We start from the raw sequence: 915,540 nt of genomic DNA on the forward strand, positions 1-915,540 counted from the left end.
CAACAAGAAGAAGCGGGGCGGCGCAGATCGCGCCCTGATCGCGTTGAGCGAATCCTACGAAGTTGCGTACTGGTCCAAGAAGTTCAAGGTCACGCCGGCGAAGCTCAAGGCCGCCGTCAAGAAGGTCGGGCATTCCGCCAAGAAGGTCGAGGCCTATTTCAAGGAGCAGCGGCACAAGGCCGCCGACCGCGCGCGGATCGCGATCAGCCAGCCCTACGAGGTCCGCTACTGGTCGAAGAAATTCAAGGTGACCCCTGCCCGGCTCAAGACCGCGGTCGCCGCAGTTGGACACTCCTCGAAGAAGGTGGAGGCCTATTTCGCGGCCAAGAAAAAAACCGCGAAGAAAAAGAAAACTGCAAAGAAGACCGTCAAGCGCAAGAAGGGTTAAGCGCTCTCGCAGATTCAATGAGCGGCGACGCAAGGCGACCGCCGCTCAAGTCTCCTTGTATCCCCTCAATTCGCCGCGAAGCAGTACAGCAGGCCGTCGCCGCCGGTGCTCTTCAGATCGGCCTGCGAGCAGCCGCCGTCGGGGCCGCGCGAGGGATGCGACGTGTTCCAGGATTTTGACGGCTCGTCGTCGCGCAGGCCCTTGCGGTCGAAATGCCCGACCATGGCGGCGCCTTGCGTGCTGCTCGTCCAGTTCTTGCAGGTGCGGTCCTCACCGGCCGCAAACGCAGTCCCGTCCGCCTGCGATCCCGTCAGCACGTCGTGGCGGTTCGGCGTGTCGCCGGCACCGTTGACGACGTCGCCCTTCTCGGACAGGGCGGTCTGCTTGGTGAGATTGTTGCCGGCGCTGTGCAGGTCGGCGACGTCCTTGGCGACCACGACGCCCTTCACATTCTTCCACGGTCCCTTGCCGATGCGATCGCGCGCGTTCACCGCGACCTGGCCGTCGGCGGCCTGGGTCGAGAGATAGGCGCGCCATGTCTTCGGCGCGCCGAAGCCCGCGGCCTGCGCCAGCGTCTGGCAATGATTATCGGCACCGGCGAGGCCGCCGAGATTGCCGCCATTGCCAATGCCGTTGCTGGTCAAGAAGAAGCTGGTGTCGGCAGTCTGCGCCTGTGCCGGCGGCGCAGCCGTGACGACAAATGCAAGACAGACCGGAACCGCGATGCACGCAATGACCTTCATCTTAATCCTCCCGATGGTTGTTTTGGTCCGCTGACATCAACCCGCAGCCCGTGCGGATATTCCGGCGCCGCGACGCGCCAATGAGCGCGCAAAACAAAAGCGCCGCGGTTGATGCCGCGGCGCCTTGTACTTGTCATATCGGGCGACCGATCAGTTGGTCTGCTGGATCGCCGAGAGTTCCCAGTTGCCGCCGCGCTGGCGCACGAAGGTCCAGACTTCGGTGATCTCCTCCGGCTGCTCGTTGCCGCCGACCATCCGGCCGGTGCCGCGCTCGAGCATGGTGTCGACCAGCGTGTAGCGCATCGCGACGGTGGCGTATTCGCTGTCGCCTTCGCGCCAGGCTTCGGCGAGGTCGCCCTGCAACAGCTTCACATTGGAAGTCTTGTTGGTGACGTTGCGCGCCTTGTTCTCCTCGAGATCCTTCGAGAAGTACGACACCATCTCCGGCGACGCGAGCGTGTGCAGCTTCGCAATGTCCTCGTTCGACCACGCGGCCTGGATCTCGCCGAGCAGCCGCTCAAACGTCTCATAGTCGGCCGGCGTGATCTCGACCGGTGCATTCGATCCGCCGCCGAGGCCAAAGCCAAAGCCCGAACGGGCGTTGCCCTGCGGGCCGGGGCCGACGTCGGGGCCGCCCGCGTACGCGGAGGCCGGCGTATTGCGGCGCTGCCACCACGACATCGCGAGCCGGACCACGAGCACGATCAAACCGATCTGCAGCAGGAGGCCGAGAATCGACGAGAGGCCGCCGAGACCCGAGAACAGGCCGCCGCCGAACAGCATGCCGAACAGGCCGGCGCCAAGGAAGCCCGCGGCCAGGCCGCCGAGCAGGCCACGGCCCATTCCGCCGCGGCCGAACAGGCCGCCGGAAGTCGCCGCCGCCGGCGACCCCATGTTCGGGCTGCCAGGCTGGCTGAAGGTACGGTTCATCGGCGCAACCGAGCCGGGCGCCGTGCTCGTCGAGGGCGGCGCGGAGAATGTCCGCGAGCCGCGCGAGCCGCCGCCGCCGACGCGAGCGTCAGCCGCCGAAACGGTCATCATCACAGGCAGCGCCAGCGCCATCGCGACGGCGATCGCCCGGACCATTCCACGCGTGCGTTGCGAGAAATTCATGTTGGTTTCCTCAAAGGATTCCCCGGCATGGGGAAACGCCCCTAACATGGGCAGGGCCTGATAAAAGTGAAGCGGGAAACGGGAACCGCGGCTGCGGCCCTCGGTCGCGGAGATGTGACACTATGGTCCTTGTGGACGCGACGGCGCGTCCTACCGCGAGATGGGGCTCAGGTTCAACCGCGACCGCACCGCAACATCGCCTCTCCCACGCGGGACACGAAGGCGCATCGAGGCTCGTCGCCTGGGTTGGCGCTTCTTATCTGACGCGTTTTCTTGACGCGAACCGGTGCCCACTTCGCTCGAAAGCGCGCTCTAATTCGCCGTCATGGTTTCCTTCACCGCGGCGACCAGCTGCGTCAGCGTGAACGGTTTGGGCAGGAACGCGAACTGCTGGTTCTCGGGCAGGCTCTTCTCGAAGGCGTCCTCGGCATAGCCTGAGACGAAGATGATCTTCAGCTCCGCATTGCGGCTGCGCATTTCCTTCAGCAGTGTCGGCCCGTCCATCTCCGGCATCACGACGTCGGACACGACGAGATCGACGGCGCCGTTGTTCTCCTCGAACGCCTCCAGCGCCTCGACGCCGTTGGCCGCCTCGATCACGCTGTAGCCGCGCGAGCGGAGACCGCGCGCATTCAGCGAGCGCAGGCCGTCCTCGTCCTCGACCAGCAGGATGGTGCCCTGCCCGGTGAGATCGGGCTTCGGCTTGGCGGCTTCGGCGGCGGCATCCTTGGCCGCGCCGTTGCCGGTCTGCGCCTCCGGGGCGACCTCCTGCTCCTGGCGATGCCGCGGCAAATAAATCCGGAACGTGGTGCCCCCGCCCGGCACGGAATCGACATAGACGAAGCCGCCGGTCTGCTTGACGATGCCGTAGACCGTCGACAGGCCGAGGCCGGTGCCCTTGCCGACTTCCTTGGTCGAGAAGAACGGCTCGAAGATCTTGTCGATGATCTCGGGCGGAATGCCGGTGCCGGTGTCCGAAATCTCGATCTTCACATAGTCCGCCGCCGGCATGCCCTTGTTGGCGAGCTGGGCGGCTTCCTCGGTCGGCACATTGGCGGTGCGGATGATCAGCTTGCCGCCGTCGGGCATCGCGTCGCGCGCGTTGACCGCAAGATTGACCACCACCTGCTCGAATTGCGAAACGTCGACCTTCACCGGCCACAGATCGCGGCCGTGCACGAGGTCGAGCTTGACCTTCTCGCCGATCAGCCGGCGCAGCAGCATGGTGAGGTCACTCAGCGCATCGCCGAGATCGAGCACCTGCGGCCGCAGCGTCTGGCGGCGCGAGAACGCAAGCAGCTGCCGCACCAGCGTCGCGGCGCGGGTGGCGTTCTGCTTGATCTGCATGATGTCCTGGAACGACGGGTCGGTCGGCTTGTGCGCGTTCAGCAGGAAGTCGTTGGCCATCATGATGGCCGACAGCACGTTGTTGAAGTCGTGCGCGATGCCGCCGGCGAGCTGGCCGACCATCTCCATCTTCTGCGACTGGTTGATCTGGTTTTCCAGCGCGCGTCGCTCGGTGGTCTCGAGCATGTAGACGATCGCGGTCTCGGCGTCGCGTTCGTCCTTCTCGACGGTCGTCACGAAGAACTGGGCAAAGCGCTCCTTGGCGCCGTCGAGCATCACTTCGACCGGCGCGATATCGCCCTGGCCCTCGGCGGCCTGGTTGATCGCGGCGATCAGGAGGCCGCGGTCGCGCGGATTGACCGCGCGGAAGATCGACTTGGCCGCGCCGCCCTCGCCGTTCAGCCCCTGCGCCAGCTTGGCATAGCGCGCATTGGCACCGACCACATTGCCGCCGCGGTCGACGGTCGCAATCGCCATCGGTGTATGGTCGAAGAAGCGCATGAAGCGCACCTCGGCGGCGCGCTCCGGATCGGAATGCTCGTCGCGGGCGCGGCTGATCACCAGCGTGCGCGAGGCGCCCGCCGCGCCGTCGGCGCCGAAGGCGAGCTTGTGATAGAGCCGCACCGGCACGGTCTTGCCGCCGCGCATGCGCAGGTCGATGTCGAACACCTCGGTCTTGACCTCGCCCGGCACCGCCGCAATCGAGGTCAACAGCGCCGCGCCGTCGCCCGAGACGATGTCGGTCAGCTTCAGGCCGCCCGAACCGATCTCGGCCAGATCGTAGTCCAGCCAGTTGGCCAGCGTGGCGTTGATATAAGCGATCTCGCCGGCCGGATTGACCGAGAAGAAGCCGCACGGCGCGTGGTCGAGATATTCGATCGCGTGCCGCAGCTCCTGGAACACGTCCTCCTGGTCCTCGCGATCACGGGTGACGTCGGCGATCGACCACACCGCATATCTCGCGTCGCGCTTGCCCTCGCCGAGCGGGCGCACCCTGAGCCGCAGCCAGCGGCCTTGTTCACCACCTTGCCCGGCCTCGTGGCCGGCGACCCGGACCTCCTCCTGCTGCCGCCTGCCCTCGCGCGCCGCCTTCAAGAGGCGGAACACCGCCTCGGAGACGTCGGGGTTGCCAATGAAGACGCGCTCGACGGGGCGGACGTCCTGCGGCCCGGCCGCGCCGGTCAGCCTCAGATAGGCGGCGTTGGAATAGACCACGTGGCCGCGGGAGTCGGTGACCACGAGCCCTTCCTGGGCCTGGTCGGCGATCCGCGCCATCACGGGGTCGTCGGTGGCGCGGTCGGAGAAGCGGATGATGCCGGCGGCAAGCGCGAACAGGGTGAACAGGCCGACGGTGGCGAGCAGCGCCAGCACGCCGAGGATATAGGGCTGCGCCTGGGTACGGCCGATGGTCATCAGCCAGACCGCCACCGCGACGATGCCGACGGCGATCAGGACCACCAGCAGGATGCTGCCGCTGCGCCGCGCTGGCCCGTGGGCCACGAACGGCTCAGTCGCGGGTGGATCGTTGCTATCGGCGGTCATCTGGAGAGACATGGCTCGTCTGCATCACGAGGCGCCCGGCCGGCCGCCTCGTCCCTGAGTGCCTGAATCGGACCCGAAAACGCAAGTCCATCAGGCGGCAATTTCGCAAGTTACGCGCATTTCAAGCGGTTTTCCGCCCCTTACTGTCGCAGGCCGGACAGGCCGCGCTTCAGCCGCATCACGTAGCCGATGATTTCGGCAACCGCGTGATAGTGCTCGACCGGGATCTCCTGGTCGATCTCGACGGTCGCATAGAGCGCCCGGGCCAGCGGCACGTTCTCCACGATCGGAATATCGTGCTCCTTGGCGATCTCCCTGATCTTGAAGGCGAGGTTGTCGACGCCCTTGGCGACGCAGAGCGGCGCCGACATGCTGCGGTCGTAGGCCAGCGCCACCGAATAGTGGGTCGGGTTGGTGATGATCACCGAGGCCTTGGGAACCTGGGCCATCATGCGCTTCTTGGCGCGCTGGACCCGCAACTGCTTGATCCTGCCCTTGACGTGCGGGTCGCCTTCCGACTGCTTGAACTCCTCCTTCATCTCCTGCAGCGACATCTTGTGACGCTCGTACCAGGTCCGGTACTGGAAGAAGTAGTCGGCGATCGCGACCGCAGCGAGGATGGCGACCACCGCCGCCATCAGATGCACTGTCATGCTGGTGATGGCGGGCAGCAGCTCGGCGGGATCGACCCGCAGGAATGCTTCCATCCGCAACCGCTCGGGCCACAGCACCACGACCATCACGGCGCCGAGCGCGATCAGCTTGAACAGGCCCTTCAGGAAATTCGCCACCGCCTGCTTGCCGAACAGCCGCTTGAAGCCGGCGGCCGGCGAGATCTTGGAGAATTTCGGCTTCAGCTGCTCGCCCGACCACACCAGTTGGTGCTGGATCATGTTGCCCGCGACCGCGGCCAGCGCCAGCATCAGGAACGGCACCCCGATCGCGGCGACCACGGCGTAGCCAAGCGTCTGGGTCAGTTGAAGCAGCCCGGCGCCGTCGGTGCGGATCATCCACGAATTGGCGATCAGGTTGCGCAGCGGCATCAAGATGCCGCCGCCGATCGAGCCCGAGAAGGTCGACAGCACCAGCGTGGCACCGGCGATCACGAACCAGGTGTTGACCTCCTGGCTTTTGACGACGTCGCCTTTCTCAAGGGCTTCATCGAGACGTTTTTGCGTAGGGTCTTCTGTTTTGTCTTCGGTATCGTCGCCCATCGCTCTCCCCTAGTTCATCGGAGCAAGCTGGCGCATGACGCCGTTGAAGTAGTCGAAATAGGTGTTCATCATCGCCGCGAGCACCACGCCGAAGATCAGGAAGCCGACCATGATCGAGAGCGGCACGCCGACGAAATAGACCTGCATCTGCGGCATCAGCCGCGCCAGCACGCCGAGCCCGATGTTGAAGACCAGGCCGAACACCAGGAACGGCGCCGAGAGCTGCAAGCCGATCTTGAAGGCGGCGGAGAACGCGGAGGTCGCAAGCGCGGCGACGTCGCCGGTCGGCATGATCTCGCCCGGCGAGAAGATGCGGTAGCTCTCGCTCAGCGCCGCGATGACGAGATAGTGGCTGTCGGTGGCGAACAGCAGGGTGAGGCCGAGGATGGTGAGGAAGTTGCCGACGATCTGGCCCTGCTGACCCTGGGTCGGGTCGACCGCGGTGACGAAGCCGAGGCCGAGCTGCTGCGCGATCACGGAGCCCGCGACATTGAGCGCCGACAGCGTCACCCGCGCGGTCGCGCCGAGCACGATGCCGATGATGAGTTCATGCACCATCAGGACGCCGAGCGAGGAGATCGACGTCAGGTCGACATGATAGGCGTTGCGATGCAGGGGGAGGATGATCAGCGTCAGCAGCAGCGCGATCGACAGCTTGACCCGTGCCGGGATGTTGCTCTCGCCGAAACCGGGCAGCAGCATCACCATCGCGCCCACGCGCGCAAAGACCAGCACGAAGATTGCGGCCAGCGCCGGCAGCAGGGAGACATCGATGCGCATGACCGCGGCATTAGTGCATCAACCGCCGATGATTCGCGACGAAATCCGCATCATGTGGCTGGCGAGCGAGTCGGCCATGAACGGTAATGCCAGCAGCAATGTGACGAAGATAGCGAGGATCTTCGGCACGAAGACCAGCGTCTGTTCCTGGATCTGGGTCAGCGCCTGGAACAGCGACACCACGACGCCGACCACGAGGCCGACCACCATGAGGGGCGACGACACGATCACGATGGTCCAGATCGCATCACGCGCGACGTCGAGGGTTTCAGGGCCGGTCATTGTTGTTCTCGCTTTCAGTTGTTTTCGTCATTCCGGGGCGCGAAGCGAACCCGGAATCTCGAGATCCCCCGATGTGCAATTGCACATCTGTGGCTCGATGCTTCGCATCGCCCCGGGATGACGTCGCAAGTGACATCAGATCGGCATCTTCATGATGTCTTCGTAGGCCTGGATGACGCGGTCGCGGACCGAGACCAGCGTCGACACCGCAACGTCGGTGTCGGCGACCGCCGTCACCACGTCCATCACATTCGCCTTGCCCGAGGCCATCGCCATGGTCTGCGCGTCGGATTTCTTGCCGGCCTCCAGCACGCTGCCGACGGAGTCCTTGAGCAGCGCGCTGAACGACGGGCCGGCGACGGCCTGCCCGCCCAGCCCGGCCTTCTCGGCGCCGCCGCGCTCCATCAATTTCGCGAGACTGGCGTAGGCGTTGGCGGCGACTGTCGGTGTGGCCATGATTTACGTTCCCTGTTCTTGTTGCGTCAGGACTTGAGGATGTCGAGCGTGCGCTGGATCATCCGCCGCGTCGCGCTGATGATGTTGAGATTCGCCTCGTAGGAGCGCTGGGCGTCGCGCATGTCGGTCATTTCGACCATCGGATTGACGTTCGGATATTTGACGTTGCCGGAGGCATCCGCCGCCGGATTGCCCGGTTCCTGCTTGATGCGGAACGACGACCGGTCCGGCCGGATCCGGCCGAGGGTCACGACCTGGGCGTCGAGCGAGCGGTCGAGCGCGGACGAGAAGGTCGGCACCTTGCGGCGATAGGGATCACCGCCCGCGGTCTGCGCCGTCGAATCGGCGTTGGCGATATTTTCCGAGATCACCCGCATCCGCCCGGCCTGCGCGCGCAGGCCTGAGGTCGCGATGCTCATCGAGCGGGTGAAATCGCTTGTTCCATCTGCCATGGGATCCTCCTGCCGCCGTCAGGTGTCAGCTTGTTTTGAGCATGATCTCCGCGCAAACGCCTTGCGTTTGTCGCGAGGGAAAACCGCTCCACACTTTTCCGGATCATGCTCTAGCCCTTGCCGATCGCGGTTTTCAGCAGATGCAGGCTTTTGCTGTAGAGCGAGGTGACCGCCGCGTAGTCCATCTGGTTGGCGGACACTTTCAGCATCTGGTCCTCGAGATTGACCGCGTTGCCGGCCGGACGGGTCTGGAAGCCGCTCTTGCCCCGGTCGTTGTCGAAGGTATCAGGCGCGCCGGCCGCCGCCAGATGGGTGCCGCTGGTCTGCATCATCGGCAGCGTCCCCACGCCGCCGCCGACCGTGGCGCCGCCGCGGTCGAACTTCGGCTCGACCAGGTCGCGCGGCCGGAAGTTCGGCGTGTCGGAATTGGAAATGTTCTCGGCAAGGACGCGCTGGCGCTCCTGGTGCCACTGCATCTTGCTGCGCAGCGCCGACAGGATCGGGAGATCGTTCATGGACATCGCCGCGGCTCCGTTAACCTCTTGGACAACCCTTGGGCTCCCGAGGTAGGCAGAATTTGCCCGGTGTATGGTTAACGGGCGGTTAAAATGTTGGACTGATCCGTGGAGAACGCCGCAACTGAGGCCTGAGAGCGCATTTTCGCCACGAATGCTGCGTTAACCAGCACGGACCAAGACAGCGTGGGGCGCTGAGAAGTCGTTTTGGGACAAGCGATTCTTGGTTTATTAATAGAACAGCCGGCTGCAAGCCGCTGGGAATTAAGAAATAAGGCGAATCTCGGGCGCGATTCGCTGCGCAAACCGCACCTGTCAATCCGCGCTCGTTGATGGCGAAAGCTGAGGAAGGCCACGATGGCCGGGGACTCCAATATGCAGGTCGTTACATTCGTCTTGGCATTCGTGGTCGTGCTGGCGCTGATCGGCGTCACCGCATGGCTCGTCCGCCGCTTCGCCGGAAACCGCCTCGGGGCCAACGCCAATCGGGGGCGGATGCCGCGGCTGGCGGTGATCGACGCTGCCGCGGTCGACGGCCGGCGCCGGCTGGTGCTGGTCCGCCGCGACAATATCGAACATCTGCTGATGATCGGCGGCCCCACCGATATCGTCGTCGAGCCGAACATCGTCCGCGCCATGCCCGGGCGTGATCAGATGTCGGCCCGCCCCGCGGTCGGCCCCGAAGCTGCGCTGCCGCGCGCCGCACCGCTTCCGGACGCGGCCTGGAACGAGAGCGAGGCCGCCCGCTCCGACACTTTCGAACTTCCCGAGCCCGAGCCGCCGCCACGTCAGGCGCGCCCCTCCTTCGCCGACGAGTTGCGCCGGCCCCCGTCGCCGGTCGCCGAGCGTCGCAGCGATCCGCTCACGGGCTTCACGCCCGAGCGTAGCGAGCCGCGGCCCGATCCGATGCCGCCGCGCCTGCCGCCGCGCTCCGAACCCGTGATCCCGCGTGTGCCGCGCGCGGCCGAACCGCCGAAGGCGCCGCCGCCGCTGCGCGCGCCCGCGGCCGAGCGCGCCGTCACGCCACCGCCTCCCCCCGCTCCGCCACCGGTCGCGACGCAGGCGCCTCCGGCCCAGCCGCCCGCATCGAATGCCGACGCCAATCTCGCCGAGATGGCGCAGCGGCTCGAAGCTGCGCTGCGCCGCCCGACCGGCCCAGGCGAGACCGTCGCGCCGCCGGTTGCGCCCGAGGCGCCGCCGGTGCGTGCGCCGCGCAGCGAGCCGCCCGCCGCGCCTGCCCAGCCGAAGAGCGGGTTCGAGAATCTCGAGGACGAGATGGCCTCGCTGCTCGGCCGACCACCGAAGTCTCCTTCGTGAGATCAGGGTCCGTCCCGCGTAGAGTTTTTTTCATCGCTGTCCTGATCGCCGCCGGGTCCTTCGCTGATCCGGCGATGGCGCAGGATATCAGCATCAATCTCGGCGGCGGCAATGGCGGCGTGACCGAGCGCGCGATCCAGCTGATCGCGCTGCTCACGGTGCTGTCGATCGCGCCGTCGATCCTGGTCATGATGACGTCGTTCACGCGCATCGTGGTCGTGCTCTCGCTGCTGCGCACCGCGCTCGGCACCGCCACCGCGCCGCCGAACTCGGTGATGATCGCGCTCGCGATGTTCCTCACCGCCTTCGTGATGGGGCCCGTGCTGCAGAAATCCTATGACGACGGCATCAAGCCGCTGGTCGCCAACCAGATCGGCGTCGAGGAGGCGTTGCAGCGCGCTTCGGTGCCGTTGCGCGGCTTCATGCAGAAGAACGTCCGCGAGAAGGATCTGAAGCTGTTCATGGACCTCTCCGGCGAACCGCCGCCGGCGACGCCCGATGAGATGTCGCTGCGCATCCTGGTGCCGGCCTTCATGATCTCCGAGCTGAAGCGCGCCTTCGAGATTGGCTTCCTGTTGTTCCTGCCGTTCCTGATCATCGACCTCGTGGTCGCCTCGGTCTTGATGTCGATGGGCATGATGATGCTGCCGCCGGTGGTGGTGTCGCTGCCGTTCAAGCTGATCTTCTTCGTGCTGGTCGACGGCTGGGCGCTGGTCACCGGCAGCCTGGTGCAGAGTTACGGGGGGTAGCCCCGCGAAACAATCATGGCCCGTCAGCTGGATCGGCCGTGCCGTTGCACTATCATGCGCGGCACCGCATCCAGGGAGCCGTGCCCGTGCAGCAGCCATTCGACCGCGCCGCAGAAGATCTCGGCAATTCCATCCATCTCGAGCATGTCAACGTGCAGGTGCCGGACCAGCGCCTTGCCACGCTGTTCTATGTCGCCGGCATCGGGCTGACCCGCGATCCCTATCTGATGGTCTCCGACAGCAACATGTGGGTGAACGCCGGCCGCAGCCAGTTTCATCTACCGACCGGCCGGCCACAGGTGCTGCGCGGCCACACTGGAATTGTGATCGCCGGACGGCAGGCCCTGCTGGCGCGGCTCGCCGCCGTTGCGCCCAAGCTCGAAGGCACCGCATTCAGCTATCGCGAGCGCAACGATCATGTCGAGGCGACCTGCCCCTGGGGCAACCGCCTGCGCTGCTTTGAGCCGGACGCCGAGCGGTTCGGGCGCATCGCGCTCGGCATGCCCTATGTCGAATTCGAGGTGCCGCGCGGCACCGCCGAGGCCATCAGCCGGTTCTATCCCGAGATCATGGGCATCCCCGCCAGCGTCGCGAACGGCGACGGCGTCGTCGCGCGCGCCAAGGTCGGCAAGAACCAGTATCTGCAATTCCGCGAGACCGATCAGGCGCAGGGTGAGTTCGACGGCCATCACGTCCAGATCTACATCACGGACTTCTCGGGTCCCCACAAGCGGCTGCGGGAGCGCAATCTGGTCTCCCGCGAGGACAATCAGTACCAGTACCGCTTCTGCGACATCGTCGATCCCGCCGATGGCCGGCATCTGTTCACCGTCGAGCACGAGGTGCGCAGCGCCACCCATCCGATGTATCTGAGGCCGCTGATCAACCGCAATCCGGCGCAGACCAACCGCACCTTCGCCAACGGCTACGATCAGGCGCCTTGGGCGATGGGACCGGATCAGTATGACGGGTGAGCGCACGCCTCCGCATCACGTCACCCTCCGCAATTTCAGCCACGAGACCACATGCTTCCCTCCCAGCGCCACCTCTTCGAGATTCCACGCGAGATCTGCTACCTGAACTCGGCGTCCTACAGCCCGCTGCCGCTGAAGACGCTGGACGCCGGCCGCGCGGCGGTCGAACGCAAGGGCCAGCCCTGGACCATCGATGCCGGATTTGCCGGCCGCCAGCATGAGCGCGCCCGCGCTGCGGCGGCGCGCCTGATCAATGCCGATGCAAATGATGTCGCCCTGATCCCCGCGATCAGCTACGGCGTCGCGACGGTCGCGAAGGCGCTGAGCATCCCGCGCGGCACCCGCGTCGTCGTGCTGGAGAACGATCACTCCTCGCCGGTGCTGGAATGGCACGCCCGCGCCGAGGCGCAGGGTTTCGTCGTCGACACCGTGCACCAGCCTGCCGACGGCGACTGGACGTCGGCAGTGCTCGCGACGATCGAGCGGTCAGGCGCGCTGCCGGTCGGCCTCGCCTCGATCTCATCGGTACACTGGTCGGACGGCGGCATGATCGATGTCGACAAGGTGCAGGCGGCGTTGCGGCGGCACGGTGCGATGTTCGTGATCGACGCGACGCAGAGCGCCGGTGTCGTGGCGATGGATGTGACAAGGCTCGATCCCGACGCCGTGATCTTTCCGACCTACAAATGGCTCATCGGCCCCTATGGTCGCGCCTTCCTCTACGTTGCAAAACGCCACCAGAACGGCGTGCCGCTGGAGCAGACCGCCGCCGGCCGCCGCAACGTGAACTCGGAGAACCCGGTCTATTTCGGCGATCTCGGCTATGTCGACAACGCCCGCCGCTACGACATGGGCGAACGCGATCATTTCATCACGCTGGAGATGGCGTCGATCGGCATGGAGATGATGGCGGACTGGGGCGCCGCTGCCGTCAGCGAGCGGCTCTCGATGCTCACCGAGCGGATTGCCGACGGTGTGCGCGACCTCGGGCTCGACGTGTTGCCGCGCAGCGTGCGCGCGCCGCATATCCTGAGCCTCGGCATGGCGGGCGGCATCCCGAAGGAATTGATCGCGCGGCTGGCCGCCGAGAACATCCACGTCGCGTTGCGGCTCGGCCGGATGCGGATCTCACCGCACGTCTTCAACGACGACGCCGATGTCGACCGCCTCGTCGCGGTGTTGACGAAGGCGCTGCGCGGTTAACTCCGCTTGCGCCCCAGCACAACGACGCTGACCAGTTCGATCGCCAGCGCGACGGCAACGCCGGCCGCGCCGATCACGAACAGCAGCGCATAATCGCCGCCGCTGTGCGCGAACAGATAGGACAGGCCGTACGCGCCGGCCGCCTGGAACAGCGCGAAGGTCGTGGTGGCCTGCGCCCAGGCAGAACGTTGGCTCGCGGCGGAATGCGGGATCAGCTCGTGGATGCGCCCGATCACGAGCGGCACGATACCGGGCGTGAACCCGCCGACAATGAGGCTCGACACGATCATTGCGGCCGGTGACGTCGTCACGGCGGGCAGCGCGACCGCAACCGCCTCGATCAGGAACGCCACGCGAAGCGCCGCGGCAAAGCCTGCGCGATCGGCGAGATGTCCTGACAGCAGCGGACCGACCACGGCGCCGATTCCATACAGCACCCAGTAATAGGAACCTGCCGCGATCCCCTGCCCGAGTCCGCGGGCCACGAAATCGACCAGGAACACCATATGCGGCACCAGCGCCAGCGCGTTGAGGCCATATTCCAGGCACAGCGCGATCAGCAGCGGTGAGCGCACGCCATGCGACGCAACGTGCTGTTCTGCGGCAGCATGCGCGGCAGGCGCCTCGGCCGGCCACGCCTTCCAGCTGATCAGGGTCAACGCCGCCGACAGGATTCCGAGCCCGTACCAGGCCTGCTTGACGCCCTGCTGCAGCAACAGCGGCACCAACGTGCCCGAGGCGGCTACGCCCAATCCGACGCCGGCGAAGATCACGCCGCCGATCAGGCCGCGCTTGCTCGGCGCGGTGTGCGGCAAAATCGCGGTCGCCGCCAGCACCATGATCACGCCGCCGCTGGCGCCGGCGAGGAAGCGGAAACCGAAGAACCAGATGAAGGAGACCGGCACCGCGCAGGCAAAGCAGGTGATCGCAGCCAGTGTCATCATACTGCGCAGCGCCCACACCGAGCCGATCCGCGCGCCGAGATCGCGGGCGATCAGCGCACCGGCGAGATAGCCGGCAAGATTGGCGGCACCGAGATAGACCGCTTCCGCCGGCGTGAACCATTTGGCCGCGATCAGCGCCGGGATCAGCGGCGTGTAGGCAAAGCGCGCCAGCCCGAGCCCGACCAGCGAGGCGCACAGCCCTGCGGCCGCGGACAGCCACAGCGGTCCGCCCGCATCGCGATGTGGTTCGGCGTGATGGCGCCTGTCGTGATCGACATTGGCAGACATGGACATCGCAGTAGGTCCTCCGGCCGTCGGTGAAAAATGATTAGTTGCGATCGCAGCAATCGTTCGTAGCGATCACACCCGCCTCTCCCGATCGGGAGAGGCGCCGGGTTCGATTTGCGCGAGGGGTCAGCGGGAAGCTGTCGCTACCGCAGCAGCAGCCGCGAGCTTCTTGCGATAGTCCAGCGCGGGCAGCCCGCCCCAGCCCCAATTGTCGGTATCGACTTCCTCGATGACGACGAAGGTCGATTCCATGGGCTTGCCGAGCACGTCGCGCAGCAATTCACTGGCGCCCTTGATCAGCGCGGCCTTCTGCTCCCGTGTCGTGGACGACGCGCCCGGCGCCGTCCCCTCACGCGTGACCTGGATGGTGACGATAGGCATGATACGCTCCCGCTCGCACCTTAATGCCCGGCGCTCTGGCCGCCGTCGACATGCAGGATCTCGCCGGTGACGAAGCCCGCGCCTTCCAGGAACAGCACGGCGTCGACGATGTCCTTCATCTCGCCCATCCGTCCGACCGGATGCTGCTTGGCGAGGAAGTCGTGGGTCTCAGGCGCGTGCATCGTGCTCTTGATCACGCCCGGCGCCACCGCGTTGACGCGGATGCCCCTGGCGGCATATTCGATCGCGAGCGACTTGGTCGCCGCATTCAGCCCGCCCTTGGTCAGCGAGGCCAGCACCGAGGGCACGTTGCTGTTGGCATGGTCGACCAGGCTGGTCGTGATCTGCACGATGTGGCCGGACCCTTGCTTCGCCATCTCCTTCGCCACGCGACGGGTGATGTAGAAGAAGCCGTTGAGGTTGGTCGCGAGCACCGACGCATAGTCCTGGTCGGTGTAGTCGGTGAACGGTTTTGCGACGAAGATGCCGGCATTGTTGACCAGCGTGTCGACGCGGCCGAAGCGCGCGAGCGCCTGCTTGACGACGCGGTCGGCAACCTCGGGATCGCCGATGTCGCCCGCGACCGCCAGCACATCGGCATCGGAGGACGGCCTGATGCTGCGGGAATTGGCGACGACGCGGTAGTTGCGGTCGCGATAGCCCCTGACGAGCGCTTCGCCGATTCCCTGCGACGCGCCGGTGATAATGGCAACCTTCTGCTCTGCACCCATGGTCTCTCTCCATCTGTTGGTGAGGCTGCAACAGCGCCGCCCCGATGGAGAGCAACCTAAATACGTTCAGTTTCCGCGCGAATGCCCGCTATTCGGCAGACACTCTTCCGCGGCGCGAACGACTGGCCTGGCTGGCTTCGCGCGACAACCGCTCGAAATAGCGTTTCAGCCGCGGCGTCGCGAAGTCAACGAAGGCGCGCACCTTCGGCACGTCGAAGCGGCCCTGCGGCGCCAAGAGATGCACCGGAAGCGGCGGATGCTCGTCGCTTGCGAGCAGGATCTGCAGCCGCCCGTCGCGGATTTCCTCGGCGATGTGATAGGAGAACAGCCGGGTGATGCCGTGCCCTTCGCTGGCCGAGGCGACCGCCGCGCGCACCGTGTTGACCACCAGCCGCGGCGTGAACTGCACCGCGCGCGCGACCTTCGACTTCGCGGCCGGCGGAAAACTCCAGGAGTCGAGCCCGAAATGCGTCATCGCGATGATCTGATGCTTCGCGAGATCGGCCGGCTCGCCGATCACCGGGTGCTGCGCGAGATAGCCCGGTGATGCCGCGACCACGCGGCGCACCTCGCCGAGCTTGATCGCGACGAAATTGGAATCGGCGAGATGGGCGATGCGCAGCGCGACGTCGATGCCCTCGTCGATCAGATTGACGGTGCGATCGAGCATCACCAGCCGGGCGACCACCGCGGGATGCTCGGTCATGAAGGCATCAAGCACCGGCCGCAGCACATCCTCGCCGACCACGACAGGCGCCGTGATCGTCAGCGTGCCGCGCGGCGCCGAGCGCTCGCCGCCGGCCGAGATGTCGGCCTCCTCAAGCTCAGAGAGGATGCGCCGGCACGCCGCCGCATAACGCTGCCCGGCATCGCTCAGCTTCAGCGATCGCGTGGTGCGATGAAGCAGCTCGGCACCGACATGATGCTCAAGGAACGAGATGGCACGGCTGACCGCCGCCGGCGAGCGCCGCAACTTCCGGCCGGCGCCCGCAAGGCTGCCCTCGTCGACCGCCGCGACGAAAACCTTCATGGCGTCGATGCGGTCCATAAGCTTTCCTCGGCTCGCGGCTGCCGCTACCCCTGCACATCATACTGCTTGCTGAGGTGATCGCCGATCTGCACCAGCATCGCGACGCATTCGGGGTAGCCGGGCCTGGCCACCGTGGCCTCGTCGGCGCTGGCACGGAATTCCCAGCTGTCGCCGTCGCGCAGCACGGAGATGTCGATGCCATCAGGGCAATCGGCATGCACCTTCAGCTCGGCCCGCGCCATCGCGATAAGTTCGGCTTCGGTCTTGCTCGGCTTGCTCATATGACGACGTCCTCCCGGCTGGCGACTTCCGCCATGGTTGCCGATTTGATGGGCGTCTGTCGAGGGGCGCTACTGTGACGCGCTGGCGCGGCGCTCGCCCTTGATCGCCGGCAGCGTGCTCATCGGCGCGACCTTCGCACTGTCTGGCACCGATCCGGTCGCGACCGGATCGGGCAGCGGCGCGCGGGCGGTGGCGTCGGGGAAGCGGACCTTCATCTCGCGGATGAAGCCGTCAAGCGTGTCGACGCTGGCGGCCATCCGCGCGATCTGGGCGAATTCCGCGCTCGAGGTCGCAACGGGTTTGCTGGCCGCGTCGAACGCCAGCCTGTCGGCATCACCGGACATCAGCGGCGCGTATTTCTCGCGGAACCGGGATAGCCCGATGGCGTCCTCGGCGAGCGCGTAACCGACCACGGCACGGATGATGTCAGCCTTCTCGCCCGGGTTGAGCGGGATGAAGTCGCGCCAGCGATCGCCGTAGTAGAGCTCGATCTGCTCGGACGCCTCGCGCCAGTGCCGCGACGCCCAATAGATGTCCGAGCGCAGCCGGATCGCCTCGCGGCCGGTGATGTTCGAGATGATGTCGAGCGCGAGGTCGTGCCGGCCGACGTCGCTCTGCGCGCGCGCCTCGAGCAGCAGCCGCTGCTGGCGCAATTCGCCGGAGAGGTCCGCGATCCGGGTCGAGCGCAGCGCGCCGATGGCGCGGTCGGGCTTGCGGTTCATCAGATAGACCATTGCAAGGCGCGCGGCGACCTGGGCGCGCGCCGCGCCTTCGAGACGCTTGTCGACCTGGTATTGCAGGAGGTCGGCGGCCTGGTCGAGCAGATCGACACCCACGAGACGGTCGGCGAGACGCCGGATCATCTCGTCGCCGCGGCGGCCGATCGGCGTCAGCTCGCGGTATTCGTAGAAGGTGCCGAGCGCATCGATCGGCGCCATCTCGTCGCCCTTGGGGCCGAGATAGAGCTGCACGAACAAGGCCGACGCGGCATCCTGCGCCAGCCGCGATTCCGGCGCGTTCGGCTGCAGCCGGGTCGCGGCACGCGTCACCGCGAAGGCGTCGGCATAGCGCGCGGTCTCGGCGTAGATCTTCGACAACACGTAGAGCGTCTTCAGCTCGATGGAGTCGCCGCGCCACAGCATCGACAACAGCTCGAGCTCCTTCAGCACATCGTCGCGCCCGATCTCGCCGCGCTTCTGCTTGAGCAGCGTCTCGAGCAGCCTGCCCTCGGCAGCGGCCTGACGGTCCGCCGAATTGGCGGCGAAGCGGTAGGCGTCAAGCGCGTCCTTCTCCTGGCCGAGCGCTTCGGCGAGCCGGCCGCGCAGCACCGCAACCGCGGGCTTGAGCTCATCGGGAACGCCGACCACGTCGAGATCGCTCTTGCGCCGCGCCGCGCCGGCATAGTCTTTGACCTCGAGCGAGGCCTTCATCGAGTCCAGGGTGACGATGCGCTGCAGGTCGGCAGGCAGCGTCGCGACGGCGAATTCGGCGTTCTTGAACTTCTCGCGCGCCTCGGCCCATTTGCCTTCGCGGGCAAAGGCGAGCCCCTTCCACAATTGGGAATCGTAGCCATTGCCGATCACGGGATTGGCAAGGTCCTTCAGCCCCTGCGCCGGATGCCCGATCAGGATGCTGGCGACCGCGTGCACCATCACCACAGGCGCCGTCTCGCTGCCGCGCTTGCTCTCGGACAGGATCAGATTGGTGACGCCATGCGCTTCGTAGTACATGCCGCGCGCCATGTAGAAATCGGCGAGATCGAGCCGTGCCTGCGGCAGTTGCTCGGCATTGGCGGCGCCGGCCGCCACGATCAGAGCGTCGAGCTGCTTGAGGAAAGTCTCCGACCGGTTCTTGCGCCACTCGTCCGGATCGAACAGCGGCTTCACCGCCGCGGTCGCGCGCTCCGCGGCGACGTCGGCCGACGACAGCGTCAACCCGCCGGGCCGGCCCAGCATCACCTTGTCGGCGCCAACCTCCGCCTTGACGTCGTCGGCGTTGGGATGGACCACGACGCCGTGGATCGATTCTAGCAGCGAGAGCTCGACGAAATCCTGCCGCTTGATGATGCCGCGGGTCGGCGGCGGCGCGGTCACCACCCAGAGCGTATCGCCGGCGTCGGGATCAACCAGTTTATGGAGCTGGCCGGGATTGGCGAGCGGCACGCTGACATTGGCGAGCGCGGGCTCCGAGATGTTGCGCACCACGCTGAGCGGCAGCGGCGGCTTCTGCACCCGGTCGGCAAAGGTCAGCGTCCAGCTCACGCCGCGCGAGCGGTCGTCGCTCTCGAGCGACGGCATCTGCGGCCGGTTGAGGCGGAAGCGCACCGCCTGCCCCTTCTCCAGCGCAATCCGGCTGACGTCTGATATCAGCGAGCCGGCCTTGGCGCGGATCGGATCGACATCGATCGCCTCAGGCGTGTCAAACACCATCCACACCGTGTCGGCGCGGCGGAACAGCGCCGCCGGCGTCGCGCCGGGGAATGCAAAGGTCACCCGCAGCCCGTCGCTGTCGCGCTGGGCATCGACCGCGGGCTTGCCACCGGCACGGGCATCAGTGGGCGGCGATGGTGCCGCGGCCGGCTTCGGCGCTTCCGTTGCCGGCGCGGCCGCGACGGCAGGCGCGGGCTTTGGCGCATCGCTCACCGGCGCCATGTTCGGTTCAGCCGCGGAAGGGGCGCTGCCTTCGCGCGGGGCCGGCGCAGCAGCGTTCTCGACGCCAACAGCCGGAGCAGCTGCGATCTTCGGCAGCTCGGAATTGGGCAGCTCCGATCTCGGCTGTTCCGTTTTGGCGGGCGCGGCTGCCGGCTGTTCGGTCGTGGCTTGCTCGGGCTTGACCGGCTCGGCTTGCGGCGGTTCGGATTTGACCGGCTCCGCCTTGGACTGCTCAGGCTTGGACTGCTCAGGCTTGGGCTGCTCAGGCTTGATCTCGATCTTGGCCTCTCGCGCGATGCTTTCCGACGTCACCGGCGCGATCGCCGCAGCGCCTTTGGCCTTGCCGCGCGGCGTGGGCAGCAGCGCGCTCAGCGCGGGCTTTGCCGCCGGCTGCTCGTTCTGCTGGAACGCGACATCGACGATGTAGTTCTTCTCGTCGCGAAACGAATGCACGTCGACATCGCCGATCAGAGTCACGTCGACCGCCGAGGTGTCGGTGTCGGCGCGCGCGCTGATCGACGCGACGTTCGGGGGTGCGGCGATCTTGGCATCGGCAAGGTCGAAGCTCAGCACCGAGTTGAAGGCCAGCGTCAGCTTCTGTTCGTTCAGCACCGAGGAGACGCTGACACCGTCGGGGACCTCGAACACGAAGCGGACGAAGGTGGGCTGCACCAGCGCGCGAACGCGCACCGGCGGCTTTTTCTTGGCGGCGTCGGCGGCTCGCTGCGCGCGCAGCAACCGCTCGGCGGCGCGGGCGCGCTCGGCAAGCTCGCGGATCACCTCCTGCGGCAGCGACGGCGGCGGCCCGGTCCAGCTGTCGGGCAGGAAGTCGATGAAGATGCGTTCGCCGGCGGTCATGGTGTTGATGGTGACGCGGCGCGCCAGCGACAGGCGGATCGCCGAACCGTCCGGATCGCGGCGCGCGGCGCCGACATAATCGGGCACCGCATCCGACAGTTTCTCGACCGGGATATCGACCGGACGCTTGAAGCGGATCACGATGATCGTGCCGGCGGCGGTGACCTCGGACTCGACATCCTCCTTCAGCTTCAGCACCAGCCGGGCAAAGCCGTTCGCGGCCGAGAATGCCGCCTCACCCGGCACCGGGTCTTCGGCGCGCGCAGCGGGCGAATATGTGAGGATTGTGAGAGCGAGGCCGGTGGCGAACAGGCACAGACGCGCAGTCCGCGCCCAGGCGCGGCCTAGCGACCATGTTCCAGCGGCAGCCGTTCGCGCCATCTCGAAACGTTTTCTCGGGACCCCAGCCATACCAGCGCGAAGCGCCCTCGCCCACGCGTCCCGATCTTGGATCGGGCGGCGTTAAGGAGCTGTTAACGTCAATGGATTGTTTCGGAGGGGGGCCAGCAAGGAGCGAGCAAGTCTATAGGCGGTTTCCGAGCTGGCTCCGCCCCGCGATGCTCTGCCCCCAATGAGGCCGCGAGGTATTTCAGACCATTCTCGAATGCGTTTGCGGTATGGTTAAAGAATGCTTGCCATCACATTGGCCCGGCTTACGGAAACTGGCGACTTGAGATGCCGCTCAAGACAGCAAGGTTCGGCATCAAGGATCACCTGAAGAGACTCGAGCAAGCCGCACCGGCGCTGGACGATGCCGATCCATCTTTCGTCGCAAGAGCCATCGCCGACCTCGCCGAGGCCCCGCCTGGCTCGCGGACGCAAGCCTGCCGGAAGCAAGCCCTGCGCTATCGCGACCCCTCAATTCGTCTTCGGTGCGAGGATCTTGCCTTCGATCTTGGGGAGATCGTCTGTTGAGGCCGACTTGTCGCCGCCGGCGCGGCGGGCGAGCTCGACGGTGAGCCGCTCGGCGGCCTCCGGCTGCATCAGGCCCAGAATGTCGGACATCTTGCGCGGCTGGATTTGCGAGGCGATCTGGTAGAGCACGTTCATTTCCAGGCGATCGAACACCTTGGCGGCGTCCTTCGGCTTCATGTTCTCATACATGGTGACGATGCCCTTGAAGCGGGCGGCCTCGGCTTCCGCCTTTGCCGCCGCATCGGCGTTCGACTTGGCGTCATTGGCCTTGGCCTCCTCGACCTTGGCCTCGATGCGCTTCTCGGCGGCCTTCAACAGGCCTTCGCGGATATCGACCTCACGCGCGCGCGTCTCGAGCTCCTGACGGCGCGCCTGCAACCGTTCCAGGATCGCGCGCTCCGACGCCGACACCGGCGCGGGCGCATCCAGATTGACCACCACGCCGTCGGGCTTGGACGGCTCCGCGGCCGGGGCGGCCGGTTTCGGCGCCTCGTCCTTCTTCTCTTCCTTGCCGTGCACCGATCCCGTGATGTCGCCGGGATCGCCTTTGATCTTGCTGTCAGCCACCGCCTTGCCGGCGCCGGGGAAATTGAAGTTCTGCTGCGCCCAAGAGGGGCCAGCCGGGCCAGCCGGCCGCGCCTCGTCAGCGAACACGTAACCGCCATCGAGCACGAGGCCCGCGACCTTCAGCACCATCAGGCCGAAGATCGCGACCAGCACCACTGGCATCACTCTGATGTCACGAAGCAACTTCATGCAGCGAGGCCGCCGGCCCTCCTGCGCTCGGTGAAGGCTTCAGCCGCCGCGGCAACCGCGCGGGCGGCGGAAACCCTGGGCGCCGGCGCCGCCGGTGCAACGGCGGGAGCCGGGGCGTACGCGGGCTCGGACGGCCGCGCGGCCTGCGCGATCTTGGACAGGCGGCGCACCACGCCATCGCCTTCGGCCAGCTGGGTCTTCAGAAGCGCCGACATCTGCGTCGCCGCATCGAGCCGGTTGCCGAGGTTCTCGTTGACGTCGCGCACCGCGTGCTTCAGCCCGCCGATCGCCCGCTCGGCGATCTCGGTCGCGGTGATCAATTCCGCGATCGTCGCCTTCAGCGAATGCTCGTCCGCCTTCAGCCGCTGCAGGCGCTTGTTGAGCAGCCAGCAATAGCCGATGGTCAGCATCAGCAGCACGGCCACCAGACTCTCGATCGCTAGTCCAAGCACATGACTCATGGTGCCTCCATCATCTTGGTCCGCTCATCCGCCTTCTCGAACATCGCGAAGGTGGTTTGGGGTTTGCGCAAATTCTTGGTGACGCGGATCGCGACGCGGTCGCCGACGCGGCCCATCCGCCCTTCCGTCAGCGTAACGTTGCCGCAGCGGACCGAGACCAGCGCGTCGGAGCGGATATCCAGCGGCAGCGTGTCGCCGACCTTGAGCTTCATCAGCTCCTTCAACGGGATGTCGGCCTCGTACAGCACCGCGTCGACCGAAATCTCGGCCTGCGCCACCTCGGTGGCGAAATGGCCTTCCCAGATCGGGTCGCGGCCGAACTTCTCGCCCATGAACATCTGCAACAGCACGTTGCGGATCGGTTCGATAGTGGCGTAGGGCAGCAGCAATTCGACGTTGCCGCCGCGGTCTTCCATGTCGATGCGCAGGCGCACCAGGATCGCGGCATTGGCCGGCCGGCTGATCGCGGCAAAGCGCGGATTGGTCTCGAGCCGGTCGATCGTGAAGGTCACCGGCGACAGCGGCCGGAACGCCTGCTCGGCATCCGACAGCACCACCTCGACCAGCCGCTTGACCAGGTTGGTCTCGATCGTGGTGTAGGGCCGGCCCTCGATCTTGAGCTGGGTCTGGCCGCGGCGGCCGCCGAGCAGCACGTCGATCATCGAATAGATCAGGTTGGAGTCGACCATGGCGAGGCCGAAATTCTCCCACTCCTCGGCCTTGAACACCGAGAGCACCGCCGGCAGCGGGATCGAGTTCATGTAGTCGCCGAAGCGCACCGAGGTGATGCGGTCGAGCGAAACCTCGACGTTGTCGGAGGTGAAATTGCGCAGACTGGTCGTCATCAACCGCACCAGGCGGTCGAACACGATTTCGAGCATCGGCAGACGCTCGTAGGACACCATCGCGGAATCGATGATGGCGCGGATGCCGGAGTGGTCGTCGAGGCTGACGTCGCCGACCGTGAAGCCGAGGAGATTGTCGATCTCCTCCTGCGACAGCACGCGCTCGCCATTGGTCTTGCCGCCGAAGTCGCGGCTGCCGTCCTCGACCATGGCGGCCCATTGCAGCGCCATGTTCTCGGTGAGCTCGTTCTTGGCAGCTTCCGCCGCGGCGGCCGCGGGATCCTCGGAATCGAGCGAGGCTTCCCACTGGGCCGCAATGGCGTCCTGGTCCATCTGGTCGTTGCCGGCCATGACTTTACATCCACCCCGTCACTGGATCACGACTTCCTTGAACAGCACTGCGTTCACCTGGTTGGGGGTAACCGCGAGATTGACCCGCTTGGTCAGCTCCTCCTTGAGGCGGAACAGGCCGGCCGAGCCGTTGAGATCGCTCGGGCGCAGCTCGCGCATATAGGTCTGGAACAGGTCGGTGACGCGCGGCAGCGCCGGCTTGATCGCCTCGGCCTGCTTCTCTTCCTTGACCTCGAGCACGAGCTTCAGCTTGAGATATTGCACCCGCTCGCCGGGCGCACCGACCAGATTGACCAGCATGTCCGGCACGTCGACGAAGCTCGGCGGCTTCGGCGGCGGCGCCTCGGCGTGCTGCTCCTCGCCATGGCCGCGCATGAAGACAAACCATCCGCCGGCGCCCGCGCCGAGCACGACGAGGAACCCTGCGACGGCAATGATCAGCTTGAGCTTGCCCTTCTTCGGAGCGGCCGCGCCCTCGCCGCTATCCGTCTTTTCCTCGTCCGCCATCGTCCGCTCGCTTCACTCTGAAGGATGCGAACGCGATTTGCCCCAGCTTTGGCCTGAAGACGCGATACAAATGCCGCCAGCGCACACGCGCCCCAATGAAGGCAACGCTACGGTCATAATGGTTAACGGAAGCTTAGGATTTACCATCCACTAGGAAAAAACTGCCGGGCAAACATGGTCAACAAGACCTTTCTGCCGCCCCGCGCACGACCCGGTCAAACATCTAAGATGTTCAAATACCTGAATATTTCGAGTTGGCACGGCTTTCGCTGAGAGGACGTCGTAACGAACGGGTTTGGGAGAACCCAATGGTTACCGACGGTCCGGCGTGAAGGTTTGGGAGAACCTCTGCATCGGATCACCTCACAGGGGAGAACCACCGATGCAGAATACGCTTCTGGTCGGACTATCGAAGCAGATGGTGCTGGAACGGCAGATGGATGTCGTCTCCAACAACATCGCCAACATGAACACCAACGGCTACAAGGCCGACCGGTCGCTGTTCCAGGAATATCTGTCCTCGAACGCGCATGAGGACAATTTCGCGTCCTCCGACCGCCGCGTCTCCTTCGTGCAGGACCGCGCGACCTTCCACGACTTCTCGCAGGGGCCGACCGAAGAGACCAAGAACCCGCTCGACGTCGCGATCGACGGCAACGCCTTCCTGGTGGTGCAGACCCCGGCCGGCGAGCGCTACACCCGCGAAGGCAATCTGCAGATCAACGGCCGCGGCCAGCTCGTCACCGCCTCGGGCTACCAGGTGCTCGGCAACGCCGGCCCGATCACGTTCCAGCAGACCGACCACGACGTCAACATCGGCGCCGACGGCAATATCACCGTGCAGGAGGGCACGTCCCGCCTCGACTCGGTGCGCGGCAAGCTGCGCCTGGTCTCGTTCGCGCAGGCCCAGCGCCTGCTCAAGGAAGGCTCCAACCTCTACGCGCCCGGCGAGGGCACGCAGCCGCTGCCCGACACCAAGGCGCAGCTCCGCCAGGGCTTCATCGAGAAGTCGAACGTCAATTCCGTCGTCGAGATGAGCCGCATGATCGAGATCACGCGGACCTACACCCAAATCGCCTCGCTGCTGCAACAGCAGAGCGACCTGCACAAATCGGCGATCGAGAAGCTCGCCGACGTGCCGAACTGATCCGGGGGATTGACCGATGCGCGCACTTTATACAGCAGCGACCGGAATGGCGGCACAGGAACTCAGCGTTCAGGTGATCTCCAACAACATCGCGAACCTGCGCACCACCGGCTACAAGAAGCAGCGCGCCGCGTTCCAGGACCTGATCTACGACCATGTGCGCCGGGTCGGCGCGCAGGCCTCCGACCAGAACACCATCATGCCGATGGGCATCGACCTGGGCGGCGGCGTCAAGACCGTCGGCACGCCGCGGATGATGACCCAGGGCACGCTGTCGCCGACCGGCAACGATCTCGACATCGCGATCCGCGGCGAAGGCTTCTTCAAGATCCTGATGCCGGACGGCACCTTCACCTACACCCGCGACGGTTCGTTCCAGATGGACAACCAGGGCCGCATCGTCAACGCGCAGGGCAATTTGTTGCAGCCGACCATCACGATCCCGCAGAACGCCTCCGGCCTCACCATCAATGCGCAGGGCCAGGTCTCGGTGACGCTGCCGGGCCAGACTGCATCGACCAATGTCGGCCAGATCGGCCTGACCCGCTTCATCAACAAGGCCGGACTGATGCCGATCGGCGACAATCTGTTCCAGGAAACGCCGGCCTCCGGCCAGCCGCAGGACGGCATCGCCAACACCGACGGCTATGGCGACATGCAGCAGAGCAACCTCGAGCAGGCCAATGTCGAGGTGGTCTCGGAAATCTCCGATCTGATCGCCGCGCAACGCGCCTATGAGATGAACTCGAAGGTGGTCTCCGCGGCCGACCAGATGATGCAGTCGACCTCCAACCTGTTCCGCTGAGGATGATGTCGATGATCGCCCGCTCACTCCTGATCGCAGCCGCGCTCCTCGCCGTCACCGTGGCACCAGCCGCCGCGCAAAGCCGCAGCGAGACCATCGCGGTGCCGACGCTGCGCGCCAGCATCACGGTCGCGGACGACATCGTGCGGGTCGGCGACCTCATCGACAATGCCGGCAGCGCCGGCAGCATCGCGATCTATCGCGCCCCTGACCTCGGCACCACAGGCACGCTGCCGGTCGCCCAGGTGCTGAACGTGCTGCGCAGCCACCAGGTGATCGGCGTCGACACCCGCGAGCTGAAGGAGATCACGGTCACGCGGCTGGCGCGCACCATCGACAACAAGGAAATCGAGCAGCAGGTGTCGCGCGCGCTCGAGGGCCGCCACGGCCTCGGCCGGGCCGGCAATATCGCGCTGACCTTCGACCGCGATCCCGGCGACATTCGCCTCGAGGCGACCAACACGGGCGCGATGCAGCCGATCGGCGTGCGCTACGACGCGCGCTCGACGCGTTTCGACGTGACCTTCGAGATCAGCAACGACGCCGGGACGGCGCCGTACAAGCTGCGCCTCACCGGCACCGCGATCGAGACCATCGACGCCGCCGTGCTGGTGCGCAATGTCGAGCGCGGCGAGCTGCTGAAGGCCTCCGACGTGCTGATCGAGCGCCGTCCGAAGGCCGAAATCGGCAACGACGCGGCGGTGCGCGACAGCACCATCGGCATGCAGGTCCGCCGCCAGCTCCGCGCCGGCCAGGCCCTGCGCGTCGCCGACCTGGTGAAGCCCGATCTGGTCACCCGCGACCAGAACGTCACGCTGATCTACCGCACCTCCGGTCTCTACCTCACGATCCGCGGCAAGGCGATCGACGGCGGCGCCGAGGGCGACGTGGTCAACGTGATGAATTTGCAGTCCAAGCGCGCCGTCTCCGGCGTCGTCACCGGCCGCGGCGAGGTCTCGATCTCGGTCGCAACCCCGCGCGCCGCGCCGACCGCCGATGCCACCGATCCAAATTCCGCCTCCGTCAAGCTGAGTTCAGTCGCACCAAACGCCGAGTAAAGTTCATGTCCCAGTACCGTATCAACCGCCTCGTCCTGGCCGGTGCGCTGTTCGCACTCGGAGCGATCGCCAGCGGTTGCTCGTCGATCGACCGTCTCTCCCAGATCGGTGAAAAGCCGAAGCTGACGGAGATCGAGAACCCGACGACGCAGCCTGGCTACAAGCCGGTGCAGATGCCGATGCCGAAGCCCGAGGTCGCTTCCTACAGCCCGAACTCGCTGTGGCGCAGCGGCTCCCGCGCCTTCTTCAAGGACCAGCGCGCCGCGCGCGTCGGCGACATCCTGACCGTCATGGTGAACATCACCGACAAGGCCGCGATCGCCAACGAAACCCAGCGTAGCCGCACCAACTCCGAAGACTCCGGGGTCACCAACTTCCTGGGCTCGCAGACCATCACGCAGCCGAACAAGATCCTGCCCGGCCGCATCCTGACCGCCGACTCCACGGCCTCGAGCGACGGCAAGGGCTCGGTCAACCGCCAGGAAGCGCTGCAGACCAACGTCGCCGCTGTCGTCACCCAGCTGCTGCCGAACGGCAACCTTGTGGTCGAAGGCAAGCAGGAGATCCGCGTCAACTACGAAATCCGCGAGCTGATCGTGGCCGGCATCGTGCGCCCGGAGGACATCCAGAGCGACAACACCATCGACTCCTCGAAGATCGCCCAGGCCCGCATCGCCTATGGCGGCCGCGGCCAGATCACTGATGTGCAGCAGCCGCGTTACGGTCAGCAGGTCCTCGACGTGCTGCTGCCCTTCTAACGGCATGATCCCGACCCGAAGGGCCGCGTGAGCGCAAAGTGGAAACCGGTTTTCGGAAAAGGATCGTGCCTAAGTAAGATTTTCACGAGCTCCCACATCTCGTCGCGAACCTAGGCGCGGCGCGGTGTACCGACACGGCCCTCGCTAGCTCCCCTGGCGAGGGCCGTGGCATTTTGTGACCGGTAGCGTGCGCTCGCGCGATCGGCGTGCACCAGTCGGATACCGCTTTCCGAAAGTCACGCGATCGCTTTCTCGGTTCGTTAACCGTCGCAGCAGCGCACAGTGGAAGTCCAGACGATTGCAACGTAGCTAGGCGACAACGCAGGGTTTTCTATTTGTATGACAGTCATGCAAAGAGACGGTCGGTATGCGGCGTGGTTCCGGACGCCGCGCGGCGAAGGCACCGGAATAGTCCAGCTCGCAAATGGCAGGATCTCAGGTGGCGACGCCATGTTCACCTATGGCGGTAGCTATCAGCTCGAGGATGACCGCTTCACCGCGATCCTGACGACGCACAGATATGCCGACGGCCCGTTCACCACGGTGTTCGGCTGCGACGAGGTCGAGGCACAGCTGACCGGCTCGTTCAACGGCAACCGGGCGGTGTGCTCGGGCACAGCCAAGCAGGCCCCCGGCGTGCTGTTCGAGGCCACACTGTTTCTGCAGCAGCACGAGCCGGAGCCCACCCCCGGCCCAAAAACCACGACAACACGCGCGGATGTCGCGAGACTGCCAAAACTCCCCGACCGCCGCACGACCGTCGTGACCAGGCGTTTCAGCTGACCCGTCCGCAATGTCGATGGCGTCTCCGCCCTATCAGGCGTAGCATTGGGCATGCGCGAAGCGCAGCCCGATCGATGCAGCCGGAAGGAGGACCGCATGTATGCCGCCATCCGTCACGCCAAGGCGAAGACTGGCAGCGCCGAAGAACTCGCGCGCCGGATCAAGGAAGGCGCTATTCCGATCATCAGCGACGTCGAAGGCTTCATGGCCTATTACGTGGTCTATGCCGGCGACGACACGGTCACCGCGATCAGCGTGTTCAACAATTACGCCGGCGCCGAGGAGGCCAACCGCCGCGCGCTGGCCTGGATCGATGACAATCTCGGTCCATTGCTGATCGGGCCGGCCACCGCTGTAGCGGGTCCAGTGATCGTGCACACCAAGGCGTAAGGGCCACGCCAGGCAGACTTCGCCCGGCAGAAGCTGCCCGCCGCGCGCCGTACGCGCATGGGAGCGCCGCGATCTCCTTGAAATCACTGGCGCGCCGGATGGCACGCCAATTGCTCCGCGCTTGCAGCATTGCAAACGGGGACAGCGCGCACAGATGACGTCGATCTCCGCCTTCGGATCGGTCGCGGCCGGCATGACGACCGGCACGTTGAAGAAACCGCTGACCGCCGACGCCACCGGATCGACGCAAGCCGCAAGCGGCAGTTCGCTCGACGACAGCGTCGAGCAGAAATTTCTCAAATTCGCGCAGATGAGTCCGATGGACCGCATGCGCGCCAACATCCTCAAGAGCATGGGCATGTCGGAGGAGGACCTCAAGAACATGACGCCGGATCAGCGCGCAGCGGTCGAGCAGAAGATCAAGGAGCTGATCGAGCAGTCGTTCCAGAAGAACGCCGGCAAGGCCGGCCAGGCCATCGACATCTCGGCGTAGAATGCTCGGTACCCGCTGCCCAGAGTTGTGCCGCGAGAACGACGGCTATGGCGGGGCGTCGGGCCGGTCGCTCAGCACAACGAACGCCTTGCCGTTAAAGTCGTACCGCGCGACCTCGCGCATACCGAGCCGCAGATGCGCCTTGAGCGAGCGCGGATTGTCGTCCCTGATGAAGAGGATCGCCTCACGGCCGGGAAAATTTGCCTGCAGCCTCGCGTACAACCCCTCCAGGACTCCAAGGCCGCGCGCGTCCTGCGAGATGCATACGGGACCATACACATAGGCATCTGGACGCCCCGGCCAGGCCTGCAGCATGGCCTGCACCGGCGGAGCCTCGTCAAATCCCTTCTCCGACGTGAGGAGCGCGCCGAGCAGCCTGCCCGCTTCGTCGGTCGCGATGACGATCGATTGCCCGCTTGCAATGCGCGTCTCGATCACATCGCGCGGCCATTGCCCGAGCAGCATGCCGCCCCGGTCACCGCTATTGGCCATCAGCAACGCGGAGACGGCTTCCGCGTCCGACGATGTGGCGAGCCTGGTCCTGATCATCTCAGCTCGATCGAGTCAGCGGGCAACGCACGATCACAACTCACGCCTTTTTCTTCGCGGCCGCGCGGGCACCCGCCGCCGCTTTCGCAGCTTTCTTGGCCGGCTTCTTCGATTTGGCCTGATTGAGTTCGATCGCGGCGCGGATCAGGGCCCTAAATGCGCGGTCGTTGATCTTGTCGCCCTCGAACAGGTCGATCGCGCGCCGCACATTGCCCTCGAAGCCGGTGTTGAACAGCTTGTCGGGGTCCGGCAGCTGCGCGCCGTACATGAAGGTCAGCTTCACCTTGCCCTTGTGCGCGTTGCCGACCGCGATGATTCCGTCACGCGACCACACCGGGCTGCCCATCCACTTCCACTCCTCGATGATGCCGGGATCGGCGGCGAGGATGCTCTTGCGCAGGCTGGCCAGCGTCTTGCCGCGCCAGTCGGTGAGATCCTCGATCATCCGGTCGATACGTTCCGATGCCGTCATGTCCGCCTCGTGTTCCTCAACTGCGTCATGCAATCATATTTGAGATGCCCGGGCATCACACTTGTGATGCCGAGGTCGGTCCCCGCCGCGGTGCCAGATAGGGCAGCGCGAACAGATACAGGCCGCTGAGCAGCATGAAGATCAGCGGAAACAGCGCGAGCAGACCGATCCACACGGCTTGCTGCTGCTGCACCATGGCGATGATGTTGATGATGACGGCGACCGTGAAGGCAATCGAAAGCCAGCGGTGAAGTTGCCTGATCCAGTTGTTCCAGTTCAATGTGACCTCCTGTTTGATGGGTGTTGTGCGGGCCTCACTCCGGCCGCGTCATCAGCTGATCGAGATTCTCCAGGAACTGCTTCCATCCGGCATGGGCGCCGCCATAGGCCTGCTTCTGATGCGGCTGGAAGCCGGACTGCTCGACGCGCAGATGGGTGCCCTTCGCCGTCGGCGTCAGCGTGAAGACCACCACACTCTCGAGATTGTAGGCGGCATCTTCGTGCGCGAAATTCCAGGTGTAGGACAGCGTCTTGTGCGGCTCGACGGCCAGCACCTTGCAGTCCAGCACGCCGCCCCACTCGCCGCGCAGATTGAAGCTGTGCCCGACCTCGGGCTTGAAGTCGTTCTTCATCAGCCACTCCTCGATCAGATGCGGTTGCGTCAGCGCGCGCCAGAGCTTTTCCGGCGCATGGGGAAATTCGCGCTCGACGATCGCGGAGCGCGTCTCAGCGGTGGTCTTGTTCATTGGTCCATCCTTTTGAGGAGATCTTCGAGGTGGTCGAACCGGTTCTGCCAGAAGCCCGCCATCTGGCTGGTCCAGTCGATCAGCGGCGCCAGTGCGCCGAGTTGCGCGCTGTAATGCGTCTGCCTGCCTTCATGGCGATCGCGCACCAGCCCGGCGTGTTTCAGCACGCCGAGATGTTTCGACACCGCCGGCTGCGAGATTTTCCCGCGGGCCGTCAGCGCGCCGACGGTCTGCTCGCCCTCGCGGCACAGGCGCTCGAAGATCGCCCGGCGGGTCGGGTCCGCAAGGGTTCGAAACAGCATGTCGTGGGCGTCAGGCATTTTGTGATCCATAACCTAATGGCTATGGATTAACTCATAATCGGTCAGTTATGGATATGTCAACGGGAAACTTGCGGGGTGCGATTGTGATGAGACTTGTCTCGTTAAGGCTTTTGCGGCTCCATTCCGAGCAATGATCGCTCCAGCCTTTCATAGCCCGCGGGTTATTCGCCGAAGCCGATTTGTCCGCTGGAGCAAGTCGGCCAGATCCGTCAAGCCTGCCGAATGCGGCCGCGCCAATTCGGCTCGGCCAACAACAGACCGTCCCGCAAATGCAAGGCCCAAGAGACTTTCGGACTACTCTTTTGGCGGCACCGTACGCAGATAGGCGACGATGGCATCGAGATCGGCAGCTGACACGGTGGCGTAGTAGTGGAAACCCATCGGCGGATTGAGCTTGCTGCCATCCTTGCTGACGCCCTGAGTGATGGCGCGTTTGATCTCGTCGTCGGTCCAGCCGCCAATGCCGTTCGTCTTGCTGGAGCTGATGTTCCTCGAAACCGATACACCCCAAGGTCCCGGAAACTTGCCGCCACCAGCGCCCAGCCTGGTTGCAAATTCTCGCCCTTGCGGCCCCATCGGCGTGTGGCACTCCATGCAGTGCGCGATCGTGGTGAGGTAGAACCCTTGCTGCACCTTGTCGCCCAACATCGCCTCGGTGTACGCGCTATCACCGCCCGGGGGGACGGGATGTCGTTGCACCATCCTGTAGATCGGGTCCGGCACCGCATTCTTGATCGGCTTGATCGTGCGCAGATAAGCGATCACCGCATCGAGATCGCGCTCGGTCATAATCTCGTAGAAGCCGCTTGGCATGATCATGGCGACCGGTGCGCCGTTGCGCTTGATGCCCTTGCGCAGGAGTTGCCTGAGCTCGGCGTCGGTGTAATTGCCGATGCCGGTTTCCTTGTCCTGCGTGATGTTCGAGGCGGTGACCTTGAAAGGTGGCTCGTCCCATGACGCGCCGCCGGAAAATGCCTTATCCGTGATCTCGCCCGATGGCCCCTTCGGCGTATGGCAGTTGCCACAGGTCAGGATGCCATTGACCAGATAATCACCCCGCGCGACCAGGTCCGATGCCGCGCTCACCGGGCTGATCAATATCGCACCGATAACGAGTGCTAACGATCCGCTGCGGATCATGACGATGCCTCCAATCAATTAAATATGTTGATCGAGCACTGATCGATTTCTGGATTCAAAATGTACGTCAGCGAAATGTGCGCGCCGCTGTCGACACTGCGAAAGCCGGCGCAAAAACTACGTATCTGGTGCGCTCGAAAATGCCGTGCGCGAATCGATGGTACGATCGCCAGCCTTCTTTTGGCAGGACCAATTGCCCGAGGGCCAGCTGCACGAAGCTATCAGATTTCACTGCGGTGAGAAGACGGGTCTTCGAATCAGAACGATGCGATGCGTTTCGATCCAGAAACACTTCCATCGTCACTCCGGGCTCGCCAACGGGTCCGTGCAGAGCGCGGCCCGATGACAGGCTCCGCGAGAACCCGGAATCCATCGGGCCGCACATCTCGCGGATGAATGGTTTCCGGACTAAGCTCGAGCCTGTCATCAAGCGTGCATCGCGCGAACCGCTGAAACTGTCCCGGAATGATGAGGGGATAGCGGCTGGCCCCTGCTACTGAGTTGCCCGACGGCGCAAGCCCCCGCAGCAAAAATATTTCGGTTTATCGGAACGATAATTTGATGTATGGTTCGCCCGTCTCACCCGATCGAGGGGCGCTTCGCGGTCGTCACGAACGCGGTGTGGGATGCGGTGGACGCCGAGCGTGGCACTGACGAGGACGCGCAAGGCGGACGGTGAAGTCGTGTGGTCCTGACGCCCTAGCGGCCGGTGTCCCCTTGTGAGACGCAATTGCGTCTTGCGAAGGCGGTGACAAACAAGCCCAGTCTCGCCGGGGAGAGCACGTATAAGCCGTAACCCATCGCGCAGGGAAAGCCGGATTGCTCCGGTTACACCTGTGGTCCTACCCCCGAGCTTTCATCCTTTGCTCGGGGCCCATGGGTGCGATCGGCACCCGGCTTTCCCTGCGCCCTCTGTTCGAAGAGGGCGGAACGAAGAGCAAAGCTCGGGCAAATCATGTCGCGAGAACGCGAAGTTGCGTCCCCACCCACACTGTCATCGCCCGGCTTGACCGGGCGATCCAGTACGCCGCGGCCCCTCGGCTCAAGCACTAGGTGGTGTGGACTCTAAGGATTCCCTTTTAGGAGCAAATCAGATTCAAGGCTGCTTTTGGGGAGGCCGCCTTGGGTGTGATGGACCGTTTGGTATTGAGCGACGCGGCGTGGGAGCGGATAGCGCCGCTGATCATAGGGCGCCCCGATCAGAAGGGCTCCACCGGGCGCGACAACCGGATGTTCGTGGAAGGTGTGCTGTGGATCGTGCGTACGGGGTCTCCCTGGCGCGATCTTCCGGAGGTGTTTGGGGACTGGAACAGCGTGTTCCGGCGCTTCAGTCGATGGAGCATCAAGGGTGTTTGGTGGCGGATCTTCGAGGCGATGTCCGATGATCCGGACTTCGAATATCTGATCGTCGATTCCACCATTGTTCGGGCGCATCAGCACGCCGCCGGCGCCAAAAAGGGGGGGCTGAAGATCAAGCGGAAGATCAAGCGATCGGCCGCTCGCGCGGCGGCCTGAGCACCAAGATACATATGGCCGTTCGAGGCTTGGGATGTCCGGTGCGGTTCACGCTTACCGCAGGTCAGAAGGGCGATGCACCGCAAGCCGCCGCATTGATCGAAGGCTTATCCGCCGAGGTCGTCATGGCCGATACGGCCTATGACGCCGATCACTTGCGCCAAGCCATCGCCGCCAAAGGCGCGCTCGCCGTGATCCCCAACAACCCGTCACGGGCGCTCAAATATCCACTCGACAAGCATTTCTATGCCCAGCGTCATCTCGTCGAATGCTGCTTCTCAAAGCTCAAGCAGTTCCGCCGCGTTGCAACCCGCTTCGAAAAGACCGCCCGAAATTACCTGGCCGTCGTCACTCTCGCAGCCATCGTCTTATGGATGCGATAAGTGTCCACACCACCTAGCGTCTCTGGAATACTGGATCGCCCGGTCAAGCCGGGCGATGACAGCGAACAAGCTGTTTGACAGGTTGAATCGAGAACCATCCTCATCGTCGTCCTGGCTCCCGTGCGCAATTGCGCGCTAGGCCAGGACGACAACGGTGTATGTCGCGCGACATGAGAGCCCGTTGCGATGGCGCTGCGCATGATTTACAACCATTGCGCGGATGCAGTCCTTGTTCACGGAGATCCTTGATGTGCCAACTCTGCGACGTCACTCTTCCCACCCAGACCTCACGGCGCCGCTTCCTCGCTGCCGCGGCGTGCACCGCAGCCAGCCTCGCCCTTGCGCCGCAGGTCTCCGCCAAGGAGACGAAACCGCCGCCGAAACCGCAGAACGTGCTGTCGCCGGACGCGGCGCTGGACCGGCTGGTGAAGGGCAATCTCCGTTATGTCGAGGGCGTCTCGCGGCGGCATGATTTCAAGCACGAGCGCGAGGCGCTGGCCGGCGGACAGAATCCGTTCGCCGGCGTCCTGAGCTGCGCGGACTCCCGCATCGCGCCGGAGTACGCCTTCGACACCGGCCGCGGCGATCTGTTCGTCTGCCGCGTCGCCGGCAATTTCGCCAGCGATGAGATGATCGCAAGCCTCGAATATGCGGCGGCGGTGCTCAACGTGCCGCTGTTCATGGTGCTGGGCCATGACGCCTGCGGGGCAGTCGACGCTACCATCAAGTCGCTGAAGGACAACACCACCCTGCCCGGCCATCTGCCTTCGCTGGTCAACGCGCTCGCGCCGGCCATAAAGGCGACCGAAGGCAAGCCCGGCGACCGGCTCGCCAACGCCATCACGCAGAACGTCATCGACAATGTCGCGAAGCTCAAATCGGCGACGCCGATCCTCAGCGCCGCGGTCGATCAGGGCAAGCTCAGGATCGTCGGCGCGGTCTATCGGCTGGCCGACGGCAAGGTCGAGCTGGTCACGGACGCGAAACGACCGGCGACGTGAACCTCGGCGTGGACTCCGGCCACTGAAACCATGCGAGCGGCATGGAGAGGTCGGATGTGGCACGGGCAGCGAAGGATTGGGCCCCGAAGGATTGGGCAGCGAAGGATCGGGTGCGGAAGGATTGCTTTGGTGCTGCTGCTGGCGGCCTCGTTCACCAGGCGCGCCGGCGCCGAACCCTGCAACACCGCGCCGAAGCGGGTCGAGATGGCCGCATCGCTCCGCCATGCCGCGGAGGACCGGCCGGTCAACATCACCTTCGCAACCAGGCCGATGGCGTGAAACTGCCTGCCGCCGTGATCGAGCAATACCCCGAGGAGATCACGATCATCCTGCAACACGAGTTCGATCGCCTGGTGGTGAAGGATGACGGCTTCGAGGTCGGGGTCTGGTTCAAGCGCAAATATGCGCGGCTGACCGTGCCGTTCGAGGCGGTCAGGGCCGTGTGGGACGGTTCGGTTCAGACATGTGCGAGCGGTCACCCCTAGGGAATGGCGACCATTCGACATGGCGAGCATGGCAAGTCAGGTGAACGTCGCTTCCACCTTGCCGAGCCCCTCGAGCTCCATCACGACCGCATCGCCGGCCTTCAGCCATATTGTCTTGACCAGGCTGCCGGTCAGCACGATCTGCCCGGCATGCAGGCCGCGGCCTTCGGCGGCGAGATGATTGGCGAGCCAGGCGAGCGCATTGTGGGGATGGCCGAGCACGTCGGCGCCGGTGCCGCGCCCCTCCTCCTTGCCGTTGAGGAGCGCGCGTCCGGTGACCTTGCGCAGATCGGGCACGGTGATGCGCGGCACCGCCTCGCCGAGCACGCAGCCGGCCGCGAAGAAGTCGTCGGCGATCAGCGTCGGCGCGCCCAGCGTCTCCCATTTGACGTAGCGGTCGTCGACGATCTCGATCGCCGGATAATAGGCCTCGATCGCCTCCGCGACCCATTCGGCGGTGAACGGCGCTTCGCCGGGAGCGAGACTGCGCGCGAGCCGCACCGCGATCTCGCACTCGACGCCGACATGGACGAAATCGGCCGCCGGCAGCTGCACGCCGCTGTCATGCACGACCTTCTCGAACACCCCGCCGCCGCAGGGATGCGGGATGTTGATGTATTCCTGCATCACCGCACTGGTGCAGCCGATCTTGTAGCCGACCAGGCTGCCGACCTGTTCCAGCAGCAAATCGTGCAGCGCGCGCTGCACCTCGTAGCCTTCGGCCTCGTCGCGCGGCACGACGTCCTTGGCGAGCGCCTTCAGCGGCGCGCGATTGCGGCGCGCGGCGGCGATCGCCTTTGCGGCCGCGACGACCCGGTCCATCTGCGCAGCCTCCCTGATGTTCTCGGCGGCGCCGTGGCGCCCCTGTCTGCTCACAGCAATTCAGCACTCGCCGACGCATCTGGCAAGCATGCTGGACGTGAGCTGCCGTCAGGCCTTGACCAAACCGAGCCTGATCAGGCTCTCGGCGGTCGCCACAATCATCTCCTCATTGCCGCGCGGGCGCCAGCCGAGCATGTTCTGCGCCTTGGCGCTGGTGGAACGCCGCACCTTGCCCAGCAGCGGCAGAGTGGCGCGGGCCAACGGGTTGCGCCGTGCGGCGAGCCGTATCAGCCAATCCGGCGCCTGGAACCGGGGCACACGCCGCGCCTTGCTGCCGAGTTTTTCGCGCAGCAGGCGGGCAACGGCAAGCACCGAGAGGGCCTCGCCGGCGACCGCCAGGAAGCGCTCGCCCCTGGCCTTGGGCGAGGTCATGGCGCGTAGATGCAGGTCGGCGACATCGCGCACGTCGACGAGCCCGAAATGGATCCGCGGCACCGCCGGCATCGCGCCGTCGAGCAGCGCCTTGATGATGCCGATCGACTCGGAGAAGTCGGGCCCCAGCGCCGGGCCGAACACCGCGGTGGGATTGACCACGGCAAGCTCGAGGCCATTGCCTTCGCGTGCGATGAAATCCCAGGCGGCGCGCTCGGCCAGCGTCTTCGATTTGGGATAGGCCTGCACGTCGCCGCCATCGAGATTGGACCAGACGGTCTCGTCGAACGGCGCCGTTTGCGGCGGATGGCCATAGCCGATCGCGGCGAACGACGATGTGATGACGACACGCTTGACGCCAGCCTCGCGCGCCGCGCGCAACACCCGCAACGTTCCTTCACGCGCCGGAACGATCAGCTCGTTCTCGTCCTCAGGCACGTGGGCGCCGAGCGGCGATGCGACATGGAGCACGTAATCGCAACCCCTGACCGCCTCGCGCCAGCCGTCGTCGCGCAAGAGATCTGCGGTGACGAAACCGACCTGGTCGGGCGTATCAGCACCGCCCTCGCGCAGCATCGCGATGACGTCCTTGCTGCGATCCGGATTGCGCAGCGTGGTGCGCACCGCGTGCCCGGCGGCAAGCAGCTGCAGAATCGTATGCGCGCCGATGAAGCCCGTTCCGCCCGTGACCAAAACCGTGCTCATGCCCTCGCCTCTCCATGGTTCAGCGGGTCCGGACGTCGCGCCGCCCACCCTGCACAGACCGCATCTGGTCACTATCTCTGTTCGGGCAAGTAGAATGAAAATCGAGACCGGTATGGAAAACAATACCAGCGATCTGTGTGACGGCAGTGACTGCGAGAGTTGCCCGACCGACCCCGCGTTGCTGCTCGAGTTCAAGCACGCGATCCACGCGCTCAGCGGCAAGTGGAAGCTCGAGATCCTGTTCACGCTGATGAATGGCGGCGTGCGGTTCGGCGCGCTGCGCCGCGCGCTCGCGCCGATCACCCAGCATATGCTGACCGCGCAGCTGCGCGAGCTCGAGCGCGACGGGCTGATCGCGCGCAAGGTGCTCATCGAGAAGCCGCTGCAGGTCGCCTACGAGCTGACGGATTCGGCCTGGAGCCTGACGCCGGCCTTCCGCGAATTGCTGGCGTGGTCGAAGATCTTCGTCGCCCGACGAAGCGCCGTAGCAGGCGAGACGCAGCTTGGAGTTGGAATTGGCTGAGTGAGGACCGATTGCATCGGCACCGGGACTCGGCCCCCTCTCCCGCTTGCGGGGGAGGGTTGGGGTGGGGGTATCACCACGAGTCGTATTGCGGAGAGAGCCCCCACCCGGATCGCATCTAACGATGCGATCCGACCTCCCCCGCAAGCGGGAGAGGTGGAGCCAGCGCGTGGCGCGGCCGCTTCACCAAACGGCCATCGCACTTCACCCCATGCCGAGCGCACGCCGGATCGCGATCTCGACCGGCGAGTAGGCGCCGTCGTCACGCTCGAGCCGGTATGGCTCGCCACTGCCGAGCGCCGGCTGGGCCATGAAGCGCGGCCTCGTTCCTCGATGCATCTGCGCGGCGTGCACGAGGAAGGGATGGCAGAGATAGACCGTCCCCGCCGCGCCCGTCGCGAGTGCGACCTCGCAATCGGCGCCCATCTCGTCGAGCACCATGCGCGCACGTCCTGCCTCGCCCGCCGGCGCAAGATAGCGCGCGATCGGCAGGTGCGATCCGACCCTGATCCGGGTCGGCGCGTCGGGCTCGCCGACATCGGAGAACAGGAACAGCATCAGCAGCGCCCGGCCGCGCGAGACGATGTTGACCCGCCAGGCGGAGAAGTCGCTGCGTTCGTTCGGGTCGCAATCGTCGCCGGGAAAACTGACATCGATATGCCAGCCGGCATCGCCGGGATCGTCCGGATGCGGAAACCGCACCGGAAAGGTCCCGATGTTGTGGCGCGGAGACCAGCGGCCGAGGCCGGCAATCTGGTCGAACGCCCGATACAGCACCGGCGTGTTGATCGCCTGCCGGAACGGTTCCTCGCCATAGCCGGGCAGCCGCACCACCGGATGCGTCCAGGTCGAGGGATCGTGCTCGCTGCACGGCAGGTCGCGCCACATGATGGCGCGTCCGGCATCGGCGAGTTCGCGGGGAAAGGCGTTGTCGATCCGGACAAAGCCCTGTTCGATGAATTGCTCAATCTGCGCGCCGTCAAGCGCACGCGCGTCGTCTCGATGAATCATGACTGTCTCTCAAACTGTCGCCAGCCATCGCTGCTCCGCGATGCGCGGAACCTGACCGGCTCATTCGGTTCACTGGAACCCGGCCAAGCAGATCTTGCCGGGGCGATCAGCGCTTCCTCGTGGAAGCGGGATCAACCCAGGAAGAAGACCGAGGCGATGTTGAGAGTACGTGTCATCATGGCGGCGCGAACCTACAACCGGTGCGCACCGGGATCAATCCGTGGCGATCAGCCGCCACTATTCGTCGCGATAGACCTTCTCGCGCTTCTCGTGGCGTTCCTGCGCCTCCACCGACAGCGTCGCGATCGGGCGGGCTTCGAGCCGCTTCAACGAGATCGGCTCGCCGGTCTCTTCGCAATAGCCGTAGGTGTTGTCTTCGATGCGCTGGAGCGCCGCGTCGATCTTGGAGATCAGCTTGCGCTGACGGTCGCGGGCACGAAGTTCGATCGCGCGGTCAGTTTCCGAGGACGCTCGGTCCGCGAGGTCGGGGTGATTGACGTTCTCTTCCTGCAACGTCTGCAGCGTGACCTTCGATTCGCGGAGGATCTCATCCTTCCAGGCCAGCAGCTTGGCGCGGAAATAATCGCGCTGCCGCTCATTCATGAAAGGCTCTTTTTCAGTCGGCCGGTAGTTCTTCAGCTTTTCCAAAGGCAGCCATGTCCCTGTCAGGCGGAGGGAACAAAACCCCTCCGCGCGGCGCCTTATATAGCCACGACATGTGACAGACAATATCTGCAACCAGGAAAGGCGGGCTGCCCCCAAGGCCTTGCACAGGCAAACTTATCCGCCCTGCCTGGGGGCCGCCCTGCGCCGTCTCTTGCGCCCTCTCCCGGCCCTTCAATAACCGACCGTGAAACGCCTGCGGATATGGGCCGGGCGCTCGATTTCGTCGGCGAGTGCAACTGCGAAATCCTCGAACGAGATCCAGCTTTTTCCGTCCGTGGCGGTCAGAAGCTGGTCGGTGCCGAGGCGGAACTTGCCGGTCCGCTCGCCCGCCACGAACAGGGCGGAAGGCGACAGAAAGGTCCAGTTCAGGTCCTTTTCCTGGCGCAGCAGGTCGAGGAACTCGGCCCCCTTCGAGGCTTCGGCCTTGTACTGGGCCGGGAAGTTCGGGGTGGTCACCAGGCGGACGCCGGGGGCCACTTCGAGGCTGCCGGCGCCGCCGACCACCAGATAGCGGCCGGTCCCGGACGCCTTGGCCGCCCCGATCAGCTTGGCGGGGTCGCTGACCGAGAAATGGACGGAACTGATCGCGGCATCGTGGCCGGCCCACAGCGCGGCCAGGGCGGCCTCGTCATTCACGTCACCCTTCTTGGCGGTGACACCGGGCAGATCGGCGATCTTCTCGGGGTTGCGGGCGATGGCGGTGACGGCGTGGCCGCGGCGGGCGAGTTCCGCCGTGATGCGCGACCCGGCCTGGCCGGACGCGCCGGCGATGGCGATCTTCATCTCAAGTCTCCGATTGATGGTTTCCAATGGTGACTAGATAGCGAAATGGATGTAGGTGTGAAGAAGGCACTCTTGTCTCACCTGATTACGCCGGAGTAACCCGATGAAAGCCGCCAGCCTGAAGCCGGACGCCTATGCCGCCAATTGCCCGACGCGCCAGATCCTCGACCGGGTCGGCGACAAATGGGCGGTGCTGATCCTGCTATTGCTGCGCAGCGAGCCGATGCGATTCAACCAGCTCCGCCGCGCCATCGAGGGCATCTCGCAGAAGATGCTGTCGCAAGTGCTGAAAAGCCTGGAGCGCGATGGGCTATTGCGCCGCCGTGCGATCGCCACCGTTCCGGTCACCGTGGAATATTCGATCACGCCGCTCGGATCGACGCTCGCCGAAGCGGTCGATCCGCTACGCGATTGGGCCGAACAGAATCTGAAGGAAGTGCTGGCCGCGCAACGCCGCTACGATACGCAGCGCAAGGCACTGGCGGCCTGAAGCACTGGCGGACTTGAGACGTCAGTTGCGCAAGACAGATGAGTTGATCGGGAGGAGCCTAGTACTGCCCGGCCTTGGCGAGCTCGACCTCGACGCGCAGCTCGATCTCGCCGAGCACGGCATCGAGGCCGGGATCGCCGGAGGATTCCTTCAGGTTCGCCGCCGCGCTGCGCAGCTGGCTCACGGTGGAGGGATCGAAATTGCCGGACAGCAGTCCGAGCTTGAGCGCGTCGAGCACGTCGAGCGCCCCCTTGCCGCGGGCCACCGAGCGCTTGCGGCGTTCGGTCGGGTCTTCGACGCCCTGCAGCGCGAGCAGCGCATCGAGGCTGGCGGCGGCCTTCGGTGCCGCGGTGGAGCGGACCTCCTCCTGCGCGGTCGTCGCGTCCGGCAGCGAGAAGCCGCTCGACGAGGTCCGCCGCGTGGAACTGGTCGACGTGCCAAGCGTGGTGCCGTTCGGTCCGTAGATGCGCATCGTGGTGATCCCGCAGGCCTGAATGCCGCGAGCATCGCCGTTTTATGGTTAACGCTGCGTAAACGACCCGGCAATTTCTGCCGCCACACGGCAGTTTCGCGCGCCCTGGCGAACCGGTGGCGAATGGCCATCCGACAATTTCTATAAATATATCAACACATTGCCCCGCCAAAGCGATGTGGCACGCCACTCGCATGGTTAATGGCGGATCGCCGTCATGGGAGTGTCGCGTGATCCGCGAGTTAGGTCTGAGGGGAGTTTGGGATGCCCGGCATCCGGATCGCACGTTTATTCGGGATGGCCTGCGCCGCGCTGCTGGCGCTGGCGGCGTCCGCCGGGCCTGTGGCCGCAACGTCGCGGATCAAGGATCTCGCCAATATCGAGGGCGTGCGCCAGAACCAGCTGATCGGCTACGGCCTCGTGGTCGGCCTCAACGGCACCGGCGACACGCTGAACAACATCCCCTTCACCAAGCAGTCGCTGCAGGCGATGCTCGAGCGCATGGGCGTCAACATCCGCGGCGCCACCATCCGCACCGGCAACGTCGCCGCCGTGATGGTGACCGGCAATCTGCCGGCGTTCGGCACCCAGGGCACGCGCATGGACGTCACCGTCTCCGCGCTCGGCGATGCCAAGAACCTGCAGGGCGGAACCCTGCTCGTCACCCCCCTGCTCGGCGCCGATGGCAATGTCTATGCGGTGGCACAGGGATCGGTCGCGGTCGCCGGCTTCGCGGCCGAAGGCGCCGCCGCCAGCGTCGTCCGGGGCGTGCCGACCGTCGGCCGGATCGCCAACGGCGCCATTATCGAGCGCGAGATCGAGTTCGCGCTCAATCGCCTGCCTAACGTGCGGCTCGCGCTGCGCAATGCCGACTTCACCACCGCCAAGCGGATTGCCGCCGCGGTCAACGACTATCTCGGCGTCAAGACCGCCGAGCCGATCGATCCCTCCACCGTGCAGCTTTCGATCCCGCCGGAGTTCAAGGGCAACGTCGTCGCCTTCCTGACCGAGATCGAGCAGTTGCAGGTCGATCCCGACCTCGCGGCCAAGATCGTGATCGACGAGCGCTCCGGCATCATCGTGATGGGCCGCGACGTACGGGTCGCCACCGTCGCCGTGGCGCAAGGCAATCTCACCGTCTCAATCTCCGAGAGCCCGCAAGTCAGCCAGCCCAATCCACTGTCGCGCGGCCGAACCGTGGTGACACCGCGCACCAGCGTCGGCGTCAGCGAGGATGGCAAGAAATTCGCGGTCGTCAGGGACGGCGTCTCGCTGCAGCAGCTCGTCGACGGCCTCAACGGCCTCGGCATCGGGCCACGCGACCTCATCAGCATCCTGCAGGCGATCAAGGCCGCCGGCGCGATCGAAGCAGATATCGAGTTGATGTGATGGCGAGCCTGATCAACAGCACCACGGGCAGCATGCCGAACAAGGCGCTGATGCCGATGTTCAACGGCCGCCCCGATCCCGTGCTGCAGGACGCGATGAAGAAGGTCTCGCCGCAGCAGATCACTAAGGCGAAGGCGACCGCGACCGATTTCGAATCGATGTTCCTCAATTCGATGTTCTCGCAGATGACGACTGGCCTGAAAGGCGACGGCCCGTACGGCGACACGGTCGGCACCGGCGCGTGGCGGTCGATGCTGACCGACGAATATTCGAAGAACTTCGCCAAGGCCGGCGGCGTCGGCATTTCCAACGAGGTGTTCCGCTCGCTGATCCTGCAGCAGGCGAACAAGAGCTGATACGGTCCCAAGGAGAAGCGCGATGAACCAGCGTCCACCGCAGCGGCCAGCGCCCGCCCCCGCCGCGCGTCCCGCGACGTCGACGCCTCCGGACGTCGCACGGCTCGCCAACGAGCTGACGGAAGTGATGAGCGGCCTGCTCGCCGTCATCGAGCAGGAGACCGAATTCGTCCGCGCCGGCAAAATCCGGGAAGGCATGCGGCTCGAGGCGCAGAAATCCGATCTGTCGCGGCGCTACATGCTCGCGGTGGAGCATCTGAAATCGATGCAGAAGATGCTGACACAGACCGACCCCGAACTGCTCGCGACGCTGCGGCGTCATCACGAGACGTTCCGCGCTATGCTGCAAGTCAACTTGACGGTGCTTGCGACTGCGCACGCCGTCTCCGAAGGGATCGTGCGCGGCGTCAATGCCGAGGTGCAGCGCCGCAACATTCCGAACACCTATACCGCAAGCGGACAGCGCGCCACGCCGGGCCCGCGCAACATGACGCCGATCGCGGTCAGCCGCACGCTGTGACGCGCGTGCTTGCAATTTAGCTCAATTCGACGCGGTCGCGGCAGCGCGGCATTCAGCGTGTTTTCTAACACCGTATTGAGAGGTTCCCCGTAGAGTTGCGGATCGTGAGGGGTTGGGATTTGACTCAAGCAAACTAGTGCCTGTGCACTACGAGGCTGCCATGAGTACAGATTTCAACATCAAGCCGGTGGGGGCACCGGTCGCGGCGCCGATGATCACTCCCGTGAGCGATGCGGCGCAGAAGGCGGTCAAGACCGAACTGCCGGCGAGCCAGAGCGTCACCGCTCCGGAGCCGAGCGTGCGCGTCACGATCGACCCCAACGCCGTCAACGCGTCGATTTCAAATCAGGCGCCGTCGGTCACCGACCAGGTCATCATCGACCGCGACGCGCGCGCCGTGGTCTACCAGGTGGTCGACAATCGCACCAACCTGGTGGTGAGGCAGTTTCCGGAAGAAGCCGTATTGCGACGCCGCGCCTATTTCCACGCGCTCGATCTCAGCAAGGATGCGCCGACGCGGGCGCGCGCGACCGACCGCCGCGCATAAGCGCAGACGAACGCCCCGTCAGGTCTGCTGGGTGGCGTAGGCCTTGTCGAGATAGGTCGATCCGGTCGCCGGGTCGGTGACGACATTGGCGATCAGCGCCGTCCCCTGCTGCACCAGCGAGAACTTGGTATCGCCGATCCTGAAGGCACCGTCCTTGATCAGCACGTCCTGGTACTTGCTGGTGCCATCGCTCTGATAGTGGACCTTGGCGCGGAAGCCATCGACGTTCGACACCGAGATGTTGAACGACTTGTTGTTGGCGTATTTGCCGCTCCAGCTGCCCTCATAGAGGTTCGGATCGACGGCCACATAGGGCGTCTTCGACGGCACCGTCAGGCCGGCGGCCTTGTAGTTGGCGGACAGGATGCTCAACACGTCGGCCATGCCGAGGGCTCCGCTGCCGGTCGATCAGCCGCGGCCCGACAGGCCGGCGGCGATGTTGCAGTTGATGTCGATCAGCGACTTCAGCTTCGCCGGGTCTGGATTCATCTGTATGTCGATGGTCTGCTTCATCACGAACACGCTGATGTTGGCAATGTTCTGACGCACCTCGAGCGGCTGCGGATTGTCGTCGCCCTCTGCCGCGCTGAGGAAGATCGACCACAGCCGGCGGTTGAACAGCAACGCGTGATCGAGCGCCTTGTCGAGCCCGTTCCAATTCGCCTGGACTTCCTGCAACTGCCGGGCCGCCTTCAGGAGCGCCTGCGCCTCGATTTCACGTGGGGACGCCGTCGTCGTGGACGTACGAGCGTAGGCCTGGGCTGCATTCGACATTCAATGACCTCGATGGGATGCGGATTTCTCGAGCCGCGGAGACGCAATTCTAGCGCCCGATATTTATGCATCGGCCGCCTTTAAATATGGTTAGCAGGCGTTACGAACTGCGTCGTTCTGACGGCATAGACAGATACCGTAATATCCCGGAGACAAAAGAAAACGGCGGGGTTTCCCCCGCCGTTCCCAGACTGCTTGTCGCGCTTAGCGGAGCAGCTGCAGCACGCTCTGCTGGCTCTGGTTGGCGAGCGCCAGCGCGGAGACCGCGATCGACTGGCGGGTCGACAGCGCCTGGCTGTTGGCCGCTTCCTCATTGGTGTCGGCCAGCGTCAGATTCGACGAACCGGTCTGCAGCACGTTGATCAGGTTCTTCGAGAAGTCCTGACGGATCTGCACGATCGACAGGTTCGAGCCCAGCGTCGAGGCTTCGCTGCGCAACGAGGAGCTCGCCGTGCCCAGCGCCGTCAGCACCTTGTTCGCCGAGTTGTTGTCGAGGAAGTCGGTGCCCGCGGTCAGCGAGTTCAGGCCGAGGCCGGCGGCATTGAAGGTGACGCCGGTGATGGCCAGCGTGGACTTGCCGGTCTCGTTGAAGGTCAGCTTCAGGCTGTCGCCGTTCAACAGGTTGATGCCGTTGAACGACGCGTCCTGCGCCGTGGTCGTGATCTGCGCGATGGTGTTGTTGTACTGCGTCACCAGGGCGGCGCGCGCCGACTGCGAGGCCGAGTCGGCAACCGGAGCCGTGCCGGCGGCGCTGAACGTCGCGGTGCCGCCGCCGGTGTTGGTGAAGGTCACCGCACCGATCGTCGAGGACGCCGCGTCATTGGTCGTGGAGATGACGAGCTTGTTGGAGCTGTCGAGCGTCGCCGTCAGGTTGCTGGCCGCCAGCGACGAGTTCAGCTGCGCGAGCGAGTTGCTGGCCCCGAAGGTGAAGGTGAAGGCGGGCTGGCCGGCCGACGCCGCGATCGACAGCACGTCGCCGCTCTTGATGGTGGTGCCGTCGACGAGGTTGGCGGAGGTGCCGCCGAGCGCCGCGGTGGAGGTGACCTGCGACCTGGTGGTGTAGCCCGTCGGGCTCTGCAGCACCTGGTTGGCGATCGACTTCGCGGTATCGACCAGCTTCTGCAGCGAGGTGATGCCGGTGTTGGCAGCCTGCAGCACCTGCACACCGTTGCCGATGCCGTCGAGCAGGTTGTTGATGTCGCTGGCACGGTTGTCGAGCGACTGCGCGGTGAAGAAGTTGGTCGGGTTGTCGAGCGCCGTATTGACCTTCTTGCCGGTGGCAAGACGGTTCTGCGTGGTGGAGAGCAGATCGGCGGTGGACTGGAGGGAGAGGAGGTTCTGACGAACGGAGGAGGAGAGAATGATATCGGACATTTTCATACCTTTCTGGTGTGAAACTGAGGAAAAGCCCGCGCCAATCCTTTCTGATCGGGCGGATGAGCCGATCCTGCGGTCAAGCCGCCAAGGAAAAAGAAATCTTCAACACGGCATTTGAGACGAATGCCGAAGAATAAAATTGTCGCTATTGGGCGAAGTTCGCTGCGAAAACTACTGAGACAATTGCCGATTCCGGACGAGCGGCAACACCCGCGCCCGCCCTTTGTTTACGAAGCATTAACCATCATGGGAAAGGATCGCTGTCGCATCGGCACCTAGCCGCATCGGCGGCTGCTAAGCAGTGCCGAACACAATTTCGTTCCGCTAGCGACGACATCGCGCGACTGCCGGCAAAGGAGAACGGTCATGGCCCTGAAGGTCGAACTGAAACCGAACGAGCGCATCATCGTCGGCAATTGCGTGATCACCAACACCGATCAGCGGGCCCGCCTCTTGATCGACGGCGACCGGATCCCGATCCTGCGCCAGAAGGATATCCTGACGCCCGAGACCGCAGACACGCCGGCGAAGCTGATCTATCTCGCCGTGCAGCTGATGTACCTGTCGCCGGACCCGATGGCGCACCACCCGACCTATTTCAGCCTGGTGCGCGACATCATCACCGCGATGCCGAGCGCCTGGCCGTTCATCGAAAGCGTCAACAATTTCATCCTCAACGGCGATCTCTATCACGCGCTGAAGGAATCCAAGAAACTGATCGCACATGAGGAGAAGCTGCTGGAAAGCGCGCGCAGTCAGCAAAACGCCAACCAGGACGACACCCGCAAGAGCGCGTAGAGCATGATCAGGAAAAGTGCGAAGCGGTTTTCCGAAAAGATCATGCTCAAACAAAGAGCTAAAGCGCGATGATGATTCATAATCTCATCGCGCTTTAGACATCCCCTCACCAGAAACGAAAAAAGGCCTCCACGAGGAGGCCTTTTGCTGTCCAATGGATGCGCGGCGGGCGATCAGCTGATCGGCAGATATTTCAACAGCGTGGTCTGATACAGCATCGATGTCGTCTGGTACGACGCCTGCAAGCTGGTCTGCAGCGCCAGGATCTTGGTCGCCACCTCGTCCTGATTGACGCCCTCGACCGAGTCCAGCATCGTTTCCGCCATGCCCTTGAGCTGGGTCTGGCGATCGGTGGCCGCCTTCGTTGCCGTCTGGGCGCCGGCGAATTCCGCCTGCACGTCCTGGATCTGCTGCTGACCGTTCTGCGGAGCGAGGTTCGCACTGACGCGCTGCGCCAGCGCCGTCACTTGCTGGCTCGCATTCGGATTGCTGGCATTGGTGGTGACAGCCGCATACACCGCGACGTTCTGCAGCAGATAGCGGAAGGCCTGCTCGTTGGCGCGCGCGCCATACTGCACGGTGATCGATTGATCGACCTGCGCGACGGCGGTGCCGCGCGCCGATCCCGGGCCGTTCTCGCCGGTGTACCAGTAGACGGTGTTAGCCGGCGTGCCCGCGACCAGGCTGGTCGCGGTGTCGAATGGCGGTCCGCCGACCCTGAGCGGCGCCGGCGTCGCGGTCGTATTGTTGGCGATGCCGAGCGCGCCGAGCGCTGCCGCATTGGAGCTCGATACCGAGAGGCTCTCACCGTCGGCGCCGTGTAGCGTGATCGCACCATTGCTGATGGTCGACGGGTTCTTGGTGCCGCTGATCTGGTCGATCTTGGCCATCAGCGTCTGCACGCTGTCGGTGACGTTGACCTGGTTGCCAGTGGCACCCGAGGCAACGAAGGTGATCGGGGTGCCGTTCACCGTGATGGTGTCACCGGCCGCGAAGCTCGTGGACAGCGAGTCGGTGCCGGCCGCGCCCGAAAGCGCCGTGGCACCGCTGATCGGCGCCGGCGGCGTATTGTGGTTGTTGACGGCGGCGCCCGAGACGGTCGCGACCGGATTGAAGAAATTGTTGGACGCCGCGACCGCGGAGGCCGCGACCAGCGAGGTGTCGCTCAACGTCTTGATCGACGAGGTCAGCGTCGACTGCAGGTTGGCCGTCGTCGCCGCAGTGTCGGCGCCGATCAGGAACGAGCCCGCGGGCGGCGGGTTCGTCGTCGTCGCCGTCAGCTCGATCGCATCGGTGGTGCCGTCGGGCAGCGTGAAGTTGAACTTGATCTTGTCGCCATCCTTCGGATTGACGGCGCCGAGATCGACCGAGGTCGCCTTCGGCGTGCCGGTCGGCTGCGTCACGGTGGCGCCGGTCAATGACGACTGCACCGACAGGAGCTTGAGGCCAAACGGCGAGCCGTCCTCGGCGACGCTTGTCACCGTCGTGGTCGCCGGGGGCGACGAGACGCTCAGCCGTCCCATCAGGTTGACGCCCTGATCGGCCTGCTTGCGCTCATTGATGAGCTGGGTGAGCCCGGCCTGGGTCGCCGTGCCCTTCAGCATGGTGTCGGCGGACACCGTGGCCGGCGTATCCATCGCGCGGCCCGAGAACAGATAGCGGTCGCCGGACTGGCTGTTCAGCATCGCGACCGCATTGGCGAAGGCCGCCTGCGCCGTGATCTGCCCCGAGGTCTGGCCGCTGTCGTTGAGGGTCAGCGTCGCCGTCGTCGCGGAGTTCTTCACCTGGGTGCCGACGTCGGACAACCCCTGCAAGGTGAGGTTGGCGACACTCAGGCGCGTGTTGAGGTTGGTGGCCGTATCAGAGAACGCATTGATGCCGCTGATCTGCGCGCGCAGGCTGAGCGCAAAGCCGCGATCGAGCCCCTGCCCCGCATAGGTCGTCGAGACCTTGCCGGTCGCAAGCTGCGTCGTCAGGTCATTGAGCTGATTGCGCAGGTTGAGGATCGTGGTGCCGATATAGGAAGTTCTGCCGCTTACGCCGTCGATCGACATGTTACCCTCACGTGAGCTGCAGCAGCGCGTCGTACATCTGCTTGATCGACGACATCACGCGCGCATTGGCGGAATAGGCGTTCTGCAGCGAAAGCAGATGCGCCATCTCCTCGTCCATGTTGACGCCGGAGGTCGAGTCCATCTTGGTCTGCAGCGTGTTCAGCACGACGTCCTGACCGTCGGCCAGTTGCTTGGCGGCGGTCGCCGACTCGCCCTGCTGGCTGATGAACTGCTTGGCAAAGTTCAGCAGCGTGCCGGTGAACGGCGCGCCCGTGGTGCCAAGGCCGGTTTGCGGCGAATAGCTGTACGAGGCGTTCGACAGCTGGTTCAGGATGAGGTTGGCGCGCGTGGTGTCGCCGGCCGGGGTCTGCGGATTGGTCGAATAGATGACCATGCGCGAGGGATCGCCGACCAGCGCGGTGTTGACGCTGATCCGCGCGGCAAGGCCGGTGGTCTGCGAGCCGTTCGCTGTGATCGCGCCGGTGTAGAGCCCGCCATTGTCGGTGAACAGCGGAAGCTGCGGATCGCCCGATGTCAGCGACGAGACGGTTGACGTGACCGACGCCGCGGTCACATCGGCCTTGTTGGCGGCGCCGTCGTCGAGTACGCGCAGCGTCGATCCGGACGGATTGGAGAACTGCAGGCCGGTTCCGCCGAGCGCCCCGTTGAGCTGCGACAGCACCGAGCTCATGCCGCCGGAGAAATCCACTCCCAGCACCTCGTCGTTCGGATCGACGGTCGCAGTATTGCTCAGCGGCAATACGCTCGGATCGTTGACGCGGATGATCGACAGATTGTGCGTCAGGCCGGTGGTGTTGTCCTTGTAGGAGACGTGGATGGTATTGCCGCTCTGCAGTCCCGAGAGGTCGAGGTCGAAGCCGGACTGCGCCCCCGCCGTCGCGGCAGTGCCCGCGGTCGTCTTGTCCGACAGCGCGCTCGACATCGCGGCGGCGAACTGGTCGATCTGCGTCTGGGCCTGCGCCAGCGTGTTGTCGCGCAGCTCGAGATAGGCGGCGATCTTGCCGGAGCGGATCGAGTTGGTCGACACCATGTCGTAGGTGCCGCCATGCGGGAACGTGATGGTGATGGTGCCGACGGTGCTCTTGGTCGGATCGGTATTGTACAGCGTGTTGGGCGTCATCGTGCCCTGGGCGTTGAAGCTGAGCGACGCCGCCTCGGTGCCGACCAGCTGCACGCCGGAATTGGTGAACACGGTCACCTGGTTCTGGCTGTTGGTGACGGTGCGGATGTCCATCAGCTGCGAAAGCTGCGTGACGTAGCGATCGCGCTGATCGAGCAAGGCCGCGGTCGACGCGTCGGCCGTGCCGCCGTTGGCCTGCAGCTGGACGTTGAGACGCGCGATCTGCTGCAGCGCATTGTTGGCGGTGTTGATGGAGTCGCTGATGCCGGCCTCGGCGTTGGCACGCAGCGTCTGGATGCCCTGCGAGGTCGCGTTGAGCTGCTGCGCCATCGATTGCGCGGCATTGACGACGCCGATGCGCGCCGATTGCGATTCCGGGCTGGTCGACAAGCCCTGGACCGCGGTCAGGAACTTGTTGTAGGCGTCCTCAATCGTGCCGGTGGAGTCGGGATTGCCGTACACGCCCTGCAGATTGGAAAGGAAGTCCGAGCGGACGTCGGCGTAGGCGGCTCCCGAGGTCTCGGTGCGCAGCTGGGTCTGCAGGAATTCGTCGAGCTGGCGGTTCACGCCGGTGATGAGGACGCTCGATCCGTACTGGCCGGTGGTGCCGGTAACCTGGTTGAGCGTCTTCCTGACGTAGCCGGGCGTCTCCGCGTTGGCGACGTTCGACGACACGAGCGAGAGCGAGGCCTGCGTGGCGCGCAGGCCCGACATCGCGGTGGAAAGGGCTTGGCCCAAACCCATGATCTGTACTCGCCTTTACTGCTTCACTCGTGCATCGTCGATGCGATCAGCGCACGACGTTCAGGAGATCCTGCACCATCGAATTGGTTGTCGTGATGACCTTGGTGTTTGCCGAATAGGCCTGCTGGGTCACGATCAGCTTGGTGAACTCGTCGGCAATATCGGTGTTCGAGCTTTCGAGCGACGAACCGACGATGGTGCTGCCGCCCTTGCCGAACAGCGCGCCACCGGACTCGTCAGTCGCCTCGAACGCACCGCCGTCGATGCGCTTGAGGAAGTTGGTGCCGTTGAAGGTCGCCACCGATATCTCGGCGAGGTCGATGTTGCGGCCGTTGGTGTAGTTGCCGACGATGCGGCCGTTAGTGGAAACGCTGACCGACTGCAACTGGCCGGCGGGAAAGCCGTCCTGCTGGATCTGGTTGACCTGGACGTTGCCGTTGGCATCCGCGAACTGGGTCACGCCGCCGGAGCCGAAATTGATCGCGGGGTTGCCGAGCGACACGCCGTTGACGACCGCATTGTTGAGCGTCACCGAGGAGATCGCCGGCGACATCTGGCCGTTCGAGGCGAAGGTGAAGTTGATGTTGGCGTTCTGCCAGGAGACCTGCGTGCCGGTCGCATTGGGATTGACCTGATAGAACAGGTTCCAGGTATCGGTATGCCCGGAGCCCAGCGAGGAGCTGTCAGTCTTGGCCCAGCGGAATTGCAGGTTCACCGGCGCACCCGACACGTCGTAGGCCGTGACCGCGCCGCCCGACACGGATTCGTTCAGGAAGGTCGAGTTGTCGTTGCCGACAACCTGGCCGGTGCCGACCGTTCCGCCGCCGCCGCGGTTCGCAACCGCCGAGCCGGTGAAGCCGAGCGCCGCGAAGGCAGCGGTGTTCGAGCTCGTTACGTTGAGGTCGGCCGCGGTGCCGGAGTGCATCGTGATCGAACCGTTGCTGGCGATCGTCGACGAGATCCCGGAGGCAGTGATGGTGTCGATCTTGTTGAGCAGCGTCCCGATCGTGTCGGTGATATTGAGCTGGTTGCCGGTGGCGCCCGAGGCGACAAAGGTCAGGACGGTGCCGTTGACCGTGATGGTGTCGCCCGCCACGAAATTGGAGGCGATCGAGTTGCTGGGCGCGGTACCGTTCAGCGTGGTGGCGAGCGTATTGGCGACCGACGGCGTCGCCTTGTTGTTTTGTGCGGTGCCAGTGACGGAGGAGTCGGTCGGGGGCGCGGCCGGCGTACCGATCACCAGCGGGTTGTGACCGGCACTGAACGCGCCCGGCCGCAGCAACTCGGAGCCGGGAACCGAGGTGTCGTGCGCGGTGGTCAGGGGGTAGGACGCAAGGTTGGCGCGATAGTCGATCTTGGTGGTCTGCTGCGCCGGCAGGAAGTCGTTCTTGAATTGCAGCACTTGCGGCGAGCTGCCCGCGGGGTTGCCCGTGGTCGGGTCGATCGGCACGCCCTCGAGATAATAGCCGGCGCCGTTGACCAGATAGCCGTCCTTGTTGAGCTGGAAATCGCCGCGGCGGGTGTAGCGGTCGACGCCGTCGAACACCGGCGCACCGTCTGTGAAGCTGCCGGGCTTTTGCACCGCAAAGAAGCCGTTGCCGTTGATCGCCATGAAGGTCGCGACCGATGCCGACTGCACGTCGCCCTGCACCGAGTTGGTCGAGCGGGACTGCGCGGTGACGCCGCCGGCGAGTTGCGCAGTTAGCGCGGTCTGCGGGACGAGGTCGAGGAACGAGGTATCGATGCGCTTGAAGGCCGTGGTCTGCGAGTTGGCGATGTTGCCGGAGATGTTTTCGAGCGCGTACGACCCTGCGCGCAAGCCACCGACCGCCGTCGTAAGAGCGCCGAAGATACCCATGACATGTTCTCCAATTCGATTCCCGGCGGCTGGCAATCACAAGAGTGGCCGCATCGGCCGAGCATGTCGCAAGGGTCGTGCCAGGAAACGAATCGTAACAAAATCATGCGCTTGAAAAAAAAGCCCCGGCCGTTTAACCGGGGCACAATTGCCGGGCAGGCAACAATTGCCGGGACGGAGCGCCGTTCCGACCGCGCTCTTTCATTCCTATTTTGACGCGTTTTCTTGACGCGAACCGGCACCCATCCCGCATCAAGTGCGGGACAGGCTTCGCTCGAAAACGCGATGGCCGTCAGGTCGCCGACGGCGCCGCCGGATGAAACACCAGCGCAAAACCGTCCATGCAGTAGCGCAGCCCGGTCGGCTTCGGGCCGTCGTCGAAGACGTGGCCGAGATGGCCGCCGCAGCGACGGCAATGCACCTCGGTGCGCGCCATCCCGAAGGTGCGGTCGGTCGTGGTGCCGACCGCATTCTCCAGCGGCTTCCAGAAGCTCGGCCAGCCGGTGCCGCTCTCATATTTGGTCTCGGACGAGAACAGCGGCAGGTCGCAGCCGGCGCAGGCGAAGGTGCCCTTGCGGTGCTCCTTGAGCAGCGGGCTCGATCCCGGCCGCTCGGTGCCTTCCTTGCGCAGGATCTCGTATTGCTGCGGCGTCAGCTGTGCACGCCATTCGGCGTCGGTCTTCTCGATCTCGAATTTCTCGGCGGCCTGCGCCGGCGAGGCGCGCAGCCAGCGGAAGGCGGCAAGGCCGAACAGGCCGGCGACGGAAGCAAGCAGGATACGGCGATCGATCATCAATCAGCTCCGTTTGCGGAGGGCCCAGGGTACGTGCCCACGGTTCGTTACCAGGTACGAACACCGCCCTCCGACGTTACATCCGCCCGTCGGAGATCTGCTCACTTTCTTGCGAGGCGGGAGGATGCGGCTCCTCGGCCGGCAGGGTTGCCGGTGGCGGCATTGGCCGCGCCACGGGCACCGGCGGACGGCGCGGCGCCGGCCCCCTGGTTCCCGCCTTGAAATTGGCCTCGGCCAGCCGCGCCTCGCGGAGGCGTTCCTTCGCACGTGCACCCTCGCGGTAGCGCGCCAGGACGCCCGCGGCGGACGAGGCTCCCCTCGCCCACAGGCCGATGAAATGACCGGCAACCCGGCCGGTGGTGCCGCCGGCCCAGACCAGCTCGAACGGCGAAAACAGCCGCCAGCGGTCGTCGCCCCACAGGATGCTGCGCGCAATCAACTGTCCGGCCAGCGCCGAGGTATTGAGCCCCTGCCGGCCAAAGCCGCTCGCCACCCACAGGCCTCTGCGCAACTGGCCGATCTGCGGCATGCCATGCACGGTGACGCCGACCGCGCCGCCGAACATCTCTGCGATCGGAACCTTGCCGAGCTGTGGAAACACCGTGGCGATGCGGCGCTGCACCGCCGCGCCAAGGCGCTGCGGCCGCGCGTTCCAGGTGGTTTCAGGACTGGCCCACAACAGACGATCGCCATCGACGATGCGAAAATGGTCGATACCGTCGCTGTCGGCGACCGAGCCGGAAAACGCGATCGTCTCTAAAAGCCGTTCCCCGAGCGGCTCGGTCAGCGCCGCGTAGCGCCACACCGGAAGCAGCGTGTCGGACAAGCGCTTCAGCGGCGCACCGAGATGGATATTGCCGGCGAGGACAATATGGTTGGCGCGCAGCCGCGCCGTCGGCGTCACGATGCGTTTGCGGATGCCGGAAAAATCGATGCTGACGACCGGCGTCTCCTCGAAGATCCGCACCCCCGCCCGGGTCGCCAGCGCGGCGAGGCCGTGCACATATTTGCGACCATCGATCTGGAACGCCTTCGGATAATAGATGCCGTGGAAATAGCGGCCGGTCTTCAGCACGCTGCGCACGCGGTCGACCTGCCAGCCTTCGACCTCGGTCGCAAAATCCACACCCAGCGTCTGCAGCCGGCTGATCAGCGCCTCGCCGACATCGACATTGGAAACCTCGAGCGCGCCATCGCTCGGGTTGATGCCCGGGATCAGATCCTCGGTTGCGGTGGCGCGGACATAGTCGGCGCCCTCTTTCGACAGCGCCCACAATTCGCGGGCATCGTCGAGGCCGACACGCTCGATCACATCTGATATCGGCAGGCCGAAGCCCGGCATCACGGTGCCGAGATGGTGGCCGGAGGCGTTCCAGCCGACCTGGCGGCCCTCGAGCACGGCAACGCTCGCGCCAAGCCGCGCCGCCTCGCGCGCCACCGTCAGGCCGGCCAGCCCCGCTCCGATCACGCAAATGTCGACGTCGAGGTCGAATGCCAGACGGTCGCGGAACGGCGATGCCGTCTCGTCCGGGCCGTCCGCCGCACTTGTGGAAGTCTCGCTCATGGCGTTTCTTACGAACCGCTGCGGCGCTTGTCACCTTGTCCGCGGCATGAGCCTGTAGAATTAATGCGACCAGACCGAATCGAGAATGGAAGTCCATGCGCCGTTTGCTGCTGCTGCGTCACGCCAAGACCGAAACCGACGCGCCTTCGGGGCAGGACCAGGACCGCCGTCTCGACGAGCGCGGCCACCGCGATGCGGCGGAGATCGGCGGCTGGATCGCCCGCCATCCACCCCTGCCCAACCTGGCGCTGGTGTCGCCGGCGGTCCGCACCACGCAGACCTGGGAGATCGTGCGCGAGGCGCTGAAGGGTGTTGGAGCTGCGCCGAAGGTCGAATTCGTGCCGGACCTCTACGGCGCCGATCCGGCACAGCTGCTGACCGCGATCCGGATGGCATCGGTCACCGATCCGAAGCGGCTGATGCTGATCGGCCATAACCCTGGCATGCACGAGCTCGCGCTGACGCTGACCGGCGGCGGCGACGAGGCCGCGAAGCGCGCGCTCAATGACAATCTGTCGACCTCGGGGCTCGCCGTCTTCGACTTCGCGACCGACGACTGGAACGACGTCTCGTTCCGGCGCGGCAAGCTTGTCCTGTTCGTCAGCCCTAAACTGTTGAAGCAGGCCTCGCGCGGCTGACGCGGGCGGACAGCGCCGCTCCGCCATGCTATATTGATGTCGGCGCGACAGGGGGACCGGTTCGCGGCGACACTACAAGCTGCTTCAAGAAAAAGAAGGCGCGCGTCCCGGCACAGGGACCAAACGGCTCCAGACCAATCGCGGACAGGAGGCGCAAATGTACAAGTCCATTCTCGTGCCGATCGACCTCTCCGATACCGATCTGGCGAAGCCAGCGATCGCAACTGCTGCGACGCTGTCGCAGACATGGAACGGCTCGGTGCGCCTGCTTAACGTGCTGCCGATGACGCCGGTGATGCTCGCCGAATATGTGCCGGCGGATTTCGACAGCCAGCAGCGCGAAACGTCGGAAGAGGCGCTCGCGATCGTTGCGCGCGAATCCGGCATTGCGCCCGAGCGCATCTCGGGCGTAGTCCGCCAGGGCGGCATCTATCATGAGATCCTCGAGGAGGCCGCGATCATGAAGGCCGACCTGATCGTGATGACCTCGCACCGCCCGGCGATGCGCACCTACTTCCTCGGCTCAAACGCCGGCCACGTGGTGCGCTACGCCAAATGCTCGGTGCTGGTGGTGCGGCATTAGTCCAACGCCGCACCACTGACGCCTCAACGGATCCGCACCAGCTCAAGGTTGAGGTCGCCGGCGACGGCGGGCTCGATCTGGCAGCGCGAGATTCCGATATCGCGCAGCGTCCGGTCATCGAGCTGGCGCAGGGTCTTGATCGCCTCGCGGCGCACCCAGTGGGTCGCGAGTGCATCGCCCCACGTTCGGAGCAATCGGAGCAATCCGCCCAGCATACTGGGCCGCGCGGGCGCCACGGCGGTTGAGGATAGCGTCGTCATTGTCATCTCCTTCGATGCCCCTACGGCAAGGCCATGCCGTTGACGCAAGTGCCATTTTGGCACCTGCACCGTCGTCACCTCGGATTGCTTGCGCGCTCCTCGGTACAATCAGGGGCTTGTTCCCTCTTAAATGATCCGGTACATTTCTCGGAGCAAGTAAAACATTGCTCTCGGTGCAATAATGTCGCGATTCGAGTACCTGAAACTGGCGGATACGGTGGCCGCCGAGATCGCGAGCGGCGCGCTCAAGGCGGGCGACCGCCTGCCGCCGCAACGCCATTTCGCCTATGACCGCAACATCGCCGTCTCGACCGCGAGCCGGGTCTACACCGAGCTGTTGCGGCGCGGGCTGGTGGTCGGCGAAGTCGGCCGTGGCACCTTCGTGTCCGGCGAGGCGCGGCGCGGCATCGCGGCCCCGACCGAGCCGCGCGGCGCCCGCATCGACCTCGAATTCAACTATCCGCTGCTGCCGCATCAGGCGACGATGATCGCCAAGAGCCTCGAAGGGCTCGAACGGCCCGAGGTGCTCGAGGGCGCACTGCGGCCGGCGACCAGCTTCGGCACGCGGGCGGCGCGGACCATTTCCGCGGAATTCCTCGCGCGCAAGAGCTGGATGCCGAACCCGGACCAGATCGTGTTTACCGCCAACGGCCGGCAATGCATCGCCGCCGCGCTCGCCGCCGTCGTGCCGCCGGGCGGACGCTGCGGCGTCGAGGCGCTGACCTATCCGTTCGTGAAGGGCATTGCCGCACGGCTCGGCATCGCACTGGTGCCGCTCGCGATGGACGAGCATGGCGTGCGCCCGGACGCCGTGCAGAAGGCGCACCGCGAGGCGCATTTGTCCGCGCTCTACATCCAGCCCACGATCCAGAACCCGCTCAGCATCACGATGCCGGCCGAGCGCCGGGCCGAGCTGCTGCGCGTGACGGAGAAGCTCGGCCTCGTCGTCATCGAGGACGGCGTCTACGGTTTCCTCGACGACCAGGTGCCGCTGGCCGCGCTCGCGCCCGACAGCTGCATCCTGCTCGACAGCCTCTCGAAGAAGGTGGCGCCGGGCCTCGCGCTCGGCTTCATCGTCTCGCCGCCGCGGCTGCGCGAGAGCATCATGGCCGCGGTGCGCTCCGGCGGCTGGACGGCGTCGGGCTACGCCTTCGCCGCCGGGCAGCGGCTGATGGCCGACGGCACCGCCGCCGAATTGTCACGGCTGAAGCGGATCGACGCCGGCCGCCGCCAGCAGCTGGCAGCGAAATATCTGGCCGCCTTCGAGATCCAGACCAACCCAAAATCCTATCACCTCTGGCTGACCCTGCCGCCGCATTGGCGCTCGCAGACGCTGGTCGCCGCCGCGGCGCGCCGCGACATCGCGCTGACGCCGTCGACGACCTTCGCCGCCACGCCGGGACACGCGCCCAATGCGGTACGGCTCGCGCTCGCCGCACCGCCGCTGGAGCAGCTCGAGCTCGGCCTGCGGACACTGGCAGGAATGCTCGGCGCGACCGAAGAGGATTTTGATTCGACGGAGTGAACGCGACGATGTCGCGGTTCATCACGCTTGATTGCGGGGTCGCTTCGGCAGCAGCGCATCGGGCAATCGATCGAAGCTGTAGCGCCGCGGCCGGTTGCGCGTGATGAAGCCGCCGACCTGCCAGGCGAACAGCGCGGCAAAGCCGACCAGGAACAGCGCGCCCATCCAGTTCGATGTCAGCAGCGCCATCAGCAGCAATCCGATCATTGCCACCCCAAGGCATGCCAGCATCGCCAGCGCGGCGGTGTAGGTCTTCGGCCCGAGACCTCCGACCAGCCTGGCGGTGCTGCCCGCGGCCTGCATCCGGCGATGCAGCTCGACGATGAAGGCGCGATACAGGTCTCCCTGCGGCGCGACCAGCGTCGCGGTCTGCCAGGTGGTCGAGAGGACCGCGATCCGCCCGCCTTTGGCATTGTCGATGTCGGCGCGAAATCGCTGCTGCTGCATCGAGACCGGGCGATACGACAGTTTCACGGCGGAGATGTCGGCGTAATCCCACACGCCAGACCTGCCGGCGATCCGCCACGCCAGCCCGTCCTCGGTCAGCTCGAACTGGTGCGCCGAGCCGACCAACGAGGCCTTATAGGCATAGCGCACGGCTGAGCCCTCGCCTGCCTCCGACCGGTCCTGCAACGTTGTTGGCAATCCGCCATTCCACCTGCTCAGCCACGTGCTAGCACTCTTTGCTTGAGCATGATCTTTTCGGAAAACCGGTTTCCACTTTTCCGGATCATGCTCTAGCTTGCGCAGCACGTCACGCCTATCCTACAAGCGAGCCATGCCCGAGACGACCTATTTTCCGCGTTACCTCATCCTCGGCGGCGCGATGATTTCAGGCGTGCTGCTGGCGCTTGCCGTGCATATGCTCGGCGCGCGTTACGGGCTCGATCTCGGCGGCCTGTGGCGCTCCGATACCCACGAGTTCATGCCGGCAGGTGCTGCGATTGCGTGGTGGCTGATCGCGAGCGTCGGGTTTTCGGGCGGCTACTTCACCGCCAACCTGATGCACAGCGCGGTGGCCGGCCAGATTCCGCAGCGGATGCGGCAATTCCTGATCGTCGTCGGCGTGCTTATGCTGGCCGGCGCCGGCCAGGCCGCGGCGGCGCCGAGCACAGTCTCGACCATTTCCGCCGTGCTGGCCGGCCTCGCCGCTCTGTGCCTCGGCGCCGTCATGGCGTTTTGCGGCGCCTATTTTGCTCTCCGCAAGAGCTAGGCGTCCTCGCCGTCGTTGATCAAGCCACCGATCGTTCCGGCAGCCTGCGCAGCAACATCTTGGCGACATCAGCCGCCGGCCGCGGCGGGCTGAACAGATAGCCCTGCGCCTGCGTGCAGCCTTCCTGCCGCAGCAGGTCGAACTGGGTATCGGTCTCGACGCCCTCGGCCGTGGTCACGATGCCGAGACTCTTGCCGAGGCCGGTGACCGCGCGCACGATCGCCATCGAGTCCTCGCGCGTCGCAAGGTCCGTCACGAAGGAACGGTCGATCTTGATCTTGTCGAACGGGAAGCTGCGCAGATAGCTCAGCGAGGAGTAGCCGGTGCCGAAATCGTCGAGTGAGATGCGGACGCCGAAGCCACGCAGCTCATGCAGCACCGCGAGCGTCGCCTCGCTGTTCTGCAACAGCACCGATTCGGTGATCTCGAGCTCAAGCCGGTCCGCAGACAGGTGAGACGCTTCCAGCGCCGCCTTCACCGACGACACCAGGTTCGGGTTCTTGAACTGCACCGGAGACAGGTTGACGGCGACCGCGATGTCCTTGGGCCAGCCTGCGGCATCGGCGCAGGCCTTGCGCAGCACGATGTCGCCAAGCGGGACAATCAGCCCGGTTTCCTCGGCGACAGGAATGAAATTGTTGGGCGCGATCAGGCCGCGCAGCGAATGGTTCCAGCGCGCCAGCGCCTCGAAGGCGACCACCTGTTCGCCCACGACATCGCGGATCGGTTGGTAATAGACCTCGAACTCGTCGCGCTCGAGCGCCAGCCGCAGGTCGCGCTCCAGCAGGCGGCGCGCCTGCGCGCGCGCGTCCATCCCGGTCTCGAAGAACCGGTAGGTGCCGCGGCCGTCGGCCTTGGCGCGGTACAGCGCCAGATCGGCCTTTTGCAACAGTTCATCGGGACCCTTGCCGTCTTCGGGTGCGAGCGAGATGCCGATGCTGACGCCGATCACGAGCTGATGGCCGCCGATCTCGTAGGGCGCGGCGATCCGCTCGACCACGAGACTTGCGAGCTGCGACACGACTGATGGTTCGCAGTTGCTGCAGAACTGCACGATGGCGAACTCGTCGCCGCCAAGCCGCGCCACGGTGTCATGCTCGGTCACGCATTCGCCGAGCCGCCGCGCGACCTCGCGCAGCAGCGCGTCGCCGATCGGATGCCCGAGCGTGTCGTTGATCTCCTTGAAATGATCGAGGTCGAGACAGAGCACGGCGAGCTGGTCGGAGCGCTTGGCCAATCTCGAGGCCTTCTCGAGCTGCTCGCGGAACAGCGTCCGGTTCGGCAGGTTGGTCAGCGCGTCATGCCGCGCCATGTGCGAGATCTGTTCCTGGGCCTGCTGCCATTCGGTGATGTCTTCGAAGGTTGCGACCCAGCCGCCGCCCTTCATCGGCTGGTCGACCACGCGGATCGCGCGATCATTGCGGCTCACGATCCGCGTCGCGCTGCGGCCGGCTTTTGCCTCGGCAACGAGAACATCGCAGAACTCCTCGGGATCGCCGTCCCACTCGCCGTTGGAATGCAGGTCCTGCAGGACGTCGATCAGCAGGCGTCCCTTGAGCGGCACGCGGTTGCGCCCCATGATCTCGCTGTAGCGCTCGTTGAACAGCATGATGCGGCCATCGGCATCGAACATGCACAGCCCCTGCGACATATTCTCGAGCGCGGTATCCAGCACCACTTTCTGCTTGTGAAGCTCGGTCTTGGCACGACGATCGAGGATGGAAGCGATCAGCGACAGGCCGAGGATGGCGAAGGCCGCAACCGCAGTCATGAACGAAAGCACGCGCGGCGAGACCGAAAGCCCGTCCGGAACGATCGTCGGATCCGGGACCAGGGTGACCGCACCCATCGCGGTGAAATGATGCGAGACGATCGCAACGGTCAGAAGGCCGGTCGCAGCCGCGGTGGTGCCGAGGCGTTCGCCACGCGTGGCGACGACGAGTGCGAGCGCGCCAAACAGGCTTCCGAATGCGATCGACGCGGCCACGATGCCGGGCGACCAGATGATCCGCGCAGGCAACTGCAGGCCCAGCATGCCGGTGTAATGCATCGCCGCGACACCTGCGCCGACGATCGCGCCACCAGCCGCCACCGTCCACCAGCGCTCGTCGAGCGTGGCGACGGCCAATCCGACGGCCAGGATCGCAACCGCAAGCACCAGCGACAGCAGCGTGATGGGAATGTTGTATCCGGCCTCGATGCCGGGATCGTACGCCAGCATGGCGACGAAATGGGTGGCCCAGATCCCGCAACCGCCCACCGCCGCATCAAGACCGATCCAGATCTCGCGGGCGCGGCCCTCTGCGGCGCGCGCACGGTGAAACAGGCTGATCGCGACGGCGCTGGCAAGCAGGCAGATCACTCCGCCAAGGACGACCAGCCGCCAGTCATGTTCCAAAGTGAGACAGGTCAAAACGCGATACATTATAGGCCCCATTTATGGACCTATAAAAACCAGCGCATTCGTGTACGAACGGTAACCGCACTGCAACAAGGTTCCACGCATGGTGAAAAAGCCTTGAACGCGGGGCATATCGTCAGGGAAAACGGCAATCCCGAGTTGCAATTCGTCTCAGCCGCGGAGCCCGGGCACCAGTTCAGCTCCGGTCTCGACCTTGAGTGACGAGCCGGCGAAATCGTTTCCGATTGGCTGGCAACGGCCGCCGAGATGCTTGGCGAGGAACGCTTCGGTGACGCCATAGAAGGCAAGCCGATTTTCCGGCCGCACAAAACCGTGCCCCTCGTCAGCGAATGTGACGTAGGTCACGGGTATTCCGCGCTGCTTGAGCGCATTGACCATCTGCTCGGACTCGGCAGCCACAACCCTGACATCGCGCAGGCCCTGCGCGATCAGGATCGGCTTGATGGCACGGTCGATGTGGGTCAACGGCGAACGTTCGACCAGGAACGCGCGGCCGGCTTCCGTGTCGGGATCGCCAAGCCGGTTTTTCCAGACACTGATCCACGGGCCCCAGTAGGGCGGGATCGTCGCCATGAAGGTGACGAGGTTGGAAATGCCGAACAGATCGACGATGCAGGCGAACACGTCGGGCGTCTTGGTCGCCGCCATCAATGCCGAATAGCCGCCATAGCTGCCGCCGAAGAAGCCGACGCGCTTCGGATCGGCGATACCTTGTGCGATCGCCCAATCGACCGCATCGATCAAATCGTCATGCATCTTGCCGCCCCATTCGTGGTCGGCGGCGGTGAGAAGGCTTTGCCGAAGCCGGTCGAGCCGCGGTAGTTGACTGCGAGCACCGCATAGCCCCGGCTGGCGAGCCATTGATGGACCGGGCTGAATCCCCAGCTGTCGCGATAATACGGCCCGCCATGGATCACGAGCACCAGCGGCACCCGGCCAGCCTCGGCCTCGACCGGCCGGGTCAGATAGCAGTTGAGGCGCAGCCCGTCGCGCGAGGGGATCACGACCGGCTCGAGCTTGCGCAGCGCAACGCCGTCGAGCGCGCGGCGCTGCGTGAACAGCTTGCGCACCTCACGCGTTCGGCGGTCAAGCAGCGCATATTCACCGCTCTCGGTGTCGCGCTCGAAATGGACCGTGCCCAGCTGGAGATCATCGCTGTTGCTGACAAAACTGATGTCGCCGGCGCCATAGCGGCCCAGATCGGCGAGGTCCCTGGCGACGCTTTGATCCACGGTGTGCCAGCGCATCCGGTCGGTGATCGCCAGCGCCGCCAATGGCCGGCGATTCTCGTCGAAGATCGCTCGCACGATGTCGGCATCATCATCGGCAGCAAGCAGTGTGGTCTGGCGCGTGGCCATGTCGAGGGCGAACAATGCCGCCTTGTCGCGGCCGCGTGAATCGATCAGATACAGCGTCTTGCCGTCGGCGCTGAAATCCAGCATCTGCGTCGTATCGGTGTCGGCGATCGGCACCGTCATAAAGGGCGCCCAGCTGCCGTCCGGACGGCGCTCGAACACCTCGGCCGAGCCGTCGGCGATCAGGCGCGATGCCAGGCGTAGCTGGAATGCGCTGTCGGTGATCAAGCCGACATAGTCGTGGTTCTCGTAGACGAGCTCGCTCGTGCCGGTCACGACGTTGGCGCGGTACAGGTCGAAGTAGCGCTTGTCGCGCTGGTTGTGCCGCAGCAGCATCTCCTCGGGGAATTTGCGGTCGGACTCCTGCAGGAAGGCTTTGACACCGGTCTCGGGCGTCAAGGGCACTATCTTCCCGTCGGTGATGTCGACGCTGGCGGCACGCCAGTTCTCGTCGCCGTCACGCTCGCGGAAGAACACCACATGGCGGTTGGTGTGTGCCCAGCGATAGCCGGCCGAGATGTTGCGGTCCGTGACGCGCGTGACCGGCCGCGCCGCCTTGAGATCGGAAAGCGGGGCGACCCAGAGATTGTTCACACCGTCGAGCGGCGCGACATAGGACAGCTGCGTCCCGTCCGGGCTGAGACGGACGTTGATGTAGTCGGGATTGTCGAAAAACACCCTCCGGGCGATCAATTCGGACGACTGGCCGCGCGCCGGGCCGATCAGTTTGACCAGCGGCAGCGAAGCGCCGAGCAAGGCGGCGCGGCGCAGCAAGAGGCGACGGTCGATTGACACAAGCATCTGATCGGACCCCGTCGTCGGCGGCCGCCGACGACGCAACGTTAGATGCAGGCGGGCGGCCGTGCAATCGCCGGTTCAATTATTGCCGCGCTTGTGAAGACGCGCCGATCCAGATCAGCGCGGCGGCCGTCAGCAACACGCCGACACAAATGACGAGCGCCGTATGCAGGCCGGCGATGAAGGCTGCGGACCGGCTGACCAGCGAGCCGAACAGCGCAACACCGAGCACGCTGCCGGTCTGCCGGGTCGCATTCAGCACCCCGGCCGCGACGCCGGCATGCTGCGGCTCGGCACTGCCGAGCAATGTCGATGTCAATGGCGGCACCAGCAGGCCGAGGCCGGCGCTCATCGCGAGCAGTTGCAGGCAGATCGCCGGGTAGCTGGTGCCGGGACCGATCAACAGCAGTCCGACACATCCGGCGGCCGAGGTCGCGGCGCCGAGCGCGATTGCCCGCGGCGCGCCGATCCGCTCCGCAACATGCGGCGCGATCAGGTTGGCGGGCAGCACGGCGCCGAGCATCGGCACGAACGCCAGACCGGTTGCGAACGCCGACAGGCCGTTGACCTGCTGGAAGTAGAGGCTGAGCACGAAGATCAGCCCGTAAAACGCGACGTTGACCAGGAGGCCGACCATCGAGGTCAACGCAAACATCCTGTGGCCGAACAGCGAGAGCGGCAGCATCGGCTGCGCCGCGCGAGCCTCACGCCAGACGAACAGCACGGAGAACACGGCGGCGAGAATAAAGCCTGCAACCACGAACGGGCTGCTCCAGCCAAGCGCGCCGCCCTCGATGAGCGCGCCGGCCAGCGTGCCGAGCGCGGCGATCGCTGCGAGCTGTCCCGGCAGATCGAGCCGGTGCTGCTGATGGCGGATGGTTTCGCCGGCAAAGCGCCAGGCGAGCCACAGCCCGGCCAGGCCGATCGGCAGGTTGACCAAGAAGATCGCCCGCCAGCCGACCAGTGTGATCAGCGCGCCGCCGACGAACGGGCCGGCGGTCAACGCAAGGCTCGCGCCCGCGGCCCAGACGGCGACCGCGCGTCCCCGCGCCTTGTCATCCGCATAGGCATGGCGGAGCAGCGCGAGCGAGTTCGGCACCAGGATGGCCGCGGCCAGTCCCTGCACGCAGCGCGCGACGATCAGCGTCACGGCGTCGGGCGCGATTGCGCAGGCAACCGACGACGCGGTGAAGATCGCAAAGCCCGCCATGAAGACGCGCTTGGCGCCGATCCGGTCGCCAAGCGCGCCCGCCGTCAGGATGAAGGCGGCAAAGGCGATGGTGTAGGCGCTGACCACCCATTGCAGCTCGGCGACGCCGCCGCCGAGCGAGCCGCCGATGGCATTGAGCGCCGTGTTGACGATGGTAACGTCGAGCTGCACGACGCCGTAACCGAGACTCATCGCGGCCAGCGTCAACGTTGCCGCAAGGCCGGTCGGCGCCCGATGGCAGGCTGCGCTCCCGTCCGGCATACGCCGAACGTTCAGGGATGTCTGCTGCATGGTCTTGTCCTCGCTCTGGCCAACCAATGCGAGAGATAGGCCTTCGTTTCGACGTAATACTTCGCCACCGATCGAAGTGTGCTGTCGTCATGCCGGCCGGCCCATGCGGCTGCGGCCATCTTGCGCGGCGTTTTGCCTCAATAGACCTACGGACCGGGTCTTGCGCGACTCATCCGGGCCCGCGCGGCGGTCTGCCGCCGGACCACGCAGATGTGCACGGCGACTTCACGCTTTGGTAAACGCCGCAGCCGCGCTCCGGCGTCCCCGTGCTGATGCATATCGTCTATTCGCTTCGCGCCGACTGCCCCGCGCCGGTGCCGAGACGGCGGCAAAATCGGCAAAAATGCCGATGAAATCGCCGGGAACGGCGGCAGAACGGCGGAACGTGCCGCATCTCCGCCGCAGCGGACGGATACAGGCGACTCACATTCCGCAGAGCGAGACCATATGTAGCCAATATGACAATGACGCTGAACGTGAGCCGAAGGTTGGCTTGTCAAGGGCTGCACAACGCATCGGTTTTGCCTTATGGGTCATCGCGTACGGTGCGTTTGCCCGTTACCCGTCGCTATCCGTGACCGGGTCCCACTGAAATTGTCCCTGCCGGGAGGATGAATGCTTCGGCTGCTGACCACGCTTGGGCGTGGCTTCAAGGAAAAGATCGGCTGGAAACGGCTCGGGATCGCTGCGAGCGTGCTCATCATCGCGTTCGCAATCACGACGCTGGTCCACACCCTGAAGGGCGTCGATACCGGTATCATCCTCACCGCGCTGACCGACATCGCACCGCACCGGATCGCGCTGGCGGCGCTCTGTGTGGTCGGGGCGTTCTGCACGCTGACCTTCTATGACTTCTTCGCGCTGCGCACGATCGGCAAGACCCACGTCCCTTACCGCATCGCAGCGCTATCGAGCTTCACGAGCTACACGATCGGCCACAACATCGGCGCCACCGTCTTTACCGGCGGCGCGATCCGCTTCCGGATCTATTCCGATTACGGCCTGTCCGCGATCGACGTCGCCAAGATCTGCTTTCTGTCGGGCCTGACGTTCTGGCTCGGCAATCTGTTCGTGCTCGGCTTCGGCATGGCCTGGCACCCCGCGGCGGCATCGGCAATGGACCTGCTGCCGCCGGCGATGAACCGCCTGATCGCGCTCGGCTGCCTCGCCGGCATCGGCGCCTATTTCGTCTGGCTCCTGACCGGCGAGAAGCGCCGAGAGCTCGGCCAGAACGGCTGGAAGGTGGTGCTGCCCTCCGCCAGGCTGACGCTGCTGCAGATCATCATCGGCGTCGTCGATCTCGGCTTCTGTGCGCTTGCGATGTACCTGTTGATGCCGACCGAGCCGCATATCGATTTCGTCTCGCTCGCCGTCGTGTTCATCCTGGCGACCCTGCTCGGCTTCGCCAGCCATGCCCCCGGCTCGATCGGCGTGTTCGACGCCGCAATGCTGGTGGCGCTGCCGGAGTTCAGCAAGGAACAATTGCTGGCGACGCTGGTGGTGTTCCGTATCCTCTATTTCCTGATTCCGTTCGGAATTTCGATCTCGATCATGGGCATGCGCGAGCTTTGGCTCAACGTGGTGAAGCCCTGGCAAGAACGAAAGCGACTGAGCCAAGCCTGCACGGCTTCGGCGACCGTGCGGCAACCGATCGAAAGCCGGCAGCAGCAGATCAGGCGGCTGAGACGGTAACAGCGACGTTATCGGCCCCAGGTCCCAGCTCTTCGATGCCGGTATTTCGATCCCCGCACCCGCTTCTCTTATTTTCGCCGTACCGCTCACGTCAAACCGCGCCATGATTGGCTCTTTGGTTCGATTTTGGTTTCGTGTGACGGTCTGCAGCGTGCTGCTCGGCAGCGCGCTGCTGGCGGTATTCGCATCAGTAGCGGACGCGCAGGACAGTCAGCTGCAGATCTCCTGGGAGGTCCGCAACCGCTTCCGTCTGTTCCGCGAGGAGCGCGACTTCCGCCTGCATGTCGAAAGCGGGCTTGGCCGCAGCGTGCTGGCCACGGAACAGGCGCTGGAACTGCAAAGCGATGGCCGCGGCTGGGCGCGCAACATGGTCAACCGGCTCTGCATCGACCTGCAGGGCCGTGTCAGCGAGCCCTGCACCCGCGACAACGTCAAGGAAAGCTACCTGACGCCGATCGATCACCCGATCGTGGTTCGCCTCACGGGCCCGGTTCCGGTCGGTGCGACCTGCGCCTGGTCGTTCGACGACGGCGACGGGCCGCAATCCTCGACCTTCGATTGCGCCGAGCCGGTCAATCTGCGCGTCCGTTACGGCCGCACCACGGTCGCGACCGTCGACGTCGCAAGCGGCGCGGACGCCAACCAGCGCCTGACGACGCATATCGCGGTGCGCGATCTGCTGATTGCGGGCCTTGGGGACAGTATCGCATCCGGCGAAGGCAATCCCGACCGCGCGATTGCGCTCTCCGACGAGGGCTTCTGCTTCCGCTCCTATCTCGGCGGCGCGCAGTATTACCGGCCGAGCCGCGCCGGCTACAAGGGCGGCCGCGCCTGCGAGGCGCCGGACACCCTGACCAACTGGCAGCGCCAGAGCGCGCTGTGGCTCAACTCAGCCTGTCACCGCTCGCTGTACAGCTACCAGACCCGCACTGCGCTCGGGCTTGCCGTGCAATATCCGCACATCGCGGTGACCTACCTGCCGCTGGCCTGCACCGGCGCCACCATCGCCGACGGCCTGCTCGGCTCGCAGCAGGCGCGGGAATGCCTGCCGACCAAGACCGCCAACACCTGCTCGGGCACCGTCAACGGCCAGATTGCGGAGCTGCGCACGGCGCTCGCGGCCGCCAAGCGCCGGCAGCCGGACCGCACGCTCGACCTCATCTTGCTCTCGGTCGGCGCCAACGACATCTATTTCTCGGGCCTCGTCGCCAACGTGATCGTCGACACCCCGACCGAGCGCACGCTGTTCAGCCGCGGCGGTTCGATGGCCAGTGTCGACGATGCCCGCTCCGCGCTGGCGCGCGATCTGCCTGCCGATTTTGCCAAGCTGCGCGATGCGCTGAAGCCTTTGGTCGGCGGCGACCTCTCGCATGTCGTCTACACCGCCTATGCCAATCCGGCGCTGGCCAATGGCGGCGCACCCTGCCCCGGCGGCCGCGCCGGCTTCGAGATCCATCCCTCGTTCAACGCCGATCCCAAGCGGCTCGCGTCGGTCTCGGGCTTCGTGCAGAACGAGTTCCTGCCGCAGCTCAAGGCGATCGCGCAGTGCCAGTCCGGCATCATCTGCCGCAATCCGCAGGCCGACCGCATGACCTTCGTCGACGCGCATCAGGATGCGTTTGCGAGCCATGGCTTCTGCGCGCGCGCGTCGACCGATCCGGAATTCGACCGCGACTGCTTCGCCGCCAACGGCGACAGCTTCGTGTCCGACATCGTCGCCGCGGCCAACCAGCCGCTCAAATGCGGCCGCAGCGCCGGCGAATATCGCGCCTATCTGCCGCGCGCGCGCTGGATCCGCGACGCCAATGACAGCTATTTCGCGGCGATGACCTATCCGCAAGGCCTGCCGTCCTCGATGCAGCCGACCGACATCCACGACGCGACATGGGGCATCTTGTCGGCGGTGTATGGCGGCGCTGTGCACCCGAGCGCAGAAGGCCATGCGGCGATGGCCGATGCCGCGGTCCCCGCGACCGCCACCGTGCTGCGATTGAACACCGTCGTGCCCGAGGTGACGTCCGAGCCGGTCGCACCGCTGCCGATTGCGCCGGAGCAGCGCTGAAGTCGTGAGCCGTTCCTGAAGTTGGCGAGCTTCAAGGATTCGGCGCAGAACTAAAATTCATTCAGTCGCAATTACTTACAGGCTCCGCGCAAACTGCGGACAAGGGCCGAGAACGATTGAATCAATTCAAGCGAGCATCCTGCCGATGCAACCCTGGATATCAACTTCCGCGCCCTGCCCCTATTCATTCGACACGCGCCCTGGTCGCCTTGCGAGCGACGTGCCGGACCAGATCGCGCACCACGCGCCGCCTTGATGGTCGGACGCCCCCTCGCTTTTGAGGCTGCACACGTATTGGACCCGATCGCCATCAACGTGTGCTTGCGCTTGACGTGCTGCGAGTGGTCAACTCGCTGATCAATACTCCCGTTTGGAGAAGCATGATGTTCAAGCAGATTGCGATAGTGGCAGGTTTGGCACTGGCACTATCCGCCGCAGCGGAGGCCCAGACACCGCGCAAGGGCGGTACCATTCGGATGACCGCGCCCTATGGCTCAAGTTTCACCAGCATGGACATCCATACGACGCAGCGCGCTCAGGACGAGATCTACGCCAAAGCCCTGCATCGGTCGCTCTACATCTGGAATTCCGCCGAAGGCAAGCCGGTGCTGGAACTGGCCAAGGAGGACATCGTCTCCGGCGGAGGTCTCGTTCATACCTTCAAGCTGCGCGACGACGCTTATTTCCACCATGGCCGCAGAATGACCGCCGATGACATCATCTGGAGCTACAATCGCATCATGGACGGCAGCAAGGCCTATCCCGGTGCGCGTTTTGTCCGCGTGATCGAGGGCGCCGCCGGGGTCGAGAATGGAACAGCCAAGGAGATCTCCGGCCTCAGGAAGATCGACGACTTCACCCTCGAAATGAAGCTGACCGAGAAGGTCGATCCGGGCTTCTACTTCTTCACCGCGCTGACCTCGATCTATCCCGCCGACGAGGCCGCGAAGGAGGGCTTCCTGCAAAAGCCGATCGGTCTCGGCCCATTCAAATTCGTCGAGCACGTGCCGGGATCGCGCATCGTGCTTGAGCGGTGGGAGAAATTCTACAAGCCCGGCAAGCCGTACGCCGACAAGCTCATCGTGTCGCTGATGGGCGAAGCCGCGGCACGCGATGTCGCCTTCCGCAACAAGGAAATCGACACCTCGGTGCTCGGGCCCGCGCAGTATGTCGCCTATCAGGCCGACCCCGATCTCAAGGGCACGATCGTCGAAGTCGCCGAAGTCTTCACTCGTTACATGGGGATGAATCCCGCATTCAAACCGTTCTCCGACAAGCGGGTCCGGCAGGCGATCAACCATGCGATCGATACCGATCTGATCATCAAGAAACTGGTCAAGGGCAAGGCCTATCGCGCCACGAGCTGGCTGCCCCTGACCTCGCCGTTCTACGACAAGGCCATGAAGCCCTACGCCTACGATCCCACGAAGGCAAAGCAGCTGCTCGCGGACGCAGGCTATCCCTCCGGCTTCGAATTCGAATGGACGACCAGCCAGAATGAAAGCTGGGGCCTGCCAATCGTCGAGGCCATTATCCCGATGCTGGACAAAGTCGGCATCAAGGTGAAGGTCAAGCAGGTCGAGACCGCGGTGTTGTCGGAAGTCATTCGCAAGGGCGACTTCCAGGCCTATATCTATTCCCAGTCGACCGGCCCGGATCCCCAGGCGGCCCTCAAATGCTTTCACTCGGCGACGCCGCAATCAGCCTGCAACTATATGAGCTTCAAGAACGCGGACTTCGACAGACTGATCGATGAGGCCGGGCAGACCGATGACGCCGCCAAGCGGGGCCAACTGCTGCAGAAGGCCAATGCGCTGCTCTATGACGAAGCGCCGGTCTGGTTCTTCAACTACAACAAGGCGGTCATGGCGGTGCAGCCGTGGCTCAACGGGATCCAGTTGAACGCCACCGAACTGACCCACCAGAACGTCGAAGACCTCTGGGTCGACGAGACCTCGCCCGCGAAGTGACATGTGCTCTCGCCCTCCCTCCATCGCAGCGACTGATGGAGGGAGGGAGGAAAACGTCCAATGCTCGCCTTCCTGATCCGTCGAATCCTGCAAACCATTCCGACCGTGCTGGCCGTCGTGCTGGTGATCTTTGTGCTGTTTAGCGTCGTTCCGGGCAGCATCGTATCGAGCATGGGCGATGACGGCAGAGGGCCGACGGACCCGCAGGTCGTGGAGCGCATGAAGAAGCAGCTCGGCCTCGACGATCCCGTCTACATCCGCTTCGGCTCCTATATCTCGAGGCTTGCAACAGGTGATTTCGGGACGTCGTTCCGGACCCGCGAGCCCGTCACGACCATGATCGCCAAACGGATGTGGCCGACACTGCAACTGATATTCGCAGCCATGACGTTTGCGATCGCGATCGGAGTGCCGCTCGGTTTCATCGCTGCACTGCGGCCAGGCGGCATCGTCGATACGGTCTCGATGGTCGTGGCGGTGTCCGGCCTCTCGATGGCGAAATTCTGGCTCGGGCTGCTGTTGATGTACCTGTTTGCGTTGAAGCTCGGCTGGCTGCCGAGTTTCGGCTATGGCGATGGCGGGCTCAAATATCTGATCCTGCCTGCCGTCACACTCGGCGTCTCGCCGATGGCGCTGCTGGCACGGACGACGCGCGCCGCGGTCCTCGAGATCATGACCGCGGATTTCGTGCGGACCGCGCGCTCGAAGGGCATGAGCGAGACCCGGGTGGTGAAATGGCATGTGTTGCGCAATGCGCTCGTGATCATTCTCACGACCATTGGCCTGCAATTCGGCGCGTTGATGGGACAGGCGGTCGTGGTCGAGAAATTGTTCTCCTGGCCCGGCATCGGCTCACTGCTCGTCGACAGTGTCCTGCAGCGCGATATTCCCACCGTCCAGGGCTCCATTCTCGTGGTGGTGCTGTTCTTTCTCGCGGTCAATACGTTGATCGACGTGGCCTATGCCGTGATCGATCCGAGGATTAGATACGCATGAGCGCCGGTCGGCTCTCTCACAGCTGCGCGCGATTGACCGTACCGCCTGTAGCGGCGGAGCGGCCGCGATGAAGCTCGGAACCAGTCTCATCATCGGCGGGGCGCTGTTTGCGCTTGCGGTCTTCGTCGGCCTGTTTGCGCCCTGGCTGGCGCATACCGATCCCGTCATGGATGCCAACCTCTTGAATGCGGAGGAGCCGCCGAGCTGGATCTGGTGGTTCGGCACCGACGCGCAGGGCCGCGACATCTACTCCCGCGTCCTGTACGGTGCGCGCATCTCGCTGACCGTCGGCATCGTCTCGCAGCTCGTCAACAGTGTGATCGGCGTGACGCTGGGCCTGACCGCCGGCTATTGGGGCGGCTGGTGGGACGACGTCGTCAACGGGCTGACCAATCTCATGCTCGCAATTCCCTCGCTGATCTTCGCGCTTGCCATCATGGCGGTGCTTGGACCCGGCCTGACCAGCCTCCTGATCGCGCTCGGGCTGACCAACTGGTCGTTCTCCTGCCGGATCGCACGGGCGTCGGTGCTGTCGCTCAAGAGCCAGGGCTATGTGCAGGCGGCGAAGGTGCTGGGCTACGGCGATTTGCGTATCATGATCACGCAGCTGCTGCCGAACATGCTCGGGCCGATCATTGTCATCAGCACGCTCGGCATGGGCGGCGCGATACTGGCCGAAGCCGCCCTTTCGTTCCTCGGCCTCGGAATCCGCCCGCCCTTTCCAAGCTGGGGCAGCATGCTGTCGGAGGCCCGCGACCAGATCACCACGGCGCCGTGGCTGTCGGTTTTCCCCGGCCTCGCCATCTTCCTGACGGTGCTCGGCCTGAATCTGCTCGGCGATGGCCTGCGTGACATTCTCGATCCACAGTCGCGGAGCCGGCGCACATGACGGGCCGTCCTCTGATCGAAGTCGAGAACCTGCGTATCGACCTCGACAACGGGTCCAGCCGGGTTGCGGCGGTCGAGGGCGTTTCATTCCGCATCGATCGTGGCGAGACATTCGGCCTGGTCGGCGAATCCGGCTGCGGCAAGAGCATCTCGGCGCTCGCCTTGATCGGTCTGTTGCGCCGGCCGCTTTCGATCGGCGCCGGCGCCATCCGATTTGAGGGCCGGGAGATCCAGGGGCTTCCGGCCGCCGAACAACGCGCGCTGCGCGGCAATCGCATCGCCATGATCTTCCAGGAGCCGATGACGGCGCTCAACCCGGTCTCGCCCGTTGGCCGGCAGATCGCGGAGATGTTCGTGCTGCACCAGGGCAAGAGCTGGCGCGAAGCCGACCAGCTGGCCGTCGAGGCGCTGGCGAGCGTCCGCGTCCCCGCCCCCGAGCGACGGGTGAAAGATTACCCGCACCAGCTTTCGGGCGGCATGCGTCAACGCGTGATGATCGCCATCGCGCTCGCCTGCGGGCCGGACCTGCTGATTGCCGACGAGCCGACCACCGCGCTTGATGTGACCGTGCAGGCGGAGATCATCGAGCTGATGCGGAATCTATGCGCCGAGAGAGGCACGGCGATCCTGATGATCAGCCACGATCTCGGCTTGGTCGCCAACCTCTGCCGCCGCGTCGCCGTCATGTATGCCGGCCGCATCGTCGAGGAGCGCGGCTCGGACGATGTCTTCCGCGCCTGCGCGCATCCCTATACGCAGGGCCTGGTCGACGCGTTGCCGCGGCTGGGCACGCGTGCCGCACTCGGCCGTAGCAGGCTCAAGGAGATCGCGGGCGTCGTCCCGGCGATTGCGGATTTCCCGGCGGGTTGCCGGTTCAATCCACGTTGCGCGCGAGCGACCGAGATTTGCCGGACCACCGCGCCAGAGATGACACTGCTCGGGGAAGACGGATTTGTCAGGTGCCATCACCATGCATGAACCTGCGCGCGGGTCCGGCGGCGATGTCATCCTCAGCGTGGAGGATCTCGCGGTCCATTTTCCGATCGGTGGCGGCTTCCAGGGCGGCGGCCGGAGGCTGCTGCGTGCCGTCGACGGCATCGATCTCGAACTGAAACGCGGTGAATGCCTCGGTCTCGTCGGCGAATCCGGCTGCGGCAAGTCAACCGTCGCGCTTTCGATACTTGGCCTGCTGCCGCCGACGCGCGGCCGCATCGTGCTGGACGGGCAGGTCGTGACCGGGCGGCAATCGATCGATCGAAAGGCATTGGCCCGCATCGTCCAGATCGTGTTTCAGGATCCCTACGCTTCGCTCAATCCCCGCCAGACCGTTCGTCGCACGCTCGAGGCCCCGCTGCGGCTGCATGGCGTGACGGCCAGAAGCGAGATCGACGGACGCGTCGAGGCAATGCTCAAACATGTGGGCCTGCGGCCCGAGCAGGCCGGCCGCTACCCACATGAGTTCTCGGGCGGCCAGCGTCAGCGCATCGGCATCGCTCGCGCGCTGATCCTCAATCCCAGGATCGTCATCTGTGACGAGCCGGTATCGGCGCTGGATGTCTCCATCCGCGCCCAGATCATCAATCTGCTGCTGGAGCTGAAGGAAACACTCGGTCTTTCATACGTCATGATCAGCCATGACCTCGGCGTCGTCGAGCACATGAGCGACCGGGTCGCCGTCATGTATCTCGGCCGCATCGTGGAGACCGGCGGCTGGCGCGAAATCTTCGAACGGCCGGCGCACCCGTACACGCAAACCCTTATCGCAGCGATTCCCGATCCGCTGCGCCGCGCGCCGCTTGGGACGACAAGGGGCGAGCCTCCCAGTCCGCTGAACCCGCCGGACGGATGTGCATTCAATCCGCGCTGTCACTATGCCGAGGCGATCTGCTGCCGCGAGCCTGGGCCATCGCTGGAAACGCGCCCCGATGGACACGCGGTCCGGTGTTGGCGAACTGACGAGATTGCCGGTCGGGCTTTCGCCGACCCTGCCCCAGCCTTCAATCGAGATATCTGAAGTTCTTTGGACCTAATTCAGACGTCAGCGCTCTCGCTCCAAGCGAATCCTTGGCGCGCACGGGAGCACAACTCAAACCAGGCTGAGAGAAGGCCTTACCGCTTCTTCAGCGGCTGCGGCGGTGGCGGCGGAGGCGGCTTCACCGCTACGGCTTGCGCCGGCAGATATTTGGCGACGATCGCGGGATCGAGCTGGGCGATCGCGGTATCCGGCAGCCGGGTCCAGACCTCGTCCTTGCCGAACAGCGAGATGCCGAGATAGCCGCGCATGGTTAGCGTCTGTCCATCGGCGCTCAGCGTCATCTTGGCCTTGTAGATCTTGCCGTCACGAGGATCGAGCACGTTGCCGTTCTCGTACTTCAGGCCATCGCGCTTCATGTCGCGGATAAAGGACAGACCAAGCCACGGCGCGTTCTTGCGGTCGTCAGTGCATTTCGAGCAGACCGGATTCGGCGGATCATCCGGATCGGAGAAAATCTTGGCGATCACGCCCTCGAAGATGCCGTTGTGGTCGATCACCAGGAACCAGCCGTCGGGCTTGCCGTCCACTAGCTTCTGCCAGAGGCCGGCCGCGGATGATGGGTCGGCCGCCTTGGCTGAAAGCGGAGCAGCTAGAGCGAAGGCTGCCGCGATCGCGAAGATCAGCCGAAATCTGGACAGCGCATTCCGCATCGTCATCACCTGATCAATCGACAACTCGAATAGAAGCAGACTACGGCCATTTCACGGAGGGTTCCAGTACCTGCACCGCGCAGGTCATGGCCGATGCCTCCGGCATTGGTCGCTATTGGAGTGGAATCAGTTCACTCCAAGCTTTTTCTGCAAACTCGATGACGAGGTTGTGTACTGGAACACCAGCCGCTTGTCCGGATACACGTAGCGGTGGGCCTTCTGCGCCATCAGCGCGCCCTCGTGGAAGCCGGAGAGAATCAACTTCAGCTTGCCCGGATAGGTGTTGATGTCGCCGATCGCGAAGATACCGGAAATATTGGTCTCGAACGCCGCGGTGTCGACCGGTACCAGATTGTTCTCCAGCGCCACGCCCCAGTTCGCGACCGGGCCGAGCTTCATGGTGAGCCCGAAGAACGGCAGCATCGTATCGCAGGCAATGGTCGAAAGCGCGTTGTCGTTGCCCTTCAACGCCGCGCCGGTGAGCTGGCCATTGGCGCCCTCGAGTCCCGTGACCTGACCGATCTTCAGATCCATCTTGCCGCCGGCGACCAGCGCGCGCATCTGCTCGACGCTGTGCGGCGCTGCGCGGAAATCATCGCGCCGGTGCAGCAGCGTGATGCGCTTGGCGATCGGATGCAGGTTGAGCGTCCAGTCGAGCGCGGAATCGCCGCCGCCGACGATCAGGATGTTCTTGTCGCGAAACTGCTCCATCTTGCGCACGGCATAGAACACCGACGTGCCTTCATAGGCCTCGATGCCGGGCACCGGCGGCCGCTTCGGCTGGAACGAACCGCCGCCGGCCGAGATCACCACGACCTTGCACTCGAACTCCTTGCCGGCGTCGGTCTTCACGCGGAACAGGGGATCGCCGATCTTCTCGATCGACTCCACCATCTCGTTGAGATGGAAGGTCGGGTTGAACGGCTTGATCTGCTCCAGCAACTGCTCGGTCAGGCCATGGCCGGTGACGAAGGGAATGCCGGGAATGTCGTAGATCGGCTTCTCCGGATAAAGCTCGGCGCACTGCCCGCCGATCTTGTCGAGGATGTCGACCAGATGCACCTTCATGTCGAGCAGGCCCAGTTCGAACACGGCGAACAGTCCGCAGGGACCCGCGCCAATAATCAGCACATCGGTTTTGATCACTTCGCTCATATCCGCTTCTTTTCAGTTGAAATCGGCCGGACGGCTTTCGCCTGCCCCAGCCAAGTATGGCCGGACCGGGACATGCATAATAGGGACAGCGGCTGGCGCGGCAACCCCTTGCCGAGCCTGCGCAACTCGGCTGTATGAGCGGAAACCGACGGAGATCCCCCTCGTGAACGCCCCTGTCCGCGCTGACGATGCGCCGCGCCTGGAAGACTTTCCCTACCGCCTGTCCGACAATGTGCGCTTTGCCGATCTCGACCCTAACGGGCACGTCAACAACGCCGTCTATGCAAGCTATTTTGAAACCGGCCGCGTCACGCTGGTGAAGGACCGCAGCATGGGGCTGATACCGGCGGGGCTTGGCTGGATCATGGTGCGCCTCGACATCCATTTCCGCGCCGAGCTGCACTGGCCGGGTCAGATCGAACTCGGGCTCGGTCTCGTCAAGTTCGGACGGACATCGACCACCTTCGATCAGGTGGTGTTTTCGGAAGGGAGATGCGTGGCGTCGGCGAAGGCGGTCACGGTGATGATCGATGAGGCCACGCGCAGGCCGACGCCGCTGCCGGCGGAGATCAAGGACAACTTCCGCCGCTGGGTCCGTCGCGGTGTGAACCCGGACGGCGAATAAGGGACCTTAAGCTTGCCGCTCCGGCGTCGACACGACCAATCCGTCGAGGTCGTCGGTTACCTTGATCTGGCAGGACAGCCGCGAGTTCGGACGCACGTCGAAGCCGAAATCCAGCATGTCCTCTTCCATCGGCGACGGCGCGCCGACCTTCTCGCGCCAGGCTTCATCGACATAGACATGGCAGGTTGCACAGGCGCAGGCGCCGCCGCATTCGGCTTCAATGCCGGGAATGGCGTTGCGGATCGCGCCTTCCATCACCGTCGCGCCGTTCTCGATATCAATGGAGCGTTTCTCTCCGGAATGGTCGATAAAGTGGATTTTGGCCATGATTGCTCGTGCTGCCGGAATGCGCCGGACGATGGTTGGAAAGGTCCCGGCAGTCGTATAACGGGTCGATCCGCACTGCGCTAGCGCGGAGACCGAAAACCTGCCGGCCGGCCCGGACGGGTGCTCAGGCCGCGGCGGCGGCCGTAGAAGGGCTAGGAACGGCGCAGGATCAGCTCGATCGCCGTGCGCGCCTCGGCGATCGCAGCCCCGAGCGCGGCCAGCGGCTGGGCCGGATCGGAACCGCCGGTCAGCGCGGTTTCGAGCTGGGCGGCAGCCTCGGCGACGCCGAATGCGCCGATCGCCCGCGCCGATCCTTTCAGGGTGTGGGCATGGGTCGCCGCCTCGGGCGGCAAGGCAGCCAGCTCGCCGAGGATCCGGGCGGACTGGGTCGAGAACATGGCCAGGACTTCCCGCTCCAGCCCCGGGTCGCCCAGCGTCATGCGCTGCAGGTGATCGAGGTCGATCGGCCCGTCGCCGGGCGCGAGCGGTGGCGATTGCGTCCATTCAACCCGTTCGAGATGAAGCGGCATGGCCTGTCCCTGTCGTCTCCGCCGGGCCTCGCCGGCGGCGCGTTGGCCAAGCCAATCACGAAACTGGTTAACGGATTGTTGTCGGGATGATCGGCAAAACCGCCCCATTCTGGACAATTTCCGGACACAATCGACGTCCTAACGCAGGAATTTCGAGTACCCATAAGGCCTTATGGCGCAAAGCTGTTAACGATGATTAAGAAAGTATTAATCGCAAGCATTTCATTCGCATCGCTCAGCCAATAGGATGTTTGCGGATGTAGCGGACAAGCCGCCGAGGGGGGCGCTTGCGCTCCGCTTGTGGGCACCGGCTTCGAGCTTGCGTGGGGACGATCGCAGGCTCGCCGACGCGTAAAATAGTGAGAGGGCTTGGACTGAACATGGCGAACACTCCCAAGAAGGTCAAAGATCCCACCGAAGTCGCGCTTTCTGCCATCCAGGAAGCCCTCAACATCAGCGAACAAAGCGCGGAGAACCGCAGCCCCCTCAACGAAGGCGCCGCGCCGCCGAATCTGCCGCCGCCTGCGCCCGATTTTTCAGCTGCATCATTCGATCAGCGTCCGAATTCCGATCGCCCGGCGTTCGAGCCGATCGAGGAGCCGCGCGCCCCGCGCCGCGCCGCCAACGATGATCGCGAGACCATCGGCCAGATGCTGCAGACGCTGCAGGGCGGCCGTTCCGCACGCAATGCCTTCACGCTGTTCTTCGTCTGCTCCGGCGCCTGGCTGCTCGGCGGCGCGATCCTGACCATCGCGTTCTGGCCCGCGCTGCAGGCTTCGATGGCCCAGGGCACCGGCGTGCTGGTGCTCGCCGGCCTCGCCGCGCTGTTCGCCGTGCCGATCCTCCTGTTCTACTATCTCGCCAGCCTCGCCGCGCACGGTCAGCGCATGCAGATGATCGCGCAATCGATGGCGCAGGTCGCAATGCGATTCTCCGAGCCGGAAAACGCCGCCGCCGATTCCATGGTGACGGTCGGTCAGGCGATCCGGCGCGAGGTCGCGGCGATGGGCGACGGCGTCGAGCGCGCGATCGCGCGCGCCGGCGAACTCGAGACGCTGGTTGCCAACGAGGTGGCGGCGCTGGAACGCGCCTATTCCGACAACGAAGTGCGCATCCGCGCGCTGCTGCAGGACATCGCCCACCAGCGCGACAATCTGGTCGGCCAGGCCGAGCAGGTGCGCAGCGCGATCTCCGGCGTGCAGATCGACCTGCGCCACGACATCGCGCTGATCTCGGACGCGATCGCCTCGCGCGTCGACGAGGTCGCCAAGAGCATCACCGGCGCGCTGGAAGAGCGCGGCCAGCACATCACGACGGCGCTGAGCCATGCCGGCGACAACATGATCCTCGCGCTCGGCGAGCGCGGCGGCGACCTGCTCGACCGCCTCGAGGAAGCCAGCGCCGAGACCACCCGCGCGGTGATGGACGCCTCCGAGCGGCTCACCACCAGCCTCAACTTCAAGACCGGCCACGTCCATGACGAGTTCGTCGATCTGGCCGATCGCGTCCACGAGATGCTGAACGAGCGCGTCGACCGCATCACCGGCGAGTTCGAGCAGCGTTCGTCTGCGATCGTCGACGGCATCTCCGACCGCACCGAAGAGGTCCACGATTCCCTGAAGAACTCCGCGGACTCGCTGCTGCTCGAGCTCGAGCTGCGCAGCAACGACCTCGTCAGCAAGATCGACGACGCCGGCAACCGCCTCGCCGGCCAGATCATGACGTCCGGTGACAAAGCGAGCGAGGCGCTCGACGTCACCGTCAATTCGCTGGTCGCCAAGGTGGTGGGCCAGACCGAGACCGCGCACGATTCGCTGTCGCTGCAGATGAGCGCGTTCGACGACCTGGTGAAGAACCACGGCAGCGAGCTCGCCGAGAAGTTCGCCCGCGACTCCGGCACGCTCGGCGCGCTGATCACCCGCCACATCTCGGAATTCGACCGCACGGTGAAGACCTTCGGCGGCGATATCGTCGAACGCATGGGCCAGCGCACCCAGGACATCGCCGACAGCCTGAAGACCTATGTCGACACCTTCGACCATCGCGTCACCACGAACAGCGGCGATATCACCGCCTCGCTCGACCAGCGCCTGCTGCAGTTCGAGACCACGCTCGGCAGCCGCGTCACCAATCTCGACGCCTCGCTGAACGACAAGCTGTCGTCGTTCGACTCCTCGCTCGCCAGCAGGATCGGCTCGTTCGACGGCCGCCTGCAATCGCTGGATGACACGATCGACGGCCGCATGAGGACGCTCGAAGTCACCTTCGAGAGCCGCGCCAAGTCGGTCACCGACACCATCGACGGCCATCTCGGCACGCTCGCGACGCAACTGACCGACGGCGCCACCCAGGCGATCCAGTCGATCGACTCGCGCCTCGGCCTGCTCACCACGACCCTGACCGAGGGCACGGTGCAGGCGATCGCTGCGGTCGACCACCGTATCAACGGCGTCACCGAGACCATCGACAACCACAGCAACCGGCTTGCCGACACCATCAACGGCCACAGCACCCGCCTCGCGGAGACCATCGACGGTCACAGCACTCGCCTCGTCGAGACCATCAGTGGTCACAGCTCGAACCTGACCGACACCATCACCGCGCGCTTCACCGATATCCGGCAGGGCATCGAGAGCCGCGTCGGCGTCATCGCCGGCGACATCGACACCCGCGTCGCGCAGTTCGAGGACCTGCTGGGCTCGCGCGTCGAGGCCGTCGCCGGCCGCATCGAGAGCAGCGGCCGCCAGGCGAGCGAGGACCTGATGTCCCGCGCCGAGCTGTTGTCGTCCAGCATCAAGTCCCATGTCGAGGACGCCGAGCGCTCGCTGACCAACCTCGTGGTCAACACCAGCGAGACGATCCAGACCGGCGCGCGCACCGCGCAGCAGGCGCTGCTCTCCGTGTCTTCGGACGTCGGCAACCAGCTCAAGCAGAGCTCGGCCGAGGTCGAGAGCGTGCTGACCGCCGTCGGCACCAGCGCCGCCAATTCGATCCTCACCAGTGCCCGCGACGCGCAGGTCTCGCTGGTCTCCGCCTCCGGCGACGTCGCCTCCCAGATCAAGGCGCTGTCGGAGGATGTCGAGCGCACGCTGCAGGCCGCCGGCAGCGCCACCGCAGCCTCGGTGCTGTCGGGCGCCCGCGACGCGCAGACCACGCTGGTCTCGGCCTCGGCCGAGGCCGCCAGCCAGGTCAAGTCGCTCGCCGCCGATGTCGAGCAGTCGCTGTCGATGTCCGGCTCTGCCGCCGCCGAAGCGATCATGACCGGTGCGCGCGAGGCCCAGACCACGCTGATCGCGACCTCGACCGACGTCACCGGCCAGGTGAAGTCGCTCGCCAGCGACGTCGAGCGCTCGCTCTCGATGGCGGGTTCCGCGACCGCGGAAGCCGTCGTCGCCTCCGCTCGCGAGGCCCAGAGCACGCTTGCCGGCGCGTCCACCGAAGCCGCCAATTTGGCCCGCACGCTCGCGGCCGACGTGCAGCACTCGCTCTCGACCGCCGGCACCGCGACCGCGGAAGCCGTCGTCGCCTCCGCCCGCGAGGCCCAGAGCACGCTTGCCGGTGCGTCCACCGACGCCACCAATCTGGTCCGCACCCTGTCGGCCGACATCGAGCGCTCGCTCTCGATGGCCGGTTCCGCGACCGCGGAAGCCGTCGTCGCCTCCGCCCGCGAGGCCCAGAGCACGCTTGCCGGTGCGTCCACCGAGGCCACCAATCTGGTCCGCACACTGGCGGCCGATATGGAACGCTCGCTGTCGATGGCCGGCTCCGCCACCGCGGAATCGATCACGTCAGGTGCGCGTGAAGCCCAGAGCATGCTGGTCAGCGCATCCGCCGAGTCTGCGACACAGGTGACGGCGCTTGCCGCCGACATCCAGCGCGCGCTGTCGATGGCCGGCAGCGGCACCGCCGAGGCGCTGACTGCCGGTGCCCGCGAGGCGCAGAACACCCTGGTCGCTGCGTCGACAGAAGCCGCCAACCACGTCAAGTCGCTGGCAGTCGATGTCGAGCGTGTGTTGACGTCGGTCGGCACCAACACCGCGCAGTCGATCCTCGGCAGCGCCCGCGACGCCCAGAACTCGTTCGTGGCAACGTCGAGCGAGGCCGCAAGCCAAATCCGCTCGATCTCCGCCGAGATCGAGCGCTCGCTGACCACGGCCGGTGCGGAGACCGCGCAGAGCGTCCTGGGCAGCGCCCGCGAGGCCCAGAGCTCGTTCGCGGCGATCTCCACCGAGGCGGCGACCCAGATCCGCGCGATCTCCGCCGAGATCGAGCGCTCGCTGACCACGGCCGGCGTGGAGACCGCGCAGACCGTGCTGGGCAGCGCCCGCGAGGCGCAGAGCTCGTTTGCGGCAACCTCGGCCGATGCCGCCGCCCAGATCCGCACGCTCTCGACCGATATCGAGCGCGCGCTGGGTGCGGTCACGGCCAAGACCACCGACAACATCCAGACCTCGGCGCAGAACGCGCAGGCCGCCCTGATCAACATGTCCAACGAGGTCTCGACCAAGGTCAAGACGACCTCCGCCGACATCGAGCGCTCGGTGCTGTCGGCTTCCAGCGCGTTCGGCTCGGCGATGACCGGCAAGACCGACGAGATCGTCACCTATGTGCAGCAGCAGACCGAGCGCCTGTCGCAGATCGTCGACGGCCGCCGCGGCTCGCTGGTCGAGGCGCTGACCGCCAAGACCACGCAGCTTGCGACCGACATGGATCGCGCCACTGCGGATGCGCTGAAGGCGATCGAAACCCGCGGCGTCGCCTTCTCGCAGTCGATGTCGGCGCACGGCAGCGATGTCGCGCGCAACATCACCTCGGCCGGCGACCAGGCGACCGGCGCGGTGGCGAAGTCGCTCAAGGAGCTCGAGCAGGCCTCGCGCGCGGCGATCGATCAGTCGCGCCAGGTCTCGATCTCGGCCGTCACCGAGATGCAGGAGACCAGCAAGATCCTGCGCACCGATACGGTCGCGCTGTTCGAGCGGCTGCGCGAGGGCAACATCCTGCTGCAGGAAGTGTTGACCGGCGCCCACGACAACCTCAACTCGCTGGAGCGCGCGCTGGTGACCCGCGTGGCCGACTTCGTGTCCGCCATGAACGACGTCACCTCGCGCAACGGCGTGGCGACCCAGACGCTGGAAGACCAGCTCACGGTGTTCAACAGCAAGACCGGCAAGGCGCTGGAAGATCTTGGCGCGCTGTCGAGCCAGTTCGAGACCCATGGCAAGGCGCTGATCGACGCGGCTGCCGTGGTCGAGCAGGCCAACCGCTCGACGACGGCCTCCGTCAGCGAGCGCAAGTCGGCGCTGGAATCGCTGGTCACCACCATCGACCTGCGCACCACCGATCTCGACCAGCGGCTGTCGCGCTTCACCGGGCTGCTCGATGAATCGCTTGCCGCGGCCGAGGAGCGCGCCCGCGACATCGCACGCGTGGTGGCGGAGACCGCAGGCGCCGGTTCGGCGGCGATCAGCAAGCAGTTCGAGGCGGTGCGCATGGCGGCCGAGAACGAGCGGCAGCAGACCGTCGACGCCATGAACGACCTGTACCAGCAGAGCAACGCCGAGACCGACGCGATGTTCAAGGACTCGACGGAGAAGTTCTCCGCGATGGTCACGGCGATGAAGCAGATGGCGAGCGAGATGCACAACGAGCTCGAGGCCACCCGCAACGAGCTGCGCCGCGGCGTGCTCGAGATGCCGCAGGAGGCCGCCGAGAACACCGCGCAGATGCGCAAGGTGATCGTCGACCAGATCGAGGCGCTGGCCGAGCTGAACCGCATCGTCGCCCATCACGGCCGCGGGCTCGACGTGGTCAGCACCAACCGCGCCAGCGTCCGCCACGAGGAGCCGGTGATGGCTGCCGCCGGCGGCCGCGGCGACGTCCGGATGCGCGACAATGGCAACAGCGCCGCGACGCTGCCGCCGCCCGATCTCGGCATGGCGAGTTCGCGCCGCACCGAGGCCCCGTCGGTCAGTCCGGCAGGCCCCAACAACAACAACAACAACAACAACAACAACGGCGACGGCTGGCTGTCCGACCTGCTCAACCGCAGCGACGCGCCGCCGCCGGCACAGCCGAGCCGCGACGCCCAGCGCCCGCGCCTGCAGCAGCAGCCGGCCGCCAATCCGCTGGAGTCGCTGTCGCTCGACATCGGCCGGCTGATGGACCGGACGCTTGCCGCCGAGATGTGGGATCGCTACCAGCGCGGCGAGAACAAGGCGTTCAGCAAGCGCCTCTACACGCCGGCGGGCCAGAAGGCCTTCGATGAGGTGGCCCGCAAGTACCGCGCCGACCGCGGCTTCAAGCAGACGGTCGACCGCTACATCGCGGAGTTCGAGCGGCTGCTCGACGAAGTCGCCCGCGAAGGCCGCGGCCAGCAAGAGCTGGCTGGCCACCTGACCTCGGAGACCGGGCTGGTCTACACCCTGCTCGCGCATGCGGCAGGACGGCTGGGGTAAGCGTTCAAACCAATCGCGGGACAAGAAACGGAGGCAGCGATGCCTCCGTTTTGCTTTTGACCGACGCAAGAATAGGATTGCGGGAGAACGAGAGCTCAACCCAAAGTCTTTAGCCCAACTCTTCAACCAAGGTCCTTCAAGTCCTCCGGAATCATCCTGGCAACCGCGCCAGAACACGGCTGAGAGGGTTCAGATGTTGCCATCGCATCGCGCACACCGGCACTCCATCGTCGCGTTGACGGTGCTCGGGACAATCGGGTTGGCCGCGGTTGCGATGGCGGATCCGATGGAGCCATCCAAAATCCGGACCATCAGAGTAACGCCCCAGTCGGCCGATGATCTTGGCGATCCATCGAAGGCGCTTCCAAAATCGAACCGCCTTCACGTGTTGACGGTACGGCCAAAGCTGCCTGACGAACAACGCGACGCTGCTGGCCGCGAGTTGTCAACAATACAGCAGACAAGCAAACCCGCGGCCGATGCGCATGTCGTTCGAACGATGCCCGTCAGGCTGGAGCCCCAGCAGCCCCGCAATACATTCGGCCGCGAATGGTCGGGGACACCGGGTCTCATCAACGGCGCATCCAATGCCCACCACATTCGCACGTTGACGATCCGCTCGGAGCGGACGGACATCAGTCCCGGCTATAACCGCTTCGTTCCTGAGGCAGGTGAACCGACACAGTCACCGCCCCGATGAAAGGTGCGCCCCTCGTCGGAACCGAGAGGAGACCCGCCTCGCCTACTGCCGCCGTCGCGGTCCGGGTGCTGCGGCCGGAGCCGGCGCGGGCTCGGGTGCGGCGTTGTTGCTGCCGCCGAAGATCACCCGGCTCGGGTTGCGGTCGAAATTGTTCACGGCGCGGCTGATGTCGGAGAGCGTGCGGCGGCCGTCGGTGATCAGGGCGGTGGAGCGCTTGTCGAGATCCTCGGCGAGTTCGCGGATCGACTTCACCATCAGGTTCAGCTCGCTGCCGCTGTTGCCGCCCGCGATCGCATTGAGGCCCAGCATCAGACTGTCGGCCTTGCCCATCACGCCGTCGACCTTGAGCATGACGTTGTCGATCTTCTCGGAATTGCGCGCCAGCGCCTGGGTGAAGACCTCGAGATTCTTCAGCGAATTCTTCACCGACTGCTGATTGTCGGCGACGATGCGGTTGACGTTTTGCAGGGTGGCGCGGATCGCCTCGGTGACGTCCTGCAGCGCATTGGGGTCGGCGGTCAGAACCGGGATGCCGTCCTCGTCGAGCGGCACCGGCGGAGCGGCCTCCTCGCCGCCCTTCAGTGAGATCGCGGCGACGCCGGTGAGGCCCTGGAATTCGAGACCGACCAGGGTGTCCTTGCGGAGCGGCGCGTTGTTCTCGATCATCGCCAGCGCGACCACGCGCCGCGGGTTGTCGAGCTTCACCGAGACCACTTCCCCTATCCGGATACCGTTAAAATTGACATTGCCGCCATTGCGCAGGCCCGATGCCGGCCCCTCGAAGATCACCCGCAGGGGGCTGCGCTGCTTGGTGGTGTGCAGGCTCTGGAACCACAGCACGAAGCCGAACGCGGCGGCGATCACCGCCAGCGTGAAAGCCCCGATCAAGACGTAGTTCGCCCGCGTTTCCATCAATCACTCCTGAGCTCTCGCGCAGTCAGCCTGCGCTCGAGCCCGTCGAATTCCCTGTTGGCGCATGATCTCGTCCGAAAACCGGTCTCCTTGCTTCGGGATCATGGGCTAGGCCACAACGGCACGGGCGCGCTTGCCGTTGAAATATTGCTGCAGCCATGGATGCTGCGATGCCTTCATGTCGGCGATCGATCCTGCAGCAATGATCTTACCGTTCCCTAACACGGCGATACGGTCGCACGCGGTGTAAAGACTGTCGAGGTCGTGGGTTACCATGAAAACGGTCAGCCCCAAAGTGCGCTGCAGGGTGCGCACCAGCTCGTCGAAATCGCCGGCGCCGATCGGATCGAGGCCCGACGTCGGCTCGTCGAGAAACACCAGTTCAGGATCGAGTGCGAGTGCACGCGCCAGCGCGACGCGTTTGATCATGCCGCCGGACAATTCCGACGGATAGCGATCGGCGACCTCGGGCTTCAGCCCGACCATCACCAGTTTCGCCACCATGATCTCGTCGAGCAGCCGCTGCGAGACGCGCAGATATTCGCGCGCCGGAAACTGGATGTTCTGGCGCACCGTAAGCGAAGAGAACAGCGCGCCTTGCTGGAACAAGATGCCCCAGCGCCGCTCGACGGCTCGGCGCTGCGCCGAACTCGCGGCATCGAGATCGACGCCGAACACTTCGATGCGGCCGGAGACCTTTGGCACCAGGCCAATGATGGTGCGCGTCAGCACCGATTTGCCGGCGCCCGACGGACCGACGAAGCCGAGGATCTCGCCGCGCTTGACGTCGAGGTCGAGGCCGTCGAGCACGCGCGTCTTGCCGAACTGCACCGTGATGTCGCGGACCCGGATGATGGCGTCGTCGTCCTGCTCGGCCATGATCACATCCCGATCGAGGCGAAGAAGATCGCGAACACGCCGTCCATCACGATCACGAAGAAGATCCCTTTCACCACCGAGGCGGTGGTGTGCTGACCGAGCGACTCCGCCGAGCCCTGCACCGCCAGCCCCTCGACGCAGGCGACGATGCCGATCACCGCCGCCATCACCGGCGCCTTGACCATGCCGACGATGAAATGGTCGATCGATATGGCATCACGAAGGCGGAGCAGGAAGGCTTCCGGATCGACGCCGCCATAGAGCCAGGCCACGAGGCCGCCGCCATAGAGCGCGGCCATCGCGCCGAGGAAGGCCAGGATCGGCAGTGCCAGCACCAGCGCCAGCATGCGCGGCAGGATCAATACCTCGATCGGATCGAAGCCCATGGTGCGCAGCGCGTCGATCTCCTCGCGCATCTTCATCGAGCCGAGCTCGGCGGTATAGGCCGAGCCGGAGCGGCCCGCGACCATGATCGCGACCAGCAGCACGCCGATCTCGCGCAGCACCAGCACGCCTAGCATGTCGACGACGAAGATGTCGGCGCCGAACCTGCGGAAATGGAAGATGCCCTGCTGCGAGATGATGCAGCCGATCAGGAAGGTGATCAGCACCACAATCGGCACCGCGCGCCAGCACACCTGCTCGAGGTGATGCACGGTCGAGGTCAGGCGGAAGCTGCGCGGATGGATCAGCACATTGCCGGCTGCGGCAATCACCGCACCGAGCATGTCGATGAGGCCGATGATGGTACCGCCGATGCCGGCCACGGTGCGCCCGATCTGCTCGAGCATGCCTGATATCGAGAGCGGGTCGCTCACGACCTTGGGCGCTGCGCCGACGCGGCGGACCTCGTCGACCAGGCTGGAATAGTTGGCGGAGAGGCCCGCGATCTCGGCTTCGGCGCTGGCGTTGCTGAGGCTGCGGCGCAGCCGCTCGATCAGCCAGGCGCCGAACGTGTCGAGGCTCGCGACCTGCGACACGTCGATGAAGATGTGCGGGCGGCTGCCGCGCAGCTTCTCGGCGTCGGAGACGATCCGCTCGAGCGCAGGGGCAAAGCGGGCGGTCCAGTTGCCCGCCGCGCACAACGCCAGTCCTTCGCCTTGGGCTATCCGCTCCAGTGTCGGGTCGCCGCTCACCTTTTGCCTACCCCTTGAAGCCGGCTGGCCGCCGCTCACGCAGATCTCCGGCGGCTTGCCGGATCGGCTTGTCGAATCTGCCACTAACCAGCCATAGTTGGTTGCGCGTCGCAAGCTACGGTTCAGGAAATAGTAGACTTTAAAATGACTTCCACCCCATCCCGAGCTATTTCCCTTAACGTGGGGATCGAGCGCTGGCCGATCGCCGGGACGTTTACGATCAGCCGCGGCGCCAAGACCGAGGCCGTCGTCGCGGTGGCCGAGGTGAGCCAGGGCGGCGTCATTGGCCGCGGCGAATGCGTGCCCTACCCGCGCTATGGCGAAACGCCTGAGGCGACGCTGCAAGCGATCCAGGCGATGCAGGAACCGCTCGCCGGCGGTATCGACCGGATTGCCCTGCAGGCCCGGATGCCATCAGGCGCTGCCCGCAATGCGCTGGATTGCGCGCTGGCGGACCTCGAGGCCAGGCTCAGCGGTCAGCGCATCTGGAACCTGCTCGGACGGCCGGCGCCGGAGCCCCGCACCACCGCCTATACGATCTCGCTCGGAACGCCGGAGGCGATGGCGGAAGCCACTGCCAAGGCCGCACACCGTGCGCTGCTCAAGATCAAGCTCGGCGGCGAAGGCGACGGCGCACGGATCGCCGCCGTGCGCAAAGCGGCGCCGGCATCCGAACTGATCGTCGACGCCAATGAAGCCTGGACCGACGATAACCTCGCCGCCAACCTCGCGGCCTGCGCCGATGCCGGCGTCACGCTGATCGAGCAGCCGCTGCCAGCGGGCAAGGACGAATCGCTGGCGCGGATCAAGCGCCCGGTTGCGGTCTGCGCCGACGAAAGCGTACATGACCGCGCTTCGCTTGCGGGCCTGCGCGGCCGCTATGACGCCGTCAACATCAAGCTCGACAAGACCGGCGGGCTGACCGAGGCGCTCGCGATGGCGGATGCCGCGAGCGCGCTCGGCTTCGAGATCATGATCGGCTGCATGGTCGCGACCTCGCTTGCGATGGCACCGGCGATGCTGATCGCGCAAGCCGCGCGCTTCGTCGATCTCGATGGCCCGCTGCTGCTGGCGAAGGACCGCGACAACGGGCTGCGCTACGAGGGCAGCCTGGTCTACCCGCCGGACGCCGCGCTCTGGGGCTAGAGCATGATCCGGAAAAGTGTGTAGCGGTTTTCCGAAAAGATCATGCTCAAATCAAAGAGCTAGAGCGGGATGACGATTCGAAGAAGAGTCATCCCGCTCTAGTGGACTAGTCGCTTCCGCGCGAACCACATCACGAGCCCGCCCAGAGCCGCCATCACAGCCATCATGTCGTAGACGCCGAGCCCGATGCGCGCATAGACCAATCCGCTGACGATCGCAGTCGTGCTCGCGACGATGCCGGCGCAAGCGGTGAGATAACCTTGTGCCCGCGCCATCACGTGAACCGGCACGTGATGCACCATCAGGCCCATGATGCCGACCTGGGTCAGACCGAAGCTCAGCCCGTGTCCGAGCTGGACCACCGCCAGCACCGCAAGCGGCGGGTCCTGCGCGGTGATCGCCCAGCGCGCCATGGCGCTGGCGGCCGCGATCATCACCAGCACCGCCGACGGCAGCGTGAAGCGCGGCGAGAGCGCAAACAGCACGATCTCGGCGATCACGCCGAGCACCCAGAGACAGGCGATGGTCAGGCCGCTGAACCCGGCCTGCTGCCAGGCGATCGATGCGAAGATGTAATAGGCGCCATGGCTGCCCTGGATCAGCGCCGAGGACACGATGATGGCGAGGAAGGTCGGATTGCGCAGCAGTTTTGGCGCGCCGGCCACGGGCGCCGCGGCGGCCGCGGGACGGCCGAGCGGTCGCAATGTCAGCCCGACCAGCGCCCCGAGCACGGTCACCGCCGTGATGATCCAGATCAGATCGACCTCCGCGACGTAGCGGAGCAAGAACCCGCTGACCAGCGCGCAGACCGCGAAGGCCGCCGAGCCCCAGAGCCGCAGCGGCCCGTAGCTGAGACCGAATTGCCTGACGCCGCGCAGCGCATAGGCGTCGGTCAGCGGCACCATCGGCGTCCAGACGCAGCAGGTCAGCGCATAGACCGCGAGCAGCACGAACGGCTGATGCTGGGTGCCGATCACGGCAAAGCCGCACACCGTGGCGAAGCCGGTGGCGATGATCGCGCCGCGCAGCATCTGGCGCCGTTCCGCCACTGCTGTGACCAGCGGCAGCACGGTGAAGCGCGTCACCGGCGGCACCGCCGTGATGATGCCGATCCAGGTGGCATCGATGCCGATCACCTTCAGCCACACCGTGAAAAACGGCAGGTGAACCCCGGTCATGCCGAACAGCGTGGCATAGAATGCCGCAAGGCTGACAGCGAATCGCCGCGATGCAAGCTTTGCTGCAATGGGGATTTGTGATTCGGAAGACATCAATTCAATTGCGATTCGCGCGATATCGTGATGATCGTTAGCGTAACGCGCAGTGATTTGCGCGAAGAGATTGTGATGGCCGAAGAAGCATTCGCCCTGTCGCCGATATCCGCCCGCGCGGCCCTGCCGAGCGAGGAGGACTATGCCGCGATCAGCGCGGCCTTCATGGAGACCTCGCGGGGCCGCTGGTTCCTCGGCGAATATGCCAAGCGCAACCGCAACGCCGACACAAGCATGGTGCTCGATGCGGTGGCGCGGATCGAGGAAAGCCTCAGCGCGCAGCGGCAGGCGGCCGCGGACGCCATCCGGGACGAGCAGCTGGCACAGGCGCTGGCCGCCCTGCGCGGCGCGATCGAGGCCGCGCAGGTCTCCGCCATCACAGCGCTCGACGGCGTCAGCTTCGAGCAAAACCTCGCGCCGGTGCGCAAGGGCGTGCGGGTGATCAGGGAAATCTCCTGGCGGCTGCGCGAGATCGGCAATGACGGCCGGATCTGCGACATCATCGATTCGCAGGCCAGCGCGATCGAGGCCGGCGCCGCTGAGGTTTCGATGGACGACGCCAAGGCCGTGCTGGATGCCGCCTTCGCGGCGCTGGCCCGCCGGCTCGGCGAGTTCGATCCGGACAAGGCGGCGCCCCCTGCGGCCGAACCTGATGTGGCCGAGGCTCCGGTTGCGGAACCGCCTGCGGCCGCGCCCTCACCGCCACAGGTGACCGAGAGCGCTGCCGCCGACGCCGCGGTTACCACGCCGCCAGCGCCGCCTCAGGAGGCCGCTGCAACGCCGCCCGCCGAAGCTGCGATGGCCGTCACGCCGCTGCCGAGCGAAGCCTGGATCACGGCCGAGACCGCGCTGGCCGAAGCAGAGGCCGCAGAGCTCGCCCGCGTCGCCAACGATGCGGCCGCCGACGCCCAGGACGAAGCGATGCTCGATCTCATCGCGATGGAAATGGGCGCGCCCGATCCGATCGACGAAGAGGCGATCGCCGAGGAAATGCGCGCCGCCGAGGAGATGCGCGTCGCCGAGGCGATGGCTGCCGAGCCCCAAATGGCTGAACCCGAAATGGCTGCACCATTGGCTCAGGCCGAGCTCGCGGCGGCGCCCGAGCCGAAGATCGAGGTCAGGGTCGAGCCGCCGCCGGTGGCCGCAGCGCCGGTTGCCGAAGCCCCGGTCGTGGCGCCGCCTCTCCCGCCCGCCGTTGAGGCTGCCGCCGAACCTGCAAGAGAGATCTCGCTTGGCTCGACCATCATCGCCAGCGGTCTCCTGAAAAGGCCAAGCGTCGCGGCCAACGATCCGCTCGCGCCTATCCGCCGCATGAGCCAGGCCGAGAGGATCGCGTTCTTTTCGTAAGCGCGGCGTATTCGCACCTCGTGCGCGAGCATTTTTCTCACATTGGTCACCCGCGAAGCGTGACCCAACTCACGTACCGCCGATGGCCATGGGTAGAGGTCACGGCTTCAGGTGTTGATTCGGGGCGTGGTCCACGTTGCAAATCGCGGAATTGGACCGCCGCTAACGATATAGACGCCCGCTGAGATCAGACCGATCGCCCCCCAGTCAAACGGTCCAGGCCATTCGCCGAGGACCGGAATTCCCAATAGCGCCGTCATGGCCGGGCAGAGCGCCGCGAAGGCGGCGCCGCTCGAGGCGCCGAGGATGCTGACGGCTCGTCCATAAAGAAGCAGGGAGATGATCGCGGTGAACACGCCCTGCACCACAGCCTGCAGCGCCACGTCGCCCCACGGTGCTGCCGCAAGTGTTGTTCCAGGCAACAACGTGAAGACAGGCAGATACAGGATCATGGCGCCGACGGCGGATATGGCCGCGGCATGCAATCCATCCAGACGAGCCTTTCGCAGAGCGACCGTGTAGCAGGCCCACGCCAGTGCGGCGCAGAGAAACAGCCCGTGACCGACATTCTGCAGCGATCCCAACTCACCGCCGGAGCCCCACGCGATGACGAGCACACCCGGCAGAATGAGGGCGAAGCCGATCTTCTTCACCGTCGTGAACACCTCCTTCAAGAGCGCCGCCGCAAGCAGCGCGACCATCAACGGCATCACACCCGGAAACAGAGCGCCCGCATGCGCTGCCGGAGCGAACAGAAGTCCGGAGTTGGCGAAAAAGACCGGCCCCGCGCCGCCAAGCACAATGGCCGCCAGTCCGAACCAGCCGAGACGATCGAATGCCAGTCCGTTCTTGACCAGGTAGGGCAACAGCAGCATCCCGGCGACGCCGAAGCGCAACGCCGCGATATCCCAGGGTGTGAGGCTGGTCCGAAGGCCAAGGCGCGCCACGACGATCCACCCCGACCAGATGCTGACGGCCGCGAGACCGCAAAGCGCACCTTGAAGGTATTGCCTGGCGTCGCGTTGGCTCGACATTGCCTGTGGTCACCTTGGACGCCGCAATGGTACATAACCTTTATAACGTGTATTATGGGTTATGATCGCATCGCAGGCAAGGTCGGGGATGACCGGACCAACCAACCCATTCGACTGGAGCGGAGGTCATCCCGCCCTGGACCTCGTCAACACGCTGGACGAGCGGCCCTCCGACGCACCGATCGAGACTCTGACCGCCTACGGCGCTTTGGTGAGTTTCACTGAGCTGGCCGGGCTTATCGAGCCTTCCGCGGCGAAGCGGTTGCGATCGCTCGGTGGGCCCGCTTGCACACGCGTCATACGGCGCGCTCGCGAATTGAGGGAACACCTGTACACAATCGTTGGCTCAATCCACGATGCGCTATCCGTTCCGCAGAACGATCTGGACGCGATTGCCGTGGAAGTCCGCCGGGCACACGCCGCCAGAGCGTTCACCGCAACCGGAGCATCAAGCGCCATCATATCCGGCTGGAGGTTGCCCACCTCCCCGGAGATACCCGTGCATGCCTGCGCCTTGGCGATAGAGGATCTGCTTCTATCCGCGGACCACAGCCGCATCCACAAGTGTGGCGCGGCCGACTGTGAAGTCTACTTTATAGATACCAGCAAGGCGCACCGGCGGCAGTGGTGCAGCATGAAGAACTGTGGCAACCGCGAGAAGCAGAGGCGCTGGCGCTCGGCGGCAGAATAGATTTCTGCGGAACGACACGGGAGAGAGCGATAAACCGTCCTCCCCCGCTCCTTCCAAGCCACGCTGGTCTCAGGCGACGAGCTTCGCGAACAGATCGGCGTCGACATTGCCGCCCGAGAGCACGATGACGACGTTCTTGCCCTTGACGTCGATCCGCCCGGCCAGGAGCGCGGCAAGCCCGACCGCGCCGCCGGGCTCGACCACGAGCTTCAGCTCGCGATAGGCAAAGGCCACCGCGGCGCCGACCTCATCATCGGAGACGCTGACGCCATTTGCGAGCAGCTTGCTGTTGATGGCGAAGGTCAGTTCGCCCGGCATCATCGCCATCAGCGCATCGCAGATGGTGCGCGCCGCGACCGGATGCGCCTCGCGATGCCCGACCTTGAGCGACAGCGCGTGATCGTCATAGCCCGCGGGCTCGGCGACGATCACCTGGGCCTGCGGATATTTCGCCTTCACCGCGGTGGCAACGCCGGCAATCAAGCCGCCGCCCGAGGCCGGCGCGACCACGATATCCGGCACAAGCCCGAGCGCCGCCATGTCCTCGGCGATCTCGCGGCCGGCGGTGCCCTGGCCTGCGATCACGAAGGGATCGTCATAGGGACGCACCAGGGTCGCGCCGCGCTTGCTGGCGATGCCGTTGGCGATCGCCTCGCGGTCGTCGCGATCGCGATCGTAGAGCACGACCTCGGCGCCATAGGATTTGGTCCGCTCGCGCTTGGTGAGCGGCGAGTCCGCGGGCATCACGATGGTCGCCTGCATGTTGAGAATCTTGGCCGCCGCGGCGACACCCTGGGCATGGTTGCCCGACGAGAACGCGACGACGCCGCCGCTGCGCTTGTCCTGCGGAATCGAGGCGAGCTTGTTGAAGGCGCCGCGGAACTTGAACGATCCGGTCCGCTGCAGCATTTCGGGCTTGAGGAAGACCTGGCTGCCGACGCGTTCGTTGAGAACGGGGAAGGTCAGGAGCGGCGTTCGCACCGCGAACGGCGCGACCACCCTTGCCGCGGCATCGATGTCCGCGGCAGCGACGGGTGGATTGAGAGTGGTGTCCGTCATCCACGATTTGTATCGCGGGGGGACGCGGCCCGGCAAGACGCTTTATAGCGTTTTCGAGCGAAGTCGGTACCGGTTCGCGTGAAGAAAACGCGTCAAAACAAAGACGCGTGAGATCGTTCAGCGTGACGTGGGATGGGGGCCGGCAGGACGGCGAAATGGTGCTCTTCGGCGCCGAATTCGAGCGCTTGCCCCTCGCCGTCGGGTGCCGCGGGGCGGACGTTCATGCAGCGGTCGATGAACACCCGGGCCGACGCCTGCCAGGTATGGAGCGCGGCGAAATCGACGCAGGCCTGGCGCGAGATGCCGAGCGCCTCCAGGCAGGCGTGGTGCAGATCGTCGTCGAGCACGCCAACCGGCGCCGCGCCGATCACGTCGCGGGGGCCGGTGACCGGAAAAGCGGCAACCGGCAGGCCGCTCGCCAGCGCCTCGAGCAGCACCAGGCCGAACGTGTCGGTCCGGCTCGGGAACACGAACACATCGGCGGCGGCGTAGATTTCCGCCAGTTCCTCGCCGTGGCGGGCGCCGAGGAAGACGGTTTCAGGGTATTTTCGCTCCAGCGCCGCCCGCGCCGGGCCGTCGCCGACCACGATCTTGGTGCCGGGCAGATCGAGATCGAGGAACGCCTCAAGATTCTTCTCCACTGCCACCCGGCCGACGCTGAGATAGACCGGCTGCGGCAGGCAGAGATCGACGTCGCGCGGATGGAAAAGCGCGGTATCGACGCCGCGCGACCACAGCACCACGTTGCGGAAGCCGCGTTGGCGCAGCTCGGCCGCCAAGGCCGAGGTCGCCGCCATCACCGCCCGGCTCGGCCTGTGGAACCAGCGCAGCGCACGCCACACCCAGGCTTCGGGGACAGGCGTCCGTGCCGAGACATATTCGGGGAAGCGGGTGTGGAAGCTCGTCGTGAACGGCAGGCCGCGCTTGCGGCAATAGCGGCGAACCGCAAGCCCGATCGGGCCTTCGGTCGCGATATGGATGCTGTCGGGCCTCGCCGCCTCGATCAGGCTGGCGACCTTGGCCTGATACGGCAGCGCCAGCCTGAGATCGCGATAGCTCGGCATCGCAAAGGTACGGAACTCGTCCGGCGTCAGGAAGCTCACCTCGACACCGAGCGATTTCGCCGCCTGCGCCATCATGGTCAGCGTGCGGACAACCCCGTTGACCTGGGGATGCCACGCATCGGTCGCGACCAGGATATGCGTCATGCAGCGCGTGCCGTCACTCGCGGAACCGGCGCAATCCGGCGCACCGGATCGGTCCAGGTGATGATCTCGAAATGGCCGTCTTCGTGCTCGGCGAGCGCGGTGCAACTCTCCACCCAGTCGCCGCAATTCATGTAGCGGATGCCGTGCTCGTCATGAATCGTCGCGTAGTGGATATGGCCGCAGATCACGCCGTCGCAGCCGTGGCGCCGCGCCTCGCCGGCAAGCGTCGCCTCGAACGCGCCGATATAGTTCACCGCCTTCTTGACCTTCAGCTTGGCCCATTGCGACAGCGACCAGTACGGCACGCCGAACATCTTGCGGAAGAAGTTGACGAAGCGATTCATCTGGATCGCGAAGTCGTAGGCCTTGTCGCCGAGATGGGCGAGCCAGCGCGCGTTCTGCACCACGAGATCGAAGATGTCGCCGTGGATCACGAGGTAGCGCTTGCCGTCGGCGCCGGTGTGAACGGTGTTCTCCACCACATCGATGCCGCCGAAATGCGTGCCGTAATATTTGCGCAGGAACTCGTCGTGGTTGCCCGGGACGTAGATCACCTTGGCGCCCTTGCGCGCCTTGCGCAGCATTTTCTGCACGAAATCGTTATGGGTCTGCGGCCAGTACCAGTTCGACTTCAGCGCCCAGCCGTCGACGATATCACCAACGAGGTAGATCGTGTCGGCATCGTGAGAGCGGAGGAAGTCCAGCAGGCGGTCTGCTTGCGAACCGCGGGCTCCGAGATGGACATCGGAGATAAACAAAGTGCGAAAGTGCCGCTCGGGACTTTCTTCACTCAAGGAGTCACTTCCCATGCCTGTGCACCTAACAGATTGCTGTGACAAGGCGATGACGACCCCCGTGACCCAAGGCCTCACTAACAGTTAACGAGAATCAGCAGCACGCCCCTTCCTTGCGGATAACAGCGGCGTGCGACAATCTGGCGACATGGACGGTCGCGGCTGTGCGGAACAGGCGGCGTGTTGCTCGCATATCGCGGTGGAACAAAGCGTGCAGTCGAAGAATCGATGAATGCGTGCCCGGATGAAGCGAAGCGCAATCCGGGGTCTTATATCCGCGGACGAGTTGGTCCCGGATTTCGCGGAGCCTGTCATCGGGCGCGCATTCGCGCGACCCGTTGGCTTCATCCGGGCTACGAAGCTACGAAGCCTCAGTAATATTTGTGGAAGTGATGCACCGGCCCGTGGCCGTGGCCGACGGCGAAGCGATCGGCGGCGGCGATGGCGTCCGTGATCCACGCCTTGGCGTTGCGCACCGCGCTCTCCATCGCCTCGCCCTTCGCGAGCCCCGCAGCGATCGCCGACGACAGCGAGCAGCCGGTGCCATGCGTGTTGGATGTGGCGATGCGCGGCGCCGCCAGTGCGATGCTGCGCTCGCCATCGATCAGATAGTCGATGCTCTCGGCGCCATGCCCGTGGCCGCCCTTGACCAGCACCGCGCGGCATCCCATCGCCAGCAATTGCCTGCCCTGCCGCGCGACGTCGGCCTCGCTCGACGCGATCGGCTCGTTCAACAGCGCCGCGGCTTCCGGCAGGTTCGGCGTGATCAGCGATGCCAGCGGAAACAGCATGGTCCTCAGCGCATCGACGGCCTCGGCCGCGAGCAGCCGATCGCCCGAGGTTGCGACCATCACCGGATCGAGCACAATGTGGCGCGGTGCCCAGCGCTTCAGCCCGTCGGCAATCGCAGCGATTGTCTCGGCCTGCGCCACCATGCCGATCTTGACCGCGCCGACGTCGAGGTCGGAGAACACAGCATCGATCTGGGCCGTGACGAACGCCGCAGGCACCGGATGGATGCCGCTGACGCCCCTGGTGTTCTGCGCGGTCAGCGCCGTGATCGCGGAGGCCCCGAAAACGCCGAGCGCGGCAAAGCTCTTGAGGTCGGCCTGGATGCCCGCCCCGCCCGAGGAATCCGAGCCGGCAATGGTGAGCGCGACCGGCGTCATCTCGCAGCACCGGCGGTTGATACGAATGAGACCGTTACGATCAAGACCATGGCCTGTCCTAGCCCGGCCGCCCATCGGCAGCAAGTTCGCCTGACTTTACCGCGAGTTGGCCTTGAGTTGGCCTTGCCTTGGCGGCCCGTTTTGGGCCTATAGTCGCGAAAATCCCCCGGAGACGACTTTGATGGTTCCTTTCTTCGTCCAGATCAAATGCAAGCTCGGCCAGTCCTACACCGTCGCCAACGCGCTGGCGGAAGCCGAGATTGCCTCCGAGATCTACTCCACCGCGGGCAATTACGATCTGCTGGTCAAGTTCTACGTCGACCACGACACCGACATCGGCCATTTCATCAACGAGAAGGTTCAGGTGATCCCGGGCATCCAGGACACCCTCACCATCATCACCTTCAAGGCGTTCGGCGCGAAGTAGACTTCGACTCCACTTTCGTCATGGCCGGGCAGATTCGCGAAGCGGGTCTTCCCGCTAAATCTCCCGGGCATGACCAAGCCAGGTGAAAGCGCCTGACGACATGGATCACGCTCTGAGCAAACCTCTCAGGAATCCTTCGCGGGCTTCTTCACCGGTTTCGGCGGTCCCTCGACCGGCGGCAGCGACTTGATGTATTCGGCGATTGCGTCGCGATCGTTCGGCGAGAGCTGCGAGGTGTTGCGGATCACGCGCACCATCGATCCGCCGGCGCTATCGCCGTCCGGCGTCTGCCCGCTCTCGAGGAAATAGGCGACATCCTTCGCGCTCCAGTCCGACAGCCCCCTCGGCGTGATGTTGGGCACCCAGCCCTCGCCCTCCGGATTCGGGCCGCCGGCGAAGCGTTGCGCGCTGATGATGCCGCCGAGGAAATTCCGCGGGCTGTGGCACTCGGCGCAATGGCCAAAGCTGTTGACGAGATAGGCGCCGCGATACCACTGCGCCGAACGGCTGGGGTCCGCGATGAACGGCTGGCCGTTCATGAACAGGAATTTCCAGACGCCGACATTGCGCCTGATGTTGAAGGGAAACGGCAAATCGTGATCGCGCACCTTGCCGGCAACCGGCGGCAAGGTCTTCAGATAGGCAAACAGGTCACGCACGTCATTGAGCTTGGCGTATTGATAGGACGTGTAGGGAAACGCCGGGAAATAGTGCGCCCCCGATGGCGAGGTGCCCTTCATCACCGCGGTGACGAAATCCGCCTCGCTCCAGCGGCCGATGCCGTCGTTCGGATCGGGCGAGATGTTCGGCGCATAGAAGGTACCGAACGGCGACGGTATCGCAAGCCCGCCACCGAGCCTGGTGCGGTCGTCCTGCTTCGGCACGGCGTGGCAGGAGGAACATCCCCCCGCATTGAACGTTGTGAGGCCGTTGGCCAGGTTGGGCTGGTAGGCGGGCAGCGCGCTTGCGGCAACGGTCGCGGGGATCGTCAGCCACCAGAACACGCCGAAGCCGATTAAGCCGGCCAGGACGGCCAGGAGAAGAATTCGTCGCAACATTCACCGATCCGTCATTGGTCGCTTCAGCCTCTCAACCAGTATGATGGCAACCCGTCGCACAAGCTCGCATCAAATTTGCCGCAGGCACGATCAATTTGGGAATAAATCCGAAAAGCCGCTGTTTGAAGACTGCAACCATCGTGTGACGTCAAAGGGGAGAGAACCATGTCCAACAAGACCTTGCTTGCCGCGCTGACGCTCGGCGCCGCCATCGCCCTCGCCGGCCCGGCCTTCGCCGAAAAGCTGACAGCGAAGCTGGACGGCAAGGCGGAAGTGCCGGCACCACCACTGCCGGCACCGGCACCGCCGATATCGACTACGACGCCGCGAGCAAGAAGCTCAGCTGGAAGCTGACCTATTCCGGTCTCTCGGGCCCCGCCACTGCCGCGCACTTCCACGGCCCCGCCGAGGCCGGCAAGAATGCCGGCGTCGCGGTCGCGATCCCGAACGCGACGTCGAGCCCGGTCGAAGGCAGCGCAACACTGACCGACGCGCAGGCCGCCGATCTCCTCGCGGGCAAGTACTATGTCAACGTCCACACCGCGGCCAACCCGGGCGGCGAGATCCGCGGCCAGGTCACCAAGTAGTCTCTGACGAAGCAACCACAACAAGAAGCGGCCGGCACAAAAAAGGGCGGACGCCTCAAAGCGTCCGCCCTTTTGATTGACCGAACGACGATCAGCCCTTCTTGAGGCGATAGGTCTCGTGGCAGCCGCCGCACTGCTTGAACAGCCCCGGCATCTCCGCCTTCAGTGTGTCGACATCCTTGACCTTGCCTTTGGTGTCGGCGACGACCTTGGTGAAGCTCGCAATGTGGGATTCGAATCCGGCCTTGTCTTCCCAGATCTTCGGCGAGGCGGAGTAGTCGCCCTCCGGCTTGAGGCCCTTGGTGCTCTCAGGGAACAGCGTCGGAAGCTTCTTGGCGGTGTCTTCGAACCTCGCCAGCGCGGCATCGACGGTTGCCTGGTCGTAGGGCTTCTCGCCCTTGATCATCGCGGCGATCGCGCCGGCGTTTTTGCCGGTTTCCTTCATCTGGGCCTGGGTCTTGTTGACCTGGTCCTGCTGGGCCACGACCGCACCCGCACTTAACGCAAGCACCGCAGCAACGACGACAATCCGCTTCATCGGCAAAACCCCTCAATCCTGCTCTGTCCCGGTCCGCGGTGTGCGGCCGGCCTGGTTTGCAAACACCGCAGGCGGAATCCTCATTCCGCCTGCGACAATTTATCAGAGATTATGCCGGCGCTGCGCCTCGCGGATCGCGATCCAGACCCGCTCCGGCGTGGCCGGCATGTCGATGTGGTCGATTCCGTATTCACGATGCAGCCCCTCGAGGATCGCGTTGACGACCGCCGGGCACGAGCCGATCGCGCCCGCCTCGCCTGCGCCCTTCACGCCAAGCGGGTTGGTCGTGCAGGGCACGTTATGGGTCTCGAACACGAAGGACGGACCGTCGGAGGCGCGCGGCAGCGCATAATCCATGAACGTGCCGGTGACGAGCTGACCGTCGGCCGGGCTGTAGACCGCCTGCTCCATCAGCGCCTGCCCGATGCCCTGCATCGCGCCGCCATGAACCTGTCCCGCAAGCATCAGCGGATTGAGCGTGACACCGAAATCGTCGACGATGACGTAGCTGACGATCTTGATGATGCCGGTGGCCGGATCGATCTCGACCTCGGCGAGATGCGTGCCGTTCGGATAGGTGCCGTCGGCGCTGGCGAACGTCGCGCTGGCGTTCATCTTCGAGGAATCGCCGCCGGGACGCCTGGCCAGATCGGCAAAGCTGACCGAGCGGTCGGTGCCGGCGATGCGGATGCGGCCATCAGCAATCTCGAGGTCGCCGGTGCCGGCTTCCAGCGCCTGTGCCGCGAGCTCCTTCAGCTTGTTGCCGAGGTCGTGCGTCGCCCGCTGCACGCTGACGCCGCCCGACGGGATCGATGCCGAGCCGCCGGTACCGAGGCCGGTCGCGATCTTGTCGGTGTCGCCCTGCAGCACGTGGACGCGCTCGGGCGGCACGCCGAACTGCTCGGCGACGATCTGCGCATAGGCGGTCTGGTGACCCTGCCCGCTCGACTGCGTGCCGATCAGGATCGAGATATCGCCATTGGGATCGAGCGCCACATTGGCGGTCTCCTCGCCCATGGTGCCGCAGACCTCGACATAGCTCGCCATGCCGATGCCCCGCACTAGGCCGTCCTTCTTAGCCGCCTTGGCGCGCTTCGGAAACTCCTTCCAGTTGGCAATCTCCATCGCGCGCTTCATGTGCGCGACGAAGTCGCCGGAGTCGTAGACCTTGCCGGTCGCGGTCGTGTAGGGCAGCGACTTCGGCGGAATGAAATTCTTCCGCCTGATGGCATCGGGCGTCATGCCGAGTTTTCGCGCGGCCGCATCGACCAGCCGCTCGATGACATAGGCGGCTTCCGGGCGGCCGGCGCCGCGATAGGCATCGACCGGTACCGTGTTGGTGAACACGGTGCGGACCCGGCAGTGAAAGGCCTGGATGTCATAGAGGCCCGGCAGCATGCCGGCGCCGCCATGCGGGATGTAGGGCGCAAAGGTCGAGAGATAGGCGCCCATGTCGCCCATCAGGTCGACATCCATGCCGAGGAATTTGCCGTCCTCGGCGAGCGCCATCTTCGCGGTGGTGAGATTGTCGCGGCCCTGCGCGTCGCCCATGAAATGGTCGGAGCGCTCGGCGGTCCATTTGATGGTCTTCTTGAGCTGGCGGGCGGCGACCGAGATCAGCGCATATTCGCGGTAGGGAAACAGTTTGGTGCCGAAGCCGCCGCCGACATCGGGGCAGATCACCCGCATGTTTTCCTTCGGCATCTTCAGGATCATGTCGCAGAGGATCTCGCGCAGGCGATGACTGCCCTGGCTGCCGATCGTCAGCGTCAGATGATCCTTCCTCGCGTCGTATTCGGCGACCGCGGCGCGCGTCTCCATGAAATTGGTGATGACGCGCGGATTGACGATGGTGATCTCGGCCACCGCATGCGCCTTGGCGAAAGCATCTTCCGCGGCCTTCTTGTCGCCGATCGAGACGTCGAACAGCACATTGCCGGGCTTGTCCGGCCACACCTGCGGCGCGCCCTTCTTCACCGCGTTGACGAGGCCAGCCACCGCCGGCAGCGGCGTCCATTTGACGTCGATCGCCTCGATCGCGTCACGCGCATGATCGACGGTATCGGCGACCACAAAGGCGATGGCGTCGCCGACATGGCGCACTTCGTCCTTCGCCAGGATCGGATAAGGCGGCGCGGTGAACGGATCGGTTTCGAGATTGAACAGGCACGGCAGGCCGCCGAGATCGGCGACATCGGCTGCGGTCAGGATCAGCGCCACGCCGGGCATGCCGCGGGCCTTGCCGGCATCGATCGTGTAGGTCGCGTGCGCATGCGGCGAGCGCAGCATCAGCGCATGCAATGCGGGAGACGGGGCGACGTCGTCGGTGTAGCGGCCCTTGCCGCGAATCAGAGCGTCATCCTCCTTGCGCCGCACACTTTGTCCGACGCCAAACTTGATGGGAGCTGCCATCGTCTCTCCAATTGCCTTGGTTGTTTGCATGCATATTGGCGTGGTTGTCCGCGAAGCGCAAACCGCTTTCCGCCGCACGCGGCGCGATCACACAACCGGCACCTATGCATTTGATTTGACAACGCAAAACCAGAGCGTTTTGGAGCGAAGCGGATACCGAGCCTCTCCACCGGAACGAGGCTCCAAACCAAGAGATGCAGAATCTCTCGCAACGGCCGTGGTGAAAACTTCTGATGATAGAGAATCCGACCTGACGGATCTCCTGGAGCAGCGGGGATAGAGACGACTGCCAAAGCAACCTGAACTTAACCGCGACAACAAGAGTTTCATCCAGATTGGGTTCTTCCGCACACTTGGTGCCGGTTGCAGGATTCACAAAAACTACACCAAAGAACCGGAAGAACCCCAGGTTGTGACCGCCGTCGCTGCAAGATTGTCGCGCGATATGCTAACGAGTTTGCCGCGTAATTGTAGTTTGGCATTTTGGTTGGGGACCGATGGCCGCTCGCAAATTGTCGCAAGGGCAGGCCCCCACGCGGATAGCGCGTCGGCGTTGGCACGAAGAGCGGTCGTTGCGGTGTGCCATCAGGTTGGCCCGCATGGGCTACTGGGAAGCGGAGAGTCCCGCCGCGACCGATTTCTGGGTATCGCCTGAGCTCGCCGCCTTCTACGAATTCGAGACGGCTGACGGCTTCGTCCCCATCGCCACGGTGCGCGAGCGCTATTTGCCTGAAAGCCGGAAGGTTCTGGAGGCGCATTACGCGGCCTGCTGGGCGGACGGGCGGCCCTATGCGGTGCAGACGACGCTCCTCAGACCCGATGGCCGCCTGCTCGACTGCGTGGTGCATGGCGAGCCAGAGTTCGACGCGCACGGTCAGGTCCGGCGCGTATCCGGCATTGTCCGCGACGTCACGGAGGAGACCTCCGCGCTGCGCCGATTGGCGGAGAGCGAGCAACGGCTGGCCGATTTCGTCAGCACCGCCTCGGACTGGTGCTGGGAGAGCGACGCCGCCCATCGGCTGCTGCCCTATCCCAAGTCGCTTGCCGGCAATGCGGCCTTCCAGACCGTTGCGAGTGGCGGGAGGGCGCGCTGGGAACTGGCTTACGCGCCCGAGGACGCAGAGGCCATGGCGCGGCACCGGGCCGACATGGAGGCCCACCGCCCTTTTCGCGACTTCACCTATACGCTGGTCGGCCAGGACGGGTCGCGCGTCAGCATCTGCACCAGCGGCAAGCCCATCTTCGCCGATGACGGCAGCTTTCTCGGCTATCGCGGCACGTCCAGCGACATCACCCAGCTCAGGGCGGCCAAGGCGCTGCTCGACCAGCGCACGCGGGCGCTGGAGGAAGCCCACCGGCTCGGCAAGATCGGCACCTGGAGCTACCGGCTGGACATCGGCCGCACGGTCTGGGCGCCCGAGCTCTACCAGCTTCTCGGCTTCGAGCCCGACGCGTTCGAGCCGACCAATGAGAACATGAGGCCCTATTTCCTGGACGGCGACGCCGACCGCTTCCGGGAGGTGCAGAAACGGGTCCTACGCAGCCGCAGGACCGAGGCCACCGACCTGCGCATGTTGCACGCGGACGGCACGGCCCGCGATCTTGCGGTGATCTGCAAGGCCGAGGTCGCCCACGACAAGGTCATCGGCATTATCGGCACCGTGCAGGACGTCACCGAGCGCAAGGAGGCCGAGCGCCAGCTCGAGCAGCTCGCCTACACCGACCCCTTGACCGGCCTTGCCAATCGCGCGCTGTTCAAGCGTCGGCTCGCCGACTTGATCGAGGGCTGTACCCTGGAAGGCCGCAGCGGCGCGCTGCTGCTCATCGACCTCGATCGCTTCAAGGAGGTCAACGACTCCCTCGGCCATGCCGCCGGCGACGAATTGCTGATCCGGGTGGCGGCTGTGCTGCGGCAGGACCTGGGGCCGCGCGCCTTCATCGCCCGGCTCGGCGGCGACGAATTCGCCGTGCTGGCGGAGGGATGCGGCATGTCCGACGCCGCGCTGACCGGGCTTGCCGATCGGCTCATCGGCAAGCTGTCCGGCCCCGTCGATCTCACCGAGGGCGAGGCCTTCGTCGGCGCCACCATCGGCATCACCCGCCTGCCGGAGCATGGCGCAGCGGCGGAGAGCGCCGTGCGCAATGCGGACCTCGCGCTGTACATGGCCAAGGAGGCCGGGCGCGGCCGGGCGCAACTGTTCGAGCCGGTCCATGCGCAGGCGGTCGATCAAAGGCTCGATCTCGGCCGGCATCTGCGCCGCGCCGTGGAGGCCGGCGCCCTCGAGGCCCATTATCAGCCGCAGGTGGATTTGGGGACCGGCCGCGTCACCGGCTTCGAGGCGCTGCTGCGCTGGACCCATCCCGAGCGCGGGCCAATCTCACCGGCGGAGTTCATCCCCATCGCCGAAAGCTCCGGGCTCATCGTCGATCTCGGCCTGTGGGTGCTGCGCGAGGCCTGCCGGCAGGGCCGCACCTGGCTGGATGCCGGGCTGCCGCCGCGCTCTGTCTCGGTCAATGTCTCGCCGGCGCAGATCTGGAACGTGGATTTCGAGACGGCAGTTTCGGCCGTGCTGGCGGAGACCGGCTTTCCGGCGGAGCTGCTCTGCCTGGAGCTCACCGAAAGCCTGTTCGTGGATCATACCGAGCAGCGGATCAGTCGCACGCTGACGGCGCTCTCCGGTCTCGGCATCCGGCTGGCGCTGGACGATTTCGGCTCGGGCTATTCCTCGCTCGGCTATCTGACGCGCCTGCCCTTCGACTGGCTGAAGGTGGACCGCGCCTTCGTCGATGGCATTTCCACCGCGCCGGAGAAGCGCAAACTGCTCGGCGGCATCATCGCTTTGTCGCACGGGCTGGGCATGAAGGTGGTCGCGGAGGGAGCCGAACTGCCGGCCGAACTGGACGTGCTCGGCGGGCTCGATTGCGACCTGGTGCAGGGCTTCGTCTTCTCCCCGCCCGTCGCCGCCGACAAGGCGCCGCTGGTGGCCGCCAGCATCGAGCGCGAGGCGTGCCGGATACAGCCAAAACGAAATCGCCTCTAGGCTATACGCGGCGCAGTGCGAACAGCCAGCCGCGGCCGAACAGCGTGAGGATCAGCAAGGCATAGACGAAGATGCCGACTGCAATCAGCAGCAGCAGGATCAGCTCGTCGCGAAGGATCTGCATCGGCGCGAACCATACATAGGCGAAATGCCAGGTCAGCCACAGCGCAAGCGCGAGCAGGAGGCCGCACAGCGCGAAGGTGCCGAACGAGCGGATCAGCGCGCGATCGAGCACGAGATAGCCGCGGCGGATCGCGAACATCAAAACGAGCAGCAGATTGACCCAGGCTCCGATCGCGGTCGCGAGCGCGAGCCCGACCTGCGCCAGCGTGCCGACCAGCGCGATCTTCAGCGCGACGTTGACCGCGACCCCGGTCAGCGCCGCCTTCACCGGCGTTGCGGTATCCTTGCGGGCATAGAAGGTCGCGACCGCGCTGCGGATCATCACGAACGGGATCAGCCCGACGGCATAGGCCGCGAGCGTGGCGCCGGCGCTTGCGGCATCGGCCTTCGAGAACGCGCCGCGAGCGAACATCGCGCGCATGATCGGATCGGCGACGGTCAGGAACGCCGCCACGAACGGCACCGAGAACAGCAGCGTGAAATCGAAGGCGCGGCGCTGCGCGGCCATGGCGCCGGCGTGGTCGTCGGCGGAAAGCCGCCGCGACATCTCCGGCAGCAGCACGGTGCCGATCGCGATCCCGATCACGCCGATCGGCAATTGGTTGAGGCGGTCGGCATAATACAGCGCCGACAGCGCGCCGGCCGGCAGGAAGGTCGCGATGATGGTGTCGGCGAACAGCGCAACCTGCGTTCCCATCGAGCCCAGCGTCGCCGGGCCCAGTGCGCGGAAGAAGGCGCGGACGTCCTCGTCGAGCCTCAAGGGCGCAAACCGCGGCAGGCCGCCATGGCGCGCGAGGTCGCCGGCGAGCAGGAAGTATTGCAGGAAGCCCGAGATCAGCACACCCCAGGCCGCGGCATGGCCGGCGCTCGGAAAGAACGCCGCCAGCGCCAGCGTCATCATCATGGCGAGGTTGAGGAAGATCGGCGCCGCGGCCGCGCTGGCGAAGCGATGCATCACGTTGAGCATGCCGCCGTAGAGCGTCACCATCGTGATCAGCAGCAGATAAGGAAAGGTGATCCGCGTCAGCTCGATCGCGAGCTTGCGCTGCGCCGCGTCCTCGGTGAAGCCCGGCGCGAGGATGCTCATCGCCTGCGGCATGAACGCCATCGCCACCACCAGCAGAATCACCTGCGAGGCAAACAGCAGCGTGAAGATGCGGTCGGCGAACAGCCGCGCCGAGGCTTCGCCGCGCTCGCCATGGACATGGGCATAGGCGGGCACGAAGGCGGCGTTGAAGGCGCCTTCGGCAAAGATCGCGCGGAAATGATTGGGCAGCCTGAGCGCCACGAAGAAGGCGTCGGCGACCGGCCCGGCACCGAGGATCGCCGCGAGCATGATGTCGCGCGCAAATCCGGTCACCCGCGATAGCAGGGTATAGCCGCCGACAGTGAAGATGCGCCCAAGCATCCGCTGCTTCTAGCGCATCATCACCCTAGGTCAAAATGACGTATTCAGGACGTTAACGATCTAGGCATGATCCAGCCCGAAAACCGGAAACCACTTTTCGGGATCATGCCTGTAGCGCGCTGCGCACAGCCGCGATGACGCGGTCCTGCGTCGCCTCGTCGAGATAGGGGTGCATCGGCAGGGCGATGACGTCCTTAGACAGGCGTTCGCTGACCGGCAGGCCGCCGTCCGCGACCGGGAAGTGGCTATAGGCCGTCTGCTGGTGGACCGACTTCGGATAGTAGATCATGGTCGGGACGCCCTGCGCCTTCAAGGCGGCCGCGAAGGCGTCGCGATCGATGCCGTTGGACAGACGGATGGTGTATTGCGCCCACACCGAGGTGCAGCCCGGAGCAAGCCGCGGCACCGCGACGAGGTTGCCGAGTGCACGCGTATAGCGTTCCGCCACCTTGTTGCGCGCCGCGATCTCGTCGTCGAAGATCTTCAGCTTCTCGAGCAGGATCGCCGCCTGCATGGTGTCGAGCCGCGCGGTGAGGCCGAGCCGCACGTTGTCGTACTTGTCCGAGCCCTGGCCGTGCACGCGGATGCTGCGCAGCGTGCGTGCGAGCTCCTCGTCGTCGGTGAAGATCGCGCCACCATCGCCGAAGCAGCCGAGCGGCTTGGCCGGGAAGAAGCTGGTGCCGGTCGCGAGCCCGAAGGTGCCGAGCTTGCGGTTCTTGTAGGTGGCGCCAAAGCCCTGCGCGGCGTCATCGAGCACGAACAGGCCCTCGGCCTCGGCGACCGCGGCGATCGCATCATGATCGGCGCTCTGGCCGAACAGATCGACCGGGATCACGGCAACCGGCTTCAGCCCGCGCGCCCGCGCCGTCGCGATGCCGCGCTTGAGCGAGTTGACGTCGATGTTGAAGGTCTCTTCGTCGACATCGACGAACACCGGCGTCGCGCCGGTCAGCGTCACGACCTCGCCGGTCGCGCAGAAGGTGAAGGTCGGGCACAGCACCGCATCGCCCGGCCCGACGTTCTTCGCCATCAACACCATCAGCAGCGCGTCGGTGCCGCTGGCGCAGCTCACCACGTGCTTGGCGCCGCTATAGTCCGCCAGTGCCTTCTCCAGTGCAGTCACTTCCGGTCCGTTGATGAACTGGCAATGATCAAGCACGCGCGCGACTGCGTCATCGATCGACTTGCCGAGCCGCTTGCGCTGCGCGGAGATGTCGATGAAGGGAATGGGCTCAAGCTGCAGGTGCTGGTTCATGGAGGCTCTTTGCAAATGTTGAATGATTGACGGTCAGCCGGCGATGCGGCGCGGCCCCTTGCGCATCGTCGAGGCCGCAGGCCGCGCGGGCGATTCGAGGCAGCGGATCGCGATCTCGAGGCTCGCTACGCCCTCGTCGCCGGACACCGCCGGCACCTTGCCGCTGCGCACGGCATCGAGGAAGGCGATCAGCTCGGCGCGCAACGGCTCGTCGTGACCGACCGGCAGATGACGCATCGAATAGCTGCCGTCCGGCTTGAAGCCGAAACATTCGGTGACCTGGCGCGTCAGCAGGTCGCCCATCACATATTTGCCGCGCGTCGCCACCGTCACGTTGCGCGCCTTGAACGGCGTCAGCCAGTTGGTGTTGATGTGGGCGAGCACGCCGGACGCGGTACGGAATTGCAGCAGCGCGATGTCCTCGCGCTCGGCGACCGCGCTCGAGAGCTGCGGCTGCACCTCGACGATGTCGGACTCGGTGAACCAGCGGATCAGGTCGATGTCGTGCACGGCCAGATCGATCACGACGCCGACATTGGACATCCGCGGCGGGAACGGGCCGACCCGGGTGATGCCGATCGACAGGATGTCCTCGCCCGAGATCGCCTGCTTGATCGCGGCGACCGCCGGATTGAAACGCTCGACATGGCCGACCATCAGCGTCACGCCGGCCTTCTCGGCGGCGGCAACGATCTCGCGCCCCTCCTCGACCGTGGACGCGACCGGCTTCTCGACCATGATATGGATGTTGCGCGCGATGCAGGCGAGCGCGATCTCGTGATGCAGATGGGTGGGCGCTGCGATCGTCACCGCATCGACGCCCTCGGCGAGCAGTTGATCGAGGCTTTCGAACGCACGGCAACCGACCAGATCGATGGCGCGCGTGCGGTGTTCGGGCAGCGGATCGACGATGCCGACCAGCATGACGCCGGGTAGTCCGGCCAGCACGCGGGCATGGTTGCTGCCCATCACGCCGGCGCCGATCACGCCGACGCGCAATACGCGGCCGATATCGGCCTTCGCGCCGGCTGCGGACACTTTTGCATTCATATCGTAGACCCCAAGTGACGTTCTGGCGGTTGTCCCGGGCTTCTCGCAGAGCCACCCCCGGCTCCCGCGGAATCAGGGCCCCTCTTCCCCATCTGCGCCTCCGGCGCAAATCACCCCGCTTCGTTGGCAGCCGCTATAGCACGGCGCCCCAAATGTGGCGAATGCCAACAACGAAATCCGGACACGTTTTGATTCAAAGAGTTACATCGTCCCGCGGCTCATGAATGGCGCGGGAACCGGCTCGCCCTCAGGTGCGCTGATAGTCGTCCTCGATGCGGATGATGTCGTCCTCGCCGAGATAGCTGCCGGTCTGCACCTCGATCAGCTCGAGCTGAATCTTGCCCGGGTTCTCCAGCCGGTGCACCGCGCCGATCGGGATGTAGATCGATTCGTTCTCGTGCACCGTCTTGATCAGCTCGTTGACGGTGACCTGCGCGGTGCCGCGCACCACGATCCAGTGCTCGGAGCGGTGATGGTGCTTTTGCAAGGAGAGCCGCCCGCCCGGCCGGACGATGATGCGCTTGACCTGGTGGCGGTCGCCATTGTCGACCGACTGATAGGAGCCCCAGGGGCGATGCACCTTGATGTGGTTCTCAGTCACCTCGGGCGCCGCGACCTTCAGCTTTGCGACCAGCCGCTTCAGCCCGTTGGCGTCCTTCTGGCGCGACACCAGCACGGCGTCCTGGGTCGCGACCACGACGAGGTCGTCGACGCCTTCGAGCGCGACCAGCGCCCGGTCGGTCGTGACGTTGCAGTTGCGGGAGTCCTCGAACACGGCAGTACCGCGCGCGGCATTGCCCAGGCTGTCCTTGTCGGACAGCTCCCAGACCTGGCGCCACGAGCCGATGTCGGACCAGCCGCACGCCACCGGCACCACCGCAGCATGCGATGTCTTCTCCATCACGGCATAGTCGATCGAGATCGCCTTCGCCGCACCGAAGGCCTGCGCATCGAGCTTGACGAAGCCGAGATCGCGCGCCGCCGATGCAACCGACAGCTCCACCGAGACAACGCTGTCGGCATCAACATTGCGATACTCGTCGAGCAGCACGCCGGCACGGAACATGAAGTTGCCGCTGTTCCAGAGATAGCCCGCATCGATATAGCCCGCCGCCGTCGCGGCATCCGGCTTCTCGACGAATTTCGCCACCGCGCGCACCTCGCCGGCGACCACCTCGCCCGGGCTGATGTAGCCGTATTCGGTGGCGGGCCGTTCCGGCTTGACGCCGAACGTCACGATGCGGCCGGCTTCCGCAGCAACCAGTCCGCCGCGGCACGCGGCGACAAAGGCCTGGGTATCCCGCACCAGATGGTCGGCGGCGAGCGCCAGCACGATCGCCTCGCCGTCACGGCTCTGCGCGAACACCGCACCGGCCGCAATGGCAGGGCCTGAGTCCCGGCGCATCGGCTCCAGCAGCACATCGGCCTCGCGGCCGATCTCGGCCAGCTGCTCCAGCACCATGAAGCGATAGGCCTCGTTGGTGATCACGATCGGCCGCTCGAACACGCTGGCGTCCGAGACCCGCAGCAGCGTCTCCTGGAAGGTCGAGCGAGCCCCGAACAGCGACAGGAACTGCTTCGGATGCACCTCGCGCGACGCCGGCCACAGCCGGGTGCCCGCGCCACCGCACATGATCAGGGGAATAATTCGTCGATCCATCGATGCCTCAAGTCCTGTCGTGTCCGTGGACGACACACTAACATTGCGCCCGGGCGGCCGCAGCGGACAGCCGTGTTACCTCGAAAGCACGATCCGAGGAGCATAACGTGCGCCCCCGCACGTCCGGTCGGATTTTACCTGTAATGGTAAACCCCGGCGGAGTGCCGTCCTTCCTGTTTCGGGCCTCTTTAGCCGCCCCGTCGAGCGGGCCGCAATAGGTTCCAGTACGGGTATTGCCAGATCGGTGCGGAAACCATACCAAGGCTGCGAATTTGGGCGCGCGAAAGCGTTTTGCGCAGTTTTTGAAACATTCTGAAAACCTGGCAGCGCGAACGGAAATGCGCCGAATCCTGCTTTCAACCGTCAAGATCCTGATCTCGGCTGCGCTGCTCTATTTCTCGCTGCGCAAGGTCAACCTGTATGACCTCGCCTCGCGCATCCAGGTCGAGAGCCTGGGCTGGCTCGGCCTCGCGATCGCGGCCACGTTCCTGCAGATCTTTCTCGGCGTGCTGCGCTGGCGGGAGATCGGCGTGGAGTGCGGCGCGCCGCTGGAGACCTCCCAGGCGATGCGCTTCAACGTGATCGGCACCTTCTTCAACCAGACACTGCCGTCCTCGATCGGCGGCGACGCGGTGCGGCTTTGGCTCGTCGCGCGCGCCGGCGCGGGCTGGCGCGCCGCCACCTATTCGATCTTCGTCGATCGCGCGGTCGGATTGATCGCGCTTGCCGTCGTGATCGCCGTCACCCTGCCCTGGAGCTATCGGCTGATCTCCGATCCCCACGGCTGGACGGCGTTGCTGCTGCTGGACCTCGCCGGATTGGCGGCCGGATTTGGCTTCCTGTTGATCGGCGTGTTGCCGTGGCCCTGGCTGGCGCGGTGGTGGGCGACGCATCACATCCATGCCTGCGCTGTGATCGCAAACCGGGTGCTGTTCAGCCGTGCGCATGGATTGAAGGTGGCAACCCTCTCGATTGCCATTCATGTGGTGACGGTCGTGATCGGCTGGTGCGTGGTGAAGTCGATCGCGGCCCCGGTCACCTTCGGAGAGATCTTCCAGCTGCTGCCGCCGGTGATGCTGATCACGATGATGCCGATCTCGATCGCAGGCTGGGGCGTGCGCGAGGCCACGATGGCGCTGGCCTTCGGCTATGCCGGATTGATCGCCAATGAGGGCGTCAACGTCTCGCTGTTGTTCGGCGCGGTGACGTTCGTGGTCGGAGTGTTCGGCGGCCTGGTATGGATCCTGAGCCCGGAAAAGGCCGCCAAGGGCGCCGCGCCGATCGAAGTCCCGGGATCGCAATAGCGAGTCCCGGGATCACAATAACCGGACCAGAATGAGCGCTTTCGAAATCCTCCTGTCGTTGATCGCAGCGGCTCTCGCCGCAGCGATCTCGGCCGTCCTGATCCAGGCGACGCGGCCACTGCTGCTGCGTGTGGCGCTCGCGAAACCAAATGCGCGCTCGTCGCACCGCATTCCGATCCCGCAGGGCGCCGGCATCGCGGTCACGGCAGCCACGCTGCTCGCGGGTGGCATCGTCATCGCCCTCACCGGATCGCCGGACCTGACTATTCCATTCACGGTGTTCGCGGCCTGCCTGTTCATCGCGGTGGTGGGTTTTGTCGACGACATCCGTTCCCTGCCCGTCGTCCCGCGGCTGTTGCTGCAGGCTGCCGCCGTCGCGGCCGTGGTGTTCTCGGCGCCTGATGATCTCAGGCTCGTTCCGGCCTGCCCGATCTGGCTCGAACGCGGGGCCCTGCTGATCGCCGGGCTCTGGTTCGTGAACCTCGTCAACTTCATGGACGGGCTCGACCTGATGACGGCGGCCGAGGCAGTGCCGATCACGCTGGCGGTCGCCCTGCTCGGCTGCTTTGGCCATGTCGGCGCGGCACCCGCGCTGATCGCGGCAGCGCTGTGCGGCGCGCTGCTCGGCTTCGCGCCGTTCAACCGGCCGGTCGCAAAGATATTCCTCGGCGATGTCGGCAGCCTGCCGATCGGCTTGCTCCTCGGCTGGTGCCTGCTCGAGCTTGCCCTGCACCAGCAATTCGCCGCCGCGCTGCTGCTGCCGCTGTACTATTTGACGGATGCGACGGTCACGCTGTTCCGCCGCATGGCGCGGCGCGAGCCATTCTGGGCCGCGCATCGCTCGCACTTCTATCAGCGCGCGACCGACAACGGATTCACGGTATGGCGCGTCGTCGGCGAGGTCTTCGTGCTCAACCTCGTGCTGGCGCTGCTCGCCTTCGCCTCGGTCGGCCTCAATTCCCTCCGCGCGGACATCGCCCTGCTGCTGGCCGGCGCGCTCGCCGTCGGCTGGCAGCTGCGCCGGTTCTCGCGACGGCTCTGATCGGTCAGATATCGGTCCGGCTCAGCGCGCGCCGCAGCCCCTCGTCGAGGCTGATCGGCTGCTGCCATCCGGTGCTCGCGACCTTGGAGAGATCGAGTTCGAGCGAGGCGAACAGGCTGTCATAGGCTTCCTTGCGGCCGCTGATCCCGAGCAACACCTTCAACAGCGGCTGCGGCAGCCAGAACAGGCGCGGCGAGGTTTGCGCCGCGCGGGCAAGGCGCTCGACGAACTCCCGCGTCGAGACCTGCTCGCGGTCAGCCACCAGGAACACGTCGAAATCACTTCCCGGTTGCAACAACCGATGCAGGATGAACGACGCCAGGTTTTCCGCCGACAGGAACGCGCGGCGATTCTTCACATAAGCGAGCGGGAGCGGCATGCGATTCATCACCGCGCGCTTGAGCAGGTCGAAATTTCCCTTCGCGCCGGCGCCGTAGATCAGCGGCGGCCTGATGACGGTGACCCGCATGCCGCTGCCCGGCACGATTTCCTTCAAGCCGACCTCGGCGGCCGCCTTCGAGTTTCCATAGAGGCCGCGCGGCGTCAGCACATCGTCCTCGCGATACGGCGGACGCCCGTAATTGCTGCGCCCATGCACCAGGATCGTGCTGACGAAGATGAAATCCCGCACGCCGGCAGCGGCCGCCGAACGCGCCAGATGCAGCGTGCCCTCGATGTTGACGTTGCGGTAGAGCTCGATCGCCTGTTCGTCGGACTGCTGGTGAACGCGGGCCGCAAGATGAACGACGGCGTCGACGCCATCGAGCGCGGCGCGCCAATCGGTGGCCGGGCTGAGCGAGCCGATCGCCACGTCGTTTGCATCCTGTGGCGGGGTCCGCACCGCGCGCCGCACCAACCAGCCGTTGCGCGCCAGCACTGGCACCACATGACGACCGACGAAGCCGCTCGCGCCCGTCACCAGAACCGTCCGCCGACCATCCTTCATGCCGTCCGCTCCGCATCGCGATTGGAGAGCAGCTCCCGAACCAGCGCAACATAGCTCGCCAGCGCCCGCTCGGGGCTGAAAGTCCGCGCGGTCGCGACGGCGCGCTCGGCCATCGCGGTGTCCTGCGATCGCGACGCCAGCCTGACGGCGTCGGCGAGTTGATCGGCCCGCTCGGGGGTCACGACCCAGCCCAGTCGGTTTTCGCTGACGGTGAGCGCAGCCTCCGCCTCGGGCTCGGAGACAAGGATGACAGGCCGTCCCGCCGCAAGCAAATTGTAGAACCGGCTCGGGACCGACACCCCGGCGACGTTCTTGCGATAGGGAATGAGCCAGACGTCCGCGCTGGAGAGCAGCGCATCGAGCTCGCCGTCGGCGACGCGGTCGACCAGCGTGACATTGGCGAGCCGCGATGCGGCCTGTAGGTCCTTCAGGCGCGCAAAGCCCATGCCCCAGCCCGAGAGCAGGAAATGGATGTCGGTCTCGTCCTGCAACAGCCGCGCGGCCTCGAACACGATGTCCGGATCGTGGGTGAAGCCGAGATTGCCGGACAGGCCGACGACGAAGCGGGCGGCGAACGCCTTGCGAAACGGATTGTCGGGACTGACGGGACGGTTGCCCGGCGTGAGCGTGGCCCAGTTCGGAATGAACCTGATCTTGTCCGGCGTCATGCCGCCGTACCGCAGCAACAGTTTTTCGGCGTCGCGGCCGATCACGATGACCGCGCTCAAGGCACGGAACATCAGCGCGTTGATCGCGCGCATCGCCCGTGCGACCAGCGAGGTCGGCCGCAGCAGCCCGGCCATCACCAGCACGTCGGGAAACAGGTCGTGCAGGATCAGCGCCGACCTTGCCCCCTTCAACCTTGCCGCGGCGGCAACCGCATAGGGCAGCGCGAAGGGTGCGGTCACGGTCAGCGCCACGTCGCCGCGCTGCAGCCGCGACAGCAGCGCAAAGAAGATCCGGCCGGTGAACAGCGCCTCGGCCAGCGCACGCTTGATCAGCGCGGCCTTTCCCGGCAGCCAGTTCCTGATCTCGACGACGACGGGGCGCCCCGGCGCGGACGCCTGCGCCGAGCCCGGCATGCCGGAGACGACCATCACCTCGGCCTCCTGCGCGATCCGCTCGGCGATCGCGGCCATGATCGCGGCGGTCGTGCTGTGGTCCGGCGGATAGTGCTGGCTGACGACGACGACTTTTCGAGAACTGCGCATCAATGGCTTTCGAAACGGTCTTGCCTCATCGTGCGCAGGACGGCGCGGTCAGGCGGCATTCGATCCGAACTCGGGCACGGCATCCTGAAGCACGGCGTGGATGGTCACGCGGTCATCTCTCTCGATCGCATCCTCCAGCGCCGCGAGCCACTTGCGCAGCGTCGCCATCGGGGGCTGGTTCGGCTTCGCCGCCATCACGCCGGCGACGCCGATCTCGAGCGTCGGCTCCTGGCTTGCGAACAGGATCTCGTTCAGCCGCTCGCCGGGACGGATGCCGCTGAACACGATCTCGACGTCGACGCCGGGCTGCAGGCCCGACAGACGGATCATCCGCTCGGCGAGATCGACGATCTTCACGGGCTGTCCCATGTTCAGCACATAGACCGAGACGTCGGGCCGCGCCGGCGTCACCGCGTGCGTCGCCGCGGTGATCACGAGATCGCAGGCCTCGCGGATCGTCATGAAGTAGCGAACCATGTCGGGATGGGTGACCGTGATCGGTCCGCCGGCCTCGATCTGCGCCTTGAACTTCGGCACCACCGACCCGTTGGACGCCAGCACGTTGCCGAACCGCACCGAGATCAACCGCATGTGCGCCTTGCCCTTCGCCTCGGTCATCAGGTCATGGTCCAGCGCTTGACAATACATCTCGGCAAAACGCTTGGTCAGGCCCAGCATCGACACCGGCTCGATCGCCTTGTCGGTCGAGATCATCACCATCGCGCTGGCGCCCGCGGCGCGCGCGGCGTCGGCCACGTTGACCGAACCGAAGATGTTGGTCTTGACCCCCTCGCTCCAGTCGCGCTCCAGGATCGGCACATGCTTGAGCGCCGCGGCATGGAACACGATGTCGGGCTTGAACTCGCTCATCAGGCGCGTGATGCGCTCGCGATCCCTGATGTCGGCGATCCGGCCCTCGATCTCGGCGCCGGTGTCGCGCGCCGACAGCGCCTCAGTCACCGCATAGAGCGCCGGCTCGGAATTCTCCACGACCAGGAGGCGCGCCGCGCCGAAGGTCGCGACCCGGTCGCAGATTTCCGCGCCGATCGAGCCGCCGCCGCCGGTCACGATCACGGATTTGCCTCGCACCAGCGCCTCGAGGCGCGCGTAGTCGATCTTCTGGCTCGGCCGCAGCAGCAGGTCCTCGACCGCGACATTGGTGAGCCGCGGCGCATCGCCGCCTTCCAGCGACGGCAGGCGGCTGACCATCAGGCCGAGCCGCTTGGCGCGCATCAGCACGCTCTCCGGATGCGCCTCCGGCTCGAACGCCGAGGGCATCATGACCACGCGCTTGATCGGCCGCTGGCGGGTCTCGAAGTCGCGAATCACGGCCTCGATGTCATCGACGCCGCCGACCACGGGAATGTTGCGGATCATCTGGCCGCGATCCGCGTTCGACGGCGAGAGCACGCCGACCGGCCAGAGCCGCTTGATGGCGCCGTTCTCGATGCCGCGCAGCACGACTTCCGCGTCGGCAGTGCGTCCGACCAGCAGCGCAGGCGCGGCATTGTCGGACCGGGCATGCAGGCGCGTGCGCGAATAGCGGAAATAACGATAACCGATGCGCAACGCGCTCAGCGCGAACACTTCAAGGAAGAAGAACAGGATGATCGTGACCCGGCCGAGGAACACCGGACTCTGCGAACTCGATCCCGTGAAGAAGTAGACATAGTCCAGCACGACCAGTGCCAGCGTCAGCACCGCCGCGACCCGCAGGATATTCACCGCGTCCGGCAGCGAGGTGAAGCGCCATTTCGCCGTGGTCAGGTTGGAGAAATAGCTGACCGCAACGCTGAACAGCACGAACCAGGGCAGAATGCGCAGCAGGTGCGGCAGCCGGTCGGTAAGGAGGCTGCCCTCGAAACGCAGATAAAAGCTCGCCAGCAACGCAAACGTCGTCGCGAGCGCGTCATGCGCCATAATCAGGAAGTTGCGCAGGGTGAATTGTGAAAGACGCGTCATCTAACAGACGGGTTGCCGGCAGCTGGGAGTTCGCGATGGGACATTGGCAGGCTGATAGCGTATCTGCACAGCCCTTGCCAGCGATCATGGACCGACGGGAGGTTCGGGTTCCATATCGGTCCCCAATCGCCCCTTCAACGCCATGCCGCCGGCTACCCCGACGCCCAGCACATACATCCAGCCTTCGTGAAAGTCGAAGATGTGTGAATTAAACAACGAAGTAAAAATATTCTGCACCACAACGAGGAGTCCAATCCAGTTGGCGAGACCGTCGCCGCGAAACAGCAAGAGATGCAACAGCCACATGGTGTAAAGTATGGCGACGCCCAGAATGCCCCACTGCACGGCGACGTTCAACGTTTGATTGTGAGGATTGCCGATCACCCCGCCGCTAGCCTGGGTCTCACCGCCGACCGCGACGCGCTCGAACAGGCCGCGCGTCGAGCCGGTGCCATGGCCGACGAGCGGGGCCTCGGCAAAGAACCCGAGCGACTTGCGCCAGAATTCCAGCCGCAAACCCATCGACGTCGGCTCGTTGCGCTCCATGTAGAGCTTGTAGTCACGCTGGAATGACTCGGCCGTCCAGCGCAATTGCGGCGACGCATACCACGCCACCACGGCCAACGCGGCGGTCGCGCAAGCGATCAGGATGATGCTGCGCCAGCGCAGATGGAGCAGCGCAAACACGGCAAACATGATCGGAACAGTCACCATCGCGGTCCGCGACACCACCACCAGCGCCATGTTGGCGAACAGGCTGAGCGCAATCGCGATCAGCAGCACGGCCGGCAGGACCCGTTTTTCGCGCAACAGCATGACGACCGGATAGGAGAGCCCGACCGCGCACAGCGTGAATTCCTGGCTCTGGTTGATGTAGTTCTTGACGAAGACTCCCTGCTCCCCGGGACCAGGCGCCCTCAGTGCAAGGCCGGGATAGGCGAACACCAGCCAGGACATCACCATCAACAGCGTGCAGGATATCACGAAGGCCACGAACACCCAGGTCCCGCGCGTCGAGCGCTGGAAATGATAGAGCAGCACCGGAAGCACCAGCAGCTTGGCCGTCGGCCCGACCGCGTAGAATCGCGCGCCCCATGCGGCGTCCGACCAGAGCGTGCCGACCAGCGCGAGGCAGAACAGCGCGATCGGCGCCACGCAGATCGGCCGCTTCAGCAGCGTCCAGAACGCCCTCAGATCGACCGTCGGCGCGATCGCGATCAAGAGCACCACGCCGAAGATGCCGACCAGCGAGGTCGACCACGGCATCGACAGCGCAATCAGCACCGCGACCACATCGGTCGCAGTGTGCCAGCGCGCCGGATCGCGCCAGGCCGGGCACGCCGCGGCGCCTGCCTGAGATGCCATGCTCGCGCTCACGCCTTGCCCTCACGGGCCCGGGCCACCAGCGACGTGGTGCTGTGGCCGGGCAGGATCCCGACCAGCACGACCTCGCCGCCGGCGGCTTCGACGATCTCGTGACCGACCACCTGCTCGCGGGTGTAGTCGCCACCCTTGACCAGCACGGTCGGCCGCACCTTCGTGATCAGATTGATCGGCGTGTCCTCCTCGAAGATTGCGACAAGGTCGACCGCTTCCAGCGCCGCCAGTACCTCGGCGCGGGCGCGCTCGTTCTGCACAGGACGCCCCTCGCCCTTCAGCCGCCTCACCGAAGCGTCGCTGTTCAGCCCGACGATCAGGCGGTCGCAGGTGCTGCGCGCGGCGGTCAGCACCTTGACGTGGCCGGGATGCAGGATGTCGAAACAGCCGTTGGTGAAGCCGATGCGCAGATCCTGTTTGCGCCATTCCTCGATATGCGCATCGATGTCGCCGCCGGCCGGCACGATCTTGTCCTCGGCCGCGAGCGAGGCGTGCGGCAGGATCCTTCGCCGCAATTCGGCGGACCTGACGATCGCGGTCCCGGTCTTGCCGACCGCGACCGCCGCCGCGGCACTGGCGATCCGCAGCGCGCCGTCCCAGTCGGCACCACCCGCCAGCGCCAGCGCCAACGCCGCCGCAACGGTATCACCGGCGCCTGAGACGTCGCGCACCTTGACCGGCAGCGCCGGCACATGGATCGAGCCGCCGTCCCGCGTCACCAGCGTCATGCCGCGCTCGCCCTGCGTCACCAGCATCGCCTCGCAATCCGCGAGATACATCGCATCGGGCGCGGCCTGGGCGATGCTGTCCTGGCTGTCGGCGCGGCTGCGGGTCGCCTCGGCAAATTCCTTCCGGTTCGGCGTCAGCACGGTGGCGCCGCGATAGATCGCGAGATTGGCGCTCTTGGGATCGACGATCACGCGCTTCTTGGCCTGGCGCGCAGCGTCGATCACGTTGCGGATCACGCGCGCGGTGAGCACGCCCTTGGCGTAGTCGGACAGCAGCACGATGTCGGCACGGGCAAGATGCGGCAGGATCGCGTCGATCAGCTGCTGCTCGATGGCGGGCGCCGCCGGCGCGGCGAGCTCCCAATCGGAGCGCAGCATGTGGGTCGAGAATTGTTCGGAAACAAAGCGCACCTTGCGCGTGGTCGGTCGCGCGGCGTCGCGCACCAACACGGTCTCGATGCCGGCCTCCTTCGCCAGCGCCTCACTCAACGCGGTGCCGGCGGCATCCTCGCCGATCAGGCCGACGAAGATGCAGCGCCCGCCGAGCGCGGCGATATTGCGCGCGACGTTGCCGGCGCCGCCGATATTGGTCTCGCTGCGCCTGACCGCGATCACCGGCGCCGGCGCCTCCGGCGAGATTCGCGACACTTCGCCGTACACGAACTCGTCGAGCATGAGGTCGCCGACGCAGAGCACGGTCTGACCGGACATCGCACGCGAGATCGCTTCAAAATCGAACATCTGTCACACTGATCCGCTTAGCGATAGCGATCTGGGCGGTCGAGAAAGCCCTTCACATAGGCCCCGACCGCGTCTTCCAACCGAGTAAAGCCGCCATTGTATCCGGCGCGCCCGAGACGATCGACAACGCTCTGGGTGAAGTACTGGTAGCTGCCGCGGATCTGCTCCGGCATGTCGACATACTGGATGTTCGGCTGCAGGCCGAGCGCGCCATAGGCCGAGACGATCAGGTCCTTGAAGCTGCGCGCTTCGCCGGTTCCGACATTGAACAGCCCGGAGACCCGCGGCGTCGCGATCAGCCACATCATCACCCGCACGACATCGTCGACATAGATGAAGTCGCGGCGTTGATCGCCATCGGCGATGCCCTCGCGATGCGACTTGAACAGCTGCACGACGCGGCCCGCCTTGATGTCGTCGAAGCGGCGCGCCAGCACGCTCATCATCGTACCCTTGTGATATTCATTCGGCCCGAACACGTTGAAGAACTTCAGCCCGGCCCATTGCGGCGGCAGCCGCTCGCCCTTCGCGACGCGCTCGGCGACCGCAAGATCGAACAGCTGCTTGCTCCAGCCGTACAGGTTCATCGGCCGCAGCCGCTTCAGCCCCTCGACCGACCCGTCGTCGTCGAACCCCCGCTCGCCGTCGCCATAGGTCGCGGCCGAAGAGGCATAGATAAACGGCGTGGCATTCGCGGTGCACCAGTCGAGCAGCCGCATCGAGAGCCGGAAATTGGTCTCGATCACCAGATCGCCGTCGGTCGCCGTGGTCTCAGAGATGGCGCCGAGATGGATGACAGCGTCCAGCCGCCGTCCCTTCAGCCAGTCGCCGAGTTCGGTCGGGGGAACGACGTCGGCAAGCTGACGCTTGGCCAGGTTCCGCCACTTGCCGTCGTGCCCGAGGATATCGCAGACCGCGACGTCGCTGCGCCCGGCGTCGTTCAACGCGGCCACGACGTTCGAGCCGATAAAACCGGCGCCCCCGGTTACCAGAAACATGATGAAATCCCGCCAGATTCCTTTGCAGCCGCCAGCTTTGCCCCACTCCGGCGCCACAGGCAACGACGGCTTTACCTCTAATCGCGAACCAGTTACCGACTTGGCCGCGTCCGACCCGGTCCTGGCCCTTTTAGAAATGAATATTGATTCAATATATGATATCGAAACACAGGATACGGAGGATAGCAGACCTATCCTGATCGTACCCTATGTTTGGATTGGGGATTTCGTGCGCGGCCACACCGTGGTCCGGGTTCTCCGCAAGCGCTGGCCCAATCGGCCGGTCGATCTGCTGACGTCAAGCCTGTGCGCCCCTTTGGTCGATTATATGCCGGGTGTCCGCGCCGGGCTCGTCTACGACCTGCCGCGCAGCCAGCTGGCCTTGGGCAAGCAGCGGGAACTCGCTGCCGAGCTTCGCTCCCGGAACTACGCCACCGCGCTGGTGATGCCGCGCACCTGGAAGTCGGCCATCGCGCCGGCGCTGGCCGGGATCCCGGAGCGGGTCGGCTTCTTTGGCGAGGCGCGATTCGGCCTGATCAACGCCATGCGCTGGGGCGAAAGGAAGCTGCCGCGCTTCATCGACAAGAACGCCGTGCTGGCGCTGCCCGACGGCGCGCCCCGCCCGGGCGAATGGCCTGTGCCGCAGCTCCGGGTTCCCGCCGACGAGATCGGACGCTGGCGGCAGGCCAACGGCCTCGGCACCGGTCCCGCCGTCGCACTCGGGCCCGGCTCGGTCGGCGCCTCAAAGCGCTGGACCTATTATCCGGAAGCCGCGCGGCTGTTCGCCGAGCGCGGCTTCGACGTCTGGGTGGTCGGCGGCCCCGGCGAGAAGGCGCTGGCGCAGGAGATCGCGGCCGCCGGCGGCGCGCGGGTCCGCGATCTCACCGGCACCGATCTGCGCAATGGCGTGCTGGCGATGGCCGCGGCCAATGTCGCCATCGCCAACGACTCCGGGCTGATGCACATCGCGGCCGCGATCGGCACGCCGACCATGGGCATCTTCGGCCCGACCGACCCCTATCTCTGGGCCCCGCTCAATGAGCTCGCCGCAACGGTGCGGCAGACCAGGAGCAAGCTCGCGTGCCAGCCATGTCAGCGCACGGTCTGCACCATGAACGACCATCGCTGCATGCGCGACATCGCAGCCGAAGAGGTCGTCGATATCGCGCAACGCGTGCTGGCTCAGATCAGCGTGCGATAGACCGCCGCGATTGCGCGCGCTTCCGCATCGAGGCTGAACTTATCCACAACTCGTTGGCGGGCCCGCGCCCCCATCGCCGCTGCCGACGCCGGATCGCGCATCAGCGGCTCGAGCGCGGCCACCAGCGCGTCGGCATCGCCGGTCGGCGTCAGCACGCCGGTCGTGCCATCGACGACGAACTCGGCAGCGCCCGCGCGCGCCGCGACCAGCGCCGCGCCTGCCGACATCGCCTCGATCAGGGTCAAACCAAAGCCTTCGTTGCGCGAGGTGAAGGCGTAGATCGTCAGCCGCTGGTACCAGCGCACGACATCCTCGATCGGCAATTCACCTGTGATGATGATGCGCGATTGCAGGCCGGCCGCCTCGATGCGCCGCTTCAACTCGCCGGCAAAGACCTGCTGCTCCGGCACCACGGCGCCGACGATGACGGCGGTGAAATCGGGATAGCGCGGCAGCAGTCTGCACATCGCCTCGACGAACACGTCGCTGCCCTTCTGCGCGCGCACCCGCCCGAAGCAGCCGATCGCATAGCGTCCCGGCAATCCGCTCTCGGCGAAGGCCGCCGCGCGATCGGCCGGCGGCGCATAGCTGATGGTATCGACGCCATGCATCACCACGGTCGCCTCGCGCTTCAGATACGACGCCGACAGCGGGCTGGTCGCGATGATCGCATCCATGTTGCGGATCAGCCAGCGCGTCAGCCAGGTGTGGTGACGTTGCGCGGCTGACGTGAACAGCAGTTTCAGCGGCCAGCCGAGCGCACGCAGCACGAGCCCTGCGATCATCTCGTCATTGCGCCGCGCATGCCAGATCAATGGCGACGCGCGCCGCCACAGCCGCATCAGATCGGCAAATCCCATCGCGTCGATGCCGTCGGGCCGATGCGAGCCGAGCCAAGCCGCGCGAAACATTTTGGCAAGCTTCGGCGCGACCATGCGGTTGGTCGCGGTGACACCGGAATAGCGTCGGTGCAGATTGGGCACGATGAGCTCGAGCTCGGGCGCAGGTGTGTTCTCGATCGGCACGCAAGTCTCCGTTTCGCGCCAGTTCCTATACGCAACATTAAGCATAGTGGCCAGTTCGGTTGGGTCGAAACCCCCTCTTCACCGCGCTCCCGCTAGCATCGCCGGCCAAAGATATCGGGAGAGCTCTATCCATGACCGTGCTCGTAACCGGCGGCGCCGGCTATATCGGAAGTCACATGGTCCATGCGCTGGTCGATGCCGGCGAGAGCGTCGTCGTGATCGACAATCTCTCCACCGGCTTCTCCGCGTTCCTGCCCGACGGCGTGCCGCTGTTCATCGGCGATGCCGGTGACGAGAACCTCGTCGAGGGCGTGATCGCCCAGCACGGCATCGACAGCATCATCCATTTCGCAGGCTCCGTGGTGGTGCCGGACTCGATGCGCGATCCGCTCGGCTACTACCGCAACAACACCATGACGACGCGCAGCCTGCTCAATGCCGCGGTGAAAGCCGGCGTCAACCGCTTCATCTTCTCCTCGACCGCGGCCGTCTACGGCAATCCGGACCAGGTGCCGGTGCCGGAGATCGCGCCGACCCGTCCGCTGTCGCCCTACGGCTCCTCGAAGCTGATGACCGAGATCATGCTACACGATGTCGCCTCTGCCCATGGCATGAGCTACGTCGTGCTGCGCTACTTCAACGTCGCCGGCGCCGACCCGAAAGGACGCGCCGGCCTCGCCACCGTCGGCGCCACCCATCTGCTCAAGATCGCGGTCGAGGCCGCGACCGGCCAGCGCGCCAAGATCGACGTGTTCGGCACCGACTATCCGACACAGGACGGCAGCTGCGTGCGCGACTTCATCCATGTCAGCGATCTCGTCGAAGCGCATCGCTCGGCGCTGTCCTATCTGCGCGCCGGCGGGCAATCGGTGACGCTGAATTGCGGTTATGGCCGCGGCTATTCCGTGCTCGAGACGATCGAGACGGTGCGCCGGGTCTCGATGCGCAATTTCGCCGTCGCCTACGCCGCGCGACGGCCCGGCGACATCATGACCATGGTGGCCGACACCACGAGGATCCGCTCGGCTCTCGACTGGACGCCGCGCTACGACGATCTCGAGACCATCGCAACCCATGCACTGGCCTGGGAGGAGAAGCTGTTCCGGGAGCGCGGCGGCCCCGCGCGACAGGCAGAATCGGCCTAAAAATCAAGCCGTTATCAAGCCGTTATTGGGCTTGAAAAAGCCCCGCCAAGCGGGCAATGAGGTCCCGCAACCTGACGGCCGGCACGGCCCGCCGTCAATGGACCGCGGATGGCTCAGTTTCCAAAGAAAATTACCGACGATCCCTACGGCGCGGCGGTCCTGATTCGCCGCCTGGTCATGGAACAAGGGATTACCTACTGGCGGCGCTATCTGACGGCGTTCGCCCTGATGGCCGTTGCGGCGGGCTCGACGGCGGGCGCCACCTATGTGCTCGGCCAGGTGATCAACCAGGCCTATGTCGACAAGAACATTCCCGGCATCGCGATGTTCGCCGGGATTACGGTCCTGCTGCTGTTCATCAAGGGCGTGGCGACCTACGGCCACATGGTGATCCTGACCAAGATCAGCAACGCCATCCTGGCGCAGAACCAGCGCCAATTGTTCGCCAAGCTGATGAGCGAAAGCATCGGCTTCTTCTCGCAGCGGCACTCGTCGGAATTCCTGGCGCGGCTGACGGCCGGCGCCAAGTCGATCACCGACGTGCTCAACATGCTGGTCAATGCGATCGGCCGCGACTTCCTGATGCTGATCAGCATGCTCGCCGTGATGGTCTGGCAGGACCCGCTGATGTCGTTCATCGGGCTCGTGGCGGTGCCGCCGGCGATGCTGATGCTGCGCAAGCTGGTGAAGCGGATCAAGGGCCTCGCCTACAACCAGTTCACCGGCACCGCCGACATCATGGAGACGATGCAGGAATCGCTGCAGGGCATCCGCACCGTGAAGGCGTTCACGCTGGAAGACACCATGCAGCAGCGGATCGACGAGAACATCGCGATCGTCGAGCGCAACGCCAACAAGATGGCGCGGGTCGCCAACCGCTCCAACCCGTTGATGGAGATGCTCGGCGGCTTCGCGGTCGCCGGCTGCCTCATGTACGGCGGCTATAGCGTGGTGGCGCTCGGCTCCACGCCGGGCCAGTTCTTCACCTTCCTGACCGCCTTCCTGATGGCGACCGAGCCGGCCAAGCGGCTGGCGCGGCTCAACATCGACCTCAACAGCCAGCTGGTCGGCGCGCGGATGCTGCTCGAGGTCGTCGACAGCCCGGCAAGCGAGCAGACCGACGACGACAAGCCGGCGCTGAAACTCTCCGACGCGCGGATCGAACTGCGCGACGTCAGCTTCGCCTATCGGCCCGGCGAGCCGGTGCTGAACCGCATGAGCTTCATGGCCGAGCCCGGCAAGGTCACCGCGCTGGTCGGCCCCTCCGGCGGCGGCAAGTCGACCGTGCTCGCGCTGCTGCTGCGCTTCTACGAGACGCAAGCGGGCGAGATCCTGATCGACGGACAGTCGATCTCGTCGGTGTCGCGCAGATCGCTGCGCCGGCAGACCGCCTATGTCGGCCAGGACGTCTATCTGTTCCGCGACACGATCCGCGCCAACATCGCCTTCGGCAAGCCTGATGCCAGCGAGGCCGAGATCATCGACGCCGCCAAGGCCGCCTGCGCGCACGACTTCATTATGAGCTTCCCGCTCGGCTACGACACGCCGGTCGGCGAGCACGGCACCCAGCTCTCCGGCGGCCAGCGCCAGCGCATCGCGGTCGCCCGCGCGCTGATCAAGAACGCGCCGATCATCCTGCTCGACGAGGCCACCGCCGCGCTCGATTCGGAGTCCGAGAAGCAGGTGCAGGAAGCGATCGAGCATCTCTGCCAGGGCCGCACCACGATCGTGATCGCGCACCGTCTGCACACCATCATGCATGCCGATGCGATCCTGGTGGTCGAGGGCGGCGAGATCGTCGAGCGCGGACGCCACGACGATCTGCTGCGCCGCGGCGGCCGCTACGCCTCGTTCTTCCGCCTGCAGCATCGTCACGACGTGATCGAGCTCGCGCCGGTCAGCGCAACCGGCTGAGGTTCATCTTCTTATCCCTTGGCCGCAAGACCTGCGCGCAGCACGCGCAGGACATTGCCGCCCATGACCTTGCGGATGTCGTCCTCGGAGAATCCGCTCGACATCAAGGCCTGGGTCACGGCGACGATCCCACTCGCATCGAATCCCGTGGTGGTCGAGCCGTCGAAATCCGAACCGAGGCCGACATGGTCGATCCCGACGAGGTCGCGGACATAGGCAATCGCCCGCGCGACATCCTTCGGATCGAGCGAGCAGACCGCCCCCTGCCAATAGCCGATGCCGATCACGCCGCCGGTCCGTGCGATAGCCCTGACTTCATCGTCGGTGAGGTTGCGGTTGACCTTGCAGGTCGCCTGCACGCCGCCATGGCTTGAGACCACCGGGCGCGTCGCCATCGCCAGCACGTCGGCGACGGCGGCGTGGCTCGCATGGGCGAGGTCGACGACCATTCCGAGCGCCTCCATCCGCTGCACGACCTGGCGGCCGAGCGGCGTCAGTCCGCCTTTGGCCAGGCCGTGCATCGAGCCAGCGACATCGTTGTCGAAGAAATGGGCGAGCCCGGCCATTCGGAACCCGGCGGCGTAGAGCACGTCGAGATTGCCGATGTTGCCCTCGAGGTTCTGCAGCCCCTCGATCGACAGCATGCCGCCCACCACCGTCACGCCGGTCTTGCGGTCGGCAAGCAGGCGATCGATGTCGGCCGGCGTCGTGATCAGGCGAAGCCGTCCGCCGGACTGCTCGGCGAAGCTCCGCAATTTCTCGGCATGCCACAGCGAGCGCTGCAGCAGTGAGAACCAGGTCCGCGGCGGTTGCAGATCGATGATGGCGAGGTTCGTGATCGTGTCGGTGTCGCCGCCATTGGCATTCTGGCCCTTCGGCGACTTGGTGACCGACGAGAACACCTGCAGGGCGTAGTGCCCCTCGATCAGACGCGGCAGGTCGATGTGGCCGCGATCGGATCGCGCGATCAGGTCGCGCTTCCACAGCAGGCTGTCCGCGTGCATGTCGGCGACGTCGAGCGTCGCCTGCAAGGCGCGGGCGGCGGGCGTGATCTCCAGCGCCACGCGCTGGACCTTGTTCTGCCCGCGGTCGATCCGTTCCGGGGTGACCGTGAAGAAGCGGACGGCGGCGGCGACCAGGGCCACAGCGATCAGCGCAACGCCGATTGAAAGCCATTTCCTCATGAACGTCCCCTTGAACTTCACTGCTCGCCCGTGGCGGGTGTGCTCGGCGGAAAGCTGGCCTCACATCTGCGCCTGGTGCAGCCGCAGCCCCTAGCCCCCAGCGCCGTAACCGCGTAAATACGGCCCGCGCTCCCTCCTTCAACCCTCCGGGACCCGTTCATGAACGCCGCCTCCACCGTCATTCCGCTTCCCCCGCAGCCCTCGCTTCCCGTCGTCGGCGAATCCGGCAGCTATCCGGTCCGCCGCATCTGGTGCGTCGGCCGCAACTATCTCGAGCATATCAGGGAGATGGGCAATGACGAGCGTGCGCCGCCGTTCTTCTTCGGCAAGCATGCCGACATGCTGGTGCCCGATGGCGCGACCATCCCCTATCCGCCGCTGACCAAGGACCTGCATCACGAGGTCGAGCTGGTGGTGGCGATGAAGAGCGGCGGGCTGAACATTCCCGCCGACAAGGCGCTCGAGCATGTCTACGGCTATGCGGTCGGCATCGACCTGACCCGCCGCGACCTGCAGATCGCCTCGCGCAAGAAGGAGCGGCCCTGGGAGATCGGCAAGTCGTTCGACTATTCCGCGCCCTGCTCCGCGATTCAGCCGGCCGCGAAGATCGGCCACCCGACCGCGGGCAAGATCTGGCTCACCGTCAACGGCAAGGAAGCGCAGAAGGGCGACCTCACCGAGCTGATCTGGAACGTGCCCGAGATCATCTGGCAGCTCTCGCAGCAGGTGAAGCTCGCCGCCGGCGACATCATCATGACCGGCACGCCGGCCGGCGTCTCGCAGCTGCAACCCGGCGACAAGCTCGAATGCGGTGTCGACGGTGTCGGCACGCTGAAGGTATCGATCGGCAAGCCGGAATAGGCCGACCGCAGAAGAGATGATGCAAAGCCCCGGACCTCGCAGTCCGGGGCTTTTTGCTGGGCGCGCTCAGCGCATCGTGCCGGGCATGCAAGGCGGCTCGGTGAAGGGCGCGGTTGCGAACGAACCGACGTTCGGCGCGCGCACGCAACCGGTGGACTTGCCGCTGACCGGTGTCGTTGCCTGAGCATGGGCGCGCCGCATTGCAGCATTGTTGCCGGCGGCGAACGCCTGAGCCGAGAACGCAGCTGCCGCAATCAGAGCAACCGTCACGATGGTCAATTTGGTCATTGGGTTTCTCCGCACGATGGATGAAGCCGACCAAGTTCGGCTCCTGTGACCAATGACCGTGACAGTTCGAAGAATATTTCCTCCGGCCCGATCACCGAACCGCGAGCGCGTCATCACGTTCGACGGATCGGGGAATATCGGAATGACAAGACGCGTCCGTCTATCAGAGCCGCGCACAACGTGGCGATGACTGTATGGAGGTTTTCATGATCGACTTCCGGCGACTTGGCCTGGCTGCAATTCTCTCCGCAGCCATGGCGACCGCTTCCTTCGCTGCGACGGTCGAGGCGCCCGGCGCATACGCGGCAAACGAAACCGCGACCAGGCCATGGTCAGCGCCGGTCGGCCATCGCCAGCCGCGCGCCGCAGACATTCCCGCCGCGACATCGGCATCGCAGCAGACCCTCGATCAGGAGGACGTGATCGTCGACCGCAAGATCAAGGGCATTTGCCGCGGCTGCTAGAGCAACAACGCCGCGGAACGCGACCGACGTTCGCGATCAGGACGTGCGGCGATACGGCACGTAGCGCGGGGTCCAGACCTTGGCGTGGATGCGCGCCTCGACCTGGTCGATCGGGATATCCTTGGCGAGCCCTTCCTTGTGCGCCTGCAGCGCCACCGCGAGCGCAACCGTCAGCGACACGTCGCGCAGCGCGCTGACCGGCGGCAGCAGATTGTGCTTCGGGTTGTTGCGGGCCGGCGAGACGCTAGCCAGCGCTTTCGCCGCGGCCATGAACATGCCGTCGCTGACCCTGACAGCGCCGACCGCGAGCGCGCCGACGCCGACGCCGGGGAAGATGTAGGAATTGTTGGTCTGGTCGACCTTGAAGCGGGCGCCGTCGCGCGTGATCGGCGGGAACGGGCTGCCGACACCGATCAGCGCCCGCCCCTCGGTCCACGCCTCGATATCGACCGGCGTCGCTTCCTCGCGCGAGGTCGGGTTGGACAGCGGGAAGATCACCGGCCGCGCGTTGCACTCGGCCATCGCGCGGACGATCGGCTCGGAGAACGCGCCGGCCTGACCGGACACGCCGATCAGCACGGTCGGCCTGGCGTTGCGCACGACGTCGAGCAGCGCGATCTTGTCGGGATGGCTGAGCTTCCAGCCGGTGATCGCTTGCTTGTCCTGGACGAAGGGAAGCTGGAACGGCGCGAGCCCGCTCATGCCCTCGAGCAGCAGGCCGTCGCGATCGACCATGAAGAAGCGCTTGGCCGCCTCGGTCTCCGACAGGCCGGCATCGACCATCGCGGCGCGGATCAGGCTGGCGATGCCGCAACCGGCCGAGCCCGCGCCGAGCACGGCGACGCGCTGCTCGGTCAGCGGCACGCCGGTGACGTTGATGGCGGAGAGCAAGGCGCCGGTCGCGACCGCCGCGGTGCCCTGGATGTCGTCGTTGAAGGTGAGGAGCCGGTCGCGATAGCGCTCGAGCATGCGCGTCGCGTTGTTCTTGGCGAAATCCTCCCACTGCAGCAGGACGCGCGGCCAGCGCTTGATCACCGCCGAGACGAAGGCCTCGATGAAGTCGTCATACTCCTGGCCGCGGACGCGCTCGTTGCGCCAGCCGATATAGAGCGGATCGGCCAGGCAGTCGGGATTGTCGGTGCCGACGTCGAGCAGGATCGGCAGCGTCGTTGCCGGATGCAGGCCGCCGCAGCCGGTGTAGAGCGACAGCTTGCCGATCGGGATGCCCATGCCGCCGGCGCCCTGGTCGCCGAGGCCAAGGATGCGCTCGCCGTCGGTCACCACGATCGCCTCGACATGATCGAAGCGCGGCTGCGCCAGGATGCGGTCGATGCGGTGCTTGTGCGGGATCGAGAGGAACAGCCCGCGCGGCTTGCGGAACAGCCGGCTGAACTGCTGACAGCCGGCGCCGACGGTCGGCGTGTAGACGATCGGCAGCAGCTCCTCGAGGTTCTCGACCAGCAGCGCGTAGAACAGCGTCTCGTTGGTGTCCTGCAATTCGCGCAGGAAAGCGTAGCGCTCGAGATCGTTCTCGAAGCCGCGCAGCGCCTGCAGCCGGCGCGAGACCTGTTCGTCCAATGTCGCAACATTGGGCGGCAGCAGGCCATGCAGGTCAAACGCCTCGCGCTCGGCCTCGGAGAACGCCGTGCCCTTGTTCAGCTGCGGATCGGCCAATAGCTCGTAGCCGCTCAGCGCAGTGGTCGCGAAAGCTCCTGACGTCTCGGACATGACAAGGTCCCCTCAGTGCGGAATGCCTGATGCGACTGTATCACTTCAGTGCAACGAATCGGAGAGCGAACGGCGTCGTGCTGCGCAAAGCGGAATGTTGGCCAAGGGGCGATGACAAGGGGCGATGAACGGTCGTCCGGGCTCCGGCAACGCATTCCGGCTACTCAAGCGGACCGAGATCAACATACGTTGGTATAACTTCCCTATTCCTTGTCATGACCTGTGCTGACGCTTGTACAATTGAGCGATGGAGAGAGATTTTTATGCTCCGGGCGACTGCAACGGATCCGCAAATAGCTCAGAACTTCTCTCTCCGGAGGCGCGACTAACAATAGCAATCCTCGTTCCACAGCGGGCGCGCGTTGTGTTCCGAATCTGTGATCAGGATCACTGCTCCGAGGCGTGAATCGCAAGACTGTCACGAATGCGGGTTCTTCGAGGAACACTGAAATGATCGTCAACATTCAGAAGCTTAATGGCCTGTGGCACCTCATCGTCGGATCGTGCAAGATCCGAACTCCGTTCCTGGAGACTCAGGACCGGGAGTCGGTCGTCGCCTACGCCCGGCGCGTCTACCCCGGCGCCAAGGTCTTCGAACGCGACTGATCCTGGCTGCGACGTCCCACAGCTCACGCCCCAGAAAGAGCCCCGGAGCGCGCTCCGGGGTTTTGTATTTGTAGGGCGGGTTAGCGAAGCGTAATCCGCCATGCTTCCGCACGACGCGGCGGATTACGCCTTCGGCACGATCACCGCAGCGCCGACACCACGATCAGGCCGAGGATCAGCGCGGTCACGGAATACTTTAGCGTGTAGTATACGTTCCGATTCCACTCCTTGACCTTGCGGCTGGCGAGATGGAGCTCGTAGAGCTTGCCGAACACCTTGTTCAGCGCGCCGACATGCTCGCCGTCGACGTTCTGGGTGGCCGACGCCTTGACGATGTTGTGGCTGACCCAGCGGTTCATCCTGGTCATGAAGCCGTACTTCATCGGGCGCTCGACGTCGCAGAACAGGATGATGCGGTTGACGTCGGTCTTGTTCTCGGCGCTGTGGATGAAGGTCTCGTCGAACATGAAGGCCTCGCCGTCGCGCCAGACGCATTCGACGCCGTCGACCAGGATGCGGCACTCGTTCGAGTTCGGCGTCACCAGGCCGAGGTGATAGCGCAGCGAGCCGGCGAAGGGATCGCGATGCGCCCCGAGCTTGCCGCCGGGCGGCAGCATCGCGAACATCGCGCCGTGCACGTTCGGGATCGAGTTCGACAGCTCCACCGTCTTCGGGCACAGCGTGCGCGCCGACGGCAGGAAGTCGTCGTACCATTTCAGATAGAAGCGCTTCCAGCCGCTCTTGAAGAAGGAATAGAAGCCCCAGTCGTTGTTCTTGGCGGCAGCGCGGATGAAACCCTCGTCGAACAGGCGGGTCGCCTCGTCGCGGATGGTCTCCCAATTGTCGGAGAGCTTCTTCAGCTCGGGAAACTGCTCGACCGGGATCACCGGCGTGTTTGCTACGGCCGAGCCCGCATACATCAGCACATTGTAGGGCGCGAGGTAGGTCGAGTGGTCGCCGAGCTGGCGGGCGAAGCGCAACCGCTGCTTGCCGCGGAAGTGAACGTAGAGCGTAGAGGCCACCAGCACGTAGAGAATGACGAGCTGCGGCGCGAAGAGCTGTCTCAACATGATCCGTCTATGATCGCAGCGCGCCGATGCTCTCCATGCACCGCCCCGTAGCAGCCTAGACCCTTGATGGGCGGCTTAGCCCCGGGCGGCGAAGCGCAACGCCGTCCGCGAAAACTCCCCTGTTTCATCCTGACTTGGCACTGCGGCGTGGGCCAGTGCCCTGCCGCGGTGCCGTCCCGGATGAGCCATGTAAGCGTACGCTCACCGAATGTGAAGCGCCGCCTCATTCGAAGGAGCAACCTTGTGGCAATAATCACACACATATAATTCGCCATTGACAAACTGATTAGATAATTACTAATAATGAGATGAACCGCCAGAAGAGCGCGGACATCCACAGGGAGGAATGATGAGACACGTTCTGGCGGCAGCCATTCTCGCGGCAATGACATCGGTCGCTCATGCCCAGGTTTCCGACGACGTCGTGCGCATCGGGGTGCTGACCGACTTGTCGAGCTGGGGACGCGACAATTCCGGCCCGGGCTCGGTCGAGGCGGCCAGGATGGCGGTGGAGGAGTTCGGCCCCACCGTGCTCGGCAAGCCGATCGAGATCATCTCGGCCGACCACCAGATGAAGACCGATGTCGGCGTGCAGGTCGTGCGCGGCTGGTTCGACAACGGCAAGGTCGACGCCGTCGTCGACATCCCGAATTCCGGCATTGCGATCGCCGTGCACAACATGGTGCGCGAGCGCAACAAGATCGCGCTGTTGTCCGGCCCCGGCGCGAGCTCGCTGACGGATGAATTGTGCAGCCCCAACACCGTGCACTTCACCTACGACACCTACGCGCTGTCGAAGGTGACGGCATCGGCGGTGATCGCGGAGGGCGGCAAGTCCTGGTACTTCATCACCGCGGACTATGCCTTTGGCCAGCAGCTCGAGAAGGACGCGACCCGCTTCATCAACGAGATGGGCGGCAAGGTGCTCGGCAGCGTCCGCCATCCGACCAACACCGCCGACTTCTCCTCCTTTGCGCTGCAGGCGCAGAGCTCGAAGGCCGACGTGGTGGCGTTCGCCAATGCCGGCCAGGACACCGACAATTCGATCAAGCAGTCAGGCGAGTTCGGCCTGGTGCAAGGCGGCCAGAAGCTGGTCGGCCTTTTGATGTTCGACACCGACGTGCATGCGATCGGGCTCAACGCCGCGCAGGGCACCTACATGACGACGGCGTCGTACTGGAACATGGACGAGAAGACCCGCGCATGGTCGAAGAAATTCTTCGCCCGCACCAACGTGATGCCGACCATGATTCAAACCGGCGTCTACGGCTCGGTGCTGCATTATCTCAAGGCGATCCAGGCCGCCGGCACCGACGATCCGCAAAAGGTGATGGCCAAGATGCGCGAGCTGCCGATCGAGGACACCTTCGTGCATGGCGGCAAGTTGCGCGAGGACGGCCGCGTCATCCGCGACATGTATCTGGCCAAGGTGAAGAAGCCCTCGGAATCCAAGGAGCCGTGGGACTATCTCGACATCATCAAGACGGTGAAGGGCGAGGACGCCTATCGTCCGGTCTCCGAGTCGAAGTGCCCGCTGCTCAAGAAATAGGATCGATCGCGTGGCCAACGAAGAAACTTATGAATGCGACGCGCTGGTCGTCGGCTCCGGCTGCGCCGGGCTGTCGGCGGCGGTCACAGCGGGCCATCACGGCCTGAAGGTTCTCGTCGTCGAGAAGGAGCCGCGGTTCGGCGGCACCACCGCGCGCTCCGGCGGCTGGCTTTGGATTCCCGGCACCTCGCTGGCGAAGGCGTGGGGCATCGAGGAGAGCCCCGATCAGGCCAGAACCTATCTGCGCCACGAGGCCGGCAACAGTTTTGACGCCGCCCGCGTCGATGCGTTCCTGACCGAAGGGCCGAAGGCGGTCGACTTCTTCACGACAGAAACCGCCGTGCGCTTCGACATGCCGCTGACGTTCCCGGACTATCATGCGGAAGCGCCCGGCGGCGCGCAGGGCGGCCGCTCGATGGTGACGCGCCCGTTCGACGGCCACGAGCTCGGCGACGCCCTCAAGGATCTCGGCAGCCCCCTGCCCGAGCTCACCGTGTTCGGCATGATGCTCGGCTCCGGCAAGGAGATCGTCCATTTCATGCGTGCGACGCGCTCGCTGGCCTCGGCGGCCTATGTCGCGAAGCGGCTGTCGAAACACGCGCTGGACGTGATGCGCAACGGCCGCGGCATGACGCTGACCAACGGCAATGCGCTCGCCGGCCGGCTGGCGAAATCCGCCCTCGACCTCAAGATCCCGCTCTGGCTCAATTCGCCGGTGCGCGAACTGATCGTCGAGAACGGTGTGGTGCGCGGCGCGATCGTGGTGCGCGAGGGCCGCACCATCCGCGTCAATGCGAAGCGCGGCGTGGTGCTCGCCTGCGGCGGCTTTCCGCATGACGTAGCGCGACGGCAGAAGATGTTTCCGCATGCGCCGACCGGAAAAGAACATTACTCGCCGGGACCAACAGGCAACACCGGTGACGGCCTGCGGCTTGCGGAATCCGCCGGCGGCCGCGTCGAGGATTCGCTGCCGAACGCGGCAGCCTGGGTGCCGGTCTCGGTCACGACGCGCAAGGACGGCTCAAAGGGCGTGATGCCGCACTTCATCGATCGCGCCAAGCCCGGCGTGATCGCGGTGATGCGCGACGGCAAGCGCTTTGCCAATGAAGGCAATTCTTACCATGACTTCGTGCAGGAGATGATCAAGGCGGCGAAGCCCGGCGAGGAGATCGCGGCGTTTCTGCTTTGCGATCACGCGACCTTGCGCAAATACGGCCTCGGCTGCGTGCCGCCGCGCCCGATGCCCACAGGCCATCATCTGAAGACCGGCTATCTCAAGCGCGGCACGACGCTGTCGGAGCTTGCCGCGCAGGCCGGCATCGACGCAAAGGCGCTTGAGGCAACCGTCGCGGCGTTCAACACGACCGCCGCCGAGGGACGCGATCCCGCCTTCGGCAAGGGCTCGCGCGCCTATAACCGATATCAAGGCGATGCGCTGCACGGGCCCAATCCCTGCATCGCGCCGATCCAGAACGGGCCGTTCTACGCCATCAAGATGGTGATCGGCGATCTCGGCACCTATGCCGGCATCCGGACCGACGCCAATGCCCGCGCGCTCGACGCCGACGGCCAGCCGATTGCGGGCCTCTATGCCGCCGGCAATGACATGGCGAGCATCATGGGCGGCAACTATCCCGGCGCCGGCATCACGCTCGGACCGGCGCTGACCTTCGGCTACATCGCCGGCAAGCACATCGCCGGCGCCGCGGCAGAACGCAGCGCGGCATGACATGAGTCCCGTCATCCTGAGGAGGCCGCAACGCGGCCGTCTCGAAGGATCGACGGCCCGACTGTGGCCGTGCATCCTTCGAGGCTCGCAAGGGCTCGCACCTCAGGATGACGGGGTGGGAACGGATATGACGCACAAAGACTTCCCGCGCGTCGACGTCTCGCGAACGGCGTGCTTTCCTGCTAACTGCGAAAGCGCGAGCGCGAACAGGGCCACATGACGAGAGAAAGCCGCGGCATACAGTCGATCGAGGTCGGCGGGGAATTGCTCCGCGCGCTCGCCCGCAGCGGCGAACCGATGATGCTGCGCGACCTCGCGCGCGAAGCCGGCATGCCGCCGGCCAAGGCGCATCCCTATCTGGTGAGCTTCTCTCGCATCGGCCTGATCGAGCAGGACGAGACCACCGGCCGTTACGAGATCGGGGCGCTGGCGCTCGAGCTCGGCCTGATCAGCCTGCGCCGGCTTTCCGCCGTGCGGATCGCGACGCCGCGGATCGCCGCGCTCGCCAACAGCATCAATCACGCGGTGTCGCTGTCGGTCTGGGGCACCCACGGCGCGACCGTGGTGCGGCTCGAGGAGCCAAGCCATCCCGTGCATATCGCGATGCGCGTCGGATCGGTGGTGGCGCTGCTGGAGACCGCGACCGGCCGCGCCTTCGCGGCCTTCATGCCGCCGAACGCCGTCAAGACGGCGCTCGAGAGCGGCCTCGATCGCCTCGGCGTCGGCTACAATCCGAAACGCGAGACCATCAGCGCCAAGACCACGGAGATGCTTGCCGAGGTTCAAAGCCGCGGACTCGCGCGCGCGATCGGCGATCCCCTGCCCGGCGTCAACGCCTTCGCCGCGCCGGTGTTCGATCACGCCGGCCACGTCGCGCTGGTGATCACGGCGATGGGCCCGGAGGGCACCTTCGACGCCGACTGGGACAGCGCGATCGCAGCCGCGCTGCGCGATTGTGCAGGCGACATCTCGCGGCAGCTCGGGCACGGCTCGGTGCGGGCATCGGGGTGATGCTGGGCCTTTTCCGACGTCATCCCCCGGTGCGCAATTGCGCACCCGAGAAATGACGGTGAGGTGAGCACGCTGGTCAGGCTCGAGGGTTGGGGAGAGGGGTGGCCCCGGGCGAGATATTTGATGATGACATCGCTCTCGCAAAATCGTTTGCAATGTCGCCGCAACGATACGGAGAGAGTTCATCGTGTGGCACCCCTCTCCCTAACCCTCTCCCGCAAGGGGAGAGGGAACCCTGCCGTCGGTGACTCCCTCACGCGCGCGTGCCACTGAGTTGCCCGACGGCGCAAGCCCCCGCAGCAAAAATATTTCGCTTTATCAGAAGTGCAACTCAGTGTTATAGATCTGCCCGTCTCACCCGATCGAGGGGCGCTTCGCGGTCGTCACGAACGCGGTGTGGGATGCGGTGGACGCGGAGCGCGCAGTCGACGAATGCGCATGAAGCGGACGGTGAAGTCGTGTGGTCCTGACGCCCTAGTGGCCGGTGTCCCCTTGTAAGACGCAATTGCGTCTTGCGAAGGCGGTGACAAACAAGCCAAGTCTCGCCGGGGAGAGCACGAAGTAAGCCGTAACCCATCGCGCAGGGAAAGCCGGATTGCTCCGGTTACACCTGTGGTCCTACCCCCGAGCTTACTACCCATTGCTCGGGGCCCATGGGTGCGATCGGCACCCGGCTTTCCCTGCGCCCTCTGTTCGAGAGAGGGCGAGACGAAGAGCAAAGCTCGGACAATTCATGTCGCGAGAATGCGGATGTTTGACTCACAGGCCGGGCCACACATTCACCGTCGTCCCGGCCTAGTGCGCAATTGCGCACGGGGGGCCGGGACCCATAACCACCGATGCTGCTTGTTATGCACCGCTCGAACGACGAGTCCCGTCCACTACATCTGCTGCGGCGTATGGGTCCCGGCCTTCGCCGGGACGACGGTGGAGTGTGCGGAGAAAGTCGCGCGACGAACGCGAAGCTGCATTCTCATCCACAACTGTCATCGCCCGGCTCGACCGGGCGATCCAGTACGCCGCGGCCTCTCGGCTCAAGCACCGACGCCTCTGGAATACTGGATCACCCGCATGCGCGGGTGATGACATCGAGTGCTCTGCTGTTTGAAATGTGAATCGAAACAATCAGGCGCGCAGCGCCTGCAGGCTCTTGAAGGTCAGGCGCTTGGGATCGCGGACGCCGGCGAGATAGAGCTTGCGGATGAAGGCAATGACGGTGTCGCGATCGCAATCGGTCAACGCGACCACGGCGTCGACCGCAATCTTCTGGGCTTCCATGGAACACGTCCTCCGCTGCAGCCTCGAACCCGGAAGCCTAGGCGCTGCCGGTTAATCCGGCATTAACCTCTGCCCACAATCGCCGATTCCGGCCCCCTCGCGTATACGCGAAACAACGCATGCGACGGCCTGTCCAACCACCGCAGCAAAAAGCCCCGGGCGATGCCGGGACTCTTCACGTGATCGACTGTGACGACCGCAGATCAGTAGCGGTAGTGATCCGACTTGAACGGGCCTTCCTGCTTGACGCCGATATAGTCAGCCTGGTCCTTGCGCAGCTCGGTCAGCTTGGCGCCGACCTTGGCGAGGTGCAGGCGGGCCACCTTCTCGTCGAGCGTCTTCGGCAGCACGTAGACCTTCTTCTCGTACTTGCCGCCCTTGTTGTTGGCGAACAGCTCGATCTGCGCCAGCGTCTGGTTAGTGAACGACGCCGACATCACGAAGGACGGGTGGCCCATTGCGTTGCCGAGGTTCACCAGACGTCCCTCGGAAAGCAGGATGATGCGGTGCTTGTCGGGGAATTCGATCTCGTCGACCTGCGGCTTGATGTTGTTCCACTTCAGATTACGCAGACCTGCGATCTGGATCTCGTTGTCGAAGTGACCGATGTTGCAGACGATGGCGCGATCCTTCATCGCGCGCATGTGCTCGATGGTGATGATGTCCTTGTTGCCGGTCGCGGTCACGAAGATGTCGGCGCGCGGCGCGGCCTCTTCCATGGTAACTACCTCGTAGCCTTCCATCGTCGCCTGCAGCGCGCAGATCGGATCGACCTCGGAGACCATGACGCGGCAGCCCGCCTGGCGCAGCGAAGCCGCCGAGCCCTTGCCGACGTCGCCGAAGCCCGCGACCATTGCGACCTTGCCCGACATCATCACGTCGGTGCCGCGGCGGATGCCGTCGACCAGCGATTCACGGCAGCCATAGAGGTTGTCGAACTTCGACTTGGTGACGCTGTCGTTGACGTTGATCGCGGGGAACAGCAGCTTGCCCGCCTTCTCCATCTCGTACAGACGGTGCACGCCCGTGGTGGTCTCTTCCGAGACGCCCTGGATGTTCTTGGCGATCTCGGCGAACCAGCCCTTCGGCTTCTCCTTCAGCAGGCGCTTGATCAGCGCGAAGAAGACTTCTTCTTCCTCGGAACCAGGCTTGTCGAGGAACGCGACGTCGCCCTGCTCGGCGCGCAGGCCGTGATGCACCAACATGGTGGCATCGCCGCCGTCATCGAGGATCATGTTGGGCGTGCCGCCGTCGTGCCAGTCGAACAGCTTTGCGGTGTAGTCCCAGTATTCGGTCAGCGTCTCGCCCTTGACCGCGAACACCGGAATGCCGGCCGCGGCGATCGCGGCCGCGGCGTGATCCTGCGTCGAGTAGATGTTGCAGGAGACCCAGCGGATGTCGGCGCCGAGCGCAGCCAGCGTCTCGATCAGGACCGCGGTCTGGATCGTCATGTGCAGGGAGCCGGCGATGCGTGCGCCCTTCAGCGGCTGCTTGGGGCCGTACTCCTCGCGGGTCGCGATCAGGCCGGGCATCTCGGTCTCGGCCAGCGAGATCTCCTTGCGGCCGAACTCGGCGAGCGCAATGTCCTTGACGATGTAGTCGGTGAAGCCGGGCTTCGTGGGGGCGTTCATGTCTGTTTCCTAATCGGTGAATCCAGCGTGTCAGTAACAAAGCGAGCCGAACGCCCTGCGGCGCGACCTTCTCCCTCTCCCCGTTCTTACGGGGAGAGGGCCGGGGTGAGGGGCTCCATCCGCTGGCTGAATCTGCGGAGAGTCCCCCTCACCCGCCACTTCGTGGCGACCTCTCCCCGCAAGCGGGGCGAGGTAAGAGCATCAGAGCGCGCGCTTCAGCGGCTCGACGAGATCGGTCTTCTCCCAGGAGAAGCCGCCCTCATTGTCCGGCGTGCGGCCGAAATGGCCGTAGGCCGAGGTGCGCGCGTAGATCGGACGGTTGAGGTCGAGATGGGTGCGGATGCCGCGCGGCGTCAGATCCATCGCCTTGGCCGCCGCCTTCTCGAGCTCGTCCTCCGAGACCTTACCGGTGCCGTGGGTGTCGATGTAGATCGACAGCGGACGCGCCACGCCGATCGCGTAGGCGAGCTGCAGCGTGCAGCGGTCGGCGAGACCGGCCGCGACGATGTTCTTGGCGACGTAGCGCGCGGCATAGGCCGCCGAGCGGTCGACCTTGGTCGGATCCTTGCCGGAGAACGCGCCGCCGCCATGCGGGGCCGCGCCGCCATAGGTGTCGACGATGATCTTGCGGCCGGTCAGGCCGGAGTCGCCGTCGGGACCGCCGATGAAGAACTTGCCGGTCGGATTGATGTGCCAGATCGTCTTGCCGTTGATCCATTCCTTCGGCAGCGCCTCGCGCACATAGGGCTCGACGATGTCGCGGATCTGGCTGGACGAGAGGTCCTCGACCAGATGCTGGTGCGAGACCACGATCTCGCGGACGCCGACCGGCTTGCCGTTCTCGTACTGCACGGTGACCTGGCTCTTGGAGTCCGGACCCAGCACCTTCTCCTTGCCGGAGTGGCGCGCTTCGGAGATCAGCCGCAGGATCTTGTGGGCGTAGAAGATCGGCGCCGGCATCAGGTCCGGCGTCTCGTTGGTGGCGTAACCGAACATGATGCCCTGGTCGCCGGCACCCTCTTCCTTAACCTCGCCCGGCTGCAGCGCGTCGACGCCCTGCGCGATGTCGGCCGACTGCGGATGCAGCAGGATCTCGATGTCGCAGGTCTTCCAGTGGAAGCCGTCCTGCTCGTAGCCGATGTCCTTGATCGCGTCGCGCACGACGCCCTCGATGTGTTCATTGGTGACCGAGCTCGGGCCGCGGGTTTCGCCGGCGATCACCACCTTGTTGGTGGTCGCGAGCGTTTCGCACGCCGCGCGGATCTGCCACGGGTCGATGCCTGCCTTCGGGCCCTCGCGATAGAACAGATCGACGATCTCATCCGAGATGCGATCGCAGACCTTGTCCGGATGGCCTTCCGAGACCGACTCGCTGGTGAAGAGATAAGACGCGCGCATCAAGCAAACCCCTTGTTTCGTCGAAGTCCGACGTTGGTTGGTGAATATGTCCCCGGAATGTCAGTCTCGTCGCCGCGAGATGACGTAGGATTCGTCGTAGAACCACAGCCCGTTGTGTTTGCGGAGAACTTCGCGCGTAGCCTCGAGAGCTCGTCCGTTTTCGGTCGTTTCGGTCAACCGCTCATCTTCGATCTGCGCGACATACACCGCCGCATTCCATGCTGCAAAGGCCGTCGAGGTTCCGATCGAACCGGTCACCTCATTGGGCAGCGCTTCCATATCATATCGGAAGATCGAACGGTTATCGGCGTAGGCGTTGAAGTTCAGCTCGCGACCGGCCGACCCCAACTCGTATTTCACCGCGCGCAGTATCTCATGACGGCTGACGGCGAAAGGATTTTCTCCGGGCCACACGGCTTGAATGATTTCAAGTCCGGGATCGCCGCCGTGGGAGTGGATTCCTATCAGCCGTCCGCCGCCGCGCAACGCGCGGGCCAGCGGCGCGATGATCCGCTTGGCGCGGAAATTCACCGAGGATTTGGCCCGATACGGCTGCGAGGCGATCACAAGATCGAAATTGGCCTCGGTGCGGCCAGCCCGGGGAATGATCGAATCAAGCAGGAAGCGGTGGTCGTCGCGGTACAGCACCAGCGCCACTGGACGCTCATAGACCGGCATCGCATTCCCGGGGCTGAGATTGGCCCGCCAATTCTGCTCGAGGAACGGGCCGAGTTCCGCGATCTGGGCCTCGAATTCACCCGAGGAGGCCCCGCGCAGCGCCACCTCGTGCCAGATCATGCTGGCGGCCGCCGTGGAGTTCTTGGGCGTCAGCCAGGGCGCCTCGGCGTAATACATGTTGGTGAACACGAAGACGCTGGCCGGGTGCTCGAACAGGCGGTCGGGGACCTTGTCCAGGGTGAGGCGGACGTCCTCCAGGCTCAGTTCCTTGCCGGCGACATAGAACGGCATATGTGGGAAGCGGCCATGCATGGCACGCAGGACCCGCGCCAGCACGGTGCCATCGCCCATCCCGGCATCGAACACCCGCAATGCCGGCGGCCGCGGGTGGATGGCGGCCAGTTCCAGCGAAACCCGGTCGGCGATCACCCGCTTCTCGCTGCAGGTGTGCACGAACAGCAGATAGCGCTGGCGGTTCTCGAAAAAGCGAAAATTGCCGCGCGGATCGCGCTTCTCCGGCGGAACCACCAGGCCGCGCGGCGGCGGCACGCCGCCCGGCGTCGAGGTCGCGATGAAGGCATTAATGCGGTCGAGCGTGTCGATGGTGATGCGCTTGCCCTCGCGCAGCCGGTGCACCAGCTTGCCGTCGTTGACGGCACGGCGGCCGAACGTCGTCTCCGCCATGTCGGAGCGCCGGCAGAAATCCGTGATCTGACTGAGGATTTCGTCGTTCTTCATGGGGCCTGGGGTGGGCGGCGGCGAGTGGGCAGAAAGTGGGCAGAGGTAATGTGTAGCGACGTCTTACCACCATTTTCCCACCAGTTGAACCCCCCTTTACTGCCCGATCACCAAACACGCATAGATCGCCTCGCCCTCGCCGATCGCCATGACGGCTTACCCGTGGATGACCGATGCGCCGCCTGCTCCTGATCCCCGCCTTCCTTGCCGCCCTGCTCTGGTCGGCGCCCTGCCTCGCCCAGACACGCGCGCAACTCGGCCCGCTCTGCACGACCGACACGACACCGGCCGACCAGATGATCGACGCCTGCAACAAGATCATCGCGCTGAAGGTGTTTTCTGGCGAGAAGCTCGCGACCATCTATTTCTGGCGCGCGGTCGGCTGGAACAAGAAGGGCAACTACGCGCAGGTGATCGCTGACGCCACCGAGGCGCTGCACCTCAAGCCGAGCACCGCCGTCTACAATCTGCGCGGCTCGGCCTATTACGACAAGGGCGAGTACGACATCGCGATCACCGACTTCAACGACGCGCTGCGCATGGGGCCGCCGAGCGGCATCATCTTTCACAACCGCGGCAACGCCTATCGCGGCAAGGGCGACTACGCCAAGGCGATCGCCGATTATGACGCCGCGATCAAGGCCGGCCCGAAGTCGGCCTTCTCCTACCAGAACCGCGGCTCCTCGAAGCAGGCGCTCGGCGATCTCGACGGCGCGCTCGCCGACATCAACGAGGCCGTCAGGCTCGATCCGTCGCTGCCGCAGCCGCTAATCAGCCGCGCCGTGATCTGGCGCGCCAAGGGCGACATCGCGCGCGCGATTGCGGACACGTCAGAAGCGATCCGGCTCGCGAAGGCGAAGGCGCCTGTCAACATCATGACGCCGCCGGGCAGTGTCTTGATCTCGGCCTATACCCAGCGCGGCCTCAGCTATGAGGCAAAGGGTGATGCCGCGCACGCCAAGGAAGACTACGCCTCGGTGCTCGAGGGCGTCGCGTCCGACGCCGGCAGCAAGGCCAACCAGGCCACCGCCAAGGTGCGGCTCGCGCTGCTCAAGGAGGCCGATGCGGCTCCGCGCAACGATGCAGCCCCCCGCAAGGCTGCGGCGGCGCCTGCCGCCGAGAGCAGCCCGACCGCGCCACCGGCAGGCTCCGTCACGGCACCGGCCCCGCCCGCCGCGCCGTCGCAGGCCGCAGCAACCAGCCGGCGCGTCGCGCTGGTGATCGGCAACGGCGCTTATGGACATGTGAAGGCGCTGCCCAATCCGCCCAACGATGCGCGTGCCATCGCCAAGAGCCTGCGCGAGATCGGCTTCACCGTCTCCGAGGGCCTCGATCTCGATCGCGACGCGATGCAGAAGACGATCCACGACTTCCTGCGCGAGGCGGCACGGTCGCAGATCGCCGTGGTCTACTACGCCGGTCATGGCGTGCAGGTCGATGGCCGCAACTATCTCGTGCCGGTCGATATCGAGTTCAAGGCGGGCGGCCGCATGACCGACGCGATGGTCGACATGGACACCATCATGGCCGGTCTCGACGATCAGATCCGCACCAACATCCTGATCCTCGATGCCTGCCGCAACAATCCGATGGCGCCGCAGGTGGCATCCGCAGGTCCGAGCCGCGGCATCGAGGCCGGCTCCGGCCTTGCCGCCCCCGCCTCGCTCGGCTCAGGCTCGACGCTCGGCGCCGGCACACTGATCGCGTTTGCGACCGCGCCGGGCCAGGTCGCGCTCGACGGCGAAGGCGCCAACAGCCCGTTCTCGGCGGCACTGTCGCGCCATGTCGGCACGCCCGGTCTCGAGGTGCAGCAGATGCTGACCCGCGTCCGCGCCGAGGTCGTCGCCGCGACCAAGGGCAAGCAGGTGCCGTGGTCGAACTCCTCGCTGCTCGGCGAAGTCTACCTGGCGGAGAGGTGACGGCACGCGTGAAAACCACCACCGAGGAGCGTCGGCGACCGGACGACCTACTCGTCTGTTCGCCGCGCCACGAACGTGCCACCCGGCTGATGAAAGATCATCTCGTCCGCGATCGTCCCGTCACCGCAAAACTCGACGAAGCCGGCCTGCCCGACAATGCGAAATCTCCTGCCCTGCTCGGGCGCGAGGCGATAGGCCGGCTGGTGGTCGGACTTCAACTCGAGCGCCCCCTCGCTATCCAGCGTGACGCGGTGCGTGATCGCACCCCACTTGAAGCTGCCGACGCACCGCGCACGGAACGCGGCGTCGGTGCATTCGCCGGCCGCAAGGCGCACGAACACGATATCCGCGACGGCCGGTTCGAGCGGCGCGGAGAGACTGACGATGGCGCCGTCGCGATTGGTCAGGAACGTGAGCGGAAGCGAGTCCGGCACGTAGCGGTCCTGCACCTCCGGCGTTTCGAACGTCTCAAAGTGACGGTGCCCCAATGTCGCAAACAGCCCGCGCCACGACCAGTGCAGCGCACCGTCCTGCTCCCTGATCGACATCACGCCGTAAGCAGGGTGCTCATAATCGCCGGAGTAGGCCGCAAGTTCGTGTGCCGGGTGGGTGCTGGCGTGGCGGCCCTTCTCCCGCACGCCCTTGTCGGCCTGGATCTGGTCAAGCGCTTCTTCACGCCGCTTGCGGAAACGCTCGCGCCATTCGATCGGCTCGCGGCCGCGCAGCCGGTCGATGATGTGCAAGGTCAGCGTCCACGGCACCTGATTGGGACTGCGGTTGGTGAAGACGGCAATGCCGATGCCAAAATCCGGCAGCAGCGTCATCTGGGTATTCCAGCCAATCCAGCCGCCGCCGTGCTCGACCAGCCGGTCGCCGCGGTAGCTGTTGCACTGGAAGCCAAGGCCGTAATGCGCCTGGCCGAACTCCGCATAGCCTGGCAGCGAATTGTAGACACGCGGCGCATGCAGCTCACCGATCAGCGGTGCCGGCAATATGCGCTCACCGTCGAACGCGCCCTGACCGAGATGCAGCCGCATCCAGTTCGCGAAATCCGCGACCGAGGTGGTCATCGCGCCGGACGCGGTGGTCGTGATCGGCAGACGGAACGCGGGCAGCCGCGTGTCCTCGTGCATCTTGTACGGCCGTGCCGGCTCGCTCGACGCTTCGAGATCATCAAGGTTGAAGCCGACATTCATGCCGAGCCGGTCGGTCAGCCGCGCGCGGATGAACGCCTGATAGCTCTGCCCGCTCAGGCGCTCGATCAAGAGGCCCGCAACATTGTAGCAGAGGTTGTTGTATTGAAAGGCGCTGCGGACATCGCGGCTCAACTCCAGATGCCGAATCAGGCCGAGCATGTCGGCCGGCGCGAGATCGCCGGGCTCGTGCACCCAGTCATGACGCGGCAGCCCGGTGTGATGACACAACAAATCGAGCACGGTGACGCGCTCCGTCGCCACCGGATCGCTCAGACGAAACTCGGGGATGTAGTCGCGCACCGGTTTGGCCCAATCGAGCCGCCCTTCATTGTGCAGCAGCGCGATCGCGGTCGCGGTGAAAGATTTGGTGATCGAGCAGATCGCGAACTGCGTCGCCGGCGTGACGGGCAAATTCGCCTCGACATCGCGCTGGCCGTAGGCGCATGCGAGCACGACCTTGTCGTCCTGCACCACGGCGAGCGCGGCGCCTGGCACCTTCCAGTCGGCCATGACATCGGAGGCCAGACGATCGAGTTCGGGGATAAAGGATGCAATTGGCGCACTGGGCGCGTCGGATGATTGGGGCATGAGGGCTTCTCGGCTTCAACAGCAACAGACGGCGCCTCACCAGGGTGAGGCGTGGCGGCGTTACGGCAACCCGGTCGTTCGACCGGCTCACCGTTCGTCAGTGCTGGCTAAGCTCGAAAGCGATCAACATCGAACAACTGTCCAGCCACACGAGCTCACGCGGGATGCGCCGTCATTCCGGGTGCCTCGAAGCCGCGAACCCGGAACGATGAGCGAAACCTACTTGCCCCACACCTCGTTGGCGACCTCGACGGCGAGCCGCAGCTTGGCCCACTGCTCTTCCTCGGAGAGGATGTTGCCCTCCTCGGTGGAGGCAAAGCCGCATTGCGGCGACAGCGCGAGCTGCTCGATCGGGGCAAACTTCGATGCCTCCTCCAGCCGCCGCTTGATGTCGTCCTTCTTCTCGAGCTCGCCGAATTTCGAGGTGATGACGCCGACCACCACGACCTTGTTGCCCTTGGGCAGGAAGCGCAGCGGCTCGAAGCCACCGGCACGGTCGGAATCATATTCGAGGAAATAGCCGTCGTAATTGGTGCCGGCGAGCATGGTCTCGGCGACCGGCTCGTAGCCTCCAGAGGAGATCCAGGTCGAACGGAAATTGCCGCGGCAGACATGCGTCGTGATCACCATGTCGGACGGACGATCGGCGATCGCGTAATTGATGACGCGGGCGTAGATCTCCTGCAGGCCGTCGGGATTGTCACCGCGGTCGCGCGACTTCTGCAGTTCCTCCTGCGAGCACAGATAGGCCCACACCGTGTCGTCGAATTGCAGGTAACGGCAGCCGGCGTCGTAGAACGCCTTGACCGCCTTGCGATAGGTCTTGCCGAGGTCCTGGTAGAATTCCTCGAGGTCCGGGTAGACCTCGTTCGAGATCAGCTTGCGGCCGCCGCGGAAATGCAGCACCGCCGGCGACGGGATTGTCATCTTCGGCGTGACATGCGCCTGGTCGGCGTACTTCTTCAGGAACCTGAAGTGATCGAGCATCGGGTGATGATCTGAGAAGTCGAGCTTGCCGATCACCCGGATGGCGTCGTGCCGGGTCTGCACGCCCGCGAACTGGATGCCCATGTCGGGGTGGAACAGCTCGCAACCAGTCAGATGGCTGAGGAAATCGAAGTGCCACCAGGAGCGGCGGAACTCGCCGTCGGTCGCAAGCTTCAGGCCGACCGAGGCCTGCTTGTGCACGACTTTCTCGATCTCCATGTCCTCGACCTTGCGCAGCTCGTCGGCCGAGATCTCGCCCTTCTCCAATCTGGCGCGGGCTTCCTTGATCTTTGGCGGCCGCAACAGGCTGCCGACCTCGTCGGCGCGAAACGGAGGCTTGGTTCGCTGCATGGTCAACTCCCGAACGTTTCTAATGTACCTTCTAATGTGCCTTGGCCCCGGAGACGCCGAGGTGGCGCTCGAGGACGGAGGGATCGGCTTTCAGCGCAGTGCTTGTGGCATCGTGCACGATCATGCCGCGTTCCAATATCACAACGCGGTCGGCGAGCCCGAGAATCTTTTGTGCATTCTGCTCGACGATGATCGAACAGATGCCGCCGGCCCGCGTGATGGTTCCGATCGCCTTTAACAATTCCTCAACGATGATCGGCGCGAGGCCTTCGGTCGGCTCGTCGAGCAGCAGCACTTTCGGGTTCAAGGTCAGCGCGCGGCCGATCGCCAGCATCTGCTGCTCGCCGCCCGACAGCTGGTTGCCGAAATTGCCGCGCCGCTCCTTCAGCCGCGGAAACATCTCGTACACCCGCTCGACCGTCCACGGCCCGGGCTGCGCCACCGCGGTCATGTTCTCTTCCACCGTCAGCGAGCGGAAAATGTTGCGCTCCTGCGGGACCCAGCCGATCCCGGCGCGGGCGCGCTGGTCGGGCCGCATCGCCGTGATGTCCCGGCCGGCGAGCGCGACGCTGCCGCCAAAGCGTCTGACGATGCCGACGATCGAATTGATCAGCGTGGTCTTGCCGGTGCCGTTGCGGCCAAGCAGCGCGAGCACCTGGCCCTCGGCGAGCGAAAGCGACATATCGGACAGCACCACCGCCTCGCCATATCCGGCGCGCAGGCCCTTGATGGAGAGCAGGTCAGGCATCGGCCGCCTCGCCGAGATAGACCGCCCTGACCTGCGGATCGCGCGCCACCTCGTCGGGCGCGCCCTCGGTGAGCAGGCCGCCATTGACCAGCACCGAGATGCGGTCGGCGAACGAGAACACGAGGTCCATGTCGTGCTCGATCAGCAGTACGGTGACGTCGCGCGGCAGTGCCACCACCGCCGCCAGGATATCGTGGCGCTCGCTCTCGGGCACGCCGGCCGCGGGCTCGTCGAGCAGCAGCACCCGCGGCTTCGCGGCGATGGCGACCGCGATCTCGAGCAGCCGCTGCTTGCCATAGGGCAATGTCGAGGTGAGCTCGGTCATCACGTCGAGCAGATGGAACCGCGACAATATCTCGGCGATCTCGGCGTTGACGTCTCTCCGCGTCCCCATCCGCCGCCACCAGTCGCCGCCGCGGCCCATTCGCTCAGAAACGGCGAGTCCGATGGTCTCGAGCGGGGTCAGGTCGGCATAGAGCTGGTTGATCTGGAAGGTGCGCGACAGTCCGCGCAGCACCCGCTTGTGCACGGAGAGGCCGGTGATGTCGCTGCCTTCGAGCAGGATGCGTCCGCCGTTCGGCGTCAGCACCCCGGTGAGCTGATTGATGACGGTGGTCTTGCCGGCGCCGTTCGGTCCGATCAGCGCGTGGCGGGCGCCCTGCATCACCTGCAGCGAGAGATCGCGGGTGACGCGAAGGCCGCCGAAGGATTTTTCCAGGCTGCGGGTCTCCAGCGCGATCGTCATGACGCATCGCTCTCCGGCACGGCGACGGCGGCTTTGCGGCCGGCGAACTGGCGGACGATCAGGTTCGGCACGAACAGCACCCAGCGGTGGATGCGCGCGCGGCCGACCAGCACGATCACGACCAGCACGAGGCCGATCCAGAACAGCCAGTATTGCGGGGTGATGGTCTGAAACAGCTCCTGCAGCATCTTGAACACGACGGCGCCGATCAGCCCGCCATAGAGATAGCCGGTGCCGCCGATCACGAGCACCAGCATCAGGTCGGCGGAGCGCTCGAAGGAAAACACGTCGAGCGAAGCGAGCGCCGTGGTCTGGGTGAACAGCGCGCCGGCGATGCCGGCATAGAACCCGGCGAGTGTATAGACCGCAATCAGGCGGCGGTTGACCGGCACGCCGATCGCGGCCGCGCGCAGCGGATTATTCCTGATCGCGCGCAGCGACAGGCCGAACGGCGAATGCACCACGCGGCGGGCAAACAGGAACAGGATGAACAGCACGATCAGCGAGTAGAAGAACCCGGTCTTGCCGAACATGTCGAAGGTGAACAGCCCGAGGATCGGCTGCATCTCGATGCCCTGCAGGCCGTCGGTGCCGCCGGTGATGTTGGAGAAGCGTTCGGCGAGCGCTTCCAGCAAGAGCGCGATGCCGAGCGTCACCATCAGCCGCGTCAGGTCGACGCCGCGGATGACCAGGAAGCTGGTCAGGAAGCCGAGCACGGCGGCCACAAGACCAGCGACAACAAGCGCAATGACGGGCTCGTTGATGATGCCGTGCAGCGCCAGCAAGCCGGCCGAATAGGCGCCGACGCCGAAGAAGGCCGCATGGCCCAGCGAGACGATGCCGGCGTAACCGAGGATCAGGTCGAGCGACAGCGCGAACAGGCCAAGCCGCACGATGTCGGTCATGATCAGGTAGCGCGACGGGAACAGGAAGGCGCAGGCGAGCGTCAGCACCCAGAACGCGACCTCGCCGATCCGCCAGCGCGCGCTGGCCATCGCGTGAGTGGAGACGTCGGACAGCGCGGTCATGCCAGCCTCACCGCGCCGCGGTGCGGCCGAACAGGCCGTTGGGACGCCAGAGCAGGATCACGATCATCACCGTGTAGATCACGAAGGGTCCGACCTTGGGCACGTAATATTTGCCGGCGACGTCGGCGATGCCGAGCAGCAGCGAAGCCAGGAACGGCCCGGTGATCGAGGAGGAGCCACCAACGGTCACGACGATCAGGAAGTAGATCATGAATTTCAGCGGGAAGTATGGATCGAGCCCGAGGATCTCCGCGCTCAGCGCGCCGCCAAGGCCGGCGAGGCCGCAGCCGAAGGCGAAGGTGAAGGCGAACACCTGCGGCACGTTGATACCGAGCCCGATCGCGGCGCGCGGATCGTCGACGGCGGCGCGCAGCCGGCTGCCGAACCGCGTCTTGGCGAGGATCAGCTGCAGCGCCAGCGTGAGCAGGCCGCAGATCACGACGATCATCAGCCGGTAGCGGCCGATGCCAACTCCGAACAGATCGATCTGGCCTTCCAGCGCCGCCGGCAGCTTGATGAAGACCCGCGACGATCCCATGATGTAGTCGACCGCGGCGACCGACATGAAGACGAGACCGATCGAGAACAGCACCTGATCGAGATGGCTGCGGGCATAGAGATGGCGGTACAGCGTGCGCTCCAGCGCGATGCCAATCACTGCGCTTCCGACAAAGGCGAGCGGCAGGCCTGCGAAGAACGGCCAGCCGGAATTGTTGACCAGCACGGCGCAGATATAGCCGCCGGCCATGGCGAAGGCGCCGTGCGCGAGATTGACGAAGTTCATCAACCCGAGCGTCACCGCCAGCCCGCAGGCGAGCACGAACAGCAACATGCCGTAGGCGACGCCGTCAAACAGATTGGTGAGGATAGAGGCCATCGGGTCAGCCTAGCCGAAAGAACGCCACCACGTCGCGCAGGTCGGATAGATCGTCATGGCCGGGCTCGTCCCGGCCATCCACGTCTTGCTCGCACGCCGGCAGGAAAGACGTGGATGCCCGGCACATCTGCGTGAAGACACGCTTCGCGTTTTTGCCGGGCATGACGGAGTACGGGCACGCGCTAGGAATGACGATAACGGCGTCACTTCTTCGTCTTGCCGGAATCCTTGACGGCCTCGAAGGTTGCGAACTCGACGTTGTAGAGCTCGCCGTCGACCTTCTCGACCTTGCGGATATAGATGTTCTGCACGATGTCGCGGGTTTCCGGATCGATCGAGATCGGGCCGCGCGGGCTCTCCCACTTCATGCCCTTCATCGCCTCGATCAGCTTGTCGCCGTCGGTTGCACCATTGGTCTTCTTCAGCGCCTCGTAGATCAGATGGATGCCGTCATAGCCGCTAACCGCCATGAAGCCCGGCCGGTTGCCGTATGCCTTCTTGTAGGCGGCGACGAAGTCCTTGTTCATCGCTGACGGATGGGCTGCCGAATAGAGATGCGCGGTCACCGCGCCGAGCGCGGCATCGCCCATATTGTTGAGCAGATCGTCGTCCATCACGTCGCCGGGGCCGATCACCTTGATGCCGCTCTTGTCGAGCCCGCGCTCGGCATATTGCTTCATGAAATTGCCGCCCTGCCCCGCCGGCACGAACACGAACATCGCGTCGGGCTTGGCATCCTTCATGCGCTGCAGGAACGGCGCGAAGTCAGGATTGGCGAGCGGGACCTTGACCTCTTCCACGACCTCGCCGCCGCCGGCGGTGAAGTGCTGCTTGAAGAAGGTCAGCGCGTCGTTGCCTGGCGCATAATCCGAGGTCAGCGTCGCAACCTTCTTGATTCCGTTCTTGACCGCCCAGTCGCCGATGATGGTGGAGGATTGCGCCAGCGTGAAGCTGGTGCGCACGATATAGGGCGAGCGCTCGGTGATAATGGAGGTGCCGGCCGCCATCACGACTTCCGGGATCTTCGCCTGCGTCGCCAGCGGCGCCGCGGCAAGCGCCGCGGGCGTCACGCCGAAGCCGGCGATGAAGCTGACCTTGTCGTTGACGATCAGCTCCTGCGCGAGCCGCTTGGTGTTGTCGGGCACCGCGGCGTCGTCCTTCAGGATGATCTCGATCTTCTTGCCGGCGACGGTGTCGCCCTTCTGCTGCATGTAGAGCTTGATCGCGTTATCGATCTGCTTGCCGGTCGACGCCTGGCCGCCGGTCATCGGCAGGATCAGGCCGATCTTGACCGCGTCGTCCGCCCGCGCCGGCGCGCTGGCGCACAATCCCGGAAGCACGGCCGAAGCGGCGCCCCACAGCAACAATTTGCGACGATTGAACATCGACGTCCCTCCCCCCTTCCATTCTTCTGCGTCGAGCCGAGTCCCCCGGCCCTTGCCCTACCTTAACCCAAGCATGTCACGGCCAAGGCGCAACGCGACAAGGCGTCTCCCCGTGCTCTCTGTCAATCGGACGATGGACGTGTGTCGCGCGGGGTGCGATCCGGCTCGCGGCCGAGACCAGTATCAGGATACCAAAGCCGCTCCCCTAAATTCAATGCCCGCGAGAACCGGTCTCGCGCGCACAAGGGCTTCGCGGGCTCGATTCATTTGTACGATCGTACAAACAAAGCCGCGATGTCAACAAACAAGCACAATTGCAGCCGAACGGTCGCGCCCGACATCATCATCCATAAAGACCAGGGCTGTATGCTGCCTCCCATGCCGATCGTCACGCGCCACATCCCTGTCCTGATTGCCCTCGCGCTCGCGGCCTGCGCGCTCGGGGGATGCAGCACCGTGAACCAAAAGCTCTCGTCCGGCATGGCCGACTACATTCCAGCCTGGGCCGGCGGCCTGCCCGCGGATGCGCCGCCGCGGCAGGGCACCCCGGAATACGACAAGTTCATGCAGGAGCGGGAACGCAAGCGCCAGATACCCGCGGCCGAGCGTGGCGACGACGCCAAGCCGGCCGCGACGACGCAGGACGCGCCCCACTGAGCCGATGCTCCGGTCGAGGGAGTCCTCTCTCCTGAGGATTTCGCGGCGGCCGTCGAGTTCGGCCACCACGTGAACCGCGGATCAGTCCACGAACACCACGGTCTTGCGGCCGTTGAGGATGACACGGTCGGCCAGATGGTAACGGATCGCGCGCGCCAGCACGCGGCGCTCGATATCGCGACCCTTGCGCACCAGATCCTCCGGCGTGTCGCGATGGCTGATGCGCTCGACGTCCTGGTCGATGATCGGCCCCTCGTCGAGATCGCTGGTGACGTAATGCGCCGTGGCGCCGATCAGCTTGACGCCGCGCTCATGCGCCTGGTGGTAGGGCTTGGCGCCCTTGAAGCCGGGCAGGAAGGAATGATGGATGTTGATGCAGCGGCCCGACAGCCGCGCCGACATCTCGTCGGACAGGATCTGCATGTAGCGGGCCAGCACCACGAGGTCGGTGTTGGTGTCCTGGGCCAGCTGCCACACCGCGTCTTCCTGCTGCCGCTTGGTCTCTTTGGTCACCGGCAGATGATGGAATGGGATGTCGCCGAAATCGAGCGAACCATAGCTCTCGCGCGGGTGGTTGGAGACAATCGCGGTCGGGATCATCTCGAGCTCGCCGGTGCGCCAGCGATAGAGGATGTCGACCAGGCAATGATCGGACTTGGACACCAGCAGCATCACCCGGCGGCGGCTGGCGCGATCGCGCATCTGCCATTCCATGCCGAAACGCTCGGCGATCGCGGCAAAGCCGGTCTGCAGCGCAGCCAGCTCCACCGCGAGATCGGCCGCGGTGAACACCACGCGCATGAAGAACTTGCCGGTCTCGATATCGTCGAACTGCTGGGCGTCCAGGATGTTCTGCCCATTATGCGCGAGGAAGGTCGAGACCGCCGAGACGATCCCCGGACGGTCCGGACAGGACAGGGTCAGAACGAATTGATGGTCGGGCATGCCAATTGACCAAAGCTTGAGCAGGTAGGTGGAATTTTCGGCCCTCGTCTACACCGCGGGCGGCCTTGCGCCAATCCCGGCGCGGGGGTCAAATCGAACAAATGACGACAATGTTGTTAGGGACCATCATGGCTGACCGGCTGAACGGCTACCGCATCCTGATCCTCGAGACCCGCGAGGAGGCGCAGTTTTCCCGCCTGCTCGCCGAACAGGGCGCCGACGTGCTGCAATGCCCGATGTTCACCATCCATGATGCGCCTGATCCGGCGCCGATCGAGGCCTGGATTCGCCGCGCCATCGAACGCCCGCTCGACGACGTCGTGCTGATGACCGGTGAGGGCCTGCGCCGCCTGATGAAGGTCGTGCGCCGGATCGGGGTCGAGGCGGAGTTTGTCGGCAGCCTCGGCAAAACGCGCAAATTCGCCCGCGGCCCCAAGCCCGGCCGCGCGCTGCGCGAGATCGCCCTGGAGCCGCAAATGACGACGGAGAAGCCGACCTCGGAAGGCGTCGCCGAGATGCTGGCAAAGCTCGACCTGACCGGCCATCGGCTCGGCCTGCAGCTTTATCCGGACAAGGACCACGCCACCCTGATCGGCGCGATCAAGGCACGTGGCGCCGAGATCGATACGGTGCTGCCCTATGTCTACGATGCGCAAGCCGCCGACACCAACATCGTCACCGCGATCGAAGAGATGGCGCAGGGCCGCATCGATGCGATCGCGCTGACCAATCTCGGCCAGGTCCGCCGCCTCGTCGAGGTGGCACGGGCGCGCGGTTGCGAGGACAGGTTACGCGACGGGCTCGCGCGTACCCCGATCGCTTCCGTCGGACCGGCGGTATCGGATGAACTCAAGTCCCAAGGCCTGCGCACCGACATCTACCCGGCCGAAGACGCCTTCTTCATGCGGCCGTTGATATCGGCAATGGCGGCAGCGCTTTCAAAAAATCCGCCGCGCGCGGCGGCGCGAAGCTAATCCACCTTGGCGCCGGCGAACTTGACCACCTTGCCCCATTTCTCGGTCTCGTCCGCCACCAGTCTGCCGAAGTCGGCAGCCGAGCCCGGCAGCATCATCGCGCCGAGCTCGGTGAACCGCGCCTTCGCCTTCGGATCGGCGAGGATTTCATTGACCGCCCTGTTGAGCTTGTCGACGATTTCGGGCGGCGTGTTCTTCGGCGCCGCGAGGCCGTACCAGGCGCTCGCCTCGTAGCCCGGCAGGAAGTCGGCGACCGGCGGCAGATCCGGAAGCACGTCCGAACGGGTCGTGCTGGTCACGGCAAGTCCGCGCAGCTTGCCGGATTTGACGTGCTCGGCACAGGTCGGAAGATTGTCGAACATCACCTGCATCACGCCGGAGAGCATGTCGGTTATCGCCGGCGCGCCACCCCGGTAGGGCACGTGCTGCATCTTGATGCCGGTGAGCATCTTGAACAGTTCGCCCGACATGTGGATCGTCGAACCGTTGCCTGACGACGCCATGTTGAGCTTGCCGGGATTGGCCTTTGCATAGGCGATCAATTCGGGAATCGACTTGATCGGCAGCGAGGGGTGCACCACCACAACGTTGGGAAAGCGAATGATGCCCGCGATCGGCTCCATCTCGCGCATGAAATCGAAGGGCAGTTTTTCGTAGAGCGTCGCGTTGATCGCATTTGCCGGCGCGACCAGCAGCAGCGTGTAGCCGTCGGGCGCCGCGCGCAGCGCCGCCTCCGTGGCGATGTTGGTGCCGCCGCCCGGCCGGTTCTCGATAATGAAGGATTGCCCGAGCTTTTCCGACAGCCACTGCCCCATCAGGCGCGCCGTGAGGTCTGCCGAACCGCCAGGAGTGTAGCCGATCACGAGGCGAACCGGCCGCGCCGGATAGGCCTGGGCACGCGCGTTGCCAAATGTGAGCGGAAGCGCAGCCGTACCGGCTGCAAGGTGCAGGAATTGGCGGCGCAGAATTTTCATGATGCCTCCTCCGACGCACTGGCGGCTCTTGCGGCCGCTCGGGTACGCGCATCCTATCCGCGGCGTCGCCAAGCCGACAGATATTCTCAGTCGGAGGGCGGGAGGATCACCGCGTCACTTCGTCTCGCGCAGGAAGGCCTGATAGGCGAGCTTGATGCCATCCTCGAGCGAGGTGGTGGCGCGCCAGCCGAGCTTGGCCAGACGGCTGACGTCGAGCAGCTTGCGCGGCGTGCCGTCCGGGCGCGAGGTGTCGAAGCCGATCTCGCCGCGATAGCCGACAGTGGCGGCAACGACGCGGGCGAACTCGGCGATGGTGATGTCCTCGCCGGTGCCGATATTGACCAGGTCCGGCGAGGAATAGGTCTTCATCAGATGGATGCAGGCGTCGGCGAGATCGTCGACATAGAGGAATTCGCGGCGCGGCGTGCCGGTGCCCCACACCACGACATTGCTGGCGCCCGAGACCTTGGCCTCGTGGAAGCGGCGGATCAGAGCGGCGACGACGTGGCTGTATTCGGGATGATAATTGTCGCCGGGACCGTAGAGATTGGTCGGCATCACGCTGATGAAATCTGAGCCATACTGGCTGCGATAGGCTTCGGCCATCTTGATCCCGGCGATCTTGGCGATGGCATAGGGCTCGTTGGTCGGCTCCAGCGGGCCGGTCAGCATCGAATCCTCGCGCAGCGGCTGCGGCGCCAGGCGCGGATAGATGCAGGACGAGCCGAAGAACATCAGCTTCTCGCATCCATTGGCATGGGCGGCCTGGAGCACATTGGTCGAGATCGCGAGATTGTCGTAGAGGAATTCGGCCCGCAGCGTGTTGTTGGCGACGATGCCGCCGACCTTGGCGGCGGCGAGGAACACGGCCTGCGGCCGCTTCGCGGCAAACCAGGCGCTCACCGCGGCCTGGTCGCGCAAATCGACCTCGCTGCGCGACACCGTCAGCAGATCGGCCTGTTCGCGCGCTAGCCGGCGCATCAGCGCCGAGCCGACCATGCCGCGATGGCCGGCAACGAAAACCGTCTTGCCCTTCAGTTCAAACGTGCTTGCCATTGCCCGCGTCCTGCCTGGCCTCAGCGAGATCGCTGGCGACCATCTCCTGCACCAGCCGCGCGAATGGCGTCTTCGGGGCCCAGCCGAGCTTGGCGCGTGCCTTGCTGGCGTCGCCGATCAGGAGATCGACCTCGGTCGGACGGAAATAGGTCGGGTCGATCTGCAACAGGGTCTTGCCCGACGCCTTGTCGACGCCGACCTCGTCGACGCCCTTGCCGCGCCATTCGATGCTGCGGCCGACCTCCGCAAACGCCAGTTCGACGAACTCGCGGACCGAGCGCGTCTCGCCGGTCGCGAGCACGAAATCATCAGGCCCGTCGGCCTGCAGGATTTTGTGCATGCCCTCGACATAGTCGCGGGCATGGCCCCAGTCGCGCTTGGCATCGAGATTGCCGAGATAGAGCTTGCTCTCGAGGCCGACCTCGATGCGGGCGACGGCGCGCGTGATCTTGCGCGTCACGAAGGTCTCGCCGCGGATCGGGCTCTCATGGTTGAACAGGATGCCGTTGCTGGCGAACATGCCATAGGCCTCACGGTAGTTCACCGTGATCCAGTAGCCGTAGAGCTTGGCGACGCCATAGGGCGAGCGCGGATAGAACGGCGTGGTCTCCTTCTGCGGCACCTCCTGCACGAGCCCGTAAAGCTCCGAGGTCGAGGCCTGGTAGAACCGCGTCTCCTTTTCCATGCCAAGGATGCGGATCGCCTCCAGCAGGCGCAGCACGCCGATGGCGTCCGCGTTCGCAGTATATTCCGGGCTCTCGAAGCTGACCTGGACGTGGCTCTGGGCGGCGAGGTTGTAGATCTCGGTCGGCCGGATCTGCTGCATCAGCCGAATCAGATTGGTCGAATCCGTCATGTCGCCGTAGTGCATCAGGAACGGCACGTTGCCGGCATGCGGGTCCTGGTAGAGATGGTCGACCCGCGCGGTGTTGAACGAGGACGACCGGCGCTTGATCCCGTGCACGGTGTAGCCGAGGCCAAGCAGATATTCGGCGAGATACGCGCCGTCCTGCCCGGTCACGCCGGTGATCAGCGCCACGCGCCGCTTTGAATCCTGAGCCGCCATGTCATCTCCAGAGAGCGCGAGACCGCGCGATCCCGACGAGGCCGGTCTGTAGCATCCGGCCTTCGCCAAGTCTAATGGCTTAATCGTGTGAAATCAGGACTTTAGAGCCTCCGAAAATTGCCAAATACGGCCCGATGCCCGTCACTCGCCGTAGTGGCGGAGCCGGTCGAGGTTGATGATGGTCACCCCGCCATATTCGAGCCGCAGCAGCCCCTCGCGCTCGAGTCGCTTCAGGCACTGGTTGGCATTCTGCCGCGAGATTCCCGACAGCGCCCCAATCTCCTCCTGGGTGATCTCCAGGTGCAGGGTGAGGTCGGGGTAGAGGATCGGGTTGAACAGCGAGGCGATCGAGCGCGCCAGCCGCGCCGTCGCATCCAGCGTGCGACCGTATTCGAGCAGCGCAATGAACTGGCCGAGCCGTTCGTTGAGCGATCCCACCAGGAAACGGTTGAACCCGACGCTGTTCTCGAACAGCCAGACGAAGGTCCGGCGATCCATCATCGCCAGCCGCGTGTCGCGCAGCGCGACCACGTCGTAGCGCCGCGGCTCGTTCTTGAGCACGGTGCCCTCGCCGAACCACGCGCCGGCGGTGAGGCCCGCGAAACTCGCCGCCTTGCCGCCGCGCGACACGATGCCCATGCGCGCGAGCCCGCTGACGATGCCGGTCCAGTACTGGAAATTGTCGCCGCGCATGAAGATGAATTCGTTGGCGCGGTAGGACTTCTCGGAAATGCCGGCGCGCGCGATTTCGATTTCTTGCTCGCTCAGTTCGCGCGACCAGGCCGCGATGCGCCCTAAGTAATCAGCAGCAATCATTCTAGCGACGGCATCCCACCCCAAGATACTGACACGATATTGCACTGCAGCAACGCCGTGTGCGAAGCCAGCAGCCCGACGCCTGGAATGCCAGCGAAAATTCCTGACCAATTGTCGGGCACATGACAATTCAACCTATCGCTTTCTCGTATTCAGAGCCACCTCGCGTAACGCCGCGCAGCACCTTGGTGGATCGCTGACGGCGGATGATGCGAGACCGGGCTTGCAGGCGGGTGCGGCGTTACCGCGCATGGCGCAGGCGATCGGGGCAATGCTCCCGAACGCCGGCATCATTAGTCGGATGGTCTCCCTTCGGCGGCCCATATAAGATCGGAGCGAAAGATCAAGAGCGCGCCAAAGCGCCTGTATCTGGAGGGAACAGGGTGTCTTACAGTCTCGAGGTGCGCGGGGTCTCATTGCGCTTTGGCGGCGTCCGCGCGCTGACCGAAGTGAGCTTCGGCGTGAATCAGGGCGAACTGTTCTCGATCATCGGCCCGAACGGCGCCGGCAAGACCTCGATCGTTAACTGCATTTCCGGCCGTTATAAGCCGACCGAAGGCCAGCTCTTTTATGGCGGCAAGGATATCACCGGCCTCACCCCGAACGCGCGGCCCCGCCTCGGCATCGGCCGGACCTTCCAGAATCTCGCGCTGTTCCACCACATGAGCGTGCTCGACAACATCATGGTCGGCCGCCATCACCTCTTGAAGAACAACTTCATCACCGGATCGCTGTACTGGCTGACCGGCGCGCGCCGCGAGGAGCTGGAGCACCGCCGCAAGGTCGAGGAGATCATCGACTTCCTCGACCTGCAATCGGTGCGCAAGGCGACCGCCGGCACCCTGCCCTACGGACTGCGCAAGCGCGTCGAGCTCGCCCGCGCGATGGCGCTGGAACCGCAACTGATCCTGCTCGACGAGCCGATGGCCGGCATGAATTTCGAAGAGAAGGAGGACATGGCGCGCTACATTGTCGATCTCAACGAAGAGTTCGGCATGACCGTGATGATGATCGAGCACGACATGGGCGTCGTGATGGACATCTCCCACCGCGTCATGGTGCTGGATTTCGGCCGCAAGATCGCCGAGGGCGATCCGGCCGCCGTGCTCGCCGATCCCCATGTCAAGCGCGCCTATCTCGGCGAAGAGGACGAGGCGCTGGTCGATCCCGACGACAAGCCGGCGGTGCGGGAGAGCGCGGCATGATGGACTATGCCGGACGCGCCGCGCAGGCCGACACCTATCCAAAGCTGCTGCGGCTGAACGCAAAAGAGCACGGCAACGAGATCGCGCTGCGCGAGAAGGATCTCGGGCTGTGGCGCGAATTCACCTGGAACGATTACCAGACGCGCACCCATGATTTCGCGCTCGGCATGGTCGAGCTCGGGCTCGGCCGCGGCGACGTGATCGGCATCATCGGCGACAACCGGCCGGACTGGGTCGCCGCCGAGATCGCCAGCCACGCCATCGGCGCGATGAGCCTCGGCCTCTATCGCGACGTGCTCGACGAGGAAGCCGCCTATCTGTTGAGCTACGGCGAAGCCAAGCTGGTGTTCGCCGAGGACGAGGAGCAGGTCGACAAGCTGCTCACGCTCGCCGACCGCGTGCCTCACCTCAAGCACATCGTCTATTCCGACCCGCGCGGCATGCGGAAATACGACGATCCGCGGCTGATGGAGGCGAGCAAGCTGGTTGCGCTCGGCCGCGACCGCGCGGCACGTGAGCCCGCTCTGTACGACAGGCTGGTCGACGAAACCAAAGGCGAGGACGTCGCGATCCTCTGCACGACCTCGGGCACGACGGCGAACCCAAAGCTCGCAATGCTCGCGGCGGGCCGCGTGCTGCGGCACTGCGCGACCTATCTCGCCTTCGACCCGAAGGGGCCGGACGACGAGTATGTCTCGGTGCTGCCGCTGCCCTGGATCATGGAGCAGGTGTACGTGCTCGGCAAAGGGCTGCTCTGCCGGATGAAGGTCAACTTCGTCGAAGAGCCCGACACCATGATGAACGACTTCCGCGAGATCGCACCGACCTTCGTGCTGTTCGCGCCGCGGGTATGGGAATCAATCGCGGCCGACGTCCGCGCCGGGGTGATGGACGCCTCGCCGTTCAAGCAGCGGCTCTACGATCTCGGCATGAAGACCGGGCTTGCCGCGCTCGCCGAGGGCAAGCATTCGGTGCTCGCCGACCAGATCCTGTTCCGCGCGCTGCGCGACCGGCTCGGCTTCACGCGGCTGCGCTCGGCGGCAACCGGTGGCGCCGCACTCGGACCGGATACTTTCAAGTTCTTCCAGGCGATGGGCGTGCCGCTGCGCACGCTCTACGGCCAGACCGAGCTGCTCGGCGCCTACACGCTGCACCCCGAAGGCAAGGTCGATCCCGATACCACCGGCATTCCGATGGCCGACAGCGTCGAGATCCGGGTCGACAACCCCGACGTCAACGGCGTCGGCGAGATCGTGGTGCGCCACCCCAACATGTTCCTCGGCTACTACAAGAATCCGGAAGCATCGGTCGCCGACATCAAGGACGGCTGGATGCATTCCGGCGATGCCGGCTACTACAACGACAACCAGCAGCTCGTCGTGATCGACCGCATCAAGGATCTCGCCGAGACCTCGCGCGGCGAGCGCTTCTCGCCGCAATATATCGAGAACAAGCTGAAATTCTCGCCCTATGTCGCCGAGGCCGTCGTGCTCGGCGCCGGCCGCGACGCGCTCGCCGCGATGATCTGCATCCGCTACTCGATCATCTCGAAATGGGCGGAGAAGAGCCGGCTCTCGTTCACGACCTATACCGACCTGTCCTCGCGTCCGGAGGTCTATGCGCTGCTGAGGAAAGAGGTCGAGACGGTCAACGCCACTCTGCCGCCGGCGCAGCGCATCTCGCGCTTTCTATTGCTCTACAAGGAGCTCGATGCCGACGACGGCGAGCTGACCCGCACCCGAAAAGTCCGCCGCGGCGTCATCAACGAGAAATACGCCGACATCATCGATGCGATCTACCGCGGCACGGCCAAAATCCCGGTCGATACCGTGATCCGCTTCCAGGACGGCACGACACAGCGCGTGCGCACCACGCTCGAGGTCGTCGATCTCGGCCGCGCCGTGACCGCGGAGGCCGCGGAATGAACTTTGGGCAATACAGTGAGATCGCAGTAACTGCGCCCTCTCCCCTTGTGGGAGAGGGCTACGCTCCCGGTAGACACAAACTCGCTTCGGTGAGGGGTTTTCTCTCCACGATCCCGATGCGGAGACAACCCCTCACCCGGCTTTTCGCGAAGCCATCCTCTCCCACAAGGGGAGAGGGTACTAGCGCCGCCGTCCGGAGCTACCACACCCCATGAACACCCAGTTCCTGATCCAGCTGATCGTCAACGGCCTCGTGGTCGGCACGCTTTATGGCGTGGTCGCGATGTCGTTCGTGCTGATCTACAAGGCGACGCAGGTTGTCAACTTCGCACAGGGCGAATTGCTGCTGGTCGGCGCCTGGGTGTGCTGGGCGCTGCTGACCAAGTACCAGGTGCCCTTCTGGGTCGGGATGCCGATCACGCTGGTGTTCATGTTCATCTTCGGCATCGCGATCCAGGTCGTGATCCTGCGGCCGATGATCGGCGAACCGATCATCTCCGTGATCATGGTGACGATCGGCCTCTCGACCGTGTTCCAGGCCGCGCTGAAATGGATCTTCGGTGTCAACCCGCAACCGTTCCCGCGGGTGTTCGAGAGCCAGTCGGTCAGCCTGTTCGGGCTGCAGATCCAGACCGTCTATCTCATGAGCCTCGTGGTCTCGCTCGCCATGATGGTCGGCATGGCCTGGTTCTTCCGCGCCTCCAAATACGGCCTTGCGATGCGCGCCACTGCCTTCAACCAGCAGGTCGCGCAGTCGCTCGGCATTTCCGTGAAGAACGTGTTCGCGATGGCGTGGGCGATTTCGGCTACCGTCTCGGCGGTTGCCGGGGTCGTGGTTGCGGTCGTGAACGGCGTGTCGTCCGGCCTCTCGGCCTATGGCATCAAGGTGTTTCCGGCCGCGATCCTGGGCGGACTCGACTCGGTCGGCGGCGCCGTGCTCGGCGGCATCATCATCGGGCTGCTGGAAAACGTCGCCCAGTATGTCGACAGCGAGTATCTGCACTGGGGCAATCTCTACGAAATCGCGCCGTTCTACGTCCTGATCATCATCCTGATGATCAAGCCCTATGGGCTGTTCGGCACCAAGGACATCGAGCGGGTCTGATCAATGGCAACAAGCACTCTCATTCCTTCGGGCGATTTCCGCACCAGCTACGCGGCCGACACCACGATCTTCCCGACCGCAACCAGCCGCAACTTCGCGATCGCCGGCATCCTGCTCGCCTGCCTTGCACCGATGGTGCTGACCAATTACTGGCTCAGCGTCTCGATCCAGATCGGCATCTTCGCGATCGCAGCCCTCGGCCTCAACGTCCTGGTCGGCTTCACCGGCCAGATCTCGATCGGCCACGCCGCGTTCTTCCTGTTCGGCGCCTTCACCTCGGCCTACATCTCCAACAATCTGCCGATCCCGGTGTTCTTCGCCATCCCCCTCGCCGGCGTGGTCACCGCGCTGGTCGGCCTGATCTTTGGCGTACCGGCGGCGCGGCTGAAGGGGCTCTATCTCGTCATCGCAACGCTTGCCGCGCAGTACATCCTGCTCGATTTCTTCTCGCGCGCCGACTGGTTCTCGGGCGGCTCGGTGCCGGCAAGCGCCAACCCGTTCTCGATCTTCGGCTACACGCTGCGCGGCGACCGGCAGTATTTCTACGTCGTGCTCGCCTACATGGTGATCAGCTACCTGCTGGTCACCAATCTGATGCGCACCCGCGACGGCCGCGCGCTGGTCGCGATCCGCGACCATTATCTCTCCGCCGAGATCATGGGCATCAACCTGACCAAGTACCGGACGCTGTCGTTCGGACTTGCCGCCTTCTTTGCCGGCATCGCCGGCGCGCTCTACGCGCATTATCAGCTGGTGGTCTCCCAGGAAGGTTTTGGCATCGAGCGCTCGGTGCTGTTCCTCGCCATGGTCATCATCGGCGGCACCGGCTCGGTGATGGGCACGCTGATGGGCACGGCCTTCGTGGTGCTGCTGCCTGAATCGATGGAATGGCTGAGCGCGTGGCTGAAGGGCGGCGCCATCGACAAGGCGCTGCAGCTCAACAACAACATCACCTTCCTGCGCGAGATCGCGATCGGCCTGATCATCATCGGCTTTTTGATGTTCGAGCCTGATGGCCTCGCGCATCGCTGGCGGCAGATCAAGGCCTACTGGAAGCTTTATCCGTTCTCACACTGACGCAAGGCACGGAACGCAACTCAAAATTCGGTTCAACGAATAAGCAGGAGGAAACCAAAATGACGATTAGATCTCTTTTGAGCTCGGTCTCCCTCGCGCTGCTGATCAGCAGCGCGGCCGCCACCGCGCAGGCCCAGATCGCCATCGGCCATCTGCAGGACCTCTCCGGCGGCACCTCCGATGTCGGCACGCCCTACGGCCAGGGCGTCGCCGATACCTTCGCCTGGGTCAACAAGAACGGCGGCGTCGGCGGCAAGCAGCTCAATGTCGACAGCAACGACTATGGCTACCAGGTGCCGCGCGCCATCGCGCTGTACAAGAAGTGGTCGGCGCCCGACGGCAAGGTCGCGGCGATCATGGGCTGGGGCACCGCCGATACCGAGGCCCTCACCGGCTTCCTCGCGCAGGACAAGATCCCCGACATCTCAGGCTCCTACGCCGCCGCACTGACCGATCCGGAAGGCACCAGCGGCAAGGCCAAGCCCGCACCGTACAATTTCTTCTACGGTCCGAGCTATTCGGACTCGATGCGCGCGATGCTGACCTGGGCCGCTGAGGACTGGAAGGCCAAGGGCAAGTCCGGCAAGCCGAAGTTCGTTCACATGGGCGCCAACCATCCCTATCCGAACGCGCCGAAGGCGGCCGGCGAGGCGCTCGCCACCGAGCTCGGCTTCGAGGTGCTGCCGCCGCTGGTGTTCGCGCTGTCGCCCGGCGACTACTCGGCGCAATGCCTGAGCCTGAAGAGCTCCGGCGCCAATTACGCCTATCTCGGCAACACGGCCGCCTCCAACATCTCGGTGCTGAAGGCCTGCAAGACCGCCGGCGTCGACGTCCAGTTCATGGGCAATGTCTGGGGCATGGACGAGAACGCCGCCAAGACCGCCGGCGATGCCGCCGACGGCGTCATCTTCCCGCTCCGCACCGCGGTGAGCTGGGGCGGCAACGCGCCCGGCATGAAGACGGTGATGGAGATCTCCAAGATGTCCGATCCCACCGGCAAGGTCTATCGCCCGGTGCACTACATCGCGGCGGTGTGCAGCGCGCTCTATCTGAAGGAAGCGCTCGACTGGGCCGCCAAGAATGGCGGCGCCACCGGCGAGAACGTCGCCAAGGGCTTCTACCAGAAGAAGGACTGGGTGCCGGCCGGGATGGAGGGGGTCTGCAACCCGTCGACCTGGACCGAGAAGGATCACCGCCCGACGACGAAGGTCGATCTCTATCGCTCGAAGGTGTCGGGCGCGACCGACGGCGACATCAACGACCTGATGGGCAAGGGCACGATCAAGCTCGAGAAGGTGAAGACCATCGAACTGCCGCGCAAGCCGGAATGGTTTGGGTGGTGACGTGGTGAGGCTGCCACCAGTGCAGCCTCTACAACAACCGTCATCCCCCCGCGAAGGCGGGGGATCCAGGTCGCCGCGCTCTCACGTTTTGATCGCCGGCGTCTCTGGAATACTGGGTCACCCGCCTTCGCGGGTGACGACAGTGGAGAGTGATCGAGACCATGAACGAAACCCTCGAAGCCACCCGCCCGGGGCCGACGGCAGTGCCACCGCCGCCGCTGCTCAGCGTCAACAACATCGAGGTCGTCTATGACGACGTCATCCTGGTGCTGCGCGGCCTCAGCCTCGAGGTGCCGAAGGGCGCGATCGTGGCGCTGCTCGGCGCCAATGGCGCGGGCAAGTCGACCACGCTGAAGGCGATCTCCGGCCTGCTCAAGACCGAGGACGGTGAGGTCACCCGCGGCGAGATCCTGTTCGAGGGCCAGCGCATCAACGGCATCGATCCGGACAAGATCGTCCGCCGCGGCATCTTCCAGGTGATGGAAGGCCGCCGCATCGTCGCCGACATGACGTCACTGGAGAATCTGCGGCTCGGCGCCTTCACCCGGCGCGACGGCGAGGTCTCGGCCGACATCGACATGGTGTTCAAATATTTCCCGCGCCTGAAGGAGCGCACCGGGCTTGCCGGCTATCTCTCCGGCGGCGAGCAGCAGATGCTCGCGATCGGCCGCGCGCTGATGGCGCGCCCGAAGATGATCCTGATGGACGAGCCGTCGATGGGGCTGTCACCGCTGCTCGTCAAGGAAGTGTTCGCGATCATCAAGGAGATCAACCGCGATCTCGGCGTCACGATCCTCTTGGTCGAGCAGAACGCGCGCGCCGCGCTTTCGGTCGCGAGCCACGGCTACATCATGGAACAGGGCAAGGTGGTGCTCGACGGCTCGGCCGACGAGCTGCGCGACAACGAGGACGTCAAGGAGTTCTACCTCGGAGGCGCCGGCGACCAGCGCAAGAGCTTCAAGAACCTGAAGAGCTTCAAGCGGCGCAAGCGCTGGCTGTGAGGCCATGGCGCGTTTTCTAGCGGAGTTGAGGACCAGTTGGCGTGCAGAAAACGCATCAGACCAGCAAGGGCGTTCTAGCTGAGCACCTGTTCCGCTTCGGTGACGGCGCAGAGCACATGGTAGAACGACGACGCCGGGATCGGCGCAATCAGCGACTTGCCGTCGCGGTCGAACTGGTCGTACCAGCCGCCGGCGACGGGATGGCTGAGATAGTGCCGTTCGAGCAGCACCAGCGCCGCGCGCGCCTCGTCCGCCGCGCCGGCTTCGCCCGACTCGGCCTGCGCGATCCAGGCCTTCGCCAGCTCGCTTTGCGGCCACAGCCGCCGTGTGTGGCGGCGGATGTTGCCCTCGGCGTCGCCCTCATCGATCAGGCAGCCAGTGGCCGCGTCGCGATAGCGCAGCGCCGAGGCCAGCAGTTCGCCGCGCGGACGCCCGGTCGGGCAGCCGGTGATGCGTTCAAATCCCTTCAGCAACCAGACCCATTCCGCGAGGTGCCCGGGCTCGACAGAGACCGGCGGGATCTTCGACCAGTCCTCCTCGAAATATTCGCCGAGGGTGCGCGTCTGCTTGTCGTAGAGGTTGGCGAGGAACAGCGCGAAGAACTCGCCGGCGCGGTTCTGGAACGACAAATCGTGGGTCGCGTCGAAGCACGCGATCATCGCCTCGAACAGGTGCATCTGCGGATTCTGCCGGCGCGGCATCGAGGGCGGCAAGCCTTCCTGGAAACCGCCATGGGGCGAGCGCAACTGGGTGTCGAGGAACGACAGCAGCGCGTCGATCTCGGCGCGGACCTGAGCGTCCTGGTCGAGGCCGTAGACGGTCGCGAGCGCCAGCAGCACGAAGGCGTGGCCATAGGTATCGCGCAGCGGCTCGTGCACGCCGCCGTCGGGCGTGAGGCTGTAGACGAAGCCCGGCCGGCCGTCCGGCGCCTTGGCCTTGGCCAGCAGGTATTCGAGCCCCTTCAGCGCAATCGCGCGGCCTTCCGGATACCAGCCCATCTGGGCCGCCTTGGCGTAGCAATAGATCTGGCGCGCCTGCACAAGCAGGCGGCGCGGCGCGGCGTGATCGGCTGTCCCATCCTGATGCAAACGGTCGACAAAGCCGCCGGTTGTGCTGTCCCAGCCGACCGTCGACCACAGCGGCAGGGCGTGGTCGATGATGCGGCGCTTCAACCTCGCGACGACATCGGCGGCCCCATCCGCCGCAACGCTCTCTGCCTCAGCCATCGTGCTCCCTGGAACCATCCCAATGTCAGCGGTCACCGTCTGATAGCACGCGCCAGCCGGCACGTAACCCTGCGCACATCTTCCCTCAAGGACCCGCCATGACCGACCATTACGACGCCCTTGAAACGCGCGATCCGGCCGAGCGCGAGGCCGCCCTGTTCGCCCGGCTGCCGGACGTGCTGCGCAAGGCGATGGCGGGGCCCGCCTATGCCAATCTGCTGAGGGGCACCGATCCCGCATCCATCACCGGCCGGGAAGCGCTGGCGGAGCTGCCGGTGCTGCGCAAGTCGGAATTGCCGGCCCTGCACAAGGCTGCCCCGCCCTTTGGCGGCTTCGTGGCCGACAAGCCGGGCTCATTCGCCCGCCTGTTCACCTCGCCCGGCCCGATCTTCGAGCCCGAGGGCCGCCAGGCAGACCCTTGGCGCGGCGCGCGGGCGCTGTTTGCGGCGGGCTTCCGCGAGGGCGATGTGGTGCTGAACACTTTCAGCTATCACCTCACGCCCGGCGGCTTCATCTTCGACGCCTCGGCGCGGGCGCTCGGCTGCGCGGTGATCCCGGCAGGCCCGGGCAATACCGAGCAGCAATTCGAGCTGATCGAAGCCTATCGCCCGGTCGGCTACAGCGGCACTCCGGACTTCCTGAAAATCCTGCTCGACGCCGCCGCAGCGGGCGGCCGCGACGTGTCCTCAATCAAGCGCGCGCTGGTGTCGGGCGCCGCATTTCCGAAGTCGTTGCAGGAGGAGATGAAGTCGCGCGGCGTCGAGGCCTACCAGGCCTTCGGCACGGCCGATCTCGGCCTGATCGCGTTCGAGACGCCGGCGCGCGAGGGGATGACAGTCAACGAGGAGCTGATCCTGGAGATCGTCAAGCCCGGCACCGGCGATCCGGTCGCACCGGGCGATGTCGGCGAGATCGTGGTGACCTCGCTCGATCCGCATCACCCCTGGATTCGGCTTGCGCTCGGCGACCTGACCGCGGCGCTGCCCGGCGCGAGCCCGTGCGGGCGCACCAATATGCGTATCAAGGGCTGGATAGGCCGCGCCGACCAGACCACCAAGGTCAAGGGCATGTTCGTGCGTCCCGAGCAGGTCGCGGAAATCGGCAAGCGCCACCCTGCGCTCGGACGGCTGCGCCTCGTCGTCACGCGCGCCGGCGAGGCCGACGCAATGACGCTGAAGGCCGAATGCACTTCGCCGCCCGCGTCGCTGCAGGACGAGGTTGCGGCAACACTGCGTGCCGTGACGAAACTCGGCGGCGCGGTCGAGCTGGTCAGCGCAGGCGCGCTGCCGAACGACGGCAAGGTGATTGCCGACGAGCGATAGTCCTTGAGGTCAGAGAAGCGCGAGCGCCCGGCCACCTTGGGCGTGATCCGTCTACATTGTCGCGCGCGGCATTGTGAACTATTGAGCTAGCCCATGCCGAGTGGAGACAGACGGATCATCACCTCATGAGCAGCGCTTCCGGAGATCAGCCGCGACGGCCGGCGGTTTTCTTCGATCGGGATGGCGTCCTGAACCAGGACATCGGATACCTGTTCGAGAGCCACAGGCTGATCTGGATCGACGGCGCGCGCGAGGCGGTGAAGGCCGTCAACGACACGGGCTATTTTGCGTTCGTCGTAACCAACCAGTCAGGCGTTGCAAGAGGCCTCTACGAAGAGGCGCATATCCAGGAGCTCCACGGCTGGATGGCCGCAGAGCTCGGCAAGATCGGCGCACATATCGACGCCTTCGAATACTGCCCGTTCCATCCTGAGGGGACGGTCGAGCGGTATCGGCAGGTCAGCCATCGCCGCAAGCCGTCGCCCGGCATGATCAATGACCTGCTGGCGCGTTTTCCGGTCGATGTCGAACGCAGCTTCCTGGTCGGCGATCAGCCGACCGATCTCGAGGCGGCGCGCGCGGCCGGCCTGAAGGGCTACCTGTTCTCAGGCTCCAATCTGGAGCTGTTCCTGAGGCCTCTGCTGCAGCGAAGCTGAGCCTCAGAACTTCCGAACCAGGTCGATCACCTCATCCTGCTGCTGGCGCGTGATCTCGGCGAAGATCGGCAGCGAGAGGATCTGGCCCTGGTCGCGGTGCGCGTTCGGGAATTGCTCCGGCCGATGGCCGAACCGCGCATAGGCCGGCAGGAGCGGCAGCGCGGTCGGGTAATTGATCGCAGTCTGCACGCCATTGGCGTTGAGATGGGCGGCAAGCGCGTCGCGGCGCGGATGCCTGATCGTGTAGAGGTGATAGACGTGACTGCGCGCCGGCGCGACCTCGGGCACCACGACGTCCTCGATCTGGTTGAGGCCGGCATCGTAGACCTCGGCAGCAGCCTGACGGGCCTCGGTCCACGCCTCGAGATGCGGCAGCTTGGCCGAAAGGATCGCGGCCTGCATGCCGTCGAGCCGGCTGTTGACGCCCTCGATATGGTGCTGGTGCTTCACCAGCCCGCCATGACGCGCGAGCATCGCCATCTGCTCGGCAAGCGCTGCGTCATTGGTCACGACGGCGCCTGCGTCGCCCATCGCGCCGAGATTCTTGCCAGGGTAGAATGAATAGGTCGCGGCCTCGCCGAACGTTCCGACCATGCGGCCCTTGTAGCGTGCCAGATGGGCCTGGGCGCAGTCCTCGATCACCCAGAGCTTGTGCTTCTGCGCGATCGCCATGATGGCGTCCATATCCGCGGGCTGACCGTACAGATGCACCGGGATGATGCCGACGGTGCGCGGCGTGATCGCGGCCTCGATCGCGGCCGGATTGATCGTGAACGTCGCTTCATCGGTGTCGCAGAACACGACGGTGGCGCCGGAATGGGTGATCATCGCCGCGGTCGATATCCACGAATGCGCCGTCGTGATCACCTCGTCGCCGGGCTTCACCGTTAGCGCCCGCATCGCGAGGTAAAGCGCATCGGTGCCGTTGGCGCAGGACACGCAATGGGCGACCTCGGCAGCAGCGGCGAACTCACGCTCGAAGCGGTCGACATAGCTGCCGCGAATAAAGGCGTTGTCGCGGATGACGCCGGCGATCGCCGCATCGATCTCGTCCTTGATGGACTGGTATTGCAGTTGCAGGTCGGCATACGGCACCGGCATCAGATATCCCCTATTGGCTCGCCAGCAGCCGGCGCGCCGGATTGCCGGCATAGGTGCCCGGCGTCGTGATGTCCTTGGTCACCACCGATCCGGCGCCGATGACAACGTCATCGGCGATCCGGACCGGCATGATCGTGGCATTGGAGCCGATCGACACCCGGTTGCCGATCACTGTCTCGCGCCACAGCTCCTTGCGTCCGCGCGCAGGGCCGCCGGTTGCGAACGTGTCGTTGACGAACATCACGCCGTGCCCGACGAAGCAGTCCTCGCCGATCGTGACGAGCTCGCAGACGAAGGCATGCGATTGCACGCGGGTGCGCGCTCCGACCACCACGCCTTTCTGGATTTCGGTGAAGGGACCGACGAAACAGTCGTCACCGAGCGTGCAGCCATAAAGGTTGCAGGGCTCGACGATCTTGACGCGTTCGCCGAACGCGACATCGCGCACGCTGGCCTGATGCACTTCCGGCCGGTTCACGAAACGACACCCAACCGGCTCAAGCGCGGCGTGAAGCGCAGCGCCACTTCCTCGCCGGTCTCGATCGACTCATAGAGGGCCGAGATCAGCTCCAGGCTCTTGCGCCCCTCGAGCCCGTCGACCAGCGCGGCGCGCTGGTTCTCCAGGCAATCGACCACATGGTGGTAGTAGGCCTGATGGCCGAAGCCGTACACGTTGGGCGGGTTGACCGAGAACTTCTCCACGACGTCCTTGTCCGACGGCAGCTCGTCGACAAAGCGCCAGTGCCGGATCTGGTTGACCGCAAAACCGGAAATCTCGACGGTGCCCTTCTCGCCCAGGATCGACAGCGAACCCTCGAGATCGGTCGGACGCGCCGCAGTGGTCGCCTCGATGATTCCGAGCGCGCCATTGCGGAACTTCAGCGTTGCGACAGCGGTGTCCTCGGTTTCGATCTTGGCCAGCGCCGTTGCCGCGCGGGCATGCACGCTCACCACATCGCCGAAGAACCACTCCAGCATATCGACATGGTGGCTCGCCTGATTGGTCAGCACGCCGCCGTCGTAAGCCCAGGTGCCGCGCCATTGGTCCTGATCGTAATAGGCCTGGTCTCGGCACCAGCGCACCCGGACCGTCCCCAGGATGAGCTTGCCGAAGCGGCCGGCATCAAGCGCCTCGCGCGCCTTGACCACCGGCACGTTGAACCGGTTCTGCTTGACGATGAACATCTTGACCCCGGCCTGGTCGCAGGCCCGGATCATGTCGTCGGCGTCCTGCAACCGCAGCGCCATCGGCTTCTCGACCACGACATGCTTGCCGGCCCTGGCGCAGGCGATCACATGCGCGGGATGCAGCCCGCTCGGCGTCAGCACAGCGACAGCGTCGATATCCTTGCGGCCTAAGAATTCGTCCGTGTCGTCATGGGCCGCAACCCCGAACTTCGCGGCAACCGCATCGGCGCGGGCACGAACCGGATCGCAGACTGCAACCAGGCTTGCTCCCTCGATGTGATTGCCACCCAGGAGATCGGAATGACGCTTGGCGATACGCCCGCACCCGAGCAGGCCAAATCTGATCATGCAACAGGCCCTGTCTTGTCTCGCGGCCGACCGTTGCAGCCAGCCGAACAGCCGAGGGAACAAGCGGCCTTGCAAGCCGCACGGTAACGTCCATTACCCAGAAAACTTGGGATTAGGCAAGGCGTATGGGTCGATCCAGCGGCGCGGCCCGCGGCGTCATGCTTCGAGCCTGCCATAACCGATAGGCCGCGAAATATGCGGGCCAAAAGCAGCAAACATCGATCTCACGCGCCCGACTTGTTGCAGCTCCAATAAATATCCAGTCCGCAATACCGCGGGATCGGCGAGGCAAGGAGTTGGGGACGCTTCCAGAGCTTAAATGGCCGTTCCTGATCGGCGTTCTCCGGGACCGCCTGAAAATTCGAGTATCCCGAGCAGATCTGCCGCAACGACCTGGCCGAGATGAATTCGGTCGCCGGCGCCAGCGAACCGTCCTGCGTTTTATCGTAGGCGGCGGTTTCACCGTCGCGGAAGGTCCCGCGATAGCCGCCTAGTTCACGCAGCATATAGCGAAGCGCGCGTTTCGGCTCGAGCACGAACTGCCGGTAGGAGTAGGCATAGTAGACCATGCCGACGAGGCGTCCGCCTGGCACCAGAAGCCGACGGCAGGCTGCGATTGCAGCGGCGAGGTTGCCGGTATGATGCAGACAACCGATCGCGACAACCGCGTCGAACGAATTGTCAGGAAGCGAATTGCTGAGAATGCTGCCCTGAACGGCCCTGCCGTTCAGCCCGCTCTGCTTGATCCGGTGATTGACCATCGTGACCGGATTCGCCGCGATATCGAGGCCGGTGAAGTCGGCGCCGCTCTCCGCGATCTTCTGCGAGACGCTGCCGTAACCGAGCCCGATCTCGAGCACGCGCTTGCCGCGCATTGCCTTCCAGTCGATGTATTTCTCGAGATACGGATAGAAGTGGAAATAATTCTCGTCGTAGCGCCGCAGCGACTCCATCGAGGAATCGGTGATCCCCCACGCGCGGGCTGCCGCCGAGCCGCACAGTTCGTCCCAGAACGCCGCATTGGCGGCGTCGATCGCCTGTTGAGTGTCAGTCATAGCGGCCCTTACCTGCTTCAGCCAAATAGTGTGTTTCGACGCATCCGACGCCGAATATCCGGTATTGCTCGTCCTGCCAACATCTGATTCGGCCCCGATTTCCGCTTCAATTTCGCTGTCGGCAGACCGACTGCGTGCCGCGAGCGGGCCAATCCCTTCAGCGCAGCGACAGTCGCAATTCAGCCGGAACGACCGGCGCGACGACCTCGGTCTCCGCTCTCGCCAGGGAACGTCTGAGGCGCTTCAGGAGCCGCCAGGCATCAACCAAACCCCGGCGGGCCTGGAAGGGCGTCCCGCTATCCCAACCGTTGGGCCTGGTATCCTCGCCGAAGAATCTCTTCCCACCAGGGCCTGTTGTTAAGGTACCAATATACCGTCTTCCTGATGCCGGCCTCAAAGCTCTCCTGCGGGCTCCAGCCGAGTTCTCGCTCGATCTTGGACGGGTCGATCGCGTAGCGGCGATCGTGACCGGGACGATCCCTGACTAACGAGATCAGGCGTTTGTGCGCGCCGGTCTCGGCCCCCCTGGCCTCATCGAGCAGCGTACAGAGCAGTTCCACGACCTCGAGATTGGTGCGTTCGCTCCTGCCGCCGATATTGTAGGTCTCCCCCACTTTCCCGTGGTGAAGAACGCGGATCAGCGCCTCCGCATGGTCCTCGACATACAGCCAGTCACGGATGTGCTGACCATCACCGTAAACAGGCAGCGCCTCGTCGGCCAATCCCCTGATGATCATGTGAGGGATCAGCTTCTCGGGAAATTGATAGGGTCCATAGTTGTTGGAACAATTTGTCACCAGGGTCGGCAGCTCGTAGGTCTCGCACCACGCACGCACGAGATGATCGGAAGCGGCCTTGCTGGCCGAATAAGGTGAATTTGGCGCATACGGGCTTGCTTCCACGAAATGGCCATCCGCACCCAGCGTGCCGAACACCTCGTCCGTCGAGACATGAACGAACCGGAACGCGTCGCGCTCCGCGGGCGCCAACGCCCGCCAGTAGCGCAAGGACTCCTGCAGCAGCGTGAAGGTACCCACAACATTGGTCTGGATGAAATCGCCGGGCGCGTCGATCGAGCGATCGACATGGCTTTCCGCAGCAAGATGCATCACGGCCTGAGGCCGGTAGTGATCGAACAGACTGCGCAAGCCCGGACTGTCGCAGATATCCGTTCTCGAGAGAGCATAGCGTTCGCTGCTTAACTCCGACGGAATTGAGTGAAGGCTGGACGCGTACGTCATCTTGTCAACATTGACGATCGAAGCGTCGGTGCAATTTAGCAAACGCCGAATAACGGCAGAGCCGATGAAGCCGGCTCCTCCGGTGACAAAGATCGTTGCTTTGCTAGGCACCACTGGCGTCGACCTCAGTGCGACCGCCTCGAATTGGCAAAGCTATCATAGATCGACAAAAGATACTCACCATAGCTGCTCTTCGCATTCCGCTCCGCAACGCTGCGAAAGGCGTCAAGGGAGATGTAGCCGAGCCTCAGCGCGATCTCTTCCGGACACGCGATCCGAAGGCCCTGGCGCTGCTCGAGGACCTGCACGAAATGACTGGCCTCGACCAGCGAGGCATGGGTCCCGGTGTCCAGCCACGCGAAGCCGCGCCCCAAAATCTCGACATGCAGCTCGCCGCGCTCCATGTAGGCGCGATTGACGTCGGTGATCTCGAGTTCGCCTCTCGTCGAGGGCTTGATGGAGGACGCAATCTCGAGCACGTCATTGTCGTAGAAGTACAGGCCCGTCACGGCGAGATTGGATTTCGGCAGACGTGGCTTTTCCTCGATCGAAATCGCCCGTCCATCCCCATCGAGTTGGACGACGCCGTAGTCCTGGGGACGCTTGGTGACATAACCAAAGATAGTCGCTCCCGAAGCTCGCGCGCTGGCGCGGTTCAATATCTCCGGCAACCCATGACCGAAGAACAAATTGTCGCCGAGGACCAGGGCGACGTTGTCCTTGCCGACGAAATCACGCCCGACAATGAAGGCATCAGCCAAGCCCCGAGGTTGGTCCTGGCTTGCGTATTCCAGCTTGAGGCCGAAGTCCGAGCCGTCACCCAGCAACCGGCGAAACAACGGCTGATCCTGGGGTGTGGAGATAATCAGAATCTCCCTGATGCCACTCAGCATCAAGGTCGAGAGCGGGTAATAGATCATGGGCTTGTCGAAAATCGGCAAGAGCTGCTTCGACACGACAATCGTCACCGGGTAAAGCCGAGACCCGGTACCACCAGCAAGAATGATACCCTTCATCCAATCCCGCCTGTGCAATTATCCGGACAGTCTACCAGAGGCCATCGGTTCGGCAAACGCGCGGCATGATTCCAGCGATCCGCATTGACACCATTGGGCAGGAACAATGGAATAAAATACAAGCATATTCTTGTCGTCTTATCGGCGCCGTGTCATGTCCCTAGGCCCAAGTCACTAGGCCCAGGACGGTGCCATCGTCTGGCGATCGTGGGGCCCAGTCGGCCTGGCGCGATGACCAGCAATGGAACAGTCCAAAACGTACAGCCCGATACGGCGGTGAGCGAGAATGAACGATCGGATCACTCAGCTGGAGCTTGGTTGGCCCCAGGCCAAACTTGCCCTGCTCGCCTATGCCCACATCGTGGTGTGTTGCGTTTCGCTCTACTTCATCACGGCCGTCGATACGTTTCCGGGTGTCACCGGCATCGACCAGGCACACGTGGCAGCTGCCATCCTGAATGTGCTGGCGTTCAGCCCCGTCGTCATCCTGTTCGCGATCGTACGCTTCAGCTTTGGCTATCTCGTCGGCTTCTACTTCTACATGATGATCCTGGGATATCTCTGGCTGATCGAATTTTCGCTGCTTGATTACGATCACCGCCTGGCGCTTGTCTCGATCGTGCTCTCGGGATTTGCATTCCTTGCCCCCGCGCTGTTCATCATCGCGCCTGTGCGGCAGGCCGTCGTCATGCCGGCACGCGCCTTTCACATGATGCCTTCCATCATCCTGATCGCCTCGGCCGCAATCGTCGGCATCGGCGCTCTCTACAACCTCAAGCTGGTCGATCTCTCCGAGATGTACAAATATCGCGCGGAGATCGAATTTCCCGGCTTCCTTCGATACGCAACCTCGATCGCCTCGAACGCCCTGTTGCCTTTCGCCTTCGCCTGCTTCGTCGTCAGCAAGCGGAACTGGCAGGCAGCGATCACTCTGGCCCTGATGGTTCTGTTCTATCCCATCATGCTGACCAAGATGGCGCTGTTCGCTCCGTTCTGGCTGCTGCTTCTCGCGCTCATCTGCAAGCTGGCCGAGGTGCGGCTTACGACGATCCTCTCGCTATTCCTGCCTGTCTCCGTCGGCGTTGTCCTGGTCTTCCTGGTCAAGACCGGCGTGATTCCGTTCAGACCCGGGATGGTCTATTTCGGCACCGTCAACAACAGGATGATCGCAATCCCGTCGCTCGCCCTCGAGGTCTACAACAACTACTTCTCAGCGCATCCGCTGACCCATTTCTGCCAGATCAACGTCGTGAAGCTCGTGGCTGCGTGCGCCTACGACGAGCCGATATGGGCCGTGATGGCCAAGGCCTACGACCTCGGCTCCTTCAATGCCTCGCTGTTCGCCACCGAGGGAATCGCCTCGGTCGGCCTCGTGCTCGCGCCGCTGTCCGCGCTCGGTTGCGGCCTGATCATCGCGCTTGGCAACCGCCTGTCGGCAGGCCTGCCCCCGCGATTTGTGCTGCTATCCGCCGGGGTCCTACCGCACGTTCTGCTCAATGTACCGCTTTCGACGGCCTTGCTGACCAACGGCACCGGTCTGCTTTTCCTGCTCTGGTACGTTACGCCGCGGTCGGCTTTCGAGCAGACGGCAGCGTCAACGACCGCAGTGGACGGACAGTTACAAGGCGCAAGCGCCAGCTAGCGCGCCGGCTTCGAACCCGTCTCACCCGAAAGGGCACCCGGTGGGCGGGATAGCCGGCGCCGCGACGAGATCGCCTGTGCGCGAATGATATCGCCTACGCGCGAATGATATTGTCTGCCGGCTCAGGGAACTTGCCGCGACAATCGACGAGCAGCGGCGCGTGCGCGCCGAGCAGCTGATAGTCGAACTTGTCGTGGTCGGTTGCCAGCAGGACGCAATCGAAGCGCCGCAGATTGGCCTCGGTGAGCGCGACACTCGACAGATCGAACGAATGCGCACGCATCTTCGGGAACGCGGGAACGTGCGGATCGCTGTAGGCGACGCTGGCGCCGAGATCGCGAAGCTTCTCCATCAGCAGCACGGAAGGCGACTCGCGAACGTCGTCGACGTTCTTCTTGTAGGCAATGCCGAGGACCAGGATCGAGCTGCCGCTGATCGACTTGTGCCTCTGATTGAGTGCCAGCGAGATCTTCGACACGACGTAATCCGGCATCGAGGAATTGATCTCTCCGGCGAGCTCGATGAAGCGCGTATGCATGCCGTATTCCCGCGCCTTCCAGGTCAGGTAGAACGGGTCGATCGGAATGCAGTGCCCGCCGATGCCGGGACCGGGATAGTACGGCACAAACCCGAACGGCTTGGTTGCTGCCGCGCGGATCACCTCGTGAATGTCGATCCCCATCTTGTCGGCGACCATCTTCATTTCGTTGACGAGGCCGATATTCACCGAACGATGGATGTTCTCCAGCAGCTTGGTCAGCTCGGCAGCCTGCGTCGAGCTCACCGGAACGACCTTGTCGATCACCTGACGATAGAGGGCGATGCCGGCATCGAGGCAAGCGGGCGTGCAGCCGCCGCAGACCTTCGGGATCGAGCGGGTCGAGAAGTTCTGGTTGCCGGGATCTTCGCGTTCCGGCGAGAACACCAGGAAAATATCGGTGCCGACGCTGAAGCCGCACTTTTCGATGCGCGGCTTCAGTTCCTCCTCGGTCGTGCCGGGATAGGTCGTGCTTTCGAGCGACAGCACCATCCCCTTGTGGAGATATGGCAGCAGCGATTCCGTGGTGTTCAGCACGAAGCTGAGATCGGGTTCGCGATATTTGTTGAGCGGGGTCGGAACGCACAGGATGAGGGCATCGACCTCTTTCGCCTGCGAGAAATCCGTGGTCGGCTCGAAGCCGAGCTCCGTCGCCCGCTTGATGCTCGCGCTCGAGATATGTTCGATATAGGACTGGCCGGCACGAAGCGCATCGACCTTGGTCTGGTCGATATCAAAGCCTATGACCTTGTAGCCCACCTCGCTGTAGCGAAGCATGAGCGGCAGGCCGACGTAGCCCAAGCCCACGATACCAATCCTGGCGGTCTTGCGGTCCAGCTTGTCGATCAGTTCGGAATTCATGTCTAACGTCCGTACGTGTGGTTGTGTTCAAAACAGCGTGCTGAATAAAATCCGCAAGGTAAGTCGCCTTTGGCGAGATGGTTGCATAGACGCCCCGTATCCGTCCGACAAGCCCAAAAGCGGTGGGCTGGCTTGGCTCGGCCACCCCGGCGACGGAGGCCCGGTTGCCGCCTGTCTTAATCAAGATCGCGTTCGTGCTGCCCATCTCACATTGCGGCGTCCGGCCGCCTGCAGCAGCAGATCGTAGTCGCGGCGAACGTTGCGCGCCCGTCCGTCATCGTGAAACTCAAGCGCAATCGCGAAGTTTGGCCATCACTAACTGGTCCGTCCACCTGCCGTCGATAAAACAAGCGCGGCGCATGGTCCCCTCGATCGTTAGCCCGGCCTTCTGATACGCCCTGATGGCCCTTTCGTTGTCTGCGAATACCCTGAGCCACACGCGTTGAAGATTTCGGTCCTTGAAGGCGAAATCGATCGCAAGCGCCACCGCCTCCGCTCCCGCGCCACGGCCGCGATCAACCTCCTGCCCGATACGGATCGTCAGCTCAGCGGTACGATGGATCGGATGAAGGTCGATCAGCTGCACTACGCCGATCAAGCGGAGGTCGGGAAGTGCGCGAATGGCGAAGACGATCTTGGCCGTTGAAGTGATGACCGATTTCAACCAATTCTCATGGGTGGTTTCGTGAACCGGGGAGAATGGAGCGTTGAAGCGCACCGTATCGGGATCGTTGATCCAGTGAAACAATTGGGGAGAGTCTTCGTTTCGAATTTCGGTAAGCGCGATGACCTGCCCTCTAATCATAGCTGCCTCCAGGTGATCCCGTTGCTGGCCGCCCGTCCCACATCAGATAGTCGATCACGGAGAGGCCCGGAATGAACGCCTCATGCGGGCCATACGGCTGCGGCGCGAAGCCCTGGCTGACCAGACGAACGCCATGCTGCTCGAACAATTCGTCCTGCTGGTACCCCGTGGCACCGCCGCCGGCGAGATAAGCATCCCCGCCGACCGCCTTGACGAGCGAGATGAGAAGCTCGGTCGCTTTGCCCGCATGCGGCAGTTCGGACTGCCGCACAAACCGCGTCGCAAGGCCGAGATGCTCCGCGATCACCTTGATGGCCGTGATGTTGAATGTTGCAAGGTTCGTTTCTTGTTGCTCGAACAGAGGCTGCAAGAGTGCCATCGCTTCACGAAATTGCGGGGCCTTGCCGTAGCTTGCCTGCAGCGTCGCAATCATCTTGCGGCGCCAGGGCCGGCCGTCATCGATCTCCGCGGCATTGAGCGGCGCCCCCAACGGCAGGCGATGGACAGGACACGTGGCCCAGCGCGCCTCGCCCTGGATAGCAATTCGCACCCTGTTCGACCACGATCCCATGCCCCCCGATCCTGAGCGCGGATAATCGACGGCATCGAGCAGCACGAACACATCGGCACGCCGGATCTTGTCAAAGTACCCGAGCCACGGAAAGAAGTTGGGTTGATGGATCGCAACGAGGCATCCCATCGTACTGCCTACCCGCTACAGCCGCGTATCGAAGAACGACTTGAGCCGCCGGAACCACCACAGCCCGGCCCAGAATGCAGCCGCGCCAACCACTGCCAGGTAGCAGATCATCCAGAAGCTCGGCATCGACCCGGCTACAGTTGCAGTGCGGTAGCACTCCGCGATGACATAGAAGGGGTTGAGCTGCACAACAGGCCGAATGAAATCCGGGTAGGACGAAAGCGGGTAGAAGATCGGAGAAGCGAACAGCAGCACGGTGAGCACATTCGGCAGCGCCAGAGCGGTATCCCGTACAAAGACGTTGAGCGCCCCCAGGAACAATCCCAGTCCCGACACGAACAGGATGTGCAGGGCTACGATCAGCGGCAGCGCCAGATAGCCTGGGCCCGGCATCTCGCCCGAAACCACCTGCAGTATGAGTACGATAGCGAGCGCGACGACCAGCGGCACCAACCCCATCAGCGCGCCCACCATCGGCAACAGCTCCGATTTGAAGGCGATATTCTTCACGACGCCCGCGTTTCCGACCACGGACGTCGTTGCCGCCGAAAGGCCTTCGCTGATCGCAAGCCACGGCCCGTAACCGCTCAGCAGCCAGATCACGAACGGCAACGACCCCGCACGTCCCGGCAACCGCCCCGGAAAAACGACGGTGAACACGAACGTGAAAATGCACATCAGCATCAGCGGCGACAGCACCGCCCATACCAATCCCAGCGCCGACCCCAGATAGCGGTCGCCCAACGTCATGCGGAAGAGATTACTCAGCATGCCGAAATCTCGCCGATCAAAACCTGCCAGCATCATGTCTTGACGTCCTCAAGGCGGCGCGCGCTGATCCGCGGAGGATAGAAGATCAGCGGCTGCCCACCTATTTGTCCTTCCTCGTCGACGACCTCCAGCACGCAGGAAATCGATTCCTTGTCGTCCCCGTGACCGACAAGCGCAACATCGAAGCGATAGAGATTGGCCCCCAGCACGAAAGGATCCATGTCGATGGTGACCGTGAACGGACCGGACGCGGGCAGCGCCATCCCCACCTCCGAAAGACGCCGCCGCCAGACCAAACGTCCGTCGACCCGTGTGAGAACAACCTCGAGATCTTGCACCGGCGGGGTCGAGTCGAGCCGCCCGCGCGCGACAATCGCCAACGGCACCAGGGCGAGCGCGGTCGCCCTGCGCGCCTCCCCGCGCTGAATGATTTCGACGGCATCGAGCTGAAGGGGGGCGGCCCGGTTCACCACGCTCCCTTGAAACTTGCGCATCAGCTCCGCCTCGTCCGCCTCACGCACGGCCGCCTCGTAGGCTTTGGTGACGACCTGCGGCGAACCGTCCATGACGAGCCGGCCGTCATCGAGCCAGAGGCATCGTGAGCACATTTCCACGATCGAGCCCAAACCGTGACTCACGACAATCACAATACGGCCACTGGCCGCAACTTCTTGCATACGCCGCGTCGCCTTGGCCGCAAAGAAGGCATCGCCGACCGAGAGCGTCTCGTCGATGACCAGAATGTCGGGATTGATGAACGCCCCCATCGAAAACGCGAGCCGGGCCTTCATCCCCGAAGAGTAGGTTCGCACCGGACGATCGATAAATTCACCAAGTTCGGCGAACGCGATGATTTCATCGGCGACGTCACTGGCCTGCTGCCGGCTACGGCCGTGCACGGCAGCGTCGAGGAAAATGTTGTCGCGGCCGGTCATGTCCTCGCGCAGCACCGCGCCTACGGTAAGCATCGCGTGCAGGTCGCCGTCGACCTCCACAGAGCCCGAGGTCGGCTCGGTCAGCCCCGCAATGATCGAAAGCAGCGTCGTCTTGCCGGCTCCGTTGCGGCCTATGATGCCGACGCGCTCGCCCTCCGCCACTTCAAAGCTGATCGAATCGAGCGCCTGCACATGACGCGTCGTGATCTCGCGCTTGCCGGTCCGCAGCGCCTCCATCAGCGACACGGATCCGCCGCCATGGTCGGCAAGCGCAAATACCTTGCTGACATCCCTCACCCGAATTGCCGCGCGCATCAACCAACCACCTTCCACTCGGCTGGCAGGCTAAATCCGCGCCCTTCCACCCCCTCGACGTCGAGCCCGAGTCCGTTGCCGTCGAGCCAACTGAATCCATCGAGAACAATTTTGACCACCGAATTGTGTGGATCCGGCATCACGAGGTGCAGGCTGATTTGGTAGCTGCCAGGCGCAAGTGGCAATGCCGGGATATCGACGCCGATCGCATAGCGCCCGGGATCCTCGCCAACGGGCGTGTGCCGACGCGTCATCAGCCCTGTCTCCCAGCCGTAGGCCGGCTGCAGGCGTTCGACCGCAACCACCATGCCGACCTCCGCCTGGGTGAGTATCTCGACCTCTGCCTCAAGCCTGAAATCCGTTCCCGTCATGATCGTGCGCGGGTAGACAGGCGCACCCGCGAATCGCGCAATTCCGTCGCGGTACGTCGACTTTGCCTGCTCGCCGTAGAGGTAGCGCCTGACGGCACGCTCGGCCGGCCCCGAAAAGACGACCTTGCCACGGTCCAGGACGTGCGCCGTTTCGCACAGGCGTACGATCGCAGACCAGTCGTGCGTCACGAGGACCCCGGACGCCCCGCCCGATACCCGTTCCCGCAACCGCCGCCAGCACTTCGACTGAAAGTGCTGATCGCCGACCGCCAGCACCTCATCGAGGAGATAGACCTCATACTGTCCGGCCGTCGCGGTCGAGAAATAGAGCCGCGCGCTCATCCCGGCCGAGTATGTGAGCACCGGATCATCGAATCGGTCTCCGAGTTCGGAGAAGTCGTGGATATCCGAGATCATCGCTGCACGCTCGCTCGGCGAAAATCCATGCACGGTCAACAGCCGGTCGGCATATTGTCGTCCCGTGAGCTCCGGATTGCCGACCAGACCGAGCTCATAGAGGCCCGACATCGCCCCGTGCACCGCGACCCGGCCGGTATCCGGCGCGTAGACGCCGCCGATGACCCGAAGCAGTGTGGATTTGCCGGCCCCATTGCGACCGAGCACGCCGAGGAACTCTCCCTTGGGCACATCGAAGCTGACGTCCTCAAGCGCCGTGAAGTGCGGAACGTCGCGTCCCAGCCCGAACGCGAGACGCCAGGCGCTTCCGCCGTCGACAAGCGCAAAGCTCTTGGAGACACCTTGGCAGGTGATGGCAACGGCCCGCGACATCATGCCTTGGCCCGCTGCCTACGCCGACAGATGTAACGCCATTCTGGCACAACTAGCATCCGCCTCTGGACAGCGAGCCAAGCGTGCCCTGCGACCAATCTGAGTGACCACGAATGCCGGACCACCCGAAAATCAGGCAAAGAACCAGCAATCGGTCGCTCAAATACTTTCAGGGTCAAAGTACGCATCATTTCATACGGGATATTCAGGCGCGCAAAATTGTTCTCGCCGAATCCGGTCCGTAGAACAACCCGATGCATTACGTATCTCTGGCCGTCGGATCGTTCATCGGATGTTCGGACGATCGTGTCTGGCTGTTATTTCGTCATACCAACGACCCATCGCGCTCGCGTAGCCGTCAATGGCTCTTTGCAGCCGAGCCCGCGGTGGCATGATCTCGGGAGTCCACCACTCCGGATGCGTAAGCACCTGCAGCCGCTCCTCCGTAGCCTCCTCAAGCACCGTCTTGAGACGCCGGTAGCGCCAGACGCCGTTGCTATCGGACACATAGCCATAACTCGCCTTAAGCGAGCGGCCGTATGCGTTGATCATGCCAGCGACGATATCATCCTCGAGTTCGGATTGATCAAGAATGCCGAACAGGTGAAAACTAATCGCCACTGGCGGCGAACCAAATTCGTCTGCGATCAAATCGCGTTCACGCGTTATTGCGTTCAACAACGCCTGTCCACGCAGCATCTCACCATAATATGTCGGGTCGAAATGCAACGCGATGTCGTGCCCCAGCGACTTTATGCGGCGTACGCATTCAGCAACGTCGGCCGACATCAGATTGTAGTAGAGACACCTCGGAAGCAGGAAATAGGTCGCCTTCACGCCCTCCTCAGCCTCGATCTCGGCAACCTTCGCAGCGCGATGCATCGATACGTCACAGTCGTGGCGCCAAAGAATCGTGCCGCTGGCACCGGCTGAGGGGAAATCAACGGCCCGATAGGACGATTTGGCAAGCCGAAGCAGTTGTCGATAACCTGCCTCAGTGAAGTCACCGAATTCCAATGAGTGCTGACGATCTGGCGACATCCGCGGTCAGTCCAATCCACTCTTTAGATGAACCGGTTGCCAAAAGAGCTTAAGACACGCTCCTTCAAGTCCGTCGCTCTGACAGTACCGTCCAGTTCCAAAATGCATCGGCCTCAGTAACCCATCCTCAACTGAAAACGTTCCGCGACGCCATCGATCATTCGATCCGGCGCCGCCATCGATGTCCAATGCCGAAGCGTTGGGGCAATTGGAGCGCATATTCTCTCTTAGAATCTACAATTTTGTCGCTTCGAGATACACCCCGAAGCGATGCCTATCACCTTTCCAACCGTATCGCTTGATTTGTGCGATCGAGAATCCCCTCAAAGCACCTTGAATCTCATAGTCACGGAAGTGATGGAAGTGAATTGCATCTCGATAGAGCTCGGCGCTTTCAGTCCAGATCAGGGTTGCCAGGTACAGCTTTCCGCCTGGCTTCAGGACACGCGCCGCTTCCGCAATTGCCGTATGGTAATCAAAAACGTGATCGAGGCTGGTCAGGAAAGACACGCAATCGAACGTGGCCTCAGCAAACGGAAGAAACTCGGCCATGCCAACAACGCGAAATTGCTCACTTCTGCCGAGCGATGGTTCGATCCCAAGATATTCGCAAGAGGGCGGGAACATGCGCCGGCTCAAATCCGGGCTATCGCAACCAATGTCCAGAACCAGCCCACGGGCGGTGGCGAGCAAGACGCGAGAGCGGAGCAAGTGGCGCTTGTACCAGGGATCGTCGAATGGCGTATTCAATTCGCCTCCGGCGTTCTTGACGGCGCACAAGTACAGATACTGATCAAAGGCGCTCTTTATCGAGCCGATCGACAGGGTCTCGATGTTCCGATCAGCGAAATGCCGAGCGGCCTGGGGCAAAAGAACAGGCAACCTATTGTCGATGGGAAACAATTCGCCCGAATTCGTGGACAGATCGACACCGTTGAAATGCAGTGGCAGGCCTGAGTCGGGCGAAATGAGCTTTCCACTGATTTGACCAAATTCTACAGCACAGGCGTGTTCTGCAGGATCATCAAGAACGGGCTCAAGAAGATCATCACTTTCGTCGACTTCGACGTCACGCCAGGAAGTTCGCAGCCAATCCATAGTCATTCAGCCTTCTCGAGATGGCACACGCGGGATATTCCGTCCTTGAGTCCAATCGTCGGCGACCCGAGCAGTTTCACCATTCGGTCGGTCGCGCCCACATAGTGGTCAGGTGACTTGTCGACAGGCTCAATCGCGACGCGATGATTCCATACGTTCGCAATTAGCTCCGCAATCTCCCGAAGTGACGCGATCTCCGGGCCAGCGACATTGATAGCACAAGACTCTTTGAGGTCCAGTGCCGCCATAGTCGCCCGCGCTGCATCGTCGACATAGATTGGGTTGAGGCGCGGACCACACGCCTCGGCAAGACGGATCGACTCTCCGCGCGCAATGGACCTGCTGATCCGCGCTATGAGAAAGTCTTCACTTTGCCCGGGGCCGTATATGAAGAAATATCTGAGGCGCGAGACAACAAGATGCGGCTCGAAACACTGCAACAACGTTTCGGCTGAAGCCTTCGCCTGGAGGTAGAAGCCAAGCTCGCTGGTCGGCCGAATTGGCGCATCCTCGGTCAGGGCCTGGGCGGATGGTCCATAGATTCCACCGGACGAAGCCAGGATGAATTGGCGGGCGCCATGGCTAACACCGTACTCCGCCAAACGAGCAGCTGCGGCGATCGACACCGCCGCTATGGCGCCCGTCTGACTGGGGAAATCCCTCCAGCCGCCTGCCTGCGCAAGGTGAATGATTGCATCGACCCCACCAACCTGTTGCAGGTCCGGCGAAAAATCGCCTGATAGATCAGCTTCCACAGTGCGCGCATTCGTGTCGCCAGCAAGCAGCGCGCCCGGCCTGATCAACGCCGTTACAGTAGCTCCCCTGCTTTGCAAGAGGCGCAGCAACCTTGAGCCCAGGAACCCGGCTGCGCCCGTCAGCAACACGTGGCTACCTGTCAAATCGATATTTGGCGAAGGCATTCGCTCTCACTCTAGCGTCGCGGGCGGGCGGCCGTGCTCGTGCAGGTGGTCATAAACCCGCTCATAGCGTTCAGCCAACACGTCTTTCGACCACCAGCGCATCGCGTGTGCACGGCTCACGGCGCCGATACGGGAACGTTCGCCTGGGTCGGTAACCAACCTTCGGAGCACCTCATAGATGGTTTCCTCCGACGCGTCGACGATTGGACACTCAGCAATGGCCCGGACGGCAGGCAGACCGCGGGCTTCGACCTTGTTTACCCGGCCAACGACGGGCCGACCGAGCATCATGCCTTCCCGCGCAGTCGCGCCGTAGCGGCCGTAGTTGAGCTGATCGACGATGATGTCGGCCTGGGCGAGCATCCAGCGGTTGTCGACGCTCGGCACGTCCTTGCGGAATAACAACCGAACCGGATGGCCCTCCGCCTTCAGTCTATCGATCGCGGCAACGACGGCCCCCGTTCCTTTGACGTTGACGCCTTGGCGGGTGCGCATTTCGTAATTGCCGACCGAATGATAGATCAGGATTTCACCGTCGGCCTTGGGCTCGCGCCACAACTCGGGCACAGGGACACTCTGCCCAAGCTCAGGACGCCAGAACTGGGGATCGATAGCAAAGGACAGCGGCTCACGAAAAACCGCGGCCGTATCACGAAAGTCGAGCGGTGGATCGGTCTCGATGCAGATGAGATCCGCCAATTGCACGACCTTCCAGCCCCAAGCAGACATGCGATGATTGGAACAGATCTCTGGCCGGTCGCGCCACGCGCATTTGGGGCACATGCCAGGGCTCCAGGCCTCGAAGCCCGTTTGCGTGATCAAGTCATGGCATCCGGTAATGCTGTAGGCGATCTTCGCGCCGCGCCGCTTCAAGTCCAACACATCCCAAGGGACGCGATCGTGATCCCTCGAGGTGTCATAGTTGTAGGGGAAGAAGGAAAGGGTCCCGACGCCGGCGAAATGAAACATGTCAAATCGTTCAGCCGCCTCCTGGAAGCGTTCACGCAAGACCTGTTGTTGTTTGTCGGCGTCCGTTTCGAACAGGTTCCAATCATGGCCGTGGAAATGCTGGGCGTATTCGGACTTCGGGTCAATGATTGCCATCGACACGGCGTCCCAGCCACGCTTGCGCAAGGAGTCGGCCAGAAAGTGGAAATTATAGTAGCTCGGATTGACGAAAAGAACCGAACGGCGGCGGGCAGCGGCAGGCTCCCCTTTGGGTACGAGAACGTCTTGGATCGGCTCCTCGCCAAAGGGCGGATTGTGCGTGGCCGGCTGCCCTGCGGCTTCAATCTGGTGCAGCGCCGTCAAGCTTTTAGGAAGGGCAAGGCCAACCGCGATCATCAGCCGACGGCGGCGAACGTCAGGATCGGCGTGTTCGGGCCGGAATCCAAAAGGCCAGGTCTTTACACCGTCAATTGCCTGATCAGATGCTATCAAATTTCTCCATACAAGCTCGTTGTCAGCTGTCGACGATGCGATCAGCTGACGAACTGCGAGGAAATCGTCCACTGTCCACCCATCGCGGCGAGACTGAAGGTCAGCGGATATGCACTCACCCAGTTTCCACTCGACGGCCGGATCGCGGGCCCATGCCCGCAACTCTGACTTGCTCGGTGCAAGCCCAACCAGATCTGGAGAAAGGTCAGCTCTAACTTGCAGAAAGTGTAATGAAGTCGATGCGCGGATCGGCAAAAGACGCAAACGGCGAGACTTGGTGCCGACCAGTCGGAACAAAACCGAAGCGTAATTCCCTGTCAACAATTTCACTGCTGCGAGGCGCCCGCGCAACGATTTCACATCCGCAACCGCGGATGCATCTCTGGCGTGAGAGGTGCTCATCCGTGCCTTGGCGCCTTGTTGCGCCTCAAGTTCAGCGATCCGTGCCTGTGCGGCAGTTAGTTCGTCACGCAGCACGTCGAGCTCCGCCTTTACTTCGGAAAGGCCCTCTCCCATGGAATCTTTCCATTCCTTGGCGCGGCGCATCACGGCGAAGGGATTAGCTGCTATCAACGACAAACTCACGACCTTTCGTGGTCCGACCACCCGATCGACCGGGAGCCCAGCGACCGCGCACGCGTTTCCGACCTTAGCTGGTCAGCCGACCACTCACGATCAAGTGGCTGATCGGCCCGGCCGCGAGGCTTCTTGCGTGAGACGAGCCGCCCGGCTTCAACATCGGAAGAGCGGTCGACGGCTTCAACGCGCGGCACGCAGACCTTCGAAACGACGCAGCTCTACATACATCTGGCCGACATTTTGTCATTGTTAAGATCGCGTTTGGGCGTTCTCGAGGACCAAGGAGGCTGCGAGACATCTCTCCCAACCCTGCCGGGATATCATCCGCAGTCCTCAACATGCGCGCGCAACGCGTATTCGACGTTGATCAGCGACCATATCAGCAGTCTGCGATTCTCCCGACCGTGGAGATGATCATCGACCAACTCCCTGATCGGCTTGGGATCGAGATAGCGATAGATCTTCGCCTGATCATCGAACAGGACGTTGCGGACGAAGTCGATGCTTTGGCCCTTGAACCAGCTTGCGTCAGGACCGGAGAAGCCCTGCTTCTCGCGTTCCACGACCTCCTGGGGGATATGGCGCAGCATCACATTCCGCAGCAGCATCTTGCCGTCATGAGCCTTCTGGAAGTATGCCGCCGTCTTCCTGCCCAGCTCGTTTTCGTCCAATGCCACGACTTCATCGAGCTTGCCGAGCTTCATCCGGACCGGCAGCTTCATGGCAAAGTCGACAAGATCGTTGTCGAGGAACGGAACGCGCGTCTCTAGCGAATGCGCCATTGAGAGCTTGTCTTCCATAGTCAACAAGCCATGGAGAAAGGTCTTGGCCTCCAGATAGAGCGAATGATTGACGTAATCCTCCGGGCGGGTCAGACGCTCGGCGTGCTGATTGAACATGTCCCTGAAGATATCGCGGGTCGAGACGCCCTGCACGTCGCCCCAGATCGGTGCGAAGACGCGCTTCAGCACAGTGTTCGGTACAAGCCGCTGCCAGTACTCGTAGTACTTGTCGATATATTCCTCGAAGCTCTGGTTCACGACCGCGCGGTAGTAGCGCCAGGGGTAGCCACCGAAGATCTCGTCGCCGCCTGTTCCCGCAAGGACGACCTTGTTGAACTTGCTGGCGAGCTGAGCGACGTAGTAGTTCGGATAGCTCTGTCCGACGCGCGGCTCTTCCAGATGCCAGGCCAGCTTGGGAAGAACGCGCTCCATGTCGCCCGATTTGAGCACCATTTCGTAGTGCTCGGTGCGAAACAGATACGACATCCGCTCCGAAGCCGCGCGCTCGTCGTAGTAAAGTTCGATGCCTGACACCGAGCTCAGGTCGAAACCGCAGGTGAACGTGCGCATGTAGCTCAGCGACTGCGCCGCAATCGCCGTGATCGTACCCGAGTCCATTCCGCCGGACAGATAAGCCCCGATGTCCACATCTGACACCAGTTGCCGCGTCACGGCCTGCTGGATCAGATGCTCAAGTTCATCCTGATAGTCCGCTTCAGACCGCGCCGTTTCCGGCTCCTGGAAATTGTAGTCCCAGTAGCGCGTCAGCTTCGGCTGCGTTCCAGCGCCTGCCTCGCTCGACACGCTGATATAGCAGCCCGCGGGAAGGATGCGGACGCCCTTGAGCAAGGTGCGGTCCGTGAAGAAATTCTGGAATGTGAAGTACTCCAGCAAGCCCTCGGAATCGAGCTGCGCGTTGAAGTTTGGAACGGCGCGAAACGCCTTCGATTCCGACGCGAACAGCAACTGGTTGCCACCCAACCAGTAGTACAGCGGCTTGATGCCGTAGCGATCCCTCGCAAGCGTAAGTCTGCGCTCCTTGCGGTCCCACAGCGCGAAGGCGAACATGCCGTTGAAACGCTGCAGGGCACCCAGTCCCCACGCTGCGATCGCCTGCAACAGGACCTCGGTATCGCTGCTGGACCTGAAGACATGTCCCTGGGCTTCGAGCTCGGCGCGAAGTTCCCGATAATTGTAGATTTCGCCATTGTAGGAAATCACAAACCGGCCATCCGCCGTTTGCATCGGCTGCGCGCCGGTCGGGCTCAGATCGATGATCGCCAGCCGGCGATGCCCGAGTCCGATCGAACCGTCAATCCATTGGCCTTCACCATCAGGGCCACGGTGGGCGATCGCCTGCGTCATCCCACGCAGAACATGCGAGGACACCGGCCGCCCATCGAGGTTAAGAATGCCCGCAACGCCGCACATCTCTAAATCCGTCCGATCCTGGACTGCAGGGCCTTACTCAATGCCGGCCTTGGCGCGCCGCCGCTCAAGGCCGGCCCGATGCTTCGATCGCCATTCGATCAGCATCTGCAGTCCCTCACGCAAATCGACTTCCGCGGTGAAGCCGATTTCCTCGGCCGCGCGCTTCGTGGAGCCGACCCGATTGCGCACGAAGGTCGCGTTGCTGCGCGGCGCGTACTTGATCGGCTGGTTCGACCCGGTCAGCTGCAACAGCATTTCCGCGAGTTCCTTGAGCGAGGTTCGCTCGCCGGTCCCGACATTGTAGTAGCGGGCAACCGTATCGGCCGACATCGCGCAGAGATTTGCCCGCGCGCAATCGAGCACCGAAACGAAGTCGAAGGCTTCCGAACCGTCGCCCAGAATGGTCGGCCCCTCGCCGCGGTCGATCGCGTCGAGCATCTTCATGATGACCGCAATATAGGCGCCCTGATAATCCTGACGCGGCCCGTAGACGTTCATGTAGCGCAAGCCGACCGCAGGCAGGCCATAACGGTGACAGAACGCCGTCGCCATCGCCTCGCCGGCGATCTTGGTCGCGCCGTAGAAATTCTTGTTGTTGAACGGATGGTCTTCGGTCATCGGCTCCTCGACCGCATCGCCGTAGACCGAGGCCGAAGAGGAATAGACGAGACGCTTGATCCGGTTCGCGACGCAGGCTTCGAGCACATTGAACGTCCCTCGAATATTGGTGTCGAAGGCCGCCCGGGGGAATTCATGGCATTGCAGCAGCCACAGCGCCGCAAAATGGAACACCCCATCCTTGCCCTTCATCGCGGCATCAAGGATATCGGATTGGCAGACATCGCCACCTGCCTCGAATATCTTGACACGCGGATCGCTGAGCACCCGCTCGACATTCTCGAGCGAGCCGCGCGCGAAATTATCGAAGATCACGATCTCGCCGACGTCGTGCTTCGCGAGCTGTTCGACCGCATGCGAGCCGATCAAGCCCGCTCCGCCGATGACGAGGAACTTCTTGCCGTTGATTTCCAAGGCCGACCTCTTGGACTGGAGTTTTACGCCTCACCACGAGCAGACAAAGTCAAGCTCGCGGCAAAGTAACGATGACTGCTTGAGATGCTGGAGAACCGCCAGGAGGCCAACGGGTACGAATCCCGTTGGCAATGATCTCAGCCTGCTGCGCGCGATGGAGCCTGGTCCCGTAGCAGTTCCGCGATCTCGAAAGCTGCCCGTCCCTGGCCGTAGTCGGTGATGTCGTTCCGCGCCAGATGCGCCGGTCCCTTCCAGAGCCGGTTCCAGCCGTTTGCGACCGTCTCGGTCCACTCGGTTTCGTCGCGCAGCGTCACGCATGGCACGCGATGAAAGTAGGCTTCCTTCTGCAGGCCGCCGGAATCCGTGTACACTTCCCTGGCGTGGTGCAGCAGCTTGGCCATGTCGAGATAGCCGACCGGGTCGATGATACGCAGCCCTTCCAGGCTCACGCCCAGCCGCGAGGCGGCGCCCCGGGTGCGCGGATGCAGTGGCAGGACCACGGTGCGCCCGCGCGACTGCTCCAGCAGGAATTGAACGACATCGCGGAGCCGCACCGGATCGTCGGTGTTTTCCGCACGGTGCACGGTGGCAAGCGCGTATTGCCCGGGTTGCAGCCCCAGTTCATTCAGGATCGTGGAGCTGACCTCGGCCTTCTCCAGAGCGAACAGCGTGGCGTCGTACATCACATCGCCGACGTGATGCACGCCCTTGACCACGCCCTCAGCCGCAAGGTTTGCGATTGCGGTTGCGGTGGGACAGAGGTGAAGGGTCGAGAGATGATCCGTCACAATCCGGTTCAGCTCTTCGGGCATGCGCCGGTTGAAGGAACGGAGCCCGGCTTCGACATGGGCGACCGGAATGTGGATCTTTGCCGCCGCCAGCGAACCGGCCAGGGTCGAATTGGTGTCGCCGTAGACCACGACCCAGTCCGGCTTTTCGGCAAGCAGGATCGGCTCGATTTCCATCAGCATCCGCCCGGTCATGTCGCCGTGACCGCCGCCATTGATATCCAGATGATGTTTCGGCTTCGGGATGGCCAATTCCTCGAAGAACAGGTCGGACATGTTCGCATCGAAGTGCTGACCGGTGTGAATCATCACCTCCGTCAGTCCATCCGTTTCGCGGATGGCCCGGCTGACCGCCGCGGCCTTGATGAACTGCGGCCGCGCACCGACCACCGTGAGGATCTTGATCGACATCAGGAATACTTCGCGACGTCGGCCACATGCGCAACGTGATTGCGCATGCAGCCGAGGATGCGGTCACGGTTTTCCCGGGTCCACGCGATGGTCCGCTTGAGGCCATCCTCATGCGCGACGCTCGCGACGAAGCCGAGCTTTTCGCGCGCCTTCCCCGGATCGCCGAAGCGCTGACCCGACCGGTCCCAATCACGCGCCGGCGTGAGCGCGATCGGGGTCTGGTTGCCGGCGATCGAATTCACCCGCTTCGCCAGATCAAGGATGCTGGTCTCGACACCCGAGGCAAGATTGTAGATTTCGCCGGGCTCACCGCCGAGCGCGCACGCCATCAGTCCCCGCGCCATGTCTTCCACGAAGATGAAATCCCGCGACGCGATCCCGCCATTCTCGACCGGAAGGGCTTCGCCATGCAGGGCCTTCCAGATGAAGGTCGGGGTGACATTGCGCCAAACCGTGTGAACGGTGCCGCGCCAGCGGCCGGCCCCCAGTATTTCGCCCGGCCCGTAGACGTTCTGGAACCGCGCCTTCACGAAGGGCAGCTTGTACCGGGTGAAGTAGTAATTTCCGTACATCTCCCCGATCAGCTTGGAGATCGAATAGGGACTGTCGTGAAACAGCGAGACCGGAGCGTCCTCCGTCGTCGCCGAGGCGCCGTCAAAGGTCTTCTCGGCCACTGCACAGCCAGCCGCGGCGTACACCACCTTTTGCAGCGAGCGTATGTCCTTGAGCCTTTCGAACAGCTTCAGGCTCGTCAGCGTGTTGTTGTCATGATCCGCCAACGGATCGGCGATCGACGACTGGTTGCCGTGGAAGCACGCAAGGTGGAAGGCAAAGTCGAGATCCTCCGGCAGCGCGGCCAGCACGGCGTCTTCGGTGATCGGACGCGGCACGAACTGGATCCGGGGATCAGGCGGCACGTTCGAGGCATCGGCCGACAGCAGATTGTCGACGACAATGACCTTGGCCGGCGCCTGCTCTAGCAGCAGCCGCACGAGATTAGAGCCGACGAACCCGGCTCCGCCGACGACGAGAATGGTCGATCCGTTAAATGACTTCATGATCAGCTCTTTGGTGCCGCCAGGTGACTATAGACATCGCTCACGCCATAGGCGTCGTACCACGCAAGCAGGCGCCGGATGGTCTCATCGAATGGCACCTTGGCTTGCCATCCGAGAACTGCACGGGTCCTGCTCGGATCGGGAACGACGGACGGCACGTCGTCATCACCGACCGGCACCACCTTCACATCAGGATCGGCCTGCAGTCCAAGGTGAGAACGCACGAGGTCGTAGATTTCCTTGATCGAGTGACCGATCCCGCTCGATACGTTGAAAACGCCGGTCGGCGCCTGCTCGGCCATCGCGAGATCCACCGCGGCCAGGAAGTCAGACATGTCGAGGAAATCGCGCTGCGCGTCGCTGCAGAAGCAGCCCTGCCCGGCCTTCAGGCGCTTGTAGAAGGTCGGGATCGGACCAATCGCCAGACGAGGCCCCGTCACGTTGGCAAGCCGCAGCGACACGTAAGGCAGACCGCTCATCGCCAGGTACTGCTCGCCGGCAACCTTTGAGATGCCATAGCTGGTGAACGGCCGGAGCGGATGCTCGACCGGGATCGGTGTGCTTTCCGGCCGGCCGTAACACAGCACGGTCTGGAAGTTCAGGATCCGGCCCGCGCCGGCGGCCCGCGCCGCGTCGATCACGTTCGCGGTGCCATCGACGTTGGTTGCGATATCTTCGCGCCAGTTCGCCGGGTCCTTGTAGGAAGCCGCCGAATGCACGACATGCGTCGGTCGAAATTTCTCGAATGCCGAGGCAACGAGATCCCGATCGGCGATCGAACCTTCAATCAAGGTCAGGCCGGGAAGGGCCGGCACAACCTCGCGCTTGCCGGTGGCGAAATTGTCGATGACGAGAATCTCGTGGCCTTGCGGCAACCAGTGCTCGATCAGGTTCGAGCCGAGGCAGCCCGCGCCGCCGGTGATGATGATGCGCATATCGTGGTTCCGATCAGGTGCGGATTTCCGCACGCGCTTCCTTCAGGTGCGTATAGCCGCCGACGACGCCTTCCTTCTCCCAACGTTCAACAGACAGACGGGCAATCTCGTCGAGCGAGGTGAACTCGACGTCGCCGAAATCCTTGAACGTACGTGACGGGTCGAGGAGGATCGAAGGTGCATCGTCCGGACCGAGCGGCTTCACTTCCGGCTCCGGGTAATCATTGATCTTCATGGCGCGCACCACGGAATCGTAGAGCTCCTTGATGGCGACATCCTTACCCGAGGAGAAGTGATAGGTGCCGCGACCGACACCATCGGCGGCCTTGACGACGACGCGGGCAAGATCACCCGCGTAGCAGAAGTCGCGGCGCGCCGGGGTGACGAAGCACTTCTGTCCCTTGGCCAGCCGCCCGTAGAAGATCGGCAGCGGCCCCGACACGTTTCGCGGCCCGATCACGTTGGCAAGGCGGAACGTCACCCATTCGACCCCGGAGAACTGCACGTAGTGCTCGCCGGCCGTCTTCGAGATCGCGTAGCTGGAATTGACCGGGTTGATGGGATGGTCGAGCGGGATCGGCGACTGGAGCGGCTTCGTGCCGTAGCAGAGCGCCGTCTGGAAGTAGATCAGACGGGATACGCCGAAGGTCTTGGAGGCCTTCGCGATGTTGGCCGTGCCGACCGCGTTCACCAATGCATCGCTGCTCCAGTCCTCCGGATCCTTGTAGGACGCCGCGGTATGGATCACGACCTCAGGCCGGAAGTCGGAGAACAGCTGATCGACCACCGCAGCATTCGCGATCGTGTCCTCGACCAGGGTCAGATTTGCGTGCTTGGTGAGGTTGTCGGCTCTGCCCGTCGCATAATTGTCGATCGCAACCACCGTGTCGCCGCGCGACAGCAGCATATCGATAACCGTTGATCCGACCTGCCCGGCTCCGCCGGTTACAAATATCTTCATAGCCACCATCCAGATTGAGAAGTTTAAGCACTGACCATCGCGCGGAACTCGGCCGCCCGGTCATGAAACCGTTGGTGCCAGAGTTCCAGACTGAGAAGACCCCACGTCTTTCGGGAGAAGCGGGATTGCTCGCCAAAGCTGGAGAGCACGACATCGCTGTTGAAGAACGGGCGATGCTTCGAACGCTGTTCACCAAATATATCAAGGACAAAGTCCTTGAGCTCGCCGTCGAACCATTCCTTCAGCGGCACCGGGAAACCCATCTTGTCGCGCCGCTGCAGCAGTGCCTTCGGCAGGGTGTCGCGATAAGCCGTCTTCATGAGCTGCTTCATCTGCCCGCCCATGAACTTCACGTCGGCCGGCACGGTAGCGAGAAACTCCACGAGGGGATGATCCAGTAACGGCACGCGGCTCTCCAGGCCGTGCGCCATGCTCATGCGGTCCTCGACGTGAAGCAGCGCCGGCAACAGGCACTTGAAGTCGAAGTGCGTCATCTTGTCGAAATAGGCTTCCTTCCGCACATTGTCCTGGTTGTTGAAGATCGCGCGGAAGGACTCGAACACACCCTCCTTGTTCAGCGCGCTCCAATCGACCTCACCGACCATGTCGGTCGAACGATCGACCAGGCGGAAGTACCTGCGATCAAGATCCGCGAACAGGCCATCGCGCCAGAATTCCTTGATCATCGGCTTGTATTCGCGCAGCAGCCCGAGATTGGGCACGATCGACTCGATCGTGACCACGTAGTGGCCGCTCTGGTAGGTGCCGTCGATCGCCGCCTTGATGCATTGCTCGAAATAGGCGACCAGATACCGCGCATAGCCGCCGAGCAGCTCGTCGCCGCCCTGTCCACCGAGCACGACCTTGACGTTCTTCGCCGCGAGCGCAGACACCATGTATTGCGGAAACGACCCCGGTCCGGCGACCGGAAAGTCCAGATGGTAAATCACGTCGCCGATGCTGTTGCGGAAGTCGGCGGCAGTGATGTCGACCATGTGGAGCGACATATCAGCCAGATCGGTCACCGTCTTGGCGTAGCCGCTCTCGTCATAGCCAGGAAATTCGAGAAAGCGGCCGTGGAATGCGTCGCGGCTGCGGTGATCCAGCTTGGAGGCCATCAGCGCAACGAGACTGGAGTCGAGACCACCCGACACGTAACCGCCGACCGGAACGTCGGAGCGCAGATGCACCTGCATCGAGTCCGACAGCAGTTCGGTGAAGCGCCGCTCGAAATAGGCGGGACTGCGATCGAAATCGACATCGTACTGCACGTCCCAGTACCGGGACGTCATGACGTCGCCGCCCGCGAGCCGAAGCAGATGGCCGGGCAGCAGGGCTGATATCCCCTTGAACAGGGTCTTCTTGCCGATCGTGTACTGAAACGTGAGATACTCGCTCAGCGCATCGGCGTCGGTTTCGATGTCGCTCAAGAACGGCAGCAGCGCCTTGGCTTCGGATGCGAAGTAGAAGACCCCCTGTTGCACCGTATAGTAGAACGGCTTGATCCCGAAGCGATCGCGCGCGGCAAACAGCTTCTTGTTTCTCTCGTCCCAGATCGCGAAGGCGAACATCCCGCGCAAATGATCGACGCAGCGCTCGCCCCATTTGGCATAGGCGGCGAGGATCACCTCCGTGTCCGAATGGGACTGGAACGTCCAGCCGTCCGAGAGCTGTTCGCGAAGTTCGACGAAGTTGTAGATTTCCCCGTTGTAGGAAATCACGGTGCCGTTCGCCCCCTTCATGGGCTGGGCGCCGGCAGGCGTCAAATCGATGATCGCAAGCCGACGGTGGACCAGCCCGACGCTTCCGGCGTCATCGCTCCATTGCCCTGAACCATCGGGCCCGCGATGCGCAATCAAGCTGCTCATCGCGTTGAGCGACGCGACGCGCCTTGCGACGGGATGACCGGACAGAGATGCAAATCCTGCAATGCCACACATGAATTCAGAGAACCTCGATATTCAAGATCGCTGCAAAGACACCAAAGCTATCCGCGAATTCTGCGCGCGAGTGACAGCATCTGGCGGACAAGCGTAACGACAACTGCGTGAAGGAAATTGGGTAGCAACCTGATTTCCTTCACATCCTCGATGTGATGCTGATGCGCGCGAAGAACGGCGCGGGTAAACGATTCCCGTAAGGCAAGCTCGTCTGTTACCGTACCGGTTGAGCTACCGCAATCAGGGAGTCGTCGGCCCTTCCTGACCGCCGCATCTCGAACTTCCGCTAGCAGACCTGCCACGAAATTCCTATAGCGGAACTTCGGATCCTCGACCAAGGCACGGTAACAGGCCTCGATCCGCGCCATATTGGCGTCCTCGTCCTGCATCTGCTCATAGACGTCTTCGACATTCGAGCAATCCGGCGCGAGCGCGATGTAGTGCTCACCCGCCTTCAGGGCACCGGCGTAATTGCCGGGCGTCAAGATCTGGCAGGAGCGTGCGATCGCCGCCTCGAACAGGCGCGGACCCGCTGCGGTATAGACATTCCGCATATCCTGACCGGGAAAGCAGGCCTGCTCCAATTCCTCAAAGCTGGCCGCCGGGTTGCGCTGCAGCCGCCGCTCGACGCATTCCCTGATCTCCCCCCTGGCGTCCAGCAGCGAACTTCCGCTCTCGCAGCCCAGGGTGAACTTGCTGTTGCCCAGAAACTGCAGCCAGGCGTCGCCAACGAGGGCGTCGCGCGCCTGCGTCGAGATATCCAGCTTCAGCTGGCGATCGGCCATGCTGGAGCGGAAGCGATCGCCCAATTCGGTTTTCAGCTGGCCAATTCTTCCAAAATAAGCAGGCAGCGCCCTGGCCCTGTAGCCGACGTCGATCTCCCGGTCCTTGAACGGGACGGCAAAGCGCTGCATCAGCCCGATGTCGGCGTCGTCAACGTATCCCGTCAGCGCCTCGAGCACCCGGGCATGCTTCCCCGCGCGAGGATAGAACTCCGCATGATGGTCGTAGCAGACGGAATAGATGAGATCGACCTTCCAGTCCGAAAGCCAGTTGTCGAGTATTTCGGCGTGGTCGTACTCGTCCTGGGGCAGCGCCACCTTGACGGCATCCGACTTCGCGATGAAGTCGTGGGCATCGAGGAGCCGATCCAGCCACAGCGATTTCGGCCTCGCCCATCTCCAGCACAGAAACGTGGTGTCGAGAATGATCGCGTCGAAGGCCTGTTCGCGAAGACGGGCGGTGACGGGCTGGCGTGCGCTATGCAGCGTGTATTCGTGCTCAGGAGCATATTTGACCAGTGCGAACGCGTGATTGATCGACGTACGCCGCGCCGAGCCAAGATCGTCAAGTTCGTGCAGGATAAGGATGCGCACGATCGAAGATTAACCCTGCATCCGGCAGCGTGGGACGGCAGCTGTCACGCGTCAATCCCGATCAGGCGACGAATTCTCGTGTGCCTCAAAACGATCCGTTTCGCCCAACGACGGAGTGGACCCGGCGTCAAACGCGCCACATGGATGACGCCATTCGCTGCAACGACCTTCGCGATGACGACCAGACGGTGGCGTACCGTCTGCCTCGCCTTCCGCATCACTTTCTGCATCAGCTCCCGGCGCCGCATGCGGCGCTTTTCGCGCGCGAGCAATGCGACAAGCTCCCCTTCGGCATAGCACCGTTTCGTTGCCGCCATTTCAGGGTGATATCGACGGTCGATAGCGCGATCGACCTGCCGGACCATTGCCTCGAAGCTGTTGTCGGGATTGAGCGCAACCTCACGATAGGCCCGGTCGACAATCTCCTGCGCCCGCACCGGATCGCGCAGCACCTCCATGACCTCGGCCATGTTGGAATGATCCTTTTTCAGCGGCACATAGTGCCGCCAGGGCTCAAGCCTTCCGGAATAGGTGCCCTCGTACAGGATCATCAAGGTTTGCAGCGCGGCCGCCTCGAAGCATCTCGGCGAGATGACGGCGAGAATGACTCGATTGTCCTCATCCTTGAAATACAGATCACGCAGCGTTTCAAAGCTCGCCGACGGATCGCGGGCCAGATGCTGGTCTACGTTGCGCTGAATCTCGCCGGTGAAGTCGCAAACGCTGGCACCACTTTCGGTGCCGAGGACGGCCTTGCAGTTGGCAAGGAACTTGATCCAGTTCTCGCCGTAGATGCGGTCTTCCTCGCGTGTGGACATGTCGCAGGTCAGTCCGTACAGGGCGGCATCCGCCTCAAACCGACCGGAAATCAGCCACTTCTCCTGGGCAAAGCTTCCCAACCAGTCGGGAACCTTTCTCGCACGATAACCGACATCGATGGATCGATCCTCGAGACGCGGCACTGTCCTGCTGAGCAACTCGCCTGGGACGTAGCCGGTGAGCACGGTTTCCCGGACGACATTGGGCAGCCGATCCTGCGGATAGTAGTCGTCCATGATCTCCTGCGGGACGACGCTGAACAGGATATGGACGCCGAGTTGCCGGAACGCGGCCATCGTGTCGTTGATCCAGCGATACTCGTCCTGGATGAAGGCGGCCTTCAGCCCCTTGAACCTGCAAATGGCGGCCCGCAGATTCGGGCCGATATAGGTGTCCATGCAGGCGACGAGAGAATAGTGGATGATGACACCGTCAAATCGGTCGAGCTCGAGCAGATTGGAGACGTCGCCCCGCGAGTTGAAGATCTGGATCGAGTGCCTGGAGAACTCCTTGAGACCCATGACGTGGTCAATGATCGTGGAGGCGCTGCCTGGCATGAAATCGCAAAGCAGCAGAAACTCAAGACGCCGAAGATTGGGCGCGTCGACCGCAGTGAGCGGAGGAACCGGATGGGTGACTGGAATCATCTGGGTTAACTGAAGTTGGTTTGGAAAAAAACGCCAGCCTAGTGCTTCTCTTTGAGAAGGCATCGACCATCAATTTCAACGTAAGCTTCGCCGGACCGCGGACACTTCAGATCGTCGCCGAGCCGCTCGCCGGCCCTGCTCATCCAGCCGATCCTTCTTGCGGGATTGCCCGCCATCAATGCAAACGCAGGGACATCCTTCGTGATCACCGAACCGGCCCCGATGAAGCAGTATTCGCCCAGCGAATGCCCGCAGACGATGGTCGCATTGGCACCGATGCTCACCCCGCGTCCGATCGGCGTCTTGCGAAACTCATCCTTTCTGGAAACGTCGGCGCGCGGATTGTTGACGTTCGTGAAGACGCAGCTCGGACCGCAAAACACGTCGTCCGCGAGCTCGACGCCATCGTAGATCGAGACGTTGTTCTGGATCTTGCAGCCGTTTCCGATCCTCACGTTTGGACCGATCATCACGTTCTGGCCGATCGAGCAATTCTCGCCGATCACCGTGCGCGACAGAATATGGCAGAAGTGCCAGACCTTGGTGCCGCGTCCAAGCACGGCACCGTCGTCGACGTAGCTCGATTGATGGATCAACACGCCGGGGAAGCGCGGATCCTCGCGCATCTCGCTCATTTGTGCATCGCCTTCTGGGCAAAGGTGTGAACGCCATTGCTTCGAACGAGCGGCGCCGTGCGGAACGTGGAAACGATATCGATCGAGGGGCGGACTTCGTCCAGACGGAAGCCGCGGCCGGCGACGATCTCCTCATAGCTCCTGGTATGGAGATCGGTGAAACCTTCGGAGAACTCGACCTCTTCGCCATCGACGGTAATGGAGCGAAAGGTCGTCTTCTTGCCTTTCACGCTGTCCGGCAGGTCGTTGCGGTCCAGCGACAGGAACCAGCTCACGTCGGCGCGCTCGCACTCCAGCGAGCCTGCAGCCCTCTCCGGCTCGCGCAGGTGCGCCTCGTTGCGGCTGGCGGGACCGAACACGAAGCTCAGCATGTCGAAGAAATGCACCCCGATATTGGTGGCGACACCGCCGGACCTTTCCTCCGCGCCTTTCCAGGAGGTGTGATACCAGCGCCCCCGCGATGTGATGTAGGTGAGCTCCACCTTGTGGCGCTTCTGCGAATTGGCGAAGCGGTCGCGAAGCGCGATGATCGCCGGATGCAGGCGCAATTGCAGAATGGTGGAGATGCGCCGGCCGGTATCGCGCTCAATGGCCGCCAGTCCGTCGATGTCGCCGGGATTGAGCACCAGCGGCTTTTCGCAGATGGCGTCCACCCCGGAGCGAAGTGCAAATCGGCAGTGCGCGTCGTGAAGGTAGTTCGGCGAGCAGATCGTCATGTAGTCGAGCTTTTTGCCGTCGCGCTGCAACGCACCGACGTGGCGATCGAACAGCTCAAATTCCGTAAAGAACTCGGCATCCGGAAAATGGCTGTCCATGATTCCCACGGAGTCGTTGGGATCGTAGGCCACCGCGAGCTTCCCGCCGGTATCGGCCATCGCCCGCATGTGCCGTGGCGCGATGTAGCCGGCAGCACCGATCAGCGCGTAGATCGTCATGAAATTCCTCTCTTCGAACTTTCTGCTCTGTTTAGGCAAGCTGTTTGCTTCAGGCAAGCTACCGCACTCGGGGTGAATCGAGCGTCACACCCAAGCCAAAATATATCCATCACGTCCGCCAGGCAGCGGACGCACTCAAGCCGCGGCGATCAGATCCGCCCCGACGAGAACGCGAACCTTGCGGCCCAGCAGGTTCAAAAGCACAGCCACGCGATGGTGATCGCTGGCATCTTCGACGAGCGCAAGACTATCGACGAATGCACCCTGGACAATTCGCACGGTGTCACCGGGCGAGAAAGCCGGCCGGCGTACGAGCTGGATAAATCCGGCTTCGTCCTCGCGCGATTTCAGCGTGTCGATGACGCCACTTTCCACCGCGGCCGGCCGGTCGCCCACGCACACGAGATGCGAAACACCGAGCGTCGATTGAATGGCGCGCCAGCGCTGGGCCGCAACATCGATTGCGACGAATAGGTAGCGCGGGAATAGCGGCCGCGGCACCAGTTCCACCTTCCGCGCATGACTGCGGCGTCTCTGATAGCGGGGAAGGTAGGTGGAGAATCCCTGCCGCACGAGGCCCGCCGCCGCCTTGGCTTCGGCATTGACCTGTGTCTGCACGACGTACCAGCGCGAATCGGGCTGCATCGCCATCACGCCCCCTGCGGCTGCTTTGGACGCAAGCCCAGCAGGTCCGGGGCGAGCACTTTCTCCACCCCGAACTTGCTGACCGCCTGGTCGAATACATGTCGCGCGCCAGTCAAATGGGTCACGACGACCGCATCAAACGGCTCATCCACCAACGCATAGGAGGAAACCACCTTGACTCCGATGAACCGGGACGCGGTTGCATCGGGATCAACGATCGCAAGGACCGAGATCGGCCCGTCGACCGCGCACAGGATCGCGATTTCGCAAAGGTCCGATTGTCCGGCAAGCACAACGCGCCTGAAGCCCCGCGCCTGCGCGCGTTCAAACAGCTTGCCATATTCATCCTTCGCCTTGCGGAAGAGCGAAAAGGAGTCGGACAGGAATTGCACGGTGAGCCGCGATTTCTCGGAGAAGCCCTGCGGCGTGAGGTAGTAGGCATATCGTCGCGCGGGCGCCGACCCGACCTTGACGAAGCCCTTCTTGATCGCCCGCTTCAGGTAAGCGTTGACCAGACCGAGTGCGACGCCCAGTTCGGCTGCGATCCGCCGCTGCGATTGCGCGCCATCCGCCTCAAGAGAGGTGAGCAGCCCGAGCACGAGCCGGTCGCTGTCATTCTCATCCGTCGGTAGAGTGCCTGCCATCACGCCTATCCCCACTGGAGAGGCTGATAGCGCGTTCACACGATGAACGTCAAGCAAATTCGTTCACGCCATGAACATCGCAACTATCTGATTATAAAAGAATTTATCTCGCGAGCCTGTGTCGCAATGGCCACACTTCAGGCCGGATCACGGGGCTCGGCCAGATACTGCGCCGCGAGAGTCGAATAGCTGTATCGCTGCGCGGCGGCGACACGATCGCCGCGCAGACGCGCCGGACCGTCGAGAGCGGCACGCAGCGATGCCGCAAGCGCATCAGCATCATCAGGTGCGCATCGCGCGGTCACCAGATCCTCGAGCCCGGCCAGCGCCCGCTCCTCGCAGGCTATGACGCTGCGCGGCGCGAACAAGCAGTAGTCGAACAGCTTGTTGGGACTGATGCCATGGTAATAGAGCGCGTTCTTGTGGAAGGCGACGACCGCGCAATCGGAAGCATGCAGCATGCTGTGCACGACCGACCGATCGACTTCATCGTGAAACTCCACATTACCAAGCGCGACCGCCCGCTGTTCGAGCGCGGCTCGCGAGGTCCCTGAACCGATCATCACGAAACGAATCTCGGAGTTCGATTTGCCGAGGATGGCAGCCGCATCGAGAATAGCCTCCACGGCGTTCGGAGGACCCATGCCGCCGGCGTAAAGCACCACCCGCCTGCCCTGCTGCTTCAGCAGATTGATGCGATCGGTCAGGGGGTGGCGAAGATTGTCGATCGTCAGTGCGCTCTGGATCTCGCCGTCGGAGACCCCGTTCGGAATCCACAGGAACCTGCCGGCCGGCAAGCCACGTGCCCGCATATGGGGTTCCGCTCCGGCCAGCAGGCAGATCACGCGATCTGCCGCGCGATACGCCGAGCGCTCCTTCCAGCCGAGCACCTTCATCAGCGGATGCCATGCCGGGGTCATTCCGAGCGCGATGATGCTCTCGGGCCAGAGGTCGCGGACCTCCAGCCAGAACCTCGCATCGAAACGCCGCGCGACCTGATGCGCCGCTGAGATGAAGAACAGATGCGGACTCGACGCAATCATCAGATCCGGTTTGCCGAACCGTGCGGCAATTGCAGACGCCGCCGAGCCGAAGGCCGGCCCGAAGCTCAGATTGTTGCGGAGCCGCCCCAGGCTGCCGCTGCCATAGCGCGGTGTATCGAGAAACCAGAAGTCGATGTCGTTGATCCGCTGCGGCCCCGGAACGCGCGGCTGCCTGTGCAGATGATGGAAGGCGGCGCTGACCACCACCACCCGGTGCCCCATCTTGCCCCAGGCGTCCGCCAGCCAGAACGGACGATAGTGACGCCCCAGGCCGGGTCCGCCAGCAAAGGGATGCACCAGCCAGATGTTCATGCCGCCGCCCCGGGTGAAGCAAATCGCCGGTAGAGGTCGTTGAGCTCCGCCGCGTCGTGCTGCCAATTGAAATTCCCGGCAACCGCCGCCCGTCCCGCCAGCCCCAGTCCGATCGCCATTTGAGGGTCGTCCGCCAGCCTGGACAGGCTGTCGAGCAGCGCCGCGCGATCCCTGAGCGACACGACGATGCCGCAGCCGGCGGCCTCGACGATCTCCTTGGATTTCGGCAGATCACTCGAAATGACGGGTAGCCCAGCGGCCATGTATTCAAAGAGCTTGGTTGGAAGTGAGAGCAAATAATTCGGTTCGGGCAATAGCAGGTTGAGTCCGATGAGACTTTCGTTCAGCAGCGTCGCGATCTCACCACGTCCCAGCCTGCCCCTGTATGACACGTCGGCGGATGATTTCTCAAGCCAGGCCTGTTCTTCGCGGCCGATGGTTCCCGCGAGCACGAGCGGCAGACGCACCGCGGCGCATGCTTCCACCATTTCGACCAACCCGCGATCGAAACTGGTGCGGCCGACGTAAACCGCCTGACGCTGCCGTTTTGTGGTCGGCGTCGGCTCGATGAATTCGTCGAGCCGCACGGTGTTCCTGACCAGCGTGACATCAGCGCCATAGCTCTGAAAGCGATCCGCTATCGCCGGCGTCGCAGCCACGATCGCATCAAAGCGCCGCGCCGCGCTCCGCTCCACCAGTTCCATCGCGCGCGCCACCAGAGGCCGCATCCAGGGCCAAATCCACCGCTTGGAATGGATGTCCGACGGCACGTCCTCGTGAACGTCATAGACCACCTTGCAGCGCCGGCTCTTGAGCAGGAGCGCGAACGGTATCAGTTCCGGATCGTGGAATTGCACGACATCGGCCCCGGATGCGCGGGCAAGTGCAATTGCCGCCCTCCCCGCGACCCACGGACGCTTCCAGCGCGCGACCGAGGCCTGCTCGATCAGTTTGAACGCGATGCGTCCTGTGTCGCCTGGGCGCGGCGGCCGCGCCACGACGGTCACCTCGTGACCTGCCTCGGACAGGCTTCGCGCTTCCTTCTCAACAATTCGAATGTCGTTGGCCGAATGGACGCTCGACAGCATACAGATCTTCATGGGGCTCCAACCCGGAAGCGTTCGCCCCAGAGCGCCACGCAATAGAGCCGCCAGCGCATTCCGAGGTCGAGCCGGTGGAATTTCCTCTTCACTGCAGCCATGTCGACGTAGCGGGCCAGCAGCGTGCTGCCAATCACCTTGTCATACATCACCGGCGAGTGTCGGTTGAGCCAGAGCTGATCGGGAGCCGCAAAGCCGATCTTGTCCTTGCGCCAGCAGATGTTGGCCGGAAGAACGTCCTGCATGGCTGCGCGGAGCGGCCATTTTGTCCAGCCGTGATTGACCTTGATCCGGGTCGGCAAGCTCAGTGAAAATTCGACAAAGCGGTAATCGAGGAATGGCAATCGCGTTTCGACGCCGAACCGCATCGAATTCTTGTCCTCGAAACGCAGCAGCATCGGCAGGTTGGTTTCGGTGATCTCCAGAACCTGCATCTCACGTGCATCGTTGGTGTTTCGCGCAAAACGGCGCAGCGACTCCGGCAGGGCTGGACTCTTCAGGAACGCGTATCGCCAACGGTAGACGCCGGCTCGCAGTCCCGCCAGGCTGGCCCCGAACAAATACATCAACAGGCGACTGGCTGAAACGCCCGCCTTCCTGGCCGCGCCGAAGGCGGAGAAAAATCCGCGCACACCCGAGCGATGAAAGTGGTCGCGGAGCCAGGCCGCATAATAGCGATGATATCCGAGCAGCGTTTCGTCGCCGCCCTGACCATCGAGAAGCACAATCACGCCGTTCGCGCGCGCCGTCTTCATCACCTCATACTGCATCATGATCGAGGGGCCTCCGAACGGCTCCTCCTGAACCTCGAGCAGGGTTTCCGCCGTCGACGCGAAATCCTCGTAGCCCGGCTTGGTGCGCAACCAGTTCAGCTCGGCGCTTGCCACGATTTCGGCCGCGTAGGCTTCCTCGTTATTGGCGGCCTGCTCGCTGACTGCGGTGATGGCAAAGAAGCGATCGTTGGAGGTCGTCGCATAGCGCCGTGCTGCCAGCGTCGCGACGCTCGAACTGTCCAGTCCTCCCGACAGGCAGGTTCCGACGCGAACGTCCGAGCGCAGGCGCAGACGCGTTGCGTCGTCGAGCAGCTCTCGCAGCAATTTGGCTGCATCCTTCCCGTCAGCGACGTCCGGGCGAGGCGCCAGCGAATAATAGCGCTCCGTCCTGATCCGGCCTGTTGCCACATCGACGCGCATCTTGTGTCCGGGGGCGAGCTTCTCGATGCCCTTGAAAAAGGTGCGATTGGTATGGTCGCTGAGGCCGCAGACGAGAAAATCCCTGACAAGATCGTCGTCGGCGACGGAGCGCCCGATCAGCGGCAGCAACTGGCGAATCTCCGAACCGAATGCGAACTGCGTCGCCGTGTCGGCATAGTAGAATGGCTTCACACCGAAGCGATCACGCGCGCAGAACAGCGTATTGTCGCGCTCGTCATGGATCGCAAACGACCACATGCCGTTGAAGCGGTCGAGGCAGTTTTCGCCCCAGTGGACATAGGCGGCCAGCAGGACCTCGGTGTCGGACGCGGTGTGGAAGACATGTCCGAGCGCCTCGAGTTCCGCGCGGAGCTCGAGGTAGTTGTAGATTTCACCGTTGTAGGTGATCCAGATCGGAAGCAGCCTGTCGCGCATCGGCTGCGCGCCGTCTTCGGTCAGATCGATGATGGCGAGGCGCCGGTGTCCCAACCCGACATTGCCATTGACCCTCACGCCGCGCCCGTCCGGCCCGCGGTGAGCGACCAGATCGGTCAGTCGATCGACTTGATCAGCATCAACGAGCCCGTTCTTGGCGATGAGGCCGAATATGCCGCACACGTGGGACTAACCTGTTCGTCTGGGTTTCGTTGACAATTCGACAGGACGCGCAGTCTGGCCGCCGCGGCATGACATCCGACCCAGCGCCTGAGCTCTCCTCTACCCCGTTCACGCGATGAACGTCAACCTCGCCGGGTGAAGCAGCGCCCGCGCGATCTGCTGCACGACCTCAGCTTCTATCTTGCGACTGGCTCACTGATCTCCTGACCGGCAGCCCGTCGCATGGTGGCCGCAAAACTCGCCGCAAAGGCGCGGACGCTGTCGTCCTGATGCGGGACGACGTTCCGAACGACGAGCCCGCGCGCCTGCTGTGAAACTTGCATCAGGTGGTCCGCGAGCGCGACCGGATCATTGACGCCGAAATAGCGTGCAGCCCCGTCGGTCTGCTCCTTGTGCACATCGAGATCGGACAGGATCATCGGAACGCCGAACGACTTCGCCTCCTCGACCGTCGTGCTCCACCCCTCGAAACGCGATGGATTGATCAGTGCGGTCGATGCCCGCAGCAGCGCGTAGACGTGTGACAAGGGGATCGTCCCAACATGGCGGAAATGCGCATCGAGGCCGCGCTCGCGAACCTGCGCGTTGACCTGTTCGTAATAGCCCGGCTCGCGGCGATCCTCGGTGCTGCCGGAGGCACAGACCACCACGTTGGCGCCGCGCTCCTTCAGGATCGTCAACGCGTCGACCACGAGCTGATGGTTCTTGTGACGGTAGAACTGATTGGGCAGGTAGAAATAGCTTTCCGGCAGGCCGTAGGTCGCGATCACCTCGGACGGATCCGTGTTCAGGAAGGCGGCCGGCGGCTGGGTCGCGAAGCGAACCACGCAGACATCGTTCCCGGCGCGCGGATAGTAGGTCCTGAAATCGCGATGCGCACTCTCGCTGCTCAGCATGATGGTCCGGCCCGACGCCATCTGGACGCGGAAGCCGATTTCGCGGCGCCAGCGCCCGGCCGTCGTGAACATGTGCGGCAGGGCAAGATGCTGCAGGTCAGGAATCCAGGCCACCGCCGGACGCGGCAAGCGCCAGCCAAAGAAGCGTGCCGATTCGAACACCGCATCGATCCGATGGGCGCGAAAGGCTTCAGCCGCGGTCCGGTCGATACCAAGCGTCAGCGCCTCAATCAGGCCGGCCTGTCCGTCAAATGCCGCGGATTGAACGACCTCGACGCCCGCGATGGCGGCGGGCCCTGCCAGCTCATCCGCATCGTCCCGCTTGCCGGCAAACAGGGTGGGAGCGAACTCGCCCGGCCGGAATCGCGCCAGAGCCGCAAACAGGTTGCTCTGATAGTTGTAACCGCCGGCCCAGCGCCGGCGCGAGATATGGGTGAACGCGACACGCATCGGCGCGCCTCCCGTCACCGGCCCCGCGGCCTGCCCGGCGTCGCTCCCGCGACCGTTCGCGAACTGTGCTTCCTGCATTCGCCTATTCCGCCCAACGCTGCGGATTCGGCGGTTCGTCACCCGCGCGATCCCATCAAACGCTAGCCCTTTGGAGAAAAATTCGCTAACCGGACGTCGAAGATCGCGCGAGAAGTCGGCTATTTTGGAGCCCATTTCAAGAGGAGATGCGGATGAACGGTGGTTCCATAGTCGTCACCGGCGGCGTCGGCTACGTGGGCCGTGAACTGGTTCGCCAGCTCATCGCGGAAAACTCCGCCCGCGACATCCACGTCATCGACAATCTGGCCTGCGGCGAGGCCCGGCTTGCGAAGATGGACCAGAACAGGTTCGTCCTGCATCGCTGTGACATCCGCGATTCCGGAAAGGTTGGAGAGATCGTCCACCGGATCAAGCCGGACATCGTGTTTCATCTGGCAGCCGTCCACTTCATTCCGGCCTGCGAGGCGGAACCGGGATCGACCAACAGCATCAACGTCTCGGGCACCGTCAACCTGCTGCACGCGGTCGCGCCCGGCACCAAATTCGTTCTTGCATCGACTGCTGCGGTCTATCGTCCGGCCGACGCAGCCCATATCGAGCAGGACGACATGCTCGGTCCGGTCGATATCTACGGCTACACCAAGCTTCATGCCGAACACTTCGTCCGCTATTTCCATGCGCAGAACAAGGTCCGCGCGACGATCGTTCGGCTGTTCAATGTCGTCGGCCCCGGCGAGACCAATCCGCATCTGGTGCCGGCGATCGTCGAGCAACTCGCGGCTGGCACGACCCGGCTTGCGCTGGGCAATTTGTTTCCGCATCGCGACTACATCGACGTCAGCGACGTTGCGCGCGGATTCCGCGCGCTCGGGGCCAGCGACGCGTTCGCCCATGGCCCGATCATCTCGAACCTCGGCACCGGGCGCACGCACTCGGTTGGTGAAGTCGTCGAAGCCATTGCGGCGGCGTCCGGTATCAGGATCGACATTCAGCAGGACCCGGCGCGGATGCGTTCGGTCGACCGCCCCATGCTGAAGGCATCCACGGACAAGTTAAAAGCGCTGACCGGCTGGGTCCCCTCGGTATCCATCGCCGAGAGCATGCAGCGCGCGTGGGACAGCCGGTTCGACGACGGTCTCGCCTGAGAGCGGGCCCGCCCACGGGCGGGCCTGCGGCCGATGAAGGAATGGAGCCGACGGGGCAGCCGTCGCGCTATTTCGCAAGTACCATCAACGACCATCCGCCTAAAATACGGGCCGCCAAGTCTACCGATAGTTTGGACAATAGCACGCGAGGCACCTTCATGAGATTGGCCCGAAGACCTCGGCCAAGGGGCTCGATGGCCAGCGCTGTAAAATTGTAGTCGATCACATCGTATCCACAGTACCTGATCGTCTCCAGGGCCGTTTCCTTGGTGAAGGAATGGAGATGGCCCACCCTGGATCGGATTCCGATCAGAGCATCACTGCGCAAAACCGACTGAACGGAAAGATCAAGCGGAATATGAAAAACCTTGTATTCCGCGCGGGATTTCAGCGCCTTGATGAATCCAATGTAATCATCGACGTGTTCAAATACGTCGATGCACAGCAAGGCATCGAAATCGGCGTCAATTTCAAGCAGGTTGCCGTTGACGTAGTGAATGCCGTCGCGCTCGCGTGTCGCCGCCAGCTTGAAAGCCTGCTCCGACATCTCGTAACCTACGAACGAAGTCCCCGGCAGGCGCGCCTTAAGCTGCACAAGAATTTCGCCTGCTCCGCAGCCTACTTCCGCGATTCGGGACGGAGTGAGGCCGTTTCTGCGCAGGATTTCGTAAATCTTGTCTGCCTTCCAGGGTGACTCTTCGACATGCCAGGAGGGATTGTTTGCAAGATACTCCGCGTTTGCGTAAATCGAGCCTTCGTCGATCCGGTGCAGTTTGGTCTCTTCGTCGGCCATCATTCTGTCCAAGGCTGCATCGCCTGTTTCTGGAGCAGTTTTAGTCGTAGGCCAAAAGCCCAGACCGCTCAAGCTTGGCGTCCCGCTCGAAAATTCGACTGCGCCAGAAGTCTTGTGCCGTCGCCGCGGGAAATATGCTCGGCACGAGCGTCGAATCTCAACAAGCAGGACCACGCGCCCCGCATGCGAGCATTCAAACCGGCTTGCGGCCAACAAACGAGTAGAGCCGGCCCGGTCTGCGGTCGAAGCGCGTGGCAATCCTGAGCAGCGACGTAAACACGCGTTGCGAGGCGAGTGCACCGCGCCATACCGGGCGCATGGGAATCCTCTGTGCCAGCTTCTCGACGACCGCGGCCCTTAGCGTGTCCTCTGTATGGGGTGCAAGGTTGATGGGACTCGTGAGCGGGGCAAGGATCTCGATCGCGGAAAATCCGGCAGCTGTCAATGCACCGGTGTAGCGATCGAGAACGAAGGCGTGCTCGCCTCCATAGAGGTGGTGTAGCGGATGCTGGGCGAGGAATTGAGGGAGATCAGCTTCTTTGCTGATGACGTGCTCGCGCACGGCGATCAGCAGGCCGTCGGGGCGTAGCACGCGGAACATCTCGCGGCACGCCCCCTCAAGGTCCCTGGTGTGATGCAGGACGGCACGCGCGAACACAACATCGAACGTCGCATCGTCGAACGGCAACCGCTCGGAAAATTCCTCGACCACCCTGATGGGCAGTTGCGCCTGGGCGGCGAGATCGCGGATCGCCGCAGCCCCGACGATCGCGCTGGCATCCGGCTCGAGCGCGGTCACGGCAAAGCCGGTTCGGCCGAGCGCGTAGCTCGCAATGCCGCGCCCGGCGCCGACGTCGAGCGCTGCGCCCGACCTTCCCGCCAGCAGCGCGGCGATCGCCTGCCACTCAGCGCTTTGAAAGTAGCGCTCCGCGGCGCCGATAAGGGGATCGTCGTAGAACGCGTCGAGCATGAGCTGGCGCTGGTCGGGCTGATTGCGCAGCCAGACCACGGCCTCCTCCCAGGTCGTGAACTTACGTTCACCGTTCATCGGGCCCGAGCTCCCTGACCAGCACGGCCGGATTTCCTGCCACGATCGAAAACGCCGGGACATCCTTGGTCACGACCGCTCCGGCGGCGACAACGGCGCCCTGCCCTACGGTCACACCGCGCAAAACCATTGCACCGGCCCCGATCCAGGCATCATCGCAAATCCGGACAGGACGCTCGTCAAGCGAGAGCTCACGCGGATGGCCGCGCGTAAGAATCTGTTGGACTTGCTGATGCCGCTCTGCCGCGCGCAGCGGATGCGTGAGGCTGTCAAAGACGTTCGCCGAATGCGAGATGAGAACACGGTCTCCGATTTCGATGGACACCGCGGACCAGATCCGTGTCCCCTCCCCAATGTAGCACCACTCGCCGATCCGGACCTCCCCGCCATGAGCGAACGTCATAAGCTCTCCGAGAATCCGGCTATGGCATCCAACCACGATCCTGTCAGTGTCGCCGACGATGTTCTTGACTCTCGCGCTAGTGCCAAGCACCGCACCGTCCTGCAGCCGGCAAGTGGCGCGGCCGATCAGCCGCTGGACCAGGTAGTCAAAATTGCGGCCGGTTAATCGCTGGATCAGGAAATCGAGATTCATGCGGCCTACAGAAAGCGAGCCAGTCGGCCGGCTAGCTCGGCCCGCAAGTCCGGCCATCTCAACCCGCAAGTCATGTCATTACCCCACATTCTCAACGCCCGGCCATCCTGCAAGCTCCCGCTACGATGGTCTAGCACGGCTTGGTGCGCGCGACGAGGTCGACAAAATGTGCCCATTGCGAGGCCTTGCTGTAGGTTTCGTGCACGCGCCTCCTGCCGGTTACAGCGATCCCGGCCCAATGTGGCCAATCCTGCAGGCTGCTTGAAATCGCCTTGGCGGCCCTTTCAGGAGCGTCGTAGGTGCGCATCGTGACGCCATCCTGCATCCCCTCCGGATAACTGCCGGCGTCCGACACGAGCAGCGCTCCGCAGCCCATCGCCTCGAAGCAGCGCATGTTGCCGCGATCGTTGCCGGCCATGTCGATTGCGCCGTTGAGCACGATCTTCGCCGATCCGAACAATTCGTAGAGGTTCCTGCCGAACAGCGGCAACCTCGCGATCCGCGCGATGGCTTCGGGACGCCGGTGCTTCCCCAACGGCAACAATCGCCCGACCGCGCTTTCGGCGAGCCGCGTCAGCCGCGACGCATCGAGGCAGAACACGATGTTGCGATCAGCCGCCAGCGCCGCGACCTGCTCGAGCGTCCGGCCCCGCGCGCTGTGGTGCCGCGAATATCCACCGACAAACGCCACGTCGATCGGTCGTTCGCCGTGGCCGTATTGCTCCATCACCGGATCGACCGCGGGGAAGAACAGCTCCGCCCGGCACCCCTTGCTGCGCCAGGCCTCGAGGATCGAAGGGAAGTTTCCAAGCACCGCGCCATAAGCGGTCAGGTCGGCATTTCCGGAGGGTGCCGCGCGCCAGCACAGCGTCTTCTTCACGCAGCCGGGAAGCTTGGCGACGAACGCGCTCGGATAGCGCACCGGATCGAGATTGTAGAACACCTCGGTTCCGTGATGCTCGATCTGCGCGAGCAGGATTGCCTCGAGCGTCGGCGTCCCCTTGATGCCCTGCTCATGCGCCCATCGGCGCTGCAGCACTTCGTCGTCGCCATTGGTGAAGAAGGCTTCGGGTGCGCCGTCGAGCACCGGCTTGAGGAAATGCGCCGCGCCAAAGCGATCGTGCAGGAACACGTCGCGCCGCGCCGCGAAGGTCGACGCCTTTGCCGCAAGCTGGTTCAGCCGCGGCAGATAGGACGGATAGAGACCGCTGTTCTGGAACAGACGCATTGCTTACGCGGACCTCGCCAACATCCATTTCATGTTCAGATACGGCCAGATCCGGCCGACGGATTCCCAACCCCAGCTTTGCGATGCCGTCAAGCGGCCGACCGCCTTTCGAAGCGGCACCTCGTCGACGAACTCGGCAAATGCCGGGACCTTCCGATCGAGCAGCTCTGCGGTCCAGCCGGCCAATGGCCCGTTCAGCCATTCCGGCATCGGCGAATTGAATCCAACCTTGCGGCGCGCAGTGCGGATGCTTTCGGGCATCAGGTTCGCCATCGCCTGCCGCGCCACCACCTTGGTCATGCCGTCGGCCGACTTGCTCGTTTCCGGCAGCGCCATCGTGTAGGTGACCAGCCGCCAGTCCATGAACGGCATCCGGACCTCGATCCCGTGCGCCATCGAGAGCCGGTCGAAATTGCGCAGGATGGTTGGCAGCGTGGTCGAGTGAAACATCCGGTAGAGACGCCGGTTCAGCGCGCCCCACGCGCTCGGCATTTCGTCATCCTCGGCGACCAGCCGCAACGGTGCGGGCATCGCCGCCGCGCCGCCACGCAGGAAGTAATACCCCTGCCGCCTGATCATCTGCGCCCGCAAGAAGTCGATGCCCCGCTGCGCCAGCTTCGATCGTGACGTGAGCGCGGCCGCTGCGTTCCGGATCCGGAATGCGGTCGACTGCCCCTCCTGCAGGTAGGCGCCCATCAATTCATCCGCGCCGTGACCGTCAAGCGACACGGTCACGTTCTGGCGCCGGAGTTCGCGGTAGATCAGCCACGGCGCGCTCGGCAGCCCGATATAGACGTCGTCATTGTCGTCGAGGATCCGGTCAAGGTCGGTGAGCGCATCAGAGCGGCCGATCTCGAGAAAGCTCGGCGCCACCTCGGCCCACGCGGCCGCCTCCTCCGCCATCGGCCGCTCGTCATTGCTGTCGCCGGGAAAGGTCGCGACAAAGGCGTGCCGCCAGGCGGTGCTGTCGCGCGGTCCCATGCCGGCCTTCTCATGCGCCGACATGGTGCAGATCACCGCGGACGAGTCGAAGCCGCCGGACAGGCAAGTGCCGATCGGTACGTCGCTGCGCATGCGCAGCGCCACGGAATCCTGAAACAGCTCACGAAAGCGCGCCACACGTTCGGCCTCGCCGGCCGGGACATCAGGCAGGTGATCCACGGTTCGCCACCAGCGGCGCACCTGCACCTTGCCTTGGCGCAGCCACATGCAGTGGCCGCCCTGCAGGCGGCGCAGCTGCGCGAACAGGGTCCGCTCGCTGCCTTCGATCCCGAATGGGTCAAGCAACAGCCGCCGCGCTACGTCGATGTCGAGCGATGTCTCAATCAGCCCGCTCCGCGCCAGCGCTCGCTGCTCGGATGCGAAAACGAATCGTTCGGACGACAGCGCGTAGAGCAGCGGCTTGATGCCGAAACGGTCGCGCGCAAGGAACAGATCATCCGTGGCGGTGTCGTAGATCGCGAGCGCCCACATGCCGTTGAAGCGCAGCAGCATGTCCTCGCCCCATGCCTGCCAGGCGGCAAGGATCACTTCGGTATCGGACTGGCTGCGGAACATCGCGCCCTTCGCCTCGAGTTCGCGGCGCAATTCGAGGAAGTTATAGATCTCGCCATTGTAGACAATCACATGGCGGCCATCGCCTGAGACCATCGGCTGATAGCCACCCTCGCCGGGATCGATGATAGCGAGCCGGCGATGGCCGAAGGCGACGTTTCGCTTGGCGTTGAACCAGATGCCCTCGCCGAACGGACCGCGATGCGCGATCAGACTGGTGAGCCGCGAGATCTCGGCCGGCTCCACGGCGGAACCGCGCAGATTGACGATGCCTGCGATACCACACATGTCTAGGCGGCCTTGAAGGGCAAGAAGCGGGTGATGATGATGCGGAGGTCCCGCCAGCAGACGGCACGATAGGGACCAAGCTGCGACACGGCGACGGCGGCGACGAAGATTGCCGCCGCCGACACGCCGTAGAGCGACACCACATACCACCATGACGGCGCGTGGTCGAATGAGGTGTGGCCAAGCTGGGAGCGCAGCGCCAGCGCAACGGCGATCCCGGTGCCGAGCGGGACGAGGACGAAATGCAGCATCCGCGACCACATGGCTGAAAGCCTGAAGGTCCGCCGCAACAGCAGCACCGTGGTGACCATCTGCGCGACCATCCCGACGCAGGTGCTCCAACCTGCCGCCTGCCAGCCGAAATACGGCAATGCGACGGCGCTGGTCGCCAGCGTGAAGACACCGGTGACGAGCGAGATCAGCGCGTTGGAACTGGAGCGCCCCTGCGACAGCAGATAGAACGCAAACACGTTGGCGCAGGACCCCAATATGCCGCTGATCGAGAGCACCACCAGCACCAGTTGCGCCTCGGCCGCCACCTCGGCGCCGGTCCATCGATATAGTAATGCGCCTGCGATCGGGATCAGGCCGCCCAGCGCGCTCGCGGCAAGCACATTGAGAATCCAGGACGAACGAAGCAGCAGGTCGACCTTGCGATCGTCATCCTCCTTTTGCAGCGTGCTGAAGAACGGGAACAGGATCTCGCCGACCTTCAGCACACCGATATAGACCGCCTCCTCCAGCCGCTGCGCAACACTGTAGAAGCCGACGAATTGCGGCTGCAGCAGCGCGCCGAGCAGATAGCGGTCCGCCTGCCCGGCAAACAGCGCGCCGCTTTGCGCAGCCACCTGCCAGCCGCCAAGCTTGACCAGTGCACGCAGCGCGTTGCGATCGAGCGCCGGCCGTGCCAGCCAGTCACCTATCGCGTGCCGCGACCAGGCGACGGCCATCAGGAAATTCGTTGCGAAGCCCAATGCCTGGCAACCGAGGAACGTCGAGGCGCGCGGCGCGTGCGGGATCAGCAGCAGCATCGACATCGTCGTCACCACCGTGCCTGTGATGCTGATCGACGCGATCCGCCGATAATCCTGGCGCGCCGTGAACAGCGAGAGGAAGACCGCGAACAGGCACTGGCACAGCCAACCGGCGCCGGCCAATGCAAAGGCAAGCCCGAGGTCGTCGCCAGCCGGGCCCCCCAGGTGAAATCCCAATCGCGCGAGCGGCGCGCCTGCAAGGCTGAGCACTACCGCGATCAGGCTGCCCACGACGATGGCAAGCGCAAGGGCGGTCGCGAAGAAGCGCCGCGCATCGTCGCGATCGGACGATTCCAATCGTTGCGCGAGCTCGCGCGTCGTGGAGAGGCCAAGCGCGTTGCTGAACATCAGCGCAGGCGCGACGCAGGCTGTCACCAGGCCCGCAACACCGAACGCAGCGAGGCCAAGGCGGAAAATCACGAATGGCAGGATCGCAAGATTGAGCAGCACTGCGACCGCGAAGGCAGTCGCGTTCCATGCCGAGTTGCCGAGCAGATGGGATGGACCTTTCTTCACCGCCATGCCCGTTTTCGGTCCATCGCTTCGATACGCTTCAAGTGTCTATTCCATAAGGGCAAAACCCGTTCGGCTCGGCGACGGGCTAGCAGCCGCCGGGGTGATTGTCGAGGGTTGGCAGATGGTAGTGCCGGCGAGCAGGCCCGGCTGGCCCAAATCACCGCCAAGGGACGAACCGATCTTCACGGAACCATGGCTGGTTGTTTCCGGCCCGGCCTGTCGTCCGGGTAACAGTTGGAAAGGTCAGCCAAATTGTCTAAGGCAGATAGGCAGTAGCCCCCAGAGCGGCCCGCCAAACAAGAGGTGTCTCAATGCCCTTTCCTCGCGCATCCCAAGCCCTGTCCCGTTTCACCGTGCTGGATTTGACCCGGGTCCGGTCGGGGCCGACCTGCGTGCGCCAGCTCGCCGACTGGGGTGCCAACGTCATCAAGATCGATGCGCTGCTGGAGGACGGCGGCGGCGAGCAGCCGGGCGGCCCCCGCGGCGGGTCCGATTTCCAGAACCTGCATCGCAACAAGCGCGCCATGACCTTGAACCTGAAAGACCCCAGGGGGCTCGAGGTGTTCAAGCGGCTGGCCGAACAGGCTGATGTCGTGGTCGAAAACTTCCGGCCGGACGTCAAGGCCAAGCTCGGCATCGACTATGAGAGCATCCGCAAGATCAATCCGCGGATCGTCTATGGCAGCATCTCCGGCTTCGGCCAGGACGGCCCCTATCACAAGCGCCCGGGGTTCGATCAGATCGCGCAGGGGATGGGCGGCCTGATGTCGGTGACCGGCGCGCCCGGCGAGGGGCCGATGCGGGTTGGCATTCCCGTTGCGGACCTGACCGCGGGCCTGTTCTGTGCGCTCGGCATCCTGACCGCGCTGCTGGAGCGCGATGTTTCCGGCGAAGGCCAATGGGTGCAGACCTCGCTGCTGCAGGCGCAGATCTTCATGCTGGATTTCCAGGCGGCGCGCTGGCTGATGGAAAAGGAAGTGGCCAAGCAGGCCGGCAACAACCATCCGACCTCGATCCCGACCGGCGTGTTCAAGACCTCCGACGGCTACATCAACATCGCCACCACCGGGGGCCGGATCTGGGAGCGCTGCGCGCAGGCGATCGGCGCGCCCGATCTGGTCACCGACCCCGACTATGCGACCGCACCGGCGCGCTCGAAGAATCGCGACGCGCTCAATGCGCGGATCGACGCGCTGACCCAGAAGAAGTCGACCGAGACCTGGGTGCAGGAGCTGAACGCCGCCGGCGTGCCGTGCGGGCCGATCTACGCGATCGACCAGATGTTCGAGGATGCCCAGGTCAAGCATCTCGGCATGGCCCAGCACGTTCCCAATGACGAGAACCGGCATATCCAGCTGGTCAGCCAGCCCGTGACGCTGTCGCGGACCCCGAGCAGGATGGCGGCCCGTCCGCCGGAATTCGGCGAGCAGACCGAGGAAGTCCTGGCCGAACTCGGCTTCGACAAGGACGAGATCGCCGAGCTCCGGCAGCGCAAGGTCGTCTGACCCCTCACGCCTTTGCCGGCCGCACCAGACGCGCGACGCCGGCAAAGGCCCAATCGATCACCGGCCAGAACAGCAGCACGATCGCCAAGGTCGTGATGGTGCCGACGAGGCCGTTCGACCAGAACACCCTCATGTCACCGCCGGAACCGATCATCGAGAGACGGAACGCATCCTCGGCGCGGCTGCCGAGCACCAGCGCGAGGGTGAATGGCGCGAGCGGAATGCCGATCTTCTTGAAGACGTAGCCGACGACACCGAAGCCCAGCATCAGCCAGATGTCGAACATCGCATTCTGGATCGCATAGGCGCCGATCGCGCAGGACACCACGATCATCGGGGCTACGGCCGAGAACGGCACCCGCAGGATCGAGGCGAAGATCGGCACGGTGGTCAGCACCAGCACGAGGCCGACGACGTTGCCGAGATACATCGAGGCGATCAGGCCCCAGACGAAGTCCTTGTGCTCGACGAACAGCAGCGGGCCGGGGTTGAGGCCCCACACCATCAGGCCGCCAAGCAGGATCGCAGCGGTCCCCGAGCCGGGAATGCCGAGCGCGAGCATCGGCAGCAGCGCCGAGGTGCCCGAGGCGTGGGCGGCGGTCTCCGGCGCGAACACGCCCTCGATGCGGCCCTTGCCGAAACTTTCCGGATCCTTGGCGAAGCGCTTGGCGAGATTGTAGCCCATGAAGGAGGCCGCGATCGCGCCGCCCGGCGTGATCCCGAGCCAGCAGCCGATCACGGACGAGCGCAGCAGGGTCACCCAGTATTTCGGCAGGTCCTTCCACACGGACAGCACCACGCGCAGGCTGATGCCGGCGGCGTGTCCGCGCAGCGCTAGGCGCTCCTCCATCGTCAGCAGGATCTCGCTGATGCCGAACAGGCCGATCACCGCGACGAGGAAGTTGATGCCGCGCAGGAGTTCCGCCGAGCCGAAGGTCATGCGCAGCTGCCCGGACACCGTATCCATGCCGACGCCGGCTAGCAGCAGTCCCAGCGACATCGAGATCACCGTCTTGTGCTTGGCCTCGCGGCCGAGGCCGACGAACGAACAGAAGGTCAGCAGGTAGACGGCGAAGAACTCCGGCGGGCCGAACTTCAGCGCGAACGACGAGATCATCGGCGCCAGGAAGGTGATCAGGAGCACCGCGACCAGCGAGCCGATGAAGGACGAGGTGAACGCGGCCGTCAGCGCTTCGGCCGCCCTGCCCTGCTGCGCCATCGGATAGCCGTCGAAGGTGGTCGCGACCGACCAGGCTTCGCCGGGAATGTTGAACAGGATCGACGTGATGGCGCCGCCGAACAGCGCACCCCAGTAGATGCAGGACAGCATCACGATGGCGGAGGTCGGATCCATCGTGAAGGTCAGCGGCAGCAGGATCGCGACGCCGTTGGGGCCACCAAGCCCGGGCAAGACACCGACGAAGATGCCGAGCACGAGGCCGACCATCATCAACAGCAGCGTCTTCCACGTCAGCAGGACGGCAAAGCCGTGCAGCAACAGACCGAAGGCTTCCATGTCTCGAAATCCTGTCGGTTGGCTAGCGGCCGAGAGCCGACTCAAGCGGCCCTTTTGGCATAATGACGTCGAACGCGACGTCGAACGTCACGAACATCACGGCGGTGAAGACGAAGGCGGTCAACAGCGACTTCCACAGCGCGATCTTGCCGACGAGGCGCATGAAGGCCGAGATCAAGAGAAAGCTCGCGACATAGAGGCCGAGATACTGGGTGGCGAGGCAGAACAGCAATGTCGGCACGAACACCGCCATCACCCGGCGCAGCTGGGCGCGGGTGACGAAGGTCTCGGCGGCTTCCCGGCGCGAGAGGAAGGCGGCGCCCAGGCCGTAGAGGCTGGCGCCACCGAGGATGACCGAGAGATAGAACGGAAAATAGCCCGGCTGCGGCCCGGTCGAATCCCACGAGGCGCCGGTGCGCCAATTGTCCCAGCCGAGCACCAAAGCGAGCACAAGCAACAGCAGCGAGACGACGACGTCGACCACGCCGGTGCTGACGACCGCAGGCGAGTTCTCTTCAGGCGCGGTCGGATCGTCGACGACGATCTCAATATCGGTATTGGACATGGATGAGACGGTCTCGGTTGCGAGGGCAACGATTGGGATAGCGCGCTGACACAATCACCGTCAATGCAGCCTTCAGCCAACGCCGGAACGTTCTGGAAACGCGCTCGCAAGTGCAGCACGGCTAGCGTTGAGGACGCCGCGCTCGGTGATCAGTCCCGTCACCAGCCTGGCCGGGGTCACATCGAAGCCGAAATTGGCGACGGAAGAGCCGTCCGGCACCACGCGCACGGTCTCGATCCGCCCATCCGCCGTGCGCCCGGTGAGGTGCGTGACCTCGGCGGCTGCGCGCTGCTCGATCGGAATTTGCTTGATGCCGTCATCGATACGAAAATCAATAGTCGGCGACGGCAGTGCCACGTAGAACGGCACGCCGTTGTCGTGCGCGGCAAGCGCCTTCAGATAGGTCCCGATTTTGTTGCAGACGTCGCCATTGGCGGCGACGCGGTCGGTTCCGACGATCGCCAGGTCAACCATGCGATGCTGCATCAGATGGCCGCCGGTGTTGTCGGGGATCACGGTGTGCGGCACGCCGTGATGTCCGAGTTCCCAGGCGGTCAGCGAGGCGCCCTGATTGCGTGGCCGCGTCTCATCGACCCAGACATGGACCGGAATGCCGCGATCATGCGCCTGGTAGATCGGCGATGTCGCCGTTCCCCAATCCACGGTTGCAAGCCAGCCGGCATTGCAATGCGTCAGCACGTTCACCGGCTCGCCCGGCTTCTTCGTCGCGGCGATTTGCTCGATCAGGCCGAGACCGTGGCGGCCGATATCGCGGTTGATCTCGACATCCTCGTCGGCGATCTCGCGGGCGCGGGCATAGGCCGCTTCCGCGCGGGCTGAAGCTGCGAGCGGCGCGAGCGCGCGCTGCATCTCGTCGACCGCCCACCTCAGATTGATTGCGGTCGGCCGGGTCGCAGCCAGCATCTTGCCGGCGAGCTCCAGCGCCGCGTCGGACGCATCGGCGCGCATCGCAAGCGCCATGCCATAGGCCGCGGTCGCGCCGATCAGCGGCGCGCCGCGGACCAGCATCGAGCTGATCGCCTCGCCGGTCTCGTCCGCCGTCGTGAGCCTGGCGACGATGAACTCGTGCGGCAGCCGGCGCTGATCGATCGCACCGACCGACCAGCCGTCGGGCTGGAGCCAGATGCTGCGAAAATGCCGTCCATCGATCTTCATGCGTTCAAGACCCTTCCGGCGACCGCATCGAGCTTGGCGAGCAGCTGCGGATCGCGCGCCGCGGGTGCCGTGATCAGCGCGGTGTCCAGTGCACGATCTGAGCCGATCGGACACGGCTCATGCTCGCGCGGGAAATCCCGCGCCAGACGCGCGACCAGCGCCTTTGCCTTCTCGGCGTTCGAATTCAGCACGCGGATGATATCCTGCACCGTCACGGCATCATGCGCCGGATGCCAGCAATCGAAATCGGTCACCATCGCCACGCTGGCGTAGCAGATCTCGGCCTCACGGGCGAGCTTGGCTTCCGGCATGTTGGTCATGCCGATCACCGAATAGCCCTGCGCCTTGTAGGTCAGGCTTTCGGCGAGCGAGGAGAATTGTGGCCCTTCCATGCAGAGATAGGTGCCGCCGCGCGCAAACGCGATGCGCTCGGCTTCGGCGGCGGCGGCGAGATGCTTGACCAGCAACGGCGACACCGGATGCGCCATCGAGACATGCGCGACGCAGCCCTTGCCGAAGAACGAGCTCTCGCGCTTGTGGGTGCGATCGACGAACTGGTCGACCAGCACGAAGGTGCCCGGCGGCAACTCCTCCTTGAACGAGCCGCACGCGGACAGCGCGACAAGGTCGGTAACCCCCGCCCGCTTCAGCACGTCGATATTGGCGCGATAGTTGATGTCGGACGGCGACAACGCATGTCCCTGGCCGTGCCGCGGCAGGAACACGATCGGCAGTCCCGCCATCTCGCCGCGGCGCAGCGGCGCCGACGGCTCGCCCCACGGGCTCGTGATCGCTTCCTCGCGGACATTTTCCAGGCCCGGCAGGTCGTAGATGCCGGATCCGCCGATGATGCCGAGAACGGCTTTGCTCATGATCGCTCCTCACGGTCCCGCAACGGCGACGGAGGGTTGACCCAGCCCGATCGGGCTCGCCGGACGTTCGGCCTTACTGCGGCGCAATAATCACTGCGCCGCCGCCGCTTGCAAGCCAATTCCGGCCTGAAGGTAAAGCAAACCACGACCGCTATTTTGCGACGAAGCCCGCCGCATTCATCAGCGAGGCGTTCAGCTTGTCGTCATCCTCGAGGAACTCGACCATGTCCTTGCCGGTGAGGAAGATCGGCTTCAACGCCTGCTTCTCCATATAGTCCTTGTATTCAGCCGTCTGCGTCACCTTCTGGAACAGGTCGGCATAGAATGCCTGTTGCTCCTGCGTGACCTTGCCCGGCAGGAACATCGCGCGCAGCATCAGATACTGCAGGTCGAGCCCCTCTTCCTTGCAGGTCGGGATATCGTTCCAGGATTGCGTCTCGGTGACCTTGGTCTTGTAGGAGATCCGCTCCTTGTCGAACACGCAGAGCGCGCGAACCTGGCCGGCCCGCCAGACTTCGAGGTTCTCGCTCGGATTGTTGACGTTGGACTCGGTGTGGCCGCCGACCAGCTGGGTCGCAGCCTCGCCGCCGGACTTGTACGGCAGGTAGGAGAATTTTGCGCCGGTCTTCTGCTCCATGAACACGGTCAGCACGTGATCTTCGCGCTTGGAGCCCGTGCCGCCCATCTTGAACGGCGCGCTTGCCGCCTTGGCGGCCTCGATGAACTCCTTCACGGTCTTGGGGCCCGTTGCGTTGTCCCACAACACGAACTGATCGAGCGCGATCACCGACACCGGCGTGAGGTCGCGCCAGTTGAAGGGAATTTTCGCCGACAGCGGCAGCATGTAGATCAGCGAATAGGCGATCAGCACCTTGTTGGGATCACCCTCGCTCGACTTCATGTACATCAGCGCTTCGGCACCCGACGCGCCGCCCTTCAGCGACACCACCATCGGCTGCTTCATCAGATTGTTCTTCTGGATCGCCGCCTGCATCATCCGCGCCATCTGGTCGGAGGCGCCACCGGCACCGGCCGCAACCACGATCTCGACCGGCTTGCTCGGCTCCCAGCCGGCAAAGGCCGGCGTGCTCAGCAGCAAGGCCGCGATGGCAGCCGTGGTTTTCACAATCTGTCCCACGTGTTTCTTCCCTATCTATTTGTTCGGCTTGGCGAAAACCGTCGAGGCGGCGGGTGCGGTCATTGTGCCGAGAATGCGGGTGAGTTCAAGCCGCGAACTGCCGCATGGTCTATGACTTTGGAATGAGGTGGGGGTGTCGCTGCTAGCCACCGAATGCGCCACAGTGAGGATGGAGTTGAACGCGCGATTTCTCCGATCGTCGTCCCGGCGAAGGCCGGGACCCATACTCCGCGGCCGATGTTGTGAGTAGGGCTCGCCGTTCGGGTGTCGAGCAAGACAATTTCCATTTGTGGTTATGGGTTCCGGCCTACGCCGGGACGACACCGAGTGTGTTGCGCGGCCTGTGACTCATACATCCGCATTCTCGCGACATGAATCGTCCGAGTCTTGCATCTCGTTCCGCCTCTCTCGATCAGAGGGCGCAGGGAAAGCCGGGTGCCGATTGCACCCATGGGTCCCGTGCAACAGGAAGCACGGGAGGCAGGACCACAGGTGTAACCGGGAACACTCCGGCTTTCCCTGCGCGATGGGTTACGGCTTATTTCGTGCTCTCCCCGGCGAGACCGGGCTTTGTTGTCACCGCCCTCGCAAAGTCGCATTCGCGTCTTGCGAGGGGACACCTACCGCTGGGGCGTCAGGACCACACGACTTAGCCGTCCGCCTTGCGTGCTTTCGTCTCTCGCACGCTCGGCGTCCACCGCATCCCACACCGCGTTCGTGACGATCGCGAGCCGCCCCTCGATCGGGTGAGACGGGCAAACCATACACTGAGTTGTATTTCTGATAAAGCGAAATATTTTTGCATGAGGGGCTTGCGCCGTCGGGCAACTCAGTGGCACGCGCGCGTAAGGGAGCCACCGGCGGATGGGTTCCCTCCCCCTTGCGGGGGAGGGTTAGGGAGAGGGGTGCCACACGGGGTGCACTTTCCGTACTCGCGACAAACAAACGAAGATTGCGGAGATGGTGCTCTTATCGATGGACTCCGCCCGGGACTTACCCCTCTCCCCAGCCCTCCCCCGCAAGGGGGGAGGGAGCCTGGAGAGCGTGCTCATCTCACTGTCGTTCAAACGGCGCGTGTCAGTACGCCCCGGAATGACGAAGCATACAAAAGCCACCCGGAGCCCTCGGACAGCCGCTACTTGCCCTTGAAGTTCGGCGCGCGCTTGTTGAGGAAGGCGTCCATGCCTTCGCGGAAATCCTCGCTCATATAGGCGCGCAGGATCAGGTCTTCGCCTTCCTCGCGCGACAGCGTGCGGCGGATGCGGCGCACCGCCTCCTTGGTCACCTCTAGCGTGATCGGCGCATGGCCGGCGACAAGCTTGGCGGTCTCGTTGGCGCGGCGCTGCAGCGTCTCGACATCGGGGACCACTTCGGTCAACAGCCCGAGCGCCAGCGCTTCCGGCGCCTCGACCAGGCGCGCCTTGAAGATCAGATCCTTGGTCCGCGCCGGGCCGATCAGCGAGACCAGCCGCGAGATGTTGGACATCGAGAGGCAGTTGCCGAGCGTGCGCGCGATCGGGAAGCCGATCCGTGTCGCCTCGGTGCCGATGCGGATGTCACAGCATGCGGCGATGCCGGCGCCGCCACCGGTGCACGCGCCGGCAATCGCTGCGATGACGGGCACGCGGCACTGTTCGAGCGTTCCCAGCACGCGGTCGATCCGCGCCTCATAATCCAGCGCATCCTGGGCGGTCTTGAAGGCCCGGAACTGCGAGATGTCGGTGCCCGAGGCGAACGCCTTGTCACCGGCACCGGTCATGATCAGCGCCTTGATGGAGTAATCCTGATTGATGTTCTCGCAGATCGACGCCATCTGCTCATACATCGCAAAGGTCAGCGCATTGCGCGCCTGCGGCCTGTTGAACGTGATGCGCGCGATCCCGTCCTCGACGGAATAGATCAGGTCTTCGGTCGAAGTGACGGGCGCGTTCATGTCTCGCTCTTTCTGTTGTCTACGATTCGATTTCAGGCGACGGCCTTTTTAAGCAACAGCCTCTTCAAGCAACAGCCTTGGACGCCTGCGACGGGTCGCGTCCCTTCAGGACTTCCATCGCCGCCAGCACGCCGCCACTGCGATGCGGCACCTTGGCGAGATCAAGCCCCATCTCGACGCCGGACAGCGTGCCCATCAGCATCAGGTCGTTGAAGTGACCGATATGGCCGATCCGGAATACCTTGCCCTTGACCTTGTTGAGGCCGGTGCCGAGCGACATGTCGAAATTATCAAGCACGACCTTGCGGAAATGATCGGCGTCATGGCCATCAGGCACCCGCACCGCGGTCAGCGCCGGCGAGTGCGCGCCCTGCTCCTGGCACTGCGTCTCGAGGCCCCAGACCTTGATCGCGGCGCGCGTCGCCTCGCTGTGGCGCTTGTGGCGGGCGAAGACGTTGTCGAGCCCCTCCTCCTCCAGCATCTTCACGGCCTCCCTGAGGCCGAACAGCAGGTTGGTTGCGGGCGTGTACGGCCAGGTGCCGGCCTTGTTGATGTTGATGACCTCCTGCCAGTCCCAATAGGAGCGCATCGCGGGATTGGCCTTGGCCACTGCCAGCGCCTTCTCCGACACGGCGTTGAAGCCGAGGCCGGGCGGCAGCATCAGTCCCTTCTGGGAGCCGGCGATCGACACGTCGATCCCCCAGGCATCGTGCTCATATTCAAGCGAGCCGAGGCCCGAGATGGTATCGACCATCAGCAGCGCCGGATGCTTCAACGTGTCGAGGATCTTGCGGACGTCGCGCGGATAGGTCACGCAGGCGGTCGAGGTCTCGTTATGGACCACGCAGACCGCCTTGATCTTGTGCGCCTTGTCGGCGGCAAGCCGCGCCTCGATCTGCTCGAGGTCGGCGCCGTGGCGCCAGTCGCCGGGAATGAAATCGACGTCGAGCTTGAACTTGTCGGCGATGCCGTGCCACAGCACGGCGAATTGCCCGGTCTCGCACATCAAAACCTTGTCGCCGGGCTGCAGCGTGTTGACGATCGCAGCCTCCCAGGCTCCGGTCCCCGACGAGGGGTAGATGATCACGGGCTGCTTGGTGCGGAACACACGCTGCATCGCCGAAAGCACGGCAAAACCGATCTCGGCGAATTCGGCACCGCGATGGTCCATGGTCGGCATGTCCATGGCCCGCAGCACCCGGTCCGGCACGTTGGTCGGTCCCGGAATCTGGAGAAAATGCCTTCCAGTATGCACGGTCATGAGCGTCTTCCCGGTCTTGTCTTGGTCGTGGTGAGCCGCTCGCATATCACTATTCGCCGGGTTTGTCCTAGGCCCGGCGAGGGGCCGTCATGCATATCTGACGGCGCTCCACCGGGGCCGGCAGCCCCTCATTCGGCCGAGGCTATCGAGGTTGGGGAATCGACGCGATCATCGTCTCCGTAAAACTCTTCATGCCCGGGCTTGTCCCGGGCATCCACGTCTTCGTTTCCGGGCAAAGATAGACGTGGATGGCCGGGACAAGCCCGGCCATGACGCTGCCATATGCGATGGCCCTATTCACTCGGCGGCCACCACCTTTCCCGGTGCCACCGGTTCGCTGGTCTCCTCGAACGGCCGCTCCGGCTGCATCAGCAACGCCGAGAAACCTCCGACGAGCAGGAGCCCCATCGACATCAGGAACGGCAGGTACCAATTGCCGGTCGCGTCGATGACGAAGCCGGCGACCAGCGGCGAGACGATGGCCGCAAACGCCGAGCCGGAGTTCATGATCCCCGCGGCGGTGCCGGAATATTTCGCCGCGATATCCATCGGGATCGACCACATCGGGCCGATCACGAGCTCGGCGCAGAAGAAGCCGGCCGACAGGCAAAGTGCGACCACCGTAATGTCGTGAACGAACAGGATCGGCATCAGCGACAGCAGCGCGCCGGCGAATCCCACGATCGTCACGCTGAGCCGCGCCAGACGCACATTGCCGGTGCGCTCGAGGATGCGGTCGGAGATGACGCCGCCGATGCTGTCGCCGACGACGCCGGCGAAGAAGACGCCGGATGCGAACAGCGCCGAGTTCTTCAGGTCGAGGCTGTAGTTGTTCTTGAAGAACAGCGGCAGCCAGTTGAGGTAGAGCCACAGGCACCAGCCGTAGCAGAAATAGGTCAAGGTCACCGGCCACATGCGCTGCAACAGCGGGCCCCACGGCACTTTCGGCCGCTCGCCCTGCGGACGCGGCGGCAACGTCGCAAGCTCGGCTGCGGTGATCGAGCCATGGTCGCTCGGCTCGTTGCGGAAGTACCAGACCCACGCGACGCCCCAGATCAGACTGACAATACCGAGCGCGATGAATGCGCCGCGCCAGGTCAGCCATAGGATCAGCAGCGCGACCACCGGCGGGGTGACGGCATTGCCGAGCCGCGCGAACGAATGCGTCAGCCCTTGCGCGAAGCCGCGCCGCTTGGCCGGCGTCCAGTACTGCATGGCGCGCGTCGCGGTGGGAAAGGTCGCGCCTTCACCGAATCCGAGCGCGAAGCGGGCAACGAACAGCGCGGCGAGACCATGGACAAAGCCGGTCATGATGGTCGCCGCAGCCCAGATCATGCCGCACCAGAACAAGGTCTGGCGCGGTCCGAAGCGATCGCCGACCCAGCCGCCGATCACCTGGAACAGCAGATACGGATAGGCGAAGGCCGAGAACACCAGGCCGAGCTCGGTGTTGGACAGGCCGAGCTCCTTCTGGATATCGCCGGCCGCGGTACCGATGTTCACCCGGTCGACATAGGTGATGAAGTACATCACGCAGAGCATGGCCAACACGACATGGGTGGCCTTGAACCGAAGCCTCATATCCTCCCCTTCCCTGATCCCCGATTTTTCTGTGCCGTTGGCCTGCGGGATGCCGGTAGGTGATCGCTTAAGTGCTGACCACCTTCAGATGCGACGGCGCGTTGTGCTGATCGCGCTGCTCAAGAATCCGCATGGCGGCCTCGACGCCACCCGCACGATGCGGGACGCCGGCGACCGACAGCCCCATCTCGACGCCGGTGAGCGCACCAAGCAGCGTCAGCTCGTTGCACTCGCCGAGATGGCCGATGCGGAACACCTTGCCGGCAACCTTCGACAGGCCGGCGCCGAGCGACATGTTGAAATTGTCGAGCACGACCTTGCGGAACTGATCGGCATCGTGGCCGGGCGGCATCATCACCGCGGTCAGCACCGGCGAGAATTCCGATGGCTCCTGGCAGAGATTCTCGAGCCCCCATTGACTGACGGCAGCCCTCGTCGCGGCGGCGAGCCGCCGATGGCGCGCGAACACGTTGTCGAGCCCCTCCTCCAGCAGCATCGCGATGGCTTCGCGCAGCCCGTAGAGCAGGTTCGTCGCCGGCGTATAGGGGAAGAAGCCCTTGGCGTTGGGCTTCAGCATCTCCTCCCAATCGAAATAGGAGCGCGGCATCTTGTTGCTGCGCGACGCGGCGCGCGCCTTGTCGGAGATCGCGTTGAAGCCGAGGCCGGGCGGCAGCATAAAACCCTTCTGCGAGCAGCTGACGCTGACGTCGACCTTCCACTCGTCGTGCCGGTAGTCGACCGAGCCCAGCGAGGAAATGGTATCGACCATCAGGAGCGCCGGATGCGAGGTGCGGTCGATCGCGGCGCGGATATCCGCGATGCGGCTGGTGGCGCCGGTCGAGGTCTCGTTGTGGACGACCATCACCGCCTTGATGCTGTGAGCGGTGTCGCCGGCGAGTCTCGCCTCGATCTCGGCGGGGTCGGCGCCGCGGCGCCAGTCGCCGGGCATGAAGTCGACCTCGATGCCGAAGCGGCCGGCCATCTGGCGCCACAGCGTGGCGAAGTGGCCGGTCTCGACCATCAGGACCTTGTCGCCCGGCGACAGCGTGTTGACGATCGCGGCCTCCCAGGCGCCGGTCCCGGACGACGGGAAGATGACCACCGGTCCTGCGGTCTGAAACACCTTCTGGCTGCCCTCGAGCACGGTGCGGCCAAGCTCGCCGAATTCGGCGCTGCGGTGGTCGATGACCGGCATGTCCATCGCGCGAAGAACGCGGTCGGGGACCGGGCTCGGTCCCGGAATCTGGAGAAAATGGCGCCCTTGATGCATGAGAACCTCCCAATCGCCGTGCTTCAGTCCGCTGGTCGGCTATTTTGCATTCATTTTTTGTCTTTTCAACGCATATTTGGTATTCGATTGGAGACGTCGACGCGACCCTGTGGGTAAATTATTGTCCTGGATATGAAATCTGCGATTCCCGAAACCGGGGTTCCGATCACCCCACCGGCCGCCAGCAATGGCGGCGACCGCCAGGAAGCCTCGCTTCATGGCGAGATCCTGTTGCGGCTTCGCGACTATGTGGTGGAGGGCAACATCCCCGAAGGCGGGCGCGTTCCGGAGCGGCAGCTCTGCGACATGCTGGGGATATCCAGGACGCCGCTGCGCGAAGCACTCAAGGTGCTGGCCGCCGAAGGCCTGATCGAGCTGTTGCCCAATCGCGGCGCGCGGGTGCGCCGGCTCAGCCCGCGCGACCTCGAGGAATTGTTCGACGTCATGGCAGGGCTCGAGAGCCTGGCCGGGCGGCTGGCCTGCGAAGCCATTACCGATGAGGAAATCGCCGCGATCGAGCGGCTGCATTACGAGATGTACGGCCACTATCTGCATCGCGACATGCACGGCTATTTCCAGGTCAACCAGCGCATTCACGAGAGCATCGTCGCCGCCGCGCGCAACGAGACCCTGAAGACCGCCTACGCCAATTTCGCGGGCCGGATCCGCCGGGTGCGCTACTCCGCCAATTTCGCCCGCAAGCGGCAGCGCTGGGCCGAGGCGATGCGGGAGCACGAAGCGATCCTCGATGCGCTGCGCCGCCGCGCCGGCAGCGAGCTCAGCGACATCCTGTTCGCACACCTGCGCAACAAGCGGACCGCCGCCATCGAGCACCTCGCCGAGGGACCGGACGCCGCCGACGAGGCGACGCTTCAGGGCGACTAGCCTTGAGGCCGCAAGTCTTGCTCATTATGAATTCATAATATAATTTTAGTCGCCATAGAATGAATAATCCACGGGCAGTTTCGGCTGCGTCGTGGATCACATCGGATCTGGGATGAAGAACGCCTCATCGCTCGAACAGCGCCTGCGGTCCGAAATGACCGGCGACGTCTTTTTCGATGCCTTCAACCGCGGCCGCTACGCGACCGACGCCTCGTTCTACCAGATCATGCCGGCCGGCGTGGTGGTGCCGCGCACCATCGACGAGGCGCTGCGGGCGCTCGCGATCGCCCGCGACGACGGGCGGATCGTCACCCCGCGCGGCGGCGGCACCTCGCAATGCGGCCAGACCGTCAATGACGGCATCGTGGTCGACCTGTCCAAGCACCTGAACCGGATCCTCTCGCTCGACGTCGACAACCGCACTTGTGTCGTTGAGCCCGGCATCGTGCTCGACGACCTCAACCGCCAGCTGAAGAAGCACGGGCTGTGGTTTCCGGTCGACGTCTCGACCGCGTCGCGCGCCACGATCGGCGGCATGGCCGGCAACAATTCCTGCGGCGGCCGCTCGCTGCGCTATGGCACGATGCGCGACAACACGCTGTCGATGGATGCCGCGCTTGCCGACGGCACGCTGCTGCATTTCGGCGAGGTGCCGCGCGATCTGACGCGGATCAATTCTCGCGACAGCGGATCGCGCCTGTTCCGCGACATGCTCGATCTCGGCGAGCGCGAGGCGGCCGAGATCGCGGACAAATTCCCAAAAGTGCAGCGCCGCGTCGGCGGCTATAACCTCGACGCGCTGATGCCGCGCAATGCGCCGAACAACATGGCGCATCTTTTGGTCGGATCGGAGGGAACGCTCGCCTTCACGACCCAGGTCGAGTTGAAGCTGTGGCCGGTGATCCGCAACAAGGCGCTCGGCGTCTGCCATTTCGGCAGCTTCTACGAGGCGATGGACGCAGCCCAGCATTTGGTCAAGCTGCGCCCGATCGCCGTCGAGCTGGTCGATCGCACCATGATCGCGCTCGGCCGCGAGATCGCGATGTTCCAGCCGATCATCTCCCAGGCCGTGCGCGGCGATCCGGACGCCATCCTGGTGGTGGAGTTCGCCGAGGAAGATCAGGCCGACAATCTCGCCCGCCTCAAGCAGCTCGGCGAGCTGATGGCCGATCTCGGCTTCGGCTGGGACAGGCCGCAGCGCAAATGGGGCGGCGTGGTCGAGATCGTGGAGCCCGCGCTGCAATCCGGGATCGCCGATTTCCGCGCCGCCGGCCTCAACGTCATGATGTCGATGAAGCAGGAGGGCAAGCCGGTCTCCTTCGTCGAGGATTGCGCGGTGCCGCTGCCGCACCTCGCCGACTACACCGAGCGGCTCAACGCCGTCTTCGCCAAGCACGGCACCCGCGGCACGATGTATGCGCATGCCTCCGAAGGCTGCCTGCATGTGCGCCCGGTGCTCAATCTCAAGCTCGAGAAGGACGTCAAGGCAATGCGCGCCATTGCCGAGGAAGCCTTCGAGCTGGTGCGCGAATACAAGGGCTCGCATTCCGGCGAGCATGGCGACGGCCTGGTGCGCTCGGAATTCCACGAGACGATGTTCGGCGCGCGCATCGTTGCCGATTTCCGCGAGGTCAAGCAGCGCTTCGATCCGGACAACACGCTCAACCCGGGCAAGATCGTCGATCCACCGAAAATGGACGACCGCTCGCTGTTCCGCTTCTCGCCGGATTATCGCGTCGGCGAATTGAAGACGGTGCTGGACTGGTCGGCCTATCCCGGCGCCGGCGGCGGTTTCCAGGGCGCCGTTGAGATGTGCAACAACAACGGCGCCTGCCGCAAGCTCGAAGGCGGCGTGATGTGCCCGTCCTATCGCGCGACCCGCAACGAGAAAGATGTCACCCGCGGCCGCGCCAACACGCTGCGGCTGGCGATCTCGGGCCAATTGGGTCCGGACGCGCTCGCCTCCGACGAGATGATGGACACGCTGAAACTCTGCGTGTCCTGCAAGGCGTGCCGTCACGAATGCCCGACCGGCGTCGACATGGCCAAGATGAAGATCGAGGTGCTGGCCGCGCGCGCCGCGACGCACGGCCTGCCGCTGCGCGACCGGCTGGTCGGCTATCTGCCGCGCTATGTCGATCTCGCCTCGCGCCTTGCTCCGCTCGCGAACTGGCGCAACCGCAGCCCGCTGCTGCGCGCGCTGTTCGAGAGACTCGCCGGCATCAGCGCCAGGCGCGCGCTGCCGGCGTTTCGCCGCGACACGTTCCGGCCTGGCGCCGAGGTGCTGGGTCCGCCTGATGGCCGCGAAGTGGTGCTGTTCGCCGATACGTTCAACCGCGGCTACGAGCGGGAAAATCTCGACGCGGCGATCGAGGTCCTGCTTGCCGGCGGCTATCGCGTCCACCTCCCCAAGCCTTTGGATGGCGGCCGGCCGCCGTGCTGCGGGCGGACATTCCTGTCAGCCGGACTGGTCGAGCAGGCCCGGGCCGAGCTCGACCGGCTGGTTGCGACCTACGCGCCGTTCGCCGCCCGCGGCGTGCCGATCATCGGTCTCGAGCCGAGCTGCCTGCTGACCCTGCGCGACGAGCTGCTATCGCTGCGTTCGGATGCGCTTGCGAAGACCGTGAGCGCGCACGCTTTGCTGTTCGAAGAGTTTTTGGTACGCGAGGCAGAGGCCGGGCGTCTCGCCTTGCCGCTTGGCGCGGTCGCCGGCAAGGCCGTCGTGCACGGTCATTGCCACCAAAAGTCCTTTGGCGCGTTCAAGCCGGTGGAGAAAGTGCTCCGCCTGGTGCCGGGCCTCGAGGTCAAGACCATCGAGTCGAGCTGCTGCGGCATGGCCGGCGCGTTCGGCTATGGAGCGGATACCTATCAGGCCTCGATCGAGATGGCCGAGCTGTCGCTGCTGCCGGCGATCAGGAGCGCCGATCCGGACACGCTGATCGTGGCCGACGGCACCTCATGCCGGCACCAGATCATGGACGGCAGCGGCCGCACACCGCTTCACGTTGCCAACGTATTGGCGATGAGCCTGAAGTGTGCGAAATCCAGTTCAGATCAATCGATAAAGGAAGAGGCCCATGGCTGATCTCACTCTCGACACTGCCCGCAAGATTCTGGATGCCGCGCTGGCCAAGGGGGTCGAGAAGAAATTCAAGCCGCTCGTCGTCACCATCCTCGACGCCCGCGGCGCCGTGAAGGTGACGGCCGCACAGGACGGCACCAGCCTGATGCGGGCCGAGATCGCCCATGGCAAGGCCTATGGCGCGCTGGCATTGGGAATGGGATCGCGCGCCCTGTTTCAGCGCGCGCAGGAGCAGGCCTATTTCGTCGACGCCGTGAACACGCTGGCGCAGGGCCGGCTGGTGCCGGTCCCCGGCGGCGTCTTGATCATGGACGGCTCTACCCTGCTCGGCGCCGTCGGCGTCAGCGGCGACACGTCAGACAATGACGAGATCTGCGCCGTGGCCGGCATCGAAGCCGCCGGCCTGAAGGCCAACGCGGGCTAGCTATGCGCACCGCCGCGCGACCCAGTCGCGCGGTGCGTGGTCGTCGCGCCGCTCTAGCGCCCGGTCCATGTCGGCTTGCGCTTCTCGCCGAAGGCCTTGAGGCCTTCCTTGGCGTCCTCGGTCATCGCGAGCAGCGCAATCTGGCTTTCGGTGTAGGCGATGCTTTCGTCGAACGACATCGAAGCGATCGCCCGCATGGCGTATTTGCCGCGCCGGATCGCCGTCGGCGACTTGTCGACGATGCGGCCGATCAGCCAATCGACCTTGGCATCGAGCTCGGCCGCGGGCACGACATAGTTGAGAAGGCCGGCCGCCTGCGCAGTCCTGGCGTCGAACGGCTCGCCGGTCAGCGCCCATTCGTTGACGAGGCGCGGCGGCGCGATCGATTGCAGCAGGCTCAGCACCTGCATCGGAAACACCCCGACCTTCACCTCGGGCAGGCCGAAGATCACGCCATCGGCGGCGACCGCCATGTCGGTCATGCACAACAGCCCCATGCCGCCGGCCATGCAGACACCGCCGACCCGCGCGATCGCAGGCTTGGTCGAATTCTGCGACAGCCGCAACAGGTCGGCGTAGTCGACATTGGGACGCGAAAAATCCATCGAGAACGCCGCGCCGCTGTTCTGCAAATCGGCGCCGGCGCAGAACGCCTTGTCGCCCGCGCCCGTCAGCACGATGACGCGGACGTCCTTGTCGTCATGCGCATCGCGGTAGCCCTTGGCGATGCCGGCGATCACACCGGCATTGAGCGCGTTTCGCTTGTCCGGGCGGTTGATGGTGATCCAGAACGCCTGCCCGCGCTTCTCGAGAAGAACGCTGTTATCGGTCATGTTTCCTGCCTGTCTTCTTGCCTGTGCGCTGTTGTCAGCCGACATTTGCGGCAGGATCGGCGCCGACTGCAAGCAGGATTTAGGCGGTAGCCGACGCCTTCCTGATCCAGACCTTGTTGTCGTGGAATGCGGCGCCGCCGAGCGGTGCGACGGCCTCCGCTCCGGTCAGCATGTTGATGCCGCGGCCGCCGATGTGGGACTTGTTCGGGTGGATCGACTCGGCGATCAGCACGCCGCGGCGAACACCATCGAACAGTTGCGCGGTCAGCGTGGTCTCGCCCCGCATGTTGCCGAGCGTCACGGCCTCCCCGTCGGCGATCGACAGCGCGGCCGCATCGTCGGGGTGGATCATCACGGTCGGCGCGCCCTCGCGGGCCTGCGACGACGGCGTTTCGTTGAAGCTGGTGTTGAGGAAGCTGCGCGAAGGTGATGTCGCCAGACGGAACGGGTGCTGCGCGTCCGCCTCCTCGATGATCCTCCAGTGGTCGGGCAGCGAGGGCATCTTGTCCCACGCCCCCATCAGCCCGCCTGTCCCAACCGGGACCTTGCCCCAATCCACCTTGAAGTGGAACTTCTTGTCAGCATGGGCAAATCCATCGAGATAATGCGACGTGCGGAAATCCGGCTGCAGATCGCGCCACAAATCGGCTTCCAGCGTCGCGATATCGCCGTGCCCGCTCTTCTTCAAAGTTGCGTCTATCAGCTGGCGCGGCGTCATGTCGAAGCCGGGATGCACGGCATTGAGCCGACGGCCGAGCCCCTGCATCACCTCGTGGTTGGAGCGGCATTCGCCGGGCGGGTCGATCAGCTTGGGACCGACCGAAATGTGCTGATGGCCGCCACCGTAATAGAGATCATCGTGCTCCATGAACATCGTCGCCGGCAGCACGATATCGGCCATCTGGGCGGTCTCGGTCATGAACTGCTCGTGCACCGCGACGAATAGATCCTCGCGGGCAAAGCCCTGGCGCACCAGCGCCTGCTCGGGCGCCACAGTCATCGGATTGGTGTTCTGGATCAGCATCGCCTTGACCGGCCCGCCGCCCCGCAGCGCCTCAGCATCGCCGGTGAGGATGCGACCGATCTTCGACTGATCGAGCACCCGGGTGGTGGGATCGATCGCGTCGTGGCCCTCGATGATCGACTCGTCGAAGCGCCAGATGCCGGCATTATTGAAGAAGGCGCCGCCGCCCTCATACTGCCAGGCGCCGGTGACCGCGGGAATGCACGTCGCGGCGTGCATCTGCGCGGCGCCGTTGCGGCTGCGGGTAAAGCCGTAGCCGAGACGGAAGAAGGAGCGCTTGGTGGTCCCGACCAGCCGCGCGAATGCCTCGATCTCCTCGACCGGCACGCCCGAGATTTCCGACGCCCATTCCGGCGTGCGGGTCTTCAGATGCGCTTCCAGTTCGTCGGGGCAATCGGTATAGCGCGCAAGATAATCGCGATCGGCAAATCCCTCGCGGAACAGCACGTGCATCACGGCGCAGGCGAAGGCGCCATCGGTTCCCGGCCGCAGCAGGATCTTGATGTCGGCCTGCTTCATGGTCTCGTTGTTGTAAACGTCGACCGCCGCAATCTTCGCGCCACGCTCCTTCCGCGCCCGCGATGCATGCGTCATCACGTTGACCTGGGTGTTGACCGGATTGGTGCCCCAGATCACGACGAGGTCGGAGACGCCCATCTCGCGGGGATCGACGCCGGCGATCTTGCCGGTCCCGGCCGCAAAGCCGATGCGCGCGATGGTTGCGCAGATCGTGCCGTAGAAGCGCGAATACTTCTTCACATGCGACAGCCGGTTGAGGCCGTCGCGCATCACCAGCCCCATGGTGCCGGCGTAATAGTAGGGCCAGACCGACTGGGCCCCGAACTCCCGCTCGGCGGCATCGAAACGCGCGGCGATCTCGTCCAGCGCCTCATCCCAGGAGATCCGCGTGAACTGCCCGGAGCCCTTCGGCCCGGTCCGGCGCAGCGGATACGTCAACCGTTCGGCATGATGAATCCGCTCGGCATAGCGCGCGACCTTGGCGCAGACCACGCCGGCGGTGTAGGTCTGCTGCTTGGAGCCGCGTACCCTGCCGATCGAACGTCCGTCGATCACCTCGACGTCGAGCGCACATGCCGAGGGGCAGTCGTGCGGACAGGTGGAATGGCGGATGTCGACCTTGGCATGCTGGTTCATGGCCAAATTGGTAACATCAAATGTCCCCTCCGCCGAGGGGCATTATTGACCCAGTCTCGGCGAAAACCGCGCATATGGCATGCGACAGCCGCCCAAATGCTCGGCTATCGAGCCCACGCCGTCCGTCAAACGCGGAAGATGCGGGTGTAGCGCGATTTGATCGATTCCCCTTCGCGCTCCACCGCCGCGGGATCGTCCTTCATCGTCTTGATGTCCTTCAGCGGCTTGCGGCCCGCCTTCTCCTGGGCCTGCGCGTGGACCGAGCGCAAGCCGCCGATCTCGATGTTGAGTTGCTGCCCCTCGCGCCCGAGCGCGAACGATTGAAACAGCCTTGCGGCGTTCGGATGCGGGCAATCCTTGAAGATCCCGTTCGGGCCGACAATGAGCGGCGACCCTTCGGTGGCGTAGACCGGCTCGACCGGGCGGCTGGCCTCCTTCATCTGAAAGATGTTGTACTCGTTGCCGTCAGCCATCACGGCGCGCTCGCCGAGATCGAGCTTCTTCGGCGGATCGGTGGAGGACTGCACCTGCATGATGTTCTGCTTTGCGAGCTGCTCGAAAAAGCTCCAGCCGAGGTCGCGCTGCATCTGATAGGTCGCAGTCATGATGGTGCCGCTATAGCCGGGATGCGCCTTGACGATCTTGCCCTTCCATTTCGGGTCGAGCAGATCGGCAAAGCTCTTCGGCGCCTCCTCGGCCTTCACCAGATTGGTGTTGTAGGCAATGATCGACAGCCAGACCCGGAAGCTTGCGAACTGGCCGTCGGGATCGCGATGCTCGTCCGGATAGTATCTTGCGACCTCCTCCGGAACATAGGGCGTCAGAATGCCGTCGCGCTTCCACACGATGAAATGTGCCGCGTCGGAGGAGTTGACGACGTCGACCGCATGAATGTTGCTGGAATATTCCTGGCCGACCCGCTGGAACACACGCTCCGCGCCGGTGCGCTCGACACGCACGGTGATCCCTGGATATTTCGCTTCGAACGCCCGTGCCAGCTTCTCGGCGACCGGCAGATCGGTCGAGGTGTAGTAGACGACCTGGCCCTCTTTCCTCGCCGCCTCGATCAGCGTCGGCGTGACCGGCTCGGCGGGTGGCGCAGCGGCCATCACGCGCGTTGAAAAAGCGGCCCCTGCCAGCACAGCGCCCGAGCCCTTCAGCATGGCGCGGCGCGATAGCCCAGGATGTTTCCTCATACGATTCCCCGCACACGATGGCGAAGTTGATACACCGTCCAGCCGCTCATATTCCGATACGCAAGGACGGAGTCTGTCGTCGACAGATGCTTCAGGTTGCAGCTAGACTTCTAACCAAGAAACAAGACTAAAGTTGGGGGAGAGGATCAATGGCGGGCTTACGGTACGCCTTGGTGCTTGTCGCGGCGCTGCTGACCGTGTCGATGGCAGGCTCACGTGCTGACGCCGAAGACTACCCTGCCCGGCCGGTCAGGATCATCGTTCCCTTCGGCCCCGGCGGCCCGGCCGACGTCGTCGCGCGACAGATCGGCAGCATCTTGCAGGAAAACCTCGGCCAGCCCTTCGTGGTGGAGAACCGCACCGGCGCCGGCGGCGTGATCGGCACGCTCGAGGTCGCCAAGGCGACGGCCGACGGCTACACCCTTCTGATGATGTCGAACACCCAGACCGCGAATGAATCGCTGGTGCCGCAGCGCAAGTATGAGCTGATGCGCGACCTCGTGCCGATCGCGTCCCTGAACACTTCCGACCTCGTGATCGTGGTCCACCCTTCTGTGCAAGCGAAGACGCTGCAGGAGTTCATTGCGCTCGCAAAAGCCCAGCCCGGAAAACTGAACTACGCCTCGTCGGGTCAGGGCACGCCCTATCACATGGCCGGCGAGTTGTTCAAAGCCATGGCCGGGATCGACGTCGTGCATGTGCCCTACCGCAACAGTGGCGAAGCCCGTAGCGGCGTCATCGGCGCCCAGGTCCAGATGATGATCGATGCCGTGCCGGCGATGGCGCCGAATGTTGCCGAAAACCAGGTGCGCGCGCTCGCGACAACCGGCGAGATTCGCTCGAGTGTGTTGCCCAACGTTCCGACGGTGATCGAGGCCGGTGTCCCCGGCTATGAGGCGACGATCTGGCTTGGCCTGATGGCACCCGCGGGTACGCCGAAGCCGATCATCGACAAGCTCAACACGGCCGTGAACGCCGCGATCAGACGGCCGGAGGTCGAGAAGCTCTGGGCCGCGCAGGGCGCGGTACCGATGCCGATGACGCCGGACGAGTTCGACAGATTCCTGCGCGCCGATGTCGTGAAGTGGGCAGACGTCGTCAAACGGCTGGACAAGACTCAATAGGCACGCAGCGGTCAAGACATGGCAATGGAACAGTGCGAATGAAGACGTTGAACATCCTGAGCGGCGGCGCAGCGCAGGGCCTCGTGCGCAGCCTCGCGTCGGCGTTTGAAGCCGAAACCGGCCTCAGTATTGCCGGCGATTTTGGCGCGGTCGGCGCCATGGCCGACAAATTGCGCGCCGGCGCTCCAACCGACATCGTGATCCTCACCGCCGCGCTGATCGCGAAGCTTGCCGACGAAGGGCTGGTCCTGCGCAGTTCGATTGCCGACATCGGCCGGGTCGAAACGGCGCTTGCGGTCCGGGCGGGCGATCAGCCGGTGAGCGCAAAGGATGCGGCGAGCCTGCGCGCGGCGCTGCTCGCTGCGGACGCGATCTTCGTGCCCGATACCAAGGCCTCGACGGCCGGAATTCACGTCGCCCAGGTCCTCGCACAGCTCGGCATTGCGAACGATGTTGCCGACCGGCTGAGGATCTTTCCCAACGGCGCGACCGCGATGCGGCATCTGGCTGCCACCAATGACCGGCGGCCGCTCGGTTGCACGCAATCGACCGAAATCATCAGCGCCCAGGACGTCGTGCTATCGGACACCTTGCCGCCGGGATGCGACCTTGCAACCATGTATACGGCCGCCGTTCCTACGCAGGCAGCCTCTGCATCGCAGGGGCTACGCCTGATCGCGTTGCTGACGTCGTCGGATGCATCGGAGCTGCGCAGCAAAGCGGGCTTCGTCTCCTAGAGCCTCTCCCGTTCCGATTGAATCGGAACGGGGCTCTAGATTCTAGTTTTGACGCGTTTTCTGCACACGACCGGTATCCACTTCGCTCGAAAACGCTTTAGCGCGCCAAATGCGTGAGACCCGTCGGCGGTCCGTCGACCGCGGTCCAGCCACCGTCGACGAACAGCGTGCTGCCGCTGACATAACTCGCCGCATCCGAAGCGAGGTAGGCGACGGCGGTCGCGACCTCATCGGCACTGCTCCAGCGATTGAACACAGTGTGGCCGGCGTAGAGATCGTAGATGTCGGGCCGCTGCTTGAACGGGCCGGTCAGCGCGGTCTCCGCGATGCTCGGCGCGATCGCGTTGACCCGGACGCCGGATCGGCCGACCTCGGACGCGAAGCCCTTGACCAGCAGCCCGATCGCAGCCTTGGTCGATCCATAGACCGCAAGCCCCGGCTCGATGGTCACCGCGCGCACGGAAGAGCAGGCAATCAGGCTGCCACCTTGCTGCTTGACCATGATGAGGCCGAACGCCTGGAAGAACCAGACCGTGCCCTTGATGTTGAGGTTGATGACACGGTCGAGATCCTCCTCGGTGTAGTCGAGGATGGTCTTGCGGATGTTCAGGCCCGGCGTCGTCACCGCGATATCGATCCGACCAAATTCCGCGAGCGCCTTCGCCGCCAACGCCTCGACATCAGCACGATCAGCCGCATCGCAACTGACGGTCGTTGCCGATCCGCCCTGTTGCCGGATCGCCGCGGCGGTTGCTTCCGCTCCTTCCTGGGCTCGATCCGCGCAGAGCACGCGCGCGCCGAGCGACGCCAGCGCTTCGGCCGAGGATTTGCCGATCCCTGAGGCAGCCCCCAACACGACGGCCGTCTTGCCGGTGAGATCAAATAGCTTGCGATAGTCGGTCACGTGAACTCTCCCTTCGGCAATGCGTGCCGGAATGCCCGATTTGCTTCAGGTTCTGCACCGAGGGCAAGCGGCATCTTGCACAAGCGCGGCAAACGCGTCAGCATCATGGGTAGAAGCGCGCCTGCGCCAGCTCCGCCAAGAAAGGGCACCCGTCGTGAGGATCGTCGACCTGAGCCGAGAGCTCTATCACCGCACGCCGAGCTATCCCGGCCATCCGCCGATCATCCACGGGATGTGGAAGAACCACGCGGAAGCCCTCGCGGATTCGCGAAATGTCTATGGGTTGGCATCGATGTTCATCTCGATGCCGGACCATGGCGGAACCCATATCGATGCGCCCCGGCATTTCGGCCCGAGCGGCATCCCGATCAACGAATATCCGCTGGAGAAGTGCATCGTGCCGGGCATCTGTCTCGACCTGCGCCATATTGCGCCGCGTGCCGAGATCACCCCGTCCGATCTCGACGCCGCCGTGAAGGCGGCCGGACGGCCGATCCCGAACGGCGGCACCGTCCTGCTCTGCACCGGGCATCATGCGCGGACCTTTCCGCGCAAGGAATATTCGACCGACAATTCCGGCGTGAATGTCGCCGCCACTGAGTGGCTCGCGAACCAAGGCATCGTTCATTTCGGCATCGATTCGATGCGCCCGGGTCCCGATAGCGACGAGAACCTGCTGGTTCACAAGGCCTGCCTCGACCTCGACATCACCCACATCGAAAGCCTGTGCAATCTCGAGGCCCTGCTTGGCCAGGGGCAGTTCACCTTCATCGGCCTGCCGATGAAATGGCGCGACGGGACGGCATCGCCGATCCGCGCGGTGGCGGTGTTCGGCCTGCAGGAGCCGTGATGCGGGTGAGGCATATCCAATGACGGGCAGCAGGCCAGCCTCGCCCTCGCGTCGCGCCATCTTGAAGGCCGGTGGCGTGCTCGCGGTCGCGGGTCTCGCCGGGGAAGCCAGGGCGGCCGGCTATCCGGAACGCCCGATCAAGGTCATCGTGCCGTTCGCGCCGGGCGGGCCGACCGACATTATGGCCCGCATCCTCGGTACTCACCTCGGCGAAGCGCTCGGCGGCACCATCGTGGTCGAGAACCGGCCGGGCGGTGGAGGCAATATCGGGATCGGCATAGCGGCACATGCCGACGCAGATGGCTACACCCTGCTGATCACGTCGAGTGCCTATGTCGTCAATCCGGGCCTCTACGCCAAAATCCCGTACGATCCGGCGAAAGACTTTGCACCAATTGCCGAGCTTGGTACCTCGCCCAACGTGATCCTGGTCAATCCGAAGCTCGGGATCAATTCGGTCGCCGACCTGGTCGCGCGTGCCAGGGCCAACCCGGACGAACTGAACTATGCGAGCCCAGGGCTCGGGACGACGCCGCATCTCGCAGGAGAGCTGTTCAAGATCATCGGCCAGATCCAGATGACGCACGTGCCGTTCTCGGGCGCCGGTCCGGCCATCCAGGCGATCCTGAGCGGAACAACCCAGGTCGCGTTTGCAGCGCTGCCACCTGCCCACTCGCACATCGAGTCGGGCGCGCTAAAGGCGCTGGCCATCACTGGAACCCATCGATGGTTCGATTTACAGGACGTGCCGACCATGATCGAGCTCGGCTACAAGGATTTCGTCTCCGACACCTTCCAGGGGTTTCTTGCGCCCACAAATACGCCCTCCTCCATCGTCGCGCTGCTGTCGGCGAAATCGATCGCGATCCTGAAGACGCCGAAGATCGCTGAACAGCTGCGCAATGACGGTTTCGAAGTGCTGGCAAACGGCCCCGACGGCATGCGCAAGCGAATTGCGGACGAAGTGCCGAAATGGCGCGACATCATCGCGAAGGCCGGGATCAAGCCGGTCTGAGCAGATCAACATTGCGCGACACGCACAGCGTGTGGTCTTGCGACCGCCAAGGCGCATCCCTAGGCTGCCCCCCATAACAAAACAACACTTGGGAGGCGATCGTCATGGCTACAAGGCGGGATTTCCTGAAGGTGGGAGCAACGGCGGCGGCCGGCATCGTGTTCTGCGGCTGCGGGCTCGTGCACAACGCGAACGCGCAGCAATCGCGCCAGAAATTGCCGGTCTCCGTCAGCGGCAAACGCGTCAAGACGATCGACATTCATTCGCATTGCCACTTCCGCGAGGCGGGAGCCCTGCTCGGCGCTGACGCCGGGAAACTGCAACTGCCGCCGGTCAACGGCGCCATTGAGGCCTTCGTCGAGATCGACAAGCGCCTGGCTGCGATGGACGCGCAAGCGGTCGATATGGAGGTGCTGTCGATCAATCCATACTGGTACGACCGCGATCGCGAGCTTGCCGGGCAGATCGTGAAAATCCAGAATGAAAAGCTCGCCGAACTCTGCGCTTCGAAGCCCGAGCGGTTTGCGGCCTTCGCCTCGCTGACGCTGCAGGCGCCTGATCTCGCCGTGCAGGAGCTGGAGACGGCGGTCAGGAAGCAGGGCCTGAAGGGTGCGGCGATCGGCGGCGGCGTCAACGGCGTCGAATTCTCCGATTCCAGGTTTCATCCGGTGTGGGCCAAGGCTGAGGAACTCGGCGTCCCCCTGTTCATCCATCCGCAGGGCGTGCCCGAGCTCAACAAGCGGCTCTCCGGAAATGGCTGGCTCGGCAACACGATCGGCAATCCGCTCGAGACCACGATCGCGCTCTCTCACCTGATCTTCGAGGGCACGCTCGATCGCTTCCCGGGATTGAAGGTCATCGCCGCGCATGGCGGCGGCTACCTCCCCTCCTATGCCGACCGCTCGGACCATCCCTGCCTGGTCGGCCCCAAGGGATGCAACCCGGACGTCAAGCTCCAGAAAGCGCCGACGGAATATCTCAAGCAGATCTATTTCGACTCCCTGATCTTCACGCCTGAGGCCATCCGGCACCTCGCCGCCCAGGTGGGCTCCGGCCAGATCGTGCTGGGAAGCGACTATCCCTATCCCTGGCAACTGGCACCGGTCGACCACATCTTCGCGTGCACGTCGCTGAGCGACGACGACAAGGCCAATATTCTCGGCCAGACCGCAGCAAAGCTGCTCGGTGTTGCCGCGTGAGGATGGAAGCGGAGCGTTGGACGATCTGAATTGCCGACGTCGCATCTTGGCGCGTGACTTTGGCACGCGACCTTGGCACGCGACGACGGCATCAACGATCAGTAGGCTTTCACTGTCCGTATTTCGTTGCCCGGCCGGGCCGTTGGCGCCGGCTGTGCGATGTTGGGCACCGGATCGGCGTAGATGGCATCAGTTCCAGCGAACTCGGCTTGCGCCGCGTCCGATATCCATTTGACCGCCGCCGGGCGACTGACCAGCATCCCGATCAAGGCAACGATGACGAGCACCGGCAGAGCGATCAGCTTGATGCTGAAGCTCTGGTAGTTGCTCGCTGGGTCCTGCCGTCGCTTGTCGAAAGAGCCCTGCATGGATTCCTCCATAGTGTGCTCCCCGAAGCGTCACTTACCGCAATGCATGGAAGGCCGATGTGATTGGTTTCACAGGGCCTGCCAAATTCACCGTTTCGTGACATGCCTGACTGGTCGGCGGCCGCGGCAACTAGTCGCCGTCATCAGCTCCGGCCTCGACCAACGCTTGAAGCGTCTCGGGCTTCAGCACGACGATCGCGCCATGCTCAAGCCTGACCCAGCCGCGTATCGCCCACGCCCGGAGCTGCTTGTTGATGCTCTCGCGTGTCATGCCGACCATCTCGCTGATCTCCTGCTGGGTGATCGAGATGGTGCGCCCTTGCGGCTCGCGCTTGTGCTTGTCACTCAGGCGCAGCAGCGCGCTGGCCAGGCGACCGGGCAAGTCCTGCAGGATAACCTGCTCGACCTGATCGCTGGTCCGGCGCAATCGTTCGCAAAGCAGTTCGATGAACTTCATCGCGAGCGTCGGCTGGCTGCGCACGAAGGGAATGAACTCGCGCCGGTCGATGACGAACAGCTCGCAATTGCTGTTGGCGGTGGCATCGGCCGTCCGCGACAAGCCGTCGAGCAGCGCGATCTCCCCGAATATCTCTCCTGCCTCGATCAGGTTCAGGATCGCGTTACGACCATCCGGCGATGAGATGCTGATCTTCACGGTGCCCGAAATCACCGCAATCAAACTCGTGCCGGGATCGCCCTTGGAAAAGATCGTCGTCCCGCGCTTCAGCGTGGTGTGCTTGGCGTAGCGGCAGAGCTGATCGAACGCCTCCGGCTCAAGATCTGAGAAATAGGGATGCTTGCGCAGCACCGAAAGCTTGTTGTTCGGAAACGACGGCGCACCGGCAATTCGTTCTATGGGCGACGCACCGGTCATTGTCATCCAGACTGATTGTGTTGCGTTTAATCGGCCGCCAGAGCGGACGCCGACAAAGCCATCGATCAATGAAAGCGGAGGGGACTATAACCCCGCCGGGGACCTACAGCAACAAAGGTCCGTGCAGGGGATTCAAAGTACAATTTGGAATAAATAAACACCTAGTTGCAACGCTCAATTGTACCCGACAGCGGCACCTGATCCGGAAACCCGGTCCGGCAACGCAAATCCCGCGTGGCGAAACGCCTCTGTGCTGGCCGGCGCCCGGCCGGGCTCACAGCAGCTTGCCGTCAGGCCCAAAGAACGGATGCGGCCCGTCGAACTGACCGATTGGGACCTGATGCGTGACCAATTGCCCAAAACCCTGCCCGGGAAACCACGCGTGCAGATGAAACGCAGGCGGTTCCACCTTGAACGACGGTTCTCGGAGCTGTCCGAGATCCAGGTCGACCGCATGGTTTGGCGCAGGACATATTGTCACGGGAATGCCGGCAAGGGTGGTAAGCATGGCCCGGTGAACGTGCCCGCACGCGATCAACTGCGCACGCGGGTGGCGCCTGACGATTGCGGCCAGTTCCTCGGCATTGAACAGGTCCTGGCGGTCCATGTGCCAGATCCCACCCTTGAACGGCGGGTGATGCAGGAAAAGCAGCGCCGGCCGATCGGTCGCCGTCGCCAGCGTCGCATCCAGCCATTGCAACGTCGACGCTTCAAGCAGGCCATGCGGCTTCCCGGCAACGCTTGAATCAAGCAGCAGGAGATCGAGGCCGTTCACCTCGATCTTCTGGTCGAGCGGTCCCGTTGCGTGAGCATAAGGCGCGGCGGGAAATGCTGCGCGCATCCACTCCCGCGAGTCGTGATTGCCGGGAATGCCGGCTAACGGCAGGCGCAGCGGCGCGAGCAATCGCTTGAGATAGTCGTATTCTTCGACGGACGGCGTATCCACAAGGTCGCCCGAGATGACGACGAAATCCGGTGCAGGCTCGAATGCACCGAGCGCCGCCACACAGCGTTCAAGCGCCTTGGCGGTATCGACGCGGCCATAGGCCAGCGCGCCGGGCGGCTTGATGTGGAGGTCGGATATCTGGGCGATGAGGACCGGTTTCGACGGCATCGATGGAGCTCAGGGTTCGGAGGGCAGGACACGAAGAGCATCGGGCGCGATCGAAAGTCCGATCCGGTCGCCGACTTTGGCTTGAATCGTGTTCGGCGCATCGACATTGAGCGGCTTGCCCGATGCACCACTCACGACGATCCGCTGCCGGTCGCCGATGAAACTGACGGAATCGACGATACCCGAGAGCACCCCCGCGCCCGCGCCGGTCTCCGTCACGCGGATGGTTTCGGGGCGGATCATGACGGTTGCATTCGCAATCGTCGCTCCACCGTCGATCGGCAATCGCCCGCCGGGCAGCTGCAATACACCGTTCTCGATCGGAGCTTCCACAATGTTCGCTGCGCCGATGAACTCCGCCACAAACCGATCCTTCGGCGCGAAGTAGACCTCGCGCGGAGTTCCGATCTGGGCAATCGCGCCCTTCCGCATCACCACAATGCGATCACCCAGTTCCATGGCTTCGGCCTGGTCATGCGTGACATAGATCGTCGTGATCCCGAGCGCGCGCAACAGCCGGTTGAGTTCGCTGCGCAGCCGGTCCCGCAAGGCGGCGTCAAGGGCGGTCAAAGGCTCATCGAGAAGCAAGATGCCGGGCCGGATCGCAACCGCACGCGCCAATGCGACGCGCTGACGCTGGCCGCCCGAAAGCTGGTCGATGCGGCGGTTCTCCAATCCGGTGATGTTCGTCAGCGTCACCAGCTCGGCGACGCGTGCGACCCGCTCGCTCCTCGCGACACCGCGGATCTTCAGGCCGTAGGCGATATTGTCCGCCACCGTCATGTTGGGGAACAAGGCGTAGGACTGAAACACCATTCCGACATTACGCCGCTCGATCGGGACCGAGGTCATATCCTTGCCGTCGAACAGGACCTTGCCGCCGGCATCGGGCAACTCGAGGCCTGCAATGATGCGCAGCATCGTGGTTTTGCCGCAGCCGGATGGCCCGAGCAGCACCAGCGTCTCGCCGCGCGCAATGTCGAGGGTCGCGGGATCGAGGGCGCGCGTGCCGTCGGCAAACGTCTTGCCGCAGCTTTCAATCTGCACTGCTGCGCCATGGCCGTCCGTACTCATCGCTTGGGATCCCTGTCAGCCAGCAGCTGCATCGCAACGAGGAGCGGAATGATCATCACGAAGAAGATCAGGGTGTAGGCCGAGGCCACTTCGAGCCGCATCGAGGCGTAGCTGTCGGCGAGCCCGATCGGCAACGTCTTCGTCAGCGGCGTATGCAGCATCCAGGTCAGGTTGAATTCGCCGAGCGACAGCGTGACCACCATCAATGCGCCGGCCAGAATTCCCGGCAGGGCATTCGGCACGATGACATCGCGAAATCGCCGCCACGGCGATGCGCCGAGCGAGGCGGCGCCTTCATCGAGCGTCTTGATGTCCACGGTGGCAAACACCGCCATGACCGACCGCACCATGAACGGCATGGTGAAGATCACGTGGCCGACCAGGATGAACAGCCAGGAACGGCGAAAGCCGCCAAAGCTCCCATAGGAGAGCAACAGTGCAAGCGCGATCGCAAGTCCGGGGATCGCCAGTGGCAACGTGATGATCTCCTCGACGATGCGCGCAAGCCGGCCGCCGCGCGCATGCAGCGCATAGGCGGCGGGGACGCCGGCGACCAGCGTGACCGCAAGGGTCGCGAAGGCGATCACGAAGGAGAGCAGGATGGTGCCGGCATAGAGCTCCCAGACCTGCGCCACCCATTGCAAGGTGACACCGGACTGGATACCGCGGAAATAATTGACGGTGACCCCGGCGGAGATCGAAAGCCCCGCCGGCACCACCAGGAATGCCGCGACGAGCAGTGTGAAAATGAATTGGCCGGCGAAGATCAGGCGGTCGCGCATGGGTTCACCCGGCCGCCGCGACCGCGCTGCCGCTGAACGTGCGGGCAAGCGCGAGGATGAGCCAGGTGATCAGGCCAAGTCCGACCGATAATGCTGCAGAGGTCGCGAAATTGGCGGCCAGCGTGAACTCGGTGTAGATCAGCATCGGCAGCACGTCGATATTCGTCGCCAGCGTGAAAGCGGTCCCGAACGCTCCCATTGCGGTGGCAAAGGCGATCGCACCGGAAGCGACGAAAGCCGGCGCGAGCGCCGGCAGCACGACGTCACGCTGCACCGCCCATGGGCTGGCGCCGAGCGACCGCGCGGCTTCCTCCAGGCCGACATCGAGCTTCTGTACGGCCGCCATGATGGTGAGGATCACGCGCGGGATCGAGAAATAGAGATAACCCAGGAAAAGCCCGTAGATCGAATAGGCGAAAACGATCTTCTCGCCGAAGATCCTGTTCGAGAGATCGCCGATCAGCCCCTGTCGTCCGGCCAGCAGAATGATCATGAAGCCGACGACCACGCCGGGAAACGCCAGCGGAAAGGTCAGCATTGCGATCAGCACGGCCCGCCCGGGAAAGCGGTGCCGCTGCAGAAACATTCCGGCAATCGTCGCCACGATCAGCGTCACGACCGTGGTTGCCGCCGCGAGAAGCACGGTGTTGATCAACGTCGCGCGATAGCGGCCTTCCGCAAGGATCGCGAGATATCCGGCGAGCCCGTGCGGCCCTTCGGCACCTGCGATCACCAGCCGTGCCATCGGCAACAGGAAGAATGCCGTCGTCACCACCGCAAGCGGCAGCAGACAGAGCCAAACAAAGGACTTTTGCGACATCGGAAGATTGGTGCCCTGGCGAAGGGCACCATATTGCCTCAGCGAACCTCGGCGAGATAGCGGTCGACGAAGGCTTTTTGCACGTTTTCCATCTCGCCCCAGTCGACGCTCTTGGCCCGCGCGTAGTCGCTGTCGGGGAGGAATTTGCCCTTCACGGAAGCCGGCAGCTCGATCGGGCGGGCCGGACGCAGATAGGCATTGGTCCAGATCGCCTGGCCCTTGTCGGACAGGAGATAGTCCATGACCTTCTTGGCCTTCTCCTTGTCGGGCGCGTTCTTGACGAGACCGACGACATAGGGAAACACCACCGAGCCCTCGCAGGGAATCACAAACTCGAAGTTGCCCTTTTCCGAGTATTTCGCGCGGTAGGCGTTGAAGTCATAGTCGAACAGAATCGGCATCTCACCGGAGACGACGCGGGCATAGGACGTCTGCTTCGGCACGATCGGATCGTTCTTGCGCAGCTCCTTGAAGAAGCCGATCGCGGGATCGAAATTGGTGGGCGAGCCGCCCAGCGCCAGATTGACGGCCACTGCGCCGACATAGCCGACCGCCGCCGACGACGGATCGAGGTAGCCGACCATCCCCTTGTAGTCGGGCTTCAACAAATCCTTCCAGCAGGCCGGCACCGGCTTGCCGCTAAGTGCGTCCTTGTTGACGAACAGGCCGAGCGTGCCGGAGTGGATCGTGGTCCAATAGCCGTCCGGATCCTTGAGGCCGGCGGGGACCTGGTCCCAATGCGCCGGCTTGTAGGGTTCGAGCGCGTCCTGGGCCTTGGCCTTCATGCCGAAGGTGACGCCGAAATAGCCGATATCGCCGACCGGGTTGGCCTTCTCAGCCAGGATCTGAGCCAGCGCCTGGCCGGAATTCTTGTTGTCGTGCGGGATGTCGTAGTTGAGGTCGGCCTTGATCGCCTTCAGCATCGAGGCCCAATCCGCCCATTCCGGCGGGCAATTGTAGCAGATCACGTCGGCCGCCCTAGCCGATTGCCACGGCGCGATCAGCGTCAGCGCCAGCAACGCGAGGACAAGGCGGACGGTCTTCATGGGAGGCTCCGGTTTGGCGGGATGCGATGAGGATTTCAACATCAACCGGACGATCAAGTATAGTCCGCGTATGAAGGTTTTGCGACGCGCCCGCTGCTGTGCAGCAAATGGCGGAGCCGCGATGCCAACCATCGGCTGCTCGCGGCCGCCGGCCGTTTTGCGCTAGGCTGCCAACCAAAAGAGGAGGCGACCATGTACCAGCCGCCCGGCGTCAAGACATCGCCCGACCTTCCCGTCCCCGACCGCATGAAAGCCTGGGTCCTTGGCGACCCCGATCAGCTCCACCTGAGCGAGAAGCCGACGCCTGCCCCGTCGCGTGCCGAGGTGCTGGTCCGTATCGATGCGGTTGCGATCTGCGCCACGGATCTCGAGATCATCCATGCCGGGTCGCCGGCGAGCATTCAGGGCGGCCTGCCCTTCAACAAGAACTTTACGCCTGGCCACGAATACATGGGCACGGTCGCCGCGCTCGGCCCGGACGTTGACGAATTCAGGATCGGTGAGCGCGTCAGCGTGGAGATTCACGCCGGTTGCGGCCAATGCAAACGCTGCCGCCAGGGCATGTACACGTCCTGTCTCAACTATGGAAAGCCCGAGAAGGGTCACCGCGCCAACGGCTTTACGACCGATGGCGGATTCGCCGAATACGCGGTGAACCACATCAACACGCTGGCGCGCGTACCTGATGCGATGAGCGACGCGGAAGCGACGCTTGTCGTGACCGCCGGTACGTCGATGTATGGCTTGACGGAATTGGGGGGATTGGTTGCCGGCGAGAGCGTCGTGGTGATCGGCCCCGGGCCGATTGGACTGCTCGCTGTGGCGGTGGCCAAGGCGCTTGGTGCAAGCCCGGTCATCCTGACGGGAACACGCAACAAGCGGTTGGCGATCGGCGGGGAATTGGGGGCCGATCGGGTCATCAACATCAACGATGAGGACGCCGTTGAGGTTGTGAGGCAACTAACAGGGGGGATCGGCGCTGACTATGTCGTCGAATGTGCCGGCACCGAAGCGACACTCAACCAGGCGATTCACATGACCAACCGTGGTGGCAGGATTTGTCTGGCCGCCTTCCCGCACGAGGCAGCAACGCTGGACATTGCGCATCTCGTGCGAAACAACATCTACGCCTACGGCATCCGCGGCGAGGGCCGCAGCGCCACCCACCGCGCCATGGAACTGATGGCAGCGAAGCGGTTCGACGCGAGAAAGATCCACACGCATACCTTTCCGCTGGCCGACCTGCCGACGGCGCTCAGATATGCGCGGGATCGCGTCGACGACGCGATCAAGGTCGTCGTGACCAATCGCGGAGCCGAAGAGATCGCAAGCGCCGCGGAGTAAGATGGCGTCGGCGCCGGTTGCAACTGCGCCCGCCTGGGAGCCCGCTCACACCGAACAATATCGCTCCTTGATCTCATTGTCGGCGAGCAGTGCCTGCGCAGATGCCTGGTGCACCACGGATCCTTGATCCAGCACATAGGCACGATCCGCGATACCGAGTGCGAGCTCGACGTTCTGCTCGACCAGCAGCACCGTCGTTCCCTGCGCCTTCATGCTGCGGAATAGCTCGAACATCTCGTCGACCAGCACCGGCATGATGCCCTCCGAGGGCTCATCCAGCATGATCAGATCGGGCTTTGCGATCATCGCCCGCGCGATCGCCAGCATCTGCTGCTCGCCGCCGGACATCGTAACCGCCTCCTGATCCATGCGCTCGGCCAGTCGTGGGAATATCACGGCGATCTCGTCGATCAGTTCGACCTCACGCTTCTTCTGCTTCGATGCGACAAGGCCGAGCCGCAAATTCTCTCGCACGGACAGCCCCTGCACGATCCGCCGCTCTTCGGGAACGTAGGCGAGCCCCAGCGCGAAGCGAACATGCGCCGGCTGGCGCAGCAGCTCCTCGCCCTTGAAGGTGACCGAGCCGCGCGTCCGCCCCATCAAGCCCATGATCGATTTCAGCGTCGTGGTCTTGCCGGCTCCATTGCGGCCGATCAGACAGACGATTTCGCCCTTGCCCACCTCGAGACAGACGTCCTGCAGCGCGTGGCTTGCGCCATACCAGGCATTGAGTTTGCCGATCTGCAGCATCACCTCAATGCTCCCGCTGGCCGAGATAGACACGCTTCACAGCCTCGTTCTGCCGGACCTCCTGCGGTGTCCCCTCGGCAAGAAGTTCGCCATGGTGCAACACGAGGATGCGATCGCTGATTCCGAGCACGAGTTTCATCTTGTGCTCGACGAGGATGACCGTACGCTCCTTTGCGAGCTTCACGATCAGATCCATCATGGTCCGGGTTTCTTCCGGGCTCATGCCGGCCGTCGGCTCGTCCAGCAGCAACAAGCGAGGCTGACTGGCAAGCGCCATGCCGATTTCCAGCGCTCGCTGCTCGCCATGAGCCAGTGTTTTGGCGGCGCGTTCGCGGGACTCCCACAACCCGACCAGGGCAAGCAGCGCGTCCGCCCGCTCGACCAGTTCGGTCAGCCGCGCGCGTGGGCGCCAGATGTCGTATCTCGACACCAAGGCCTGCAGACCGACGCGGATATTCTCACGCGTCGTGAGCTGCGGAAACACGCTGGTGATCTGGAACGACTTTGCGATCCCCATGTGAGCAAAGCGATGTTGCGGCAGACCGGTGACATCCTTGCCCTCGAACTCAACGCTGCCATTCGACGGCGGAAAGGCGCCGCACAGCAAGTTGAAATAGGTGCTCTTTCCGGCGCCGTTCGGACCGATGATGGAGGTGATCGCTCCCCTGGCAAACTCGGCCGAGATGTTGTTGAGCGCGATAAACTTGCCGAACGTCTTGCCGACGCCTCTGGTGCGCAGAATGATTTCTCCCGCCTGGTCTGCCGCCCCGGTCATCGCCTGCCCCGCGCGATCAGCGTACCCCAGATGCCGGCGGGGAAGAACAGCACGCATGCAATGAAGATGGCGCCAACGATCAATTGCCAGTGCACGGTCCAGACGGAGACGATGTTCTCCAGCACTAGGAAGACCGCGGCGCCGATCATCGGCCCGAAGAATGTCCCCATCCCGCCCAGCAGCGCGATCATCACGACGAGGCCCGAGGTCTCGTAGTGCAAAATCTCGATCGGCACGATCGACAGATGCAGGGCCTGCAAGGCACCCGCGAGGCCGCAGAAGCCACCCGACAGGACGAAGGTCAGCAATCGGGTCAGGGTCACGTCATAACCTGACGCGCGGGCCCGCATCTCATTCTCCCGCACCGCCTCAATAACGGCCCCAAACGGTGACGCCAGAATGCGCGACATCACGAAAAAAGCGGCGATCACGAAAGCCGCAATGACGTAGTAGCGGACCATCGGGTTGATGAAATCAATCCGCAGGCCGAACAGATCGATGGTGCGGACGTTGATGCCGCGCAGGCCGTTTTCACCGCCGGTCAGGTCAACCGCCTGATAGAAAAGGTAGTAGACGCATTGCGACAGCGCCATCGTCACCATTGCGAAGTAGATGCCGCGGGTTCTGATCGCGAGTACGCCGATCAACAGCGCCATCGACAGGCCGCCGGCGACCCCGGCCGCGATGGCCGCATACCATGGCCAGCCAAAGTGCACGATGGCGATACCACAGACATAGGCACCGGTCCCGAGCAGCGCAGCATGACCGAATGAGAGCAGGCCCAGATAGCCAAACACGAGGTTGAAGCCGAGGGCGTACAGCCCATAGATCAGGATGTTCACGGCCAGGGCCGTGAACGGCATCACCAGCGGAAAAACCAGGATCACCGCGGCCGCGATGCTGGCGCGATGCTTAGTCGCGAACTCGTACCAACTGGCCGTCGTGGTATCGGGCTGTTTGATGGATTCGGTAGCGTCGGTCATGCCTGGCTCAGCTCATCAATCCGGCGCGGCCGAAGAAGCCCTGGGGACGAACAATCAGCACGAGCGCCATCAGGGCAAAGATCGAAACCTTGGCCATCTCTGGTGCAAACAGCGAGGTCATGCTGACCACCACACCGACCAGCAGGCCTGCCAATATGGCGCCGCCGATCGACCCCATTCCGCCGACGACCGTCACCACGAAGGCTTCGGCGAGAATCGTGCCGCCCATCTCCGGAATGACGCCCTGCAGCGGGGCCGCCAACAGCCCGGCCAAGCCCGCAATCGCGGTACCTATCCCGAACACGATCAGCCAGACTCTGGAAACATCGACCCCAAGGACGCGGACGATCTGCGGATCGCGCGCGCCGGCGCGGATAATGAGCCCGAAGCTGGTCTTCTCCAGAAACAACCAGAGCGCCAGCAGGACGACGGCCGTCGCCGCGATGACAAACAGGCGGTAGAGCGGGAAATAGCCGACACCGATGTTGACCGCCCCCTGCAGGATCTCGGGCGTGTCAAAGGGATAACCGGTCTTGCCAAAGGCAATGCGCACGCATTCGACCATCACGTAACTCAGCCCGAAGGTGAGCAGCAGCGGATAGTCGATGCCGCGGCCGTAGAGCGGCCGGATCAGCACGCGCTCGACCACAAGGCCGAACAGTCCGACCAAGAGCGGCACCGCCACCAGGCAGACCCAGAAATTGCCGCCGATCGAAATCAGGTAGAGCCCGACATAGGCGCCGACCATGTAGAACGCGCCATGGGCGAAGTTGACGACCGTCAACATCCCGAAGATCAGCGAGAGGCCGATCGCAAACAGCACGTAGATCGCGCCGAGCGCCAGCCCAGCGAACAGTTGCAGCGCAATCAGGTCAAAGCTCAGGCCCGCCATCTCATCACCCCAATGTGGCGCGCACCGTCCCGCGGCGCGCGCCAATCGCACGAGCTCAGCTCTTGTGACCGAGCGCTTCGCAGGTACGCAGGTTCTTTTCGTTGGGTTCTTCGGTCGACAGAACCTCGAACACATCGGACTCGTTCTTCATGTCCTTGGACTTCGACTTGATCACGAGCACCGACTGCACCGACTGGTGATCGCATTTGCGATAATATTGCGGTCCCTTGTAGTAGTCGTACTTCAGAGCCTCCAATGCGGTGACGACCTTGTCGGTCTCCACGCTGCCGGCGCCCTTGACCGCCTCGAGCACGGTCCGAACACCGCCATAGCCGAGCGCACCGTAATCGGTGGGCAGCTTGCCGTCATACATCTTGCGGAAAGCATCGTTGAACGCCTTGGTCGAGGCGAACTTGTCATCGATACCCCAGTAGAACGAGCAACCGCCGACGACGCCTTCGAATGCCTGCGGACCCGCCGCGACGCGACTGGCATGCGAGAGCAGCGGCGCGATGATCTGGATCGATTTCTTGATGCCAAAGTCGGTTGCCTGCTTCAGCGCGATTTGCTGGTCCCGCCCGAAATTGCTGATGCACAAAATATCGGGCTTCAGCGACTGGAGACGCGGCAGCAGGGTCGAGAAATCGGTCGTTCCCAGCGGATGGCGGATGTCGCCGAGGTTCTCGATGTTGAACTCCTTGCCGACCTCAAGGAAGCCGCGAACCATCTCGTGACCGTAGGCATAATCCGCCGTGAGAAACGCAACCTTCTTGCCGAATTTGGTGAAGGCGTAGCGGCCGACCGCACCTGATGTCATGTGCGGGTTCAGCGCTTCGTGGAATGTGTATTTGCTGAAGTCTGCCGCCTCGTTGATGGCGTCGGACTGGCTGATCGAATTGAAGATGACGCCGCGCTCCTTGGTGACGTTGTTGATCGCAAGCTGAACCGCCGCCGACAGACTGCCGACGACGAAATTCACCTTCTCCTTCTCGACCAGCTCCAATGTCCGCGTCGCCGCCTCACCGGGATTCAGCTTGTCATCGCGCACGACGAGCTCGGCCTTGCGGCCGTTGAGACCGCCAGCATCATTGAATTGGGCGACAGCCAGCTGACCCGCCCGGACCTGGTCCTGGGCCTCGGCGCCATATGGGCCGGTCAAGGGAACCGGGAAGCCGATCTTGATCGGTGCTTCCTGGGCCTGCAGTAGATTGATGCGAAAGGGCGAGACGGCGAGAGCGGCGCCGGCGCTTGCCGTCGTCAGCAGACGACGCCGCGATATCGATCCAGCTTTGGTGACCTTGTTCGTCATGACCATTCCTCCCCAAGAACTGTCTGTGTTGTGTTTTGCTTATCGTTTTGTCTTTGCCCGGAACGTCTCCACCTCAGATTCGTCCCAGGGCCGTCAGGATAACCTGAGGCGTCAGCGGAATCTCGGTAATTATTGCGCCGAACGGCCGGAGCGCGTCATTGACCGCGTTGGCCACGCAAGCTGCCGCACCGGCTGTCCCCGCCTCGCCCGCCCCCTTGGCGCCCAGCTCCGATTCTAACGTCGGAGAGACCACGTGGCCGATCTCGATATCGGGCATCTCACCGGACATCGGGACCAGGTAGTCCGCCATATTGGCGTTGGTCAGCTGACCGCGTTCATCATAGATGCACTTTTCGAACAGTGCCGCGCCGAGCCCCTGCACGACCCCGCCCCGGATCTGCTCGTCAACCAGTTGCGGATTGACGATGGTGCCGCAATCTTCGACAACCCAATGCTTGAGCAGCGTAACGAACCCGGTCTCGGTATCGACCTCGAGCCACGAGGCCTGAATGCCGTTGGTAAACGCAAAGGGGTACTGGCGTGGAACGAAATGCCGGGTCGCCATCAACTCGGGCTGGATCCCTGGCGGGAGGGTGTCCGGTCGAAAATAGACGATCCGCGCCAGCTCGTTCAGCTCGATGCGGGGCGCGCCGTCGTCGGCATTGACGATACTGTTGTTGACGATATCGAGCCCGGCTGGCGTCGATTGCAGGATGGCCGCAGCAACGTCGAGAATATTCTTGCGCAGAGCCTTGGCGGCTTGCAACGCGGCTTCGCCGCCGATGCCGGCGCCGCGCGAGGCCCACGTACCGCCGCCATAGGGCGTGTTGTCGGTATCGCCCAGGATCACGCGGACCCGCTCCATCGAAACGCCAAGCACGCTGCCGACGATCTGGGCCGTCAGCGATTCCGACCCTTGCCCCTGCTCCGTGATGCTGGTCTGGCAGATCACCGAGCCCTGGGCGTCAAGCCGAACCGCGACACCATCCTGCGACGAGATCCGCGCGCCGCCGACGCCGTAGAAGGCGGCGCTGGGATTGGTCACTTCTATGAAGCTGGCGATTCCGATGCCTCGATGAACGTTTCTGGTACGCAACGCGGCTTGCTCGGCACGCAATGCGTCGTAGTCCATCATCTGAAGCAGCTTGGCCAGCGAGGCGTGATGCGAGAGCTGCTCGAACTCCATGCCCGAGGGTGATGCGCAGGGATAGGCATCGTCGGCGATCAGGTTGCGCCGGCGGATCTCGACGGGATCCATGCCGATCTTCGCTGCGGCCAGATCGACCAGGCCTTCGGTAACCGAACAGGCGATCGGGTGCCCGACCGCGCGGTACTGGCACATCACGTTCTTGTTCTGGAACACGACCCGCGCGCGCGCCCGATAGTTCGGGGTCAGATATGCCCCACCGACCAGGTTGACCACCTGATTTGCCTCGATGGCGCTGGTGCGCGGATACATCGAATAGGGGCCGATCCCCGTCAGATCGTCGATCTCGAATGCCGTAATCGTGCCGTCCTTTAGGACGCCGATCCGTCCCCTGCATCGATGATCGCGGGCGTGAATGTCCGTGTTGAAACTCTCGACGCGGTCAGCCACGAATTTGACCGGCCGCCGCAGCAGCTTGGACAGCGCATAGGTCGCCATTTCGTCGGCGTAGATATGGACCTTGATGCCGAACGAGCCGCCGACATCCTTGCAGACCACCCGGACCTGCGCTTCCCTCAACCCAAGATGGAGGGCCGCGATGTTCTGCACCATGTGGGGCGCCTGCGTGCCCTGATAGATCGTGAGCCGCGCCTCGGCTGCGTTCCAGTCGGCAACGACGGCCCGCGGCTCAAGTGTCACGCCGGTGTGGCGCCCGAACACGAAGTCGGCTTCGACCACCTCGGACCCCGACAATGCGAGGTCGACATCGCCGGCATTGAGGGTCCGCTCAAAGGCGAGATTGTCACCGAGCGAGGCGTGAATGACAGGAGTCGCCGGATCGAGCGCGGTGCGCATGTCCGTGACCGCCTCGAGTTCCTCGTAGTCGACGGCAATGTGCTCCATGGCATCTTCAGCGGCCGCACGGCTGGTTGCCACAACCGCCGCCACCGCCTCACCCTGCCAGCAGACCCGGTCGACCGCGATCGCGTGCTGCGGCGCCGACTTCAATCCCTTTAGATGCGAGAGCACACCGACCCAAGGCGTAATCACAGCCTCAAGCTCACGCCCGGTGACGATGGAAATGATGCCCGACATTCGCCTTGCCGCGGCGGCATCGATCGCCACGATTCTGGCGTGGGCATATGGCGACCGCAGAAAGACCACGTGCGCCATACGCGGCAATTCCAGGTCGCTGACGTACTGTCCGCGCCCTTGCAGCAGCCTGTCGAGATTCGGACGCGGCACCGTCTTGCCGATGTAGGAATTCGGGCGATCAAGCACCGAAAGCGTGTTTGTTGCCGCGCGGGTCACCGTCATGCGCACCGCCCCGCGCGCGTTTTGGCCGTCGCTTCCACGGCGTCCACGATGGCCTGATAGCCCGTGCAGCGGCAATAGTTGCCGGAAAGATGCTCGCGGATCGCTTGACGATCAGGCACGGACAGACGCTTCAGCAAGTCCTGCGCCGTCATCAGCATGCCAGGCGTGCAATAGCCGCACTGCAATGCATTCCGTTCGCGAAACGCTGCCTGAAGATCGGCGACTTCTCCGCTGTCGGACAGCCCCTCGATTGTCTCGACCGACGCCCCCTGCGCCTGGACCGTCAACATCAGACAGGAGCGAACGATCTCGCCATCGACCCGGACAGTACAGGCGCCACAGACGCCGTGCTCACAACCGATGTGAGTGCCGGTCAGCTTCAGGTTCTCCCGGAGAAAATCAGCGAGGTTCAGCCGCGGCAAGACAAAGGCATCGATCAGTTCGCCGTTGACCAGAAGCGAGATCGATACCGGAACGCTCACTTGGTTGCTCCCGTTTCCAGTTCAGGTCGCGCGAGTAACGCGGCCACACAGCGCCGGAGCAAGACTGTGGCGAGATGTCGGCGCATGGCTGGGCTAGCCTGCTGATCCTCATGTGGATCGAGTTCATCGGCCAGCGCGGTCGCAGCCTCTGCGAGCAAGACGGCGGTCACAGATGCATTGATCAGCTTGTCGGCGGCGGACGCGAGCAGAGGCCGGTCACCAACCGCAAAGAAACCGAGCCGAAGATCCGTGAACCTGCCGCGCGCCACAACAGCGCGAGCGGCGAGGCCAGCGATGGCATAGTCGCCATGCCGCCGGGCGTATTCCTGAAAGGAAAATGTCGAGCCTTGCCCTGCGACAGGCACCTCGACTGCGACAAGCAACTCGTCCGGAGACAGTGCCGTTTCGTAAATTCCCTTGAAAAACCCGGTCGCAGCAATCCGGCGCTCGCCGGCCGGGCCGCGAACGATAACCGTGGCGTCAAGTGCTACGACGCAGGCGGGCAGTTCCGACGCAGGATCGGCATGGGCGAGGCTACCGCCAATCGTTCCGCGATTGCGAATTGCGGGATGAGCAACATGGGCAACGGCATCGCGCAACAACGGCGCGTGCAGAGCAACCTCCGGCGAACCGAGCAGGTCGACATGCCGGGTCAACGCACCAATGACCAGCACATCCCCCTTCACCGCGATGCCGCGCAACTCGGCGAGGCCGCCGATATCGACCACAATGTCCGGAGATAGGAGCCGCAGGTTCATCGCCGGCATCAGGCTCTGACCACCTGACAAAACCTTCGCCTTGTCGCCATGCGCAGCGAGCAATTCCAGCGCATTCACGACGCTGGTCGCGCGGGCATAGGCGAAAGCCGCAGCTTTCATGTGGGCGTGGCCTCCCGGGCCCAATTTTGGTTTGCCCGATTAGAGGGCCGCCCTCTTCAAAGGTCAAGCTTGTTTATCGAGTGATTATTTGCGCGGCGGGGCTTGTCTTCGCTGCGGGAAGGCCGCAGGTTCCTCGCCAACTAAAGTTCTACTCGCAAGGGAGGCGGATCATGAAGCTCGGATTCTTTACGATGCCGATCCATCCTCTCGACAAGGATTGGCGGCAGTCGCTCCGGGAGGATCGGGAGGCCTTCCTGCTCGCGGATGAGCTCGGGTTCACCGAAGGCTATGTCGGCGAGCATGTCACCGACAAGGCCGAGAACATCACTTCCAGCATCGCGTTCATTGCCTGGCTCGCGGCCGCAACCAAGCAGATCAGGCTTGGAACCGGCACCATCAACATGCCGAACACCCATCCGGCTGCAGTCGCCGCATCTGTCGCCATGCTCGACCACATGCTTGATGGGCGCTTCATACTCGGGATCAGCCCTGGCGGATTGCTGTCCGACGCGGAAGTCTTCGGCAATCTCGATGCCGACCGCAATGCGATGTTCCTGGAAGCGATCAATCAGGTTCTCGACATCTGGGCCGGCAAGCCGCCCTATGATCTGCAGGGCAAATATTGGGATGTCTCGGTCAAACGAACTCTGATTGAGGATATTGGCCAAGGCATCGTCGCGCGCCCCTTGCAAACCCCTCATCCGCCGATCGTGGTGACCGCGGTCGCGCCGTTCTCAAAAGGGGTCACGGAGGCGGCGGCACGCGGCTGGGATCCGATCTCGGCAAACTTCCTGATGCCTGCCTGGGTGAAGAGCCATTGGCCCAAATATGTCGAGGGCTGCGAACGCGCAAACCGGGCGATCGACAGCGCCAATTGGCGTGTCGCCAAGAGCGTGTTCGTGGCAAGGGACGCAGCAACCGCGAAAGCCTATGCCACGTCGCCCGACAGCCCCTACGTGTACTACTATCACCAGCTGTTCACGAAGCTGAAGCGCAGCGGCCGGCTCGAACTGTTCAAGACGCGGCGGGATCAACCTGACGCCGAGGTTACATTGGAAGAGATCTGCGACAAGCTCATCATCTACGGCACACCCGAAAGCGTTGCAGATCAACTGCTAGCGTTCCAGGAGGAGATCGGCGCCTTCGGAACCTTGCTGTACGCCGGCAAGGACTGGAGGGATCGCGAGCTTGGCCGTCAATCGATGATCCTGATGGCTGAGAAGGTCTTGCCGCGGATCAATGCCGCTCCCGGATTATCGGCGTGATCAAGGAGTCTCGACATGGCCTTCACTGATCGCATTCCGTACCAGGCCCAGGTCGATCGCCCGAAGCTGACATTGCCGGGCGGCAAGAAACTTGCCGTGTGGGTGATCCTCAATGTCGAGGAATGGCGCATCGGGAACGCGATGCCGCGCACCGTGCTGAGCCCACCGATGGGCCAGCCCCTGCTGCCCGACGTGCCGAACTGGTCGTGGCATGAATACGGCATGCGCGCCGGCTTCTGGCGGCAATTCAAGGCCCTCACCGACCGAAAGATTCCGGTGACGCTGGCCGTGAATGCCAACGTCTGCAACAGCTATCCGCGGGTGGCGTCGGCAGCGCTTGAGGCGGGCTTCGAATTCATGGGACACGGATTTGTCCAGGGCCCGATGCACAAGGTCGAGAACCAGGCTGACGCAATCAAGCGCGCGGTCGACACCATTGCTGGATTTACCGGCAAGCCGCCGCGATCGTGGGAAAGCCCAGGCCTGACCGAGACCGAAGCGACGCTCGATCTCCTGCGCCTCAACGGCATCGAATACGTGGCCGACTGGGTGATCGACGATCTCCCGCAGGACATCGCCACGCCGCACGGAACGGTGACGACAATTCCCTATTCCGTCGAGACCAATGACATCGTCATCCACGCGCTGCAGCATCTTCCGTCAGAACAGTTCCTGACGCGCTGCACCGACCAGTTCGATCGGCTGTATCTCGAAGGCGCGGAGAATGCGCGGATCATGGCGATCTCGGTGCATCCCTACATCACGGGCGTGCCACATCGAATCAAATATCTGGAGGCGCTGCTCGATTACGTCATCGGCCATGACGGCGTAGCGCTGATGACGGCGAGCGAGATCGGAGATTGGTATCGGGGTCAGATGGCAACGAGGTAGTGCCGCTCAACCAACGACCTTGATCGGCGCCCGTCGACGATCGGTCGCGCTCTCCGCCATCCTCTCGAATCCTGCGAGAAAGATATCCAGCGCATCGCTGATCATTTTTGCCTTGTCCTCGAGGACCGGCGCTTCGTAGATGTACTTCCGCACACCATAGTAGAAGATACCGCCGTGAAACACCCAGGCCAGTTCCAGTTCAGCGGCGCTGGGCCTGCTTTGCGTCGCGAGGCCGGCGTCGTAGCGACATTCCCTGAGAATGCGGGTCAGGATCTTGTCCTTGACCATGCCGACATACCAGCGATTGATATCGAGGCCCTTCAGGCCGGAGTAAAGATAGATCCTCAGCCATTTGCGGTTGAAGATTGCATCCGTATAAACTTCGTAAAACTCCTGTAGGCGCACGCGGAGCGGACGCGAGCGATCCGAGAGCAACTTCTCCCAGCCGATTTCCAGGGGTTCGAGATATACCTTGCGGTAGACCTCCTTGATGAGATCATCCTTACTCGGAAAGTAGCGGTAAAGCAGCGGCTGGGTTACGCCGAGCTTGCGCGCGAGGGTACGTGTACCGCCGCCGAATCCCTCTTCCGCAAAAAGCTCAGTCGCCTTGGTGACGAATTCGCTGCGCCGGTCGTCAGCTGATAGTCGCCTCTGCTTGGTACGAGCTCGCTTGACGGGCGTCTTTCGATTCATGATGTCTTGTCACCATCGTCAGGCTGGAATCCGCCAAAACCTCCCCGCGCGAACAACAACGGATTGTTCCGGTTATAAGCGTAGGCTTCCACCGCCCCTAGAAAAATGACGTGATCTCCGCCGTAGTAGCGGTTGGCGGCACGGCATTGAAAATTTGCAACCACGTCGGCAAGCACAGGAGCTTGACCGAGACCTGGCGTCCAGCTCACACCTGCGAACTTGTCGCCTGATGACCTAGCGAACTGCAGCGCCAACGCCCGCTGCGACGCATCAAGAACGTTGACGGTAAAATGGCTGGCATTCTGGAAGATCGGCAGCCCCTGCGAAAACATGCCCAGGCTCCACAGCACCAGCGGCGGATTGAGCGATACCGACGCGAAGGAATTGCAGGTAATTCCGTACGGCCGCCCTTCGGCAGACATCGCGGTCACGATCGTCACGCCGGTCGCGAACGTGCCAAGCGCGTTGCGGAAGTCACGAGGGTCGATCGTCGAACTGTCGCTTGCGAACTCACTGGCCGGATCCGACGGATGTTTGGGTAAGTCAGACATCCAATCGGCCTCAAAGCGTCAGGTTTTCAGACGGCAGCCCGAGGGCCACCCGCCCGTAATTGGTACCGGCCGCGTCAAAATTTAAGGCGAGGTGCGAGTTCACCGCATGCGCATCGCGGAATTGGCGCTGCAACGCGCCCGAGGTGAACAGGCTGCGCGCCCCGCTCGCAGCGAACAGAAGAGACACCGCTTCGGTGCACAGATTGACCGCAAACGCGCCGTCGCGTCGGAGCTTCGTCTTCGCCGCAATGCTCGGGATGTCGCCACGCCGAACTTCCGCTAACACCTCAACGCAGTTCGTACGCATGATCAACCGCGCGGCATCTATCTTTGCCGACGCCTCAGCGATCTTGATTTGTGTGCTTTGCAGGTCTCCGATCTTGGCCCGGTTGTATGTCGAGGCGCGGTGTCGTGCGATCTCGACATAATCATCGAGGCAAGCCTGGGCATTCCCCAAGCCGACGCCCGACAATACATAAGGAAACAACGAGAAGACCGGAAGCATGTAGAGCGCATTCGGATTGATAACACTGCCGGGCGTTGCACCACCCGCAAGATCGCTGACGGCAACCGTCATATGCTCGGGGACGAACGCGTCAGTTACCCGAACGTCGTTTGATCCCGTTCCGCGCAAACCAGCCGCATTCCAGGTATCGTCGATGCTGTAGTCCCGCCTGTTCAGCAAGAACAACCGATATTCGACGCCATCGGCTTCATCGTCAGAGGCAACCACGCTCGCGAGCATGTTCCATCCGCACGCTTCCACTCCGGACGAGAACGGCCAATGACCGCTCAGTATATATCCGCCACTTGTCTTCCTTGCACGGCCTGCCGGGAATACAAAGGAAGACGCGATCAGCGTATCCGGATCCTTGCCCCACACCGCGCTCTGCGCCTCGGGCGCGAACATACCGAGCATCCAGTGGTGGCTCGCAAGATTGGCAAAATTCCAGGAGACCGAGGCGTCGCCCTGCCCCAAAGCATCGGCGCAATCGACCAGTGCAACATAGTCGAGTTCGCTTCCTCCGACGCGCTTGGGCTGCAGGATTCGGAAAAGCCCATTATCGTGCAGATCCCGTTCGGTCTCGGGCGGCAATCGGCGCAGGTCTTCGGTCCGTTGAGCTCGCTCACGCAAGGCCGGCACAAGCGCCCTGGCTCGTGCGACCATGACCGAATAGCGATCCATGTCTGCGCCTGGCGGCACCTTCGCGTCGAGCCCGCGGTCAACCTCAACCATGGTCTCTTCCTTCGTTCGATCTCCAAGACATTTGTGCGTGCGATCGAGCCGTACGGTTCAGTTTATCGATCGATCACCAGAGATCAAGCCGCGCAAGCCTACGTCCCTCGAATTTTCAACGCCCAGGACTAACGACTGCGGCGGGTGCCCACTGAGGGAACGTTTTCAGCGATGCTTCGTCCGCGCAGGACAGGCCAATCCAGCATTTTTTCCCGGCCAGGATACGACATGTGGTCCACGCTCATGCTAGCGAACGCTGAATGCAGAAGGCCGCTTCCTGGCGCGGAAACGCAAAAAAGCCCGGTGGCCATTCGGCCGCCGGGCGCTCTACGTCATGGTATTATTGGTAACCGCTCAACCCATCTCGCGCGCTTTCTAGACGAGTTCCTTCCGCCAATACAACGTGTGCTCCCATGCCCAGGGCGAGGCAGGTTCGAACAGCCTGTAGCCGCGCGAGCGCAGCCAATTGAGGTGATACGCCAACACCTGGCCGGCGCTCTCATAATAGTCCAGAATCCTTATTTCGCTACCGGCCCACTGCACGATCCAGATCGTGAACGCATCCGCAGTCGCGCCCGCGCCACCAATATCGATAAAGGCGCGCAACGGCAGCAGCGGATCGGCCGCGACCTTGCCGATCCGACCGTCCTTGTGCGCCTGGGCCAGCAACGTGGCGAAGTACGCGCCTTCGAACGCTTGCACGTAACCTCCTTCCCAGATGTGATTGTAGCGATCGGGATAAAGCGAGAGGTCAACGCGCCGCTCTTCATCGAGCACCCCCGGAAACCACGGATTGTCGCGCCAGCTTGCGTTGACGACGATCGCTCCTGGGGCTTTGCGGGTTCGCAGGAAGTCATCGATCGCGTCCGACTTCCGCCGCGGATTCCAGCTCGCCCAAAGCTCGGAGCCCGGCGCGCGGATCGTCGGCCGCAGCAGAGCGAGGCTATGCGCGCTCAGCGACTGCGCTTCGTCGATCCATGCGACCTTGAAGCCCTCCAGACTCTTGATCGAGTCGGCCGTATGATCCCGCATGCCCCGGAAGATCATCACGCCGTCACCGGGCGTCGTGATCCTGTCCGAATAGACCTTAAACCCTTGGCCGACGCCGAGCGACGCGATCTTGCTTTCGATCAACCGCTTCGACGATTGCGCCAGCGTTCGCTGCGCCTCGCGGATACACACCGCCAGCGTGCCGCGCTCGGCCTGGCACATCTCGACCAGGAGCTCGCCGAAGAAGTGGGATTTTCCCGAACCTCGGCCGCCGAATGCCCCCTTGTAGCGCGCCGGTTGTAGCAGCGGCTCGAACACTTTTGCGGTTGGAATTTTCAGGATCGACAAGGCTGCTCTCGATAACGCAAAACGGCTTGCTCGCCCGCCGGCCGCCTCGCGGCGATCATCGGGCCTGAACTGTCAGTGACGAGGGCGCACTCTGGTCAGCTCGGCAAGCCAGTCATCCAGATTGGTATTCGCCGCGCCGGACGCGTCCGGAATGCCAAACACAGACGGCGGCAGATATCGCATGGGTTGTCCACTGAACGGGCTCGGCGGTCTCATCGAAGCCGAAGGCGCACCCGCCGCGAGCGAGGACGCAGGAAACCGTTCGTCGAACGTCACGGATCGGCCGGGAGGCGAAATCGGAGCCGATGGAACGAACGGCACGGCCGGTGCTCCCGCATCGAACGCAATTTGCCCCTCACCTGTGAGCGGTACACGTACCAGACGCCGAATGTCCCCTCTTTTGCGGGCCTCATCTTGCGAAACGTCGTCAGGTGGCGCGACGGACGAGTGCGTCGCGACGCTTCTCGAAGCAGATGCCGGCACCGCGCTCCAGCGGCCTGCAAAGTCTGCTGGCGCATCAGCTAACGCCTGGGCCACTGCGGCTTGATTTGCCAGGTATGTCGCGCCCGCGCCGTCTGTGCCAATTTGCGGAATATAAGGAACACCATTCTGCGCGGCGGTCCACTTGCTTCTCAGCACCCGCTCCGGAGTCGGACCTTGCTTATAAAATTGAACAAGCAGTGCACTTCGCAGCTCTGGACTCGAGGCATTCCAAGCATCGATCCCTGTCTTGGGATCTCCGTTGATACTCATGTTGGATTGATAAACGCCAAGGCCATGCCGCAAATATGCCGCTATCGATGATGCCGTAAGGGCTCTGTCGCTACCGTTCTGCAAAGCGACGCCAGCAGAAAATAGGTTGTTCGCATAAGGCGCGAAGGCCGGATCATCTGGATCTGTCAGAATTGCCTGAATCGCGTTCTGGAATTTCACTCCAGCCGGACCATAGTCGATAAGCAGAGCATTCTTGAATTCTTCTCAATATCCGATCCGACCGTTATTGCGTTTGGATCGGAGTTGTACCGATCCAGGATGTAGCTAGAGGCTCCTTGTCGAGGGTCAGATGGATTGATTTTCGCTCCTCTTTCTAGCGCTTCTCGAAGAAAATGAGTTGCCCAATAAGATGATCCTGCACACTTCACTTCGTTCCAATAGCTAGCAGTCTGATCGAATTGCTCTTGGGCCACACTTCCGGCAATCGCTTCGGCGGGCACGCCGTACCTCGCTGCCGCGGCGGCGATCTCAGGCGCCATTGATTGAACACCGGCAAGTGTCTCCTTGCTGTATGACGGCAGGGGGTCCATGGATGACCTATTCGCTGAGTTTGAGGATTCAGATCAATTTTTGGATTCAGGAAACGATCCAGACGGCGGCACTGAATCCCGCCCAATTGGCCAAGGCGCATGTCAGGACTACCGTGCTCCACAAATTCACGCGGGTTACCCACGCGATGCCTGCCAATATCGCGATCAGAACGACGTTCAGGGACGAATTCATGAATGGCCAGGGGATGAAGAACGAACAAGAGAAGTCGAGCGTGGTCACGAAGGCCCATGTCGAAAGGCCGAAAACGATACCCAAGGACAAGATCAATCGATAAGTCGCAAGGCGAAGATCGAGAAAGTATGTTGGAAGAACGCATCCAATGGAGCCGATCGTACAGAGGTTATTGATCGTGGGCAGCGCATTGATAAGGTGACAGACGTCGTCCATGGATGGTATCCGCAGAAGCTATATGCGTGAGCATATTGCTAGTTAGGGCAGCATCCCGTCGTCGAGCCAGGCGCGGCCGGCACCGCCTGACCGACAATGAAGGCCCATTGCCGCTCTACACTCACACGTCTGCAATAGCAGGGTATCTCCAATCCCGCCCATGTATTTCCTGCGCATGGTTTCGGGATTTTTTGTGCAGAAAGAGGGGCAGTCAAATAGACAGCGAAGATAACAAGCCCAATGCCGCCAACCCCCGCGTCAAGATCGACAGAGGTCCTCCGGATAGTCAGATCGCGTCGCACGTCCGCTCGCCGCCTTGCGGACGGTGCCAGGCTGGACTGTTATTGGCGAGGGCGCGCTCTGGTGAGGCCGGCAAGCCGGTCATTCAAACTCTTGTCCGGCGCACCGGAAGCGTCCGGGATACCAAACACTGACGGCGGCAGATATCGCATCGGCTCGCCGCTGAACGGGCTCAGCGACCTGATCGAATCCGGAGGCGCGCCCGCAAAAGCTCCGAAGCGTTCGTCGAATGTCGCGGGCCGACCCGCCTGCGGAATCGAAGCCGACGGAACGAACGGCACGGCAGGCACTCCGCCATCGAAGTCAGGCTGGTTCTCGCCTTTCGGCGGTACCCCGCACCAGGCGCCGGATGGGTGCTTCCTTGCTGGCCAATTCCGGTGATGGGTCATCGGGCGGCGCAACGAGCGACTGCGTCTCGTAAAGTGGTCGCGACGATGTGGCCGATCCCGGCGAAAACTGTCCGCCGGTGCCGAACCGGCCGAAGGCGCCGGCATGGCTTGGCGACGGACTGAGATAGTTATAGCCCGGATAGCGCGCCGCAGCCTCGCGCGGCAACAAGCTGCTTGGAGGAGACGCAGGATCATTACGCGAGTTCAGCGGATCGCTGCCGTAGAGATTTTCTCAGTAGGCACGGTCTGAATCATAGATGGCCTGTGCTTGAGCGTGGTCGAGGAGGCCGCGAAACTCTTTCTGTATGCGATCAACGTAAGCCTCTTTGCGATTTGCCTTGGGTATTGAAAGTAGACCGATCGATCCAGCAATTGCCCTGCCAGCAATTGGCGCGTACGACATACAAAATCTCGGTTCGATCCGACGTCAATATGCGCCACGGGCTATCCCAATCGTTGCGCACGTCTGAGGTGGTCACAGGCCTAGTCCACTTAGGCTCGTCCGCGACGGGCGTCTGCGCTAAGGAATAGAGCGTATAGGGATACGCCGACTGGGACGCAGCTCAGTGAATGAAGAACAGACCCAGCATAAACCCGGCACAAAAAACCAATAGCCCGATCAAGGTGGCGAAAGTGCCTTCGATTTCCAGGCGACCGTCTTCGCGATACCGATAGCCGAGCCAGTTGAATTTGTGAGAATCGAGGAATGGGCCGACCCGGACCTTACCGAATGAGACGATCGGCAACACCAGCCGAGCTATGGCGAAACCCAATAGCCACCAGATCGATTCAAAGGTCGAGAGCAGCACTGTCATACTCATTGCCCGGAGTACACGACGCCTATCGGCCATGGCCATCACATCCACCGATATGAGATCAGCCGCTACCGACCGAGCAGGCCGCATCATCGCACAATAGTACCATTCCGCTCGGACACGCCACGATTGATATCATGCCGGCTAGCACGTAGGTAAGAGCAACCCCGCAGAACAGGACACACGATGCTGCGAGCGGTCACGATAGCGATCCGGGCTCTCGATGACGTGATTGAACGTGTCGGAAGGACCCTCGACAAAGCTAGCCAAGCGATCCGCAGAATTGGACGGGCCGCGGCCTCCGCTCTCAGGTATCTTCACCCTCAGCCTCCTCGGGTTCGACGATGACCCGCTCGATGCGGTGCACAAGTTCGAGCGCGCCGTCGCCGTTTTCGATCGCCTGCGGCGCTTTGCCCCAACCGCGATCGAGGATGGCATTGGCGGCGGAGACGCGGGCAGCCGGGGTTGCACTGGTCGATCGCATCACGCCGACCAGCGCGTTGATCGCGCTCCGCGTATGACTCCGCGCGAGTGAACGGATCTGGGTGATCGACTTCGCCAAGCTACTACTTCTCCTGCCAATCGGAGGGGAGATACTCACTCGGGGCCGTATCGGAGCGATCCGTGTCGGGATCGGGCAGCACCGAGCGAAATGCGATCGTGGGGAAGTCCGTTCGATCACGCTCATGGCGCGGTCGCGGAATGAACTGAATGATCTCGGCGCTCATGCAGCCTCCCATAGGGCGAGAGCTACGAGGCCCGCGAGCGCGAGCGATATCAGATAGGCGGTCATACGAACCTCGCTGAATTGGTCCACCGCGCGCAGCGCGAGACCATGGAATGAATGTGCGGCAGGTCGCGCAAAATGCTGCGACCGTTTGGGGCACGAACCTTATCCCTGACGAGTGGGGCCGCGGGCGGCGCCGGCTTGCGCCGCGCCGCAGGACCGGCGCGTTCGCGCGCACCGGCCAATTTCGTGGTTCGGACGGCGGCGCGCTGACGACGCTCAGGCGATGGGCGGGAGGATGTGGCGTCGTGACGTTGCGGCCGCCGTCCGATTGGTGAAACGGCAAACAAAAAGCCCGCCGCGGATTGCTCCGCGCGGGCTCAACAATTTCGGAATTTTTGAATTATGCAGCTGAGTTGCCCGACGTGTCAAACCTTTTTACGAGCTGAATGCGATCGGTAAAATTCAACGCGTCGGCTTCGACGGTGGGAAACCGCCTTGATCGAAAGTTTGCGCATGATCTGGAATCGCAACATAAGTTGGCGTCGATCGGCCGTATGCTTGTTGCGATGATGTCAGTGTGCCGCTGAGTTGCCCGACGCGTCAAGTGGGACAAGCGGTTCATATTTGGACCGACATCAATTACGGTTTTCGGCTCGCGCCGGTCGAACCGGCCCGCGCCGTACGTTGATTGCAGGGAGGAAGCGTCGATGTATTTCGTTGCTGCCGTGCTCGCGGTCCTGTCCGGCCTGTTCTATGCCGCAGGCCATCATCAGATCGGTTCGCTCGGTACCACCATGTGCCAGTATGGCGGCTTCTTTTGCGACGCTCCGGTGCTGGTTCTCGTCGGCGCCGGGTTCGCCGCGACGTGGGGCATGCTCGTTAGCGTTCGCTGATCATCGCTTGATACTGCCGACAGTGATCTTGTGCCGCTGAGTTGCCCGACGAGTCAATTCCTGCGCTTCGCGTCATCGGACGCATCTCCACGAACGCCCGCATCTATTGCGGCGGGATTGGGTTTGCCGGTTGCGCCGGCTTGGGGCCAGGTGGAACGGGCTCAATCGGCGCCTTCGGCTCGGTCGGCATGACCGTTGCGCCGGCCGCACGCGCCGCCTCGCCGGTCGTCGAGTAGTTGGCGGAGGCGGCCGGCTGCACCTTCGGCTTATTCCATGGACCATGGTCGACGATCAGCATCCCGAACACGCCAAGGATCGCAACCACGGCTGCAACCACCAGCGGCATACCGCCGTGCCGATTGCGATGCCTGAGCGAACCACCTTCCATTATGCCGTGCGCTTGCATTGTCATCATCGTCTCCTCCCCGGAAACAAGCCGCGACCCGCGCGTAAGTTTCCGGTTCCCTGACGTGAAAGGACGGCATGTCGGTGGAACCAATCCACGGCTGTGGCATTTGCACGATGTACGGCCGCCACCTGCAATTCAAAACGGCGCCTGTCGCGGATAGCCCGAGGTTCATTGACCCGCTGTTCAAAGCATGTGCACGCGCGGATGCAGGTGGCGGCCACCTGACCTTTAGTGAGATCGCGGCACATGAGCTCCGAGACACCCGAGTCCCCCCTGCAGCCCACACTGGGCGAACGAGCGATCGACGCTGCGACGGACGTTTCGCGCACCATCACGGAGGTGTCGGACGGACTGCGAGCGGCTGCGGATCGGCTCAGCGACGCGATCGCAACCTCGCGCCGGCCGGGCGGAGTCCTTGCCACGGTGAGCGCGGTCACGCGCGAAGCGCCGCTCGCCAGCCTGTTCGTCGCGTTTCTGCTCGGCGTTGCCGTCGCGCGCCGGCGCTAGGCTCGACGCGCTGCGAAAGCCGTCCTAGAACTTGCCTTTGGTGGCGTCCTTGGTTGCGGACATGACGCTTCCGCTGATCTGCCGCATATGTTCGCCGGCGTTAGTGAACTGGCTGCGGAGGAACTCCGACTGGATCCGCATCGCCTCCTGCAGATCGGTCGCGTGCACGAGCTTGCGCGCATGCTCGAACGCCGCCTTCATGTTCTGCTCGGTGAACGACAGCGCCTGTTTGGAAATCTCGGTACCGGTGCCCGGCATCGCCGTCATCGACTTGCTCGCGGCGTCAAAGAACAGGCTGAAGGCCTTTTCGGCCTGGTCGATGGTCTTTTCCGCGAGATCGCGCAACTCGGCGGGAACTTCAAGCTTCGGCTCAATCATGATCGCGCCCCCTGAAATAAGCGTGGGGCAACGTTAGCATAGTTTGTGACGGCGTCAGCGCCGGATCGCCAGCCATGACAGGCCCGCTCGTTCCAGCCCCCGAGGAAAATTTACCTAGCCAGGGCCAGACCGCATGCGTAGCCGATTCCAATCATGTCAGCACTGTGGCATAGTGATTCGACTTTCTTCGTTGGTCGCGTTCGCGTCTCTTGGGGAATAAGGGGATCCGATGCTGCGCGCCGTTCGTCCGACACCGACCTGCACCCGATTCAAGACCAGTATCGAGATGCCGTGCATGAAGTGCGGCACGCAAATGCGGCTGACCTTGATCGAGCCGCGCGACCAAGTCTACGACGTGCTGACCTATCAGTGCACGCCCTGCAATTCCGGCGAAAGCTTTCTGAACGCGCGATAAAGCGTTTTCACGCGAAGTGGATACTAGAGCCCCGTTCCGATTCCATCGGAACGGATAAGGCTCTAGGCGGCTACCCCGTTCAGTCGCTCAACACCGCAGCTCCCGCCGGCGTCAGCACGGGCTCGTCGTCATGCAGTTCGACCAGACCAAGCTCGGTCAGGACGCGCAAATCCTCGTCGCTGATCGGGGACAGTCCGAGCCGGCGGGCCTGGATATCCCGCAGGGTCCAGCGCAAGCCGATCGCGCGTTCAAGTGAAAACTCAGCGAATGGATTATCTGCCATCCGCCTCGACTAGTGCGGCATTTGGATCAGACTTTGTCTTTGCCGCGGCGGCTTCATGGACACCACAGATTGATAGCGAACTGGCGCGACCGAGGCGCCCGTGGGCCCCGATCGCGCTACCGCTTCGTACCAGTTCAGTAGCGGTAGGGATCGATATCGAGCAGCGGGAATGCGCTGAACACGCTCGGCAGATTGGTCGGCGGCGCCGGGTGCAGATAGGATTTGTCCAGTTCGGCAAAGCTGGTGACACCGAGCAGCCCGAGGCACCGGATTACCTCGTCCTCCAGCAATTCAAGCATCCGGACAATGCCCGCCTCGCCGGCCGCGGCGAGCGCCCAGCACTGCAGACGACCGGTCCCGACAAGGTCGGCGCCCGAGATGATGGCCTTCACGATGTCGGTGCCGCGGCAGAACGAGCCGTCGACCATGATCTTGGCTCGCCCCGCGACGGCCTGGACGATCTCGGGCAGCACATGCATGGAGCCGCGGCCGTGGTCGAGCTGGCGTCCGCCGTGATTTGAGACGTAGATCCAGTCGACCCCGTGATCGAGGGCGATCCTTGCATCTTCGGCGGTGGCGATGCCCTTGAGGATCAGCGGAATCTTGAACTTGTCCTTGATCAACTTCACGGTCCGCCATTCCAGACCCTTCTGGAAATCGCCGCCGGTGGCGCGGATACGGCTTTCACGGACGTAGCGCTTGGCGATGTCGCGCTCGCGCCGGCTGTAATGGGCGGTGTCCACGGTGAGGCAGAACGCGGCATAACCGTTGTCGATGCTACGGCTGACCGTGTCCTCGACAAATGCGTCGTCGCCACGCACATAGAGCTGGAAGATGCGCAAGGCGTCAGGCGCGGCCTTGGCCGTGTTCTCCAGACCCGGCTCCGACACCGAGCTCAGCATATGCGCCGCGCCGAACGTTCCAGCTCCGCGCGCAACGGCTGCACCCGCATCGGGATCGAATATCTCGAGCGCGCCGACCGGGGCGATCATCACGGGAAGCCGGAGCTTGCGGCCGAAGACCTCGACGGAAGGATCGACATCGATGACGTTGCGCAGGACGCGCGGCCGGAACGCGATCTCGTCGAGGGCCATTCTGTTGCGGCGCATCGTGGTCTCGGTCTCCGAGGCGCCGACGATATAATCCCAGGCGTTCTGGTTCAGCTTGGCGCGGGCCTTTTGCACGAATTCGTGCAGGTTTTGGAATTCCTCGCCGCTGGCGCCGAGCTCGACATTGCGCGTCTGTTGAATGGGGGTCCCGTCATTCATGGTGTTTCTTCTCCCGATTTTGGCCGGCACATTAGCCGCAGACAAACCGGAAAAGCTACCGCCTTGAACTATGAATCCGGCCAGCGAAGGCCAGCTATTCGCTCGTGAGATAGATCAATTTCGACACCAAGCGCCCGGCGTCCGGGCTGAGCCAGTCAGAGGCGAGCTAGCTGCCCGAAAACCGGTTTCGGTACTCGGTCGGTGACACGCCGAGGTGGCGCAGGAAGGCCCGCCGCATTCGTTCGTCATCGCCGAATCCCGCGCGCTTGGCGACTTCGACCACGCCGCCGATCTGACGGCTTTCGAGCAGCAGGCGCGCGGTCTCCACGCGCAGCGCCTCGACGCCGCTTGCGGGCGTCATGCCGGTGCGGCTGACATAGGTCCTGGCAAAGGTGCGTGGCGTCATCCCGGCCTTTTCCGCGAGGGTCTCGACCTTGAGGTCGTTAGTGATGTTCTCGATGATCCAGGCATGCAGCGCGCTGAAGCGTCCCTCGACGTCCGACGCCTGGGCCGCGAGCACAGTCGAGAACTGGCTCTGACCGCCCGGCCTCTTGAGAAACACAACAAGCCGGCGTGCGACATCGAGCGCGGTGGTGTGGCCGAAATCCTCTTCGATCATGGCAAGCGCGAGGTCGATACCAGCGCTGACGCCGGCTGATGACCAGACCCGCCCATCCTTGACGAAAATCGCGTTGGGCTCGACGCGGATGTTGGGGAAGCTGTCCTGCAAGCGCGGGCAATACCGCCAGTGCGTTGCAGCACGCTTGCCGTCCAGGATTCCGGTCCAGGCCAGCGCAAACGCGCCGAGGCATACCGATGCGATACGGCGCGCCTTCGGCAGCGCCTCCGCAATCCAGTTCATCAACTTGGCGTCGTTGCGGAGCTTCCAGATGCCCGGCCCACCAGGGATCACCAGCGTATCGACCTCGGCGGGCGCAACACTGTCGATCGGCGCCGTGTCGATCATCATGCCGACATCGGTCGGCACCAACCCACCGGACGCCGACAGGTAGGACAGCGAGTAGTCCGGCCCGGGCAGCTCGATCGCCTCCAGCTCCGCGAACACCTGGGCGGGCCCGGAGATGTCGAGCAAGGTCACGCCCGGAAAGGCGACGATCGCGATCCGCCGCGTGGCTTTCTTGTCGCGCGGCTCCGGCCGGGGCGCTTTGGCAGCTTTCGAGGGCATATTGTCCTTTAAGCCATTCGAGGCTGCCCTGTATAGGTCGCGATGGAATTCTGGAGTTCTGCCATGTCGCGAAATCTGGGCAGCGGATACGAGGCGATCAAATCGCCTTGGGCGGATTACGCGATCTACAGTCTACCCGACGCCTCGCGGATCGAAGCCTGCGACCGTCAGCCGCTGATGGACGCCATGAACGGCATCATTGCCATCAACTGGCAAGCCCGCGAGCCGCACTGGACCGCAACCTCCTCGCCCTTCGACAAGAAGTACAGCCTGATCCTGGTCTACGACGGCTCAGGCCTCGTGGCCTTCTCGGTTTACCGCATCCTGCAGATGTCGGCCGGACTTGGAATCTACCGCAGCGGCACGGAAGTGCTGCCGGCGCACCAGGGCCGCGGCTTGTACGGCTTCTTCACGTCGGAAGTCCTGAAATGTTCGGGCGCCGCTGCGAGAGCCGACGGCAACGTCCTCTACGGCTGGCGGACCCGCAATCCGATCGTGTGGGCAGCGAACGCTAAGATTTGCGAAAAAGTGTCTCCATCGTTGCTCGACGATGCACAGGATCCCGCGTTGCAGGCGGCCTGTGTCGAGATGTGCACCTCGCTCTATCCGGGCAAGCCGCTCGAACTTCCCGACATGATCATGCGCGGCGCCTACGGCCACATTAAGCACCATCGGCAGACCTACCATGGCACCGCATCGCTGGTCGACGCCGCGATGTCGCGCAAGATTCCGAATTCAGCGGATGCCCTTTTCTCTGTCGGTTACGCGAGGGTTTGATGTCGATGCTCGGACAACAGGCGGTATACGTCCCGACGTCGCGCTTCACCGATCGCGCCTATCTGGCCTGGACGGCGGTCGCGATCGCCTATGCCATCGCGTTCCTGCAACGCGTGTCGCCGCAATCGGTGAGCCTCAGCTTCATGCACGACTTCGACACCGACGCGGCCGGTGTTGCGATGCTCGCCTCGAGCTATTTCTGGGGCTACACCTTGATGCAGATTCCGGCCGGCCTTCTCGTCGACCGTTTCGGCGTCAAGCGCGTCGTCCTGGCCAGCATGATCGCCTCGTCGCTCGGCAGCGCCGCATTCGCGCTAGCGCCGAACTTGCTCGACGTCTTTGCCGCTCGGCTGATCGTCGCCTGCGGCGACGCGCTGGTCTTCACCGCCCTGCTGAAGCTCGTCGCGCAGAGCTTCGCCGACGAGCGGTTCGGCATGATGTCCGGCATTTCGCAGGTGTCCGGCTATGTCGGCGGCGTGATCGCGACCACGCCGCTCGCGGCCGCGGTCTCGGGCTTTGGCTGGCGGTCATGCTTCCTGTTCATCGCCTGCATCGGACTTGCCAATCTCGCTTTCGCCAAGCTTGCGCTCAAGCCGGATCCGGTCTCGCACAGCAACAAGACGCTGAAGGGCGTTGCCATTGCGGCACGACAAGCGCTGGCCCATGTCGCGAACTGGGGTTGCGCAATGACGTTTGCCTCGCACTTCGCGGTCGTGACGACGCTGTCGGGCGTCTGGGGCATTCCGATGGTCGCGCACTTCTTCCATATCTCGCCGACGGCCGCCGGCACACCGCTGCTCGCCTTCATGATTGGCAATGCGCTCGGATCGATCTTCCTCGGTCATGCCGCCGACCGTGCCGCCGCGGTACTCGACCGCGCGCTGATCGGCATTTGCGCGCTGCGCATGCTCCTGATCGCGATGCTGCTGCCGCCGATCGCCCAAACGTTTGGTCTTGCCTACGTCACCGTCGTGTTCACGGCATTGGGCCTCGTTGCCGGCGGCACGGTTCCGCTGGTGCTGAAATGCGTCAAGAAATTGTACACGGCGGACCTGATCGGTGTCGGCGCCTCCGTGAATACCACGGCTGCCGGCATCTTCGCCGGCGTCGCGCAGCCCATCATCGGCTTCGCGATGCTTGCCGCCAGCAGCGCCTCCGGGACCGACGCCGTGCACAACACGGCCGTGATCGGTGATGGCGGCTACAGCGCCTTGATTGCCATTCTGCTTCTCATGTCACTGCCGGGCATTGCCGGGCCGCTGTTGATGAGAAGCAAGTTGATAGCTCGTTAGTGTCGTTAGGAGTCGAGGGGGTGTTATGGAGCGCTTGTTTTTGAGAAGAGGCGAAGTCGCGTCAAACTTTCCGGTCAGCAGCTGGCAAAGCGTGATGTTTTCCGAGTTTGAAGCGCAGATGAGCAGCGAGGCGAGGCCGTTCCCTTGCGTGTTCGGGGTGACCGGACATCGCCAGGACCAGCTCCGCTACCTCTTCCTTGATCCGTATGATGTGGCGGTGCTTGGCGAACAGCTCGGACAATATGTCTCGGAGGCGCGCTCGTTCGGTCCCAACACCTCATTGATCGTCTTCACGCGGCCCCGCCCGGTGCAGACGATCGACGCCTATTATCGCAAGATGTGGCTGACGCTCGACCAGCTTGCGCGGCTGGACAAGAACCCCTGGCCATCAGAGATTCCGGAGCAGATCGACCATCCGATGTGGGAGTTCTCGTTTGCGGGCGAGCCGATCTTCGTCGTGTGCACAACGCCCGCGCATGTGATGCGCCAGAGCCGCCGGTCCAGCGCCTTCATGCTCACCTTCCAGCCGCGCTGGGTGTTCGAGAAGATACTCGGGACGGAGAAGGCGGCGAACGCTGCGTTCGCCGAGGTGCGCAAGCGCCTGATCCCTTACGACAGCGCGAGCCCCTCGCCGCTGCTTGGCCGCTACGGCGCGTCCGACGGCCGCGAGTATCTGCAGTACTTCCTGGACGACGACAACAATGCGAGCGCCGGCTGCCCCTTCGCCAAGCTCGCACAGAACAAGACGCCACCGATCGCGAACAAGGAACAGGCAGCATGACCCAGATCATCGCAGGCGCGAAGACTGAATTTGCCATCGATCCGGAGATCCTGAACCTGCTCCCGGCGCAGGGCTCCGTCGAGCTGCAGCATGATGCGGCCGGCAAGGTGCATCACTTCCATACCCATCCGGTCGATGAAATCCTGATGATCATCAGCGGCCGGCTGAACTTCATCTGGGATGGCGGCGAACGGGTCGTCGGCGCCGGCGACACCATCCTGCTGCCTGCCGGCACCCGACATCAATCCGAAGCGCTCGAAGGCGGCGCGATCTACGTGATCGCGACGCAGCCCCCGGCCAAACCAATGAACAACTGACATCCAGGGAAAACGCGAACACCTCAGGACAGTGGAGGGTCGCGCGGCGGTTCAACCGCCAAACGTTCGACCAGCTCGATGACCTCGGAACGCTGGTCGGGCGCAAGCCGAAGGAAAGCCTTCAACAGTCGCAGGCTTTCCAGTGTTTCGCTCGATGGAGCTCCGAGCTTGTTCTGCAGCTCTGCAACATATGTGGGATTTTTCATCTCGCACCTTAAGTGAGGATTACGAATGGCATACCCAGGTAAACGTGAAGGCTTGGCCCAGAAGGTCGACACCGCAGCGCAAGAGGCCGAACGCCTCGGCCTGACCACGGCAACCCTTATACTCCGGATGGCCCGCCTCGAGATTGATCGGGCGGAGCCCGAGGAAGTTGAAAGTATGCCAAGGAACAACTTGCGCAGCAAGCCGAACTGAACTCCCGAAAACGGACCGGTTCCGGCTCCGAGGCCGCCGGCATGCGCCCGAGGCCTGTGACGTCTGAACGACGTCCTGCGAGGCGAGAGGCTAGCCTCTCGCCTGCGCTCAGGTTGCCTTGCGAACATTCGATCTTCGGTGCAGGCCAGCCACGCTAGCCGGTGTTCCCTGCCTTGCCGAACGCGCCCGCCTCGGCCAAGGCGGCCATGCGCTGGTCGTCATAGCCAAGCGTCTTGCTCAACACATCCCGCGTGTGCTGACCGAGCAGCGGAGCCGCAACAGGATCAACCGCCGGCGTCAGGCTCATATTGACCGGCGACTCGATGTTCGGAACCGAACCGGCGGTCGGATGCGCGATTCTGCTCAGACGATGCCGATCGCGCACCTCGGGTGCGTTGAACCCTTCCTCGACCGTCCGCAGATAGCCAACCGGAATGTTTGCCTTCTTCATCTTCGCCATCCAGTGCTCGAGCGTGTCGCTCGCGAACACGCTGGCAATGATGGCGCGGAGCTTCTCCTTGTTGGCCGTCCGGGCCTTGCGGTGAGCAAATTCGGGGTCAGTGACGAGATCCGGACGCTCCAGCACGTCGGTGACCAACCGGCGATAGAGCCGATCATTGGCGCAGGCCATGTAAAGCGGACCATCGGACGCCCGGTAGACGCCGACGGTCGGCGAACCGTTCGGAGAATTGCCGAAACGGCCCGGGTTGTTGCCGTTGATGAGATAGGCCATGCCGTAGAAGCCGGTCATTGAGACCGCGGTGTCGATCAACGCGACCTCGACCTGCTGACCGCGTCCGAGCCGATCGCGCGCGATCAGCGCCAGCAGGATGGCGTTGCAGGCCGACATGCCCGTTGCCATGTCCACGATCGGCGGCCCGGTGCGCACCGGCTCGCCATCCGGAAAGCCGTTGAGCGACATGAAGCCGCTTTCCGCCTGGGTGATCGGGTCAAAACCTGGACGTAGCGCGAAATCGCCCTTGCGGCCGTAAGCGGAGATCGAGCAATAGATCAGCCGCGGATTGGTCGGCGCCACCGACGCATAGTCGAGACCGAATTTCTTCATCACGCCGCCGGAGAAATTCTCCACCACGACGTCGGCCTTGGCGATCAAGGCGCGCGCGACCTCGAGCGCGGCCGGATTGTTGAAATCGAGCGCAATGCCGCGCTTGTTGCGATTGAGGCTCAGATAGGCCGCGCTCTCCCCGCCGATTTCGGCGTGCTCGTAAGCGCGCGTATCGTCTCCGCCGTCCGGGTTCTCGATCTTGATGACCTCGGCCCCGAAGTCTGCCAGCGTTTGCGTGCAGGCCGGGCCGGCGACGACGCGGGTGAAATCGACAACCAGCAGCCCATCGAGCGCCGTCGGAACTCCCTCCCCGCGCGGCGCGCGCCCTGGCAATTCTGGTCCGGTCATGATCTGACGCTTCCTTGTTATTTTGTCAGGCGAAATACGACGGCCCTCCCAGGACCGTCACTGTACGCCTTTCTAGCGGAAGCCCGTCACCAAAACCAAACCCGGATTTTGCAGGGCGGGACCTTCGCCTGACATGGCTGTCATCAGCAGAGAAGGTCCCGCGGTGCCGGCAGCACCGACACGGTCGGACCATTCGAATGTCGAGGAAGACTACCGGATAGCGGGTCCGTGAGAGCTTCCGGCCAGCGGAGGAATGTAGATTCGATGGGTGGCGGCGTCCGGCCGCCACCCGCTTTCGTCATCGAGAACCGTCGTGCTATTCGGCGATCATTTCGCCGGACCCGCCGAACTCGGCCGGAAAATCCTTCAACTTCGGCAGACCATCGCGTATCGGCAGCACCGCCTCGGCATAGTTGACGTGCACGCCAGGGCTGAATTTCAGCGTCGGGATCGTTGCCGTGAAGACGTCGACGAGCCCAAGCGTCGGGTGGTTGGTCATCAGGTGACCGCCGCACTTGGTGCAATATTTGCGTTGGCTCATCGCCGTCTTCTCGAATGTCCCGATATGGTCGGCGCCCTTGGTGACCTCAACCGCCTCAGGCTTCCACAGGCTGAACGCATTCACCGGACCGCCGGACCAGGAACGGCACGAGCGGCAGTGGCAGTAGCCCATCGCCTCAGGCTCTCCGGTGACCTTGAGTTCGACGGCGCCGCAAAAGCAGTTTCCAGTGTGATTCATCGGTCGGTTCTCCTTGGGTGAATTTTATTTGGGGCTCCGCGCCGGCATCGACCCACGTTACTCGTGATGTTCGTGATGCAGGAGGAAGATATGGAGAGGCGTAGCCGCTGTGAACTCCCTTGAGGTGACGCGCCAGGCCCATTGCCGGCATCCGAGGGCATCACACTTCGCTCGAATGCAGGCAGGTCATAGGCGTGAGCGAAGTTACATGAGAGTCCGCGCCGCTGTCGACCTTCTTCACGGCCTGGCCGAATACAACGCCCAATACACACGAAGGATGGAGCGCAATGTGAGGCCAGGCACAGTCCTGCAATGTGATGAAGTGTTGTCGTGCCGGAGGCCTGCGTCGCAACCGGCACGCAAGCACATCACTTCAAATCAGCATCGGCGATCCTTCACGGGAACCCTGTTCGGCGTGGCAAGCCCGTACATCAGCGCCAGCCGATCCAGGCATTCCTTGAGACGCCGCGCGAAATAGTCCTGCCAGCGCTGCGTGCGCAGCCCGCGCCGCTGCCCAACCTGCTCCATGGTCATGCCGAGGATCAGGACGTCGTGCACCAGCGCCGAGCCGTCGGCGCCGAGTTCATGCTCGGCACGATTCAACCGCAGGGTCGCCTGACGCTGCCCCTCCGTGATCGGCTCGCGTTGCTGACCGCCGTCGACGTATTCGCGTGTCGTGTCCACCGCGCGAGGGCCACGCTCGGCCTTCTCCCAATCGTTTTGGAAGGCCCTGCCGCTCCGATACTGCGTTTCGTCGATCTGTCGATGCGCGTGCAACCGGCCGAGCGGATCGTTGCGTATCGAGCGGAACGCAACGATCTTGTCGCCCGGCTCGAGCGCAAGGGGGTCGTCGATCTCGACCGTCGCCACCTCGGCATTGAAGGGCAGATCCTGGGAGCGTCGATCGTGCGCTCCGGCGGGATCGTACGGTTTCCGGCGTTTGGCTCGCGGCATTGCTGGTCTCCAAATATCTGGGTGAAGAGCGCGCGGAGTCATCCGCGCGATTGCGGTTACGGACTGAAGTCCGGCGGTCGGGAGGTGAATCGCCTCAGATGGCCCCGACGGCCTGAAGCCAGGCCTCGTTCAATACCGGCCTCGCCGAGGCCTCCGGATCGCGGCTCAGGTGAAAATGCGGTGGACAGTAGCTCGTGCCCGGCCGGCACGGATGACCGCAGAAGGTGACCGTCTCGCCGTCGGCATCCCCGCCATAGGGATAGCGGCAGTCGCCGCGTTTCAGGTCGAGCAGTGAAAGATGCCGCGGCTCGACCGCCGCGCAACGAAGCTGGGGCATCTCCACCGCTTCGGCGAAGATCTTTGGCCAGCGAAGCAGATCTGGCTTCAGCTCGGCCCGCCCCTCGCGCAGGCGCCCGATGCCCGGGAGCTTCGGCAGGGACGGTTTCGGTGGGTCGAGGCGCCCCGGCAGGGACGGCTCCACCCGATCGAGGCCTACCAACCCCATGCGCTGGGCCCGGCTGAGGGCCGCGTAGCGTGTGTAGGCCGTGTTGAAGGTTGCGTTGATGGTGTCAGCGATCTCCGAGTAGGACAAGCCGCGGGCGCGCAGGTCCTGCAGGGTTGCCGAATGCTCCGGCAGCCAGTTCGTCATTTCCATTCCAGATTCCCATTTTTGTCATTCCGCCGGCGCCTTGCATAACTTCCGATATTCCGAAGGAAAAGTCAAGCTTGAATTCTGATAATCGTAACGGTATGGATATGGCAGGATTTGGAGAGGATGAAACATGCTGGACGCGGCACTGATCGAACGAGCACTGGAAAAGACAGGGAAGAGCAAGGGCGGGCTTGCCCGCGCAATGGGGGTACGGGCAGGGGCGGTATCCGAGATTCTGTCGGGGATACGGTTGATCAAGGCGTCGGAAATCGCTCCGATCATCGAATATCTGGAGCTGAACTCGGTGCCGATCATGGGCCGGGTCGGCGCCGGCGCCTCGATCGAGCCGGACCTCGAGCAGGTACCGCCGGAGGGTCTCGGCGAGGTCGAACTTCCGTTCCCGGTGACCGAGGAGACCATCGCTTTCGAGGTCTCGGGCGATTCGATGCTGCCAAAATACGAGAACGGCGACGTCATCGTGGTCTATCGCGAGCAGCGCCATCCGCTGTCGAGCTTCTACGGCGAAGAAGCTGCGGTCCGGCTGAAGAGCGGCGAGCGCTACCTGAAGACGATCGAACGCGGCAGCTCTTCCGGCCTGGTCAACCTCAAGAGCTTCAACGCCAAGCCGATCAACGGCGTAAAGCTCGAATGGATCGGGGAAATCTGCGTCACCCTGCCCCGCGGCCAGATCGAACGGCTGCGCGGCAAGACGGCGAAGGGCCGCAAATCTGCCCGGACGCAGGGGCGATCGGAGAAATAGCGGCGCGACTTCAGGGCCGACCAGGCCGATTCGGATACCTCCGGACCGAATCGGCCGGACCAGCGGCGTCGGAATTCGGGTTATCGGCAATTTCTCTTGACATAGTTCCGATTATCGGAAATAATGGCCGATGACAGTCAAGGCATCGAACTATCAGGCATGCAGTATTTTGTCGTGATGATCGACTATGGCCGCCGCGGCCGGGAAGCGATCGTCGACCCCGAAATGACCCGGCGTGAGGTGGTCTCGCGCATCGCGTCGGGTGAATACACCAACATCAGCTTCATCCACGAGATTGCCGAATGTTCGGTTGAGGATGTCACGAACGACATCCTTGCCGAGGCTGCCCTGCCGGAGGTCCCCCTGACCGCCGCTGATATGCAAGCCAATACGCTCGATCACATCGGCGACCTGCGCAAGCACGAGCCGGTCTGACGTCGAGACCTCACGTGGTGATTTCGAAAACGTGATCTTTCTTGAGCCGGCCACTTGGCCGGAACCGGAAACGGACTAGATAGGGTTCACGCAAAGTCTATTCGGACCGGGCGTGGGTTCCCTTTAGATTAGCGATTCGTTTCTCGGGCCGGTAGATTTCTGCTTCAAATGACTCCGACAAAAGATGCCGGGATCGCGGCAGGCGATGGCGATCTCAGGATTGCGCTGCTGCTCGGCATCGCGAACTGGTTTCTATTCCTCGATCATATTCCGCACAACGTCGTCAACACGCTGACCATGCGCAACTTCGGCTTCAGCGGCGCCACCGACCTGTTTGTATTCGTTGGCGGCTACGCGACGACGCTGATCTACAGTGGGATGGCGGTGGAGCGGGGAATGCTGGTGGCGGCCACCCGCATCTTCAGGCGCGTGTGGCAGCTCTATGCTGCCTACATCGTTTTGTTCGTGATCTATGTCGAGTTGATCAGCTATGTCGCAGCCCGGACCGCGGCGCCCGAGATCATCAGCGAGTTCAATATCACCGGCTTCATCGACCACGGGATCCGAACGCTGATCTACGGCCTGTTCCTGCAAGCCAAGCCGCTCAATCTCGATGTGCTGCAACTCATTATCGCCTTGATGGCCTTCCAGCCCATTATCGTGTGCGGACTGCTCTATGTGCCGAACGCGACGCTTGCCGGGTCCGTTGCGCTTTATGCGACCGCCCGCGTACTCGACTGGAATCTGTCATCATACCCGGACGGACACTGGTACCTGAACCCGTTCTGCTGGCAATTGCTGTTTGTGATGGGCGGCTGGCTCGCACTCATCGGCAAGCGGTATGCATCCGAGATCCGCGCGCTGCAGGCTACTCCCGCGCTGCGCGCCGCGGCCCTGTTGTATCTGGTACTCGCGCTGACGATCGTCTCCGTTGGCGATATCCCGGCCCTCGCCCAGATGATGCCGGATGGACTGAGCGATATGCTCCTGCCAAGCGATCGGGAGGACGTTGCACCCCATCGCATCCTGCATTTCCTGACCCTGATGTTCCTGTTCACCTTGCTGGTGCCGCGGGACTGGGGGTATCTGCGATCACACGCCCTGCAGCCGATCATCAAGTGCGGCGAGGAGTGGCTCGCCGTGTTCTGTGCAGGCGTTTTCCTCTCCTTTGCCGCGCACCTTTTCCTGATCACCGGCCCGAACTCGGTGACGAGGCAGATCGCGGTCAGCATCGCCGGCATCGCCGCGATGATTGCAGTCGCCTACTACGTCTCGTGGTCGAAGCAGCAGGATCATAAATCGGCCGTCGGAGCCCATTCGTGAATCCAGCGATCTAATCGATCACGAGCGACCGCTTTAGCCGCGCCTCGCTGTCATGCAACATCGCAGCGTCGAGCGCATCCCGACCGGCTGCATCGCTTGCACAGGCGAACAAGCGGTAGAATTGGGCGCCATCATAGGCGACCAGCAAGAGATCGACGCCTGCGTTCAATGCCTCCACGACGGCGGTGCAGACATCGTGCTGATAGATCGCGCCCATCACCAGATCATCCGTCATGACGAGGCCATGGTAGTTCCAGCTTTTCCGGATCAGCCCATCGATGACCGCCTTCGAATGCGAGGCAGGCCGTGCCGGGTCGAGAGCGCTGACCGCCACATGCCCGACCATCAGGCGCGCGCCGGTGGTCGACAGCACATCGCGGAACGGACGCCAGTCGGTCGCCTCCAGTTCGCCGACCGGCGTATCGAGATCGGCGTTGAAATGATGCGTGTCGGCGCGCACGCGGCCCAATCCGGGAAAGTGCTTCACGGTGGCATTGACGCCCGCGGACTCGAGGCCATGGATGTAGGCGCCCGCGATCGCGCTCACCTTGGCGGGGTCGTCGGAAATCGCGCGCTGATTGGTCAGCGTATTGAAATCGAACCGGTTGCGCGTCGCCTCGGGCCGAAGGTCGAGCACCGGAGCCAGATTGAGGTTGACGCCGAGCGACGCCAGTTCGCGTCCATGGATGCGTCCGAACTCCTCGGCTTTTGCCGTTCGTTGCTCCGGCGCCAATTCGGCCAGCGAGGCAAGCGCGGGCAGCCTCGTCAGCGGCGGCGCGAGGTGCGAAACGATGCCACCCTCCTGATCCGTCGCGACCATCAGCGGCGGCAGCCCGGCCGCGCGCCGCGTCGCCTGCAGCGCAGCGATCTCCGCCTTCAGTGCATCGACCGTCCTGCCGGCGACATTGCGCCCGGTGACATAGATACCCGCAATCAACCCGCTCTCCGCCAGCGGCGCGACCTCGTCGAACGACCGGTAGCCAACGATGAAATGCTGCCCAAGGGACCGCGCAAGAAGCGGCTCAGTCTGCAGCACGCGGTGCTTGCGGACCTCGAACACACCATGCGCGGCCAGCATTGCGAGTGGCGGCAGGCACCACAGGATGACGAGAAGCTTCCCCGCCCAGGCCCGCCAGGCGCCGCGGCGGACCAGCATGGGCACGACGGCGACGCTTGCGACCACGAGCAGCAGATTGCCGATCCCGCGTAGCGGGACCAGATAGGGATCGTTGTGGTTGACGCCGGCAAAGACGAATGCGAGCCCGACGATCCAGGCTAGGGCAATGCCGACTCGCTTGATGATTTGCATGGAGACGAAGGGTTGAACAAACCGAACGTGTCGTCCGTATCAGACCGGATTCGCCGCAGCTAGCGGATAAGACCCCTCTGCACGCAATCTGCATAAGACTCCTGAACTCCTGCTGATCGCCTTTCCGCTGTCTGCACGCAGCCAACCCAAGGTTCGCCATGCCGCAGCCGGGATCGCGTTCGCACACCCGTCGATGACGTCAGCGCGACCGCCGGAGTCCAAACGTCCTTCAATCCTGAGGTCACAATGACAAGCCTTGAGTCACCGGAAACCGAGACACAATCGATTGCCAACGGCTTGCCGCCGGCCAAGGCCGCCGCCGCGCTTACTCTCGCCGCGCTGGCCGATTGGTTGTTCTATGATCAGAATGCCGGACTTTCGGTGGTCCTGTTCGCAGTCGCGCTGGCCGGCGTGTCACTGGCCTCCAACTTTGGTCACCTCGCTCGCCACAGGCTGCTGATGGCCGGCGCGATCGTTGTGGCCGGGTTGCTCCCTGCCCTGGAGGAGTTCAACGCAGCCTCGCTGGCCTTCGCCGTTCTTGCGCTCGGCGCCGCGCTCACTCTCACGACCAATCCCTGTCTCGACAGTGTGGCCAAGGGAGCTGCCTCGCTGGTGGACCTCTTGCTGGTCAGCCCTTTCAGGTTGTTCCGGGACGTCGTCAGCGCATTCAGCCTGCCGGGCCTGACCAAGGGTTTCATCCTATGGTTCGTGCCATTGCTGCTCGGAACCGTGTTTGTCTTTCTGTTCGTCGCCGCCAATCCAGTGCTGGAAATATGGATCAGCCAGCTGAACCCGGGCAATCCCGCCGCCAGCCTCAGCCTCGGCCGCACGCTGTTCTGGATCCTCGCATTGGCGCTGGTCTGGCCCTTCATCCATGTCAAATGGCGGCACTACACCAACGTCGTGCCCAACGGACCTCGATCTTCCGCGAGGGATCCCGCCGAACCCGATCATTTCATCGACTTGTTCGGCGCAGGCTCCATCCTGCGCTCCCTGATCCTGTTCAACCTGCTGTTTTCGATTCAGACCATTCTCGATGCGATCTATCTCTGGGGCAACGCGACGCTTCCTGCCGCGATCACTTACGCGTCCTACGCCCATCGTGGCGCCTATCCGTTGATCGTCACGGCGCTTCTGGCCGCGGCCTTCGTTCTGCTCGCGATGCGCCCGGGCGGCCCGGCCGAACAATCGCGAGTGATCCGACCGCTCGTCTACGTCTGGGTCGGGCAGAATGTCTTGCTGGTGATCTCCTCGATGCTCCGGCTTGATCTCTACGTCCAAACCTACCTGCTCACCTACTGGCGCGTCGCAGCATTCGTCTGGATGCTGCTCGTCGCCGTCGGGCTGATCCTGATTCTGGTGCGCATCGTCCTGCGGGCGTCGAATGAATGGCTGGTCCGCACCAACCTGTTGGTACTCACCATCCTGCTCTATGTCTGCTCCCTGGTTAATTTCGCCGCCGTCATCGCCGACTACAATGTCGGCCACAGTCGCGCAGCCTCGGGCAGCGGCGCCAATCTGGATATGGACTACTTGATCCAGCTCGGCCCCCAAGCCCTTCCGGCCATCGACCGGGCGATCCAGCTCCACTACGCCAACCCGGTCCTTGTCTCGCGCCGCAATAGCCTTGTAGAACAGCAACGCCAGCAGATGGCCTCATGGCGCAGCTGGGGCTTTCGCGGCTGGCGGCTTCAGCGTTTCCTCGACAGGCAGCAGACCAATGCGCCGGGATAGTCGAAGCGCCGGTTTTCGGAGACGACTCGTGACGCACCGCATCCTCATCGTCGACGACGACCTGCATATCCGCGAGGTCATCCGCGTCGCCCTCAAGAAAGCCGGCATGAGCGTGGCCGAGGCCCGCGACGGAAAGGAGGCGCTGACCCGGTTTGCCGGCGAGCGGCCGGACCTGATCGTGCTCGACATCGGCATGCCGGAGTTCGATGGCCTCGACGTCTGCCGTGAAATTCGGAAATCGTCCGACGTGCCGATCCTGTTCCTCTCCGCCCGTGACGAGGAGATCGACCGCGTCCTCGGCCTCGAGATCGGCGGCGACGACTATGTGACCAAGCCGTTCAGCCCGCGCGAACTCGTCGCGCGGGTGAATGTCATCCTACGGCGGCTGACCCCACGGATAGCGGCGACAAGGACAGAGGCCGCCGTGCTCTCGCGGGGGCAGCTCTCGATCGATCCCGAGCAGCACATCGCGACGTTCGCGGGCGCGCCGCTGCGCCTGACCGCAATCGAGTTCGGAATTCTGCGCGCCTTCCTGACGCGACCGACGGTGGTATTTAACCGCGAACAGATCATGAGCGCGGCCTACCAGCTCAACATCCAGGTCTCCGACCGCACCATCGACAGCCACATCCGCAACATCAGAGCCAAGCTCGCAGCCGCGAGCTGCGACAACGTTATCGAGACCGTTCACGGCGTCGGCTTCAAGCTCGGTCGCTGCGAGCTGCAGGCATGACATCCTTCCGCGCCCGCCAGAAGTGGCGACCGTCGCTTGGTCTGGTCATCTTCACCGTGCTTGCCCTGGTCGCGCTGCTGCCGCTGGTGGGTCTGTTCTTCTTCCGCCTCTACGACAACCAGCTGATTCACCAGACCCAGGCCGAGCTGATCGCGCAAAGCCGCGTTCTTGCCGCGATCTACGCCGAAGAAGTGAAGGCACGATTGGGCAACGGCATCCCGCTCGGCCCCGCGGTCCCCCCGGAGGCGTTGCCTGATCCCGGCGATCAGGTGACGCCGATCCGGCCCGCGCTCGACCTCGCCGGCAACGACCTGCTGCGGCGACGGCCCGACGCACTGCCGGCGGCCAGGGCCGCGGATCCGGCCTATGTCGAGATCGGCACCCGGCTGATGCCCATCATCCTGGAGACCCAGAAGGTGACGCTTGCAGGCTTCCGGATTCTCGATCCGCAGGGCGTGGTGATCGCCGGACGCCAGGAGGTCGGACAGTCGCTTTCCCATATCGAGGAGGTGGCCGCGGCGTTGCACGGCCAGTATAGCGCCGCATTGCGCATCCGCATGCCCGACAAGCCTCCACCACCGATCTATTCAATCAGCCGCGGCGTCGGTGTTCACGTCTTCTCCGCGATGCCCGTGATCGTCAACGACCACGTTGCCGGCGTGATCTACACGTCGCGGACGCCGAGCAACATTTTCGACCATCTCTATCAGGAGCGCGGCAAGTTCCTGCTCGCCACATCGGCCGTGCTGCTGGCGACGATAGCGATCGGGTTGATGTTCTCACGCACGGTCACGCGCCCGATGCGCGAGCTCGTCGATCGCGCCGTGCGGATCGGCCGTGGCGACCGCAACGCCTTCCAGCCGCTGCAGCACTATGGCACCCGTGAACTCGCCCAGCTCTCCGACAGCTTTCTGGACATGGCCCAGCAGCTGTCGCGGCGGTCTGACTACATCGCCACCTTCTCGGCACACCTGACGCACGAGTTGAAATCGCCGCTGACATCGATCAGGGGCGCAGCCGAGCTGCTGCAGGATTCGCTTCAGAGCAAATCGGATACGCTGACCCGCTCCGAACAACAAAGCTTCATCTCGAACATCCTCGGCGACGTCGAGCGGCTCGATGCGATGAGCCAGCGGCTGCGCGAGCTCGCCCGTGCGGAGAGCGCCCCACAGAACGAGCAGACCCCGCTCTCTCCCGTCATCGAAAACCTGAAGGGCCGCTTTGAAGGCCGTACCATTGCGGCCAGCGGCTGCCTCGACCGCTCAATCGGCATGTCCGGCGAGAAGGCGCTGATCGTGCTGGCGCATCTGGCCGACAACGCGTTCCGTCACAATGCCAAGTCGGTGGAGATAGAAGCGACCTGTGACGCCTCCAGCGTCAGAGTGACGATGAGCAATGATGGCGACCCGATCTCCGACGCCAACAGCGACAAGATCTTCGACGCCTTCTTCACCACGCGCCGCGACAGCGGCGGCACAGGCATGGGGCTGGCGATCGCGCAAGCCGTCATGGTGAGCCATGGCGGCTCGATCCGGCTCTTGCCCTCCAGCCGGGGCGCCGCCTTCGAGTTGCAGTTTCCCGCCGTCTGACCGGTCAGAACCGCTTGATGATGATCGCCGCCCTCATCGCGGAGGGCGCGCCGATCGAACCCACTTCCTGACTATTTTCGGCGCGAAGCCAAAATCTTCTCGGCGGCGCGAAGGTGCGGCTTGTCCAGCATCTTGCCATCCATCTTGGCGACCCCGGACGGATTGCCGGCAAACGCGGCGATCACCCGTTCCGACCACGCGATCTCCTCATCCGTCGGCATGAAGGCCGCGTTGACGACGTCGACATGCTTGGGATGGATCACGGCCTTGGCGAGGAAGCCGTCCTGCCGCGCGGCAATGGCCTCCGCCTTCAAGGCATCCAGATCGTTGATGTCGGTGGCAATGGTATCGATCGCGACCACCCCGGCGGCGGCCGCGCCGATCAGGCAGAGATCGCGGGCCAGGATGAAGGGGGAATGATAGCGGCCGTCGGTGCGGTTGCGCGTTGCCCCGAGCGAGGCCGCGAGATCCTCCGCACCCCACATCATGCCCCAGAGACGCGGGCTCATATTCTCGAAGTCGAGGATTTTCAGCACCGCCCGCGCCGTCTCGGTCGCGACCGTGACGATCCGCGTGGTGCCCTGCGCGATGTCAGAGGCGGCCTCGAATGCGTCAAGATACAGCGCGAGCTTGTTGACGCCGGCGGCGCCGGCGCATTTCGGCAGCACGATGCCGTCGGGCTTGCCGGGCATCACGGCGGCGAGGTCGCCGAGCGTAAGGTCGGTATCCAGCGCGTTGACGCGGATGTAGAGCTTCTGGTCCGGATTGCGCGCATCGAGCATCTCGCGCGTGATGCCGCGCGCGACGACCTTCTGGTCCGGCGCGATGGAATCCTCGAGGTCGAGGATCAACGCATCGGCCGCGGTCTTCTTCGCGCTTTCATACTTCCGGGTGCTGTCACCGGGAACGAACAGGAACGATCGCATTGTCTATGCCTTCGGCTTGCAGTGCATCAGGCCGGTGCGGCGGCAACTCGCCACCACCTCGCCGCGCTGATTGGTCATAGTGTGCTCGAATTCGACGATGCCCTGGGTCGGCCGCGACTTGCTGGCGCGCTTGCCGATGATCCTGGTGTGCGCCTTCAGCGTGTCGCCGTGGAACACCGGCTTTTGAAACTTAACGTCGGTCATGCCGAGATTGCCGACCGTGGTCCCCAACGTCGTGTCGTACACACTCATGCCGATCATGATGCCGAGCGTGTAGAGGCTGTTGAACAGCCGCTGGCCGAACTCGGTCTTCTCGGAAAAGTGCGCATCGAGATGCAGCGGCTGCGGGTTCATGGTCAGCAGGCTGAACATGGTGTTGTCCATCTCCGTCACGGTGCGGCTGAACTCGTGATGGAATTCCTGTCCGACCTCGAACTCTTCGAAATACAATCCAGCCATTTAGCGTCCCTTGTAGTTGGGCGTCCGCTTCTCGACGAACGCATTGAGCCCTTCCTGGCAGTCTTCCGTCGACGCCACCACGACAAAGCTCTCAGCCGCATTCTCGACCGAACGGCGGAAATCGGCATCGACTGCGCGCATTAAGGCGTCGCGGCCGATCTTCATCACGATCGGCGACTTCGCCGCAAACTTCCGCGCGATCTCGCGCGCTCGATCGAGCGCGGTGCCTTTCGGCACGACTTCGCTGAGCAGGCCCATGCGATGGGCGGTCGCCGCATCGAAGGGCTCGCCGAGGAACAGCGGGCCGAACGCCTGGTGTTTTCCCACCAGCCGCGGCAGCTGCACAAAATGGATCGCCGGGATCAGGCCGACATCGATCTCGGGGTAGCCGAAGGTCGAGCCGTCGCCCGCGATGATCATGTCGCAGGAGATCGCGATCGTCATGCCGCCGGCCCGCACCGCGCCGTCGATCGCCGCAATGGTGGGCTTGCCCATGCGGTATTGCGTATCGTTCAGCGCGAAATACAACCGCTCCAGGAATGTCTTGGTCTCGATCGCGGGCTTGCCCCTGACGATGTCGAGGTCGAGGCCGGCGCAAAACACCTTGTGGGCACTGCTGATGATGACGGCGCGCACGCCCCCATCATCGCGCGCCTTCGCAAGGGCCGCCAGCAACGCGTCGATCAGGGGTATGCTGAGTGCGTTGACCGGCGCGCGATCCAGCACGATCTCCGCGATCTGATCGGCGACCGAGTAACGAACGAGGTCCGTGCTCATGATGTATTGCCTCCAATTATCGCTTGGCTTGCCGCACGGCGCCTGACAGCGACAGGCCGTCGATCTCTGCGGAGCCGAAACCAGCCTCTATCAGCACGGCGCGGCTGTCCTGTCCAACATCGGGCGCAGGACAAAGCTGATCCTCGGACAGACTCGCGATCCCCGGCGTGCGCGGCGTGTAGACCGCGCCGACACCCGGCGTATCCTGGCGCACCGACGCCCTGGTCGCCTCGACATGGGCGTTGCGCAGCCATTCCCCGGGATTGAGGATCCGCTCGGCGATAATATCGCCTGCGTGCAGTCGCGTCAGCCAGGCGTCAGTCGGCTGGGTCAAAAACACTTCGCGCAGCTGCGGGATCAGCGTGTCGGCCGCATCGGCACGCCGGGCGAAATCGGCGAAGCGCGGATCGCTGGCCAGATCTTCGCGGCCGATCGCGGTGCACAGCCGCTTGTATTGCGGCTCGTTCACCAAAGTCACCATCATCCAGCCGTCCTGCGTCTGGTAGGTGCCGGCCGGCACGTTGAGCGCGCGAGGCGCACCACCCTCGAGGATGAACTCCGCGACCTTGTGCCCGAGCAGCGCCGACGTCGATTGGCAGAGATTGACGTCGATCCAGCGGCCGGTGCCGACCGTCGCGCGCGCGAACAGCGTCGTCGCAATCGCCTGGAACGCATACACGCCGGTGACGACGTCGGAGATGGTGGTGCCGACCCGATGCGGCACGCCATCGGTGCCGACATTGACCGAGACCAGCCCGGAAAACGCCTGCGCGACCGAATCCGAGCCAGGCCGCTTCGAATACGGCCCGCTCTGCCCGAAGCCGCTGACCGACAGATAGACGAGGCCCGGATTGTCGCGCGACAGGCTCTCATAGCCGAGCCCGAGCCGCTCAGCGACACCAGGGCGAAATCCTTCGATCAGCACGTCGGCCTCGCGCGCCAGAAGCTGCGCGATCGCGATCCCGTCCTTGTGCTTCATGTCGAGGCACAGGCTGCGCTTGCCGCGGTTGTAGACCGCTGACAGCGTCGTGTGATTGCCGTAGGTCGTGCCGAGATAGCGCGACCAGTCGCCTTCCGGCGGCTCGACCTTGATGACGTCGGCGCCATAGACCCCGAGCAGCATCGCGCAATAGGGCGAGGCGATCCCCTGCCCGAAATCGAGCACCCTCAGCCCGCGATACGGCGCCTCATGCGTCGGCGTCAGCTTGCGTTCGCCCGCCATTTGTCCTCCCACAATCTTCGAAGAACCCTACAGCGCCAGATAGCGCTGCCGGATGTTGTCGTTGGCCCTCAGCTCTTCGATGGAGGATGTGTAGACGATCTGTCCCTTGTCGATAACCGTCGCGTGGCTCGCAAGGCCAAGGCAAAAATGCATGTTCTGCTCGGCGATCAATACTGTGGCACCGGTGCCGCGGAGCTGCCGCAGCAGCTCGCCGATGCGCTGCACGATGATCGGCGCCAGCCCCTCGCTCGGCTCATCCAGCAGCAGCAGCACCGGATTGCCCATCAGCGTGCGGGCGATCGCCAGCATCTGCTGCTCGCCGCCGGACAGCCGTCCGGCGATCCGGTGCCGCAGCGGCTCCAGCAGCGGGAATACGTCATAGACGCGGCGGATCGACCACTCATCCTCGCCGTCCGGGCCCTTCTTCTGGCCGATGACGAGATTGTCCTCGACGGTATGCTCGGGAAAAATCTGGCGGTCCTCGGGCACGAAGCCGAGCCCGGCCCGCGCGATGTGATGCGGCCGCATTCCCGAGACCAGCTGGCCGCGCAAGGTCACCTTGCCGCGGCGCGCCGGCGCCAGCCCCATGATCGCCTTCATGGTGGTCGACTTGCCGGCGCCGTTGCGGCCGAGCAGCGCCATGGTCTCGCCCTGCCGCACCGAAAGGCCGACACCGAACAGGATCTGGCTCGTGCCGTAATAGACGTCGAGGTCCTCGACCTGCACCACCGGCTGCGCACTCATGCCACCGCTCCCGCGTGGTCGTCGCTGCCGAGATAGGCCTCGATCACGGCATCGTTTCGCCGGATCGCGTCCGGCGTCCCGGTCGCAAGAATTCGCCCGTAGCACAGCACGACAATCTGCGGCGCGATCTTGAACACGATATCCATGTCGTGCTCGATGAACACGACGGTGATCTTCTGCGTCTCCCAGAGCTCGCGCACCTTGTCGATCATGCGCCAGCGCTCCTCGGTGCCCATGCCCGCGGTCGGCTCGTCCAGCAGCAGCACCTTGGGTTCGAGCACCAGCGCGAGCGCGATATCGAGCAGCTTCTGGTCGCCATGCGACAGCGTCGCCGCGGTCCGGTTGCGCTTGCTGGCGAGGCCGAGCAGCTCAATCGCGTGCTCTGCGCGGTCGCGCGTCTCGGACAGTGGAAAGCGGCGGTGCATCACGCCGGCGCGGCGCTGATCGGCGCAGACCGCTGCCAGCATCGTCTCCTCGACGGTCAGTGACGGGAAGATGCTCGCGACCTGGAACGCGCGGCCGATGCCATGGCGCACGATCTCGGGCGGCGTCTTGCCCGCCATGTCGACGCCATTGAGCAGGATCTGCCCGGCGTCCGGCCGCAGCGCGCCCGTGATCAGGTTGAAGAAGGTGCTCTTGCCGGCGCCGTTGGGGCCGATCACAGCGGTGAGCGAACCGTCGGCAAAGTCGAGCGAGACGTTGTCGGTCGCCTTGACGCCGCCAAAGGATTTCGAGAGGGCGCGAATCTCCAGCATGGCTAACCGCTCGCCTCCCGCAGGCCGCCATAGCTGTTCCACGATGTGGCGACGAGCCAGCCGCAATCGACCGGCACATTGGCGCCAGTCATCGCGGAGGCCGCGTCAGAAGCCAGGAATGCGACCACGCGGCCGATCTCCGAGGGGTCGACGAGACGGCGAAGCGCTGCGTTGGCGGCGAGCGCGGAGACGTCCCGCTCGCCGAGATCAATCGCATTCTTCAACGCCGGAGTCAGCGTGTAGCCGGGTGACACGGCGTTGACGCGGATGCCGGACGGCCCCCACTCGGCCGCCAGGCACTCGGTGATGGCGATCACCGCGGCCTTGGCAGGCGCATAGGCATGCAACGGCATCGAGCGCATTCCGGCAATCGAGGCGATGTTGACGACGCTGCCACACTTGCGCGCGATCATCGGCCGCGCAAAGGCGACGCAGGCGACATAGGTGCCGCGCTGGTCGACGCGCACGACGTCGTCCCAGGAGGACATCGGCAGATCGTGCGGCCGGACCGGCACCTGGATGATGCCGGCGCTGTTGACGAGCACATCCACGGGGCCGCAGTCCCGCTCGATCGCCGCGGCGCAGGCCTCGACGCTGCGCTCGTCTGCGACATCGGCGGCAAACGCCTTGCCGCCAACTTCCGCTGCAACCGCCTGCGCCTTGGCGAGGTCGCGGTCGACGACAGCCACAACATCGCCTGCCGCCGCCAGCTCGCGGACACAGGCCGCGCCGATGCCGCTGGCGCCGCCGGTGACGACGCTGATCCGTCCTTTTGCACTCATGGCGCGCGCTCCCCGGCTGCTCCGCGGCGCTGCGCGAACCATTCGACGACGAAGTCCATCAGGCCCTTCCGCAGGCCGATGGCAAAGAACAGGATCACGATGCCGAGCACGATGCCGTGATACTCGGTCAGGCGGGTAACGGTGTCATTCAGGATCAGGAACAGCATGGTACCGACCATCGGCCCGAGGAAGGTGGTCACACCACCGAGCATGTTGATGAAGATGCCCTCGCCCGAGATCGTCCAATAGGCGAATTCGGGATAGGCGCCGGAGACGAACAGCGCCATGATCATGCCACCGGTCGCAGCGAACAGCGCCGCCAGCACGAAGATTGTCAGCTTGGCGCGCCAGACGTCGATGCCGATGAAGCTCGCCCGCGTGGCGTTGTCGCGGATCATGCGCAGCGTGTAGCCGAACGGCGACTGTGCGATCTGGCGCATCAACAGTAACCCGATCACCAACAGCGCGCAGCTCGTGATGTACAAATGCAAATGGTTCGACAGATCGATGCCGAGAAATGGCGGCCGCGGGATGCCGCCGCGCAAGCCCTGGTCGCCACCGGTCAGCGACTGCCACGACAGGATGGTCGAGTGGATCAACATCTGGAACGCCAGCGTGACGAAGGCGAAGTAGATTTCCTTCAGCCGCACGCAGATTGCGCCAATAACGACGGCAACGACCAGGGTCATCGCCAGCGTGCCGACGAAGGCCACCGGGATCGGCACACCGGTCTTCTGCATCATGAGGCCAAAACCATAGGCGCCGAGGCCGAAGAACATGCCGTGCCCGAACGAGATCAGTCCGGTGTAACCGACCAGCAGGTTGAGCGACGTCGCGAACAATCCGTAGGCCGCGCAGCGGATCACGAAGTCGAGCAGCTGCTTGCTGCCGAATACCATCGGCAGCAGCGCGAGCACGACAAACGCCGCGAGCGCGATCAGCACATCGCGATAGCGCTGCGGTCTGGCATCGATCCGGGGAACCTCGAGGGGCGGCGCGCCTTGGCCTGCCTGAAGCTCGGTCATGCGACCTCCTTGCCGAACAGGCCGGTCGGGCGCGACACCAGCACGATCACCATGAAGAGATACATCAGCCCCTCGGTGAACAGCGGGAAGCCGAGCGATCCGAACGAGCGGATCAGGCCGATCAGCAGCGCGCCGATCAGCGCACCCAGGATCGAGCCCATGCCGCCGATCACGGTGACGATGAAGGACTCGATCAGCACCGAGAACCCCATGCCCGGCGTCAGCGAGCGCACCGGCGCGGCAAGCGCTCCCGCCAGTCCCGCCAGCATGCCGCCGAGCGCGAACACGCCGCCATAGATCAGCCCGGTGTTGATGCCGAGCGCCGAGACCATCCCGGGATTATGCGCCGCCGCGCGGATGACCTTGCCAATCCTGGAGCGCGCCAGCACCAGCCCGAGAACCACGGCCGCAGCGAGCGCCACGCCGATCAGCAGCAGATAATATGGCGGCACCACGCCGCCAGCGATGAACAGCGGCGGCACCTGGAACGCGGCCGGCATGCCCATCGACCTGAATTCGGGCCCCCAGATCATGCGGACGACGTCGTCGAAGATCAGCACGAAGGCATAGCAGACCAGAAGCTGCATCAGTACGTCGCGGCCGTAGACGCGGCTCATGAAGACGCGCTCGAAGATCAGGCCGAGGATCGCGGTGCCGACGGCGCCGCTCAGTATCGCCAGCGCAAAGCTGCCGGTCAGCTGATAGGCCGTCATCGCGAAATAGGCGCCGAACATATAGAAGGCGCCGTGGCTGAAATTGACCACCTTGAGCACGCCGAAGATCAGCGTCAGCCCGACGGCGACGAGAAACAGCAGCATGCCGATGATCAGGCCGCTGGTGGTCTGCGTCACCAGGCATGCAGGACTGGCGAGGCAACTGGCGAGCGCGTCGAGGTCCACGGGAAATCATCCATTACGGCGGGCCGCAATGCCGGCGCGCGACAAACATCAGATGAAAGGCGGAGACCGCATGCTGCTGTCTCCGCCCCGCATGCGGATCAGGTGTAGCCCTTGCTCTTCTTCCACTCGGCTTCGAGCTCGAAGATGGTCTTCCAGTCGCCGGCCTTCACGTCGGGCACGTAGGGCTCCTGCGGGATCGTGGTGCCCCAGCCGATCGCGTAGCCGACCAGCGTGTGATCGTCGGCGCGCATGGTGACGGTGCCGTCGGCGCCGAACGGGCACTTGATGGTAAGCCCGGTGAGGGCCTCCGCGACCTTCTTGCCATCGGTCGAGTTCACCTTCTTGACGGCCTCGTTGAGGAACATCACCGCCGTCGCATTCTGCCAGGACCAGTTGGTCGGGTATTCGTTGTACTTCGCCTTGTAGGCATCGCCCCAGGCCGCATTCTCCGGCGTCGGCGGGAATGTCTTGATGTAGCGGTCGCCGGAGTGGATGCCCTTGGGCAGGTTCTTCACCACGGTGAGCGCGGTGTAATCGGCCATGTTGACCGCGAACACCTCCATCTGGGTGAACATCGCGTAGATGTTGGCCTGGTCGATGTAGGAGGTGAGATCGCCGCCCCACAGGCAGGAATACAGCGCCTGCGGCTTCGCCTGCAGGATCTTGGTCACCACCTCGGTGTAGTCGGGCTGGAACAGCTTCGGCCAGGATTCGCTGATGATCTCGACGTCAGGTGCGAACTTCTTCAGGTACAGCACGAACTCGCCGGTGGTATCGCGGCCATAGGCATAGTCGGGCGAACAGGTCGCCCATTTCTTCAGGCCCTTGGCCTTGGCGATCCCTGCCGCGTAGCCGGCGCCGACGATCGAGTCGTGAATGCCCTGCCGCACGCAACGGAAGGCGTTCGGGATGTGCTGCTTGGGATCGGCGGTCAGCGACGACGCTTCCGAGCAAGTGTGGATGCAGAGCACGCCGAGATCGCGCGCCACCTCATGAACCGCGAACGATCCTGACGACGCCTCGCCGTCGAGCAGCATCTCGCAGCCGTCGGTGTTGACGAGCTCGCGCGCGATGCGGGCGGCTTCCTGCGGCTGTCCCTTGGAATCGCGGATCACCATCTCGATCTGCCGCCCGGCGAGCCCGCCGGCGGCATTGACCTTCTCGACCTCCAGCATCACCGCGTTGCGCGAAGACGTTCCAAGCTGCGCGACGCGGCCCGAGAGAATGGTCGGCATGCCGATCTTGATGGTCTTGGCCTGGGCACGCGCCACCCACGGTGCGGCAAGGCTCGCCGCGCCGGCACCCATCAACGCAAGCGTCGAGCGCCGGGTGATGCCCGGTTTCCGGGTCCTCTTCATATTCCCCTCCCTGTCGGGTGTTGGCGTTCCCAAAATCCCTGTCGGAGATCGTTCCGTCTCCGTGACCGCAATGTTTTCAGAGCAAGGGGGGTGACGTCAAGCCAAAGATGAATTACGATTCATAGTTCATCTAGGGAGAAACGGCGCCGGAAATCGGCCCGACGGGCGGCAAATGATCAATCTTTCCAGCTTCATCGCATTTCATGCCAGGCGGACTCCGGACCGCTGTGCGCTGAAATATCGCGGCGAAGATGTCTCCTATGCCGACTTTGATCTGCGCATCCGCCAGGTCGGCGGCTGGCTCGCGGCGCGCGGGATCGCGCCCGGCGATGTCGTCGCGGTCCTGATGAAGAACAGTTCGGCTTTTCTCGAGCTGGTGTTCGCGACCAGCCATATCGGCGCGGTGTTCCTGCCGATCAATTTTCGCCTGTCGGCCGATGAGGTCGGCTACATCGTCGGCAATTCCGGCGCGCGCCTGCTCGTCGCCGACGAGGAATTTGCCACCATCGCAGCCGGCGACGCGCCCGTCGTTTTGCTTGATGAAGGCGCGCAGGCCAGCATCACTAATCTCGCGCCCGATATCGCACTGGCGCCGATGCATGTGCGCCAGCCGCGCGACCTGATGCGGCTGATGTACACCTCGGGCACGACGGATCGTCCCAAGGGGGTGATGCTCACCTACGAGAACATCTACTGGAAATCCGCCGACCAGACGCTGGTGCTCGGGCTCAGCGCCGACACGCGGCTGCTCATCGTCGGCCCGCTCTATCATGTCGGCGCACTCGACCTGCCCGGCATTGCGGTACTTTGGCACGGCGGCATGCTATGCATTCACCGCACCTTCGAACCGGAGCCGGCGCTGGCCGCGATCGAGCGAGAGAAGCTGAACGCGGCGTGGTTCGCGCCTGTTATGACCACGGCCCTCCTCACCTCCCCGAACCGCGAGCGCTACGACGTCTCCAGCCTGAGATGGGCGATCGGCGGCGGCGAGAAGACGCCGGAGCTCCGCATCCGCGCCTTCTCGGACTATTTCGGGAATGCGCGCTACATCGATGCCTACGGCCTCACCGAAAGCTGCGGTGGCGACACTTTCATGGACGCGGGCCGCGAGATCGAGAAGATCGGTTCGACCGGCCGCGCCATCGCCCATGTCGAGATCGAGATCCGCGACGATGCCGGCAAGCGCCTGCCCGCCGGGCAGAATGGCGAGATCTGCCTGCGCGGCCCGAAGGTCACGCAGGGCTACTGGAAGGATCCCGAAAAGACTGCATCCGCTTTCTTCGGCGACTGGTTCCGCACCGGCGACGTCGGTTACCTTGATGACGACGGCTTCCTCTATCTGACCGACCGCAAGAAGGACATGATCATCTCCGGCGGCGAGAACATCGCCTCCTCCGAGGTCGAGCGCGTCATCTACGAAATGCCTGAAGTGCGCGAGGTCGCAGTGATCGGCCTGCCGGACGCGCGCTGGGGCGAAAAGCCGGTCGCCATCGTGGTGCTGGCCGATGGCGCGAAGCTCGACCTGCCTGATCTCACCGACTTCTGCCGTTCGCGGCTCGCCGGCTTCAAGGTGCCGCGGCAGCTGATCATCCGCGACAGCCTGCCGCGCAATCCATCCGGCAAGGTGCTCAAACGCGTGCTCCGCGCCGAACTCGAGGCCATCGCATGACACAAGCGACATCCGCCAAAGTCACCAAGCTCAACCGGGTCGAGCGCAACGCCTGGACCAAGCAGAAGATCTTCGACGCCGCGACCAAGATCGTTGGCAAATACGGCTACGCCGAAGCCTCGGTCGCCCGCATCACCGAAGCCGCCGGTGTCGCGCAGGGCACCTTCTACAATCATTTCGAGAACCGCCAGGAGCTGCTAGACCAGTTGCTGCCGAAGATCGGCCTCGACATGGTCCGCTTCATCCGCGCGCGAACCGGCACCGCCAGCGCAGCCCGGCAGGAGATCGAGCGCTTCAGCGCCTTCTTCGATTTCATCCGCGAGGTACCGGAATTCCTGCGCATCCTCAACGAGGCCGAGTTCTTCGCGCCGATCGGCTACCAGAAGCATTTCGACAACATCTCGAGCGCCTATCTGCGGATTCTGCAGCGCGCGCGGGCCGCGGGAACCACCAATAATTTCAGCGACGAGGAATTCGAGGCCATCGTCCAGGTGTTGATGGGCGCGCGCGGCTATCTCAGCCGCCGCTATTCCTACTCCGAGCAGGGCGTCACGGCGGTGCCCGACTATGTCATCTCGGCCTACCAGAAACTCGTCACACGCGGCCTGTTCACCACGAGCGACAAGGGAAGAAAATCATGAGCGCCGACGGCACCATCCTCGTCACCGGCGGCAGCCGCGGCATTGGCGCGGCGACCGCAACGCTGCTTGCCGATCAGGGCCATCGCGTCGTCATCGTTGACATCGCGCCCGAACCGCTGGCCGGAACGGCGGCCATCCTTTGGCCGGCGCCGTTCGACGTCGCGAGCGAAGGCGCCGTGGTCGCCGGCATTGCCGATATCGAGAAGGCGCACGGCCCGATCACCGGCCTCGTCAACGCGGCCGGCGTGTTCGGCAAGATGCACACGATCGAGCGGGTGCGGATGGAGCAATGGGACCGCGAGGTGAACATCGACCTGCGCGGCACCTTCCTGGTCGCGCGCAGCGTCGGCGTCGCGATGGCGAAGCGGCGGCATGGCGCGATCGTCAACGTCGCCTCGGTGGCCGGCATGACGTCGGGTCCGATCCACGCCTATACCGCGGCAAAGGCCGGCGTCATCCAGATCACGCAGACGCTCGCCGCCGAATGGGGCCGCGCCGGCGTCCGCGTCAACGCGGTGTCGCCCGGCTTCACCCGCACGGCCGCGCTCGAGGCCGGCATCGCGTCGGGCGCCCTGAGCAGGGACCTGCTGACGCGCCCGACCGCGATGAACCGGCTGGTCGAGCCGATCGAGGTGGCGCAGGCGATCGCCTGGCTGCTCTCGCCGCAGAGCAGCGGCGTGACCGGCATCAATCTGCCGGTCGACGCCGGCTACATCGTGGGCACCACCTGGGCCGCCTATGGCGGTCTGCCGGACGCTCCGGCGAGCTGAGGACAACGCATGAACATCGAGCTTTCGCGCAAACACCTCGATCTGTCCTCCGCCATCGCCGAGGGCGACATCCGCGTGCTGCTGATGGTGCTGGTGCACATGACCGGCGACGAGAAGTGGCTCGAGCCGCCGTACAAGCCGAAGCGCGACGTCCGCCTGATCCCCGATCCGGACGCCGGCGTGCCGAAGGAAATCCAGGACGAGATCCGCGCCGCCGTCCTCAACCTGTTCGCGAACGGCATGCCGAAGCCCGTCATCACCGATCCCGGCAACGAGCTGATGCTGCGGATGATGCGCGCGACGCTCGGTGAGAACGTCGCACCGGAATACGCCCCGCTGATGCGCGAGGAAATGGCTTTCACCCCGCGCGATGCGCGCTGGCGCGAGCGGCCCTCCGACGGGCGGCTGGCGCAGCAGCATGTGCTGATCGTCGGTGCCGGTGTCTGCGCGATCGCGCTTGGCGTTGCGCTCGGGCGGCTCGGCATTCCCTATACGATCGTCGAGAAGCAGGACGAGATCGGCGGCACCTGGTACGTCAACCGCTATCCCGGTTGCGGCGTCGATACGCCGAACCACTCCTATTCCTTCTCGTTCGGCGCCCACAATCCGTGGACCCGCTATTTCGCGCAGCGCCAGGAATTGCTCGACTATCTGCTCAAGGTCGTGCTCGAATACGACATCCGCAAGCACGTCCGTCTCAGCACCGAGCTCGTTGCCTCCTACTGGGACGAAGCCAGGCGGCGCTGGATCTCGACCCTGAAGACTGCGAGCGGCGAGGAGACGTTCGAGTCCACCGCGCTGGTCAGCGCGATCGGGCAACTCAACGATCCCCTGCCCGCTCGCTTTGAGGGAGACGACGATTTTGCCGGTCTGAAGGTCCATTCGGCGCTGTGGTCCGACGACGTCAAGCTTGACGGCAAGCATGTCGCCGTGATCGGCACCGGCGCCACCGCGATGCAGCTGGTGCCTTCGATCGCTGACCGCGTCGCCTCGGTGACTGTCTACCAGCGCACCGCGCAGTGGGCGCGGCCGGTGAAGGGCTATTCCGATCCGATCACCGAAGGCGCGCAGTGGCTGCTCGCCCATCTGCCGTTCTATGTGCAGTGGTATCGCTTCAACATGTTCTGGCGTTACGGCGACGGGTTGCTGCCGTTCCTGCGCAAGGATCCGGCCTGGCCGCATCCGGACCGTGCCGTCAACAAGGGCAACGACCGGCATCGCCAGGAACTCGCCGACTTCATCCTGTCCGAGCTGAAGGATCGCCCTGACCTGATCGAGAAGTGCATGCCGACCTATCCGCCTTACGGCAAGCGAATCCTGCTCGACAACAACTGGTTCAAGACCCTGACCAGGCCGAATGTCGAGCTCGTCACCGACAAGATCAACCATTTCGCTGCAGAAGGAATCGTCACGGCTGACGGCAAGTCGCGGCAGCACGACGTCATCGTGATCTCGACCGGCTTCAAGGTCTCCGAGATGGCGGCGCGTCTCAACATCACGGGACGCGACGGCAAGACTCTCAGGCAGGCGTGGGACCACGACAATCCGACCGCGTATCTCGGTCTCACTGTGCCTGACTTCCCCAACCTCTTCCTGATGCTCGGGCCCAATTCGGGACCTGCGCATGGCGGCAGCGTGATCTTCCAGTCGGAGTGCCAGAGCCGCTATATCTCCGCCTGCCTCGTCGAGATGATCGAGAACGATATCGCTGCGATCGACGTGCATCCTGATGCGCATGATCGGTACATCCGCGAGGTCGATGCCGAGCATGAGCAATTGATCTGGACGCATCCGGGCATGACGACCTACTACCGCAACAGAAGCGGCCGCGTGTTCTCTGCGATGCCGTGGCGGTTCGTCGACTACTGGAAAATGACGCACGATCCGGATTTCACGCAGTATCGCCAGACCAAGTCGCGACAGGAATCCTGACCTGAATTACCCCTCTCGTTAACTTGACAGGCGACCATAACTGCCGCAGCATTTCGCTGACTGCACCTGTTGGGGTGCGGGAGCGCCTGCTCCCCGCGTCGCAGGAATTGACGGACGATTATGGGATCGGCCGCCAGGCAGCAGAAGCGGACAGAGGTCCGTCGGCCCACCCTTGGAGAGGAGCATGACGCCACCGGCGAAAGCCAGCGACCTTGCTCGGCAAGGTCTCGGTGCACGTGAGGCGAACAGCAGCTGCTAGCCGCGTGTACCGCCGACAATCTGAACATATCCGCAGGACAAGAGCGCAAAGGCCAAGCGCTTTTAGGTCCAGAATCACCACTGGTCTACACCAGAGATCCTTCGCTAAAACGAAGTAGCAGGGCCCCGCGATGCTTGAATGCACCGGGGCCCATTCGTTTGCCTGCCATCTCCCCTTCGTCACCCCGCATTGCGCCACCGCCGTGGATCGGGAACAATTGTCGTGACGGGATGAGGAACGCCGATGGAAAAGCCGCTTGTACGGATCTACACCGACTACAAGTCTCCCTACGCCTATGTCGCCAACAAGCGACTGTTCGAACTTGAGGAGACCTACGGCGTCGAATTGGAATGGCTGCCCTACACGCTGCGCATTCCTGAATTCATGGGCACGGTGGAGGCGCGCACGCCGCACTTCTGGCGCAAGGTGCGCTACGCCTATATGGACGCGCGGCGGTTCGCCAACGCGCAGGGGCTCACCATGAAGGGCCCGCGCCGGATCTATGACGCGTTCTACGCCAGCGCCGGGATGCTGTTCGCACAGCGTCACGGGCTGTTCCGGCCCTATCATGACACGGTGTTCCAGCGGTTCTGGAACCATGAGCTGGAGATCGACGAGCTGTCGGAGATCTCCGGCGTGATTGCCGCGGTCGGCGGTTCCGCTGAGGCGTTCGAAGCCTATGTTCGCGGCCCTGCGCGCGCGGAGCATGATCGCATCATCGACGAGGCCGAGACGCTCGGCGTGTTCGGCGTACCCAGCATGGTGTTCAACGGCGAGCTGTTCTGGGGCGGCGACCGCATCGACATGCTGATCGAACGGATCAAGCGGCCGGAGTCGATCGCGGTTGCGCTTGGGAGCAGGCACCACCGGACCTAGGTGCCGGGTGTTTGGAAGCCGCCTCCTGATCAATCAGCCTCCATCCAGGATGGCCCAGCATCCCGTGCGTTCCAGCACGGGCCTCAACGCAGCGCGATCGCCGGCATCGAGCGCGGCAAACTTCTCGCGCAGCTGCTGCAGGCATTTGACCTGATATTTGAACGCCGCCAGCGCGTAAGGCAGCCCCCAGACGTTGATCTCGAGCCGCTCGAGGCCTTTCGCGAATGCATCCGCATTGGCCGCCAGGAACGGCAGATAGAGCTCGCCCGCGATCCGCAGCAGCGCCTCGGCGAACCCGCCGAGCGCCTGCTCGCGCGGATACCATTTGCCCTCGACGCCGGACGCGTCATCGAGCCGGCGCACCCAATGGTCGGTGAACGGAGCTTGCTCGCGCATGATCTGCATCGGGGTCGGGTCGGTCGCCATCTCGCTGAGCTGGCCGAACCAGGCAAAATCCGCCAGCGACGGCCGGCTGCCGAACAGATAGTTCGTCATGCCGACATGCGGCTCGAACGCCGCGAGGGTCCGGCGATAGCTCTCCTCCAGCAGCGGACGGTTCTCGTCGGTTGCGCCGAGAATGACCATGCGCGAAATCTGACGCTGTCGGAACTCCTCGATCTCCTCGCGGCTGCCGGCTGCGGCGTCCGACGTGGACCATTCCTCGCCCGCCCAGCGCGACACATAGGCCTGATCTTCCGGATCCCACCAGCGATAGAGAAACAGCGGCTTGACCGCCCATTCGTCGGCGAGGTCCTCGAGCAGGTCGCAGACGAACGCGACGGCCTTGTCCTCGGGGATCACCGAACGCCCCTGGTGGCGCGCTTCCAGATCATAGGCGAGCGTCGTGGTCTCGCCGCGATAGCTGCCGTCGGGATATTGCAGTACCGGGATCAGCATCGGCTTCAAATGCGCGGTCGCCGCGCGCAGCGCCTTGGTCATGATCACCCAGTCATGCGGAATCCGCCGGTAACGCAGCAGCGCACGGAGCTTGATCGCATAGGGCGACGCGGTCGATCCGATCAGGCGATAGCGGCCCTCGGTCATGACGACGTCTCCGAGAACGCCGGATTGCCGTACGGATAGAACTGCGCAAGATCGACGTTCTTGTAAGGCAACTTGTCGAGACGCGTCGTGCCAAGGAAAGGCTGCTCGGGCTCGACCAGCAGGATCGTCTGGGCAAAACCATTGTCGTCGAAGCCGCGGCGGAAATGGACCCGCGACTTGATCGCCATCACATCGAAGGCGCCGATGTCGGGGACCAGCGCCTTCAGCGAGAACGGCTCCATGACCTGCACCAGATAGGTGGAGAGGACCAGCACATTGTTGCGCCCGAAGCGCACGCAGACCCAGAACTGCCCGTACCCTTCCCCGGCGGCGGTAATCGTCCCCTGAATACGAACCGGCTCGCCCGCCGACTCGTCGGCGCGGCCGCCGATCGCCATGTCGAAGGCATCGCCGGCCTTGGCGCCGACGGCCTTCAGCGCTGCAGTCGCCCTGCCATCCGCGATGGTCGCGATCACCGTGTTGGCGAGGTCCTGCGCGATGATCTCGCGCAGCAGCCAGGTGGCCGATCCCGAGCGGTCGCTGTGATCGGCCAGCACCACCGGCGTGTTGCCATCAGCGACGGCCTGCTTGGCCAGCGCGACGCCCTCGGTGATGCTGTGGAGCTTGGTCGATTGCAGCAGCGCCTCGCGCAACCGCCAGATCGTTCCGGCGAGGTCCCGCGCGACCTGCTCGGCGAGTTTTGGATTGTCGTTGGTCAGGACCTGCACGGTCATGCCGACATCGGGAACATCGGCGAACGGGAAGCCGAAGAAGATGTTGACATAGACGTCGACCTCGCGGGCCTCCCAGACCAGCGCGCGCTGCACCAGATCCATCCACGGCCGCGCCCCGGTCCATTGCAGCACGGTGGGCGAGATCACAGGAACCTTGATGGTCCGGTGCGTTGGCTTGTAGTCACCGCGGATCGCCCGCACCAGCACGCGCGCGGCCCGTTCACCCTGCAGATGGGCGTCATAGTGCGGGAAGTATTTGACGGTGAACGCCATGTCCGCCTGTTCGAGGAACGCCTCGTCCTCATTGCCGTGAAGGTCGAAGGTTGCCGCGATGAAGGCAGAGCGGCCGACCACCTCGCGCACCTGCCGCGCCAGATCGGCCTCCGGCCGCGGCACGGCACGCCATGCACGGCCATGGCGCCGTGCAGACACAGATAGACGCCGTCGAACGACCCCTCCTCCTTCAGTCCGGCCATCATCTTGCCGACGAAGGTGCGATAGGCGCCCTCGGTGATCCAGCCCGATCCGGTACCGGTCTTCGGCCAGAGCGGGGATTCGATGCCGACCAGCTCGACCTCGGAGAACTCGCGCGCGACCTGCACGAAGCCGCCCATGTAGTTCCTGGGATCGAACTGCAGCAGCGCCTCGCCGCTCGCCGGCGAGCCCGGATAGATGAAGTCGTCGAGCGTGGTCTCGTTCGGCAGGAACGAGACGGTTTCGTGGGAGAAATGCAGGACGGCGATACGTATCTTGCGTTCGCTCATTTTGTGCGCCTCGGCTGTTTTTCCGTATCCTGACATCGAAGGCGCGGCGCGCCAATGCCGCATTCGGTTTTTGCCCGCCAGCCCTGCAAATACGCAGACGCGCCACAGCTTGCCGCCGCGCCGATTCTGCTATGGTCCACGCCAACAATCGGGCCGCGGCCCTGCAGATGTCTTGAGGAGAGAACGCCATGAATCCCCCTGTCAGCTCGCCCGCGATCAAGGTCGTCAAATCGGTCCGCGAGCAAGTCAGCGCCGAGGAGTGGCAGGCCCGTGTCGATCTCGCCGCCTGCTATCGGCTGACGGCGATGTACGGCATGACCGAGATGATCGCGAACCACATCTCCTGCCGCGTGCCAGGCACCACCGACCAGTTCCTGATCAACGCCTATGGCATGCTGTATGAGGAGATCGACGCCTCCAGCCTGATCAAGGTCGACGTCGAGGGCAACACGCTGCTCAACGCCACCGACTATGACGTCAACGTCGCCGGCTTCGTCATTCACAGCGCCATCCACATGGCCAAGCACGACATGGACTGCGTCGCGCACACCCACACGCCGGCCGGCATGGCGGTCTCCGCGATGGAATGCGGCCTGCTGCCGCTGGCGCAGACCTCGATGCGCTTCCTGCACATCGCCTATCACGATTTCGAAGGCATCGCCGACAATGTCGACGAGCGCGAACGTCTGGTCCGCGACCTCGGCGACAACGAGGCGATGATCCTGCGCAATCATGGCCTCTTGGTCGTCGGCAGCACCGTGCCCGCCGCCTTCAACGTGCTGTTTCGGCTGGAGCGCGCCTGCCAGACCCAGGTGATGGCTTTGTCCTGCAACACCAAGCTGATCTATCCGCCGCGAAACATCCTCGAAGACACCTATGAGCGGATGCAGCCGAAGCCCGGCCGCGCCGCGCGCAACGGTGAGCTCGCCTGGCCCGCTTTGCTGCGAAAGCTCGATCGCGTCGATCCGTCGTATCGGGACTGAGGCGAAATCGCGCCTTCGCATCAACTTTGGGCGTCGCTTGCCCGCTATTTGAGCGCACGCTTTGTCGCGAGATCGCCGATGCTAGCCCTCGGCGAGGTGGCAGGTGCGTGCGATGAAAACCTTCATTCGCGTTGTTGAACTGTGGGTGCCCGATAAAACCCGGACGCGGCTGGAGTTCGGCGGCAGCCTCCACAGCGGCGAGTTCACGGAGTTCAACGCGGTCAGCGAGAACGCACTGTTCGCCTATGACGAGGGCCTTCCCGGCAAGGCCTGGGCGAGCGGCCATCCGGTCATCCTGACCGAATTCGCCAATTCCTATTTCAAGCGAACCGACGAGGCGCGCGAAGCCGGCCTGACCTGCGGCGTCGCGCTTCCGGTGTTCGCCGGCGAATTCCTGATGGCGGTGATGGTGCTGCTGTGCGGTGACGACAGGAAGCATGTCGGCGCGATCGAGCTCTGGCACAACGATCCGGACAGATCCCACGAAATGGCGCTGGTCGACGGTTACTACGGCACCGCCGACATGTTCGAGTTCAACTCGCGCCACACCAAATTCCCGCGCGGCTTCGGCCTGCCCGGCCGGACCTGGAAGGCCGGCATGCCGCTGATCATCAAGGACCTGCACAATGCCAAGGGATTCCTGCGCTGGGAGGACGCATCCGAGATCGGCATCAATTGCGGTGTCGGCATCCCCTACACGACCGGCGACCAGACCTGGGTGGTGACATTCCTGTCGGCCCAGGCGACGCCGATCGCACGCCGGTTCGAGATCTGGGTGCCGAACGAAGAGCGGTCGGCGCTGGTGTTCCACACCGGCGATTGCAGCGAGCAGTCCGACCTCGCCACGCTCTACGCGGCAAAGACGATCGGCCGCGGCGAAGGCTCTATCGGCGGCGTATGGGCAACCGGCATGCCCGCGCTCACCGAACATCTGAAGCAGGATCAATCGATTGCGGCCGCACTGGCGCGCGCCTCCGGTATGAACCACGTGGTCGCGCTGCCGGTGATCGAGAGCGCCCGGCTCAAGGCCGTGCTGGCCTGGTATCTTTAGGGGGCGGAAGGATCGTCCGTCACCGCCTGGATATAGCTCCATCACCGTCATCCCCGCGCAAAGGCTTCGCCTTTGTCGCTGGAGGCGCGAGCGGAGCGAGCCTCGAAGGATGTGCGGCCCCGCTGGTGGCCGTGCATCCTTCGAGACGCGCGCAAGAGCGCGCTCTTCAGGATGACGGTATTGGCCTGATTTGACTGTCAAACAGCTTGGTGTCATCACCAGCGCATGCGGGTGATCCAGTATTCCAGAGACGCCAGTGCTTGAGCCGAGGAGCCGAGGCGTACTGGATCGCCGGTCGAGCCGGGCGATGACAGTGTGGGTGGGGACGCGACTTCGCGTTCTCGCGACATGAATTGCCCGAGTCTTGCTCTTCGTTTCGCCCTCTCACTTGCAGAGGGCGCAGGGAAAGCCGGGTGCCGATCGCACCCATGGGCCCCGAGCAAAGGGCGAAAGCTCGGGGGTAGGACCACAGGTGTAACCGAACAATCCGGCTTTCCCTGCGCGATGGGTTACGGCTTACTTCGTGCTCTCCCCGGCGAGACTGGGCTTGTTTGTCACCGCCTTCGCAAGACGTAATTGCGTCTTACAAGGGGACACCGGCCGCTAGGGCGTCAGGACCACACGACTTCACCGTCCGCGTCATGCGCACTCGTCAGTTGCACAATCGACGTCCACCGCATCTCACACCGCGTTCGTGACGACCGCGAAGCGCCCCTCGATCGGGTGAGACGGGCGGAATTGGACCACTGAGTTGCCCGACGACGGAAGCGCCGATTTGCCCGTCGGGTTGATTTGTCGCAGGACCGGTTACGCCATCGCCAACCCGCCCGCCGTCCTCGCGTGATTTGCCTGCGGGGCGCGTTTTCAACTAAGGTCGCCGGATGGACATGCTCGTCAAGCTCTATGCCTTGCCCGATTCCCAGCCCGCCTACGATCGATTGCTTAAGGCCGGAATTGTGATGCGCCGTGCGCTTGCCCCCGAAAAGCACAAGGTCGTGGCCTGGGTGCGGGAGACATTCAGCGAGGCATGGGCCAGCGAAACCGAGGTCGCGTTCAGCTGCCAACCGGTCTCCTGCTTCATCGCGATCCAGCAGAAGAAGATCGTGGGATTCGCCTGCCACGACGCGGCCTGTCGCAACTTCTTCGGTCCGACCGGTGTCGCGCCCAAGGCGCAGCAGGGCGGAATCGGCAAGGCGCTGCTGTTCGCCTGTCTCGAGGACATGAAACACCAGGGCTTCGGCTACGCCATCATCGGTGGCGTCGGCCCGGCGGAATTCTATTCGAAAGCCGTCGGCGCGGTGGCCATCGAAGGCTCCGCGCCGGGGATCTATCGGGGACTGCTGTAGCTGCGCCTTTGCGCGGCGCGCATGTCGATCAGCTCCCGAGCTGAATGGTGCGCTCCAGCGCCCCGCCGAAGCCGTTGAGGGGGACGTTGAAGACGACAGCCTGCCCGCCGTTGATGTTCTGCGCGGCAACGGTGAGCGTCTTGGCCTTGCTCATGGTGTCGGTAACCACTGTTGGAAATGATACCGGAAGCAAACAGCCTTGCGCGGTGCACGTGGAGAAGCGCGTCTGCTCCAGATCCTTGCCGTCAAGCTTGACGACGGCCCCGGTATCGAGCTTCAGCCCAAACGGCATCAATATGTTGCCTTCCGCCTTTCCGTCCCTGGGAATCAGTTCGATGGCGAAGATCTGCTGATTGGTCTCCTTGGAGAGCTGTGTCTGGCTCAGGGTACACAGCTTTGCACCACCGTCGAGCAGGCATTTGACGATCCAGTCTCCATAAGTCTCGCTGATCGCGGAAGCGCCCTTGGGAAGCTGGACGGGGCGGACCACGCCATCCGCCGCGGAGGTCTGGCTCCGCGTCTCGATCGGAATCGAGACGGTGCCCCCGCTGGCATCCGATTTATCGGCTGTTCGGGCGGCTTGTGCCGAACCGATGCCGGCAAGGACGACGAGAGCGACGATCGCCCGAAGACGCCTGTCCGCAGCGCTTACTCTCACCATGCATTCGCTCCAGCACGATACATCTCGAAACCGATTCCGGCTATACGTGGGTATATTTCCCACGTAGATGTGCTACGTGTACTTGGAGAACCGCAGACATGCAAGAGATTATCGCCGCCAGTGTGATCGTCGCGATCGTTGCATTCTGCGGCGGGTATTTTTGGGCAGTTGCGCGTGAAGTCGGGACCTCGAACAAGCAACAGCGGAAATCGCAGCGCTGACCGGCGATCCGCACCACGCGCCGCACAGCCCGGATGGAGGAGCGAAGCGATACCCGTCGTTCCAGCCTCCGATGCGGCCTGGTGGTAGCGCTGCGCTCCACCCATTCTACGAAGTTCGCGCAGAGATCGGTCAAAGGTCTTGTCTGACCTGCAGCACAATTCGCCCCATCGCGCGCCGGTTCGCAACCAGGCTCATCGCCTCGCCGGCACACTGGAGCGGAAGCACCCGGTCGACCTGCGGCCGCAGCTTGCCCTCGCCGACCCATGCCATGACGGCTTCCGTCGCGCGGGCCGCTTGTTCCGGACAACGCTCCATCCAGGCGCCGACAAAGACGCCGACGACCGAATAGTTCTTGAGCAGAGGCAGATTCATCGCGAGCGACGGGATTTCGCCGCTGGTGAATCCGATTGGGAGCAGCCGACCGTTCCAGCCCATAAACCTTGCAAGGGTCGCGAACAGCGCACCGCCGATATTGTCGACGCAAATGTCGAGGCCCTTGTCCCCCGCAAGAGCCTTCACACGTTCACGCACATCTTCGCGCGAATGGTCGACGATCTCGGCAGCGCCATGCGCGCGCACCATGGTCGCCTTCGCAGCACTGCCCACGACGGCAATGACCCGCGCGCCCATCAAATGCGCCATCTCGACGCAGGCGAGACCAACTCCGCCGGCAGCGCCCGTCACGAGCACCGTCTCGCCCGCCTGCAGGCGCGCCCGCTCGATCAGGGCGTACCAGGCCGTGAGATAGGTGTGCAGCACTGTTGACCCCACGGTGAAATCTACGTTGGCCGGCAGCAATGCGACGGTGCTCTCCCTGGCAACCATCCGCTCCGCAAATGCACCGAACCAGTTTCCGCAACTGACACGGTCGCCGGGCCGGAAGCGCGTGACCCGGTCACCACAAGCCAGCACGATTCCGGCAGCGTCCGTTCCCGGTACGTAGGGAAGAGCCGGCCGCATCTGATAGCCGCCGCAACTCATCAGATAGTCCATGTAGCTGACGGACGCGGCATGGACATCGACGAGAACCTCGTTTGCTGCCGGGCGCGGTTCGGCGATCTCGGTGAAGCTCAGGTCTTCGATACCTTTGAAGGCCTTGCAGACAATGGCGCGCATATCAGCCTCCGTGGCGGGTTTCTGGAGCGATCGGGGCACCGCCAGGAAGACGCGGCAGCAGCATCGGAACGCGTTGGCGATACTGCTCGTAGCTGGCGCCGAATACTGCAACCAGGTCCCGTTCCTCGAGCCTGACGCCGATAAGGATGTAGCCGGTGGTCGCGACGGCAAACAACAGATGCCCGGCGGTCATGTGTGGCGTCGCCCAGAAGGCGAGCAGCAGACCCAGCATCAGCGGGTGACGGACCAGCCGGTACAATGGCGGCGTCTTGAACGCTGGCATGCGATCGGCTGCTCCGCGTAGCGCGTCGACGACCTGGCGCAATCCAAACAGCTCGAAATGGTCTATCTGGAAGGTCGACATCAGCGCGATCAGCCAGCCCATCCAGAAGATTGATGTCAGCATTACTTCCGGCCAGCCCTCGACGCGCCAGACTGTCGCGACGATCGGGCGCCACTGCCAGAAGATCAGGATCAACAGAAAGCTCGAGATCAGCACATAGGTGCTGCGCTCACAGGAAGCCGGGACGATGCGCGTCCAGCAGCGCTTGAAGGCTTGACGCGCCATGACGCTGTGCTGGATCGCGAATACGCTGAGCAAAATCGCGTCGATCGCGAGCGCTTGCGCTAACCCGCTGTCCGGTCCGACATCGATCGTCTTCGGGACAAGAAAATTGCCGATAAAGGCCGGCGCATAGGCAAATGAAACCGAGAAGACGAGGTAGCTCGCGAGGCCATAGATGAGGGCGACGGCGCGTCCGGTCATGACGTTTCTCCAGAAGGTGGCGGCGCAATGCCCCCGGTGCTAGCATCGCGGCGTCCCCTGAGCGTCCCCGGACGCCTTCATCGAAGATCGCATCGGTATGGCTTCGTTCAGCGTCCGGACGCTCGGATTTCCGGAGGTTCGTTGTAATGACCGCCTGCGCCCGGTGGCGCTGCGCAAGGGACTTGCACTGCTGGTCTATCTGGCTGAGGCGAAAGGCCCGGTCGGACGCGATGCGATTGCGACCATGTTGTGGCCGGAAAGCCCCGCCGAGGTGGTAAGAGCCCGGCTGCGTCGGCTGTTGCATCGCCTGCAGCTCGCGCTCGGCGATGTCATCGCATCCGACAGATCCACAGTTCGATTATCGGCGGGGATCAAACTGGACATCGATTCACGCCTGTTTGAACAGGCTTGCGATCGCGGCGAGTTCGAGCGCGCCTGCGGTCTCTATCAAGCCGATTTCCTCGACGGCTTCTCGCCCGGCGATTGTCCGCAATTCGACGAATGGGCGTTCTTTCGAAGAGAGGCCTTGCGCGGCCGCGCGATCCAGGCGCTCGAGCGGGTTGTGCAGGAGAAGCACGCGGCGGGCGACTATGCCTCCGCCGCCGCACATGCCGGCCGTCTGGTGGCACTCGATCCGCTCAGCGAAATCTATTCCCGCCACTTCATCCGCAATCTCCTGCTGGGGGGCGACAGGGCCGCGGCCGAGCGCCAGCTCAAGGCGCTGACGCAGCGTCTGCGCAACGAACTCGACGTGGCGCCCGAAGCCGAGACCAGCGCGCTGCTCGAGGCCGGCGCCGCGGAGCCGCCGACGACGCAATATGTCAGCGGAGGCAACGTGCATCTCGCATTCCAGACCTATGGCAAAGGGCCCACCGACGTTCTGATGCTGCCCGGCTTCGTGTCTCATGTCGAACGGGTCTGGGAGGACGCAAGGTGCCGAGCCTTCCTTTCCTCGCTTGCGGCGATGGGCCGTCTCGTCCTGCTTGATCGGCGTGGCGTCGGCCTGTCCGACCGGGTCGGGTTCACCCCCAACGCCGAGGCAACTGCGCAGGACATCCGCACCGTGCTTGATGCCACGGGCTCGCGCCGGGTCGTGCTGTTCGGCGCATCCGAAGGCGGACCGGCCTGCATCAGGTTCGCCGCCGATCATCCCGACCGCGTCGCCGGACTAATCCTGTTCGCTTCGCTCGCGAAGGGAAGTGCCGCGCCCGACTATCCGCATGCGTTGAACGCCGAGCAGTATGATGCGTGGCTGCAGCAGCTCGTTTCGGCCTGGGGCGGCCCTGCCGGTATCGAAACTTTTGCGCCGAGTCTGGCCGGCGATGCCAAGGCGAGGGCCTGGTGGGCCGGCCTGCTTCGTGCGGCCTCGAGCCCTGGCGCCATCAGGGGCGTGCTGGAGACGCTGCGCGACACGGATGTACGACATCTTCTGGGGCAGGTTACCGTTCCGACCCTGGTGCTTCACCGCCGCGGCGACCGAGCCGTCCGAATCGGTGCCGGCAGACATCTCGCCGACAACATCCCACACGCGCGATTCGTCGAGCTCGACGGCGCCGACCACTGGGCTTTTGCCGGCGATCGACAAGCGGTGCTTGACAACGTCAGGCAGTTCGTCGACGACCTCGCCGAGTAGTGTTGTCAGGGCAGCCGCAGCGCTGACCGACGATCCGCACCGCGCGCCGACGGTTGAATGTTTGATCTTCCCTTCCGATTTCAATTGCACACGCCTGGCGATCGCCGCGGTCCTGCGCATCTGGCAACGTACGTAGGAACATGGCACACTTGCGATGGGTCGTACCTTTCGCGAGGTCTCCGTCAGCTTGACGGAGGTGCCGGCCTCGTCGCACTGCGAGACAGACTGACAATCTTTGTGTTCTGGGAGAATCCAAAGATGGGTGGCGGGTTGAAGATCACGACCGGCATCATCGCCGTGGTGCTGGTCACTGCGGCGGTGGCCCAGGCGCGCAGTGTGCTCGCCCCGCTTGCGGCCGCCCTGTTCATCATTGCGATCGTCTGGCCCGTTCAGAAGCGGCTTCAGTCGTGGCTGCCGAAACTCCTCGCGCTCGCCATTACGGTCGTTGTTACGGCTGCAACCTGCGTCGCGTTTGCTTCGCTGGCGGCATGGGGATTCGGCCGCGTCGGGCGCAATTTGATTGCGGACGCGGCGCGGTATCAGGCCTTCTACGACGCCGCAGTGATGTGGCTGGACGGCCATGGCGTCTCATTCGCCGGCCTTTGGGCGGAGCACTTCAATGTCGGCTGGCTGCTGCGCACCACTCAATATGTCACGGGTCGCATCAACACCACGTTGAGTTTCTGGCTCATCGCGCTGGTCTATGTCGTGCTGGGACTTCTCGAGGTCGAGGACGCTGGTCGACGAATTGGGCGGCTGGAGAATCGCACAGCTGCGCGCGTCTTGCTCAAGGGCAGCAAAGCCACGGCCGCGAAGTTCCGCAAATATATGCTGGTGCGGACGCAAATGAGCGCGGTCACCGGTCTGCTGGTCGGCCTGTTCGCTGCCGTGACCGGACTGCCATTCGCTTTCGAATGGGGCGTGATCGCCTTTGTCCTCAACTACATTCCTTTCATCGGCCCTTTCATCGCGACGCTGTTCCCCACCCTGCTGGCCATGACGCAGTTCGACAGTTGGCCTGCGGTGTTTGGTGTGTTCGCCTGTCTCAACGTCATCCAGTTCGTGGTCGGCAGCTATATCGAACCGCGGGTGGCCGGCTCGACGTTGTCGATCTCGCCGTTCCTGGTTCTGTTTGCGATCTTCTTCTGGAGCTCACTTTGGGGCCTGTTCGGGACCTTCATCGGCGTGCCGATCACGCTCGCTATTCTGACCTTCTGCGCCGAGTATCCCCCGGCCGCTTGGATCGCCGATCTCTTCGGCGGATCACACGAAGACAAGCCGAAAACGGCCTAGAGCCGTTCCGATGGAATCGGAACGACTCTAGATTCTTGTTTTGACGCGTCTTCTTCACGCGAACCGGTATCCACTTCGCTCGAAAACGCTCTAACTCTTGGCAATCTCCACCCGCTCGGGCTCGGCGAGGCAGAGCTTCCGGTCCGGCCCGACCATCATTCTGTGGATGTAAAAATAGCTGGCTGCATCATCGGCCCCCATCACCGGCGACGGGGCCGAGACGATCTTCGATGCACCACATGTACCGATCCAATCGATATGACGGTGACCGTGCATCACAACCGAGCGGTCGGAAAACCTTTGCAGCCTGCGCACAAACCAACTGCCGTTGATCAACGCCGTCCCAATGCGCTCGGCGAACGTCTTCACCGGCATGGGATATTCCATCAGGTGATGGTGTAGGGCGATGGTCCAGTACGCCGTCGGGAAATGACGGATCGCAGCCTCCAATCGCCGCGTTTGCGCCTCCGAAACCAAACCGAGCGCGTTCGTGAAGGAGAAGTGGGTTTCGGCGTTGGAGTTGAGAACGGCGATCCCGAGGCCGCCGTCCCCGTCCGGCGGCACGATCATTGGAAACTGATCATCGAACAGGCCGCGGAGCGCCGCTGCGCGGCGCACGCCCCCGTGCTGCGCAAATTGCGTGATCCGATCATAGGAGGGCGCCAGTGCCTGGTTCAGCGTCGCCGATGGCTTGCCGGAACCATCGATGACGCGCACGCGATCACCCTGGACCGCCGCGATCGCCGATAGGGTACGCATCTGCCGCAGCCGCTTGCTTGGGCTGAACGGCAGGTCGAGACGCGCCGGATTGGCGCGATCCACGACGTTAACGTCATGATTCCCCGGAAGCATGATGATGCGTGCGGCAAGGTCGGGATGACCTGCCAATGCATCGAGAAATTCCGCCCATTCGCCGGGCCGGCCGGCATCGGTCATATCGCCGCTGATCAGCACTTGGTCGAGCGGATCAACGGCGTGAATTTCGGCAAGCCGAGCCAGCACGCGATTGAAGCGTTCGTTTCCTCGCGGACCGGCCGTCCCGCTTTCGATGCGGAAGCCGTATCGCTCGCCGACCACGTGAAGATCGGACAGATGTGCAACGCGCCAGACGCGGCCTCCTGACGGCGTCGCGTCGAACCCGGCAAGGTCGGCCGGTTGATCCATGCTGGCGTCGGCCACACTCCAGGCCAGTGATGCCACCGCAAGATAGCAGGACACCAGCACCACAGCGTTCGCGAACGTCGGCACCACAAGATGATGGATCAGAACAAGGTCATTGATGGTCGCCTTCCATTGCGAAGCAGGCCAGGCCACGACGGCGATCAATGCCGCACCCGCAGCGAGCAGTATGCCGGCGCCGACGGAGCAACTGCGGCGCAGCCGCATGCGGGAGGCAGGAGTTGCGCCGGAGTGCCAGAATAGCTCGGCCAGATGGCCCAGCGCCTCGCGCGCGAACGCGTAGCTCGGCTGGACCGCGAGTGCGTTAAGTGACCAGAAGCTGGTTTCCGCGATTTGAAACAGCGGTCGCCCGCCGAGCCATCCTAACGCCGCGATCACAATGAGCGCCAACACGGCGCCCGCTTCGGACAGTGCAAGAGCGTGTTGGGAAAGGCCCGAAATCCAGGCGGACGCGACCAGCGGCGCGAGGCCGAGTAGCACGCCCGGAACCAGAAGCGAAACCGTCCAGGCGAATAACAGCTTCGCCGGGCTGATCTCAACGAGAAGGCTGCCCACGATCGCGAACAACGAACGCTGTTCGGGACTGGCGGCATCGTCCTCAAAGTCACCGTCGCGGGGGTCAAGCAGCACGCTGACGTCCCTCCGTAGGATGGGTGGAGCGCAGCGACACCCATCAACTCAGATTCGCGGCGCGAACGATGGGTATCGCTGCGCTCCACCCATCCTTGTATTAGCGCGCTGGGTTAGACTGGCCTCGTTCCGTGAGGAATGGCCCAGCTCGGGTGGCCGCCCGGGCTGGGCCGCTGATCGATCGGATCGATACCCATCGAAGCCTTGAAGGCTGTTATTCGTAGCAAGATCGCGATCGGCACTTCATCGGGACCCGCATGGTTGAACGAACTTTAGGTTCGCATCACAAGGGAGGGTCGAGGAAGATGGCCAAGCGTATCACAATCTGTGCCGGAATCGATATTGGCAAACGGAAGCTCGACGTGGCGCTCGACGACGGCTCGGAGCAGCTGCAGGTGGAGAACACGGCGGAAGGTTACAAGACGCTGTTGGAGTGGCTTGGGCGCCATAAGGTCAGGCGAATTGGGATCGAGGCGAGCGGTGGCTATGAGCAGCCGGTCGTCGTCGAGCTGCGGCGCAAGCGGTTTGTCGTCGTGGTGTTCCAGCCGGCGCAAGTGCGTGCCTATGCCAAATACCGCGGGCAGCGTGCCAAGAACGATCGGATCGATGCCGCGCTGATCGCCGCATGCACCGCTGCGGTCAAGAAGATCCACCCGGCACCCGATGCAAGATTGCCGCCCTTGGCCGGGCATCTGACGCTGATCGATCAGATCGGAGAAGATATCGCGCGGTTCAAGAACCGGCTCGAGAGCTGCCGCGACGCGCGTATCCAAAAGCTCTGGAAGGACGACATCGCCCGTCTGGCCAAGCGCGAACGAGTCGAGTTCAAGGCTCTGGTGGCAGCGATCCGCAAGCAGCACGATCTCGCCGCTCGGCTCGACCTGATCTACAGCGTCGGTGGGGCCGGGCTGCCGACTGCGGTCTCCGTCCTGGTCCGGATGCCCGAGATCGGCCAGGTCAGCCGCGAGCAGGCCGCAGCACTTGCGGGCCTTGCGCCTTATGACGACGACAGCGGCGAACACATCGGCGCTCGTCACATCGACGGTGGACGCAAACGTCTGCGCCATGCGCTCTATGCTGCGGCGCTGGCGGCGTCTTTCCGCTGGAATCCGCAGCTCATGGCCCTGTACAAACGATTGATCGCCGCCGGCAAAGGCCACAAGCGTGCCCTGATCGCCTGCGCCAGGAAGTTGCTCATCTTCATCAACACCGTGGTGGCCCGAGCGACCCCTTGGCAAGCTCACTTGCCAGTCGTCGCCCCGGCGACCTGAAGCGTTTCTTTGTTCGATCGGGGCACCGTTTCTTCGTCCCGACCTGCCGTCACAAGGACGCCGCGCACAGCGGCCGTCAAGGATGGCCGTCGCTCAAATGCTGCCACATCCCACCCTCGACAGGCCACGCCTTGATGGCCGCGAGCACGGCGTCAGTCTCAACGGCGATCGGGCAATTCAATCGCACACAACCGAAAGAGCTAATGGTTGCTACACGGCTAGCCTATCGTCAGCGCAGTTTCCTGAAAAACTCCCGGACCTCACCGACAAACAGCTCAGGCTGTTCGAACGCCGAGAAATGCCCACCCTTCGGCATCTCGCTCCAGTGCTGGATGTTGGTGAAGCTCGTCTCCATCCATTTGCGGACCGGCGTGACGATCTCCTTGGGGAACACCGCAACGCCGGTCGGCACGCTCACTCTGTGCAGGGTTCGCTTGCCCGGCCCAAAGCTTTCCCAGTAGAGCCGCGCCGACGACGCGGCCGTCGCGGTGACCCAGTACAGCATCACATTGTCGAGCAGTTCGTCGCGGCCCAGGATGTTCTCCGGATGCCCGTCGCAGTCGGTCCAGGCCCAGAATTTTTCCAGGATCCAGGCCGCCTGCCCGCTCGGCGAATCCGTCAGGCCATAGCCAAGCGTCTGCGGCCGGGTGGACTGCTGTTTGGAATAACCGGAATCCCAGTCGGCATAGTATTTGATGCCGTTGAGCGCGCGGGTCTCCTCCGGCGTCGGCTTCCCCTCGACATTGGGCCGCGTCGACATCGCGAGCGTGATGTGAATGCCGGCGCAGTGTGCAGCGTCCTGACCGCCGATCGCGGTCGTGACCGCGGAGCCCCAATCGCCGCCTTGCGCGAAATAGCTGGCATAGCCGAGCCGTTCCATCAGGACGGCCCAGGCCTTGGCGATCCGGTCGACGCCCCAGCCTGTCGCGGCCGGCTTGGCGGAGAAGCCGAAGCCCGGCAATGACGGGCACACCACGTGGAAGGCATCGGCCGCGCTGCCGCCATGCGCGGTCGGATCGGTCAGCGGCTCGATCACCTTGTGGAATTCGACCACCGAACCGGGCCAGCCATGGGTGATGATCAGCGGCCTTGCCTCCGGATGCTTTGAGCGGACATGAATGAAGTGGATGTCGAGCCCGTCGATCTCGGTCGTGAACTGGCTGAAACGGTTGAGCTGCGCCTCGCGCTGCCGCCAATCATAGGTCTCGGCCCAATAGTGGCAGACCTCCCTGATCCACTGCAGCGGCGCGCCCTGGCTCCAGTCGTCGACCAGTTCGGCCTCCGGCCAGCGGGTCCGGCGCAGCCGGGTGCGCAGATCCTCGAGGACGTCGTCGCTGACGGCGATGCGAAACGGGCTGATGGCGGTAGTCATGGCGTCTCCCCGGGATGCAGACCTTTCCGGGCAAGATAGGGGCGCGCGGGTCGCCGATCAAACCCGCGCCGCGCCATTTACCGCGACCCTAGCCGCCCTCTGCACGAACCCTGCACGACAAACCGCGAATTCTGCACGACAAAATCCATCATCGGCCTCGCCATGTTGTTAAGACGGAGGCTGCGATCGATCGACATCAATCGCGGACGATCGAAGCACTCATGGCGCAGCGCATGGAGCTGATGTGGCACTCTATTTGACGAGCATCATGAACGCCCAGGACGTTCTGTTGAAGCTGGGCGTGCCGCTTGTCGTCATGTTCTTGTCGGGGTGGATCATCATCGGGACATGGGTGAACAGGCCTGGCATCGATTCGTCAGGCTTTTCGCCCGCAGCGTCGTCGGCCCTGTTTTCCCCTATACTCCTCGTCATGTACTTCTTGCTGCTGCAATCCGTCATGCAGGAAGGCATTGCCGCTCACGCGGAGCTCGTCATCTTATACGGCGCGATTTTCGCACCGACATTTCTTCTGCTGCTGCCATTCGCAATCATCTCCCTCGTGCGAGTGCGCCGACGGAGAGCACCGCTCGGCAATGGGCTGCTATGTAGCGCATTCGCGGCCTGGCCGATCTTGCAGGTGGTGTGGATGTGTCTGCTGTTCGGAGAATGGGAATAGATCGGTCAAATTACCTGCCGATCGCGGTCTGCAGCAGCGCCTGGGCCTGTTTGGTGGCCTCTGCGAATGCCGGTTGCTCTGGCGCGTGCTGAACGAAGCAGCGCTTGAAGGCGTCGTCGCCCTGTTGGCGCAAATCGCCGAGCTTGTCATAGGCCTTCTTCGTGATCTCTTTGCGATCGAGCTTCTCGGCCGCCGCGTCGGCCTTCTTGTTGTAGTCGGCACGAATGGTCGCGCAGGCCGGCACCTGCACGGCAGGCGCGATCTCGCCATAGGCGATGTAGAACTTGCCGTTGGCAAGCGCCGCGACGAACACCTCGTCGGCGGCCTCGGGGGTCGAATCCTGGGTGCGGCCGGCCAGGAAGCCGTATGTCAGGGTGGCCGACGACGGCTTGGCGACCGGCAGTTGGTCGAAGTTGATCACCGCGGCATCGGTCGAGATCGCCTGGGTGTAGAGGCCTTCGAACTTCAGAGCCGCTTCGATCTGTTGCGGCACGTTCTTGCTGCCCTTGTCCCACCAGGTCTTGTGCTCGTGCAGCCAGCGGGTGAACAGGGCTTCGGTGGTGACGATGATATGGGCCTTCGGCTCGACGAAGCTCCCGTCGGGGCGCTGCTCGCCGATCTTGCCGCCGTCCCTGCCCTTGTCGGCATCGAAGCGCAGGCCGTCCAGCATGCCGAACCCCATATCGCCCTTATAGAGAGTGTCGAGGTTGAGCTGGGCGGGCGCAAAGCCCGGCCGGGCGGGCTCGGACAGGATTGCGGTGAGCTGCGTCTTCAGCTCGTCGCGCGCCGCCGCCTCGGCCTTGTCGACGGCCTCGCCGGTCTTGCCGTCATTCGCCTGCTTGGCGAATTTGGCGATCGCGGCGTCACGCGCGGCAATGTAGCGGTCTTCCGGCGACGCCGCGTGGGCGTGCGAAAGGACCAGGATCGGGGAAAGCGCGAGGGCAAGGTGGAAAATAAAATGCATGCCCTGTGGTCGCCCGCAGGGCATGCAAGGTTCAAGGTCACGGGTACTACCAGCATACCCAACACCGGCAGCCCTCTGCCGGCGCAGGATCTCGTCAGGCCCGACCGTTCAGGCCGCCTCCACTAGGCTGCCTTGAGATTAGGCTGCCTTAAGCCGCCTTGGAGTTCGCCACGTGGGTGGCGATTGCGTCCATCAGCGGCGGCGACAGGCAATCATAGGGCTCGAGCCCAAGCTCCTTCAGCCGCGACCGGATCCCGGCCATATCGGCCGGCTTGACGCCGGACTCGATCACCGACGAGACGAAAGCGGCAAATCCCGGAGCCGCCGAGCCGGACTCCTGGAACAGCTCGGGGTGGACGAAGTCGAGGCCGTAGAACGGATGGCCCTTGTTCTCGATCCGGCCGTACATGTGAGTGCCGCAGCCCGAGCAGGCGTGGCGCTGAATCACCGCCGCCGTATCGACGATCTTCAGCTTGTCGCCGTTTTCCAGCACGGTGACGTTCTCGCGCGGCACCACCGCGACCACCGAGAAGGTGGCGCCCGAAGGCTTCCAGCATTTGGTGCAGCCGCAGGCGTGGTTATGGGCGACGTCGCCCTTGACCCCGACCTTGACCTTCTTGTCCGCGCATTTGCAGACAAGCGTGCCGCCGGCGAAACTGCCGGAGCCTTGCTTGACGCCGTTGTCGATTGACGGGTGGATATGAACAGTCATTGACCTATCCTCCTAGTGCTTGGTGTTTTGATTTTTAGAACACGACGACCGAACGGATCGACTTGCCCTCGTGCATGAGGTCGAAGCCCTTGTTGATCTCCTCGAGCTTCAGCACGTGGGTGATCATCGGATCGATCTGGATCTTTCCGTTCATGTACCAGTCGACGATCTTCGGCACGTCGGTACGACCGCGCGCGCCGCCGAAGGCGGTGCCCTTCCAGACCCGTCCGGTGACGAGCTGGAACGGCCGGGTCGCGATTTCCTTGCCGGATTCCGCGACGCCGATCACCACCGAGACGCCCCAGCCGCGGTGGCAGGCTTCCAGCGCCTGGCGCATCACGTTGGTGTTGCCGGTGCAGTCGAAGGTGTAGTCGGCGCCGCCGTCGGTCAGGCCAACCAGGTGCTGGACGATGTCGCCGGAGACCTTGGTCGGGTTGACGAAATGCGTCATGCCGAACTGGCGGCCCCAATTGTCCTTGGAGTCGTTGATGTCGACGCCGATGATCTTGTCGGCGCCGACCATCTTGGCGCCCTGGATCACGTTGAGGCCGATGCCGCCGAGGCCGAACACGACGACGTTCGAGCCTGGCGTCACCTTGGCGGTGTTCACCACCGCACCGACGCCGGTGGTGACGCCGCAGCCGATGTAGCAGCTCTTGTCGAACGGCGCGTCCTCGCGAATCTTGGCCACCGCGATCTCGGGCAGCACGGTGAAGTTCGAGAAGGTCGAGCAGCCCATGTAGTGGAAAACCGGCTTGCCCTTGTAGCTGAAGCGCGAGGTGCCGTCGGGCATCACGCCCTTGCCCTGGGTGGCGCGGATCGCGGTGCAGAGATTGGTCTTCTGGCTGAGACAGCTTTTGCACTGCCGGCACTCGGGCGTGTAGAGCGGGATCACGTGATCGCCCGGCTTCACCGACGTCACGCCGGCGCCGACCTCGCGAACGATGCCGGCGCCTTCGTGCCCGAGGACCGACGGAAAGATGCCTTCGCTGTCGAAGCCGTCGAGCGTGTAGGCATCGGTGTGACAGATGCCCGTCGCCTTGATCTCGACAAGGACCTCGCCGGCCTTGGGGCCTTCCAGGTCGAGCTCGACGATCTCAAGCGGCTTCTTTGCTTCGAATGCGACTGCGGCGCGGGTCTTCATCTTGGTCTCCAACAAATATTAAACAGGTTGCCGTTCGCGCCGGACACGCTCACTTCTTGTTGCCCATGCAGGCGTCTTCCGCCTTGGTGTAGGCTTCCGATTTGTCTTCGTGCTTGGCCGGCCGAACACGCCCGGTCGCATCATTGGCGCGGGCGCGCAGGTACACATAGAGGTCGTCCATGTAGCAGGCAACGTTCGGGTTATCGCCGAATGCCGGCATCACGTTCTCCTGCGCCGTAGAGACATTCTTGCGGCCGCTCGCGACCACGCCCATGAAGTCGGCATAACTCATGGTCTTCAGCGAATCCTTCAACGCCGGCGCGTAGGTCGAGCCCATGCCATCGGGTCCGTGGCAGACGTGGCACTCCGAATGATAGCGGCGGTATCCGGAGTAGGTGTACCAGTCCACCGTGCCGTCGGGCGCCACCTTGAACGTCGGGTCTCCATCCTTGTCGAGATACTTGCCGTCCTCGGACTTGACGGCGGTCGGATCACCCGCGTCCTCGGCGGAGGCAACTCCACCCATTGCCACGACAAAGATCGCGGCACTCACAAACCAGATCTTACGCAAAAGCATATCCTCGCGTGCAGATTGAAGACGGTCCGGCGCATGGAGATCGCTCCATGCGCCGGAACGAGCTTGCTCAGCTCACTGCTGCGGCAGCGAGAACACGGTGAGCGTTCCGCCGAGCGCGGTGTAGTTGCTCAGCGCGGCATAGCCACCGACCGCACCGAGACCGGCCGTCGGATCGGTCAGACCGGCCGCGAGGCCGATGCCCGCCCAACCGCCAACACCCGAAAGAATGGCGATGTACTGCTTGCCGCCGTTCTCATAGGTGGTGACGTTGCCGATGATGCCGGACGGGGTCTTGAACTTGTAGAGTTCCTTGCCCGTCTTGGCGTCGACTGCCTTCAGGTAGCCTTCCAGCGTGCCGTAGAACACCACGCCGCCGGCGGTCGCGAGCGCACCCGACCAGACCGAGAACTGCTCCTTGTTCGACCACACGATCTTGCCGGTCTTGCCGTCCCAGGCGATGAAGTTGCCCATGTGGGTTTCACCGGGAGGCGGATACATCGACAGCGTCGCGCCGACATAGGGCTGACCTGCGGTGTAGCTCACCTTGAACGGCTCGTAGTCCATGCAGACGTGGTTGGTCGGCACGTAGAACAGCTGGGTGTCCGGCGAGTAGGCTGCCGGCTGCTCGTCCTTCGAACCGAGCGCCGCCGGGCAGATGCCCTTCACGTTGACGTCCTCGCCGGCCTTGTCGGTCGACGCTGCGTCAAGAACCTTCGGGCGACCATAGGTCGGCGAGCTCTTGTTCATGTCGACGCCGGAGGTCCAGTTCACCTTCGGATCGTACTTCTCGGCGACCAGCAGTTCACCGGTGGCGCGATCGAGCGTATAGCCGAGGCCGTTACGATCGAAATGCGTCAAGAGCTTGCGCGGGGTGCCGTTGATCGATTGATCCGAGAGGATCATCTCGTTGATGCCGTCATAGTCCCATTCGTCATGGGGCGTCATCTGGTAAACCCACTTGGCGACGCCGGTATCCGGGTTGCGTGCCCAGATCGTCATCGACCACTTGTTGTCACCGGGACGCTGCTTCGGATTCCAGGTCGAGGGGTTGCCCGACCCGTAGTAGACGAGGTTCAGTTCGGGATCGTAGGAGATCCAGCCCCAGGTCGCGCCGCCGCCGATCTTCCACTGATCGCCTTGCCACGTCTTCAGGCTCGAGTCCTTGCCGACCGGCTTGCCGAGCTCGGTGGTCTTGTCGTCGACCAGGATCTGGTCATCCGGACCTTCCGAGAAGCCACGCCAGACCTGCTTGCCGGTCTTGATGTCGTAGGCGGTCACATGAGCCTGGACACCGAATTCGCCACCGGAGATGCCGAGCAGAACCTTGTCCTTGACCACCAGCGGCGCGGAGGTGCCGGTCGAGCCCTTGCTGGGATCGCCGTTCTTCACTGTCCATTCCACCTTGCCGGTCTTGGCATCGAGCGCCACCAGCGTGGTGTCGGCCTGGTGCAGGAAGATCTTGCCGTCGCCATAGGCAACGCCGCGGTTGACCGTGTCGCAGCACATCACCGGAATGACGTTCGGATCCTGCTTCGGCTCATACTTCCAGACGATCTTGTTGTCCTGCGAAAGGTCAAGAGCATAGACCTTGTTTGGGAACGGCGTGTGGACGTACATCATGTTGCCGATGATCAGCGGACCGCCCTCGTGGCCGCGCAGCACGCCGGTCGAAAACGTCCAGGCGACCTGCAACTTTCCGACATTCGAAGCGTTGATCTGATTCAGCTTCGAATAGCGCGTATTGGCGTAGTCGCCAGCCGGCATTACCCAGTCTTTCGGGTTCTGCGACATCTTGCTGAGTTCTTCATTGGCATTGGCAGCTCCGGCGGCGAACACCGCCATGGCGCCAAGGCTGGTCGCGTAAAGCAACTTGCGCATCGTGGATTTCCTCCCAGGGTTCAAGAGCTCAAGGGTTTCCGCCGAAACGGCCCCACTTCTTCCATTTTGGTTGCTCAGTCGTAGTCCGATCGAACCCCACTGACTTGCCCAGCAGCGAAGCGCCGTTTGCTCAGAAGCGAAGCTTTGTCAGATTTTTGCGGCCGGGCCCCCAATTGGCAGGAAAGGCCGCCTCATGTTGCAGGGCATCAAACGCCCTCGGTGCCGTTCCAGCGTCAGATGGAAGCGGCCCAAGGTTGCGCTTGACGCGCCCAGAACTAAGTCGGAGGATCACCCGACATTAACCGGGAAGAAATCCCGCCGCCTCCCTAAGCTGTTCAGAATCAGGGAGAAGGCGCATCATCCCGGGCCAGACCTAAGCTCGGTGAGCAGTCACGTTGGGGATCGAATCGGTGGCTGGAAAGATGACCGATACAGTCCATTCACTCAGCACGAACGGTTTGACGCCCAAGCGTCAGATCCAGCGCTGGTCGGATGCGCTCACTGACCTCTGCGGTCAGTTCGACGTCGATGCGCTCGAGGGATCTTCGCTCGAGGGCCGGATCAATTTCACGACGGTCTCGCGATTGAAGCTGTGCCAGATCGAGGCAAGCCAGCACCGGATCGCGCACACCATCTCGCGCATCAAGCTGAGCGAGCACCCCTACATCAAGATCGTGTTCCAGACCCATGGCGTCTCGCATTTCGAGCAGGACGGCCTGCACTTCGACATCATGCCGGGCGACTGCTTCGCCTACGATGTGTCCTGCCCGCATACGATCATCAGCCCGTCCCTGACCCGTCACGAGGTTGTCATCGTGCCGAAGGACCTGCTGAAGGAGCGCGGCTTCCAGCTCTCCAAGATGGCGCCGTGCAAGCTGTCGGCGCGCAACGGCACCGGCCGCATCGCCTATGATTTCGTTCATGCCGCGTTCGGCGAGGCCCCGACGCTGACCCCGGTCAACGCGGTCGGCGTCGCCGATGCGCTGATCGACCTGCTGCTGCTGCCGCTGCGCGAGACCGGCGCCATGTTCGACCGCGGCAGCGCGGAGGCGACCTACGTGCGGGCCCAGGGCTTCATCCGCGAGCATCTGCGCGATCCCGATCTCTGCATCGACCGCATTTCCGCGGCGCTCGGCTGCTCGAAGCGCTATCTGCACATGCTGTTCAGCGATCGCGGCATGACGGTCAGTGATTACATCTGGAAGGCCCGGCTGCAGAATTGCCGGCAGGAGCTGGAATCACAGAACGGCAAGACCATCACCGATGTCGCGTTCTCCTGGGGCTTCTCGAGCTCCTCGCATTTCAGCCGCGTGTTCCGGAAGTATTTTGGCATCGCGCCCTCCTCCGTCCACAAGGGCCTGCACGGCGGCATGCCGGCCGACGTGGTGCTGGAATAGCGTTTCCGCCTGGCGTGCAGGCGTCACGCCATGCTGTCCGCGACCAAACTTTCCTCGATCAAGCATTCACTCAAAACCTGGGCGCGAAACCTCAAACGGGACAGCGTCGCGCTGTATCTCGCAGCGCGTGATCCGCGCGTGCCCTGGTACGCCAAGGCCGTTACGGTCGCGGTGGCCGCCTACGCACTGTCGCCGATCGATTTGATTCCGGATTTCATCCCTGTCATCGGCTATCTCGACGACCTGATCCTGCTGCCGCTCGGCATCCGGCTTGCGATCGCGCTCGTTCCCGACGAGGTGATGGCGGAATGCCGCGCCAAGGCCAGCACCATATTGCAGCGCCCGACCAGCCGGGCCGGCATGACCGCGATCATCGTGCTCTGGATCGCCGGCGCACTGGCGCTTGTCTGGGCCGCCTTCGCATACTTGCCGCGATCCGCCCCCTAGGACGGTGCGGCCTTCGGCACCAGCGCCTCGACCGTCACGCCGTCATCGCCTGAAGTGATATTGAGCGTGCCTCCAAGCGCGAGGATTCGCTCCCGCATGCCGGATAAACCGCGCCCAAGCCGGTGATCCCCGAGCATACCGCGGCCGTTGTCGCGAACCCGCACCAGCGCGCAGCCACGGCTGCCGCGCGGGCCTGCCTGCCGCTCCGCAGGCTCGATCATGATGTCGACTTCAGTTGCGCCGGCGTGGCGGAACACATTGGTGAGCGCCTCCTGGACGATGCGATAGATCGTCAAATCGGCCATCTCGCCGGTCTCGCCGAGATCGGGCGAAATGCAGCTCTCGATCTCCACCTCGGGGTGCGACTCACCCCACATCCGCACCAGCGCGCCAAGCGCTTCCGCAAGCCCGAGCTCGGCCAGTCCGACCGGCCGCAAGCGCTCCAGGATGCGGCGGGTGAACTGCTGGAGCGCATTGACCTGCTCGAGGATGGCATTGCCGTGCTTGCGCAGCGCCGAGGGATCGGGCTTTTCGACCTCCGACAGCCGGTTCAGCGCGGCGGCATGCGCGCGCAGCGCAAACAAATACGGCCCGAACTCATCATGCAGTTCGCGCGCGATCTCCTTGCGCTCGGAATCCTGCAGCGACACCGCGCGTTCGGCCAGCTGCCGCTTGCTGTCCACGGCTTCGCCAAGGGTCGCCGCCAAATGATTCAGTTTGGCACAGATTGCCGCCAATTCCGGCGATCCGCCGGGCTCGACGCGCGCATCATAATCCCCGGCCTCGATGCCGGTCATGGCCTGCGACAGGGCCTCCAGCGGCGCAAGCGCACGGCCGACCACCAGCATCGTGACGAGAAGCAGCGCCACCGCAATCGCGGAGCCGACCTCGAGCTGGGTGACGATGCCGTCCCAGATCTCGGCCATTTCATCATCCGGATGCGAGGTGATGACCAGCGATTGCGGCTTGCCGTGAACCGAGATCGGCACCCGCACCGAGGTCTGCTCGGGATGCACCAGCGCCACGAACCACTCGGGCGGGGCGCGCGGATCGCCGGCCTCCTCCGCCCGCTCCGCCGGCTTTGCGGTCGCGTCATCCTGCCGCGAGATGCTGACATGGCGCAGCCGGCTCAAATCCTCGACGATCTGATCGAGCCGCGCATCGGGGTCCGGCGCCTCGTCGAGACCGGCCACGATCGTCGCGACAAACTCGCGCGCCAGCCGGATCACGCTCTGGTCCTCGGCCTGGACACGCGGCCCGGCTTCCAGTACGAGCCGCGCAATATTGATGCCCAGTCCAAGCGCCAATATCAGCGCCAGCAGCAGGTTGATCCGTGCGCGCAAGGATAGCTTTTGCCACATGACGTTGCCCCCGACCCGCGATCCCTCCTCCGAGAGGATCGTTGACAGCCAAATTTGCCCGGCTATCTAATCGCAGCCTATCGCAATCTCGCGCGAGGTGCACAAGCGGCCGGAACCGACGTGTCCTGGTGCAAACCGATGTGATGATGAGTGAGCCAAGGAAGGCCGCGGAACAACGCCATGCGCATTCTGATTGTTGATGATCATCCCATCGTCGCCTCGGGTTGTCGCACCGTGTTCGCCGACGATCCCGAGATCATCCTGCTGGAAGCCGCGGATGCCGAGAGCGGCGAACGGGCTTTCGTCGCTGAAAAGCCCGATCTCTGCGTGATCGACATCAACCTGCCGACGGTCTCCGGCTTCGAGCTGGCGCGCCGCATCCTGTCGCACGATGCATCCGCGCGCCTCATCATGTTCAGCATGAACGACGACCCGGTGTTCGCCGCCCGCGCCATCGATATCGGCGCCAAGGGCTACGTCTCGAAGACCGGCGATCCCAACGACCTGGTGGAGGCGGTGCGCGAGGTCGGCAATGGCGGCGTCTATTTGCCGCCCGCGATCGCACGCAATGTCGCCTTTGCGCGGCCGGGCTTTGCGCAGAATCCGCTCTCCAAGCTGACCTCGCGCGAGATGGAGATCCTGCGCCTGCTCAGTTCCGGCAAGAGCCTGTCGGAGATCGCCTGGCTGGTGCATTCGTCATACAAGACGGTCGCGAACACGTCATCGATCATGCGCCAGAAGCTTGGCGTGCGCACCTCGGCAGAGCTCGTGCGGCTCGCGATCGAGAGCGGCGTCGCCTGACGCAGCACTCCAACCCAGAGGAATACGACAATGCAGACGGTTTCCCAGAACAAGTCGCATGGCGGCACGCAGGGCGTGTACCGGCATCCAGGCCGCGAGACCAGGACCGACATGACCTTCTCGGTGTTCGTCCCGGAGCATGCGGCCGGCGCCAAACTGCCTGTGGTCACCTACCTGTCGGGCCTGACCTGCACGCACGCCAACGTCACCGAGAAGGGTGAATTCCGCCAGGCATGCGCCGAACTCGGCCTGATCTTCGTTGCGCCCGACACCAGCCCGCGCGGCGAAGGCGTCCCCGGCGATCCCGCCAATGCTTACGATTTCGGCCTCGGCGCGGGCTTCTATGTCGATGCGACGGAGCAGCCGTTCGCCACCAATTACCGGATGTGGAGCTACGTCACCGAGGAATTGCCAAAGCTGATCGCCGAGCATTTTCCGGTCGACACGACGCGGCAATCGATCCTCGGTCACTCGATGGGCGGCCATGGCGCGCTGACGGTGGCGCTGCGCTATCCGGATCGCTATCGCGCGGCGAGCGCGTTTGCGCCGATCGTGGCGCCGTCGCAGGTGCCATGGGGCAACAAGGCGCTCGGCGGCTATCTCGGCAGCAACAAGCAGGCGTGGCGAAAGCACGATGCGGTGGCGCTGATCGAGGACGGCGCCCGCTTCTCCGATCTGCTGGTCGATTACGGCGATGCCGACGGGTTTCTCACCGAGCAGCTGCGGCCGGAGCTGCTGAAAGCCGCATGCGAGAAGGCCAACATTCCCCTCACTCTGCGGCGTCAACCGGGCTACGACCACAGCTACTACTTCATCTCGACCTTCATGGCCGATCATCTGCGCTGGCACGCCGCGCGGCTGAAGGCGTGATCATCACTTAGGACAACGCCGGTCCATCTCCGTCACCCCCGCGCAACGGCTTTGCCGTTGTCGCTGGAGGAGCCGCGAAGCGGCGTCTCGAAGGGTCGACGGCCCCGACTTTCTCCGCGCGGCTGTAGGTGGGCCGTTCATCCTTCGAGACGCGCTACGCGCTCCTCAGGATGACGGGGAAAAATCCGTGCGCGCGAGCTACCGTGCCTGCGGCGCGCCGTAATTCGGCGCGAGCAGGCGGTTGCGGACGAGGTAATTGGTGGCGCGCGACCAGGATTCGTCGGTATTGCCGCGCATGTCGGCGCTCGCCGCGGCTAGCAATTGCCCGCTATGCACGTCGCGCAGATAGAGATTGATGTTGAGGATCAGGTTGGAGACCTTCTGCACCACGCCTGTCATCACGAGATCGGCGCCCAGCTCGCCGGCCAGCTTCACATCGCACCCGCCGCAGGCCTGAAGATTGCTGCCGTGTGCCGCAGCATTGACAGGCGAGATGTCGAGCACCCGGAACCTACCTGATTCCGCGAGCTCCTTGCGCACCTGGTCACCGGTCCGGAGCAGCCGCGCCTGCTCGTCAGTCCGCGGCCCGTTGACCTCGCCTTGCAGGCTGGTGTCGATCATCTCGAGGTCGAACACCGCGAGCCTGGGCGGCTCGGCGCGCGCGGCCGCCGCAGACATCACCAGCAATGAGACGACGAAGGCGAACGTTGATCTCATGATTGTGAACCAATCGAATTTGTAACCTCGCAACGACAAAAAGCGGGGTTGCAAGCTAGGCCAATTCGGTCATCTTGCACGTCAACGCATGGTCCGACAACGCCATGCCCGGTGAAGAAAGACTGCGGGAGGAGTTATGTTCCGATGGCTGATCGGCACGATCGCGCTCAGCATGATGACGACCGGAGCGCTGGCGGCTGATCCCGTCGAGGTCCATATCGGCTATCTCGGCCACGCCGGCGTCAAATCGACGCTCTCGCTGCTCGACCAGCCGGCCGATAATGACGGCATCGCCGGCGCACGGCTTGCGATCGAGGACAACAATACGACCGGAAAATTCCTCAACCAGCGCTTCGTGCTCGACGAGGTCAAGGTCAAGGACAGCGACGACGTCGCCAAGGTCGCGACCGATCTCGCCGGCCGCAACGACTACATCATCACCGATCTGCCCGCCAATGCCCTGCTCAAGGTCGCTGATGCGCTACGCGAGCGCGGCACCGTGCTGCTGAATGCAGGCGCGATCGACGATCGGCTGCGCGAGCAGGACTGCCGCGGCAACGTCATCCATGTCGCCCCGACCCGCTCGATGCTGGCCGACGCACTTGGCCAGTACCTGGTGTGGAAGCAGTGGAAGCGCTGGCTTCTGGTGGTCGGATCGCACGATCAGGACAAGCTCTATGCCGACGCGCTGCGCCGTGCCGCCACGCGTTTCGGCGCCAAGATCGTCCAGGAACGGACATTCGAGGACACCGGCGGGGCACGCCGCACCGACTCTGGCGTCACGCTGATCCAGCGCCAGATGCCGGTGTTCACGCAGCAGGCGCCGGCTTACGACGTGCTGGTCGCGGCCGACGAGAGCGAGGTGTTCGCGAACTATCTGCCTTACCGGACCTGGGACCCGCGGCCGGTGGCGGGCTCGGCCGGCCTGGTGCCGACCAGCTGGGACGCGGCGCATGATCAATGGGGCGCCGTCCAGATTCAGAACCGCTTCATCAAGCTGAACATGCGCCGCATGACGGCGATCGACATGCAGGCATGGACCGCCGCGCGCATGATCGGGGAGGCCACATCGCGCACCAATTCGGGGGACCCCAAGAAGGTCATCGCCTTCCTCAAGGGTCCGGATTTCTCGATCGCCGCCTTCAAGGGCACGCGATTGACCCTGCGAAACTGGAATCTGCAGCTGCGCCAGCCGATCCTGCTGGCCGATGGTCGTATGGTGGTCTCGGTCTCGCCGCAGGAAGGTTTCCTACATCAGGTCTCCGAACTCGACACGCTCGGTGTTGACCGGCCTGAAACGAAGTGCAAGCTGCAGTGAAGGAGAACCAACTTATGTGGCGCCGCTGTCTGTTGACCGGGATGCTGATTTGGCTTGCCGCGGCGCCGGCATCCGCTTTTGTTGCCTATGTCTCCAACGAAAAGGGCAACACGGTCACGGTGATCGACACCACGAGCTGGACCGTGACAAAAACCATCAAGGTCGGCCAGCGGCCACGCGGCATCGAGTTCTCACGCGACGGCAAATTCGTGATGGTCGCGGTCGGCGATGACGACACGATCCAGGTGATCGACACCAAGACCCAGGAGATCGTCGACACCCTGCCCTCCGGCCCCGACCCTGAACTGTTCGCCCAGGATGCCGCCGGCAAGACCATGTATGTCGCCAACGAGAACGACAACACGGTCACCGTGATCGATCTCGAGAAACGCGCCCGGATCGGCGACATCCAGGTCGGCGTCGAGCCCGAGGGCATGACGATCAGCCCGGACGGCAAGATCCTGATCAACACCTCCGAAACCACCAACATGGCGCATTTCATCGACACGGCGACGCGCCAGATCGTCGCCAATGTGCTGGTCGATTCGCGGCCGCGCTTTGCCCAGTTCAAGCACAACAGCTCTGAGTTGTGGGTATCGTCCGAGATCGGCGGGACGGTGTCGATCGTCGATCCCGTCAAGCACGAGGTGACGGGCAAGATCACCTTCGAGATTCCGGGCCTGCGGAGCGAGGCGATCCAGCCGGTCGGCATCGGCATGACCAAGGATGACAAGACGGCGTTCATCGCACTTGGCCCTGCCAACCGCGTCGCGGTGGTCGATGCCACCAGCCACAAGGTGATCAAATATCTCCTGGTCGGCCAACGGGTCTGGCACATGGACTTCACCCCGGACGAAAAATATCTGCTGGTCACCAACGGCGTCTCGAACGATGTCTCGGTGATCGACGTCGCGGCCCAGAAGGTGATCAAGACCATTCAGGTCGGCGAACTGCCCTGGGGGATCACGATCGCGCAGCCATGACCGCAACCGACGCCCATATCGCGAGCCAGCCCTCGCCGGACTCAGCCCCCGGAGCAGAAGCGGCCGTGCAGCCGGCACTGTCGATCGGCAATGTCAGCCACAGCTACGGGCCGCGGCGCGCCCTGATCGATGTCAGTTTCACGGTCGCACCGGCGAGTTTCACCGCGCTGCTGGGCCTCAATGGCGCCGGCAAGAGCACGCTGTTCTCGCTGGTGACGCGGCTGTTCGGCATCCAGAACGGCCAGATCAAGATCTTCGGCCACGACATCAGTCGGACGCCCGGTGAAGCGCTGCGGCTGATGGGCGTCGTGTTCCAGCCGCGCACGCTCGATCTCGATCTCTCGCTGACGCAGAACCTGCTCTATCACGCCGCGCTGCACGGCATCTCGCGGCGCGAGGCGCGGATGCGCAGCGCCGAGGTGCTCGGCCGCATCGGCCTTGCCGACCGCGCCGGCAGCAAGGTGCGCGACCTCTCGGGCGGCCAGATGCGGCGGCTCGAGATCGCCCGCGCGCTGCTGCACCGTCCCAAGCTGTTGCTGCTGGACGAGGCCACCGTCGGGCTCGACGTCAAGGCGCGCGCCGACATTCTCGACCATGTCCGGCAGCTCGTCACCGAACAAGGCATCGGCGTGCTCTGGGCAACCCATCTGTTCGACGAGATCATGCCGAACGACGACCTCGTCGTGCTGCATCAGGGCAGGATGCTGGCGCACGGCCCGGTGTCGCGCGTGATCGCGGAGGCCGGCGCCCAGGACGTCAACACCGCGTTCATGCGCCTGACCGGAACGGCCACACTTTCGGGGAGACCGCCGTCATGAGCAGTACGACGGTGACGCCCGAGCGAAGCGGCTTCTCGCTGTCCGAATACATCGTCTGCCTGAACGGCATAGTGTGGCGCGAGGCGCTGCGTTTCCTACATCAGCGCGAGCGCTTCGTCTCGGCGCTGGTCAGGCCGCTGGTCTGGCTGTTCATCTTCGCCGCCGGCTTCCGTCAGGTGCTCGGCATCTCGATCATCCCGCCCTATGAGACCTACATCCTCTACGAGGTCTATATCGCGCCCGGCCTGATGGCGATGATCCAGCTCTTCAACGGCATGCAATCCTCGCTGTCGATGGTCTATGACCGCGAGATGGGCAACATGCGCACGCTGCTGGTCAGCCCGCTGCCGCGCGGCTACCTCCTGTTCTGCAAGCTGCTCGCCGGCACGGCGGTCTCGCTGCTGCAGGTCTACGCTTTCCTCGTCATTGCGTGGTTCTGGGATATCGCGCCGCCGACGATCGGCTATCTCACTGTGCTTCCGGCGCTGGTGCTGTCGGGCCTGATGCTCGGCGCATTGGGCATGCTGATCTCGGCCAGCATCAAGCAGCTGGAGAATTTCGCCGGCGTGATGAACTTTGTGATCTTCCCGATGTTCTTTGCATCGTCGGCGCTCTACCCGCTGTGGCGCGTGCAGGAAGGCAGCCCGATGCTGTATTATGTCTGCCAGTGCAATCCGTTCACCCATGCGGTGGAGCTGATCCGGTTCGCGCTGTATGGCAAGATGAACTGGGTTTCGCTCGCGGTGGTCGGCGGCTGCACGGTGGTGTTCATGATCGGCGCGATCGTGGCTTACGATCCCTCGCGCGGCCTGGTGCGCCGCGGACCCGGCGGAGGCGAGGCATGAGAGGTCTGCGAATCGGACTGGGCGCGCTGTGCGCGATGGTTCTGTCGAACCAGGCCGCATCCGCCGCGGACCCGCGCTATCCGGACTGGCCTTGCGCACAGGCCAAGGTGCCCGAGATCTCGCTCGCCGCCGTCTGGGCCGGGCCGCCGCTGGGCGATGCCGAGACCAAATGGAAGGACGATCCGAAGATCAGCGCACTCGCGGCCAAGCTCGCGGCACGCCGCATTCCGCTGGAGGACGCGCAGAAAGAGATCACCGAGTTCCTGTCGGCCGCCGCGGCCGACAAGGCCAATGCGGGAAAGCTGCTGTTCGCGGGCCTGTTCAACACGCTCAACGGGCAGCGGGCCTCGGTGATGAACGGGCTCGAACGCGTGATGCGCAAGCAGCGGGAGGCCGCGGAAAAGATTCGCGCCGATACGCTCGCGCTGCAGGCACTGCAGGACGCCACACCGCCGGATCAGGCCAAGGTCGATGAGCTCGGCAATCAGCTGGTCTGGGAGACGCGGATTTTCGAGGACCGTGGACGCGTGGTGCGATTCGTCTGCGAGGTGCCGACCACCATCGACCAGCGCCTGTTCGCGCTGGGTCGGATTATTCAGCAGGAGCTGGATTGAGCCCTGCGACCGATCGCCCCGGCGGTCGTTGACATATCTCCCGGGGCGCGGCGCCGATCCGGAACAAACTGCGCGCTCCGCTCGTTGTCTCCTACTAGATCTGAAGTTGGGAGGCCTCGATGAGAGCAGCCAAGATCGTCATGACCGGCCTTGCGGCCGCGAGTCTGGTCACGTCAGCGGCTTTGGCCCAGCAACCCATGTCGGGAATGGTCACCAAGATTGACCGATTAAGCGGAACCATTTCGATCCAGCAGACACAGAGCGGTACCGTCGGCGCGGCTGGCGGCGCGATCCAGGAATACAAGGTACCCAAGGGACAGTCGCTGGAGGAGCTTCACGCTGGCGACAAGGTGACGTTCACCACCGCGGACGGCGACGGAGGCAAGACGATCGGCAAGCTCGACAAGCAGAAGTAGCTCGCAAACCGCGTGAGGGCGGGCTCATTGCTCGCCGTCGCGCGGCTCGGGCTCCGCATCCGCCAGCGGCAGTTTGGCGCGCCCCCACCCGTCGGTTCCATCCGGATACCACGCCACGTTGCGGTAGCCGTAAGACAGCACGCGCTTGGCGGCATTCCACGACATCCAGCAATTCTCCTGGCAGTAGATCACCAGCAGTCTCGCCTTGTCGTCGCCGGAGGCGCGGGTCAGTGCGCGTCGCAGATACGTTTCCGTCGGCGCGGCGAGCCTGCCGTAGCCGGTGTCGGGCAGCCAGATGCTGCCGGGGATATTCTGATGCGGCCGCTCGCGCCACACCGTGCCGGCGGGCAGATTCGGCTTCGGCGCGCGCGGCAGCACGTCGACGAAGGCGCCGGATTTCTCGCGCCAGATCGCTTCCGCTTCCGCGGTCGTGAGCACCTGTGCGCCGGCAAGCGTTGTCGGCACCGGCGCGCGATAGTCCTCGGTGCGATAGCCCTCGGGTTCTGCGGGATGGTCCTGCGCGCGGACAGGCGAAGCGGCGACCAACATCACCGCAAGCATGGCCGCAAACCTGATCATGGCGACTTGGTTGCGGTCTCCGGCCCGATCGGACGGTCGTTCTCGTCGAGCAACGGAACGCCGTAATCGAGCAGGATCTTGTTGATCGCCGGCTGGTTCTCCTGGATCAGGCGATTGAGCTGCCGCTTCCAGTTCTGATCGGACCCACGCACGCCCATGCCGATGCGATAGACAAGCTTCGGTCCCGTGGTCTCCTTGACCAGCGGCGTGATATGCAGCGGCGGGTTCGCCTTCTTGGCGTAATAGCCCGCCATCGGTCCCCACAGGATGCCGGCGTCGATCTCACCCTTGGCGAGATCGTTCATCATGGCCTCGGCCGACGAATCGTAGCGCGTGTCGATCATCAGCGGATAGGGCTTGGCGTTGCTCATCAGACCGTTGATGGCCATGTTGGTGGCGGGCGGCGTTCCCGCAACGATACCGATATGCTTGCCCTTTAGCCGCGCGTCCTCGAGCGTCGTGACCTCGTCGAGCCCGCTGCCAGGCTTGGCGACGATCGCATAGGCCGTGCGATAGTAGGGATTGGTGCCTTGCGCGAGGTCATCGCCTTGTGGAAATCCCATGATCACGTCGCAGCGATGCGCCGCGAGCGTCATCCGCACGAAGCCGGTCGCCTGCGGAAAGAACATGTAGTCGAGCTTCTTCTGCAGTTTTTCGGCAAGCAGCTCGCCGAGCTTGTTCTCAAAGCCCTCGCCCTTTTCGTTCGAGAACGGCAGGTTGCGTGGATCGGCGCAGATGCGCAGCACTTTGGCATCGATCAGCTCGATGGAGAGTTCGCCCTGATCATTGACCTGCGCGTGCGCGATGTCGCGCCCGGCCAGACAGGCAATGAAGCCTGCAAGCGCGAGCAGAACAGGACGGTATCCGGCAATTCTCATCACGCGGTCTCCTCTCGAACGGACGCTTCGCCGTCATCCAGCAATTGCAGGGCGTACCATGACGTGCAACAGGGATAATGATCGCGACAGCGCCGCGTTGCTTGTTGCAGCGCAAACTGGCGCGCGACGACATTGATCGCGCGTCCCGGAGAAACTGAGGCTGAAACATGGCTCATGGCGGTTCGGTGCTTGCGCTGCTCCTGATGCTTTGGGCGCCGACCATAGCGTGGGCGCAAGAGGCGGAATTGCCTGTGAGCGAAGTCGCCCCCGGAATATTCGTTCACACTGGGGTCATTGCGTTGATGACGCGCGAGAACGAAGGCGCCATCGCCAATGTGGGATTCGTGGTCGGCGACAGCGCCGTCGCCGTCATCGACACCGGCGGCAGTGTCCGCGAAGGGCGGCAATTGCTCGCCGCGGTCCGCAGCCACACCGACAAGCCGATCCGCTACGTGATCAACACCCATGCGCATCCCGATCACAGCTTCGGCAACGCGGCCTTCGTGGGCGACGGGACCAGCTTCGTCGGCCACAAGACCCTGCCCCGCGCGCTGGCGACGCGCGGGCAATTCTATCTCGACGGCTTTCGGCGCACGATGGGCGACGCGTTGATCGACGAAGTCAGGATCATTCCCCCGACCGTGCTGGTCGAGGACACGCTGAAGCTCGACCTCGGCGGACGCAGCCTGACGCTGAAGGCGTGGCCGCCGGCGCACAGCGACAACGACCTCACCGTGCTCGACGAACAAACCCAAACCCTGTTCGCCGGCGATATGGTGTTTCTCATCCATATTCCCGTGGTCGACGGCAGCCTCAAGGGCTGGCTGCGTGCGCTTGACGACCTCCCGGCGATTGCCGCCGAGCGCGTGGTTCCCGGTCACGGCCCCGTGAGCGCATGGCCTGCAGCGCTCGCCGACCAGCGGCGTTATCTGGGCACGCTGGCCACAGACGTGCGTGCGCTTCTCGCGAGCGGCAAGCCGATCACGGCAGCTGCCGAGCATGCGGGGGAAGCCGAGCGGCCGCGCTGGCAATTGTTCGACGATTACAACGCCCGCAACGCAACTGCAGCATTCTCGGAAATTGAATGGGAGTAGCTGTTGGTCCTATAATGACGCAGCTCGCATAGGATATCGCGAACATGCCTCGACATCGCGTCCGCCTGCTTTGCATCGCCAGCCTGCTCACGATCACGCTGGGCACATCGGCTGCGCCCGCCGCCGAGGCCTATGATCCCTGGCCAGGCCTCGTCCAGGACATCTTCAGCAACCGCCCGATGAACGACGGCAGCGACGTCGTCGGCATCGAGATGCCGGCGCGCGCGGAGGATGCCGCGATCGTTCCGGTGACGCTGCGTACCAAGCTGCCGCCCAGCGACAGCCGCCGCGTCGTCGCGATCACGCTTGTCATCGACGAGAACCCGGCGCCGATGGCCGCGAAGTTCACGCTGGGGCCGAGCGCCAACGTCACCGAGATCTCGACCCGCGTCCGCGTCAACAACTACACCAATGTGCACGCCGTCGCCGAGCTCAGCGACGGCAAGCTCTATGTCAGCAAGGTCTATGTCAAGGCATCCGGCGGCTGCTCGGCGCCGGCCGGCAAGAACGTCGAGGAGGCGAAAAACCGCCTCGGCCAGATGCGTTACCGCCAGTTCACGAAGTCCGAACAGGGTCCGGCGACCAGCACGCGGGAAGCCCAGATCATGATCGGGCATCCGAACAATTCGGGCCTGCAGATGGACCAGGTCACGCAGCTCTATATCCCGGCCTTCTTCGTCAACGAGCTGCACATCTGGCAGGACGACAGTCCGGTGCTGGCGATGGAGGGAGGAATCTCGATTTCCGAGGATCCCAATATCCGCTTCACCTACGTCTCGAACGGCGCAAAACTCTTCCGTGCCGAAGCCAAGGACACCGACGGGCACGTCTTCGAGCACGAATGGAAGGTCGAGAATCCCGGGACCTGAGGCACCGTCGATCTCACTATAGACGTTAGAAGCACCTGACTTCGGCCTCGGCCTGGGCGCGCCTGAGGTCATTGAGGGCGTTCGCGGCCTGCTCGGACGAGCGGAACTGGCCGCCCAGATTGCCGCGCACCTGCGACATGCTCAGCACGGTCTCGGCGGTGATGTAGCGATCATAGGGGATGATCGATGCGACGACGTCGATCGAGCAGGAACATTGCTCGATCGACTGCCGGCTTTCGCCATTGGCCTTCATGCAGCCGAACACATATTCCGCCCGCGCCGAGGTCGGATAGTCGTTGACCTCCTGGGCCCGCACGCTGATGGCCGTCCCGGCGAGCACCCAGACGGCGACAATCGGTCGTAGCATGCCAGCTCCTGCCATGGTCCTGCTTCCTCTTCTCTTCGCGCAAGCTATGCTATGGATGTTGATCAGAAAAGAAAACATTCGGGGAAGTGGCACAAGAAACGATGATCATCTCTGTTCGCATGGTGTTGGCTGCGGCGGTCCTGGCGGTCATGCAGTTCGGCACCTCGTGCAACGCGGAGACCATCCGCATTGCAGCGCAGAAGACCGGAACGCTGGCCTGGGAACTGGCCGTCATTCGCTCCCATGGCCTCGACAAGAAGGCGAATCTGTCGATCGACGTCACCGAGCTCGCCAGCCCCGAGGCCGGCAAGATCGCGCTGCGCGCCGGCTCGGCCGACGTGATGGTGTCCGACTGGCCCTGGGTGTCGCGGGAGCGTTCGCTCGGCGCCAAGCTGCAGTTCTATCCCTATTCGAGCGCGCTTGGGGCCGTGATGGTCCCCGCCGCCTCGCCACTCAAGACGCTCGCGGACCTCAAGGGACGCAAGCTTGCCGTCGCCGGCGGCGCGATCGACAAGAACTGGCTGCTGCTGCAGGCCGCGATGAAGCAGGACGGCGTCGACTTGAAGTCGCAGTCGACCATCGTCTATGGCGCGCCGCCGCTGCTTACGGCCAAGACGCTCGACGGCGAGATGGACGCGACGCTCAACTACTGGAATTTCTGCGCCGCGCTTGAAGCCAAGGGCTTCCGCCGTCTCGCCGGCATGGAAGAAATCCTGCAAAAGCTCGGCAGCAAGGGCCGCATCGCAATGATCGGCTACGTGTTCGACGAAGCCTGGGCCAACGCCAACAGGGATCTGGTGGCTCGTTTCATCGCCGTGACGCGCGCAGCGAAGCAGATCCTGGCAACCTCGGACGCCGAATGGGATGCGATCGCGCCGCTCACCGGTGCGCAGGATGCCGCAACCCTGCATGCCTATCGCGACCGCTACCGCGAAGGCATCCCGCGTCGTTCGATCGCGGACGAAGAAGCGGATGCGCGCGTACTCTACCGGGTGCTGGCGCAGCTCGGCGGCCGCGATCTGGTCGGCACGGCAACCGAGCTCGATCCCGGCACATTCTATCAAGCGATCCCGGGAGACTAGCGGTGCTGCGTCTCCTGTCCTTCGCGCTATTCATCGCGACCTGGTGGATCGCCTCGCTGCTGATCGGCGATGCGAAGCTGCCGGCACCGCCGGCGGTGCTGTCCGTGCTCGTCGCCGAAGCCCGATCGGGGGCGCTGTTCGTCAATCTCGGTGCAACGCTGGCGCGCGTCGCGCTGGCCTTCACGCTCGCGATGGCGCTCGGCTCGGCGATCGGTTACCTGATGGGCCGCGTCTCGCTGGCCAACCGCCTTGGCGACCCCTGGCTGATCCTGCTGCTCAATTTGCCGGCACTCGTCGTCATCGTACTTGCCTATATCTGGGCCGGGCTGACCGAAGTCGCCGCGATCGTGGCGATCGCCATCAACAAGCTGCCGACCGCCGTCGTCACGCTACGTGAGGGCGCCCGCGCGCTCGATCCCGCGCTCGACGAGATGGCAACGGCGTTTGCCTTGCCGCGCGGCCGCGCCTTCCGACATGTGATCCTGCCGCAGCTTGCACCCTACATTGCGGCCGCGGCGCGCTCGGGACTCTCGCTGGTGTGGAAGATCGTTCTGGTCGCCGAATATCTGGGCCGGCCGAACGGCGTCGGCTTCGAGATCGGCGTCGCCTTCCAGCTGTTCGATATCCCCTTGCTGCTCGCCTACTCGCTGAGCTTTGCTGGTGTCGTTCTCGTCATCGAGACTCTGCTGGTGCAGCCGTTTGAAACCAGGCTAACGCGGTGGCGGGTCCGTGCAGCTTGAGGTCAATATCACAGGCAAGAGTTTTGCGAGCGCGGCCGGGAAACGGCACGACGTGCTCGACAACGTCACCTTCACGTTGAACGCCGGCGAGGTTGGCGTGCTGTTCGGCCCGTCGGGCTGCGGCAAGAGCACCCTGCTCAGGATCCTCGCCGGGCTCGACGGCAACTACCAGGGCCACGTCGCGCGCTCGCCCGGCATGCGCCTCGGCATGGTGTTCCAGGAGCCGCGGCTGCTGCCCTGGCGCACCGTCGAGGAGAATGTGCGGCTGGCCGCACCTCACGTCGACGACAGCACACTCTCGACGCTGTTCGAGGTGCTCGAACTGACCGTGCACCGCAACCATTTCCCCGGCGAGTTGTCGCTCGGCCTCGCCCGCCGCGTCGCGCTCGCCCGCGCCTTCGCCATCGAGCCGGATTTCCTGATCCTCGATGAGCCGCTGGCCTCGCTCGACAATGCACTCGCGGGGCGGCTGCGCGATCAGATCGCGACTCTGGTGGCAAGCCGGAAGATGATGACGCTCCTGGTCACCCACGATCTCGACGATGCAGTCCGCCTCGGCGACCGCCTGTTCTTCCTGTCGCCGCGGCCGGCGCGTATCCTTCACGTCGAGACCATCGCCGCACCGCGCGCGTCGCGCGATGATGCCCAGATCGGAGAAATCAAGCGGCAGCTCTCACAGTTGGACCTTGCAAATATGTGAGACGCCGTCATCCTTGGACAAAGCGTAAGGGAGAAATTGGATGTCGCGCGCGTTGATTGCTGCTGGGGTTGCGTTGCTTGTGCTGCCGGGCGCGGTGCTGGCCCAAAGCAAGGGCAAGGGCATCCGGCTGTGGAATCTGACCAGCGCCACGATTTCGAGCTTCGAGCTGTCGCCGGCGGGCAAGAACGAGTGGGGTCCCAACCAGACGCTCAATGACAAGGACAAGGAAGTCGACCACGACGAGCGGCTGCGCATCACCGGCGTCGAGCCCGGCCGCTTCGACGCCAAGGTCGGCTACAGCGGTGCCAAGCAATGCTTCGTCCGCGACATCGAGATCAGGGCCGACGCCGTGTTTTCGGTTTCCGACAAGGACCTGAAGGACTGCAACAAGTAGAGCGCCTAGCCCGCCGGGGGCTCGCCACCGGTGCCGGCGCGGTCATTGCTGTGCGGATATTCACAGCGCCATCGCACCGCGGTCCATTTCGGATGCTCACCGACCCATTGCGCGATGTAAGGCGGCGCGGCCATGGCGCATTGCTGCAGCGAGCCGCTCCAGTTGAACACCAGATGCTGCTCCTCGCAGGTGGCGGGCGACAGCACGGCACATACAGTGACGATCAGATCAATCGGGTTCATGCGCGATCCCTAAGCGTGCTCATGAAGTAGATAACACGACGGAATACGTAATCAGCCAAGACAGAGTTTCACAGCCCCGTGAGAGGACGTGGGAACCTAGAAGTTGAGACCGTACACCAGCCGCGCCTGATGGCGCTCAAAATTGACCAGATCGAGGGCGCCGCTGCTCCCGGCGTGCTGTCCCCAGGCTTGGACGCTCCAGGTCGCGGTCAGGCGTGAGCGCTCGGATATCTGGAAATAGGCGGTCGGCCCGATGAACAGCGCTTGCCCGAACAATTCATCGAGCCCGATCCCCTCATACTTCCGGAAATAGCGCACTTCGCCGCCGAGCAGGATATCCGGCTTCACCTTCGCCATCAGCCCGAACGCGACGCCGACCGTGGCATCCTGCTCTGCTGTGCCGGTGCGCGGCATCCGCGTCCATTCCGGCTCATAGCTGACGTTCAAGGCCGCCACCACAAAGTTCGGGATCACTTCGCGGTCGAACGCCAGCGTGAGTTCGGTGCCGTAGCTGCGGACGGCTGCGGCCGTCACTTCGTCGACGCGGTCGGCACGTGTCTCCAACGCGACGGTCATACCGAATGGCGCCGTCTCGCGATCGAGAAAGCGATAGCGGAAATCGGCCGAGACGCTCTGCCACGACAATTGGCGGCGATCGTTAAAGCCGGGGACGCCGTTGATGTCGTAGGCCGAGAACGACGTTCCGAGCTCGACGCGAAAATTCGGCGCCGGAACGAGCTCGAGCTCCAGTTCCTGATTGAGCGTGCGATACCGGCCGCCGTCCTTGGCGAAGCGTCCGGTGGTCTGAGTCTGAAACTCGCGCTCGCCGACCTCCCCCACATCGGAGCCGATCATGAAGCCGAAGATGTGCTCGGTATCAAAACCCTCGGCATAGGCGCCGAGCGGCAACACCGCGGCGACGCCGGCAACCGCCGCGCACACCACGCCCACCCAACGCCCGATCTTGATTGCGAGATTCATCGTCCCGTAGCACCACCTTGAACCGCACTGTAGGACAAAGCCGTGCGGCCCGCCAATCGCGCGGGCGATGTCGATCTCAAGGGTCCTGTGGGAAGGATGTGAGAGAAGCTGTTCGAGCGACTGCGTCAGAGCCGCGAAAGTACTTTGCGCGAAAGACGCCCGCCACGGCCCGATGCAGCAAGCTGCACCAGCCGGGCAGGCTGTCTCACATTACTTGCGTTACTTGCGCGCTGCGCAGGCGTACATGTTGATTTCCATGCCCACCGGCACTTCGACGATCTTCGGTGTTTTCCAGGCCATTTCCTTCTCCCAAGTATAAGCTGGCGCAAGCTTCGCGCCGCGCGGCAAGCTAGGGCTGGCTTTTCCAGGGCGCAAGCTGGGGGTTAAGGACCCGACTTCGCTGCTGGACATGCCGGCACGGACGACGCTCGCTGACGCCTGCCCGGCTTTGGAACGGCTGGGAAATTCCGACACTGTTCTGTCAGGCATTTTCCGGCTGCCGGGCAGCGACGCACGGATAAGGAGACCCGATCACGGCGGCCGAGTCTTGCCCAAGAGCGAAATCGCAACTTTTTTTGTTATGCGCCGGATTCCAGCTCAATGGCCGGAATCGGCCCCGTGGAGGGTGCTGCCGGAAGCCTATTTGAGCAGGCGCAGCAGTGCCCGGCCGGCGCGCGACTTCAACTCTTTCGCATCCAGCGTTCCGTCATTATCGGGATCGGCGGCCTTGAAGCGCTGCTCGACGACCGCGAGATATTCGTCGAGCGTCAGCGTGCCGTCGTGATCCGGATCAGCCATCGCCAGCTCTTTCGCGGTCAGCCGTCCGCGCAATTCGCGCACGTCGAGCGTGCCGTCATGGTCAGGATCCAGCTTGGCGAACAGGTCGGCGGCCGCCTTCTTGGCTTCGGCGAGGTCGACCGTCCCGTCATTGTCGGGATCAAGCATCTTGAGCACGCTGCTGCGGCCGGATGCCGCCAAAGCGGGGCCCGCGAGGGCGGCCATGGCCAAAGTCAAAGCAAGCGATCGGCGCGAAATCATCATTCGTCTCCCTTGCGTGCCGCTCCGGCGACGTGACGAAGCGCGCGCTGCAAATCGAGACAAAGCATAGCAGCTTTGGAGACGCGCCGTACAGTTTGCACAGCCGGTAAGCCCTCGTCGGGTTTCGGGTGGAACGAGACTGCCCCACCGGTCATCTCTGGAGTCCTGACGCATAGCACCAGAATGAACGAGGTCATCCATGAGCGGCATTTGCAGGAATGCGTTGGGCTGCCTTGTCGTGCTTGGCCTGATCGCGCCGGTGTCGGCACAGACCAGAGCCCCTGCCCGATCCGCGGAGGCGGTCCAGCAACGCACGCTCACCGGCAAGGAGCGGCTCGGCCGCAAATGGACCGACGAGCAGCGCATCGACAATTGCAATGTGCCGCCGGACAAGCGGGGCACGAAGCCGCGCCCGAGTGCCTGTCCCCATTCGCCGTCAAGCTGATCGAACCGTGCGCGTTGCGACATAACCGCGGGCCACGCGTGGTGTTGTGTATTCCACGCCGCGGTAAGCTACGGACGCATCTGCGAAAACCTGACGCTTCGGCCGCCCCCGGGGCGTTCGCTGGGGTTCGTTCACGTTTTCGTATTGACCCGTTTTGCTTTCAGGCCGATGGTTGCATCCGCAACGTCAGGGAATAGGCGTGCAGCAAAAAGGTTCATTGGGAGGAGATATGATGAGACGCATTGCGCTGGCCGCAAGCCTCGTGATTCTTGCATCGTATGGTGCAAGCGCGCAGACCAACGAACAGTTGGTCAAGGGGGCGATTGATACATCGAACGTTCTCAATTATGGAATGGGCTACAATCTTCAGCGCTTCTCGCCGCTGAACCAGATCAACAAGGACACCGTCAAGAATCTGGTGCCGGTCTGGAATTACAGTTTGAACGACGACCGCAGCGAGGAATCGCAGCCGCTCGTCTACCAGGGCGTCCTTTACGTCACCACCCACAGCGCCACGATCGCGATCGACGCCAAGACCGGCAAGCAGATCTGGAAGACCAAGGTCGAGTATCCCGCCGAGACGCCGCGTATCGTCTGCTGCGGCATCATCAATCGCGGCGCGGCACTCTATGACGGCAAGGTGTTCCGCACCACCCTCGACGCCAACGTGATCGCGCTCGATGCCAAGACCGGCAAGGAGCTGTGGCGCGAGAAGGCCGCCGACATCAAGGAAGGCTACTCGATGACGGTGGCGCCGCTGGTCGCCGACGGCGTTGTCATCACCGGCATCTCGGGCGCCGAATTCGGCACCCGCGGCTTCATCGACGGCTGGGATCCCGCGACCGGCAAGAAGCTCTGGCGTACCTATTCGATCCCGACGCCGGACGAGCCCGGCGGCGACACCTGGAAGGGCGATACCTGGAAGCTCGGCGGCGGATCGACCTGGATCACCGGCTCCTATGATGCCGAATTGAACACGGTGTATTGGGGCATCGGCAATCCCGGCCCGTTCAATTCGGCGGTGCGCCCGGGCGACAACCTCTACACCTGCTCGGTGCTCGCGCTCGACCCGAAGACCGGCAAGATCAAGTGGCACTACCAGTTCTCGCCGAACAATCCGTTCGACTATGACTCGGTGGCCGAAATGGTGCTCGCCGACATGAATGTCGAGGGCAAGCCGACCAAGGTGCTGATGGATGCCAACCGCAACGGCTTCTTCTACGTGCTCGATCGCACCAACGGCAAGCTGCTCGCGGCCAATCCCTATGTGAAGGTCAATTGGGCCACCGGCATCGACATGAAGACCGGACGCCCGATCGAGACCGACGTCAGCAAGGATGCGCGCGACGGCAAGAAGGTCACCGTCTATCCGTCGATCCTCGGCGGCAAGAACTGGGAGCCGATGTCGTACAATCCGCAGACCGGCCTCGCCTACGCCAACACGCTGGCGTTCGGCGGCAAGTACAAGGCCGAGCCGGTGACGTTCAAGCAGGGCGAGTGGTACCTCGGCATGGACCTCACCGATCCCTGGGAATGGGGCACCGGACCGCGCGGCCATCTCAAGGCGATCGACCCGATGACCGGCAAGGCCAAGTGGGAAGCGCCGAGCGACATTCCGCGCTTCTCCGGCGTGCTCTCCACCGCCGGCGGCGTGGTGTTCTCCGGTCAGCTGACCGGCGAGTTCGAGGCGTTCGACGCCGACACCGGCAAGAAGCTCTGGCAGTTCCAGACCGGCTCCGGCATCGAAGGGCAGCCCGTCACCTGGCAGCAGGACGGCGTGCAGTATGTCGCGGTGACCTCGGGCTATGGCGGCGTCTACGCACTGTTCTCCGGCGACGAGCGGCTGGCGAAAGTGCCGCCCGGCGGGTCGCTGTGGGTCTTCGCGGTCAAGAACTGAGCGCGGAGCGCACGTGACTGAAAGAGTAACCCTGTTGACGGCGGCGATCTTCGCCGCCGTCGCGGCGGCCTTGATCATGCTGATCCCGGCTGCCGCACAGCAAACCAGTGCAATCGATCTTTCCGGTCAGGCCGACCAGGGCAAGGTCACCTACGCCAAGAACTGCTCGCATTGCCATGGGCCCAACATGGTCAACTCCGGCACCATCACGCCGGACCTGCGCGCCTTCCCCGACGACAAGACGCGCTTCGTGACGACTGTCAAGCAAGGCAAGAACGGCAAGATGCCGCCCTGGATCGACATCCTGAACGAACAGGAGATCGCCGACGTCTGGGCCTTCGTGTCGAGCCGGAGGACGCCATGAGGACTCTGCTTGCGGGCGCAGCGGCGGCTCTGCTGCTCGCCGTGACGGCGGCGGCGCATGCCGCCGGCGACCCGCTCAAGGTATGTCTCGACGAGGATCTGCCGCCGCTGTCGGCGCATCATCGCGGCAAGCCGGATGCCGGCTTCGACGTGGCGCTCGCGCAGGCCATTGCCGAGCGGCTCGGACGGCCGCTCAAGATCCAGTGGTTCGAGAGCAAGCTCGACGAGGATTCGAGTCCCGCGCTCGAAGCCAACGCGCTGCTGTCGGACGGACGCTGCTCGCTGGTGGGCGGCTACGCCCTCACCACGGACTCGCTGAGGGTGCCCGGCGTCACGACGGCCAAGCTGCCGGACTTCGACGGCGCCACCCGCGAGGATCGGCGCCGGCGGATCCCGATCGGCGTGCTGGTGCCGAGCCGGCCCTATATCTACTCGCCGATGACCGTCGTGCTCGGACCCAAGGCCAAGGACAAGCTCAAGGACCGCAAGATCGCCGATATCGGCGATCTCGCCGGGCTTCGCCTCACGATCGAAAGCGGCACGCTCGGCGATGCCATCCTGATGACCTTCGACAAGGGCAAGCTGATCGACGACATCACCCACCTCGTTCCGGGGCGCAGCGACCTGCTGGGCGAGCTCGAGCGCGGCGAATTCGACGCCACGTTGCTCGACCTGCGCCGGTTCGACGCCTACCGCGCCGAGCATCCCGACACCAGGATCACGGCCTCGGGCTACTATTATCCGATCGGCGCCAACCGCGGCTACGTTGCGCTCGAAGCCGACAAGGCACTGCTGGATGCCGTCAACAAGGTGCTTGAGGATATGCAAAGCAAGGGCACGATCGCCGAGCTTGGCAAGGCCGCAGGCCTCACCTGGCTTCCCCCACGCGAACCGATCATCCTCGGCGATGTCTGGCTGAAGATCCTGAACCGCTGATGCCGGCCGTAGCCCGCTATCGCAGATAGCTCGCCAGGTTCAGGCCCTGGATCTTGGCGATCGCCGAATAGGATGCGGTCAGCTGCGCCTGATAGGTCGAAAGCTGCGCCGTCACTGCAGCGACGTCGACGCTGGTGAGGTTGGTCGACAGGGTCTTTGCGAAATTCTGGTAGTCGCTCTGGTTGGTGCTGGCGGTCTCGATCTGCGACGCCGCTGTCGAAAGCTTCGCCTGCACCGTTGACGTCGCATCCAGCGCATCGCTGGCAAGGTCGAGCGCCTGCGAGATATCGCTCGACGACAGTGTCGTGCTGTTGCCGACGTACTTCAAGAGCCGCATCACCTGCTCAAAGGCCGGGTTGTCAGCGGTGACGCCGTAGGAAATCGACTGGCTGTCGGAGACGCGCACCGACGCGATCTCGCTGTCACCCTTGTAGTAGCTGGTGTCTGATGTCGTCAGCGAGCCGGTGCCGGTGTCGAAGGTCGACAGATCCGCAGGGGCGGTGTCGGTGCGGGCGCCGCTGAAGACATATTCGCCGTCATATTGCGTGTTCAGCAGTCCCTGCATCTGCGATATCGCCTGCTGGGCATAGTTGATCACCGACGCCGTCGCCGTGCTGCTGCCGGTGGTCGCAGCACTGAGCTGGGTCCGAAGCTGCGTGATGATATCGGTCACCGAGCCGACCGCCGAATACATCGCCTGCACCTTGTTGTCGGCGAGATTGCTGGCATCGATATAGGACTGGGCGCGCGTCACCGAGACCTGCAGATTGATGACACGCCCGGCGCCGGAGCCGTAACCGCCGAAATCCTCGGATTGCAGCCCGGAGGACTCCTGCACCTGCTCGTTGGCCATCACCGCCTGCACCCGCAGCGCACTGGTGATCATCTGTTCCGACTGTGCAAAGGTGGCAACACGCATCATCATGATAACGCCCTCACACTCAGCTTGCGCTCATCGCGGTCATCAGCGCCGAGAACATGGCGTTGATGGTCGTAATGATCTGGGACGCGGCAGCGTATTTGTTCTGCAACGAGCTCAGATTCGCGCTTTCCTGATCGAGGTTGACGCCGGACTGCGACGACAGCGAGCTCGCATAGGTCGACTGCGCGGTCTGCTTGGCGGTGTAGGTCGCCGACGCCTGGGTCGCCTTGCTTGCGACGTTGGCGACGATCGCGGCGGCATAATCGGTGAACGAGCCGGTGGTGGCGCCGAGCCCGCCCGCCATGGCGAAATTGGTCGACCCCGTCAACGTGCTCGAGAGCGCGTTCACCACCGTCGCAGAGCCCGGCGACAGCACCGAGTTTCCGACCGTCAGCGTGGATGACGCATCGAGCGTCGCGGTCGGCAGCGCCGCCGTGCCGTTGAGGATGTCGCTGCGGACCGCGATATCCGACGCGCCAGTCCCCGTGATCAGGTCGTTGAGCCCGAAATAATCCGAAAAGCCCTCACCGGAACTGCCGACCGAGCTCGTCATCTCATTGATGGCGACACCGTTGCCGGACCCGGTCGCCGAGATCGACAGATGTCCGTTGGCATCGACCGACGCCGACAGGCCCGATATGCCGTTGATCGCGGTAACGAGATCGCCGACCGTCGCGTAGGACGACAGATCCAGGTCCTTGTAGGACACGAGATTGCCGCTCTTGTCCGCAACCGCGATGCGCACCGTGCCGGTCGCCGACAGCGCCGTCGCGCTGCTCACGGTGGCGGTCCCGGTCAGGCTGGACGGCGGCGGCACCGACGTGCCCTGGTTCGACACCGCGTTGACGCTCGCGGCAAGCTGCTGGGCGAGTTGATCGAGCTGCGATTGAGCGGCCGGCAGCGTCTGGTCGCGCAGCGTGATCAGCGCGCTGACCTTGCCGGAGGAAATCTGCGAGGTGATGTCGACCCCGTTGACGGTGATGCCGCTGAAACCGCTGGACGATCCAGCGCTGTAGGTCGTTGAAGCCGTGACGCTGGGCAGCGCCGTATAGCTCAGCGGATGCGCCGTGCTGTCGACCAGCGCCTGCCCCGATCCGGTATAGACCTGCAGATCGCCGGTCGACGTGTTGAAATAGCTCACATTCATCATCGACGCGAGGTCCTGCAGCGCGCTGTTGCGCTGGTCCTCCAGATCGGCGGTCGACTGCCCGGCTGCGGCCTGCTGCTTGATCTGCTTGTTGAGGTCGGAGATCTGCTGCAGATCGGAATTGATGTCGGTGACCGACGACGCGATATCCTGGTCGGCATTGGAGCGCAGCGTCTGGATGCCGCTCGAGGTCTGCTGAAGTTGCGTCGTGACCGCGGCAAGCGCGCTGACCGCGTTCGACTGCAGCGACGCACTGCTCGGCGTGCTCGCCAGCGACGACAATGCCGACTCGAATGCCGCGAGCGTGTTGGCAAGCGAGGTGCCCGTGGTGGAGCTGTCCCCGCTCGAGGTGCTGCCATAGAGCTGCTGGAGCTCGGTCAGAAAGCTGTTGGTGGTGTCGGCGGCGCCGAGATCGGAATCGGCCCCGACCAGCGACTTCAGGAGCAGCTTGTCGACGGCGCTGGTGATCCCCGTGATCGTGACGCCGGTACCGACGCCACCGGTGACGCTGGCGCTCTGGTTGGCGGTCTTCTCGGTGTAGCCCTTGGTGTCGGCATTCGAGATATTTGCCGAGGTCACGCTGATCTGCACCTGCGTGGCCGACAGCCCGCTGAATGCAATGCTTCGTGCAATATCGAGCGACGACACGGCTAACTCCCTCCGGCGCGGACCAGATCAGGCCCGCACGTTAGTGCCATAGGACATCGCGGGCGTGACGCGACGGCCGCCGGCCCCGTAGGGCGATACGTTGGCGATCTGCTCGCGGATCGCCTGCATGATCGCCTCGATCCGGCGGTTGCTGGCATCGATCGCCGCACGCAACCGCATCACGTTCTCGTCCATCGCCCCGCGGAGCTTCAGGATCCGGTCCATCAGCTGCTCGCGCAGCACCCGGTCCTGGACGTTGAGGTTTGCGGTCTTGCCGACGGCCTCGGCCACGCACTGCTCGAACAGGGTGGCAAGCCGGTTCTTCTCGTCGACCTGCTTCAGCCGCGAGGCCGGCAGGCCTTTGGCGAGCTCGACGTTCTCCTCGTTGACGATCGCGATCAGATTGTCGATCAGCGCGATCAACGACCTCGCGCGCTCGTCATTGCCCGCGGGATTGATCTTGATGTTGCGTTCCGGTGTCATGTCATCGCTCCCGTTCAAGCTAGTGTCCGCGACGTAGGGCGCGGACCGATTGTGCGCTGCGCCCATACGCGGTGATCGCCGTTACCCGGACCGTGGCCCGGTTGAGTTCCTGGTCGAGCCGCGTGCATTCGCGCATCAGCTCGCCGCGCAATGTCTCCACATCGTCGAGCAGCGCAGTGAGCTGCGCCCGGTCGTTCGGCTGAACCGATGCGGCCCTTGCCTTCAGCCGCCGGAGCCGGACCAGCAGGCGGTCATTCTTTGCGGTCATCATCGCGACACCGCCGAGATCAGCGTATCGAACATCTTGTCGACGGTGGTGATCACCTGCGAGGCCGCCGAATAGGCCTGCTGCGCCGAGATCATGTTGGAGAACTGGCCGCTGGTGTCGGTGGTGCTGGATTCCAGCTCGCTGCCGTAGATCGTTCCGGCACCGTTGCTCCCCGAAGTCTGCAGCGTGGCGTTGCCGGAGGCTGCCGTCGCGGAGTACATGCCGTCGCTGGCCGCGCTCAATCCGTTGGGATCGCTGAAGGTCGCGACCGCAATCTTGTAGATCGCGATCGTCTGCCCATTGGAATAGGTCGCGTCGACCACCCCGCCCTTTCCGATCGAGATGCTGCTCAGCTTGCCGTAAGGCAGGCCGTCCGACGTGATGCTCGTGAGATCGACCGCTGGCGTGGTCTCGCCCGACGAATATTGCGTGAGGCCATCGGTCTTGCCGGCCGTACCGAGATTGAGCGTGATGGCATTGGTGCCGGAACTATCGGCCGCACCGTCCTTCCAGCCGGTCACCGAGATTGTTGGCGGACTCGGCACCGTCGAGGCGAGCGAACCGTCGCTATTGAAGGTGATATCCACCGTGTCGGTGATCGCGTTCGCACTGGCCGTACTGGAGTCCGACGCTAGCTTCGGCTGCTCGAAGCTGGCCTGCCAGGTATTGTCGGCGGTCTTCTTCCAGTCGATCTGGATCGTGCTCGCCGTGCCGAGCGAATCGTAGACCGTCATCGAGCTGTTGAAGGTCGCGTTGACGGCCGCATCGGCCGGCAGATTCGCCGCGACTGTGGTCTTGGTGGTGGCACTACCGCTGGTCGATGCCACCTGGGTGTTGATCGGCCCGAGGCTCGCGGCCGAGGCATTGCCAACGATGTTGCCGTCAGCGTCGGTACGCCAACCCTCGAGGTAATTGCCGTTGTTGACGAGATAGCCGGCGTTGTCGGTGGTGAACGCACCGTTGCGCGTATAGGAGGTGGTGCCGCCCGACGTCGCGTTGGTGGTGACGAAGAAGCCGCTGCCCTGGATCGCCACGTCGGTGGCGTTGGTGGTCGCGGCCAGCAATCCCTGCTGGGTGATGTTAGCGCGGCCGGACACCGTGACGCCGCCGGACGTATATGAGGTGGCGCTGTTCGACGCCGTCACCAGATCTTCGAACATCGCCGAAGTGGTCTTGTAACCCGTGGTATCGGCGTTGGAGATGTTGTCGGAAATCATTGCCAGCGACTGGCTCTGCGCATTGAGCGCCGAGATCGCCGAGGAAAGAGCACCAGTGAGACTCATGATAATACTCCGGAAGCAATCAGGACGTGACGCCGATGATGTTGGCGGCGCTGACGGGGACGCCATTCACAAGCAACGAGGGCGTCGAGCCGGAGGCATCGATCCCGGTCACCGTTCCGGTCATCGTGGTGTAGCTGAGCAGCGAGTTTCCGGCGGCGTCGGTCGCGGTCACCTGGATCGTGTACTGGCCGCCATCGCTGAGCTGGGTGCCGCTCGTGGTCTGACCATTCCAGGTGAAGCTGTTTGAGCCGGCGTTTCCGGTCCCCTTGCCGCTCCAGACCGTGTTGCCCGAGGAATCCTGGATCGTGATCGCGACGTTGGAAGCGGCCGAGGTGAGCGAGTAGCCGAAGGTCGCCGAGCCATTGGTCAGCTCCGCCGTGCTCGTCTTCGCCTCGACGGTGTGGCCGATATAGTTGACCGAGTTCAGCGTCACGAGACTCGAGAACGAACTCGCCAGCGACGTCATGCTGGCGTTGGTCGACTGCTGCTCGGTGAAGTTTGCGTAGGAGGTGAGCTGATTGATGAAGTCGGTCGTGCTGGTGGCGTTCAGCGGATCCTGGTTCTGCAGCTCGCTGACGAGCAAATTGAGAAAATCGGTCGAGCTCATCCCCATCGATGCGCTCGACGATGAACTCGACGAACTCGAGGCGGCGGAGGCTGCAGCAGAGGTTGCCGAGGAGACGGTCATGACAAGGCTCTCTTCGCCGCGGGCTAAGGCGGCGGAACGCGTTGGAACATTGGGATCGTGAAGTCGTTCGCAGATAAAACGGACGACGCGCCGATTTCAGGCGCGGATTCATCCGCGCGGAATCACTTGATTAATCGGCAGAATTTGCCGCGTCGGCTGCGGCTTCACGGCGCGCCGAGCGGGCGCAAGCGATCTGCCGCGGACACCGGGCCGCGGGCGCAAAAGGAATGTGGAGAGCCTAGAGCGAGAGGCTGATCGGCAGATCCGGTTCGCCGAGCATCAATGCCGGCGGCGCCAATGCGGGCAACAGGCAGAGGGCCAGCAACAGCGCGGGCAACACCTTGCCCTGCTGTGCCGCATCACCCGGAGCTTGCGCATCGCCCGGCTGATCCGCCGGCGCGGCCGGCTCCGAGGCCATCTCCTGTGCCGTCTCTTGGGGCAGTTTCGCCGCGGCGGTCACGATGCGGTCGACAAGCTCCTTGGGCGCGCGAACCGGCGGCGCGGCGAGCGCCCGGCGTACCGCGCTCGCCTCTTCATAGAGCGTCCGCGCCTCGGCCGAGGATGCGAGGAGCTGGACGGCGGCAAGACGTTGATCGTCGGGCCAGCGGGACAGATCCTCCCCCAGCCGGTCGATCAGGTCTTCGAATGTCGCAACGTCCATCGCGCGCGTAGATCCAGCCTCGTCGCCAAGGCTGTCATAAAGCATTCGCGGGACGGCGGAAATCAATTTCCGCCGCCGTAGCGTCAGGTCCAACATGGTGTCCGTCCGGCGGCTATTTTCCCCATCAGGACGCCTCCCCGGGCGCCCTGCCCCACCGGCGAACCGGATTCGCCGGGTGATTCGCAGCCTCAGTCGCGGCTAGCGGCCAGCGGCTGATTCGAGCGTTTTGGCCTTGGCGGCCTTGCCGGCGGTGGCCTCGACGTACTTCCAGGCGTCGCGGAGTTCCGTCAGGCTCGCGATGATGCGCCGGAAATTCTCCCTCGCCTGCGGCCGGCCGTAGGAGCGCAGGCATGCCATGATCAGGGCGTTGTAGGTCTTGTAGAGCCGATCGGCCATCGCGCCGCCGCGAGTGAAGTCGAGATTGTGGCTCAGCCCGCGCAGAATCGCGGTCGCGCGCGTCAGATAGGTGTGCCCTTCCTCGAAGCGCTTCGCCTCGTGCGCGTCCAGCGCCTTCTGCAACAGCGTGATCGCGCCGTCGCACAGCATCACCACCGCCTTCAGCGGCGGCACCGCCACTGCGGCGGATCGGTAGGCATTGTTGGCAAGGTAGGCAGTAGCGTTCTGTGTCATTAATTACTCGATGCTGAATCCAGGAGTGCTTTCAGGTAGCCCAGCGTGTTGTTCGCGCTTTCGATGGCAGCCTGATAATTGGCGTATTGGACCTGCAGCTGCGCCTTGAACGTCGCGGCATTGCTCTGGATGTCGCTGACCTGGGACTGCAGATCGGTATCGCGCGACTGCAGATTGGTGATCATGGTCTGCAACTGACCGCTGGTCCCGGAGCTGGTATGCGCGAGCTGATAGAGCTGCGATGCGAGGCCGGACGTCGACGTCACGGTGATCGATTGCGAGGTCGACCCGGTATAGGTGAATGCCATGCCGGCATAGATCGTGCCCGCATTGCCGATGATGCTGTTGCCGACCGCCGAAAAGCCCGAACTGTCGCCGCCGACGGACGCGCCGGTCAGCGTGCCGGTCGAATCCACCGTCACGTCGAGCGTGAACGATTGCGGCGATGTGCCGGTGTTGACGACGTTGAGCTGGCTGGACGAGGTGGTCGTCTGCGCCGACAGCAACTGGGTGACGCCGGCGAGATTTTGTGTCAGCACGGTCGACAGCGTGCCGGTATCGAGTTGCAGCTCGTTGTTCTCGTTGAAGGACAGGCCGAGGTCAGCCATCGTCATGCCGCCCACCGAGCCGCTGAGCACCTGCTGCAGCTGGGTCATGATATCGCGCATCGTGCTGTCGCCGAACAGCACCGCGCTCGATGCGGCCGTGCCGTCGGAATTCTGCGCGGACTGCGCGATCACCTGGTCGCGGAATGCATTGTAATTGGTGACAAAGGTCTGCAGCGCGGAGGTGATCTGGCTGGTGTCGGTCTGGATGCTGATGTTCAGGCTGGTGCCGCTCGGCGTCGGCTGCAGCAGATCGAAGGTGACGCCCGAGAGAACGTCGGAAATGTCGTTGGTGTTGCGGGTAAGCGCGATGCCGTCGAGGGTGAATTCCGCGGACTGCGACTTCTGCAGCACGTCGGTGAAGGCACCCGACGTGTCGGTGACGCCGAGCTTGTTCAGGATGTCGTCGCCGGAGGTCGAGGAATAGGTGATGTCGGCGGCGTCCTCGGTCCCGGTCAGCACCATCTCGTAGGACCCGCTCGACACCTGGACGATCGAGGCCTGGACATTGGTGCTTGAGGTCTGGGCGTTGATGGTGTCGACGACATCCTGCATCGTCATCCCGCTGGTGATCGAGATCGCGGTGCTGCTGCCGCCCGCGAGCCCCAGCGAAAACGTGCCGGCGAGGCCCAGCGCCGTCGACGAGCTCGACTGCGAGGAGCCGATCACCTTCTGCGCGGTGGCGAGCTGGGTGATCTGGAGCGTGTGATCGCCGGTCGCCGAGCCGCTGTTCACGCTCATGTTGAGCGCCGAGGAGGCACTGACGTCGCCGGTGGACGAAATCGTCGCCGAGCGCGTGGCGAAGGCGTTGGTGGCGATCGAATTGATGATCGACGAGCTGAGCGACGACAACCCGGTTGCCAAAGTCGACAGCTCGGTCTGCAGCGACTGGTAGGCCGTGACCTTGGCCTGGTTCGCGGTGATCGTCGTGGTGATCGAGGTCGCCGCCGCGAGCTTGGCGTCGACCTCGGCTTCGATCAGGGCGTCCCAGTCGATGCTGGTCGAATTGGTCGTGCCGGTCGTGGTCACCGTGCTGGCAGAGCTGGCAGAACTCGACGACGTCGTGCCTGATGTACTCGAGGTGGCGCTGCTAACCGTCATGTCGACACTTCCGCCGCAATGGGAATCGGGCCGGCATCATGCCGGCCCGATCTATCCCTGGATTTAGCCGAGCAGCTTGAGCAGGTACTGCGGCATCTGGTTCGCCGCCGTTTCCGCCGAAACCGCGGCCTGGGTCTTCACTTCGGCCGAGGACAGCGTCGCCTGCTCGGAAGCGATATCGACGTCCTTGATCGCCGAATTGGCCGACTGCAGGTTCTGGGTCTGGGTCGAGATCGAGTCGGCGCTGAAGTTGAAGCGCGATTCCTGGGCACCGATCTCGGCGCGGGCCGACGACACGGTGTCGATGGCGCTGTCGAGTGCCGACATGGCGCTGGTCGCGCTCGACAGGCTGGAGACGTCGAGCGAGGTGACGCCGAGCGAGGACGCCGTCAGGCTGGTCAGCGTGATCGTGATGGTGTCGGCCGAGGTCGAACCGACCAGCACCGAGACGCCCGAGGAGAACACGCTCGAACCGTCGAGCAAGCTCTGGCTGCTGTAGCGGGTGCCGGAGGCGATGGAGTCGATTTCGCCCTTGAGCTGTGTGAATTCCGAGTTGATGTAGGCGCGGCTGGAGTCGGCCACGGTGCCGGAGGCGGACTCGGAGGCCAGCGACTTCATGCGGGCCAGGATGTCCGAGATGTTGGAGGCGCCGCCGTCGGCGGTTTGCAGGATCGAGGTCGCCTGCGCCGCGTTGGTGGCGGCCTGCTGCAGCGTCGTGATGTCGGAGGAGATGCGGGTCGAGATCGCGAGACCGGCCGCGTCGTCGGAGGCCGAGGTGATGCGCGAGCCGCTCGACAGCTTCGACAGCGCGCTGGTTTCCTGCTGCGAGTTGATGTTGAGGTAGCGGACCGCGGAGTTCGCGGCGGTGTTGGTGGAAATTGCCGGCATGAGTAGCTCCTGTGCTGATGGGGCATGGCATGCCGCATCGTGAAAAAGAGAGGTGACGCGGATCCAGCCCCCGTCCGCCCGATCAAACGGGTCGGCCGACGCAGGTCAGGCGCAAAATCTTCAGATGCCGGATTTTATGGTTAGCAGTCGGTAAACGCGCCGCGCAGGTCGCGCTCGTGCCGTTTCAGCATTTCGCGCAGCTGTTGCCGTCCGCGCTTCAACAGCGACTCCACCGCGGCCACGGTCGTATCCATGACCTCGGCGATCTCGCCGTTGCTCATGCTCTCATGATAGGAGAGGATCACCGCGACGCGCTGCTGCTCTGGCAGCCGCTGCATCGCCACCTCCAGAAGATTGCCGATCTCGTTGCGCTCGATGACCGTCGAGGCATCGAGCTGAGTATCGGCGACTTCGGGCACGACGTCGACATTCTCGGTGCGCGGCTTGCGGCGCAGATCGATGCAGCGGTTGCTGACGACGCGATACAGCCAGGTCGAGAACTTGGCACGGCCGTGCTGCCAGCGGCCGCGATGCGTCCACACTTTCAGCATCGTGTCCTGCACCACGTCTTCGGCGTCGGCGGCGTTGCCGACGATGCGCAGCGCGATCGCGTAGGCGCGATCGACATGGCGTTCGACCAGAGCACGAAACGCCGCCTCGTCGCCGGCGGCGAGGCGGTCGAGCAATTCCTTGTCCTCGTCCTGGATCTCGACGGTGTCGAGCGGGCCCGCATCGGCGACCGTGGGAACGTCGCTCCAGGGCGCAGCCGCCTCGACCGGCGCGACCGCGGCCGTCGTGGCCTCGATCTCGGCCGCTGCCGTCATATCAAGCGCGTAACTCATGCCCCGCTCTCCAACCAGCGCCGCTGGCACACATCCCATGCGGCTTCTGAGCGTTGAACGGAGGCGCCGGACAAACCAGGCGAAGATTTTTTGTTATTTTTCAAATGCTTAGCTGGATGTTTTTGCCGACTGCCCGGCAAAAGCTGCCGCTGCGCCAGCGTGCAGGGAAAAGTTCGACGGGATCTGGAGCAGTCGTTCAGCATCGCCTTGCATGCCCGCGGGAAGAGATCGTCGCGCCGGAAAACGCTGTTGTCACACCAACTAACGCCACGCGAACACATGCATGCGCGGAGCATGCGAGTGATCCGTCGCCGTTGGTCGCCATCTTGCATTCGACGATTGCGACTAGGCAATTTTTTCCGAATCACCTTTTCGACGTTATCGGATTTTTTGAATCTGTCAGTCGCGAAGCTCGCGTTTTTGAATCGCGCATCAACTTTTTTGGATCAGCGCGCCTGATTTGTCTCACGCACGCGTTCAACGCATGAGGACTGGCGGGAATTTTGCGCATGACGATCATGACGGTCGACGCGACGCGTCGAGCGCAGAATGTTTCTGCATGTTCATTCGATGTTTTCGATACATTTCTGTTGCGTGCGTGCACGACGCCAGATGGCGTATTTGAAAGGGTTTTTCAGCTTTCGCCCATTGCTGAAAAATTTCCAAATATGTCCGTCAGTTTCGTTCAGCATCGAATCCAGGCCGAAGCGCGCGCGCGCAAGGTTGCGCTGGAGCGCAGCGGCTCCACTGAAGTGCACATCGCCGACATCTATAAGTACTTTCCGTTCAGGCTGTTCGGCCTGAACCGCGATGCGCTGCCCGATCTCGCGCGAACCGAGTTCGGGGTCGAGCTCGAGCTGTGCCGCGTCAATCCGGAAATGCTTGAGCAATATCTGGACATGAAGCGCGGCGGCTTTCGCACTGGCTTCATTTCCGACACCTACTGGAGCACCGACCAGCTCGCGCAGCTGTTGCGCAGCTGCAGCCCCGGACTGACCTGGGATTTCCTCTACGCATCCTGCGATCACGGCTCAGGCAAGAGCGAGGCGCTGTTCGAGGTCTATCTCGCCGAGCAAGGCATCGATGCGGCAAGCTCGTTCCATATCGGCGACAACCACAACGCCGATATCAAGGGTGCCCGCCGTCATGGCATCCGCCCGCGCTATTATCCGCAGGCCAGCGCGGCACTGGCCTCCAAGTTTCAGCGTGAAACATCGATCTACGAATTGCTCTGTCCCGATCAGCCGTCGCGGCTCGATTGTGGCGCCCGCACGCTGCGGCGCGCGGTGACGGCGCAGAGCGCGGAGCATTCTCCCGCCTTCCATCTCGGCGTCACCGTGCTCGGACCGGTGATGGCGGCATTCGATGCATTCATTGAAGCGCGGCGCTCCGCGCTCGCCCGCGAGGGCGCGCGGGTTGCGATCGGATTCCTCGGCCGCGACGGCCTGCTGCCGCATCGTGTCTGGCAGGCGGACCATGGCGAGACCGGCGCCTATGTCGAGATCAATCGCCGCGTTAGCCTGGTCGGATCCGCCGATACGCTCGAACCGCTCTGCGAGCTGTTGAGCCGGGTCGTCAAGATCGATGCGGCGACCTTTGTCGATATCGTCAAGGTACAGCCGCCCGCGGTGATGAATTTCTTCGCGCAATTCCCCGATGGCATCGCGAGCGGCCGCGAACTCGCCGACGCCCTGCCCGATCTGATGGATCCGCGCGAGATCACCGATATCGCCGCCGGGGTCCGCGCCCGGCTGCTCGCCTATCTGCGCGCGCGCATCCAGGATTTTGACAACTGCACCGACCTGATCCTCGTCGATCTCGGCTATTCCGCTAGCGTGCAGAAGTCGCTGCGCCGGATATTCGATCGCGAGGGCATTCGCACCCGCCTGCACGGCGCCTATCTGCTGACGCTTGACGATGCCTTCGACGACATCGCCGATGACGACACCGCAGAGGGGCTGATTTCCGATCGGGTCGTCACGCCGCACGTAAAACGCATGCTGATCCGCAACGTCGCGCTGTTGGAGCAGTTATGCTGTTCTGCGGAAGGATCGGCGCGCGACTATCGTGGCGGCGAGGTGTTGCGCGAGGGCGATCAGCGCCCGGCCGCGCAGCTGGCGCTCGCAACCGAAGTGCAGTCGGGGGTGCTGGCCTATGCCGCGCGCGCCCGCGAGCTGGCATCGCGCTACGCGCTGCAGCCCTACGCGGACCCCACTGTTGCGGCACGCTGGGCCGCCGCTGTACTTGGACGCCTGCTGCTGCTGCCAGACGACGACGAGCTCGTGCTGCTCGGCGGCATCAAGCATGACGTCAATCTCGGCACCCAGGCGCTGGCGCCCCTGCTCGACGCCAGCTTCGTCAACGACTGCATCGTCGCCCGCGGGCTCGTGTCCGCCTGCACCGCCCCGGCGCCTCCGATGTGGCTGGCCGGCAGCTTTGCCGCCCTGTCACCGGCGCATGCCTACCTCTACACGCTGTTCGGCGCCAACCGCCTGTCCGCGAACGTGTTCGGCGAAGCCCAATGCGGGACGCTGCAGGTCGGCCTGTTCCGCCACGATGGCCAGGCGTCGCTCGAGGCCATCAACGTCTATCACACCGGGCTCGGCGATCTTCGCCTGCGGATTCCGCTGTCAGGCCGCATGACGGTGGCGACCATCGCACTTCCGCTGGCAAAGCTCACCAGCAACGGGATACTCCACGGCATCACGGTGCAGTACGGCGAGAGCGCCGCAAAGGCCGCGGACAATTCGAACATGAAGACGATCGCCGAGGGACGGCTCACCGATGCCGGCATCGAGAGGAGCGGCCGTCACTTCCGTGCCGCCGGTGACGACGGCATGCTGCTGATCCCGGTCGACGGCTTCGAAGAGGATGTTGCGATCTACACGGTCGCGCTGACCGCCCTCGACCACGACCGCATCCTTGCGCTCGGGGACCGCGACGGCAACGAGGCCGCCTCGGCCACGCTGACCTGGCGCAGCGCCAATCGCACGCCGGCCGCGAACGGCAAGTGATTTGTCCGCCTGATCTGACCGCCCCGCTCGTAGAAGGTTAACGAGGGGTAGCGCGGGCATGACATCGGCTGACACGGCGCAAGCGGACGGCTTGCAGACGAATTTAGACCAATTGCTGTCGGCAAACGGCATCCGGATCAACGCGGCGCAGCGCCGGCGGCTCGCATGGCTGTCCGCGCGGCTCGGACGCGCGGCCGTCCATCAGCCCGGTTCAGTTCCGGCGCGGGATCATGGCGTCGTCATCCTCGCTGGGCCGCCGAGCGGTCCCGCCGCCGAGATGCTTTACCGGTCGCTTCGCGCCGACTGTGCGGTCGTTATCCCCTTCGGCGAGAATCCGGCATTCGACTTCCTCAAATCCAAGCTCACCGACTACGGCACGATCGGGCCGAGCTCCGACGGTCCGCACGAGATGTGGTGGGGCGGCCTCAATTGGCGCCCGATCGCGCCCGAGGAAGGTTGCCGACCCGACGCATCGCTGCGCGTAGTCTCCTGCTATCCCTGCGCCCTCGGCGACGATCATGCCGGCGCGCTCCGGCAGAAGCTCGCCGAATTTCAGATCGCCTGCGACATCGTACCGATCGACACCGCGGACGGCGAGCAGATGCGCGCATCCGAGAAATCTGCCTTCATGCTACGGATGTGGGAGGAGCATCGCGAGCCACTGCTCTTCATCGAAGCCGATGCAACGCTCAGCGAGCCCCCGCTGCTGCCGTCATATCTCGATTGCGACGTCGCGCTCCATAAATGGAACCGATGGGAGATGTCGGCGCGCACGCTCTATTTCGGCCGGTCGCCTGCCGCCGAAGCGCTGCTGCGCAACTGGCATCACATCGCGACCGCCTATCCCGCGGTCTGGGAGGGCTATCTGCTCGACCAGGCCTGGAGCCTGACGTCGTCGCAGATCGCGCTCGACGCCGCCTGGCTGCCGCGCTCGTACCATGCGCCCGCTGAGGACGTCGGCACGCCCCGCCACACCACCGTCGTTCACAATCTGCCGACCGACAACAGCGATCTTGGACCAGACGCCGAATTCGGCGTCGCAATGCGCCCCGCGCGGCGCGCCTGTCGCAGCGGCGGCCGCGACGCGATGATCGTAATCAACTCGCAGGCAGCTTCGAATGCCGCGATCACCGTGATCATGCGCGATATCGCGACCAGCGACGCGCGCGAGATGGCCGCCAGCATCGAGGCGGTGACCGGCGCGTTCGCCGCCGACTGCGGCGGGTTCGGCCGGCTCGAGCTCGCGCTCTGCCCGTGGCAGGACGATATCCGCGCGGCGAAATCGGCAGCGAAGAGCGCGAACAACCGGATCATCGAGATTGCGCCCTGGCAGACACTGCCGGCCGATCTGTTCCGCACCGTGGGTCAATCCCGCGATGCCGGCAGTGTCGTCGTTATGGCCGGTCAACGCAGCTGATATCGGCTGAAGGGCTGAACAAGGGAAGGACATCCGCATCATGAAGACCATCATCCTTCTCACCGGCGTCGCCAGCCAGCAATTCGCGCTCACCGAGCTGTTGAAGGCGCACAATCCCGCGCTGTCGTTCCGCTGCGCGGTGACGGCCGACGACCTCGCCGCGATCGAGCCGGAGGTCCTGCGCGACGCCCGGCTGTTGGCGTTCACCACCAGCGTGATCGTGCCTGAAAGCATGCTGGCCGCGCTCGGCCATGGCGCCTACAATTTCCACCCCGGCCCGCCGCAATATCCGGGCTGGGCGCCGGCGCATTTCGCGCTCTATGACGGCGCCCGCACCTTCGGCGCGACGGCCCATGTGATGGCCGCGCGCGTCGATTCCGGACCGATCGTCGGCGTCGAGTCCTTCATCATTCCCGACAAGATCAGCGTGCGCGGCCTCGAGCAGATTGCCTATGTGCGGCTTGCCCATCTGTTCTGGCGGATGTCGCGCGACCTCGCCTGCGATGGCGCGCCGCTGAAGGAGTTGGACATCGCCTGGTGCGGCATCAAGAGCACCCGGCGGATGTACCGGGAGATGTGCGAGCTTCCCGCCGGCATCAGCGCCGGCGAGCTGGCCCGCCGGATTCGCGCCTTCCACGACGACTTCCGCGGCATCCCGCTGACCGTCTCTCTGCACGGCATCCGCTTCCAGCTCGCGACATCAGCCACACAGGCGCCCGAGGCACCGCAGGTGGTCTCGCCGCCGCTCGCCGCGGCATCCTGAGGATTGGCCTCAACGACATTACCTGCGGCTCCGGGACTCACGTTGCTGCTGCAACAGCGCCCTCACCGCGCGCTCCGCGGCCCGTGCGGAGCCGAAATAGCCGCCATCGAGGCCGTCAAAGGCGCGGTCGGAGGAGAAGAAGCAGAAGCCGCTTTTGTCGCTGACAACGATACCTGCTGTGCGATCCGATATTTCGATGACGTAAGCTAGGGATTTTTGGGCTTGGGATATCTGGGCTTGGGACATGCGTGCTCAATCGCCGGGTGACGGCGCTCCTGTCTGATTGTCGCTGACTCTGGATTTGTCGAAGCGATCAACAACAGACGCCGGTCGCCGCCGAGATGCAGCGATGCTGCATGCGGCTTCGCATGTCGTACATCAGGCTGCGGTCGTCATGTCTCATTGCAGTGACCTTGAACATCGTAGGATAGCGCGCATCAATATCCAGCCGAAGCGCGCTGCGGTCAATGAAATGGCTGTCCAAAGTTGACCGCGCGGCGCGATGCATCCATTCGCGGCGGGCGGAAAAACAGCACAGATTTGGTGATGACGGTTGCGGACCGCTGAACTGGCAAAGCGACGGCCGGGCACCGAGCCCTACGGTGCCCGGCCGTGATTCCTCAAGGCAGGATCGGCGGGCGATAGCTGAAGGTCGCCATCAGGATCGCCGCCAGCAGCATCACGATCGGGAAATGGATGAAGAACTGCACCGAGGTGTAGCCGATCAAATCCTTCGACTTCAGGCCGAGAATGCCGAGCAGCGGCAGCATCCAGAACGGGTTGATGAAGTTCGGCAGGGTCTCGGCGATGTTGTAGACCATCACCGTCCAGCCCAGATGCGCGCCGATATCGTTGGCCGCCTTCATGATGTAGGGCGCCTCGATGATCCACTTTCCGCCCGCCGACGGCACGAAGAAGCCGAGCAGCGCCGAATAGATTCCGACCAGGAACGAGAACACGGTGGAGTTGCTGGAGGCGCCGACGAACCGGTGCGCGATCGTGTCCGACAGCGTGGTGCCGCCGCTGTTCGGCACTTTGGTCAGGATCTGCGCGATGCCGGCATAGAACGGAAACTGCAGCAGCACGCCGGAGACGCTCGGCATCGCCTTGGAGAAGGACTCGATCAGGCTGCGCGGGCGCCAGTGCAACACGATGCCGAGAATGAGGAAGACGAAATTATAGGTGTTGAGGCCGGACAGGGTGATCAGCGGATTGCCCGACTGAAAGGTCTGCCATAGCCAGCCGGCGGCAAGCAGCGCGATCAGGATCGTCAGCAGCGGACTGAACTCGAGCCAGTCGCCAGGACGGGCCGGCTTCCTGGCCTCGATCCGATCATTACCGAGCGCAACGCCGAGGTCCTCCGCCGTCTTGGCCTGCTCGGGCGCCGGCGTCGTGAAATAGCAGATTGCGGCGGACACGACGGTCACCATCACGACAGTGACCATGTTCTGCCAGGTCAGGATGGTTTCCGAGAAGCCGATCACGCCGGTGATCGGCAGAAGGGACGCCGGAATGCTGCCGGCATTGGCCTGGAGCTGTGCGGCGGAAGACGTGATGCCGAGCGTGAAGCCGCAGCCGAGCCCGAGATAGCCGGCCGCGCCGGCCGCCCGATAGTCGAGCCGGATGTCGGTGCGCCGCGCGATCTCCCGCACCAAGAGGCCGGAGAAGATCAGGCTGAGGCCCCAGTTCAAGAGCGAGAGGAAGATGCTGAGCACGCCGACAAAGACCACTGCGCCGCGCCCGGTCTTCGGCACGCTCGCCAGCCGCGCAAGCACGGCCGCCACCGGCGGCGACATCGCCACGACATAGCCGCCGATCGCGACCAGCGCCATCTGCATCGTGAAGGGAATCAGATTCCAGAACCCGTCGCCGAACGCGCGACTGACCGCGAGCGGCGAGCCGCCATGCAGGATCGCACCGACGGCAACCGCAATCACCGCGATCAGGACGAAGACATAAGCATCCGGAAACCAGCGTTCCGCGAACACTACCAGAGCCTGCGAAAATCGCGCGATGATGTTGTCCACGTCAGGTTTTCGCAGGCTCACGGTTTGGTCGTGCGTTGCATTCGTCATTAATCTCGTCCCCCTACCGGTGATGCGGTGACAGCCTTCAGTGTGATTTGGTCATCAAAGCGCGAGCGTGAGGTCGGTCAGAGGGACCGCCTGGCAGGCAAGGCATTGTCCCTCGCTTGCATCGACAGGCCCGAGATGGGTGAACTCGCCATCGACGACCTCGACCGCACAGCTTTCGCATTGCCCGACGCGACAGCCGCTCGGCAACGCGACGCCCGCCGCCCTGGCAGCGTCGAGCAGCGTCCCTTGCTCCGGTGCCCACGAAAAGCTCTGCTCGCTGCCGGCAAGCCGGACGGTGCGCGGCGAAAGATTGCTCGGCACCGCGGGCGGGGACACGAAGCTCTCGGCGAAGATGTCGAAGCGCGGCACGCCGAGCGCCGTCACGGCCTCGATCTGCGCCGCGACGAAATCGGGCGAGCCGCAGATGTAGACCAGCGGCCGGCGCGCCGACAGCCGCTTGACCTGTTCGAGATCAAGCCGTCCCTTGCGCAGCGAATGCGAACCGACCGGGTCCTGCGCGAGCGGTGCCGAATAGAACGTCAGGCGTTTGAGCGCCGGCGTGCTGGCCTCGAGCTCGTCGAGCCGCCGCGCGAACGGATGCTCGCGGCCGCTGCGGCAGCCGTGCAGCAGCAGGATCTCGCCGACACGAGCATCCGGCGCAACGTGTTGCAACGTCTCGAGATGGCTGATGAACGGCGTGATGCCGATGCCGGCGGCGAGGAAGATCAGCGACCGCGGCCCCTTCAATGGCGGCGTGAAGATGCCGCCCGGCGGCTCCAGCAGAACCTCATCTCCGACCGCGAGACGGTGCAGACGATCCGGCATGAAGAACGCCGCATCGCCGCGCCGCGGTTCATCAAGAAAGCGTCCCTTCACCGCAATCGACAGCGCTTGCGGCAGTTCGCCCGATCCGGTCAGCGAATAGGCTCGCGCCTCCGCCGCGCCAGGCAGCGAGATCATCACGTGCTGGCCCGGCAGGAAGTCGGGCAGCGGGCCACCGTCAAGCGGCCGCAGGCTAAGCACGACCACGTTATCGGCCTCGGCCCGGCGTTCGCCGACCGTGAAGCGGCGCCAGCCGCTCCACACGCCGCGGCTTGCATCGGCGTCGCGCCTGATATCGCAGACGATCGCGCGCAGCGGGACGGAGCCGCTAACGGGATCGCGCGCATCGTCATGCAGCACCGCGTTGATGTTGCGCGTTCGGATGCCTGCCGTCGTGGAGCGATCGCGGCCGAGCGGCGGACAATCCTCCCACCAGCCGAATTCGGCAACGACGACGCGATCGTCGAGCGCCGCATTGAGACGCACCTTCAGGCGTACGGCACCGCCCTGGGTCTCCACCACGGCCCAGTCGCCTTCCACCAGCCCGCGCCGCTCGGCGAGTTGCGGGCTGATCTCGACGGCCGGATCCGGTGACTTACGCCGCAGCGAAGCCACATGCCGATAGGAGGAGTGGACGAACCAGCCGCTCTTGGCGGTCGAGAGCACCAGCGGAAAGCGCTCATCCGCGGCACTGGTGAGCGGGCTTCCGACCGGCTCGACATGATCGGGCAAGGGATCGTACCCGTGCCCCAGCATCAGCTCCGAGTAAATCTCGACGCGGCGCGTCGGCGTCGCAAACCCCGCCACGGTTCCGTCGTCGCGCGTGACGGCGTATTTTTTATCGCGAAAGACCTGCGGGAAGCGGCGTCCCTCGGGATGCGCGCGCAGCTCATCGACGCCGACGCCGAGCGGCGCCAATTGGTAGTTCCAGCCGGCCTTGATGTCGCCACCGAAGAACAGCTCTCCCATGCCGAGCTTCAGCGCGAGCGCTGCGGCGATCTCGTAATCGGCCTTCACGGCGCCGACCGGCTCGACCATGCGCGGGCGAAACTGCACGGTCTCGACGGCTTCCTGCGTGATCTCGAACCCGATCTTGAGCGCGTCGCGTTCCCACGGCGTGCTGGCGGGCAGCACGAAATCGGCGCTTTCCGCGGTCGGGTTCATGAACATGTCGATATGAACCTGGAATTCCAGCGCATTCAGCGCCGCGCGGTTGCGCTCGGAATGGCCCTGCGAGACGACGAAGTTGGTCCCGAACGCGACCAGCGCGCGCACCCGGTAAGGCTCGCCGTCGAGCACAGCCCGACTGAAGTCGCGCGCCGTGATCCAGCCCTTCGTCGGCGGGCCGAGCGGCAGCTCAGTAATGCCGAGCGCCTTGGCCTGCTGCGCCGGCGGCAGGATGTTGTAGTCGTTGAGGGCGCGCGTCGGCGGCGGCACCGGCCAGCGATTGCCGCCGGGCCGATCGCACGCACCGGTCAGCGCGTACAGCGTCGCGATCGCGCGCTCGATCGCGGTCGCATTGGTGTGCTGGCCGACGCCGGTCCAGGAATGATAGGCGAGCTGCGGCCGGCCCTCGAGCAACGCGTTGAACGCGTCGACATCCTCGGTACGTAGCCAGGTCAATTCCGCCACGCGCGCCGGCGTGTAGGGCGCAGCGCGCTCGACGAGCAGTTCGAACGCGGTTGCCGCCGATATCATCCGGCCGTCGCACGCACGGATCGACAGCGTGCCACGCAGCCGGCCGCCGCTCTCCGGCGCGTAGCTTGTGTCGCAGGGCACCGGCGCGCCCGATGCGTCGAGACGAACGAAAGCGTCCGCCGCGCCATCCGCCCACAGCGCGTCGGCGCGCAGGAAGCGCCCGGTCGCGCGATCGACCAGCAGCGATCCATTGGTCCATGCGTTGACGAAGTCCGCATCGAAGTTCGCGGTCGCGATGAGATGACGGATCGCTCCCATCGCGAGCGCGCCGTCGGCGCCCGGGCGAATGCGCAGCCAGAGATCGGCCTGCTGACCCGAGCCATTCGGCTTGGGATCGACCACCACGACCTTGGCACCGCGGCGCCGCGCATCGGCAATCCGCGTCGCCTGGGCGAGCCAGGTGCGGGCGGGATTGTGGCCCCACAGGATGATCGCATCGGCATTGTCGTAATCGGGAAAGCCGATGCCGCGGCCGAAGGTCAGCGCATGCGCGTAGTCCTTGTGCCAACCGCAGATCTCGACCGCATAGATCAGGTTCGGGCTGCCGAAGCCGCGGATGAAGCGCTCGACCCACTCGAAGCTATCGACCATCGGCGTGCCGCTCGGCGTGGTGACGCCGAATGCGACGGCTTCGGCACCGCTCTCGGCGCGGATCGTGCCGAGCCGGTCGGCGATCTCGCTCAGCGCTTCGTCCCAGGACACCTCGACCCAGCCCGGATCGGCGGCACCGCGCGGACGGGTCCGCTTCAGCGGGACGGTCAGGCGGCGCGGGCTGGCGACGATTTCGGGGGCGGCCCGGCCCTTGGCACACAACGCACCGCCGGTCGGATGGTTATTCAATACCTCTACACCGACGAGACGTCCGTCCTCGACCACGGTGACGGCACCGCAGCGCGAGCGGCAAAGCGTGCAATAGCCGGGTAGCCGCTGTTTCACCGCCATCTCACGATCAGTCGCCCCTAGTGACGCATCTTAGTAACGCGTTACATATTTACGTCATACGCTACCGCCCCGGTCAAGGCTAAGTAATAATCAGTGACGAATCGGAGCTCGGAGCGAGAGGCGACCACGACCGCCCATGGACCAGAATTTGCGCGAACAGGTGCTGCAGCGGGTGCGCGCCGAGATCATTTCCGGGCAGAGCCTCCCGGGCACGATGTATTCGGTGCCGAGTTTGGCGGCGAGCCTCGGCGTCTCCTCGACGCCGGTGCGCGAGGCGCTGCTCGAGCTTAGCCGCGGCGGCCTGGTCGAGCCGATGCGCAACCGCGGCTTCAAGGTCGTGGAGCCGACGCTGACCGAGCTGCGCAATTTGTTCGACATGCGCGAGGTGCTGGAGCTGCACGCCGCGGTGCTGGTCGCCGCCAATCCCCCGCGGGATCTTCCGGCCGTGCGCGGCTGGGCCGACCAGATCGCCAAGGCGGTCGAGACCGACGACGTCCAGCTCTATCTGGAAGCCGACCGCAACTATCATCGTGAGTTCATCGCAGCAGCCGGCAACGAGCTCTTGACCGACACGGTGATGGGCCTGCGCGACAAGATGCGGCTCTACGGCATCAGCTCCCGCGCCGGCCACGAGCGGCAGCTGGCTTCGGTGCCGGAGCATTACCGGCTGATCGAACTCGCGCTCGCCGGCGAGACCGAGGCGCTGCCGACCCTGCTGCGCAGCCACATCCGCTCCTGGGAGCCGATCTTCGTCGATGCGCTGCTGCGCTCGAAGGAGCACGTGCGCGAGCCGCTGCGCCAGGCGCGCGGCTGACGCGGAGCGAGGCAGATAGCCGATCGCGGCGGCGATCGGCTAATCCAGAATGCTCTTGTAGTGCTCCGAGAAGACATCGCGGCCGATGATGAGCCGCATCACTTCGGAGCTTCCCGCCAGGATCCGATTGACACGCGCGTCGGTGAACATGCGGCTGATCGGATATTCATCCATGTAACCTGCGCCGCCATGCAGCTGTACGCCGAGGTCGAGCATCTTCCACTCGACTTCCGACGACATCATCTTGGCCTTGGCGCCCATATTGCTGGTCAGGCGTCCCGCGTTGTGCTCGGCCACGCAGTGATCGACATAGACCTGCACCAGATCGATTTCGGCATCCATCTCCGCCATGCGGAACTGGGTATTTTGCTGTTCCGCAAGAGGCCTGCCGAACAGCTTGCGTTCCATCACGTAAGCGCGCGTGATGTCGAACGCCTTGCGGCCATTGGCGATCGATCCGACTGCGGAGATCAGCCGTTCCTCGGCAAGGCCTTCCATGAGATAGTAGAAGCCCCTGCCGGGCTCGCCCAGCACGTTGGCCTTGGGCACCTTCACATTATGGAAGAAAAGTTCGGCGGTGTCCTGCGCCGGCATGCCCATCTTCTTGAGATTGCGGCCGCGCTCGAAGCCTTCCATGCCCCGCTCGACAATCAGCAGCACCATGGCATGCTTCTTCTCTGCGCCTGCGAGCCTGGCGGCCACGATCACCACGTCGGAATTGATGCCGTTGGAAATATAGGTCTTCGAGCCATTGAGCAGGAAATGATCGCCCTTGTCCTCCGCCGTCGTCCGCATGCCCGCGAGGTCTGAGCCCGCGCCGGGCTCGGTCATCGCGATAGCCAGGATCGTCTCGCCGCTGACGCATTTGGGCAGGAATCGGTCACGCTGCTCCTCGGTGCCGAAGCGCTTGAAGTAAGGACCGACCAGGCGGCTGTGCAGCGTGTTGTACCAGCCCTTGCAGCCGGAGCGCGCGGTCTCCTCGATGATGATCTGCTCATAGCGGAAATCGGCGTCGCCCATGCCGCCGTATTTTTCCTCAGGCCAGATCATCAGGAAGCCGAGGTCGCCGGCCTTCTTGAACGCGTTGCGGTCGACGATGCCGGCCTCCCGCCACTCCTCCATATGAGGCGCGATCTCGCTGGCGAGGAACTTGCGGTAGGAGTCGCGGAAAATGACCTGATCTTCGGTAAAGCTGCGCATCATTCCCCCAATAGAGCGTTTTCGAGCGAAGTGGGCACCGATTCGCGTGAAGAAAACGCGTCAAAATAAGAAGCTAGCGTTTCAAGCGACGTGAATACCGGCCGGCGCAAAAATTCTGAGCGCCGGTTCTCAGTCAATCAAAACCGGCGCTCCATTGTCGAAACAGTCGACGCCTTACTTGCCCTTCCAGTTCGGCGCGCGCTTTTCCGCAAAGGCCGCCGCGCCCTCACGGGCATCCTCGGAGACGAAGACAGGACCGACGATCTCCTGTTGCTTCTTCCACATCTGGTCTTCCGGCCAGAGCCGGGATTCGACGATCACCTGCTTGGATGCCTTCACCGCGAGCGGGCCGTTGGCGCCGATCGCTGCCGCAAGCTCAAGCGCGGCGTCGAGCGCGGGGCCATCGGTCACGCGGTTGATGATGCCTAGTTCGTAGGCGCGCTCGGCGCCGAAGAACTCGCCGGTCAGTGCGAACTCCATCGCCACGCGAATGGGCATCTGGCGCGGCATGCGGATCAGCCCGCCCGCCGCGGCGGCCAGCCCACGCTTCACCTCGGGGATTCCGAACTTGGCGTTGCGGTTGGCGACGATCATGTCGCACGACAGCGCGATCTCCATCCCGCCGGCGAGTGCGTAGCCGTCGACGGCCGCAATCAGCGGCTTCTTCGGCGGCGCCTCGGTGAGGCCGGCGAAGCCGCGGCCGGGGATCGACGGCCGCTCGCCTTTCAGGAACCCCTTGAGGTCCATGCCCGAGCAGAACGTGCCGCCGGCGCCGGTGATGATGCCGACGCCAAGGGCATCGTCGGCGTCGAGCCGGTCGATCGCCGCGGCCACGCCCTTGGAGAGGGCGAGGTTGGCCGCGTTCTTGGCTTCCGGCCGGTTCAGGGTGATGATCAGTATCGGTCCGCGGACTTCAGTGAGGACCGGCGTTTCTTCGGACATCGCTTTCGTCTCCTGTAGTCACCTAGCGCGGGGCCATACGGATGGCGCCATCGAGGCGGACGTCTTCACCGTTGAAGTAGCCGTTGGTGATCATGGTCAGCGCCAGCTGCGCATACTCCTCCGGCATGCCGAGACGCTTCGGGAACGGCACCGACGCGCTGAGCGCGGCCTTGACGTTCTCCGGGGCGCCCTGCAGCAGCGGCGTGTTGAAGATGCCCGGCAGGATCGTGTTGACGCGGATTCCCTCGGCCATCAGGTCACGCGCGATCGGCAGCGTCATGCCGACGACGCCGGCCTTCGAGGCCGAATAGGCGGCCTGCCCCATCTGGCCGTCCTCGGCCGCGACGGACGCCGTATTGACGACCGCGCCGCGCTCGCCGTGCTCCAGCGGCGTCAGCGACAGCATACCCTGCGCCGACTTGGCGATGCAGCGGAAGGTGCCGACGAGGTTGATCTGGATGATGCGGTTGAAGGCGTCGATCGGGAAGTGAGTGGGTTCGCCGGTCTTCTTGTCCCGGCCGGCGGTCTTCACCGCGTTGCCGGTGCCGGCGCAGTTCACCAGGATGCGCTCCTGGCCGTGTGCGGCGCGGGCCTTGGCGAAGCCCGCATCGACCTGCTCGTCGGAGGTGACATCGACCTTACAGAACACACCGCCGATTTCCCTGGCGATGGCTTCACCCTTCTCCTCGTTGAAGTCGAAGATCGCGACCTTCACGCCTTGCGCGGCGAGCGCCCGCGAGGTGGCTGCGCCGAGGCCGGAAGCGCCGCCGGTGACAACGGCGGCGACCGATGAATCGAGTTTCATGGCAGGTTCCTTTCGCGATCAGATGCGTTCGATGATGATGGCCGGTGCCATGCCGCCGGCGGCACACATGGTGACGAGACCGTAACGTCCGCCGCTGCGCTCGAGTTCGTCGAGCGCCGTGCCGATCAGGATCGATCCGGTCGCGCCGATCGGATGGCCAAGCGCAATCGAGCCGCCATTGATGTTGACCTTCTCGCGATCCAGCTTGAGGTCGCGAATGAATTTCTCGGCGACGACCGCGAAGGCCTCGTTGATCTCCCAGACGTCGATGTCGTCCTTGCTCAGGCCGGCCTTGGCGAGAACCTTCTTGGCCGCCGGAACCGGCGCGTTGAGCATCAGCGTCGGGTCGTCACCCTGATTGGCGTAGGCCACGATGCGGCCGCGCGGCTTGAGGCCGTGCTTCTCGGCATATTCCTTCGAGGTGATCAGCACCGCGGCGGCGCCGTCCACCACGCCGGAGCTGTTGCCGGCATGATGCACGCCCTTCCAGTCGAGGTCCGGATAGCGGCGCTGGATCTGCTTCTTGAATGTCACGCCGTTGCCGAGATCGAAATCGGCAAGCTGCTCGAAGCTCGGCTTCAGCGACGCCAGTCCTTCGGCAGTGGTCTCGGGGCGCGGGAATTCTTCGCGATTGAGCGCGACGCTGCCGTTGTCGTTGAGGACGGGGATCATCGACTTGGCGAAGCGGCCTTCATCGATCGCCCGCTTGGCACGCTGCTGGCTGACCAGTGCCAGGGCATCGCATGCCTCGCGGCTGATTCCCTCGCGCGTGGCGATGGCGTCGCCGCACACGCCCTGGTGAGACTGCGGGTGAATGTCGTCAAGCGCCGGATTGCCCGAGCCCATCATCCGCGCCGGCTGTCCGGCCTTGGAGCGCTCGGCCGCGAGGGTCTGCTGATAGCTCATCATCTCGGTGCCACCGGCGATGACGCAATCCTCCATTCCCGACATCACCGAAGCTGCCGCGAGGTTCACCGACGTGATGCCGCCGCCGCAGAAGCGATCCAGCGTCGTGCCGCTAGCGTTGATGTCGTAGCCGGCCGCGAGCGCCGACATGCGTCCGAGATCGCCGCCCTGCTTGCCTTCCTGGGTCGACGTCGACCAGATGATGTCGTCGACGGTCGACGTATCGAGCTTGTTGCGCTCCTTGAGCGCGCCGAGCACTGTTGCTGCCAGTTGCTGCGGGTGCAGGTGCGACAGCGCTCCCTTGCCCGGCTTGCCGATGCCCCGCGGCGTGCGGACCGCGTCGATGATGTATGCTTCAGACATGCGTTTCCCCTTCGTTTCAGATGTTTCGTGACTGTGAGCTCGCGGCGATGGTCCCGATCATTCTGCCTCGGAACAAGCCGAGCGTCAGCGGTAAGGTGGCGTCACCGCAAGCGGCTCGGCAACCGCGTTGCGCTCGTCCTCGAAGTACCCGAAGCGCGAGCCGATCCCTCGCCGCACGGATGCTTGTGCCTCATGGAGTTCCCGCTCTTCGGCAAAGGCCGGCTCGTTGCAACTCGCTGCGAGCAACGGGGCGCCGGCCGTGTTGGCGTCGGGAGCCAGGGCATATTTCTGCTCGTGCGGCAGGTAGATCAGTTGGCCGATCTGGGTGAGGGTCAATGTGAGACGAGAGACCGTCGATCGCGGAAGCCCACAGCGATCGGCGATCTCGCGATTGCCGAGGCGCATGCTTCGACCCTCGAAGCAGCGCACGATGTCGAATGCGCGCGATACCACCTGTATCACGCGTCTGTTGTCCGTGCCGGCCGTCTCTTGCGCCATCAGTACTTCAGATCGACGTCCCATCGTTTACGCCTCAATCCTCGTTTTCATACGGGTGAACAAAGCCCACGCTGGTTCGAGCAGAAGGCCCGATCCGAGATGTCCCTGCCGGGCGCGCAACGTGGCGCGGCCCGCGCGCGAGCGGACAAGCGTGCAGGATCTGACGGCAAGGATCGGCGGACGCCGCGTCGGTGTCCCAGCGGTGCTGGTCGGCTTGTTCCGGGATCGACGGTTTGACGTGGTGGCCGGCTGCTTCGGCATTCGGCGGAATGCCGGTCGTGTTGATTGTACCGACGCCGTGCCGCGCAGGTTCGGCAAGGAATGCGGCCTGCCAGACAACACCGTCCCGGACTGTTCGAGGCCGGTCTGCACGGAACCCGTGAGCGCGTGGTTTTCCAGCCGGGTGAAGCCGCCACCGAGCGGGGCAAGCAGCTTCGGATATCTTTGGCCGGCCAGCATCAGGCGGATTCTTTCCCTAGGGTTTCTGCCTTAATTAATTGATTAATTAGTTTATTGGCGGAGTGATTAAGATGGGCCGGCCTCCCTGTCAACTATCCTTCGGCGCGCGCCTGCCCCTCGCCCAACGCCTTACACATCGCTCCAGCCGCTCGCGGCCGCCTTTGTCAGAGCCGTGACCGGAGCGCCCGGCGCGACTTTATTCAGACTGAGGCCGACGCTGAACGTTGATGAAGCAAAACGTCGGCGAGAGTCCGCCCGCAACCGCGGGCATGCTCCGACGCATGATGCAAAAACGATCGCGGAATGAGGCGGCGCTGCAGAGCTGGCTCGGGAAAGGTGCGTACCGGCGTGCGACCCAGAGCATCATTCCCGATCGGAAGCGGGGTTCAGGTCCGACCCGTTGCTCAAATTTGGTCTAGCCTCCCGCCAAACAACGGAGGTCGTAGGAAACCTTAGGAAACGTCGACATCTGCGCGTGCCAACGTCCCGCTCGCGCCCTGATCGCAGGAATGTCGGAGGCTCAAGTCGATGGAAGGCTTAGCAACCTGGGCCAATAACTCGCTGCGGATCGACGGTCCCTCGGAGAATGACTTTCGTCGTTTCCGCAACCGGCGGAGTGACTTATCTGCCAAAAGCAACCCGCAATCTGCAAAAGCAACCCGATCCAGGGTCTCGGACGAGCGAAAGGCTGACCGGCGATATCTCCTCCAATTGGTCGCTTGATGTTGCTCGCCCCTTTCACTCGATCGCTTCGATCAGAGCCGCTGTTACGCAGTCGATCGGCTTTGATGCGTCAACGCTCCTGAGTAGTCCCTTGGCGGAATAGTAGTGAGTAAGTGGGCTCGTTTGGTTTGTATAAGCCGCTAGACGTACGCTGAGCGCTTCCTCGTTGTCGTCCGCCCGCACTGCTTCACCGCTGGCGCGAGCCTGGATGGCACGTCCTAAGATCCGGTCGAGCAACTTCGCTTCATTGACTCTGAGTTCGAGGACGCAATTGAGCTCGTGTCCGTCGGCGACCAGAAGCCCGTCAAGAATTTCGGCCTGCGACACGGTGCGCGGAAACCCGTCGAGGATGAAGCCTCTCGCCGCATCGGGCTGCGCGACCCGCTCGATGATCACCCTCGCCACCAGGTCGTCGGGAACGAGTTCGCCCCGCTTCATGATATCCGCCGCTTTCATCCCGACCGTCGTTCCCGCCGACGCGGCCGACCGAAGCATGTCGCCGGTCGACAGCTGCGGAATCGCGAGAATCTGGGACAATCTGAATGCCTGCGTACCCTTCCCGGCGCCCGGCGGTCCCAAAAGCACAAGTCTCATATCGCTTCTCCGTCAACCAGGCTTGCGCACGGCGGCGCGGCCTATCGCGGTTTCAATCAGCGTGCGCGCCTCGTCGGCATGTCCCCATCCTGCGAGTCGCACCCACTTGCCGGGTTCGAGATCCTTGTAATGAAGGAAAAAGTGCTCGATCTGCTTCCAGGTGATCTCGGGCAGGTCTGTGTAGGTCTGCACATGTTGATAGCGCTGGGTCAGCCGTGACGACGGCACCGCGATGATCTTCTCATCGCCGCCACCGTCATCCTCCATCTTCAGAACGCCGATCGGCCGCACGTTGATGACGGCGCCCGCAATGATCGGGCGTGTATTGGCGACCAGCACATCGATCGGATCACCGTCGTCGGACAGCGTCCGCGGCACGAAGCCGTAATTTCCGGGATAGCGCATCGGCGTGTACAGGAAGCGATCGACAAAGAGCGTGCCGGACGCCTTGTCCATCTCGTATTTGATCGGTTCGCCGCCGAGCGGCACCTCGACGACGACATTGACGTCGTCGGGTGGCGTGTGGCCGATTGCAATCGCATCGATGTTCATGGGATGCTCACGCCTATCGCTTGTTCTGCCGGTTCTGCACGAGGTCGTCGACCACGGCGGGATCGGCCAGTGTCGAGGTGTCGCCGAGGCTCGACGGCTCGTCCTCGGCGATCTTGCGCAGGATACGGCGCATGATCTTGCCGGAGCGCGTCTTCGGCAGGCCCGGCGCGAATTGAATGAGGTCCGGCGAGGCGATCGGGCCGATGTCCTTGCGGACCCAGGCGACCAGCTCCTTGCGCAGCGCCTCGGTCGGCTCAGTGCCCTTCATCAGCGTGACATAGGCGTAGATGCCCTGGCCCTTGATGTCGTGCGGATAGCCGACCACGGCGGCTTCCGACACCGCCTCATGCGCGACCAGCGAGCTCTCGACCTCGGCGGTGCCCATGCGGTGGCCGGAGACGTTGATGACGTCGTCGACGCGGCCGGTGATCCAGTAATAGCCGTCGGCGTCGCGCCGGCAGCCGTCACCGGTGAAGTACTTGTTCTTGTAGGTCGAGAAATAGGTCTGCTCGAACCGCGCATGGTCGCCATAGACCGTGCGCATCTGGCCCGGCCATGACTTGGTCAGGCAGAGATTGCCCGAGGTCTCGCCTTCCAGAGTCTTGCCGTCGGCGTCGACGATCTCCGGCACCACGCCGAAGAACGGCCGCGTCGCCGATCCCGGCTTCAGCTTGGTGGCGCCGGGCAGCGGCGTGATCAGAATGCCGCCGGTCTCGGTCTGCCACCAGGTGTCGACGATCGGGCAGCGCTCGTCGCCGACCACGCGGTAGTACCACTCCCAGGCTTCCGGATTGATCGGCTCGCCGACCGAGCCGAGCAGGCGCAGCGATTGGCGCGAGGTCTTCTTCACCGGCTCGTCGCCGCCCTGCATCAGCGCGCGGATCGCGGTCGGTGCGGTGTAGAAGATGTTGACCTTGTGCTTGTCGACCACGTTCCAGAACCGCGAATTGTCCGGATAGTTCGGCACGCCTTCGAACATCAGCGTGGTCGCGCCGTTACAGAGCGGCCCATAGAGGATGTAGCTGTGACCGGTGACCCAGCCGACGTCGGCGGTGCACCAGTAGATGTCGCCGTCGTGATAGTCGAACACGTATTGATGCGTCATCGACGCGAACACCAGATAGCCGCCGGAAGTGTGCAGCACGCCCTTCGGCGTGCCGGTCGAGCCCGAGGTGTAGAGGATGAACAGCGGGTCCTCGGCATGCATGTGCTCGGCCGGGCATTCCGTCGTCACCATCTCGGCGGCCTCGTGATACCAGAGGTCGCGGGTCGGGTTCATGTCGATCGCACCGCCGGTGCGCTTCACCACCACGACCCAGTCGACGCCGCCGGTCTTGGCGATCGCGGCATCGACATTGGCCTTCAGCGGCACTTTCTTGCCGCCGCGCAGGCCTTCGTCGGCGGTGATGACGACCTTGGAATCGCAGTCCTTGATGCGCTGGGCGAGGCTGTCAGGCGAGAAGCCGCCGAACACCACCGAATGGATGGCGCCGATCCGCGCGCAGGCCAGCATGGCGTAGGCCGCTTCCGGAATCATCGGCAGATAAATCGTGACGCGATCGCCCTTCTTGACGTTGCGGGTGCGCAGGATGTTGGCCATCTTGCAGACTTCGTCGTGCAGCTGGCGGTAGGTGATGTGCCTGGACTCGGAGGGATCGTCGCCCTCCCAGATGATCGCGGTCTGGTCGCCGCGTTTCTCGAGGTGGCGGTCGATGCAATTCCAGGCGACGTTCAAAACGCCGTCCTCGAACCATTTGATCGAGATGTTGCCGGGCGCGAAGGAGACGTTCTCGACCTTGCTGTAGGGCTTGATCCAGTCGATCCGCTTGCCGTGCTCGGCCCAGAAGCCGTTGGGGTCCTTGACCGAGTGCGCGTACATCTCGCGATATTTGGCGTCGTTGACATAGGCGCGCTTGGCCCAATCGGCCGACACCGGATGAACCTGCTCTGCGGACTTGTCCAAACTCGTCGTCATCAACCAACCTCCGAGAAATCACGTGGCGGGGCCTTTAGGAAATCCGTTACGACCTTGATCTGGTCCGGCGTCACCAGCGGCGGCACATGGCCACGATCATCGAACCGGAAAATATCGGCGCGCCGATTCCGGCGTCTCATCTCATTCGTCAGATCGATCGACAGCAGGTCCGATTTGGCACCGTGCAGCACCAACATCGGCACCTTGATTGCTTCCCAGTACTTCCAGAGATCGAGTGGTGCGTAGAACCAGGGCGTTTTGAACGCCTTGGCGATCGCCGGATCGCAGAGCACCGCGTAACGCCCGTTGGCTTCTTCCCAGCGCAGACTGTGGATCGCAAGATGCCGCCAATGCTCGTCGGCGAGATAGCCATAGGGCGCGAGCACGGTACGAAAATATCTCTCGCCGTCCTCGATGGTCGAGAACGATGCCGGCATGTCCGCGATGTAACCGCCGATCCGCCGCAACCCGGTCGCGGACACGAACGGGCCGATATCATTGATCACGAGCTTGCGGACAATGCTTCCGGAAAAGCCGGCCATCACGATCCCGATCAAGCCACCGAGCGATGTTCCGACCCAATCGACCTCCCTCACGCCGAGGCGTGCGACCAGCGCATTCATATCGGAGCAATATTGCGGCAGCGAATAGTCGTCGGGATTGCTGATCCGCCCGCTTCGGCCGCGACCCGGCAAATCTGGACAGATCACCCGCCGGCCGCTCGCCGCGAGATCAGCGGCGAGATGGTCAAAATCCCGCGCCTGCCGCGTCACGCCGTGGACACAGATCACCGGCCTGATATCGTCAACTGGCCCCCAATCGACGTACGCAATCTCGTGAAAGCCCGACGGCGAAAGGCCAAGCAGCCGACCCGCGCGATCCGGCTGCGGGCCTTCGGATGTCCCGCCCGAAGCCTTCCCTGCCACCTCATATTCTCCGTCAAGCATCCCGTCTCCCGACGGGCGGCCGCGGAAAGGGTCGCCATGCGCGGCGCTCCCCATCCGCGAGCAAGCCCCCTCAATGACGCCCCATCATCACGATCTATCTGCCCGATGCATCGCCGCCTGCCTGAAAATGCGCGAAGCGCTGGGCTTCCGCCTGCGTCTCGAAAATATGCGGCGCAACATGCCGCTCGGCGAGCCCTTCCCCGAGCTTCATCCGCATGAATGCGCTCGTGGTGTAGCGGGACGCCGAACTGTAGTAGCGCTTCTCGAGATAGGCGATCATCGAGAAATAGGTGTCGCTGACCTGCGGCTCGAGATGGAATCCATCGTAGTTGGCGATCAGCGCAACCGGTTTCCCGACCACCCGGCAGGCGTTCTCGACCTCGCGCCGGACCAGATCGACGTCTTCGACGGTGCGGACCTCAAACCCTTCGAAATTGACGAACAGGGCATTGCGTTCTGCATCGTAGCTGATGCGATCGGCGAGGTTGCGGCCGAGCAGCATATGGTCCAGCCCCATCGGCTGGTTGCGGAAGATCCGCGCGTCCATCGGACGCACGTTGCGGATCAGCGGCTTGAAATCCATCTGGCCGAGGATGTCGCGTTCGATATCGATGCCCGGCGCCACCTCGATCAGTTCGAGCCCTGCAGGCGTCCGCTGCAGAACGCAACGCTCGGTGACGTAAAACACCGACTGGCCGGTTTCAGCCGCGTAGTCGCCACTGAAGGTGATCTGCTCAACCTCGGCAATGAATTTCCGCATCGTGCCTTCGCGCAGGATGTGGAGCGCTTCGTCCTCGACCGCGAGCTTGAGCCCGCCGCTGGTGAAGGTGCCGGCAAAGACGATCTTCTTGGCGCTCTGGGATATGTTGATGAAGCCACCCGCGCCGGCCAGCCGCGACGAGAACCGGCTGACATTGACGTTGCCAGCGCTATCGACCTGCGCCATGCCGAGGCAGGCGAGATCGAGCCCGCCACCGTCATAGAAATCGAACTGCTGGTTCTGGTGGATGACGGCGTCCGGGTTGAGCGCGGTGCCAAAATTGAGGCCGCCCTGCGGCATGCCGCCGATGACGCCGGGCTCCGCGGTCAGCGTCAGGTACTTCAGCACGTGCTCCTCGGCGGCGACCGCCGCAACGCCTTCCGGCATGCCGATGCCGAGATTGACAACGCCGCCCGGCGGCAGCTCGAACGCACAGCGGCGCGCGATGATCTTGCGCTCGTCGAGCTCGAGCGGCCGGACGCGATCCATCGGCACCCGCTGGCGGCCGGAGAAGGCGTGGCTGTAGGTGGTGCCGTAGGTCTGCGGATGGTTCTCGGGATCGGCGACCACGACGCAGTCGACCAGAATCCCTGGAATCTGGACCTCGCGCGGATTGAGTGAATTGCCGGCGGCGATGCGTTCGACCTGCACGATGACAAACCCACGCGAATTCTTGGCCGCCATCGCCATTGCGAGATTGTCGAGCGTCAGCGCCTCGCGCTCCATCGTGATGTTGCCGGCGGGATCGGCGGTGGTCCCCCGCAGGATTGCGACGTTGATCGGGAACGCCTTGTAGCGCAGCCATTCCTCGCCATCGATGGTCATCAGCTCGACCAGGTCCTCGGTGGTCTTCTCGTTGAGCTTGCCGCCTTCGAGCCGCGGATCGACAAAGGTGCGTAGCCCGACCTTCGAGATCGTGCCGGGACCACGCGCAGCAATGCTGCGGTAGAGGTGCGAGATGCAGCCGAGCGGCAGATTGTAGGCTTCGATACGGTTGGCGAGTGCCAGTTCGCCGAGCTTCGGCACCAGCGCCCAATGCCCTCCAACAACCCGCTTGACCAGGCCATCATGCGCGAGCCGGTTCAAGCCACGCTCCCGGGAATCGCCCGGGGCCGCGGCAAACAGCAGCGTCAGGTCGGCGGGATGACGCGTCTCCCGATAACGCTTCTCCAATGCGATCAAGAGCTCCACCAGCTTTTGATCGAACGACTGCGCCGGACTGCCATCTGCCGGCTGCAACTGCTTGATCCTGGCTTCCCTGTAGAAATCCCGGAAGACACCGTAGAGCGGTTCCTGCTGCTCCAGGATCGTCTCGTTGCGCAGCGCATTGGCCAGATACACGGCATCAGGCTCGACCTTCGGCGCGGGCGCCCCGGTAATGGGAGCCGGCGGCAAAACGGGAGCCAGCAATCGCGGTGATCGCTTTTCATCCTCTTTGATGAAAGCAACGACGCGATCGAACATGGCCTTGATGGCGTCGGTGATCGTTGCCGTGCTGATCTTCTGCGCTACCGGGCGCGTGAGCGCCATGCCGTCCGGATCGAGCGCAAAGGGTCCGATGTAGATCTGTTGCGGCTCCGGCAGGCCGGCGCGCCGGGCCTGCTTGGAGAACTCGTCGCTGAAAACCTTGAATGCCTCGCAGGCGGCCTTCTTGGTGGGATCCTCCTTGCTGGGATCCTCCTTTGGCGGGCTGCTGGTGTCGAATACCTTGTACGCGTTTATCTTCCGATCCCGCACGTTCTGGCGGTACAGAAGTAAATCTTTTCGACCGGCCTCGGTCGACGTATCGAAGCTCGCAAGCTTGCTGATGATTTTATCGCGGCTGAAGTCGGGATCGTCGAGCTGGATATCCGGAGGCGGCAGATTCTGCTGGAAGACCGCCTCCTCAAAGATATGCTGAGGGTCGAATTCGGCGACCAGCACGGGGCGGTCGTCGCGGAACACGCCTTTCTCGACCTCAATCACTCTGCAATTGGGATGGGCAGGACGAATGACCGGCTTCGGACAAAGCACCAGGTTCAGATCGAGGAAGCGAAATCGCAATTTTACGAGGTCACGGTCGCGCGCCACCGTCAGCGTCGCGCGCGAAAGATCGAACTGCGCTACGTTTGCCGTCTTTTCGACGGTTGGTCCGACCCAGACGTAGCTAGACGCGCTCGGCCGTGGAAGCTCGCCCGAGTTGAGCTCATCAAGGCCCTTGCCATCCTCATAGAGCAGCCGGAGGTCGGCAGCCTCAAAGGCAATAGAACTGTGGCTCACATCGCCGAGCGACAGATTGCTTGCGAAAAGGCTAAGGTCGACGGCAATGCGCCGCGCTTCGGACGGAGCGACCTCTCCGGCTCGATCAAAGACGGCCCAGATTGACGCGGTGTTTGCGCCGGCGCGATCGCCAACGGCGGCCAAGACATCAGAATTCTGCGTCGCGTCCTGTGGGTTGACGCAATCCTTGCTAGGTCCGGACTGAGGCGCTGGACAAGGGCCGAGCGCACAAGCCAGAGCCGCTGGAGCACCGGGGGCCACCGACGGCTTGCTCTTGTCGGCCGTATCGGGCGTCTTTTCCTGCTTGGGCGGTGCATCGACGACCAGCCGGCCGACAAGGGTAAGCATTTCAAAGCCCGGGCTGCCGTCATTCTGTTTCACGGCACCCCAAAGCGCATTTCGAAGCACTGCAGTCTTGCCGGCAGGAGCCCTCTTTGTCTTTGGCAAGGAGGTTTCCGTTACGAACAGGCTCGCGGCTGGAATATCCCTGGCCGTCTTGCTGCCGTCCGAAGACAGACTGATTTGACACGCGCCAAAGCCAAGTTTTGCAAAAGTTTGGCCCTTGCCCGGCATCAGCGGGGAATCGGTGCGGCATGCCTCCCAGTTGAGGGCCGACATCCCCGTAACTTCGATATTGGTGCCGCCGGCCTCACCGAGGCGGAAGTACGGCTGATCCAGAGTGATCGGCTTGTCGGAACCTGCGACCCCGCGAAAGAATGGAGCCCCCTGCCCAAAGCCGTACCAGCCAAACGTGAAGCTGTGGGCCCTGGCGCGTCCGTTGAAGGCGGATACGACAGCGCCGGCGCTGCTGGTTATTCGCCAGACGCAATCCGGAAGAAACTGGAGGTTCGGCAGGATGGCAGGCTTGTCCGAAGCGACCACACGTCCCTCGAACATCTCGGTAAATCGCGTCCTGGCTTGCGAAAGGCCTGGCGGAGCCTCCAAGAAGTTCTTCTTCGATACGAAGTCCGCGAATGAGATCTCGCTGCTCTTCCAGGGCGTGTTTGTTTTCTTCGCATCGTTCCAGAGACCGGTAACCAGGCTGATGTTCCAGCGATCAACGACCTGCTTATCCCCGTCCTTGACCAGCTTCGGCTCGAAATAGAAATCGAGCCGCGCAGACTGGTTGCCGCCAAAGCTTGCGTACCTGATCCGGAGGCGCTTGCTCGCATCCGCTCCCACCACGACGAGCTCGAACCAAGCTCTCGGTCCGAACGCCGAAGCCTGCACGCACCATTGCGAACCAGGGTCGGGAGAGTTGGAGTTTTCCGGAGCCTCACGCACGGTGACCGCCCTGCCCCCGTCCAAAAGGTCGATGCGCAGCACCTTCGCGACCACCTTCCCCGCGGCAGCCAGCGCACTTTCGATTGTCAGCGCAGAGCTTGCCGTCCCCGCGAGAAATCCGCGGCGGGACAATGGCATCTTGAGTGGAGATTGCGACCCGACGGGACGCGGTTGAAAGTCGTCTTCCGCAATCGAAACATCGTGATGCGCCATGTTGCCCCGCGACATTTAACTGCGCACTGAAAATGATCTAAGGAAGTAATCGATATGCAATGACCCAAATTCGGGTCAACTAAAGCTTAGGTTGAAGATTGTCGTCGAGTCTCGGCGCCCGTATCACTGCGGGTCAATTTTCCACAACTTCATGTTGAATGTTGACAGAGAACCGAAGTAAACTATTCTGGGTTGAGTGATCGATGAATTTCAATAAGTCGGTCAGGTGTTCGGGAAGCGAGCGCCGAGGCCGTGAAGCAGAACAACAGGGCGCTGCGAGGCGACTAGATATTTTCTAATTTATCACTCCCGCATCGCCAACGGCGGGCCGGTTATCATTTTGGAGCAAATTGCATGCTTCGGAAAATGCTCTGGGTCATTTTGATTTGCTGCGGTGTCGTCCCTGTGTACGGAGCGCCGACGACCTGTGAGACCAGCGAACAGTCGCTTTGGAATTCAAGCCTTATCAACCAAGCGCTTGAAAGCAAGCTCGCTACGCTTTTTCAATGCATCGATACCTCGGACCCGACAGAGTATAAGTTGAGAGACGCCACTGCATGTAATTGGTTTGTCGGAAAATCCCTGGAGACTGTCTGGAGCTTTTCCGATTTCAAAAATGGCGACGGGTACTTTACCGCAAACGAACTGGCCGATCGGCTTTCCCAAGGTGTCTTCTCCCACTGGAAGACAATCGGGTCAGGCGATCAACAGGAAGCGAACGACACTGCTGCAATGCGCGCGGCCGACGGTAATCCAGTCGTCGCCGCCTGGCAGTCGAACGGTCCGACGGGGCACGTAGCGCTGATCCTTCCGGGCGGGCTCGCCTTCTCGTCGAGTTGGGGTGTAAACGTGCCGAGGAGCGCGAGTATCTCGCTAAACGATATCGATGCGGCATACATTGGCTGCAGGCTTTCGAACGCCTTTGGTGCGAACAAAAAGCAGGAGGTCCAGTATTACTACCGCGATCTATTGCCGTTCTAGAGGTCGAGCCGGCACAATCGCCCACGCCTCCAAGCGATAAGAAAACAACCGCGGCCGGCGCGACGTAGTCAATTCCGGCTAGCCGCGCCATTGCTTCTCACACCAAAATTCCACCAAGCTGGTGCAGAAGATCAGCGCAGGTGAAATAGCGATCCCTCTGGTGCGAATGGAAGCAAGCCAGAAATGCGCTAAAGGCATCCACCTTCTGGATCTAGCGAAGTACCTTGATGGGAGAGTCGAGGCCGCCAGAAAAGAAATGGCAGCCTGACTACCTAGGCGGTGTACCGCCTCTTCTTTTTGGCGCCTCAGGCGAGTTGCTTAAACTCGCTGAGCACCTTCTGCCCACGTGCAGGCTAAAGCTCCGAGCAAAATGATCGCTGCAGAACGTTGCTCGCGGCGACGCAGGCGCATATCACCTGCCGACGCGCGCAGCTACGCCGCGCTACGCTATGGCTGCAAGACGGACGCCGACGCGCGACAACGCTTGATCGTCGAACTACGAACCAGTGGCAGTACTACATTTGGTACGACATGATCGATCAAGGTGAGGCTTAAGTGCTGGTGCTGCATCGATCTTCGAGATGTCCCGGTCCAATCCATCATGGGACAGACTGTGTCGCCAACGGCGTAAAGTGCCTACCGAAGCTCACTGACCGCACCAGTTTCGCACCAGAAACGATGTGAACAAGCCACGACGAACGCGATCAAATTCAAACGAAAATGCAGCAAAATCAACGAAGCTCTTCGATGGTCTGCCGCTCATAACGCCCTGGTTGCCGGTTCGAGGCCTCCCGGACATATAGGGAAATCACCCGCGCTTGAGTTTTGACTCACCTCCATTACCCTCCGGTTTTGAAGGCGCTATTACTACGCACGCTTGAACGCCGCGCGATAGCTCGCCACTATATTGGCTTCTTCTCTGCTCAGCCTTCGAGCGTGTCCCCTACTCAACCGCCACTGCGGTTGCCCAGCTGAAGTCAAAATGAGTGCTCAACAACTTCATTGCGAAAACAGCGACGAGAACGCAGATGATTTGCAACAACGTTCTGGTCGAGAACACCCTATTGAAGAGCGTCATGATGCTGCCTCTAGCGCTGGTGACCGAGACGGATTCCAAGCTTGAGCGCCTTTTGGCGGAGTGAGCCTTCGGAGCGCTTTGTCAGCTTCGCGATTTTTGCAACGGGCGTCTTTGCTTTCGAATAAGCGCGCAGCTCTTTCACGTCAGCCTTTGTGTATTCGCGGCGCACAGTTTTCTTCTTGGTAGTCGTCTTCTTTGCCTTCTTCGCCACTTTTAGCTCCTCGATTCGAGAGCGGGCGTACTAGCACAGCCGCATTGAGGCGCAACCCTCCATCAGTGATTCAATATGCTGGTACGATCCGTGAACCCTCTAGTGACATCAGCATTGCAGGCGATTTGCCCGACCTATCAATTGTTTCGGCAGTTCTTAATGGGCCAACATTACAGCTTGAAGTAATCTGATCCATAAAGGGCCAGTTCCTAACTACATCGAGTTGTCGGCAGACCCTTTGATTTGAAACGCGAGAATCGGGAGTGGTAGTACACGTACACTCAATCCCAACATGAGAATATTTTGATGCCAACGCCCCCGCGTACGTTAGAATACATTGTAGAGGCGCTGCGGCCGAAACCCGGTACAACGCGAAAATGCACCGTGCTACTCGGTGCTGGCTGTTCGATCAGCGCGGGGATACCGTCGGCAGGTGCCGTGGTCGAGCATATTAGGACCTCATATCCTGCCGCCTACAGCCGCGCGACCCCGAAAGACTATCCTGGCTGCATGGCCAGTCTCGACCGTGGGATCCGGCGCGACCTTATTGGCGGATACATCGACAATGCGAAAATCAATTGGGCTCACCTCGCGCTCGCTCAACTTATTGATCACGACTTCATCGATCGAGTACTTACCACCAATTTTGATCCTCTCGTTTCTAGGGCCTGCTCACTTATAAATTCGTTCCCGGCGGTTTATGATTTCGCCGCATCGCATCTTTTCAATCCCGACCAGGTGAGTGAAAAATCGATATTCCATCTCCATGGCCAGCGTGATGGCTTTGTGCTTCTCAACACGCGTGAAGAGGTGAACAGACATCGGCGCTATATGAAGCCTGTTTTCGAGGATGCGCATAAAGGCCGGATTTGGATTGTAGTCGGTTATAGTGGCGAGAACGATCCGGTATTTGATCTTCTGGCCGATGTCAGGACATTTGAGTATGGGCTCTACTGGGTAGGCTATGGAAAGACGCCGCCGGCCCATGTCTCCAAACGGCTCCTCACCCCCGGACGCGGCACGCACTTCTTGGGGGATTGGGATGCCGATGATTTATTCGTCACGCTGGCTCAAAGGCTCGGATGCTTTCCCCCGCGTTTCGTAACGCAGCCGTTCTCGCATTTAGAATCTATGTTTCAGATGCTGACGGACTACAAAGCCCCGGGAAGCAGTCTGGACGACGAGTCTGGGCTCCGCGAAAGCCGGTTTGACGTCGCCGCCGTCATTCGGCCCCAGCTCGACGCCCTGATCGCCGGCCAAGAGCAGGCCCTATCTGCCGAATACTATTTCCTCGCAGGCGAGCATGAGCGTGTTGCCGCATTGTTCAGGGGCCGGCAGCTGAAGAAGCTAACCGAGCGGGAACGGGAGATTTACGGCTGGTCCCAAATGATTTTGGGCGATCGCGCGCACTCAACGGCGAAAATCGACGATGATCGTGACGTTTATCGGAAAGCCGCTGAGCATTTCGCCATTGCCGCGAAAATTCGGGCCACAGAAGCTGATGCCCTCTACAATTGGGGCAATGTCCTGTTCGATCTGTCCATGGCAGTCCGGGATGGCGCAATGGAAGTGATGACTAGGGCGGCGGAAGCGCTGCTCAACCGCGCCGTCGTGAAATATCGGGCAGCACTGGCAATAGATCCTCAATTTTCAGACGCCCACAACAATTTGGCGAATGCGTTGGCGGATCTGGCGCGCGCAGAGTATCCCCGCAGCGACAATGGGATACTGAGAGAAGCATTTTGTCATTACGAAGCGGCGCTCCGACACACCCAGACGCCCGACATCGTTCACAACAATTTCGCCAAGGCATTACATGATTTGGCGCGCATCACGGACGACCTAGTGCTGTTTAAGAAGGCGATGGTACATTTCCAAGCTGCGGGAGCGGCTAATCCAAATTATTACAGCGTCTATTTGAGCTGGGGCCACGCACTTGCCGATCTCGCCCGGAGGACCGGCGCCGCCAAAAGCTATAAGGCGGCATTTGAGAAGTACCGCCGGGCTGCAGAGATTGAGCCGACAGATACAGCCACGCATCACAGCTGGTATTATACGATCCTGGAATTTGCGAAGAAATTGAAGGGAAAAGAAAAGGCGGCTTATCTGAAGCAGGCCGCGGCGGTATCCGCTGAACAAAAGCGCCGGCGCCGCAATCTGGAGCGCCGCATTCTGCGGTCCGAGGGAGCAAAGTAGGGAGCAGATGCCGAGAGGCTTGCGGTTGAACTTCAGTACGTCCATTAGATCGACATGTTGGTGTCAAGGAGCGCCAGAAGTGAGCGCACCACTACTAGTCACCGACGTCCGATCGTTGTCGTGACGATACGCCCAGCTCCAATCAACTCGTAAAGTTTCGTGCGTCCCAAGCCGGTTACTTCGCATGCATCGTCAATCGTGCAGGTGAGCCGCCGGGCGAATGGCATTGAGCTCGGTCTGCGGCTTTCGGAGCGGATGGACTGACTTGTGACTGTTGTCCGCCAGTTTTCTCTCGTCGATTGTATCTCACGCAGCCCTACTATTCGCACAAAGCTCGACGGGACAAGTGTCGATCGTGCGACGAGCAACGTCAATGCGAACACCCGAGGGCGCTCGCGTACGAGAGCGCACGCTAGCGGCGATTTGAATATTTCCGGACACCAAGGGCGACGAGTAAATTTTTGGGGAATGCGCCAGCCGCAGTGAGGTTTCGCGCCGAGGTTAGCCTGCAATGTCGGCAGAAAATTCCCCAAGCGTTCGCCGCTGTTCACCAGCGTCTTATTCAACCATTATTCAACGAACGGGACTGATGGCTACCTAAGTGCCTGAGCTTGCTGGCGCTCCCTAGGGGACTTTAGGCCCTCAGGAATATCAAACACTTAAGTCTCAGTGGGACAGAAAACAGTTCTACGGAACTATTATGTTTTCTGACGCCGCTGTCTCACCGGCGACGCCGCAAAAACTCGCCAAGATACCCGGAATCCGAAATGACTAACACCACAGACGGTGGCCTCTCTGGGCCAGTCGATAACCTCGCTCGTTCCAACTACGGAACGGGGCAAGGGCAAGACTTCAACGATATGCTTCGCAATGCACCTCCAAGCCGCATCGCCGACATTATTGGACATGGCGATGTCCCTCCGCACGAGTTTATTGAAAGCCTGATCAATTCAGAGGATGCCGCCGATGCCATCGGCGCAGATGCTTCAAAGGATGCCGAGCGAAGCGGTGGAAGCGTCGTTGACCCAGCCAATATGTGTGCCCGCTCTTGGGGCTTCGAAGTCGAGGAAATCAACCGCAGTTACGCGCTGGTTATCTGGGGCGGCAAAGCGGTGGTGGTGAACGAGCAGCCGGCGGGCCCGGTAAACGACCGGGTGCGCTTTCTGTCTTTCGAGGCAATGAACTCCTGGTTTGGAAACAAATATACGGAAATTGTTGGGCCCGATGGACGGCTTAAGTCGGTCACTTGGGCGAAGGCTTGGCACCAGCATCCGAATCGCCGCCAGTACGACGGAGTGGAATATTTTCCAAATCCGGACGGGGCAGCTGGAACGCCAAATTATCTGAATCTTTGGCGCGGCTTCAGCGCCACGCCATCGCCAGAAGGCAGTTGCGAGCGCTATAAAGATCACCTTCGTGTCAACGTGTGCAACGAAAACGAGGAATACTTCAGCTATCTGTGGGGTTGGATGGCCCATCTCATTCAGCGACCGAGGGAAAGGCCAGGTATCGCGGTCGTTTTGCGCGGCCAAAAAGGCACTGGCAAAACTGTGATGGGCGACGTTCTCGGATCGTTGATTGCGGCTCATTATTTCCCTGTTGATGATGCTCGCTACCTTACAGGTCAGTTTAACGCGCATTTTGCCAGTTGTGGTCTGCTGCAAGCTGACGAAGCGATGTGGGCTGGCGACAAAGCTGCAGAAGGGCGGTTGAAGGGGCTGATCACATCGAAGATCCAAATGATCGAATCGAAGGGAGTTGATCCTATCCGTATGGAGAACCGCGTTCGGGTGATCATGACTTCAAATGAAGACTGGGTTGTCCCCGCGACCGGAGACGAGCGACGCTTCTTTGTTCTTGATGTGGCTTCCTATGCTCAGCGCAACAATGCGTACTTCAAGGAGATCTACGAGGAGCTCGACGAAGGTGGGCGCGAACGACTACTTTACGAACTTCTATCGTTTGACCTTACTCGGTTCGATATCTTCCGGTTTCCACAAACGAAAGCTTTGCTCGACCAAAAGCTGAGGTCGCTGGATCCAATCGACGACTGTTGGTTCAATCGGCTTTGGGCCGGGACGCTTTTGCAAGGCGATGATGGCTGGCGTCCCTGGGTCGTTAGGGACGACCTCTACGGTGAATACCTCAGGGATGCGGCTCGCATGGGCGTTGGACGGAAACGCAGCAATGCTGAGTTTGGCAAACGCTTGAGGAAGCTAGCACCTGGCATTCGCGATTCAAAGCTTGGCATTGAACGCGAAGGTGTTGTAAAACGCAGGTACTGCTACGATGTCCCATGTTTGCTGGAATGTAGGCAGTCGTTCGAGCGGATCATGGGTCAGTCTATCGATTGGCCGCCGGGAGAGGGCGAGCGAGAGACGAATGCGCTCGACGACGCGGTTCCCGGCTAAGCTGTCGAACCTGAAATCTTCGCTTAGACCCCACCTAACCAAAAGAAGCCGGCTATTGGTCTATGGTGTCTAAGCAGACTAGATCACGCGTGTAGGCAAAATTGACGCCGATCTCATACGAGATCGGCGTACTTTGGTACTACTCTCTGTTTCATCTTAGACAACCTAGACATATTGGACGAACCCGTCATTGATGTGGATCAGGTCGAGTTCAAGCGCATGCCAACTCGTAGACCGCACGGACGCGGCCAAACTTCAACTTACAACCTCGCGCCACGAGAGCGCGCTTTGGGTCCTTCTTGGGACCACCTCCCCCACGGCCCAAACGCGCCCCGTAAATCCGCTAGCTCGTTTTTCCTAAATCTGACCGAACTTACCGAACACGCCGAACACGTGTTCGGAGTCTTCTCTCAGAGGTAAGCCGGACCAAGCCAGCATGGCGCCAACTCGGGCTTCATGCAGGACTATAGGCGGGTAAAGCGGCGACCTGTATGCCACTGGTCAACTTGATGAAGCTGATGGTCCACGCCACCGGCAAAGGCAACGCGAAGAAGCCGGAAGTGCAGGCGGCGGCGAAGGCGCGCTGGTGCAAGGACTCCGTGAAGACAAGGCTGATGCCGAATGCGCCGGCGCGTTTCGCTTTAGACGCCAATTTGTTTGGCTAGAGGTGTGAGCTCTCGACCCTCGATCGGGCCGCTCCCGGAAAACATGCTCGGGTTGTCCCTGGCGTCCTCCGACATCTGACTTTATCAGGGCATCGTTGGAATAGTCCTGAGCCCACACATATTTCACAGCCCTGCGGACAACCTGCCTATTGCAGTTGAACACGACATCTCGGTCCGGCATCGCGTGGATGGCGTTCAGCGTTGATACTGAGTTCACGCCAAGAAACAGCATCGTTGGACTGAGCGGAATAGCGATATGGCTGTCCACATAGCCCAGCCCATTGTTGTTTACGACCGGGCGGTCTGAGGTCACAAACCGATACTTGGTTTTTGAAACGTCGAACGTGGACCAATGCATCCGGTGAACCACCTGGCCGATCGCGTCGTTCCCGATGAAGCGGCGTAACTGCATCAAGGCGTACTGCCGCGCAACGTCGGGGGTGTAATCTCCGAGCACGCCTTCATTTGGAAAGTCGATCGCCCATCGTCCCTTAGCGGCTTCCCATTGAGCGGGAAGGTCTTCGGTGATCTTCGCATAAGTGTCCACCACGGCGCGAGGTGAGCGCATCAGGATGCTGAGTAAGAATAGCGTCCATGCCTCCCGCATTTTGGGCGTCAGGCTGTTTATCTCGCGCTTGAGCAACTTTTTGTGCGCGTAGGCTGCCTGGTCGTCGAGTTTTGCAAAGAAGGTCTTTTCGATTATTTCGGCGACATCGTCTGGCACGCCGGACAGTCGGTATAGGCCTCGTACATAACCGACGCCGTCCGGGTGCTTAGGCTGTGGCTTTACGATGCCATCGTAGGGTTGGGTGTAGTCCAGCAAGCGACTGTCAGAGCCGCACCAGTGCTTAAGGTAGAAAACAGGGATATAGTGGTGCTTCGGCAACTTCATTGAGGGGAGATATGTTCGACATCAACAATTCGAAAGACTTCTACCAAAAGCTGCTCGACGATTTCGACGACTTCATGGGGCATTTGGATTCGGCCCGGCACGCCATGAACTGCGCCATCACGGCGCATCACATGGCCGACTGGGTGTGGGGAGATTTTGTTAAAGGAGATGCAGCCCTGAAGACGAAGCTCGGCTTCAAGAAGAAAGAAGACTTCATGGCTTGGATTGACGGCCAGACCGTCTGGTACGGGTTGGTGCAATCTATCTCCAACGGCAGCAAGCACTTCATTCGAGAGAACGCCAAGGGGACTCAGAAGATCCAGGGTTTCGGCATGGGTGGATACGGTCAAGGGCCCTATGGCATGTCCTATCTGGCAATCGAGGTAAGCCAGTCTGATCCTAAGAACATGGAGCTTTCCATGTTGTTTGAGGTGGTTATCAGGTTTTGGCGGGATTTTTTGGCGCAGCACGGGCCGTACGACCCGTTGCCAAAGGGCCAGACAAAGCTATCGGATGAGAGTTCACCTTAGACCTCCAGGCTGTTCTAAAGAGGTGCCTCACGGGAGAGATTCGCATGGCGCTCGGTGCTCGCATTCTGGAACTGCAACAGGCAATGTCCGCATACGGCGAGACTGCTGCGCGCCACTATCTGGCTCTGCACGAGTTCGGCGATGCTCTTGTTGCGCACTTTCCGGCTTACTTGGGTGAAGGCGCTACGGTCTTGGGGGTTCCGCCTGAAAGTGGGTGGGCTCTTGGACGCGGTGATTATCGCGACGCCAAGTTCAGCTCTTTCAAACGAGGGAGCATCGTAATCGAGCCAATTCTGATGGGTGTGGCCATTCGCGTGCCTCACGCGAGAGACCCGGGCGGGACATGGCTGCGGATTGTCGTCGAGATGGAGCTCAAGGGCGATACCATCGCCGTCCAAGTTTATGATGGGAAAAACGTCGGCGGCATCGATGTTAATTATACTGACCGCGATCTCCAGCGGGTTCAAGAAGCTATTTTCGAATGTGCCAGAGATGTTCTTGTGAATCCGGTCAGGTCAATCCGCGGTACGTCGCGCATCGGATTTCTCGACGAGGCCACCTGAACCACCAGCTTTCAATCATCCCAACTTTGGCTTTGGCTTGGGAAGGTCCGCGGCGTGTTTGATGTAAGTGTTGTCGGTCCGAAAGTTCTTCAGTCGGCCGGCTGCACGCCGGTAGTCCAGCATGCTCTGCCGAAATATTGAAGCGACGCGGACGAGGTCAGCTTTTTGCCCTTAGCAGATCAAGATTGGTCACGTGCAAAGCGTCCGCTTTGGGATCGTGAGCTGACACTCCTTCGGTCGATACGGCCTGCCTCAAGCTCGCGGGTCCTTCCCGGGCCCCCTGCCCCTACGGCCCAAGCGCGCCCCGAAATATCGCTAGCCGCAAAGTTCAGAATCTGGGTTGACACGGTTGACAGGTTGACGCGCCACCTGCGTCAGGTTGTCAGGTCAGAAAACTTCGGCTGCGGCTGGCAAGTTTCCGGGGCGCGCTTCGGCCGTACGCGCTGCCCCCTCGGGAAGACCCGCCGATTGACGTTCTGCGATCGCCCATCTCGTGCGCCGGATGTGAACCATATGAATTTCCGCAGAGCATCTCGGCGGAGGGACAGAATCTAGAAAAAACCTTGTCCGATCATAGTGCTAGGCGCTCTCGCTAGTCGGAAATAGTTCCCATTTCAGTCAGGAATTCGAAGATCTCTCAGTCCGGCAACAGGGGATCAGGTGGCCTCAGCCGGCTCGGGGGGCGTCCCCGGAAGGGCCTGCACGGGCCCCTCTGGCCCTATATGCGGATCTTTCCACCCGCTTAGACGTCGACGATAGGTTGCCCTACGATCGCGGCCAACTCCAACACCCTTTAGCGAACACGTAGCTATCGGCTCGAGCCGGAGTCGTGACGACACACTGTGCGGTGATCAGATCAGAACAACCGAAGCTCGATATTGGACGGCATCATTTCTGGCTCGTCGTGCAATCTAAAGCGGGATGGTTTCCATTTTCATCGAAAGGATATTTGACTGGGCCGTGATTAGTTAGCACGGCGCTATTTTTGGTCTTCAAGAAAGATTTCATGTTTGAATAGAACAGGATCCAGAAATCATGACCTTGGCAAAATACGTCGTCCCCTGTCCAACCTGCTAGCCTGACTGGAAAAGAGTCGGACTGCCTGTCGGCGGCCATCGAGTAAAATCGGAAGGTGCCATCTGGATTTGGCTGTATTCCGAAGCCGCGATTGCCGGCGACCGGATGAACTTTCCCGACTTTTGTATCCACAGTGGTGAAGATAAAGTCAGTTGGAGAAGCGCATGTCACTTGCACGTCCCCGGCTTTTTCAAAAAGACCTACCGAACCGGGAGCTGCTTGATAGTCGCCCGCAAACAAGCGAGCCGAATGAGGATATTTTGTGCCAAGCAGAAACGTCATCAGCGCACCTAGTGGCTCGGTTTTGTTCCAAAGCTCGGTATTGGCCTTCAGAAATTTATCGTTGGCATCCAAGCTGCCCCTGTAGGGTCCAAAGGCGAATTCCTTGACTGCGCCCTTCCCGGCAGCAAACTCGGGAAATGCCAGTCGAATTTTTTTGAACATCGTCTCAGGCGTCTCACCTGATGGGGGCTTGAAATCGATGTAGTAGAAGTCGATGTTAGCGACGTCGGAAATCCCGACCTTAAGGGGCAGAAATCTCTTCACTCCGTCGGCTTTTGTTGACTCTGGCGGATCTTGATCCACGAGTTTCGCAAACCTGGAGGGGTGTCGATCGAGTTCGTTGCCTCTGGAAAGGGGCTGAAGGCATGGCTCCGCGGCGAGCGCTCTATTGCAGGCTAGCAATGCGCCTATCAATACAACAGTGCGAGCCATCCTCATCGGCTTCACGCCCCCTGAATTCGTTTCGATGAAACGTCGGACCCGAAGCGGAGCTTTACGAGGCTCCATTCATTGTCGGCGCGTACAACGCCTTCAAAATATGTTTTGCCTTGAACCACATACTTCTGCATTGCTGCGCGTTGGCCGGAACCGTCGTGCAGATTGGCGCTCACACCATCGTTATACTTGGTCGCGTCCAATTCGAATGTTGTATAGCGATCGAACACTGGGCCGACTGTGATATGGAGCATGCCCTGTCTCTCAGTCCAAGCAACGCTCTCGCCATGCAAGATTGCTCCGTAGGCCCAAGCTGGGCTTTCTGAAATCTGCAAACCTTCATGTGCGTTGGGTTGGTGTCGATAGAGAGCCATTCCGCACCAGCCGACGAAGTTTTGGCCAATCTCAACGTCGCAGTACCAAAGCTTCGTCTCCTCATGCCAGCGAAGCGCGAAGCTTGCTAGGGACAAGATGTCATTGTCTGGTTCGGGGCTGTTTTGAACTCGAACAACATTGTCCCGATAAAGTACTGCTGCATTTCCTTCGACGCTGTGCGCACTGTAGAGTTTGGAGTCTAAGGCCACTTCGATCGACATATCCGGGATTCGAAAATCCGAAGCTCTCGGCAGTCGCTTGGTTATCGGCAGCTTCGGCCGTTCGACGGGATCTTCACCCCACTGACTCAGATATTTGTTGAGCGACGCACTCGGGCCTTCGTTAAATCGTCCAGCCCTACATCCGATTGCCAGGCGCTCTCCGGGACCGGACAAAAACCAAGGTCGATATACAAATATTCGCATCGCATAGACGCGAGTCTGCCGCGCAGGCTCGCCCTCAATCAAGTCGCGCGAAAGTGGAATGATGTGACTGATGCTCGCCGCTACCATTTTCATGGAGGCCGGGACGTCAATCGGCCACCAATCAGATCGCCTCTCAAATGCGTCGGGCTTGTCGCTTTTGAATTGGTTCGGATATCGTCCGATTGCGACAGCCCGGACTTTGGCCTGCTTTCGACGCGTATCGACAAAGTCAACTGCGCAAGATAACGGAGTATTGTCCTTTAATTCGAGAAAGATTTTATTCTCGGCGCTTTGCAATTCGAACTGCTCGGTCAGCGATAGCTTTCCGGCGCTTATAAGCGCCGTGGAGGTACTTGCATCGACACGTGCGACTGTCGAGGCGGCAGGTACCTTATATTGTGAGAAGGTAATGCTTCGCGTTTTGCTGTTGGCGGTTGCCGCATTGAGTATGTACTTACGAGACTTCGCGTTGTCCTCTATGTCCGACCAAGACGCCTCTATGCGAACTTGGCCCGTCGTTGCTGCGTCGACCTGTAAATATCCGCCTAGCTGGGCAGTTTCCTTCAGTCTTTCCCGCGAGGCGATAGGTATGACCTTGCCTTCGCCGGTAGAGACTGTCGGTTCGGATCCGACGAACGGAGCGATGGCTGGCTGTTTAACGCAGTGGATAGCCCGGATCTTGTGCTGTACCAGGCCCGGAAAAGGAAGATTGGCGTCGTCAGCTTTCGTAGCTCGTGCTTGTCTTAACTGGTCGGTCGAAGACGCATAAGTTGCGGTCTTTCTTAGCTCTTCGTTTGAAACAACCGGAGTCAAGGTTAGCTCAAGCTCTGCGCCGGCAGGCACAGTCACATTTACACGCTTTTGGCCAGAATTCACTGATAGGGATGGGTAAAGGTTGCTGGTCGTAGCGAACGAGATTTGGATCGGACGAAATTTTTCCCACTGGCCGCTCTTTCCAAAGCGGGCGTTGACCGAAGGGAGCGTCAAGTGCTGAATAAGTTCGTAGAATGCGCCATCTTTGAATGTGAATTCGTGCTGTTGAGAGTGCGGATCTCCGTTGAAAAGCGTTAACGTGACGACAATCTCGCTTACATCGGGATCAACATAATATTGAGCGTCCAATGAATGCGCTGTGAAGAATCTCGTCAGGTCCGTTACGAAGTATCGATGACTGTTACGAGCCGGCTCGTTCTGATTTGTAAGAAATAGCCCGTGATAGCGGGCTGTATCCGTGTCTAGCGGGCAAGGTACTACCCACAAACTGGCACGGGGATTCTCTTTGGACAGATAAACCGTGCGCACTCCGTTTTGGGGTGAGTCTGATTCTTCTGATCTGTCGATCACTTCCCCGGGCTTAAAAGCGCGAGCGCGGTAGAACGGGCATACCTGGATGTAGCTCGATCCAAATGAGACTAAACCTCGATCCTGATCTGAAAAGCTAATTCCACCCAGAAATACGTTTCGAAGTCGGTACGGATAAACGTGACCAAATCGAAGCGGCGTGACGCTGGAGTAGCCTGTCACCTTTACCGTGAAAGGTGGTTCCAGAGGATTGACTGACGGTTCGTATTTCCCCAAAAACTTCATGTAGTCCGGTACCTGGGCAACGCTTAAGCCGATGTAGCGGCCGAGCTCCGTGCTAGTGATATTCGCAGTAGGGTCGCCCGGCTGTTCTCTTGCAAAAAAGTCTTCCGATTGTCCACGAACGACCTTCTTGCTACTGGCAAAGGTCACTTCCTGGTTCTGGTGATGGATGCTCCAGAATTTTTCCGTTCCCTCAGGCGCTAAGTCCAGCCGAAACCCCACCCATAGATCTTCAAGAAACAGGCAGGGGCCCAAGTTCGGACGCTGCGGATCTTTAAGCGGTCCGGGCGTCATCAAATCAACAGTTGGAGCCGAAATGGTGATACCGCCGGACTCTGGCTCATTTACCCCGAACTGTTCTTTGGCCAACAAAGCGGGTGGACGATTGTCTCGCGGTCCGAGGTAGTCCTCACCTTCTTTCGCCACCGTTCCCAGAACGTTTGCAATGGAATTGGTTTGCTGCAACAGCGTTGTTTGAATGATGTGGGTTTCGGTGTGAATTGCGGACGCTCGGTAGCGAGGCGATCCGCTGGCATCGTTGAGAAACGCCAGGCCTCCATTGCTGGTTTCGGCACTCCCGACGTCGGCGAAACTCAGCGGATGGGTATGCGTCCGCCTGCGAAATACCGTTGGTTGGGTCGACATCCCGGCGACGGTTGCGTCGAGCGTGAGCTGAGACAAGTCAATTGCTATGACATAGTCTCCGTCGATGGACTGCGATGCGGAAGCGTGCCAGCGCGTAACGAATCCGCAGTTGGCGGCTAATACGTCGTTCTTCAGTGCGGCGTGAACCGCTACGTTCGGATCGAGGGGACTGACGTCAACCTCACCCTGGTCTGTAGATGTCTGCAACTTGTCGGTAAGGCCCCGCTTGGGCGGAACTTTGGTCAACCGCTTCTCGATTTTCGGTATTGCACGCTTGAGACGCGTAAGCGAGGTGTTCGCCTGCGCTGTTAAGAGCGGTTGCGATCCTGGATTGCCGAAGAGGGCCGTGAGTAGCTGCGTCTGAGCGTAGGAAGTAATCCATCGCGCACGTTCTTCCGAGAATTTTTCGGGCGCCATGCTGAGCGAAAAATGTTCGCGGAAGCTGAAGGCCCTCACGGCCCGGTTTAATAGCTCATTCCTAAGCGAGGTGAGATCATCATGTACTTCGGCGATATTCAGAAAATCGTCATTGGTTAAATTGTCAAAGCGCTTGTCATGCACCAGCTTCGCGACGGGGATTGACTGTGTCCGCGTCAAATAGCTCAGCAAATTTGACCGCTTATCTGCGAGTGATTGGTCACCAACAAGAGTCATCGTTACCGGAACGGCTCCTGTCACCAATCCATTGAGGGTAGGCTTGTTGACCCGCCACGCGCTGTAGCTCAGCGCGTATGCGCGGATGCGCGAGGATACCGGAAGGTTCAATATCGGGTGAGCGTTTACTGCCGCAGTTACGGCATCGGGCGCGACCGATCCTGCTGAAAATTCAAGTACAGACACAACATTGACGTCAAAGCCAATTGGCGACGACTTGGAATCCGCACTATCCAAAGGCACCAAAACCAATTTGTACACAGGAGCCATCGGCCTTCCTCACAATCGATAACCTGCCAAAACTCGTACAAAGGCAGCGCGTCTCTGTTTTGAAAAAGTGGGGCCGAATGGCCTCAATTCTGATGGTGGGGTAGCTCGTCGCGTCTTACTGGCTCCCTTTACGTTGTCGTTCAAAAGTTCGGTTCTTACGTTCGATTGCTCACTCATGAGCGCGACCACGGCAGAACCGCTGCTCTTGTCCTCATGGCGCTCGGCTGTGAAGGCATACGTGACTCTAAAGAATCCGATCTTGATTGAGACACTTACAGTAGCAGTGCCACTTATCCGATCGCCGCTGCCGCCTGTTTCCGCAGTGAGCGCGATGAGAATGAGTCCGTTAAACTGTATAATTCCTGCGACCATAAGGTCAGCGCATGCCTTTACAAATGCGCGTAGAGAAGTTGTGCCGCTGTTATGTTGGTCGTCGCGCATAAGCGAAAAGCAAATGCCGGCAGTTATCGACGCTTGTCCTGTTGCGATTCCCCAGGTGATAGGAATAAGCGCGCCAAATTCCATGCTGACTTCTAGGAGGCGCAGACCCTTGGTCGTGGCTTCGATCAGCGCGTAGGATTTGCCGCCATAGTAGGGTGGTACCCAGATGGTTAAGGGCTTTTCGCGCGATGATACGCCGAAGCCAACGGCCAGCACGTCCCGCCCTATTAGGGGTATCGTGACGAACCAGCTTAGCGACAGGTTCGTTATCATGGCCGGTCCCATGAACAGGGGTTCATCGTCGTCAGGGAACCGTAGGGTCTGCGAAATCTGTATCTGTCGAGGAGATGGCTCGATCTTGATTCCCTGATCGTCACCAAGCCCGCCAAAAATACTCGCGATCTGATTTATGAAATCGAGGGGGGGCAGCAGCTCGACGGAGTCAAGATCGCACGTGAAGTTCTTATGGCCGTCTTCAGTGATTTCGAAAGCGACGGCTGAGAAATTTACCAGAATCGTACCAAACACCTTGACCGAGAAATCGGTAATCTTCGCAGCAGCCGAGATATGCGGTTTGCCTGCAGCAAACGAAAAATCCGATGCGTTCGGTGGTATCACGACGACGCCCAAATCGAGACGGGAACTCGCATCGATCACGAGCTTCGTGTTGTCCTTTGGAATGAACACCGCCGGGCCAACGTCGACCTCCTTGAACGCATCGTTGGACCAATGAAGGGTTGCCTCCACACCCATCGAAAGAGGTTTGGTAATCGGATTCGGGGCCGCCTCTGTTAGAAGTGCAGCGATAACGTCAGGCAATGAAACTGAACTCGCGTCCGTGTTCAACAGTCCCGTTAGCCATTCGATCCCGGTAAGTTGCACATGCCATACGAGCGGTGTTGCGGCTCGGGCATCCGGATCGTCGCTGTTGTCGGCGAGTACGATATCTTCAAAAATTTTAGCGAATGACAAACCGGGAATAACTTGCGCATCCGCTCCGAACATATCACCGAGCTTGAGCGCCGGAGAGGGAGTTCCGTGAGCTGCAGTCAGTAAAGGTACCCCAGGCGGCAAACCCATTAGTGTGCGCGCTGCGTCTATTGTCTTGCGCCGATCAGGATCACGGGATTTGTCGAAGGGTTGCTTATCTAGCTTCTCTCTGGCTCTGCCAAAAGCCGCATAGTCCAGTCGCTGGGTATTTTGAATTCGCGCTTTGATCTGGCCGTTGTAGCCTGGCCATCGCCGCTCATTGAATGTTGCATCTCCGAGCACCCCAACCTTGCGCGTCAGCGTGCTAGCGTGCGTGTCCGGAACTGATAAACCGCCGACGCCATCGGAGGATGCTGAATTCCCAAATCGGATTTCGTTGTCAACGCCGAGAAAGAGGGCAATTGGTATCGGACTCGTTGCAACCGAAACGGCGTAATAATTTTCGCGAATGTCTTCGGCTATTTTATTTGGTGCGCGAGCAGTTACAGGGCCATTCTCGCTTACCAGTGCTCTCGTCTCCAACGTGTACAGATATGGAGTATCCGGATCCTCTCGGTCGCAGGTGACATTTTCGAAATACTGCGATGCCGGCGTCGTTGGTTCGGGGTCCAAGAACGGGGACGTTGCAAACCGGACGTCACGATAGGTAACGATAGACGCTGAGGGTTCGCCCGATAGTTGGCTGGTCGCCTGCACGCGAATGCGCATCGTCCGCGCGCGGGGTCGAAATGGTGGTTGGATCGTCTTTGGTGCAAGATCGGGAATGTTGGCTCGCGTCCACTCGATCCAATCGACCTTCTGCGCGGTGTTGCCGCCTGCAGCGCTCGGACCAAGCGCGATCAGGGCGCCGTTATACTGAGCGAACCGACCGGGTTGAAGTGCCCACGCTTTGTCTACGACTCGTAGCCCTTCGCCGCTCTTCATTATGATGTGGGCGGCGTCAGGGCTACTAGGCTGCGACGGATAGCAAGACGGCGGATCGGCTGGAGGTGACCATGCATATCCCGGCTCCCAAAGGAGCCCATTCGCCAGCCGAGCCTTGTTGCTTACGAAGAACATCGGCATCGAACTGCGATGCTCTGCATCGTTCCAGCCGTGTCCAACGTGCTCGAACGAAAATGGCACGCCCTTAACGAGAGGCATGAAGAAGTCGTACTTTCGATAGATGTCGACGTCGCCGCCCGGCGGTACATCTAATGGTGGTGAACGCTCAGTCGTGATTGAAATTGAGACGAACGGAGACTCTGGATGCCCTACCGTCGTTGAGTTCGGCTGCGAAATCTGCAGGAACGCTTGCTTGATTAGCGGCGCGACATAGTGGCCGTCCTGGTCCTTTGCGAAGACCCGATCGGATTGAATGATAAGTTCGCAGGGCGTGCCAAAAGGATAGAGGAACCCTTCACTAACCACCTCGACGTGGTCATCTCGACCGAGACTAGCGGAATGGACCCAGCCAGATAGTGCGCATCCGGGGAAAGGGTTCCACTTTCCTTCGAGGTATAGCCACCCGCCGCGGGCGCTTAGGCGAAGCTGCTTCGCGGTGACCGTCCGACCTGGCTCAAAGCACGCGGCGATGCACGTGCTTTCGTTGGTGTAGGCTAACTTCCCGGATTCAACAGGTGGGGGGCCAATGAGGCCCGTGTATGGAAACCTGCGAGACAAGCTCGCTGCTATGTCCAGCCGGCTGTAGTTGGAAATCGGTACCGGAGGTGAAGGAAAGCTTTCGGTTGGACGATTCCGATACGTTACAAGCAAATCACCTTGATCCACCGAACCGGTGGTATTGGTCCTCTCGAAACCACGCGCACTCAGGACTTCCAGTTGCAGTGGTGTTTCCCGATCCTTGGTGGCTTTCTCTACTAGGGCCGTAGTCCAAAGCTCCGACCAGGTCCCGGTGACGCGCAGTCGCAATGGATCAGTAAAGACAAACTTGGAAGACGACGAAGCCGGGGAAAGCTCGATACCCCAAGGCATCTCAATACGGGTAAATAGCGAAGGCGAAGTTCTTGGAATTTCTAAATCGTACTTGTTGCCAACCTTGTCTAGGTCCGGAAGGACTAATTCAAAGTTGTGCCATGCAAGCAATTCGTCCAACGACAGGCGAAGGGAATGTCTATGAGGAATGCGAAAGACGATCGTACTATCGGCGCTGGGAGAAAGCTCAATCTTACTTAGATCGCCTTCTTGGAAAGCGACTGGAATATCGGTTGGCTGCAGCGCCGTTTCAACAAAGTGCTGCGGTCCACAATTGAAAATCAGGAACCGCTCTTTTGCTGATTTTAGTGGTCTGAGGCGACCATCTCCCGTGTCCTGATATCCTACCGCCGTGACCCGCAGAAAGAGTTCGTCGCGGTCCCGACGCAATTTAAACTCTGGAAAGGACGTAGGGTTACTCGGCGCAGCCGCGAGCGATGATGTTGTTTTCAGCCAGGGACCGCACACGGCGGACAGCAGCGCGCCATACTGCAGTACGCGACGTCGCGTCACCGATAACGAATTTTCGTGCTCGCCCTCGCGATGATCTTGCATGTGAGCCCCCGCTCCTATGCAATCATAAGAGGTGCAATGACACAATTGCAAGCGTCGAATTGCTGCTTATGCACGCTTTTCAGCATCAAATGGGCTCAGCGCCGGCGCGCTCTATACCGAGGACGGCGGTGCGTTTTCAATCCCGCGTTGCGAAAGCCCTGCATTTAGGAGAGCACTTCCTGCCTTAGCTAATTTTGACACCTCCGCCCGTCCCACCACTCGGTCCCTGGAGGCGCATCAAGTATCGACCCCTCGGTCGTCGTAGATGCGAGCGCTACCTCACCATTCTTGGATGCGAACCTAAGGTAGCGATGTCCAACAAAGCTCCTGAGCCAGGGCACTGCGAACCATAAGAGAGAGCCAGCGTGGCCCACGGCCCTTACCCGACCGCATAGCTCGGCTCTCCGCTGAACGCACTAAGCCAAGAAGCGCGCAAATTGCGCCGGCCTTTGGAAAATGGACTGAAACGGATTAGCTGAAAGTCTAGGAGAACATCGTAGCGGCGGTTCCGGAAATTCCGATATGAGATGTTACGGAATAAGTCAGCCAATGGCCGACTGCAGTGCGGCAAGACTGGCCTCGGTCCCGCAGTGGGATATGGTGTCAACGGCCAAGGGAAGCCCGCCGGCTCCTAGTCAGATCATATAACCTGTGAGACGAGATGCATCATGGGCCTGCTAGACCTCACCGCGTCAGCGGTGAACCAAGCCATTCAAGAGTTCGACCTGCTCAAGCGCAAAGCATTCCTGAAAAAGTACAAATTTGGGAGAGCGCGTGAGTATCTGCTTCGGAAGGACGGCCGCAGTTACGACTCCAAAGCGATCGCCGGAGCGGCTCATGGCTACTTGTCCGGTCAAGCTCCCCTTACAGCAAAGGAATTCTCTGGCGGCGAAGCTACCGTCAAGAAGCGACTTGAGGAGCTTGGCTTTGTTGTTACAAAGCCAGAGCAACCGACACTCCCCTCCTCTGGAGACGTTCTGACGAACGCAGAGATCAGTCAGCGTTTCGGCGTTGGCGCCATGTCAGGCATGAGATTTAATTCCAAACGGAATTTGCTCGTACTGATTTCTGATCCGTTCAAGGGCTTGTACCAAGATCGCTGGGAGGGGGATATTCTCCACTACACCGGCATGGGAAAAAGCGGCCACCAAAGCCTTACCTTTGCTCAGAACAAGACGCTCAACGAATCCCCATCGACGGCGGTCCATGTGCATCTGCTCGAAGCAATGGAGCCATTCAAATATACCTATGCCGGCGAAGTCGAATTGACCGGCGCTCCCTATCAAGAAGAGCAGCTCGATGAAACAAAACAAGAGCGTCTGGTCTGGATGTTTCCTATCCGGCTCAAGCCGGGGGGCGCGATCCCTGTTCTTACCGAAGAACAAGCACGCGTCATTGAAGGCAGTCATGCCGAAAAAGCGCGGCAACTTACAGACAACGAGCTAAAAGCGCGCGCCAAAATGGCTAAGGGAAAGCCAGCCACACGAACAGCGCAAACAACGGCCTATGTCAGGGATGCGGCGGTGGCCGAATACGCCAAACGGCTTGCCAACGGCAAATGCGATCTCTGCGAGATGCCAGCGCCGTTTCAGAATGGGAAAAACGAGCACTACCTCGAGTGCCATCACATCGTGTGGCTAGCCAAGGGAGGCGAGGACACGATCGCGAATACCGTTGCGCTTTGCCCCAACTGCCACCGCAAAATGCATGTCCTCAATCGAAAGATCGACAAAGAAAAACTAAGTAAACGAGCGGCCGAAAAAGAGCATCCGGCTCAGTGATCAATAAATCAGTTAACTGGCGGGACTGAGATCCAAATGGCCGTATTTTTCAAAAAGGCTCGCCTGTCTTTCTAACGATGCAATATCAGCGGCGCTAAGACCAAGCTCCTGAATCAATGAGTCCACAAGGTCGCGGGGCTCCGGAAGTCGATTGACCCGCTTTCTCGTGCTATTCCAGCTTATCATTTCAGGTGGGGCAATGCTGAAGATCTCTTTTTCGAGCATCTCAAGAGAGGGTTTTGGTAGACTGAGGGGCACACAAGCGGCAAAACAGTGACGCCGAATGAACTCACGGCGAAGGTCCTTTGCTATTTTCGCATCACTCGCAACGAACTGGGCAGATTTCCGATTGCGCCACATTCGGCCGATATTGTAATTGCATGCTAGTTTGTGACTTCGCTCTTCGCTGCCATTAACGTGACGACTGTAGATACGATCGCGAAACGAATCCGCGGCAGTTACCCCTATATAGCGAATGACACCGAGATGATCTGCTAACCCGTACACACCCGTCGCGTCGGGCAGATCATCAATTTTCTTGAGCCCTTGGCTTTTCAGATCATTCAAGCACTCTTCAAACGTCAAAGCTCATTTCCTCCAGGTACAATCCGACACCTTTCATCCAAATCAGATCGAAATCAAACATGATTTATGTTGACACTAAGCTTCCGACGAAGGCGCTCTTGGCTTCAAATCCATTCTCAATTCCGAAGCCAACGTCAGCCGATCCGGCTCGGGAAACTCATTTAAAATGTACGCTAGCAAATCTTCCTGCCTACTCTGACCGAATACCATTCGATATATTGCGAGCGCACGACGCAATTTATCCAGACGTTCTATCTCCCGGCTGAAGGGGATAGCCGGCACGTGGCGTTCAATCTTGGCATTGCCCGGAAAGAGCCAAAACGGGGTGAGGTCGTTCTCTTCCCTTGAGCGCTTGGTGCGGCCAATGTCGAACATCGTATCCCAAACGTCATTAGTCTCACCCTGCAGAGCCTCACTAGCGTAGGCGGCAGCGACATTCTTCCGGACGGCATGACCTTTGAAACGGTGAATTCGCCCCTCTCGCTGCTCGAGATCCACGGGGTTAGAAGGCAGATTCCAATGCGTGATCGCATGGCAATAGTGGTGAAAATCTAGGCCTTCCTGGCCCAACGAAGTTGAAACCAAGACAAAAGGCCAGAACGGAGAATTGAAAGCAGCTCGGACCCTTTCTTTGCGAGTGGGACCTGACCCGCCCGCCGCGTCAGGCGCAACCTCTTCGTCACTTCGTTCGTCACCAAAACGCATTGCGAAACGAATATGCATCGACTCAGGCTTGATCTTCAGCTCACGCGCATAGGGAGGAACCGTTATCTCGTCCACGCGCAGCGATGCCGTACGTAAAGTGAGCGCGCCGATAAGTTCAGCGGATATTTTTTCGGCCATCTTCGGAGCGGGATCAGCATTGCACCCCAACGACTCGCGAAGTAGGTGCGAATATTCATCGATTGTGCCCTGAAGGCAGCCTGCGTGGCAGTAACGCAAGACGCGCAACCAGTACGGTCCGTCCGAAAACTCCCCGCGGACCATCTCGATGACTTCAGCGTGATTGAAGAGCGACAGAAACGCTCTTCCTGTTTGGGCGGCATTATTGACAAGTGGCGAACAACTCAAGATGTCGGAGCGACCAGTTCTGATATAGGCACGTAATGCCGCCGTCGCTGGTGCGGCTGAAGCTGACAAAGATAAAACCTGATAGAGATCGGCGGGTGGTGGTCCCAAGCGGACGCTACCCGCTTCGAAGGCTTCGAGTAGTTGCGCAGCCTCACTTACATGCCGTGCCCACCCTTCATCTTCGTCTGCGGATGCCGACCCTGCCCAATCCTTTGCGAGCTCCGGGCGCGTCCACCAAGCGCGAGCGATATCGGGACACTCGGCAAGATCTAACAACATCGGTACAAGCCAATACCAACGTTCATCGGCGACGCCGCCGAGCTCGTGATCGATGTGCAAACCCTCAACTAGGCGCCTAATACGGACCTCGAACTCCGTGAGAGCCTCGGTATCGGTCGGAACCGCGCCACGTGCCAGCTCCCGCGGATCACAATGTCGCGCAAAAGAGATGCAGGGATATACAAGTAGAAAGAGCGGTAGTCCCGTAAGACGGCCTTCCGATGTGCCGAACCGCAAGAGCCCCCGCTGCTTCGACCAATCGTCACGCTTTAACTCACCGCGCGGGTCATTTGCCCGCATCATCACTCTCTCGGCTTCATAAGATACAAGCGATGCCACCGCACGCGGCACCATATGCCAGGCAGAGAACACAAGTCGTTTCGTTAGCTTGTCAGGTTCCACCGCGGCGAATGGCCCTGACAAAGAGTAGTAACCAACCGCAGGCGGCATCCATAATAGCCGCCACATTCCGCGATCTATTGTCTCCCCGAGAAGTCCACGCAGCCGCGGGTTTGCCGGCTCAAGTTGCCCGTAGTTGCGAATCGATTCCAGGTTAAGGAAGGATTCTTGGTTCAACCGAACAAGACGCATAACTTCCCGATCGTCGAGCGCATCCTTGAGCGCTTCTTTGAACGCATAGGCATCCATAAAATTGAGCAGATATGGAGCGGACTTCCAATACTCGACCAGATCGCCCTGCTCTAAGACATCTGCGACGCGCTGAGATCCAATAAAGGCACGCACATCGATTGCTTGAAGGGATGCATCCGCTGAAGACGCATCAACAAGCATTTCATTTTGCGCGCCAGCGCTTGACCGTTCTGTCCGCGCTATCACACGTCTTAAGCGCCGTTCCATAGCGCCCTTGGCCGCCTGAAGCCGAGCGAGGCCAGACGGCGTCATGGCAGCTGGCAGAGCGCTGTTATACTCCGCGAGTATTTGCTCGCAGTCATTTCCGTCGGTATTCTCCAGAAACCTGAGTAGAGCGAGAAAATCCTCGTAGTGATCATCATCCTTTTCATGGTGAAGACTCAAACCGCGATATGGCGTCGCCGACAACAACAACACCTTTGCTCCACCATGCTCCCCTGCATCAAACAAAAGCCGCGCCAACTCTCCTGCTTCTGACTCCTGCTCAAGCAGATGCTTAAACCGTTGAAATTCATCCAGAATGATAAGATCTGGTTCTAGCGCTTTGAGACACACTCGTGCGAGCAATCGACGCAACTCGCCAATCCATCGTGTACGTTCTTTCGTAGCGCTGTCGCCCGGTTGAGAGTCCACCCTCGGAAATATGCGCCTGAGGTCATCAAATCGTTGCCGAAGATCGACCTTTCCTAGCTCCTTTTCTTCGCGAATCTGATTGGCCAGGCTCAACATAAATTCGGCCGCGATTTGCTCATTGATCGATTGCGGATCGAACGCGTTGAGCGCCCGCTCAAACGAGTTCGTCGACGCATAATCTTGTAAAACGTAAAGTGCGGCGCGCGAACCATGAATTCCCCACGCTTGGTCGAGCAGCCAGTAAAGTACGACTCGCTCATCCATGCGCCCCCCACCCCCCGTCTGCTCAAAGGATGTCGCGGGGGTCAAAGCAACAAAGTTCAATCGGCTCTTTTGAAGGTTTTTCAGCTGCAACGGCAACAGCGTAAGTCTTGTGGATTGGGCGGCGACCTCGAAGCCAGGAATGCTAAGTCTCTTGACGTTTTGCCGCGCAATGTCCGCATTCGAGCAAATATAGATAACGTCGATCCGGTCAACCTTGGGCCAAAGATGATCAATCGTTCGAGCAACTACCCCGCGCGCCACGAGCGTTTTACCGAGCCCGACTTCGTCGGCGACAAGAAAGCGTGGCGTTGGGTCCTGGCCATAGAATCGATCGAAGACATAATCGACCGTTTCACGCTGAAAATCCTTCAGACCGGAGAGCACCGACGCGGTATCTGGATGGTCTGTCATTTGCTTAAACTACGTTTGGCGGTATCCCAAATGGGCTCCCACACACTTTGAAATTCGACACTCAGCAACTCCGAGCTATTTGGGCCTCTTTGTAGAACTTCGAGTAGCGCGGCCACTCGCTCGAACTGGGCTGCGCCTTCGCTCAACGCTCTCAGCATCGTTTCTAACAAACTGGGGAGAGGTGCTGAACGCTGTCTTGCATCCTCGTCAGGATCAAGAAATTTCGACATTTCGACTGTAGCCGACGCCTCATTGCCTGACGACAGCAGGAACAGGATATAGCGAAGCAGCTTGTCGCGACTTTCTATGAGAGAATGAAGCACCCGATCTTCGCGATCGGCCGGCGCACCTTCAAGTTTCAGGTTCATCACGAATGTCACTTCCGCCCTTGCGCCGCCGGCCTGAGCGACAACCCTAAAAGCAGTGAGTGGCGTTAGACCAGCGAACGACAGTCTAGAGAAGGTCACTTGCTTGCCAACAGGAAGCGCTCTGCTCGCCTGTTGACTAATTGGCCACGCAACGACTTCTGTAATGCCCTTGCTCAAAGCCAGTGATCGCGTCACTTCTAGGCGAACGTCAAATATGTCGTTTTCGTTAGTCGAAGTGACAACAAGTTTGGGACGGGAGGCGGCAATCGCCTTTTTAGCTGCCAGTAGTAAGTGATCGAGTTGCCTTGCGGTCGCATCTGCTTCCGTTACTAATTCGTCCGTTCGAAACGACTGCAATAAATCCGAAAAGTTTGTTTCGTTAGCAGCCTGCCGCAGGAAATGGTCAACGCCAACTTGGCTTCTTTTCCCTACCAATTCGACCATGAATTCGACGTTGTGTTCTAGCGCATTCGTGGTCGCATTAAATGAACCACTGAAAATGCTAGCGTCCCAACCTCGGTCAACCACAAAAAGCTTTGCATGCAAGCCACTCAGCGCGTCACGCTGGATTTCAACGGTCGTTTCGTCGTCGCTTTCCTCAGCAAGCTCCGGCGCTAGGTAGTGGACACTCTTGCACCTCTGCAGAACGTCGGAGGGAACGTTTATCAGGGTGTCATGTCGGGATATGAGATGAGTCTCACCACTACTCTCTATGAACTCCGAAAGGATATTTGTTGAGAGAAAGGGGGAAACAATGAGGCTCTTGTCCCTTCGAGACGGAAACGGGTGAGACGGGCCATTGAGCCCTCCAACCCAAAACCGACACTGACTGCCATCGAAGCCTTCGGGCCATTCAAAACGGACCCGGCGCAATTCATGGGCAACTCTCAATACATCTTGCCGTCTTTCCCCGGTTATGGGCCGAGTAGTTGTGAGTGTCGGCAGACTTTCAAACAGGTCACCCAACGGATGATTTGCACTAATTGCGTTGGAACGATCGGTGTGCTCGCCGTCCAACACGACCGCAGTATCCCAACACCGATCGAAGGTCAGGTTGCGGCTCAGACAGAGTACGCGGTAGCGAACGTCTCCGTCTTCTCTCGTGAAACGGAGCGCCCACACTTTTGGATGGAACACGCCCTCCTCGTCAAGCGCACCAACGTCATAGATACAAGGTTCGAGAAAGGTAACGAGTGGCGGGTATTTTGGCGGCAATCGGATTTGTCCCGATTGGCAAAATATTGTGAAACGGTCGCCATACCGTCGTAAAGCTTCGAGTAACGCCAGCGGATCAGCCGCCAGTTCACCGTCCGCTCGCTCTCGATCGAAAAACGCAAATGACAAGGGGAGCATCAGCGCGCTAATCAAATCAAGAGAAAACGTGGTACCGACCGCGAGGCTGAAACTGTAGCCTGCCGGCGGACGAAGAAGGTGCATCAAATGAGAGCGCTCGTCAGGCCTAAGCATCGGCCACCTCAAGACCATCAAAGATATCTGAGAGAAGATTCTGACTAATCTGCCATCTAAAATCTAACTGAGCGGAGCCGGCCTCTCCGTTCCAAAGTTCGCGCGCCCGCGGATTGCCTATCCGGGCGAGGTTCTTTTTGAGTTGCCGCTCTCGGTCGGTGATCATCGTACGCACGGCTGGTTTGTATAGTAGCTCGTCAACATTGCCGGTCAGAACGTGATCCCACCAAGAATTGATGAAATCGATGGTTCGCTGTCCGATTCGAGGATTACCAATCTTCACATGGCCCCAAAACTCATCCCGCCGCCATGATTTGAAATCATTGAAGCGCTCGCTGACCATCCCCGACCATTCAGCAAGGCGGTTCCGATAATCGGTTACGCGATCCTTCTGATGTTCTTGCTCGGAAAGGATCAAATTGTAGAGGAGTGGTGCGCCGTGCATCAATTCAGAAAAATTACGAGCATGCATGAGCTGTTCACGTACCCTGTGCGGGAGCTCGATAAGATGCGGAAGCCACCACGCAAAATCGACTGGGGCGCACCTGTCTGGACGTGCAATCAATTCAGCCAAGAAAGAGCCGGCGCAGCCTGGGCTCAACCGAATGCGTTCCCTCAAATATTGCGCTTCGATTTTAGTGAGGCTAAGTGAACACTCGTTTGGAAATCTATTTGGTGACGGCACTAGGCCGGCATGCCAGTTCATAGGAGGTAAGTCGTCGTGTTCAACGTCGCGTTCCCGAGAACGGCCTCCGTGTATCATAGCGAAGATAATACTGATCAAGGCTGCGATAATATTGCGCCTGCGCACCCAAGAAATTACGAATTCCCCAAACATGCAGCCCTTGCCAATAGACGCTACTAGGTAACCGCTTCAAAGCTGTTTTCGCGTATTTCCCGATGTTGCCTTCGTTATCCTCTGATCCCGCAATTATCTCAATGAGATCTGTTTCTGCGCGGCGGGCGCGCGCGGCGAACTGCGCCGAGCTAATTTTTTGCTTCTCAAGTCGCTGGTAAGTCCACGGCACAAGGAGAAAGTACTTTGCCCGCGTCATGATCGTGCTGGTTCCCGGGAACAATTGATCGGCAAAGGAGTCCCGGACCGAACCGATCCCTAATTCATCCCGCGTGTCGTGCTCTTTAAAGAGATCCACAACCTCGAGCATTTTTCGTCGTTCTTTTTCAGAATAATCCAACCAAACAAATTCAGACATTGCGCTCTCGCTAATTTCGCCGAATTACCATTTTTCTTATAGCTTCAATGCGCCCTTGCATCGTGCAGTTTCACTGCCGTATTGTTTTAGGGCGCAAAGACTGTTCACCAGCCGCATCTGCTCAACGTTGTTGCAGGGAACATCGAGAAGGCGCGGGCTTGCAAACACTAATGAGAGGACTTGCGCACGCGAAACCGCAACATTGATTCGATTTAGACTAAAGAGGAAATCCACACCTCGGGGAATTTCATCCGCGGAGGAAGAGGTCATCGATACCAGGCAAACAGGCGCTTCCTGGCCTTGAAATTTATCGACCGTTCCGACCCGCGTACCTGACGGGAGGCCTACTTTTAGTGCGTTTACCTGCAAGTTGTAGGGCGCTACAACAAGGATATCTCTCAGTTCGAGATATCTTTCGTTCCCGTCCCTGTCTCGAAACGTCTTGCCCAGGAGCAATCCGATCTGATGGCGGATTGCGGCAACCTCTTCGGGTGATGACTGGCTGTTGCCGGCATGTGGGACCTCGACCAAACGAGCTCCTGACAAATGACCGTTAGAACCGCCAAGGATTGTTTGACGAGCGGCACCCTGGTCGCTCGTTAAACGCCCCTCATAGACGATCTCAGAAATGAACCGACAGACGTCGGGGTGCATTCTGCGAGACACCGGCATGAAGATCCCGCGATCTGCCGGAACGGTGTTGTGGCCGGTGAGAAGATATTCAAGCGCCGAAAGTCCGCTTTCGCCAGGGATGGGACCCCTGGATTGGTTGAGAAAGCTGCATGGGATCACCCACCAGAACGACGTTCCTAGCACACGTCCCCATCGCCACAATATTGGCCACTGAGACCTGACCGGCCTCATCTACAAACAGGTAGTCGAAGCTCCCGTCGAAATCCGCGCGAGAAAACAACCAAGCCGTGCCGCCCACAACTGAGGCCGAGAGAAGATGCTCATCGTCATTGCTTTCTGTTTGCAGGATTTGATCTGCGTAGATGCCTTCGAACTCGTCACCCCCTTTTTTAGCAATGGTGACGTTTACCCCGCGCTCGGTCGCACGATCGATCACTGCGCGCAGAAGATTGTCGACGGCCTTGTGGCTATTGGAAGCAACAGCCACACGTTTTCCCTTCTTAACGAGTTCAAGAATGGCGCAGGAGCTAACGTAGGTCTTGCCGGTGCCAGGAGGCCCCTGAATTGGTAAGACGCTGCAATCAAGATCCACGACTGCTGACACGATTTCGGGGACAAGCTCTTTGCCCGGGTCTACGATCGTCGTCTGCCTTCCCTTACCCGAAAAGCGGGGGACTGATTTCGATACGAAGTCAACGATGGCGGGGTAGCGCCTATTGCCACGAACAATTGAATCTACTGCACGCTCGATAGCGGCTTCGATGGCGTCCGTATTTAGGGGGCCGCCAGGCAATATCGACGTCAGACTAGGAGCAACAGCGAAGCGGGCCTTAGAAAATTTGACTGTCGCGGTCAGCCTTGTTCGATCGATCTCCATCAGCGTCACGGGAGCCGGCAACCCGTTGGCTTCTACGTGGCAGCCACTGGCCCCAAGCTTTGTTTCCTGTTCGGGGAATTCGTAGGTGCGCTCCCACGACCTGCCACCGTCCACGGCGCGTGATTTAGCAACAAGACCGCCGAGACATTCGAGGTCCTCGATAAGGTCCTCCGCTTCTTTCCCGATCTTGTCAAAAACTGACCACCAGGCGGGCTTTCTCTCTCGATCATGGAAATAAACGAGGTCGAAGAGAAGATCGGCGACGCGATCTTCATGGCGGCTGGCAACAACTTTCAGCCGCTCGCGGAGCGCATCCACCGCGGCTTGCTCTTCGTTGACGCTGTCCAGGTTGAAGTTGCCCAAGCTACTCTTTGCACCGATCGACCGCCAAGGCATGCCCCCCGGCCTCACCGAGAAGATCACCCAGTCGCGAAGCTTCTGCGTCGAAATGCAATCAATCTTGTTGTAGTCGCGGATCTCCTCGAGGATCTTGGGATCTTTACTTTCCCGCCAATTTTCATACGCTACGACGCTTCCGCCGGCCGTTTTGACTTCGCCGGTTCGCGCTTCCATATAGAACGCTTCGAGATTTTTGAGCGAATAGGCGGGTTCGGAAGCAATAAGTGAGCCCGAGACAACACTATAGAGATCGACGAAACGTTTTTCTCTCAGCATCTGATCCAGCAGCGCCTCGCCAATACCGTGACTACTGGTCAGGCGCCGCAAAGCTGAGATCTCATAAGCCGCGTAGTGATAGACATGAGCATTCGGAAACTTGCTCAGCCTGTCGGCAAAGAAGGCCATGAGTTGGCGTACAGCCTCTCCCTCCTGCGCGCGATCATGGGCCCAATAGTCTTGGAAAACGCCAATCCCGCCGTTTTCGAACCAAACGCCATGGAGGTACTCCAAGCCGTCTTCGTAGAATGGATCGCCTTCTATATCGTAGAAGATGTCACCATCGTCTGGCTCCGGTAGCAGGGCCAGACCCCGACTGGGATCCAATGGCTTAAGTTCGAAGGACGGAGGACCACCGGCGCGTCTTGCCGTCTGCAAGCGCGCCTGGATTGCCAGCCTTTGGCGGGTTGTCTCGGCAAGCTTCGGCACACGCTGGGTTAGCTTTCCCAGCTCGCTCATCGTGCTGATCCCTGCGGCGACAAGCTTTCCCCGCTGACTCCGGGAAATTCCAGCCACAAGCGACAGGCTATCGGTCGCGTCCCATTGGCTCTGGCAGTTGTCGCGCCAGCGACAAAGTCCGCACATCTTCACCGGCTCGGAAGATGTGGCCGGCGGCGCAGCCACAAAAGCTTCCAGCCTGCTGCGCGCATGGCGGGCGTAAGCCGCATACTCCTTAAGTCGAAATGAAAACCGCTCTCCGTTACCCAACTCGATATGGGCATGTTCAGGCTCGAGGCCTTGAATTTCAGCCAAGAGGTCGGAGTAGAGGACCAGCTGCAAGATGTGCTTTGGATCCGGCTTGCGCTTCAACTTGGTATCGACCACCTCGTAGGAGAACGCTCCGAGCGCTGAGGGCCGTTCGACTCGCACCAGGAAATCCGACCAGCCGCCCCACGGGGTCGCGAAGAAGGCGCCCTGAAACAGGACATCAGGACCCTGTACGAGAGTTTCTCGCGTGGCCTGAGCCGCAGCGACCAACCCTCCCTCCCGGCCGAATTCGACGACGGAACGACCGTCCGACTTCAGTTTCGACAGATACCGAGATTCGTGCTCGTCACCCTGCTTCTGTAGGATTTTGGCATCATCTGTATCGTCCGCAGGTAAGAGAGCTTCTCCCCTCGCGTATCGCAGATCCAGCGCAGTCGCATGTCTGCAAGACATGAACCGCATCAGATCTGATGCGGACAATAAGACCCCCTGCCCCTCAACCTTCATGACGCAACCCCACCGTGTAACTCTAACGTAAGGAGTTGCCGTGACAATAGCTGTCACCCCCTAGGTCGCCCGAATGTCCTTCGAAAAGGCTCAGCAACTACTCGATCTTGCGACTTTCGTCGCAGGCCGGCGCATGGGCGTGACACTCGACGACGTGGCGGAGCGGCTGGGAATTTCTAGACGCACTGCGCAACGCATAATGCACGCCCTGGAGGCCCAGTTTCCCGATACTAAATCGGGCTTCGACGAAGACGGGCATAAGCGCTGGCGTCTGCAGACCGGCGCACTGCGCGACCTGCTCACCCTCGCATCCGACGAACTGGCCGCCCTCGATCTGGCAATCGAGACTCTTGAACGAAATGCTCTGGACATTGAGGCTTCTGAACTTCGTAGCCTTCGTGAAAAAATATTGGCTCTTGTGCCGCGTAACAAAATCGCTCGCGTGGAGACCGATCACGAGGCCCTGCTTGAAGCCCAAGGCCTTGCCTCACGACCTGGTCCAGCTTCGCGAATTCCGCTGGAAATTGTTTCAACGATTTCTACGGCCCTGAAATCATCGCAACGTCTGAAGATACTATACCGCTCCCAAGGGTCCGCTAAGCCAACCCCAAGAATTGTCGAGCCTTACGGCGTACTTATAGGGATCCGACGTTACCTGGTCGCGAGGCCCTTGGGAGATGTTGATGGTCCGTTGCGCTATTACGTGGCGGAGAGAATTCAAAGCGCGGAGCTCACCGGCGAAAGCTTCGTACGGGACCCTGACTTTGATATTGACCAGCACGCGCAGAAGGCTTTTGGAGCGTTTCAAAACGACGCGGAATATGGCGAGGTGGTCTGGAAGTTCAAACCTAACGCAGCGCCCCACGCTCGGGCCTTCCGGTTCCATCCAAAGCAGATCCTAGAGGATATGCCGGACGGATCGCTCATCATTCGCTTCAGCGCTTCAGGATATCTGGAAATGTGCTGGCACCTCTATATTTGGGGTGACCAGGTTGAGGTTTTGGCACCCGACGCTCTTCGAAAAATGGTCGAGCCGTACCGCAGGTCCGACTTTCAGGCTCTGCCTTAAAGAAGCTTCGCGAAGCTGCTCTGCGCAACGTCCTACTGGTTTTCCATTCGCTTGATGACCTTTGGCCAGTCCGGCATTTTCTGACATCTCGATTTTGTATATCGAAATGGAACGGCAAGCTCTTCCACGATTAGTGAATTGCCGATATTCGTTCCGTTGAGGTCAAGACCCCGCATTTCCTGTGATGGTTACAGGTATTCTCCCGCCATTGTTTCGCGCTGCAGGGACATGGGACTTCAGTGAGATCAGGTGTTCCGCTCCTAAGAAGCTCCTCAAAACGCTCCTTCGCGATGATCGCCAGAGCTCGCTCATCAGGACCGACCTTGCGACGACGTGTCCAAGTCTCCGGAGTGTCGTAGCCAACCATTCGAAACTCGGCCCCCCGAGCACGGACAGCCCGCATAGCGCCGGCTGACCTTTCGGACGACGTGTGTTATTTTAGCAGCACAATCATGATGATATCAATTTTTAACAGTGGCCAGCTCTTCGAGACTCGGGAGTGCGCACTTGTCCGTCTTCCCGACGGAAGGAAGGGTGCGGTCTGGCGCGGGCTGGCATATCCAGTTTGTGAACCGGACGCTCGTGTCGAGATGGAGGGTGACAGAGGCCATCCTCAATGGCTACCAGCCAGAAGGGCTAGAGCTCGCGCAGCTCTTAAAGTCCATCCCGACAGCCTGGGATGAGCAAGACGCAGACTTCCGCTGCTAGCGGCGGGGCCGTTCGGTCAGGCACCAGGGTTGGAATTCGCCCATCGCATGTTATGGAACCTTAGTACAAACGCCATACTGCGGCGGAAGCAATCGTTGAGGCGGCGGATTTTTTCGGTAGTGGTGCTGTCGTTCATTTTTATGCTCCCTGTTGGTTGTCGGCCATTCCGGCCGGTCGGGAGAAATTGAGGCCGGCAGCTTCAGCGGGCAGGCAACGGGAGGCTCCGCGTGAGGGCCCCTCCGGGATACGCGTGGATGCCCTTACCGGCTCGCCGCTGCAGGCCTATGCGTCCCGACACTTGCCGGCCGGATGGCGTGACGTTCACGGGAGAAGGGAAAGACAGCACAACCCGGAAAATCGCAAAACTGCAAATACGATTTTGCACCGATGTGCTTTTTAGACGAATGCGGGAACGCGCCGGACTAGCTTCTCGTGCCCGTGCAGCGTGGGTATCGACTGCATCCCCAAAACGCGCCACCAGCGTTTCGGCCCCTACGAGCGGTCCGGCGCACCATGGCTGATCCACAGCGCGGACAAACCGGCACGCCATGTGGCGACGCCGTAGGTGTCGGCGTCCACGAGTGAGCTGCGGCTGGCGGCGGAGATTTTGGGGCGATCGTAATGGGTGCGGAATACGGCACCGGCAGACCAAGGAGCTGCAGGTTGTGCGCGGCACGCGCTCGTTCACCCAAGGCAGCCATGAGCGGCTGATCCACGGTTTGAGCGCGCACAGCAACACGCTGCGAACCCGATTGGAGGGCGGTAAGGCCTGAGTTTATCTTCGCTTGCAGATCTACCCGTTTAGCAACCGATGCTGCCCTCACAGCATTTTCGGCTTGTGCATCCGCTGAGCTTGGCGCGGTGTTGTATCGGAATTGCGCTTCATGGCCACGGCGCCAGCTTATCATTCGTGCCGTCATCGCCTCGCCGAAGCCAGGGACAGCGCGCACCGCGGTTTCATTCACGTCTGCAGCGGTTTCGATGCCGAACGATGCGAGCGTCGCCGTTTTGGCTGGCCCGACTCCATTGATTTTGGCGGAACGAATTGTAAAGCGGTCAAGAAAGGCGTCGCGTTGCCGCGATTCTCTCGTCGATCTCAAATTTGCGAGATCGCGATTAAGGTCAGCCTCCAGCTGTCGGTACGCTGCAATCCATTTTTCTAGATCATCTCGAATGCCATACAGCTCGGTTAATCCGATGCGCTGGATGAAGGTAAGCTCAGCTTTGCGCGCCCGCTGGTCGGCCGACGTGAAGGCAGCCTGAAACGGCGCGAAGTCTACAGTGCTGCCGAATAGCTTGTGCAAACCGTAGATACCGAGCGCGATCCAAACGATTGCAGCTGGTGGGAAGATGACGAACCCGGCTCCAGCGCCAATGAGCGCGCCAACACCCATCGCTTTACTGCTCGCCTGACCGCGCTTGGCCTCGGCAACGGCACCATCGCTGCCGAGCGATCCGCTCCATTTGGGAATGACGCTAACCGCCTGGGGCAACGTGACCGCGCGGACCTGGGCCGATATGCGTTCGATATCGAACGGGCCGAGTGGCGGTACTGGCGTGTCGCCGCCAATAAAATTGGGGAACATGTCGACGCCAGACTGGACCGTCAGCCGGCACCACACGCATTCCCGCGCGGCGGAGGGAAAATAGTGTGTTTTCACCTTCGTGCAGTGGCTTAGGCTGCCTTCCAGGTTTTTAAGAAGGTTCACCCAGTTCGCTGCATCAGGACGTGCGGCGGGATCTAAGCCGAATGCCGCTTCGAACGCCTGCGCGATCGGTGGCGGAAAATCGTTGAGCGAGATTGATCCCGGTGGTGGCGTGGTGCGCGTTTGTGCTTGCCGCGCAATCGAAAAGGCAAAGCGGTTTTGTGCAATCGCCTCCCCCATCGTCAGATCAGGTCCAGCGTACCGGCCTGCATACGGATGCTTGCCCATCGCAAGCAGTTGAAATATCGCGACCGCCAGTCCGAAATGATCCTGAGCTTTTGTCCTCGCGGTGACGGTTTTGAGATCGCGTCCTTGCAACTCGGGCGGCGTAAAATCCGGCATTCCCACAACGCAGGGATATGAACGCCCGTTGATCGTGAATTGAAAGCTGTCGGCGTCGATAAGCGCAACCACATAATTCTGCGAGATCAATACGCCGGAGTGGTTAAAGTCACCGATGACGCAGCCCGTTTCATGGACCTTTCCAACAGCGCGGGCGACGTTAAGCGCGGCATGGATAAGATGCCGGTAATTCGCCTTCGGATATTGCAGCTTGCGTGACTTCGGATGGTAGAGTTCGTGCATTGGCCAAAACGATTTGACCAAACGCATCGCAAAGCCACCAAAGCCTCCGGCCGAGTCGGTCGTCAATTCCGACGGGAATGCGACGAGGTCGGTCGAGGCCGCTAGCGCGCCACCGATCATGGCGCGCACTTTTGGTTCGCGACTGGCGCGTAGATGCTCTTTGTAGATTTTCACCGCTTGGTCCGGCAGGCTCTCGACGAGAAACACGTCGCCTTCGCCGCCGCCGCCAATCCGCTTTCCCAGTCGGTAAGCTTTTCCCCCGATCTTCACCGACTGCATGATCAGGCACCAGATAGCAGCACGAGCGTTTTATCGTCATCAGTGCGGTCGCAGACCGCAGGACTATCGAGGTATTGCCCCAAGGCCAGCGACAACTGTTTGAGTTTGCCAGCCTCCGCTGAGGCGTCTATCGGCCTCATCATCGGGTCAAAAAAGCGCGCATGAGGCTGAATAAGCGAATGATCAAGCGCAAGATTTTCAATGCCATCGGAGAAGAGAGCAAAGGCATTATATTCGAGCGGCAGCCGCGCCGTTCTAAGCCGCACTTCCGGGTCATCGGTTATAAAATAAGTCGATGATGCAAACTCGCCGTTCTCGGGCCAACAGATCGCCTCCCAGATCCCTGCGCGCCTTGCGACAAGGGCGCTGTCGCCGATCTGGAGCGCTAGAAGTTGGCCGTCTTTGATTGTGAGCATCACAAGTGTCGCTGCAAACTGCCGACGAGCAATCCCGTGCGTCGTGCCGGCCTTGGCGAGCAGGTCTCGCAGCTCGTCGATCCAGCTCATGACTTGTTCGTCGCCAGGTAGGCGTTGGCCTCCTGTCAACCAAGCCCGCATCCGAACAGACAGATGCCGACATACCAAAGACGCGCCCTCGCCGCCATGGCTGGCGCTGCCCGCGCCGTCGGAAACGACGATGCAGACTTCGCCGGGCCTCGCACTAGAGGCGGAATATGCGTCTTGTTTGCGCGTGCCCGTACGTAGGTGAGATGTTCCGGTTTTAGAGGCGACCGCCCACCGCCACCGGATCGAACTATCCTGCAACGGCCCAACCGCGAGGCGCAGTAGGATTGACAAGCGGGGGTGGCTCACCATCGGGCGCCGACCTCGACATGGCGCTCAGTGAACCTGACAGCCATACAAAGAGATCACGAAAAGCGAGGCCTTTCAATTTAAGCGGCTCGCGCGTAGCAATCTGCGCAAGGGTGCCCATATCCGCGCCCTCGACACCGACCGCATAAAACAAGATTTCCTTCGCCTCTGGATTATCACCGGCATGGACGCGACGCTTGGCTTCTTGCCAGCTATCGGTCGGCGCGCCATCGGTGATGAGGAAAACCCAGGGACGATTGTATTTGATGCCGTTCGCGCGGTAGCGGTCCTTGCGTGCTCGCAACATATCCAGAGCGTGAACGATGGCCTCTCCCATCGGCGTGGCGCCGCTCGCTTCCAAGGTCTCCGGAAAAAAGCCGTCCACTGTTTTGAAGTCGGCGCGGGTTTCAACCGGACCGAACGTCACCACGGCGATTTCAACGCGTTTCGCGGCCATGGAGTCATTGTGGAGCGCTTCCTTAAACGCCAGGATGCCCTCGTTGAGCTGCCGGATAGGCTCGCCGCGCATCGACGTAGAGGTGTCGAGCAACAGAACACAAGGGCAACGTTGCTCCGGGTTTTCGGCGAATTCTGCATCGGCGAATGGCTGTTGCTCAAAGTCGTTCACGGCGTCCTCCATTTTCCCCATAACGCAGGGCGGCTTGCCCTAATATACGCATAGGTTGTCGGAAAATCGATCCGGTCGTGGGGCGGGAAAACCCCAGAAACGACGATCCGGCGTCACGATTTCGGTTGCGATAGCTGGTTTCGCTATCACCCTGCAGCGCCCAGTGGTGGCGCTCCTGACGCTCGTGCCGATCTTCGCGTTCGCGTTTCTCGATGCCCGCTACCTTCAGCTGGAGCGTCGGTTTCGGGAACGGTTTGGCGTTGTCGCAGCGGAAGGCTGGGACACACCGCCCAACTTCGATATGGGCAAGAAGGCAGACCCTGTTTCGCCATACTGGTCCGCGTTCTTCAGCTGGTCAGTGGCGGGCTTCTATCTGCCACTGGCAGTCGTGGCAGTGATGGCGGTCGGCATCGCGAGGCAGGTCTATGACAAACTCCTATGATAGGAATGCGCTGGTCAACGCGCTGCTCGGCAACTCGACGACGCCGACCACAGAATCACCCTTCGGTTCGGCGCTAGCGAATGCTCAATTCGGCTCGCTGTTCGCTCCTTTGCCGACCACGCCGCCACCGCCGCAAAACAATTTTGCTGGATTGCTTGGCCTGATCGGGCAGCCGTCCACACCTCCGGCTTCGCCTTCTCTCAGCGCGCTTTCGCCATTCGGCTCCAATCTTCTCCGAGACTTGGTCGCACCGCCCGTGGCGCCGGCTAAGCCAGCACCGATCTATGCACCGGCAACAATCAAACGGAAGGGGTTCTTCTCGTTCCACTACGCCGATATCATTCGCGTCAACAACGTGCGCAACGCTTGGAAGATCAACGCACCCGGCCGCGAGGACAAACGGCAGTTCTTTGACCGCAGCCTGTGGGAGTCGGTACAGCGAAAGAACCCGGAGGGCCTCAAGAACCTGATTCGGTCCGGCATGGTTCACGCTTCCGCCGTCTGCGTACTGGTCGGCACGGAGACCTGGAGTCGGCCTTGGGTAAGGTATGAGATTGCCCGGTCGGTCATCGACAAGAAGGGTTTGCTGGCCGTCCATATCAACAGCTTGCGACATCATCACCGTTTGGCGGCCGATCTACACGGTGAAAACCCGCTTGCCTACATGGCCGTCGGCTCACCAAAGCAAGGCCTCTATTACTTGTACGAACGCGTGTTGCGGCAGGTGATCCAAAACGGACAACTGATCTGGCAGTGGCAGTGGGAAAAATATAGCAAGCATAGCTCGCCTGTGCCGCTGCCAAAATACATGCAGGCTAATCCTCCTCAGGTGGGTTACGTCGTGCCGCTTTCCGATGTGACCGCTATCTACGATTACGTCGCCGAGGAAGGCCACAAAAACATCGGCGCGTGGATCGACACTGCGGCCTTGCGTGCAGGGCGTTGATCCTACCCCACGTGCGGGCTCACAAAAGTGATCCAAAACGCACCTGAGGTTGACGGTTACGATCGGCTCTTAACAAACCGACGCATGTTGTCGTTGCCGACGATGCGCACGATCGCCCAAGGCATCGTTCCTATCGCGCGATAGTCTACAATCAACCGCCGCTCCAAAAGATAGTATATGGTGGCGTTAAGACGCCGCGGCTCCCATCCGTAGCGAACTGCGATCTCGGCACAGTCCGCGGGAAATTGAGGATCGCTCATAATGTCCGCCGCCAATCGCAAGGCGTCATCGGCGGGTTTCCATGGCTTCCAATAGCGGTCAAACTCAGCGAAGAGCGCCCCTTCGACCAGCACGTGAAAACTTGATGTCTTAAAAAACGCGCGCAACTCATGAAGGGCATCTTCGGTATCCGCGTTGCTTAGCCCCGTTTCTTTGGCCAAGGTCTCGATATCGAACTGCGGATCGGCGAACAGCGCATTCTCGGACTTTTCGACGCACAGGCGCGCGATCGCATTAGCGGCCGCAGAGTAACCCGTATCACTGGATTGGCTGCTTTTTGCACTAGGCGCCTCACCTCTCGGTGGCCGCCGCGTCAAGCCGTGGATATCACTAATGAGCTGCGTCAAATCTTCGTCGCCGGTGATCGAGGGCGAATGAATGCCTGATAACAGCGGCGGAAGCCCTGAGATCGGCAGCTCGTGCCTTATCGGGAGAAATTTGCACTGGTCATTGAGCTTTCGCACCAACCCAGCGTCCATTTCCTGATTAACCCAAGGCTTCTTGATTGATTGAGGACTCAACAGCACCAGGAAGTGGGTGCAGCCTCCGATCCCTTTGTCAATTTTCTGCCGGAAACTATCGCCAGCGGCGATGCACCACTTATCCCACCAGACTTCGATGCCGGCAGCCTCCAACGATTCTGCGATACGTTTGGCAATCGCAACGTCGTCGGACGTGTAGCTGAGGAAAACGCGCGGTAATGCTGGCGTCACTTCGGATGCCGTCTCGGTCATTTCGCCTCCCAACCTTGACTGTACGAGGGCAACCAACTCGGGGGACCCTTCAACGTGGATTTTGAGATCGTCGAGACTGTCACCGCGCACCACGATGGTCGGAAACTCACCCGTTTTCGGGTCACGGATGCTGCCGATCTGCTCAGTCAGCTCTTCGCGCAGACCCTCGAGAATCGAGGCCATCATCGCGTCCGCGAGATTGTTCGGATCAACCGACTTGCCGTCAATTTTAAAGGTAATCATAAGCTTATCACCTGCGGCCTGGCCGTCATCTTATGACGATTCGCTGTGAGATTCGACCGGGAGTGGCAGCTAACACGCGGCCACTCGCTCTAGCGGTAGCCTCGCTTGATCCTCCGTACCCAGTGCAAGATCAAAGCAAGGTCGGCGCGGCCACGTGAGGCGTGAAATTCGGCACGTACCGTCCCGCTTTGTCCGATGCGCCCCCACTCTCTCACGAGGGTCCAACCACCAAACAGCGTTGGCTGAACATCCAATTTGTAGAGCCGAGCCATGTTGCGGCTGTTGTCGATGCGGGTGAGCATGATTGCGGTCATGCGATTTCCTCCTCTTGTTGATTTCTTAACGCGCGCGACACGATCGATGCGTTACAACCCGTAATGCACCGATCTCGCGCATTCCTCGCCCTTCGTCCTGCAGATCCCGCGCGTGCGCGATCTGCTCCGGATTCAGCTTTGGTTTACGCCCGAACCGGCGCCCCTGGGCTTTGGCGCGCTCCCTGCCCTCTTTCGTTCTGGATAAGATAAAGGCACGGTCTAGCTGCGCAAACGCCGACAACATCGTGAGCATGGCTGCCGCTTGCGGCGAGTTGGTGTTGGCCCAAGGCTCAGTCAGCGACTCAAACGTTGCGCCCCTCGCCTCAATGTCATGAACGATGTTGAGCAGGTCACGTGATGACCGCGCCAGGCGGTCAATACGAACGACGGCAAGCACGTCGCCCTGGTCGAGCGCGGCGATCGCACGGGCGAGCTGTGGCCGATCCGCCCTTACCCCGCTCATCTTTTCGCTGAAGACCTTGATGACGCCGGCAGCTTTGAGGACGTCAACTTGCCCAGCATGATCCTGCTCAGAGGTAGACACGCGGGCGTAGCCGTATTTCAACACTGCCAATTTGCAACAGACTTCTGCACCGGTCAAAGCCGTTGCGAAGCTTAATGCTCACCAGTGTTGGATTTGTTTTGAGTTGTGCAACGCCATCCGGAATTACGCCTACGCGGAAATATCACCGAGCATCTTCTTCCGCCATTGCTGAAGACCGCTCTGAGCCTCGACGGTTGCCCGCATATTTCTCTCCAGCCAGAGATGTATTGATCTCTTCTTGAGCGGGGGAGGAGGAAAGTTCTTCATCGCCTGCGTTGCCAATTGTAGTTGCGGCAACAGCTGTTCGGAGGACGCCACGTCCTTGCGCAAAGTTCTGATAATCAGCGCTTTCACTTCCGGGTCGTTCAGCGCGAGACCGGCATCGAAACTTCTCTTCTGCAACTCTATAAATGCTGGAATTTGCTTGACAGGTGAATTCATCTCCATGAAGGCGACGAGTTCGTCGGACACTTGGTCTGCCTCTGGCAAATCAGGAAACGCAAGCGTGAGATAAAGGTCCTGCGGCGAACTTATTGTTTGTTTCTTGTTTATCCGCGCCGTAAGCGCATCGACCCTTTTCCCGAACAGCTTAACGATCTGCTGCGCGCTCTGATGTGAAAGTTGCGCCAACGGAATCGGTTCATTTTTCATAACCTCGTACCTGTTGGCCGCCAACTCGGCGACCCACGGGCGGTCCGGCAAACGATGAAAGCAGTCCTCGACCGCCTTCAGCATACACCCCTCCGTCAGGAATGAATTCGGCGTTACCTCTCCCGGCGTTGGCTCCCGCTCCAGGCCCTTGAAAAGTGGAACGCCGATCCGGCGATACCCCTCCGCAACAAGCTGCGAACAAAAGAAACTGTTCGGCGCGCTTCCCAACCAAGGAAACTTCACGCCGAATACTCCCCTCCAGTTGTACGGTTTGTTCGCCTCACCATGGAGCGCCATAAAAATCAGATGCTTTGCATCTTCCTGCCATCCGGACGATTCGATCAAGCTGTTGTATTCAGGATGCCGCAGTACCAAGAAGCGCTCAGGCTCTTCGGTGATCACCCGGTTCGCGAGCAGTATCCGCACCCCTTCGTCGGCTTCCATGATTTGTCCCATGCCGACATAGACAAACACATGAGAGAATCGAGCATCCCCGCGGGCACCCAAGGGGCGATCCGCGACCGTTATGAGCTTCGATATCTTCCCCGATCCGGATTCCAGGATTACGTCGCCGGGTTCAAGTTTTTCCGCATCCAACTGGAAAAATGCCATTCGATTGTCCATGACGCTAAGATAGTGTTGGCCCGTATCTCAACCTCTGCACTACCGAAAATCAATGACAACATTCATCACGAAGGTTTGGGGCTTCGATAATCCCTGTGGACCGTTGGTGTTCAACTCGCCGGGGTGGCGGGCCAACGCGATTGAACAGCTTAGGCCGGGAGATCGCGTGATCCTAGTGGGGACTAAGGGCGAGGAAACCGAGCTAGAGAACCGAAACCGCGTGATGGGCATGATGGAGCCGAGCACGGAGCCGGTCGCTGCCATTGACTTCATCAACCCTGACCAATCAGAAAGACGATTTTTCCGCGAGGATGGCAGCTATCGTTGGCCGTTCGGGCTCCTGAATTTTCGTGCATGGGAGTTTGAACCGGGCCTCTTCTTGGATGATGTCGCACCGAGGGAGGGCAACCAATTCGGCTCGGCCGCCGCGGCCGGTATCGTGCCACTTACGGCCGAGGAAGAAAGCCGGGTGCTGGGCCACCCCCACGCCGAAGTCCCGCTCCTCACGTCCACACGGACCGATCGCCGCTTATTTGGTGAAGACCAAGCCCGCAGACGCAATGCCCCGCCGCCAACCGAGGGCGCGCGCCGAGGGATCATGCACATGCGCCAAGGAATGGCTCAGGTGTATTGGTTTCGTTTGGTGGCCAGCAGAACAATTGTCGGCCATAAGATCGGCTGGGCTTTCGACCATAGACAACGGCTCGGCCAATTCAGGGCTGTGTCGTTGTCGCGACTGGGTGGCCTGCGATATCAAGCCTACAGGGTTCAAGACTTCGCGACTGCGAGGCTCGCTTTTCGGGTCGAGCAAGGTATCCTCAAAAGCTTCGACCAGCACCGATATGACTTTAACCGCGAGGTGTTGACCCGCATCAACACTGCGCAAATCGAAACAGTCTGGAATCGTTACGTGACCGACGCGTTAACGGGACGATTGTCGCCAACATGAGCAAGCGCTTCAGAGGCAAGCCCTGCGTATATTGCAACGCGGCCCCGTCGACGACGACGGGCGATCACGTGTTCGCGCGAGAATTCTTCTTGGAATCTCGAAGGGCAAACCTGCCCAAGGTCCCGGCCTGCGACGCGTGCAACAACGATAAGTCAAAACTTGAACACTACCTAACTGCCGTTTTGCCGTTCGGCGGTCGGCACAACGATTCGGCCGAGCATCTGTCGACGTTGGTCGAGCCTCGTCTGGCCAACAATCTCCGGCTTCACGGTGAACTCAGTGGCGGCCTCGATCAAACCTTGAGTGTAGAGCGCGGCGTCCTTATGCCGGTTCATAACGTTCCCATTGACGGTGAAAAGATCGGCCAACTGTTTAGCTTTATCGCCAAGGCGCTCCTTTGGCATCACTGGCAAACCACTATGAACCCGGAAAGCCATGGCATATGGGCAGGCTTCCTAAACCCGATCGGCCTCCAGCTTTTCAGTCCGTTCTTTGCGTCGAACAACCAAGTGCGCGAAAATCTTGGCGAAGGCACTTTCGTCTATGAGGGCGTGCGAGGGACTGACGATCCCGAAATGAGCCTATGGTTGTTTAGTATATATGGCGGCATGAAGCTCAGCGGCGACCCGTCAACGCCCACGCAAGAATGCTCAACCATCGGCGCTATCACGGCCACCCACGGGTTCATGACGAAATTCGCGACCCTACTCGGTGGCCACCACACAGAACCTTAAAGGGTGATGCCGCCCGACTTTGGCAATGTCGGCCGTCGGAAAAGACGGTGTTACGGCCCATGGCGCAACACCTGAGGTTGCGCTATAGACCGCTCAAATGAATAAAACCCGGGTGGATTCTCGATGACTTGTGAGCGGATCGCGCTTTTGCGGAATATTGGCCAGTTCGATTCGGTCAACGCTGGCGCACAGTTGCCCCTCTCGCGGTTCTCGGTAATCTACGCGGAGAATGGTCGAGGAAAAACGACGCTCGCGACCATTCTGCGCTCGGCGAAATCAGGTGATCCTCAGTTAATCTCCGATCGGCACAGGCTGGGCGCGCAACATCCGCCGCATATCGTGCTGACCGTCGGCGGGGCCCCCGTGGTCTTTCAGAACGGCGCGTGGACGTCGGCGCTGCCCCATGTCGAGGTATTCGATGACGGATTTGTTGCGGCGAACGTCTGTTCTGGCATCGAAATCGAGACCGCCCACCGGAAAAACCTGCATGAGCTGATCCTGGGCGCACAGGGCGTTACCCTCAACAGCGATGTCCAGAGACACGTCGAAAGTATTGAACAACACAATCGCGATCTCCGGATCAAGGAAGCGGCCATACCTGCCGCCGCTCGCGGGGCGCTTGATGTCGATTCATTTTGCGCCCTTGCGGCCGATCCAGACATCGAGACCAAGATTACAGCGGCGGATCGTAATCTCGCTGCGGCCCGCTCGGCCGATGCGATTAATCATCAGCCCGAATTTCTCACTTTGACCTTGCCGACCTTTGACGCCGCTTCGCTGAATTTGCTGCTGGCACGACAACTGGCAGAGCTAGAAGCTGACGCCGCTGCACGCGTATCAACGCATCTGCAAGCGTTGGGCGTGGGAGGCGAGGCTTGGGTCAGTGATGGCATGGCCCGCATTGCCGACGCCTCGGAGGCTCACGACCATGAGGTCTGTCCGTTCTGCGCTCAAAACCTCGAAGGCTCAAACCTCATACAGCATTATCAGGCTTATTTCAGCGCGGCCTACCAAGAGCTCAAGGGAGCGCTGAACGCCATTGAACAGTCAACCTCAATCAATCACGGCGGAGAAGCGCAGGCCGCTTTCGAGCGCGCCATACGAGTTGCCTCTCAAAACCGCGAGTTTTGGCGGGCCTTCCTCGACTTACCGACAATAGACGTGGATACGGCGGCGATAGCTCGCGCGTGGACGGCCGCGCGCGATGCGGTGCTCGCACTTCTTCGCGCCAAGATCGCGTCTCCGTTGGAGCCTATGTCGCTGTCAACAATAGCGCTTGCCGCAATAGATACCTATGAACAGCAACGCTCCGCCGTCATTGCGCTGATCGCCGGGCTGGTAGCCTGCAATCCGCAGATTGCGGTCGTCAAGGAGCGCGCTGCCGGCGCGGATGTAGCGACTTTGGCCGCCGATCTTGCGAAACTTCAGTCGGTGCGACAACGCCACGAACCAGCGACCGCCCAGCTTTGCGACGAATATCTAGACGAGAAAGCGTTAAAGGCCGTAACCGAGGCGGCGCGCGTAACCGCCCGCGCAGCACTTGACCAATACCGGCAGAATATCTTTCCCGCGTATCAATTGGCGATTAACGAGTATCTGCAGCGGTTCAACGCCGGCTTTAGGCTCGATGCGGTGTCTTCGGTCAACAACCGAGGCGGCTCATCAGCCAGCTATGCGGTGCTCATCAATAACGTTTCCGTTTCGATTACCGCCAACGACGGACCGTCGTTCCGCAATACACTTAGCGCGGGCGACCGAAACACGCTTGCCCTTGCTTTTTTCTTCGCCTCGCTTGAGCAAGACCCGAACCTGGCGCAAAAGATCGTCGTGATCGACGATCCGATGACCAGCCTGGACGAACATCGATCACTAACGACCGTCCAAGAGATGCGTCGACTGGAAGCCCGTGTCGCGCAAATGATCGTGCTTTCGCACTCGAAGCCGTTTCTCTGCGCGCTCTGGGAAGGCGCGGATCCAGCCACCCGATCCGCCATGCGGATTTCGCGGCAGGGTACTGGTTCGACGCTAGCGACTTGGGACGTTCGTCAAGATTGTATCACTGAACACGACCGCCGGCATGAACTGGTCGAGCGTTACCTGCAGGCAAGTGATCCCGCGACGGAACGATCCGTCGCTGCGGCTCTAAGGCCGATCATGGAGGCTTTCATGCGTGTCTCCTATCCGGGCGTCTTCCCGCCGGGGACAATGCTGGGGCATTTTCACAATATCTGCCAGCAACGCCTCAACACACCCAACCAGCTTCTAAATACGGCTGACACCGCCGAGCTTCGCGCGTTGCTCGATTACGCCAACCGATTCCACCACGACACCAACGCGGCGTGGGAGACAGCTGCAATCAACGATCAAGAGCTGACTGGCTATTGCGGACGTACCCTACGCTTTACCAAGCGCGCTTGAGAGTGAACGGCCCAGTCCGCCGGCTTACGGGCCACTTATCGGTTCGTTAAGTCGACGAGTTTGTCAGGATCAAACTCCCAATAGCTAGGTTCATCGCTTCGCGCGAAGTCGTAATAGGACCGGTTGCCGATCAAGATCGGCCACATCCACCACGCGGGCGGGCCCATGCACGACGCGACAAGGTAAGTCTCGTCGGGAACATCGGTTCTCGATTTGACCAGCGGCAAATATGTGTCCGCGACAATCGAAGAGTTGGTGAGCTGAATGTCGTTTTGCTCCAGCACCAAAATTGTCCTGGCTCCTTCGTTGGCTTTCCATGCCGCCAGCTTCGGAAACTTCTTGTCGATCGCGACCTGCATCCGGTCGGCTCGCCGTTTCCCGATGTCGTCGACCGTATGCCTGATTTCGAAGTGCTTGCCTGGAATTATCGGAGGTTCATATCGCATTAGCACCATGTCGAATGGCACTCCCTCTGGTTTAACGGGACCGACCCCATTTCCTTTGTAATCGGGAAAATCCCGCTTAGGGATCGTTGGCGCGGTTTCCTTCACCCATCCAATGATGACTTCTTGAATAGCCCGAAGCTCTGCGGCCTTTCGCCCGTTCAGTGCGTTTATGGGTAGGTTAAGCTGGAACAGCGCGTCAGTCCCAAGCGCGTCTTTGAGCGCGTTCGTGATCGGCTCAAATAGCCGCTCGGTTTGTGCCTCCATGCGGATATGACCCTCGAAGGGCTCGATAAGTGTGTGCTCAACGGCGTACAGCTGATCGCCTAGCTTGAAAACGAGCTCGACGGGGTGCTGGTGATTTTCTTTTTCGGGCCAACGCAATGAGTCTCCCGTGTGACCCTCGCGCTCTTCAAGGCGCCGAACCATAGCATCACAGACCTGGCCTTCGTACCGGCTCAGCATGGGACTTGGCTTGCGTGGCTTCTCCCAGTGCGACCGAAGCATCTGAGCGAGCGTATTCGAATCGCTAACAGTGAGGCGGCTCAATTGATCGACGATTTTCGACAAATCGCGCATTTGCCTGCTCGGTCCTTCCTACAAAATCTTTAGATCGCACCCAGAAACTATACACGTTTGCGCTACTTTGCAGCACAGGCAGGCAATAGCTTTCTCGTATTAAGGCCGGCACATCTGCATCATGCCGGTCGAAGGATTAACGCGGAAGCTGTACCACTTAGTGCTGTCGCAAACCTCGTTACCGCTATTGGCCAGAGCTAGCGTGCCGCTGACACGTAAGGTACCACTGGTCTGTTGTGCGATCACGCTCACGCTGCCACTCACGATCCGGTCACCACCAGCACCGGCGTTATCGGCTGACCATTGATTGTGGTGATGGAAATGTTGGTGGTCGAAATGTTTGGCGTACTTAGTAAGCCACTCGCATAAGTGAATTTGCCGGTGTCGGCAGCGAGAGCGCCTGCGCCGTTATATTGCACGTCTGCATTGCTTCCGGCAGGCTGTGCCGTGCCGCCGCCGCCTTGGGGCGCAAGGAGGGCACCGCTAAAGTTCGTGCTGGTATTACCGTTTACGGTATTGGTATCGGTGGTTACATACCCTTCGACGTAATCACCATTGGCCATGTCCAACACGATAACAACATTGGCACCCAGATAATTGGTGGCCGTCGCTTGCGGGCCGTTGACGGCTGCACTTGAGCCGTTTTTATATATCGCCGCTTGACAATAATCGATGCTTACGCCCCCCGCATTTGTACAACCAGCGGTCAGCGAAAATAGATATTTCCCGGGGACAGTAGCCGTAAACCGATTGCCGGAAAAATTGTTGTTTGTATCGAAGACCTTGGTGTTCCAGCTGAGTTTGGTGGGCGCGCCACTCGTCACTGTTTGGTTCGACCCGCCGTTATTGACCAAAAAGCTAATCGGCTGCGTCGCACTCGGCCCCATGGAGACCCAAGCAGAGCCATTGCAATACTCCATCGTTGATGAAATCTGACTGTAGCGCATGGTGCCGCTGATGCCGCTGGCGCAAGCGAGAGCGTTAGCGCCCACTTGAATGGCACTGCTGGCCGAAATCGTCGTTGAGCGCAAATTGGGTAGATAGTTCACGCCGCTACTGAGATAACCCCAATTCGTCCCTGCCGTTGAAAGGCTGATGTAGCCGGTGTTGGAAATCGCCAGCATCGACAATGTGCCGCTCACGATGCGGTCGCCACTGGCGGAGAGATTTGTCAGCCCGCTGCGGTCACCAATAAACTTGCTGGCTGCGACCGTCCGGCTGACAGTTAGATCGCCGGCCGTTGTCAGGCTGGGCGCGTACCGGGCCGTACCGGGTAAACCCGGCGAACTGGCAATCGACAGCGCCGAGGCCGAGATCGTGCGCCAGATTTTCGCGGACTATCTCGACGCCAAATCCCCCCGCGACATCGCGGCCGCTCTAAACAAGAAGGGATTGCCGGGGCCACGCGGTGGCGTTTGGAATGCGTCGACGATCGCCGGCAGTCGCAAGCGGCTGAATGGCATCCTGCAAAATGAGCTATACGCAGGCCGGATCATCTGGAATCGCCAAAGCTTCATCAAAGACCCTGAGACTGGCAAACGCATCAGCCGCGAGAATCCGCGCGACCAGTGGATGACCGCCGAGGCGGAACAATTGCGCATCATCGACGCTGAAACGTGGGATCGCGTACGTGCACGGCGTGAACAACGTGGTGGCCCGATCGCCCGGCACGCCACTCGCCCCAAGTATCTTCTCTCAGGCTTGATCAAACGCGGCTGCTGCGGGGCGGGCTATGTTGGCGGTGGCAGGGACAAGCGGGGTACTCTGCTCATCTGCACCCGCGTGAAAGAGACCGGCCTCTGCGACAACCGGCGTAGCGTCGCTCGCGATGCCGTCGAGCGGTTGGTTCTCAAGTGCATTGAGGAACAACTGGCCGCTCCAGAGCTGATTGCCGAGTATGTTCGTGAATATCATCGGGTGGCCCGCGAACTTCACAGCTCAAGCGCACACCGCCGCCGTGACCCCGAAAAGCGCCTGGGCAACGTCAACGGATCGATCGCTAAGGCGGTGGACGCCTTACTCGGCGAGACACCAAGCCGCGCCCTCCGCGACCGTCTCGCGGCATTGGAGGCCGAACGGGACGAGATCGAGGGCGCCATCGCAGACGTAGCGCCTGCCATGGTCGAATTTCATCCGAATGCGGCCAACGCTTACCGCGACAAAGTACGGGACTTAAAGAAAGCGCTCGCGGACGCCGATGATGATAGCCGAGCCGCCGCCCATGAGGCGATCCGCGAGATCGTCGAAAAGGTCGTCGTCCACCCCAAAGGCCCATACAAGCCGGTCGAGATCGAGATACACGGCCAGCTGGCGGCCCTGCTCAGTATGTCCGAGGGGGGTGCGATGGCCCTAGACGAGTCTAGGGAAGAGGTGGTTGCGGGGGCTGGAATTGGTCGCCTCCCTAGACCCGTTAGGTCCGGGGAGGCGTTGGTTGCGGGGATAGGATTTGAACCTATGACCTTCAGGTTATGAGGTGCAATTTACCATCTGAGTTTTTTGTGAATGGACTAGACATCTTTCTCCATTTGAGTTTTACTCGAATGGAGGAGATTCGCGTGCCCACCCCAGCCGACATTATCGATGTCATTGCCACCAGATTGTCTTTCCCGAGAAAGACAGTCGCGCAGCAAGACCGATTGCTCGTGATCAATGGAGAGCGGAAAATTTCCGGACGGGGGCGATCCGCAACCGCGTCACCAACCGACGCGGCAGCCATTCTTATTGCCGTCGCCGCTACGCCGATCTGCGGACCGGCAATCAACATTAACAACTACCAATCGTATGCCAACCTGAATGCCGTGCATCTCGCGGCAGGAAAACTTGGGAGCTGGCGGACTATCGATTCTCTAGGCGTGCTGCCAGATGGTCACACCTTGCTGGAAGCTCTTTCGTCGATAATCGATTGTCTGTCGAAAGGCACGCTGCTGCCGAACAGCAACGGCATCATGCCTCCTCGGGGCGAGCTACCTTATCACATCAATATCGGAGTTGATCTCCATGCTCCGAGGTCAAGCGCAACGATAATGATTGAGCGCTTCGCTGAAGATTCCGTCGAGCCTGATTTGAAGGAGACGCTCCACTACTATCAGACTAACGAGCCGAAAGCTGCTCCCGGCGGGCAAATTGACTTCGCGCAAATGAGATCATTTGGAATACTTACGCTCTGGTCACTAGCGAAACTCTTTGATGTTGCACGCACCCAGAGTAACTCTGAATCCGAGACCAAGCAATGAACGAGGCAAGCCCTCAACGGCAACGCCACAGCGAGTTGCCGATATCGTTGCCGCCGCGCGGCCTGTCGCGTGTGCAGGCAGCTGAGTATATTGGCGTGAGCGCATCCACTTTTGACAAAATGGTCTCGGACGGCGGCATGCCAGCTCCGAAACGTATCAGAGGACGAGTCATCTGGGATCTTAAGGGCGTTGACCGCGCTTTCGATGCTCTCACTGAAGGCGGCGGGAATCCTTGGGATTAAATTCGATGCGAGTACGTCTCAGATTTATCTGCGAGGATCGGGATCGTCACGGGAACGTACGTTGCTACGTTCGCGTGCCTGGAAAACCCAAGACGCGGATTCGGGCCCTTCCGGGCACACCCGAATTTATGGAAGAGTATCAGGCGGCGATTGCGACTACGGTTCCCACCGCCGCTCGACAAGCTGATGAAGCCAAGAAGGGATCGTTTCGCTATCTTTGTATTCGATACTACGCGGGCGCGTCGTACAAAGCATTGGATATTAGTACGCGCAAGTGGCAGCGGCGAGCGCTCGACGAGATCGCTCAAGATCACGCGTCCAAGCCGGTCGCGATGATGCAGGCTCGTCACGTTCGCAGGATGCGCGATGCGAAATCAGCGACGCCGGCCGCGGCCAATCAACTTCTGAAGGCGCTCCGTGCGCTGTTTTCGTGGGCCAACGAAGCCGAAGAAACGACGGTCAATCCCACCATCGGAGTGAAAAAACTAAAGTACAAGTCGGACGGGCATCACACATGGACTAACGAAGAGATCCAGCAGTTTTACGAGCGGCACCCACTCGGTTCGCAGGCCCGGCTCGCCCTTGACATACTGCGTTACACTACCGGGCGGCGCGAAGACGCTCCGCGTCTTGGTCGCCAACACTTGCGCGATGGTCGGATTCGCTTTCGTCAAGCGAAGAACGAACACCGCAATCCGATCGACATCGATATCCCAATGCATCAAGAGCTGTCGAAGAGTATCAATGCCGCGAACGTCGGTGCGCAGATGACCTTCTTGCTCACTCAATTCGGAAAGCCTTTCACGGCAAATGGATTCGGAAACAAGTTCAAGGATTGGTGCCGCCAAGCGGATCTTCCGCATTGCTCCGCGCACGGCGTTCGAAAAGCCACGTCGACCGCTCTCGCCGAGTCCGGAGCTACGCCACATGAAATCATGGCAGTAACCGGACATCAGACCTTGGTAGAGGTCGAACGTTACACGAAAGCAGCGAACCGAAAGACGACTGCCGATACTGCTATGGCGAAGCTGAAGTAATCGGGCGCAACGACAATACCCGATGCGAACGTAGAGCGTACACATGGTGTCCCACTTGAATCTTGGGTGGGACGAAATCTAAAAATCTAGCAGGAGTTACAATGATATAACTTCGTGATGGCGCTCCCTAGGGGAATCGAATCCCTGTTTCAGCCTTGAGAGGGTAAATTCGATCCGCATGATGATCATTGTGAGGAGAGCCCTGCGATGGGGACCTTGGGATATCAAACATGGCTCAGCCGCATGAGCAGGCGTTCGCACCAGTTTCGCACCAGAAACGACCCTGCCGAAGCGCCACGAACCCGATCAGATTCAAACAAAACTTCGGCCAATTCGTGCGCCGTGCCAGAAACGTCTCGCTTCGTTGCTGCTCGCTACAACCCGCGCGGATCGCGAATTCCGACATTCAGTCCAGACCCTCACAATTCAACTCGCGTAGTGCCTTGTCCACCCAGGACGAATCGTGCGTTCCGGCCTTGATGTTCGCGATTTGCTTCTGCTCAGCCTGGTACTTCGCCGTCGCGGCTTTCAGGACTCCATCAACATCGTCGAATGGCACGCAAAGCAATCCATCGTCGTCGCCGATGATGAGGTCGCCCGGCTCGATCACCATGCCGTCGATTGCAATCGGGACGTTAATCTCGCCTGGTCCGTTCTTGTAAGGGCCGCGATGGGTGACACCTGCCGCGAACACGGGAAACGTCTGAGCGCGGATGAAGCCGGCATCCCGGACCGCACCATCGATCACGATGCCCGCAAGGCCGCTCTTGATGATGCGCATCAGCATCATCTCGCCGATCAATGCGTTGGTGAGATCGCCCCCTGCGTCGACCACGATGACATCGCCGGGCTCGGCCATCGCCATCGCCTTGTGAAGCATCAGATTGTCGCCCGGCCGCGTCTTCACGGTCAGCGCGGGCCCGGCCATCCCTCCGGACTGATGCCGCGGCCGAAGCCGCGCGCCCGCCGCTGTCATCCGCGACATGCTGTCGCTGACGTTTGCGACCGGCAGCCTGGCAAAACGTTCGACGATTTCGGCAGCCACTTTTCTCTGGCGCTTGAGGATTCTGAAACCTACGGACATGCGTTATCCTTTCCAACGTTTGGCAAGTGAAATTGTGAAATCATGAGATCCTAGAAACCGAACAGCTCCGTTGGGTTGTCCACCAGAATGCGCCGGCGCGTGCCTTCGTCCGGCGCCCAGTCGGCAAGCAGATCGAGCAGCAAGGCGTCATCCGGCTTGGTGCCGCGCTGGGTCGGATGCGGCCAGTCCGTGCCCCACAAGATCCGCTCCGGCGCGGCCTGCACATAGGCACGTGCAACTTCGCTGGAGTCGGCATAGGGCGAACCGAGCTTGCTGTCTTCGTAGGGCTCGGTGACCTTCACCCAGGTGCGGCCCTCATCGAGCAGGCGCCGGACAGCGGCAAACGCTAGATGCTTGACGCCATCAGGCTGCGGAATACGCCCGAGATGGTCGATGACCACCTTGGTGGGCAGCGACCGGATGATCTTCTCGTGAGCGACGATCTGATCGCCGGTCATCAGAATCTGCACGTGCCAGCCGTAACCGGCATGAGGCCTCCACCTCGTCATGGCGCGGTTCGCTTGGGATACAGCCTGGGATGAGCTGATGGGTGGAGGTGAAGCGATGGCAAATGCCATGCTTGATGCCAGGCAGGAAGGTGACTCTTATCGCCGCGTTGAGGTGATCACTGGGGAGCGCCGGCGGCGACGGTGGACGCGCGAGGAGAAGGCCCGGATCGCGGCGGAGAGCTTTGAGGAGGGGACGAACATCTCCGAGGTGGCGCGGCGCAATGGTGTTTCCCGCGGACTGCTCACGGTGTGGCGACGCCAGGTAGCGGCGGCGATGGCCGGCAAAGCCCAGAACTTCGTGCCTATCCAAATTGGCGCCGAGAGCGATGGCGGGAGGGCTGGCGAGTCCGAGTGTATTTCGCCGGGTAAGATGAAGCCCTTGGAGATTGCCGCGCCGCCGGCCAAGGTCTGTGGAGCGGTCGAGATCGAGGTAAACGGGGCGCGCATCCGCGTCGAGCCGGGCGTGGAGCTGGCGACGCTTTCGATGGTGCTATCGGCGCTTCGAGGGATCCGGTGATTGCGCTACGGTCAGACCTCAAGGTGGTGCTGGCGGCCCAGCCGGTCGACTTTCGTAAGTCGGTGCATACGCTGTCGGCGCTGGTGAGCGAAGCACTGCGCGCGAACCCATATTGCGGCGACGTCTTCGTGTTCCGCAGCAAGCGCATGGACAGAGTGAAGCTTCTGGCGTGGGACGGCAGCGGCATGGTGTTGGTAACGAAGTGGTTGCACCAGGGGCGTTTCACCTGGCCACCGATCCGCGACGGCGTTGTGCATCTCAGTGCGACGCAGCTTGCGATGCTACTCGACGGCCTCGAGTGGACGCGTGTGTCGCCCAAGCCTGTGAAGCAGCCGGTCATTGTCGGCTGAGAAGTGAGGATTTCGCTGGAGCGTGGGTCACACGGATGTATCGTCTGATCATGGCGATTCGCCCCGACGCTCTTCCGGCCGATCCAGCAGCTCTGACCGAGATGGTGCTCGCGCTTGACGCTGAGAACGAGAAGCTGCGCGTAGCAATGCAGACGTTCAAGGACATGATCTTCGGGAAGCGCTCGGAGCGGCTTGCCGCGCTCGTGGCCGAGCAGCTCGCACTTGAGCTTGGCGACCTTGAGACCGGCGTCACGCCGCCTGCAGCTGCCAACGACGATGCAGCCGCGGCAAAGCCGCCCGGCAAACCACTGCGGAAGAAGGCGCGCCGCAACATCGGCGCGCTGCCCAAGCACCTGCCGCGCTGCGAGCAGGTGCTGGAGCCGGAGGCGACCGCATGCCCGTGTTGTCAGGGCCAGCTTCACAAGATCGGCGAGGACGTCAGCGAGGTGCTGGACATCATCCCGGCGATCCTGCGGGTGTTGCGGACGGTCCGTCCCAAGTACGGCTGCCGCCGCTGCACCGATGGTGTGATCCAGGCGAAGGTGCTGCCGCGCCTAATCGAGAGCGGCATGGCCTCGACGGCACTCGTGAGCCACGTGGTAGTCTCGAAGTTCGCCTGGTATCTGCCGCTTTACCGACAGGTGCAAATTCTGGCCGGCCAGGGTGTCCATCTCGACCGGGCGACGCTCGCCGGCTGGGTGAAGCGAGCGGCCTGGTGGCTCAGGAGCCTCTATGAGCTCCAGCTGCGCACCATCCAGGCTGCGCCGCGCCTGTTCTGCGACGAGACGCCGATGCCGGTGCTCGATCCCGGACGACATCGCCCGCGCATCTGCCAGTTCTTGGCGCATGCGATGGATGACCGGCCATGGGGCGGCCCCTCGCCGCCGGCGGTGGCCTACGTGTTCGCCGACGGCCGCGGCACGGCGGAGATCGCCAGACAGTTGACGGGCTTTTCCGGCATTCTGCAGGTCGACGGTTATGCAGCCTACAAAGCGCTCGCCCGCGATCATGGCGACGCGATCCAGCTCGCCTTTTGTCTCGCCCACGCCCGACGCAAATTCGTCGACGTGTATAAGACGACCCAGTCGCCGTTCGCTCGCGAAGTGATCGAGCGCCTGCAGGCGGTCTATGCCATCGAAGCAGAGATCCGCGGCAGCAATGCCGAGCAGCGGCTGGCCACCCGCCGCACCAGGTCCGCTCCATTGATGGAGGCGCTCAGGACGCGCCTGACCACAATGGTCGGCCAGCTCTTCTCCCAATCGAAGCTGGCGGAGGCCATCAACTACGCACTCAATCACTGGGACGGGTTGACGCTGTTTCTCCGCGACGGCCGTGTCGAGGTTGACAGCAACACAGTCGAGCGTTCCATGCGCCCGATTGCGATGGGAAGACGCAACTCATTGTTCAGCGGCAGCGAAGGCGGCGCCGAGAGCTGGGCGATCCTGGCGTCGCTCGTGAACACGGCAAAACTCCATGAGCTCGACCCGCAGGCCTACCTGGCCGATGTGCTGGAGCGCATCGTGTCCGGGCGAACCAAGAGCCATCAGCTGCACGAGCTGCTCGCCTGGAACTGGAAGGCGGCGCGCCGGCGCACACCGCAGGCAGCGGCATGAGCCCACGTCGCCATAAAGCAGCATCGTCGATGCCGTCAGCCGCGATGCCGCTTGCGGACCTCGAGCGATGGCTCCAGGCTCGCATCGATCGCCATCCTGCCGCCACTAGCATTCCCATGCTCGACGGCTATGCTGCCGCGATCGTAGCCGGACCGGTCTCGATGAGCCCGCTCGATTGGATCTGCCCGCTGCTCGCGATCGATGCCGACGCGTTCAACCATGGCGGCACGCCGGAGTTCGCCGCGATCTCCGCCGTTGCGCTGCGCCACAACGACATCAGCAACACCCTCTCGACTGCCCCCGATCGGTTCGAGCCGATACACCGGCGCAACCCCAATGGCGACGTCGATCCGCGTCCCTGGTGCCAGGGTTTCCATGCCGCGATGCGGCTCAGGCTGTCGGCGTGGGCGCCGATGCTGGACACCAGCAATGTCAATCACGGCCTGCTTCTGCCCATTCTGTTGCACTGTCGCGACGATCAGGGGCAGCCGATGCTCGGATCCCCCCGAAGCGGCCGCGAGACTGCCGACTTTCTGCGTAACGCCTACGCCGATATTCCAGCGGTCGTCGAGGCCATGCGCCAATATTGGATGCCGATCCGCTACCCACGCGCCCGCTGATCTCCGCAGACGTGGGAGCTCATACCGGTTACTGCCAGCCTAGCGGGCTGATGCGCCTCGCGAGCGCGGCAAGCATTTCCGGCGTCGTCGTCCCCCAGCTCTGCGGAGAGACGAAATTGACGCGGATGGCACAGACGCCGGCATCGGCCAGCGCGCGCAGCTCTGCTTCGTCAACGTCGGTGTCGACGACGGCAACGCCGCGTGACGAAGAGCCGAGCTGGCCCAGCGCATCCACGAGACACCTGTTGTCGACCCCGTATGTCGATGGCTGCACCACTACACTCCTAGTGGTGCCGAGCCGGCGCTGAAGATTTCGATAATCGGCGACGGTTGCACCTGATGGAAAGCCCTGGTGCCAATGGGGCGACACCGGAAACCGTCCGTCGTAAATATGGTGATGGCAATCGCACGCGTCCGCAGACGCGTTCAAGCGCGGCGGAGCCGATCCGGTGCTGTTGGGCACCGCCTGCTCGACCCCGCCGGCCCAGGCGCCCGTGCTTGCAGCCAACATACCAACGAGAACGCCGCGCCGGGTGATGGCGTGCCGTGAGGTCTCCCCGCGCTCCCTCATGATTTCACCGCCACCATGTCGGCCGCGCGCGCGACGTTGCGGCCGAGCACGAGGACGCAGGTCGCGGCCACGGCACACAGCAGCGCCAGCGGCAACATCCCGAGCACGAAGCTGCCCGTGTGCTCCTTGACTAGACCGACCACGTTCACCATCAGCCCGCCGCCGATCAAATTGGAGATCGCGTTGATGCCGGCGAGGCCGGCTGCGAGCGTGCTTGTCGAAAGCCAGCTCGCCGAAAGCGCCCAGAACGGCCCCTTGAAGGCATAGGCGCCGACCAGGCAGAACGTCACCATGACGATGGTCGGCGCAACCGCCGTTCCCGTCAGGCCCAATGCGGTGAAGCCACCGGCGGCGAGCAGCAGCGGAATGGCGGTGTGCCAGCGGCGCTCGCCTGATTTGTCCGAATGGCGGCCCCACAGCACCATGAGCACGGTCGCGATGCCGTAGGGAATCGCGTTGACGAATCCGGTTTGCAGATTCGACAGGCCGAACGATTTCAGCAGCTGCGGCTGCCAGACCGACAGCACGCTGCCGGTGGCGGAGGCACCGGAGCAGACCAGGGCCATGACCAGGAAATATTTGTTGGTGGCAAGCTGCCAGAGCGAGAGATGACCGACCGGCTTGCGCGCGGCGGCATCAACAGCCATGCGCGCCGTCAACCAATCCCGCTGCTCATTCGTCAGCCAGGACGCCCCTTCGGGCCTGTCGGTGAGAACGAACAGGCAGGCCAGCCCGAGCAGGACGGTCGGCAATCCCTCCAGGATGAACAGCCACTGCCAACCGCGCAGACCAAGCGCGCCGTCGAGCTCGAGCAAGCCGACTGAAAGCGGCGATCCCAGGAATGTGGCGAGCGGGATCGACACGGTGAACGTCGCAAGGATGCGCGCGCGGTACTGGGACGGCAGCCAGTACGTCAGATAGAGGATTGCACCAGGAAAGAAACCGGCTTCCGCTGCGCCGAGGATGAAGCGCATCGCATACAGCGAATACGGCCCGACGACGAACGCCATGCACGCCGTCACCAAGCCCCAGGTGATCATGATCCGGGCGATCCAGCGCCGCGCGCCTAATTTCTGAAGCGCGAGGTTGCTCGGCACTTCCACCAGGAAGTAGGAGAAAAAGAACAGGCTTGCGCCAAAGCCGAACATCGCAGGCGTGAGCCCGAGATCCTTGTTCATCTGCAGCGCCGCAAAACCAACATTCACGCGGTCGAGGAGGGCAAAGAAGTAGCAGATCATCAGGAACGGCACGAGGCGCAGAATCACCCTGCGCATCGTCACCTTCTCGATTTCATCGATTTCTGTCCGGGCAGCCGTCACATCTCTCTCCCTGTTGTGTTTTCTCCGGAGTCCCTGGCCTATTTGGCCGCTTTTGCTCCGGTCTGCATCTTGGCGACGATCGCGTCGATCGCGATCTTGTAGTTCTCGGGAACGACACCCTTGAAATGGTCCTTCAGGCCAAGGTTCTCCTTCCAGCGCAGCCGCGCCACGGTCGCGCGCGCCATCAGCGGCTCGATGCCTGCATCTTCAACCGCCTCGGCTGCCATCTCGACCTCTTCGGTGCGTCGCTTGGCATGGATGACACCCGATGGAATCAGGCTTTCGACCGTGTCCATGAAGGGACGCGTCAGCGTCTTCGACGCAGAGGCGAGCACGGTTTCGTCCAGGCCATAGGAGCGGGCCGCAAGCAGCGTCTCGTCGATCAAGGCCTCGATCCCCTTGATCAGGACGGAGCGCAGGATCTTGATGCCCGACGCCGTTCCGAGCTTCTGGCCGGCATATTCGATGCTCATGCCCCAGGGCACGAGCAGGTCGATGACGCGCTGCCCAGCCGGGCCGCTCGACAGCATGTGCATGGCGTAACCATTCTTCGGCGTTCCCATGATGGAGCCGTCGCCGAGCGTGGCGCCGGTCTTGGCGAGCCGCTCGGCCACGCCGTATTTCACCTTGGGCGTGGCCGAGGCGAAGTCGAGGAAGGTATGGCGACCATCGAGCACGGACGCAAAGGCATCAGCGCTTTGGAGCGAGGCGGAGCCCGGCGTGACACTGAAGATCAGCTCAGCCGCGTCGGCCAATTCCTTGTTGGACTTGACCAGCGAGACGCCTGCCGCCTTGGCGCGGCTCTGGATCAGATCGGCATAGGGACCGTCGAAGGCGTATTTGTCATAACAGAAGATCTGCTTGAGGCCGGCCTCACGCAGGCCTTTGCCCAGCGTGCTGCCGATCTCGCCATAACCAACCAGACCAAGACGAAATTGCTGTTGTTCGCTCATCTTCAGATTCCTTTCGAGAGAGATGCGATTGGGCGGGTGCGGTCGTCCGCCATGCCGGTCTGTCGCTGCAGGCTGACACCAACCACGCGGATGAGAACGGCCGCAAGGATGAGAAATGCGGCGACCGAAATCAGGGCCCAGGAAAAACTATCGGTCGCCTGCTTGATCACACCGATGAGATAGGGACCGACGAACCCGCCGAGATTCCCAATCGAGACGATCATTGCGAGGCCGCCGGCGGCAGCGCTGCCGGTCAGGAAGCTCGACGGGATCGGCCAGAAGGTGGACTGGTAGCACATGATCCCGACCACGGCGCCGCAGAGCGCGACGATCGAGACCAGCGCGGACGACGTCGCGTAACCGCAGACGATCAGCGATGCTGCGCCCACGAGCAGCGCGGATGCCACGAACCAGCTGCGTTCACCGCCATTGTCCGACAGGCGCGCCCACAGCATCATGGCGATACCGCCACAGATGTAAGGTACGGCCGCGACGAAGCCGACGGCGACGACACTAAAGCCGAGGCCCTTGATGATTTGCGGCATCCACAAGCCAAGGCCGACGGAGCCGATGATGGCGCAGAAGTTGACGGCGGCGCAGGCGAGCACGCGCCAATTGATGAAGGCATCCCTGAGTCGCGACGGATGCTTTGTGGCAATGGCCTCGCGCTCCGCCGCCAACACCTCGGCAAGCCAACGCCGCTCGTCAGGGCTCAGCCACTTGGCCTGTCCGGGCTTGTCGGTCAGTGTGAAGAAGCACACGAAGCCGAGCACGGTTGCCGGCAAACCCTCGAGGATCAGTAGCCATTGCCAACCATGCAGGCCACCCACGCCGTCGAGTGTCAGCAGCGAACTCGATATCGGAGCACCGATGATATTCGCGATCGGGATACCGAGCAGGAACGCCGCGGTCGCCGTGCCGCGGATCCGCGCCGGAAACCAGTAAGTGAAATAGAGAAATACGCCCGGCGTGAAGCCGGCCTCGCCCAGCCCGAGCAGGAAACGCATCGCGCCAAAGCTCACCGGCCCGGCCACGAACGCGGTCGCGGCCGAGATCAATCCCCAGGTGATCAAAATGCGTGCGATCCATTTGCGGGCGCCGATCGCCTGCAGGGCCAGATTGCTCGGCACTTCCGCCAGGAAATAACCGAAGAAGAACAGCCCTGCGCTCCAGCCGAATTCAGACGGCGAGATGCCGATGTCATGGTTCATCGTCAGGCTGGCGATGCCGACATTCACCCGGTCGAGATAAGCGATGACGTAACAGAGCAGCAGGAAGGGCACGATCCGCCACATCACTTTCGAGAGGATCTTCTCCTGCTCGGGTGTAAAGGCGGCGCCGGCAGAAGCGGCGTTGACACTTGCCATGGGTTTCCTCCGACGCCGGTGTTTCCCCGGTCATGGCGCCACTTAGCAAAAATAGAACGCCGTTGCAATTTATTTTGAAACGGTGTTTCATTTTTTAAATCGTACAACAGAAGGCTTGCGCCGGCCCGAATGCGGGGTTCCACTCGAAAAGTGGAGTGCTGACTGTCGGTTACGGCGTCCGGGAGGCTCTGAGAACACATGCTGCCACGCATTTCCGATATGCGGGCCCCTGCTCCGCTGCATGCCGAATTGGCCGCGGAACTTCGGGCGCGTGGGTTCGAAGGCGACTTGGCGCCGTCCTTTGGCGACCGGATCGTGTCGGCAACCGACAACTCGATTTACCAATTGCTCCCGCAACTCGTGGCCTTCCCGCGCAGCGTCGACGATCTCGTGCGCATCGTGCGGGCTACGGCCGACGATCGATTCAAGGACATCGTCTTCGCGCCTCGGGGCGGCGGAACGGGCACCAACGGTCAGTCGCTGACCGAAGGTCTTGTGGTGGATGTCTCGCGCCACCTGAACGGGATCATCGAGATCAACCCGGCCGAGCGCTGGGCGCGGGTGCAGGCCGGCGTGGTGAAGGACCAGCTCAACGCAGCGCTGGCGGACCACGGCCTGTTCTTCCCGCCGGAGCTCTCGACCTCCAATCGCGCCACGATCGGCGGCATGATCAGCACTGACGCCAGCGGCCAGGGCTCCTGCCTCTATGGCAAGACGCGCGACCACGTGCTGGAGCTGACAACCGTGCTACTGGACGGCACGGTATGGACGTCGAGGCCGCTCGATGATGAGGAGCTGCAGGAAATCCAGCGACGCCCCGATCTCGTCGGTGCCGTGCATCGGCTGGTCGATGCGATCCAGCGCGAGCAGGCGGACCAGATCGCAGCGCACTTCCCCAAGCTGAACCGCTGCCTGACCGGCTACGACCTCGCCCACATCCGCGACGATCGCGGCCGCTTCAACCTGAACTCGATCCTCTGCGGCAGCGAAGGCACGCTGGCGCTGGTTGCCGAAGCCAAGCTGAACGTGGAGCCGATCCCGAAGCACAGTGCCCTGGTCAATGTGCGCTACGGCAGCTTCGATGCCGCCTTGCGCGACGCGCAAGAGCTGATCCGGTTCGGCGCCGCTTCCATCGAGACCGTCGATTCCAGAGTGCTTGGTCTGGCGCAAAAGGATGTGGTCTGGGATCAGGTCCGGCAATACTTCCCCGAAGACGACGGGCAACGCGCCACCGGCGTCAATCTCGTCGAATTCGTCGGCGATAGCGAGCTGGACGTCGAGATCCCGGTTCGCCGGATGACCGAGGCGCTAGGGGCGGCCGATCCGTCGCGCGGCCGCCGCGGCTTCACCGTGGCGCACGGCGAGGCCGAGGTGAACGCGATCTGGACGATGCGGAAGAAATCCGTCGGTCTGCTCGGCAATATGCAAGGCGACAAGCGGCCGATCCCCTTCGTGGAGGACACCGCCGTTCCGCCCGAGAACCTCGCCGGCTATATCGCCGAATTCCGCGCGCTGCTGGACGCGCATGGGCTGGTCTATGGCATGTTCGGCCATGTCGATGCCGGCGTGCTGCATGTCCGCCCGGCCATCGACATGAAGGACCCTACCCAGGAGCCGCTGATCCGCGAGATCACCGAAGAGGTCGTCCGCCTCACCAGCAAATATGGCGGCCTGCTGTGGGGCGAGCACGGCAAGGGCGTGCGCTCGGAATTCTCGCCGCGCTTCTTCGGGCCGCTCTACCCGGTCCTGCAATCCATCAAGGCGGCATTCGATCCGCGCAATCGGCTCAATCCCGGAAAGATCGCAGCACCCGCGGGCGGCCAATTGCTGGCGATCGACGGGCTGACCACGCGCGGCCAGCTCGACCGAACGATCCCCGCCTCACTCCGCTCCGCCTATGACGAGGCGCTCCATTGCAACGGCAACGGGGCCTGCTTCTCCTGGGACCCGAATGAGGCGATGTGCCCCTCCTATAAGGCGACGCGCGATCGCCGGCATTCGCCGAAGGGTCGCGCGTCGCTAATCCGGGAATGGCTGCGGCAGCTCGCGGCACTCGGCATCGATCCCGTGAGCGAAGCGGCGGCGCTTCGGAAAGCCTCGCGCTGGCGCGACTTTCCCGCGCGACTGCGCAACAGCTGGGCGCGCGAGGCTGATTTCTCGCATGCCGTGAAAGAGGCGATGGATGGATGCCTCGCCTGCAAGTCGTGCAGCGGGCAATGCCCGATCAAGGTCGACGTACCGACCTTTCGCGCGAAATTTCTCGAGGTCTACCATGGCCGCTATCTGCGGCCGCTGCGGGACCATCTGGTCGGCTCGCTGGAATCGATGCTGCCCGCACTTGGCAAGGTGAGCGGCCTATACAACGTCCTGATCGATAGCCCACCCGGCCGCGCATTGATGCGTGCCATCGGACTGGTGCATTCTCCGAAATTCTCCGACCTCTCGATCCAGGCGGAACTGGCGGCTCGCGGGATCGCGATTGCAACGCTCAAGACGTTGGAGGCGCTCTCGATCGAGGAACGCGCGCGCAGCGTGGTGCTGGTACAGGACGCCTTCACGAGCTTCTATGAGTTGCATGTCGTACTCGCCGTGCTGGATCTGATGCGCGCAATCCGCTTCCGGCCGTTCGTCGCGCCGTTCCGGGCAAACGGGAAGCCGCTGCACGTGCACGGCTTCCTCAGCGCCTTTACCCGCACCGCCTCGCGCAATGCCGCGATGCTGCGCGACCTCGCTGCCACCGGCGTCGAGCTGGTCGGTGTCGATGCCTCGATGACGCTGACCTACCGGTCGGAATACGGCATGTTGGCTGAGGCGGACCGGCCGCCGCCCGTTCTCCTGGTCCAGGAATGGCTGGCGCGTCACCACAACGCCATCCCGAAGGCTTCAAGCGCGGGTGACGAGTACCTGCTACTGCCACACTGCTCGGAGCGCTCGCTCGCCCTGTCCACTCTGCGCGACTGGCAAACCGCGTTCGCCGCAGCCGGCGCGAGCTTGCAGGTGCTGCCTTCAGGGTGCTGTGGAATGGCGGGCACATATGGCCACGAGGCCGAACATCGCGCGACGTCCGAGTACATCTACGGAATGAGCTGGGGACCTCACGTCAATCGATGGGCTCAAAGCGGCCACCTGCTCGCAACCGGCTACTCGTGCCGATCGCAGGTCAAGATCATGGACCAGCGGGCGCTGGCCCATCCGGCTCAAGCTTTGCTCGCATGCCTGAGCAGATGCTAACCTATTCGGCGTGCGAGAACATCGCCATGCCCGGTGTCTCGAGCTCGGCGCGCAGCAGCGTGCCTGTGCGGCTTTCAGTGATGAAGAGGCTCTTTCGCTCGGGCCCGCCAAAAGCAAGATTGGTCGTGCCGACGCCCGCGCAGGAGACGATGCGATCGAGCGGCTCGGCCAAGGGCGAGAGCCGCCAGATCGAGCCGAAGCCGGTGTGACAGACCAGTAGATTGCCGCCGCTGTCGAGCGCAAGTCCGTCAGGACCGCCGGGGCCGCCGTGCAGATGCGAGAATATCCCGACCTTCGTTGTCAGGCCGCTGGTTGGCAGCGGTACGCGCCAGATCTGGTTGGCGCGCGTCACTGCGACGAGCAGAAAGCTCTCCTCGGGGTCGACGACGATGCCGTTCGGGCTGGGAATCGTGTTGAGCAGGCAAGTGAGCCGGCCATCCGGCGTGAGCTTCCAGACCCGGCCGGTGGGATCATGCATCCCGGTCTGGCCCTGATCGGTGAAATAGAGATTGCCTGACGGCGCGAAGACCAGATCGTTGACGCCCTTGAAGCTCTCGCTCGCGGCGGTTTCGAGATACGGCGTCACCCTGCCGCTCGCGGGGTCCAGCAGCATGATGCCGCGCTTGTAGTCGGTGATGAAGATGCGGCCGTCGCGATGGATCTTCAATCCGTTCGGCCAGCCATCATACTCGGACACGAGCTCCCATGCGCCTGCTGCGCTAACGCGGAAGATGCGTCCGTAGGGAATATCGGTGATATAGAGCCGGCCCTGCCGATCGAACGAAGGTCCCTCAAGGAACGAGTCGATCTCACGACCGCCCTGATTGGCATCGGCCCATGCCGTGCGGCGTGGCTTGCGAAACTGATCCGGAAGCCGCGTGAAGATGCTGGTCTCGATCCGGCGCGGCGGGCTGAAGAATGTCATGGAGCGACTTTCGGAAAGCCATAGAGCTCGGCTGGGTTGTCGACGAGGATACGCTTGAATACGACGTCGCTCCCCGCGCATTGGGCGAAGAGATCGAACAGGCGCGCATCATCCGGCTTGCTGTCCCGTTCCGACGGATGCGGCCAGTCACTGCCCCAGACCAGCCGCTCCGGCGCGGCCTTCACGTAAGCGGCCGCAACGACGCCTGCGTCGGCGTAATCAGGCGCGCCCTGCTTGCTCGACACATAGGGACCGGACAGCTTGACCCAGGTCTTGCCGCGGTCGATCAGGCCACGAATGATCTTGTAGGGCGCGCTCTCAACGCCGGCTGGTTGCGGCACCTGCGCCAGATGATCGAACACGAGACGTCCTGGCAGGGAAGCCAGCAGATCGGCATGGTCCTCAATCTGCTTGGGGCGCATGTTGATCTGGCAGTGCCAGCCAAGATCGGCGAGCCGCGGCGCGAGCGGTTTGAGCGACTCCACCGTCAGCACGCCGGGAAAGCCAAGGTTGAAGCGAACGCCGCGGACACCTTGTTCGTCGAGCCGACGGAGGTCGACGTCGGAAATGTCCTCCGCAACGACGGCAATCACGCGAAAATTCTCTGCGCGAAGCGCCTGCCGTGACGCGATCTGCAGCCGGTTGTCGATGCCGTAAGTGGAAGGCTGGATGATCACGCCCCGCGTCGTGCCGATCCGGCGCTGCAGAGCGCGGTAATCGTCAGGCAAGGCGTCCTCCGGCAGCAGGGTCGCGCCCTTCATGACGGGATAGGCCTTGTCATAGGTATGGAAATGACAGTCCGTCGCGCCGGCCGGCGCAATGAAACGCGGCTTCCCGGAGCCGCTCGACCAGCGCACCTCCTCGGCCTGCGCAGTCGCAACGTGCGGAACCAGCGATGCGCCCAGTCCAGCAAGGATCGTCCTGCGCGTGAGCATTGCTAGTGCCACGAAGTTCGCCCTCCCCATCGTTTATTATGGGGAGGCTTATAAGCCCAAGACAGCGGACTCGGCAAGTAAAATGAAACGACGTTTCGTTTTATGCCGTTCGGTTGGACCGTTTGCGCGCGCCCTTTCCGATGGCGGCGGATGGAGTTCCTCCGCATGCGAGGGTGAGCTTGGTGGCGGCTTCAAACAGCGCTCCCTTCATCTGATCCGCCCGCGCAGGCGTGAGGCGGCTGATCGGCCCGGAGATCGAGATTGCCCCGACAAGCGATTCTCCGATGCCGAACACGGGCATGGCGAGCGCGGCTGCATGAGGATCCGTGACGCCTGAGGTAAAGAGCGGCAGCTCGTCGTCCGGTCCAGGCACTGCGGACTCATACCGACGAAGTGTCTGCGCGATGGCCGATTTGTCCATCGGACGGGTGTCGCCCGGCTGCACGGTCATCCGGATCCGGTTGGTGCTTTCCACCCGGAAAAGACACAACCGCTCTTCACCGTTGCGAACATAGAAGGAGGTCGTCTCGCCGGTTTTCGCGGCGAGCTGCTCAAGCACGGGCATGACGTGATCGGAAAGGCGAAACGCCTGCTGATAGGCGGTGCCGAGGCGCAAGGTCTCCGCGTCGAGCCGATAAGAGCCATCCGGCAAGCGCGCGAGCAGGCGGTATTGTTGCAGCGATAAAGCTAGCCGCAGGATCGTGCTCTTGACCAGACCGGTCCGCTCGGCAAGCTCGGCCAGGCTCAAGGCGCTGTCGCCCCTGCGGAACGCCGTCAGCACCGCGAGCGCTCGTTCGGCCGCTGATACGCCTTTAAGTGCAGGCTGTTTCTTCTCGGTCTGCTTAGCCATTTCGAACCTCTTCCTTCCATCTCCTACGTCATTCTCTCGGCCGTTAGAAGGGCTGAGACGCTGCGGCAAGGAGAACAGACGGGGATGACGGGATGGAAAACAGAAAGTTCGGGTCTTCCGGACCGCACACTTTTTCGAGACACCGGCAGGTGCGGGTACACTTTGGACCTATGCGTTAGACGGAACGCCGCACCAGTTTCGCACCAGAAACGGCTAAACCGAACGGTGACAAACGCGATCGAACCGAAGCGAAAACGCAGCGAGATTAACAAAGCTGCTCGATATCCCGTCGCTCATAACGGTCTGGTTGCAGGATCTATCTTGCTGGCACACAAGCGAAATCAGCTAGGTGTCGGATCCCGGCGAGGATCGCCGCTCCAGACGAAGCTCGATCCCATGAATCTCATCAGCCGTTCTGGCGTCGCTCTCGCTCACAGACTTGTCCGATTTCCACTCCACGGTAACCGAATTTGCGACGCTAAGCCCCCTACACTTTTTTCCGCAGCGGTCTCGGCCTTGATCAAAAGGGCTGCCGACACTCGGCACCATTCAAACTGTGGCATTGGGAGCACCGAATGATCGAGCCCCGTGGCATGTCGAAAGAACAAGCTGCGGCTTACGCAGGCTGTGACTCGCTTTCAGCATTCAACGAGTGGGTTCGACGAGGAATCATGCCAAGACCGATTCCCGGAACACGCAAATGGGATAGAAAAGCCATCGACGCCGCCCTTGACCGGATCTCGGGTCTGGATTCTAAAATTCGACCGCAGCTGTCACCCTACGACGAATGGAAGGCCTCGCAAAATGCGGATGCGGCTCAAAGGCATCAACAGCCTTACAAAAAAACTCGCTGATGGGACGGTCAAGACGTACTGGTACGCTTGGAAAGGAGGCCCGCGCATCGATGCAGAGCCGGGCACTCCAGATTTCGTTCGGCTCTTCAGTGAGGCAGTCGCGGCGAAGCCCAAGAAAAGCACCGAAACGTTTAGCTCGCTCATCGACTACTTCAAGGACCAGAGCGAGTACACAGGCCTTGGCTACAAAAGCAAGCGCGCCTACGATCAATACCTCGCGTTGGTAGAAGCCAAGTTCGGTGCGATGCCGATCGGTGCGGTGGAGGACCGACGTGCGCGAGGAGACTTCAAGGCCTTCCGCAACTCGTTTTCCTCCACACCGCGCAAAGCAGACTACGTCTGGACGACGATCGCGCGCGTGCTCTCGGTCGCCAAGGACCACGGCAAGATTGCCGTGAATGTCTGCGAACGCGGCGGCCGGCTTTATGAATCTGACCGGTCGGAAATCGTGTGGACCGCCGAGGACATTCGCGCCTTTTGCGGTGTAGCGTCCATCGAATTACAGGCCGCTCTCCTGCTCGCGCTCTGGACAGGCCAGCGTCAGGGAGATCTGCTCCGGCTGACCTGGAAGGACTATGATGGCACGTATATCCGGATGCGACAGTCGAAGGGACGCGGCAGCAAGGGCCGCCGGCGCGTAACCATACCAGTAGGACCACCGCTGAAAGCCGCCCTTGATGCTGCGCTTAAGGAAAAGCGCTCAGCCGTCACCATTTTGGTCAACTCGTTCGGCCGCCCCTGGACGGAGGACGGCTTCAGGACAAGCTGGGACAAGGCATTCAAGAAGACGTCGCTCAAAGACCTTCATTTCCATGACCTACGCGGAACCGCCGTCACCCGGCTCGCGCTGTCGAATTGTTCAGTGCCTGAGATCGCCGCGATTACCGGACACTCGATGGCCACCGTGCAGCAGATACTCGATGCGCACTACCTTGGCGGGCGTGTCGAGCTTGCGGAGTCAGCAATCAAGAAGCTGAGCGTGGTCTACGGCTAGGAGCAGAATAAGATTTGGGGATGTGGATGGATTCCAGGTGAAGGCGTTCACCGGTCGCCAAGGCTACTGCGTGAGAGAGCGCTCCACGCCGCGGGAAACGAGATAGCCGCTGCGGTAACGGGCAGCCATCCCGCCAATCGTCGAGGAGATCGGCAGTCGACGAGCACGGAAACCGAACAAAAACTCCCAACTGACCTCCCAACTGAAAGGTCCGTTCTGCGCGAGGTCTGGCCAAGTCTTTGAAAAGCTTGGTGGGCGCACCAGGGCTCGAACCTGGGACCCGCTGATTAAGAGTCAGCTGCTCTACCAACTGAGCTATGCGCCCGGAACTTGTCCGGAAATGACCCTCGCAAGAGAGCGGTCGTTTAGCAAAGCGATTCCCCGATGTCCAGCAAATGGGCGCAACTTTTCCCGACTTTTACCGGCCCTCCTCACAGCCGAAAGGCCGCCGGATTCCGGCGGCCTTTCAGTAGCTTGGTGAAGGGCCCGGTGAACGGCTCTCAGAGCCGGCCGGAGCGCTCCTGATCCGGACCGTCGTTACGGTCGAAATGGTGGTCGCGGCCGCCGCGTTCCCAGCGGTCCATGCCGCGCTCGAGGCGGTGGCGGCGCCAGCCCTCGGCGCCGAAGCCGCGCCCTTCCATGTGGGTGAGCATCGTCAGCCGCCGCTTCTGGTTGTCGTCGAGCGTTTTGTAGAGCGGGTCGGCGGCGTCGGCGATCTTCTTCAGCGACGTCGCGGTCGCCGCCATGTTGTCGGCGCGCTCGCGCAGACGGGCGACCGGATCGTCTCGCTTCTCGGCCTTGTTCCCGGCCTTGTCCGCGTCGGCCTTCTCCGCGGCCATCCGCGCATTGGCGCGATCGAGCCGCGCCTTGGCGAAGTCGCGCACCGCGGCTTCGACCGGCGGCCACAGCTTCTCCTGATCCGCCGTCAGCTTCAGCCCGGCGTGGACGGCGGCGATCCGCGCGTCGAGGAAGGCGGCCCGATCCTCGGGGCTCATCCGCATATGGCCGTGGAACCAGGGACGATGCTGGGCATAGACCACGGTCGAACCGGCAATCGTGAGCGCCGCGACGCCGGCGAGCAGAACTTTCTTCATACGAACCTCCTTTGAAGGTTGCTCGAAGATGATGCGCCCTGCCCACGCCTTCAACTTACGGATTGGACAGAGAGACCTCTCTTACCAAGATGTAATCCCCTTCTTTGCCCGCCAGAAACATCCAGAGCGCGAGGTCGCGCTTTGGATTTCTTGTTGTCGCTAGATCATTCCCAACAGCCGCGGCAGCCACAGCGAGATCTCCGGCACGTAGGTGATCAGGCCGAGGAATACCAGCATCGCGCACAGCCACGGCAGCACCGAGATCGTGATCTCGCTGATGCCCATCTTGGCGATACTGCTCGCGATGTAGAGGTTGAGCCCGACCGGCGGATGGCACAGCCCGACCTCGGTGTTGACGATCATCAGGATGCCCAGGTGCACCGGATGCACGCCGAGCTTGGTCGCCAGCGGAAACAGGATCGGCGCCATGATCAGGAGGATCGACGACGGATCCATCACATTGCCGGCGAGCAGCAGGATGACGTTGACGACCAGCAGGAACATCCAGACCGAGAAGTTCTTGTCGATGATCCAGGCCGCCATCTCCTGCGGGATCTGCTCATGCGTCATCAGGAACGAGAACAGCACCGCGTTGGTGATGATGTAGAGCAGCATCGAGCTCATGCTCGCCGCCTGCAGCAGCACCTTCGGCACCTCGGAGAGCTTCAGCTCCTTGTAGACGAACACGGTGATGAAGAAGGCATAGGTCGCGGCGACAGCAGCCGCCTCGGTCGGCGTGAAGACGCCGCCATAGATGCCGCCGAGCACGATCGCGATCAGCGAGAGGCCCCAGATGCTCTCACGGAACGCCGTGAACTGCTGGCCGATCGTCGCCTTCGGCATCTTCGGATAGCCGTTGCGCTGCGCGACGAAGAACGTCACCGCGGCCAGCATCAATGCGAGCACCACGCCCGGCACGATGCCGGCCATGAACAGCGCACCGATCGAGGTGTTGGTCGACACGCCGTACAGCACCAGGATGATCGAGGGCGGCACCAGGATGCCGAGCGCTCCCGAGGTCGAGATCACGCCGACGCCGAACCGCTTCGGATAGCCGTGATCGACCATCGCCGGCATCATGATCGAGCCGATCGCGACCACGGTGGCGACGCTCGAGCCCGAGATCGCCGCGAACATCGCGCATGCCGCGACGCCGGCAAGCCCGAGGCCTCCCGGCAGATGGCCGACCAGCGAGGTCGTGAACGCGATCATGCGCCGCGCGACGCCGCCGCGGGTCAGGAAGGTGCCGGCCAGGATGAAGAACGGGATCGCCATGATGCCGAAATTGTCGAGGCCAGAAAACAGCTTCAGGCCGACGCTCTCGATCGGCACCTCGGTCATCGTGAACAGGAAGGTCAGCACGGTCAGGCCGAGCGAAATCGAGATCGGCATGCCCGTCAGCATCAGGGCAAACAACAGTCCGAAAATAAGGGCGGCGCTCATCACGCTTCTCCAAGCGCGATCGGCGCATTCTTGCTGGTCTCGACGCCGTCGACATGGGAGGCGTCATGGTGCGGCAGCTCGTTGGTCCACCAATAGTTCCAGCACACCTGCAGGAAGCGGAAGCACATCAGATAGGAGCCGAGCGGGATGCAGGCGTAGACGATCCAGCTCGGGATCTCGAGATCGGGCGAGACCTGGTCGGTATGCATCAGTTCGAACACGAACTTGGCGCCCATGGTGCCGACGATCCCGGTGAACAGCGCGCCGCCGAGCAGGCCGAACATGATGGTGCGCTTGCGCCAGAAATCATTGAGGCGGTTGATCAGCACGTCGACGCCGACATGGACGCCGGCGCGCACGCCATAGGCGGCGCCGAACTTCGCCATCCAGATGAACATGTAGATGCAGAGTTCCTGCGACCAGGCGAGGTTGATGCCGAACAGATACGGATAGAGCACCGGAACGTCGACCAGAAAGCGGTGCACGACCGTGATGAAGGTCAAGAGCGTCGCGGCGCCCATCAGGCTCGCGATGATGATTTCCTCGAGCCGGTCCAGAATTTTCAGCAGCATTGATCTCCCCTGTCATGGCCTGATGCGGCGACCGGCCACGGCATTCGTTGTGTTTTTTGCGCGACGGCTCTCAATCGAGAGGCCCATCCGCGCACTCGTTACACCTCTCCCGCTTGCGGGGGAGGTCGCATTGCATCGAAGATGCAATGCGGGTGGGGGCTCTCTCCACCAGAATGACTCGCGGTGATACCCCCACCCCAGCCCTTCCCCGCAAGCGGGAGAGGGAGCGCACCGCCTTCTTGGCGACTAATAGGCGATCCGCCTCAGTTCATTGGGCCGCGGCCCGTTTCCTTGAGGAATTCGTCGATCAGCGGCTGGCCGACGCGCGACGCCACGTCCTTGTAGACCGGCATCATGGCCTTGCGCATCGCCTCATCCTGCTCCGGCGTCAGCGCGATGATCTCGGTCTTGCCGGCCTTCTTGATCTCGGCGAGCGCGTCCTCGTTCTCCTTGGCCGACTGGCTGTTGCCGAACTCGGTCGCTTCCTTCATCGCCTTGGAGAGCTGGTCGCGGACATCGGCCGGCAGGCCGTCCCAGAACTTCTTGTTCACGACGACGATGTAGCCGATATAGCCGTGATTGGTGACGGTCGCGTACTTCTGCACCTCATGCATTTTCTGGGTGTAGATGTTCGACCAGGTGTTCTCCTGGCCGTCGACCACGCCGGTCTGCAGCGCCTGGTAGACGTCGGAGAACGCCATCACCTGCGGGATCGCGCCGAGCGAGCGGAACTGGGCCTCCAGCACCTTCGACGACTGGATGCGGAACTTGAGCCCCTTGTAGTCGGCGGGCGCGACCAGCTTCTTGTTCGCGCTCATCTGCTTGAAGCCGTTGTCCCAATAGGCGAGACCGGTCATGCCCTTGGAATCCAGCTTCTTCAACAGCTGGGCGCCGAGCGGACCGTCGGTCACCTTGCGCAGCGATTTCAGGTCGGGGAGGATGTAGGGCAGATCGAAGACTTCGAATTCCTTGATGCCGATCGGGCCGAACTTGGAGTTCGACGGCGCCAGCATCTGCACGGCGCCGAGCTGCAGCGCCTCGAGCTCTTCCTTGTCCTTGTAAAGCGTCGAGTTCGGATAGACCTCGACCTTCACCTTGCCGCCGGTGTACTTCTCGGCGAGTTCCTTGAACTTGTCGGCCGCCTTGCCCTTCGGCGTATCCGAGGCCACCACGTGGCTGAACTTGATGACAACAGGCGACTGCGCCGACGCCGGCCCGACAAAGGTCAAGGCCGCGATCGAAGCCGCAGCCAATATGAGTTTACGCATGTTTCCTCCCGCGTAATTGCGGAGCACGTATACCGGCCCCGAGACATCCGGTCGCACCATTACAGAGAAGCCGCGGCGATTGCCATTGCCCCTTTAGCAGGGGCTAAATGCGCCGTTGCTGCACTGCAAAATCCGATGCGGCGGTATCCCCTTCGGCTCTTGCGACCGTTCAATGACACCGCCCGCACGCTGTGCCCGGCGATCGCGATACGGTCAATGCGAGGTTTGGCAATGGCGAGTTCGCCGGGCGCGAATGCTGCGCTGTCGTCCCTGCGAAAGCAGGTAGCAAGAAAGGCCGTTGCGCGACCCAGAATTCCACCACCGTCGTTGCGAGGAGCGGCAGCAACGAAGACCATGTATTCGGTGTCATCACCCGCGCATGCGGGTGATCCAGTATTCCAGAGGCGTCCGTGCTTGAGCTGAGGGGCCGCGGCGTACTGGATCGCCCGGTCGAGCCGGGCGATGACAAATGTGAGTGCGAGCATAGCTTCGCACTCTCGCGACATGAAGCGCCCGAGATTTGCCATTCGTTCCGCCCTCTCCTCAAGCAGAGGGCGCAGGGAAAGCCGGGTGCCGATTGCACCCATGGGTCCGGTGCAACAAAAAGCACCGGAGGTAGGACCACAGGTGTAACCGGAGCAATCCGGCTTTCCCTGCGCGATGGGTTACGGCTTATTTCGTGCTCTCCCCGGCGAGACTTGGCTTTTTTGTCACCGCCTTCGCAAGACGCAATTGCGTCTCACAAGGGGACACCGGCCACTAGGGCGTCAGGACCACACGACTTCACCGTCCGCCTCATGCACACTCGTCAGTCGCGCAATCGGCGTCCACCGCATCTCACCGCAACACCCGTGACGATGCGCAGCGCCCCTCGATCGGGTGAGACGGGCATATTGAACATCTGAGTTGGGTGAAACGCCAAGCGGAATATTTTCTTATGCCGATATTGACAGGTTTTGCTGAGTTGCCCGTCGTGTCGAACCGGCAACACACCTCCCAGCAAGATTGATGTGTTCGCAGCAATCGCTCTGCAATCAGGTCAATTGCTCGGGGGCAGCGGCACGCATGGCACGGTAGATATTCACGATTACCGAGCTTCGAACAAAGGTCGCTATGTCCGAATCCCCGAGGGGCGCTGTTACGCCCGCCTCGATTGTTGACGCACTGAAAGCTGTGGCCGGCGATCCGCCAAAGGCACGCGCGAGCTTTGCCAAAGGCCAATGCGTCCACGGCACCTACATACCGTCCCATCAGGCGGAGGAAATCACGAAATCGCTGAGCTTCACGAGACCATCCCGCGTGCTGGCGCGCTTCTCCGTGGGCGGCGGCAATCCCGATGTGGCGGATACCGAAAGTCTCGTTCCGCGCGGCTTCAGCTTCAGGCTCGGCGACATCGGCCATCGCACGGATATCGTCGCGCAAAACTCTCCCGTTCATTATGCACGGACGCTCGCGCAGATGCTGGCGTTCCTGGAGGCGCGCATCCCGGGCCCCGATGGAAAGCCGGATATGGAGAAGGTCAGAGCATTCTCTGCCGCCAATCCGGAAACGCTGCATCAAGTGAACTACATCGCCACGCGGCCGCCTTGGAGTTTTGCCGGCACGACCTATTGGGGTGTGCACGCCTTCCCCGCCACCAATGCGATGGGCGAGATACGGTTCATCAAATTCAAGATCGCGCCGATCGGCGGGGACGTGACGCTGGCGGGACCGGAAGCCAAGGCGAGGTCTGCCGACTTCCTGCACGACGAGCTCGAACAGCGGGTTGCTACGGGCAACATTCGCTTCAGCGTGCTCGCGTTGCTCGACCGCCCCGGCGACCCCACCATGGACCTGACTGTCCGATGGCCCGATGAGGATCATCGCGAAGCCGTGCGACTGGGGACGATCGTGATCACCGGCATCGAGCCAAACGAAACCTGCGATGGCTCCATCTTCGATCCGGCAAATCTCGCCGAAGGTATCGGTCACCCGCATGACGAGATCTTTGCGGCGCGCGCCACAGCCTACGCCATCTCACTGAAGATGCGTCGCTGATCAGACACACCGCCGCGCATCGCCCGGAATTACGCATCCCCTCCGGACACGCCGAGCTTTTCGCGACGCCACACGCCCGGGCTGATCCCGACCACGGCCGTAAACACCCGCGTAAAGTGGCTTTGGTTGGCAAAGCCGGCCGATATCGCAATCTCGGCCAGGGGCAGCTCGCGCACCGTCATCAGTTGTTGGGCCACCTCGACACGCTGGCGGAGCAGCCACCGGTGCGGCGGCAGGCCGGTGGAGATTCGAAATGCGCGCGAAAAATGGCTGACCGAGAGGTCAAACTCGGCCGCGATTCGTTGCAATGGAAGCTTTCCACCGAGGTCGGAATCCAGTCTTTCGCAGGCGCGTTTCGTCTGCCACGGCGCGAGGCCACCGCGAGCCGGCTCGGCTCTGCGCTGCATTCCGCCATAGGTCTGCGCGACATGAACTGTAAATGCGAACAGCGAGTAGTCGATGAAGAGCCGATTGGTCTCAGTCGGCCGACGCAGCGCTGGCAGGAGCGCCCCACCGATATGACGGATGATCGGGTCGTCATGGCCGACGCCGAACTGACAGGGAAGATCGCCAACGCGCGGTGCGCGGGACTGCTCCGTGATGCCGTCGAGCGCCGAGCGCGGAAGATAGAAATGGAGGGAATGGAACGGCTTGTCGATGACGAATCGCGGATCGATCTTCATGTCGTACAAATATGTTGCGCCCGCTCGGATATCGGCCTTGGTGACGCACTTGCTGCGTGCCCAGAGCTCGCAGCTCGGGTAATCGTTAAGCTTCAGGCTGACAACATAGGAATCCTCAAGGACCATCCCGCCGGAAAGGCTCCGCACCGGGGCATCATCCCGGGTTTCAGTGACGGCGATCTCGGTATTGCGCAGTGAACGCGTGATCAACGAGGGTGGTTCATGCTCGAGATGCAAGAACCGCCTGACGTTCTGACCGTAGAAACCCCTCTGCGTCATGTGGGCCGTCCCATCGTCAGGAGTTGGGCCAGGCTGCTCTCACTCGCATTGTCGCCTGCGCCATCTCATTGAAGACTCGCCGCTGATCGGACGAGCCGCCGCGCTGCCCGGAAATCACGCATCCCCTCCGGACACGCCGAGCTTTTCGCGGCGCCACACGCCCGGGCTGATCCCGACCGCGGCCGTAAACACCCGCGTAAAGTGGCTTTGGTTGGCAAAGCCGGCCGATATCGCGATCTCGGCCAGCGGCAACTCGCGCACCGTCATCAGCTGCTTTGCGGCCTTCACCCGCTGACGAAGCAGCCACTGATGCGGCGGCAGGCCGGTGGAGCTGCGAAAGGCCCGTGAAAAATGCCCGACCGAGAGGCCGAATTCAGCCGCGATTTGTTGCAGCGAAAGCTCTCCGCCCAGATCGGAGTCGAGCCTTTCACAGGCGCGTTTCAGCTGCCAGGGCGCGAGACCGCCGCGGACCGAATTGGTGACGCGCTGCAGTCCGCCATAGGCCTGTGCGATGTGCGCGCCGAACGCAAGCATCATGTGATCGATGAAAAGCTGGTTCGCCTCGTCCGGCCGGCGCAGCCCCTGCAGCAGCGCAGCGCCGATATGACGCATCACCTGGTCGTCATGGCCGGTGCCGAATTGACAGGCGAGGTCCTCGACGCGCGGCGCGCCGGCCTCTTCAGCGATACGATCGAGCGCCGAACGCGGCAGATAAAACTGGATGGAACGGAACGGCTTGTCGATGACATAGCGCGGATCCTGCCTGAGATCGTACAGCCACGTCGTGCCCGCCCTGACATCCGCCTTGGTGACACACTTGCCGTGCTTCCAGAGTTCGCAGTCCGGATAGTCATGGAGTTTCAAGCTGACGATATAGGCCTCGTCTGCCATCGACCCGGACAGACCCGGCACGGGATTATCATTCTGCGTTTCGGCGGCAGCGAGATCGATGCCGCGCATTGAGCGCGTGATCACCGCGCTCGGCGCATCCTTCAAATGCAGGTAACGCCCTACCCTCTGCCCGAAGGTGCCTGCCTGGGTCATGTGGGTCGATCTCATCGTGAGGAGCTGGGCCAGGCGGGTCTGGTTCGCCTGCGCGGTCGCCTGCATTATCCGGGATCGACGCGCTGTGGTCTAGGTCTGTGGCGTATCGCGCGGCCATTGTGACCGTCTCGTGACAGGGACGATTTCCGTAGTGATTTCAACGCACGGCACGCAATCGCGCTGATGACATCGATCAACGATGCTGACCTAACGCCCGCGGGCCCACCCGTCACACGACGCTTGCAGCAGGATCAGGCAAGGCGCGGCCGTTTTGGGAAAGAACCCGTAGTTCTCCGGGCCTAAAACGCGCAGCCAAAGCTCGCAGCATTGACCGGCAACAATACCGAACACCCGAAGCAACGACGTCACGCCAGCCCGGGACGTCGGGCCGGCGGCGCGCGCATGGCCTCGCAATACGAGTACAAGCCGATGAGCAAACCGATCCAGCACGATGCGCCAGAGCATTCGCAGGCAGCACCCGAGGCGCGTCAAACCGACGTGCCGAGCAACGAGCACCGTACCGCGGATGCCGAGATGGCGCGCGTGCTCGGGACCACGCCGTTTCACATGGCTCTGGACTCCTCGGGTGCCGGGATCGCGCACTGGAAACATGATCCATTGCACGACGTCGTCGAGCCGATGACCCATCACGTCATCATGGCCTACAACGGCACGGTACAGCACGTGGAGCGGCGGTCGGGACAATCGGTTGCGACAGGAACGTTCCGGCCCGGCGTCGTGATCATCATTCCGGAAGGATCGAGCTCGCGATGGGATATTCCAAAACCTGTTGACGTGGTTCAGCTCTATCTTCCGCACGCCATGCTCACACGCGTTGCGGACGAAGCCGACGCGGCCGCGCCGAAGGACATCCTGGAGCGCACGGGGCATCCCGATGCCATCACGTCTCGATTGCTACTCAGCGCATCGGAGATCGTGGAGAGCAACGACGCGCTGGATACGTTGTTCAGGCAGCAACTGACCGAACTGCTGGCCACGCGTCTCCTGCTAGCGCACGCCAGTTCGCCGACCACGATCCAGCCAATCAGGGGAGGACTGGCGCCGAAGGCGCTGCTTCGCGCGATCGAGCGCCTGCGTTCGGACAGCGACGCTGACGTGTCCCTGGCCGCGCTCGCTTCGGAGGCCGGCCTGTCGCGCTTCCACTTCTGTCGCGCCTTCAGGGAGAGCACCGGGCTGTCACCCCATGCCTGGCTGCGCCAGCACCGGCTCGAGCAAGCGATGAACATGTTGCAAAACACCGATGAGCCAATCGTCTCGGTGGCGGCGGAGCTCGGCTATGCCTCGCAGACCGCCTTTGCCGCCGCGTTCAAGAAACTGACCGGCGAAGCGCCGCGCGATTGGCGGCGACGCGCGCGTTAGCCGCAATTGATCTGCAAGTACGGCAATCGCTCTGGAGCAGCCGCAATGTCGATCCGATAGATCATCACGGTACCCAAGACCCGCAACGGATGGAGACTAGCGATGAACTGGAAGACATGCGTCGCCGCCCTTCCTGCAATCGTTCCGCCACGGCGAGCCCTTGCGACCGCCCTCGTCTACGGTCTCTCACTGGGCGTCCGTTTCACCTCAGCCGCGGGCGAACAGGTGGAAGTTCACTCGCTGGCCACGGCGTCCATCATGACAACAGACGATACGCCATCATCCGACAATGGCTGGCCGCTGAGACTGGCGCAGCCGATCGCTCTGCGGCTCACCCAGCCACCGGCTGCCGGGCGCTGTCACGCGGGGTGTGGACGCGCCATGCCCATGGCATTGGCGCCGACATGCGGCGCGCCGTAAGCGCCGGATAGATTCCTCTCACAGCTTCGCACCGTTGGCGATCGCGCGGGTCTCTCCGAGACGCGACGATGACGCGTGCATCCGGCCGCACGGCCTGCGCCACTCACCCGTTTGAACTCTTGCGCCACAACTTTCGGAGGACAGCATGTCGACCCTTCCCTACGCCGCCGAGCAGAAAGCCGGCATCCACCCGTCTCCGTCGCGCCATGCCATCCGGCGCGCAGCATTCGCACTCGCCGCAGCGCTCGGCGTCGCCGGCACTGCCGATTTCGGCTACTACTACATCACCACCGGCCGCTACCTGGAAACGACCGACGATGCCTATGTCAAGGCCGACTCCACGATCATCGCACCCAAGGTTTCGGGCTACATCGCCGAGGTGCTCGTATCCGACAACGAGCCGGTCAAGGCCGGCCAAACGCTGGCGCGGATCGACGATCGCGACTTCAGGGCCGCGCTGCAACAGGCCCAGGCGGATGTCGCCGCCTCCGACGCCGTCGTCAAGAACCTCAACGTGCAGATCGAATTGCAGGAGCCGCTGATTCAGCAACAGGCGGCCGAAGTCGATGCGATCGATGCCAGCCTGAAATTCGCGCAGCAGGAACGCGCCCGCTACGACGAGCTGATGAAGACCGGTGCCGGCACGATCCAGCGCGCCCAGCAGACCGACGCGGCGTTGCGCGCACAGACTGCGCAGCTGCAGCAAGGCAAGGCCGGATTGATCGCGGCCAACAAGAAGATCGAGGTCCTCGCGACCCAGCGCGCGCAAGCCGTCGCGCAACTCGGCCACGCCCGGGCCGTCGAACAGCGGGCTGCCCTGAACCTCTCCTATACCGAGATCACGGCACCGGTCGGCGGTACGGTGGGCGCACGAACGCTCCGCGTCGGCCAGTATGTGCAGGCCGGAACCCAGCTGATGGCGGTCGTGCCGCTCGACGCGGTCTATGTGGTCGCGAATTTCAAGGAGACCCAGCTCACCCATGTGCGCAATGGCCAGCCGGTCGAGCTGCGGGTCGACAGCTTCCATTCGACCAGGCTGAAAGGTCATGTCGACAGCCTGTCGCCGGCGAGCGGCCTGGAATTCGCGCTGCTGCCGCCCGACAATGCCACCGGCAACTTCACCAAGATCGTGCAGCGCGTGCCGGTCAAGATCGTCCTCGACGATGCGAGTCTGAACGGCCGCCTGCGGCCGGGCATGTCGGCTGAGCCGACCGTCGATACGAAATCGGCTGCTGTCGCCGAGCGTCTCTCCGACAAGAAACGGCTCGCAACGCGCGACGCCGGCTCGACAGCCGACTGACGCATCATCCCTCGCACGCGGTGAGACCACCATGACCACACTGCAAGCCACCAGCGATGCCGTTCCCGCCAGCGCGAGTCCGTTGCCGGCCGCACCTCCCGCTATCTCCGCAAAGACCTGGCTCGCGGTGACGGGCGCGACGCTGGGCGCCTTCATGGCGGTGCTCAATATCCAGATCGTCAATGCCTCGCTTGCCGACATTCAGGGCGGAATCGGTGCAGGCATCGACGACGGCGGCTGGATCTCGACGTCCTATCTGATCGCCGAGATTGTCGTGATTCCACTCTCCGGCTGGCTCGCCCAGGTGTTCTCGGTCCGCATCTATCTGCTGACCAATGCATTCCTGTTCCTGGTGTTCTCCGCGGCGTGCGCGCTGGCACATGACCTGCCGCAGATGATCGTGCTGCGCGCCGTGCAGGGCTTCACCGGCGGCGTGCTGATCCCGATGGCGTTCACGCTCATCATCACGCTGTTGCCGAAGGCGAAGCAGCCGATCGGGCTCGCGATGTTTGCGATCTCGGCAACCTTCGCGCCTGCGATCGGTCCGACCATCGGGGGTTATCTCACCGAGAATTTCGGCTGGCAGTACATCTTCTACGTCAACGTCGTCCCCGGCGCGGTCATGATCGCCATGCTGTACGTCTCGCTGGAGGCTGCGCCGATGAAGCTGTCGCTGCTGCGCGAGGGCGACTGGGCCGGCATCATCACCATGGCGATCGGGCTCGCCGCGCTGCAGACCGTGCTGGAAGAGGGAAACAAGGACGACTGGTTCGGTTCGCCCTTCATCGTACGGCTGGCCGTCATTGCTGCGGTCGCGCTGGCGCTGTTCCTCGCGATCGAGCTGACTGCGAAGCGGCCGTTGCTCAACCTGCGCATTCTGCTCCGCCGCAATTTCGGGTTCGGCGTTCTCGCGAACTTCCTGCTTGGCGTCTCACTGTATGGCTCGGTCTATGTCCTGCCGGTCTACCTGTCCCGTATCCAGGGTTACAATTCGGAGCAGATCGGCATGGTGCTGGCCTGGACCGGCCTGCCGCAGCTCCTGCTGATCCCGCTGGTGCCTCGCTTGATGAAGCGCTTCGACCCGCGTCTGGTGATCGGCATCGGCTTCGTGTTGTTCGGGGGTTCGAACTTCATGAACATCCATATCACGAACGACTATGCGGCGGACCAGCTGCTTTGGCCGAATGTCATCCGCGCCTTTGGTCAGGCACTGGTGTTCGCGCCGCTTTCCGCGGTTGCGACCGCGGGCATCGAGCAGGAGAACGCCGGCTCGGCCTCCGCCCTGTTCAACATGATGCGAAACCTCGGCGGCGCAATCGGTATCGCGGCGCTGCAAACGTTGCTGACGAAGCGCGAGCAATACCACTCCAACGTGCTTTCGCAGCACGTCACCATGCTCGAGCAGGCGACCCGCACCCGGCTCGATCAGCTGACGCAGTATTTCATCAGCCATGGTGTGGTCGACCGGGTGGACGCCGTCCACCACGCCTATGTCGCGATCGGCAAGGTGATCCAGAAGCAAGCCTTTATTCTCGGCTTCAGCGATACTTTCTATCTGCTTGGCGTCTCGCAGATCGTCGCGCTGATCGCGGCGCTCATGCTCACGAAGCCCGATCGTCTCGACGCCAGCGGCGCCCACTGATCGTCATCCGCAACGCCTCACCGGACTGAATGACGACCTAGCTCGGCCACGGCGTATTGCGAATCCGCGTGCAGGCGTTCGGCCTGTGGATCGTCGGATCGTGCTCGCAGACAAAATCGAAGTTAACCGTGCCGAACGTAGTATGCGGCTTCTTCAACGCCGAGCAGGTCTGGACCGCGATGAACTCGTTCTTGAAATCACCGCGGGGAAACGCCGCGATGACGCCGTCGCGCTGCTCTGCCGTGTAGTCGTCGTATCCGACGCCGACGGCGTCGACCAGAACGCCGGCATTGGTGAGCGCGATTTCCGGCCGCATGTATTGCGGGATGCCGGGCGTGGTGTGCAAGGCAATCGCCTCCCACACCAGATCCGCCTTCGGTTCGGGAATGCCATGGCTTCGGAGAAATTCGCGCGCCGCATCGGCGCCGTCGACCTCGAACCGCTTGGTCTCGGTATGGAAAGCGTCGGCAAGACCCAAATCATGGAACAGCGCCGCGACATAGAGCAGCTCGGGATCGAACTTCAGGTTCTGCCTGATGCCCTTGAGCGCGCCGAACATGAACACGCGGACCGAGTGATTGAACAACATCTCGGTCTCGTGCTGCCGCACCAGCTCGGCGGCTTCGCGTGCGATCCTGCTATCCGGGATTCGAACGCCGGAAATGATCTCGGCCATCGTTGCGCTCCTGTCTGCTGCGATGAATCGTCGATCACTACCTAGCGCGCAAATGGTGGACCGGAAGCCCCGTGCCGCATGAAGATTCGACACTGGGATATTGAGCCGGATGCAGCATCCCGGGCAGGCCGCGAGCCCCGTGGCGCGACCACTTGTCTCCGCGCGTCCACCGCGATGGCCAGCAAGAGACCGCCCGAAGGCGGTCTCGCACTCAAGGAAGAAGGCGCTCCGTCAAATATCGACCTGGATGGAAAGGCTGGAGCGTACCCAATCCGATTGTCCGGCCTTCAGCCGCTTGGCTTGAAATTCTGCGAAAGCTGGATCGGCACCAAGTGAGGCCAAGGTGCGCCCATAAGCCTCTATACTGTCGAAGCGAGCGACAAAGGCGTAGTTCCCGACCTCGCCACCGATCACCGACCAATAGCTCACGTCGGCCCCGTGTTTCCTCCAGAGTACGGCCCCGTCCTTTGCAAGCTGCAAGACCGTCGCAAGATCGCCACCGGGTTTTGGATGTGAAACGAACTGCATAACAACTGCAGGCATTTTCCCCTCCATTGATAAATTATTGCGCCAAATAACTAGGTGGTCATTCAACGCCATGGAGAATTCCAAACAGGGCCGTCTCAGGCTTGATCTGGATCAATCCTTTTCCAGCAAACAGCCAACGGGCGATGAATGAAGCGGCCGTCATCACCGTCAACGCGCAGACCATCAATTTGGCGGCTCGCGCTGGATGCGATCTGGAGCACACCCGCGAAACCGGACGGAAATCGCCTGATAGCCCGGAGGTCGATCTGCCGCCCGGCAAGGTCAAGGTCACGCTCAAGGTCGCGAGCGGCGTGGCCGAGAGCCGCGAGTTCGAGGTCGCGGCCGACGAGACCTGGGGCCTGCTGGCCGGTCCGGCCGGCGTCCCCCTCCCCATGCGGCTTTACTGACACGAAATTGCGCTAAGCTGTCGGCACGCGTTGTCCTTGGTGGACCGAAAATGGTCCTCGCCCTTGATCAGGAACAGCCCATGCCGCCTGCCGTCACACCGGACTTGCAGACCATCGAGACCAACGGCATCCGCCTTCGCGTGGCGTTGGCCGGCGCGGGCCCGCTTGTGGTCCTGATCCATGGCTTTCCGGAGAGCTGGTATTCGTGGCGGCACCAGATCCCGGCGCTCGCAGCCGCCGGCTATCGCGTTGCCGCGCCTGATGTCCGCGGCTATGGCGGCAGCGACAAGCCTCATCCGATCGAGGCCTACGCGCTCAAGACAATCGCAGCCGACATCGACGGCCTGATCGCGGCACTCGGCGCGGAACGCGCCGTCGTGGTCGGCCACGACTGGGGCGCGCCGATTGCCTACGGCACGGCCTCGTTTCATCCCGAGCGCGTGCGCGCCGTGGCAGGACTGAGCGCACCGGCGCTCGGCCGGGGACCGATGCCGAGCGTCCAGCTGTTTCGCAACATCTACAAGGACCGCTTCTTCTATCAGCTCTATTTTCAGGAGCCCGGCGTGGCCGAGGCCGAACTGGAGGCCGACGTCCCGACCAGCCTGCGCAAGCTCTATTATTGGAGCTCGGGCGAAGGGCAAAGAGCCGGCGCGAAGATCGACAATCCGGCAGCGCGCGGCCTGCTCGATCGCCTGGTCGATCCCGATCCGCTTCCGGCCTGGCTGAGCGCGGCCGATCTCGACTATTTCGCCAGCCAGTTTCAGAGCAGCGGCTTCCGCGGCCCGCTCAATCGCTACCGCAACTCCGAGCGCGACTTCGAGGACATGGCCGTTTTCGACGGCAAGCAGATCACGCAGCCGACCGCCTTCTTGGCCGGCAGCCTCGAGCCGATCCTGCGCATGGTCCCCGGCGTCGACATGGTCGACCTGATGCGACAGCGCTGCGCCGACCTTCGCCTGGTCCGAATCATGGAGGACGCCGGCCATTGGCTGCAACAGGAGCGGCCGGCCGAGGTCAACGCAGCGCTGCTCGAGTTTCTGCGCGGCCTTCCGGCGGAGTGACGGGTGGCGGCATTGCCGCGCGGTCGTCGGCCGACGGCGACGGTCAGTCAGCCGGGATGAAGCGCAGCGTGCCGGCCCGACGCGTCGGCCTGCCGGTGTCGTTGGTATGATTGACGCCGTCCATGACGGGCACTTCAGGGAAATCGAACGGGCTGACCCCGTCCAGGCAAGCCACGTTCACGGCATACAGGCTCTGGTCAGATCGTCGCCGATGATGGGTGTAGATTCCACAGCGAGAACAGAAGAAGTGCTGCGCCGATCCGGTATGGAAGCGGTAGCTTGTCAGCGCGTCTTCACCCTGCAGGAGCTTGATCCCGCCCATCTCCGCCATGACAACGACGGCGCCTCGCATCCGGCAGTAGGAGCAAGTGCAGCGGCGGATCGAATTGAAGCCGTCGCTGAGCGTTGCCTCGAAACGCACCGCGCCGCAATGGCACCGGCCAGCCCGAATGTTCGTGTCGCTCACCATGTTGCCTGTGCTGATTGAGATTGACTTCAACGCAAAGCGTATCCCTGGAATGTGAGCCGGACAATTCAGAAATATTCGCGCAACACGCGAGAAAAACTTGCGCGAAGGCAGGCAGGCTTCAACGGTGTTGGGCGTGAACTACGCGTTTAATGCCAGCCCGCCAACCCGCCGGCTCTGGTCTGTCTCGACGGCGCGCAGATGATCCAGCATCAGGCGGCTGGTGGCCGACAGATGCGCTGAGTCGCGGATCACGATCTTCAATTCGCGGCGGCCCCAGGCGTCACGCAGCGGAATCGCGCGAAGCCCCATACCGGCGCCGACCACCTCGAAGGCGCGATCGGGGATCAGGCCAAGCCCCATATTGGCCTGCACCATGCGGCAGACCGCATCGAAGCCGGGCACGTTGATCCGCAGCCGCATCGTCTTGCCCGCCTGCGTCGCCGCATATTGCGAGCGCAGATAGATCGAGCTCGCGGTGTGCAGGCCGATATGGTCGAAATCGAGCGTCTCGGTAAACAGCAGACTCTGACGGCCGGCCAGCGGATGGTCCGGCCGCATCACGACCACCAGATTGTCGTAGCGGTAGTGGAAGGCTTCGAGCGCGCGGCTGTCGGCCTCGGCCGAGCAGATGCCGAGCTCGGCCGCGCCCTCCTCGATGCCGCGCACCACCTGCCCGCTCGGCCGCTCCTGCAGGTCGACGCGGAGCAATTCATGCGCTCCGAAGAAGGCCGAGAGATCCTCGGGCAGATACTGCACGATCGCCGAAAGGTTGGCGAGCATGCGGACATGGCCGCGCACGCCGTGCGAATATTCCGACAGCTCGACCGCGATCTTCTCGACATTGAGCAGCGTGACCCGGGCGTGATGCAGCAGCGCCTCGCCGGCGGGCGTCAGCGCCATGCCCTTGGCGAGCCGCTTGAACAGCGTGACGCCGAACGCCAGCTCGAAATCGTTCATCCGCTTCGACACCGCCGACGCCGCGATCCCCTCGCGCTGCGCGGCGCGGGTGAGATTCTGCTCGTCGCAGACCGCGACGAACAGGCGAAGCGTGGTGAGATCGACGCGGCGGGTGAGCGCGGTCTCTGCGGGCGTGGGGCTGCGTTGCGTGTCTGATACGAGCGAGGCGAGCGGCATGGGCGGCGTCCTGGCGGGAGAGGTAGCAAGGTTAGCCCCGGGGGTGGCGCGGAAGATTCCAAAGCGGCGCGGGATGGCGCGAATTGTTGGTAAATAATTCCAAGAAAGTGCATAGAAACCAGATTTCATCCCAAGCCGTCCGTGGAACCGCCCTTGCGAAGGTGAACAGCTCGCAAGCAAACCTCTCACCGTCACCCCCGCGCAACGGCTTAGCCGTCGCTGGAGGAGCGCGCACTTGCGCGCGTCTCGAAGGGCGACGGCCCGGCTCTCTCCACAAGGCGATCGTCAACGCGCCGAAGCAGCGGGGCCGTACATCCTTCGAGACGCGCGTTCCGCGCTCCTTGGGATGACGGGTTGAATGTGTGCTCGAACGAAAAACGCGGCGCCGGGGCGCCGCGTTTCCGGATGCGTTGATTGGGCGAACCGTCAGCCCGCGACCTTGGACGCCGGCACGTCGCGCTGGCGCTTCATCACGATCTTGTTCAGCGCGCCGAGATAGGCCTTTGCCGAGGCGACCAGCGTGTCCGGGTCAGCGGCGCGCGCGGTCATCGAGCGGCCCTCATGGGCGAGGCGCACCGAGACCTCGGCCTGCGCGTCGGTGCCTTCGGTCACCGCGTGCACCTGGTACAGTTCGAGCTTGGCCTCGTGCGGCACCAGGCGCTTGATGCAGTTGAAGACGGCGTCGACCGGGCCGTTGCCCTCGGCCTCCTCGATCTTGATCTGGCCGTCGACGTCGAGCTTCATGGTCGCGCGCTGCGGGCCATGGGTGCCGGCGATCACGGTCAGCGAGGCCAGCTTGATGCGGTCGTGGGCGGCCGCCATCTCCTGGTCGACCAGCGCCTCGATGTCCTCGTCGTAGATGTCCTTCTTGCGGTCGGCGAGCGCCTTCATCCGCGTAAAGGCATCCTCCAGCTGGTTGGCGCCGAGCTTGTAGCCCATCTCCTCCAGCTTGTGGATGAAGGCGTGGCGGCCGGAATGCTTGCCGAGCACCAGCGAGGACTGCTTCAGGCCGACCATCTCGGGCCGCATGATCTCGTAAGTCGAGGCGTCCTTCAGCACGCCGTCCTGATGGATGCCGCTCTCATGGGCGAACGCGTTGCGGCCGACGATCGCCTTGTTGTACTGCACCGGGAACGAGGTGGCGGCCGACACCACCTTCGAGGCGCGGGTCAGCTGCGTGGTGTCGATCTTGTTCCAGTACGGAAACTTGTCGTTCCGCACATTGATCGCCATCACGATCTCTTCCAGCGCGGCGTTGCCGGCGCGCTCGCCGATGCCGTTGACGGTGCACTCGACCTGCCGGGCGCCGCCGACGATGCCGGCCAGCGAGTTGGCGACCGCCATGCCGAGGTCGTTGTGGCAATGGACCGAGAAGATCGCCTTGTCGGAGTTCGGCACGCGCTCGATCAGCGTCCGCATGAAGTGGGTGTATTCCTCCGGCACCGTGTAGCCGACGGTGTCGGGGATGTTCACCGTGGTGGCACCCGCCTTGATCACGGCTTCGACGATCCGGCACAGATAGTCCATCTCGCTGCGGGTGCCGTCCTCGGCCGACCATTCGACGTCGTCGATCTGGTTGCGGGCGCGGGCGACCATCGCGACCGAGGTCTCGATGACCTCCTCGGGGGTCTTGTTCAACTTGACCCGCATGTGCAGCGGCGAGGTCGCGATCACGGTATGGACGCGGCCGCGGCGGGCGAATTTTACCGCTTCGGCGCAGCGGTCGATGTCGGCCGGATGGGCGCGGGACAGGCCGGCGATGACCGCGTTCTTGGAGCGGCGGGCGATCTCGCTGACCGCCTGGAAGTCGCCTTCCGAGGTGATCGGGAAGCCGGCCTCGATGACGTCGACGCCCATGTCGTCCAGCAACTCGGCGACCTCGAGCTTCTCCTCGAAGGTCATGGTGGCGCCGGGGCACTGCTCGCCGTCGCGCAGGGTGGTGTCGAAAATGATGACGCGGTCCTTGTCGGACTTGTTCGCGGTGGTCATGTCAGAAATTCCTTTGAGCTTTTGCGCCCGTCATGTTGCTGCTTGAGCGATTGCCTGGGCGAATATCAGGGTCCGGTGATCTCGTACAAACCCCTGAGTGCCCAGGCGCAAACGCCCAGCCGGCCCTCAGGGGCAGGTAAGAAGCAGGCCGCCAATAAGCAGGGTGGGCCGCGCGGCCGGGATCGTGGCGGTAGCCTGGGCCACCTCCCCCGAAATCCCATCGATTTGGCCGCGAATCAGCATTGCCAGACCCTGTTGAGCGCCAAAATCCTCGGGCAAAACCGTTGACGGTTGGTTGCCGGGAGCGCTTACGCGCCGTCGTTCTAGACGATTATGGCAAGCCGCCGCAATGGGTAAAGATGGTCAGTGGGATTGACCTAAAGGCGGGCGGCGGGTTGGCCAGACGCCGAGGCACATGAGGGACGCACCGGCGGGAGGGTTCCCTCCCCCTTGCGGGGGAGGGTCAGGGAGAGGGGTGGCCACACGACGTGCTCTCTCCATCTTCTGCCTGGATCATCACGATGCGATCGAGATTGTGAGAACGGGTTCGTTACTGGATCGTCTCGCCCGGGGCGCACCCCTCTCCCCACCCTCCCCCGCAAGGGGGGAGGGAGCCTGAGAGATGTGCTCACCTCACGAGATCGACGCCCTGAATCGTAGGATGGGTAGAGCGCAGCGAAACCCATCGCCTTCCGACGTTGTCACGCGATCAGCGCATCGTCGGCGCTATTAGGCGCTGAGCGCGCTGCACGTATGAAGCCGGACATCCCGCGCAGCGCGCGCTCACATCCGTGCCGGGACAAGTGCGACGAAACCTGACGTACACCATGACACCATAAGCGACATCATCAGGCGCCACCCACGGCACATCCGCCTCCCGATCAATCAATCTTTGTTCAACTGGTTGCACCTAGTCTGCGGGCGGCGACCCGAGCGGACTCATTTCATGGCCGACGAGACGACCACCTGGTAGCCGCGGCGCTTTTGCCGACGATCCAGGCGAACTCTTTTTGGTTAAGGAGATATGATGCCCGCGACGAAATTGGCCGAAGGGCTCAACCAGCGAGAAGGGCTCAACCAGCGACAGGTCGGCTTCAATCTCTTCCTCGTCGGATTCCTGATCCTGTTCCTCGAGCTGGCCTGCATCCGCTGGTTCTCGGCCAAGGTCGTCTTCCTGCAGTTCTTCACCAACATCGTGCTGCTCGCGGCGTTCCTCGGCATGTCCTGCGGCTGCCTCGCCGCGCGGCGCAGCACCAACTGGCTTGCGCTGTTTCCCGGACTCGCCTTCGTCACCTTCGCCGCCGTGGTCGCGATCATGCTGCTGTATTCCTACTGGGGCGGGCTCGCGGTCGACGTCGGCAATCAGGCCTCACCCCAGGAGGTGTTTTTCGGCACCGAGTATCGCAACCCCGATCTCGCCCAATTCGTCGTACCGATCGAGGCGATCGCCGGGCTGTTCTTCGTGCTGATCGCGCTGATGTTCGTCGGCCCCGGCCAGACGCTCGGCCGCGCCTTCGACGCCTATCCCAACCGGGTCGCCGGTTATTCGCTGAACATCGGCGGCAGCCTCGCGGGCATCGTCGGGTTCTCGCTGCTGTCGTTCGCGCAGGCGCCGCCGGTGGTCTGGTTCGGCATCAGCTGCGCCGGCATCGTCTATCTGCTCTACCAGGACAAGGCGCTGTCGATCCTGCGTCTGGTGACGCTGATCGTGGTGGTGGGTTTCATCGGGTTCTACACCGATCGCTCCGAGACCCATGAAAACCGCTGGTCGCCCTACTACGCCGTCGACCTCAACAAATCGAGCGGCGAGATCACCGTCAACAATATCGGCCATCAGGAAATGATGCCGTTCAGCGATCGTGGCTCGTCCTATTCGCTGATCCATCTGCTGCAGAAGCACAGCGGCGGCGCGCCGTTCAAGGACGTCATGATCATCGGCGCTGGCTCCGGCAACGATCTGGCGCACGCCTTGCGCTTCGGCGTCGACCGCATCGATGCGGTCGAGATCGATCCGGTGATCCAGAACATCGGCATCAACAACCACCCCGACAAGCCCTATCAGGATCCGCGGGTGGTGCCGCATCTCGATGACGGCCGGCATTTCCTGCGCACCACCGAACGCAAATACGATCTGGTGGTCTACGCGCTGGTCGACTCGCTGATCCTGCACAGCGGCTACGCCAACATCCGCCTCGAAAGCTATCTGTTCACCGAACAGGCGTTCCAGGACGTCCGCCGCGTGCTGAAGCCGGACGGCATCTTCGTGATGTACAATTACTACCGCCAGGGCTGGATCGTGCAACGCGTCGCAGCGATGGCGAAACAGGTGTTCGGTTGCGATCCGCTGGTGCTGCCCCTGCCCTACAAGGAAACGCTGACATCGTCGGAGGCGGTCGGCTTCACCACCATCATCGCGGGCTGCAATCCGCGCATCTCCACCGCGTTCCGCGACCGTGGCCAGTTCTGGCTGAACAGCCTGCCGCCGGAGAACCTGTCGGTCGACGGCTTCGACAAGCCGCAGGACAAGGTACAGGTCAAGGCGCAAGACAAGACAGCCGCCAAGCACGGCGACTGGGTGCCGCTGGCGCCGGCGAAACTGGTGGTCGACAATGCAGGCGCCGCGCAACCGACCAGCGACGACTGGCCGTTCCTGTATGTCAGCGGCAGGCTGATCCCCGACCTGACCGTTCGCTCGATGATCCTGCTCGGCGTGCTCGGGCTTGGCCTCGTCTATCTGTTCAAGCCGAAGGGCGTATGGCGGCCCAACAACCGGATGTTCTTCCTCGGCGCAGCCTTCATGCTGCTGGAAACCAAGGCCGTGGTGCAGATGGCGCTGCTGTTCGGCAGCACCTGGCTGGTCAACTCCGCGGTGTTCTTCACCGCGCTCGTGCTGATCCTCGCCGCCAATCTCTATGTGATCAAGGTGCCGTCGACCCGGCTGGTGCTGCATTATGCCGGACTGCTGGTGCTGCTGGCGGTCGCGGTGCTGGTGCCGCTCGACACCTTCCTGAGCGGCGGCCTCGTCTGGCGCTACGTGATCCCCTGCACGCTGGCGCTCGGCCCGATGTTCTTCGCCGGCGTGATCTTCGCCCGTACCTTCCGCGACGAGGCCAATCCCGACCAGGCGTTCGGGTCCAACATCGCGGGATCAGTGATCGGCGGCCTCGCCGAGTCCTGCTCGACGCTACTCGGCTTCCGCTATCTCCTCATCGTGGCGATCGGGTTCTATCTCTTGTCCGCGTGGATGCCGTCGCGCAAGGGGTAGTGACGGCTGTTGTGCTCTGTTGACGCGACAAGCGAGTAAGAGAGCCACCGGCGGTAGGGTTCCCTCCCCCCTTGCGGGGGAGGGTTAGGGAGAGGGGTGCCACACGGCGCGCTCTCTCGATTTGTCTCTCGACGACACGCGATCGAATTGCGAAGACAGCGCTCACGTCGACGATCCCGCCCGGGGCCACCCCTCTCCCCACCCTCCCCCGCAAGGTAGGGCTATCGCATATGGGCGAGGACGGAGAGAAGGAAGTCGTTATTCCATCTGGCCTGGAGCATTTTGTGGCTGGTGCGCGTGGGACCTGGCGTGGCTTGTAGAGCGTTAAGTGCCAGCTTTCGGATGGCGGCAAGATTTTCGGCGGCATGGCCCTTGCGGCTACGGCAGGCGTCTTCGTCGAACAGAACGTCGAGAACCCAATGCAAGTTGTTCTCGATACCCCAGTGGGCGCGGACGGCCTCGAGCAGCTTCTTGGCCGACAACCGGCGTGAGGCCAGAAAGTATCGGGCCGTGTGTTTGGCTGTCTTGCCGGCCTTGGCGCGCCAACTATCGATGCGACCGACGACAGCGATAGCAGGGAAGCTGTATTGCTTTGCCAAGTCTGGGGCCGGCACGACGATGGCCTGCCGGCGCTCGATGCGGCCGTGGGCCGATGTCCTTCGCTGGCTCGCCCGCGCTGGCTTCCGGGCCGTATCGAGCAGCGCCTTGACGGCTTTGAAGAGCCGGCCGCGATTACTCTTGATGGCCAATACATAGTGGCCCTTCCGATCGCGGATGGCCTGCGCCGTGTCGGGCCGGCAATGCAAGGCGTCGGCGGTGACAAGAGCACCATCCAGATCGAGCAGGGCGAGGACTTCGAGAGCGCCGGCAATCTCGTTGCGATTGGGAGCCTTTCTCTGCGCCAACGCCATGCGCGTGCCTGCCGCCCAGACGTTGACCATATGTAGCGGCGTAGCCCGCCGGCCACGCGTGAAGGCTCCGCGCAACGCCTTGCCGTCGATGCTGACCACGCCCTTGACGCCGAAGCTCTTGCTGAACTTACGCAAAACCGCTTCCAGACCCTTCGGGTCCAGCACGCGGAAGACGTTGCTGAACGTGTCGTGGCTAGGAATACCGTGTCCAAGCTCCAGGAACTTCCGCAACAGCTGCTCTCGGCCTTTGCCGAAGAACTCGAACTCGGTGCAGGTCTTGGCGCCGGCCAGCGTCGCCGCCAAGGCAATGACGAGGATCTCCAACAAATCGTGTCGCGTGTTGCCGGCGCGTGGATCCTTGAGCGGTCGAAACAGGCGCCTGAGTTTGCGCATTTGGGTCTCCCTCGACAATCGAGAGACCCCCAAAGAATCCAGTTCCAACCGCTTGGCAACACCCCTCCTGAGCCATATGCGATTCCCCTACCCCGCAAGGGGGGAGGGAGCCTGACTAGCGTGCTCACCTCACTTGCTAGGTGCTCACCTCAGGTGATGGCGGCGCAAATGGCAAAGGACGCGCACTACTTCTTCACAGCCACCTTCTTCTCCGCCGCGCCGCCCTTGCCTTCCGCTTCCAGCGCCGCGCGGACGCGCTTGAATTCGCTTAAGTCGGCCTTGTCGACCTCGGGGAATTTCAGCTCGAGCCGGTCGAGCGCATTGACGATGGTCGAGCCGATCACGACGCGGGCGAACCATTTGTGGTCGGCGGGCACGATGTGCCAAGGCGCTTCCTTGGTCGCGGTGTGGTGGATCATGTCCTGATAGGCGGCCTGATACTTGGCCCACAGCGCGCGCTCGGAAATGTCGGCCATCGAGAACTTCCAGTTCTTGGCCGGCTCCTCGAGCCGGGCGAGGAAGCGCTGGCGCTGCTCCTCCTTGGAGACGTTAAGGAAGAACTTCAGGATCATGGTGCCGTTGCGCGACAGGTAGCGCTCGATCGCGGCAATGTCCTCAAAGCGCTCGCGCCAGATGTTCTTGGTGACGAGGCGCTTCGGAATCTTCTGCTTGGCGAGCACGTCGGCGTGCACCCGCACCACGAGACACTCCTCGTAGTAGGAGCGGTTGAAGATGCCAATGCGGCCGCGCTCCGGCAACGCGATCATGGCGCGCCACATGAAGTCGTGGTCGAGCTCCCTGGTCGACGGCTGCTTGAAGGAGGAGACCTCGCAGCCCTGCGGGTTGACACCCTCGAACACGCTCTTGATCGCCGAGTCCTTGCCGGCGGCATCCATGCCCTGGAAGATCAGGAGCAGCGACCAGCGGTCCTGGGCGTAGAGCTTCTCCTGGAAATCGTTGAGCCGCTTGCGGTTGGCCTCGATGATCTTGCCGCCGGCGTCCTTGTCGATGCCGCCCTTCTCGGCGGTCGGGTACGATTTGAGATGAAACTCGCTCGAACCGTCGAAGCGGAACGGTGCGACGTAGGGTTTCAGTTCATCGGCGAGCGATGGGGGCGGTTTGTTGCTCATGACCTCTCGACGGCTTGCGTGGCGATTTGACCAGGTCGATCACGCTACCAAGAATGCCCTTGGGCAGGAAGATGATGAAAAGCACCAGCAGCACGCCATAGACCAGATTGTCCCAGCCGACCGCCTTGGTGCCGAAGCCAATGCGCAGCACCTCGGCCAGCACGATGGTGATGACGGCGCCGACCGTGGGCCCCAGCGCGACATAGACGCCGCCGACGATCGCCGCGAACACCATCTGCAAGGAGACCGCAATGCCGCTCACCGTGTCGGGCGAGATGAACATCTGGTACTGGCAATAGAGCGCGCCAGCGAGCGCGGTCATCAGTGCGCTGATCAGGGTGATCTTCAGCTTCTCCGCGGTGACGTTGACGCCGGCCGCCGCGGCGGCGTCTTCATCCTCCGAGATCGCCTCCATGGCGTGGCGAATCATGCTGCGATCGATCGCGCGCCAGATCACGAGGCCCAGGACCCAGACCGCGAGCGCGATCAGGTACCAGGTGATCTTGTCGTCGAACTGCAGCGCGAACAGGCCATTGCCGCTTTGGGCGCGCTGGGGCGTATAGCCGAGCGAGCCGCCGGTATAGTCGCGGGTCGCGGTGATGACCTGGAGCACGATGCCCGACAGCGCCAGGGTCACCAGCACGAAATAATGCCCGGTGATGCGGAAGCGGAAGCAGGGATAGGCCACGATCAGCGCGAGCACGCCCGCGGTTGCCATGCTCAGGGGAATGCCGATCCAGGGCGAGACGCCGAGGTGGTTCCAAAGCAGCGCGGTGACATAGGCGCCGATGCCCATGAAACCGCCATGGCCGAGCGAGACCAGGCCGAAGCGGCCCATGATCGACCATGAGGTGTAGGCGAACGACCAGATCAGGATCAGCACCAGCACATGCAGATGATAGGGATCGCGATGTACGAAGGGCAACGCGACCAGCGCAATCAGCGCGATGACCCAGAAGGCGAGCTTGCTGTTCACGAGCGCCTCGCCAAAAGGCCCGCGGGCCGGATGAACATCATGACGATGAAGAAGGCGAAGGCCAGCACGTAGCCCCATTCGAGATCGGAGAACAGGCCGCCGAGCGAGATGATCTCGGCGAACACGAAGGCGGCGATGAAGCCGCCGATGAAATTGCCGAGCCCGCCGAGCACGCAGATCAGGAAGGTGATCGGCCCGAACGACAGGCCGACGAACGGATGCACGTCATATTGCAGCACCAGGAGGCAGGCGGCGAGACCGGCAAGCCCGCCGCCGATCGCCGAGGTGACGAGATAGATGCGCTTGGGATCGACGCCCATCAGCGGCATGATCTGGCGGTCCTGCGCGATGGCGCGGATCGCGGTGCCGGTGAAGGTGCGGGTCAGGAACAGATAGACGCCGATCATGCCGACCAGCGCCGCGCCGAACGACAACAGTCGTGCGTAACTGAAATTCATCTCGCCGAGCGCGAGCACCGGCAGGCGGATGCCGAGATTGCGGAAATCGATGCCGAAGGCAACGGTGGCAAAGCTCTGCAGGATGAACAGCACACCGCCGGTGGCAAGCAGCTGGTTGATCGGCGGCGCCGTCAGCAAGGGCGCGATGACCAGGAAATGCAACGCGGCGCCCAACAACGCCACCAGCAGGATGACGAGCGGTGCGGCGGCCCAGTACGGCAAATGATAATACTGCACGAGATAGTACATGCCGTACATGCCGATCATCACGAGCTCGGCGTAGCAGATCCAGGTGACGTCGATGACGCCGAAGATCAGGTTGAGCCCAAGCGCCAGCAGCGCCAGCACGCCGCCAAGCAGGATGCCGTTGATCACGGCCTCCAGCAGGTAGATGTCGAAGATGTTGAGGAAGGATTGCATCGTCGCTGCCTTTCTTACCTCTCCCGCTTGCGGGGGAGGTCGGCGCGCGAGAGCGCGCCGGGTGGGGGCTCCCTCCGCGATACGACTCGTGGAGAGACCCCCACCCCGGCCCTCCCCCGCAAGCGGGAGAGGGAGAACACCGATCGAGTGAATGCAATCATCCCCTACACCCCCAAATACGCCTGCTTGATGGTGTCGCTTGCAGCGAGCTCCGCCGCTGTGCCGGCGGCGCGGATGCTGCCGGCTTCCAGCAGATAGGCGCGGTCGACCACGCGCAGCACCTGCTGCACGTTCTGCTCGACGATCAACACCGTCAGCCCGCTGGCGCGGATGCGCCTGACCAGCTCGAACACCTGCTGCACCACGACCGGCGCGAGCCCGGCCGACGGCTCGTCGAGCAGCAGCAGCTTCGGGTTCGACATCAGGGCGCGGCCGATCGCGCACATCTGCTGCTCGCCGCCGGACATGGTGCCGGCCATCTGGTGCTGCCGCTCCTTCATGCGCGGAAACAGCTCGAACACGAAGTCGAGCCGCTCGGCGTAATGCGCGCGGGCGCCCGGCATGTAGGCGCCCATCTTCAGATTGTCGGCGACTGTGAGCCGCGGAAACAGCCGACGATTTTCCGGCACATGCGCGATCCCGAGGCTGACGATGCGATGCGGCGGCGTCGCGACGACGTCGGTGCCTTCCATCGCGATGGTGCCCCTGATCGGGCGGATCAATCCGGAGATTACGCGCATCAGGGTGGTCTTGCCGGCGCCGTTCGGGCCGATCACGGCAACCGCCTCGCCTGCCCTCACGTCGAGGCTGACGTCGAACAGCGCCTGGAAGCTGCCATAACCTGCATCGATCGATTTCAGTTCCAGCATGCCGCTCACGCCCCGATCCGGCGGCGCGCCTGCTCGGCGACGGCGGCCGCCAGGCTCGCGTCGGCATCGGTGCCGAGATAGACCTCGATCACGCGTGGATTGCCGGCGACATCGGCCGGCAGCCCTTCGGCGATCTTCTCGCCGTGATCGAGCACCATCACGCGATCGACCACGCGCATCAACACGCCCATGATGTGCTCGACCCAGATGATGGTGATGCCGAGCTCGTCGCGGATCCGGCGCAGCATGTCGGCGGCCGCGTCCATCTCGGTCTCGTCGAGGCCGCCGAGGCTTTCATCCGCGAGCAGGAGTTTCGGGCCGGTGGCGAGCGCTTTTGCCAGTTCGAGTTTCTTCAATCCGGCAGCCCCCAGGCCCTCGACGCTGCTGTGACGATCGGTCGGCAGCCCAACCATCGCCAGCGCGCGCTCGGCCGCCTCCTCGGCCTTGGTGCGGCTGTGACGGCCCTGGCCGTAGAAGCCGGCGAGCACGACGTTCTCGAAAATGCTGAGGCGATGGAACGGCCGCGGGATCTGGAAGGTGCGGCCGATGCCGCCGACGATAATGCGGTGCGGGGCAAGGCCTGCGATCTCGCGGCCGTCGAACAGGATCGAGCCCTCGGTCGGCGGCAAGGTGCCCGACAGCATGTTGAAGATCGTGCTCTTGCCCGAGCCGTTCGGGCCGATCAGGCCGAGGATCTCGCCCTGCGCGACGCGGAACGAGACGTTGTTGACGGCGCAAAAGCCGCCAAACCGCTTGACCAGGCCTTCGACGGCGAGCACGGCGATCCCTTTCGCAGCCGAATTATTTGTAGCTGTAGGTGGTGCCGGCCGGCAGCGGCAGCTCGGTCTCGCGCTGCATCTGGCTCTTCGGCCACACCACATAGGATTTGTCGTCGATATATTGCAGCACCACCGGGAACGAGCGCTCGTTCTGCCCGGCGTACTGCTCGCCCTCGCCGAAGAACTTCACGCCGTAGCCGAGCATGGTGCCGCCCTCGGGAATGTCGGTGTCGAGCGCGGCCTTGCGCAGCGCATCCGGATCGATCCCGCCATATTTCTTGATCGCGCGCGGCAGCACGTCGTCGAAGAACACATAGGCGTTGGAGGCGCCGATGCCAACATGGGCCGAGCGGATCGGCACGCCCGGCTTGAGCTTGTCGAATTCCTCGCCGACCATCTTGATGACCGGCGGAAGCTTCGGGTCCATGCCCTTCTGGTTGGCGAGCCAGATCGAGATCGGGTCGGTGTTGAAGAGATAGTTGGCGTCGGCGCCGAGGCCTTCCTTGAGCTTCTCGTAGACGCCATAACCCGCGCCATGGCCGACGATGGCGCCGAACTTCAGCCCCTGCTCGCGCGCCTGGCGGAACAGCAGGGTGATGTCCGGATTGTAGCCGGTGTGGAAGATCACGTCGGGCTTGGCGCGCTTCAGCTTGGTGACCAGCGCCGACAAATCGGGCGCGGTCGCCGAATAACCCTCCTTGAGCACGATGTTGAAGCCGGCCTTCTTCGCGCCGGCCTCGTTGCCCTTGGCGACGTCGACGCCATAGGCGCCGTCCTCATGGATGATCGCGACGCGGAGGTCCTTCGGCTCCTTGCCGAACTTGGACATCGAATATTGCGCGATGAAGTCGGTCGTCATCATGCCGTACTGGTTGCCGGCGGCCTGCGGACGGAACACGTATTTGTAGTTCTTGCCGTCGAACACGCCCGAGGAGATGCAGGTCGTGATCCACATGAACCTCTTCATCTGCTCGACGCGGGCCGAGACCGGCACGCATTGCGCCGGGGAGAAGAAGCCCATCACCAGGTCGACCTTCTCCTGCTCGAGCAGGCGGACGGCCTCGTTGATGGCGATGTCGGGCTTGCTCTGCGCGTCGGCATAGACCGCCTCGACCTTGTAGCCCTCGACGCCGGTCTTGACGTAATGGTCGAGCATGATCTTGACGCCGGTATATTGCAGCTCGGAGCCGCCGCCGGCGAGCGGGCCGGTCAGATCGAAGATCACGCCGATCTTGATCTTCTTGTCCTGCGCATGGGCGGCATTGGCCACGCCGAGCGCCGCAATCGCGACAGACAGACCCGCGAGCCAGCGGACAGCCCTCCTGACCGGCATGAATCCCTCCCCAGAGATTGTGCACTGCATTTTTTGTTGTCGTGCCGCCCTATCACAGGGGGAGCGGCCGATGATGTCAAGCGCGATGGCTGCGTCGCCACGGCGCAGGCCTGCGTAAACTTTCGGCGGAGCATCGCGGACGCGCGGCGCCAGCGCGGGTGCTCATCAAACCCGCGGCCGCTTTGCCCTCAAATCAAAAAAGGCCACCCTGTGGGTGGCCTTCTGGTTCACTTTTGCAGGCTTGCGGCGAACAGCTTGGCGGCTTCGGCCTTCGATTCCTGATCGGCCTTGGCATCGTATCTGAGCGGCAAATTGAACTTCTTGCCGAGTTCTGTGGCTTCGGGGTTGGTGAACGCGTGCACAGCGCCGGGATACTCGATGATCCGATAATCGGCCTTCGCTGCGTCGAAATCCTTCTTGAGCGCATCGTACTGCTCGAGCTTCACGAACGGGTCGTCCGCGCCGTTCAGAATGAGGATTTTCGCCTTGACCGTTCCCGGCGCCGGCGCCGGCGTGTTGAGACCAAGTGTTGCGTGAAAGCCCGCAACGGCGGCGAGATCAGCGCCGGTGCGCGCCATGTTCAGCACCACCGCGCCGCCGAAGCAGTAACCGACGGCGCCGATCCGCTGCGGATTGACCGAGGCCTGCTTGGCGAGCTGCTCGCGCGCGGCGTTGAAGCGCTGCTCCATCACCTTCGGGTTCTTCATCACCGACCCCGAGAGCGCGCCGGCGTCCTTCGGGTTGTCGGCGGTTTTGGCGTCGCCGTACATGTCCGCGATGAAGGCCGTGTAGCCCTGCTCCGCGAACTTCCGCGCCTCACTATGGATATGCGGGGTGATGCCCCACCATTCGTGCACCATGATGATGCCGGGCCGCTTGGCCTGGGTGGCGTCGTCGTAGACGACGAAGCCCTTCATCGTGGTCTCGCCGTCCGTGTAGGTGACCGGCTCTTCCTTCACTGCTGCGTGTGCGCTCGCGACCATTGCGATGGCGCAAAGTGCTCCCATTATGTTTGTTCGCATGTTTGACCTCCTGCGGGTTTGGCACAACACTACATTGGCATGCCTACGATTCCTGCGCTAGGCTCTGCAGGCAGTGTTCGCTAGGGCCGCGCCATGCCCGCCCGCTTGATTGCCGCGTGCATGATATCGCTGTCCGAGGAAAGAAAATCGATCAGGCGCCTGGCTGCTTCCGCCGCCTTGGAGTCGCTGACCACAGCGGCTGTGAAGGTTTGGACAAGCTGAAGATCTGGCGGCAGCAGACCAACCAGTTCAATGCCGGGCTCTTGGACCAGTTCGCTGGTCGGGCCTATCGAGAGATTTGCCTTGCCGGCCCTGAGCGCTTCGGCCGCCTCAGTGCCACGCGCCTCCAGGGTGAGCCTGACCGAGTCCGGCAAATTCAGCTTTGGGAAGACCTTGTCGCGGAAATATTGTCCGCTCGTGCTGCTCGGCGCCACAATCTGGCCTGCGTCGATCAAGGCTTTCCTGAGCGCGAGATCATTGCCGATATCCGGCTTGGGCGAGCCTGCCCGAACCGCGGCGGCCAGAGGCGCCGTCGCCAAACCGGTTTCGGATCCCGCACGAATCCGCCCGTCTTCGTTGAGCTTTCGAAGTCCCTCTCGCGACAGGATCACCACGTCCGCTTTGATGCCGTGGGCAAGCTGATGCCTGATCGTCTTCGGACCGGTGCCCTCCGACGCACCTGATCCGGTTTCCACCCTGATGCCCGTGCTTCGCTCGAATTCAGCAAGGACTTCCCGGTAGACCGCGGCGAACCCGCCGGAAATGATGACCTTGATCGTTGCGGGGGTGTCGGAGATTGCCGGCGCCGATGCCGCGGCAGTGGTGGGTTGCTCGATCATTGCACCTTCCTTGCTTACTGAGGCGAAACTAGCATTACCGGGCTGACCGACAAGGTTTGGTGACTCGCCGGCCTGTCGGTCGGCTCCTCTATCAGAAGCGGGCACCAGACCGAATACAGAGCATGGCCGCCCGGGGTCTCCGGACTAGTCCACTGAGAAAAGAAAAGGACTGACTGAAACGAGCGGCGTTCCGTCGGCCGTTTGCTTCACTCTGAACTCTATTTCTTTTTCCGCGCTCGTGTCCAAAACGCTGACAGACAGTATCGCAATGCACGTTACTTCTCGCGTTGCCTTGTCCCTTGACTTCACGAGTATCGTGCCATCCAGGCTGTAGACAGCGCTTTTCTTTGCACCGTCCAAAATCGTCGATTTTTCAGTTTCCGATTTCGCAGCATTCATCATTGCGTCAAGCGAACTCGAGTATTTAAGGGTAAAAGTCACCAGCTTGTTGTTTTGATCGTCCGAAAATGTCTTGAGTACCGAACTGCGGGCATCCGAAGAACGACACTCCTGCTCCGCCATCTGGTCCGCCGCTTCTCCACAGCCACTCAACAACAGCAGCAGAACGAAGCGTGTCAGAAGCGCCTGCCCTTCCCTCATAGGTCTCATTGGATTGCCCGCGTCGGATTGCCCCGATACGCTTTGCGCCAGACCGACGACAGAGCGACACCGTGGGCAGATTATTGCGCTGGAATTTCGGTCGGCTGAGCCGTTGCACAGCCTCGGTCCAAAGCGGACCATCCGGGCGCCTCAACAGTCGGATTCCGCTTGCGGTCTGTGCCGAACACCTCATCAAAGCGCCGGTCCATGCTACTTGAATTCGGCGGCATGGAGCTTCACGAAATCGCGCGTGTTCACGGGTGCTTCGCCGTGAGCTTGTACATGGTGTCAATCAATTTCGCGGAAAGAGCCATTTGCCTGCTCCTGGGGACGGGTTTATTATTTAGACGACGTATAATTTATACATTGTAAAAGCAAGAGGGCCAATGCCGAGAACTGCCGATCCGGAGCTGCCTCACAGGATCTTGAAGGCCGCCGACACGCTGTGGCAGTCGGGCGGCGAGGAGGCCGTGACGATCCGCGGCGTGGCGGCAGAAGCAGCCACCACGACGCCGACGGTCTATAGCTACTACGCCGACCGGGAGGCGTTGCTGACGGCGTTGCGCACGCTGGCCTTTCAGCGCTTCTCGGCCTACCTCGCAAAATCCCGCGACTTTCAGGACACCTGCGTACGACATCTCGAGTTCGGCAGCACCCACCCGCGCGATTATGAATTGCTCTACGGGCGTGGCTGGATGGAGCGCGTCACAACGAGTGCGCAGGCCGGCGAGATCGAACGATACACCACCCATATCGTGCGCGCCGGTGTCGACGAAAGCAGGGCCGCGCACGTCGCCTATCCGATCATGATGATGCTGCACGGCGTGGTGATGCATCGGCTGTTGAACAAGAAGCCGGGTCCCCTCGGCCGGACGATTGCTGCAGCCTGCCTCGACGCCTGCATGACGCTGCTCGAAAGCGCGCGGCAGGAGAAATAGCAGATTGCGATTTAGAACCGCGGAGACGATTGGCCCGATGCGCTGAAAGCCAGCTTCCGAACACGGCCGCAATGGGTCAAACGCGGAAGTCGGAGCGCGCAACCGTGACGTCCGCTTCACCCCCGACGCCGGACTTTCGATAGCAAGCGCTACGCTTCCGAAAAGGGCCATGAGCCGACTCATCCAATGCAGCAAACAGCACTCTTACTTGATCACCTCATCGATACTAAGATCGCTCGCCTCCGTTCCCGGCATTGGTGAGCGCTGGGCTGCAACGTTTTCGGTGTTGGTCGGTTCATGTCGGGGCGATCTCCGTAAATGCCGCGCTGCAGAAGTGGCGCAGCTCATCAACGGATCGACACAAAAATTTAGTTCGGGCCCTTCGCGGTTAGAAGCTCCGTGTCCCGATTGCTGCTGTGGACCCTCACCCACTACCGCCCATCTGATCGCGCCGATTTGTCAGGGCCGCTGGCGCTCGCGAGAAACACGTCGTGCTTGGGAAACTTCTCGAATAATTCCGGCGGTTGCGCGAAATTGACGGCGAGCACGTCAGCGGGGTTGCCGGCAATCCACTGCGACAGATTGATCGTCTCGTAAGTGCCAGTGTTGAACCCGATCAGGATGCGCGCAGGCGTATTGCCAACATTTTCGATCGAGTGCCCGTAGCCCTGCGGAATGTAGCCAACGTCGCCTTTCTCCAGCGTCTCGACGCGGAACCGTCCGTGGGAGCCGAACAGGGTGACGGACACCCGCCCGTCGATGACGTATTGCCACTCGTCCGCGTTAGGGTGCCAGTGCAGCTCGCGTAACGCGCCAGGATCGAGATCGAGGATGACGCCGGTCACAGTCGTCGAGATCGGGAACCGACTGGCATCGACGCGCCACTCCCGGCCGCCCTTGTAGACCCCGTGTGGTTCTTGGGCGAGCAAACGGTATTTGTGCGTCTGCGGCGGCAGATTTACGCCTTGCAACGGGGCGGCCGGCTGTGCCGGAGCGATTGCCCCGCGGGCAAAATAGACCTCCGTCTTCGGAAACGAGTCAAACGTCGCCGCGGGCACGCCGAAGTTCTTGGCCAGAAGAGTCTTCGGCGCGTGGCCGATCCAGTCCGTGATGCTGAAGGTGCCGAACTCAGAAAAATACCCGTTGTCGAAAATGAGAATAAAGTGGCAGGCCTGGCTACCGAGACACTGCAGCATGTGGCCGTGCCCGCGGGGAAAGTACCAGATATCGCCAGGCTCGAATTCGTTGGTCTCCGCCCGGCCCTGCGGATCGATGACCGTGGTGCGCACGCCGCCCTCGATGACGAATGCCCATTCGGCTGCTGTGGCGTGCCAATGAAGCTCGCGCATCGCGCCAGGTTCGAGCCGCATGGAGACCCCAGCGATGCCTTTGGAGATCGGCAGCTGCTTGACCGTCGCCTCCTTGCCGTAACTTTCGCCGATAACTTTTCCCTCAGATTTCTCCAGGGCGAACTTGAAGGTCGGCAGGTCATCGGCCGCGAGAAGCGGATCGGGGACGTTGTTCATGAAGCTCGGATCGCCGGCCAGCGCTGGCTTTGCTGCGGCCACAGCTGCCGCAGCAAGCGCTGAGCCGATAAGAACGTCACGCCGCTGCACGTTTGACATGATGATATCTCCATGATGGCGTTGATCGTGATGTACCGAAACCACGCGCCCGCCCGGCCATTCATTGCAGCAGGTTGCCCCGACACCTGATGTCGCACTACCGAGCGACCGCGGTAAGTTGCTGGAAATATTTAGACCGCTCGCGGGCCGGCGCCCCGAATGCCTTGCCTCCTTTTGATGCAATGTTACAACTGGTCTAAACCACCGTACAGGGGTGCTAGTGTCAGCGTCGGGTCAAAAGCCGTCAATGACGGACGATCCAGGCAACGACCGCTTCATCCTCGGAAGCGGAGCTTTACGCGTACGCGCCTACGCCGGAAGCTGCGTCTCGATGAACGCGGTGACGAAACGCGGCATTGCGGCTGTGAGATCGGCGCGGCTGCGCACCAGATGGATGCCGGCGAGCTCCGGATGCTCCTGCCGCGCGAGATTGGCCTCGATCCGCGCACGCAGCGCGTCCGCTGGCATGTCGACGCGCAGGATCTGCATCATCGCCAGCGCAACGCCGGTGTAGACGCAGTGCCAATCGGCATCGGCATGGCAATCCGCGGCGGTGAGGCCGGTCTCTTCCTCGAGCTCGCGCATCACGCTGCCGGCGATATCGACCGTCTCGCCCCTGATATCGTCGAGATCGGGCGTGCCGGAGGGGAAATAGATCCGGCCGGCATTCGCCGTGTGCTTGCCCATCACCCCACACACAAAGGCGCCGTCGCTGGCAAGCAGCGCGCCCATGCCAAAACCGTTGAAGATCTCCTTGTCCGGAAAGCCCCAGTCACGCCAGGCCAGGAAGCTCGCGAAATCGGTCTCGAAATAGCTCGCGCTGAGTCGTTCGGCGGCAAACACCGGATCGCGCCCGAGCAGGACGCGGCCGTTCCACAATTTCGGGTTCAGCCGCTGCTGCTCGGCGAAATGCGCGTCGATCTCGGCGCGCCGTTGGTCCGCGAAGGGCCACGGACGCCGCTGCAATGCGAGGTCGAGCGCGGTGACGCGACAGATGAGCGGAGACTGCATGTCACTCGCCAAGTAGTTTACTTCGCGCTTCCGGTCGTCTTCTTGGCCTGCTCGACGTATTTGTTGGTGTAGGTCTTGGTGACGTCGATGCCGGCCTTCGCGACCTCGGGCGAGCCCTCGCTGAACACCGCGAGCACGGCTTCCGCACCCTTGGGGTCCATCTTGCCGGTTTCCGAATACATCGGGATCGTGTTCTTCAGCGCGGCCAGATATTGCTCCTTGTTCTTGCCAACGAGCTCCTCCGGCATCTTGGCCATGATGTCCTCGGCGGAATGCGAATGGATCCAGGCCAGCGTCGCCATGATCGCATTGGTCAGCGCCTGCACCTCCTTCTCATGGCCGTTGACCCAGGCGGTGGTCGAATAGAGCGCTCCGCCGGGATATTCGCCGCCGAACACCGCCAGCGTGTCGTGCTGGGTGCGGGTGTCGCTGAGGATCTTGAGGTCGGCGTGGCTGCCTTGCAGCACGGTGACGGAGGGATCGAGCATCACGGCGGCATCGATCTGGCCCTGCTCCATCGCGGCCACTGCAGTCGCGCCGAGGCCGACGCCGATCACGGCGGTACCCGCCGGATCGAGGCCGTTCTTCTTCAGCAGATATTTCAAGAAGAAGTCGGTCGAGGAGCCCGGCGCGCTGACGCCGACCTTCTTGCCGGCGAGATCCTTGATCGAACTGATCTCGCCGGTGTGCTTCGGCGAGACCACCAGCACGAGGCCGGGATAGCGGTCATAGACCACGAACGCCTGCATCTCCTGCTTCTTGGCGGCGATATTGACGCAATGGTCGAAATAGCCGGAGACGACGTCGGCGCTGCCGCCGAGCACGGCCTTGAGCGCATCCGAGCCGCCCTTGAGGTCGACCAGCTCGACCGCAAGGCCGGCCATGTCGTATTCGCCAAGCTGCTTGGCCAGCACGGTGGGCAGATAGCACAGGCAGGCGCCGCCGCCGACCGCGATGGTGATCTTGCTTTGCGCCGCGGCAAGGCCCGTGGACAGGGTCAGCGCCAGCAGCGTTCCGGCAAGCTTGCCAAGCAGTTTGTTCATGACGTCCTCCATTCGACCGGCCGGCAAGATAGAGGAGCCGGCGCGGCTTGAGAAGGCGACTTTCCGACAGCTGGTCAAGCCTGCGGCGGCGGCATAGCATCGCGGATACAAGGAAACGCCGAAGAAGCACCAAGAATACTTCAAGGGAAACACCAAGGGAGGTCTTCATGAATCGGATTGCAACCGCGCTGTCGATCGGCGCCGCCTTCGCCGCCGGCTGCGGCGTCACCCATGTGCTGCGGCCGGCGCTCGCGGCCGAGAGCATCACGGCGCAGGTCATCCACACCGGCGAGATGGAGGGCGACAAGCTCGGCGACGCCAACAAGGTCGGCTTCCGCTCCAAGATGTTCGTCTCGGCCGACGGTGCCACTGTCTCGATCCAGGACGGCAATGTGCCGAAGCACCTGCACCCCAACACCAACGAGATGCAGTTCGTGCTTGAAGGCACCGGCACGGTCTGGCTCGGCGACAAGGAAGTGACGGTGAAGCCGGGCGATCTGATCGTGATCCCGAAGGGCACGCCGCATGGCGGCAACAAGCCGAACGGCCGCGCCATCAAGTCGATCGCGATCAAGACGCCGCCGCAGGCGCCGGATGATACCAAGCTGTTGGATTGACAGCAGCCCTCTTCACGTCATTGCGAGCGAAGCGAAGCAATCCATCTCTCCCTATATGCGGACCGATGGATTGCTTCGTCGCTCCGCTCCTCGCAATGACAGCAGCTTACGGGCGCACGAACACCAGCAGCGGTTCCATCACATGACCACTGACAGATAATTCACTTGCTTCACGCCAGGCCGACTCATAATATGATGATCGTCATTTTATAGAGAGCCGGAACCATGAGCCTGGACGATCACCCCACGGTCAGGGCTGTGCGCGCTCGCAGCAGCCGGCACGTCCACGACGTCCCGGTTTCCTCGGAACTCATCAAGCGGATCGCGCGGGACTGCGGCGCCGACGATGTCGGCATCATCGAGTTCGACCGGGCGGCCATCGCACCGCAGCGGGACTTCATCCGAAAGGTCTATGGCCGGACGCGCTCGCTGCTCGCGATCGCCTGCCACATGAACCGCGAGCCGGTGCGCTCGCCTTCGCGCTCGGTCGCCAACGAGGAATTCCACAGCACCTACGATCACGTCAACGAGACCGCACGCGCGATCGTTCGCGCGCTCGACGAACACGGCATCCCGTCCTGCAATTCGGTCGCCGCCTTCCCGATGGAGATGGACCTGCCCAGGATCATGATGGTCCAGCACAAGCCGATCGCGGTCGAAGCCGGTTTGGGACGCATGGGCATCCACCGCAGCGTCATCCATCCGAAATTCGGCAGCTTCGTTCTGCTCGGCACCATCCTGCTCGGATGCGAGGCGGATGCCTACGACCAGCCGATCGACTACAATCCCTGCCTGGAATGCAAATTGTGTGTGGCCGCCTGCCCGGTCGGCGCCATCAAGCCGGACGGCGGCTTCGATTTCCTGTCCTGCCACACCCACAATTATCACGACTTTCTCGGCAACTTCGCGCAGTGGGTGGAGAAGGTCGCGGATGCAAAGGACGCCAGGGATTATCGCGCCCGCGTTCCCCGCACCGAGACGCTGAATGTCTGGCAATCGCTGTCGTTCAAGCCGGGCTACAAGGCGGCCTATTGCATCTCGGCCTGCCCGGCCGGCGAAGACGTGATCGGACCTTTCCTCAGCGATCGCGACGGCCATTTCGCCGACGTCGTGCAGCCGCTGATCGACAAGGATGAGTTCGTCTATGTGATCCCAGATACCGACGCCGAGGACACGGTGACGCGGCGCTTCCCGCACAAGAAGGTTCAGCATGTCACCTCCGGCCGCCATACCGGCAGCCTCCAGGCCTATATCTTCTCGCTCTCGCTCGGATTTCAGCGCGGCAGGGCGCGCGGCCTGGATCTCGTGACGCATCTGCGCTTCACCGGGGCAAGCGCGCTCGATATGACGGTCACGATCAAGGGTAGGAATCTCCAGGTGGTGCCGGGCCGGCATGTGGGAGAGGCTGCCTTGCTTGTTACCGCCGATACAAAGGCATGGTTAAGCTTGCAAAACCGCGACCTTACGCTTGCCGATGCGATCGCCGCAGAGCTGGTGAGCTACAGCGATGAGACATTGTTTGCGGCCTATATGCGGTGCTTCCCGCTCTGAGCCCGCAGCGTCGCTGCGTAGGGTGGGTTAGCGAAGCGTAACCCACCGTCTCTTTCGCCGCGACATGGTGGGTTACGCCTTCGGCTAACCCACCTTACTCTGCTTGCTACGCGAAATAAGCGGGATGATCGATGTCGGCGATCAGCCCTGGCTGCTGCGGCTGCCAGTCGAGCCGCGACCTGGTGCGGGCGCTCGAGGTCGGCACGTCGAAGGCCGCGAACCTGGCGAACCAACCGAAATGCTCGGCAGCCTCTTCAGGTGATTTTGAGACCAGCGGCACGTTGAGCCGGCGCGCGATCACCTCAGCGATTGCCTTGAACGACACGCCCTCATCGGCGACGGCATGGAACGGACCGCGTTCGACGCCGCGTTCGAGCGCAAGCCGGTAGACGCGGGCCGCATCAAGGCGATGCACGCCCGGCCAGCGGTTGAGTCCTTCGCCGATATAGGCCGAGGCGCCCTTCTCACGCGCGATGGCGACGAGGCGCGGCACGAAACCATGATCGCCATGACCATGCACCGAGGGTGCCAGCCGCACGACGGACGCGCGCACACCGCGCGATGCCAGCGCCATCGTTGTCGCCTCAGACGCACGCGGATAAGCAGACGAGGTAGGAATCGGCGGGTCCTCCTCGGTCGCGACGCGACCCTGCCCGACCCGCGCCACGCCTGATGTCGTGATGAACGGACGCTGCGAGCCTTCGAGCACCGCACCGAGAGTCTCGATCGCGCGCCGATCGGTCTCGCAATTCTCTGCGAACTTCGAAAAGTCGTGGTTGAAGGCGCAGTGGATCACCGCATCCGCCTGCGCGGCGCCGGTTCTGAGGCTGTCGAGATCCTCCAGCGTTCCGTAGTGAACCTCGGCGCCGGCGGCGGCGAGCGCTTCTGCGCCCTTGTCCGAACGGGTCATGCCGAGCACCCGATGGCCGGCGGCAATCAGATCGTCAGTGACGGCCGAGCCGACCCAGCCGGTCGCTCCAGTAACAAACACGCGCATCAGCAAGTCTCCAGGTTTTGCTGGAGACAAATCTGGGTCGCCGCGCTATCGTGGTAAAGTAGTGACCTTATCATGGTATAATAGCTAACACGATGAGCGAGCCGCGTACCCATGAGAAGCTGCATGACAACCTGCTCGGCGCCTATCTGAAGGACCGCCGCAGCAAGCTCGATCCCGCGACGTTCGGCTTTCCGCCGGAGCGGCGGCGCACGCCGGGCCTGCGCCGCGAGGAGGTGGCGCAGCGCGCCAACATCTCAGCGACCTGGTACACTTGGCTCGAACAGGGCCGCGGCGGCGCGCCGTCGGCGGATGTGCTGGACCGCATCGCGCGGGCACTGATGCTGACCGATGTCGAACGCGAGCATCTGTTCCTGCTCGGCCTCGGCCGCACGCCCGAGGTGCGCTACCAGAAGAATGAAGGCGTCTCGCCGCGGCTGCAGCGCGTGCTCGACGCGTTGCTGCCGAGCCCCGCCGTGATCAGGACCGCGACATGGGACATCGTCGCCTGGAATCGGGCGGCGACCGTGATGCTGACCGACTATGGCGCGCTGCCGCCGAACCAGCGCAACATCCTGCGCTTCATCTTCCTCGATCCACGCGTCCGCGCTGCGCAACACGATTGGGCAAGCGTGGCGCGCTTCGTCGTCGGCGCCTTCAGGGTGGACGCGGCCCGCGCCGGCGCTGCCGCCGAGGTGCAACCGTTCGTCGATGAGCTCTGCCGGCTGAGCCCCGAATTCGCGGCGTTGTGGCGCGACAACGACGTGCGGACCCATGGCGAGGGCATCAAGCAGCTCCGGCACCCGATCCTGGGCCCGGTCAAGTTCGAATATTCGGCGTTCGCGGTCGATGGCCGGCCCGACCTCAGCATGATCATCTACAATCCTGTCGACCCGGAGGTGGCGGAGAAGATCCGTGGGTTGATGGAGGCCGCGCCGGAGCACGAGCGTGCGTGGTCGATTGAATGAGATTATCCTCGCACCGACTGACGTTGCGAACATGGCAAGAGACCGATAGGGCTCGATTTGCGGAGATGTCAGCAGACCCCGCCCTCATGCAACATCTGCGCCCTCTCCCGACACGAGAATCCAGCGACGCCTGGGTTGATTTCCAGATCGAGCATCAATCAACCCATGGGTTCTGCATGTGGGCCGTGGAATTGAACTCTTCCAGAGCTTTTGCTGGCGCGGTCGGACTGCTGGTTGTCAATTTCCCGGCCCACTTCACGCCCGCCGTGGAAGTTGGCTGGCGTCTGGCACGGGCTTGTTGGGGACAGGGGCTCGCCACCGAGGCAGGTCGCAAGGCGCTTGAATTTGGCTTCCGAGAGCTGGGTCTACCCGAGATTGTCGCGCATGCGAGCGTCCACAACACGCGCTCTCTTCGCGTCATGTCCAAATTGGGGATGACGCACAACCCGGCCGACGATTTTGACTATCCGCGCGTCAAGGAATCAGACCCGCTCCGGCGACAGGCGCTTTATCGCTTGAAACGCAATGACTGGCCCGGCACGGCCGAGCCGCCGCGTCGATGAGTAGCGCAGATCTTTTCAACTGCACGCGGCAAACGAACGGAGATGATCGTCGCCGCCTTTCACACCGCGAAACGCGAATTGAATCGCTCCCGCCGTACGACCTGTAGTATAATGCCCCACCCACCGAGCCAACGGTGGGATTTGGGAGAAGATAGCCATGAAAGCCTCGTTACTCCTCGCGGGCCTAGCTGTCGCGATCTTGTCGATTGCCCCCGCAAATGCCGAGAACAAACCCGCACTCGCTAAGCAGGCAACCTCGGGAGCACCCTGTTCCGTCTCCAGTAGCTGGCCCAATCCGACGCCAGTGGTTTGCTGGCCAGAGGGCGTCAAACGTTTCGACAACTTCAACGAATGTAGAGAATCCCTGCTCAAGTTTGGCCACGATACCAATGGCATTTCGTGGTGGTGCCACAGCCAGGGATACAAGACCTGACGGTTTCGCACCCAGAACGCGTGAGGCCGCCAACGCTGGCGGCCTCTTTTATTGCAGTCCGACGTAGCCAGCTCGCTGGCATCAGCCCAACGCCCGGATCGCGCTATGGAAGTAGGCTCGGACCGCGCGACACGTGCTAGTCCCGCGTGACCGCCGTCGGCCGCCAGACCAAGAGCCGCTTCTCGACCATCGTCACCGCCATATCGATCAGGATGACGAACGCCGACAGCACGAACATGCCGGCGAACACGCCGGCGACGTCGAACACGCCTTCGGCCTGCTGGATCAGATAGCCGAGGCCGGCCGCGGAGCCGAGATATTCGCCGACCACGGCGCCGACCACCGCGAAGCCGACCGAGGTGTGCAGCGAGGAGAACATCCAGGACAGCGCCGACGGCCAGTAGACGTGGCGCATCAACTGCCGTTCGTTCATGCCGAGCATGCGGCCATTGTCGAGCACCGTGGTCGGCACTTCCTTGACGCCCTGATAGACGTTGAAGAACACGATGAAGAACACGAGCGTCACGCCGAGCGCGACCTTGGACGAGACGCCGAGCCCGAACCACAGCGCGAAGATCGGCGCCAGCACGACGCGCGGCAGCGCATTGACCATCTTGACATAGGGATCGAACACCGCGGCGACACGCGGCTGCCGCGCGAACCAGAAGCCGACCAGGATGCCGCTGGCCGAGCCGATCACGAAAGCGAGGATCGATTCCCACAGCGTGATCGCAAGATGCTTCCAGATCACCCCGCTCGAGAACCACTTTACAATTTGGCTGAAGACGTCGACCGGATTGGAAAAGAAGAACGGCGGCAGCAGCACCTTGCCGAACACCGGCACGGTGGCAAACAGCTGCCACAACGCCAGCGTGACGACGGCGACCAGAATCTGCAGGAACAATAGCGTGACGCGCGACATCAGGCCGCCCCCGCCTGCGTCGACTGGACATAGCCCTTCATCACCTCGTCCTTCAGCACGCCCCAGATCTCGCGGTGCAGGGCATGGAAATCCTTCTCCATCCTGATTTCAGAGATATCGCGCGGCCGCGGCAGCGTGATGCGCCAGTCGCCGATGATGCGGGCGGAAGGACCTGCCGACATGATCACGACGCGGTCGGCCAGCGCGATCGCCTCCTCGAGATCGTGGGTGACGAACAGCACTGCCTTGCGGTCGGCGGTCCACAATTCCAGCAGCAGATTTCCCATGATCTGCCGGGTCTGGGCATCGAGCGGGCCGAACGGCTCGTCCATCAGCAGGATCTTCGGATCGCGGATCAGCACCTGCGCCAGCGCGACGCGTTTGCGCTGGCCGCCCGACAGCATATGCGGATAGCGGCCCGCAAAGGCGCCGAGTCCGACCGCTACAAGCCATTTCTGCGCGCGTGCGAGCGCCTCGGTGCGCGGCGTGCCTGATATCTCGAGCCCGATCGCGACATTGTCGATCGCGGTCTTCCACGGGAATAGCGCATCGGCCTGGAACAGGTAACCGGCGTCGCGGTTGAGGCCGCCCAGTGGCTTGTCGAAGATCCGCGCCGACCCGGCGACGGGTTTCAAGAGCCCCGCGGTGACATTGAGCAGCGTCGACTTTCCGCATCCGGTCGGTCCGACAATGGCGACGAACTCACCATGCGCCACCGCAAGATTGGCCTGCTCGACCGCGGTATAGCGTCCATCCGCCAACCGAAACGCCACCGTCGCATTGTCAAGCGCGACCGCCGTCGGCTCCGTCATCCCCACCGCACTGCCTCCCGAACTTTGCAAGATGGCTTAGCGGTTTGGGCAGGCAAGTTCAACGCAGGAAGATGGCGCAGGACGCGCCGACGAGACTGCGCTCACGCGGTTTTCACGGCAGACCGGGTTGCGCATTGATCCGACATCGTCGAGGGTGCGACCAAAGTGACAGGCAGGAGAAAAATCATGCGGATCGCAGTGGTAGGCGCCGGAGGTGTCGGCGGTGGCTTTGGTGCGGCGCTCGCTCATGCCGGCGCCGACGTCACCTTTATCGCGCGCGGTGCCCATCTGGCCGCGATGCGCAGCGAAGGGCTGAAGGTTCAGGGCGGCCGCGGCGAAACCCATCTGGTCCCGACCCAGGCGACCGACGATCCCGCAAGCGTCGGCCCCGTCGATATTGTGCTGTTCTGCGTGAAGCTGTGGGACGTCGAAAGCGCCGGGGCGCACATCAAGCCGATGGTCGGTCCCGACACCGCCGTGATCCCGCTGCAGAACGGCATCGACGCGCCCGACCGGCTGATCCCGATCCTCGGACCTAACGCCGTGATGGGCGGCGTCGCGCAGATCTCAGCCTCGATCATCAAGCCCGGCGTGATCAACCAGGTCGGCACCTTCATGCGCATGATCTTCGGCGAGCTCGACGGCCGCATCACGCCGCGCGGCAAGGCGCTGCTCGACCTCTGCCTGAAGGCCGGCTTCGACGCGACGCTGAGCGAAGCGATCAACACCGAGCTCTGGATGAAGTTCGTCGGGCTCGCCACCAATGCCGGCATGACGGCCGTGACCAGGCTGCCGATCGGTAGGCTGCGCGACGATCCCGATTTGCGGCCGTACTTCGTGTCGGCCTGCGAGGAGACCATCGCCGTCGCCCACGCCAGCGGCATCAAGCTGCCGCCGGATGCGCTGGAGAAGGTCCTCGCCTTCATCGGGCACGCGCCGCCGGCCATGAAGGCCTCGATGGCGCTCGATCTGGAGCGCGGCAACCGGCTCGAACTGCCGTGGCTGAACGGCAAGGTGGTCGAGCTCGGCCGCAAGCTCGGCGTTCCGACGCCGACGCACGACATGCTCTATGCCGTGCTGAAGCCCTATGCGATGGGCGCGCCGTCCTGATATCCGAGCAGGACTGAAATCTGCCGGCCCGCCGCGCGGACCAGCCTGGAAAATTCCAGCAGCTTCTGCTCATCGATGCGCGCGCTGGGTCCGTACAGACCAACCGAGCCGACGACGCTGCCGCGGTGATCGAAGCACGGCGCGGAGACCGCGACCGTGCCGGCGAAGATCTCGCTGTGGCTGGTCGCATAGCCGTTGCGCCGCGCAAATGCCAAGGCCTCCTCCAACCGCGCGCGGTCGGCGCTCTTCGGGATGGTGGCGAGGAGTGCGGCCTGCCGCGCCGGGTCCATGAAGGCCAGCATCGCTTTGCCGGTCGAGCCTCGGGTCAGGCTCGAACTGTCGCCGACGCCGCGGCTGATCGAGAGCACGTGACGGCTCTCGCATTCGAGGATGCAGATGCCGCGATCCTCCTGCATGCGAAACAGCGCGGCGGTCTCGCCGGTCGCCTCGCGCAGGCCTTCGACAACGGGGCGCGCGACCGTGACGACTTCCAGCCCCTTCAGCCAGACATGGGACAGCTTCATCACGCCGTGCGACAGCCGGAAGCGCTGCGGATCGCCTTCGGCCTGGATCAGGTCGCGCTGCGCCAGCGTCTGCAGCAGGCGATAGAGCGTCGGCCGGCTCAGCCCGACGCGCTTCTGGATTTCGATCACGCTCATCGCCGGTTGATCGGGCGTGAAGCATTGCAGGATCGCGATCGCGCGATCGACCGCCCGGACGCCTGACGCGACCTGCTCCGCGTCCGGTTCCGTGGCCTGTGCCGTGTCCTGCGCTTCCGCCTTCGGTTTCTTCGCCAGCGTCCACATCCGCAAATTCCGCAGGGCGCGCTGCATCCAGCGCGCTTGACCAATCGGCCCGCGCGGATACTATCTCATATTATGAGAATTGTGTCCACTAGATGGACATATCAAAAGTCGACGGGAGGATTGCAATTGCTTCAGACAGACGCCTCGCGCAGATGGGCCGCCGCCACGATCGCCACGCTGATGCTCTCGACGCCGCTGGCGCAGGCCGCGCCCGACGGTTCGGGCATCTCGGACGGCGTGGTGCGGATTGCGGTGCTGGGCGACTACGGCAGCGGCCGCGATCTCGGCGGGCCGGGCTCGGTGACCGCCGCCAAGCTTGCCGCTGAGGATTTTCACAACAAGGTGCTGGGCAAGCCGATCGAGATCATCTCGGCCGATCACCAGAACAAGCCTGACGTCGCGGTCGGGATCGCCCGGCAGTGGTTCGACGTCGAGCATGTCGACGCGGTGACCGACCTTGCGGTGAGTTCGGTCGGTCTCGCCGTTGCCGGGCTCGCGACGCAGAGCAACCGGACCGCGCTGGTCTCGGGCGCCGCGACCTCCGACCTCACCGGCGACAAATGCTCGCCCGTCATCACCCATTGGGCCGACGACACCTACGCGCTGTCGGCCGGCCTGGTCGGCGAGCTGGGCCGCCGCGTCGGCAAGGAATGGTTCTTTGTCGCGGTCGACTATTCGTTCGGCACCGCGATGGTGAAGGACGCCTCGCGCGCGGTGATCGATGCCGGCGGCAAGGTGCTCGGCGCGGTGCGCTATCCGTTCAACACCACCGATTTCTCGTCCTTCCTGCTGGCGGCGCAGAGCTCCGGCGCCAAAGTCGTGGCGCTGGCCGGCACCGGCGCCGACACCGTCAACGCGGTCAAGCAGACCCACGAATTCGGCCTGCAACAGGGCGGCCAGACCATCGTCGGCATGCTGACCTTCATCTCCGACGTCCACTCGATCGGGCTGCGCGACGCGCAGGGCATGTACATCGCATCGCAATACTATTGGGATGACGACGACGGCACCCGCGCCTTCGCCAAGCGATTCATCGAGATCGAGAAGCGCGAGCCGACCAAGCTGCAGGCCGCGACCTATGCCGCCGTGCGCCACTATCTGAAGGCGATCGAGGCCGGCGGCAGCGACGAGGCGAAGGCGGTCAATGCCGAGATGCGCAAGCTGCCGGTCGATTTCTTCGGCCGCCCCGCGCATATCCGCAAAGACGGCCGGGTCGTCTACGACCTCTCGCTCTACCGCGTGAAGAAGCCGGACGAGAGCAAATACCCCTGGGACTACTACCAGAAGATCGCTGTCATCCCCGGCGACAAGGCGTTCCGCCCAGAGGGTACCGGCAGCTGCAAGCTCGACAAATAGGACGCACCATCATTCGACGCGACGCAGCGTCGCGCAAGCCAGACAAGGAGAAGCCGATGCCGCTTCGCAACGATTTCGATCAGCTTGTTGACGTCAAGGGTGGCTTCATCAGCCGCGAGATCTTCGTGGACGCCGATATCTACCGGCAGGAGCTCGACAAGGTCTTCACCCGCGCCTGGCTCCTGGTCGGGCACGAAAGCCTGGTGCCCAATCCCGGCGACTTCTACACCTCGCGGATGGGCGAGGAGTCGGTGATCCTCTGCCGCGACAAGAAGGGCGAGATCCACGTCTTCCTGAATTCGTGCCGGCACCGCGGCATGAAGGTGTGCCGCTACGAACAGGGCAACACCTCGCTGTTCACCTGCCCCTATCACAGCTGGACCTACACCACCGACGGCAAGCTGCAGGGCGTTCCGCTGCACCGGACGCTCTATGACGGCGTGCTCGACCGCGAGGCCAACTCGCTGGTCTCGGTGGCGAAGCTCTGCAACTACAAGGGCTCGATCTGGGCGACCTGGGACAAGGATGCGCCCGACTTCATCACCTATCTCGGCGACGCAAAAATCCATCTCGACCAGGCGCTCGACTGCCGCGACGGCCGCGAGGGCGGCTCCGAGGTGATCGGCGTCCACAAATGGGTATTCCCCGCCAACTGGAAATTCGCCGCGGAGAATTTCCTCGGCGACACCTATCACAATCCGAGCCACCGCTCGGTCGACCTGATCGGCATCGGCCCGAGCGCCGCCGCCGGCAAGAAGGGCCGCCGCGACGACGAGCTGGAGAAAGCGCAGCACGTCTGGATCAGTTTTCCGGAAGGCCACGGCGTGCACAGCGCGATCCAGCCGGAGGCCAACGAATATACCGAGTCCTTCCTCGATAATCCGATCCTCGAAAAATACTTCCGGCACTGCTTCGAGGAGCGCAAGCGGCGGCTCGGCGAAGGAGCAAGGCTGCTGCCGTTCGTCGGCACGATCTTCCCCAACACGTCCTATCACGGCCGACAGCCGCGCGGATTGTGCGCCTGGCATCCGCACGGCCCGACCTCGACCGAAGGCTGGCGCTTCTTCCTGGTCGACAAGGACGCGCCGCAGGAAGCCAAGGACTATCTGCGCCACTACTACATGCGCTACTCCGGCCCGGCCGGCATGACCGAGCAGGACGACATGGAGAACTGGCTCTATGCGACCGCCGCAAGCACCGGCACGGTCGCGCGGCGCTATCCCTTCAACTATCAGCAGTCGATGGGCGCCTACACGAGCGATCATCCGCTCGGCGGCGATGTCTCGACCCAGGTCACCGAGCAGATCGCACGCGGCTTCTACCGCCGCTGGACCACCTACATGCAGGGCGGCGATTGGCATGAGCTGCTTGGATCGCCCGCAAGCAACCGGCAGGCCGCAGAATGACCGCGCCCCGAAAAACCGTCCTCGTCAGCGGCGGCACCTTCGGCATCGGCCGCGCGATCACGCTCGGCCTCGCCAGGCGCGGCCATATGGTGGTGGCGTTCGGCCTCGAGGCGCCGCAGGTCTCGAGCACGGCGCAGAACGCCATTCCGTCCCTGCGCGAGGAACTGGAGCGCGAGGGCCTCTCCGCCGAACTGATGGAAGCCGATGTGTCGCAGGCTCGCGACGTCGCGCGGGTGGTCGAACACGCCATGACGCGGTTCGGCCGCATCGACGGCGTCGTCAACAACGCGGCGATCGGCCCGCTCGGCACCGTGCTCGACACCGACGAGGCGCTGTTCGATCGCATCATCGCCGTCAACCTGAAGGGACCGTATCTGACCAGTCGCGCCGCGATTCCCCACATGATCGCGCAAGGCGGCGGTTCGATCGTCAACATCGGATCCGGCGCCGGCTGGGGCAAGCCGAACATGGCGGTCTACAGCGCGAGCAAGGGCGGTGTTGTCGCGCTCAGCGCGGCGATGGCCTACGACTTCTTCCACCAGCGCATCCGCGTCAACACCGTGATCCCCGGAGGCGGCGGGATCGTTAGCGGCATGAGCCTCGGCCGTGTCGGCGGCGATGCGGCGCACTTCGGCAAGGGCGCGCCGGGCACCGCCGCCGGCCGCGCCGCCGCCGGCGACGACATCGCCAATGTGGTGGCGTTCCTGCTGTCGCCGGAAGCGGAAACGCTGTCCGGCACCGTGATCGATGTCGGCTGCTTCGCCCAGCAGGGCGGGCCGATCCCACCCAAGCCGGCTGTGACAAGTCAATGATGCCTGATGAGGAGATGACGATGACGACAACCGTTCAGGATCAGGACAAACAAGCGCAGACTTCGAACGCCACGATCGAACGTTCGGCGGCCTACTACCGGCTGAAGGCCGATGTCGAGGACTTCTATTATCGCGAGGCCGATTTGCTCGATGACCGGCGCTTCCGCGACTGGCTCGACCTGCTCGCCGAAGACATCAGCTATTTCATGCCGATCCGGCGCAATGTGAAGTTCGGCCAGCAGGCCGCGCGCGAGAACACCAGACGCGGCGAAGGCATCAGCTGGTTCGACGAGGACAAGTGGACATTGACCAAGCGGGTCGAGCAGATCCTGACCGGCGTGCATTATGCCGAGGAGCCGCTGTCGCGGATTACGCACATGGTCAGCAATGTGCAGATCAAGGGCGCGCGGCCGGATATCGACACCGCCCGCGAGCTCGATGTCACGAGTCGCTTCCTCGTCTACCAGAACCGCGTCGAGTACGAGACCTACATCTTCGTCGGCCGCCGCAACGACACGCTGCGCCTCACCGAGAACGGCTGGAAGATCGCGCGGCGCGAGATATTGCTTGAACAGAACATCCTGCTGGCCAAGAATCTCACTACGTTCTTCTGAGCGAGGCCAAGGAAAGCAAGGAAAGCGATGATTGACGTGACGGCGATCAAGGTGGGGACGCGGCTCAAGTTAGAGGCCGGCGTCGTCGCCGAGGTGGTGGAGAACATGGACGATGGCCAATGGCTGCAGGTGCGCTATCTGGAATCCCCTGCCCGGCCCGGCGACGTCGGCATGGTGGAGCTGTGCCACGCCCAGGATGTCCTCAACGTGCTCAGCGAGTAGCTCCGGCCAACGGATAATCGATCATGCTGCGCTTTGAATACATGCCGAGCGATTTCCATCCGCTGTTCCTGTTCCTCGGCGAAGCCGCCGATCTCGCCGCGCTGGCAAAACTGTTGCGGCGCTTTGCCGAGAGCCCGCAAACCATTGCCGTGGCGGAGCGGATTCCCGGCGCCGTCTCGCGCAACGCGCTGGTGCTGGCGCCGGCCGACGACGAATTCGGCATGCGCGATCTCGGCGGCGGCTTTGCCTGGAAGCTGACGGATTGGCAGGCGCAGCGCATCGCCGAGCGCATCGAGCTGCTGACGCCTGAGGATAACAAGTCCGGCTCGGAAATCGTCGAGATCGGCAGCGAGGGCGAGATTCCGGTCAAGCTGTCGCGCGGCGAATTCACCGACGACTTCCTGATCACGCACAGATAATGGCGGCATAGCGCGTGAGCGAACAACGCACACCAAAGGTCCTGATTGCCGGCGCCGGGATCGGCGGCCTCGTCGCGGGATTGGCGCTGCTGCAGCGAGGCATCGAGGTCGATATCTTCGAGCAAGCGTCCGAGCTGCGCGAGCTCGGTGCCGGCGTCCAGCTCAGCGCCAACGGCACCAGCGTTCTGATTGCGCTCGGCCTCGAACGGGAGATGCAGGCGATCGCCTGCGAGCCCTCCGGCAAGGAGATCAGGCTGTTCAGCACCGGGCGGACCTGGAAGCTGTTCGATCTCGGCGCCTCCTCGCGCGCGATCTATGGCGCACCCTACTGGATGGTGCATCGCGGTGACTTTCACCGCGTGCTGGTCGACGCGTTCAACGCACGCGCGCCTGGCAGGCTGCATCTCGACAGCCGCTGCGCCGCCTTTGACGAGGACGGCGACGGCATATGGCTGCGTCTCGCCAATGGCGCGCGCCACCGCGGCGACGTCGTGGTCGGCGCCGACGGCGTGCACTCCGAAATTCGCCGGCAGATCGGCGGTGACACCAAACCGTTCTTCTCGGGCGTGGCCGCCTGGCGCGGCCTGGTGCCGATGGCACGGCTGCCGGAAAGCCTCAGGCGCGACGTCGGCACCAACTGGGTCGGCCCGGGCGGCCACGTCATCACCTATCCGGTGCGCGGTGGCGAGCTGTTGAACTTCGTCGGCATCTTCGAGGGCGAGAGCTGGTCGGTCGAATCCTGGACCGAACGCGGCACGCGCGAGGCTTGCAGCGGCGCCTTTGCCGGATGGAATGGCGAAATCCACAGCATCATCGACAACCTCGATGTACCCTACAAATGGGCGCTGCTCGGCCGCGATCCGCTCGATCGCTTCGTCGCGGGGCGCGCCTGCGTGCTCGGCGACGCGGCGCATCCGACGCTGCCGTTCCTGGCCCAGGGCGCCAACATGGCGATCGAGGACGGCATGGTGCTGGCGCGCTGCCTCGAACGCTTCCCTCCCGAGGAGGCGCTGCAGCGCTACCAGGCCGCGCGGCTCGCGCGGACCAATACGATCGTGGTGAAGTCGGCCGAGAATGCCAAGCGCTTCCATAATCCGGCGCTCGCCGACGCCGAAGGCGCCGACGCCTATGTCTCGCGCGAATGGCAGCCGGACCGGGTGCGCGAGCGCTATGACTGGCTGTTCACCTACGACGCGCTGAACGTGCCGGTCTGACGGCGTTCCCGCGTCAGTAAGCGCGATGATGCCGTCCGCGATGCGCCCGGCGCTTCGGGGGCGGTTGCGGGGCGAAAAACGGATTCACCGAGCACATTGCGCCACGGCCCGATGCGCTCGCCTGGCACTGCGGGATCGAGGTGAAGCTGCAATCGATGTAGTTTCCGCCGAACCGGCCGCCATAGACATGCATGCACACCGGATAGTTCGGATCGTAGGCCTGCCCGGCGGCAGGTCCGGCAAGCACACCACCAAAAGCGGCGACCGCACATGCGGCGATCGCGAACAGTTTCAGGCGCATCGGTCTCTCCTTGTCGTCCGGAAGGTTTCCACGCAACTGCCGGAGTGTGTCAACAGCACCGGCGAAGCGTCCGCCATACGGGCCGGCACGGGCGAACAATATGCCAGTGCCCGGACGCGCTACTCCGTGCGTTGGCGTTGCCCCTTCTTCGGCGCCGTTTTTGGACCCTTGTAGAAGGGATTGACCGAGCATGTCGCCGATCGCCCGGAGGCCGTTGCCTGGCACTGCGGAAGCGATGTGAAGCTGCAATCGATGTACTCGGGCGTCATCCTGCCCTCATAAACTTCCATGCACACCGGATAGTTCGGATCGTACCTTTGTGCGGCGGCGGGCCCGGCGATGCACACGCCAAGGACCGCGGTGACAAGCGCGGCGGCGACGGTGAATTTCATGCGCATCGCGTTCTCCTCACGCCTGATCCGGAGCGCCGGGCATTATCGCTGGCCGTCTGCCGGCTTGCTGTCGTCTTCGCCGAGACAGCGGATCATGAAGGCCGTCGTGTCCCGCGGCAGCACTTGCGCGGCGCGCGCCTTGAGACGGCATTCGAGCTGCGCGATCTGGCGCGCCCGTTGCCGTTCCGACGGCAGCGTTGATTGCCGCAACCGGCGCAGCGTCATCGGCGAGCCATCCGACTCGAAGCTCAGTTCGTACTTCTTGCCGTTCTGGTCGGTGGCGGCGCAGGTGATGGTGGACACCTGCCGCGTGATGAAGCTTCCGACCTGGCGGCAGGAACCCGTCGACATCTCGACCAGCGGCACCGGCAGGCCGTCGACGCGCGGGCGGTCACTCGACTTCAGCAGCATGCGGTCGACCGCAAGCTCGAACAGATTATCCTGGGTGCGCTCGGTGCTCTCGCCGGAGAACGAGATGATGTGGCTCTTGTCGGCGGGATCGTCGAGCACCACGGTGAATTCGGAACGGCCGCGCAGGGTGTGGAAATAGGCCACCGCCTTGCAACTGTAGCTGCGGCCCGCGACGGTGACATTGCGGCAGGTGCCCGACATCAGCGCATACAGGTCGACATCGTAGACCGGCCCGGCGGCAACAGCGAGCGCAGGCCAGCAGACAATGGCGATCGCAATTAGTTGAGCGAAACGGGAGATCATGCTGAAACGGTCGAAAACGCGGTCGTTGGAGAAGTCCATGGCGCAAAGTCGCTGATTTCCACGGACTGTGCAACGATGAAGCAGGCCTAAATGTGGAGACTCCGCGAACGGTCGGGGAACGGAAGCGCGATCCGTGCTGAAAGGCCGCGGCCCGCGTGCGCCTGGCGTCAGATCTGCGGGCCGGACAGCGTGACCTCGCGCTCGGCGCGGAACACGTTGCTGTAGAGGTTCGCGATCCACTGGCGGCCGCTTGCCGTCATGTTCAGGCAGTTGATGGCGCCCTGGATGTGCGGCGCAACCATATTCCAGTAAAATTGCGGATAGCGGTCGACGATATCGGCCGGCGATTCATAGCCGAGCTGACGGTTGATGCCGACTTCCTCGAACTCGTGATAAAGCGCGTTGGCCTTCCTGATGTAGTTGGGATCGCCGAGCTGTCCGATGAAATCGGCCGCCCGGACGATCGCCGCCTCATCGTCATACTGCTGGCCTTCGGGCGCCGGAAACCGCGTCCCCTCGATGTTGCGCGCGACGCGCTCGCGATCGAGCGGAAGCACGGCCTCGAGTCTATCAAGCACGTACAGCTTGGAGCGGTCGACATGATACGGCATCAGGCCCGCATCCGACGAGCCGCGCGGCAGCACCACCTTCTTGCCGGAGGCATCGATGACGTAGCCGTCCGGCCCATCGCCCTTCAGCAGGCCGCGTACATAGCCGATGTCGTGGGTCAGGCAGGCGATGATCGTGTGGGTGTAGTCCTCGGCGGTGACGTGGGTGTGCAGCGCGCGGCCGCGGATGATGTCGTGCCCGGCCAGCGTGACCAGCATCGTATGTTCGACATTGTGATACAGCGCATCGCTGTTGCCGATGCATTCCAGCGCGATGCGAGCGGCGGCCGGCAGCAGTTCGCCGAAGCGCGCCTGCGAAGCTCCAAAGGTGCGGCTCACATGCGTTGCGAGAAACTTCTCCAAAGCACCTGCCGCCAACTCAGGTAACGTCATCATCGATGCAGCCCCGACCGCGTAACGTCCCTCGCTGGCCCCGATCTCACGTCGTAGTTGGGCGGCAACTATAGCGTATCTGCGCGCGTGCGGCTACGCGCTGGCGGACGCGGTGATTCGCTCCAGCCGTACTTTCCCGGTCTAGCCGGGCGCGACGTCAAGGCTGCTGATAGTGGCATGAACCCTGCATGAGTCGGTACAGACCGGGTTAACCCCACCGATAAAGGCTATCATGCTCGTTACGCTCGTCGCCATCCTCTGCAATTCTCAGCTCTGTATGGAAAAGGTCGTTACCACCAGTGACCAATCCGGCATCACCATGGGGGCCTGCGCAGTGAATGCGCAAATCGGCATCGCCGACTGGCTCGCCAAGGGGCCGTATCACGAATGGCACCTGCAGAGTTACAAGTGCATCATGGGCAAGTACGTACCCAAGAACGAAGTGTGATGTATGCTCACAGCCCCCGAAGGGGCTGATCCACTTCAGTTGCCCGACTGGAACAGCCTGCGGGACCACGCGGCGCAGCTGCGCCTCAAGTCAAAGTCCGTTTTATGGGCTATCACTGTCGTTCACGATGGTGAGACATGAGGTTGCACTGGAATGCCCGCAACGCCGCTGATTGCCTACGCGCATGTCGGCAAGAGTTTTGACGATGGTCGCGTGGTGGCGGTCGACGACGTCTCGCTTGACGTAGCCGAGGGCGAATTCCTGGCTGTTGTCGGCGGCTCGGGCTCGGGCAAGACGACGCTGCTCCGGCTCGCCAACCGGCTGATCGAAGCCGATCGCGGCAACATCGCCGTTGAGGGCGAGGACGTCAGCCGCATCGACCCGATCCTGCTGCGGCGCCGCATCGGCTATGTCTTCCAGAGCGGCGGGCTGTTTCCGCATCTCACCGTCGCCGGCAATATCGGCATCACGCCAAAACTTCTCGGCTGGCCCCAGCCGGAGATCTCGGCCCGGATCGACGAACTGCTCGACCTCGTGCGGCTCGACCGCTCACAATATCGCGACCGTCTGCCGCACGAGCTCTCCGGCGGCCAACGGCAACGCGTCGGCGTCGCGCGTGCGCTGGCTGCGAAGCCGCGCATCGTGCTGATGGACGAGCCGTTCGGCGCGCTCGATCCGCTGACCCGCGACGCGCTCGGCGACGACTATCGAACCCTGCACCGCGAGCTCGGCCTGACCACGGTCATGATCACCCATGACATGACCGAGGCCTTGCTGCTTGCCGATCATGTCGCGGTGATGCGCGGCGGCAGGCTGCTGGCGCTGGGCACGCCGGCTGAGCTCACCGCCAGCACCGACGTCTATGTCGGCGAACTCATGCGCACGCCGCGGCGACAGGCCGAGCGGTTGGGCGCATTGCTGCCGCGGGACGGCGCGGCATGAGCCTGTCAGCCGATCCGCGGTGGAGCGAGGCGCTTGTCCACCTGCCCGATTATCTCGGCAATCATGTGCGGGTCAGCGTCGCCGCGCTGGCGCTCGGACTTCTGATCAGCCTGCCGCTCGCGATCATCGCCCGCAACCGGCCGGTGCTGCGCACCGCCCTGCTTGGGCTTGCCAGCATCGTGCAGACCGTGCCCGGTCTTGCGCTGCTTGCGCTGTTCTATCCGCTGCTGCTGGCGCTCGCCGCGCTGACGGCGGCGTGGCTCGGCTTCAGCTTTTCTGCCTTCGGCTTCCTGCCCGCGGTGCTGGCGCTCGCGCTCTATTCGATGCTGCCGGTGCTGCGCAACACCATCACCGGACTGTCGGGCGTCGACCCCGCCGTGCTGGAGGCCGCCCAGGGCGTCGGCATGACGCCGCGGCAATCGCTCACCATGGTCGAGCTGCCTCTGGCGCTGCCGGTGATAATGGCGGGCATCCGCACCGCCGCGGTGTGGGTGATCGGCACCGCGACACTGTCGACGCCGATCGGCCAGACCAGCCTCGGCAACTATATCTTCGCAGGCCTGCAGACCCAGAACTGGGTATTCGTGCTGTTCGGCTGCTTCGCCGCGGCCGTGCTCGCGCTGGTGGTCGACCAGTTGCTGGCGCTGATCGAGAACGGCCTGCGCAACCGGAGCCGGATCCGGACCGCGCTCGGCGGGCTCGGCATCGCCGCCCTGATCGCGGCAACGCTGGTCCCGGCGATCGCGCGTCCACATGCGCGCTACGTCGTCGGCGCCAAGACCTTCACCGAGCAATATGTGCTGTCGGCATTGATCGCGCAGCGGCTGCAAGCCGCCGGCCTTTCGGCCACGACCCGCGCCGGCCTCGGCTCCAACGTGATCTTCGACGCGCTCGCATCCGGCGATATCGATGTCTACATCGACTATTCCGGCACGCTGTGGGCCAACCAGTTCCACCATACCGATATCAAGCCGCGCGCCGAGCTGCTGGGCGAGCTCAAGACAACGCTGGCGAAGCAGGACATCACGCTGTTCGGCGAGCTCGGCTTCGAGAATGCCTATGCGCTGGTGATGCCGAGGAAGCGCGCCGACCAGCTCGGCATCCACTCAATCGCCGACCTGGCGTCGCGCGCCCCGACGATGTCGATCGCCGGCGACTATGAGTTCTTCTCGCGGCCGGAATGGGCCGGCATCCAGAAGGCCTACGGCCTGACGTTCCGCGGCCAGCGCCAGATGCAGCCGGATTTCATGTACGCCGCCGTTGCCTCCGGCGAGGTCGACGTCATCGCCGGCTACACCAGCGACGGGCTGATCGCGAAATACGACCTGGTCACGCTCTCGGACGACAGGCACGCCATTCCGCCCTATGACGCGATCGTGCTGCTGTCGCCAAAGCGGCGCGACGACGAGGCCTTCAAGGCCGCGCTGCGGCCGCTGCTCGGCAAGATCGGCATCGCCGAGATGCGCGAGGCAAATCTGCGTGCGTCGGGCAATGACGCATCATCGTCGCCCGACGTCGTGGCGCGCTGGCTGTGGGAGAAGATCGGGGGAAAATCGTAGGATCGCTACAGCCCCTTGATGATCCCGGCGTCGATCAACATGCGGTTAAAGCGGCGCGCTTCCGCGCCGTCCTTGCAGGAATAGAACACGCCGTTGCAGCGGAGCATGATGGCCTTCTGCTCCTCGAACGACGGATCGAGCGGAATGCCCGCGGCCTCCTGGATCACCAGCGGCAGATAGGCGGCGTCGATCGTGTCCATCACCGCCGGGCTCTTCACCGGTTCGAAGTTGACGGCGTCGATCGCGTAATATGTCGCGTAGTAGCGCGGATCGTAATCCATCAGCTTCTTGCCGATGCCGGCCTCGTCGAGCTTGGGATCCAGCAGCTGCGGCGAGAACTCCGGCTGATGATCGCCATAGCGCACGATCAGGAACGGCTGCGACGGGAACTTCTTCTTCAGCGCCGCGACGAAGCCGGCGTAGTCAGTCGCGCTCATCGCCTGCCGGCGCAGATATTCGTCGACCGACTGCGTGTTGCCCGGCCGCTTCCATGATGGCAGCAGGTCCGGACGGAACTTGGTCTCCCACGGGAAATGGTTGGCGGCGAGATAGACGAAGGTGAACAGCGGCGTGGTCGATGTCTTCTGCTCCGCCATCAGCTTCAGCGCCTTGTCGTAGAAGAAGCTGTCGGGCTCGACGTCCTTGGCATGCAGATCATGCGCGTCGTAGAACTGCTGGATGCCGGTCGTGGTCTGGAAGTTGCGCGCGCTCATGAAGGCGCCGAACGCCGGATACAGCGAGAGCGTCTCGTAGCCGCAGCGGCGCAGCGCCAGCGGCAGGCCGCGCGCGACCCGGCCGGATGCGATGCGGGTGACGAAATAGGAGAACCGGCCGAACGAGCGCGACGACAATCCCGCCAGCACGTTGTACTCGGTGAACCAGCTCGGCCCGCCATTGCTCTCGGCGAGGAATTTGCGCTCGACGCCGTCATAGGACTTGAACTGGCTGCCATAGCCCGGCGGCACCTTGATGCCGGAGGCGGCACGGATGTCGAAGCTCGATTCATCATGGATCATGATGATGTTCGGCCGTCGCCCGGCGGGATGGCAGGCGTCGACCAGCGGCACCTTGAGCTGCTCGCTCGCGGTTGGATCCGACTCCATGAAGCCGTAGGCGACGAAGTCGGACACCGCGGTCACGCCGGAGCGCGCGAATTTCGACAGATAGCCGTCGTCGTAATAGCCGCGCCAGGCTTCATCGGGCCAGGCGAAGGCATAGCCGGAGAGCGCCGCGGTGCAGGCCAGGCAGGCGGCCGCGGCCGGCAGGCGGCGGATGCGGAACGGATCGAGCCACCACAACGCGTACATCAAAGGCAGCGTGACGAGGCCGGCGCCGATCGACCAGCGCAGGTTCGGAAAAATCGTGAGCAGGAACGCCGCGGTGTCGCGATCGATCACCATCAGGTCGACGAAGTTCGCGGTCATCTGCACCACGTCGTGCTTGAACCGCGACAGCAGCACCAGCACCACGACCAGCGTCAGCGACAGCGCGCCAGACAGCGCCGGCCGGCGCAGCAGCGCGATGAACAGGAAGTTGAGAATTCCCCAGGTGAGCAGGAAGCAGAGCCGCGAGCCGAAATCGGTCTCGGTCCGCAGCATCACGATCAGCGCGCCGAGATGCGGCGCGGCGACCGCCATCAACCGCCAGATGCCGAGCGCGGCGAGACCGCCGGCGAGCGCGGCAACGGAAGAGTTTTGCTGAGGCGCGGGCGCCATGGGCGGGACGCAATACAACCCGGCGCAATGGCACGGCCTTGGCTGGCAATGGCCAGGAGGCACACCGCACAGCCGGTGTCTGCGCCGTGTCACAAAATCGTAATTGAATCGTCATGAACGCGCAATGAATTTGCCCGCCCCGGAGTGCCGCAGCAGGCAACGCGCCTTAGACCTTGGCCGCAGGCGCCGCGCTCCCCGCGATGCCCGCAATGAAGAGATCGACGATGTCAGCGGCCATCTGTTCGACCTCCGTTTCGCCGACGCCCCAGCGCGGCAAGTGACCGTCGATGCGCATCCGCGCAAAGCCATAGACCAGCGCGCGGCCGGCGATCTGGACCTGCTTCAGATCGCGCGCGGCGAGCTGACCGGCCGCAAATGCCTCGGCCAGCGTGCGCTCGGTCAAGCCGATCAGCTCGGCATTGTCGCTGGAGACGCCGGCCGAGCGGTCGTGGTCGAAGAAGCGGCGGCTCGAGATGATCTCGAAATGGGTCGGGTTCTTCATCGCCCAGCGCAGATAGGCGATCCCGAGGCAGCGGAAGCGGCCGAGCGGATCGTCCGGCGGCGTCTCGGCCAGCGCGGCCCCGATCTCGGCGCGGAAGCGGCGCTGCGCCTCCTCCGCCACGGCCTTCATCAGGGCGTCTCGGCTCGGGAAATGCCGGAACGGTGCCCCCGGCGAGACCCCGGCCCGGCGGGCGGCCTCGCGCACGCTGACCGCCTCCGGCCCGCCCTCGCCGACCAGTTGCATGGCGGCATCGATCAGGACCCGGCGGAGGTCGCCGTGGTGGTAGGGCTTGGCCGCCGGCGCCCGCGCTGGACGCGGCTTGGACGACCGGCGTCCGGCAGGCTGGCTGCTGGGGGATCTCTTGGCGGGACGGCGCATGGCGCACCTCTAGCATCACCCGCTTGTGAATGTAAGCACCGATTACACAGATTGACCTGCCGCACCCGCGATATGTAACTGGTGATTACATCAACAGCGGGAGGCGGGATATGGCGACGGGTCGAAACTGGTTCGAAGGCTGGCGGCTGTTCGGCCTGCTCACGCTGACCCTGATCGGGCTTTCGATCTGGATCGCCGCGATGCGGCAGTTCGAGGTCGAGGGCGTGCGGATGGTGATCCGCTTCACGGCGCGGACCTCGCTGCTGTTGTTCTGCCTCGCCTTCTCGGCCGCCGCGCTGGCGCGGCTCTGGCCGAACGCCTGGACGCACTGGCAGCGCCGCAATCGCCGTTACCTCGGCGTCACCTTCGCGGCCTCACACGCCATCCATGCGGTCGCGATCGCCGCGTTCGCGGTGCTCGATCCGGCAGGCTTCGCGGCCGCGACCTCGGTGGTGTCGTACGTCTTCGGCGGCATCGGCTATGTCGTCATCATCGCGCTGACCGCGACCTCTTTCGATCGCACGGCTGCGATGCTGAGCCCGCGCGCCTGGCTCACGCTGCACCTGGTCGGCGGCTATTATCTGCTGCTGCAGTTCATGGTCTCGTTCGGCAAGCGGATTCCGGAGATGCCGCTTTACGCGCTGTTCCTGGTGCCGCTTGCCGTCGTGTTCGCGCTCAGGATGATCAGCATGGCCGCGCGGCCCGCGCCACGCCGGGCGCCGGCGAACTGAGGCACGACCGGATCAGGTCCCCTCACACAAGGTGAAACTGGCGGCCAAGCCGGCGATGCACCGACAGCACCGCGCGATCGACGTCGCTGATCAAGCTGTCGCCGAGCACGACGTTCGGAATCTCCCAATTGCGCCCGATCTGCGCATCGGGCAGCGCGGCGACCGCCGGCACGCGCGCGGTCTCGCAGCCGGGCTGGGCGCGCAGCGCGTCCTCCGCGAGCTGGGTCAGTTCGTCCTGGCTTTTTCCGTCGGTCATGATCGCGGTCGTGACACCGGAACATGGCTCACTGATGGCCAAGATTCTCCAGTTCCTTGGCCCGGGTCTCGGTCATGCTGCGCATGCATTCGCCGGCATCGAGGCGGGCGATGGTGCCCTCGCCGAGGTCGTAATACAGGCAATTGGCGTCACGGTACTGGATCCACAGCCGTTGCGCGGTGCGGAGCTGTTCGCGCTGCTTGTCGCCGGCGGCATCCTTCAGCGCCTGCTGATAGGCGACGTTCATCCGTTTGTCCCACTGCGCGGTCTTGGCCTTCAGGCATTCGACCATCTGGTAGGTGTTGCCGTCGCAGGACGGCTCGGGATCACCCTGGTCGCCGGCATGAGCCGCCGCTGCGAGGGCGGTGACGAACACGGCCGTGAGCAGAGGCCTTAGCTTAAACACCGTTTTCATGCCGCCGTCCCTTTCCGATCGAACCCCGCCATCGAACCATACATTAGTGCCGCTGCAGCGTATCCCGTTCACCCCCGACCGCGCCGTGCAACCGCTAGCCTTCCCGATCCGCGCAGGATATTTCATGGATGTGGAGGGACCATGCGGCGCGCGGTGACGCCTGCGATCGTTCTGGCCGTGTTCGGTCTGCTCGTCGGCGGACTGTTTCGCTACGCCTTCGATGAATCCGACGAGGCCTCGGTCGCGAACTATTCGCGCAGCGCCCTCGAGGGCGCCGCCATCTCCCTGATCGTCTGGGCGTCGCATCTCTATCTGGTCGCGCGCGGCGGCTGGCTGCGGCGGCGGCCGCTCATTGTCGAGTTGATCGGCCGCTCCGTGATCCTGGCCGCCATCGTCGCAGTCGCCGCGATCGTGCTGGAGATCGTTCTGTACGGGCATGGGCTCGAGGCGAAGTGGATTCGCGACACCTTCCTGAAGATCATCGGCGTCGGCCTCTTGATGTCGATCCCGATCACGACGATCTACGAGTTGGTCCGGATGATCGGCGGTCGGACGCTGCTCAATGTCGTGCTCGGGCGCTACCGCCGACCGGTGCGCGAGGAGCGCGTGCTGCTGTTTCTCGACCTGGTCGGCTCGACGTCGCTGGCGGAGGCGATGGGCGAACTGCGCGTGCAGGAGCTCTTGACGCGCTTCTTCTTCGACATCGACGACGCGATCGTGGCGCATGGCGGCGAGGTGCATGCCTATGTCGGCGACGAGGTCATCGTGACATGGCCGGCCGGTGCGGACGAGACATCGCGGCGCTATCTCGACTGCGTGTTCGCGATCGAGGACCGCTTGGCTAGGCGGGCCGATCACTATCGCAAGGAGTTCGGCGTGGTGCCCGCATTTCGGGCCGGAATGCATGCCGGTCCGGTCGTGATCGGCGAATGCGGGGACTCGCGGCGGCAGATCGCCTATTTCGGCGACACCGTGAACGTCACGGCGCGGCTGCAGGCGCATTGCAAGGAGGCCGGCCGGCCGCTGCTGATCTCGGGCGAGTTGCTTCGCCTGCTGCCTTCGGAACAGGATTTCGTCATCGAGCCGCTCGGCTGGACGCAATTGCGCGGGCGCGCCGCATCGATCGACATCTTTGCCGTCGCGCGGCGTGCGTCGTCCTAAATAATCTCTTAATGCGCATTAGAGCGCTTTCGAGCGAAGTGGGCACCGGTTCGCGTGAAGAAAACGCGTCATAACAAGAAGCCAGAGCTTCGGTTCTGATTCAATCAGAACCGAAGCTCTAGCTCCGACGGCTCCGTCGAAAGCGTAAATTGCATCGTGTCCGGTCGCGCCCTGTTAAGGATGCGATGCACCCGTATTTGCACCGGGTTCCACCTTAACGCACGTGTAAGACCGCGCCCTGCATGGTGCAGATCAGGTGTCATTCAACAAAAACAAGGTTGCCCATCGATGGCGCAACAGGCGTCACAATCGATTATTGCCGAACTCGAAGATGCGGTCAGGGACGGGACATCCGCCAAGCGCGTGCAGACGCTGCGGCAGGTCACCGATCTGTTCCTGAACGACGGCGACCGCCTCAACGATGAACAGGTCAAGGTGTTCGACGACGTGCTCTGCCTGCTCGTCGCGCGCGTAGAGACGCGGGCGCGGGCCGAGCTCAGCAAGCGGCTCGCACCGCTCGACTACGCGCCGTTTGAGGTGATTCAGCACCTCGCCTGGGACGACGACATCGGCGTCGCGGTCGACGTACTGACCCACTCCAGCCGCCTCTCAAGCGACGCACTGCGCGAGATCGCGAGCAGCAAGGGACAGGATCATCTGTTCGCGATCTCGGCGCGGGAAAACCTGCCCGCCTCCGTCACCGACGTGATCATCGACCGCGGCGAAGACAGAGTGATCCGGCGGCTCGCCAACAACGCCGGCGCGCAGTTCTCGGACAACGGCTATTCCTCGATCGTCGCCCGCGCCGCAGGCGATGACGAGCTGGTCGAGATCCTCGGGCTGCGCATCGACATTCCAGCCAAGCTGCTGCGCGACCTGCTGCAGCGCGCCAAGGATACGGTGCGCGCCCGCCTGCTCGCGATCGCGTCGCCCAAGGCGCGCGAGAAATCAGCCAGGTGCTGAACGACATCGCGCAGGAAGAGGCCGCTGCTCCGCGCCGCAACTACGGCATCGCCGAAGAGCTGGTCAAGCTGATGAAGCAGCTGAACGAGCTCGATGACGCGGCCGTCTACAAGTTCGCCGAATCCGGCAAGTTCGACGAGGTCACGGTCGCGCTCGCCGTGCTCAACGACATGCCGATCGCGATGATCGAACGCCTGATGCTCGGGCTGCGCTCTGACCTGATCCTGATCCCGTGCCGTTCGGCACGGCTGAACTGGCCGACGGTCGAAAGCATCCTGCGCAAGCGGCCGCTGCCGCATTCGATCGACAACGCAACGCTCGAGATCGCACAGCGCGATTACCGGCGGCTGTCGCTGGAGACCGCACAGCGCACCGTGCGGTTCTGGCAGCTGCACAACAGGATCGAGAAGCAGCCGATCGCGGCGGGTTAACTGCCGCTACGTCGTCGTGACAACGAAAAAGGGTGGGCAACGCGTTTGCCCACCCTTTTTGATTTGATGCGTAGGGTGGGTTAGCCGAAGGCGTAACCCACCATGCCGAGGCGAAGCAGCGGCGGGTTACGCTTCGCTAACCCGCCCTAAGTTCGCGTCCAGCGCTTAGTTCTTGGTCTTGTCGACCAGCGCGCCCTTCTTGATCCAGGGCATCATGTCGCGCAGCTTGGCGCCGACTTCCTCGATCGGGTGCTGGGCGAGCTTGGCGCGGGTCGCCTTGAACGAGGTCTGGTTGACCTTGTTCTCCAGCATCCAGTCGCGGGCGAACTTGCCGCCCTGGATGTCGGCGAGCACGCGCTTCATCTCCGCCTTGGTCTCGGCCGTGACGATGCGCGGACCGGTGACGTACTCGCCATATTCGGCGGTGTTGGAGATCGAGTAGTTCATGTTGGCGATACCGCCTTCATAGATCAGGTCGACGATCAGCTTCACTTCGTGCAGGCACTCGAAATAGGCCATCTCGGGCGCGTAGCCGGCCTCGACCAGCGTCTCGTAGCCGCCCTTGATCAGCTCGACCAGGCCGCCGCAGAGCACCACCTGCTCGCCGAACAGGTCGGTCTCGCACTCTTCCTTGAAGGTGGTCTCGATGATGCCGGCGCGGCCGCCGCCGATCGCCGAGGCGTAGCTGAGGCCGAGGTCATGGGCATTGCCCGAGGAATCCTTGGCGATCGCGATCAGGCAGGGCACGCCGCCGCCGCGCTGATATTCCGAGCGCACGGTGTGGCCGGGGCCCTTCGGCGCGATCATCAGCACGTCGAGGTCGGCGCGCGGATCGAGCAGGTTGAAGTGCACGTTGAGGCCGTGGGCGAACACGAGCGCCGCGCCCTTCTTCATGTTGTCGTGCAGGTGCTCGCGATAGATGTCGCCCTGCAGCTCGTCCGGGGTCAGCATCATCACGAGGTCGGCCCACTTGGCGGCCTCGGCGACTTCCATCACCTTGAAGCCGGCGGCTTCCGCCTTCTTGGCCGAGGCCGAGCCCTTGCGCAACGCAATGGCGACTTCCTTGACGCCGGAATCCTTCAGGTTCAGCGCGTGGGCGTGGCCCTGGCTGCCATAGCCGACGATAACAACCTTTTTGCCCTTGATCAGGTTCAGGTCGGCATCGCGATCGTAGTAAACTCGCATCGTGGTTTCCTCGTTTGAAGGGGGCCAAAATCGGCCGATGAATCAGGCTTTCGGAAGGTCAGAACCGCCGGGCGCCCGCGAATTTCCGGCGTTGTCTAGAGCATTTTCCCCCTCAGGGGAAACCCCCATCTCGCATGGCGCGGTGCGGCATCATGCGTCCATGAAGACCGGGTAGAGCGAGGCCAACAGCAGGATGGCCATGACGACGTTGAAGGCACGGATCGCCCGGGGCGAGGTCAGGATCGGCCGCAGCGCGGTGCCGAACAAGGCCCAGACGATGCAGGACACCGTCCCCAGGATCAGGCTCAGGCCGACCTGGATCGCGATGTTCCACGGAAAGGCAGCGATCGCCGCATAGGCCGTGATGGTGCCGATCACCATCACCCAGCCCTTGGCATTGATCCACTGGAACATGGCCGCGCCCCAGAACGTCATCGGGCCGCGGCCGCCCTTGTCGTCCTTGTCCGCCGAGGGCGGCTCGGCCATGGCGATGACGGCGGCGAGATAGACCACGTAGGCCACGCCGCCATATTTCAGGATCGTCTGCAGCACCGGATAGGCGATGAAGACCGCCCCTAACCCGACCCCGACCGCCCCGACCATGAAGGCGAAGCCGACCGTGATGCCGACGATGTGCGGCACGGTGCGGCGGAAGCCATAGGTCAGCCCCGACGACAGCAGCATGATGTTGTTGGGGCCCGGCGTGAAGAACATCACGACCGCGAACACGACAAAGGCGAACAGCAGCGAATTCGACATTGTGCCCTCACGCGACTTTCGGCAGAGTTTTTGGCCGTTTCGACAGCAGCATCACGGCGATGCCGGCGATGACAGTGACCATGCCGGCCAGCCGCAGCGGCCCGAACTTCTCGCCGAACACGACGCTGGAGGCGGCGGAGCCGACGAACGGCACCAGCAGCGCGAACGGCACCACCTGCGCCGCCGGATAATCCCGCAGCAGCCGGCCCCAAAGCCAATAGGCGATGCTGGTGGAAATGGCGCCGACAAACAGCATCGAGACAATGCCGGCCGGCGACAGATGCGACAGCGACTGCCAGATCGGCTTCGCGCCCAGCGTCAGCAGCGACAGGCCGAACAACGGGACCGCCGCGCACAGGCACAGCCATGCGAACAGATCGAACATCCGCGCGCCCTGCGCCGGCCGCAGCAGCAGGTTTCCGATTGCGAACGAGACCGGCGAGATCATCAGGATGGCAAAGGCGGTGACGCTGAAATCGTAGCCGACGGTGCCGCAGATCATCAGCAGGCCGATCGCGGCGATGGCGATGCCGACGGTCTGCGGCCGCGACGGCAATTCGCCGAACAGCAGCGCGGCAAAGCCGATGGTGAACAGCGCCTGGCTCTGCACGATCACGCTGGTGAGCCCGACCGGCACGCCATGGGCGATTGCGATCGACTGCGCAAGGAATTGGCCGAGGAACAAGGTGAGGCTGATTCCGATCAGGAGCGGCCACGAGACCTGGCGCGGCTTGCGCAGCAACAGGCACGGCAGGGCCGCGATGCCGAAGCGCAGCGCCGTCATCAATTCGGGCGGCAGCTCATCGAGCGCGATCCGGCTTGCCACGAACGCAAGTCCCCAGATCACCGCGACCATGACGGCGATGCCAACATCGGCCGGCTTCATTGTTGTTCTTCTTTTGCTTCCGTTACGGTCGGGATCTAGATTTGTTGGTCCGGCATCGGTTTGCGCAGCAGGTAGGTACCGTGCAGCGGCGCGTGGTAATCGACGGAGACCAGCGTGAAACCGGTCTCGGTCAGCATGCGCTCCATCACCCAGCCGAAGGTCGAGTATTCGTCGCGCATGTGGGTGATCACGCTTTCGCGCTCGAAATCGTGATTCTTGATCGAGAAATCGGCCCACCCTTCGACATCGCGATCGACGCCGTCGGGCATGCTGACGAACACCATGTCGCGCAGATAGAAGTTCGCGCCGGGCTTCAGGGCGTTGAAGATCCGCGACAGCGCCACCGCCTTCCAAAAGTCGGGCAAATGATGCAGCGTGAACTCGCTGACGATCAGGTCGTAGGAATTCGGCTGATATGCGAACGACAGCAGGCCGGCCGGCTGGGTCCGGATCTTCGCCTTGCGGTCGCGCGCATAGATTTCGGCGAGCCCGATCATCGCGGGCGAGATGTCGATGGCGTCGACCTCGGCGCCCAGCAGCGCCGCCTCGGTCGCCAGCACCCCGTTGCCGCAGCCGATATCGGCGATCCGCCAGCCCGGCTTGGCGCCGAGCATGGTCAGCGCCTGACGGGCACGGACGTCGCTGTCCTCGCTGACGTCATAGATCGAGGCCACCGCGGTATCGAGACCGACCTGCCGCCGTTGGGTGTAGTACCAGTCGCGCGCCAGCATGATTCACATCCCTTCCGGCCCGCGCGTGATCGCGGCCACCCCGGTTCGTGACACCTCGACCAGCCCCAGCGGGCGCATCAGGTCGATGAACTGACTGATCTTGGACGAGTTGCCCGTGATCTCGAACACGAAGCTCTCGGTCGTGGCATCGATCACCCGGGCGCGGAACGCGTCCGCCAGCCGCAGCGCCTCGACGCGGTGATCGCCACCGCCCCTCACCTTGACCATCGCAAGTTCGCGCTCGATCGAGCTGCCGGTCAGCGTCATGTCGACGACGCGGTAGACCGGGATCATGCGGTCGAGTTGATGCTTGATCTGCTGGATCACCATCGGCGTACCCGTGGTGACGATCGTGATCCGCGAGAGGTGCTTCTGGCTCTCGGTCTCCGAGACGGTAAGGCTCTCGATGTTGTAGCCGCGGCCGGAGAACAGCCCGATCACGCGCGCGAGCACGCCGGGCTCGTTCTGCACGAGCACCGACAGCGTGTGCGTCTCGTTGGGATCGTGGCGCTCTTCGAGGAAGTAGGCGGATGCGGGCTGGTTCATGGTCGTCCCCTTACATGCTTTTCACGCCACCGCCCGCTGGGCGGCCGGCGCGGCATCCGTCCCGATCCAGGTCCGGAACAGATCGAAATCGATATTGCCGCCGCTCAGGATCAGGCCGACCCGCTTGCCGGCGAGCCTGGTCTTTTCCTGCAGCGCAGCCGCAAGCGCCGCAGCACCTGCGCCCTCGGCGAGATTATGGGTGTCGGTCCAGTAGGCGCGGATCGCCTGCCCGACCTCGTCGTCGGTGACCTGCACGATGCGGGATGCGCCCTTGCGGATCAGGGCGAACGCGTCCGCGTCCGGAATCCGCGTCGCCATGCCGTCGGCAAGGGTGTTGCTGGTCTCGGTGGTCACGATCTTTCCGGCCGCAAGCGACAGCGCATAGGACGGCGCCTCGGTCGACTGCACGCCGACGATCTCGGTCTTCAGCCCGAGCAGGTCGCGCGCCATGATGCAGCCCGAGATGCCGGAGCCCTGCCCGATCGGCACGTAGAGAATGTCGAGGTCGGGCGCGGTGCGGAACAGTTCGAGCGCATAGGTCGCAACGCCGAGCACCAGGTCCGGGTGGAACGACGGCACCATGTGCAGGCCGGCGAACTGAGCGCGGCGCTCGGCCTCTTCCCGCGCCGCCTGAAAATCCTCGCCGTGCTCGACCAGTTCGGCGCCAAACGCGTGCATGGCGCGGTTCTTCTCGACCGAGTTGCCACGCGGCACATAGATTGTCGCCGGCACGCCGTGACGGCCCGCGGCAAAGGCCAGGCTCTGACCATGATTGCCGCGCGTCGCCGAGATGATGCCGGGCACATCGGGCCGCTCGCGCTTCAGACGTTCGAGATAGACCAGCCCGCCGCGCACCTTGAAGGCGCCGGTCGGGGTGTGGTTCTCATGCTTGACCACGACCTCGGCGCCGAGCCGCTCGGCCAGCAGCGGCCAGGCATGCGCCGGCGTCGCCGGCACCGCGGTGCCGACGATCCTGTGCGCGCGCTCGAGCTCGTTGAGGTCAAACATGATCCGTCCTCACCTCACACCAGCGCCTTGCCACCCGCGAAGGCCCTCGCGGTGGCCTCATCGGTGGCTTCTTCCGGCAGCAGCATCTCGTTATGCGCCTTGCCCGACGGGATCATCGGGAAGCAGTTCTCCAGCGCGGCGACGCGGCAGTCGAACAGCACCGGACGCTTGATCGAGATCATCTCCTTGATCGCGCCGTCGAGATCGGAAGGCTTGGTCGCCTGCAGGCCGACGCAGCCATAAGCGTCGGCGAGCTTGACGAAGTCCGGCAGCGCCTCCGAGTACGAATGCGACAGACGGTTGCCGTGCAATAGCTGCTGCCACTGCCGCACCATGCCCATGTACTGGTTGTTCAGGATGAAGATCTTGATCGGCAGCTCGAACTGGACCGCCGTCGACATCTCCTGGATCGTCATCTGCACCGAAGCGTCGCCGGCGATGTCGATCACCAGGCTGTCCGGATGCGCCACCTGGACGCCGACCGCGGCCGGCAGGCCGTAGCCCATGGTGCCGAGACCGCCGGAGGTCATCCAGCGGTGCGGCTCCTCGAAGCCGAAGAACTGCGCGGCCCACATCTGGTGCTGACCGACTTCGGTCGTGATGTAGGTGTCCTTGCCGCGGGTCAGCTCGAACAGGCGCTGGATCGCATATTGCGGCAGGATGATATCGTTGTTCTTCTTGTAGGACAGCGACTTGCGCGCGCGCCATTGCGCGATCTGCTGCCACCACGCCTTGATGTCGGGCTTTTTGGCTTCCGCCTTGAACACCTGCAGCAAGTCGCCGAGTATGTTACCGGCGTCGCCGATGATCGGCACGTCGACGCGGATGTTCTTGTTGATCGAGGATGGGTCGATGTCGATGTGGATCTTCTTCGAGCCCGGCGAGAACGCGTCGGTGCGGCCGGTGATGCGGTCGTCGAAGCGCGCGCCGACGCACAGCATGACGTCGCAATCATGCATGGTCATGTTGGCTTCGTAGGTGCCGTGCATGCCGAGCATGCCGAGCCAGTTCGGCCCCGACGCCGGATAGGCGCCCAGCCCCATCAGGGTCGAGGTGATCGGGAAGCCGGTCGCCTCCACCAGCTGGCGCAGCAGTTGCGAGGCCTCGGAGCCCGAATTGATCACGCCGCCGCCGGAATAGATCACCGGACGTTTGGCATTGGCGAGCAGCGCCACCGCCTTGCGGATCTGGGTCGCGTCGCCCTTCACGCGCGGCGTGTAGGAGATGTGCACGTCCGACTTGCGCGGCGGATGATAGGTGCCGGTCGCGAACTGCACGTCCTTCGGCACGTCGACCACGACCGGGCCGGGCCGGCCGGTGGTGGCGACGTAGAAGGCCTCGTGCAGCACCTTGGCGAGGTCGTTGACATCGCGCACCAGCCAGTTGTGCTTGGTGCAGGGCCGCGTGATGCCGACCGTGTCGCACTCCTGGAAGGCGTCGTTACCGATCAGATGGGTCGGCACCTGGCCGGTGATGCAGACCAGCGGGATCGAATCCATCAGCGCATCGGTCAGCGGCGTCACCATGTTGGTGGCGCCGGGACCCGACGTCACCAGCACCACGCCGGGTTTGCCGGTCGAGCGCGCATAGCCCTCGGCGGCATGGCCGGCGCCCTGCTCATGGCGGACCAGGATGTGCTCGACCTCGCTCTGCTGGAAAATCTCGTCATAGATCGGAAGCACCGCACCGCCGGGATAGCCGAAGACATGCTGCACGCCGTGATCGATGAGCGCGCGCACGATCATCGCGGCGCCGGTCATCTGATTTGGATCGTGGCTCTTGTCGGTCATGGTTCGCTCCGGATGCGCTTGTTTTTGCGCGGCTTTTGTCAGTTCTCGTCAGTTCGGTTTCGGGCAATAAAAAGGGGCCCCAGAGGCCCCATGCACACCGCCCGAATTTGGATGGCCGCTAGCCATCCCCGGCGGTGTGCCTGGGTACGACGGCGATAAGGAGTTTGGTAATAATGTTGCGCACGATATGACCCAGTCTTCCCAAAGGTTGCGCGAACATAGCGGCCAAAGCCCGAATGTCAAGGCAAGGCAGGCACTTTCGCGATTTTTGGAGTGTAACGGGGTTCCAGCCATTCGGCGAGCATTTTTGCGCGGCGCAATGCGCATGGCAGACGGGCGCGCGCCGCCACGGGCCCGGCGGAGCGGGCTCCATCCGGGCTACGAGGTCCGCTCTTGCAGCCATTCCTTCGCCGCCTCGGGCGCCACCCATTCGAACTCGGGGAGCTGGTGGCGGAACCAGGTGAACTGGCGCTTGGCGTAATGGCGGGTGTCGGCGCGGCCGATCTCGGCGGCCTCCTCCCGGCTGATCTCCCCCTTCAGGTGCCGGATCAGCCCCGGAACGCCGTGCGCCTTCATGGCCGGCAGCAGCGGATCAAGCCCGCGCGCCGCCAATGCGGCGACCTCGTCGAGCGCACCGGCATCGAGCATCGCGCCGAACCGCGCGTCGATCCGCGCATAAAGCCAATCTCGCTCCGGCGCGAGAAACACCGCGTGGAATTGGCCCGGCGGCAGCAGCGGCGGCAGGCCCTCGCGATGCCAGTCCGGCAGCGGGCGGCCGGTGGCCTCGACGACCTCGAGCGCGCGCGCGATGCGGGTGCGGTCGCGCGGCTTCAGCCGCTCGGCCGACACCGGGTCGCGCTCGGCAAGCTCGGCATGCAGCACCTCGACGCCGTGCTGCTCCAGCCTGGCGCGGACGCCGTCGCGCACCTCGGCCGGGATCGGCGGTACCGCCGACAGCCCGCGCGTCAGCGCCTTGAAATACAGGCCTGAGCCACCGATGAAGATCGGCAGGCGTTTGTCCGCACGGGCCTCGCCGAGCACCCTGGCCGCGTCAGTCACCCAGGCGCCGGCGGAGAAATTCACGCCGGCGTCGACATGGCCGTAGAGCTGATGCGGAACCAGCGCCTCCTCGCCCGCCGTCGGCCGCGCGGTGATGATTCTCAGATCGCGATAGACCTGCATGGAGTCGGTGTTGATCACGACCCCGCCGGTGCGCTGCGCGAGCGCGAGCGCCAGGGCCGACTTGCCGCTGGCGGTCGGCCCTGCGATAAGCACTGCCTTGTCCAACAATCCCGAATGCGCCTGCATGTCCCTCGTTGCCACGCTGATCTGCAATCCTGCAAGCCCCGCGCTCGACTCCACCATCGTCGACGGTGCGCGGGCCGTGCTGCCCTCACCCGGCCCGGCGCAGTGGCTGTTCAACGAAGTCGCCGTCGACATTCCCTTCGAGAGCCAGGACGCCGGCAGGGACGACATCAAGGCGATCGAGCAGCGCCTGCGCCGGGCCCGCAGCGACCTGCCGATCGACGTTGTCGTGCAGCCTCGGATCGGCCGGCGCAAGAAGCTTTTTCTGGCCGACATGGATTCCACCATGATCGGCCAGGAGTGCATCGACGAGCTCGCCGACTTCGCCGGGCTGAAAGCCCATGTCGCTGACATCACCGAGCGGGCGATGCGCGGCGAGATCGAGTTCGAGTCGGCGCTGCGGGAGCGCGTCGCACTGCTCAAGGGCCTGCCGGTCAGCGTGGTCGACGAGGTGCTGGACAAGCGCATCACGCTGACCCCGGGCGGTCGCGACCTCGTCATGACCATGCGCGCACACGGCGCCTATAGCTGCCTGATCTCGGGTGGCTTCACCCTGTTCACCAGCGTGGTCGCGGCGAAGGTCGGATTCCAGGAGAACCGCGCCAACCAGCTGCAGGTCGAGAACGGCAAGCTGACCGGCGAAGTGGTCGAGCCGATCCTCGGCGGCGCAACCAAGCTCGCCACCCTGATCGAGCTCACGGAATCGTTCGACCTCGACGATATCGACACGCTGGCGGTGGGCGACGGCGCCAACGATCTCGGCATGATCCAGGCCGCAGGCCTCGGCGTCGCCTATCACGCCAAGCCGGCGGTCGCAGCCGCAGCCGCAGTGCGGATCGACCACGGCGATCTCACCGCGCTGTTGTACGCGCAGGGCTATCGGCGGGATGAGTTCGTGGAGGGGTGATCCTTGGCGTCGTCCCGGCCGAGTGCGCGCTTGCGCACGGAGCCGGGACCCATAACCACCGATGCCGGCTATCTAGAAAAGCCGTTGCCCACTTCCTCAACAAGAGCGGCCGCGGCGTACTGGATCCCCCGCTTTCGCGGGGGATGACAGAATCAGGCGTCAGCGCGCGCCGTTACTGCACGCCGAGCGCGACGAAGCGCAGTTCGCCGTCGCCGTTCGAGACCAGCAGCAGCACGGACTTTTTGCCGTCCTTCTTCAGCTGGTCGACGCGCTTCTTGATGTCGGCGGCGCTCGCCACCGCCTCCTGCGCCACCTCGACGATGACGTCGCCGGCCGACAGCCGCTTCTCGGCGGCGTCGGAATTGCCGTCAACGCCGGTGACGACGACGCCCTTCACGCTGTCCTTGATCTTGTACTTGGTACGCAGGTCCTTGCTCAGCGCCGCGAGGTCGAGACCGAGCGCCTTCTGGGTCACCGGCTTCTCGGCGGTGTCGTCCTTCGACTTGGCGTTGACCTGCTGAACCTTGTCATTGTCCTCGAGCCGGCCGAGCGTGACCTTGCGGGTCTCCTCATTGCCCTTGCGGATGATGACGACGTCGACTTCCTTGCCGACCGCGGTGTCGGCGACGATGCGCGACAGATCCTTCGGGTCCTTGACGTCCTTGCCGTCGAACTTGACGACGACGTCGCCGGGCTCGATGCCGGCCGGCTTGGCCGGGCCCTTGTCGTCGACGCCGGCGACCAGCGCGCCACGCGCCGGCTTGATGTTGAGGCTGTCGGCGATCTCGTCGGTGACCTGCTGGATGCGCACGCCGAGCCAGCCACGGCGCAATTCGCCGAACTTCTGCAACTGGTCGACGACGCCGGCCACCGTCTTCGACGGCACGGCGAAACCGAGACCGATCGAACCGCCGGTCGGGGAGATGATCAGCGTGTTGACGCCGATCACCTCGCCTTCGAGGTTGAACAGCGGACCGCCGGAATTGCCGCGATTGATGGCGGCGTCGGTCTGGATGTAGCTGTCATACGGCCCCTGGCTGATGTCGCGGTTCTTGGCCGAGACGATGCCCGCGGTCACGGTGCCGCCGAGGCTGAACGGGTTGCCGATCGCGACCACCCAGTCGCCGAGACGGATCTTGTCGCTGTCGCCGAACTTGACCGCGACGAGCGGCTTCGGCGGCTTGAACTTGAGGACCGCAAGGTCGGTCTTCTTGTCGACGCCGACCAACTCGGCCTTGATCTTGGTGCCGTCGTTGAGGATGACGTTGATCTCGTCGGCGTCGGCGATGACATGGTTGTTGGTGACGACGATACCCGCGGTATCGACGATGAAGCCCGAGCCGAGCGAGTTGGTCTTGCGCGGCTGGAACTCGCCGCTCTTGTCGCCGCCCTTGCCGGGCGGCCCGCGGCGGTTCTTGAAGAAGTCGTCGAAGAATTCCTCGAACGGCGAGCCCGGCGGCAGCTGCGGCATCGCGCCGCCGCCTTTGTTGGCCTCGATCGTCTGCGACGTCGAGATATTGACGACCGCGTCGATCACCTTCTCGGCGATGTCGGCGATGCCGTCTGGACCACGCGCGAACGCCGGCACAGAGCTCAGCATGCTCGCAGCACCGATCGAGATCGCGGCTCCCACCATGCGGAGGCGACGGCTCAGGGCTGGTCTGGCAGCGGTCATGTCGGAAGTTCTCCAAGCAATCGGGTTCGAAATCAGCTGGTTACAGAGTGCGCCCGAACGGGCGGGCGGCGCAAGCATCTCAGCCGGATATTTCGGCGAAAAACCGGCCGCAAGAGGCTCACGATTATGTTCATTCCGGCACGATCGGCGCGACGGAACATGCAACGCTCAGCGTCGCACCGCCCAGATCAGAACCAGGCCTGCGACCGCCGAACCGATGCCGACGATACGCAGCAAATTGTCGGGTGTCGCCAGCGCACTCTTCATCGCCCGGCGCATCCAGGCGGGACTTGCCGCGAACAAGATGCCTTCGAGCACGAACAGGATTCCCAGACCGATGAGGAAGTCGCCGAACGCTATGGACTTCATCGGATGGCAGCCTCCCGCTCGATGCTTGTTGTTGTTTGAGTGGCGGCGACGCGTTGTCCGCATCGCCACCAAATCATGATGTTCACGCAGTGAAGTTCAAGTCGTGAGGTTACTGTTTCGGCGCGGCGGCCGCCTCAGGCAGCCTGCCGTTGGCGCTGCCGAAGTATCTGAAGAATTCCGAGTCCGGCCGCAACAGGAAACGCGTGTCGCCGGACTTGAGGCTGTTCTCGTAGGCCGTCATCGAGCGATAGAATGCGAAGAAGTCCTTGTCCTTGCCGTAGGCCTCGGCGAACAACCGGTTGCGCTCGGCGTCGCCCGCACCGCGGGTTTGCTCCGCGGTGGAGTTCGCCTCCGCGACGATCACGGTTGCTTCGCGATCGGCCTTCGAGCGGATCTCCTGCGCCTTCTGGTCACCCTGGGCACGGAACTCGGCCGCCTCGCGCTGACGCTCGGTCTTCATCCGGTCGTAGACCGCCTGGCTGTTCTGCTCCGGCAGGTCGGCGCGGCGGATCCTGACGTCGACGACCTCGATGCCGTATCCGTCAGCCTCCTTGTCGAGCTGCTCGCGGATCCGCGACATCAGCCGCTCGCGTTCGTCACGCACCACCGTGATGAAGCTGACCTCGCCGAGCACGCGGCGCAGCGACGCGTTCAACAGTGTGGTCAGCTGCAAATTGGCAGCCTGGATCGAGCCGACGCTGGTGTAGTAGCGCAGCGCATTCTTGATGCGATAGCGCGCGAAGGCGTCGACCACCAGCCGCTTCTGGTCGGAGGCGATCACCTCCTGCGACGGGTTTTCGAGATCGAGGATGCGCTTGTCGACATTGATCACCGAATTCCACGGCGCCTTGAAGTGCAGCCCGGGATCGGTGACGACATCGACCGGCTCGCCGAACCGCAGGACGATGGTCTGCTCGGTCTGCTGCACGGTGAACACCGAGCTGTAGCCGACGGCAAGAACGATGAAGAGGATGATCAGGGACACAATGCCGGTGACAGGGGACCTCATCGGGTGGCTCCCTGCTGGCCGGTCGTGGCCGGTGCTGCCGCCGGACGCCGCGGCGTCAACTCGCCGAGCGGAAGATAGGGCACGATGTTCTGGCCCTGGCCGCCGTCATAGACCAGCTTCTCGGAGCTGCCGAGCACCTTTTCCATGGTCTCCAGATAGATGCGCTCGCGCGTCACGTCGGGTGCCTTCTTGTACTCTTCATAGACCTTCAGGAAACGGGCGCTCTGGCCCTTGGCCTCGGCGACCGCCTGCTCCTTGTAACCTTCGGCCGCCTGCAGGATCTGCGCGGAACGACCACGCGCATCCGGCACGACCCGGTTGGCGTAGGTCTGCGCCTCGTTCTGTTTGCGCTCGAGGTCGGAGCGCGCCGCCTGCACGTCGCGGAATGCGTCGATCACTTGAGCCGGCGGGTCGACCTTCTGCATCTGCACCTGCGCAATCTGGATACCCGCGCTGTAGCCGTCGAGCGTCTTCTGCATCAGTTCCTGGACGTTCTGCTCGGTGACGTTGCGCGCCCCGGTCAGGATCGGCTGGATCTGCGAGCGGCCGATCACCTCACGCATCGCGCTTTCGGCAACCGCCTTCACCGTGCCTTCGGGATTCTGGATGTTGAACAGATAGGCGCCGGCCCCGCCCGGCTTGATACGCCACAGCACGGTGAAGTCGACGTCGACGATGTTTTCGTCGCCGGTCAGCATCAGGCTCTCCTCCGGCACGTCACGCATGGTGCGGCCGCGGCGAGCGGGATCGTCGATCAGGGTCATACCGATCGAGATCGTGTTGACGCGCAGCGCCTTCGGCAGCAGCACCGTCTCGATTGGATATGGCAGGTGATAGCGCAGGCCCGGCTGCGCATCGCGGACATACTTGCCGAAGCGCAGGACGACGCCAAGCTCTTCGGACTGCACACGGAAGATGCCGGTCGCGAACCAGATCGCCAGCGCGGCGACCAGCACCAGCGCGACGCCCATGCCGCTGAAATGACCGCCGGGCAGCCACTGCTGCAGCCGGTCCTGGCCGCGCCGCAGCAGATCCTCAAGATCCGGCGGCCTCGGCCCGGCTGACTGCGGACCGGTGCCCCACGGCCCTTTCGGACCCGAGCCCCAGGGCCCCCCGCCTTGATTTTTCCACGGCATCAAACATCTCCTCGACAAGTCCGGACGGGACGTCCGGCCTCGAATGTCCGGCCCGGTTATAGGGGACCGCTAGGGCCCTTACAACGCAAGCTTCCTGGCCGGACGAGCTATGCGCCGGGCCATAATTGTCAATGCAAACATTAGTTAACGTTGGCTGCGCCGACGATATGTCACATAGGAGAAGTCGACGCTGTCGTCCGGACCTGCCGGATTTCGCACGCGCGCGACCTCGTCCCACTCCTTCGCATCGATTTTGTCGAACCGTGTGTCGCCGTCCGGCCTGGCGTGGACCTCGGTGATCTCCAGGCGATCGGCCACACCCATCCACTGCGCGTAAATCTCCGCGCCGCCGATGATCGCGATCTCAGTGGCGAAACGCCGCAGCGCGTCACCAAGCGCAATGGCGCGGGCGTTCTCGAACGACGTCGTGACGATGACGCCGCGCGCGCGGTAGTTCGCATCGCGCGTCACCACGATGTTGGTGCGCCCCGGCAGCGGCCTGCGCAGGGATTCGAAGGTCTTGCGTCCCATCACGACGGGCTTGTTCAGCGTGATCGCCTTGAGGCGCTGCTGGTCGGATTTGAGCCGCCACGGAATGGCGTTGGCGCTTCCGATCACGCCGTTCTCGGCGACCGCAACGACCAGCACGATCTCCATCAGCGTGTCCCTTCCGCGAGCGTCGACAGCGCCGGGCCGGAGACGCGGCAGATCGTCCATTCGTCCATCATCTCGGCGCCGAGCGACTTGTAGAACGCGATCGACGGCGCGTTCCAGTCGAGCACCGCCCATTGCAGGCGCGCCCAGCCATTGGCGAGGCATTGCTTCGCCAGATGCACCAGCAGCGCCTTGCCGATGCCGTTGCCGCGCAGCGCCGGGCGCACGAACAGGTCTTCGAGATAGATGCCGTGGCGGCCGGCGAAAGTCGAGAAGTTGACGAACCAGACCGCGAAGCCGGCCGGCTCGCCGTTCCATTCCGCGATGTCGCAATAAAGCCGCGGGTTCGCGCCGAAAAGCGCCTCGGCGACATCGGCCTCGCTGGCGTGGACCTCGTGCAGGAGCTTTTCGTATTCGGCGAGTTCGCGGACCAGCGAGAACACCAGTCCGGCCTCATCGGGCCGCGCGCGGCGGATGGTCAGCGACATTCAGCCCCTCAGACCGCGACTTCAGCCTTGATGTGCGGATGCGGGTCGTAACCTTCGAGTTTGAAGTCCTCATAGCGGAACGCGAAGATATCCTTCACATCGGGATTGATCGTCATCGTCGGCAACGGCCGCGTCGGCCGCGTCAGCTGCAGGCGCGCCTGCTCGATATGGTTCGAGTAGAGATGCGCATCGCCGAGCGAGTGCACGAAATCACCGGGCTTCAGCCCGGTGACCTGCGCCACCATCATGGTCAGAAGCGCATAGGAGGCGATATTGAAGGGCACGCCGAGGAAGACGTCGCCGGAACGCTGATAGAGCTGGCAGGACAATTTGCCGTTGGCGACATAGAACTGGAACAGGCAGTGGCACGGCGGCAGCGCCATCTTGTCGACCTCGGCCGGATTCCAGGCGCTGACGATCAGCCGCCGCGAATCCGGATTGCGCTTGATCATCTCGATCACGTTGGCGATCTGGTCGATGCTGCGGCCATCGGGCGCCGGCCACGAGCGCCATTGCGAGCCGTAGACCGGGCCGAGATCGCCATTGGCGTCGGCCCACTCGTCCCAGATCGTGACGCCGTTGTCGTTGAGATATTTGATGTTGGTGTCGCCGGCGAGGAACCAGAGCAGCTCGTGCACGATCGCCTTCAGCGGCAGCCGCTTGGTGGTCAGCATCGGGAAGCCGGCCGACAGATTGAAGCGCATCTGGTGGCCGAAGATCGACAGCGTGCCGGTGCCGGTGCGGTCGTGCTTCTCCGCGCCGTCGGCGAGGATGCGTTCGAGCAGGTCGTGATACTGGTTCATGGCGTTGGTTTCAGGCTCTCTGGGCGGAGCGGCAATCTAGCGGCCGGGGCTGCCGGTCGACACGCCGATTCGGCTGCATGCACCGATTATACCCTGAAAAGTGAACACTCCCGCGGCAAACGACAAGGGGCGGAACTTGCGTTCCGCCCTTGCCTATCCACTTGATCGCATTGAATTAAGAGGCCGGCTTGAGCACCGGCGTCCATTTCGCGATCTCGCTCTTGACCAGGGTCGCGAGCGCCTCCGGGGTGCGGCTGGCGGGCGCCGGGATCACGCTGCCGAGCTCGAGCAGGCGCTTGCGCACGGTCTCGTCGTCGAGCGCCTTGATGGCCGCCGCATTCAGGGTGGCGATGATGGCGGGCGAGGTTCCCTTCGGCGCGAAGATCGCGTTCCAGGCCTGGGCCTGGAAATCCGGCAGGCCGGCTTCCGCCGTGGTCGGGACATTAGGCAGCGACGGATTGCGCTCGGCGGTCGCGATCGCGTAGGCCTTGATGGTGCCGGCATTGATCTGCGGCACCGCGTTGACGATCTGGTCGCACATGTAATCGACTTGGCCGGCGACCAGCGCATTCATCGCAGGTCCTGTGCCGTTGAAGGGCACGCCGACCGGCTTGATGCCGAGGATCGAGTTCAAGAGCTCGCAGGACACGTGGGAGACCGAGCCGATGCCGGCATGCGCGGCGTTGACCTTCTCGGCATTGGCCTTCACATAGGCGACGAATTCCTTGAGATCCTTCGGCGGAAACTCCTTACGGGCAAGGATCAGGATCGGCGTGCCCGCAAGCAGCGCGACGGGCTCGAAATCCTTCTCCGGGTGATAGGCCAGCTTTGGATAGAGCGGCACCGAGGCGGCGTGCGTGCCCATATGCCCGGTAACCAGCGTATAGCCGTCATTGGCGGCGCGCGCGGCGCGCGTCGTCGCGGTGGTGCCGCCGGCGCCGACCACGTTCTCGATCACGATGCTCTGTCCGAGCGTCGGCGCCATGTTCGCGGTGACGATGCGCGAGATGACGTCGGTCGGACCGCCGGCTGCGAACGGCACGATCATGGTGATGGTGCGGGTCGGGTAGTTCTGCGCGGACGCCGGCACGGCTGCGGCGCTCAGTGCGGCAAATGCCGAAAGGCATGCGCCCGCAAGCGAGCGAATGGAGATCATTTCGAATCCTCCCGGGAACGTTTGACCAATAAAAATGCCGGCCAAATCGGCCAGCATTTTCATTTCACGAGACGACATCGAGTGTCGATTGGACTTCCGCCTGCGGCGCGCCGACGCAGGGCCGGCAGTACGCTCAGCCCTCGGACTCCACGAACACTTCGTCGCGCTTGGCACGCAAGCTCGGCAGCACGGCAAGCACCAGCAGGCCTGCCGCGATCGCCAGCAGCACCGCCGACAGCGGCCGCGACAGGAACACGCTCCAGTCGCCGCGCGAGATCAACAGTGCACGACGCAGGTTCTCCTCCATCAGCGGGCCGAGCACCATGCCGAGCAGCAGCGGCGCCGGCTCGAAATCGTGCTTGATCAGCCAGTAGCCGACCAGGCCGAACGCGCCTGCGAGGACGACGTCGACCGGCGCGTTGTTCACCGAATAGATGCCGATCGCACAGAAGATCACGATCGAGGGGAACATTAGCCGGTACGGCACGCGCAGCAGACGGACCCAGATGCCGACCAGCGGCAGGTTGATGATGATCAGCATCAGATTGCCGATCCACATCGAGGCGATCATGCCCCAGACCAGATCGGGCTGCTTCACCATCACCTGCGGACCCGGCACGATGCCATGAATGGTCATCGCGCCGACCATCAGCGCCATCACCGCATTCGGCGGGATGCCGAGGGTGAGCAGCGGGATGAACGAGGTCTGCGCCGCGGCATTGTTGGCGCTTTCCGGCGCCGCCACGCCCTCGATCGCTCCGCGGCCGAACCGCGATGGATCCTTCGCGATCTTCTTTTCCAGCGTATAGGCCGCGAACGACGCAATCACGGCACCGCCGCCCGGCAAAATGCCGAGAATCGATCCGAGGATCGTGCCACGCACGATCGCAGGCGCGGAGTCCTTAAGGTCCTTCCTGGTCGGCATCAGGCCGGTGATCTTCTGCTGCACCAGATCACGGCTCATCTCGGCACCCGCGTCGAGATTGCGGATGATCTCTGCAAAGCCGAACACACCCATCGCCACGGTGGCAAAGCCAAGGCCGTCTGCGAGCTCCGGGATGTTGAAGGCCATGCGCGAGGCGCCGGTCTCGATGTCGGAGCCGACCATCGACAGCAACAGGCCGAACACGATCATCGCGATCGCCTTCAGCACCGAGCCCTTGGCGAGCACCACCGCGAAGATCAGGCCGAGCACCATCAGCGAGAAATATTCGGCCGGGCCGAATGCCAGCGCGAGCTTGGTCAGCGGCGCGCCGAGCACGGCGATCAGCACGGTCGCGACGCAGCCTGCGAAGAACGAGCCGATCGCGGCGATCGCCAGCGCCGGGCCGGCGCGGCCCTGCCTGGCCATCTGGTGGCCATCGAGCGCAGTGACCACGGAGGTCGCCTCGCCCGGAATATTGACCAGGATCGAGGTGGTCGAGCCGCCATACTGGGCGCCGTAATAAATGCCGGCGAGCATGATCAGCGCACCGACCGGCGGCAGGCCGAAGGTGATCGGCAGCAGCATCGCGACGGTGGCGATGGTGCCGATGCCCGGCAGCACGCCGACCAGCGTGCCGACCAGCGCACCGATCAGGCACATCAGAAGGTTGATCGGCGAGAACGCGACGACGAAACCGTGGGCGAGATTGGCAAACAGCTCCATTTCGCCCTCACTGAATCAGGAAACGCGGGAACATCGGCATCGGAAGTCCCAGCACATAAGGAAACAGCAGCGCGCAACCGAGCGTCAGACAGCCGCCGACAATGATGGCCTCGATCCATCTTGTCTCATGCGAGCCAAGTGCTGCGATCAGGAAGGCGGCAAAGGCCGAGACGACGAGCCCGAGCGGACGGATCGCCACGGCGAAGAACACGATGGCCGCGGATACGAACAGCGGGCCGCGCCAGGAATAGGCGGCGATATGCGGGCCGTCGTGCAGAAGTCCCATCAGCGCGACGGCGCCGCCGAGCAACAGCAGCAGCACGGCAAACATGCGCGGCGCGGTTCCGGCGCCGAACGAAAATCCATGCATGCCCTGCAAGTCGCTCGAGGCCCACAAGGCAAACAGCGCCACCGCCATCATGGCGAGCCCGCCGACAAAGTCCTGCGGACCGCGTACCCATTTCGGCAAGATCGATTTGACCGGCGCCTCGCTCGGCGTATCGCTCATGACTTCGCTTCCCCCGTCAGGGCTGTCCCGCCCGTTTTGATTGAATGGCTTGGCTGTGGTGCGTTGACCGCAAGCCTTGCTAGCGATTTTCGTCAGACAACGCCAGCAAAACCCAAGAGGCCTCCGGCAAGCAACATCCACAAGGGGTTGATCCGCGTCGCAAACGCGAGCGCTGCCGTGACAATGGTGATCAGAACCGCGATCCAACTTTGGTCTGATGTCTGCGCCACGATGAGGCCCGAGGCGGCCATCAGGCCGATCGACAGCGGAACCAGTGCCGCCTGAATGATCGCCGGCCAGCGCGCGCCGCGCGAGCGATCGAGGAAACGGCTTACATAATAGGCAAGCAAAGCGGTCGGCCCGCACATCGCCACCGTTGCGGCCAACGCCCCGGCGACGCCTGCGACAGAATAGCCTATCAGCGTCACGATCAGCACGTTCGGCCCCGGCGAGAGCTGCGAGATCGCGAACACGTCGGCGAACTGCTTGTCGGTCAGCCAGTGATGCACGTCGACGGCGGCACGGTGCATTTCGGGAATCGCCGAATTGGCCCCGCCGACCGCAAACAGCGACATCAGGCCGAAGGTCCAGAGCAGCGCCGCGATCGGGTTCGGCTCCGGGCTCATGCCTTCACCATGCGGCGTGTCAGGATCGTGATCGCAATGCTGAGCGGGATCGCCACCAGCAGCACGATCTGCAGCGGCCAACGGATCAGTCCGATCGCGACGAAAACCGCCGCCAGAATGACCAGGCCTGTGACATCGCGCCGCTGCAACAGCGGCATCATCATTTTGGTGACGACGGCGAACAGCAGCCCGACCGCGGCGCAGGCCACGCCGGCGAGCGTCCGGCGCAGGACGTCGATATCACCGTAGCGGGCGTAGAGCACGGCAAGGATGGTCGCGATCACCATCGGCGGGCCGACCAGCCCGGCGAAGGCCGCAAGCCCGCCGGCGATGCCGCGAAACCGCGCGCCGAACACGACCGACAGGTTGACGATGTTCGGACCTGGCAGGAAATGGCACAGCGCGAAGGTCTCGTTGAACTCTTCCGCCGTCATCCAGCGGTGCTGCTCGACGATCGAGCGCCGGGCCCAGACCAAAACCCCGCCAAAACCGGCCAGCGACATCTTGGCAAAGGCCAGGAACAGCTCGAGCAGGCCGGGCTGGTGGGGCGGCGACGGTGCGGAGGGAGCCGGCGCCGGGGCGGCGACCGGCGGGGATTCCGGGGGCATGGGCAAAATCTAAAGCGACTAGCGGAACCCGGCCAACCCAAATCGGCGTGTTTTCGCACCTGAACAAGCCTGAATCGGCTCTGTTTTTCTCCGTCCGCGCCGCCTATATTGGGGGTGCCGGTTCGCCGGCTATGGAAATAAATGGCCGTCGCAATAAACCATTCGGACCCGGGGGCGGTACCCGGCGCCTCCACCAAAACCCATCATGGGTGGCTTTTGGCGGGGGCGAAATAGGATCGACGAGGGCGTAAAGGGCGTGTTTTTTCTCGGTATGGTTCCGCCGTTATCGGGCTAATGCAATAGTTGCCAACGACAACTTTGCTCCGGTTGCTCAGGCTGCGTAACGCAGTTTGAAAGACCATCTTAAAGTCCTAACGGGTTAAGCTCCGTTAGGCGGGGTTCGGAGGCACCTGGCAACAGAAGCCTCCACTTTAATTTCCGATCGGGCGTCCGCCCGTATTTCAGCCACCCACCCTGCTGATTTCCGGCTCCCGGCGGGGTAGCATGGCCAAAAGGGCGAGTCGGACGATCCGGCGATGCCTACCGGCCAATTTTCGAAGCGACAGGATTACGATGGCGACCGATCACATCCGATATGACGTGCTGGCGCGCGACGCGCTGCGCGGGGTGCTGCGCCGGGTGTTGTCCGACGCCGCCGAACATGGCCTGCCGGGCGAGCACCATTTCTACATCACCTTCCTGTCGCACGGCGACGGCGTGAAGCTGTCGACGCGGCTGCTCGCGCAATATCCGGAAGAGATGACGATCATCCTGCAGCACCAGTTCTGGGATCTGGTGGTCACCGAAGATCGCTTCGAGGTCGGCCTGTCGTTCGGCGGGATTCCGGAACGGCTGACCGTGCCGTTTGCCGCGGTGACGCGCTTCCTCGATCCGTCCGCGCCGTTCGATCTGCGATTCGATGTCTCGGACGCGTTGTCCGAAGAGCCTCCCGCCACGGCGCCGGCTTCTCCCCTCCCCGCACCTGCCGCCCGCGCGGCGGTCGAGACCGAGACGGCCGAGACCGAGCAGGAGCCCGCGAAGCCCAGCGAAGGCGCCGAGGTCGTGCGTCTCGATCGCTTCCGCAAGAAATAATCTAAACACAGATCGCTCCGCGACCTTGTAGGATGCCTGCCAGGACCGGGATGACAGATCGTCATCCCGGATTATCTTCGGCATGAACGTGCCTCCGCGCCGACGCGTCGCGTTGCCGCGCGGGAGAACCGGCGCCGCGCCGGTTCACGTTCTGATGACGCAACGGAGAGCATCGATGGCTCAATCGACGACACCATCCAGCGCCGCCAGCCGCAGCGAGACCGACAGCTTCGGCCCGATCGACGTCCCCGCCGATCGCTACTGGGGCGCACAGACCGAACGCTCGCGGCAGAATTTCAAGATCGGCCACGACCGGATGCCGATCGCGATCATCCACGCGCTCGGCATCGTCAAGCTCGCGGCGGCCGAGACCAATCGCGAACTCGGCCAGCTCGATGCACGCCGCGCCGACGCCGTCATCAGCGCCGCCAAGGAAGTGATCGACGGCAAGCTCGACGATCATTTTCCGCTGGTCGTGTTTCAGACCGGCTCCGGCACGCAGACCAACATGAACGTGAACGAGGTGATCGCCAACCGCGCCAACCAGATGCTCGGCGGCGAGCTCGGCGCCAAGCAGCCGATCCATCCGAACGATCACGTCAACATGAGCCAGTCGTCGAACGACTCGTTTCCGACCGCGATGCACATCGCAGCCGCAAGCCGCATCATCGCCGACCTGATCCCCTCCCTCACCGAGCTGCATCAGGCGTTGCACCAGAAGCAGGAGGCGTTCGCCAAGATCGTCAAGATCGGACGCACGCATACCCAGGATGCGACACCGCTGACGCTCGGCCAGGAATTCTCCGGCTACGCCGCGCAGGTCGAGAGCGGCATCGCGCGGCTGCACGTCGCGGTGAAGGAGCTGTTTCCGCTGGCGCAGGGCGGCACCGCCGTCGGCACCGGCCTCAACTCGAAGCCGGAATTCGCCGGCGCTTTCGCCAGGCATGTCGCTGAGATCACCAAGCTGCCGTTCACCAGCGCGGCAAACAAGTTCGAGGCGCTGGCTTCCAACGACGCCTATGTGCTGGTGCACGGCGCGATCAATTCGGTGGCGACCGGCCTGTTCAAGATCGCCAACGACATCCGCTTCCTCGGATCCGGCCCGCGCTCCGGCCTCGGCGAATTGATCCTGCCCGAGAACGAGCCGGGCTCGTCGATCATGCCGGGCAAGGTCAACCCGACCCAGTGCGAAGCCATGACCATGGTCTGCTGCCAGGTGTTCGGCAATCAGACCACGATCACCGTCGCCGGCAGCCAGGGCCATTTCGAGCTCAACGTGTACAAGCCCGTTTTGGCATATTGTATGATAAATTCCATTCAACTGCTGTCTGATGTTGTCCGCTCATTTACCGAGCATTGCGTTGTCGGAATACGCGCCGACGAAAAGCGCATCAACGAACTGATGCAGCGCTCGCTGATGCTGGTGACGGCGCTCGCGCCGAAGATCGGCTACGACAATGCAGCCAAGGTCGCCAAGACGGCGCACGCGCGCGGAACGACGTTGAAGGAAGAGGCTTTGCGGCTCGGATTTGTTTCCGCGGATGAATTTGATCGCCTTGTGCAGCCGGACAAAATGACACACCCGGGCTAAAGCGAGGCGCGCAATGTCCGGATAATTACGGTCAGCGCGCGTGATATAATTATGGATCATAACGCCTAAAGACTAAGGCTGCTTACCTATCAGCCCTGCGCTGGCGCGTGGTACAGACGTCTAGTTTTCGCAGAGCGAAACGGATTCTTTGATGCTATCAGAGGCATCAAATGGGGATTCGGGATGAATATCGAGCCGGGCGCGCAGCGCGATCGCTCTTGCTTTCGTCACGATGCATCACCAAGTCCGCTGTGGGGACGATGAGGACGACGAGCATGGGCGACGTGGTCAACCTGAAACGATTCAAGAAGCGCGGTGAGCGCGAACAAGCGGCAAAGCAGGCCGAAGCCAATCGTGCGCTATTCGGTCGCACCAAATCCGAACGCGCGCGTGACCAATTTCTCGACGAGCGCAGCGCGCGACAACTCGATCAGCATCGCATCGAAAGCGGAGACGCATCATGAAGTCTCCCGTTGTTAAGCGCTCGATCGTCGTCGCCGGGCACAAGACCAGCGTCAGCCTCGAAGAAGCCTTCTGGAACGGCATGAAGGAAATTTCCGGTCTGCGGAACATGACGCTGTCGGAATTGGTCGGCGAGATCGACAACAACCGTCAGCAGGGCAATCTGTCCTCGGCGATCCGGCTCTTCGTGCTCGACTACTTCCGCTCACGCGCCACGCCGGCCGTGCCGACCGATGTCAGGCCGCAACAGGTCGATACGCGTCAGCAGGCCTGAGGCCTCTCCGACCGTCGCAATGAGCCGACGGTCGCTCGCTGAGCGAGCTTCAGCATGAAGGTCAATCGCATCGTCGCGAACGTTGCCGCGTCAGACATCGCGGCAGCGAAGTCGTTCTATCAGGATATCCTTGGCCTCAAGCCGCTGATGGATTTCGGTTGGGTTGCGACTTACGGTTCATCCGAAACGATGCAGGTTCAAATCAGCTTCGCATCCGAAGGTGGCTCGGGCACGCCGGTGCCCGATCTTTCGATCGAGGTCGATGATCTCGATGAAGCGCTGCGCCGCATGCAGTCGGCGCGGGTTGCGATCGAATACGGACCGGCCGACGAGCCGTGGGGCGTGCGGCGCTTCTTCGTCCGCGATCCCTTCGGCAGGCTGATCAATATTCTCCAGCACCAATCGTGAGCCAGCGCGTCGCTTGACGCGTTTTCGTCACGCGAACCGGCACCCACTTCGCTTTAAGAGGCCTTTAGTTCTGCAACGCCGGCCGCGGTGGTGGATTGGCAACCTGCGGCGTCAGCGATAGCGGCGGCCGCAGCGGCTTCGGCCTGAGTGCGCCGGGCAGTGGCTTGACCTCGATCGGTGGCGGCAACGGCGCGACCTGCGGCTGGCTCGCAACCGGCGCAGGCGGCACGACAGAGGGCGCGGTGGCAACCGGCGGCTCGATCGGCGGGATGATCGACGGGGTGATCGACGGTCTTGGCGCCACGATCTTCGGCTTCGCCGGCACACGGCGCGGATCGCGGCCAGGCGCCAGCGCATCCGCAGGAGACACCGCCGCGGCAGGGTTGGACGCATCCGGCGCCGGCCCGGCCGGTGGCGGAACAGCCGCCGGGATCGGTGGCGGCACCGGTTCACCGCGCTCGATCGCGTCGAGCCGTTTGGTCTCGCGATCGATCGCGCGCACCGCAAGCCATGACGACAGCGCCGCAATGTCGATGCTGCGCGACAATCCGTCGGGCGTGCCGATCGCAAGCAGCTGGATTTCCGGGCGGCTAGTGGCCGTGCCAACCTGCGTCGATGCCAGTGCGGCGCGGATGTCGGCCTGGTCGGCCGGAATGTCGTAGCCCCCGGACACGATGGCGTTGGCGCCGTTGGCCGCAAGCGTGGTGGCCGCGACACGAATACGGCCGTCGCGGATGTTGAAGGGAATTTGCGCCGAGGCGATCGACAGCGCACCGGCTGCGAGCACGGGTTCGACAATCTGCCTCAACCGCGTGTCGTCGGTCGCCTGCCCGGAATCGCTCGCGCGGATCGCTGTGTCGAATGCGCGCGGATCGAGACCCGGAAGGTTCAACCCCTCCAGCGTCACGGTGCCGCTGCCGGACAGCGCGCCCGTCAAAGCCGCGGCGCTGCGGCCCTGCGTCAACAGCGTCATCTGCATCGAGGCGCGTCCCTTGGGCATCGCGAGACTGCGGTAGCGCAAGGCCGAAGCGTCGACGCCCGACAGCTGCACGTTTGCATTGAGCGCCAGTCCGTTGCCGCCCTGTCGCACATCGATGGTGGCGGTCGCTTCGCCGCCGCCGATCTTGCCTTTGATGCCGTCGAAAGTCAGCGACTGTCCGTCCGACTTGACGGTGCCGCTGACCGGCTGCAGCTCGGCGCCGCCCGGCAGTAGGCCATGCAGCGCTTCGAACGTGACCTTGCCGCGCCAGGCGCCGGTGAGCCCCGCACCGAGCGGCTCCGTCGCATCGTGCCCGGCGGCACCGATCGCAGTCGCGAATATCGGCGCCAGCGTGATCTGATCGAGGCCGATTTCGCCTTCGACGCTCTTCTGATCGGCAAGCGTCAGCGCGAGGCGGCCACGCAGCCGCGAGCCGGCGACGATGCTGTCGAGATCATCGAAGATCAGCCGGTCGCCTGCGAGCGTCACGCGCGACGACAGGCGGATGCTTGCGACCGGGTCGGATGATTTCAGATTGAGCAGCGGACTGATGTCGGCGCTGCGGACGCGCAGGCTGACGCTCGATTTGGCGTCCTTGGTGGCCTCCCTGGCCCACGGCTCTGCGGTCCCGTCGGCGTCGGCGTCGAGCCCCGCCCCCCAGAGCCTGACCTTGAGCCGCAACGGCGCGCGCCACGCGCCACTCACGGTGCCCTCGATCTGCACCGGCCCCGCGCCGGCCGCGATGACATGATCGAGGCCAAACAGCGCGAGCAAGGCATTGCCCTCGCCGGCGGAGAATCTTGCCTCGGCGGCAACATCGCTGCGGGTCAGCGCGTCGAAATCCAGCGCACGGATCGCAGCGACCTGCGGCGTCGCCGAAATCACCGTATTGCCCTTGAGCTGCGGCGTGTCGAGATCGAGCGCCGCGCGCGCGCTGACGCGATCGGCCGCCTTGCCCTTGCCGAGGTCGAGCACAAGCCTGGCGCGGACCGGGCCGGCATCGGCGCGGAGCACGCCGAGCCGCGCGGCGAGCGCCGGCGCGAACGGCTGCACGACAGCGGCAAGCCGGCCAAGCGACGCAGCGGTCGCATCGACCGCAAGCTTGCCGGTCGCATTGGCGCGATCGAAATTGCCGCTGCCGTCGAGCGTGACATTGTCGGGCTGTCCGACCTTCACGCGCTCGAGCACGATGTCCTTCGGAGTATAGGCGACCTTCGCCAGCAGCGGCCGCAATTCCTGCCCGGAGGAGATCGCGCGCCCAACATCGAGCGACAGCTGAGCCTCGTCGGGCCATTCGGCTTGCGGTCCGGCCAGCGAGCGGATGAAGGAAGCGGTCGCATCGAGATCGAGCCGCTCCGCCTTCAACTGCGCCTCGACCTTCGATCCGCTGGTCGCCTCGCGATGCACGACCGCGACGCGGCCCTCGACCGTGCCGCCGTCGATCTCCACCTTCATCGCATCGATCGCAAAACCGGCCGGCGACACCGTGACGTCGCCGCGCAGCCGCAGCGGCTTCTGGTTGCGATAGGCAGCATCGCTCCGCCCCTGCAGCCAGGTCATCAGCGCGTCGGGATCGGACGATTCGATGTTGAGCCCGGTCTTGAAGCTGTTGGCAACTCCGGCTTGCGCGCTGGCGCCGCTCATCGAGACCCGGGTCGAGCCCGGCGCGCGAAACTCTAGCCGGCGCACCGTCCAGGATTTCGCATCCGATTGCAGCTCTGCCGAGATATCCTGCAAGGGACGACCGCCAAGCATGATCTGCTCGGACGCCAGTTCGAGCTGTGCCGGAATCGGGATTTGCGGCAGGCCCGCCAGGACCGCGCGCATCGCCGGCAGCACCCGCACCGGCTCGACATTGGCGTTGTTGCTATCCTTGGCGGCGAACTTGTCGCCGTCGAGCTGCCGCGCGGTGAGCGAGGCGCGCAGCAGCGGCGCTGCGCCGAAACGCAGATCGCCGTTGCCCGCGAGCTTCAGCGCGCGGTCCTCGGCCCCATAGCTCACCTCGACCTGGTCGAGCCGCGCTGCCGAGTAATCCGACTTCACCTTGGCCGCGATCCGCCACGCCGGTGCATCGCTGCCGCCGCGCTGACCCGGCGTGCCCGCGAGCACCACCGCCCCTTCGAAGCGCGGCGCACGCGCCTCGAAGCTCAGGATGCCGTCGAGATCGGCCGAGACCGGCCGCTGCCCGGGATCGATGTTGAAGTGCATGCGAATGCCGTTGCCATCAGGAGTTTGGCCGGACGAGATCCGAAACGGGTAGCGGTTGCCGTCGAACATGAAGTTGCCGTCGCCGCGGATCGCGCCGGCCAGCGAGCGGACATCCCCGCTGAACGCGATGTCGTTGAGCTCGAGCGTGCTGCGGCTCGCGGCGTCATGCAGCGCAATGCGGCCGGTCAGATTGAGGCGGTCGATAGCCAGCGAGGCGAGGTTGAAGGTGCCGCTCGACGGCGACCAGTCGACCCGTCCCTTCGGATCGAGCCCGAGATCCAGCGACACGCCATTGACGGTGAGCTCGGTCGCCCGCCACTCGGCACGCATCAGCGAGCTCAGGCTGAACTCGACGTCGAGGCTGGCGGCGCGGACCTTGCCGAGGTCATTAGCGCCGCCGACGCTGACGGTTTTCAATCGCAGCGAGGGGGCCGGCAGCAGACGCGCGTCGAGATTGCCGGCAACCCGGACCGGCGCGCCGATGATCTTGCTCGCCTCCGCCTCGAACTGCGGCCTGAACTGGTTCCAGTCGACGAAATACGGACCGACCAGCGCGGCGACCAGTGCAAGGATGAAGGCAATTGCCAGTCCGAGCAGCGTCGTCTGCACGGTGTCTCCCTTTGAGCCAGCTCCGCGGCAGCCTGCTGATGCTGAACCGTTGGCCAACCTTGGCCGGAGCAGCCCAAATATAGAGACAAGTATGGCGAAGTCACAGCGGCATTACCGCCGTGACTTCAGGCAGAAGGTGGTTTTCCGCTCAAGCGTGCGTGCACGCCGGCCGTCGCGGCAGGATCGCCGTCCTGCCGCAAATCCGGCTTGTCACCAGCTCGCCGGCAGCCGCTTCAACCCGCGCAGCACGAAGGTCGGCCGCCACTCCGGGTTTTCCGCGTCATCGAGCCGCAGATCCGGGATTCGGCGCAACAGCGTCGAGATCGCGATCTCGGCCTCGATCCGCGCCAACTGGGCGCCGAGGCAGAAATGGATGCCGCCGCCGAACGACAGCGGCTTCACGTTCGGCCGCTGGATGTCGAGCTTTTCGGGATGATCGGGGTAGACAGCCGGATCGTGATTGGCCGAGCCCAACAGGCACAGCACGCTCTCGCCCTTCGGGATGCGCTTGCCGCCGAGATCCTCGATGTCTTCGAGGGCGACGCGGCCGGTCAGCTGCACCGAGGAATCGTAGCGCAGGAACTCCTCGATCGCATTGGTGATCAGGCCGGGATTGGCCTTCAGGAGCGCGAGCTGGTCCGGGTTGCGATAGAGCGCGAGCAGGCCGTTGCCGATCAGGTTCACGGTCGTCTCATGGCCGGCGCCGAACAGCAGAATGATGTTGCCGGTCAGCTCCTCATTGGTGAGCTTCTGGCCGTCCTCTTCCGCCTGCACCAGCTGCGTGGTGAGGTCGTCGCCGGGCTGCTTGCGGCGCAGCTCGAACAGCTGATGGAAATACATCGCCGCCATCGCATTGGCGGCGTTGCCCTGCTTGATCTCCTCGGGCGTCAGCGGCACCGGCTCGAGGATGCGGCCACCGTCGCGCGAGCCGCTGTAGAAGGCTTCGCGATGCTCCTCGGGGATGCCGAGCATGTCGCAGATGATCGTCACCGGGAGGCGGAAGGCAAAATCCTCGATCAGGTCCATCCGCCCCTGCGGAATGATGCGGTCGAGCGTTTCGTCGACGACGTGCTGGATGCGCGGGCGCATGTCCTCGACCCGTCGCGCGGTGAAGGCCTTGACGACAAGGCCGCGCAGCCTTGTGTGGTCGGGCGGGTCCTGCTGCAGCATCCAGTGGCTCATGCTGCGGAAGACCGGCTCCTCCAGGATCTTCGGGCCGTAACGACGGATGCTGCGCTCGGCAAAATCCTTGCCGAACCGCTTGTCGCGCAGCACGAGGCTCGCCTCGGCGTGACGGCTGGCGACGAAGGCGCCGTGCACATTGACATGCATCGGGTCGAGACGCCGCAACCGCTCGTAATACGGATAGGGGTTGCGAATGAACTCGGGCGCGAGTGGATTGAAAAGCGGCTCGCCGCTGGCCGGCTGAACTTGCTCGTTCATGGTGACCTCGTTCGTTCGCTGCACCGGTGTCTGCACACTGGCGCGCCTTGGTGTCATCCTCAAGACCGCACCATCACGGGTGCGGCTATTCTGCTTCTGTCAAATGCAACTCGATACACTCTTGTATCGAGTTGCATTGTGCCCTAAAATGCGCCGATGTCAAGGGTTCGAACCAGACCGACACGGGACGACACCTGCGAGAAGCTGTTCGAGGCTGCGGCGCGGGTGTTCGAGGAACAGGGAATCGGCGGCGCCAGCATCGAGGCGATCGCGGCCGCGGCAGGATTCACCCGCGGCGCCTTCTATTCGAACTTCAAGAGCAAGGACGAGTTGATCATCGCGATGCTCGAGGATCACGTCGAGCAATCGATCCGGCGATGTCTCGACCTGCTGGCCCAACACCAGAACCTTGCCGACTTCCTCGAGGCGCTCCGCACCATGGATCGCAGCCGGCAGGACCCGCTCGGCCGCTCCCCGCTGCTGCACATGGAGATGATCCTGTTTGTCGCACGCGCGGAAAAGCGGCGGCCCGAACTGGCAAAACGGCTGCGCGCGCGGCGCAAGCTGATCGCGGATATCGTCACGACCACGGCGAAGAATGGCGGCCCGAACGGCGCGCTCAACCCGGAATGGACCGGCGCGATCGTGCTCGCGCTGGAGGACGGTTTCCGGCTGCACCGCCTGATCGATCCGGAGACCACGCCGGCGGACAGCTTCCTGCGCGCGATCACCGACCTGCAGCGCGCGATCGGCGTTTCGTCCGCCCGCTAGAGCGTTTTCGAGCGAAGTGGCTACCGGTTCGCGTGAAGAAAACGCGTCAAAACAAGAATCTAGGGCCCCGTTCTGATTCCATCGGAACGGAAAAGGCTCCAGGCTCAGGCCGCGCTCGCGATCTTGTGTATTTGCCCGGCGACCGCGCGCACCTTGCCGGGCGACGCCTGCCAGATCGCGAAGGCGGACAGCAGGCTGACAACGATCCCGAGCAGGAACGCGCTCGTATAGCTGCCCGACAGATCATAGAGCTGGCCGGTGATCCAGGGACCGGCGGCCCCGCCGGCCAGCGCCGCCAGCATTACGGTACCGAAAATGCTGCCGTAATGCCTGCCTTGGAAGATCTCCAGCACCACCGGCCCCATCACCGATGTCAGGCCGTAGCCGAGCGCGCCCTGGGTGAAGACCATCAGATAGATCAGCGCCATGCTCGGCCAGTATTTCAGCGCGGCCAGCGCCGCAAAGCAGATCACGAAGCCGAAGCAGGCGATCGCCCACACCCATTCCCGGCCGATGCGATCGGAGAGATGCCCGAGCCAGATCTGGCCGGGAATGCCGAGCAGGCTGACGACGCCGAGTGCCCAGACCCCGACATTGGAGCTGAAGCCGATGTCGAGCAGGAATTTGGTCTGGTGCACCTGCACCGCATACCAGATGTACAGCCCGCAGAAATAGCCGATCGCGATCCACCAGAACCGCGCGGTGCGCAGCGCCCGCGACAGCGTCCAGTCGGTGCCGGCCCACACCGGATCGACGATGTTCGATGCCGGCTTGGCCGATGTCGCCGTCGGCGCGGCATCGCCGTCCGGCTGCAGGCCGATATCCTCCGGCCGCTTGTGCAGCAAGAGATTGATCGGCGCCAGCACGACCAGCACCACGATCCCCATGGCGGTGCAGGCGGTGCGCCAGCCGGTCTGCTCGATCATGTGCTGCACCCATGGCAGCAGGGTCACCGAGCCGATGCCGACGCCGGCGAAGGCGAGCCCGATCGCCAGCCCGCGGCGGCGGATAAACCAGTTCGGCACGAACAGCGACTGGCCGGAATAGCCGAGGCAGACGCTGCCGGAGCCGACCAGCACGCCGATCGTGAGATAGAGGTGCCAGGGTTGCGTGGTCAGCGGCGCCAGCAGCAGCCCTGAGCCCATCAGCAGCACGCCAAGCTCCATCACTGCGCGCGGACCGCTGCGGTCCATCAGCCGGCCGATCAGCGGGCTTGCGATCGCCGAGGCGACGAAGCCGAACGAGAATGCCCCCGCCGTGACACCACGCTCCCAGCCGAACTCGGAGATGATCGGCGGATAGAACAGCGAGAATGCGGTGCGCGCGTTGACGCCGATCGCCATGGTAACGAAGGTCACCGCGACGATGATCCAGCCGTAGAAAAAGGGGAGTCGCATGGTAACACTGTGGAATGGGATGGATAAGAAGCCAACCGGACCGGGGGCTCACGAAAAGCATTGCCTTTGCATCATGCACGGTCAACTCTGTGAAGCAATTCATAGACAGCGGAGCAAACCGGTGGTTGTACCATCGGACAGCCATCCGCTCACAGCTAGCCGGAAGCCGGGAAGCGGGCTATCATGTCTTTTTCAGGAGGAACACAATGGGTGGATTGGTTGCCGACAGTTACGTCCCCGACGTTCTGCAACAGATGAATTCCCGGCTTATTGGCGAAGCCCTGACCGAAATGGTCCAGTTTCAGAAGGAGTTCAAGGTCTTCTCGTCGCAACATACGCTGGAGACGTCCTTCAAGTTGCTCAATATCGCGCCGGTTGGCGATGCGGATCGCAAGGGGTTTTTCAAATTTCTGGGCCTGCTGAAGAAGACGGGCGCCTCAGTCGACGGCAAGGCAACGAAGCTGAGCGGACACGATCAGATCATCGCATCGCTGCAGGGCAATCTCGAGAGCAGCAGGCCGTTGTCGGTACACTTTACCTCGCACCCGGCGGAGTCTCCGAAGGGCGTCGTGAAGGTGACCTCAGGCGATCGCGTCTTCAATTTTTCCTCTCTGGTGTTTCTCACGATCTCGATGCCAATGATCAACGCCGACCGCCCCAAGGCCGGCGCGCGCAAGAAGTGACCTGACCTCGGCGATGCTCGATCCGCACGCCAAGGTTCGCGACTATTATTCAGGAACACTGGAGCGTCACGGCCCGACCCCGCTCGGGGTCGACTGGCCGAACGTGCTCTCGCAGTATCTGCGCTTCGTGCAGCTCGTGAAGCTGTGCGATTTCGGGCGGCCGTTCAGCCTGAACGATTTCGGCTGCGGCTATGGCGCGCTGCTGGAGTTCCTGGCAATGCGGCATGGCGATGCCGAGGTGACCTATCGCGGCATCGACATTTCGCCGGCGATGATCGCGGCCGCCCGCGCCCGCTGGGCCGGCAACACGCAGGCCGTGTTCGCCGAGGGTTCGCAGTGCGGCGCACTCGCCGACTATTCTCTGGCAAGCGGGATATTCAACGTCCGGCTCGGTCATCCGGTCGCAGCGTGGGAAGCGTATGTCGAGGCGATTCTCGCCGATCTTGCGGCCCACAGCCGGATCGGCTTCGCCGTCAACTTCATGCTGCCGCGTGACGAAGGGCGCGCCGAAACCGGGCTCTATCGGATCGCGCCGGAGCGCTGGATCCGGTTTTGCGAGCAGTTCGGTCACGTCGAAACGGTCGCCGATTACGGCATGCCCGAATTCACGCTTCTTGTCCGCAGGACGACGACTGCACGACCGGGAACAGGCGTTCATAGGGTGAGGCGCCGGTCTCCTCGATGAGGAGCCGGGCCCGCGCAAGCAGCTCGTTCAACCGATACTGCGGATAGCGCAAGCTATCGGCGTTGACCACATGCGCCAGCACCAGCGTCGAGCGGCATTCGGCGAGCCGCGCCCGCCGCTCCCTCGCGACCGCGATCCCCTGTTCAGCGGCGCCGAAGGCCGCGGCAAGGCTGTTGCTCCTCAGATGAATCTCGGCGAGGAATGCCAGCATGTCGCTTTCATATTCGAGGCCGGCGAAAGCCTCCCGCGCGAGCCGGATCGCCGATTCAATCTTCTGGATCGCCGCAACGTGTTCGCCCGCCAGCGACAGCGCCAGTCCGCGGCAGACGCTCGCATACACCGCGACATAGGGTGTGTCGTTTCTCCTGGCGATCTCCTCGATACGCAGGCTGTGAAGATCGGCAAGCTTTTCGTCCCGCGTCAGCCAGGCCATCTCGACTCCGGCATGATGGGGAATGAACAGGACCGCCGGATCGGGATGGCCGCTCTCGCTGGCGACCAGTTTGGCGATTCTCTCTCGCGCAACATCGAAACTGCCCGTCCGCGCCAGCAACCGCGCATGCAGACCCTCAACCCATCGTTCCACATTGAAGCCGAGCGGCGCTTCGTGGGCCTTCTCGATGCTCGCAATGTGCTTGAGCGCGGTCTCGCCGGCCGCAAGTGCTTCCCGAAGCTTGCCGGCATAGCCGTAGGCCTGACACAGGAACACCTGCATCATCGTCCTGATGCTCGGGTCCTCGGAGACCTCGATCGCCTCCAGCAGCTGCCTCACATATTCGTCCGCCGAGCCCGTACCGGCGGAGACCCGGCCAAAGGCGGCGAGCAGCAGGACCTCCCAGAGCGAGTCCTTGAGGTCCCGCGCGGCAGCCAACGCCTCGCGGAAGAACGGGGCAGCCTCTTCGGCGCTGATGCCTTCGCGCCAGCCAAGGATCAACACTTGACCGGATGCGTGCATGCGCAGCCGATCGGTTTCCGGCGAGCGCGGCAACGATTGCAGCAACAGCCGGACCTTGAGCCACGACTTCATCCCCAGCCGCGAATTGGTCGTGCCGATCCAGCTCGCCGAACGGGCCAGATAGTTGGCTGCGGATCCGAAATCCTTGGCCGATTCGAAATGATACGCGATCAGATTGGCGTATTCGCCCAGCCGGTTATGGTAGAATCGCTCGAGCGCGCTCGCGACCGCCTGATGCAGTTCGACGCGGCGGGTGCGCAGCTGCATCGCATACGCGACCTCCTGGATCAGCGGATGGCGGAACGCGTATCGATCGTGCTCGATCTCGCTGGCGACCTCCTGGATCAACTCGAGATGCGACAATCGGCCGAGGATGCCGACGAGATCGTGGTAGCTTGCACGTGCCACTTCGGCCAGCACTGAAAACGGGAATTCCCGCCCGATCGTGGCGCCGACCTGCAGCACTTCCTTGTCCATCGGCGCGAGACGGTCGATGCGTGCGCCGATCACAGTCTGGACCGTAGCCGGCAGCGTCTCGGGCGATGCCTGCCCGGACATCTCGTATTCGCCGGGCCGGCCGGTCAGATCGCCACTGTCTATCAGCGAACGGACCAACTCCTCCGCGAAGAACGGATTCCCGCCGCTTCGTTCAACGATGCGGTCGGAGATTGCGGCCGTGGATGGATGATCGCCGATCATGTCGCTGATCAGCGCGGAGACATCCTCGTCGCGCAGTTCGTCGAGCCGGATTTCGTGGAATCCCGGCCCCTCCTGCCACGGCGCATGATAGGTCGGCCGATACGTGAGAATGATCAGGGCGCGGCTGACCTGCGCAACATTCACCAGCGCCGAGACGAACTCGATGCTCGCTTCGTCGAGCCAGTGGATGTCCTCGATGATGATCACCGACGGTGTGCGGGTGCCGTCACGTACGAGACTTGCGACGAGATTGACGAGCCGCGTATGCCGCGTCTTTGGATCCAGCGCGGGCGCCGGCGATTGGGTGTCGCGGATGCCGAGAAAATCGGCGAGCAACGCCACGTCTTCCATCAAGTGGGGGACCGAGGACTCGATCCGCGCCGCGACCTTGGCGCGCGCCGTCTCCGCATCGTCGATCGATGCGATCCGGAAGAAATTGCGGAAGAATTCCAGCAGCGGCTGTAGCGGACCGGAATGGTCGTAGGGCGATGCGCTTGCCTCCTGCACCGGCACCAGGCGTTCCTTGACGCTGCGGGCAATTTCGAAGCACAGGCGGCTCTTGCCGAGACCTGGCGGCGCCGAAATTCCGATCACCTTGCCGGCGCCCTGCTCGGCTCCGGCAAATGCCTCCTGGAGGATGGCAAGCTCGGCATCGCGCCCCCGATAGGTGCCGACGACGGCATCACGGAACGGCGCGCGAGACGGCTTCATGCCGACGAGCCGGTAGACGCCGATCGGCCGCGGAAATCCCTTCACGTTCTGATGGCCCAGGGCACGCGCATCGCAAGATGCCTGCACCAGCTTGAACGTCGACTCCGTGACGCAAATGTCGCCCGGCTGGGCCATATGCTCAAGCCGGCTCGCCAGATGCACGGCGGCGCCGTAGACGCTTTGCTCCTTGGTGAATTTGTCGGGCACGCCCGCGACGATTTCGCCGGAATGGATGCCGACGCGCAGCACGATGCCGTTGTCCCGCGACGACTGCATCATGGCGAGCGCGGCCTGGCAGGCGCGCAGCGCATGGTCTTCCTGGGCGTGCGGAATACCGAAGATCACCATCAATCCGTCGCCCATGCTGCGCATGATGGTGCCGTGAAACTGCTGGACCGCATGGCCCATCCGCGCCAGCGCGGGCGGCAGGCGATCGAGCGCAAGCTCGGGATCGTTGTCGCCGATCAGTTCGGTGGAGCCGACGATGTCGGCAAACATCACGGTGACGACCTTGCGTTCGCCAACCGTCTGGGCCTGGTCGAGACGCTCACCACAGGCGCCGCAAAATCGCGCCGCCTCGAGATTGGGATGCCGGCAATTCGGGCAGACGGCAGAAAAATTCAGCCCGCACGACCGGCAGACGCCATCTTCGGTCAGGGTCTCGGCTTGACAGGCCGGGCACAGCATTCACACCACCTTCCCGATCCCGTCCGTTTACAGGCTCCGGCACATCCTAACACAATCGGGAGGCCGGCCGCATGAGGCCTCATGAAGCCAGAATCGGTGTCCGGCGCCAAGTCTTACCTTTGAGCAGACGGGGTTAGGGGGCTCAAGCACCCAGCGCGTGGCCGAAATAGGCGCGCTCGAGCCTGTGCGCGAGGCCACTTTCGCCGGTCGGCGCCTCCAGCGCGATCGCACCCTGCACCAGCGCGTAGACCCGATCGGCACAGGCCAGCGCCTTCTCCAGCAATTGTTCGACCAGCAGCACCGAGGTGCCCTGCTCCCGCAGCCGGCCGATCACATTGAGGACACGATCGACCAGCACCGGCGACAGTCCGGCCGAGGGTTCGTCCAGCATCAGGAGCCGGGGGCGGCGAACCAGGCCCTGCGCCACGGTCAGCATCTGCTGCTGCCCGCCCGACAGCGCGCCGCCGCGCTCATGGCGCTTCTCGGCGATCTCGGGGAAGAACGCCAACGCCTCTTCGATCCGTACAGTCCGTTCGGCGCGCGGCAGGTCGTAGCCGGCGAGCAGCAAATTGTCGGTGACCGATATCTGCGTGAACACGCGATGTCCCTCGATCACGTGCACCAGCCCGGCTCGCGCGGCATCGCGCGGCGTGGCGTTGGTCATGTCGCGTCCGCCGAACCGGACCTGCCCGGCCGTGACCGGCAACAGTCCCGACATCGCGCGCAGCAGCGTGGTCTTGCCGGCGCCGTTCGGACCGAGCAGCGCCACCACCTCGCCGGCTGCGATCGTCAGGTCAATGCCGTGCAGCACGCGGATCTTGCCGTAGCCGGATTCCAGCGCGCTCACGTTAAGCAGGGGTTCAGCCGCCGAGATAGGCACTGACGACCTCCTTGTGGACACGGATCTCCGCCGGCGTTCCCGCCGCCAGCGTGCGGCCGAGATTAAGCACGGTGACCTGGTGGCAAATGTCGAAGATCAGATCGGCATGGTGCTCGACCAGCAGCACACCGGTGCCGCGGGCGCAGACCGCCTTGATCAGGGTGGCGAGCCGCTCGACCTCGTCATTGGAGAGGCCCGCCGCCGGCTCGTCGAGCAGCAGGAAATCCGGATCGAGCATCAGCGCCCGCGCGATCTCGATGAAGCGCAGCTCGCTGTGCTGCAGACGGTCGGCGCGCACATCGGCAAGCGCCTCGAGGCCAACGACGCCGAGCAGTGCCCGCGCCTTGGCGGCGAGCAAACGCTCGTCCGCGCCGTTGCGCGGCAGTGCCAGCATCGCCTCGACGAAATTGGCCCTGCCCTCGATCGAGCCGCCGATCATGACGTTCTCCAGCACCGAGGCTTCGCCGATCACCCGCGGGGTCTGGAAGGTGCGCGCGATGCCGCTGGCGGCACGCATCACCGGCTGGCCCGCGGCCAGCACCGCATCGCCGAGCGTCATGCTGCCGGCCTTCGCGGCGTAATAGCCCGAGATCACGTTCAGCGTGGTGGTCTTGCCGCTGCCGTTCGGCCCGATCAGGCCGTGGATCTGGCCGGGCGCGACGTCGAGGTCGAGACCGTCGATCGCCTTCACATTGCCGAAGCTCAGCGCGATGCCGCGCAGCTGCAGCGTCTTGCCACCATCGCGCCGGCGCACGATGGCGGCGAGCGCGGCCGGGCGCGGCACGATGGCGCGGTTGCTGGCGAGCGGGCGACGGTTGCGGAAATCGAGCAGCGCCGCGATGCCGCCAGGCATCACCAGCACGATCACGAGCAGCAGCACCGCGTAGAGGAAGGTCGACCACGCCGCGAGCGGCGCTGCGATCTCCGGCAGGATGGTCAGGATGATGGTGCCGAGCATCGGCCCAAGGATCGAGCCGCGGCCGCCGATCAGGATCGCGATGAAGAACAGCACCGAGAGATCGAAGGTGAAGGCGTCGGGCGTGATGTAGGTCTGCAAGGTCGCGAACAATCCGCCGGCGATCGCCGCCAGCGCACCGGCGAACAGGAAGATCGCGATCAGCATCTTCGGCTTGGAGATGCCGCTGGCTTCGGCGGCCACCTCGGCGTCGCGCACCGCGATCAAGGCGCGGCCGAACCGGCTGCGCGCCACATTGGCGCTCATCCAGGTGGTGACGACCGCGAAAGCGATACAGAGGCCGTAGAACCCCCACGGCGTGTTGAACGGCGCCGGGAATTCAGGACCGGCAATGCCGATGCCGCCTCCGGTCACGCTCTGCCAGGCCAGCGCGATCTGGGTCACGATGGTCGCAAAGCCCAAGGTCGACATCGCAAAGTAGAAGGTACGCAGGCGCAGGGCCGGCAGGCCGACGATCACGCCGAAGATCGCGCCGATGAGGCCTGCGATCGGCAAGGCGGCAAATACCGGAATTGCCGGCATCACATTGCCGGCGACCAGCACGCTGGTGGTGTAGGCGCCGAGCGTCAGCAGCGCGACATAGCCGATCGCAAGATGGCCGGCAAAGCCGACGACCAAATTGAGGCCCGACACCAGCACCCAGTAGATCGCCGCGCGGGTGCCGATCAGCACCCAGTAATCATTGCTGACGAAGGGCAGCAGCAAGTGCAGCACGAGAATGCCGAGGAACGGCAGGAGGTGCGGCAGCGCGGCACGCCATGCGCCGCTGTCGGCTCGGGGCGGAGCGGCGGCGACCGACGTCATCACACCCTCCGCGCGGTCGAGGCGCCGAACAGCCCCTGAGGAGCCGCAAGCAGCACCACGATGAACCGCGTGAACACCGCGACCGAGGAGAAGATGCCGCCGACCAGGAAGTTCGCCGCCTGCTGGAACAGACCGAGCGCCAGCCCGCCGATGATCGCGCCTCTGTTGTTGCCGAGCCCGCCGAGCGCCACCGGCACGAAGCCGTAGAAGTTCAGCAGCGCGCCATTGGCAAAGAAGGCGAGCAACAATTGCCCGCCGGAAAATCCGGCGATGCCGCCGACCACGCCGGCAAGCGCGTAGCTCGCAACACGCAGATTGCGCTCGGGCAGGCCGAGCGCCCGTGCCGCGAAATTGTCCTCGGCGATGGCGAGGAACGCGCGACCGACCAGCGTGCGGCGGTAGAGATATTCGAGGCCGATGATGGTGACGGCGCAGGCGGCAACCGGCAGCCAGAATTTTTCGTCCCAAACGCCCTCACCGAATCCTGCGATGCGCGGGAACGGCTGCGGCTCGGTGCCCCATTTGATCGCCGTGACCTGCTGGATCATCAGCGCGACCGCAAGCGTCGAGAGCACGTAGAGATGCTGGTCGAGGCTCTTGAGCACCGGCCGCACCGCGACGAATTCGGTGATGATCCCGATCACCGCGCAGCACAGCAGCGTCAGCACGAAGCCGACCGCGATCGGCAGGCCGAGCTTCAGCGTGAACATCGAGCCGAACACGCCGCCCAGCATCGCAAGCTGTCCCGCGGTGAAGCTCATCACCCGCGAGGTCGAGAACATCGTGTTGTAGGTGACGCCGACCAGCGCGTAGATCGCGCCCGCCGCGAGACCGGATGCAAGGATCGAGGCCAGCATCGGCTGCGTCCTCGCCCTGCTATGTGTACCCCGGCGCCAGCGCGAAGGTGCCGTCCTTGGCGGTAGAGGCCTCCGACATCACGATCTCTTCGGTCAAATAGCCGTTATGCTGGGTCGGCGAGAAGCGGTAGTTGCCGAAATAGCCGGGATAGGTCGACAGCGAATTCCAGTAGCTGATGATGCCGGCGCTGTCGGTCGAGCCGCTCTCCGCGACCGCCTTGGCGATCAGCTCGATGCAGTCGATACCACCAGCGACCCACCACAACAGCGTATCATTCAGCGCGACATTGGCCTTGGTCAGGCGCGCGACCAGGTCCGCGCTCTTCGCCGGCAGCTTGCCGGCGCCGTCATAGCTGCAGCTCTTGTAGCCGATCGCATAGACCTTCTTCCAGTTCTCTGGTTTTGCAACCAGGTTCGCAAGCTCGCCGGAGGCCATCGACGGGTGTCCAACGAAGGGAACGTCCCAGTTCATCGCGGCGCGGGTGTTGAACATGCGCGCCTCCATGCCGGTCGAGACGCTCCACACCACGATCGCCTCGGCGCCAGCGTTCTTGGCGCGCAGCATGTCCGGCGTCATGTCGGGCTGGGTGGCGTCGATATTGGCCTGATAGGCCACCTCGGCGCCGTCCTTCTTGAACGCCGCGACCGACGCGCCGACCGCGGTGACGCCATAGCCGGTGGTGTCGCCGATCACCGCGACCTTCTTCACCTTGAGGATCTTCAGGCAGTAATTGCGCACGGCATCGTCCCATTGATTGTTCGACGGCGCGATGCGGAACGCATTGGGGAACTTGACCGGATCGATCAGGGTCTCGACGACGCAGGGGTGCAGGTCGGGCATCTTGGCACGGGCCATGATCGGCGTGGTGGCAAGCGCCTCGCCCGAATTCAGCGGACCCCAGATCGCGTGAACCTTGGCCTGGCTGATCAGCTCCTGGGTGGCGTTCACCGCCTTGGTCGGATCGCCTTGGGTGTCGCGCATCACGAGCTCGATCTTGCGGCCTTTCACCCCTCCGGCGCCGTTGATGGCGTCGACCGCGAAATTGACGCCCCGGTTGAAGCCGACGGTCGGCGCCGAACTCGGGCCGGTGATCGCCGCGAGACAACCGATCTTGATCGGTTCCGATTGTGCTGTTGCAGGAGCCGGGAAGGAGAATGATGCGGCGCCCAATGCGCCGGCGCTGCCCAATAAAACGTCACGGCGTGAAATGGCCATGTGATGCACTCCCTGTTTCCCTCTCGGCGCCCGTCGTTTGTTGCGGGACGTCCGTTGATTGATTGTCCGCGCGCTCGGGGCCGCGGTTTTGCAGGATCAAGTTTGAGCTGGATGTAAACGTCTTGTCCAGCCCCGCGGACGGCATTGGGATCAGTCGAACTTTCATGGCCGCGGCCGCCGCGTCCAGCGCTCGGCATTGACAGCGCCGCCGGGTATCTCGCCGGCAATGATCTTCGCGACCTGGCGCACGGTTTCCGACGATTGATGCTCGATCGCCTGCGGGGTCAGGCCGCCGACATGCGGGGTTGCGATCACATTGCGCAGCTTCGCGAGCTCCGGCGTCGGCATCTGATCGGGCGCGCGGCCGACATCCATCGCCGCGCCGGCAATGCGGTTGTCGCGCAGCGCGGCCGCCAGCGCCGCTTCGTCGACCAGATTGCCGCGCGACAGGTTGATGAAGAAAGCGTGCTTCTGCATCCGCGCCAACGCGGCCTGCCCGATCAAATTCTCGGTCTCTGCGTTGGCGATCGCGAGACAGACGACATAGTCAGCGCTTGCCAGGAGATCGTCGAGCGGCAGATGCCGGATCGCGGCATCACCTGACGTGACGAAGGGATCCGCGACCAGCACATTCATGCCGAGCGCTTTTGCGATCCCGGCAAGATAGCGCCCGATGCTGCCATAGCCGATGATGCCGATTGTGCTTCCCGCAAGCTGGTGGCCCATCACGACCTCAGGCGCCCTGCCCGCATGGTAGTCCGCGGTCGCGCGCGAGACGCCGCGCGACAGATCGACCATGAAGCCGAGCGCGAGCTCAGCGACCGACTGCACGAATCCGGCGCTCGCCTGCGTCACCAGCACGCCGGCGGCAGACGCCGCCGCGACGTCGATGTTGCGGATATCGACCGCACAGCGCACGAAGGCGCTGAGCTTCGGCAGGCGCGGAAAGATTTCGCCCGGCCCCTGCGTCATGCGGTCGGCGACGATGATGTCGACATCGGCGGCGGCCCCGATCAGCGCAGCCGCGTCGAGCGCCTCATCGCCGTCATGCAGCCTGACGTCGGCGACCGCGCGCAGGCCGTTCAGGCTGCGCTCGCCGTAATAGTCGCGGCGCATTTGCGGGGTATGGGCGAGCAGCACCTTCACGCTTCTACTCCCTTAATATCCGAGCGCATGCGGCAGGGCCGTGCTGATCGCCGGCACGAAGGCGATCACCAGCAGACACAGCAACAGCAGGCCGAGATAACCTGCGATCGGCTTGATGGTCTGCTCGATCGGCACATTGCCGATCAGGCAGGCGCCGTAGAGCCCAAGGCCAAGTGGCGGAGCAAAGAGCCCGAGCCCCATCGCGATCACCAGCACGACGCCGAAATGCAGGGGATCGATGCCGAGCTTGACGGCAACCGGCAGCAGCAGCGGCCCGAAGATGATCAGCGCCGCGGCGCCCTCCAGCACCGAGCCCATCACCACCAGCACCACGATCGACAGCAGCATGAACAGCCAGACGCCATGGCTGCCTGAGATCGTCAGCATCAGGTCGCCGACCGCGTGCGGCACCTGCTGCAGGGTCAGGATGAACGCCAGCGACTGCGCCGCGGCGACGATGAATAGCACCAGCCCCGAACGAACAGCCGATTGCACGAAGCAGTGCGCGAGGCTCTTCGCGCCGAGCTCGCGGAACAAGAGACTGCCGACGGCGATGGCGTAGACCGCGGCAAAGGCGGAGATTTCGGTCGCGGTGGCGAAGCCGCTCTTGAAGCCGAAGAAGATCATGAAGATCAGCCCGACCGAGGCGATCGCGCCGGTCCACAAGCCGGACACCGCGGCGCGCGGCCCGGCTTCCACGTTCGCGGCAGGGCGCTTGCCGAAGATGATCGACACCGCGATCAGCGTCAGCGCCATCAGCGCGGCCGGCAGCATGCCGGCGACGAACAGCCCGCCGATCGAGAGATTGGCGACGAAGCCGAGGATGATCAAATTGATGCAGGGCGGAATGGTTTCCGCCATCACAGCGGAAGCCGCAAGCAGCGCCACCGCCCCGCCCGGGTTCTGCCGCGAGCGGCGCGCCGCCGGGATCAGGACCGAACCGACCGCGGCGACATCGGCCATCTTCGAGCCCGAGATGCCGGAGAACAGCACCATCGACATCACCATCACGACGTTGAGCCCGCCGCGCATCCGTCCGACCGCGCGCTGCAACAGCTCGATCAGCCGGACCGACATGCCGTTGGCTTCCATCAGATAGCCGACCAGGATGAAGAACGGGATCGCCAGCAGCACGAAATTGTCGATGCCGCGTGCCATCTGCTGGGCGAAGATCACGCCGGGCAGCGTGCCCTCCACCCAGATGAAGATCAGCGCCGCCAGCGCCAGCGCAAAGCCGATCGGCAGTCCGCCGAACAGGGTGAGGAAGAAGCCGATCAGCATCAGCGCCTGCGACGACGGCACCGACGACGGCGCCAGCGCATCCCAGGCCAGATAGAGGCCGACGATGACGGCGGTCACGGCGATGCCGGCCATCATGTCGCGCAGCGGCCGGCCGCAGAAGGTCTCGAACGCGAAGATCGTCATGAACGAAGCGCCTGCGCCCATCGGGTAGAACGTCCATTCCAGCGGCAGGCCGGAGCCGGAGGTCTGGCCGGTGGTCAGCCAGCCCATCTTGATGGCGTTGAACGCAACGTAGAAGGCGATGATGGCGACGAGCAGCGCACCGACCGCATCGACGACCCGCCGCACGCCCGTCGGCAGCATGTCGACGAAGAAGGCGACGCCGAGATTCTCGCTGCGTGCCAGCGCGCTGGCGGCGCCGAAGAAGCTCGAGCCGACCATCAGGCCGCGGGCGACGTCGTCGGACCACTCGACCGGCGCATTGAACAGGAAGCGCGCCAGCACCGACACGCAGACCACCACGAGATCTGCGGCGAGCAGGATCGCGGCGATCGCGTCGCTGACGGCGAGCAGCGGCGCCGTGATCCGCTCAGCGCTGCTTCTCGTCGCGACTGCGGCGACCGACATGCGCCGACCTCAGGCCTGAGTGGCGCGGATCAGATCGACGACGGCCTTCGCCTCGGGCCGCGCCTTGATGAAGTTGTCGGTCTGCGGCAACACGCGCTTGCGGAACGCCTCCTTGTCGCATTCGACGACGGTGACGCCCTTTTCCACCAAGGTCGCCAGCGCCTCCTTCTCCACCGCAAGGCCATGCGCGCGGGTGTCGATCGCGGCCTTGCTCGCCGCATCGAGGAAGCCCTCGCGCAGCTTGGGGGCCATGCGGTTGAAGCTGGTGTCGCTGAAATAGACCGCGAGCGGCGAGAAGATGTGCTGGGTCAACGCGTAGTGCTTCACCGTCTCGTAGAACTTGCTCGCCAGGATGGTCGGCGGATCATGCTCGAGCCCGTCGAGCACGCCGGCCTGCAGCGCCGTATAGATCTCGCCGAACGCCAGCGGCGTCGCCGCGGCGCCCATCAGCCGCAGGCATTCGGTGATGATCGGATTGGGCAGCGTGCGGATCTTCAACCCGGCGAGATCTTCCGGCGTCTTCACCGGCTTCTTCGCCAGCACGCTGCGCGCGCCGAAATTATAGGCCCAGCCGATGATATGGATGCTGGCGCCCTTGAGCAGCGCATCCTCGATCGGCTTGGCCGCGCCGGCGTCGAACGCCTTGGTCTGCTGCTGATAGCTGGTGAAGAGATAGCCGAGGTCGAAGGTGCCGACCAGCGGCACCAGATTGGCCGAGATCGACGAGCCCGACACCATCAGGTCGATCACCCCGAGCTTCACCGAGTTGATGACGTCGATCTCCTGGCCGAGCTGGTTGTCCGGGAAGAAGGTGACGTCGATCTGCTCGCCGAGCCCGTTGGCCTTCAGGCTCTTGACCAGATTGTCGTAGTAGACGCGGCCGTTGGCGTATTTGGGATCGTTCGGCAGCGATGACGAGCATCGCATCTTCAGGATCGCGGCATCGGCACGGCCGACGATGGCGGGCGCGGCGGCAAGCCATGCCGCGGCCGTGACCGACGATCGCAGCACAATGCGGCGGCTCACCCGGTTCGTCGTCATGATGGTGCTCCTCCCCAGGAACGGATCTTTGTTGTCTTGGCCGTTTGTGTTGGCCGCCCGCCTGAACGGCGTGAGCTTGGCAGCCCATTTGTCATAATGTATGACAAAACAGATACGGTTGTGCAAGAGCGTGGCGCGGCGGCGGCGCAGGCACCAACCGCAGCGAGGCTTCCGATGTTCCAGACATCCAACGCATTGCGCCGGAGCGTGCACAGCCAGGTCACCGACCGCGTCGGCAGCAGCATCGTGCGCGGCGATATCGGCGTCGGCGAAACGCTGCCGCCGGAGATGCAGATCTGCGAGATGATGGACGTCAGCCGCACCGTGGTGCGCGAGGCGATGCGCACCCTGACCGGCAAGGGCCTGATCGAGTCGCGCCCCAAGAGCGGCACGCGGGTGCGGCCCCCCGAGCAGTGGAACCAGCTCGATCCCGACGTGCTGCGCTGGCACCTCGAGACCGCGGAGATCGATCGCTATCTGGCCAAGCTGTTCCAGCTGCGCGCCGCGGTCGAGCCCGCCGCCGCGGCGCTGGCGGCGACCCATGCCGAGGCGGACGACATCGCCCGCATTCGCGCCGGCTGCGACGGCATGGACGCGGCCAGGACCAACGAGGACTTCGTCGCCGCCGACATCATGTTCCATCAGGCGATCTATTTCGCGACCCGCAACGAGTTCTTCTGGCCAATCGCGCAGATGTTCGAGATCACCCTGCGCCAGAGTTTTACCATCGCCGCCCCCGGCTCGCATCGCCCGCGCGCGCTGCGCGAACACCGCGCGGTGCTGAATGCGATCGCCGCCGGTGAGGTCGAAGCGGCGCGCGCGGCCACCGTCGTGCTGTTGACGAACTCCGCCGATGACCTCGTGAGAATTCGCGGCCGGGAGTTCGAGACGCCGGCGGGCAAACCTGCGCGCAGGCGGTAGTCGCTGTGTAAGCGACATCCTCACGTCGACACCTCCACGTCGTCCTGGCGAAGGCCAGGACCAATAACCACCGACGTGTATTGGGAGAGAGATCGAGGCCCCAGCATCGTCCAGCAATTTGCATTTGGGGTAATGGGTCCTGGCCTTCGCCAGGACGACGATGAAGGAGGTTCTCGATTCATGATGTCAAACAGCCGAGTTCTCGGTGTCATCGCCCGGCTCGACCGGGCGATCCAGTATTCCAGAGACGCCGGTGCTTGAGCCGAGAGGCCGCGGCGTACTGGATCGCCCGGTCGAGCCGGGCGATGACAGTGTGAGTGGGGATACAGCTTCGCGTTCTCGCGACATGATTTGTCCGAGCTTTGCATCTCGTTTCGCCCTCTCGTTGAGCAGAGGGCGCAGGGAAAGCCGGGTGCCGATCGCACCCATGGGCCCCGTGCAAAAGTAGAAAGCACGGGGGTAGGACCACAGGTGTAACCGGGAACAACCCGGCTTTCCCTGCGCGATGGGTTACGGCTTACTTCGTGCTCTCCCCGGCGAGACTTGGCTTGTTTGTCACCGCTTTCGCAAAGCGCTGCGCGCTTTACGAGAGGACACCGGCCGCTGGGGCGTCAGGACCACACGACTTCACCGTCCGCTTCGCGTGCTCTCGTCAGTTCCACGCTCGGCGTCCACCGCATCCCACACCGCGTTCGTGACGATCGCGAAGCGCCCCTCGTATCGGGTGAGACGGGTGAACCTATAGCACTGAGTTGTCCTACTGATAAACCGAATTATTTTTGCGCGCGGGGATTGACAGGTTTTTGCTGTGTCGCCCGACGTGTCGAATTGGCAACACTTGGTTGCCATCACGATGTGCATCGTAGAATGGATAGAGCGCAGCGAAACCCATCATCTCAACGCGCGGATAAAACGATGGGTTTCGCTGCGCTCTACCCATCCTACGATCTACCACGATCCACCAGCCGAACCTCGTCGCAACGCCGCTATTTCGAGCGCGCCACCGTGGTGCCGTCCCAGTCCTCGTCGGTGGGATTGGCGAGCTGATGCCTGCACCGCTCGATCATCAGCGACGAGGCCGCATCCGCGCCGCGGAGCTGCCGGGAGGTCTCGAACGCTGCGATCGCTGCGGTGAAATCGCCGGCGCGCCAGGCCGACAGTCCGGCCTCATAGGACGCGATCCAGTCGCGCGCGATCGCGCCCTCGTCGGCCATTGCGATCAACTCGTAGATGTCGAGCCCGCCGGCGCGGCCGTAGACGGCGAGCCGGTCGAGCTCGCGGACGACGATGCGATCACCGGCGAGATGCCTTGTCTCCGGGCCGATGATGATGGTCGAGCCATAGACCTTGTTGGTGCTCTCGAGGCGGCTCGCGATGTTCACGGCATCGCCGATCACGGTGTAGTTAAGCCGCACCTCCGAGCCGATATTGCCGACCAGCATGTCGCCGGAATTGATGCCGATGCGGATCGCGACCGCGTCTCCCTTGTCGTCGGCGAGGCCGGCCTGCGCCAGCGCGCGCTGGCAGGCGAGCGCCGCCCGGCAGCAATCCGCGGCGTGATCCGGGTTGGCCGCGGGCGCGCCCCAGAACGCCATCACGGCATCGCCGATGAACTTGTCGATGGTGCCGCCCTCCTTCTGGATCGCCGCGGAGACGACGTCGAAATAGCGCGACAGCAACGGGATGATGCGGTCGCCGAGCCGCTCCGACATGCCGGTGAAACCGGCAAGATCGATGAACATCACGCTCATCGGCCGCACCGCGCCGCCGAGCCGCGCGCCGTTGCCGTCGCTGACCAGACGCCGCACCAGATCGGCGGGGATGTATTTGCGGAATGCGGCGAGCCCCCGCGCCATGTCGCCGATCGCACCCGAGAGGTTCTCGATCTCGGCAAGGCGCGACGGATGCCGCTCGACCTTGTCGAGGTCGAAGCGCTCGACATGCCGGATCTCGCCGACCACCTTGATCAGGGGCGCCGCGATCAGCCGTTGCGCCAGCCAGGCCGACAACAGGCCGGCGGCCGCGATCAGCGCCGCGAGCCCGATCAAGAGATTGCGGATCGTCATCCGCACCGGGCCGAGGAATTCGGATTCCGGCACCACCGTCACCAGCGACCAGCCCGGGAACGAGATCGGCGTCAGCACCGCCTGATAGGCCTGCCCGTCCCGCGTGACCTGGGAGCGGAACGCCTCGCCCTCGCCGGGATCGTAGGCCTTGCCGGCCTGCCTGACCGCGGCGACCGCAACAGGCAGCAGCGGATGGTCGGTCTTCAGCGCATTCAGCTCGTCGGCATCGGGATCGGGAGACGCGATCACGCTGCCGTCGCGATCGAGCAGGAAGGCGCCCGCCGACTTGCCGACCGTGAGTTGCGAGAGGAAGTTCGACACCCGGGTCAGCTCGATGATGATGGCGAGCACGCCGGTGCGCTCGCCGTCGACGTCGATCGGCACCGCCAGCATCGCGGCCAGCCGCTCGCCGCGGGGCAGCGTCGTCAGCGTCGACCATTGCTGGTCGCTGGCTGCGATCGCATCGCGAAACCAGGGCTGGTCGGTGACCAGATATTTGCTATCCTCGACGGTGCTGTCCCTGAGCTTGATGTCGATGCCGGCATAGTCGTATTGATCGGCCTTGAGCTTGCGGTCGGGTGAGATGGTCAGCATCTCGACGCCGGCATCGCCGAGCTTGTGTCCGGCGAAGAACGAGCCGTCCGGCCAGCCGAATGCCACCCACGAAATGGTCGGTTGCGACTGCAATTGCGACAGGAACACGAACTGCCGCTTGCGCGCGTCGCTTGCGTCCAGCACCTTCTCGGTCAGCAACGTCCGCACCGCCGTCATCGACGAACGCGCTTCGGTCGTGATCGACTGCAATTCGTCGCCGACCGCGGAGACGATCTGGTCATTGATGGTGTCGGCCAGGGTCTGGCTCACCCGTTGTGCGGTGCGCCACCACAACAGATGCACGCCGACGGCGCTGACCACGATCGAGGTCAGGACGAGGGCCGAGATGGCGCTGCGGATGCCGATGCGCATCGTTGGGGTCCGTATCAACGGTTTCATTACCGCACTACGGAACATATCAGGGTTTGTTTCACCCGCACGGCGGTGGCGCAGCGCCCGGACACGGCCCTGTGACCATAGTTGAATGTGCCGGCGACGAAACTTCTGGATTGTTGGCCGCGTACACGCCAAGACAAGATAGTTACCTCGAAGGTTCTTTGATGCACGACGTCTCGATCCCGGCCGCCCTGATCGCCGGCCTAGTCAGCTTCCTGTCGCCCTGCGTGCTGCCGCTGGTGCCGCCCTATCTGATCTATCTGACCGGGGCGACCATCGAGCAGGTCAATCAGGACGGCGCCACCGCGGCCTCCAAGCGCGCGGTGATGACGGCGGCGCTGATGTTCGTGCTCGGCTTCTCCACCGTGTTCGTCGCGCTCGGCGCCAGCGCCTCGATCGTCGGTGGGCTGGTGCGGGCCTGGTCGGCCGAGCTCTCGATCCTGGCCGGCATCGTCATCATCATCATGGGCCTGCACTTCCTCGGCGTGACCCGGATCGGCCTCTTGATGCGCGAGGGGCGCATGACCGCACCGAAGCCGGTCGGGCTGTGGGGCGCCTATGTCATGGGCCTTGCGTTCGCGTTCGGCTGGACGCCCTGCATTGGGCCGATCCTGGCGGCCATCCTCTCAATTGCGGCCGCCGAGGCCACGGTGACGAAGGGCGCCGGCCTGCTCGCGGTGTATTCCGCCGGGCTCGGCATCCCGTTCCTGCTGGCGGCCTTCATGATCAAGCATTTCTCCTCGCTGTTCGCGCGGATGAAGCGCCATCTCGACACCGTCGAGCGGGTGATGGGCGTGCTGATGGTCGTGACCGGCATCGGCTTTCTGACCGGCGCCGTCTCCGGCGTCAGCGTCTGGCTGCTGGAAACCTTCCCGGCACTGCAAAATATCGGCTAGGCGCGTAACAAGCCCGCCGCGACCGGCGAAACTCCTGCCATAACGGGTCCGTAGCTTTCAGCTCGTGCCCTTTGGTGCGCGTGCGCCCAACCACCGGCGCAGGCGGCCTGGCGAGATATTCGGGAGGGTTCGCATGAATTTCATCGTCAATTTGCTGATTTTGCTGCCGGCACGGATCGCTTCGCATTTTTCCTGGGCCGGGCCGTTGATCATGCGGATCATCGTCGGCTACACCTTCATGCTGGCCGGGTGGGGCAAGCTCACCAACCTCGCCCAGGTCACCGAGAATTTCGCCGGCTGGGGCATTCCGTTCCCGACCATCCTCACCCCCTTCGTATCAGGCGTCGAATGCTTCGGCGGCGCGATGCTGATCCTCGGCCTGTTCACCCGCATCCCCGCCGCGATGCTCGCGGTGGTGATGATCGTCGCGATCAGGTCGGCGAAATGGGGCGACGTCGATTCGCTGGAGACGCTGCTCGGCTTCGAGGAGGCGACCTATTTCGCCGCCTTCATGTGGCTTGCGATTACAGGTCCCGGCGCCGCCTCGCTCGACCGCCTGCTGGTCAACGCGGTGGCGGGCCAAAAGGCGGCGACCTGAGAGGCTGGCTCACAATCCCGTGACATGGCGAGCCCCGATCCGGGCGAGCGCGTAGCTCACACGACCCCTCGCCGCCAGGAGCGCGCCATGAGACTTGTCCGCACCATCGCAATTCTCGTGGCGTTGAGCACGTCGCCGTCGCTCGCGGCGGACGGCCCGGCATGGAGCGACTGGAGCCACGATCTGTTCGCGCGCGCCACGGCCGAGAAGCGTTTCGTCATCCTCGATCTCGAGGCGGTGTGGTGCCACTGGTGCCACGTGATGGAGAAGACGACCTACGCCGACCCCAGGGTGCAGGAACTGCTGTCGGCAAGATATCTCCCGGTCCGCGTCGACCAGGACGCCAATCCGGACCTCTCGAGCCGCTACGGCGACTGGGGCTGGCCGGCCACCATCGTGTTCGCGCCCGACGGCACCGAGATCGCGAAGATCAGGGACTATATCGAGCCGGAGCGGATGCAGTCGCTGCTCAAGGCCATCATCGACGATCCCTCGCCGGGCCCGTCAGTCGGCGAGGCCTTCGAGATCAAGCCCGCCGTCTCGGCGTTTCTCGGCAAGGCGCAGCGCACTGAGCTGACCAAGACCTTCGACTCTTCCTACGACGAGAAGCTCGGCGGTTGGGGCGAGAACCAGAAATATATCGATGCCGACAGCCTCGACCTAGCGATCAGCCGCGCCGAAGCCGGCGACGCCATGGCAACAAAACGCGCCCGGCAAACGCTCGATGCCGCGATCGCGCTGATCGATCCGGTGTGGGGCGGCGTGTTTCAGTATTCCGAGGCCGGCTCCTGGAACCGACCGCATTTCGAGAAAATCATCTCGTTCCAGTCGCAATATCTGCGGCAATACAGCCAGGCCTACGCGCAATGGAAGGACCCGAAATATCTCGCGGCCGCACGCGACGTCGAGCGCTATTTGACAAGCTTCCTGCTGAGCCCCGACGGCGCCTTCCATGTCAGCCAGGACGCCGATCTCAATCACGATGTCGACGGCCACACATACTACGCGCTTGATGATGCCGAGCGCCGCAAGCTCGGCATGCCCCGCATCGACAAGAACCTTTATGCGCGGGAGAACGGCTGGGCGATCTCGGGGCTCGCAGCCTACTACGACGCGAGGGACGATCCGAAGGCGCTTGAGATCGCCGAGCGGGCGGCAAAATGGGTGCTGGCCAATCGGGCGCTGCCGGATGGCGGCTTCCGCCATGGCGAGACGGATCGCGGCGGCCCCTTCCTCGGCGACACCGTCGCGATGGGACAGGCCTTGCTCGATCTCTACGCCGCGACCGGCAATCGCGACTGGTTGGCGTCGGCGACGAAGGCCGGCGATTTCGTCGCGAGCTTCCGCGACGAGGCCGGCGGCTTCTTCACCGCGAAGACGTCGGAGGGAGAAGCGGGCGTTTTTGCAAAACCGGCAAAACTGATCGACGACCAGATCCAGGTCGCGCGTTTCATGAACATGCTCAATCGCTATACCGGCAACGACGGCACCCGCGAGCAGGCCTCGCATGCCATGCGTTACCTGAGCGCGGCGTCGGCCGAGATGCCGCGTCCGCTGCCCGGCGTGCTGCTCGCCGACGACGAGCTCGCGGTCGAGCCGACGCATGTGACGATCGTCGGACACAAGGATGACGGCCGCGCACAGAGCCTGCATGCGATCGCCCGCGCCCTGCCCGCCCGCTACAAGCGGCTCGAATGGCTCGACCTCCGCGAAGGCAAGCTGCCCAACCCTGATGTCGACTATCCCGATCTCGGCGAGCCCGCGGCGTTTGCCTGCAGCAACCGCATCTGCTCATTCCCGGCGTTCAGTGCCGAGGAATTGCGGACGAACGTGGCACAGATGGCGAAGCTGAGGCCGGCGCGATCAGCGCAAAACTGATTAAAATGCAGAGAGTGCGATGCAGCAAACCGATCGGCACTGCGCAATGAAATACTCTTTGATCCGCGGTGTTTGACATGAACCGGGCATCAGACCCGCGTCGAACAAAATTTTCTTTTGAAGCGCTGTAACCAAATCGCCTGATACCCCGTAGCTGATCTTGGACGAGCACTCAAATCGCGGGAAGCACCGCGCCGCGGACGCCCCTGCGATCTGATTGTTCTCCGATTGTCCATCCGTTGTGCGGTCCGGGATCGAACAATCATCGGATACTCACGGGCCACGTTTACTGCATCAAACAATCACCGAGGAGATCGTCATGAAGTTGAATTCGAAGTCCGGCGCCACGCTCGCCGTCGCTGCGGCCACCCTGTTCCTCGCCGGCTCCGTGGTTTCGACCACCTCGACGGCCGCCAATGCCGCTGCCGGCAAGTGCATGGCCGGCAACGCCTGCAAGGGCCAGAGTGCATGCAAGGGCGGCGCCAATTCCTGCAAGGGCCTGAACGCCTGCAAGGGCACCGGCTTTTCGATGGCCTCGGAGAAGCAGTGCATGGCTCAGGGCGGCAAGTTCGTCAAAGGCTGATCGCAGCGGTCAACGGCCGGAGAAGGGCCGGCACGCAAACCGGGCTTTCTTCATTGCGAGCAGCAAAATGTCCGTCCTTGGTGTAACCAGGACGGACTGCTGTACGTAGCTATCAATCGGGTGCAGCCCTGGTCCGGGACTGTCGCAGGCCGGCGGGGGCGCACCTTCAACCATCGTCCGTAAGGAGACGCTCATGAAGGTTACGACCAAGTCCGGCGCCACACTTGCCGCCGCTGCAGCCACGCTGTTCCTCGCCGGTGCTGTCGTGTCGACGCCGTCCTACGCCGCGGGCGAAGGCAAATGCATCGGCGCCAATGCCTGCAAGGGCCAGAGCTCCTGCAAGGGCGGCAACCACGCCTGCAAGGGCCAGAATGCCTGCAAGGGTCAGGGCTTCTCGTCCATGACCAAGGATCAGTGCACCACCGCCAAGGGCAAGTTCGAGCCCGCCTGAACCGATCGAGCGGGACGAGGCCCGGCATAGGCCGGGCCTCGTTTCCATGTTAGTTTTGCAGACGAGACGCTGCGATTGCAGCGCCTGCCACGCGGAGACGCCATGAACGTCGCAAGCCGATTGCCCACGACGGCGCACACGGGGCAAACGATGCAAGCGGCCAAACCGCCGTTCCTGGGCTTTGGCCTCGGCCTGCGCGCGCAGCACTACGACGAGATCCTGAACGGCAATCCGCCGATCGACTGGTTCGAGGTGATCAGCGAGAACTACATGCTGCCGGGCGGCCAGCCGCTGCGCATCCTCGACCGGATCTGCGAGCGCTATCCCGTGGTGATGCACGGCGTCTCGCTGTCGATCGCCTCCACCGCGCCGCCGAATTTCGACTATCTGCAAGGCCTGAAGGACCTCGCAAAACGTGTGCAGCCGAAATGGGTGTCGGACCATCTGTGCTGGACCGGCGTGCACGGCAAGAACCTGCACGATCTATTGCCGATCCCCTACACAAAGGAGGCGCTCGATCATGTCGTGAGCCGCGTGCAGCTGGTGCAGGATGTCCTCGGCCGCGCGCTGGTGCTCGAGAATGTCTCGACCTATGTGCAGTTCAACAATTCCGAGATGACGGAGTGGGAGTTCCTCTCCGAGCTGTCGCGCCGCTCCGGCTGCTGGCTGCTGTTCGACATCAACAATGTCTATGTCAGCGCCTTCAACCACGGCTATGATCCGATGGCCTTCCTCAACGGCATTCCGGCGGACCGCGTGGTGCAATTCCACATGGCGGGCCACAGCCATATGGGGACGCACATCATCGACACGCACGACCATCCGGTGTGCGAGGATGTCTGGGACCTCTATGTCGCGGCGTTGCAGCGGTTCGGCCGGGTCTCGACCATGATCGAGCGCGACGACAACATTCCGCCGCTCGACGAATTGCTGCTCGAGGTCGAGCGCACTCGCGAGATCGCGGCGCAGGTGCTGGGCGCGGGCGCGCCTGTGGCATGAGCGACTTCGCGCGCCAGCAGGGCGACTTCCAGCGCGCCATCCTCACCGGCGATGACAGCATCCTGGCCGAAATCCTCGACAGCTCCAGGGAGACGCGCGCGACGCTGTTCGGCGTCTACCGCCATGCTTATGGCTCGCGGCTGGTCGAAGCGATGCGCAACGACCACGAGCTGCTGCATCGCTTTCTTGGCGACGAGATGTTCGACGAGATGGGCCACGCCTACGTCAAGGCACGGCCATCAGAACATCCGAACCTGCGCTGGTTCTCGCAAGGATTGCCGGATTTCCTGAAGTCCGCCGAACCCTACAGCCATCACCCCGTGCTCGCCGACCTTGCCGCGCTCGAGAAGGCCTTGAACGACGCCTTCGATGCGCGCGAAGGCGACGTGCTCGCCTTGGAGACGATGGCCGGTTTCGCGCCCGAGGTCTGGAACGACCTGGTGTTCCAGCCGCATCCGAGCGCTGCGCGGATCGACCTGTCGACCAATGCCGCCGCGATCTGGATCGCACTGAAGAACGACGAAACGCCGCCCGAGGCGGAGATGCCGGCCGAGCCTGCTCGCCTTCTGATCTGGCGCCAGGACACCACACCGATGTTCCGTGAGCTGCCGGCCGAGGAAGCGATGATGTGGGACGAAGCCTCTGCCGGCATTCCGTTCGGCGTGCTCTGCGAGATGCTCGCGACCTATGACGATCCCGACGGTGCCGCAGCGCGCGGCGCCGGCTATCTGCATGGCTGGATCACGGCGGGACTGCTGACGGCGGCATCGATCCGCGAATAGGACGCGCGGCATGAGCGCCGAAATCATCAGCCATTTCGTCGAACGCCTCACCTGGGACGAGGTCGCGCGGCGCATTGCAGCTGGCCGCCCGGCGATCCTGCCGATCGGCGCCGCCGCCAAGCAACACGGTTTCCATCTGCCGCTCAACACCGACCGCTTGCAGGCCGAGTGGTTTGCGGCGCATCTGGCCGAACGCATCGACGCGCTGATCTGGCCGACCGTCACCTACGGCCACTACCCCGCCTTCGTCGAATATGCCGGCAGCGCCAGCCTGTCGGCAGCAACGTTCAAAGCCATGGTGCATGAGATCGCCGCCGGCATCCTCGACAGCGGTATCAGCACATTGTTCGTGCTCAACACGGGAGTCAGCACCCTGGCACCGGTCGAACGCGCGCTGGCCGGCTTCGAACCGGCCAGGGTGAGGCATCTGCGGCTCTATCAGGGCCCGCGCTTCCGCCGCACAGCCGAGCAGATCTCCGAGCAACGCCATGGCAGCCACGCCGACGAGCTGGAGACATCTTTGATGCTGGCGCTGGCGCCGGAGCTGGTCGATCCGGAACGCGCCGAAGCCAGCCCTGCTTTGCAGCACGAGGTGCCCGGCCGCCTGACGCCGTCGGACAGAAATTCGCCGAACTACAGCCGGTCCGGCAGCTACGGCGATCCGACGCTGGCGACATCAGCCAAGGGCGCGGCGTTGCTCGCGGCCATTCTCGACGATCTCAGCGAGCAGGTGACCGCGGCCCTCGGCGAGAACGACAGGCCACAGCCGCGTGGCACGCCGCGATGAAGAGCATCCCGACCTATCGCGTGATATCAGCCGCGATGCTGGTCGCGGCGATCCTCATCGGCATCGCGTCGTGTCACGTCAAGGCACAGTCCGAGTTCATGCGCGGCGAAGGCATGCCCTACGACGCCTTCGACCGGCTGCCCAGGACCGATCTCGAAGTGTCTGGTGGCACCATTCATGTCGGGTTCGCGCCCGGCAACATGGCGCTGCCCAGGGAGAAAATATTCGACTGGATCAAGGCGTCCGCTCACGCGGTCTCGATTTACTACGGCCGGTTTCCCGTCAGCTCGCTGCGGCTTCTGCTGGTGCCGGTCGACGGCTCGCGCGTGCGCGGCGGCACCACATGGGGTTATCGCGGCGCTGCGATCCGGCTGCCGATCGGCCGCGATGCCGATGCGGACGACCTCAAGCGCGACTGGGTGATCGTGCACGAGATGGTGCACACCGCCCTGCCCGATCTCGACGACCGCTACGCCTGGCTGTCGGAAGGGCTCGCGGTCTATGTCGAGCCGGTCGCGCGCGTGCAGGCCGGCGACCTGACGGCGCAGGACATCTGGCAGGCGATGGTGCGCGACATGCCCAAGGGCCTGCCGCAGGCCGGCGACGAGGGCCTCGACAATACCGACACCTGGGGCCGGAAATACTGGGGCGGCGCGATGTTCTGCCTGTTCGCGGATGTCGAAATCCGCAAGCGCACAGGCAACAAATTCGGCCTGCAGGATGCGATGCGCGGCGTGCTCGCCGCCGGCGGCAATCATGAAAAGGACTGGCCGATCGCGCGCGTGCTCTCCACCGCCGACAAGGCGGTCGGCGTCGACGTGCTGACGCGGCTGCACGACGAATGGGGATTAAAGCCGGTGACACCCGATCTTGCCGGACTGTGGCGCGATCTCGGAGTGAAGATGCAGGGTGACAGTATTGCGTTCGACGACAACGCGCCGCTGGCGGCGATCCGCAAGGCGATCACCGAGGCGCGCCCGCGCTAGCGCGGGATGAAGGTCGGCTTCGCAGCAGACGGGCTCCACCTCTCCCGCTTGCGGGGGAGGTCGCATCGCATCGAAGATGCGGTGCGGGTGGGGGCTCTCTCCACGACGTGACTCGCGGAGAGAGCCCCCACCCCAACCCTCCCCCGCAAGCGGGAGAGGGAGCGCACCGCCGTCGCGACCGCTATTCAAGCTAATCTCATCATGTTCTAGTCGTCACCCTTCGCGGCTGCACACAGCCCGACGCCGCTGGCTTTTACGCGCGCGATGTCGGACTATTTCCGCAGGAATCGCTGTCATCCACGTGGGAGACCGATGGGCCAGGATCATCCGACACGCGCCAGTTGGCCGGTCTTCCGTTCGTTGGCCGCATTCCGGCCAAGCGACCTGCCCGGCGATCTGATCGCCGGGCTGACGCTTGCCGCGATCGCGATCCCGGAGCAGATGGCGACCGCGCGGCTTGGCGGCTTCTCGCCGCAGATCGGCTTCTTTGCCTTCATGGCGGGCTCGCTCGGCTTTGCGATGTTCGGGGCCAACCGCTTCCTGTCCTGCGGCGCCGACTCCACGATCACGCCGATCTTCGCAGCCGGCCTCGCGCTGATGGCGACCGCGGGTACACCCGACTATCAGTCGCTCGCGATGGCGCTGGCGCTGATGGTCGGCGCGATCATGATCGCCGGCGGCCTGTTCAAGCTCGGCTGGGTTGCCAATCTGCTGTCGACGCCGGTCACAGTCGGCTTCCTCGCCGGCATCTCCGTCCACATCCTGGTCTCGCAACTGCCCGGCGTGCTCGGCCTGACCACGCCGGACGGGCCGACGCTTTACAAGCTCGGGGTTCTCGCGGCAGAGATGGGCCGCACCAATTTCTATACGCTGGCGATCGGCCTCGGCGTGCTGGCGCTGGTCGCCGGATCGGAGAAGATCAGCGCGCGCATTCCGGGCGCGCTGATCGGCCTTGTCGTGGCCACCATTGCTGTGATCGCCGGCCATCTCGAAAGCAAGGGCGTCAAGGTGGTCGGCATCGTGCCGGGGTCGCTGCCGAAGCCGTCGTTTCCGGACATCGCACCGGAGCGATGGATCAAACTGTTGTCGCTGGCGATCCTGATCGCCATCGTGGTCATGGTGCAAACCGCGGCGACGACGCGTTCGTTTCTGTCAGATCCGGACAAGCCGGCCGACGTCGATCGCGACTTCCTCGGCGCCGGTGCCGGCAGCCTGTTGTCCGGCCTGTTCGGCGCCTTCCCCGTCAACTCCAGTCCGCCGCGCACCGGCATCGTCTCGGAGACCGGCGGACGCACCCAGCTCGCCGGGCTGTTCGCCGCGACAATCGTGCTCGCGCTACTCGCGTTCGGCGCGACGCTGCTAAAGCATGTGCCTGACGCTGCGCTCGGCGGCGTGCTGCTGTTCGTTGCGCTGCGCATCATCCGCGTGAAGCAGATCGTCGCGATCTTCCGCCAGTCGTTCTACGAATTCCTGCTGGTGATCGCGACGGCGGCCGCGATCATCGTGCTGCCGATCGAGCAAGGCGTCGCGGTCGGCATCGCGCTGTCGCTGCTGCACGGCATCTGGACCACGACGCGGGGCCAGCTGGTGGAATTCGTCCACGTGGCTGGCACCACGATCTGGTGGCCGACAGGTCCGCACGTCACCGGCGAGCGCAAGCCCGGGATTGCCGTCGTAGGCCTGCAGGCGCCGCTGTCGTTCCTCAACGCGGAAGGCTTTCACAGCGACGTGCTCAAGACCATCGGCACGGCGACGCCGAAGCCGCTTCTGCTGGTGATCGAGGCCAGCGGCATGATCGAGATCGATTTCACGGCGGCGCAGGCGCTGCGCGATCTGTTTCGCGAATGCCGCGATGACGGCGTGACGGTGGCGGTGGCGAGGCTCGAATCCACACGCGCGCAGGACGCGTTCGAGCGCTTCGATCTCTACGCGGTTCTGCCGCGGGATCACGTCTTCCGCAGCGTCGACGAAGCGGTGCGGGCGCTGGGCCCGAGCTAGCCTGGCGAAGGCTCGCCCTCGAGCGTCGGATGCTCCTTCAGGACGTCGGCCTTGATGGAAATGGTGTGGATGGCGCGGAACAGCGCCCGCCCCGTCTTGATGTTGTTGGCCTTCATGCAGAGGCTGACGATCTCGCGCACCGCGGAATCCCGCATCATCTCGTCGGTTATCTTCATCGCGATCTCCATCGCGGTCCTGGCGGCACGCTCGTAGCGCTCACACTCGACCCGATGCTTGTTCGGCGAACGCTTCTCGGGCGCCCCGACCGCCTCGGCGCAGCCGGCGGCATCGCGGCAGATCGCGCGGATCCGCTGCGCAGCCTCGATATCGCCGAGCGGCTGCTCGACGGGATCATCCCAGATGTCTTTGCGCTTGGCCTTGCTGAACATCCACATCGCCGTACCCCGAAAGCGCGGCGAGCATAGCTGGCCTAGGCACAACCTGTGAACCGCAGAGTCCTCTCGGCGCAAAAGCGAGATGCTGGCTATGGCATCATGGCCACACCGGAACAGCCGATCCGGCGAGTGACTTGATGTCACACGCGCATCAAGCCGATCGTTGCGGCCCGATCGCCTCGAACTGCGCCTTTTGCTCGTCACTGAGGGTGGCGTAGAAACTCTCAAGCGCGGCACGGACATCCTTGACGGCCTGCAGCATGACGTCGAGCCGCTTGGCAACGGAGGCGAGACGCGCCGGCGGGGTCATTGCCTCGTTGGCTTGGCACGCCGCCTTCAGTTTGCGGGCCGCATCGGCGCTGGTGTCCTGCAGCGCCTGGAGCGCCGCGCGCTGGGTGTCGTTGAGCTGCATCCGGGCCTGGATCTCGCTCGTCGGCCAGTCCTGCGCGGCGCCCTGCGCAGCGCCGCAGTTCCGGGCAACCGCCGCGTTCTGATCACCTTTGGGATCGCGCGCCGCGGCTTCCTTGCGCTGGCTGTCGGCGAGCGCGTTGAACCGCGCCTTCTGCTCGTCGTCGAGCAGGCCGTAGAATTTCTCCAGCGGCGGCCTGACGGTTGCGACCGCCGTCACCATCGCTTCGATCCGCTGCTGCATGGCGGCGAGGCGGTTCGGCGCGGTCAACACCACCTGCGCAGGACATGCCGCCCGAATGGTGCGGGCGGCTGCGAGCGATGCTTCGCCGAGTTCGCCGAGCGCAGCCAACTGCGCCTCGGTCGGTTGCACCGTCTCCGCGATCTGATCCACCGGCAGGCCGGCGATCGAACGGCTGTCATTGCCGCACATCTCTTCGATCCGCCCGCCGCCGCGAGATCGGCGGCCCGGCCTGCGATCGGGCAGATAGCCCCTGAGATCGTCATAACCATAGGGACCGAAGATGCCGGCATAGATGTCCGGATAGCCGTAGCCCCAGAATCCGAGGTCGTCGCCCCAGACCGCGTAGTCATAGATGTCGTTGTAGGCGAACGGCCAGAACAGCGGGCCGACCCAGCCATATCCGCCGCCGGGATGCTGCCACCAGCCGCTGGCAACCGTCCCGCCGTGCCAGCCGGCGAGCGCCGCGGCCGCCGCGATCTGCGCACGCGCCGCCGGGTTGCTCAACAGCCGGCCGTTGCGCAATGCGCCGTTGCGCGACAGCGAGTTGAACGCATTGCGCATGTTGCCGGGCTGGCCGAAATTTACCGCCCCGCGCGACGCGAAGGCGCCATGGCCGGCGAAGCCTGATCGCGGGATCGCGTGCGAACGGCCGAACCCGCCATGATGGCCGCCGCCGAAATGCATGTGGCCGAAGCCATGCCCGCCATGTCGATGACCACCGCCATGTCCGTGGCCACCGCCGTGCCCATGACCGCCGCCGTGCCCATGACCGCCACCATGGCCTCCTCCATGGCCGCCACCGCGGGCGATCGCGTCGCCCGACAGCGCCATGGCAACGATCATGACTGCAATTCCGATTGCCCGTCCGATCACTTCTGTCTCGCTCCGCGCCAATACACTACGGCACAGGAAAGACGCCGGACGGACGGAAAAGTTCCGCGCGATCGCAGCGCGCAACCGCTCGCGGATACTGCGCTGCTGAGTAATGACGCCTCAGGCGGCCGGGACGATCTTTCCGGGATTGAAGATGTTCTGCGGATCGAGTGCCTGCTTCAGCGCCCGCATCGCGTCGAGCGCCTCCACCCCGAGCTCGGCCTTCAGGTATTTCTGCTTGCCCTGGCCGATGCCGTGCTCGCCGGTGCAGGTGCCGCCCATCGCTTGCGCGCGTTCGACCAGACGATGCATGAACTCCTCGCCACGCGCCATCTCGTCCTTGTTGTCGATGTCGCAGACCAGCGAGCAGTGGAAATTGCCGTCGCCGACATGGCCGACGATCGGCGAAAGCAGATTGAGCCGCTTCAGATCGTCCTCGGTCTCGGTGACGCAGTCGGCAAGCCGCGAGATCGGCACGCAGACGTCGGTCGCGACGACGCCGATGCGGTCGCCGGGACGCAGCGCCTTCACCGACCAGTAGGCGTCGTGCCGGGCCTGCCACAGCCTGGTGCGGTCTTCCGGCTTGGTGGTCCAGGAGAAGTCGCCGCCGCCGCATTCGGCGGCGATGTCGCGGAAATTCTTCGACTGCTCGGCAACCTCCACCTCGCTGCCGTGGAATTCCAAAAGCAGCAGCGGCGTCTCCGGCAGCGACAGTTTTGAATAGCTGTTGCAGGCCTTCACTTGCTCGGCGTTGAGCAGCTCGATGCGGGCGACCGGGATTCCGGTCTGGATGGCGAGGATGGTCGCCTGGCAGGCGCCGCGCACCGTCTCGAACGAACAGGCCGCGGCTGCGATCGTTTCGGGAATACCGCGCAGCTTGATGGTGAGCTCGGAGATGATGCCGAGCGTGCCTTCAGCGCCAATGAACAGATGCGTCAGGTCGTAGCCGGCCGACGACTTCTTGGCCCGCGTGCCTGTGGTGATGATCTCGCCGTCGCCGCGCACCACCTTCAGCGCCAGCACGTTCTCGCGCATGGTGCCGTAGCGCACCGCGTTGGTGCCGGAGGCGCGGGTCGAGGTCATGCCGCCGAGCGAGGCGTCGGCGCCGGGATCGATCGGGAAGAACAGGCCCTGGTCGCGCAGATGCTCGTTCAGCGCCTTGCGCGTCACGCCGGGCTGGATCACGCAGTCGAGGTCCTCGGCATGCACCTCGAGCACCTTATTCATGTCGCGCAGATCGATGCAGACGCCGCCCGCCGGCGCATTGACCTGGCCCTCGAGCGAGGTTCCGGTACCGAACGCGATGACCGGCACGCGGCTTGCGGCGCAGATCCGCACCACGTCCTGAATGTCAGCCGTCTCCTGCGCCATCACCACCGCGTCCGGCGGCTGGTTCGGCAGCCATGTGGTGGTATGGGCGTGCTGTTCGCGCACCGCTAAAGACGTGACGAGCCGGTTGCCGAACCGTGCCGCCAGCGCGTCGATCGCGCGCTTCAGGGCCTGCGGCTCAGGTCGCGTCAAATTGCTCGAAATCGTTGTCGCCACGTCAAATTTCCTCCCGGCTTTAGCCGACCGTGGCAAAGCTTGTATAAGGGGTCAAGAGAGCCAGACTTGAAAAAGTGGCCGCTGGAGTCACAGAAAAGCTCATGCTCGAACGCCAGCAAACCGGGGATGGATGATGACGTCAGTGACTGCCGCAAGCGAGATGCCGCTTCCATCAGCCCCGTTCAAATCCTCTCTGATGCAGATCGAGCCGCAATGGATCGATTATAACGGCCATCTCAACATGGCCTACTACAACGTGATGTTCGACCGCGCCATCGACGAGATGTGGCTGCAGCTCGGCATCGGGCCGGCCTACATGAAGGCGCGGCACTGCTCGACCTTCACCGCCGAGTGTCACGTCCGCTACTTGCGGGAGATTCATCTCGGCGATCCCGTGCAGGTCTCGGTCTTCATGCTCGGCGCCGACGAGAAGCGGCTGCACACCTTCGAGGAGCTGCGCCACGCCACCGAGGGCTGGCTCTCGGCGACTTCGGAAAACCTCACGCTGCACATCGACATGGAGGCGCGCAAGGTGGCGCCGTTTCCGCCTGACATCCAGGCGCGCGCCCGGGCGATCGTGGAGAGCTATGCGGGCGTGCCGCGTCCGGAGGGCATCGGCCGCAACGTGGCGATGCCCTCCACCAAGAAGTAACCAAGCGCCGCGCTAGACCCTTGTGCGGCCACGCGCCAATCCGACCACCGCCGACACCAGGAACAGGATGATGGCGATGAAGAAGATCGCCTTGGCGATTTCGATCGAGGCGCCGGCGATGCCGCCGAAGCCCAGAACTCCCGCGATCAGGGCGATGACCAGGAATGTGACGACCCAGCTCAGCATGATCAAACCTCCGCTTCGTTTCCTCGTTCGTTTCCCGGCGCGGACCTCTGCCCGGCGCCGAACTTGTTGAAAACAATCCTGCGGGGAAACGCTGGTTCCTGACCGCGAAACCGCGAAATTTTCGCCGATTTCAGGAACCGGGCCGGTTGTACGCTGCTGCCAAAAGCGTTCCTGTCGGCCGCGATAAAACCTGTCAAAACGGCCGATCAGGCCCTATATGCCCCTCAATCCCTGTTAAGAAGGCTCCCCTTCACCGTCCCGCGGTGCCATCGTGGGGCCGAGACGATTCGCTGATGACCGAGCCGAGCAAATTGCCCCCTCACGGCGTTCCCGAGCACCAGCCGGTTGCTGGGGGCATCGCCGCGCGTGCGCGGGCGGCGGCGGGTCCGCAATATCTCCAGGGCCTCAATCCGGAGCAGCGCGAGGCGGTCGAGACGCTCGACGGCCCCGTGCTGGTGCTCGCCGGCGCCGGCACCGGCAAGACGCGGGTGCTGACCACGCGCATCGCGCATATCCTGAGCCAGGGCCGCGCGCGGCCGCACGAAATCCTGTCGGTGACCTTCACCAACAAGGCAGCGCGCGAGATGAAGCTGCGGCTCGGCCAGATGCTGGGCCAGGCGGTCGAGGGCATGCCGTGGCTCGGCACCTTCCACTCGATCGGCGGCCGCATCCTGCGCATCCATGCCGAGCTGGTGCAGCTCAAATCGAACTTCACGGTGCTCGACGTCGACGACCAGGTGCGGCTGCTCAAACAGCTTCTGCAGGCCGAGAACATCGACGACAAGCGCTGGCCGGCGCGGATGCTGGCCGGCCTGATCGACAGCTGGAAGAACCGCGGGCTGTCGCCGTCGCAGGTGCCGTCCGGCGAGGCCGCCTCGTTCGGCAACGGTAAGGGCGGCAAGATCTACGCGACCTATCAGGAGCGGCTGAAGATCCTCAACGCCGCCGATTTCGGCGACCTGCTGCTCGAGAACATCAGGCTATTCCGCGAAAATCCTGACGTGCTCCGGCAGTACCAGAACCGCTTCAAGTTCATCCTGGTCGACGAATATCAGGACACCAACGTCGCGCAGTATCTGTGGCTGCGCCTGCTGTCGCAGGCGCCGTCGCAGCCCGGCCTGCCGCTCTCGGCGGTGATTCCGGGTCCGATCGATGATGCGGCCGCAAGGGAGGCAGCAAGCGCACAGCCCGCGCCGGCCGCTCCCTCCGCGCCGCTCAAGAACATCTGCTGCGTCGGCGACGATGACCAGTCGATCTATGGCTGGCGCGGCGCCGAGGTCGACAACATCCTGCGCTTCGACCACGATTTTCCTGGCGCCAAGGTGATCCGGCTCGAGCGCAACTACCGCTCCACCGGCCACATCCTGGCCGCGGCCTCGCATCTGATCGCGCACAATGAAGGCCGGCTCGGCAAGACGCTGCGCACCGAGGATGTCGACGGCGAGAAGGTCACCGTCACCGGCTCCTGGGATTCGGAAGAGGAGGCGCGCGCGATCGGCGAGGAGCTCGAGGGGTTGCAGCGCGCGGGCGAAAACCTCAACGACGTCGCCATTCTGGTCCGCGCCTCGTTCCAGATGCGCGAGTTCGAAGACCGCTTCGTCACGCTCGGCCTGCCCTATCGCGTGATCGGCGGCCCCAGATTCTATGAGCGCGCCGAAATCCGCGATGCGCTGGCCTATCTGCGCACCATCAACTCGCCGGCCGACGATCTCGCCTTCGAGCGCATCGTCAACGTGCCCAAACGGGGGCTCGGCGATGCCACCGTGCAGCTGCTGCACGACCATGCCCGCAAGCGCCGCATTCCGCTGTTCGAGGCGGCGCGCGCCGTGGTCGAGACCGACGAGCTGAAGCCGAAGGCGCGCGGCTCCCTGCGCGATGTCGTGATGCAGTTCGACCGCTGGCGCGCCCAGCGCGAGGTTGTCTCGCATACCGAGCTCGCCGAGATCGTGCTCGACGAGAGCGGCTATACCGAGATGTGGCAGAAGGACCGCTCGGCTGACGCCGCGGGCCGGCTGGACAACCTCAAGGAGCTGGTGCGTTCGATGGAGGAATTCGAGAACCTGCAAGGGTTTCTCGAACATATCTCGCTGGTGATGGACCGCGACGGCGAGGCCGGCGACGAGGCGGTGTCGCTGATGACGCTGCATTCGGCCAAGGGGCTGGAATTCGACAATGTGTTCCTGCCGGGCTGGGAGGAAGGCCTGTTCCCGAGCCAGCGCACGCTGGATGAGCAAGGCCGCGCCGGGCTCGAGGAGGAGCGCCGTCTCGCCCATGTCGGGCTGACCCGCGCCCGCCGCCGCGCCAAGATCTATTTCGCCACCAACCGCCGCATCCATGGCACCTGGTCGACCACGATCCCCTCGCGCTTCCTCGACGAGTTGCCGGCGCACAATGTCGAGATCACCGAATCCAAGGGCGGCTCGGGCTGGGGGGGCAGCGGCGGCTACGGCGCCTCGCGCTTCGACAACCTCGAATCATTCGGCTCGAGCTATTCGACCCCGGGCTGGCAGCGCGCCCAGGCCAACCGCGGCCGCGGTGGCGGGGCGCGCAGCGGCGGCTTCGAGGAGCGGCAATCCTCCTTTTCCTCGGATAGCTTCAGTCGCACCAAGCGCGGCCCGATGGTGATCGAGGGCGAGCTGGTGGCGAAATCCACCGGCACGGTGTCGGAATTCTCGCTGGAGGATCGGGTGTTTCACCAGAAATTCGGCTACGGCCATGTGGTGAAGATCGACGGCAACAAGCTGACCATCGCCTTCGAAAAGGCCGGCGAGAAGAAGGTGGTCGACAGCTTTGTGGAACGGGTGTGAGTGAGCAGCCTTCCCTGGCGACCTTCCCTGGCGGCCTTCCCTGTTCGTAGCTCTTGACCCCAGTTGAATTCACGGGTTGAGATGGCCCCATGGTCCGGGGAGGGTTTTTCCTTTTTGTCATCGCGCTCACTGCGCCGTCGCTGGCGGTCGCGGAGACGATGAGCTTTGGCGATTCGGCCGCGCAGCTCGCCAAGGCCTGCGGCGCCGACATCACCGCCAACTGCCGCGGCGTCAATCTCGACGCCACCCGCCTCAAGGAGTGCCTGTCGCGCAACCGCGACGTGATATCGCCGCAGTGCAAGGAGACTTACTTCTCCACCCTCGATACGATCCAGAAGCGGATCGCGGCGCGCGTGACGGTGGCAAACGCCTGCACCCGCGAGATCGTCAAGGTGTGCAACGGCTCGACCAAGGAGACCAGCAAGGCGGTGCCCTGCCTCGTCGCAGCCAAGGGCGTCAGCCGCAATTGCGCCCAGGCGATCAATGACGCGGGGTATCAATGATGCGGCGGTCGACGGGCGGCTTGCGCGATCTTGGCCTGTTGGGTCTGCTCGCCGCGCTGACGTTGCTGGCGGCGCCGCTCGTGCAGGCGCAGACCGCGGTCACGCGCGACGACGTCATCGCCAAGCTCAATCATTTCGAGACCGACGCCGCGATCGATGTCCCGGCGCTGCGCCAGCAGACGCTCGAACGATCGAAGTCGCGATCGAAGAACGAGCCGCCGCCGCAAAAGCGCCCCCCGATCGCTCCCGACCTGACCAAGCTGCCGGCGTTCAATGCCGACATCGCGTTCGACGTCGACACGCCGATCGTGATGCCGGAATCGTATCAGACCGTCGGACGGATCGCCGACGCGCTGACGCATTCCTCGCTGCTGCCCTACACGTTCCTGATCGTCGGCCACATCGAATCGACCGGACGGCGCGACAACAACGTGCTGCTGAGCCAGCGGCGCGCGGACGCGATTCGCGACATCCTGGTCAACACCTTCAAGATCGCACCGAAGCGCCTGCAATCGGTCGGGCTCGGCGAAGAGCAGCTGCTCGACCCCGCCCGCCCCAACGCGCCGGTCAACAACCAGCTGCAGATCATGCTGGTCGCGAAGGTCGCCGACGAGCCGCCCGCGCACCCGGCGCCGGCGGCGGCCGCCAAGAAGCCGGCGAAGCCGGCCAAGAGGCACTAGCGCGGCTTTTCCGCCACACTGCAGAATGAATTTTCTGCCTCGGCGAGCGATTGCGGAACAGATTGCGCGTTCCTATTTGCGCTTGACCCCCCGCCCGGGCCCCAATCCGCGCGCGCCCCCTCCCTCACGCTTTCGATCCTTCATGTCGCCGATCATTTCCGTATCCAATCTTTCAAAGACCTATGGCTCTGGCTTCAAGGCGCTGAAGGGCATCAACCTCGATATCGCCAAAGGCGAGATCTTCGCGCTGCTCGGGCCGAACGGCGCCGGCAAGACCACGCTGATCAGCATCATCTGCGGCATCGCCAATCCGAGCGAGGGCCGTATCACGATCGGCGGGCATGACATCATCGGCGACTATCGCGCGGCGCGGTCGATGATCGGGCTGGTGCCGCAGGAACTGCACACCGACGCGTTCGAATCGGTGTGGGCGACCGTCAGCTTCAGCCGCGGTCTGTTCGGCAGGCCGAAGAATCCCGCCCATATCGAGAAGGTGCTGCGCGACCTGTCGCTGTGGGACAAGAAGGACGACAAGATCATCACACTGTCCGGCGGCATGAAACGCCGTGTGATGATCGCCAAGGCGCTGTCGCACGAGCCACAGATCCTGTTCCTCGACGAGCCCACCGCCGGCGTCGACGTCGAATTGCGCAAGGGCATGTGGGAGGTGGTTCGCACGCTGCAGGCTGCCGGCGTCACCATCATCCTGACCACGCACTACATTGAGGAAGCCGAGGAGATGGCCGACCGCATCGGCGTCATCAACAAGGGCGAGATCATCCTGATCGAGGACAAGGCGACGTTGATGCAGAAGCTCGGCAAGAAGCAGCTGACGCTGCACCTGCAGAGCAAGCTCGACGCGGTTCCGCCTGATCTTGCCGCCTACCATCTCGAATTGTCCGACGACGGCCGCGCGGTGACCTATGATTACGACACCAAGGGCGACCGCACCGGCATCACCAGCCTGCTCAGCGACCTCCGCAACGCCGGCATCCGCATCTCCGATCTCGACACGAAGCAATCCTCACTTGAGGACATCTTCGTCAGCATCGTGAGGGCGCCATGAATTACCGCGCAATCCGGGCCATCTATCTGTTCGAAATGGCACGCACCTGGCGCACGCTGCTGCAGAGCATCGTCTCGCCTGTTGTCTCGACCTCGCTGTATTTCGTGGTGTTCGGCGCCGCGATCGGTTCGCGCATCACCGAGGTCGAGGGCGTCAGCTACGGCACCTTCATCGTGCCGGGATTGGTGATGCTGGCGGTGCTGACGCAGAGCATCTCCAACGCCTCGTTCGGCATCTACTTCCCGAAATTCGTCGGCACGATCTACGAGATCCTGTCGGCTCCGATCTCCTATTTGGAGATCGTGATCGGCTATGTCGGCGCCGCCGCCACCAAGTCGATCATCCTCGGGCTGATCATCCTGGCGACCGCCGGACTTTTTGTACCTTTGCATATCCAGCATCCGGTCTGGATGCTGACCTTTCTGGTGCTGACCGCCGTCACCTTCAGCCTGTTCGGCTTCATCATCGGCATCTGGGCCGACGGCTTCGAGAAGCTGCAGATGATCCCGATGCTGGTGGTGACGCCGCTGACCTTCCTCGGCGGCAGCTTCTATTCGGTGAACATGCTGCCGTCGGGCTGGCGCACCATCACGCTGCTCAATCCCGTGGTCTATCTGATCTCCGGCTTCCGCTGGAGCTTCTATGAGATCGCCGATGTCAGCGTGGTGCTGAGCCTCGGCATGACCGTGGGCTTCCTGGTGGCGTGCATGGCCGTCGTGGCATGGATCTTCAGGACCGGCTACCGGCTGAAGAATTGACGCTTGTAGCCCGGGACAGCTAAGCGACTTACCAAGAGCGGCCCCGGATTTCGCTTGCGCTTCATCCGGGCTTCTGTAACGGGCCTTTGTAAGTCAATCCCTTTTTGCGTGATCCACTCGCCGGGCACTTGCTTCTGTACGGGATCGGCGCGAAGGCCGTCGCCTGATGGGGTGCATTGAGGAGCCGGCCGGCCAATCTACGGAAGCGTGGTTGTGAGCCACTTCCCGGATGGCGGCCTGACCGGATCCATCGTCCCGGCGCAGGGACCTCGCTCAGGGAGAGCCTGGTGTCGTGGCCCGCCCAGAACCGATTGCTGCTCCTTGCTTAGGTTGCCGAGGCCTTGGCCATCGGGTTGAACGGTTTGGCGTCGGCGAGCATGCGATGCAGAACGACGGCGAGCTTGCGTGCGAGCGCCACCTTGGCCTTGCGCAGGCCTGCGCGCCGGGCGATCCGCATCGCCCAGCCTTTCAGCGCCGAGCAGTTCCTGACCGGCTTGGTCAGCATGACGTGAGCCGCCTGATAGAGCGCCTCGCGCACGGAGGCATCGCCGATCTTGCTGATGCGGCCGGTATAGTCGGTTTCGCCCGATTGGTACTTCTTCGGGGTGAGGCCAAAATGCGCTCCCGTCGCCTTCGAGGACCGGAAGCGCTTCGGGTCGTCGACCGCCGAGGCGTAGGTAAGCGCCACGATCGGGCCGACGGACGGTGTCGTCATCAGGAGGCGGGCTTGAGGGTGCGACCTGGCGAGCTTTTGGGTGTGCTTATCCAGGCCATTGAACTCGCGCCGCAGCACGGCGTGGGCTTCGAGCAGCGCCTGTGCCACGATCTCAAGTCCGGGATGGCCCGCTACGAGCTCCCGGATGCGTTCGGCGAACGTGCGCTCGGTGGTCGTGCCGACCTTCAGACCGAAGCCGCGGAGCACGCCGCGCAGGCTGTTCTCGATGTCGCGCAGCTTGGACTGCAGCAGCTTGCGTGCCGTCAGAACCGCCCGCGTCTCCTGCGCTTCGATCGACTTGCAGTGCACCGGCCGGAACCAGCCCAGCCGCATCAGTTGCGCGATCCCGCGGGCATCGTTGCGGTCCGACTTCACCGGCATCGCCTTGAAGGCATCGCGGACGTGCCGCGTCTCCAACAGTTCGACTGCCAGGCCCGCATCCCGCATCGCTGCGTAGAGCCATTGCGACAGCGGACCAGCCTCCAGCCCGATCCGTTCCAGCACCAACCCCAGCGACCGCAACCAGGTGATCAAGGCCTCCGGCTCACTCGCAACCCTCGCCTCGCGCAAAATCTTACCTGTCCCATCGACAAGGCAGACGCTCGAGCATTCCAAAGACACGTCGATTCCTGCATAGTGGTACATGGTCGTCCCTTAATGATGCTTGGAGCGGGCTTGCCCGACTCCGTTTATTGACACCATCAGTTTGAGGGACGACCGCCTTCCAACCAACAGGCCGCTCGCGAGCGCGCTTCCAAATCGCGCCGTAGCGAGCGGGCGGCCGGCCCGTTACCCCATCTACGCACCTGCCCATTAATAACAATGGAAATGGCCGTGGCGGGAATAGCCCCGGCAGCGATGGCCACGGCGGTAGCCACGATCTGGGATGCCGAACACGCCCTTGACCGCGCCCATGGCGCCGCCGACACCAGCGCCGACGGCGCCACCGACCACGCCGCCCACCGGGCCGGCGACCCGGTTGCCTTCATAGGCACCCTCATGGGCCCCGCGGACGATGCCCTGGGCATGGCCGGCATGGGGGACTGCCACCAGCGTCAAAGCGAGGGCTGCGGCCGCAAGCACGAGCCGCGCGGAGAGGCCGGCTGGAACGACGGCCGCGGTCTTAACCTTGGTATTGTTCATCTGGATTCCTTGAAGCTCGGCGCGATCGCGCCGCCGGGGCGGGATTGTGAAACGCCCATGCGGCCAGATGGTTGCGTGTTGGCGGCCAATTGCGGGCATCGTCGCGGCCTGCTCGCGAAAAAGTCAGGCCGCCGCGACCGGCGGGCCCGGCTTCGGCCTTGTTTGCGCCGTGCGCGGGATTAACGATGGCGCTCAAAGATGGCCTGGGTCCGCGACTGGAACCAAGTTCGGATTCCGTGCATATTGGTTGCCGGGGACGGAGAGCCGCGGCATCGCGATCAGGCCTGGAGGCCAAAGGTACAATGCGTTCGTTCCTCATTGCGTTCACTTCCGTGATGCTTTTTGCGGCCGGCGCCGCGCAGGCCAAGGTCGATATCACCATCGACAAGGACAACCAGCAGATGACCGTCGCGGTCGACGGCGTCGCGCGCTATCACTGGCCGGTGTCGACCGGCATCCCCTCGCGCGAGACGCCGAACGGCAGCTTCCGCGCGTTCCGCATGGAAGAGGATCACTACTCCAAGGAATTCGACGACGCACCGATGCCGCACTCGATCTTCTTCACCAAGATCGGGCACGCGATTCACGGCACCGACTCGGTGAACCGGCTCGGCTCGCCGGCCTCGCACGGCTGCGTGCGGCTGTCGCGCGACAACGCAACGACGCTCTACGCGCTGATCCAGAAGCAAGGCGTGCTCAACACCACGGTGACGCTGACCGGCTCATCCCAGGTCGCACTGGCGCGCAATCCGCGTGGGCGCAACGGCACCGCCGTCGTCCGCCGCGCGCCGCAGCAAGACGAGCAATACGGCACCGCCGCCGCCGGCGATCCCGTCGTGCTGACGCCGCAGCCGCGCGAATATCCGGCGCAGGCCCGCGCCGACGACGGCTACATCTATCCGGCCGACGGCAGCTCGACTGCGCAGCGCTACCCGGCGCCGCCGTCAAGCCGCCGCGTCTACGACGCGCAGGGCTATGGCCAGCAACAATACTACGGCAACCAGGGCTACGCGCCGGCGCCGCAGGGCAATTACCAGCCGCGGCCGTACTACCAGCAGCAGCGCGGCTTCTACGGCAACAACTATCAGGACTGAGACGCTCTCCTGATCCGCTGACGGCGCCGCAGGCCGCGCGCCGTCAGTTCACGCTCCCCTCACCCGCTTGTGACCGTCGTAAAGAGCCCACCTCGTCGTGCGCCGTGGCCCGTCGTTGCATCGTCATCTGATTGTAAAATTAGCCCGATATTCGGCGGCAATAGCGCCCGCCTTGGCCTCTGGAGGCCGATTCACGCGGAGTACCTGATGACATCAGGGCGAGAAGCGCGGGTCACGTAGGCAGTATCAGAGGTCGAAATGAAACGGGGCTTCATTGTCCTTTGCCTGTGCGTCGTGGCGATGGCCGGCTATTTCACGACGGACCGATGGGCCATCCGTCACACGATGCTGACGTTCCATGACGTGCTGCGCGACGACCGCAACGTCACGGTCGAGGTCGCGGTCCGGCGTGACCGGCAGATGCAGGCGATGGCCGAGATGATCGAATTGCCGGTCGCGATCCTGAGCCACGGCAACACCGTCAAGAACACCGAGTATTCGTTCCTCACCAATCTGTTCGCGTCGCGCGGCTACCTCGTGGTCAGCATTCAGCATGATCTCGACAGCGATGCGCCGATGGTGACCAAGGTCGGCGAGGAATATGTCGGCCGCCGCATGCAATACAACCGCGGCGCCTTCAACATCATGTATGCGATCGATGAGCTCAAGAAGCTCTATCCGAACGCAAACTATCGCCAGCTGACGCTGATCGGCCACTCCAACGGCGGCGACATCTCGATGTTCTTCGCCAAGCAGCATCCCGAGCTGGTCAAGAAGGTGGTCACGCTGGACAATCTGCGCGTCCCCTTCATCACCGACGCGAGGATCAAGATCCTCTCGTTCCGCTCGAAGGACCCTCATTTCAAGGCGGACCCGGGCGTCGTCCCCGACGACGAGACCTGCGCCCGGCTCGGCATCAAGGTGGTCCGAACCGAGTTTCAGCACAACGACCTCAGCGACCGCGGCCCCGACAGCGCCAAGTCATCGATCCAGGCGGGGGTGGAGCAATTCCTCGACGAGGACGCCGGCGAGACCTCGCCGACGATGCCGCTGCTCGCCGCGTCAAGCCCGGACAAGGACAAGCCGGCGGCTGTGGCCGACGACAAGTAACGGGCGGTCGAACCGCCAGCTCGAGCTTCGGTTCTGATTCAATCAGAACCGAAGCTTCAGTGCCTGCGCGCTCTCCGATGCGAGGCCCCTCTTACGCATGCGCGTTGCGATAAGCTGTCGCAACGAGCCAGATTGCGGACACCAGGAAGTAGAACGCGCCGAACCCCGCATAGGGAGCGACATCCAGAATCGTTGGCGCGACGGTGCCAATGGATTGGCTGATCATGTAGCCACCGGCGAGGGCCGACTGCGCGCCGCTCAGGATCATTGCCCATTGCGCACCGTAATGACGCCAGCGCCTTGCTCCCGTGTACAGCTGCAGCAGACCGGAAAGGATCGCCCAGACTCCGAATATGGCCAGCACGGCATATGTGCTGTGGCTGACCGCTGCGATCACGGCGAGCGCTGTTACCGTGCTGACCGCGACGTTCAATGCCTGGGATGGGTTGGCCTTCAGACCGCCATTGACCCGGGCGTCTGCCAGATTGGCGATGGCGTCCCATGCCGGGTAGATCACGAGCAAAAACGCGGTGACGCCGGGTTGCCCCCTGAACAGAACGGCGGCGGCAACCCAGGCGATCGAGAATATGCCGCGGCCGAAATAATACGATCGCAACCAGGTGGATTGGGTCGAAAGGTGGCTTTGCATTGACAGGCTCCTTGCTTGCCTTCCTACTAGTAGGTAGATGGCGCTTTTGAGTCAATCCGACGCTCGGACACCTTCTTGTGTGGGACGGGAGAGCTGGGATAGCTTGACAAGCTTACCTACTGGAAGGTAGGCGCCATTATGAACCCGACGATTTCGACTTCGGAAAAAATTCTCGATGTCGCCCAGTCTCTCATCGTCGCGGGAGGCTACAACGCGTTCAGCTATGCCGACATTTCCGATGCGATCGGCATCAGGAAGGCGAGCATTCACCATCACTTCCCGACCAAGGCCGAATTGGTCTCGGTGCTGGTGGATCGCTACCGGCGGCAGGCGGAACTGGGCCTGAGGTCTCTCCAGGAGCAGTTCTCGAGCCCGACCGAACAACTGCAGTCTTATCTGAACTTCTGGCAGACGTGCATTCGGGATGCCTCGCTGCCCTTCTGCGTCTGCGCGATGCTTGCCGGCGAGATGCCGATGTTGCCGGACGAGGTCGCTTCACGCGTCCGGGCTCATTTCCATGGTCTCGCAAGATGGCTGACGTCGGTGCTGCAGGCCGGCGCAGAGCAGCACTTATTCCACTTGAACAAGCGGCCGGAAGATGAGGCTCAAATGCTGATGGCATCGGTTCACGGCGCAATGCTCTCTGCGCGGGCTTTCAACGATCCCGAGTTGTTCGTCGCAATCGTCAACTCCCAGATCGCGAAGCTGCTGGTAGCGGATCGCTAGGCAAGACCGATCAAGCCTACTGCTCGCCGTCGCGCAGGCGGCGGTACACCGCACCCAGCACGTTCGAATAATCGTCGGTCCAGACCCGCTGCTTCTCGTCGGCTTCGGTCTCGGTCCAGACATCCGACGATGCGAGCTTGCCGACATCAGCTTCCTCGCGGGCGGAGACCACGACCGAGGTCGAGAAGATGTACTCGTTGTCGCGGCCGGAATCCTCGCTATAGACCCAGCTCTTCATGTCATTGGCATCGGCGATGCCGACCACGACGCTGGACAGTTCGAGGTGACGGTTGGAGACGTGCATCACGACCGCGCCCTGCGGCGCCAGCTTCTCCTTGTAGATCGCCATCGCCTCCTCGGTGGCGAGATGGATCGGGATCGCGTCCGACGAATAGGCGTCGACGATGATGAGATCGTAGACGCCGTCCGGCTCCTTGGCGAAGGTCAGCCGCGCATCGCCGATCACGGGCTTCAGGTTCGGCTCGCAGTTCTGGATGTAGGTGAAGTATTTCGGGTCGCGCGCGGTGTCGACCATCGATTGGTCGATCTCGAAGAAACGCCAGTCTTCGCCGGGCACTGAGGCGCAGGTCAGCGTCCCCGAGCCGAGCCCGATCACTGCGACCTTCAGCGGCGCGCCCTTGCGCTCGCGGATGGCGGTGATCGCCTGCCCGATGCCGCCGTCCTTGTGGTAGTAGCTGATCGGCTCCGGCCGCCCGGTGACCGGCGTGCCGTCGTTGTTCCTGAACTTCTCGGCGCCGTGGATCGTGGTGCCGTGCATCAGCACGTGATACTGCCCGTTCGGCGTCACCACGATCTTGTGCACGCCGAAGAAGCTGCGCACGGTTTCGACGCGGCCGTCGTCGGATGGATAGGCGCGCAGCACAACCAGCGCGACGACGACGGTGGCAAAGATCTTCCAGCGGTTGGCGTTCAGCGCCAGCGCCAGCAGCGCCGAGAGCACGCCGACGGCGCCGATCATCCAGACACGCCGGTCGTCGAGCCACTTGAAGATGTCGCCGGCCGAATAGCTCGGCGCGATCAGCGCCACCGCCAGCACCGCGAGGAACGGCCAGTACCAGGCGCTCCAGCGCGGCAGCCGCTCGGCGCCGCCGGGCGGGCGGCAGAGCGCGGCGAGCGCCAGCAGGATCGGATATTCGGCGACCCAGGAGAAAGTAAAAGGCGCAATAAGTCCCGCGAACAGGCCGCCGATCATGCCGCCGAACGACAGCGCGACGTAGAAGCCGGTGAGATATTTCGCGGCCGGGCGGGTGCGCGCCAGCTCGCCATGACAGGCCATCGCGATGATGAAGAAGCAGAGCTGATGGCCGCCGAGCGTGAGCAGCAGGTTCTGCTCGCCGCCGACCGCGAGCAGGACCACGACGCCGGCGATCGCCAGCGGCTGCGCCAGCAGCATCCATTTGTGCGGCAGCAGCGGCCGCGACTGGAACACCAGCACCCAGGTCAAGAGATACAGCGACAGCGGCAGCACCCAGAGCAAGGGCGCGGCGGCGACGTCGGTCGAGATATGCGCCGTCACCGCGATCAAGAGGCCGGAGGGCACGGCGGCAAGGAAGATCCAAAACGCCCGCTGCGGCCAGGACGGCGCCGTCGCGTTGATGTCGTCGGCCGGCATGTTGAGTGCGGCGGCATTGGCCGGCGATCGCAACAGCAGCACGCCGCAACCCGCGATCAGGACGATCAAGAGACCATAGCCGCCGGTCCAGATCAGGTTCTGGGTGCGCAACGTGAACATCGGCTCGAGCAGCACCGGATAGGACAACAGCGCCAGGAAACTGCCGATGTTCGAGGAGGCGTAAAGAAAATACGGGTCGGGGCCATTGGGGTGGCCGGTGCGCACGAACCAGGCCTGCAGCAGGGGATTGTTGGCGGCGAGCGCAAAGAACGGCAGGCCGATCGAGACCACGAACAGGCCGAGCAGCCAGATCGCATAGCCCGAAGTTGGCGGCTCGCCCCAGCCGCTCTTGATCGACAGCGGCAACGTCAGCAACGCAATGACGAGCAGCACGAGATGCACCACGATCGGCACGACACGGCTGTTCAGCTTCATCAGGAGATGCGCATAGGCGTAGCCGCCGAGCAGCAGCGACTGGAAGAACACCATCGCCACCGACCACACCGCAGGCGAGCCACCGAGCCGTGGCAGCACCATCTTGGTGAACAGCGGCTGCACCGAGAACAGCAACAGGGCGCTGACGAAGATCGCGGCGGTATAGACGACCAGCACCAGCCGGTTTCGCGAGGCGGACGGCTCAGATGTCATGAAAGCTCCGGCATGGACCCGGCGGGCGCCGGAAGCGGACGGTCCGGCGGCAGCGCACCGGAGGAGGCGAATTGAGCATAAGGCAGTATCACGGACAAGAAACCACGGTCACGCGGACTTGACGACGCGGCGCTGCGGCGCCACAGCACGTGCTCTAATCACTGCTTCTTGAAGCGGACATGAACGAGACAGACGTCGTCATCATCGGTGCGGGGCACAACGGCCTCACCTGCGCGGCCTATCTTGCGACGGCAGGGTTGCGGGTGAAGGTCGTGGAACGCCGCAAGGTGGTCGGCGGCGCCGCCGTCACCGAGGAGTTCTGTCCGGGATTCCGCAATTCGGTTGCCGCCTACACGGTGAGTTTGCTCAACCCGCAAATCATGTCTGACCTGAAACTTGCCGATCATGGCCTCAGGATCGTCGAGCGCCGCGCCCAGAACTTCCTCCCCGCGCCCGACGGCAGCTATTTGCTGACCGGCGAAGGCCGCACCCAGCAATCGGTCGCGAAGCTCAGCCAGCGGGACGCTGCCACGATCGGCGTGTTCTCCGGGGAACTCGAAGCCATCGCCGACGTGCTGCGCCAATTCGTGCTGCGCGCACCGCCGAACCTTGTCGAGGGCTTTGGCGTCAGTGCGGTGAGCGAGGCCTTCAATGCGCTCGGCACCGCCAACATCCTGCGCAGGCTGTCGCTCGAGCAGCAGCGCGATCTGCTCGATTTGTTCACGCGCTCGGCCGGCGAGATGCTCGACGAGCGTTTCGAGAGCGATCTCGTCAAGGCGCTGTTCGGCTTCGACGCCATCGTCGGCAACTATGCCAGCCCCTACGCCGCCGGCTCGGCCTATGTGATGCTGCACCATGCGTTTGGCGAGGTGAACGGCAAGAAGGGGGTCTGGGGCCACGCGATCGGCGGCATGGGCGCGATCACCCAGGCGATGGCGCGCGCCGCGCGCGGCCATGGCGTCGAGATCGAGACTGATGCGCCCGTGCGCGAGGTGATCGTCGAGAAGGATCGCGCCACTGGCATCATCCTCGACAATGGCGAGACCATCCGCGCCAAATACGTCGTCTCGAACGTCAATCCGAAGCTGCTGTACACACGCCTGGTGCCGGCAGGCGCACTGGCATCCGAATTCCGCGCGCGCATCTCGCGGTGGCAGAATGGTTCCGGCACGTTCAGGATGAACGTGGCGCTCCGCGCCCTGCCCTCGTTCACCGCGCTGCCTGGTGCGGGCGATCACCTCACCGCTGGAATCATTATCGCGCCAAGTCTCGACTACATGGATCGCGCCTGGCGCGATGCGCGCGAATTCGGCTGGAGCCGCGCGCCCGTCGTCGAGGTGCTGATCCCCTCGACGCTCGACGACAGCCTGAGCCCGCCGGGCAAGCATGTCGCGAGCCTGTTCTGCCAGCACGTCGCGCCGCAATTGCCGGACGGAAAATCCTGGGACGACCATCGCGAGGAGGTCGCCGATCTGATGATCGCAACCGTCGACAGCTACGCCCCCGGCTTCGCAGGCAGCGTGGTCGGCCGCCAAATCCTGTCGCCGCTCGACCTGGAACGGCAGTTCGGCCTCCTCGGCGGCGACATCTTTCACGGCGCGCTGACGCTGAACCAGTTGTTCTCGGCGCGGCCGATGCTCGGCCATGCCGACTACCGCGGCCCGCTCCGCGGCCTCTATCATTGCGGTTCCGGCGCCCATCCCGGCGGCGGCGTCACCGGCGCCCCCGGCCACAATGCCGCCCGCGCCATCCTGGCCGACCATCGCGCGCTGTTCGCATAGGGCGGACGACGGACCGCGCGCTCCGGGGACAAGCTGTGAACAGGATTGTTGAGAAGCTGTGGGTCTGCTGTGGGTAAACCGCAGCGCTTTGTGCTGGAAAGCCGGTGGAAATCCCGGTGGACTAGCGGTGCAGCAGTCGCTGACAACCTGGCAACAACGCGCCGCATATCCTGTTGGCAAGTCGCGTGTGGCTCTGTGGACGACCGGTAGTGTCTCCATACTGAGACACTACCGCCCGCCATGGCTGCTGGGCTCGTTTCGTCTCCACTGGAAATGAGCGACACCGTGACACTGATCGACAAGGCGGAAGGTGCGCCGAAGAAGCGAGGCCCTTACAGGAAGCGCCTAGAGGTCGCCAACTGAGGCGGTCTCAATTCAATTTCTTTCGAAGTTCGCCGATAATCTCTCGCTGACTGTCGGCGTACTCTTGGGCGGCGCCCTTGGCCTGATCGGTACGCCCCTCATCAGCAAGCGTGTCGAGCTGGCGTCTGATCTCGCTCTCCAATTTTTGCAGATTGTCGGCGGTCGGGCCGTCCGGATACGCGCCGGCGAGAGCGCGGCAGAATTTCAACTGCGCTTCTAGGGCACGTCGATCCCGTTCTCGGTTCATACCACCGAGATTGGCACAAACTGCATATTCATTGAAGCTGATAAGGCCATAAAATGCCCCGATGACGCCCATTGGCCAGCGCCCGAATTTCAAACTGAGGCATTACCGGACGACCGGTTCAAAAGAAAACACCGGGCGTCGTTGCCCGGTGCTTGCTTGAGAACGCCGTCTGCGAAATTACTTCAGGGAACCGCTGATCGAGTTGAAGGTCCCGCTCAGCGCCGTGCCGACGCCATTCACCGCAGCGATGATGGCGATGGCGATGCCGGTCGCAATCAGTCCGTATTCGATGGCGGTCGCGCCGGATTCGTTCTTCAAGAACTTAACGATAAAAGCCTTCATTGCAGCCCTGCCCTTGGTTGTGATGCCTTGAAGCAACGGGAGTTCCGCTGCCGGAACCAGTACTAGTACGGTAACATCTAAGGTTGTCTGAACCGGGAACCTATCAATTCTCGCGATATTCGAATGAATCCCGCTTGAAATTTTAACAAAAACCGCGCTACCGGCCTTCGATGACCCCATCCACACACCGCGCCAGCATCACCCTGTCAGACGAATCGACCGCAAAACGCGTGGTCGACGCGCTTTCCGAGTTGTTTTTCGAGGATCAGGCGGCCTTTGCAGCCTTCGAGCGGCCGGACGGCCGCTGGGACGTCACCGTCCATTTTGCCGACCCGCCGGACCAATCCTTGCTGCGCGAGCTGATCGGACAGGTAGTGCGGCAGGATGTCGCAGAGACTTTAGTCTTTGATATTGTTGAGGCAAAGGACTGGGTCAAGGCCAGCCTGGAGGACCTCGTCCCGGTCGCGGCCGGCCGCTTCATCGTCCACGGCCAGCATGACCGGCACAGGATTCCGCCTAACAAGCTCGGGATCGAGATCGAGGCGGCGCTCGCCTTCGGCACCGGCCATCACGGCACCACGCGCGGCTGCCTGCTGCTGCTCGACCACGTGCTGAAGGCCTATCAGCCCCGGCGCGTGCTCGATCTCGGCACCGGAACCGGCGTGCTGGGGATTGCCGCCGCCAAGGCGCTGCACGGCCGGGTGCTGGCCAGCGATATCGATCCGCCGTCCGTCCAGGTCGCCGCGGAGAACGCCCGGCTCAACGGGGCAGGTCATCTGGTCGACGTGATCCGCGCCACCGGCTTTGCGTCGCCGCGCTTTGCCGGGGACGGGCCGTTCGATCTGGTGCTCGCCAACATCCTGGCCAACCCGCTACGCCAGCTGTCGGGGCCGATGGCGCGGCACCTCGCTTCGTCGGCGCAAGTCATCCTCTCCGGCCTGCTGACCCACCAGGCGCCGGCTGTCATCGCCGCCTACCGCGCCCGCGGGCTGGTGCCGCTGCGCCATCTCAGAATCGAGGGCTGGAGCAGCCTGCTGCTGCGCTCGGTGAGGTGACATGACCGCGACCGGCAGACAGTGCGGCGACTGCACGCTCTGCTGCAAGGTGATGGCGATCGAGGAACTGGCGAAGCCCGCCAACGCCTGGTGCGCGCATTGCAAGCCGGGGCGCAGCTGCCGGATCTACCCGAGCCGGCCGGAGGAATGCCGCTCGTTCAGCTGCGTCTGGCTCGTCAACGACCTCCTGGAGGAGCACTGGAAGCCCTCCCGGTCGAAGCTTGTCCTGACCACATCGGACGACGGCCTCGAGGCCAGATGCGATCCGGGCTTCCCGGACGCCTGGCGCAGGGAGCCGTTCCGCAATGAACTGAGGGAATGGGCGCTGTCCGGCGAGACGCTCGACATGACCGTCGTCGTCATCGTCGGTCAGCGCATCACGCTGCTGACGGCGGAGCGTGAATTCGATCTGGGGATCGTCGGGCCCGATGCGCGGATCGTGCGCGAGCTCGAAGGCACAAAGGTCGTCAACGTGACCGTGGCGAAGGCGTCCGACCTGGAATAGTCAGACCCCTGCAACGGCAGGCATCATCAAGCGTTGGTCCGCGATCCTGTTCGTGATCTCGGCGAAGGAGACCGTCCGCATGAAACGTCCCACTCGCGCCTTCACCATCGCGGCGATCTTCGCTGTCGCGTCTCCGGCGGTCGCCAACGCCCAAGGCGCCGGCATCCGCCTCGTCACCGACCGCAGCCATGCCGGCGAACCCTATCGCGGTTATCCAACCGGGCGTCATGACAGCCGGCCGCGGGTACGCAATGACGGTCGCGAGCGTGGCTGGCCCAGCGGATCATATCCTCTGGAGTACGAAGACCGGGACCGAGGCGTGTACCTCGGCCAGCGTCACGACGATTGAAGGAGAGCTATTTGGACGGCGCAGGATCGCGGCCGGGAGTCTCGACCTTGTCCTGACTGGCTGCGCGCCTGGCACGCGCCTCAACGAAACGGTCTAGCATCTGGACGATTGCGCCACGTTGCTTCTGTTCGATCGGCGCGACCGGTCCGCGGGGGACCGGCGGCGAGATCTTCTCAAACGTGAATGCAGGCATCGTGCATCTCCTCACCGTTGAGTTGAGACACTCCTGGACACCCCCCGTACGCTTGACCAAGGACGCGCAGTGGACATCGTCCGGTCGTTTCTACTATGCCACGATTCAAGCATAAGTTATGCCAAAATAATGGTCAGGCCTGACCGCGTGGCGCAAGGTGGACAACCGGCTTTCCGGCGCGACAAAGGCGCCGCGTTTGCGCGAAGATCATGCGCCATCCGAAGAGAGTGCGACAGCGATGTTCGAAGCCCATTTCCAGACGTTCGAAGAGCCTGAAGGCGGCGTGGCGCTGACCGCGCGCTTGAGCGCGCTGCGCGAGGAGCTGGCGCGGCGCAAGCTGACCGGGTTTGTGGTTCCGCGCGCCGACCAGCAGCAGAATGAGTATGTTGCGGCGTCCGAGGAGCGGCTCGCCTGGCTGACCGGCTTCACCGGATCGGCCGGGCTCGCGATCGTGCTGAGCAAGCAGGCCGCCCTGTTCGTCGACGGCCGCTACACCCTGCAGGCCGCCAAGCAGGTCGACGCCAAGGCCTGGCAGGTCGAGCCGCTGGTCGAGCCGCCGCCGGAGCACTGGCTGACGCGGCACCTCTCAGCCGGCGACCGCCTAGGATTTGACCCGTGGCTGCACACTTCTGCGGCAGCGGAACGGCTGGCGGCGGCCTGCACCAAGGCCGGCGCCGAACTGGTCGCGGTCGACCGCAACCCGGTCGATGCGATCTGGAGCGAGCGGCCGGCCCCGCCGCTCGGTCCGGTCAGCATCCACGGTGCGCAGTTTTCGGGTGAGATCGAGGCCGAGAAGCTCAAGCGGATCCGGCTCGAGATCAACAAGCTCGGGGTCGATGCTCTGGTGCTGTCCGACAGCCACGCGGTGGCCTGGGCCTTCAACATCCGCGGCGCCGACGTCTCGCATACGCCGCTGCCTCTGTCCTACGCGCTGGTGCCGAAGGACGGCCGGCCGCTGGTGTTCATCGATCACCGCAAGCTGTCGAACGCGACGCGCGACCATCTCGAGCAATCCGCCGATGTCGAGGAGCCGGCGGCGCTGGCGCCAAAACTCACCGAGCTCGCCAAGCGCGGCGCCTCGATCGCGCTGGACAGCGCGACCGCCGCGGACGCGCTGAGCCGCCTGATCGCTGGCGCCGGCGGCAAGCCGGTGCGCGGCAACGACCCGGTCAGCCTGCTGAAGGCGGTGAAAAACATCACTGAGATCGAGGGCACCCGGTCAGCGCATCAGCGTGACGCGGTGGCGCTGGCGCGCTTCCTCGCCTGGATCGACCGCGAGGCGCCCACAGGCCACCTCACCGAGATCGACACCGTCGAGGCGCTGGAGACGTTCCGCCGCCAGACCGGCGCGCTGAAGGACGTCTCGTTCCCTACCATCGCCGGCACCGGGCCGAACGGCGCCATCGTGCATTACCGCGTGACGCGCAAGAGCAACCGCCGCATCGCGCCCGGCGACCTGCTGCTGATCGATTCCGGCGCGCAATATCAGGACGGCACCACCGACGTCACCCGCACCATCGCGATCGGCACGCCGAGCGACGAGATGCGCGACCGCTTCACCCGCGTGCTGCGCGGCCATATTGCGATCGCGCGTGCGATCTTCCCCGACGGCACCACCGGTGCGCAGCTCGACAGCTTCGCGCGGCAATATCTCTGGCAGGCCGGGATCGATTTCGAGCACGGCACCGGCCACGGCGTCGGCAGCTATCTCAGCGTCCATGAAGGGCCGGCGCGGATTTCGAAGCTCGGCACCACGCCGCTGAAGCGCGGCATGATCCTGTCCAACGAGCCCGGCTACTACAAGACCGACGCCTACGGCATAAGGATCGAGAACCTCGAGCTCGTGATCGGCACCGACATTGCCGGCGCCGAGAAGCCGGTCAACGCCTTCGAGACGCTGACCCTGGCGCCGATCGATCGCCGCCTGATCGAGGTCAGCCTGCTGAGCCAAGACGAGTTGGCCTGGCTCAACGACTACCACGCCCGCGTCGCGCGCGTGGTGCGTCCGCATCTCGACGACAACGCGACGAAGCTGTGGCTGGATGAGGCGACGGCTGTGCTGAAGTAGCGGCGTCGAGTTTACCGCATCCCTTTCCTCACATTCAATGTCATCCCCCGCGCATGCGGGGGATCCAGTACGCCGCGGCCTATCGGTTCAATTACGTCTGCCTCTGGAATACTGGGTCCCCCGCTTTCGCGGAGGACGACAGCGGAATTCGCGGCTGGCGACAGCCGCGCTTATTGCGCGAGACGAAACATCACGGTGCGTCTCCCGAAATCGCATGGGCGTATGCCGAAACACCCGTATTCCGCGCGAACGGGCACGCTACAGTCTTTCCACAATGCTGGATCGGACCTGAATGCACGGCGTGATGGGCAAGCCGCCCGGCGCGGCCAGAGACAACGTCAAGGACAACATCGCGACATCGAAGGTCATGCTGCTTATGCTCGTCGTGATGACGGGCGTCGCGCCGATCTCGCTCTACATGCTGGTCCCGGCGCTGCCGGTGCTCGCGACCGATTTCGGCCGCGACATCTCTATCGCGCAGATGACGGTGTCGCTCTACATGGTCGGCATTGCGCTCTCGCAGCTGTTCATGGGGCCGCTGTCCGACAGATTCGGCCGCCGCCCGGTGCTGCTCGCAGGCCTCGGCCTGATGGTGGTGGCCGGCATCGGCTCGGTGTTTGCCGAAACGCTGCCGCAGCTGATCGCGGCGCGCTTCTTCCAGGCGCTCGGCGGCGCCAGCGGCATGGTGATCAGCCGTGCCATCATCCGCGATCTCTATCCGCGCGAGCGGGTCGGCGCCATGATCAGCCTCGTGGTCGCCGCGCTGATGATCGCGCAGATGGTGAGCCCGTTGACCGGCGGTCTCTTGGAGACCGCATTCGGCTGGCGCGCGATCCTCTATCTCATCACCGCGGCGTCGCTGACGACAACGATCTTCATCGCGCTAGCACTGCCCGAGACCCGCCGCGACCGCGCCGACAGCGCGAGCTTTCGCGGCGACCTCGGCAAGCTGATAACGAACCGCGCCTTCGTCGGCTACCTGCTGTGCCAGGTGCTGTCGTCGCAGATCATCTTCGCCTTCGCCGGCGGCGGCCCCTACATCGTGGTGACCCAGATGGGCCGCAGCAGCGCCGAATATGGCGCCTGGTTCGCGATGACCGGGTTCGGCTACTTTGTCGGCAATCTGCTCTGCGTGCGCTTCGCGCCGCGGCATTCGCTGGAGAAATTGATCTGGTTCGGCCTCGCGCTGCAGCTCGGCGGCAGCCTCTTGAACCTGATCTGGAGTTTTGCCGGAGTAAACCAGGCGCCGCTCTGGCTGTTCGGCACCCAGATGATCGTGATGGTCGCCAACGCCTTCGTGATGGCCAATTCCGCCGCCGGCGCCATCAGCATCCGCCCAGAAGCCGCCGGCACCGCGTCGGGCGCCATGGGCTTCCTGCAGCAGGGCATCGGTGCGCTGATCTCGCAGTTCGGCGCCTATCTCGGCGGCCACTCCGCCACCACGCTGCCGCTGACCTCGGCAATCTTCGCAATCTCGATCGCCTGCGCCTGCACCATGATCTTCGTGGTGCCGCGGCGGAACGTGGTGGTCAGCGAAGAGCTGATCGCGCAGGCGGAGGAGGATGAGAGCGGGATGATGTAAGGCGCGTGCGCGCGCCACGCCCTCACCTCGTCATCCCCCGCGCATGCGGGGGATCCAGTACGCCGCGGCCCATCCGCTCAACAATGACTGTCTCTGGGATACTGGATCACCCGCCTTCGCGGGTGATGACAGCGGAGAGTTGCGGCGACGTTGCGCCCTACTCCTCGATCAGCGTCAGCCAATCGTCCTCGGTCAGCACCGCAACGCCAAGCTCGCGCGCCTTGGTCAGCTTCGAGCCGGCGTCCTCGCCGGCCACCACGTAATCCGTCTTCTTGGACACCGAGCCGGCGACCTTGGCGCCGAGCCGCTCTGCCATCGCCTTGGCTTCGTCACGGGTGAATTTCGTCAGCGACCCGGTGAACACCACGGTCTTGTCCGAGACAGGCGAGCTCTTGCGCGGCTGCTCGGCGGGCTTCACCTCGATCTGGTGCAACAATTCGCCGAGCGCCTTGACGTTGCGCGGCTCGGCAAAGAACTCGACCACCGCATCTGCGACGATCTCGCCGATGCCATCGATATCGTTGAGGTCCTGGTAGGCCTCGGTGGTATTCTCTTCGTCCTTGCTGCCCTTGGCGGCGGCCAGCATCGCCTCACGGAAGTTTTCGATCGTGTGGTAGTGCCGCGCCAGCAGCTTGGCGTTGCCTTCCCCGACATGGCGAATGCCGAGCGCAAAGATCAGCCGGTGCAGCTCGATGTTGCGGCGAGCATCGATCGCGTCGAACAGATTGCGCACCGAGGTTTCGCCGTAGCCCTCGCGCTCCATCAATTTCCTGGTCGATCGTGCGTCCCGCTCGCGAAGGGTAAAGATGTCGACAGGCGACATCACCAGCCCGTCCTCGTAGAATTCCTGGATCTGCTTCTCGCCCAGACCGTCGATATCGAAGGCGAGTCGCGACACGAAATGCTTCAACCGCTCGACCGCCTGCGCCGGACAGATCAGCGCACCGGTGCAGCGGCGCACCGCCTCACCTTCCTCGCGGATCGCATGGCTGCCGCATACCGGGCATGTGTCTGGAAACTTGTAGGGCTTCTTCCCGCGCGGCTTGTCCAGAACAACGCCGACGATCTGAGGGATCACATCGCCGGCGCGTTGCACGACAACCGTGTCATCGACGCGAAGGTCCACGCCGTCCCGGATGGGATTTCCATCGTTGCCGATGCCCTTGATGTAATCTTCGTTATGCAACGTCGCATTCGAAACGACGACGCCGCCAACCGTGACCGGCTCGAGCCGCGCGACCGGCGTCATCGCGCCGGTGCGCCCCACCTGGATATCGATCCCCTTGAGAATCGTCGTTGCCTGCTCGGCCGCAAATTTGTGAGCGATCGCCCAGCGCGGGCTGCGCGACACGAATCCGAGGCGCTCCTGCCAGTCGAGGCGGTCGACCTTGTAGACCACGCCGTCAATGTCGTAGCCGAGCGAGGCCCGCTCCTCGCCGATCTTGTTGTAGAATTCCAGGACATCATCGACGCTCTTGCAGAGCGTGATCAGCGGATTGACCACAAAGCCTGCCTTGTCCATCCACTCCAGCATGCCGTGCTGGGTGTCGGCGGGCGGCTCGCTCATCTCGCCCCATGTGTAGGCGAAGAATTTCAGCGGCCGCGACGCGGTGATCGACACGTCCTTCTGACGCAGCGACCCCGCGGCCGAATTGCGCGGATTGGCAAAGATCGTGTCGTCAGCCGCGGCCTGCTTCTTGTTCAGCTCAAGAAAATCCTTCTTGAGCATATAGACTTCACCGCGCATTTCGCAGGCTGCCGGAACGTTGCGGCCCTTCAGGGTGTGCGGAATGTCCTTGATGGTACGGACGTTAGCGGTCACGTCCTCGCCGGTGAAGCCGTCGCCGCGCGTCGCGGCGCGGACAAGCTCGCCATTTTCGTAGCGCAGCGAGAGAGACAGGCCGTCAATCTTCGGCTCGGCGACCAGCACCGGAATCTGGTCGGCATCCAGCTTGAGAAAGCGCCTGATACGTTCGACGAACTCGGTGACGTCCTCGTCACTGAATGCGTTGCCGAGCGACAGCATTGGAACGGCATGCTGCACCTTGGCAAAGCCGCGCGCCGGCGCCGCGCCAACCGTCTGCGTCGGCGAATCCTTGGTGACGAGATCGGGGAATTTGGCCTCGATCGCTTCCAGGCGCCGCCGCAAGGCGTCATAGGCCGCATCGGATACGGTCGGCGCGTCCTTCTGGTAGTAGCGCTCGTTGTGAGCCTCGATCTCGAGTGAAAGCCGCATCAGCTCGACCTTGGCCTGCGGCTTGGTGAGCTTGTCGACGTCGACCAGCGCTTTCTTCGCCTTGACAGCCATGGGCGCGACTAGCTCGCCGCCCTGAGCAGGCGTTCGGCGGCGGCGCGGGCCTCGGCGGTGATCTCGGCGCCGGCCAGCATGCGCGCGATCTCCTCGCGGCGGTGGTCGGCGGCGAGCGCGTTGACGCGGGTGGCGACGCGTTTGCCCTTGTCGAGCGCATCCTTGGAGATCAGGAGATGCTGGCTGGCGCGGGCCGCGACCTGCGGCGCATGCGTCACCGCCATCACCTGCACCTTGCCGGCGAGACGTGCCAGCCGCGAGCCGATGGCGTCCGCCACCGCGCCGCCGACGCCGGTGTCGATTTCGTCGAACACCAGGGTCGGCGCCGAGCCGCGATCGGCCAGCACGACCTTCAGCGCCAGCAGGAAGCGCGACAGCTCGCCGCCGGAGGCGACCTTCATCATCGGTCCCGGCTTGGTGCCCGGATTGGTCTGGACCCAGAACTCGACGCGGTCGATGCCCTGCGGGCCCGGCGCGGCGGTGTTGCTCTCGACCTGGGTCATGAACTTCGCGCGCTCGAGCTTGAGCGGGGCGAGCTCGGCATTGACGGCCTTGTTGAGCTTCTCGGCTGCCTTGGTGCGCGCCGCCGACAGTTTTACGGCTGAAGCAGCGTAGCGCTGGTCGGCCTCACGGGCGGCCGCTTCCAGCTTCTTCAGCTGGTCGGCGCCGGCATCGATCAGCGCGACGTCGCCCGCGTATTGCGCAGCCAGCGCGGCCAGCAGATCGACCGGCGTCGAATATTTGCGCGAGGCGGCGCGCAGCGCGAACAGCCGCTCCTCGATGCGTTCGAGCTCGGCCGGATCGAAATCGGTCGCCGCCAGCGCGGCGTGGAGGTGCTGGTCGGCCTCTTCCAGCGCATTGATCGCGATGTCGATCGCCTTCACCGCGGGCTCGATCAGGGCGGGCGCATTGGCGGCGCGCCGCTCCAGCCGCCGCACCGCGGCCGACAGCGCCGACACCGGCGAATGCGAGCCGCCGATCGCCTCCTGCGCCTCGCGCAGATCGGTCGCGACCTTCTCGCCCTGCATCATGGTGGTGCGGCGGTTGGCGAGCTCGGTCTCCTCGCCCTCCTTCGGCGCCAGCGCCTTCAGCTCCTGCGAGGCATGGCGCAGATAATCGGCCTCGCGCGCGGCGCGTTCCATGCCGGCGCGATGCTCGTCGAGATCGGCGTTGGCGGTCCGCCTGATATCCCACAGCGCTTCCAGCGCCGCGACGTCCTTCTCGTGGCCGGCGAAGGCATCGAGCAGCTGGCGATGGGTCGAGGCATCGACCAGAGCACGCTCGTCATGCTGGCCGTGGATCTCGACCAGAGCGGCGCCGACCGCTTTCAGGGTCTGCACGCTGATCGCCTGGTCGTTGATGAAGGCGCGGGTGCGGCCGTCGGCGAGCTGCACGCGGCGCAGGATCATCTCACCGGTGTCGTCGAGGCCGTTCTCGGTCAGGATTTTGGCCGCCGGATGCGCCTTCGGAACATCGAACGTGGCGGTGACCTGGCCCTGCTCGGCGCCGTGGCGCACCAGTCCGGCATCGCCGCGGCCGCCAAGCGCCAGCGCAAAGGCATCGAGCAGGATGGATTTGCCTGCGCCGGTTTCGCCGGTCAGCACCGCGAGCCCACGGGAAAATTCGATATCGAGCCGTTCGATCAGGACGATGTCACGGATCGACAGACGCGCCAGCATGCGAGGACAATTCCTAGCCGAGACCTATCTTCTTGAAGGTCCTGCTGATCCAGGAACCCTGATTCTCGCTCGGCTCGAGACCGCCGGACTTTACTAGATTATACGCGTCCTTGTACCAACGGCTGTCTGGAAAATTGTGGCCAAGCACCGCGGCGGCGGTCTGCGCCTCGCCGGCAATGCCGATCGCCATATAGGCCTCGGTGAGCCGGTACAGCGCCTCTTCGACGTGGCGCGTGGTCTGGTACTGCGTGACCACGGTCTTGAAGCGGTTGATCGCGGCGGTGAAGTCGCGCTTCTCGATGTAATAGCGCCCGACCGCCATTTCCTTGCCGGCGAGCTGGTCGCGTGCCGCCTGGATCTTGGACTTGGCTTGGGTGGCGTATTCCGAGGTCGGATATTTGCGCACCACCTCTTCGAGCGCCGCGATCGCCTTCTCGGTGCGGCCCTGGTCGCGCGAGATGTCCGGGATCTGGTCGAAATGCGATGCAGCGATCAGGTACTGGGCGTAGGACGCGTCCGGGCTGCCGGGATGCAGCGTGACGTAGCGCGTGGCAGAACCGATGCAGCTGTCATAGTCGCCGGCCTGATAGAACGAATAGGCCGACATCAACAGCGACTTGCGCGCCCAATCCGAATAGGGATGCTGACGGTCGACTTCCTCGAACTTCTTCGAGGCGGCTTTCAGGTCCTTCTTCTCGTTCATCATGTACAAGCCCTCATTGTAGAGCTTGTCCGCGGGCTCATCGACGAACGTGTCGTCCTTGGCCATGAACTTGTCCCACAGCGCGCCGGTGCCGCAGCCTGAGAGCGGCAGTGCCAGCACAATCAGGCCCGCCGCAAAACGCAGCGTGCGCGCGGCCTTCGTCAGGCCGGTGACGACAGAAGAGGAGCGTGGTTCGAGCGCCATACGCATTGCCGACATGGATTGTAAAACCTGACGCCTTTGATGCGGTTAACGGCGACCCCACTCCACCCATGAACCGCGGTCATGGATGCAATATTCCCGCAGCTTTGGTGCCGTCACTCGCAACCGCGGGCCTGTTTAGCCGAAAAATGACCTCGGACCAACCGAATACGAAGCCATTCCGCCCGGAATAAGGCGACCTGACGAAGCTCACAGCCTGCTGTGGTTGTTACGGAAATTGGGGCCCAACCGCCTGCGGCGATCAGGACACGTCCGGACCATAGGCCGGGGAAACCAGGCCGCCCACGGTGCTTGCACCGGCCTCGACATGGCCACGGACCGGCCGCCGGGCAGTTTCCGATTCGACCACGCGCCAGGCGCTGCGGTCGGAGAGCAGCGCCTTCAGCACCGCGTTGTTGAGCTTGTGACCGCCCCGGACCGAACGGTAGCTGCCGAGCAGCGGCAGACCGGCCAGCGCGAGATCGCCGATCACGTCGAGCACCTTGTGGCGGGCGCACTCGTTGGCGTAGCGCAGGCCCTCGGTGTTGAGCAGGCGGGCCTCGTCGAACACCACGGTGTTGTCGAAGGAGGCGCCGAGCGCGAAGCCCGCGCCCCACAGCCGCGCCACGTCGTTCATGCAGCCGAAGGTGCGGGCACGGGCGACATCGCGGCGGAAGCCTTCCGGCGAAAGGTCGAACGAAAAGGTCTGGTGGCCGATCACCTTGTTGGTGAATTCGATCTCGACTTCGGCGCGGAACCCGCCGGCGAACGGACGCAGCTCGCCCATCGCGTCGCCGATCTTGACCTGCACCGGCTTCAGCACCTGGATGAAGCGGCGGACGGCGGGCTGGGTCACGATGCCGGCCTGATCGATGGCTGCGACAAACGCCGCAGCGCTGCCGTCCATGATCGGAACTTCCTGCCCGTCGATTTCGATGGTGGCGTTGTCGACGCCCATGCCGCGCAGCGCCGCGAGCACATGCTCGGCGGTCGAAACCAGCGGCCCTTCGCGGTCACCCAGCACCGTCGCGAACTCGGTTGCGATCACAGCGTCAACGTTGGCGGCGACTTCGCGGTCGGCACCGTCGAGACCGGTGCGGACAAAAATGAAACCCGAATCAACGGGCGCCGGTCCCAAGGTAAGACTGACAGGAAGACCGGAATGAACGCCTACGCCAGTCACGGTGGCTTGCGACCGAAGCGTGGTTTGACGGCTAAACTTCATTCGATAATGCCCACTACCCGACTTCACTCAATTCAAGTGGCCAAATTTCCCCAGGCCGACTCGCTTGAGCTCCCCAAGTCACGGCAGACCATAGTGATTTCCTAAACCGCGCCAACTCACGCTTCTTTACCGATTGTTACCCCATCTCGGCCGCATTCGCGCCCAAGGTTAACCTAATTGCGGCAGCGAAACCGGCCCTCGAAGCGCGGCCATCAGATCACCGAAAGAATAATTAATGATTTAAAATCAGTTGCTTGTTTGGCAACCACAACCGCCTGCCCGCAAAAAGGAGAAGGCCCCGGCGGTTCCCCGCCGAGGCCTTCTTTGTCGCCAAGGTTGTAACAAACTTCAGTTTGCCTGCCGGCGCAGGAAGGCCGGGATATCAAGATGGTCGTCACCCTGTGGCGTTGGCGCAACAGGTGCCGGGCGGCCGTGAGCGTCCAATCCCTGCGGCGCCGGACGCTTCGCATATTCCGATACCGGCGATTCGTTCGCCGAGATCTGCTGCGCGACGCTGCGGGCCTGCTTGCGGTCGGGCAGCGGCGGCATCGCGGGCATCGCCGGATTGGAGGCGCGGGCCGCGATCGGCGGCTCGGTCTCTTCGTCGCGGCGGCCGAGGCCGACATTGGCCAGCCGCTGCAGCAGCGACAGCCGGGTCTTCTGCGGGTGCTCCGCCTCACCGTCATGGGCCTGGCGGATCTCCGCCTGCGCCGGCATCGGCAGATCCTCGAACTTCGGCATCCGCGGGGCGCGGACCGGCGAACGCTCGGCCGCCTGCGGGATGAAGGTCTCGGGCGGCATCGGCTCGTGCTGCTCGGCCTTGGCTGCCTCGTGGTCGGGGAACAAGGTCGGCTTCTGGGCGATCGGCCGCACGGTGACGTCACCATAGGACCCCGGCTGCATCGGCGCCTGAGCCGGCGCGCTGTCCGGAGCAACCGCGGCCGCGATCGCCGCGAGCGCCGCGCGCTCGACGGCCGGACGCTGCTGGGCGGCGGCAGGAGCCGCAATCGGCGCGACCGTCACGCCGGTCGGCGGCTCCAGCTTCTGGGAACGCTCGGCCATGCGCTGATTGTCGGCCCGCAGGCGAGCAGTCAGATCGGCCAGCCGGCTCTCCGGCGAGCCGCCCGACTGCTGCGCGGGAGCCGCGGCACGGGAGGCGATCGCCGCCTGCTCGATGCCGGTTGCGACCACCGAGACGCGAATGACGCCGTCGAGCGATTCGTCGAAGGTGGCGCCGACGATGATGTTGGCGTCGGCATCGACTTCCTCGCGGATGCGGGTCGCGGCTTCGTCGACCTCGAACAGGGTCAGGTCCTTGCCGCCGGTGATCGAGATCAAGAGGCCGCGGGCGCCCTTCATCGAGCTATCGTCGATCAGCGGGTTGGCGATCGCAGCTTCGGCTGCGGTCAGCGCGCGCTTCTCGCCGGTGGCTTCGCCGGTGCCCATCATCGCCTTGCCCATTTCCCGCATCACGGCGCGGACGTCGGCGAAGTCGAGGTTGATCAGGCCTTCCTTGACCATCAGGTCGGTGATGCAGGCGACGCCCGAGTACAGCACCTGGTCGGCCATCGCGAAGGCGTCGGCGAAGGTGGTCTTCTCGTTGGCAACCCGGAACAGGTTCTGGTTCGGGATGATCAGCAGCGTGTCGACCACCTTGTGCAGCTCGGAAATACCGTGCTCGGCGGTGCGCATGCGGCGCTGGCCCTCGAAGTGGAACGGCTTCGTGACCACGCCGACCGTGAGGATCCCCATTTCGCGGGCAGCCTTGGCGATCACGGGCGCAGCACCGGTGCCGGTACCGCCGCCCATGCCGGCGGTGACGAACACCATGTTGGCGCCGGTGAGATGATCGCGCAGCTCGTCCATGACCTCCTGCGCGGCCGCAGCACCGACATCGGGCTGCGAACCGGCGCCGAGGCCCTGAGTGACCTGGGTGCCCATTTGGACGATGCGCTGCGCCTTCGACATGGTCAGCGCCTGTGCGTCGGTGTTGGCGACGACGAAGTCGACGCCCTGCAACCCGGCGGTGATCATGTTGTTGACGGCATTGCCACCCGCGCCACCGACGCCGAAGACAGTGATCCGCGGTTTCAGCTCGCTGATGTCAGGGGGTGTCAGATTGAGTGCCATGGTTGCCTCTCTCGATTACGCGCGCGTGGGTTCGCCCCGGCCACGGGGCGCGGGAGTTGGTGAAAATGGGGTGAGCCGGGATGCGGTCATCAGAAGCCCTCGCGAAGCCATCGTCCGACCTTTCCGAAGTAACCGTCTGTCCCTGTCCTGAGCTGCCGCGTGCGCCGCGGTTCGACATGTTCAAGATGAGCGTATTGCGGATAGACCAGGAGGCCCGTCGGCACCGAGAACGAGGCGCCCTTCGCCTCGTTCGGCAGCCGGCCGAAGCCGAGCGGGCGGCCGATGCGGACCTGGCGGTTCAGGATGCGGGTGGCAAGCTCGATGGTGCCGGTGAGCTGGGATGCGCCGCCGCTCAGCACGACGCGCGCCCTCGGCTCGGCCGCAAAGGGGGAATCCGCGAGCCGGTCACGGACCATTTCGAAGATCTCCTCGGCGCGATGCCGGACGATGTTCGCGATCGTGGCGCGGGACACGATTTGCGGAGTCTCCCGATCATCGCCTGCAGTGGGAACGGACATCAGCTCACGCGAGTCCGAACCGCCGGTCAGCACCGTGCCGTATAAAGTCTTGATTCGCTCGGCATCCGCAATGCACGCGCCGATGCCGCGCGCAAGATCCATCGTGATATGTTGTCCGCCGAGCGCAAAACCCGATGCGTGCACGAGGCGTCCGCCCGAGTAGGTCGCGATCGTGGTCGATCCGGCGCCCATCTCGACGACGGCGGCGCCGAGATCGGCCTCGTCATCGGTCAGCACCGACAGGCCCGCGACATAGGGGCTCGACGCCATGGCTTCGACGTTGAGATGGCAGCGCTCGACCACCAGCATCAGGTTCTTGGCGACCGTCGCATCCGACGTCACCACGTTCATGTCGACGCCGAACTGGCGCGCCACCATGCCTCTGGGATCGCGGATGCCCTTGACGCCGTCGAGCGCGTAGCCGACCGGCAGCGCGTGCAGCACGGTGCGGCCGGCGCCGGCGGCGTGGCGCATGCCGGCGGAGGTGACGCGGCTGATATCGTCCGCGGTGACCGAGCCGCCGCGGATATCGGCCGCGGCTTCAACCAGCTGGCCATGCAGCCTGCCGCCGGAGACCGACAGCAGCACGGATTCGACACGGACCTTGGCCATGCGCTCGGCCAGCGCCACGGCATGACGCACCGCCTTCTCGCATTCGGCGAGATCGACCACGGAGCCGGCCTTGACGCCGCGCGACTGGATCTGGCTGTAGCCGATCAATTCGACCGCATGGGTGCGGCCGCGCAGCGCCTCGTTCGGCGGCGACGGTTTCAGCCGCGCGATCATGCAGGCGATCTTGCTGGAGCCGACGTCGAGAGACGCCACCATCGCGGTGCGCTTCTGCATCGGGCGGGTCTTCGGGGTCAGGTTGCGATCGAGGCCGGTCATGCGGAATCACCGGCCTTCTTCTTGGACTTCTTGTCCTTGAACAGCTCGTCGCGCGCCTTGCCGGCGTCCTCGGACAATTGCACGATCAGGCGATCCGGCAGGCGCATGTCGACGGCGACGATGTCGCGCGAGAACAGCTTCTCGTCCTTGTCGAGCCTGGAGAGCGCGGCCAGCGCATTGCCGACGTCGTTCTCCGGCAGGCGGATGTCGAGGCCGTCCTTCAGCCGCAGGTTCCAGCGCCGCTCGCCGACGAAGATCGCGGCCTTGGTCACCGAGCGCACCTGCGGGTAGCGGTCGAGCAGCGCCAGGAAGTCCTGGGCGCGCGTGTCGGCGCCCTTGCCGACCACCAGCGGCAGGTTGAGGAAGCGACGTGACACGTAGGGCTCGAGCACCGCGCCGTCGGAGGCGATCACCGACAGGCGGCCGTTCTGCTGCCACAGCGCGAAGGCGGTGCGCTCGACGATGTCAATCTGCAGCCGGCCCGGATAGAGTTTCAGGATCGTGGCGTCCGCGATCCAGGGATTGGCCTTCAGCTTGGCGCGCACGGTGTCGGCGTCGAGGAACAGCAGCGATGAGCGGCCGTTGACGCCGCCGATCGCAAGCACCTCGTCCTGGCTCAGCTGCTTGCGGCCGTTGATGCCGACGGTGGTGATGCGGAAGCCCGCGGCGTTGGCGAGCGCGTTGCGGGTATCGCTGAGCGCCGTGGTGAATTCCTCGACATGGCCGCCGCGGACGATGCCGAAGCCTGCGCTGCCGAACAGGATCGCGAGCGTCGCGACCAGGCCGATGCGGCGCGGCAGATAGCGTTCGACCGTCAGGATGAAGCGGTTCGGCGGCTCGCGATCGATCACCTGCGGCCGCCTGGCGGCGGGACGCCGGCGGCGGCGTGCGAGATGGGCGCCGACATACTCGCGCAGCAGCACCGCCGCTCCAATAGCGGCTGCTTTCAGGTCAGCTTGAGGCCCCAGCGATCGCAGCGATCGAGTGAGGCGTCCTGCACCATCCATTGCACGAGCTCGTCATGTTGTGCCCGCCAAACCCTGCGGGTCCCGGCACAGGTCGCGTCTCGGCTACACCGGTGGGATTAGAGTGGCCCCCTGTTCCCTGGTTGCGATCCTCGAAGCGGTAATCCGCGACAGCTCACGCCCCGGCAGCCAAGCGCTACATGCGCCGCCAGCGTTAACCTTCGGGCTTCCTGGTAAACAAACGGTAAACGACTTCAGCCTGGAGTGTGTTTTGATCAACGCTTTGAGGACTTTGCCGCGAACCCGTTAGCATTTTAGCAACAGCGTCCGGGTTCCATCCGGCCAAGTCTCGCGGGTTCCCGCCCGGTCGGCCTTAACTCCGGACGCGGCGGCGCGCGATCTCGATCTGGTCGATCAGGAAGTCTGCAAAGGCGATGCCCTGCGCTTTCAAGGCCTTAGGGTACAATGACGCCGCCGTGAGCCCCGGCAGCGTGTTGGTCTCGAGGTAGACCGGCCCGTTCACTGAGACGATGAAATCGCTGCGTGAGTAGCCGGTGCAGGACAATGCGCGATGCGCCTTCAGCGCATGATCCATGATCGCGGCGCTGACCTCCGGCTCGAAGCGGCCGGGGCAGATCTCCTGGGTCGACTTCAGAAGGTATTTGGCCGTGTAGTCGAAGCTGCCCTCCGCCGGTACGATCTCGATCGGCGGCAGCGCGAACACCGTGCCGTCGGATTGCTCGAGCACGCCGCAGGTCGCCTCGACGCCCGACACGAACGGCTCGATCAGATAGTCTTCATGCCTGGCGGCATTGCGAACGGCGACAAGGTCCTGCTCTGCGTTGACGAAGATCAGGCCGTAGCTCGATCCGTCCTTGGCGGGCTTTGCGATCAGCCTGCCGTGTTGGGCGAAGGCCGCATCGATCCGTTCGACGGCGATGCCCAGCGGCGCGTTGAGACCTGCGATCGCCGCGAAGCGTTTGGCCGACGGCTTGTCGAACGCCAGATGCGACGACGCCGAGCCTGAGCCGGTGAACGCGACGCCGCGCATCTCGCACATCGCCTGCAACTCGCCATTCTCCGCGCGGCCGCCGTGCAGGCCAAGCACCAGCACTCGCTGCTCGGCGCCAGCCTTGTCGAGCGCCTCCTCGAGCGCGATGCCGCGCCCCTCGGGCTTGAAATCAACCTCGAAGGGCCGCGTGTGACCGAGCAGCTTCTCGGACGTCACCGCATGCACGGTGTCGTCAACATCCCAGAACCAGAGCCCCGCGTCGGGCAGCGCGCGATGCAGCGCCTGCGCGCTCGCCACCGAGACCAGCCGTTCCTTGTTGGTGCCGCCGAACAGAATGGTGACCTGCATCAGCTGTTCCCGATCCGCTTGATTTCCCAGTGCAGCTCAATCCCGCTGGTTTGCTTGACCCGTTCACGCACCGTCTCGCCGAGCGTCTCGATGTCGTGCCCGGTGGCGTTGCCGGTGTTGATCAGGAAATTGCAGTGCATCTCCGACACCTGCGCGCCGCCGACCTTGAGGCCGCGGCAGCCGGCGGCGTCGATCAGCTTCCAGGCGCTGTTGCCGGGCGGATTCTTGAAGGTCGAGCCGCCGGTCTTCTCGCGGATCGGCTGCGCGGTCTCGCGATGGGTCTGCACCTCGTTCATGCGGGCGCGGATCGCATCTGATGCGGTGATCCTGCCGCGGAAGCGCGCCGAGGTGAAGATGACGGACGGATCGACGCCGCTGTTGCGATAGACGAACCTCATGTCGGCATTGCCGAACGTATGCTTCGTGCCGTCGCGGCCGATGCCGGTCGCTTCCACCAGCACGTCCTTGGTCTCGCCGCCATTGGCGCCGGCATTCATGCGCAGCGCGCCGCCGACCGTGCCGGGAATGCCGAAGAAGAATTCCATGCCGCCGATGTTGGCGGCCGCCGCCGTTTCAGCCACGCGCTTGTCGAGCGCCGCGGCACCCGCAGTGACGACATCATCGGCCGCGCTGGTCTCGCCGAACGCACGCGGCGCCAGCCGGATCACGACGCCTGGCATGCCGCCGTCGCGCACGATCAGATTGGAGCCGACGCCGACGACATAGACCGGCAGCTGCTGCGGCAGGCGCGTCAGGAAATAGGCGAGATCATCCTCGTCCGCCGGCGTGAACAGCACCTGCGCCGGACCGCCGACGCGAAACCACGTCAGCTCCGCAAGCGATTGGTTCGCCAGCAGCCGCCCGCGCAGCTCCGGCATCGCGGCTTTGAGATCGGGCGTGATGTCGGGGAAGGTCATGCGGGGTCAATCGGCTCATGGAACGGGTTGATACCGCATCGTGTTACGCCTGCCGTCAGCGCCCGGGGCTTACCCCTCTCCCCAACCCTCCCCCGCAAGGTAGGGCTATCGCATATGGGCGAGGACGGAGAGAAGGAAGTCGTTATTCCATCTGGCCTGGAGCATTTTGTGGCTGGTGCGCGTGGGACCTGGCGTGGCTTGTAGAGCGTTAAGTGCCAGCTTTCGGATGGCGGCAAGATTTTCGGCGGCATGGCCCTTGCGGCTACGGCAGGCGTCTTCGTCGAACAGAACGTCGAGAACCCAATGCAAGTTGTTCTCGATACCCCAGTGGGCGCGGACGGCCTCGAGCAGCTTCTTGGCCGACAACCGGCGTGAGGCCAGAAAGTATCGGGCCGTGTGTTTGGCTGTCTTGCCGGCCTTGGCGCGCCAACTATCGATGCGACCGACGACAGCGATAGCAGGGAAGCTGTATTGCTTTGCCAAGTCTGGGGCCGGCACGACGATGGCCTGCCGGCGCTCGATGCGGCCGTGGGCCGATGTCCTTCGCTGGCTCGCCCGCGCTGGCTTCCGGGCCGTATCGAGCAGCGCCTTGACGGCTTTGAAGAGCCGGCCGCGATTACTCTTGATGGCCAATACATAGTGGCCCTTCCGATCGCGGATGGCCTGCGCCGTGTCGGGCCGGCAATGCAAGGCGTCGGCGGTGACAAGAGCACCATCCAGATCGAGCAGGGCGAGGACTTCGAGAGCGCCGGCAATCTCGTTGCGATTGGGAGCCTTTCTCTGCGCCAACGCCATGCGCGTGCCTGCCGCCCAGACGTTGACCATATGTAGCGGCGTAGCCCGCCGGCCACGCGTGAAGGCTCCGCGCAACGCCTTGCCGTCGATGCTGACCACGCCCTTGACGCCGAAGCTCTTGCTGAACTTACGCAAAACCGCTTCCAGACCCTTCGGGTCCAGCACGCGGAAGACGTTGCTGAACGTGTCGTGGCTAGGAATACCGTGTCCAAGCTCCAGGAACTTCCGCAACAGCTGCTCTCGGCCTTTGCCGAAGAACTCGAACTCGGTGCAGGTCTTGGCGCCGGCCAGCGTCGCCGCCAAGGCAATGACGAGGATCTCCAACAAATCGTGTCGCGTGTTGCCGGCGCGTGGATCCTTGAGCGGTCGAAACAGGCGCCTGAGTTTGCGCATTTGGGTCTCCCTCGACAATCGAGAGACCCCCAAAGAATCCAGTTCCAACCGCTTGGCAACACCCCTCCTGAGCCATATGCGATTCCCCTACCCCGCAAGGGGGGAGGGAGCCTGACTAGCGTACTCACTTCACGTAGCGTCACAGCTGCACTCTGACTCTTTGCACGAGTCAGGGACGCACTGGCGGATGGGTTCCCTCCCCCCTTGCGGGGGAGGGTTAGGGAGAGGGGTGGCGGCATACGCCGGCCTTCGTGACTGCGCAGCTGTTCGGCAGCGGCAAGAGCGAACATCATCACCCCAGCGCCTTCAATTCGCCGGGCAATGCGTAGGCCCATTGCGTGATGTTGCCGGCGCCGAGGCAGACGACGAGGTCGCCGGACTTGGCGAGACCGTGAACGATCTTCGCGAGCTCGCCCGCGTTCGGGAGCGGCACCACGCTGCGATGGCCGTGCGCGCGCAAGCCGGCGGCGAAGTGATCGCGGTCGATGCCTGCGATCGGCGTCTCGCCGGCCGGATAGACCTCGGCGACGACGACCGCATCGGCATCGTTGAAGCAGGTGCAGAATTCCTCGAACAGCGACTGCAGGCGGGTGTAGCGATGCGGCTGCACCACGGCGATGATCCTGCCATTGGTGGATTCCCGCGCCGCCTTCAGCACCGCTGCGATCTCGACCGGATGATGACCGTAATCATCGATCACGGTGATGCCGTTCGTTTCGCCGGTCTTGGTGAAGCGCCGCTTGACGCCGCCGAAACCGGCCATGGCCTGGCGGATGACGTCGTCGGACACGCCGAGCTGATGTGCGACCGCGATCGCCGCCGTCGCGTTGGAGGCGTTGTGGCGTCCCGGCATCGGCAGCGTGATATCCGCGATCTCGTGCAAAGCTCCGGTCTTGCGATCGCGGATCGCGACCGTGAACTTGGAGCCGCCGCCCATCGGCGTCAGATTCAGGAGCTGCGCATCGGCCTGCGGATTTCGTCCGTAGGTGATGATGCGGCGGTCCTCGATCTTGCCGACGAGATTCTGCACCACGGGATGATCGGTGCACATCACGGCGAAGCCGTAGAACGGAACGTTCTCGACGAAATTGCGGAACGCGTCCTGGATCGCCTCGAAGGTCTTGAAGTGATCGAGATGCTCGGGATCGATATTGGTGACGATGACGACATCCGACGGCAGCTTCAGGAAGGTGCCGTCGCTCTCGTCGGCCTCGACCACCATCCAGTCGCCGGCCCCCAGCCGCGCGTTGGAGCCATAGGCATTGATGATGCCGCCATTGATCACGGTCGGATCGAGCCCGCCGGCATCGAGCAAGGTCGCGACCATCGTGGTCGTGGTGGTCTTGCCATGGGTGCCGGCGATCGCGACGCAGCTCTTCAGCCGCATCAATTCCGCCAGCATCTCGGCGCGCCGCACCACCGGAATGCGCTGCGCGCGCGCCGCCATCAGCTCGGGATTGTCGCGCTTGATCGCGGTCGAGACCACGACGACATCGGCTCCGTCGACATTCTCGGCAGTGTGGCCGACCGAGACCTTGGCGCCTTTCTTGCGCAGCCGGTCGAGATTGTAATTGTCCGACGCGTCGGAGCCCTGCACGGTGTAGCCGAGATTAATCAGCACCTCGGCGATGCCGCTCATGCCGATGCCGCCGATCCCGACGAAGTGAATGGGTCCGATCTCGCGCGGCAGTCTCATGATCCGGTTCCTGACATCATCATCCGCCCAATGCGGGCACCGCTGCGGAGCCGACGACTGAGCTTCTCTGTGCGCCTCACATCGGCGGCGCTGACCACTGGATGCCCCGCTTTTCCCATGCGTGACAAGGGCTTTTTGCGGCCTTCGGCCGCGGAAATGTCGCGATCGCCGACTACCGGCCAGTGGTTACGATGAGGGATCACGGACATCTCCATTCCGGCCCGGCGGCTATGCCGCCCCCAATCGCACGGCACGCGCCGCCAGTTCATCCTGCATCTCGATCACGCGAAGATAGTTGCGCAGCCGGTTGGTCTCGAGCGCACGCAGCAGCTTGTTCTGGTGATAGGGCAGCACGAGCTCGGCCAACGATGCGCTCCAGGCCGCATTCATGTCGAACAGCACGCCGAGGCCGAACACAGCGGGGATCTCGGCGAAGCCGAACTCCTTGCCCTGCGCCAGCTCCTCCGCCAGGAAATCATCGATCGCGGTCATCACGCCGTTGCGCGCGCCGCCGGAAACATTCGCGAACGCGGCGAGGCCCGCGCCGCGAAAGCCACGGCCCTCGATCAGCAACGGGCGATCCAGCGTGGCGCCCGCATCGCAACTGTGCGGATGGCGATACGCGGCCGGAATTTGCTCGGGTGCGTAATACATGTCGCGCCGCCCGCAGGGCCAGCCGACATCGTGCAGGAAGACCAGCACCGGTTTGCCGGCGCGGCGGCTGATCGCCTCGATCTGCCGGAGCTCGTGATAGACCGTGTACCAATTGTGGTCGCCGTCGACGATCCAGGCGTCGGCGGCATCCAGTTCCGCGAAGGCATCGAGGCTGGTCTTTGCCACATGACGCACATCGGGATTGGCGTTCACCCAATCGAGGAATTCGGGCTTCGGCGCCGGATCGACGCTGGTGAGCTGACCGCCGCGTGCCCGGCAGTGCTCGGCGAGCAGCGCCGACATGCCGCCATACTCCGCACCGATCTCGACGATGTTTTGCGCGTCGGCCAGGCGTAGCGCCTCGAGGATCAGATCCGAGAATTCCGAGACGGAGTGAATCAACAGGCCCGTCATGATCAAGTCTCCCCCGGCGTCCTGCCGGTTTGGCGCATCAAATCCCGGCCACCTTGGCAACGAGGTCCGCCAGCCGCTCGGCGGCATCGAGCCGGCCGACGCCGCGCGCGGCTTCTGCCATCGCGGTCAATTTCTCGGGCTCGGCAGCGAAGGCCGAGATTTCGGCCGCCAGCCGCTCGGGCGTGAAGTCGCCCTGCGCGATGCGCAGCGCGCCGTTCGCCTGCGACAGCACGCCGGCATTGGCGAACTGGTCCTGATCGATCGCGCCCGGCAGCGGCACCAGGATCGAGGGCCGGCCGATCGCGGCGAGCTCGGCCACGGTGCCGGCGCCCGAGCGCGAGATGACGAGCTGGCTCGAGGCCAGCCGCGCCGGCAGGTCGGCGAAGAACGGCGCGAGCTCGGCATCGATCCTGAGCCGGTCGTAAACCGCGCGCACCCTGGCCATGTCCTCTTCGCGCACCTGCTGGGTGACGATCAGGCGGCTCCACAGCGCGGGCGCGAGCTGCTCGATTGCCGGCGGCACGATGTCGCTCATCACGCGCGCGCCCTGGCTGCCGCCGACGACCAGCAGACGCAGCGGACCGTCGACTTCGGGCGGCGTGTATTTCACAGCGGCCGCCGCCAGGATCGCCGGCCGCATCGGCGTGCCGACGGTGGTCGCCTTGCCGGCGAGCGCGGGATCACGATCGAGCACGCCGGGCAGCGAGGTCGCGATCGCGTTGACGCGGCCGGAGAGGAAACGATTGGCGCGGCCGAGCACCGCATTGGCGTCGTGGATAATGCCGGGGACGCCGAGCATCCGCGCCGCGATCAGCGGCGGCAAGGTCGGGTAGCCGCCGAAACCGACCACGGCGGACGGCTTCAGCCGGCGCACCAGATTGGCGGCAACCAGCGTGCCGTAGCCGAGCATCAGCACGGTCTGCGCCAGCGAGATCGGGTTGCGGCTGCGCACGGTCGCGCTCGGCACCAGGTCGATGCTCTCCCGGCCGAACAAGCCGGAATAGCGCAGCGCGCGGCCGTCGGTTGCGAGCCGGACCCGCAGGCCACGCCTGATCAATTCCACGGCGAGCGCTTCGGCCGGGAACAAATGGCCGCCGGTGCCGCCGGCCGCCAGCAGAATCAGGGGCGCGTTGTCCATGGCCTTCAGATAACCGACGCCGCAGTCACAGTCACCTACGCGTAGGCGCGCCGAGCGCTGGCGCCTTCCATCGATTCGATCTCCGTGCGCGGCCGCTGCCGCGTCAGCGCCAGCATCATGCCGACGCCATAGGCGAGCGAGACGAACGAGGAGCCGCCATAGGAGATGAACGGCAGCGTCATGCCCTTGGCCGGGATCAATTGCAGATTGACCGCCATGTTGATCGTCGCCTGCACGCCGAACAGGATCGCAAGTCCCGACGCCGCGAAGCGCGAGAACATGTCCTCGGTGGCATAGGCGCGGGTCAGCGTGCGGATCACGATGAAGCCGAACAGCGCGACCAGCATCAGGCAGAGAATGATGCCGAACTCTTCGGCCGCGACCGCGAACACGAAGTCGGTGTGGCTGTCGGGCAGGCTGCGCTTGGCGATGCCCTCGCCCGGCCCGAGCCCGAACCAGCCGCCGTTCCAGAACGCCTCCATCGCGGTGTCGACCTGGAAGGTGTCGCCGGAGGCAGGATTCATGAAGCGCTTGATGCGGCCGGCGACGTGCGGCACCAGCAGATAGGCGCCGAACAGGCCCGCGCCAGCGGCGCCGGCGAGCCCGAACACCCAGATCATCCGCATGCCCGCGATGAAGAACAGCGCGCCCCACACGGTGAGGATCAGCATGGTCTGGCCGAAGTCGGGCTCCATCACCAGGAGCGTGACCAGCGTCATCAGCAGCACCAGCGCCATCGAGGTCGCCGGCATCTCGGGCCGCTTGGTCGATTCCGCAAACAGCCAGGCCGCGACGATCACGAAAGAAGGCTTGGCGGCTTCGGAGGCCTGGATGTTGACACCGAGCAGCGTGATCCAGCGCCGCGAGCCCTTGACCTCGGGCCCGATCAGCAGCGTCAGCACGATCAGCGCGATCGAGACCGCGAACACGATCAGCGCGGTGCGCCGGATCTGCCGCGGCGTCATGAACGACACCCCGATCAGCACGATCAGCGATGGCGCCAGGAACATGACGTGGCGGTTGAAGAAGTGGAACGGATCGAGCCCGATCCGGGTCGCGACCGGCGGGCTTGCCGCCAGCGACAGGATGACGCCGGCCAACATCAACGCGGCGATCGCGACAAGCAGCAGCTTGTCGACGGTCCACCACCAGTCCGAGAACGGGGTGCGTTGGTCACGGGCGAGCATGGGCGTCCCCAGATGGCAGAGATAACGTCCATTGGTGGCGCAGGATGGTTTCCAAGGGGTTAACGGATTGGGTAACTTTTGAGGGAGTGGATTGGGGAAGCTCGCGGCACCCTCGATGTCATCACCCGCGCATGCGGGTGATCCAGTATTCCAGAGACTTCCGTGCTTGAGCTGAGAGGCCGCGGCGTACTGGATCGCCCGGTCGAGCCGGGCGATGACAGTTGTGGATGGGGACGCACCTCCACGTTCTCGCGACATGATTGCCCGAGCTTTGCTCTTCGTTCCGCCCTCTCATCAAACAGAGGGTGCAGGGAAAGCCGGGTGCCGATCGCACCCATGGGTCCGGTGCAACAAAAAGCACCGGGGTAGGACCACAGGTGTAACCGGGAACATCCCAGCTTTCCCTGCGCGATGGGTTACGGCTTATTTCGTGCTCTCCCCGGCGAGACTGGGCTTTTTTGTCACCGCCTTCAGCAAGAGGCGTAAGCCTCTTGCCAAGGGGACACCGGCCGCTAGGGCGTCAGGACCACACGACTTCGCCGTCCGCGTTCAGTCACGTTCGTCAGTTGTGACATCAGCGTCCACCGCATCTCACCACAACACCCGTGACGATGCGCAGCGCCCCTCAATCGGGTGAGACGGGCGAACCATACACCGAGTTGGGTGTTCTGATAAATAGAAATATTTTTGTTGCGGGGGCTTGCGCCGTCGGGCAACTCAGTGATTGGCGCGTAAGGGAGGCACCGGCGGAAGGGTTCCCTCCCCCTTGCGGGGGAGGGTTAGGGAGAGGGGTGCCACACAACGCACTCTCTCCGCATTTGTTGCCGAGGCAAGCGAACAAGTTGCAAGAGCGATGCGTTCAACAATCAGCTCAGCCCGGGGCCACCCCTCTCCCCACCCTCCCCCGCAAGGGTAGGGGAATCGCATATGGCTCAGGAGGGGTGTTGCCAAGCGGTTGGAACTGGATTCTTTGGGGGTCTCTCGATTGTCGAGGGAGACCCAAATGCGCAAACTCAGGCGCCTGTTTCGACCGCTCAAGGATCCACGCGCCGGCAACACGCGACACGATTTGTTGGAGATCCTCGTCATTGCCTTGGCGGCGACGCTGGCCGGCGCCAAGACCTGCACCGAGTTCGAGTTCTTCGGCAAAGGCCGAGAGCAGCTGTTGCGGAAGTTCCTGGAGCTTGGACACGGTATTCCTAGCCACGACACGTTCAGCAACGTCTTCCGCGTGCTGGACCCGAAGGGTCTGGAAGCGGTTTTGCGTAAGTTCAGCAAGAGCTTCGGCGTCAAGGGCGTGGTCAGCATCGACGGCAAGGCGTTGCGCGGAGCCTTCACGCGTGGCCGGCGGGCTACGCCGCTACATATGGTCAACGTCTGGGCGGCAGGCACGCGCATGGCGTTGGCGCAGAGAAAGGCTCCCAATCGCAACGAGATTGCCGGCGCTCTCGAAGTCCTCGCCCTGCTCGATCTGGATGGTGCTCTTGTCACCGCCGACGCCTTGCATTGCCGGCCCGACACGGCGCAGGCCATCCGCGATCGGAAGGGCCACTATGTATTGGCCATCAAGAGTAATCGCGGCCGGCTCTTCAAAGCCGTCAAGGCGCTGCTCGATACGGCCCGGAAGCCAGCGCGGGCGAGCCAGCGAAGGACATCGGCCCACGGCCGCATCGAGCGCCGGCAGGCCATCGTCGTGCCGGCCCCAGACTTGGCAAAGCAATACAGCTTCCCTGCTATCGCTGTCGTCGGTCGCATCGATAGTTGGCGCGCCAAGGCCGGCAAGACAGCCAAACACACGGCCCGATACTTTCTGGCCTCACGCCGGTTGTCGGCCAAGAAGCTGCTCGAGGCCGTCCGCGCCCACTGGGGTATCGAGAACAACTTGCATTGGGTTCTCGACGTTCTGTTCGACGAAGACGCCTGCCGTAGCCGCAAGGGCCATGCCGCCGAAAATCTTGCCGCCATCCGAAAGCTGGCACTTAACGCTCTACAAGCCACGCCAGGTCCCACGCGCACCAGCCACAAAATGCTCCAGGCCAGATGGAATAACGACTTCCTTCTCTCCGTCCTCGCCCATATGCGATAGCCCTACCCGCAAGGGGGGAGGGTGCCTGAGAGACGTGCTCACCTCACATACGACGTCGGAAACGTCACACCACCGGCTTGACGCCGGGCAGTGCCTGGACGATGTCGCGAAAGGCGGTACCGCGGACTTCGAAATTGCGGTACTGGTCGAACGACGCACACGCGGGCGACAGCAGCACGACGGCCTCCGTGAGTCCCGATGCCTCGGCATCGCGCGCGGCGCTGGCGATCGCGACGTCGATCGCAAGCACATCATTCTCATGCAGAGGTCCGTCAGCATGCGGCGCGAACTCGACCGCCTCCAGCAACTTCATTTTCTCACTTCATTCAGCTTCTGGACCGAGCAACGGATTACGCCCATCAACGTCATTCGTATTCAATATTGACGTTCCCAGCTGTCAGCTCGCGCTTGTAAAATCGGTCCGTCCCAGGAATGAGCCCAATCTTGACGACGTGCTCCCCACGCCATGTAACGAGAACGTCTCGATCACCCCCGACACTGAAAAACGGCGGCGAGCTTTCGGGCGAGAGGGTGCCTCCGGTGGAGACAATGCTTGCGTGAGTGCTGTCCGCGACCGTCGCTCCGCACTCCTTGCGGAAAATGACGACAGACCTCTTGCCGTCCGGAGACGGCACTGAGCCCAGCACCACGTTTCGACACGCGCCAAACGCGCTGAAGGCGTACCAGATGTGGACGAACAGACTGGCGGCCACGATGCAGGCGGCGCCAAGAATACTGGTAAGCCCCCACCAGATATGACGCCGCTTGAACTCAAATGTGGCCATTTGTTCGCCTGACCGTTTGGGGAGTCTGCCTACACCACCGGCTTCACGCCCGGCAGTGCCTGGACGATGTCGCGGAAGGCGGTGCCGCGGATTTCGAAATTGCGGTACTGGTCGAACGAGGCGCAGGCCGGCGACAGCAGCACGACGGCCTCGGAGAGCCCCGACGCCCCGGCATCGCGCGCGGCGCTGGCGATTGCGACGTCGAGCGTGCCCGACATCTCGTGCGGCACGCGATCACTGAGCGTGCCGGAAAATTCGGCGGCCGCCTCGCCGATCAGATAGGCCTTGCGGATACGTGGGAAGTAGCTCGTGAGGCCGGTGATGCCGCCGGCTTTCGGCTTGCCGCCGGCGATCCAGTAGATGTCGGCGAAGGACGACAGCGCGTGCGCAGCCGCATCCGCGTTGGTGCCCTTGGAATCGTTGACGAACAATACGTTGCCGCGGCGGCCGACCTGCTCCATGCGATGCGCCAGACCCGGGAAGCTGCGCAGGCCGTTCTGCAGCACGTCGGTCGCGATCCCCATTGCGAGCGAACAGGCCGAGGCGCAGGCCGCGTTCTGCGCATTGTGCAGGCCGCGCAGCGAACCGATGCCGCCGAGGCGCGCGATCTCGCTGCGCGCTGCGCCCGATGCACGCACGATGGTCTCGTGCTCGACATAGAGGCCGTCGGGCAGCGGGTTCTTGACGGAGATGCGCACCACGCGCTTGCCGGCGCGATCGAGCCTATCGGCGATGTCGCGGCACCAGCCGTCGTCGACGCCGACGATCGCGGTGCCGCCCTGCTGCACACCGGCGACCAGCCGTTCCTTCACCGCGGCGTAATGCGCCAGCGTACCGTGGCGATCGATGTGGTCCTCGCTGATATTGATCAGGATGCCGACCGAAGGATCGAGCGACGGCGCGAGGTCGATCTGGTAGGACGACATCTCGATGACATGGACGCGGCCCATCCGCGGCGGCTCCAGCGACAGGATCGCGGTGCCGATATTGCCGCCCATCTGGGTGTCGTAGCCGGCCACCTTCATCAGATGCGCGATCAGCGCCGTGGTGGTCGACTTGCCGTTGGTGCCGGTGATGGCGACGAACGGCGCGTTCGGCGCGTGACGGCGCCGCTCGCGGCAGAACAATTCGACGTCGCCGATCACCTCGACGCCGGCATCGCGCGCCTTCAGTACGCTCCAGTGCGGCGCCGGATGGGTCAGCGGCGCGCCGGGGGTCAGGATCAGCGCGGCGAAATTCGCCCACGACAGGTTACGCAGATCCGCGGTGGTGAACCCGGCCTGCGCGGCCTTGGCGACATTATCGGCACTGTCGTCAGCCGCGATCACTTCCGCGCCACCGGCCTTCAGCGCATGGCAGCTTGCAAGCCCGGAGCCGCCGAGCCCGAACACTGCGACCGTCTTGCCTGCGAAGGAGGTGACCGGGATCATGATGTGACCTCCGTCATTCCGGGGCGCGCGTCTTCGCGCGAACCCGGAATCTCGAGATTCCGGGTTCGTGCTTCGCACGCCCCGGAATGACAGTAGGAGGGCTTCTTCATCATCAGCGCAACTTTAGCGTCGACAGCCCGGCGAGTGCCAGCATCACCGAGATGATCCAGAACCGGATCACGATCTGCGGCTCGGTCCAGCCCTTCTGCTCGAAATGATGGTGCAGCGGCGCCATCCGGAACACGCGTTTGCCGGTGAGCTTGAACGAGGCGACCTGGACGATGACCGAGACTGCCTCCAGCACGAACAGGCCGCCGATCACGGCGAGCACGATCTCGTGCTTCACCGCAACCGCGGTGGCCCCGAGCATGCCGCCGAGCGCCAGCGAGCCGGTGTCGCCCATGAAGATCGAGGCCGGCGGCGCGTTGAACCAGAGGAAGCCCAGGCCCGCGCCGAGCACCGCGCCGCACAGCACCGCGAGCTCGCCGGTGCCGGCGACGTAATTGATCTGCAGATAGTCGGAGAATACCGCGTTGCCGGTGAGGTACGAGATCATGCCGAAGCTTGCTGCGGCGATCATCACGGGCACGATGGCAAGACCGTCGAGGCCGTCGGTGAGATTGACAGCATTGCCGGCACCGACCATCACGAAGGCGCCGAAGATCACGAAGAACCAGCCGAAATTGATCACCATGTCCTTGAAGAACGGAATCGCCAGCGAGGTCGAGGACACGTCGCGGCCGAGCCGGACCAGCGCGTAGCAGGCGGCAATCCCGATCACCGCCTCGATCAGCAGCCTGAGCTTGCCGGCGAAGCCAGAGTGTGACTGCTTTGTGACCTTCAAATAGTCGTCATAGAAGCCGACGAAGCCGAAGCCGAGCGTCACCGCCAGCACGATCCAGACATAGGGATTGAGCGGATTGGCCCAGAGCAGCGTCGACACCACGAGCCCCGACAGGATCATGAGCCCGCCCATGGTCGGCGTGCCCTTCTTGGAGATCAGATGCGACTGCGGACCATCGGTGCGGATCGGCTGGCCCTTGCCCTGCCGCAGCCTTAAGTGATCGATGATCCATGGCCCGAACAGGAACACGAACAGCGCGCCGGTCACCATCGCACCGCCGGTGCGGAAGGTGATGTAGCGGAACACGTTCAGGCCGCTGCGGAATGCCCCAAACCCCGGAACGGTGTTGGACAGTTCGATCAACCAGTAGAACATTCAAATGGTCCTATACCGCTTCTTCGTGCGCGGCCTTGCCGGGGAAGCGTTTTTCCAGCGCGCTGACAATGAGCTTCATCTTCGATCCCAGCGAGCCCTTCACCATGATCACGTCACCGGCACGGACCGCGGCGACCGCCTGCGCTTCGAGCGTCGCCGAGCTCTCGGCATAGCCTCCCCGCTTGCCGGTGGAAAGGGCATCCCACAAATTCCGCATCAACGGACCACAACAATATACGAGGTCGATGCGGTTGGCGGTCACGGCTTCGTTGAGGCCGCGGTGCAAATCCGGCCCGGTCGGCCCGAGTTCGAGCATGTCGCCGAGCACCGCGATGCGGCGGCCATGCGGCCCGGTTTTGGCCTGGCCGAGCACGTTGAGGGCTGCGCCCATCGAGGCCGGATTGGCGTTGTAGCTCTCGTCGATCAACGTCGCCTCGCCATGGCCGACCTCGAGCGTGCGGCGGAGGCCGCGCCCGGTCGGCGCCTCGAGCTGCGACAGCGACAGCGCCGCGCGCGCGATATCGGCGCCGAGCAGCGAGGCGCCCGCGAGCACCGCGAGCGAGTTCATCGCCATGTGGCGGCCGGGCATGCCGATCTTGTAGGTGATGTCATGGTCCAGGATATCCGCATGCACCGCCGAGCAGGTCGCGTGCAGCGAGAGGTCAATCAGCCGCGCCTCGGCGCGCTTGTCGGCGCCGAACGAGACGATGCGCGAGATGCCGGCCTGCTTGGCCTGCTTGTGCAGCCGTGCGAATTGTCCATTGTCGCGGTTGAGCACCACCGCGCCGCCGGGCTCGAGCCCTGCGAATATCTCCGCCTTGGCGTCGGCGATCGCCTCGATCCCGGAGAAGAATTCCAGGTGCACCGGCTCGATCGTGGTGATGATGGCGACATGCGGCCGCACCATCTTCACCAACGGCGTGATCTCGCCCGCATGGTTCATGCCGATCTCGAACACCGCAAAGCGAGTGCTCGCCGGGCAGCGCGCCAGCGACAGCGGCACGCCCCAGTGGTTGTTGAACGACGCCACCGAGGCATGGGTCTCGCCCTGCGCCGACAGCACGCGGCGCAGCGCCTCCTTGGTCGAGGTCTTGCCGACCGAGCCTGTCACCGCGATGATCTTTGCGTTGAGCCGCGCGCGCGAGGCGTGGGCGAGTTCGACGAGGCCGGCCAGCACGTCGTCGACCACCAGGAGCGGCGCGTCGGCAGGAAACTTCGCCCGTTGCGCGGTCTCGACCACGGCGAGTGCCGCGCCGGCCTTCAGTGCCAACTCGACGAAGGCGTGGCCGTCATGGACGTCGCCCTTGATGGCGAAATAGGCCTCGCCCTTTGCAATGGTGCGGCTGTCGATCGAGAGCCCGGTGACGCCCTCCGGCAGCGTGCCTTGGGTCGCGGCGCGCATCGCCTTCGCCATTGCATCCGAGGTCCACAACATCGTGCTCATGCGCCCTCCTCGGCCAATGCATTGGCGACTGCTTCATGATCGCTGAACGGCAAGGTCGTGTTGCCGACGATCTGCCCGACCTCATGGCCCTTGCCGGCGACGACCAGCGCATCGCCCGGCTCCAGGCCGGCAATCCCGGCGCGGATCGCAGCGGCACGGTCGCCGATCTCGCGCGCGCCCTTCGCCGTCGCCATGATCGCGGCGCGGATCGCCTCCGGCTTCTCGCTGCGCGGATTGTCGTCGGTGACGATGATGTGATCGGCATTCTCGGCCGCGATCGCGCCCATGATCGGACGCTTGCCGGCGTCGCGATCGCCGCCGGCGCCGAAGATCACGACGAGCTTGCGCTTCGCATAGGGCCGCAGCGCCTGCAGTGCTTTGGCGAGCGCATCGGGCTTGTGCGCATAGTCGACGAAGATCGGCGCGCCATTGTGCTCGCCGACGAATTCCAGCCGGCCTTTTGCGCCTTCGAGATGTTCGAGAGTGCCGAACACGTCATCCGCGGCACTGCCGGTGCCGATCGCAAGGCCCGCCGCGACCAGCGCATTCTCGATCTGGAATTCGCCGACCAGCGGCAGCCGGATCGCGCATTTGCGCCCGCGGTGCTCGATCGCGAGCCTCTGGGCAAAGCCTTCGATGGCAGCATCGGCGAGACAGATGCCCTCACCCGCATCGGCGTTGCGCCCGACCGTGATGATGCGCAAGCCGCGCGCCCGTGCCGCGTCGATCACCTTGGCCGAGCAGTCATGATCGGCCGAGATCACGGCGGCGCCGCCGTCGGCGACGAGATCGCGGAACAGCCGGAGCTTGGCATTGAGGTAATGCGCGACGTCGGGATGATAATCCATGTGGTCGCGCGACAAATTGGTGAAGCCGCCGGCTTCGATGCGCACGCCGTCGAGGCGATACTGGTCGAGACCGTGCGAGGAGGCCTCGAACGCCAGATGGGTGACGCCGTCGCCCGTGATCTCGTCGAGCTGGCGATGCAGCGCGATCGGATCCGGCGTGGTCAGCGACCCGTAGACGGTGCGCTTGTCCGACACGAGGCCGATGGTGCCGATGCTCGCGGAGGAGTGACCGAGCCGCTGCCAGATCTGGCGCGTGAATGCCGCGACCGAGGTCTTGCCGCTGGTGCCGGTCACCGCCGCGATCGTCTTGGGCTGGCGCGGATAGAATTTCGCCGCGGCGAGCGCCAGCGCGCGGCGCGGATTGGGCGTGATCACGAACGGAGCGCGGGCGTGATCTTGGCCTTTGCCTTGACCTTGCGGCAGATGGTCGCTGGCGACCGCGACCGCGCCTGCGGCGATCGCCGCGTCGACGAAGCGCGCACCGTCGGTCCGGCTGCCTGATAGCGCGAAGAACAGGTCGCCCGGCTTCACCGCACGGCTGTCGACCGCAAGCCCTCCGACCGTGACAGAGGAGGCACTCGGATCGATCGTGGCGTCATCGCTGAAGAGGTCGCGAAGTCTCATGATCTTCCAGTCTGGCCGGCGCTGTTCTGGCGCCGCGTTCATGTACGCCTTACTGGGTTGTTCTGGATGCCGCAAGAATAAGGCGGTCGGACGGCGGCAGGTCGAATCGCGGTTCGACGCCCAAAAGCGGCGCAATTCGGGCGATCACATTGCCGCCGGTCGGCACCGCATTCCAGCCCGAAGTGATGAAACCGTAGGTCTCCTTCAGGGGCTGCGGTTCGTCGAGCATGATCAAGAGCTGGTATTTCGGATTGTCGGCGGGCAGGATCGCGGTGAACGCGTTCAACACCTTCTTCTTGGCGTAGCGGCCGTTGATCACCTTCTCCGCGGTGCCGGTCTTGCCGCCGATATAGTAGCCCTTGACGTCGGCCTTCTTGGCGGTGCCGATCTCGGCGTTGAGCCGCATCAGATAGCGCATCTTGTCCGAGGTCTCGGGCTTGATGACGCGTTTGGCGAGCGCCATCGCTTCCTGCTCGGTGCGCTTGAGGAAGGTCGGCGGGATCAGGTAGCCGCCATTGACCAGCGCGTCGATGCCCATCACCGCCTGCAGCGGCGCCACCGCGACGCCGTGACCGAACGAGATGGTGACGGTGTTCAGTTCGCCCCACTTCTTCGGCACGATCGGCGAGGCGCTCTCCGGCAATTCGGTGCGCAGCCGCTCGAGCTGTCCCATCTTGCGCAGGAAGGCCTTGTGCGCGTCGACGCCCATCGCCAGCGCGATGCGCCCGGCGCCGATGTTGGAGGAATAGTAGAACACCTCCTTCATGTTGATCATGCGGCCCATGTTGTGATCGTCATGGATCGCGAACTTCCCGTAATGCAGCGGGCCGCGCGCATCCCACATCGAGTTGAGGTCGAACCTGCCGCTATCCAGCGCCATCGCCAGTGTGAACGCCTTGAAGGTCGAGCCCATCTCGTAGACGCCGGTGGTCAGGCGGTTGATGCGATCGGGATCGTGCGCCTCCTTCGGATTGTTCGGATCGAAATCCGGCAGCGACACCATCGCCACGATCTCGCCGGTGCGCACGTTGGAGACGAGGCCCGAGGCGGCCTTGGCCTTGAACTTCTCTTTGGCCTTGATCAATTCGTCGCGCAGCGCGTGCTCGACGCGCAGGTCGACCGACAATTCAACCGGCTTCTGCAGCCGGTCGGTGGCGAAGCCCGCGCGATGCAGATCGGCCAGACCGTTGCTGTCCAGCCACTTCTCCATCCCGGCGATGCCCTGGTTGTCGATGTTGACCAGGCCGATCAGATGGGCGACCTCGTTGCCGGTCGGATAGACGCGCTTGTTCTCGCGCAGGAAGCCGACGCCGGGAAGGCCAAGCCGGTGGATGTCAGACTGCTGCTTCGGCGTGATCTCGCGCTTCAGCCAGACGAAACCCTTGCGCGACGACAGGCGGTCGCGCACCTCGCCCGTGTCGAGATCGGGCAAGGTCGCGGTCAGAAGCTCGATCGCCTCGTCCTTGTCGATGAGGCGGCGCGGCTCGGCGAACAGGCTCGGCGCCTTGACGTCGGTGGCGAGAATTTCGCCGTTGCGGTCGGTGATGTCGGGCCTGGCGGTTGCGATCGCATCCTGCGAGGCGGCGCGCCGCGCGCCATGGCTGTCGGCGCCGACCGCGAACAACACCAGCCGTCCGGCCAGCACGCAATAGACCACAGCAAAGGCGACAATGGCCAGACCGACGCGCGCGCGCGCCTTCGCGGCACGGTCGACATTGCTGCCGTACAGCAGCGTGCGGATCAGCCGCTGGCTCCAGGGCTCGGGCTTGGGCTCGGGCTTCCCGGCCGGTTTGCCGGCGGGTGCCGGATCGGTCATGGCTGGTCCCGTCATTGCTGGTCTCCCCCGCCCTGATCGGTGTCCGCGGTGGGCGCAGGCTGATCGGCGGCCGACTGGTCTGACGCCGGCTTCGCAATCGACCCGGTGGTGCTGTCGGGCGCGGCGGCGGCCTCGATGGTGTCGATCATCGCGCCGATCGGATCGCGCGAACCGGGCCGCGTGAAGTTCGGCGGCCGTTCCGGCAGGTTCTTCAGGGAATCATACTGGTTGGCGTTGACCGGCTTCAGCGGCAGATGCCGCTCGGCAAGCCCCTGCAGCCTGAGCGGCGCGTCGAGCTTGGCCCATTCGGCGCGCAAGGTGGCGATGGCGTTGCGCTGCTCGCGGATTTCCGCGTTGAGCTGCAGCACGCGTTCGACGCGGGCGGTCGATTCCATCTTGATGCGGTAAACATAGGACGCCGCGAAGATCAGCATGCCGATGACGAGGAGATGGAGAAGGCGCATCGTCACCCTCCCCGCTTCAGGTCTGACAGCCGCGGCCATGACGGCAGGTCGTCGTCGGCATGCACTGGCGCTGTGGTGCGTTCGGCCGCACGCAGTTTTGCGGAACGCGCGCGCGGATTGGCGGCGAGTTCGGCTTCGCCCGGCGTGACCGGACGCTTGGTCAGGATCTGAAAGCTCGGCGCTGCCTGCGCGACCTCGGGCAGATGCCGCGAGCCGCCGGCGACCTTGCCGCGTTCAGTGAGGAAATTCTTGACGATGCGGTCTTCCAGTGAGTGGAACGAGACCACGACGAGCCGTCCGTTCGGCTTCAGCACACGCTCGGCCGCGGCGAGCGCCCGATGCAGCTCGTCGAGCTCTTCATTGACGAAGATGCGCAGCGCCTGGAAGGTGCGCGTCGCCGGATGGATCTCGTTCGGCTTGGCGCGCACGACTTTGGCGACGATGTCGGCCAGCGCCTGCGTCGTCGTGATCGGCGCGTCCTTGCGCGCGGCGACGATGGCGCGCGCAACGCCGCGCGAATGGCGCTCCTCGCCGAAGATATAGATGATGTCGGCGAGCTCTTTCTCCGAAGCGGTCGCCACCACATCGGCTGCGGTCGGGCCGCTCTGTCCCATCCGCATGTCGAGCGGACCGCCGAGGCGGAACGAGAAGCCGCGCTCGGCCTGGTCGAGTTGCATCGAGGACACCCCGACGTCCATCACGACGCCGTCGACCGCATCACACCCCTGCGCGGCGCAGACCTCGGCAAGATCCGAGAAGCGGTCCTCGACCAGCGTCAGGCGGCCGCCGGCGCCGTCGACCAGATCGAAGCCGCCTGTTATCGCGGTGCGGTCGCGGTCGATGCCGATCACGCGCGTGTCGGCGACATCGAGGATCGCACGGCTGTAGCCGCCGGCGCCGAACGTCGCGTCGACATAAATGCCGCCGGCGCGCGGATCGAGATACGCGACCGCCTCGCGGCCCAGCACCGAAATGTGACGGGGCGCACGCTCGCTCATGCGCCGCCCCTGGGCAGGGCCGCGTAACTGGCATGCAAGCTGGCTGCGCGCCGACTCATTGCGCCTCGAATCCTCGCGCTTTACCTGACCGTTCCTGCGAAAAAGCCGCTGCGTGAAACCAGCGCCAACTCCCGTCCTCGGCCGCAAATCCTGATATCCGACCGGAATTGGGAGGGTTTCCATGGGATTTCGCGCAAAAGCGGACCTTGGCCGTCCCCCGAAAACGGTTCGGCACTTCAGCTCTCAGTAACGGCACTTAACGTTAAGAAAACGTTGATCATCGGTTAGCGGAATCGCGCGCCTTTGATCCACTTTCGAGTGATGCGCTCGGCCCCCGCTCGGGGCATCATGTGCGCCCTGGAACCGGCAGGCCGATTGCGCGGCCTGCACGGTAAAGGAATAGTAAACGCCTATTTGTTTATCCATATGTCAAAATGCTTTCTCCTGGTTCGGGTTTGAGTGATTCGTATGGCTTCAGGTTCGTCTTCGTCCGGCAACGCTGATCAGAAGCGTCAGCGCGCCCTCCCTGTTCCGAAGGGAGTGGCCGACGCGAAGACGTTCACGCCGGATTCCTCGATCGCCTCCGACGTGATCCCGTCGGTCAATTTCGGCGACCGCGCCAATGACCGGCAGCCCGACATGATCCTGCTGCACTACACCGGCATGCCCGACGTCGAGGGCGCGATCACCCAGCTCTGCACCGCCGGCACCGAGGTCTCGGCGCATTACATCGTGCTCGAGGACGGACGGATCGTGCAGTGCGTGCCGGAGAGCAAGCGCGCCTGGCACGCCGGCGTGGCGGCGTGGGCCGGCGAGGACGACATCAATTCCTGCTCGATCGGCGTCGAGATCGTCAACCGCGGTCACGATTGGGGTTATCCCGATTTTCCGCTGCGCCAGATCGCCGCTGTCATCGCGTTGTGCCGCGGCATCATGCTTCGCCGCAAGGTGGTCTCGCATCGGGTGCTCGGCCATTCCGACGTGGCGCCGGCGCGCAAGAAGGATCCCGGCGAGAAATTCCCGTGGCACTCGCTGGCCAATTCCGGCGTCGGGCACTGGGTGCAGCCGGCGCCGATCGTGCGCGGCGACGCGCTGCAGTTAGGGGCGATCAGCGACAACGTCTCCAACATGCAGGCCGCGTTCCGCCGCTACGGCTACAACATCCCGACCAACGGCAAGTTCGACGGCGCGACCATGGAGGTCGTCACCGCCTTCCAGCGCCACTTCCGCCCCGAGCGGATCGACGGCATCGCCGACCGCTCCACCATGGCGACGCTGCACGCGCTGCTCGAAAGCCTGCCGCCGGATGCCGCGGCGCCAACGGTGGTGGCGAAGGCGAAGTAGGCAATAGGCGCTCACCGAATCTGCTCCTCGCCCCGCTCTTGCGGGGAGATTGCATCTGCGATGCAATCCGACCTCTCCCCGCAAGCGGGGCGAGGTGACTTCACCCCAGTTCCGCGATCCGCCGCGCATAGAGCCGCCGCAGCGGTTCGAGCTGGGTTGCGGCGGTGGCTGTGAGATACGCCGCGCGCGCTTCGTCCTTGCGGCCGAGGCGGCGCAGCAAATCGGCGCGCACCGCAGGCAGCTGGTCGTATCGCTTCAGGCTGCCGCGCGCGTCCAGCGCATCGATCAGGTCGAGCGCGCGCGCCGGGCCGTCGACCATCGACACCGCGGCGGCGTGGTTGAGCTCGATCACCGGCGACGGGCTGATGCGGAGCAGCACCTCGTAGAGACCGGCGATCTGCGGCCAGTCGGTATCCTCATAGCTCGGCGCCCGCGCATGCAGCGCGGCGATCGCGGCCTGCACCGCATAGGATTGCGGCCGGCCCGGCATTCGCAGCGCCGCCTCGACCAGCTCGAGGCCTTCGGCGATCTGTTGGAAATCCCACAGCGAACGGTCCTGCTCCTCGAGCAGCACGATGTCGCCATCAGCGGTCTGGCGGCCGGCGCGGCGCGCATCGTGCAGCAGCATCAGCGCCAGCAGGCCCTTGACCTCGCCGCGCGCCGGAATCAGCGCATCGAGCAGCCGCGCCAGGCGGATCGCCTCGCGCGCAAGATCAGGCCGCATCAGATCCTCGCCGGAGGTCGCGGCATAGCCTTCGGTGAACACGAGGTAGATCACCGCGAGCACGCCCGCAAGGCGCGGCTCCAGCGCCTCGCGCTCCGGCACCTCATAGGGAATGCCGGCGAGTTTGATCTTCAGCTTGGCGCGCACGAGGCGCTGCGCCATCGCGTCCTCGCTGACCAGGAACGCGCGCGCGACCTGCGCCGTGGTCAGCCCGCACACCGTACGCAGGGTCAGCGCAACCTGCACCTCCGCGGCAAAGGACGGATGGCAACAGGTGAAGATCAGCCTGAGCATGTCGTCGTCGAGCGTCGCATCGGCCGGCTCGGGCGGCGCCTCCGCATCCAACAACAATTGATGCGTCAGCTCCTGCTGCTTGCCGCGAAAGCTGACGGCGCGGCGGACGCGGTCGATCGCCTTGTTGCGGCCGACATTGACCAGCCAGGCGCGCGGATTGGCGGGGAATTCACCGATCGGCCAGCGCTGCAGCGCGACCGCGAAGGCGTCCTGCAGGGAATCCTCCGCCAGATCGAAATCGCCGACGAGACGGATCAGCGTCGCGAGCGCCCGGCCCGCCTCGTCGCGGAAGATTTTCTCGATCTGGCTCGGAGTCATGTCCATCCATCGTTACTCAGCGGCCGCGCCAGGCGACGCGGCCGCTGCATTCATGATGCGACAATGGCGTCATCGCGGGTTGTCGTAGATCATCACCGGCCTGACTTCGATCGATCCGTCCCTGGCGCCGGGGATCCGCGCCGCAAGGCCGAGCGCAGTGTCGAGATCCTTGGCCTCGACCAGATAATAGCCGCCGAGCTGTTCGCGGGTTTCCGCGAACGGACCATCCGTCGTCAGCGTCTTGCCATCACGGACCCGCACCGTGGTTGCCGTCGACACCGGCTGCAGCCCATCGCCTGCCTTGAAGTGGCCGCTCTGGATGATGGACTGGGTGTAGACTCCGTACTCCGCCGACAAGGCCTTGCGGTCGTCAGGGGTCATGTGCGCGTATTGCGCGTCGCTCGGTAGATCAGCAACAAATACTGCATCTCATCTCTCCTCTTGATCGGCTGGATCGCCGACACCCAGTCGAACGGGCGACACGAAAGACGACATCGTCAGGATAAATTATTTGGCCGCCCGGCGTGAATGCATCTCCCGCCTGGCGATGGTCGGACCAGGCCCAAGCTTATATCGGATAGTTCGATAGTAACAGCCAATATTATTCGTTTGTCTAATTCATCGCGGCGCGTAGCCTTGAGGCCGGATACTCGGAGGACCCGCCATGAGATCACTGCCGCAAACAGCAACGCACCTTTCGCGGCTCCTGCGGACGCTGTACCGAATCCTGCGCAGCCGGATCGTGACAAGACCGGGCCACCGCGCCAGCCAGGTCGCTTCCGCCATCGCAGCGAGCGGCAATCCCCTAGGCGTGTAAGGCCGGCAATGCGACGGGTAACCGCGCGTTTGAAGGCGCTGCGTCAGCTGATCGCCGACGAAGGGCTGACCATCGCGATCCTGGCGGCGGTCGCGTCCGTCACGGTGATCGCGTTTGGCTTCCGTGCGGAAGCCGACGTCGTGGTCTCGATGCTGATCATCGGCGTCGTCACGGCGCTGGCCGAAACGCGTCTGCGATCGGGAAGATAGCTGGCGTTCGCACGGCCGGTTTCATGATGACGATCCGGCTTGCTGCGCCGCGCGGCGCCGCAATTCCTTGAGCTCCTCGAAACGCTTGGTCACGTCGCGCATCACGGCCACGGTGCCGGCGACGTGTCCCGCGTCGTGCAGCATCACGATGGTGAATTCGACGGAGATGCGCGCGCCGAGCTTTGTCAGCGTAGGCACCGACAGCAGATCGCCCTGACCGTAACGGCTGGTCCCGGTCGCCATCGCGTGCCGGTAGCCGGCCCAGTGACGCGCACGCAAGGCTTCCGGAATGATCAGGTCGAGCGATTGCCCGATCGCTTCGTCGGCCGTGAAGCCGAACATCCTGACCGCACCGGGATTCCACAAGGTGATGCGGCCTCTCGCATCGGTCGCAACGATCGCGTCGGACGCGCCATTGAGCAACGCGTCTCCCACCGCTGCCGCAATATCCATCGCTTGACCTCCAGCTGATCCCGATCCTGCTCTGAACTCGGACCTTCACGCTGACAAGCGAAGAATCGCGATGCGACCGATCGGCGATACCGATATCAATCGCGCCGCCTCCGCACGCCCGACTTCGCCCGTGCGACGTCCGCGCCGGAGCGGGCCTGGGATGCCGCGAGGCGATGCATGATCTCGATCGCACGCGCCAGATGGTCGTCCTGGCTATCAGCCGGATAGGCGACATAGGCCGGCATCGCAAAGCTGGGCGCGCCGGCGACGGCGTGCAGCCGCCGCGCCTTCAGAAGCGGCTCCACGATGCGGCGCGCGAAGAAGCCGCAGCCGCCATTCTCCAGAAGGTGCTGCAATCCAAGCCAGCCGATGTTCACCGTCAGCGCGGGGCCGGCGAAGTTCGGAAACAGCGTGCTATGACGCGCGTAGAATTCAGCGCCCCAATCGACATAGACATAGCCCTGCCCCGGCTCCGGTGCGCTCTTGGGATCGGTCGAGACCAGGATGAGCTGCTCCTCGAACAGCTGTTCGACCTTGAGGCCGGGGCGGCTCTGCGGCGTGTACATCACGCCGATATCGATGCGGCCCTCGACCAGCCCCTGCATTAATTCGGGCTCGAGCGCGCTCTCGGCGCGGATCGAGACGTCGGGATGTGCCTGCGTCATCAGCGGCAGCCAGCGCAGCAAATACTCTTCCCAAAGTCCGATGCGACCGCCGACCACCAGCGTCGCGGAAAACCCCTTGGGGATTCCGACATCGTGGCGTGCCTGCTCGACGGTGCGAACCAGCACCGAGGCGTGCCGCTGAAACTGCCGGCCCGCCGGCGTCAGCGTGGTGCCCGCCTTGTTGCGCACGAACAGCACGCAGCCGAGCTGCTGCTCCAGCGTGTGAATGCGGGTGCTGACCGTCGACTGGCTGACGTGAAGACGTTCCGCCGCGGTAATGAAGTTGCCGGCGCTCACCACCGTCAGGAACGTTCGGGCCAGTTCGGTGTCCATGGCGCGAAACCCTTTGGCACGAAACCCTTGGATCGATGAATTCGATATCAAAGGGTTATCCTTCGCGAATGTCAAAACCGGGCAAATCGGCCCGAGTTAACCATCGCTATCGCTTGACGCGGACCGCCAAAGCCCGCATGCGTAGCCCGTCAGTCGGCCGGACGGCCGCTCCCGCTGGTGCCGAAAGGCCGCGGGGGAGGAAAGTCCGGGCTCCATCGACATGCGGTGCCGGATAACATCCGGCGGGGGCGACCCCAGGGAAAGTGCCACAGAGAACGAACCGCCTGGCTTCGCCTTCGGGCTTGGCCGGGTAAGGGTGAAAAGGTGCGGTAAGAGCGCACCGCGTTTCCGGCAACGGAAACGGCATGGCAAACCACACCGGGAGCAAAACCGAATAGGGACGGCAACGCGGTTAGTTCGCGCACGCGCGATAACACCGCAGGGCGATGTCAGGCCCGCTGTCCGGGTAGGTTGCTCAAGGCAAGGTGCAAACCTTGTCCCAGAGGAATGGCCGTCACGTACCATTCGCAAGAATGGTGCCCTACAGAACCCGGCTTACAGGCCGGCTGATATTTTTGGTCTATGAGGGGCTCGGCGCAACACGCCGGGCCCCTCGCCATTTCCGATGTGCCACCTGTGCGCGCTGTGATGTTGATCGCCTCTTTGCTAAACTGCGGGCACGGCACTGCACCTTCGAGGGCATCAAACCACGCTGCTGATTTCGCCAGGACAATCCGCAACGCAGGGCGCACGCAGGAGGCAAAAGGCATGACCTATTTTGATCTCGGGCCGTACAGCCGCAAAGTCACGACATCCTCGCCGGACGCCCAGCTCTGGTTCGACCGCGGGCTCAACTGGCTGTTCGGGTTCAACCACGGCGAAGCGATCAAGTGCTTCCGCAAGGCTCTCGATTACGACGCCGAATGCGCGATGGCGCATTGGGGCATCAGCTACGCCGCGGGGCCGAACTACAATCTGCCCTGGGTTCGCTATGACGCACAGGGACGCCAGATGGCGCTCCAGGCCTCCTACGACGCGATGCAGGACGCGCTCGCACATGCGGGAAAAGCAAGCGCGCTGGAACGGGCGATGGTCGAGGCGCTGCCCGCACGCTATCCGCAGCGCGAGGCGATCGAGGACATGGCGCCGTGGGACAAGGCCTACACCAGGGAGATGCGCAAGGTGTTCGCGGCCTTTCCCAACGATCTCGAGGTCCGCGCGGTGCTCGCCGAATCGATCATGAACGAGACCCCGTGGCAGATGTGGGACCTGCCCTCCGGCAAGCCGGCCGAGGCTGCCGGCACCGAAGAATGCAAATCGATCCTCGAACAGGCATTCGACAAAATTCCGGCGGCGTGGGATCACCCGGGCCTGCTGCACCTCTACGTCCACCTGATGGAGATGTCGCCGTTCCCGCAGCTGGCGCTGCGGGCCGGCGACCGGCTGCGCGAGATCGTGCCCGACAGCGGTCACCTGATTCACATGCCGACGCATCTCGATGTGCTGTGCGGGCATTACAACGACGTGCTGCGCCACAATCAGAAGGCACTGGCGACCGACCGCAGTTTCCTTCGCTATTCGGACGATCCCGGCGTCTACCTCGTCTACGTCATCCATAACTTCCACTTCGCGATCTACGGCGCGATGTTCCTCGGCCAATACGCGCCCGCGATCGCTGCTGCCGAGGAGTTGATCGCCACCGTGCCGGAGCCGGTGCTGCGCATTCCATCGCCTCCGATGGCGGATTTCCTCGAAGGCTATCTGACGATGAAGCAGCACGTGCTCGTGCGCTTCGGAAAGTGGCGCGAGATCATCGAGCAGAAATTGCCCGACGATCGCGACCTCTACTGCTCGGTAACGGCGATGATCCACTACGCCAAGGCGGTCGCGCATTCGGCGCTCGGCAATGTCGCGGAGGCCGAGGCCGAGAAGGCATCGTTCGTGGCGGCGAAGGCCCGGGTGCCGGAGAGCCGCCTCGTGCATAACAACAAGATGGTGAACCTGCTCAACGTCGCCGAAGCGATGCTGAACGGCGAGCTGGAGTACCGCAAGGGCAACTATGACGTCGCATTCGGGGAGCTGCGCAAATCGGTCGATCTCTCCGACGCGCTGCCCTATGACGAGCCCTGGGGATGGATGCAGCCACCCCGTCACGCGCTCGGCGCGCTGCTGCTCGAGCAGGGACATATCGCGGAAGCCGAGGCGGTCTACCGTTCCGATCTCGGTCTCGACGGCAAGCTCAGCCGGGCCTGCCAGCATCCCGACAATCTGTGGTCGCTCCATGGCCTGCACGAATGCCTGCTTCGCCGCGGCGAGAAGGCGGAGAGCGCGCTGATCAAGCAGCGGCTCGATCTCGCGCAGGCGCGGGCGGAGATCCCGATCAAGGCATCCTGCTTCTGCCGACGGACGGCGATGGCCGCGTAGGCGGCCGCTGCCAACCCAGGGCGGCGATCGCGATGCGGACCGCGCCATTGCTGGCGGTGTGGCGGCCGCATCCCCATGTAGGGGGAGCCCGTTGGAGCGGCATGGCAAACCACACCGGGAGCAAAACCGAATAGGGACGGCAACGCGGTTTTCGAGCGAAGTGGAGTTCCGGTTCGCGTCAAGAAAACGCGTCTTGCTAAGGTGGACCATGAGGGGCTCGGCGCAACACGCCGGACCCCTCGCCATTTGCAGATGACCGTCCAGGGCGCGCCTTGCGGCCAGCAGTGCCGCCCCGTCGCCTCGCGTCAGAACGACCCGAATGCGGTGCCGATCGCAATCACCGCTGCGAGAGCGATAACGGAACTCGCAATGCCGACCATGACAATATCGAGATAGCTTTCGCGATGCTTGAGCCCGCAGATCGCAAGCAGGCTAACGACCGCGCCGTTGTGAGGCAGAATGTCCAGTGTTCCCGAGCCGATCACCGCGACGCGATGCAAAAGGCCGGGATCAATACCCGCCTCCGCGGCAAGATCCATATAGGTCCGGCCCAGCGCATCGAGCGCAATCGTCAAGCCGCCGGAAGCCGACCCCGTCAGCGCGGCAAGGATGTTCGTCGCGACTGCGAGCGACACCAGTGGGCCGCCCTCAATTCGCAACACCCAGTCCCGCACCACGCCGAAAGCGGGAAGCGAGGCAATAACGGCGCCGAATCCGACAAGACTTGCAACGCTCAGCGCCGGCAGGACCGACGCGTTGGCACCGGCATCCATGGTTCGTCGTAGTGCGGGCAGTCGCGTCCAGTTGCAGAGGATGACCGTCACGATCGCTCCCGCCAACGCCACGACAACCGACCAAACACCAGCCACGGCAGCCAGCGATGTGTTTCCCCACCGCTGTTCGGCCAGGAATGAGAAATCAAGCCGGGGCAGGACAACGAGCGACGTCACCAGATTGACTGCGACGACGACGATCAGCGGAAGGATGGCGTTGAAAATCGGGACAGCGGCGTTGCTGTGATATCCGTGGCGGATCTCCGCCGGATCGAATTCTCGTGCCGTCGTAGCCCGCTCGCGCAGCAGCTCATCGTCGGCTGCATCCTCCGAAGCCGGCGGCTCGTCGCCATAGCCTTCATTTGCGCGACGCGCTGCTCTCTCTGCGCGAAGCAGCCACCACAGCCCGACGCCAAGCATGATGATCGATGCGACAACGCCGAGGCCCGGTGCGGCAAAGGGGGTCGTGCCGAAGAAAGGCATCGGTATCGCATTCTGTATCGACGGCGTGCCCGGCAGCGCCGACATGGTAAAGGTCGAAGTCCCGAGAATCACCGCCGCCGGGACCAGACGACGCGGAATCCCCGCCGTGCGAAACAGCGACTGCGCCATCGGAACGATGACAAAGAACGCGACGAAGAGGCTGACGCCGCCGTACGTGACCAGTGCACCTGCGAGCACGACCGCGAGGATGACCCGGCGTTCGCCCAGACATCGGGAGATGAAGCCCGCGACCGCAGTGACCGCGCCGCTGTCATCCATGAGCTTCCCGAACACGGCGCCAAGCAGAAAAATGGGAAAGAACTGCGCGAGAAACTCCGACGCACTGCCCATGAAGGTCTGCGTCCAGTTGGCAAGCAACGGCTCGCCACCAAAGGCTGCGGCCACCAGCGCACAGAGCGGCGCGAGCAGCAAGACGCTCCAACCGCGGAAAGCAAGACAGACCAATAGTCCAAGCCCGACGAGAATGCCGAGAAGGCCCATCGCCTCAGCACTCCGTCAGCAGAATATCGAGATCGGCGGTCGAACGCTCACCGAGATCGGCGCCATGCGCGTCGAGGAATTCGCCGGCGGCTCGCCGCCCTTCCTCGTGCAGCTTGGCCACGAACGCCCATTCGGCATTAAGCTTGGATGACGAACCGAACGTCGCAAGCATGTCGCTCTTGATCCGGTGCGTCTTCATCTGCGCCCAGCGGGCGCCTTCTCCGGTGCCGGGATCGGCAACTTGACGAAGCAACGCGATCATCCGCAGCTCCTTTGCCAGCGGCGAATTGAATGAGATCTCGTTGAGCCGATTGAGAATGTCCGCGGCCGTGCGCGGCTGCTCCAGCCGCTCGGTCGGGTTGATCTGGACGAGGACGGTGTCGCGCGCGTCGGTCTCGCGAACGAGCGGCGTAATCGTGGGATTACCCGCATAGCCGCCGTCCCAATAGGGCTCGCCATCGATCTCGATCGCAGGAAACATCGTTGGCAGGCAGGCCGACGCGAGCAGGACATCCGCGGTAATCTCCGCGTTGCGAAAAATCCGTCCGCGCCCCGTACGCACGCGTGTGGCGGTTATGAAGAGCTTGATCGGCGCGCGCGCAAGACGCTCGAAATCGATGCTGTCGTTCAATATGTCGCGCAGCGGATTGAAGCCGAGCGGATTGAGATCGTAGGGTGAAAGCATCCGCGACATCAAATCGGTGAAGAGATAGGCCGGAGAGCTATCGAGCGACCAGCGTCCCATCAGGCGGTCGAGCGGCGACCGTTGCAACGGACTGAATGCGGCGGCGCGCGAGACGCTTCGCCAGTATTTTTCAAGCGCTTCACGTGCGCCCGCAGCGCCGCCCGCGGTCCAACCATCCGCCAGCACGGCGGCGTTCATCGCTCCGGCCGATGTCCCGGATATGCCGGCAATCTGAAACCACGGCTCTTCGAGAAGCCGATCCAGGACGCCCCATGTGAACGCACCATGCGATCCTCCACCCTGGAGCGCCAAGTCTACGAGCACGGGGCTACGGTTCATGAGACCACGTTCACCAGCACGCGAGACGCTCATTATGTCGCGGTTTGGCCGAACATGCGAGCCAAAGTTGCGGTCACCGCCTGGTTCCGATGGCGAACTTCGAACGACGTTGTCTCATCCCGCAGCGAAGCGACCCAATCGCTTCAATGTGGCCATAGGCCCACGTTTCTTAAAAGGCGACATACATGGGGCGGCGGGCGTAGAGTGCGCCCTTCGCGGAGGATCGCAGATGGACCTTCAGAAGATCATTCAGGCGGCACGCAAGATCAGTGGCCGCTCAGGCTTCATCACTTTTGATCAACTGAATGAATTGTGCCCGAAAGAGCTTAGCGCCGACGACGTCGAAGCGCTCCTCGGCGCGCTCAAGAGTGAAGGAATCCGCCTCGCGGACAATGAGGAGGAGGCATCGTCGGGGCCATCATGCTCATTCTGCGGAAAGGCCGCGCCGCAGGTCCTGCAACTGGTGGCAGGACCCAAGGCATTTATCTGCAACGAATGCGTCCAACTCTGCGTGCAGGTCTTTGCCGCCGACCATCCGGAGTGGCTGGCGGAGCATCGAAAGTTTGTCGAGGGGTTGCCGAGCAAGCCCTGATCGGGTCCGAAATCTCACGTAAACAATCTCCTGCGGACTCTGAACGCCGAGTTGCAGGCCCGAGAGCGATCGCATGCGCTGCTCGGGAAGCTCGGAAACAACGCCATCAGCCAGTTAGGATGATAGCGGCAGCGTCAACAGAATGCCCGGCAAATAGAACTTCGAATGCGGTGGCAAATTAGCCATCCAGCGGCGTTAGAGCTATGATCGGCTGGAGCTGGACGTCTCCTTCTGCCCGGGATTCAGGAAATCAAACGGAGGAATGGTAATGTCGGTCGCCTGCAAGTTCGAGCGCAGCATTCTCAGCCACGAAGAATATGAGGCAATCCGCCTGACGCATCATCCCGCCATCTACAACGTCGAGGTGGCTGAGCTTGAGGCTATGCGACCCCGCTTGCGCAAGATGCGCGACAAGGAGCGAACGGTCAGCCGACAAAAGCAGCGAGAGAGCCGCGGAAAAGCCGAGGCTCGCGGGACAAGCTTTCCAGGAACCGACAAGCATGCTTCAGAACGAAAGCAAGTCTTCGCGGCGGCGGTGAAGCGGGTGAACACGGAGCTCAGGCGTCTGCATAACCTCGCAGCTCGGACCGCGCATGTCGAAGCAGCTCGAAAGGCCCTCGCACTGCACCGAGCCGCGAACTTCATGACTCGTCCCTCGGCCGGCGCTACCGCGGGCGACGGCATGGTGCCGAAGCCAAGCGAACGCCGAAGAAAGATCATTGCAGGCGCGAAAATCGGACGAGTATCGCAGGCGACGAAAGTCGCTCAGGCCGTGCGCGACGCGCGTGGTGCATGACCCTGGGCAAACAAACGCACCTGATTGATTCCGGCGCGAAGCTTCGCATCGCCCCGGAACGACGGCTCGTCAGGAAACGATCTCCTGCAGCAGCGCCATCAGCGCCTCCGGCGCGGTGACGTTCGGCGAGTGGCTTGCGTCGATCTCGAAATAGCGCCAGCCGGCTTCGTTCCTGGTGCGCCGGGCGAACTGGCCGAACGTGTCGGCCTGGGTGGTGCGGGTGGCGTAGATGTAGCTGCGTGGCAAATTCGTCTCGCCGTGCTGCAGCTTCAATTTCTGCTCGAAGCATTTGATCGGCATGTCGACCCGGCGCGCGGTCAGCCATTCGACGTCTTCGGGAGATGTGTCCGGCGGCGTCGGCATCGGCGGGATACGCCAGCCGTCGGCGTCGTGCGCGAGCTCACGCATGGTCTCGATGACCGGCTCGTTGAGGTCGAACAGCGACTGGCCGTCGCGCGGCACGAAGGCGTCGAGATAGATCAGCTGCGCGATGCGCTCGCGCACCCGGTCGGCGACGCCGGTCGCGACCATGCCGCCATAGGAATGGCCGACCAGCACGACGTCACGCAGGTCTTCGTATGAGATGACGTTGAGCATGTCGCGGATATGCGCTTCCAGATCGAGCCCCCGATGGACGAGGTGCGCGCGCTCGCCGAGCCCGGTGTAGGTCGGCGTGATCAGCCGGTGCCCGGCAGCCTGCATCAACGGATGCATCTTCTTCCAGACCCATCCTGCCGACCAGGCGCCGTGACAGACCAGAAAGGTTTTCGACGAACTCGAAGTCATTGGGATGCTTCCATTCCGATTATGGTTGATGAGCCGCGATTTCGAAGTGTACCCGCCACGCGCGTCGTGTAAACGTCGCTGCAAATGATCAGAAGAACGAGACGAGGATGACCCCGGCTGGTTACGCGATCCTGTTCTTCGGCGCGCTGGCCGGCGGTTTCGTCTCCGGCCTTGCCGGCTTCGGCACCGCGCTGATGGCGCTCGGCATCTGGCTCTATGTGCTGCCGCCGACGCTTGCGGTGCCGCTGGTGCTGGTCTGCTCTGTCATCGCGCAGGTTTCGACGCTGGCGTCGATCTGGAAGAGCATCGATTTCCGCCTGGTCTGGCCGTTCGTCATTTGCGGCCTCGCCGGCGTGCCGATCGGCATTCTGCTGATCGCGCGGGCCGACCCCGGCGTGTTCAAGCTGACGATCGGCATCTTCCTGTTGGTGTTCCCGACCCTGCTGTTCCTGCAGCGCAAGCCGATGTCAATCTCGTTCGGCGGCAAATGGGCCGATGGCGCGATCGGATTTGCCGGCGGCATCCTCGGCGGCCTCGCCGGACTGTCCGGTCCGCTGCCGATCCTGTGGGCAAGCCTGCGCGGCTGGGGCAAGCAGCAGCGGCGCGGCGTGTTCCAGATCTTCAACTTCACAATTTTGGCGGCCGCGCTTCTCATCCAGATCGCCAGCGGCCTGGTGAAGCCGGAGCTGATCTGGCTGGTGGCCTGCGCGTTTCCCGGGACACTGCTCGGCGCCTGGCTTGGCGCGCGGCTCTATCACGCGCTCAGCGACCGCAATTTCTCCGACGTCGTGCTGGTGCTCTTGTTCCTGTCCGGCGTGGCGCTGGTCTGGAACGGGCTGCCGCCGCGTTGATCAACCGCCATCGCAAATTGGCTGAGCCGGTCATCCCACCGGCTCGAGACCAACGCGTTCCGGAGCAACGTCGCGCGCCGGCGGCACGAGACGTTTCCTGAATTCGCGACGCAGCAACCACAAGCTCAAACCGGCCTGCAGCGTCGTCGTCACGATCGACAAGTACCACACGTGCTCGATCCGGAAGCCGGGCCGCGTCGAGAGCCAGATCACCGGCACCGCATAGGTGACGAGGCGCACGACCGAACTCAGCAACACCGGCCTGGTGTTGCCGAGACCCTGGAACACGCTGTTGCAGGTAAAGATCAGTCCCTGCGCGACGAGATTCATGGAGACGAAGTGCAGAAACTGGGCGGCGACCGCCATGGTCTCGCGATCGTTCGAGAAGCCCTCGAGCAACAGCCCTGGCTTCCACTGCGCGAGAACAGTGAAGACGATCATCACGACCGTGCCGATCAGCACCGCCTTGACGAAGGTCTCCTGCACACGCTTGCCATTGCCGGCGCCGAAATTCTGTCCGACGATCGGGCCGGCGGCAAGCGCCACCGCCAATGCCGGCATCTGGATCAGGCCGAGCACGCGCGTCCCGATGCCGAACCCGGCCTGGGCCGCCGGGCCGAAATCGCGCAGCACATAATAGATCACGCCCATCCAGGCGAAGATGAGCGCGAACTCGCCGCCTGCAGGCAGGCCGACATTGAGGATCCGCGTCCACTGCCGGAGTTGTGGACGCCATTGCGCGGGATCGAATCCGACGTAGCGTTCAAGCTTGCGGAAATACGCGAACAGCATCAGCACGCCGATGAGAACGGCGATCGAACTTGCCAGACCCGCCCCGGCGACGCCGAACGCGTGACCGGTGCCCCAGCCTGCGATCAGGACCGGCGCCAGCGCGATGTTGATGATGACCGCGACCGCCTGCACCAGCATGCTGGGCCGCACGATGCCGGTAGCCCGCAGCGCTGACGCCATCACCTGGGTGATGAATTGCAGCGCCAATGCCGGCATGAACCACAGGAGATAGGTGGTGCCGGCTTCGATGGTGGCCTGGTCGGCAGCGACCGAGCGCATATAGAGGCGCGACAGCAATGCCCCCGCGCACAGCGTCAACAGCCCTGATAGCACCGACAACACGATCGACTGATTGAACACGAGGTTGGCATCGCTGCGGTCCTTGCGTCCCACGGCATGCGCGATCAGCGAGACGGTGCCGACGCCCAGCACCTGCATCAGCGCGTTGACGAGGAAACCGGCATTGCCGGCTGCAGATACCCCCGCCACGGCGGCCTCGCCGAGACCGGCGACAAAATACAAATCGACCAGTTGACAGATCATGATCGTGATCATGCCGACCACGATCGGGGGAGCCATGACCAAGATGTGGCTCACGATGGAGCCGCGCGTAAGGTCTTTCATTTCAATTCCATTCTCAAATCGATTCTGAGGTCAATTTGGGCCGCGTGGCTGCCGGAGATGAATCCGTCAGCCACGCGCCATCGCTCACTCCGCCGCCGCGGCCTGGCCGAACTCGGTCGCCTGCTGCTCGAACAGGCCGCGGTAGATGCCGCCGGGACGTGCGGCGAGCGCCTCATGGGTGCCCTGCTCGACGATCTCGCCGCGATCGAATACCAGGATGCGATCCATGCTGCGCACGGTCGACAGCCGGTGCGCGATCACGATCGAGGTCCGGCCCTTCATCAGCCGCTCCATCGCTTGCTGGATCAGCGCCTCGGACTCTGAGTCGAGGCTCGAGGTCGCTTCGTCCAGGATCAGGACCGGCGCATCCGCCAGGAAGGCGCGCGCCAGCGCCACGCGCTGCCGCTCGCCGCCCGACAGCTTGACGCCGCGCTCACCCACCAGCGTGCCGTAGCCCTTCGGCAGCCGCATGATGAAGTCGTGCGCATTGGCAAGCCGCGCCGCCTGCTCGATCGCCTCCATGCCGGCGCCCGGCCGGCCATAGGCGATGTTCTCCGCCAGCGTGCGGTGGAACAGGATCGGCTCCTGCTGCACGATCGCGATCTGGCTGCGCAGCGATTGCTGCGTCGCCTGCGCGATGTCCTGACCGTCGATCAGGATTCTGCCACTGGTGACGTCGTAGAGCCGCTGCACCAGCTTGACGAAGGTCGTCTTGCCGGAGCCGGAGCGCCCGACGAGACCAACGCGCTCGCCCGCATCGATGTCGACCGACAGCCCGTCATAGAGCGGCCGGCGATGGCCGCCATAGTGGAACGTGACGTCGTCGAACACGATGCGGCCGCCCTGGATGTCGATCGTTCCAGCGTCGACCGCGTCGACAATGCCGAGCGGCTCGCCGTGGATCTGCACCAGCTCCTCCATGTCGTTCACCGAACGCTGCAGGTTGTTGATGTGCATGCCGACATCGCGCAAGTACGCGTGGATGATGTAGTAGCTGGTCAGGACATAGGTGACGTCGCCCGGCGTGGCGCGGCCGGCCGCCCACAGCAGGATCGCACCGCCGATCACCGAGGCACGGAAGCACAGCAGCACGAGCAGCTGCGCCGTCGAAGTGTGGTTGTAGCGGAGCCAGGTCCGCCGCACCCGGCGGCGCCAGCGGCTGATGACGCCGTCGAGCCTGATATCCTCGCGGGTCTCGGCGCCGAACGACTTCACCACCGCGTTGCAGGTCAAGGCGTCGGCCAGCGTGCCGCCGACCTTGGTGTCCCATGCATTGGAGACGCGCGCGGCAGGCGCGACGTAGCTCACCTGGAACGCCATGGTCATCGTGACATAGATCACCGAACCTATGGCGATCACCGCGCCGAGCTGCGGCCAGTGCAGCCCGAGCAGGATCATCGAGCCGAGCAGCACCACGAGCGACGGCAGCAGCGCCATCAGGATGGTGTCGTTCAACAGGTCGAGCGCCCACATGCCGCGCGTGACCTTGCGCACGGTGGAGCCGGCGAACGAATTGGCGTGCCAGTCGGTCGAGAAGCGTTGCACCCGCATGAAGGCCTGCTGCCCGACATCGGACATCGTCTTCAGCGTGAACGGCACGATGGTCGTAATGCCGACCAGCCGCAGCATCAGCGACAGTGCACCGAGGCCTACGATGGCGCCGAATGCCAGCATCGCGGCATGGCGCGCGGCGGCATCCGTCGAACCCGCGGTCAATGCGTCGACCAGATGACCGGAGAATACCGGCATGAACAGGTCGGCGGCGGTCGCACCGAGGAAGCCCGCGGTCACGGCGGAGGCGCGGAGCGGCTGCTCCAGCCAATGGCGGAACACGAATGGCAAGACGATCCGGATCGCGGCCGGTCGCTTGGATGTCAGAGAGGTCATGGCACATTCCGGCCACGCCTTTGCAGCGCAAGCCGGCTCCACTTAAGGCGACTGGCGGACGGAATCCGGCCGCAGGAGTCGCTGAAAACAATCGGTAATTTGTTGGGAAGCTTTGATGATCGGGGATCAGGCCCAATCAGCGCCGGGAGCTAACGCGTAAGCGCGTCCAGCACCATCGAACGCGGGCGCACGATCTGCGAAATAAACGACTTCATGCGCATCTCCCGGGTTCGAGTAAGGAATGCGCTGCTTATAAATGCATCAGGCGCGATTGGCAAGATGACAAGCGCGTGATTGCGTCCAAGTGCGCCACTGTGTCGGCGATGCAACGCTCCGCACGCCAACGGGTGCACACGACGCGCGATGCCGATGCTCTCAATGCGCGTCGCCGCCGGCGTCGGTCATCGGCGGCGGCTTGTTGACGAACAGCACCAGCAGGCTGAGGCCGACATAGAACAGCGACAGCATGAAGAAGGCGTCGCCGTAGCTCATCACCTGGGCCTGGCGGTGCACGATCTGCGAGAGCTGCTTCATCGCCATCAAGGTGGAATCGCCCATGCCCTGCAAACGCTGGGTGAAATTGTTGAGGGTCTCGACCGCGGTCGTGTTGCCCCAGGTCACGCGGTCCTGCAGCCGCGAGATGTGCAGATCGGTGCGGTGGTTGAGCGCTTCGTTGATCAAGGCGAGCCCGACCGCGCCGCCGAGATTGCGCATCAGGTTGAACAGGCCGGAGGCATTCTTGACGCGGTCCTGTGGCAGTGTGGCGAGCGCAATATTGTTGGTCGGCACCATCGCGCACATCATGCCGATGCCGCGCAGGATCTGCGGCACCAGCAGCTCGTAGAAATCGTACTCGCGCGTGATCCAGGTCATCTGCCAGGAGCCGAGCGCGAAGGTGACGAGGCCGAAGGCGATGATGTAGCGCAAATCGACCTTCTGCATCAGACGGCCGACCACCGGCGCCATGAAGAACATGGTGATGCCGGAGACGAACATGGTCTCGCCGATCATCAGCGCGCTGTAGCCGCGGACCTCCGCGAGATAGCGCGGATAGACGTAGGTCAGACCGTAGAGCCCGATGCCGATGCAGAACTGCAGCACGCAGCCGACCGCGAAGTTGCGGTTGGAGAAGGCATAGAGATCGACGATCGGCTCCTCCACGGTCAACACCCGCCAGAAGAAGGCGATCGCCGAGACGAAGCAGATCGCGGCGCAGATCGCCACTGAGGTGTCCTGCAGCCATTCATATTGCGGGCCTTCCTCCAGCACATATTCCAGCGAGCCGAGGAAGCCGCCCATGAAGATCAGGCCCCACCAGTCGAAGCGCTCGAGCAGCGCGAAGTTCGGCTGGTCGAAATCGACCAGCGCCAGCACGCCGATCGTGATGATGATGCCGGGCACGATGTTGATGAAGAACAGCCAGTGCCACGACATCAGATCGGTGATGAAGCCCCCGACCGTCGGCCCGACCGTCGGCGCGAGCGTCGCGACCAGCCCGATGATCGGCGCCACGATGTAGAACTTGGAGCGCGGGAAGATGGTGTAGGCCGAGGCGAACACCGTCGGGATCATGCCGGCGCCGAGAAAGCCCTGCAGCGCGCGCCACAGGATCATCTGCTCGATCGTGGAGGCGAAGCCGCACAGCAGGCTGGACACCGTGAAGCCGAACGCCGAGATCGCGAACAGCAGCCGGGTGCCGAGCGCGCGCGACAGGAAGCCGGACAGCGGGATCGCGATCACCTCGGCGATCAGATAGGCGGTCTGCACCCACGACACTTCGGTCGAGGACGCCGACAGGCCGGCCTGGATCTCGGTGAGCGACGCCGAAACGATCTGGATGTCCAGGATCGACATGAACATGCCGAACACCATGATGATGAACGCAACCACCCGTTTCGGCTGGAGGCGCTCGGACTCCGAGGCGCCGGCCATCATCGAAGGGGAAGCAGTGGTCGCGTCGGCCATGGGCTTATCAGGCTCCGCGCTTCGAACCCTCAGGTTCGAAGCTTCAAGGCATCACTGCGGATGGATCATCATCGGCGCGTCGAGATCGGTATCGGCGTCGGCGTCGGCCGCGCCCTCCCTGGTGTCGACGGTGGTGTAGACCGACATGCCGGCGCGCAGCATGCCCTGCTTGGCGACGCTGTTCGGCACGCGGATGCGGACCGGCAGGCGCTGCACGATCTTGGTGAAATTGCCGGTGGCGTTGTCGGGCGGCAGTAGCGTGAACACCGAGCCCGCGGCCGGCGAGATGCTGTCGACGATGCCGGTGAACTTGCGGAAGCCGTAAGCGTCGACCTTGATCGTCACCCGCTGGCCGGGACGGATGCGCTTGAGCTGGGTCTCTTTGTAGTTGGCGTCGATGAAGACGCCGTCGAGCGGCACCACATTGCCGAGCCGCTGGCCGACATTGATGTAGTCGCCGGTATTGACCAGGCGGTTGGAGAAGGTGCCGTCGACCGGGGCGCGGACCTGGGTGAAATCGAGATCGCGCTCGGCCTTGGCGAGCTGGGTCTGCAATTCGGCGAGTTGGGCGCGGGCCTCGGCCTGCTGCGCCCTGGTCACCTCGACATTGCTCTTTGCGGTGTCGTAGGCGGCCTGCGCCGAGCGAACGGCGGCGGCGCCCTGATCGCGGCCAGCTTCGGAGACTTCGAACGTGGCGCGAGAGGCAAAGCCCTTGGTGCTGAGCTCCTGCTGGCGATCGAAATCCAGACCGGCGCGCTTCAGGCCGGCTTCGGCGGACACCAGCTGGGCCTGCGCCTGCTCGACCGTGCTCTCGGCTGCCGCAACCTGGCGGCCGAAGCGCTCGATCGTCGCCTGCTGGGTCGCGATCCGGGTGCGCGCGGCATCGGCCGCGATGCGATAGTCGCCGTCGTCGATCCGGAAGATCACATCGCCGGCGCGCACCAGCGCATTGTCGCCGGGCAGGATCGCAGCGATATGGCCCGCGACGCGCGCACCGAGCATGGTGTTGTTGGCGCGGACATAGGCATCGTCGGTCGAGACGTAGAAGCGTCCGACCATCAGGTAATAGGCGGCATAGCTTGCGGCCGCGATCGCGAGCAGGCCGACCACGCCCATCATGACGAATTTGCGCTTGCCGGATTTCGGCGGCGCAGAAGCAGCGGGCGAAGCCGCCGGCTGCTCGGGCGCAGAAGCGGGCGGCGCCTCGGTGGGACGCTTGAATTCGTCGGCCCTTTTGGTTTCGTCAGTTCTGGCCTGCTCGCCGAGATCGGCGGATGCGTCGCGCGCCGTCGCGTCCTCGGCCATCTCTGGCCCGGAACGAACAATGCGTGCAGCCTGATCTCGTGCTGCGGCCATAGCCGAGGCTCCCCAAAAAAGTCTCGATGCCCGCAGTGGCGGAATAAGGGCCGTGCGGCTCATCGTCACTCCCACCAATAGCATTGACCGAACCGTTCGGTCAATCTATATTCCCTCGGCAGGGATTATAACGCTTCGATTCTCAACCTTGCGCATTCCGGGTTGAGTTCTTTGGCGAGAAGCTAAATCAATGGTTGCAGCCCCCCGAGCCTCCCTCCAGCCCGTCGGCGAGGAAGAACCGTCAAAACGACGCCAGATCCTGGACGGCGCCCGCAAGGTGTTCCTGGAGCTCGGTTTTGACGGCGCCAGCATGGGCGAGATCGCCCGCGCAGCCGCCGTCTCCAAGGGCACGCTCTATGTCTATTTCCCCGACAAGGCCGGGCTGTTCGCGGCGATCGTCGAGGAGGAAAAGCTCGAGCAGGGCAAGGTCGCCTTCAATTTCGATCCGACGCGCGACGTCGACACCACCCTCCCCGAATTCGGCCGCGCCTATGTCGCGGTGCTGTGCCGGCCCGGCGGCGGTTCGGCGATCCGCACCGTGATGGCGATCGCCGAGCGGATGCCCGAGCTCGGCAGCCGGTTCTACACCCACGTGATCGCCCACACCGTCGACCGCTTCGCCGCCTATCTCGAGGCGCGCGCCGCGCTCGGCGAGCTCGTGATCGATGATTATCAGCTCGCGGCCTGGCAGTTCATGCAGATGTGCCAGGCGACGCTGTTCCAGGCGTTCATCTTCCAGGCCAATCCGTCGCCCTCGCCGGAGCGGATCACTGTTGTCGTCGACAGTGCAACGCGGGTGTTCTTCGCGGCGTACCGGCCGAAGCAGGCGAACTGATCTCGCACCGTCATTGCGAGGAGCGTCAGCGACGAAGCAATCCACTCTTCAATCCTCGCGGCGCGATGGATTGCTTCGCTTCGCTCGCAATGACGGGGAGAGATTAGCGCGCTACCTTGACCGTTGCGGCGCCAATTCGAGGATGGCCATCCATGAACGACCTCAGCATCCGGCATATGCGGCCAGACGAGATCACGCTCGCGGTGGATTGGGCCGCGGCAGAGGGATGGAATCCCGGTCTCGCCGATGCCGCGTGCTTTGCCGCCGAGGACCCGCACGGATTTTTCATCGGCGAGCTCGACGGGCGGCCGGCCGCGGTGGTCTCCTGCGTCAATTACGGCGCGCAGTTTGCGTTCCTCGGCTTCTACATCGTGCGTCCGGACCTGCGCGGCCGAGGCCATGGCCTGAAGATATGGAATGCGGCCATCGCGCATGCGCATCCACGCGTGATCGGGCTCGACGGAGTGGTGGCGCAGCGGGCGAACTACCAAAAATCCGGCTTCGCGCTCGCTTACGCCAATATACGCTATGGCGGCACGGTTGCCGCGCCGCCGGCGCCGAACGCCGGCATCGTCGCGCTGGCCGATGTGCCGGCGGCGCTGATCGAGGCCGATGACGCCACGGTGTTTCCGGCGCCGCGTCCGGCCTTCCTGCGCGCCTGGATCAATACATCAGCGCATCTCGGGCGCGCGCTGTTGCGCGACGGCGCTCTCGCCGGCTGGGGCGTGATCCGCCCGTGCCGCACTGGCCGCAAGATCGGTCCGCTTGTCGCCGATGACCGCGCCGGCGCCGAGACCATCCTGTCGGCATTGCTCGCGAGCGCCGGCAGTGGCGAGATCTTCCTCGATGTCCCCGCCGTCAACCGCGACGCCGTCGCATTGGCGGAAGGCCTCGGGCTCTCGCCGGTGTTCGAGACCGCGCGAATGTATACCGGCGCGATCCCGCCTTTGCGGATCGATCGCGTGTTCGGCGTCACGACGTTCGAGCTAGGCTAGGTGGTGTGGACACTTATCGCATCCATAAGACGATGGCTGCGAGAGTGACGACGGCCAGGTAATTTCGGGCGGTCTTTTCGAAGCGGGTTGCAACGCGGCGGAACTGCTTGAGCTTTGAGAAGCAGCATTCGACGAGATGACGCTGGGCATAGAAATGCTTGTCGAGTGGATATTTGAGCGCCCGTGACGGGTTGTTGGGGATCACGGCGAGCGCGCCTTTGGCGGCGATGGCTTGGCGCAAGTGATCGGCGTCATAGGCCGTATCGGCCATGACGACCTCGGCGGATAAGCCTTCGATCAATGCGGCGGCTTGCGGTGCATCGCCCTTCTGACCTGCGGTAAGCGTGAACCGCACCGGACATCCCAAGCCTCGAACGGCCATATGTATCTTGGTGCTCAGGCCGCCGCGCGAGCGGCCGATCGCTTGATCTTCCGCTTGATCTTCAGCCCCCCCTTTTTGGCGCCGGCGGCGTGCTGATGCGCCCGAACAATGGTGGAATCGACGATCAGATATTCGAAGTCCGGATCATCGGACATCGCCTCGAAGATCCGCCACCAAACACCCTTGATGCTCCATCGACTGAAGCGCCGGAACACGCTGTTCCAGTCCCCAAACACCTCCGGAAGATCGCGCCAGGGAGACCCCGTACGCACGATCCACAGCACACCTTCCACGAACATCCGGTTGTCGCGCCCGGTGGAGCCCTTCTGATCGGGGCGCCCTATGATCAGCGGCGCTATCCGCTCCCACGCCGCGTCGCTCAATACCAAACGGTCCATCACACCCAAGGCGGCCTCCCCAAAAGCAGCCTTGAATCTGATTTGCTCCTAAAAGGGAATCCTTAGAGTCCACACCACCTAGCGCTTCGGTCCTGGTTGAGAACCGAAGCGCCGCAAGACTCCCAGTCTAGTTCGCCGCCGCGTTGATCTGCGGCGCGGCACTGCCCTGCTCCAGCTCCACGGGCAGTCCGGCGAAGCGGCGCAGCGCCTGCGCCATCTTCACGCGGCCGCTGACGCCCGTGATGATGACGTCGACCATCACGAACGACGAGTGGAAGTGGCCGTGCCCCTTGAGCTGCTCGACCTTGACGCCGGCCTTGGCGAGCGCGTCGCCATAGGCGATGCCCTCGTCGCGTAGCGGATCAAACTCGGCGGTCGCGATGAACGCCGGCGGCAGGCCGTCGAGCTTGCCGCGCAGCGGCGCGACGCGCGGATCGGTGCGGTCGGCGGGCGAGCAGTACAAGTCCCAGAACCAGTACATCAGCCCGCGGGTCAGGAAGTAGCCGGCCGCGTTGTCGACATAGGACTGCCGGTCGAAGGAGGAGTCGGTGACCGGGCAGATCAGGAGCTGGCCCGCGATCTCGGGCCCGCCGCGATCGCGCGCGAGCTGGCAGGTGACAGCCGCGATATTGCCGCCGGCGCTCCAGCCCGCGACCAGCACCGGCCCTGCCCTGCCGCCAAGTTCGACGGTGTGGGCGGCGATCCAGCGCGTCGCCGCATAGCCGTCCTCGGCCGCCGCCGGGAAGCGATGCTCGGGCGCGTGGCGATAACCGACGCTGACGATGATCATGCCGGTGCGCCGGCACAGATCGCGGCAGAACGGATCGTCCGACAGCTCGTCGCCGAGCACCCAGCCGCCACCGTGGAAATAGACCACGATCGGATGCGGCCCCGGCGTCGCCGGCCGATACAGCTTGTAGGGCAGCGGGCCGTCGGCACCCTGCAACATGCCGGTGCCGACTTCGCCGACGGGACGGCCGGCAGGACGGCCCTTGTTGAACTCGGTCAGGAAGTCGCGCGCGCCCTGCGCACCCATGGTCTCGATCGGCGGCAGGTTCATCTCGGCCAGCATGCCGAGCACCAGCCGCACGTCCGGCTGCAGCCGCACGACCTCGCCGTCATTGCACTGTTCGGCGACGCCGGGACCCGACAGCTTGAAGCCGAGCATGCCGCGGCCGACCACCTCATTGCAGATGCTGCGATACGGGCCGACGCCGCCGGTATAGGGCATCACGCCCTGCGGCTTGCCGGGCACGTTGGCGCCCGTGTACCAGGTGTTGGCGAGCCGATGCAGCGTCAGGGTCGCGCAGTCGGCCATGTGCCGCTCCCAGCCGGCCTGCGCGTTCTCGGTCGCCTCCATCGTGGTGAAGCCGGCGTCGCGCAGCGCGGCGATCCGCTCCACCACCCAGTCGACATGCTGCTCGATCGACACCGCCATGTTCGACAGCACCGACGGGCTGCCGGGGCCGGTGATCATGAACAGATTGGGGAAGCCCGCGACGGTGATGCCGAGATAAGTCTGCGGTCCGTGCGCCCAGACATCCGACAGCGACTTGCCGCCGCGGCCGGAGATCGGATGCACCGCCATGATCGCGCCGGTCATCGCGTCGAAGCCGGTCGCGAACACGATGACGTCCACATCGAAGCTACGCCTATCGGTCGAGATGCCGCTCGCCGTGATCGCCTTGATCGGCTCCTGCCGCAGATTGACCAGCGTCACGTTCGGACGGTTGTAGGTCGCGTAATAATTGGTATCGAGGCAGGGACGCTTGGCGCCGAACGGATGATCGTGCGGAGCGAGCGCCGCGGCGATCTCCGGATCCTTGACCACGGCGCCGATCTTCTCGCGGATCAGGTCGGCGACCAGCCGGTTGCCGTCGACATCGACCGCCTGGTCGGCCCAGAGCTGGGTCAGGATATGAACGAGGTCGCCCGCCGCCCACGCCTTCTCGAAGCGCTCGCGGCGCTCGGCGTCGCTCAACTGCCAGCTCACCACGGTCTGCTGCGGATACGGCACGCCAGCCATCGACCAGCGCGCCTGCTCGCGATAGGCCGCGCGGTCGGTCTCGAAGAAGGTCTTGCGATCCTCCGGCGCCGGGCCGTTGCCGGCAGGCAATGCGAAGTTCGGCGTGCGCTGGAACACGGTGAGTTGCGCGGCCTGCTCGGCGATCAGCGGAATCGATTGGATGCCCGACGATCCGGTGCCGATCACGGCAACCCGCTTGCCCTTGAGATCGACGCCCTGATGCGGCCAGCGGCCGGTGAAATAGATCTGGCCCTTGAAATCCTTGACGCCGTCGATCTCCGGCGGCTTCGGCGCCGACAGGCAGCCGGTCGCCATGATGTAGTAGCGGCACGAGACATTGGCGCCGTTGTTGGTCGAGATCTGCCAGCGCGCGGTCGCATCGTTCCAGGTCGCCTGCGTCACCTTGGTGCCGAAGCGGATATCGCGGCGCAGATCGTAGCGGTCGGCGACGAAGCCGAGATAGCGCAGGATTTCCGGCTGGGTCGCGTATTTCTCCGACCAGGTCCAGGCCTGATCGAGCTCGGGATCGAAGGTGTAGCTGTAGTCGATGGTCTGGATGTCGCAGCGCGCGCCGGGATACCGGTTCCAGTACCAGGTGCCGCCGACGTCGGCGCCCTCTTCGAGCGCAACCGCCGAGAAGCCCGCCTTGCGCAGCCGATGCAGCAGATAAAGACCGGCGAAACCGGCGCCGACGACCGCGACGTCGACCTGCTGCGTGGTTTCGCTGTGCGTGGAGTCCGAAGCGCGTGCTGCAACTGCTGCGTCTGGCATGCCATTCCTCCCGTATGTTTTGATTTGACGGAAGGCTAGCCCTGCGCTTTCAGTTTGTCATCACGACAAACGCAATCTGAGGTCGCCGCAATTGTGGCGCGCGCGCCTTGGAACGAAACGCGCAGCGCGTAGACGCAAGTGGTGTTGTTGCGGGCCCCGAGCACATGAGGAAGGTCGAGCCGCATCCCATCATTGCGAGCGAGCCGAAGCAATCCACCGCACCGCATATGCGGACGCATGGATTGCCTCGTCAACGACGCGGGTTGAGCGGCCGGCACACCCGTTCACAACTCTGTTATTGCGACCTATCGCGTTCTTCACCTTCCTCAACTGGGCACCTCGCGCCTGTTGTTGTACCTTCGGCGGAGCAACTGCACGATCGCCAGGAGGAATTTACATGACCGCCGTCGTGTTCAACCGTCGCAACCTCCTCGCCGCTGGCGGCTCCGTCCTGGTAACCGGAGTTGCCGGGCTCCTGTTGCCCGCCCGCGCGGGAGGCCTCGCACCGACCGATTCGATGTTGGGCGGGTCGAACAATTACCGCAAGGGTGCGCCGATCGTGGACCGGATCGGCAAGGGCGGCTTCTGGATGAGCGGCACCGTACGCCGCGCAGGCGACGGGACTCCACTTGCCGGGCAGCGCATCCAAATATGGGCGCACACGACCGAGGGGCAGGAGCACGAGCCGCAGAGTCATGGAGCCACGCTCACCGACAAGAATGGGGCGTTCCGTCTCGAGATGCCGCAGATCATTCCTATCTTTGGCCAACCGCATGGTCACCTCGCCTATGACAGCGGTGAATTCAAAACCGTCTTCCTGCGTCCCATCATGCGGAGTGCAAAAGATACCAGCCTGGAGGCGCACTTCGTGCTTCAGCCGGCCTGACCGGGTTGGGATCAAAAAGGATGAGATTGGCCCGGGTAACCCTGATCTGGGCCGCTCTTATCGCCGCCGTTTGCGTGCCGATCGCCGCGGCAGCGGCGAGCCCGCTGCTCGCATGGCGCGGTCCGATCTACATCCTGGCCGGATTCGCAGGAATTATCGCACTGGGTCTGGTGCTCGTTCAGCCTTTACTGATTGGCGGCTACTTGCCGGGACTGGCGGCTTATCGTGGACGGCGTGCACATCACTGGATCGGAGGCACGCTGGTCGTGGCGGTGCTGGTCCACGTCGGGGGCCTTTGGATCACCAGTCCGCCGGACATGATTGACGCCCTTCTCTTCTCATCGCCGACGCCGTTTTCGCCGTGGGGTGTGATCGCCATGTGGGCAATCTTCGCCGTTGCGCTTTTGGCGGCACTACGTCGGCGATTGGGACTCCGACCGCGAACGTGGCGCATTGCTCACATGTCCCTTGCGGTGGTGATCGTCGCGGGGAGTGTGGTCCATGGCATGCTGGTCGAGGGGACGATGGAGATGGTGTCGAAGGCGGCCCTTTGCGCACTGGTCCTCGGCGCGACCATAAAAGTCATGGCTGACTTGCGGGTGTGGCGAAAGCGAGCGACGTCGCGCGCAGAGAGCATTGCGCGACAGTAAACCAGGCGGAATTGATAGCGATGACGACGTTCGGAACGTATTCCGAGTAGCGCTTTCCAGTCTTTCGGCAAGTCCTCAAATCGATCGCATCAGGCCGCCATCGACGCGGATGTTCTGGCCGGTGATGTAGGCCGCGCCGTCGGAGACGAGAAACGCGATGGTGGCGGCGATCTCCTCCGCCTTGCCGTAGCGCTTCATCGGCACGCTGTCGCGGCGCTCGTCAGTTGCCGGCAGGCTGTCGATCCAGCCCGGCAACACATTGTTCATGCGGACATTGTCGGCTGCGTAGCTGTCGGTGAACAGTTTTGTGAACGCGGCAAGCCCGGCGCGGAACACCGCCGAGGTCGGAAACATCGCGCTCGGCTCGAATGCCCAGGCGGTGGAGATGTTGACGATTGTGCCGGATTTTTGCGCCTGCATGACCGGTGCGACGAGACGCGTCGGGCGGATCACGTTCATCAGATAGACGTCGAGGCCGGTGTGCCACTGCTCATCAGTCAGTTCCAGCACACCCGCGCGCGGGCCGTGGCCGGCACTGTTGACCAGGGCATCGATGCGGCCCCAGCGCGCCATCACGCCGTCGACGGCGCGCTTCAGATCCTCGTTCGAACGGTTGGAGCCGGTGAAGCCGATGCCGCCGAGTTCGTTGGCCAGCGCCTCGCCCTTGCCCGACGACGACAAGATCGCGACGCGAAAGCCATCGGCGGCAAGCCGCCGCGCCGCCGCCGCGCCCATGCCGCTGCCGCCTGCGGTGACGAGTGCGACCTTCTCCAAAGCCATGACCTGATATCCCTGTGATGACGAACCTGGCGCAAGGTCTATCATCAGGGATCGCGGGACGCGACACCCGGTCTGCCGCGCAGTGTCGCACTACTTGCGGAATACCTGCTTTGAGCAGGCTTCGAACCGGGCGACGGGCCGGTCCATCTGCCACAGCTCGACATCATGGTGATCGACAAGACGGCTGGCCGATGTGATGGCCTGGTCGTCGTCGCTGCAATCCATGTTGACCACGCCGATGGATCGGCTGTGCGGTCCGACGATATAGGCGCGATAGGTCGTCATCTTTGCCTCCAGGGACTGCGCTCTACTAGCGAGCTCGCCCGAATGTGGACAGGAGGACGTATGAATTCGAGGTGGGATACCCCGCTATGGTGTAAAGACGGAATAAGCGCCGCCAAATCACAGGGGATCACGCGGCGTCTCCGGCCCGCGTTGCGTCACCGGATCAATTGACGCATGGTGACCGTCGGCCCTCCATCCTATCCTGACCGCATGACATCCCTCCTCCGATACCTAGTCATCGCTGCCGTGCTGCTGGTCGCCGGTCCCACGCTGGCGCAGACGCCCTCCATCGTCGTTGCCTCTACGACATCGACCGAGCAGTCCGGCCTGTTCGGCTATCTCTTGCCGCGCTTCACGCAGGCGTCGGGCAGTGCCGTGAAGGTGGTCGCTGTCGGCACCGGTCAGGCGCTCGACATCGGACGGCGCGGCGATGCCGATGTCGTGTTCGTGCACGATCGCGTGGCCGAGGACAAATTCCTGGCCGAGGGCTTTGCGACCAAACGGTATGACGTGATGTACAACGATTTCGTCATCGTCGGTCCGAAGGCCGATCCGGCGCACATTGCCGGCGACAAGGACGTCGCGGACGCCTTGCGCAAGATCGCCGCGACGAAATCCGCCTTCATCTCGCGCGGCGACCACTCCGGGACGCATGAGGCCGAGTTGCGGCTCTGGAAGGATGCCGGTGTCGATCTCGGTTCCGCGAAGGGCCAGTGGTATCGCGAGATCGGCCAGGGCATGGGTCCGGCGCTCAACATGGCGTCGGCGTCGAATGCCTATGTGCTATCAGACCGCGGCACGTGGCTGTCATTCAAGAATCGCGGCGAGCTCGCCGTGCTGACCGAAGGCGATAAGCGACTGTTCAATCAGTACGGCGTGATGCTGGTCAATCCGGCAAAGCATCCGACGGTGAAGGCCGCCGACGGACAGGCCTTCATCGACTGGCTGGTCTCGCAGGCCGGGCAGTCGGCCATCGCCGGCTACAAGGTCGGCGGCGAGCAGCTATTTTTCCCCAACGCCGCGCACTAGCAGAAACGCGATCGTGCTGACGCTGACGCTCAGCGCAAGCAGGATCACACCGAGGCCGAGACCGAGCGCCAGTTCGCCCTTGCTGGTTTCCAGCGCGATCGCGGTCGTCATCGTGCGCGTATAGCCGCTGATATTGCCGCCCACGATGATGATGGCGCCGACCTCCGCGATGGCGCGGCCGAAGGCGGCGAGGAATGCGGTGAGAAGCGAGGCGCTGCCGAGCGAGAACAGCAGCACAAGGCTGCGCAGGCGGGACAGGCCGTCGGTGCGTATCAGGTCGGCGTATTCCGCCCACAGCAGCGCGACCGGACGATGCACCAGCGCGACCACGATCGGCGTGGCCAGGATGACCTGCGCCACCACCATCGCCGTCGGCGTGAACAACAGACCGGCGAAGCCCAGCGGTCCCGAACGCGACAGCAGGAGATATAGCCCGAGCCCGACCACCACCGGCGGCAGGCCGAGACAGGCATTGGCGAGCACGATCACCACCTGCCGTCCGCGAAATCTGGATATCGCAAGCCAGCCGCCGATCGGCGCGCCGATCAGAAGCGCGAGCAGGCTCGCCAGCAGGCTGACGCGCAACGACAATGCGACGATCCCGAGCAGCACCGGATCGCGACTGGCGATCAGTGACGCTGCCGCCGTGATGGACTGTGCGAAGTCATTCATGTTGCGGAGCGATCAATCGCTCAGGCCGGCGCGCCGTTCTTGAGCAGCTTGGTCACGGCCGCGACCAGCTCGTCGGGCGAGAACGGCTTGTTCAGCAGCACGCTGTCCGCCACGCCCCGGGTCGGCCACTCGTCGCCGCCGCCGCCGGTGATGTAGAGCACCGGGAATGACGGATCGATCTCGCGGGCGCCGCGCGCCACGCGCCAGCCGTCGAGCCGGCCAAGCAGGCGGATGTCGGTGACCAGGGCACTGTATTTGGTTCGGAACGCCTTCAGCAGCGTCAGAGCTTCCTCGCCCGAGCCTGCGATCGCCGGCTCATAGCCGCCGTCCCTCAGGGCGTCCTCTACCATCATCTGAAGATCACGATCGTCTTCGATGACGAGAATGATCGGCACGTCTTGCAAAACCTATCCCCCAGTAACCAGCCGGGTGCGCCCGGCTCGCGAGCATACGCAGAAAATAGTGGCTACCGTTTGCACGGCATCCCCAGTAAAAATACGGGTATCAGACGCGTCCCTATTCGTCGACGAATTCGTCTTCTTCGTTGACCCCCGCTTTACCCCGCGGGGCCGGCTTTCTGCCGCCGAGCGATCCTGTGACATAAGGTTCGCGCGTTGCATAGGGGTTACGTCCGCCGGCGCGTGCCGCGACCTCCTCGCCGGAGACGGCGGCCGGCTGGCAGATCAGGCGCCGGCTCGCCCGGCGCATCAGATCCACATGGATGTGGTCGTAGTGATAGACGTTGGAGCCTGGCGCCAGCACGGTGGTGAATTGCTGGCACGCGGCGGCCTGGATGTCGCGCAGGAAGCCCTGCTCTTCCGGCAAGCCCTTCCAGCCATCCTTGACCGAGATGCGGCGGCCGTCGGCGAGCGTGAAGGCTGCGATATCGAGCGCATTGCCGAACGCGTGCTCGGAAATATGCGCGTGCGAATTGCCGTTCATGCCGCGGCAGGAATAGGCCGAGATCTGCTTGATCTCGACGACCCGCGCGCCGAACCAGCGCTGCGCCGCCGGCTGCACGGAATCGGCGAGCCAGCGCTCGAGCACCGAGACGATCGGGCACGCCAGCGTCGCCGCCGGCTTCACTGCGACCGGGCCGACCGTCATCACCGGGTTGCCGCCTGACGGACCGAGCCGTGGCGGCGGCGCGCCTGATGGCTGCTGGGAATAAGGCGCCGGCGAGTAAGGCGCGGCCCCACTGTCGCGCCGTTGATTGGACGGCAGGCCCGGATAATAAGGTCGCTCACCGCTTGAGTCGGGCGAGCCGTCAGGCGGCAGGTCGATCTCGTCCTGTTGCGGTGGAACGCCAGGCGCCGACAGCGAGACCGGCCCGTTCGGCTGGCTGCCATAGTTCGGCTGGCCGACCGCCTGATCGGAGTATGGCGCCTGCGCGGGCGGCGGGGGTTGCCGGTTGATCGGCCAACGCGGCTGGTTGCCGACCGCGGCTGGCGGACGCAGGCTGTCGTCGGCAAATCCGTAGGCCGGGCTGGCTTCGCCGAGAGCGGCGACCTTGAGCGGGAACTCGGCGCCGCAGACACCGGGCCCGGAGATCGGATCGATTCGGACGAGGTCGGCGCTTTCCTTGACCGCGCCGGATTTCAGGCAAGCGGCCTCAGCCTCGGCCCGCCACGGCTCGCGCTCGGCGGTCTGAAACAGACCGCGCCCGCAACCAGCAAGCGACACAAGGACAAGGGAGCCGACGAGATACAAACGAACTCCACGCGTCATGGCGCGGAGGTTCTGCGAATTTGATTAAAGACTCTTCAACGCAATTCGACGCGTTGATTTCAACGCCCCTTAACCATGCGCCGGAACCCGACCGAGCAAGTCGCGCGCTGCCGGGATCTATCTCCATCACTAGGTGTAACGAACGACGCCCTTGCCGCCATAGGACGACGTGACGTCGGAGAACTCGCCTTCGAAGGTCAGCAACCGCCCGGAAGGACCCACAAGCACTGTCAGGTTCACAGGTCCCCGGAATATATTTGGGGACGCTTCAAGGCCTTGATTCGACGCTGTTTTGATCCGGGCGCCGCAATGCGGCATTGCTAGGGAACAGCGGGCCGGACAGCAACGCTGACTTTTTCGACCAGGAACCGATTGCTAGCTTCAGCGTTAATGCGGGCAGCGTTGTGAACCAAGGGAGCACCCCCAATGGATTTCGCGAGTCCTCTGCTGAGCAAGCTGAGCATTGTGGCCGCGTACATCGCGTTCGCCTTCGTCGGCGCCATCATTCTCGGCGTGTTCTAGGACATTTGGCTCCTGGGACATTCGACTTGGCATTGAGTTCAGCGCCCGGCGGTCGCCCCGCCGGGCGCTTTGCGTTTTTGTGGACGCCAACTGACTCCGTCATCCTGAGGTGCGAGCTCTTGCGAGCCTCGAAGGATGCACGGCCACAGTCGGGCCGTCGATCCTTCGAGACGGCCGCTGCGCGGCCTCCTCAGGATGACGGGACGACGGATCAGGATGACAGGTCAAAGAGCCACGTCGCGCCATCATCTCAAAAATTCGAGCAGCTCGATCCGGTGATGCCGCCGATCGTGAAATCGTGGCAGACGAGGCCAGGATTGTCGGGATCGGGATAGAAGTCGTCGCGACGGCGCGGCTCGCGGATGGTTCGGCTGAAGCGCCAGCCGCGGGCGCGCATGCAGCTCTTGTATTGCCGCGACGTCGGCGTGCCGTTCTGCGGCGCGCCGAACTGCGCATCGCAGAATGCGGTGTCGACATGCAGCGCGTCATCGCCGCGCCGCTGCTTCAGCATGTTGGTGTAGATGTCGTTGTCGGCATGGGCGGCGACGGCGCTGCCAGCGACAAGCAGCAGCGCGACCAGGCTCAAGCGTTTCATGTTTGCCTCCATCGCTTGCGGAAGAGCGTTGACCTCCGTCGGTCGCGCGCGACGAAGCCTCAGGTTCGAAGGCATTCGGTTACAAATTGGACAGCCGCGTAGTCAGGAGCGCGGCTCGCCCTACGTGACATCGATCACGGAAGCCGGCACCGACAGCGCGTAGCGTCCGGGTCAATCGAACCCCGCCGCCCAACGCCCACGGAGACTGTCATGAAGACGTTCGTTGCGATCGCCGCGCTGCTGATGGCCACCACATCAGCCCATGCCGGCGGCTCCGGCATCACCTTCCAGATCGACGGCCAGAGCATCCATGTCGAGGCGCCGCGCAATTGCAGCGCGCTATCCTGCATCCGCATCTCGGCGCCGGGCTATAAAGGCACGATCGGCAACATCAACCTCAAGGGTCTCGGCTCGAAGTCCAACGATGATGACGATGTGGCGTCGTCGGACGCCCCGCCTGCAGCGCCACCACCTGCGCCCGCTCCCGCGCCTGCGCCGGTGCAGGCCACCGCGCCGCAGCCGGTGCCGGCCGCGCCGGTTGCGACGGTGGTCGCGCCTTCAGCGCCTCCTCCCGCCCCGTCAACGGCGGTTGCGACGGCAGCCCCTGCGCCGGTCGAAGCCGCGCCCGCAACGCCTGCACCGGCCCCGGTCGCGGCACAGCCCACACCGCAGCCCGCTCCCATTGCCGCCGCTCCGACACCAACCGGACCGGTCGGCGTCTGGGTCACCGAAGAGAACAAGGGCAACGTCCGCGTCGAAGCCTGCGGCGCCAATCTGTGCGGCTATTCGGTGAAGACCAACAAACGCATCCTGATCAACATGAAGCCCGACGGCAGCAAATGGAGCGGCCTCATCCACGATCCCGACTCCGGCCGCGACTACGACTCGACGATCGCGATGAAGGGCTCGAATGCGATGCGCGTGCAGGGCTGCGCCTTCGGCGGCATGTTCTGCGGCGGCCAGACCTGGAAGCGGGTCAGCTAGGCCGCTACTTCGAGATCCGGCCTGATGTCCGCCACCTGCGAACGGTGAGCGGACATCTGCCCTTGAACGCCACTGCCACAAGCCGACAGCCGACGATGGCTCATAACTGCCGATGGTCGCTTCATGTGGATCGTCGGAAGCGCTATAAGACCAGCATTGTCGAGATTGAATTGAACCTGCGGGCGGCTCGCGATGGCGTTGACGGCTCTTGAGCTCGGTCTCCGGGGAGCGGTGGTCGCACTGTTCCTGGTGGTTTGCGCGGTGCTGCTGCTGCGCTATGCGGCGGTGCACCGCGCCGCGAGCCTGGGTGCTGCGATGGGCGCGGCCGGCGCGGCCTATGCGATCACGACGGCGCCGTTCTTTCCCGCCACATCATTCGGGAGCTCACCATTCGTCGCCTTCGCCATGGCCTCTCCCGTGATTTTCTGGCTGTGGGCGCGCGCGATGTTCGACGAGCAGTTCGTCTTGCGGCCCTGGCACGCTGCCGTATGGACGCTCCTCGCCGGCCTAGGCGTTGTCAGCCACAATTGCTGGACGATCTGGCCCGATGTCGCGAGGACGTGCGGCCGCATGCTCGCGCTGGCGACGATCGCCTTCGCCGTGCTCGGGGTCACGCAAATTCCGAAGGGCTGGCGCACCGCCCTGACGACGGCGCGCGGCCGGCTGTTGATCGCGCTGGTGATCGGCGTCGGCCTGCAGATGGTGCTCGCCGCCGCGGCAGGGCTGGCGGCAATTCCGACGCGGTCGATCAGCCTGAGCGCCGCGCTCGGCCTGGCCACCTTCGCGCTGATGTCGATCTGGATGATGCTGTTCGACCCGCCCGTGAGCCAACCGGCCACAGCCGGCACGGCTGGCGGCCAGGCCGGCCGGGCGTCCGGAGCGTCTGAGCCCAACGGCCCGTCGACGCAGGACCGCGCGTCGCTCAATCGCCTCAACCATTTGATGACCACCGAGCGCGCCTACCGGCAGGAAGGACTGACCATCGGCCTGTTGGCGGCGCGGCTCGGCATGCCGGAATACCGGCTGCGTACGGTGATCAATGGCGGGCTCGGCCACCGGAATTTCAACGCATTCCTCAACCGCTATCGGCTCGATGAGGCCAAGGCGGCGCTCGCCGATACCAACCAGGCCGAGGTGCCGGTGCTGACGATTGCGCTCGATGCCGGGTTCCAGTCGCTGGCGCCGTTCAACCGCGCCTTCAAGGCGGACACCGGGCTGACGCCATCAGAGTTTCGCCGGCAGGCGGCTGCCGCGCCAACCGCTGATACGGCGGAAATTGCCCGCTCGGAGTGAGAATTCTCTCCTCGATTTCAGAAATCGATAGGCCTGCAGCACCACAATCTGCCTCACTGTTGTCGACGCATGCACGGATCGTGCGGCGGCGCGACACGGCAAGCGGAGTTTCAACGCCCGATGAAGCACTTCCTCAACGCGGCCAGGCTATTGGCCCTCGACCTCGCGTCGACCCTGGTCTTTCTTGTTCTGTTCCTGCTGACCCACAACACCGCGCTCGCGGTCGGCCTCGGCATCGCGTTCGGCGTTGCACAGATCGGCATCCAGCTCATGCGCGGGAAGCGGATCGACGCCATGGAGTGGCTGAGCCTGTTCCTGGTCGTCGCGGCCGGCTCCGCGACCCTGATCACCCATGACCCGCGCTTCGTGCTGTTCAAGCCGAGCATCATCTACGCCATCGTCGGCGTCGTGATGCTGAAGCCGGGCTGGCTCAACCGCTATCTGCCCGAGATCGCGCAGACCGTCGTGCCCGATGTCGCCGTCATCGTCGGCTACGCCTGGGCGGGCCTGATGTTCGTCTCCGCCGCGGTGAACGCCTTCGTCGCGCTGACCTGCGAGATCACGACATGGGCGATCGTGATGCCGATCTATGGCATTGTGAGCAAGATCGTGGTGTTCCTCGGTGGCTTTGCCGCGATGCGCTTCACCGCCAGGCGTCGCATCCGCGCCATGCCGGAGGCCCAGCGCGAGGCCGTGCTCGCGCTCGAGGGAGCTCCGGCCACGGCGACGCCGTAGCCGCTGACGTACCCGTCCGGGGCGTGGTGGACGAAACAAATGGGGATGCGACGAAACCATTTTGCGGTGCGGACGAAGAATTGCTGAAACCGGGCCTCCGTAGTCATGCCCCCGGCAACGCGCTGCTTCGGCACGATCACCACAAGGGGACATCATGGCTTTCACCGCTTCCGCGCTTCGTCACGGCAAACTGCTGGCGGCAACCGCGTTCACGCTCGGTCTGTTGACCTCGGCGTCCTATGCCTACACCGACGAGCAGCAGCAGATGTGCACCGGCGACGCGATGCGGCTGTGCAGCTCCGAGATCCCCGACGTCGATCGCGTCACCGCCTGCATGGTCCGCCAGCGTGCGCTGCTCAGCGACGGCTGCAAGGCGGTTTTCCACTACGTGCCGCCGGCAGCGGCCCCGCAGCCCGCGAGCTATACGCCTGCGGCCAAGCCGGCAAAACCACTCAACATCACCCCTCACAAGCGCGGCTAACCAAACCCCGACTGCGACCAAGCACCGTGCTTCCCGCGAGGGAGCGCGGTGCTTGATCGTTGCAGCCTGCCATGACAACAAGGCGGGACCGTTCATTCGGCATTCAGCCGGACGCGGCTCAATTGCGAGCCCCAAGTGCCTCCCGGGAATCGATGGTGATGCGCCGCACCTTCCTCTTTGCGCTGCTGCTTGGCGTCGGCGTCACGGTCGGTTGGCATGCAACGGCCGATGCCGCGCCCGAGTTGACGCAACTCGCACAAGCGCAGCCCGCCCAGGCGCCGAGCGCGACGCCGGCGACGCCTTCCCCCGCAGCCCCTGTGCCCGCAACACCTGCTCCAGCCGCGACGCCGCAGGCCGCAGCGCCCGAGCCGATCGGCAACGTCGCGACGTTGACCGGCACCGCCACGGTCATCCGCAACAACGCGACGACGCCGCTGCAGATCCGCGACGACATCTTTGCCAATGACGAGGTCGCGACATCAGCGACCTCCTCGCTCGGCATCACCTTCAACGACGGCACCACGTTCAACCTGCGCGCCAACGCCAGGATCACGATCGACAATTACGTTTATGAGGACGGCGGCCAGCAGAACAGCGCGCTGTTCAACGTCGGCAAGGGAACGGCGGCCTTCGTCGCCGCCGCGGTCGCCAGGACCGGCGACATGAAGATCTCGACGCCGACCGCGACACTCGGCATCCGCGGCACCACCGGCCTTGTCGAGGTGCCCGAAGGCGCGACCGCGACCAGCAACAATGTCGGCATCAAGCTCTATCCCGACGCCGACGGGCATGTCGGCCGCATCGAGGTCAACGACCGCAGCGGCGCCTCGCTCGGCGTGCTGACGCGCGGCGCGAGCGGCTTTGCGATTCGTCCAGGCAGCGGCGGCGCCCGCTTCGCCGCGGTGCCGCTGACGATCTCGCCGCAGCAGATGACGCGCGACCAGGGCTTCGTGCGCCAGGTCCACAGCGCGCAGACGCTGGGCCGCCAGGTGGTGTCCGAGCAGCGCGACTTCCGCCGCGCCAATCCCGACTTCCGCAGGGCCAATCCGGCCGCGCCCTATCCGAACCGCGGCCAGCCGGTGCAGCCGAACCCGCAGCGCCAGAACGGCCTGCCGGGCCAGAACCGCAATGCTCCGCAACAACCGGGTCAGCAGAATCGCCCAGGCCAGCCGCAGCAGCCCGGTCAGCCGAACCGTCCCGGCCAACCGCAGCCACCGGGCACGCCCGGCCGGCAGGGCTCGCAGCAACAGCCGGGCACGCAGCAGCAAGGCGGCGCGCAGCACGCGCTGCCCGGCCAACCCGGCGGCGCGACGCTGCCGCACGCGCCCGGTGTCCAGACGCCGGCCGGACAGCAGCCTGCGGGTCAACAGCCTGCGCGCCAAGAACCTGCACGCCAAGGCGGCGCGACGCAGCCCGGCGGACAACAGTCGCCTGCACGTCAGGGCGGCCTGCAGCCCGGCCGCACAGCGGCGCCGGGCGCCGTGCGCCAGCCCGGACAACCGGCGGCTCAGCCGGGTCAGCCAAGCGTGCCGCGACAAGGCGCGGCGCAGCCGGTGCCGCCGGCGCCCGGCCAGATCCGACCCGGAATCCAGCAGGCCGCACCGGGCATCCGCCCCAGCATGCAACGGCCCGCACTGCAGCCACGCCCCGGCTTCGTGCAACGGCGCGCACCGCCGCCGCGCGCGGCAAAGCCACCGCCCAAGGACAAACGCCAGTAGCTGAACGAATGTGGCGCCGGCGAAAAACGCCGGCGCCACGCTCCGATCGAAAGAGCAGCAAGCGGTAGATTAGCCCCGCCTGGTGATCACGGCCTCCAGATATTCACTGTGGATGACCAGCGTCCCGTCCTTCGCGACATTGAACTGGTCCATCAGGCGGAACATGTCGGCGGCGAGCAATTGCTGCTTGACGGCATCGATCGCTCCGAATGCTTTCAGTACCGGACCGTAATAAGTGCGGAAGATCTCGAGGAAATGCTCGCGCGACCTGTAACGGAAATTGAAGTGCCTGCGCGTGGCCTCAACCGTCGCTTGGGGACCGAACAAGGCGACGAGATGGGCTTCGGTGCCCCATAGCGCGGGAGATTTCACGCCCGGGGCCGGCGGCACATATTTGCCGATGGTCTTGAACACCTGGCCGATGAAACCCTCCGGCGTCCAGCTCGCAAGGCCGATCTTGCCGCCGATGCGGCAGACGCGGCGCAGCTCATTCGCGGCCTGCTGCTGGTCGGCGGTGAACATGACGCCGAACGTCGACAGCACGACGTCGAAGCTCGCATCGGCAAACGGAAGCTTCTCCGCGTCCGCTTCCTGGAACGTGACGGGCAGCCGTTCTGCGGCCGCGCGCTCGCGGCCGCGCTCGAGCAACGCTCCGACGTAATCGGTCGAGACCACGTCGGCAAAGCGCCGCGCGGCCGCCAGCGTCGCATTGCCGTTGCCGGCGGCGACGTCGAGCACCATTTGATTGCTGCGCAGGTCGACTGCCTCGCAGAGCGTTTCACCGACGATCTGAAGCGTGGTGCCGACGATGGCGTAGTCCCCCGAGCTCCAGGTGGCTTGCTGGCGTGCCTTGACGGCGGCGAGATCGACAGCGGGCATTTCGGTCTGAACGTTCATGTGAATCTCCTTTGAGTATGAGGTGCGGCTTCCGGCGAGACCGCAGCCTCGCCGGAAGTCCGTAAGTGGCGTTGAAATGCGTCGTGCAGTGCAATTGGCCCTGCGGTGCGGCGGACTACGTGCGACGGTCGAGAAAGACCGTGATGGTCGATGCGGCAACAATGCTCCAATCAGAGCGATGGCTGCAGCCGTGCTTGCTACGCTGAGGCCAGACGACGGCCTGCTGCACTGGAGCTGCACGATGCTCCAGAACGACAGGCTCCTCCGCTCTGGTGAACACGGGTGAAGACAAACCCGCGATCACCAGCCCGAGAAGCCCGCTTCGAATGATCGGCCGAGAGCAGCGGCCGCCGGCGCCCTTCGACCGCCGGCTGCCGGGCTCGCGCGGCATCAGGCCGCTGACTTGCCGCTCGCGGTTTGCAAGCATGCCTGCGACCAATTGATTGACGATCCGGCGGATGCGCAAAAGCAGGATGGAAAAATGCCTACGTACCGGACTTGACACGGACTCCATGAATGAAATCGACATAATCGTTTCCTTGATCAAATAGTGATGGCGTCCCGGATAATCGATTGGCCGGGATACGCCATGCGACGCCCCCCAGGCGTCACTCGGCTGCAATGGGCGGTTGGACCGGATCACCACGCACCACCACGGTTGTCGCGACCTTGTAGAATTCTTCGCCCGGCATGCCGACGCAGCGCGCATGCTCCCGGATCGAGTCGCCGTCGCGCGCCTCGTAGATGCAGAATGTGCCAATGCGACCATCTGCCTCATGCACCACGTAGCTACGGATCCAACGAACGCGGTCCGGCATCTGCTGATCGCCGATCCTGGCGGAGGTTGCGCCGGCAAGCTCCAGCTCGCTCATGTTTGCCCAGGCGCTCGGACGGCGAATGACATAAAGTTCCATCGAAATCTCCTCAGTTGCGAGTGTTGAACAGCAGGCCTGGCTCCGATGATCGCGAGCCGTGAGGGATGTATAGGCGCCGTCGACGCTGACTGTCCTTACCGCGGCCTGATCATTGTCTGATCATTGCCTGATCTTTGCCTGAACCTTTTCCGCCGAGCCCGCACACATAGACATGGCCTTCGGATTTGGACTGTTCGAGCTTGATGAAGCTGGCCGCGTCCTGCTGTGCGCGCGGCAAGAGGTCCCATTGCAGCCGCGCGTGTTCGATTTGCTGGTCTACCTTGTTCGGCACCGCGACCGGGTCATCTCCAAGGAAGAACTGCTTGAAGCCATCTGGCCGGATGTGACGGTCACGGACAACTCGCTGCAGCGCGCGGTGAGTTCGTTGCGCGCCGCGCTTCGCAAGGGTGGCATGGACGGAGCGATCCGAAATCTCCCAGGCAAGGGATATCGGTTCTTTCACGATTCCGAGATCAAGCAGCCGGAACCTGCTGCGCACAATCCAAACGGCACAATCGGTGCAATCGGAGCAATCGGTCTCGCCCGACGCGCAGCGGCCGGACAATTATGGCTGCAGGCGGCAACCCTGTTTGAGAGCGCGGATGAAGAAGGCGCGCTCAGCGCCGAAGATCTGCACGATTGGGCGCTCGCCCTGCAATGCCTCGGCAGAGCCGCGGCAGCCATTCCGATTCTGATCCGCGCGGTCGGCGCAAAGAGCAAGGCGGGCGACGCTGCCGGGGCAGCGGTCGACGCGATCGCGCTCGCGGGTTTGCATTTCGAGAGCGGTCAGGCCGCGATCGGAAAAGGCTGGCTCGCGCGCGCGGAAGACTGGACCGCAACGCTCGACGATCCTCCGACGACGGCCCTGCTGTTATGGATGAAGTCGAAACTTGCCGCCTTCGATGGCGAGCCGGAACAGGCACTCGCGTTGGCCGACGCCGCCTACACTGCCGTCAGATACAAGGATGCACTCAACATCGAAGCTCTGAGCCTGGCCTATCGCGGCTTCTATCGGCTATGCCTCGGCGACACCCATGGCGGACTGGCCGATCAGGACCATGCCGCCGCGGTCGCACTGTCCAGCAACAATCTGGACCCGATCATGGGCGGCAACCTCTACTGCAACATTCTCTGGGCGGCCCGGATGTTCGGAGATTGGGCACGGGCCGACCAGTGGACACGGAGCTACCAGAATTTCTGTTCGAGCAGCGGCATGGAACTGACGGGTTCATGCCAGCTGCATCGTTCCGAGGTGCTCGGCGTCAGGGGCTCGCTCGACGAGGCGCTGGCTCGGATTCAGGACGCGCTCGCGCGCCTGACCAGCGATGCGCCATGGTCGATGGGCGATGCCAACCGGGTGCTGGGCGATATTCTGTCTGCGATCGGCAATGAGGACGCAGCGCTTGAGGCCTATGACAGGGCCTACACGCTGGGCTGGTGCCCGGAGCCGGGCCGCGCGATGTTGCTGCTCGCGAGAGGCGAAGCGGAAGCCGCCCATGCGAGCCTGGAACGGAGCCTGATCGGCAAGACCTGGTGGACCCTGCAGCGGCGGGGAATCCTGCTCGCGCATCTGGCGCTGGTTGCGGCCCACACGAATCGGGCCGGTCAGGCCAAGGCATTGATCTGCGAACTTTCGGGAAGTCCGGATCGCTGGCCGATGCCCTCGATCCGCGCGCTCACCAACGAAGCGCAGGCGATCCTCGCGCTGTCCCGGCAGGATCACGAAAAAGCCATGCGGCATCTCCATCTCGCCCGCCAGCTCTGGTCGAGCATCGACGGGCGGGTCCAGATCGTGCGGTTGAGGCTGCAGATCTGCAGGCTCCAGCTGGAGCACGGCGACATTCGCGGCGCCATGGCCGAGGTTCATGCCGCTCAGCTCGTGGCACGTGAATTGGGTTCGCCCAAGCTCAGCGGCGACTGCATGGCCTTGCAGCGTGAGATTGACGGCTGGCAGCCAGCCACGGCTCCGGCTGTACGACGTCAGGGCATCGGCCGCTGATCAGGCCGCTCGGCGCAACCAGTCGCGCACGCGCTCGATCAGGTTTTTGCGCGGCCTGGGCTGAACGATCGTCGCACCCGGCGCGATGTCGCGCAGGGATGACGACGGCGCTTCGGATACGGCCGCCTCCGCGACATGCTCCGCCTCGACCACGTCGCCAGCCTCCGTAGCGCTGCGGTCCGGCGCCATGGCCGGCGTATCGCCTTCGCTCTGCGCCAACGCCGTCGGTTCGATGGCCGGCGTCTCCGCCAGCACGGGGGCATCAGCGACGTCAGGCGGGTTGACGGCGTCCTGCTCCTCGATGACCGGCGCCCCCATCGCCGCGCGGCTGCGCCGCCGCTCCGCGGCCGCAACGCGTGCCAGCGCCCGCCGCTCACGCTCGGCGTCCGCTGCGGCCTGCAGCGCGATCGGTCCGACATTTTCCAGGAACGCACGCTCATAGCCGCGCGACAGACGCTCGAGCGCCGCATCGAGCGGCAGCCAGTCGACCTCCCTGATGTCGCTCATCAGCGCGCGCACCGGCTTGCCGCCGGCTTCCATGCGCCAGTAATGCACCACCTTGGAACGGCCGCCGGAATCATAGACCAGCGTGCCGAGGAATTCGTGCACGTCGACGTCGTGGCCGGTTTCCTCCAGCACCTCGCGTTCGGCGGCATCGCGCGGCGTCTCGCCGTCGTCGAGCTTGCCTTTCGGCAGCACCCACTCATTGCGCTTGCGCAGGCGGACGACGGCGAAGCGCGGCGGTGTCTCCCGCCGCAGCACAATGCCTCCCGCCGCCAGCACCGGCGTCCGCGCCATCTCGTGTCCCAAAGGTTTGCGATTTGAGATCGTCGCACGACGATCCCGGCTATTCTAAAGCATGATCCGGAAAAGTGGAAACCGGTTTTGCGGGCAGATCATGCTCAAAGAATGACGCGAAACGAAAGAACGAGATCAGTTGGCAGGCTTCCGCAGCAGCGGCTCGCCGCATTTGATCCGCGTTCCCTCCGCGACATTGTCGCAGAATTCGAAATTGCCGGGCGCGAGCACGATGATGGTCGAGCCGTGCTCGAACCAGCCGAGCTCATCGCCCTTCTTGACATGTGCGTCGCAGGGGAAATCGACCGGCCCCCGCGACTGCGCGTTCAGCGTGATGTCGAGGAAATGCAGGCGAAGGCTCGCCACCAGGATGGCGGCGACCGGAACCAGCGTCAGCGCCTCGCCGGTCGCAAGCTTCCCGCGCAGCACCGCGCGCTCGTTCTTGCAGAACAGACGCTCGATCCGCTTCAGCGCGATCGGATTGACGTTCCAGACGTCGCCATGAATGAACGTCACCTTGTCGATCGCAAGATCATAGGGCGCGTGGAAGCGGTGATACATGCTCGAGGTCAGCCGCAGCGTGACGAAGCGGCCGTTCTTGTGCTGCTCGACCAGCGCGGGATCGCCGAGGAGATCGAGCAGCGAATAGGGCGCGCCCTTGACCTGGAACAATTGGGTGTCCTCGATCCGGCCGTGCGCGCCGATGATCGCGTCCGACGGGCTCGCGATGATAGCAGGATCGGCCGCCGCCGGTCGCAGGCCGGGCTTCAGCTCGCGGGTGAAGCAGTCATGCAGGCTCTTGAACTCGGTCTTCTTCGCCTCCGACAGATCGAGGTCGGAAAACAGCTTCCAGCAGGCGATCGAGGCGTCGCGCACCAAGGGGTTCTCGACCTTCGAGAACCGGCCCATGAAGCGGGTCAGCGCCGCCCGCGGAATCCGGTTGGTGAGCAGGAAATTGAGGTCCTCCTGCTGGGTGAATGCCGAGATCAGGCCCTTGACTGTCATGAATTTGTTAGGTGCCGAGGCTAGCGCTTCTGTCATGGAAACATCCCTTCCGATTCTCTCGCTGTCCGCCGCCGCGCTCGCCGGCGCCGCCGCCGCGTTCCCCAAAGTCAAAGCCCGGCTTGCCCTGTCGCGCGCCAAGCACCGCTCGCTGACCGGGCATTCCAAGATGTCCAAGATGGTGGCGCGGCTGGTGCCGCACTACGAATTCGACATCGACGCGTTCTTCCGCTCCGACGGCGCGCCCGCCGAGGTCGCGATGCAGCGCCAGGACGGCTTCTTCCGGCTCGCCGGGGTGTACCAGGACCGCTACCCCAAGGGCCGCGCGCTCACCGCCGAGGTGACGGAGCGCATCTCCGATCTGCAGTTCACCGAAACCTACCGGGTGCCGTTCCCGTACAGCCGCCTGGTGCGCGAGCATCTCAGCACCTCGGCCTTCGTGCAGGCCTCCAGCGGCGTCACCGTGACCGATCTCGACGGCAATCAGTTCTACGACCTGACCGGCTCCTACGGCGTCAACATCTTCGGTAACGACTTCTACAAGGAGTGCATCACCGAGGGAGAGAAGCGGGCGCACGCGCTCGGTCCGGTGCTCGGCCCCTACCACCCTGTTATTGCCGACAACGTCAAGCGCCTCTGCGAGATCTCCGGCCTCGACGAGGTCTCGTTTCACATGTCCGGCACCGAGGCCGTGATGCAGGCGGTGCGGCTTGCGCGCTACCACACCAAGCGGACCCATCTGGTCCGGTTCGCCGGCAGCTATCATGGCTGGTGGGGCGAGGTGCAGCCCGGCGTCGGCAATCCGGTGTCGCCGCACGAGACCTTCACGCTCGCCGACATGTCGGAGAAGACGCTGCACGTGCTGCGGACGCGCAAGGACATCGCCTGCGTGCTGGTCAACCCGCTCCAGGCGCTGCATCCGAATGCCAACGCGCCCGGCGATTCCGCGCTGGTCGACAGTTCGCGCTCCTCCCGATACGACCGCGCCGCCTATACCGCATGGCTGAAACAGCTGCGCGAGGTCTGCACCGAGCGCGGCATCGTCCTGATCTTCGACGAGGTGTTCGTCGGCTTCCGGCTCGCCGCCGGCGGCGCCCAGGAATATTTCGGCGTCAAGGCCGACATGGCGACCTACGGCAAGAGCCTCGCCGGCGGCCTCCCGGTCGGCGTGGTGTGCGGCCGCAAGGATCTGATGCGGCGCTTCCGCGACGACCGGCCGGCCGACATCTGCTTCGCCCGCGGCACCTTCAACTCGCATCCCTATGTGATGACGGCGATGGACGAGTTCTTGAGCCGGCTCGCCAGCCCGAACTTCCGCTCGATCTACAACGGGTTGGACGAGACCTGGAACGGCCGCGCCAAGGCGCTCAACGACCGCCTCGCCGCCCAGGGCCTGCCGGTTCGCGTCGGCAACATCTCGTCGATCTGGACCGTCTATTACACCGAGCCGTCCCGCTACAACTGGATGCTGCAATACTATCTGCGGGCCGAGGGGCTGGCGCTGAGCTGGGTCGGCACCGGCCGCCTGATCTTCAGCCTGAACTACACCGACGCCGACTTCGGCGAGGTTGCCGACCGCTTCGTCGCGGCCGCCGAGAAGATGAAGCGTGACGGCTGGTGGTGGCACAAGGAAGGCCTCACCAACAAGAACATCAAGCGGCAGATCCTGAAAGAGATGGTCGCCGTGAAGTTCGGGCGCTGAGACTGCGCACCGCTCTCGCGCTGCCTCGCCCCGCCGCTGTCCTTCCTTCACCTCTCCCGCTTGCGGGGGAGGTCGGATCGCATCGGACGATGCGATCCGGGTGGTGGCTCTCTCCCCACAAAGATTATCGCAAGCGGTGACACCCCCACCCCAACCCTCCCCCGCAAGCGGGAGAGGGAGCGCAGCGCCGTCGCGACGAGCAGTTCGGCCTAGTCTCTTCACAGGTGTCCCAAGAGGTAGATGCCCGGGACAAGCCCGGGCATGACGCATATCGGAAAGATGAGGGATCAACGATCAGGCGTGCTTGACGTGCTTCTCGAGGCCCGGATCGATCAACTCGCCCTTCATCAGGAACAGCGGCGCCTTGTGATAGAGCTTCAGGTCGTTGAAGGGGTCGGTGACGATCTTGGTCATCCAGACGAGGCCGGTCTCGATATCGCGGATGAAGAACAGATGGATGGTACGGAACAAGAGGCCGCCGATGCCGACGAAGAGCCAGACCTTGGCCACCTGGCGGGTGAAGTCGCCCATCGTGACCCAGGGCTTGAACAGGCCGAACAAGGTCGGATCGAAGTACAGCACCATCGGCGACAGCGCCCAGATCGCCATCAGCACGACCTTGCGCTGCAGGTTGTAGCCGACCTTGATGTCTTCCTTGTGCTCGTGGGTCGCCTGATTGACGTGGTCATAGCCCTTCGGCTCGAAGAAGAAGTGACCGGCCTGGCGCGAGGTCATCGAGACCAACCAGCCGACCAGCGCCGACACCACCGGATCGAAGAAGAGCATCACATAGGCGAACAGGAAGCTCAGCGCGCTGACGAAGTGCAGGCTCTGGTTGATCCGGCTGTGATGGTAGAAGCGGTGGTCATCCCAGCGCTGGGTACGGAGCTCTTGCAGGAAGTTCTTGATCATTGGTTCCCCCAACATCTTTCGGGACTGGATTTACAGGGATTCGATGTAGCGCGTGTGACATCATCATAATGACATATGACAATGCGGAGCGACGCCTTGACGCAACCGGAGAAGGGTCTCGCCTCATCCCGAACAGGTTCACAGGGATGAGGCGAAAGATATTGGTGCCTCCCGGCTCGGGCCGCGCTGTGCGCGACCTCACCCGGCAGGATCGAGGCTTAGCCCGCCTGGGCTGCCTCAGGCCGCCTTATCAGGCCGCCTTGGCGACGTCGGCCTTGCGGAAGCGGACCAGCGAGAAATGGCCGAGCGGCGGAATCAGGCGGCGTTCCGCGAGCTCCATGCCGCGCGCGCCGGCGAGCCACTTGGTGTAGCGCGACCAGGCGAATTCGGCGGTCCGGAACCCGAGCGGGCGCACCACCGGCTGCAGCTTCTGCTCGATGAAGCGGCGGACGCCGGCATCGGCGCTGACCCGGGTCAGGATGATCAACTCGCCGCCCGGACGCACCACGCGGGCGAACTCGTCGAGCGCGGCTTCCGGGTTCGGCACCGCCGACAGCACGTACTGCGCCATCACCACGTCGAACGAATTGTCGGGGAATTCGAGCTTCTCGGCGTCCATCACCGCGAGGCCCTCGACATTCTTCAGGCCCTGCTCGGCAACCCGCTTCCTGGCCTTGTCCAGCATCGCTTCCGAGATGTCCGTGCCGAAGATGCGGACGTTCTGGCTATAGAGCGGCAGCGAGATGCCGGTGCCGACGCCGACCTCGAGCACGCGGCCACCGATCTTGTTGGTGGCCTGGATCGCAGCCTGCCGGCCCTTGCTGAACACGCCGCCAAACACGAGGTCGTAGATCGGCGCCCAGCGGTCATAGGCCTGCTCGACCGTCTCGCGGTCGAAGTCCATGGAACGGTCAGCACCCAGCTTGATGATTTCAGCCATAGATAGTTTCTCGTCTCTCGTTCGGTTGAGCTGTTAATTCGGAACCGCACTGCGGCCGGCAACGCGGCGGGCGGGCCGCGGCGCGCGGCTCGGCTGCAACGTGGCCAGATTGCCGATGAACTGACGCGCACTGTTTTCCCAGGAACGCTCCAACGCAAAACTGCGGCAGTCTGCGCGCGACATCGTCAGCGCGCGCAGGCAGGCGGCGCGCAGGTCGTTGTCGATCGCGCCGATCGGATGATCGGCGATGACATCCTTCGGGCCGGTGACCGGGAACGCGGCGACCGGCGTGCCGCAGGCCAGCGCTTCGAGCTGCACGACGCCGAAGGTGTCGGTCAGGCTCGGGAACACGAAGACGTCGGCGGCGGCGAGGTGCGAGGTCAGATCCTGGCCCTTCTTCTCGCCGAGGAAGATCGCGTCGGGATATTTCTGCTGCAATGCTGCGCGTTGCGGACCGTCGCCGACTACGACCTTGGAGCCCGGCAGGTCGAGCGACAGGAAGGCGTCGAGGTTCTTCTCGACCGCGACGCGGCCCATGGTCATGAAGATCGGCCGCGGCAGATCGAGGGTGGCCGGCTGGTCCGGATTGAATATCCCTGTGTCGACGCCGCGGGTCCAGAAGCCGAGCCTGCGGAAGCCGCGCTCGGCAAGCTCTGACCGCAGCGAGTCGGTCGCGACCATCGTCATCGAACCGGCAGCATGGAAATGCCGCAGCACCGCGTAGCCGACGCTGTCCGGAATGCCGGTGCGCACCGAGACATATTCCGGAAAGCGCGTGGTGTAGGACGTGGTGAAGGCGAGCTTGTTGCGCTGGCAATAGCCGCGCACCGCCCAGCCGATCGGCCCTTCGGTCGCGATATGGATCGCCTCGGGCGCCGCCTCCTCGATCCGGCGCGCGATCTCGCGGCGGTTCGGCAGCGCCATCCGCAGGCCCGGATAGGTCGGCACGCCGACCGAGCGGAAACCGTCGGGGGTTAAGAATTCGATGTCGGCGCCGAGCCCGGCTGCGCTGCGCGCAAGCGACGTCAGCGTCCGGACCACGCCGTTAACTTGTGGATGCCAGGCATCGGTCGCAACGAGAATGCGCATCGCAGGAGATCCAAATCGTTAATCTTGATTCTGCTCGCACGACGTTCTGACATGGATGTTTCAAACGTATGACGTCATCGAAATGTTAGGTTGTTTTTCACGGCAAACCGCCGGTTTTTCGTGTATCGTGACAGTGAGATGTCAGAGCAGAGTGAAAATCCAGGCACCACGCGCCGCAGGCTCCGGCGACGAAACTCGTCGCTGCTGATCCTTGCGACCGGCATGCTTGTGTTCGGCCTCGCCGCCGGCGCGCTGTTCTACGGGCTGCGTCCGGTGACGCTCTCGATCGCGGTCGGCCCGACCGGCAGCGAAGACGTCAAGCTGATCCAGGGCTTCGCACAGGCCTTCACGCATGACGGCAGTGCGGTGCGGCTGAAGCCGGTCACGACGCAGGGCTCCGCCGAAAGCATCGCGCTGTTCACCGCCAACAAGGTCGACCTCGCGGTGGTACGCGGCGATCTCGATTTGCCTGCGAGTGCGGAGTCGGTTGCGATCCTGCGCAAGAACGTCGTCGTGCTGTGGGCGCCCTCGGGCGGCAAGGGCAAGCGGCGATCCGCGAAGATCAAGAGCATCGACGATCTCGCCGGACACAAGGTCGGCGTGGTCGGCAGCACCCCGGCCAATGTCACGCTGCTGCGCGTGATCCTGACCGAGTCCGGCGTCAACCCCGACAAGGTCGCGGTCAGCCAGTTCAAAGCCAACCAGATCGCCGACCTCGCGCGCGATCCCTCGCTCGACGCCTACATGACGGTCGGCCCGCTCGACAGCAGGATCACGTCGGATGCGATCACGGCGACGGCGGCCGCGCGCGGCGAGCCGGTATTCCTCCCGATCGATGTCTCGGAAGCCATTGCACAGAAGCATCCGCGCTACGAATCCGAAGAGATCGCCGGCAGCATCTTCTCGTCGTCGCCGGCGCGACCGGAAGACAAGGTCGAGACCGTCAGCGTCAATCACCTCATCATCGCGCAGCATCGGCTGGACGACGCCACGGTCGGCGCGCTCGACCGGCAATTGTTCACGCTGCGGCTTCAGGTCGCGCGCGATCTGCCGGCGGCGTCCAAGATCGAGAAGCCCGACACCGACAAAGATGCCGCGCTGCCGGCTCATCAAGGCGCGGCGGCCTATATCGACGGCACCGAGCGCACCTTCCTCGAAAAATACTCCGACTACATCTGGGGCGGCATCCTGCTGATCTCCGGCCTCGGCTCGGCCGGCGCCTGGCTGCGCCACTACATGAAACGCGAGGAGCGCGAGCACTACATCACCCATCGCGACAATCTGCTGACGCTGATCTCGCGGGTGCGCGGCGCCGAGACGACGGAGGAGCTCGCGGCGATGCAGAGCGATGCGGACGCGCTGTTGCGCGAGGCGCTCGATTGCTATGACGACGGCGCGATCGAGGAAGGCGATCTCTCGGTGATCGGACTGACGCTCGAGCAATTCCACCACGCCGTCACCGACCGCCGCGCCGCGATCAACGGTGACCGGCCGGGCCTGCCGAGGATGCGCGCCGGCTAGGCGCGCGCACGCCGATTGCACCGAGAGCAATGTGCACCGAGAGCAATGTTTGGATTGCGCGTGCATGCGCGCGTGGCCATGTTGAGTGCGACCACAACGCTCCGCACGACACCATGATGATCGCCTCCGCCATGACAGACATGCCCGCGCCGTTCGTGCTCACCGTTGCCGTCGCCGGCGTGTTCCTGATCGCCTTCATGAAGGGCGCGTTTGGCGGCGGCTTTGCCATCGTCGGCATCCCGCTGCTCTCGCTGGCGATGGATCCGATCGCGGCGGGCGCGCTGCTGGCGCCACTGTTCGTCGTCATGGACATCACGGCGCTGCGGTTCTGGCGCCCCAGCACCTGGTCGCGCACGGACCTCGCGATGCTGCTGCCGGCGCTCGTGATCGGCATCGGCCTCGGCTATTTCGTGTTGCGCGATCTCGACCGGCATGCCGTCGAGATTGTGATGGGACTGGTGACGCTGGTGTTCGCCGCGCTGTGGTTTCTCGGCGGCGGCGAGATCAAGCCGCGCCCGCGCTCGACGATCAAGGCGACCTTCGCCGGCCTGTCCTCCGGCGTCACCACGATGGTGGCGCATTCGGGCGGACCGCCGCTGGCGATCTATCTGCTGCCGCTCGGCATGTCGAAGACGCTTTACGCCGGCACCACCAGTCTGTTCTTCACGGTCGGCAACCTGCTGAAGGCCGGTCCGTGGCTCGTGCTCGCCACGCCCTCGCGCGGCCTGTGGATGCTGATGGTGCTTTGCGTGCCGGCCGTGCCGGTCGGCGTCTGGGCCGGTTGGCGGCTGCACGAACGCCTCGACCAGCGCGCGCTCTACCGCGCCTGCTACGCCATTCTGGTCATCACCGCGGCCAAACTGCTGTGGGACGGATTGGCCGGCTACATCCACCCCTGAGGTCTTGCCGTCGCTCCCGGCAACCCGCCCTTAACCGTTCGACGAAACACGGACGAAACAAATCCCTAACGGCACGAAACCATTTTGGCGATTTCGTGCAAACGTCCTGAAACGCCTGATCTGTACTTGTTTGACCCAACGACGCGCCGGAACTGGCGCGCAGGGCGCAAACAACAGGGGTCGACAATGTTCAATTCCATCAAGCTGAACGCACGTCTCGCTGCCGCCGCCTTCGGTGCGCTGGCGATCGGTACCGTCGCTTTCTCGAATTCCGCCGCGGCCGCGCCGCTGCCGATCTTCCCGTTCATCCTCACGCCGCCGACCGAGGCGGTGCAGCCGCCGGTGCGGTCGATGCCGCAGGTGCAGGAGGAAGACCGTTCCGTTGAATTGCCTGCCCGCCTGCGCCGCCAGGTCGTGACCTATCCGACCCGCGAGGCGCCTGGCACCATCATCATCGATACCCCGAACACCTATCTCTACCTCGTGCTCGGCAACGGCCAGGCCATGCGCTACGGCATCGGCATCGGCCGCGACGGTTTCACCTGGTCGGGCACTCAGACCATCACCAAGAAGTCGGAATGGCCGGATTGGACCCCGCCCCCGGAGATGATCGCCCGCCAGCCCTATCTGCCGCGCCACATGGCCGGCGGCCCCGGCAACCCGCTCGGCGCCCGCGCCATGTATCTCGGCGGCACCATCTACCGCATCCACGGCACCAATGCGCCGGAGACGATCGGCACCCGCGTCTCCTCGGGCTGCCTGCGCCTGACCAATGAAGATGTCTCCGACCTCTATTCGCGGGTCAGCGTCGGCACCAAGGTGATCGTGCTGCCGATGACGGACCGCCGCGCCGACCTCGGCTCGGCCACCCGCTAAGCCGGACATATCGAGACATCGACAACGGCCCCGGTGCCACGCCGGGGCCGTTGTCGCGTTCATCATCGTTAACCTCCGTGGCGATCGCTTGGCGATCTCTGGCCGCGACCTGCTTCCGCCCCCGAACCAGCTTGATCCGGCCACACTGGCGCCCTGCTCGGGGGGCCTGTACAACCCGTCAAAGTTGATTTTCATCTGGGGGAATGATGCGTCTACCGATGCATCCAAGGACGATAGCGCTCGGGATCACGGTGGTGCTGATCTCGTTCGTAATCAGCCTGAAGGCGATGGATTGGCTGGCGCCGAGCGCCACCGTGCCGTCGCCGCAGCTCACGCAACTGCCGCCGCTGCCGCAGGCGCCACGCTCCTCGACGGTCGTGGCGCAGGTCTCGGTCGCGCTGTCGGCGATCCGCGACGCCGCCGAACGCGGCGCGCCAAAGACCTTTGGCGGCAAGGCCGACAATCCGGTGCAGCAGATCCTGCAAAATGCCGATATCGGCTGGACGGCGTCGCGCGGGCCGATCGCGGCCACCGGCGCGCAGGACGTGCTGACGCTGACGACCCCGATCAGCGGGACGCTCAAGGTTACCGGTTCGCTGTCAGCGCAGGCGACCGGCGCGGTCAGCAACGCACTCGGCAGCCTGCTCGGTGGCAATGTCGCCAAGCAGATCGGCGCGGTGAACATCAAGAACGTCAACGCCAACGCCGAGATCAAGGGCAGCGTCACCCTGACCTCGCGGCCGAAGCTCGGTGCGTCCTGGCGGATCGAGCCGAACCTGCAGGCGCAGGTCAATCTCGGCGACACCAGCCTGTCGGCCGCCGGCGTCCGCATCAGCGTGCCGGCCCAGGTCAAGCCGGTGATCGACAAGGCGGTCGCCGACCAGATTTCCGCGGTCGAGGCGCGGCTGCACAACGACCCGGTGTTCCAGAACAGCGCCCGCGCGCAATGGACCAACGCCTGCCGCTCGATCCCGCTGCAGGGCACCGGCGGCACCTCGTCGATGCCGCCGATGTGGCTCGAGCTGAAGCCGATCCGCGCCATCGCCGCGCAGCCGAAGGTCGATGCGTCCGCGATGATCCTCACCATGGGGATCGAGGCCGAGACGCGGATCACGGAGACGCAGACCACCCCGAACTGCCCGTTCCCGGACAAACTCTCGATCGTGCCGCCGATGCCGAGCCAGGTCGCAGTCGGCCTGCCGGTCGACATGTCCTTCACCACGCTGACCCAGCTCGTGGAGGCGCAGCTCAAGGGCAAGACCTTCCCCGAGGACGGTTCCGGCGCGGTCGACGTGACCGTCAAGAGCGCGAGCATCGCCGCCTCCGGCGACCGGCTGTTGATCTCGCTCCTGGTGCACGCCAAGGAAAAGACCAGCTGGTTCGGCCTTGGCGCCGAGGCGACCGTGTACATCTGGGGCCGGCCGCGGCTCGACCAGCAGGCGCAGACGCTGCGGCTGGCCGACGTCGAACTGGCGGTCGAATCCGAGGCCGCGTTCGGCCTGCTCGGCGCCGCCGCGCGCGCGGCGATCCCGCACCTGCAGCAGGCGCTCGCCGACCGCCTGGTCGTCGACCTAAAGCCGTTCGCGAGCAACGCGCAACGCAAGATCGCCGCCGCGATCGCCGATCTGCAGAAGAACGAGGAAGGCATCCGCGTCGACGCCGAGGTCAACAGCATCCGGCTCGCCGGCATCGAGTTCGATTCGAAGACGATCCGGGTCATCGTGGAAACCGACGGCACCATCAAGGCCGCCGTCACCGCGCTCCCGGCGCTGTAGTTAGATCGTCGGATAGCAGCCAAGAAGGGATTGCGCTCCCTCTCCCGCTTGCGGGGGAGGGTTGGGGTGGGGGCTCTCTCCACTGTTCAACCGGCATGATTCCCGACATTTTGGACCGGCATGATCCCCGACAGTTTGGGTTAAGCGGTCTGTTCGCCCGGTTCGCGCAGCCCCTCACGAGGCGGAGCGAACCGGGTGAACAGGCCGCGGCGGTCGATGAGACCGACGTCGAGGTCGCAGAAGCGGACGACGTGGTCACCGGTATCGAGTTCGGCGATGCCGACAAGTTCGTTCACCAGCGCCTGACCGATAAAGACGAACTTGCCTTTCCATTTAATCTCCCCATTGCCGCGAACACGGCGGGCCTGGTGATCGGCGTCATACCAGGGGTCTTGCTCGCGATCCGGCATGGTGCGTTGAGATGCTCGATAGGCGTCCTCCGGCGGCCGTTGGCCCAGCGCTTCGTGAGGACGTTCCTTATTGTAATGCTCTCGGAAGGCGTCAAAGCGGGCCTGTTGCTCGGACGCATTATCTGCCGGTGGGCTCGATGTTTGCGCCTTCAAGGTGCGATGCATGCGCTCATGGCGACCGTTCTCCTGCGGCGAGGCCGGACGGATGAAGTGCGGCGTAATGCCGAGCTTCAGCCACCAGACCGACAATGTGGTGAGACCGCCGGCGCCGCGCGAGCCGAACGGCGAACCATTGTCGCAGCGGATTGCCCGCGGCAGGCCATGCTCGCGGAAAGCCCTCTCGAAGCGGGGGCGGACGCCCTCGGTCGTCGGTGCGACGATCTGCAGTTCGATCAGGAAGCGACTGTGGCTGTCAGCCACCGTCAACGGATCAATCCGGCACTGGTCGCGGGTGCGGAACCAACCCTTGAAGTCCACGCTCCACTCGTCGTTCGGCTCCTGCACCGGCGTGCAGGGACGCCGCTGGTCGAGCGGACGGCGGCGGCGCTTCACCGGCGAGATCAGCCCCGCGCGCTTGAGAATGCTCCCAATCGTCGACGCCGCCGGCCAATCGATCTCCGGCGCCTGGCGGTCAAGCAGGGCGAGCAGCTTGCGCGGTCCCAGATAGGGAAAGCGCTGCCGAGCCGCGATCACCTTCTCTGCAATCGCCGCATCGGTCGTTTGTCGGCATTGCTGCGGCGCGTGCGAACGGTCCCTGAACCACTCCGGATCGCCGCTCTGCTTCCGCTGGCGCCATGCGTAAAACGTGTCGCGGCAGATACCGTGACGGCGGCACAACTCCGACACGCTCCAGTTCCCGCTCTCGTACTCCATAAGCATCCGGATACGCTCTTCCATCCGACTGGTCTCTCTGAACGGCATCGTCGGGCCCTCCCGCCGATGCTTCTAGAAACCTGTCGGCAATCATGCCGGTCTAAACTGTCGGGTATCTATCCGGTCTGTACCCACGAGTCATGGCGTGGAGAGAGCCCCCACCCGCCGCGCTCCGGACGACGCTTTGCGTCGCTCGTCGCGCGCCGACCTCCCCCGCAAGCGGGAGAGGTAGATCGAGACCGCTGCTCGACCGATCTAATCCAGAACGTCCCGCACTGGGTCGCGGATCCGGGTGATCCACCCGTCCTCCGCATGCCCAAAAAGTCGTCTTTGCGACAGGTTGCCGCACCAGATAGAAGGTGCCCCGTGGAAGCAACCCTCCAAGTAACTCGAACGAAAAATCAGGGAGAAAACACGATGAAATCGCTCTTGGCCGCAGCAGCGGCCGGCCTCGCGTTGGCGGCCTCCGGCACCGCGGCCAACGCCCAGATCTCCGACGACGTTGTCAAGATCGGCGTCCTCACCGACATGTCGAGCCTTTATGCGGACGCCACCGGCAAGGGCTCGGTCGCAGCCGTCGAGATGGCGGTCGCCGATTACGGCGCCAAGGTGAAGGGCAAGCCCGTGCAGGTGGTCGTCGCCGATCACCAGAACAAGCCCGACGTCGGCGTCAACATCGCACGCAACTGGTATGACAATGACAAGGTCGATGCGATATTCGACGTGCCGACCTCCTCGGTCGCGCTGCCGATCTCGGCGCTGACGCGCGAGAAGAACAAGATCCACATCAACTCCGGCGGCGGCTCCTCCGACATCACCGGTACTGCCTGCTCGCCCAACACGGTGCACTGGACCTACGACACCTACGCGCTGTCGAACGTCGCCGGCAAGGCAATGGTCAAGCGCGGCGAGGACACCTGGTTCTTCGTCACCGCCGACTACGCCTTCGGCATGGCGTTGGAGCGCGATGCCGCCAACGTCGTCAAGGAAAGCGGCGGCAAGGTGCTGGGCGACGTGCGGCATCCGCTCAACTCGTCGGACTTCTCGTCGTTCCTGCTGCAAGCGCAGGCCTCGAAGGCAAAGGTCGTGGCGCTGGCGAATGCCGGCGGCGACACCACCAACGCGCTGAAGCAGGCCTCCGAGTTCGGCCTGACCCAGGGCGGCCAGAAGATGATCGCGCTGCTGCAGGAGATCACCGACACGCATTCGCTCGGCATCAAGGCCACCCAAGGCCTGATCGTCACCGACGCCTTCTACTGGGACATGAACGACGAGACCCGCGCCTTCTCGAAGCGCTTCAACGAGAAGGTCGGCCACATGCCGACCATGATCCAGGCCGGCCTCTATTCGGCGACCATGCATTACCTGAAGGCGATCGAGGCAATCGGCACCGACGAGGCGCCGAAGGTGATGGCCCAAATGCGCGCCACGCCGGTCAACGACTTCTTCGCCAAGAACGGCCATATCCGGATCGACGGCCGCATGGTGCACGACATGTACCTGTTCGAGGTCAAGAAGCCCGAGGAATCCAAGGGCGAGTGGGACCTCTACAAGCTGATCGCCACCGTGCCCGGCGACGAAGCCTTCCGCCCGCTCGACAAGGGCGGCTGCCCGCTGGTGAAGTCGAACTAGAGCGTTTTCGAGCGAAGTGGACGCCGGTTCGCGTGAAGAAAACGCGTCAAAAAAAAGCTAGAGCTTCGGTTCTGATTCAAATCAGAACCGAAGCTCTAGACGCCATCGCGAATTCGTGGGGAGCGGCTTTGCGTGCGCCTACGAACCTTCGAACTTGAATGAGACTTTCATCTTGGCACGGTAGGCTTCGACCTTGCCCGCGGCGTCCAGTTGCAGATCGAGCTCAACGACCTCGGCGACGCGCAAATCGCGCAGGGACTCTCCGGCCCTGCTGACCGCCGCTGCGGCCGCCTTTTCCCAGGAGTCCTTGCTGGTACCGATCAGCTCGATAACCTTGTAGACGCTCTCAGCCATGTCGTCCTCCCGTTGTTGTCAGACAGGACGCAAACGCTCCTGCCGCGACCAGCCTAACATCGGGATTTCCGGGCTGATAGGATGCGCCGCACCAATCAGCGTGCAGGGCGGCGCGCCGGCACCGTGCAGAACTTCGACCACGCGATCACCGGGACCGCGCAATCGATCCGCTTCGTTTTGAAAGCGCTAGCTCTATCGGCCTGCACGACGCGCACCGTGGCGCGGCACATGGACAACGCCGATGCCGCTCTCCTGGGCCTGAAGCGCCTGCAGCACTGCGGGCGGCTCCAGTACCAGTTTTGCCGCCGGCGTCGGCGCGCCGTTATTGAGCACGTCGCGATAGGGATAGAGCGCCTGGTAGGCGGCCGGCTCGGAGATTGCAGCCTGGGCCGAGGCCGCCGTCGCCGTGACGGCCGACAGCGCCAGGGCCAGCGCGATGGTTTTGAACGTGGTTCCGACGTGGGAAATCCTGGTGGTCATGGTAATGCTCCCGCGATTTGCATCGCATACGATTAACTCGTTCGCGCTTGATAAAGGCAGCGCGCGAGCCGACTTCAAGTATCCCGATTTAATCGGATGCGATTTATTCGGGCGCGGGGCTTCAAATATCCGTGTGACCCGGCAGGCTATGCGCGGCAGGCAAGGCTGCTGTGTTTGCGCGGCGTCGCTGGCGCCGAAGTCGCGTCAGCCGGCATGCTGGTGATCGCATCAGCAGATCCGGGCAAAATCGGATTCAACGCACGGCAGGCTTGCCGGTCGCGTGCACGAGCATTCAAGCTTCGCGCTTGGAGACGTCCGGCCGATGCACGACGCCAATTCCCGCTGCTGCCGGAATTGTGCATGCAACCGCCCGCCGATGAGAACCTTGCAACGAGATGCTTTCGGCAGCACCGATGCACTGCTTTCGAAGCCGGTCAAATTCGAGCCGGATCGGACAAGCGGCCGAGGTTGGCAGGGTTTAACATCCGCGCCATAGTGAATGGCTATCGTGATCGTGAGCCAAGTGGAGTGAGCCATGGACGTGCAAGCCTCTGGTAACGAAAACCAAAGCACGCCCGAGCCGGCACCTGCACCAGGCCAAGAGAATCCGCCTGCGAATCCGCACGCCGCGACGCGCACGCCGGCCATCATCGTCGGTGTCATTGCTGCCATCATCGTTGCGCTGTCGATCTATTATCTGCTGCGGCCGGAACCGCTGCTGGTGCAGGGTGAGGTCGATGCCACGCGGCTCGATATCGCCGCGCGCGTCGACGGACGGGTCAAGGAGATTCCGGTCGAGCGCGGCCAGAACGTCACCGCAGGCGCCGTGCTGGTGCGCATCGACAATCCGGAAACCCTTGCAAAACAAGACCAGATGCGCGCGGCCAAGGCGGTCGCCGACGCCCAGCTCGCCAATGTGCTGGTCGGCACGCGGGCCGAGACCATCGCTGCGCGCAAGGCCGAGATGGAGCGCGCGGAGGCAGCCCAGGTGCTGGCGCAGAAGACCTTCGATCGCGCCAAGACGCTGACGGAGCAAGGCAACGCGCCGCAGGCGCGTCTCGACCAGACCACCGATGCGCTGCATGAAGCCGAGCGCGGGCTCGATCAGGCCAAGTCGGCCTATGAGCAGGCGGTCAACGGCTACACCAAGGAAGAGCGCGCGATCGCGAAAGCCAATGTCGAGAAGGCCGAAGCGGACATTCAGAGTGTCAAATCGGTCATTGATCAGCTCGCGGTCTACGCGCCGGTCGCCTCGCAGGTCTATCAGCGCAATGTCGAGCCGGGCGAATATGTCTCGCCGGGCGTGCCGCTGGTGACGCTGATCGATCTCGGCGATCTCTGGATCCACTTCGATCTGCGCGAGGATCTGGTCAAGGGCCTCAAGGTCGGCGACAGATTCGACGTCCGCATTCCCGCGCTCGACGACCGTCTTGTCACCGTCGAGGTCAAGCTGATCGCAACCCAGGGCGAGTATGCGAGCTGGCGGGCGACGCGCGCCACCGGCGATTTCGATTTGCGGACATTCTCGATCCGCGCCTACCCGGTGCAGCCGGTGCCCGAATTGCGTCCGGGCATGAGCGCCTATCTCGACTGGCGGTCGCGCCAATGAGGCTGGCATCGAAGCCGGGATTCTGGCTGGTCGCGCAACGCGAATGCCTGTGGCTGTTCCGCGATCGCGTCGCGCTGCTGTTGATTTTCGGCGTGCCGCTGTTCGCGTTCGTGGTGCTCACCACCGTGTTCAGCCAGCCGGTGATCCGCGGGCTCGGCGTCACCATCGTCGACGCCGACAAGTCGGATACCTCGCGCGCATTGATGCAGCATGTCGCGGCCTCGCCAAGCTTGCGCATCGTCGACGATTCCGGATCGCTGTCGACCGCGGTGCAGGACATCCGGTCCGGCAAGGCGATTTCGGCGATCTTCATCCCGCCGAATTTCGAGCGCGACCTGAAGGCCGATCGCCGTCCGCAGTTGGTCGGCTTCTACAACCAGCAGTTCCTGACCGCGGCCGGCATCGCCTCCTCGGGGCTGAGCGATGCGCTGACCGCCGCCGCGAACGCGGCAGCTCCCGCCAGGCGCGCGGCACCGGCGCCGTCCTCGATCGGCACGCTGAGCGCGGAGACCATCGCGCTGGTCAATCCGCAGAAGAACTACGCGCAATTCCTGCTGCGCGCGCTACTGCCGACCATCATCCATGTCGTGATCACGCTCGCCGCGGGCTATTCGGTCGGCTCCGAATTCCGCCGCCGCAATGCGCGGGAGTGGCTCGCAAGCGCCGGCGGCGATCCGATCGCCGCGTTGGCCGGCAAGCTAGCGCCGCTGTTTGCGATCTTCGTCGTGATCATGCTGGCCCAGCCGCTGGCGCTGGAGGGCGTGCTGCAGATCCCGTTCAAGGGCGACGCGCTGCTGATGATCGCCGCCGCCTCAATCCTCATCATCGCCTATCTGTCGGTCGGCGCGCTGCTGCAGCTTCTGGTCGGCGATCTCGCGACCGGATTGGGACTTGCCGGCCTGATCGCCTCGCCTGCGTTCGGCTACGCCGGCGTCGGCTTTCCCACCATCGGCATGAATACGTTTGCGCAGGTCTGGAGTGCGATCCTGCCGCTGCGCTGGTACATGGCGGTGCTGATGGGACAGGCGGCGCGCGGGTTGCCGGCAACGGAATCCGCTGTTCCCTTCGCCGCGCTCGCCGGTCTCGCGCTGCTGTTTGCCGGCCTCGCCTGGTTGCGGATGGCGAGCCTGACGCGCAGGGGCTGGTTTGCGACAGAGCGACCGGCCGAACCGCCGGTCAGCGAACAGACATCGCCAGGCGTCGGCGGCGCCTTCATCGGGGAGTGGCGGCGCGTGCTCGGAACGCGCAGCGCCTTCACCCTCCTATTCATCGCCCCGCTGATCTACGGCATCTATTATCCGCAGCCCTATCTGAACCAGATCCTGCGCAAGCTGCCCATTGCGGTCGTCGACAATGATCTCAGCGATCTCTCCCGCCAGATTGTCGAGACGCTCGATGCCAGCGGCACGTTGAGCGTGACGGTGCGCGCTCGCACGCTTGCGGAGGCGCGCACCGCGATCGACCGCGGCGATGCGTTTGCCGCGGTGCAGATCCCGCCCGGTACCGAACGCGACGTGCTCAAGGGCATCACCGCCCACATTCCGGTCTACGCCGACGCCACCTATCTGTTCGTCTTCAGATCGACCGCAAGCGGCGTCGCCACCGCGATCGGCACGCTGACATCGGAGCTGGTGTCGCGCGGCGGCCGCGCCGACGGCAGCCTGGTCAAGGCGAAGCTCGCGAGCCTCAGCCCATCTGACGTTCTGCTGCAACCGATCTTCAACCCGGTCGGCGGCTATGCGAGCTACATCGTCCCGGCGGCATTCATCCTGATCCTGCAGCAGACGCTCCTGATCGGAGCGGCGATGCTGACCGGCACCGCGCTGGCCAGCGGCCGCGGCGCGTTCGCCGGCGTATTCGGGCGCGGCATCGCCCATCTGACGATCTATTTGCCGGCGCTCGCGCTCTATCTGATCGTGCTGCCACGCATCTACGGTTTCTCGACGCTTGGCCATCTGCCGCAGATCTTTGCGCTGGCGACCGTCTTCCTGCTGGCGACGAGTTTTATGGGACAGGCGATCGGCGCCTGGTTCACGCGGCCGGAAAACGCCACCATCCTGCTGCTGGCGACCAGCCTGCCGCAATTCTTCACCGCCGGCTTTGCATGGCCGCGCGAGGCCATCCCCGCTGCGGCCACCGCGCTGGGCCGGCTGTTTCCGGCCGACTCCGCGATCGACGGCCTCGTGCGCATTAACCAGCTCGGCGCCAGCATCTGGGAGGTCTCGCATGACTGGCTCGGACTGTGGTGTTTGGCGCTGGGCTATTTCGCACTCGCCGTGATCTCCGCGCTGGTGTTCAAGAGAGGACAGCAACATGCCCAACGCTAGGCGCATCGCCCTGATCGCGGTCCCGCTTGTGCTCGTCGCGGGCGCGCTGATCTATTCCGAGAAGCGCGCGAGGTCGTCCCCCGCAACCGTCGGTGTCGTCCGCTCGACCGAGGTCAGGGTCGAGCCGGAGGTGAACGGCCAGCTGGTATCGATCGCGGTCGAGAAAGGCGCGCGGGTGCATGCAGGCGACGTTCTGGCGAAGCTCTCCGCGGTCGAGTTGACCGCGCAGGCCGACCAGGCGCGGGCCGCGCTCGCCGCTGCCGTCGCAAGCCGCAACAACGTCTATGCCGGCGTTCGCCGCGAGCAAGTCGATTCCCTGCAGGCGGCCATCTCCAAGGCCAAGTCGCGCCTCGAATATGTCGAGGTCCAGCTCAAGCGGATCACCACGTTAGCGAGCCAGAGTTTTGAAACCCAGCAGGCACTCGACCAGGCGGTAAATGACGTTGCCGCGGCACGCGCCGGCGTGGCGGCAGCCCAGGCCAATTACGACGCCGCGGTGGCCGGGCCGACCAAGGAGGAGCGCGCCATCGCCGACGCGCAGGTGCAGGCGGCCGCGGCCGCCGTCGCGGTGCTCGAGCGCCGGCTCGACAAGATGGTGTTGCGCGCGCCGGCCGACGGCGTGGTCAGTGTCATCGCTGCGGAAGTGGGCGAGAACGTTCGCGCGGGCCAACCGATCCTGATGGTCGCGGCGGCCGGCAAGCAATGGCTGTCGTTCAACGTGCGCGAGGATCATCTCGACGGCCTTGCGATCGGAAAGACCGTGAACGTGATCCGGAATGCCGCCGCCGGCGCCACCAAGGCCGCCATCACCGAATTGCGGCCGCTCGGCACCTTCGCCACCTGGCAGGCCGAGCGCGTGATCGGCGATCATGACCGCAGCACGCTGCGGCTGCGTCTCGATCTCGCCGGCGCTGCGGAAGGCCTCGAGCCCGGCATGACCGTCCGGATCGAGCGATGAAGCGCGCGACGCTCGGCCCCGAACCGCGGTGACGTGCGCGTCGCCGCGATGCATTTCAAAAGCTTTTGTCGGCCCACCCCGCCCGACAGTCATCCAGCTGTCAGGAGATTGAGACAAGAAGACAGCAGCGTCGAACGGCTCGGCCCTTGTGGCACTCGACCCGACGCTACACCAAAGATGGAGGCGTGGCCGTGAAGCACATTCGTTCAGGACGGAAAGTACATCTTGCAGCGATGCTGTTCGGTGCGGCGGCTTTGGCGATGCTCCCGCCATCGATCGCGTCAGCGCAAACCACGTCAGTGCCGGCCGGCAACAAGCCGTTCCTGACCCTCGATGGAAAGCCGCCGCTCGTCATCGGGCATCGCGGCGTGCCGGGCCTGGTGCCCGAGGAGACCGAGGCATCGTATGAGCTCGCCGCCGATCTCGGAACGGACGCGCTCGAAGAGGACCTGCACCTGACCAGGGATTGCGTGCTGGTGGCGCGTCACAACCCCTGGCTCGGCGACAATACCAATGTTGCCGAGGTGGCGAAGACCAATGCGGCGGTTGCGGCCCGCAAGCGCACGGCGCCGGGTGTCCGTCTCAAGCCGAACTGGAGCCAGCCTCCCACCGGCGGGCCGGCCGAATTCCCCACCGACCTGATCGATCCGGCCGATCCCAAATCGGTGCTGAAAGCGCTGATCGTCGACGGCGATGACCATACCAATGACTGGTCGATCACCGACTTCACCATGGCCGAGCTGAAGGACTGGATCGCCGGCACTACCTATGATGCGGCCAACGAAAGGCCGAAGCTGTTCAACGGCAAATTCCCGATCATCAGTTTCCAGGACGTCATCGACATCGCCAAGGCCAAGAGCAAGGCTGTGGGGCGTCCCATCATGGTCTATCCGGAGACCAAGAATCCGACCTGGAACAATGCCCAGGCCATCGCCAATGGCTGCGGCGCGCCCGGCAGCCGCCCGCTCGAGGATGCCCTGATCAAGATCATCAGGGATAACGGCCTCAACGCAAAGGACGCTCCGATCATCGTTCAGAGCTTCGAGCCCGGCAGCCTGAAATACATGCGCAGCCACGGGCTTCAGACGCGGCAGGTCCAGCTGATGGACGGCAACGGTGTCGACTTCAATACCGGCAAGGTCCTGCTGAACAACATCGCCACGTCCCGTCCGTACGACTGGACGGTTGCGGGCGACTCGCGCGGCTTCGATGCGATGCTGACCCCTGAGGGCCTCGCGGAGATCAAGACCTATGCCGACGGCATCGGTCCGTGGAAGGCGTATATCGTTCCGTTGAAGATCTCACCCTGGAAAGACCGCAACGCCGACGGCAAGCCCTACAAGGGATCGACGCCGGAGGCCTCGACGCAGGAAGCAACCAGCGTCATTGCCGATGCGCACAAGCTCGGCCTGTTCGTGCATGTCTTCACCTTCCGGAACGAGAAGAAATATCTGGCGGCCGACTATCGCGGCGATCCGGGCCTGGAATACCTGAAGTTCTTCCGTCTCGGCGTCGACGGGGTCTTCACCGATTTCACCCACACCGGCGTTGCCGCCCGCGCGGCCTATCTCCGCGAACTGGGCTGGTGACGCCGGCCATGCGAAGGCCGCGGATGCATATCGTGCAGCACCGCGGTCACACGTTCATCTGAAAGCGATACTGTCCGGCCTGTGGCCGATGGCAAGGCGCGACGGAAGGGCCTCGCGCTCCGGCTCCTGAGCGCGGCCGGACGGGTACACAACCTCCGCCTCACTTCCCCTTGAGCGCCAGCGCGCTGGTCAGGTCGCCGAGCGGCTTCTGACCATGAGCGGCGATCGCAGCGTCGCGCACGGTGATGCCGTGCAGCGTCGGCAGTTCGAAGCGGCGCGTGATGAAGCGCAGGATCGATGTCGTGTCCATCGGCGTATGGTCGACAAAGCCGCGGCGCGCATAGGGTGAGACGATGATGGCCGGGATGCGCGAGCCAGGGCCCCAACGGTCGCCCTTGGGCGGCGCCACGTGATCCCACAGGCCGCCATTCTCGTCATGGGTGATGACGACCAGCATATGCGGCCATTGCGGGCTCTTCTCGAGATGCGCGACGACATCGGCGATATGGCTGTCGCCGGCCTGGATATCGGCATAGCCCGAATGCTCGTTGAGGTCGCCCTGCGGCTTGTAGAAGGAAACCTGCGGCAGCTTGCCGTCGTCGATCGCCTTGATGAACTCCTTGCCCGCCAGGCCGCCGTCAAGCAGATGCTCGGCACGGGCCGCGGTGCCCGGGGCGAAGCTCGCATAGTAATTGAGAGGCTGGTGGTGATACTGGAAGTTCGGCACCGGCGACTTGTTGCCATGGTCGAGCACATCCTGCCAGGCCCCGCCATACCAGGCCCACGTCACGCGCTTGAGGCTGAGCAAGTCTCCGATTGTCGGCTCGATCTGCGGCACAAGCGTCGTCGCATTCTTCGGATCCGCATAGGCCTTGTCGCCATCCTTCGCGGGGTCGTTGCCGCTCGGCTGATAGGGCGGCTGCATGGTGTTCACGGCGTAGAAATCAGGGGTGAGATTGCCGTCGCCGGCATATTTCGGAATGCCGTCCATCGCCGATTTCGGCGAGTTGGCGGCCTGCGTCAACGTCACGCCGTCGCGCTCGACAACGGAGATCGACGGCTTGGCGGGGTTGGTATCGGCACGGGGATAGTAAGGTACGCAGGCGCAGACCAGCCATTGATGGTTGAGGAAGGAGCCGCCGAAGGCCCCCATGAAGAAATTGTCGGCCAGCACATATTTCTCGGCCAGCTTCCACATCGCCAATTCCGATCCGTCCCAGAGGCTCATCACCAGGGCGCCCGAGTCGGCATGGGCGACGAATTTGTCGTTACGCCCGCCATTGATCTGCATCTGGTTCTGATAGAAGCGGTGCCAGAGATCGCGCGTGATGGTGCCGTAGCTCAGCTTGAAGCCCTTCGGGTCGTCAGCATAGAAGGGGCGATTGGGCAGATGCTCGGTCTCGGCCTGGGTGATCGGCGGCGTGACACCCTTGGCGGTCAGGCCTTCCCAGATCGGCGGCAACTCACGGAACGGCTTGCCGTCGCGATCGCGCTGGATCCGCGTCGAGGCGGACGCCCTGGCCGCGCCATTCGCGCCCGGAAAACTGCCGTAGAGATTGTCGAAGCTGCGGTTCTCCGCATAGATCACGACGACCGTGTCGATCAGCGCCAGATCGCCGGCGGCATCCTTCCTGGCGCCCGGACTGTCCCCGGCTGCCAGCACCGGACCGCACGCACCGATCAAGAAACTCGATGCAAAAACGACAACCGCCGATTTCGTTCGCATTCCAGCCCCCTGCACTCACCGGATTGTTGCTATCGTTCCGTTCGGTCTTCGTCATAGCCCAGACGCTCGGCAAAGGCACCTTCGGATCGCCATGACGATGTCCAGCCATAGGCGCGGTTTGCAACATGCGGATTAAGTATCGGGCTTTCGCGTCCGCGATCGTGCTGCTGGCTTTGGCCATCGGTCCCGGCCAGGCCAGGCAGGAAATGTCGCGTGCCGAGGCGCGCCGGTTGGCCGAGCGGCTCAGCGCACTCGGTCAGGCCCTGTTCTTCGATCCATCTCTCTCGCCGTCCGGCAAGCTCGCCTGTTCATCCTGCCACGATCCCACCCACGGTTTCGGCCCGGCCAATGCCATGGCGGTGCAACTGGGAGGTGGCGACCTTCGTCAGCCAGGGGTGCGCGCCGTCCCCTCCCTGAAATATCTGCAGGTGGTGCCGTCCTTCACCGAGCATTTCCATGATTCCGAGGACGAGGCCGACGAAAGCGTCGACAATGGCCCGACGGGTGGCCTCACCTGGGATGGGCGGGTCGACCGTGGTGCCGACCAGGCCAGGATTCCATTGCTCTCGGATTTCGAGATGGGCAATCGGAACAAGGCCGACGTGGCCCGCCGGGTGCTCGCCGCAGGCCACGGCAAGGCGATCGCGGCCATTGTCGGGCCCAAGAAGGCCGCCGATCCCGCCACCGTGTACAAGACGGCCCTCAAGGCACTCGAAGTGTATCAGCAGGACTATGTGTATCAGCAGGACTATCGGACTTTTTATCCCTATTCGAGCAAATATGACGCGGTGCTGGCCGGCAAGGCCGAACTCACGCCCGCGGAAGCGCGGGGGCTCGACCTGTTCAATGCAGCGAACAAGGGCAATTGCGCCTCCTGCCATATCAGCCGGCGGGGCAATGACGGCACCCCGCCCCAGTTCACCGATTACGGACTGATTGCACTCGGCGTGCCGCGCAATCCCGACATTCCCGCCAACAAGGACCCGGCCTATTTCGACCTCGGCCTCTGTGGACCCCTGCGCACGGATTTCCTGAAGCGCGAGGACTATTGCGGCCTCTTCCGTACCCCGACACTCCGCAATGTCGCGCTACGCCAGACCTTCTTTCACAACGGCGCGGTCCATTCCCTGCGCGACGCCGTGCGGTTCTATGTCGAGCGGGAAACCCGGCCCGAGCGTTGGTACCCGCGCAACGCCGAAGGCAGCATCGACAAATATGACGATCTGCCCGACAGGCCAAAGGCCAACGTCTGCATGGATCCGCCGTTTGACCGCAAGGCTGGAGATGAGCCAGCCTTGACGTCGGCCGAGATCGACGATGTCGTTGCCTTTCTCGGGACGCTGACCGACGGATATCAGCCGGCGAAGTGAAGGCTCACACCGAGCCCGGCGCCCGCCACCCGGTCGTGGCCTCAGCCTCAGCCAGATTTTTTGGGCAACCCGAGAAGGCCTGCTACCGCCTCGGCCCCTTTGCCGGAAGCGGAGACGTCCCCATTGTCCCTGACCTCCACGACAGCGCCATTGGAGAAACTGAGGGACCAGCCATCATCCGTGCCGTTCCGGCGCCGATCGGTCAGCTCAATACCAGCTGCGGAAATCACTGCGGTGGCCTTGTCGACGTCCATGGTCGTCACCTCTTGCAGGCGTCGGAATATTCTTCCTCGGCCAATGGATCGTGAAGTCGAGGCACTCTAGAGCGTTTTCGAGCGAAGTGGATACCGGTTCGCGTGAAGAAAACGCGTCAAAACAAGAATCTAGAGCTCCGTTCCGATTCCATCGGAACGGAAATAGCTCTGGAGGAAGGGATTGGCGGCTGTATGAACCAGGCGGAGGTTTCCGCAACATCAAGTATGAGTCCGCGGCGTCTCGTGCGACAGCAGACGAGCCGACTTTCGTGCAAGGCACAACAAGACGCGCCCGGTAGCACCGGGCGCGTTTGGCTTTCACAGCATGCGATGCGCGTTACTCGGTCGCGTATTTGAACTCCGGCATCGCCTTCAGCTCATCCTTGGTCGCATTGAACACCGCGTGGTCCGGATACCAGGGATTCGGCTTCGCCGTCGCGGCAGCAGGTGCCGCGCCCGTGGTGGTCGTCGACTTGGTCGTGCTGCCGGTGTTCGACGCGGCGGCGCCGGTATAGGCGATCGGCTCGCTTGCAAACTTCACCTTGTCGAGCGGCACGGCGACCAGATGCTCGCCGACGCCAAGGAAACCGCCGACGCCGATCACGACCACCTTGATGGCACCGTCCTTGTCCATCAGCAGATCATTGATCGAGCCGACGCTCTCGTTCTTGTCGTTGTACACGCTGAGGCCGACGACCTTGGAGGCGCGCCAGTTGCCCTGATATGAGGCCGGTGACGTGGTCGATGTCGTCGATGCCGCCGGAGACATCTTGTCGCCCTTGTCGGTCGGCGTCTGCGCAAAGGCTGCGGTTGCAAGCAGCGCGGTGCCGGCAACGCCGGCGATGATGGATTTCATCAACATGTGGCTCTCCTCATTTCGAAAATCGATGCAGGGAAAACCCGTCATCTCGGCAACCGTTCCTACCGGGCCTGCGATCAAAAGCCGCCCCACTGCGGAGGAACGCCGTGGAAGCGATGCAGCAAACCGGAGCGTGTGGACGTCAAGCGCATGGAACGCTGCGGTGCTTGACGAGAGCGATCTTGATCTCTCAAGTAAGCTGCGGTTGAGCCTCACGACTGCGCCGGACGCGCAGTCCCTGATGTGACGATGTTTGGCTCACTAAGTCGTCCCGGCGAACCGCGCTGCGCAGGCTGGCGCTCGCCGCAATGTTTGCGCGAAGTGCCGCGCGCTCAGAAGCCGCCCCAGTAAGGCGGCACGCCGTAGAAGCGATGCAGCTCGACTTCCTGCGAGCGGTCGCCCCAGTCGAAGTCCCTGTCGGCGCGGAACGACGGTGCGCGCTTCAGCTCGTCATCCTCGATGTCGAACTCGTAGGCCTCGAACTTCGGATTGTAGTGCAGCCGGCCCCAGGGCAGCGGAAGCAAATTGGTTCCGATGCCGAGGAAACCGCCGAAGCTCAGCACCGCGTACGACACCTTGCCGGAGATCTTGTCGATCATCAGCCGCTCGATGTGGCCGACCATGTCCCCGTTGGCCCGGCGCACCGCGGTACCTTCGACCCGATCGCTTGCAATGAGCTGATGCGGTCTGATGCTGGTGTCGGTCTCCGTCTCGGTCCTGACCTCGACAGCCATCTCACCCTCCTGGCCTGAAAGTAGAAACAACGCGTCGCCGGGGGTTCGGGTTCCGGCCCCGGATATGACAGCCAACCTTCCCTTTTCGGGCCGCGGCGATCACGGACCCCGGGGCTCCGGCCGGCAACAGATCGGCCCGAATTTCAACGCATTGGCTTGATGACAGAACGATAACTTTTCTCCGCCCCGGCGACCTGTAAACTCCATCAGCCGGGCAAGATTTCAGAAATATACTGAAACAAAATTCCTGAGCCGCTTCCCCCGAATCACGGACAAAAGAGTCGGTATGACCCAGGCTGCGCCCAATATCCTAGTCGTCGAGGACGACCGCGAGACGCGGTCCCTCATCGCAAAATATCTCCGGACCAATTCCTGCCATGTCACGACCGCCTCCGACGGCCGCGAAATGGCCAAGGCCATGACCGACCACCGGGTCGATCTCCTGGTGCTCGACGTCATGCTGCCCGGCGAGGACGGCCTCAGCCTGTGCCGCAAGGTGCGCGCGGAGTCGCAGACACCGATCATCATGCTGACCGCACGCGGCGAGGACGTCGACCGCATCCTCGGCCTCGAGATGGGTGCCGACGACTATTTGGCCAAGCCGTTCAACCCGCGCGAGTTGCTGGCGCGCATCAACGCGGTGCTGCGCCGGCAGGCCGCCGCGCGGAACGCCAGCGCGATCGAGGGCGCGACCACGCTGAGCTTCCTCGGCTGGCGCATCGACATCCGCCTGCGCGAGCTGCGCAACCCGGAGGGTGCGCGCGTCGCCATGACCAGCGCCGAATTCGACCTGCTGCGCACCTTCTGCGAGCGGCCCGGCCGCGTGCTGTCGCGCGACAGCCTGCTCGACCTGACGCAGGGCCGCAGCGCCGGTTCGTTCGAGCGTTCGATCGACGTGCTGGTGAGCCGCATTCGCCGCAAGATCGAGCCCGATCCGCAGGAAGCCACCATGATCAAGACGGTGCGCTCCGGCGGCTATGTGTTCACTCCGAGGGTGGAGGCGGTTGCCGCCACGAGCAACTGACCATGAAGCTGCTGCGCCTGCTGAGTCTGCGGGGGATCGGCGCCCAGATGGCGGCGCTGGTTGTCGTCTCGATCGTCGCGCTGCATCTGATCATTACTGCCACGTTCCTGATCCATCGCCCTGACCGGCCGGAGCCTTCGGACCGCTGGCACACCCAGCTCGCCGCTGCCGCGCAACTGCTCGGGCATGCCCCGGCATCGGAGCGGCCGCGGCTCGTGGCCGACGTTGCCCGCGCCTTCCCGCAACTCGCAATCGGCGACCTGCCAACCGATACCGGCGCGCTCACCGAGACCGACACGCCGAGCCTGCACGCGCTGCGCCGGCTCGGCGCCGGCTATCACGTCTTCCTGCTGCCGCGCGAGGCGGGCAATGCGCCGCATGACGGCGACATCCGCCGCGTCGCGATCCGCCTGCCCGATGGCGCCATGTTCGCCGCCAACCTGATGCCGGACCAGCATATGCGGCCGTTCTGGGGTGGCCCGTGGATGATGACGGTGCTGTTTGCCGTCATCAGCGTCACCCTGCTCGGCCTGTGGGCGGCATGGGCGCTGACGGCGCCGCTGTCGTCCTTCGTCAAGGCCGCCGAGACCTTCAGCCTGAACGGCGCCTCCGCGCCGCTGCCCGAGCGCGGCCCCGAGGAGATCCGTTCGCTGGCCAAGGCGCTCAACCGGATGCGCGAGCGCATCACCGCCTTGATCGACGACCGCACCAAGATGCTGGCCGCGATCAGCCACGATCTGCGCACGCCGATCACGCGGATGCGGCTGCGCGCCGAGTTCATCGAGGACGAGACCCATCGCCACCGCATGCTGCGCGACCTCGACCAGATGCGCTCGATGCTGGAATCGGTGCTGTCGTTCCTGCGCAACGACCGCAAGCTCGAGGAGATGACGCTGGTCGACATCGCGAGCACGCTGCACCTCGTCATCGACCAGTTCGCCGACATGGGGCACAAGGTGAGCTACGAGGGGCCGCAGCACGCCATGGCGACCGCGCGGCCCGCCGATCTGCATCGCTGCATCACCAATCTGGTGGAAAATGCCGCACGCTTCGGCGGCGAAGTCGCCGTCCGGCTCGACGTCAAGGCCAACAGTCTCGTCGTCGACATCGAGGACGACGGCCCCGGCATTTCGGACGCGCACAAGGCGACCGTGCTGGAGCCGTTCGTGCGCGGCGACCAGGCGCGCAACATGGACGAGGCCGAGGGCTTCGGCCTCGGCCTGTCGATCGCCAACGTCATCGTGCTCGCGCATGGCGGCACGCTGTCGCTGCACGATCGCAAGCCGCACGGGCTCGTGGTCCGGATCGAATTGCCGGCGCGTCAGCAGCAACAGTTGCAGCCGCCGCAGAAATCTGCGGCCTGATCAGGCTGATCTGAGCGACAACAAAGATTTTAGGCGGCGAGTGGCGTGAGCTGAGCTACGTCATAGATCGCGATCGCCTCGAAGCGGTAATTGCAGGCGCGGCAATTCCACAGGAATGACGTGCGCCCCTCGCTGTGCTCCACCCAATCGGGGCGGGCAATTGGCTTGCCGCATTGCGCGCAGGGATTTTCGCGAGGCATATAGCCGGTGTCCTGACGGACCATGGCGCATCTCCCGAATGTTGTTTTTTGCGTGCTTTGGAAGGGACAGACGCGCTGACTGAGCGCGCGCTGCCATGGATGAAGTGTAAACCTTCACCGAATCGTTTGCACGAAAAACCTTTGTGGATAGCGTGCGGCAAAAAGCGGCCAACAAAATTAGAAGCGAAGACAATTTTTGGCTGAGACGATTGAAGCGAACAATTTGAAGCATCTGTCTTCACAATCGCGTCGTCCATTTGACCGGCACCCGAACAATCACCGACGCAGAACGTTCGCTGATGCGAAGGTTTTGCCACATTCCTGCCCGCTCGCCGTACCATTCAGACCGCAGAACCGACGCGCATCTGAAAGCCCCGAGCGACCGAGATGAAGACCGTACAAGCCCTTAGCTGCCTTCTCAGCTGCCTTGCCGCGATTGCGGTGCTGGCCTGCAGCACCAGCGCGCATGCACAATCGCGCGCGCAATATGAGGCGATGGTGGCGGCCGAGGCGCAGGCGAACCTGGTGCCGGAAGAGCTGGTGCATCGCGTCATCGTGCGCGAGAGCAAATACCATCCGCAGCTGATCGGGCGCGGCGGCACCATCGGACTGATGCAGATCAAGCTCGGCACCGCGCGCGGCCTCGGCTACACCGGTACCGCAGAAGGTCTGCGCGACCCCGGAACCAACCTCAAATACGGCGTCAAATACCTCGCCGGCGCCTTTCGCGCCGCCAATGGCGATCACGACCGAGCCGTGCGTTATTTCGCGGGCGGCTATTACTATGTCGCAAAGCGCCAGCGCGGGGATCACCTCAAGCAGGCGAAGCATGGCAGCGCGGGTGCAGCACCGAAGGAACTCGCCAAACAGGACGCCAGCCAGGACCAGATGACGCCGAATGCCGCCGAGGCGACGGCGGAACAGGCGGAAAAATAAGTGCTTTCGTGTCCCGGACGCGGTGCAACGCGCAGCGTTGCTCCGCAGAGCCGGGACCTATGTTCGACAGGATGGTGGACCCCGGCTCAGCAGCGCACCGCTATCGCGCTGCGCTGCGTCCGGGGCACGAGAGCTTTGCGCGCGCCACGGTGCGCCGGTCCTTGGCATACAAGTTGACACACCCGCCCATCCGCCTACATTAGGGGCGTTCCGAGGGGTGCTCCGAAGGAGGAGCTGAGATACCGCAAGCTTGGACTTCGCCATCACGGCGATCAGTTCGGGACCGCGGTGACCCTTTGAACCTGATCCGGGTCATGCCGGCGAAGGGACAGGGATGTATCAGACGTCAAGACCGCGGGGGGATTCCCCCGTCTCCATCATCGGCGCAGGCATAGCCGGCGCCTGGCATGCGCTATTGCTCGCAGAGGCCGGGCGTGCCGTCACCCTGCATGAGCGCAGTGACGCCGCGATGACGGAATCCACGAGCCACTGGGCCGGCGGGATGCTCGCGCCATGGTGCGAGGCGGAGGCGTCCGAGCCCGTCATCTCGCGGCTCGGCATCCGCGCGCTCGATTTGTGGCGGCAGCATTTCCCCAAGACTCCGTTCAACGGCTCGCTGGTGGTGGCGCATCCGCGCGACCGCGCCGATTTCGAGCGCTTTGCCCGCCTCACCACCAATCACTGCCGGCTCGACGCTCAAGGGGTGAGCGCGCTCGAGCCGTCGCTCGAGGGCCGTTTCCGTGACGGCCTGTTCTATCCCGACGAGGGCCATGTCGAGCCGCGCCGCGTATTGCCGCAACTGCATGCCGCGATCGCCAAAGCCGGCGGCGCCATCAAGTTCGGCAGCGACGCCGAGGTCCAAGATCTCGACGGCCTCGTGATCGACTGCCGCGGCCTTGCCGCGCGCGACCGCGAGCCGAGCCTGCGCGGCGTCAAGGGCGAGATGATCATCATCGAGACCTCCGAGGTCGAGCTGTCGCGCCCGGTGCGGCTGATCCATCCGCGCTGGCCGCTCTATGTGATCCCGCGCGGCGACGGCCGCTTCATGCTGGGGGCGACCTCGATCGAGGCCGAGGACAATGGCGTCAGCGTGCGCTCGGCGCTGGAGCTGTTAGGGGCCGCCTATGTGGTGCATCCGGCCTTCGCCGAGGCGCGCATCGTCGAGTTCGGCGCGGGCCTGCGCCCGGCATTTCCCGACAATTTGCCGAAGATCAGGATCGAGCAGGACCGCATCACGGTGAACGGGCTCTACCGTCACGGCTTCCTGCTGGCGCCGGCGCTGGCCGAGCTGACGCTGAGCTATCTCGCGCGCGGCGAAATCGACAATGAGGTGATGCAATGCGCGTGATCGTCCAATGCGTGTGATTGTAAATGGCGAGCAGCGGGAGATCGCGGCTTCCAGCGTCGATGCGCTGCTGGCCGAGCTCGACTACGAGGGCACCCATTTCGCGATCGCGCTGAATTACGACGTGGTGCCGAAGAGCCGCTGGGCCGACACTGCACTCAAGGCCGGCGACGAGATCGAGATCATCACGCCGCGGCAGGGAGGGTGATGATGATGCGCGATCGCGCCATTCACTCCGCTGTCATCGCCCGGCTTGACCGGGCGATCCAGTACGCCGCGGCTTCTCGGTTCACGGCATGGCCTCTGGAATACTGGATCCCCGCCTTCGCGGGGATGACGACCACATTTGAGGAGACACCTCGGACATGGTGAACTTCTATGGCAAATCCTTCCCCTCGCGCCTGCTGATCGGCACGGCGCTGTATCCGTCGCCCGCGATCATGCAGGGCGCGATCCGCGCCTCCGGCGCCAGCATCGTCACGGTGTCGCTGCGGCGCGAGGCGGCGGGCGGCAAGACCGGCGATGCGTTCTGGTCGCTGATCCGCGAGCTCGGCGTCACCGTGCTGCCGAACACCGCGGGCTGCCGCAGCGTCAAGGAGGCGGTGACCACCGCAAAGCTCGCGCGCGAATTGTTCGGCACGCCGTGGATCAAGCTCGAGGTGATCGCCGACAACGACACGCTGCAGCCCGACGTGGTCGGCCTGGTCGAGGCCGCCGCCATCCTGATCAAGGACGGGTTTGAGGTGTTCCCCTATTGCACCGAGGATTTCTCGGTCGCCTCGCGCCTCGTCGATGCCGGCTGCAAGGTGGTGATGCCGTGGGCCGCGCCGATCGGAAGTGCAAAAGGCATCACCAACCGCGACGCGCTGAAGCTGTTGCGCGACCGCCTGCCCGATATCACGCTGGTGGTCGACGCGGGCCTAGGCGCGCCGTCGCATGCTGCCGAAGCGCTCGAGCTCGGCTACGACGCCGTGCTGCTCAACACCGCCGTGGCCAAAGCCGCCGATCCCGTCGCGATGGCCAACGCCTTCCGGCTCGGCGTCGAGGCCGGCCGCACCGCCTACGAAGCCGGGCTGATGGAAGCCCGCGACTTCGCCTCCCCCTCCACCCCTGTCGTTGGGACCCCGTTCTGGCATGCCGTATCCTGATCCGTTCTATCCCGTCGTCGACAGCATCAAATGGGTCGAACGCCTGACCAGGCTTGGCGTCGGCACCATCCAGCTGCGCGCGAAAGAGCTCGACGATGCCGGGGCGCTGCAGATCGTCAGCGACGCGCTGGCGATCACGAAGGGCACGCCGACGAAGCTCGTCGTCAACGACTACTGGCGCGCGGCGATCGTCGCCGGCGCCGAGCACCTGCATCTCGGCCAGGAAGACCTCGCCGACGCGGACCTCGGTGAAATCCGCAAAGCCAAGCTGACGCTCGGCGTCTCCACCCATGACGATGCTGAACTCGCCACCGCGCTCGCAGCCAAGCCCGACTACGTCGCGCTCGGCCCGATCTTCTTCACCACGCTGAAGTCGATGCGGTTCGAACCACAGGGTATTGCGAAGATCACCGAGTGGAAGAAGCGGATCGGCGCGATCCCGCTGGTCGCGATCGGCGGCATCAAGTTCGAGCACGCCGCCGACATCTTCGCCGCCGGCGCCGACTCGATCGCGGTCGTCTCTGACGTCACCCAGAACGCCGACCCCGATGCGCGGGTGCGGCAGTGGCTCGGCCTCAGCGCGGAGGCCGCGTGATGCTGCCTACCGCACACTGTTTATCCCGTCACCCTGAGGTGGCCGCTTCTTCAGCGGCCCTCGAAGGGCGACGGCCCGGCTCGTCGACCCTTCGAGGCGCGCAAGAGCGCGCACCTCAGGGTGACGAGAACAACATTACGCACACGAATTAAACGGAGGATACGCTATGAACATCCGCTCCAACCCCGACACCACACGTCCCGCCGTCACCACAGGCTCGCTGCCCTCCTCGCGCAAGATCTTTGCGACGCCGGAGGCCGCGCCCGATCTGCGCGTGCCGCTGCGCGAGATCATCCTGTCGGAAGGCGCCGGCGAGCCGAACCTGCCGGTGTACGACACCTCGGGCCCCTACACCGATCCGGCCGTCACGATCGACGTCAACACCGGCCTGCCGCGCAATCGGCTGGCCTGGGTCAAGGAGCGCGGCGGCGTCGAGGAATATGAAGGCCGCACCATCAAGCCGGAGGACAACGGCAACGTCGGCGCCTCGCATGCCGCCAAGGCGTTCACCGCGCGTCACACGCCGCTGCGCGGCCTCGACGGCCACAAGATTACGCAGCTCGAGTTCGCCCGCGCCGGCATCATCACCAAGGAGATGATCTACGTCGCCGAGCGCGAGAATCTCGGCCGCAAGCAGCAGCTGGAGCGCGCGGAAGCAGCACTTGCCGATGGCGAGAGTTTTGGCGCCGCGGTGCCGGCCTTCATCACGCCGGAATTCGTCCGCAGCGAGATCGCGCGCGGCCGCGCCATCATCCCCTCCAACATCAACCATGCCGAGCTCGAACCGATGATCATCGGCCGCAACTTCCTGACCAAGATCAACGCCAATATCGGCAACTCGGCGGTGACCTCGTCGGTCGAGGAAGAGGTCGACAAGATGGTGTGGGCGATCCGCTGGGGCGCCGACACCGTGATGGACCTCTCGACCGGCCGCAACATCCACACCACCCGCGAATGGATTTTGCGCAACTCGCCGGTGCCGATCGGCACCGTGCCGATCTACCAGGCGTTGGAGAAGTGCGACGGAGATCCCGTCAAGCTGACCTGGGAGCTCTACAAGGACACGCTGATCGAGCAGTGCGAACAAGGCGTCGACTATTTCACGATCCACGCTGGCGTGCGGCTGCCCTACATCCACCTCACCGCCAACCGCGTCACCGGCATCGTGTCGCGCGGCGGCTCGATCATGGCGAAGTGGTGCCTGGCGCATCACAAGGAGAGCTTCCTCTACACCCATTTCGACGAGATCTGCGACCTCATGCGCAAGTATGACGTCTCGTTCTCGCTCGGCGACGGCCTGCGCCCCGGTTCGATCGCCGATGCCAACGACCGCGCGCAGTTCGCGGAGCTCGAGACGCTCGGCGAGTTGACCAAGATCGCGTGGGACAAGGGCTGCCAGGTCATGATCGAGGGCCCCGGCCACGTGCCGATGCACAAGATCAAGATCAACATGGACAAGCAGCTCAAGGAATGCGGCGAGGCGCCGTTCTACACCCTCGGGCCGCTGACGACCGACATCGCGCCGGGCTATGACCACATCACCTCGGGCATTGGCGCCGCGATGATCGGCTGGTTCGGCTGCGCGATGCTCTGCTACGTCACGCCGAAGGAGCATCTCGGCCTCCCTGATCGCAACGACGTCAAGGTCGGCGTCATCACCTACAAGATCGCGGCCCACGCCTCCGATCTCGCCAAGGGCCACCCCGCCGCCCAGCTCCGCGACGACGCGCTGTCGCGCGCCCGCTTCGACTTCCGCTGGCAGGACCAGTTCAACCTCGGCCTCGACCCAGAGACCGCAAAGAACTTCCACGACGAGACCCTGCCCAAGGAAGCCCACAAGGTCGCGCATTTCTGCTCGATGTGCGGCCCAAAGTTCTGCTCGATGAAGATCACCCAGGACGTGCGCGACTACGCCGCGACGCTTAACGACCCGACGGGCGTTGGGGCGTCGATGTCAGGCGTCATCGAGGACGGCATGGCGTCGATGAGCGCCAAGTTCAAGGAGATGGGCGAGAGCTTGTATCTCGATGCGGACAAGGTGAAGGAGAGCAATCGGGTGTTGTGAGGGCTCGCCCTCTCCGCTCGTCATGCCCGGGCAAAAGCGCGAAGCGCGTCTTCGCGCCAGATGACCCGGGCATCCATCCAGAACGAAGAGGCCGGGCGAGAGCCCGGCCTCTTCGCTTCAACGGCGCTCACTCATAAATCCATCGCGTGTGTGCGGATTGTACAGGGGCAGTCACGACAGCAACCGGCCCAAGGCCGCCACGTGCTCCGCAGAACCATTGACTTGGATCAACGAAAAATCCGCTGTCTCATCGCATGCCAGATGCTCAAAAGCGATGAAGTGCCGCGTCGATGATGCTATCATGCTCCCCTCAAACAAACGATTTAGCGACAATTCCACGTCCGGTTCGCAGCGGGTCCAGTAGCCTAATGACCATTTAATTGGAGATTTTTATGAGAACCTTCAATGCGGTACTATTCGTACTTCTCGTTGCGCAATCGGCCTCGACACAGGCTGCCGATTTGAACGGAGCCTGGACGATCGACGCCTCGGCCTGCGATAAGGTATTCACCAAGGAGAACAACAAGCTCGCGTTCAAGAAAGATGCCGATCTCCACGCGGGCGGCTTGATCGTCCAGGGAAAGCAAATCACCGGCACGTTTCAAAAATGTACTGTCAAATCGTTGCACGATGACGGGCAGAATGTTCGAGTGATTGCGTCGTGCTCGGACGGCGTCGCGATTTCAGACGTAGCAATCGACGTAAAACTCTCTGGCGAGAATAAGATCACACTCAGCGCCAAGGAGCCGGTGCCAATGGAGACGCCGTATGTTCGCTGCTCGATGTGATATCGGTGGCGACGGCCTGAGAGCGACGTGGATGATCGACTATCGAAGGTCCTAAATGCGGACACTGTAGATAGCTGTCTACTGCACCGGATTGCCATCGTCGCTTCGCGCCTCCTGGTTCGACCGCGCGGCGAGGTTGAACGACGATCAGAGCGGTTCGGTGGCCCGCGACAGCACCTTTGCGAGCCATCGTAATGATCGCGATAACGACCGCGAGAAGATGGTGGGTTACGCTTCCGCCTTCGCTCGTCGAGCTACGGCGGACAAGTCGCTAACCCACCCTACGATGCCGACGCGCCAACAGCCGCCGCCTGCGCGCCAGCCCGCGCCCCAGAACCAAACTCAATCTCCCGATACCCCTCCGCCGCCACGCCGTTGATGATCCCCAAGAACTTTGGCGTGCCGCCGTTGTAGACGAAGTAGCGCACGGTGCCCTCCTCGTGGCCGGCGACGTTGGAGTTGTAGCCGGTGAACCACGACTTGGCTTTGCGCATCAGCATGATCTCGTACATCTTGACGACATGCGCGGTCCAGCGCTCCTGCGCTTCGAGCGTGGCGTCGGCGCGGGTCAGGCCGCGCTCCCACATGTATTGCAGGAGGTTGGTGCACCAGTTCACCCCATTCTCGATGCCGCGCGGAAAATTGGTCGAGGCTGAGGCGCTTTGCGGGCCGGTCGGCATCAGCAGGTTCGGGAAGCCGTGCACGAGCATGCCGAGGAAGGTCGACGGCGCCTGCTTCCATTTGTCGGCGAGCTTCACGCCGCCGATGCCGGTGATGTCGATCAGGTCATAGGCGCCGGTGATGGCATCGAAGCCGGTGGCGTAGACGATGATGTCGAACTCGTAGTCGCGCGCCATGGTGCGCAGGCCCGTCTCGGTGACGCGCACCAGCGGCGTCTCGCTGAGGTCGACGAGGTGCACATTGTCGCGATTATACGCCTCGAAATAGTTGGTCTCCAGCGGCAGGCGCTGCACGCCGAAGCCGTGATCCCTGGGGATCAGCTTTTCGGCGACTTTGGGCTCCTTCACGCGGCCGCGGATACGGTCGGCGATGTATGCCGACAATTCGGCATTGGCGGCCTCGTCCATGAAAATCTCGCGAAAGTTCGCCAACCAGATGCCGAAGCCGGGCTCGTCGTAGAGCTTGTCCCACAGTGCCAGGCGCTCCTCGCGGCTCACCTCGTAGAAGCCGCGCTTGTCGGGACCGTGCACAAAACTGCCGGGCGTCAGTGCGCAGGCGGCGAAGATCTCGTCGTAGCGCGCGCGGATGTCGGCCATCTCCTCCACTGAGATCGCGGAGTTGTTGAGCGGCGCGCTCCAGTTCGGCCGGCGCTGGAACACGGTGAGTTGGCCTACCTTGTCGGCGATCTCGCCGATCACCTGAATGCCGGTCGCGCCGGTGCCGATCACGGCGACCTTCTTTCCCGCGAGATCCACCGGCTCGTGCGGCCAATAATAGGTATGGAACGAGTGGCCCTTGAAGTCGTCGATCCCAGGCACGCGCGGCATGGTCGGCGCCGAGAGCAGGCCGATCCCCAGCACCACGAAGCGGCAGGTCAGCCGGCGGCCATCGCTGATCCTGAGCTGCCAGAGATCGCGCGTCTCGTCGAACTGCATCGCCTCGACCTTGCAATTGAACTGCATGTGCTTGCGCAGGTCGAACTTGTCGGCGACGTAGTTGAGGTAGCGCAGATTCTCGGGCTGGCCGGAGAAGCGCTCCTTCCAGTGCCACTCGTCGAGCAGCTCGCGCGAGAACGAGAAGCCGTAGGTGTAGCTTTCCGAGTCGAAACGACAGCCCGGATAGCGGTTCCAGTACCAGGTGCCGCCGAGATCGGGTGCGCCTTCGAGCACGGTGGCGTCGATGCCGAGATCGGCAAGCCGCTTGATCTGGTAGATCCCGGCGACGCCGGCGCCGACGACAATCACCTCGTAATGGGTTTTCGCCTCTCCCGTCATGTCCTGCTCCAAAATTCTTCTTGATCTGTTGGGGCGGATTACAGACCCTTTTGCCAGCGCAGGCAACCGCCCGCGCCCGGCAGAGCGACGTGCAACTTGCGTTGAGGCGCTGGGCGCTCCACATCATGCGGACGATTGATCACTCACACTTCACCGAGACGGACATGACCGACAATCTCACCGGCGTCTGGGACGGCAGTTATGTTCAGCCTGGCTCCGGCATGGTCACGTTCCTGGCTACGCTGATCGACGCCGGTGGCGCGCTCGGCGGCAGCGTGACCGAGCCTTGCTTGACGCCGGGCTGCCCGCTCGCCACCCACAATGCCTCGCTTGCAGGTCATCGCTCCGGCAGCGCGGTGACGTTCGTGAAGCGCTACGAGCCACCCGGTTACGGATACGGCACCGTCCACTACGAAGGCTCGGTCAATGCCGACGCGACGGAGATCGACGGACGCTGGAGCATCCGCGGCACGAGGTTCTCGGGAAGGTTCCTGATGGTGCGCGCGACCGGGCCTGCGCAGGCGGTCACGACTGAAGACGAGATCAAGGAGCCGACGCGCTAAACAACGATGACGTTAGGTTGAACCGGTCAGGCCGCAGACACGCTCCACCTCTCCCGCTTGCGGGGGAGGTCGGATCGCATCGAAGATGCGATACGGGTGGGCGCTCTCTCCACGATGTGACTCGTGGAGAGAGCCCCCCAGCCCCCCGCAAGCGGGAGAAGGAGCGCACCGCCTGTGCGACTGCCACTCAACCTAATTCCATCATACGCTAGCGCGTGGATACGCCGTTCAGTCTCTTGTCAGATGCCCGCTAATAACCTTCACCGCCTCCCCGACCAGCTCCGCGCCTGGTCTTCGTCGGCACGGCGGCCAGCACGCGCTCGGCCGCGGTCGGGCATTACTACGCGCATCCCGGCAACCGGTTCTGGCGTGCGCTGCATGAGGCCGGCATCACGCCACGGCGCTATCGGCCGGATGAGTTCGCGGCGCTGCTCGAACTCAACATCGGCTTCACCGATCTCTCCAAGACCGGCGCCGGGATGGATCATGAGATCGCGCGGGGCTCGTTCGATGTCGCAGGCTTCAGGGCGAAGATCAAGAGGCATCGGCCGAAGACGATCGCCTTCACCAGCAAGAAGGCGGCGAGCCTGTTTTACGGCAGGCCGACCAGCGCGCTCGCGTTCGGCCGGCAGCCGCAGATCGGCAGCTTTCCCGATGTGTTCGTGTTGCCGTCGCCGTCCGGCGCGGCGTCCGGGCATTGGAATTTGCGGCCGTGGCGCGAGCTGGCGGAGTGGATCGGCCTGGCTCGTCCGGGCGAAAATGCGTAGCCCGGATGAGCGAAGCGACATCCGGGGTTGGTGCGGTCCCGCATATCGCTTCGCTCATGCGGGCTACAGATCATTGGCAGGACCGTAGGATGGGTAGAGCGAAGCGAAACCCATCATCTCTCCCAGGACGACGAAGGCGATGGGTTTCGCGGAGTTTATCATCGGGCCGCGCGTTGCGCGGACCCGTTGGCTCTACCCATCCTACGAAACCTACGAACAACGCGCCCGTTACTCCTTCAACGTAATCGCAAGCCCGCTGAGGTCGACATTGGCCATCAGGCCGACCTGCTTGCCGCTCAATTCGAGCACCGCGCCGTTCTGGTTGGTCAAGAGGATGCCGCGCACGCCGGCGCCGAGGGCAACGCCCATGCCGGCCGCGGCGTAGACGCCAGCGATGTCCTGGGCGCGGCGGATATTGCGGACCCGCCCCTGCAAGGTGGTCTGGGAGCCGCCGAACACGAGGCCGTAGTCCAGCCCGCCGGCGGTGAGCCCGTAGGTCTGGCCGTGGAAGGTCAAAACGCCCTTGCCGGCGGAGCCGCCGAAGATCCAGCCGCCCTTGAAGATCACGAGCGTCACGGCGCCCTCGTCGGCCAAGGCGGCGGACGAGCCGGTGAGCAGCGCCAGCGCGAACAGCGCGGCGCGGATGGCGGATGACAATCTCATGGGGTGTTCTCCGGACGAAGTGAGAGCGAGAAGCGAATTGCGGCAATCCAGCCGGCTGGTGGCATCGTTGAAATGCCGGCAAACACGCGGGATTGCGCTTGTTCCTGATCTGGCGGAGTCTATCATCGGGTGCACAGTCGCGCGACCGTTGGCGCATCCGCAGCCGCCACTTTGCCGGATCGCTGAGGTGTTCGCGCAACAGGGATCAGCATCGATGCACGATTTCACCCCCTTTTCCGGCCTCGCCGGCGGCGCGCTGATCGGGCTCGCCGCGGCGGTGCTGATGCTGCTGACCGGACGAATCGCAGGCGTCACCGGCATCGTCGGCGGCCTGCTGCAGGCCGATACCGCCGACCGCTCCTGGCGCGTCGCGTTCATCGCGGGGCTGGTCGCGGCGCCCCTGATCGCGGCGCTGTTCGGCGCGCCGCTGCCGCGGCCGGCGATGAATGCGAGCCTCGCGGTGATCACGATCGCGGGATTGCTCGTCGGGTTCGGCACCCGCATGGGCAATGGCTGCACCTCGGGCCACGGCGTCTGCGGCTTCGCGCGGCTGTCCGGCCGCTCGATTGCGGCCACCATCATCTTCATGCTGGCGGCGATCGCGACGGTCGCGATCGCAAGACATGGATTGGGAGGCTAACGATGGCACTTCTTGCCAGCTTCGTCTGCGGCCTGATCTTCGGCGCCGGCCTGCTGATCTCGGGCATGACGGATCCGCAGAAGGTGCTCGGCTTCCTCGATCTGTTCGGCGCCTGGGATGCAACGCTCGCCTTCGTGATGGCTGGCGCCGTCGCGGTCGCGGCGACAGGCTTTGCGATCGCGCGGCGGCGCGCCGCGCCCGCCTTCTCGGCGCGCTACCTCTGGCCCGACCGCAACGACATCGATGCGCCGCTGGTTGCCGGCGCCGTGCTGTTCGGCATCGGCTGGGGCCTCGCCGGCATCTGCCCCGGACCGGCGCTGGTCAACCTCGCCGGCCTCTCGTTGCCGATCGTGGTCTTCGTCATCGCGATGCTCGCAGGCATGATCGGTCAGAATCTCTTCGGCAAGAATCTCTGGCGCCGCGATGCGGCGGCGCCGCGCAGCATCGACACCGCTTCCCTTCCCTCTCGCGCAGACGGGTGATCCCAATGACAGAAACGACAGCGATCAAGCACTTTCCTCCTCCGCCCGGCGTCCAGGCGCCGCCGCTCTCGTTCGGCGCCCGCGTCGGCGATCTCTTGTTCATCTCCGGCATTCCCGGCTTCGACGCCAACCGCGAGCTGCCCGATGGTTTCGAGGCGCAGTTCGCCAATGTCGTCACCAACTTCAAACGCGTGCTGAACGAGGCGGGCGCGACGATGCGCGATCTCGTCAAGGTCAACGTGCTGCTGACCCGCGCCTCCGACGTCGCCACCATGAACGTCCTGTATGCCGGCGCGTTCGGCCCCGCGCCCTACCCCGCGCGCACCACCTGCGTCGTGGTGGCGCTGCCCAATCCGAAGATGCTGATCGAGATCGAGGGCGTGGCGTCGGTGAAGGGGTGATAACTCCCTCCGTCATTCCCCGGTGCGCAATTGCGCACCTGAGGGCGCGCCGCGGCCGCTCGGCTCAAACACTGGCGTCTCTGGAATACTGGATCACCCGCATGCGCGGGTGATGACACCGATCAAGCTGTTTGGCAGGTTGAATCTTCATCGTCGTCCTGGCCTAGTGCGCAATTGCGCACGGGAGCCAGGACCCATTACCGCAGATCTCAATTGTTGCGCGACGCTGGGGCCACTATCCCGTTCACGATCAACTGCGGTGGTTATGGGTCCTGGCTTTCGCCAGGACGACGATGTGGAGAAATCTGTACCTGTATTCGCGCCACGCACCACGCTTTTCCAACCGATCGCTAAAACAACGACCCCTGCCCATCATCCTCCCGCACAGTCGTCTTGCGCGGCGCAGACTTCTTCGGCTGCGGCGCATCTTCCGCAGCGATCTCCTCCGCACTCATCGGCAGCAGCAATTGCGCATCGTCGTTCGCAACGCTGTTCACCCGCATCGCCACCTGGTGCCAGGCGAACTCGCCGACATCGGGTCCCCTCAGCATCGGCATCACGTCGTCGACATCGTTGGGCAGGCAATCGAGCCAGCGCGCGAATTGCTCGGGCCGGATCGTGACCGGCACGCGGTGATGCAGTTGCGCGAGGTCGGGGCTTGCGGGCGCGGTGACGATCGCGACCGTGTCCTGCTCCTCGCCGTTCGGCCCCATCCAAGTCTCGGCAAGTGCTGCGAAGGCGAGCGGGTGGCCGTCGCGGCGATGGATGAAGAACGGCCGCTTGCGGCCGCCGGCATCCTGCCATTCGTAATAGCCGTCGGCAGGGATCAGCGCGCGGCGCCGCTTGATCGCGTTCTTGAAAGCCGGCTTCTCCCGCACCGTCTCGGAGCGGGCGTTGATCAAAAGCGAGAAGGTCCTGGGGTCCTTGACCCAGGACGGGATCAGGCCCCAGCGCATCAACTGAAAATGCCGGCCGCCATTCTGCAGCAGCACCACCGGGATTGGCTGGGTCGGCGCAACATTATACCGTGGCGGAAAATTCGGCTGCTCGATATAGCCGAACATCTCGCGCAAGGCCGCCGGCGGCGAGGTTATGACAAAGCGTCCGCACATTTCCCGTCCAGAGTGGTATCCGTTTATTCTGCCTTAACTTGGAACGTTAAAGACTGCGATCAATGACCTCAACGGCCGCCATAGCGGGCTCTTCCCCGCGACCGACGTACCCCGACGAGGCGCGGGCGACGCTGTTGCGCGCCGCCAACATCAATCCCCGGACCGGGCTTGCCACCGACTACCTCAATCACTTCAACGAAGCCATCATGCTGCTGGAGATGGTGCCGGACCTGCCGGAATGCGCCAGCGATTTCCTGGAATGGCAGCCGCTGTCCTATGCCGAGCATTTCACCGCGTCCAATTTCAAGGCACGTGACCTCGCGATCGAATCCTATGAGACCGCGGATGCCCGGATCCGGGCCGAATTCGACCATCTCACCGACAGCATGACGAAGATACTGACTGAGGTCGGCGCCGCGATGCGGCAATTGCATCAGGACAAGAGCCGGGTCGCGCTCGCCGAGCAGGCGATCGTCTGGGTCAAGCCGCTGGTGATGCTGACCGCCGGCATCATCAACGGCGCCGCGGAGGCCGATGTCGACAGCATCATGGCGGGCGCCTGATTTATCGGGCATATAGTGCTTGAACCTGATTGTTGATTGCCTTGACCTCTCCCGAACCTCCGATCCGCCCGCAGCTCGCCGTCTCCGGCGTGATTTTTCGCGACGGCAAGGTGCTGCTGGTGCGCCGCGCCCGCTCGCCCGGAAAGGGCTTCTATTCGCTGCCCGGCGGCCGGGTCGAGTTCGGCGAATCCTTGCACACCGCCCTGCACCGGGAGATCGACGAGGAGACTGGCTTGCGGGTCGAGATCCTGGGCATGGCCGGCTGGCGCGAGGTGCTGCCGACCGGCCCCGGCACCGGGCATTATCTGATCATGACATTCGCGGCGCGCTGGGCGTCCCGCGAGCCTGTCCTGAACGACGAGCACGACGATTTCAAATGGCTGGCGCCGGAGGCGATCGGCGACCTCAAGGTCACCGGCGGTCTCCATGAGGTCATTGCGGCCGCCCGGCGGCTGGTTTGAGGCCGGTTTTGGGGCGCTTGGGAGGCGGTATTACATGCCCTTTGCGCCTTGCCTCGGGCGCATTGAGGGGGCATACCACGGCCATTCCGGAACCCCTGATGATCAGAGCCTTTCTCGCCGTTGTGATCCTGATGTCGGCATGCCTTGCCTCGCCCGCCCGGGCGCAGGACGCGGCTGCGCCGTTCGACGGCGACCTGCAGCGGCTGGCCGAGATCCTCGGCGCCCTGCACTATCTGCGCGGCATCTGCGGCTCCAACGAGGGCGCCAAATGGCGCAACGAGATGCAGGCGCTGATCGACGCCGAAACCCCCTCCGGCGACCGCCGCGCCCGCATGATCGCGGGCTTCAACCGCGGCTATAACGGCTTCCAGCAGACCTACCGGTCCTGCACCCCCGCAGCCACCGTGGCGATCCGCCGCTACATCGAGGAAGGCTCGAAAATCTCGCGCGACCTGACGGCCCGCTATGCCAACTGACCGCGCGATCTTCTTCGACCTCGACGGCACCCTGACCGACCCGAAGCCCGGCATCACCGGCTCGATCCAGTATGCGCTGGGAAAGCTCGGCCGGCCGGTTCCCTCGCAGGACGAGCTGACCTGGTGCATCGGGCCGCCGCTTCGGGCGAGCTTTGCGCTGCTGCTCGGCGGCGAGGAGCTCGCCGACCGCGCGGTCGAGCTCTACCGCGAGCGATTCGGCGATGTCGGGCTGTTCGAGAACAGCGTCTATCCTGATATCGCCGAGGTGCTGGCGGAGCTTCGCGAGCGGCCGGGCCGCATGTACGTTGCGACCTCGAAGCCGCATGTGTTCGCGACGCGGATCGTCGCGCATTTCGGGCTGAACGGGTATTTCGACCACGTGTTCGGTTCCGAACTCGACGGAACCCGTGTCAACAAGGTCGACCTGCTCGCCTATGCGCTGGAGCAGACCGGGGCCGATCCGGAGAAGGCCGTGATGATCGGCGACCGCAGCCACGACGTGATCGGAGCTATCAGGAACGGCATCCGCGCGGTCGGCGTGACCTATGGCTATGGCACGCCCGAGGAGCTGCTCGAGGCCGGCGCCAGCCAGCTGTGCGCCTCGCCGCGCGCGGTAGGGGACCATATCCACAGCTCATTTGGCTGACGGCGGCCGCACCATCCGGAATTCCCCTTTAAATGCCGAAGCGCGCGTTAACCTTTTCGAAAGATGTGGGCTAGGCGGTACCCGCATGCGTGATACATCTCGCGCGTCGCAGTGGTTCGCGTCCGGACCGCGCGCATTCATTTTGATGAGTTCCATGCGCCATCCAGCGTCCTTTCCCCGTCACCAAGACCCGCGTCCCGATCACGAGCAGAAGCAAGCCGCGCTGGGCTACCTGAACGAGGCCTGGGCGGAAGCGCGTCACGACGGCGTCGATGGCGACTGCCTCGCGCAGGCGAGTCTGTTTGCGGCGCTCGCCGAGCTCGTCGGCACCTATGGCGAGGATGCGGTGGCGAAATTCGCCGAGGGCCTCGCCGCGCGCGTGCGCAACGGCGAGTTCTCGCTGGCGCTCGCCCGGCAGTAATCGCACCAGTCGTTACGGCTTCAGCGTCTCGAGGAACCGGACCGGCTCGCCGGTCGACGGCGCCGTCAGTTCGCCCTGCCACATCACCCGCCTGCCGCGCACGAAGGTGCCGACCGGCCAGCCCTGCACCCGCACACCGTCATAGGGCGTCCAGCCCGCGCGCGAGGCCACCCATTTGTTGGTGATGGTCTCGCTGCGCTTGAGGTCGACCACGGTGAAGTCGGCGTCATTGCCCGCCGCGATGCGGCCCTTGTAGGCGATGTTGAACAGCCGTGCCGGCCCCGCGCTGGTGAGATCGACGAAGCGCGCCAGCGACAGCCGCCCGGCATTGACGTGATCGAGCATCAACGGCACCAGCGTCTGCACGCCGGTCATGCCTGATGGCGAGGCCGGATAGGTCTTGGCCTTCTCCTCCAGCGTATGCGGCGCGTGATCGGAGCCGAGCACATCGATGATGCCCTGCTCGATGCCGTACCAGATGCCGGCGCGGTGATCGGCCGAACGCACCGGCGGGTTCATCTGCGCCAGCGTGCCGAGCCGCTCGTAGCATTCGGGCGCGGCCATGGTGAGGTGGTGCGGCGTCGCCTCGCAGGAGGCGACATCCTTGTGGTCGCGCAGATACAGGATCTCTTCCTTGGTCGAGATGTGCAGCACATGGATGCGCTTGCCGGTCTCGCGCGCGAGATTGACCAGCCGCTCGGTCGCCATCAGCGCCGCAGTCTCGTCGCGCCACACCGGATGCGAGCGCGGATCGCCCTCGATGCGCAGCGGCTTGCGCTCGTTGAGGCGGTATTCGTCCTCGGCGTGGAACGCGGCGCGGCGGCGGATCACCTGGAAGATCCGCCGCAGGCTCTCGTCGTCCTCGACCAAGAGCGCGCCGGTCGAGGAGCCGATGAACACCTTGACGCCGGCGCAGCCCGGCGCGCGCTCGAGCTCCGGCAGGTCCTGCACGTTCTCGCGGGTGCCGCCGATGAAGAACGCGAAATCGCAATGCATGCGATGGTGGCCGCGCTTGATCTTGTCGGTGAACGCCTCTTCTGTGACGGTCAGCGGGTTGGTGTTCGGCATCTCGAACACAGCGGTGACCCCGCCCATCACCGCGCTGCGCGAGCCGGTCTCGAGGTCTTCCTTCTGCGTCAGCCCGGGCTCGCGGAAATGCACCTGGGTATCCATCACGCCGGGCAGGATGTGCAGCCCCTTGCAGTCGATCACCTCGCCGGCCGCGGCCTGGCCGAGCGAGCCGATTGCGGCGATACGGCCGCCCACGATACCGATATCGCGCACGCCCTCGCCGTCCTGATTGACCAGGGTGCCGGATTTTAGAATGGTGTCAAAATGCTGATTCATCGGTCCTCGGCGCCCGCTTTCCGCTGTCGCGCGGGCCTTGTTCGGCGCACTCTAGCGCCTTAGCTTGGCAGGGGATATCCGCGGCCTGCGCGTTTCCCAAGGAACTTGGAAAAGAGCCAATTTTGCGAATGAAAGCAGCGTTTCTTCCGGATCGGGGCGTGGTCAAGGTCTCTGGCGAGGACGCCCGCAACTTCCTCAACGGCCTCATCACGACGGATGTCGAGCAGCTGCGGCCGGGACAGGCGCGGTTCGGCGCGCTGCTGACGCCGCAGGGCAAGATCATCGTCGATTTCCTGATCACCGAGATGCCCACAGGCCATGGCGGCGGCTTCCTGATCGACGCGCCGCGCGCGCTCGCCAAGGGGCTCGCCGACAAGCTCGGCTTCTACAAGCTGCGCGCCAAGGTCGTGGTCGAGAACCTCACAGACAGCCTCGGCGTGCTGGCGGCCTGGGATGGCGAGCCGGCGGCGATCCCCGATCTCGCCTTCGCCGATCCGCGCAACCCGTCGCTCGGCTGGCGCATCCTGATCCCGCAAGATCTGACGCAGAAGCTCGCTGAGCTGATCGGCGCCGATCTCGTCGACGATAGCGCCTATGAGGCGCATCGGATCGCGACCGGCGTGCCGCGCGGCGGGCTCGACTTCATGTATGGCGACGCCTTCCCGCACGAGACCAATATGGACCGCCTCAACGGCGTCGATTTCGAGAAGGGCTGCTATGTCGGCCAGGAGGTGGTGTCGCGCATGCAGCACCGCGGCACGGCGCGCACCCGCACGGTAAGGATCATTCTCGACGGCCCCTCCCCCGAGACCGGCGCGACTATCCTCGCCGGCGACAAGCAGGTCGGCACCATCGGCTCGACCGCCGGCGAGAAAGGCCTCGCGCTGGTGCGCATCGACCGCGTCGCCGATGCGCTCGACGCCGGCCTGCCGCTGACCGCGGGCGGGCTCGCGCTTCATCTCGCCGAGCCCGACGCCGTCCGCATCACACCCAAGCAGACCGTCGCATGAGCCGTACCGCGCAACTGCATCCCGACGGCAAGACGCGCTGCCCCTGGCCGGGCGAGGACGCGTTCTACGTCGCCTATCACGACAACGAATGGGGCGTGCCCGAATATGACGACCGCGCGCTCTACGAAAAGCTGATCCTCGACGGCTTCCAGGCCGGCCTGTCCTGGATCACGATCCTGCGCAAGCGCGAGAATTTCCGCAAAGCCTTCGACGATTTCCAGCCCGAGAAGATCGCGCGCTACAACGCCAAGAAGGTGCACGCGCTGATGAACGACGCCGGCATCGTCCGCAACCGCGCCAAGATCGATGGCGCGGTGGCGAGTGCGAAAGGCTATCTCGAGATCATGGAGAAAGGTCCCGGCTTCTCGAAATTCCTCTGGGACTTCGTCGACGGCAAGCCGAAGGTCAATCAGTTCAAGACCACGGCAAGCGTGCCGGCCTCGACGCCGGTGTCGATCAAGGTCTCCAAGGAGCTCGGCGGACGCGGCTTCAAGTTCGTCGGCCCGACCATCGTCTACGCCTTCATGCAGGCGACTGGCATGGTCAACGATCACCTCGTCACCTGCTTCTGCCACGAGGCCTGCAGCGGGAAACTCCGCACACCGCGGCTCAAGACGAAATGACTGCGCGTAACTCGACGGAGACCGCCCGCGCCTGGCAGCGGATGTTGTCCGGGCGCCGGCTGGACCTGCTCGATCCGTCGCCGCTCGATATCGAGATCGTCGACATCGCGCATGGATTGGCGCGGGTCGCGCGCTGGAACGGACAGACCAGCGGCGCGCACATCTTCTCGGTGGCCCAGCATACGCTGCTCGTCGAAGCCGTGATGCGCCAGCAGACGCCGCGCGTCGACGTCCGCGTGCGGCTTGCCGCACTGCTGCATGACGCACCGGAATATGTCATCGGCGACATGATCTCGCCGTTCAAGGCGGTGCTCGCCGGCGAATACAAGGCGGTGGAGAAGCGGCTGCTGTCGGCGATCCACATCCGCTTCGGCCTGCCGCCCGTGCTGGCGGATGAGATCACCCAGCAGATCAAGTCCGCCGATCGCGGCGCCGCCTATCTCGAGGCGACGCATCTGGCGGGATTTTCGCAGGCCGAGGCCAAGCGGCTATTCGGCCGCGATCCGGAATTGCCCGAAGCGACCGAGCGCGACTATCTGACGCCGTGGACCGCAGCAAGGGCCGAAAAGCAGTTCCTCGAGCGCTTCAAGGCATTGCACGCGTCATAGGGGCGGCACCACGAAACGCGCCGTCGGTTGCGGCGCAAAACGAAGCGCAGGCATGGCGCAGCGCGCCTTTGCCCACCCAGGAGCAGCCGTTATAATCGGATGCACGCACCCGATACCCAAGGACCATCATGCTTCACGTCTGCTCGCTCGCCGCGCTCTCCGACACGGTTCGTGCCACCGGCGCCAGCCATGTGCTGACCGTGATGGCCAATGTCGACCAGGTGCAGCGCCCGCCCTCGGTGCTGCCGGCCAATCATCTGAAAGTGTCGATGGACGACATCATCGAACAGATGGACGGGTTCGTGGCGCCCAACGAGACGCATATCGAGAAGGTGCTGACCTTCGTGCGCGGCTGGGATCGCCGCGCACCGATGGTGGTGCATTGCTACGCCGGCATCAGCCGCTCGACCGCGAGCGCATTTGCCACCGTCTGCGCGCTCAATCCGCACCGCGACGAAATGTCCATCGCCCGGCTGATCCGCGAAGCCTCGCCGATCGCAGCGCCCAACCGGCTGATCGTCAGCCTCGCCGACAAGGCGCTGGGACGCGAGGGCCGGATGCTGCGCGCGCTCGATGCGATGGGTCCGGGCAGCATGAGCGTCGAAGGCCGCCCCTTCCACATCGACCTGGAATAGCGCGGCTCGCACGCCCGATCGCTTGAACTTCCAGTCCTCTAAACTGCACTACTAGGTTGCGGCGGGCGGCCGGCTGGCCGATGGTCCGGCGCGTCCTGCCGGAGGCCCGATGTTCGATTCGCCGTTCGATTTCCTCACCCTCGTCCTCGCCATCGTCGCACTTATTTTCGCGCGCCAGGCGCTGGGCCGGATCGCGCTGCTGCAGCGGCGGTTGGATGCGATCGAGGCCGCCGGCGCGGCCGCCATGCGAACGGTCATGCCGCCGCCTTTGGCACCGCTGCAGGAGTTCGAGCAGACACTCCCGGCGGCGCCTCCGATCGCACCGCCACCGCTCCCCGAGGCTGTACCGAGCGAGCCGGACGCGCAGCCAGAGCCGACCGCGGATGCTGCGGGCGCCGCGCCACCGCCGCTTCCGCAACCCCCGCCCGCGCCGGAGCCAACGCCCGGCTTCGAGGAAACGCTCGGCACGCAATGGGTGGTGTGGATCGGCGGCCTGACGCTGGCGCTCGGCGGCTTCTTCATGGTGCGCTACTCGATCGAGGCCGGGCTGCTCGGCCCCGGCGTGCGCACAATGCTCGGCGGGCTGTTTGCGCTGGCGCTGCTCGGCGCCGGTGAATGGACCCGGCGCAAGGAAAGCATCTCCAACATCGCGGCGCTGCCGATCGCCAACATTCCGGCGATCCTCACCGCCGCCGGCACCGCGGTGGCGTTCGCGACCGTCTACGCCGCCTACGCGCTGTACGACTTCCTGGCGCCCGCAACCGCCTTCATCCTGCTCGGCATGGTCGCGCTCGGCACGCTCGCGGCCGCGCTGCTGCACGGGCCGGCGCTGGCAGGGCTCGGCATCGTCGGCGCCTTCGTCACGCCGATCCTGGTCTCATCGGACAAGCCCGACTTCTGGTCGCTCTACATCTATCTCGCCATCGTCACCGCGGCATCCTTCGCCCTCGCCCGCATCCGGCTGTGGCGCTGGCTTGCGGTGACGACGATCGCCTTCGCACTGCTGTGGACCTTCCCGTGCCTGCAATGCGGGCCGGAGATGGTCGCGCCGCACGTCTTCCACGTGATCGCGGGCTTCGCGCTGGCGGCGCTGCTCGTGGTCTGCGGCTTCATGTTCGGCCCCGACGGCGATGGCGAGGAAATCGAGCCGATCTCGTCGGGATCGCTCGCGGCCTATCTGTTCGGCGCGATGCTGATCGTGCTCAACAGCGCGCACGCCGACATCGCGATGATCGGCTTTGCGCTGCTCACAGCCGGCAGCCTGCTCGTCGCCTGGCGCGCACCGGCTGCCACCCGTGCGATCGGCGCCGCGTCACTCTTTGTCTTCATCGTGTTCGGCGAATGGGCGGTCCGCCGCAACGTCGACATGCTGGTGCTGCCGGGTGGTGCGATCCCCGGCATCGGCCCTTCCGCGACCGACGGTTCGGTGTCGCTGCATCTCGTCACCGCGGCGCTGTTCGCAGCCGCCTTCGGCATCGCCGGCTTCCTCGCGCAACTGCGCTTTGCCACCACGAAGGTCACTGTGACCTGGGCCGCGGCGGCGGTGTTCACGCCGGTCGCGCTGCTGGTCGCGCTCTATGCGCGCATCGCGCATCTCGACCGCTCGATCCCGTTCGCGATCCTCGCCGTGCTGCTGGCCGCGGCCTACGCGGCCGCGACCGAGGCGCTGACACGGCGCGGCGAGCGGCCGGAGCTGTCGCCCTCGATTGCGTTGTCGGCGACCGGCGCGCTCGCCTCGCTGGCGCTTGCGCTGACCTTCGCGCTCGACAAGGGCTGGCTCACCATCGCGCTGGCGCTGGTGTCGATGGGCACGGCATGGCTCTCGGTGCAGCGGCCGATCCCGTTCCTGCGCTGGCTCGCCGCGATCCTCGCCGGCATCGTGGTGCTGCGCATCGGCTACGAGCCGCGGATCGCCGGCGATGCCGTCGGCACCACGCCGATCTTCAACTGGCTGTTGTGGGGCTATGGCGTCCCGGCGCTGTCATTCTGGGCGGCAAGCCATTTCCTGCGCCGCAATGCCGACGACGTCCCGCTGCGGATCATCGAATCCGCCGCGATCCTGTTCACGGTGCTGCTCGCCTTCATGGAGATCCGCCATGCGGTCAATGGCGGCGACGTCTATCGCGATAGTGCCGGGCTGACCGAGGTCGCGCTGCAGGTCGGCGTGACGCTCGCGATGGCGATCGGGCTGGAGCGATTGCGCCTGCGCACCGGCAGCATCGTCCACAATGTCGGCGCGGTCCTGCTCACTGCCTTTGCCGGGCTTGCCAGCGTGTTCGGGCTGCTGTTTCTGGAGAATCCGATGCTGTGGGCGCATGATGTCGGCGGCAGCTTCATCAACCTGCTGCTGCTCGGCTATGCGCTGCCGGCCGTGCTTGCGCTGCTGCTGTCCTACGCAGTGGCGGGCCATCGTCCCGCTGTATACGCCAATACGATCGCAGCCGGCGCGCTGATCCTCGCGCTCGCTTATGTGACGCTTGAGATCCGCAGGCTCTATCACGGACCGGTGCTGGTGCGCGGCGAGACCACGGGCGCGGAGCAATATACCTATTCGATCGCCTGGCTGATGTTCGGCGTCGCGCTGCTCGGCATCGGCATCGTGGTCAATTCGGAGCGGGCGCGGCTCGCGTCCGCTGCCGTGATCGGGCTGACGATCCTGAAGGCGTTCCTGGTCGACATGTCCACACTGACCGGTGTCTACCGGGCGCTGTCGTTCATGTGCCTTGGCATCGTACTGGTCGCGATCGGCTGGCTGTACCAGCGGATCCTGTTTCGCAGGCGGGCTGCGCCGCCTGTGCCGCAGGCTGGGGGTTAGAACCGCTTGTCGTGAAAGGTGAGCCTCAGTCGCAAGTCTCACAGTCGACGGACTCGGCGACCAGGCGAATCCTGAACACCGGCTTTCTGCCCTCGTCGAGCAGCTCCATGTGCCATTCGCTGTTCTGCTTCAGATTGCGCGAAATGCTGCCGAGGAAATTGCCGCAGACCTTGGTCATCTCGGCCCAGGCCACATCACGGCTTTCAAACTCCGTCGCGTGGTCGGACGCGCCAGCGTAATCGCCGTCACTGATCCGGAAAAAATACTGCGCCATATGACTACTCAAAATCGGAGCCCCCAACATCTCGCCGCCTGGCGAACGCTAGGTATTGAGTAGATAACAACGCGTGGCGACCGCCATCCGTATGACTACGGCTTGGCGGCGCTATTCCCGTTGGCGCGCAGATGAAACGTTGGTCAGCAGAGCGTTAGTCGGTGGAGCGGCGCAACTCCGGCGCGCTCTCGACCTTGGCGGGTTCGGCCTTGACCGGCTCGAGCTTCGCGCTTCCGACCTGCGGCGTCTCAACGCGCGACACTTCAGTCTGCGAGGCATCCGCGGATCGGGTGCGCGGGTGCAGCGAGCGTGGCCGCGCCACCGCGCGCGCCATCAGCATCTGTTGGCCGCCCTGATGGCGGAATTCGCAATAGGCGAAGCCCATGCCGGAGACCGAGCCGCGGAACGAGCGCTCGTCCTGCTTGTCGAGGTTGAAGCACGGCTCGAACGGAATGCCCTTCAGCGAGGCGCAAACGCTCTGACCGCGGATTTGCAATGTGTTGCCGGGCAGGCGCACGTGACGGATCGGACCGGAGCCGGAGAACTGGACCGAGCCTGCCGCGCCCATGTCGTCGAGGATGCGGCCGGCGCCGCGCGTGCCATCGAAACAGGTGAAGGCGAATACCTTGCCCGCAACGAACTTGCGGGCCTCATCGGCGTTCATCATGCCTGCGAACGCCGGCACGACCATTGCCCCGGCCGTGACGGCCCCCAACACCAAACGCGCAAGCATGAGCTACTCCACTTACGAGCGCGGGCACCCGCTCCTTGTTGAGCATGATCCCCGCGACCGACGCTTCTCGACGTCCGCGCGAGGAAACCCGGCCCCCCGGGATCATGCTGCAAGTCTCTTTACCCGCTGCTTACCATACCAACCGTGGCAACATTGGAGCAGCTTGGTTGGTAAAGTCTGAACGTCCTCAGACTATTTTTACCACGATCCGCCCGCGGACCTGGCCGCCGAGGATTTTCGCGCCATAGCCCATGACTTCGTCCAGGGCGATTTCATGAGTGATATCAGCCAGTTTTGCCTTGTCCAGATCGCTGGCGAGACGACGCCAGGCGGTCCGCCTGAGTTCGATCAGGCACATCACGGAATCGATGCCGAGAAGGCACACGCCCCGCAAAATGAAGGGCGCGACCGACGACGGCAGGTCCATACCGGCCGCCAGGCCGCAGGCCGCGATGGCGCCGCCGTACTTGGTCATCGAAAGCAGGTTGGCGAGGGTGGTCGAGCCGACACTGTCGACGCCGCCGGCCCAGCGCTCCTTGGCAAGCGCCTTCGGGGCACCCGACAGCTCGGCGCGGTCGATCACCTCGCTGGCGCCGAGCCCCTTGAGATAGTCGGTCTCCGACATCCGCCCGGTCGACGCAATGACGTGGTAGCCGAGCTTCGACAGCACCGCGATCGCGACCGAACCGACGCCGCCGGCAGCGCCCGTCACCACGACCGGGCCGCTCTTCGGGGTCAGACCGTGCTTCTCCAGAGCCAGCACCGACAGCATCGCGGTATAGCCGGCGGTGCCGACCGCCATCGCATCGCGGGCCGAAATGCCGTCCGGCAGCCGCACCAGCCAGTCGCCCTTGACGCGGGCCTTTTCGGCATAGGCGCCGAGATGGGTCTCGCCCATGCCCCAGCCGTTGCAGACGACCTTGTCGCCCGCCTTCCAGTCCGGATGGCTTGATTGCTCGACCGTGCCGGCGAAATCGATGCCGGCGATCATCGGGAAGCGACGCACCACCGGCGCCTTGCCGGTCAGCGCGAGGCCGTCCTTGTAGTTCAGCGTCGACCATTCGACACGGACGGTGACGTCGCCGTCCATCAATTCCGCGTCGTCGAATTGGGTCAGTGCGGCGGTGGTACCCTTGTCCGCCTTGTCGATCCTGATTGCCTTGAACGTTGCCACGATGAGCACTCCCCGTAATCTTGGTTTCGGAAAAGTGTTTAACCCATCAGGCGGGCTGCGCAACCGGGCGCACGACCGGCTTTTCGACGATCGGCAGATTGATCAGCGCCGACAGCACGCCAAACACCACCGACAGCCACCAGATCGGCGTGTAGGAACCAACCTGCTCGAACACGATGCCGCCGAGCCAGACCCCGAGGAAGCCGCCAACCTGATGGCTGACGAAGGCGAAGCCGTACAGCGTCGCAAACCAGCGCGTGCCGAACATCAACGCAACCAGCGCCGAGGTCGGCGGCACCGTGGAGAGCCAGGTCAGGCCAGAGATCGCGCCGAACGCAATCGCCGAGAAGGTCGTGATCGGGAACGAGATGAAGGCGATGATCGACAGCGCACGGGTGAAATAGATCACCGACAGGATGTAGCGCTTCGGGAACACGTTCTGCAGCCAGCCGACGCTGAGCGAGCCCATGATGTTGAACAGGCCGATCGCCGCGATCACCCAGCCGCCGGTCGAGGCCGGAATGCCGCGGTCGGCGAGATAGGCCGGCAGATGCACCGTGATGAAGGCGAGCTGGAAGCCGCAGGTAAAGAAGCCGAGCACCAGCAACACGTAGGAGCGATGGCCGAAGGCTTCCGCCAGCGCGGTCTTGAACGATTGCTGATCGGCAGGCGCGGCATCATGCGTCTCTGCCGGCGGCGTCGAGAGCGCCAGCGATAGCGGCAGGATCAGCAGCATCAGCGCGCTGAACACCAGCAGCGCGGTCTGCCAGCCGAAATTGTCGATCATCGCAACGCCGAACGGCGCGAACAGGAACTGGCCGAACGAGCCCGCGGCGGTGCCGGCGCCGAGCGCAATGCCGCGCTGCGCGGGCGGCAGCAGCTTGCTGAACGCCGACAGTACGAGGTTGAACGAGGAGCCCGACAGCCCGAAGCCGATCAGGACGCCGGCGCCGATGTCGAGCGACAGCGGCGTCGTCGAGTAGCGCATCAGCAGCAGGCCCGCAGCGTAAAGCAGCGCGCCGACGATCATCACGCGCAGCACGCCGAAGCGGTCGGCAATGGCGCCGGCGATCGGCTGGCCGAGACCCCACAACAAGTTCTGCAGCGCCAGTGCGAGGCCGAACACATCGCGGCCCCAGGCGAATTCGCGGCCCATCGGCTGCACGAAGAAGCCGAGGCTGGAGCGCGGGCCGAAGCTCAACAATGCGATCGCGCAGCCGCAGACGATGATCACGAGCGGTGTGCGCCAGGTGCCGGACGCCGGTCGAAGATCTCCGGTGGTAACGGCCATGTTGTCTTCCCCCGCAGCTGCTGCGGGGGAACCGCCCCGCCGAACATTACGGGGAGTTAATGCATCTGCATGAAAACCCCAAGAGGGCCCGGAGAAAAATCTTCGCCCGCAGGGCTGCTCTGCAGAATATGAGACGGTCATTCCGGGGCGCGCGAAGCGCGAACCGCAGATGCGCAATTGCGCATCGGGGAATCTCGAGGAAAAGTGCTCATAATGTCGGGATTCCGGGTCTGGCCCTTCGGGCCATCCCGGAATGCCGTACCGGGAGCTGCAAGACTATCGCTTGGCGCTGGCCTGTTCGGCCGAACTCTGGGCCGCCTCGGCGAGCTGCGCCGAGATCTTGGCGGTCTCGGCCGGGTTGCCCCAGCTCGGCGCATCGCTGCCGTCGCCCCAGGCGCGCGGGCGATAGAAGGTGTGGACGCCGAACTTGTACATCTTCTTCATTTCGCTGACCCAGGACGGTCGCACCCAATAGGCATGGTAGTGGGTCGAGCGGTCGACTTCGGGCAGCCACAATTTGCCGTCGAGCATCGCTTTCGCGATCTTCTTCGCGCGGTCCCACATATCGGGCTCGCGGACGACGTCGGCAGTGTTGTCGCAGGCGAAGGTGAACTGACAGGCGTAGTGCCGGTTCTTGTTCTGGTAGACCACGCCGCACACCGTCTCCGGATATTTGCCGGAGAAGGCACGGTTCAAGACCACCTGGGCGACCGCGATCTGGCCGCGCACCGCTTCGCCGCGGGCTTCGAAGTAGACCGCCTCAGCCAGGCACTTCTCCGACTTGGCGCGCGACTTGTCGTCGAACAGGCCGAGCCGCTCCGCCGGCGTCTTGGTGTGCTGGTCGTCGGCGTTGACCTCGCCCTTCGGCGCGATGCTCTCGCCCATCTCGCCGGCCCTGACCGGGCCGTCGGCATCGACCGGCAATGACGCCATCACCTTCATGTCGGGATCGGGCTGCGCTACCGGCATCACGACGACCGGCGCCTCGCCGGGCTGCCAGCGCTCGAGATTCTCGGGCGTGCCGAGCGAAGAGCCGAAGAACAGGCTGGCGGTCTTGAATGCAAACGGGTCGCGCTCATGCGCTGCATCGGCGGGCGCAGCAGCAGGCTTCGCGGGCGCCGGCTTCAGATCGTCGAGCGGGCTGGCCTCGAGCGACAGCGACACGTCGTAATGCTGCGACGACGGCTTGGCATATTGCGGCAGCGGCGGCGCGCGCAGCGCTTCCTGCAATTCCGGATCGAGCGGCGCGCTGTCGGCCGGCGCGGTCGCGGTCTTCATGCCCTTGACCGACGAATTCGATGTTGCAGGATCCTCGTTCGCCGGCGCCGTGTTTGCGGGCTCGGAAGGCTCGACCTGATCGGGCCCCCTGACCACGAGACGATCGCCCTTCAGGGTGCGATCGACCTTGGGGAAATCGGATGCCGCGTAACGCGGCGGCGGCGCCGCGATCGGATTGCGCGTCACCGTGCCGGTGATGTCGACGCTCGAATTGTCCAGCCTGGCGAGCAGGATTTGCGGGGCCTGCGGCGCGGATGTTCCGATCGGACGGCCGAAGCTGTAGGTGGCGACCTGGATCGAGCCGACCGCGGATGCGAAGACGCGCTTCTGCCAGCGCTCGGCGACGCCGGGCTGCCGGGCCAGGAGCGAAGCAATATCCTGATATCCGATCTCGGTCGGCATCAGGGCGAAGATGCCTAGACCGAGACCGAAGAGCGCAAGACGTGCGCCCTTCGGCTGGTTACGCGACACAAACATCGTACGCTCACGCAACGCTTACTGAGTGCAATCGAACGCGGTACATCCGCGCAATTCGACCTTTCCCGTTGCTAACTTGTTTAGGTTGCCGCGGAGTTAATCGACGTTGCCCGCGCGCTACACTCAAGCGATCGCAGAGTCTTCGCGCGTTGCATCGCGCGCCTTGGTAAATGCGCGGCGCATGAAGGTCGTGAACATCCGGTCAACGAAGATGGTGAACAAGGCGTTACGCGCGACCGTCTCTGCGTGGTGTTGAGGCAGCGCACCACAAACCAAATGGCCGGGACTTGGTCCCGGCCATGGTTGTCACCGAATTGTTCGATCGTTCACGCCTGGCTGGCGGCGGCCTTGCCGAGCGCGGCCTGGGCCGCGGCGAGACGCGCGATCGGCACGCGGTAGGGCGAGCAGGACACGTAGTCGAGCCCGACCTCGTGGCAGAACACGACCGACGCCGGATCGCCGCCGTGTTCGCCGCAGATGCCGACCTTCAGATTCGGACGCGTCTTGCGGCCGCGCTCGACGCCGATCCTGACCAGCTCGCCGACGCCGTCGCGATCGACCGAGATGAACGGATCGATCTCGAGAATGCCCTTGGCGACATAGGTGCCGAGGAAGCTCGCAGCGTCGTCACGGCTGATGCCGTAGGTGGTCTGCGTCAGGTCGTTGGTGCCGAACGAGAAGAACTCCGCGGTCTCTGCGATCTCGCCGGCCATCAGGCAGGCGCGCGGCAATTCGATCATGGTGCCGACCTGGTAGCTCAGCTTGGCCCCGGTTTCCTTCATCACCGCCTTGGCCATGGCATCGATCCGCACCTTGACCAGATCGAACTCGGCCTTGGTGGCGATCAGCGGCACCATCACCTCGAGACCGACCGGCTTGCCAGTGCGCTTGCCGGCCTCGACGGCCGCCTCGAAGATCGCGCGCGCCTGCATCTCGGCGATCTCCGGATAGGCGATCGCGAGACGGCAGCCGCGGAAGCCGAGCATCGGGTTGAACTCGGACAGTTCGCGGGCGCGGTCGGCGAGCTTGCGCGGATCGGTGTTCATGGCGCGCGCCACTTCCTCGATCTCGGCCTGGGTGTGCGGCAGGAATTCATGCAGCGGCGGATCAAGCAGACGGATCGTGACGGGCAGGCCCTTCATGATCTCGAACAGCTCGACGAAGTCGGCGCGCTGCATCGGCAGCAGTTTCGACAGCGCGGCGCGGCGCGACTGCTCGTCCTCGGAGAGGATCATCTCGCGCACGGTGCGGATGCGGGTCTCCTCGAAGAACATGTGCTCGGTGCGGCAGAGGCCGATGCCTTCGGCACCGAATTTCACCGCGGTGCGCGCGTCATCGGGCGTGTCGCCGTTGACGCGGACGCCGAGCTTGCGGACCTCGTCGGCCCAGCCCATCAGCGTGCCGAACTCGCCGGACAGTTCCGGCTCGATCATCGGCATCCGGCCGGCCAGCACCTGCCCGACCGAGCCGTCGATGGTGATGACGTCGCCGGTCTTGAAGGTGCGCGAACCGATGCTCATCGTGCCGCGGCCGTAATCGACGCGGATGGTGCCGCAGCCGGAGACGCAGGGCTTGCCCATGCCGCGCGCGACCACCGCCGCGTGCGAGGTCATGCCGCCGCGGGTGGTGAGAATGCCTTCCGCGGCGTGCATGCCGTGGATGTCTTCCGGGCTGGTTTCGATGCGGACCAAAATCACCTTGCGTCCGTCGGCCTGCAGCTTGGCCGCTTCGTCCGACGAGAACACGATCTCGCCGGAGGCCGCACCTGGCGACGCCGGCAGGCCGGTCGCGATCACGTCGCGCTTGGCGGCCGGATCGATGGTCGGATGCAGCAGCTGATCGAGCGAGGCGGGATCGATCCGCGTCACCGCGTCCTTCCTCGAGATCAGGCCTTCGTTGGCGAGCTCGACCGCGATGCGCAGCGCCGCTTTCGCGGTGCGCTTGCCGCCGCGGGTCTGCAGCATCCACAGCTTGCCCTGCTCGACCGTGAACTCCATGTCCTGCATGTCGCGGTAGTGCTTCTCGAGCAGCGTGTAGATCCGCGTCAGCTCCTTGAAGGCGTGCGGCATCGCGGCTTCCATCGACAGCTTGTCGGAGCCGGATTCCTGGCGCGCTTCCTCGGTGATGTCCTGCGGCGTGCGGATGCCGGCGACGACGTCCTCGCCCTGCGCGTTGATCAGGAACTCGCCGTACAGCTTGCTCTCGCCGGTCGAGGGGTTACGGGTGAAGGCAACGCCGGTCGCCGAGGTCTCGCCCATGTTGCCGAACACCATCGCCTGCACGTTGACGGCGGTGCCCCAGGATTCCGGGATGTCGTGCAGCTTGCGGTAGGTCACCGCGCGCGCGTTCATCCAGGATGAGAACACCGCGCCGATCGCGCCCCACAGCTGGTCGTGCGGATCCTGCGGGAAGTCGTGGCCAGTCTCCTTGGCAACCGCTTCCTTGTACTTGCCGACCAGCTCGACCCAGTCGTCGCCGGTCAGGTCGGTGTCGAGCGAATAGCCCTGGCCGTCCTTGAAAGTGTCGAGGATGTCCTCGAAGTGATGATGCTCGAAGCCGAGCACCACGTCGGAATACATCGTGATGAAACGGCGATAGCTGTCATAGGCGAAGCGGCGGTCGCCGGAGAGCTCGGCGAGCGCTTCGACCGTACGGTCGTTGAGGCCGAGATTGAGCACGGTGTCCATCATGCCCGGCATCGAGGCGCGCGCACCCGAGCGCACCGAGACCAGCAGCGGGTTCCTGGCATCGCCAAAGGTCTTGCCGGTCAGCTTGCCGACATAGTCGAGCGCCTTCTCAACCTGAGCTTTCAATTCCTTCGGATACGTCTTGTCGTGTTCGTAGAAATAGGTGCAGACCGAGGTCGGGATGGTGAAGCCGGGAGGCACCGGCAGGCCGAGATTGGCCATTTCCGCGAGGTTGGCGCCCTTGCCGCCGAGCAGATCGCGCAAGGTCGCCTGGCCCTCGGCCTTGCCGTCACCGAACGTATAGACCCACTTGCCGGCCTTGATCGCAGCCGGGACCGCCTTTTTCGCTGGCGTGGCCACCTTCGCCGGCGCCTTGCTGGCGGGCTTTGCAGCCGGCTTGACAGCGGCTTTCGGCGCCGCCTTCGGGGCGCTCTTCTTCAGCGCCTTGCGCGCCGGCGCGGCCTTGCGGGCCGCTGCGGATGGCTTTGATTTCGCTGCAGTTTTCTCGGCAGTTTTCGCAGCAATTTTCTTGGACTTCGCGACGGCTTTGGCCATGTCAGACAACAATCCGGAAGGAGGGGTCGAAGATGCGCGCCTTACACCATTTTGGGGGGTTCCGCGCAAGCCGCGAAACCCCGCTTTCCCGCTACAGGTGCAGCCAGCGCAACAGGCCCATCCCCACCAGCCCGACGAAGATCAGGTAGATCGCGACGATGTAATTGAGCAGCCGCGGCATGATCAGGATCAGGATGCCTGCAATCAGAGCGACAATGTGCGGCAAATGCCCAGCGGTGATGACCATTGAAGTTTCTCCGGCGGTTTTTGGAGGAGCGAATCGAGCGGCAGTTTATCCGCTGCGGGGGTTCCCACATCAAGACGCCCGTCACGCCCGCGGGTTCCCGCAACTCACGAAAATTGCTCCAAAATGCCGCGTGTATGGCGGCAGTTTTTCCGGAACATCACCACACCGGATGCATTGGCTCGCCATGTGCGCTGGTGAAGGCCGGCGTGCCGCGTGAAAACAATGGAGCGAGCCATGCGAAACAGAATACTTGCCGTTGCAGCGGTTGCTGCTGCGATCACGGTGCCGGCTGTTGCCGCACAGGCCCAGACCGTCGGCATCGTCCGCGGTGGTCCGGCAGTCGCCGTCGAGGATGACGGAGCAATCGCGGTCGAGCAGCGTCCGGCATTCCGCGAATACATCGTACGCGAGCGCGTGCCGAACTACACGGTGCCTGATCGCGTCGTGGTCGGCACCGTCCTGCCGGATGCCGGCGTGACCTATTACGACGTGCCGCAACGGTTCGGCGCGACGCCCTATCGCTACACCGTCGTGAACGGTGAGACCGTTCTGGTCGAGCCGCGTTCGCGACGGATCGTTCAGGTGGTCGAATAAGCCCCCAGCCGCCTGAACGCGATGTCCGGGCGCCGCGCAAGCGGATGTGCGCGCAGATCGACCGGACTTGAAAGCCCCGCCCGGCCTCCCCACCGGGTGGGGTTTTTCATGAATGCTTACGATTTCAGGATCGAGAGCAGCGTCGAGGTCGATTTGTAACTCTTGATCGCGGCGTCCTGGAAATCCTGCGTCCAGTTGGCCGCCTGCCGCTCCTCCGCGCTCATTGAGGAATATTGCTTGAGGATGCCGAGGCTGAACTGGCGCGGATCGCCAGCGGACTGGCTCTGCTTCAATGCATCAAGCACGGTGAGACGCGTCCGCGTGTTGAGTTCCTGCTTGGCCGCGAAGATCTCGTCGGTCGAGAACTTCTTGTCCTGGTTCAGCGAGATCGCCGAGAGCGAGCGGTTGTCGAGCGAGGACAGGTCGGCGAGCTGTCCGGTCTTGCGCCTGGCATCGTAGACCAGTTCCTTGCCGTTGCTCGCAGCCTGGCCCTTCTGCCGATCGAGGAAGGCGCGCACGTCGCTCGCCACGCTGCTGAAGTCGCGCGTCGTGCCCGTCGCAGGAGACGTGGTCCCCGCCAGCGCGGCCGCGATCGGGTCACCAGTAATTCCAGATGGCGCCGTGTTCGGATCCTGTTGCGTCGCCTGATAGCCCTTGAGCACCGCGGCGCGCTGGCTGGCCCAGGTCGCGGTGGCCTTCTCCTCGTCGCTGGCGCCATCGAGATAATCGAGCGCGGCCTTGTAGCTGACGCTGTAGTCGCCGGTCAGGCGCGTGGTCGCAAGCGACGGCGCCAGCGCCGTGTCGAAGCGCTGCTTCAGTTCGGTCGCGGCAACCGCCTGCTCGTCCGGCGTGAACTTGCCGCCATTGTTGGTCGAGATCGCAAACAGCGAACGGCGGTCCAGCGTCGAGAGATCGATCGTGGTCTTGCCGTCGACGATCGGCGCCTTGACGCCGGCCACCGTGTAGAGCCGGTCGAGCGTGACGCGCGCATCGCTCGTCACCGTCGCGAAGTCGGGCTGCGGCGCCTTGGCAAGTTGGGCGCGGGCGGCATCCGACAGCGTGAGGTTGGTCGCGGCGTTCGATGTCGATGATGACGACAGATCGCCGGCCGTGCCGTCGCCCGACAAGGTCGCTGCCAGCGAGGGCGTCGCGGCGGCCCGCGCGTAGGCCGAACCATATTGGGCGTAGGGATTGGGCGTGGTGCCGATCGAGGTCATCGGGGAGGTCTCTGCATTGGCGCAAAGGGCGATTTCTTAAGAAATCGTTGACCCGACAGGACCTTCGCAGGGCATGGTTAACAAATTGCAAATTGTGTCCAAATATTTCCGGCGCGACCCGCCGCTCGGCGGCCGCCGCTTATTTGTCGGCGACCCAGCGATGGCGGCGCTCCGTGAAGACCGATTGCGATGGCGCGGGAAAATCGGGGTCCGCGAAGGCGCCGACCGCAACGCCGATCAGATCCGGCGCGCGGCGCGGCTCCCAATAGACCGACGTTCCGCAATTCGGACAGAAGTGGAACACCACCGCAGACCCGCTGTCGCCGACACGGCTGTACTCACGCGCCTCGCCCTGCGGCTCGACATCGGCGCGGGGAAAGAACGCCGCGACCCCATAGGTGCTGCCGGTCCGCCTCTGGCACTCCAGGCAATGACACAGCGATATCTTGAGAGGCTCGCTCTGACAGGTGACGCTGAGCTGTCCGCAGGCGCATGTCGCAAGCCTTGCCATCATCGCCTGCCTTTACTGGCGACCAGCCGGTGAATGACTTTGCCGGATGACGCGCTGACGACTTCCGCGTCGAGCAGCAATTCAGCCGCCGCCAGTTCAGTCCGCACCAGGGCCGCATCGAAGGCTGCATAGAGCCGGCCGTGTGCATCACGCGCATCGTCACCTGCGGTGACGCGCCAGCTCAGATAGAACACGCCGCCCGGCTTCACGATATCGAACATGCGGCGCACCGACGGCACGATCAGCGCGTGATCGAGATGCATGATCACGGTCTCGCACAGCACATTGTCGAAACTGTCGGCCGCGATGCCGGACAGGTCAGGCAGCTCGGCATGCGCAAAGCGCAGCGTCGGATAGCGGGCGCGGGCCTCCGTGAGCAGACCCTCGGAGGCATCAAAACCCTCGGCCGGAAAGCCGTTGGCATTCAGCCACGCCACCTCGCGGCCGCTGCCGCAGCCGATATCGGCTGTTACGCCGCCCTTGATGAAGAAACGCGTGACGATGTCCTGCAGATCGACCGGGGCCGGCTGCTCGTGCCAGTCCTGCGCAAACGCCGCCGCTTCCTTGTCGTAAGCGGCGAGCGTCGCGCGGTCCATCGATCAGCCCTCGATTTTGGAGAAATCCGCCACCGCACGCGTCGCAGCGCGGATCTCGTTGAGCAGTTTCAGGCGGTTTTCGCGCACCTTCGGGTCATCGTCGTTGACCTTGACCTTGTCGAAGAACGCATCGACCGCCGGGCGCAGCTTCGCCATCGCGCTCATCGCGGCGGCGAAGTCTTCCTTGGCAACGGCGGCGGAGGCCTCGGCCTTCACCTGGTCGATCGCCTTCGCGAGGCTCTTCTCTTCGTCGAGCTTGTAGAGCGCGGCGTCCGGCGCGCCCTCGAAGCTGCGCTTGTCCTTCTTCTCCTCAATGCTGAGGATGTTGCTGGCGCGTTTCGTGCCCGCGAGCAGGTTCTTGCCGTCGTCGCTGTCGAGGAATTTGCCGAGCGCCTCGACGCGGCGAACGATCATGAGAAGGTCATCCTCCGTTCCCAGCTCAAAAACAGATCTCGCAAGATCAAATCGAGCACCTTGGGTACGGAGTTGCGCTTCGAGACGGTCATCTATGAATGCGCGTAGATCAAATATTTCATCAAAGGCTGCATCGAGCTGTTCTTCCGAAAGCTCATCGGGAAACGCCTTTTCCTCAGCCTTGAGCAAGAGACGCTTCGCGCGGCGCGCAGACAGAACCTCCTTTGGAAGCGCCTTAAGTTCATCGGCCAGTCGATCTAGCTCACGATTTTTCAGGTCCATTTGAACTTCGATGTGCGCCGATATGAATACCTTCATCAACGGAATACGAAGTTGATTCTCTAATACCGTTCGAATGACTCCAAGAGCTGCTCGTCTCAATGCATACGGGTCTCTACTTCCCGTCGGTCGCTCGTTGACAATCCAGAACCCCATAAGGGTATCGATCTTGTCCGCGAGAGCGACAGCGATGCTGGTTGGATCAGCTGGAATGCGGTCACTTGGACCTTGTGGTCTGTAGTGATCCTCTATGGCCTGCGCGACGGAGGCATCTTCTCCCTCGGCGAGAGCATAATACTTGCCCATGAGACCCTGCACTTCGGGAAACTCACCCACAACTTCCGAAAGCAGGTCTGCTTTCGCTAAGCGAGCCGCTCTCTTTGCCTTCTCAACATCCGCGCCGACCAATGGGGCGATTTCCGCTGCCATCTCGACAATCCTCTCGATCCGCTCCGCCTGTGTCCCGAGCTTCTCGTGGAACACGATCTGCTCGAACTTCGGCAGCCGGTCTTCCAGCTTGGTCTTCAGATCGGTCTCGTAGAAGAACTTCGCATCACTGAGCCGCGGCCGGATCACGCGCTCATTGCCGGCGACAATGGTCTTGCCGCCGTCGGGCGCCTCGATGTTGGCGGTCAGCACGAACTTGTTGGTCAATTTCCCCGTCTTGGGATCCTTGACCACAAAGCACTTCTGGTTGTTGCGGATGGTGGCGCGGATCACCTCGTCAGGAATCGCCAAAAATTCCTTCTCGAACGATCCCATCATCACAACAGGCCATTCGACGAGGCCCGAGACCTCGTCGAGCAGAACCTGATCCTCGACCAGCTCGAGGCCCTGCGCGAACGCGAGCTCCTTGGCGTCCTCGATGATGATGTCCTTGCGCGCCTGCGGATCGAGGATCACCTTCGCGGCCTTCAGCTTGGCCTCGTAGTCCTCAAAGCGGCGTACCGAGATCGCGGCTGGCGCCATGAAACGGTGGCCGTAGGTGGTCTGTCCGGCCTCGATACCGTCGACCGAGAATTTCACAATGTCCGGCTCTTCGGTCTCGAGCCCAAAAGTCGCGGTGATGGCGTGCAGCGGGCGCACCCAGGTGAGCGAGCCTGATTTCGCCGAGCGCGCGCCCCAGCGCATCGACTTCGGCCAGGGGAAGGTGCGGATGATCACCGGCAGCATCTCCGCGATCACGTCGATCGCGGCGCGGCCGGGCTTTTCGATGAGCGCGATGTAGAAATCGCCCTTCTTCGGATCGGTCTGGATCTTTGCCTCGCTGATCGAGGACAGGCCGGTGGCCTTCAAAAATCCCTGGATCGCGGGCTCTGGGCCGCCGACGCGCGGGCCGCGGCGCTCGTCCTTCAGGTCGGGCTGGCGCGCGGGAATGCCGTGCACGGTGAGCGCCAGCCGCCGCGGGGTCGCGAACGCCTTGGCGCCTTCATAGACGAGGCCCTCGGCGACCAGCTTGTCGGTCACCATGCGGCGCAGATCGTCCGCCGCCTTCGCCTGCATGCGCGCGGGGATTTCTTCGGAGAACAGTTCGAGGAGAAGATCGGGCATCAGACCGCCCTGCCCGTTTCAGTGTGGATCCATGCCTCGCCGCAGGCCTTGGCCAGATCGCGCACGCGCGCGATGTAGCTCTGCCGCTCCGTCACCGAGATGACGCCGCGGGCATCGAGCAGGTTGAACACGTGGCTCGCCTTGATGCATTGGTCGTAGGCCGGCAAGGCCATCAGATGTTCCTTACTGTTGCCGCCCTCACGCCAGCCGGCGGCGAGATATTTGCGGCAGGCGTCCTCGGCCATCCTGAACTGCTCGAACAGCATCGCGGTGTCGGAATATTCGAAATTGTGCCGCGAATATTCCTGCTCGGCCTGCAGGAAGACGTCGCCATAGGTGACCTTCTCGGCGCCCTCGCGGCCGTTGAAGTTGAGGTCGTAGACGCGGTCGACGCCCTGCACATACATCGCGAGCCGCTCGAGCCCGTAGGTGAGCTCGCCCGCGACCGGCGCGCATTCGACGCCGGCGACCTGCTGGAAGTAGGTGAATTGGCTGACTTCCATGCCGTCGCACCAGCACTCCCAGCCGAGACCCCAGGCGCCCAGGGTCGGGCTCTCCCAATCGTCCTCGACGAAGCGGATGTCGTGGATGGCGGCGTCGATGCCGATCGCGGCGAGCGACTTCAGGTACAGGTCCTGAAGGTTCGGCGGCGACGGCTTCATGATCACCTGGAACTGGTAGTAGTGCTGCAGGCGGTTGGGGTTCTCGCCGTAGCGGCCGTCCTTGGGCCGCCGCGAGGGCTGCACATAGGCCGCATTCCACGGCTTTGGCCCCAGCGCGCGCAGCGTGGTCGCGGGATGGAAGGTGCCGGCGCCCATTTCCATGTCGTAGGGCTGGAGGATGACGCAACCCTGCTCGGCCCAGAATCGCTGGAGAGCCAGGATGAAGCCCTGGAACGAACGTTCCGGGCGCATGTGGTCAGGCAGGGCGTCCATCGTCACGACAGGTCTCGCGAGGGGGGTTGTGAAGCGCGCGGGACCGTATCGGCGGCAGCCAATGGAATCAAGGCGATGGGGATGTTTCTGCGAGCTGTCGTCACCTCTCCCGCTTGCGGGGAGGTCGGATCGCATCTTTGGATGCGATCCGGGTGGGGGCTCTATCCACGATACGACTCGCGGATAGAGCCCCCCCGACCCTCCCCCGCAAGCGGGAGAGGGAGCGCAATCCCTGAGTGGCAAGATTGGGAGATCCAGGCCTTAGCCCGGGCGATAGGCCCCGGTCACGGGGTCGCGGCGCAGGGTCTTGATTTCGCCCGCATGCGCGGCTTCGGCCACGCGGGACAATCGCGCCTCTTCCAGTTCCTGGTTGATCCGGACGGCCGTCTTGTAAGCCCAGCGGACCACGGCCAGGCCACCCAGGACGCCTGCGAATGCAATCAGCGGCGGCATCGGTCGATCCTTGTCGTTCGCGTCTGTCAGGCCCCCAATACCAGGCATTCTTACGCAAGCCGGCTTGCGCCGCAATCGCACTTTTGGGACTAAATGGCGCGCTCACAACCGTGTGTTCACAGCCCGAATCTGGCCCAAATCGCCCGTGTTTCCAACGCCGAGATCAGATCGTCCGGCAGCGCGGCGATGCCGTCCAGCGCCGCCAGCGAGCCCGCCCCCGCCGCCCGGCGACCGAGCAGGCCGGACAGCATGCCGCTCGCCGGCGCGATCACCGGGGTCAGCACCTTCTCGCCATAGCGGGCGCGCAAGGTCGAACGAAGGTCGCCGATGGCGTCGGCGAGCCCGAGACCGATCGCGGTGTCGCCCGCCCAGTACTCGCCGGTGAACAGCGCGTCGTCGGCACCCTTGAGGCGGCTGCCGCGGCTCTGCTTCACCAGCGCGATGAAGATCGCATGGATCTCGCGCTGGATCGCCTTCAGCCGGGCGACGTCATCAGGGTTCTCGGGAAGGAACGGGTCGAGCATCGCCTTGTGGCTGCCCGCCGTATAGAGCCGGCGCTCGACCCCGATCTTCTTGATCAGCCCCTCGAGGCCAAAGCTGCCGCCGACCACGCCGATCGAGCCCAGGATCGAGGACGGGTCGCAATAGATCTCGTCGCCCGCGCAGGCGATCATGTAGCCGCCGGAGGCCGCGACGTCCTCGACGAATACCAGCACCGGCAGCTTCTTCTCGGCCGCCAGTTGCCGGATGCGCAAATAGATCTGCCGCGACTGCACCGGCGAGCCGCCCGGCGAATTGATCACCAGCGCCACCGCCTTGGCATTCCGAGTGCCAAAGGCGCGCTCCAGCATCTTGGCGACGCCGGAGAGCGTCATGCCGGGCCGCAGCGGCGTCACCGCGCCGATCACGCCCGACAGCCGCACCACCGGCACCACCGCCGTGCCGCGCCTGAACCGCGCCGGAAGCATTTTCTGCGCACGCTCGAACAGTCCCGGACGTCTGGCGCGATCACTTATTTGTTCACTCATGCCGTTACCTCGAATTAACCACTTTTTATCACGCCAGTGTCATTGGATTCCGTGGAACGCGTTTTGCATTTTGTCATTGAGGTTGCAACGCGCGGCGGAGAGGGACTCATGAAGATCTACCTGCTGATTTTGCTGATCGGTGCGCTCCTGGCGGCGATCCACTTCACCTCAACGCCTGATCGCCAGTCAGAAACGGCTTCGCAGTAACTTAGTGCCAGTCACTACGTGGGCAGTTCGCCTGCCCGCTAGCGCCGCGCCAGCGGCAATTCTCCCTTTCCAGCCAAAATCTCCTGCACCCATTTATTGGGCACACCTGACTCTTCCTTGAGCAGCAGTGCGGCATGGAGCCGCGCCGGCGCCCGGCCGCCCTTGACGGCCCGCACCAGGATTCGGATCGCCGGCGACGTCGCGTCGGCGTGAACCGGCAGGATCTCGAGGCTGCCGAAGCCGCGCTCCAGCGCGGCCAGCACCTCGGCAATGCCGTCGGCTCGCCAGATCAGCGCAAGCTGCCCGTTCGACCTGAGAATCCGCCGTGCGACGTGGACCCAGCCGGCGAGCGTGGTCGCGGTCGCGACATGAGCGCGCTCCCGCACGCCGTCCGGCGAGGCCTGGTGCCGCGACGGATCGTTGAACGGCGGGTTCATCAGCACGACGTCGGCGCTGTCGGGTGCAAGACCAGCGTCATCGAAGGCTGCAGCACGGGCCTCGACATCGAGCACGATCACGTCGGCCATGATCGCATTGTGGCCGGCATTATTCCGTGCGAGCTCGGCCAGCGTCGGATCGATTTCGACCAGAACCAGATTGATCCCCCTCACCCGCCGCGCCACGGCGAGCCCGGCGGCGCCGACGCCGGAACCAAGATCGACGACGCGGTCGCCGGATCGCGCCGGCGTCGCCGCGGCCAGCAGGATCGCGTCATGGCCGGCGCGGTGGCCGCCGCGCGGCTGCCGCAGGCGCAATTGCCCGCCGAGAAATCCGTCCTCGGTGACGTCGGCGGCCGGAGACTCCTTTTTTGACGCGTTTTCCTCACGCGAACCGGGGTCCACTTCGCTTGAAAACGCTCTAATCATCGGCCCGCAATTCGTGGCCGAGGCCGGCGTCGGTCAGGAGCTGGCGGGCCTCGTGGTTGTCGTCCTCATGCACCAGGATCCGCCGCGGCAGCACGCCGAGCGAGCCCTCGATGATGCTCATGTTCTGGTCCAGCACCAGATGATGGATGTTAGCGCTGTCGAGCAACGCGCCGATGGCGGAGACCAGCACAATGTCATTGGTCCGTACCAATTCCCGCAAAACGCACTCTCCTGTCGGCCCGGCTGTGCGGCCAATGCGCCACATGTCAATAACTTGATGGCCTTGCCGCTGCACCGCGCAGTTTCTATTGTTATAGCTGAGCATAGTGAGAAATCGGCAAAATTGGAGACCAGCGTGGCGGTTATTGTACCCTTCGAAAGCCCGTCCAATGCTTCGATCGACGGGCTGGTGGGACTTCTCGCCGCGGACATGGAGCGCGTCAACACGACGATCCTCTCCAGGACCGGCTCCGAGGTCACCATGATCCCCGAGGTCGCCAATCATTTGATCTCCTCCGGGGGTAAGCGGCTGCGTCCGATGCTGACCTTGGCGATGGCGCAGCTCGCCGACTATTCCGGCGACGGCCATATCAAGCTCGCCGCCGCGGTCGAGTTCATGCATACCGCAACCCTGTTGCATGACGACGTGGTCGATGAGAGCGAACTGCGCCGCGGCAAATTGTCCGCGCGGATGCTGTGGGGCAATGAGGCCAGCGTGCTGGTCGGCGACTTCCTGCTCGGCCAGGCGTTCCGCATGATGGTCGAGGTCGGCTCGCTGCGCGCGCTCGACATCCTGTCGGCGGCCGCCGCTACCATCGCCGAGGGCGAGGTGATGCAGCTTGCGGCGGCCAAGAACACCGCGACCACCGAGGACGAATATCTCGCCGTTATCCGCGGCAAGACCGCGGAGCTGTTCGCCGCGGCCTGCGAGGTCGGCCCCGTGATCGCCAACCGGCCGAAGGCCGAGCAGACCGCCTGCCGCTCGGTCGGCATGAATCTCGGCATCGCCTTCCAGCTCGTCGACGACGTGCTCGACTATGGCGGCAAATCCGCAAAACTCGGCAAGAATGTCGGCGACGATTTCCGCGAGGGCAAGATCACCCTTCCCGTCGTGCTCGCCTTCCGCCGCGGCAACGACACCGAGCGCAAGTTCTGGATTCGCGCACTCGAGCGCGGCGAGATCGGCGCTGCCGATCTCGACCACGCGATCGGGCTGATGACCAAGCACCGCGCGCTGGAAGACACGATCAGCCGCGCCCAGCACTACGGCGCGATGTCGGTCGACGCGCTGGCGCTGTTCCCGCCTTCGCCGATGAAGACGGCGCTGGAAGAGGTCGTCGCGTTCTGCCTCGCGCGCTCGCATTGAGTAGGTCTCGCACTCACTGAGCATCATAGACGGTGTCGTCCCTGCGAAAGCAGGGATGACTTGAGACTGTTCCGGCCCGATGCGTCGGTGTTGGCCCCGTCATCCTGAGGAGCGCGCAGCGCGTCTCGAAGGATCGACGGCCACCAGCCGGGCCGTGCATCCTTCGAGGCTCGCTCCGCTCGCACCTCAGGATGACGGGACAAGTTCTCTACCCCTCCACCGGCACCCAGATCTCGAGCCCGCCGTTGCCGGTATTCTTGTCGAACTTCTCGTCGTAGCGCTCGAAGCTCGGCGCGTCGGCGACCTTCATGCCGGACTGCGGCAGCCAGCGATTCCAGATCGTGTTGACGGTGCGGCGGATGGTCGAGATGTGGTCGGTGTGGGTGAACACGAGATATCTCTGCGCCGGGATTCTGACGTGCGCGAACTCGCGCGGCAGGTCAGAGAAATCGGCGACCTCGATACCTGCGATGTAATCGAAATTCCCGGCGTCGTCGCCGTTGCAGCAGACGCCGTAGGCGATGTTGCCGACCTGGCGGGGAATGTGCGCGCATTGCTGGTGGAAGCCATGCCATTGGTTCGGGATGCCGGCGGTGCTGTCATTGGCGTGGTTGTAGCGCTCGCCGACGCCGGCAACGAGAAAGGCCTTGCCGGTTGCGATGCGCGGCGGATCGATGTGATCGAGAGCGGTCGAGATCATGGTGATCGGCTCCTGCAGCTTGAGCTTGGTCAGGCACGTCGTGGCGCGCACCGTCTCGGGCGTGACGCCGAAATGGTCGCGGAACGCGCGGGTGAATGCTTCGTGGGAGCCGTAATCCGCATCAAGCGCCAGGCTGAGAATATCGGGCGCACCGGCCGCGAGCTCGCGCGCGGCCTCGCTGAGGCGGCGCGCCCGCAAATAGCGCATCACCGAAAACCCGGTTGCTTCCGCGAATGCCCGCACCAGATGAAAGCGCGAGACCCCGGCGACGGCTGCGATGTCATCGAGCGTCATCGGCCGACGGAGGTGGCTCTCGATGTACCAGAGCGCCTTCTGGGCTGGATTCATGGACGACGGCCTTCCTTCAAAGCACGCACATCATGCGCGCCTGCCGAACGCGGCGCTTGACAGTCCTTGCTGCGCAACGGCGGAAACTCTGGTTCCGCTCTACGGAAATTTACCGCAAAGCCGTCGCTGGTAACACCGTTGCAATCGTGCATACTCGCAGTTGCATCGATCCGACGGCTCATCAAGCTGCCCGAAAATCAAGACTGCACGAGCCGCGGCCAGCATGTCAGGGAGGACAATGATGCACTACCCACGCCTGAGCTATGTCAACTGCGTCAAATCAGCGGCGCTTGCGGGGCTTCTGACGATCGCCGTCGCAACCGCCGCCAACGCACAGAAGAAGTATGATCCGGGCGCGACCGATACCGAGATCAAGGTCGGCAACATCATGCCCTATTCGGGTCCGGCGTCCGCCTATGCCACGATCGGCAAGACCGAAGCCGCCTATTTCAGCAAGCTCAATAGCGAAGGCGGCATCAACGGTCGCAAGGTCAACTTCATCTCCTATGATGACGCCTACAGCCCGCCGAAGATGGTCGAGCAGGCCCGCAAGCTGGTCGAGAGCGACGAGGTGCTCTTGATCTTCAATCCGCTGGGCACGCCGGGCAACACCGCGATCCAGAAATACATGAATGCCAAGAAGGTGCCGCAGCTGTTCGTCTCCACCGGCGCCGCCAAGTGGAACGACCCGAAGAATTTCCCGTGGACCATGGGCTGGCAGCCGAGCTACCAGGTCGAGGCCCGCATCTATGCCAAATACATTCTGCAGAAATATCCCGGCAAGACCATCGGCGTGCTCTATCAGAATGACGATTTCGGCAAGGACTATCTGATCGGGCTGCACGACGGGCTCGGCGATCAGGCCAAGAAGCTGATCATCGTCGAATCCTCCTACGAGACCTCGTCACCGACGGTGGATTCGCAGATCGTGCAGATCAAGGGCGCCAACCCCGACATCTTCGTCAACATCGCAACCCCGAAATTCGCGGCGCAGGCGATCAAGAAGGCCGCTGAGCTCGACTGGCATCCGGTCCAGTTCCTGACCAACGTCTCGGTCTCGATCGGCGGCGTGATGAAACCGGCCGGCTACGAGGCGAGCCAGGACATCTTGTCGACCCAGTATCTGAAGGATCCCGCGGATCACGAGTGGAAGAGCGATCCAGCCATGAACGAGTGGCGCGCTTTCATGACCAAGTGGTATCCTGAAGGCGACCAGAACGACGCCTCGACCGTGTTCGGCTATGGCGTCGCCAAGGGGCTGGAGCAGGTGTTGCGGCAATGCGGCGACGACCTCACCCGCGAGAACCTGATCAAGCAGGCGGCCAGCCTCAACTTCGAGATCGGCATCTACCTGCCCGGCACCAAGATCAAGACCGGGCCGGACGACTATGCACCGATCGAGCAGTTGCAGATGATGCGCTTCAAGGGCGAGAGCTGGGAGCGGTTCGGTCCCGTCATGAGCGGCGAGAAGAGCTCGTAACAGCTTTCTCCGCAATTTCGCAGTTCGCGATGCCCGGTCTTGGGCCGGGCATCCACGTCTTCGACACGATTGACGAGCAAAACTCGTCACAAGCAAGAGTTGGGATGGCTGGAACCAGGCACATCCTGCGATCGGAAGGACAACAACAATGAAGATCACCGATGTCCGCGCCCACCATATCCGCATTCCCTATGACGCAGGGCCCGCGAGCTTCCGCCAGGGCGCATCCGCGATCTCGGCGCTCGACATGGTGCTGGTCGAGGTGTCGACCGATGCCGGCCTGACCGGCTGGGGCGATGCCTTCGCCTATGTCTGCCCGAAGACGAGTTGCACGGCGGTGACCGAGATGATCGCGCCGCAGGCACGCGGCCTCGACGTGCCGAACGCCGCAAAGATTCCCGCGGTGATGGAGCAGATCCAGCGCAATTTGCATCTGTTCGGCCGCTACGGCATCACGATGTTTGCGATCTCGGCGCTCGACATCGCGCTGTGGGATCTGGCCGGCAAGGTCAAGGGCGCACCGCTGCATCAATTGATCGGCGGCGCGCGGCGCAGCTCCATCCCGGCCTATGCAAGCCTGATGCGGATCGGCAATCCCGCGCAGATCGCCGCCGAATGCAGGAAGGCGATCAAGCTTGGCTATGCCGCGATCAAGCTGCACGAGACCACCGTGCCGGCCGTATCAGCCGCACGCGAGGCGATCGGCCCCGGCGTGCCGCTGATGGTCGACATGAACTGCCCGCTGGACGGGCCGGCGGCGATACAATTCGCCCGCGACTGCAAGCAGGCCGCGCCGATGTTCCTGGAGGAGCCGGTCTGGCCGCCGGAGGATTTTGCGACGCTTGCGGAGGTGCGTCGGGAAGGCCGGCTCGATATCGCAGCCGGCGAGAACGCCTGCACCGTGCATCAGTTCCGCCAGATGATGACTGCCGGCGCGGTCAGTCACGCGCAGCCGTCGGTGATCAAGGTCGGCGGCGTCACCGAATTCCTGAAGGTGGCCGTGCTCGCCGACGAGTTCGGCGTCCAGGTGATTCCGCACTCGCCCTATTTCGGGCCGGGCTTCCTCGCCACCCTGCATCTGATGGCGATCCGCGACGAAGGCCTGATCGAAATGTTCTTCATGAAGCGCCCCGCCTGCCTGTGGGGCGACCGCATCGCTGTCGACGCCAACGGCCATGTCGCCGTGCCGCAGGGCCCCGGGCTCGGCTACGAGCCGGATCGCGATGTGATGGAGCAGTATCGGGTGGCGTGAGCCGAGACGCGCCGCGAAGAAAGTGCGCCCCCTCTCCCGCTTGCGGGGGAGGGTTGGGGTGGGGGTGTCACTGCAAGCGATATCCTTCGTGTGGAGAAATCCCCCACCCGTATCGCATCTGACGATGCGATATGCCTCCCCAAGCGGGACAGGCGAAGGCAATTCGCGGATCGACCTTTGCTACTTCGTCCCGTCCTTCGCGGCAGGCGCAGCATCCTTCGCCGGCGGAGCGTCAGCCTTCTTCTTCAAATCTTCCGTCAGCTTGAGCTGCCCCGCCTGCTGGTCGGCGACGAGCTTCTGCAAACTCGCGACCGAACTCTTCAGGCTTTCGATCTGCCGGTTGGCGGCGTCGAGCTTCTGCTGATGATCTGATGTCAGCTTGTTGATGGTCTTCTGCAGGAAATCGACATTGCTCTGCAGACAGCTGGTGCGCCGCTCCATCGTCTTCTCGACGGTGCAGATCTCGATGCCGGGAACGTCTTGCGCATGCGCGGTTCCGACGACGCCGAGCGCAATCAGCGCGAGCAAGGCAACAGCCATACGAGCGAACATCATCATCCCCGATCAGAAGCGTCTTTCACAGTTTTGTGCTCACGACGCTGAAAGCTAGGCAGACATACCACACTGAAACCGCATTCAAGCAGTGTGCTTCACTCATTACGGGGACTACTCGTGGGGACGGGGGCCTTCGGAACTCGTTTGGTTCGACCCCTTTTGGCTCGACCTTGGGCAGTGGAGACAGATCGTATGGCTACGCGCGAAAAACGGCTGGCGCAATTCGACGGCAATGGCGAACCTTCGCCGGAACAACGCGTGGAAGTGCTTTGTGAGGATCACAGCGGAACGTATCAGCTGCCGTTCGCCTGCCGGTTCATCGACGGCCGGTGGCGCAATGATACAACCGGCGGCGCGCTGGAGGTCAATGTCATTGCCTGGCGCATGCCGCGCGTGAAGCAGGCGGGCATGGCGTAACAGCGCACAAGCGCTGTTTCAAAACGCGACGCGCACGCGCACGACTTTAAGATTTGGAACGCGGGTGGAACGAACCGCGTCCGAATCACTGATCGAGCGCCGTACTCCGTTGTTCACGGCTAGATGTGGTCATCAGCCCGATGCTGCGCACCACATACAGAAGCATCACGATCGGCCGCAGCCAGCGGCCGACGACAAAGGTTAATTCCTCCGCAGACGACATTGCGAACCCTCCTCGCGGTCATTTCCAAGGCGTGACCGGCGGCACCGTCTCGGTCGCCGGCGGCACATCCACGGTCTTGAAATCGGCCGGGCTGACGATCTCGAGGTATTCCATGTCCTTCGAGTAATCGAACAGATAGTGGGTGATGCCGGGGCGCTGATGGATGACGTCGCCGGCCTCGACCAGCGTCTCCTTGTCCTCGTACATGAAGCGGGCCCAGCCCTTGGTCATGATGACGATCTGGAAATCGCACAGATGCTTGTGCCAGCCGGTGCCCTGCTCCGGCGGCAGATCGGGATTGGCCTTGACCAGATGGCAGATCACCTGCCCGCCGGTGGCGTCGGCGATGCCGAGATCGCGATACAGGAAGAAGTCGCGCAGACCTCCGCCCCTGAACTCGGTGTCACCTGGTTTGACGTGGGAGAATTTGCTGACGACGGCGTGCTGATTCATTTCAAGCCTCCACGGTTCTCGTATTCGCGAGATCGCGGCGCGGGCTCAGCGTCCAAATTTTCGGCAGCGTCGCATCGTCGCGGTCACAGCTCGATGTTGCTATGCGAAATCCTTGCCAGCCCGATTGTGCTGCGGTGTTCGGTCTCGCCGTGAGCTGATGTCGCAGTGGAAGCATCTGGCGCAAAGCGCAAATTTGCATTCGGCGCGGATCGCGTCGCCCGCGCCGCGCGCCGCCAGGACCTGACGCCGACGGCACGTCTGTTGAGCAAGGCTTGCCTGGAGCTTGAGCCGCCGACGCAGGCAGGCCGCCCACCCGCTGCCTAATATTCGACCTCGAGCTCCTCGACGTCGGCAGGCTCGGCCTTCGCGGCCTCGATCCATTCCTGCATCTCGGGCATCGCCATGATGGTCTTGGCATACGCCGCGAGCACGGGATCGAGCTTCACGTCATAGGTCATGAAGCGGGTCACGACCGGCGCATACATCGCGTCCGCCATGGTGCGGCGTTCGCCGAACAGAAACGGCCCGCCTGATATGCCGAGGCAATCGCGCCAGATCACGCAGACGCGGTCGATGTCGGCCTGCGCCCGCGACCAGATCTTGAAGCCGGGGAAATGGCCCTTGAGGTTGACCGGCAGCGAGGCCCGCAGCGTGGTGAAGCCGGAATGGATTTCGCCCGAGATCGAGCGGCAATGCGCGCGCCGGATGCGGTCGTCCGGCAATAGCCCGGCATGCGGCATGATCTCGTTGAGATACTCGCCGATCGCCAGCGTATCCCAGACGGTTGCGCCCTCGTGGCGCAGGCAGGGCACCAGGATCGACGATGACAACAGCAGCAATTCGGCCCGTGCCGAGGCGTCGTCGGGCGCCGTGACCACCTCCTCGAACTCCAGCCCGGCGAATTTCGCCAGCAGCCAGCCGCGCAGCGACCACGACGAATAATTCTTGCTGCTGATGGTGATTGTCGCTTTCGCCATGCCCGCTCCTCACGCCCTGAACGCGTCCTTAGCCCCCGGACCTGCGCGCCGGTCCAAGCCGCCGCGCCCCCGAAGCCGTTCATTTTTGCAGCAAGCCACGTGCCAATTTGCCGGGCAGCCCGCCCCCTCTCTGGCGTCGATATTGCATAGCCAGCCGGGCCAGGGGCGGATGCGTATGATGTCAATGATGTACCAAGCTTACCAGAACCACATGGACTTCACGGCGCCATGGCGGACCGGGGCCGCAGCGGCGCTGAAATACCTCAATCTGGTGCCGCAGGGCGCCACCGACCGGGTGTACGGGCGGCTCGCGGCGGCGCTTGAGCTGATCTCGCGCTCCACCCTGACCTACGCCCGTCCCGACTACGCCATCGGCAGCGTCACCTCCGGCAACAGGGAATACCAGGTGACCGAGGAGGTCGCCTATGCGACGCCGTTCGGCTCGCTGCTGCATTTCAGGAAGGTCGACGGACCGGAGCAGCCGCGGATGCTGCTGGTGGCGCCGATGTCCGGCCATTTTGCCACGCTGCTGCGTGGCACGGTGAAGACGCTGCTGCAGGACCACGACGTCTATATCACCGACTGGCACAATCCGCGCGACATCCCGCGCAAGGAGGGCCGGTTCGGGCTCGAGGACTATACCGACCATCTGATCGACTTCCTCGGCCAGATCGGTCCCCGCGCCCATATGGTGGCGATCTGCCAGCCCTCGGTGTCGGCGCTGGCGGCCGCTGCGATCATGTCGGAGGACAATCATCCGGCGCGGCCGGCGTCGCTGACCCTGATGGCCGGACCGATCGACACGCGGATCCAGCCGACCAAAGTCAACGAGTTCGCCAAGAGCAAGCCGATCAAGTGGTTCGAGGACAATCTGATCAACTACGTGCCCATGCAGTGCAAGGGCGCGTTGCGTCAGGTCTATCCCGGCTTCGTGCAGCTCACGGCCTTCGTGTCGATGAACCTGGAGCGTCACATCAAGCAGCACATCGATCTCGCCAACCATCTCGCCAAGGGCGAGACCGCCAAGGCCGAGGTGATCAAGACCTTCTACGACGAGTATTTCGCGGTCATGGATCTGCCGGCGGAGTTCTACATCGAGACGGTGCGCGACGTGTTCCAGGAGCATCTGTTGCCGCAGGGCATGCTGATGCACCGCGGCCGCCCGGTGAACCCGGCGGCGATCCGGCGCATGGGCCTGATGACGGTGGAAGGCGAGAAGGACGACATCTGCTCGATCGGCCAGACGCTCGCAGCGCAAGACCTCTGCACCGGCGTCCGCACCTATCGCAAGGTGCATCACATGCAGGCCGGGGTGGGCCATTACGGCGTGTTCTCCGGCAAGCGCTGGAACAACGAGATCTACCCGCTGCTGCGCGATTTCGTGCATGTGAATTCGTAAGGGCTGACGACGCTCTCTCCCCGTCATTGCGAGCGCAGCGAAGCAATCCATGTTTCCGCATGCGCAGTGGCATGGATTGCTTGACGGCGAATACCTAGTCACGCCTCTTTCCGGGCAGTAATCTCCTTCTCCACGACGACCCCGTCCCAAGAATCGTCCAGGGAGAAACTCCATGCGTTCCGCCACCGCCTTCCGCGCCCTCACGCTCGCCTTGATCGGCGCCCTCGCCTTCACGTCAGCCGCAGCCGCCGCCGAAGTCCACGTCCTGATCTCGGGCGGGCTGACCGCAGCCTACAAGGCGCTGGTGCCGGAGTTCGAGCGCAAGACCGGGCACAAGGTGGTGACCGCCTTCGGGCCGTCGATGGGCACCACGACCAACGCCATTCCGGTGCGGCTGGAGCGCGGCGAGCCGGCCGACGTGCTGATCATGGTCGGCTATGCGCTCGGCGACCTCGTCAAGCAGGGCAAAGTCGTGGCCGACAGCCGCGTCGACCTGGTGAAATCGCCGATCGGCATCGCGGTCAAATCAGGCGCACCGAAGCTGGACCTCAGCTCGGCGGAGACCGTCAAGCAGGCGCTGCTGGCGGCGAAATCGGTCGCCTATTCCGACAGCGCCAGCGGCGTCTATGTCTCGACCGAGATGTTCGCAAAGCTCGGCATCGCCGATCAGATGAAGGACAAGGCGCGGATGATCCCGGCGACCCCGGTCGGCGAGATCGTGGCCAAGGGCGAAGCCGAGATCGGCCTGCAGCAGATCTCGGAGCTGAAGCCGGTCGCCGGCATCGACATCGTCGGCCCGCTGCCGGAGCCCTTGCAGAAGATCACGGTGTTCTCCGCCGGCATCGCGTCGGTTTCAAAGGAGCCCGACGCCGGCAAGGCGCTGATCAGCTTCCTCGCTTCGCCGGATGCCCGCGACGCGCTGGTGAAGAGCGGACTGGATCCGATTGCCGGCAGCGCGACGCATTAGCAAGGCATCCCCCACTCTCTTCCCGTCATCCTGAGGAGCGCGCAGCGCGTCTCGAAGGATGCACGGCCCGGCCGGTGGCCGATTCATCCTTCGAGGCTCGCTTCGCTCGCACCTCAGGATGACGGAGATAGGTAGAGGACTTGTCCCCCTACCGCAAATGATGCGCGGCGTAGGCGAGCAGCAGGACGACGACGAGCGCCAGGAGCAGCGTGGTCGACTTCCAGAACAGCACCGGGTTGCGCTCGATCAGCGGGGTCGATGACGTCGTCAGATATTTCGCGTTGGGATTGCGCAGGTCGAACAGGAACTCGGAAAAACTCTCGTAGCGCTTGAGCGGATTGGCGTGCACGGCGCGCTCCAGCGCGCCATCGACCCAGTTGGGGACGTCGCGGCCGCCATGCCCGGCCGGACGATAGACCAGCCTGTTGAAGTCCGATCGGGTGCGGGCGCGGGCAATCTGCGCGCCATAGGGCAAGCGTCCGGTCAGCATCTGATAGGTGACGACGCCGAGCGAGAACAGGTCGGAGCGCGCGGTGCCGGCATCGCCCAGAAAATACTCCGGCGCAGTGTATTGCTGGGTGCCCAGGATATCCTCGCCGCCCGATGGCGCCGCGTCGGCGACACCCGCGATCCGCGTCGAGCCGAAATCGATGATCTTCACCGTGCCGGTCCGGTCGATCATGATGTTGTCGGGCCGGATGTCCTGGTGCAGCATCTCCTTGCGGTGGAACGCGCGCAGGCCTTTTGCAATTTGCTCGGTGATGTCGCGCACCGTCTCCAGCGCGGGCGACGGACTATCGATCATCCACTGCGTCAGCGTCTGGCCGTCGATATATTCCATCGTCACATAGAGGAAATTGCGCCGGCGCTGCGGCAGAAACGGCTTCAGCACATGCGGGCTGTCGATCCGCTTGGCGACCCACTCCTCCATCACGAAGCGCTTCAGATAGGCGCCATCGTCGCGCAGATCGATCGAGGGGATCTTGATCGTGACCGTGGTGCCAGTCTCCTCGTCGACCGCGAGATAGATGTGGCTGCGATGTGATGCATGCAGCTCGCGCACCACGCGGTAGCCGTCGAACAGCATCCTTGCATCGAGCAGCGGCGGCAGCGGCAGCTCGGTCGGCTGGCCGAACACCTCGCTGGCATCGCCGTCGGGCAAGGCGTCGATCCGGATGATCTGCGCGGTGAGATTGTCCGGGCTGCCGTTCTCATAGGCCTGCTCGACGATCGATTTCGCTGTAGCATCGAGATCGCCAGCGCCGTCCAGAATCGTCTTCGCCAGCTGGCGCGGGGCGACGTGCTCGTAGATGCCGTCGGTCACCAGCAGGAAAGTGTCGCCGCGCTCCAGCGGAAGATTCTGGTAGTCGATCTCGAGCTGCGGGTTCACGCCGAGCGCACGGCCGAGATAGCTCTGCTGCGACGAGATCACGACGCGATGGTCGTTGGTCAATTGCTCGAGGCTGGTGCCGGCGACACGGTAGATCCTGCTGTCGCCGACATGGAACAGATGCGCCGTGGTCGATCGGATCACCATGGCGCTCAGCGTGCAGACGTAACCCTTGTCCTTGTCGTAGGGATTCTGGCTGCGTCTGGTCTGGGCGTGCAGCCAGGAATTGGTCGCCTCCAGCACCCGCTGTGCCGAGCTCTTCACCGACCAGGATTCCGAGGTGCAATAATAGTCGGTCAGGAAGCTCTTGACCGCGGATTCGGCGGCGACGCGGCTGACGCTGCTCGAGGAGATGCCGTCGGCGAGCACCACGGCGACGCCCTTCAGGCCGAGCAGCGGCTCGTCCGGGATCAGCACGCCGTGAAAATCCTGATTGGTGTCCTTGCGGCCCTTATCAGAGAATTGCCCGACCGATATTTTCAGCGCGCGCGGCATCGACCGTCCCAATGCGAATGGGGCCCACCATGACAGGAGAGCCCCATCCACCGGCCTGGATCAAGCCGCGAGGCGCTGGCGCTTCGGCGCCGTCTTGATATGCGTCGTGTAGAGCGTGAGCCCGGTGAAGGCGAGGCCGCCGACCAGGTTGCCGACCACGGTCGGGATCTCGTTCCAGATCAGATAGTCCATGATCGTGAAGTGACCGCCGAGCATCAGGCCGGACGGGAACAGGAACATGTTCACGATCGAATGCTCGAAGGTCATGTAGAAGAACAACATGATCGGCATCCACATCGCGATCACCTTGCCGCTGACCGTGGTCGAGATCATCGCGCCGACCACGCCGGCCGAGACCATCCAGTTGCAGAGCATGCCGCGGATGAACAGCGTCAGCATGCCGGCCGCGCCATGCGCCGCGTAACCGACGGTGCGGCTCTCGCCGATGGTGCCGATCACCTGGCCGACCTTGTCGGGCGGCGAGGAGAAGCCGAACGTGAAGACGATCGCCATCATCACCGCCACCGTGAAAGCGCCGGCGAAATTGCCGATGAACACGAGCCCCCAGTTGCGCAGAACACCACCGAGCGTGACGCCGGGCCGCTTGTCGATCAGCGCGAGCGGCGACAGCACGAACACGCCGGTCAGCAGGTCGAAGCCGAACAGATAGAGCATGCAGAAGCCGACCGGAAACAGCGCGGCGCCGACGATCGTCACGCCGGTGTTGACGTTGATGGTGACCGCAAACGCTGCCGCCAGCGCGAGGATCGCGCCGGCCATGTAGGCGCGGATCACGGTGTCGCGGGTCGACATGAAGATCTTGGATTCGCCGGCGTCGACCATCTTGGTGACGAATTCGGACGGTGCGAGATAGGCCATTCTTAAAGTCCCCTTGCGCAATTCGGCCGCGCCGGATGCGATGCCGGAAGCGACGCGGGTTGATTGAAATGCTCGTCCGTCCGGGGAGATGGGGGTCTGACGACGCTCGAGACGCCCGGACCGGGCGCCTTGATCCCCTCGCCTTGGCCTTCACTGGCTACGGCAATCCGGAGGACGGCAGTCGTCATTGACTGATGCAATCAAAAGCAATGCATGTGCCAACCGCAGGCGTCGGCCGCAGTTTAAAAGTTCGTGTTAATACAATGGCTTACCAGACCGTCCGAGAGGCAGGCGGGCGCGATGACGCCGAATTATGCAGCTTGCACAGATGTCGCCCACGGCAGCGCGCCTGTCCGTCTCCGTCATCCTGAGGAGCGCGCTCTTGCGCGCGTCTCGAAGGATGGACGGCCCGGCTGGTGGCCGTCGATCCTTCGAGGCTCGCAAGAGCTCGCACCTCAGGATGACGGGGATAGGGTCGATATGCGCCGCTACTTCACCTCGGTCCGAACCGGCGAGTCCTTCAGCCCGTTATTGTCATAGGCCTTGCGCAGCGTGCCGTTGGCGATTGCCTCCGTCATGAACTTGGTGGCGAACGCCGCGGCGAGCGGATGGTTGAGCGGCACCGCGACCGCGGTGACGGTCTGCTTGAAGGTTTCGTCCAGCACGCACGTGCCCGGAATCTTCTTCGCCATCGCGATCAGCTGATCGCGCGATAGCGCGAAGGCGTCGACGTCACCATTCTCCAGGAGAGGGAAGATCTCGTCATAGGTCTGATAACCCGTGACCCTGGCGTGCTTGAGATGCGCGATCGCACCACGCATGGTCGTGGTGTTGTTGACGGCGGCGACCTTGACGCCGTCCTGGTCGAGCGTTGCGAAATTCGTGATCTTGGAACCCGGCCTGACGATATAGGTGGCGTCGGCGACCTCGTAGATCGGCCCGAACGTCATCTTGGTTTCGCGATCGGGATCCTTGGGCAGGAAGGTGACGTGCCAGCTGTTGTTCGACGCCGCGTCGGTGATCTGGCCGGAATTCTGATGCACGACGTATTCGACTGATACCCCGAGCTGTGCCGCCATCTCCTTGCCGAGATCGACGGGAACGCCGGCATAGCCGTGCTCCGTCTTGGTCGACCAGAACGCGCCGCCGGCCGGGCTGATCGCAATCGCGACCCGGAGCTTTCCGCTCGGCGCGATCTGATCCTTCAAGGCGTCGGCATTGGCAGATGTGGCCATCATCATCGCTCCCAGAACGAGGCCAGCCAGACGCTGCAATCGAGACGACATCGGTGCCCCTCCACGCCGAATCTTGCTTGTCCGGCAGGCGCGCAACAAACCGCACGGCACGGCCTGGCGCAAGCGCCGGTTCTCGCAAGGGAGCTATCCGTATCGGCCTATCTGACCCGGATGGTGATTTTCTCGGAAACGACGGGCGGGCTGAATGGATAGTGCTTGGCGTCGCCCAGCACCAGCTGCAAGGTATGCTTGCCCCGCGGCAGGTCGAGCTGCGTCTCGGTCTGTCCTGCACCGAAGTGCAGATGAGACTTGTCCGACGGGATCGGCTCATTCGGATTCAACGGCTCGTTCACGTCGATCAGAAGATGGTGATGGCCGCTGTTCGGATAGTCGTCGCCGGCATGGGTGACGCCCATGTTGCGCAGCCCAAAGCGACACCAGAACGGGCTCTTCACCGTCACCCCGCTGTGCGGCCAGAGGAAATACAGCTTGGTGTCCTTCCCTGCCGGCTTGTTCTGCGCATTGGCCGGAGCCGCGAACAACGTCAGTGCTGCAGCGAGCATGATCAAGCCTGTACTTTTCATATCCCCTCCATGAAACCCCGCGATTGCATACGATCGCTCAGGGAGTCAGCGCGACCCGGAAACCGTGGGTCGGGTAACGGACATTGGCGTCATAATTGTCGCGATTGGCCGGACGCACATAGCGGGCGTCGTTCTTCCAGGAGCCGGAGCGAAGGACATGGGAGGCGCAGTCGCCGCCGGACCAGACCGCACCGTCGGCCGACGCGCCCTGGTAGTTCCTGTGCCAGCAATCCTCCACCCATTGATCGACCCCGCCGCCCATGTCGTAAAGACCGAACGGATTCGGCTTGAAGCTGCCGACCTTGACCGGTTGTTCGGTCGCAGCACTACCGCCGCAATCCTTGCAACCTGCGTTGCCCAATTGCATCTGGTCGCCCCACCAGTATTTCGACTGCGTTCCACCACGCGCCGCATACTCCCATTCGGCCTCGCTCGGCAGCCGATAGGCCTTTTTGGTGCGCTCGGCGAGCCACGCCACATATTGCTTCGCGTCATTCCAGCTCACATTGGTAACCGGAACGTCGTCCTTGCCGGTGACCGTGAAGCCGCAAGCCTTGGCCTCCGCGCAGGCATTCCATTCGCGCACGGTGACCGGATATTTTCCCATGGCGAACGGCTTGACCGTCACCTTGCGGACCGGCCGCTCCGAAGGGTCGTCATTGCTTCCCATCGAGAAGCTGCCGCCCTGCAGCGAGACCATTTCGGGCTCCGGCACCGACACGGCGGGACTGGCGGAGGGTGCAGACTGAGGCAACGCCTGCTGTGTTGGCGCTGCGCTTGGGATCTGACTTGGGATCTGACTTGGGACCGGACTTGCAGATTGAGTTGGAGCCGGGCTCGGTGCCGGCTGCTGAACGGTCGGCGAAGCCGGCGATACCGGCGGCGCCTGCGCCACCTCAGCCTGCTTGCCGCGCGGTTGCGCGAGCATGTACCAGAGCACACCGCCGGCGATGATTGCGACCGCCAATCCGAGCAGCGTGAGCAGGATGGACTCACGGCGCCGGCGCGTCCTTTGGTACGCGGCGGCGTCCGGCAACACGCGATAAACCCGGACCGGATCGGTGATGTTCTTGACCTTGCGGTCGCCGAGCGATTCGTATCCGCAGACCATCTTGTGCTTGATCTGCTCGTAGATGCCACCGGAGATGAAGACGTCACCCGGCGCCGCAATCCCTTCCAGACGCGAGGCGACGTTGACGCCGTCGCCATAGATATCGTCGGGTTCGATGATGACGTCGCCGAGGTTGACGCCGATCCGGTACTCGATCCAGTGATCTCTCGCGATCGCCGCGTTGCGGCCGATCATGTTCTGCTGGATCACGATGCTGCAACGGACGGCCTCGACCGGGCTGTCGAATATCGCGATAAAGCCATCGCCGGTGGTCTTGACCAGCTTGCCGTGGTGCTCGGCAATGGTCGGCTCGACGAGATCGCGCTCGATCCGCTTGACGCGGGTATGCGTGCCCTCTTCGTCAAGTTGCATCAACCGGCTGTAGCCGGCGATATCGCCGGCAACGATCGCTGCGAGGCGCCGCGGCATCGAATTGCCGGGAGTCTCGCCGGGAGGCTGAGACCGGCCTGACTTGAAGTCGCGAATTTCTCCCATGGGGCTCCGGCTGCTCCAAAAAATTTGTGCTCGAGGCGCAACCGGCGCCTTCGTCCCCGAGGCTCGGTTAAACCTACCACACCTTCGGATTGGAACAAAGTTTCGCGAAGCGTGACCAAGCTCACGGATTGCCGCCCGCGCATGAGCCGCGCACCCGCCGGGCGAGCGGGCGGGTACTATCTCAACGGCAAACCGGGTGGCAAGACACTATTGCGTCAGCCCGCCTGGGCGGCCGGCGCCCGGATCTCGCGCGGCAGGATGATCGCGGCCGCAATCGCCAGCAGGCAGAGTGCCGCGAAGGCGCGCAGCATCATGGCGAAGCCGCCCTGGTCGTACAGCCAGGCCACCAGGCCGACCGAGGCGCCGGCCGCGGTGAAGCCGACGAAATAGCGCACCGCATAGGCGCGCGAGCGCCATTCCTCGGTGGTGTACTTGCCGACCATGGCATCGTTCACCGTCACCTGGCCGAACGCACCCATCACGATGCCGATCGAGACCAGGATCAGCGGCAGGTTGGACAGGTTCGCGGCGAGATAAAGGAACGGCGCCAGCATGAACGACAGCGGCAGCGCCACCGTCTTCAGCGAATGCCTGTCGAGCAGCTTGCCGATCGTGTACTGCGTCATCGCGCCGAACACATAGACCCCGGCCGCGATCACGCCGAGCAGGGCCGGGCTCCCGGTCAAGTCGGCGAGCCGTTCGGCGAACAGTTTTGGCAGCGCCACCGTCACCGCGTTGAAGGTGGTCGAGATCGCAATCACCACGATCAGGAGCGACAGCACCACGCGCCACATGTCCTGCTTGGCGACGCGCGCCTGGGCTGCGGCCTGTTTGGAGCCCTTGCGGTCCTCATGCACCACCGTCATCGCAAAGGCGATGCCGATCAGCACGGTGACGGTGCCGGGCACGATGAACGCCCAGCGCCAGCCGAGATACTGGCCGATCACGCCGGTGACCAGCGCCGACGAGGCGACGCCGAGATTGCCCCAGACGCCATTGATTCCCATCTCGGCGCCGAGCTTCTCGGCATAGGACACGATCATCGCGGTGCCGACCGGATGATAGATCGAGGCGAAGATGCCGATCGCCAGCAACGCTGCGCCGAGCTGCAGCGGGCTCGAGACGAAGCCGACCGAGATCATCGACAGGCCGATGCCGACGAAGAAGATCAGCATCATGTGGCGGCGGCTCCAGCGGTCGCCGAGCCAGCCCGTGATCAGCGAGCCGGCGCCGAAGGCGATGAAGCCCGGCGTCGCATAGGGCAGCAGTTCCGAATAGGCCATGCCGAGCGCCGGGCCCATGATGATGACGGCGGCGGCGAAGATCAGCATCGCGTAGTGATCGATGAAATGGGCGGCGTTGACGAAGGTGATCACCCGGCTGGGGCTATTCATGGCACGTCTCTCACGCGATTCTTCAATTGCTCGAAAAATAGGTTATAGGTGCTTGTCCTGACGGGATGTCGCCAATGACTATCGCTGAACCGCCAATCAGAGCCCTCCACAAGGACCGGCGCATCACCGGCGATGGCGTGCATCTGGTCGCGCGCAACTATCCCAAGGGCGTCCGGCTCGACCCGCACATGCACCGCGAGGCCCAGCTGGTCTATGCCGCCTCGGGCACCATGCAGGTGACCACGCCGAAGGGCCGCTGGCTGGTGCCGCCGGATCGCGCGGTGTGGGTCCCTGCCCTGCTGCCGCATGCGATCGACGTGCTCGCCGACATCGAGATGCGCACGCTGTATTTCGACCAGGCCTGGCTCGCACGCGAGGAGCGCAGCGACAGCCTCGACCACGAATTCGTGGTGCGGGTCTCGCCCCTTGTGCACCAGGCGATCCTTGCGCTGTTCGACACATCATGCGGACGCGAGCGCACCGACCTCTTGATCCGCCTCGTGATGCTGGAGCTGCACCAGGCCGAGGATTCCGCGACCTTCATCCCGCTGCCGCAGGAGCCGCGCTGCCGCCGCGCCGCCGATATCGTGCTCGCCGATCCGACGGGAGATCACGAGATCGACGCGTTGGCGCGCATGGTCGGCACCTCGGCGCGGACGCTATCGCGGTTGTTCTCGGTGGAGACGCAGCTCTCCTTCAAGAGCTGGTGCCAGCGCGCCCGCATCGCGGCCGCGATCGAGCGGCTGTCGACCAACGTGAATGTTTCGGTCAAGCAGGTCGCCGCCGACCTCGGATATGCCAGCGTGCCGGCATTCTCCCACGCGTTCCGCCAGGTCACCGGCAAGACACCGACCGCGTTCGCGGAGAAAACGTGCGAGAAAACGTGAACGGGATTCGTCATCGGGAGTAGTCATGACGAATTATACCGCTGTCGGGCTGCGACATATTTCCGTACGATCCCTGCGCTTGATTGCAGTCCTCCCGACCTTAAATCCCGTGTAAGGTCCGGCTTCACTGGATGCGACCCGCTGGATACGACCTGCTCATGGCCAACGCCTTTTTCTCCGACCTGCTCTCCACGATCTCCGAACGCGGCCGGGTGCTGCTCGGCCGCGCCAGCCCGGCCGACGACAAGCAGGATCCGTCCGAGCTGCTGGAATTGTGCGAGGCGCTATTGTCCGGCCGCGGCGAAGCCTCCGGTACCGCGATGGCGCGCGAAGTGCTCGACCGCTACCACCATCTCGATACCCCCGGGCAGCTGTCGTTCTTCCAGACGCTGGCGCGCGACTTCGGGCCCGATCACGCCAGGCTGGCGCAGGCGATCGAAAGCTGGCGCGCCAAGGTGAACGACAAGGCCAATGGCGACGACGCCAGCGACTTGCATTTCGCCTCCGAGCCGCGCCGCCAGGAATTGATCCGCCGGCTCAATCGCGCGCCGGGCGGCACCGGCGAGCTGGTGTCGATGCGATCCGATCTGCTTTCATTGATGAAGGGCAACAAGGACCTCGCCGCGCTCGATCGCGACGTGGTGCATCTGCTCTCATCCTGGTTCAACAGGGGATTTCTGGTGCTGCGCAGGATAGACTGGTCATCGCCGGCCAATATTCTGGAGAAGATCATCCGCTATGAGGCCGTCCACGAGATCCGCGACTGGGACGATCTGCGCCGCCGCATCGATCCGGTGGATCGCCGCTGCTACGCGTTCTTCCACCCGGCGCTGACCGATGAGCCGCTGATCTTCGTCGAGGTCGCGCTGACCGAAACCATCCCGGGCGCGATCGCGCCGCTGCTCGCCGAAGAGCGCGAGCCGGTGGCGGTCGAGCGGGCCCGCACCGCGGTGTTCTATTCGATCTCCAACACCCAGCGCGGACTTGGCGGCATCTCCTTCGGCAGCTTCCTGATCAAGCAGGTGGTCGAGGAACTGCGCCGCGAATTGCCGAAGCTCGACACCTTCGTGACGCTGTCGCCGGTGCCGGGCTTCATGCAGTGGGTCAAGCAGGCCGACGACGTGCCGCTCACCGATGAGGACCGCCAGCTCCTGGAAAGCCTCGGCAAGCCCGGCTGGTCCGAGAACCCCGAGCTCGCGGCACAGCTGCGTACCGTGCTGGAGCCGCTCGCCGCCTACTACTTCCTGAAGGCGCGCACGCCGAAGGGCCGGCTGATCGATTCGGTGGCGCGCTTCCATCTCGGCAACGGCGCGCGGCTGGAACGGATCAACTGGCTCGGCGACCTCTCGCCCAAGGGCCTGCGCGAATCCGCCGGCGTCATGGTCAACTACCTCTACCGCCTCGACGACATCGAGAAGAACCACGAGGCCTACGCCAACAATGGCGAGGTGATCGCCTCGAGCGCGGTGAAGAAGCTGTTGAAGGGCGAAGGCCGGCGGCTGCTGGATATGCGGCTGGGATAACGAGACCCAGCTCCATCCCCGTCATAGCAGAGAGCGTTCGCATTCCAACACCGTCATCCTGAGGTGCGAGCGGAGCGAGCCTCGAAGGATGCACGGCCCGGCCGGTGGCCGTCGATCCTTCGAGACGCCGCTTCGCGGCTCCTCAGGATGACGGGGCCGTGAACATCGACAGCAATGACGGCACGGTAGTCGAGGCCCTCGCCGCCTTAAAACCTCGCCCGCGCCATCAGCCGCACCGTGCGGCCCTGCCCCGGCGAGATGTTGTTGTTGCCGTCGGCGGAGGCCCAATAGCCCTTGTCAAAAATGTTCTCGACATTGAGCTGGGCGCTCCAGTTCTCGTCGATCTTGGCATAGACCGCCGCATCGAAGCGGACGAAGCTCGGCAGCCGCACGGTGTCGTCGGACGAGGCAAAGGAATCGCCGAAATAGATCACGCCGAGCGCGGCCGCCCACATCGGCGTGAACTGATACTTGTTCCACCAGGCGAACTGATTATACGGCACGAGCTGGACGCGATTGCCGGGAACGACGGTCGCCGACGTCGCGCCGGTGATCTTCGCATCGGTATAGGCATAGGCCAGCGACGACTGCCACTGCTCGGTGACATAGCCGGTCAGGCTCGCCTCGACGCCGCGCGTCAGCGTGCTGCCGGAGGGGAAGAAGAAGCCGGGATTGTTGCCGTCGGCGATCGGCTGGTTGGTGCGGTTCAGATTATAGACCGCGGTCGAGAACAGCAGCTTCGGATTGATGTTCCACTTCATGCCGAGCTCGACATTCTCGAAGCGCTGCGGCTGCAGGATCAGCGTGCCGTCGGTCAGCGCGCTGAACTGGTCGCCCGAGGCCGGCAGATACGAGATGCTGTAGGCGGTATAGACCGACATCGAATCCATCGGCTTGATGATCAACGCGCCTTGCGGCGACACCAGATTGTCGACGCGGCCGCGGTTGATGTTGGTGTTCATGTCGGTGGCCGACATGTCGTAGCGGTCGAACCGCGCGCCGGCGATGATCTGCACGGCGCGCGAAATCTCGATGGTGTCCCTGACATAGCCGGACTGGATGTTCAGCGCGTAACGGCTGTTCGAATCGGGCGTGGTGACGCCGTCGGTGTTGGTGCCGGTGAAGTGGTGGATGAAGGTCACCGGGCCGAAATAGGTCGGCGCGAACGGGTTCTGCACGATGGTGTTGGTGCCGTTCGGGAACACGCCGGTATTGCGGATGTCGACGCCGGTCTGACGGCCGAATTCGGTGCCGAAGCCTACGGTGTGGAACAGCGGTCCGGTCCAGGTCTTGTAGGTGAAATCGGTCTGGTTGAAGACATTGTCGCGGTTGGTGGTGTGCTGATAGGCGCCGAGATTGACCGCGGTATCCGCCGGATTGACCGCGCCGGCGAGCGCACCGCCGGTCGGATAGACGTTCTGATAGAACTTCTGGTAGTCGGCGGCGAAGGTGCCGTTGCGCACCGTCAGTCCGTTCTCGAAATCGTGCTCGATGATTGCCATGCCGGTCTGCACCGTCGCCTGCGCGGTGTTCAGCGCCGGACTGCCGAAGAAGGTCGAGAAATCGCCGTTCGGCGCAAACGGCGTGGTCGGATTGAAGCGGGTCGCGCCGCCCGGCAGGCCCTGCGAGGGATTGCCGCGATCGGCGGTGCGCTCGTCGTGGAAATACTCGTAGCTCAGCTTGATCTTGGTGTTGTCGTCGGGCTTCAGCGTCACGGTCGGATTGATGCCGTAGCGTTCCAGATGGTTGAAATCGCGGAACGCGTCGGCGCCCTCGTAGAACACGTTGAGCCTTGCTGCGACGTTCTCGTTGATCGCCTGTCCGGCATCGAGGGTGACGCGGCGATCGCCCCATGAGCCGGTCTGCGCGGTCGCCTCGTAGACGCGGTTGCCGTCGGCCTCCTTGAGCGTGCGGTTGAGCAGGCCGCCGCCGGCGCCGCGGCCGAAGGTCAGCGCGCTCGGCCCCTTCAGCACCTCGATGCTCTGGGCGTTGTACAAGTCGCGGAAATACTGGACGTCGTCGCGGAAGCCGTTGACGAAGAAATTGGCGCTGGAATCGACGCCGCGGATCACGAGCTCGTCGCGATTGCCCTCGCCCTGATGCACGGCGACGCTGGGGACGTAGCGGGTGACGTCGGTGAGGCCCTGGTAGTTCTGGTCGCGGATCTGCTCCCGCGTGATGACGTTGAGCGATTGCGGGATGTTGACGATCGCGGTGTTGGTCCTGGTCGCAACCGAGGTGCTGTTGGCGAAATAGCCTGACGTGCCGGTGCGCGCGTCCTGCGATTCCGCGAACGGCTTTGCCGTAGCCGCCGGCTCGATCCGCCGCGCGGTCTGGGTGCGGCGGCCGCGCGTGGCGGCGGTGTTGCGCGCAGTCTTCGGCGCGCTGCGGCGGCGTTGCGCCGCCGGCGGGGTGACGGTCACCGGCGGCAACGTCGAGACGCCTTGCGCCGGCGCCGACTGCGCCCGCGCAACTGAGGTTGCGAGCGGTACGCTCAGCGCGAGATAGCTCGCCGTAAGCAGCGAAAGCTTCGCCAGCAACACAGTGCGGCGGTTGGTTTGTGATCTCGATGTCATGACGTCGTCCCCAAGCAATTCTCGAAGCAACTCTCGCCTTGCACGAAGGCGATGCGCCGTCCTCTAGAGACGTGGGGCGCTGTGCGTCCAGACGACGGACTTAAGAAAATTTTTGCACGAGAACGGAATAAAATCGCGACGAAAGCGCGCAAGTACGCCTCGCGGCGCGCACAGCGTTGGAAAAGTCAAGGATGCAAATGGTTTCTGTCGGCTTCCGGATTTGCGCCGGGAAACGAAGAACGGCGCTTGCGCGCCGCCCTTCTTGTAGGAATTCCAGATTGTATCGGTTCTAAAGGCGCTACCGATGCCGGCCTCACGCGATCGCGGATCGCGGCCGCAGCCCCGCCGGCAGATGCGCATCGATCCAGCCAGCGATCGCGCGCTCATTGCGATGGTAGAGCAGGCCGGCGGCGATCACGGCAATTCCGATCAGCGACAGCGCGAACGGAAACCACAGCGAGTCCTTGAACACGACGTCGGCCAGATGTCCGAGATAGATGCAGATGCCGAACGCGCCGAACACCGCATAGGCGCGCCGCATCAGGATCACGGCGAGCGCGATCAGGCCGACATTGAGCAGGCAGTAGACCGCCTTGCCCAGTTCGGTCGAGCCTTCGGACGCGGTAATTCCGCCCCAGAACGCCATCAGGCCGAACAGATGCAGCCAGAACGCAAAGTCGCCGTTGCGGCTGCGATAGTCGACGATCCACGCCACCGCGAGCACGGCCAATCCGAACCAGATCGACACGCGGCGCCGCGTCTCGAAGTCGGCATAATCCATGCCGCTGAACCACGGCGCCAGATCCATCGACATGAACCACAGCGCGAACGCGATGATCGCGACGATGAAGGCGAAGCGGAAGTAGCGCAGCGCGACGATGCCGGCGGCAACGGTTGCAATCTCCATGAAGAGCCAGCTGCCCTTCACCCAGATGTAGAAGTCGTGCACGGTTCCGGGCTTGCCGAACTTGCCCCACCAGCCAAGCTCATCCTGGATGCCATAGACCGCGAGCGGCGCCATCGAGACCGCGATCGCGATCAACAGGCCGCCGGGAACCCGCAGATTCTTGCCGTACCAGAGGTGGTGACCGGCGACAGTGAAAGCGGTGGCGTAGGCGATCGCGCAGGCCGTCAGCGCCCGGCCGCCCATCTGGGTGAACGCCAGGGTCGAGAACAGGCCCATGGCACCGATCACGATCAGCGCGCCGGCGTACCAGAGCACATGCGCAGCATCGAATTTCGCCGCCGGGCTGGCGCCACTGTCCGCACCCTTCCCGTCGCTGCTCGCCAGGAAGGTGAGCAAGCGTTCCAGATCAGCCGTGCTGATCACCCCGGCATCGGCGGCGTCCCGGAGATTCTTCGCTGAATATGGCATGCGGCTATCCTCACGGCCGGTTCCGCGCCTCACCCGGTGACCCGGAAAGAGGCGTCTCTCCTGCATGAGTATACCGGAACGTGAGCAACGTTCAACATTTTCTTGAGCGCCGCTCACATTATTTTGCAAGCAGACTCAAGGATGCCTGGCCGGCCGGATTGGGCACGAACTACGCGGCCAGCGCCTTCATCTCCTTGTAGAGATCAGACTTGCCCTCGAAACCGATGCCCGGAAGGTCGGGCATCACGATGTGGCCACCCTCGACGCGCACGCCGTCGGGGAAACCGCCATAGGGCTGGAACAGGTCGGGATAGCTCTCATTGCCGCCGAGGCCGAGGCCGGCCGCGATGTTGAGCGACATCTGGTGGCCGCCATGCGGGATGCAGCGGCTCGGCGACCAGCCGTGGGTCCTAAGCACCGCGAGCGTGCGCTGATATTCGCAGAGACCGTAGGACAGCGCGCAGTCGAACTGCAGCCAGTCGCGATCCGGCCGCATGCCGCCGTAGCGGATCAGGTTGCGCGCATCCTGGTGGCTGAACAGGTTCTCGCCGGTCGCCATCGGGCCGGGATAGAACTCGGCCAGTGCTGCCTGCAGCGCGTAGTCGAGCGGATCGCCGGCCTCCTCGTACCAGAACAGCGGATACTCGCGCAGCATCTTGGCGTAGGCGATCGCGGTCTCCAGATCGAAGCGGCCATTGGCGTCGACCGCAAGCTGCGCGTTACTGCCGATCTCCTTCAGCACCGCCTCGATCCGCTCGCGGTCCTCGGCGAGCGGCGCGCCGCCGATCTTCATCTTCACGACGTTGTAGCCGCGGTCGAGATAGCCGCGCATTTCCTTGCGCAGCGCGCCGAGGTCCTTGCCCGGATAGTAGTAGCCGCCGGCGGCATAGACGAAGACGCGCGGATTGGCGGTCACGCCGTGGCGCTCGGCGAGCAGCCGGAACAGCGGCTTGCCGGCAATCTTCGCCACCGCGTCCCACACCGCCATATCGATGGTGCCGACCGCGACCGAGCGCTCGCCATGGCCGCCCGGCTTCTCGTTCGACATCAGCGTCGACCAGACCTTGTCCGGATCGAGATTGCTGCCGTCGGCATCGAGCAGCGATTTCGGATCGGCCTCAAGCAGGCGGGGCGCAAAGCGCTCGCGGATCAGACCGCCCTGCCCGTAGCGGCCGTTGGAATTGAAGCCATAGCCGACCACCCGCCTGCCGTCGCGCACCACGTCGGTGACCACGGCGACCAGGCTCGAGGTCATCTTGCTGAAATCGATATAGGCGTTGCGGATCGGCGAGGAGATCGGTTTGGTGACCTCGCGGACGTCGACGATGCGGACGGACATGGTGTTGCCTTCTCTTGTCGTCGTTCCGGGGCGTCCGAAGGACGAACCCGGAATCTCGAGGTTCCGGGTTCGATGCTTCGCATCGCCCCGGAACGACAGTGTGCTAGTTACTTCTTGTCCCGGAAATACGGCTCGACCGGCCCGTGCACCTTGATGGTCAGCGGATTGCCGTAACGGTCCTTGGCGTTGCCGGCGGTGACCCGCACCCAGCCTTCGCTGATGCAGTACTCCTCGACATTGGTCTTCTCGGCACCCTTGAAGCGGATGCCGACGTCACGCGACAGGATCGCCTCGTTGTAATAGGGGCTCTTCGGATCGATCGAGAGACGGTCCGGAAATTGCTCGTTGGTGGTATCGTCGTTGTTGTCGCTCATAGCAGCGCCTCGATCTCCCTCTTCAATCCTTCGGGCCGGGCGGTCGGCGCGTGCCGCGCCACAACCTTGCCCGAGCGATCGACCAGGAACTTGGTGAAGTTCCACTTGATCGAGGGTCCGAGCAGGCCCGACTTCTCGCGTTTCAGGTGCTCATACAATGGATGCGCACCGGCGCCATTGACGTCGATCTTGGCGAACATCGGAAACGTCACGGAATAGTTGGTCTCGCAGAACGAGGCGATCTGCGCTGCGTCGCCCGGCTCCTGCGCACCGAACTGGTTGCAGGGAAAGCCGAGCACGGCAAAGCCGCGCGGCGACAGGTCGGCGTGCAGCTCCTGGAGCCCCTTGTATTGCGGCGTGAACCCGCAGGCGCTCGCGGTGTTGACGATCAGCAACACCTGCCCCTCGAAGCGCTGCAGCGGCACGTCGTCGCCGGACAGCGACTTGGCGGTGAAATCATAGACGCGTGACATCGTCATTGCCGTTACCCCGCTGGATCGATCGGCGACGGCGGCGTGCCGCCCGCCTCGACCGCCTCGCCCGCGGCAAGGCAGAGGTCCTCGCGGTAGCGGCCGGCCACCAGCTGCACGCCGACCGGAATCCGCCCCACGAGGCCGGTGGAGACGACGAGCCCGGGAAGCCCCATGAACGGGATCGCGATCTGCGGCAGCTGCGCGTGCCACACCCGCGCGAACGAGGCCTCGTCCTTGCGATCAAGATGGTCGGGGAACGGCAGCTCGCCGGACACCGGCATCAGCAGCACCGGATATTTGTCGAAGAAGGCAAACCATTCGCGGGTCAAGGTCGCGCGGCGGGTCAGCGCCTGCGACAAGTCGAACGGATGCACCCTGGCGCGGACGCCGCGCAGGCAGGCCAGCGCACCGGGATCTCCCTCGCGCTCGGCGAATGCGAGCTGGGCCTCGTAGCCGTCGCCGAGCCAGAGCCGGGTCTGGATCTCGGCCGCCTCACGCAGGGACGGTGTGTCGGCGATCTCCTCGACGATCCAACCGGCCTTCTGCAGTCGCTTGCCGGCATCGGCCACCGCGGCGACCACTTCCGGCACCGGATTGAGACCATCGGGATTGAGGCACATCGCAACGCGCTTTTCCCGCGGCGGGCCCTCGAGCGGCACCGGCGCATACCAGGGATCGCGATAGTCAGGCGCCGACATCGCGGCAAGCGAGATGCGCAGATCGTTGACGGTGCGCGCCAGCGGCCCCGACACCGCGCTGATCTGCGGGCCGATCGGCCGCTCCGGCAGCGCCGAATTGAAGGCCGGGATACGGCCCATGCTCGGCCGCAGGCCGTGCACGCCGCAGGCATAGGCCGGATAGCGGACCGAGCCCGCGATATCGGTGCCGTGCGCGATATGGCCGATGCCGGCCGCAACCGCCGAGCCCGCGCCGCCCGACGAGCCACCCGGGGTGATGCCGGGATCGCGCGGGTTCTTGGTGTCGCCGTGAATGAGATTGGTGGTGAACCAGCGATAGGAGACCGCGGGACAATTGGTGCGGCCGAGCAGCACCGCGCCGGCCTTGCGCAGATTGGCGACCACCGGGTTGTCGACCTTGGCGATGAGGTCGCGCTGCGCCTTCAGCCCGTTGGTGGTGGCATAGCCTTCCTGGTCGACATTGACCTTGATGGTGATGGGCACGCCGGCGAGCGGACCGACCGCCTCGCCGCGCGCAATTGCCGCATCGATCGAAGCGGCCTGCGCCAGCACGTCGTCCGGCCGGTGATCGACCACCGCGTTGATCTTCGGGTTGACCGCGTCGAGCCGGGCAAGCCCGGCCTCGGCGGCCTCTTTCGCCGATACCTTCTTCGATTTGATGAGGCCGGCGAGTTCAGCCGCCGACAGACGCCAAAGATCCTGCATGTGCAACTCCGTGTGACGCAGGCGTTTTAGCGCCGCACGGAGAACAAGGCCAGCGGCCCGCCGCCCGTTGTTTCAGCGGACATGCGCGATGTAATAGGCAAGGTCGGCGATCTGCTCCTTGGCGACCGGCTGCATCACGTCGGCCATGGTCGCGTCGTAGCCGTGGCGGCTATTGTCCTTGTATTCGGCCATGGTCTTGGCGAGGTAGTCCTCGCGCTGGTTGGCGATGCGGGGGACGTTCTCCTTGCCGGAGAAATCGGTGTTATGGCAGGCGTTGCAGCGGCTCTGCTGCACCAGCGCCTGGCCGCGCGCCATCCGCGCCGGATCGCCGGCCTCGGTGGGCGGCGTGGGCTTCGGCAGGGTGGCGATGAAATCGGAGAAGGCGCGCAAATCGTCGTCGGTCATCGACTTCGCCATCTCGTTCATCGGCTCGAAGGTGCGCAGCTTCTCGCGGAACATGAAGAGCTGGATCAGCGCATAGGGCGCCTGCTGGCCCCCGAGCGAGGGCGTGTTCTCGGTTTCCGAGGTGCCATGCTCGCCGTGGCAGGCAAAGCACGCAGCAGTGCGCTCCTGGATGGTCTCGGCATTTGCGGAGAATGCGGTGAATGCAAACAGGAGCGTGGGAATAGTCATCTTGCGCATTAGCGGCTCCTGGCACTTCAGTCATTCCGGGCTGGTGCTCAGCACCAGACCCGGAATCTCGAGATTCTCAGATGTGCAATTGCACATCATAGTTCGATGCTGCGCATCGCCCCGGAATGACGTTGGTGGTTGTTACTGGTTGGCAACCTTTTGCTTGCCGTAGCTGATGCGATAGACCGCGCCGTTCCAGTCGTCGGAGACCAGCAGCGAACCGTCCTTCAGCAGCATCACGTCGACCGGGCGGCCGACATACTTGTTGTCCTCGAGGAAGCCGGTCAGGAACGGCTCGACCGACTTCACGGTGCCGTCCTTGTTCAGCTTGACGACGACGATGTCACCGCCCTGCTTCTGCGACTTGTTCCAGGAGCCGTGGCGCGCGACGAAGATCGCGTCCTTGTAGGCCTTCGGGAACATGCTGCCGGTGTAGAAGCGCATGCCGAGCGAAGCGGTATGCGGGCCCATCAGGCCGACCGGCGCCGTGTAGTCCTTGCAGTTCTTGCCCCAGCCGAGCTCCTGGTCGATGATGTTGCCCTGCCAGCAATACGGCGCGCCGAAATCCTCGCCGGCCTTGGTGACGCGGTTGAGCTCGTCTTCCGGCACCGTCTCCGACAGCCAGTCGCGGCCGTTGTCGGTGAAGTACATCTGCTTGTTCTCGGGATTCCAGTCGAAGCCGACCGAGTTGCGCACGCCGAGCGCGTAGACCTCGGCGCCGGAGCCGTCGAGATTCATGCGGCGGATCTGGCCGTGGTCGGCGTCATGCAGCACGTTGTTGCCGGGCTGCCCGACCGGGACATAGAGCTTGTTGTCGGGACCGATCGCGATGAACTTCCAGCCATGCGCCTCGTCCTTCGGCAGCTTGTCGTAAATGACGGTCGGCTTCGGCGGGTTGTCCAGATTGTCCTCGATCTTGTCGATCTTGGAGACCTTCGAGAGCTCGGCGATGTAGAGCGTGCCGTCCTTGAAGGCGACGCCGTTCGGACGATAGAGGCCCGAGGCGATCACCTTGACCGAGCGTTTGCCGTCCTTGTTGACGATCGCATAGACCTTGTCGACCAGCCGGCTGCCGACGAACACGGTGCCCTTGTCGCCGAGCGCCAGCGAACGCGCATTGGCCATGCCCGCGGCATAGACCTCGACGTTGAAGCCGGCCGGCACCTTGAGCCTGGCGAGCGGCAGCTTGTCGGGCGCGGACGGCAACGGCGGCGGCGCCACCGGCGCGAGCTTGGCGGCGGCCTCATTGTCCGGACGCCCGATCATGGGCGAGCCCGGCGGAAGCGGCTGCGCGGCAGGCGCCGCGCCTGCCGCCGGCGGGGTCGCCGGCTGCTGCGCCGCAGCAGAGAGCGTGAATGCCCCCAACATCGCCCCGGCAAGCAGCAGGCTGCGCGGTGCGAACGAGTGTTTTTTCATGATTGTTCTCCCCTGGGTGGAAGCCGTTGTTGATTGCGCCATTAAGGTCGATCGGCGCGGTTCGGCTTTCCGTTCATAGCCTTGCGAGTTTGTCCGGACAATTGCAATCGGATACATGCTGGCATCGGCCAACGCATGGTTGTGACCACGCGGCCCCGTCGGCGTGCGTCAATGCCTTATCTCAGTGCCTTGTCAGGGAGCGGTCCGGGCGATCGAGAATCGCCTCGGTGAAGGGAAACTCCAGCACGATCTCGCCCTCGTCGTCGGTCACCTCGATCACCGCGCTGAGCAGTGCGCCGTCGGCGCCCTCGGTCTTGAGCAATTCGCGAATCATCGCCCGCGCCATTTCCCATGCGCGATCCGGGTCGCGCAGGATTTCGCCGTCGGGGTCGGAGATCAGCTCGTCGCCGATACGGGTATTGAAGAAATAGCGTGGCATCGGCTGAACTCGGCTCGTTAGTCGCTCCCGTCGCCGGAAGCTGTAGAATCGTCATCAGGACCTTCGGAGGACCGCGCGGCCCTGTTTGTTAGCCCAACATCACCATTCACCGTGTGGCGAACAACAGGAAAAAGGTCTGATGGCACGGGCTTTTGACAGGAAATGCGCGCACAAATTTGTGACCGGGCCAGTTCCGTTTGCCGCAGTGCAGCATGCCTTTGAGCAGGGCACGTTGCAAAAAATTTAAGTGGCGAACTTTTCCAACCGCAGTAGTTTAACTGCAGGGCGGAAAGTTCGTCCGGTTGCAACATGGAGAGCCAAATGGCCTGGAAAGCACCGAAGATCGTGGAAGTGTCGGTCGGCATGGAAATCAACATGTATATGTGCGCCACCCGCAAGTAAGCGGCAGCGCCCTATACACGTTTAGCGTTTTAGCGCAGGTGGACATCCGGGCGTAACACGCTCCCGAACATGGGGGTGTGTTTCAAATCCGGGGTCCACCTCGTAACGTTTCTGGTCCAAATCAAGCCTCGTTAGGGCCAAACTTCTCCAGGGGACGGATCATGCTTCGTGTCGTCGTCCTGGGTGCCGCGGCAGGTGGCGGCGTTCCGCAGTGGAACTGCGGCTGTGCCATCTGCAGGACGGCGCGAAGCGATCATCCGGAATTGCAGAGCACGCAAGCCTCGATCGCCGTCAGCGGCGACGGCGCGCACTGGTTCCTGGTCAACGCTTCCCCCGATCTCCGTCAGCAGCTGATCGCCACGCCGCAGCTGCATCCGAAACCCGGCGCCTTGCGCCACAGCCCGATCGCCGGCGTCATCCTCACCAATGGCGAGGTCGATGCGGTCGCCGGGCTGTTGTCGATGCGCGAGGGTTCGCCGTTTGCGATCTACGCCCACGAGCGGGTGCTCGCGATCCTGCGCTCGAACAGCATCTTCAACGTGCTGAGTGAAAAGAACGTCGCGCGACGGCCGATCGCGGTCGACCAGGGCTTTGAACCGGCTTTGCCCGACGGATCGCCGTCGGGGCTCGAGGTGCTGCCGTTCGAGGTTCCCGGCAAGGGCGCCTGGTATCTCGAGGGCAAGGCGCATCCGGCAGGCGCCGACGGCGTCGGCGATACGCTCGGCCTGCGCATTGCGGACAAGCGCAGCGGCCAATACTTCTACTTCCTGGCGGCCTGCGCGCGGGTCACGGACGACCTCAAATCGCGGCTCAAGGGCGCGCCCCTCGTGTTCTTCGACGGCACGGTGTGGCGCGACGACGAACTGATCGCGGCGGGGCTTGGCAACAAGACCGGCCAGGGCATGGGACATATCGCGATGTCGGGCGATCAGGGTGCGATCGCGAGCCTCGCCGCTCTCGACATCGGACGAAAAGTGTTTTTGCATATCAACAACTCCAACCCGGCGCTGCTTGGGAGCTCGGCCGAGCGCAAGGCGGCCGAACAGGCGGGCTGGCAGATTCCTTCCGACGGAACGGAGATCGTGCTGTGAATGTGGTGCCGACAAACGGAATGACTGCGCTCTCGATCGGCAAGGGCATCACGCTCGACAGCGCCGAGGCGATGGAGGCGACGCTGCGCCAGATCGGGGCGACGCGCTATCACAGTCTGCACCCGTTCCATCGCCTGCTGCACGGCGGCAAGCTCAACAAGGGCCAGGTCCAGGCCTGGGCGCTCAACCGCTATTATTACCAGAGCACGATCCCGCTGAAGGACGCGATGGTGATCTCGCGCTTCCGCGACCGCAACACACGGGTCGAGTGGCGTCACCGCATCGAGGACCATGACGGCGATCTCGGCAATGAGGGCGGCATCGAGCGCTGGCTGAAGCTGACCGAAGGCCTCGGCCTCGCCACGGCATACGTGGAGTCCACCGAAGGCATTTTGCCGGCGACGCGCTTCGCCGTCGAAGCCTATGTGCATTTCTGCCGCGACCGCACGCCGCTGGAGGCGATCGCCTCCTCGCTCACCGAATTGTTCGCGCCGAACCTGCACGAGGAGCGCATCTCGGGGATGCTGAAGCATTACGACTTCGTCAACCCCGACATCATGAGCTATTTCAGCCGCCGCCTGACCCAGGCGCCGCGCGACGCCGGCTTCGCGCTCGAATACGTCAAGCAGCATGCGAAAACACCGGCCGAGCGTGAAGCGGTGTGCAACGCGCTGATCTTCAAGACCAACGTGTTGTGGGTGCAGCTCGACGCGCTGTACCACGCCTATGTCGACGGCCACATTCCGCCCGGCGCCTTCGTGCCCAAGACCGATATAGCCAAGGCGAGCTAGGGACACGATCATGGCCAGCCGCAACATCAGCGTCAGCGAGACCAGCCGGCCGAAACTGCCGCGCCACACCAAGCTGAAATTCGACGAGACGCGGCAGGTCTGGGTGATCCTGGCGCCGGAGCGCGTGCTGGCGCCGGACCAGATCGCGGTCGAGGTGCTGCAGCTCTGCGACGGCGTGCGCAACGTCGCCGAGATGGTCGACGGGCTGGCGGCGAAATATGCCGCGCCACGCGAGGCAATCGCGACCGACGTGATCGCCATGCTGCAGGATCTGGCCGACAAGGGCTTTCTCACCGAAGCGCGCGAGAGCACAGCATGAGTGACACACTCGCCGACAACAAGACGACACCATCAGGCCCGAGCGACGGCCTTGCCGTGTTGGAAGGTGCCCGCTCGGCCGCCGAGACCTACGGCATCCCGCTCGCCGTGCTGCTCGAGGTCACCCACCGCTGCCCGCTGCAATGCCCCTACTGCTCGAACCCGGTCGAGCTCGACCGCGGCTCGACCGAGCTCACCACCGACGAATGGAAGAAGGTGCTGAGCGAGCTCGCCGAACTCGGCGTGCTGCAGATCCATTTCTCCGGCGGCGAGCCGACCGCGCGCAAGGACATCGTCGAGCTGGTGCGGCATGCGACCGATGTCGGGCTCTATTCCAACCTGATCACCTCGGCCGTGCTGCTGAGCAGGGACAAGCTCGCGGCGCTGGCCGATGCCGGCCTCAGCCATGTGCAGATCAGTTTTCAGGGCAACGAGCCCATCGTCGCCGATCGCGTGGCCGGGCTGAAGGACGCGCACAAAAAGAAGCTCGAGGTCGCGAAATGGACGCGCGAGCTCGAACTGCCGCTCACGGTGAATGCCGTGATGCACCGGCAGAACCTGCATCAGCTCCCCGACATCATCCAGATGGCCGTCGACCTCGACGCCGACCGGCTCGAAGTCGCCAACGTGCAGTATTACGGCTGGGCGCTGAAGAACCGCGCCGCGCTGATGCCGACGCTACAGCAGATCGAGGAGACCAGCCGCATCGTCGAGGACGCGCAGGCGCGCCTGAAGGGCACGCTCGCGATCGACTATGTGGTGCCGGATTACTACGCGCTGCGGCCGAAGAAATGCATGGGTGGCTGGGGCCGCCAGTTCTTCAACATCTCGCCGGCCGGCAAGGTGCTGCCGTGCCACGCCGCCGAAAGCATCACCGGGCTCGAATTCGAATCGGTGCGCTCGAACCATTCGATCGCCTGGATCTGGCAGAACTCGGAGGCCTTCAACCGCTATCGCGGCACCGGCTGGATGCCGGAGCCGTGCAAGTCTTGCGAATTCCGCGAGGTCGACTACGGCGGCTGCCGCTGCCAGGCCTTTGCCCTGACCGGCGACGCGGGCAACACCGATCCGGCCTGTGCGCTGTCGCCGCGGCACGAGGAGATCTTCAAGCAGGCCGAGCAGGAATCCGCCGGCAGGCAGAACCGTTTCCTCTATCGCAACTTCGCCGGCGGCACGCTGGAGGCGGATGAACGCCAGGACAAACGTGATGGCGCCTGACGCCGACGCCGGCAAGGCCGCGAGGCGCGCCGATCCGTTTGCGCCCCTGACATCGGAATGGCTCGATGTCGGCAGTGGCCACGACCTCCATGTCGAGAGCGTCGGGCGCGAAGGCGGCGTTCCCGCTGTCTACCTGCATGGTGGTCCCGGCAGCGGTTGCCAGCCCGATCATCGCCGGCTGTTCGATCCCGAGCGCTTTCACGCCGTGCTGTTCGACCAGCGCGGCTGCGGCCGTAGCCGGCCGAAGGGCAGCCGCGACCACAACACGACGCAGCATTTGATTGCGGACATGGAGAAGATCCGCGAGCGGTTCGGCTTCGCGCGCTGGATGGTGGTCGGCGGCTCCTGGGGCGCGACGCTGGCGCTGGCCTATGCTCAAGCCCATCCCGAGCGCGTCAGCGGCCTGGTGCTGCGCGCGACTTTTCTCGGCACCGCCGAGGAGCTGGAGGATGTCTTCCTGCGGACCTTGCCGCGCTTCTATCCTTCGCTCTCCGAGGATTTCCTCAACTTCCTGCCCGAGGAGGAGCGTGCCGCGCCGCTTGCGGCCTATTACCGCCGCATCCTCGGTCCCGACGCCGCCGTGCATGCGCCGGCCGCGCGCGCCTGGCACGACACCGAACGCACGCTGTCGGAGCATACGCCGAAGCAGACGCGGCTCGATCTCAAGTCATCGGGCACCCTGCCCTCGACGCCGTTCATGGAGGCGCACTACTTCGCCAATGATTGCTTCATGCGGCCGAACCAGCTGATGGACGACGCCGGCAAGCTCGCCGGCATTCCCGGCATCCTGGTGCAGGGCCGCTACGATCTGCTGTGCCCGCCCGCAACCTCGCACGCGCTCGCCGCGCGCTGGCCGGGCAGCGAGGTCCGCATCATCGATGGCGCCGGCCACATCCTCTACGACCCCGGCATCCGCAACGCCGTGATGAAGGCGATCGCGGACTTGGCTGCGAGAGCGGCTTGATATCTAGGTCCAGAATACCCACACACCCTCATCCATCGTGCCGATAGGCAGGAGCGGCATATGGTTCAAAAACCAGTGAGAGAGCTTTGTAAGATTGGTGCGAAGCTGACAGACGGCCTCAGTGAGAAGCAACTTCAGGCCGCTGAGAAATCCGTTAATGAACTTACACAACCCCTCGGTGAGGATGACATTGAATCGCTCATTTCGCTGCTACCGCAAGACGGCGACACTGCTTTTGGCATCAATTGGTCGATTTTGCATGCGATCGAGGCGTCGCCTGCCTGGCCCCTGTGGAGCTTGATCGAAGATGAGCGAAACGAATGGGTTCGCACGTTTCGGCTCCGCCTAGCGAATGGAGGCTTTCACCCTCCATCTTCTGACACGCAGGACGAGGTGAAGCAGGGACGGCCACACTAATTGCGCTAAACCAGGTTCAGGTCTTTCGGCTTGACCCCGTTGAAAATCCGCTCGAGGCTCGCCTGCTGCAGGCCATAGACATGCTGGATCAGGCCGGCGAAGAACGTCTTCGTGGTTCTGGAACAGCGGTAGCTGTGCGATTAGGACCTGCTCGCCGGCCAAGGCGGCCGCCATTGCACGATTTCTGAATAATGGAAGAATACCGATGAGTTGCCCGACGTGTCAAGTCGCCGGCACCTGACGGCTACTTTGCATGGGGTTGTTTTCGATATTTTGGCAGCGCCCCTTCAAACCAGGTTCAGATCCTTCGGCTTGATGCCGGTGAAGATGCGTTCGAGGCTCGGCTGCTGCAGGCCGTAGACGCGTTGGAGCAGGCCGGCGAAGAACGCCTTGTAGTCGGTCAGGACAGGATAGTCGCGGTTCTGGAACAGCGTCGCCTCCGCAACCTTGATCTGCTCGCCGGCCATCCGCCCGCCATTGAGGCCGCCGCCCATCACCCAGTAGACGCTGCCATGGCCGTGATCGGTGCCGTGGTTGCCATTCTCGCGGAAGGTGCGGCCGAATTCGGAGATCACGACCACGACCGTGTCGCGCCACATCGCCGGCCCGATCTCCTCGGCGAAACCGGCAAGGCCGCGGCCGAGCTCACCGAGACGGCTGGCAAGATAGCCGGTCGCCGCGCCCTGGTTGACATGGGTGTCCCAGCCACCGACATCGACGAAGCCGAGGTTGAACTGCTCGCGCATCAGATGCCCGATCCGCCGCGCCGACAGCTCGAAGCCGCGCGGCGAGACTGCGCCGCGGTTCGCCGCCGTCATCTCCTCCGAGACGGATTTGTAGACATCGTCGCGGACGCGAAAACCTTCCGCCACCGAGTTCGCCAGACTGCCCTGCGTGTACATCTGCTTGATCAGCTGGGCCTGGCGGTCGTCGACCCCGGGCTTGCTGACGCTCGCGATGCTGGTGTTCGGGACCTGGGCCTGGCCGCGGAAGATCAGCGGCAGCTGATCGGTGAAGGAGATCGGCTTCACCCGCGTCAGCTCGCTCGCCAGCCGGCTCATGAAGCCGGAGCGGTAGTCGCGGCTGCCGCCGACCGATTGGCCGAGCTCGATCGTGTCCTGGGTCTCGAAATGACTGCGCGAGAGGTCGTCGGTGCAGCCGGCGAACGGGACGAACGCGATCTCGCGTTTGGCCCAGAGCGGATAGATCGAGTCGCGCAGTGCCGGATGCAGCCCCCATCCGGCATCGAGCGCCAGCGCCGCGTTCGGATTGCCGGCATCCGGCCGCGCGATCGCAAGCGTCGGGCGCGTGGCGTAGTAGAACTCGCTGCCGACCGGCACGATCACATTGACGGCGGCGTAGGCGCCGCGCAGGAACACCACGAGCAGGCGCGCGTCGGTCGCGGGCGCTGCCCAGACCCGGCCGGCAACGGTGAGAGATGCGGAAGCAGCGAAGGCCTTGATCAGTTCGCGGCGGTTCATTGGCGAACCTCCCTTTCAGTGCATGAACTCCGGTGACGACAGGAACAGCGTGTTCCAGTCCTGCGGCGAGACCGCCTGGTCGAGCGCGGCGAGCGTAGTCGGGCTCAGCGTCTGCCTGATGGTGCTGAAATAGAGTGCGTTCATGACCTGCGGAAACGCCGGCTGGTCGACGGCATTGGGCTCGTTCGGCTTGAACAGCCCGGCCGAGCCCGAGCCGATCGCGCGTGCGATCTCGAAGCGCAGCATCATCTGCCCCGGCCCGTTCCAGGCCGTCGACAGCATCGAATAGCCGTCGGGCGTCTCGTGGTTGAACAGGCCTTCCGACAGCCGGTTGAGCCAGCCCTGGATCGGCATCGTGTTGAGGATGACCTTGGTGTCGTAGGCGAGCCGCACCGCCGAGATCACGTAGAGCACCGGATCCTTGAACTTGGCGCCATCCTTCAGCGTCGCGGTGAACTCGGGCGCGTGCACCAGCGTCGACATCACGGCCGCGATATCGCCGTCGGTCTTCTGGAAGGTCTGCGCCATGCGCTGCACCAGCGCGTCGGACGGATTGTCGGAGACGAAATAGGTCGCGAGCTGCCTTGCGATATGCGTGGCGGTGGCCGGGTGACGGCAGAGGATGTCGAGGGCTTCGTCGACCTCGGCAAGGCCGCGGCCCTTGATCTGATGGCCGAGGAAGGTCTTGTCGCCATAGTCGTGGCGCGCCGGATTGAACTCGAAACCGCCTTCACGGACCAGCTGGGACTGCAGCTCCGGCTTCAGCTTCGGATCCTCCGACGCGAAGTCGACGCCGACGCCGGTGAGGATGCGCGCCAGCGCCTCGACGTCGGCCTGGGTATAGCCGGAGCCGACGCCCATGGTGTGCAGTTCCATGATCTCGCGGGCGTAGTTCTCGTTGAGGTGGCCGGCCGCGTTGTCGGCATTGTCGAGATAGCGCAGCATCACCGGATGATGCAGCGTCGCGGCGAGCAGGTCGCGGATCGCGTGATCCTCGTAGTCGCCCAGCAGCACGCGGATCATGGCCTTGTACTGGAACACGTTGAAGTGGTTGAACCAGAACCAGGTCATGCGCTCGCGCAGCTGATCCGGCGCATAGAGCGCGCGCAGGATGGTGCGGGCCGCGGCCTGCTTGACGCGATCGTTCATGCCCTGCTGGAACACCGTCTGCGCCGCCCTGCGCTGCTCGGGGTCGGCGACCTGGTTGGCCGATTTGGCCTGCAGGTCGAAGGCAGCCGCGATATCGAACGGAAAGCGATGCACGTCGGGCATCGCCTCGATCTGCGCACGCACCGCCGGCGGCAGCGCGACATTGGCCGGGTGCAATTGCTCCTGCAGCCAGCGTTCGACGCCGACCTCGCGCAGATGCGCCGCGCTCGAGGCGTTGACGCCCCAGCTCAGGCGATCGAGCAGCGCGACGTCCTGTGCTGCGAGTTCGGCCGCCTGTGCGGGCTGGCGGCACGCCACCAGCCCGATGATTGCGCCGATCAGGAATTTCGCGACGCTCCGCGACCCGAGCGAGGCCGTGATGCTCATGGATGCTGACCTGCTCCGCGCATGACGTCACGCCCTCAGTGTTTGCACTTGCCGGGAGGACAGGCCGGCGCTGCCGCCCGTGGTGCGGGCGCGGGCCTCGGCGGCGCAGCCATCCGCGGCGGCGGCGCTGCGCGTTGCGCCTGCACCGCAGGCCGCGGCGGCGGCGGTGCAGCGCGCGGAGCCGGTGCCGGCGCCGGACGCGGCGCAACGGCTGCGGCGCGAGGCGGCGGCGCTGCGGCACGCTGCGGCGCGGGCCGCGAGACCGGTGGCGGCGACACCGCGGCACGCGCGGGTGCCGTCCGCGCGGCCGGCGTCGGCCGTGGCGGTGTCGCGCGGCTCGCCGGCGACGACGCCGTCGCGGGCTTCACATTGCCGGTTGGCGCCGTCGCGGCATGCGAGAGCGGCTGCCTGCCCGGTTTGCCAGCGGTCGCAGGCGACGCCGGCGCGTTTGCCGCCGGGGCAGCCGTGGGCTTGGCCGGAGGCGCAGGTTGCGCATTGGCAGGCGCCATCGCGGTCGCCGGCTTGCCTGGCGGGAGCGCATTCGGCTTTGCGCCAGGTTGCACGGCGCCGGGTTGCGATGTGCCGGGTTGCGCGGCGCCCGGCTGCACGGCGCCATGCGGCGTGGCGTTGGCCGGCGCGGTCGCCGACTGCGGCAGCGGCGGGCCGTTCTTCGCGCCCGGCAGAGTGTGCGCACCCTGCGCGCCCGGTGCGGTTGGCGCAGCCGCCGCGTTCGGCGCGGCGCCAGGGGCTCCCATCGCCGCGCCCTGTGCCGGCGTCACGCCTTGCGGCGCGCCCGGCCGCGTCAGATTGGCGCGCTGCATCGCCGCCGCCGGCAGTTGCGGCGCCGCCGTCACCGGCGCGCCGCCCATCGCCGCGGTCACCCCGGCCGCATGGAGCTGCGCCGGCGTGGGGTTGGGATTGTTGATCACCGTGTTGATGACGGTCGTGTTGTGGATGTTGTTGAACACGATGTTGTTCTGCGGCGGCACGACATAGGCCGGCGCAGCGACATAGGCCGGGATCGCCACGAAGAACGGCGTCGGCAGCACGAACAGGCCGATCGGCGGCGGTGGTGGCGGCAGCACGACGAAGTCCGGCGGCGGCGGCGGCAGGAAGAACACTGGCGGCGGCGGTGGCGGCGCGAAGGCGAACACCGGATCGCTGTAATAGAGCACCGGGCGGTCGACATAGACGATCTCGTCGGGCGGCGGCGGCGGCACGTCATAGTCCAGCACCGTGAACTGCGGCGGTGGCTCCAGCGCGGCCGACAGATAGGCGAGCCGGCGCCGGGCGTCGTAGGCATGCGGCCCGCGCGGATAACGCCGCAGGTACGACCAATAGGCATCCGGCGTATCGGCGTTGTAGGTGCGCCGCCACGTGATGGCCTCGCGCCGCGCCGCCACGATCGCGCGCACCCGCTTGGCCAGCGGATCGTTCGGATAGGCCTGCAGATAATCCTCGTAGCCCTGCAGCGTGTCGCGCTCCAGCGCCGCGGCATAGGCATCCTGCGCCGGGAAATCGCGGATCGGCTTGGTGCGCAGTCCGGCATCGACCTGCTGCGGCGGCGCATCCGGCTTGCGCTCGAAGAACATGAAGGGCGCGTCGACCTTCTGTGCATTCCAGGGGATCTCGGCGCCCTTGGTCATCTCGTTGACGCGCAGGCGAACGCGGTCGAACACCTCGGGCAGGGTCAGGCCGCCGGCGCGGATCATTTCCGCCAACGCTTGCGCGTAGGGCCCGTAAGGCGGCGCGCCGTCAGGCGCGACGGTGCCGGGCGCCGAGTTGAAGGCGATCAGCATCTTCGGATCAGGATCGACCAGCGCAAGGCCACCGGCCAGCGGCTGGCCATCTTTCGCGAACGGATTGCTGCGCGCCGCATCGAGCACGATCACGCCGGCCTTGATCGGCAGCGCCGACAGCTGATGGCTGTAATCCGAGATGCGGATCGCCTCGACCGGCACGTCGGTGTCGCGGGCGATCTTGGCATCAACAGGCACGAAGTAATTCTCGCCGGTCAGTTGCACGCCGTAGCCGGCGAGATAGACGAAGGCGACGGTGTTCGGTCCGGCGTCCTGCACTTTCTGGATGAAATCGCGGAACGATTTGCGCAGCGTCTCGCCGTCGAGATCGCGGGCCCCGATGACATCGAAGCCCGCGGCCTGCAAGGTCTGCGCAATCAGACCGGCATCGTTGGCGGCGGTCTGCAGCGCGCCGGCCTCATAGGCGCCGTTGCCGACCACGAGCGCGAGGCGTTTCTCCTGGTCCTGCGCGTGCACGGGAAGCGACGCGAGCGACACCAGAGCGACAATCAATGCCCACAGAATGCGTGCCATAGCGGTCGTCCCTTTGCTTCTCGAGAGTTGGCGAAACGAATGGAAATGCTACCTCTGTGAACCCGCGCTGAACAGGATTGCAGCAATTGTGGCAATCCTTGGTATGCACGCTCTCGGGCACTGGGGAACCTGCTTCCCCGGCCCGCGCTATCAGGCGATATTGCGCAGATAAAACAGGCAAAAAAGGAGCACTCGATGCCGATCGCCGGACAAGGCATGCTGCTGACATCGATGGATATCGACAGCTTACACGAAACTGAATTCAATCGCTGGTACGATCGCGAGCATCTCGAAGAACGCGTCGCCATCGACGGATTCGTGGAAGCACGCCGCTACGTCGCTCACGACGGCAAGCCGAAATATCTCAGCCTCTATTCGACCGCGACCTTCGATGCGCTCGAGAGCCCGGCCTACCGCACGGCGCTCGCCAACCAGACCGACTGGTCGAAGGCCAATATCGCGCGCTTTCAGAACATGATCCGCGGCGTTGCGCGCATCACGATCAGCCGCGGCGTCGGCAGGGGCGCTGCGCTCGGCATCATCCGGCTGCGCCCGCCGGCGGAGGGCGCGGACAAACTCCGCGCTGCATTGCGGGAGCAACTCGATCCGGCATCGCGCGACGGCATCATCTCGATGCACCTCTTGGAGAACGACCCTGTGCTGTCGAAGCCGCTCACGCCGGATGCGGCGAAGGCCGATCCCGGTGCCGGCGACTGGTTCGTGCTGATCGACGCCACTGATGTCGGCGCGGTCCCTGCGGCCGCTGCAGCTATTACCGGCAACGCAGCCTTGAAACCGCTGGTGGTCACCAGCGGCGTCTACCGGCTGTTGTGGGATATCGCGAAGAGCGACCTTCCGCGCGCCTAAAGCATGATCCGGAAAAGTGCGAAGCGGTTTTCCTCGCGACAAACGCGCAGCGTTTGCGCGGAGATCATGCTCGAATCAGGGCGATGTGGCGGTGCACGCATGCTGCACCGCCACATAACGCAATCGAGATTAACGCCAAACGCACATCAGCCGCGCGAAAGCGGATGATCGGACAATTTAGCCTTTGCCTTCACTGGAACGGCTCTAATAAGATAAACCTATGATCCAATTCAAAAACCAGAACAACGCCACGTGAGCGTTCGTCGTCAACGATAAGGCCGCGCGGTCAGGCTTTTCGCGCGGGTCAAAGGTAGGAATGAAACCGACTGATATCTCGGCGCCGGATTACTTTCACAAAGTAGTCGATTGCCAATGGGCCTGTCCCGCACACACCCCCGTTCCCGAGTACATCCGGTTGATTGCTGAGGGGCGTTACAGCGACGCCTATATGATCAATTGGCAGTCCAACGTGTTCCCCGGGATCCTGGGACGCACCTGTGACCGTCCATGCGAGCCGGCATGCCGCCGCGGCCGGGTCGAGGAAACTCCGGTCGCGATCTGCCGCCTGAAGCGCGTCGCCGCCGACTTCAAGGACGACATCAAGCATCGGCTGCCGAAGCCGGGACCGAAGAACGGCAAGCGCATTGCGCTGGTCGGCGGCGGCCCCGCCTCGCTCGCGGTGGCGCGCGATCTGGCGCCGCTCGGCTATCACTGCACCGTGTTCGACGGCGACCCCAAGGCCGGCGGCATGATGCGGAGCCAGATTCCAAAGTTCCGCCTGCCTGACAGCGTGATCGACGAGGAGACCGACTACGTCCTCAACATCGGTGTCGAGTTCAAGGGCGGCCAGCGCGTCGACAGCCTGAAGCAGCTTCTCGCCGAGAACTACGATGCGATCTTTGTCGGCTCGGGCGCGCCGCGCGGCCGCGAGCTCGACATTCCCGGCCGCAAGGAGGCCGCCGCCAATATCCATATCGGGATCGACTGGCTGGCCAACGTGTCGTTCGGCCATGTTGACAAGATCGGCCGCCGCGTCATCGTGCTCGGCGGCGGCAACACCGCGATGGATTGCTGCCGCACCGCGCGCCGCCTCGGCGGCGAGGACGTCAAGGTGATCGTGCGCTCGGGCTTCGAGGAAATGAAGGCCTCGCCCTGGGAAAAGGAAGACGCGATCCACGAGGACATCCCGATCCTCAATTTCATGGTGCCGATGGCATTCAAGCACGTGGCCGGCAAGCTCATCGGTGTCACCTTCCAGAAGGTGCGGGCCGAATACGACGCCAAGGGCCGCCGCAATCTGGTGCCGGCGGGCGAGCCTGACCAGACCATTCCCTGCGACGACGTGCTCGTTGCGGTCGGCCAGGAAAATGCGTTCCCCTGGATCGAAGCCGATTGCGGCATCGAGTTCGACAAGTGGCACATGCCGAAGGTCGACCTCAAGACGTTCGTCTCGACCAATCCGAAGGTGTTCTTCGGCGGCGACGCGGCGTTCGGGCCGAAGAACATCATCTGGGCGGTGGCGCACGGCCACGACGCCGCGCTGTCCATTCACAAGATGTTGTCCGGCGAGGACATCAACGAACGCCCACTGCCCGAGGTGCACATCTCTTCGCAGAAGATGGGCATCCACGAGTGGAGCTACGACAACGACATTTCCGCCGACAAGCGCTTCAAGGTGCCGCATCGCGATAAGGTGATCGCGCTGAAGGACATCCGCGCCGAAGTCGAGCTCGGTTACGACCTCAAGCTCGCGCTCGGCGAAGCCCAGCGCTGCCTGAATTGCGACGTGCAGACAGTGTTTTCCGCGCCGCTCTGCATCGAATGCGACGCCTGCGTCGACATCTGCCCGATGGACTGCATCACCTTCACCGAGAACGGTGAGGAGGATGATCTGCGGCAGCGGCTGAAAGCCCCCTCGCCGCATCACGACCAGGCGCTTTACATCGCAGAAGGCCTGAAGACCGGGCGGGTGATGGCAAAGGACGAAGACGTCTGCCTGCATTGCGGGCTGTGTGCCGAGCGCTGCCCGACCGGCGCCTGGGACATGCAGAAGTACCTCATCGATATGGTTCAAGCGGGATCAACATGTCAGTCCAAAGCCCGATCAGCAGCGTAAACGACTTCGTCGTCCGTTTCGCCAACGTCAACGGTTCGGGCTCGGCGTCGGCCAACGAGCTGTTCGCGCGCTCGATCCTGCGCCACGGCGTGCCGGTGTCCCCGCGCAACATCTTCCCCTCCAACATCCAGGGCCTGCCGACCTGGTATGAGGTGCGCGTCACCGAGGAAGGCCATCTCGGCGCCCGCGGCGGCGTCGACATGATGGTGGCGATGAACCCGCAGACCTGGGACAAGGACGTCGCCTCGATCGAGCCCGGCGGCTATCTGTTCTACGATTCGACCAAGCCGATGCCGACGTCGAAATTCCGCGAGGACATCACCGTCATCGGCGTGCCGCTGACCGCGATCACCAACTCGACCTACACCGATCCGCGGCAGCGCCAGCTGTTCAAGAACATCATCTATCTCGGCGCGCTCTGTGCGCTGCTCGACCTCGACCCCAAGCTGGTCGAGCAGCTGATCGGCGAGCAGTACAAGGGCAAGGAGAAGCTGCTCTCCTCCAACGTCCATGCGCTGCATCTCGGCCGCGACTGGGCGCTGCAGAACCTGAAATGCCCGACCGGGCTCCGGGTGAAGAAGTCCGACAAGGTCGGCGACCGTATCTTCATCGAAGGCAACAGCGCGGCCGCGCTCGGTGCCGTCTATGGCGGCGCCACCGTGTGCGCCTGGTATCCGATCACGCCGTCATCGTCGGTGGCGGAAGCCTTCACCAGCCACTGCAAGAAGTATCGTCACGATCCCGAGACCGGCAAGGCGAAGTACGCCATCGTGCAGGGCGAGGACGAGCTCGCCTCGATCGGCATCGTGATCGGCGCCTCCTGGAACGGCGCGCGGGCCTTCACCGCAACCTCGGGCCCAGGCATCTCGCTGATGACCGAGTTCATCGGCCTGTCCTATTTCGCCGAGATCCCGGCCGTGATCATGAACATCCAGCGCGCCGGCCCCTCGACGGGCATGCCGACCCGCACGCAGCAATGCGACGTGATCGCCTGCGCCTATGCCTCGCATGGCGACACCAAGCACGTGCTGCTGTTCCCGGAAGATCCGGCGGAGGCGTTCGAGTTCGCCGCCGCCGCCTTCGATCTCGCCGAGCGGCTGCAGACCACGATCTTCCTGATGCTCGATCTCGACATCGGCATGAACCACCGGCTGTGCCGCCCGCTGAAGTGGGATGACGCAAGGCAATATGACCGCGGCAAGGTGATGACCGCGGAGATGCTCGAGGAAGGCCGCGACTTCGGCCGCTATCTCGACGTCGACGGCGACGGCATCCCCTATCGGACCTATCCGGGCACGCATCCGACCAAGGGCTCCTACTTCACCCGCGGCACCTCGCGCGACCGCTACGCGCGCTATTCCGAGGAAGGCGCCGTCTACGCCGACAACATGCAGCGCCTGGTGCGCAAATTCGAGACCGCGCAGGACATGGTGCCGCGGCCGCTGCAGGCCAATGCGGCGAAGCCGACCAAGTACGGCGTGATCTATTTCGGCTCGACCTCGCCCGCGATGGACGAGGCGATCGGAATCCTGGAGTCGCGCGGCCATCAGCTCGACCGCATGCGCATCCGTGCCTTCCCGTTCCACTCCAGCGTCGCGAGCTTCATCGCCGATCACGACTTCGTCTATGTGGTCGAGCAGAACCGCGACGCGCAGCTCCGCCAGCTGATCGTCAACGAGAACGGCATCGACCCCGTGCGGCTGGTGCCGATCCTGCATTATGACGGCACGCCGATCACCGCGCGCTTCATCGCCAATTCGATCGGCGACCACCAGGATCATCTCAAGGTGACCCCTCTCCGCAAGGCCGTGTCATGACCTACATTGCAAAGCCCAAATTCCATCATCCCGGCCTGCCGAAGAACGACCTCGGCTACACTCACCGCGATTACGAGGGGAAGATCTCGACCCTGTGCGCCGGCTGCGGCCACGATTCGATCACCGCCTCGATCATCGAAGCCTGCTACGAGCTCTCGATCGAGCCGCACCGGGTGGCGAAGATTTCCGGCATCGGCTGCTCGTCGAAGACGCCGGACTATTTCCTCGGCAATTCGCACGGCTTCAACTCGGTGCATGGCCGCATGCCGTCGGTGCTGACCGGCGCCAACCTCGCCAACCGCGACCTGATCTATCTCGGCGTCTCCGGCGACGGCGATTCCGCCTCGATCGGCTTCGGCCAGTTCGCGCATTCGATCCGGCGTGCCGTCAACATGACCTATATCGTCGAGAACAACGGCGTGTACGGCCTGACCAAGGGCCAGTTCTCGGCGACCGCCGACCGCGGCTCGAAGTCCAAGAAGGGCGTCACCAATACCGACAATGCGATCGACCTGGTTGCGATCGCGCTGCAGCTTGGCGCCACCTTCGTGGCGCGCAGCTTCTCCGGCGACAAGACCCAGCTGGTGCCGCTGATCGCCGCCGCCATTCGCCACAAGGGCGCCTCCTTCATCGACGTGATCAGCCCCTGTATTGCCTTCAACAACCACGCCGGCTCGACCAAGAGTTTTGACTATGTCCGCGAGCACAATGACGCGGTGAACCGCCTCGACGTGCTGGTCGGCCGCGAGCCGATCAGCGTCGACTATGCGCCCGGCACGGTGCAGGTGGTCGAGCAGCATGACGGCACGCGGCTCGCACTGCGCAAGCTCGACGCCGACTACGATCCGCACGATCGCCTCGGAGCACAGACCTTCCTGCAGAAGCATGCGGCCAAGGGCCAGATCGTCACCGGTCTGCTCTATGTCGATCCGGACGCCGAGGATTTGCACACCCATCTCGACACCGTCGAGACGCCGCTCAACACGATGGACGAACAGGCGCTGTGCCCCGGTTCGGCCGTGCTGGACAAGATCAACGCCAGCCTGCGCTGAGCTTGAATCTGGTTTCAAACCGGGCCCTCCGGACTTTGCCGGCCGCTACTTGTCGCTCAGCACATCGCCGAACAGCGCCCAGGACTTGCCGTCGAACCGCGCCATCTGGATCTGGCGGATCGGCGTCACATTGTCGGGCTCGGTCTGCACCTTGATTCCCGGCAGCAGCATCGGCAGTTCCAGCGCCTTCAGATTGGTGGCCTGCCTGATGATGTTGTCGCGGCTGTAATCGCCGTTGCAGTTCTTCAGCACCGCCGTCATCACCTGCGCGACCGTGTAGCCCTGCACGTTGAACAGATCGCCCGGGCTCGCATTCGGCTGGTACTTCTTCATCCAGGCCGAAAACTCCTTCTGCGCGGGATCGTCGGCCCAGCGCGGATCGGTCGGGTCCTTCAGATAGAGCCCGGTGACGACGCCGATGACATTCTCGAGCCCGGCCGGTTCAAGCACGGCGGAGACGGAGTTGGAGACGGTCGGCAGGATGGTCAGCGGCTTCCAGCCCATGCTCGCCGCCTTGCGCAGCGCCTGGGCTGCGAATTTCGGCGTCGCTTCGGCGAAGAACACGTCCGCACCGGACTCGCGCATCGTCACCATCTGGGAATCGATGGTCGGGTCGGTCGTGAGGTACGTGGTCTCCGCCACGATCTGGCCGACATGCTCGCCGAGCCCATCCTTGAAACCCCTGAGATAATCCTTGCCGGCATCCTCGTTCGGCGTGATGACCGCGATCTTGGCGTCCGGCTTGGTCTTCAGGATGTATTTTGCATAGAGCCGGCCTTCGAGCTCGTAGGTCGGATTGAAGCCGACCGTCCACGGGAACTGCTTCGGATCGTTCCAGCGCGTCGCGCCGGACGACACGAACAGCTGCGGCACGTGCTTGATGTTCAGATACTTCTGCACGGAGATGTTGGGCGCGGTGCCGACCGCGCTGAAGATTGCGAGCACCTCGTCCTGCTCGACGAGCTTGCGGGTCTGCTCGACGGTCTTCGACGGCGAATAGGCATCGTCGAGACTCTCGAAGTCGATCTTGCGGCCGTTGATGCCGCCCTGATCGTTGAGCATCTGGAAATACGCGGCCTCGGCCCGTGCGATCGTGCCGTAGGCCGATGCCGGGCCGCTATAGGGCGCGGTGTTTCCGATCCTGATCGCGGTGTCGGCTGCAACGGACGGTGAGATCGACGCGGCGGTGAGCGCGGTGAAGGCGAGAAGGCCCGCCAGGCGGGAGTGAGTTGACAAGGGCATATCCTTTTCTTGGTTTTCTTGACGCGGCGCACATTATCAATCGCGCCCGCGCAGGCAATCGCCAAGAAGCTCCAAGAGGAGCGCTGCGCAATTTCCGCATGCCGGCGATCACGTTCGCGCGCGGAACGCTTGCGCTTTCAAACTCCGGAATGTTGCCGGGATGTTCATGATGTGAGCCTTCGATAGAAATGAAGGTTCACCAAGCAAGATTTGTATTCCGCGCGGCGGTCGGCGCCGCGCTATCCCTTCGCTCGTGCTGTCCTTAAGCCGCGACCGCAGCCGCGCGCGGGCTGACGACATATTCCTTCAGCACCTTGTCGGTGCCGTCGACTTCGGTCAGCGCCACGTCGTAGGACCAGAGATCGGCGAGATGCTGCAGCACGCGCCGCGTGTCGGTCTCGTTGAGCTGCGCGCCCTTCACCGTTGAGTGACGCAGCATCAGACGGCGATCACCGTCCAGATCGACATCCACGACCTCGATATTGGCGTCGACAAAGCCGACGTCGTATTGCCGCGCCAGCTCGCGCCTGACCCGGCGGTAGCCACGCTCGTCATGGATCGCATCGACCTTGATCCCCTGGCTTTCCGCAGGGTCGTCATGCAGATGGAACATGCGGAAGCGCCGGATCAGCGCCGGGCTGAGGAACTGGCTGATGAAGCTCTCGTCGCGGTAGTTGCTCCAGATCTCGCGCAGCACGCCCTCGACGTCACCCTTGCCGGCGATGTCGGGGAACCATTCGCGGTCCTCATCCTCCGGCGTCTTCACGATCCGCTCGATGTCCTGCATCATGGCGAAGCCGAGCGCATAGGGATTGAAGCCGGAATAGCGGCGGTCGTCGAACTCGGGCTGGAACACCACATTGGTGTGCGACTGCAGGAATTCGAGGAAATTTCCGTCGGTGAGCCGGCCCTGCTGATGTAGCCGGCTCATGATACGGTAATGGACGTAGGTCGCGGTGCCCTCGTTCATCACCTTGGTCTGGCCCTGCGGATAGAAGTACTGCGCGATGTGGCGCACGATGCGAATGAGTTCGCGCTGCCAGGGTGCGAGACGCGGCGCGGTCTTCTCGAGGAAGTAGAGGATGTTCTCCTGCGGCAAACCGAGCAGCGCGTGGCGGCGCTCGGCGGTGAGCGCGGCCTTGCTCTTGGCCTTGGTGTTCGGCACCGTCCGCCACAAATCGTTGAACACGCTTTCCTCGTGCTGCCGGCGCTCGCCGGCGCGCTTCTCCTCGGCACGCAGGTCGAGCGTCTTCTTGCCGGGGTAGCGGTCGACACCATGCGACATCAGCGCATGCGCGGCATCGATCGTCCGCTCCACCGTCTCGCGGCCATGGCGGTCCTCGCAGACCGCGATGTAGCCCTTGGCGAATTCGAGATAGTCGAGGATGCCGTCGGCGTCGGTCCACTGCTTGAACAGATAGTTGTTCTTGAAGAAGTGATTGTGCCCGAACGCCGCGTGCGCGATCACCAGCGTCTGCATCGTCGCCGTGTTCTCCTCCATCAGATAGGAAATGCACGGCGAGGAATTGATGACGATCTCATAGGCGAGGCCCATCAGGCCCTTGCGATAGGATGCTTCCTGGAAGGCGAACTGCTTGCCGAACGACCAGTGCTTGTAAAACAGCGGCATGCCGACCGACGAGTAGGCGTCGAGCATCTGCTCGGCGGTGATCACCTCGATCTGGTTGGGATAGACGTCGAGCCCGAGCTCGGTGCGTGCGACTTTCTCGCAGGCGTCGTGAATCCGCTGCAGCGTCTGGAAATCCCAGTCGGCGCCCTCGAACAACCGTTCGCCGGAAGAACCCATTACGCTACCCTTTCCTGCTTGCTGCGGCGCTTGAACAGGTCCTGGAACACCGGGAAGATCTCGCCGCGCTCGCTCACCTTGCGCATCGACAGCGGCGCGCCCTCGTTGCGCAGCCGCTCATAGAGCGTCCAGAGCGAGGAGTCCGGCATGTCGAAGGTGTAGTTGGCGGCTTCGCCGACCTCGAGATAGGCGAAGAACTGGCAGACCGGCAGGATCTTGTCGGTCAGGAGATGGCCGGTGAGCCCGCTGTCGGACGTCATGTTGTCGCCGTCGGAGGCCTGGGCAGCATAGATATTCCAGTCGGCCGGGCGGAAGCGGGTGCGGACGATGTCGTTCATCGCAACCAGCGCGCTCGACACCAGCGTGCCGCCGGACGCCGGTCCATGGAAGAACGTATCCTCGTCGACCTCCTCGGCGCGGTCGGTGTGGCGGATGAAGACGATCTCGACGTGCTTGTAGCGCCGCTTCAGGAACACGTAGAGCAGCATGTAGAACCGCTTTGCCAGGTCCTTCATGTGCTCGGACATCGAGCCGGAGACGTCCATCAGGCAGAACATCACGGCCTGCGCCACCGGTTTCGGCACCGTCTCAAAGCGGCGGTAGCGGATGTCGATCGGATCGATGAACGGAATGCGCTTGACCTTGGCCTTCAGCGCTTCGAGCTGCGCCACGAGCTCACGGCGCCGCGTCTCGTCATCGCATTCCGCAAGCTCGGCCTCGAGCGCCTCGACCTCGTCCTTGCGCGGCCGGCGCAGCGCCACACGCCGCGCCAGCGCCCGGCTCACCGTGCGGCTGATCGAGATGTTGGCGGGCGAGCCCGATGTCGCATAACCCGCGCGCCGGAGGCCCTCGCTCTCGGTTTCCGCGAGCTTGCGCTTTTCAAGGTCGGGCAATTCGAGGTCGTCGAGGAAAAGGTCGACGAACTCCTCGCGGCTGAGCACGAAGCGGAAGGCGTCCTCGCTGTCGCCCTCGCCGGCGCCGGAGCCCTTGGCACCGCTCTGGTTCGGGCGCTGCAGCCAGTCGCCCTCGACGAACTTCTTGTTGCCGGGCAGCACCATGTCACGCGTGCCGCCCTCGCGCCGGAACCGCGGCTCGTCCATGCCGTCCAGCGGGATCGTCACCTCGCCGCCCTCCAAAACATCCTTGATGTCCCGGTCCTGCGACGACTTCTTGACAGCCCCCTGCACCAGCGCCTTGGCGCGCCGCAGGAAACGCTGACGGTTCTCCAGGCTCTTGCTACCCGGATTCAGCCGCCGATCGACGATATGCATGACCACTTTGCATCTGCCTCGCGCCGGATGCGATCATCACCAGTCGCATCGCATTCTTTTTGGACGGGACGGAACGGAGAGCCGGTGCCGGCTCTCCGGATCGTGCACTAGCCGGCCTGCTTGACCCGCATGTACCACTCGACGAGCCGGCGGACCTGGCGCTCGGTATAGCCGCGCTCCACCATCCGCTCGACGAACTCGCCGTGCTTCTTCTCGGTCTCGCCGTCCTTCTTCGAACCGAACGAGATGACCGGAAGCAGATCCTCGACCTGGGAGAATATCCGCTTCTCGATCACGTCGCGAACCTTTTCGTACGAGGTCCAACTCGGGTTCTTGCCATTGTTGTGCGCCCGCGAGCGCAGCGAGAACTTGACGACCTCGTTGCGGAAGTCCTTCGGATTGGCGATACCGGCGGGCTTCTCGATCTTGGTCAACTCCTGGTTCAGGAGCTCGCGGTTCATCAGCTGGCCGGTGTCGGGATCCTTGAAGTCCTGATCCTCGATCCAGGCATCGGCGTAGTCGACGTAACGATCGAACAGGTTCTGGCCGTAGTCGGCGTAGGATTCCAGATAGGCCTTCTGGATCTCGTTGCCGATGAACTCGGCGTAGCGCGGCGCGAGATCGGCCTTGATGAATTCGAGATAGCGCTTCTCGGTCTCGTCAGGCAGCTGCTCGCGGCGGATCGCCTGCTCCAGCACATACATCAGGTGCACCGCATCGGCACCAACTTCGGTGGTGTCATGGTTGAAGGTCGAGGCCAGCACCTTGAAGGCAAAGCGGGTGGAGACGCCGTCCATGCCCTCGTCGACGCCGGCCGCGTCCTTGTATTCCTGCACGCTGCGCGCCTTCGGATCGGATTCCTTGAGGCTCTCGCCGTCATAGACCCGCATCTTGCCGAACAGCGTCGAGTTCTCGTGCTTGCGCAGCCGCGACATCACCGAGAAGCGCGCCATCGTCTCCAGCGTCGCCGGAGCGCATGGCGCGGCCGCAAGCTCGGAGCCCTGGATCAGCTTCTCGTAGATCTTCTGCTCTTCGGTCACCCGCAGGACGTACGGGACCTTGATGACGCAGATGCGGTCGATGAAGGCCTCGTTGTTCTTGTTGGTCTTGAAGCTCTGCCACTCCGCCTCGTTGGAGTGCGCGAGGATGATGCCGGTGAACGGGATCGCGCCGATGTTCTCGGTGCCGATGTAGTTGCCCTCCTGCGTCGCGGTCAGCAGCGGGTGCAGCATCTTGATCGGCGCCTTGAACATTTCGACGAACTCGAGCACGCCCTGGTTGGCGCGGTTGAGGCCGCCGGAATAGCTGTAGGCGTCGGGATCGTTCTGGGCGTAGGTCTCGAGCTTGCGGATGTCGACCTTGCCGACCAGCGAGGAGATGTCCTGGTTGTTCTCGTCACCGGGCTCGGTCTTGGCAACCGCGATCTGGCGCAGCCGGGAGGGCTGGATGCGCGCGACGCGGAATTGCGAGATGTCGCCGCCGAAGGCTTCGAGCCGCTTGTAGGCCCAGGGCGACATCAGCCCGCTCAGCCGGCGACGCGGAATGCCGTACTTCTCCTCGATCATCGGGCCAAGCGTCTCGGGATCAAACAGCCCGAGCGGGCTCTCGAACACCGGTGACAGTTCGTCACCCGCCTTCAGCACGTAGATCGGATGAATTTCCATCAGCGCCTTGATGCGCTCGGCAAGCGATGACTTGCCGCCGCCGACCGGCCCGAGCAGATAGAGGATCTGCTTGCGCTCCTCGAGGCCCTGCGCGGCGTGGCGGAAGAAGCCGACGAGGCGCTCGATCGTGTCCTCCATGCCGTAGAAGCCGGCGAAGGCTGGATACGATCTGATCGTACGGTTCAAAAAGATACGGCCAAGGCGTGGGTCCTTGGCCGTGTCGATCATCTGAGGCTCACCGATCGCCGCTAATAACCGCTCGGCCGCATTGGCATATCGCATCGGATCGCTTCGACACGACTCCAGATACTCGGCCATCGACATGTCGGTCTGGCTTCGCGCTTCAAACGACCTTGCGAAGGCGTTGAACAAAGAATCGTTGTACATGATCCCTCTCTCCACGATATGTATCGCCGCACGACTGACACGAGTCGCAACCAGAGCATCCAAGGATCGAATCAGCGTCGGCACGCTGGGTCCATTGGACACTCGACCGACTCACTTCGGCAATGCACGGCGCGTGCAGCCTCTGCCTTATCAACAGGCAGGAAGCTTAATGGTTCATCAATATCCCCCGACAGTAGCCTGTTTTTGACGGTTGTAGCGCCTCCGCAACATCCGTGGTTTACCGGGGCCCAGGCCTCCGAGGCGGACATCCGAGCGGGGCAACTTCCCCGTCCGGCGATGAACGTTAGCCTCCCTGAAAAGGTGTGACCGTCCAGCCTTGGCGTCAAGATGCATGCCTCACAAGCTGCATGAACAATCTGTCAGACAGCGTTGAACGTGCCTCCTTGTCGCCGCGACTAAGGCAACGAGCCCGCGCAGTTCCGCGCGGCACCATTGCCGCGCCTAGATGTGACACCTTGGAGGCACGGCATATTCCCGAGACGGTCATGCAGCGGACGTTCCTTGTTGTCGCACTCGCAGCCGCGGCCTGCGCCGGCGCGGCGTTAACCGCCCAGACGAAGGAAGCCGTCGACAAGGCGACGGCGGCCGCCTTCGACAACAGGATGTTCGCCGGCCCGCCCGGCGCGAAAGCCTATGCCTGCTTTGTGCGGCGCTACGATGCAAATCATCTGGCGCAGCACCCGAAGCAGAAGGTCAGCGCGATGAAGCTTCTGGTGTCAGCCGAAGACGCGCCGGAGGACAAGACCACCAATTACTCGTTCCGCCTCGGCGTCACCTACCGCCACCGCCCCGGCAATTTCGACTCCAGCGGCTACTGCAACCACGCGATCGAGTCCGGCCACGAGGTGCGCTTCGAATGCGGCGTGGATTGTGAGGGCGGCGGCATCACCGTGGCGCTGTCGAAGGACAACAAATCCGCGACCGCGCGCCTTGGCCGCATCCTTGGCCGCATCATGGTGTGGAATCGCGACAAGCCCGACGACGACGCGCGCGAAGCGCTGTTCGCCGGCGCCGACGACAAGATCTTTCGCGTCGACCGCGCGAACTCGAGCGAATGCGCCGAACTTGTGACCGACCGCCAGGAACTCGCTGCGCTCCGCCACAAATGATGGGCTTGCCCAAGCGGAAAACACCAAGTCGAAAACACCAAATCAACAACATCAGCGCGGGGGGACGCCATGCACCGACGCAGCATCCTGTGGGGCACGCTCTCGGGGATCGGCGCCGCCTTCGCGGCGTCACGGGCGAACGCCGCCACCGCGGCACCGCCGCAGAAGCTGAAGGTGGTCTGTCACCTCGATGACCTCGACAAGGTCAATTTCGTGATCGGCAACATCCAGAACCATCTCGACGGCGTCGGCGGCCCGGACAATGTGACGATCGCGCTCGTGGTGCACGGCCAGGCGCTGAAGGCGTTTCATTCGGCCGCAGCCAACCCCGACCTGGCAAAGCGTGTCGGACAGTTCACGGGGTCCGGAATTGAACTCGCCGCCTGCCGCAACACCATGAAATCACAGAACATCGGCCTGAAGGACCTGCTCCCGGGCTTCGTTGCCGCCGAGCGCGGCGGCGTGGTCCGCCTCGCCGAGCTGCACTCCCAGGGCTACCTCTACCTGCGGCCCTGACGTGCAGCCGTGCGCCGCGATGCGTCATAAAAATGTGCCGAGATCAGGGTCTGCTCGGACCGCCTCCCAAGGGATGGAGAAGGGATCGAACTGTTGTGAATGGCGTTATCCCTTGGGAATGCTGATATTCCGCCCGGGCGCCACCCTATGTTGACAATCCGCCTCCGCCCCCGAAAGCTGCCCGGGAACCCAAAAATCGACCCTCGATCGAACGAGAACAGGCACCCATGAACCCCGTCAAAGCACTCGAAAATCACCGCCAGGCCGTCTGGCTGGACTTCCTCGCCCGCGGCTTCATCGCCAAGGGCGACCTGAAGCGGCTGATCGAGACCGACGGCGTCAAAGGCGTGACGTCCAACCCCTCGATCTTCGAGAAGGCGATCGGCAGCTCGGACGAGTATGACGGCGCGATCGGCCAGGCCCTCAAGAAGGGCGATCGCTCGGTCGCCGACCTGTTCGAGCATCTCGCGGTCGAGGACATCCAGCACGCCGCCGACGTGCTGCGCCCGGTCTACGACAAAAGCCACCGCGGCGACGGCTTCGTCAGCCTCGAAGTGTCTCCCTATCTCGCGATGGACACCAAGGGCACGATCGCGGAGGCCGAGCGGCTCTGGAAGGACGTCCACCGCAAGAACCTGATGGTCAAGGTACCGGCGACGTCGGAGGGATTGCCTGCGATCGAGCATCTGATCGGCGAAGGCATCAGCATCAACATCACGCTGCTGTTTTCGCAGGAGGTCTATCGCCAGGTCGCGGAGGCCTATCTCAAGGGCCTGGAAAAATACGTCGCCAAGGGCGGCGACCCCTCCCATATCGCAAGCGTCGCGAGCTTCTTCGTCAGCCGCATCGACAGCGCTGTCGACAAGCAGCTCGACGAGAAGATCGCGAAGGCCAACGATCCGCACGAAAAGGAGCGGCTCGCGGCGTTGAAGGGCAAGATCGCGATCGCAAACGCAAAGCTGGCCTACCAGGACTACAAGCGCCTGTTCTCGGGCGCGCGCTGGGACAAGCTCAAGGCCAAGGGCGCCAAGCCGCAGCGGCTGTTGTGGGCGTCCACCGGCACCAAGAACAAGGACTACAGCGACGTGCTCTATGTCGAGGAGCTGATCGGCCCCGACACCGTCAACACCGTGCCGCCGGCAACGCTCGACGCGTTCCGCGATCACGGCAAGGTGCGCGACAGCCTCGAGGAGAATGTCGACGACGCCCGTCACGTGCTGGAGGAGCTGGAGAAGTCCGGCATCTCGCTCGATGCGATCACCGAGGAACTGGTCAAGGACGGCGTCAAGCTGTTCGCCGACGCGGCCGACAAGCTTTACGGCGCGGTTGCCCACAAGCGCGCGACCTCGCTCGGCGGCGGCATCGACCACCAGAAACTCGCGCTGGGCGCCACGATCGAGAAGGCGGTCGAGAAGAGCGCGGAGGAATGGCGCGCCTCGGCCAAGATCCGAAGGCTGTGGCAGAAGGACAAGTCGGTCTGGACCGGCGACGACGAGAACGAATGGCTGGGCTGGCTGACCAGTGCGGCCTCTGCCGACGTGGCCGACTACGAGGATTTCGCGCAGCGCGTGAAGTGGCAGAACTTCACCGACGCCGTCGTGCTCGGCATGGGCGGATCGAGCCTCGGGCCGGAGGTGCTGGCCCAAACCTTCCCGCACCGCACAGGCTTCCCGCGGCTGCACGTGCTCGACTCCACCGACCCGGCGCAGGTGCGCGCGATGGAGGAGTATGTCGACATCTCAAGGACGCTGTTCATCGTCTCCTCCAAATCCGGCGGCACCACCGAGCCGAACGTGATGAAGGACTATTTCTTCGATCGGGTGGCCAAGGCGATCGGCAAGGACCTGGCCGGCCACCGTTTCATCGCGGTGACCGATCCGGGCTCATCGCTGCAGAAGGTCGCGATCAAGCAGGGTTTCGCCCGCATCTTCTACGGGGATCCTGCGATCGGCGGCCGCTATTCCGTGCTGTCGCCGTTCGGCCTGGTGCCGGCCGCCGCCGCAGGCATCGACGTCCGCAGCCTGCTCGGCCATACGCTCGCCATGGTGCGCTCCTGCGGGGCCGACGTGCCGCCGCAGGAAAACCCGGGCGTGCAACTCGGGCTTGCGATGGGCATCGCCGGGCTCGACGGCCGCGACAAGGTGACGATCTTCTCCTCGCCTGACGTCGCCGATTTCGGCGCCTGGGCCGAGCAGCTGATCGCGGAATCGACCGGCAAGGACGGCAAGGGCCTGATCCCGATCGAGGGCGAGACGATCGGTGACGCCGCGGTCTACGGCAACGACCGCTTCTTTATCGACCTGCGCACCGAGGGCGAGCACGATGCTGCCCATGAGGGAAAACTCGCCGCGCTGGAGGCCGCGGGTCATCCCGTCGTGCGCATCGTGATGAAGTCGATCGACCATATCGGCCAGGAGTTCTTCCGGTTCGAGATCGCGACCGCGGTGGCAGGCTCCATCCTCGGCATCAACCCGTTCAACCAGCCCGATGTCGAGGCCGCCAAGATCAAGACGCGCGAGCTGACCGCAGCCTTCGAGAAGACCGGATCGCTGCCGGCCGAGCAGCCGGTGGTGTCCGCCGACGGGGTCGATCTCTATACCGATGCGCAGAACGCCGAGGATCTGCGCAAGGCAGGCGCCAATGGCGACCTCAATTCCTGGATCAAGGCCCATCTGTCGCGCTCCGGCCGCGGCGACTATGTCGCGTTGCTCGCCTATATCGAGCGCGACGGCGACACCATCGACGCCATGCAGGCGATGCGGCTGAAAGTGCGTGATACCAAGCACCTTGCGACCTGCGCCGAGTTCGGCCCGCGCTTCCTGCATTCGACCGGGCAGGCCTACAAGGGCGGCCCCGACAGCGGCGTGTTCCTGCAGGTCACGACCGACGATGCCCAGGACCTGGCGGTGCCCGGCCAGAAAGCGAGCTTCGGCGTGATCAAGGCGGCGCAGGCGCGCGGCGATTTCGACGTGCTCACCGAGCGCGGCCGGCGGGCACTGCGCGTGCATCTCAAGGGTGACCTCGCCTCCGGGCTCGCGGCGCTCGACGCCGCGATCTCGGCTGCGTTGAACTGACGGAGGCGAGGATGCAACTCGGCATGATCGGCCTCGGGCGGATGGGCGGCAACATCGTCCGCCGCCTGATAACCCAGGGCCATACCACTGTGGTCTATGACAAGGATCCCAAGGCGGTCGCGGCGCTGGTGGCGGACAATGCCACCGGCGCCTCGTCGCTGGAGGATTTCGTCCTCAAGCTGGAACCGCCGCGCACCGCCTGGGTGATGCTGCCGGCCGGCAAGATCACCGAAACCACCATCGACGCGCTCGCAAAGCTGATGCAGCCCGGCGACGTCATCATCGACGGCGGCAACACCTTCTGGCAGGACGACGTCCGCCGCGGCAAGGCGCTCAGGGAGCGCGGGCTGCACTATGTCGATGTCGGCACCAGCGGCGGCATCTGGGGCATCGAGCGCGGCTATTGCATGATGATCGGCGGCGACAAGGGAGTGGTCGATCGACTCGACCCGATCTTCAAGACGCTGGCGCCCGGCATCGGCGACATCCCACGCACCCCCGGCCGCGAGGGCCGCGATGCCAGGATCGAGCAGGGCTACATCCACGCCGGTCCCGTCGGCGCCGGGCATTTCGTCAAGATGATCCACAACGGCATCGAGTACGGCCTGATGCAGGCCTATGCCGAAGGCTTCGACATCCTGAAGAACGCCAGTATCGAGGCGTTGCCGCCGGAGCATCGGTTCGATCTCGACATCGCCGACATCGCGGAAGTCTGGCGGCGCGGCAGCGTGATCCCGTCCTGGCTGCTCGACCTCACCGCCTCGGCGCTGGCGCAGAACCATACGCTCGACAATTATTCCGGCTTTGTCGAGGATTCCGGCGAAGGCCGCTGGACCGTCAATGCCGCGGTCGATGAGGCGGTGCCGGCCGAGGTGCTGACGGCTGCGCTCTACACCCGCTTCCGCTCGCGCAAGGACCACACCTTCGCGGAGAAGATCCTCTCGGCGATGCGCGCAGGTTTCGGCGGTCACAAGGAGCCGCCGAAGAAGGCTTAGAGCGTTTTCGAGCGAAGCCTGTCCCGCACTTGATGCGGGATGGGCACCGGTTCGCGTGAAGAAAACGCGTCAAAACCAGGATCTGGAGCCCCGTTCCGATTCAATCGGAACGGGGGCTCTGGAACATAACCGCGGAAGGTCACGTGCAGAAGAAACCCGATCCCTGCTCCTTCATCATCTTCGGCGCCACCGGCGATCTGACGCACCGGCTGGTCGTCCCGGCGCTCTACAATCTCGCCGCAGGCAATCTGTTGCCGGACAAATTCTGTGTCGTCGGCATTGTCCGCAAGGGGATGTCGAGCGAGCAGCTGACCGACAGCCTGATGCAGGGGCTTCGCAAATTCGCCACCCGCCCGGTGGACGAGGCGATCGCGAAGCGGCTGTTCGAATGTGTCACCTCGGTCGAGGCCGATCCGCGCGATCCCGCGTCGTTCGATGCCATGAACGAACGGCTCGACAAGCTCGAGACGGCGCGCGGCACCGGCGGCAACCGGCTGTTCTATCTCGCGACCCCACCGAGCGCCTTCCTGCCGATCAGCGAGCAGCTCGGACGCACCGGCATGCTGGAGGAGAACGGCGCCTGGCGGCGGCTGATCATCGAGAAGCCGTTCGGCACCGATCTGGCATCGGCAAGGGCGCTGAATGCAGCGCTGCTCAAGCTGATGGACGAACACCAGATCTACCGGATCGACCATTACCTCGGCAAGGAAACCGTCCAGAACATCCTGGTGCTGCGCTTCGCCAACGGCATGTTCGAGCCGATCTGGAATCGCAACCACATCGACCACATCCAGATCACCGTCGACGAGAAGCTCGGCGTCGGCCATCGCGGCAGCTTCTACGACGCCACCGGCGCGCTGCGCGACATGGTGCCGAACCATTTGTTCCAGCTGCTGTCGCTGGTGACGATGGAGCCGCCGGCGCGCTTCGATGCCCACGCCGTACGCTCCGAGAAGGCCGAGGTGCTGAGCGCGATCCAGACCCAGAGCGAGCAGGAGGCGCTGTCCAATTCGGTGCGCGGCCAATACCGCGCCGGCCGGATCGGCGACACCGAGATCGAGGACTATCTCAAAACACCGGACGTCAAGCCCGGCAGCTCGACCGAGACCTATGCCGCGCTGAAACTGACCATCGACAATTGGCGCTGGGCCGGCGTGCCGTTCTACCTGCGCACCGGCAAGGCGCTGACCAGCAAGCGCACCGAGATCGCGATCAAGTTCAAGCAGGCGCCGTTCGCGATGTTCCGCGATACGGCGGTCGACCGTCTGTCGCAGAATTACCTGGTCATCTCGACCGAGCCGACCGAAGGCATCGAGCTGCAGTTCAACACCAAGGTGCCGGGCCCGACCATCAACATCGACGGCGTCGAGATGAAGTTCCGCTACAAGGACTACTTCAAGGCCGAGCCGTCGACCGGCTACGAGACGCTGATCTATGACTGCATGATCGGCGACAATCTGCTGTTCCAGCGTGCCGACAGCGTCGAGGCCGGATGGCAGGCAGTGCAGCCCTTCCTCGACGCCTGGAAGAGCGCCGGCGGACGCGGCCTGCAACCCTACAAGGCCGGCAGCGAAGGCCCGGAGGCCGCCAACGCGCTCCTGACGCGCGACGGCCGCAGCTGGCGGAAGCTCGGCTGATCATGACCGCGAGCGGCCAGCGCAGGATCATCACAGTCGCCGATCCGGCGGCACTGGCGCAGACCGCCGCCGAACGGGTGATCGCGAGGTTGGCCCAGAACAGCGGCCGGATTGCGGTATGCCTCACCGGCGGCTCCAGCCCCAGGGCGCTCTACCAGCTGCTGGCAACGCCGGACTATCGTGAGAGGATTCCATGGGACCGCGTCGACTGGTTCATCGGCGACGAACGTCTGGTGCCGCGCAAAGACAAGCTACACAATATGAGCATGGCACGTCAGGCCTTCCTCGACCGCTGTGCGCCTGCCGCCAATGTGCACCCGATCGCAACCGACACTGCCGACCTCAGGGATCCCGACGTCAGCGCGGCGCTGTATGAGAACGAGCTGATGGCGTTCTACGGCGCCGAGCAGCTCGACCCGGCGCGGCCTCTGTTCGACCTGGTGCTGATGGGCATCGGGCCCGATGGCCACACCGCCTCGCTGTTTCCGGGCTACCCGGCGGTCGAGGAAACCCGGCGCTGGGTCGTTGGCGTGCCCAAGGCCAATGTCGAGCCGTTCGTGCCGCGCGTGTCGCTGACCTTGCCCGCCCTCGCCTCCTGCCGTGAGATGCTGTTTGAGGTAGCCGGCGAAAGCAAGCGCGCGATCTTGACGCGCCTGTTCGCAGGCGAGAACCTGCCGGCAAACCGCGCGCGATCGCTGGGCGAGACCGTCTGGCTGATCGATCAGGCCGCGCTGCCGGAGGATTTTCCTGGGTGACTTTCTTGGCTGACGGGCAAAACCCCTGCGCACTGGTCGTGATGGGCGTCTCCGGCTCGGGCAAGAGCACCATCGCCGACCGCCTCGCGACCAGGATCGGCTGGCGCTTCGAGGACGGCGACAGTTTTCACCCGCCAAGCAATGTCGCGAAGATGCATTCCGGCCAGCCGCTCACCGACGAGGACCGCTGGCCCTGGCTGCGCGCGATCGCCGATGCGATCGACCGCAGCTGCGGCGTCCGCGAACGTGCCGTCATCGCCTGCTCGGCGCTGAAGCGCGCCTATCGCGACATCCTGGTGCATGGCCGCGACGATATCCGCATCGTCTTTCTCGACGGCACGCAGGAGCTGATCGCCGCGCGGCTCGCCGCGCGCAAGGACCATTTCATGCCGCCGGGGCTCCTCGCCAGCCAATTCCGTACGCTGGAGCCGCCGACGCCGGACGAACGCCCGATCACGGTCGCGATCGACCGCACCGTGGAAGCCATCATCGAAGACATTGTCAGTCAACTGAAGCTGGATCGCCCATGACCCGCATCGCCCTTGTCGTATCCGATGTCGACGGCACGCTGCTCACCAAGAACAAGACCCTGACCGACGGCGCCCGGACGGCGGTGCGCAGGCTGCATGAGGCCGGCATCGGCTTCACCATCGTCTCCAGCCGCCCGACCATCGGGATGAGCTTTCTGGTCGCGCCGCTCGCGATCACGCAGCCGATCGGCGCCTTCAACGGATCTTCGATCGTCGATCCGCAAATGAAGCCGCTTGAGCAGCATTTGATCCCCGCGGCGACGGCAAGAGGCTGCGTCGACCTGTTGCGCAACTATGGCGTCGACATCTGGCTGTTCACCAACGACCGCTGGCTGACGCGAAATCCTGACGGCGAGTACACCGCCCACGAGCAGCACACCATCAAGCACGATCCGACCATCGTCGACGACTTCACGCCCTATCTTGGCCAGGCCTGCAAGATCGTCGGCGCAAGTTCGGATGCCGCCCTGCTGCAACGCTGCGAGGCGGAAATGCAGCAGATGGTCGGCAATGATGCGACGGCAGTCCGCTCGCAGACCTACTATCTCGACGTCACCCCGCCCGGTCACGACAAGGGCACCTTCGTCGAGGGCATCGCGAAACGTCTCGGCGTAGCGCTCGAGAATGTCGCCACGATCGGTGACATGCAGAACGATCTGCCGATGTTCGCAAGAAGCGGCGTCTCCTTTGCGATGGGCAACGCCAGCGATGACGTCAAGGCACGCGCCACGCATGTCACCGAAACCAACGAGTACGACGGTTTCGCACGCGCGATGGATGTGGTGCTGACGATGGGCCGTTAAAGCATGATCCGGAAAAGTGGAGGCCGGCTTTCTAAGAAGATCATGCGCAAAGCAAAAGCCACGATCAGGTCGACCGCTGCACCGCCGGCTTCTCGGCAGCAGCCCGGGCGTCGCTGAGATTGTGCGCGGTGTTGATCAGCGCGATATGGGTCAGCGCCTGCGGGAAATTGCCGGTCTGCCGGCCGGCGCCAGAGTCGAACTCCTCCGCCAGGAGCCCGAGATCGTTGGCGACCGCCGCCACGCGGTCGAACATGGTCTGTGCCTTGTCTACATCGCCCGCCAGCACATGGGCGTCGGCGAGCCACAGGCTGCAGGCCAGGAACGCGCCCTCGATCGGCTGGATTTCATCGGAAACCTCGCGCGGATCGTGCCGCAGCACGAAGCCGTCGCGCATCAGGTGCTGCTCGACCGCCTCGATCGTGCCGCGGATGCGCGGATCGGCTGGCGGCAGGAAGCCGACCGACGGCAGCAGCAGCAGGCTGGCGTCGAGTAGTTGTGAGCCATAGCTCTCGACGAAGCTGTTGAGGCCAGCATCGAAGCCCCGCTGGCAGACATCGCGATGGATAGCCTCGCGCAGCACCCGCCATTTCACCAGCGGCGCCTTGAAGCCGAAGCGCTCCGCACTCTTGATGGCGCGGTCGAAGGCGACCCAGCACATCACCTTGGAGAACACGTAATGTCTTGGCTGGTCGCGGCGCTCCCAGATGCCGTGATCCGGCTGGTCCCAGACTTCGGCGAGATGATTGACGACCGTGCACTCCAGCGACCAGTTCTCCTCGTCGAGCTTCAGCTTGGCCATGCGGGACTGGTGGAAGGCGTCGATCAGCTCGCCATAGACGTCGAGCTGCAGTTGCGCATGCGCGGCGTTGCCGACGCGGACCGGCTGCGCGCCTTCATAGCCGGACAGCCATCCGGCCTCCCATTCCAGCAGGCGCCGCTGCCCCAGGATGCCGTACATGATCTGCATGTTGGCCGGCGCGCCGGCCGCGGCCCGCAGCAGCCAATTGTGCCAGGCCGCCGCCTCCTCGGTGTAGCCCGAATTCATCAGCGCAAGCAGCGAGAAGGTGGCGTCGCGCAGCCAGCAGAACCGGTAGTCCCAGTTGCGCGCGCCGCCGAGCTTTTCCGGCAATGACGTGGTGGGCGCAGCGACGATGCCGCCGGTCGGCCTGAAGGTCAGCGCCTTCAGCGTGATCAGCGAGCGCATCACGAGGCCGCGTCGATCGCCGCCGTCATAGGTCGAGCGGCCGCACCATTCCTTCCAGTAGTCTTCGGTATCCTTCAGCGCCGCCTCGGGATCGATCGGCTGGGGCACCGGCTGATAGGACGCTCCGTAGGTCAGCACGAACGGCACGGTGTCACCCGCGCCGACCTCGAAATCGGCGATCGTGGTCAGATCCTTGCCGCGGGTTTCGACCGGCGTGCGCAGTACCGTCATGTCCTGGCCACTGATTGCGAGCAGCCCCTCGCCGTCGGGGTTCTTCTTCACCCAGGGGACATCGACCCCGAAGCCGAAGCGGATCACGAGCTCCATGTGCATCCTGACGCGGCCGCTGATACCGCGAACCAGACGCACCACGTCGGAGGCATTGCCGCGCGGCGGCATGAAGTCGATCAGGTCGACCACACCGCCCTCGGTCTCGAACCGTGTCTCCAGGATCAGCGTATCGTCCCGATAGTGGCGCGAGGTCCGCCTGATCTCTCCGGCGGGCGCCAGCAGCCAACGGCCGTTCCTCGGCGTACCAAGCAGCGCCGCGAAGCAGGCGTCGGAATCGAATGCCGGCCAGCACAGCCAGTCGATCGCGCCGTCGCGGCCGACCAGCGCCGCGGTCTCGCAATCGCCGATCAGTCCGTAGTCTTCGATCCGGGAAGCCACGCACAGTGCTCCGCGTTGTCAGGCGTGCGACCGTTCCCGGGTTGCGCGCTTGAGTGCGTCGATATCGATCGCCGACGCGAGATGCTCAAGCGAGACCGGCAGCCGCCGTTTCCAGTTCGGATGCTCGTAGACGGTGCCCGGGATGTTCGGCTGATCGACGATGCCGAGCAGATCCTCCATCAACACCGCCATCATCCGCGATCGCGTCCGCGCCAGGAAGCTCGCCACCGAATAGAAATCGTGGGCGTGGATGTCGTGCCGGCGCAGCACCTCGTCGAGCTGGCCGAGCGCGTGCCAGCGCCCCTCGTCGGTCTCGCCGGGATCGATCCCGAGCGCGCGCTTGGTCTTGAGATCGCTGAACGAGCGCCAGCCGGCATAGGTCGAGAGGTCGTGGGTGTTGAAGGTGACGAGCGCGTTCGGCAGATAATAGTCGGCATTGCGGAAAACGCCATGGTCGTCCGTCTCGAACATCATCACCAGATATGACCAGATACCCCAGCCGTTCATCTGCTCGCGGAAGCCTTCGGGCACGGTGCCGAGGTCCTCGCCGATCACGACGCAGCGGTTGGCTGTGCTCTCCTGCGCGGTCGCCGCCAGCAGCGCCTCGAACGGCATCAGCACATAGGCGCCATTGGCCGGGCCGAAGCCGCGCGGCACCAGGTAAAGCCGCTTCAATCCGAAGGCATGGTCGAGCCTGATCGCGCCGGCATGGTGCATCGAGGCGCGCAGCATCTGCCTGAACGGCTCGAAGGCACGCTGTTCGAGGCCCGCGGCGTTGAAGCCGGCAAGTCCCCAGTCCTGACCCGCGGTGTTGAGCGGGTCCGGCGGCGCGCCGACGCCGAGATGGCGCGAGATCGCGGTCTGCTCGTTCCAGGCGTCGAAGCCGTCCGACTGCACGCCGACCGCGACATCGAGATAAAGCCCGACCCGCATGCCGAGCTTGTGCGCGAGCGTCTGGCAGGCGCCGAGTTGGCGGTCCGCGGTCCATTGCACGAATTCGACGAACTCGACCTCAGCCGCCGTCTCTCGCGCCCGGCGCAGCTTGCTGCAGGCCGCGTCATTGGGCTGCCGCCATTCGTCGGGCCATTCCCACCACGGCGTGTTGAGCTTGTGCCTGATCACCTCGAAGCAGGCGAAGCGCGTCAGCAGCGCGCCGTGCTCCTTGCGATAATCTTCAAAATCCTGCCAGCGGCCGAGGCCGGGGTTGGCCTTGAAGGCGGCAAAGGCCGCCCGCAGCGCCCGCCATTTCAGCGCCGCGACGCCGACATAGTCGACCATGTCGTGGGAGCGCAGGTGCGCCAGCGCGGCTTGCGTCTCCGCATCGATGCGGAATTCGGGAATCTTCTCGACGTCGATGTAGAGCGCGTTGAGGAACAGCCGGCTGTTCGGCGAATATGGGCTGCAATCGCCGGGCCGGTCGTCGAACAGCGCATGCAGTGGATTGAGCCCGATGCCGTCGGCACCGAGCCGGCGGGCGAATGCGAGCAGGCCTTCGAGATCGGTGAAGTCGCCGATGCCCCAGTTGCGCGATGAACGCACGCCGTAGAGCTGGACCGCGATCACCCAGCAGCGATCGAACTCGCCGCCGAACGCGCCTTCCGGCGCCACGAGGAGCGGCAGCTCCTCGCTGCCCGATGCATCCGATAGCTGCAACCGGTGCACGCCTTCGCCCAGACCGGACGGCCACGTCACACTCCGCTCGTGCGTCTCGCCTTGCGCGAGGACGCCGGTGCCGTTCATGATCTTCCATCGCACCGGTAGCTGGGCCGCCTCCGAGAGCTGTGTTCGCCCGCCATGACCGACCCTGACGACCACGGGATCGGCGACAATCCGCCGCGGCGTCTGGGGCGGCAGCGCGTCGAGGATCGCGGTGAGCGCCTCGGGGGTTGTCACACGGCGGTGACCGCTACCATCGATATACTCGGTCTGGATTCCCAGGGTCTGGGCTTTGGCGTAAAGGTCCATTCGGCACGCTACTTGCTCGCAACGGTATTGGGATCGTTGCTAAATTGTACAGATACGGGAAAGGGATAGTTGATGTTCAACGCTCTACCCTATCAGGCGTTCCCGCCGGGAACCATTGTCCGACGAGCGGCTTTCTATATGGATCTGGCGCGCCTCCTTCCCGGCGCGGGGACTTCATTTGCCTATTCAATGGCGGCATCACCGTGAACAAAACCGCCCGGCCTGTCGAGAGCGCCCACGGCACTTTTCATATCACCGATGTCTATCCGTCGGTTGATGGCGGCCGCTTTCCGGTCAAGCGCATCGCGGGTGAAGCCGTCGAGGTGTGGGCCGACATCTACCGTGACGGACATGACGTGATATCAGCAGCACTGGTGTGGCGGCGCGAGGGCGACGGCGAGTGGCAGGTCGCCCCGATGACGCCGCATAGCGACGACCGCTGGGGCGGCGCCTTCGTGCCCGAGCGGCCCGGCCGCTACTCGTTCGCGATCGAAGCCTGGACCGACCAATTCGCCAGCTGGCGGCATCGCTTCGAGCAGAAGCAGCGCGACGGCAGCGACCACACGCTCGACGCGCTCGAGGGTGCGGGCATGCTGACCCAGGCGCAGGCAGGGGGACCTGCGGCAGCCGCTGTCATCATCAGGCAGTGCGAGATCTTTCTGCAGACCGGCGAGCCCGGCGCGCTGCTGGCGCCGGAATTGCGGGAGGCGATGGCGGGCAGCCAGTTTCGCCGCGACCTGGTGCGATCGCAGCTCTACCCCCTGACCGCGGACCGGCCGCGGGCCCGCAGCTGCGCGTGGTACCAGATGTTTCCGCGCAGCCAAGGCAAGACATCAGGCACGACGCCGGGCGCGCATGCGACCTTCAACGATTGCGCCGCGCGGCTTCCCGACATCGCCGCGACGGGCTTTGACGTCGTGCTGCTGGCGCCGATCCATCCGATCGGGCAGCAACACCGCAAAGGCCGCAACAATGCCGCCATTGCGCAAGCAAATGATCCCGGAAGTCCCTACGCGATCGGCGCAGCCGAGGGCGGCCACGACGCCGTGCATCCGGAGCTCGGTACGCTCGATGACTTCCGCGCTTTCGTGGCGGCATGCGAGATGCATGGCCTCGAGGTCGCGCTTGATTTTGCCGTGCAATGCTCGCCCGATCATCCCTGGTTGACCGAGCATCCAGAATGGTTCAAGCGGCGCCCGGACGGATCGATGCGCACGGCCGAACATCCGCCGCAGCGCTGGGACGATGTCGTCAATCCGGATTTCGGCTGCGAGGACGCCGGCGCGTTGTGGCGCGCGCTGCGCGACGTCGTGCTGTTCTGGGTCGAGCAGGGCGTCAAGATCTTCCGGGTCGACAATCCGCACACCAAGCCGCTGGCATTCTGGGAATGGCTGATCCGCGAGGTGCAGGACCGCGACGCGGATGTGCTCTTCCTTGCGGAAGCCTTCGCGCGTCCGAAACTGATGAAGGGTCTCGCCAAGCTCGGCTTCACGCAGTCCTACAGCTACTTCACCTGGCGCACGCAACGCGTCGAGCTCGAGCAATATCTCGGCGAGTTGATCGGCTACCCCGAGCGTGACTTCTTTCGGCCGAATTTCTTCGTCAACACACCAGACATACTGCCTTTCCACCTGCAAAGCGGCGAATCCTGGATGTTCAAGTCGCGTGTCGCGCTGGCCGCGACGCTCTCAAGCAGCTACGGCATCTACAGCGGCTTCGAGCTTCTCGAACACACGGCGGTCCCCGGCCGCGAGGAGTATCTCAACTCCGAGAAATACGAGATCAGGGTTCGCGATTGGGATCAGGTGGGGAACATCAAGCCCTACATCGCCGCCCTCAATCGGATCAGGCGTGCCAATCCGGCCTTGCAACAATTCGCGGATCTGCGCTTTATCAATGTCGATGACGGCGGCGTGATCGGCTTCGTCAAGCAGGCGACCGACCAGAGCAATGTGATCGCGGCCGCGATTGCGTTGTCGCCAGAGCCGCGTGAGGTCTGGCTTCCGCTCGGCGACGTCATGGTCGGCCGTGGCGAAGCTCGCCGCCCCGTCACGGAAGTGGAAGACCTCGTCACTGGCGAGCGCCACGCGCTCGAATGGGGAGGCGTCCGTCTACGCATCGATCCTGCGCGCGATCCCGCGTTGCTGTTGAGCTGTGTCGCCTGAAGGAGCCGACATGAACGTATTCTCCTCCGTCAATACCCAGGAGAAGGTCGCGACCGAGACCGCGGACCAGCTGTGGTACAAGGACGCGATCATCTACCAGCTGCACGTCAAGGCGTTCGCCGACAGCAACAATGACGGCATCGGCGATTTCACGGGGCTGACGGAGAAGCTCGGCTACCTGCAGGAGCTCGGCGTCACCGCGCTGTGGCTGCTGCCGTTCTATCCCTCGCCCGGCCGCGACGACGGCTACGACATCGGCGACTATGGCGACATCAATCCCGATTTCGGGACGATGAAGGACTTCAAGCGCTTCATCCAGGAAGCCAAGAAGCGCGGCCTGCGCGTCATCACCGAGCTCGTCGTCAACCACACCTCGGACCAGCATGCGTGGTTCAAGCGCGCGCGCCGCAGCCCGCCGAATTCGAGCGCGCGAAGCTGGTACGTCTGGAGCGATACCGATCAGAAATACCTCGATACGCGGATCATTTTTACGGACACGGAAAAGTCGAACTGGACCTGGGATCCGGAAGCCGGCCAGTTCTACTGGCACCGCTTCTTCTCGCACCAGCCGGATTTGAACTTCGACAATCCGCGCGTGGTGCGCGCCATCGTGCAGGTGATGAAGCGCTGGCTCGACACCGGCGTCGACGGCTTCCGGCTCGACGCCATTCCCTATCTGTGCGAGCGCGACGGCACCAACAACGAGAACCTGCCGGAGACGCATGCCATCATCAAGCGGCTGCGCCAGGAGCTCGACGCCTATGCCAAGGGCAAGATCCTGCTGGCCGAGGCCAATCAATGGCCGGAGGACGTGCAGGAATATTTCGGCCATGGCGACGAATGCCACATGGCCTATCACTTCCCGCTGATGCCGCGCATCTACATGGCGATCGCCCAGGAAGACCGTTTTCCGATCACCGACATCCTGCGGCAGACGCCCGATATTCCGGCCGCGGCCCAGTGGGCGCTGTTCCTGCGCAATCACGACGAGCTGACCCTGGAAATGGTCACCGATGTCGAGCGCGACTATCTGTGGTCGACTTACGCCAACGACCCGCGCGCCCGCATCAATGTCGGCATCCGCCGCCGCCTTGCGCCGCTGATGGACAACGACCGGCGCAAGATCGAGCTGATGAACTCGCTGCTGCTGTCCTTCCCGGGCACGCCGATCATCTATTACGGCGACGAGATCGGCATGGGCGACAACATCTATCTCGGCGACCGCAACGGCGTGCGGACGCCGATGCAGTGGTCGCCGGACCGCAACGGCGGTTTCTCGCGCGCCGATCCGGCGCGGCTCTACGCGCCGATGATCATGGACCCGGTCTACGGCTACGAATCCGTCAATGTCGAGGCGCAGTCGCGCAGCCTGTCGTCGCTGCTGTCGGCGACCAAGCGACTGATCGCGGTGCGCAAGTCGACGCTTGCCTTCGGGCGCGGCACCATGACCTTCATCCGCCCGGAGAACCGCTCGGTGCTCGCCTATGTGCGCCAGTACCAGGGCGAAACGATCCTGTGCGTCGCCAATCTGTCGCGCTCGGCGCAGGCTACCGAGCTCGACCTCTCCGCCTTCAAGGACCGCATCCCGCTCGAGATGCTTGGACGCACCCGCTTCCCGGCGATCGGCGAGCTGCCCTACATGATCACGCTCGCGCCCTACGGCTTCTACTGGTTCCAGCTGCAGGAGCGCGACAAGTCCGAGCCGGTGACGCCGCGGGCGGTGCCGGAGTTCGAGACGCTGGTGGTGCCGCTGAATTCGACCTGGATGTCTTTGGCGCGCACCCGCAGCGTGTTCGAGCACGACGTGCTGCCCGGCCATCTCGCCCGCACGCGCTGGTACCCGGAGCGATCGGCAAGTGCGATCCAGCCGATCCTGGTCTCCGCGATCCCGTTCTGCGACATCGGCGACAACCGGCCGTGGCTCGCCTTCTTCGAGACCACGCAGCGCGGCAACACCAGCCGCTATGTGCTGCCGATGCAGATCGAGTGGGTGCGCTTCGACCGCGAGCGTTACAACCCGCGTGCCTTTGCCGCGATACGTCAGGGCGCGCGCGAGGGCACGCTGCTCGATGTCGCCACCGACCAGATTTTCACCGGCCTGTTCCTGCGCAATCTCAGGGAAAACCTCACCGTCGACGAAGGCGAGCAAGGCCTGAAGCTCGAGTTCCGGCCGACCAGCCGCTTCTCCGACCGGCCGGTGCGGCAGCCGGAGCGGATCCGCGTGTTCGAGAACGATCAGCCGCATTCGACCGCGCTGGTCGACAACGAATATGTCACCAAGATCTACCGGAAGCTCGAGGTCGGCATCAATCCGGAGATCGAGATGGGCCGCTTCCTCACCGAAGTGGTCGGCTTTCCGAACAGCCCTGCCCTGCTCGGCACGGCCGAGCTGATCGAGGCCGACAAGCGCAGCGCCATCGCCGTGCTGCATGCGATGGTTGTCAACCAGGGCGAGCTCTGGGCGGTCGCCGCCGCGCACCTCGACCGTCTGGTCGAAAGGCAGCGCCTGCTCGCCGTGAGCGAGGACCCGGCGGAGAACGGCGACCATGCCGCCTATCTGCGCCACATGTCGCACAGTGGGAAGCGTCTCGCGGAGCTGCATCTGGCGCTTGCCAGCAACCGTGACTTGCCGGACTTCGCGCCCGAGCCAACCCGGCCCGAGGACCTGCTGCGCTGGAGCGACGAGATCATGGCGCGCGCCGAGCGCGTGTTCGACACGCTGAGGCAGCGGCGTGGCTCGCTGAAAGAATCCGACCGTCTGCTGGCCGATCAGTTGCAGGCCCAGCACGACATGCTGCCGGAACGGCTCAAGGCGCTGCTGCCACGCGAGACCGATGGATTCAGCATCCGCCATCATGGCGACCTGCATCTCGGCCAGTTGCTGGTCGTCAAGGACGACGTCTTCATCATCGATTTCGATGGCGGCCCCGGCCGGACCATCGCCGAGCGCCGCCGCAAGGCGCCGCCGGCGCGCGACGTCGCCGGCCTGATCCGCTCGATCGACTATGCGGCGACCGCCGCGCTGGAGCGGGCGCTCAAGGTCGCCCCCGACGAGAGCGGCAGGCTGAGCCTCGCTTTGGCCGAATGGCGCGACCAGGCCGCGGATACGCTGCTGGCGGCCTATCGCGAGACCATGGCGGGCCAACGGCTATGGCCCACTGATGCCAGGGCGGCCAATCGCCTGCTGAACTTTTTCCTGCTTGAGAAAGCCTTCTACGAGATCGAGTATGAGCTGGCCAACCGGCCGGATTGGCTCCGCGTCCCACTGACTGGCCTGTTGAGACTCCTGGCCCAACAGCCGCATGAGGTTGCATGACCAAATTGCCCGCCGAGGCCTATGCCATCATCGAGGGCCGCCACTCCGATCCTTTCCACTATCTCGGGCTGCACACCGAGGGCGATCGCAGCGTGGTGCGCGCGTTCCTGCCTGATGCCAGCAATGTCGAGGCGATCGGCGAGCATGGAAAGGCAGCACCGCTGGCCAAAATCCATGATTCCGGCCTGTTCGCAGGCCCCCTGCCGAACGGCTCCACGCGCTACCAGCTCCGCGCCCGATTCGGCGACAACGTCGTCGAGCTCGAGGATGCCTACCGCTTTCCGCCGATCCTGAGCGATTTCGATCTCTACCTGCTCGGCGAGGGCACCCATCAGCGCGTCTACGACACGCTCGGCGCGCATCCGATGACGCTCGACGGCGTCGACGGCATCGGCTTCGTGGTGCTGGCGCCGAATGCGCGGCGGGTCAGCGTGGTCGGCGACTTCAATTTCTGGGACGGACGGCGTCATCCGATGCGGGTGCGCGGTCCGGGCTATTGGGAGCTGTTCATCCCGCGTGCGCGCGTCGGCGACCACTACAAGTTCGAGATCGTCGCGCGGAACGGCCAGCATCTGCCGCTGAAGTCCGATCCCTTGGCGTTCGCCGCCGAGGTGCGTCCGAAGACCGCCTCGATCGTGATCGATGAGCGCAAGATCCCGCACCCCCGCCCGGCGCCCGATCGCGTCAACGCGCTGAGCTCGCCGATGTCGATCTACGAGGTCCATCTCGGGTCGTGGCGGCGCAAGGGCCGCAACGAGTGGCTGACCTACCGCGAGATGGCGGAGCAGCTTCCGGCTTACGCCAGCGACATGGGCTTTACCCATATCGAATTCCTGCCGATATCAGAGCATCCGTTCGACGGCTCCTGGGGCTACCAGCCGACCGGCATGTTCGCGCCGACCAGCCGCTTCGGCTCACCCGATGATTTCGCCGCGCTGATCGACGCCTGCCATGCCGCAGGCCTCGCCGTGCTGCTCGACTGGGTCCCCGGGCATTTCCCCGACGATCCGCACGGCCTCGGCCATTTCGACGGCACCGCGCTCTACGAGCACGCCAACCCGTTGCAGGGCCGCCATCTCGATTGGGGCACGCTGATCTACAATTACGGGCGCACCGAGGTCACCAATTTCCTAGTGTCGAACGCGCTGTTCTGGCTCGAGCGCTACGGCATCGACGGGCTGCGCGTCGATGCCGTCGCCTCCATGCTCTACCTCGACTACAGCCGTCCCGCCGGCGGCTGGATCCCGAACAAATATGGCGGCCGGGAGAACATCGAGGCGATCGACTTCCTGCGCCGCTTCAACACCGAGCTGTTCGCGCATTTTCCGCAGGCGACGACGGCGGCGGAGGAATCCACCGCGTGGCCGCAGGTGTCGCGTCCCGTCGAATATGGCGGGCTCGGCTTCGGCTACAAGTGGAACATGGGCTGGATGCACGACACGCTGAAATACATCTGCAAGGATCCCATCCACCGCAAATTCCATCACGGCGACATCCTGTTCGGCCTGCACTACGCCTTCTCGGAGAACTTCATCCTGCCGCTGTCGCATGACGAGGTCGTGCACGGCAAGCGTTCGATCCTCGGCCGCATGCCCGGCGACGACTGGCAGCGCTTTGCCAATCTGCGTGCCTATTACAGCTTCATGTTCGGCCACCCCGGCAAGAAGCTGATGTTCATGGGCTGCGAATTCGGGCAGGAGCGCGAGTGGAATCACGATCACTCGATCGATTGGCATCTGCTCGACCAGCCGAAGCACCGAGGCGTTCAGAACCTGATCCGCGACCTCAATCGCCTCTATCGTGCGCTGCCGGCACTGCATGAGCTCGACTGCGACCAGGCCGGCTTCGAATGGGTCATCACCGACGACGCCAGCAACAATGTGTTTGCCTGGATCCGCAAGGGCAATGATGCGCGCGCACGCTGCCTCGTGGTCGCAAACTTCTCGCCCAACGTCTATCGCAACTATCGCGTCCGCGTGCCGTTCGCGGGCAAGTGGCACGAGGTGCTCAACTCGGATTCCTCGCACTACGGCGGCACCAATGTCGGCAATGTCGGCGAGGTGCGCGCCTCGGAGGGCGCCACGCCGGAATTGAACCTGACCATTCCGCCGCTGGCTGCAATCTTCCTCGTACCGGAAAGCTGATTCATGCGACTGAGCGGGGGAACGTCCGCGCGGCTTGGTGCAAGCTGGGACGGCAGAGGCACCAATTTTGCGCTGTTCTCGGCGAATGCGGAGAAGGTGGAGCTGTGCCTGTTCGACGGCCAGGGCCGCCGCGAGCTCGAGCGGATCGAGCTGCCGGAACGCACCGAGGACGTCTGGCATTGCTACCTCAACGACGTCTCGCCGGGCCAGCTCTACGGCTATCGCGTCTATGGGCCGTATGCGCCAGAGCGCGGCCACCGCTTCAACGCCAACAAGCTGCTGCTCGATCCCTATGCCAAGCGGCTCGCCGGCCGGCTGGTGTGGAACGATGCGCATTTCGCCTACCGCACAGGCAGCGCGCGCGAGGATCTCTCCTTCGACCGGCGTGACAATGCTCGCGGCATGCCGAAGGCGGTCGTGGTCGACGAGACCTTCAACTGGGGGCGCCGCGAGATCCGGCCGCACATTCCCTGGGAAGACACCATCATCTACGAGGCGCACGTCAAGGGCCTGACGCAGAAGCGCGAGGACGTGCCGCCGAATTTGCGCGGCACCTATGGCGGGCTGTCGTCGCCTGCGATGATCGATCACCTCAAGCGGCTCGGCGTCACCACCATCGAGCTGTTGCCGATCCACGGCCTGATCGACGACCGCGTCCTGGTCGAGAAGAAGCTTTCCAATTACTGGGGCTACAACACCATCGCGTTCTTCGCGCCCGAGGCGCGCTACGCCCAGGACAATGCGCTGGACTCGTTCCGCACCACGGTGGCGCGGTTGCACGATGCCGGCATCGAGGTGCTGCTCGACGTCGTCTACAACCACACCGCAGAGGGCAACCATATGGGCCCGACGCTGTGCTTCCGCGGCATCGACAACGCCTCCTATTACTGGCTGAACCGCGAGAACCCGCGCTTCTATGACGACTTCACCGGCTGCGGCAGCTCGGTCAACCTCACCCATCCGCGCGTGCTGCAGATGGTGATGGATTCGCTGCGCTACTGGGTCGAGGTCTGCCATGTCGACGGCTTCCGCTTCGATCTCGCCACGACCCTGGCGCGCGGACCGAACGGCTTTGATCGCAACCATCCCTTCCTTACCGCGATCCGCCAGGACCCGGTGCTGGCGACTGTGAAGATGGTCGCCGAACCCTGGGATCTTGGTCTCGGCGGCTACCAGGTCGGCGCGTTTCCGTCGCAATGGTCGGAATGGAATGATCGCTATCGCAGCGCGATGCGGCGCTACTGGAGCGGCGAAGGCAGTTTGGTCGGCGACATCTCGGGCCGCATGACCGCCTCCTCGGATTTGTTTCACCACGACAACCGCGCGACCCGCGCCAGCGTCAACCACATCACGGTGCATGACGGCTTCACGCTCGCGGACCTCTTCAGCTACAACGAGAAGCACAACGAGGCCAATGGCGAGGACAATCGCGATGGCTCCAACGACAATCACAGCAACAATTGCGGCCACGAAGGCCCGACCGACGATCCCGCCATCATCGCGTTGCGCCGCCAGCTCCGGAAGAATGCGCTGGCCTGCCTGGTGCTCGCACAGGGCACGCCGCTGATCCTCGCCGGCGACGAAGTCGCCAACACGCAAGGGGGCAACAACAACGCCTATTGCCAGGACAATGAGACCGGCTGGATCGGCTGGGAGAACCTCGGCACCGACGACGACGCCATCGATTTCATCGGCCATCTCACCGCGCTGCGCCAGCGCTTCGGCCAGATCCGCTGCCAGCGTTGGCTCGACGGCCGCCGCACCGACGGCAGCTATGGCGTGCTGTGGCTGACGCCCGCGGCGGAGGAGATGAAGGAATCGGACTGGAAATTCCCGGAGAGCCGGTTCCTGGCCTATGTGCTGGGTCCGATGGAACAAGGGCAGGAGCCGATCTTTATCGTGCTGAATGCCGCGCCGCAGGAGATCGTGTTCAGGATGCCGAGGATCACTGAATACAGGACCTGGCAGCAGGTCCTGAACACGGCCAAAGCGGAGCAAACCGCCGAGCAATTCGCATCCGGCGCCGACACCACGGCACCGCCGCGCTCGGTGCTGGCATTCGCGGGCTCCATATGAGCACACAGCATTTCGGCGCTGAGCTGACACCCGATGGCGCCCGCTTCCGGCTGTGGGCGCCTGCGGCCAAGCGCGTCGATCTGCTGCTCGACAAGCCGGATACGCGGAGCCGCGATGCGCACGCGCTGACGCGTGACGCCGCCGGCTGGTATGTCGCCGAAATCCCGGGTGCGCGCGCCGGCACGCGTTACAAATTCCGCGTCGATGACGAAGTCGATGTGCCGGATCCGGCTTCCGCATTCCAGCCGGACGACGTGTTCGGCCCGAGCGAGGTGATCGATCACTCAGCCTTCAAATGGCGCGCCACGGAATGGCGCGGACGTCCCTGGCACGAGGCCGTCATTCTCGAAGCGCATGTCGGCACCTTCACGCCGGAAGGCACCTATCGGGCCATGATCGACAAGCTCGATCACCTGGTTGCGACCGGCATCACCGCGCTCGAACTGATGCCGCTGGCGGATTTCGCGGGCAAGCGCAACTGGGGCTATGACGGCGTGTTGTGGTATGCGCCCGACAGCGCCTACGGCCGGCCCGAGGATCTGAAGACCCTGATCGACGAAGCGCATCTGCGCGGGCTGATGGTGATGCTCGACGTGGTCTACAACCATTTCGGCCCCGAGGGGAATTTTCTCGGCCGCTATGCGCCCACCTTCTTCAGTGACGCGCATACGCCGTGGGGCAACGCGATCGACTATCGCGTGTCAGAAGTGCGCGCGTTTGCGATCGGCAGCGTGGTGAGCTGGCTACGCGACTATCGCTTCGACGGGCTGCGCTTCGACGCGGTCAACACCATCGTCGAGGCCGGCGAAATCTTCGTCATCCACGATTTCAGCAAGGCCGCCGGCAAGCTCGCCGCGGAGACCGGTCGGCAGATCAACCTCGTGCTCGAGAACGGCGACAACATCGCAAGCCTGCTCGACGCCACCGAAGACCCGCCGCACGGCAAATTCCGGGGACAGTGGAACGACGATTATCATCACGCCTGGCACGTGCTGCTGACCGGCGAAACGCAGGGCTATTATGGCGACTACCGGGCGCCGAAGCAGGATCTTGCCCGCGCGCTGTCGTCCGGCTACATCTACCAGGGCGAAGTCTCGGAGTTCTGGGGCGGCAAGGCCCGCGGCGAGCCGAGCGGCGCGCTGTCGCCGACCTGCTTCATCAACTTCCTGCAGAACCACGACCAGATCGGCAACCGGCCGCTCGGCGATCGCCTTGTCAGCATTGCGAAACCGGAAGCGGTCGCGGCGGCGCTCGCGGTGACGCTGATCGCGCCGACCACGCCGATGCTGTTCATGGGCGAGGAATGGGGCGCGACGACGCCCTTCCCGTTCTTCTGCGATTTCAAGGGTGATCTCGCAAACGCCGTCCGCACCGGCCGGCGCAAGGAATTCGCCTGGGCCTATGCCAAATATGGCGACGACATTCCCGACCCGCTCGCCGAGGAGACGGTGCGATCGGCTGTGCTCGACTGGGCGGCGCTCGGCCACGATCCGGCCCGCGCGCGGCTGGCGCTGGTGCGCGACCTGCTCGCCGTGCGCCGGCGCGAGATCACGCCGCGCCTTGCAGGAGCCCGTTTCGGCGATGCCAGCGTGGCGGGTGACCTCTTGACCGCCCATTGGCAGATGGGAGACGGCCGCACGCTGCGGCTGACAGCCAATCTGTCGGATCGCGCCATTGCCGGCGCAGCGGAGCCGGAGGGAACTGCGATCTGGGGCGGCGCGTTGTCGAGCGACCTCCCCGGCTGGGCGGTGCGCTGGCACATCGGATAGCACAATGCCTTCGGCGATCCCGATCGCAACATACCGTCTGCAACTCACCGCCGATTTCGACTTCGATGCCGCCGCCGGCGTCGTGCCGTATCTGAAGGCGCTCGGCATTAGCCATCTCTATGCCTCGCCCTTTACGAAGGCGCGCAAGGGCTCGACCCACGGCTACGATGTCGTCGACCACACCAAATTCAACCCGGAACTCGGCGGCGAAGAAGGCTTTGCGCGGCTTAGCGACGCGCTGAAGCAGAACGACCTCGGCCTGATCCTGGATTTCGTGCCGAACCATGTCGGCGTGCATTTTGCCGACAATCCGTGGTGGCTCGACGTGCTGGAATGGGGACCACTGTCGCCGCATGCGCCCTCCTTCGACATCGACTGGGACCTGCTGCCCTATCGCGCCCGCGGCGGTGTGCTGCTGCCGATCCTCGGCTCGTCCTATGGCCAGGCGCTGGAGCGCGGCGAGATCGAACTGCGCTATGACGCGAACGAAGGCAGTTTTTCCGCCTGGTATTTCGAGCACCGCCTGCCGATCGCGCCAGAGCGCTATGGCGAGGTGCTGCGGACCATCGTGCGCGAGGCCGCCGCTGAAGACAGTCCGGCCGGACGCGCGATGCTCGAACTCGCCGCCCGGTATCGCGGACTGCGTCACCCCAACCGCGTCGAGGCCCCGGCACTGAAGGCGGCGATCAAGGCGATCGAGGGCGGCGCCGAGATCATCGCGCGCGGGCTCGATGCTTACAGCGCCGGCGAGGACCGCCCTGCCCAGACGCTGGCGTTGCATCACCTGCTGGAGCGGCAGCACTACAAGCTCGGCCACTGGCGGCTCGCCTCCAGCGACATCAACTATCGCCGCTTCTTCGACGTCAACACGCTGGCCGGCCTCCGCGTCGAGGACGCCGCCACCTTCGAGGCGAGCCACAGCCTGGTGAAGCGCCTGATCGCCGAGGACCGGCTGCAGGGCCTACGGCTCGACCATATCGACGGCCTGCGCGATCCCGCGCAGTATTTCCATCGCCTGCGCCGCCTGATCCGCTCCGCACAGGGCGTCAAGGCCAAGCCGTTCTACATGGTGATCGAGAAGATCCTCGGCGAGGACGAGAAGCTGACGAAATTCAGCGGCGTCCACGGCACCACCGGCTATGAATGGATGAACACGATCAGCCAGGTGCTGGTCGATGCCAAGGGCCTCGAGCCGCTCAGCGAGATCTGGCGCCAGATCAGCAACCAGTCGCCGAACCTGACGCCGGTGCTGCGCGCGGCCAAGCGCCGCGTGCTGGAGACCTTGCTGACGAGCGAATTCACCGTGCTGGCTCGGCTTTTGGCGCGCATCGCCAGCGGCCATTATTCCTCGCGCGACTTCTCGGCGGACAGCCTGCGGCAAGCGCTCGAGCTCTATGTGCTGCACTTTCCGGTCTATCGCACCTATCTCACCGCCTCCGGCCCGGCCGCGCATGACCGCGCGCTGATCGACGAGACCATCGCGCGCGCCCGCGCCGACTGGTTCGCCGCCGACGAAGGCATTTTCGATTTCCTGCGCGATGCGCTGACCATGGACCTCCTGAAGCCCGGCCGTCCCCCGCACAGCGCGCCGCGGGTCCGCCGCTTCGCGCTGAAGGTGCAGCAATTCACCGGGCCGATGATGGCAAAGTCGCTGGAGGACACCACCTTCTATCGCTACCACCGCTTGCTTGCGCTGAACGAGGTCGGCGGCGATCCCGCGGCAAGCGCGATCGCGCCCCAGCGCTTCCACGCCATGATGACGGCCCGTATCAGCGAATGGCCGCACGGCATGACCTCGACCGCGACCCACGACACCAAGCGCGGCGAGGACGCCCGTGCCCGGATCATGGCGCTTGCAGAAATCCCCGGCGAATGGACCAGCGCGGTGGCGCGCTGGAAGGTCCTGAACGCGCCGCATCTGGTGCTCGACGGCGAGACGCGTGCGCCATCGGCGACTTTCGAATACATGCTGTATCAGACCCTGCTCGGCGCCTGGGATCCGGACGATGACTCCCTCATTGCGCGCATCCAGGCCTATGCGCTGAAAGCCGCACGCGAGGGCAAACAGGAGACCAGCTGGCTCAATCCGCACGAACCCTATGAGGCCGGTGTCAAGACGTTCATCGAGCGAATCCTCGATCGCAACACCTCGCCCGAATTTCTCGAAGCGCTGGAGACACTGGCGCAACGGACCTCGCTGATCGGGGCGCTGAACTCGCTCAGCCAGATCACGCTGAAGGCGACCATGCCGGGCGTGCCGGATTTCTACCAGGGCACCGAAGGCTGGGATCTTTCGCTTGTCGACCCCGACAACCGCCGTCCGGTTGATTTTGCCGAACGCGCAGGAATGCTGGCGGCGCTGGAGATGCCGGATTGGGGCGCACTGGCGCAGAGCTGGCGCGACGGCCGCCTGAAATTCGCGTGGACGCGGCATCTCTTGCGGCTGCGCAACGAGCTGCCCGACGTCTTCACCAGCGGCAACTACCAGCCGCTCGCCGTCAACGGCCCGCACCGCGACCACGTCATGGCCTTCGCGCGGCGCCATGGCCGCGCGGCGGTCATCGTCGTGGTGGCGAAATCATTTGCGCCGTTTACCCAGGGCGGACGGAGCTGGCCGCGTCCCGAGGCCTTCGAAGGCGAGATCGACGTGGCTGGATACGCGCTCCCGGGTGGCGAAAACAGGATTCAGCTTTCAGCGCTGTTCGCCAATCTGCCGGTCGCGGTACTGAAGGCGAAGGTCGCGGCAGGCGCGAAGCAAGCCTCGAGGCGTGCGCGCTCGCACGGCTAGCCCCGCGGATCACCGCTTGGTCAGCAGCAACTGTCCGCGCTTCCGAATCGCAATCTGCGCGACTTCGGCGAAGCGCTGCAGCAGCCAGGGCAGCGTCACCTCGAGGCGCACATGGCTATCCTCGACATCGAGATGCCCGGCCGCGACCTGCCCCAGCGCGCGGACGCGAAAGCTCATGCGGTTGTCGTCCCAGCGCTCTTCGTCGACACTCAACACCGGCACGCTCGCCACCGCGCGCGACAAGCCCGGCTTCAGGCGGCGCATGGCCTCGTCGCGGCCAAGGCTGTGGGGAATCGAAACGATCAGCGGCGCCGACATCGCGGTGCACTCCTCCATGGATTCCTTTCATGTAGTTCTGTTCCGCACAAATGGAAGATATGTGGACTTTATCGCCCCGCGAGCGCTGGAACCTTCACAGTTCCGGTTTGTTTCCTCACGCGAAGGGCAGAGACGAATGGGCCCACGGAGCTGAGGAGAGCTTGAGATGTCAATTGGAACGATCATCCTTATTATTCTGGTCATTGCGCTGCTTGGCGGCTTCAGCGGCATCGGCGGCGGACCATTCTACGGCACCGGCTATTATGGCGGCGGCGGTCTCGGCCTCGTGATCGTGATTTTGCTGATCCTGCTACTGCTCGGACGTCTGTAGCGCGCAGCTGCGCTGTACGCGATCCGCATCAACGACTGTCATCACCCGCGAAAGCGGGTGATCCAGTATTCCAGAGACGCTGGCGATTGAACCGATGAGTCGCGGCGTACTGGATACCCCGCTTTCGCGGGGTATGACGACCTAAGCCAGCGGCACAGACTTGCCCAACATTTGCTACTTAGCCGCAAGCTTCTTCATCGCCGCCGTGATCGACGATGCCGCATCCTCGTAGCCGTCCCACGCCTTGGTCTTCGCCAGCAGCGCCGGCACTGTCCGCACCGTATACTTCTTTGGATCGAGATCGCCGCGCAGCTGCGGCCAGGTCAGCGGCATCGACACCGTCGCGCCCGGACGCGCCCGCGGCGACAGCACCGCGACCGCCGTCGAGAGCCGGTCGTTGCGCAGATAGTCGAGGAAGATCTTTCCGGTGCGCTTGGCCTTGGACATGTTGATCAGATAGCGCTCGGGATCGTCCTGCGCCATCCACTGGCAGATGCCTTGCGCGAATGCCTTGGCTTCCTTCCACGTCACCTTGTCCCTGGCGCCTGCGAGCAGCGGCGTCACGACATGAAGACCCTTGCCGCCGGTGGTCTTGCAGAAGCTTTCGAGGCCCACGGCCGACAGCCGCTGGCGCATGTCCTTCGCCGCATCGATCACGTCGCTGAACGCGACATCAGGCGCGGGATCGAGATCGAACACCAGCCGGCCCGGCGTGTCATAGGCATCCGGCGCGCAATTCCAGGGATGCAGCTCAAGGCCGCCGAGCTGCGCAACCGCAGCCAGGCCCTCGACCTGGTCGATCTGCAGATAGGGTTTGCGGTCGCCGGACACCTTGGCGAGCTTCAGGAGCTTCGACGTGCCGGCCATCGCGTGACGCTGGAAGAAGGTCTCACCCTTGATGCCATCGGGGGCGCGCACGATCGAACATGGCCGGCCCTTGAGGTAGCCGATCATCCATGTGCCGACCGCCTCGAAATAGCTGGCGAGATCGAGCTTTGTCACCGGCGTGCCGTCGCCGGCATCGGGCCACAATGCCTTGTCCGGATGGGAAATGGCGACGCCCATCACCTCGCCGGAGGATTTCCCGGATGATCTTCCTTTGGCCATCGGCTTCACCACTTTGGTCACGATCGGCCGCTCGGCCTCGACCTCATGCGCCGGCTTGTCCTGGCGCAGGCCCTTGAATGCGGCCTGGCGGATGTTGCCGGCATCGGTCCAGCCGGCGAACTCGATCTCGGCGACCAGCTCCGGCTTCAGCCAGTGCACGTCGCGGGTTTTCTTCGGCGCGTCCTTGCCGCCGAACGGGCTCTTGTCGGATGCCGCCGCCTTCAGCGCCGGCATGATGCGGCGAACCGTGTCCTGGCCGAAGCCGGTGCCGACGATGCCGACAAAGGCCAGATGCTCGTCGCGATAGACGCCGGCCATCAGCGAGCGGAACTTGCCGTTGGTGGTCTTCCAGCCGCCGATCACCACCTCATGGCCGGCGCGGATTTTTGCCTTGGTCCAGTCATCGGACCGGCCGGAGCGGTAGGCGCCGCCGAGCCGCTTGGAGACGATGCCTTCCAGCCCGAGCTTGCGCGCGGAATCCAGCACGGCCTCGCCGCTCTCCTCGAAATGTTCGACATAGCGGATCAAGGGGTTCTTGCCCTTGCGTGCCGCAAGCAATTCCTTCAGCCGCGCCTTGCGCTCGGTGAGCGGCAGCGGGCGGAGATCCTCATTGCCCGCAAACAGCAGGTCGAAGGCGTAGAAGATCAAGTGATCCGTCTTGCCGTCGGACAATGCCGCCTGCAGCGTCGAGAAATGCGGCATGCCGCCCTCGTCGAGCGCGACGATCTCACCGTCGATCAGGACGTCAGGCAGCTTGGCGGCTTCCTTTGCGATCGCGCCGAACTTGTCGGTCCAGTCGAGCGCCTTGCGGGTCTTAAGCACGGCCTCGCCGTTCTCGACGCGAAGCTGCACGCGGTAACCGTCGAACTTGATCTCGTGGCACCAGCCCGCTCCGTTAGGCGGACTCTCGACCGCGGCACAGAGCTGCGGCGGAACGAAATCCGCCATCTCCGCCACCCGCTTCGGCTGCGCCTTTGACGGCGCCTTCAATTGTGCATTCAGTTGCACCTTTAGTTTTTCCTTGGGCGGCGGCGCCTTGGTTTTCGCGCGCGCGTCCGCGGCCATACCATGATTGGAGTGCCAGACCGCGTCCGCTTTGGCCTTGCCGTTGCCCTTGGCCAGCATGAACGGCTTCGGCGCCCGCCCCTTGCCGGCGGCGATTTGCGCCATCGAGCGGCCGGAGGCCACCGAGCGGTCCTCCTCGAGGATCGCCTCGCCGTTGCCGTCCACGGCATATTCGTCGCGGTGCTTGATCAGGAGCCAGTTGGTGCGCTTGCCGCCAAAGCGGTCGTTCTTCATCCGCACCAGCACCCAGCTGCCGTGCAGCTTGTCGCCATGAAGTGTGAACTTCAGGTCGCCCTTCCTGAAGCCGCGCTCGGGATCAACAGATTCCCAGGTGCCGCGGTCCCAGAGCTGCACCGTGCCGCCGCCGTACTGGTCTTCGGGAATCGTCCCTTCGAAATCGCCATAGTCGAGCGGATGATCCTCGACCTCGACCGCGAGCCGCTTGTCATGCGGATCGAGCGAGGGCCCGCGCGTCACCGCCCAGGACTTGAAGACGCCGTCGAACTCGAGCCGAAAATCATAATGCAGCCGCGTCGCGTCATGCTTCTGGATCACGAAGCGCCGCTGAGTCGCGGGCGCGACCTTGACATCGCCCGACGGCTCATTGGTCTTCTCGAAGTCGCGTTTCTTGCGATAAGTGGTGAGGTTTCTCAGCGACACGTACAGGCCTCGGCGCAAACGGCGGCCGCCGCGAGCCTGCGGCCATCAGGAACCAAAACCTACGGTATCCGTTCAAGTTCCAAACTCAAGCTGTTTGGAGGCGATCATGGCCGCTCCCCGCGCCTACTGGAAAGGCACGCTCAAACTGTCGCTGGTGTCGTGCTCGGTGGCGCTCTACCCGGCCTCGACGGCGGTCGAGAAGACCCGCTTCCATATGATCAACCGGGAGACCGGCAACCGGCTGAAGCAGCAGATGGTCGATGCCGAGACCGGCGACGTCGTCGAGGGCGACCAGAAGGGCCGCGGCTACGAGGTCCGCAAGGGCAAATATGTCGAGATCGAGAAGGACGAGCTCGAGGCGGTCCAGATCGAGAGCAACCACACCATCGATATCGATTCCTTTGTGCCCGAGGGCGAGATCGACAAGCGTTATCTCGACCACCCCTACTACATCAGGCCGGACGGCAAGGCCGGCGCCGACGCGTTCGCGGTGATCCGCGACGCCATGAAGGACCAGGACCGGGTCGCGTTGGCGCGCATCGTGCTGACCAACCGCGAGCATGTGATCGCGATCGAGCCGCTCGACAAGGGCATGCTCGGCACCACGCTACGCTACCCCTACGAGGTCCGTGATGCCGACGATTATTTCGACGACATCAAGAGCCCGAAGGTCACCAAGGACATGATCGAACTCGCCGGCCACATCCTCGACAGCAAGGCCGCGCATTTCGACCCATCGAAATTCAAGGACGAGTACGAGACCGCGCTGAAAGCGCTGGTACGCCGCAAGGCCGCCGGCAAGCCGATCAAGGCCGTCGAGCGTGAGGAGAAGCCCAGCAATGTGGTGAACCTGCTGGACGCGCTGAAGCAGAGCCTGAAAGACCGGAAAGGCGGCGCAAAGCGCGCGCACTCCAGTGCGCGCCGCCCGACCTCGCACCGCCATGCGGCGAAGAAGGCGCACCAGTCGAGCGCGCGGTCGCGGAAGGCGGGGTGAATTGAATTTCACGCGTCGTGCCCGGGCTTGACCCGGGCATCCATCTTCTTGGCCAGAAAGACGTGGATGGCTGGGTCAAGCCCGGCCATGACGAAGGTAGACGGACGGCGCCCTACCGCTTCTTCGCAGCCTTGCGCTTCTTCGCCGTCTTCTTGGCCGTCTTCCTGGCGGCCTTCTTCGGCACCTTCCGCCCCTTGGCGCGGGCCTCGGATAGTCCGATCGCGATCGCCTGCTTGCGGCTCGTCACCGTCTTCTTCGAGCGGCCGCTGCGCAGCGTCCCGGCCTTGCGTTTCTTCATCACACGCTCGACATCATCAGATGCCTTCCGCGAATATTTCCTTGCCATGGCTTCTCTCCCGCTAAGCGAAACCAAGCCTCGATAGGAGCGAAAGTTCCGCTCGGTGTCGTCGCCCGGCTTGACCGGGCGACCCAGTATTCCAGAGACGTCAGCGGTTGAACGGAGAAGCCGCGGCGTACTGGATGCCCCGCCTTCGCGGGGCATGACAGCTCAGTCCGCCGCGCGCAGGCGGTAGCCGATGCCGGTCTCGGTCAGCACGAATTGCGGGCGCTCGGGATCGGCCTCGATCTTCTGGCGGAGCTGGCGGACATAGACGCGCAGATATTGCGCGTCGGTCAGTTCGTCCCACAATTCCTTCAGCAGGAAGCGATGAGTCAGCACCTTACCGGCGTGCTGCACCAGCACGCGCAGCAGGTCGTATTCCTTCGGCGACAACTTGATCTCCTTGTCGCCGACCTTGACGATCCGGCGCACCAGATCGACCGAGAGATCGCCGGAGCGGAACACCGGACGCTCGCCCTGCACCTGCAGCTGGTGCCGCAGCGCCGCGCGCAGCCGCGCCAGCAATTCGTCCATGCCGAACGGCTTGGTCAGGTAATCGTCAGCACCGAGGTCGAGCGCCTGCACCTTGCCGGCCTCGTCGCCGCGGCTCGACAGCACCACGATCGGGACGCTCTCGTTGCGGCCGCGGATCATGCGCAGGAGATCGTGGCCCTGGATATCGGGCAGACCGAGATCGAGGATGATCAGCGCCGGCCCCTCGCCCAGCATCTCCAGCGCCAGCTTGCCGTTGGAGGCCTCGAGGATGTCGTAGCCCTGCGTGCTCAGCCCCATCCGCAGCAATTTGCGGATCGGTGGCTCGTCATCGATGACCAGGACCTTGATGGGGATAGCATTCATGCAGCAGTGTCCAGCGCGTTGGTGTCGGCCGTAACAGGCAGGCGGATGGTGATGACGGCGCCGGTCCGGTCGGCGCGGTTGGCCGCCGAGATCGTGCCGCGCATCGCCTCGACGAAGCCGCGCGAGATGGCAAGGCCGAGGCCAGTGCCGGGGCGGACATGGTCGCCCTTCTCGGCGCGATAGAACTTGTCGAACACGCTTTCGAGCTCGGCGGCCGGAATGCCGTTGCCTTCATCGAGGATCTGCAGCGTCACCGCGTCACGGTCGCGGCCGCCGCGGATCGAGATCGTGGTGTCCGACGGGGCATATTTGGCGGCGTTGTCGAGCAGGTTGAACAGCACCTGCTCGAACAGCACGGCGTCGAGCTCCAGCATCGGCAGGTCGGCTGCGAGCTCCAGCGACACCCTGTGGTGCACCAGGATCTTGCCCGCCCGGCGCAATGCACTGCCGACGATTTCGCCGACATCGTGCCGCGCCGTGTTCGGCACGATGGCGCCGGATTCCAGCTTGGTCATGTCGAGCAGATTGGCGATGAAGCGGTTCAGCCGTTCGGATTCGTCGATCACGGTCGCAAGCAGATCGTGCTTCTGGGCGTCACTCAGGCTGGCGCCGAGATCGCGCAGCGCCGAGGCCGACCCGAGCACCGAGGCCAGCGGCGTCTTCAGATCATGCGAGATCGAGGTCAAGAGCGCGCCGCGCAACCGGTCGGATTCGACCGTGCGCTTGACCCGGTCCATGTCCTCGACCAGCAGCACGCGCTCGATCGCCAGCGCGCCCTGGTCGACCAACGCATCGAGCAGCCGGCGCTGGTCCGGCGTCAGCAGCGGCCCGGTGCGGTCGTCGTCGATGCCGATCACGCCGATCGGGCCGCGGCCGGTGCGCATCGGCAGGAACAGCCGTTTTCCGCCCGGCAGCGTGTCGGAACCGCGGCCGGCCGGGCGATCGTTGCCCCAGGCCCAGTTGGCGGCGGCAAGATCAGCCTGGTCGAGCTGGTCTTCCGGCGGATAGCCGGTCTTGACCGCCAACAATCCGTCCTCCGGCAGCAGCAGCACCACCCGTACCTTCAGCATCAGGGCGATCTGATAGGCGGTCGCCCACAGCACGTCGTCCAGCGTCGCGGTGCCGGCGAGCTTGCGGCTGAAAGCGTAGAGCGATTCGGTCGTACGGACGCGGCCGATCGCGGTGTCGGCCTGGATGCGTACCCGCGCCGCGACGTTGGAGACGATCAGCGCGATCAGCATGAAGAAGAAGAACGCCGCGACATTGGTCGGGTCGGTGATGGTGAAAGTATAGACCGGCGGCAGGAAGAAGAAATTGTAGCACAGCGAGGCGGCGACGCTCGCGAGCAGCGACGGCCACAGGCCGTAACGCGCCGCGGCGCCGACCACGGCGGTGAGGAAGACGAGGTCGACATTCTCGATGCCGAAGAACGGCTGGATCAGCTTGGCGGCGCCGAGCCCGATTGCCGTCAGCAGCAGCGACATCAGATAGGGCCGCGGATTGAACGGCTCCTGCCGCTGCGCGGTCTGCACCGCCGCCTTGCCGACCGGCAACTCGTCGCCGGCGATCACATTGACGCTGATATTGCCGGCCCGGCGCACCAGATCGTGCACCACCGAGCCGTGCGTCAGCTCGAACCAGCGCGAGCGCGTCGACTTGCCGATGATGATCTGGGTGACGTTGTTGGCCTGGGCAAAATTGATGACGTCGTCGGCGATGCGGCGGCCGACGCCGGGAAGGGTCAGCGCCTCGCCGCCGAGCGATTCGGCAAGCCGCATGGTGTCGGAGAGCCGGTCGCGCTGCTCGTCGGTCAATTGCAGGCTGCGCCGCGTCTCGATGCTGACGGCAGTCCATTGCGCATGCAGCCGGTCGGCCAGACGTTTCGTGTAGCGGACGAGGCCGGCCGCGCGCGGGTCCTCGCTGAGGCAAACCAGGATCCGCTCGCCTGCCGCCCAGGGACCCTGGATGGCATTGGCCTGCATGTGGGTGAGCAGCTGTTCGTCGACCCGCTCGGCGGTGCGGCGCAGCGCCAGCTCGCGCAGCGCGGTCAGATTGCCGGGCGAGAAATAATGCTCCAGCGCCCGCTCGGCCTGCTTGGGCACATAGACCTTGCCCTCCTTCAGCCGCTGGATCAGATCGTCCGGCGTGAGGTCGATCAGCTCGATGGCATCGGCGCGATCGACCACCGAGTCCGGCACGGTCTCGCGCACCCGCACATGGGTGATCTGCGCGACGACGTCGTTGAGGCTCTCGATGTGCTGGATGTTGATCGCGGTGTAGACGTCGATGCCGTGCGACAGCAGCTCCTCGACGTCGAGATAGCGCTTGGGATGCCGGCTGCCCGGCGCATTGGTGTGGGCGAGCTCGTCGACCAGCGCGAGCTGCGGCCGCCGCGCGATCAAGGCGTCGAGGTCCATTTCCTCGAGCGTCTGGTCGCGATAGGCCAGCCGCTTGCGCGGCAGCACTTCGAGACCCCTGAGCAGCGCCTCGGTCTCCATCCGTCCGTGGGTTTCGACCACACCGACCACGACGTCGACGCCCGCCTTGAGGCGGGCGTGGGCGCTTTGCAGCATCTCGTAGGTCTTGCCGACGCCGGGGGCTGCGCCGATAAAGATCTTCAGCCGTCCCGAACGATCGGCCTCGCGGCGCGCCGCCTCCAGCAGCGCATCCGGCGAGGGTCGTTTTTCAGGGTCGCGCTGATTGGCCATACCGCAATATAGTCATCCTGCGAGTGGCGGCCTACTCCCCTATTTCGCGTTTGCCGCGTCGAGCGCCAGGTTGAGCGCAAGAACGTTAACGCGGGGCTCACCGATAAGACCGGCAAAGCGGCCCTGGGTGTTCTGCGTCACCAGCTGGCGCACCGCGTCCTCAGACATGCTGCGCGCCTTGGCGACCCGCGGCACCTGGAACAGCGCGGCGTCCGGCGAGATGTCGGGATCGAGGCCGCTGGCCGAGGTGGTGACGAGATCGACCGGCACGCTGGCGGTCGGATTCTCCGCCTTCAGCTTCTCGACATCGTCCTTGATGCGGTCGTTCAGCGCCTTGCTGGTCGGGCCGAGGTTGGAGCCGCCGGAATTGGCCGCGTTGTACGGCGCCGGCACCGTCTTCGAGGAATCGTTCGGATCGGGCGCCACCGTCGCCGACGGCCGGCCGTGGAAGTATTTGTCCTCCTTGAACTCCTGCCCGATCAGGGCGGAGCCGATCACCTTGCCGTCCTTCTCGATCAGGCTGCCTTGCGCCTGCCTCGGAAAGATGACGCCGGCGATCCCGGTAATGGCGAGCGGATAGGCAAGGCCCGTGATCGCGGTCAGCAGGACCAGCACGAGGATGGCGGGACGAATTTCTCTCAACATGATTGCGGCTCCTTAAGCCAGGCCCAGGGCGGCGACGATGAGGTCGATCGCCTTGATGCCGATGAACGGGATGATGATGCCGCCGAGGCCGTAGATCATCAGGTTGCGGCCGAGCAGCGCACCGGCACCGACGGCGCGATACTTGACGCCCTTCAGCGCCAGCGGGATCAGCGCGATGATGATCAGCGCGTTGAAGATGATCGCCGACAGGATCGCACTCTGCGGGCTTGCCAGCCGCATCACGTTCAGCACCTCGAGCTGCGGATAGAACGCGAGGAACATCGCCGGGATGATCGCAAAATACTTTGCGACGTCGTTGGCGATCGAGAACGTGGTGAGCGCGCCGCGGGTCATCAACAGCTGCTTTCCGATCTCGACCACCTCGATCAGCTTGGTCGGGTTGGAGTCGAGGTCGACCATGTTGCCGGCCTCGCGGGCGGCCTGCGTGCCGGTGTTCATGGCGACGCCGACATCGGCCTGCGCGAGCGCCGGCGCGTCGTTGGTGCCGTCGCCGCACATCGCGACCAGCTTGCCCTTGGACTGCTCGTCGCGGATCAGCTTGAGCTTGTCCTCGGGCGTCGCCTGCGCCAGGAAGTCGTCGACGCCGGCCTCGGCCGCGATCGCGGCCGCGGTCATCGGATTGTCGCCGGTAATCATCACGGTGCGGATGCCCATGCGGCGCAATTCGGCAAAGCGCTCACGGATACCACCCTTGACGATGTCCTTCAGATGCACGACGCCGAGCAGCTTGCCGTCCTTGGCGACGGCCAACGGCGTGCCGCCGGCCTTGGCGATCTCGTCCGCGATCGACTGGATCTCGCGCGCCTCCGCGCTCATCGTCGCCGCAACCGCGCGGACTGTGTTGCCCGATGCGACCGTGCGGGGCGAGCCGCCGTCGACATAGCTGAGGATCGCGTCCACCGCGCCCTTGCGGACCGACGAGGAGCCGGCATCGATGCCGCTCATGCGGGTCTGCGCGGTGAACGGCACGAAGGTCGCGGCAAGCTCATGCATGTCGCGGCCGCGGATGCCGTACTTCTCCTTGGCGAGCACCACGATCGAGCGGCCCTCCGGCGTTTCGTCGGCCAGCGAGGCGAGCTGCGCCGCGTCCGCAAGGTCCTGCTCGGAGACGCCGCGGATCGGGCGGAACGCCGTCGCCTGACGGTTGCCGAGCGTGATGGTGCCGGTCTTGTCCAGGAGCAGCGTGTCGACGTCGCCGGCGGCTTCCACCGCACGGCCGGACATCGCCAGCACGTTGAAGCGCACCAGGCGGTCCATGCCGGCGATGCCGATCGCCGACAATAGCGCGCCGATCGTGGTCGGGATCAGCGTGACGAACAGCGCCACCAGCACCACGACCGAGATCGAGCCGCCGGCATAGGCCGCATAGCTCGGGATCGTCACCGTCGCGAACACGAAGATGATGGTGAGGCCGGCGAGCAGGATGTTGAGCGCGATCTCGTTCGGCGTCTTCTGCCGCTCGGCGCCCTCCACCAGCTTGATCATGCGGTCGATGAAGGTCGAGCCCTGCGCCGCGGTGATGCGGACGCGGATCCAGTCCGACAGCACCTGGGTGCCGCCGGTGACCGCCGAACGGTCGCCGCCGGATTCGCGGATCACCGGCGCGGATTCGCCCGTGATCGCCGCCTCATTGACCGAGGCGACGCCTTCGATCACCTCGCCGTCCGACGGGATGTTGTCGCCGGCCTCGACCAGCACGACGTCGCCGACCTTCAGCGAGGTGCCCGGCACCATGCGATAGGTCCGGTCGGTGCCGGTGAGCAGCTTGGCCTGGCTCTCGGTGCGGGTCTTCTTCAGCGATTCCGCCTGCGCCTTGCCGCGGCCTTCGGCGACGGCTTCGGCGAAGTTGGCGAACAGCACCGTGAACCAGAGCCAGAGGATGATCTGGAAGGTGAAGCCGAGATTGGCGCCGCCGGTGACGAGGTCGCGCACGAAGATCACGGTGGTCAGCGCGGCCACGACCTCGACGACGAACATCACGGGATTCTTCGCCATCAGGCGAGGATCGAGCTTGACGAAGGCCGACCAGATCGCCGGCACCAGGATCTTCGGGTCGAGCATGGTCGACGCCGTCACCTGCTTCTGCAGTTTCATGGTTTCCATGGATGTCACTCCGGACGTATCGGATCAAAACAGGGTGTTGGCGTTCATGGCGAGGTGCTCGACGATCGGCCCGAGCGCCAGCGCCGGGAAGAACGTCAGGCCGCCGATGATCAAGATGACGCCGATGACGAGGCCGACGAACAGGCCGCCGGTGGTCGGGAACGTGCCCGCCGAGGCCGGGATCGACTTCTTCTCGACCAGCGATCCCGCGATCGCCATCGCCGGCACAATCATGAAGAAGCGGCCGACGAACATCGCAGACGCGAGCGTCAGGTTGTAGAACAAGGTGTTGCCGGTGAGGCCTCCGAAGGCCGAGCCGTTATTGCCGGTCGCCGAGGTGAAGGCATAGAGCACCTCGGTGAAGCCGTGCGGGCCGGCATTGGCCACCGAGGCCACCGCCGACGGCAGCACCACGCCGACCGCGGTCCAGCCGAGATACATCAGCGGCAGCACCAGGATCGCGAGCATCGCCATCTTGACCTCGCGCGCCTCGATCTTCTTGCCGACATATTCCGGGGTGCGGCCGACCATCAGGCCGGCGACGAAGATCGCCAGCACGACGAACAGCAGCATGCCGTAGAAGCCGGCGCCGACGCCGCCGATGATGACTTCGCCGAGTTGCATGTTGATCAGCGGGATCATGCCGCCGAGCGCGGTGAAGCTGTCATGCATGGCGTTGACCGCGCCGCAGGAGGCGGCGGTGGTGACGACGGCGAACAGCGAGGACGCGACGATGCCGAAGCGGACCTCCTTGCCCTCCATGTTGCCGCCCGTCAGGCCGAGCGCCTGCAGCGCCGAGGTGCCGTTGGCTTCCGCCCAATAGGTGACGACAACGCCGGCGACGAACAGGATGCCCATCACGGCGAAGATCGCCCAGCCCTGGCGCTCGTTGCCGACCATGCGGCCGAACACGTTGGTCATCGCCGCGCCAAGCGCGAAGATCGAGATCATCTGCACGAGGTTCGACAATGCGGTCGGGTTCTCGAACGGATGCGCGGCGTTGGCATTGAAGAAGCCGCCGCCGTTGGTGCCGAGCATCTTGATCGCAACCTGCGAGGCCACCGGGCCGAGCGCGATGGTCTGCTTGCCGCCTTCCAGCGTGGTGGCGTCGACATAGGCGCCGAGCGTCTGCGGCATGCCCTGCCAGACCAGGAACAGCGCATAGACGATGCAGATCGGCAGCAGCACATAGAGCGTGCAGCGCGTGACGTCGACCCAGAAATTGCCGACCGTGCGCATCGACGAGCGGGTAAAGCCGCGGATCAGCGCCATCGCGAGCGCGATGCCGGTCGCCGCCGACAGGAAGTTCTGGTGGGTCAGGCCGAGCATCTGGACCAGATAGGACAGCGTGCTCTCGCCGCCGTAGTTCTGCCAGTTGGTGTTGGTGATGAAGGAGATCGCGGTGTTGAAGGAGAGATCCTCGGCCACGGCCGACTGTCCGGCCGGGTTGAACGGCAGCACCGCCTGCAGCCGCATCAGGCCGTAGATCAGAGCGAAGCCGCCGACATGGAACAGCAGCATGGCGACCGTATAGGTGAGCCAGTGCTGCTCGCGCCGCTCGTCGACGCCGCCGACCCAGTAGATCGCGCGCTCGACCGGGCGCAGCACAGGCGAGAGGAAGGTGTGCTCGCCGTTGAACACGCGGGTCATGTACCAGCCGAGCGGTTTGACCAGCGCGATCACGATCGCGCAAAACAGAATAATTTGAATCCAGCCGATGACGGTCATTGCGTCAAGCCTTTCGAATGGGTGCGAAGCGCAGCAGCGACGCGAACAGGCCGAGCAACAGCCCGGTCAGCACCGCGTCGGCTAGCAGAATTGTGCAAAGCGCGAGCATCGCGATCGCCTAGAAGCGTTCGGGCCGCAGCAAAGCGTAGGTGAGGTAGAACAACAGGCCGAGCGAGACGAGGCCGGCGAGCGAGTAATCGAAGATCATCGCCGCCTCCCTTACAGTCGTTCGCAGGCGTAGGCGTAGCCGATGCCGGCCGCGAAGAAGCCGATCCCGAGCGCCGCCATGAGAATGTCCATCATGTGAGACTCCTATGCGTCACAGGGCGCGGGCGACCGCATAAGCGCTCCGCGCCGGATGGTGGTGAGGTGCCATCCGGGGCATAGGTTTTCGAGATGTGGCGCATAAGGACGTTATAGGAATCCTATAAGTGCCGCGGGCTCTCCGGCGTCGTCCTGGTAATGGGTCCTGGCTTGCGCCCCAAATCTCAATCGTTGCGCGACGCTGGGGCCACGATCCCGTTCATCACCGAATGCGGTGATTATGGGTCCTGGCTTTCGCCAGGACGACAGGACCCGTTCCATCTTTATGGAATCCCTATATCTCCGCCCCTCGCTTCATCTCGTTTTCAAATGGCTATCCGGCCATTTTGGGCCTGCGGCCAATGCCTCGAGCCACTCCTTCTTGGGCCGCGCGTAGAACGAGATGACGTCATGTCCGTGCTATCCCAAAACTCCTCGACCGACCTCGGCGACCGGCTGCGCGACGCGTATGCGGTCACTGCCGAGTTCATGGCCGACATCATCAGCCAGACCTGCCGGCGCTTTCCCTCGGTCGGGCAGAACGGCAAGAGCGCCCGGGTCGAGCGCCTGATCCAGTCCGGCGCCTGGACCGATGCAGCGATCGCGCTGCTCGATCTCGAACTGCCGCAATGGCAGGTCCGCCGCCTGGTCTATGACGAGGGCGAATGGCATTGCGCATTGTCGCGCGAACGCGAACTTCCGGACTGGCTCGACCAGTCGATCGAAACCCACCATACCGATCTCGCGCTCGCGATCCTCAGCGCCTTCGTCGAGGCACAGCGGATCTCTGCGCCCGACAGCCGGACCAGCGTACCCACCGTCCGTCGCGAGACGCGCTCGCTCTACGAACCGCTGTTCGTCGACAATATCGGTTGATGGCGGCCCCGCCGTGAACACCAAACAACTGCCGCGGCAGCTGCAATCGGCCCAGGTCCTGGTCCGGTTCGGCTTCCGGCTCGCCATCATGATCGGCTTCGCCGTGTTCGCCGGCACAGGCTTCGGCAAGGGCCTCGTCACGCTGCTGTGGATGTCGGCGCTGATCTGCGCGCTGGCCGGGCTCGTCAAGCGCGAGATGCCGTTTGCCAAAAACCTCAATCACTGGGACGAGATGACCGCCTATGTCGCGCTGTGCGCGCTCGGCACCGGCATCATCCAGCGCCTCTGAAATCACCCCTCAAATCCTATGCCGCTCCTATGAAGTCGCTGCTCGCACGCGCTCGATTTCATATCCGGCAAATCAGACATTGATCGCGTGACTGTGACTGAAGCGTTTTCGAGCGAAATGGATACCGGTTCGCGTGAAGAAAACGCGTCAAAAACAAAAGAGCAAGGCCTACCACCGTGAAACTCGTCGAACCTCCCTCGTGTAGCGCAGCGTCCACCATTGTCTTCATCGGCCGCAACCACCGCGGCCAGTGGGTCGCCCAGCAACAGAACGGCCTCTATGGCGGCCTGTTCGTCAACCGCGCCCAGGCCGTCAAATACGCGCTGTTCGAGAACGGCCAGCACCCTGAAATGATCGTCGAGCTGTCGCGCGAGATCGAGCTCGATATGCGCGGCGAGACCGCGAACCTCCCCGCAAGCCGCGTGGCCTGAGCCCCCCATGACTGCGAAAGCGGCGACTGCGAAAGCGGCTTCGAAAGCAGACACGGCCGAATGGCTGTCGGGCTTCATCCCCGATCTTCCGACCCCCTTCAACCATCAGGGCGAGATCGACGCCGAGGCGTTCGGCCGGCTGTGCGAGCGCCAGATCGCGGCCGGCGCGACCGCGCTGGTGGTCGGCGAGACCGCGGGCGAAAGCTCGACGCTGGAGCCTGCGGAGCGCGTGCACTTGGTTCGCATCGCAGCCGGCGTCGCGCGCAAGCGGGTCCGCATCATCGCCGGCGCCGGGTCGAACGCAACCGATCGCGCCGTCATGTTCACGCGGGCCGCGGCGGCGGCCGGCGCCGACGCCATCATGTCGGTCGTGCCCTATTACAACAAGCCGATGCCACAGGGCATGGCCGCGCATTTCCAGGCCGTCACCGCGGCCACCACGCTGCCGGTGATCCTGCACGACATCCCGTCGCGGACGGTGAAGGGCCTCACCGACGAGACGCTGCTCGAGCTCGCCGCAGCGCCACGCATCGTGGGATTGCGTGACGGCGGCGGCGACGTCGCCCGCCTGGCGCGCCTGCGCCCACGCCTTCCGGCAACGTTCCGGATGCTGACGGGCGACGACAATTCATCGCTCGCCTATATCGCGGCCGGCGGCGATGGCTGCATCTCGGCCGTGGCGAACGTCGCGCCCGATCTGTATGTGGCCGTTCACAGGCATTTCCGCGAAGGACGGTTGTATCAGGCGCGGGAGCTGCACCAGCGGCTGGTGCCGCTCGCGACCCTGCTGGAGCGCGAGCATCCCGCCGCCTTGAAATTCGCGCTGGCGCTGCTCGGGTTCATGCAGCCGGCGACGCGGCTGCCGATCGTCCAACTCAACGGATCGGCGAAAGCCGAGCTCGCACAGGCGATGGCCGAGCTTGCCGACGAATACCTCGCCGCCGCGCAGTGAGACGTGCCGGCCCGACGCAAGTCATCGCAATGCACAATGGCACGCGCCGGCATCGCCCGTGACACCACGCCCCATATTGAGGTTCCGATGCGGCGCCCCATATTTTCGGCAAGGGAGTGCTTGCCGTGCAGACCTTAAGGGCAGCCCTCGTTGCGGCGGCCGCGCTCATCGCCCTCTTTGTCTCCATCCGTCCCGGTGCCGCGGAGGACAACAGCCGCCTCGCCCTGACCGTTTCGATCGATGGAGCGATCGGGCCGGCGTCGGCCAGCTATGTGAAGGGCGCCCTGGCCAAGGCCGCCGAACGGCGCGCCGAGCTTGTCGTGCTGCGGCTGAATACGCCGGGTGGTCTCAACACCAGCATGCGCGAGATCATCGCCGACGTGCTTGCCTCTCCTGTCCCCGTGATCGGCTATGTCGCCCCCTCCGGCGCGCATGCGGCGAGCGCCGGAACCTACATCCTCTATGCGACGCACATCGCGGCGATGGCGCCAGGCACCAATATCGGGGCCGCAACGCCGGTGCAGATCGGCGGCGTACCGGGTCTGCCCGGCCCCGACAAGGACACCAAGGATGGTGACCGCCAGCAGCAACCGAAGGATACCATGACGGCGAAGGCGACCAATGACGCCGTCGCTTTCATCCGCAGCCTCGCCGAGCTGCGCGGCCGCAACGCCGACTGGGCCGAGAAGGCGGTGCGCGAGGCCGCCACCCTGTCCACCAACGCTGCGCTGCAGGCCAATGTCATCGAGATCATCGCACGTGATCCGGCCGATCTGCTCAGACAGGTCGACGGTCGGACGGTGGAGGTCGCAGCCGGCAAGACGCAACGGCTTGCGACGAAGGATATCGCGATCGAAGCGATCGAACCGGGCTGGATCTCGCGCCTGCTTGCGGTCATCACCGATCCCAACGTTGCATTCATCCTCCTGATGGTCGGCATCTACGGGCTGATCTTCGAATTCATGTCGCCCGGCATGGTCGCCCCGGGGGTCGTCGGCACGATCTGCCTGCTGCTCGGCCTCTACGCCCTCAATCTGCTGCCGACCAACTACGCGAGCTTCGCCCTGATGCTGGTCGGGATCGCGCTGCTTGCCATCGAGGCCTTCAACCCGACGGTCGTGATCGGCGCCGGAGGGCTTGTCGCCTTCGTGCTGGGCGCGCTGATGCTGTTCCGGGACGAGACGCCGGGCTACGGCCTGTCATGGTGGGTCATCGGCATCACCGCGGCGGCGCTTGCTGCCTTCCTCGTTGCCGTGCTCGGCGCGCTGCGCCGCGCCGCCCGGGAGCAGCTGCGCCTTGGCGCCCAGGCCATGCAGGGCCTGTCGGCCGAGGTGCTCGACTGGTCCGGGACATCAGGTCACGTCTTCACCAATGGCGAGCGCTGGCAAGCGCGCGGCACCGAGACGTTCCAGTCCGGAGAGACCGTCGAGGTCGCCAAACTGATCGATTTGACGCTGGTGGTGCGGCGCGCGCCGATCGCCACCGGCAGGGAGGTACAGCATGATGCTTGATTATTTCGGCTATGCGGCGCTGGCGCTGGTTGTCGTGATATTCCTGACGCAGGCGGTTCGTGTCCTGCGCGAATATGAGCGCGGCGTCGTCTTCACGCTGGGCCGCTTCACCGGCGTCAAGGGCCCCGGGCTCTTCCTCCTGATTCCGATCGTGCAGCAGCTGGTGAAGGTCGATCTCCGGGTGGTGGTACAGGTGGTGCCGCCCCAGGATGTGATTTCGCGCGACAACGTCTCGGTCAAGGTCAACGCCGTTCTCTACTTCCGCATCGTCGATCCCGAACGCGCCATCATCAAGGTCAGCGACTATATGGCTGCGACCAGTCAGCTTGCACAGACCACGCTGCGCTCGGTGCTCGGCAAGCACGAACTCGACGAGATGCTCGCCGAACGCGACCGGCTCAACGCCGATATCCAGGAAATCCTCGACAAGCAGACCGACGCCTGGGGCATCAAGGTGACCGGGATCGAGATCAAGGATATCGATCTCAACGAAACCATGGTGCGGGCGATTGCCAAGCAGGCCGAGGCGGAACGGTTGCGGCGCGCCAAGGTGATCAACGCCATGGGCGAGCAGCAGGCCGCCGAGAAGCTCGTCGAGGCCGGGCGGATCCTCGCGCAGGAGCCGCAGGCGATGCAGCTCCGCTACTTCGCGGCGCTGCAGGACATCGCCGGCGAGCGCTCCTCAACTGTGGTGTTTCCGCTGCCGATGAATCTGCTCGATCACCTGACGCGCCGCAGCGAGGCAACCTGACCCGGCTGATGCTTGGCCCGCCAGGCCGGTCCCGGGCCGCGCATGTAGTGCGCCTCGGGTCGGTAAACGCTGATCGGCTCCTCGCCGATCCAGGCGAGGAATTTGAACAGCCCCTCTGCCGCGCTGCGCAGCAGGACACGGATCGATGAAACGACACGCATCTCAGTAGTCCCATTTCTCGCCGAGCACGACCGGCGGGCGCGGATATTTCTCGGCATCGCCGCCGCGCGTGTTCAGGTTCATCCGCGCCCAGTCCTCATGGCCGCGATGCAGCAAGAGCTCGTTGCGCAGACGATGGATCTTCGCGGCGGCGATCGAGCGGTGGATCGCCCTGAAGCCAAGGACGATCCGCCGGATCGTCCGCTTCAGTACGGGGTGCATGGCAGCGGCCGGACGGTGCGGCCGGACATCGTGGAGTTGGAGCAAGGTCATGTCCCACCTTCCTGTTGGCGGCGCGCAAGCGCACCGCGTCAGCCCAAAAGATGCCGACAACACCGTAGGAATTCGAGAGGACCCGCCGCGATGCGGCATAGGAGCCGTATAAAGACCAGCCAATCCCCAATGGGATGCGCCCCATGCCGCCCCCACAAGCCGGGACGCAACGTCTCGGCGTGTTGACCGGCGCCCATTCAGTGCTAGCCTTTTGGCAACGAATAGCGTCAAGCGGGTTCGATAACCGAGGGTGGAGACCATGGACCTCGTATCGCCAACCGTCGCAACCGCCGGGCCCGTCAATTCCGATGGCGTGATCGCGGCAGGCGTCTACGTCGAAGGACGACGCATCGCCAACATCGCGATCGACGAAGCCGCGAACTGGCGCAGCAAGCCGGACCATGTGGTGTGGATCGGCCTGCACGAGCCAGACATCACGCTGCTCAGAAGCCTGCAGCGGCAGTTCCAGCTGCACGACCTCGCGATCGAGGATGCGAACCATGCACATCAGCGGCCGAAGATCGAGCAATACGGCGACGCGCTGTTCATCGTGGCACGCACCGCGCAGCTCGACGGCGAGAGCATCGCCTTCGGCGAGACGCATCTGTTCGTCGGCGAGGGATACATCGTCTCGGTGCGCCACGGCGCCTCGACGTCCTACACGCCGGTCCGCGAGCGTTGCGAGAGTTGCCCGCGCGCGCTCGCCCGCGGCGAGGACTACATCCTCTATGCGATCCTCGATTTCATCGTTGACAACTACTCACCGGTGCTCGAGACGATCCAGGAGGAGGTCGAGGCGATGGAGGCGGAGGTGCTTGCAAGCGCGATGACGCGGGCGCAGATCGAGCGGCTGTATCTGCTGCGACGTGACCTGCTGCGTCTGCGCAACGCGGTCGGGCCGCTGGTGGAGGTCTGCCGCAGACTGGAGCGCGACGACCTGCCGATGGTGCGCGAGACCATGCGCCCGCTGTTCCGGGATGTCACGGATCACGTCCGCACCATCCAGGAACGGATCGATGCCCTGCGCGAGGTGCTCGCCTTTGCATTTGAAGCAAGCCTGCTGGTCGGTCAGGCGCAGGAAACGGCGATCTCCAAGAAGCTCGCCTCATGGCTTGCGATTGTTGCCGTGCCGACCGCCGTCGCCGGCATCTACGGCATGAACTTCAAGTACATTCCGGAGCTGCAATGGGAGTACGGCTATTTCGTTGTGATGGGCCTGATGCTGGTCGCATGCGGCGGGCTGTTCTGGCGATTCCGGCGTTCCGGCTGGCTGTAGGCAGCGATCAGAACATCGAGCCATTGCGGTCCGGGCAGAGTGCAGCGGCGCATCGCACACGTGCCGCAAATCGCGAGATTTCGGACAATTTTACCCCCGAACGGCGACGCGAGGGGCCGGTTTACGGTCGGCGGCAAGACCGGTAACCTCGCCTCCCAATGCGACGTGGAGACTGCCCATGGGCCCCAAGGATCCGATCAACTGGATGCTGACAGACGCGATCGAGGCGCTCGCCCGGGCCGAACGGTTGCACCAGAGTTTCCTGAACCTGCGCCCGCAGGCGGGCAGCGAGCCGAGCTGGGAACCGCCGATGGACGTGATCGAGACGGACGAGGAAATCCTCATCCTGGTCGCGCTGCCGGGGGTCGACCCCGATGAGGTCGAGGCCGCGCTCGACGGCGGCACGCTCGTGATCTCCGGCCGCCGCATCCTGCCCGCGGAGCTCCGCGACGCCCGCATCCTGCGCCTCGAGCTGCCGCAGGGCCGGTTCGAGCGCCGGATCGCGCTGCCGACCGGTCGCTACACCATCAGTCGCTTTGCCGCGCATGGCTGCGTCGGCCTGCGGCTTGGCAAATCGAGCTGAGGATTTCGACATGGCTGCTTCAGACGTTTCAGGCTCGACCACGGCATCGGCGCCGATCCCCAGCGACGCGCTGGTCATCATCGCGGTGCGCACCACCGTGTTGTTTCCCGACGTCATCATCCCGATCTCGATCAACCGCGCCAAATCCATCGCCGCGGCCCAGCAGGCGGTGCGCGAGCAGCGCCAGATCGGTATCCTGCTGCAGCGCGACCCCGAGGCTGACGATCCCGGCCCGGACGGGCTGTACCGTGTCGGCACCGTCGCCAACATCGTGCGCTACATCACCGGCGCCGACGACACCCATCATCTGGTCTGCCAGGGCGTGCAGCGCATGCGCGTGCTCGACTATCTGCCCGGCACGCCGTTCCTTGCGGCCCGCGTGCTGCAGATCCCCGAGCCCACCACCACCTCGCCCGAGATCGAGGCGCGTTTCCTCAACCTGCAGCGCCAGGCGCTGGAGGCCGCACAACTGCTGCCGCAGACGCCGCCCGAATTGATCGCCGCGCTGCAGAGCGCGACCTCGCCGGCGACGCTCGCCGACCTTGCAACCTCCTACATGGACATCAAGCCGCCGGAGAAACAGGACATCCTGGAAACCATCGATCTCGCGGCGCGGATGGACAAGGTGTCGCGGCATCTCGCCGAGCGCATCGAGGTGCTGAGGCTGAGCCAGGAGATCGGGCAGAAGACCAAGGCGGTGTTCGACGAGCGGCAGCGCGAGGCGATCCTGCGCGAGCAGATGGCGACGATCCAGCGCCAGCTCGGCGAAGGCGACGGCAAGGCCGCGGAAGTGGCCGAGCTGACCAAGGCGATCGCCGAGGCCAAGATGCCGCCGGAAGCCGAGAGCCAGGCCCAGAAAGAGCTGCGCCGCTACGAGCGGATGCCGGAGGCAGCCGCCGAGTCCGGCATGGTGCGCAACTATCTCGACTGGCTGATCGACCTGCCCTGGAGCCTTCCCGAGGAAAAGCCGATCGACATTGCCGAGGCGCGCAAGATCCTCGACCAGGATCATTATGGGCTGGAGAAAATCAAGAGCCGCATCATCGAATATCTCGCGGTGCGCAAGCTCGCGCCCGGCGGCAAGGCGCCGATCCTCTGCTTCCTCGGACCGCCCGGCGTCGGCAAGACCTCGCTCGGGCAATCGATCGCGCGCGCGATGTCGCGGCCGTTCGTCCGCGTCTCGCTCGGCGGCGTGCATGACGAGGCCGAGATCCGCGGCCATCGCCGCACCTATATCGGCGCGCTGCCTGGCAACATCATCCAGGCGATCAAGAAGGCCGGCGCGCGCAATTGCGTGATGATGCTGGATGAGATCGACAAGATGGGCCGCGGCATCCAGGGCGATCCGTCGGCCGCGATGCTCGAAGTGCTCGACCCCGAGCAGAACGGCACCTTCCGCGACAATTATCTCGGCGTGCCGTTCGACCTGTCGCGCGTCGTGTTCATCGCCACCGCCAACATGCTCGACGGCGTCCCGGGCCCGCTGCTCGACCGCATGGAGCTGATCAGCCTTCCCGGCTACACCGAGGACGAGAAGCTCGAGATCGCCAAGCGCTATCTGGTGCGCCGCCAGCTCGAAGCCAATGGGATCAAGGCCGAACAGGTCGAGATCGATCCGGACGCGCTGCGGCTGATCATCAAGAGCTACACCCGCGAGGCCGGCGTTCGCAATCTCGAGCGCGAGATCGGCAAGGTGCTGCGCAACGTCGCGGTGCAGATCGCCGAAGGCAGCACGAGCCACGTCACCATCGCGCCAAAGGACATCGTGACGCTGCTCGGCCAGCCGCGTTTCGAGAACGAGATCGCGATGCGCACCAGCATTCCCGGCGTTGCCACTGGCCTCGCCTGGACCCCGGTCGGCGGCGACATCCTGTTCATCGAGGCCTCACGCACGCCGGGCCGCGGCGCGCTGATGATCACCGGACAGCTCGGCGACGTCATGCGGGAGAGCGTGCAGGCCGCGCTGACGCTGGTGAAGAGTCGCGCTGCCCAGCTCGGCATCGATCCCGGCGCGTTCGAGAAGAGCGACATCCATGTCCACGTTCCCGCCGGTGCTACGCCAAAGGACGGCCCGAGCGCGGGCGTTGCGATGTTCACCGCCCTCACCTCGCTCTTGACCGACCGCACCGTGCGCAGCGACACCGCGATGACCGGCGAGATCTCGCTGCGCGGTCTCGTGCTGCCGGTCGGCGGCATCAAGGAGAAGGTGGTCGCGGCCGCAGCCGCGGGCCTGACCCGGGTGATGCTGCCGGCGCGCAACAAGCGCGACTACGACGACATCCCCGCCGGCGCCCGCGCCAAGCTGGAGTTCATCTGGTTGGAGCGCGTCGACGACGCGATCGCTGCGGCCCTGGAGGCCGCGAAGACCACGCCTGCCGCCGCGGAATGAAAGCAAGCAGCACCTGGCTGGAGCATTTCCGGTTCTGATTGAATCAGAACCGAAGCTCTAGCTTTTTGTTTTGACGCGTTTTCTTCACGCGAACCGCGGTCCATCCCGCATCAAGTGCGGGACAGGCTTCGCTCGAAAACGCTCTGGCTAGCCCGCACGACGCCCCTTGAAATATCCGGCGTTCGTCGTGTTCTGCTTGATGTTGGCCGTGTCGCCCTGCTCTGCAGGGTTGCCCACCGCCTTGGTGGATGACGTGTCCTTCTTGACCTCCACTCCGCCACCCGTGCCCTTGGGGCTGCGGTTGGCCGGCGGGATCGGCGGCATCTTGTGGTGACGTGACATGGTTACGCCTCCAACGCTGTCTGTCTCTGACTCGCTTTGACCTGCGCGATGGGTCGTCCCCGGCGCGATCCGAGCGAGCAACACAGCCTTAGCGCCTTCCCGATATCAGGCGCCCCAACATTTTTTCAGCGATGCGACAGGCCCGCTTACTTGATTTTCGCAGGCGGCCTTCCCTGGACCGTCCGTGAGAGCTGGCCTCGAAGACGGCGACCCCGGCCTCGTGCTGCCGGTCGGCGGCATCAAGGAGAAGTTGGTCGCCGCCGCAGCCGCGGTCTGACCGTGTGATACTGCCGGCGCGCAACAAGCGCGACTACGACGACATCCCCGCCGGAGCCCGCGCCAAGCTGGAGTTCATCTGGCTGGCGCGCGTCGACGAAGCGATCGCACGCCGCGGCAAGCGGTGATTGACCATCCCTCCATCCGTTTCGCATTTGCGAGAAAAGCAACGGCGCCTCGCGCAAATACTACAGACGATTTTCCACTATGCAGGTATCGCGAAGTTGATAGTGTTCAACGATGACCGGCGATGGACAACAGGAGCGGCAACGAGCGCTGCTCGACAATATTCCTGACATGGCATGGCTCAAGGATCGCAAGTCGCGCTATCTTGCAGTCAACTCGGCCTATCTGAAAGTCGTCGGCCTGCCTGAACACGAGGTGATCGGAAAAGCCCCATCGGAGGTATGGCCGCCGGAGATCGCCAATGTCTATCTGCGCACCGACCGCGCCGTCCTGAAGAGCGGCAGGCGTCGACGGTACGAGGAATCCCGTCCCGACAACAACGGCGAACCGCGTTGGTTCGAGACCATCAAAGCCCCCATTCGCAATGAAGCCGGGCGCATTGTCGGGACTGTGGGCATATCCCGCGATATCACCGAGCGAAGGGCGGCAGAAGACGAGCTTCGCCGCTCCAGATCGCAGTTGCGCGAGCTCTCCTCATACCTTCAGTCGGTCCGGGAGGAGGAGCGCACGAGAATCTCAAGGGAGCTCCACGACGAGCTGGGTCAAACACTCACAGCGATGAAGATCCAGTTGACCTGGATCCGGGACCATCTGTTCTCGTCGCCAGACGTCCTGCGCCTCCATATCGACCGACTCGTTTCTGTCGCAGATCGTTCGGTGACGGACCTTCGACGCATCGCGGCCGACTTGAGGCCGATCATGCTGGACGAGCTCGGTCTCGTCTCTGCGATCAAGTGGCTGACACAGAACTCCACCGAGATGAGCGGGCTCGACGTCTCCCTGTCCTTTGATCGGGAGGATATTGCCTACAGCAAGGATGTGAGCACGGGCGTGTTCCGTATCGTCCAGGAGTCACTCACGAATGCGCTCCGCCACGGACATGCCAGGCAGGTCGACATCAGCGCACGGCACGTCGCGGACGAGCTGCAGCTCGATATCGTCGATGATGGCTGCGGTATCGACAACGTGATATTGCCGCGCGATGGCTTAGGCCTCGTGGGTATGCGTGAGCGCGCCTTTTCCCTCGGAGGATCGATCGACGTTTCCGGCGCTACGCATAGCGGAACGCGCGTTTCGGTGCGCATTCCGCTCCACGTCTCCGAGGAAGTCCGGACCGGGCGATGACACGTCTCATCATCACCGACGACCACACGATCTTCCGCGAGGGATTGAAGCAGATTCTCGCGGATCAGGCAGATATTGACATCGTCGGCGAGGCGCGAAGCGGCGAGGAACTGCTGGGGCTGCTGGAAACGACGCCGTGCGAAATCGTGCTGCTCGATCTCTCCATGCCTGGAATCAGCGGGATTCCGCTGCTCCAGCTCCTCAAGGCCAAGCATCCAGGGATTCGCATCGTCGTCCTCAGCATGCATGAGGAGCATCAGTACGTCATCGAATCGCTGAAGGCGGGCGCTGCGGGATACGTCACCAAGAATAGCGCAAGTCATCAGCTGATCCAGGCAATCAGGACCGCTGCGCGAGATGAAATGTTTGTCAGCGCGGCGACGCGAGAAGCCGCCCGGCGGCCGCCGGTGACGGAATTCCCGCATATCCGATTGACCAAACGCGAACGCGAAGTCTTCGATATGCTGGTTCTTGGCCGCAAGATCACCGACATTGCCCGCAGGCTCAATCTGAGCATCAAGACCGTGAGCACCCACAAGGCGAACCTGATGGAAAAGATGGGGGCTGCAACGGTCGTCGACCTGGTTCATTACGCGCTCCGAAATCAGCTCGTCGAGTGATCCGCCCGACATCCGACCGGTTTTACGCGGCACTCCTGCAAACCCGGGGACGCGCCGGCAAGGACTTCACACCGGCATTCTAGGATTATTCCTAGCCGCCTCCTAGGAACCCACCGATTATCCCGCGGCAGGTTCTGCCCTAGGCTTCTCAACGCGTCGGAGAAACAAAAAAGAAAACTCCGATGAAGCCAGGGAGGAATCATCGATGGAAATGGTCGTTCGCCAGGTTCGGCTTAGCGACGAGCAGCCCCTCATGGATATCGGAATTCGCGGAGGACGAATTGCGGCGATTGAGGAGAGCCTCGACAGGATGGGTGAAGAGGAGATCGATGCGGAGGGCCGCGTCGCCATGCCTGGCTTCATCGAACCGCACCTGCATCTGGAAAAGGCGTTTGTGCATCGACGGCTGCCCGCTCGTTCGGGAACCCTCGAAGAAGCCATCCGGGTCACCGGAATCCTCAAGGCGAAGCAGGAGCGCAGCGATGTGCTGGAGCGATCGCGCAGGGTTCTGGACATGGCGGTCCGCAACGGCACGGTCTTCGTTCGCGCCCATCCGGATGTCGACCCGATCCAGGGACTGATCGGAGTCGAGACCGCCCTGGAGCTGAAGGACGAGTACAAGGATTTGCTCGATCTGCAAATCGTTGCCTTTCCGCAGGAAGGCCTGCTGAAGACCGCGGGCGTGATCGATCTCATGGAGCAGGCAATAGCGATGGGTGCCGACGTGGTCGGCGGCTGTCCCTATAACGAGCTGAGCTGGGACGATACGTGCAAACATGTCGACAAGGTGTTCGATCTGGCTTTGAAGCACGATCTCGACATCGACATGCACGCCGACTTTGCCGACGACACCGACGACAGGCGCTTCGCCGCGGCGGAATACATCGCGCGAAAAACCATCGATACGAATTATCGAGGCAGGGTCGCCCTGGGCCACATGACGAGCCTCGGTGCTCTGACGTCCGAACAGGCAAAGCCGGTCATTGATCTGCTGCGGGAAGCGGACATCACCATCGTCACGCTGCCCGCCACGGACACCTATCTCGGCGGCCGGAAGGACGATGCGCGGCCACGTCGTGGCCTGACACCGGTGCGCGCGTTGCATGCGGCGGGCGTCAATGTTGCCTACTCCTCGAACAACATCCGCAACGCCTTCACCCCGTTCGGGAAAGCCGACCCGCTTCAGATCGGCAGTCTGCTGGCCCACCTCATCCAGTTTGGCACGCCCGAACATCAGCTCGAGGTTCTCAGGATGGGCACCTCCAACGCCGCGCGTGCGGTGGGGTTGTCCGATCAGTACGGTCTGGCGGTGGGCAAGCCGGCGGACATCGTGATCTTCGACACGTTCGCCTTCGGGGATGTGTTGCTGGACATTCCGCCGCGCTCCTGGGTTCTCAAGCGCGGACGCGTGACGGTCGTTACCCGGCATGAGAGTCGAATCTGCAGGGAATGCGGCCACGCTCATTCGTGATGGGCGAGCCGTAGCGGAAGCCGAACAAACAAACAAAAGCATCAAGCGAGGAAACCACACATGACAAAGCTGCCAGCCGAAGTTGTCGCGTCACTTCTAGCCGTCACCACGATCTTCATCAGCATGACCTCATTCCACTCCCCGCCGTGGGCGATCTTCATCACATGGGCGGGCACATTCGCGGCCGGCGGGCCCTCCATCGGCTTGCTGAAGAAGTTCTGGCCCACCATGATCATCGGCGGCATTTTCGCCTACATCATCGTGGTTTGCTTCAAGTTCTCCGCGCAGCACCTGACGGGGACTGCCCAGATCCTCGCCGAGTGCGTCATCCTGTTCGTCTTCAACGGCGCAATGATGCTGCTGGGACGCATTCCTGCCCTCAGCTTCGTCCCGGGAATGTTCTTCGGCTTCGCATCGTACTTCGCAACCGTGTTCGGAGGATTTGGGCCGGTACCAGGCGATCCGCTCGCCGCACTGGCGGCCTCGCTCCTGATGAATCTGCTGGGACCGATCTACGCCTGGCTGACCGCGCACTTCGGAGCTCACCACCATCATACCGAAACCGCAGATCAACGCCTGCCTGAGGTTGTCCCCTCCCGACAGGCGTGACTTGTTTGTGCGGAAATCATGCTCGGGCAAAAGGGGCCGGGATCGTGGTGCGATTTTATGAAATCGCATCACGATCTGGAAAGTGCCGACCGCTCCTTGTCTGCAAGTGAATTGAAGGAACACGATGAATCTCCATGTCGATAAAACCTCCGCTCGATCTGACCGCGTTGCCGAGGCAGCACCGGGATCGCTGACGCAAGCCCGCTCGACCCATGGCATGGTGACGAGCCCGCATGGGCTGGCCACCGAAGCAGGTCTGAAGGTGCTGCGTGACGGCGGCAACGCCATGGAGGCGGCGATCGCCGTCGGAGCCGTGATCACGGTCACCTGCCCGCACTTCTGCGGAATTGGCGGCGATGCCATCTGGATCATCGCCGACCGCAGCGGGCGCAAGAATGTCCTTCTGGGGCTCGGCCAGGCGGTGGAGCATCTGCCGAACTTCCAGGATGCGATCCCCTTCCGCGGTCCCGGCTCCACGATCGTCACGGCAGGTGCCGTCGACAGCTGGGAGCAGGCTCATGCCTATTCGAGGGCACATTGGGGTGGGCAGTTCAGCTTCCCGTCGCTGCTGGATGCAGCGATCGGCTACGCCGAAAACGGCTTTCCGATCACCGCGTCACAGCTGTATTGGCTGGACTTCAGAAAGACCGAGGTGAACCGCTGGCCCAACTTCTGCGCGACGTTCATGCCGAACGGGCATCGTCCCAAAGAGGGGGAAAGCTTTGCTCAGCCGAACCTGGCGCACAGTCTCAAGGCGATTGCCCGGCACGGCGCGCGCGAGTTCTACCAGGGAGAGCTTGCTGCAAGGATTGCCAAAGGGCTGGTAGCAGTTGGCTCTCCGGTGACCGCGAACGATCTTCTCAAGACACGATCTTCCCTGGAGCAACCGGTCAGCCTCGATTACCGGGGCTTCACGTTACTCGCGCCGCCGCCGCCGACACAGGGCATTTCGACCCTCGCCATCATGGGGGTCTTGCGCGAGTTCGACCTCGGCAAGATTCCTGAAGGCAGTGCGGACCACTACCATCTGTGTGTGGAAGCGGTGAAGCAGGCGTTCCTGGACCGGCCCCGCATTGCGGATCCGGATTTCACCGCACAACCGCCTGACCAATGGCTGGCTCCCGGCCACCTCAAGCGCAAGGCGCAATCGATCAAGATGGACCGCGCGCTCGACTGGCCGCATCCGTTCAAGACCGGCGACACGGTCTACTTTGCGGTCACCGACCGGTTCGGGCACAGCGTCAGCGTCCTGCAAAGCACCTATTACGACTGGGGCAGCGGCATCGTTGTCGGGGATACCGGCATTCTCTGGCAGAACCGGGGAGCCGCCTTCAGCCTTGATCCGCGCAGCCCGAACGTTGTTCGCGCCGGGAAGCGTCCGTTCTATACGCTTAATCCAAGCATGGTCCTCAAGGAGGACACTCCATACGCTCTGTGCGGCACGCAAGGAGCCGACGGGCAACCGCAAACGTTGGCGGTGCTGCTCACACGTCTCCTGGACTATCGCCTCGACCCACAGGAAGCGCTGGCGCGCCCGCGTTTCCTGCTTGGCAAGACATTCTCGGACCAACGCGACAGCCTCAAGCTCGAGGCCAGCGTCAGCGGCGCCGCGCTCGATGATTTGGCGAGGCGCGGCCACAGCATCGCGACCATTCCCGCGCTTAGCCCGCTGGCCGGACAGGCCGGAGCCATCGTGATACAGGACGATGGCACGATCAAAGGCGCACACGATCCGCGTGGCGACGGATGCGCCATGGGACTCTAGGATGGGATATTAGGCGCTCGCTCTACTCCGCCGCCGAACGGAACTCGGCCTTCTCGGCGCGCACCGCGCAGAACTTGAATTCCGGGATCTTGCCGAACGGGTCGAGCGCCGGATTGGTCAACAGGTTCGCCGCCGCCTCCGCGTAGCAGAACGGCATGAACACCATGTTCTCCGGCACGTCGCGGTCGGCGCGCACCTTGACCTCGACGGCGCCGCGGCGCGTCTCGAGGCGGATGAAATCGCCTGGTGCGAGCCCCTTCTTCCGCATGTCCTTCGGCGTCATGAACGCGACCGCTTCGGGCTCGATCTGGTCGAGCACCTGGGCGCGACGCGTCATCGAGCCGGTGTGCCAATGTTCGAGCACGCGTCCGGTCGACAGCACCATCGGATACTCGGCGTCGGGCAGCTCGTCCGGCGGGATCACCTTGGCCGGCACGATCTTGCCGCGGCCGCTCTCGGTCGGGAAACCGGTCGTGAAGATGATCTCATTGCCCGGCTTGTCCGGATCGTCGACCGGATAGGTCACCGCGCCCTCGCGGACCAGGCGCTCCCACGTGATGTTCTTCAGGGACGGCATGAGCTGAGCCATCTCGGTGAAGACCTCGCCGGGCCCCGCATAATTCCAGGGCAATCCCATCCGCTTGGCGATCTCCTGGATGATCCAGAGATCCTGCCTTGCATCGCCCGGCGGCCTGATCACCTCGCGCGCCAGCTGTACGCGGCGATCGGTGTTGGTGAAGGAGCCGGACTTTTCGGCGAACGCCGAGGCCGGCAGGATGACGTCGGCGTGGAACGCCGTCTCGGTGACGAACAGGTCCTGCACCACGAGGTGATCGAGCATGGCCAGCGCGCCGCGCGCGTGCTGCAGGTCCGGATCCGACATCGCCGGATTCTCGCCCTCGACATACATGCCGTGGATTTCGCCGGCGTGGATCGCGTTCATGATCTCGACGACGGTCAGTCCGCGCACCGGATCGAGCTCCTGCCCCCACAGCTTCTCGAAGGCGCCGCGCATGTCGTCACGGCCGACCGGCTGATAGTCCGGCAGGAACATCGGGATCAGGCCGGCGTCGGAGGCGCCCTGCACGTTGTTCTGCCCGCGCAGCGGATGCAGCCCGGTGCCGGGGCGGCCGACCTGGCCGGTGATCAAGGCCAGCGCGATCAGGCAGCGTGCATTGTCGGTGCCGTGGACGTGCTGGCTGATTCCCATGCCCCAGAAGATGATCGACGACTTGGCACGCGCATAGGCACGCGCCACCTCGCGCAGCGTCTCCGCGGGAATGCCGCAGATCGCCGACATCTTCTCGGGCGTGAAGTCGACGATCTTGGCCTTGAGCTCTTCGTAGCCCTCGGTATAGCCGGCGATGTACTGCTCGTCAGTCAGGCCTTCGGTGATGATCGTGTGGATCATCGCGTTCAGCATCGCGACGTCGCTGCCCGGTTTGAATGCGAGGTGCTGCGTGGCGTGGCGCGACAGCGTCTGCCGGCGCGGATCCATCACATACAGCTTCGCGCCGCGCTTGGCGGCGTTCTTGATGAAGGTCGCAGCGACCGGATGGTTCACGGTCGGATTGGCGCCAATCACCCAGATCACTTCCGCATCGGCCGCGGCCGCGAACGGTGCCGACACCGCGCCGGAGCTCAATCCCTCGAACAGCGCCGCCACCGACGAGGCGTGACACAGACGCGTGCAGTGATCGACATTGTTGGAGCCGAAGCCGGTGCGGACCAGCTTCTGGAACAGATAGGCTTCCTCGTTCGAGCCCTTGGCCGAGCCGAACCCGGCGAGCGCCTTCGCACCCTTTTCGTCGCGGATTTTCCGTAAGCCCGCCGCAGCAAGATCGAGCGCCTCTTCCCACGTCGCCTCGCGGAAATGGGTGTAGGGGTTGGCCGGATCGACCTGATCGTTGGCGTCCTTCTTGACACCCGGCAGCCGCACCAGCGGCCTGGTCAGGCGATTGGGGTGATGGATGTAGTCGAAGCCGAAGCGGCCCTTGACGCAGAGCCGGTTGTGGTTGGCCGGGCCGTCGCGGCCTTCCGCATAGATCACCTTCTCGTCCTTGACCTGGTAGGTGACCTGGCAGCCGACGCCGCAATACGGGCACAGTGAATCCACCTCGCGATCGGGATAGGTGACGCGGGTCTGCTTGTCGTCGAGCATCACGGAGGGCATCAGCGCGCCGGTCGGGCAGGCCTGCACGCATTCGCCGCAGGCCACGCAGGTCGACTCGCCCATCGGGTCGTCGAAGTCGAATACGATTTTCGAGCCGTGATTACGATAAGCCATGCCGATGACGTCGTTGACCTGGACCTCGCGGCAGGCACGCACGCACAGGCCGCACTGGATGCAGGCGTCGAGATTGACCCGCATCGCCGGATGGCTGGCATCGGCGGTCCAGCGCTCCGCCGCCGGAAAGCGGCTTTCGGTGACGCCGGTCTTCTCCGCCCAGTGCCAGAACTTGGAATCCGGATCGTGCGAGGTCTCGCGCGCCGGCTGGTCGGCGACCAGAAGCTCCATCACCATCTTCTGCGCCGCGACGGCGCGCGCGCTCGCGGACTTGACCTTCATGCCGACCGACGGCGTGCGCTTGCAGGACGCTGCCAGCACGCGCTCGCCCTCGATCTCGACCATGCAGGCGCGGCAATTGCCGTCGGGCCGGTAGTCCGGCGCCGGCGAGTAGCAGAGATGCGGAATCTCCTGCCCGCCGCGCTTGGCGACCTGCCAGATGGTTTCGCCCGGATTGGCCTCGACCTGCTTGCCGTCGAGCTCGAACGTGATCTTGGTCATTCGGCAGCTTCCTTGAACTCGTCGGGGAAGTATTTGATCACCGATGTCAGCGGATTGGAGGCGGCCTGGCCAAGGCCGCAGATCGACGCATCGCGCATCGCCTGGCTCAATTCGTCGAGCAGGGCCCGGTTCCAGACCGGCCGCTCCATCAGCTGCGCCGCCTTCTGGGTGCCGGCGCGGCACGGCGTGCACTGGCCGCAGCTCTCGTCCTCGAAGAAGCGCATCAGGTTCAACGCCGCGAGGCGGACGCTGTCCTGCTGCGACAGGATCACGATCGCCGCCGAGCCGATGAAGCAGCCGTATTTCTCCAGCGTGCCGAAATCGAGCGGGATGTCGTCCATCGAAGCGGGCAGGATGCCGCCCGATGCGCCGCCCGGCAGATAGGCGTGGAAGACGTGGCCGTCGGCCATGCCGCCGCAATATTCGTCGATCAGTTCGCGCACCGTGATGCCGGCGGGTGCGAGCTTCATGCCGGGATTCTTCACCCGGCCGGAGACCGAGAAGCTGCGCAGCCCGTGCCGCTCATGACGGCCATGGCTCTTCCACCATTCCGCGCCCTTCTCGACGATGTCGCGCACCCACCACAGCGTTTCGACATTGTTGATCAGCGTCGGCAGGCCGAACAGGCCGACCTGGAACGGGTAAGGCGGCTTGTGACGCGGCAGGCCGCGCTTGCCTTCGATGCTCTCCAGCAGCGAGGATTCCTCGCCGCAGATATAGGCGCCGGCGCCGCGGCGCATGTGCAGCTTCGGGCCGCCGGCGGGAAGCTTTGCGATCTCGCGTTCGAGGATTTCGCGGGCGGCCGGATATTCGTCGCGGATGTAGATATAGACCTCGGGCGCGTCGACGACATGCGCGCCGATCAGCATGCCCTCGAGGAAGCGATGCGGATCGGTCTCGAGATAATAGCGATCCTTGAACGTGCCGGGCTCGCCCTCGTCGCCGTTGACCGCCATCAGCCGCGGGCCGGGCTCGCCGAGCACCGCGCGCCATTTGCGCCCGGTCGGAAAGCCGGCGCCGCCGAGCCCGCGCAGGCTGGCATCATCGAGCGATTTGAGCAGGTCTTCCCTGGCGAGCTCACCTGAGCGCAGCTGGTTGAGCAGTTTGTAGCCGCCGTCCGCGACATAGGCATCATAGCCGATCGTGGCCGGCAGATGCGCATGGGTGTCGCCGGCCTTCGCTGCCGCCAGCACATTGTCGACGGTGGCATGGTCGATGAAATTGTGACCGACCTCGGCGGCGGGCGCGGTGTCGCAACGCCCGACGCAGGGCGCGCGCACGACTCGGATGCCGGGGCCCGCTTTGTCCTTGAGTTCTTCGAGCAATCGCTCCGCGCCCAGCATCGCGCAGGTGAGCGAATCGCAGACCCGGATCGTCAGCGGCGCGATATCGGGCTCGCCCTCCTTCACGATGTCGAAATGCGCGTAGAAGGTCGCGGTCTCGAACACCTCGGCGAACGACAGCTTCATCTCGTCGGCAAGGGCGGCAAGATGCGCCGCCGAGATCTGGTGATAAGTGTCCTGGATCAAATGAAGGTACTCGATCAGCATGTCGCGCTGCCGCGGACGGTCGCCGAGCAGTTGCTCGACCTCGTGGGCTGCGGTCGGATCGACCTGGCGGCCCTTGGGCGTGGCCTTGGCGCGCTTCCGCCCGGCACCGGGGTGCTCGAAATTGCGGACCTTGTGAACGTCATCCGTCGTCATCAGGGCGTCTCGTTTCCTGCTGCCAGATCAATAGTCTAGCCGTTGGCATGCCAGATGCCAACTAAATTCGAAGCATTCCAAACAGCATTAAGGGCATGCAGCCGGCGCTGTCACGCCCTTTGAAACCAACCCATTGCGGAGCGGGCGGTTCTCACGTCTTGCCCATGCACTCCTCGATGTAGAACCAGCGGTCGTCACCGGTCAGTCCCTTCGACTTCACCTCGCCGCGGCAGGCCTTGAGCTTGGGCTTGTTGGCGCGCCACTGCGCCTTCATGGCCCTCAGCTTCTCCATGGTCAGCTTGATCTTCGACGGCTTGGCCGTGGTGGCGGCCGGTGCCGGGGCGGCCGGCGCCGCGGTCTGGGCCGACGCGGCATGAAGCCCTATCGCGAGCAGCGCGGCGGCAAGGCAAATCCGGGTGCGAAACATCAAAATCCCCCAATCCTTTTTCTGTTCATTGAATAAAGCGAACGCCGCAGGTGCCGGGAACCGGCAACCCGCGGCGATGATGATCGCGGTCAGAGGATTTTGACTGCGCTGAGCAGCGTCATGTAGATGCCCCAGGCCAGCGGAATGCCGACGAACAGCCAGAACAGCGCCGCCCTGCCGTCCAGACCGCCCTTGCCGATGCCGAACGATCCGGTCGCACCATTGCCGCCGGTCGCCGTCGCCGCCTGCAACTTTGCCACCTCGGCGTCGCTCATGTGCCACTTCGGATCGACCGGCTTGATCAAATAGTTGCAGATGAAGCCCGCGATCAGCATGGCGCACAGGATGTACATCGTGGTGTTGTAGAGCTGGTCGCGCGGCACGCCGGCGGCGAGCTGGAATTCGCGGATGTAGTTCACCACGACCGGGCCGATGATGCCCGCGGTCGACCACGCCGTCAGCAGCCGGCCATGGATCGCGCCGACGAACTGGGTGCCGAACATGTCGGCAAGATAGGCCGGCACGGTGGCGAAGCCGCCGCCATACATCGACAGGATGATGCCGAATCCGAGCACGAACAGCAGCTTCGAGCCCATCGCGGCGAAGGTCGGCGCCAGGGCATAGAGCACGATGCCGAGCACGAAGAACGTGTAATAGGTGTTCTTGCGGCCGATCTTGTCCGACAGCGAGGCCCAGAAGAACCGGCCGCCGATGTTGAACAGCGACAGCAGGCCGGCGAAGCCCGCGGCGATCGCCGCGATCTGCGCCTTCTGCGAGGCGTCGAGCGCGTTGAAGCCGATATTGGGCAGCCCGATCAGCTTGCCGGCGAAGATCTCCTGCAGCATCGGCGAGGCCATGCCGATCACGCCGATACCGGCCGACACGTTCAAGCACAGCACCCACCAGATCAGCCAGAACTGCGGCGTCTTGTGCGCGTTATCGAGGTGCACGTTCTTGGTCGAGATCATCGCGTTGGCCTTGGCCGGCGGCGTCCAGCCCTCCGGCTGCCAGCCAGACGGCGGCAGGCGGTAGCGGAACGCGCCGATCATCATGAACACCAGATAGATCACGCCCATGGTCAGGAAGGTTTCCCAGACACCGACCGAGGTCGGCGTCTTGAAATAGTTCATCAGCAGATTGGCGAGCGGTGCGCCGATCATGGCGCCGCCGCCAAAGCCCATGATGGCCATCCCGGTCGCCATGCCGCGGCGGTCGGGGAACCATTTCACCAGCGTCGACACCGGCGAGATGTAGCCGAGGCCGAGCCCGATGCCGCCGATCACGCCGGAGCCGAGCCACATCAGCCACAATTGATGGGTGATGATGCCGATCGCGCCCAGCACGAGACCTCCGCACCAGCACAGCGCGGAAACGAAGCCAGCCTTGCGCGGGCCGACGCGCTCGAGCCAGCCGCCCCACATTGCGGCGGATAGACCGAGCACGACGAAGAACAGCGTGTACATCCAGCCCATGCTCGCGACCTTCCAGTCGCAAGTGGTCGTGAACAATTCCTGGAACAGCGAGATGTCCGGGCATGCCTTCGGCGCGGTCAGGCCGATCGCGCGCGACAGCGGCAGCCAGAACACCGAGAAGCCGTAGGCCATGCCGATGCACAGATGGATGCACAGCGCGGCCGGCGGCACCAGCCAGCGATTGAAGCCGGCGGCCGCGATCGTGTGTTCCTTGTCGAGGAAACCTGCGCCTGCAGCCGATACGCGTCCGGCGCTGCTCATCGTCGTCATTGAAACCTCCCTGCAGCCGCCGTTGCATCAGGCGTTCTGCCGTGTTCGATCCCGTCCCATCCCATTGCGGCGCAATCATCACATTGCTCCGCGCATTTCCTGCATGCGCCGGGATCAGCCACGCGCATTCCCGAAATGCCAACCCCCGACACGGCCGGATATGCCCCGGTCGCGCGGCCCGCTCTGAACGTTAGGCCTGCCCTGTATTGCCCCACGCGCCCTGATCCGGGCACGACTTGATCTCCACAACCCGGTGGAGATTATCAATTCGCGCAGAATGGAAAATAGGTGTCGATTGGCAAAAGGTAGATATCAAGCTGCATCTAGCGCGCACGCGGCGATGCAGCATTTGAATTATCTATCGTGCCATTTGCTTTCTCGATCAAAAAAACGATGCGAACGTCGCTTCGTTCGGTGATCTCGACCTTGTCGCCGGTCTCCCGAATGAGATTCGGGATGTCGATCACCGAAAGCGGATCGGTGCAGTGCACTTCGAGGAAATCGCCCGCCGTCACGCTCTTCAGCGCCTTGCGCGTCTTCAGCGCGGGCAGCGGGCATTTCAGGCCGGTGAGATCGAGCTTTGTCGTGGTCATGATTCGACCATGGCGGAGCCGCCTTGCATCGTCAACGCGCCCTGCGTCGTCAACGCCGGCACTCACATCAGGCTTGCATAGGACAGGAAGCCGACCGTCTGGCCGGGCTCGACGCGCGTCAGCTGCTCGCCCAATTCGACCAGTCCGTCGGTGTCGACCAGCGACGACAGCAGGCCGGCGCCTTCGCGGGGAAACTTGACCGCCTCGCGCGCGCCGTCCGCCGCCTGACGAAGGCTGACGCGGACATATTCGCGCCGCGCGATCTTCTTCTTGTAGGCAAAGGCCGCGCGCACCGGCAACGGCACCAGCGGCTCCTGCCGCGCGCCCATCAGCGCCAGCACGGTCGGCCGCACCACATGAACGAAGGTCACGAAGCTCGCCACCGGATTTCCCGGCAATCCGATCAGCGGCGTGCCGTCGATGATGCCCATCGCCACCGGCCGCCCCGGCTTGATCGCCATCCGCCACAGCACGAGCTTGCCGACCGCCTCGACTCCGGCCTTGACGTGATCCTCCTCGCCGGTCGAGACCCCGCCGGTGGTCAGGATCAGGTCGTGCGCGCCGGCAACGTCGCGCAGCGCGGAGGCAAGTGCTGTGCGCTCGTCGCGCAGGATCCCGAGATCGCTGACCTCGCAGCCGAGCCGGCGCAGCATCGCCATCAGCATGAAGCGGTTGGAGTCGAACAGCTGCGGCGGCGCGCGGTGATCGCCGGGTGAGACCAGTTCGTCGCCGGTGGAGAACACCGCAACCCGCAGCCGCCTGACCACGGTGAGATCGGTCAGTCCCAGCGCCGCTGCGAGCGCGACATGCTGCGGCCGCAGCCGTTGCCCTTCCTGCAGCGCAACATGCCCGAGCGGAATGTCCTCGCCGGCCGGGCGGACATTGGCGCCCGGCTTCAGCCCCGCCGGCAGCACGACATTGCCGTGCTCGAGCCGGACATCCTCCTGCATGAACACGGTGTCGGCGCCCTCGGGCATCGGCGCGCCGGTGAAGATGCGCATCGCCTCGCCGCGCTTCACGGAGGCCTGCGCCGACGCGCCGGCCTGCACGCGGCCGGACAGCGGAAACGCCTGCGCCTCGGTGGTCGGCAGGTCGGCGCTCGCCACCGCATAGCCGTCTACCGCGGAGTTGGTGAAGGGCGGCAGCGGCAGCGGCGCTGCGATGTCGCCGGCGAGCACACGGCCGTCGGCTGCCGCAAGCCGCACGTTCTCGACATCGGACACCCTGCTGACGCGTGCGGCAATCAGGCTCACCGCCTCGTCCACCGACATCATCGCCGCCAAAGGCAAAGCAATCGTCGGACAGTTGCGCCATTCCGCCTCGTCAAAGTGAAATGAGATGAGCTCGCGTTACAACCGCAGCGGGATTGTGCTCCCTCTCCCGCCTGCGGGGGAGGGCTGGGGTGGGGGTGCCACCACGAGTCACATTGTGGAAAGAGCCCCCACCCGCATCGCATCTCGCGATGCGATGCGACCTCCCCCGCAAGCGGGAGAGGTGATGCGAATTCGTGGACAGGGCGATCCGACCAAAGGTCATCATACTTCAGCTCCCGGCCGAAGCCACAGCCAGCACGTCGTCGACCGCGATCGCGGATCGCAGCATCAAGGCGGCGACCTCCTCGATATCGTCGAGATGGGCGATCGGCAGCGACGTTTCGACCGCAACGTCGCTGGCGATGCCGACCACGCTCGCATCGTCGGGAAACAGCAGCGGCTTGCCGTTGGCCGCGCGATGCACCTCGATCTTGTTGACCGGCTCGCGCTTGAACCCCTCGACCACGACCAGATCGACCGGCGCCAGCTTGGCGAGCAGCTCCGGCAGGCGCGGCTCGGATGCCCCGCGCAGCTCGTGCATCAGCGCCCAGCGCCGCGTCGAGGACACCAGCACCTCGGTCGCGCCGGACTGCCGGTGCACCCAGGAATCCTTGCCCGGCACGTCGACATCGAATTCGTGATGGGCGTGCTTGATCACGGAGACGCGAAGGCCGCGGCCAAGCAGATACGGGATCACCCGCGACAGCAAGGTGGTCTTGCCGGCGCCGCTCCATCCCGCGAGGCCAATCACTTTCATTGCAGTCTCCCTACCGGCCGGAACCGGGGACTAGGCATCAGCTCTTGACGCTTTATATCGGCTGTGAGCCGTTGTCATGCTAGCCTGACCAACATGATGAAAATCGAGAAAGCGCCTGTTCCCCTGATCGTCCCCAATCCGGACGATCCGCGCCTGACCGAGCGCGTCACAGGCACCGACCAGACCAGCGCGGCGGTCGAGATCAGGGTGCCGGTGGAGCGGCCGCTGACGCTGTATCTCAATGCGCAGGAGATCGTCACCATGATGACGATCGGCGACTATCCGGAATATCTGGCGCTCGGCTATCTCCTGAACCAGAACATGCTGAAATACGACGACGTCGTCACCGAGGTCGAGTATCACGACGACCTCGACGTCGTGGTCGTCCGCACCGAGCACAACACCAATTTCGAGGCGAAGCTGAAGAAGCGCACCCAGACCTCGGGCTGCGCGCAGGGCACCGCGTTCGGCGACCTGCTCGAGGCGGTCGAGAGCGTCGCGCTGCCCAAGGCCGAGTTGCGCACCTCCTGGCTCTACCAGATGACGCACACGATCAACACCATGCCCTCGCTCTATCTGGAGGCGGGCGCCATCCATGGCTGCGTGCTGTGCAAGGAAGGCACGCCGGTGTGCTACACCGAGGACGTCGGCCGTCACAACGCGGTCGACAAGATCGCGGGCTGGATCTATCGCCATGGCGTCGATCCCGCCGACAAGATCCTCTACACCACGGGACGGCTAACCTCGGAGATGGTGATCAAGACGGTGCGGATGGGAATCCCGATCCTGGTGTCGCGCTCGGGCTTCACGGCATGGGGCGTCGAGCTGGCGCGGCAGGTCGGGCTGACGCTGGTCGGGCGCACCCGCGGCAAGCGCTTCATTGCACTGTCCGGACAGGAGCGCATCGTGTTCGACCAGAATCTCGACTATGTCGAGGATGAATCCGCGCGCCACAAACGCAAGGGCGAAGCGCGTGACGACTGACGTTACGACGCGCCTTGACCCGGCGCAGATTCCCGGCGTCCTGCTGGCGGGCGGCCTGGCGCGGCGCATGGGCGGCGGCGACAAGCCGATGCGTACGATCGGCGGCCGCACCATTCTGGAGCGCGTGATCGCCCGGCTTAAGCCGCAGTGCAGCGAGCTGATCCTCAATGCCAACGGCGATCCCACGCGATTCGCGGCGTTCGGCCTGCCCGTGATCGCCGACACCGTGAAGGATTTTCCGGGCCCGCTCGCCGGCATTCTCGCGGCGCTCGATTGGTTCGCGGCGAATCGGCCTGAAGTGGCGCTGGTGCTGAGCGCCGCCGCCGATTGCCCGTTCCTGCCGCGCGACCTGGTGGCGCGGCTGCATCGGGCGCTCACCGAGGAAAACGCGCAGCTTGCGGTCGCGGCCTCCGACGGCCAGTCGCATCCGGTGATCGGACTGTGGCGCGTCGACCTGCGCGACGAGCTCCGCCACGCACTGGTCGTGGATGACATGCGCAAGATCGACCGCTGGACCGCACGGTACAGGCTCGCCACCGTGGCCTGGCCGACCGCGCCGCTCGACCCGTTCTTCAACGCCAACACGATGGACGACATCGCGGAGGCCGAGCGGCTGGCTGCGCTGGACGCGGCCGTCGCTCAATAGAACCGGGTCTCAATAGAACTGGGTCTTCGGGAATTCCTGCAGCAGCTGCGTCCAGATCACCGCGAACGCGATTAGGCCGCCGACGCCGAGCGCCGCCGTGAACCGCGGTAGCCGGCCGATCGCCACCAACAGCCACGCCGGCAGGAAGAACAGGCCGAAGATCATGCCGAGCGGAATCACGGCAAGCCACTGGAAACCGGTGCCGTCGCCCGGCGCCACATGGGCGATGGCATAGAAGGTATAGAGCCAGAACAGCGTGCCGGCCGCGGCAAGGACGGCGGCGATCCGGCGGAAATTGAGGGGCTGGGATGGCGTCATGGAATTGCTCATTCCCCTTGGTCGCAATCCTTGCCTGGCGAGTTCACTGACTGCCGGCCCGCCCCGGCTTGAACTGGTACGCGACCGGCCGCGACAAACCGGCATCGCAAGACCAAGCGGCCGGTGAGATGATCGACTTCCTCTGGGGTATCGTGGTTTTCATCGCACGGGCGATCAATTTCGCCCTCGACACTGCGATCGGCTATGACCGGATGAAGCGCCTCGCCGGCCAGATGACCGGCGCCGACAGGATCGTCGCCGTGCCGGACGCCCCCCAAGCCAAGGTCCCCAAGGCCAAGGTCGCAAACGACGCACGGCTGCCGGATTGACCCGCGCCGGCTCGCTATCCCGCAGGATCAGTCGGTCCGCTGACTGACAGGCTGCCCAGGCTTGGCAACCCTTGCCGATCGGCTCTCTCTCGGGGGCTGGCTACGCACCCGCAACCTCTTCCGCAGGCGCTGCGCGTCGACCGCCAGCACTTCTTCCAGTGTTGTGTTCCTAAATCGAAGCCTTCTTAACATCGCACCGCTCCCTGAGCGGGTGGGAGCCCCATCGGTCGCTCAGCCACCGACGCCTACGACAGGCCGATGTCGGTGATGGAGGATAACCAGCGACGGGACGCTTTGATCCAAAGCAACCATTGCACCTTCGTCTCGCGTCACGCGCCATCCCACTACCCAGCGGATATACCTCCAAGTTTCCAATGCACGGGGTGACCGGAAAACGATAACGTACATCGCAGGAGTAGCACCTATGCCTCGCGCGCCTTCGATCGTGCCGCATCAAATCGACCACGACACCTATCTGGTGCTGAACGATTTTGGCCGGCTTGGCCGTGCCTGGTGCGAGACCGACGAAGGCACTGACCGGAAAACGCTGATCCGCCGACTGCTGGAGGACCAGTACAGCCATCCGGTCCGCATCGTGGCCTTCAACACCAACGAAGGATGGTCCCGCGACGTGACGACCGATATTGCCGACGAGCTTCGGCGCCGTTTCGTCGAATACGATGAAGTCCCGCGCTCGGTGCTGGAGTTCGTCGAGATGGCTATGCGGCACTGAGCCGGATCGGCAACCGCAACGCCGATACCCGCTGGCGTCGCGGCGGCCCGGCGCGCGTGCGCCAAAACAGCAATTTTCCTAGAAATTTCAACGCGATATACCCTGTCCAGTCCCCGCGTGAAAAATAATTCTGTTTTCACGAACAATGAATCGGGTGTAGAGTGCGCCCGTCTCACCCGATCGAGGGGCGCTTCGCGATCGTCACGGGTGTTGTGGTGAGATGCGGTGGACGCTGAATGGGCAACTGACGAGTGCCCATGATGCGGACGGTGAAGTCGTGTGGTCCTGACGCCCTAGCGGCAGGTGTCTCGTCGCAACACGCGAACGCGTTTTGCGAAGGCGGTGACAAACAAGCCCAGTCTCGCCGGGGAGAGCACGAAGTAAGCCGTAACCCATCGCGCAGGGAAAGCCGGATTGTTCGGTTTCACCTGTGGTCCTACCCCCGAGCTTTCTACCTTTGCTCGGGGCCCATGGGTGCGATCGGCACCCGGCTTTCCCTGCGCCCTCTGCCAAGTGAGAGGGCGAAACGAAGAGCAAAGCTCGGACAAATCATGTCGCGAGAACGCGAAGCTGTGTCCCCACCCACACTGTTATCGCCCGGCTCGACCGGGCGATCCAGTACGCCGCGGCCTCTCGGTTCAAGCACCCCTGCCTCTGGAATACTGGATCACCCGCATGCGCGGGTGATGACACCGAACTAGCTGTTTGACTGTTGAATCAGAACGCGCGCAGGGACGACAGCGGTGGAGCTGTCGCGGATCGCGGCTACGCCGGCCTGAACCCCGCCTCGATCAACGCAGCGCGACCCTCATCCGACGCCAGCGCGTCGAGAAACGCCTGCACGGCGGGCCGTTGCTTGCGCGCCGTGACCAGCGCGAAGTCGTAATGCTCTTCGGCCAGCGGAATGAAACCGAGCCCGGAGGCTGCCGCGACCGGCGCGATGGTCATGCCCCAGTCGGCGCGATGCTGCGCCACTGCGGCCGCAACCGCATTGTGCGAGCGCGGCTGATTCCAGTAGCCGTCGGGCCGGCTGCCGCCCAGCAGGCGATCGATCAGGATGCGGGTGCCGGCGCCGTGGTTGCGGTTGACCATGATGCAGGCGGGATCGGCGAGCGCTGCGCGCACCGCCTGCTGCGCGCTCAGGCCGGCAAAACGCTGATCGTCCTTGCGGAACACGATGCCCTGCATGCGCCGCCAGCCCGGCACCAACTCGAGGCCGTCGGCAAGATACGGCGTGTTGTAGCTCTCGGTCTTGTCGTCGAACAGATGGATCGGCGCGAGATCGCATTCGCCGCGCTTGGCCGCCGCGAGCCCGCCGAGGCTACCGACCGCGATCGAACGCACCACAAGGCCGGCATGCGCCAGCGGTGCGGTGACGAGATCGAGCCCGGTGCAATGGCTGCCGACGATGACGAGATCAGGCACCCGCACATGCGGCGTGAACAGCGTAACCTCGGCGTCACTGCCGGCCGGCAACTGGTCGGCAAGCGCCTCGATTTTGAGGAAGCCATCGGCCTGCGCGAAGGAGGTGATCGCGCCCGAACCCTTGCCGCTCGGATAGGCGATCAGGCCGTCGGCGCCTTCGACCAGCGACACCATCACGAACTCGGTCCGCCCGAGCTCGGAGGCGATGCGCACCGGCACCTTCGCCGCCACCTTGGCGTCCGGCCGCGGCGGCAGGCCGGCCATCCGCCGCAGCACCGGCACGATCATGTCGTGGAAGGTGAACATCGCCGAGGTCGGAAAGCCCGGCAGGATGACCACCGGCTTGCCGTCGCAGACTGCGAGGCACAGCGGCTTGCCCGGCTTCAGCGCCACACCATGCGCGATGATGCCGGGCTCGCCGAGGCGCGCGATGATCCGGTGCGAGACGTCACCCGCGCCCTTGGAGGTGCCGCCCGACAGCACCAGCATGTCGCTCTCCGCCAGCGCCTTGCGCATCGCGGCTTCGAGCAAGGCCTCGTCGTCGGCGATCGCGCCGAGAAAATGCGCGTCACCGCCATTCTCGGCAATCGCGGCGGTGACGATCGCGCCATTGGTGTCGTAGATCGCGGCCGGCCGCAGCACCTCGCCCGGCTGGACCAGTTCGTCGCCGGTCGAGAGGATCGCAACACGCGGACGGCGCACCACCACCACCTCGGCGATGCCGCAGGCCGCGAGCATGCCGATCTCGCGCGACCCGATGATGGTTCCCGCGCGCAACAGCGCCTCGCCGCGCGCGATGTCGGAGCCGGCATAGGACACGAACTGCCCGGGCGATGCCGCGCGCCGGACCTCGATGGCGCCATCGCCGGCGGGTTGGGTGTGCTCGACCATCACGATCGCGTCCGCTCCGCGCGGCACCGGACCGCCGGTCGCAATCGCAGTCGCGGTGCCCGGCAGCACCGGCCGGGTCGGCGCGGTCCCGCAGGAAATGGTCTCGTCGTTCAGCGCAAGTTGCACCGGCGCGGCTTCGCCTGCGCGGACCAGATCGGCCGAGCGCACGGCAAAGCCATCGACATTGGAGCGATCGAACGGCGGCACATCGATCGGCGCCACCACGTCCTCCGCCAGCGCGCGGCCGAGGGCGTCGGCGAGCCGTCGTGTCTCGGACGGCAATTGGCGCGGGAACAGCGCCGTCTCGAAGCGCGCGAGCGCCTCCTCGCGCGACAGGATGGTGAGGAACTGGTCCTGCTCGAGGTAAGAACCGCCGTCATTCCGGGATGGTGCGCCAGCACCAGACCCGGAATCTCGAGATTCCGGGTTCGCGCTATCGCGCGCCCCGGAATGACGTTGGTGCTTGCTGTCGTTCGGCGTGGACATATCGGTCATCTCGGGAACTCACTCCCGCAACATATAGGCATCGACGACCGTGCCCGCAGCAAAGCCCTCCGCGGATCCAGCCACGATCAACACGGCTTCGGCGCGCGCGATGGCATCGAGCGAGAGCTCCCCGATCGCAAGCACAGCCCAGCAGCCCTGCTGACGCGTCAGCAGCACGACCTCCGCAATGCCGACGCCGGAAGCGATCTTGCGCGCCAGCGGCAACGCGAGCGTGTTGCGCGGGCGACGGCCCGACAGGCGATCGAGCACAGGGAGCGCAATGGCCCACCAGGCCGCGAACGCCTGATCCGGCGCGCCCGGCAAGGCGATGACCGGCGTCGTATCGATCCGTCCCACCGCCGTGGTGCGCCCGGGTTGCAGGGCAATGCCGTGCGCGATCAATTCGCCACGCCTTGCCAGCGTATTCACCGCAGCATCCGTGCGACCAACGCCGGTGCCACCGATCGTGATGATCAGATCACAGGCAGCTGTATCGAGCGCGTTGGCAATCGCCGCCACATCCGGCGCTGCCTCGGTGCAGACGACCTCTGCGCCCGCCAGGCGCGCGGTGTCAGCGATCAGTTGCGCAGTCAGCTGACCGTTGGCGACGTTGACGATGCGAAGCCTTGGTCGTCGCACGCGCAACAGCTGCAGTCCGGCCGCCCGCGCGAGCAGGAGATCGCGCGGCAGCAGCGGCTCTCCCGCCGCGATCACGGCGTGCCCTCCCGCAATGTCGCTGCCGGCGCGCCGGACGCCCTGCCCCGGAACTGCTTCGGCAAGCACCTGCGGAAGTGGACCAGAGGTGTCGACGGCGTCGGCATCGACCACGCAATCAGTGCCCTCAGACATCGTCGCACCGGCCTCGACCCAGACCGGAGGCTCGGCGAGTGGCAACGGCGCATAGGACGACGCCCCGACCAGGTCATTGGCACGCATCGCCCAGCCGTCGCTGACGGCGACATCCTGCGGCGGATAGGCGCACAAGGCCGAGATCTCGGCGGCGATACAATGCAAGGCAGCGGCAGGCGGCAACATGATCGGCTCGACCGGCGCGAGGTCGCGCAGCACGGCGGCGAGCGCCGCATCGAGCGGGGCGAGCGAAGCCGGCAAGCGCTGGGTGGTGGCCATGGCCCGCTATGGACTGAATCGGCGGCGAAAGAAACTGTCTCGGACCGGTCCGGACCTCCGTCATTAGACCGAAGGCGCGTTGACGAAGCCCCCGAAATAGTTGCAAAAGAAACCAATATGACCGGGTCGCGGAGATCCGGCACAACCAATAATGGCCAATGCGCCAATTCAGGAGGGAGACAGAATGATCGCCAAAGGACTAGCCATGTTCGGGACGCTCGCAGCCGCGCTGCTGGCCTCCTCGACCGTATCGGCGCAGGTGTCCGACGACGTCGTCAAGATCGGCGTGCTGACCGACATGAATGGTCCGGCCTCGACGCCGACCGGACAGGGCTCGGTCACCGCCGCGCAGATGGCGGTCGACGATTTCGGCGGCAAGGCGCTCGGCAAGCCCATCACGGTGATCGTCGGCGATCACCAGCTCAAGCCGGACATCGGCGCGACCATCGCGCGGCGCTGGTATGACGTCGATCAGGTCGACCTCATCGTCGACGTGCCGGTCTCGGCGGTCGGGCTCGCGGTGCAGAACATCGCCAACGAAAAGAAGAAGCTGTTCATCACGCACTCGACCGGCGCGACCGATTTCCATGGCAAATTCTGCTCGCCCTATACGATGCAGTGGGTGTTCGACACCAGGGCGCTCGCGGTCGGTACCGCGCAGGAGGTGGTGAAGCGCGGCGGCGACAGCTGGTTCTTCATCACCGACGACTACGCGTTCGGTCATTCGCTGGAGAAGGATGCCTCCGCCGTGGTGACCAAGAACGGCGGCAAGGTGCTCGGCGCGGTGCGGCCACCGTTCGCCACGCCCGACCTGTCGTCCTTCATCCTGCAGGCGCAGGCCTCGAAGGCCAAGATCATCGGCATCGCCGGCGGTCCGCCGAACAACACCAACGAGATCAAGACCGCCGGCGAGTTCGGCATCTTCGCAGGCGGGCAGCAGATGGCGGCGCTGCTCGCACTGATCACCGACATCCACTCGATCGGCCTGAACGCCGCACAGGGGCTGCTGCTGACCACCTCGTTCTACTGGGACATGGACGACAAGACCCGCGAGTGGTCGAAGCGCTATTTCGCCAAGATGAACCGGATGCCGACGATGTGGCAGGCCGGCGTCTATTCCTCGGTGACCGCCTATCTGAATGCGGTCAAGGATGCCGGCACCGACGATCCCCTCAAGGTCGCGGCCAAGATGCGCGAGAAGCCGGTCGAGGATTTCTTCGCCCGCAACGGCAAGCTCCGCGAGGACAATCTGATGGTGCACGACCTCTGGCTGGTCCAGGTCAAGACCCCGGCCGAGTCGAAATATCCGTGGGACTATTACAAGATCCTGGCGAAGATCTCGGGCGACGACGCGTTCGGCCCGCCGGACCCGGCGTGCTCGCTGGTGAAGAAGTGAGATAGCGAATGGCGAATAGGGAGCGGCGAATTGCGGGTGGTGCGTGACGAACGGGAACAACTATTCGCTATTCGCTACTCCCTACTCGCCCTCATCATTTCGCCACCCCGATCTCACGGAAATATCTGAGCACGCCGGGGTGGATCAAATTGATGTCGGGCGCTGCGGCGACGGTGTTCGCCGCCGTGGTCTCGCAGGCCTGGGCGAGCTTCTTGCAGAAGGTTGCCTCCGCGCCGTGCAACGTCTTCGCGAGCCGATAGGCGACATCGTCGGGCAGGCTCTCGCGCACCAGAATGTAGCTCCAGGAGCCGACCGAGGCGATTGCCTCGGTCTGCTTCGGATAGCTGCCGGCGGGGATCGTCAGCGGCTTGAGAAAGGTGTGCTTGGCGCGGATGCGGGCAATTTCGTCCGCGGTCGGCGCAATGAAGCGCGCACCGCTCGCGCTCTCGGCCATCTTGCTGAAGCCGGGCCAGCCGATGCCGGCGCCCCACAGCGCCGCGGTGCGGCCGTCTTCAACCATCGCCGGTCCATCGCCGGCGCGATCGAGATAGATCGACTTGAAGTCCTCGTCCTGCTTCAGCCCGATGCCGTCGAGGATATAGCGCGACAGGATCGGCAGGCCCGAGCCCTTGGCGCCGAACGCGACGGGCTGACCGACCAAATCCTGGATCGTCTTGTAGGGGCTGTCGGCGCGGACCACGAACATGCCCGGGCTCGAATACATCGCGGTGAGGATCTTCAGCTTGGTGGCCTTCGGCCGGCCGATGCCCATCAAGGCCTCATAGGACGGCTCGCCGGCGACGGTTGCGATATCGATGCCATCGGCCTCGAGCAGCGGGATGTTTTCGTTGGAGCCCTTGGTGTTGCGCGGCTCGATCGACAATGTCGGATCGGCCGCATTCATCACCTCGGCAAACGCATTGCCATAGAGCGGAAAGCCGCCGCCCGGCGTCGCGGTGGCGAAACTGATCGTGGTTTTGGAAATGGTCTTGCCCCCCTCTTGCGCCGCCGCGCCGCCCACGAGCAGCAACGCGCCGGCGCAAATCATAACAGCGAATTTCATCTCGAGCCTCAAGCATTGCACGTGAGCAAGACTATCGTCGCACGGGCGGGGTCGTAGGCAAAGGCAGCGTTTTGTGAAACCATGCCGGCAACAGTCACAAGAAAATGACGGGAAGAAATGATGATCCGATTTGCGCGTGCCGCGTTGCTTGGTTTGATGTGTTGCATTGCCTCCATTGCCCCCTCCTCCGCATCCGACTATCCGAACCGTCCGGTACGCTGGCTGATCGGGTTTGCCGCCGGCGGCCCGGTCGACATCGTCGCCCGCATCATGAGCCAGTGGCTGTCGGATCACCTCGGCCAGCAATTCGTGGTCGAGAATCGCGCCGGCTCCGGCGGCAACATCGCAGCCGCCGCCGCGATCAACTCGCCGGCGGACGGCTATACGCTGCTGTTCGTGGCGCCGAACAATGCGATCTCGACCTCACTCTACAAGAAGCTGCCCTACGACTTCCTGCGTGACACCACCCCTGTTGCCAGCATCATGCAGCTTACCAACATGCTGGTGGTCTCGAACGCGATGCCGGTGAAGACGGTTCAGGAGTTCATCGACTACTGCAAGGCCAATCCGGGCAAGATCGCCTACGCCTCGTCCGGCAACGGCACCTCGGTGCACATGTCGGCCGAGTTGTTCAAGGCGATGACCAAGTGCGACATGCAGCACGTGCCGTATCGGGGATCAGCGATCGCCTTCCCCGACATCATCTCCGACAAGGTGCAGCTGATCTTCGACAATCTGCCGTCGGCGCTTGAGCAGTCGCGCGGCGGCAGCGTCCGTGCGCTCGGCGTGACCTCGCCGCAGCGCTGGCCAAGCGTGCCCGACGTACCGGCGATCGCCGAGACCGTGCCGGGCTTCGAGTCGGTCGGGTTCTACGGCATCTCCGCGCCGAAGGGGACGCCGCCGGAAATCGTCGACATCCTCAACAAGGCGGTCGGCGAGGCCTTGAAGGACCCCAAACTGGTGGCGCGCCTCGCCGAGGTCGGCGGCATCCCGAAGCCGATGACCCCGGCCGAATTCGGCAAGCTGGTGGCTGACGAGACCGAGAAATGGCGCAAGGTCGTCGAGTTCGCCGGCGTCTCGGTCGACTGACGCGGACGGTCAGGGAGCGCGAGGTGCGGCATTGCCGAAACCCCGCGCACCCTGTAAACGGAGCCCGCACCGTTGCCGGCCGCGCCTTGCGGCCCGCAAGGCGGCGGGGCCTGTAGCTCAATGGTTAGAGCCGGCCGCTCATAACGGTCTGGTTGCAGGTTCGAGTCCTGCCGGGCCCACCAATGAGATCAAAGGGTTGTAGCCAGTCCCGCACAAGCCAAAAAAGCGTCGCCGCAGTTTTCGCCACAGACGCCTGCTCTGTCCGTTCCGGTGTCGAGCTTGGACGAGCCTGGTTGGACGGTTCTTGTTTTTCCAATCTCGCGAGCTCTCACGACGTTGAGCAACGCAATAATCATCTCTCTGATCGATAATAGGCACGGGCCTACGAACGATTAACGACTCAACTCTATTCCACCCGACATGATGATCCGTGAGCTAGGTAAGCTGTTGCTTCAGGGTGGGGTGCGCGTGGCAGTCGCGAGCCTGGCGACGCTGTGTATCGCCGGTGTCCTCTACCTCGTTGCAACCCACGTACAATCTGAAAAGCGAACGTTCGTCGAAGTGTCAACAAAGCCGAGCTGCCTGCCCAGCCACTGCCGAGCGAAAGCGCCGGGCGGTCGATGATCGTCCGACATCTGTTCCGACAATTCGTGTAAGCGAGGCCTTCCCTGGTCAATCGGCCCCAGCGGCACCAGGATTCGCACTTTCCAGTCTCGGCCCGCACAAAGTCAGAAGGCTATAACCGCACCCAAACGGATGTAGCCGATGTTACGGCTCCCACACGAACCGCTATATCCAAACTGCCGGCTGGGCTTTCAACCTTCCCTGGATGACATTCTGTCCGGAGTGCAGAACCCGTCCGATTGCGCGGAGCGATTGCGATGAGGAAGGCTATGATGGATTTTTTACGGATGTCGGATGGAATCCGGCTGCATCACGCCTCTCTTCACCACGATGGGTACGATGGTGACGATGAACCGGGCCCTGCGCCGAGCGCCCCGTTCGCGACTGACGCGGTCGGCGGAGCTGCTGCCCTGGTTCATGGCACCGGCCCACTTGCAGGCCTTGGAGCGCACCCGGCGAGCGCGCATACCCAGCATCATGACTCCCATCCGGTTCAATCCGAGCATCCCACCACGTCCGCTTCCGGCGCATCCCATCCCGGGACGGACATTGCCAAGGTCGAGAGCGGAGCGAACACGGCCGGGAACGGCGGAGATGGCTATTTTTACGGGGGGATCATTCACGCGTCGGTGCTGATCTATGAACCGATCAACATCTCGGTAAGCTTGGGATACGGCTCGGTCGCCCTGGCCAGCCAGTCCAACAATCTGAATGTCGATCAATCCGCCTTTCAGATGGCCGGCGTCGGCGGCCATGGCGGCAATGACAACATTGGATCGGGAGGGAGCGTCAGTGCTTCCTCGGGCTTCGACGTGATCGCGACCGGCGGCCACAACAGCGCCGGAAACGGCGGCAGCGGCTATTTCTCGGGTGCGTTGGTGGACGCTCCTGTGGTGATCTATCATCCGATCAATATTGCGGTGGCGGGCCCGGGCGGAACTGCGCAAGCAAGTCAATCGAACACGGTCGACATCGATCAATCGGCCATACAGATCGCGGGCGTCGGCGGAAGTGGCGGAAATGGCAACGTGGCCGCCGGCGGCAGCATCATCACGCTCGACCCCGGTTGGGGATCAAACGGAGGGGGCGTCTCGGACCTTCAAACGGGCGGAAGCCAGGCCGGCAATGGCGGCGACGGCGTGTTCTACGGCGGACTCGTCCATACCTCCTTCGTGCTGTACGCCCCGATCAACATCGCAGTCGCGGGCTATGGCTCCAACGTTCATTCGGTCCAGACGAATGACGCCGACGTGGATCAATCCATAGTTCAGATCGCCGGCATTGGCGGACACGGCGGCAATGGCAACGCCGCGACGGGCGGCCATGCAAACCTTCTCTCTCACGGCTTGTGGGGCGGCTCCGACACGATTGCGACCGGTTCGAACGGCGCCGGCAATGGCGGCAACGGCTATTTTGCCGGAAGCCTGGTCGATGTCAGCGTCGCCATCTATGCACCCATCAACATCGCAATCGCAGGTCCCCATTCGACGGCCCTGGCCGATCAGGTCAACAACGTGCACATCGACCAGAGTGCGGTGCAGATCGCCGGACTTGGCGGAGACGGCGGCTACGGCAATCTCGCGCTGGGTGGCGATCTTACCGCCCACCTTCTGTCAGACCTTCACCTGATGGGATAGCGCAATATCAAACCGCGCGCGCCGGCCTGGTCGGAAGGCGGCCCTGTGCATACGAGCTCACCCAAAGGCGCCGTCCCCGGACGTTTCGAGCTCGGATGTTGCGGGAAGAATGACATACTTTCGTACGTAGATCGACCGAGCCGGATGGTGTCCGATTTGACATCTATCGTCATCGCGCATGGGCGGATCAGACTTGCCGCGCGCGTCCGCCTGATCGGGATGGATGATGCGAGACAGCCAACAGAAGCACGGAGGCTCACATGTTGCCCAAGGCGATTCACATCTCGGATTCGATCGAATTCAAATCGATCAACACCGGTGGTCAAAGTGTCGGAAATGGCGGCGATGGTACCTTCAAGGGAGCTATCATCAGCAAGCCGACGGTCAACTTCGATCCGACCAACAAGGCAGAAGGCGCCGATGTGCATGTGAGCACCGGCGATCACGTGACTCAGAAGGCGGATTGGGACGCCGGCGGCGCAAACGCGACAGCCTCGTTGTTTGCGAAAGCCAACGGCGGAGCCGCCGAGTCGAACGGAAGCCAGAAATCCTACAGCGGCCATGATACTTCCAAGGTATACGCCAATACGGATGCCACTCAGATCAACAAGCTCGCGGTGGACCAGCATCAGGAGGTCCTGGCCGGCATCGGCGGCAATGGCGGAGACGGCAACGCTGCGTTGGGTGGAGAAGTGAGTTTCCATCTCGATACGCTCTGACCACCGGTTCGTCCGACTGGCAGGACCGGTGGCCACCGCCGCCGGTCCTGGAGTTCAAGCGAATGCCCCGCCGATGCCGTTGGCAGATGACGCCGACCATCGAGCAAGTGCGTCGGACCTCGATTTCAGGCGGTGACGATCATGCTGATGCCGCCCATTCAGATGCCCATCCTGCCGCAGATCCGGACACCACTGCATGCGGCCCTCTGGTCCTGCGCGGGACCGCTCGGTCTCGTATTCGCGTATAGTTGCAGCTACAATCTGCTTCTGTTTGCTCCCTCCATCTATCTTCTTCAGATCTACGACAGAGTCTTGTCGAGCCGGAGCGGCGACACACTGCTCCTGCTCACGCTCATTGTCGCGATCACGGTGGTGGTCGGAGGGGTGTTCGATGCATTGCGCCGTGCACTGCTGGCGCGCCTTGGCGCCTGGCTCGACGATCGGCTCCGTCCTTGCGTGCTTTCGGCCGGCCTCGAATCGGCGTTTCGCAGCGATTGGACGCAAGCATCCGGGACATATCGGGATCTCACCGTGCTGCGCCAATTCATTGAGTCCGGCGCATGTCCGATGCTGTTCGACGCGCTCTGGACGCCCTTGTTCCTTCTTGTCCTCTTTCTCATCCATCCCTTGCTGGGCGTAGTCGGTGCCTGCTGCGTAGCCTTCCTGTTCGCTATCACCCTTGTCGGAGATCTGGTCACGGAAGACGTTCTGCTCAGATCCGGCGCCGCACTGTCCAGAAGCTACGGTCGCCTCCAGGCAGCCGCCGGCAACATCCACATGATCCGCGCCATGGGAATGCTCGATAGCGCTGCGCGCATGATCCATCACGACGCGCAGGAGGCGCGCAGGGAGCACGATGCGGCAATCCGGCGGGGCGAGATCGTCATGCTGGTCACCAAGCCGGTCCGCGCGCTGTCGCAGGTCTTGATCATGGGGGCCGCCGCGTGGCTTGTGCTCGATCACGGGAAGAGTCCGGCAATCATCTTCGCTTCCATGCTGATGTTCAGCCGGGCGCTCGCGCCGGTCGAAAGTGCGATCGCAGGCTGGAAGTCACTCGCGACAGCCGCGAGCGCCTGTCAGCGGCTCGGCGCGCTTCTCGCCGCATTCCCCGCCGCCGGGCAGCGAGATACGGAGATTTCGCCGCGGCAAGCCCGGAGCGGGCTCGTCGTCGAGAATGTCGGCGTCAGGCTTGCAGGGACCAACCATCTTCTGCTGAACGGCGTCTCGTTCACGCTCGCGCCCGGAGAATGCCTCGGCATTGTCGGTCCGTCCGGGTCAGGCAAGTCCCTGCTTGGCCAGGTGATTGCCGGGCTGTCGATGCCAACGCATGGCCGTGTTCTTCTCGACAATACCGACGTCTCGCTGCTTCGCGAAGGCCGAAACGGCCACCATCTCGGCTATCTTCCTCAGGACATCGACCTGATCGGCGATACGATCAACGACATCATCGCACGGCTCGATGATGCCGATCGGCGGAAGGTCTCCGAAGCGGCCAAGCTCGCCGGAATCCATGAGGCGATCATGCGCCTGCCGCAGGGTTACGACACGGTGGTCCACAGTGAGAAAGTCTTCTCGCGCGGATATCGGCAGCGGCTGGGTCTGGCCCGCGCCTTTTTCGGCAGTCCACGCCTCGTCGTTCTCGATGAGCCGAACGCCAGCCTCGACTACGGGGGCGAGCGAATGCTGCTGGATGCCATCCAGCGCATGAAGCTCGCAGGTGCGATCCTTGTCGTCGTTACGCACCGCATGGGTCCGCTGGCAGCCACGGACAAGATCGCCATCATGGAAGACGGTGCGGTCGTCGCGTTCGGCGACAGCGAGGAAATTTTCGAACGGCATCTGAGCCGTCCCCAGCTTACATCGCAGATTGCGCCATGATCTCGAGCTTTTCTCACTATCTGGCGAAACTTCCAGCGGTCTCGAGACTTCCCGTGATCTGGGACCAGGTCATGCGAACGCCTGCAAGGCCCCCGTTCGCCGGACGACTTGGAGCCGTGGTTACCGCAATCGATGATTTCGAGCCTCTTGAATATCCATGGTGCTCGACACCCACGCCGACATCTCCGCGCCGGAGGCTTCGCGGTATCATGCTCGCGGGCAATCTGCTGGTGGCCTTCTTCATGGTTGGGCTTGGCACATGGGCGAGCCTCGCGCCGCTCGAGAGCGCCGCGATCGCGTCGGGCGTCGTGGAATCAGAATCGAGCCGCAAGACAATTCAGCATCTGGAAGGCGGTATCGTGAGGAAGATCCTGGTTTCGGACGGCGACGTCGTGCGAAGCGGACAGATGCTGATCGCGCTGGACGACACCCGAGCCGGTTCGGAGGTGCAAAGCCTTCAAGGTCAGTTGTGGGATGCAATTGCCCGTGCCGCACGGCTTCAGGCCGAGCAGCAGAGATTCGAGAGGATCGCGATCCCGAGCGCGCTGGAACAAGACAGCAGGCAGAATGGAGTGGCCGCCGCAGCGCTGTCGGCGCAGCAGTTCATTTTTCAGGCACGTCGGCAGGTTCACGAGTCGCAGCTTGCGGTCATTCGCGAACGAATGCTTCAAGTTGAAAGGGAGATCGAAGGTCTCAGGGCTCAGGAGAGCGCTACCAGGCAGCGAATCGATATCGTCCGGGAGGAACTGGACATGGTCACGACCCTCGTCAACAAAGGACTCGAACGGCGGCCGCGACTTCTGAACCTGCAACGCGAACTGGCCGACGTTGAGGGTCGCCGCGGCGAGATCACCGCACAGATTTCCCGCGCCGGGCAGGTCATCAGCGAGCAGCAGGCGACATTGTTCAAGCTAGAGAGCGACAGGCAGAACGAGATCGCGCAGTCGATTCGTGAAGCGCAGAACCAGATATTCCAGCTCCGCGAGCGGTTGCTTGCGGCCAGGGATCAGCTATCGCGAACAGAGGTCAAGGCGCCTGAGGATGGCGTGATAACCGACCTGCGGATCCATACAGCCGGCGGCGTCATCGGGGCGGGTGCGCCGCTGATGGACCTGGTACCCCGGCAAGACCGCCTCATCGTGACCGCCCGCCTGAGACCCGAGGACATTGATGTGGTTCACGCCGGCCTCAATGCCGAGGTGCATCTCGTACCGTACAATCAGCGTCGCGTGCCGCGACTGAAGGGGACTGTCGTGCATGTGTCCGCTGACCGGCTTCTCGACAAGCGTACCGACCAGCCATACTACGCAACCAGGATCCGGATCGACGACGCGCAGATCGCAGAAAACGACATCCGGATCGTCCCCGGTATGCCGGTTGAAGTGTTCATCACGACAGGGCGCGGCACCGTCGCACTTTACGCACTCAGGCCCCTGCTCGATAGCTTCCGCGGTGCATTCAGGGAGGATTGATCCTGGTCAAGGTGACTAGGTCTCCGTCGTCAGAGCTGCGCCCGGCTCGAGATCACGACTCTGCGCGGGCAACCGGCCGCGCCAACGGAGGACCGCTTCCGTGCGATTGTGGGCGGCACATTTCCTCATGATGTGCTGAATGTGCATTTTGACGGTGCTTTCCGAGAGGTTCAATTTGGCGGCGATAAGCTTGTTGGGCAGGCCGAGCTCCAGTTCCGCCAGAACGTGCTGCTCTCGAGGCGTGAGATCGGCCACGCTCCTGTCGATAGCCAGCCTGGCTGCCTCGTTGATCAGATATGCGGACGCGAGCCCACGCGCGTCCGGCGGCTCGAAATCCGGCATTTTGTTCATCCCGGCGACGGGCAACGGCCTGTAGACGCCGCCGACGAGAACAAGGCGCAGGCCAGCTATGGCGATCTCGATTGGTAGCGAGGTGGAAAGAAAGCCGCGCACGCCCCGCTGCATCGCGGCCTGCACGGTCGGCTCGTCGTCATGATTTGACAGGACTACAACGGCGGCGTTGGGACAGCACTCCGCAACGAAGGCAAAATCGTCCTCAACCGAGGGATCGCCGATGGGCTTGTCCGCGATACTGAGCACCACCAGACGAACATCACGGGCTGACGTGCAGTCCAGGCTTTGGACTGTCGCCATGTCAAGGATCTCGAGTTCGTCGAGTTCCCGCCTGAGGACGTTCAGAATGCATGTGCGAGGCAACAGGAGCGGCTCGACGATCACCAGAACCGGCAAGTGAAGGGATTCATTGAGCCGCTTTGAGGAGTGCGCTATGTCGTGCATGATTTCCCCGAAGTTAAAAGAATTTCCGCGATATTCCCATTTCGTCTCTCGTGATGCTGCATTCATCCTGAATGCGGTACTACGAGAGTACAGCGCCAGTGTTGGGTGCCGTATCCACTACGGGATCACTTGGCACGGGATCACTTGGCGCTTGGCTGGAAATTCTTTCCGCTCAAATCATTTGGGCGCGTACCGCGCGGTGACGCAGTCGACGCATTTCCTAATTGCAGATATTTCGATACGCGATTGAAGCCGCCGACCCTAACTTGCCGTCGACGACATATGCTTCATCCTCCTTCACGAGATACAGAAACGGCCTGTCTCCAGTCTCGCTGCCTGACGCGCTTCTTCCCTTCACACGCCCGCAGATCGTATCCACGTGGCGTCCAAGCGTGTTCTTTCGCATTGCGCGCTTCATATCGCTAAACTCGACCGATCCTGGATCCCCCATCCTCGTCGCGATCGTGACCTTTGCCTTGTCCAGGACAGGATCTGATGCGCCCGCGGGGCGTTGGGATGGCGAGACGCTGATCCTCGTTCGCGGAGCTGCCGCTTTGGTGAGGTCGGCCGATCCCCGCTTCTTCAAGGATTTCTTGCCGGACCTTGCCAAGGTGGCAGAATTCGATTTGACGATCGCAGGATCTGGCGCCGATGCCGCTGGCATTGGCTGCGCGGGTTGAACGACGGCAACCCTGTCGAAACAGGGTTGTGACGCGCACCCAAGGAAATATCCTCGGGAAGGCGCAACCCAGCCAAAGCCGATCAAGACTCCTGCCAGCACTCCAACAAAAAGCAGTCCCATCCGATTCCCCTCCTCGGGAGCTCGGCTCGCACTCGTAACTAGGACTAATTCCGCGCTGGTGGCCTTATCTGTTGCGCAAAAGCGTTAAGCGCTCATTAAGCGCCCGTGCGGCTGTTCGGCACGTGCCGGGACCGGGCTGTTCAGCGCCGCCACACCCGCGCAGATTTGCTGCAAAAGGCCAATCGTGAAAGCAATTATGGCAGATTTGGTGCGCTCTAAGGCTCCCGCCATTACTTCTGCCGCGGGCGCACCAAGGACATCGATCGCTCATTCGGTCCTGCCTGGCCCGATCCGGCGTCTCCTCCCTTGTTCGCGCAGCCACCAGCCTCTCTAGGCCGTCATCAATGGCCTCAGCTTGCCGATGTCGTCGATCCGCTCGAGATTGCCGATCTGCTCGATCAGTTTCTCGGTCTTCTCGTTGCCCAGCACCGGCGCAATCAGGTCCCGCGTCTTTGCCGCCACGGCTTCCGTGCTCAGCGGGTTCTCCCTGGTGCCCGGCGGATATTTGGTGAAGTGATCGAGCTTCCTGCCGTCGGTCAGCGTCACCTCGACAATCGCGCCGCGCGGCGCGGCGGGGTCCATCAGCGCCTTGTCGCCGGCCAGTGTCACCTTGGCGCGCTGCTCGAGGATCTTCGGATCATGCATCAGCGCGACGTCGTGGCTGTCGTTGAACGACACCGTCCCCTTCACCAGGGCGACGGCCACGAGATGCTGGCAATTGACGTCCGGCATTGCGCTCTCGCCGACGATCCCCATCGCATCGGTCGGAAGCTTGACCAGAATGCTGCGCACATTGTCCGGCGTGAGGCCATGCTGCTTGCGCAGCGTCAGCGTGGCATCCAGCGGCGATTGAATGGGATAGCCGACCGAAAAGGTCTTGATCGCCGTCTCGGTAACGTAGAAGCGGCTACCGAGATCCTTCACCATCTCCTCCGGCTTCGGATCGGTCGAGAGCGCGATGAAGAGATTGTGGTTGCCGTCGAGCACATCATCGACGCCGGTCAACCCGGCGCGGACCATGTCGACGGCCATCACGCCGTTGCGCGCGCCCATGCCCGCGAAGTCGAACGCCTTCTCGACATGGTCGTGATCCCTAACCCAGCTCCACAGGCCGGAGACCTGCTGCGACGAATAGGAGATCGCATAGCGCATCCCCTTCTCGTCAAGCCGCGCCAGCGACGCGGCGGCGCCGAGCGCACCGAAGGTCGACGAGGTTCCTTCGGCACTTCGATGCGAGCCACGCACGAGATCCGGCCCCAGCGCCATCAGCAGGCGGCAGCACAGGTCGTAGCCGAGCGCGACGGCGCGCATGACGTCCTGCCCACTGCGATGTTCCCGCTCGGCAAAGGCGAAAGCAGCCGGCACGACCGAGCATCCCGGATGCGCCTTGGTGACAGGCTCGAAGTCGTCGGTCTCGTCGGCATGGGCGCACATGGCGTTGGCCAGCGCTGCGTTGACCGCCGTGGTCCGGAAATCGGAACCGACGACGGAGGCCTGCGCATCGCCGCCGAGGCTTCGGACATATTTCAGTGCCATGATGCCGGGGTTCATGCGCGAGCCCGACACCATGGCACCGAGCGTATCGAGAATGCGGTGCTTGCATGCCAGCACCACCTGCTCGGGCAGCTCCTGATCGCGTGCGGCGACCATGTACCGCGCCAGCCGTTCGGTGACGCCCGGGCCCGCCGCGCGCACCGGGCGGCCACCGGCGGCCGCCATGGCGGCAACCGAAGCGGCGGATTGCAGAAAACGGCGGCGTGACGGCATGCTGCTTCCTCCGCGATCAGGCCGAAACCGACATCTTGGCAATGTCCGCCGCGTTCGGCAGGCTCTCGACATTCCAGCAGGCATCCATGACGCGCCGGATCATTGCGGCGGGAATGATGCCGTCCGCGAGGTCGGAGAACTTGGTCTCGAGCTGCTTGTCGCTCATCGGCACCTCGACGCTGCCGATCGCGTGCTCGATGAAGCGATTCAGCTTGCGCCCGTCCTTGAGCACGATGGTCAGATCAACCTGCTCCGGCTTGATGCCGGGTGTGATCACCGGCACAACCTTGCTCCGCAGCGCGACGATGGTTGGATCGGTCACCGCGCGATCGCTGAACTGCTTCTCGCCGCCGGCACCCTCGACGATCGCGACCGCAACGGCATGGTAGATGCTGAACTTGCCTTCAAGCCCCTGCCGCGGCGTCTTCTTGCCGGTGAGCTCCAGCACCAGCGGATGGACCTTCAGCTCGACGCGCTCGATCTGGTCCGCGGTCAGCCTGTTCCCGTTACGCAGCTGGATTGCCGCGTCGATCGCGGGATGCATCACGATCCCGCAGGCGAACGGCTTGTAGGTATTCAGCGCCGCCTCGTAGCGCTTGCCGAGGTCGCCCAGGATCTCGTTGTAATCCTGCTTGGTGCTGATCGTATTGGCCCAGCCGCGCTTGGCTTCGATCATCGCGTCGGACGAGGTGAAATTCTTCGAAGCCAGAATGGCGGCGAAGATGCCGCTGGACGCGGCGCGGCCGGGGTTAAAGCTCTTGTTCATGGAGCCGAAGGACTCGCGCAAGCCGACCGGCTGCGACGCCGCGAGGCCCAACGCCCAAATCATCTGCTGCTCGTTCAGCTTCAACAGCTTGCCGACGGCCGCCGCCGACCCGAACACACCGGCGGTGCCGGTGATGTGCCAGCCGACATCGTAATGGTTCGGATAGACCGAGTTGCCGATCCTGCATTCGGTCTCGACGCCGAGCACCAGCGCGTTCAGGAACTCCTTGCCTGAGACCGGCTGCATTTCCGACAGCGCGAGGATCGCCGAGGCCACGGGACCCGCGGGGTGGATGATGGTCTTCAGATGCGTGTCGTCATAGTCGAAGATGTGGCTCGACACGCCGTTGATGAAGGCCGCGTTCATGATGTCGAACCGCTCGCGCCGCCCGAACAGCGAGGCCTGCTGCGGACCCGAGAACGGACCGAGCGCGGCGACCGCAATGTCGACGGTCTCGTGATGCGATCCGCCGATGGCGACGCCGACCCAGTTCAGGAGCGTCCGAACCCCCTCCTTGCGGACATTGGCCGGCAGCTCGTCATAGCTCGCGGTGACGAGATAATGCGCAAGCGCGCGGGTGACCTCCTTGGGCGGCGCGGCCGCCGGCGCTGGCGCGGAGGTTTGCGCGAAGGCCGCGCTGCTGCCGACCGCCGAGAGCGGAAGCGCGGCGGCGGCCCGGATCAGGGTCCTGCGATCAGTGTGCATGGGATGTCTCCAAAGACTTCGTCGAGGATTTCATCGAGGCCAACTGCGCCGCGAGGCGGACGGCGCTTTCGAAGGCGCCGGTCTTCGCGACGCCTTGGCCGACAATATCGAATGCCGTCCCGTGCGACGGCGTGGTGAACACGGTCTCGAGCCCGGCCGTGACGGTGACGCCGCGGTTGAAGCCGCGCAGCTTGGTCGCGATCTGGCCCTGGTCGTGATACATCGCGACGACGCTGTCGAACTCGCCGGCAAACGCCCGGACATAGACCGTATCCGCGGGATAAGGTCCGCTGCAGGCGATCCCTCTCTTCGCGGCCGCTTCGACCGTCGGGCGGATCAACTCGATCTCGTCACGGCCAAACAGGCCGCCCTCGCCGGCATGCGGATTGAGCGCGGCCACCGCGATACGCGGCCTGGCGACGCCGGCCCTGCGCATCATCCGGTCGACCAGCTCGATCGCATCGGTGATACTTTCCGCATTGATGCCGTCCAGCGCCTCGCGCAGCGACTGATGTCCGGTGACCCGCGACATCCATTGGCCGTCCAGCACGTTCATCTCGGAGAAGTAGCTCTTGTGCCCGAGCAGGTTCGCGAACATCTTGTGTTCGTCGGGGAATTTCCAGCCGCCGTCGAACATCGCCCGCTTGTTGAGCGGCGCGAATGCGATGGCGTCGATTTCGCCGGCCTTGGCGAACTCGATCGCGCGCGACAGCGTCTCACCGGTCAGCCGGCCGGACTCGGCGTTGGACTTGCCGAGCGGAAATCTCGCGGGATCGGTGTTGCCGAGATCGACGAGTTGCACGGTGCCCTGTCCCCAGCGAGCCGCCTTGGGCGAGCTGATCCGCTCGACGTCAAGCTTCACGCCGGCATGTGCCATGCCCATGTCCAGCACACGGGCGTCGCCTATCACGACGAGGCGCGCAGCATCGCTGAGCCGGTCGTCGGAGAGGATGCGCGCGGTCTGTTCGGGGCCGATACCGGTGCAGTCACCCGGTGTCAGCGCCACGATCGGCAGTTCATTTGTATTGGTAGCCATGGGTCCTTACTTTGCTGTCTGGATTTGAGCGGAAGACCGAGCCCAGTCTTCGCTGTTGAATTCGCCATCCCATTTCGCGACCACGATCGCGGCCACGGCGTTGCCGATGGTATTGGTGATGGCCCGCGCCAACGACATGAAGCGGTCGATGCCGAGCAGCAGCGCCAGTCCTTCCGCGGGCAACCCGGCCGCGACCACGGTCGTCGCCAGCGCCGCGAACGCGCCGCCGGTGACGCCGGCCGCACCCTTGCTGGTGAACAGCATCACCACGAACAGGCTGAGCTGTTGCGCGGCCGTCAGCTCGACACCGTAGACCTGGGCGACGAAGATCGTGCTCAGCGGCAGCGTCAGCGCGACGCCGTCGAGATTGAAGGAATAGCCGGAAGGAATGACGAGGCCGGCCACCGCCCGCCCGACACCCGCCTTCGGCAGCTTCTCCATCATCCCAGGGATGGCGGTCTCTGACGACGAGGTGCCGAGCACGACGAGCAGCTCGGTGCGCAACAGGCGCAGCAGGTCCATCAGGCGAATACCCGCGATGCGGCAGATCGTGCCGAGAACGACGAAGATGAAGAACGCCATCATCGCCCAGGCCGTGCCGACCAGAAGCGCCAGCGCATACAGCGTGGCGGCACCGAACTTCGCGATCGTGAAGGCCATGGCGCCGAAGGCGCCGATCGGAGCCAGCGCCACCACGACATGGACGACGCTGAAGACGAGCTCGGTCACCCGCTCCAGGCCCGACCGCAGCGGCGGAGCCTTGTCGCCGAGCAGGACGAGGCCGATGCCGCACAACAATGCGAGCACGAGCACCTGGAGCACGTCGCCGCTCGCGAACGCACCGACAAAGCTTTCCGGCACCATATGCTGGATGTAGGCCGACAGCGATCCGACATGGGCTTGCGCGTAGCGGGCAACCGTCTCGGCCTGCTGCGTGGTGGCATGCGCCACACCCGCGCCGGGCTGGACCCAACGCACCACGACGAAGCTGAGCAGCAGACACAGGGTCGTGACGACCTCGAAATAGACGAGAGCCTTGAGGCCGATCCGGCCCACCGCCTTCATGTCGCCGACCTGCGCAATGCCGGTGACCACGACCAGAAAGATCAACGGCGCGATCGTCATCTTGATCAGCGAGATGAAGATATCGCCGAGCGGCTTGAACTCGACGGCGACAGCCGGGAACAAAGCGCCGAACAGCGCGCCAAGCGCGGCACCGGCCACCACGAGCACATACTGCTCGCGCCAGAGCGGCTTGCGCCGCCGCTCGGACGCGGCCCCCGAGATAGACTCGGACAGCGGAGTTGTGGCGACCTGCAATTCGTTTCCCCCAAAGGTGTGTTCGCGCCATGCCGGATCCGGATGGCGCCTTGTTCTGGTTTTGCGATGGCGCTTACATTGGACCAGCAGCCTGTCCGGCGCTAATGCCGTATCGGCATGATTTGAGGACAAAACGTCATTATGGACCTGATTTGGCTGGAGGATTTCCTTGCGATCGCCGAGGAGGGCGGGTTCTCGCGCGCCGCTGAGCGCCGCCATGTCACCCAGCCGGCGCTGAGCCGCCGGATCAAGGCATTGGAGGGATGGCTGGGTACGCCGCTGTTCGAGCGGAGCACCCATGTCGTGACCCTCACCTCCGCCGGGCAGAGCTTCCGTCCGATCGCGGAGGATGTGCTGCGCAGAGTCCTGAACGGCCGGGAGGAGGCACTGGAGGCGGCGCGCCTGAAAGCCGAAACCATCCAGTTCGTCGCCACGCACGCGCTCTCGCAGTCGTTCTTTCCGGACTGGATACGAAAGACGGACCGTGCCCGGACCGGTTCGGCGGTGCAACTCGTCGCATCCAACTTTGGTGGGTGTGAAAGACTCCTCCTCGAAGCACAGGCGCACTTCCTGCTGACTCACTATCACCCTACCCTCGTCACACGACTGGATACGGATCGCTTTCAACGCATCGAGCTGGACACCGACGTGCTTGTTCCGATCAGCGCACCGGCTTCAAAGCACACGCCGCGAGGTGGCCGCCGACGCAAACCGATGCCTCGCTATCAGTTGCCGGGTTCCACCAAGGCCCCGCTGCCCTACCTTGCCTACCATCCTGGATCGGGCGTGGGGCGGATCGTCAACTCGTTCCTTGCGGCAAAGGAGCCTGCGGCCGTTCTCGTGCCGAGTTTTGCCGCGCCAGTGATGTTGCTGGTCGACATGGCGCGTGAAGGTCGTGGCATCACCTGGGCGCCCCGCAGCCTCGTTCAGCGCGAGTTGCAAAGCGGCCGGCTGCTAAGAGCAGGCGGGGAGGAATGGGACATTGCGATCAGCATTTGCCTGTTTCGTTCCCGATCTCGCCTCACCAACGCGGCTGAAAGCTTCTGGAACGGGATCAAGAAGCAACGCAACGGTTACCTCGAAGCCGCGGCGCACGCTCCCGGCGTCACACCGAAACAGTCGCGCAAATGACCGACGAGATGGCCCTGATCGACCATCTACGCGTTGGAACGCGTCGCATTCCATTCCCGGCCATGGTCACCGGGGGCTTCCCAGCCCGTCTCAGAGACGATCAGCGTGTCCTCGAGCTTGATGTAGCCGCGCGCCGGATGCAGCAACGCGGTTTCGACCGAAATCACCATCCCGCTTTCGAGCGGCCGATCGGCATCGTACGGCGGATAAGGGACCGGGCCGGTGGCAGTCAGGCGCGGCGCTTCATGACTGACTAACCCAATTCCGTGCGCGGTGAAGTCAAGCACGGCACGATGGGGAGACGATTTGACGGCGGCCTCGCCTGACGCAATCACATCGCCCCCCATGACGCCCGGCCGGATGATGCGGCGCGCGGCCTGCTGGATGTCCTCGATCTCCTGCAGCAATTCGCGAAGCTCGCTGTCGGGCTCCCCCAGGATGCCCATGCGGCTGAGGTCGCCGATATATCCCCGGTAGTTTCCTCCGGAATCGATCGAGATCACATCGCCTTCCGCGAGACGCTGGCTCGACGGCGCACGGTTGTGGCTCTTTCCCGCGGCGATCAGGCAATACTCGAAGACGAGGTCGCGTTCCTGTTCCTCGCGCCGCAGACGAGCGACGACATCGTTCTTGGTTATACCCGGTGCACAGTTCTTGAACGTCACCAGCATCGCATCGACGACCCGTTCGGACGCTTCCCTGATCAGCGCGAGTTCGGCGGGAGACTTCACGGCACGAAGGCGTTCGAGCGTGAAGTGGGCCTCGCGGAGCTCGACCTCGTCGAGGCCGGCGATCAGATGATCCCTGGCGTCAGCCGGCAGAAAGCCTGCCTCGACGCCGACGCGCTTTGTCCCGCCCCCGAGCTTCCGCACATGATCGATCGCAAGCCCGATCGCATCGATCGTGCCCCAACTGCCGGTTTTGACAATCGGCGCCGCTATCCGCCCAAGTTCATGCTCGAACTTTTCCATGCCGTTCCCGATGTAGATGGAATTGTCTCGATGTCCCTTCTGATAGACGAACACCGGCAGATAGCGGCTGGTGCCGATCGCCTCCATGACGTCGAAGAAGAAGAAACGATAGCCACCAAGGAGATATTGCACATTGTGCCGCGAGGTCGCGATCAGCACGTCAATGCCCGCCTCCTCCATCAGCCGATCGAGTTTTGCGGTGTTGAACGGCGCCGCTGTTGCGATCGGTTCGAGCGCATTGTCCATGGTCTGACCTTCCATCTTCCACTCACGCTGCCGTTTTTGCCGCCAGCGGCTTCGCTGCAGCGTTTGAACCGGCGTTTTCACCAAACAGGGCCACCGGGCGCCCATGCGGCTCGACGCCGAGGAAAGTGAAGGCAAGCCCGATCAAGAGGCCCGCGCCGGCAAGAAAGAAGAACGCCGGCCTCACCGCCGAGGCGGTCGCGCCTGGATGCACCAGATTGTCCGCACCGGCGATCAAGGCGAGGCACAGCGGCCCGACGATCTTGCCAACCCCGTTTGCGAGCTGGGCAAGGCCGACCGCACGTCCCGAAAGTTGCACCGGAAAGATCTCCGCGGGATAAGGCCCGATGTTCGAGAACCCGCCGTCGAAGAACACGGCGCCGACAATCAGGAACACCAGGAACAGCGGGACGGAACCGGCAAAGTCATTGTGAAAATAGGCGGCCAGTGCCAGCGAAACGGCGGTGCCATAGCCCATCAGCTGGCCGCAGGGCTTGCGACCGATCCGATGCGCCAGGAACGCGAAACTGGTGCGGCCAAGGACACCGGCAAGGCTGACGTAGATGAACATCTTCGCTGCATCCTGCGGCGCGACACCGAGCAGCAGCGCCACGATCGTCGGTCCCCACAGGAACACGCCGTAGTTCGCCGTGCTGGCGCCGAACCAGATCAGGACCGTCAGCCAGAAGCGCCGCTGTTCGGCAAAGAGATCGGCAAATGTCGCGGAGTTCGCCGGCGGCAGCGTGGGCAGGACGAACGCATCGCCGCCGACCCGATAGAGTTTTCGGATACTCGCCTGCGCCTCGCGCACGCGGCCCTTGCTGATGAGCCAGCGCGGCGATTCCGGCATGATGATCATGGTCAGAATCCCGAGGATGATCGGCAAGAAGCCGACTGCCGCCAATCCGCGCCAGCCAACCAATGGCAGCAGGAAGCTCGCCGTGACCGACGCGGCGAGCACGCCAAAGGCGACCGGAACGACCACGAGGCTCGTGACCAGCGTGCGGTGGCGGGTCGGCGCAAATTCGACGATGGCAGGAACCGCCGCTGCCGCGCCGGCGGCAAGGCCGAAGCCCACGAAGAAACGCAGGATCGCAAAGGCAACCCAGCCGTCTTCCGGAATCAACGCGATCGCGCCCGAACTCACGCCGCACAGCAGAACACCGGCAACCGCCAGCGGCTTGCGCCCGAAGCGATCGGCGAGGAATCCGGAAGCGAACGCCCCGAGCATCGCCCCGATCCCGGCGCTCATCAGCATGATCGAGGTTTGCCCGAACGTCAGATGCCATTTCGGCGCCAGCACCGAGACCAGAAATCCGACCACAAAGAAATCGAAGAAGTCGACCACGCCGGTGACGGCGAAGATGATGATCGATAGCCAATAACGCGTCGTCACCGGCGCCTCGTCGAACGACACTGCGCTCACTTGCTCAGCCATGGTCTCCCCCTGTCGTTGTCAAGCCGTCTTATTGTTTTGAATGCAGAAATGCTGTCACTGCCTCCGCCACCCGCTCGGGGGCCTGGATCGACGCGACGTGGCCGACGTCCGCGATGGTCTTGGTCTCAACGCATGCAAGATCGCAGGCGAGCGCAAATGTCTCGGCATTCGGGATCAGCCGGTCGTCGCTGCCTGCCAGCAGGAGCGTCGGACGATCGAAGTTGGCCAGATCGGCGGCGACGGGCTGCGCCAGCAGCGCGCCACGCCGCGCCTTCTGGCCGTCGTCGCGGCTCGAGCCCCGGAAGATGTCGATCAGTTCGGGCCGCGCGCGCAGGTAATCCGGCGGAAAGAAGAACTCCGCAATCTTCGGTGCGTTGGCTATGGTGTCCGCGCGGTAGGACGCGAGCGTGCGGAACGCAGCCGCATTGACGTCGAGCGGACTCTTGTTGACCTTCCAGGTGCTGCTCAGGATCAGGCGGTCGATCCTGCCGGGATGCCGGGCCGCCAGCATTTGCGCGATCAGGCCACCCAGCGAGGTTCCCATGACATGGGCATGATCGTAGCCAAGCCCCTCGATCAAGGCCGCGGCATCATCGGCCAGATCGGCCAGCGAATAGGGCGACGGAGGATTTCTGGTGGCGCCGGAATCGCGCTGGTCATAGGCGATCACGGTGAAATGCGCGGCCAGCAGAGGCGCAAGGCCGTCGAACATCGAATGATCGGCCTCACCGCCATGCAGCAGCAGAAGCGGCTCACCACGTCCGGTTTTCTCATATGCCGTGACGACGCCATAGGCTTCGAACGATTGCATTGGAGCCCCCGCTAATGCAGCAGCGTTGAAAGCGCGCCGGCCAATTCCTTCGCCGGATCCGACGGCAGCCACGGCATGCGCCACGCCACATGCCCATCGGGGCGCACCAGCACGGCGCCGCGCATGCCCAGCTGGAATCCGTCCGCCGGGTCGGCCGCCGGCAATTGCTTCAACGCGAGCGGCAAGCCGGTCTTCTCGGAGACTTGCTTTCCTGCCTCCAGCCATTCGCTGCCGAGCGGCCCCGTGACGACGGTGAACTCCTTGTCGAACCAGTCGAGCGTCGATTTCTTGCGCGACGGTTCGAGCCACATATGCGGAAAGCGCGCGCCGGGACGGTCCGTCGGCGTGTAGTAGCGGGAGTTCAGCGCCTTCGCGACGGTGCCATCGGGGATCACCGCGCCCTCCTCGTAATTGTGGCCGAGGTTCTGGCCGATGCTGTGCAGATGATTGTCCATATCGTTGATCCAGAACTTGATCCGGTCCGGATTCCGCGATCGCACGGCGTCGTCGGTCAGCCCAAATCGCAACCTGTTCCCATAGCTGAAATTGGCATTGGACTGCGCGATCGGGCGGCGCTCGCTGGAATAGCTGTCGAGCAACTTCTCATCCGCCAAGCCCTTCAGCACGAAGGCAAGTTTCCAGGCGAGATTGTGTGCGTCCTGAACGCCGGAGTTCAGGCCAAAGCCGCCGGTCGGCGGAAAACGGTGCGCGCAGTCGCCGACCAGAAACACCCTCCCCTTCCGAAAGGTCTCGGCCACCTGCATGCTGACGCGCCAGATCGAGCGGTTCAGAAGCGTGACATCGAGGTCGGGAATGCCGACATGGCCGCGCGCGATCTCGATGAACTCCTGGTCGGTCCACGGCCGCTCGCGATCGTCCTTGGTCTGGCCGATTTGGGTCACGGTCAACCAGCGATCCCTGCCATTGGTGTTCAGGATGCCGGCGCGCGGCAGATCGGGCCTGTCCGGGATGATGATGAAGCCGGCGGCCTCGCGCGCGATCGGCAGCCGCGACAGGTCGGCACGCCAATACTCGTTCGACATCACCGCCAGCGTGGGCGGTCCGACCATGTCGATCCCGGCGCTGCGTCGGGTCTGGCTGCCGGCGCCATCGGCGGCGATCAAATAGGTCGCCGTCCACTGCGTCACCTCGCCGGTCTTTTCGCAACGTGTCGTGACGCTGACGCCGCTGTTGGTCTCCTCGAACGATTCACAGGCGGTGTTGAACAGGACCGTGGCGTGTTTGGACTTCTCTACCACCCGCAGAATTTCTTCCTCGACGGCGTCCTGGGCGACGAGGCTCTTCCAGGCGGGGGTATGGCCGACATTCGGTTCGGGACGGGTGCGGCCGAATTCGTGACCTGCGATGCTGTCGAGGAACACGAACATGTCGGAATTGTCCTGCAGGCCGCGGTCGCGGATCGCCTGCTCGATCCCCCACTGCCGGAAGATCTCCATGGTGCGGACCCAGCAGCCGCGCGACTTGGGATGATCTGTCGTCGTCGGGCTCTTCTCGACCACCACGCAGTCGATGCCGAAGCGATCGAGCAGCAGTGACATCGCAAGGCCGACCGGCCCGCCGCCGGCGATGAATACTGACGTCTGGCGTGCCTCGTCGGTGGCGATACCCATCCTCGTCTCTCCTCCGTTTGATCGTTGGCAGGAGACTGCTCTCTTTTTGGTATCTCACAAGAATACGTTTGATATGGTCTCCATCTCGATTTGAGATGGAGCCCTCATCATGGACTTGCGGCAGATTCGCTATTTCGTCGCCGTCGCCGAGCGTGGCGGCTTCGCCGCCGCAGCGAGCACGCTGAATGTCGCCCAGTCGGCGCTCAGCCGCCACGTCAAGGAACTCGAGAACGAATTGGGCGGCGCGTTGCTCGAGCGCGGTGCGCGCGGTGTCTCCGTCACCGAATCCGGCAAGGTGCTGCTCGCGCGAGGGCGCTGGCTGCTTGGCACAATCGACGACATCAAGGCCGAAGTGCGCACGGAGAACCGCGAGCCCAGCGGTACCGTGCGGATCGGCGCGCCACCGAGTCTCGGCGACATCCTCTACGCACCGCTTGCCCAGATATTCGTGAAGCAGTTTCCGCGCGTGCGGCTGGAGTTGAGTGAGGGCCTGACGGAGAACGCATCCGACCGCCTGTTACGGGGTGAGCTCGATCTGGCGATCGTGACGACGCCCTCCCCCAACGATCACCTCGACTATGAAACGCTGGTTGTCGAGCAGGTGTTCCTGATCGGTCCGTCGCGCGATCCGCTGCTGAAGCGCGGCAAACTCACCCGCAAGGAGTTCGACGCCCTGCCATCGGCTATCGCCCCGCTCAGCCGCAACCCGTTCCCGTCGACCATGCTCTGCGCAGTACGGGTCGACAACAGCACCCCAATGAAGCGCATGGTGGCCTCGGGCCTCGGCTATGCCTTGCTGCCCTTCTCCGGAATTCACCAGGAAGTGGCTGCAGGAAGCCTTTCGGCGGCGCTGTTGCCGTGGATGCGCGCCGAGCGCGTGCTGGCGCTGCCGCGCGGGCGGCCGGTCAGCCGGGCAACACGTGAAGCGATTGCCGCGCTGAAGAAGATCTGCCGCGCCCTGATCGATGAGGGAATTATCCTGACCGCGCCGGCGCGCAAAGCCTGAGCGCTCCTCACCACTCCGGACGACCTGCTCATTCCGCACTGCGGCCGTCCGGGCAGGCCACGTTTGCTGCACCACCGCGTCCAACTCCGGTCTCGGCGAACCAATCGGCTTGACGATAGTTGTCATGACAACTATAGAGTCGTTCCAAGATTGGCGATCAAGCCGGCTATTCCCGCTGCGAAGGACGGGAGCCGTGAAGCTGCAATGATGCCGCGGGCGACCTCGGGTTCGTCCGCTCCTTGCGCATCCGGCGGTACGTCGAAGGGAGGACGTGATGAGCGCTGCTTCGCAGAACCATGTGCTGAGCGAGATTTCTCGGCTCGTCGACGACCGGCCTGCCGAGCGCGTCTTCGAGGTCGATCGCCGGGTCTTCACCGATCCCGCCGTGTTCGACGCCGAGCTACGCCATATCTTCGAGGCCACGTGGAATTTCATCGGCCTGGAATCCCAAATCGCTCGGCCCAACGACTTCGTCACCACGCATATCGGCCGGCATCCGATTCTGGTGATGCGGGGCGCCGACGGAAAAGTCGGCGCATTCCTCAACACCTGCCGGCATCGCGGAACGATCGTCTGTCCCTTCAAGCAGGGCCGGCAGAAGTTCCATGTCTGCCGCTATCACGGCTGGGCCTACGATTCGAGCGGCCGCAACATCTCCGTGACGGAGGAAGCGAGCGGGCAGTATCCGCCGTCCTTCTCGAAACAGAACCATGACCTGCTCCCGGTTGCACGTCTTGGCTCGTATCGCGGCTTCCTGTTCGCGAGCCTGTCGGCCGACGTTCCGCAGCTGGAAGAGTTTCTCGGCGACACCCGCGCCTTCCTCGACCTCATCATCGACCAGAGCGACAGCTGCGAGGTCGAGTTCGTGCCGGGCGCCAGCACCTATACGTTCGACGCGAACTGGAAGCTGCAGTTCGAGAACGGTCTCGACTACTATCATTTCGCGACCACCCACAGCTCCTACGTCGATATCCTGAAGAAGCGCAATGCCAGCGCCGGACCGGACGCCGGCTTCACTGCAGAGCCGGAGGGCGAGCAGGAAGGCCAAGGCAGCTTCAGCTTCGATTACGGCCACGCCGTCAACTGGTCGATCAAGCGCACCCAGCTCTATGGCCGGCCGCTCGGCATGGATCCGGCGCGTCTCGATGCCGTGCGACAGCGCGTCGGCAGCACCCGGGCGAAGTGGATGCTTCGCCAGCGCAACCTCACGATCTTTCCGAACCTGCAGGTGATCGACATCCTCTCCGCGCAGGTGCGGACCTGGCGGCCGCTGGCGCCTGACAAGACCGAGATGGTGTCGCATTGCCTGGCTCCGGTCGGCGAAAGCGCCGCGGCGCGCACGCTTCGGATTCGCAATTACGAGGACTTCTTCAACGCCTCCGGGCTCGCCAGCTCCGACGACAACGTGATGTATGAATTCTGCCAGACCGGCTACGACGCGGCGACCGCAGCTCCGACGCAAGGCTATCTGCGCGGCGTCGCAGACGTCGGCCGCGGCGAGAGCGCGCATACGCGCGAGCTCGGCATCACCCCGTCCGAATGGTCGTTCGGGCCCACCAGCTTCGGCGGCGAGACGAATTTCCATCCCGGCTACCGCGAGTGGCGCAGGCTGTTGCGGCACGCCGCGGGGGAGACGGCGTGATGGCAGCCGCTGCAATCAGGGAAACCGATGCCCACGCGATCGCATCCGCGACCATCTTCCGCGAGGCCCGCCTGCTCGACGCCGGCGAATGGGCCGATTGGGTCGCGATGTACTGCGAGGATGCCGTCTACTGGGTGCCGGCATGGCTCGACGAATACAGCACCACCAATGATCCCAACACGCAGGTCTCGCTGCTCTATCACGATGCCCGGCGTGGCCTGGAAGAGCGGATCGGGCGCATCGAGTCGCGCAAATCAATCACCGCGCTGCCACTGCCGCGCACGGTGCACCAGATCTCGAACCTGGAAGCGTCCGAAGCCGGACCTGAACAAATCATTTGCCACGCGGTGTTTTCCGTCCACGTCTACGACCCGCGCGTGGCAAAGGAGCATCTGCGCCACGGACGCTATCAGCACACGCTGCGACGTGAAGGCGAGACCTGGAAGATCGCGCGCAAGATCATCACGCTGGTCAATGACCGCGTCCCGACCGTTCTCGATTTCTACAGCATTTGAGAGGGCACAATGGCAGACCAAGGAATCTGGCACGCGGCCGCAACACTCGGCGAGCTGAACGAAGGCGAACCATACGGCGTCGAAATCGCCGGCCACCACATCGCGCTCTATCGCGTCGGCAGCGAGTATTACGCCACGAGCAACATCTGCACCCATGAGGAGGCGCTGCTGTCCGACGGCGTTCTGGACGGTTGCGAGATCGAATGCCCGCTGCATATGGGCCGCTTCGACATCAAGACCGGCGAGGCGCTGACCAGTCCGGTCGAGATCGACATCCAGACCTATCCGGTGCGCGTGGCAGGCGACCGGCTGGAGGTCTGCCTGCCCGCATAAGGCGACCATCAACAAAAAGAATCGGGGGAAACCGGGATGACCGAAGTCGTGATGGACAAGGCGGCGATAACGACCGCCGATCCGGAGATCGAACGCACCACGATCCGCAAGGTCGCGCTGCGCCTGATGTGGTTCGTGATGGCGATGTACTTCCTCGCCATTCTCGACCGCGGCAACATCTCCTTTGCCGCGCTGCAAATGAACAAGGAGCTCGGGCTCAATGCCGAGATGTTCGGCATCGCGGTCGGCATCATGTACTTCACTTATTCCATCTTCGAGATCCCGAGCAACCTCATCCTCAGCAAATACGGCGCACGCGTCACGCTGACGCGGATCGCGATCCTCTGGGGCATTGCCACGGTGCTGATGGCCTTCACGCAGGGCCCGCTCAGCCTCTATGCATTCCGCGGCTTTCTCGGCTTTGCCGAGTCCGGCCTGTTTCCCGGCGTGATGCTGCTGCTGAGCCTGTGGTTTCCGTTCAGCTACCGCGCCCGCTACAATGCGATGTTCAATTATGCGGTGCCGATCTCCTACATTTTCGCCTCGCTGATCTCGGGCGCCATCCTCGAGCTGAATGGGACGTTCGGCATCTCCGGCTGGAAATGGCTGTTCATCCTCGAAGGCCTGCCGCCCATCGTTCTGGGGATCGTCGGCATCTTCTATCTGACCGACCGGCCGCAGCAGGCGAGCTGGCTGTCGACCGCGCAACGCAACTGGCTGATCGGCGCGCTCGAGCGCGACGCCAAGGCAACCGGCGTGGTGCATGCCGAGGGCGTGCTCAAGACCATCACCAAGCCGATGGTGCTGCTGTTCGGCCTGTGTAATTTCGGCCTGTTCTGCGGGCTGGCGTCGCTGTTTCCCTGGCTGCCGCAAATCATCAAATCCTTCGGCCTGCCGAATTCGCAGGTCGGTTTCGTGACCGCGATCCCTCCGGTCGCCGGCCTGATCGGCATGATCGTGTTGTCGCGGCACTCCGATCATGTCGGCGAGCGCTTCTATTATGCCGCGATGACCTTCGTGATCGCCGCATCGGGCTTCGCAATTGCCGCCTTTTCAACGTCGCCGCTCTGGATCATCATCGGTTTCATGGTTGCCAATGTCGGTGTCTATGGTACGCAAGCCGTGTTCTGGACTATCCCGCAGTCCTACATGTCGCGGCAGAGCGCGCCGGGCGCGATCGGCCTGGTCAGCACCATCGGCAGCATCGGAGGCGCGACGATCCCGATCGTGATCGGACGCGCCAAGGACGCCTCCGGCAGCTTCACCACCGGATTCCTCGTGGTGACGAGCGTGCTCCTCGTCGCGGCGGTGCTGGTCCTGATCGCACGCTCTCAACTCGTAAAAGAATGAAAAGCCGGACCGCCACACCTCGTAGCAGAGCCCCCGACCAGCGTCGCGCCCCGCGCGAGGACGCGCGCTCGGAACTGGTGATCGACTTCGAGCGCTACGTGCCGACGGTGCTGTCGAGCCTGGTCGCGAAGCTGCGTGCCAATGCCAATGCCTTCTTTCCGCAAGCCTACGGCGTATCGCTCGCGGAATGGCGGGTGCTGTCCTTTCTCAGGGAGCACGAACCGGCCAGCGCTTATGACATCTGGACCAACGCGCAACTGGACAAGGCGGTCGTCAGCCGCGAGACGACGTCGCTCAGAAAGAAGGGGCTGATCGAGCTGACGCCGGTCCGAGGCAGCGCCCGAAACCGGACCGAGATCCGGCTGACCAGACTCGGCGTGGCGCTGCTCGACCGCAGCCTGGACGAGATCCTGCGCCGCCACGGCAACCTCACGGCCGGCCTCGACACCAGGGCACTGGACGCCTTCTTCCGCGTCGTGGCGCATATCGAGCAGCGCATTCCCCACATGGGCGATCCGTCGGACAATGCCATGCCGGCCCATGCGCCGGTCAAACGCCTTGCGAAGCGCAGGCCGCCAACCGGCGCCTAGCGGCGGTGGCCCGAGAGCGCGGCGGCCGAGCGGACCTAAATTCTGGTCATCCACCGCCGGGTGCATGAAGGAACCGGCCGTAATTTATGTTTCAGTAAGCAAGTTGTAGCTAGGATCGACGCGTACGTTGCGTATGGGAGACTTCCAGTGATCGACTTTGACGAACTTCGTAGTATCGCCGCGGATGTTCGTATCTTCATCGACGCTTCGGAAGACAAGGGCGGCGCCTTGAAGGCCATCGTCGAGGCCTACGATGTCGTGCTGGGCATTTTCCCGGCCGGCCCGGGAATGGACCTTCACGTGGTCAAGGGCACTGAGGTCCTCAATCATATTGCGCAGACCCAGGCCTCGTCCGGCTTTACGCATACCGCGATCGCATTCCAGACCCGTGAGCAGGCTGTTGCGCTTGAGCAACTGATGGCGGCCTAGCCACTGGAGCTTCACGCTCCCGTGACGGGCATCGCATTTCGCTTTGAGATCAAGCGATTGCCTGACGCGCTGCCCGTTTGACGCGCACCCTTCGCCAATCTTGACGCCAATCCTGTCCTCAAGGCGCCGTCGCAGCGCAAAGACGCGCCAAGCGCGTCAATCCGGCGCCATCGTCCGCATTGCTTCGCAGCGCAAAACGAGCGAAAATCCGCACGTTTGTAGAACGAGATCATGGTCTCGCCACGCGAATCAAATCAATCTGGGCAAGTTGTCGCGGGCGCACTTTCTTCTGACGTCGAGTACTTGGTATTCGTGAACTAATCGCGCTACAGTTGTGGGCGTGGATATGGGCGAGCACCTGACGGTTAGCACCGGCGAGCTCGACGGCTTCGAGGGACTTCACGACGCCGTCAAAGGTTCGCATGTCGAGGTCATGCAGCTTGAGCGCGGCAGGCTGCGCGGCACGCTGTCTCATGTCGGGATCGGCAATTTTTCGCTCAGCATCGGCGCGTTCAATGTCGGGGTTCGCACCCAGCGCACGTCCGCCGATGACAAGCTGATCATCGGAATGCTGCTGAACGCCACCGACCGCGTCACGCATTGGGCTTTCGACATGCAGCCGGCCGACGTGCTGGTGATTCCTCCATCGGTCGAGCATGACGGCGTGTTTCACAAGGCCTCGTCCTACGCCGCAATTCGCTTCGACATGGCGGATCTGCCCGACATATTCGGCGGTGACCCGCGGCTCGCCGATGCCGAAACATGGCAAGCGAAGAACCACTTTCGCGCCGACCCCGCGATCGGCATGGTCGGGGCGGACCGGCTGCCGCAGATCGTCTCGCATCTCGCCCGCTATCCGGACGCGCTGTCGGACGCGTCGGCCGAATTCTGGAAGCGCGCGATCGTCGACTGCGTGAGAGCGACGGCGATCACGTCGCTGCCTCCAGATGGATCGAGCTATCTGCCGTCGGCGATGAAGCTGGTCCGCCACGTCGAGGATTACCTGCACGCCGCGGGCGCCCGCCCCGTCCATGTCTCGGAAATCTGCGGCGAGCTTCGGCTGTCGCGACGCAGCCTGCACCGCGCCTTCCACGAAGTGTTCGGCGTCGGCCCGGTAACGTTCCTGCGCTACAAGCGGCTCTGCACGGTTCGCGAGATCCTGCGCGAAAGCACGCCGGACCAGACCACGGTGTCCAGGGTTGCGATCGAACAGGGCTTCATCGAACTCGGGCGCTTCTCGCAATACTACCGCGCGATGTTCGGGGAATACCCGTCGCAGACGCTCGGCTACGCCGGCTAGAACGATCAGCCCGCGCTCAAGCGCGATGACGGCACCAGGCTCGCGCAAGCTCATTTCGACCGCCCCGGATCGCCATTATCAGACAGCACCTGCGCCGCGCCGCCGACGCCGCGGCGGAAGGCTTCGTCGAAGGTGACGCCGCGGACCTGCCATTTGTAGTCCTTGCCGCGCCACGCCATCTGCCATTGCGTGGCCCAGCCGAGATCCTTGTCGTCCCAGACCAGCCGTCCGACCAGCGTGGCCTCGCCGCCCTGCGCCGCGACGATCGAGGTCAGCTTCGCCGGCGGCACTTTCAGGAGCTCGGCTGCGGTGACGTTGGCGCTCGTCAACGCGGCCGCGCTTGGCAGCACAAAGCGCATGCCACGCTTGCCGGCCGCGGCTACGAGCGCGTCGCGCTGCAGATCGGACTGCGTCCCGTCCGCGGTGACGACGTAATCCTTCGGGCCGTGATGCATCTCGGTGAACACGCCGAGCACCGGCCGCTGCGACCGCCACGGCTTGAGGCCGAGCTTGCCGAGAATGCCGTCGATCTTCTTGTCGTCGAAATCCACCGTCAGATCATAAGGCCGGTCGCGGGTGCCCTGCTCGTCATGATGCGGCTTGCCGGCATACTGGTCGTGATAGTCGAAGCCACTGACGAATTCTTTTGCTTTCGATTTGTACGCCGCAAGCCGGCGATCGCCTGCCAGCATCGGCTGCCCAGAGACCTTGATCAGGACGTCCTCGAGACATGCACCGAAGCCGATGATGCGGTTCGGCTCGCCCTGGCCGGTGACGACGGTCTGCGCGCGGTAGAGGCTGTCGTCGGCCGCAGCCACCGCGCCACCGCAACAGATCAATGCAGCGGCAAGTAGCGCGCGTGCGAACGTGGCAATCAGATTGCGCTTCGTCTCAAGCAAGGCAGCCATGGTCACCTCCGCTCGGTCACGTCATTATCGGCTCAGATTGGTATTTTTCGGCAGCGTCAACGCGTCCGGACATGGGCGCCATTGCATCGGCCGCTCCACACGCTCTGGCCACGCACGACGGGGCTGGCATATGCTGAGCGGATGCGCGGCGGCGCCGGGAGCGCTGCCCATCACAACAACATCCAGCAGGAGACGCCCCATGAAATGCTATGAGTTGCAAGGCCCCGGTGGCGTCGACGCGTTGGCGCTGGTCGACAAGCCGGTTCCGCAAGCCGGTCCGGGCGAAGTCCTGGTACGCCTGAAGGCCGCGACACTGAACTATCGCGACCTGCTCACGGTCAAGGGCGGCTACGGCTCGCGCCAGAAATTCCCGCTGGTGCCGGTGTCCGACGGCGCGGGTATCGTCGAGGCGGTCGGCGCCGGCGTGAAGACTTTCGCGGCCGGCGATCGCGTGATCGGCAGCTTCTTCGAAAGCTGGCTCGGCGGCGAACCGAGCGAGGCACGAATGCGCGCGGCGCTCGGCGGCAGCGTCGACGGCGTGCTGACCGAGTACCGGGTATTTCCGGCGCATGCGCTGGTGCGCACGCCGGACCATCTCAGCGACATCGAGGCTGCCGCGCTGCCCTGCGCCGGGCTCACGGCGTGGAGCGCGGTGGTCAAGCTCGGCGACATCAAGCCGGGACAGACCGTGCTGACCCAGGGTACCGGCGGCGTCTCGCTGTTCGCGCTGCAATTCGCCAAAATGTGCGGCGCCCGCGTCATCGCGACCTCGTCCAGCGACGCCAAGATCGCGCGGCTGAAGCAGTTCGGCGCAGATGTCACGCTCAACTACAAGACCACGCCCGATTGGGGCAAGAAGGCGCGCGAGCTGACCGGGCGCGGCGTCGATCTCGTCGTCGAGGTCGGCGGCGTCGGCACGCTGAACGAGTCGATCCGCGCCACCAGGATCGGCGGCACCATCGCCTTCATCGGCGTGCTCGCGGGTCCGGCCTCTTCCGACACCAGACTGCCGCTGATGGTGATGCAGCAGCAGCGGCTGCAGGGCGTCACCGTCGGCTCGATCGAGGACCTGCAGGCGCTGTGCGACGGCATCAGCATGCACGGTGTCAAGCCCGTGATCGACAAGGTGTTCGCCTTCGACCAGGTCAAGGACGCGTTCGCCCACATGGCGAGCGGCGCGCATTTCGGCAAGGTCGCGATTGCAATCGGGTAGGACCGCCAAGGCCTAGCGTCCCGTGAACTGCGCCTTGCGCTTCTCGACGAAGGCCTGGCGGCCTTCCCTCGCGTCGGCGCTTTCGCGGATCACCGACTGCAGCTCGATCTCGCGGCGGAATTGGTCGGCGTAACTCGCGTGCTCGCTCTCCTCGAGCAGCTGGCGCGTCGCGACCAGCGCGCGCGTCGGTCCGTCGGCGAGACGGCGGGCGAGCGCCTTCGCCTCGTCGAGCAGTCTTGCGTCATCGACGACCTCGCGCACCAATCCCCACTCCTTGGCTCGCTCGGCCGACAACGGCTCGTTCAGCAGCATCAGGTCGAGCGCGCGCTGGCGGCCGATCAGGCGCGGCAACAGCCAGGTCGAGCCGAGATCGGGCACCAGGCCGATCCGGCTGAACACCTGGATGAAGCTCGCCGAGCGCGCCGCCAGGATGATGTCGCCGGACATCGCGAGGCTGAAGCCGCCGCCGGCCGCAACGCCGTTGACCGCGACCACGACCGGCAGGCTGCATTCGCGCAAGGCGCGCATCGCCGGCCAGTAATGCGTCATCACGCCGGTCACGATGTCGTTGCCGAGCGACTGGAACGCCTTGAGGTTCTGCCCCGAGCAGAAGCCGCGCCCCTCCCCGGTCAGGACCAGCGCGCGGATGCCCGTATCGCGGGTCATCTCGCCGACGGCGGCTGCGAGATCGCCGAGCAATTCCGGTGTCATGGCGTTCAGGCTTGCGGGGTCGTCAAGCGTCAGGATGCCGACCTTGCCGTCCCGTTCGCGCTTCACTGCGGTCATTTTCCTCTCCCTGGAATTGCTTGTTATTGAGCTTCTTGTGCCGCTCTCTTGCGCTTACTGTGCCATGCTTGGCATGCTACGCCAACGTGCCCCGCCCGCAACAAGAACAGCGAAAGCAACGCCATGTTCGACCAGTTCTCCAACTCGCAAGTGATCCGCAAGCCCGCCGTCAGCGCCAAGGGCGGCATCGTCGCCGCGCAGTCGCGCAAGGCGGCCGAAGTCGGCGCGGAGGTATTGGCAGCGGGCGGCGATTGCGTCGACGCCGTGATTGCAACCACGTTTGCCCTCGGCGTGCTGGAGCCCTGGATGAGCGGCGCCGGCGGCGGCGGCGCCATGGTGCTGTACCGCGCCAAGGAAAACCGCGTCGAGGTGATCGACTACGGCATGCGCGCGCCGGACGGCCTCCGCCTGGAGGATTATCCGCTGACCGGCGGCGCGGCCTCCGACCTGTTCCCCTGGGCGCGGGTCAAGGACGACCGCAATCTGCACGGCCCCGGCTCGATCGCCGTGCCCGGCGTCGTCGCCGGCATGGAGGAGGCGCATCGCCGCCACGCCAAACTGCCGTGGAAGGAGCTGCTGGCGCCGAGCGTCAAGCTCGCCGGCGAGGGCCTGCTGGTCGATTGGTGGACCACCGCGATGATCGCAAGCTCGGCCATCGATCTGCGGCGCTATCCTGCCAGTGCCGCGGCCTATCTGCTGGATGGCCTGCCGCCGAATGCGCCGTGGGGCATCAAGTCGAGCGTCCGCATGCCGCAGGACAAGCTCAAGGCTTCGATGGCGCAACTCGCCGCGGCCGGTCCGCGCGATTTCTACGAGGGCGATCTGGCGCGCAGCATCGCCGACGACATCCAGGCTGCCGGTGGTGCGCTGTCGGTGCGCGATCTCGCGTCGTTCCGCGCCCATCTGCGCGAGCCGCTCAGGATTCCCTATCGCGGCGGCACGGTCTATGCGACGCCGGAGATGACCGCGGGTCCGACCATGGCGCGCACGCTCGGCCTGCTGCAGAAGGCGTTCGAACCTGCACAAGGCGGTCCGGATGCGGCCGCCTATACGGCTTACGCCGAGGCGCTGCAGGCCGCCTATCGCGAACGGCTGAAGGAGATGGGCGACATCGACGGCCGTCGCGCGCTCGGCGCGGAAGCGGTCGCACCGGCCTGCACCACGCATTTCTCGGCGGTCGACCGCGACGGCAACATGGCGGCGGTGACACAGACCCTGCTGTCGAATTTCGGCTCGCGATTCGTGACGCCGAACACCGGGCTGACCATGAACAACGGCATCATGTGGTTCGATCCGACGCAGGGCGCACCGAACTCGCTGGCGCCCGGCAAGCGCTGCCTGACCAATTACACGCCGGTCGTGGCGGAAACAGCCGACGGTCGCCGGCTCGCCGCCGGCGCATCGGGCGGCCGCCGCATCCTGCCGGCGGTGTCGCAATTGCTCTCTTTCGTGATGGATTTCGGCATGGACCTCGACGCCGCGATCCATCAGCCGCGGATCGACGCCAGCGAAGGCAATGTGGTGATCGGCAATGTCAGGCTTCCCGCCGCCGTGCGCGACGCGCTGCGCGGCCGCTTCGACTTCGAGGAGGCCCGCACCCAGACCCTGCCGATGAAGTTCGCCTGCCCGAGCCTCGTGCTGCGCGACGGCACCACCAACAGCGGCGCCACCGAACCGTTCCAGCCTTGGGGCGATGCGGTGGCGGAGGGGTAGGAGCGCGGGCGGCACATCAAATTCGTCGTCCCGGCGGAAGCTACCAGACCCGTCATCCTGAGGAGCGCGGAACGCGCGTCTCGAAGGATGCACGGCCCGGCTAGTGGCCGATTCATCCTTCGAGACGCGCGCAAGAGCGCGCTCCTCAGGATGACGGTGATAGAGTTGAGTACGCGGAAATCGCCTCATCGTCATTGCGAGGAGCGTAGCTACGAAGCAATCCATCGCTGCGCATATGCGGAGAACTGGATTGCTTCGCTTCGCTCGCAATGACGGTGTGGGTTTCTGATTCAACTGTCAAACAGCTCGTTCGGTGTCATCACCCGCGCATGCGGGTGATCCAGTATTCCAGAGACGCCGGTGTCTGAGCCGAGAGGCCGCGGCGTACTGGATCGCCCGGTCGAGCCGGGCGATGACGGCTGTGGGTGGGACGCAGTTCCGCATTCTCGCGACGTAAATTGCCCGAGCTTTGCTCTTCATTTCACCCTCTTCGAACAGAGGGCGCAGGGAAAGCCGGGTGCCGATCGCACCCATGGGCCCCGAGCAAAGGGTAGAAAGCTCGGGGGTAGGACCACAGGTGTAACCGGAAACAACCCGGCTTTCCCTGCGCGATGGGTTACGGCTTACTTCGTGCTCTCCCCGGCGAGACTGGGCTTGTTTGTCACCGCCGTCGCAACACGCCTTCGCGTGTTGCGACGAGACACCTGCCGCTAGGGCGTCAGGACCACACGACTTCACCGTTCGCTTCGCGTGCTCTCGTCAGTCACACGCTCGGCGTCCACCGCATCCCACACCGCGTTCGTGACGACCGCGAAGCGCCCCTCGATCGGGTGAGACGGGCGAACCATATACCGAACTCCAATTCCGATAAATAGAAATATTTTTGCCGCGGGGGCTTGCGCCGTCGGGCAACTCAGTGATTGGCGTTTTCGCGATAGCGTCTCACGCGCGAGCCGGCTCAGGCGGCCGGGCGCAGTCGGATCAGCAGCGAGGTATCCGGAACGTGAATCGTGTTTCGGCAGCGGAGGACGTCACCTCAAGTGTGCCGCCGTGGGCGCGCGCAATTTCAGTGGCGATGTAGAGGCCCAAACCCAGACCTTCGTAGCTCGACTGGTGCGCAACGCGAAAGAAAGGTTGGAACAGCTTCTCGATGACAGCCGGAGAGATCGGTGCCCCGCCATTCGCGACCGACAATTCAAAGCCCTCGCTGTCGGCTACGGCGGACACCGTGATCGGTGAATTGCCATCGCCATGCTTCAGGGCATTGCCGACCAGGTTGGACAACAATTGCGCGATCCGGGCGGGATCGCAGTTGATGCCTCGATTGATGGCGAAGTCGGTTTGGACCACGCGATCAGGCCACGCCGCACGCAATTCATTCACGACCTGCTCAAGCGCCGGCAGCAATTGCGCGTCGGCGCTGCGCTTCAATTTGAAGCCGCCGCCGAGACGGACGCGTGCGAAGTCCATGACATCGTCGATCAGGGTCGCCATCCGCTTCACACTGTTCTGAAGCAACCCGACATAAGTCATCGACTTTTCGTTGAGCGGCTCCTTCAGCAACAGCCTCATGCCGGCATCGATCGAGGCGAGCGGATTGCGCAAATCGTGCGCGAGCACCGCGATAAACTGCTCGCGAAGCTCATCCGTCTGTCGGTGGCCCAGCAGCGCAGCCTCGCTGGTCGCGACCCTCTCCTGCGCCTGCAGGTGAAACGCGATCAGCGAAGCGAACAACTTGAACATGTTGACGACTTCCGACGTGTTCACTTTCGCCGGATGCGGATCGATCGCACAGAGCGTCCCGAAAAACGTGCCGTCGGCCAGGACGATCGGAATCGAGATGTAGCTCTGAAATCCATACATCGCCGGCGTGCGGTGGTCGCGAAAAGCCGGGTCCTCGGCAACGTGGTCGATGACAACCCCGTGTCCGCTCGCCCTTATCTCATCGCAGATCGTGGTCTGGACCTCCAGCTCACCGCCGGGCGCAAGTCCGAACGAGATGTTGTCCCGGACCGCGCACGCAATCCAGCGGCTTTCCGTGACCCGCGCCACCGCGGCAAAGCCCATGCCCGTGGTGCGGCACACGACGTCGAGGATGGTCGGAACCGCATCAATCCGGCCGATCGCGAGGATGTCGGCCTTCAGGTCAGCGGGGAGTTCGTTCGTCGCGGCGGCTGACGAATCTTTCAAGTCCGCTGCAATCAATTCGGAAATTCGGGCTTACTCCACGCAAACGCCGGGAACAGAAAATGCCCCATCGCGGGTCCCACACTAAGGGATAGTCAACAATCTCAAGATGGCCCGAAACTTCGACCGCTGTCCACATCAAAGATGGTTCCCGGCTCCTCCCGACCTTGGATCGCACCGACGTCGTGGCGGGCTTGTGCCGTCGGGCAACTCAGTGATTGGCATTTCGCGATGGTGCGCGGGGAGACATTGCAGGCCGCAAGCGGGCTGATACATTTGGCCGAACAACAACCGAGGTGACCGGCTTGAGTGATGCAAGTGCAGACGTGCCGCCCGGCGCTCAGCTCCTTGGGCGGGAGTGGCTGGGCTTCGACGGCGAAATCGCCTCGATCCGCTTCGCAGCGCAGCCTTTGTTCACCAATCGGCATGGAACGATCCAGGGCGGCTTCCTCGCGGCGATGCTGGATTCCGCTACAGGCCTCGGCGCCCTCGCAGCGCTTCCTTCAACCAAGACCGTGGTGACCAAAACCCTCACCACGCGGTTTCTCAAGCCGGCGCGCGTCGGTCCGATCACGGCCAAGGCCAAGGTCGCTGCGCAGAACGACCGCGACATGATCGTCGACGCCGATCTGATCGACGCTGACAATGTGACGGTTGCCAGCGCCACGGCCGAATTGCGGATTCTGGACAAGCGATAGCCATGCGTTGTGCTCCCTTCGTGTTAGCAACCCTGTTGTTGCTTGCGGTCTGCACGGCGCAGGCGGCCGGGCTACGGCGCTTCGACGTTCCCGCGGGCCCCGACGGGCCAGCGATCAGAGGGGGGGTATGGCATCCCTGCGCCGAGCCCCCGCACGAGATCGATGCCCGCGGCGGCAGATCCTTCTTCGGCGTGAACGACTGTCCGATCATGGGAGACAGACTGCCGCTCATCGTGATCTCGCACGGTCGGCGCGGATGGCTCGGTGGTCATCATGACGCCGCGGAGGCTCTGGCGGATGCCGGCTTCATCGTTGTGACGATCAATCATCCTGCTGATACCGAGCGCGACACCAGCGGCACCGACAGCCTTGCCGTCATGGTCGAGCGCCCCGCCGACATCAAGCGTTCGATCGACTACGCGCTCGGAGGCTGGCCGGACGCGGCACACATTGACGCCGGACGCATCGGTCTGTTTGGCTTTTCGTGGGGTGGCTACACTGGCCTCGCCGCGATCGGCGGTGAGCCCGATCTCCGCAAGGGCCTGCCGAACTGCCACACGTCGAACTTGCGGGCCTGCAAGGAGCTCGAAGAGGGAGAAAAGCCGAGCGGGCCGGTCGTCCATGATCCACGCATCAAGGCCGCGGTCATCATCGATCCCTATCCGGTGTTCGTCTTCCCGACGGAAAACCTCAAGAGCGTGACGATCCCGGTTCAGTTGTGGAGTTCCGACCCAGCACAGAACGCCGACGGCCTGTCCGGCTGCTGCGCTGCTGATGTCAAAGACAGGCTTCCGTCCAAACCCGACTATCATTTTGTGGGGGATGCAAAACACTTCTCATTCCTTGCCGTCTGCACGCCGAGAGAGACGAAGGAGAGTGCCCGCATCTGCACCGACGCGCCGGGCTTCGATCGGGTCGCGTTTCATCAGCGCTTGTACGCGGAAGCCGTTGCGTTCTTCAGAGCGCATCTGGGCAATGCTGGAACGCGATAGCGCGAAGCTACACCCCGAGCCTATCCCGCACCCGCCCCGTCAGCACCGCCGCAGTCACGCCGACGCGCCAGAACGCGTGCATCGGGATCGGCTTGATGCCCGTCATCGGCATGTCGATCTCGGCCTTGGGACCGCCGATCAGGCGGCGGGCAAGCTGCGCGCCCATCGCGGTCGAAAGCGCGACGCCGCGGCCGTTGCAGCCGAGCGAGATCAAGAAGTTCTCGGCGGGCTCGTGGACATGCGGATAATTATCGGCGGTGATGGCGAGGCGGCTGTTCCAGCCATGGGTCCAGCTGACGCCTTTGAGCTGCGGCCACAGCCGCTCAGCGTAGCGGATCAGATAGGAGATGTCGGACGGGCCCTTGATCCAGCGCATCGGGCCGCGGCCGCCCATCAAGAGCCGATTGTGCTGGTCGATGCGGTAATAGACCGTGATGTGGCCGCTCTCGTAGAGCACCGGCCGCGTCGGCATGATCGCGGCTGCGACCGCCTCAGACAGCGGCGCGGTCGCCGCGATCGACGAGAACACCGGCACGATGGTGCGGCGAAGCGCCGGCCACAGATCATCGGTAAAGCCATTGGTCGCGAGCAATACCTTGTCGGCATGCACGACCGCGCGCGGGGTCTCGATCCGCCAGCTTCCGCCGTCGCGGCGCAACGACAGCGCCGGCGTCTCGCCATGGACGGCGGCGCCGGCGCCGATCGCGGCACGCGCCAGGCCACGCGCATAGCTCAGCGGATGCAGGTCGCCGCCGCGCGCATCCAGCATCGCGGAGAGATAACGATCGCTGCCGGTCATCTCGCGCATTTCGGCGGCGTTGAGCAGTTTCACCGGCATACCGCGCCGGATGCATTGCTGTGCCGTCGTCGCGATCGCCGCCGCACTGGCCTCATTGTAGGCGGCGCGCAGCGTGCCGTTCTGCCGCGCCTCGCAGGGGATCTGGTAGCGGCGGATCAGCTCATGCGTGAAATTGGTGGTGCCGTAGGAGAAGTCGATCATGCGGCGGCCAAGATCGGCGCCGAAATCCTGCTCGATCTGATCGGGGTCGTGCTTCAGCCCGGGATTGGTCTGCCCGCCATTGTTGCCGGACGCGCCCCAGCCCGGCTCCTGCGCCTCCAGCACGGTCGCAAGCACGCCCTGCTCGGCGAGATGCAGCGCGGTCGAGAGACCAGTGAAGCCGCCGCCGATGATCGCGACCGGCACGCTCTTGTCCGATGTCAGCGGCGGTGTTGGCGTCGCCTCCACCGCGGTGTCGGCATAGAGGCTTGGCGGCAGCGGCAGGCGGGTGGGAGAGGTCATGCGGGTTACCAAACCAAGATGAGATGTTGTGGCGAAGACCGGAGCAGCCACGGGCTCCCCTTACCTCTCCCGCTTGCGGGGGAGGTCGGATTGCATCGCAGATGCAATCCGGGTGGGGGCTCTCTCCCCAATTTGACTCGCGGTGAGACCCCCACCCCAACCCTCCCCCGGAAGCGGGAGAGGGGGTGGAGTGCCGATGCGGCAGCAGCTCGATCGAACGACGTCATGATCACAGCGGATGCAGCACGCGGCGCAGAAAGTCCTGGGTGCGCGGGTGCTGCGGTTGGTTGAGAACGGATTTGGCGGCGCCCTGCTCGACGATGACGCCGCCGTCGATGAACAGCACGCGGTCGGCGACGTCGAGGGCAAAGCCCATCTCATGGGTGACGACCACCATGGTCATGCCGTCGTCGGCGAGCTTGCGCATCACCGAGAGCACCTCGCCGACCAGCTCCGGATCGAGCGCGGAGGTCGGCTCGTCGAACAGGATCGCCTTCGGCTGCATCGCGAGCGCCCGCGCGATCGCGACGCGCTGCTGCTGGCCGCCGGACAATTGCGGCGGGTGCACCTCGGCCTTGTCGGCGAGCCCGACCTGCGCGAGCAGTGCGCGGCCGCGCGCGACGGCCGCCTCGCGCGGCTCCTTCTTCACATAGAGCGGGCCCTCGATGACATTCTCGAGCGCGGTGCGGTGCGGGAACAGGTTGAAGCGCTGGAACACCATCGAGACCTGGGTGCGGATCGCCACGATCGAGCGGTCGCCCTGGTCGACGCGCGCACCCTCGACGCTGATCTCGCCGCGATCGTAGCTCTCGAGCCCGTTGATGCAGCGCAGGATAGTCGACTTGCCGGAGCCGGACGGGCCGATGATGCAGACCACCTCGCTCTTGGCGACCGAGGCGGTGATGCCCTTCAGCACCTCGACCTTGCCAAAGCTCTTGTGCACGTCGCGAAGCTCGATCATTTGCGGTTCGCCTTGTTCTCGAAGTGCCGAACCAGCAGGATGAGCGGAATACTCATGGTGAGGTACATCAGCGCCACCAGCGTGAACACGCTGGTGTTCTTGAAGGTCGAGGAGGCGATCAGCTTGCCTTGCAGCGCGAGCTCGGCGACCGTGATCGTGGACGCCTGCGAGGAATCCTTCAGCATCATGATCATGATGTTGCCGTAGGGCGGCAGGATGATCCTGACCGCCTGCGGCAGCACCACGCGGCGCATGGTGAGCCACCAGCCCATCCCGATGGTCTGCGCCGCCTCGATCTGCCCCTTGTCGATCGCCTCGATGCCGGCGCGGAAATTCTCCGCCTGATAGGCCGAATAGGCGATGCCGAGCCCGATGATCGCGGCCTGCAGCGCCGACAGCGCGATGCCGAAATCGGGCATCACGAAATAGATGTAGAACAGCAGCACGATGATCGGGATGCCGCGGATCACATTGATCAGCCCGGCGCTGAGGCCTGTGAGGAT

Annotated in this window: 827 protein-coding genes, 2 tRNA genes, 2 other RNA genes, 11 pseudogenes and 1 riboswitch (2 of these 843 running past the window's edge); of the genes and pseudogenes, 348 read left to right on the top strand and 494 right to left on the bottom strand. The window is 63.9% G+C overall.

Features of this window, described 5'->3' with window-relative positions:
* Window positions 1-388, top strand: partial view of a DUF3606 domain-containing protein gene (locus WDM24_RS27990; RefSeq protein ID WP_338832457.1) — the 3' portion only. The gene continues 8 nt to the left of window position 1, outside the view; 388 of the gene's 396 nt are visible here — the last part of the coding sequence; its start codon lies beyond the left edge, outside the window; its stop codon occupies window positions 386-388.
* Between the two features lie 65 nt (window positions 389-453).
* Here WDM24_RS27990 and WDM24_RS27995 read toward each other — a convergent pair whose 3' ends face one another.
* The 9 genes from WDM24_RS27995 to flgB all read right to left on the bottom strand — a co-directional run bounded on the left by WDM24_RS27995 (window position 454) and on the right by flgB (window position 8,838).
* Window positions 454-1,131, bottom strand: coding sequence for a lectin (locus WDM24_RS27995; RefSeq protein ID WP_166306080.1), 678 nt, complete (start codon window positions 1,129-1,131; stop codon window positions 454-456).
* A 150-nt stretch (window positions 1,132-1,281) separates the two neighbouring features.
* Window positions 1,282-2,244 carry a Tim44-like domain-containing protein gene (locus WDM24_RS28000; protein ID WP_338828063.1) on the bottom strand — a complete coding sequence of 321 codons (963 nt, stop codon included), beginning with the start codon at window positions 2,242-2,244 and terminating at the stop codon, window positions 1,282-1,284.
* Between the two features lie 312 nt (window positions 2,245-2,556).
* Window positions 2,557-5,133 carry a cell cycle histidine kinase CckA gene (gene cckA, locus WDM24_RS28005; protein ID WP_166308508.1) on the bottom strand — a complete coding sequence of 859 codons (2,577 nt, stop codon included), beginning with the start codon at window positions 5,131-5,133 and terminating at the stop codon, window positions 2,557-2,559.
* A 140-nt stretch (window positions 5,134-5,273) separates the two neighbouring features.
* Window positions 5,274-6,347, bottom strand: a complete 1,074-nt coding sequence (flhB, locus tag WDM24_RS28010; protein ID WP_338828064.1) for a flagellar biosynthesis protein FlhB — start codon at window positions 6,345-6,347, stop codon at window positions 5,274-5,276.
* A 9-nt stretch (window positions 6,348-6,356) separates the two neighbouring features.
* Window positions 6,357-7,127, bottom strand: coding sequence for a flagellar biosynthetic protein FliR (gene fliR, locus WDM24_RS28015; protein ID WP_166306071.1), 771 nt, complete (start codon window positions 7,125-7,127; stop codon window positions 6,357-6,359).
* An 18-nt stretch (window positions 7,128-7,145) separates the two neighbouring features.
* Window positions 7,146-7,409 carry a flagellar biosynthesis protein FliQ gene (gene fliQ, locus WDM24_RS28020; RefSeq protein ID WP_024580945.1) on the bottom strand — a complete coding sequence of 88 codons (264 nt, stop codon included), beginning with the start codon at window positions 7,407-7,409 and terminating at the stop codon, window positions 7,146-7,148.
* A 135-nt stretch (window positions 7,410-7,544) separates the two neighbouring features.
* A complete protein-coding gene (gene fliE / locus WDM24_RS28025) occupies window positions 7,545-7,865 on the bottom strand; it encodes a flagellar hook-basal body complex protein FliE (RefSeq protein ID WP_029085414.1) in 321 nt (106 codons plus the stop codon).
* 26 nt (window positions 7,866-7,891) lie between these two features.
* Window positions 7,892-8,317 (bottom strand): flagellar basal body rod protein FlgC, encoded by a 426-nt coding sequence (gene flgC / locus WDM24_RS28030; RefSeq protein ID WP_338690854.1) that lies wholly within the window; start codon window positions 8,315-8,317, stop codon window positions 7,892-7,894.
* Window positions 8,318-8,427: 110 nt separating this feature from the next.
* On the bottom strand, window positions 8,428-8,838 hold the full coding sequence (gene flgB / locus WDM24_RS28035) for a flagellar basal body rod protein FlgB (RefSeq protein ID WP_166306062.1): 411 nt from the start codon (window positions 8,836-8,838) through the stop codon (window positions 8,428-8,430).
* A gap of 351 nt (window positions 8,839-9,189) precedes the next feature.
* Between flgB and WDM24_RS28040 the strand changes: the two genes are divergently transcribed.
* From WDM24_RS28040 to WDM24_RS28055, 4 genes are all read left to right on the top strand, one after another.
* Entirely contained in the window at window positions 9,190-10,149 is a 960-nt protein-coding gene (locus tag WDM24_RS28040; RefSeq protein WP_338690855.1) for a flagellar biosynthetic protein FliO, read from the top strand.
* Window positions 10,146-10,898, top strand: a complete 753-nt coding sequence (gene fliP / locus WDM24_RS28045) for a flagellar type III secretion system pore protein FliP (protein ID WP_338828067.1) — start codon at window positions 10,146-10,148, stop codon at window positions 10,896-10,898. The genes WDM24_RS28040 and fliP overlap by 4 nt, the downstream gene beginning before the upstream one ends.
* Window positions 10,899-10,984: 86 nt before the next feature.
* A complete protein-coding gene (locus tag WDM24_RS28050) occupies window positions 10,985-11,872 on the top strand; it encodes a hypothetical protein (RefSeq protein ID WP_338828069.1) in 888 nt (295 codons plus the stop codon).
* Window positions 11,873-11,923: 51 nt separating this feature from the next.
* Window positions 11,924-13,075, top strand: coding sequence for an aminotransferase class V-fold PLP-dependent enzyme (locus WDM24_RS28055; RefSeq protein ID WP_338828070.1), 1,152 nt, complete (start codon window positions 11,924-11,926; stop codon window positions 13,073-13,075).
* Here WDM24_RS28055 and WDM24_RS28060 read toward each other — a convergent pair.
* The 10 genes from WDM24_RS28060 to fliL all read right to left on the bottom strand — a co-directional run bounded on the left by WDM24_RS28060 (window position 13,072) and on the right by fliL (window position 24,075).
* Entirely contained in the window at window positions 13,072-14,313 is a 1,242-nt protein-coding gene (locus WDM24_RS28060) for a YbfB/YjiJ family MFS transporter (protein WP_338828071.1), read from the bottom strand. The genes WDM24_RS28055 and WDM24_RS28060 overlap by 4 nt on opposite strands.
* 120 nt (window positions 14,314-14,433) lie before the next feature.
* Window positions 14,434-14,688, bottom strand: a complete 255-nt coding sequence (locus WDM24_RS28065; protein WP_338828073.1) for a 4-oxalocrotonate tautomerase family protein — start codon at window positions 14,686-14,688, stop codon at window positions 14,434-14,436.
* A gap of 20 nt (window positions 14,689-14,708) precedes the next feature.
* Window positions 14,709-15,419 carry an SDR family NAD(P)-dependent oxidoreductase gene (locus tag WDM24_RS28070; protein WP_338828074.1) on the bottom strand — a complete coding sequence of 237 codons (711 nt, stop codon included), beginning with the start codon at window positions 15,417-15,419 and terminating at the stop codon, window positions 14,709-14,711.
* Between the two features lie 88 nt (window positions 15,420-15,507).
* Window positions 15,508-16,467: a LysR family transcriptional regulator gene (locus WDM24_RS28075; RefSeq protein WP_338828075.1), complete on the bottom strand. Its 960-nt coding sequence runs from the start codon at window positions 16,465-16,467 to the stop codon at window positions 15,508-15,510.
* A gap of 26 nt (window positions 16,468-16,493) precedes the next feature.
* On the bottom strand, window positions 16,494-16,730 hold the full coding sequence (locus WDM24_RS28080) for a hypothetical protein (RefSeq protein WP_166207248.1): 237 nt from the start codon (window positions 16,728-16,730) through the stop codon (window positions 16,494-16,496).
* A gap of 69 nt (window positions 16,731-16,799) precedes the next feature.
* The gene (locus WDM24_RS28085; protein ID WP_338828077.1) at window positions 16,800-20,621 is read right to left on the bottom strand and encodes a tetratricopeptide repeat protein; all 3,822 of its coding nucleotides are present in this window, start codon (window positions 20,619-20,621) and stop codon (window positions 16,800-16,802) included.
* Window positions 20,622-21,098: 477 nt separating this feature from the next.
* Window positions 21,099-21,911 carry a flagellar protein FlbB gene (locus WDM24_RS28090; protein ID WP_338690864.1) on the bottom strand — a complete coding sequence of 271 codons (813 nt, stop codon included), beginning with the start codon at window positions 21,909-21,911 and terminating at the stop codon, window positions 21,099-21,101.
* On the bottom strand, window positions 21,908-22,372 hold the full coding sequence (locus WDM24_RS28095) for a DUF6468 domain-containing protein (protein WP_166207257.1): 465 nt from the start codon (window positions 22,370-22,372) through the stop codon (window positions 21,908-21,910). The genes WDM24_RS28090 and WDM24_RS28095 overlap by 4 nt, the downstream gene beginning before the upstream one ends.
* The gene (fliM, locus tag WDM24_RS28100; protein WP_076858773.1) at window positions 22,369-23,568 is read right to left on the bottom strand and encodes a flagellar motor switch protein FliM; all 1,200 of its coding nucleotides are present in this window, start codon (window positions 23,566-23,568) and stop codon (window positions 22,369-22,371) included. The genes WDM24_RS28095 and fliM overlap by 4 nt, the downstream gene beginning before the upstream one ends.
* Before the next feature lie 18 nt (window positions 23,569-23,586).
* Window positions 23,587-24,075: a flagellar basal body-associated protein FliL gene (gene fliL / locus WDM24_RS28105; protein WP_338828080.1), complete on the bottom strand. Its 489-nt coding sequence runs from the start codon at window positions 24,073-24,075 to the stop codon at window positions 23,587-23,589.
* A 382-nt stretch (window positions 24,076-24,457) separates the two neighbouring features.
* Between fliL and flgF the strand changes: the two genes are divergently transcribed.
* The 7 genes from flgF (at window position 24,458) to WDM24_RS28140 (ending at window position 29,509) form a co-directional block, all read left to right on the top strand.
* Window positions 24,458-25,222, top strand: a complete 765-nt coding sequence (gene flgF, locus WDM24_RS28110) for a flagellar basal-body rod protein FlgF (RefSeq protein WP_029085396.1) — start codon at window positions 24,458-24,460, stop codon at window positions 25,220-25,222.
* A 16-nt stretch (window positions 25,223-25,238) separates the two neighbouring features.
* Window positions 25,239-26,027, top strand: a complete 789-nt coding sequence (gene flgG / locus WDM24_RS28115) for a flagellar basal-body rod protein FlgG (RefSeq protein ID WP_029085395.1) — start codon at window positions 25,239-25,241, stop codon at window positions 26,025-26,027.
* A 2-nt stretch (window positions 26,028-26,029) separates the two neighbouring features.
* Window positions 26,030-27,085 (top strand): flagellar basal body P-ring formation chaperone FlgA, encoded by a 1,056-nt coding sequence (gene flgA / locus WDM24_RS28120; protein ID WP_338828082.1) that lies wholly within the window; start codon window positions 26,030-26,032, stop codon window positions 27,083-27,085.
* A 5-nt stretch (window positions 27,086-27,090) separates the two neighbouring features.
* The gene (flgH, locus tag WDM24_RS28125) at window positions 27,091-27,843 is read left to right on the top strand and encodes a flagellar basal body L-ring protein FlgH (RefSeq protein ID WP_166207275.1); all 753 of its coding nucleotides are present in this window, start codon (window positions 27,091-27,093) and stop codon (window positions 27,841-27,843) included.
* Window positions 27,844-28,182: 339 nt separating this feature from the next.
* Window positions 28,183-28,626 carry a hypothetical protein gene (locus WDM24_RS28130; RefSeq protein ID WP_414645631.1) on the top strand — a complete coding sequence of 148 codons (444 nt, stop codon included), beginning with the start codon at window positions 28,183-28,185 and terminating at the stop codon, window positions 28,624-28,626.
* Between the two features lie 96 nt (window positions 28,627-28,722).
* A complete protein-coding gene (locus WDM24_RS28135) occupies window positions 28,723-29,016 on the top strand; it encodes an antibiotic biosynthesis monooxygenase (RefSeq protein ID WP_166306027.1) in 294 nt (97 codons plus the stop codon).
* Between the two features lie 154 nt (window positions 29,017-29,170).
* Window positions 29,171-29,509, top strand: a complete 339-nt coding sequence (locus tag WDM24_RS28140) for a hypothetical protein (RefSeq protein ID WP_338828085.1) — start codon at window positions 29,171-29,173, stop codon at window positions 29,507-29,509.
* 45 nt (window positions 29,510-29,554) lie between these two features.
* On the opposite strand, the gene WDM24_RS28145 is transcribed toward WDM24_RS28140, so the two are convergent.
* The 6 genes from WDM24_RS28145 to WDM24_RS28170 all read right to left on the bottom strand — a co-directional run bounded on the left by WDM24_RS28145 (window position 29,555) and on the right by WDM24_RS28170 (window position 32,739).
* Window positions 29,555-30,058, bottom strand: coding sequence for an N-acetyltransferase (locus tag WDM24_RS28145; protein WP_338690867.1), 504 nt, complete (start codon window positions 30,056-30,058; stop codon window positions 29,555-29,557).
* A gap of 40 nt (window positions 30,059-30,098) precedes the next feature.
* Window positions 30,099-30,530, bottom strand: a complete 432-nt coding sequence (locus WDM24_RS28150) for a DUF1801 domain-containing protein (protein ID WP_166306018.1) — start codon at window positions 30,528-30,530, stop codon at window positions 30,099-30,101.
* 55 nt (window positions 30,531-30,585) lie between these two features.
* A complete protein-coding gene (locus WDM24_RS28155; RefSeq protein WP_338690868.1) occupies window positions 30,586-30,810 on the bottom strand; it encodes a hypothetical protein in 225 nt (74 codons plus the stop codon).
* A 34-nt stretch (window positions 30,811-30,844) separates the two neighbouring features.
* Window positions 30,845-31,276 carry an SRPBCC domain-containing protein gene (locus WDM24_RS28160; protein WP_338828086.1) on the bottom strand — a complete coding sequence of 144 codons (432 nt, stop codon included), beginning with the start codon at window positions 31,274-31,276 and terminating at the stop codon, window positions 30,845-30,847.
* Window positions 31,273-31,596 carry a metalloregulator ArsR/SmtB family transcription factor gene (locus tag WDM24_RS28165; protein WP_338690870.1) on the bottom strand — a complete coding sequence of 108 codons (324 nt, stop codon included), beginning with the start codon at window positions 31,594-31,596 and terminating at the stop codon, window positions 31,273-31,275. The genes WDM24_RS28160 and WDM24_RS28165 overlap by 4 nt, the downstream gene beginning before the upstream one ends.
* A gap of 297 nt (window positions 31,597-31,893) precedes the next feature.
* A complete protein-coding gene (locus WDM24_RS28170) occupies window positions 31,894-32,739 on the bottom strand; it encodes a cytochrome c (protein ID WP_338828087.1) in 846 nt (281 codons plus the stop codon).
* Window positions 32,740-33,861: 1,122 nt separating this feature from the next.
* On the opposite strand from WDM24_RS28170, the pseudogene WDM24_RS28175 reads away from it, so the two are divergent.
* The 4 genes and pseudogenes from WDM24_RS28175 (at window position 33,862) to WDM24_RS28190 (ending at window position 36,123) form a co-directional block, all read left to right on the top strand.
* Window positions 33,862-34,637, top strand: a pseudogene (locus WDM24_RS28175) (IS5 family transposase).
* A 248-nt stretch (window positions 34,638-34,885) separates the two neighbouring features.
* Complete coding sequence (locus tag WDM24_RS28180; protein ID WP_166306006.1) at window positions 34,886-35,638, top strand: carbonic anhydrase; 753 nt, start codon at window positions 34,886-34,888, stop codon at window positions 35,636-35,638.
* Between the two features lie 129 nt (window positions 35,639-35,767).
* Window positions 35,768-35,917, top strand: a complete 150-nt coding sequence (locus WDM24_RS28185; RefSeq protein ID WP_338828089.1) for a hypothetical protein — start codon at window positions 35,768-35,770, stop codon at window positions 35,915-35,917.
* Entirely contained in the window at window positions 35,914-36,123 is a 210-nt protein-coding gene (locus WDM24_RS28190; protein ID WP_338828090.1) for a ClpXP protease specificity-enhancing factor SspB, read from the top strand. The genes WDM24_RS28185 and WDM24_RS28190 overlap by 4 nt, the downstream gene beginning before the upstream one ends.
* A gap of 36 nt (window positions 36,124-36,159) precedes the next feature.
* Here the strand turns inward: WDM24_RS28190 and WDM24_RS28195 are convergent, their stop codons facing one another.
* Together WDM24_RS28195 and WDM24_RS28200 are read right to left on the bottom strand one after the other, a co-directional pair.
* Window positions 36,160-36,945, bottom strand: coding sequence for a 2-keto-4-pentenoate hydratase (locus WDM24_RS28195; protein ID WP_338828092.1), 786 nt, complete (start codon window positions 36,943-36,945; stop codon window positions 36,160-36,162).
* 108 nt (window positions 36,946-37,053) lie between these two features.
* Window positions 37,054-38,082 carry an aldehyde reductase gene (locus tag WDM24_RS28200; RefSeq protein WP_338828094.1) on the bottom strand — a complete coding sequence of 343 codons (1,029 nt, stop codon included), beginning with the start codon at window positions 38,080-38,082 and terminating at the stop codon, window positions 37,054-37,056.
* A gap of 112 nt (window positions 38,083-38,194) precedes the next feature.
* Between WDM24_RS28200 and WDM24_RS28205 the strand changes: the two genes are divergently transcribed.
* Window positions 38,195-38,605 (top strand): helix-turn-helix domain-containing protein, encoded by a 411-nt coding sequence (locus WDM24_RS28205; RefSeq protein WP_338828095.1) that lies wholly within the window; start codon window positions 38,195-38,197, stop codon window positions 38,603-38,605.
* 204 nt (window positions 38,606-38,809) lie between these two features.
* On the opposite strand, the gene WDM24_RS28210 is transcribed toward WDM24_RS28205, so the two are convergent.
* From WDM24_RS28210 to WDM24_RS28220, 3 genes are all read right to left on the bottom strand, one after another.
* Window positions 38,810-39,616 carry a phytanoyl-CoA dioxygenase gene (locus tag WDM24_RS28210; protein ID WP_166305991.1) on the bottom strand — a complete coding sequence of 269 codons (807 nt, stop codon included), beginning with the start codon at window positions 39,614-39,616 and terminating at the stop codon, window positions 38,810-38,812.
* A 237-nt stretch (window positions 39,617-39,853) separates the two neighbouring features.
* Window positions 39,854-40,219, bottom strand: a complete 366-nt coding sequence (dksA, locus tag WDM24_RS28215) for an RNA polymerase-binding protein DksA (RefSeq protein WP_170991616.1) — start codon at window positions 40,217-40,219, stop codon at window positions 39,854-39,856.
* 234 nt (window positions 40,220-40,453) lie between these two features.
* Window positions 40,454-41,065, bottom strand: coding sequence for an NAD(P)-dependent oxidoreductase (locus WDM24_RS28220; protein WP_166305988.1), 612 nt, complete (start codon window positions 41,063-41,065; stop codon window positions 40,454-40,456).
* Between the two features lie 103 nt (window positions 41,066-41,168).
* Between WDM24_RS28220 and WDM24_RS28225 the strand changes: the two genes are divergently transcribed.
* Entirely contained in the window at window positions 41,169-41,555 is a 387-nt protein-coding gene (locus WDM24_RS28225) for a winged helix-turn-helix transcriptional regulator (RefSeq protein ID WP_029085377.1), read from the top strand.
* Window positions 41,556-41,613: 58 nt separating this feature from the next.
* Here WDM24_RS28225 and WDM24_RS28230 read toward each other — a convergent pair whose 3' ends face one another.
* A complete protein-coding gene (locus tag WDM24_RS28230; RefSeq protein WP_029085376.1) occupies window positions 41,614-42,027 on the bottom strand; it encodes a flagellar assembly protein FliX in 414 nt (137 codons plus the stop codon).
* A 264-nt stretch (window positions 42,028-42,291) separates the two neighbouring features.
* Between WDM24_RS28230 and WDM24_RS28235 the strand changes: the two genes are divergently transcribed.
* The 4 genes from WDM24_RS28235 to WDM24_RS28250 all read left to right on the top strand — a co-directional run bounded on the left by WDM24_RS28235 (window position 42,292) and on the right by WDM24_RS28250 (window position 44,839).
* Window positions 42,292-43,416: a flagellar basal body P-ring protein FlgI gene (locus WDM24_RS28235; protein ID WP_166305982.1), complete on the top strand. Its 1,125-nt coding sequence runs from the start codon at window positions 42,292-42,294 to the stop codon at window positions 43,414-43,416.
* Window positions 43,416-43,772 carry a flagellar assembly peptidoglycan hydrolase FlgJ gene (gene flgJ / locus WDM24_RS28240; RefSeq protein WP_166207321.1) on the top strand — a complete coding sequence of 119 codons (357 nt, stop codon included), beginning with the start codon at window positions 43,416-43,418 and terminating at the stop codon, window positions 43,770-43,772. The genes WDM24_RS28235 and flgJ overlap by 1 nt, the downstream gene beginning before the upstream one ends.
* 22 nt (window positions 43,773-43,794) lie before the next feature.
* Window positions 43,795-44,292 (top strand): hypothetical protein, encoded by a 498-nt coding sequence (locus WDM24_RS28245; RefSeq protein ID WP_166305979.1) that lies wholly within the window; start codon window positions 43,795-43,797, stop codon window positions 44,290-44,292.
* Between the two features lie 160 nt (window positions 44,293-44,452).
* Entirely contained in the window at window positions 44,453-44,839 is a 387-nt protein-coding gene (locus WDM24_RS28250) for a hypothetical protein (RefSeq protein WP_166207326.1), read from the top strand.
* A gap of 18 nt (window positions 44,840-44,857) precedes the next feature.
* On the opposite strand, the gene WDM24_RS28255 is transcribed toward WDM24_RS28250, so the two are convergent.
* The 3 genes from WDM24_RS28255 to WDM24_RS28265 form a co-directional block, all read right to left on the bottom strand.
* Window positions 44,858-45,223 carry a hypothetical protein gene (locus WDM24_RS28255; protein ID WP_029085371.1) on the bottom strand — a complete coding sequence of 122 codons (366 nt, stop codon included), beginning with the start codon at window positions 45,221-45,223 and terminating at the stop codon, window positions 44,858-44,860.
* A gap of 24 nt (window positions 45,224-45,247) precedes the next feature.
* Complete coding sequence (gene flaF / locus WDM24_RS28260; protein ID WP_029085370.1) at window positions 45,248-45,613, bottom strand: flagellar biosynthesis regulator FlaF; 366 nt, start codon at window positions 45,611-45,613, stop codon at window positions 45,248-45,250.
* A 204-nt stretch (window positions 45,614-45,817) separates the two neighbouring features.
* Window positions 45,818-46,993, bottom strand: coding sequence for a flagellin (locus tag WDM24_RS28265; protein ID WP_338828100.1), 1,176 nt, complete (start codon window positions 46,991-46,993; stop codon window positions 45,818-45,820).
* A 363-nt stretch (window positions 46,994-47,356) separates the two neighbouring features.
* On the opposite strand from WDM24_RS28265, the gene flbT reads away from it, so the two are divergent.
* A complete protein-coding gene (gene flbT / locus WDM24_RS28270) occupies window positions 47,357-47,788 on the top strand; it encodes a flagellar biosynthesis repressor FlbT (RefSeq protein ID WP_338828102.1) in 432 nt (143 codons plus the stop codon).
* Window positions 47,789-47,961: 173 nt separating this feature from the next.
* Here the strand turns inward: flbT and WDM24_RS28275 are convergent, their stop codons facing one another.
* The 5 genes from WDM24_RS28275 to WDM24_RS28295 form a co-directional block, all read right to left on the bottom strand.
* Complete coding sequence (locus WDM24_RS28275) at window positions 47,962-49,842, bottom strand: flagellar protein (RefSeq protein ID WP_338828104.1); 1,881 nt, start codon at window positions 49,840-49,842, stop codon at window positions 47,962-47,964.
* A gap of 7 nt (window positions 49,843-49,849) precedes the next feature.
* Complete coding sequence (flgK, locus tag WDM24_RS28280) at window positions 49,850-51,727, bottom strand: flagellar hook-associated protein FlgK (protein WP_338828106.1); 1,878 nt, start codon at window positions 51,725-51,727, stop codon at window positions 49,850-49,852.
* Between the two features lie 46 nt (window positions 51,728-51,773).
* Entirely contained in the window at window positions 51,774-53,585 is a 1,812-nt protein-coding gene (locus WDM24_RS28285; RefSeq protein ID WP_338690884.1) for a flagellar hook-basal body complex protein, read from the bottom strand.
* Between the two features lie 292 nt (window positions 53,586-53,877).
* Complete coding sequence (gene msrB, locus WDM24_RS28290; RefSeq protein WP_029085364.1) at window positions 53,878-54,378, bottom strand: peptide-methionine (R)-S-oxide reductase MsrB; 501 nt, start codon at window positions 54,376-54,378, stop codon at window positions 53,878-53,880.
* Window positions 54,379-54,454: 76 nt separating this feature from the next.
* Window positions 54,455-55,942, bottom strand: a complete 1,488-nt coding sequence (locus tag WDM24_RS28295) for an FAD-binding oxidoreductase (RefSeq protein WP_338828107.1) — start codon at window positions 55,940-55,942, stop codon at window positions 54,455-54,457.
* A 95-nt stretch (window positions 55,943-56,037) separates the two neighbouring features.
* On the opposite strand from WDM24_RS28295, the gene WDM24_RS28300 reads away from it, so the two are divergent.
* Together WDM24_RS28300 and WDM24_RS28305 are read left to right on the top strand one after the other, a co-directional pair.
* Complete coding sequence (locus WDM24_RS28300) at window positions 56,038-56,580, top strand: histidine phosphatase family protein (protein ID WP_338828108.1); 543 nt, start codon at window positions 56,038-56,040, stop codon at window positions 56,578-56,580.
* Between the two features lie 157 nt (window positions 56,581-56,737).
* Complete coding sequence (locus WDM24_RS28305) at window positions 56,738-57,163, top strand: universal stress protein (RefSeq protein ID WP_166305952.1); 426 nt, start codon at window positions 56,738-56,740, stop codon at window positions 57,161-57,163.
* 23 nt (window positions 57,164-57,186) lie between these two features.
* Here WDM24_RS28305 and WDM24_RS28310 read toward each other — a convergent pair whose 3' ends face one another.
* Window positions 57,187-57,423: a DUF1127 domain-containing protein gene (locus WDM24_RS28310; protein WP_338828110.1), complete on the bottom strand. Its 237-nt coding sequence runs from the start codon at window positions 57,421-57,423 to the stop codon at window positions 57,187-57,189.
* 181 nt (window positions 57,424-57,604) lie between these two features.
* Here WDM24_RS28310 and WDM24_RS28315 point away from each other — a divergent pair, with 181 nt between their 5' ends.
* The gene (locus WDM24_RS28315; RefSeq protein WP_338828112.1) at window positions 57,605-58,948 is read left to right on the top strand and encodes a PLP-dependent aminotransferase family protein; all 1,344 of its coding nucleotides are present in this window, start codon (window positions 57,605-57,607) and stop codon (window positions 58,946-58,948) included.
* A gap of 21 nt (window positions 58,949-58,969) precedes the next feature.
* On the opposite strand, the gene WDM24_RS28320 is transcribed toward WDM24_RS28315, so the two are convergent.
* Entirely contained in the window at window positions 58,970-59,581 is a 612-nt protein-coding gene (locus WDM24_RS28320) for a hypothetical protein (RefSeq protein WP_414645774.1), read from the bottom strand.
* A 145-nt stretch (window positions 59,582-59,726) separates the two neighbouring features.
* Between WDM24_RS28320 and WDM24_RS28325 the strand changes: the two genes are divergently transcribed.
* On the top strand, window positions 59,727-60,161 hold the full coding sequence (locus WDM24_RS28325; RefSeq protein WP_029085357.1) for a hypothetical protein: 435 nt from the start codon (window positions 59,727-59,729) through the stop codon (window positions 60,159-60,161).
* A gap of 19 nt (window positions 60,162-60,180) precedes the next feature.
* Here WDM24_RS28325 and WDM24_RS28330 read toward each other — a convergent pair whose 3' ends face one another.
* The 4 genes from WDM24_RS28330 to WDM24_RS28345 form a co-directional block, all read right to left on the bottom strand.
* Window positions 60,181-62,586, bottom strand: coding sequence for an EAL domain-containing protein (locus WDM24_RS28330; protein ID WP_338828116.1), 2,406 nt, complete (start codon window positions 62,584-62,586; stop codon window positions 60,181-60,183).
* A 147-nt stretch (window positions 62,587-62,733) separates the two neighbouring features.
* Window positions 62,734-63,339, bottom strand: coding sequence for an alpha/beta hydrolase family protein (locus WDM24_RS28335; protein WP_338828118.1), 606 nt, complete (start codon window positions 63,337-63,339; stop codon window positions 62,734-62,736).
* Window positions 63,324-64,739 carry a S9 family peptidase gene (locus WDM24_RS28340; RefSeq protein WP_338828119.1) on the bottom strand — a complete coding sequence of 472 codons (1,416 nt, stop codon included), beginning with the start codon at window positions 64,737-64,739 and terminating at the stop codon, window positions 63,324-63,326. The genes WDM24_RS28335 and WDM24_RS28340 overlap by 16 nt, the downstream gene beginning before the upstream one ends.
* A gap of 79 nt (window positions 64,740-64,818) precedes the next feature.
* A complete protein-coding gene (locus WDM24_RS28345) occupies window positions 64,819-66,237 on the bottom strand; it encodes an MFS transporter (RefSeq protein ID WP_414645632.1) in 1,419 nt (472 codons plus the stop codon).
* 615 nt (window positions 66,238-66,852) lie between these two features.
* On the opposite strand from WDM24_RS28345, the gene WDM24_RS28350 reads away from it, so the two are divergent.
* The 7 genes from WDM24_RS28350 (at window position 66,853) to WDM24_RS28380 (ending at window position 75,859) form a co-directional block, all read left to right on the top strand.
* Entirely contained in the window at window positions 66,853-67,929 is a 1,077-nt protein-coding gene (locus WDM24_RS28350) for a lysylphosphatidylglycerol synthase transmembrane domain-containing protein (RefSeq protein WP_029085353.1), read from the top strand.
* A gap of 103 nt (window positions 67,930-68,032) precedes the next feature.
* Complete coding sequence (locus WDM24_RS28355; RefSeq protein ID WP_338828120.1) at window positions 68,033-69,991, top strand: hypothetical protein; 1,959 nt, start codon at window positions 68,033-68,035, stop codon at window positions 69,989-69,991.
* Window positions 69,992-70,371: 380 nt separating this feature from the next.
* Window positions 70,372-71,961, top strand: coding sequence for an ABC transporter substrate-binding protein (locus tag WDM24_RS28360; protein ID WP_338828122.1), 1,590 nt, complete (start codon window positions 70,372-70,374; stop codon window positions 71,959-71,961).
* A gap of 60 nt (window positions 71,962-72,021) precedes the next feature.
* Window positions 72,022-72,957, top strand: a complete 936-nt coding sequence (locus WDM24_RS28365) for an ABC transporter permease (RefSeq protein ID WP_338828124.1) — start codon at window positions 72,022-72,024, stop codon at window positions 72,955-72,957.
* 67 nt (window positions 72,958-73,024) lie between these two features.
* Entirely contained in the window at window positions 73,025-73,846 is an 822-nt protein-coding gene (locus WDM24_RS28370) for an ABC transporter permease (protein WP_338690892.1), read from the top strand.
* Entirely contained in the window at window positions 73,843-74,823 is a 981-nt protein-coding gene (locus WDM24_RS28375; protein WP_338690893.1) for an ABC transporter ATP-binding protein, read from the top strand. The genes WDM24_RS28370 and WDM24_RS28375 overlap by 4 nt, the downstream gene beginning before the upstream one ends.
* A complete protein-coding gene (locus WDM24_RS28380; protein WP_338828126.1) occupies window positions 74,816-75,859 on the top strand; it encodes an oligopeptide/dipeptide ABC transporter ATP-binding protein in 1,044 nt (347 codons plus the stop codon). Before WDM24_RS28375 ends, WDM24_RS28380 begins: the two co-directional genes overlap by 8 nt.
* Window positions 75,860-75,954: 95 nt before the next feature.
* On the opposite strand, the gene WDM24_RS28385 is transcribed toward WDM24_RS28380, so the two are convergent.
* Together WDM24_RS28385 and WDM24_RS28390 are read right to left on the bottom strand one after the other, a co-directional pair.
* The gene (locus tag WDM24_RS28385) at window positions 75,955-76,530 is read right to left on the bottom strand and encodes a DUF2147 domain-containing protein (protein ID WP_338832459.1); all 576 of its coding nucleotides are present in this window, start codon (window positions 76,528-76,530) and stop codon (window positions 75,955-75,957) included.
* Between the two features lie 126 nt (window positions 76,531-76,656).
* Window positions 76,657-77,685: an NAD(P)/FAD-dependent oxidoreductase gene (locus WDM24_RS28390; RefSeq protein WP_338828127.1), complete on the bottom strand. Its 1,029-nt coding sequence runs from the start codon at window positions 77,683-77,685 to the stop codon at window positions 76,657-76,659.
* Window positions 77,686-77,848: 163 nt separating this feature from the next.
* Here WDM24_RS28390 and WDM24_RS28395 point away from each other — a divergent pair, with 163 nt between their 5' ends.
* Window positions 77,849-78,310: a thioesterase family protein gene (locus WDM24_RS28395; RefSeq protein WP_338828129.1), complete on the top strand. Its 462-nt coding sequence runs from the start codon at window positions 77,849-77,851 to the stop codon at window positions 78,308-78,310.
* Between the two features lie 6 nt (window positions 78,311-78,316).
* Here WDM24_RS28395 and WDM24_RS28400 read toward each other — a convergent pair whose 3' ends face one another.
* Window positions 78,317-78,637 carry a 2Fe-2S iron-sulfur cluster-binding protein gene (locus WDM24_RS28400; protein ID WP_029085343.1) on the bottom strand — a complete coding sequence of 107 codons (321 nt, stop codon included), beginning with the start codon at window positions 78,635-78,637 and terminating at the stop codon, window positions 78,317-78,319.
* Window positions 78,638-78,789: 152 nt separating this feature from the next.
* Window positions 78,790-79,167, bottom strand: a complete 378-nt coding sequence (locus tag WDM24_RS28405) for an Hpt domain-containing protein (protein ID WP_338690898.1) — start codon at window positions 79,165-79,167, stop codon at window positions 78,790-78,792.
* A 380-nt stretch (window positions 79,168-79,547) separates the two neighbouring features.
* Between WDM24_RS28405 and WDM24_RS28410 the strand changes: the two genes are divergently transcribed.
* The gene (locus WDM24_RS28410) at window positions 79,548-85,622 is read left to right on the top strand and encodes a negative regulator of septation ring formation (RefSeq protein ID WP_338828131.1); all 6,075 of its coding nucleotides are present in this window, start codon (window positions 79,548-79,550) and stop codon (window positions 85,620-85,622) included.
* 193 nt (window positions 85,623-85,815) lie between these two features.
* On the top strand, window positions 85,816-86,322 hold the full coding sequence (locus tag WDM24_RS28415; protein WP_338828133.1) for a hypothetical protein: 507 nt from the start codon (window positions 85,816-85,818) through the stop codon (window positions 86,320-86,322).
* A gap of 42 nt (window positions 86,323-86,364) precedes the next feature.
* Here the strand turns inward: WDM24_RS28415 and WDM24_RS28420 are convergent, their stop codons facing one another.
* From WDM24_RS28420 to WDM24_RS28430, 3 genes are all read right to left on the bottom strand, one after another.
* On the bottom strand, window positions 86,365-87,234 hold the full coding sequence (locus WDM24_RS28420; RefSeq protein ID WP_029085341.1) for an MlaD family protein: 870 nt from the start codon (window positions 87,232-87,234) through the stop codon (window positions 86,365-86,367).
* Between the two features lie 108 nt (window positions 87,235-87,342).
* A complete protein-coding gene (locus WDM24_RS28425; RefSeq protein WP_166305904.1) occupies window positions 87,343-88,113 on the bottom strand; it encodes an ABC transporter ATP-binding protein in 771 nt (256 codons plus the stop codon).
* Between the two features lie 2 nt (window positions 88,114-88,115).
* Complete coding sequence (locus WDM24_RS28430; RefSeq protein WP_166305901.1) at window positions 88,116-89,249, bottom strand: MlaE family ABC transporter permease; 1,134 nt, start codon at window positions 89,247-89,249, stop codon at window positions 88,116-88,118.
* A gap of 144 nt (window positions 89,250-89,393) precedes the next feature.
* Between WDM24_RS28430 and dgcA the strand changes: the two genes are divergently transcribed.
* Entirely contained in the window at window positions 89,394-90,395 is a 1,002-nt protein-coding gene (gene dgcA / locus WDM24_RS28435; RefSeq protein ID WP_338828135.1) for an N-acetyl-D-Glu racemase DgcA, read from the top strand.
* A 98-nt stretch (window positions 90,396-90,493) separates the two neighbouring features.
* Here dgcA and WDM24_RS28440 read toward each other — a convergent pair whose 3' ends face one another.
* A complete protein-coding gene (locus tag WDM24_RS28440; protein WP_338828137.1) occupies window positions 90,494-91,666 on the bottom strand; it encodes an MFS transporter in 1,173 nt (390 codons plus the stop codon).
* A 75-nt stretch (window positions 91,667-91,741) separates the two neighbouring features.
* Here WDM24_RS28440 and WDM24_RS28445 point away from each other — a divergent pair, with 75 nt between their 5' ends.
* A complete protein-coding gene (locus WDM24_RS28445; RefSeq protein WP_338828139.1) occupies window positions 91,742-93,013 on the top strand; it encodes a hypothetical protein in 1,272 nt (423 codons plus the stop codon).
* Window positions 93,014-93,120: 107 nt separating this feature from the next.
* Here WDM24_RS28445 and WDM24_RS28450 read toward each other — a convergent pair whose 3' ends face one another.
* On the bottom strand, window positions 93,121-93,960 hold the full coding sequence (locus WDM24_RS28450; protein WP_338828141.1) for a DMT family transporter: 840 nt from the start codon (window positions 93,958-93,960) through the stop codon (window positions 93,121-93,123).
* A gap of 175 nt (window positions 93,961-94,135) precedes the next feature.
* Between WDM24_RS28450 and WDM24_RS28455 the strand changes: the two genes are divergently transcribed.
* Entirely contained in the window at window positions 94,136-94,738 is a 603-nt protein-coding gene (locus WDM24_RS28455) for a CGNR zinc finger domain-containing protein (RefSeq protein ID WP_338828142.1), read from the top strand.
* A 69-nt stretch (window positions 94,739-94,807) separates the two neighbouring features.
* On the opposite strand, the gene WDM24_RS28460 is transcribed toward WDM24_RS28455, so the two are convergent.
* The 4 genes from WDM24_RS28460 to thiD all read right to left on the bottom strand — a co-directional run bounded on the left by WDM24_RS28460 (window position 94,808) and on the right by thiD (window position 98,968).
* The gene (locus WDM24_RS28460) at window positions 94,808-95,797 is read right to left on the bottom strand and encodes a threonine/serine dehydratase (RefSeq protein ID WP_338828143.1); all 990 of its coding nucleotides are present in this window, start codon (window positions 95,795-95,797) and stop codon (window positions 94,808-94,810) included.
* A 92-nt stretch (window positions 95,798-95,889) separates the two neighbouring features.
* Window positions 95,890-97,005, bottom strand: a complete 1,116-nt coding sequence (locus WDM24_RS28465; RefSeq protein WP_338828145.1) for a glycosyltransferase family 1 protein — start codon at window positions 97,003-97,005, stop codon at window positions 95,890-95,892.
* Window positions 97,002-97,814 carry a UDP-2,3-diacylglucosamine diphosphatase gene (locus WDM24_RS28470; protein WP_026193024.1) on the bottom strand — a complete coding sequence of 271 codons (813 nt, stop codon included), beginning with the start codon at window positions 97,812-97,814 and terminating at the stop codon, window positions 97,002-97,004. The genes WDM24_RS28465 and WDM24_RS28470 overlap by 4 nt, the downstream gene beginning before the upstream one ends.
* Before the next feature lie 356 nt (window positions 97,815-98,170).
* Window positions 98,171-98,968, bottom strand: a complete 798-nt coding sequence (gene thiD, locus WDM24_RS28475) for a bifunctional hydroxymethylpyrimidine kinase/phosphomethylpyrimidine kinase (RefSeq protein ID WP_338828147.1) — start codon at window positions 98,966-98,968, stop codon at window positions 98,171-98,173.
* A 181-nt stretch (window positions 98,969-99,149) separates the two neighbouring features.
* On the opposite strand from thiD, the gene WDM24_RS28480 reads away from it, so the two are divergent.
* Window positions 99,150-99,395, top strand: a complete 246-nt coding sequence (locus WDM24_RS28480; RefSeq protein WP_016845986.1) for an Lrp/AsnC ligand binding domain-containing protein — start codon at window positions 99,150-99,152, stop codon at window positions 99,393-99,395.
* Window positions 99,396-99,520: 125 nt separating this feature from the next.
* On the opposite strand, the gene WDM24_RS28485 is transcribed toward WDM24_RS28480, so the two are convergent.
* On the bottom strand, window positions 99,521-100,453 hold the full coding sequence (locus WDM24_RS28485) for a c-type cytochrome (protein WP_166305874.1): 933 nt from the start codon (window positions 100,451-100,453) through the stop codon (window positions 99,521-99,523).
* Between the two features lie 165 nt (window positions 100,454-100,618).
* On the opposite strand from WDM24_RS28485, the pseudogene WDM24_RS28490 reads away from it, so the two are divergent.
* Window positions 100,619-101,040 (top strand): annotated as a pseudogene (locus WDM24_RS28490) (CHRD domain-containing protein).
* 91 nt (window positions 101,041-101,131) lie between these two features.
* Here the strand turns inward: WDM24_RS28490 and WDM24_RS28495 are convergent.
* Window positions 101,132-101,578: a cytochrome c gene (locus WDM24_RS28495; protein WP_338828148.1), complete on the bottom strand. Its 447-nt coding sequence runs from the start codon at window positions 101,576-101,578 to the stop codon at window positions 101,132-101,134.
* A gap of 102 nt (window positions 101,579-101,680) precedes the next feature.
* The gene (locus WDM24_RS28500; RefSeq protein WP_338828150.1) at window positions 101,681-103,990 is read right to left on the bottom strand and encodes a xanthine dehydrogenase family protein molybdopterin-binding subunit; all 2,310 of its coding nucleotides are present in this window, start codon (window positions 103,988-103,990) and stop codon (window positions 101,681-101,683) included.
* Between the two features lie 599 nt (window positions 103,991-104,589).
* On the opposite strand from WDM24_RS28500, the gene WDM24_RS28505 reads away from it, so the two are divergent.
* On the top strand, window positions 104,590-107,031 hold the full coding sequence (locus tag WDM24_RS28505) for an EAL domain-containing protein (protein ID WP_338828151.1): 2,442 nt from the start codon (window positions 104,590-104,592) through the stop codon (window positions 107,029-107,031).
* Window position 107,032: 1 nt separating this feature from the next.
* Here the strand turns inward: WDM24_RS28505 and murJ are convergent, their stop codons facing one another.
* From murJ to WDM24_RS28525, 4 genes are all read right to left on the bottom strand, one after another.
* The gene (murJ, locus tag WDM24_RS28510; protein WP_338828152.1) at window positions 107,033-108,562 is read right to left on the bottom strand and encodes a murein biosynthesis integral membrane protein MurJ; all 1,530 of its coding nucleotides are present in this window, start codon (window positions 108,560-108,562) and stop codon (window positions 107,033-107,035) included.
* Window positions 108,563-108,665: 103 nt separating this feature from the next.
* A complete protein-coding gene (locus WDM24_RS28515) occupies window positions 108,666-109,817 on the bottom strand; it encodes a DegT/DnrJ/EryC1/StrS family aminotransferase (RefSeq protein ID WP_338828153.1) in 1,152 nt (383 codons plus the stop codon).
* 33 nt (window positions 109,818-109,850) lie between these two features.
* Window positions 109,851-110,867 (bottom strand): Gfo/Idh/MocA family protein, encoded by a 1,017-nt coding sequence (locus WDM24_RS28520; RefSeq protein ID WP_166305856.1) that lies wholly within the window; start codon window positions 110,865-110,867, stop codon window positions 109,851-109,853.
* A gap of 247 nt (window positions 110,868-111,114) precedes the next feature.
* A complete protein-coding gene (locus WDM24_RS28525) occupies window positions 111,115-112,527 on the bottom strand; it encodes a mannose-1-phosphate guanylyltransferase/mannose-6-phosphate isomerase (protein ID WP_166305853.1) in 1,413 nt (470 codons plus the stop codon).
* Between the two features lie 338 nt (window positions 112,528-112,865).
* Here WDM24_RS28525 and WDM24_RS28530 point away from each other — a divergent pair, with 338 nt between their 5' ends.
* Window positions 112,866-113,831, top strand: coding sequence for a lysylphosphatidylglycerol synthase transmembrane domain-containing protein (locus tag WDM24_RS28530; RefSeq protein ID WP_338828155.1), 966 nt, complete (start codon window positions 112,866-112,868; stop codon window positions 113,829-113,831).
* Window positions 113,832-113,862: 31 nt separating this feature from the next.
* Window positions 113,863-114,873 carry a glycosyltransferase family 4 protein gene (locus tag WDM24_RS28535; protein WP_338828156.1) on the top strand — a complete coding sequence of 337 codons (1,011 nt, stop codon included), beginning with the start codon at window positions 113,863-113,865 and terminating at the stop codon, window positions 114,871-114,873.
* A gap of 4 nt (window positions 114,874-114,877) precedes the next feature.
* On the opposite strand, the gene WDM24_RS28540 is transcribed toward WDM24_RS28535, so the two are convergent.
* The 6 genes from WDM24_RS28540 to rfaD form a co-directional block, all read right to left on the bottom strand.
* On the bottom strand, window positions 114,878-115,819 hold the full coding sequence (locus WDM24_RS28540) for an NAD-dependent epimerase/dehydratase family protein (RefSeq protein WP_166305844.1): 942 nt from the start codon (window positions 115,817-115,819) through the stop codon (window positions 114,878-114,880).
* On the bottom strand, window positions 115,816-117,030 hold the full coding sequence (locus WDM24_RS28545; protein WP_338828157.1) for a glycosyltransferase family 4 protein: 1,215 nt from the start codon (window positions 117,028-117,030) through the stop codon (window positions 115,816-115,818). Before WDM24_RS28545 ends, WDM24_RS28540 begins: the two co-directional genes overlap by 4 nt.
* A gap of 48 nt (window positions 117,031-117,078) precedes the next feature.
* Window positions 117,079-118,992: a nucleoside-diphosphate sugar epimerase/dehydratase gene (locus WDM24_RS28550; protein ID WP_338690919.1), complete on the bottom strand. Its 1,914-nt coding sequence runs from the start codon at window positions 118,990-118,992 to the stop codon at window positions 117,079-117,081.
* Between the two features lie 84 nt (window positions 118,993-119,076).
* On the bottom strand, window positions 119,077-120,357 hold the full coding sequence (locus WDM24_RS28555) for an O-antigen ligase family protein (RefSeq protein WP_338828158.1): 1,281 nt from the start codon (window positions 120,355-120,357) through the stop codon (window positions 119,077-119,079).
* 8 nt (window positions 120,358-120,365) lie between these two features.
* Window positions 120,366-121,838 (bottom strand): D-glycero-beta-D-manno-heptose-7-phosphate kinase, encoded by a 1,473-nt coding sequence (gene rfaE1, locus WDM24_RS28560; RefSeq protein ID WP_338828159.1) that lies wholly within the window; start codon window positions 121,836-121,838, stop codon window positions 120,366-120,368.
* Window positions 121,839-121,855: 17 nt separating this feature from the next.
* Complete coding sequence (gene rfaD / locus WDM24_RS28565; protein ID WP_338828160.1) at window positions 121,856-122,836, bottom strand: ADP-glyceromanno-heptose 6-epimerase; 981 nt, start codon at window positions 122,834-122,836, stop codon at window positions 121,856-121,858.
* Window positions 122,837-122,972: 136 nt separating this feature from the next.
* On the opposite strand from rfaD, the gene waaF reads away from it, so the two are divergent.
* Window positions 122,973-124,037 (top strand): lipopolysaccharide heptosyltransferase II, encoded by a 1,065-nt coding sequence (gene waaF / locus WDM24_RS28570; RefSeq protein ID WP_338828161.1) that lies wholly within the window; start codon window positions 122,973-122,975, stop codon window positions 124,035-124,037.
* Here waaF and WDM24_RS28575 read toward each other — a convergent pair.
* Complete coding sequence (locus tag WDM24_RS28575; protein WP_414645633.1) at window positions 124,019-125,107, bottom strand: glycosyltransferase family 4 protein; 1,089 nt, start codon at window positions 125,105-125,107, stop codon at window positions 124,019-124,021. The genes waaF and WDM24_RS28575 overlap by 19 nt on opposite strands.
* 86 nt (window positions 125,108-125,193) lie before the next feature.
* Here WDM24_RS28575 and galE point away from each other — a divergent pair, with 86 nt between their 5' ends.
* A complete protein-coding gene (gene galE, locus WDM24_RS28580) occupies window positions 125,194-126,207 on the top strand; it encodes a UDP-glucose 4-epimerase GalE (protein WP_166305826.1) in 1,014 nt (337 codons plus the stop codon).
* A 108-nt stretch (window positions 126,208-126,315) separates the two neighbouring features.
* Window positions 126,316-128,121, top strand: coding sequence for an ABC transporter ATP-binding protein (locus WDM24_RS28585; RefSeq protein ID WP_166305823.1), 1,806 nt, complete (start codon window positions 126,316-126,318; stop codon window positions 128,119-128,121).
* Window positions 128,122-128,132: 11 nt separating this feature from the next.
* On the opposite strand, the gene WDM24_RS28590 is transcribed toward WDM24_RS28585, so the two are convergent.
* A complete protein-coding gene (locus WDM24_RS28590) occupies window positions 128,133-129,305 on the bottom strand; it encodes a dipeptidase (RefSeq protein ID WP_338828162.1) in 1,173 nt (390 codons plus the stop codon).
* A gap of 159 nt (window positions 129,306-129,464) precedes the next feature.
* On the opposite strand from WDM24_RS28590, the gene WDM24_RS28595 reads away from it, so the two are divergent.
* Window positions 129,465-130,166, top strand: coding sequence for a fumarylacetoacetate hydrolase family protein (locus tag WDM24_RS28595; protein WP_338828163.1), 702 nt, complete (start codon window positions 129,465-129,467; stop codon window positions 130,164-130,166).
* Window positions 130,167-130,232: 66 nt separating this feature from the next.
* Here the strand turns inward: WDM24_RS28595 and WDM24_RS28600 are convergent, their stop codons facing one another.
* Window positions 130,233-130,454 (bottom strand): hypothetical protein, encoded by a 222-nt coding sequence (locus WDM24_RS28600; protein ID WP_338828164.1) that lies wholly within the window; start codon window positions 130,452-130,454, stop codon window positions 130,233-130,235.
* A 206-nt stretch (window positions 130,455-130,660) separates the two neighbouring features.
* On the opposite strand from WDM24_RS28600, the gene WDM24_RS28605 reads away from it, so the two are divergent.
* A complete protein-coding gene (locus WDM24_RS28605) occupies window positions 130,661-130,918 on the top strand; it encodes a hypothetical protein (RefSeq protein WP_338828165.1) in 258 nt (85 codons plus the stop codon).
* 36 nt (window positions 130,919-130,954) lie between these two features.
* Here WDM24_RS28605 and WDM24_RS28610 read toward each other — a convergent pair whose 3' ends face one another.
* Window positions 130,955-132,646 (bottom strand): NAD-dependent malic enzyme, encoded by a 1,692-nt coding sequence (locus tag WDM24_RS28610; RefSeq protein WP_338828166.1) that lies wholly within the window; start codon window positions 132,644-132,646, stop codon window positions 130,955-130,957.
* 450 nt (window positions 132,647-133,096) lie between these two features.
* On the opposite strand from WDM24_RS28610, the gene WDM24_RS28615 reads away from it, so the two are divergent.
* The gene (locus WDM24_RS28615; RefSeq protein ID WP_165124580.1) at window positions 133,097-133,252 is read left to right on the top strand and encodes a hypothetical protein; all 156 of its coding nucleotides are present in this window, start codon (window positions 133,097-133,099) and stop codon (window positions 133,250-133,252) included.
* A 140-nt stretch (window positions 133,253-133,392) separates the two neighbouring features.
* Here the strand turns inward: WDM24_RS28615 and WDM24_RS28620 are convergent, their stop codons facing one another.
* Window positions 133,393-134,322, bottom strand: coding sequence for an aspartyl/asparaginyl beta-hydroxylase domain-containing protein (locus tag WDM24_RS28620; RefSeq protein WP_338828167.1), 930 nt, complete (start codon window positions 134,320-134,322; stop codon window positions 133,393-133,395).
* Between the two features lie 346 nt (window positions 134,323-134,668).
* Between WDM24_RS28620 and WDM24_RS28625 the strand changes: the two genes are divergently transcribed.
* The 3 genes from WDM24_RS28625 (at window position 134,669) to WDM24_RS28635 (ending at window position 138,611) form a co-directional block, all read left to right on the top strand.
* Window positions 134,669-135,871, top strand: a complete 1,203-nt coding sequence (locus tag WDM24_RS28625; protein WP_414645634.1) for an ABC transporter substrate-binding protein — start codon at window positions 134,669-134,671, stop codon at window positions 135,869-135,871.
* 10 nt (window positions 135,872-135,881) lie between these two features.
* On the top strand, window positions 135,882-137,600 hold the full coding sequence (locus WDM24_RS28630; RefSeq protein ID WP_176422207.1) for an FAD-dependent oxidoreductase: 1,719 nt from the start codon (window positions 135,882-135,884) through the stop codon (window positions 137,598-137,600).
* Window positions 137,601-137,816: 216 nt separating this feature from the next.
* Window positions 137,817-138,611, top strand: coding sequence for an IclR family transcriptional regulator (locus tag WDM24_RS28635; protein WP_338690933.1), 795 nt, complete (start codon window positions 137,817-137,819; stop codon window positions 138,609-138,611).
* A 1,125-nt stretch (window positions 138,612-139,736) separates the two neighbouring features.
* On the opposite strand, the gene WDM24_RS28640 is transcribed toward WDM24_RS28635, so the two are convergent.
* The 4 genes from WDM24_RS28640 to WDM24_RS28655 form a co-directional block, all read right to left on the bottom strand.
* A complete protein-coding gene (locus WDM24_RS28640; protein ID WP_165124582.1) occupies window positions 139,737-139,889 on the bottom strand; it encodes a hypothetical protein in 153 nt (50 codons plus the stop codon).
* A 203-nt stretch (window positions 139,890-140,092) separates the two neighbouring features.
* On the bottom strand, window positions 140,093-141,520 hold the full coding sequence (gene ahcY, locus WDM24_RS28645) for an adenosylhomocysteinase (RefSeq protein WP_338828168.1): 1,428 nt from the start codon (window positions 141,518-141,520) through the stop codon (window positions 140,093-140,095).
* Window positions 141,521-141,721: 201 nt separating this feature from the next.
* Window positions 141,722-142,918 (bottom strand): methionine adenosyltransferase, encoded by a 1,197-nt coding sequence (gene metK / locus WDM24_RS28650; RefSeq protein WP_166308487.1) that lies wholly within the window; start codon window positions 142,916-142,918, stop codon window positions 141,722-141,724.
* Between the two features lie 60 nt (window positions 142,919-142,978).
* Window positions 142,979-144,334 carry a hypothetical protein gene (locus tag WDM24_RS28655; RefSeq protein ID WP_338828169.1) on the bottom strand — a complete coding sequence of 452 codons (1,356 nt, stop codon included), beginning with the start codon at window positions 144,332-144,334 and terminating at the stop codon, window positions 142,979-142,981.
* 173 nt (window positions 144,335-144,507) lie between these two features.
* On the opposite strand from WDM24_RS28655, the gene WDM24_RS28660 reads away from it, so the two are divergent.
* Window positions 144,508-146,253 carry a caspase family protein gene (locus tag WDM24_RS28660; RefSeq protein ID WP_338828170.1) on the top strand — a complete coding sequence of 582 codons (1,746 nt, stop codon included), beginning with the start codon at window positions 144,508-144,510 and terminating at the stop codon, window positions 146,251-146,253.
* 47 nt (window positions 146,254-146,300) lie between these two features.
* Here the strand turns inward: WDM24_RS28660 and WDM24_RS28665 are convergent, their stop codons facing one another.
* From WDM24_RS28665 to WDM24_RS28695, 7 genes are all read right to left on the bottom strand, one after another.
* Entirely contained in the window at window positions 146,301-148,037 is a 1,737-nt protein-coding gene (locus WDM24_RS28665) for a serine hydrolase (protein WP_338828171.1), read from the bottom strand.
* Between the two features lie 219 nt (window positions 148,038-148,256).
* Window positions 148,257-149,375 carry a cobalamin-independent methionine synthase II family protein gene (locus WDM24_RS28670; RefSeq protein ID WP_338828172.1) on the bottom strand — a complete coding sequence of 373 codons (1,119 nt, stop codon included), beginning with the start codon at window positions 149,373-149,375 and terminating at the stop codon, window positions 148,257-148,259.
* Window positions 149,376-149,406: 31 nt separating this feature from the next.
* Window positions 149,407-150,123: an ABC transporter ATP-binding protein gene (locus tag WDM24_RS28675; protein ID WP_166305784.1), complete on the bottom strand. Its 717-nt coding sequence runs from the start codon at window positions 150,121-150,123 to the stop codon at window positions 149,407-149,409.
* The gene (locus tag WDM24_RS28680) at window positions 150,116-150,868 is read right to left on the bottom strand and encodes an ABC transporter ATP-binding protein (RefSeq protein WP_338828173.1); all 753 of its coding nucleotides are present in this window, start codon (window positions 150,866-150,868) and stop codon (window positions 150,116-150,118) included. The genes WDM24_RS28675 and WDM24_RS28680 overlap by 8 nt, the downstream gene beginning before the upstream one ends.
* The gene (locus WDM24_RS28685; RefSeq protein WP_338828174.1) at window positions 150,865-151,896 is read right to left on the bottom strand and encodes a branched-chain amino acid ABC transporter permease; all 1,032 of its coding nucleotides are present in this window, start codon (window positions 151,894-151,896) and stop codon (window positions 150,865-150,867) included. The genes WDM24_RS28680 and WDM24_RS28685 overlap by 4 nt, the downstream gene beginning before the upstream one ends.
* 7 nt (window positions 151,897-151,903) lie before the next feature.
* Entirely contained in the window at window positions 151,904-152,773 is an 870-nt protein-coding gene (locus tag WDM24_RS28690; protein WP_166207542.1) for a branched-chain amino acid ABC transporter permease, read from the bottom strand.
* Between the two features lie 203 nt (window positions 152,774-152,976).
* The gene (locus WDM24_RS28695; protein ID WP_166305775.1) at window positions 152,977-154,158 is read right to left on the bottom strand and encodes an ABC transporter substrate-binding protein; all 1,182 of its coding nucleotides are present in this window, start codon (window positions 154,156-154,158) and stop codon (window positions 152,977-152,979) included.
* A 378-nt stretch (window positions 154,159-154,536) separates the two neighbouring features.
* Here WDM24_RS28695 and WDM24_RS28700 point away from each other — a divergent pair, with 378 nt between their 5' ends.
* The gene (locus WDM24_RS28700; protein ID WP_338701453.1) at window positions 154,537-154,815 is read left to right on the top strand and encodes a hypothetical protein; all 279 of its coding nucleotides are present in this window, start codon (window positions 154,537-154,539) and stop codon (window positions 154,813-154,815) included.
* Window positions 154,816-154,896: 81 nt separating this feature from the next.
* On the opposite strand, the gene purU is transcribed toward WDM24_RS28700, so the two are convergent.
* Entirely contained in the window at window positions 154,897-155,760 is an 864-nt protein-coding gene (gene purU, locus WDM24_RS28705) for a formyltetrahydrofolate deformylase (RefSeq protein ID WP_166305769.1), read from the bottom strand.
* 128 nt (window positions 155,761-155,888) lie between these two features.
* On the opposite strand from purU, the gene WDM24_RS28710 reads away from it, so the two are divergent.
* Entirely contained in the window at window positions 155,889-156,734 is an 846-nt protein-coding gene (locus WDM24_RS28710) for a uroporphyrinogen-III synthase (RefSeq protein ID WP_338828175.1), read from the top strand.
* On the opposite strand, the gene WDM24_RS28715 is transcribed toward WDM24_RS28710, so the two are convergent.
* The 4 genes from WDM24_RS28715 to WDM24_RS28730 form a co-directional block, all read right to left on the bottom strand.
* Window positions 156,731-157,708, bottom strand: a complete 978-nt coding sequence (locus tag WDM24_RS28715) for a tripartite tricarboxylate transporter substrate binding protein (RefSeq protein WP_338828176.1) — start codon at window positions 157,706-157,708, stop codon at window positions 156,731-156,733. The genes WDM24_RS28710 and WDM24_RS28715 overlap by 4 nt on opposite strands.
* Before the next feature lie 114 nt (window positions 157,709-157,822).
* A complete protein-coding gene (fcl, locus tag WDM24_RS28720) occupies window positions 157,823-158,764 on the bottom strand; it encodes a GDP-L-fucose synthase (RefSeq protein WP_338690944.1) in 942 nt (313 codons plus the stop codon).
* Complete coding sequence (gene gmd, locus WDM24_RS28725; RefSeq protein ID WP_338828177.1) at window positions 158,748-159,830, bottom strand: GDP-mannose 4,6-dehydratase; 1,083 nt, start codon at window positions 159,828-159,830, stop codon at window positions 158,748-158,750. Before gmd ends, fcl begins: the two co-directional genes overlap by 17 nt.
* 141 nt (window positions 159,831-159,971) lie before the next feature.
* Window positions 159,972-160,646, bottom strand: a complete 675-nt coding sequence (locus tag WDM24_RS28730; protein ID WP_338828178.1) for a Crp/Fnr family transcriptional regulator — start codon at window positions 160,644-160,646, stop codon at window positions 159,972-159,974.
* A 383-nt stretch (window positions 160,647-161,029) separates the two neighbouring features.
* Between WDM24_RS28730 and WDM24_RS28735 the strand changes: the two genes are divergently transcribed.
* From WDM24_RS28735 to WDM24_RS28760, 6 genes are all read left to right on the top strand, one after another.
* Window positions 161,030-161,851: an ABC transporter ATP-binding protein gene (locus WDM24_RS28735; RefSeq protein ID WP_338828179.1), complete on the top strand. Its 822-nt coding sequence runs from the start codon at window positions 161,030-161,032 to the stop codon at window positions 161,849-161,851.
* Window positions 161,848-163,776 (top strand): long-chain fatty acid--CoA ligase, encoded by a 1,929-nt coding sequence (locus WDM24_RS28740; protein ID WP_338828180.1) that lies wholly within the window; start codon window positions 161,848-161,850, stop codon window positions 163,774-163,776. Before WDM24_RS28735 ends, WDM24_RS28740 begins: the two co-directional genes overlap by 4 nt.
* A gap of 211 nt (window positions 163,777-163,987) precedes the next feature.
* Entirely contained in the window at window positions 163,988-164,881 is an 894-nt protein-coding gene (locus WDM24_RS28745; protein WP_166305751.1) for a branched-chain amino acid ABC transporter permease, read from the top strand.
* A 3-nt stretch (window positions 164,882-164,884) separates the two neighbouring features.
* A complete protein-coding gene (locus tag WDM24_RS28750) occupies window positions 164,885-165,958 on the top strand; it encodes a branched-chain amino acid ABC transporter permease (protein ID WP_029084716.1) in 1,074 nt (357 codons plus the stop codon).
* A 59-nt stretch (window positions 165,959-166,017) separates the two neighbouring features.
* The gene (locus tag WDM24_RS28755) at window positions 166,018-167,301 is read left to right on the top strand and encodes an ABC transporter substrate-binding protein (RefSeq protein ID WP_338828181.1); all 1,284 of its coding nucleotides are present in this window, start codon (window positions 166,018-166,020) and stop codon (window positions 167,299-167,301) included.
* A 161-nt stretch (window positions 167,302-167,462) separates the two neighbouring features.
* Window positions 167,463-168,302, top strand: a complete 840-nt coding sequence (locus WDM24_RS28760) for an ABC transporter ATP-binding protein (RefSeq protein ID WP_029084718.1) — start codon at window positions 167,463-167,465, stop codon at window positions 168,300-168,302.
* Window positions 168,303-168,376: 74 nt separating this feature from the next.
* Here the strand turns inward: WDM24_RS28760 and WDM24_RS28765 are convergent, their stop codons facing one another.
* On the bottom strand, window positions 168,377-169,528 hold the full coding sequence (locus WDM24_RS28765) for an AGE family epimerase/isomerase (RefSeq protein WP_338828182.1): 1,152 nt from the start codon (window positions 169,526-169,528) through the stop codon (window positions 168,377-168,379).
* Between the two features lie 98 nt (window positions 169,529-169,626).
* On the opposite strand from WDM24_RS28765, the gene WDM24_RS28770 reads away from it, so the two are divergent.
* A complete protein-coding gene (locus tag WDM24_RS28770; RefSeq protein WP_338828183.1) occupies window positions 169,627-170,850 on the top strand; it encodes a phenylacetate--CoA ligase family protein in 1,224 nt (407 codons plus the stop codon).
* A 125-nt stretch (window positions 170,851-170,975) separates the two neighbouring features.
* On the top strand, window positions 170,976-171,506 hold the full coding sequence (locus WDM24_RS28775) for an HAD family hydrolase (protein WP_166305736.1): 531 nt from the start codon (window positions 170,976-170,978) through the stop codon (window positions 171,504-171,506).
* Window positions 171,507-171,509: 3 nt separating this feature from the next.
* Here WDM24_RS28775 and WDM24_RS28780 read toward each other — a convergent pair whose 3' ends face one another.
* The 6 genes from WDM24_RS28780 to rfbA all read right to left on the bottom strand — a co-directional run bounded on the left by WDM24_RS28780 (window position 171,510) and on the right by rfbA (window position 177,455).
* Entirely contained in the window at window positions 171,510-172,607 is a 1,098-nt protein-coding gene (locus WDM24_RS28780; protein ID WP_166305733.1) for a DegT/DnrJ/EryC1/StrS family aminotransferase, read from the bottom strand.
* A 10-nt stretch (window positions 172,608-172,617) separates the two neighbouring features.
* Entirely contained in the window at window positions 172,618-173,085 is a 468-nt protein-coding gene (locus WDM24_RS28785) for an acyltransferase (RefSeq protein WP_029079915.1), read from the bottom strand.
* Entirely contained in the window at window positions 173,082-174,143 is a 1,062-nt protein-coding gene (locus tag WDM24_RS28790; protein WP_338828184.1) for a Gfo/Idh/MocA family oxidoreductase, read from the bottom strand. Before WDM24_RS28790 ends, WDM24_RS28785 begins: the two co-directional genes overlap by 4 nt.
* A 224-nt stretch (window positions 174,144-174,367) precedes the next feature.
* Complete coding sequence (locus WDM24_RS28795; RefSeq protein ID WP_338828185.1) at window positions 174,368-175,198, bottom strand: class I SAM-dependent methyltransferase; 831 nt, start codon at window positions 175,196-175,198, stop codon at window positions 174,368-174,370.
* A gap of 296 nt (window positions 175,199-175,494) precedes the next feature.
* Entirely contained in the window at window positions 175,495-176,550 is a 1,056-nt protein-coding gene (rfbB, locus tag WDM24_RS28800; protein WP_166305727.1) for a dTDP-glucose 4,6-dehydratase, read from the bottom strand.
* Window positions 176,551-176,564: 14 nt separating this feature from the next.
* Window positions 176,565-177,455, bottom strand: a complete 891-nt coding sequence (gene rfbA, locus WDM24_RS28805; protein WP_166305723.1) for a glucose-1-phosphate thymidylyltransferase RfbA — start codon at window positions 177,453-177,455, stop codon at window positions 176,565-176,567.
* Window positions 177,456-177,741: 286 nt separating this feature from the next.
* Here rfbA and WDM24_RS28810 point away from each other — a divergent pair, with 286 nt between their 5' ends.
* Entirely contained in the window at window positions 177,742-179,097 is a 1,356-nt protein-coding gene (locus WDM24_RS28810; RefSeq protein WP_338828186.1) for a hypothetical protein, read from the top strand.
* 94 nt (window positions 179,098-179,191) lie between these two features.
* Here the strand turns inward: WDM24_RS28810 and WDM24_RS28815 are convergent, their stop codons facing one another.
* The 27 genes from WDM24_RS28815 to WDM24_RS28945 all read right to left on the bottom strand — a co-directional run bounded on the left by WDM24_RS28815 (window position 179,192) and on the right by WDM24_RS28945 (window position 210,989).
* On the bottom strand, window positions 179,192-180,496 hold the full coding sequence (locus WDM24_RS28815) for a nucleotide sugar dehydrogenase (protein WP_338828187.1): 1,305 nt from the start codon (window positions 180,494-180,496) through the stop codon (window positions 179,192-179,194).
* A gap of 286 nt (window positions 180,497-180,782) precedes the next feature.
* A complete protein-coding gene (locus WDM24_RS28820) occupies window positions 180,783-181,301 on the bottom strand; it encodes a GNAT family protein (RefSeq protein WP_338828188.1) in 519 nt (172 codons plus the stop codon).
* Complete coding sequence (locus WDM24_RS28825; protein ID WP_338828189.1) at window positions 181,294-182,001, bottom strand: WbqC family protein; 708 nt, start codon at window positions 181,999-182,001, stop codon at window positions 181,294-181,296. The genes WDM24_RS28820 and WDM24_RS28825 overlap by 8 nt, the downstream gene beginning before the upstream one ends.
* Window positions 182,002-182,016: 15 nt before the next feature.
* Window positions 182,017-182,808 carry an ABC transporter permease gene (locus WDM24_RS28830; RefSeq protein ID WP_338828190.1) on the bottom strand — a complete coding sequence of 264 codons (792 nt, stop codon included), beginning with the start codon at window positions 182,806-182,808 and terminating at the stop codon, window positions 182,017-182,019.
* Window positions 182,805-184,022: an ABC transporter ATP-binding protein gene (locus WDM24_RS28835; protein WP_338828191.1), complete on the bottom strand. Its 1,218-nt coding sequence runs from the start codon at window positions 184,020-184,022 to the stop codon at window positions 182,805-182,807. The genes WDM24_RS28830 and WDM24_RS28835 overlap by 4 nt, the downstream gene beginning before the upstream one ends.
* Window positions 184,022-185,185: an ABC transporter ATP-binding protein gene (locus tag WDM24_RS28840; protein ID WP_338828192.1), complete on the bottom strand. Its 1,164-nt coding sequence runs from the start codon at window positions 185,183-185,185 to the stop codon at window positions 184,022-184,024. Before WDM24_RS28840 ends, WDM24_RS28835 begins: the two co-directional genes overlap by 1 nt.
* A gap of 282 nt (window positions 185,186-185,467) precedes the next feature.
* Window positions 185,468-186,223 carry a hypothetical protein gene (locus tag WDM24_RS28845; RefSeq protein ID WP_166207627.1) on the bottom strand — a complete coding sequence of 252 codons (756 nt, stop codon included), beginning with the start codon at window positions 186,221-186,223 and terminating at the stop codon, window positions 185,468-185,470.
* A gap of 234 nt (window positions 186,224-186,457) precedes the next feature.
* Entirely contained in the window at window positions 186,458-187,327 is an 870-nt protein-coding gene (locus tag WDM24_RS28850) for a class I SAM-dependent methyltransferase (protein WP_338828193.1), read from the bottom strand.
* Window positions 187,324-188,241, bottom strand: coding sequence for an NAD(P)-dependent oxidoreductase (locus WDM24_RS28855; RefSeq protein ID WP_338828194.1), 918 nt, complete (start codon window positions 188,239-188,241; stop codon window positions 187,324-187,326). The genes WDM24_RS28850 and WDM24_RS28855 overlap by 4 nt, the downstream gene beginning before the upstream one ends.
* A gap of 6 nt (window positions 188,242-188,247) precedes the next feature.
* Complete coding sequence (locus WDM24_RS28860) at window positions 188,248-190,266, bottom strand: hypothetical protein (protein ID WP_338828195.1); 2,019 nt, start codon at window positions 190,264-190,266, stop codon at window positions 188,248-188,250.
* A 314-nt stretch (window positions 190,267-190,580) separates the two neighbouring features.
* A complete protein-coding gene (gene asnB, locus WDM24_RS28865; protein WP_338828196.1) occupies window positions 190,581-192,473 on the bottom strand; it encodes an asparagine synthase (glutamine-hydrolyzing) in 1,893 nt (630 codons plus the stop codon).
* Window positions 192,474-192,506: 33 nt separating this feature from the next.
* The gene (locus WDM24_RS28870; protein ID WP_165124653.1) at window positions 192,507-193,505 is read right to left on the bottom strand and encodes an NAD-dependent epimerase/dehydratase family protein; all 999 of its coding nucleotides are present in this window, start codon (window positions 193,503-193,505) and stop codon (window positions 192,507-192,509) included.
* A gap of 137 nt (window positions 193,506-193,642) precedes the next feature.
* On the bottom strand, window positions 193,643-194,704 hold the full coding sequence (gene wecB / locus WDM24_RS28875; protein ID WP_338690964.1) for a non-hydrolyzing UDP-N-acetylglucosamine 2-epimerase: 1,062 nt from the start codon (window positions 194,702-194,704) through the stop codon (window positions 193,643-193,645).
* On the bottom strand, window positions 194,704-195,762 hold the full coding sequence (locus WDM24_RS28880; protein WP_165124657.1) for an NAD-dependent epimerase/dehydratase family protein: 1,059 nt from the start codon (window positions 195,760-195,762) through the stop codon (window positions 194,704-194,706). The genes wecB and WDM24_RS28880 overlap by 1 nt, the downstream gene beginning before the upstream one ends.
* Window positions 195,763-195,764: 2 nt before the next feature.
* Window positions 195,765-196,697, bottom strand: coding sequence for an NAD-dependent epimerase/dehydratase family protein (locus tag WDM24_RS28885; RefSeq protein ID WP_338690965.1), 933 nt, complete (start codon window positions 196,695-196,697; stop codon window positions 195,765-195,767).
* 13 nt (window positions 196,698-196,710) lie between these two features.
* Window positions 196,711-197,658, bottom strand: a complete 948-nt coding sequence (locus tag WDM24_RS28890; RefSeq protein WP_338828197.1) for an NAD-dependent epimerase/dehydratase family protein — start codon at window positions 197,656-197,658, stop codon at window positions 196,711-196,713.
* Between the two features lie 23 nt (window positions 197,659-197,681).
* A complete protein-coding gene (gene asnB / locus WDM24_RS28895) occupies window positions 197,682-199,598 on the bottom strand; it encodes an asparagine synthase (glutamine-hydrolyzing) (RefSeq protein ID WP_338828198.1) in 1,917 nt (638 codons plus the stop codon).
* Window positions 199,599-199,645: 47 nt separating this feature from the next.
* Window positions 199,646-200,974 carry a hypothetical protein gene (locus WDM24_RS28900; RefSeq protein ID WP_338828199.1) on the bottom strand — a complete coding sequence of 443 codons (1,329 nt, stop codon included), beginning with the start codon at window positions 200,972-200,974 and terminating at the stop codon, window positions 199,646-199,648.
* A 44-nt stretch (window positions 200,975-201,018) separates the two neighbouring features.
* On the bottom strand, window positions 201,019-202,440 hold the full coding sequence (locus WDM24_RS28905; protein WP_338828200.1) for a hypothetical protein: 1,422 nt from the start codon (window positions 202,438-202,440) through the stop codon (window positions 201,019-201,021).
* A 38-nt stretch (window positions 202,441-202,478) separates the two neighbouring features.
* Entirely contained in the window at window positions 202,479-203,075 is a 597-nt protein-coding gene (locus WDM24_RS28910) for an acyltransferase (protein ID WP_166305666.1), read from the bottom strand.
* Window positions 203,072-204,010: a Gfo/Idh/MocA family oxidoreductase gene (locus WDM24_RS28915; RefSeq protein ID WP_338828201.1), complete on the bottom strand. Its 939-nt coding sequence runs from the start codon at window positions 204,008-204,010 to the stop codon at window positions 203,072-203,074. Before WDM24_RS28915 ends, WDM24_RS28910 begins: the two co-directional genes overlap by 4 nt.
* Window positions 204,011-204,145: 135 nt before the next feature.
* Complete coding sequence (gene nusG / locus WDM24_RS28920; RefSeq protein WP_029079929.1) at window positions 204,146-204,661, bottom strand: transcription termination/antitermination protein NusG; 516 nt, start codon at window positions 204,659-204,661, stop codon at window positions 204,146-204,148.
* Window positions 204,661-205,299: a winged helix-turn-helix transcriptional regulator gene (locus tag WDM24_RS28925; RefSeq protein WP_338828202.1), complete on the bottom strand. Its 639-nt coding sequence runs from the start codon at window positions 205,297-205,299 to the stop codon at window positions 204,661-204,663. Before WDM24_RS28925 ends, nusG begins: the two co-directional genes overlap by 1 nt.
* A 137-nt stretch (window positions 205,300-205,436) precedes the next feature.
* Complete coding sequence (locus WDM24_RS28930) at window positions 205,437-206,654, bottom strand: glycosyltransferase family 4 protein (RefSeq protein ID WP_338828203.1); 1,218 nt, start codon at window positions 206,652-206,654, stop codon at window positions 205,437-205,439.
* Window positions 206,651-207,754 carry a glycosyltransferase family 4 protein gene (locus tag WDM24_RS28935; RefSeq protein ID WP_338828204.1) on the bottom strand — a complete coding sequence of 368 codons (1,104 nt, stop codon included), beginning with the start codon at window positions 207,752-207,754 and terminating at the stop codon, window positions 206,651-206,653. The genes WDM24_RS28930 and WDM24_RS28935 overlap by 4 nt, the downstream gene beginning before the upstream one ends.
* Window positions 207,751-209,565: an asparagine synthase (glutamine-hydrolyzing) gene (gene asnB, locus WDM24_RS28940; RefSeq protein WP_166305651.1), complete on the bottom strand. Its 1,815-nt coding sequence runs from the start codon at window positions 209,563-209,565 to the stop codon at window positions 207,751-207,753. The genes WDM24_RS28935 and asnB (WDM24_RS28940) overlap by 4 nt, the downstream gene beginning before the upstream one ends.
* Window positions 209,566-209,741: 176 nt before the next feature.
* Window positions 209,742-210,989 carry a glycosyltransferase family 1 protein gene (locus WDM24_RS28945; protein ID WP_338828205.1) on the bottom strand — a complete coding sequence of 416 codons (1,248 nt, stop codon included), beginning with the start codon at window positions 210,987-210,989 and terminating at the stop codon, window positions 209,742-209,744.
* A gap of 152 nt (window positions 210,990-211,141) precedes the next feature.
* Between WDM24_RS28945 and WDM24_RS28950 the strand changes: the two genes are divergently transcribed.
* Window positions 211,142-212,095, top strand: coding sequence for an NAD-dependent epimerase/dehydratase family protein (locus tag WDM24_RS28950; protein ID WP_338828206.1), 954 nt, complete (start codon window positions 211,142-211,144; stop codon window positions 212,093-212,095).
* Between the two features lie 67 nt (window positions 212,096-212,162).
* Here WDM24_RS28950 and WDM24_RS28955 read toward each other — a convergent pair whose 3' ends face one another.
* The 6 genes from WDM24_RS28955 to WDM24_RS28980 form a co-directional block, all read right to left on the bottom strand.
* Entirely contained in the window at window positions 212,163-212,888 is a 726-nt protein-coding gene (locus WDM24_RS28955; protein ID WP_338828207.1) for a class I SAM-dependent methyltransferase, read from the bottom strand.
* 193 nt (window positions 212,889-213,081) lie between these two features.
* A complete protein-coding gene (locus WDM24_RS28960; RefSeq protein ID WP_338828208.1) occupies window positions 213,082-213,897 on the bottom strand; it encodes a class I SAM-dependent methyltransferase in 816 nt (271 codons plus the stop codon).
* A gap of 28 nt (window positions 213,898-213,925) precedes the next feature.
* Complete coding sequence (locus WDM24_RS28965; protein ID WP_338828209.1) at window positions 213,926-214,531, bottom strand: acyltransferase; 606 nt, start codon at window positions 214,529-214,531, stop codon at window positions 213,926-213,928.
* Between the two features lie 130 nt (window positions 214,532-214,661).
* Window positions 214,662-215,759 (bottom strand): glycosyltransferase, encoded by a 1,098-nt coding sequence (locus tag WDM24_RS28970; RefSeq protein ID WP_338828210.1) that lies wholly within the window; start codon window positions 215,757-215,759, stop codon window positions 214,662-214,664.
* 3 nt (window positions 215,760-215,762) lie between these two features.
* Window positions 215,763-217,601, bottom strand: a complete 1,839-nt coding sequence (gene asnB / locus WDM24_RS28975) for an asparagine synthase (glutamine-hydrolyzing) (RefSeq protein WP_338828211.1) — start codon at window positions 217,599-217,601, stop codon at window positions 215,763-215,765.
* A gap of 2 nt (window positions 217,602-217,603) precedes the next feature.
* On the bottom strand, window positions 217,604-219,157 hold the full coding sequence (locus WDM24_RS28980) for a lipopolysaccharide biosynthesis protein (RefSeq protein ID WP_338828212.1): 1,554 nt from the start codon (window positions 219,155-219,157) through the stop codon (window positions 217,604-217,606).
* 305 nt (window positions 219,158-219,462) lie between these two features.
* Here WDM24_RS28980 and WDM24_RS28985 point away from each other — a divergent pair, with 305 nt between their 5' ends.
* The gene (locus WDM24_RS28985; protein WP_338828213.1) at window positions 219,463-220,656 is read left to right on the top strand and encodes a CoA transferase; all 1,194 of its coding nucleotides are present in this window, start codon (window positions 219,463-219,465) and stop codon (window positions 220,654-220,656) included.
* 4 nt (window positions 220,657-220,660) lie between these two features.
* On the opposite strand, the gene WDM24_RS28990 is transcribed toward WDM24_RS28985, so the two are convergent.
* The 9 genes from WDM24_RS28990 to WDM24_RS29030 form a co-directional block, all read right to left on the bottom strand.
* Window positions 220,661-222,172, bottom strand: a complete 1,512-nt coding sequence (locus WDM24_RS28990; protein WP_338828214.1) for a tripartite tricarboxylate transporter permease — start codon at window positions 222,170-222,172, stop codon at window positions 220,661-220,663.
* Window positions 222,173-222,194: 22 nt separating this feature from the next.
* Complete coding sequence (locus WDM24_RS28995; protein ID WP_338828215.1) at window positions 222,195-222,737, bottom strand: tripartite tricarboxylate transporter TctB family protein; 543 nt, start codon at window positions 222,735-222,737, stop codon at window positions 222,195-222,197.
* Window positions 222,738-222,809: 72 nt separating this feature from the next.
* Window positions 222,810-223,913 (bottom strand): S-methyl-5-thioribose-1-phosphate isomerase, encoded by a 1,104-nt coding sequence (gene mtnA / locus WDM24_RS29000; RefSeq protein WP_338828216.1) that lies wholly within the window; start codon window positions 223,911-223,913, stop codon window positions 222,810-222,812.
* The gene (locus WDM24_RS29005; RefSeq protein WP_338690985.1) at window positions 223,910-224,785 is read right to left on the bottom strand and encodes an S-methyl-5'-thioadenosine phosphorylase; all 876 of its coding nucleotides are present in this window, start codon (window positions 224,783-224,785) and stop codon (window positions 223,910-223,912) included. The genes mtnA and WDM24_RS29005 overlap by 4 nt, the downstream gene beginning before the upstream one ends.
* Before the next feature lie 151 nt (window positions 224,786-224,936).
* Window positions 224,937-225,914 (bottom strand): Bug family tripartite tricarboxylate transporter substrate binding protein, encoded by a 978-nt coding sequence (locus WDM24_RS29010; protein WP_414645775.1) that lies wholly within the window; start codon window positions 225,912-225,914, stop codon window positions 224,937-224,939.
* A 1,144-nt stretch (window positions 225,915-227,058) separates the two neighbouring features.
* A complete protein-coding gene (locus WDM24_RS29015) occupies window positions 227,059-227,856 on the bottom strand; it encodes an enoyl-CoA hydratase/isomerase family protein (protein ID WP_338828217.1) in 798 nt (265 codons plus the stop codon).
* A 64-nt stretch (window positions 227,857-227,920) separates the two neighbouring features.
* A complete protein-coding gene (locus WDM24_RS29020; RefSeq protein WP_166305616.1) occupies window positions 227,921-229,117 on the bottom strand; it encodes a pyridoxal-phosphate-dependent aminotransferase family protein in 1,197 nt (398 codons plus the stop codon).
* A 297-nt stretch (window positions 229,118-229,414) separates the two neighbouring features.
* Window positions 229,415-230,698: an MFS transporter gene (locus WDM24_RS29025; RefSeq protein WP_338828218.1), complete on the bottom strand. Its 1,284-nt coding sequence runs from the start codon at window positions 230,696-230,698 to the stop codon at window positions 229,415-229,417.
* 67 nt (window positions 230,699-230,765) lie between these two features.
* Window positions 230,766-231,968: an alanine--glyoxylate aminotransferase family protein gene (locus WDM24_RS29030; RefSeq protein WP_338828219.1), complete on the bottom strand. Its 1,203-nt coding sequence runs from the start codon at window positions 231,966-231,968 to the stop codon at window positions 230,766-230,768.
* A 132-nt stretch (window positions 231,969-232,100) separates the two neighbouring features.
* Here WDM24_RS29030 and WDM24_RS29035 point away from each other — a divergent pair, with 132 nt between their 5' ends.
* The 3 genes from WDM24_RS29035 to WDM24_RS29045 all read left to right on the top strand — a co-directional run bounded on the left by WDM24_RS29035 (window position 232,101) and on the right by WDM24_RS29045 (window position 236,359).
* On the top strand, window positions 232,101-232,853 hold the full coding sequence (locus WDM24_RS29035) for a GntR family transcriptional regulator (RefSeq protein WP_338690991.1): 753 nt from the start codon (window positions 232,101-232,103) through the stop codon (window positions 232,851-232,853).
* A gap of 112 nt (window positions 232,854-232,965) precedes the next feature.
* Window positions 232,966-235,938 (top strand): FAD-binding and (Fe-S)-binding domain-containing protein, encoded by a 2,973-nt coding sequence (locus WDM24_RS29040; protein ID WP_338828220.1) that lies wholly within the window; start codon window positions 232,966-232,968, stop codon window positions 235,936-235,938.
* Window positions 235,931-236,359, top strand: a complete 429-nt coding sequence (locus WDM24_RS29045) for a heme-binding protein (RefSeq protein WP_338690993.1) — start codon at window positions 235,931-235,933, stop codon at window positions 236,357-236,359. Before WDM24_RS29040 ends, WDM24_RS29045 begins: the two co-directional genes overlap by 8 nt.
* 53 nt (window positions 236,360-236,412) lie before the next feature.
* Here WDM24_RS29045 and WDM24_RS29050 read toward each other — a convergent pair whose 3' ends face one another.
* The 3 genes from WDM24_RS29050 to WDM24_RS29060 form a co-directional block, all read right to left on the bottom strand.
* Window positions 236,413-237,192, bottom strand: coding sequence for an enoyl-CoA hydratase/isomerase family protein (locus WDM24_RS29050; RefSeq protein ID WP_338828221.1), 780 nt, complete (start codon window positions 237,190-237,192; stop codon window positions 236,413-236,415).
* Between the two features lie 79 nt (window positions 237,193-237,271).
* The gene (locus WDM24_RS29055; protein WP_338828222.1) at window positions 237,272-239,371 is read right to left on the bottom strand and encodes a molybdopterin oxidoreductase family protein; all 2,100 of its coding nucleotides are present in this window, start codon (window positions 239,369-239,371) and stop codon (window positions 237,272-237,274) included.
* 125 nt (window positions 239,372-239,496) lie between these two features.
* Window positions 239,497-240,567, bottom strand: a complete 1,071-nt coding sequence (locus WDM24_RS29060) for an ABC transporter substrate-binding protein (RefSeq protein WP_165124935.1) — start codon at window positions 240,565-240,567, stop codon at window positions 239,497-239,499.
* 149 nt (window positions 240,568-240,716) lie between these two features.
* Between WDM24_RS29060 and WDM24_RS29065 the strand changes: the two genes are divergently transcribed.
* Both WDM24_RS29065 and WDM24_RS29070 read left to right on the top strand, forming a co-directional pair.
* A complete protein-coding gene (locus WDM24_RS29065) occupies window positions 240,717-241,691 on the top strand; it encodes a tripartite tricarboxylate transporter substrate binding protein (protein WP_338828223.1) in 975 nt (324 codons plus the stop codon).
* Between the two features lie 38 nt (window positions 241,692-241,729).
* On the top strand, window positions 241,730-242,428 hold the full coding sequence (locus WDM24_RS29070) for a substrate-binding domain-containing protein (RefSeq protein ID WP_338828224.1): 699 nt from the start codon (window positions 241,730-241,732) through the stop codon (window positions 242,426-242,428).
* 97 nt (window positions 242,429-242,525) lie between these two features.
* Here WDM24_RS29070 and WDM24_RS29075 read toward each other — a convergent pair whose 3' ends face one another.
* Entirely contained in the window at window positions 242,526-243,332 is an 807-nt protein-coding gene (locus tag WDM24_RS29075) for a glucose 1-dehydrogenase (RefSeq protein ID WP_338828225.1), read from the bottom strand.
* 154 nt (window positions 243,333-243,486) lie between these two features.
* On the opposite strand from WDM24_RS29075, the gene WDM24_RS29080 reads away from it, so the two are divergent.
* The 3 genes from WDM24_RS29080 to WDM24_RS29090 all read left to right on the top strand — a co-directional run bounded on the left by WDM24_RS29080 (window position 243,487) and on the right by WDM24_RS29090 (window position 246,396).
* Window positions 243,487-244,182: a cyclase family protein gene (locus tag WDM24_RS29080; protein ID WP_338828226.1), complete on the top strand. Its 696-nt coding sequence runs from the start codon at window positions 243,487-243,489 to the stop codon at window positions 244,180-244,182.
* Between the two features lie 19 nt (window positions 244,183-244,201).
* On the top strand, window positions 244,202-245,197 hold the full coding sequence (locus WDM24_RS29085; RefSeq protein ID WP_338828227.1) for a tripartite tricarboxylate transporter substrate binding protein: 996 nt from the start codon (window positions 244,202-244,204) through the stop codon (window positions 245,195-245,197).
* A 104-nt stretch (window positions 245,198-245,301) separates the two neighbouring features.
* Window positions 245,302-246,396 carry an amidohydrolase family protein gene (locus WDM24_RS29090; RefSeq protein ID WP_338828228.1) on the top strand — a complete coding sequence of 365 codons (1,095 nt, stop codon included), beginning with the start codon at window positions 245,302-245,304 and terminating at the stop codon, window positions 246,394-246,396.
* A 98-nt stretch (window positions 246,397-246,494) separates the two neighbouring features.
* Here the strand turns inward: WDM24_RS29090 and WDM24_RS29095 are convergent, their stop codons facing one another.
* The 7 genes from WDM24_RS29095 to WDM24_RS29125 all read right to left on the bottom strand — a co-directional run bounded on the left by WDM24_RS29095 (window position 246,495) and on the right by WDM24_RS29125 (window position 252,474).
* A complete protein-coding gene (locus WDM24_RS29095) occupies window positions 246,495-246,776 on the bottom strand; it encodes a hypothetical protein (protein WP_338828229.1) in 282 nt (93 codons plus the stop codon).
* A gap of 118 nt (window positions 246,777-246,894) precedes the next feature.
* Window positions 246,895-247,638: a Crp/Fnr family transcriptional regulator gene (locus tag WDM24_RS29100; RefSeq protein WP_166308469.1), complete on the bottom strand. Its 744-nt coding sequence runs from the start codon at window positions 247,636-247,638 to the stop codon at window positions 246,895-246,897.
* A 274-nt stretch (window positions 247,639-247,912) separates the two neighbouring features.
* On the bottom strand, window positions 247,913-248,752 hold the full coding sequence (locus WDM24_RS29105; protein ID WP_166305578.1) for a phosphodiesterase: 840 nt from the start codon (window positions 248,750-248,752) through the stop codon (window positions 247,913-247,915).
* A gap of 9 nt (window positions 248,753-248,761) precedes the next feature.
* On the bottom strand, window positions 248,762-249,826 hold the full coding sequence (locus WDM24_RS29110) for an ABC transporter ATP-binding protein (protein ID WP_166305575.1): 1,065 nt from the start codon (window positions 249,824-249,826) through the stop codon (window positions 248,762-248,764).
* Entirely contained in the window at window positions 249,823-250,608 is a 786-nt protein-coding gene (locus tag WDM24_RS29115; RefSeq protein WP_166305572.1) for an ABC transporter permease, read from the bottom strand. Before WDM24_RS29115 ends, WDM24_RS29110 begins: the two co-directional genes overlap by 4 nt.
* A gap of 4 nt (window positions 250,609-250,612) precedes the next feature.
* Window positions 250,613-251,428: an ABC transporter permease gene (locus WDM24_RS29120; protein ID WP_166207760.1), complete on the bottom strand. Its 816-nt coding sequence runs from the start codon at window positions 251,426-251,428 to the stop codon at window positions 250,613-250,615.
* Between the two features lie 38 nt (window positions 251,429-251,466).
* A complete protein-coding gene (locus WDM24_RS29125; protein WP_338828230.1) occupies window positions 251,467-252,474 on the bottom strand; it encodes an ABC transporter substrate-binding protein in 1,008 nt (335 codons plus the stop codon).
* A gap of 192 nt (window positions 252,475-252,666) precedes the next feature.
* On the opposite strand from WDM24_RS29125, the gene WDM24_RS29130 reads away from it, so the two are divergent.
* Window positions 252,667-253,818 carry a zinc-dependent alcohol dehydrogenase gene (locus tag WDM24_RS29130; RefSeq protein ID WP_338828231.1) on the top strand — a complete coding sequence of 384 codons (1,152 nt, stop codon included), beginning with the start codon at window positions 252,667-252,669 and terminating at the stop codon, window positions 253,816-253,818.
* Between the two features lie 45 nt (window positions 253,819-253,863).
* On the opposite strand, the gene WDM24_RS29135 is transcribed toward WDM24_RS29130, so the two are convergent.
* From WDM24_RS29135 to WDM24_RS29170, 8 genes are all read right to left on the bottom strand, one after another.
* Window positions 253,864-254,568 (bottom strand): ABC transporter ATP-binding protein, encoded by a 705-nt coding sequence (locus WDM24_RS29135; protein WP_338832461.1) that lies wholly within the window; start codon window positions 254,566-254,568, stop codon window positions 253,864-253,866.
* A gap of 4 nt (window positions 254,569-254,572) precedes the next feature.
* The gene (locus WDM24_RS29140) at window positions 254,573-255,343 is read right to left on the bottom strand and encodes an ABC transporter ATP-binding protein (protein ID WP_338832462.1); all 771 of its coding nucleotides are present in this window, start codon (window positions 255,341-255,343) and stop codon (window positions 254,573-254,575) included.
* Window positions 255,340-256,326, bottom strand: coding sequence for a branched-chain amino acid ABC transporter permease (locus WDM24_RS29145; protein ID WP_338828232.1), 987 nt, complete (start codon window positions 256,324-256,326; stop codon window positions 255,340-255,342). The genes WDM24_RS29140 and WDM24_RS29145 overlap by 4 nt, the downstream gene beginning before the upstream one ends.
* 7 nt (window positions 256,327-256,333) lie before the next feature.
* Window positions 256,334-257,218 (bottom strand): branched-chain amino acid ABC transporter permease, encoded by an 885-nt coding sequence (locus tag WDM24_RS29150; RefSeq protein ID WP_338828233.1) that lies wholly within the window; start codon window positions 257,216-257,218, stop codon window positions 256,334-256,336.
* A gap of 55 nt (window positions 257,219-257,273) precedes the next feature.
* Entirely contained in the window at window positions 257,274-258,527 is a 1,254-nt protein-coding gene (locus tag WDM24_RS29155; protein WP_338691010.1) for an ABC transporter substrate-binding protein, read from the bottom strand.
* 73 nt (window positions 258,528-258,600) lie between these two features.
* Window positions 258,601-260,991, bottom strand: a complete 2,391-nt coding sequence (locus WDM24_RS29160; RefSeq protein WP_338828234.1) for a xanthine dehydrogenase family protein molybdopterin-binding subunit — start codon at window positions 260,989-260,991, stop codon at window positions 258,601-258,603.
* Window positions 260,988-261,473 carry a (2Fe-2S)-binding protein gene (locus WDM24_RS29165; RefSeq protein ID WP_338828235.1) on the bottom strand — a complete coding sequence of 162 codons (486 nt, stop codon included), beginning with the start codon at window positions 261,471-261,473 and terminating at the stop codon, window positions 260,988-260,990. Before WDM24_RS29165 ends, WDM24_RS29160 begins: the two co-directional genes overlap by 4 nt.
* On the bottom strand, window positions 261,470-262,351 hold the full coding sequence (locus tag WDM24_RS29170) for a xanthine dehydrogenase family protein subunit M (RefSeq protein WP_338828236.1): 882 nt from the start codon (window positions 262,349-262,351) through the stop codon (window positions 261,470-261,472). Before WDM24_RS29170 ends, WDM24_RS29165 begins: the two co-directional genes overlap by 4 nt.
* Window positions 262,352-262,521: 170 nt before the next feature.
* Between WDM24_RS29170 and WDM24_RS29175 the strand changes: the two genes are divergently transcribed.
* Complete coding sequence (locus WDM24_RS29175; protein WP_338691014.1) at window positions 262,522-263,616, top strand: LLM class flavin-dependent oxidoreductase; 1,095 nt, start codon at window positions 262,522-262,524, stop codon at window positions 263,614-263,616.
* Window positions 263,617-263,631: 15 nt separating this feature from the next.
* Window positions 263,632-264,507: a polysaccharide deacetylase family protein gene (locus tag WDM24_RS29180; RefSeq protein WP_338828237.1), complete on the top strand. Its 876-nt coding sequence runs from the start codon at window positions 263,632-263,634 to the stop codon at window positions 264,505-264,507.
* Window positions 264,508-264,513: 6 nt separating this feature from the next.
* On the opposite strand, the gene WDM24_RS29185 is transcribed toward WDM24_RS29180, so the two are convergent.
* The 6 genes from WDM24_RS29185 to WDM24_RS29210 form a co-directional block, all read right to left on the bottom strand.
* Complete coding sequence (locus WDM24_RS29185; RefSeq protein ID WP_166305545.1) at window positions 264,514-265,200, bottom strand: TetR/AcrR family transcriptional regulator; 687 nt, start codon at window positions 265,198-265,200, stop codon at window positions 264,514-264,516.
* Entirely contained in the window at window positions 265,197-265,751 is a 555-nt protein-coding gene (locus WDM24_RS29190) for a flavin reductase family protein (protein ID WP_338828238.1), read from the bottom strand. The genes WDM24_RS29185 and WDM24_RS29190 overlap by 4 nt, the downstream gene beginning before the upstream one ends.
* Window positions 265,752-265,761: 10 nt before the next feature.
* A complete protein-coding gene (locus WDM24_RS29195; RefSeq protein ID WP_414645776.1) occupies window positions 265,762-266,937 on the bottom strand; it encodes an acyl-CoA dehydrogenase family protein in 1,176 nt (391 codons plus the stop codon).
* Between the two features lie 426 nt (window positions 266,938-267,363).
* Window positions 267,364-268,326, bottom strand: a complete 963-nt coding sequence (locus WDM24_RS29200; protein ID WP_338691017.1) for a PBSX family phage terminase large subunit — start codon at window positions 268,324-268,326, stop codon at window positions 267,364-267,366.
* Window positions 268,327-268,398: 72 nt separating this feature from the next.
* On the bottom strand, window positions 268,399-269,259 hold the full coding sequence (locus WDM24_RS29205; protein WP_338828240.1) for a hypothetical protein: 861 nt from the start codon (window positions 269,257-269,259) through the stop codon (window positions 268,399-268,401).
* A complete protein-coding gene (locus WDM24_RS29210) occupies window positions 269,256-269,630 on the bottom strand; it encodes a hypothetical protein (RefSeq protein ID WP_338828241.1) in 375 nt (124 codons plus the stop codon). The genes WDM24_RS29205 and WDM24_RS29210 overlap by 4 nt, the downstream gene beginning before the upstream one ends.
* Between WDM24_RS29210 and WDM24_RS29215 the strand changes: the two genes are divergently transcribed.
* A complete protein-coding gene (locus WDM24_RS29215) occupies window positions 269,629-270,069 on the top strand; it encodes a hypothetical protein (protein WP_338828242.1) in 441 nt (146 codons plus the stop codon). The genes WDM24_RS29210 and WDM24_RS29215 overlap by 2 nt on opposite strands.
* A 1,222-nt stretch (window positions 270,070-271,291) precedes the next feature.
* Here the strand turns inward: WDM24_RS29215 and WDM24_RS29220 are convergent.
* The 3 genes from WDM24_RS29220 to WDM24_RS29230 all read right to left on the bottom strand — a co-directional run bounded on the left by WDM24_RS29220 (window position 271,292) and on the right by WDM24_RS29230 (window position 272,271).
* Window positions 271,292-271,543 carry a hypothetical protein gene (locus WDM24_RS29220; RefSeq protein ID WP_338828243.1) on the bottom strand — a complete coding sequence of 84 codons (252 nt, stop codon included), beginning with the start codon at window positions 271,541-271,543 and terminating at the stop codon, window positions 271,292-271,294.
* Window positions 271,544-271,850: 307 nt separating this feature from the next.
* Window positions 271,851-272,105, bottom strand: a complete 255-nt coding sequence (locus WDM24_RS29225; protein ID WP_338828244.1) for a hypothetical protein — start codon at window positions 272,103-272,105, stop codon at window positions 271,851-271,853.
* A gap of 4 nt (window positions 272,106-272,109) precedes the next feature.
* Entirely contained in the window at window positions 272,110-272,271 is a 162-nt protein-coding gene (locus tag WDM24_RS29230; RefSeq protein ID WP_338828245.1) for a hypothetical protein, read from the bottom strand.
* A 709-nt stretch (window positions 272,272-272,980) separates the two neighbouring features.
* On the opposite strand from WDM24_RS29230, the gene WDM24_RS29235 reads away from it, so the two are divergent.
* Window positions 272,981-273,166: a hypothetical protein gene (locus tag WDM24_RS29235; protein WP_338828246.1), complete on the top strand. Its 186-nt coding sequence runs from the start codon at window positions 272,981-272,983 to the stop codon at window positions 273,164-273,166.
* A 103-nt stretch (window positions 273,167-273,269) separates the two neighbouring features.
* Here WDM24_RS29235 and WDM24_RS29240 read toward each other — a convergent pair whose 3' ends face one another.
* Window positions 273,270-273,572: a hypothetical protein gene (locus WDM24_RS29240; RefSeq protein WP_338832463.1), complete on the bottom strand. Its 303-nt coding sequence runs from the start codon at window positions 273,570-273,572 to the stop codon at window positions 273,270-273,272.
* A gap of 249 nt (window positions 273,573-273,821) precedes the next feature.
* Here WDM24_RS29240 and WDM24_RS29245 point away from each other — a divergent pair, with 249 nt between their 5' ends.
* Complete coding sequence (locus WDM24_RS29245; RefSeq protein WP_166305536.1) at window positions 273,822-274,082, top strand: hypothetical protein; 261 nt, start codon at window positions 273,822-273,824, stop codon at window positions 274,080-274,082.
* Between the two features lie 24 nt (window positions 274,083-274,106).
* Here the strand turns inward: WDM24_RS29245 and WDM24_RS29250 are convergent, their stop codons facing one another.
* Entirely contained in the window at window positions 274,107-274,460 is a 354-nt protein-coding gene (locus tag WDM24_RS29250; RefSeq protein ID WP_029079996.1) for a phasin, read from the bottom strand.
* Window positions 274,461-274,689: 229 nt separating this feature from the next.
* Here WDM24_RS29250 and WDM24_RS29255 point away from each other — a divergent pair, with 229 nt between their 5' ends.
* The gene (locus WDM24_RS29255) at window positions 274,690-274,875 is read left to right on the top strand and encodes a hypothetical protein (protein ID WP_029079997.1); all 186 of its coding nucleotides are present in this window, start codon (window positions 274,690-274,692) and stop codon (window positions 274,873-274,875) included.
* A 79-nt stretch (window positions 274,876-274,954) separates the two neighbouring features.
* On the opposite strand, the gene WDM24_RS29260 is transcribed toward WDM24_RS29255, so the two are convergent.
* The 3 genes from WDM24_RS29260 to WDM24_RS29270 all read right to left on the bottom strand — a co-directional run bounded on the left by WDM24_RS29260 (window position 274,955) and on the right by WDM24_RS29270 (window position 277,612).
* Entirely contained in the window at window positions 274,955-275,158 is a 204-nt protein-coding gene (locus WDM24_RS29260) for a hypothetical protein (protein ID WP_029079998.1), read from the bottom strand.
* A gap of 134 nt (window positions 275,159-275,292) precedes the next feature.
* Window positions 275,293-276,426, bottom strand: a complete 1,134-nt coding sequence (locus tag WDM24_RS29265) for an alpha-hydroxy acid oxidase (RefSeq protein WP_338828247.1) — start codon at window positions 276,424-276,426, stop codon at window positions 275,293-275,295.
* A gap of 166 nt (window positions 276,427-276,592) precedes the next feature.
* Window positions 276,593-277,612 (bottom strand): AraC family transcriptional regulator, encoded by a 1,020-nt coding sequence (locus WDM24_RS29270; RefSeq protein ID WP_338828248.1) that lies wholly within the window; start codon window positions 277,610-277,612, stop codon window positions 276,593-276,595.
* Between the two features lie 63 nt (window positions 277,613-277,675).
* On the opposite strand from WDM24_RS29270, the gene WDM24_RS29275 reads away from it, so the two are divergent.
* The 4 genes from WDM24_RS29275 to WDM24_RS29290 all read left to right on the top strand — a co-directional run bounded on the left by WDM24_RS29275 (window position 277,676) and on the right by WDM24_RS29290 (window position 280,779).
* A complete protein-coding gene (locus tag WDM24_RS29275) occupies window positions 277,676-278,389 on the top strand; it encodes a hypothetical protein (protein ID WP_338828249.1) in 714 nt (237 codons plus the stop codon).
* Window positions 278,389-279,681 (top strand): MFS transporter, encoded by a 1,293-nt coding sequence (locus tag WDM24_RS29280; protein ID WP_166305521.1) that lies wholly within the window; start codon window positions 278,389-278,391, stop codon window positions 279,679-279,681. Before WDM24_RS29275 ends, WDM24_RS29280 begins: the two co-directional genes overlap by 1 nt.
* A gap of 94 nt (window positions 279,682-279,775) precedes the next feature.
* Window positions 279,776-280,462, top strand: coding sequence for a YqcI/YcgG family protein (locus tag WDM24_RS29285; RefSeq protein WP_224496868.1), 687 nt, complete (start codon window positions 279,776-279,778; stop codon window positions 280,460-280,462).
* Window positions 280,459-280,779, top strand: coding sequence for a cupin domain-containing protein (locus tag WDM24_RS29290; protein ID WP_165124956.1), 321 nt, complete (start codon window positions 280,459-280,461; stop codon window positions 280,777-280,779). The genes WDM24_RS29285 and WDM24_RS29290 overlap by 4 nt, the downstream gene beginning before the upstream one ends.
* 23 nt (window positions 280,780-280,802) lie before the next feature.
* Here WDM24_RS29290 and WDM24_RS29295 read toward each other — a convergent pair whose 3' ends face one another.
* The 5 genes from WDM24_RS29295 to WDM24_RS29315 all read right to left on the bottom strand — a co-directional run bounded on the left by WDM24_RS29295 (window position 280,803) and on the right by WDM24_RS29315 (window position 284,958).
* A complete protein-coding gene (locus WDM24_RS29295; RefSeq protein WP_084518393.1) occupies window positions 280,803-280,985 on the bottom strand; it encodes a hypothetical protein in 183 nt (60 codons plus the stop codon).
* Between the two features lie 365 nt (window positions 280,986-281,350).
* Window positions 281,351-282,613, bottom strand: coding sequence for a CoA transferase (locus tag WDM24_RS29300; protein WP_338832464.1), 1,263 nt, complete (start codon window positions 282,611-282,613; stop codon window positions 281,351-281,353).
* Between the two features lie 313 nt (window positions 282,614-282,926).
* Window positions 282,927-283,349 (bottom strand): GFA family protein, encoded by a 423-nt coding sequence (locus WDM24_RS29305; protein ID WP_338828250.1) that lies wholly within the window; start codon window positions 283,347-283,349, stop codon window positions 282,927-282,929.
* 378 nt (window positions 283,350-283,727) lie between these two features.
* Entirely contained in the window at window positions 283,728-284,303 is a 576-nt protein-coding gene (locus tag WDM24_RS29310) for a DUF6456 domain-containing protein (RefSeq protein WP_338828251.1), read from the bottom strand.
* 94 nt (window positions 284,304-284,397) lie between these two features.
* Window positions 284,398-284,958 (bottom strand): GcrA family cell cycle regulator, encoded by a 561-nt coding sequence (locus WDM24_RS29315; RefSeq protein ID WP_338828252.1) that lies wholly within the window; start codon window positions 284,956-284,958, stop codon window positions 284,398-284,400.
* 127 nt (window positions 284,959-285,085) lie between these two features.
* Here WDM24_RS29315 and WDM24_RS29320 point away from each other — a divergent pair, with 127 nt between their 5' ends.
* The 3 genes from WDM24_RS29320 to WDM24_RS29330 all read left to right on the top strand — a co-directional run bounded on the left by WDM24_RS29320 (window position 285,086) and on the right by WDM24_RS29330 (window position 287,473).
* Window positions 285,086-285,715, top strand: a complete 630-nt coding sequence (locus WDM24_RS29320) for a LexA family transcriptional regulator (protein ID WP_029080008.1) — start codon at window positions 285,086-285,088, stop codon at window positions 285,713-285,715.
* Window positions 285,716-285,874: 159 nt separating this feature from the next.
* Window positions 285,875-286,150, top strand: a complete 276-nt coding sequence (locus tag WDM24_RS29325; protein WP_166308448.1) for a hypothetical protein — start codon at window positions 285,875-285,877, stop codon at window positions 286,148-286,150.
* Between the two features lie 168 nt (window positions 286,151-286,318).
* The gene (locus WDM24_RS29330) at window positions 286,319-287,473 is read left to right on the top strand and encodes an OpgC domain-containing protein (protein ID WP_338828253.1); all 1,155 of its coding nucleotides are present in this window, start codon (window positions 286,319-286,321) and stop codon (window positions 287,471-287,473) included.
* Between the two features lie 10 nt (window positions 287,474-287,483).
* Here the strand turns inward: WDM24_RS29330 and WDM24_RS29335 are convergent, their stop codons facing one another.
* A complete protein-coding gene (locus WDM24_RS29335) occupies window positions 287,484-288,782 on the bottom strand; it encodes a glycoside hydrolase family 3 N-terminal domain-containing protein (protein WP_338828254.1) in 1,299 nt (432 codons plus the stop codon).
* 297 nt (window positions 288,783-289,079) lie between these two features.
* Between WDM24_RS29335 and WDM24_RS29340 the strand changes: the two genes are divergently transcribed.
* Genes WDM24_RS29340 through WDM24_RS29350 form a run of 3 tightly spaced genes read left to right on the top strand, consistent with a single transcriptional unit; the run spans window position 289,080 to window position 292,838 of the window.
* On the top strand, window positions 289,080-290,516 hold the full coding sequence (locus WDM24_RS29340) for a DUF4173 domain-containing protein (RefSeq protein ID WP_338828255.1): 1,437 nt from the start codon (window positions 289,080-289,082) through the stop codon (window positions 290,514-290,516).
* A 28-nt stretch (window positions 290,517-290,544) separates the two neighbouring features.
* Entirely contained in the window at window positions 290,545-291,249 is a 705-nt protein-coding gene (locus WDM24_RS29345) for a response regulator transcription factor (RefSeq protein ID WP_338691042.1), read from the top strand.
* Window positions 291,246-292,838 (top strand): ATP-binding protein, encoded by a 1,593-nt coding sequence (locus tag WDM24_RS29350; RefSeq protein ID WP_338828256.1) that lies wholly within the window; start codon window positions 291,246-291,248, stop codon window positions 292,836-292,838. The genes WDM24_RS29345 and WDM24_RS29350 overlap by 4 nt, the downstream gene beginning before the upstream one ends.
* 71 nt (window positions 292,839-292,909) lie before the next feature.
* Here the strand turns inward: WDM24_RS29350 and WDM24_RS29355 are convergent, their stop codons facing one another.
* The 10 genes from WDM24_RS29355 to WDM24_RS29400 all read right to left on the bottom strand — a co-directional run bounded on the left by WDM24_RS29355 (window position 292,910) and on the right by WDM24_RS29400 (window position 301,785).
* Complete coding sequence (locus WDM24_RS29355; RefSeq protein ID WP_338828257.1) at window positions 292,910-293,764, bottom strand: CoA ester lyase; 855 nt, start codon at window positions 293,762-293,764, stop codon at window positions 292,910-292,912.
* 3 nt (window positions 293,765-293,767) lie between these two features.
* The gene (locus tag WDM24_RS29360; RefSeq protein ID WP_338828258.1) at window positions 293,768-294,223 is read right to left on the bottom strand and encodes a MaoC family dehydratase; all 456 of its coding nucleotides are present in this window, start codon (window positions 294,221-294,223) and stop codon (window positions 293,768-293,770) included.
* Window positions 294,224-295,000 carry an enoyl-CoA hydratase/isomerase family protein gene (locus tag WDM24_RS29365; RefSeq protein ID WP_338828259.1) on the bottom strand — a complete coding sequence of 259 codons (777 nt, stop codon included), beginning with the start codon at window positions 294,998-295,000 and terminating at the stop codon, window positions 294,224-294,226. It lies immediately after the preceding gene.
* A gap of 16 nt (window positions 295,001-295,016) precedes the next feature.
* Complete coding sequence (locus WDM24_RS29370; RefSeq protein WP_338828260.1) at window positions 295,017-296,222, bottom strand: CoA transferase; 1,206 nt, start codon at window positions 296,220-296,222, stop codon at window positions 295,017-295,019.
* Between the two features lie 27 nt (window positions 296,223-296,249).
* Complete coding sequence (locus tag WDM24_RS29375; RefSeq protein ID WP_338828261.1) at window positions 296,250-296,966, bottom strand: ABC transporter ATP-binding protein; 717 nt, start codon at window positions 296,964-296,966, stop codon at window positions 296,250-296,252.
* Window positions 296,963-297,721, bottom strand: coding sequence for an ABC transporter ATP-binding protein (locus WDM24_RS29380; protein WP_338828262.1), 759 nt, complete (start codon window positions 297,719-297,721; stop codon window positions 296,963-296,965). Before WDM24_RS29380 ends, WDM24_RS29375 begins: the two co-directional genes overlap by 4 nt.
* 2 nt (window positions 297,722-297,723) lie before the next feature.
* On the bottom strand, window positions 297,724-298,503 hold the full coding sequence (locus tag WDM24_RS29385; protein ID WP_338828263.1) for an SDR family oxidoreductase: 780 nt from the start codon (window positions 298,501-298,503) through the stop codon (window positions 297,724-297,726).
* Complete coding sequence (locus WDM24_RS29390; protein ID WP_338828264.1) at window positions 298,500-299,528, bottom strand: branched-chain amino acid ABC transporter permease; 1,029 nt, start codon at window positions 299,526-299,528, stop codon at window positions 298,500-298,502. The genes WDM24_RS29385 and WDM24_RS29390 overlap by 4 nt, the downstream gene beginning before the upstream one ends.
* Window positions 299,525-300,427: a branched-chain amino acid ABC transporter permease gene (locus WDM24_RS29395; RefSeq protein WP_338828265.1), complete on the bottom strand. Its 903-nt coding sequence runs from the start codon at window positions 300,425-300,427 to the stop codon at window positions 299,525-299,527. Before WDM24_RS29395 ends, WDM24_RS29390 begins: the two co-directional genes overlap by 4 nt.
* A gap of 98 nt (window positions 300,428-300,525) precedes the next feature.
* On the bottom strand, window positions 300,526-301,785 hold the full coding sequence (locus WDM24_RS29400) for an ABC transporter substrate-binding protein (protein ID WP_338828266.1): 1,260 nt from the start codon (window positions 301,783-301,785) through the stop codon (window positions 300,526-300,528).
* Window positions 301,786-301,957: 172 nt separating this feature from the next.
* Between WDM24_RS29400 and WDM24_RS29405 the strand changes: the two genes are divergently transcribed.
* From WDM24_RS29405 to WDM24_RS29425, 5 genes are all read left to right on the top strand, one after another.
* Window positions 301,958-303,454, top strand: coding sequence for an AMP-binding protein (locus WDM24_RS29405; protein WP_338828267.1), 1,497 nt, complete (start codon window positions 301,958-301,960; stop codon window positions 303,452-303,454).
* Window positions 303,451-304,095, top strand: a complete 645-nt coding sequence (locus WDM24_RS29410; RefSeq protein ID WP_166305459.1) for a TetR/AcrR family transcriptional regulator — start codon at window positions 303,451-303,453, stop codon at window positions 304,093-304,095. Before WDM24_RS29405 ends, WDM24_RS29410 begins: the two co-directional genes overlap by 4 nt.
* Window positions 304,092-304,865 carry an SDR family NAD(P)-dependent oxidoreductase gene (locus WDM24_RS29415; protein WP_338828268.1) on the top strand — a complete coding sequence of 258 codons (774 nt, stop codon included), beginning with the start codon at window positions 304,092-304,094 and terminating at the stop codon, window positions 304,863-304,865. Before WDM24_RS29410 ends, WDM24_RS29415 begins: the two co-directional genes overlap by 4 nt.
* Window positions 304,866-304,874: 9 nt before the next feature.
* Window positions 304,875-306,797 carry an NAD(P)/FAD-dependent oxidoreductase gene (locus WDM24_RS29420; protein ID WP_338828269.1) on the top strand — a complete coding sequence of 641 codons (1,923 nt, stop codon included), beginning with the start codon at window positions 304,875-304,877 and terminating at the stop codon, window positions 306,795-306,797.
* Window positions 306,798-307,299: 502 nt separating this feature from the next.
* Entirely contained in the window at window positions 307,300-307,932 is a 633-nt protein-coding gene (locus WDM24_RS29425) for a 2-hydroxychromene-2-carboxylate isomerase (protein WP_338691055.1), read from the top strand.
* Window positions 307,933-307,965: 33 nt separating this feature from the next.
* Here the strand turns inward: WDM24_RS29425 and WDM24_RS29430 are convergent, their stop codons facing one another.
* The 3 genes and pseudogenes from WDM24_RS29430 to WDM24_RS29440 form a co-directional block, all read right to left on the bottom strand.
* Window positions 307,966-308,976: a glutathione S-transferase N-terminal domain-containing protein gene (locus WDM24_RS29430; protein WP_338828270.1), complete on the bottom strand. Its 1,011-nt coding sequence runs from the start codon at window positions 308,974-308,976 to the stop codon at window positions 307,966-307,968.
* The gene (locus tag WDM24_RS29435) at window positions 308,973-310,106 is read right to left on the bottom strand and encodes a M81 family metallopeptidase (RefSeq protein ID WP_338828271.1); all 1,134 of its coding nucleotides are present in this window, start codon (window positions 310,104-310,106) and stop codon (window positions 308,973-308,975) included. The genes WDM24_RS29430 and WDM24_RS29435 overlap by 4 nt, the downstream gene beginning before the upstream one ends.
* A gap of 62 nt (window positions 310,107-310,168) precedes the next feature.
* Window positions 310,169-310,537, bottom strand: a pseudogene (locus WDM24_RS29440) (M81 family metallopeptidase); the annotation flags it as partial.
* Between the two features lie 125 nt (window positions 310,538-310,662).
* On the opposite strand from WDM24_RS29440, the gene WDM24_RS29445 reads away from it, so the two are divergent.
* The 3 genes from WDM24_RS29445 to WDM24_RS29455 all read left to right on the top strand — a co-directional run bounded on the left by WDM24_RS29445 (window position 310,663) and on the right by WDM24_RS29455 (window position 313,854).
* A complete protein-coding gene (locus WDM24_RS29445) occupies window positions 310,663-311,457 on the top strand; it encodes a class II aldolase/adducin family protein (protein ID WP_338828272.1) in 795 nt (264 codons plus the stop codon).
* Window positions 311,458-311,569: 112 nt separating this feature from the next.
* Entirely contained in the window at window positions 311,570-312,508 is a 939-nt protein-coding gene (locus WDM24_RS29450) for a GAF domain-containing protein (RefSeq protein ID WP_166305438.1), read from the top strand.
* A gap of 881 nt (window positions 312,509-313,389) precedes the next feature.
* Window positions 313,390-313,854, top strand: a complete 465-nt coding sequence (locus WDM24_RS29455; RefSeq protein ID WP_166305435.1) for a GNAT family N-acetyltransferase — start codon at window positions 313,390-313,392, stop codon at window positions 313,852-313,854.
* A 28-nt stretch (window positions 313,855-313,882) separates the two neighbouring features.
* Here the strand turns inward: WDM24_RS29455 and WDM24_RS29460 are convergent, their stop codons facing one another.
* Window positions 313,883-314,515: an invasion associated locus B family protein gene (locus WDM24_RS29460; RefSeq protein ID WP_338828273.1), complete on the bottom strand. Its 633-nt coding sequence runs from the start codon at window positions 314,513-314,515 to the stop codon at window positions 313,883-313,885.
* Window positions 314,516-314,613: 98 nt separating this feature from the next.
* Here WDM24_RS29460 and WDM24_RS29465 point away from each other — a divergent pair, with 98 nt between their 5' ends.
* Entirely contained in the window at window positions 314,614-314,736 is a 123-nt protein-coding gene (locus WDM24_RS29465; protein ID WP_283843193.1) for a hypothetical protein, read from the top strand.
* Between the two features lie 130 nt (window positions 314,737-314,866).
* Here the strand turns inward: WDM24_RS29465 and WDM24_RS29470 are convergent, their stop codons facing one another.
* Both WDM24_RS29470 and mddA read right to left on the bottom strand, forming a co-directional pair.
* Window positions 314,867-315,853: an NADPH:quinone oxidoreductase family protein gene (locus WDM24_RS29470; RefSeq protein ID WP_338828274.1), complete on the bottom strand. Its 987-nt coding sequence runs from the start codon at window positions 315,851-315,853 to the stop codon at window positions 314,867-314,869.
* 1 nt (window position 315,854) lies between these two features.
* The gene (gene mddA, locus WDM24_RS29475) at window positions 315,855-316,619 is read right to left on the bottom strand and encodes a methanethiol S-methyltransferase (protein ID WP_338828275.1); all 765 of its coding nucleotides are present in this window, start codon (window positions 316,617-316,619) and stop codon (window positions 315,855-315,857) included.
* 97 nt (window positions 316,620-316,716) lie between these two features.
* Between mddA and WDM24_RS29480 the strand changes: the two genes are divergently transcribed.
* Together WDM24_RS29480 and WDM24_RS29485 are read left to right on the top strand one after the other, a co-directional pair.
* On the top strand, window positions 316,717-318,252 hold the full coding sequence (locus WDM24_RS29480; protein WP_338828276.1) for an alpha/beta fold hydrolase: 1,536 nt from the start codon (window positions 316,717-316,719) through the stop codon (window positions 318,250-318,252).
* A gap of 258 nt (window positions 318,253-318,510) precedes the next feature.
* On the top strand, window positions 318,511-319,545 hold the full coding sequence (locus WDM24_RS29485) for an AI-2E family transporter (RefSeq protein WP_338701464.1): 1,035 nt from the start codon (window positions 318,511-318,513) through the stop codon (window positions 319,543-319,545).
* A gap of 90 nt (window positions 319,546-319,635) precedes the next feature.
* Here WDM24_RS29485 and WDM24_RS29490 read toward each other — a convergent pair whose 3' ends face one another.
* Window positions 319,636-321,354 carry a metallophosphoesterase family protein gene (locus tag WDM24_RS29490; protein WP_338828277.1) on the bottom strand — a complete coding sequence of 573 codons (1,719 nt, stop codon included), beginning with the start codon at window positions 321,352-321,354 and terminating at the stop codon, window positions 319,636-319,638.
* Window positions 321,355-321,659: 305 nt separating this feature from the next.
* Between WDM24_RS29490 and WDM24_RS29495 the strand changes: the two genes are divergently transcribed.
* Window positions 321,660-322,625 carry an IS110 family transposase gene (locus tag WDM24_RS29495; protein ID WP_338828278.1) on the top strand — a complete coding sequence of 322 codons (966 nt, stop codon included), beginning with the start codon at window positions 321,660-321,662 and terminating at the stop codon, window positions 322,623-322,625.
* Between the two features lie 229 nt (window positions 322,626-322,854).
* On the opposite strand, the gene WDM24_RS29500 is transcribed toward WDM24_RS29495, so the two are convergent.
* Window positions 322,855-323,997: an epoxide hydrolase family protein gene (locus WDM24_RS29500; RefSeq protein ID WP_338828279.1), complete on the bottom strand. Its 1,143-nt coding sequence runs from the start codon at window positions 323,995-323,997 to the stop codon at window positions 322,855-322,857.
* Between the two features lie 244 nt (window positions 323,998-324,241).
* Here WDM24_RS29500 and WDM24_RS29505 point away from each other — a divergent pair, with 244 nt between their 5' ends.
* Window positions 324,242-324,673: a hypothetical protein gene (locus WDM24_RS29505; RefSeq protein ID WP_338691066.1), complete on the top strand. Its 432-nt coding sequence runs from the start codon at window positions 324,242-324,244 to the stop codon at window positions 324,671-324,673.
* 10 nt (window positions 324,674-324,683) lie between these two features.
* Here the strand turns inward: WDM24_RS29505 and WDM24_RS29510 are convergent, their stop codons facing one another.
* From WDM24_RS29510 to xoxF5, 5 genes are all read right to left on the bottom strand, one after another.
* Window positions 324,684-325,637: a hypothetical protein gene (locus WDM24_RS29510; RefSeq protein WP_338828280.1), complete on the bottom strand. Its 954-nt coding sequence runs from the start codon at window positions 325,635-325,637 to the stop codon at window positions 324,684-324,686.
* A gap of 148 nt (window positions 325,638-325,785) precedes the next feature.
* Window positions 325,786-326,349 carry an S-(hydroxymethyl)glutathione synthase gene (gene gfa / locus WDM24_RS29515; RefSeq protein WP_166305414.1) on the bottom strand — a complete coding sequence of 188 codons (564 nt, stop codon included), beginning with the start codon at window positions 326,347-326,349 and terminating at the stop codon, window positions 325,786-325,788.
* Between the two features lie 34 nt (window positions 326,350-326,383).
* Window positions 326,384-327,493: an S-(hydroxymethyl)glutathione dehydrogenase/class III alcohol dehydrogenase gene (locus WDM24_RS29520; RefSeq protein ID WP_029080046.1), complete on the bottom strand. Its 1,110-nt coding sequence runs from the start codon at window positions 327,491-327,493 to the stop codon at window positions 326,384-326,386.
* Between the two features lie 49 nt (window positions 327,494-327,542).
* Complete coding sequence (locus WDM24_RS29525; RefSeq protein ID WP_035976611.1) at window positions 327,543-328,019, bottom strand: c-type cytochrome, methanol metabolism-related; 477 nt, start codon at window positions 328,017-328,019, stop codon at window positions 327,543-327,545.
* A 123-nt stretch (window positions 328,020-328,142) separates the two neighbouring features.
* Entirely contained in the window at window positions 328,143-329,948 is a 1,806-nt protein-coding gene (gene xoxF5, locus WDM24_RS29530; protein ID WP_166305411.1) for a lanthanide-dependent methanol dehydrogenase XoxF5, read from the bottom strand.
* Window positions 329,949-330,370: 422 nt separating this feature from the next.
* On the opposite strand from xoxF5, the gene WDM24_RS29535 reads away from it, so the two are divergent.
* A complete protein-coding gene (locus WDM24_RS29535) occupies window positions 330,371-331,345 on the top strand; it encodes a helix-turn-helix domain-containing protein (protein ID WP_029080049.1) in 975 nt (324 codons plus the stop codon).
* Between the two features lie 30 nt (window positions 331,346-331,375).
* Window positions 331,376-331,792: a YkvA family protein gene (locus tag WDM24_RS29540; RefSeq protein WP_166305408.1), complete on the top strand. Its 417-nt coding sequence runs from the start codon at window positions 331,376-331,378 to the stop codon at window positions 331,790-331,792.
* Here WDM24_RS29540 and WDM24_RS29545 read toward each other — a convergent pair.
* Window positions 331,789-333,153: a histidine kinase gene (locus WDM24_RS29545; protein WP_338828281.1), complete on the bottom strand. Its 1,365-nt coding sequence runs from the start codon at window positions 333,151-333,153 to the stop codon at window positions 331,789-331,791. The two genes, WDM24_RS29540 and WDM24_RS29545, sit on opposite strands and share 4 nt — an antisense overlap.
* A 180-nt stretch (window positions 333,154-333,333) precedes the next feature.
* Here WDM24_RS29545 and WDM24_RS29550 point away from each other — a divergent pair, with 180 nt between their 5' ends.
* Window positions 333,334-333,954 (top strand): response regulator transcription factor, encoded by a 621-nt coding sequence (locus tag WDM24_RS29550; protein WP_338828282.1) that lies wholly within the window; start codon window positions 333,334-333,336, stop codon window positions 333,952-333,954.
* 30 nt (window positions 333,955-333,984) lie between these two features.
* Window positions 333,985-334,824 carry an S-formylglutathione hydrolase gene (fghA, locus tag WDM24_RS29555; protein ID WP_166305399.1) on the top strand — a complete coding sequence of 280 codons (840 nt, stop codon included), beginning with the start codon at window positions 333,985-333,987 and terminating at the stop codon, window positions 334,822-334,824.
* 198 nt (window positions 334,825-335,022) lie between these two features.
* Here the strand turns inward: fghA and WDM24_RS29560 are convergent, their stop codons facing one another.
* Window positions 335,023-335,502 carry a DUF3280 domain-containing protein gene (locus tag WDM24_RS29560; RefSeq protein WP_338832465.1) on the bottom strand — a complete coding sequence of 160 codons (480 nt, stop codon included), beginning with the start codon at window positions 335,500-335,502 and terminating at the stop codon, window positions 335,023-335,025.
* Window positions 335,503-335,677: 175 nt separating this feature from the next.
* Between WDM24_RS29560 and WDM24_RS29565 the strand changes: the two genes are divergently transcribed.
* The 6 genes from WDM24_RS29565 (at window position 335,678) to WDM24_RS29590 (ending at window position 340,535) form a co-directional block, all read left to right on the top strand.
* The gene (locus tag WDM24_RS29565) at window positions 335,678-336,859 is read left to right on the top strand and encodes an ABC transporter substrate-binding protein (RefSeq protein WP_338828283.1); all 1,182 of its coding nucleotides are present in this window, start codon (window positions 335,678-335,680) and stop codon (window positions 336,857-336,859) included.
* A gap of 14 nt (window positions 336,860-336,873) precedes the next feature.
* Window positions 336,874-337,842: a YVTN family beta-propeller repeat protein gene (locus WDM24_RS29570; protein ID WP_338691073.1), complete on the top strand. Its 969-nt coding sequence runs from the start codon at window positions 336,874-336,876 to the stop codon at window positions 337,840-337,842.
* Window positions 337,839-338,660 carry an ABC transporter ATP-binding protein gene (locus tag WDM24_RS29575; protein WP_224741771.1) on the top strand — a complete coding sequence of 274 codons (822 nt, stop codon included), beginning with the start codon at window positions 337,839-337,841 and terminating at the stop codon, window positions 338,658-338,660. The genes WDM24_RS29570 and WDM24_RS29575 overlap by 4 nt, the downstream gene beginning before the upstream one ends.
* Window positions 338,657-339,505, top strand: a complete 849-nt coding sequence (locus WDM24_RS29580) for an ABC transporter permease (RefSeq protein WP_338691074.1) — start codon at window positions 338,657-338,659, stop codon at window positions 339,503-339,505. The genes WDM24_RS29575 and WDM24_RS29580 overlap by 4 nt, the downstream gene beginning before the upstream one ends.
* A complete protein-coding gene (locus tag WDM24_RS29585; protein ID WP_338828284.1) occupies window positions 339,502-340,119 on the top strand; it encodes a hypothetical protein in 618 nt (205 codons plus the stop codon). Before WDM24_RS29580 ends, WDM24_RS29585 begins: the two co-directional genes overlap by 4 nt.
* Before the next feature lie 119 nt (window positions 340,120-340,238).
* Window positions 340,239-340,535 carry a copper-binding protein gene (locus WDM24_RS29590; RefSeq protein WP_166305384.1) on the top strand — a complete coding sequence of 99 codons (297 nt, stop codon included), beginning with the start codon at window positions 340,239-340,241 and terminating at the stop codon, window positions 340,533-340,535.
* A gap of 24 nt (window positions 340,536-340,559) precedes the next feature.
* Here the strand turns inward: WDM24_RS29590 and WDM24_RS29595 are convergent, their stop codons facing one another.
* Together WDM24_RS29595 and WDM24_RS29600 are read right to left on the bottom strand one after the other, a co-directional pair.
* Window positions 340,560-341,114 (bottom strand): PQQ-dependent catabolism-associated CXXCW motif protein, encoded by a 555-nt coding sequence (locus WDM24_RS29595; protein ID WP_338828285.1) that lies wholly within the window; start codon window positions 341,112-341,114, stop codon window positions 340,560-340,562.
* On the bottom strand, window positions 341,111-341,992 hold the full coding sequence (locus WDM24_RS29600; RefSeq protein ID WP_166305378.1) for a substrate-binding domain-containing protein: 882 nt from the start codon (window positions 341,990-341,992) through the stop codon (window positions 341,111-341,113). Before WDM24_RS29600 ends, WDM24_RS29595 begins: the two co-directional genes overlap by 4 nt.
* Before the next feature lie 167 nt (window positions 341,993-342,159).
* Between WDM24_RS29600 and WDM24_RS29605 the strand changes: the two genes are divergently transcribed.
* Together WDM24_RS29605 and WDM24_RS29610 are read left to right on the top strand one after the other, a co-directional pair.
* Window positions 342,160-343,086: a quinoprotein relay system zinc metallohydrolase 2 gene (locus WDM24_RS29605; RefSeq protein ID WP_338828286.1), complete on the top strand. Its 927-nt coding sequence runs from the start codon at window positions 342,160-342,162 to the stop codon at window positions 343,084-343,086.
* Between the two features lie 44 nt (window positions 343,087-343,130).
* Window positions 343,131-343,955 carry a quinoprotein dehydrogenase-associated SoxYZ-like carrier gene (locus WDM24_RS29610; protein ID WP_338828287.1) on the top strand — a complete coding sequence of 275 codons (825 nt, stop codon included), beginning with the start codon at window positions 343,131-343,133 and terminating at the stop codon, window positions 343,953-343,955.
* A gap of 25 nt (window positions 343,956-343,980) precedes the next feature.
* Here WDM24_RS29610 and WDM24_RS29615 read toward each other — a convergent pair whose 3' ends face one another.
* On the bottom strand, window positions 343,981-344,322 hold the full coding sequence (locus WDM24_RS29615) for a hypothetical protein (protein ID WP_414645635.1): 342 nt from the start codon (window positions 344,320-344,322) through the stop codon (window positions 343,981-343,983).
* A gap of 119 nt (window positions 344,323-344,441) precedes the next feature.
* Between WDM24_RS29615 and WDM24_RS29620 the strand changes: the two genes are divergently transcribed.
* From WDM24_RS29620 to WDM24_RS29635, 4 genes are read left to right on the top strand one after another with little or no spacing between them, the layout of a single operon-like run.
* The gene (locus tag WDM24_RS29620; RefSeq protein WP_338832466.1) at window positions 344,442-345,404 is read left to right on the top strand and encodes an ABC transporter substrate-binding protein; all 963 of its coding nucleotides are present in this window, start codon (window positions 344,442-344,444) and stop codon (window positions 345,402-345,404) included.
* Window positions 345,405-345,406: 2 nt separating this feature from the next.
* Window positions 345,407-346,144 (top strand): ABC transporter permease, encoded by a 738-nt coding sequence (locus WDM24_RS29625; protein ID WP_338828288.1) that lies wholly within the window; start codon window positions 345,407-345,409, stop codon window positions 346,142-346,144.
* The gene (locus tag WDM24_RS29630; protein ID WP_338828289.1) at window positions 346,134-346,844 is read left to right on the top strand and encodes an ABC transporter ATP-binding protein; all 711 of its coding nucleotides are present in this window, start codon (window positions 346,134-346,136) and stop codon (window positions 346,842-346,844) included. Before WDM24_RS29625 ends, WDM24_RS29630 begins: the two co-directional genes overlap by 11 nt.
* Before the next feature lie 40 nt (window positions 346,845-346,884).
* Window positions 346,885-347,238 (top strand): hypothetical protein, encoded by a 354-nt coding sequence (locus WDM24_RS29635; RefSeq protein ID WP_338691085.1) that lies wholly within the window; start codon window positions 346,885-346,887, stop codon window positions 347,236-347,238.
* Between the two features lie 5 nt (window positions 347,239-347,243).
* On the opposite strand, the gene WDM24_RS29640 is transcribed toward WDM24_RS29635, so the two are convergent.
* The 4 genes from WDM24_RS29640 to WDM24_RS29655 form a co-directional block, all read right to left on the bottom strand.
* Window positions 347,244-347,480, bottom strand: coding sequence for a hypothetical protein (locus tag WDM24_RS29640; protein ID WP_166305357.1), 237 nt, complete (start codon window positions 347,478-347,480; stop codon window positions 347,244-347,246).
* Between the two features lie 96 nt (window positions 347,481-347,576).
* Window positions 347,577-348,461 carry a hypothetical protein gene (locus WDM24_RS29645; RefSeq protein WP_338828290.1) on the bottom strand — a complete coding sequence of 295 codons (885 nt, stop codon included), beginning with the start codon at window positions 348,459-348,461 and terminating at the stop codon, window positions 347,577-347,579.
* Window positions 348,462-348,680: 219 nt separating this feature from the next.
* Window positions 348,681-348,761, bottom strand: coding sequence for a pyrroloquinoline quinone precursor peptide PqqA (gene pqqA / locus WDM24_RS29650; RefSeq protein ID WP_009031067.1), 81 nt, complete (start codon window positions 348,759-348,761; stop codon window positions 348,681-348,683).
* Window positions 348,762-349,100: 339 nt separating this feature from the next.
* Window positions 349,101-349,499, bottom strand: coding sequence for a calcium-binding protein (locus WDM24_RS29655; protein WP_338828291.1), 399 nt, complete (start codon window positions 349,497-349,499; stop codon window positions 349,101-349,103).
* Between the two features lie 199 nt (window positions 349,500-349,698).
* Here WDM24_RS29655 and WDM24_RS29660 point away from each other — a divergent pair, with 199 nt between their 5' ends.
* The 4 genes from WDM24_RS29660 to WDM24_RS29675 all read left to right on the top strand — a co-directional run bounded on the left by WDM24_RS29660 (window position 349,699) and on the right by WDM24_RS29675 (window position 353,140).
* On the top strand, window positions 349,699-349,944 hold the full coding sequence (locus tag WDM24_RS29660; RefSeq protein ID WP_224741772.1) for a hypothetical protein: 246 nt from the start codon (window positions 349,699-349,701) through the stop codon (window positions 349,942-349,944).
* Window positions 349,945-350,176: 232 nt separating this feature from the next.
* On the top strand, window positions 350,177-351,841 hold the full coding sequence (locus WDM24_RS29665; RefSeq protein ID WP_338828292.1) for a methanol/ethanol family PQQ-dependent dehydrogenase: 1,665 nt from the start codon (window positions 350,177-350,179) through the stop codon (window positions 351,839-351,841).
* Window positions 351,842-351,917: 76 nt separating this feature from the next.
* Window positions 351,918-352,205, top strand: coding sequence for a cytochrome c (locus WDM24_RS29670; RefSeq protein ID WP_338832467.1), 288 nt, complete (start codon window positions 351,918-351,920; stop codon window positions 352,203-352,205).
* Complete coding sequence (locus WDM24_RS29675; protein ID WP_338828293.1) at window positions 352,202-353,140, top strand: transporter substrate-binding domain-containing protein; 939 nt, start codon at window positions 352,202-352,204, stop codon at window positions 353,138-353,140. The genes WDM24_RS29670 and WDM24_RS29675 overlap by 4 nt, the downstream gene beginning before the upstream one ends.
* Before the next feature lie 16 nt (window positions 353,141-353,156).
* Here WDM24_RS29675 and WDM24_RS29680 read toward each other — a convergent pair whose 3' ends face one another.
* From WDM24_RS29680 to WDM24_RS29730, 11 genes are all read right to left on the bottom strand, one after another.
* A complete protein-coding gene (locus tag WDM24_RS29680) occupies window positions 353,157-354,065 on the bottom strand; it encodes a flagellin (protein WP_338828294.1) in 909 nt (302 codons plus the stop codon).
* 16 nt (window positions 354,066-354,081) lie between these two features.
* Window positions 354,082-355,857 (bottom strand): flagellar hook-associated protein FlgK, encoded by a 1,776-nt coding sequence (gene flgK, locus WDM24_RS29685; protein WP_338691096.1) that lies wholly within the window; start codon window positions 355,855-355,857, stop codon window positions 354,082-354,084.
* Window positions 355,858-355,884: 27 nt separating this feature from the next.
* On the bottom strand, window positions 355,885-356,340 hold the full coding sequence (locus tag WDM24_RS29690) for a hypothetical protein (protein WP_029080079.1): 456 nt from the start codon (window positions 356,338-356,340) through the stop codon (window positions 355,885-355,887).
* A 19-nt stretch (window positions 356,341-356,359) separates the two neighbouring features.
* Window positions 356,360-356,611: a hypothetical protein gene (locus tag WDM24_RS29695; RefSeq protein WP_338691099.1), complete on the bottom strand. Its 252-nt coding sequence runs from the start codon at window positions 356,609-356,611 to the stop codon at window positions 356,360-356,362.
* Window positions 356,608-357,891: a flagellar hook protein FlgE gene (gene flgE / locus WDM24_RS29700; protein WP_338691101.1), complete on the bottom strand. Its 1,284-nt coding sequence runs from the start codon at window positions 357,889-357,891 to the stop codon at window positions 356,608-356,610. The genes WDM24_RS29695 and flgE overlap by 4 nt, the downstream gene beginning before the upstream one ends.
* A 19-nt stretch (window positions 357,892-357,910) precedes the next feature.
* Window positions 357,911-358,579: a flagellar hook assembly protein FlgD gene (locus WDM24_RS29705; RefSeq protein ID WP_035976580.1), complete on the bottom strand. Its 669-nt coding sequence runs from the start codon at window positions 358,577-358,579 to the stop codon at window positions 357,911-357,913.
* A 238-nt stretch (window positions 358,580-358,817) separates the two neighbouring features.
* The gene (locus WDM24_RS29710) at window positions 358,818-359,336 is read right to left on the bottom strand and encodes a hypothetical protein (RefSeq protein ID WP_338828295.1); all 519 of its coding nucleotides are present in this window, start codon (window positions 359,334-359,336) and stop codon (window positions 358,818-358,820) included.
* A 102-nt stretch (window positions 359,337-359,438) separates the two neighbouring features.
* Window positions 359,439-359,870: a flagellar export chaperone FliS gene (locus tag WDM24_RS29715; RefSeq protein WP_338828296.1), complete on the bottom strand. Its 432-nt coding sequence runs from the start codon at window positions 359,868-359,870 to the stop codon at window positions 359,439-359,441.
* Window positions 359,870-361,576 carry a flagellar filament capping protein FliD gene (gene fliD / locus WDM24_RS29720; protein WP_338828297.1) on the bottom strand — a complete coding sequence of 569 codons (1,707 nt, stop codon included), beginning with the start codon at window positions 361,574-361,576 and terminating at the stop codon, window positions 359,870-359,872. Before fliD ends, WDM24_RS29715 begins: the two co-directional genes overlap by 1 nt.
* A gap of 63 nt (window positions 361,577-361,639) precedes the next feature.
* Window positions 361,640-362,464 carry a flagellin gene (locus WDM24_RS29725; protein WP_029080085.1) on the bottom strand — a complete coding sequence of 275 codons (825 nt, stop codon included), beginning with the start codon at window positions 362,462-362,464 and terminating at the stop codon, window positions 361,640-361,642.
* A 140-nt stretch (window positions 362,465-362,604) separates the two neighbouring features.
* On the bottom strand, window positions 362,605-363,306 hold the full coding sequence (locus WDM24_RS29730) for an RNA polymerase sigma factor (RefSeq protein ID WP_166305333.1): 702 nt from the start codon (window positions 363,304-363,306) through the stop codon (window positions 362,605-362,607).
* 53 nt (window positions 363,307-363,359) lie between these two features.
* On the opposite strand from WDM24_RS29730, the gene WDM24_RS29735 reads away from it, so the two are divergent.
* From WDM24_RS29735 to WDM24_RS29750, 4 genes are all read left to right on the top strand, one after another.
* Window positions 363,360-363,794: a hypothetical protein gene (locus WDM24_RS29735; RefSeq protein ID WP_338828298.1), complete on the top strand. Its 435-nt coding sequence runs from the start codon at window positions 363,360-363,362 to the stop codon at window positions 363,792-363,794.
* Between the two features lie 21 nt (window positions 363,795-363,815).
* Window positions 363,816-366,320, top strand: a complete 2,505-nt coding sequence (locus WDM24_RS29740; protein ID WP_414645636.1) for a hypothetical protein — start codon at window positions 363,816-363,818, stop codon at window positions 366,318-366,320.
* Window positions 366,321-366,411: 91 nt separating this feature from the next.
* A complete protein-coding gene (locus WDM24_RS29745; RefSeq protein WP_338828300.1) occupies window positions 366,412-367,737 on the top strand; it encodes a hypothetical protein in 1,326 nt (441 codons plus the stop codon).
* Between the two features lie 37 nt (window positions 367,738-367,774).
* On the top strand, window positions 367,775-368,500 hold the full coding sequence (locus WDM24_RS29750) for a formyltransferase family protein (RefSeq protein ID WP_338832468.1): 726 nt from the start codon (window positions 367,775-367,777) through the stop codon (window positions 368,498-368,500).
* 18 nt (window positions 368,501-368,518) lie between these two features.
* Here the strand turns inward: WDM24_RS29750 and WDM24_RS29755 are convergent, their stop codons facing one another.
* From WDM24_RS29755 to WDM24_RS29765, 3 genes are all read right to left on the bottom strand, one after another.
* Window positions 368,519-368,746, bottom strand: coding sequence for a hypothetical protein (locus WDM24_RS29755; protein WP_175619490.1), 228 nt, complete (start codon window positions 368,744-368,746; stop codon window positions 368,519-368,521).
* Window positions 368,747-369,120: 374 nt separating this feature from the next.
* The gene (locus tag WDM24_RS29760; RefSeq protein WP_414645637.1) at window positions 369,121-370,575 is read right to left on the bottom strand and encodes a short-chain fatty acid transporter; all 1,455 of its coding nucleotides are present in this window, start codon (window positions 370,573-370,575) and stop codon (window positions 369,121-369,123) included.
* 54 nt (window positions 370,576-370,629) lie between these two features.
* Entirely contained in the window at window positions 370,630-374,037 is a 3,408-nt protein-coding gene (locus WDM24_RS29765) for a molybdopterin-dependent oxidoreductase (protein WP_338828302.1), read from the bottom strand.
* 136 nt (window positions 374,038-374,173) lie between these two features.
* Between WDM24_RS29765 and WDM24_RS29770 the strand changes: the two genes are divergently transcribed.
* Entirely contained in the window at window positions 374,174-374,851 is a 678-nt protein-coding gene (locus WDM24_RS29770; RefSeq protein ID WP_338828303.1) for a GntR family transcriptional regulator, read from the top strand.
* Between the two features lie 39 nt (window positions 374,852-374,890).
* Here WDM24_RS29770 and WDM24_RS29775 read toward each other — a convergent pair whose 3' ends face one another.
* From WDM24_RS29775 to WDM24_RS44545, 11 genes and pseudogenes are all read right to left on the bottom strand, one after another.
* The gene (locus tag WDM24_RS29775) at window positions 374,891-376,051 is read right to left on the bottom strand and encodes an acyl-CoA dehydrogenase family protein (protein WP_338828304.1); all 1,161 of its coding nucleotides are present in this window, start codon (window positions 376,049-376,051) and stop codon (window positions 374,891-374,893) included.
* A gap of 174 nt (window positions 376,052-376,225) precedes the next feature.
* Window positions 376,226-376,993, bottom strand: a complete 768-nt coding sequence (locus WDM24_RS29780) for a crotonase/enoyl-CoA hydratase family protein (RefSeq protein ID WP_338691115.1) — start codon at window positions 376,991-376,993, stop codon at window positions 376,226-376,228.
* Between the two features lie 22 nt (window positions 376,994-377,015).
* Complete coding sequence (locus tag WDM24_RS29785; RefSeq protein WP_166305309.1) at window positions 377,016-377,798, bottom strand: SDR family NAD(P)-dependent oxidoreductase; 783 nt, start codon at window positions 377,796-377,798, stop codon at window positions 377,016-377,018.
* Window positions 377,799-377,816: 18 nt separating this feature from the next.
* Complete coding sequence (locus WDM24_RS29790) at window positions 377,817-379,067, bottom strand: acetyl-CoA C-acetyltransferase (RefSeq protein ID WP_338828305.1); 1,251 nt, start codon at window positions 379,065-379,067, stop codon at window positions 377,817-377,819.
* A gap of 264 nt (window positions 379,068-379,331) precedes the next feature.
* Window positions 379,332-379,589: pseudogene (locus tag WDM24_RS29795) on the bottom strand (helix-turn-helix domain-containing protein); the annotation flags it as partial.
* A gap of 3 nt (window positions 379,590-379,592) precedes the next feature.
* Window positions 379,593-380,024, bottom strand: coding sequence for a hypothetical protein (locus WDM24_RS29800; RefSeq protein ID WP_338828306.1), 432 nt, complete (start codon window positions 380,022-380,024; stop codon window positions 379,593-379,595).
* 738 nt (window positions 380,025-380,762) lie between these two features.
* On the bottom strand, window positions 380,763-381,341 hold the full coding sequence (locus WDM24_RS29805; RefSeq protein WP_338828307.1) for an adenylate kinase: 579 nt from the start codon (window positions 381,339-381,341) through the stop codon (window positions 380,763-380,765).
* Between the two features lie 12 nt (window positions 381,342-381,353).
* Window positions 381,354-381,893, bottom strand: coding sequence for an inorganic diphosphatase (gene ppa, locus WDM24_RS29810; protein ID WP_166208094.1), 540 nt, complete (start codon window positions 381,891-381,893; stop codon window positions 381,354-381,356).
* Between the two features lie 13 nt (window positions 381,894-381,906).
* Window positions 381,907-383,868, bottom strand: a complete 1,962-nt coding sequence (gene acs / locus WDM24_RS29815) for an acetate--CoA ligase (RefSeq protein ID WP_338828308.1) — start codon at window positions 383,866-383,868, stop codon at window positions 381,907-381,909.
* On the bottom strand, window positions 383,868-384,815 hold the full coding sequence (locus WDM24_RS29820; protein WP_338828309.1) for an alpha/beta hydrolase: 948 nt from the start codon (window positions 384,813-384,815) through the stop codon (window positions 383,868-383,870). The genes acs and WDM24_RS29820 overlap by 1 nt, the downstream gene beginning before the upstream one ends.
* Window positions 384,816-384,909: 94 nt before the next feature.
* Window positions 384,910-386,823: an acyl CoA:acetate/3-ketoacid CoA transferase gene (locus WDM24_RS44545; RefSeq protein WP_414645777.1), complete on the bottom strand. Its 1,914-nt coding sequence runs from the start codon at window positions 386,821-386,823 to the stop codon at window positions 384,910-384,912.
* A 2,862-nt stretch (window positions 386,824-389,685) separates the two neighbouring features.
* Here WDM24_RS44545 and WDM24_RS29830 point away from each other — a divergent pair.
* Window positions 389,686-390,312, top strand: a complete 627-nt coding sequence (locus WDM24_RS29830; protein WP_338828311.1) for a hypothetical protein — start codon at window positions 389,686-389,688, stop codon at window positions 390,310-390,312.
* Between the two features lie 121 nt (window positions 390,313-390,433).
* Complete coding sequence (locus WDM24_RS29835; protein WP_338828312.1) at window positions 390,434-390,580, top strand: pyocin activator PrtN family protein; 147 nt, start codon at window positions 390,434-390,436, stop codon at window positions 390,578-390,580.
* An 820-nt stretch (window positions 390,581-391,400) separates the two neighbouring features.
* Here WDM24_RS29835 and WDM24_RS29840 read toward each other — a convergent pair.
* The gene (locus WDM24_RS29840; protein WP_338828313.1) at window positions 391,401-391,601 is read right to left on the bottom strand and encodes a hypothetical protein; all 201 of its coding nucleotides are present in this window, start codon (window positions 391,599-391,601) and stop codon (window positions 391,401-391,403) included.
* Between the two features lie 510 nt (window positions 391,602-392,111).
* Between WDM24_RS29840 and WDM24_RS29845 the strand changes: the two genes are divergently transcribed.
* Together WDM24_RS29845 and WDM24_RS29850 are read left to right on the top strand one after the other, a co-directional pair.
* The gene (locus WDM24_RS29845; RefSeq protein ID WP_338828314.1) at window positions 392,112-393,797 is read left to right on the top strand and encodes an SIR2 family protein; all 1,686 of its coding nucleotides are present in this window, start codon (window positions 392,112-392,114) and stop codon (window positions 393,795-393,797) included.
* Window positions 393,798-394,564: 767 nt separating this feature from the next.
* On the top strand, window positions 394,565-396,208 hold the full coding sequence (locus WDM24_RS29850; protein ID WP_338828315.1) for a primase-helicase family protein: 1,644 nt from the start codon (window positions 394,565-394,567) through the stop codon (window positions 396,206-396,208).
* 501 nt (window positions 396,209-396,709) lie between these two features.
* Here the strand turns inward: WDM24_RS29850 and WDM24_RS29855 are convergent.
* Window positions 396,710-397,765, bottom strand: a complete 1,056-nt coding sequence (locus tag WDM24_RS29855) for a DUF4238 domain-containing protein (RefSeq protein WP_338828316.1) — start codon at window positions 397,763-397,765, stop codon at window positions 396,710-396,712.
* An 11-nt stretch (window positions 397,766-397,776) separates the two neighbouring features.
* Between WDM24_RS29855 and WDM24_RS29860 the strand changes: the two genes are divergently transcribed.
* Together WDM24_RS29860 and WDM24_RS29865 are read left to right on the top strand one after the other, a co-directional pair.
* Window positions 397,777-398,295: a hypothetical protein gene (locus tag WDM24_RS29860; RefSeq protein WP_338828317.1), complete on the top strand. Its 519-nt coding sequence runs from the start codon at window positions 397,777-397,779 to the stop codon at window positions 398,293-398,295.
* Window positions 398,296-398,339: 44 nt separating this feature from the next.
* The gene (locus WDM24_RS29865; protein WP_338828318.1) at window positions 398,340-398,858 is read left to right on the top strand and encodes a hypothetical protein; all 519 of its coding nucleotides are present in this window, start codon (window positions 398,340-398,342) and stop codon (window positions 398,856-398,858) included.
* 888 nt (window positions 398,859-399,746) lie between these two features.
* On the opposite strand, the gene WDM24_RS29870 is transcribed toward WDM24_RS29865, so the two are convergent.
* The 3 genes from WDM24_RS29870 to WDM24_RS29880 all read right to left on the bottom strand — a co-directional run bounded on the left by WDM24_RS29870 (window position 399,747) and on the right by WDM24_RS29880 (window position 408,565).
* On the bottom strand, window positions 399,747-400,520 hold the full coding sequence (locus WDM24_RS29870) for a hypothetical protein (protein WP_338828319.1): 774 nt from the start codon (window positions 400,518-400,520) through the stop codon (window positions 399,747-399,749).
* A gap of 140 nt (window positions 400,521-400,660) precedes the next feature.
* Window positions 400,661-404,605, bottom strand: coding sequence for a hypothetical protein (locus WDM24_RS29875; RefSeq protein ID WP_338828320.1), 3,945 nt, complete (start codon window positions 404,603-404,605; stop codon window positions 400,661-400,663).
* A gap of 9 nt (window positions 404,606-404,614) precedes the next feature.
* Window positions 404,615-408,565, bottom strand: coding sequence for a hypothetical protein (locus WDM24_RS29880; protein WP_338828321.1), 3,951 nt, complete (start codon window positions 408,563-408,565; stop codon window positions 404,615-404,617).
* A 668-nt stretch (window positions 408,566-409,233) separates the two neighbouring features.
* On the opposite strand from WDM24_RS29880, the gene WDM24_RS29885 reads away from it, so the two are divergent.
* Complete coding sequence (locus tag WDM24_RS29885; protein ID WP_338828322.1) at window positions 409,234-410,346, top strand: HNH endonuclease signature motif containing protein; 1,113 nt, start codon at window positions 409,234-409,236, stop codon at window positions 410,344-410,346.
* A gap of 12 nt (window positions 410,347-410,358) precedes the next feature.
* Here WDM24_RS29885 and WDM24_RS29890 read toward each other — a convergent pair whose 3' ends face one another.
* The 7 genes from WDM24_RS29890 to WDM24_RS29920 all read right to left on the bottom strand — a co-directional run bounded on the left by WDM24_RS29890 (window position 410,359) and on the right by WDM24_RS29920 (window position 420,689).
* On the bottom strand, window positions 410,359-410,931 hold the full coding sequence (locus tag WDM24_RS29890; protein ID WP_338828323.1) for a hypothetical protein: 573 nt from the start codon (window positions 410,929-410,931) through the stop codon (window positions 410,359-410,361).
* A gap of 75 nt (window positions 410,932-411,006) precedes the next feature.
* Window positions 411,007-414,240 (bottom strand): helicase-related protein, encoded by a 3,234-nt coding sequence (locus WDM24_RS29895; protein ID WP_338828324.1) that lies wholly within the window; start codon window positions 414,238-414,240, stop codon window positions 411,007-411,009.
* Window positions 414,237-416,075, bottom strand: a complete 1,839-nt coding sequence (locus WDM24_RS29900) for a phospholipase D family protein (RefSeq protein WP_338828325.1) — start codon at window positions 416,073-416,075, stop codon at window positions 414,237-414,239. Before WDM24_RS29900 ends, WDM24_RS29895 begins: the two co-directional genes overlap by 4 nt.
* Window positions 416,068-416,913, bottom strand: a complete 846-nt coding sequence (locus WDM24_RS29905; protein ID WP_338828326.1) for a DUF6361 family protein — start codon at window positions 416,911-416,913, stop codon at window positions 416,068-416,070. The genes WDM24_RS29900 and WDM24_RS29905 overlap by 8 nt, the downstream gene beginning before the upstream one ends.
* The gene (locus tag WDM24_RS29910; RefSeq protein ID WP_338828327.1) at window positions 416,801-417,289 is read right to left on the bottom strand and encodes a DUF6361 family protein; all 489 of its coding nucleotides are present in this window, start codon (window positions 417,287-417,289) and stop codon (window positions 416,801-416,803) included. The genes WDM24_RS29905 and WDM24_RS29910 overlap by 113 nt, the downstream gene beginning before the upstream one ends.
* A 36-nt stretch (window positions 417,290-417,325) precedes the next feature.
* Window positions 417,326-417,943, bottom strand: a complete 618-nt coding sequence (locus tag WDM24_RS29915; protein ID WP_338828328.1) for a C-terminal helicase domain-containing protein — start codon at window positions 417,941-417,943, stop codon at window positions 417,326-417,328.
* Between the two features lie 67 nt (window positions 417,944-418,010).
* Window positions 418,011-420,689: a TM0106 family RecB-like putative nuclease gene (locus tag WDM24_RS29920; RefSeq protein ID WP_338828329.1), complete on the bottom strand. Its 2,679-nt coding sequence runs from the start codon at window positions 420,687-420,689 to the stop codon at window positions 418,011-418,013.
* 73 nt (window positions 420,690-420,762) lie between these two features.
* On the opposite strand from WDM24_RS29920, the gene WDM24_RS29925 reads away from it, so the two are divergent.
* Window positions 420,763-421,758 carry a helix-turn-helix transcriptional regulator gene (locus tag WDM24_RS29925; RefSeq protein WP_338828330.1) on the top strand — a complete coding sequence of 332 codons (996 nt, stop codon included), beginning with the start codon at window positions 420,763-420,765 and terminating at the stop codon, window positions 421,756-421,758.
* Between the two features lie 1,130 nt (window positions 421,759-422,888).
* Here the strand turns inward: WDM24_RS29925 and WDM24_RS29930 are convergent.
* From WDM24_RS29930 to WDM24_RS29940, 3 genes are read right to left on the bottom strand one after another with little or no spacing between them, the layout of a single operon-like run.
* Window positions 422,889-425,036: a topoisomerase DNA-binding C4 zinc finger domain-containing protein gene (locus tag WDM24_RS29930; protein WP_338828331.1), complete on the bottom strand. Its 2,148-nt coding sequence runs from the start codon at window positions 425,034-425,036 to the stop codon at window positions 422,889-422,891.
* A 2-nt stretch (window positions 425,037-425,038) separates the two neighbouring features.
* Complete coding sequence (locus WDM24_RS29935; protein ID WP_338828332.1) at window positions 425,039-425,851, bottom strand: PP2C family serine/threonine-protein phosphatase; 813 nt, start codon at window positions 425,849-425,851, stop codon at window positions 425,039-425,041.
* Window positions 425,790-426,476: a vWA domain-containing protein gene (locus WDM24_RS29940; protein ID WP_338828333.1), complete on the bottom strand. Its 687-nt coding sequence runs from the start codon at window positions 426,474-426,476 to the stop codon at window positions 425,790-425,792. The genes WDM24_RS29935 and WDM24_RS29940 overlap by 62 nt, the downstream gene beginning before the upstream one ends.
* Before the next feature lie 163 nt (window positions 426,477-426,639).
* Here WDM24_RS29940 and WDM24_RS29945 point away from each other — a divergent pair, with 163 nt between their 5' ends.
* Window positions 426,640-426,918 (top strand): hypothetical protein, encoded by a 279-nt coding sequence (locus WDM24_RS29945; RefSeq protein WP_338828334.1) that lies wholly within the window; start codon window positions 426,640-426,642, stop codon window positions 426,916-426,918.
* A complete protein-coding gene (locus WDM24_RS29950; RefSeq protein ID WP_338828335.1) occupies window positions 426,902-427,864 on the top strand; it encodes a TIR domain-containing protein in 963 nt (320 codons plus the stop codon). Before WDM24_RS29945 ends, WDM24_RS29950 begins: the two co-directional genes overlap by 17 nt.
* Before the next feature lie 56 nt (window positions 427,865-427,920).
* Here the strand turns inward: WDM24_RS29950 and WDM24_RS29955 are convergent, their stop codons facing one another.
* The 4 genes from WDM24_RS29955 to WDM24_RS29970 form a co-directional block, all read right to left on the bottom strand.
* Window positions 427,921-429,120, bottom strand: coding sequence for a toll/interleukin-1 receptor domain-containing protein (locus tag WDM24_RS29955; RefSeq protein WP_338828336.1), 1,200 nt, complete (start codon window positions 429,118-429,120; stop codon window positions 427,921-427,923).
* Window positions 429,121-429,209: 89 nt separating this feature from the next.
* Window positions 429,210-429,434 (bottom strand): WGR domain-containing protein, encoded by a 225-nt coding sequence (locus WDM24_RS29960; protein ID WP_338828337.1) that lies wholly within the window; start codon window positions 429,432-429,434, stop codon window positions 429,210-429,212.
* A 25-nt stretch (window positions 429,435-429,459) separates the two neighbouring features.
* On the bottom strand, window positions 429,460-430,002 hold the full coding sequence (locus tag WDM24_RS29965) for a recombinase family protein (protein ID WP_338832469.1): 543 nt from the start codon (window positions 430,000-430,002) through the stop codon (window positions 429,460-429,462).
* Window positions 430,003-430,107: 105 nt separating this feature from the next.
* Complete coding sequence (locus WDM24_RS29970) at window positions 430,108-431,241, bottom strand: hypothetical protein (protein ID WP_338828338.1); 1,134 nt, start codon at window positions 431,239-431,241, stop codon at window positions 430,108-430,110.
* Window positions 431,242-431,305: 64 nt separating this feature from the next.
* Here WDM24_RS29970 and WDM24_RS29975 point away from each other — a divergent pair, with 64 nt between their 5' ends.
* From WDM24_RS29975 to WDM24_RS29985, 3 genes are all read left to right on the top strand, one after another.
* Window positions 431,306-432,202, top strand: a complete 897-nt coding sequence (locus tag WDM24_RS29975) for a hypothetical protein (protein ID WP_338828339.1) — start codon at window positions 431,306-431,308, stop codon at window positions 432,200-432,202.
* Window positions 432,199-432,936 (top strand): hypothetical protein, encoded by a 738-nt coding sequence (locus WDM24_RS29980; RefSeq protein WP_338828340.1) that lies wholly within the window; start codon window positions 432,199-432,201, stop codon window positions 432,934-432,936. The genes WDM24_RS29975 and WDM24_RS29980 overlap by 4 nt, the downstream gene beginning before the upstream one ends.
* 123 nt (window positions 432,937-433,059) lie before the next feature.
* Window positions 433,060-435,354, top strand: a complete 2,295-nt coding sequence (locus WDM24_RS29985) for an AAA family ATPase (protein ID WP_338828341.1) — start codon at window positions 433,060-433,062, stop codon at window positions 435,352-435,354.
* A 35-nt stretch (window positions 435,355-435,389) separates the two neighbouring features.
* Here the strand turns inward: WDM24_RS29985 and WDM24_RS29990 are convergent, their stop codons facing one another.
* Window positions 435,390-436,376, bottom strand: a complete 987-nt coding sequence (locus tag WDM24_RS29990; RefSeq protein ID WP_338828342.1) for a hypothetical protein — start codon at window positions 436,374-436,376, stop codon at window positions 435,390-435,392.
* 260 nt (window positions 436,377-436,636) lie between these two features.
* Window positions 436,637-437,518 (bottom strand): hypothetical protein, encoded by an 882-nt coding sequence (locus WDM24_RS29995; protein WP_338828343.1) that lies wholly within the window; start codon window positions 437,516-437,518, stop codon window positions 436,637-436,639.
* Between WDM24_RS29995 and WDM24_RS30000 the strand changes: the two genes are divergently transcribed.
* From WDM24_RS30000 to WDM24_RS30010, 3 genes are all read left to right on the top strand, one after another.
* Window positions 437,481-438,848, top strand: a complete 1,368-nt coding sequence (locus tag WDM24_RS30000; RefSeq protein ID WP_338828344.1) for a recombinase family protein — start codon at window positions 437,481-437,483, stop codon at window positions 438,846-438,848. The two genes, WDM24_RS29995 and WDM24_RS30000, sit on opposite strands and share 38 nt — an antisense overlap.
* An 83-nt stretch (window positions 438,849-438,931) precedes the next feature.
* Window positions 438,932-439,609, top strand: a complete 678-nt coding sequence (locus tag WDM24_RS30005) for a hypothetical protein (protein WP_338828345.1) — start codon at window positions 438,932-438,934, stop codon at window positions 439,607-439,609.
* A gap of 370 nt (window positions 439,610-439,979) precedes the next feature.
* Window positions 439,980-440,888 (top strand): tyrosine-type recombinase/integrase, encoded by a 909-nt coding sequence (locus WDM24_RS30010; RefSeq protein ID WP_338828346.1) that lies wholly within the window; start codon window positions 439,980-439,982, stop codon window positions 440,886-440,888.
* A gap of 406 nt (window positions 440,889-441,294) precedes the next feature.
* On the opposite strand, the gene WDM24_RS30015 is transcribed toward WDM24_RS30010, so the two are convergent.
* Together WDM24_RS30015 and WDM24_RS30020 are read right to left on the bottom strand one after the other, a co-directional pair.
* A complete protein-coding gene (locus WDM24_RS30015) occupies window positions 441,295-441,972 on the bottom strand; it encodes an RraA family protein (protein ID WP_338828347.1) in 678 nt (225 codons plus the stop codon).
* A 50-nt stretch (window positions 441,973-442,022) separates the two neighbouring features.
* Window positions 442,023-442,481, bottom strand: coding sequence for an amidohydrolase family protein (locus WDM24_RS30020; protein ID WP_338828348.1), 459 nt, complete (start codon window positions 442,479-442,481; stop codon window positions 442,023-442,025).
* A gap of 55 nt (window positions 442,482-442,536) precedes the next feature.
* On the opposite strand from WDM24_RS30020, the gene tnpA reads away from it, so the two are divergent.
* Genes tnpA through WDM24_RS30040 form a run of 4 tightly spaced genes read left to right on the top strand, consistent with a single transcriptional unit; the run spans window position 442,537 to window position 445,581 of the window.
* Window positions 442,537-442,998 (top strand): IS66-like element accessory protein TnpA, encoded by a 462-nt coding sequence (gene tnpA / locus WDM24_RS44550; RefSeq protein WP_166208700.1) that lies wholly within the window; start codon window positions 442,537-442,539, stop codon window positions 442,996-442,998.
* Window positions 442,995-443,348, top strand: a complete 354-nt coding sequence (gene tnpB / locus WDM24_RS30030) for an IS66 family insertion sequence element accessory protein TnpB (protein WP_166208697.1) — start codon at window positions 442,995-442,997, stop codon at window positions 443,346-443,348. The genes tnpA and tnpB overlap by 4 nt, the downstream gene beginning before the upstream one ends.
* Before the next feature lie 50 nt (window positions 443,349-443,398).
* A complete protein-coding gene (gene tnpC / locus WDM24_RS30035) occupies window positions 443,399-444,961 on the top strand; it encodes an IS66 family transposase (RefSeq protein WP_166213760.1) in 1,563 nt (520 codons plus the stop codon).
* 29 nt (window positions 444,962-444,990) lie between these two features.
* On the top strand, window positions 444,991-445,581 hold the full coding sequence (locus WDM24_RS30040) for a YecA family protein (RefSeq protein ID WP_166213761.1): 591 nt from the start codon (window positions 444,991-444,993) through the stop codon (window positions 445,579-445,581).
* Between the two features lie 28 nt (window positions 445,582-445,609).
* On the opposite strand, the gene WDM24_RS30045 is transcribed toward WDM24_RS30040, so the two are convergent.
* From WDM24_RS30045 to WDM24_RS30060, 4 genes are all read right to left on the bottom strand, one after another.
* Window positions 445,610-446,152, bottom strand: coding sequence for an amidohydrolase family protein (locus WDM24_RS30045; protein WP_338828349.1), 543 nt, complete (start codon window positions 446,150-446,152; stop codon window positions 445,610-445,612).
* Window positions 446,149-447,426 carry an MFS transporter gene (locus tag WDM24_RS30050; RefSeq protein WP_338828350.1) on the bottom strand — a complete coding sequence of 426 codons (1,278 nt, stop codon included), beginning with the start codon at window positions 447,424-447,426 and terminating at the stop codon, window positions 446,149-446,151. Before WDM24_RS30050 ends, WDM24_RS30045 begins: the two co-directional genes overlap by 4 nt.
* Before the next feature lie 83 nt (window positions 447,427-447,509).
* Window positions 447,510-448,424 (bottom strand): DUF1932 domain-containing protein, encoded by a 915-nt coding sequence (locus tag WDM24_RS30055; RefSeq protein ID WP_338828351.1) that lies wholly within the window; start codon window positions 448,422-448,424, stop codon window positions 447,510-447,512.
* Window positions 448,425-448,426: 2 nt separating this feature from the next.
* Window positions 448,427-449,791, bottom strand: coding sequence for an MFS transporter (locus WDM24_RS30060; protein ID WP_338828352.1), 1,365 nt, complete (start codon window positions 449,789-449,791; stop codon window positions 448,427-448,429).
* 198 nt (window positions 449,792-449,989) lie between these two features.
* Between WDM24_RS30060 and ydiJ the strand changes: the two genes are divergently transcribed.
* A complete protein-coding gene (ydiJ, locus tag WDM24_RS30065) occupies window positions 449,990-453,022 on the top strand; it encodes a D-2-hydroxyglutarate dehydrogenase YdiJ (RefSeq protein ID WP_338828353.1) in 3,033 nt (1,010 codons plus the stop codon).
* Between the two features lies 1 nt (window position 453,023).
* Here the strand turns inward: ydiJ and WDM24_RS30070 are convergent, their stop codons facing one another.
* The 3 genes from WDM24_RS30070 to WDM24_RS30080 all read right to left on the bottom strand — a co-directional run bounded on the left by WDM24_RS30070 (window position 453,024) and on the right by WDM24_RS30080 (window position 455,732).
* Window positions 453,024-453,947, bottom strand: a complete 924-nt coding sequence (locus tag WDM24_RS30070) for an SMP-30/gluconolactonase/LRE family protein (RefSeq protein ID WP_338828354.1) — start codon at window positions 453,945-453,947, stop codon at window positions 453,024-453,026.
* Window positions 453,944-454,882, bottom strand: a complete 939-nt coding sequence (locus WDM24_RS30075; RefSeq protein ID WP_338828355.1) for an amidohydrolase family protein — start codon at window positions 454,880-454,882, stop codon at window positions 453,944-453,946. The genes WDM24_RS30070 and WDM24_RS30075 overlap by 4 nt, the downstream gene beginning before the upstream one ends.
* A 100-nt stretch (window positions 454,883-454,982) precedes the next feature.
* Window positions 454,983-455,732 (bottom strand): IclR family transcriptional regulator, encoded by a 750-nt coding sequence (locus WDM24_RS30080; RefSeq protein ID WP_338828356.1) that lies wholly within the window; start codon window positions 455,730-455,732, stop codon window positions 454,983-454,985.
* A 575-nt stretch (window positions 455,733-456,307) separates the two neighbouring features.
* Here WDM24_RS30080 and WDM24_RS30085 point away from each other — a divergent pair.
* Window positions 456,308-456,586: a hypothetical protein gene (locus tag WDM24_RS30085; RefSeq protein ID WP_163151239.1), complete on the top strand. Its 279-nt coding sequence runs from the start codon at window positions 456,308-456,310 to the stop codon at window positions 456,584-456,586.
* The gene (locus tag WDM24_RS30090) at window positions 456,537-457,580 is read left to right on the top strand and encodes a tyrosine-type recombinase/integrase (RefSeq protein ID WP_163151237.1); all 1,044 of its coding nucleotides are present in this window, start codon (window positions 456,537-456,539) and stop codon (window positions 457,578-457,580) included. The genes WDM24_RS30085 and WDM24_RS30090 overlap by 50 nt, the downstream gene beginning before the upstream one ends.
* Window positions 457,581-457,829: 249 nt before the next feature.
* Here WDM24_RS30090 and WDM24_RS30095 read toward each other — a convergent pair.
* From WDM24_RS30095 to WDM24_RS30120, 6 genes are all read right to left on the bottom strand, one after another.
* Window positions 457,830-457,905 (bottom strand) — tRNA-Lys (locus WDM24_RS30095).
* A gap of 175 nt (window positions 457,906-458,080) precedes the next feature.
* Window positions 458,081-458,674: a Spy/CpxP family protein refolding chaperone gene (locus tag WDM24_RS30100; protein WP_338828357.1), complete on the bottom strand. Its 594-nt coding sequence runs from the start codon at window positions 458,672-458,674 to the stop codon at window positions 458,081-458,083.
* Between the two features lie 159 nt (window positions 458,675-458,833).
* Window positions 458,834-460,117, bottom strand: coding sequence for a TRAP transporter large permease (locus WDM24_RS30105; protein ID WP_166305192.1), 1,284 nt, complete (start codon window positions 460,115-460,117; stop codon window positions 458,834-458,836).
* Window positions 460,117-460,689, bottom strand: coding sequence for a TRAP transporter small permease (locus tag WDM24_RS30110; protein WP_029082598.1), 573 nt, complete (start codon window positions 460,687-460,689; stop codon window positions 460,117-460,119). The genes WDM24_RS30105 and WDM24_RS30110 overlap by 1 nt, the downstream gene beginning before the upstream one ends.
* Before the next feature lie 263 nt (window positions 460,690-460,952).
* The gene (locus WDM24_RS30115) at window positions 460,953-461,957 is read right to left on the bottom strand and encodes a TRAP transporter substrate-binding protein (RefSeq protein ID WP_029082599.1); all 1,005 of its coding nucleotides are present in this window, start codon (window positions 461,955-461,957) and stop codon (window positions 460,953-460,955) included.
* Window positions 461,958-462,016: 59 nt separating this feature from the next.
* Window positions 462,017-462,484 carry a hypothetical protein gene (locus WDM24_RS30120; RefSeq protein ID WP_338828358.1) on the bottom strand — a complete coding sequence of 156 codons (468 nt, stop codon included), beginning with the start codon at window positions 462,482-462,484 and terminating at the stop codon, window positions 462,017-462,019.
* Between the two features lie 586 nt (window positions 462,485-463,070).
* Here WDM24_RS30120 and WDM24_RS30125 point away from each other — a divergent pair.
* The gene (locus tag WDM24_RS30125; protein WP_338828359.1) at window positions 463,071-463,994 is read left to right on the top strand and encodes a catalase family peroxidase; all 924 of its coding nucleotides are present in this window, start codon (window positions 463,071-463,073) and stop codon (window positions 463,992-463,994) included.
* A 29-nt stretch (window positions 463,995-464,023) separates the two neighbouring features.
* Here the strand turns inward: WDM24_RS30125 and WDM24_RS30130 are convergent, their stop codons facing one another.
* Together WDM24_RS30130 and WDM24_RS30135 are read right to left on the bottom strand one after the other, a co-directional pair.
* Window positions 464,024-464,956: an AraC family transcriptional regulator gene (locus WDM24_RS30130; protein WP_338828360.1), complete on the bottom strand. Its 933-nt coding sequence runs from the start codon at window positions 464,954-464,956 to the stop codon at window positions 464,024-464,026.
* A 114-nt stretch (window positions 464,957-465,070) separates the two neighbouring features.
* Entirely contained in the window at window positions 465,071-466,000 is a 930-nt protein-coding gene (locus WDM24_RS30135; RefSeq protein WP_166305178.1) for a helix-turn-helix domain-containing protein, read from the bottom strand.
* A gap of 429 nt (window positions 466,001-466,429) precedes the next feature.
* Between WDM24_RS30135 and WDM24_RS30140 the strand changes: the two genes are divergently transcribed.
* The 3 genes from WDM24_RS30140 (at window position 466,430) to WDM24_RS30150 (ending at window position 470,742) form a co-directional block, all read left to right on the top strand.
* Window positions 466,430-467,380 carry an AraC family transcriptional regulator gene (locus WDM24_RS30140; protein ID WP_338828361.1) on the top strand — a complete coding sequence of 317 codons (951 nt, stop codon included), beginning with the start codon at window positions 466,430-466,432 and terminating at the stop codon, window positions 467,378-467,380.
* A gap of 565 nt (window positions 467,381-467,945) precedes the next feature.
* Complete coding sequence (locus WDM24_RS30145) at window positions 467,946-469,100, top strand: HlyD family secretion protein (protein ID WP_338828362.1); 1,155 nt, start codon at window positions 467,946-467,948, stop codon at window positions 469,098-469,100.
* Between the two features lie 31 nt (window positions 469,101-469,131).
* On the top strand, window positions 469,132-470,742 hold the full coding sequence (locus WDM24_RS30150; RefSeq protein ID WP_338691166.1) for an MDR family MFS transporter: 1,611 nt from the start codon (window positions 469,132-469,134) through the stop codon (window positions 470,740-470,742).
* A 37-nt stretch (window positions 470,743-470,779) separates the two neighbouring features.
* Here the strand turns inward: WDM24_RS30150 and WDM24_RS30155 are convergent, their stop codons facing one another.
* Together WDM24_RS30155 and WDM24_RS30160 are read right to left on the bottom strand one after the other, a co-directional pair.
* A complete protein-coding gene (locus WDM24_RS30155) occupies window positions 470,780-471,418 on the bottom strand; it encodes an HD domain-containing protein (RefSeq protein WP_338691167.1) in 639 nt (212 codons plus the stop codon).
* A 231-nt stretch (window positions 471,419-471,649) separates the two neighbouring features.
* Window positions 471,650-472,018 carry a hypothetical protein gene (locus WDM24_RS30160; RefSeq protein WP_338691168.1) on the bottom strand — a complete coding sequence of 123 codons (369 nt, stop codon included), beginning with the start codon at window positions 472,016-472,018 and terminating at the stop codon, window positions 471,650-471,652.
* Between the two features lie 29 nt (window positions 472,019-472,047).
* Between WDM24_RS30160 and WDM24_RS30165 the strand changes: the two genes are divergently transcribed.
* Window positions 472,048-472,353, top strand: a complete 306-nt coding sequence (locus tag WDM24_RS30165; RefSeq protein ID WP_338828363.1) for a hypothetical protein — start codon at window positions 472,048-472,050, stop codon at window positions 472,351-472,353.
* Between the two features lie 80 nt (window positions 472,354-472,433).
* Window positions 472,434-473,414: an alpha/beta hydrolase gene (locus tag WDM24_RS30170; RefSeq protein ID WP_338828364.1), complete on the top strand. Its 981-nt coding sequence runs from the start codon at window positions 472,434-472,436 to the stop codon at window positions 473,412-473,414.
* A 43-nt stretch (window positions 473,415-473,457) separates the two neighbouring features.
* Here WDM24_RS30170 and WDM24_RS30175 read toward each other — a convergent pair whose 3' ends face one another.
* The 3 genes from WDM24_RS30175 to WDM24_RS30185 all read right to left on the bottom strand — a co-directional run bounded on the left by WDM24_RS30175 (window position 473,458) and on the right by WDM24_RS30185 (window position 477,006).
* A complete protein-coding gene (locus WDM24_RS30175; protein ID WP_338832470.1) occupies window positions 473,458-473,883 on the bottom strand; it encodes a GFA family protein in 426 nt (141 codons plus the stop codon).
* Between the two features lie 138 nt (window positions 473,884-474,021).
* The gene (locus WDM24_RS30180) at window positions 474,022-475,017 is read right to left on the bottom strand and encodes a LysR substrate-binding domain-containing protein (protein ID WP_338828365.1); all 996 of its coding nucleotides are present in this window, start codon (window positions 475,015-475,017) and stop codon (window positions 474,022-474,024) included.
* A gap of 426 nt (window positions 475,018-475,443) precedes the next feature.
* A complete protein-coding gene (locus WDM24_RS30185; RefSeq protein WP_338828366.1) occupies window positions 475,444-477,006 on the bottom strand; it encodes a 2-isopropylmalate synthase in 1,563 nt (520 codons plus the stop codon).
* A 1,027-nt stretch (window positions 477,007-478,033) separates the two neighbouring features.
* On the opposite strand from WDM24_RS30185, the gene WDM24_RS30190 reads away from it, so the two are divergent.
* Window positions 478,034-480,271 carry a hypothetical protein gene (locus tag WDM24_RS30190; RefSeq protein WP_338828367.1) on the top strand — a complete coding sequence of 746 codons (2,238 nt, stop codon included), beginning with the start codon at window positions 478,034-478,036 and terminating at the stop codon, window positions 480,269-480,271.
* A gap of 221 nt (window positions 480,272-480,492) precedes the next feature.
* Here WDM24_RS30190 and WDM24_RS30195 read toward each other — a convergent pair whose 3' ends face one another.
* The 10 genes from WDM24_RS30195 to WDM24_RS30240 form a co-directional block, all read right to left on the bottom strand.
* On the bottom strand, window positions 480,493-481,575 hold the full coding sequence (locus tag WDM24_RS30195; RefSeq protein WP_338821920.1) for an ISAs1 family transposase: 1,083 nt from the start codon (window positions 481,573-481,575) through the stop codon (window positions 480,493-480,495).
* A 185-nt stretch (window positions 481,576-481,760) separates the two neighbouring features.
* Window positions 481,761-482,705: a polyphosphate kinase 2 family protein gene (locus WDM24_RS30200; RefSeq protein ID WP_338828368.1), complete on the bottom strand. Its 945-nt coding sequence runs from the start codon at window positions 482,703-482,705 to the stop codon at window positions 481,761-481,763.
* A complete protein-coding gene (locus WDM24_RS30205; protein WP_338828369.1) occupies window positions 482,671-483,681 on the bottom strand; it encodes a branched-chain amino acid ABC transporter permease in 1,011 nt (336 codons plus the stop codon). Before WDM24_RS30205 ends, WDM24_RS30200 begins: the two co-directional genes overlap by 35 nt.
* The gene (locus WDM24_RS30210; RefSeq protein ID WP_338828370.1) at window positions 483,678-484,559 is read right to left on the bottom strand and encodes a branched-chain amino acid ABC transporter permease; all 882 of its coding nucleotides are present in this window, start codon (window positions 484,557-484,559) and stop codon (window positions 483,678-483,680) included. Before WDM24_RS30210 ends, WDM24_RS30205 begins: the two co-directional genes overlap by 4 nt.
* Window positions 484,560-484,723: 164 nt before the next feature.
* The gene (locus tag WDM24_RS30215) at window positions 484,724-485,428 is read right to left on the bottom strand and encodes an ABC transporter ATP-binding protein (RefSeq protein WP_338832471.1); all 705 of its coding nucleotides are present in this window, start codon (window positions 485,426-485,428) and stop codon (window positions 484,724-484,726) included.
* A 5-nt stretch (window positions 485,429-485,433) separates the two neighbouring features.
* Entirely contained in the window at window positions 485,434-486,207 is a 774-nt protein-coding gene (locus WDM24_RS30220) for an ABC transporter ATP-binding protein (protein WP_338691176.1), read from the bottom strand.
* Between the two features lie 22 nt (window positions 486,208-486,229).
* Window positions 486,230-487,540: an ABC transporter substrate-binding protein gene (locus WDM24_RS30225; protein WP_338828371.1), complete on the bottom strand. Its 1,311-nt coding sequence runs from the start codon at window positions 487,538-487,540 to the stop codon at window positions 486,230-486,232.
* Window positions 487,541-487,767: 227 nt separating this feature from the next.
* A complete protein-coding gene (locus tag WDM24_RS30230) occupies window positions 487,768-488,562 on the bottom strand; it encodes a dienelactone hydrolase family protein (protein ID WP_224741781.1) in 795 nt (264 codons plus the stop codon).
* Between the two features lie 80 nt (window positions 488,563-488,642).
* Entirely contained in the window at window positions 488,643-489,401 is a 759-nt protein-coding gene (locus WDM24_RS30235; RefSeq protein WP_338828372.1) for a substrate-binding domain-containing protein, read from the bottom strand.
* 144 nt (window positions 489,402-489,545) lie between these two features.
* A complete protein-coding gene (locus WDM24_RS30240) occupies window positions 489,546-490,001 on the bottom strand; it encodes a hypothetical protein (protein ID WP_338828373.1) in 456 nt (151 codons plus the stop codon).
* A 386-nt stretch (window positions 490,002-490,387) separates the two neighbouring features.
* Between WDM24_RS30240 and WDM24_RS30245 the strand changes: the two genes are divergently transcribed.
* Window positions 490,388-490,939: a TetR family transcriptional regulator gene (locus tag WDM24_RS30245; RefSeq protein WP_166305130.1), complete on the top strand. Its 552-nt coding sequence runs from the start codon at window positions 490,388-490,390 to the stop codon at window positions 490,937-490,939.
* A 431-nt stretch (window positions 490,940-491,370) separates the two neighbouring features.
* Here the strand turns inward: WDM24_RS30245 and WDM24_RS30250 are convergent, their stop codons facing one another.
* From WDM24_RS30250 to WDM24_RS30260, 3 genes are all read right to left on the bottom strand, one after another.
* Window positions 491,371-492,564: a cupin domain-containing protein gene (locus WDM24_RS30250; protein WP_166305127.1), complete on the bottom strand. Its 1,194-nt coding sequence runs from the start codon at window positions 492,562-492,564 to the stop codon at window positions 491,371-491,373.
* Window positions 492,565-492,873: 309 nt separating this feature from the next.
* Window positions 492,874-493,575, bottom strand: a complete 702-nt coding sequence (locus tag WDM24_RS30255) for an NUDIX hydrolase (protein WP_338828374.1) — start codon at window positions 493,573-493,575, stop codon at window positions 492,874-492,876.
* A 17-nt stretch (window positions 493,576-493,592) separates the two neighbouring features.
* Window positions 493,593-494,618 carry an ABC transporter substrate-binding protein gene (locus tag WDM24_RS30260; RefSeq protein ID WP_338828375.1) on the bottom strand — a complete coding sequence of 342 codons (1,026 nt, stop codon included), beginning with the start codon at window positions 494,616-494,618 and terminating at the stop codon, window positions 493,593-493,595.
* Between the two features lie 167 nt (window positions 494,619-494,785).
* On the opposite strand from WDM24_RS30260, the gene WDM24_RS30265 reads away from it, so the two are divergent.
* Window positions 494,786-495,235, top strand: coding sequence for a cupin domain-containing protein (locus WDM24_RS30265; protein ID WP_338691185.1), 450 nt, complete (start codon window positions 494,786-494,788; stop codon window positions 495,233-495,235).
* Between the two features lie 225 nt (window positions 495,236-495,460).
* Entirely contained in the window at window positions 495,461-496,786 is a 1,326-nt protein-coding gene (locus WDM24_RS30270; protein ID WP_338828376.1) for a 4Fe-4S binding protein, read from the top strand.
* 106 nt (window positions 496,787-496,892) lie between these two features.
* Here WDM24_RS30270 and WDM24_RS30275 read toward each other — a convergent pair whose 3' ends face one another.
* The gene (locus WDM24_RS30275) at window positions 496,893-497,783 is read right to left on the bottom strand and encodes an SDR family oxidoreductase (RefSeq protein ID WP_338691187.1); all 891 of its coding nucleotides are present in this window, start codon (window positions 497,781-497,783) and stop codon (window positions 496,893-496,895) included.
* 92 nt (window positions 497,784-497,875) lie between these two features.
* Between WDM24_RS30275 and WDM24_RS30280 the strand changes: the two genes are divergently transcribed.
* Both WDM24_RS30280 and WDM24_RS30285 read left to right on the top strand, forming a co-directional pair.
* Entirely contained in the window at window positions 497,876-498,748 is an 873-nt protein-coding gene (locus WDM24_RS30280; RefSeq protein ID WP_338828377.1) for a helix-turn-helix transcriptional regulator, read from the top strand.
* Between the two features lie 65 nt (window positions 498,749-498,813).
* Window positions 498,814-499,311: a GNAT family N-acetyltransferase gene (locus WDM24_RS30285; protein ID WP_338828378.1), complete on the top strand. Its 498-nt coding sequence runs from the start codon at window positions 498,814-498,816 to the stop codon at window positions 499,309-499,311.
* Window positions 499,312-499,880: 569 nt separating this feature from the next.
* On the opposite strand, the gene WDM24_RS30290 is transcribed toward WDM24_RS30285, so the two are convergent.
* Together WDM24_RS30290 and WDM24_RS30295 are read right to left on the bottom strand one after the other, a co-directional pair.
* The gene (locus WDM24_RS30290) at window positions 499,881-500,666 is read right to left on the bottom strand and encodes an ABC transporter permease (protein ID WP_338691191.1); all 786 of its coding nucleotides are present in this window, start codon (window positions 500,664-500,666) and stop codon (window positions 499,881-499,883) included.
* Window positions 500,666-501,478: an ABC transporter ATP-binding protein gene (locus WDM24_RS30295; protein ID WP_338828379.1), complete on the bottom strand. Its 813-nt coding sequence runs from the start codon at window positions 501,476-501,478 to the stop codon at window positions 500,666-500,668. The genes WDM24_RS30290 and WDM24_RS30295 overlap by 1 nt, the downstream gene beginning before the upstream one ends.
* Before the next feature lie 186 nt (window positions 501,479-501,664).
* Here WDM24_RS30295 and WDM24_RS30300 point away from each other — a divergent pair, with 186 nt between their 5' ends.
* The gene (locus WDM24_RS30300) at window positions 501,665-502,588 is read left to right on the top strand and encodes a 2-dehydropantoate 2-reductase (RefSeq protein WP_338828380.1); all 924 of its coding nucleotides are present in this window, start codon (window positions 501,665-501,667) and stop codon (window positions 502,586-502,588) included.
* On the opposite strand, the gene WDM24_RS30305 is transcribed toward WDM24_RS30300, so the two are convergent.
* On the bottom strand, window positions 502,564-503,421 hold the full coding sequence (locus WDM24_RS30305; RefSeq protein ID WP_338828381.1) for an IclR family transcriptional regulator: 858 nt from the start codon (window positions 503,419-503,421) through the stop codon (window positions 502,564-502,566). The two genes, WDM24_RS30300 and WDM24_RS30305, sit on opposite strands and share 25 nt — an antisense overlap.
* A 93-nt stretch (window positions 503,422-503,514) precedes the next feature.
* Between WDM24_RS30305 and WDM24_RS30310 the strand changes: the two genes are divergently transcribed.
* Genes WDM24_RS30310 through WDM24_RS30340 form a run of 7 tightly spaced genes read left to right on the top strand, consistent with a single transcriptional unit; the run spans window position 503,515 to window position 509,437 of the window.
* A complete protein-coding gene (locus WDM24_RS30310) occupies window positions 503,515-504,750 on the top strand; it encodes an ABC transporter substrate-binding protein (protein WP_414645638.1) in 1,236 nt (411 codons plus the stop codon).
* Window positions 504,751-504,806: 56 nt separating this feature from the next.
* The gene (locus WDM24_RS30315) at window positions 504,807-506,156 is read left to right on the top strand and encodes an aromatic ring-hydroxylating dioxygenase subunit alpha (RefSeq protein WP_338828383.1); all 1,350 of its coding nucleotides are present in this window, start codon (window positions 504,807-504,809) and stop codon (window positions 506,154-506,156) included.
* Complete coding sequence (locus WDM24_RS30320; RefSeq protein ID WP_338828384.1) at window positions 506,153-506,968, top strand: SDR family oxidoreductase; 816 nt, start codon at window positions 506,153-506,155, stop codon at window positions 506,966-506,968. The genes WDM24_RS30315 and WDM24_RS30320 overlap by 4 nt, the downstream gene beginning before the upstream one ends.
* A 20-nt stretch (window positions 506,969-506,988) precedes the next feature.
* Window positions 506,989-507,582, top strand: coding sequence for a 3-phenylpropionate/cinnamic acid dioxygenase subunit beta (locus WDM24_RS30325; protein WP_175619488.1), 594 nt, complete (start codon window positions 506,989-506,991; stop codon window positions 507,580-507,582).
* A 27-nt stretch (window positions 507,583-507,609) separates the two neighbouring features.
* Complete coding sequence (locus WDM24_RS30330; RefSeq protein WP_166305049.1) at window positions 507,610-507,804, top strand: hypothetical protein; 195 nt, start codon at window positions 507,610-507,612, stop codon at window positions 507,802-507,804.
* A 23-nt stretch (window positions 507,805-507,827) separates the two neighbouring features.
* Complete coding sequence (locus tag WDM24_RS30335) at window positions 507,828-508,223, top strand: hypothetical protein (RefSeq protein ID WP_166305046.1); 396 nt, start codon at window positions 507,828-507,830, stop codon at window positions 508,221-508,223.
* 14 nt (window positions 508,224-508,237) lie between these two features.
* Window positions 508,238-509,437: an FAD-dependent monooxygenase gene (locus WDM24_RS30340; RefSeq protein ID WP_338828385.1), complete on the top strand. Its 1,200-nt coding sequence runs from the start codon at window positions 508,238-508,240 to the stop codon at window positions 509,435-509,437.
* A gap of 13 nt (window positions 509,438-509,450) precedes the next feature.
* Here WDM24_RS30340 and WDM24_RS30345 read toward each other — a convergent pair whose 3' ends face one another.
* The 4 genes from WDM24_RS30345 to WDM24_RS30360 all read right to left on the bottom strand — a co-directional run bounded on the left by WDM24_RS30345 (window position 509,451) and on the right by WDM24_RS30360 (window position 511,848).
* On the bottom strand, window positions 509,451-509,738 hold the full coding sequence (locus WDM24_RS30345; protein WP_166305040.1) for a DUF3551 domain-containing protein: 288 nt from the start codon (window positions 509,736-509,738) through the stop codon (window positions 509,451-509,453).
* A gap of 119 nt (window positions 509,739-509,857) precedes the next feature.
* Window positions 509,858-510,136: a DUF3551 domain-containing protein gene (locus tag WDM24_RS30350; protein ID WP_338691204.1), complete on the bottom strand. Its 279-nt coding sequence runs from the start codon at window positions 510,134-510,136 to the stop codon at window positions 509,858-509,860.
* A 36-nt stretch (window positions 510,137-510,172) separates the two neighbouring features.
* On the bottom strand, window positions 510,173-510,883 hold the full coding sequence (locus tag WDM24_RS30355; protein WP_224741783.1) for a hypothetical protein: 711 nt from the start codon (window positions 510,881-510,883) through the stop codon (window positions 510,173-510,175).
* Window positions 510,884-511,011: 128 nt separating this feature from the next.
* Complete coding sequence (locus WDM24_RS30360) at window positions 511,012-511,848, bottom strand: hypothetical protein (protein WP_029078817.1); 837 nt, start codon at window positions 511,846-511,848, stop codon at window positions 511,012-511,014.
* A gap of 229 nt (window positions 511,849-512,077) precedes the next feature.
* Here WDM24_RS30360 and WDM24_RS30365 point away from each other — a divergent pair, with 229 nt between their 5' ends.
* The 3 genes from WDM24_RS30365 (at window position 512,078) to WDM24_RS30375 (ending at window position 514,794) form a co-directional block, all read left to right on the top strand.
* Window positions 512,078-512,293, top strand: a complete 216-nt coding sequence (locus WDM24_RS30365) for a hypothetical protein (RefSeq protein ID WP_166215098.1) — start codon at window positions 512,078-512,080, stop codon at window positions 512,291-512,293.
* Between the two features lie 153 nt (window positions 512,294-512,446).
* Complete coding sequence (locus WDM24_RS30370) at window positions 512,447-513,235, top strand: ATP-binding cassette domain-containing protein (RefSeq protein WP_338828386.1); 789 nt, start codon at window positions 512,447-512,449, stop codon at window positions 513,233-513,235.
* Window positions 513,232-514,794, top strand: a complete 1,563-nt coding sequence (locus WDM24_RS30375; RefSeq protein ID WP_338828387.1) for an ABC transporter permease/substrate-binding protein — start codon at window positions 513,232-513,234, stop codon at window positions 514,792-514,794. Before WDM24_RS30370 ends, WDM24_RS30375 begins: the two co-directional genes overlap by 4 nt.
* 5 nt (window positions 514,795-514,799) lie before the next feature.
* Here the strand turns inward: WDM24_RS30375 and WDM24_RS30380 are convergent, their stop codons facing one another.
* Together WDM24_RS30380 and WDM24_RS30385 are read right to left on the bottom strand one after the other, a co-directional pair.
* Window positions 514,800-516,509 (bottom strand): sulfatase-like hydrolase/transferase, encoded by a 1,710-nt coding sequence (locus WDM24_RS30380; RefSeq protein WP_338828388.1) that lies wholly within the window; start codon window positions 516,507-516,509, stop codon window positions 514,800-514,802.
* A gap of 166 nt (window positions 516,510-516,675) precedes the next feature.
* Window positions 516,676-517,389, bottom strand: a complete 714-nt coding sequence (locus tag WDM24_RS30385) for a TetR/AcrR family transcriptional regulator (protein ID WP_338691210.1) — start codon at window positions 517,387-517,389, stop codon at window positions 516,676-516,678.
* Between the two features lie 110 nt (window positions 517,390-517,499).
* Here WDM24_RS30385 and WDM24_RS30390 point away from each other — a divergent pair, with 110 nt between their 5' ends.
* The gene (locus WDM24_RS30390; RefSeq protein ID WP_338828389.1) at window positions 517,500-518,120 is read left to right on the top strand and encodes a hypothetical protein; all 621 of its coding nucleotides are present in this window, start codon (window positions 517,500-517,502) and stop codon (window positions 518,118-518,120) included.
* Between the two features lie 22 nt (window positions 518,121-518,142).
* Here the strand turns inward: WDM24_RS30390 and WDM24_RS30395 are convergent, their stop codons facing one another.
* Both WDM24_RS30395 and WDM24_RS30400 read right to left on the bottom strand, forming a co-directional pair.
* Window positions 518,143-518,376 (bottom strand): hypothetical protein, encoded by a 234-nt coding sequence (locus WDM24_RS30395; RefSeq protein ID WP_166305020.1) that lies wholly within the window; start codon window positions 518,374-518,376, stop codon window positions 518,143-518,145.
* 28 nt (window positions 518,377-518,404) lie between these two features.
* Entirely contained in the window at window positions 518,405-518,791 is a 387-nt protein-coding gene (locus tag WDM24_RS30400; RefSeq protein ID WP_338691212.1) for a lysozyme inhibitor LprI family protein, read from the bottom strand.
* Between the two features lie 141 nt (window positions 518,792-518,932).
* On the opposite strand from WDM24_RS30400, the gene WDM24_RS30405 reads away from it, so the two are divergent.
* The 3 genes from WDM24_RS30405 to WDM24_RS30415 all read left to right on the top strand — a co-directional run bounded on the left by WDM24_RS30405 (window position 518,933) and on the right by WDM24_RS30415 (window position 521,346).
* Entirely contained in the window at window positions 518,933-519,952 is a 1,020-nt protein-coding gene (locus WDM24_RS30405; RefSeq protein WP_338828390.1) for an adenylate/guanylate cyclase domain-containing protein, read from the top strand.
* A 288-nt stretch (window positions 519,953-520,240) separates the two neighbouring features.
* Window positions 520,241-520,915, top strand: a complete 675-nt coding sequence (locus WDM24_RS30410) for a DUF2336 domain-containing protein (RefSeq protein ID WP_338828391.1) — start codon at window positions 520,241-520,243, stop codon at window positions 520,913-520,915.
* Window positions 520,909-521,346 (top strand): DUF2336 domain-containing protein, encoded by a 438-nt coding sequence (locus WDM24_RS30415; protein ID WP_338828392.1) that lies wholly within the window; start codon window positions 520,909-520,911, stop codon window positions 521,344-521,346. Before WDM24_RS30410 ends, WDM24_RS30415 begins: the two co-directional genes overlap by 7 nt.
* Window positions 521,347-521,511: 165 nt before the next feature.
* Here WDM24_RS30415 and ilvC read toward each other — a convergent pair whose 3' ends face one another.
* From ilvC to miaA, 8 genes are all read right to left on the bottom strand, one after another.
* Complete coding sequence (gene ilvC, locus WDM24_RS30420; protein ID WP_029078826.1) at window positions 521,512-522,531, bottom strand: ketol-acid reductoisomerase; 1,020 nt, start codon at window positions 522,529-522,531, stop codon at window positions 521,512-521,514.
* Between the two features lie 150 nt (window positions 522,532-522,681).
* Entirely contained in the window at window positions 522,682-523,290 is a 609-nt protein-coding gene (locus tag WDM24_RS30425) for a LysE family translocator (protein ID WP_338828393.1), read from the bottom strand.
* 7 nt (window positions 523,291-523,297) lie between these two features.
* On the bottom strand, window positions 523,298-524,176 hold the full coding sequence (locus WDM24_RS30430; protein ID WP_338691221.1) for an EamA family transporter: 879 nt from the start codon (window positions 524,174-524,176) through the stop codon (window positions 523,298-523,300).
* A 35-nt stretch (window positions 524,177-524,211) separates the two neighbouring features.
* The gene (locus tag WDM24_RS30435) at window positions 524,212-524,907 is read right to left on the bottom strand and encodes a class I SAM-dependent methyltransferase (RefSeq protein WP_166215076.1); all 696 of its coding nucleotides are present in this window, start codon (window positions 524,905-524,907) and stop codon (window positions 524,212-524,214) included.
* A gap of 3 nt (window positions 524,908-524,910) precedes the next feature.
* Window positions 524,911-525,453, bottom strand: a complete 543-nt coding sequence (gene ilvN, locus WDM24_RS30440) for an acetolactate synthase small subunit (RefSeq protein WP_016841057.1) — start codon at window positions 525,451-525,453, stop codon at window positions 524,911-524,913.
* Window positions 525,454-525,474: 21 nt separating this feature from the next.
* A complete protein-coding gene (locus WDM24_RS30445; protein WP_338691229.1) occupies window positions 525,475-526,461 on the bottom strand; it encodes a threonine dehydratase in 987 nt (328 codons plus the stop codon).
* A 14-nt stretch (window positions 526,462-526,475) separates the two neighbouring features.
* On the bottom strand, window positions 526,476-528,251 hold the full coding sequence (locus tag WDM24_RS30450; RefSeq protein WP_338691230.1) for an acetolactate synthase 3 large subunit: 1,776 nt from the start codon (window positions 528,249-528,251) through the stop codon (window positions 526,476-526,478).
* 378 nt (window positions 528,252-528,629) lie between these two features.
* Window positions 528,630-529,559 (bottom strand): tRNA (adenosine(37)-N6)-dimethylallyltransferase MiaA, encoded by a 930-nt coding sequence (gene miaA / locus WDM24_RS30455; protein WP_338691236.1) that lies wholly within the window; start codon window positions 529,557-529,559, stop codon window positions 528,630-528,632.
* Here miaA and serB point away from each other — a divergent pair.
* Window positions 529,558-530,463: a phosphoserine phosphatase SerB gene (serB, locus tag WDM24_RS30460; protein ID WP_338828394.1), complete on the top strand. Its 906-nt coding sequence runs from the start codon at window positions 529,558-529,560 to the stop codon at window positions 530,461-530,463. The genes miaA and serB overlap by 2 nt on opposite strands.
* 172 nt (window positions 530,464-530,635) lie before the next feature.
* On the opposite strand, the gene WDM24_RS30465 is transcribed toward serB, so the two are convergent.
* The 12 genes from WDM24_RS30465 to WDM24_RS30520 all read right to left on the bottom strand — a co-directional run bounded on the left by WDM24_RS30465 (window position 530,636) and on the right by WDM24_RS30520 (window position 541,143).
* Window positions 530,636-532,138: a Do family serine endopeptidase gene (locus tag WDM24_RS30465; RefSeq protein ID WP_166304997.1), complete on the bottom strand. Its 1,503-nt coding sequence runs from the start codon at window positions 532,136-532,138 to the stop codon at window positions 530,636-530,638.
* Between the two features lie 168 nt (window positions 532,139-532,306).
* Window positions 532,307-532,507, bottom strand: coding sequence for a DUF2065 domain-containing protein (locus WDM24_RS30470; RefSeq protein ID WP_029078835.1), 201 nt, complete (start codon window positions 532,505-532,507; stop codon window positions 532,307-532,309).
* Window positions 532,508-532,616: 109 nt separating this feature from the next.
* Window positions 532,617-533,516 carry a protease modulator HflC gene (gene hflC, locus WDM24_RS30475; RefSeq protein WP_166304994.1) on the bottom strand — a complete coding sequence of 300 codons (900 nt, stop codon included), beginning with the start codon at window positions 533,514-533,516 and terminating at the stop codon, window positions 532,617-532,619.
* Window positions 533,513-534,652 carry an FtsH protease activity modulator HflK gene (gene hflK / locus WDM24_RS30480; protein WP_166304991.1) on the bottom strand — a complete coding sequence of 380 codons (1,140 nt, stop codon included), beginning with the start codon at window positions 534,650-534,652 and terminating at the stop codon, window positions 533,513-533,515. Before hflK ends, hflC begins: the two co-directional genes overlap by 4 nt.
* Before the next feature lie 144 nt (window positions 534,653-534,796).
* Entirely contained in the window at window positions 534,797-535,309 is a 513-nt protein-coding gene (locus tag WDM24_RS30485) for a dihydrofolate reductase (RefSeq protein WP_338828395.1), read from the bottom strand.
* Window positions 535,309-535,794, bottom strand: a complete 486-nt coding sequence (locus tag WDM24_RS30490; protein ID WP_338828396.1) for a GNAT family N-acetyltransferase — start codon at window positions 535,792-535,794, stop codon at window positions 535,309-535,311. The genes WDM24_RS30485 and WDM24_RS30490 overlap by 1 nt, the downstream gene beginning before the upstream one ends.
* Before the next feature lie 8 nt (window positions 535,795-535,802).
* Complete coding sequence (locus WDM24_RS30495; protein WP_338828397.1) at window positions 535,803-536,597, bottom strand: thymidylate synthase; 795 nt, start codon at window positions 536,595-536,597, stop codon at window positions 535,803-535,805.
* A gap of 175 nt (window positions 536,598-536,772) precedes the next feature.
* A complete protein-coding gene (locus WDM24_RS30500; RefSeq protein ID WP_338828398.1) occupies window positions 536,773-537,753 on the bottom strand; it encodes a tripartite tricarboxylate transporter substrate binding protein BugD in 981 nt (326 codons plus the stop codon).
* A gap of 133 nt (window positions 537,754-537,886) precedes the next feature.
* Entirely contained in the window at window positions 537,887-539,401 is a 1,515-nt protein-coding gene (locus WDM24_RS30505) for a tripartite tricarboxylate transporter permease (protein WP_029078842.1), read from the bottom strand.
* A gap of 7 nt (window positions 539,402-539,408) precedes the next feature.
* On the bottom strand, window positions 539,409-539,909 hold the full coding sequence (locus WDM24_RS30510) for a tripartite tricarboxylate transporter TctB family protein (protein ID WP_338828399.1): 501 nt from the start codon (window positions 539,907-539,909) through the stop codon (window positions 539,409-539,411).
* A gap of 92 nt (window positions 539,910-540,001) precedes the next feature.
* On the bottom strand, window positions 540,002-540,535 hold the full coding sequence (locus WDM24_RS30515; RefSeq protein ID WP_338828400.1) for a chromate transporter: 534 nt from the start codon (window positions 540,533-540,535) through the stop codon (window positions 540,002-540,004).
* Window positions 540,532-541,143 carry a chromate transporter gene (locus tag WDM24_RS30520; protein WP_414645639.1) on the bottom strand — a complete coding sequence of 204 codons (612 nt, stop codon included), beginning with the start codon at window positions 541,141-541,143 and terminating at the stop codon, window positions 540,532-540,534. Before WDM24_RS30520 ends, WDM24_RS30515 begins: the two co-directional genes overlap by 4 nt.
* A 77-nt stretch (window positions 541,144-541,220) precedes the next feature.
* Between WDM24_RS30520 and ssrA the strand changes: the two genes are divergently transcribed.
* From ssrA to WDM24_RS30550, 6 genes are all read left to right on the top strand, one after another.
* Window positions 541,221-541,574, top strand: a transfer-messenger RNA (tmRNA) gene (gene ssrA, locus WDM24_RS30525).
* A gap of 142 nt (window positions 541,575-541,716) precedes the next feature.
* Window positions 541,717-542,235, top strand: a complete 519-nt coding sequence (locus WDM24_RS30530) for an SspB family protein (protein WP_029078846.1) — start codon at window positions 541,717-541,719, stop codon at window positions 542,233-542,235.
* Between the two features lie 175 nt (window positions 542,236-542,410).
* A complete protein-coding gene (gene fumC / locus WDM24_RS30535; protein WP_338828401.1) occupies window positions 542,411-543,826 on the top strand; it encodes a class II fumarate hydratase in 1,416 nt (471 codons plus the stop codon).
* A gap of 275 nt (window positions 543,827-544,101) precedes the next feature.
* Complete coding sequence (locus tag WDM24_RS30540) at window positions 544,102-544,290, top strand: DUF4169 family protein (RefSeq protein WP_338828402.1); 189 nt, start codon at window positions 544,102-544,104, stop codon at window positions 544,288-544,290.
* The gene (locus WDM24_RS30545) at window positions 544,287-544,562 is read left to right on the top strand and encodes a ribbon-helix-helix domain-containing protein (RefSeq protein WP_024580116.1); all 276 of its coding nucleotides are present in this window, start codon (window positions 544,287-544,289) and stop codon (window positions 544,560-544,562) included. The genes WDM24_RS30540 and WDM24_RS30545 overlap by 4 nt, the downstream gene beginning before the upstream one ends.
* A 54-nt stretch (window positions 544,563-544,616) precedes the next feature.
* Window positions 544,617-544,970 carry a VOC family protein gene (locus tag WDM24_RS30550; RefSeq protein ID WP_166304972.1) on the top strand — a complete coding sequence of 118 codons (354 nt, stop codon included), beginning with the start codon at window positions 544,617-544,619 and terminating at the stop codon, window positions 544,968-544,970.
* A gap of 64 nt (window positions 544,971-545,034) precedes the next feature.
* Here the strand turns inward: WDM24_RS30550 and WDM24_RS30555 are convergent, their stop codons facing one another.
* Together WDM24_RS30555 and WDM24_RS30560 are read right to left on the bottom strand one after the other, a co-directional pair.
* Complete coding sequence (locus WDM24_RS30555; protein ID WP_338828403.1) at window positions 545,035-548,766, bottom strand: AsmA-like C-terminal region-containing protein; 3,732 nt, start codon at window positions 548,764-548,766, stop codon at window positions 545,035-545,037.
* Window positions 548,767-548,976: 210 nt separating this feature from the next.
* Window positions 548,977-550,209: a cytochrome P450 gene (locus WDM24_RS30560; RefSeq protein ID WP_338828404.1), complete on the bottom strand. Its 1,233-nt coding sequence runs from the start codon at window positions 550,207-550,209 to the stop codon at window positions 548,977-548,979.
* A gap of 156 nt (window positions 550,210-550,365) precedes the next feature.
* Here WDM24_RS30560 and WDM24_RS30565 point away from each other — a divergent pair, with 156 nt between their 5' ends.
* On the top strand, window positions 550,366-550,980 hold the full coding sequence (locus WDM24_RS30565; protein ID WP_166304966.1) for a TetR/AcrR family transcriptional regulator: 615 nt from the start codon (window positions 550,366-550,368) through the stop codon (window positions 550,978-550,980).
* 104 nt (window positions 550,981-551,084) lie between these two features.
* On the opposite strand, the gene WDM24_RS30570 is transcribed toward WDM24_RS30565, so the two are convergent.
* Window positions 551,085-552,377, bottom strand: coding sequence for an MFS transporter (locus tag WDM24_RS30570; RefSeq protein ID WP_338828405.1), 1,293 nt, complete (start codon window positions 552,375-552,377; stop codon window positions 551,085-551,087).
* 215 nt (window positions 552,378-552,592) lie between these two features.
* Between WDM24_RS30570 and WDM24_RS30575 the strand changes: the two genes are divergently transcribed.
* Together WDM24_RS30575 and WDM24_RS30580 are read left to right on the top strand one after the other, a co-directional pair.
* Window positions 552,593-553,060, top strand: a complete 468-nt coding sequence (locus tag WDM24_RS30575) for a hypothetical protein (RefSeq protein ID WP_338828406.1) — start codon at window positions 552,593-552,595, stop codon at window positions 553,058-553,060.
* 13 nt (window positions 553,061-553,073) lie between these two features.
* Complete coding sequence (locus WDM24_RS30580) at window positions 553,074-553,745, top strand: class I SAM-dependent methyltransferase (protein WP_338828407.1); 672 nt, start codon at window positions 553,074-553,076, stop codon at window positions 553,743-553,745.
* Here the strand turns inward: WDM24_RS30580 and WDM24_RS30585 are convergent.
* From WDM24_RS30585 to WDM24_RS30620, 8 genes are all read right to left on the bottom strand, one after another.
* Window positions 553,666-556,797, bottom strand: a complete 3,132-nt coding sequence (locus WDM24_RS30585; protein ID WP_338828408.1) for an adenylate/guanylate cyclase domain-containing protein — start codon at window positions 556,795-556,797, stop codon at window positions 553,666-553,668. The two genes, WDM24_RS30580 and WDM24_RS30585, sit on opposite strands and share 80 nt — an antisense overlap.
* A 142-nt stretch (window positions 556,798-556,939) precedes the next feature.
* Window positions 556,940-557,677 (bottom strand): ABC transporter ATP-binding protein, encoded by a 738-nt coding sequence (locus tag WDM24_RS30590; RefSeq protein WP_338828409.1) that lies wholly within the window; start codon window positions 557,675-557,677, stop codon window positions 556,940-556,942.
* Window positions 557,658-559,457 carry an ABC transporter permease subunit gene (locus WDM24_RS30595; protein ID WP_338828410.1) on the bottom strand — a complete coding sequence of 600 codons (1,800 nt, stop codon included), beginning with the start codon at window positions 559,455-559,457 and terminating at the stop codon, window positions 557,658-557,660. The genes WDM24_RS30590 and WDM24_RS30595 overlap by 20 nt, the downstream gene beginning before the upstream one ends.
* A complete protein-coding gene (locus WDM24_RS30600) occupies window positions 559,457-560,314 on the bottom strand; it encodes a branched-chain amino acid ABC transporter permease (RefSeq protein ID WP_338828411.1) in 858 nt (285 codons plus the stop codon). The genes WDM24_RS30595 and WDM24_RS30600 overlap by 1 nt, the downstream gene beginning before the upstream one ends.
* A 19-nt stretch (window positions 560,315-560,333) precedes the next feature.
* On the bottom strand, window positions 560,334-561,530 hold the full coding sequence (locus WDM24_RS30605; protein WP_338828412.1) for an ABC transporter substrate-binding protein: 1,197 nt from the start codon (window positions 561,528-561,530) through the stop codon (window positions 560,334-560,336).
* Window positions 561,531-561,692: 162 nt separating this feature from the next.
* On the bottom strand, window positions 561,693-562,676 hold the full coding sequence (locus WDM24_RS30610) for an NAD(P)-dependent oxidoreductase (protein WP_338828413.1): 984 nt from the start codon (window positions 562,674-562,676) through the stop codon (window positions 561,693-561,695).
* Window positions 562,677-562,688: 12 nt separating this feature from the next.
* The gene (locus WDM24_RS30615; RefSeq protein ID WP_338828415.1) at window positions 562,689-564,545 is read right to left on the bottom strand and encodes a TRAP transporter large permease subunit; all 1,857 of its coding nucleotides are present in this window, start codon (window positions 564,543-564,545) and stop codon (window positions 562,689-562,691) included.
* Between the two features lie 9 nt (window positions 564,546-564,554).
* Entirely contained in the window at window positions 564,555-565,586 is a 1,032-nt protein-coding gene (locus WDM24_RS30620) for a TRAP transporter substrate-binding protein (protein WP_338828416.1), read from the bottom strand.
* Window positions 565,587-565,760: 174 nt separating this feature from the next.
* On the opposite strand from WDM24_RS30620, the gene WDM24_RS30625 reads away from it, so the two are divergent.
* A complete protein-coding gene (locus tag WDM24_RS30625; protein ID WP_224741787.1) occupies window positions 565,761-566,507 on the top strand; it encodes a FadR/GntR family transcriptional regulator in 747 nt (248 codons plus the stop codon).
* A gap of 986 nt (window positions 566,508-567,493) precedes the next feature.
* Here the strand turns inward: WDM24_RS30625 and WDM24_RS30630 are convergent.
* Window positions 567,494-569,539, bottom strand: a complete 2,046-nt coding sequence (locus WDM24_RS30630; RefSeq protein ID WP_338828417.1) for an adenylate/guanylate cyclase domain-containing protein — start codon at window positions 569,537-569,539, stop codon at window positions 567,494-567,496.
* A gap of 188 nt (window positions 569,540-569,727) precedes the next feature.
* On the opposite strand from WDM24_RS30630, the gene WDM24_RS30635 reads away from it, so the two are divergent.
* The 10 genes from WDM24_RS30635 (at window position 569,728) to WDM24_RS30680 (ending at window position 579,521) form a co-directional block, all read left to right on the top strand.
* Window positions 569,728-570,459: a cytochrome c biogenesis CcdA family protein gene (locus WDM24_RS30635; RefSeq protein WP_338828418.1), complete on the top strand. Its 732-nt coding sequence runs from the start codon at window positions 569,728-569,730 to the stop codon at window positions 570,457-570,459.
* A gap of 133 nt (window positions 570,460-570,592) precedes the next feature.
* On the top strand, window positions 570,593-571,057 hold the full coding sequence (locus tag WDM24_RS30640) for a DoxX family protein (protein ID WP_338828419.1): 465 nt from the start codon (window positions 570,593-570,595) through the stop codon (window positions 571,055-571,057).
* An 87-nt stretch (window positions 571,058-571,144) separates the two neighbouring features.
* Window positions 571,145-572,935, top strand: a complete 1,791-nt coding sequence (locus tag WDM24_RS30645; RefSeq protein WP_338828420.1) for a thioredoxin domain-containing protein — start codon at window positions 571,145-571,147, stop codon at window positions 572,933-572,935.
* Between the two features lie 319 nt (window positions 572,936-573,254).
* Window positions 573,255-573,518 carry a hypothetical protein gene (locus WDM24_RS30650; protein ID WP_338691261.1) on the top strand — a complete coding sequence of 88 codons (264 nt, stop codon included), beginning with the start codon at window positions 573,255-573,257 and terminating at the stop codon, window positions 573,516-573,518.
* Between the two features lie 193 nt (window positions 573,519-573,711).
* Window positions 573,712-573,969 carry a hypothetical protein gene (locus WDM24_RS30655; RefSeq protein ID WP_029078868.1) on the top strand — a complete coding sequence of 86 codons (258 nt, stop codon included), beginning with the start codon at window positions 573,712-573,714 and terminating at the stop codon, window positions 573,967-573,969.
* A 150-nt stretch (window positions 573,970-574,119) separates the two neighbouring features.
* Window positions 574,120-574,968: a DUF692 domain-containing protein gene (locus tag WDM24_RS30660; protein ID WP_166304919.1), complete on the top strand. Its 849-nt coding sequence runs from the start codon at window positions 574,120-574,122 to the stop codon at window positions 574,966-574,968.
* On the top strand, window positions 574,965-575,750 hold the full coding sequence (locus WDM24_RS30665; protein ID WP_338828421.1) for a DNA-binding domain-containing protein: 786 nt from the start codon (window positions 574,965-574,967) through the stop codon (window positions 575,748-575,750). Before WDM24_RS30660 ends, WDM24_RS30665 begins: the two co-directional genes overlap by 4 nt.
* Before the next feature lie 10 nt (window positions 575,751-575,760).
* Window positions 575,761-576,537, top strand: coding sequence for a creatininase family protein (locus WDM24_RS30670; RefSeq protein ID WP_338828422.1), 777 nt, complete (start codon window positions 575,761-575,763; stop codon window positions 576,535-576,537).
* A complete protein-coding gene (locus tag WDM24_RS30675) occupies window positions 576,534-577,523 on the top strand; it encodes a hypothetical protein (RefSeq protein WP_338828423.1) in 990 nt (329 codons plus the stop codon). The genes WDM24_RS30670 and WDM24_RS30675 overlap by 4 nt, the downstream gene beginning before the upstream one ends.
* Window positions 577,524-577,835: 312 nt before the next feature.
* Entirely contained in the window at window positions 577,836-579,521 is a 1,686-nt protein-coding gene (locus tag WDM24_RS30680; protein WP_338828424.1) for a SulP family inorganic anion transporter, read from the top strand.
* Here WDM24_RS30680 and WDM24_RS30685 read toward each other — a convergent pair.
* The 3 genes from WDM24_RS30685 to WDM24_RS30695 form a co-directional block, all read right to left on the bottom strand.
* Window positions 579,518-579,916 (bottom strand): hypothetical protein, encoded by a 399-nt coding sequence (locus tag WDM24_RS30685; RefSeq protein ID WP_338828425.1) that lies wholly within the window; start codon window positions 579,914-579,916, stop codon window positions 579,518-579,520. The two genes, WDM24_RS30680 and WDM24_RS30685, sit on opposite strands and share 4 nt — an antisense overlap.
* 151 nt (window positions 579,917-580,067) lie before the next feature.
* Window positions 580,068-581,411: a Spy/CpxP family protein refolding chaperone gene (locus WDM24_RS30690; protein WP_338828426.1), complete on the bottom strand. Its 1,344-nt coding sequence runs from the start codon at window positions 581,409-581,411 to the stop codon at window positions 580,068-580,070.
* 150 nt (window positions 581,412-581,561) lie between these two features.
* Complete coding sequence (locus tag WDM24_RS30695; protein WP_338691270.1) at window positions 581,562-582,986, bottom strand: FAD-binding oxidoreductase; 1,425 nt, start codon at window positions 582,984-582,986, stop codon at window positions 581,562-581,564.
* 130 nt (window positions 582,987-583,116) lie between these two features.
* Between WDM24_RS30695 and WDM24_RS30700 the strand changes: the two genes are divergently transcribed.
* The gene (locus tag WDM24_RS30700) at window positions 583,117-583,638 is read left to right on the top strand and encodes a thioesterase family protein (protein WP_338828427.1); all 522 of its coding nucleotides are present in this window, start codon (window positions 583,117-583,119) and stop codon (window positions 583,636-583,638) included.
* A 12-nt stretch (window positions 583,639-583,650) separates the two neighbouring features.
* Here the strand turns inward: WDM24_RS30700 and WDM24_RS30705 are convergent, their stop codons facing one another.
* Window positions 583,651-583,824 (bottom strand): DUF1328 domain-containing protein, encoded by a 174-nt coding sequence (locus WDM24_RS30705; protein WP_024580088.1) that lies wholly within the window; start codon window positions 583,822-583,824, stop codon window positions 583,651-583,653.
* 293 nt (window positions 583,825-584,117) lie between these two features.
* Between WDM24_RS30705 and WDM24_RS30710 the strand changes: the two genes are divergently transcribed.
* From WDM24_RS30710 to WDM24_RS30730, 5 genes are all read left to right on the top strand, one after another.
* Entirely contained in the window at window positions 584,118-586,631 is a 2,514-nt protein-coding gene (locus tag WDM24_RS30710; RefSeq protein WP_338828428.1) for an ATP-dependent helicase, read from the top strand.
* Window positions 586,632-586,720: 89 nt separating this feature from the next.
* Window positions 586,721-587,134 carry a hypothetical protein gene (locus WDM24_RS30715; protein ID WP_029078878.1) on the top strand — a complete coding sequence of 138 codons (414 nt, stop codon included), beginning with the start codon at window positions 586,721-586,723 and terminating at the stop codon, window positions 587,132-587,134.
* Window positions 587,131-587,814 carry an OmpA family protein gene (locus WDM24_RS30720; protein ID WP_338828429.1) on the top strand — a complete coding sequence of 228 codons (684 nt, stop codon included), beginning with the start codon at window positions 587,131-587,133 and terminating at the stop codon, window positions 587,812-587,814. Before WDM24_RS30715 ends, WDM24_RS30720 begins: the two co-directional genes overlap by 4 nt.
* A 142-nt stretch (window positions 587,815-587,956) precedes the next feature.
* Entirely contained in the window at window positions 587,957-588,880 is a 924-nt protein-coding gene (locus WDM24_RS30725; protein ID WP_338828430.1) for an ABC transporter ATP-binding protein, read from the top strand.
* The gene (locus tag WDM24_RS30730; protein WP_338828431.1) at window positions 588,877-589,638 is read left to right on the top strand and encodes an ABC transporter permease; all 762 of its coding nucleotides are present in this window, start codon (window positions 588,877-588,879) and stop codon (window positions 589,636-589,638) included. Before WDM24_RS30725 ends, WDM24_RS30730 begins: the two co-directional genes overlap by 4 nt.
* 325 nt (window positions 589,639-589,963) lie before the next feature.
* On the opposite strand, the gene WDM24_RS30735 is transcribed toward WDM24_RS30730, so the two are convergent.
* Together WDM24_RS30735 and WDM24_RS30740 are read right to left on the bottom strand one after the other, a co-directional pair.
* Entirely contained in the window at window positions 589,964-590,998 is a 1,035-nt protein-coding gene (locus WDM24_RS30735) for an IS110 family transposase (protein ID WP_166294930.1), read from the bottom strand.
* Window positions 590,999-591,166: 168 nt separating this feature from the next.
* Window positions 591,167-591,496, bottom strand: a complete 330-nt coding sequence (locus WDM24_RS30740; protein WP_338828432.1) for a hypothetical protein — start codon at window positions 591,494-591,496, stop codon at window positions 591,167-591,169.
* A 302-nt stretch (window positions 591,497-591,798) separates the two neighbouring features.
* On the opposite strand from WDM24_RS30740, the gene WDM24_RS30745 reads away from it, so the two are divergent.
* Window positions 591,799-592,590: a L,D-transpeptidase gene (locus WDM24_RS30745; protein WP_338828433.1), complete on the top strand. Its 792-nt coding sequence runs from the start codon at window positions 591,799-591,801 to the stop codon at window positions 592,588-592,590.
* A 258-nt stretch (window positions 592,591-592,848) separates the two neighbouring features.
* Complete coding sequence (locus tag WDM24_RS30750; RefSeq protein WP_338828434.1) at window positions 592,849-593,700, top strand: alpha/beta fold hydrolase; 852 nt, start codon at window positions 592,849-592,851, stop codon at window positions 593,698-593,700.
* Window positions 593,701-593,791: 91 nt separating this feature from the next.
* On the opposite strand, the gene WDM24_RS30755 is transcribed toward WDM24_RS30750, so the two are convergent.
* Window positions 593,792-594,349 (bottom strand): DUF308 domain-containing protein, encoded by a 558-nt coding sequence (locus WDM24_RS30755; RefSeq protein WP_166304884.1) that lies wholly within the window; start codon window positions 594,347-594,349, stop codon window positions 593,792-593,794.
* Between the two features lie 138 nt (window positions 594,350-594,487).
* On the opposite strand from WDM24_RS30755, the gene WDM24_RS30760 reads away from it, so the two are divergent.
* Window positions 594,488-595,075: a TetR/AcrR family transcriptional regulator gene (locus tag WDM24_RS30760; RefSeq protein ID WP_166304881.1), complete on the top strand. Its 588-nt coding sequence runs from the start codon at window positions 594,488-594,490 to the stop codon at window positions 595,073-595,075.
* A 16-nt stretch (window positions 595,076-595,091) separates the two neighbouring features.
* Here WDM24_RS30760 and WDM24_RS30765 read toward each other — a convergent pair whose 3' ends face one another.
* The gene (locus WDM24_RS30765; RefSeq protein WP_338828435.1) at window positions 595,092-597,356 is read right to left on the bottom strand and encodes a fused MFS/spermidine synthase; all 2,265 of its coding nucleotides are present in this window, start codon (window positions 597,354-597,356) and stop codon (window positions 595,092-595,094) included.
* 179 nt (window positions 597,357-597,535) lie between these two features.
* Between WDM24_RS30765 and WDM24_RS30770 the strand changes: the two genes are divergently transcribed.
* Window positions 597,536-599,137 (top strand): NAD(P)/FAD-dependent oxidoreductase, encoded by a 1,602-nt coding sequence (locus WDM24_RS30770; protein ID WP_338828436.1) that lies wholly within the window; start codon window positions 597,536-597,538, stop codon window positions 599,135-599,137.
* 370 nt (window positions 599,138-599,507) lie between these two features.
* Here WDM24_RS30770 and WDM24_RS30780 read toward each other — a convergent pair whose 3' ends face one another.
* The gene (locus tag WDM24_RS30780) at window positions 599,508-599,819 is read right to left on the bottom strand and encodes a hypothetical protein (protein ID WP_338828437.1); all 312 of its coding nucleotides are present in this window, start codon (window positions 599,817-599,819) and stop codon (window positions 599,508-599,510) included.
* A gap of 105 nt (window positions 599,820-599,924) precedes the next feature.
* Window positions 599,925-600,089 carry a Flp family type IVb pilin gene (locus tag WDM24_RS30785; protein WP_166214980.1) on the bottom strand — a complete coding sequence of 55 codons (165 nt, stop codon included), beginning with the start codon at window positions 600,087-600,089 and terminating at the stop codon, window positions 599,925-599,927.
* 170 nt (window positions 600,090-600,259) lie between these two features.
* On the opposite strand from WDM24_RS30785, the gene WDM24_RS30790 reads away from it, so the two are divergent.
* From WDM24_RS30790 to WDM24_RS30800, 3 genes are all read left to right on the top strand, one after another.
* Window positions 600,260-601,144, top strand: coding sequence for a 50S ribosomal protein L11 methyltransferase (locus tag WDM24_RS30790; RefSeq protein ID WP_338828438.1), 885 nt, complete (start codon window positions 600,260-600,262; stop codon window positions 601,142-601,144).
* Window position 601,145: 1 nt separating this feature from the next.
* Window positions 601,146-601,649 (top strand): hypothetical protein, encoded by a 504-nt coding sequence (locus WDM24_RS30795; protein WP_338828439.1) that lies wholly within the window; start codon window positions 601,146-601,148, stop codon window positions 601,647-601,649.
* 79 nt (window positions 601,650-601,728) lie between these two features.
* Window positions 601,729-601,998, top strand: a complete 270-nt coding sequence (locus WDM24_RS30800; protein WP_166304866.1) for a hypothetical protein — start codon at window positions 601,729-601,731, stop codon at window positions 601,996-601,998.
* Window positions 601,999-602,005: 7 nt separating this feature from the next.
* On the opposite strand, the gene WDM24_RS30805 is transcribed toward WDM24_RS30800, so the two are convergent.
* Window positions 602,006-602,191 carry a hypothetical protein gene (locus WDM24_RS30805; RefSeq protein WP_338828440.1) on the bottom strand — a complete coding sequence of 62 codons (186 nt, stop codon included), beginning with the start codon at window positions 602,189-602,191 and terminating at the stop codon, window positions 602,006-602,008.
* Between the two features lie 238 nt (window positions 602,192-602,429).
* Here WDM24_RS30805 and WDM24_RS30810 point away from each other — a divergent pair, with 238 nt between their 5' ends.
* Both WDM24_RS30810 and WDM24_RS30815 read left to right on the top strand, forming a co-directional pair.
* Entirely contained in the window at window positions 602,430-604,259 is a 1,830-nt protein-coding gene (locus tag WDM24_RS30810; RefSeq protein ID WP_338828441.1) for an aminopeptidase P family protein, read from the top strand.
* Between the two features lie 292 nt (window positions 604,260-604,551).
* On the top strand, window positions 604,552-605,841 hold the full coding sequence (locus WDM24_RS30815) for a multidrug effflux MFS transporter (protein ID WP_338828442.1): 1,290 nt from the start codon (window positions 604,552-604,554) through the stop codon (window positions 605,839-605,841).
* Window positions 605,842-605,998: 157 nt separating this feature from the next.
* Here the strand turns inward: WDM24_RS30815 and ligA are convergent, their stop codons facing one another.
* The 15 genes and pseudogenes from ligA to ftsW all read right to left on the bottom strand — a co-directional run bounded on the left by ligA (window position 605,999) and on the right by ftsW (window position 625,012).
* On the bottom strand, window positions 605,999-608,149 hold the full coding sequence (gene ligA / locus WDM24_RS30820) for an NAD-dependent DNA ligase LigA (RefSeq protein ID WP_166304854.1): 2,151 nt from the start codon (window positions 608,147-608,149) through the stop codon (window positions 605,999-606,001).
* A gap of 8 nt (window positions 608,150-608,157) precedes the next feature.
* Complete coding sequence (gene recN / locus WDM24_RS30825) at window positions 608,158-609,828, bottom strand: DNA repair protein RecN (protein WP_338828443.1); 1,671 nt, start codon at window positions 609,826-609,828, stop codon at window positions 608,158-608,160.
* A gap of 13 nt (window positions 609,829-609,841) precedes the next feature.
* Window positions 609,842-610,750, bottom strand: a complete 909-nt coding sequence (locus WDM24_RS30830) for an outer membrane protein assembly factor BamD (protein WP_414645640.1) — start codon at window positions 610,748-610,750, stop codon at window positions 609,842-609,844.
* Between the two features lie 244 nt (window positions 610,751-610,994).
* Window positions 610,995-611,957 carry a UDP-3-O-acyl-N-acetylglucosamine deacetylase gene (gene lpxC, locus WDM24_RS30835; protein ID WP_338828444.1) on the bottom strand — a complete coding sequence of 321 codons (963 nt, stop codon included), beginning with the start codon at window positions 611,955-611,957 and terminating at the stop codon, window positions 610,995-610,997.
* Window positions 611,958-612,305: 348 nt separating this feature from the next.
* Window positions 612,306-614,087: a cell division protein FtsZ gene (ftsZ, locus tag WDM24_RS30840; protein WP_338691289.1), complete on the bottom strand. Its 1,782-nt coding sequence runs from the start codon at window positions 614,085-614,087 to the stop codon at window positions 612,306-612,308.
* 89 nt (window positions 614,088-614,176) lie between these two features.
* On the bottom strand, window positions 614,177-615,493 hold the full coding sequence (gene ftsA, locus WDM24_RS30845) for a cell division protein FtsA (RefSeq protein WP_029078900.1): 1,317 nt from the start codon (window positions 615,491-615,493) through the stop codon (window positions 614,177-614,179).
* Window positions 615,490-616,500 (bottom strand): cell division protein FtsQ/DivIB, encoded by a 1,011-nt coding sequence (locus WDM24_RS30850; RefSeq protein ID WP_166304841.1) that lies wholly within the window; start codon window positions 616,498-616,500, stop codon window positions 615,490-615,492. The genes ftsA and WDM24_RS30850 overlap by 4 nt, the downstream gene beginning before the upstream one ends.
* Window positions 616,440-616,706: pseudogene (locus WDM24_RS30855) on the bottom strand (hypothetical protein); the annotation flags it as partial. The gene WDM24_RS30850 and the pseudogene WDM24_RS30855, both read right to left, overlap by 61 nt.
* Window positions 616,707-616,831: 125 nt before the next feature.
* The gene (locus tag WDM24_RS30860) at window positions 616,832-617,818 is read right to left on the bottom strand and encodes a D-alanine--D-alanine ligase family protein (RefSeq protein ID WP_166304838.1); all 987 of its coding nucleotides are present in this window, start codon (window positions 617,816-617,818) and stop codon (window positions 616,832-616,834) included.
* Window positions 617,818-618,735 carry a UDP-N-acetylmuramate dehydrogenase gene (gene murB / locus WDM24_RS30865; protein ID WP_166304835.1) on the bottom strand — a complete coding sequence of 306 codons (918 nt, stop codon included), beginning with the start codon at window positions 618,733-618,735 and terminating at the stop codon, window positions 617,818-617,820. Before murB ends, WDM24_RS30860 begins: the two co-directional genes overlap by 1 nt.
* Before the next feature lie 105 nt (window positions 618,736-618,840).
* Entirely contained in the window at window positions 618,841-619,923 is a 1,083-nt protein-coding gene (locus WDM24_RS30870) for an ISAs1 family transposase (RefSeq protein ID WP_338821920.1), read from the bottom strand.
* 292 nt (window positions 619,924-620,215) lie between these two features.
* Window positions 620,216-621,619, bottom strand: a complete 1,404-nt coding sequence (gene murC, locus WDM24_RS30875; RefSeq protein WP_338828445.1) for a UDP-N-acetylmuramate--L-alanine ligase — start codon at window positions 621,617-621,619, stop codon at window positions 620,216-620,218.
* Window positions 621,620-621,847: 228 nt separating this feature from the next.
* Window positions 621,848-622,687: a class I SAM-dependent methyltransferase gene (locus WDM24_RS30880; RefSeq protein WP_338828446.1), complete on the bottom strand. Its 840-nt coding sequence runs from the start codon at window positions 622,685-622,687 to the stop codon at window positions 621,848-621,850.
* A 37-nt stretch (window positions 622,688-622,724) separates the two neighbouring features.
* Window positions 622,725-623,825: an undecaprenyldiphospho-muramoylpentapeptide beta-N-acetylglucosaminyltransferase gene (gene murG / locus WDM24_RS30885; protein ID WP_338828447.1), complete on the bottom strand. Its 1,101-nt coding sequence runs from the start codon at window positions 623,823-623,825 to the stop codon at window positions 622,725-622,727.
* 35 nt (window positions 623,826-623,860) lie between these two features.
* On the bottom strand, window positions 623,861-625,012 hold the full coding sequence (ftsW, locus tag WDM24_RS30890) for a putative lipid II flippase FtsW (RefSeq protein WP_029078907.1): 1,152 nt from the start codon (window positions 625,010-625,012) through the stop codon (window positions 623,861-623,863).
* A gap of 1,003 nt (window positions 625,013-626,015) precedes the next feature.
* Here ftsW and WDM24_RS30895 point away from each other — a divergent pair.
* On the top strand, window positions 626,016-627,098 hold the full coding sequence (locus tag WDM24_RS30895) for an ISAs1 family transposase (RefSeq protein ID WP_338821920.1): 1,083 nt from the start codon (window positions 626,016-626,018) through the stop codon (window positions 627,096-627,098).
* A gap of 64 nt (window positions 627,099-627,162) precedes the next feature.
* Here the strand turns inward: WDM24_RS30895 and murD (WDM24_RS30900) are convergent.
* The 9 genes and pseudogenes from murD (WDM24_RS30900) to rsmH form a co-directional block, all read right to left on the bottom strand.
* Window positions 627,163-627,339, bottom strand: a pseudogene (gene murD / locus WDM24_RS30900) (UDP-N-acetylmuramoyl-L-alanine--D-glutamate ligase); the annotation flags it as partial.
* Window positions 627,340-627,463: 124 nt separating this feature from the next.
* Complete coding sequence (locus WDM24_RS30905) at window positions 627,464-627,883, bottom strand: hypothetical protein (RefSeq protein ID WP_338828448.1); 420 nt, start codon at window positions 627,881-627,883, stop codon at window positions 627,464-627,466.
* A 29-nt stretch (window positions 627,884-627,912) separates the two neighbouring features.
* The gene (gene murD / locus WDM24_RS30910) at window positions 627,913-629,313 is read right to left on the bottom strand and encodes a UDP-N-acetylmuramoyl-L-alanine--D-glutamate ligase (protein WP_338828449.1); all 1,401 of its coding nucleotides are present in this window, start codon (window positions 629,311-629,313) and stop codon (window positions 627,913-627,915) included.
* A 112-nt stretch (window positions 629,314-629,425) separates the two neighbouring features.
* Window positions 629,426-630,532 carry a phospho-N-acetylmuramoyl-pentapeptide-transferase gene (mraY, locus tag WDM24_RS30915; protein WP_166304640.1) on the bottom strand — a complete coding sequence of 369 codons (1,107 nt, stop codon included), beginning with the start codon at window positions 630,530-630,532 and terminating at the stop codon, window positions 629,426-629,428.
* 10 nt (window positions 630,533-630,542) lie between these two features.
* Window positions 630,543-631,976, bottom strand: a complete 1,434-nt coding sequence (locus WDM24_RS30920; RefSeq protein WP_338828450.1) for a UDP-N-acetylmuramoylalanyl-D-glutamyl-2,6-diaminopimelate--D-alanyl-D-alanine ligase — start codon at window positions 631,974-631,976, stop codon at window positions 630,543-630,545.
* Complete coding sequence (locus WDM24_RS30925; protein WP_338828451.1) at window positions 631,973-633,448, bottom strand: UDP-N-acetylmuramoyl-L-alanyl-D-glutamate--2,6-diaminopimelate ligase; 1,476 nt, start codon at window positions 633,446-633,448, stop codon at window positions 631,973-631,975. Before WDM24_RS30925 ends, WDM24_RS30920 begins: the two co-directional genes overlap by 4 nt.
* A gap of 49 nt (window positions 633,449-633,497) precedes the next feature.
* Window positions 633,498-635,264: a peptidoglycan D,D-transpeptidase FtsI family protein gene (locus tag WDM24_RS30930; RefSeq protein WP_166308354.1), complete on the bottom strand. Its 1,767-nt coding sequence runs from the start codon at window positions 635,262-635,264 to the stop codon at window positions 633,498-633,500.
* 11 nt (window positions 635,265-635,275) lie between these two features.
* Window positions 635,276-635,728 carry a cell division protein FtsL gene (gene ftsL, locus WDM24_RS30935; protein WP_338828452.1) on the bottom strand — a complete coding sequence of 151 codons (453 nt, stop codon included), beginning with the start codon at window positions 635,726-635,728 and terminating at the stop codon, window positions 635,276-635,278.
* A 2-nt stretch (window positions 635,729-635,730) separates the two neighbouring features.
* Window positions 635,731-636,726 carry a 16S rRNA (cytosine(1402)-N(4))-methyltransferase RsmH gene (gene rsmH, locus WDM24_RS30940; protein WP_338828453.1) on the bottom strand — a complete coding sequence of 332 codons (996 nt, stop codon included), beginning with the start codon at window positions 636,724-636,726 and terminating at the stop codon, window positions 635,731-635,733.
* Window positions 636,727-637,194: 468 nt separating this feature from the next.
* Between rsmH and WDM24_RS30945 the strand changes: the two genes are divergently transcribed.
* Window positions 637,195-638,070, top strand: a complete 876-nt coding sequence (locus WDM24_RS30945; RefSeq protein WP_029078914.1) for an N-acetylmuramoyl-L-alanine amidase — start codon at window positions 637,195-637,197, stop codon at window positions 638,068-638,070.
* A gap of 100 nt (window positions 638,071-638,170) precedes the next feature.
* Here WDM24_RS30945 and WDM24_RS30950 read toward each other — a convergent pair whose 3' ends face one another.
* Window positions 638,171-639,406, bottom strand: a complete 1,236-nt coding sequence (locus WDM24_RS30950; protein WP_338828454.1) for an RNA polymerase sigma factor — start codon at window positions 639,404-639,406, stop codon at window positions 638,171-638,173.
* Between the two features lie 69 nt (window positions 639,407-639,475).
* A pseudogene (locus WDM24_RS30955) lies at window positions 639,476-639,834 on the bottom strand (YciI family protein).
* A gap of 397 nt (window positions 639,835-640,231) precedes the next feature.
* Here WDM24_RS30955 and WDM24_RS30960 point away from each other — a divergent pair.
* On the top strand, window positions 640,232-640,432 hold the full coding sequence (locus tag WDM24_RS30960) for a hypothetical protein (RefSeq protein WP_338828455.1): 201 nt from the start codon (window positions 640,232-640,234) through the stop codon (window positions 640,430-640,432).
* A 21-nt stretch (window positions 640,433-640,453) separates the two neighbouring features.
* Here the strand turns inward: WDM24_RS30960 and WDM24_RS30965 are convergent, their stop codons facing one another.
* Entirely contained in the window at window positions 640,454-640,885 is a 432-nt protein-coding gene (locus WDM24_RS30965; RefSeq protein WP_338828456.1) for a PAS domain S-box protein, read from the bottom strand.
* A gap of 95 nt (window positions 640,886-640,980) precedes the next feature.
* Window positions 640,981-641,883 (bottom strand): LysR family transcriptional regulator, encoded by a 903-nt coding sequence (locus WDM24_RS30970; RefSeq protein WP_338828457.1) that lies wholly within the window; start codon window positions 641,881-641,883, stop codon window positions 640,981-640,983.
* 149 nt (window positions 641,884-642,032) lie between these two features.
* On the opposite strand from WDM24_RS30970, the gene rnpB reads away from it, so the two are divergent.
* Together rnpB and WDM24_RS30980 are read left to right on the top strand one after the other, a co-directional pair.
* An RNA gene (gene rnpB / locus WDM24_RS30975) (RNase P RNA component class A) lies at window positions 642,033-642,457 on the top strand.
* 194 nt (window positions 642,458-642,651) lie between these two features.
* Window positions 642,652-644,307, top strand: coding sequence for a hypothetical protein (locus WDM24_RS30980; protein ID WP_338828458.1), 1,656 nt, complete (start codon window positions 642,652-642,654; stop codon window positions 644,305-644,307).
* A 305-nt stretch (window positions 644,308-644,612) separates the two neighbouring features.
* Here WDM24_RS30980 and WDM24_RS30985 read toward each other — a convergent pair whose 3' ends face one another.
* Together WDM24_RS30985 and WDM24_RS30990 are read right to left on the bottom strand one after the other, a co-directional pair.
* Complete coding sequence (locus WDM24_RS30985; RefSeq protein ID WP_338828459.1) at window positions 644,613-646,064, bottom strand: GntP family permease; 1,452 nt, start codon at window positions 646,062-646,064, stop codon at window positions 644,613-644,615.
* Window positions 646,065-646,068: 4 nt separating this feature from the next.
* A complete protein-coding gene (locus WDM24_RS30990) occupies window positions 646,069-647,088 on the bottom strand; it encodes a patatin-like phospholipase family protein (protein ID WP_338828460.1) in 1,020 nt (339 codons plus the stop codon).
* Between the two features lie 229 nt (window positions 647,089-647,317).
* Here WDM24_RS30990 and WDM24_RS30995 point away from each other — a divergent pair, with 229 nt between their 5' ends.
* Window positions 647,318-647,680 (top strand): ClpX C4-type zinc finger protein, encoded by a 363-nt coding sequence (locus tag WDM24_RS30995; protein ID WP_338828461.1) that lies wholly within the window; start codon window positions 647,318-647,320, stop codon window positions 647,678-647,680.
* A 268-nt stretch (window positions 647,681-647,948) separates the two neighbouring features.
* Window positions 647,949-648,476, top strand: coding sequence for a hypothetical protein (locus WDM24_RS31000; protein WP_029078924.1), 528 nt, complete (start codon window positions 647,949-647,951; stop codon window positions 648,474-648,476).
* 69 nt (window positions 648,477-648,545) lie between these two features.
* Here the strand turns inward: WDM24_RS31000 and WDM24_RS31005 are convergent, their stop codons facing one another.
* Window positions 648,546-649,262: an alpha/beta hydrolase gene (locus tag WDM24_RS31005; protein ID WP_338828462.1), complete on the bottom strand. Its 717-nt coding sequence runs from the start codon at window positions 649,260-649,262 to the stop codon at window positions 648,546-648,548.
* A gap of 107 nt (window positions 649,263-649,369) precedes the next feature.
* Between WDM24_RS31005 and WDM24_RS31010 the strand changes: the two genes are divergently transcribed.
* Window positions 649,370-650,113: a sulfite exporter TauE/SafE family protein gene (locus tag WDM24_RS31010; RefSeq protein ID WP_338828463.1), complete on the top strand. Its 744-nt coding sequence runs from the start codon at window positions 649,370-649,372 to the stop codon at window positions 650,111-650,113.
* Between the two features lie 30 nt (window positions 650,114-650,143).
* Here WDM24_RS31010 and WDM24_RS31015 read toward each other — a convergent pair whose 3' ends face one another.
* The 4 genes from WDM24_RS31015 to WDM24_RS31030 all read right to left on the bottom strand — a co-directional run bounded on the left by WDM24_RS31015 (window position 650,144) and on the right by WDM24_RS31030 (window position 656,737).
* Window positions 650,144-651,529, bottom strand: a complete 1,386-nt coding sequence (locus WDM24_RS31015; RefSeq protein ID WP_338828464.1) for an MATE family efflux transporter — start codon at window positions 651,527-651,529, stop codon at window positions 650,144-650,146.
* 84 nt (window positions 651,530-651,613) lie between these two features.
* Window positions 651,614-653,416, bottom strand: coding sequence for an ABC transporter ATP-binding protein (locus tag WDM24_RS31020; RefSeq protein WP_338828465.1), 1,803 nt, complete (start codon window positions 653,414-653,416; stop codon window positions 651,614-651,616).
* Window positions 653,417-653,791: 375 nt separating this feature from the next.
* Window positions 653,792-655,381: a DHA2 family efflux MFS transporter permease subunit gene (locus WDM24_RS31025; protein WP_338691310.1), complete on the bottom strand. Its 1,590-nt coding sequence runs from the start codon at window positions 655,379-655,381 to the stop codon at window positions 653,792-653,794.
* A 51-nt stretch (window positions 655,382-655,432) separates the two neighbouring features.
* Complete coding sequence (locus WDM24_RS31030; protein ID WP_338828466.1) at window positions 655,433-656,737, bottom strand: HlyD family secretion protein; 1,305 nt, start codon at window positions 656,735-656,737, stop codon at window positions 655,433-655,435.
* Window positions 656,738-656,927: 190 nt separating this feature from the next.
* Here WDM24_RS31030 and WDM24_RS31035 point away from each other — a divergent pair, with 190 nt between their 5' ends.
* Both WDM24_RS31035 and WDM24_RS31040 read left to right on the top strand, forming a co-directional pair.
* Window positions 656,928-657,572, top strand: coding sequence for a TetR/AcrR family transcriptional regulator (locus WDM24_RS31035; protein ID WP_338828467.1), 645 nt, complete (start codon window positions 656,928-656,930; stop codon window positions 657,570-657,572).
* 152 nt (window positions 657,573-657,724) lie between these two features.
* Window positions 657,725-658,567, top strand: coding sequence for a GNAT family N-acetyltransferase (locus tag WDM24_RS31040; protein ID WP_338828468.1), 843 nt, complete (start codon window positions 657,725-657,727; stop codon window positions 658,565-658,567).
* A gap of 13 nt (window positions 658,568-658,580) precedes the next feature.
* Here WDM24_RS31040 and WDM24_RS31045 read toward each other — a convergent pair.
* Both WDM24_RS31045 and WDM24_RS31050 read right to left on the bottom strand, forming a co-directional pair.
* Window positions 658,581-659,356 (bottom strand): annotated as a pseudogene (locus WDM24_RS31045) (IS5 family transposase).
* Between the two features lie 118 nt (window positions 659,357-659,474).
* Window positions 659,475-662,144 (bottom strand): flavin-containing monooxygenase, encoded by a 2,670-nt coding sequence (locus tag WDM24_RS31050; protein WP_338828469.1) that lies wholly within the window; start codon window positions 662,142-662,144, stop codon window positions 659,475-659,477.
* Between the two features lie 397 nt (window positions 662,145-662,541).
* On the opposite strand from WDM24_RS31050, the gene WDM24_RS31055 reads away from it, so the two are divergent.
* Window positions 662,542-663,030, top strand: coding sequence for a Twin-arginine translocation pathway signal (locus tag WDM24_RS31055; protein WP_338828470.1), 489 nt, complete (start codon window positions 662,542-662,544; stop codon window positions 663,028-663,030).
* A 20-nt stretch (window positions 663,031-663,050) separates the two neighbouring features.
* On the top strand, window positions 663,051-663,680 hold the full coding sequence (locus tag WDM24_RS31060) for a ferric reductase-like transmembrane domain-containing protein (protein ID WP_338828471.1): 630 nt from the start codon (window positions 663,051-663,053) through the stop codon (window positions 663,678-663,680).
* A 75-nt stretch (window positions 663,681-663,755) separates the two neighbouring features.
* On the opposite strand, the gene WDM24_RS31065 is transcribed toward WDM24_RS31060, so the two are convergent.
* Together WDM24_RS31065 and WDM24_RS31070 are read right to left on the bottom strand one after the other, a co-directional pair.
* Window positions 663,756-664,460 (bottom strand): SDR family oxidoreductase, encoded by a 705-nt coding sequence (locus WDM24_RS31065; RefSeq protein ID WP_338828472.1) that lies wholly within the window; start codon window positions 664,458-664,460, stop codon window positions 663,756-663,758.
* 90 nt (window positions 664,461-664,550) lie between these two features.
* The gene (locus WDM24_RS31070) at window positions 664,551-664,745 is read right to left on the bottom strand and encodes a hypothetical protein (RefSeq protein ID WP_166304567.1); all 195 of its coding nucleotides are present in this window, start codon (window positions 664,743-664,745) and stop codon (window positions 664,551-664,553) included.
* A gap of 210 nt (window positions 664,746-664,955) precedes the next feature.
* On the opposite strand from WDM24_RS31070, the gene WDM24_RS31075 reads away from it, so the two are divergent.
* The gene (locus WDM24_RS31075) at window positions 664,956-665,774 is read left to right on the top strand and encodes a substrate-binding domain-containing protein (protein WP_338828473.1); all 819 of its coding nucleotides are present in this window, start codon (window positions 664,956-664,958) and stop codon (window positions 665,772-665,774) included.
* On the opposite strand, the gene WDM24_RS31080 is transcribed toward WDM24_RS31075, so the two are convergent.
* The 4 genes from WDM24_RS31080 to WDM24_RS31095 all read right to left on the bottom strand — a co-directional run bounded on the left by WDM24_RS31080 (window position 665,748) and on the right by WDM24_RS31095 (window position 669,291).
* On the bottom strand, window positions 665,748-666,446 hold the full coding sequence (locus WDM24_RS31080) for an ABC transporter permease (protein ID WP_338691317.1): 699 nt from the start codon (window positions 666,444-666,446) through the stop codon (window positions 665,748-665,750). The two genes, WDM24_RS31075 and WDM24_RS31080, sit on opposite strands and share 27 nt — an antisense overlap.
* Before the next feature lie 20 nt (window positions 666,447-666,466).
* Window positions 666,467-666,850 carry a response regulator gene (locus tag WDM24_RS31085; protein ID WP_029078940.1) on the bottom strand — a complete coding sequence of 128 codons (384 nt, stop codon included), beginning with the start codon at window positions 666,848-666,850 and terminating at the stop codon, window positions 666,467-666,469.
* Window positions 666,851-666,962: 112 nt separating this feature from the next.
* Window positions 666,963-668,174: an extensin family protein gene (locus tag WDM24_RS31090; protein WP_338828474.1), complete on the bottom strand. Its 1,212-nt coding sequence runs from the start codon at window positions 668,172-668,174 to the stop codon at window positions 666,963-666,965.
* A 772-nt stretch (window positions 668,175-668,946) separates the two neighbouring features.
* The gene (locus tag WDM24_RS31095) at window positions 668,947-669,291 is read right to left on the bottom strand and encodes a hypothetical protein (RefSeq protein ID WP_166304552.1); all 345 of its coding nucleotides are present in this window, start codon (window positions 669,289-669,291) and stop codon (window positions 668,947-668,949) included.
* 210 nt (window positions 669,292-669,501) lie between these two features.
* Here WDM24_RS31095 and WDM24_RS31100 point away from each other — a divergent pair, with 210 nt between their 5' ends.
* From WDM24_RS31100 to WDM24_RS31120, 5 genes are all read left to right on the top strand, one after another.
* Entirely contained in the window at window positions 669,502-670,275 is a 774-nt protein-coding gene (locus WDM24_RS31100) for a DUF2147 domain-containing protein (protein WP_338828475.1), read from the top strand.
* A 192-nt stretch (window positions 670,276-670,467) separates the two neighbouring features.
* Window positions 670,468-671,568 carry an AraC family transcriptional regulator gene (locus tag WDM24_RS31105; RefSeq protein WP_338828476.1) on the top strand — a complete coding sequence of 367 codons (1,101 nt, stop codon included), beginning with the start codon at window positions 670,468-670,470 and terminating at the stop codon, window positions 671,566-671,568.
* A 120-nt stretch (window positions 671,569-671,688) separates the two neighbouring features.
* On the top strand, window positions 671,689-672,303 hold the full coding sequence (locus WDM24_RS31110; RefSeq protein ID WP_338828477.1) for an inner membrane-spanning protein YciB: 615 nt from the start codon (window positions 671,689-671,691) through the stop codon (window positions 672,301-672,303).
* Between the two features lie 154 nt (window positions 672,304-672,457).
* Window positions 672,458-672,784: a hypothetical protein gene (locus WDM24_RS31115; RefSeq protein ID WP_338828478.1), complete on the top strand. Its 327-nt coding sequence runs from the start codon at window positions 672,458-672,460 to the stop codon at window positions 672,782-672,784.
* A 158-nt stretch (window positions 672,785-672,942) separates the two neighbouring features.
* Window positions 672,943-674,502, top strand: coding sequence for a FecR family protein (locus WDM24_RS31120; protein ID WP_338828479.1), 1,560 nt, complete (start codon window positions 672,943-672,945; stop codon window positions 674,500-674,502).
* A gap of 69 nt (window positions 674,503-674,571) precedes the next feature.
* Here WDM24_RS31120 and WDM24_RS31125 read toward each other — a convergent pair whose 3' ends face one another.
* From WDM24_RS31125 to WDM24_RS31135, 3 genes are all read right to left on the bottom strand, one after another.
* Window positions 674,572-675,399, bottom strand: coding sequence for a class I SAM-dependent methyltransferase (locus tag WDM24_RS31125; protein ID WP_338828480.1), 828 nt, complete (start codon window positions 675,397-675,399; stop codon window positions 674,572-674,574).
* Between the two features lie 115 nt (window positions 675,400-675,514).
* Window positions 675,515-675,928: a hypothetical protein gene (locus WDM24_RS31130; protein WP_210297524.1), complete on the bottom strand. Its 414-nt coding sequence runs from the start codon at window positions 675,926-675,928 to the stop codon at window positions 675,515-675,517.
* A 79-nt stretch (window positions 675,929-676,007) separates the two neighbouring features.
* Window positions 676,008-676,313 carry a nickel-binding protein gene (locus WDM24_RS31135; protein WP_029078950.1) on the bottom strand — a complete coding sequence of 102 codons (306 nt, stop codon included), beginning with the start codon at window positions 676,311-676,313 and terminating at the stop codon, window positions 676,008-676,010.
* Between the two features lie 172 nt (window positions 676,314-676,485).
* Between WDM24_RS31135 and WDM24_RS31140 the strand changes: the two genes are divergently transcribed.
* Window positions 676,486-678,312, top strand: coding sequence for a winged helix-turn-helix domain-containing protein (locus WDM24_RS31140; RefSeq protein WP_338828481.1), 1,827 nt, complete (start codon window positions 676,486-676,488; stop codon window positions 678,310-678,312).
* Here WDM24_RS31140 and WDM24_RS31145 read toward each other — a convergent pair whose 3' ends face one another.
* Together WDM24_RS31145 and asd are read right to left on the bottom strand one after the other, a co-directional pair.
* Window positions 678,313-679,110 carry an NUDIX hydrolase gene (locus WDM24_RS31145; RefSeq protein WP_338828482.1) on the bottom strand — a complete coding sequence of 266 codons (798 nt, stop codon included), beginning with the start codon at window positions 679,108-679,110 and terminating at the stop codon, window positions 678,313-678,315.
* 135 nt (window positions 679,111-679,245) lie between these two features.
* Window positions 679,246-680,115 (bottom strand): archaetidylserine decarboxylase, encoded by an 870-nt coding sequence (gene asd, locus WDM24_RS31150; protein WP_338832474.1) that lies wholly within the window; start codon window positions 680,113-680,115, stop codon window positions 679,246-679,248.
* Between the two features lie 34 nt (window positions 680,116-680,149).
* Between asd and WDM24_RS31155 the strand changes: the two genes are divergently transcribed.
* The gene (locus WDM24_RS31155) at window positions 680,150-681,814 is read left to right on the top strand and encodes an aminotransferase class III-fold pyridoxal phosphate-dependent enzyme (protein WP_338828483.1); all 1,665 of its coding nucleotides are present in this window, start codon (window positions 680,150-680,152) and stop codon (window positions 681,812-681,814) included.
* Window positions 681,815-682,108: 294 nt separating this feature from the next.
* Here the strand turns inward: WDM24_RS31155 and WDM24_RS31160 are convergent, their stop codons facing one another.
* The 3 genes from WDM24_RS31160 to WDM24_RS31170 all read right to left on the bottom strand — a co-directional run bounded on the left by WDM24_RS31160 (window position 682,109) and on the right by WDM24_RS31170 (window position 684,755).
* Window positions 682,109-682,726: a hypothetical protein gene (locus WDM24_RS31160; protein WP_338828484.1), complete on the bottom strand. Its 618-nt coding sequence runs from the start codon at window positions 682,724-682,726 to the stop codon at window positions 682,109-682,111.
* A gap of 250 nt (window positions 682,727-682,976) precedes the next feature.
* Window positions 682,977-683,666: a class I SAM-dependent methyltransferase gene (locus tag WDM24_RS31165; protein ID WP_029078955.1), complete on the bottom strand. Its 690-nt coding sequence runs from the start codon at window positions 683,664-683,666 to the stop codon at window positions 682,977-682,979.
* 33 nt (window positions 683,667-683,699) lie between these two features.
* Window positions 683,700-684,755: a glycosyltransferase family 1 protein gene (locus WDM24_RS31170; protein WP_338828485.1), complete on the bottom strand. Its 1,056-nt coding sequence runs from the start codon at window positions 684,753-684,755 to the stop codon at window positions 683,700-683,702.
* Between the two features lie 138 nt (window positions 684,756-684,893).
* Here WDM24_RS31170 and WDM24_RS31175 point away from each other — a divergent pair, with 138 nt between their 5' ends.
* The 4 genes from WDM24_RS31175 (at window position 684,894) to WDM24_RS31190 (ending at window position 689,826) form a co-directional block, all read left to right on the top strand.
* Window positions 684,894-686,276, top strand: a complete 1,383-nt coding sequence (locus tag WDM24_RS31175; protein ID WP_338691330.1) for a TAXI family TRAP transporter solute-binding subunit — start codon at window positions 684,894-684,896, stop codon at window positions 686,274-686,276.
* Window positions 686,277-686,392: 116 nt separating this feature from the next.
* Window positions 686,393-687,175 (top strand): sulfite exporter TauE/SafE family protein, encoded by a 783-nt coding sequence (locus tag WDM24_RS31180; RefSeq protein WP_414645778.1) that lies wholly within the window; start codon window positions 686,393-686,395, stop codon window positions 687,173-687,175.
* Window positions 687,176-687,361: 186 nt separating this feature from the next.
* On the top strand, window positions 687,362-688,051 hold the full coding sequence (locus WDM24_RS31185) for a L,D-transpeptidase (protein ID WP_338828487.1): 690 nt from the start codon (window positions 687,362-687,364) through the stop codon (window positions 688,049-688,051).
* 206 nt (window positions 688,052-688,257) lie between these two features.
* A complete protein-coding gene (locus tag WDM24_RS31190) occupies window positions 688,258-689,826 on the top strand; it encodes a DUF4403 family protein (RefSeq protein ID WP_338828488.1) in 1,569 nt (522 codons plus the stop codon).
* Window positions 689,827-689,966: 140 nt separating this feature from the next.
* Here WDM24_RS31190 and WDM24_RS31195 read toward each other — a convergent pair whose 3' ends face one another.
* Window positions 689,967-691,133, bottom strand: a complete 1,167-nt coding sequence (locus tag WDM24_RS31195) for an integrase core domain-containing protein (RefSeq protein ID WP_224496526.1) — start codon at window positions 691,131-691,133, stop codon at window positions 689,967-689,969.
* A 393-nt stretch (window positions 691,134-691,526) separates the two neighbouring features.
* On the opposite strand from WDM24_RS31195, the gene WDM24_RS31200 reads away from it, so the two are divergent.
* Window positions 691,527-692,741, top strand: a complete 1,215-nt coding sequence (locus WDM24_RS31200) for an ABC transporter substrate-binding protein (RefSeq protein ID WP_166214828.1) — start codon at window positions 691,527-691,529, stop codon at window positions 692,739-692,741.
* Window positions 692,742-692,879: 138 nt separating this feature from the next.
* Here the strand turns inward: WDM24_RS31200 and WDM24_RS31205 are convergent, their stop codons facing one another.
* Entirely contained in the window at window positions 692,880-693,095 is a 216-nt protein-coding gene (locus WDM24_RS31205) for a dodecin family protein (RefSeq protein WP_166304499.1), read from the bottom strand.
* 192 nt (window positions 693,096-693,287) lie between these two features.
* Entirely contained in the window at window positions 693,288-693,575 is a 288-nt protein-coding gene (locus WDM24_RS31210) for a hypothetical protein (protein WP_338828490.1), read from the bottom strand.
* A gap of 535 nt (window positions 693,576-694,110) precedes the next feature.
* Here WDM24_RS31210 and WDM24_RS31215 point away from each other — a divergent pair.
* From WDM24_RS31215 to WDM24_RS31230, 4 genes are all read left to right on the top strand, one after another.
* A complete protein-coding gene (locus WDM24_RS31215; protein ID WP_338828491.1) occupies window positions 694,111-695,184 on the top strand; it encodes an HlyD family secretion protein in 1,074 nt (357 codons plus the stop codon).
* Window positions 695,181-697,511: an ABC transporter permease gene (locus tag WDM24_RS31220; protein WP_338828492.1), complete on the top strand. Its 2,331-nt coding sequence runs from the start codon at window positions 695,181-695,183 to the stop codon at window positions 697,509-697,511. Before WDM24_RS31215 ends, WDM24_RS31220 begins: the two co-directional genes overlap by 4 nt.
* Window positions 697,498-698,469 (top strand): HlyD family secretion protein, encoded by a 972-nt coding sequence (locus WDM24_RS31225; protein ID WP_338691335.1) that lies wholly within the window; start codon window positions 697,498-697,500, stop codon window positions 698,467-698,469. Before WDM24_RS31220 ends, WDM24_RS31225 begins: the two co-directional genes overlap by 14 nt.
* Before the next feature lie 191 nt (window positions 698,470-698,660).
* Window positions 698,661-700,058: a glycerophosphodiester phosphodiesterase family protein gene (locus WDM24_RS31230; protein ID WP_338828493.1), complete on the top strand. Its 1,398-nt coding sequence runs from the start codon at window positions 698,661-698,663 to the stop codon at window positions 700,056-700,058.
* A 160-nt stretch (window positions 700,059-700,218) separates the two neighbouring features.
* Here the strand turns inward: WDM24_RS31230 and WDM24_RS31235 are convergent, their stop codons facing one another.
* The gene (locus WDM24_RS31235) at window positions 700,219-701,784 is read right to left on the bottom strand and encodes an acid phosphatase (protein WP_338828494.1); all 1,566 of its coding nucleotides are present in this window, start codon (window positions 701,782-701,784) and stop codon (window positions 700,219-700,221) included.
* A 125-nt stretch (window positions 701,785-701,909) separates the two neighbouring features.
* Between WDM24_RS31235 and WDM24_RS31240 the strand changes: the two genes are divergently transcribed.
* Window positions 701,910-703,154, top strand: a complete 1,245-nt coding sequence (locus WDM24_RS31240) for a cytochrome-c peroxidase (RefSeq protein ID WP_338828495.1) — start codon at window positions 701,910-701,912, stop codon at window positions 703,152-703,154.
* 47 nt (window positions 703,155-703,201) lie between these two features.
* On the opposite strand, the gene WDM24_RS31245 is transcribed toward WDM24_RS31240, so the two are convergent.
* Window positions 703,202-703,408 (bottom strand): hypothetical protein, encoded by a 207-nt coding sequence (locus WDM24_RS31245; protein ID WP_166304485.1) that lies wholly within the window; start codon window positions 703,406-703,408, stop codon window positions 703,202-703,204.
* Window positions 703,409-703,745: 337 nt separating this feature from the next.
* Window positions 703,746-704,270 carry a PRC-barrel domain-containing protein gene (locus tag WDM24_RS31250; protein ID WP_338828496.1) on the bottom strand — a complete coding sequence of 175 codons (525 nt, stop codon included), beginning with the start codon at window positions 704,268-704,270 and terminating at the stop codon, window positions 703,746-703,748.
* On the opposite strand from WDM24_RS31250, the gene WDM24_RS31255 reads away from it, so the two are divergent.
* Window positions 704,251-704,514, top strand: coding sequence for a hypothetical protein (locus WDM24_RS31255; RefSeq protein WP_338828497.1), 264 nt, complete (start codon window positions 704,251-704,253; stop codon window positions 704,512-704,514). The two genes, WDM24_RS31250 and WDM24_RS31255, sit on opposite strands and share 20 nt — an antisense overlap.
* An 85-nt stretch (window positions 704,515-704,599) precedes the next feature.
* On the opposite strand, the gene WDM24_RS31260 is transcribed toward WDM24_RS31255, so the two are convergent.
* On the bottom strand, window positions 704,600-705,001 hold the full coding sequence (locus tag WDM24_RS31260; protein WP_338828498.1) for a PRC-barrel domain-containing protein: 402 nt from the start codon (window positions 704,999-705,001) through the stop codon (window positions 704,600-704,602).
* Between the two features lie 286 nt (window positions 705,002-705,287).
* Between WDM24_RS31260 and WDM24_RS31265 the strand changes: the two genes are divergently transcribed.
* Together WDM24_RS31265 and WDM24_RS31270 are read left to right on the top strand one after the other, a co-directional pair.
* Window positions 705,288-706,025 carry a response regulator gene (locus WDM24_RS31265; protein WP_029078975.1) on the top strand — a complete coding sequence of 246 codons (738 nt, stop codon included), beginning with the start codon at window positions 705,288-705,290 and terminating at the stop codon, window positions 706,023-706,025.
* A 2-nt stretch (window positions 706,026-706,027) separates the two neighbouring features.
* Entirely contained in the window at window positions 706,028-707,389 is a 1,362-nt protein-coding gene (locus WDM24_RS31270) for an ATP-binding protein (RefSeq protein ID WP_338828499.1), read from the top strand.
* Between the two features lie 29 nt (window positions 707,390-707,418).
* On the opposite strand, the gene WDM24_RS31275 is transcribed toward WDM24_RS31270, so the two are convergent.
* Entirely contained in the window at window positions 707,419-707,613 is a 195-nt protein-coding gene (locus WDM24_RS31275) for a hypothetical protein (protein ID WP_166308342.1), read from the bottom strand.
* Window positions 707,614-707,976: 363 nt separating this feature from the next.
* Here WDM24_RS31275 and WDM24_RS31280 point away from each other — a divergent pair, with 363 nt between their 5' ends.
* The 7 genes from WDM24_RS31280 to WDM24_RS31310 all read left to right on the top strand — a co-directional run bounded on the left by WDM24_RS31280 (window position 707,977) and on the right by WDM24_RS31310 (window position 714,466).
* Window positions 707,977-708,525 (top strand): lytic transglycosylase domain-containing protein, encoded by a 549-nt coding sequence (locus WDM24_RS31280; RefSeq protein ID WP_338691341.1) that lies wholly within the window; start codon window positions 707,977-707,979, stop codon window positions 708,523-708,525.
* A gap of 203 nt (window positions 708,526-708,728) precedes the next feature.
* Window positions 708,729-708,872, top strand: a riboswitch (TPP riboswitch).
* A complete protein-coding gene (locus WDM24_RS31285) occupies window positions 708,860-709,873 on the top strand; it encodes an FAD-dependent oxidoreductase (RefSeq protein WP_338691342.1) in 1,014 nt (337 codons plus the stop codon). It overlaps the preceding riboswitch by 13 nt.
* A gap of 7 nt (window positions 709,874-709,880) precedes the next feature.
* Window positions 709,881-710,078 (top strand): sulfur carrier protein ThiS, encoded by a 198-nt coding sequence (gene thiS, locus WDM24_RS31290; RefSeq protein WP_057014951.1) that lies wholly within the window; start codon window positions 709,881-709,883, stop codon window positions 710,076-710,078.
* 157 nt (window positions 710,079-710,235) lie between these two features.
* Window positions 710,236-711,018 (top strand): thiazole synthase, encoded by a 783-nt coding sequence (locus tag WDM24_RS31295; RefSeq protein ID WP_338828500.1) that lies wholly within the window; start codon window positions 710,236-710,238, stop codon window positions 711,016-711,018.
* On the top strand, window positions 711,005-711,613 hold the full coding sequence (locus WDM24_RS31300) for a thiamine phosphate synthase (RefSeq protein WP_338828501.1): 609 nt from the start codon (window positions 711,005-711,007) through the stop codon (window positions 711,611-711,613). The genes WDM24_RS31295 and WDM24_RS31300 overlap by 14 nt, the downstream gene beginning before the upstream one ends.
* A 166-nt stretch (window positions 711,614-711,779) precedes the next feature.
* Window positions 711,780-713,678 carry a phosphomethylpyrimidine synthase ThiC gene (gene thiC, locus WDM24_RS31305; RefSeq protein ID WP_338828502.1) on the top strand — a complete coding sequence of 633 codons (1,899 nt, stop codon included), beginning with the start codon at window positions 711,780-711,782 and terminating at the stop codon, window positions 713,676-713,678.
* Window positions 713,679-714,070: 392 nt separating this feature from the next.
* Entirely contained in the window at window positions 714,071-714,466 is a 396-nt protein-coding gene (locus tag WDM24_RS31310; protein ID WP_029078984.1) for a hypothetical protein, read from the top strand.
* A gap of 281 nt (window positions 714,467-714,747) precedes the next feature.
* Here WDM24_RS31310 and WDM24_RS31315 read toward each other — a convergent pair whose 3' ends face one another.
* Window positions 714,748-716,421 (bottom strand): NAD(P)/FAD-dependent oxidoreductase, encoded by a 1,674-nt coding sequence (locus WDM24_RS31315; protein WP_338828503.1) that lies wholly within the window; start codon window positions 716,419-716,421, stop codon window positions 714,748-714,750.
* 164 nt (window positions 716,422-716,585) lie between these two features.
* Between WDM24_RS31315 and WDM24_RS31320 the strand changes: the two genes are divergently transcribed.
* Window positions 716,586-716,984 (top strand): hypothetical protein, encoded by a 399-nt coding sequence (locus WDM24_RS31320; protein WP_338828504.1) that lies wholly within the window; start codon window positions 716,586-716,588, stop codon window positions 716,982-716,984.
* A gap of 243 nt (window positions 716,985-717,227) precedes the next feature.
* A pseudogene (locus WDM24_RS31325) lies at window positions 717,228-717,751 on the top strand (mismatch-specific DNA-glycosylase).
* Between the two features lie 228 nt (window positions 717,752-717,979).
* On the opposite strand, the gene WDM24_RS31330 reads toward WDM24_RS31325, so the two are convergent.
* Window positions 717,980-718,414, bottom strand: a complete 435-nt coding sequence (locus WDM24_RS31330; RefSeq protein WP_166214787.1) for a hypothetical protein — start codon at window positions 718,412-718,414, stop codon at window positions 717,980-717,982.
* A gap of 214 nt (window positions 718,415-718,628) precedes the next feature.
* On the opposite strand from WDM24_RS31330, the gene WDM24_RS31335 reads away from it, so the two are divergent.
* The 3 genes from WDM24_RS31335 to WDM24_RS31345 are packed head-to-tail and all read left to right on the top strand — an operon-like array spanning window position 718,629 to window position 719,937.
* The gene (locus WDM24_RS31335) at window positions 718,629-719,054 is read left to right on the top strand and encodes a YeeE/YedE family protein (protein WP_338828506.1); all 426 of its coding nucleotides are present in this window, start codon (window positions 718,629-718,631) and stop codon (window positions 719,052-719,054) included.
* A 2-nt stretch (window positions 719,055-719,056) separates the two neighbouring features.
* A complete protein-coding gene (locus WDM24_RS31340) occupies window positions 719,057-719,536 on the top strand; it encodes a DUF6691 family protein (RefSeq protein ID WP_338828507.1) in 480 nt (159 codons plus the stop codon).
* A gap of 5 nt (window positions 719,537-719,541) precedes the next feature.
* Window positions 719,542-719,937 (top strand): RidA family protein, encoded by a 396-nt coding sequence (locus WDM24_RS31345; RefSeq protein ID WP_029078990.1) that lies wholly within the window; start codon window positions 719,542-719,544, stop codon window positions 719,935-719,937.
* Window positions 719,938-720,287: 350 nt separating this feature from the next.
* On the opposite strand, the gene WDM24_RS31350 is transcribed toward WDM24_RS31345, so the two are convergent.
* Complete coding sequence (locus WDM24_RS31350) at window positions 720,288-721,049, bottom strand: SOS response-associated peptidase (RefSeq protein ID WP_338828508.1); 762 nt, start codon at window positions 721,047-721,049, stop codon at window positions 720,288-720,290.
* Between the two features lie 62 nt (window positions 721,050-721,111).
* Here WDM24_RS31350 and WDM24_RS31355 point away from each other — a divergent pair, with 62 nt between their 5' ends.
* The 5 genes from WDM24_RS31355 to WDM24_RS31375 all read left to right on the top strand — a co-directional run bounded on the left by WDM24_RS31355 (window position 721,112) and on the right by WDM24_RS31375 (window position 723,616).
* Window positions 721,112-721,612 carry a hypothetical protein gene (locus tag WDM24_RS31355; protein ID WP_338828509.1) on the top strand — a complete coding sequence of 167 codons (501 nt, stop codon included), beginning with the start codon at window positions 721,112-721,114 and terminating at the stop codon, window positions 721,610-721,612.
* A 41-nt stretch (window positions 721,613-721,653) separates the two neighbouring features.
* Window positions 721,654-722,073 (top strand): NUDIX hydrolase, encoded by a 420-nt coding sequence (locus tag WDM24_RS31360; protein WP_338832475.1) that lies wholly within the window; start codon window positions 721,654-721,656, stop codon window positions 722,071-722,073.
* Window positions 722,074-722,171: 98 nt separating this feature from the next.
* Window positions 722,172-722,549, top strand: a complete 378-nt coding sequence (locus WDM24_RS31365) for a TIGR02301 family protein (RefSeq protein ID WP_029078994.1) — start codon at window positions 722,172-722,174, stop codon at window positions 722,547-722,549.
* On the top strand, window positions 722,539-723,195 hold the full coding sequence (locus tag WDM24_RS31370; protein WP_338828510.1) for an HAD family hydrolase: 657 nt from the start codon (window positions 722,539-722,541) through the stop codon (window positions 723,193-723,195). The genes WDM24_RS31365 and WDM24_RS31370 overlap by 11 nt, the downstream gene beginning before the upstream one ends.
* Window positions 723,196-723,349: 154 nt before the next feature.
* Window positions 723,350-723,616 (top strand): hypothetical protein, encoded by a 267-nt coding sequence (locus WDM24_RS31375; protein WP_338828511.1) that lies wholly within the window; start codon window positions 723,350-723,352, stop codon window positions 723,614-723,616.
* Window positions 723,617-723,628: 12 nt separating this feature from the next.
* Here WDM24_RS31375 and WDM24_RS31380 read toward each other — a convergent pair whose 3' ends face one another.
* Window positions 723,629-724,963 carry a dihydroorotase gene (locus WDM24_RS31380; protein WP_338828512.1) on the bottom strand — a complete coding sequence of 445 codons (1,335 nt, stop codon included), beginning with the start codon at window positions 724,961-724,963 and terminating at the stop codon, window positions 723,629-723,631.
* Between the two features lie 128 nt (window positions 724,964-725,091).
* On the opposite strand from WDM24_RS31380, the gene WDM24_RS31385 reads away from it, so the two are divergent.
* The 5 genes from WDM24_RS31385 (at window position 725,092) to WDM24_RS31405 (ending at window position 730,654) form a co-directional block, all read left to right on the top strand.
* A complete protein-coding gene (locus tag WDM24_RS31385) occupies window positions 725,092-725,973 on the top strand; it encodes a folate-binding protein YgfZ (RefSeq protein ID WP_338828513.1) in 882 nt (293 codons plus the stop codon).
* Entirely contained in the window at window positions 725,970-726,596 is a 627-nt protein-coding gene (locus tag WDM24_RS31390; protein ID WP_338828514.1) for a DNA-3-methyladenine glycosylase I, read from the top strand. The genes WDM24_RS31385 and WDM24_RS31390 overlap by 4 nt, the downstream gene beginning before the upstream one ends.
* A complete protein-coding gene (locus WDM24_RS31395; protein ID WP_029078999.1) occupies window positions 726,593-727,204 on the top strand; it encodes a YfbR-like 5'-deoxynucleotidase in 612 nt (203 codons plus the stop codon). The genes WDM24_RS31390 and WDM24_RS31395 overlap by 4 nt, the downstream gene beginning before the upstream one ends.
* Window positions 727,205-727,332: 128 nt before the next feature.
* Entirely contained in the window at window positions 727,333-727,839 is a 507-nt protein-coding gene (locus WDM24_RS31400) for a tyrosine phosphatase family protein (RefSeq protein WP_029079000.1), read from the top strand.
* 109 nt (window positions 727,840-727,948) lie between these two features.
* Entirely contained in the window at window positions 727,949-730,654 is a 2,706-nt protein-coding gene (locus WDM24_RS31405) for a DUF2339 domain-containing protein (RefSeq protein WP_338828515.1), read from the top strand.
* A 25-nt stretch (window positions 730,655-730,679) separates the two neighbouring features.
* Here the strand turns inward: WDM24_RS31405 and WDM24_RS31410 are convergent, their stop codons facing one another.
* From WDM24_RS31410 to WDM24_RS31440, 7 genes are all read right to left on the bottom strand, one after another.
* Complete coding sequence (locus WDM24_RS31410; RefSeq protein WP_338701518.1) at window positions 730,680-730,928, bottom strand: DUF6894 family protein; 249 nt, start codon at window positions 730,926-730,928, stop codon at window positions 730,680-730,682.
* Between the two features lie 154 nt (window positions 730,929-731,082).
* A complete protein-coding gene (locus WDM24_RS31415; protein WP_029079002.1) occupies window positions 731,083-731,661 on the bottom strand; it encodes a hypothetical protein in 579 nt (192 codons plus the stop codon).
* A gap of 187 nt (window positions 731,662-731,848) precedes the next feature.
* Complete coding sequence (locus tag WDM24_RS31420; RefSeq protein ID WP_338828516.1) at window positions 731,849-732,835, bottom strand: MDR family oxidoreductase; 987 nt, start codon at window positions 732,833-732,835, stop codon at window positions 731,849-731,851.
* Window positions 732,836-732,881: 46 nt separating this feature from the next.
* Complete coding sequence (locus WDM24_RS31425; RefSeq protein WP_338828517.1) at window positions 732,882-734,126, bottom strand: MFS transporter; 1,245 nt, start codon at window positions 734,124-734,126, stop codon at window positions 732,882-732,884.
* A gap of 276 nt (window positions 734,127-734,402) precedes the next feature.
* Window positions 734,403-735,881 (bottom strand): cell wall hydrolase, encoded by a 1,479-nt coding sequence (locus tag WDM24_RS31430; protein ID WP_166304415.1) that lies wholly within the window; start codon window positions 735,879-735,881, stop codon window positions 734,403-734,405.
* 326 nt (window positions 735,882-736,207) lie between these two features.
* Window positions 736,208-739,123 carry a pyruvate, phosphate dikinase gene (ppdK, locus tag WDM24_RS31435; protein ID WP_338828518.1) on the bottom strand — a complete coding sequence of 972 codons (2,916 nt, stop codon included), beginning with the start codon at window positions 739,121-739,123 and terminating at the stop codon, window positions 736,208-736,210.
* Between the two features lie 91 nt (window positions 739,124-739,214).
* Complete coding sequence (locus tag WDM24_RS31440) at window positions 739,215-739,370, bottom strand: DUF3096 domain-containing protein (protein ID WP_084518327.1); 156 nt, start codon at window positions 739,368-739,370, stop codon at window positions 739,215-739,217.
* A gap of 234 nt (window positions 739,371-739,604) precedes the next feature.
* Here WDM24_RS31440 and WDM24_RS31445 point away from each other — a divergent pair, with 234 nt between their 5' ends.
* Entirely contained in the window at window positions 739,605-739,964 is a 360-nt protein-coding gene (locus WDM24_RS31445) for a DUF1236 domain-containing protein (protein ID WP_166304406.1), read from the top strand.
* 116 nt (window positions 739,965-740,080) lie between these two features.
* On the opposite strand, the gene WDM24_RS31450 is transcribed toward WDM24_RS31445, so the two are convergent.
* From WDM24_RS31450 to WDM24_RS31490, 9 genes are all read right to left on the bottom strand, one after another.
* Complete coding sequence (locus WDM24_RS31450; protein ID WP_338828519.1) at window positions 740,081-741,181, bottom strand: hypothetical protein; 1,101 nt, start codon at window positions 741,179-741,181, stop codon at window positions 740,081-740,083.
* A gap of 139 nt (window positions 741,182-741,320) precedes the next feature.
* Complete coding sequence (locus WDM24_RS31455; RefSeq protein WP_338828520.1) at window positions 741,321-741,692, bottom strand: GFA family protein; 372 nt, start codon at window positions 741,690-741,692, stop codon at window positions 741,321-741,323.
* A complete protein-coding gene (locus WDM24_RS31460) occupies window positions 741,692-742,288 on the bottom strand; it encodes a class I SAM-dependent methyltransferase (RefSeq protein ID WP_338828521.1) in 597 nt (198 codons plus the stop codon). The genes WDM24_RS31455 and WDM24_RS31460 overlap by 1 nt, the downstream gene beginning before the upstream one ends.
* A 3-nt stretch (window positions 742,289-742,291) precedes the next feature.
* Entirely contained in the window at window positions 742,292-744,532 is a 2,241-nt protein-coding gene (gene glyS / locus WDM24_RS31465) for a glycine--tRNA ligase subunit beta (protein WP_338828522.1), read from the bottom strand.
* A complete protein-coding gene (locus WDM24_RS31470) occupies window positions 744,532-745,467 on the bottom strand; it encodes a glycine--tRNA ligase subunit alpha (protein WP_338832476.1) in 936 nt (311 codons plus the stop codon). Before WDM24_RS31470 ends, glyS begins: the two co-directional genes overlap by 1 nt.
* A 261-nt stretch (window positions 745,468-745,728) precedes the next feature.
* Window positions 745,729-745,920 carry a hypothetical protein gene (locus tag WDM24_RS31475; protein ID WP_029079014.1) on the bottom strand — a complete coding sequence of 64 codons (192 nt, stop codon included), beginning with the start codon at window positions 745,918-745,920 and terminating at the stop codon, window positions 745,729-745,731.
* A gap of 116 nt (window positions 745,921-746,036) precedes the next feature.
* Window positions 746,037-746,948, bottom strand: a complete 912-nt coding sequence (locus WDM24_RS31480; RefSeq protein ID WP_166304391.1) for a S49 family peptidase — start codon at window positions 746,946-746,948, stop codon at window positions 746,037-746,039.
* Between the two features lie 245 nt (window positions 746,949-747,193).
* Window positions 747,194-748,021: a tRNA1(Val) (adenine(37)-N6)-methyltransferase gene (locus tag WDM24_RS31485; protein WP_338828523.1), complete on the bottom strand. Its 828-nt coding sequence runs from the start codon at window positions 748,019-748,021 to the stop codon at window positions 747,194-747,196.
* Window positions 748,014-748,241, bottom strand: a complete 228-nt coding sequence (locus WDM24_RS31490; RefSeq protein WP_106320528.1) for a DUF2007 domain-containing protein — start codon at window positions 748,239-748,241, stop codon at window positions 748,014-748,016. The genes WDM24_RS31485 and WDM24_RS31490 overlap by 8 nt, the downstream gene beginning before the upstream one ends.
* 135 nt (window positions 748,242-748,376) lie before the next feature.
* On the opposite strand from WDM24_RS31490, the gene WDM24_RS31495 reads away from it, so the two are divergent.
* Window positions 748,377-749,387, top strand: a complete 1,011-nt coding sequence (locus tag WDM24_RS31495) for a polyprenyl synthetase family protein (protein WP_166304205.1) — start codon at window positions 748,377-748,379, stop codon at window positions 749,385-749,387.
* Window positions 749,388-749,595: 208 nt separating this feature from the next.
* Here the strand turns inward: WDM24_RS31495 and WDM24_RS31500 are convergent, their stop codons facing one another.
* Window positions 749,596-750,435 carry an AraC family transcriptional regulator gene (locus WDM24_RS31500; protein WP_338828524.1) on the bottom strand — a complete coding sequence of 280 codons (840 nt, stop codon included), beginning with the start codon at window positions 750,433-750,435 and terminating at the stop codon, window positions 749,596-749,598.
* 238 nt (window positions 750,436-750,673) lie between these two features.
* Between WDM24_RS31500 and WDM24_RS31505 the strand changes: the two genes are divergently transcribed.
* The gene (locus WDM24_RS31505) at window positions 750,674-751,915 is read left to right on the top strand and encodes an ABC transporter substrate-binding protein (RefSeq protein WP_338828525.1); all 1,242 of its coding nucleotides are present in this window, start codon (window positions 750,674-750,676) and stop codon (window positions 751,913-751,915) included.
* A gap of 148 nt (window positions 751,916-752,063) precedes the next feature.
* Entirely contained in the window at window positions 752,064-753,167 is a 1,104-nt protein-coding gene (locus WDM24_RS31510) for a mandelate racemase/muconate lactonizing enzyme family protein (RefSeq protein ID WP_338828526.1), read from the top strand.
* Between the two features lie 180 nt (window positions 753,168-753,347).
* Here the strand turns inward: WDM24_RS31510 and WDM24_RS31515 are convergent, their stop codons facing one another.
* Window positions 753,348-753,719: a hypothetical protein gene (locus WDM24_RS31515; RefSeq protein WP_414645641.1), complete on the bottom strand. Its 372-nt coding sequence runs from the start codon at window positions 753,717-753,719 to the stop codon at window positions 753,348-753,350.
* Between the two features lie 195 nt (window positions 753,720-753,914).
* Between WDM24_RS31515 and WDM24_RS31520 the strand changes: the two genes are divergently transcribed.
* Window positions 753,915-754,139: a hypothetical protein gene (locus WDM24_RS31520; RefSeq protein ID WP_166304191.1), complete on the top strand. Its 225-nt coding sequence runs from the start codon at window positions 753,915-753,917 to the stop codon at window positions 754,137-754,139.
* 85 nt (window positions 754,140-754,224) lie between these two features.
* Here the strand turns inward: WDM24_RS31520 and WDM24_RS31525 are convergent, their stop codons facing one another.
* The 3 genes from WDM24_RS31525 to WDM24_RS31535 all read right to left on the bottom strand — a co-directional run bounded on the left by WDM24_RS31525 (window position 754,225) and on the right by WDM24_RS31535 (window position 755,792).
* Window positions 754,225-754,362, bottom strand: coding sequence for a hypothetical protein (locus tag WDM24_RS31525; RefSeq protein WP_338828528.1), 138 nt, complete (start codon window positions 754,360-754,362; stop codon window positions 754,225-754,227).
* An 18-nt stretch (window positions 754,363-754,380) separates the two neighbouring features.
* Window positions 754,381-754,815, bottom strand: coding sequence for a cupin domain-containing protein (locus WDM24_RS31530; protein WP_338828529.1), 435 nt, complete (start codon window positions 754,813-754,815; stop codon window positions 754,381-754,383).
* A 320-nt stretch (window positions 754,816-755,135) separates the two neighbouring features.
* Window positions 755,136-755,792, bottom strand: a complete 657-nt coding sequence (locus WDM24_RS31535; protein ID WP_338828530.1) for a glutathione S-transferase — start codon at window positions 755,790-755,792, stop codon at window positions 755,136-755,138.
* Window positions 755,793-755,967: 175 nt separating this feature from the next.
* Here WDM24_RS31535 and WDM24_RS31540 point away from each other — a divergent pair, with 175 nt between their 5' ends.
* Both WDM24_RS31540 and WDM24_RS31545 read left to right on the top strand, forming a co-directional pair.
* On the top strand, window positions 755,968-757,191 hold the full coding sequence (locus tag WDM24_RS31540) for a polyhydroxyalkanoate depolymerase (protein ID WP_338832477.1): 1,224 nt from the start codon (window positions 755,968-755,970) through the stop codon (window positions 757,189-757,191).
* 172 nt (window positions 757,192-757,363) lie between these two features.
* Window positions 757,364-758,158 (top strand): substrate-binding domain-containing protein, encoded by a 795-nt coding sequence (locus tag WDM24_RS31545; RefSeq protein ID WP_338828531.1) that lies wholly within the window; start codon window positions 757,364-757,366, stop codon window positions 758,156-758,158.
* Window positions 758,159-758,306: 148 nt separating this feature from the next.
* Here the strand turns inward: WDM24_RS31545 and WDM24_RS31550 are convergent, their stop codons facing one another.
* The 6 genes from WDM24_RS31550 to WDM24_RS31575 all read right to left on the bottom strand — a co-directional run bounded on the left by WDM24_RS31550 (window position 758,307) and on the right by WDM24_RS31575 (window position 765,741).
* Window positions 758,307-760,043 carry a protein kinase domain-containing protein gene (locus tag WDM24_RS31550; RefSeq protein ID WP_338828532.1) on the bottom strand — a complete coding sequence of 579 codons (1,737 nt, stop codon included), beginning with the start codon at window positions 760,041-760,043 and terminating at the stop codon, window positions 758,307-758,309.
* A 60-nt stretch (window positions 760,044-760,103) separates the two neighbouring features.
* Window positions 760,104-760,922, bottom strand: a complete 819-nt coding sequence (locus tag WDM24_RS31555) for a formate/nitrite transporter family protein (protein ID WP_166214717.1) — start codon at window positions 760,920-760,922, stop codon at window positions 760,104-760,106.
* Between the two features lie 488 nt (window positions 760,923-761,410).
* A complete protein-coding gene (locus WDM24_RS31560; RefSeq protein WP_338832478.1) occupies window positions 761,411-762,157 on the bottom strand; it encodes a transporter substrate-binding domain-containing protein in 747 nt (248 codons plus the stop codon).
* Between the two features lie 158 nt (window positions 762,158-762,315).
* Complete coding sequence (locus WDM24_RS31565; protein WP_338828534.1) at window positions 762,316-762,741, bottom strand: DUF4399 domain-containing protein; 426 nt, start codon at window positions 762,739-762,741, stop codon at window positions 762,316-762,318.
* A 37-nt stretch (window positions 762,742-762,778) separates the two neighbouring features.
* Window positions 762,779-764,347, bottom strand: coding sequence for an SUMF1/EgtB/PvdO family nonheme iron enzyme (locus WDM24_RS31570; RefSeq protein ID WP_338828535.1), 1,569 nt, complete (start codon window positions 764,345-764,347; stop codon window positions 762,779-762,781).
* A 215-nt stretch (window positions 764,348-764,562) separates the two neighbouring features.
* Window positions 764,563-765,741: an MFS transporter gene (locus tag WDM24_RS31575; protein WP_338828536.1), complete on the bottom strand. Its 1,179-nt coding sequence runs from the start codon at window positions 765,739-765,741 to the stop codon at window positions 764,563-764,565.
* A 74-nt stretch (window positions 765,742-765,815) separates the two neighbouring features.
* Between WDM24_RS31575 and WDM24_RS31580 the strand changes: the two genes are divergently transcribed.
* The gene (locus WDM24_RS31580) at window positions 765,816-766,628 is read left to right on the top strand and encodes an AraC family transcriptional regulator (protein ID WP_166304174.1); all 813 of its coding nucleotides are present in this window, start codon (window positions 765,816-765,818) and stop codon (window positions 766,626-766,628) included.
* Between the two features lie 158 nt (window positions 766,629-766,786).
* Window positions 766,787-768,151, top strand: a complete 1,365-nt coding sequence (locus tag WDM24_RS31585; protein ID WP_338828538.1) for a malonyl-CoA decarboxylase — start codon at window positions 766,787-766,789, stop codon at window positions 768,149-768,151.
* A 206-nt stretch (window positions 768,152-768,357) separates the two neighbouring features.
* Here WDM24_RS31585 and WDM24_RS31590 read toward each other — a convergent pair whose 3' ends face one another.
* The 9 genes from WDM24_RS31590 to WDM24_RS31630 all read right to left on the bottom strand — a co-directional run bounded on the left by WDM24_RS31590 (window position 768,358) and on the right by WDM24_RS31630 (window position 778,179).
* The gene (locus tag WDM24_RS31590) at window positions 768,358-770,727 is read right to left on the bottom strand and encodes a TonB-dependent siderophore receptor (protein WP_338828540.1); all 2,370 of its coding nucleotides are present in this window, start codon (window positions 770,725-770,727) and stop codon (window positions 768,358-768,360) included.
* A 313-nt stretch (window positions 770,728-771,040) separates the two neighbouring features.
* On the bottom strand, window positions 771,041-772,102 hold the full coding sequence (locus WDM24_RS31595; RefSeq protein WP_338828541.1) for a hypothetical protein: 1,062 nt from the start codon (window positions 772,100-772,102) through the stop codon (window positions 771,041-771,043).
* 169 nt (window positions 772,103-772,271) lie between these two features.
* Window positions 772,272-773,441: a mandelate racemase/muconate lactonizing enzyme family protein gene (locus WDM24_RS31600; protein WP_338828543.1), complete on the bottom strand. Its 1,170-nt coding sequence runs from the start codon at window positions 773,439-773,441 to the stop codon at window positions 772,272-772,274.
* 107 nt (window positions 773,442-773,548) lie between these two features.
* On the bottom strand, window positions 773,549-773,815 hold the full coding sequence (locus WDM24_RS31605; protein ID WP_338691380.1) for a DUF3297 family protein: 267 nt from the start codon (window positions 773,813-773,815) through the stop codon (window positions 773,549-773,551).
* Window positions 773,812-774,288: a glutathione peroxidase gene (locus WDM24_RS31610; protein WP_338701523.1), complete on the bottom strand. Its 477-nt coding sequence runs from the start codon at window positions 774,286-774,288 to the stop codon at window positions 773,812-773,814. Before WDM24_RS31610 ends, WDM24_RS31605 begins: the two co-directional genes overlap by 4 nt.
* Before the next feature lie 11 nt (window positions 774,289-774,299).
* Window positions 774,300-775,691, bottom strand: coding sequence for an amidase family protein (locus WDM24_RS31615; RefSeq protein WP_338828545.1), 1,392 nt, complete (start codon window positions 775,689-775,691; stop codon window positions 774,300-774,302).
* A 72-nt stretch (window positions 775,692-775,763) separates the two neighbouring features.
* Window positions 775,764-776,333: a c-type cytochrome gene (locus WDM24_RS31620; RefSeq protein WP_338828546.1), complete on the bottom strand. Its 570-nt coding sequence runs from the start codon at window positions 776,331-776,333 to the stop codon at window positions 775,764-775,766.
* Between the two features lie 132 nt (window positions 776,334-776,465).
* Entirely contained in the window at window positions 776,466-777,740 is a 1,275-nt protein-coding gene (locus tag WDM24_RS31625) for a PQQ-dependent sugar dehydrogenase (RefSeq protein ID WP_338828547.1), read from the bottom strand.
* A gap of 181 nt (window positions 777,741-777,921) precedes the next feature.
* A complete protein-coding gene (locus tag WDM24_RS31630; RefSeq protein WP_029079044.1) occupies window positions 777,922-778,179 on the bottom strand; it encodes a DUF6894 family protein in 258 nt (85 codons plus the stop codon).
* A 321-nt stretch (window positions 778,180-778,500) separates the two neighbouring features.
* On the opposite strand from WDM24_RS31630, the gene pqqA (WDM24_RS31635) reads away from it, so the two are divergent.
* The 7 genes from pqqA (WDM24_RS31635) (at window position 778,501) to WDM24_RS31665 (ending at window position 783,380) form a co-directional block, all read left to right on the top strand.
* Window positions 778,501-778,581 (top strand): pyrroloquinoline quinone precursor peptide PqqA, encoded by an 81-nt coding sequence (pqqA, locus tag WDM24_RS31635; RefSeq protein WP_035635412.1) that lies wholly within the window; start codon window positions 778,501-778,503, stop codon window positions 778,579-778,581.
* Window positions 778,582-778,742: 161 nt separating this feature from the next.
* Window positions 778,743-779,672 carry a pyrroloquinoline quinone biosynthesis protein PqqB gene (gene pqqB / locus WDM24_RS31640; protein WP_338828548.1) on the top strand — a complete coding sequence of 310 codons (930 nt, stop codon included), beginning with the start codon at window positions 778,743-778,745 and terminating at the stop codon, window positions 779,670-779,672.
* 20 nt (window positions 779,673-779,692) lie between these two features.
* Window positions 779,693-780,463 (top strand): pyrroloquinoline-quinone synthase PqqC, encoded by a 771-nt coding sequence (pqqC, locus tag WDM24_RS31645; protein ID WP_338828549.1) that lies wholly within the window; start codon window positions 779,693-779,695, stop codon window positions 780,461-780,463.
* Between the two features lie 10 nt (window positions 780,464-780,473).
* Window positions 780,474-780,782: a pyrroloquinoline quinone biosynthesis peptide chaperone PqqD gene (pqqD, locus tag WDM24_RS31650; protein WP_338828550.1), complete on the top strand. Its 309-nt coding sequence runs from the start codon at window positions 780,474-780,476 to the stop codon at window positions 780,780-780,782.
* Window positions 780,779-781,999 (top strand): pyrroloquinoline quinone biosynthesis protein PqqE, encoded by a 1,221-nt coding sequence (gene pqqE, locus WDM24_RS31655; protein WP_338828551.1) that lies wholly within the window; start codon window positions 780,779-780,781, stop codon window positions 781,997-781,999. Before pqqD ends, pqqE begins: the two co-directional genes overlap by 4 nt.
* Window positions 781,989-782,963: a prolyl aminopeptidase gene (gene pip, locus WDM24_RS31660; protein WP_338832479.1), complete on the top strand. Its 975-nt coding sequence runs from the start codon at window positions 781,989-781,991 to the stop codon at window positions 782,961-782,963. The genes pqqE and pip overlap by 11 nt, the downstream gene beginning before the upstream one ends.
* A 60-nt stretch (window positions 782,964-783,023) precedes the next feature.
* Window positions 783,024-783,380, top strand: a complete 357-nt coding sequence (locus tag WDM24_RS31665) for a hypothetical protein (RefSeq protein WP_338828552.1) — start codon at window positions 783,024-783,026, stop codon at window positions 783,378-783,380.
* Window positions 783,381-783,667: 287 nt separating this feature from the next.
* Here the strand turns inward: WDM24_RS31665 and WDM24_RS31670 are convergent, their stop codons facing one another.
* The 3 genes from WDM24_RS31670 to WDM24_RS31680 are packed head-to-tail and all read right to left on the bottom strand — an operon-like array spanning window position 783,668 to window position 788,730.
* A complete protein-coding gene (locus tag WDM24_RS31670) occupies window positions 783,668-784,861 on the bottom strand; it encodes a DUF1501 domain-containing protein (protein ID WP_338828553.1) in 1,194 nt (397 codons plus the stop codon).
* Between the two features lie 15 nt (window positions 784,862-784,876).
* On the bottom strand, window positions 784,877-786,397 hold the full coding sequence (locus tag WDM24_RS31675) for a DUF1800 domain-containing protein (protein WP_338828554.1): 1,521 nt from the start codon (window positions 786,395-786,397) through the stop codon (window positions 784,877-784,879).
* Between the two features lie 35 nt (window positions 786,398-786,432).
* Window positions 786,433-788,730 carry a caspase domain-containing protein gene (locus WDM24_RS31680; protein ID WP_338828555.1) on the bottom strand — a complete coding sequence of 766 codons (2,298 nt, stop codon included), beginning with the start codon at window positions 788,728-788,730 and terminating at the stop codon, window positions 786,433-786,435.
* Between the two features lie 195 nt (window positions 788,731-788,925).
* Here WDM24_RS31680 and WDM24_RS31685 point away from each other — a divergent pair, with 195 nt between their 5' ends.
* From WDM24_RS31685 to WDM24_RS31700, 4 genes are all read left to right on the top strand, one after another.
* Window positions 788,926-789,597: a hypothetical protein gene (locus WDM24_RS31685; RefSeq protein WP_338828557.1), complete on the top strand. Its 672-nt coding sequence runs from the start codon at window positions 788,926-788,928 to the stop codon at window positions 789,595-789,597.
* 316 nt (window positions 789,598-789,913) lie between these two features.
* Window positions 789,914-791,713: an FAD-dependent oxidoreductase gene (locus tag WDM24_RS31690; protein ID WP_338828558.1), complete on the top strand. Its 1,800-nt coding sequence runs from the start codon at window positions 789,914-789,916 to the stop codon at window positions 791,711-791,713.
* Window positions 791,683-793,530 carry a 2-oxoacid:acceptor oxidoreductase subunit alpha gene (locus WDM24_RS31695; protein WP_338828559.1) on the top strand — a complete coding sequence of 616 codons (1,848 nt, stop codon included), beginning with the start codon at window positions 791,683-791,685 and terminating at the stop codon, window positions 793,528-793,530. The genes WDM24_RS31690 and WDM24_RS31695 overlap by 31 nt, the downstream gene beginning before the upstream one ends.
* Window positions 793,527-794,582: a 2-oxoacid:ferredoxin oxidoreductase subunit beta gene (locus WDM24_RS31700; RefSeq protein ID WP_029079057.1), complete on the top strand. Its 1,056-nt coding sequence runs from the start codon at window positions 793,527-793,529 to the stop codon at window positions 794,580-794,582. Before WDM24_RS31695 ends, WDM24_RS31700 begins: the two co-directional genes overlap by 4 nt.
* A 45-nt stretch (window positions 794,583-794,627) precedes the next feature.
* Here WDM24_RS31700 and WDM24_RS31705 read toward each other — a convergent pair whose 3' ends face one another.
* From WDM24_RS31705 to WDM24_RS31720, 4 genes are all read right to left on the bottom strand, one after another.
* Window positions 794,628-795,824 carry an ABC transporter substrate-binding protein gene (locus tag WDM24_RS31705; RefSeq protein WP_414645642.1) on the bottom strand — a complete coding sequence of 399 codons (1,197 nt, stop codon included), beginning with the start codon at window positions 795,822-795,824 and terminating at the stop codon, window positions 794,628-794,630.
* Between the two features lie 262 nt (window positions 795,825-796,086).
* Window positions 796,087-797,631, bottom strand: a complete 1,545-nt coding sequence (locus WDM24_RS31710) for a SpoVR family protein (RefSeq protein ID WP_029079059.1) — start codon at window positions 797,629-797,631, stop codon at window positions 796,087-796,089.
* Window positions 797,631-798,902, bottom strand: a complete 1,272-nt coding sequence (locus tag WDM24_RS31715) for a YeaH/YhbH family protein (RefSeq protein WP_166304123.1) — start codon at window positions 798,900-798,902, stop codon at window positions 797,631-797,633. The genes WDM24_RS31710 and WDM24_RS31715 overlap by 1 nt, the downstream gene beginning before the upstream one ends.
* A gap of 107 nt (window positions 798,903-799,009) precedes the next feature.
* Entirely contained in the window at window positions 799,010-800,953 is a 1,944-nt protein-coding gene (locus WDM24_RS31720) for a PrkA family serine protein kinase (RefSeq protein WP_028342433.1), read from the bottom strand.
* A gap of 506 nt (window positions 800,954-801,459) precedes the next feature.
* Here WDM24_RS31720 and WDM24_RS31725 point away from each other — a divergent pair.
* From WDM24_RS31725 to WDM24_RS31760, 8 genes are all read left to right on the top strand, one after another.
* Window positions 801,460-802,083 (top strand): hypothetical protein, encoded by a 624-nt coding sequence (locus tag WDM24_RS31725; RefSeq protein WP_166304120.1) that lies wholly within the window; start codon window positions 801,460-801,462, stop codon window positions 802,081-802,083.
* Window positions 802,084-802,152: 69 nt separating this feature from the next.
* Window positions 802,153-802,599 (top strand): DsrE family protein, encoded by a 447-nt coding sequence (locus tag WDM24_RS31730; RefSeq protein ID WP_338828562.1) that lies wholly within the window; start codon window positions 802,153-802,155, stop codon window positions 802,597-802,599.
* 227 nt (window positions 802,600-802,826) lie between these two features.
* Window positions 802,827-805,673 (top strand): bifunctional transaldolase/phosoglucose isomerase, encoded by a 2,847-nt coding sequence (locus tag WDM24_RS31735; protein WP_338828564.1) that lies wholly within the window; start codon window positions 802,827-802,829, stop codon window positions 805,671-805,673.
* Between the two features lie 11 nt (window positions 805,674-805,684).
* A complete protein-coding gene (gnd, locus tag WDM24_RS31740) occupies window positions 805,685-806,668 on the top strand; it encodes a phosphogluconate dehydrogenase (NAD(+)-dependent, decarboxylating) (protein WP_338828565.1) in 984 nt (327 codons plus the stop codon).
* Between the two features lie 143 nt (window positions 806,669-806,811).
* Window positions 806,812-808,305, top strand: coding sequence for a glucose-6-phosphate dehydrogenase (gene zwf, locus WDM24_RS31745; protein WP_338828566.1), 1,494 nt, complete (start codon window positions 806,812-806,814; stop codon window positions 808,303-808,305).
* Between the two features lie 2 nt (window positions 808,306-808,307).
* The gene (gene pgl, locus WDM24_RS31750) at window positions 808,308-809,060 is read left to right on the top strand and encodes a 6-phosphogluconolactonase (RefSeq protein WP_338828567.1); all 753 of its coding nucleotides are present in this window, start codon (window positions 808,308-808,310) and stop codon (window positions 809,058-809,060) included.
* 41 nt (window positions 809,061-809,101) lie between these two features.
* Window positions 809,102-809,590: a gluconokinase gene (locus tag WDM24_RS31755; RefSeq protein WP_414645779.1), complete on the top strand. Its 489-nt coding sequence runs from the start codon at window positions 809,102-809,104 to the stop codon at window positions 809,588-809,590.
* Complete coding sequence (locus WDM24_RS31760; protein ID WP_338828568.1) at window positions 809,587-810,393, top strand: HAD family hydrolase; 807 nt, start codon at window positions 809,587-809,589, stop codon at window positions 810,391-810,393. The genes WDM24_RS31755 and WDM24_RS31760 overlap by 4 nt, the downstream gene beginning before the upstream one ends.
* 64 nt (window positions 810,394-810,457) lie before the next feature.
* Here the strand turns inward: WDM24_RS31760 and WDM24_RS31765 are convergent, their stop codons facing one another.
* Both WDM24_RS31765 and malQ read right to left on the bottom strand, forming a co-directional pair.
* The gene (locus WDM24_RS31765; protein WP_338828569.1) at window positions 810,458-812,266 is read right to left on the bottom strand and encodes a glycoside hydrolase family 15 protein; all 1,809 of its coding nucleotides are present in this window, start codon (window positions 812,264-812,266) and stop codon (window positions 810,458-810,460) included.
* A gap of 18 nt (window positions 812,267-812,284) precedes the next feature.
* Window positions 812,285-814,231 carry a 4-alpha-glucanotransferase gene (gene malQ, locus WDM24_RS31770; RefSeq protein WP_338828570.1) on the bottom strand — a complete coding sequence of 649 codons (1,947 nt, stop codon included), beginning with the start codon at window positions 814,229-814,231 and terminating at the stop codon, window positions 812,285-812,287.
* Window positions 814,232-814,434: 203 nt separating this feature from the next.
* Here malQ and WDM24_RS31775 point away from each other — a divergent pair, with 203 nt between their 5' ends.
* The 6 genes from WDM24_RS31775 to treY are packed head-to-tail and all read left to right on the top strand — an operon-like array spanning window position 814,435 to window position 828,489.
* Window positions 814,435-816,396: an alpha-1,4-glucan--maltose-1-phosphate maltosyltransferase gene (locus WDM24_RS31775; protein ID WP_338828571.1), complete on the top strand. Its 1,962-nt coding sequence runs from the start codon at window positions 814,435-814,437 to the stop codon at window positions 816,394-816,396.
* 10 nt (window positions 816,397-816,406) lie between these two features.
* Window positions 816,407-819,712 carry a maltose alpha-D-glucosyltransferase gene (gene treS, locus WDM24_RS31780; protein WP_338828572.1) on the top strand — a complete coding sequence of 1,102 codons (3,306 nt, stop codon included), beginning with the start codon at window positions 816,407-816,409 and terminating at the stop codon, window positions 819,710-819,712.
* Window positions 819,709-821,856 (top strand): 1,4-alpha-glucan branching protein GlgB, encoded by a 2,148-nt coding sequence (gene glgB / locus WDM24_RS31785; protein ID WP_338828573.1) that lies wholly within the window; start codon window positions 819,709-819,711, stop codon window positions 821,854-821,856. The genes treS and glgB overlap by 4 nt, the downstream gene beginning before the upstream one ends.
* Before the next feature lie 3 nt (window positions 821,857-821,859).
* Window positions 821,860-823,932, top strand: a complete 2,073-nt coding sequence (gene glgX / locus WDM24_RS31790; protein WP_166304085.1) for a glycogen debranching protein GlgX — start codon at window positions 821,860-821,862, stop codon at window positions 823,930-823,932.
* Window positions 823,929-825,701, top strand: a complete 1,773-nt coding sequence (gene treZ, locus WDM24_RS31795; protein ID WP_166304084.1) for a malto-oligosyltrehalose trehalohydrolase — start codon at window positions 823,929-823,931, stop codon at window positions 825,699-825,701. The genes glgX and treZ overlap by 4 nt, the downstream gene beginning before the upstream one ends.
* A 4-nt stretch (window positions 825,702-825,705) precedes the next feature.
* Window positions 825,706-828,489 (top strand): malto-oligosyltrehalose synthase, encoded by a 2,784-nt coding sequence (treY, locus tag WDM24_RS31800; protein ID WP_338828574.1) that lies wholly within the window; start codon window positions 825,706-825,708, stop codon window positions 828,487-828,489.
* A gap of 9 nt (window positions 828,490-828,498) precedes the next feature.
* On the opposite strand, the gene WDM24_RS31805 is transcribed toward treY, so the two are convergent.
* The gene (locus tag WDM24_RS31805) at window positions 828,499-828,807 is read right to left on the bottom strand and encodes a polyhydroxyalkanoic acid system family protein (protein ID WP_166304080.1); all 309 of its coding nucleotides are present in this window, start codon (window positions 828,805-828,807) and stop codon (window positions 828,499-828,501) included.
* A gap of 166 nt (window positions 828,808-828,973) precedes the next feature.
* On the opposite strand from WDM24_RS31805, the gene WDM24_RS31810 reads away from it, so the two are divergent.
* Window positions 828,974-829,138 (top strand): DUF3309 family protein, encoded by a 165-nt coding sequence (locus WDM24_RS31810; protein ID WP_021080901.1) that lies wholly within the window; start codon window positions 828,974-828,976, stop codon window positions 829,136-829,138.
* Between the two features lie 174 nt (window positions 829,139-829,312).
* Here the strand turns inward: WDM24_RS31810 and ligD are convergent, their stop codons facing one another.
* Complete coding sequence (gene ligD / locus WDM24_RS31815; RefSeq protein ID WP_338828576.1) at window positions 829,313-831,970, bottom strand: DNA ligase D; 2,658 nt, start codon at window positions 831,968-831,970, stop codon at window positions 829,313-829,315.
* 106 nt (window positions 831,971-832,076) lie between these two features.
* On the opposite strand from ligD, the gene WDM24_RS31820 reads away from it, so the two are divergent.
* Window positions 832,077-832,964, top strand: a complete 888-nt coding sequence (locus tag WDM24_RS31820; protein WP_338828577.1) for a Ku protein — start codon at window positions 832,077-832,079, stop codon at window positions 832,962-832,964.
* Between the two features lie 112 nt (window positions 832,965-833,076).
* Here WDM24_RS31820 and WDM24_RS31825 read toward each other — a convergent pair whose 3' ends face one another.
* The 7 genes from WDM24_RS31825 to WDM24_RS31855 form a co-directional block, all read right to left on the bottom strand.
* Entirely contained in the window at window positions 833,077-833,310 is a 234-nt protein-coding gene (locus WDM24_RS31825; RefSeq protein WP_338828578.1) for a DUF6496 domain-containing protein, read from the bottom strand.
* A 162-nt stretch (window positions 833,311-833,472) separates the two neighbouring features.
* Window positions 833,473-834,162 (bottom strand): response regulator, encoded by a 690-nt coding sequence (locus WDM24_RS31830; protein WP_029079080.1) that lies wholly within the window; start codon window positions 834,160-834,162, stop codon window positions 833,473-833,475.
* Window positions 834,159-836,870, bottom strand: coding sequence for a sensor histidine kinase KdpD (locus WDM24_RS31835; RefSeq protein ID WP_338828579.1), 2,712 nt, complete (start codon window positions 836,868-836,870; stop codon window positions 834,159-834,161). The genes WDM24_RS31830 and WDM24_RS31835 overlap by 4 nt, the downstream gene beginning before the upstream one ends.
* Window positions 836,871-836,909: 39 nt before the next feature.
* The gene (locus tag WDM24_RS31840; RefSeq protein ID WP_338828580.1) at window positions 836,910-837,515 is read right to left on the bottom strand and encodes a K(+)-transporting ATPase subunit C; all 606 of its coding nucleotides are present in this window, start codon (window positions 837,513-837,515) and stop codon (window positions 836,910-836,912) included.
* A gap of 12 nt (window positions 837,516-837,527) precedes the next feature.
* Window positions 837,528-839,639 (bottom strand): potassium-transporting ATPase subunit KdpB, encoded by a 2,112-nt coding sequence (gene kdpB / locus WDM24_RS31845; RefSeq protein ID WP_166304069.1) that lies wholly within the window; start codon window positions 839,637-839,639, stop codon window positions 837,528-837,530.
* A 24-nt stretch (window positions 839,640-839,663) separates the two neighbouring features.
* A complete protein-coding gene (gene kdpA, locus WDM24_RS31850) occupies window positions 839,664-841,367 on the bottom strand; it encodes a potassium-transporting ATPase subunit KdpA (protein ID WP_338828581.1) in 1,704 nt (567 codons plus the stop codon).
* Between the two features lie 118 nt (window positions 841,368-841,485).
* Window positions 841,486-841,575: a K(+)-transporting ATPase subunit F gene (locus WDM24_RS31855; protein WP_016846764.1), complete on the bottom strand. Its 90-nt coding sequence runs from the start codon at window positions 841,573-841,575 to the stop codon at window positions 841,486-841,488.
* A 506-nt stretch (window positions 841,576-842,081) separates the two neighbouring features.
* Between WDM24_RS31855 and WDM24_RS31860 the strand changes: the two genes are divergently transcribed.
* From WDM24_RS31860 to WDM24_RS31885, 6 genes are all read left to right on the top strand, one after another.
* The gene (locus WDM24_RS31860) at window positions 842,082-842,546 is read left to right on the top strand and encodes a hypothetical protein (RefSeq protein WP_338828582.1); all 465 of its coding nucleotides are present in this window, start codon (window positions 842,082-842,084) and stop codon (window positions 842,544-842,546) included.
* 13 nt (window positions 842,547-842,559) lie between these two features.
* The gene (locus WDM24_RS31865) at window positions 842,560-842,835 is read left to right on the top strand and encodes a hypothetical protein (RefSeq protein ID WP_338828583.1); all 276 of its coding nucleotides are present in this window, start codon (window positions 842,560-842,562) and stop codon (window positions 842,833-842,835) included.
* Between the two features lie 176 nt (window positions 842,836-843,011).
* Complete coding sequence (locus WDM24_RS31870; RefSeq protein WP_338828584.1) at window positions 843,012-843,266, top strand: hypothetical protein; 255 nt, start codon at window positions 843,012-843,014, stop codon at window positions 843,264-843,266.
* Window positions 843,267-843,273: 7 nt separating this feature from the next.
* The gene (dapA, locus tag WDM24_RS31875; RefSeq protein ID WP_338828586.1) at window positions 843,274-844,218 is read left to right on the top strand and encodes a 4-hydroxy-tetrahydrodipicolinate synthase; all 945 of its coding nucleotides are present in this window, start codon (window positions 843,274-843,276) and stop codon (window positions 844,216-844,218) included.
* 125 nt (window positions 844,219-844,343) lie between these two features.
* Window positions 844,344-845,729: a nodulation protein NfeD gene (locus tag WDM24_RS31880; protein WP_338828587.1), complete on the top strand. Its 1,386-nt coding sequence runs from the start codon at window positions 844,344-844,346 to the stop codon at window positions 845,727-845,729.
* The gene (locus WDM24_RS31885; protein WP_029079089.1) at window positions 845,719-846,480 is read left to right on the top strand and encodes a slipin family protein; all 762 of its coding nucleotides are present in this window, start codon (window positions 845,719-845,721) and stop codon (window positions 846,478-846,480) included. The genes WDM24_RS31880 and WDM24_RS31885 overlap by 11 nt, the downstream gene beginning before the upstream one ends.
* Here the strand turns inward: WDM24_RS31885 and WDM24_RS31890 are convergent.
* Both WDM24_RS31890 and WDM24_RS31895 read right to left on the bottom strand, forming a co-directional pair.
* Window positions 846,450-846,641 (bottom strand): hypothetical protein, encoded by a 192-nt coding sequence (locus tag WDM24_RS31890; protein WP_166214621.1) that lies wholly within the window; start codon window positions 846,639-846,641, stop codon window positions 846,450-846,452. The two genes, WDM24_RS31885 and WDM24_RS31890, sit on opposite strands and share 31 nt — an antisense overlap.
* A 1-nt stretch (window position 846,642) precedes the next feature.
* Entirely contained in the window at window positions 846,643-846,912 is a 270-nt protein-coding gene (locus tag WDM24_RS31895; RefSeq protein ID WP_338828588.1) for a hypothetical protein, read from the bottom strand.
* Window positions 846,913-847,171: 259 nt separating this feature from the next.
* Here WDM24_RS31895 and corA point away from each other — a divergent pair, with 259 nt between their 5' ends.
* The 3 genes from corA (at window position 847,172) to lon (ending at window position 851,160) form a co-directional block, all read left to right on the top strand.
* Window positions 847,172-848,188: a magnesium/cobalt transporter CorA gene (corA, locus tag WDM24_RS31900; RefSeq protein WP_338828589.1), complete on the top strand. Its 1,017-nt coding sequence runs from the start codon at window positions 847,172-847,174 to the stop codon at window positions 848,186-848,188.
* A gap of 178 nt (window positions 848,189-848,366) precedes the next feature.
* Window positions 848,367-848,771 carry an Hsp20/alpha crystallin family protein gene (locus WDM24_RS31905; RefSeq protein WP_029079092.1) on the top strand — a complete coding sequence of 135 codons (405 nt, stop codon included), beginning with the start codon at window positions 848,367-848,369 and terminating at the stop codon, window positions 848,769-848,771.
* A gap of 10 nt (window positions 848,772-848,781) precedes the next feature.
* Window positions 848,782-851,160, top strand: coding sequence for an endopeptidase La (gene lon, locus WDM24_RS31910; RefSeq protein WP_338828590.1), 2,379 nt, complete (start codon window positions 848,782-848,784; stop codon window positions 851,158-851,160).
* Window positions 851,161-851,307: 147 nt separating this feature from the next.
* On the opposite strand, the gene WDM24_RS31915 is transcribed toward lon, so the two are convergent.
* Window positions 851,308-851,502: a hypothetical protein gene (locus WDM24_RS31915; protein WP_035976334.1), complete on the bottom strand. Its 195-nt coding sequence runs from the start codon at window positions 851,500-851,502 to the stop codon at window positions 851,308-851,310.
* 214 nt (window positions 851,503-851,716) lie between these two features.
* On the opposite strand from WDM24_RS31915, the pseudogene WDM24_RS44555 reads away from it, so the two are divergent.
* The 6 genes and pseudogenes from WDM24_RS44555 to WDM24_RS31945 form a co-directional block, all read left to right on the top strand.
* Window positions 851,717-851,906 (top strand): annotated as a pseudogene (locus WDM24_RS44555) (S16 family serine protease); the annotation flags it as partial.
* Window positions 851,907-852,018: 112 nt separating this feature from the next.
* Entirely contained in the window at window positions 852,019-853,089 is a 1,071-nt protein-coding gene (locus WDM24_RS31925; protein WP_338828592.1) for a PAS domain-containing sensor histidine kinase, read from the top strand.
* Window positions 853,086-853,709 carry a response regulator transcription factor gene (locus WDM24_RS31930; protein WP_166298353.1) on the top strand — a complete coding sequence of 208 codons (624 nt, stop codon included), beginning with the start codon at window positions 853,086-853,088 and terminating at the stop codon, window positions 853,707-853,709. Before WDM24_RS31925 ends, WDM24_RS31930 begins: the two co-directional genes overlap by 4 nt.
* Before the next feature lie 205 nt (window positions 853,710-853,914).
* Window positions 853,915-855,180 carry an amidohydrolase family protein gene (locus tag WDM24_RS31935; RefSeq protein ID WP_338828593.1) on the top strand — a complete coding sequence of 422 codons (1,266 nt, stop codon included), beginning with the start codon at window positions 853,915-853,917 and terminating at the stop codon, window positions 855,178-855,180.
* Window positions 855,181-855,303: 123 nt separating this feature from the next.
* Window positions 855,304-855,789: a DUF1097 domain-containing protein gene (locus WDM24_RS31940; protein ID WP_338832481.1), complete on the top strand. Its 486-nt coding sequence runs from the start codon at window positions 855,304-855,306 to the stop codon at window positions 855,787-855,789.
* 217 nt (window positions 855,790-856,006) lie between these two features.
* Window positions 856,007-857,554 (top strand): gamma-glutamyltransferase family protein, encoded by a 1,548-nt coding sequence (locus WDM24_RS31945; protein WP_338832482.1) that lies wholly within the window; start codon window positions 856,007-856,009, stop codon window positions 857,552-857,554.
* A gap of 22 nt (window positions 857,555-857,576) precedes the next feature.
* Here WDM24_RS31945 and fdhF read toward each other — a convergent pair whose 3' ends face one another.
* The 7 genes and pseudogenes from fdhF to mobB all read right to left on the bottom strand — a co-directional run bounded on the left by fdhF (window position 857,577) and on the right by mobB (window position 866,877).
* Window positions 857,577-860,342 carry a formate dehydrogenase subunit alpha gene (gene fdhF / locus WDM24_RS31950; protein ID WP_338828594.1) on the bottom strand — a complete coding sequence of 922 codons (2,766 nt, stop codon included), beginning with the start codon at window positions 860,340-860,342 and terminating at the stop codon, window positions 857,577-857,579.
* A complete protein-coding gene (locus WDM24_RS31955; protein WP_338828596.1) occupies window positions 860,339-862,045 on the bottom strand; it encodes an NADH-ubiquinone oxidoreductase-F iron-sulfur binding region domain-containing protein in 1,707 nt (568 codons plus the stop codon). The genes fdhF and WDM24_RS31955 overlap by 4 nt, the downstream gene beginning before the upstream one ends.
* A gap of 151 nt (window positions 862,046-862,196) precedes the next feature.
* Window positions 862,197-862,472: a hypothetical protein gene (locus WDM24_RS31960; RefSeq protein ID WP_338828598.1), complete on the bottom strand. Its 276-nt coding sequence runs from the start codon at window positions 862,470-862,472 to the stop codon at window positions 862,197-862,199.
* Window positions 862,473-862,561: 89 nt separating this feature from the next.
* Window positions 862,562-864,214: an OFA family MFS transporter gene (locus tag WDM24_RS31965; RefSeq protein WP_166298358.1), complete on the bottom strand. Its 1,653-nt coding sequence runs from the start codon at window positions 864,212-864,214 to the stop codon at window positions 862,562-862,564.
* A gap of 323 nt (window positions 864,215-864,537) precedes the next feature.
* Complete coding sequence (locus WDM24_RS31970) at window positions 864,538-864,807, bottom strand: sulfurtransferase TusA family protein (protein WP_029079102.1); 270 nt, start codon at window positions 864,805-864,807, stop codon at window positions 864,538-864,540.
* Between the two features lie 62 nt (window positions 864,808-864,869).
* A pseudogene (gene glp / locus WDM24_RS31975) lies at window positions 864,870-866,121 on the bottom strand (gephyrin-like molybdotransferase Glp).
* Window positions 866,122-866,349: 228 nt separating this feature from the next.
* On the bottom strand, window positions 866,350-866,877 hold the full coding sequence (mobB, locus tag WDM24_RS31980) for a molybdopterin-guanine dinucleotide biosynthesis protein B (RefSeq protein WP_029079104.1): 528 nt from the start codon (window positions 866,875-866,877) through the stop codon (window positions 866,350-866,352).
* A gap of 93 nt (window positions 866,878-866,970) precedes the next feature.
* Here mobB and WDM24_RS31985 point away from each other — a divergent pair, with 93 nt between their 5' ends.
* Window positions 866,971-867,861: a formate dehydrogenase accessory sulfurtransferase FdhD gene (locus WDM24_RS31985; RefSeq protein WP_338828599.1), complete on the top strand. Its 891-nt coding sequence runs from the start codon at window positions 866,971-866,973 to the stop codon at window positions 867,859-867,861.
* A gap of 67 nt (window positions 867,862-867,928) precedes the next feature.
* Window positions 867,929-868,507: a molybdenum cofactor guanylyltransferase MobA gene (gene mobA, locus WDM24_RS31990; protein ID WP_338832483.1), complete on the top strand. Its 579-nt coding sequence runs from the start codon at window positions 867,929-867,931 to the stop codon at window positions 868,505-868,507.
* A 9-nt stretch (window positions 868,508-868,516) separates the two neighbouring features.
* Here the strand turns inward: mobA and WDM24_RS31995 are convergent, their stop codons facing one another.
* A complete protein-coding gene (locus WDM24_RS31995) occupies window positions 868,517-868,825 on the bottom strand; it encodes a hypothetical protein (RefSeq protein ID WP_338828600.1) in 309 nt (102 codons plus the stop codon).
* A gap of 128 nt (window positions 868,826-868,953) precedes the next feature.
* On the opposite strand from WDM24_RS31995, the gene WDM24_RS32000 reads away from it, so the two are divergent.
* Window positions 868,954-869,154, top strand: a complete 201-nt coding sequence (locus WDM24_RS32000) for a hypothetical protein (protein ID WP_338828601.1) — start codon at window positions 868,954-868,956, stop codon at window positions 869,152-869,154.
* A 424-nt stretch (window positions 869,155-869,578) separates the two neighbouring features.
* On the top strand, window positions 869,579-869,887 hold the full coding sequence (locus WDM24_RS32005) for a hypothetical protein (protein ID WP_029079108.1): 309 nt from the start codon (window positions 869,579-869,581) through the stop codon (window positions 869,885-869,887).
* A gap of 765 nt (window positions 869,888-870,652) precedes the next feature.
* Here the strand turns inward: WDM24_RS32005 and WDM24_RS32010 are convergent.
* Window positions 870,653-872,698 carry a molybdopterin biosynthesis protein gene (locus WDM24_RS32010; RefSeq protein ID WP_338828602.1) on the bottom strand — a complete coding sequence of 682 codons (2,046 nt, stop codon included), beginning with the start codon at window positions 872,696-872,698 and terminating at the stop codon, window positions 870,653-870,655.
* 9 nt (window positions 872,699-872,707) lie between these two features.
* On the bottom strand, window positions 872,708-873,817 hold the full coding sequence (locus WDM24_RS32015; protein WP_338828603.1) for a molybdopterin-binding protein: 1,110 nt from the start codon (window positions 873,815-873,817) through the stop codon (window positions 872,708-872,710).
* Between the two features lie 205 nt (window positions 873,818-874,022).
* Between WDM24_RS32015 and WDM24_RS32020 the strand changes: the two genes are divergently transcribed.
* Window positions 874,023-875,213, top strand: coding sequence for an ABC transporter substrate-binding protein (locus tag WDM24_RS32020; RefSeq protein ID WP_338832484.1), 1,191 nt, complete (start codon window positions 874,023-874,025; stop codon window positions 875,211-875,213).
* A gap of 94 nt (window positions 875,214-875,307) precedes the next feature.
* Here WDM24_RS32020 and WDM24_RS32025 read toward each other — a convergent pair whose 3' ends face one another.
* Window positions 875,308-876,276, bottom strand: a complete 969-nt coding sequence (locus tag WDM24_RS32025) for a TAXI family TRAP transporter solute-binding subunit (protein WP_338828604.1) — start codon at window positions 876,274-876,276, stop codon at window positions 875,308-875,310.
* A gap of 120 nt (window positions 876,277-876,396) precedes the next feature.
* Between WDM24_RS32025 and WDM24_RS32030 the strand changes: the two genes are divergently transcribed.
* The 6 genes from WDM24_RS32030 (at window position 876,397) to WDM24_RS32055 (ending at window position 883,695) form a co-directional block, all read left to right on the top strand.
* A complete protein-coding gene (locus tag WDM24_RS32030) occupies window positions 876,397-877,365 on the top strand; it encodes a Bug family tripartite tricarboxylate transporter substrate binding protein (RefSeq protein WP_166298367.1) in 969 nt (322 codons plus the stop codon).
* A gap of 106 nt (window positions 877,366-877,471) precedes the next feature.
* Window positions 877,472-877,547, top strand: a tRNA-Ile gene (locus WDM24_RS32035).
* A 714-nt stretch (window positions 877,548-878,261) separates the two neighbouring features.
* Complete coding sequence (locus WDM24_RS32040) at window positions 878,262-879,626, top strand: hypothetical protein (RefSeq protein ID WP_338828605.1); 1,365 nt, start codon at window positions 878,262-878,264, stop codon at window positions 879,624-879,626.
* A gap of 260 nt (window positions 879,627-879,886) precedes the next feature.
* Window positions 879,887-880,345, top strand: coding sequence for a hypothetical protein (locus WDM24_RS32045; protein WP_166298369.1), 459 nt, complete (start codon window positions 879,887-879,889; stop codon window positions 880,343-880,345).
* Between the two features lie 141 nt (window positions 880,346-880,486).
* A complete protein-coding gene (locus WDM24_RS32050; RefSeq protein ID WP_338832485.1) occupies window positions 880,487-882,223 on the top strand; it encodes a type I secretion system permease/ATPase in 1,737 nt (578 codons plus the stop codon).
* A 209-nt stretch (window positions 882,224-882,432) separates the two neighbouring features.
* Window positions 882,433-883,695: an HlyD family type I secretion periplasmic adaptor subunit gene (locus WDM24_RS32055; protein WP_338828606.1), complete on the top strand. Its 1,263-nt coding sequence runs from the start codon at window positions 882,433-882,435 to the stop codon at window positions 883,693-883,695.
* Between the two features lie 15 nt (window positions 883,696-883,710).
* Here WDM24_RS32055 and WDM24_RS32060 read toward each other — a convergent pair whose 3' ends face one another.
* Window positions 883,711-884,559: a response regulator transcription factor gene (locus tag WDM24_RS32060; RefSeq protein ID WP_338828607.1), complete on the bottom strand. Its 849-nt coding sequence runs from the start codon at window positions 884,557-884,559 to the stop codon at window positions 883,711-883,713.
* Window positions 884,560-884,885: 326 nt separating this feature from the next.
* On the opposite strand from WDM24_RS32060, the gene WDM24_RS32065 reads away from it, so the two are divergent.
* Complete coding sequence (locus WDM24_RS32065; protein ID WP_338828608.1) at window positions 884,886-885,173, top strand: hypothetical protein; 288 nt, start codon at window positions 884,886-884,888, stop codon at window positions 885,171-885,173.
* A gap of 452 nt (window positions 885,174-885,625) precedes the next feature.
* On the opposite strand, the gene WDM24_RS32070 is transcribed toward WDM24_RS32065, so the two are convergent.
* Genes WDM24_RS32070 through WDM24_RS32085 form a run of 4 tightly spaced genes read right to left on the bottom strand, consistent with a single transcriptional unit; the run spans window position 885,626 to window position 890,889 of the window.
* Window positions 885,626-887,062: an MmgE/PrpD family protein gene (locus WDM24_RS32070; protein ID WP_338828609.1), complete on the bottom strand. Its 1,437-nt coding sequence runs from the start codon at window positions 887,060-887,062 to the stop codon at window positions 885,626-885,628.
* A 16-nt stretch (window positions 887,063-887,078) separates the two neighbouring features.
* The gene (locus WDM24_RS32075) at window positions 887,079-888,533 is read right to left on the bottom strand and encodes an MmgE/PrpD family protein (RefSeq protein WP_338828611.1); all 1,455 of its coding nucleotides are present in this window, start codon (window positions 888,531-888,533) and stop codon (window positions 887,079-887,081) included.
* A complete protein-coding gene (locus tag WDM24_RS32080; protein WP_338828612.1) occupies window positions 888,523-889,569 on the bottom strand; it encodes a PdxA family dehydrogenase in 1,047 nt (348 codons plus the stop codon). Before WDM24_RS32080 ends, WDM24_RS32075 begins: the two co-directional genes overlap by 11 nt.
* Window positions 889,570-889,575: 6 nt before the next feature.
* Window positions 889,576-890,889: a cation:dicarboxylate symporter family transporter gene (locus WDM24_RS32085; protein ID WP_338828613.1), complete on the bottom strand. Its 1,314-nt coding sequence runs from the start codon at window positions 890,887-890,889 to the stop codon at window positions 889,576-889,578.
* Between the two features lie 141 nt (window positions 890,890-891,030).
* Between WDM24_RS32085 and WDM24_RS32090 the strand changes: the two genes are divergently transcribed.
* On the top strand, window positions 891,031-892,020 hold the full coding sequence (locus WDM24_RS32090) for a LysR family transcriptional regulator (protein ID WP_338828614.1): 990 nt from the start codon (window positions 891,031-891,033) through the stop codon (window positions 892,018-892,020).
* A 26-nt stretch (window positions 892,021-892,046) separates the two neighbouring features.
* Here the strand turns inward: WDM24_RS32090 and WDM24_RS32095 are convergent, their stop codons facing one another.
* Genes WDM24_RS32095 through WDM24_RS32110 form a run of 4 tightly spaced genes read right to left on the bottom strand, consistent with a single transcriptional unit; the run spans window position 892,047 to window position 897,114 of the window.
* Window positions 892,047-893,252, bottom strand: coding sequence for a Xaa-Pro peptidase family protein (locus tag WDM24_RS32095; protein WP_338828615.1), 1,206 nt, complete (start codon window positions 893,250-893,252; stop codon window positions 892,047-892,049).
* Window positions 893,253-893,259: 7 nt separating this feature from the next.
* Entirely contained in the window at window positions 893,260-894,672 is a 1,413-nt protein-coding gene (locus WDM24_RS32100) for an MFS transporter (protein WP_338828616.1), read from the bottom strand.
* 28 nt (window positions 894,673-894,700) lie between these two features.
* Window positions 894,701-895,483, bottom strand: a complete 783-nt coding sequence (locus WDM24_RS32105) for an alpha/beta hydrolase (RefSeq protein WP_338691452.1) — start codon at window positions 895,481-895,483, stop codon at window positions 894,701-894,703.
* Between the two features lie 11 nt (window positions 895,484-895,494).
* Window positions 895,495-897,114 carry an FAD-dependent monooxygenase gene (locus WDM24_RS32110; RefSeq protein ID WP_338691453.1) on the bottom strand — a complete coding sequence of 540 codons (1,620 nt, stop codon included), beginning with the start codon at window positions 897,112-897,114 and terminating at the stop codon, window positions 895,495-895,497.
* Between the two features lie 109 nt (window positions 897,115-897,223).
* Here WDM24_RS32110 and WDM24_RS32115 point away from each other — a divergent pair, with 109 nt between their 5' ends.
* The 8 genes from WDM24_RS32115 (at window position 897,224) to WDM24_RS32150 (ending at window position 904,279) form a co-directional block, all read left to right on the top strand.
* Window positions 897,224-898,120 carry a LysR family transcriptional regulator gene (locus tag WDM24_RS32115; protein ID WP_338691454.1) on the top strand — a complete coding sequence of 299 codons (897 nt, stop codon included), beginning with the start codon at window positions 897,224-897,226 and terminating at the stop codon, window positions 898,118-898,120.
* Between the two features lie 274 nt (window positions 898,121-898,394).
* Window positions 898,395-899,762: an aromatic ring-hydroxylating dioxygenase subunit alpha gene (locus WDM24_RS32120; RefSeq protein WP_338828617.1), complete on the top strand. Its 1,368-nt coding sequence runs from the start codon at window positions 898,395-898,397 to the stop codon at window positions 899,760-899,762.
* Window positions 899,762-900,277: an aromatic-ring-hydroxylating dioxygenase subunit beta gene (locus WDM24_RS32125; RefSeq protein WP_166298380.1), complete on the top strand. Its 516-nt coding sequence runs from the start codon at window positions 899,762-899,764 to the stop codon at window positions 900,275-900,277. The genes WDM24_RS32120 and WDM24_RS32125 overlap by 1 nt, the downstream gene beginning before the upstream one ends.
* Window positions 900,278-900,286: 9 nt before the next feature.
* On the top strand, window positions 900,287-900,610 hold the full coding sequence (locus WDM24_RS32130; protein WP_338828618.1) for a non-heme iron oxygenase ferredoxin subunit: 324 nt from the start codon (window positions 900,287-900,289) through the stop codon (window positions 900,608-900,610).
* 36 nt (window positions 900,611-900,646) lie between these two features.
* On the top strand, window positions 900,647-901,960 hold the full coding sequence (locus WDM24_RS32135) for an MFS transporter (protein ID WP_166298381.1): 1,314 nt from the start codon (window positions 900,647-900,649) through the stop codon (window positions 901,958-901,960).
* The gene (locus WDM24_RS32140) at window positions 901,957-902,550 is read left to right on the top strand and encodes a MarR family winged helix-turn-helix transcriptional regulator (protein ID WP_338828620.1); all 594 of its coding nucleotides are present in this window, start codon (window positions 901,957-901,959) and stop codon (window positions 902,548-902,550) included. The genes WDM24_RS32135 and WDM24_RS32140 overlap by 4 nt, the downstream gene beginning before the upstream one ends.
* 147 nt (window positions 902,551-902,697) lie before the next feature.
* Window positions 902,698-902,979, top strand: coding sequence for a hypothetical protein (locus WDM24_RS32145; RefSeq protein ID WP_029083651.1), 282 nt, complete (start codon window positions 902,698-902,700; stop codon window positions 902,977-902,979).
* A 346-nt stretch (window positions 902,980-903,325) separates the two neighbouring features.
* Window positions 903,326-904,279 carry an AraC family transcriptional regulator gene (locus WDM24_RS32150; protein ID WP_166298383.1) on the top strand — a complete coding sequence of 318 codons (954 nt, stop codon included), beginning with the start codon at window positions 903,326-903,328 and terminating at the stop codon, window positions 904,277-904,279.
* Window positions 904,280-904,329: 50 nt separating this feature from the next.
* Here WDM24_RS32150 and WDM24_RS32155 read toward each other — a convergent pair whose 3' ends face one another.
* The gene (locus tag WDM24_RS32155; protein ID WP_338828621.1) at window positions 904,330-905,187 is read right to left on the bottom strand and encodes a DUF2066 domain-containing protein; all 858 of its coding nucleotides are present in this window, start codon (window positions 905,185-905,187) and stop codon (window positions 904,330-904,332) included.
* Between the two features lie 199 nt (window positions 905,188-905,386).
* Here WDM24_RS32155 and WDM24_RS32160 point away from each other — a divergent pair, with 199 nt between their 5' ends.
* On the top strand, window positions 905,387-906,400 hold the full coding sequence (locus WDM24_RS32160; protein WP_338828622.1) for an NAD(P)-dependent alcohol dehydrogenase: 1,014 nt from the start codon (window positions 905,387-905,389) through the stop codon (window positions 906,398-906,400).
* Window positions 906,401-906,412: 12 nt separating this feature from the next.
* On the opposite strand, the gene WDM24_RS32165 is transcribed toward WDM24_RS32160, so the two are convergent.
* Complete coding sequence (locus WDM24_RS32165) at window positions 906,413-907,186, bottom strand: enoyl-CoA hydratase-related protein (RefSeq protein ID WP_338828623.1); 774 nt, start codon at window positions 907,184-907,186, stop codon at window positions 906,413-906,415.
* A gap of 123 nt (window positions 907,187-907,309) precedes the next feature.
* Between WDM24_RS32165 and WDM24_RS32170 the strand changes: the two genes are divergently transcribed.
* Window positions 907,310-908,899: a gamma-glutamyltransferase gene (locus tag WDM24_RS32170; protein WP_338828624.1), complete on the top strand. Its 1,590-nt coding sequence runs from the start codon at window positions 907,310-907,312 to the stop codon at window positions 908,897-908,899.
* A 981-nt stretch (window positions 908,900-909,880) separates the two neighbouring features.
* Here WDM24_RS32170 and WDM24_RS32175 read toward each other — a convergent pair.
* Window positions 909,881-910,966 (bottom strand): GAF domain-containing sensor histidine kinase, encoded by a 1,086-nt coding sequence (locus WDM24_RS32175; RefSeq protein WP_338832486.1) that lies wholly within the window; start codon window positions 910,964-910,966, stop codon window positions 909,881-909,883.
* A gap of 416 nt (window positions 910,967-911,382) precedes the next feature.
* On the opposite strand from WDM24_RS32175, the gene WDM24_RS32180 reads away from it, so the two are divergent.
* Together WDM24_RS32180 and WDM24_RS32185 are read left to right on the top strand one after the other, a co-directional pair.
* Window positions 911,383-911,784 (top strand): PaaI family thioesterase, encoded by a 402-nt coding sequence (locus WDM24_RS32180; RefSeq protein WP_338828625.1) that lies wholly within the window; start codon window positions 911,383-911,385, stop codon window positions 911,782-911,784.
* 2 nt (window positions 911,785-911,786) lie between these two features.
* The gene (locus tag WDM24_RS32185; protein WP_338828626.1) at window positions 911,787-912,776 is read left to right on the top strand and encodes a dienelactone hydrolase; all 990 of its coding nucleotides are present in this window, start codon (window positions 911,787-911,789) and stop codon (window positions 912,774-912,776) included.
* 7 nt (window positions 912,777-912,783) lie between these two features.
* Here the strand turns inward: WDM24_RS32185 and WDM24_RS32190 are convergent, their stop codons facing one another.
* The 3 genes from WDM24_RS32190 to WDM24_RS32200 form a co-directional block, all read right to left on the bottom strand.
* On the bottom strand, window positions 912,784-914,076 hold the full coding sequence (locus WDM24_RS32190) for an FAD-binding oxidoreductase (RefSeq protein WP_338828628.1): 1,293 nt from the start codon (window positions 914,074-914,076) through the stop codon (window positions 912,784-912,786).
* A gap of 229 nt (window positions 914,077-914,305) precedes the next feature.
* On the bottom strand, window positions 914,306-915,037 hold the full coding sequence (locus WDM24_RS32195) for an amino acid ABC transporter ATP-binding protein (protein WP_338691467.1): 732 nt from the start codon (window positions 915,035-915,037) through the stop codon (window positions 914,306-914,308).
* Window positions 915,034-915,540: the 3' portion of an amino acid ABC transporter permease gene (locus WDM24_RS32200; protein WP_338828629.1), read on the bottom strand. It continues 147 nt past the right edge of the window; 507 of the gene's 654 nt are visible here — the last part of the coding sequence; its start codon lies beyond the right edge, outside the window; it ends in the stop codon at window positions 915,034-915,036. The genes WDM24_RS32195 and WDM24_RS32200 overlap by 4 nt, the downstream gene beginning before the upstream one ends.

The sequence above is a fragment of the Bradyrhizobium sp. 27S5 genome (genome assembly GCF_037217225.1).
GTDB classification, from domain to species: domain Bacteria; phylum Pseudomonadota; class Alphaproteobacteria; order Rhizobiales; family Xanthobacteraceae; genus Bradyrhizobium; species Bradyrhizobium septentrionale.

Bases quoted from the DNA above. Each gene is read 5' to 3' on its own strand.
- WDM24_RS31140 (WP_338828481.1), top strand. From the start codon at position 676,486: ATGGCCTTCGGATTTGGACTGTTCGAGCTTGATGAAGCTGGCCGCGTC.
- WDM24_RS28230 (WP_029085376.1), bottom strand. From the start codon at position 42,027: ATGCGCATCTACGGACCGAACGGCACCACGCTTGGCACGTCGACCAGT.
- WDM24_RS28950 (WP_338828206.1), top strand. From the start codon at position 211,142: ATGAACGGTGGTTCCATAGTCGTCACCGGCGGCGTCGGCTACGTGGGC.
- WDM24_RS30145 (WP_338828362.1), top strand. From the start codon at position 467,946: ATGTCGACCCTTCCCTACGCCGCCGAGCAGAAAGCCGGCATCCACCCG.
- WDM24_RS30360 (WP_029078817.1), bottom strand. From the start codon at position 511,848: ATGATGACGTTACCTGAGTTGGCGGCAGGTGCTTTGGAGAAGTTTCTC.
- WDM24_RS28520 (WP_166305856.1), bottom strand. From the start codon at position 110,867: ATGAATGCAAAAGTGTCCGCAGCCGGCGCGAAGGCCGATATCGGCCGC.
- WDM24_RS29120 (WP_166207760.1), bottom strand. From the start codon at position 251,428: ATGTCGCAAAAGTCCTTTGTTTGGCTCTGTCTGCTGCCGCTTGCGGTG.
- WDM24_RS29380 (WP_338828262.1), bottom strand. From the start codon at position 297,721: ATGCTGGAGATTCGCGCCCTCTCGAAATCCTTTGGCGGCGTCAAGGCG.
- WDM24_RS30395 (WP_166305020.1), bottom strand. From the start codon at position 518,376: ATGACCGACGGAAAAAGCCAGGACGAACTGACCCAGCTCGCGGAGGAC.
- WDM24_RS32090 (WP_338828614.1), top strand. From the start codon at position 891,031: ATGGACCTGATTTGGCTGGAGGATTTCCTTGCGATCGCCGAGGAGGGC.
- WDM24_RS29270 (WP_338828248.1), bottom strand. From the start codon at position 277,612: ATGCCCTCGAAAGCTGCCAAAGCGCCCCGGCCGGAGCCGCGCGACAAG.
- WDM24_RS28795 (WP_338828185.1), bottom strand. From the start codon at position 175,198: ATGACTGACACTCAACAGGCGATCGACGCCGCCAATGCGGCGTTCTGG.
- WDM24_RS30750 (WP_338828434.1), top strand. From the start codon at position 592,849: ATGAAACGGGGCTTCATTGTCCTTTGCCTGTGCGTCGTGGCGATGGCC.
- WDM24_RS28465 (WP_338828145.1), bottom strand. From the start codon at position 97,005: ATGACGCATATCCTGGTCGCGACCGATGCGTGGCATCCCCAGGTCAAC.
- treY (WP_338828574.1), top strand. From the start codon at position 825,706: ATGCCTTCGGCGATCCCGATCGCAACATACCGTCTGCAACTCACCGCC.
- WDM24_RS30260 (WP_338828375.1), bottom strand. From the start codon at position 494,618: ATGAACAAACTGCTTGGCAAGCTTGCCGGAACGCTGCTGGCGCTGACC.
- WDM24_RS30990 (WP_338828460.1), bottom strand. From the start codon at position 647,088: ATGAACCGTAGCCCCGTGCTCGTAGACTTGGCGCTCCAGGGTGGAGGA.
- WDM24_RS29065 (WP_338828223.1), top strand. From the start codon at position 240,717: ATGGCGGGCTTACGGTACGCCTTGGTGCTTGTCGCGGCGCTGCTGACC.
- WDM24_RS28300 (WP_338828108.1), top strand. From the start codon at position 56,038: ATGCGCCGTTTGCTGCTGCTGCGTCACGCCAAGACCGAAACCGACGCG.
- WDM24_RS29575 (WP_224741771.1), top strand. From the start codon at position 337,839: ATGACCGCAACCGACGCCCATATCGCGAGCCAGCCCTCGCCGGACTCA.
- asnB (WP_338828198.1), bottom strand. From the start codon at position 199,598: ATGTGTGGCATTGCAGGATTTGCATCTCTGTCCGGTCATCCCGTCGCA.
- WDM24_RS28715 (WP_338828176.1), bottom strand. From the start codon at position 157,708: ATGAAAATTCTGCGCCGCCAATTCCTGCACCTTGCAGCCGGTACGGCT.
- WDM24_RS31275 (WP_166308342.1), bottom strand. From the start codon at position 707,613: ATGGTCCGTCAGGACACCGGCTATATGCCTCGCGAAAATCCCTGCGCG.
- WDM24_RS29055 (WP_338828222.1), bottom strand. From the start codon at position 239,371: ATGAACCAGCATGCCAAGGTCGACATCCGCCATTCCACCTGTCCGCAC.
- WDM24_RS28765 (WP_338828182.1), bottom strand. From the start codon at position 169,528: ATGGCTGAGGCAGAGAGCGTTGCGGCGGATGGGGCCGCCGATGTCGTC.
- WDM24_RS31205 (WP_166304499.1), bottom strand. From the start codon at position 693,095: ATGGCTGAGAGCGTCTACAAGGTTATCGAGCTGATCGGTACCAGCAAG.
- WDM24_RS28225 (WP_029085377.1), top strand. From the start codon at position 41,169: ATGAAAGCCGCCAGCCTGAAGCCGGACGCCTATGCCGCCAATTGCCCG.
- WDM24_RS31630 (WP_029079044.1), bottom strand. From the start codon at position 778,179: ATGCCACGCTATTTCTTCAATACCCGTATCGGCGACGAGCTGATCTCC.
- WDM24_RS28850 (WP_338828193.1), bottom strand. From the start codon at position 187,327: ATGACTATGGATTGGCTGCGAACTTCCTGGCGTGACGTCGAAGTCGAC.
- msrB (WP_029085364.1), bottom strand. From the start codon at position 54,378: ATGATCGATCGCCGTATCCTGCTTGCTTCCGTCGCCGGCCTGTTCGGC.
- WDM24_RS29470 (WP_338828274.1), bottom strand. From the start codon at position 315,853: ATGCGCGCCATTGTCTGCAAGGCCTTCAAAGGTATCGAAGACCTGAGC.
- fcl (WP_338690944.1), bottom strand. From the start codon at position 158,764: ATGGCAAGCACGTTTGAACTGAAGGGCAAGACGGTTTTCGTTGCCGGC.
- WDM24_RS29180 (WP_338828237.1), top strand. From the start codon at position 263,632: ATGGCCTTCACTGATCGCATTCCGTACCAGGCCCAGGTCGATCGCCCG.
- WDM24_RS29070 (WP_338828224.1), top strand. From the start codon at position 241,730: ATGAAGACGTTGAACATCCTGAGCGGCGGCGCAGCGCAGGGCCTCGTG.
- WDM24_RS29285 (WP_224496868.1), top strand. From the start codon at position 279,776: ATGTTTTCCGAGTTTGAAGCGCAGATGAGCAGCGAGGCGAGGCCGTTC.
- WDM24_RS31270 (WP_338828499.1), top strand. From the start codon at position 706,028: ATGAAGCTGCTGCGCCTGCTGAGTCTGCGGGGGATCGGCGCCCAGATG.
- WDM24_RS28840 (WP_338828192.1), bottom strand. From the start codon at position 185,185: ATGATGTCGCGGGCCGTTGCCATCACCTGCCAAGGTGTCTCCAAGAGC.
- WDM24_RS29590 (WP_166305384.1), top strand. From the start codon at position 340,239: ATGAGAGCAGCCAAGATCGTCATGACCGGCCTTGCGGCCGCGAGTCTG.
- WDM24_RS30370 (WP_338828386.1), top strand. From the start codon at position 512,447: ATGCCCGCAACGCCGCTGATTGCCTACGCGCATGTCGGCAAGAGTTTT.
- WDM24_RS30020 (WP_338828348.1), bottom strand. From the start codon at position 442,481: ATGACGAGGTGGAGGCCTCATGCCGGTTACGGCTGGCACGTGCAGATT.
- WDM24_RS29210 (WP_338828241.1), bottom strand. From the start codon at position 269,630: ATGGACCCCCTGCCGTCATACAGCAAGGAGACACTTGCCGGTGTTCAA.
- WDM24_RS29465 (WP_283843193.1), top strand. From the start codon at position 314,614: ATGCAAGAGATTATCGCCGCCAGTGTGATCGTCGCGATCGTTGCATTC.
- WDM24_RS29100 (WP_166308469.1), bottom strand. From the start codon at position 247,638: ATGACCGGTGCGTCGCCCATAGAACGAATTGCCGGTGCGCCGTCGTTT.
- WDM24_RS28555 (WP_338828158.1), bottom strand. From the start codon at position 120,357: ATGGCATCTCAGGCAGGCGCCGCGGCGTGCCCGGCCTGGCGCGATCCG.
- WDM24_RS31885 (WP_029079089.1), top strand. From the start codon at position 845,719: ATGATGCTTGATTATTTCGGCTATGCGGCGCTGGCGCTGGTTGTCGTG.
- WDM24_RS28145 (WP_338690867.1), bottom strand. From the start codon at position 30,058: ATGATCAGGACCAGGCTCGCCACATCGTCGGACGCGGAAGCCGTCTCC.
- WDM24_RS29510 (WP_338828280.1), bottom strand. From the start codon at position 325,637: ATGCATTTTATTTTCCACCTTGCCCTCGCGCTTTCCCCGATCCTGGTC.
- WDM24_RS29635 (WP_338691085.1), top strand. From the start codon at position 346,885: ATGTCGCGCGCGTTGATTGCTGCTGGGGTTGCGTTGCTTGTGCTGCCG.
- WDM24_RS29245 (WP_166305536.1), top strand. From the start codon at position 273,822: ATGAGCTCCGAGACACCCGAGTCCCCCCTGCAGCCCACACTGGGCGAA.
- flgF (WP_029085396.1), top strand. From the start codon at position 24,458: ATGCAGAATACGCTTCTGGTCGGACTATCGAAGCAGATGGTGCTGGAA.
- WDM24_RS28305 (WP_166305952.1), top strand. From the start codon at position 56,738: ATGTACAAGTCCATTCTCGTGCCGATCGACCTCTCCGATACCGATCTG.
- WDM24_RS29975 (WP_338828339.1), top strand. From the start codon at position 431,306: ATGACAACATTCATCACGAAGGTTTGGGGCTTCGATAATCCCTGTGGA.
- WDM24_RS29425 (WP_338691055.1), top strand. From the start codon at position 307,300: ATGGAAAAGCCGCTTGTACGGATCTACACCGACTACAAGTCTCCCTAC.
- WDM24_RS28685 (WP_338828174.1), bottom strand. From the start codon at position 151,896: ATGACCGCGCTGTCCGACGTCTCCACTCACGCGATGGCCAGCGCGCGC.
- WDM24_RS29325 (WP_166308448.1), top strand. From the start codon at position 285,875: ATGCAGTATTTTGTCGTGATGATCGACTATGGCCGCCGCGGCCGGGAA.
- WDM24_RS30810 (WP_338828441.1), top strand. From the start codon at position 602,430: ATGTTCGAAGCCCATTTCCAGACGTTCGAAGAGCCTGAAGGCGGCGTG.
- WDM24_RS29980 (WP_338828340.1), top strand. From the start codon at position 432,199: ATGAGCAAGCGCTTCAGAGGCAAGCCCTGCGTATATTGCAACGCGGCC.
- WDM24_RS28295 (WP_338828107.1), bottom strand. From the start codon at position 55,942: ATGAGCGAGACTTCCACAAGTGCGGCGGACGGCCCGGACGAGACGGCA.
- WDM24_RS28660 (WP_338828170.1), top strand. From the start codon at position 144,508: ATGCGCCGCCTGCTCCTGATCCCCGCCTTCCTTGCCGCCCTGCTCTGG.
- WDM24_RS31160 (WP_338828484.1), bottom strand. From the start codon at position 682,726: ATGATCAAGAACTTCCTGCAAGAGCTCCGTACCCAGCGCTGGGATGAC.
- WDM24_RS28385 (WP_338832459.1), bottom strand. From the start codon at position 76,530: ATGCGGAATGCGCTGTCCAGATTTCGGCTGATCTTCGCGATCGCGGCA.
- pqqC (WP_338828549.1), top strand. From the start codon at position 779,693: ATGACTGCGCTCTCGATCGGCAAGGGCATCACGCTCGACAGCGCCGAG.
- ilvC (WP_029078826.1), bottom strand. From the start codon at position 522,531: ATGCGAGTTTACTACGATCGCGATGCCGACCTGAACCTGATCAAGGGC.
- WDM24_RS29370 (WP_338828260.1), bottom strand. From the start codon at position 296,222: ATGGCGGGCGAACGCAAGCTGACGCCGACGCATGAGGCGCCGTATCGC.
- WDM24_RS31930 (WP_166298353.1), top strand. From the start codon at position 853,086: ATGACACGTCTCATCATCACCGACGACCACACGATCTTCCGCGAGGGA.
- WDM24_RS30660 (WP_166304919.1), top strand. From the start codon at position 574,120: ATGCAAGCGGCCAAACCGCCGTTCCTGGGCTTTGGCCTCGGCCTGCGC.
- WDM24_RS29495 (WP_338828278.1), top strand. From the start codon at position 321,660: ATGGCCAAGCGTATCACAATCTGTGCCGGAATCGATATTGGCAAACGG.
- WDM24_RS29580 (WP_338691074.1), top strand. From the start codon at position 338,657: ATGAGCAGTACGACGGTGACGCCCGAGCGAAGCGGCTTCTCGCTGTCC.
- WDM24_RS29770 (WP_338828303.1), top strand. From the start codon at position 374,174: ATGGACCAGAATTTGCGCGAACAGGTGCTGCAGCGGGTGCGCGCCGAG.
- WDM24_RS30655 (WP_029078868.1), top strand. From the start codon at position 573,712: ATGAAGGTTACGACCAAGTCCGGCGCCACACTTGCCGCCGCTGCAGCC.
- WDM24_RS31535 (WP_338828530.1), bottom strand. From the start codon at position 755,792: ATGGCGAAAGCGACAATCACCATCAGCAGCAAGAATTATTCGTCGTGG.
- WDM24_RS31035 (WP_338828467.1), top strand. From the start codon at position 656,928: ATGGTTGCAGCCCCCCGAGCCTCCCTCCAGCCCGTCGGCGAGGAAGAA.
- WDM24_RS31370 (WP_338828510.1), top strand. From the start codon at position 722,539: ATGCCAACTGACCGCGCGATCTTCTTCGACCTCGACGGCACCCTGACC.
- WDM24_RS31710 (WP_029079059.1), bottom strand. From the start codon at position 797,631: ATGGGTTCTTCCGGCGAACGGTTGTTCGAGGGCGCCGACTGGGATTTC.
- WDM24_RS29145 (WP_338828232.1), bottom strand. From the start codon at position 256,326: ATGACCGACGCTACCGAATCCATCAAACAGCCCGATACCACGACGGCC.
- WDM24_RS30635 (WP_338828418.1), top strand. From the start codon at position 569,728: ATGCACGACGTCTCGATCCCGGCCGCCCTGATCGCCGGCCTAGTCAGC.
- WDM24_RS31560 (WP_338832478.1), bottom strand. From the start codon at position 762,157: ATGGCCACATCTGCCAATGCCGACGCCTTGAAGGATCAGATCGCGCCG.
- WDM24_RS30180 (WP_338828365.1), bottom strand. From the start codon at position 475,017: ATGCCGCTCGCCTCGCTCGTATCAGACACGCAACGCAGCCCCACGCCC.
- WDM24_RS31330 (WP_166214787.1), bottom strand. From the start codon at position 718,414: ATGAGATTGTCATCCGCCATCCGCGCCGCGCTGTTCGCGCTGGCGCTG.
- WDM24_RS28505 (WP_338828151.1), top strand. From the start codon at position 104,590: ATGGGCTACTGGGAAGCGGAGAGTCCCGCCGCGACCGATTTCTGGGTA.
- WDM24_RS30470 (WP_029078835.1), bottom strand. From the start codon at position 532,507: ATGAAGTCCATAGCGTTCGGCGACTTCCTCATCGGTCTGGGAATCCTG.
- WDM24_RS29765 (WP_338828302.1), bottom strand. From the start codon at position 374,037: ATGGCGGTGAAACAGCGGCTACCCGGCTATTGCACGCTTTGCCGCTCG.
- nusG (WP_029079929.1), bottom strand. From the start codon at position 204,661: ATGGCGATGCAGCCCGATTCGCGCTGGTACGTCGTGCAGACACAGGTC.
- WDM24_RS27995 (WP_166306080.1), bottom strand. From the start codon at position 1,131: ATGAAGGTCATTGCGTGCATCGCGGTTCCGGTCTGTCTTGCATTTGTC.
- WDM24_RS29115 (WP_166305572.1), bottom strand. From the start codon at position 250,608: ATGCGCGACCGCCTGATCTTCGCCGGCCAATTCATTTTCACACTGCTC.
- waaF (WP_338828161.1), top strand. From the start codon at position 122,973: ATGAATATTGATTCAATATATGATATCGAAACACAGGATACGGAGGAT.
- WDM24_RS31670 (WP_338828553.1), bottom strand. From the start codon at position 784,861: ATGAACCGCCGCGAACTGATCAAGGCCTTCGCTGCTTCCGCATCTCTC.
- ftsA (WP_029078900.1), bottom strand. From the start codon at position 615,493: ATGACCGGCCTCGATCGCAACCTGACCCCGAAGACCCGCCCGATGCAG.
- WDM24_RS31505 (WP_338828525.1), top strand. From the start codon at position 750,674: ATGATGCACTACCCACGCCTGAGCTATGTCAACTGCGTCAAATCAGCG.
- WDM24_RS30380 (WP_338828388.1), bottom strand. From the start codon at position 516,509: ATGGCGCCCGCGCCTCAGCAAAACTCTTCCGTTGCCGCGCTCGCCGGC.
- WDM24_RS30980 (WP_338828458.1), top strand. From the start codon at position 642,652: ATGACCTATTTTGATCTCGGGCCGTACAGCCGCAAAGTCACGACATCC.
- WDM24_RS28980 (WP_338828212.1), bottom strand. From the start codon at position 219,157: ATGGCGGTGAAGAAAGGTCCATCCCATCTGCTCGGCAACTCGGCATGG.
- WDM24_RS30645 (WP_338828420.1), top strand. From the start codon at position 571,145: ATGAGACTTGTCCGCACCATCGCAATTCTCGTGGCGTTGAGCACGTCG.
- WDM24_RS29805 (WP_338828307.1), bottom strand. From the start codon at position 381,341: ATGAGACTTGTGCTTTTGGGACCGCCGGGCGCCGGGAAGGGTACGCAG.
- WDM24_RS29020 (WP_166305616.1), bottom strand. From the start codon at position 229,117: ATGACCGTGCATACTGGAAGGCATTTTCTCCAGATTCCGGGACCGACC.
- WDM24_RS28130 (WP_414645631.1), top strand. From the start codon at position 28,183: ATGACAGTCATGCAAAGAGACGGTCGGTATGCGGCGTGGTTCCGGACG.
- pqqA (WP_035635412.1), top strand. From the start codon at position 778,501: ATGGCCTGGAAAGCACCGAAGATCGTGGAAGTGTCGGTCGGCATGGAA.
- WDM24_RS28915 (WP_338828201.1), bottom strand. From the start codon at position 204,010: ATGACGATCTACGCGCTGATCGGTGCTGCCGGCTACATCGCGCCACGG.
- WDM24_RS31005 (WP_338828462.1), bottom strand. From the start codon at position 649,262: ATGACTTCGAGTTCGTCGAAAACCTTTCTGGTCTGTCACGGCGCCTGG.
- flgB (WP_166306062.1), bottom strand. From the start codon at position 8,838: ATGTCCATGAACGATCTCCCGATCCTGTCGGCGCTGCGCAGCAAGATG.
- WDM24_RS31580 (WP_166304174.1), top strand. From the start codon at position 765,816: ATGACTATCGCTGAACCGCCAATCAGAGCCCTCCACAAGGACCGGCGC.
- WDM24_RS28330 (WP_338828116.1), bottom strand. From the start codon at position 62,586: ATGTATCGCGTTTTGACCTGTCTCACTTTGGAACATGACTGGCGGCTG.
- WDM24_RS32070 (WP_338828609.1), bottom strand. From the start codon at position 887,062: ATGCCGTCACGCCGCCGTTTTCTGCAATCCGCCGCTTCGGTTGCCGCC.
- WDM24_RS30550 (WP_166304972.1), top strand. From the start codon at position 544,617: ATGAAGGTCAATCGCATCGTCGCGAACGTTGCCGCGTCAGACATCGCG.
- WDM24_RS28530 (WP_338828155.1), top strand. From the start codon at position 112,866: ATGCGCCGAATCCTGCTTTCAACCGTCAAGATCCTGATCTCGGCTGCG.
- ligA (WP_166304854.1), bottom strand. From the start codon at position 608,149: ATGGCTGTCAAGGCGAAGAAAGCGCTGGTCGACGTCGACAAGCTCACC.
- treS (WP_338828572.1), top strand. From the start codon at position 816,407: ATGAACGTATTCTCCTCCGTCAATACCCAGGAGAAGGTCGCGACCGAG.
- WDM24_RS29430 (WP_338828270.1), bottom strand. From the start codon at position 308,976: ATGACCGAGGGCCGCTATCGCCTGATCGGATCGACCGCGTCGCCCTAT.
- flgG (WP_029085395.1), top strand. From the start codon at position 25,239: ATGCGCGCACTTTATACAGCAGCGACCGGAATGGCGGCACAGGAACTC.
- WDM24_RS32025 (WP_338828604.1), bottom strand. From the start codon at position 876,276: ATGAAATTCGCTGTTATGATTTGCGCCGGCGCGTTGCTGCTCGTGGGC.
- WDM24_RS30140 (WP_338828361.1), top strand. From the start codon at position 466,430: ATGAGCAAACCGATCCAGCACGATGCGCCAGAGCATTCGCAGGCAGCA.
- WDM24_RS30325 (WP_175619488.1), top strand. From the start codon at position 506,989: ATGACGACAACCGTTCAGGATCAGGACAAACAAGCGCAGACTTCGAAC.
- WDM24_RS32000 (WP_338828601.1), top strand. From the start codon at position 868,954: ATGATCGACTTCCTCTGGGGTATCGTGGTTTTCATCGCACGGGCGATC.
- flbT (WP_338828102.1), top strand. From the start codon at position 47,357: ATGGCCCTGAAGGTCGAACTGAAACCGAACGAGCGCATCATCGTCGGC.
- lpxC (WP_338828444.1), bottom strand. From the start codon at position 611,957: ATGAAGTTTAGCCGTCAAACCACGCTTCGGTCGCAAGCCACCGTGACT.
- mtnA (WP_338828216.1), bottom strand. From the start codon at position 223,913: ATGAAGATCGATGGACGGCATTTTCGCAGCATCTGGCTCCAGCCCGAC.
- WDM24_RS30445 (WP_338691229.1), bottom strand. From the start codon at position 526,461: ATGTTTGACCTCAACGAGCTCGAGCGCGCGCACAGGATCGTCGGCACC.
- dgcA (WP_338828135.1), top strand. From the start codon at position 89,394: ATGACTTCCACCCCATCCCGAGCTATTTCCCTTAACGTGGGGATCGAG.
- WDM24_RS29025 (WP_338828218.1), bottom strand. From the start codon at position 230,698: ATGAGGCTTCGGTTCAAGGCCACCCATGTCGTGTTGGCCATGCTCTGC.
- WDM24_RS28210 (WP_166305991.1), bottom strand. From the start codon at position 39,616: ATGATTCATCGAGACGACGCGCGTGCGCTTGACGGCGCGCAGATTGAG.
- WDM24_RS29710 (WP_338828295.1), bottom strand. From the start codon at position 359,336: ATGTTGGACCTGACGCTACGGCGGCGGAAATTGATTTCCGCCGTCCCG.
- WDM24_RS30465 (WP_166304997.1), bottom strand. From the start codon at position 532,138: ATGACCGCTGCCAGACCAGCCCTGAGCCGTCGCCTCCGCATGGTGGGA.
- WDM24_RS29290 (WP_165124956.1), top strand. From the start codon at position 280,459: ATGACCCAGATCATCGCAGGCGCGAAGACTGAATTTGCCATCGATCCG.
- fumC (WP_338828401.1), top strand. From the start codon at position 542,411: ATGGCTCAATCGACGACACCATCCAGCGCCGCCAGCCGCAGCGAGACC.
- WDM24_RS31935 (WP_338828593.1), top strand. From the start codon at position 853,915: ATGGAAATGGTCGTTCGCCAGGTTCGGCTTAGCGACGAGCAGCCCCTC.
- WDM24_RS28535 (WP_338828156.1), top strand. From the start codon at position 113,863: ATGAGCGCTTTCGAAATCCTCCTGTCGTTGATCGCAGCGGCTCTCGCC.
- WDM24_RS31665 (WP_338828552.1), top strand. From the start codon at position 783,024: ATGGTTCAAAAACCAGTGAGAGAGCTTTGTAAGATTGGTGCGAAGCTG.
- WDM24_RS32040 (WP_338828605.1), top strand. From the start codon at position 878,262: ATGGATTTTTTACGGATGTCGGATGGAATCCGGCTGCATCACGCCTCT.
- WDM24_RS28040 (WP_338690855.1), top strand. From the start codon at position 9,190: ATGGCCGGGGACTCCAATATGCAGGTCGTTACATTCGTCTTGGCATTC.
- hflK (WP_166304991.1), bottom strand. From the start codon at position 534,652: ATGCCGTGGAAAAATCAAGGCGGGGGGCCCTGGGGCTCGGGTCCGAAA.
- WDM24_RS31715 (WP_166304123.1), bottom strand. From the start codon at position 798,902: ATGCATATCGTCGATCGGCGGCTGAATCCGGGTAGCAAGAGCCTGGAG.
- WDM24_RS29235 (WP_338828246.1), top strand. From the start codon at position 272,981: ATGTATTTCGTTGCTGCCGTGCTCGCGGTCCTGTCCGGCCTGTTCTAT.
- WDM24_RS30925 (WP_338828451.1), bottom strand. From the start codon at position 633,448: ATGAGACTTCGCGACCTCTTCAGCGATGACGCCACGATCGATCCGAGT.
- WDM24_RS30735 (WP_166294930.1), bottom strand. From the start codon at position 590,998: ATGTACCACTATGCAGGAATCGACGTGTCTTTGGAATGCTCGAGCGTC.
- WDM24_RS28150 (WP_166306018.1), bottom strand. From the start codon at position 30,530: ATGACGGCATCGGAACGTATCGACCGGATGATCGAGGATCTCACCGAC.
- WDM24_RS30330 (WP_166305049.1), top strand. From the start codon at position 507,610: ATGATTGACGTGACGGCGATCAAGGTGGGGACGCGGCTCAAGTTAGAG.
- WDM24_RS29920 (WP_338828329.1), bottom strand. From the start codon at position 420,689: ATGAAGGTTGAGGGGCAGGGGGTCTTATTGTCCGCATCAGATCTGATG.
- pip (WP_338832479.1), top strand. From the start codon at position 781,989: ATGGCGCCTGACGCCGACGCCGGCAAGGCCGCGAGGCGCGCCGATCCG.
- fliQ (WP_024580945.1), bottom strand. From the start codon at position 7,409: ATGACCGGCCCTGAAACCCTCGACGTCGCGCGTGATGCGATCTGGACC.
- WDM24_RS30675 (WP_338828423.1), top strand. From the start codon at position 576,534: ATGAAGAGCATCCCGACCTATCGCGTGATATCAGCCGCGATGCTGGTC.
- kdpA (WP_338828581.1), bottom strand. From the start codon at position 841,367: ATGACCGTCATCGGCTGGATTCAAATTATTCTGTTTTGCGCGATCGTG.
- WDM24_RS29665 (WP_338828292.1), top strand. From the start codon at position 350,177: ATGAGACGCATTGCGCTGGCCGCAAGCCTCGTGATTCTTGCATCGTAT.
- WDM24_RS28250 (WP_166207326.1), top strand. From the start codon at position 44,453: ATGAGTACAGATTTCAACATCAAGCCGGTGGGGGCACCGGTCGCGGCG.
- WDM24_RS29525 (WP_035976611.1), bottom strand. From the start codon at position 328,019: ATGGGTGGAGTTGCCTCCGCCGAGGACGCGGGTGATCCGACCGCCGTC.
- gnd (WP_338828565.1), top strand. From the start codon at position 805,685: ATGCAACTCGGCATGATCGGCCTCGGGCGGATGGGCGGCAACATCGTC.
- WDM24_RS30965 (WP_338828456.1), bottom strand. From the start codon at position 640,885: ATGGATATTGCGGCAGCGGTGGGAGACGCGTTGCTCAATGGCGCGTCC.
- WDM24_RS29605 (WP_338828286.1), top strand. From the start codon at position 342,160: ATGGCTCATGGCGGTTCGGTGCTTGCGCTGCTCCTGATGCTTTGGGCG.
- WDM24_RS30375 (WP_338828387.1), top strand. From the start codon at position 513,232: ATGAGCCTGTCAGCCGATCCGCGGTGGAGCGAGGCGCTTGTCCACCTG.
- WDM24_RS30315 (WP_338828383.1), top strand. From the start codon at position 504,807: ATGCCGCTTCGCAACGATTTCGATCAGCTTGTTGACGTCAAGGGTGGC.
- WDM24_RS30245 (WP_166305130.1), top strand. From the start codon at position 490,388: ATGCCGAGAACTGCCGATCCGGAGCTGCCTCACAGGATCTTGAAGGCC.
- WDM24_RS30545 (WP_024580116.1), top strand. From the start codon at position 544,287: ATGAAGTCTCCCGTTGTTAAGCGCTCGATCGTCGTCGCCGGGCACAAG.
- WDM24_RS29185 (WP_166305545.1), bottom strand. From the start codon at position 265,200: ATGAATCGAAAGACGCCCGTCAAGCGAGCTCGTACCAAGCAGAGGCGA.
- WDM24_RS29790 (WP_338828305.1), bottom strand. From the start codon at position 379,067: ATGTCTGAAGCATACATCATCGACGCGGTCCGCACGCCGCGGGGCATC.
- WDM24_RS30210 (WP_338828370.1), bottom strand. From the start codon at position 484,559: ATGCAATCCTTCCTCAACATCTTCGACATCTACCTGCTGGAGGCCGTG.
- WDM24_RS28815 (WP_338828187.1), bottom strand. From the start codon at position 180,496: ATGAATTCCGAACTGATCGACAAGCTGGACCGCAAGACCGCCAGGATT.
- gfa (WP_166305414.1), bottom strand. From the start codon at position 326,349: ATGACTGTTCATATCCACCCGTCAATCGACAACGGCGTCAAGCAAGGC.
- WDM24_RS28905 (WP_338828200.1), bottom strand. From the start codon at position 202,440: ATGATTCCAGTCACCCATCCGGTTCCTCCGCTCACTGCGGTCGACGCG.
- WDM24_RS31430 (WP_166304415.1), bottom strand. From the start codon at position 735,881: ATGTTTGTGTCGCGTAACCAGCCGAAGGGCGCACGTCTTGCGCTCTTC.
- WDM24_RS30670 (WP_338828422.1), top strand. From the start codon at position 575,761: ATGAGCGCCGAAATCATCAGCCATTTCGTCGAACGCCTCACCTGGGAC.
- dksA (WP_170991616.1), bottom strand. From the start codon at position 40,219: ATGAATGAGCGGCAGCGCGATTATTTCCGCGCCAAGCTGCTGGCCTGG.
- WDM24_RS30860 (WP_166304838.1), bottom strand. From the start codon at position 617,818: ATGCAGGTCACCATTCTGTTCGGCGGCACCAACAAGGAACGGCTGGTC.
- WDM24_RS31015 (WP_338828464.1), bottom strand. From the start codon at position 651,529: ATGAAAGACCTTACGCGCGGCTCCATCGTGAGCCACATCTTGGTCATG.
- WDM24_RS31390 (WP_338828514.1), top strand. From the start codon at position 725,970: ATGAGCCGTACCGCGCAACTGCATCCCGACGGCAAGACGCGCTGCCCC.
- WDM24_RS32050 (WP_338832485.1), top strand. From the start codon at position 880,487: ATGCTGATGCCGCCCATTCAGATGCCCATCCTGCCGCAGATCCGGACA.
- WDM24_RS32170 (WP_338828624.1), top strand. From the start codon at position 907,310: ATGTTCGACCAGTTCTCCAACTCGCAAGTGATCCGCAAGCCCGCCGTC.
- WDM24_RS28970 (WP_338828210.1), bottom strand. From the start codon at position 215,759: ATGCGTCTGTTCCAGAACAGCGGTCTCTATCCGTCCTATCTGCCGCGG.
- WDM24_RS28000 (WP_338828063.1), bottom strand. From the start codon at position 2,244: ATGAATTTCTCGCAACGCACGCGTGGAATGGTCCGGGCGATCGCCGTC.
- WDM24_RS29085 (WP_338828227.1), top strand. From the start codon at position 244,202: ATGACGGGCAGCAGGCCAGCCTCGCCCTCGCGTCGCGCCATCTTGAAG.
- WDM24_RS29910 (WP_338828327.1), bottom strand. From the start codon at position 417,289: ATGTCTGAATTTGTTTGGTTGGATTATTCTGAAAAAGAACGACGAAAA.
- WDM24_RS31415 (WP_029079002.1), bottom strand. From the start codon at position 731,661: ATGCTTGCGCGTTTGGTGTTGGGGGCCGTCACGGCCGGGGCAATGGTC.
- WDM24_RS28470 (WP_026193024.1), bottom strand. From the start codon at position 97,814: ATGGGAAGTGACTCCTTGAGTGAAGAAAGTCCCGAGCGGCACTTTCGC.
- WDM24_RS29930 (WP_338828331.1), bottom strand. From the start codon at position 425,036: ATGCAGTCGGTGAAGATCGGGGGAAAAGCTTACCGACTGGGAAAGCGG.
- WDM24_RS29550 (WP_338828282.1), top strand. From the start codon at position 333,334: ATGCGCATTCTGATTGTTGATGATCATCCCATCGTCGCCTCGGGTTGT.
- WDM24_RS30225 (WP_338828371.1), bottom strand. From the start codon at position 487,540: ATGCCGGTCAGGAGGGCTGTCCGCTGGCTCGCGGGTCTGTCTGTCGCG.
- WDM24_RS31485 (WP_338828523.1), bottom strand. From the start codon at position 748,021: ATGATTAGAGCGTTTTCAAGCGAAGTGGACCCCGGTTCGCGTGAGGAA.
- WDM24_RS32095 (WP_338828615.1), bottom strand. From the start codon at position 893,252: ATGGAAGGTCAGACCATGGACAATGCGCTCGAACCGATCGCAACAGCG.
- WDM24_RS31135 (WP_029078950.1), bottom strand. From the start codon at position 676,313: ATGGAACTTTATGTCATTCGCCGTCCGAGCGCCTGGGCAAACATGAGC.
- WDM24_RS31000 (WP_029078924.1), top strand. From the start codon at position 647,949: ATGTCGGTCGCCTGCAAGTTCGAGCGCAGCATTCTCAGCCACGAAGAA.
- fdhF (WP_338828594.1), bottom strand. From the start codon at position 860,342: ATGACCAAGATCACGTTCGAGCTCGACGGCAAGCAGGTCGAGGCCAAT.
- WDM24_RS30295 (WP_338828379.1), bottom strand. From the start codon at position 501,478: ATGACGGAGCCGACGGCGGTCGCGCTTGACAATGCGACGGTGGCGTTT.
- WDM24_RS28485 (WP_166305874.1), bottom strand. From the start codon at position 100,453: ATGTTGCGACGAATTCTTCTCCTGGCCGTCCTGGCCGGCTTAATCGGC.
- WDM24_RS28550 (WP_338690919.1), bottom strand. From the start codon at position 118,992: ATGACGCGTCTTTCACAATTCACCCTGCGCAACTTCCTGATTATGGCG.
- WDM24_RS28610 (WP_338828166.1), bottom strand. From the start codon at position 132,646: ATGTCCGAGACGTCAGGAGCTTTCGCGACCACTGCGCTGAGCGGCTAC.
- asnB (WP_338828196.1), bottom strand. From the start codon at position 192,473: ATGTGCGGCGTTGCGGGCATTCTTAACCTCGATGGGCGGCCGGTGTCC.
- WDM24_RS32015 (WP_338828603.1), bottom strand. From the start codon at position 873,817: ATGGCCACCACCCAGCGCTTGCCGGCTTCGCTCGCCCCGCTCGATGCG.
- WDM24_RS31965 (WP_166298358.1), bottom strand. From the start codon at position 864,214: ATGACGACGATGAGCAGCGCCGGACGCGTATCGGCTGCAGGCGCAGGT.
- WDM24_RS28420 (WP_029085341.1), bottom strand. From the start codon at position 87,234: ATGGAAACGCGGGCGAACTACGTCTTGATCGGGGCTTTCACGCTGGCG.
- WDM24_RS28140 (WP_338828085.1), top strand. From the start codon at position 29,171: ATGACGTCGATCTCCGCCTTCGGATCGGTCGCGGCCGGCATGACGACC.
- WDM24_RS30725 (WP_338828430.1), top strand. From the start codon at position 587,957: ATGTCGCCGATCATTTCCGTATCCAATCTTTCAAAGACCTATGGCTCT.
- WDM24_RS28235 (WP_166305982.1), top strand. From the start codon at position 42,292: ATGCCCGGCATCCGGATCGCACGTTTATTCGGGATGGCCTGCGCCGCG.
- WDM24_RS29960 (WP_338828337.1), bottom strand. From the start codon at position 429,434: ATGACCGCAATCATGCTCACCCGCATCGACAACAGCCGCAACATGGCT.
- WDM24_RS29315 (WP_338828252.1), bottom strand. From the start codon at position 284,958: ATGGAAATGACGAACTGGCTGCCGGAGCATTCGGCAACCCTGCAGGAC.
- WDM24_RS31050 (WP_338828469.1), bottom strand. From the start codon at position 662,144: ATGCCAGACGCAGCAGTTGCAGCACGCGCTTCGGACTCCACGCACAGC.
- WDM24_RS29355 (WP_338828257.1), bottom strand. From the start codon at position 293,764: ATGCGATCGTTCCTGTTCGTTCCCGGTGACAGCACCCGGAAGTATGAA.
- WDM24_RS28170 (WP_338828087.1), bottom strand. From the start codon at position 32,739: ATGATCCGCAGCGGATCGTTAGCACTCGTTATCGGTGCGATATTGATC.
- WDM24_RS29780 (WP_338691115.1), bottom strand. From the start codon at position 376,993: ATGTCCGAAGAAACGCCGGTCCTCACTGAAGTCCGCGGACCGATACTG.
- WDM24_RS30265 (WP_338691185.1), top strand. From the start codon at position 494,786: ATGAATCGGATTGCAACCGCGCTGTCGATCGGCGCCGCCTTCGCCGCC.
- WDM24_RS32010 (WP_338828602.1), bottom strand. From the start codon at position 872,698: ATGACCGATATGTCCACGCCGAACGACAGCAAGCACCAACGTCATTCC.
- WDM24_RS28135 (WP_166306027.1), top strand. From the start codon at position 28,723: ATGTATGCCGCCATCCGTCACGCCAAGGCGAAGACTGGCAGCGCCGAA.
- WDM24_RS29410 (WP_166305459.1), top strand. From the start codon at position 303,451: ATGACACAAGCGACATCCGCCAAAGTCACCAAGCTCAACCGGGTCGAG.
- fliL (WP_338828080.1), bottom strand. From the start codon at position 24,075: ATGGCGGACGAGGAAAAGACGGATAGCGGCGAGGGCGCGGCCGCTCCG.
- WDM24_RS28410 (WP_338828131.1), top strand. From the start codon at position 79,548: ATGGCGAACACTCCCAAGAAGGTCAAAGATCCCACCGAAGTCGCGCTT.
- WDM24_RS29295 (WP_084518393.1), bottom strand. From the start codon at position 280,985: ATGAAAAATCCCACATATGTTGCAGAGCTGCAGAACAAGCTCGGAGCT.
- WDM24_RS29715 (WP_338828296.1), bottom strand. From the start codon at position 359,870: ATGACACAGAACGCTACTGCCTACCTTGCCAACAATGCCTACCGATCC.
- murB (WP_166304835.1), bottom strand. From the start codon at position 618,735: ATGACCTTCCCCGACATCACGCCCGATCTCAAAGCCGCGATGCCGGAG.
- WDM24_RS31125 (WP_338828480.1), bottom strand. From the start codon at position 675,399: ATGAACGTTCAGACCGAAATGCCCGCTGTCGATCTCGCCGCCGTCAAG.
- thiC (WP_338828502.1), top strand. From the start codon at position 711,780: ATGAACATCCGCTCCAACCCCGACACCACACGTCCCGCCGTCACCACA.
- WDM24_RS29680 (WP_338828294.1), bottom strand. From the start codon at position 354,065: ATGATGATGCGTGTTGCCACCTTTGCACAGTCGGAACAGATGATCACC.
- WDM24_RS31720 (WP_028342433.1), bottom strand. From the start codon at position 800,953: ATGTACAACGATTCTTTGTTCAACGCCTTCGCAAGGTCGTTTGAAGCG.
- WDM24_RS28220 (WP_166305988.1), bottom strand. From the start codon at position 41,065: ATGAAGATCGCCATCGCCGGCGCGTCCGGCCAGGCCGGGTCGCGCATC.
- WDM24_RS28365 (WP_338828124.1), top strand. From the start codon at position 72,022: ATGCTCGCCTTCCTGATCCGTCGAATCCTGCAAACCATTCCGACCGTG.
- WDM24_RS29880 (WP_338828321.1), bottom strand. From the start codon at position 408,565: ATGCAAGATCATCGCGAGGGCGAGCACGAAAATTCGTTATCGGTGACG.
- WDM24_RS31065 (WP_338828472.1), bottom strand. From the start codon at position 664,460: ATGGCTTTGGAGAAGGTCGCACTCGTCACCGCAGGCGGCAGCGGCATG.
- wecB (WP_338690964.1), bottom strand. From the start codon at position 194,704: ATGTCGATCAAGATCCTCACGGTGGTCGGTGCGCGGCCGCAGTTCATC.
- tnpA (WP_166208700.1), top strand. From the start codon at position 442,537: ATGGCAAATGCCATGCTTGATGCCAGGCAGGAAGGTGACTCTTATCGC.
- WDM24_RS31960 (WP_338828598.1), bottom strand. From the start codon at position 862,472: ATGTTTCGCACCCGGATTTGCCTTGCCGCCGCGCTGCTCGCGATAGGG.
- WDM24_RS31095 (WP_166304552.1), bottom strand. From the start codon at position 669,291: ATGAAACGCTTGAGCCTGGTCGCGCTGCTGCTTGTCGCTGGCAGCGCC.
- cckA (WP_166308508.1), bottom strand. From the start codon at position 5,133: ATGACCGCCGATAGCAACGATCCACCCGCGACTGAGCCGTTCGTGGCC.
- WDM24_RS32165 (WP_338828623.1), bottom strand. From the start codon at position 907,186: ATGACCGCAGTGAAGCGCGAACGGGACGGCAAGGTCGGCATCCTGACG.
- corA (WP_338828589.1), top strand. From the start codon at position 847,172: ATGGACCTCGTATCGCCAACCGTCGCAACCGCCGGGCCCGTCAATTCC.
- glyS (WP_338828522.1), bottom strand. From the start codon at position 744,532: ATGCCCGATCTTCTCCTCGAACTGTTCTCCGAAGAAATCCCCGCGCGC.
- WDM24_RS30650 (WP_338691261.1), top strand. From the start codon at position 573,255: ATGAAGTTGAATTCGAAGTCCGGCGCCACGCTCGCCGTCGCTGCGGCC.
- WDM24_RS31925 (WP_338828592.1), top strand. From the start codon at position 852,019: ATGACCGGCGATGGACAACAGGAGCGGCAACGAGCGCTGCTCGACAAT.
- WDM24_RS30710 (WP_338828428.1), top strand. From the start codon at position 584,118: ATGACCGAGCCGAGCAAATTGCCCCCTCACGGCGTTCCCGAGCACCAG.
- WDM24_RS29190 (WP_338828238.1), bottom strand. From the start codon at position 265,751: ATGTCTGACTTACCCAAACATCCGTCGGATCCGGCCAGTGAGTTCGCA.
- WDM24_RS30390 (WP_338828389.1), top strand. From the start codon at position 517,500: ATGGCGACGGGTCGAAACTGGTTCGAAGGCTGGCGGCTGTTCGGCCTG.
- WDM24_RS31170 (WP_338828485.1), bottom strand. From the start codon at position 684,755: ATGCGCATTCTCGTTGCGACCGATGCCTGGCATCCACAAGTTAACGGC.
- WDM24_RS31055 (WP_338828470.1), top strand. From the start codon at position 662,542: ATGACCGCCGTCGTGTTCAACCGTCGCAACCTCCTCGCCGCTGGCGGC.
- WDM24_RS28445 (WP_338828139.1), top strand. From the start codon at position 91,742: ATGGCCGAAGAAGCATTCGCCCTGTCGCCGATATCCGCCCGCGCGGCC.
- WDM24_RS29670 (WP_338832467.1), top strand. From the start codon at position 351,918: ATGCTGATCCCGGCTGCCGCACAGCAAACCAGTGCAATCGATCTTTCC.
- WDM24_RS30385 (WP_338691210.1), bottom strand. From the start codon at position 517,389: ATGCGCCGTCCCGCCAAGAGATCCCCCAGCAGCCAGCCTGCCGGACGC.
- WDM24_RS28380 (WP_338828126.1), top strand. From the start codon at position 74,816: ATGCATGAACCTGCGCGCGGGTCCGGCGGCGATGTCATCCTCAGCGTG.
- WDM24_RS28935 (WP_338828204.1), bottom strand. From the start codon at position 207,754: ATGAAGATCTGTATGCTGTCGAGCGTCCATTCGGCCAACGACATTCGA.
- WDM24_RS28060 (WP_338828071.1), bottom strand. From the start codon at position 14,313: ATGTCCATGTCTGCCAATGTCGATCACGACAGGCGCCATCACGCCGAA.
- WDM24_RS30770 (WP_338828436.1), top strand. From the start codon at position 597,536: ATGAACGAGACAGACGTCGTCATCATCGGTGCGGGGCACAACGGCCTC.
- WDM24_RS28360 (WP_338828122.1), top strand. From the start codon at position 70,372: ATGATGTTCAAGCAGATTGCGATAGTGGCAGGTTTGGCACTGGCACTA.
- WDM24_RS28480 (WP_016845986.1), top strand. From the start codon at position 99,150: ATGGTTCCTTTCTTCGTCCAGATCAAATGCAAGCTCGGCCAGTCCTAC.
- WDM24_RS28775 (WP_166305736.1), top strand. From the start codon at position 170,976: ATGAGCAGCGCTTCCGGAGATCAGCCGCGACGGCCGGCGGTTTTCTTC.
- WDM24_RS30560 (WP_338828404.1), bottom strand. From the start codon at position 550,209: ATGAACGAGCAAGTTCAGCCGGCCAGCGGCGAGCCGCTTTTCAATCCA.
- WDM24_RS31530 (WP_338828529.1), bottom strand. From the start codon at position 754,815: ATGAATCAGCACGCCGTCGTCAGCAAATTCTCCCACGTCAAACCAGGT.
- WDM24_RS31105 (WP_338828476.1), top strand. From the start codon at position 670,468: ATGGCGTTGACGGCTCTTGAGCTCGGTCTCCGGGGAGCGGTGGTCGCA.
- WDM24_RS28500 (WP_338828150.1), bottom strand. From the start codon at position 103,990: ATGGCAGCTCCCATCAAGTTTGGCGTCGGACAAAGTGTGCGGCGCAAG.
- WDM24_RS31825 (WP_338828578.1), bottom strand. From the start codon at position 833,310: ATGGCAAGGAAATATTCGCGGAAGGCATCTGATGATGTCGAGCGTGTG.
- WDM24_RS29005 (WP_338690985.1), bottom strand. From the start codon at position 224,785: ATGAGCAAAGCCGTTCTCGGCATCATCGGCGGATCCGGCATCTACGAC.
- WDM24_RS28680 (WP_338828173.1), bottom strand. From the start codon at position 150,868: ATGACGATCGCGCTGGAGACCCGCAGCCTGGAAAAATCCTTCGGCGGC.
- WDM24_RS28055 (WP_338828070.1), top strand. From the start codon at position 11,924: ATGCTTCCCTCCCAGCGCCACCTCTTCGAGATTCCACGCGAGATCTGC.
- WDM24_RS30105 (WP_166305192.1), bottom strand. From the start codon at position 460,117: ATGAGCGCCGCCCTTATTTTCGGACTGTTGTTTGCCCTGATGCTGACG.
- thiD (WP_338828147.1), bottom strand. From the start codon at position 98,968: ATGACGCCGGTCGCGCTCACCATTGCCGGCTCGGATTCCTCGGGCGGG.
- WDM24_RS28590 (WP_338828162.1), bottom strand. From the start codon at position 129,305: ATGAGGAAATGGCTTTCAATCGGCGTTGCGCTGATCGCTGTGGCCCTG.
- WDM24_RS28180 (WP_166306006.1), top strand. From the start codon at position 34,886: ATGTGCCAACTCTGCGACGTCACTCTTCCCACCCAGACCTCACGGCGC.
- WDM24_RS29950 (WP_338828335.1), top strand. From the start codon at position 426,902: ATGACAAACTCCTATGATAGGAATGCGCTGGTCAACGCGCTGCTCGGC.
- WDM24_RS29620 (WP_338832466.1), top strand. From the start codon at position 344,442: ATGGTGTTGGCTGCGGCGGTCCTGGCGGTCATGCAGTTCGGCACCTCG.
- WDM24_RS28810 (WP_338828186.1), top strand. From the start codon at position 177,742: ATGAACGATCGGATCACTCAGCTGGAGCTTGGTTGGCCCCAGGCCAAA.
- WDM24_RS32080 (WP_338828612.1), bottom strand. From the start codon at position 889,569: ATGGCTACCAATACAAATGAACTGCCGATCGTGGCGCTGACACCGGGT.
- WDM24_RS31190 (WP_338828488.1), top strand. From the start codon at position 688,258: ATGCGTCTACCGATGCATCCAAGGACGATAGCGCTCGGGATCACGGTG.
- murG (WP_338828447.1), bottom strand. From the start codon at position 623,825: ATGGACAACGCGCCCCTGATTCTGCTGGCGGCCGGCGGCACCGGCGGC.
- WDM24_RS29990 (WP_338828342.1), bottom strand. From the start codon at position 436,376: ATGCGCGATTTGTCGAAAATCGTCGATCAATTGAGCCGCCTCACTGTT.
- recN (WP_338828443.1), bottom strand. From the start codon at position 609,828: ATGCTGGCGCGTCTGTCGATCCGTGACATCGTCCTGATCGAACGGCTC.
- WDM24_RS31215 (WP_338828491.1), top strand. From the start codon at position 694,111: ATGGACGTGCAAGCCTCTGGTAACGAAAACCAAAGCACGCCCGAGCCG.
- WDM24_RS29740 (WP_414645636.1), top strand. From the start codon at position 363,816: ATGACGATCATGACGGTCGACGCGACGCGTCGAGCGCAGAATGTTTCT.
- WDM24_RS29170 (WP_338828236.1), bottom strand. From the start codon at position 262,351: ATGAAAGCTGCGGCTTTCGCCTATGCCCGCGCGACCAGCGTCGTGAAT.
- WDM24_RS31145 (WP_338828482.1), bottom strand. From the start codon at position 679,110: ATGGCGCGGACGCCGGTGCTGGCGGCGGGAGGCATTGTGCTGCGGCGG.
- WDM24_RS28515 (WP_338828153.1), bottom strand. From the start codon at position 109,817: ATGAACCAGCACCTGCAGCTTGAGCCCATTCCCTTCATCGACATCTCC.
- WDM24_RS30530 (WP_029078846.1), top strand. From the start codon at position 541,717: ATGGCGACCGATCACATCCGATATGACGTGCTGGCGCGCGACGCGCTG.
- WDM24_RS29050 (WP_338828221.1), bottom strand. From the start codon at position 237,192: ATGACCGATAACAGCGTTCTTCTCGAGAAGCGCGGGCAGGCGTTCTGG.
- WDM24_RS32075 (WP_338828611.1), bottom strand. From the start codon at position 888,533: ATGCACACTGATCGCAGGACCCTGATCCGGGCCGCCGCCGCGCTTCCG.
- WDM24_RS30090 (WP_163151237.1), top strand. From the start codon at position 456,537: ATGCGGATGCGGCTCAAAGGCATCAACAGCCTTACAAAAAAACTCGCT.
- WDM24_RS29195 (WP_414645776.1), bottom strand. From the start codon at position 266,937: ATGGATCGCTATTCGGTCATGGTCGCACGAGCCAGGGCGCTTGTGCCG.
- WDM24_RS29265 (WP_338828247.1), bottom strand. From the start codon at position 276,426: ATGAATGACGGGACCCCCATTCAACAGACGCGCAATGTCGAGCTCGGC.
- WDM24_RS30495 (WP_338828397.1), bottom strand. From the start codon at position 536,597: ATGAACCAGTATCACGACCTGCTCGAACGCATCCTCGCCGACGGCGCG.
- WDM24_RS31355 (WP_338828509.1), top strand. From the start codon at position 721,112: ATGACCTCAACGGCCGCCATAGCGGGCTCTTCCCCGCGACCGACGTAC.
- flgK (WP_338828106.1), bottom strand. From the start codon at position 51,727: ATGGGTTTGGGCCAAGCCCTTTCCACCGCGATGTCGGGCCTGCGCGCC.
- pqqB (WP_338828548.1), top strand. From the start codon at position 778,743: ATGCTTCGTGTCGTCGTCCTGGGTGCCGCGGCAGGTGGCGGCGTTCCG.
- WDM24_RS31110 (WP_338828477.1), top strand. From the start codon at position 671,689: ATGAAGCACTTCCTCAACGCGGCCAGGCTATTGGCCCTCGACCTCGCG.
- WDM24_RS28925 (WP_338828202.1), bottom strand. From the start codon at position 205,299: ATGGCAGGCACTCTACCGACGGATGAGAATGACAGCGACCGGCTCGTG.
- WDM24_RS28405 (WP_338690898.1), bottom strand. From the start codon at position 79,167: ATGCCGCTTCATCTCGAACGGGTTGAATGGACGCAATCGCCACCGCTC.
- WDM24_RS30790 (WP_338828438.1), top strand. From the start codon at position 600,260: ATGACCCCATCCACACACCGCGCCAGCATCACCCTGTCAGACGAATCG.
- WDM24_RS30800 (WP_166304866.1), top strand. From the start codon at position 601,729: ATGAAACGTCCCACTCGCGCCTTCACCATCGCGGCGATCTTCGCTGTC.
- WDM24_RS28995 (WP_338828215.1), bottom strand. From the start codon at position 222,737: ATGTCCAATACCGATATTGAGATCGTCGTCGACGATCCGACCGCGCCT.
- WDM24_RS31735 (WP_338828564.1), top strand. From the start codon at position 802,827: ATGAACCCCGTCAAAGCACTCGAAAATCACCGCCAGGCCGTCTGGCTG.
- WDM24_RS29460 (WP_338828273.1), bottom strand. From the start codon at position 314,515: ATGGTGAGAGTAAGCGCTGCGGACAGGCGTCTTCGGGCGATCGTCGCT.
- WDM24_RS31590 (WP_338828540.1), bottom strand. From the start codon at position 770,727: ATGACATCGAGATCACAAACCAACCGCCGCACTGTGTTGCTGGCGAAG.
- WDM24_RS30085 (WP_163151239.1), top strand. From the start codon at position 456,308: ATGATCGAGCCCCGTGGCATGTCGAAAGAACAAGCTGCGGCTTACGCA.
- WDM24_RS30365 (WP_166215098.1), top strand. From the start codon at position 512,078: ATGCTCGTTACGCTCGTCGCCATCCTCTGCAATTCTCAGCTCTGTATG.
- WDM24_RS29230 (WP_338828245.1), bottom strand. From the start codon at position 272,271: ATGAGCGCCGAGATCATTCAGTTCATTCCGCGACCGCGCCATGAGCGT.
- WDM24_RS32140 (WP_338828620.1), top strand. From the start codon at position 901,957: ATGAAAAGCCGGACCGCCACACCTCGTAGCAGAGCCCCCGACCAGCGT.
- WDM24_RS31705 (WP_414645642.1), bottom strand. From the start codon at position 795,824: ATGCCCTTGTCAACTCACTCCCGCCTGGCGGGCCTTCTCGCCTTCACC.
- WDM24_RS31080 (WP_338691317.1), bottom strand. From the start codon at position 666,446: ATGAATGACTTCGCACAGTCCATCACGGCGGCAGCGTCACTGATCGCC.
- WDM24_RS29520 (WP_029080046.1), bottom strand. From the start codon at position 327,493: ATGAAGACCCGCGCCGCAGTCGCATTCGAAGCAAAGAAGCCGCTTGAG.
- WDM24_RS30195 (WP_338821920.1), bottom strand. From the start codon at position 481,575: ATGCGCAAACTCAGGCGCCTGTTTCGACCGCTCAAGGATCCACGCGCC.
- WDM24_RS31830 (WP_029079080.1), bottom strand. From the start codon at position 834,162: ATGAATGCTATCCCCATCAAGGTCCTGGTCATCGATGACGAGCCACCG.
- WDM24_RS29255 (WP_029079997.1), top strand. From the start codon at position 274,690: ATGCTGCGCGCCGTTCGTCCGACACCGACCTGCACCCGATTCAAGACC.
- WDM24_RS30540 (WP_338828402.1), top strand. From the start codon at position 544,102: ATGGGCGACGTGGTCAACCTGAAACGATTCAAGAAGCGCGGTGAGCGC.
- flhB (WP_338828064.1), bottom strand. From the start codon at position 6,347: ATGGGCGACGATACCGAAGACAAAACAGAAGACCCTACGCAAAAACGT.
- WDM24_RS29595 (WP_338828285.1), bottom strand. From the start codon at position 341,114: ATGATCAGGTTTGCGGCCATGCTTGCGGTGATGTTGGTCGCCGCTTCG.
- WDM24_RS31600 (WP_338828543.1), bottom strand. From the start codon at position 773,441: ATGTCCGTCCGCATCGTCGACGTCCGCGAGGTCACCAAACCGATCTCC.
- WDM24_RS28690 (WP_166207542.1), bottom strand. From the start codon at position 152,773: ATGGCCTCTATCCTCACCAATCTGTTTGACGGCGTCGCCTACGGCATG.
- WDM24_RS30100 (WP_338828357.1), bottom strand. From the start codon at position 458,674: ATGAAGAAAGTTCTGCTCGCCGGCGTCGCGGCGCTCACGATTGCCGGT.
- WDM24_RS30745 (WP_338828433.1), top strand. From the start codon at position 591,799: ATGCGTTCGTTCCTCATTGCGTTCACTTCCGTGATGCTTTTTGCGGCC.
- WDM24_RS32020 (WP_338832484.1), top strand. From the start codon at position 874,023: ATGTTCGGGACGCTCGCAGCCGCGCTGCTGGCCTCCTCGACCGTATCG.
- WDM24_RS28760 (WP_029084718.1), top strand. From the start codon at position 167,463: ATGAACGAAACCCTCGAAGCCACCCGCCCGGGGCCGACGGCAGTGCCA.
- WDM24_RS29095 (WP_338828229.1), bottom strand. From the start codon at position 246,776: ATGGAGGAATCCATGCAGGGCTCTTTCGACAAGCGACGGCAGGACCCA.
- WDM24_RS30950 (WP_338828454.1), bottom strand. From the start codon at position 639,406: ATGACTCCGAGCCAGATCGAGAAAATCTTCCGCGACGAGGCGGGCCGG.
- WDM24_RS28495 (WP_338828148.1), bottom strand. From the start codon at position 101,578: ATGAAGCGGATTGTCGTCGTTGCTGCGGTGCTTGCGTTAAGTGCGGGT.
- WDM24_RS30045 (WP_338828349.1), bottom strand. From the start codon at position 446,152: ATGAGGGAGCGCGGGGAGACCTCACGGCACGCCATCACCCGGCGCGGC.
- WDM24_RS29150 (WP_338828233.1), bottom strand. From the start codon at position 257,218: ATGGCGGGCCTGAGCTTTGACCTGATTGCGCTGCAACTGTTCGCTGGG.
- WDM24_RS31280 (WP_338691341.1), top strand. From the start codon at position 707,977: ATGAAGACCGTACAAGCCCTTAGCTGCCTTCTCAGCTGCCTTGCCGCG.
- WDM24_RS30995 (WP_338828461.1), top strand. From the start codon at position 647,318: ATGGACCTTCAGAAGATCATTCAGGCGGCACGCAAGATCAGTGGCCGC.
- WDM24_RS31040 (WP_338828468.1), top strand. From the start codon at position 657,725: ATGAACGACCTCAGCATCCGGCATATGCGGCCAGACGAGATCACGCTC.
- WDM24_RS29905 (WP_338828326.1), bottom strand. From the start codon at position 416,913: ATGTTTGGGGAATTCGTAATTTCTTGGGTGCGCAGGCGCAATATTATC.
- WDM24_RS30160 (WP_338691168.1), bottom strand. From the start codon at position 472,018: ATGGCGTTGAATGACCACCTAGTTATTTGGCGCAATAATTTATCAATG.
- WDM24_RS28370 (WP_338690892.1), top strand. From the start codon at position 73,025: ATGAAGCTCGGAACCAGTCTCATCATCGGCGGGGCGCTGTTTGCGCTT.
- WDM24_RS30570 (WP_338828405.1), bottom strand. From the start codon at position 552,377: ATGCGACTCCCCTTTTTCTACGGCTGGATCATCGTCGCGGTGACCTTC.
- WDM24_RS30595 (WP_338828410.1), bottom strand. From the start codon at position 559,457: ATGACGTCGGTCGCCGCCGCTCCGCCCCGAGCCGACAGCGGCGCATGG.
- WDM24_RS30805 (WP_338828440.1), bottom strand. From the start codon at position 602,191: ATGCCTGCATTCACGTTTGAGAAGATCTCGCCGCCGGTCCCCCGCGGA.
- WDM24_RS31345 (WP_029078990.1), top strand. From the start codon at position 719,542: ATGACAGAAACGACAGCGATCAAGCACTTTCCTCCTCCGCCCGGCGTC.
- flgE (WP_338691101.1), bottom strand. From the start codon at position 357,891: ATGAGTCTCACTGGTGCTCTTTCCTCGGCGATCTCGGCGCTCAATGCG.
- WDM24_RS30760 (WP_166304881.1), top strand. From the start codon at position 594,488: ATGAACCCGACGATTTCGACTTCGGAAAAAATTCTCGATGTCGCCCAG.
- WDM24_RS30690 (WP_338828426.1), bottom strand. From the start codon at position 581,411: ATGATCGTTGCCATGGCGCTGTCGGGCGACGCGATCGCCCGCGGTGGC.
- kdpB (WP_166304069.1), bottom strand. From the start codon at position 839,639: ATGGAAACCATGAAACTGCAGAAGCAGGTGACGGCGTCGACCATGCTC.
- WDM24_RS30970 (WP_338828457.1), bottom strand. From the start codon at position 641,883: ATGGACACCGAACTGGCCCGAACGTTCCTGACGGTGGTGAGCGCCGGC.
- WDM24_RS29565 (WP_338828283.1), top strand. From the start codon at position 335,678: ATGTTCCGATGGCTGATCGGCACGATCGCGCTCAGCATGATGACGACC.
- WDM24_RS28945 (WP_338828205.1), bottom strand. From the start codon at position 210,989: ATGCAGGAAGCACAGTTCGCGAACGGTCGCGGGAGCGACGCCGGGCAG.
- WDM24_RS28375 (WP_338690893.1), top strand. From the start codon at position 73,843: ATGACGGGCCGTCCTCTGATCGAAGTCGAGAACCTGCGTATCGACCTC.
- WDM24_RS31175 (WP_338691330.1), top strand. From the start codon at position 684,894: ATGTCAGAGCAGAGTGAAAATCCAGGCACCACGCGCCGCAGGCTCCGG.
- ahcY (WP_338828168.1), bottom strand. From the start codon at position 141,520: ATGAACGCCCCCACGAAGCCCGGCTTCACCGACTACATCGTCAAGGAC.
- WDM24_RS31225 (WP_338691335.1), top strand. From the start codon at position 697,498: ATGCCCAACGCTAGGCGCATCGCCCTGATCGCGGTCCCGCTTGTGCTC.
- malQ (WP_338828570.1), bottom strand. From the start codon at position 814,231: ATGGACCTTTACGCCAAAGCCCAGACCCTGGGAATCCAGACCGAGTAT.
- WDM24_RS30830 (WP_414645640.1), bottom strand. From the start codon at position 610,750: ATGTCGGCAATGCGTATGGCGCTCGAACCACGCTCCTCTTCTGTCGTC.
- WDM24_RS31320 (WP_338828504.1), top strand. From the start codon at position 716,586: ATGACCGACAATCTCACCGGCGTCTGGGACGGCAGTTATGTTCAGCCT.
- WDM24_RS28910 (WP_166305666.1), bottom strand. From the start codon at position 203,075: ATGAGCGAGATGCGCGAGGATCCGCGCTTCCCCGGCGTGTTGATCCAT.
- WDM24_RS29455 (WP_166305435.1), top strand. From the start codon at position 313,390: ATGGACATGCTCGTCAAGCTCTATGCCTTGCCCGATTCCCAGCCCGCC.
- ppa (WP_166208094.1), bottom strand. From the start codon at position 381,893: ATGAACATCGATGCGATTGCAATCGGCCACACGCCACCCGACGACGTC.
- WDM24_RS28880 (WP_165124657.1), bottom strand. From the start codon at position 195,762: ATGAAGTCATTTAACGGATCGACCATTCTCGTCGTCGGCGGAGCCGGG.
- WDM24_RS30640 (WP_338828419.1), top strand. From the start codon at position 570,593: ATGAATTTCATCGTCAATTTGCTGATTTTGCTGCCGGCACGGATCGCT.
- WDM24_RS30585 (WP_338828408.1), bottom strand. From the start codon at position 556,797: ATGCTGTGCCCGGCCTGTCAAGCCGAGACCCTGACCGAAGATGGCGTC.
- WDM24_RS31700 (WP_029079057.1), top strand. From the start codon at position 793,527: ATGACCTACATTGCAAAGCCCAAATTCCATCATCCCGGCCTGCCGAAG.
- flgJ (WP_166207321.1), top strand. From the start codon at position 43,416: ATGGCGAGCCTGATCAACAGCACCACGGGCAGCATGCCGAACAAGGCG.
- WDM24_RS30075 (WP_338828355.1), bottom strand. From the start codon at position 454,882: ATGCTCACGCGCAGGACGATCCTTGCTGGACTGGGCGCATCGCTGGTT.
- WDM24_RS29220 (WP_338828243.1), bottom strand. From the start codon at position 271,543: ATGACAGTGCTGCTCTCGACCTTTGAATCGATCTGGTGGCTATTGGGT.
- WDM24_RS29390 (WP_338828264.1), bottom strand. From the start codon at position 299,528: ATGACCGAGCTTCAGGCAGGCCAAGGCGCGCCGCCCCTCGAGGTTCCC.
- WDM24_RS29350 (WP_338828256.1), top strand. From the start codon at position 291,246: ATGACATCCTTCCGCGCCCGCCAGAAGTGGCGACCGTCGCTTGGTCTG.
- WDM24_RS28315 (WP_338828112.1), top strand. From the start codon at position 57,605: ATGTCGCGATTCGAGTACCTGAAACTGGCGGATACGGTGGCCGCCGAG.
- WDM24_RS29655 (WP_338828291.1), bottom strand. From the start codon at position 349,499: ATGATTTCGCGCCGATCGCTTGCTTTGACTTTGGCCATGGCCGCCCTC.
- WDM24_RS31575 (WP_338828536.1), bottom strand. From the start codon at position 765,741: ATGAATAGCCCCAGCCGGGTGATCACCTTCGTCAACGCCGCCCATTTC.
- WDM24_RS31340 (WP_338828507.1), top strand. From the start codon at position 719,057: ATGGCACTTCTTGCCAGCTTCGTCTGCGGCCTGATCTTCGGCGCCGGC.
- WDM24_RS30780 (WP_338828437.1), bottom strand. From the start codon at position 599,819: ATGGGCGTCATCGGGGCATTTTATGGCCTTATCAGCTTCAATGAATAT.
- WDM24_RS29125 (WP_338828230.1), bottom strand. From the start codon at position 252,474: ATGAAGACCGTCCGCCTTGTCCTCGCGTTGCTGGCGCTGACGCTGATC.
- WDM24_RS31755 (WP_414645779.1), top strand. From the start codon at position 809,102: ATGGGCGTCTCCGGCTCGGGCAAGAGCACCATCGCCGACCGCCTCGCG.
- murD (WP_338828449.1), bottom strand. From the start codon at position 629,313: ATGATCCCGGTCACCTCCTTCGCAGGCAAGACGGTCGCAGTGTTCGGG.
- mraY (WP_166304640.1), bottom strand. From the start codon at position 630,532: ATGTTCTACTGGTTGATCGAACTGTCCAACACCGTTCCGGGGTTTGGG.
- WDM24_RS31295 (WP_338828500.1), top strand. From the start codon at position 710,236: ATGGTGAACTTCTATGGCAAATCCTTCCCCTCGCGCCTGCTGATCGGC.
- WDM24_RS28390 (WP_338828127.1), bottom strand. From the start codon at position 77,685: ATGAGCGAAGTGATCAAAACCGATGTGCTGATTATTGGCGCGGGTCCC.
- WDM24_RS29855 (WP_338828316.1), bottom strand. From the start codon at position 397,765: ATGAAGTTGCCGAAGCACCACTATATCCCTGTTTTCTACCTTAAGCAC.
- WDM24_RS29675 (WP_338828293.1), top strand. From the start codon at position 352,202: ATGAGGACTCTGCTTGCGGGCGCAGCGGCGGCTCTGCTGCTCGCCGTG.
- flaF (WP_029085370.1), bottom strand. From the start codon at position 45,613: ATGTCGAATGCAGCCCAGGCCTACGCTCGTACGTCCACGACGACGGCG.
- WDM24_RS29445 (WP_338828272.1), top strand. From the start codon at position 310,663: ATGAATCCCCCTGTCAGCTCGCCCGCGATCAAGGTCGTCAAATCGGTC.
- WDM24_RS30520 (WP_414645639.1), bottom strand. From the start codon at position 541,143: ATGCCCCCGGAATCCCCGCCGGTCGCCGCCCCGGCGCCGGCTCCCTCC.
- WDM24_RS29305 (WP_338828250.1), bottom strand. From the start codon at position 283,349: ATGAATCACACTGGAAACTGCTTTTGCGGCGCCGTCGAACTCAAGGTC.
- WDM24_RS28600 (WP_338828164.1), bottom strand. From the start codon at position 130,454: ATGACCAAATTGACCATCGTGACGGTTGCTCTGATTGCGGCAGCTGCG.
- WDM24_RS29320 (WP_029080008.1), top strand. From the start codon at position 285,086: ATGCTGGACGCGGCACTGATCGAACGAGCACTGGAAAAGACAGGGAAG.
- WDM24_RS31905 (WP_029079092.1), top strand. From the start codon at position 848,367: ATGGGCCCCAAGGATCCGATCAACTGGATGCTGACAGACGCGATCGAG.
- WDM24_RS29865 (WP_338828318.1), top strand. From the start codon at position 398,340: ATGGCGCTCGGTGCTCGCATTCTGGAACTGCAACAGGCAATGTCCGCA.
- WDM24_RS32150 (WP_166298383.1), top strand. From the start codon at position 903,326: ATGGGCGAGCACCTGACGGTTAGCACCGGCGAGCTCGACGGCTTCGAG.
- WDM24_RS31120 (WP_338828479.1), top strand. From the start codon at position 672,943: ATGCGCCGCACCTTCCTCTTTGCGCTGCTGCTTGGCGTCGGCGTCACG.
- WDM24_RS30240 (WP_338828373.1), bottom strand. From the start codon at position 490,001: ATGAGGGAAGGGCAGGCGCTTCTGACACGCTTCGTTCTGCTGCTGTTG.
- WDM24_RS31460 (WP_338828521.1), bottom strand. From the start codon at position 742,288: ATGGACCGCGCGACGCTCGCCGCTTACGACAAGGAAGCGGCGGCGTTT.
- fliR (WP_166306071.1), bottom strand. From the start codon at position 7,127: ATGCGCATCGATGTCTCCCTGCTGCCGGCGCTGGCCGCAATCTTCGTG.
- WDM24_RS29045 (WP_338690993.1), top strand. From the start codon at position 235,931: ATGGCTGATCTCACTCTCGACACTGCCCGCAAGATTCTGGATGCCGCG.
- WDM24_RS30070 (WP_338828354.1), bottom strand. From the start codon at position 453,947: ATGACATTCTTCAGCCCGCCGCGCCGGATCGAGACCAGCATCTTCACG.
- WDM24_RS31375 (WP_338828511.1), top strand. From the start codon at position 723,350: ATGCGCCATCCAGCGTCCTTTCCCCGTCACCAAGACCCGCGTCCCGAT.
- WDM24_RS28745 (WP_166305751.1), top strand. From the start codon at position 163,988: ATGAACACCCAGTTCCTGATCCAGCTGATCGTCAACGGCCTCGTGGTC.
- WDM24_RS31985 (WP_338828599.1), top strand. From the start codon at position 866,971: ATGATGAAAATCGAGAAAGCGCCTGTTCCCCTGATCGTCCCCAATCCG.
- WDM24_RS30920 (WP_338828450.1), bottom strand. From the start codon at position 631,976: ATGAGCACGATGTTGTGGACCTCGGATGCAATGGCGAAGGCGATGCGC.
- WDM24_RS31335 (WP_338828506.1), top strand. From the start codon at position 718,629: ATGCACGATTTCACCCCCTTTTCCGGCCTCGCCGGCGGCGCGCTGATC.
- WDM24_RS28350 (WP_029085353.1), top strand. From the start codon at position 66,853: ATGCTTCGGCTGCTGACCACGCTTGGGCGTGGCTTCAAGGAAAAGATC.
- pqqD (WP_338828550.1), top strand. From the start codon at position 780,474: ATGGCCAGCCGCAACATCAGCGTCAGCGAGACCAGCCGGCCGAAACTG.
- flgA (WP_338828082.1), top strand. From the start codon at position 26,030: ATGATGTCGATGATCGCCCGCTCACTCCTGATCGCAGCCGCGCTCCTC.
- WDM24_RS28355 (WP_338828120.1), top strand. From the start codon at position 68,033: ATGATTGGCTCTTTGGTTCGATTTTGGTTTCGTGTGACGGTCTGCAGC.
- WDM24_RS28245 (WP_166305979.1), top strand. From the start codon at position 43,795: ATGAACCAGCGTCCACCGCAGCGGCCAGCGCCCGCCCCCGCCGCGCGT.
- WDM24_RS28820 (WP_338828188.1), bottom strand. From the start codon at position 181,301: ATGATTAGAGGGCAGGTCATCGCGCTTACCGAAATTCGAAACGAAGAC.
- WDM24_RS31515 (WP_414645641.1), bottom strand. From the start codon at position 753,719: ATGTTCGCTCGTATGGCTGTTGCCTTGCTCGCGCTGATTGCGCTCGGC.
- WDM24_RS29775 (WP_338828304.1), bottom strand. From the start codon at position 376,051: ATGCGCAGCTTTACCGAAGATCAGGTCATTTTCCGCGACTCCTACCGC.
- WDM24_RS28460 (WP_338828143.1), bottom strand. From the start codon at position 95,797: ATGACGGACACCACTCTCAATCCACCCGTCGCTGCCGCGGACATCGAT.
- WDM24_RS29275 (WP_338828249.1), top strand. From the start codon at position 277,676: ATGTCGCGAAATCTGGGCAGCGGATACGAGGCGATCAAATCGCCTTGG.
- thiS (WP_057014951.1), top strand. From the start codon at position 709,881: ATGCGTGTGATTGTAAATGGCGAGCAGCGGGAGATCGCGGCTTCCAGC.
- WDM24_RS30255 (WP_338828374.1), bottom strand. From the start codon at position 493,575: ATGCAGTCTCCGCTCATCTGTCGCGTCACCGCGCTCGACCTCGCATTG.
- WDM24_RS30615 (WP_338828415.1), bottom strand. From the start codon at position 564,545: ATGTCGGTCGCCGCAGTCGCGACGAGAAGCAGCGCTGAGCGGATCACG.
- WDM24_RS28700 (WP_338701453.1), top strand. From the start codon at position 154,537: ATGCCGATCGTCACGCGCCACATCCCTGTCCTGATTGCCCTCGCGCTC.
- WDM24_RS31675 (WP_338828554.1), bottom strand. From the start codon at position 786,397: ATGAGCATCACGGCCTCGCTCGGGTCGCGGAGCGTCGCGAAATTCCTG.
- WDM24_RS29375 (WP_338828261.1), bottom strand. From the start codon at position 296,966: ATGAGTGCGCAGCCGGTGGTGCAGGTCGAGGACCTCGACGTCTATTAC.
- WDM24_RS30120 (WP_338828358.1), bottom strand. From the start codon at position 462,484: ATGGCAAATCTCGGGCGCTTCATGTCGCGAGAGTGCGAAGCTATGCTC.
- WDM24_RS28440 (WP_338828137.1), bottom strand. From the start codon at position 91,666: ATGTCTTCCGAATCACAAATCCCCATTGCAGCAAAGCTTGCATCGCGG.
- WDM24_RS30200 (WP_338828368.1), bottom strand. From the start codon at position 482,705: ATGAGCAACAAACCGCCCCCATCGCTCGCCGATGAACTGAAACCCTAC.
- WDM24_RS32100 (WP_338828616.1), bottom strand. From the start codon at position 894,672: ATGGCTGAGCAAGTGAGCGCAGTGTCGTTCGACGAGGCGCCGGTGACG.
- WDM24_RS31180 (WP_414645778.1), top strand. From the start codon at position 686,393: ATGATCGCCTCCGCCATGACAGACATGCCCGCGCCGTTCGTGCTCACC.
- WDM24_RS31445 (WP_166304406.1), top strand. From the start codon at position 739,605: ATGCGAAACAGAATACTTGCCGTTGCAGCGGTTGCTGCTGCGATCACG.
- WDM24_RS28695 (WP_166305775.1), bottom strand. From the start codon at position 154,158: ATGTTCAATCGTCGCAAATTGTTGCTGTGGGGCGCCGCTTCGGCCGTG.
- murJ (WP_338828152.1), bottom strand. From the start codon at position 108,562: ATGCTTGGGCGCATCTTCACTGTCGGCGGCTATACCCTGCTATCGCGG.
- WDM24_RS31615 (WP_338828545.1), bottom strand. From the start codon at position 775,691: ATGCAGGATCTTTGGCGTCTGTCGGCGGCTGAACTCGCCGGCCTCATC.
- WDM24_RS30150 (WP_338691166.1), top strand. From the start codon at position 469,132: ATGACCACACTGCAAGCCACCAGCGATGCCGTTCCCGCCAGCGCGAGT.
- ftsL (WP_338828452.1), bottom strand. From the start codon at position 635,728: ATGCGCCTTCTCCATCTCCTCGTCATCGGCATGCTGATCTTCGCGGCG.
- WDM24_RS31115 (WP_338828478.1), top strand. From the start codon at position 672,458: ATGGCTTTCACCGCTTCCGCGCTTCGTCACGGCAAACTGCTGGCGGCA.
- WDM24_RS29755 (WP_175619490.1), bottom strand. From the start codon at position 368,746: ATGTCCCAAGCCCAGATATCCCAAGCCCAAAAATCCCTAGCTTACGTC.
- WDM24_RS28675 (WP_166305784.1), bottom strand. From the start codon at position 150,123: ATGCCTGACCTGCTCTCCATCAAGGGCCTGCGCGCCGGATATGGCGAG.
- WDM24_RS31540 (WP_338832477.1), top strand. From the start codon at position 755,968: ATGATGTCAATGATGTACCAAGCTTACCAGAACCACATGGACTTCACG.
- WDM24_RS28335 (WP_338828118.1), bottom strand. From the start codon at position 63,339: ATGCATGACGATTTGATCGATGCGGTCGATTGGGCGATCGCACAAGGT.
- WDM24_RS32195 (WP_338691467.1), bottom strand. From the start codon at position 915,037: ATGATCGAGCTTCGCGACGTGCACAAGAGCTTTGGCAAGGTCGAGGTG.
- WDM24_RS29570 (WP_338691073.1), top strand. From the start codon at position 336,874: ATGTGGCGCCGCTGTCTGTTGACCGGGATGCTGATTTGGCTTGCCGCG.
- WDM24_RS30405 (WP_338828390.1), top strand. From the start codon at position 518,933: ATGCGGCGCGCGGTGACGCCTGCGATCGTTCTGGCCGTGTTCGGTCTG.
- WDM24_RS32105 (WP_338691452.1), bottom strand. From the start codon at position 895,483: ATGCAATCGTTCGAAGCCTATGGCGTCGTCACGGCATATGAGAAAACC.
- WDM24_RS29535 (WP_029080049.1), top strand. From the start codon at position 330,371: ATGACCGATACAGTCCATTCACTCAGCACGAACGGTTTGACGCCCAAG.
- WDM24_RS28930 (WP_338828203.1), bottom strand. From the start codon at position 206,654: ATGAACATCTGGCTGGTGCATCCCTTTGCTGGCGGACCCGGCCTGGGG.
- WDM24_RS30010 (WP_338828346.1), top strand. From the start codon at position 439,980: ATGGAAGAGTATCAGGCGGCGATTGCGACTACGGTTCCCACCGCCGCT.
- WDM24_RS30580 (WP_338828407.1), top strand. From the start codon at position 553,074: ATGCTCGATCCGCACGCCAAGGTTCGCGACTATTATTCAGGAACACTG.
- WDM24_RS29130 (WP_338828231.1), top strand. From the start codon at position 252,667: ATGTACCAGCCGCCCGGCGTCAAGACATCGCCCGACCTTCCCGTCCCC.
- WDM24_RS29645 (WP_338828290.1), bottom strand. From the start codon at position 348,461: ATGAATCTCGCAATCAAGATCGGGCGTTGGGTGGGCGTGGTGTGCGCG.
- WDM24_RS28670 (WP_338828172.1), bottom strand. From the start codon at position 149,375: ATGCAGCGAACCAAGCCTCCGTTTCGCGCCGACGAGGTCGGCAGCCTG.
- WDM24_RS30040 (WP_166213761.1), top strand. From the start codon at position 444,991: ATGCCGTCAGCCGCGATGCCGCTTGCGGACCTCGAGCGATGGCTCCAG.
- WDM24_RS30110 (WP_029082598.1), bottom strand. From the start codon at position 460,689: ATGCTGCTGAAAATTCTGGACCGGCTCGAGGAAATCATCATCGCGAGC.
- WDM24_RS31685 (WP_338828557.1), top strand. From the start codon at position 788,926: ATGCCGATCGCCGGACAAGGCATGCTGCTGACATCGATGGATATCGAC.
- WDM24_RS31470 (WP_338832476.1), bottom strand. From the start codon at position 745,467: ATGGACGCCCTGCCTGACCACATGCGCCCGGAACGTTCGTTCCAGGGC.
- WDM24_RS31835 (WP_338828579.1), bottom strand. From the start codon at position 836,870: ATGGCCAATCAGCGCGACCCTGAAAAACGACCCTCGCCGGATGCGCTG.
- WDM24_RS31245 (WP_166304485.1), bottom strand. From the start codon at position 703,408: ATGGACGTCGACAAGGCCACCGCAGTGATTTCCGCAGCTGGTATTGAG.
- glgB (WP_338828573.1), top strand. From the start codon at position 819,709: ATGACCAAATTGCCCGCCGAGGCCTATGCCATCATCGAGGGCCGCCAC.
- WDM24_RS30350 (WP_338691204.1), bottom strand. From the start codon at position 510,136: ATGCGCATGAAATTCACCGTCGCCGCCGCGCTTGTCACCGCGGTCCTT.
- WDM24_RS28770 (WP_338828183.1), top strand. From the start codon at position 169,627: ATGACCGACCATTACGACGCCCTTGAAACGCGCGATCCGGCCGAGCGC.
- WDM24_RS29900 (WP_338828325.1), bottom strand. From the start codon at position 416,075: ATGCTTAGGCCTGACGAGCGCTCTCATTTGATGCACCTTCTTCGTCCG.
- WDM24_RS29730 (WP_166305333.1), bottom strand. From the start codon at position 363,306: ATGAGTTACGCGCTTGATATGACGGCAGCGGCCGAGATCGAGGCCACG.
- WDM24_RS31625 (WP_338828547.1), bottom strand. From the start codon at position 777,740: ATGAAAAAACACTCGTTCGCACCGCGCAGCCTGCTGCTTGCCGGGGCG.
- WDM24_RS31405 (WP_338828515.1), top strand. From the start codon at position 727,949: ATGTTCGATTCGCCGTTCGATTTCCTCACCCTCGTCCTCGCCATCGTC.
- WDM24_RS31440 (WP_084518327.1), bottom strand. From the start codon at position 739,370: ATGGTCATCACCGCTGGGCATTTGCCGCACATTGTCGCTCTGATTGCA.
- WDM24_RS29725 (WP_029080085.1), bottom strand. From the start codon at position 362,464: ATGCCGGCAATTTCCACCAACACCGCCGCGAACTCCGCGGTCCGCTAC.
- WDM24_RS30795 (WP_338828439.1), top strand. From the start codon at position 601,146: ATGACCGCGACCGGCAGACAGTGCGGCGACTGCACGCTCTGCTGCAAG.
- WDM24_RS28625 (WP_414645634.1), top strand. From the start codon at position 134,669: ATGATGAGACACGTTCTGGCGGCAGCCATTCTCGCGGCAATGACATCG.
- WDM24_RS30060 (WP_338828352.1), bottom strand. From the start codon at position 449,791: ATGGCAAGTGTCAACGCCGCTTCTGCCGGCGCCGCCTTTACACCCGAG.
- WDM24_RS31945 (WP_338832482.1), top strand. From the start codon at position 856,007: ATGGTGACGAGCCCGCATGGGCTGGCCACCGAAGCAGGTCTGAAGGTG.
- WDM24_RS32155 (WP_338828621.1), bottom strand. From the start codon at position 905,187: ATGGCTGCCTTGCTTGAGACGAAGCGCAATCTGATTGCCACGTTCGCA.
- WDM24_RS29310 (WP_338828251.1), bottom strand. From the start codon at position 284,303: ATGCCGCGAGCCAAACGCCGGAAACCGTACGATCCCGCCGGAGCGCAC.
- fliD (WP_338828297.1), bottom strand. From the start codon at position 361,576: ATGACGGTTAGCAGCGCCACCTCGAGTACATCAGGCACGACGTCGTCG.
- WDM24_RS31550 (WP_338828532.1), bottom strand. From the start codon at position 760,043: ATGCCGCGCGCGCTGAAAATATCGGTCGGGCAATTCTCTGATAAGGGC.
- WDM24_RS28195 (WP_338828092.1), bottom strand. From the start codon at position 36,945: ATGGACCGGGTCGTCGCGGCCGCAAAGGCGATCGCCGCCGCGCGCCGC.
- WDM24_RS30870 (WP_338821920.1), bottom strand. From the start codon at position 619,923: ATGCGCAAACTCAGGCGCCTGTTTCGACCGCTCAAGGATCCACGCGCC.
- WDM24_RS31970 (WP_029079102.1), bottom strand. From the start codon at position 864,807: ATGACCACGACAAAGCTCGATCTCACCGGCCTGAAATGCCCGCTGCCC.
- WDM24_RS30280 (WP_338828377.1), top strand. From the start codon at position 497,876: ATGAGCGAGCCGCGTACCCATGAGAAGCTGCATGACAACCTGCTCGGC.
- WDM24_RS31520 (WP_166304191.1), top strand. From the start codon at position 753,915: ATGGCTACGCGCGAAAAACGGCTGGCGCAATTCGACGGCAATGGCGAA.
- WDM24_RS29695 (WP_338691099.1), bottom strand. From the start codon at position 356,611: ATGATGACCGCAAAGAATGACCGCCTGCTGGTCCGGCTCCGGCGGCTG.
- WDM24_RS31690 (WP_338828558.1), top strand. From the start codon at position 789,914: ATGAAACCGACTGATATCTCGGCGCCGGATTACTTTCACAAAGTAGTC.
- WDM24_RS31595 (WP_338828541.1), bottom strand. From the start codon at position 772,102: ATGCCATATTCAGCGAAGAATCTCCGGGACGCCGCCGATGCCGGGGTG.
- WDM24_RS32120 (WP_338828617.1), top strand. From the start codon at position 898,395: ATGAGCGCTGCTTCGCAGAACCATGTGCTGAGCGAGATTTCTCGGCTC.
- WDM24_RS30185 (WP_338828366.1), bottom strand. From the start codon at position 477,006: ATGACCACCGCGAACAAGTCCGACAAGGACCGCGTCATCATTTTCGAC.
- WDM24_RS29240 (WP_338832463.1), bottom strand. From the start codon at position 273,572: ATGCAAGCGCACGGCATAATGGAAGGTGGTTCGCTCAGGCATCGCAAT.
- WDM24_RS29040 (WP_338828220.1), top strand. From the start codon at position 232,966: ATGAAGAACGCCTCATCGCTCGAACAGCGCCTGCGGTCCGAAATGACC.
- WDM24_RS28545 (WP_338828157.1), bottom strand. From the start codon at position 117,030: ATGCGCAGTTCTCGAAAAGTCGTCGTCGTCAGCCAGCACTATCCGCCG.
- WDM24_RS29875 (WP_338828320.1), bottom strand. From the start codon at position 404,605: ATGGCTCCTGTGTACAAATTGGTTTTGGTGCCTTTGGATAGTGCGGAT.
- WDM24_RS30620 (WP_338828416.1), bottom strand. From the start codon at position 565,586: ATGACGACGAACCGGGTGAGCCGCCGCATTGTGCTGCGATCGTCGGTC.
- WDM24_RS28955 (WP_338828207.1), bottom strand. From the start codon at position 212,888: ATGGCCGACGAAGAGACCAAACTGCACCGGATCGACGAAGGCTCGATT.
- WDM24_RS30055 (WP_338828351.1), bottom strand. From the start codon at position 448,424: ATGAGCGAACAACAGCAATTTCGTCTTGGTCTGGTTGGTTATGGCGAG.
- WDM24_RS30125 (WP_338828359.1), top strand. From the start codon at position 463,071: ATGTCCGAATCCCCGAGGGGCGCTGTTACGCCCGCCTCGATTGTTGAC.
- WDM24_RS29610 (WP_338828287.1), top strand. From the start codon at position 343,131: ATGCCTCGACATCGCGTCCGCCTGCTTTGCATCGCCAGCCTGCTCACG.
- WDM24_RS31545 (WP_338828531.1), top strand. From the start codon at position 757,364: ATGCGTTCCGCCACCGCCTTCCGCGCCCTCACGCTCGCCTTGATCGGC.
- WDM24_RS30730 (WP_338828431.1), top strand. From the start codon at position 588,877: ATGAATTACCGCGCAATCCGGGCCATCTATCTGTTCGAAATGGCACGC.
- WDM24_RS28095 (WP_166207257.1), bottom strand. From the start codon at position 22,372: ATGAGTCATGTGCTTGGACTAGCGATCGAGAGTCTGGTGGCCGTGCTG.
- WDM24_RS29485 (WP_338701464.1), top strand. From the start codon at position 318,511: ATGGGTGGCGGGTTGAAGATCACGACCGGCATCATCGCCGTGGTGCTG.
- WDM24_RS30905 (WP_338828448.1), bottom strand. From the start codon at position 627,883: ATGGCCACATTTGAGTTCAAGCGGCGTCATATCTGGTGGGGGCTTACC.
- WDM24_RS29415 (WP_338828268.1), top strand. From the start codon at position 304,092: ATGAGCGCCGACGGCACCATCCTCGTCACCGGCGGCAGCCGCGGCATT.
- ydiJ (WP_338828353.1), top strand. From the start codon at position 449,990: ATGCTGCCACGCATTTCCGATATGCGGGCCCCTGCTCCGCTGCATGCC.
- purU (WP_166305769.1), bottom strand. From the start codon at position 155,760: ATGCCCGACCATCAATTCGTTCTGACCCTGTCCTGTCCGGACCGTCCG.
- WDM24_RS28345 (WP_414645632.1), bottom strand. From the start codon at position 66,237: ATGCAGCAGACATCCCTGAACGTTCGGCGTATGCCGGACGGGAGCGCA.
- WDM24_RS31315 (WP_338828503.1), bottom strand. From the start codon at position 716,421: ATGACGGGAGAGGCGAAAACCCATTACGAGGTGATTGTCGTCGGCGCC.
- WDM24_RS28455 (WP_338828142.1), top strand. From the start codon at position 94,136: ATGACCGGACCAACCAACCCATTCGACTGGAGCGGAGGTCATCCCGCC.
- WDM24_RS30290 (WP_338691191.1), bottom strand. From the start codon at position 500,666: ATGTCGCGCGTCACGCTATTGTTCCTGCAGATTCTGGTCGCCGTCGTC.
- WDM24_RS31525 (WP_338828528.1), bottom strand. From the start codon at position 754,362: ATGTCGTCTGCGGAGGAATTAACCTTTGTCGTCGGCCGCTGGCTGCGG.
- WDM24_RS28890 (WP_338828197.1), bottom strand. From the start codon at position 197,658: ATGAAGATATTTGTAACCGGCGGAGCCGGGCAGGTCGGATCAACGGTT.
- WDM24_RS29545 (WP_338828281.1), bottom strand. From the start codon at position 333,153: ATGTGGCAAAAGCTATCCTTGCGCGCACGGATCAACCTGCTGCTGGCG.
- WDM24_RS29970 (WP_338828338.1), bottom strand. From the start codon at position 431,241: ATGGCATTTTTCCAGTTGGATGCGGAAAAACTTGAACCCGGCGACGTA.
- WDM24_RS29335 (WP_338828254.1), bottom strand. From the start codon at position 288,782: ATGCAAATCATCAAGCGAGTCGGCATTGCCCTAGCCTGGATCGTCGGG.
- WDM24_RS30435 (WP_166215076.1), bottom strand. From the start codon at position 524,907: ATGCTGGCGCGCGACTGGTACTACACCCAACGGCGGCAGGTCGGTCTC.
- WDM24_RS32135 (WP_166298381.1), top strand. From the start codon at position 900,647: ATGACCGAAGTCGTGATGGACAAGGCGGCGATAACGACCGCCGATCCG.
- WDM24_RS31725 (WP_166304120.1), top strand. From the start codon at position 801,460: ATGCAGCGGACGTTCCTTGTTGTCGCACTCGCAGCCGCGGCCTGCGCC.
- hflC (WP_166304994.1), bottom strand. From the start codon at position 533,516: ATGAGGTCCCCTGTCACCGGCATTGTGTCCCTGATCATCCTCTTCATC.
- WDM24_RS31480 (WP_166304391.1), bottom strand. From the start codon at position 746,948: ATGAGTGAACAAATAAGTGATCGCGCCAGACGTCCGGGACTGTTCGAG.
- WDM24_RS29420 (WP_338828269.1), top strand. From the start codon at position 304,875: ATGAACATCGAGCTTTCGCGCAAACACCTCGATCTGTCCTCCGCCATC.
- WDM24_RS31350 (WP_338828508.1), bottom strand. From the start codon at position 721,049: ATGTGCGGACGCTTTGTCATAACCTCGCCGCCGGCGGCCTTGCGCGAG.
- WDM24_RS32060 (WP_338828607.1), bottom strand. From the start codon at position 884,559: ATGAATGCAGCATCACGAGAGACGAAATGGGAATATCGCGGAAATTCT.
- WDM24_RS28595 (WP_338828163.1), top strand. From the start codon at position 129,465: ATGAACGCCGCCTCCACCGTCATTCCGCTTCCCCCGCAGCCCTCGCTT.
- WDM24_RS30400 (WP_338691212.1), bottom strand. From the start codon at position 518,791: ATGAAAACGGTGTTTAAGCTAAGGCCTCTGCTCACGGCCGTGTTCGTC.
- WDM24_RS31235 (WP_338828494.1), bottom strand. From the start codon at position 701,784: ATGCGAACGAAATCGGCGGTTGTCGTTTTTGCATCGAGTTTCTTGATC.
- WDM24_RS31365 (WP_029078994.1), top strand. From the start codon at position 722,172: ATGATCAGAGCCTTTCTCGCCGTTGTGATCCTGATGTCGGCATGCCTT.
- WDM24_RS31020 (WP_338828465.1), bottom strand. From the start codon at position 653,416: ATGACCTCTCTGACATCCAAGCGACCGGCCGCGATCCGGATCGTCTTG.
- WDM24_RS30335 (WP_166305046.1), top strand. From the start codon at position 507,828: ATGCTGCGCTTTGAATACATGCCGAGCGATTTCCATCCGCTGTTCCTG.
- WDM24_RS32175 (WP_338832486.1), bottom strand. From the start codon at position 910,966: ATGGGCTTTGCCGCGGTGGCGCGGGTCACGGAAAGCCGCTGGATTGCG.
- WDM24_RS30050 (WP_338828350.1), bottom strand. From the start codon at position 447,426: ATGCGCAGGGTGATTCTGCGCCTCGTGCCGTTCCTGATGATCTGCTAC.
- WDM24_RS31895 (WP_338828588.1), bottom strand. From the start codon at position 846,912: ATGACCTTGCTCCAACTCCACGATGTCCGGCCGCACCGTCCGGCCGCT.
- WDM24_RS28200 (WP_338828094.1), bottom strand. From the start codon at position 38,082: ATGAGCACGGTTTTGGTCACGGGCGGAACGGGCTTCATCGGCGCGCAT.
- WDM24_RS30250 (WP_166305127.1), bottom strand. From the start codon at position 492,564: ATGTCAAACGTGCAGCGGCGTGACGTTCTTATCGGCTCAGCGCTTGCT.
- WDM24_RS28065 (WP_338828073.1), bottom strand. From the start codon at position 14,688: ATGCCTATCGTCACCATCCAGGTCACGCGTGAGGGGACGGCGCCGGGC.
- WDM24_RS31860 (WP_338828582.1), top strand. From the start codon at position 842,082: ATGTCCGTGCTATCCCAAAACTCCTCGACCGACCTCGGCGACCGGCTG.
- WDM24_RS31500 (WP_338828524.1), bottom strand. From the start codon at position 750,435: ATGAATCCAGCCCAGAAGGCGCTCTGGTACATCGAGAGCCACCTCCGT.
- WDM24_RS28075 (WP_338828075.1), bottom strand. From the start codon at position 16,467: ATGGACCGCATCGACGCCATGAAGGTTTTCGTCGCGGCGGTCGACGAG.
- WDM24_RS30880 (WP_338828446.1), bottom strand. From the start codon at position 622,687: ATGACGGGCCTGTTGATTCACTCCGTCTCGGAATTCTCGGATCTGATC.
- WDM24_RS28585 (WP_166305823.1), top strand. From the start codon at position 126,316: ATGGCTCAGTTTCCAAAGAAAATTACCGACGATCCCTACGGCGCGGCG.
- WDM24_RS28285 (WP_338690884.1), bottom strand. From the start codon at position 53,585: ATGGGTATCTTCGGCGCTCTTACGACGGCGGTCGGTGGCTTGCGCGCA.
- asnB (WP_338828211.1), bottom strand. From the start codon at position 217,601: ATGTGTGGTATCGCAGGCATCGTCAATCTGCGCGGTTCCGCCGTGGAG.
- rfaE1 (WP_338828159.1), bottom strand. From the start codon at position 121,838: ATGTTCGATTTTGAAGCGATCTCGCGTGCGATGTCCGGTCAGACCGTG.
- WDM24_RS29090 (WP_338828228.1), top strand. From the start codon at position 245,302: ATGGCTACAAGGCGGGATTTCCTGAAGGTGGGAGCAACGGCGGCGGCC.
- WDM24_RS30230 (WP_224741781.1), bottom strand. From the start codon at position 488,562: ATGCGAACAAACATAATGGGAGCACTTTGCGCCATCGCAATGGTCGCG.
- WDM24_RS29830 (WP_338828311.1), top strand. From the start codon at position 389,686: ATGCTTCGGAAAATGCTCTGGGTCATTTTGATTTGCTGCGGTGTCGTC.
- WDM24_RS31410 (WP_338701518.1), bottom strand. From the start codon at position 730,928: ATGGCGCAGTATTTTTTCCGGATCAGTGACGGCGATTACGCTGGCGCG.
- WDM24_RS30170 (WP_338828364.1), top strand. From the start codon at position 472,434: ATGCCGCCTGCCGTCACACCGGACTTGCAGACCATCGAGACCAACGGC.
- WDM24_RS31060 (WP_338828471.1), top strand. From the start codon at position 663,051: ATGAGATTGGCCCGGGTAACCCTGATCTGGGCCGCTCTTATCGCCGCC.
- WDM24_RS29140 (WP_338832462.1), bottom strand. From the start codon at position 255,343: ATGACCGGGGCGGCAGACCAGGCGGGAGAAATCATTCTGCGCACCAGA.
- WDM24_RS28620 (WP_338828167.1), bottom strand. From the start codon at position 134,322: ATGTTGAGACAGCTCTTCGCGCCGCAGCTCGTCATTCTCTACGTGCTG.
- WDM24_RS30510 (WP_338828399.1), bottom strand. From the start codon at position 539,909: ATGAGCGATACGCCGAGCGAGGCGCCGGTCAAATCGATCTTGCCGAAA.
- WDM24_RS29895 (WP_338828324.1), bottom strand. From the start codon at position 414,240: ATGACAGACCATCCAGATACCGCGTCGGTGCTCTCCGGTCTGAAGGAT.
- WDM24_RS32005 (WP_029079108.1), top strand. From the start codon at position 869,579: ATGCCTCGCGCGCCTTCGATCGTGCCGCATCAAATCGACCACGACACC.
- WDM24_RS30300 (WP_338828380.1), top strand. From the start codon at position 501,665: ATGCGGATCGCAGTGGTAGGCGCCGGAGGTGTCGGCGGTGGCTTTGGT.
- WDM24_RS28165 (WP_338690870.1), bottom strand. From the start codon at position 31,596: ATGCCTGACGCCCACGACATGCTGTTTCGAACCCTTGCGGACCCGACC.
- WDM24_RS28990 (WP_338828214.1), bottom strand. From the start codon at position 222,172: ATGGAAGCCTTCGGTCTGTTGCTGCACGGCTTTGCCGTCCTGCTGACG.
- WDM24_RS31165 (WP_029078955.1), bottom strand. From the start codon at position 683,666: ATGGCTGAAATCATCAAGCTGGGTGCTGACCGTTCCATGGACTTCGAC.
- WDM24_RS30895 (WP_338821920.1), top strand. From the start codon at position 626,016: ATGCGCAAACTCAGGCGCCTGTTTCGACCGCTCAAGGATCCACGCGCC.
- rfaD (WP_338828160.1), bottom strand. From the start codon at position 122,836: ATGTTTCTGGTAACCGGGGGCGCCGGTTTTATCGGCTCGAACGTCGTG.
- WDM24_RS30720 (WP_338828429.1), top strand. From the start codon at position 587,131: ATGATGCGGCGGTCGACGGGCGGCTTGCGCGATCTTGGCCTGTTGGGT.
- WDM24_RS31810 (WP_021080901.1), top strand. From the start codon at position 828,974: ATGTCAATTGGAACGATCATCCTTATTATTCTGGTCATTGCGCTGCTT.
- WDM24_RS31555 (WP_166214717.1), bottom strand. From the start codon at position 760,922: ATGGCCTATCTCGCACCGTCCGAATTCGTCACCAAGATGGTCGACGCC.
- WDM24_RS29585 (WP_338828284.1), top strand. From the start codon at position 339,502: ATGAGAGGTCTGCGAATCGGACTGGGCGCGCTGTGCGCGATGGTTCTG.
- WDM24_RS31195 (WP_224496526.1), bottom strand. From the start codon at position 691,133: ATGGAAGAGCGTATCCGGATGCTTATGGAGTACGAGAGCGGGAACTGG.
- WDM24_RS31890 (WP_166214621.1), bottom strand. From the start codon at position 846,641: ATGCGTGTCGTTTCATCGATCCGTGTCCTGCTGCGCAGCGCGGCAGAG.
- WDM24_RS31840 (WP_338828580.1), bottom strand. From the start codon at position 837,515: ATGTTGAGAGAAATTCGTCCCGCCATCCTCGTGCTGGTCCTGCTGACC.
- WDM24_RS28080 (WP_166207248.1), bottom strand. From the start codon at position 16,730: ATGAGCAAGCCGAGCAAGACCGAAGCCGAACTTATCGCGATGGCGCGG.
- WDM24_RS29800 (WP_338828306.1), bottom strand. From the start codon at position 380,024: ATGCTGGCCGGCCAAAGATATCCGAAGCTGCTTGCCCCGCTCGGTGGC.
- WDM24_RS28665 (WP_338828171.1), bottom strand. From the start codon at position 148,037: ATGCCCCAATCATCCGACGCGCCCAGTGCGCCAATTGCATCCTTTATC.
- WDM24_RS28780 (WP_166305733.1), bottom strand. From the start codon at position 172,607: ATGCCGGTGCCGTATGCCGACCTGCAACTGCAATACCAGTCCATCAAG.
- WDM24_RS28855 (WP_338828194.1), bottom strand. From the start codon at position 188,241: ATGCCTTCGCCAAATATCGATTTGACAGGTAGCCACGTGTTGCTGACG.
- pqqA (WP_009031067.1), bottom strand. From the start codon at position 348,761: ATGGCCTGGAAAACACCGAAGATCGTCGAAGTGCCGGTGGGCATGGAA.
- treZ (WP_166304084.1), top strand. From the start codon at position 823,929: ATGAGCACACAGCATTTCGGCGCTGAGCTGACACCCGATGGCGCCCGC.
- WDM24_RS31805 (WP_166304080.1), bottom strand. From the start codon at position 828,807: ATGTCGGCGCCGCTGATCGTTTCGATTCCCCACAGCCTTGGCCGCGAC.
- WDM24_RS28540 (WP_166305844.1), bottom strand. From the start codon at position 115,819: ATGAAGGATGGTCGGCGGACGGTTCTGGTGACGGGCGCGAGCGGCTTC.
- WDM24_RS30625 (WP_224741787.1), top strand. From the start codon at position 565,761: ATGTTCCAGACATCCAACGCATTGCGCCGGAGCGTGCACAGCCAGGTC.
- WDM24_RS30515 (WP_338828400.1), bottom strand. From the start codon at position 540,535: ATGAGCCCGGAGCCGAACCCGATCGCGGCGCTGCTCTGGACCTTCGGC.
- WDM24_RS31200 (WP_166214828.1), top strand. From the start codon at position 691,527: ATGAAATCGCTCTTGGCCGCAGCAGCGGCCGGCCTCGCGTTGGCGGCC.
- WDM24_RS30600 (WP_338828411.1), bottom strand. From the start codon at position 560,314: ATGCTGGCCTCGATCCTTGCATCCGGTCTCGCGGCGGGCGCGATCTAC.
- WDM24_RS29365 (WP_338828259.1), bottom strand. From the start codon at position 295,000: ATGAGCACGGACCTCGTTCGTTACTCGGTCGCCGATCAGATCGCGGAG.
- WDM24_RS31130 (WP_210297524.1), bottom strand. From the start codon at position 675,928: ATGTCGATTTCATTCATGGAGTCCGTGTCAAGTCCGGTACGTAGGCAT.
- WDM24_RS29500 (WP_338828279.1), bottom strand. From the start codon at position 323,997: ATGACTACCGCCATCAGCCCGTTTCGCATCGCCGTCAGCGACGACGTC.
- WDM24_RS31385 (WP_338828513.1), top strand. From the start codon at position 725,092: ATGAAAGCAGCGTTTCTTCCGGATCGGGGCGTGGTCAAGGTCTCTGGC.
- WDM24_RS30490 (WP_338828396.1), bottom strand. From the start codon at position 535,794: ATGTCGCTGACCATCCGCCGCGCGCGGCCCGATGAGGCCGGACTGGTG.
- WDM24_RS30985 (WP_338828459.1), bottom strand. From the start codon at position 646,064: ATGGGCCTTCTCGGCATTCTCGTCGGGCTTGGACTATTGGTCTGTCTT.
- WDM24_RS29155 (WP_338691010.1), bottom strand. From the start codon at position 258,527: ATGACGAACAAGGTCACCAAAGCTGGATCGATATCGCGGCGTCGTCTG.
- WDM24_RS30505 (WP_029078842.1), bottom strand. From the start codon at position 539,401: ATGGAGCTGTTTGCCAATCTCGCCCACGGTTTCGTCGTCGCGTTCTCG.
- WDM24_RS29560 (WP_338832465.1), bottom strand. From the start codon at position 335,502: ATGTCTGCGGCGGCCGCGCGCGCCGAGCCGCCCAGGCTCGCGGTGTTC.
- pqqE (WP_338828551.1), top strand. From the start codon at position 780,779: ATGAGTGACACACTCGCCGACAACAAGACGACACCATCAGGCCCGAGC.
- WDM24_RS28655 (WP_338828169.1), bottom strand. From the start codon at position 144,334: ATGAAGAACGACGAAATCCTCAGTCAGATCACGGATTTCTGCCGGCGC.
- mddA (WP_338828275.1), bottom strand. From the start codon at position 316,619: ATGACCGGACGCGCCGTCGCCCTCATCTATGGCCTCGCGAGCTACCTC.
- WDM24_RS31855 (WP_016846764.1), bottom strand. From the start codon at position 841,575: ATGATCTTCGATTACTCGCTCGCCGGCCTCGTCTCGCTCGGCCTGTTG.
- WDM24_RS28750 (WP_029084716.1), top strand. From the start codon at position 164,885: ATGGCAACAAGCACTCTCATTCCTTCGGGCGATTTCCGCACCAGCTAC.
- galE (WP_166305826.1), top strand. From the start codon at position 125,194: ATGACCGTGCTCGTAACCGGCGGCGCCGGCTATATCGGAAGTCACATG.
- WDM24_RS28605 (WP_338828165.1), top strand. From the start codon at position 130,661: ATGATCGACTTCCGGCGACTTGGCCTGGCTGCAATTCTCTCCGCAGCC.
- WDM24_RS29540 (WP_166305408.1), top strand. From the start codon at position 331,376: ATGCTGTCCGCGACCAAACTTTCCTCGATCAAGCATTCACTCAAAACC.
- WDM24_RS31100 (WP_338828475.1), top strand. From the start codon at position 669,502: ATGAAGACGTTCGTTGCGATCGCCGCGCTGCTGATGGCCACCACATCA.
- WDM24_RS31300 (WP_338828501.1), top strand. From the start codon at position 711,005: ATGCCGTATCCTGATCCGTTCTATCCCGTCGTCGACAGCATCAAATGG.
- WDM24_RS30500 (WP_338828398.1), bottom strand. From the start codon at position 537,753: ATGATCTCCATTCGCTCGCTTGCGGGCGCATGCCTTTCGGCATTTGCC.
- WDM24_RS29640 (WP_166305357.1), bottom strand. From the start codon at position 347,480: ATGAACCCGATTGATCTGATCGTCACTGTATGTGCCGTGCTGTCGCCC.
- fliE (WP_029085414.1), bottom strand. From the start codon at position 7,865: ATGGCCACACCGACAGTCGCCGCCAACGCCTACGCCAGTCTCGCGAAA.
- WDM24_RS30320 (WP_338828384.1), top strand. From the start codon at position 506,153: ATGACCGCGCCCCGAAAAACCGTCCTCGTCAGCGGCGGCACCTTCGGC.
- WDM24_RS28070 (WP_338828074.1), bottom strand. From the start codon at position 15,419: ATGGGTGCAGAGCAGAAGGTTGCCATTATCACCGGCGCGTCGCAGGGA.
- WDM24_RS29820 (WP_338828309.1), bottom strand. From the start codon at position 384,815: ATGCTTGACGGAGAATATGAGGTGGCAGGGAAGGCTTCGGGCGGGACA.
- WDM24_RS30015 (WP_338828347.1), bottom strand. From the start codon at position 441,972: ATGTCCGTAGGTTTCAGAATCCTCAAGCGCCAGAGAAAAGTGGCTGCC.
- WDM24_RS29250 (WP_029079996.1), bottom strand. From the start codon at position 274,460: ATGATTGAGCCGAAGCTTGAAGTTCCCGCCGAGTTGCGCGATCTCGCG.
- WDM24_RS31915 (WP_035976334.1), bottom strand. From the start codon at position 851,502: ATGTCACGTCACCACAAGATGCCGCCGATCCCGCCGGCCAACCGCAGC.
- WDM24_RS30705 (WP_024580088.1), bottom strand. From the start codon at position 583,824: ATGCTGAGCTGGGTCGTCACATTCCTGGTCATCGCCCTGATCGCGGGA.
- WDM24_RS28755 (WP_338828181.1), top strand. From the start codon at position 166,018: ATGACGATTAGATCTCTTTTGAGCTCGGTCTCCCTCGCGCTGCTGATC.
- WDM24_RS29280 (WP_166305521.1), top strand. From the start codon at position 278,389: ATGTCGATGCTCGGACAACAGGCGGTATACGTCCCGACGTCGCGCTTC.
- WDM24_RS30785 (WP_166214980.1), bottom strand. From the start codon at position 600,089: ATGAAGGCTTTTATCGTTAAGTTCTTGAAGAACGAATCCGGCGCGACC.
- rsmH (WP_338828453.1), bottom strand. From the start codon at position 636,726: ATGAGCGAGCGTGCGCCCCGTCACATTTCGGTGCTGGGCCGCGAGGCG.
- WDM24_RS30685 (WP_338828425.1), bottom strand. From the start codon at position 579,916: ATGTGGATGTTCAGCAAGGCCAAGCGCAAAGACATCTGGGATGATCCC.
- WDM24_RS28835 (WP_338828191.1), bottom strand. From the start codon at position 184,022: ATGCGCGCGGCAATTCGGGTGAGGGATGTCAGCAAGGTATTTGCGCTT.
- WDM24_RS32130 (WP_338828618.1), top strand. From the start codon at position 900,287: ATGGCAGACCAAGGAATCTGGCACGCGGCCGCAACACTCGGCGAGCTG.
- WDM24_RS30425 (WP_338828393.1), bottom strand. From the start codon at position 523,290: ATGTCGAATTCGCTGCTGTTCGCCTTTGTCGTGTTCGCGGTCGTGATG.
- WDM24_RS31475 (WP_029079014.1), bottom strand. From the start codon at position 745,920: ATGCCGCCGCTGATTGCATTCGCAGGCGTCCTGGGTGGCCTGGCCGTG.
- WDM24_RS30450 (WP_338691230.1), bottom strand. From the start codon at position 528,251: ATGACCGACAAGAGCCACGATCCAAATCAGATGACCGGCGCCGCGATG.
- WDM24_RS28740 (WP_338828180.1), top strand. From the start codon at position 161,848: ATGATGGACTATGCCGGACGCGCCGCGCAGGCCGACACCTATCCAAAG.
- WDM24_RS28635 (WP_338690933.1), top strand. From the start codon at position 137,817: ATGACGAGAGAAAGCCGCGGCATACAGTCGATCGAGGTCGGCGGGGAA.
- WDM24_RS29615 (WP_414645635.1), bottom strand. From the start codon at position 344,322: ATGCTACGACCGATTGTCGCCGTCTGGGTGCTCGCCGGGACGGCCATC.
- WDM24_RS30765 (WP_338828435.1), bottom strand. From the start codon at position 597,356: ATGACATCTGAGCCGTCCGCCTCGCGAAACCGGCTGGTGCTGGTCGTC.
- murC (WP_338828445.1), bottom strand. From the start codon at position 621,619: ATGAGACTGCCGCGCGAGATCGGACCCATTCACTTCGTCGGGATCGGC.
- WDM24_RS30305 (WP_338828381.1), bottom strand. From the start codon at position 503,421: ATGCAGCGCGCCCTGCGGAATTTGCGGATGTGGACGCTGGCGAAGAAA.
- WDM24_RS29785 (WP_166305309.1), bottom strand. From the start codon at position 377,798: ATGAAACTCGATTCATCGGTCGCCGCCGTTGTCACCGGCGGCGCTTCC.
- WDM24_RS29860 (WP_338828317.1), top strand. From the start codon at position 397,777: ATGTTCGACATCAACAATTCGAAAGACTTCTACCAAAAGCTGCTCGAC.
- WDM24_RS28265 (WP_338828100.1), bottom strand. From the start codon at position 46,993: ATGAAAATGTCCGATATCATTCTCTCCTCCTCCGTTCGTCAGAACCTC.
- WDM24_RS30270 (WP_338828376.1), top strand. From the start codon at position 495,461: ATGAGCCTGGACGATCACCCCACGGTCAGGGCTGTGCGCGCTCGCAGC.
- asd (WP_338832474.1), bottom strand. From the start codon at position 680,115: ATGACAGTCAAGGGCCTGATCTCGGCATTCACCCAGCAGGAGGACCTC.
- WDM24_RS31285 (WP_338691342.1), top strand. From the start codon at position 708,860: ATGTATCAGACGTCAAGACCGCGGGGGGATTCCCCCGTCTCCATCATC.
- gmd (WP_338828177.1), bottom strand. From the start codon at position 159,830: ATGGCGGCTCAGGATTCAAAGCGGCGCGTGGCGCTGATCACCGGCGTG.
- WDM24_RS28830 (WP_338828190.1), bottom strand. From the start codon at position 182,808: ATGATGCTGGCAGGTTTTGATCGGCGAGATTTCGGCATGCTGAGTAAT.
- WDM24_RS30235 (WP_338828372.1), bottom strand. From the start codon at position 489,401: ATGATCGAGCAACCCACCACTGCCGCGGCATCGGCGCCGGCAATCTCC.
- WDM24_RS29330 (WP_338828253.1), top strand. From the start codon at position 286,319: ATGACTCCGACAAAAGATGCCGGGATCGCGGCAGGCGATGGCGATCTC.
- WDM24_RS28160 (WP_338828086.1), bottom strand. From the start codon at position 31,276: ATGAACAAGACCACCGCTGAGACGCGCTCCGCGATCGTCGAGCGCGAA.
- fghA (WP_166305399.1), top strand. From the start codon at position 333,985: ATGCAGACGGTTTCCCAGAACAAGTCGCATGGCGGCACGCAGGGCGTG.
- WDM24_RS31760 (WP_338828568.1), top strand. From the start codon at position 809,587: ATGACCCGCATCGCCCTTGTCGTATCCGATGTCGACGGCACGCTGCTC.
- WDM24_RS31220 (WP_338828492.1), top strand. From the start codon at position 695,181: ATGAGGCTGGCATCGAAGCCGGGATTCTGGCTGGTCGCGCAACGCGAA.
- WDM24_RS32055 (WP_338828606.1), top strand. From the start codon at position 882,433: ATGCTCGCGGGCAATCTGCTGGTGGCCTTCTTCATGGTTGGGCTTGGC.
- WDM24_RS30410 (WP_338828391.1), top strand. From the start codon at position 520,241: ATGGCGCAACAGGCGTCACAATCGATTATTGCCGAACTCGAAGATGCG.
- fliM (WP_076858773.1), bottom strand. From the start codon at position 23,568: ATGGCCGGCAACGACCAGATGGACCAGGACGCCATTGCGGCCCAGTGG.
- WDM24_RS30930 (WP_166308354.1), bottom strand. From the start codon at position 635,264: ATGACCGATCCGGCACCCGCCGGCAAACCGGCCGGGAAGCCCGAGCCC.
- glgX (WP_166304085.1), top strand. From the start codon at position 821,860: ATGCGACTGAGCGGGGGAACGTCCGCGCGGCTTGGTGCAAGCTGGGAC.
- WDM24_RS31605 (WP_338691380.1), bottom strand. From the start codon at position 773,815: ATGAGCGACAACAACGACGATACCACCAACGAGCAATTTCCGGACCGT.
- WDM24_RS30715 (WP_029078878.1), top strand. From the start codon at position 586,721: ATGGTCCGGGGAGGGTTTTTCCTTTTTGTCATCGCGCTCACTGCGCCG.
- miaA (WP_338691236.1), bottom strand. From the start codon at position 529,559: ATGCAGGCGCATTCGGGATTGTTGGACAAGGCAGTGCTTATCGCAGGG.
- WDM24_RS31265 (WP_029078975.1), top strand. From the start codon at position 705,288: ATGACCCAGGCTGCGCCCAATATCCTAGTCGTCGAGGACGACCGCGAG.
- WDM24_RS32045 (WP_166298369.1), top strand. From the start codon at position 879,887: ATGTTGCCCAAGGCGATTCACATCTCGGATTCGATCGAATTCAAATCG.
- WDM24_RS28790 (WP_338828184.1), bottom strand. From the start codon at position 174,143: ATGATCAGATTTGGCCTGCTCGGGTGCGGGCGTATCGCCAAGCGTCAT.
- WDM24_RS30130 (WP_338828360.1), bottom strand. From the start codon at position 464,956: ATGACGCAGAGGGGTTTCTACGGTCAGAACGTCAGGCGGTTCTTGCAT.
- WDM24_RS28085 (WP_338828077.1), bottom strand. From the start codon at position 20,621: ATGGCGCGAACGGCTGCCGCTGGAACATGGTCGCTAGGCCGCGCCTGG.
- WDM24_RS31090 (WP_338828474.1), bottom strand. From the start codon at position 668,174: ATGACGCGTGGAGTTCGTTTGTATCTCGTCGGCTCCCTTGTCCTTGTG.
- WDM24_RS31250 (WP_338828496.1), bottom strand. From the start codon at position 704,270: ATGTTGATGAAATCCATCATCGCCGGCGTTGCCGGCACCGCGCTGCTT.
- WDM24_RS30740 (WP_338828432.1), bottom strand. From the start codon at position 591,496: ATGAACAATACCAAGGTTAAGACCGCGGCCGTCGTTCCAGCCGGCCTC.
- WDM24_RS31185 (WP_338828487.1), top strand. From the start codon at position 687,362: ATGTTCAATTCCATCAAGCTGAACGCACGTCTCGCTGCCGCCGCCTTC.
- tnpC (WP_166213760.1), top strand. From the start codon at position 443,399: ATGGCGATTCGCCCCGACGCTCTTCCGGCCGATCCAGCAGCTCTGACC.
- WDM24_RS31450 (WP_338828519.1), bottom strand. From the start codon at position 741,181: ATGACCTCGATCGGCACCACGCCCAATCCCTACGCCCAATATGGTTCG.
- flgH (WP_166207275.1), top strand. From the start codon at position 27,091: ATGTCCCAGTACCGTATCAACCGCCTCGTCCTGGCCGGTGCGCTGTTC.
- WDM24_RS29450 (WP_166305438.1), top strand. From the start codon at position 311,570: ATGAAAACCTTCATTCGCGTTGTTGAACTGTGGGTGCCCGATAAAACC.
- WDM24_RS30355 (WP_224741783.1), bottom strand. From the start codon at position 510,883: ATGGACTTCTCCAACGACCGCGTTTTCGACCGTTTCAGCATGATCTCC.
- WDM24_RS28710 (WP_338828175.1), top strand. From the start codon at position 155,889: ATGGCTGACCGGCTGAACGGCTACCGCATCCTGATCCTCGAGACCCGC.
- WDM24_RS31210 (WP_338828490.1), bottom strand. From the start codon at position 693,575: ATGACCACCAGGATTTCCCACGTCGGAACCACGTTCAAAACCATCGCG.
- WDM24_RS31025 (WP_338691310.1), bottom strand. From the start codon at position 655,381: ATGGCCGACGCGACCACTGCTTCCCCTTCGATGATGGCCGGCGCCTCG.
- WDM24_RS29480 (WP_338828276.1), top strand. From the start codon at position 316,717: ATGGCTTCGTTCAGCGTCCGGACGCTCGGATTTCCGGAGGTTCGTTGT.
- WDM24_RS30080 (WP_338828356.1), bottom strand. From the start codon at position 455,732: ATGGCTAAGCAGACCGAGAAGAAACAGCCTGCACTTAAAGGCGTATCA.
- WDM24_RS30945 (WP_029078914.1), top strand. From the start codon at position 637,195: ATGGCTTCAGGTTCGTCTTCGTCCGGCAACGCTGATCAGAAGCGTCAG.
- WDM24_RS32030 (WP_166298367.1), top strand. From the start codon at position 876,397: ATGATCCGATTTGCGCGTGCCGCGTTGCTTGGTTTGATGTGTTGCATT.
- WDM24_RS31455 (WP_338828520.1), bottom strand. From the start codon at position 741,692: ATGGCAAGGCTTGCGACATGCGCCTGCGGACAGCTCAGCGTCACCTGT.
- ftsW (WP_029078907.1), bottom strand. From the start codon at position 625,012: ATGCTCGCCCGTGACCAACGCACCCCGTTCTCGGACTGGTGGTGGACC.
- WDM24_RS31155 (WP_338828483.1), top strand. From the start codon at position 680,150: ATGGAAACATCCCTTCCGATTCTCTCGCTGTCCGCCGCCGCGCTCGCC.
- WDM24_RS29760 (WP_414645637.1), bottom strand. From the start codon at position 370,575: ATGACGAATGCAACGCACGACCAAACCGTGAGCCTGCGAAAACCTGAC.
- WDM24_RS31070 (WP_166304567.1), bottom strand. From the start codon at position 664,745: ATGACGACCTATCGCGCCTATATCGTCGGACCGCACAGCCGATCCATC.
- WDM24_RS28425 (WP_166305904.1), bottom strand. From the start codon at position 88,113: ATGGCCGAGCAGGACGACGACGCCATCATCCGGGTCCGCGACATCACG.
- WDM24_RS29850 (WP_338828315.1), top strand. From the start codon at position 394,565: ATGACTAACACCACAGACGGTGGCCTCTCTGGGCCAGTCGATAACCTC.
- WDM24_RS31310 (WP_029078984.1), top strand. From the start codon at position 714,071: ATGAGAACCTTCAATGCGGTACTATTCGTACTTCTCGTTGCGCAATCG.
- WDM24_RS31395 (WP_029078999.1), top strand. From the start codon at position 726,593: ATGACTGCGCGTAACTCGACGGAGACCGCCCGCGCCTGGCAGCGGATG.
- mobB (WP_029079104.1), bottom strand. From the start codon at position 866,877: ATGAAAGTGATTGGCCTCGCGGGATGGAGCGGCGCCGGCAAGACCACC.
- WDM24_RS31570 (WP_338828535.1), bottom strand. From the start codon at position 764,347: ATGGGAGAAATTCGCGACTTCAAGTCAGGCCGGTCTCAGCCTCCCGGC.
- WDM24_RS30215 (WP_338832471.1), bottom strand. From the start codon at position 485,428: ATGCTGGAACTGAAATCGATCGATGCAGGTTATGGCAGCTTCCAGGCG.
- WDM24_RS31610 (WP_338701523.1), bottom strand. From the start codon at position 774,288: ATGTCACGCGTCTATGATTTCACCGCCAAGTCGCTGTCCGGCGACGAC.
- WDM24_RS29985 (WP_338828341.1), top strand. From the start codon at position 433,060: ATGACTTGTGAGCGGATCGCGCTTTTGCGGAATATTGGCCAGTTCGAT.
- WDM24_RS28340 (WP_338828119.1), bottom strand. From the start codon at position 64,739: ATGCTTGTGTCAATCGACCGTCGCCTCTTGCTGCGCCGCGCCGCCTTG.
- ftsZ (WP_338691289.1), bottom strand. From the start codon at position 614,087: ATGGCACTCAATCTGACACCCCCTGACATCAGCGAGCTGAAACCGCGG.
- WDM24_RS28275 (WP_338828104.1), bottom strand. From the start codon at position 49,842: ATGTCGATCGACGGCGTAAGCGGCAGAACTTCCTATATCGGCACCACG.
- WDM24_RS30665 (WP_338828421.1), top strand. From the start codon at position 574,965: ATGAGCGACTTCGCGCGCCAGCAGGGCGACTTCCAGCGCGCCATCCTC.
- WDM24_RS28090 (WP_338690864.1), bottom strand. From the start codon at position 21,911: ATGAAGTTGCTTCGTGACATCAGAGTGATGCCAGTGGTGCTGGTCGCG.
- flgC (WP_338690854.1), bottom strand. From the start codon at position 8,317: ATGGCAGATGGAACAAGCGATTTCACCCGCTCGATGAGCATCGCGACC.
- WDM24_RS31955 (WP_338828596.1), bottom strand. From the start codon at position 862,045: ATGACGACGGATGACGTTCACAAGGTCCGCAATTTCGAGCACCCCGGT.
- WDM24_RS29160 (WP_338828234.1), bottom strand. From the start codon at position 260,991: ATGACGGTGACCCGCGCGGCAACAAACACGCTTTCGGTGCTTGATCGC.
- WDM24_RS30345 (WP_166305040.1), bottom strand. From the start codon at position 509,738: ATGCGCCTGAAACTGTTCGCGATCGCCGCATGTGCGGTCGCCGCTTTT.
- WDM24_RS31260 (WP_338828498.1), bottom strand. From the start codon at position 705,001: ATGGCTGTCGAGGTCAGGACCGAGACGGAGACCGACACCAGCATCAGA.
- WDM24_RS31695 (WP_338828559.1), top strand. From the start codon at position 791,683: ATGTCAGTCCAAAGCCCGATCAGCAGCGTAAACGACTTCGTCGTCCGT.
- dapA (WP_338828586.1), top strand. From the start codon at position 843,274: ATGACTGCGAAAGCGGCGACTGCGAAAGCGGCTTCGAAAGCAGACACG.
- lon (WP_338828590.1), top strand. From the start codon at position 848,782: ATGGCTGCTTCAGACGTTTCAGGCTCGACCACGGCATCGGCGCCGATC.
- WDM24_RS29110 (WP_166305575.1), bottom strand. From the start codon at position 249,826: ATGAGTACGGACGGCCATGGCGCAGCAGTGCAGATTGAAAGCTGCGGC.
- WDM24_RS29015 (WP_338828217.1), bottom strand. From the start codon at position 227,856: ATGAACGCGCCCGTCACTTCGACCGAAGACCTGATCTATTCCGTCGAG.
- WDM24_RS28205 (WP_338828095.1), top strand. From the start codon at position 38,195: ATGGAAAACAATACCAGCGATCTGTGTGACGGCAGTGACTGCGAGAGT.
- WDM24_RS29405 (WP_338828267.1), top strand. From the start codon at position 301,958: ATGATCAATCTTTCCAGCTTCATCGCATTTCATGCCAGGCGGACTCCG.
- WDM24_RS29925 (WP_338828330.1), top strand. From the start codon at position 420,763: ATGTCCTTCGAAAAGGCTCAGCAACTACTCGATCTTGCGACTTTCGTC.
- WDM24_RS31510 (WP_338828526.1), top strand. From the start codon at position 752,064: ATGAAGATCACCGATGTCCGCGCCCACCATATCCGCATTCCCTATGAC.
- acs (WP_338828308.1), bottom strand. From the start codon at position 383,868: ATGACGACGAGTTTGGACAAGTCCGCAGAGCAGGTTCATCCGGTGTCG.
- WDM24_RS30175 (WP_338832470.1), bottom strand. From the start codon at position 473,883: ATGGTGAGCGACACGAACATTCGGGCTGGCCGGTGCCATTGCGGCGCG.
- WDM24_RS29955 (WP_338828336.1), bottom strand. From the start codon at position 429,120: ATGATTACCTTTAAAATTGACGGCAAGTCGGTTGATCCGAACAATCTC.
- pgl (WP_338828567.1), top strand. From the start codon at position 808,308: ATGACCGCGAGCGGCCAGCGCAGGATCATCACAGTCGCCGATCCGGCG.
- WDM24_RS30700 (WP_338828427.1), top strand. From the start codon at position 583,117: ATGATGACGTCAGTGACTGCCGCAAGCGAGATGCCGCTTCCATCAGCC.
- WDM24_RS30755 (WP_166304884.1), bottom strand. From the start codon at position 594,349: ATGCAAAGCCACCTTTCGACCCAATCCACCTGGTTGCGATCGTATTAT.
- WDM24_RS31585 (WP_338828538.1), top strand. From the start codon at position 766,787: ATGGCCAACGCCTTTTTCTCCGACCTGCTCTCCACGATCTCCGAACGC.
- WDM24_RS29105 (WP_166305578.1), bottom strand. From the start codon at position 248,752: ATGCCGTCGAAACCGGTCCTCATCGCCCAGATATCCGACCTCCACATC.
- WDM24_RS31995 (WP_338828600.1), bottom strand. From the start codon at position 868,825: ATGACGCCATCCCAGCCCCTCAATTTCCGCCGGATCGCCGCCGTCCTT.
- rfbA (WP_166305723.1), bottom strand. From the start codon at position 177,455: ATGAAGGGTATCATTCTTGCTGGTGGTACCGGGTCTCGGCTTTACCCG.
- WDM24_RS29260 (WP_029079998.1), bottom strand. From the start codon at position 275,158: ATGGCAGATAATCCATTCGCTGAGTTTTCACTTGAACGCGCGATCGGC.
- WDM24_RS29400 (WP_338828266.1), bottom strand. From the start codon at position 301,785: ATGAAGAGGACCCGGAAACCGGGCATCACCCGGCGCTCGACGCTTGCG.
- WDM24_RS30155 (WP_338691167.1), bottom strand. From the start codon at position 471,418: ATGGCCGAGATCATTTCCGGCGTTCGAATCCCGGATAGCAGGATCGCA.
- WDM24_RS30565 (WP_166304966.1), top strand. From the start codon at position 550,366: ATGTCAAGGGTTCGAACCAGACCGACACGGGACGACACCTGCGAGAAG.
- WDM24_RS29705 (WP_035976580.1), bottom strand. From the start codon at position 358,579: ATGACCGTCTCCTCGGCAACCTCTGCTGCAGCCTCCGCCGCCTCGAGT.
- WDM24_RS29660 (WP_224741772.1), top strand. From the start codon at position 349,699: ATGAGCGGCATTTGCAGGAATGCGTTGGGCTGCCTTGTCGTGCTTGGC.
- WDM24_RS28415 (WP_338828133.1), top strand. From the start codon at position 85,816: ATGTTGCCATCGCATCGCGCACACCGGCACTCCATCGTCGCGTTGACG.
- WDM24_RS29845 (WP_338828314.1), top strand. From the start codon at position 392,112: ATGGCCAGTCTCGACCGTGGGATCCGGCGCGACCTTATTGGCGGATAC.
- xoxF5 (WP_166305411.1), bottom strand. From the start codon at position 329,948: ATGCGCAAGTTGCTTTACGCGACCAGCCTTGGCGCCATGGCGGTGTTC.
- ppdK (WP_338828518.1), bottom strand. From the start codon at position 739,123: ATGGCCAAAGCCGTCGCGAAGTCCAAGAAAATTGCTGCGAAAACTGCC.
- WDM24_RS29385 (WP_338828263.1), bottom strand. From the start codon at position 298,503: ATGAGTGCAAAAGGACGGATCAGCGTCGTCACCGGCGGCGCCAGCGGC.
- WDM24_RS30960 (WP_338828455.1), top strand. From the start codon at position 640,232: ATGCGACGGGTAACCGCGCGTTTGAAGGCGCTGCGTCAGCTGATCGCC.
- WDM24_RS30275 (WP_338691187.1), bottom strand. From the start codon at position 497,783: ATGCGCGTGTTTGTTACTGGAGCGACCGGCTGGGTCGGCTCGGCCGTC.
- WDM24_RS29030 (WP_338828219.1), bottom strand. From the start codon at position 231,968: ATGCATCAAGGGCGCCATTTTCTCCAGATTCCGGGACCGAGCCCGGTC.
- WDM24_RS29135 (WP_338832461.1), bottom strand. From the start codon at position 254,568: ATGCTGCAGATCGGCAAACTCAATGCCTGGTATGGCGCAAGCCACGCG.
- WDM24_RS28615 (WP_165124580.1), top strand. From the start codon at position 133,097: ATGATCGTCAACATTCAGAAGCTTAATGGCCTGTGGCACCTCATCGTC.
- WDM24_RS32125 (WP_166298380.1), top strand. From the start codon at position 899,762: ATGGCAGCCGCTGCAATCAGGGAAACCGATGCCCACGCGATCGCATCC.
- WDM24_RS31255 (WP_338828497.1), top strand. From the start codon at position 704,251: ATGATGGATTTCATCAACATGTGGCTCTCCTCATTTCGAAAATCGATG.
- WDM24_RS30850 (WP_166304841.1), bottom strand. From the start codon at position 616,500: ATGGATGGTGCAGGACGCCTCACTCGATCGCTGCGATCGCTGGGGCCT.
- WDM24_RS32185 (WP_338828626.1), top strand. From the start codon at position 911,787: ATGCGTTGTGCTCCCTTCGTGTTAGCAACCCTGTTGTTGCTTGCGGTC.
- WDM24_RS30430 (WP_338691221.1), bottom strand. From the start codon at position 524,176: ATGAAGCCGGCCGATGTTGGCATCGCCGTCATGGTCGCGGTGATCTGG.
- WDM24_RS28965 (WP_338828209.1), bottom strand. From the start codon at position 214,531: ATGAATCTCGATTTCCTGATCCAGCGATTAACCGGCCGCAATTTTGAC.
- WDM24_RS28825 (WP_338828189.1), bottom strand. From the start codon at position 182,001: ATGGGATGCCTCGTTGCGATCCATCAACCCAACTTCTTTCCGTGGCTC.
- WDM24_RS31565 (WP_338828534.1), bottom strand. From the start codon at position 762,741: ATGAAAAGTACAGGCTTGATCATGCTCGCTGCAGCACTGACGTTGTTC.
- WDM24_RS32110 (WP_338691453.1), bottom strand. From the start codon at position 897,114: ATGGGTATCGCCACCGACGAGGCACGCCAGACGTCAGTATTCATCGCC.
- WDM24_RS29175 (WP_338691014.1), top strand. From the start codon at position 262,522: ATGAAGCTCGGATTCTTTACGATGCCGATCCATCCTCTCGACAAGGAT.
- ilvN (WP_016841057.1), bottom strand. From the start codon at position 525,453: ATGAACCAGCCCGCATCCGCCTACTTCCTCGAAGAGCGCCACGATCCC.
- WDM24_RS29690 (WP_029080079.1), bottom strand. From the start codon at position 356,340: ATGACACCGGAACGCAACATCAAGATCAATCCCGCGGGCAATGACGAG.
- serB (WP_338828394.1), top strand. From the start codon at position 529,558: ATGTCCCTCGTTGCCACGCTGATCTGCAATCCTGCAAGCCCCGCGCTC.
- WDM24_RS29935 (WP_338828332.1), bottom strand. From the start codon at position 425,851: ATGGTGAGCCACCCCCGCTTGTCAATCCTACTGCGCCTCGCGGTTGGG.
- WDM24_RS29360 (WP_338828258.1), bottom strand. From the start codon at position 294,223: ATGGCTGGATTGTATTTCGAAGAGTTCGAGGTCGGACAGGAATTCCAT.
- WDM24_RS30485 (WP_338828395.1), bottom strand. From the start codon at position 535,309: ATGGAGATCGTGCTGGTCGTTGCGGTCGCCGAGAACGGCGTGATCGGA.
- WDM24_RS30605 (WP_338828412.1), bottom strand. From the start codon at position 561,530: ATGGCCATTTCACGCCGTGACGTTTTATTGGGCAGCGCCGGCGCATTG.
- WDM24_RS29035 (WP_338690991.1), top strand. From the start codon at position 232,101: ATGAAATCTGCGATTCCCGAAACCGGGGTTCCGATCACCCCACCGGCC.
- WDM24_RS30630 (WP_338828417.1), bottom strand. From the start codon at position 569,539: ATGCGCATCGGCATCCGCAGCGCCATCTCGGCCCTCGTCCTGACCTCG.
- WDM24_RS28525 (WP_166305853.1), bottom strand. From the start codon at position 112,527: ATGGATCGACGAATTATTCCCCTGATCATGTGCGGTGGCGCGGGCACC.
- WDM24_RS30815 (WP_338828442.1), top strand. From the start codon at position 604,552: ATGCACGGCGTGATGGGCAAGCCGCCCGGCGCGGCCAGAGACAACGTC.
- WDM24_RS28845 (WP_166207627.1), bottom strand. From the start codon at position 186,223: ATGTCGCCAGATCGTCAGCACTCATTGGAATTCGGTGACTTCACTGAG.
- WDM24_RS30680 (WP_338828424.1), top strand. From the start codon at position 577,836: ATGGGCCAGGATCATCCGACACGCGCCAGTTGGCCGGTCTTCCGTTCG.
- metK (WP_166308487.1), bottom strand. From the start codon at position 142,918: ATGCGCGCGTCTTATCTCTTCACCAGCGAGTCGGTCTCGGAAGGCCAT.
- WDM24_RS29885 (WP_338828322.1), top strand. From the start codon at position 409,234: ATGGGCCTGCTAGACCTCACCGCGTCAGCGGTGAACCAAGCCATTCAA.
- WDM24_RS31400 (WP_029079000.1), top strand. From the start codon at position 727,333: ATGCTTCACGTCTGCTCGCTCGCCGCGCTCTCCGACACGGTTCGTGCC.
- WDM24_RS31010 (WP_338828463.1), top strand. From the start codon at position 649,370: ATGACCCCGGCTGGTTACGCGATCCTGTTCTTCGGCGCGCTGGCCGGC.
- WDM24_RS31380 (WP_338828512.1), bottom strand. From the start codon at position 724,963: ATGAATCAGCATTTTGACACCATTCTAAAATCCGGCACCCTGGTCAAT.
- WDM24_RS29215 (WP_338828242.1), top strand. From the start codon at position 269,629: ATGGATGACCTATTCGCTGAGTTTGAGGATTCAGATCAATTTTTGGAT.
- WDM24_RS28730 (WP_338828178.1), bottom strand. From the start codon at position 160,646: ATGATTGCTGCTGATTACTTAGGGCGCATCGCGGCCTGGTCGCGCGAA.
- WDM24_RS28325 (WP_029085357.1), top strand. From the start codon at position 59,727: ATGCCCGAGACGACCTATTTTCCGCGTTACCTCATCCTCGGCGGCGCG.
- WDM24_RS28985 (WP_338828213.1), top strand. From the start codon at position 219,463: ATGCCCTTTCCTCGCGCATCCCAAGCCCTGTCCCGTTTCACCGTGCTG.
- WDM24_RS29600 (WP_166305378.1), bottom strand. From the start codon at position 341,992: ATGAGAATTGCCGGATACCGTCCTGTTCTGCTCGCGCTTGCAGGCTTC.
- WDM24_RS32190 (WP_338828628.1), bottom strand. From the start codon at position 914,076: ATGACCTCTCCCACCCGCCTGCCGCTGCCGCCAAGCCTCTATGCCGAC.
- WDM24_RS29915 (WP_338828328.1), bottom strand. From the start codon at position 417,943: ATGCACCCCGACGTCTGTCGGTTCATTTCTGAGATCGTCTATGAGGGG.
- WDM24_RS31425 (WP_338828517.1), bottom strand. From the start codon at position 734,126: ATGGCCGTTACCACCGGAGATCTTCGACCGGCGTCCGGCACCTGGCGC.
- WDM24_RS31680 (WP_338828555.1), bottom strand. From the start codon at position 788,730: ATGGCACGCATTCTGTGGGCATTGATTGTCGCTCTGGTGTCGCTCGCG.
- WDM24_RS31030 (WP_338828466.1), bottom strand. From the start codon at position 656,737: ATGGCCGCAGCACGAGATCAGGCTGCACGCATTGTTCGTTCCGGGCCA.
- WDM24_RS29060 (WP_165124935.1), bottom strand. From the start codon at position 240,567: ATGAGGAAACATCCTGGGCTATCGCGCCGCGCCATGCTGAAGGGCTCG.
- WDM24_RS30190 (WP_338828367.1), top strand. From the start codon at position 478,034: ATGCCCGCGACGAAATTGGCCGAAGGGCTCAACCAGCGAGAAGGGCTC.
- WDM24_RS31620 (WP_338828546.1), bottom strand. From the start codon at position 776,333: ATGCGCAAGATGACTATTCCCACGCTCCTGTTTGCATTCACCGCATTC.
- WDM24_RS28640 (WP_165124582.1), bottom strand. From the start codon at position 139,889: ATGGAAGCCCAGAAGATTGCGGTCGACGCCGTGGTCGCGTTGACCGAT.
- WDM24_RS28400 (WP_029085343.1), bottom strand. From the start codon at position 78,637: ATGGCCAAAATCCACTTTATCGACCATTCCGGAGAGAAACGCTCCATT.
- WDM24_RS30285 (WP_338828378.1), top strand. From the start codon at position 498,814: ATGTCAGCAGACCCCGCCCTCATGCAACATCTGCGCCCTCTCCCGACA.
- WDM24_RS28310 (WP_338828110.1), bottom strand. From the start codon at position 57,423: ATGACGACGCTATCCTCAACCGCCGTGGCGCCCGCGCGGCCCAGTATG.
- WDM24_RS31730 (WP_338828562.1), top strand. From the start codon at position 802,153: ATGCACCGACGCAGCATCCTGTGGGGCACGCTCTCGGGGATCGGCGCC.
- WDM24_RS30135 (WP_166305178.1), bottom strand. From the start codon at position 466,000: ATGACCCAGGCAGGCACCTTCGGGCAGAGGGTAGGGCGTTACCTGCAT.
- WDM24_RS31820 (WP_338828577.1), top strand. From the start codon at position 832,077: ATGGCCGCTCCCCGCGCCTACTGGAAAGGCACGCTCAAACTGTCGCTG.
- WDM24_RS31940 (WP_338832481.1), top strand. From the start codon at position 855,304: ATGACCTCATTCCACTCCCCGCCGTGGGCGATCTTCATCACATGGGCG.
- WDM24_RS28575 (WP_414645633.1), bottom strand. From the start codon at position 125,107: ATGCTTAATGTTGCGTATAGGAACTGGCGCGAAACGGAGACTTGCGTG.
- WDM24_RS31075 (WP_338828473.1), top strand. From the start codon at position 664,956: ATGACATCCCTCCTCCGATACCTAGTCATCGCTGCCGTGCTGCTGGTC.
- WDM24_RS28255 (WP_029085371.1), bottom strand. From the start codon at position 45,223: ATGGCCGACGTGTTGAGCATCCTGTCCGCCAACTACAAGGCCGCCGGC.
- WDM24_RS32115 (WP_338691454.1), top strand. From the start codon at position 897,224: ATGGACTTGCGGCAGATTCGCTATTTCGTCGCCGTCGCCGAGCGTGGC.
- WDM24_RS28885 (WP_338690965.1), bottom strand. From the start codon at position 196,697: ATGCGCATCATCATCACCGGCGGCGCGGGCTGCCTCGGCTCGAACCTG.
- WDM24_RS32160 (WP_338828622.1), top strand. From the start codon at position 905,387: ATGAAATGCTATGAGTTGCAAGGCCCCGGTGGCGTCGACGCGTTGGCG.
- mobA (WP_338832483.1), top strand. From the start codon at position 867,929: ATGGGCGGCGGCGACAAGCCGATGCGTACGATCGGCGGCCGCACCATT.
- WDM24_RS30115 (WP_029082599.1), bottom strand. From the start codon at position 461,957: ATGCGTAAACTCATATTGGCTGCGGCTTCGATCGCGGCCTTGACCTTT.
- WDM24_RS31240 (WP_338828495.1), top strand. From the start codon at position 701,910: ATGCGGATTAAGTATCGGGCTTTCGCGTCCGCGATCGTGCTGCTGGCT.